The sequence below is a fragment of the Burkholderia sp. HI4860 genome (assembly GCF_002223045.2).
Classification (GTDB): domain Bacteria; phylum Pseudomonadota; class Gammaproteobacteria; order Burkholderiales; family Burkholderiaceae; genus Burkholderia.
Genome location: NZ_NKFO02000001.1, coordinates 1,660,160 through 2,574,053 on the forward strand (window position 1 = coordinate 1,660,160; position 913,894 = coordinate 2,574,053).

A 913,894-nucleotide genomic window follows, 5' to 3' on the forward strand; every position below is an offset into this window, starting at 1 on the left:
CCTGCTCGAAGCGATGGTGTTCGTGCTGATCGGGCTGTCGCTGCGCGGCGCGATCCATCGGCTCGGCGGTTTCGAGCAGGTGCTCGCCACGATGGTGCCGCCGATGCTCGCGGTGCTGGCGGCGGTGATCGTGTCGCGCTTCGTGTGGATCTATGCGGTCGAGGCGCTGAAGTGGCCGGTGCGCGGGATCGCGCGGCGCGGCGAAGCGCCCGACTGGAAGGCCGCGACGATCATGAGCTGGGCCGGGATGCGCGGTGTCGTCACGCTGGCGATCGCGCTGTCGCTGCCCGAGGCGATGCCCGGCCGCGACGTGATCCTGGTCGCGTCGTTCGCGGTGATCCTCGTCACCGTGCTGCTGCAGGGCACGACGATCGGGCCGCTGATCCGGCTGCTGCGCATGCCGCAGGGTGAAGAACGCGCGTCGCACCACCTGACCGAGCCGCAGACGTGGGCGTACGTCGAGGCGGCGCAGCTCGCGGCGATCCAGCCGCTCGTGCGCGACGAGAACGGGGTCGTGATCCATCCGCGCCTGCTCGAGCAGTACACGTATCGCGCGGAATTGACGGAAAGGGCGAAGAACGAGCCGACGTATCCGGCTGAAGTGCGTGCCGCGCACTACGACGTCGTGCTGGCCGCGATCCGGGCCGGGCGCGCGGAACTGTTGCGCCTGCACCGTTCGGGGCGCATCCACGACGAGATGCTGCACGCGCTCGAACGCGACCTCGACCTGCAGGAAGTCTCCGCGCAGCACGCGCGCGGGTAGGGCCGCCCACCTCCGTCACATCGCCATCGAGCGGCCGGCATCAGCCGGCCCGAAGCGCGCCCGGCCCGTTCGCTGCCCGGCGCGCTTTTTTTTCTTTCGCGCGCCCGCCAACGGGGCGGATATTCATCCGGCCCTCAAATGCGGCAGTAGCCAGCCTTGCAGCGCATGCAAGCCTTATCGCGCCGGTCTCGCAAACGTTATCGTGTTCCGAATCCGGAAATGATCCGATTTAACTGTTTCCGTCTCTTTCTGCATATTTGGCAAAACTAAACCGGATTGAGATAGATGCTGTGTTCTAATTTCATTTAGAATCAGCCGGTTATGTTTATTGAGAGAAAGGATGCGGAGGTAATACGGTCGCCAACGGGGAGAAATCGGCGTCCAAAACCCTGCAAGGCGGTGCCGACAGGCCAATTCGGCGGAATCAGGCGGGGTTTTCAACCGCTGAAATAAGATAGCGTCCAAGTCTGATAAACAACTCCTATGAAAGAATCGATTGGAGAATCGGCGTTTGAAACTGTATTTATGAAAGAATCGAGCGGTGATAATGCCTCGGATTGTCTTGAATCGGGGTTATCGGTCCTTCTCGTCGACGATCAACCGTTCGTCGGCGAGGTGATCCGCCGCGCGCTGCGCAGCGAACATGACATCGACCTGCATGTTTGCACCGACGCGCACCGGGCGATGGCGGTCGCGCGTGACGTGAAGCCGACGGTCATCCTGCAGGATCTCGTGATGCCGGAGATCGACGGCCTCGATCTGGTCCGCGCGTGGCGCGCGGACGCCGGCACCGCTCGCGTGCCGATCATCGTGCTGTCCGCGAAGGAGGAGCCGATCGTCAAGCGCGAGGCGTTCATCGCCGGCGCGAACGACTATCTGGTGAAGCTCCCCGACGCGATGGAGCTGGCTGCCCGCATCCGCTATCACTCGAATTCCTACCTGATGTCCCGGCAGCGCGACGAGGCGCTCGATTTCCTGTCGCACGACATGCGTTCGCCGCAGACGTCGATCCTCGCGCTGCTCGACGTCTACCGCGCCGAGCACGGCGAGATGCCGGCGATCATGGAGCGCATTGCCGGCCATGCGCGGCGCGCGCTCGCGCTGGCCGACGGCTTCATCCACCTGACCCGCGCGCAGTCCGAGCGCCGCGCGCACGAGGTCGTGAGTCTCAACGAGATCGTGCTCGACGCCGCCGACCAGCTGTGGGAGAAGGCGGCCGGGCTCGGCAGCCGGGTTGCCGCGCACGTGCCCGATACCGAATGCGTGACGATGGGCGACCGCATGATGCTGACGCGCGCGGTCGCGAACCTGATCGACAACGGGCTGAAGTACGGCCCGGCCGGCACGGACGTGTACTGCACGCTGGGCAGCGAGGACGGCGCCTGGTTGATCGGTGTCGAGGACACCGGCGCGGGAATCGCGCCGGAGCAGCGCACGGCCGCGACCGAGTCGTTCGTGCAGCTCGAATCCGCGCACGGCGCGGCGCGCGGCGGCTTCGGCCTCGGGCTCGCGTTCGTCCGCGCGACGGCGGCGCGGCATCGCGGCCAGATCCTGATGCGCAATACGGCGCGCGGCTTCATGGTCGCGCTTCGGCTGCCGGCGCAAGCGGAGCGGTGATTTCGCGGCGCGGCCTGCCGGCGCCGCGCTGCGCGCAGACCCTGATGTGCTCGTGGCGCGCCGTCCGGCGCGCAGGCGGGTGTGGTTTTTTTTAACGCTGATTTTATAAAGCCCATAACGAACATGGCCACCGTGACGCCCCGCGCGACCAATGAAAGCCTGCATCCGACGATCGGCGCTGCCCGGCTGACGCTCGGCAATCGCATCCTGCTCAGCTTCGGCGTGCTGTTCGTGCTGATGCTGGTGACAGCCGGCGTCTCCTACGAGCGACTGCGCGCGATCAACAGCGAAGCCGTCAGCATCGAGCGCGACTCGCTGCCCGGCGTCTACCTCGCGTCGTCGCTGCGCGCGGCGGTCAACGAAACGTTCGTCATGCTGCAGCAGGCGACGTTCGTCGAGACCGATCCCGATGCCGTGCAGCGCGATCTCGCGAAGATCTCGGATGCGACGAAGCAGGTCGAAGCGCTGTCGGTCGACTACCAGGCGTCGATCTTCCGCGACGACGACCGCGCGCGGTTTGCGACGTTTCGCGGCGCATACGATCGCTACCTGCCGCTGTTGACGGATGCGGTACAGAAGCACCGCGGCTCGCGCGACGAAGCGATCGCCGCCTACGCGAAGGTGTTGCCGGGGTGGGCCGAGGTCGTGCAGGACGCGAACATCATGGTCCAGGAGAATCGCAAGTTCGCGGACCAGTCCGCGAGGGTGATCCGCGAATCCGTGCAGGACACGGAAGTCGTGCTCGTCGGCGCGCTGACGATCATGCTGCTGTCCGCGCTCGGGCTCGGCTACCTGCTGTACCGCTCGGTCACCGTCCCGATGGCGCGGCTCGTCGAGGTGCATGACGTGATGCGCACCGGCAACCTGACGCGCCGCCTCGACCTGCGCCGCCGCGACGAATTCGGCACGCTCGAGACGGGCTTCAACCGGATGGCCGACGAGCTGACCGAGCTCGTCGCCCGCGCGCAGCAATCGTCGCTGCAGGTGACGACGTCGGTGGCCGAGATCGCGGCGACGTCGCGCGAGCAGCAGGCGACCGCGAACGAAACCGCGGCAACGACGACCGAGATCGGCGCGACCTCGCGCGAGATCTTCGCGACGTCGCGCGACCTGCTGCGCACGATGAACGAGGTGGCCGGCGTGGCCGAGCAGTCGGCGACGCTCGCGGGCGTGAGCCAGAGCGGGCTCACGCGGATGGGCGAGACGATGCGCAGCGTGATGGACGCGGCCGGTTCGGTGAACGCGAAGCTCGCGATCCTCAACGAGAAGGCGCTGAACATCAACCAGGTGGTCGCGACGATCACCAAGGTGGCCGACCAGACCAACCTGCTGTCGCTGAACGCGGCGATCGAGGCCGAGAAGGCCGGCGAATACGGCCGCGGCTTCGCGGTCGTCGCGACCGAGATCCGCCGCCTCGCCGACCAGACGGCGGTGGCGACCTACGACATCGAGCAGACGGTGAAGGAAATCCAGTCGGCGGTGTCGGCGGGCGTGATGGGGATGGACAAGTTCTCCGAGGAAGTGCGCCGCGGGATGCTCGACGTGCAGCAGGTCGGCGGGCAGCTGTCGCAGATCATCGCCGAGGTGCAGACGCTCGCGCCGCGCTTCCAGATGGTCAACGAAGGGATGCAGACGCAGGCGAACGGCGCCGAGCAGATCACGCAGGCGCTGTCGCAGCTGTCGGAGGCCGCGCAGCAGACGGCCGAGTCGCTGCGCCAGTCGTCGCAGGCGATCGACGACCTGACGCTCGTCGCGAACCAGTTGCGCACCAGCGTGTCGCGCTTCAAGGTCGACGCGTGACGCGCGCCGACCCGCAGAACGGCGCCCACGCGCTGTTCCTGATGTTCGAGCTCGATGGCGGGCGCTATGCGCTCGACGCAGCCGGCATCGACGAGGTGCTGCCGCTCGCGGTCACGAAGGCCGTGCCCGGCGCACCCGACTGGATCGCCGGGCTGCTGATGCGCGGCGGCCAGCCGGTGCCGGTGATCGACGTGCCGATGCTGGCGCTCGGGCGCCGCGCCCATGCGCTGCGCTCGACGCGGCTCGTGATGGTCCGCTACCGCGCGGACGAAGCGGGCGGCGAGCGCACGATCGGGCTGATCGTCGAGCGTGCGACGCAGACGATGCGGATCGACCGCGCGGCGTTCCGCTCGAGCGGCATCTCGACCGCACGCACGCGCTGGCTCGGGCCCGTCGCGAATACGCCCGATGGCGTCGTGCAGCAGGTATCGGTATCCGACCTGGTCGACGACGTCGCGCGCCTGTATCTGTTCGACGGCCAGCCGGGCCACGGGGGAGAGTCCGCATGAAAGAGTCCGAATCGCGATTTCGCGGCTGGCTGCTGCGCGAGACCGGCATCGACCCCGATTCGCTCGGCAACGATTTCCTGACCCGCGCGCTGACGGAACGCGTGCACGCGCTGCAGGCGGACGGCGAGCGCCTGCTGTCGGCGGCGCGGCCGCCCGTGACGCAGGACGCGCTCGACGCCTACTGGCAGCAGCTCAACGCGTCGGCCGACGAGCGGCGTGCGCTGATCGAGCTGTTCGTCGTGCCCGAGACCTGGTTCTTCCGCGACCGCGAGGCCTTCGCGACGCTCGCGCGGCTCGCGACGGAGCGGCTCGCCGCGCTGCCCGGCCGCGTGATCCGCGTGCTGAGCGCGCCGTGCTCGACGGGCGAGGAGCCGTATTCGGCGGCGATGGCGCTGCTCGACGCCGGGCTCGACCCGGCCAGCTTCACGATCGACGCGATCGACCTCAGCGCGCGCGCGATCGAGCAGGCGCGGCTCGGCTGCTACGGGCGCAATGCGTTCCGCGGCACCGCGACGGAGTTTCGCGCGCGGTACTTCACGCCGACCCGCGACGGCTGGCTGCTCGACGAGCGCGTGCGCGCATGCGTGCAGTTCAGTCAGGCGAACCTCGTGGAACCGGCCGTGGATACCGGCATTCGCTACGATTTCGTGTTCTGCCGCAACGTGCTGATCTATTTCGATCGCGACGCGCAGGATCGCGTGATCCGCTCGCTCGACGAGCGCCTGGCCGACGACGGCACGCTGTTCGTCGGGCCGGCCGAAACGGGCGTCGCGATGCGGCACGGGATGCGCTCGGCGCGCGTGCCGCTGGCGTTCGCGTTTCATCGCGAGGCCGCCGCCGCGCCCGACGTATTCGCGGCCCGGCAGGCGGCACCGCTGGCGGCGGCAGCGCCGTACCGGCGCGCGGAGCGTTTCACGGTTGCACCGCTCGCGGCGACGCGCTCGGTGCTGGCGGTCGCGCCGCCGGCCTGGCTCGACGACACACGCCAGCCGTTCACGGCGCCGCCGCCGGCCACGCACGCGGCCGCGCTCGACGCACGGGGCGACCTGCCGGTGACGGCGGCCGAATCGGCCGAAGCGGCCGGGTCGCTCGCACCGGTGGCGGAGCGACCCGCGCCGACGCTGGAAGAGGCACAGGCGCTGGCGAATGCCGGCGCGTTCGACGAGGCCGAGCGCGTGCTCGCGCAGTTCTCGGCGCGCGTCGGGCCGCATGCCGATGCGTTCTACCTGAACGGGCTGATCGCGGATGCGCGCGGCCGCGCCGCGGAAGCCGGCGACTTCTACCGGAAGGCGCTGTACCTGCGGCCCACGCACCACGAAGCGCTGACCCATCTCGCGACGCTGCTCGACGTCGGCGGCGATCGTGCGGGCGCGCAATGGCTGCTCGAGCGCGCACGGCGCTCGGCCGGCTGACAAGACCATGGGTTGGGGACCGACACCGTGATGACCAGAGGATTCCATGAACCGCGCCGCCGCTGCCTTTGACGAGACGACGATCGACGTCGACGATTGCTGGAACCGGATCGGCACGCGCGGCGACCGCACGTGCGAGCGGCTGAACGACTGCCTGCGCTGCCTGAACTGTTCGGTGTATGCATATCACGCGGCGAAGCTGCTCGAGCGTCCGCTCGACGGCGCCGAGATGGCCGACACCACGCGCCGGATGAGCGCGCCCGGCGCGCCGCACCTGCACGACGCCGACGCCGACGCGCACCATGCGGCGCTGGCGTTCCGTGTAGCCGACGAATGGCTCGCGCTGCCGATCGGCGTGCTGCGCGAGATCGCCGGCACGCGCCCGATCCATTCGCTGCCGCATCGGCGCAATTCAGCCGTGCGCGGCGTGGTCAACATCCGTGGCACGCTGCGCATCGCGATCTCGATCGGCGCGCTGCTCGGCCTCGATGCCGGCAAGGGCGGCAAGGGCCGCAATGACGGTGACGACGACCGCTTCACGCGGCTGCTGGTGGCGGCGCACCAGGGCGAGCCGGTCGTGTTTCCGGTCGACGAAGTCGAGGGCGTGCTGCGCTTCGGCGCCTCCGACTGGGTGCCCGTGCCGGCGACGGTCGGGCGCGCGAGCGCCGGCCTGTCGCGCGGCGTGCTGTCGTGGCGCGGCAAGTCGGTGGGCCTGCTCGACGACGACCGCCTGTTCGACGCAGTCACACGGAGCATGCGATGAGCGGCGATGACGACCTGAGCCACCTGTCGCTGCTCGAGCTGTATCGCGAGGAGACGCGCACGCAGACCCAGGCGCTGTCCGAGCGGCTGCTCGCGCTCGAATCGGGTGAACCCGATTCCGTCGCGCTCGAAGCGTGCATGCGCGCCGCGCACTCGCTGAAAGGCGCCGCGCGCATCGTCGGCGTGCCGCTCGGCGTCGACATCGCGGGGCGGATGGAAGAGTGCTTCGTCGCCGCGCAGGCCGGCACGATCGCGCTGACGGCCACGCACGTCGACGTGCTGCTGGCGGGCGTCGATCTGCTGGTGCGCGTCGGCGATCCGCAAGGGCAGCCCGTCACGCAGACGGAGATCGACGTGTTCGCGGCGGCGCTGACCGGCGCAGACGGCGCGCAGACGATGCAGGCGGCGGCCGCGGTCCCGCCGCCGGTGCCGCCGTCGATCGTCCCGTATCGGGAGCACGACGGCGCCGCGAACGAACCCGTCGGGGCGAGCGCCGCGGTGCCGCCGCTTGCGGTATCGGGCGGCGTGCCCGATCCTGCCCAGGCCGGCCGCGTGGCCGGCGCCGGCGCAATGCGCCGCGTGCGTGCGGACACGCTGAACCGGCTGCTGAGCCTGTCCGGCGAATCGCTGGTCGAATCGCGCTGGCTCAAGCCGTTCGCCGAATCGATGCTGCGCGTGAAGCGCGCCCAGCGCGACGCGGCCCGGTCGCTCGATTTGATGTACGAACAATTCGCCGACGATCTCGACGCGGGCATGCTCGCGTCGATGAACGAAGTGCGGCACATGCTCAACGACCTGCAGCGTTCGCTCGCCGAGCGCATGGACGAATTCGACCGCTTCGAGCGGCGCAGCACGCATATCGCCGAGCAGCTGTACGACGAAGCGCTGCAGTGCCGGATGCGGCCGTTCGGCGACGCGACACGCGCGTATCCGCGCATCGTCCGCGATCTCGCGCGCTCGCTCGGCAAGCAGGTGCGTTTCTCGATCGTCGGCGAGGGCACGCAGGTCGATCGCGACATCCTCGACCTGCTCGACGCGCCGCTCGGCCACCTGCTGCGCAACGCGATCGACCACGGCGTCGATTCGCCCGAGGCGCGGCGTGCGCGCGGCAAGCCGGCCGAGGCGAGCGTGACGCTGGAGGCGCGCCACAGCGCCGGCTCGCTGCTGGTCAGCGTGATCGACGACGGCCCGGGCGTCGACATGGACGCGCTGCGCGCGGCCGTCGTGCGCCAGCGCCTGACCGACGACGAGACGGCCGCGCGGCTGTCCGATCCGGAACTGCTCGAATTCCTGCTGCTGCCGGGCTTCTCGATGCGCGATGCGGTGACCGACGTGTCGGGCCGCGGCGTCGGCCTCGACGCGGTGCAGGAGATGGTGCGCGGCGTGCGCGGCGCGGTGCGGATCTTCAACGAACCGGGCGCGGGCATGCGCTTCGTGCTGCAGTTGCCGCTCACGCTGTCGGTGATCCGCAGCCTGCTCGTCGAAGTGGGCGGCGAGCCGTATGCGTTTCCGCTCGCACACGTGCGCCGCACGCTCGAACTCGCGCACGACGACATCGACGTGCTCGAAGGGCAGCCGCATTTTCCGTTCGACGGCCGGCGCGCGGGCCTCGTCGCCGCGCACCAGTTGCTGGACGCGGGCGAGCCCGACGTCGCGCGCACGAGCACGGCGGTCGTGGTCGTCGGCGGGGAGCCCGAGTTGTACGGCGTGGCGGTCGACCGCTTCCTCGGCGAGCGGATGCTCGTCGTCCAGCCGCTCGACAGCCGCCTGCACAAGATCCAGAACATCGCGGCCGGCGCGCTGCTCGAGAACGGCGACCCGGTGCTGATCGTCGACGTCGAGGACCTGATCCGCTCGGTCGACAAGCTCGTGCGCGGCGGCCAGCTCGCGCGGCTCACGCGTGATCCGCAACTCGCGCTCGCCGACCGGCGCCGCCGCGTGCTCGTCGTCGACGATTCGCTGACGGTGCGCGAGCTCGAACGCAAGCTGCTGGAAAAGCGCGGCTACGACGTGACGGTCGCGGTCGACGGGATGGAAGGCTGGAACGCCGTGCGCAGCGATGCGTTCGATCTCGTCGTCACGGACGTCGACATGCCGCGTATGGACGGCATCGAGCTCGTCACGCTGATCAAGGGCGATCCGATGCTCAAGCGCTTGCCGGTGATGATCGTGTCGTACAAGGATCGCGACGAGGATCGCCGTCGCGGGCTCGATGCGGGCGCCGACTACTACCTCGCGAAGAGCAGCTTCCACGACGAAGCGCTGCTCGATGCCGTGCACGACCTGATCGGAGATGCGCGGGGATGAACATCGGCATCGTCAACGACTTGCCGCTGGCCGTGGAGGCGCTGCGCCGCGTGATCGCGCTGCGCGCGGACCACCGCGTGCTGTGGGTCGCGACCGACGGCGACGAGGCGGTCGATTTCTGCGTTGCGCATCCGCCCGACGTGGTGCTGATGGATCTCGTGATGCCGAAGGTCGACGGCGTCGCCGCGACGCGCCGGATCATGGCGCGCGCGCCGTGCGCGATCCTGATCGTGACGGCGAGCGTCAGCGCGAACACGTCGTCGGTGTACGAGGCGATGGGCGCCGGCGCGCTCGACGCGGTCGATACGCCGACGCTCGCGCTCGGGCTGTCGACCGATGCGTCGCCGCAGGCGCTGCTCGCGAAGATCGACCAGATCGGCCGGCTGCTCGAAAGCCGCAGCGCGGCGCTCGTGCCGCCGGGGCCGACGCCCGAGCGCGGCCAGCCGACGCTCGTCGCGATCGGTGCGTCGGCGGGCGGGCCGACCGCGCTGACCGCGCTGCTGCGCGCGCTGCCGGGTGATTTTCCGGCGGCGATCGTGATCGTCCAGCACGTCGACCAGGCGTTCGCGCTCGGGATGGCCGAGTGGCTCGACGGCTATACGCGGCTGCCGGTGCGCGTCGCGCGGCAGGGCAGCATGCCGCAGGCCGGCGAGGTGCTGCTCGCGGCGACCAACGATCACCTGACCTTGTCGCCGCGCGGGGTGCTCGGCTATACGCGGCATCCGGTCGAGACGCCGTACCGGCCGTCGATCGACGTGTTCTTCAACAGCGTCGCCGACGGCTGGCAGGGCGAGGCGTTCGGCGTGCTGCTGACGGGCATGGGGCGCGACGGCGCGCTCGGCCTGAAGGCGATGCGCGCGAAAGGCTGCTACACGATCGCGCAGGACGAGGCGACCAGCGCCGTCTACGGGATGCCGAAGGCGGCCGCGGCGATCGGCGCGGCGTCGGCGATCCTGCCGCTCGAGCGGATCGCGCCCCAGTTGATCTCGCGCATCACGCGCCCGCTGCGCGACTGACGGCGCCCAGGGGCGTACGCGGCGCCGTGCCGTGGCCGCATTGCGGGCGGCGCGGGGCGTCGCGTACAATGGCGCCCAGCGGAGATGGCATGCCTCCCTGCGGTCGTATTCGGCGCGTTGTTGCGCACGGTGCGGCCCTCAACCGCCGGTTCGCCCGGCTGATGATGCCTGCGTGTTCCTGGGTCGTCAGGAGGTCGCAGGCCGTCCATGCGGGTTTCTGCCGCCCAGGTTTTGATGTTCCGTCGAATCTGGAAATCATGTTTTTCACGACTTCTGCCGATCTTCTCGCGACCGTGCGCTATGTATGCCGCTGGCTCGCGCTCTCGGCCCTGCTCGGCACGCTGGCCGGCACGGCTTCCGCCCTGTTCCTGATCGCGCTCGACTGGGCGACCGGCACGCGCGTCGCGCATCCGTGGCTGCTGTGGGGGCTGCCGGTCGCCGGTTTCGCGACCGGCTGGATCTACCATCGCTTCGGCCAGTCCGTCGCGCGCGGCAACAACCTGCTGATCGACGAGATTCACGATCCGAAAGCGCTGGTGCCGAAGCGGATGGCGCCGCTCGTGCTCGTCGCGACCGTCGTCACGCACCTGTTCGGCGGCTCGGCCGGCCGCGAGGGCACCGCCGTGCAGATGGGCGGCGCGCTCGCCGACCGCGTCACGCAGGTGTTCCGTCTCGATCGGGAGCATCGCCGCGTGCTGCTGATGGGCGGCATCGCGGCCGGTTTCGCATCGGTGTTCGGCACGCCGCTCGCGGGCGCCGTGTTCGGGCTCGAGGTGCTCGCGATCGGACGCGTGCGGTACGACGCGCTGCTGACCTGCGTGGCATCGGCGATCGTCGCGGACGTCGTCTGCCGCGCGTGGGGCGTGCATCACACGGCCTATGCGATTCCGTTCGTGCCGGCCGTGTCGGCGACCGGGCTGGCCGTGACGGTCGTCGCGGGCATCGCGTTCGGCGTGGTCGGGCGGCTGTTCGCGTTTGCGACGCATGCGCTGACCGCTTGGTTCAGGCGCGTGGTCCGCTATGCGCCGCTGCAGCCGGTGCTCGGCGGTCTGCTGGTGGCTGCGGCCGCCACCGCGCTGAACGTGCCGCAGTATCTCGGCCTCGGCATCCCGACGATCGAGGCCGCGTTCCACGGCCCGCTGCCGCTCTACGATTTCGCGGGCAAGTTCGCGTTCACCGTCGTCACGCTCGCGTCGGGGTTCAAGGGCGGCGAAGTGACGCCGCTGTTCTACATCGGCGCGACGCTCGGCAACGCGCTCGGCCAGGTGCTGGCGCTGCCGGTGCCCGTGCTCGCGGGGCTGGGCTTCGTCGCGGTGTTCGCCGGCGCGGCCAATACGCCGATCGCGTCGACGATCATGGCCATCGAACTGTTCGGCGCCGATATCGGCGTGTATGCGATCGTCGCGTGCGTCGTCGCTTATCTGTTTTCAGGGCACGCGGGGATTTACCGGTCGCAGCGTGTGGCGGTGGGGAAGGGGACGCAGGTCGAAGCGGAGTGACATCGGCGTGCGGGGCGGCCGGCCGGATCGTGCTGGCGGAAACCGCTACCCGGTGATCGCGCGGATCACCGGGAACGAGGCGAGCGTTACGCCTTCGGCAGCTTCGCGACGTTCCGCGCGAGCAGTTCCTCGATGTCGATGCCCTTCTCCGCGAGCAACGCGGTGACGACACCGTTCAGTTCGCCGAGCGTCTCCTTGACCGCTTCCCGGATCGTATCGACGACCACCTGCGTGCTGCGCTCGATCTCGATGTTGACCGTGTCGTTGACGCCCTTCGCATCGAAGGTCGTCGCGCGGCGCGTTTCGGGAATCAGCCAGACATCGAACCAGCCTTCGTCACGGTTGACGTCGGACACCGTCAGGCTGCAGCCGTTGATCGCGATATAGCCCTTCGCGAACACATATCGCTTGAACGCCTCCGGCACGCCGATGCGCACCATCCGGTTGTGTTCGGACATCGCGATGTGCCGGATGGTCCCGGTGAAATCCACGTGGCCGGACAGCGGATGCCCGCCGATCTCCGCGCCGTCCTTCGCGGCCCGCTCCACGTTGATGTGCGCGCCCGTCGTGAGATCGGCCAGCGTGGTGATCCGCAGGCTCGGCAGCATCACGTCGAAGTCGATCAGCTCCGGCGAATGGATGGTCGTCACCGTCAGGCAGACGCCGTCGACCGACACGCTGGCGCCGATCTCGATATCGTCGGTAAAGCGCTCCGGGAATTCGATGCTGAAGGTTCTCAGTTCCCCGTGATCGGCGATGCGCTTGATGGTGGCAACGCCCTGGACAATTCCTGTAAACATGGTCGATCCCTAGTCGCAAATTTCCTGGTCGACATGATACGGGATACCGAAAAAGGGCACTCCTCGGCGCGCGGCGCCGGGGCGGCAGGCCTGACGCGCGGACGTAAAAAAGCCGTGCACCTGGCACGGCCTCGATCCGGATCCGTTTATCGACGCGCGCCGGCGGCGATGACCGCACCGCCGGCGCGCGTTGACACGCTTGCATCAAGCCTCGGCCGGCTCGCCCAGCGGCCCGGCATCGTCGTCCGCCGTGCGCCGCGGCGAATCGGCGAGCCCCTTCGCCAGCTCCAGCGCCTGCCGCTCGAACAGCCGGCGATAGATGCCGCCTTCGATCCGGATCAGCGCGTCGTGGCTGCCTTCCTCGATCACCTTGCCGCGATCGAGCACCAGCAGCCGGTCGAGCGCGCGCACGGTCGACAGCCGGTGCGCGACCACGAGCGTCGTGCGCCCGACCATCAGCCGCTCCATCGCCTGCTGGATCAGCAGCTCGCTTTCGCTGTCGAGGCTCGACGTGGCTTCGTCGAGGATCAGGATCGGCGCATCGGCGAGGAATGCACGCGCGATCGCGACCCGCTGGCGCTCGCCGCCCGACAGCTTGATCCCGCGTTCGCCGACGAGCGTGTCATAGCCGTCCGGCAGCGTGGCGATGAAGTCGTGCGCGCTGGCGAGCCGCGCGGCGCGCTCGATGTCGGCCCGGCTTGCATCGGGGCGCGCATACGCGATGTTCTCGGCCAGCGTGCGGTGGAACAGCACGGGCTCCTGCTGGACGATCGCGATCTGGCTGCGCAGCGAATCCTGCCTGACCTGCGCGATGTCCTGGCCGTCGATCGTGATGCGGCCGCCCGACACGTCGTACAGGCGCTGGATCAGCTTGATGAACGTCGTCTTGCCCGATCCCGAGTGGCCGACGAGGCCCACGCGCTCGCCCGGCGCGATGCGCATCGAGAAGTCGTCGTACAGCGGCACCGGATGGTTGCCGTAGCGGAACGTCACGTGCTCGAAGCGGATCTCGCCTTGCCCGATCCGGATCGCCGGCGCGCCGGGACGATCGTCGATGCCGAGCGGCTGGCGTTCGAGCGCGACGAGTTCTTCCATGTCGTTCACCGAGCGCTGCAGGTTGCGGATGTGCATGCCGACGTCGCGCAGGTAGCCCTGCAGCATGAAGAACATCGTCAGCGCGAACGCGATGTCGCCGACGCTCGCTTCATCGTTCGCCCACAGCCGCAGCGCGACGCCGATCATCGCGGCCTGCATCGCGACGAGCATCGCGCCCTGCAACCCGCCGTTGAGCGTGCCGCGCACCCACGTGCGGCGCGTGCGTTGCCGCCACTTGCCGATCACGCGCGCGAGCCGCGCTTCCTCGCGGGTTTCCGCGCCGAACGCCTTCACGACCGCGTTGCAGCTCACGGCATCGGCGAGCGCGCCGCCCATGCGCGTGTCCCACAGGTTGCCGAGCCGCGCGGCCGGCGCGACGATGCCGAGCGATACCGCCACCGTCACCGTGATGTACAGCAGCGAACCCGCGCCGACGACGAGCCCCATCACGGGCCAGTGCGTGCCGAGCAGCACGGTGGCGCCGACCAGCATCGTGACCGACGGCAGCAGCGCGATCAGCACGGTGTCGTTCAGCAGGTCGAGCGCCCAGATGCCGCGCGTGATCTTGCGCACGGTCGAGCCCGCGAAGCTGTTCGCGTGCCAGTCGGTGGAGAAGCGCTGCACGCGATGGAACGACGCGGCCGCGATCTCGCTCATCATCTTCAACGTGAGCGTGATGATGTTCAGGTAGACGCCTTGCCGCAGCACCGTCGCGCCGAGCCCGAGCGCCGCGAGCGTGCCGAACGCGACGAGCGCGGCATGCCACGCGGCGGCGCGGTCGGTCAGGCCGGTCGACAGCGCGTCGACGAGGCGGCCGGCGAACAGCGGCGTGAGCACGTCGGCGAGCGCCGCGAGCAGCGCAAGGCTCGCGACCGTGGCGGTGCGCGCAGGCTGCTTGCGCCAGTAGCGGAAGGTAAAGCCGAAGACGGCCTGGAATGCCTGGCCGCCCAGATGGGAGGTTTTTCTGGTCATTTATCGTTGCCCGGCGCATCGCGCGACGGGACTTTCCGGTTCGGAGAACATCGAAAACGCAACAGCCGGGCCGCGCGAACATCGCGGGCGGAAAACGAAACGGGCTGTCGGGAAACGGCGCGGCTGACGGGTTAGCGGAAAACTCGGGAGCCGGCGCGGACGGCGGGCTGGATCAGCTGCGCCGTGGGACCACGTTCGGGAAGGTGGCTGGCATTCGGAACATCTGCACCTCCCCTGAAGTGAACGGTTGAAAGGACGCCGAAAAGACGTGAAAAGATTCTATCAGCAGTGAAGGGCGCGCCGCAACGTCTGACGAATGCGGCGTTGCAGCGTCGATACGTTAGTATTCAGGGTTTCGGCCCTTCTTTTGCGGCCTTTCTCCAGTGCGGCAGCGCAAGGGCCGGCACGCGCGTCGATTGCGCTTCGGCGTCTGCGGCGCATGTTGCCGCAGCCCGCGCAGATTCACCACGATACATTCCTGAGGAAACGATGAGCGACGTTCAGCAAGGCATCCTGACCCCGATCGATTCGGCGGCCCGATACCTCACTTTCACGATGTCGAATGACGGCAATGTGGCGGCGGCGCTGGCCGCGCTGCGCGAGATCGTCGACGGACGCGACACGGTGGTCGGGTTCGGGCATGCGCTGGCGGCGTACCTTGGGCGCCCGGTGCCGGGCCTGACCGAATTCCCGGCGTTCGCGGTGAAGGACCGCACGCTGCCGGCGACGCCGGCCGACGTGTGGGTCTGGCTGCGCGGCGACGATCGCGGCGAGATCGTGCTGCGCGCACGGGCGATCGAACGCGCGCTGGCGCCGGCGTTTGCGTTGCAGGACGCGGTCGACGGCTTCCGCTATTCGAACGATCGCGACCTGTCCGGCTACGAGGACGGCACGGAGAACCCGGAAGGCGACGAAGCGGTGGCCGCGGCGATCGTGACCGGGCAGGGCGCGGGGCTCGACGGGGCGAGCTTCGTCGCGGTCCAGCAATGGCTGCACGACTTCGACCAGATGGAGCGCATTCCGTCGGGCGACATGGACAACATCATCGGGCGCCGCCGCTCGGACAACGAAGAACTCGACGACGCACCCGAGTTCGCGCACGTGAAGCGCACCGCGCAGGAAAGCTTCGAGCCCGAGGCGTTCATGCTGCGCCGCTCGTCGCCGTGGTCGGACGCGCGTCGCGCGGGCCTCTACTTCGTCGCGTTCGGCTGCTCGTTCCGCGCGTTCGACGTGCAGATGCGCCGGATGAGCGGTGCGGATGACGGGATCGTCGACGGCCTGTTCCGCTTCACGCGGCCGCTGACGGGCGCGTATTTCTGGTGCCCGCCGCTGAAGGACGGCAAGCTCGACCTGTCCGCGCTCGGTCTGTAAGCGCCTGACGGGTTCGACGCAACGGGGGGCCGCGCATCGTGCGCAGCCCCCCGTTTCCTTTTGCGCGGCGATCGTGCGCCGTGTGCTTGCGTGCTTGGCGTGTCAGTTCAACGTCGTGTCGATCCGCGTGCCGCGCTTGATGAACTGCGTGACCGGCGTTTTCTCGCAGATTTCGGCGAGGCGCTGGCGTTGCGCTTCATCGAGCGGACCGTCGAGCGTCACGACGCGGCGCACATACTGCGTGCCGTCGCGATCGGCATGCAGCTCGGTGCGCACGTCGATGCGCGTGGCCGGCCACGTCTTGCGCTGCATGTACATGCGCAGCGTCGCGGCCGTGCATTGCGCGAGGCCGGCCAGCACGAACTCGTACGGCGCCGGCCCGCGATCCTGGCCGCCTTCGCGGGGTGCTTCGTCGCCGGTCAACGCGTGCGTGCCGGCCTGCAGCTGGACGACGTAGTCGGGCGCATCGGCGTCGAGGACGGCGGCGGCATGGATGAGCGACATGGCAAGTCTCCGGTCAGCGGAAAGAGGGAAAGGGAAGCGGGCGCCGCGTGGCGGCGCGCAGCCGCCAGCATACCGCCCCGATCGGGACGGCGTGCGCCGCGCGGCTACGCGTCGGTGACGCTGGCGCTGCTGCGCACGAGCGCGGCGATACGTTCGCGCACCCACTGGTGTGCGCGATCGGCGTCGCGCGATTCGTGCCAGTACGCAAGGAGCGGGAACGGCTTGAGCCGCAACGGCAGCGGCCGCACGACGATCGGCAGCAGCGCGGCCATCCGCAATGCATAAGTGTGCGGCAGCGTGACCAGCAGGTCGCCGGTCGCGGCGATCTGGCAGGCGGCGAAATAGTGCTGGCAGGTGAGCCGGATATCGCGGAAGCGGCCGTCGTTGCCGAGCAGCACGTCGAGCGATTGCGGCTTGCCGAGCGACGACACCGCGACATGCCGTGCCGCGAAATAGTCGCCGCGCCGCAGCGGCTCGTGCGCAAGCGGATGATCGCCGCGCAGCGCGACGACGAGCGAATCGTCGAGCAGGTGTTCGGTGGCGATGCGCGGGCCCGTCGGCACGCGACGATCGATGGCGAGATCGAGATTGCCCGATGCGAGTTCGCGCTCGATGTCGGCCACCGCGATGCGGCGGCTCACGAGCCGCAGGCCCGGCGCTTCGTCGGCGAACGCGGCGACGATCCGCGGCAGCGCGATCGATTCGAGCACGTCGCGAATGCCGACCGCGATGCTCAGGTCGAGCGTCGCGGGATCGAATGCCGACGGGGCGCGCGCGGTGCCTTGCAGGCCCTTCAGGTGCAACTGCACGTCCGCGATGATCGTGCGCGTGCGCTCGGTTGCGACGACGCGGTTGCCCTGCCGCACGAACAGCGGATCGTCGAAATGCGCGCGCAGCCGGTTGAGCGCGTGCGTGACGGCCGGCTGCGTGAGGTGCAGCGCGCGGGCGGCCGCGCCGATGCCGCCATGCACGTAGACGGCGTCGAGCACGCGAAACAGGTTCAGGTCGAGACGGTGATCGGCGGGCACGGGGCGCGGGGGGCGTGGTGAAGGGTGGACCGATTCTAAAGGATGCGCAGGCTACGGATACGGCGGGCTTTCCTGCGTGGCGATCGATGGCACGGGATACGAGTCGATATCGTTCGAGCCGATATTCGGTTGTGCATTTATCCGGATATCCGACGCAATAAGTCGCAATGAAATGCGCGGATTGCGCTGCATGCAATCGTAATAATGGGCGATATCGGCCGGGCAATTCCACAGAGGGCCGCCGGCAAACCGTGACAGCCTGTAGTAATCCGCCATCATGCTGTCCACGTCGGCCATTTCGCGCCAAAGGCGCGACCCGTTCGGCTAAGATGCCGTCGCTTCATATTTCGGGATAGCCGTCCTGTCGCACGCATTCAAACCAAATATAAGCCTGACAGTTCGACGGTATTAGAAGAAGTCGAACAAGTCGGGGGCTTGGCCAGTGAATGCAGCAGATCAGAGATGGGTCGTTATCTATTTGAGTACGGGATTTTCGTTGGCCCAGGCCGCGCGTCTTGGCGAGGCTTTCAACCTGGCGAATCGCCTGCACGCATACAGTGCTGACTACCAGTTGAAGTACGTATCCGAAAGCGGGGGGCTGGTGCAGTCGTCCTCCGGCGTGAGCATCGCGGCCGATCCGCTCGGTGACGAGCACGGCCGCCGCGCGCTCGCGTTCTTTCATCTTCACGGTGACCGCGCGGTCGTCAACTGGGACGACGCATTGCAGCGTCGCCTCGCCGACATTCGCCGTCATGCGCGCTGGATCGTCGACGGGATGGACCTGCCCACGCTCGCGGCCATGCAGCGTCCGTCGGCGGCGCTCGAAGGGCGGCCCGGCCGGAGCGGGCGACGGATCGCCGCGACGGTCGAGCTGCAGGCCGGCGAAACCGACGTGTTCGCCACCGTGCTCGACATGTTCCGCGTCGAACTCGGCGACATTGCCGCGCAGGAGATCGCCAGCAACCTGCTGCGGCCGGTCGAGCAGCGCTATGCGCAGTCGATGTGGGCCTTTCGCGAGCTGAGCGCGAGCCCGTCGATCCGGATGTCGGCGCAGCGGCTGCGCGCGCAGAGCGTGAACCGCATCTCGATCGCGAACGCGGCCCAGGCCGCCGCGATGAGCGAGCGCAACTTTCTGCGGCGCTTCAAGAAGGAAATCGGCGTGACGCCGACCGAATTCGTCCAGCACGTGCGGCTCGAGCGCGCGTGTCACATGCTGGTCCACACGACGCTGCCGGCCGACAAGGTCGCGCGCCGCACCGGGTTCGGCAGCGGCGAGCGGCTCGCGAAGCTGTTTCGCCAGCGCATGTTGATGTCGCCGACCGAATTTCGCATCGCCGAGCGCGAAAGGATCCTCACCCGTGGCGCGAGGCCGGCCGATACGGGCGAGGGGGCCGGCGACGGCACCGAGGGGCATCGCGCCGCGTGACAGGCCGCGCGGGAGAAAATCGGGCGGATACCCGTAGAATCGTCCTGTCCCGATCTCGAGCCCCGGTTTCCATGTCCTTCCTCCCCACCACCGCCACCGCCCCGTTCTGCCCGTCGGAAGTCAAGGGCAGCATCACGATCGATGCCGGCGCGCCGCGCTGGCAGAAGCTCAAGCGCTTCTTCGGCCCCGGCCTGCTGGTCGCGATCGGCTACATGGATCCCGGCAACTGGGCGACCGACATCCAGGCCGGCTCGCAGTTCGGCTATTCGCTGCTGTGGGTCGTCGCGTTCTCGAGCCTCGCGGCGATCTTCCTGCAGATGCTCGCGGCGCGGCTCGGCCTCGTCGCCGGCCGGGATCTCGCGCAGGCCAGCTACGACCGCTATGGCCGGTTCGGCCGCATCGTGCAGTGGGTGACCGCCGAAGTGTCGATCATCGCGTGCGACATCGCGGAAGTCCTCGGCTGCGCGCTCGCGTTCAAGCTGCTGCTCGGCGTACCGCTCGCGTGGGGGATCGTGCTGACCGCGCTCGACACGGTGATCGTGCTCGGCCTGCAGGGCAAGGGGTTCCGGCAGATCGAGGCGATCGTGCTCGCGCTGATCGCGACGATGGCGTTCTGCTTCGTCGCGCAGGTCGCGATCACGCCGCCCGACTGGCACGCGGTGGTCGGCGGGCTGGTGCCGGGCGATCCGGGCCACGACCGCAAGGACGCGATCGTGCTCGCGCTCGGCATCGTCGGCGCGACGATCATGCCGCACAACCTGTACCTGCATTCGTCGGTCGTGCAGACGCGGCACGTGGTCGGCGGCGCGCGCGGGATGGTCCGCGACACGCTCGCGCTGGTGCGCATCGATACCTGCGTGTCGCTGTTCGTCGCGATGCTCGTCAACGCGGCGATCCTGGTCGTCGCGGGCGCGGCCTTCCATGCGACGGGCCAGCACAACGTGACCGACATCGAGCAGGCCTACCACCTGATTACGCCGATCGCCGGCGGCGCGGCCGCACTGCTGTTCGGCGTCGCGCTGCTTGCGTCGGGGCAGAGCTCGACGCTGACCGGCACGATCGCCGGCCAGGTGATCATGGACGGCTTCCTGCATACGAAGATCCCGTGCTACCAGCGCCGGCTGATCACGCGCGGGCTCGCGCTCGTGCCGGCGCTGATCGGCGTGCTGTGGCTCGGCGACAGCTCGGTGGGGCAACTGCTGGTGTGGAGCCAGGTGCTGCTGAGCCTGCAGCTGCCGTTCGCGATGTGGCCGCTGATCCGCTCGGTCAGCGATCGCAACACGATGGGCGAGCACACGATCGGGCGCGGGATGCAGATCGCCGCGTGGGCGCTGTTCGTCGTCATCACCGGCACGAACCTGCTGCTGATTACCGGTGTCGCGGGCTGATACAGCCTGACACAGGCTGACACAGTCGCGCGGCGCGCATGCGGTAAACTGCGGCCTTTCGATCGTCGTCCGAAGTCCGTTATGTGGAGTGAAATCAGCAACATCGGCGATGCCGCGCTGACCTTGCCGATCGCGCTGACCTGCGCGGCGTGGTTCGCGCTGACCGACTGGCGCCTCGCCGTCCGCTGGGGCGTGCTGCTCGCCGCCGGCATGGGCCTCGTCGGCGCCACCAAGATCCTCTATGCCGGGTGCGGCATCGAGCTGCCGCAATTCGATTTCCGCGTGATCAGCGGCCATACGATGCTGTCGACGTCCGTGTGGACCGTCGCGCTGTCGATGCTGTGGCAGGCGTTCCGGCCGGGCAAGACGCCCGGCATCGCGGCCGGGCTGGCCGTCGGCGCGCTCACGGCCGTCGCGCGCGTATTCGATCATTCGCACACCGTGCCGGAGGTGATCGTCGGCTGGATGCTCGGCGCGCTGGTCGCGCTGGTGTTCCTGCGCGGCTACGACAGCGCGCGGCAGCGTGCCTTCTCGCCGCGCGTCGCGGCCGTCTGCCTGCTGCTCGTGTCGGGCATCGCGTACGGGCACCGTGCGCCGTTCCAGCAGATGATCGACACCCATTCGCCGCAACTCTGCGCGTTCGTGCGCGCGCCGTCGGGCGACGGATTCTGACGGTAGCCGTCGCGGCGCCCCGGTGCCGCTTTCTTGCCGCCGGCATTCGCCCGGCGGTTGCACGATTCCACCCCGTTCATCTTCCCGAGCGCTTTCGCGTCCGCGCGGAACGCCGTGCTTCGTCATTGCCTGAATCAACGACCCGGCCGGTCTGCATGATCCGCGGGGGCAGCCGGCCCGCGCCTGCGCGCCGACACGCTGAGGTCATGAACAGAGCCTATGACCGGGCATAACGATTATTCATTTCATCGATTGGCGGCATTCGCGTACGCTGGCTGTCGTTCAACCGGGGCAGGCTGCCCGGCACGTCCGGCACGCGTCAGGTTCATGTCGATATACTCGTGGAAACCGTGCGGCGCCTCGTGATGTCGAGGTACGGTCGACCGGCCCGCGTCGGCCGGAACAGGCACGGCCCACCCGTCGCGGCAGCGTTCCGCGACGACGATTCACGATAGGAGCAGGTCACATGACAGTCGTTTCTTCGCGCCTTGCCGGCAAGTGCGCATACATCACGGGCGCCGCGGGCGGCCTCGGCCGCGCGATCGCGCGCCGGATGGTCGAGCAGGGCGCGCGCGTGTTCGTGACCGACATCGCCGACGCGGCGGTGCTCGACGCGTTCGCGCAGGAGCTCAACGCGGGCCACGCGACGCCGGTCGCGTTCGCCGCGACGCAGGACGTGCGCGACGAAGCGCGCTGGCAGGCGCTGCTCGCGCAGGCGGTCGACGCGATGGGCGGGCTGTCGGTGCTCGTCAACAACGCGGGCGTCGGCTCGATCGGCTCGCCCGCGCAGATCGAGCTGGACGAATGGCGGCGCGTGATGGCGATCAACGTCGAGAGCATCGTGCTCGGCTGCAAGCATGCACTGTCGTATCTGGCCGAAAGCCATCCCGCATCGATCATCAACATCTCGTCGGTCGCCGCGTTCAAGGTCGAGCCGGATTTCACCGCGTACAACGCGTCGAAGGCGGCGGTCGCGTCGCTGACGAAGTCGGTCGCGATCGACTGCGCGCGCCGCGAGATCGACGTGCGCTGCAACTCGATTCACCCGGCGTTCATCCGCACGGGGATCGTCGAGCCGCTGTTCCAGTCGCTCGGCGAACGCGACGCGACGCGCAAGCTCGCGCGCGGCATTCCGCTGCGCCGGCTCGGCGAGCCGGACGACGTCGCGCACGCGGCCGTGTATCTCGCATCCGACGAGAGCCGCTTCGTGACGGCCGCCGAACTCGTGATCGACGGCGGCATGTGCGCGGTCTGACGCGCATCCCGAACTACTACGACCGGAGGAGAACATCGTGTCCACACCCGTGAACCGCCAACTGCTGCTGAAAACGCGCCCGGAAGGGCGGGTCGGCCGCGAACACTTTTCGCTCGTCGAGACGCCGGTGCCGGCGCTCGCCGACGGCGAGGTGCTCGTGCGCGTGCTGTATCTGTCGATGGACCCGACCAACCGCGTGTGGATGAGCGACGTGCCGCAGTACCTGCCGCCCGTCGCGATCGGCGAGGTGATGCGCGCGCTCGGCATCGGGCGCGTGGTGGCGTCGCGCAACGCGGGGTTCGCGGAAGGCGATCTCGTGCAGGGGCTCGTCGGCTGGCAGGATTACGCGGTCGTGCCTGCCGACCAGGCCGCGCAGCTCGTGAAGCTGCCCACGGCGTCGGGCCTGCCGCTGCCGACGCTGCTCGGCGCGTGCGGGATGAGCGGGTTGACCGCGTATTACGGGCTGACCGATATCGCGCCGGTGCAGCCGGGCGAGACGCTCGTGGTATCGGCGGCGGCCGGCTCGGTCGGCTCGATCGCCGGCCAGATCGGCAAGATCCACGGCGCACGCGTGGTCGGCATCGCGGGCGGCGCGGACAAGTGCCGCTACCTGACTGAGACGCTCGGTTTCGACGCGGCCGTCGACTACAAGGCCGACGATTTCCGCGAGCAACTGAAGGCGGCGACGCCGGACGGCGTGCACGTGAACTTCGAAAACGTCGGCGGCGAGGTGATGCGCGCGGTGCTGTCGCGGATGGTGATCGGCGGGCGCGTCGCGCTGTGCGGCGTGATCTCGAACTACAACAGCGGGCGCGCGGCGGACGACGTCGGCGTGCTGATCTCGAAGCGGCTGACGATGCGCGGCTTCCTCATCCTCGACTATCGCAAGAGCCGTGAAGCCGTGCAGACGCTCGCGGGCTGGCTGCGCGACGGCCGGCTCAAGGCAGAGGAAACTGTTGCGGACGGTCTCGAGAATGCACCTGACGTGCTGAATCGCCTGTTCGACGGCGACCATCGCGGCAAGCTCGTGCTGCGCGTCGATCCCGGCGCGTGACCGGCCCGACGCGCAGCGTGCAATGCCGTTCGTACGCTGCCGCGAGCGGATGCCGAACGCGGTGCGTTCGAACAACCGTGCATTAGTTTCGGACTAGTCCCATATATTGTCCGGACGTCTCTCCCTAAAGTGATTGCCAGCAGACAGGCGGCGTGACCGACGCGTCACGCCGCCTTTTTTTCTGGTCACACGGAAGAGGAGAGGGAACATGCGAAACGACGCGAAGCGGGCGGCATCGGTGGCGATACGCAATCGAACGGTGTGGTGCGCCGGTGCCGTGCGGCAGATCGTAATCGGGCTTGGCGCGGCGTTCGCGATGTCGAATGCGGTGGCGGCCGGGCATGCCGCGTCGGACGGCACCGTACGGTTCACGGGCGCGCTCGTCGATCTCTACGACGTGACGCTCGACGCGCGCTCGGGCGAGGTGGTCGAAGGACGAGAGATGGCGAACGGCGGGGCGGCGGCAACGCTGCGATTCGATGCCCATGGCCGGCGATTGCCGGGCGCCCAGGTGGCGCTGGTCGGGCCCGACGGTGCGCGGCTCTCGCCCGAAGTCGCTTCGCGTGTGCGGGCAACGTGGCGCGATGCGCACGACGATCGAAGCGTGCCGCTGGTATCGGGCCGCACGTATCGCGTGGGCCCGTATGGCGGCGTGATGACGCTGGCGGCGGATGAAGCAACGGGCGCCGAGGCGCCCGTCGTGATCCGCATTCGCCATCCGTGACGGCGCGTGCCGGCAGGTGCGTGGCACGCGGCCACGCGATGCGTCATTCGCCCTGTTCGGCGCGCGCGTAGATGTCCCAGCTCGCCATGAACAGCGCGGCGACGAGCGGCCCGATCACGAAGCCGTTGATGCCGAACAGCGCCATCCCGCCGAGCGTCGAGATCAGCACGACCCAGTCGGGCATCTTCGTGTCCTTGCCGACGAGGATCGGGCGCAGCAGGTTGTCGACGAGGCCGATCACGCCCACGCAGAACGCGACGAGGATCACGCACTTCCAGACCGCGCCGATCATCAGGAAGTAGAGCGCGGCCGGCACCCAGACGAGGCTCGCGCCGATCGCGGGCAGCAGCGACAGGAACGCCATCAGCGCGCCCCACAGCACCACGCCCTCGATCCCGAGGATCCAGAAGATCAGGCCGCCGAGCGCGCCCTGCACGAGCGCGACCGCGATGTTGCCCTTCACCGTTGCGCGCACGACGGTCGTGAACTTCGCAAGCAGCAGGTTCTTGTGCTCCTCGTCGAGCGGCAGCGCGCGGCGCACGCGGCGGCCGATCTCGCCGCCGTCGCGCAGCAGGAAGAACACCATGTACAGCATCACGCCGAAGCTCACGACGAACTGGAACGTGTTCTGGCCGATGCTGAGCGCCTGGGTGGCCGCGAACTGGCTGATTTGCGCGGCGCCGTCGGTCAGCTTCTTCTGGATGCCCGGGATGTTGGTCAGCCCGTATTTCTGCAGCAGGTTCTGGATCGACGTCGGCAGCGCATGAATGATGTCGTGGAAATACTGCGAATAGTTCGGCTGGGCGTCCTTGAGCTCCTGGTACACGTACGCGATTTCCTGCACGAGCGTCGCGGCGACGAACACGAGCGGCAGGATCACGATCAGGACGATCAGCGACAGCGTCACGAGCGCGGCCAGGTTGCGCCGCTTGCCGAAGCGCGCGGCGAGCCAGCGCTGCACGGGCTGGAACAGGATCGCGAGAATGGTGCCCCAGAACACGGCTCCGGAAAACGGCGCGAGGATCCAGCAGAGTCCGACGGTGACCGCGGCCAGCAGGAAATAGAAGAATTTTTGGTGGTCGTGTCCGCTTTCCATGGATGACGTTCGCGCAGATTGATGCGTGGTTTGATTGAATCTCGTTGCCCCGCGCGCGATCGGTTCCCGATCGTCACGGGTTCGCGGCGAAATGCGACGCAGGGCGGCCCGAAGCGGAGTATGCCCGCAAAGGCGCCGCCATCATAGCCGCTGCGCGCGGCCCATACGAAAACGCCGCGGCCGGGGCCGCGGCGCTGCCGGGAAGCAAACGCGGCGTGACGCCGCGTGCCGCATCGTCAGATATTGAGCTTCGTGACCTTGGTGCCGTTCACCGACAGGTCGCCCATCAGGCCCGCGTTGGTCAGGACCAGCACCTGGACCGGGGCGGTGGCGGTGTTGGAGTCGACCGCGCCGTTCGCGCCGACCTTCACGACCGCGACCGACGCGTCGGCGCCCGCGGCCCAGCCGTCGGACTTGCGGAACGAGTCGAGCGCATCCTGCGTCATGAACAGGAACACGATCGCCTTCGACTGCGCGCCGGCCTGCAGGCCGACCGACAGCGACGACGTGTTGTAGTAGCCGACCGTGCTGCCGCCGACGCGCAGCGCGCCGTTGCCGGACTGGCCGCCGACGATGAAGCCGGCCTGCAGCACGTTCGGGAACACGAGCACGCCGCGCGATTTCGCGACGAGTTCACGCGAACCCGGCACCGTCGAATAGAGGCGCGACAGCGTCGCGTTGACGCTGGCGTCGATCGACTGGCGCTTCGACGCGCTGGCCGCGGCGCCTTCCGGTTTGTCCGGGGTGGTCGTGCAACCGGCGAGCGCGAGGCTGCCGAGCAGGACGGCGGCGGCGGCTTTCATGGCAAAGGTCTTCTGCATGGCGTTTCTCCTTCGTTTGTCTGATTGAGGACGGACGGGGCGGGCGCGTGGCGGCCGGCTCCGCTCAACGGCGGGCAAGGAGCAGGCCCGCAACGAACGCGAGGCCGGCGACGACGCCGGCGGTTTGCCACGGGTTGTCTTGCACGACCTGCGACACGCGTTCGGCCGAATCGCGCAGCCGGGCGGCCGCGCTGCCCGACGCATGGTCGAGTGCGCCGCGCGCTTCATCCAGCTTGGATTGCACGCGCTTGCGCAGCGCGGCGATATCGCCGTCGCCGTCGTTTTTCAGCAGATCTTCCAGTTCGTCGACCAGCCCGCGCAGATCGTCGGTGACGTCGTCATGCAGGTCGCGGGCGGCCGAGCGCGTCGTGCGTCCCACGCGCCGGCCCGTGCGACGAATGTCGGAAAGGCCGCGGTCCAGCTTGTGTTCGATCGAGTCAGTGAGCGCCATGGTGTTTATCCTCCTTCGATTCAAGGCAAATTTGAAGATAAGACGAATCCCAGCAACCTGTGTGATTCACTTGGCCCGATTTTGTTTCGAGACAAATTTTCAATTTGTCGGCAGGATCGCCGCGAAGCCCCGCCGCACGGGGCTGCGCGGCGATTGAAAAAAATTCGCGTTCCGGGCGAAGCGGCGTATCGGGCTGCGATACGCAGTGAAAGCCCGGTAAATATCGCGTCACCCGGGCCACCAGGTAAATAGTGCCGTTGCAGGCCTTGTGCTGATGCAAATGCACTAATCGACCGTTGATCGAGAAGCATGGTTCGTGCCCGGGGCTGCCGGCGCGCCGCCATCGCCAAGCGCGACGTCGATCACGACGGGATCGTGATCCGACGACCGGTACGCGTCGGGTGCGTAATAAATCGACCGTTGCGCGGCCGTTTTGTAATCAGGCAACGGTTGCAGGGTGGCCGGCTCGTCGGCGTTGATGTGCCAGACGTGTACGGCCCTCACGCGCGCGGCGAGCGCCGGCGTGGCCAGCGCGTGGTCGAGGCTGCCCGCTGCGCCGCGAAATACGTAGCTGTACGCAGCATCGCCGACGAAGCGGGCCACCAGGTTCGCGTAGCCGCGCGATTCGAGCGCGCGCACCGGGTCTTCCTTCGCGTAGCTGTTCAGGTCGCCGATCAGCAGGACGCCATCGGCCGTGGCGCCGGTCGGCGACGTGGCGAGCCAGTCGGCGACGCGCACGGCGGCTCGCGTGCGCGCCGCATTCCAGCAGCCCTGGCCGTCCGCCTGGTCGCGATCGGCGCCGGTCGCGTTCGGGCAGTTCTTCGATTTCAGGTGATTGACCGCGACCGTGAAGGCGCGCGTGCCGCCGGTGCGCCGGAATGTCTGCGCGAGCGGCGGGCGGTGCCGGCCGCCGAGTGCGACGGTCGCGGCGCGCCCGGCCGGCTCGACCGTGCGGCTGTCGTACAGCAGCGCGACTGCGATCGCATCGCGGCCGAGGCGCGCGGTGCCGGGCTCGACCGCGCGCCAGCCGTCGCCGAGTTGCGCGGCGAGACGGCGTACGGCGCTTGTTTCACCGTGGCCGTTGTTCGCGATTTCCACCAGCCCGATCACGTCGGCACGCAGCGCGCGCAACGCCGCGACGATCTTCGCCTCCTGTCGCGCGAACGCGGCGGGCGTTTTCGCACCGCGGTTGGCCGGGGCATCGAAACCGCCGCCACGCCCGTCGCCGTTGAAATAGTTGAAAACGTTGAACGACACGATGCGCACGTCGGCGTCCGGGTGCCGGGCCGGCGCCTCGGTGCGCGGGTTCGCGGCGGCATCGAACACCGGCGCCGCGCCGGCGACCGGTTGCAGCCGCCACGCGCCGTAGCGCAGCTCGAGCACGCCTTCGATGCCGCGTACCGTGTAGCCCGCGCGCAGCGTGTTGGCAGCGCTTAGCGCGGGCGGCGGATAGCGCACGGTCGCGGGCTCGCGGCGGGCCGAGCCGTCGTCGAGCACGATGCGGTTGCGTGCGTTGGCGGTCGCGATCGCGGCGGCCTCGGCCGGCGGAGCGACGTGGGTCGGGATGCGTAGCCGGCCGTGGCTGAGGACGACGCTGCCGTAGCGGCCGAGTTCGTGGGTATCGCTGACCGTCAGCGTTTGCGGCAGGCGCACCCGCATGCCTTCGAGCGCGGCCAGCACCGCCGGGGTGGCGACGGGCAGCGTGAGCGTGGCAGGCGTGACCTGTTGCCCGCGCGCGCAGACGGTCACGCCGCCCGACAGCGTGAATTGCGTCCGGCCGTAACGCTCGTCGACGCGGCCCGTGAGATGCACGCGATCGCCGGCCTGCGCGCGCGCGCTCGGCGCGTACACGAACACGCCTTCAGGGACGCCCGGCCGGTGCCGTCGCTGCGCGTCGGCCTGCTGGACGAAGAAGCCGCCGAGTCCGTCGGCGCCGCCGAACGCCGCGGTGACGACCGCTTCGATCGAGGTCGTTTGCCCCGCCAGCGGCGACGGGCCGCCGGCGCCGCGAAGGTCGGCAACCGGCGTGGTCGCGCCGCCGCAGCGGGCGCTGACCGGCGGCGCGGCCGTGGCCGGCCGGGCAGGAAGGGCGGCGAGCGCGGCGACGGTGATGAACGGTGCAACGGCAAGCGGCACAAGCAGCTGTGACATGGGGCGGTCCACAGGAAGACAATCCGACGGTTCGGGAAGGCATCTTGACGGCAAAATGTCTGGAAGCGGCGGAAATGGCCGTCCGGCCAGTTGCCGATCGGCCGACGATGCAAGCGGCACTACGGCTGCTACGCTTTTGCATCGGCCGGCGCATCCCGATCGCGCAGCGAGCGCTGCCGCGCCCCGTTCCCACAGGAGTCATCCATGTCTTACATGCTGTTGATAGTCGAGCCGACCGAGCAGCGCGCCGAACGCACACTCGACGAAGGTCAGGCGCTGTACGCGCGGATGGTCGATTTCGCCGAGACGCTGAAGGCGCGCGGCGTGCTGCGCGGCGTCGAGTCGCTGGAGCGCGCCGAGCGCGGGACGCGCGTGCAGGTGCGCGACGGCGAGACGCGCCTGCTCGACGGCCCGTTCGCGGAAGCGAAGGAGATGGTCGGCGGCTTCTTCCTCGTCGACGTCGACACGCGCGAGGAAGCGATCGAAATCGCGCGCCAGTGCCCGGCCGCGCAGTGGTGCACGGTCGAGGTGCGGGCGGTCGGTCCGTGCTTCCTGTGATGGCCGAGACTCGGTATTTACCCTGATACGTCGCGGAGTATGTCGATCCGGCCGTCTGCCGGCCGTCGTCCGGATAAGGCGCCGATGAATCGGCGCTGCCTTCCACCGACGACAAGGAGTGAACGATGCGCTTCATGATCATGATCCGGGCGAACGCCGTCAGCGAATCCGACGCGTTGCCGGACAACCGGCTGGTCGAGGCCATGACTGTCTACCACGAGGAGCTGGCCAAGGCCGGCGTGCTGCTCGACGCGAACGGGCTGCGGCCGAGCGCGCGTGGCTGGCGCGTGCGCTACAAGGACGGCAAGGGCACCGTGGTCGACGGCCCGTTCGCCGAAACGAAGGAACTGATTGCCGGCTATACGCTGATCCAGGTGCGTTCGCGCGACGAAGCGCTCGAATGGACGCGCCGGTTCCCCGCGCCGTTCGGCGCCGAGATGGATTGCGAGATCGAGGTGCGGCCGCTGTTCGAGCTCGACGACCTCACGCCGAGCGATGCGGTCGAGCGGTTCCGCGAACTCCACGTGGGCCGTACCAGCGCCTGATTGATTGCCGACCTGAATCCACCTCACCGGGAGTACCCGACATGCACAAGATGGTCTTCATCAACCTGCCGGTGGCCGACCTGCCGCGCTCGAAGGCGTTCTACCAGGCGCTCGGCTACGAAGTCGTACCGGCCTATACCAACGACCAGGCCGCCTGCATCAAGATCAGCGACACGATCTTCGCGATGCTGCTCGTGCGGCCGTTCTTCCAGACGTTCACCGGCAAAACCATCATCGATCCGGCGACGCAGGTGCAGGTCCTGTCGTGCCTGTCGTGCGACAGCCGCGCCGAGGTCGACGCGATCGTCGCGAAGGCGCTGGCGGCCGGCGGGTCCGCGCCGCAGGCGCCGCGCGAGTACCCGAACATGTACGGCCACGGGTTCGACGACCCGGACGGTCATGCATGGGAGCTGATGGCCATGCCGCTGGACGCGTCCGCCAAGGGGCAGGCGTCGTGACGCGTGAGGCGACTCACCGTGCGATCGAAGCGGTCTGGCGGATCGAGGCGCCCAAGATCATCGCGCGCGCCGCGCGCGTGGTGCGCGACGTCGGCGTGGCCGAGGAGCTGGCGCAGGACACGCTCGTCGCGGCGCTCGAGCACTGGCCCGTCGACGGCGTGCCCGACAACCCGGCCGCATGGCTGATGACGGCCGTGAAGCGTCGCGCACTCGATCGTGTCCGGCAGGAGTCGCTCCACGCGGCGAAGCGCGACCAGCTCGGCCACGAGATGGACGCGCTCGAAGCGCATGTCGTCCCCGATATCGCCGAGGCGCTTGCCGACGCGAGCGACGACGACATCGGCGACGACCTCCTGCGGCTGATCTTCACGTCGTGCCATCCGGTGCTGTCGACCGATGCGCGCGTGGCACTCACGTTGCGGCTGCTCGGCGGGCTGACGACGGGAGAGATCGCGCGCGCGTTCCTGACGCCCGAGCCGACGATCGCGCAGCGGATCGTGCGCGCCAAGCGCACGCTTGCGGCGGCGCACGTGCCGTTCGAGGTGCCGGCGGCCGACGCGCGGCCCGCGCGGCTCGCGTCGGTGCTCGAAGTGATCTATCTCGTGTTCAACGAAGGTCATGCGGCGACCTCGGGCGACGACTGGACGCGCCCGGCGCTGTGCGACGAGGCGTTGCGGCTCGGCCGCGTCCTGGCCGGGCTGGCGCCGGACGAGAGCGAGGTGCTCGGGCTCGTCGCGCTGATGGAGCTGCAGGCGTCGCGCATGCATGCACGCACCGACGCGCAGGGCCGGCCCGTGCTGCTGCTCGACCAGGATCGCAGCCGCTGGGATCCGCTGCTGATCCGGCGCGGCCTCGCGGCGCTCGAACGGGCGACGAAGCTCGGCGGCGTGCGCGGGCCGTATGCGCTGCAGGCCGCGCTGGCAGCCTGCCATGCGCGTGCGCGGCACGCGTCGGATACGGACTGGGCGCAGATCGTCGCGCTGTATGACGCGCTCGCCGAAGTCGCGCCGTCGCCCGTCGTCGAGCTGAATCGCGCGGTGGCCGTCGGGATGGCGTTCGGGCCTGCCGCGGCGCTCGAACTCGTCGACGCGCTGCGCGACGATCCCGCACTCGCGCGCTATCACTGGCTGCCGAGCGTGCGCGGCGACCTGCTGGCGAAGCTGGGCCGCGCCGACGAGGCGAAGGCCGAATTCCGCCGCGCGGCGGAACTGACGCGCAACGAGCGCGAGCGCGAGTTGCTGCTCAGGCGTGCGACGGACGCGTGACGCACGCGGCACGCGCGAATGCCGAGCAACGAGCACCCGAACACCCGAACACCCGAACACCCGAACACCCGAACACCCGAACACCCGAACACCCGAACACCCGAGCACCCGAGCACCCGAGCACATCCCCCCGGCGCGCCGCCCCACCAAGCACTATCACCCGGATTGAAAAAGCCTATTGGGGGATGCGAACGCGAGCGCCTAGATTGAAGAGCACGATGCGTGCGCCCCCGGCAAGCGCATCGTTCCCCACATACCTGATCGACCCGGCTCCGCACGCGGCCGCGCCGACTCGAACGGAGGCGCAAATGGCTCAACTCAAGGGCAGCAAAACCGAAGAGAACCTGAAAGCCGCATTCGCGGGCGAATCGCAGGCGAACCGGCGTTATCTGTATTTCGCTTCGAAGGCTGACGTCGAAGGCCAGAACGACGTCGCCGCGCTGTTCCGCTCGACCGCCGAAGGCGAAACCGGCCATGCGCACGGCCATCTCGAATATCTGGAGGCTGTCGGCGATCCGGCAACGGGCTTGCCGTTCGGTTCGTCGCGGCAGAATCTCGAATCGGCGATCGCCGGCGAAACGCACGAATACACCGACATGTATCCGGGCATGGCGAAGACCGCGCGCGACGAAGGCTTCGACGAAATCGCGAACTGGTTCGAGACGCTCGCGAAGGCTGAACGCAGCCACGCGAACCGCTACACGAAGGCGCTGGACAGTCTCGTCGACTGACGGGCCGCCGCGGGCCGCACGGCAGGCCGTGCGACCGGCAAGCGGCCGGCTGTTCGTTCATCGCTGCCCGCATCGCGCGGGCGGCGCGGGCGCGCATGCGCGCCACGCTGGATGGAGCGCCCCATGCCCCACAAGGAAGGCAGTCTCGAAGCCCCGACCCGGCATCCGCTCGACTGGCAGTCCGATGCGTTCTACGACCAGGCCGCGATCGATGCGGAAATGACGCGCGTGTTCGACATCTGCGCCGGATGCCGGCGCTGCGTGTCGTTGTGCGGCGCGTTTCCGACGCTGTTCGATCTGGTCGACGACACGCCGATGGGCGACATCGAGGAGGTGCCGAAGGCCGCGTTCGGCAAGGTCGTCGACCAGTGCTACCTGTGCGACCTCTGTTACATGACGAAATGCCCGTACGTGCCGCCGCATGCATGGAACGTCGACTTTCCGCACCTGATGCTGCGCGGCAAGGCCGCGCGCTACCAGCGCGGCGAAGCGACGCTGCGCGACAAGGTGCTGTCGAATACCGACGCGCTGGGCCACTTCGCCGGCATTCCGATCGTCACGCAGGCGGTGAACGCGGTGAACCGCACGCAGCCCGCGCGCCATGCGCTCGAGGCGGCGCTCGGCGTCGATCGCCACGCGTGGCTGCCGGAATTCGCGCCGCGCAAGTTCCGGCGCACGGCGCGGCCGTCGGACGGCTTGCCGGTGCGCGACGGCGAACGCACGCCCGGCAAGGTGGCGATCTATGCAACCTGCTACGTGAATTTCAACGAGCCCGGCATCGGCCACGACCTGCTCGCGATCCTCGCGCACAACGACATCCCGTACGAACTCGTCACGCGCGAAGCCTGCTGCGGGATGCCGCTGCTCGAGCAGGGCAATCTCGCCGGCGTGGCCGCGAAGAAGGACGTGAACCTGCCCGTGCTCGAACGCTACGCGCGCGAAGGCTATGCGCTGATCGGCGCGATCCCGAGCTGCGTGCTGATGTACAAGAGCGAGCTGCCGCTGATGTTCCCCGGCGACGAAGCGGTGCGCGCGGTGGCCGACGCATTCTGGGATCCGTTCGAATACGTGATCGCGCGGCATCGCGACGGACTGCTGAAGACCGATTTCAAGACCGGCCTCGGCACCGTGTCGTACCACGTGCCGTGCCATGCGCGCGTGCAGAACATCGGCCGCAAGACGGCCGACGCGCTGTCGCTCGTGCCCGATACGCGCGTGAACGTCGTCGAGCGCTGCTCGGGCCATGCGGGCACGTTCGGCGTGAAGAAGGCATTTCACGCGGACGCGATGCGGATCGGCGGGCCCGTGTTCAAGGCGATGGCCGAGCCGCAGCCGGATGTCGTGTCGTCGGACTGCGCGCTGGCCGGTCATCACATCGTGCAGGGCATCGACGAGAAGGGGCTGCCGTCCGCGCCGCTCGCGCATCCGCTTACGCTGCTGCGCCGCGCGTACGGCATCTGAGCCGCCGCCGGCCGACCCACGAGGACCTCCCATGACGTTGACCCGCGACTCCCTGCTGACGCTCGAAGCGTACGCGAAGATCCGCAAGGCCGAACACGCGCGGCTCGTCGCGTACAAGCGCCGCCGCGCGGTGGCGCTCGGCAACCACCTGCGTTTCCTGTTCGAGGACGAGACGACGATCCGCTACCAGATCCAGGAGATGCTGCACATCGAGAAGATCTTTGACCAGGCCGGCATCGAAGGGGAGCTGGACGCGTATCTGCCACTCGTGCCCGACGGCACGAACCTGAAGGCGACGATGCAGATCGAGTACGAGCACGAGGCCGAACGGCGTGCGGCGCTCGCGCGGCTGATCGGTGTCGAGGATCGCGTGTACCTGCAGGTCGACGGGCACGCGCGCGTCTACGCGATCGCCGACGAGGATCTCGACCGCGACACCGCCGAGAAGACGTCGGCCGTGCACTTCGTGCGCTTCGAGCTCGACGCGCCGATGCGCGCGGCGCTCAGGGGCGGGGCGGCGCTCTCGATCGGGTGCGATCACCCGGCCTACACGATGCCGCCGCAGCGCGTGGAGGCGGACGTGACCGCGTCGCTGGCCGGCGATCTGCGCTGACGCGTCCGCTGCAACGTCCGGCATGTCCGGCATGTCCGGCACCGCCCACCCACCGGTTTCCCTTTTTCCGTTCCGACCCGAAACATAATTCCCGCCCCCGATGCGGCGCGGTCGCCCGCGCGTCGCCCCCGAAGTTGTAACAGACGTCACGAGTTTGCGCGCGGCGAAAAATGTGCGTCGCACGTCACCGTGCTTTCATCACTCGCAGAGAAACAATAAAAAGATTGTGCACGGAGATAATTAAAATCGGTCGAATTTGAATGATTTACCGATTCGTGAATATCTTGTTACGCTTTTTTCCCTGATTTACCGATATCCGGCAGCAATGCGCGGGATTGTTGCCGGCAGGGGCCGGAGCAGCCCGGAAATGCCCATGAAAAGGCATCCTTCATACGCCGTAGAGCCCCGCCAGACGGGCCTTTGCAGCCGGGGGCATAAAGATCCCGCAAAAAAATTCAAGCGTAAATACATTACTCATCCATGGCGGGTTGTTTCAGTGCGTAACATTAAGTCATTGTCATATTGAGATAAACCCTAGGGAAACGCTGATTTATTCGGCTCGGCGGTCATCGCAGACGTAGCCGAGGACGTTTAGAAGACAGCTCACGGAACGGACCCACGACGATGAAGAGGCAGATCGGCTTCGCGGAAGCGGAAATTGCAGGCAAGAAGCGAGTGACGAGGCGCCAACGCTTCCTGGAAGAGATGGAGAAGGTCGTTCCGTGGCAGCGCTTGCTGTCGGCCATCGAACCGCACTATCCGAAGGGCACGCGAGGTCGCCCGCCGATTGGCCTTGAGCGGATGCTGCGAATCTACTTCGTGCAACAGTGGTACGGACTGTCGGACGAAGGACTGGAAGACGCGCTGTATGACAGCATCACGCTGCGAGCCTTCGCCGGCATCGATCTGGCGATCGAGAACGTGCCTGATGCAACCACGCTGTTGAAGTTCCGGCGCCTGCTGATCGAACACGAACTGACACGGAAGTTGTTCGACGAGATTGGCATCTCGCTGTGCGAGCGTGGGCTGATGATGAAGGAAGGCACGCTGGTTGACGCGACGATCATTGAAGCGCCGCCGTCGACCAAGAATGCCGGGAAGAGCCGTGACCCGGAAATGCATCAAACGAAGAAGGGCAACGAATGGCACTTTGGCATGAAAGCCCACATTGGCGTCGACGCCGACTCGGGCCTGATTCACAGTGTGGTTGGCACGGCGGCCAACGTGTCGGATGTATCGCAAGCTCATGCCCTGCTGCACGGGCATGAAGAGCAGGTGTTCGCCGACGCGGGCTACATTGGCGTCGACAAGCGCGAGGAAATGGCGGGCAAGGCCGTGAAGTGGCACGTCGCTGCCAGGCGGGGAAAGATCAAGGCGATGCAAGAAGGAGCGCTGAAGGACCTGGTGATCGCGCTCGAGCGAACCAAGGCGCAGATCCGTTCGCGGGTTGAGCATCCGTTTCATATCGTCAAGAATCTGTTTCAGCATCGCAAGACCCGATACAAGGGCTTGGCCAAGAACACCGCGCAACTGTTCAGCCTGTTCGCTCTGGCGAATCTGGTGATTGCGCGAAATCTGTTGCGATCGGTCCATGGGAGCAGTCCGTCATGCGTATGAAAAATGCGAGCAGGGGAGGCTCGCTTACGCGCCAAATTCACTGAATTGAGCGCCGATTCGCTTCGTCATCCAGAAAATTTGAAGCCATCTCGCCTGCAACTTCGGAAGTTGGTCCATTGATCAGCGTTTCCCTAGGGATGGTATGCTTCGTGCACAAAAATTCCCACATTGGAGTGAGACCGTGATTTGTGCGTCATTGCCGGGAATCTCGGCACCGTGAAAGTGCGGTGCGGCGCCGGCATGCACAACTCCGGATAAACATAATGTGCAACCTGGCCGCCCCGCGACGCGATGTGTCGCGACGGCGCCGCCAATCGCAGCCCCGGCCTGGCTGCGTGGAGAGATCTACTATGTTCTTCGATGAGCTTACCGATGAAGAGTGGTTTCGTCTTTCAACGCTGATCGCCGATGAACCCATCCGGCTGAACCGCCGTGGGCGTCCACGAGCCGAACCACGCGTCGTTGCCAACGCGGTGCTCTGGATCCTGACGACCGGTGAAGCCTGGTCGAAGCTGCCCGGTCGTTATCCGTCCGGGCCGACGTGCCGTCGCCGCTACGAGGAGTGGCTCGCGTCCGGCACGCTGCTGCAGATGATCGACGTGCTGACCCAGTTCAGCGGGCGCACGTTCGCGTATATTCCGCCGCCGCCGGTGCCGGTCGCGCCCGCGCGCCGTGCCGAGCCCGTGCCCGACAACGATCGCTTGCGCGGCGTGTTCTGGCAGAACCCCGAGTCGTGGCAATTGCCGGTCGCTCACGCAAACGTTTGGGAGGGCGAGGGCGCGTCGATGAGCGCGCGGCCGGTCGACGAAGTCGTCGATCCGTCGGCCGGGTCGTTCGCGGTGCCCGGTGCGCCGTCGGCGGAGCTGCGCCATGCGCATGCGTCGTCGGCGAGCTTCGCCGCGGCCGAACCGCAAGTCGACACCTATCGCGGCTATACGATCTGCGGCATCGCGCAGCCGGTGCAGAACCTGATGTATCGCGCGTGGGCCGAGATTACGCAGGACGACCGGCGCGTCGAACGCTCGGGCCTGATCGGCCCGCGCTTCACCGATGCCGAGGAAGCCGAGCAGTTCGCGCTCGACTGGGCGCGCCAGTGGATCGATCGCCATGGCGCGAGCGACGAACCGGCGCGCGAGCCGCAAGGCGAGGTGCTGGCCGGCTTGTCCGCGCTCGCGCGTGCCGAGTCGGACATCCAGCGCTTCATCGCCGAGCGCCATGCGGGCGCGCTGTCGGAAAGCCGCAACGATCCGGTGCAGCCGGAGCGCCGCGAGTACGTGTACCGCGTCGGCTGATCGCCGACCTGTCGAAACGCGCGGGCCGTCGTGTGCCACGACACCTGCGCGGAAGTCCCGTCGTTCCATGCCTGTCTTGCCCGAGGCGCCGCTGTCGAAGCGGCGCCTCGCTATGCACGTGCGTTACTGCCGGCCGTAGGTATCGTCGAAGCGGACGATGTCGTCCTCGCCGAGATACGCGCCCGACTGCACTTCGATCAGCTCGAGCGGCATCTTGCCCGGGTTCTCCAGGCGGTGCGACACGCCGAGCGGGATGTACGTTGATTCGTTTTCGGACAGCAGGAACGTCTCGTCGCCGCGCGTGATGCGCGCGGTGCCGCAGACGACGATCCAGTGTTCGGCGCGGTGGTGGTGCATCTGCAGCGACAGTTGCGCGCCCGGCTTCACGACGATGCGTTTCACCTGGAAGCGCTCGCCCATGTCGACCGAGTCGTAGTGGCCCCACGGGCGATGCACCTTGCGGTGATCGGTCGCTTCCGCGCCGCGTTGCGCCTTGATGCGCCCGACGATTTTCTTCACGTCCTGCACGCGCGACTTGTCCGCGACGAGCACGGCGTCCGGCGTTTCGACGACGACGAGGTTCTGCGTACCGACGCAGGCGACGAGCCGGCTTTCCGAATGCGCGAACGTCGACTCCGCGCCTTCGAACAGCACGTGGCCGCGGCCGACGTTCTCGGCCTCGTCCTTCGGCGAGATCTGCCAGATCGCGTCCCACGAGCCGACGTCCGACCAGCCCGCGTCGAGCGGCACGACGACGCTCTCGCACAGTTGCGGCAGGCTCGCGAGCGGCTCCATCACCGCGTAGTCGATCGAATTCGACGGCGACGCGGCGAACGCTTCGCGATCGATGCGGAAGAAATCGCCATCGGCTTTGCCCTGGGCGACGGCCTGTTCGCAGGCCGCGTAGATGGCCGGTTCGAGCTGGCGGATCGCCTTCAGCCAGACCGACGCGCGAACGATGAAGATGCCGCTGTTCCACCAGTACTCGCCCGATGCGACGTACTGCCGAGCGAGTTCGAGGTGCGGTTTCTCGACGAAACGGTCGAGGCGGCGCACGTCGAGTGCGCCCGTGGCGGCGTCGCCGAGCGGCGCGCCGACGCGGATGTAGCCGTAGCCGGTTTCCGCGTGCGTCGGCACGATGCCCATCGTCGCGATCTTGCCTTGCATCGCGCAGTGCACGCCGGCCGCGACGGCCGCATGGAAGCGCGGCAGGTCGGCGACCGCATGGTCGGCCGGCATCACGGTCATCACCGCGTCGTTGCCGCCGGCGACCAGCCGAAACGCGGCGAGCGTCAGCGCGGGCGCGGTGTCGCGGCCGATCGGCTCGAGCATGATCGACGCGGATTTGCCGGTCAGGCGCAACTGTTCGGCGGTGGTGAAGCGGTGATCCTCGCCGCACACGATCAGCACGTCGTCGTTCAGCGGATGGTCGGCCGCCAGGCCGTCGAGGCGCAGCGCGGTCGACTGCAGCAGCGAATGTTCGCCGAGCAGGCCGATCAGCTGTTTCGGAAAACGTTCGCGCGACATCGGCCACAAGCGCGTGCCGGACCCGCCGGCGAGAATCACCGGCTGCACGGCGACGCGCGTGCCGGCGGCGGGTGCGGCGGAAGAAGAATGGCGCGTTTCGGCAGCCACGGCCGGAGCATTCATGAGGACACTCTCCACGGTTGAAGTCAGTGCCTGTCGTTGTAGCATGAAGTAAATCGACAATAAAACCGGATCCATTGCCGGATATTCGCCATGCATTCATCGGGAAGAATTTTCCGCGCCGGCATCCGATGCAAATAAAAAAATAAAAAATAAATCGGTGAATCGGCTGGTCTTGACCGCCCGCAAGGGGTGAGCGGAAATCGTAAAGCTTCTGAAAAATTCCCGATTCCTGGGAATTTCGGGAAAACGTGCCGAATTAATTCAAAAACATCGCGGCAAGAATTTCCGATTATTTTTCGAAATACTTGTACGCTTGAGGCGAAAATTTCTTACCGCTTCAATAGCGTCATGCAACGTTTGAATCGAATGTGCGGCACGGGTCGCACAAGGAGCTGTTCGGCAAACGCCTGTTCAAAGAGGAAGCAGACATGTTGAGCGTGCTGGCGAGAGTCATCGATATCGCGATGGTCGTGACGGGGGCGCTGATCGCCGCCGCGCTGCACGGTGGCAGCATCTGGCTCAACGACCTGCAGCGCACGATGATGCTGTTCGATTGCCTGCTCGTCGTCGTGTGCTTTCCCGCCTTCGGCATCTACCAGTCGTGGCGCGGCAAGCGTCTCGTCGGGCTGGTGGGGCGGGTCGCGTTCGCATGGCTGGTGGTCGAGCTCGCGGGCATCCTGTTGAGCTTCAGCTTTCACCAGTCGGGCGACCTGTCGCGGCTGTGGCTCGGGTACTGGGCGCTCGTGACGATGGCGCTGCTCGCCGGCTCGAAGGCCTGCGTGCACGTCGTGCTGCGGCAACTGCGCCGCGGCGGCTACAACCTGAAGGCGGTCGCGATCGTCGGCGGGACGCCGGCGGCGCGGCGGCTGATCGCCCAGATGCGGGCGCGGCCGGAAGCCGGTTTCAACCCGGTGTGCGTGTACGACGAGAGCGAAGCGCCTGGCGAAGTCGCGCTCGACGACGTGCGCATCGAGCGGCAGTTCGAATCGCTGGTGTGGCTGGTGCGCAGCCGCGCGATCAGCGAGCTGTGGCTCACGCTGCCGATCACGGAGGAGCGCCGGATTCACCAGATCGTGACGGTGTTCCGCCACGACTTCGTGAATATCCGCTTCATCCCGGACGTGCGCACGCTGTCGTTCTTCAACCAGGAAGTGGTCGAGGTGCTCGGCGTGCCGGCGATCAACCTCGCGGCGTCGCCGATCACCGACGTGCGGATCCTGCCGAAGTTCGTGTTCGACCGCGCGTTCGCGCTGGTGGCGCTCACGGGCCTCGCACCGGTGATGCTGGTGATCGCGTGCCTGATCAAGCTGACGTCGCGCGGGCCGGTGTTCTTTCGCCAGAAGCGCAAGGGCATCGACGGGCACGAGTTCGAGATCTACAAGTTCCGCTCGATGAAGGTGCACGAGGAAGTGGCGGGGCAGGTCACGCAGGCGAAGAAGAACGATTCGCGCGTGACGCCGGTCGGCCGGTTCCTGCGCCGCACGAGCCTCGACGAGCTGCCGCAGTTCATCAACGTGCTGAAGGGCGAGATGTCGGTCGTCGGCCCGCGCCCGCATGCGCTCGCGCACGACGACATCTACAAGGATCTGGTCAAGGGCTACATGTTCCGCTACCGGATCAAGCCGGGCATCACCGGGTGGGCGCAGATCAACGGCTTTCGCGGCGAGACCGACCAGATCGAGAAGATGATGGGACGCGTGAAGCTCGACCTGTACTACATGCAGAACTGGTCGTTCTGGCTCGACATCAAGATCGTCGTGCTGACGCTCTGGAAAGGCTTCACCGGCAGCAACGCGTACTGAGCACCGAGATCGCGCCGCGCAGGCATTCCGGTTTTACGAATTTCGAATCATTGGTCAAGAGGTCCGACACATCATGAATCTGACTATCATCGGCAGCGGTTACGTAGGGCTGGTCACCGGCGCATGTCTGGCCGACATCGGGCACGACGTGTTCTGTCTCGACGTCGACCAGGCAAAGATCGACGTCCTGAACAACGGCGGCGTGCCGATCCACGAGCCGGGCCTCAAGGAAGTGATCGCGCGCAACCGCTCGGCCGGCCGCCTGCGCTTTTCGACCGATATCGAGGCCGCGGTCGCGCATGGCGACGTGCAGTTCATCGCGGTCGGCACGCCGCCCGACGAAGACGGCTCGGCCGACCTGCAATACGTGCTCGCGGCCGCACGCAACATCGGCCGCTACATGACCGGCTTCAAGGTGATCGTCGACAAGTCGACGGTGCCGGTCGGCACGGCCGAGCGCGTGCGCGCGGCGGTGGCGGAAGAGCTCGCGAAGCGCGGCGGTGACCAGATGTTCTCGGTCGTGTCGAACCCGGAATTCCTGAAGGAAGGCGCGGCGGTGGACGATTTCACGCGGCCGGACCGCATCGTGATCGGCTGCGACGACGACGTGCCGGGCGAGCGCGCCCGCGAGCTGATGAAGAAGCTCTACGCGCCGTTCAACCGCAACCACGAACGCACGCTGTACATGGACGTGCGCTCGGCCGAGTTCACGAAATACGCGGCGAACGCGATGCTCGCGACCCGCATTTCGTTCATGAACGAGCTGGCGAACCTCGCCGACCGCTTCGGCGCGGACATCGAGGCCGTGCGCCGCGGGATCGGCTCCGATCCGCGCATCGGCTATCACTTCCTGTACGCCGGCTGCGGCTACGGCGGCTCGTGCTTCCCGAAGGACGTCGAGGCGCTGATCCGCACGGCCGACGAGCACGGGCAGGCACTGCAGATCCTGAAGGCGGTGTCGTCGGTCAACGCCACGCAAAAGCGCGTGCTCGCCGAGAAGATCGTCGCGCGCTTTGGTGAAGATTTGACCGGCCGCACGTTCGCCATCTGGGGCCTCGCGTTCAAGCCGAACACCGACGACATGCGCGAAGCGCCGAGCCGCGAGCTGATCGCCGAGCTGCTGTCGCGCGGGGCGCGCATCGCCGCGTACGACCCGGTCGCGCAGGAGGAAGCGCGCCGCGTGATCGCGCTCGATCTCGCCGCTCACCCGAGCTGGCTCGAGCGCCTCTCCTTCGTCGACGACGAGGCGCAGGCCGCGCGCGATGCAGACGCGCTCGTGATCGTCACCGAATGGAAGATCTTCAAGAGCCCCGACTTCGTCGCCCTCGGCCGCTTGTGGAAGACGCCGGTGATCTTCGACGGCCGCAACCTGTACGAGCCGGAGACGATGAGCGAGCAGGGCATCGAATACCACCCGATCGGCCGGCCGGGCTCGCGCCAGGCCGTCGCCGCCCGTGTGCCGGGCACCGCGCCCGCGAGCGCGTAACCCGTTTCCCGTCACTCGTTACGAGACGCCATGTTCCGGAACATCCTGATCGTCTGCCACGCGAACGTCTGCCGCAGCCCGGCAGCGGAACTGCTGTTCAAGTCGCACGCCGCGTCGCGCGGCGGCCCGCGCCCGACGTTCCACTCGGCGGGCGTGCATGCGAACGACGGCGACGGCATCGATCCGGTGATGCGTCAGCTGCTCGCCGAGCGGGGCGTCGATGCGACGACCCACCGCTCGCGGCGGCTGTCGCGCCGGATCGTGCGCGACGCCGACCTGATTCTCGTCAGCGAGCGCGGACAGATTGCGGCCGTCGAATCGGTCGATCCGTTCGCGCGCGGCAAGGTCCACCTGCTCGGCAAGTGGGAAGGGGCCGAGATTGCCGACCCGCACGGCGGCCCCGAGGCCGATTACCGCGAGAGCTACTCACTGATCGAACGTCTGGTTCAAGGATGGCTACAGAAACTATGCTGAAACGCCCGATGCGCCCGGTGGCGCTTGCCGTCGCGCTGACGACTTTCCTGTCAGCCTGTGCAACCGCGCCCGGCAACTACCTCGACTCGTCGAACCTGAAGGACGAAGGCCGGCAGCAAGCGGCCGAAACCTATCCGGTTCATTACATCGACGCCAAAGTGGTGATGGACCAGCTGCAGAAAGCGCAGGTCGATCATCCGCTGCCGCCCGGACGTTATACCGATCCGTCGGAGTACGTGTACCGCGTCGGGCCGCAGGACATCCTCGGCGTCACCGTGTGGGACCACCCCGAGCTGACGACGCCGCAGGGCCAGTCGTTCTCGAGCGGCGGCAACACGACGCAGTCGGTCGCGGGCGCGTTGCAGCAGCCGTATACCACCGCGCTGCCGGGCCAGGCCGATCCGTACGGCCAGACGGTGGCCTCGGACGGCACGATCTTCTTTCCGTTCGTCGGCCGCATCAAGGTGGCCGGCAAGACGGTCGCGCAGATCCGCGAGCAGATGGCCACCACGCTGTCGCGCTACGTGAAGAATCCGCAGCTCGACGTGCGCGTGCTGTCGTTCCGCAGCCAGAAGGTGCAGGTGACGGGCGAGGTGAAGCAGCCGGGCCCGCTCGCGGTGAGCGACGTGCCGCTGACGCTCGTCGACGCGATCTCGCGCTCCGGCGGCTCGACCAACGAGGCCGACCTGCAGCGCGTGCGCCTGACGCGCGACGGCAAGCTCTACACGCTCGACGCGAACGGCGTGCTCGATCGCGGCGAGGTGAAGCAGAACGTGATGCTGCAACCCGGCGACATCGTCAACGTGCCGGATCGCAGCGACAGCCGCGTGTTCATCATGGGCGAGGTCAAGACGCCGGTCACGGTGCCGATGCTCAAGGGCAAGTTGACCATCGCCGATGCGCTGACGGCAGGCGGCGGCATCCTCGACACCGACGCGAATCCGCGCAAGATCTACGTGATGCGCGGGATGCGCGACAACCCGACGAAGCCTGAAGTGTTCCGCCTCGACATGACGCAGCCGGATGCGCTGATGCTGTCGAGCCGCTTCCCGCTTCAACCGCTCGACGTCGTGTACGTCAGCACGGCCAGCTCGGTGCAGTTCAACCGTGTGCTGCAGCAGGTGCTGCCGACGATCCAGACGATCTTCTACATGCGGCAAATCACGCGCTGATAGCCCGCCGGGGCGGCGCCTCCGCCCCGGCACCACTCAAGCGGGAACGAATGGTGAACACGCAAGCGAAACACTCCTACGCGGATCTGTCCGCCAAAACCGAGGAAGAGGACGTCGTCCTCGGCCAGTTGCTCCAGGTGATCATGGACGACATCTGGCTGCTGCTCGGCATCGCGGTCACGGTCGTCGCGCTCGCCGGCCTCTACTGCTACATCGCGAAGCCGGTCTACCAGGCCGACGTGCACGTGCGGGTCGAGGGCAACGACAATACCTCGCAGGCGCTCACGCAGACGCAGACGGGCGCGATGATCAACAGCGGCCCGCAGCAGGCGCCGACCGACGCGGAAATCGAGATCATCAAGAGCCGCGGCGTGGTCGCGCCGGTGGTCGAGCAGTTCAAGCTGAACTTCTCGGTCGTGCCGAAGACGCTGCCGGTGATCGGCAGCCTCGCCGCGCGCATCGCGACGCCGGGCCAGCCGGCGAAGCCGTGGCTCGGCCTGAAGTCGTACGCATGGGGCGGTGAAGTGGCCGACGTCGATTCGATCAACGTCGTGCCCGCGCTCGAAGGCAAGAAGCTGACGCTGACGGCCGGCCCGAACGGCACCTATTCGATCGTCGACCCGAACGGCATGCGGCTGCTGTCGGGCCACGTCGGCGAATCGGCGCAGGGCGGCGGCGTGACGCTGCTCGTGTCGAAGCTCGTCGCGCGCCCCGGCACGCAGTTCACCGTGGTCCGCTACAACGATCTCGACGCGATCACCGGCTTCCAGACCGGCATCCAGGTGACCGAGCAGGGCAAGCAGACAGGCGTCGTGCAGATCTCGCTCGAAGGCAAGGACCCGGACCAGACCGCCGCGATCGCGAACGCGCTCGCGCAGTCGTACCTGAACCAGCACGTGGTCGCGAAGCAGGCCGAAGCGACCAAGATGCTCGACTTCCTCAAGGGCGAGGAGCCGCGCCTGAAGGCCGACCTCGAACGCGCGGAAGCCGCGCTGACGCAGTACCAGCGCACGTCGGGCTCGATCAACGCGAGCGACGAGGCGAAGGTCTACCTCGAGGGCAGCGTGCAGTACGAGCAGCAGATCGCCGCGCAGCGCCTGCAGCTCGCGTCGCTCGCGCAGCGCTTCACCGATTCGCACCCGATGGTGATCGCCGCGAAGCAGCAGCTCGCCGAGCTGCAGGGCGAGAAGGACAAGTTCAGCAACCGCTTCCGCAGCCTGCCGGCCACCGAAGTGAAGGCCGTCCAGCTGCAGCGTGACGCGAAAGTGGCCGAGGACATCTACGTACTGCTGCTGAACCGCGTGCAGGAGCTGTCGGTGCAGAAGGCCGGCACGGGCGGCAACATCCACCTGGTCGATTCGGCGCTGCGTCCGGGCGATCCGGTCAAGCCGAAGAAGGTGCTGATCCTGTCGGCCGCCGTGTTCCTCGGGCTGATCCTCGGCACCGGCGTCGTGTTCCTGCGCCGCAACATGTTCCAGGGCATCGAGGATCCCGACCGCATCGAGCGCGCGTTCAACCTGCCGCTGTACGGGCTGGTGCCGCAAAGCGCCGAGCAGGTGAAGCTCGACGCGCAGGCCGAGAAGAGCGGCAGCCGTACCCGGCCGATCCTCGCGAGCCTGCGTCCGAAGGATCTCAGCGTCGAGAGCCTGCGCAGCCTGCGCACCGCGATGCAGTTCGCGATGATGGATGCGAAGAACCGCGTGATCGTGCTGACGGGCCCGACGCCGGGCATCGGCAAGAGCTTTCTGACGGTCAACCTCGCGGTGCTGCTCGCGCATTCGGGCAAGCGCGTGCTGCTGATCGACGCCGACATGCGTCGCGGCCTGCTCGACCGCTACTTCGGCCTCACGTCGCAGCCGGGCCTGTCCGAGCTGCTGAGCGACCAGTCGGCGCTCGAGGACGCCGTACGCGAAACGCCGGTGCAGGGCCTGTCGTTCATCTCGGCCGGCACGCGCCCGCCGAACCCGTCGGAGCTGCTGATGTCGTCGCGCCTGCCGCAATACCTCGAAGGGCTCGGCAAGCGCTACGACGTCGTGCTGATCGACTCGCCGCCGGTGCTGGCAGTGACCGACGCGACCATCATCGGCCGCATGGCCGGCTCGACGTTCCTCGTGCTGCGCTCGGGCATGCATACCGAAGGCGAGATCGCCGACGCGATCAAGCGCCTGCGCACCGCGGGCGTCGACCTGGAAGGCGGGATCTTCAACGGCGTGCCGCCGAAGGCGCGCGGCTACGGCCGCGGCTATGCGGCCGTGCATGAATACCTGAGCGCCTGATCCGCATCGCACGTAACCGGGCGGGCAGCGCGTGTTGTCTGCTCGGCCGACAGGAGAATCAACGATGAAAATTTCCGTGCTCGTTCCGACCTATCGGCGTCCCGCCGACCTCGCGCGCTGCCTGCTGGCGCTGCAGCGGCAGCATCGGCTGCCCGACGAGGTGATCGTCGTCGCGCGCCCGGAGGATGACGCCACGCACGAACGGCTCGCCGATCCGGCGGTCGGCGGCGCGCTGCCGCTGCGCATCGTTCCGGTCGAGGTGCCGGGCCAGGTCGCCGCGCTGAACAAGGGGCTCGACTCGGCGAACGGCGACATCGTCGCGATCACCGACGACGACGCGGCGCCGCATCCCGACTGGCTCGCGCGCGTCGAGGCGGTGTTCGAGGCCGATCCGCGCGTGGGCGCGGTCGGCGGGCGCGACTGGGTGCACGAGAAGGGCCGCGTGCTCGACGAATCGCGCGAGCTCGTCGGCCAGCTCACGCTGTCCGGCAAGATCGTCGGCAACCATCATCTGGGCGTCGGCGGCCCGCGCGAAGTCGACATGCTGAAAGGCGCGAACATGAGTTACCGCCGCGCCGCGATCGAGCGGCTGCGCTTCGACACGCGGCTGCGCGGCGCCGGCGCGCAGGTGCACAACGACATGGGTTTCAGCATGCGCGTGCAGCGCGACGGCTGGAAGCTCGTCTACGACCCGGCGATCGCGGTCGATCATTTCCCGGCCGAGCGCTTCGACGACGACCGGCGCGATGCCGCGTCGCTGAATGCGATCAGCAACGGCGCATACAACATGCACCTGATCCTGCGCGAGCATCTGCCGCCGGTCCGGCGCGAGCTCGCGTGGTGGTGGTGGACGCTGGTCGGCACGCGCGTCTACCCGGGCCTCGCGCACGTGCTGCTGTCCCTGCATACGGCGCAGCGCGAGCGGATCCGCGAGCACTGGCGCGCGGTGCGCCGCGGCGCGCGCGACGCCCGCCGCGCGAACCTTGCCCCCCATCGTGCGGCAATGCCGCCGGTGACGTCTTGAACGGTCTGCGCGCGTCGCGCGCGACCCCCCACGGAGGGCTTGAATGACTACGGCAACCAAGGTCCACGTTCACCTGTTTTACGGCGCCGATCCGCGCACCTACCGGAAAGGCGAGAACATCGGCTGCCTGTACGGCTATCACCATGCCGAATCCGACGAATTCCGGCTGACCTATTCGCAGGACGGCGGCGAGAATCGCGTCGCCAGCCTCGCGCGCCGCGCGCTGAAGGCGGCGCTCGGCTTCGACGTCGTGCATGCATGGCGCAACCGCGCCGCGTTGCTGAACACCGACGTGATCTGGACGCACACGGAACAGGAGCACCTGGCCGCTGCGCTGATCCTGAAGCTCGCCGGCGCGCAGGGCAAGCGCCCGCTGCTGCTCGCGCAGAGCGTGTGGCTGTTCGACAAGTGGAACAGCTTCGGCGGCCCGCGCCGCTGGCTGTACCGCAAGCTGATCGCGCGCGCCGACGCGCTGACCACGCTGGCCCGCGACAACGCCGAGCTGTGCCGCCGCTATCTCGGCCGGGACGCCGAGTTCGTCTACTACGGGCTGAACACGCAGGATTTCCCGATCACCGAGCCGCGGCAATGGCAACCGAAACGGCCGCTGCGGATCGCGGCGATCGGCAACGATCGCGATCGCGACTGGCGCACGTTCCTCGCCGCGTTCGGCGGCGACGAGCGCTACGACGTGCGGCTCGCGACGCGCCGCCGCGTGCCGCGCGAGTGGCATGCGCCGAACGTGAAGATCGGCTCGGCGTCGGGGCTCGCGAAGCAGCACGAGCTGTACGCGTGGGCCGACGTGATCGTCGTGCCGCTGCGGCCGAACTTCCATGCGTCGGGCATCACGGTGATGCTCGAGGCCGCCGCCGTCGGCAAGCCGATGATCGTGTCGGATGTCGGCGGGCTCAGCGACTACTTCCCGCACGATACGGCCGCCTATGTGCCGGCGTTCGACGCGCAGGCGATGCGCCAGGCCGCCGATCGCTTCGTGGCCGATCCGGTCGCGGCGCTCGCCTGCGCGCGGGCCGCCGCCGCGTGCCTGCGCGACCGTGACCTGACCACGCAGGCGTTCGCCGAGCAGCACGTGCGGATCACGCGCGACATGCTGCGCCGGCGCCGCACGCCGGCTGCCGCGGGCCTCGCGATGCCGCTCGCGGATTCGCGCCCGTCGTCGCGCTGAGAGCGGATCGATGAGTACGATTGCCGCCGAACGCGCACCGTCGCGCAAACGCAACTGGCTTCCCGAGCCGAAGCACTGGGTCGGGCAGGCTGGGCTGTGGACGTTCACGGCCGCGCTGATCGCCATTCACCAAGGCAAGGTGCTGACGCTCGCGTTTCCGGTGCTGGCCATCGCGGTCGGCCTCTGGCTGTATTTCAAGAGTCCGGCGCGCTACGTCGGATTCATGTGGTGGGTGTGGTTCCTGAGCCCGGAAGTGCGGCGTCTCGCCGACTGGTCGAAAGGCGCGTTCACGCCGACGAGCCTGATCCAGGTCGCGCCGCTCGCGGTGACGATGATCGCCGGCCTCGGGCTGATCCGGCATTACCGCGTGCTCGCGCAGCGGCGCGGGATCCCGATCCTGCTGATGCTGTTCGGGCTCGCGTACGCGTACCTCGTCGGGATCGTGTCGAGCGGCGTGATGGCCGCGACCTACGACCTCGCGAACTGGGTGTACCCGGTGCTGATCGGCTTTCACATCATGGTCAACGCACGCGACTACCCCGAGTACCGCGACGTGCTGCTGTCCACGTTCATGTGGGGCATGCTCGTGATGGGCCTGTACGGCATTGTGCAGTACTTCGTGATGCCGCAGTGGGACGTGCTGTGGATGATCGGTTCCGACATGGGCTCGCAGGGCGAGCCGGTGCCGTATGGCGTGCGCGTGTTCAGCACGATGAACTCGTCGGGGCCGTTCGCGTTCGCGATGATGGGCGCGCTGGTGTTCGTGCTCGCGGCGCCGCAGAAGATCCGCTGGTTCGCCGGGGCGGCCGGCTTCGTGTCGTTCGCGCTGTGTCTCGTGCGTTCGACGTGGGGCGGCTGGGTGATCGCGCTCGCGATCCAGCTCGCGCAGTCGAACAACCGCGTACGGATGCGGATCCTGATCAGCGGCGTCGTGCTGGTCGGCCTGTGCGTGCCGCTGCTGACCGTCGGGCCGGTGGCCGACCGGCTCGGCGCGCGCCTGCAGTCGATCACGAACCTGAAGGACGACCGCAGCTACGACGACCGCAACAAGTTCTACGCCACCTTCGCGCAGACGGCGTTCACCGACGTCGCCGGCGAAGGGATGGGCGCCACGGGCGCATCCACGAAGCTGTCGAGCGACAGCGGCGAGCTCGGCAAGTACGGCAGCTTCGACAGCGGCGTGATGAACGTGCCGTTCGTGCTCGGCTGGCCCGGCACGCTGCTGTACCTCTCGGGCGTCGTGATGCTGTTCGGCCGCACGCTGCGCGCGGCGTTCAAGCTGCGCAAGGACAAGTTCGTCGGCGCATGCCTGAGCCTGTGCCTGTCGACCTTCGCGATGCTCGTGTTCACGAACTCGCTGATCGGCACGGGCGGCCTGCTGATGTTCACGGCCATTTTTTCGATTCTATCCGCGGCGCACTGGCAAAAGGCACAACGTCTGCTGGCCGCCGCGCGTTTACGGGGAGGCGACCATTGAGAATCGCGATCGTCACGCACGTCGTGCGACATAACGACGGGCAGGGCCGCGTCAATTACGAAATCGCGCGCGCGGCGCTGGCCGAAAACTACGAGGTCACGCTGGTCGCGTCGCATGTCGCGCCCGAGCTGCTGGCCGACCCGCGCGTGCGCTGGGTGCCCGTGAAGGTCGGCGGCTTCTGGCCGTCGAATCTCGTCAAGCAGCAGGTGTTCGCGCTGAAGAGCGCGGCGTGGCTGCGATCGCACCGCAGCGAGTACGACGTGCTGCACGTGAACGGCTTCATTTCGTGGATCAAGGCCGACGTGAATACCGCGCACTTCGTGCACGGCGGCTGGTTCAAGAGTCCGTACTATCCGTTCGGGCCGACGAAGGGGCTGTGGTCGGCCTACCAGTACGTCTATACGCGTGTGAACACCACGCTCGAGCGCTGGGCGTACCGCCGTTCGCGTGCGATCACGGCCGTGTCGCAGAAGGTCGCCGACGAGATCGCCGGGCTCGGCATCGACAGCCGCAAGATCAGCGTGATCTACAACGGTGTCGACGCCAGCGCGTTCGCGGGGGCGCAGGCCGACCGCGCGGCATTCAAGCTGCCGGACGATGCGTTCCTGCTGCTGTTCGTCGGCGACCTGCGCACGCCGCGCAAGAACCTCGGCACCGTGCTGAAGGCGCTGACGAAGCTGCCGGCGAACGTGCACCTGGCGGTGGCCGGCTACTTGCCCGGCAGCCCGTATCCGGAGGAGGCGCGCGCGCTCGGCATCGATTCGCGCGTGCATTTCCTCGGCCTGGTTAAAAACATGCCGACGCTGATGCGCTCGGTCGACGCGTATGTGTTCCCGTCGCGCTACGAAGCGATGAGCCTGTCGTTGCTCGAGGCGATGGCGGCCGGGCTGCCGGTCGTCACCGCGCGCACGGCGGGCGGCGCGGAAATCATCACGCGCGAATGCGGGATCGTGCTGGAGGACCCGGACGATCCGGCGGCGCTCGCGCAGGCAATCGGCTCGCTTGCAGCATCGCGCGACACCTGTCGCACGATGGGCGAAGCGGCCCGCGAACTGATGACCCGTTTCGGCTGGGCGCACATGGGCGCCCAGTATGTCGCGCTTTACCGGCGCATCGGCCAACCCACGCATCCGTCCGCTTTCGAGCGGACCGAGCATGCAGTCACGCAGGAGCAAACGTGATGTCCCACTCTTCCCGGCCGATCAAATCGTTGCAAATCGGCATGCACTGGTTCCCCGAACGCGCGGGCGGCCTCGACCGGATGTACTACTCGCTCGTCGGCGCGCTGCCGGGCGCGGGCGTCGAGGTGCGCGGGCTCGTCGCCGGCTCGCCGAAGGTCGCCGACGACACGGACGGCGCGATCCAGGGCTTCGGCCCCGCATCGGAGTCGCTTGCACGCCGGATGCTCGCCGCGCGGCGCGCGTTGCGCGAGGAGATCCGCAGCGAGCGGCCGGACGTGATCTCGTCGCACTTCGCGCTGTACACGTTCCCGGGCCTCGACGTCACGCGCGGGATTCCGCAGGTGTCGCATTTCCAGGGGCCGTGGGCCGACGAAAGCCAGGTCGAGGGCGCTGCGTCGCTCGGCCAGCGCGCGAAGCGCTATCTCGAACAGGCGGTCTATACGCGTTCGTCGCGGCTGATCGTGCTGTCGCAGGCGTTCGGCCAGATCCTGACGAACCGCTACGGGATCGATCCGTCGCGCGTGCGCGTGATTCCCGGCTGCGTCGATACCGCGCAGTTCGACACGCCGCTCACGCCGGCCGAGGCGCGGCACAAGCTGCAGTTGCCGCAGGACCGGCCGATCGTGCTGGCCGTGCGCCGGCTCGTGCGGCGCATGGGGCTGGAGGACCTGATCGACGCGATCGGTCTCCTCAAGCACCGTCACCCGGACGTGCTGCTGCTGATCGCCGGCAAGGGCAAGATCGGCGAGGAACTGCAGCAGCGCATCGATGCCGCCGGGCTGCAGGACAACGTGAAGCTGCTCGGCTTCGTGCCCGACCACCATCTCGCGGCGCTGTACCGCGCGGCGACGGTCAGCGTCGTGCCGACGGTCGCGCTCGAAGGCTTCGGGCTGATCACCGTCGAATCGCTCGCGTCCGGCACGCCGGTGCTGGTCACGCCGGTGGGCGGGCTGCCGGAGGCGGTGGCCGGGCTGTCCGACGATCTCGTGCTTCCGTCCACGGGCGCGGACGCGATCGCGGAAGGGCTTGGTGCCGCGTTGTCGGGTGCGATCACGCTGCCCGACGAAGCCGCGTGCAAGCGTTATGCACGTGACCATTTCGACAACGCGGTGATCGCGCGGCGCGTGGCCGGCGTGTACGAAGAGGCGATCCAGGCGGCAGGTTGAGCGCCCGCGGCGCGCGACCTGCGTGCCGAACCGAAAGCCGAACCGAAAGCCGAACCGAAAGCCGAACCGAAAGCCGAACCGAAAGCCGAACCGAAAGCCGAACCGAAAGCCGAACCGGCGCGCGTGCGCGCAGGGCCGGTTCGCGTGCCGGCCGCCCGTAGCGGGCGAGCCGGTCTTCTTTTCGCTCCGCTCCACGGCGCCGGCACGCGTCACGCGCGCCTGAGCGTGGCGGCCCACACGCCAAGCGCCGCCACGCTCACGGCCGCGCCGAGCACGCAGACGCCCATCCATCCGGCGCGCGCATACATCATCGTCGACGCAATCGCACCGAGCCCGCTGCCGGCCGAATAGAACAGCATGTAGCAGCCGACGAGGCGCGCATGCGCATCGGGCCGCGCGCCGAGAATCATGCTCTGGTTGACGACGTGGACGGCCTGCCCGCCGACGTCGAGCAGCACGATGCCGACGATCAGCCATGCGATCGACGTCGCGCCGAACGCGAGCGGCAGCCACGCGCACGCGAGCAGCGCGAGCGCGGCGCCGGTCGTCGTTTCGCCGCGCCCGCGATCCGCGAGCCGGCCCGCGCGGGCGGCCGCCGCCGCGCCCAGCGCGCCGACGAGGCCGAACGCGCCGATCTGCGTATGCGACATCGCGTGCGGCGGCGCGCTCAGCGGCAGCACCAGGGCGCTCCAGAAGATGCTGAAGGCCGCGAACATCAGCAGCGCGATCGCGCCACGCACGCGCAGCACGCGTTCATCGCGCAGCAGCGACACCATCGATCGCAGCAGCGCCGCGTAGCCAACGCGCTCGCGCGGGCCGTTCTCGTCCGGCAATAGCCGCGACAGCACGACGAGCATCGCGATCGCGAGCGCGCCCGACACCTGATAGACGGCCCGCCAGCCCGCGATGTCGGTGACGACGCCGGCCAGCGAGCGCGCGGCCAGCAACCCGACCACGACGCCGCCCTGCGCGGCGCCCACCACGCGCCCGCGTTCGCCGGCGCCTGCGAGCGCGGCCGAGCATGCGATCAGCCCTTGCGTCATCGCAGTGCCGAGCAGCCCGACCGCGACCATCCCGGCCAGCAGCGCGATGCGCGTCGACGAGGCGGCGACGCCGATGCAGGCCGCCGTCAGCAGCAGAAGCTGCACGGTGATCAGGCGCTTGCGGTTCAGCAGGTCGCCGAGCGGCACGACGAACAGCAGCGCGAGCGCACAGCCGAGCTGCGTCGCGGTGATGACACCGCCGACGGCCGCCTGCGATACGCCGAAATCCCGCGCGATCGAATCGAGCAGCGGCTGCGCGTAGTAGACGTTCGCGACACTGGCCGCGCAGCAGACGGCCAGCAACGCGACGCGCGGCGCGGACAGGCGGCCGCCGTCGGCCGGATGCGCGGCGTGTGCCGGCGCGTTCGATGTAACGGTGCCGGATTGACAGGAAGACGCCATGGGTTCCCTCGCGCAATGTAGTTGCAAATTGAAACTGGTGTGGAGTGTAGGAAAAGTAGTTTTAAAATGCAACCTGTTGTGCGGCGGGCGAGCGGTCCGCGCACGGATGGCCGGCGTTGCCGCGAAGGCGGCCGGCGAGATTGCGGAGAGGAACATGGCCAGGCAGAAAAGTCTTGCGGATTCGCCGTGCCCGGTGGCGCGGGCGACCGATATCGTCGGCGATCGCTGGGCGTTGCTGATCGTGCGCGATGCGTTCGACGGCGTGCGCCGGTTCGGCGATTTCCGCACGAGCCTCGGCGTCGCGAGCAACATCCTGTCCGACCGGCTGAAGATGCTGGTGGACGCCGGCGTGTTCGACGTCGTGCCGGCGTCCGACGGCACCGCGTATCAGGAGTACGTGCTGACCAAAAAGGGCGAAGGGCTGTTTCCGGTGATCGTGATGCTGAGGCAGTGGGGGGAGGCGAACCTGTTCGCGCGCGGCGAGCCGCATTCGGTGCTGGTCGACCGCGGCACGGGGCGCGCGGTCCGCAAGCTCGCACTGCGGCATGACGACGGCCGGCCTTTGAAGGCGGCCGAGACGGTCGTGAGGAAGGTCGGCGACGACGCCGGCAAGACGCGTCAGTGAGCGTCATGTGCGATGGCCGCACCGTCGGATAGACTGTCGCGATCGTCGTTGACCGGAGCCGCATTGCCATGTCCCACCCGCTGGATTCCGCCGGCTATCGGCGATTGCTCGACCTGCAGCGTCGCATCCACGACTACTGCGAGCGCGAGGGCGCCGAGGACGGGCGCGATCATTCCGATCCGGCCGAGCCGTTGTGGCCGACCGATTTCAACCACGTCACCGTCGCGCCGATGCGGGCCGGGCTGCATGTCCGGTACTTCGGCGGCGCGTGGGACGAACCGTTCGACTGGACGCTGCAATGCCTTGCAGAGCGGGACGTCGCGGATCTCGTCACCGACCTCGCGTTCAGCGGTCTGGACGAAGGCGCCAACGGCTCGCGCGAATGGGATTTCGGTCCGCTGCTCGATTCGGATGGGCGTTTCCCGATGCTGCGCTCGCTGTATGTGCGGCCGACCGAGCCGGCCGATCACAACCAGTCGATGATCGTGCGCCGAGGCCTGATCATGCAGGAGGGCGGCGAGATTGCCCGCTTTGCTGCGAAGGCGCCGTTTCTCACCGAGCTGACGGTGCCGAATGTGCCCGACGCGCATTTCTTCGACGTACCGCTTGCGCATCTCGAGCGGCTGCGCATCGGTGGCGGAGATGACACGCAGCAGTTCATCGAGCATCTGGCCGGCAGCGACAACCTGTCGTCGCTCGGCTGGCTCGATTTCTCGGAATCGACCGCGTTGCATTCGACGTGGAAGCGCGAGCGCGACGCCGGCAGCGTGACGTCGTTCGACGCCTACGAGCGCTTGCTGAGGAGCCCCGTTGGCCAGCGGCTCCACGCGCTGACACTGAGAAATACCTGTCTCGATCGAGAAGCGCTCGACGCGCTGCAGGCCCTGCATCCGCGCTTGTCGTTGATGGTGATCCAGGCCGGCACCGGTGGTTACGTGAGTCATTTCAAGGACAACGTGTTTCCGTGGCGTCACCTGATCCAGCGCGACCCCGGCGACGCATGACCGCATCTGTTCAATCGGCCGCCGTCACGACCTGACGCGCGGACGACGCGCCACGATGCGCATCGGGCCGCACCCGCGTCGCGAGCAATGCGGCGGTGACGAGCAGCGCGACCGACACGGCCGTTTCGATCCGCAATCCGCTCACGACCTGCGCCGCGCCGCCACCGCCGGCGAGCGCGCCGAACGCAGCCACGCCCATCGCGCCGCCGGCCTGCCGCGCGGTATTCAGCACGGCCGACGCGATGCCGGCCCGTTCGGGCGCGACCGACGCGAGCACGGCGGTCGTCATCGCCGGCACCGCGAAGCCCATGCCGGTCGGAATCAGCAGGAACGGCACGAGCAGGACGGCCAGCGGCGTCGACGCGTCGACGAAATGCAGCGACCCGTAGCCGAGCGCGGCGACGAGCGCACCCGCCAGCATCGGCGCACGCGGGCCGTGACGCGCCACGACGCGCCCGCTGGCGAGGTTCGACAGCAGGAAGCCGCCGGTCAGCGGCAGGAACGCAAGGCCCGCCTGCAGCGCCGATTCGCCGCGTGCGCGCTGCAGGTACAGCGCGAGCACGAACACGGTGCCGTAGTACGTGAGGTTCACGCAGATCCCGAACAGCACGGCCGCGCTGAAGGTGCGATGGCGGAACAGCGAGAGCGGCAGCATCGGCGTGGCCGTGCGCGCTTCCACGGCGACGAACGCGAGCGCGGCGAAGGCGGCCAGCGCGAAGCCGCCGGCGACGACCGGATGCGTGAAGCCGAGCGGCCGCCATTCGATCACGGCGCCGGTCAGCGCGGTCAGCATCGCGATCGCGATGAACTGGCCGCGCAGGTCGAGTGCGCGGATGGAACGGGACGCTGCGGCCGGCGCCGCCGTACCGCGCGCGGGGATCCATGCGAACGCCGCCGCCAGCCCGGCCGCACACAGCGGCAGGTTCACGAGGAAGATGCCGCGCCAGCCCCATGCCGCGATCAGCAGGCCGCCGACCACCGGGCCGGCGGCGATCGAAATCGAACCGGCCGCCGTCCACCCGCCCACGGCGCGCGCCCGCAGGTGCGGGTCGTGCCGGCACGCGTCGTTGAGCAGCGCGAGCGAATTGGGCAGCATCGCCGCGGCGCCGACGCCCTGCAGCGCGCGCGCCGCGATCAGCATCGCCGGCGCGCTCGCGGCGCCGCACGCGAGCGACGCCAGCGCGAACAGCACGAGGCCGGCGAGGTACAGGCGCCGCGCGCCGAAGCGGTCGCCGAGCGCGCCGCCCGACAGCATCAGTACCGCGAACGCGAGCGTGTATGCGTCGACGACCCACTGCAGGCCGGCGACCGGCAAGTGCAGGTCGCCGGCGAGATGCGCGAGTGCGATGTTGACGATCGTCACGTCGAGCTGCGTCACGACGAAACCGGTGCTGACGGTCGCGACGACGCGGGCGAGTGCGGGCGGAAAAGCGGGCGTGGGGGCGGTCGTATCCATGCGTCAATCGTAGGCGCGACGGACATGCAATGTTTCAGCGGAACGTGAAGCGTCGATACGTGCTCGTGCACGGCGATTAACATGGCACTGCGGCGGCTCATGCCTGCCACCGCACACATCGACTATCGACAGGCCCATCCGGATGACTTCCTCGAACCTGATGACGCGCGACGCGCAGATCGCCGATCACGCCGACATCGCAAGACTGATGCACCAGCTTGGCTACGATGCGACCCCCGCGATGATCCGCGACAAACTGGCAGCCCTGCTGCCGAGCGCGGTCGACCGCATCCTGGTCGCGACGGTCGCGGGCAGCGTGGTGGGCTGCATCAGCTTGCATGCGCTTGCGCTATTTCACGCGCACGGCAATCTCGGGCGTATCACCAGTCTGGTCGTCGACGAAGGCTGTCGCGGGCAGGGTGTCGGCGGCGCACTGATGGCGGCGGCGCACATCTGGTTCGAGTCGACGGGGTGCGTGAAACTGGAGGTGACGAGCGGCGACCTTCGGCTCGATGCGCACCGCTTTTACGCGCGGCACGGCTTCATGCGGGACGGACAACGGTTGTCGAAGCTCGTCCGGCCGTAATGCCGCCGCGCGAGCACGCGGCGTAGCCGCTGTCGCGGAAAACCGGCGACGTCTGGCCGCTCAATGCCGCTCGCCGCGCCAGCGTCCCGGCGCCACGCCGAAGCGTTTCGTGAACGCATGGGTGAACGTGCTTTGATCCGCGAAGCCGACCATCCCGGCGATATCGACGAGCGGATACCGGCCGTCCGCGAGCAGGATCACTGCGGCGTCGAGCCTGAGCCGCTGCAGGTAGCGATGCGGCGTTTCACCGAACGCGTCGACGAACAGTTGATGAAAGCGACGCATCCCGTAGCCGCAGTGCGCGGCGAGATCGGCGATGCGCAGCGGCTCGTCGAGCCGTGCGCGCAGCCAGCGGTCGATGCGCGCGAAATCGAGGCCCGAGGCAGGCGCGGCGATGGCGCGTTCGTCGAGCAGCGCGCCGCACAGCCGCGCGGCGGCCTGCCACTGGAAACGGTGCGCGGCCGCGTGCCGCGCGTCGTCGGCGGGGGCGTCGAGTTGCGCGGCGGCGGCCGCGATCTGCGCGACCAGCGACGTCAGTGCCGGATCGATCGCCACGGCGCGCGCGCTGTCGAACAGCCGCTGCGGCACCGCGAGCGACGCGAGGGGCAGATTGAGCACGAGCTGGCGGTTCTCGCCGAGGCCCGCGTAATCGTGGCGCGCGCCGGCCGGAACCAGCCACGCGCCGTGCCGGTCGAGCCGCTGGCTGACGCCGTCCACCGCCATCACCATCGCACCGTCGATGCCGAGCACGATCTGGTGAAAGTCGTGCACGTCCGACGCTTCGAGCGTGTCGTAGCGTTGCAGTGCGATGGTGGGGGACGAAAGGTGGGCCATGGGGCAGTGCGTCAGGCGGCGGCTCGCGTGCGGCGTCAGATGTCGAGCAGTTCGACTTCGAACACGAGCGTGGCGTTCGGCGGAATCACGCCGCCGGCGCCGCGCGGGCCGTAGCCGAGTTGCGGCGGGATCGTCAGGCGACGCACGCCGCCGACTTTCATGCCTTGCACGCCTTCGTCCCAGCCCTTGATGACCATGCCGCCGCCGAGCACGAACGCGAACGGGTCGTTGCGATCCTTGCTCGAATCGAATTTCTGACCGTCGGTCAGCCAGCCCGTGTAGTGGACGCTGACGGTCTGGCCGGCTTGCGCTACGTCGCCGGTGCCTTCGGTCAGGTCTTCGTATTTGAGGCCCGATTCGGTCGTGATGACAGACATGACTTCTCCTGAAAAAAGGATGGGTAAAACCGCTATTGTAGGCGAGCGCGCAATGGGCCGCCGCTGGTGGCTGTCGGCCGCTCGCATGTGTGTCGCGGGCGGCGGTGGGCCGCCGTGGCCGCGATCGTCCGAAACGCAAATGGAACGCGCGTTTGAATTTTGCGCGTGCCCAGCGACCGCGGTTGCACCGTGCGAGTGCGACGCGTGTATGAATCGGTGCTACCGGGGCGCGCCGCAGCGTACCGCGTGGCGTCGCCGATTTCCGTGAAACGCCCGCCGCACGAGGCTTTCAGGTCATCGACGTGACACGGCACGGCGCGGTGCGTAGCGCTGGCGAGCCACCGCGCGCGTTCGAATCCCGCCTCGTTCAGACGCTGTTCGAGCGCTGTTTTTTCCGCCTTTTCGACCGGGCCCTGTTTGGAAGCGCGCATCTACCGCGCAGCTTGCGTGCGCCGTCGCGGGTGGCCTATCTTTACAGCTGTCGATGTCAAGATTTTGGCGGTGCGCGACGCGCCGCCCGGGCCTGCGCCGGCTGCGTCCGACGACGCGCCGGGCCGCGCCGGAACCAGGAGAACGATGAACATGAAGTCAGCCGCTTCCGCCACTGCAGCCGGGATCATGCCGGTGCGCCGCGACCTGCGCTTCGACCTGCCGGTCGAACGCGCGAAGGACTGGCATGGCCTCGGGTCGCACGTGACCCATTTCTTCAACGCGCTGTCGCTGCTGTTTCCGGCCGGCGAGCGTTTCTTCATGGATTCGGTGCGCAACTACCGCGACCGGATCGACGATCCCGTGCTGAAGCAGCAGGTGCTCGGCTTCATCGGCCAGGAGGCGATGCACACGCGCGAGCACATCGAGTACAACGAACTGATGCAGGCGAACCGGCTGCCCGCGCGCAAGCTCGACAAGCGCGTGTGGACGGTGCTCGGCTACATGAAGCGCAAGCTGCCGCATTCGGTGCAGCTCGCGCATACGGTCGCGGCGGAGCACTACACGGCGATGCTCGCCGACTGGCTGCTGCGCGACCCGACGCGCCTCGATGGCTCGGTCGAGGGCTATCGCCAGATGTGGATCTGGCACGCGCTCGAGGAAACCGAGCACAAGGCCGTGTCGTTCGACGTATGGAACACCGCGATGGAACCGGGGCTGCGCCGTTACCTGATCCGCATCGGCGTGTATCTGCTGACGACGCTGACGTTCTGGCCGACCGTGTTCCTGATGCATGCGACGCTGCTGTGGCGCGATCGCGGCGCCGGCCATCACGTGCGCGGCATGCTGCGGATGATCGCGTTCCTGTACGGGCCGCGCCGGGGGCTGTTCCCGCGCATCGCCGGCGAATGGCTGAGCTTTTTCCGGCCGGGCTTCCATCCGTGGGATCACGACAATCACCACCATCTGGCGCGGGTCGATGCGCTCGCCGCCACCTACGGCGAACAGGGCGGCGCACCGGCCGGCCGTGGCCGCGCCAACGCGCCTGCGCCCCTCGCATCGGGCCGCTGAGACCGTCGCTGCGCCGGCATGCGCGGCATCGGGCCGCGCATGTTGCGTTCGTGCATCAGCCGGCTTCCTCTGACGATTGACCCAAATCAATTCGAACCGGCGGCGTGGGTGCCCTGCGGGCTCGTCGACCGGTTGTGCACGCATGCGCGGGTCAGCCGATCCGGTGTGCGCGGCATCGCCCGGGAACGCCATGCGCCAGCACCGGCGCGGCTTTGCGCGCCGCGCAGCCTCCCGTTCAGGGGTTCCGCCGCGCACGCCACCGGGATAACACCCATCTAGCCGCGCGCCGGCCGCATCGATATACCGTTCATGACAATGTCCACCTCACGCGCGATTCCTGCACGGGGGGATTTTATTCGGACGGAAATGCGGCCAATATGTCGGTTCGACCAAGGTCCGTCGCGTGCGACGGCGAGCCGGCGCGATACCAACGCGAAGCGGGGAACAACGATGGTTGCTAGGTCACCTGACGCAAACGGGCATGCGGTGCCCGAGATGTCGCATGTGTCCGTCACCGCGCCCGAGGATGGACGCAAGCTGTTCGTGATCATGCGTTCGCCCGACGAGCCGTTGCTTGCGCAACTGCGCGGGCTCGGCTGGGAAATCGCCGTCGCGAAGACGGCCGGTGCCGCGCAGAACATGACCTCCGGCGTGAGCGTCGCCGCTGGCCTGGTCGATTTCACCGGGTTCACGTCGCGCGACTATCCCGCGCTGAAGGCGTGCCTGAGCCAGCCGTCGATCGGCTGGATTTCCATCGCGCAGGCCGGCATCACGATCGGCCCCGCGGTGCGCGAACTGATCCGCAGCTATTGCTTCGATTACGTGACCCTCCCGTTGCCCTACGAATGGATTTCGCACGTGCTCGGCCATGCGCGCGGGATGGCCGCGCTCGATCGCGTCGATGGCGCGGCCTATGCGGCGTCGATCGGCGAACACGGGATGATCGGCAACTGCGAGGCGATGCAGCAGCTGTTCAGCACGATCCGCAAGGTCGCGAAGACCGACGCGAGCGTGTTCATCTCCGGCGAGTCGGGCACCGGCAAGGAGCTGACGGCGCTCGCGATTCACGAGCGTTCCGGCCGCGGCAAGGGGCCGTTCATCGCGATCAACTGCGGCGCGATTCCGCATCACCTGCTGCAGTCGGAACTGTTCGGCTACGAGCGCGGCGCGTTCACCGGCGCGAACCAGCGGCGCGCGGGCCGGATCGAATCGGCGAACGGCGGCACGCTGTTTCTCGACGAAATCGGCGACATGCCGGTCGAAAGCCAGGCGAGCCTGCTGCGTTTCCTGCAGGAAGGGAAGATCGAGCGGCTCGGCGGGCAGGAATCGATTCCGGTCGACGTGCGGATCATCTCGGCCACCCACGTCGATCTCGACGGCGCGGTCGAGGCCGGGCGCTTCCGCGCGGACCTTTATCACCGCCTGTGCGTGCTGCGCATCCACGAGCCGCCGCTGCGCGCGCGCGGCAAGGATATCGACATCCTCGCGCACTACGTGCTGCAGAAATTCAAGTCCGACAGCGGCCGCAAGATCAGCGGCTTCACGTCGGCCGCGCTCGATGCGATGCGCCGCTACGAATGGCCGGGCAACGTGCGCGAGCTGATCAACCGCGTGCGGCGCGCGATCGTGATGGCCGAGAGCCGGCTGCTGACGCCGCACGATCTCGGGCTCGAGACGCCGGGCGAAACCGAACCCGTGACGCTCGAACAGGCACGCGCGCTCGCCGAGCGCACCGCGATCGAGAATGCGCTGCTGCGCAATGATCACCGCATCAACAAGGCCGCGGCCGAACTCGGCATTTCACGCGTGACGCTCTACCGGATGATGATCGAGCACGGGCTGAACGATCACGACAACAACGGCGGCAACGGCGACAACGGCGGGCACGACGGCGCGCCGTCCGGCGACGCGGGGCATCAGCGGGTCGGCTGAGCGGCGCACGCGTGACGCGTGAACCGGTTCAGCGATAGGTCCAGAGCCGGGGCAGCACGAACGCGACCGGCGGCACGCACGGCACGACCGCGACGATGCTCCACGCGCGGGCGAGGCCGAGCGTCCCGGTGCCGTGCGCCAGCGGCATCGTCATGCCGAGGCCGGCCATCGCGGCGGCGAGAAAGCGCACGAAGTTGCCCCACGTCACCGGCGACGCAAAACTCCACAGCGTGTTGGCGAGATACGAGAACGCGGTCGAGCACGCGACCGCGTTCGCGTTCGCGCTCACCGGCGTCGCGTCGAACAACGCGAACATCGCGGCCGCGATCAGCGCATGCAGCGCGGTCGAACCGACGCCCGACACCCCGAAGCGAATCAGCCTGGCGCATTCGGCGGTATAGAGGGTGCGGATCATCGGGTGCGGTCGTTCGGACGATGGGGCGGCGTGTCGGGCGGTGTCGTGGGGGGCGCCACGCGCCGGCGAAGGGCGCCGGCGCAAACGTGACGCGCACCGGTTTCGCAGTATGGCGATGCCGCAGGCCGATGGATGCGCGGACAACCTGCGGCGCCCATGCCGCCCGCGCCATGTAAAGCGCATGAAACATTTTCGTCTCGGCTGCCACGCAAATTGCCGCGGCAAATCGGGTGAACGGCAGGCTACCCGTCGGTAAAAATGTCGCGCCGCATTGTTCAGCCTTATCCGGCAAGGCAGGGCCGCGACACCGCCGGCACAGGCCGCGCGCCGCGTGTTTCAGTTTCGTAACTTCCCGCCTTCCGCCCCCGTTCCGGCCACCACGCTGCCGGGTCGACGCCTTGTCCGGACGGGCTCGCGCGATGCTGGCCCGCTCCTTGCGACAGTGGGCGTGCGAAAGTCGACGATGCACGGTCCATCCGGTTCGGCAGCGAACCTGTCAGTACCGGCCTGGACACGGCCCGCGGGGATGCGGCGGCGGAGCGCGGCACGGCAGCTGCGTTCCGGCGAGCACGGCGTGTCGTCGCCTGATCGTCGGGGCACCGGTCTCGTCCGGTTGCCGGAACAACCATCAGATTGAAACGGGGAAGAAAAATGATCGATCGCCACACGCCGCGGCCGGCAGGCCGCGATCGCAGTGATTCGGAGCATCGCCGGTCGAACGCCGTTCTTGCAGCCGGCCGGCATGCATCGACAGGCCATCTCTCCGCGCCCGGTGCGAGGCGGATCCGGCTGATTGCCGGCCATCCGCGCCGGGTCGGTACTTTCCTGCACGCGAACCCGATTCGCAAGGGCATGTGCACACGGGCGCCGGTCCCTCGACGCCCGGTCTTCGCCTACTGACGGAAGCCGCACGATAGCCGTTCGCGCGAGGCATCGTCCCCGCGAACGATCGATCTGCAATCCGAATGAAATTCGCAGCGTCGTGCGATGTGTGCGAAGGATGAAGCATTCGATGCGACGGCACACGGCGTGATGCCGGTGCCGTCCGGTGGTGAGGGGAGGGGCGGTCGGACGCGCGCGACGGGAGTGGCACCCGTACGCGCGCGACGCCGTTTCAGCCGCCGTAGATGTCGAAGTCGAAGTACTTCGACGCGAGCCGCTTGTAGGTGCCGTCCTTGACCATGTCGAGGATGGCGCCGTCGATCTTCGTCTTCAGGTCGGTGTCCTCCTTGCGCAGCCCGATGCCGGCGCCGATACCGAGCACCTTCTCGTCGACGAGCTCGGGGCCGACGAACGTGTAGTTCGCGCCGCGCGGCGATTTCAGGAACCCGATGGCCGCCTGCACTTCATCCTGCAGTGCCGCGTCGAGGCGGCCCGAGGTCAGGTCCGCGTACACGCCGTCCTGGTTCTGGTACGACACGACGTTCGCGCCTTGCTTGCCCCAGTACGTCTTCGCATACGTTTCCTGCGTCGTGCCCTGTTCGACGCCGATCGATTTGCCCTTCAGCGATTCGGCCGTCGGCAGCAGCGGCGAGCCCTTCTTCACGACGAGCCGCGTCGGCTGGTTGTAGATCTTCGTCGTGAAGCCGATCTGCTGCGCACGTTGCGGCGTAATCGACATCGACGACAGCACCGCGTCGAACTTCTTCGCCTTCAGCGCCGGAATCATCCCGTCGAAATCGTTCTCGAGCCATACGCATTTCGCCTTCAGGCGCGCGCAGATCTCGTTGCCGAGGTCGATGTCGAAGCCGACGAGCTTGCCGTCGGGCGCCTTCGACTCGAACGGCGCGTAGCTGGCGTCGGTGCCGAAGCGGATCGTGGTCCAGTCCTTCGCGACGGCGGGGCCTGCGGATACCGCGAGCAGGGCGATCGAAACAGCGGCAATCAGTCTCTTCATGGTGCGTTCCTTGGCGGGTGCTTCCGGGTTCTGTGCGACACGGTTTCACGGATACGAACCGCGTCTGCGCGCGGTGTCCGCACGGCCATTAACGCAGAAAATAAAATAAGAGTCCAGAATGGACAAAAAATATCGTTTTGTCGGATGAGCGGATCGATCGGCGGTCTCGACCCTTGCAAAAATACGAAAATGGACTAATCTTGTTAGTAAATTCGTTTCGAGACTAACGATCATGTCACAGCCCGCCTATGAATCGCACTCCGCCCCGCCGCAGGCCTCGGTCGCGCAGATGTCGGCGGCCGGCCTGCGCGCGTTTTTCAACATCGCGCGCGACTGGGAACTGACGATCGACGAGCAGATCGTGCTGCTCGGGTCGCCCGGCCGTTCGACGTTCTTCAAGTGGAAGGCCACGCCGGAATCGGCGCGGCTGCCGCGCGATACGCTCGAACGGCTATCGCTGTTGCTCGGCATCTACAAGGCATTGCAGATCCTGCTGCCGCAGCCGGCCGCGGCCGATGCGTGGGTCAAGCGGCCGAACGACGCGGCGCCGTTCGGCGGCAAGCGCGCACTCGACCGGATGCTCGCCGGCAACGTCGGCGATCTGGTCGCCGTCCGGCAATATCTCGACGCGATGCGGGGTGGCTGGGCGTGACCATGCCGATCCAAGCACAACAATGGCCCACGACCACGGTCGACTGGACGCCAGCCTATCGCGTGATCCCCACCCGCTTCCCGGCGATCAACCTGTTCGACCGCGTGGCCTCGGCGGACGATTTCGACGCGCTTTATGCACTCGAATCGCTGACCAACGACCGCATCCGCAACGAAGTCGGCGCGCTCGACCTCGTGCCGCCCGCCGAGCGCCGCTACGGGCAGGGCTGGGGGCCGATCATGGCCGCGTTCACGCACCTGAATCCGCAAGGCAGCCGCTTTTCCGACGGCAGCTATGGCGTGTTCTACTGCGCGCGTTCGCGCGATACGGCGATCGCCGAAACGCGGTATCACAGCGCGTTGTTCCTGGAAGCGACGAAGGAGCCGCCGATGCGCCAGCAAATGCGGCTCTATACGGTGATCGCGCAGGGCGACGTGGCCGACATACGCGTGTGGCCGACACGCGATCCGGCGCTGCTGCATCCGCTCGATTACAGCGCCGGGCAGGCGCTCGGTCGAGCGGTGCGCAATGCGGGCGGCGCGGGGATCGTCTATCCGTCGGTGCGCGACCCGCGCGGCGAGTGCCTGGCGGCGTTCCGCACCACGCTGCTGCGCGACTGCCATCACGCGGCGTACCTCGAATACAACTGGAACGGCTCAGCCGTCGATGCGGTGTTCGAACTGAACCAGGTCGGCTAGGGCCCGCTCGCGGGCGTCAGCACCTATCTGCATCTATCAGCGCATATCAGCCGCCTCAGGGCAGCGGCCAGTCGCCCGCATGGCGTTCGCGTGCCTCGGCCTGCGTCATCGACCAGGTGCGCCCGGTGCGCGGCTCGGCGAGCGTGAGCCGTCCGGCCGGTGCGAATGCGCCCGTATCGATGAACCACTGCGCGCCGATCCGCTGCGGCGCGCGCACCGGCGTGTGCCCGGTGCAGGTCAGCGACAGCCCGGCCTGCCGCGCGGGATCGGCGAGCCCCTGGACGAGGTCGCGGCCCCAGATCAGCCGCTCGCGCACGTCGTGCGCATAGCTGCCCGTGTCGAGATCGGCGTCCGAGCCGAAGAATTCCGCATGCAGCACGTTGAAACGCCCGGGGCCGTCGCCGATCACGCGCACCAGCGGCAGCGCGTCGATGCGTGCCGCATGCGCGTGCAGCCGTTCCGGCGGCAGGTCGGCCCCCCAGTCGCCGCCGATCCCGCGCCACGCGTCGGGCGACAGCTTGCCGCGCGCCACGAGGCTCAGCACTTCCTCGTGATTGCCGCGCACGACGTGGCACCATGGGCGGTCGAGCAGGTCGAGCGTGGTTTCGGAGGCCGGGCCGCGATCGACGAGGTCGCCGACCGAGAACAGGCGGTCGCGGGCCGGGTCGAAGCGGATGTCGTGCAGCAGCGCGCGCAGCACATCCACGCAGCCGTGCAGGTCGCCGACGACGAAGTCGCGGCCGACCGTGTTCGCCGGATGGCGGCAGAGGGGGGCGGTGGCAGTCATCCCAATATCTTAGGCGCTCGCGCCCCCATCGCCACGTCACGATGGAATGGCGATAATCGGGACAATACCCGCCGGTGCGGCGCGGCGGGCCGTCCCGCGCGCCGGCCGAATCCTTTCCATTCGCTTTCGGAATCACATGATGACGATTTATCCGCAGGTATTACGCAACCGGCCGCGCATGGTCGCGGCGTTCGTCGCCGGCTTGCTGTGCGCGGTACTGCTGCCGTTTCCGCTGCGTCCGACCGTACGGGCGCTGATCGGCTGGGATTGCGCGGTCTGGCTGTATCTCGCGCTGATGTGGGTGCGCATGGTCACCGCGCATCATGACCAGGTGCGCGACATCGCGATTCGCGAGGACGAAAACGCGACGACCGTGCTGACCATCGTGTCCCTTGCGACCGTCGCGAGCGTGGCCGCGATCGCGATCGAGCTCGCGACCGTCAAAAGCGTCGGCTTTCGCGCGGGGCTCAGCCACTACGCGATCACCGGCGCGACACTGTTCGGCGCGTGGTTCATGATTCCGACGATTTTCACGCTGCACTATGCGCGCCTCTATTACGGCTCGCCCGGCAACGACCGCGCGCTTCGTTTCCCGGACCGGAGCCCGGAGCCCGATTACTGGGATTTCCTGTATTTCGCGTTCACGATCGCGGTCGCGTCGCAGACGGCCGACGTGTCGATGACGAACCGCTCCGCGCGGCGCTCGGTACTCGCGCAGTCGATCCTGTCGTTCTACTTCAACATGGCCGTGCTCGGGCTGTCGATCAACGTCGCGGCGGGCCTGCTGAGCTGATGCAGGCCAGGGCGATTCGCCGCGTTACTTGAGCAGGTCGTACGGGCCGCCGCGTTCGAGCGCCCGCTGGTACGCGGGCCGCGCGTGGATCGCATCGAGGAAACATGCGATCGCCGGATAGCGGCTGCCGCCCCCGCGTGCGGTCGCGGCTTCGAGCGGAAAGCTCATCTGGATGTCGGCTGCGCTGAAACCGTCGCCGACGAACCAGCCGGTGCGGCTCAACGTGTCGTTGACATAGCCGAGATGCAGCGCGATCTGCGGATCGACGAAGCTCGATTGCAGCGTGTCGGCGATCTTGCGTGCGATCGGCCGTGCGAAGAACGGCATCGGCGCGTGCGCGATCCGCAGCGCGACGAGCTTGAGCAGCAGCGGCGGCATCGCCGACCCTTCCGCGTAGTGCAGCCAGTACGTGAAGTCGTGCCGCTCGGGCGTGCCGGGCGGCGGCGCCAGGCGCCCGTTGCCGTAGCGTTCGATCAGGTATTCGATGATCGCGCCCGATTCGGCGTACGTGCGGCCTTCGTCGGTGATGACCGGCGACTTGCCGAGCGGATGGATCGCGCGCAATTCGGGCGGCGCGAGCATCGTCTTCGGGTCGCGCGCGTAGCGCACGATCTCGTACGGCACATCCAGTTCTTCGAGCAGCCAGAGCACGCGCTGCGAGCGCGAGTTGTTCAGGTGATGGACGGTGAGCATGTCGACGCTGGGAGTGGGGGCGGGAACGACATCATACCCAGCATGTAGGGCGCGTACGCGAAACGCGCTGCATGCCGTGACGAACGGCGCCTGGCCGGCCGCGTTTGGCCAGCCGCCCCGCTCCATCACGCGCGCCGCACCGCGATCCACGCCCCCCAGAACAGGCTCGCGAAAAAGCGCAGCGGCGTATCGAAGCCCGCGTCGCGCAGCAGGCCGAACACGGCTTCCTCGGACGCGGGCGGATCGGCGCCCTGCAGGATCTTCGCGAGTTGCGCGCGCACGGCGCCGGGCGTCGCACCTTTCATGCGCCAGCGCTGCTGCCACGCGTCGAGCAGGCGAGGGTGGTCCGCGTAGCGGCGATGGTTGCCGGCGAGCACGAGCGGCGCGCCGGGTTTCAGGCGCCGCGCGATCGCATGCAGCAGCGCCGCCTTCGCTTCGTCGCCGGGCACGTGGTGCAGGACGCCGACCAGCGTCGCGCCGTCGAACGCGGGCGTGTCGGGCAACGCGTCGACACCGTCGTCGACGAACGCCGTGCGGGCGCCGAACCCCGCGGCCTCGACGTTCGCGCGCGCGAGCGCGAGCATCGGCGCGGACGGGTCGACGGCCGTGAATTGCCAGCCCGGCTCGAGCGCGGCCGCCACGCAGATTTCCTGCCCGGTGCCGCCCGCGCCCGCGACGAGGATCCGCGCCTCGGGCACCGCGATCGCCGACGCGAGCATGCACGCAGTGAGTTCGTGGCAGGCATCGTAGCCGGCGAGCGCGATGCGGGATTGCTCGGCGTATTCGTGCGCGCGTGCCGGATCGAATTTGGCGGCGCTGGCGGGAAGCGACATGGCAGGTTCCTCGGGTCGGGCGCGGACGTCGTGTCCGCGAGCATGGCGCAGAGCGTAAGCGTGCGCGGCCGGTGCAACAAGGCGAGCAACCATTCCGGTATGACTGCTACCCGACTCGGCGGGACCGCCCGGATCGCGGGTTTTCCCGGGGTCGATTCGTATTTAAAAATGTCCGGGCGCGATGTATCGCGGTAGCGAATCCGGCGCATACTCGTTTCTCTCCCCCCGCCTGGCCGTCGCATGCCGGGCCCCGATGCGCCGCGCCCCGCGGGCGCGGCCATGCCGCTCGGCACGCACGAGGAGCGCATGATGTCCGATTGTCCGCACGATCCGTATGCGCAGCACTACATTCACTGCTTGCCGTTCGGCGCCCAGCCCTGTGGCGCGCTCGGTACGACGCCGCGCACGCATTTTCGCGTGTGGGCGCCGGGCAGCACGCAGGTCCAGCTCGAACTCGATACCGGCTTCGGCCCGTTGCTCGTCCCGATGACGGCGGCCGGCACGAACTGGTTCGAGGTCTTTGCCGATTGCGGTGCGGGTGCGCTTTATCGCTATCGCCTCGACGATGCGGTATCGATTCCCGATCCCGCGTCGCGCTCGCAACCTGAAGGGCTCAACGGCCCGAGCGAGGTCATCGATCCGCGCGCGTTCACGTGGCGCAATACGTTCTGGCATGGGCGCGCATGGGAAGACATCGCGCTCTATGCAATTCGCCCGCACGCGGTGGGCGGCTTCGACGGCGTGCGCCGGCGCCTGCCGCAACTCGCGCGGCTCGGCGTGACCGCGCTGGAGCTGCTCGCGTCGCCGCACGACAGCCTGCCGTTCGCGCCGCTCGCGGCAGAAGGCGGCCCCGACGCGCTGAAGGCGCTGATCGACGACGCGCACGGCTACGGTCTCGCGGTGCTGCTGGAACTCGACTACGCGCGCTTCGGCAGCGGCACCGAGGCACTGCGCCACTACGCGGCGCCGTTCTTCCATACGCGTGACGATCCGCTCCAGGCGCCGCCGCTCGCGCTCGATCATCCGGAAGTCTGCGATTTCTTCTGCGACAACGCGCTGTACTGGATCGACGAGTACCGTTGCGACGGGCTGCGCCTGCGCGAAGCCGATCGGATCGGCGTGTCGTGGCTGCGCGAGATCGCGGATCGCGTGCGCGCGGCCGTGCCGGCCGACCGGCTGATCCATCTCGTCCTCGGCAGCGAGCGGCATCCGGCGCATCTTGCCGATACCCATTTCGATGCGCAGTGGAACGGGTGCGGCGAACGCGCGCTGCACCGGCTGACGGGGCGCGATACGTCGGCCCACGAAGGCATTTCCACGCACCAGTCGATCCACACGCTCGCCCGCGCGCTGACCGCGGCCGGAGCCGCGTTCCAGCCGGCCGGGTCGGGGGAAGGCATGGCTGCCGACGGCGGGCTGTCGTTGACGTCGCTGGTGCTGTCCGATGGCGCGTGGCACGACAGCGGGCAGGGCGACCACGGGCAGGCGGCCGGTCTGGCCGCATTGGCGCTGTCGCTGCTCACGCCGCAGATCCCGTTGATCTTCGACGAAACCGCACGCGATGCCGATCGCGCGCATTTCGTGCAGTCGGCGCTCGCGGTGCGCGCGAAGCTGATCGCGCCGCGCTTGTCCGATTGCCGGCCGCAGGAGGCGCGTGCGCTGAAGTCGGACGGCGACGGCGATGCCGACGCGCTGCTCGCATCCTGGCGGCTCGCCGACGACGAGACGCTGACGATCGCGTTGAACCTGTCGCCCGACGCGGTGCCGTTCGATGCGCCGCGAGGGCGAGTCGTGTTCGAGACGCCGGCGCGTGCGCGCGACCGGGTCGATGAAGGGGTGTTGCCGCCGTATGCGCTCGTCGCGTGGCTGACGGGTGACGTCAACCGGTATGCGCTCACGCACGATGCGCGTCGCATCGATGGCGGCGCCTGGCGCGGCATGCGTCCGAACCTGAACGCATGACGACGTGAGCGGATGTGTGTTTGAGAGGCCGCGCGCATCTGCGCCCGGCTGCACCGCAGGGCAATCTCCGACCTACCAGAACCCGCGAATGCCTGCGATGCCGTAGGCGCCGTGGCGGCGCGCCTCGTCGAGGTGGGTGCGTGTCATGCCGCCGAGCGCGAAGACGGGCATGGCGGCCTCGGCGGCCAGCGCGCCCAACCGTGCCCAGCCGAGCGTCGGCGCACCGGGATGGCTGAGCGTCGGCAATACGGGCGACAGCGTGACGAAATCCGCGCCGGCGCGCGCGGCCAGCAGCAGGTCGTCGCGCGTGTGACAAGCGGCGGACACCCATCGTCCGGCCGGCAACGGCCGCTGCGTGGTAGCACGCAACGCGGTGCCGTCGAGATGCCAGCCGGCGCCGTCGAGCCGCGTCACGCCGGCCGCATCGATCGGCCCGTTCAGCATCAGGTGCGCGCCGGTCGCCTCGCAGCGCGCGAGCGCTTCGGCGGCGAGTCGCGCGAACGCGGCTGCATCGAGCGACTTCACGCGCAGTTGCACGAGCGTCTCGCCGCGCGCGAGCACGGCCGACAATCGATCGAGGAACGCCGCGTAATCGGCCGCCGACGCGGACGCCGGCTCCGGCGTGATCACGCAGCAGCGCGGCAGCGTGGCGTTCATCGCGTGCGGCGCAGCGCGGCCGTCATTCGTCGGCCTCTTTCGAGATCTTCGGGTAGACGCGCACGAGCACGATGCGCGGCCCGTTCATCTTCTTCACGACGACGTCGAAGCGGTCGAACGACACGCGCTGCCCTTCGGTCGGCAGGTCGCTGAGCGCCTGGATCACGAGGCCGCCGACCGATTCCGCACGGCCTTCGTCGATGTCGATGCCGAGCGCCTGTTCGAGCGACACGACGGGCAGGCTGCCCTTGCCCATCAGTGTGCCGTCGTCGAGGCGGGTCCAGTCGGCGTCGCCCTGGCGGAACTCGTCGTGGATCTGGCCGACCAGCGCGCCGAGCAGGTTGTCGAGCGTCAGGAAGCCGATCGGTTTCTCGCCCTTGTTGCCGACCAGCGCGAAGTGCGGTGCGCCCTTGCGGAAGCGGCGGAACAGGTCGAGCGCGGGCGTGTCGGGCCGCACGTACTGCACCGGGCGGACGTAGTCCGACAGGTCTTCCAGCGCCGCGCCCGCGTGACGCGCGAGCAGCAGGTCCTTCAGGTGGATCAGCCCGCTCACCTGTTCGCGCGACGCATCCTCGAACAGCGGATAGCGGCTGAAGCGGTGCCGCGCGACGATTTCCATGTTGTCGGGCAGCGGCAGGTCGCGGCGCAGGCCGATCATTTCATGGGCCGGGCGCATCAGGTCCGACACCGTCATCGACGAAAAGTCGAGCGAATGCGCGAGCGTGTTCCACTCGTCGTTGCTGTACGTGCCGCGCGCCGGCTGGGCCGGATTGCCGGCCGTGCTGCGGCGGCTGCGCAGGATCAGCTTCAGCTCGTCGGTCGAGTAGTGGGCGTCGCTGCCGTGGTCGGCGGACAGCCCCGCGAGCCGCAGCACCGCGTTGGCGCTGTTGTTGAGCACCCAGATCGCCGGATACATCGCCCAGTAGAACGCGTAGAGCGGCAGCGCGACCCACAGGCCGATCTTTTCCGGCTGGCGGATCGCCATCGATTTCGGCGCCAGCTCGCCGACGACGATGTGCAGGAACGAGATCAGCGAGAACGCGAACACCAGCGAGATCAGGTGCACGACGCGTTCGGATTCCACGCCGATCAGGTCGAGCAGCGGGCCGAGCAGTTGCGCGAAGGCCGGTTCGCCGACCCAGCCGAGGCCGAGCGACGCAAGCGTGATGCCGAGCTGGCACGCGGAAAGATACGCGTCGAGTCGGCCGTGCACGATGCCGAGGATGCGGCCGCGCAAGCCGTGCTTGCGGGCCAGGGTCTTGACGCGCGTGGCGCGCAGTTTGACGAGGCCGAATTCGGCCGCGACGAAGAACCCGTTCAGGGCCACCAGGAACAACGCGCCGATGAGCGCGAAGATCTGTAACAAAGAAACACTCCGGTTATGACAGGCCCATCAGTATAGAGCCAGAAAGGAATTTGTAATGTGTTGGGCGGCCGATTGCTTACACCGGCGCCTCACCGGGGACGGAGAGCGTGATGGTGGCCGTGGCGCCATCGGCGAACGCGTCGTGCGCGAACGTGCCGCCGTGTGCGAGCGCGACGCGCTGGCAAAGCGCGAGCGTCCAGGCGACGCGCTTGGCGTCGCGCTCGCGCAGCATCTCGCGTCGTGCGAACGATTCGAATGCATGCGGTTGCACGGGATCGGCGAGTGCGTCGGCGTTGACGGTACACGTCGCGCGCGCGGTGAACTGCAGGCCGTCGCGCGCGCACGCAAACGTCACGCGGCTGCCGGCGGCGCTGGCTTCAACCGCGGCGGTGAGCATCGTCCAGAGCGCCTGTGCGATGCGTTCGCGGTCGGCGGTCAGCGACAGGTCGCCGTCCGGCAGCGTCGCGTCGAGCGCGACCTGTCGTGCGTCGGCGAGCGCGAAACGGGCGAGCGCGATCGTGTCGTCGAGCAGCGCGCGCAGCGCGAACGGCTGCGGCTTGACGGCGAGCGTGCGCGTTTCGGCGCGCGGCGCGTCGAGCACGTCGTCGATCAGCGCGACCTGCTGGTCGATGCCCGTGCGGATGCCCGCGAGCGCGCGCTGCAGGTTCGGATCGGCGTTGGCGAGCTGGCGCTCGAGCACGTACGCCCAGCTATGCATCGCGTTCAGCGGGCTGCGCAGGTCGTGTGACGCGGTGGAGAGCGCCTGGTCGCGCAGGAACAGCGCCGCTTGGGTGGCGTAATGCGCTGCGCGTTCGCGCAGCAGGTCGGCGGCGGGATCGACGGTAGTGGACGTCACGGAGCTGGCCTGTCGGAAGCGGTTGGCGTGGAAGTCACGCGAACCGTCATTATAGGGACGGTGCGTGTCACGCCGGCAGCGCGTCTTCGTCCTTTTTCCGGGCGTCGCCGTTCGGCAGCAGCTGGCATGCGAGCAGGCCGGCCAGCATCAGCGCGCAGCCGACGAGCGCGCGTAGCGTCAGCGTTTCGCCGAGCGCGGCCCAGCCGGCGATCGCCGCGAACACGCCTTCCATGCTGAAGATCACGGCCGCGTGCGCGGGCGCCGCGTCGCGTTGCGCGACGACCTGCATCGTATAGCCGACCCCGACCGACAGCAGGCCGCCGTACAGCAGCGTCGGCAGCGCGTTGCGCAGCATCGTGCCGCTGACCGGCTCGATGACGAGGCCGACCGCGAGGCACGCCACGCCGCACACGACGAACTGCATGAACGCGAGCACGAGCGGATTGTGGCGCTTCGCGAAATGGCCGACGGCCATCACGTGCGCGGCGATGATCACGGCGCCGGCGAGCTGGAACCAGTCGCCGTACAGCACCGAGAATTGCTCGTTAATGCTGAGGAAATACAGGCCGATCGCCGCGAGCAGCGCGCCGAACCACGTGCCCGGGCCGATCCGGTGACGGGCGAACACACCCATCAGCGGCACGATCACGACGTACAGCGAGCTGATGAAGCCTGCGTTGGCGATGCGCGTGTACTGCAGGCCGATCTGCTGCAGCGAAATCGAGACCGCCAGCAGCCCGCCGAGCGCGAGGCCCGGCAGCAGCAGCGCCGGCTCGCGGCGGATCGCCGCGAGTTGCGTGCGCGACGCCGTATTCAGCATCAGCAGCGGTACCAGTACCAGCGCACCGAGCAGGAAACGGAGCCCCGTGAACAGGAACGGCCCGATCACGTCGAGGCTCAGTCGCTGGGCGACGAAAGCCGAACCCCAGATCGCGGCGGCGGCGAGCATCAGCAGGTTGGCTCGGAGGTGCTTGCGGGCGTCGGGCTTCATTGGAATTCTTCTGGAGATTGCGGGCGGCGAAACCGGTTAGTTTACGCCGAGATTGCAAGGCTGTCGGCAAACCTGCGCAACGCGGCGCCGGCACGGGCGTCGCGTACCCGCGAATACAGCACGACCTGCGACAGCGGCAGCGGCGGCAGCCCGAATTTCGCGCCGACGTCGACCAGCGTGCGCGGCGCGACCCGCCGCGCCAGCGGGCAGACGGCGAGCCCCGCGGCGGCGGCGGCCGTGACCGCCGCCACGCCGCCGCCCGTAAAGCGCTCGCGCCACGGCCGCCCCGCATGGTCGAGCGCGCGCAGCGCGGCGGCCCGCACGCCGCACGGGCCGGCCAGCACCGCCAGCGGCAGCGGCTCTCCCGCGCGCGGCACCCAGTCCGGCGCGGCGAGCCAGGCCAGCGGTTCGGAAAACAGCAGCGTGCCGTCTTCGCGCGGTGGGTCTTCACCCGGCTCGTGCCGCACGATCACCGCATCGAACCGGCGTTCGTCGTATTGCGCGAGCAGGTTCGTCGACGTGCCGAGATGCATTTCGAGCGACAACCCCGGATCCTGCCGATGCAGGCTCGTGAGCACGGCCGGCAGGTCGGGCACCGCGACGTGCTCGCTGACGCCGAGCGACAGCCGGTGCGTACCGGCCGAGATCGCGCCCAGCGCATGATCGTGCGCATCGAGCAGTGCGCGGGCGGCCGGCAGGAAATTCTCGCCGTCGGCGGCCAGCTTGACGATGCGCGGCGTGCGCGCGAGCAGCGGCTTGCCGAGGTGGGCCTCCAGCCGCTTCAGCTTCAGGCTGACGGCCGATTGGGTGGTGCCGAGCGCATCGGCGGCGCGCGTGAAGCTGGCGAGATCGGCGACCAGCACGAACGCGCGCACGGCATCGAGATCAAGGACTTTCATTTTCGATGTAAATGGATGAAATATTCATCGATGACTGTTCATTATAGCTCGGCGCGCCTAACCTGACGCTGTGTTTCCGTTCTTCAACGTCACCTTCACCGACAGGAGCAGGACCATGCCATTCACCCGTATCGCCGTGCGCGAAGGCAAGCCGGCCGCTTATCGTGCGGCGCTCGTCGACGGCGTGCATCGCGCGCTGATGCACACGTTCAACGTGCCCGAGGACGACATCTTCATGGTCGTCACCGAGCATGCGGCCGAGAATTTCGTGTTCGGTCGTCACTACCTCGATATCGAACGCAGCGACGATCTCGTGATGATCCAGATCACCGCGAACAACACGCGCACGCTCGAGCAAAAGCGGGCGCTGTACCGGGCGATCGCGGACAACCTCGCGCAGCAGCCGGGCGTGCGGCAGCAGGACGTATTCATCAGTCTTGTCGAGGTGCTGAAGGAGGACTGGTCGTTCGGCAACGGCCTCGCGCAATACGCCGTTTGACCTGTGACAGCCCGACAGGGCCAGATCGTCGCCGGCGAGTTTTGACGACGTGTACTATGGAAGGAGCTTCACGGTCGACGCCGGCGCGCACGATGCGCCGGCGCTTCTTCATGTGCAGGAGCCTCCATGTCGCGTGTGCTGGAAATCGTGTTGTCGCTGTCGCTGGAAGGGTGGCCGGTCAAGGCCGCGAGTCGCGCCCGGGGGGCGCAGCGTGATTTCGGCGCCGAACTCGTGCGGGCGTGGCGGATCTGCCCGCAGGTCCGGATGCGCCGCGGCCATGAGCGCGTGACGATCGAGCCATGCCAGATCGAGGAGGCCGAGTCGAGCCCCGGCGCAAGCTGGTGGACGTGGGTCGAGTCGAATGCGCACGGCAGGCGCGTGGTCGCGTCGCGCACGACGGTATTTGCGCCAGGCGTCACGGCGCGCGAACTGTTCGACGCGGAGCATGAGGGTATCGCCGTCGCGATGCCGCTGCCCGTGCCCGAGGCGGCCGCTGCGGCCGATGCCGATGCACCGGCAGACGAAGTGGATGGCGTCGCGCCGGACGCCGCAGTGCCCCCGGCCCCGAGCGTGCAGCCGGAGTCGTCGGCGCTGCGTGTCGTCAGCGAACGGCGGCGCGGGCGCTGGGCCGACGATTCCGGCGTCGTGGTCGAGATGACGCTCGACGACGTCACGCTGCATCGCGGCAGCGAGCCGCCGCGCCGCTTCGTCGAGCTGCGCCTTGCGGCGCCCGACTGGGAGACACTGCCCGCGCGCACTGCCGCGCTGCATGCGCTGTTTGCCGCGGCGCGCGAATTGAGCGGTGCGTGGCCCGCATTCGTGCAATTGACGAGCGTGATCGATCGCGCGTGCGCGGCCGAGCCGGCCGCCGACGGGCCCGTCAAGGCCAAGCCCGTCGACCTGACCGGCGTGCGCGCGCAGCGCACCGCACTGTTCGCGCTGGCCGGCGACATCACCGCGCAGTGGCTCGGCAACGAGGGTGGGGTGCTCGAGCACGACGATCCCGAATTCGTGCACCAGATGCGTGTCGCGTTGCGCCGCCTGCGTACGCTGATGCGCTTCTTTCCGCGCTTCACCGACCGCCAGTGGCGCGACACGCTCGGTGTCGACCTGCGCTGGCTTGCGTCGCTGCTCGGCACGGTGCGCGACTGGGACGTGTTCGCGACCGAAAGCCTGCCCGCGCTGATCGCGGCCGACGGCGGCGACGGCGAGTGGAACGGTACGCTCGACGCCGCGCGCGCGCAGTGCGCGGCCGCGCGCGCCGAGTTGCGCCAGGCGCTGCATTCGGCTCGTTATGCGCGGCTGACGCTCGGCTGGCTCGAGTGGCTGAGCTCGCTGGCGCTGCCGCCGGCCGAGGACGGCGACGCGCCTTCGCTGCGGCGCCACGCGACGAAGCGCGTGCGGCGGCTGTTCGGCCATCTGTACGCGTCACCGTCGCTGACGTCGCTCGACACGGCCGCGCGCCATCAGGTGCGGATCGATGCGAAGCGGCTGCGCTACGCGCTCGAATTCTTCGCGTCGCTGGCGTCGCGCCGCACGCGCACCGAGACGGTCAAGACCCTCGCGCGCGTGCAGAGCGTGCTCGGCGAAGCGAACGACACGATGGTCGCGCTGCAGCACCTCGAAAAATTGGCTGCGCCGCCGTACCAGCTCGGGTTCGTGCGGGGCTACGGCGCGGCGCTCGAGCAGCGCGCGGCGCGCGACGCCGAGACGCTGCTGGCCAGCCTGCGGCCGCCGAAGCTCGACGGCAAGCCGGGCTGACCAGCACGCGCTGACTATAATGGCCGCCCGATTTCTCTACGCATCCCGATGACCGACGCACCTAATGCTTTTTCGTCCGCCGAACCGCTAGAACTGGGCGGCGAGCTGTGGCTGCGCGCCGGCGAGCAGACGCTCGGCGGCGCCACGCGCATCGCGTTGCTCGCGGCGATCGGCGACACCGGTTCGATCACGCGCGCGGCGAAGGCCGTCGGCCTCAGCTACAAGGCCGCGTGGGATGCGGTCGACACGATGAACAATCTTGCCGGCGAACCGCTCGTCGCGCGTTCGACGGGCGGCAAGGGCGGCGGCGGTACGACGCTGACGCCGCGCGCGACGTCGCTGATCGCCGCGTTCCGCACGATCGAGCGCGAGCATCGCCGGTTCATCGAGGCCGCGAGCGCGGCCGTGGCCGGGTTCGACGTCGACTGGGCGCTGATCGGCCGGATCGGGATGAAGACCAGCGCACGCAACCAGTGGTTCGGCAAGGTCGCATCGATCGTGCGCGGCACCGTCAACGACGAGGTCACGCTCACGCTGCCCGGCGGACAGTCGATCGTTGCCGTGCTGACGCACGAGAGCGTCGATGCGCTCGGCCTGCAGGTCGGCGCGGATGCCTGCGCGCTGGTGAAGGCATCGTGGGTCGTGCTCGCGGTCGACCATGGCGAGCACGAGCTGAAGGTGTCCGCACGGAATCAACTGCGCGGCAGCGTGGAAACCGTCGCGGCGGGGGCGGTGAACAGCGAGGTGACGCTGGCGCTCGACGGCGGCGGGACGCTGACGGCCGTCGTGACCAACGACAGCGTCAACGCGTTGCAGCTCGACGCCGGCGAGCAGGCGATCGCGCTGTTCAAGGCGTCGAGCGTGATTCTTGCGGTGACGGGCTGACGAAGCAGGCCGGGCGGCGCGCATCGACGATCGTGTGACGGGCGGGGCGAAGCCGGCTTCGCACAGTGCCTGCACGGCACCGGCTTCGTTTCCGCTTTCAGCCTATGCCGCTACGCGCGGCTTCTCTCAGGCTCCAACCTGCCTGCCACGACCACGGCCTCGCGCGCTCAGGTGACGCGCGTCGGCCACTCGGCGTGCGGCGGAGCCGCCTGCACGCGTCCTTCGCTCAACTGCACGACCTGGTCGCCGAATGCGGCGACGTCGTCGGGGTCGTGCGAGATCAGCACCATCGGGATATCGAGCCGCGCCTGCAGCTCGGCGAGCTCGTGACGCATGCGCTGGCGCATGGCGCCGTCGAGCGCCGCGAACGGTTCGTCGAGCAGCAGGATCCGCGGTTGCGCGACCAGTGCGCGCGCCAGCGCGACGCGCTGTTTCTGCCCGCCCGACAATTGCGACGGATACTGCCCCGCGAGCGCTTCGAGATCGAACGCCTGCAGCCAGTACGCGACTTCCGGCGGCACCGTCTTCGCGCGCGGGTTGCGCAGCCCCGACGTGAGCCCGAATGCAATGTTCTGGCGCACGTTCAGATGCGGAAACAGCGCGTAATCCTGGAACAGGTACGCGACGCGCCGCTCGCGGGTCGGCACGTCGATGCGGCGCGCGGCGTCGAACAGCGGCTCGCCGTTCAGCGTGATCGTGCCTTCGTCGGGCGACAGCAGGCCGGCGATCGCCTGCAGCGTCATGCTCTTGCCCGCCCCGGACGGCCCGAACAGCACGACGCGCTGCGTCGTTGCCGTGAACGACATGTCGAGCGTGAAGCGGCGCTCGGCGTTTGCGTAGGTCTTGCGGATGTCGACGACGAGGCTCATGCATGCCTCCGTCGAAGCCGCCCGATAGCGAAAGACGATGAACGAGGCGAGCGCATCATGTCAGCTGGCCCCGTCGGGCACGCGACGGCACGAGCCAGCCGGTCGCGAGCAGTACGAGCACGCAGGTGATCGACGTCACCAGCACGAGGAAGTTGGCGGTGCTGTCGTCGCCGGCCTGGACGGCCGCGTAGATCGCGACCGACAGCGTCTGCGTGCGGCCGGGCAGGTTGCCCGCGATCATCAGCGTTGCGCCGAACTCGCCGAGCGCGCGGGCGAACGCGAGCAGCGCGCCCGCGAGAATGCCGCGCGTGGCGAGCGGCAGCGTCACGCGGAAAAACACCGCGACTTCGCCGAGCCCGAGCGTGCGCGCCGCGCGTTCGAGGTGCGGATCGACGCCTTCGAACGCCGCCCGTGCCGACTTCAGGATCAGCGGAAACGCGACGACCATCGATGCGATCACCGCGCCTTGCCACGTGAAGACGAGCTCGATGCCGAGCGTGTCGAGCCACGCGCCGAACACGCCGCGCCGGCCGAGCAGCACAAGCAGGTAATAGCCGAGTACCGTCGGCGGCAGCACGAGCGGCAGCGTCAGCACGGAATCGACGAGGTCGCGCAGCGGCGAGCGCCAGCGCGCGAGCATGAACGCGGCCGCGACGCCGAGCACGATGTCGAGCGCGGTTGCCCACCCGGCAACCTTCAACGACAGCAGCAGCGGTACCCAGGCGTCTTGCATCGCGCTACGCTCACTTGCCCGCGGGCTTGAAGCCGAACGTCGCCAGCACGGCCTGGCCCTGCGGCGACGCGACGAAGTCGATGAACGACTGCGCCTGCGCGGCGTGGCGGCTGTCCTTGACCACGGCGATCGGATAGGTGATGGCCGTCTTCGTCGGCACCGTCAGCGCGACTTTCACGCGGCCCGGCATGATCGCGGCGTCAGTGCCGAACACGAAGCCCGCCTCGACTTCGCCGCGCGCGACATAGTCGAGGCTCTGGCGCACGTTGGCGGCCAGCACGCCCTTCGCGCTGACGGCATCCCACACGCCGGCCGCGCGCAGCGCGCCTTCCGTGTAGCGGCCGACCGGCACGGATGCCGGGTCGCCATACGCGATGCGCTTCACGCCGGGCGCGGTCAGGTCGTTCAGCGACGTCGGCGCGGCAGCCTTGCTGTCCGCCGGCACGATCAGCACGAGCGAGTTCGCCGCGAAATCGCGACGCGTGCCGGGCACGATCACCTTCTCGTCCGCCGCGCGATCCATCGCCTTCTGGTCGGCCGATGCGAACACATCGGCCGGCGCGCCCTTGGCGATCTGCTGCATCAGCACGTCCGACGCGCCGAAGTTGAACAGCACCCTGGTCTCCGGATGCTGCTTCTCGTACGCGTCACCGACGGCCTTGAATGCGTTCGTCAGGCTGGCCGCGGCCGACACGACCAGTTCGTCGGCAGCCGAAGCGGGCGCGCTGAACGCGATACCGGCAGCGGCAAGCGTGGCGATCGGCAGCAGGCGAAGCAGGGTGCGGCGAAGCGGACGGACGGTTGAGCGCATGGTGGATTCGTTTTGAATGGGTGGAAACCGTAATCGTAATATAGGGCGGGTTATAACGCTCGACATACCGCTCATGCGATGGCGCGCATGTAATGGTCAGACGTGAAAAGTGGCGAACGCGACGGCCGGGTAGCCGGTCACGTACGGAGCGTATGCGGCGACGACTGGGTGCGCTGCAGCGACGACGGCTGCGAAGCAGGGCGGTAGTTCGGGTTGGCCTTCCAGCGCGCGCGGACGAACGGACGCTCGTGCCCCGACAGTTGCAGCGCCACCTTGGTGACCCAACGATGCGACGGCACCGTGATGCCGTGCAGCGCCACGGTGACGAGCGCGAGGCTTGCGACGACCGCGGGCACCGACCAGCGGTGCGGCACCGCGCGCCACGAACCGGCGATGAACGCGATCGCGGCGATCGCGCCGACGATGCAGCCGGTGATCGATTCGGACGGCGAATGGGCGTCGAGCGCGACGCGCGACACGCCGACCGCGACGCCGGCTGCGAGCCCGAGCGCGATGCCGGCGAGTCGCACCGGCGTGCGGGTGCGGATCAGTGCCAGGAAAATCGCGACCGGATAGACCGACGTCGACAGCATCGCATGGCCGCTGAACCCCGTGAAATCCCACTTGCGGATGCCGATCCCCCAGCCGAGGAACGCGATCTTCGTGAGCGCGACCACGCCGATCGCGGCCGCGAGCACGCCGAGCCACGCGGCTGCGCGCTGCCACGAGTAGCCGAGCGCGAGCCAGACGGCGATCGTGATCGCGAGCGGCAAGGTCAGGCCGGCGCCGCCGAACGCGGTGATCATGATCCACAGGTGAGACGACAGGTCGAACATCGGGAAGGGGACGAACGAAGGCGGGGAAGATGCTTAAATCAACGCGCGAGCCGGAAAGAACGACTACAACGGATACAAGCGGCGAAGCCCCAGTATAGCGCCGCGTGCGCATGAGCCCCGTTTTTTGCGCGGCCGGGAACGATCCGCGTGCAGGAAAAGTCCGAGAAACAATGTTATGGTGCATTGCACAAAGACGAACGATGCATCCGCTGTGGTGCCCCTATTTTTCCTGACTGCGAGCCCGATCGATGACCAAAAGTCTGACCAAGATGTGGCTGGGCGGCATGAAACGCATGCTGTCTCCGGCCGCCAAGCGCTCGGCGCGCGATGCACAGCGCATCACACGCGATGCACTCGAGGCCGCGGCCTCCGTATCCGATCTGTCCCCGCCGCGCGAATCGCGCGTGCGACCGCGCGCGGCCGCATGGGCGGCCGGCGAGTGGACGCGCGGCGAACATCCGATGGCCCCCGCGCTCGGGCGCCTCGTCCAGAATCTCGCGTACGGCCTTTATGTGCCGCCCGGCCGCCGGCGTGGCGCGATGCCGCTCGTGGTGATGCTGCACGGCTGCCAGCAGTCCGTCGACGAATTCGTGCAAGGCACGCGGATGAACCTGCTGGCTGACAAGCACGGCTTTGCGGTGCTGTATCCGGAGCAGTCGCTGCGCGCGCACGCGCACGGCTGCTGGCACTGGTATGAAGACACCGACCGCGCGGGCCGCGGCGAGGCGGACGCGGTGGCGTCGCTCGTCGACGCGCTCGTCGACGAACACGGTTTCGACGCGTCGCGTGTCTATGTCGCGGGGTTGTCGGCCGGCGCGGGTCTCGCGTCGCTTCTTGCGCTGCACCATCCGGACCGTTTCGCGGCGGTGGCGCTGCATTCGGGCCCGGCGCTCGGCGAGGCGACCTCGGGCATTACCGCGATGGACGTGATGCGGCGCGGCGTGCGCCAGAATCCGGCGGCGGCCGTCGACGCGCTGGTCGATGCCGCCGCGTATCCGGGCATGCCGGCGCTGATCGTCCAGGGCGACGGTGACCACGTGGTCGCGCCGAAAAATGCCGACCAGCTGACGGTGCAGTTCATGCGCCTGAACGGGCTGGCCGACAGCCGCGGCGCGTTGCGCGGCGGCGAGCGAGTGGAGACGCGCGACGCGGGCGCGCAGATCACCGATGTCTGCCGCGACGGCGAGCCGGTCGTCCGGCTCTGTCATGTGAAAGGGCTCGACCATGCGTGGGCCGGCGGCGACGAAGCCGTGCCGTTCCACGCGGCGGTCGGCCCCGATGCGAGCGCGATGATCTGGGCCTTTTTCGAGACCCAGCGCCGCACTGTGGCGACCGAACGACGCACCGTCTGATCGACGCTGGCCAAAGCCTAGGGTTTTCCCTATAATTCGGGAAAACCCTAGTCAAAGAACCTTTGGATTGCGAGATCAACCATGTACCTGCTGAGCCACCTCTTCCTGATGCTGACCAAGAACGCTGAAAAGGCCTCGAAAGAGCGCGCCGACGCGTACCTGGCCGAAGCCACCGACATCTATGATCTCGAATTCCGCATGCGCAAGATCGATCGCGAAGCGGCGATGAACCGCCCGTACACGTTCGGTTCGCGCTAAAGCGCGCAGGGCGGGCAGTCAGGTCCGCCGATCCGGCGAGTCACGCAGCAGAAAAGGGCGCGTGCGGCACCATGCCGCACGCGCCCTTTTTGCATTCCAGGCCTGGTGTCGCGTCAGACGACCGTCAGGCGCACGGGCACGTTGTTACGCGTCGCGTTCGAATACGGGCACACGTGGTGCGCCTTTTCGACCAGCGCTTGCGCGTCGGCCTTGTCGAACCCCGGCAGCGACACGCGCAGTTCGACGTCGAGCCCGAAGCCGCCTGCGTCGTTCGGGCCGATGCCCACTTCCGCCGTGACTTGCGTGTCGGCCGGCAGCGCTTTCTTGTCCTGGCCGGCGACGAATTTCATCGCGCTCAGGAAACAGGCCGAGTAACCTGCGGCAAACAGCTGCTCCGGATTCGTGCCTTCCGCGCCCGTGCCGCCCAGTTCGCGCGGCGCGGCCAGCTTCACTTCCAGCTTGTTGTCAGCGGATACCGCGCGGCCGTCGCGGCCACCCGTGCTCGTGGCGCTGGTCTTGTACAGAATGTTCATCGTGCAGCTCCTGTCTGGAAAAGGGGGAAAAGCGGCCCGGTCGAACGCGGTGTCGCAGGCCACGCACAAACAATAGAACACAAATGATTTGTGTGCAAATGAATTTTTGAAGAAAAAGGCCCGGTATCGTCGGGCCGGTTCATCGAGGCTCGGCTGTCAGCGTTCGTTGGCGGTCGAGAGCGCGTCGCGCAACTGCAGAAGATCGGCGCGCAGCCTGACCAGGAAGTCGGGGGATTGCTGCATCGCGCAGAAGAGATCGGCGGGCACCGAGCGCGCGCGCTCCTTCAACGCACGACCTTCCGGCGTCACCAGGACGTTCACGATGCGTTCGTCGGTCGCACTGCGCACGCGCTCGACGTAGCCGAGCGCCTCCAGCCGCTTCAGCAGCGGCGTGACCGTGGCCGGGTCGAGGTCGAGCCGCGCGGCGATGTCCTTCACGGCGATGTCGTCGCGTTCCCACAGCACGAGCATCGCGAGATATTGGGGATAGGTCAGCGACAGCTTGTCGAGCAGCGGCTTGTACGCCTTCGTCATCGCGTGCGAAGTCGAGTAGAGCGCGAAGCAGAGTTGCTCGTCGAGTGTCTGGGGCAGCGGAGGCAGGCGGTCCATGATTCGGGCGGCGCGGCGAACGCGCGAACAATTTGTACGCAAATTATTTTGCGCGCAAACGATCGGGATGAACAGGGGGGAGCGACGACGAGCGGCGGCTGAGGGAGGCCGGGAAAGGGCGGGGGCGCCGGGAGGCCGCCCGGTGCGGAGAACGGCGGGCCGGCGCCGCGCGCCGGCCGTGGGGGCTTCAGCGGCCCGACGTGGTGGTCGTCGCGCCCGGTTCCTGTACGCCGAAGCAGCCGCGATAGGTCGCGTAGAACGAGCAGTACAGCATCGTGACGATGATGATCGTCACCGGCATCATGATCGTCAGCGCATAGGCGCCGGCGCCGAGCGCCTGCAGCAGCAGCGACAGCGCGAGCGACGTGCCGAGCGCGACGGCGAACCACAGCACGCCGTACACGACGAACGCGCCGCGATTGCGCCAGCAGCTGACGACGCTGAAGAACAGCGCCTTGGCGGGCGGGACGTCATGCCACGCGACCAGCACCGGCGCGAACCAGAACAGCATCGCGACCGGCAGGTAGAGAAGCGTCGCGAAGAACAGCGCGCCGAGCGTGCCTTGCGCGGCGAGGGCTTCCGGCGTCGTGCTGGCTTCGTCGGCCGCGCCCATCATCACGTGGAACAGCGCGCCGCCGTCCACGAACGACGAAGCGGCGAACACGAGCACCATCGACGCGACGTAGATCACGCCGAGCACGAGCAGGCGCTGGGTCGCGACGGTGCCGTACGAGCGGAAGCCGTCGACGAGGATCGTCGGCATCACGGGCTTGCCGGCCACCGTGTCGCGGCACGCGGCCATGAAGCCGACCGCGACGCCGGGAATGAAGACCAGCGGCAGCGCGGAGCCGATCACGGGCACCATCGATATCAGCGTGATCGCCAGCAGGTACGTGAAGAACAGCGTGATGAACGCGAGCGGGTTCCGGCGGAACAGCCAGACGCCTTGACGGAACCAGACATAGCCCGTTTTGGCGGGCACTTCGATCAGTTGCATGCGGTGTGGATCTCGGGAAGCGCGGGCGTATGCGCGATACGCTCGCGCAGGATGCGTTCGAAATGGCCGGGGTCGTGCGGCTTGAGCATCTCGGCCGCGCGCGGCAGGTAGAAGTCGTACAGGCGCGACACCCAGAAGCGGTACGCGCCCGCGCGCAGCATGTCGCTCCAGTGGCGGCGCTCCTCGGCCGTGAACGGCCGGACCGTCTGGTACGCGCGCAGCAGCGCATCGGCGCGCGCGACGTCGAGCACGCCGGTCGCGAGGTCGACGCACCAGTCGTTGACCGTGACCGCGACGTCGAACAGCCACTTGTCGCAGCCCGCAAAATAGAAGTCGAAGAAGCCGCCGAGCCGCACGTCGTGGCCGGTGCCGGGCGCCGCGTGCGCGAACAGCACGTTGTCGCGGAACAGGTCGCAATGGCACGGCCCGGCCGGCAGCGCCGCGTAGTCGTCCGACGCGAAGAAGCTGGCCTGGTGCGCGAGTTCGCCTTCCAGTAGTGCGCGCTGCTCATCCGTGATGAACGGCACGATCGCCGGCACGTTCTCCTGCCACCACGGCAGGCTGCGCAGGTTCGGCTGGGTGCGCGGATAGTCGCGGCCGGCGAGGTGCAGGCGCGCGAGCATCTGCCCGACCTCGATGCAGTGTTCGACCCCCGGCGCCAGTTCGGCCGAGCCGTCGAGCTTCGTGACGATCGTGGCCGGCTTGCCGTGCAGCATGCCGAACAGCGCGCCGTCGTCGCGCGGGACCGGATCCGGCACCGGCACGCCATGGCCGGCCAGGTGGCGCATCAAGTCGAGGTAGAACGGCAGCTGTTCCGCCGTGAGCTTTTCGAAGATCGTGAGGACGTACTCGCCGCGCGTCGTCGTCAGGAAGAAGTTGCTGTTCTCGATACCGGACGGAATGCCGCGGAACGCAAGCACGTCGCCCAGTTCGTAGTGGCGCATCCATTGCGCGAGATCGGAGTCGGAAACAGCAGTGAAAACGGCCATGCGGGATGCGTCAGGTCAGGGTGTCGGCACGCGGGCGGCGTGCGTCGCGACATCAGGTGAAGGGAGGCGGCGCGCGGCGTTCGGTGCCGCGCGCCACGGAATCAGTAGCGCAGGTTCAGCGACGGCAGGCGCGTGATCGGGATGCCCGCGTCGTGCGGCTTCGGCGACGTGTCGGGCGTCGAGCTCATCTGGTAGCGCGTGCCGAAGTTCGACTTCACGTCGATCTCGACCGGCTTGCCGCGATCGCGGTACTCGGTGACTTCGGTGCCGTTCTTGCTCTTTTCGTGAAAGCTCGGCGTGCGGCGGATGTCGGCGAAGTCGACTTTCGACGTGACTTCGGCACCCGGCCGGTTGATCTTGCGGAGATCCGGCAGGCCGGCGGCCTCGTTGGCCTCGGCCCGAGCCTGCGCGTCGGCGTCAGGCGTGCCGCCGGCGGCGTAAGCGGCGCTGGCGGCGGCAAACGCGGCGGCAGCGACGACGAGAATGAGCGGCTTCATGATGAGTCTCCAGTGAACCCACCGATTTTAGCAAATACTGCGCCCCATCCGGCCCTCGCGTGCGTAGGGGCAGCCATAAGGGCGACCGGGTTCCGTGGTAATGTCGTCGGATCAGACGAGGTAATCAAAATGAAGAACGATTTGAGCCGCCGACACCGAGTGCTGACGCCCGAAAGCCCGTCGGTCGAGGCTTTCGACGATCCGATCGCCGCCGTCGCGCGGCTGTCCGCCATTTACGACACGAACACGGGCTTCCTGCGCGATGCGTTCGCCCGCTATCGCCGCCACGAATCGATTACCGAGCACGTGCGCGCGTGCTACCCGTTCGTGCGGATCCGCACCGACGTCAACACGCACGTCGATTCGCGCCGCTCGTACGGTTTCGTCGCGGGCCCCGGCGTATTCGAGACGACGGTCACGCGCCCCGATCTCTTCGCGAACTACTATCGCGAGCAACTGCGCCTGCTGGCGAAGAACCACCATGTGAAGATCGAGATCGGCGTGTCGTCCCAGCCGATTCCGATCCATTTCGCGTTTCCCGAAGGCATCCATCTCGAGGGCGAGCTCGATCGCGACCGCCTGCTCGCGATGCGCGACATCTTCGATACGCCCGACCTGTCGTATCTCGACGATCGCATCGTCAACGGCACGTTCGAGCCGGCGCCGGGCGAGCCGCATCCGCTCGCGCTGTTCACGGCCGCGCGCGTCGACTTCTCGCTGCACCGGCTGCGCCACTACACGGCGACGTCGCCCACGCATTTCCAGAATTACGTGTTGTACACGAACTACCAGTTCTACATCGACGAGTTCGTGAAGCTGGGCCGCACGGTGATGACGGAGAGCGACGATCCCGAGGTGCGTGCCTACCGGAGCCAGTACAGCGCGTTCGTCGAGCCGGGCGATGTCGTCACCTACAACGCGAACCTCGGCAGCGAGCCGGCCGAGGGCAACGCGCCGCCGCGCCTGCCGCAGATGCCCGCGTATCACCTGAAGCGCGCGGACGGCAGCGGGATCACGATGGTCAACATCGGCGTCGGCCCGTCGAACGCGAAAACGATCACCGATCACATCGCGGTGCTGCGTCCGCACGCATGGGTGATGCTCGGTCACTGCGCGGGGCTGCGCAACACGCAGCGTCTCGGCGATTACGTGCTCGCACACGGTTACGTGCGCGAGGATCACGTGCTCGATGACGACCTGCCGCTGTGGGTGCCGATTCCCGCGCTGGCCGAAGTGCAGCTCGCGCTCGAGCGCGGGGTGGCCGAGGTCACGCAGCTCGATGGCGTCGAACTGAAGCGCGTGATGCGCACGGGTACGGTCGCGAGCGTCGACAACCGCAACTGGGAGCTGCGCGATCATCGCGAACCCGTGCAGCGCCTGTCGCAGAGCCGCGCGATCGCGCTCGACATGGAAAGCGCGACGATCGCCGCGAACGGCTTCCGCTTCCGCGTGCCGTACGGCACGCTGCTGTGCGTGTCGGACAAGCCGCTGCACGGCGAGCTGAAACTGCCGGGCATGGCCGATACGTTCTATCGCGGGCAGGTCGACCAGCATCTGCAGATCGGCGTGAAGGCGATGGAGATCCTGCGCACGAACGGGCTCGACAAGCTGCATAGCCGGAAGCTGCGGAGCTTTGCGGAAGTGGCGTTCCAGTAACGCGCATGACTGGCATGGGGGCGAGGCGCTGCCGGGCTTCACGGCGGCAGGCGCGCGCCTGCGTCACCCATCCGGTCGCGTGGACACTCGTCGTGGCCGCAATGTGGCCTTCGTACTCGGACGCGACCGTGGTCTCCAATTTGGAAGTTGTCCTATGGTTTTGTCCTTGTCATCGAGAATATGCTCTTCTGCGTGGCGTTCTCCGACGCCCGCACGAAGGAACGGCGAACAGCCGATCCAATTGATTCCTATAATATTGAGAGCAGACAAATCCGATGAAAATCAAAATCCTGCTGGCTTCCCTGATGCTCACTGCTTCGCTGTCGGCCATGGCCCAAGCGGTGATCGGTCCATCCAAGCCGCAGCCGCCTTGCGAACGAGAAGCCGTGCTCGGCCCGTCCGATCCTTGCAAACCCGTCGCAGTGGTCGGCCCGAGCAAACCCATGCCGTGTTGGTGCTACATCGTTAAGTAAGCCGTGAAACAGGCGCGCCCATCCTTGGGTGCGCCTCGTTCGCCGGTTGAAGAGCGACAGAGAACGGAGCGCGTCGAGGGCGCGGCGGCGCGGCTTCGACTACGCCCCTTCGGCCCGGTCAGGGCGGCTCGATAGAAGAGCGCGCCTGCGTCGGCAGATCGCCGATTCGCGGTACAGGCGGCTCAACGCGGCAAGGCCGGGGGCTCAGCACTCACCCTTCTTCGCATGCCCAGGCGGGCAGTGATAGCCGCGATCGTCGTGGCCGCGATGACGCTGGTGATCTTCCCACTCGCGGCGTTCCCAGTAGCGGTGGCCGTCGTAGTAACGATCGCCGTGCCAGCCGACGATCACCGCGGGCGCCGGGGCGACCACGACGGGCGCCGGCGCGACGACGACCGGCGCGGGCGTGCCGATGTTGACGTCGACGTTGACGGCGTGGGCGAGGCCGGATAGCGAAAGGCCGAGGCCGGCGAAGGCAAGGGCGATCAGCGAGCGTTGCATGTTCTTTTCCGTGGTGTCGTTATAAAAGGCCGGCGCGACGCGATGGAAGCGAGGGGGGCGTTCCACCAGGGGGAACGCCGCGCCGACAACTGCAGTGTGCTGGCGCGCGACGGAAAACGCGAGGCGGGTTTGTTACGGCGGATTGGCGGCCGGCAGGCGAGGGGTGCGGGCGTCGGGGCGCGTCATTTGACAATGGCGGCCCGCGCGTGCGGATGATGTGGCGCGCGCCGCACGGCACCGGCCGCGCGTATTTGACATTCGGCGGCGCTCGGCACGCGAAGCGCGATTAATGGCGCGTTACAAAGTGACACGCGGCAGATGGCAGGATCGCCATGCCGCCGCGCGGGAAGCGGTACGCCGGCCGTCGGGCCGGCGGTCGTCATGGATGGATTACAGGTAGAACATCCGGTCTTCTTCGGGGCGCGGCGGATGGCCGTCATCGTCCGAACCTTCTTCCTCGCCGCTGTCCTCGTAGAACGCGAGCACCGCGTCGAGCACCTGGTCGGGATCGTCGATCACCTGCATCAGGTCCATGTCTTCCGGATTGATGAGGCCCATCGGAATCAGCTGGTCGCGGAACCACTGCAGCAGCCCCTTCCAGAACTCGCTGCCGACGAGGATGATCGGCACGAGGCGCGACTTCTTCGTCTGGATCAGCGTGAGCACTTCCGACAGCTCGTCGAGCGTGCCGAAGCCGCCCGGCATCACGATCACCGCATCCGAATTCTTCACGAACGTGACCTTGCGCGTGAAGAAGTGGCGGAAGCGCAGCGAGATGTCCTGGTAGTGGTTGCCGGCCTGCTCGTGCGGCAGCTCGATGTTGAGGCCGACCGACGGTGCTTTACCGGCGTGCGCGCCCTTGTTCGCCGCTTCCATGATGCCGGGGCCGCCGCCGGAGATCACGGCGAAGCCGGCGTCGGACAGCTTGCGCGCGATCTGCACGGCGAGCTTGTAGTGCGGCGTGTCGGGCTTGAGGCGGGCAGAACCGTAGATGCTGACAGCCGGGCGGATCTCCGACAGGTACTCGGTCGCCTCGATAAACTCTGCCATAATCGTGAACATCTGCCACGATGCGCGCGCCTTCTTGGCCGTCGCGCGTTCTTGATCTGCGAGCGAACGCAGACTCGGAATCACTTTTCTCTTGTTCATAATGCCTGAAGAACGAAATCTGGAAGGTAAGACCCTGCTATTGGTTGACGGTTCGAGCTATCTGTATCGGGCTTACCATGCGATGCCTGATTTGCGTGGCCCTGGCGGGGAGCCGACCGGAGCGCTCTACGGAATCATCAACATGCTGCGCCGTATGCGCAAGGAAGTCAGTGCAGAGTATAGCGCTTGCGTGTTCGATGCAAAGGGCAAGACGTTCCGTGACGACCTTTATGCCGACTATAAGGCAAACCGTCCGTCGATGCCGCCCGACCTCGCATTGCAGGTCGAACCGATCCACGGCGCCGTGCGTGCGCTCGGCTGGCCGCTGCTGATGGTCGAAGGCGTCGAGGCCGACGACGTGATCGGCACGCTCGCGCGCGAAGCCGAGCGGCACGGGATGAACGTGATCGTGTCGACCGGCGACAAGGATCTCGCGCAGCTCGTCACCGACCACGTCACGCTCGTCAACACGATGACCAACGAGACGCTCGACCGCGACGGCGTGATCGCGAAGTTCGGCGTGCCGCCGGAGCGCATCATCGACTACCTCGCATTGATCGGCGACACCGTCGACAACGTGCCGGGCGTCGAGAAGTGCGGGCCGAAGACGGCCGTGAAATGGCTGGCGCAGTACGACAGCCTCGACGGCGTGATCGAGCATGCGGGCGACATCAAGGGCGTGGTCGGCGACAACCTGCGCCGCGCGCTCGACTTCCTGCCGCTCGGCCGCAAGCTCGTGACCGTCGAGACGGCCTGCGATCTCGCGCCGCATCTCGAATCGATCGAAGCGTCGTTGAAGACCGACGGAGAAGCGCGCGACCTGCTGCGCGACATCTTCGCGCGCTACGGCTTCAAGACCTGGCTGCGCGAAGTCGACAGCGCGCCGGCGGAAGGCGGCGGCGCCGATGCGCCGGAAGGCGAGCCGGCGCCGGTGGTGGCGGCCGACATCGTGCGCGAATACGACACGATCCAGACCTGGGAGCAATTCGACGCGTGGTTCGCGAAGATCGACGCGGCCGAGCTCACCGCATTCGACACAGAGACGACCGCGCTCGACCCGATGCTCGCGCGGCTCGTGGGCCTGTCGTTCTCGGTCGAGCCGGGCAAGGCGGCGTACCTGCCGGTTGCGCATCGCGGCCCCGACATGCCCGAACAGCTTCCGCTCGACGAAGTGCTCGCGCGCCTGAAGCCGTGGCTCGAGTCGGCCGATCGCAAGAAGGTCGGCCAGCACCTGAAGTACGACGCACAGGTGCTCGCGAACTACGACATCGCGCTGAACGGCATCGAGCACGACACGCTGCTCGAATCGTACGTGGTCGAATCGCATCGCACGCACGACATGGACAGCCTCGCGCTGCGTCATCTCGGTGTCAAGACGATCAAGTACGAAGACGTGGCCGGCAAGGGTGCGAAGCAGATCGGCTTCGACGAAGTCGCGCTCACGCAGGCGGCCGAATACGCGGCCGAAGATGCGGACATCACACTGCAACTGCATCACGCGCTGTATCCGCAGGTTGCGCGCGAACCGGGCCTCTTGCGCGTGTACCGCGAGATCGAGATGCCCGTGTCGCTCGTGCTGCGCAAGATGGAGCGCACGGGTGTGCTGATCGACGATGCGCGCCTGCAGGCGCAGAGCACTGAAATCGCGACGCGCCTGATCGAGCTCGAAGCGCAGGCATACGAACTGGCGGGCGGCGAATTCAATCTCGGCTCGCCGAAGCAGATCGGGCAGATCTTCTTCGAAAAGCTGCAGTTGCCGGTCGTGAAAAAAACGCCGAGCGGCGCGCCGTCGACCGACGAAGAAGTGCTGCAGAAGCTGGCCGAAGACTATCCGCTGCCGAAGCTGCTGCTCGAGCATCGCGGGCTGTCGAAGCTGAAGTCGACCTATACCGACAAGCTGCCGCGCATGGTGAACCCGTCAACGGGCCGCGTGCACACGAACTACGCGCAGGCCGTCGCGGTCACGGGCCGCCTGGCATCGAACGATCCGAATCTTCAGAACATTCCGGTGCGCACGGCGGAAGGGCGGCGGATCCGCGAGGCGTTCATCGCGTCGCCGGGCCACCGGATCGTGTCGGCCGATTATTCGCAGATCGAACTGCGGATCATGGCGCACATTTCGGGCGACGCGTCGCTGCTGCGCGCGTTCTCGCAGGGTGAGGACATCCACCGCGCGACGGCTGCCGAGGTGTTCGGCGTGACGCCGCTGGAGGTCAATTCCGACCAGCGCCGGATTGCGAAGGTGATCAACTTCGGGCTCATCTACGGGATGAGCGCGTTCGGGCTCGCGTCGAACCTCGGCATTACGCGCGATGCGGCGAAGCTCTATATCGACCGCTATTTCGCCCGCTACCCGGGTGTCGCGCAGTACATGGAAGACACGCGCTCGGTTGCGAAGGAGAAGGGCTACGTCGAAACCGTTTTCGGCCGCCGCCTGTGGCTGCCCGAGATCAACGGCGGCAACGGCCCGCGCCGCCAGGCGGCGGAGCGCGCGGCAATCAATGCGCCGATGCAGGGCACGGCGGCCGACCTGATCAAGCTGTCGATGATCGCGGTGGACGACTGGCTCACGCGCGACAAGCTCGCGTCGCGGATGATCATGCAGGTGCACGACGAACTGGTGCTCGAGGTACCCGACGGCGAGCTGTCGCTGGTGCGCGAGAAACTGCCCGAAATGATGTGCGGCGTGGCGAAGCTGAAGGTGCCGCTGGTGGCCGAAGTAGGCGCCGGCGCGAACTGGGAAGAGGCACACTGACGCACCGTTGCGCGGTTCCCGATTCCTGCGGCATATTGTTGCAGGGATGCTGAATATCGAGATGGTTTGCTTGTGGTCAACGCGCAAGGTCCCGGACAATGCATGTCATTGACACGGGGGCAGCGCGCCCCGCGTTCCGGATTGGGCGCATCGAAGTGCTTCGAACTGCACATCGATGATGTCCGAACCGGTTAATCCACCGGGTCGCGCGAATGCATTGCGTTCGCATCGTCCGGCGGCAGCAGTTTCGAATCGCAAAGGGGGAACAGATGCATCGGATCATCATCGTAGGCGGCGGCGCGGGCGGCCTGGAACTGGCGACGCGGCTCGGCGACCGTTACGGCGCGCGCGGCAATCGTCCCGCGCGTGCGCTTGTCACGCTCGTCGACCGCAATCCGACCCACATCTGGAAACCGCTGCTGCACGAGGTTGCGGCCGGCAGCATGGATCCGTTCACGCAGGAGCTCGAATATGCGGCGCAGGCGCGCTGGCATGGCTTCGAGTTCCAGCAGGGCGGGTTGACCGGGCTCGACCGCGCGGCGAAGCGCATCACGCTGTCACCCATCAACGACAGCGACGGCGAGGAGTTGTTGCCGGCGCGCGAGCTGGAATATGACACGCTCGTGATTGCGATCGGCAGCACGACTCACTTCTTTGGCGTGCAGGGCGCAGCGGAAAACGCGATCGCGCTCGATACCGTTGGCGAGGCCGAGCGCTTCCGCAAGCGGCTGATCGCCGCGTGCATGCGCGCGGAGCATCAGGCGCCGGCGCCGACCGCGCCGGGTGAAGCGGCCGAGCCGCGCATCCAGGTCGCGATCGTCGGGGGCGGGGCGACCGGCGTCGAGCTGTCCGCCGAGCTGCGCAACACCGCGCAGGTGTTGTCGGCCTACGGGCTGCACAAGCTCGACCCGCGGCACGACGTCGGCATCGTGCTGATCGAATCGGGGCCGCGGATCCTCCCGGCTTTGCCGGAGCGCGTGTCGTCGGCGACTGCCGAACTGCTCGAAAAGATCGGCGTGCGGCTGATGCTCGCCGAGCGCGTGACCGAGGTGGCGCCCGGGGCCGTCCATACGGCGAGCGGCAAGACGGTGCGGGCCGACCTGACGGTCTGGGCCGCAGGCATCAAGGCCCCGGCCGTGCTTGCCAATCTCGATGGCCTCCAGGTCAACAAGCTCGGCCAGCTCGACGTGCGCCGCACGCTGCAGACCTTCACCGACGACAACGTGTTTGCGCTCGGCGATTGCGCGGCATGCGCATGGCCCGGCAACGAGCGCAACGTGCCGCCGCGCGCGCAGGCTGCGCACCAGCAGGCGAGCTTCCTGCTGAAGGCAATCGGCTGTCGACTCGACGGGCGCCCGCTGCCCGAATTCACCTATCGCGACCTCGGCTCGCTCGTGTCGCTTGGCCATTTCAGCGCGGTCGGCAACCTGATGGGCGGGCTGATCGGCGGCAACATGCTGATCGAGGGGCTGTTCGCGCGCTTCATGTACATGTCGTTGTACCGGATGCACATCGCCGCGCTGCACGGCTATCCGCGCATGATGCTCGACACGGTCGCGCACTGGCTGCGGCGTACGACGCTGCCGCGCGTCAAGCTGCACTGAGCGCGCGTTCGCGGGGGAAGCGGGCGGAGAGTGCGCATGTCGTGCGTGGTCTCCGCCCGTTGTTCCTTGCGAGTAGTTGGGCAGTCGGGCCCTCGTGCCGGCGTGTGACGGGCCAAATCGACCGCGTGTTTTTCGTTTCAATCGGCAAGCATCCGACCGCGCAACGGCGATCGGCATGCGGGCCGTTGCATCGCGATTCGACGGGTCGCCCGCGGTGCTTGGCGCGACGATCGACGGGCCGAATCAACCCGCCGTAATCGAGTCTTACATATCCGACAGTTGACGCGACAACGGATTATTGGGCATCTTGTCCGGGTTTCCGTTCGCGGCGGGGTGCCAACCGCCGCGACATCCGCGCCGCGCGCCGGCGCGATGCCCCGTCATGCCGAGTCCGAGATCGTGACGGCGGCCCCCAATCGAGGAGTGCATTCATGTTGAAACCCGAAGTCGACAGCCTGGTTCCCCACGTTCCGTTCTCGCGCCGCAAGTTCATGCAGGCCGCGCTGGGCGGTGCTTTCGCGGCGGCCGTGCTGCCTGTGTCGGCACAGACGGTCACGACCGACAGCGAAGGGCTGGACGTCGATACCGTCGAGATCCGCTCGGGCGACGCGAGCGTGCCCGCGTATCGCGCGCAGCCGAAGGACAAGACGAACCTGCCGGTCGTCATCGTGATCCACGAGATCTTCGGCGTGCACGCGCACATCGCCGATGTCTGCCGCCGCTTCGCGAAGCTCGGCTATCTCGCGATCGCGCCGGACCTGTTCGCGCGGCAGGGCAATGCGGAGAAGTATCCGACGATCAAGGATCTGGTCGAGCACATCGTCAGCAAGGTGCCGGACCGGCAGGTGACCGAGGATCTCGATGCGACCGTCGCGTGGGCCGGCAAGAACGGCGGCGACCTGTCGCGTCTCGGCGTGGTCGGGTTCTGTTGGGGCGGCCGCCAGAGCTGGTTGTATGCGGAGCACAACCCGCACGTGCGTGCGGCTGTTGCATGGTACGGGTTCGTCGAAGGCAAGACCGACGAGATGACGCCGTTCAACCCGGTCGATCATGCATCGTTGCTGAAGGTGCCCGTGCTCGGGCTGTATGGCGAGAAGGATGCGAACATCACGCAGGCGTCGCTCGCCGACATGCGCAAGGCAATCCAGACGAGCGATTCGAAGCTCGCACGCGAATCGGAGATCGTCGTGTACCCGGATGCCGGTCACGCGTTCTTTGCCGATTACCGGCCGAGCTATGTGAAGGCCGACGCGGAGGAGGGCTGGAAGCGCGCGATCGCGTGGCTCCGCAAGTACGGCGTGATGTAAACGGCAAGCGGCGGCATGGGCCGCCGCTTCGTTCCGACTGCGCCGTGCCGGCGCTTACGGCGTCGGGCCCGTTGCGATCGGCCGCGACGGATCGGCGCTCCATTCGCTCCACGAGCCCGGATACAGCGATGCGCCGTGCAGGCCTGCTACTTCCAGCGCCAGTGCGTTGTGGCATGCGGTCACACCGGAGCCGCATTGGAGGATCACGCGGTTCGGTTCGGTGCCCGCCAGCACGGCGGAAAACGCTTCGCGCAGTTCATGGCCGGTCTTGAAGCGGCCGTCGGCGGTCAGGTTGTCCTTGAAGAAGCGGTTGCGCGCGCCGGGGATGTGGCCGCCCACGCGATCGATCGTTTCGTTTTCGCCGCGGTAGCGATCGGGTGCGCGCGCATCGATCACGACACGCGTGGGTGCGTTCACGTTGGCGAGCACGGCTGCCGCGTCGACCGTCGATTCGAGCGGCGCGGCCGCACGAAAATCGCCGGCTGCCGGGTGCGGTACGTCGGCCGTCAGCGGCTGGCCGGCCGCTTCCCAGGCCTGCAGGCCGCCGTCGAGCACGGCAACCGAATCATGCCCAAGCCAGCGCAGCAGCCACCACAGGCGCGCCGCATAGGCGCCGCCTTGTGCGTCGTACGCGACGACCTGCTGGCCTTGCTTGAGGCCGCGGCTCGCGAGCAGCGTGGCGAGTGCGTCGCGGGTCGGCAGCGGATGGCGGCCGTTGGTGCCCGTCTTGCGGCCCGACAGGTCGCGGTCGAGGTGGAGGTATTGGGCGCCGGGGATGTGGCCTGCCGCATAGGCGGCCTCACCGGCGGCGGGATCGACGAGATCGAAGCGGCAGTCGAACAGCGCGACGCTGCCGGGCGCCGCCGCCAGGCGCTCGGCGAGATTGGCGGCGGAGATGAGCGTGGTGTAGTGAGTGTGTGGCATGACGGCTCCCTGGAGTGCGAATGGCCTGACATTCCAAGTCTAAACAAAAAAAGACGGGCCGAAGCCCGTCTTTTCGTCTGCCGGATGAGGTGCAGCGTCAAAGCGCCGCACCGGTAATCAAATGTCGCCGAGGTGGCGGCGCAGGAACTCGTGGAAGTGCTGCATGCCGTCTTCCATCGGGCTCTGGTACGGGCCGACCTGCGATTCGCCGCGTGCCATCAGCGCACGGCGGCCTGCGTCCATCCGCATCGCGATCTCGTCGTCCTCGACGGCCGTTTCCATATAGGCGGCGCGTTCGGCCTCGACGAATTCGCGTTCGAACAGCGCGATTTCCTCGGGGTAATAGAACTCGACGATGTTGGTCGTCTTTTGCGGGCCTCGCGGAATCAGCCACGACACGACGAGCACGTGCGGATACCACTCGATCATCAGGCCCGGGTAGTAGACCATCCAGATCGCGCCGAACTCCGGCGGCACGCCGTTGCGGAACTTCAGCACCTGCTCGTGCCATTTCTGGTAAGTCGCGCTGCCCGGTTTCGCGAGCGCGTTGTGCACGCCGACCGTCTGCACGCTGTACCAGTCGCCGAACTCCCACTTGAGGTCATCGCACGACACGAAGCTGCCGAGGCCCGGGTGGAACGGGACGACGTGGTAATCCTCGAGGTAGACCTCGATGAACGTCTTCCAGTTGTAATCGCACTCGTGCACTTCGACGTGATCGAAGAGGTACTCGGAGAAGTCGAAGTGATGCTTCGTGCCGAGGTGGGCGAGGTCGCGCGCGACATTCCGGCCCTCGGCCTCGAACAGCAGCCCCTGCCAGTTCTGCAGCGGGCTCTTGCCGAGGTTCAGGCACGGCTTGTCGGGGAAGTGCGGCGCGCCGAGCAACTCGCCTTCCAGATCGTACGTCCAGCGGTGCAGCGGGCACACGATGTTCTGCGTGTGGCCGCGCCCGTTGAGCATGATCGCCTGCCGGTGGCGGCAGACGTTCGACAGCAGTTCGATCTGGTTCGCCTGGTTGCGAACCAGCACGCGGCCTTCCTGCTCGGACGGCAACGCAAAATAATCCCCCGCCTCGGGCACCATCAACTCGTGCCCGACGTAACGAGGTCCTTTCTTGAATAGGGTTTCGATCTCGCGCTGGAGCAACGCCTCATCGAAATATGCAGTGACTGGAAGCTGGCTGTGAGCCGACTTCAACTGAAGCGCATCGCTCAGATTGGACATTCCCACTCCCGGTGTTAGCGTGAAAGCAGTGAACAACCCAACCATCGAAAAATCGATTTAGGGAAACGGGGAATTATACCCGGTTCGCCTCGCAAGGCTAGGATTAAGTGCCTGATTTGTGTCAATTTTTTGTCGGGCGACAATCGGCAGGCGCACAATGTGTGTCGAAGGTGGGGCCGGAATATGTACCCGGGCGCCACGACGGCAGGTCGGAAAATTCTCTTTTGCCGTAGAATGTCCGACTTGTTTTGAAATTTGACACCCTCGTCCATGGCGAAAACCGCATCCCCAGGCGCCACGCCGCCCGGCAATGGTACCGAACCGTTGCCGGACAATTACGAGACGGCGCTCGCGGAACTCGAGACGCTGGTTGCCCGGATGGAAGGCGGCGCGTTGAGCCTCGAGGATTCACTGACGGCGTATCGCCGCGGTGCGACCCTCGTTGCGTTTTGCCAACAGCAGCTCGAGAAAGTGGAGCAGCAGGTTCGCGTGCTCGACGGCGCGACGCTGAAGCCGCTTTCGTCCGGAACGGCCGCCACGGACGGCGAAGACGACGATCTATGACATTCGAACAATGGATGCGGTCCGTGCTTGACCGTGTCGAGGACGCACTCGGCCACTATTTGCCCGCTGAAACCGCGGTGCCGGAGAAACTCCACGAGGCGATGCGCTATGCGGTCCTCGGCGGCGGCAAACGCGTTCGCCCGCTGCTGTGCCATGCAGCAGGCGAACTGACCGGCGCGACCGAAGCGGCCCGCAATGCGGCGGCGGCGGCACTGGAGATGATCCACGTCTACTCGCTCGTGCACGACGACATGCCGTGCATGGACGACGACGCGCTGCGGCGCGGCAAGCCGACCGTGCACGTGCAGTACGACGAGCCGACGGCACTGCTCGTCGGTGATGCGCTGCAGTCGCAGGCGTTCATTGCGCTGACCGATGCGGCCGCGCTGTCGCCGGTGCAGCAGGCCGCGCTCGTGCGCGAGCTGGCGCTGGCAAGCGGCTCGATCGGCATGGCCGGCGGGCAGGCGATCGACCTAGCGAGCGTCGGCCTCAAGCTGACGCTCGAGCAGCTCGAGACGATGCACCGGAAGAAGACGGGCGCACTGCTGCGCGCGGCCGTGCGGATGGGCGCGCTGGCCGGCGAGACGCCGTCCGCGGAAACGATGGCGGCGCTCGATGTCTACGCGGGCGCCGTGGGTCTGGCCTTCCAGGTCGTCGACGACATTCTCGACGTCACGACCGATTCGGCGACGCTCGGCAAGACGGCCGGCAAGGATGCGGCGAACGACAAGCCGACCTATGTATCGATCCTCGGCCTCGACGCGTCGCGCGAGCTCGCAGCACAACTGCGCGCCGAAGCGCACGACGCGCTGAAACCGTTCGGCGCACGCGCACAGCGTCTGGCCGAACTTGCCGACCTGGTAGTGAACCGGGTCAGCTGACGCGAAAGCCCGCCGCCGCGCACCTGCTACGGTGCGTGCATCAGAATGCGGGCGCGTTTGATTTCCTACAATGGAACGACGATGTACGACTTGCTGAAAACCATCGACGACCCGGCGGATTTGCGCCGCCTCGATCGTCGCCAACTGCAACCGCTCGCGGATGAACTGCGCGCGTTCGTGCTCGACAGCGTGTCGAAGACGGGCGGCCATTTGTCGTCCAACCTCGGGACGGTCGAGCTGACGATCGCGTTGCACTACGTGTTCAACACGCCGAACGATCGGATCGTCTGGGACGTGGGCCACCAGACCTACCCGCACAAGATCCTGACGGGCCGCCGCGACCAGATGCATTCGCTGCGCCAGCAGGACGGCATCTCGGGCTTCCCGCGCCGCAGCGAATCCGAATACGACACGTTCGGCACCGCGCACTCGAGCACGTCGATCTCGGCCGCGCTCGGCATGGCGATCGGCAGTCAGTTGAACGGCGACGACCGCTTCTCGATCGCCGTGATCGGCGACGGCGCGATGACGGCCGGCATGGCGTTCGAGGCGATGAACAACGCGGGCGTGTCGGAAGACGCGAAAGTGCTCGTGATCCTGAACGACAACGACATGTCGATTTCGCCGCCGGTCGGCGCGCTGAATCGCCATCTCGCACGCCTGATGTCGGGCCGCTTCTATGCGGCTGCGCGCGCGGGCGTCGAGCGCGTGCTGAGCGTTGCGCCGCCGGTGCTCGAACTTGCACGCAAGCTCGAAGAGCACGCGAAGGGCATGGTCGTGCCGGCTACCCTGTTCGAAGAGTTCGGCTTCAACTACATCGGCCCGATCGACGGTCACGATCTCGATTCGCTGATCCCGACGCTGCAGAACATCCGCGAACTGCGCGGCCCGCAGTTCCTGCACGTGGTGACGAAGAAAGGCCAGGGCTACAAGCTCGCCGAAGCAGATCCCGTGCTCTACCACGGCCCCGGCAAGTTCAACCCGGCCGAAGGCATCAAGCCGTCGGCCACGCCCGCGAAGAAGACGTACACGCAGGTGTTCGGCGAATGGCTGTGCGACGAAGCCGAGCGCGATACGCGCGTCGTCGGCATCACGCCCGCGATGCGCGAAGGCTCGGGCATGGTCGAGTTCGAGAAGCGCTTCAAGGATCGCTACTACGACGTCGGCATCGCCGAGCAGCACGCGGTGACTTTCGCGGGCGGCATGGCAACCGAAGGCCTCAAGCCGGTTGTCGCGATCTACTCGACGTTCCTGCAGCGTGCCTACGACCAGCTGATCCACGACGTCGCGTTGCAGAACCTGCCGGTCGTGTTCGCGATCGACCGTGCCGGCCTCGTCGGCGCGGACGGCGCGACGCACGCGGGCGCGTACGATCTCGCGTTCATGCGCTGCATCCCGAACATGACGATCATGGCTGCGTCCGACGAGAACGAATGCCGCCAGATGCTGCACACGGCGCTGCAGCAGCCGAACCCGACCGCGGTGCGCTATCCGCGCGGCGCCGGCACGGGCGTGTCGACGGTGAAGGAATTCACCGAGATCCCGCTCGGCAAGGGTGAAGTGCGTCGCCAGACGTCGCAGCCGGAAGGCAAGCGCGTCGCAATCCTCGCGTTCGGCACGATGGTCGCGCCGTCGCTCGCCGCGGCCGAGGAGCTCGACGCAACCGTCGCGAACATGCGCTTCGTGAAGCCGATCGATGCGGCGCTCGTGCGCGAACTCGCCGAGACGCATGACTACGTCGTCACGGTCGAGGAAGGCTGCGTGATGGGTGGCGCGGGCTCGGCCTGCGTGGAAGCCCTGATGGAGAGTGGGGTTATCCGACCCGTACTACAATTGGGCCTCCCTGACCTGTTCATCGATCACGGCGACCCCGCGAAGCTGCTGTCGCAATGCGGCCTCGACGGCGCGGGTATCGCGAAATCGATTCGCGAACGCTTTCTGAATCCGGCGGCCGACGTCGCCGGTCAGGCGAAGCGCGTCGCATAAGCTGGCGCCGCCCGCGGGCGGTGTCGGTGCGACTGGCGCAACCGGTCTTCATTGATGCGGAAAACATGGGCCTGCGGGCCCATGTTGCTTTTCCGGCTGCCGCATGACGCGGCGTGCGCGTCGTCGAACGCGCGGCTTACAAGGATTGAACAAGATGAACCAGATGAATCCCGCCTTCGTGATGCCCGACGTGCAGAGCACGGTGGATACCCGCCAGATTCCGATTCAGCGTGTGGGCGTGAAGGCGGTCCGGCATCCGTTGACGGTGTGCACCGAAAGCGGCGACGTGCAGCCGACCGTCGGTGTCTGGAACCTCGATGTCCGCCTGCCGGCCGACCAGAAGGGCACGCACATGTCGCGCTTCGTCGCGCTGCTCGAAGAGAATCGCGCGCCGCTGACGGTCGAGCGTTTTCGCGCGATGCTCGCGTCGATGCTCGAGAAGCTGGAAGCCGAAGCCGGTCGCATCGAGGTCACGTTTCCGTACTTCGTGAACAAGACGGCGCCGGTGTCGGGCGTGCAGAGCCTGCTCGACTACGAAGTGACGCTCGCGGGCGAAAGCCGCAACGGGGATACGCGCCTGTTCCTGAAGGTGCTTGTGCCCGTGACGAGCCTGTGCCCGTGCTCGAAGAAGATCTCGCAGTACGGCGCGCACAACCAGCGCTCGCACGTGACGATCGACGCGGAGCTCGCAGCCGACCTGCCGGTCGAGGCGCTGATCCGCATCGCCGAGGAAGAGGCGTCGTGCGAGCTGTGGGGCCTGCTGAAGCGTCCGGACGAGAAGTTCGTTACCGAGCGCGCGTACGAGAACCCGAAGTTCGTCGAGGATCTCGTGCGTGACGTCGCGCAGCGTCTCGATGCGGACGAGCGTGTGGCGGCATACGTGCTCGAAGCCGAGAACTTCGAGTCGATCCACAATCACAGTGCGTATGCGCTGATCGAACGCGACAAGCGACAGGCTGCATAACGCCGCGGCGTTTTGTCGCGCCGATGAAGAAAGGCCGCTCATTTTTGAGCGGCCTTTCTGTTTGCCGGTGCGACGTTGCGTCGCGTGCGTGGCGCAGCTTAGCGCGCGAGCGACGCGAGATCCCAGCGCGGCTTCACCGTGAATGCGTAGTCGGCATTTGCCTGCTCGGGCCAGCGGGCGAGCCGCAACGCGCCTGCGAGCGCGATCATCGCGCCGTTGTCGGTGCAGAGCGCGAGATCGGGGTAATGCACATCGAAGCCGCGCTTGGCCGCGGCGGCCGACAGTGCCGCGCGTAGCTGGCGGTTCGCGCCGACCCCGCCCGCGACCACGAGCCGCTTGAGCTTTGTCTTCTTCAGTGCGGCGAGCGACTTGGCGACGAGCACGTCGACGGCCGCGTCGACGAAGCCGCGCGCAAGGTCGGCCTTCGCGCGTTCGAGTGCTTCACCTTCGAGCTTGGCCGCTTCGAACTTCTTCATCTGCGTGAGCACGGCGGTCTTCAGGCCGCTGAAGCTGAAGTCGAGGTCGCCCGAATGCAGCATCGGGCGCGGCAGCACGACCGCGCCCGGCGTGCCGGTCTCGGCGAGCTTCGACACTTCCGGGCCGCCCGGGTAGCCGAGGCCGATCAGCTTGGCCGTCTTGTCGAATGCTTCGCCGGCCGCGTCGTCGAGCGTTTCGCCGAGCGTCTCGTACACGCCGACGTCGGTCACGCGCATCAGTTGCGTGTGGCCGCCGGACACCAGCAGCGCGACGAACGGGAACGGCGGCGGCTGGTCGACGAGCAGCGGCGACAGCAAGTGGCCTTCGAGGTGATGGATGCCGACGGTCGGCTTGTTCCAGGCGAGCGCGAGCGCATTCGCGATGCTCGCGCCGACCAGCAGCGCGCCGGCGAGGCCGGGGCCCTGCGTGAACGCGATCGCGTCGATGTCGTCGCGGCGCGTGCCGCTTTGCGCCATCACTTCCTCGAGCAGCGGCAGCGCGCGGCGGATGTGGTCGCGCGATGCGAGCTCGGGCACGACGCCGCCGTATTCGCGGTGCATGGCGATCTGCGAGTGGAGCGCGTGCGCGAGCAGGCCGCGCTGCGTGTCGTAAAGCGCGAGGCCGGTTTCGTCGCAGGAGCTTTCGATGCCGAGAACGAGCATGGGTACGGGCAGGGCACGCCGTATCGGGCGCGCCGCGGGGAAGGTCGACGTAACCCAAAAGTATAGCAGGCGAGGGCCTGTCGCCGCTGGCAGCGGCCCGGGCCGGATGCCGGGCAGGTACAATCCGCGCCATGGAAACTTATGACATCGCCGTGATCGGCGCGGGCGCCGCCGGAATGATGAGCGCCGCGGTTGCCGGGCAACTCGGCCGCCGCGTCGTGCTGATCGATCACGCGCCGCGGCTCGCGGAGAAGATCCGCATCTCGGGTGGCGGCCGCTGCAACTTCACGAATCTGTACGCCGGCCCCGACAACTATCTGTCGTCGAATCCGCATTTCGCGCGCTCGGCGCTGGCGCGTTATACGCCGCGCGACTTCCTCGGGCTGCTCAAGCGCCATCACGTGACCTGGCACGAAAAGCACAAGGGCCAGCTCTTTTGCGACCACGGCAGCGACGCGATCATCGACGTGTTGAAGCACGAGTGCGACGCGGGCGGTATCGCGTGGCGCCGGCCCGTGGTCGTCGACGCGGTGCGCCACGCGCCGTCCGACGGCTTCACGCTCGACACGCAGCAGGCGGGGACGATCGGTGCGCGCGCACTGATCATCGCGACCGGCGGCCTGTCGATCCCGAAGATCGGCGCGACCGACTTCGGCTACCGGATCGCCAAGCAGTTCGGTCACAAGCTCATCGATACGCGGCCCGCGCTCGTGCCGTTGACGTTCGCGCAGCAGGACTGGGAGCCGTTCGCGGCGTTGTCCGGCGTATCGCTCGAGGTGCGCGTCTCGACCGGCGACAAGAAGCGCGGCGGCGAATTCGTCGAGGATCTGCTGCTGACTCATCGCGGCCTGTCCGGGCCCGGGATCCTGCAGATCTCGAGTTACTGGCAGCCTGGCGACCCGATTCGCGTCGATCTGTTGCCGCAGCGCGATACGGTGGCCGACCTGCTCGACGCGAAGCGCACGTCGAAACGCCAGATCGGTTCGCTGCTCGCGGACTGGGTGCCGTCGCGCCTCGCGCATGCGTGGCTCGACACGCATCGCGTCGCGGCCGACGCGCGGCTCGCGGACCTGCCCGACAAGACGCTGCGCCAGATCGGCGACGCGCTGTCCGGCTGGACGCTGACGCCGAACGGCACCGAGGGCTACAAGAAGGCCGAAGTGACGAAGGGTGGGGTCGATACGCGTGATCTATCGTCGGCGACGATGATGAGCGCGCGCGTACCGGGGCTGTTCTTCGTCGGCGAGGCGGTGGACGTGACGGGTTGGCTCGGCGGCTACAACTTTCAGTGGGCGTGGGCGTCGGGCACGGCGGCCGGACAGGCGGCGGCCGAGTATTCGCGCGGTGCCTGACGGCGCCGGGGCGACGCCATTTTGACGGAACCCGTCCCCGTGCCTTTAGGCAATCGCTCTGCTATACTCGGTAGTCTTTCCTTGCAAACCTTTATTCGTGTCGGATCATGACGATCATTCGCGTTAAAGAGAACGAGCCGTTCGAAGTTGCAATGCGTCGCTTCAAGCGCACGATCGAGAAGAACGGTCTGCTGACCGAGCTTCGGGCGCGCGAGTTTTACGAGAAGCCGACCGCGGAGCGCAAGCGCAAGAAGGCTGCTGCAGTGAAGCGTCATTACAAGCGCATCCGCAGCCAGACACTGCCGAAGAAGCTGTACTGAACGATTGGGCGCCGCGCGGTTCGCTGAGCGGCGCACCGGCGACTCCGTGCGATCAGGTGATCGCGAAAGATCGAGCATGATCGTGCGACCGATCAGGCGAGCCGCCGATGCCGGATTCGAGCAACCCGCTTGAGACATTGTCCCAAGCGGGTTTTTGTGTTGACGCCCTTGCCGGGCGTCGGATTCACGTTTCCTTCCCGGGTGAAAGATGAGTTTGAAAGAGCAGATCAGCGAAGACATGAAGGCCGCGATGCGCGCGAAGGAAAGCGAGCGTCTGGCAACGATTCGCCTGCTGATGGCCGCGATCAAGCAGCGCGAAGTCGACGATCAGATCACCCTCGACGATGCGGGCATCACGGCCGTGATCGACAAGATGATCAAGCAGCGCAAGGATTCGATCAGCCAGTTCCAGGCCGCCAGCCGTGATGATCTCGTCGCGAAGGAGCAGGCCGAACTGGTCGTGCTGAGCGGCTACATGCCCGAGCAGCTGTCGGAGGCCGAGGTGGCCGCCGAAGTCCAGGCAGCGGTCGCGCAGACGGGCGCCGCCGGCCCGCAGGACATGGGCAAGGTGATGGGCGTGCTGAAGGGCAAGCTCGCCGGCCGCGCCGACATGACGGCCATTTCCGCGCTGGTCAAGGCCGCGGTCACGAAGTAACACCGGTTTCCCCGGCGCGCGCGATGCGTGCGCCGGGGTGTCGTATTGTCTTTTTTTGCTCGATCCCACGGTGATTCCGCATTCGTTCCTGCAGGACTTGCTGAACCGCGTCGATATCGTCGACGTGGTGGGCAAGTACGTGCAGCTCAAGAAGGGCGGCGCCAATTTCATGGGGCTGTGCCCGTTCCATAACGAGAAGAGTCCGTCGTTTACCGTCAGCCCGACCAAGCAGTTCTATCACTGCTTCGGTTGCGGGGCTCACGGCACGGCGATCGGCTTCCTGATGGAACACGCGGGGCTCACATTCCCGGAGGCCGTGCAGGATCTCGCGCAGTCCGTCGGGCTGACCGTGCCGCACGAGCCGTCGATGCGTGGCGGCGGTGGGGGCGGCGGTGGCGGTGACTATCCGGCGCCCGTGTCGAAATCGGTCGCAACCGCGTTGTCCGATGCGATGACCGCTGCATGCGACTACTACCGCAAGCAGTTGCGCGGCGCGACTGTCGCGATCCAGTACCTGAAGAACCGGGGCCTGACCGGCGAGATTGCCGCGCGCTTCGGGCTCGGTTATGCGCCGGACGGCTGGCAGAACCTCGAGGCCGCGTTCCCTGATTATCGCGACGAGTCGCTCGTCGAGTCGGGGCTCGTGATCGTCAGCGAGAAGACCGATGCGCAGGGCGTCGCGCGCCGCTACGACCGGTTCCGCGAGCGGATCATGTTCCCGATCCGTAACGTGAAGGGCCAGGTGATCGGCTTCGGCGGGCGCGTGCTCGGCAGCGGCGAGCCGAAGTACCTGAATTCGCCTGAAACCCCGCTGTTCAACAAGGGCAGCGAGCTGTACGGCCTGTTCGAGGCGCGGCTCGCGATTCGCGAGCGCAAGTACGTGCTGGTCGTCGAAGGCTACATGGATGTCGTCGCGCTCGCCCAGCTCGGGTTCCCGAACGCGGTCGCGACGCTCGGCACCGCGTGCACGCCGATTCACGTGCAGAAGCTGCTGCGCCAGACCGATACGGTCATTTTCAGCTTCGACGGCGATTCGGCCGGGCGGCGCGCGGCCCGGCGCGCGCTCGAGGCCTGCCTGCCGCATGCGGGGGACAACCGCACGATCCGGTTCCTTTTTCTGCCGGCCGAGCACGATCCGGACAGCTATGTGCGCGAGTTCGGCGAGGCGGCGTTCTCCGAGCAGATCGAGCGCGCGATGCCGTTGTCGCAATTTTTGCTGAACGAAGCAATTGCCGGTAAGGCGCTCGATCAGCCGGAAGGGCGTGCGAAGGCGCTGTTCGATGCGAAGCCGTTGTTGCAGGCGCTGCCTGCGAACGCGTTGCGCGCGCAGATCATGCACATGTTCGCCGACCGCCTCGACATCCCGTTCGAAGAGGTCGCGGCGCTGTCCGACGTCGACACGCGGATCGCGGCACCGCCGCGCCAGGCGCCCCCGCGCAGCGAGCGGCGCCGCGTGACGGACAGTGAAAAGCGGGCATTGCGCACGCTGGTGATGCATCCGCGCATCGCGTCGCAGCTCGACGATGAGCAGTTGGCGACCCTGCGCGCATTGCCGCGCATCGGCGAGCTGTTCGCGGAAGTCGTCGATCATGCGCGCGCGCTGGGCGAAGGCGCGGAGTTCCGGCTGCTGTCGGATGTCCTGCGGACGTCCTCGAATGGAGCGACTTACGAGGAAATCTTCCGCGAAATTCTGGACTATGATGAAAACGTCCGTGACTTGCTGTTACAGAATCCGGAAGACGAGACGGTGCCCGAGCGGCAGCGTGAACAGGAACGGATCGCGGGGGAGGAACTGCAGGCAGCGGTGCTCAAGATGCGTTACGACGCCTGCTGCGACCGGCTTGACAGGCTGGCGCGGCAATCTGCCTTCACACCCGAGGAATTGGCCGAATTGACGGAATTGAACCAGCAGCGGACCGACATGAAGCGTCGGCTCGGGCTGTAGGCGGCTGGAGAGCTTAGAGAGGGCTCCCCAGCGTGCTATAATATAAGGTTTCCAGCGGTTTGTTTTCTAAGCAGAGGCGAGAATCGCGATGGCAAAGACGACAGGCGGAAAGAAAGCAACAGGCAAGGGCTCGACGGAGCCGACCAAAAAGGTCACAGCGGCCAAGTCTGCTTCTTCCACCAGGACAACGTCTTCAGCCACGTCAGCCCCGGCAGGAAAGAAAACCGCGGCCGGCACTGCTCAGGCTGCGCCGGCGCCGGCAGCCAGAACACGGGCTGCCGCCAGACCCGACTCCGGGCCGGCCAAGCCGGCGGCGAAGCGGGCAAGTGCGAAAAGCGCAAGGGACACGACTGCCGCCGCGGACGAAACGGCAGTACGTACTACTCATGCACCCACGGTTCAACCGGCTGTCGTCCAGCAGCCGCGAGTCGATATAGCCGGTACGGCGAACTCCATGACCAAAAAGCTGAACGAAGTATCCGTCGAAGACGACGCAAATCAGAGCGACGAGCAGCCCGCAGCAGCGGCGGCTGCACCGGGCAAATCCAAGGTGCGCGATCGTCGCGCCAAGGAAAAGGCGCTGCTGAAGGAAGCGTTCGCGACGAGCACGCCGGGTACGGCCGAGGAGCTCGAAGAGCGCCGCGTGAAACTGCGCGCGCTGATCAAGCTCGGCAAGGAGCGCGGCTTCCTGACGTACGCCGAAATCAACGACCACCTGCCGGACAACTTCACCGAGACCGAAGCCCTCGAGGGCATCATCGGCACGTTCAACGACATGGGCGTGGCGGTCTACGAGCAGGCGCCGGACGCGGAAACGCTGCTCCTGAACGACAACGCGCCTGCCGCGTCGTCGGACGATGAAGTCGAAGAGGAAGCGGAAGTCGCGCTGTCCACCGTCGATTCCGAATTCGGCCGCACGACCGATCCGGTCCGGATGTACATGCGTGAAATGGGCACGGTCGAGCTGCTCACGCGCGAAGGCGAAATCGAGATCGCGAAGCGGATCGAGGACGGCCTGCGTCACATGGTGATGGCCATCTCCGCGTGCCCGACGACGATCGCCGACATCCTCGCGATGGCCGAACGCGTTGCGAACGAAGAGATCCGCGTCGACGAGCTCGTCGACGGCCTGCTCGATCCGAATGCTTCGGACTCCGCCGATACCGACGGCTTCTCCGCGAAGGAAGCGGAAGCCATCGAGAACGAGGACGAGGAAGCCGAAGAGGAAGAGGAAGAAGAGGAAGAGGAGGAAGATGACGGTGCCGCGCAGGCATCGGCCAACGCCGCCCAGCTCGAAGCCCTCAAGCGTGCGTCGCTCGAGAAGTTCTCGCAGATCAGCGAGTGGTTCGACAAGATGCGCCGCGCGTTCGAAAAGGAAGGCTACAAGTCGAAGGCCTACCTGAAGGCGCAGGAAACGATCCAGAGCGAACTGATGACGATCCGCTTCACCGCGCGTACCGTCGAACGCCTGTGCGACACGCTGCGTGCGCAGGTGGACGAAGTGCGTCAGGTCGAACGCCAGATCCTGCACATCGTCGTCGACAAGTGCGGCATGCCGCGCTCGGAATTCATCGCGCGCTTCCCGGGCAGCGAGACCGATCTCGACTGGGCCGAGAAGATCATGGCCGAAGGCCATTCGTACAGCGCGGTGCTGTCGCGTAACATCCCGGCGATCCGCGAACAGCAGCAGCGCCTGCTCGACCTGCAGGCGCGCGTCGTGCTGCCGCTGAAGGACCTGAAGGAAACCAACCGCCAGATGGCGGCCGGCGAACTGAAGGCGCGCCAGGCGAAGCGCGAAATGACCGAGGCGAACCTGCGTCTCGTGATCTCGATCGCGAAGAAGTACACGAACCGCGGCCTGCAGTTCCTCGACCTGATCCAGGAAGGCAACATCGGCCTGATGAAGGCAGTGGACAAGTTCGAATACCGTCGTGGCTACAAGTTCTCGACCTATGCGACGTGGTGGATCCGTCAGGCCATCACGCGCTCGATCGCGGACCAGGCGCGCACGATCCGTATTCCGGTTCACATGATCGAGACGATCAACAAGATGAACCGCATCTCGCGGCAGATCCTGCAGGAAACCGGTCTCGAGCCGGATCCGGCAACGCTCGCCGAGAAGATGGAGATGCCGGAAGACAAGATCCGCAAGATCATGAAGATCGCGAAGGAGCCGATCTCGATGGAAACGCCGATCGGTGACGACGACGATTCCCATCTCGGCGACTTCATCGAGGACACCAACACGGTCGCGCCGGCGGATGCCGCGCTGCATGCGAGCATGCGCGACGTCGTGAAGGACGTGCTCGATTCGCTGACGCCGCGCGAGGCGAAGGTGCTGCGGATGCGCTTCGGTATCGAGATGAGCACCGATCACACGCTCGAGGAAGTCGGCAAGCAGTTCGACGTTACGCGTGAGCGGATCCGTCAGATCGAGGCCAAGGCGCTGCGCAAGCTGCGTCACCCGAGCCGTTCCGACAAGCTGAAGTCGTTCCTCGAAGGGAACTGATTTCCGCGTTTCTCCTGCGAACGCCGCCGGTATCCACGTGATGCCGGTGGCGTTTCTCCCCTTTGTTGTTACAATGCCGGCCCGGCTTCTTCGTCGGGGTAGCGTGTGACACGCTTTGCTTCTCATCAGGGCTTGTAGCTCAGCGGTTAGAGCAGTCGACTCATAATCGATTGGTCGCGGGTTCGAACCCCGCCGGGCCCACCAGATTTCATGTGCGCGTTCGCGCAGCATGCCGAAAACCCGCGATGGCTTCATGCGTCGCGGGTTTTTCTTTGTGCGGATGCGAGACGAGTGTCGTAATCAGGAAAGTACCGAGAGGGTGCCGCGTCGCCGTCAATCGAAGTATGCTGTAGCGCGGCCGTTTCACACGCGATACCGATTGCGGCCGAAGGCAAGCCAAACAGCCCCGCGATCCATCCGGCGGCAAGAACAAACAGACTTCGGCCGGGAGTGGGACGGCAATCATGACCATGCTGCGTTCGTGGGGTGCGCTTCTTTCGTTGCTGGCGCTCGTTGCATGCGCGAGCCTGCCCCCGCAGGCCGAACGCGTGCCGACGCACGCGTACACCGATACGGACGACACGCGGCTGGGCGTCGCGTTCCAGAAGCAGGCCAGTGCGCACCCCGGGCAGGACGCGTTTCATCTGCTGACCGATCCGGTCGACGCGCTGGATGCGCGCGTGTTGCTCGCCGATCGCGCGGACCGCTCGCTCGACCTTCAGTACTACATCTGGCATGACGACCTGACCGGGCACGAGCTGGCCGCCGCGATCATCCGCGCGGCCGATCGCGGCGTGCGCGTGCGTGTGCTGCTCGACGACCTCGGCACGAACGCGGACGACCGCAAGCTGCTCGAGATCAGTTCACATCCGAACATCGAGATCCGGCTCTTCAACCCGGTTGCCACGCGCCGGTTCAAGAAGATCGGCACCGTGTTCGAGTTCTCGCGCATCAACCGGCGCATGCACAACAAGGCGATGATCGCGGACAACCAGGCAGCGATCGTCGGTGGCCGCAATATCGGCGACGAGTATTTCGGCGCATCGTCGATGCTGGAGTTTGGCGATCTCGACGTCGTCGTTCGCGGCCCGGTCGTGAAGGACATCTCGACCGAATTCGATACGTTCTGGAATTCCCCGTATGCGTATCCGATCAGCGCGCTGGTCGGGCATGATGCGGCGCCTGGCGGGCTGGACCGCGAGCGCGAACGGTTGCGCGACTACCTGAGGGCCATGGAAGACAATCCGTACGTGCTCGAGGCCAGGCAGCGGCTCGACCAGATCGTTCATGGGCAGGGCACCGAACTGTCGTGGGGGCACGCGACGGTGCTGTACGACGATCCGTCGAAGATCGCACACGCGCCGAAGGACAGCGACGGGCACCTGATGCCGCAGTTGCGGGCGCTCGCGTTGCAGCCTGAACATGACCTGCTGATCGTGTCGCCGTATTTCGTGCCGGGCAAGGAGGTCGTCGAGCGGCTGCGCGCGCTCACGGCGCGCGGTGTGCGTGTGACGGTACTGACCAACTCGCTCGCGTCGACCGACGTGGCGGCCGTCCATGCGGGCTACCGGCACTACCGAAGCGATCTCGTGGCCGCCGGCGTGCGGCTTTACGAGCGGCGGCCATCGGGTGACAAGAGTATCTCGAAGCAGGTCATCATCGGGTCGTCGCGTGCGTCGTTGCATGCAAAGACCTACGTGTTCGATCACAAGAGCATTTTCATCGGGTCGATGAATCTCGATCCGCGTTCGCTGAATCTCAATACGGAAATCGGCGTTTACTGCGAGAGTCCGGCGATTGCGTCGCAGGTGGCCAACGATCTGGAGGCACGGCTCGATCGGATCGCGTGGCGGGTCGAGCTGAGGACCGATCCGGCGGGCAAAGGGCAGCTCAAGTGGATTCAGACCGATTCGGACGGGAAGGTCACCGAGCGCGATCACGAACCGGAAGTGTCCACCGCGCGGCGGATGGAAGTCTGGTTCCTCGGGCTGTTTCCGCTCGAGTCGCAACTGTGAGCAACGATGCCGCGCGCGACACTCAGCAACGCGTGCGGCCGTGCTGCTCGATGACGGCCGCGAGCTGCCTCGTCGCGGTCTCGATCGTCGTGTCGCTCAGCCCCGAGTATCCGAGCACGAAGCCGTTGTACGGCCGTCCGTCGCCGACCCGGTAGCTGCTCAGCGGCTGAAGCAGCAGGCCATGCGCGGCTGCGGCGCGGGCGACGTCGGTATCGTGCAGCGGCATCGCGAGATCGGCCGACAGATGCATGCCGCCCGGGCTTTCGCGAACGCTCAGCACGGCGCCGAGGTGACGGGCGAGTGCGGCTTCGAGGCTGCTCCGCCGCTCGGCGTACAGCGTCCTCATCCTGCGCAGGTGTCGTGCAAAAAGGCCGGTATCGATGAATTCGGCCATCGCCAGTTGATCGGCCGAGTGGCCGCGATGGACGAGTTCGCGCAGCGTGCGGGTGAAGCGGTCGACCAGCGTCGGTGGTACCACCATGAAGCCGAGCCGGAGGGCGGGAAACATCGTCTTGCTGAAGGTGCCGAGATAGCAGACCGGTGCGTCGGCATCGAGGCCCTGGATCGCGGGCAGCGGCTGGCCGCCGTGGCGGAACTCGCTGTCGTAATCGTCCTCGATGATCCACGCGCCGCACGCACGTGCGTGCTCGACGAGCGCCGCGCGACGACGGGGGCTCATCAGCGCGCCGAGCGGGTATTGGTGCGACGGTGTCGTATAGATCAGCCGGGGCGGGCGGGTGCGCCACTGTTCGTCGGTTGGTGCCATGCCTTCGTGGTCGACCTCGATCGGCACGAGCTCCAGGCCGGTCGACCGGAATGCGGTTCGGGCGCCGTTGTAGCAGGGGTTCTCGAGCCAGCCATATTCACCGGGATTCGCGAGCATGCGCGCGCACAGTTCGAGGCTGCTTTGCGTGCCGTCGGTGATGAATACCTGGCCTGTTTCGCAGCGCACGCCGCGCGAGACCCGGATGTAGGCGGCCACGGCACGCCGCAACTCGGGCAGCCCTTCGACCGGGCCGTAGGCGAGCTGCGCGGGCTTGATGACTTTCCACGCGCGCTCGATGCAACGGCGCCACTGGGTGACGGGGAATTCATCGAGCGAAGGGAGGCCGGGAACGAACGGCAGCATGCGTTCGGGTTCGGGATCGGCGTTCTCCAGCCCGTGCACGCGCTCGGCCAATCGAACCGGGGCCGGGCCGCGTTCGGGCCCTGCGCCAGGCCGGTAGCATCCGTCCCATAACGTGATCGTGCCGTTGCGCGTGGCCGCCACGAAGCCTTCCTCGGCAAGGCGCTCGTACGCATAGACCGCCGAGTTGCGCGCGATGCCCAGCTCGGCCGCGAGCACGCGCGTCGATACGAGTCGCGTGCCGGGCGGGATGTGCCCGTCCAGCAGCAGGTTGCGCAGGCTCCGGTACAGGGCTTCCTGCTGGCTGTGTCGTGTCGTGCCGTCCTGTCTGGAAAGCGATGAGACGAGCAGCGCGAGATCCATGGGCTGGTTCCAGAATTTTTTGGTGAGCTGGTTCTTTTGAAGATCCGATGCGCGTCGTATCGTTCACGTTCCCGTGGTGCCGGCCGGTGCGCGAGCATGTCCAGCGATCGTCACGGATAGGCGCGTGCGCGTATTCTGATCGATTTGGAAAGCGACTGTCGATGGGCCGATCGACCGGTCATTCGCGCGTACAAGCTGTAGCGTTCGATGCCATTAGCTTCGTAGTGCAAATATTATTTGGAGTGAATGCCTGCACGTTGCGGAAACGCGGGCCGCTCGATGCGCGCAAGGGCGTGCAAATAGGAAAGCGAAACATGAAAGACCAGACCGTCATCTCCCCCACATCCCGCACCACCATTCGCCGCCTGCCGGAGTTGGCAAGCCACGATCGCGAGATGCTTCATCGCATCGTGGACGAGGCCTACGTGTGCCACATCGCATTCGGTTCCGGCGAGGACACGCATTGCATCCCGACCGTGCACTGGAGACGGGGCGATCACCTCTATATTCACGGGTCGAACGGCAGCCGGATGATCAAGGCGTTGGCGGCGGGGGTACAGGCCTCCGTCGCGATGACGTTGCTGGACGGCCTCGTGCTGGCCAGGTCGGCCTTCAACCATTCGATGAATTACCGGTCCGCAGTGATCTACGGGCGGTTCGAGATGGTGGACGGTAGTGCGGACAAGCTGGCGGCGCTGGATGCATTGATGGACAAGATCGCGCCCGGTCGCAAGCATGACGCGCGGCCCGGCAACGACAAGGAACTCAATGCGACCAGCGTGCTGCGGATTGCGCTTGCGGAAGCAGCGGTAAAAGTGAGCGATTCACTGCCGTCCGACAAGGACGAAGATCTCGCGCTTGCTGTCTGGACGGGGATCCTGCCGCTGAAGATGACGCGCGGTGCGCCGGTCCATGCCGAGGGCAGCGTGCCGGTGCCGGATTATGTCCGGAACTGGGAGGAGTAAGTTGCACGGCACCGCCGTGTGGTTTCGCTGAAAACGGTGGCGCGCGGAATATTGTGCCGAGCGGGGTTCGCACGCCAACGACACGCGGTTTCGCGCGCCGGCAGTGCGAAACCCGCGCTGCCGGCTGGCGTGTATTTCACTCGGCGCGATGCTCATGCGTCTCGTGTGGCGGATGCGACGCCGCAGCGTGCGGATGCGGTGCGGGTGCGTGCTCGGGGGCCGGTTGCCGCGGCTGTGCTGCCGCGTGTTCCTGCAGTTGCGCTTCGTTGTGCGGCGGCGCCTCTTTGTGCACTTGCTGCTGAGTCTCGTTGCGTTGCTGCATGGCTTCGCGCTGCCGTTGCTGCTCCGCATTGTGTTGCTGCAACGCCTCGCGCTGCTGTTGCTCCGCTGCGTTGCGTTGCTGCATTTCCTCGCGTTGCTGCTGCTGCGCGGCGTTGTGCTGTTGCATCGCCTCGCGCTGCTGCTGAGCTTCGTTGCGCTGTTGCTGCTGCAATTGCTGCTGCTGGGCGGCCGCACGATTTTCCTGCGCAGCGTGCGCCTGCTGCATGGCCTGCTGCCGCTCCTCGCGCATCGCGCCGGGCGCATGTTGCGCGGGTGACTCGGCATGCGGTTCGTTCGCACGGTTCTGTGCGAACGCGCCAGGCGACGGTCGCGCGCCGGGGCGTGCATCGTTCGCGCCGAAGTGCGGCATCGTCATCGGCACGGCGCCCGGGCGTTGCTCCATGGCCTGCCCGCGCATGGGCTCCGCACCCGGCTGCATCGTGTTGCGTTCGATCGTCGTGTTCGTCGTATTGTTGGTGACGTTGCCGCCGTAGTTGTTCGTGATTCGCGTGTTGCGGATGTTGGTGATGTTGTTGATCACGGTGGTCGACTTCGACACGTACGTGGTGTGGTTGTACACCACGGCCGGGCGCTCCCAGCCGCCGTTCCAGCGGGGGCCTTCCGGACGCGGCGCGCCCCAGTTCATGCCCCATGCATGCCAGCCCCAGTCGTGGTGCCCGAAGATCGCGGCGCCGACGGCGATGCCGACGCCGAACGTGATCACGCCGGCGGTAACGACTTCCCCCGTGCTGTATGAAGGCGGCCGGTACACGTAGCCGGGGTAGGCCGAAACCGGCTCGCCGTAGACGACCGTCGGGTTGTACGACGGAACATAGACGACGTCGGGCTGTGCCGATTCGATCTCGATGGCCTGCGCGGGGGGCGGCACGATCGCCGGCCCGGCGTAGACCACGGGCGCATCGTTGGCCGGCGTATAGCCGGTCGGTGCGGCCTGCGCGACTTGCGTGACCCGCATCTGGCCGCCCGAGCGGAGATGGCCGGAGGTCTGCGCGCGCTGGCGCATCACCTGGATCGCGTTCATCACGTCGGTGGGGTCGTTGTAGTACGCCTGGCCGAGCGACGTGGTCCAGGCCGGGTTCGACGCCATCTGCGACAGCACCGCGGGGAACGCGGTCAATGCCTTGACGGACGGATCCCACGGCTGCGTATCGGCGGCGGTGGCGAGTGGCTGTCCCTTCAACGACGGGTTCTGCATGACCCAGTTATTGGCGGCCGTGACCTGATCCGGGTACGTTGCACCCGCCAGCACCAGCGCGACGAGCTTGTCGGGGAACAGTGCGATCGGCGCGACCATCTGGTAGAGCTGGTCGGCAGTCGGCGGCGTGTAGGCGACGGGCGTCGAAGCGGGCTGGGCTGCGGCGGCCGCGCTCGCGTCGCTGGCCGCAGCGGCGGCGCTGCTGTCGGCGTTCTTGTTGCAGGCCGAGAGGCCGAGCAGCGACACGATGAGGGACGACGCGAGCAGCGTTCTGACGGGGCGGTATGCACGTGTGTGGTTCATGTGGTTCGTTCGGTGTTGTGTCGGCGTTGGCAGGCACGCGGGCCACCCGATCGGTTTGAGCACGGTGCCGCGACAGTCAGCGCATGCCCGGGGGCATCGGCCGGGGTCGGCGGCAGGGTCGTGCTCGCAGCGTAGTCGTCCCGCGACGAATCGATATATTCAGTTAAACGCACGACACGCGCGGAAGTTGTCTGCGTGTTGTGTAACAGTGTGTACCTTGCAGTCCGTAAGCGGGCTGGTGCTGCCCGGGTAATGGACATGAAAGTTGCTTGCGCAACGATTGCAAGGTTGGTGAGCGCATCGTCGCGCCGGAGGCCGCGCCTCGAGAGTGCGCGGAATACAAAAAACCCGCAAAGGCCTTGCGGCCCTCACGGGTTGTTCAAGCGATCGCATCCGGTTCCATGCATGCGTTGCGGTGCGCACGCGGAACCGGGGCAGTCATCGATCCATCAGCGTGCGAAATCCGACGTGCTTTGGATGAACGTGTTCAGCTTCGAGATGTTCACGCTGCCGAAGCCCGTCGTTGCGTCCCAGCCGGCCTTTGCCTTGTAGCCGTAGGTGCCGCTGCCGTTGTTGCCGGACGTGACGTCGTGCAGCAGTGCCGCGTTGCTCGGGAAGTACTTGTAGAAGCTCGACGCGGGAAACCCGAGCGCATTGTTGTTGGCGGACTGCAAGCGCGCCCAGATGCCCGTGAAGATCGGCGCGGCGAGGCTCGTGCCGCCTTCGTTGTTGAGGTAGCCCGAGCCCCACAGCGTGTTGGACGTCTGGCCGTTGACGACGAGAATCGCGCCGGTGCGCAGGTCCGCGTCGAAGCCGACGTCAGGCAGTGCGCGCTTGGTCGATCCCGTGAGGCTCGACGATTGCCACGACGGCGCGGCTTCGTACTTGCTGTACCCGCCGCCCGTCGACCACACGGTGCCCGGCTGCCAGCTCGGATCGTTCCAGACGATCTCGCTGTTGTACGCGTTGGTCGACGTATTGGTGAACAGCGTCGTGCCGCCCACGGCGATCACGTACGGCGACGTTGCCGGCTCGCTGACCGTGTAGGTCGAGCGCGACGGCGTGCCGCTCGCACATTCGTACGCGCCATGATCGCCGGCGGATACCGAGAAGGTCTGCCCCTGCGCGACTGCCTGCTTGAAGATGGTGTCGTCGGTGGCCTGCGAGCCGGTGCTGTTCGCGGACGATTCGCACACGCCGAGCGATACGTTGATCACCTTTGCGACGTTGTCGGTCACGGCCTTGTTGTACGCGGCGGTGATCGCCGTGAGCGTCATCGACGGCGCGACGTAGAACACGACCTGCTTCACGCTGCCGCCGGCCGCGCCGACGATCGACTGGCTGTCGAGGTTCCATTCGACGGTGCCGTCGGTGTCGGTGTACGAACTGCCGGACGGGCCCGTCTTCACGATGCTGCTGCTGATCGTGCCGAGACTGTTGTTTGCGGCGAACGTATTGAGGTCGCTTACCGTCTGCGACAGGTCGCCTTCGGAGATGATGCCGACGGTGGTCTGCGAGGCGGTCGGCGTGCCGTCGCCGCCGTAGATCGACGAGAATTCGGTCGGGTTGTGCGGCACCGCCGATGCGCCGGCCGGAATCGTCAGATTGCTGGTGTTGCCTTGCGGCTGGCTGCCCGCGCCCGTATGCATCAGTTCGACGTTCTGCAGGCCCAGCACCGAACCCACGACGCCGCCGATCGCGTTCGGCACTTGCGCGGCGTCGGTATTCGCGTAGACGCTGCGGCCGTTGCGCGTGAAGCGCTTGAGCGTCGTGCGGAACGCGGACTTGATGGTGGCGGCGGTGCCGGACGCGGAGACCAGCAGGCGGTTCGGCGCGACCACGATGTTCACGAAGCCTGCCTTGCGCAGATGCGCGACGACGGAGGCGACCTGCTGGTCGGTCGGCGCATATTGCGACGCGAACTGCGCCGGCGTGAGGAATTGCCGGTAGTGCGGCGAACCAGGCGTATGCAGGTCGTGCAGATACTGGTCGAGTTGCGCCTCGTTGCGCAGGTTCAGGCCGAGCACGATGTCCACCGACTCGCCCGGCGCCATCTCGACGGCGGCTGCTGCAGCCGCCGCCGTGCTCGCGGCGGGCGCGCCGGCCGTACCGGCTTCGCTCTGCTGCACGAGCGGCAGGAAGCCCTTGGTGTGCGTTTCCGTCCAGCCGGCAGCAGGCGCGGCGTGGGCGGTCGCCATGCCGAACGATGCGGCTGCGGCGGCGAAGGCGAGTTTGACGAAGCGATTGTGCTTTTGATTCTTGTCTGCAACCTGATTCATTTGAATTACCCCTCCGGTTGAACATCGAACAGCACGAACAACAACGGTCGACAGCGGTGCGGGTCATGCACCGCCGATTTCTGTCGCACGCATGCGGATGGCACGGACGCGACAGGGCCTTCCGCCCGATCCGGAAAGGTGTCTTGTCTCCGGGGGCGAAATACGGAAAACGCGGTAACGGGAAGGCTGCGCCGCGATACGACGCAACTGCGCCGGACGGGGCGCGGGCGAGATTGCTAGAGCAACAGTTTCGTTGTCCTGCTCATTTGATTCGATCCTTCGGCCCGCTGCCGGATGGCAGTTGTCCAATGAGATGCATCGGGATGTTGCATGCGTCGGCGCGCGAACGACGCGGCCGGCGGCGAGCATTGCGGTGCGGCGGAAGCAAAAACGTAGAGCGGAAGCGATTGCGTAGTGAGCAATTCGTCAGATTGCTTGGATCGGACGGTATCAAGAACGAAAGCGAGGTGTCAAACTTTTTTTGATTATATGAAACTAAATTAAAGCGAATAGGTGCAATGTTTTTGAAAATATTGGCAGTGTTTTGTAATGTCCAGGGCCGCTAAAGAAAGTAATGCGGAATGCGATTTGCCGATCGTTTCCGGTTTGATGCGTAATGGGGCAATTGGCCGATCGTATTCGAGGCGGGACTCGAATCGCCGGACGCGGTGAAGCGAGGCGAGTCCGCGGGCATCAGGAAGCAGGGCATGAAGCTACTGCCTTGCACCCGCATGCCGCAGCGCGTCCACGGCTTCCGTGTTGTCGTGCGACCGCGCGAGCTGCAGCAGCGACTGACCGCGCCGATCGACATGATTCGGATTCGCGCCACGCGCGACGAGGAGCGGAATCAGGTCGAAGCGATTGAACAACGTGGCGAATCCCAGCGCGGTTTCCCCGGCGCCGTTCGTCTGGTCGATCGGGCATGGCGTGTCGATCAGGCGCCGTGCGATGTCGGGTTCGTTCTTGAAGAGGGCGCCCATCAGCGCCGTGTTGCCGTGACGGTCGCCGGCGCATGCATTCGCGCCGGCCGACAGCAGGTAGTCGAGCGCTGCCGGCTGGCCGTCGTAGGACGCGAGTATCACGGCCGTGAAGCCGCGGCTGTCGGTGGCGTCGACCGGATAGCCGGCGTCGTGCAACGCACGCAGGATGTCGACGCGTCCGACGCGGGCGGCGTCGAACCAGTCGCCGTCGTAGCGGCGCAGCGCGGCAGGGTCGGCCGGCGCATACGCCGGCTGCTCGGGAAGGTGCGCGCAACCGGCGAGCGCGGCCAGCGCCAGGACCGTTGCGGTGGCGCGGATCGCGCACGTCAGGCGTTCGGATTGCATGAGGATGTCCTGATGGGTGGGTAAGGTCGACGTGCGCGGCGCTACCCCGCACGTCGACGGCGACCGGAGTCGCGGGATCAGTTCTCGCTGAGCTTCGCGGCGAGCGCCTGCACTTGCCCGACGTCGGCATGCACGGCCTGCGCGAGACGCGTGCCGTAGTCGGCATCGGCCTTGTAGAAGTACGACAGCATCGCGTACTGGTTGTGCGCGTTCGTCACCTTGCCGAGATCGCCGGACAGCGCGGTAATCAGGTCGTCCCTGTCCTGCGGCGACAGGCCGCGGTAGTACTCGCCCGCCTGACGGAACCGCAGCTTCTTGTGGATCGCTTCCTGCTGCGTCGTGCCGTTGAGCGTCATGCGTACGGACTTGTACTGCGGATCCGGTGCGAGTTCATGCAGCGTCGACGGTTCGTAGTTCACCTCGCCCTTGCGGTCGCCGGCGTTCATCTTGCCGTCCTGGTTGTTGTTGACCACCGGCACGACGGGCCGGTTGATCGGCAGGTCCATGTAGTTCGCGCCGAGCCGGTACATCTGCGTGTCGGCGTACGCGAACAGCCGGTCCTGCAGCATCCGGTCTTCGGACGGCTCGATGCCGGGCACGAGTCGCGACGGCGCGAACGCCGATTCCTCGGTCGACTGGAAGTAGTTGTCGGGCACGCGGTTCAGCGTCATCGTGCCGATCTTTTGCTCGGGCACACCGGTCCACACCTTCGTGTCGTCCAGTGCATCGAAGTCGAAACGATTCAGGTCCTGCGGCGTGAGTACCTGCACGTACAGATCCCACTTCGGGAAGTCGCCTTGCTTCAGCGCGCCGTACAGGTCGTTCGTCATCATGTTCCAGTCGCGCCCGATCGATGCACCGATGTCTTGCGGGCGCAGGCCGTGCACGCCTTGCTGGCTTTTCCAGTGGAACTTCACGTAGTGCACGTCGCCGTGCGCATTGACGAACTTGAACGCGTGCACCGCGAAGCCGTCCATGTGACGATACGAATCGGGCATGCCCGCGTTCGTGTACAGCATCGTCAGCATGTTCGTCGCTTCGGGCGTGTGCGCGAAGAAGTCGAATGCGAGGTTCGGGTCCTGCACGCCGGTCACGGCGCTCGGCTTGTTCGCGTGAACGAAGTCGGGGAACTTGATGCCGTCGCGAATGAAGAACACAGGCCAGTTGATGCCGACCATGTCCCAGTTGCCCTGTTGCGTATAGAACTTCACCGCGAAACCGCGCGGATCGCGCGCCTGTTCAGGCGAGCCGCGATAGCCCATCACGGTGGAGAAGCGCACGAACACCGGCGTGCGGGTGCCGGGCATGAAGACCTTCGCTTTCGTCAGGTTCGAGATGTCGGCGGTCGGCACGAACTCGCCGAATGCGCCGGTTCCGCGTGCATGCACGACGCGTTCCGGGATGCGTTCGCGATCGAAGCGCTGCAGTTTCTCGATGAGTGCGGAGTCTTGCAGGAGCACGGGGCCGGCAGGGCCGGCCGTCTGCGAATTCTCGTTGTCGCCGACGGGGGCGCCCGTGTCTCGCGTCAGTTCGGCGGCATGGGGGGACGCGGAAAGTGCAACGCAGATCGCGGCGACTGCGTGTCTCAGCACGCGATGGGAGGATGGGGACATGACGATGGAACTCCTTGAATCCGATCGGTGGTGGGGAAGCCGACTGAATTAGAAGAGATCGTCAGACGATTGGCTAATTGATATTCGATATGTTTCCGATAGCGACGGCGTCGATGCGGCGTGGGTGCGGTTCTCATCGACGCAGGCGATGAATATTGTTGCGTACGCAATGAGTTGTTGCGTCGCGCGCCGCGAAGCGATCCGCAAGCGTCGAATGCGGGGCGCTTTGGACTTGCGATCCACATGTCGAGCATCGGCGCCGCAGTAGCCTCGACAAATCCTGCCGTGCAGCGCCGAACAACTCGGCATCACCCCGCGCCCGTCTGCCAACCGAGCCCGAGGTTTTTTTGCAGCGACACGTAGTCCTTGATCAGCTCGGCCTGCCCGGCGATCACGTTCTGCTGCGCGGCCAACGCTTCACGTTGCGTATCGAGCAGGTCGATCATCGATGCGACGCCCGCGCGATAGCGCTCGTCCATCAGCGTCCGGGAATGCACGGCCGACGTCTGCACCTTGGTGAGCGCAACGACGTGTTCGCGCTGATGCCCATAGCGCTGCAATGCCGTGTTGGCATCCTGCAGGGCGCCGAGCACCGCCTTCTGATAGTTCGCTTCCGCCTCGTCTCGCGATGCTTCGGCCGCGCGCACCGCACCGCGCGTGCGCCCGAAGTCGAGAATGTTCCATTGCAGATACGGCGCGCCGACCCAGGTGAAGTTCTGCTTGCGGAACAGGTGGCCCGGATCCGTCGCGCTGAAACCGAGATCGCCGAGCAGCGTCACCTTCGGGAAATAGTCGGCGACGTGCTCGCCGATCTGCGCATTGCTCGATGCGAGCCGGCGCTCGGCCGCGCGAATGTCGGGACGCTGTTTCAGCAGCGTGGCCGGATCGCCGATCGCGACGCTGCCGGGCAGCGTCGGCAGCGTCGCATCCGGTGTCGACAGTGCCGCGTCGAGCGCACCGGGTGCGCGGCCCGTCAGGATCGCGAGCCGGTCGAGCGATTCCGTCACCTGCGCGTCGAGCGGGATCAGCGATGCGCGCGTGTTTTCGACTTGCGTCGTCAGGCGTTCGATGTCGGCATCGGCCGCAACGCCACGCGTGCGCCGCTGCTGCGTGAGTTCGAGCATCTTCTGCTGCAGCTCGGCAGTGCGCCGCGACAGCGCAAGCCGCTGCTGTTGATCGCGCAGGTCGATGTACGCATTGGCGACTTCGGCCGTGATCGACACCTGCGTGTCGGCGAGATCGGCGTCGACCGCTTCCGCTTGCGCCGATGCCGCTTCGACCGCGCGGCGCGTGCCGCCGAACAGGTCGATTTCCCAGGTTGCGTCGAAGCCTGCCGAATAGAGCTGCAGCGGGCCCGAGCCACCCAGCGACGGCGAGGTGCCACTCGATTGGCTCGAACCGTTCGACGGCAGCAGCGAACCGAGCGCGCTGACGTCGGGCTCGCGCATGCGGATGGCGGCGGCGGTCGCCGACGATTTCGGCAACTGGGCCGCACGTTGTTGCGAGAGTTGCGCGCGCGATGCGCGCAAGCGGGCTTGTGCCGCATGCAGATCGGGGTTGTACGCGAGCGCGGCGGTGATCAGGTCGTCGAGCTGGCGATCGTTGAGCGCGTGCCACCATGCGCTCGGCGCGGGCGCAGCGGGGTCGACGCCGGAGGCCGGCGCGCGCACGAAGGTCGGCGCATCCGGCGCGGCGGGCGCGCCGCGATAGTCGGGGCCGACCGTGCAGCCGGCGAGCAGGCACGCGGCCGCGCACAGCGTGAGCGCAGGGCGGCGGGGCAGGGAGAAGGGTTTCATCGCGTAAGACGGTTCAGTGGCCGGACGACATCGGCTGCGGCCCGCGCGGCGTTCTCAGCAGCAGCGCGAGCGGCACGCAGGCAAGCAGCGCGATGCCCAGCAGATAGAAGGTTTCGGAATAGGTCATCACGACGGCCTGGATCTGGATCTGCTGCGCCAGCTGTCCGAGCGCGCGCATGTTCGAATACGCGAGGTCGCCGGTGTGCGAGAACCAGTTGGCCGCGTAGGCCGACAGCCGGTCCTGCCCGATCAGCGAGTTCGCCGTCACCGATTCGCGGAGCGCGGCCGTATGGAAGGTCGTGCGCCGGTCGATCACGGTGCCGATGATCGCGAGTCCGATCGAGCCGCCGAGATTGCGCGCCATGTTGTAGAGCCCGGCCGCATCGCCCGAGTCTTCGCGTGCGACGGCCGCCATCGAGGCCTGGTTCAGCGGCATCATCGCGAGCATCTGCGCGACGCCGCGGATCAGTTGCGACCAGACGAAGTCGTGGCCGACGCTTTGCGCGGTCAGGCTGATGTCGAGCATGCAGCTCAGGCAGAACAGCAGCAGCCCCGAGATCACGAGGATGCGGAAATCGACCTTGCCGAGCAGGCGCGGCAGGATCGGCATCACGAGGAAGGCGGGCAGCCCCGACAGCAGCATGATCGCGCCTGCCTGCTCCGCGTTGTAGCCGGCGACGATCGCAAGGAACTGCGGAAGCAGGTAGGACACGCCGTACAGCCCCGCACCGACTGCGGACACGATCACGATCACGCTCGCGTAGCGCGGGTTGCGCATCAGCGACAGCCGCATGATCGGCCGCTTCGCAAAGATCTGCGACAACGCGATCAGGATCATCCCGGCAAGCGACACGAGGCTCAGCGTGACGATCATCTGCGATTCGAACCAGCGTTCGCGCTGGCCTTCCTCGAGCACGACGGTGAGCGAGCTCAGGCCGATCGCGAGACCGAAGATCCCGAGCCAGTCCGCGTTCAGGAATGCATGCCATTGCGGGCGGTCCGACGGCAGCCCGAATATCAACAGCGCCATCAGCAACAGGCACACCGGCAGGTTCAGGAAAAAGCACCAGCTCCAGCTGACGTTCTCCGCGAGCCAGCCGCCGAGCACGGGGCCGAACAGCGGCCCGAGCAGCACGATCAGGCCGAACAGCGTCATGCCGACCGGCAACTGCGACAGCGGCAGCCGCGTGCGGATGATGGTTTGTGCAGTCGGGATCAGCGCACCGCCGGTGAAGCCCTGGCCGATCCGGCCGGCGATCATCATCGGCAGCGAATGCGACCAGCCGCACATCATCGAGAAGGCAATGAACAGCGCGGAGTTCGTCAGCAGGAAATTACGCAGCCCGAACACGCGCGTGAGCCACGCGGCGAGCGGGATCATCACGATCTCCGACATCAGGTAGCCGGTCGAGATCCACGTGCCCTCGGTGCCGGTCGCGCCGATTTCACCCTGGATCTGCGGCAGCGCGGAGTTCGTGATCGAGATGTCGAGGGTCGCCATCAGCGCGCCGAGCGCGCCGGCCGCGACCGCGATCCAGTCGGTCACGCTCGCGCGGCCCTCGTGCGGCGGCATCGGCATCGTGGCGGACGGTTCAGCCATGGTGCGTCTCGTCGCGGGCCGAGCGCGTATCGACGTCGACCGTCACCGACAGCCCCGGCAGCAGCATGCGCTGCGCGCGGGCGTTCGCGGCGAGACGGATGCGCACCGGCACGCGCTGGACGATCTTCGTGAAGTTGCCGGTCGCATTCTCGGGCGGCAGCAGCGCGAATTGCGCGCCCGTGCCGGGGGCGAAGCTGTCGACGACGCCGGACAGCGCGCTGTCCGGCAGCGCGTCGACGTGCAGTTCGACGGGCTGGCCGATGCGCATGTTGCCGATCTGCGTTTCCTTGAAGTTCGCGACGAGGTAGATCGAGTCGACGGGCACGACGGTCAGCAGGCGCGTGCCGGGCTGCACGTATTGACCGACGCGCACCGTGCGATCGCCGACGCGGCCGGCGAGGGTGCTGCGCACGATCGTGTTGTCGAGGTCGAGCTGCGCCTGTGCGGCACTGGCCTGCGCGGCTTCGAGCTGCGCGCGCGCCTGCTGGAGCTGCGCGGTGAACGACGCGATCTGCGTGCGGGCGGCCGCGATCGACGCATTGTTCGCGGCGAGCGTCGCGGCCGCCTGATCGCGCGTGCTCTTCAGGTCGGCCACGCGTTCGTGCGTTTCCGCGCCGGTCGCGGCGAGCGGTGCATAGCGCGTGTATTCGTCGCTGGCGTGCTGCGCATTGATGCGCGACACCTTCGCCTGTGCGTCGGCTTGTTCGAGATTCGCACGCTGCTGGCTGATGTCGGCCTCGGCGCGTGCGATGTCGGCACGGCGCGCGTCGACGGTCGCAAGCGACTGCGCGAGCGCGACCTGGTACTGGCGGACGTCGAGTCGCACGAGCGGATCTCCGGCCTTGACGGCCTGGTTGTCGCGCACGTACACGTCGGTCACGTAGCCGGCGACCTTCGGCGCGGCCGTCATGCTGTCCGCCTGCAGGTACGCGTCGTTGGTGCTTTCGATGAAGCGGCCGACCGTCCACCAGCGGCCGAGCCAGACGGCGCCGCCGATCGCCGCGAGCACGGCGACGACGAGCAGGATGCGCCGCTTCGATCCGTTGCCGTTGCGCGGGGTTGTTCCGTTTTCCTGACGATCTGCTTTCGGTGGCGGGTCTTGCGGAGTCGACATGCTGGCATCCAATTTATTCCACGTGGAAGAATTATTCCAGTTGATAAAATTGTGTCAAGTAGAATGTCGGTCGATCGAATGACGAGGAAGGCATGAACGAAGCGAAGAAGCTGCGCCGTACGTCGGCGGGCGGCTACGCCCGCGGCGACGAAACGCGCCAGCGGATCATCGAGGCGGCGATCGAACTGTTCGGCGAGCGCGGGTTCGCGGGGGCATCGACACGCGAGATCGCGGCGATGGCCGGCGTGAACGCGCCGGCGCTCCAGTATTACTTCGAGAACAAGGAAGGCGTGTACCGCGCGTGCGTGGAGACGATCGCGGAGCTCGGCCGGGAAGCGTTCGCGCCGGCGGTCGGCCATGCATGGGCGATGCTCGATGCGGACGCGGACGTCGACGTGCTGATCGATGCGTTCGTCGGGCTGCTGCGCGCGCTGGCGGACCGGATGTTCACGACGCCGAAGACGATGAACCAGCGGATGTTCTTTGCACGCGAGCAAGGCGGCCAGGAGCCGGCGAGCGCGAGCGAAATCCTGATGAAGCGCATGCGCAAGCCGCTGAACGACGTGAGCGCCGAGCTGATCGGCCGCATCTCGGGGCGGCCGGCCAACGATCCCGTCACGCGCTTGCGTGCACTGAGCCTGTTCGGGCAGATCACTGTGTTCCACATCGCGCAGCGTTCGGCGCTGCAGTTGCTCGAATGGGAGGCATTCGAAGGCGAGCGCGCGAAATTGCTGATCGACACCATTGCCGAGCAGACGCGGGTGCTGCTCCAGCAATGGCACGTGCAGCGCGACGCCCTGGCGGCCGATCCTGCAGCCGGCTCGAAGCGCGAGCCGGGCGCGACGGCGAAACGTACGGCGAAGGCGGGGGCGTCGACGCCCGCCGGGAAAGGCCTCCGGCGCGGGAGCAAGCCTGCCGCGCGTTGAACGCGGCGCGCGGTCGGCCCCGGCCGGTCAACCCGGCTTGCGCGCCGGTGCTTCCGGCGACGGCGGCCGGGCCGTCACGTCGGCAGCATGGCTGCTGTCGCCGTGGGTGCCGTTCTCGTCATCGCCCCCAGGCCGCGATCCGTCCGCGTACGCAACGACGCTGCGCTGCGGATTGGCGATCCGGATCCCGCGTTCGAGGAACGTCTCCGCGATCCGCCGGTTGAATTCACGCTGCACGCTCCAGCGCGTCGAGTCCGTGCATTGCATCTGTCCGGCCAGCGCGAGCGTCGCGCCGTCGACCTGGTCGATACCCCAGTAGCTGAAGTCCGACAGGATGCCGTCGCGGTATTTCGGATCGTCGCGCAATGCCGCACCGATCTCCTTCAGCGTCGCGATCGCGAGATCGATATCCTCGCCGTAGGCAATGCTGATCTTGACGGCCGCGTTGCCGAGCCCGCGATTCGTATTGTTGACGGTCGTCACCGAGCTGAACGGGATCGTGTACAACGACCCGTCGCCGGCGCGCAGCCGCACGGTGCGGATCGACAGGTATTCGACCGTGCCCGACACGCCGGCGAGCGTGACCCAGTCGCCCACCTGCATCGCGTTTTCCATCAGCAGGAAGATCCCGGTGATGAAATCCTGCACCAGCTTCTGCGAGCCGAAGCCGAGCGCGACACCGAAGATGCTGGCGCCGGCAAGGAGCGGGCCGACGTTCACGCCGAGCTGGCTGAGGCCCGTCAGCACGACGACGAGCGCGATCATCACGAACAGCAGCGTGCGCAGCATCGGCAGCAGCGTGCGCAGCCGCGCCGCGCGCATGAGATTGCCTTCGCGCGTCCAGCGCTGCAGGCGGCGCTCGATGGCGATGTTCGCGGCTTCCCACACGACGAGCGCGACGATGGCCGCGATGGCGATCGTCACCAGCGCCGACGCGAGCCGGTGGCCGATCGTGCCGGTCTCGAACGCGCGGAAGATCGGTACGCCCCAGATCTGCAGCAGCAGCACGATGGTCACGATGCCGATCGCGCCCGACACGAATTGACGCAGCAGCGGGTAGTAGCGGTATGCGTGCGCATGGACGAGCGTGCGATCTTCGTCGCGGCCCTGGAACAGCCGCGCGAGCGCGCCGAACACGACGATCGACACGATCCGCATGCCGATCATCACGGCGATCGAGCGGCCGCCGAGCGTGATCAGCACGCGGTAGCCGTTGTGGACGTCGAGCGCCCACACGAACCACAGCGCCATCACGATGAAGACCGATACGGGCGCCCACGCGTCCGCGAGCGCGTTGGCGATCATCGCGAAGGACGGGCGATCCTCTCCGGCCGCCCGGATCCGCGCGGCGACCGGCAGCCGGCACTGGAGGATCAGCGCCGAGACCATCAGGTGCCCGACGAGCGCGACGGCTTTCAGCAGCGCGACGTGACCGGCGTCGCTGAGGCCAAAGTTCGCGGCGATCTCGACCGCGGCCGTGCAGGCGCCGACCACGATCACGATGCGCGCGATCGAGCGTTGCGCGAAGTCGGCCCACGCGTCGCTGATGTGCAGCAACCGCAATTGCCGCGCATCGGGCTGGAAGAACAGCCGGCTGACGATCGTGACGAGCCGGCAGATCACGTAGATGTCGATCAGTGCTTCGAGCGCGGATTCGATCGGGGCGGCCGTATCGCCGATCACCGACATCGTCAGGCTCGCGACGCCGACGAACACGAGCAGCGGCACGGCACGCAACGCCAGGCTGACGAGTGCGCGCGGCATCCGGTGCAGCAGCGTGGTGTGGCGGCGCGCGTGACCGCGGCCTTGCGACGACACGGGCGCGGCGTCGGGGATGTTGGAAGCGTCAGGCGGGGCGGCTGCGCCCGGTGGTGCGTTGTCGTCGGCAAGCGTCGCGGAGTCGGGTGTAACGGACTCGGATTCGGACTCGGGCGCGGTGCGGCGCGACGTGTCGGCGCGCCGAGCGGCCACTGTGGCCAGCGCGCGTCGCAGCAGCCGCTTCGCGAACCATTCGACGACGAGCGCGGGCACGAGCACGGCGATGATGATCCAGAGTGCGTGTGCAAGATCCGCGCGCTCGTCGGCGCGCACGAGCTTGTCATGCCACCAGTTGCCGACCGAGCCGACATCGAGCAGCGAGTGCAGCGATTCCTTCAGCGCACCGCCGATTTCGATGGTCCAGCGCGATCCCTGCCGCACGAGCATCGATGCGAGCCCGTTCGACGTCAGCGCGGCCGGGGCCGCTGCGGCCGACGCGGCGCTGGCCGCGGCCGCATCGCTCGACGCGATCGCGGGTGCGCTCAACGCGCCGACGGCCGCGATCGCACGCAGCGTCGTTTCGACCTGCGCGCGATCGCGCGGATTTTCGAGCACATTGAGTGCCTGCTGCGCCTGTTGCGGCGTCAGCGCGGGCGCGGTGCCGGAAGCGGCCGACGCGGCGGCCGGGGCGGGAGCGGCCGCATGGGCGGCCGAAACGACGGCGGCCAGCAGCCAGCCGAGGAGGAAATGTCGCATGGAGTAGGCATGCGGGCGCGCATCGGCGCGCGGCCCGCCAGGCTGAACGATGGACGGAAGTTAACATGATCGCGATCGCAACCGAATAGTTCCGTCGACGATCATTCGAATCGGGCATGCCCGATGCGGCGCGGGCGTTTGCGGCGCATTTGCGCGGTCATGTGTCCGACGCGGACTGCAGGTCGTCGGATAGGTTGGGGTGTTTCAACGGTTAGTGCGTAAGATATTTGTAATGCCGGCTCGTCGACAACGATGAGCCACGCACGCGTCGGGTCGAATTAATCTGGAATCCTGCCGAATCACGCTGGCCCGTCGTGAAAAACCGGCAGAACGTGTTCCGCGATTTCCTCGATGACTTCGCGCACGGGCCGGTCCGAGCCCGGATTCAGCGTGACGTGGTGCGTGCCCGCCGCGTGCATGTCCCGCAGGATGTCGATCAATGCCCGGCGTCCGGTTGCATAGCCGAGCGGCAACGCGGTGGCCGACGCATCGGGATTCGCGGCGAGGTCGAGCCGCATCGATACGCCGAACGCGCGAAAGGCTGGCGTCGCGAGCCGGTCGACCGCCGCGCGCCACATCGAATAGCGTGCGCGCTGCGTGTCCGGATCGCGGTGGTACGTCATCCAGCCGAGCGAGTGCCGTGCGATCCAGTCGACGCTTTGTCCGCCCGAGCCGACCGCCAGCATCGGCACGGCGTCGGCGCCGCGCGGCAGCAGCGTGAATTCGGGTGCATCGGGCGGCGCTTCGTCGGGCAGCACGCGCGACGGCACGCCGAGCGCGGCCGCGACGACGTCCCAGTGGGCGCGGTAGCGGTCGCGCCGCGTCTGCGCATCGACACCGAACGCCGCATATTCGGGTGGCCGGTCGCCGGAGCCGAGCCCGAGGATGAAGCGGCCGCCCGACAGCGTCGCGACCGACAGCGCGCCTTTCGCGATATGCAGCGGATGACGCAGCGGCAGCACGATCGCACCGCTGGCGAGCGCGATCCGACGTGTGCGCGACGCCAGTGCGCCGAGCAGGACCCACGGGTCGAGGTGGCCGACCGGATCGGGATAGTCGGCGCTGTTCAGCGGCACGTCGCGAATCCACAGCGCACGAAAGCCGAGCGTGTCGGCCAGCGTCGCGAGTTCGAGCTGCTCGTCGAAGTCGGCGACGATATGGCCGGTGCGAAGCAGCGGAAGCGTGAGGCCGATCGACAACCGTCCGTCCGAAAAGACGCGATGCGCGACATCGGGGCGGGCAGAGGCGGGTGTGGTCATGTCGAGTCCTGGGAGGCAGCGCGAAGCCGACGCGCGACGTTGCGTGTTCGAATGCTAGCGTGTTTGCCCGACGGTTGTGCGGCACGGCATGCGCAGTGACCGGTTCACGTCGCTGCAACGCAGGTCATGCGGGCAGCGGGCCGGGCATAATCGGGGCCTTCCGTCATTGAAAACAACGCATCCGGATGAACATGCTTCAATACATGGCGATCGGTCTGGCGGCGAGCGCAATGCTTTGCGCGGTCGCGTCAGACGCGCTCGCGGACGATGCGCAGCGCGCCGCAATCTGCAAGACCGCCGAGGAAACGGGCTACACGGCCGACATCCGCAATTGCCTCCGGCTGAAATACGAAGCGGCCGACAAACGGCTGAATGCCGTCTACAAGATGAAGATGGCGAGTCTGGACGAGCAGGGGCAGGCAAGACTGCGCAACGACGAGCGCCGCTGGCTCAAGGCGCGGGACGCGAAGTGTGCCGAATCGCGGCAGCCCGATGCGGGCGGCACGCTCGGGCTCGTGGAGGTCGACAGTTGCTTCGTCGGCGAAACCGAGCGTCGCGTCAAGGTGATCGAGGCCTTTCGTTGAGGTGTCGCGCCGGCCCGGTGCTAGGCCACGCGCAGCGTCACGCCACGCAAGGTGAGACCGAGGCGCGACGCCACACTTCGTGACGCGCGGTTGTCGCTGTCGGTGCTGTAGAACAGCGTGCGCGTTTGAAGCGACGGCAGCCGCGACCACGCCGCGGTCACCGCCGCCGCGAGGCCGCGCCCGCGAAATGCAGGGGCCGTCGCGAGACCGAGTTCGGCACCGCCTTCGGACAGCCGCGCGGCAAACGCGACCGACGCGACTTCTCCATCGACGACGGCCGCGCACCACGGCGCCCACAGATCGGCGGCGCTTCGAAATCCCATCGAGTACAGGCCTTCGGGCATCCCGTGCGTGGACAGCGCATGCCGCAGATGCCGGCCCGCGTCGCTGTCGCCGTCGATCAGCGCGACGCGCGCGTCGGTGTCGAAACCGAGTGCGTGATGCAGCGGGTAGACGAGGCCGATATTCCAGTGCGGAACAGGGGCGAGCAGCGCGAGATAGCGATCGAGGTGCGCGGGCTGCATGCGGTTCGCCAACGGCGGTTCGCTGCTGGCCAGGCGCGCGAGTTCGTCTGCAACCGGAGTGGGCACGTCGGCGCGTATGCCTGCCAGGTTGCCGTCCGCGCTTCGGCCGAGCCAGAAGCGCGGCCCGGGCGAGCAGTCGGGATCGTTCTCGCGTTCGATCCGGCGATCCGGATGCAGGCGGAACAGCGTGCGGTAGTCGGTATCCAGCCAGTCGTGTGCGTCAGGCATGCGTCGGGTAGTGGGCTCCGGTCGGGTGGTGCGTGCCGCGCGAGGAAGGCCAGGACGGCGCCGCGCGCCGGTTCATGCGGCACTGTGGGGCGATTGTAAGCCGTTCGGCGATCGCGCGCCGATGCAACGTCGCGCTGCCCGCCTGGGCCGGGCGGGAGCGGCCTGACGGCTCGCGCGGCCGACGCCCGCCGATCCGGCACGCGTTTCAGTTTCGAAACGTTCGCGCGGCTTGCCGGTGCGCGATGCGCGTCGATGGCCCCGTTTTGACCCGCGCGGCCTTGCGGCGTGACGCATGGTGCGCTCCTTGCATGTCTGTGCAGGCCGTGAGCGCGGTCGCGGACGCAGTCGGTCCGGCGATCGCTTCAGTGGGTCGGACGCATCGGAGACGGGGACAAGAGAATGAAAACAGACCGAATCGCAACGTGTCGTGTTGCAAACATGAATCGCCGACCTGCCGGGCTATTCGCTTCGCCGTTTATCGAGGCGACGTGAGCGCGCGGCTTTCCGTTCCATCCGAGCAATCGGGTTTGTTCTGAACGACAACGTGCAGGCATGACGCACGAGGCCGACTGGTGCCGGTCGGCCGTCGGGGATGAACCGTGAATGCCTGCGGATGGCCCGGCCCGGATCCCGGATCGTCAATCTGCCGCGCGCAACGCAAGTCGTCGCGCGGCGTCGGCGTGTGCGTGCCGTGCATCGCGGCGGCGCGACGGGGCCGAACCGGAAAGCACCGGAAAGCACCGGAAAGCCGGCAGCGCATCGATGCATTCGGCATCGCGGAACACATGGAGTCCAGGGGAAGCGTTCACCCGCAGCAGCAGGGCGGACGCCGCGAAATTGTGCTGTCAGTTGATCCACTACCCCGATGGATCAATTGTTGAAGCGCCCATCGCCGAATGGCGGATGGGCGTCTTTTTTTGTGCACCGGTGTGCGACGCGCGCCATCGGCCCGAGCACGCGGCGTTCTGTATCATGTGCTGGCGTGCCTGGCCGCCCGTGCGGGCGCACGGTGCTTGCCGGCGCGCCCGATCACGCGTTGCCAACATGAACGACACAGCTCAGAACGATCCCTCAACCGCCGACGTCGACCCGGCCGCACTCGATGCGCTGCACACGTTCGTCGAGCGTCATCCGCGCCTGCTGGTGCTGACCGGCGCGGGCATCAGCACCGATTCCGGCATTCCCGGCTATCGCGACCGCAACGGCCAATGGATGCGCTCGCCGCCGATCCAGCTCCACGAATTCCTCGGCTCCGATGCCGCGCGGCGGCGCTATTGGGCGCGCAGCATGATCGGCTGGCCTGTCGTCGGTCGCGCGCAGCCGAACGGTTCGCACGTGGCACTGGCGCGACTCGGCAGCGCGGGACGGATCGAGCGTCTCGTCACGCAGAACGTCGACGGCCTGCACCAGCGCGCGGGCAGCGGCGACGTCATTGAACTGCACGGCGGAATCGACGGTGTCACGTGCCTCGGCTGCGGCGCGCATCATGCGCGCGCGACGATCCAGGTCATGCTCGAGGCCGACAATCCCGAACTGCTGGGCGCGCAGGCCGAGCCGGCCGCGGATGGCGACGCGCACCTCGAATGGGCCGCGCTCGACACGTTCCGCATTCCGGCATGCCCCGCGTGCGGCGGGCTGCTGAAGCCGGCGGTCGTGTTCTTCGGCGAAAACGTGCCGCGCGAGCGCGTGGCGCTTGCGTCGCAGGCGCTCGAGGCGGCCGATGCGCTGCTGGTCGTCGGCTCCTCGCTGATGGTGTATTCCGGCTACCGCTTCTGCGTATGGGCGCAGGCACAGAACAAGCCGGTCGCCGCGCTCAATCTCGGCCATACGCGCGCCGATCCGATGCTGACGCTGAAGGTCGAGGCGCGCTGCGCACCCGCGCTCGACGCGCTGACGGCGCGGCTGGGCGTCGCGAGCCACACACCGGAGCAGGCATCGTGACCGATCCGACCGCTTCTCCCGATCCGTCGGCGCGGCTGTCGGCGCCGGCGGCCGAACGCAATCGCGGGCCGATCCTCGACGTCTTGCGCCGGGTGCTGCCGGCGAGCGGCCGCGTGCTCGAAATCGCGAGCGGCACGGGGCAGCACGTGGTCCACTTCGCGCAGGCGCTGCCGGCCCTGCACTGGCAGCCGAGCGATCCCGATGCGCAGGCGCGGCGCTCGATCGCCGCGTGGGTTGCCCATGCGGGCCTCGCCAACGTTGCCGGGCCGCTCGCGTTCGACGTGCGCGATGCGTCCTGGCCGGTCGACGCGCTCGATGCCATCGTCTGCATCAACATGATCCACATCTCGCCGTGGGCCTGCACCGACGCGCTGTTCGCGGGTGCGTCGCGCCTGCTGCGGCCGGGCGGCGTGCTGTTCCTGTACGGGCCGTATCGCCGCGAGGGCCGGCATACGGCGCCGTCGAACGAAGCGTTCGACCTGCAGCTGCGCAGCCGCGACCCGTCGTGGGGTGTGCGTGATCTCGAGACCGTCGTCGCGCTCGGCCTCGATCGCGGGCTCGACTGCATCGAGGTGGTCGAGATGCCTGCGAACAACCTGAGCGTCGTGTTCCGGCGGCTGCCGCACGCGGAGCAATGACAGGCAAGCGCGCATCGCCGCCGGGTTTCCACTATCCTTTCGCCTGTGCGCGCGACCCGGCTCGGGTCGCGCCCCGTTTTTTCCGGAGAATTGACTAATGGGCAAACAAGCAATCGGTGTGATCGGGCTCGCGGTGATGGGCCGCAATCTCGCACTCAATATCGAGAGCCGCGGTTACGCGGTGTCGGTGTACAACCGCAGCCGCGAGAAAACCGACGAACTGATCGCCGAATTCCCCGGCCGCAATCTGGTGCCGACCTATACGCTCGAGGAATTCGTCGCGTCGCTCGAAACGCCGCGCCGGATCCTGATGATGGTGAAGGCCGGCGAGGCGACCGATGCGACGATCGCGTCGCTCAAGCCGCTGCTCGAGAAGGGCGACGTGCTGATCGACGGCGGCAATACGCACTTCACCGATACGATCCGCCGCAACCAGGAGCTCGCGCAATCGGGCCTGCATTTCATCGGCACCGGCGTGTCGGGCGGCGAAGAGGGCGCGCTGCGCGGCCCGTCGATCATGCCCGGCGGCCAGCGTGACGCATACGACCTCGTCGAGCCGATCCTGAAGCAGATCGCGGCCAAGGCGCCGTCGGACGGCGAGCCGTGCGTCGCGTACATGGGCCCGGACGGTGCAGGCCATTACGTGAAGATGGTCCACAACGGCATCGAATACGGCGACATGCAGCTGATCGCCGAAAGCTATGCGGTGCTGAAGGACGTCGCGGGCCTGACCAACGACGAACTCGGCGCGGTGTACACCGAGTGGAACCAGGGCGAGCTCGACAGCTACCTGATGGAGATCACGTCGAAGATCTTCGGCAAGAAGGACGAGGAAACCGGCAAGCACCTGGTCGACGTGATCCTCGATCGCGCCGCGCAGAAGGGCACCGGCAAGTGGACGAGCCAGAATGCGCTGGATCTCGGCGTGCCGCTGCCGCTGATCACCGAATCGGTGTTCGCACGCGTGCTGTCGTCGCTGAAGACCGAGCGCGTCGCAGCCAGCAAGGTCCTGTCGGGGCCGGCCGCCGCGCCGTTCGACGGCGATCGCGCCGCGTTCGTCGAAGCGGTGCGCCGCGCGCTGTACCTGAGCAAGGTGATCTCGTACGCCCAGGGCTTCGCGCAACTGCGCACGGCGTCCGAGGAATACGGCTGGAACCTCGATCTCGGGACGATCGCGAAGATCTTCCGCGCGGGCTGCATCATCCGCGCGCGCTTCCTGCAGAAGATCACGGACGCGTACGCGAAGGATTCGGCGCTCGCGAACCTGCTGCTCGACCCGTACTTCAAGGACATCGCCGCGAATTACCAGGCATCGCTGCGCGACGTCGTGGTCGCCGCGGTGAAGGCCGGCGTGCCGGTACCGGCGTTCGCGTCGGCGGTCGCGTACTTCGACAGCTACCGCTCCGAGCGGCTGCCCGCGAATCTCGTGCAGGCGCAGCGGGATTTCTTCGGCGCGCACACGTTCGAGCGTACCGACAAGCCGGGCAGCTTCCACGCGAACTGGTCGTAACCGGCCCGCGAGGGCGGCATTGTTGCGAAAATCTATTCTATCGATAGGGTTTTTCGATGCCGGATACCGGGATTGTTGGTTCCTGGGAAATAGTGTTTTCGTCGTTTCATGGTTTTCCCTAGGTGCTGCCGGGACTAAACTCTGTTCCATCGCTGCAGACATGGTGTGTGCGGCGGAGCAAAAAAATCCCGGAGGTAATCATGAAATCGCTGATCGCAACGTTCGCCGCAGCTGCCGTCCTCGCCGTTCCCGCCGTCTCGTTCGCCCAACAGAACGCGCCCGTCACCCGTGCACAAGTGAAGGCCGATCTGGTCGCCGTGCAACAGGCCGGCTACAAGCTGGGCAGCGACCGTACGAACTACCCGGAAGGCATCCAGGCTGCTGAAGCCCGCCTGAACCCGCAACAGAACGTCGCCGCTGCCGACACGACCGGCTACGGCGCGCAACCGGCTGCCGCGCAAGAATCCGGCTCGCCGGCCAAGGCCAAGACCGGCTGGCAAGTCAAGCGTATCGCCGACGACGCCCCGATCTACAAGGGTCGTTAATGGTGCGGCCGCATCGGCGGCCTGATCCGACCCTGGAAGCACAAACAGCCCGTCGTTCCGTCATGCGGAACGGCGGGCTGTTTTCATTGGCGGCGCACGTGTCGCGCCAGCCGTCGGTTCAGTTCAATTCAGTTCAGTGCAGCGCGTGCCGGCGGTGCCCGATACCCCGGCACAGCGCTTCGGTCGGTTCCAGCACCTGCAGCCACGTTTCGTCGTAGCCGCTCAACGTGTCGAGCGCGTCGCGCAGCCGCTCGATCGCGAGAATCGGCAGCTCGACGCTGTGGCGCGTGGCCCCGGTCATGTGCGCGACGCTCGCCAGCTGGACGAGCGCATCGGCCGCCTCGGCGACGTCGGTCGCGAACAGCAGGTGCCGGTTGAGCAATTCGACCAGGCCGCTGGAACCGGAGAAGTCGTCGGCGTTGAGCTGCACGGAAAGAAACGTCGCGTTGTTCATTGTCATGCTCCTCGTTGTCGTTGGATCGCGCAGTGCATCACCGAGTATAGGTGGCGATCGACGGGGAGAATGTGACGGGATCGATACCGGCCGCGACGGCGGCGCGGCGTGCGCAAGCGCCGCCCCAGCCCGCCCGACGGCCCGCGCGGCGCGGCTTGCAGGCCACCGGCACCCCGGTGCGACGCCGCAAGATTGTTGCCGGATCAGGCACCTGACGCGGCCTTGACCGCCACAAATGGTATCTTTGCCGGTCGGGACGACGCGAAAAAGGGGCCGGTGAGCCCATTCGCACCGACGTCCCGCTGTGGAAACTGACGGCCGCGAGCGCGGTCGGATACTGGTTGATCCGGCCGTTAGGCCGGACATCGTGCGCCGCACGCCGGGGGGCGGTGGGCGGCGCAACGACGCAAATCCGGGAGGACCCTTGAGAGAAACTATTCCCATCCACGATGCGCTGACGCGCTGGCTGCCGCAGGCGGCGCTCGTTGCCGCAGCCATCGCGCTGACGGGCTGCACGATGACGCCGTGGACCGACAGCTGGCAGCCGGCGCGTCAGCCGGCACCCACGTCGGCCGCGACGCCGGGCGTGATCGCCGGCTATTACCGCGTGAATCCGGGCGATACGCTCGCGGGCGTCGCGAACGCCTACGGGCAGCGCGTCCAGGACGTGGCCAGCTGGAACCACATGGCACCGACCGATGCCGTGTATCCCGGCCAGGTGCTGCGTGTCGCGCCGCCGCCTGCCGCGACGTCGCTCGGGCAGCCGCCCGCGGCGGCCGCACAGCCGGGCTCGCTCGCCTGGCCTGCCACCGGTGCCGTGGCGACGCCGTTTTCGGCCGGCAAGACGCGCGGCATCGTGATCGTCGCGTCCGGGCCCGACCATTCGGTGCGGGCCGCGGCGGCTGGGCGCGTGGTGTACGCCGGGTCCGGCGTCAAGGCTTACGGCCCGCTCGTGATCCTCAAACATGAGAACGGGCTCATCACGGCCTACGGACACAACGGCAAGCTGCTCGTCAACGAAGGCGACGCGGTACGCCAGGGCCAGCCGGTCGCCGAAATGGGCACGGACGCGAGCGGCCGCTCGACGTTCGAATTCGAAGTCCGCCAGAACGGCAAGGTCGTCGATCCGATGAACTTCCTGCCGCGCAACGGCGGCTGATCGTCCGCTTCACCCCGTGTGCGCCGGGCGGCGCACACGCTCCCGCCTTCATCCTTTCCTGAGCGTCACCGCGCCGAGTTGCCTCGCGTGATTGCCGAGCCAGCGTATACCCATTGCGAGAGCCACCGCGCCCAGCGCGATCAGCGAACACTGAATCGCGACCGGCAGGTAGCCGTGCGGCCGCGGATCGACGAACGGGTAGGGATACCAGTTCTCGAATGAGCCGCGCACGAGCGTATAGCTGAGATAGACGATCGGGAAGCCGAGCCATGCGAACGCGCTGCGCCGCGGGATCGGCAGGCGCGGCTCCACGTACAGCCAGTCGCACAGCACGACGAGCGGCACGATCCGGTGCAGCACCCAGTTGTTGAACGCCGGCGTGACGTGGTGCAGCGCATCGAGCCGCGCGAGCAGGAGTTCGTAGACGATTGCGGTGATCAATACATACAGCACCGCGGCGCCGCGCATCGATTCGTAGCGGGCCGAGCCGGGGCGCGCGATGCGCCAGAGCCCGACGGCGAGCATCGCGGCCGCGTAGAGGCTGCTCAGTTGCGTGAAGTAGCTGAGGTAGTTGCCGAGATGAAAGCCCGGCAAGTGCCAGTAGTCGGCGACGCTGTGCAGCGTGGTGGATACCGCAAGCAACGCGGCGGTCAGCCGATAGGCCGCAACGAAGAACGCCTTGCTCATGATGCCCGCGCGCCGTCGCACCAAAGCTTCATCGTGCCACAGCCGTCCGGGCGCGCGATGCGGACTTTCCATATGGTGCGCTGAGCGGCGCGCGTGGACGATTCGTCGGATATTTGCGCGCGTCGTGCAAAACCGGGTGCCCGTGCGGCTACAATCGGGGCAGTTTTGCCGGGCGCCGGCCGGTGGCTGCATGCGCCCATCCCCGCATACAACACGAGACGAAGCATGAGAAACATCCTCGCGAAACAGACGCGCTACAGCTCGCCCGCGATCTTCTTCCACTGGGCCGTCTTCCTGCTGGTGGCGCTGGCCTACCTGGCCATCGAGATCCGCGGGCCGAAAGGCAGCGACAGCCGGGTGTTCTGGATGAACGTGCATCTCACCGCGGGCACGCTCGTGCTCGTGCTGTCGGTGCTGCGCGTGCTGTGGCGAGCCGTCAGCCGGGTGCCGCAGGCCATTGCGCAAGCGGCGCTGCTGCGCTGGCTCTCGAAGCTCGCGCATCTCGCGCTCTACGTGTTCATCATTGCGCAGCCGCTGCTCGGCATCATGATGATCAACCTGGGCGGCAAGCCGGTGTCGCTCGACTGGCTCGGCATCTCATTCACGCTGTTCGGCCCCGACACGGCGCTGCGGCCGACGATCAAGGCAGCGCACGAGCTGATCGGCAACGCGTTCTACTTCGTGATCGGCCTGCACGCGCTGGCCGCGCTTTACCATCATTTCATCCGGCGCGACGACGTGCTGCGGCGCATGGTGCCCTGAGCGGCACGTTCCGCAAGCATGCAGCAGGCGGGGGCGCATGGTTGTGTTGACAACCATGCGCCCCCGGTTCGTTTACCGCCATCCGCGCTGGCCATCGCGTTGAACATTCTGTAACATCTCGGCTGTTTTTACATTCCGCTTACTCGTTGCCGAGCATGCTGCACCGACATCGTCACCTGACCGCCTGGCTTGGCGTGCTCGCGATCTGGTTCGCGATCGCGGCGCCGCTGGTGTCGCAGTGGCGCGTCGCGCAGGCGGCCACGCCCGACGCAATCGTCTGCAGTACGGAGCATGGTGCGCACCCGTCGCCCGATGCGGGCCGCATGCACGATCATGCGCTGCATCTCGATGCGTGCGGCTACTGCGGTTTCTTCGCGCACAGCCCCGCGATCGGCGGGCCGGCCGTCGCAGCACTCGCTGCGGTTTCCTTCGTTGCCGTTTCCGCCGTCGCGCCGCCTGCCGTCGCGGCGCACGCCGACCGCTATCCGCGCGCATACCCGCGCGCCCCGCCCGAGCGCGCCTGACGCGCTGTTTCCGTTCCATTCATCGCCGATATCCGTGCGGTCCGTCGAGGCCGCGTGGAGGGCGTCACTCGGGCTTTCGATCATGACCATTTTCCGGTTGCGTCCGCCGCGGGCGTCACGCAATGCCTGTGCGCGGCGCATGCCGCGCGTGCTGAAACTCACCGTTCCCGCGCTCGCTGTCGGCGCATTGGCCGCGAGCGCCGCGGCCGCCGAAACGGCGCGCGTATCCGGCGCGCCGACCGACGAGACGGCCGCGCCGCTGCCGGCCATCGAAGTCGTCGCATCGCCGCTGTCGACGCCGCTCGTCGTCGTCACGGATCCGAAGACCCCGCGCCAGCCGCTGCCCGCCAGCGACGGCGCGGATTACCTGAAGACGATCCCCGGTTTCACGTCGATCCGCAGCGGCGGCACCAACGGCGACCTCGTGCTGCGCGGGATGTTCGGCTCGCGGCTGAACATCCTGGCGAACGGGATGTCGACGCTCGGCGCATGTCCGGGCCGGATGGATGCGCCGACGTCGTATATCGCGCCGGAAAGCTATGACAAGGTCACCGTCGTGAAGGGGCCGCAGACGGTGCTGTACGGTCCCGGCGCGTCGGCCGGCACCGTGATGTTCGAGCGCGTGACGCCGCGCTTCGACAAGCCCGGCATGCGCTTCGACGGCAGCCTGGTCGGCGGGTCGTTCGGCCGCAACGACCAGAACATCGACGTGACGGCCGGCACGCCGGACGTCTATGGCCGCGTGACCGCGAACCACGCGCATTCGCAGGACTACAAGGACGGCAACGGCAACACCGTGCCGTCGCAGTGGGACAAGTGGAATGCCGATGCGGCGCTTGGCTGGACGCCGGACGACCACACGCGCGTCGAGCTGACCGCCGGCACCGGCGACGGCTATGCGCGCTACGCGGGGCGCGGGATGGATGGCGCGCATTTCCGCCGCGAGACGTTCGGCCTGTCATTCGACAAGCGGCATCTCGGCGACGTGCTCGACCGGATCGAGGCACGCGTGTACTACAACGAAGCCGATCACGTGATGGACAACTACACGTTGCGGCAACCGGACCCGACCAGCAGCATGCCGATGCGGATGGCGTCGGACGTGCGGCGTCGCACGTTCGGCGCGCGCGCGGCCGCGACGTTCCGTCTTGCCGACGACTTCAAGCTCGTGACGGGCGTCGATGCGCAATCGAACCGGCTCGACTCACGCTCGGCGATGGGGCGGCAGAACTACGGCGACCAGCCGTGGAATGCGCAGGCGACGATGTGGAACGCAGGCGTGTTCGGCGAGCTGACGTGGTACGCGAGCGACGTGTCGCGCGTGATCGGCGGTGCGCGCATCGACTATGCGAGCGCACGCGACAAACGCGCGACGACGAGCGGCACGATGAAGCGCATGCCGAACCCGACCTTCGACGACGATCGCACGCGCGTGCTGCCGAGCGGTTTCGTCCGCTACGAGCGCGATCTCGCGTCGCTGCCGGTCACGTGGTACGCGGGCGTCGGCCATACGGAGCGCTATCCCGACTACTGGGAGCTGTTTTCCGCGAAGCGCGGGCCCGCCGGTTCGGTCAACGCGTTTTCGGCGGTGCAGCCGGAGAAGACCACGCAGCTCGACATCGGTGCGCAATACAAGAGCGCCCGGCTCGATGCATGGGTGTCGGCGTATGCGGGTTATGTTCAGGACTTCATCCTGTTCAACTACGCGGCCGGCATGATGGGCCCGACCACGCAGGCAACCAACGTCAACGCGCAGATCATGGGGGGCGAAGCGGGCGTGTCGTGGAAACCGGTTTCGCCGCTGCGCGTCGAGACGTCGCTCGCGTATACATGGGGGCGCAACGTCGCAACCGGCGATCCGTTGCCGCAGATGCCGCCGCTCGAGGCACGCATCGGGCTCGAATACACGCGGGGTGCGTGGTCGGCAGGGGGGCTGTGGCGCATCGTTGCGCCGCAGCATCGCTATGCGCTGAACGAGGGCAACGTGGTCGGCAAGGACTTCGGCCCGAGCGCCGGATTCGGTGTGCTCTCGCTGCATACGCAATACAACGTCAGCAAGACCGTGCAGATCTCGGTCGGCGTCGACAACGTGCTGAACAAGGCCTACACCGAGCACCTGAACCTCGCCGGCAACGCGGGCTTCGGCTACCCGGCGAACGCGCCGGTGATGGAGCCGGGCCGGACCGCATGGGTGCGCGTGAGTGCGAAGTTGTAACGCAGCGCGCGTGTGCATTGCAGCATGCGCATGCATGAACGCGGCCCCGCCCGAACGGGCGGGGCGCGTCAACCGATTAGAGAACCGTGTCTAGTCAGGGCGCAAACGTTCGCGACTCGTGATTCACTCCCGCATTCGACGCACACCGTGGTCGCGATGCTGGCGACGCATAGTGCGTGTCGATTCGGCTTCATTCGCACCGGCAGCACAATAATCAGGAGAACATGCATGGCCAATACGATGCGTTCCAGGGTGGTGGCAGGGGCAGTGGCATGCGCGATGAGCATCGCGCCGTTCGCGGGGACGACTGCGGCAATGACGCTCGCGACGACGCACGCGGCGATGGCGGCGACCGCGCCCGCCGATGGCTACGCGGCGACGCGTTATCCGATCATCCTCGTGCATGGGCTCACAGGTACCGACAAGTACGCCGGCGTGCTCGAGTATTGGTACGGGATCCAGGAGGACCTGCAACAGAACGGTGCGACTGTCTACGTCGCGAACCTGTCGGGGTTCCAGAGCGACGACGGCCCGAACGGGCGCGGCGAACAGTTGCTCGCTTACGTGAAGACGGTGCTCGCGGCGACGGGGGCGACCAAGGTCAATCTCGTCGGCCACAGCCAGGGCGGGCTCACGTCGCGCTATGTCGCGGCCGTCGCGCCCGATCTCGTCGCGTCGGTGACGACGATCGGCACGCCGCATCGCGGCTCCGAATTCGCCGACTTCGTGCAGAACGTGCTTGCGTACGATCCGACCGGGCTTTCGTCCTCGGTGATCGCCGCGTTCGTGAATGTGTTCGGGATCCTGACGAGCAGCAGCCACAACACGAACCAGGACGCGCTCGCCGCGCTGCAGACGCTGACCACCGCACGGGCCGCCACGTACAACCAGAACTACCCGAGCGCGGGCCTGGGTGCGCCGGGCAGTTGCCAGACCGGTGCGCCGACCGAAACCGTCGGCGGCAACACGCATCTGCTGTACTCGTGGGCCGGCACGGCAATCCAGCCGACGCTCTCGCTGTTCGGCGTCACTGGGGCGACGGACACGAGCACCATTCCGGTCGTCGATCCGGCGAACGCACTCGATCTGTCGACGCTCGCGCTGCTCGGCACCGGCACGGTGATGATCAACCGCGGCTCCGGGCAGAACGACGGGCTCGTGTCGAAGTGCAGTGCGCTGTACGGCAAGGTGCTGAGCACGAGCTACAAGTGGAACCATCTCGACGAGGTCAACCAGCTGCTCGGCGTGCGCGGTGCGTATGCGGAAGATCCGGTCGCGGTGATCCGCACGCATGCGAACCGTCTGAAGCTGGCGGGCGTGTAATCGATGACGGCACGTGAAGGACGCGCGCCGCTGGCGCGGCGCGCCATGATTTATGGTGTCGTGGGGCTGGCGGCGATTGCCGGCGTGGCGATGTGGAGCGGTGCGGGCTGGCATCGCGGGACGGGCGTTGGCGGCGAAGCGCCGGATGTGCCGGCGGCAGGCGGATTGGCTGCCGCACCGCCGCAGGCCGCCGTGCCGGCAAGCGCGGGCCTGCCGCCGTCGCTGGCCGGCTCCAGCGCACCCCGGTTGCCGCTCGATGCCGGCGGCCACCTCGCGAAGTCGCACGCGGTGCGCGACTTCTTCGACTACTGCCTGACCGCGCAGAGCGACCTGAGTGCGCCCGCGCTCGATGCGTTCGTCGTGCGCGAGATTGCCGCACAACTCGACGGCACCGTGGCGCAGGTCGAGGCGCTCGACGTATGGCATCGCTATCGCGCGTATCTCGACGCACTCGCGAAACTGCGCGATGCCGGCGCGGTCGACAAGTCCGACCTCGGCGCACTGCAGCTCGCGCTCGATCAGCGCGCGTCGATTGCATATCGCACGCTCGGTGACTGGAGCCAGCCGTTTTTCGGTGCGGAGCAGTGGCGGCAGCGCTACGATCTCGCGCGGCTGAAGATCACGCAGGATCGGACGCTGACGGATGCGCAGAAGGCCGAGCGGCTCGCTGCGCTCGAACAGCAGATGCCGGCCGACGAACGCGCCGCGCAGCAGCGCATCGACAAGCAGCGCGCCGCGATCGACCAGATCGCGCAGTTGCAGAAGAGCGGGGCGACGCCCGATGCGATGCGCGCGCAACTGACGCAGACGCTCGGCCCCGAAGCCGCTGCACGCGTGGCGCAACTGCAGCAGGACGACGCGTCGTGGCAGAGCCGCTATGCGGACTATGCGGCGCAGCGTGCGCAGATCGAGTCGGCGGGCCTGACGCCGCAGGATCGCGACGCGCAGATCGCCGCGCTGCGGCAGCGCGTGTTCACGAAGCCCGGCGAAGCGGTGCGCGCGGCATCGCTCGATCGCGGGGCGGGCAGCGCGCGGTAAGGTGAGAAGCGCGGGCGGCGCGGCGCATGAGCGCCGCTATGCCGCGCGCGTGAGGTCCTGCGGCAGGTGTCGCTCGATGGTGTTCGCGAGCGTGTCGAACGCGGGGCCGATACCTTCGTGCGGGACGCACGCATAGCCGAGCAGCAGGCCGCGCCGCGCGGTGTCGAGGCTGCTGTAGTAGCTGGTGAGCGGGCGCACGATCACGCCCGCATCGAACGCGCTCTGCGTGACCGCGCGATCGTCGCAGGCGTCGGGCAGGCCGAGCACGAGATGCAGGCCTGCCTCGTCGCCCATCACGGGCAGCGCGTCGCCGAAGCGCGCGCGGATCGCGTCGATCATCAGTTGCCGGCGCTCGCCGTACAGCGTGCGCATTCGTCTGACGTGCGAAGTCAGGTGGCCGTCCATGATGAATTCGGCGAGCACGGCCTGCTGCATCAGCTGGCCCTCGCGGTACAACTCCGACAGCCCGGTGCGGAACGTGTCGACCAGATGCTCGGGCACGACCATGTAGCCCATCCGCAGCCCCGGGAACAGCATCTTGCCGAGGCTGCCGACGTAGATCACGCGGCCGCCGTCGTCGAGCCCCTGCAGCGACGCGAGCGGGCGGCTGCCGTAGCGGAACTCGCTGTCGTAGTCGTCCTCGATGATCCAGCAGCGGTGCTGGCGCGCGTATTCGAGCAGCATCCGGCGACGCGCGAGGCTCATCACCATCCCGAGCGGGTACTGGTGCGACGGCGTGACGAGCGCGAGCCGCGGCGGATGCTGCATGTCGCTGGCACGCGGGTCGAGCCCTTCCTGGTCGACCGGCACCGGCGTCAGCGTGAGGCCGGCCGCCTGCAATACGCTGCGTACGCCCCAGTAGCACGGCTCCTCGACCCATGCGCGATCGCCGATGTCGGACAGCAGCCGCACCGCGAGATCGATCGACTGGTGGATGCCCGTCGTGATGATCACCTGGTCCGGCGTGCATTTGACCGAGCGCGCGACGCGCAGGTAATCGGCAAGCGCCCGCCGCAACGGCCGGTAGCCGCCGCCCGGCGCATAGGTCAGCAGCTCGGGATTCGCTTCCTTCCACAGCCGCGCCTGCAGGCGGCTCCACGTCCGGCTCGGGAACTCCGACACGTCCGGCACGCCCGGCATGAACGCGCCCCACTGGCGCCGCGACACGCCCGCGTGCTCGATCAGTTGCCGCCCGCGCATCGACAGGCCGCCCTGCGCGTCCGGCAGCGGCGGTTCATCGGCGCTCGACGGCGGCGGCACGGCGCCCGGCACGTGGATCGCCGCGGCGTCCGGCCGCGTGTCGGCCACGTAGGTGCCGCTGCCGGTGGTCGTCAGCACGTAACCTTCGGCCGTCAGCTGGTCGTACACGTGCAGCACGGTATTGCGCGCGATCGACAGGTCGGCCGCGAGCGTGCGCGAACTCGGCAGCTTCGTTCCCGGCCCCAATTCCCCGGTCAGGATGGCCTGCTGCATCTGCTGCAGCAACTGCCGGTACATCGGCTCGGGCGAGCTGCGGTCGAGGCGGGCGGAGAGCCAGTCGGCGAGGATCACGGTATCCAAAGTGGTCCTACTAGTAATATTGAAATGGTTCCCTATTGTAGAACCGTGGGCGCCGTATAGTGGCTCGCATCTCAAAATCAATTGTCGCGAAGCAAGGGGACAGCCACGATGAAGTCCGATGATGTGATCGTCAGCTTTCGCGGCGTGCGGAAGACCTACGACGGCGAGACGCTGGTCGTCAAATCGCTCGACCTCGATATCCACCGCGGGGAATTCCTGACGCTGCTCGGGCCGTCCGGCTCGGGCAAGACCACCTGCCTGATGATGCTGGCCGGCTTCGAATTCCCGACCGGCGGCGAGATCCGCCTCGACGGTGAGTTGCTGAACAACGTGCCGCCGCACAAGCGCAACATCGGCATGGTGTTCCAGAACTACGCGCTGTTTCCGCACCTGACGGTCGAGCAGAACGTCGCGTATCCGCTGACCGTGCGCAAGCTGCCGGCGGCCGAGCGCGCGGAACGCGTCGCGCACGCGCTGAAGATGGTGCAGATGGAGCGCTTCGCGAAGCGCTACCCGGCGCAGCTGTCGGGCGGCCAGCAGCAGCGCATCGCGCTGGCGCGCGCGCTCGTGTTCGAGCCGAAGCTGGTGCTGATGGACGAGCCGCTCGGCGCGCTCGACAAGCAGTTGCGCGAACACATGCAGTACGAACTGAAGGCGCTGCACGAAAAACTCGGCGTGACCTTCGTGTACGTGACGCACGACCAGGGCGAGGCGCTGACGATGTCCGATCGCGTCGCCGTGTTCGACAAGGGCATCGTGCAGCAGCTCGACACCGTCGACCGCCTGTACGAATCGCCGTGCAACGAATTCGTCGCGAACTTCATCGGCGACAGCAACCGGCTGCGCGGCACCATCGCGCGCGTCGACGGCGAATTCTGCGAATTCAGGCTCGACGACGGCACCAGGCTCGTCGGCCGCCGCATCGGCGATGCGGCCGAGGGTGCCCCGGCCGTCGCGTGCATCCGCCCCGAACGCATGAGCCTCGCCGCGCACGGCGCGAACGGACACGCGAACGGCTCGGCTGCCAACCAGCTGAGCGGCGAGGCGCGCAGCCTCATCTATTTCGGCGACCACGTGCGCATGCGCTGCGCGCTGCCCGGCCAGGACGAATGCTTCGTGAAGGTGCCGCTCGGCACCGGCGCGCTCGATGCGTTCTCGCCCGGCGCACCGGTCGCGCTCGCGTTCTCGCCCGAACACCTGCGCGTGTTCGCTTGAGCAGGGTTTTCCCGATTTTCCGTAGCACGTCGTCAACAACAACTGCCCACTTCCACCACGAGAGGAGAGGAACCACCATGAACCGAGCACGCATTACCGCACGGCGCACCGCGCTGGCATTGGCGCTCGCCGTCGTCGGCGCATCGGCATCGGCTGCCGAACTCACGGTCGTCAACTTCGGCGGCGCGAACGGCGACGCACAGAAGGCCGCGTTCAACCAGCCGTTCGAGAAGGCGACCGGCAACAAGGTCACGGCCGTCGAATACAACGGCGAGCAGGCGAAAGTGAAGGCGATGGTCGAGGCGAAGCACGTCAACTGGGACGTGGTCGAAGTCGAATCGGGCGACCTGAACCGCGGCTGCGACGAAGGGCTGTACGAGAAGCTCGACTGGTCGAAGATCGCGAAGAAATCCGACCTGATTCCGGAATCGCCGCAGGTGTGCGGCGTCGGCTTCTTCGTGTGGTCGACGGCGCTGTCGTACAACGCGGACAAGCTGAAATCGGCGCCGACCGGCTGGGCCGATTTCTGGAACGTGAAGAAATTCCCCGGCAAGCGCGGCATGCGCAAGGGCGCGCGCTACAACCTCGAATTCGCGCTGATGGCCGACGGCGTTCCGACGAAGGACGTGTACAAGGTGCTCGGCACGAAGGCCGGCCAGGACCGCGCGTTCAAGAAGCTCGACGAGCTGAAGCCGTACATCCAGTGGTGGGAAGCGGGCGCGCAGCCGCCGCAGTTCCTCGTGGCCGGGGACGTCGTGATGTCGACCGCGTACAACGGCCGCATCGACGCCGCGCAGAAGGAAGGCAAGAACCTGAAGGTCGTGTGGAACGGCAGCATCTACGACCTCGACTATTGGGCGATTCCGAAGGGCTCGCCGAACAAGGCGCTGGCCGAGCAGTACATCGCGTACACGCTGACGCCGAAGCCGCAGCAGGGCTACGCGCAGCACATCGCGTACGGCCCGACCAACATCGCGGCGATCAAGTCGCTCGACGCGAAGACGCTGGCGAACCTGCCGAACTCGCCGGCCAACGGCAAGAACGCGGTGCTGGAAGATATCGGCTTCTGGACCGACCACAGCGACGAGCTCGAGCAGCGTTTCGCCGCATGGGCGACGAAGTAACCGTCGTTCAGGCATCCTGATGCAACCGGCCGCGCGACGCGTCGATCGTGTCGCGCGGCCTTCCGCCGGATCGTGCCCGGCCGGAGAGAACCGTTGAATACGATGACGATCGCGCCTTCCTCGCCGTCGAACGCCGCGCTCAAGCGCGAGCTGAAGGCCGCCGAGGCCCGCAAGCGCACGATGGCACTGCTGCTGGTCGCGCCGCTCGCGATTTTCCTGCTGCTGATTTTCGTCGTGCCGATCGGCGCGCTGCTCACGCGCGCCGTGCAGAACCCCGAGATCGCCGCAGCACTGCCGAACACGGTCAGGGCGCTGTCGAGCTGGGACCGCAAGGCGCCGCCGGCCGACGCCGCGTATGTCGCACTCGCGGCCGACATGACGAAGGTGGCCGACAGCGAGGCGATGGGTGCGCTCGCGCGGCGGCTGAACACCGAGATTCCCGGCTATCGCTCGCTCGTCGCGAAGACGGCGCGCGCGATGCCGCTGAAGGGCGAGGGTGGGGCTGGCGACGCGGCACTGACGCCCGCGCAGACGCGCGACAAGCTGGTCGAGCTCGATTCGCGCTGGGGCGACGCCGCCTACTGGCAGGCGATCGCGAAGAACGGCAGCGCGTATTCGCCGTTCTACCTGCTCGCCGCGCTCGACCACAAGCAGGACGGCTTCGGCCACATCGTGCAGGCCGACCCCGACCAGTCGATCTATCTCGCGATCTTCGGCCGCACGTTCGTGATCGGCGCCGCCGTCACGCTGTTCGCGCTGCTGCTCGGCTATCCGCTCGCGTACTGGATCTCGACGCTGTCGGAGCGGCGCGCGAACCTCGTGATGATCCTCGTGCTGATTCCGTTCTGGACATCGGTGCTCGTGCGCGTTGCCGCGTGGATCGTGCTGCTGCAGAGCGAAGGGCTCATCAATACGGCGCTGATCGGCAGCGGGCTGATCTCGCATCCGCTGACGCTGCTGTTCAACCGCGTCGGCGTGTACATCTCGATGACGCACATCCTGCTGCCATTCATGATCCTGCCGCTGTACAGCGTGATGAAGTCGATCCCGCCGACCTACCAGCGCGCGGCCGTGTCGCTCGGCAGCCATCCGTTCGCCGCGTTCTGGCGCGTGTACGTGCCGCAGACCTACCCGGGCGTCGGCGCCGGCGCATTGCTCGTGTTCATTCTCGCGATCGGCTACTACATCACGCCCGCGCTGCTCGGCGGGCCGAACGACCAGATGGTCAGCTACTACGTTGCGTACTTCACGAACGTGACGATCAACTGGGGCATGGCGTGCGCGCTCGGCGGGCTGCTGCTCGCGGCGACGCTCGTGCTGTACGCGGTGTACGGGCGCTTCACTCGCACCAACGTGAGCCTCGGCTGAGCGCCGCGTGCAACGAAACGGGAAGGGGATTCGAACCATGAAACTCGCCAGGCCGCTGTTCGCGCCGCACATGTCGTTCGTCGAGCGCGCGTGGTACGTCGCATTGCGCGTGCTCGTCGTGCTGACGCTGCTGTACCTGATCCTGCCGGTGCTCGCGATCGTGCCGCTGTCGTTCTCGTCGAGCACGTTCCTCGTCTATCCGATCCCGGGCTTCTCGATGCGCTGGTACGAGAACCTGATCGCATCGGACGAGTGGCGGATGGCCGCGAAGAACAGCTTCATCGTCGCGCCGTCGGCGACCGTCGTCGCGACCGTGCTCGGCACGCTCGCCGCGAACGGCCTCACGAAGGCCGACTTCCGCGGCAAGGGGCTGCTGATGGCCGTGCTGCTGTCGCCGATGATCGTGCCGGTCGTCGTGGTCGGTGTCGGCATGTACCTGTTCTTCGCGCCGCTCGGGCTCGCGAACACCTACACGGGGCTGATCGCGGCGCACGCGGCGCTCGGCGTGCCGTTCGTCGTGACGACGGTGGCGGCAACCCTGCAGGGCTTCAACCAGAACCTCGTGCGCGCGAGCCTGTCGCTCGGCGCGAATCCGGTGTCGACGTTCTTCCGCGTGACGCTGCCGGTGATCGCACCGGGCGTGATGTCCGGCGCGCTGTTCGCGTTCGCGACGTCGTTCGACGAAGTCGTCGTCACGCTGTTCCTCGCGGGCGCCGACCAGACGACGCTGCCGCGCCAGATGTTCACCGGCATCCGCGAGAACATCAGCCCGACGATCGCTGCGCTCGCAACGATCCTGATCATCTTCTCGACGAGCCTGCTGCTGGCGCTCGAATGGCTGCGCGGTCGCAATGCGCGGCGCGCGGTGAGCTGACGCGGCGAGCCTGCGTGGCCGTGCATCCTGCGCGGCCACGCATTTGCTTTCATTTCGCTGACTGACGAGGCGGCCGCCTGCACGTTCGATGCGGCTCTGCAACAATACGGGGCGCGGCGGCGCGCGTTCCGTGCGGTGCGTCCGGAACGCCGCCGCGATTCCAATCCGCGACGCGGCGCAACGCGTCGCTCGTCAGCCGAGCCTCATCTTGTCCGAATTCGCTTCCCCCGCCGGCGCGCATGAGCCGGCCGTCAACTGGCGCGCGATGTCCGCCGTGCTGCTGGCCGTCGCGCTCGCGACGCTCGACACCGCGATCGCGAACACCGCGCTGCCCGCGATTGCCGCCGACCTGCATGCGTCGCCGGCCGCGTCCGTCTGGATCATCAACGCGTACCAGCTCGCGATGGTCGCGACGCTGCTGCCGTTCGCGTCGCTCGGCGACATCGTCGGCCACAAGCGCGTGTATATCGCCGGGCTCGCGGTGTTCACGGTGGCGTCGCTCGGCTGCTCGCTCGCGTCGACGCTGCCGATGCTGACGGCCGCGCGGATCGTGCAGGGCTTCGGTGCGAGCGCGATCATGAGCGTGAACGTCGCGCTGATCCGCGGCCTGTTTCCCGCGCACCGGCTCGGGCGCGGCGTCGGCTTCAACGCGCTCGTGGTCGGCGTGTCGTTCGCGGTGGGGCCGACCATCGCTTCGCTGATCCTGTCGGTCGCCGCATGGCCGTGGCTGTTCGCGGTGAACGTGCCGCTCGGCGTGTTCGCGCTTGCCGTGGCGATTCCGTCGCTGCCGCAGACGGCGCGCGGCAAGCATGCGTTCGATCCGGTCGCGGCGCTGTTCAACGTGATCACGTTTGCATCGCTGATCTTCGCGCTCGGCGAGTTCGCGCAGCGCGGGCCGTTTTCCATCGTGTTCGCGGCGGCCGCGGTCGCGCTCACCTTCGGCTGGCTGCTGATTCGCCGTCAGGCCGGGCACCCGGCGCCGATGCTGCCGGTCGACCTGTTTCGGCGGCCGGTGTTCACGCTGTCCGCGCTGACCGCGGTGTGCGCGTTCGCTGCACAGGGGCTCGCGTTCGTGTCGCTGCCGTTCTATTTCGAAACCGTCCTGCATCGCAATGCGGTCGAGACGGGCTTCCTGATGACGCCGTGGTCGGCGATCGTCGCGCTCGCCGCGCCGATCGCGGGGCGCTTGTCGGATCGCTATCCGCCGGGCCTGCTCGGCGCGATCGGTCTGGCGTTGCTGAGCGCGGGCATGGTGTCGCTCGCCGCGTTGCCGGCGGCGCCCGGCGTCATCGACATCGGCTGGCGGATGATGCTGTGCGGCGCGGGCTTCGGTTTCTTCCAGTCGCCGAACCTGAAGGCGCTGATGTCGAGCGCACCGCCCGAGCGCAGCGGCGGCGCGAGCGGGATCATCGCGACCGCGCGGCTGATCGGGCAGGCGACGGGCGCGGCGCTCGTCGCGCTGTCGTTCGGGATCGCGGGGCGCCACGGGCCGACGCTCGCGCTGATGCTCGGCGCGGGCTTCGCCGGGGCCGCGAGTGTCGCGAGCGGATTGCGGCTTTTTGCGCCGTCGCATCGGGCCGGTGTGCCGGCCGCGTCGGAGCGTGTGGGCGAGCAGGCGACGGAGTAGGGCGGCGCGGTTGCGGCGCAAGCCGATGGCCGAACGACGATCGCGGGAACGTCTCGAGCCGGCGCGCGGCCGACCACCGCCACGCGCCGGCGTTCACGCTTCGCTTAGAACCCGCCCGACTTGATCAGCTGGTTGAGGTTCGCGATGTTCAGGCTGCCGAAGCCGGTCGTGTAATCCCAGCCGGTGCCTGCGTTGTAGCCATACCCCTGATAGCCGTTGTTTCCCGACACCACGTCGTAGCGCACGAGCGACGGGTTCGACGGAATGTCGGCGTAGAACTTGCCGGCCGGGAAGCCGAGGCCCGTGCCGTTCGCTGCGAGCAGGCGCGCCCAGAGGCCGGTGAAGATCGGCGCGGCGAGGCTCGTGCCGCCGATCTGCTGCAACTGGCCGTAGTTGTAGATGTACGCGCCGGTGCTTTGCGCGGCGTCGAACGCGACATCCGGCAACTGGCGGTTGCTGCCCGACTGCCACGACGGCGCGGGCAGGATCGTGCTGACGCCGCCGCCCGTCGCCCACAGCTTGCCGTTGCCGTCGAGCCCTTCGTTCCACACCGTCTCGCTGGAGAACGCGCCCGACGACGTCGTGTAGAGCGTCGTGCCGCCGATCGCGAGCACGTGCGGCGACGATGCCGGCCACGACACCGTGTAGTTCGAGCCGTCCGGATAGCCGCGGTTGTTGCACTCGTACACGCCTTCGTCACCCGACGAAACGGAGAACGTCTGGCCTTGCGCCGCGGCAGTCGTGAAGATCTGTTCCTCGGCGTCGAGCGTGCCGTCCGCGCTCGCGTCGGTCTCGCACCAGCCGAGCGATACGTTGATCACCTTCGCGGTGTTGTCCGACACCGCGCGGTTGAACGCCTGCGTGAGGCCCGTGTTGCCGCTCGCATTGAGATCGGCCATGTAGAACACGAGCTTGCCGACCTGGCCGCCGGCCGAGCCGACGATCGACTGGCTGTCGAGATCCCATTCGCCCTGACCTTCCTGGTCATCGGTGTAGCTGCCGCCGGTGCCGTTCGTCTTGATGGTCTGCGTCGACACCGCGCCGTAGCCGTTGCTCGACGTGAACTGCTTCAGGTCCTGCAGCGTCTGCGACACGCCGCCGATCGTGATGATGCCGACGGTGACGCCGGCTGCGGTCGGCACGCCGGTTGCGTTGTAGAGGCCCGGGAATTCCTTCGGATAGTGGCCGGTCGCCGTGCCGGCTGCCAGCGCCTGCGGCTTCGACACGTTGCCGATGCGCAGCAGCGGCCGCGCGTGTGCAACGTTCTGCAGCCCGAGCACCGAGCCGACGACGTCGCCGAGCGCGCGCGGTACCTGCGCAGTCGACGTGTTCGCGAAGCCCGAGTGACCCGCGTAGTCGAAGTGCACGAGCGACGTGTTGAATGCGGTCTTCACCGTGGCGGCCGTGCCGCTGGCGGAGACCAGCAGGCGGTTCGGCGCGACCTCGACGTTCACGAAGCCGCTCTTGTGCAGATAGTCGACGACCGACTTGACCTGCGCATCGGTCGGCGCGTAGTTGGCGAGGAACTGCTCGTGCGTGAGGTACTGGCGGTAATGCGCGCTGCCGGGCCGGTTCACGTCGCGCGCCAGTTGCTTGAGCTGCGCGGCGTTGCGCAGTTTCAGGCTGACGACGACGTTGGTCGTTTCACCGCCTGCCAGTTCGAGCGACGGCGCCGCGCTGCGCGCCATCAACTGCGGGCCGGTCAGAAAGGCCTTCGTATGCGTATCGACCCAATCCGTCGTCGCATGCGCCGCGGCGGCGGCGAACACGAACGGTGCCACGCACGCGAGGCGGCGGGGCGACGGAAGGGGAAGGGCAAACCAGGTGTTCCTTTTCATCGGGAGTCCTTTTTTAGGAGAGGCGACGTTACTGGAACCCCCGGCCCTTGTGGGGCCGCGAGCGGTGACGAGCGTAGGGCGTCGGTGCCGTTCGGGTAGCTGCCATTTTCCATAGCTGTCAGTTCTGACATCGGCGCGGGTGCACGCCGGTGCTGCGTCATGCGCGCATGGGAATTGCGGCAGCGGCGAGCGGAACCGGTTCGCGATACGGCGGCGCAGCGGCGCGCGACGCTCGCGCGCACGAGTCGCTCGCCACGACGCCGGAACGTGCGCGATCGCGGAGCGAATCACCGTGTGAACGCATCGCGCGCGACCGGTCGTTGTCGCATGCCGCGTCGCACTATGTGGTCAAACGCCGCGACACGACAGGAACGGATTCGCGCGTGCACAAAATTGGGGTCGCTCGAGCGCAAACGTTTCCCGAACTGTGGAACGGTGCTTCCGGCAGTCTTGCGGGTGTCTTTCGGATCGCATGCGGCAATTGCGGATTAGAGGAAAGATTCGAATTCGGTGGCGTGGACGCCCCGGCGCGGCGGATAGCGGGCACGCGCAAGATCGCGTGGCGTCGTTCGCGAGATTCCGCCTTGACGTGCGTCGATCAGCGGATATGCTTCAATCCATAACCATCGGGTTATGGATTTGGGCATGCAGAACGCACACGACATGCTTTTCAGGACACTGGCTGATCCCACGCGCCGCGCGCTCTTCGAGCGGCTGTGCGCGGACGGCGAGCTGACGGTTGCCGCGCTGACGGCCCATGCGGGCGTCTCGCAGCCGGCCGTCTCGAAGCATCTGGGCGTCCTGAAGCAGGCCGGGCTCGTGAGCGACCGTCACGAAGGCCGGCAGACGCACTACAGCGCGCAGCCTCAAGCGCTGGCCCCGTTGATCGACTGGACGAGCCAGATGGCCGGCTTCTGGCAGACCCGGTTCGATGCCCTCGAAGATCTTCTGAAAAGGATGGACCCGTAATGAACCAGGCCACCACCGAAACGCGCTCCGTCGTCGTCGACCGGGAGCTGCCTCATCCGCCGGAGAAGATCTGGCGCGCGCTCACGCAGCCGCACCTGATCGAGGCGTGGCTGATGAAGAGCGACTTCGAGCCCGTCGCGGGCCGCGCCTTCAGCTTCCGTGCGGACTGGGGCTCGGTCGACTGCACCGTGCTGGCGATCGAACCGCCGCGCACGCTGTCCTACACGTGGGCCGCGTACGGCCTCGAAAGCGTCGTCACGTGGACGCTCACGCCAACGCCGCGCGGCACGCACCTGCGGATGGAACAGGTCGGCTTCCGTCACGACCAGGAGCAGGCGTACCGCGGTGCGCAGCACGGCTGGGCGCGCTTCTTCGACTCGCTCGAACAGGTGCTGGCTGGCCCCGACGAACGCACGGAGGCTCGCGCATGAGCACAGCGGATCTCACGCCGTCGGAGCGTATCGACGCGCTGATCGCCGGCATCGCCGACTGGCGCGGCAAGACCTTCGCCGACCTGCGCCAGACGATCCTCGACGCGCAAGCGGGCATCGTCGAGGAATGGAAATGGATGGGCAGCCCCGTATGGTCGTGCGACGGGATGATTGCGGTGGCGAACGCGCACAAGGGCAAGGTGAAACTGACCTTCATGCACGGCGCGCAGTTGCCCGATCCCGACAAGCTCTTTAACGACGGCCTCGACGGCAATGCGCGGCGTGCGATCGATTTCTTCGAAGGCGACAAGCTCGACAAGCGGGCACTGAAGAATCTGGTGCGCGCGGCGATCGACTACAACCGCACGCATCTGAAGAAGAACACCCGGCGAGCGGGCGCAGGCACGAAGGCGCGGGCCGACAAGGCGGCGTGACGCGCCGCACGACCGGTCAGGCGGCGTAGCGCGCAGGCAAAAAAAGCCCGACACGAGGTCGGGCATCCAAATCGGCCGCAACCGCCCGCGAGGCGGCTGCGGCACCTGCAAGGTGCAGGGCGCTTACGCTGCGAGCAGCGAGCGCAGCACGAACGGCAGGATCCCGCCGTGCTTGTAGTAGTCGACTTCGATCGGCGTATCGATGCGCAGCAGCACCGGCACGCGCTGCGATTCGCCGTTCTTGCGGTGGATCACGAGCGTGACGTCCTGTTGCGGCTTGAAGTCGTCGCCGAGGCCTTCGATGTCGTACGTTTCTTCACCGGTGATGCCGAGCGACTGGACGCTATCCGCGCCCTTGAACTGCAGCGGCAGCACGCCCATGCCGACCAGGTTCGAGCGGTGGATGCGCTCGAAGCTGCGTGCGATCACGGCCTTCACGCCGAGCAGTTGCGTGCCCTTCGCGGCCCAGTCGCGCGACGAGCCGGTGCCGTACTCTTCGCCCGCGAACACGACGGTCGGCGTGCCGGCTGCGACGTACTGCATCGCCGCGTCGTAAATCGACTGCTGCTCGCCACTCGGCTGGTGGATCGTCAGGCCGCCTTCGACGCGCGTGCCGTCTGCCTTCGCCGGGATCATCAGGTTCTTGATCCGGACGTTCGCGAACGTGCCGCGCATCATCACGTCGTGGTTGCCGCGGCGCGAGCCGTAGCTGTTGAAGTCGGCCTTCTGCACGCCGTTTTCCTTCAGCCACTTGCCTGCCGGCGAGTCTTCCTTGATCGAGCCTGCCGGGCTGATGTGGTCGGTCGTGACCGAGTCACCGAAGATGCCCAGTGCGCGCGCGCCCTTGACCGTCGGGATCGAGGCAGCCGGTTCCATCGAGAAGTCGTCGCCGAAGAACGGCGGTTCGGCGATGTACGTCGATTTCGGCCAGTCGTAGACCTGGCCCGATTCGCCCTCGATCTTGCTCCAGAGGTCGCCCTTCTTGGTCAGCTTCGAGTAGTTGTCCTCGAACTTCTTCGGGTCAAGCGCGAACTTCAGCAGCGCGTGGATTTCCTCGCTCGTCGGCCAGATGTCGCCGAGGTAGATGTCGCGGCCGCCCTTGCCCTTGCCGACCGGCTCGGTCATCAGGTCGCGCGTGATGTTGCCGGCGATCGCGTAGGCGACGACCAGCGGCGGCGACGCGAGGAAGTTCGCGCGGATGTTCGGGTGGATACGCGCTTCGAAGTTACGGTTGCCCGACAGCACGGCTGCCGCGACGATGTCGTTCTTCGTGATCGCTTCGTTCAGCTCCGGCGTGAGGTCGCCCGCGTTGCCGATACAGGTCGTGCAGCCGTAGGCCGCGACTTCGAAGCCGAGCTTCGACAGGTAGGGCAGCAGGCCCGTCTTCGTCAGGTACTCGGTGACGATGCGCGATCCCGGCGCGAGCGAGGTCTTGATCTTCGGATCGACCGTGAGGCCGGCCTCGACCGCCTTCTTCGCGAGCAGGCCGGCGGCCAGCAGCACGCTCGGGTTCGACGTGTTGGTGCACGACGTGATCGCGGCGATCAGGATGTCGCCGTTCTTCACGTCGACGCCGTTGCTCGTCGTGTATTGCGCGGCCAGGTCTTCCGCCTTCTTCGCGAAGCCGTTTTCCGCGACCGGCTTCGAGAACAGGTCGGTGAACGTCGACTTGACGTGGCCGATCTCGATGCGGTCCTGCGGGCGCTTCGGGCCGGCCAGCGACGGCGCGACCGTCGTCAGATCCAGCGTGACGACCTTCGTGTAGTCGATGTCGCCGGCCTTCGGGATGCCGAACAGCTTCTGCGCCTTGAAGTAGTTTTCGAACGCGGCGATTTCGGCCTTCGTGCGGCCCGTGCCTTCGAAGTACTCGATCGTCTTTTCGTCGACCGGGAAGAAGCCCATCGTCGCGCCGTATTCCGGCGCCATGTTGCCGATCGTCGCGCGGTCCGGCAGCGACAGCGACTTCGTGCCTTCGCCGAAGAACTCGACGAACTTGCCGACGACCTTCTCCTTGCGCAGCATTTCGGTGATCGTCAGCACCAGGTCGGTGGCCGTCACGCCTTCGCGCAGCTTGCCCTTCAGCTCGACGCCGACGACGTCCGGCGTCAGGAAGTACACCGGCTGGCCGAGCATGCCGGCTTCAGCCTCGATGCCGCCCACGCCCCAGCCGACCACGCCGATGCCGTTGATCATCGTCGTGTGGCTGTCGGTGCCGACGAGGGTGTCCGGGTAGTACACGGTGTCGCCGCCGTCCGCCTTCTTGTGGACGCCGCGCGCGAGGTATTCCAGGTTCACCTGGTGGACGATGCCGACGCCCGGCGGCACGACCTTGAACGTGTCGAATGCCTGCATGCCCCACTTCATGAACTGGTAGCGCTCGTTGTTGCGCTGGAATTCCAGTTTCATGTTCAGGTCGAGCGCGTCCTTCTGGCGGAAGTAGTCGATCTGCACCGAGTGATCGACGACGAGATCGACCGGGACCAGCGGCTCGATCTTCTTCGGATTCTTGCCGGTACGCTCCGCGACGCCGCGCATGGCCGCGATGTCGGCGAGCAGCGGCACGCCCGTGAAATCCTGCAGCACGACGCGCGACACCACGAACGGAATCTCGTCGACGCGCTTGTCGTTCGGCTTCCAGTTCGCGAGCTGCTGGATGTGCTCTTCGGTGATCTTCTTGCCGTCGTAGTTGCGCAGCACGGACTCGAGCACGATACGGATCGACACCGGCAGGCGTTCGATCTTCGTCTTCAGTTCCTTGCCGAGCTGCGGCAGCGAGTAGAACTTGCCTTTGCCGGAACCGCTGTCGAATTCCTTGAGGGTCTTGTGGAGATTGTGGGCCATGGTGATTTTCCTGGGTTTAAGGCTAGGAAACTACGTGTCCTGTAAATGACGGCTATATCACGTACAGATCGACGTACTCATCGACCGGCATCGCTTCGAGCTTTGCCTGGTCCAGCGACACGTCGAGAATCGCTTGTTGCTGCTTGGCCGGGAAGCGGCGGGCAAGGTTGGTCCTGAACTTCTCGACCAGGAGCGGGATGCCTTCGGCCCGGCGCCGCCGGTGGCCGAGCGGATATTCGACCGCCACCTCGGCAAGCTTCGATCCGTCCTTGAACTCGATCGTCAGTGCATTCGCGATCGAGCGCTTGTCCGGGTCGTGGTAATCCTGCGTGAACTGCGGATCCTCGACGCACACGGTCTTCGCGCGCAGCGCGTCGATGCGGGGATCGGCGGCGGCCGAATCTTCGTAGTCGGCCGCGGTCAGCCGGCCGAACAGCAGCGGCACGGCGACCATGTACTGGATGCAGTGGTCGCGGTCGGCCGGATTGGCGAGCGGGCCCTGCTTGTCGATGATGCGGATCGCGGCCGCGTGCGTGCGGATCGTGATCCGGCTGATGTCGTCGGTCGTGCGGCCCGCGGCGGCGAGCTGCGCGTGCAGCTGCAGCGCGGCCTCGGCAGCCGTTTGCGCGTGGAATTCAGCGGGAAACGCGATCTTGAACAGCACGTTTTCCATCACGTACGTGCCGTACGGGCGCTGGAAGCGGAACGGCTTGCCGTCGAACAGCACGTCGTAGAAGCCCCAGGTCCTGGCGGTGAGCGCCGACGGGTAGCCCATTTCACCCGTTTTCGCGATCAGCGCGAGGCGCACCGCGCGGGAGGTTGCGTCGCCGGCCGCCCATGACTTGCGCGAACCCGTGTTCGGCGCATGGCGGTAGGTGCGCAGCGCGTGGCCGTCGACGAACGCGTTGGACACCGCGTTGATCAGCTCGTCGCGCGTGAGCCCGAGCAGCCGGCCGACGACGGCCGTCGATGCGACCTTCACGAGCAGCACGTGGTCGAGCCCGACTGCATTGAACGAATTCTCGAGCGCGAGGCAGCCCTGGATCTCGTGGGCCTGGATCATCGCGACCAGCACGTCGCGCATCGTGAGCGGCTTGCGGCCGGCCGCGCGGGCCGTGCGGGAAAGCCAGTCGGCCGTCGCCAGGATCCCGCCGAGATTGTCGGACGGATGACCCCATTCGGCGGCGAGCCAGGTGTCGTTGAAGTCCAGCCAGCGGATCATCGCGCCGATGCCGAAGGCGGCCTGGACGGGATCGAGCTGGAAGGACGTGCCGGGCACCTTCGCGCCGTTCGGTACGATCGTGCCGGGCACGACGGGGCCGAGCAGCTTGGTGCAGGCAGGGTAGGAGAGCGCCTCGAGTCCGCATCCGAGCGTGTCGATCAGGCAATGACGCGCCGTCTCCAGCGCGAGCGCGCTGTCGATGCCGGTATTCAGCACGTAGTCGACGATATCGACGAGTACCGTATCCGGAGCAGGGCGGACGTTGGAGACCGGGGCGGACATCGAGGGGCCGATGGGAACGCGCTTAGTTCGTTGCCGGCTTCAGCTCGTTCGACTGCGTCGGTGCCGGCGTGCCTTGCGCCATTTCCGGCGTCACGCATTCGTCCGCGAGGCGTTCGCCGCCGTTCGCGTCGGAGAACAGCATCGCCTTGGTCGGAATCACGACCAGCTTGAAGCCGGCGGCCGGATCGTAGAACGTGTCGGCGCCCGTCGTCGTGGCCTGACGCGGCAGCTTGTAGTTCTTCTTCGCCCAGTGAACCGTGACGACCTGGTCGCGCTTCATGTCACCGGCGAGGTCGAACGACAGACCTTCCTTGCAGGACCACTTGACTGCACCGTCCGGTACCGGATCGACCTTCGCTGCGGCACGTGCCTGTGCCTTCTTGCTGCGCGGGATGATGCGCTTGGCCGGCGCCGGGCGCTTGGCCGCTGCCTTCTTCGCGGTCGTCGTGGTCGTACCCTGGGCAAACGCGCTCGGAGCCGACACCAGCATCGTGGCGGACAAGGCGCCGATGGCGGTAGCGATCAGGAGTTTCTTCATGGAGTCAGAACCTTTCGATAATCAGTTGACAAGGGCCGGCAATCTGCGCCGCCGGCCGGTTTGAAACTGCACGCGCCCCGAAAGCGCGCAGCGGCCGCTATTTTCACCTATTTGGCCGCGTGTATATCAGGTTTTCGGGCTCCGTTACGTTTTTTGTCGTTTCGCAAACCTCTATCCGGTTCGCGCGTCGTCGAATGCATGAAACTCGTGTATCGGCGCGGGCAGTACGCGCTTACGGCGCGCCGCCCGCGGCGGCCGGGCCGAACAGCGGCGCGGCCTCGACCGGCACCGGCTGGCCGGTGGCCCGTGCGCGGCGCAGCACCGACCAGTAATAGCGGTAACTCGCGCGATCGTGCAGCGTATCACCGTGGCGCGTCGGGCCCCAGTCGGCGGCCTGCGCGGCCAGCAGGATCTCGGCGGCCAGCGCGACTTCGTCGGTGCGCGGCGCGAATGCGTCGACGATCGGGCGGATCTGCGCGGGATGAATGCTCCACATCCGCGTGAACGCGAATTCGTCGCGCGCGCGGCGTGCATCGGCGGCGACGACGCTCATGTCGCGCACCTCGGTCGTCACGTTGTGCGACGGCGTCTTGCCGTGCGCGTGGCAGGCCGCGGCGATTTCCAGCTTCGCGCGGCGCACGAGCGGGTGCTCGAACTGGCCGGGCGAGCGCATTGCGGAATCGGGAATCGCGCCGTGGTGCGCGGAGACGAAATCCATCAGCCCGAAGCTCAGCGTGCCGACCGTCGGCAGCGCGGCGAGGGCGGCCGCCTGCGCGAGCGCGCCGTGCGTCTCGACCAGCACGTCGACCGGAATCGGCTGTGCGATGCCGAGCTCGCGGCGCGTGCCTTCGATGAACGCGGTCATTTCGGCGGCATCGGCGGCGCTGGCGATCTTCGGGAGCGTGATGTAGGCGGGTGCACGCGATGCGCGCAGCACGATGCGGACGTCGTCGCGCCAGTGCGGGTGGGAAAAGTCGTGGATGCGGACGCCGACGCGGCCGAAGCGGTTCTCGTCGCTGCCGAGGATGTCGGTGACGAGTGCCGCGTGCGCGGCTTCCTGGCCGACGGCGGCGCCGTCTTCGCAGTCGAGCGTGATGTCGAACACGGGGCCCAGCTCGGCCTGCAGCGCGAGCGACTTGCGCATCAGCTTTTCGCTGCCCGCGTAGTGATCACAGCAGGGCAGGATCGCGGGCGGGGACGCCCCGTCGTACAGCACTTGTGCGGGAGTGAGCGCGGCCATCTCGTCTACGTCAGGGAAGCGGGTCAACGTGGAGAAAATCGGATTCGGACGCGTTCTGGGCGGGGGCGCGGCAAGCGCGGGGCGGCAAAACGTGCGCGGATCGGATCGGTCGGCCGGGCCGGCGGCTTGCCGGCCCGGGCCGAAACCGGGCTGCCCGAGGGCCGCCCGGCGAGGTGCTTGATGCTTAGTTCTTCAGCAGGTGGGCGACGCCATCGCGCTCTTCGAGCAGCTCGGCCAGCGTGCCGTCCATCTTCTCGCGCGAGAACGCGTCGATTTCCAGGCCTTCGACGCGCTTGTATTCGCCGTTTTCGCAGGTGACCGGCACGCCGTAGATGATGTCTTCGGGGATGCCGTACGAGCCGTCCGACGGGATGCCCATCGTGACCCACTTGCCGTTCGTGCCGAGGACCCAGTCACGCACGTGGTCGATCGCTGCGTTCGCTGCCGACGCTGCCGACGACAGGCCGCGCGCTTCGATGATCGCCGCGCCGCGCTTGCCGACGGTCGGGATGAACGTGTCGCGGTTCCACACGTCGTCGTTGATCAGCTTCAGCAGCGATTCGCCTTCGGCGGTCGCGAAGCGGAAGTCGGGGTACATCGTCGGCGAGTGGTTGCCCCACACGGCGAGCTTCTCGATCGATGCGACCGGCTTGCCCGACTTCGCTGCGAGCTGCGACAGCGCGCGGTTGTGGTCGAGGCGCAGCATCGCCGTGAAGTTCTTCTTCGGCAGATCCGGTGCCGACTTCATCGCGATGTAGGCGTTCGTGTTCGCCGGGTTGCCGACGACCAGCACCTTCACGTCGCGGCTCGCGACTTCGTTCAGCGCAGCACCCTGAACCGTGAAGATTTCGGCGTTTGCCGACAGCAGGTCCTTGCGCTCCATGCCCTTCGAGCGCGGACGTGCGCCGACCAGCAGTGCGACGTCGGCATCCTTGAATGCGACCTTCGGATCGTCGGTGATCACGACGCCCGCGAGCAGCGGGAACGCGCAATCGTCGAGTTCCATCACGACGCCCTTGACGGCGCCTTGGGCTTGCGGGAGGTCGAGCAGTTGCAGGATGACCGGCTGGTCCTTGCCGAGCAGGTCGCCGTTCGCGATGCGGAACAGCAGGGAGTAAGCGATTTGACCTGCGGCGCCGGTGACGGCAACACGCTTTGCGGGCTTAGCCATTGAAAATCTCCAGGACGGGTAAAGCGTTGGACACTCGCGAAAACGCCATTCTATGCGCGTTGTGCGGAGTGTTGCATTGAAGCAGGGCGGAGGACTCGCGATGGCAGACGCGGTGAACCTGGAGACGGCCGTGGCACGTAGCCGGGGACGCGCTTTTGCACCCGCGAACCCTTGCTCGACCCGGAGTGTAGGAGCCGTCCGGCTCAAAGTCAAACGGTATCATATGTCTTATATAAGACAGATGTTTTGCGGAAATTGAGTGGACTTAAAAGTGCGGTTTGTGATGAAATGCGCGCCATGACATCGAACCAGGCGAATACCGCGAATCAGACCGGCGCAGGCGGCCCAGGGCAGCCGGGCGCGAGCGATCCCGCACCTTCGCCTGCGGCGGCTCCGTCGCCGACGTTCAGCCCGTTATACCAGCAGATTAAGTCATTAATCACGCAAAGTCTCGAAACCGGCGAGTGGAAGCCCGGTGAGATCATCCCGAGCGAGGTGGAGCTGGCGGCCCGTTACAAGGTCAGCCAGGGCACCGTCCGCAAGGCGATCGACGAGTTGGCCGCCGAAAACCTCGTGGTCCGGCGGCAGGGCAAGGGCACTTTTGTTGCAACGCACAATGAAGATCGCGCGCAGTTCCGCTTCCTGCGGCTGCTGGCCGACGACGGTGCCGAGCATCCGCACGTGAGCCGCCTGCTCGAATGCCGTCGCCTGCGCGCGCCGGCCGAGATCGCGCGGCAGCTCGACCTGAAGCCGGCCGATCCGGTCGTGCAGGTGCGCCGCCTGCTGGAGTTCGAGAACGAAGTGACGGTGCTCGACGAGATCTGGCTGCCGGGCGCGATGTTCCGCGGGCTCACGTTCGAGCGGCTGAGCGAGTACAAGGGGCCGCTCTACGCGATGTTCGAGACGGAGTTCGGCACGCGGATGATCCGCGCGACGGAAAAGATCCGCGCGGTCGCGGCGGAGCCGGCGGTGGCCGACCTGCTGCACGTGCCGGCAGGTTTCCCTTTGCTGTCGGTCGAGCGCGTGTCCTATACATACGGAGACCGACCGGTGGAAGTGCGTCGCGGCTGGTATGTCACGACCGGGTACTACTATCAGAATGACTTGAGTTGACGGTGTATCGGCTCAAGCCGAGTGCGTTCGCGTTCCCCACGTTCGCGAAGCACGTTTCGGGCCGCCTTTGTTCTTGTTCGCGCAACTATCCAGAGCAGACTTTCGCTGCAGCGCGATATAAAAAGGCGCTAAAATCGCGGATTAGTGTGACAACATAGTAGGGGTCTAGCATGACTGATGCAGTAAGAAAGCCGAGGCCGGAATACCGGAACATCGGATTCGGCGATATCACGATGAAATATCGCATGCCGCTGGCAGCGATATTGTCGATTCTCCACCGAGTCAGCGGCGCGCTGCTGTTCTTGTTCCTGCCGTTCCTGCTGTTCCTCTTCGACCAGAGCCTCACGTCCGAGCTCAGCTTCGAAGTCTTCAAGGCTTTCCTCTCCAACATCATCGTCAAGCTGATCGTCCTCGCACTGTCGTGGGCCTTCTTCCACCATTTCTGCGCCGGCATTCGCCACCTGCTGATGGACGTCAACCACGACGCCGTCACGAAGGAAGGCGGCAAGCGGACGGCAGTCGTCGTCTTTGTCGTCTCGATCGCGCTGACGATCGCCATGGCACTCAAACTGTTCGGAGCATTCTAAGAAAATGGCAGCCAATAACCGAATCGGCTCGAAGCGCCTCGTCGTCGGCGCTCACTACGGCTTGCGTGACTGGCTCGCGCAGCGTATCACCGCCACGATCATGGCGGTCTACACGGTCATCCTGCTCGTCCTGTTCTTCGGCGCGCACGATTTCTCGTACGAAGGCTGGGCATCGATCTTCGCCGCGCAATGGATGAAGCTCGCGACCTTCGTGATGCTGCTTTCCCTCTTCTACCACGCATGGGTCGGCGTGCGCGACATCTGGATGGACTACGTGAAGCCCGTCGGTGTGCGCCTGCTGCTGCAATCGCTGACCATCGTCTGGCTGCTCGCATGTGCGGGCTACGCCGCGCAGATTCTCTGGAGAGTGTAAAGAATGGCTGCAATCAAAACTAATCTCCCGCGCCGCAAGTTCGATGTGGTGATCGTCGGCGCGGGCGGCTCCGGCTTGCGCGCAGCGCTGCAACTGTCGCGCGCGGGCCTGTCGGTCGGCGTGCTGTCGAAGGTGTTCCCGACCCGTTCGCACACGGTGGCCGCGCAGGGCGGTATCGGTGCGTCGCTCGGCAACATGAGCGAAGACAACTGGCACTTCCACTTCTACGACACGATCAAGGGCTCCGACTGGCTCGGCGACCAGGACGCGATCGAATTCATGTGCCGTGAAGCGCCGAACGTCGTGTACGAACTCGAACACTTCGGCATGCCGTTCGACCGTAACGCGGACGGCACGATCTACCAGCGCCCGTTCGGCGGCCACACCGCGAACTACGGCGAGAAGCCGGTCCAGCGCGCCTGCGCGGCCGCCGACCGTACCGGTCACGCGCTGCTGCACACGCTGTACCAGCAGAACGTCGAAGCGAAGACGCAGTTCTTCGTCGAATGGATGGCGCTCGACCTGATCCGCGACGCGGAAGGCGACGTGCTCGGCGTGACGGCCCTCGAGATGGAGACGGGTGACGTCTACATCATGGAAGGCAAGACGACGCTGTTCGCGACGGGCGGCGCAGGCCGGATCTTCGCGGCATCGACCAACGCGTTCATCAACACCGGCGACGGCCTCGGCATGGCTGCGCGTTCGGGCATCGCGCTGCAGGACATGGAGTTCTGGCAGTTCCACCCGACCGGCGTGGCCGGCGCGGGCGTGCTGATCACCGAAGGCGTGCGCGGCGAAGGCGGTATCCTGCGCAACGCGAACGGCGAGCGCTTCATGGAGCGCTATGCGCCGACGCTGAAGGATCTGGCGCCGCGTGACTTCGTGTCGCGTTCGATGGACCAGGAAATCAAGGAAGGCCGCGGCGTGGGTCCGAACAAGGATCACGTGCTGCTCGACCTGTCGCACATCGGCGCCGAGACGATCATGAAGCGTCTGCCGTCGATCCGCGAAATCGCGCTGAAGTTCGCGAACGTCGACGCGATCAAGGAACCGATCCCGGTCGTCCCGACGATCCACTACCAGATGGGCGGCATCCCGACCAACATCCACGGCCAGGTCGTCGGCACGTCGCGCGGTCACAAGGATCCGGTCAACGGTTTCTACGCAGTGGGCGAATGCTCGTGCGTGTCCGTGCACGGCGCGAACCGCCTCGGCACGAACTCGCTGCTGGACCTCGTGGTGTTCGGCCGTGCGGCCGGCAACCACATCGTCGAGCACGTGAAGAACCAGAAGGAACACAAGCCGCTGCCGGCCGATGCAGGCGAATTCTCGCTGGCGCGCCTGGCGAAGCTCGACAAGTCGAGCTCGGGTGAATACACGCAGGACGTCGCGAACGACATCCGCTCGACGATGCAGAAGCACGCAGGCGTGTTCCGCACGTCGGAACTGCTGAAGGAAGGCGTCGACCAGATGGCCGGCCTGAAGGCACGCGTGGAAAACATCCACCTGAAGGACAAGTCGAAGGTGTTCAACACCGCGCGCGTCGAAGCGCTCGAGCTGGAGAACCTGATCGAAGTTGCTCGCGCAACGATGGTGTCGGCGGAAGCACGCAAGGAAAGCCGTGGCGCACACGCGCACAGCGACTACGAACACCGCGACGACGAGAACTGGCTGCGCCACACGCTGTGGTACAGCGACGGCGATCGCCTCGACTACAAGCCGGTTCAAATGAAGCCGCTGACGGTCGAATCCGTGCCGCCGAAGCCGCGCACGTTCTAAGCCGAGTCAAAGGAATCCGAAATGGCAAAACGCATTTTTGAAGTCTACCGCTACGATCCGGACAAGGACGCAGCGCCGCGCATGCAGACGTACGAGCTGGAGCTCGAGCACGAGCGCATGCTGCTCGACGCACTGGTCAAGCTGAAGGCCGTGGACGAGACGCTGTCGTTCCGCCGTTCGTGCCGTGAAGGCGTGTGCGGTTCGGACGCGATGAACATCAACGGCAAGAACGGTCTCGCGTGCCTGACGAACCTGAACGACCTGCCGCAGAAGATCGTGCTGCGTCCGCTGCCGGGCCTGCCCGTCGTGCGTGACCTGATCGTCGACATGACGCACTTCTTCAACCAGTACCACTCGATCAAGCCGTACCTGATCAACGACGCGCCGCCGCCGGAGAAGGAACGCCTCCAGTCTCCGGAAGAGCGCGACGAGCTCGACGGCGTGTACGAGTGCATTCTGTGCGCGAGCTGCTCGACGTCGTGCCCGAGCTTCTGGTGGAACCCGGACAAGTTCGTCGGCCCGGCCGGCCTGCTGCAGGCTTACCGCTTCATCGCGGACAGCCGCGACACGGCCACCGGCGAGCGTCTCGACAACCTGGAAGACCCGTACCGTCTGTTCCGTTGCCACACGATCATGAACTGCGTCGACGTTTGCCCGAAGGGCCTGAACCCGACGAAGGCGATCGGCAAGATCAAGGAACTGATGGTTCGGCGCGCTGTTTAAGGTCGAGATGAGCGATTCGCATCAATCCGACCCGCACCGTCGCGCACGCCTTCGCTGGCGTGCGCGGCGGGGTCTGCTGGAGAACGACATCATTTTCGAGCGTTTCTTCAGCAGATACGAGCATGACCTCACCGATGCAGACGTAGGCGCGTTGTCGCGCCTGCTCGATCTGAGCGACAACGACCTGATGGACTTGCTCCTCGCGCGCAAGGAACCAGAAGGCGACCTAGACAGCCCGGATATTCACCGGCTGTTGGAGATGCTGCGCAACGTGTAACGCCCAGGTGTAACACGCTGTGCCCGTTATCGAATCCCGTTTCTTTATTTCGATTGAGGATGTGCCATGACTCCGTCTGATGTTAAAGCCACGCTATCGTTCAGCGACAACTCGCCGAGCGTCGAACTGCCGATCTACAAGGGCACGATGGGCCCGGACGTGATCGACATCCGCAAGCTGTACGGCCAGACCGGCAAGTTCACGTACGACCCGGGCTTCATGTCGACGGCAGCTTGTAATTCGGCGATCACGTACATCGACGGCGACAAGGGCGAGCTGCTGTACCGCGGCTACCCGATCGACAACCTCGCGCAAAACGCGGACTTCCTCGAAAGCTGCTACCTGCTGCTGAAGGGCGAACTGCCGAACGCAGCGCAAAAGAAGGAATTCGTCGACACCGTCACGAAGCACACGATGGTGCACGAGCAGATGCACTTCTTCTTCCGTGGCTTCCGTCGCGACGCGCACCCGATGGCGATCCTGGTCGCTGCAGTCGGCGCGCTGTCGGCGTTCTACCACGACTCGCTCGACATCAACGATCCGCGTCACCGTGAAGTGTCGGCGATCCGCATGATCGCGAAGCTGCCGACGCTCGTCGCGATGGCGTACAAGTACAGCATCGGCCAGCCGTTCGTGTATCCGAAGAACTCGCTGTCGTACAGCGCGAACTTCATGCACATGATGTTCTCGAACCCGTGCGAAGAGTACAAGGTCAACGACGTACTCGTCCGCGCACTCGACCGTATCCTGATCCTGCACGCCGACCACGAGCAGAACGCATCGACGTCGACCGTCCGCCTGGCCGGCTCGTCGGGCGCGAACCCGTTCGCGTGTATCGCTGCCGGTATCGCCTGTCTGTGGGGCCCGGCGCACGGTGGTGCGAACGAAGCCGCGCTGAACATGCTCGAGCAGATCGGTTCGCCGGACAACATCCCCGAATTCATCAAGCAGGTGAAGGACAAGAATTCGGGCGTGAAGCTGATGGGCTTCGGTCACCGCGTGTACAAGAACTACGACCCGCGTGCGAAGCTGATGCGCGAAACGTGCTACGAAGTGCTGAACGAACTGGGCCTGCACGACGACCCCCTGTTCAAGCTCGCGATGCAGCTCGAGAAGATCGCGCTGGAAGACGAATACTTCGTGTCGCGCAAGCTGTACCCGAACGTCGACTTCTACTCGGGCATCGTCCAGCGCGCGCTGGGCATCCCGACGTCGATGTTCACGTGTATCTTCGCGATGGCACGTACGGTCGGCTGGATCGCACAGTGGAACGAAATGATCGGCGATCCGGAACAGAAGATCGGCCGTCCGCGCCAGCTGTTCATCGGCGATACGCCGCGCGAAGCGAAGCCGCTCAACGCACGTTAAGTCGTGCGCGGCGCGAACGGCCGGCAGGCCGCTCGCGTCGGGCGATCGCAACGCCACGACACCCCGACGGGTCATCCCGTCGGGGTGTTTTCATTTGGGCGGCCGCGGTTCGCTCCGACCCGCGTGGCGTTCCAGCGACGGCGGCCGCGTGTCGAGTGCGGGCGCGTCGTGATCGGGCGCGTGGCCGTGCTGCACGAAGAACTGCCGGTATGCGCCCGGCGTCATCCCGCGTGCGGCGAGGAACTGGCGGTTGAAGTTCGCGGCATTCGGAATGCCGCAGCGCGCGGCCACGGTCGCGATCGGCCAGTCGGTGCCGACGAGATGACGGCACGCGTGCGCGAGCCGCAACCGCTGCACGTAGCGGCCGACGCTTTCGCCGAGATGCCGGACGAACAGGCGCTGCAACGTGCGTTCGGACATGTGCGCGGTGGCGGCGAGTGCGTCGATGCGTAACGGCTCGTGGAAGTGCCGGTCGATCGCGTCGAGCACGCGGTCGAGGCGTTCCGCTTCGGGGGCGGCTGCGTCGGTTTGGCGTGTCGTGCCGTCGGTGCGCTCGTACGCGTGCGCGGTGGCAAGCGGTTCGCCGCCGGCTTCCGCGAGATCGACGAGCGTGTCGAGCGCGGCGGCGAGCCGTGTGCGCGGCGACGGATCGAGCAACTGCGGCAGCCGTGCGCGCATCGCGCGGGCCGCGTCCGTGTCGAAGCGCAGGCCCGGTGCGGCACGCCGCAGCAGTGAGCGCAGCGGCGCGTATTCGGGGCAACAGTCGGCCAGACGCCGTGCCCAGTCGCCGTCGAACCAGATGACGAGCGCGACTTCAGGCGCATCGCGATCGATGCGTGCATTCGACGACCACGTATGCGGCAGGTTGGGCGGCACGAGCACCAGGTCGTCGTCCGCGTAGTGCGCGACGTGATCGCCGATGAAGCGCCGGCCGCGGCTGTTGAGCGTCAGCGTCAGTTCGTACTCGGGATGGCGATGCCATTCGAACGGGATGCGCGCGAGCTGGCGGTGATAGACGCGGATCGAACAGCCGGGGGCGAACGTAACGTGCTCGTACTGCGGTTTCATTGCGGCCTCCGGGGGAGCGCCGGCATCGCGCCGTGGCATGATCGTGAGCGATCGTCACGACGGAGCGATGCCATGTTTTCACATGTTTGCGTGGGGGTGGCCGACACCGCGCGCGCCTACGATTTCTACGCGCCGCTGTTCGCGGAACTCGGGCTGCGCCTGAAATTCCGCGAGCCGGACGGCTGGTCGGGCTGGATGCCGGCCGACACCGACCGGCCGCTGTTCTTCTTCGGCCACCCGCTCGACGGCCGCGCGCCCGAGCCGGGCAACGGCCACACGATCGCGTTCGTTGCGCCGACCCGCGCGCACGTCGATCGCTGCCACGCGCTCGCGCTACGCCACGGCGGCACTTGCGAAGGGCCGCCGGGCCTGCGGCCGGACTATCACCGCGACTACTACGGCGCCTATTTCCGCGATCCGGACGGCAACAAGCTGTGCGTGGTCTGTCATCGTCCGGCGTGACGCCCGGTTGTCAGGATTGTATCGATAGTTGGCCGGATAGTGGTAATCGCGACCGCGCGCCGGCCGTACGCTGACAGCACATCACCACACCTGTCAGCGAGGAGACCACGATGCAACTGACGATTGACGACCTGCCTGCCGCGATTCGCGACGCGAAAAGGGCGCTGCGCGCCGACCTGCCCGGTTATGCGGCCACGTTCCGCGAACTGGAGGGCGATATTGCGCGGCAGGTCGACGCGATTCGGCATGCGCATGCGCATGGCCATGACGTGATTCCGGTGGTGCCGTTTGCGGACATCGTGAGAGGGAGCGTCGATCCGCATGCGGTTGCCGCGATCCGCACGCATGGCGCGGTCGTGATCCGTGGCGTATTCGATGCGCAGCAGGCGCGCGACTGGAACGACGATATCGGTGCCTACCTGGACGCGAACCGCTTCACCGACCGGCTACACGCACGTGCCGAGGACCGCTATTTCGGCAATCTCGCGTCGGGCAAGCCGCAGATCTACGGCGTCTACTGGTCGAAGCCGCAGGTGGCTGCGCGCCAGTCGCCGGCCCTGACCCAGGCGCGCGTGTTCCTGAACCGGCTCTGGCGGCACGCGGACGGCGGCCGCACGCACTTCGATCCCGACCAGGTGCCGGCCTATGCGGACCGGATTCGTCGCCGCCCGCCCGGCTCGACGTCGCTCGGGCTGTCGCCGCATGTCGACGGCGGTTCCGTCGAACGCTGGCTCGGCGCGAATTTCCGCAAGGTCTACCGTCACGTGCTGGCCGGCCGCTGGCGCGATTACGACCCGTACGATGCGGCGTTCCGTCCCGACGTCGAGGAGATTCCGTCGCCGGCCGTGTGCTCGATGTTCCGCACGTTCCAGGGCTGGACCGCACTGACGCCGCAGGGGCCCGGCGACGGCACGCTGCAGTTGATCCCGGTGGCGAACGCGATGGCCTACGTCGTGCTGCGTGCGCTGCAGGACGACGTGGCCGACGACGACCTGTGCGGCGCGCGCCCGGGCCGCGCGCTGTCGATCCGGCCCGAATGGCACGCGCTGCTGCTCGACGCGCTGGTGCCGATCCCGCACATGGAGCCGGGCGATGCGGTGTTCTGGCACGGCGACGTCGTGCATGCGGTCGAGGATGCGCACCGCGGCAGCGGCGACAGCAACGTGATGTACATCGCGGCCGCGCCCGGTTGCGCGAAGAACGACGCGTACCTGCAGCGCCAGCACGCTGCGTTCCTGCGCGGCGAGAGCCCGCCCGATTTCCCGGCCGATCATTTCGAGGTCGAATTCGACGGACGGGGCGGGGAGGGCGATCTCACGGCGCTCGGCCGTTCGCAGATGGGGTTCGGGGCGGGCGTGTAGCAAGCATCCCGCATAAGAAGGCGGCGGCTCGCCGGGCGGCGCACGGCGGGCTGCCGAATCGGCTGCGCGCCGCGCGCAATTCGACGTAATCGGCTGCCGGCGCAGCCGAAATCGACGCGAATTGCGCAATTTGGCTTCCGATAATGGTCCGGACACAACGCAGCCGCCCCGTGTGAAGCACGGGTGCGGCGCTGACCATGGAGGAGTCGATGCAATTCACGCAAGCGATCGTTCGCCGCCCCGCACCGTCCTGTGGCGCGGGCCTGACCACCGCCGAGCTCGGCGCGCCCGATTACGACAAGACGCTCACCCAGTTCCACGCTTACTGCGAAGCACTGCGCACGCTCGGCGTCGCGCTGACCGAACTGCCGCCGCTGGAGGCATTCCCCGATTCGCACTTCGTCGAGGACACCGCGGTCGTGACGCCGGAATTCGCGGTGATCACGCGCCCCGGTGCGCCGGCGCGGCGGGGCGAGACGGTGCACATCGAAGCGGCGCTGGCCGCGCATCGCGACCTGCTGCCGATGCAGGACGGCCGGCTCGACGGCGGTGACGTGATGCAGGTCGGCAAGCGCTTCTACATCGGCCTGACGGGCCGCACCGACGCCGAAGGCATCGCCGCGTTCGAGTCGCTCGTGTCGCGCTACGGCTACTCGGTCGTCGCGGTGCCGGTGGGCGCCGGCCTGCATCTCAAGTCGGTCGTCAACGCGCTCGGCGACGACACGCTGCTCGTCACCGAATCGCTGGCCGCGCATCCGGCCTTCGCCGACTATCGCCGGATCGCGATCTCGGCCGCCGACGAATACGCGGGCAACACGCTGCGCGTGAACGGCACGCTGATCACCCCGGCCGGCTACCCGCGCGTGCACGACAAGATCGCGTCGCTCGGGCTGCCGCTGCACGTGATCGATACGAGCGAATTCCGCAAGATGGACGGCGGCCTGACCTGCCTGTCGCTGCGGTTCTAGCCGATTGGCGCGCGGCCGCTTCGGCCGGATAATGTGGCCCCCGCGCGGAACCGGAGACGTTCCGCGCACCAGCCACGACCCGACCGGAGCGAACGCGGATGACCGACAAGAAGATGCAGCTCGACAAGATCGATCTCCGGATCCTCGACATCCTGCGCACCGACGGGCGAATTTCCTACCGGAAGCTGTCCGAACTCGTGAACCTCACGCCGCGGCCGTGCCAGGCGCGCGTGGAGCGGCTCGAGGCGCTTGGGGTGATCGAAGGGTACCGCGCGGTGATCAAGGCGCCGCGCGCGACCAAGCCGATCGTCGTGATCGCGCAGATCACGCTGGCCGACCACGGGCGTTCGCAGGCGCCGTTCGAGGACGAAATGCGGGCGAATCCGGCCGTGCTCGATTGCTGGCTCGTCAGCGGCACGTTCGATTTTCTCGTGCGGCTCGCGTGCGAGGATCTCGACGAGTACCGGCGGATCGCGAACCTGTGGCTGGAAAGCTCGCGGTTCCGGATCGAGAAGATCGTGACGACGGCCGAACTGCAGGCGATCAAGCGCAGCGTCGTGTGATGCGGCCGGGAAGGACCGGCTTCGACGCGAATGACCCGGCCTGACGATTTGCATTCCGAATCAAATCGTCGGGCCTGAATCCTATCAGGGTGAACACTATGGATGCTTTGCAAGCGGCAGCGGAGACGGCCGCACCGTCCGGGACGACGCTGAAACGCCGTCTGCAGGGCCGCCACATCGCGATGATCGCGATCGGCGGCTCGATCGGCACGGGGCTGTTCGTCGCGTCGGGGGCGTCGGTCGCGCAAGCGGGGCCGGGCGGGGCGATCGCCGCGTATATCGCGATCGGGCTGATGGTGTACTTCGTCGTCACCGGCCTCGGCGAAATGGCCGCGCTGATGCCGGTATCGGGCTCGTTCGCGATCTACGGCGAGAAGTACGTCGACGAAGGCTTCGGCGTCGCGCTCGGCTGGACCTACTGGTACAGCTGGGCCGTGACGATCGCGATCGAGCTGGTCGCCGCGCAGATCGTGATGCGCTACTGGTTTCCAACCCTGCCCGGCATCTGGTGGGGCGCGGGTTTCCTCGTGCTGATCTTCCTGCTGAATACGCTGTCGGTGCGCGGTTTCGGCGAATCGGAATACTGGTTCTCGCTGATCAAGGTGGTCACCGTGGTCGCGTTCATCGCGGCCGGGCTGCTGATCGCCGCCGGCCTGATCGGGAACGGGCATCCGGTCGGCTTGCGCAACTTCACGACGGGCGATGCGCCGTTCGTCGGCGGCGTGCACGCGATGATGAGCGTCGCGCTGATCGCGGGCTTCTCGTTTCTCGGCACCGAGCTGGTCGGGATCACGGCCGGCGAATCGGAAAACCCGCGCAAGACGATCCCGCGTGCGGTGAAACAGATCTTCTGGCGGATCATGCTGTTCTACGTGTTCGCGATCTTCGTGATCGGGCTGCTGGTGCCGTACACGGATCCGAACCTGCTGAAGAGCGACGTCACCGACATCGGCGTGAGCCCGTTCACGCTGGTGTTCAGCCACGCGGGTTTCCGGCTCGCGGCCGGCGCGATGAATCTCGTGATCCTCACGGCCGTACTGTCGGCCGGTAATTCCGGGACTTACGCGGCCACGCGGATGCTGTACAACCTCGCGGCGGAAGGGCGCGCGCCGGCGATGTTCGCGACGCTGTCGCCGGGCGGTGTGCCGCGCAACGCGCTGTACGCGACGATGGCCGTCGGCGGGCTGTGCTTCCTCACGTCGCTGGCCAACAACCAGAGCATCTATCTGTGGCTGCTGAATACGGTCGGCATCACCGGTTTCATCGCGTGGCTCGGCATCGCGGTCTGCCATTACCGGTTCCGCAAGGGCTTCCTGAAGCAGGGCTACCGGCTCGATCAGTTGCCGTACCGCGCGAAATGGTTCCCGTTCGGGCCGCTGTTCGCGATCGCGATCTGCATCGTGATTTCGCTCGGGCAGGATTACCAGGCGTTCTTCGCGGCCCGCATCGACTGGATGGAAGTGCTGTCGATCTACGTGTGGATTCCGCTGTTCGTCGCGATCTGGTGGGCGTATCGCCGTGCGCGCAAGAGCCGGCTCGTGCGCTACGAGGAGATGGACATCGGGCCGTGGCTGACGCGTTCGGTCGAAGCCGTCGATGCCGCGGCCACGCAGCGCGGGCAGTCGCACTGACTGCCTGGTACGGAAAGCGCGAAACGGGAGCCGGCATGTTTTGTCCGGCCGGCTCCGATGCGTGCGGCTGGCGTGCGGCGTCATCTGCACGAGACGCCGGTCGCCGCGTGAGCAGGGCGCATCCGCTGCCCTGCATGAGGGAAGCGATGCGCATCCCGTGCCGGCGTTACTTGTCCAGTTCGGGATAGTGCCGGAAGATGCCCATGTCGTTGAACGGGATGCGGCGGTCCGACTCGAGATAGAACGCGACAGGCGGATGCAGTGCAACGCGGTCGTGCAGTGCAACCAGCGCCGCGATCTGCCGCTCCGCACGCTTCATCGCTTTCGGAAACGCGTAGCGCAGGCCCTCGATCAACTGGAACATCGACAGGTCCGCATAGCTGAGTGCGTTGCCGGCGAGGTAGCCGCTCTTGTGCGGATTCTGTTCGAGCACACGCTCGAAGTATCCGAGGAATTTCGGCAGCCGGTTTTCGAGGAAATCGGCGGCACGCTCGGCGGCTTCCGCCTGCTGATCCTCGTAGTAAAGGCCGCTTGCGATCGGATGGTGCGTGTCGTGGATCTCGGTGACGAAATCGGCGACGGTCAACTGAAGCTGGTGCACCCACAGCCGGCCGGCTTCGTCGTCGGGCGCGAGCCCCAGCCGCGCGCCGAGAAACAGCAGGATGTTCGCGGTCTGCCCGATGACGACGTCGCCGGCCTTCAGGAACGGCGGCGCGAACGGCACGCATTCCGCCTTCGAGCTGTCCATCATCCGCATCATGGCCGGCACGCCCATGCCGCGCCCCGATTCACGCGCGACGTCGACATAGTCGGCTTCGGCCGCTTCGAGCGCGAGCCGCACGTACTCGCCCCGGCCCTGGATCTCGGGCCAGTAATACAGTTCGTATCGCATGCTGTCTTCCCGTTCGTTGAACCGGCTGTTGCCGGCATCGTGACGACCGGGCGGCCACGCGTCGCGCGCCACCCGCTGCGAATAGACAGTCTAGGCGATCGCAGGAAAAGTGCCGCGTGCGTCGTACATGCGTTACGCGCCGCGCTCGCCGCCTTCGGGGCCGTAGAAGAACACCCACGTCGAGAAGTCGTCGGAGAAGCCGATGAAGCGGTGCTCGGCGTGTGCCGGGACGAACAGCACGTCGCCGGCCGCGATTTCGCATTCGCGTCCGTCGACGACGAAGCGCGACGTGCCCGTGGCGATCGCGTAGACCTCGTCGCGCGTATGCGGCTTCTGCTTGTCGTCGATGCGCGGCCGGTACAGCTCGACGTCCAGCGTGCCGTGGCGAAACAGCGTCGTGAACAGCGTGCCTTGTTCGTCGAGGTGGGCGAGCGATTCATTCAGGCCGAGCTTCATGGGGAGGGCTCCAGGTCTGGATCGTGGGAGCGTGCGCGTTGCGCCATCGTATCTCGAAATCAGGAGCGCGATGTGCAGCGCGCGACGAGGCAAGCGAATCACGTCGCTCGCCACCGATGAAACGGTGGCCGGACATGCTCGCCATGGATGAAACGCGTGCGTCCATCGATGAATCAGCGTGACGATCGTCCGCATTCGATCGACAGGTTCACCGCGATTTAATAAACGCCCACTACGATCTCGCATCGTCGATCGACCGATGCGCAGCGATTCGATTCGAGCGTCGCCCCTGCCATTCATCGCCCAACCGCGCGACGCATCAGGTTGTCATTCCCGTGAACCCGCGATTTGCAACGTCGTGATCGGCTGCCGGCGTTGCTCGCATCATTTCGTATTTCTCATGAATCGAACCCCGTCGGCTTCTTTACGCAGAAAATTCCTGGCTGCCGCCCCCGCGGTTGCCGTGGCGCCGTGGTTGAGCGCATGCGGCGGTGACGACGTCACGTCGGCACCCGTGACCGATGCGGCGCTGGCCGCGCAGATGTCCGCGAAGCTCAACGCGCAGCTCGGCGACGCGACGACGGTCAACGCGATCGTGCCTGCGCTGACCGATGTCGGCTTCACGTGGGACCTGCCGACGGTGCCGGCCGCGCAAATCGGCGCGATCGTCGCATACAGCTTCGGCAATCGCCCGAACGCGGCAAGCGGCAATACGTCGAGCACGGGCGGCAACCAGTCCGCGCTGCCCGATCCGGGGCCCGTCAACGAAGCGCTCGCGGACGCCGTCTACCGTATTCGGCAACTGAAACCGGTCAAGGTCTACGCGCAGTGGGAGATTGCGCGCTTTCTCGTGTCGAAATACGGGATGGGCGCCGACGTGCTGTCGTCGATCGAGCCCGTGATCGCGAGCGACGGCACGATCGTGTACCTGAGTACGGCGGGTGTGGCCGCCGAGGCCGTGTCGCGCGCGGGCGGCGCGGCCGCGATGGGCAGCGTCGCGGTGGTGGGTCATCGGGATCACGCGAAGCGCTGCATCCAGACCTCGCAACAGGCGGGCATGAAGGCGGCCGCGGTTGCCGAGGTGTCGTTGCCGACGCTTTACGACCCGCAGTCGGGCCAGCCGTGGACGCGTAACCGCAGCCTCTACCTCGTGCACGACATGTATGCGCAGATGCTCGGCCGTGCGATCGGCGCGACGATGCAGGCGTTCCCGAAGGGCTGACGCATTTTCTCTTTCCCGATTCCGATGACCATGCAGACCCGCCGCCATTTTCTCGCTTCCGTTTCCGCTTCCGCGCTGGCCGCGACCGGCGCCGCCAGTGCGCCGGCCTTCGCGAACGACGCGCCTGTTTCAGACGCCGAACTCCAACGCCAGATGCTCGGCAAGCTGACCAACGAACTGAACGACCGCGCAGCCGCCGCCGACGAGACTGGCTACCTGTTCGACCCGTTTTTCTCGTGGCTGCCGCCGACCGTCCCGAACACGGCCATCAACACGATTGCCGCCTTCAGCTTCGGCAGTCGCGCTGCGGCGGTGCCGGGCCCGGTGAACGAGGCGATTGCCGACGCCGTGTTCCTGCTGCACCAGAAGGTTGCCGTGCGGATCTTCGCGCAGCAGGAAGTCGCGAGCGTGCTCGCGTCGAAATACGGGCTGACGGCCGGCGTGACGACCATCGCGACCCCGACCCCGGCCGCCGGCAGCCCGATACCGACGCCCGACGGCGTCGTCGCCGCGATCGTCAAGCAGGTCGGCTCGGCTTCGGCACTCGGCAACGTCGGTGTCGTCACCCATGCGGATCAGGCGTCGCTTGTCGTGCGCATGTCGAATGCCGCGGGGATGCAGGCCGCGGTGCCGGCGGGCCTTACGCTGCCGTCGCTTTACGACGCGTCCGCGCAGATGCCGGCATTGCGGCGCCGCGATCTCTACCTGCTGAGCAACGTCGGCGTGCAACTGGGCATGCTGCGGCTCGACCTGATCAACCGCGAATACCCGAACGGCTGACGCTGCCGGACCTTCGCGGAACATCTCTCGTTCATCAATCTCTTCCATTCCGGGACCGTCATGTCCTTTCGCGTGTCGCCGTGACATGCGCAGCGCGGTGGCGGCCGGGGCCACCGCGCCGTGGTGTCCGCGTTGCCGGGTAATGCTTATCCGGGTATCGCGTGTACCACCCAACTCACTGTTTTTATTCACTTTTTTCGTTATCGTGGTACTCCATGGGCCGACTTTGCGTGGCATAATCGATCACATCCGCAAGGCTTGTAGTCACAACGACCCCGCATACCCATGGCACAGACTCTCTACGACAAACTGTGGAACACCCACGTGGTCCACACCGAGGAAGACGGCACGACCCTGCTCTACATCGACCGTCAGCTGCTGCATGAAGTCACGAGCCCGCAGGCGTTCGAAGGGCTGAAGATGGCGCAGCGTCCGGTGTGGCGCATCAGCGCGAACCTGGCCGTGTCGGACCACAACGTGCCGACCACCGATCGCAGCCACGGCATCGCCGATCCCGTCTCGAAGCTCCAGGTCGACACGCTCGACGCGAACTGCGATGCGTTCGGCATCACGCAGTTCAAGATGAACGACGTGCGCCAGGGCATCGTCCACATCATCGGGCCGGAACAGGGCGCGACGCTGCCGGGCATGACGATCGTGTGCGGCGATTCGCATACGTCGACGCACGGCGCATTCGGTGCGCTCGCGCACGGCATCGGCACGTCGGAAGTCGAGCACGTGCTCGCCACGCAAACCCTGCTGCAGAAGAAGAGCAAGAACATGCTCGTGAAGGTCGAGGGCACGCTGCCGCGCGGCTGTACCGCGAAGGACATCGTGCTCGCGATCATCGGCAAGATCGGCACGGCCGGCGGCACCGGCTACGCGATCGAATTCGGCGGCTCGACGATCCGCGCGCTGACGATGGAAGGCCGCATGACCGTCTGCAACATGGCGATCGAGGCTGGCGCGCGCGCCGGCATGGTGGCGGTGGACGACACGACGATCGACTACCTGAAGGGCCGCCCGTTCGTGCCGACCGGCGCGGAATGGGACCAGGCCGTCGAATACTGGCGCCAGTTCAAGTCGGACGACGGCGCGCAGTTCGATCGCGTGGTCGAGCTGAACGCAGCCGAGATCGTCCCGCAGGTCACGTGGGGCACGTCGCCGGAAATGGTCACGTCGATCGACGGCCGCGTGCCCGATCCCGAGCGCGAGAAGGATCCGGTCAAGCGCGATGCGATGGAGCGTGCGCTGGCGTACATGGCGCTCGAGCCGAACACGCCGATCGAATCGATCAAGGTCGACAAGATCTTCATCGGCTCGTGCACGAACGCGCGAATCGAGGACATCCGCGCAGCCGCGTATGTCGTGAAGAAGCTGAACCGTCGCGTCGCGTCGAACGTGCGGCTCGCGATGGTCGTGCCGGGCTCGGGCCTCGTGAAGGCGCAGGCCGAGCGCGAAGGGCTCGACAAGGTGTTCACGGACGCCGGCTTCGAATGGCGCGAGCCGGGCTGCTCGATGTGCCTCGCGATGAATGCCGACCGGCTCGAGCCGGGCGAGCGCTGCGCATCGACGTCGAACCGCAACTTCGAAGGCCGGCAGGGCGCGGGCGGTCGCACGCACCTCGTGAGCCCCGCGATGGCGGCAGCCGCGGCGATCGAAGGCCATTTCGTCGACATTCGCCAGCTGGGGTAACGCATGACGGCATCGAAGGTCATTGCGCGGCTGGTTGCCGCGCTGGCGCTGGCGGGGCTGGGTTTCGGCCTCGCGGGCTGCAATACCGTCCAGGGCTTCGGGCAGGACGTCAACGCTGCCGGCAGCGCGCTGAAGCGCGCCGCGGAGTGACGGCCCCCACCGAGAATTTGTCGATGTGCGCCGGCTGAACGCCGGCCCTTCAACCGGATAGACGGATCATGGAAAAATTCACAGTGCATACCGGCGTCGTGGCGCCGCTCGATCGCGAGAACGTCGACACCGACGCGATCATCCCGAAGCAGTTCCTGAAGTCGATCAAGCGCACCGGCTTCGGTCCGAACGCGTTCGACGAATGGCGTTATCTCGATCACGGCGAGCCGGGCCAGGACAACTCGAAGCGTCCGCTGAATCCCGACTTCGTGCTGAACCAGCCGCGCTACCAGGGCGCATCCGTGCTGCTCGCACGCAAGAACTTCGGCTGCGGCAGCTCGCGCGAGCACGCCCCGTGGGCGCTGCAGCAGTACGGCTTCCGCGCGATCATCGCGCCGAGCTTCGCCGATATTTTCTTCAACAACTGCTACAAGAACGGCCTGCTGCCGATCGTGCTGACCGAGCAGCAGGTCGATCACCTGTTCAACGAGACGGTCGCGTTCAACGGCTTCGAAGTCACGGTCGACCTCGACGCGCAGGTCGTGCGCACGGGTGACGGCCGCGAGTATCCGTTCGAGATCGCCGCGTTCCGCAAGTACTGCCTGCTGAACGGCTACGACGACATCGGCCTCACGCTGCGCCACGCGGACAAGATCCGCCAGTTCGAGGCCGAGCGCCTCGTGAAGCAGCCGTGGCTCAACACCAAGCTGGTCGGCTGAGATCGCCTTTCGGGCGGGCGCGCCGGCGGCGCGTTCGCCGGCCTGCCTCCATAAAAACCTACCCAGTCAGGAATTTCGCATGAAGATTGCAGTGCTGCCCGGCGACGGCATCGGTCCGGAAATCGTCAATGAAGCCGTGAAGGTGCTGAACGCACTCGACGAGAAGTTCGAACTCGAACAGGCGCCGGTCGGCGGCGCGGGCTACGAGGCGAGCGGCCATCCGCTGCCCGACGCGACGCTGACGCTCGCGAAGGAAGCCGACGCGATCCTGTTCGGCGCCGTGGGCGACTGGAAGTACGACTCGCTCGAACGCGCGCTGCGCCCCGAGCAGGCGATCCTCGGGCTGCGCAAGCACCTCGAGCTGTTCGCGAACTTCCGCCCGGCAATCTGCTATCCGCAGCTCGTCGATGCGTCGCCGCTGAAGCCCGAGCTGGTCGCGGGCCTCGACATCCTGATCGTGCGCGAACTGAACGGCGACATCTACTTCGGCCAGCCGCGCGGCGTGCGCGCTGCACCGGACGGCCTGTTCGCGGGCGAACGCGAAGGCTTCGACACGATGCGCTATTCGGAACCGGAAGTGCGCCGCATCGCGCACGTCGCGTTCCAGGCGGCCCGCAAGCGCGCGAAGAAGCTGCTGTCGGTCGACAAGGCGAACGTGCTCGAGACGTCGCAGTTCTGGCGCGACATCATGATCGACGTGTCGAAGGAATACGCGGACGTCGAGCTGTCGCACATGTACGTCGACAACGCGGCGATGCAGCTCGCGAAGGCGCCGAAGCAGTTCGACGTGATCGTCACGGGCAACATGTTCGGCGACATCCTGTCGGATGAAGCGTCGATGCTGACGGGCTCGATCGGCATGCTGCCGTCGGCGTCGCTCGACAAGAACAACAAGGGCCTGTACGAGCCGTCGCACGGTTCGGCGCCGGACATCGCGGGCAAGGGCATCGCGAACCCGCTCGCGACGATCCTGTCGGCCGCGATGATGCTGCGCTACTCGCTGAATCGCGCGGAGCAGGCCGATCGCATCGAGCGTGCGGTGAAAACGGTGCTCGAACAGGGCTACCGCACGGGCGATATCGCGACGCCGGGTTGCCAGCAGGTCGGCACGACGGCGATGGGCGACGCAGTGGTCGCGGCGCTGTAACGCGACCAAGTAGAAAGGGCGCGAACAGGCCGCGAAATCGGCCGGTTCGCATGCGGTTGGCCGTTGTGCGGGCCACCGGCTTTGTGTAGACTCGAACGATGGCGCATCTTTCCCTGATCTCCCCGGTCTTGAAACTCCACGGCAACACAGCCCGTGCGGGTGCGCGCGCCATCGTCATCACGAAAACCATTACCACGAAAACGATCATTAAACGCTGATCGTCCGTCGTGCCCGCCTATTTCCCCGCGCGGTCACACCGGGGACGGAATGGCGGGGAAGCTCCATCAAAGGGTTAGTCATGAACGTAGGTCTCGTAGGTTGGCGCGGCATGGTCGGCAGCGTCCTGATGCAGCGCATGCAGGAAGAGGGCGATTTCGACCTGATCGAACCGGTGTTTTTCAGCACCAGCAACACGGGCGGCAAAGCGCCGTCGTTCGCGAAAAACGAGACTACGCTCAAGGACGCGACCAACGTCGACGAGCTGAAGAAGTGCGACGTGATCATCACGTGCCAGGGCGGCGACTACACGAACGACGTGTTCCCGAAGCTGCGCGCGGCCGGCTGGAACGGCTACTGGATCGACGCGGCATCGTCGCTGCGGATGAAGGACGACGCGGTCATCATCCTCGATCCGGTCAACCTCGACGTGATCAAGGACGCGCTCGTCAAGGGCCAGAAGAACTTCATCGGCGGCAACTGCACGGTCAGCCTGATGCTGATGGCGCTCGGCGGCCTGTTCCGCGAGAACCTCGTCGACTGGATGACGGCGATGACCTACCAGGCCGCATCGGGCGCGGGCGCGCAGAACATGCGCGAACTGCTGGCGCAGATGGGCACGCTGAACGGCGCGGTTCAGGCGCAACTCGCCGATCCGGCTTCCGCGATCCTCGACATCGACCGCCGCGTGCTGGCCGCGATGAACAGCGACGCGATGCCGACGAGCAACTTCGGCGTGCCGCTCGCCGGTTCGCTGATTCCGTGGATCGACAAGGATCTCGGCAACGGGATGTCGAAGGAAGAGTGGAAGGGCGGCGCGGAAACCAACAAGATCCTCGGCAAGCCGGCGATGGGTGAACCGGGTTCGATCCCGGTCGACGGCCTGTGCGTGCGAATCGGCGCAATGCGCTGCCACTCGCAGGCGCTGACGATCAAGCTGAACAAGGACGTGCCGCTCGACGAGATCAACGGCATCCTCGCGTCGGCGAACGACTGGGTGAAGGTCGTGCCGAACGAGCGTGAAGCGTCGATGCGCGACCTGTCGCCGGCGAACGTCACGGGCACGCTGACGGTGCCGGTCGGCCGCCTGCGCAAGCTCGCGATGGGCGGTGAATACCTGTCGGCGTTCACGGTCGGCGACCAGCTGCTGTGGGGCGCGGCCGAGCCGCTGCGCCGCATGCTGCGCATCCTGCTCGACAAGTAAGTGGCGTGTCCGGCCCGCGATCCGCGGGCCGCGGTGCACGAGATTGCGCGCCGCGTCTGCCTTGACGATATCAAGGCGGGCGCGGCGCGTTTTTCATGTGCGGGTCAGCGCATGTTCAGGAGCGTCTGGTCGACGGCCTGCTGCGTCTTGATCGTCTGCGCATTCGCCTGGTAATCGCGCTGCGCCTTGATCAGGTTCACGAGCTCGGTCGTCAGGTTGACGTTCGAGTTTTCCAGCGCGCTTCCCTGCAGCGTGCCGTGGTTCGTGCTGCCCGGCGCGGAGATCTGCGGCACGCCCGACGCGGTGGTTTCCACATACTGGTTGCCGCCGATGTTCTCGAGCCCGTTCGGGTTGTTGAAGTTCGCGAGCGCGATCAGGCCGAGCACCGCGCTCTGGCCGTTCGAGTAATTGCCGGTGAGCTTGCCGTCGGTGCCGATCGAGAACGTCGTCAGCGTGCCGCTTGCGAAGCCATCTTGTGCGAGGTTGTTCACGCCGCTTTTCCCGCCGAACTGCGTCGTGCCGGTCAGGTCGAGCGTCAGGTTTTGCGGATTGGCGCCGCCCGACGCGTTGGGGATCGAGAACGCGAACTGGCCGAGGCTCGGCGTCGGCTGGCCGGTTGCGGCCGACGTCGTCGAGCTGATCCGGCCCGATGCGTCGAACGTGACGGTGCCGAGATTCGTCGGCGTCTGGCCCTGCACGCCCGCATAGGCCTGCCAGGTGCCGGCCGCGTTCTTCGTGAAATACATCGACACCTGTTGCGAGCCACCGAGCGTGTCGTACACCTGGATCGACGAATTGTAGTTGTACGTGGTGTTGTCGCCCGCGTTGAACGGTGTCTTGGCCGGCACCTTGTCCTGCGAGTTCAGGTTGAACTGGCCGGTGATCTTCGTCGTCGCCTGCGGTGCGATGTTGGTGGTCGGCGCTTGCAGCGGCACGGTCGCCGCGGTGTTGATCGCGCCGCCCGGCCCTGCCGCATAGCCCATCAGGTTGCGGTTCTGCGCGTCGACGATGGCGCCGCTCTTGTCGCGGTGGAATACGCCGTCACGCGAGTACGTCGTCACGCCGTTGTTCGACATCTGGAAGAAGCCGTTGCCATTGATCGCGATGTCGAGCGACGACTTCGTCGAGTTGATCGTCCCCTGGCCGAATTGTTGCTGCACCGACGTGAGCCGCGTGCCGATGCCGATCTGCGTGTTGGTCGACGTCGCGACCGAGTTCGCGTACATGTCGGCGAAGTTCGCGCGACCCTGCTTGTAGCCAACCGTGTTTGCGTTCGCGATGTTGTTGCCGATCACGTCGAGATGGTTCGCCGCGCCGGCCAACCCGCTCAAACCCTGCTGATAGCCCATGTTCGATCCCCGTAACGAGCTGGTGAGTAAATGCAGTCGTGCGACTGCGCGATGCCTCCCTGGCACCTCACGGCGTCAGTCAGGCCGACCGCGTTCCCGCTTTTGTCGCAGGTGCGAGCGCGATGGTCGAACTGCGCCGATTCTTGTTTGAAGACGATCCTAGCGACGGCAATTATTCGATCTGTGTAATTTTGTGTAATGAAATTGAATTAATGTCGAAATGATCTATTTCGTATGAGAAATGAAGCTGCGGCGAGGCTGGAAAGCCTTATGGGACGGGGGTTTGGTGGTGGGGGTGTTCAATTCGACGATCAGAGAGGGGAATTGGCCTCTTATCGATCAATTGAAATTCATTTGAATGGGGGGATGGCCGGCTGGATTTATTTTGATTGGTGCTGGTTAATCCATTAACGGCAAGTGGCGCGAATTATTGAGCAACCCGCCGTGATTCCCCGGTCGTGGTTCTGTGTGGGACCTCGGGTTGGACGAATCGCATCGTTGAGTGAGCAAAGGCATGTGGGGTGGGTTCGGCAGGCGACGCGGCCGGATCGTTTTGCATCCGAGAGAGGCACACTTCCGGTCGATCGCGGGCGCGGGTCGCAGCGTGCGCAGCCGGACACCCACGCGGCCCGATCGCCGGATGCCCCGACGCGCGCACGCAATCGGTTGCACCTGTCGGCGATGAATTCGGCCCGAACCTGATCACGTGAAGTAAACTACGCGGTTACGACGCACAGACCCGCCGAAAGCGTCGCGTTCCACGCGACGCTTTTGCATTTCTGCGGCAACTTTATTGACGCTTTCAACCGCGAATCCGAGCCGCGCCCACGCGCGGCGATAGAGCCAACGATGTCCCGAATTTCCTTGTTTCCGCGTCAGTCCCGTCTGTCGCGCGCCGTGCGTGGCGCGCTGGCGATCCTGGCGCTCGGCGCAACCGCATCGGCCTGGGCGGCCGGCACCGGCGAACTGCCCGCGTCCGCTGCCGACGGCGCAGTGCCGCTTACCGTGACGGTCCAGCCGGGCCAGTCGCTGAACGACATCGCGAAGGCGGCCACGCAGTCGCGCGATCCCGGCGTGCTCGCGCGCGCCGGCCGCGCGCTGTTCGACGCCAATCCGCAGGCGTTCATGAAGCGCGACGCGAGCCGCCTGAAAGTCGGCGCGACGCTGACCGTGCCGGCGCTCGATGCGACAGGCGCGGCAGTCGTGCCGGCTGCTGCATCTGCTGCATCCGCTGCGTCCGCTGCGTCCGGTACGACTGCCGCGTCCGCACCCGCCGCCGCATCGGGCGGCACGGCAGTCGCGCAGCATGGTGCGTCCGCACCGCATCCGGGGTCGACCGTGCAATCCGCGCCGGTGGCGCCGGCCGTGCATGCGGCGCCTGTCAGCGGTGCGAGCGTCGCGACGGCCGCCGGCGCGTCGGCATCGGTCGGTGCTTCGGCTGCTCACGGCGCATCGGCTGTGGAAAGCATGCAGCCGGCGGCACCCGTGGCCGGTGCAAGCGGTCCGCATGTGTGGAGCGGCACGATCCAGTCGGTGCCGTCGTCCGCGAGCGGTGCCGTGATCCCGCCGGCGTCGGGCAGCCAGGTTCCGGGTATGAACGAACCGGCTGGCGCGGCACCTGTCACGGGCGCGTCGCAGCCGCGGCCGTCGAGCCTGCAGCAACTGCTGGCGCTGAAGAACCGCGTGCTGATGGAATTGCAGAAGCACGGTATCGGCAAGCCGGCCACGACGAACGAGGTCAAGCCGGCGCCGGCACCTGTCGCGCCGCCTCCGGTCGCGAACGAGGCGGGCGCGTCCGCGGCTGCGGCCGCGTCGACGGCGGGCGAAGCGGCATCCGGCGTTGCTGCCAGCGCAGTGGAGCCGGCATCGGTATCGGCGCCCACGCAGCCGGTCGCGCCGGTGGTGACACCTGCGCGCAGTCACGAGCAGATGGACTGGCGTCCGGCCGCGGTGGCCGGTGCGGCCGTGATCGTCCTTGCCGCAGGTTTCGCGTGGCGCAAGCGCAGGAAGAGCCGCCGCACGGACGATGCGGGGACGGACACGGTGGCTGCCGCTACGGCAGCGGGCGGTGTCGCGGCTGCGGCTGCCACTGCGCAAGCCGAAGCCGCGCCGTCCGTCGAACCGGAACTGCCGATCCGGCCCGAGATGCCGGTCGCGCGTGATGCCGCTTCCGACTTGAACCTTGCCGCGGCGACTGCCGCAGCGGCGGAGCCGGTCGAGACACCGGATGCGGAGGTGTCGTCGTCGTCGGATGTGGCGAAGCCGCATGCCGAGCAGCCCGAGTTGCCGACCGCACACGCGGCAGTACCGCCCGCGAGCGAGACGGCTCCGGTTTCGCACGATGCCGAGCCGATCGAAACGTCGTCAGCGACGCCGATCGAGACGTCGGCGGAGCCACGGGTAGCGACGTCGGTGGAGACGCCGGCCGCACCCGCGGCCACGGAAGCGCAGCATGCGGCGCTGATGCAGAACGCGATCAGCGCGCTCAGCAGCCTCGACATGCCGCTGCCGCCGCGCACGCCGGACGAGCCGTCGCCGGCGGCGGATGAGCCGGCTGCGCAAGCAGGGCAGTCCGACACCGACGAAATCGCAACTAACGGTCAAGCCGCCCAGCGTCTCCCGATTGGTTCGATCGACCCGGCCCCGAAACATCCGGCCGACCAGGACGACGAGTTCGATTGGGATCCGGACGCAGCGACACCGCCAAGCCAGGCGGGCAGCCCGTTTGCGACGTCGTCACTGCCGCCGCTCGGCGGCGCGCAGTTCGGCGCGCTGAAGCTCGATTTCGATCTCGACCTGCCGTCCGCGCCGGGCGCCGTGTTGCCGGCGCTGACGCCGGACGAACTCGCCCGCATTGCGCGCAACAAGCTCGACCTCGCGTCCGAGTACGTCGAGCTGGGCGACCTGTCCGGCGCGCGGACACTGCTGCAGGAAGTGGTCGACGCGAACGACGCCGCGACGCGCGACGATGCGCGCGCGCTGCTCGCGAAACTGGCGGACGAGGCGTGATGCGGATCGCGCTCGGCATCCAGTACGACGGCGCGGCGTTCTGCGGCTGGCAGGCGCAGCCGCACGGCAAGACCGTGCAGGATCGGCTCGAGCACGCACTGGCGGAGTTCGCGCGCGTGCCGCTGCATACGACGGTGGCCGGGCGGACCGATACGGGCGTGCACGGGCTCGGGCAGGTCGTGCACTTCGATACCGACCTCGATCGGGAGGTTTTTTCGTGGGTGCGCGGCACCAACGCGTTCCTGCCGCCGACCGTGGCGGTGCAATGGGCGAAGCCGATGCCCGATACGTTCCACGCGCGTTTCTCGGCGTTCGAGCGCACCTATTACTACACGCTGTACGTGCATCCGGTGCGCTCGCCGATGCTGGCGGGGCGCGCGGGCTGGATCCATACGCCGCTCGACGACGACGCGATGCGCGCCGCTGCCGCGCACCTGATCGGCGAGCATGATTTCTCTTCGTTCCGGTCGTCGGAATGCCAGTCGAAGACGCCGGTCAAACACCTGTATCAGATCGACGTGCGGCGCGTGGGCGATTTCATCCATTTCCGGTTCCGCGCCAACGCGTTCCTGCACCACATGGTGCGCAACCTGATGGGCTGCCTCGTCGCGGTCGGTCGCGGCCGCTATCCGGCCGACTGGCTCGCCGACGTGCTGGCCGGGCGCGACCGCAAGCTTGCGGCGCCCACGTTCATGGCCGACGGGCTGTATCTTGCCCACGTCGGTTACCCGGCGGAATTCGCCGTCCCGCCCGCGCAGCTCGGCAGTGTGCCGTGGAGCAGCGTCTGGGCCGATCTGGACCCGCAATCATGACGGATCACGCCGTGTCTTCCTCGTCTCCTGCCGCGGCCGGCCTGCCGCCGCGCACGCGCATCAAGCTGTGCGGGCTGTCGAAGCCCGAGGACGTGCTGCATGCGGCCGCGCTCGGCGCCGATGCGATCGGCCTCGTGTTCTATCCGAAGAGCCCCCGCGCGGTGTCGATCGCGCAGGCGGCGGAGCTCGCGCGCCTCGCGCCGCCGTTCGTGTCGGTGGTCGGGTTGTTCGTGAACGCGACCGAGGCCGAGATCGAGGCCGTCGTGCGCGACGTGCCGCTCACGCTGCTGCAGTTCCATGGCGACGAGACGCCCGAGCAGTGCGACGCACTCGGCCGCGCGGCCCGCCTGCCGTGGCTGCGCGCCGTGCGCGTGGGCCCCTCGACGCAATCGGCCGATTTGGTAGAATCGGGGCTTCATTATTCGAAAGCGCGCGGCCTCCTGTTCGACACCCTGGTGCCGGATTACGGTGGTAGCGGCAAGGTCTTCGATTGGTCTCTTATTCCCGCAGAGCTCGCGCATCGGGCCGTTTTGAGTGGTGGCTTGAGCGCGCAAAACGTCGGTGATGCGATTCGCCAGTTGCGCCCGTTTGCTGTCGATGTCTCGAGTGGCATCGAAGTGGAGGGCGCGAAGGGCGTGAAGGATCACGCCCGGATGGCGGCGTTCGTACGCGCGGTGCGCGAAGCGGACGCCGGGTGATGCAAGCCGGTGCGGCCCGACAAGCGGGGCGCGCCGACCGATCGAGAGAGACACCATGTACAACCTTCCTGATGATCGCGGCCACTTCGGCCCGTATGGCGGCACGTTCGTCGCCGAGACGCTGATTCACGCGCTGGACGAACTGCGCGCGGCGTATGAAAAATTCCAGAACGATCCCGATTTCGTCGCCGAATTCGAGCGCGAGCTGAAGCATTTCGTCGGCCGCCCGTCGCCGATCTATCACGCGCAACGCTGGAGCGAGACGCTCGGCGGCGCGCAGATCTACCTGAAGCGCGAAGACCTGAACCACACCGGCGCGCACAAGATCAACAACGTGATCGGCCAGGCGCTGCTCGCGAAGCGCATGGGCAAGAAGCGCGTGATCGCCGAGACGGGCGCCGGCCAGCACGGCGTCGCGACCGCGACGATCTGCGCGCGCTTCGGGATGGAATGCGTCGTCTACATGGGTTCGGAAGACGTGCGCCGCCAGGCCGCGAACGTCTACCGGATGAAGCTGCTGGGAGCTACGGTCGTGCCGGTCGAATCGGGTTCGCGCACGCTGAAGGACGCGCTGAACGAAGCGATGCGCGACTGGGTCACGAACATCGAGAGCACGTTCTACATCATCGGCACGGTCGCGGGCCCGCACCCGTACCCGATGATGGTGCGCGACTTCCAGCGCGTGATCGGCGACGAGTGCAAGGTGCAGATGCCCGAGCTCGCCGGCCGGCAGCCTGACGCCGTGATCGCCTGCGTGGGCGGCGGTTCGAACGCGATGGGCATCTTCTATCCGTACATCGACGACACCTCGGTGCAGCTGATCGGCGTCGAAGCGGCCGGCGACGGCCTCGACACGGGTCATCACGCGGCGTCGCTGATCGCCGGCAGCCCGGGCGTGCTGCACGGCAACCGCACCTACCTGCTGCAGGACGACAACGGCCAGATCATCGAGACGCATTCGGTGTCGGCGGGCCTCGACTATCCGGGCGTCGGCCCCGAGCACGCGTGGCTGAAGGACAGCGGCCGTGCGCAGTACGTCGGCATCACCGACGAGGAAGCGCTGAAGGCGTTCCACGACTGCTGCCGGATCGAGGGGATCATTCCCGCGCTCGAGTCGAGCCACGCGATCGCGTATGGCGTGAAGCTCGCGCCGACGTTGCCGAAGGACAAGATCCTGCTCGTCAACCTGTCGGGCCGCGGTGACAAGGACATGCACACGGTCGCCGAGCGATCGGGCATCGAGCTCTGACCCCGACCGATGCGTGACCTGATCGAAGAACCGGGCGGCGGTGCCGCGAGCGAGGCGGGGGCGGTTCAGCCCGCCGCTGCCGTGCCGCGCGCGCTGCCGTCCGGGATCGAACTGCATAACCGCGATTTCCTGACCCATGCCGCGCACCTGCCGGACGCGTCGATCGACCTGATCGTCGCCGATCCGCCGTACGGGCTCGGCAAGGACTACGGCAACGACTCGGACAAGCGTTCGGGCGACGACTTTCTCGCGTGGACGCGCGAGTGGCTCGAGCTCGCGATTCCGAAGCTGAAGCCGAGCGGGTCGATGTACATCTTCTGCACGTGGCAGTACGCGCCGGAAATCTTCAGTTTCCTGAAGACGCAGCTCACGATGGTCAACGAGATCATCTGGGACCGGCGCGTGCCGAGCATGGGCGGCACGACGCGCCGTTTCACGTCGGTGCACGACAACATCGGCTTTTTCGCGGTTTCCAGGGCGTATTACTTCGATCTCGATCCGGTCCGCATCCCGTACGACGCCGACACGAAGAAGGCCCGCTCGCGCAAGCTGTTCGAAGGCAGCAAGTGGCTGGAGATGGGCTACAACCCGAAGGACGTCTGGTCGGTCTCGCGCCTGCATCGGCAGCACGCGGAGCGCGTCGATCATCCGACCCAGAAGCCGCTGGAAATCATCGAGCGGATGGTGCTCGCAAGCTGCCCGCCGGGCGGCCGCGTGCTCGATCCGTTCATGGGCAGCGGCACGACCGCGGTGGCCTGCGCACGGCAGGGGCGCGACTTCGTCGGCTACGAGATCAACGAAAGCTATTGTGCGATCGCGCACGAGCGCGTGAACGCGCTCGCCGCGCCGGCGTGCGCGTGAATCGCGCCGCCGCATCGCCGAACGCATTTAGGAAAATTGCCATGTCCCGTATTCAGCAGACCTTCGCCGCGCTCGCCGAACAAGGCCGTAAGGGCCTGATCCCGTTCATCACGGCCGGCGACCCGGATCCGGCCAAAACCGTCGAATTCATGCACGCGCTCGCCGAAGGCGGCGCGGACGTGATCGAACTCGGCGTGCCGTTCTCGGACCCGATGGCCGATGGCCCCGTGATCCAGCGTTCGTCGGAACGCGCGCTCGCGCGCGGCGTCACGCTCAAGAGCGTGCTCGCCGACGTGAAGCGCTTTCGCGAAACCGACCCCAAAACCCCCGTCGTGCTGATGGGCTATGCGAACCCGATCGAGCGGATGGGCGTCGACGCGTTCGCGGCCGAAGCACAGGCGGCCGGGGTCGACGGCGTGCTCGTCGTCGACTATCCGCCGGAAGAGGCGGGCGTGTTCGCCGAGAAAATGCGCGCCGCGCAGATCGATCCGATCTTCCTGCTCGCGCCCACGTCGACCGATGAACGCATCGCCGACGTCGGCAAGATCGCGAGCGGCTACGTGTATTACGTGTCGCTCAAGGGCGTGACCGGCGCAGGAAATCTGGATGTTTCGAGCATTGCGGGTAAAATCCCGGCCATCAAGTCGCGCGTGCCGGTTCCGGTCGGCGTCGGCTTCGGGATCCGCGACGCCGAAACGGCGCGCGCGGTGGCCGAAGTGTCGGACGCCGTCGTGATCGGCAGCCGCCTCGTGCAGCTGCTCGAAAGCGCTGCGCCGGAGGGTGCCGCCGCCGCGCTGAAGACGTTCATCGCCGAGCTGCGCGCCGCCCTGGACGGCGCGGGCAAGGCGGCGCGATAAACACAACACAGGAAGCGGGAACGGGCCGGTTGGCCCGCCCCGCCACGGAACAGGAAACCATACGATGAGCTGGCTCGACAAACTGTTGCCGCCGAAGATCAAGCAGACCGACCCGAAAAGCCGCAAGGGCATTCCGGAAGGCCTGTGGGTCAAATGCCCGTCCTGCGAGGCCGTGCTGTACCGCAACGACGTGGACGCGAACCTGCACGTGTGCCCGAAGTGCGATCACCACATGCGCATCGGTGCGCGTGAGCGTCTCGACGGACTGCTCGATCCGGAAGGCCGCTACGAGATCGGCCAGGAAATCGTGCCGGTCGACACGCTGAAGTTCAAGGACAGCCGCAAGTACCCCGATCGTCTGAAGGAAGCGATGGACGATACGGGCGAGACCGACGCGATGGTCGTGATGGGCGGTGCGATCCACACGCTGCCGGTGGTCGCGGCCTGCTTCGAATTCTCGTTCATGGGCGGCTCGATGGGCTCGGTGGTGGGCGAGCGCTTCGTCCGCGGCGCGCAGAACGCGCTGGAGCAGCAAGTGCCGTTCATCTGCTTCACCGCTTCGGGCGGCGCGCGGATGCAGGAAAGCCTGCTGTCGCTGATGCAGATGGCGAAGACCACCGCGATGCTGACCAAGCTGTCGGAGGCGAAGCTGCCGTTCATCTCGGTGCTGACCGATCCGACGATGGGCGGCGTGTCGGCGAGCTTTGCGTTCCTCGGCGACGTCGTGATCGCCGAACCGAAGGCGCTGATCGGCTTCGCCGGCCCGCGCGTGATCGAGCAGACGGTCCGCGAGAAGCTGCCGGAAGGTTTCCAGCGCGCCGAATTCCTGCTGAAGACGGGTGCGATCGACATGATCGTCGACCGTCGCAAGATGCGCGACGAGATCGCCCAGCTGCTCGCCCTGCTGCAGCGGCAACCGGCCGACGCGCTGGCCTGACCGGCGCGAGGTTGTGAACACTGCGCGTCGCCTGGCTTCAGTGTCAGGCGGCGCGCTTCGTTTTTTGGCGTAGTGGCGGCACCGATCCAGATTTGAACCGATGAGCACTTTTCCCACTCTCGACGCGTGGCTTTCGCATCTCGAACGCGCGCACCCGGTCGGCATCGACATGGGCCTGACCCGCATCGGGCAGGTCAAGGCGGCGCTGCAGCTCGAATTCGCTTGCCCCGTCATCACCGTCGGCGGCACGAACGGCAAGGGCTCGACCTGCGCGTTCCTCGAGACGATCCTCGTGCGCGCCGGCTACAAGGTCGGCTGCCACACGTCGCCGCACCTGCTCGAATTCAACGAGCGCGCGCGCGTGAACGGGCAGAACGTCACCGATGACGAACTGCTGCCGCATTTCGAGGCCGTCGAAGCCGCGCGCACGTCGCTCCCCGAGCCCGTCTCGCTCACGTACTTCGAATTCACGACGCTCGCGATCCTGCACCTGTTCGCGTCGCGCGGGCTCGACGCGGTGATCCTCGAAGTCGGCCTCGGCGGCCGGCTCGATGCGGTCAACATCATCGACACCGATTGCGCGATCGTCACGAGCATCGACATCGACCACACCGAATACCTCGGCGACACGCGCGAGAAGATCGCGTTCGAGAAGGCCGGGATCTTCCGCGCCGGCAAGCCGGCGATCTGCGGCGATCCGGCCGCGCCGCAAACGCTGATCGACCACGCCGAAGCGATCGGCGCCGATCTCTGGCTGGTCGGCCGCGATTTCCGCTACGAGGCGCAGGCAGGCGCGGAGCGCCAGCAGTGGAGCTACCTCGGCCGCGAGAAGCGCTATCCGGCGCTCGCGTACCCGGCGCTGCGCGGGGCGAATCAGCTGATCAATGCGTCGGCCGCGCTCGCCGCGCTCGAAGCGCTGCGTCCGGTGCTGCCGGTGTCCGCGCAGGACATCCGGCTCGGCCTCGCGAACGTCGAGCTGCCGGGGCGCTTCCAGGTGCTGCCCGGCAAGCCGGCGATCGTGCTCGACGTCGCGCACAACCCGCATGCGTCGGCCGTGCTCGAGCAGAACCTCGGCAACATGGGCTTCTTCCCGTACACGTACGCGGTGTTCGGCGCGATGCACGACAAGGACATCGACGGCGTGCTGCAGCACCTGAAGGGCGAGATCGACCACTGGTGCGTGACCGACCTGCCGCTGCCGCGCGCGGCCTCCGCGGAGCAGCTCGAAGCCGCGCTGCGCAAGGCCGGCGTGGAAGAGGGGCCCGATTCGAGCGTCACGCGTTACACGTCGCCTGCCGAAGCGTTTCGCGATGCACTAAAAAGAGCATCCGAGAATGATAGAATCGTGGTTTTCGGCAGTTTCCATACGGTTGCCGGCGTGCTGGCCTACCGTAAATCGCAGCAACACTGACTGACGGGCAGTTTCGGACTCAGCCATTCATGGGAATTTTCTCGTTCGGCAAGAAAGACGACGACGCGCCCCCGCGGCGCGGCGGTCGCACCGGGACCTCCCGGAACGTGCGCACGGAGCGCACCACTGAACGCGTCGAGCGACGCTCGCGCCGCACCGAGCGTCCGGAATCGGACGCACTGCTCCTCGATCCGACCCTTCCAGAAAAGCAACGCGCGCGCCGTCGCCTCGTCGGCGCGATCGCGCTCGTCGTCGCCGCCGTGATCGTGCTGCCGATGGTGCTCGACTCGCACCCGAAGCCGGTCACGGACGACATCGCCATCGATATTCCGAACCGGCCTGCGCACCAGGCCGTCGCACCGCGCGACGATGACGCCTCCGACGTACAGGCAGGCGTCGCGCACGACGAACCGCCGGCATCCGATGTAGCCGTGGCGGCTGCACCGGCGCCCGCGCCGAAGGATGCCGACAAGCCGGCCGCGAAACCCGAACCCGATACCACGACCACGGCGAGCGTGACGCCGCCGAAGCCCGCGCCGAAACCGGCCACCCCCGTGGCGAAGCCGGCCGCGCCGAAGCCTGCCCCCGCGCCCGCGGCCGTCGCGCGTACCGACGCCGCCAGCCCGGACAGCAGCGATGCTTCGTCGCCGTCGTCGCCGGCCGGTGCGCGTTTCGCGGTGCAGCTCGGTTCGTTCAAGGACGACGCGACGGCCCGTTCGTGGGCCACCAAATTGAAATCGGCGGGTGTGCCCGCATATGTCGAGCATCGCAAGCAGGCAGACGGCAGCACGGCTACACTGTTGCGGGCGGGCCCGTTCGCGGATCGTGCGGCGGCATCCGCCGCGATCGCGAAGGTGCGCGAAGCCGGTCTGACGCAGTAACGCACGATGCTGACCGCTTTCGACTACGCTGTATTGGCGGTGATCGCGTTGTCTGCGCTGCGTGGCGCGTGGCGCGGTTTCGTGTCCGAGATTTTCGGGCTGATCGGCTGGATCGCGGCGATCGTGATCGCGGGCCGCTACGTCGGACTGGTCGTGCCGTATATCCCGGCGAACTGGCCGGGCGGTGCGCTGACGCAGTGGGTGATCGCCTTCGCGTTGGTCGTGATCGGCGTGGTGCTGGTCGCCGGCGTGGCGAACGCGTTGCTGTCGCGGATCGCGCAGGCGAGCGGCCTGGGCGGCGTCGACCGCTCGCTGGGCATGATGTTCGGGCTCGTCCGCGGCTGCGTGCTGGTGGTGCTGCTGGTCGCGGCGGCCGGGCTGACCGAGCTGCCCAAACAGGAATTCTGGCGCAATGCGCTATTGCGTCCTTTCGCCGAACAGGGCGTGCACGAGCTGAAGCAGCTCCTGCCCGACGGCATGGCCCAGTACGTACGCGTGTGACGACGCGGCCGGGCAGGACGGAACCGATTTTGTCATTCTGAAGGACATGCCATGTGCGGCATCGTAGGCGTTATCTCCCAATCCCCGGTCAACCAGCTGATCTATGACAGCCTGCTGCTCCTGCAGCATCGCGGTCAGGACGCGGCGGGCATCGCGACGGCGGACGGCAGCAATTTCCACATGTACAAGGCGAACGGCATGGTGCGCGACGTGTTCCGCACGCGCAACATGCGCAGCCTGCCCGGCACCTACGGCATCGGCCAGGTGCGCTACCCGACCGCCGGCTCGGCGTCGAGCGAAGCCGAGGCGCAGCCGTTCTACGTGAACGCGCCGTTCGGGATCATCCTCGCGCACAACGGCAACCTGACGAACTGGCAGCAACTGAAGGACGAGATGTTCCGGATCGACCGCCGGCACATCAATACCAATTCCGACAGCGAAGTGCTGCTCAACGTGTTCGCGCACGAGCTGCAACTGTCGACCACGGGCCTCGAGCTCGATCCGGCCTCGGTGTTCAAGGCTGTGTCGGGCGTGCATCGCCGCCTGCAGGGCTCGTATGCGATCGTCTCGCTGATCGCCGGTTACGGCCTGCTCGCGTTCCGCGACCCGTTCGGCATCCGCCCGCTGTGCATCGGCAAGCTCGAGACCGAGCACGGCACCGAATGGATGGTCGCGTCGGAGTCGGTGGCCGTCGAAGGCATCGGTTTCGAATTCGTCCGCGACGTGCAGCCGGGCGAAGCGATCTTCATCGATCCGGCCGGCAACTTCCACAGCCAGCAGTGCGCGGAGCAGCCGACGCTGAATCCGTGCATGTTCGAATACGTGTACCTCGCGCGTCCGGATTCGTGCCTCGATGGCGTGCCGGTCTACAACGTGCGCCTGCGCATGGGCGACTATCTCGCCGAGAAGATCAAGCGCGAGCTGCCGAACGTGCCGATCGACGTCGTGATGCCGATTCCCGATTCGTCGCGCCCGGCTGCGATGCAGGTCGCCGCGAAGCTCGGCGTCGAGTACCGCGAAGGCTTCTTCAAGAACCGCTACGTCGGCCGTACCTTCATCATGCCGGGCCAGGCCGTGCGCAAGAAGTCGGTGCGCCAGAAGCTCAATGCGATGAGCATCGAGTTCAAGGACAAGAACGTGCTGATCGTCGACGATTCGATCGTGCGCGGCACGACCTCGCATGAAATCGTGCAGATGGCGCGCGATGCGGGCGCGAAGTCGGTGATCTTCGCGTCGGCCGCGCCGCCCGTGAAGTTCCCGAACGTGTACGGCATCGACATGCCGACGCGCGGCGAACTGGTCGCCCATGGCCGCACCGACGAAGAAGTCGCGAAGATCATCGGCGCCGACCACCTGATCTATCAGGACGTCGACGATCTGCGCCGCGCGGTGCGCGACATCAACCCGAAGCTCGAACGCTTCGAGGCGTCGTGCTTCGACGGCAACTACATCACCGGCGACGTGACGCCCGAGTATCTCGATGCGGTCGAGCGCGCGCGCCTCACGCCGGCATCGCAGGCCGATCGCGACACGGCGGGCGACACCGAACGCTCGCAGATGAACCTGCAGCTGTCGGTCGAGTGACACCGCCGCACGCTTTTGACGAAGCGTGATAGGATGTGGCCTTGCGTCGATTTGATATCAGCTTGCGGACGCGGGGCGACTTCCCAAAACAGCTAAAGCGAAGGCCGGTGGCAACCGGCCCGAGTCGATCGCTGTCGTACCGCACCGAAGCCCGCTGATGCCGACGCATAGCGGGCTTTTTGTTTTGGCCTGGTTTTGACTGGGTTCGCGCCACTCGCGCGACCCTCGAATACGGAAAACGGAACATGGACGACTCCCTCAACTTCGACACGCTTGCCGTGCGCGCGGGCACGCTGCGCAGCGACTTCAACGAGCACTCGGAAGCGCTGTTCCTCACGTCGAGCTTCTGCTTCCAGAGCGCGGCCGACGCGGCCGAGCGCTTCGCGAATTCGGAAGACTACTTCACCTATTCGCGCTTCACGAACCCGACCGTCACGATGTTCCAGGAGCGTCTCGCGGCGCTCGAGGGCGGCGAGGCCTGCATCGCGACGGCGTCGGGGATGGCCGCGATCATGTCGGTCGTGATGGCCGCGCTGCAGGCCGGCGACCACCTCGTCAGCTCGCGCAGCCTGTTCGGCTCGACGCTCGGGATGTTCTCGCAGATCTTCAGCAAGTTCGGGATCACGACGACCTTCGTCGACCCGACCGACCTGAACGCGTGGAAGGAAGCCGTGCTTCCGGAGACGAAGATGTTCTTCCTCGAGACGCCGTCGAACCCGCTGACCGAACTCGCGGACATCGACGCGATCGGCAAGATCGCGAAGGCATCGAATGCGCTGTTCGTCGTCGACAACTGTTTCTGCAGCCCGGTGCTGCAGCAGCCGCTGAAGCTCGGCGCGGACGTCGTGATGCACTCGGCGACGAAATTCCTCGACGGTCAGGGCCGCGTGCTCGGCGGCGCGCTGGTCGGCTCGAAGGAATTCATCATGGGCAAGGTGTTCCCGTTCGTGCGCAGCGCGGGCCCGACGCTGTCGGCGTTCAATGCGTGGGTGCTGCTGAAGGGGATGGAGACGCTGTCGCTGCGCGTCGAGAAGCAGTCGGCGAATGCACTGGAAATCGCACGCTGGCTCGATTCGCATCCGGCGGTTGCGCGCGTGTTTCACCCGGGCCTCGAATCGCACCCGCAGCACGAACTCGCGAAGCGTCAGCAGAAGGCGGGCGGGTCGATCCTGTCGTTCGAGCTGAAGGGCGACACGCCCGAGCAGCAGCGCGCGAATGCATGGCGCGTGATCGACAACACGAAGCTGATCTCGATCACCGGCAATCTCGGCGACACGCGCACGACGATCACCCATCCGGCGACGACCACGCACGGCCGCATCACGCCGGAAGCGCGTGCGGCGGCAGGGATCAGCGAAGGGCTGATCCGGTTGTCGGTCGGCCTCGAAGACGCGGGCGACCTGCGCAAGGATCTCGCGCGCGGGCTGGAAGGCTGAGCGAGCGGACAGGCGCCCTCATAGCGATGCGACGGAGCGCGCCGGCGAGGGCGCTCTGTCGCCATCGGCGACGTAGCTGCGGCGCACGCTTTCGCGCGTGCGGGTTCCGTTCAGCGGACGTGCCGGCACGTCGTCGCGTACCGCACTCACCATCCACTGCAGCGTTTCGTCGAGCGGCGTGACGGGCAGTTCACCCACCGCACGCCGCAGCTTGTCTCGCGACCCGCTCAGGCTCTTCACCTCGTTGTGCCGCACGAAGCGCGGATCGATGGTCACGTCGATCACGTAGCCGGCGATGCGGGACAGTATCGCCAGCACTTCTTTCAGCGAATACGCGCGCTCCGAGCAGACGTTGAGGATCTCGCCGGCCGGCGCGGTCTGGATCAGCTTCAAATAAGCGGCCGTTACGTCTCGCACGTCGGAGAAGTCGCGGCGCACGTCGAGATTGCCGAGCGATATCCGCGGTTCGTTGCGCGCATAGTGCGCGACGAGCTTCGGCAGCAGATAGGCATCGCTCTGGCCGACTCCCGTGTAGTTGAATGGCCGCGCGATCACGATCGGCAGCCGGTCGACCCACAGCTTCGCCGCATATTCCATCGCAAGCTTGCTGATCGCGTAGTCGTTCGCGGGATCGGGCGGGACGCTTTCGTCGAGCACGCCAGCCGTCGAATTGCCGTAGATGTTCGCGCTGCTCGCGAGCAGCACGGCCGACGGACGGCGGTCGAGACCCGCGAGCGCCGCGAGCAGGTGGCGCGTGCCGACGACGTTGACCGCGTAGGTCTGCGACGGGTCGTCTTGCGTGACATGCGCGCGCGCGGCGAGGTGCACGACCGCATCGGGGCGCGCGTCGGCTGCGGCCGCGCGCACTGCATCAGCGTCGAGCAGATCGACGGGCAGCAGCGTGCAGTTCGCGAATACCGGATCGTCGGACGGCGGCGAACCGGGCGCGACGGTGCCCCAGACTTCGTAGCCGGCCGCTTCGAGATGTTGCGCCATATAACGGCCGGTGAAACCCGTCAAGCCCGTAACGAATGCACGGCGCGGTGCGTGTTCGATATCAGAACGTGTCATGGTGCTGGTTCCTCGTGAGGTCCGCCTCGACCATCATCTGGCAAAGCTGTTCGAGCGTCGTTTCCGGCGCCCAGCCGAGCTTGCTTTTGGCCTTGTCCGCGCAGCCGATCAGCAGATCGACTTCCGCGGGACGATAGAACTTCGGATTCACTTCGACGAGCACATTGCCCGTTGCCACATCGAGGCCGCGCTCCTGCTCGCCCTTGCCGGTCCATTCGATCTGATAGCCGGCCGCCGCGAACGCCATCCGCACGAAGTCGCGCACGGTTTCGGTCCGGTTGGTTGCCAGGACATAGGTATCGGGCTCGTCGACCTGCAGCATTCGCCACATGCCTTCGACGTACTCGAGTGCAAAACCCCAGTCGCGTTTCGCGTCCAGGTTGCCGAGCTCGAGGCGCGTTGCCTTGCCGAGCCTGATTTTCGCGACGGTGTCGGTAATCTTGCGCGTGACGAATTCGCGGCCGCGCAGCGGCGATTCGTGGTTGAACAGGATCCCGCTGCAACCGAACAGGCCGTACGACTCGCGGTAGTTCACGGTCATCCAGTGCGCGAACAGCTTGGCGACGCCGTACGGGCTGCGCGGATAGAACGAGGTCGCTTCCGTCTGCGGAATCGACTGCACCTTGCCGAACATCTCGGACGTCGACGCCTGGTAGAAGCGCGTCCTCGGGCTCACGAGACGGATCGCCTCGAGCAGGTGCAGCGGGCCGAGGCCGGTGACGTCGGCGGTCGTGGACGGCTGCTCGAACGACACCCCGACGAAGCTTTGTGCAGCCAGGTTGTACAGTTCATCGGCCTGCGTGCGTTCCAGCAGGCGCATGCTCGAGCCGGCGTCCGTCAGGTCGTGCTCGACGAGCGTGAGGTTCGGGTGCGTGTTGACGCCGAGCTCGGCGATGCGCCAGAGATTGACGGAGCTGGTGCGCCGGTAGGTCCCCGTGACCTCGTAGCCCTTGTCGAGCAGCAGCTTGGTCAGGTAGGCGCCGTCCTGTCCCGTGATCCCCGTGATGATGGCCTTCTTGCGAGTTTGGGTCATGGTGTTGTCCTTGTCGAAATCGATGAATGGAAAGAATTCAGGCGGTCGTGCCGGCCGCAGCCGGCAGCGCGCGGCGTGCGGGGCCGCGCGTTAGGCGCCGTTCGAAGCTGTACCAGCTCAGGGTCGAGTACGCGAGCGTGATCGCGAGCGCCAGGACGGCAGTGACGAAGCGGTTCAGGTGCAGCGGCCACAGCGCGTACAGCACGCTGAGGTGGATCAGGTACACGGTGTAGCTGACGGTACCGACGTAGACGAGCATCGGGTTCGTCAGCACACGCTGCACGAGGCCGCGGCCGCGCAGCGCGATCACGACGATCGACGTGCACAGCAGCAGCGAGATGCTGTAGAGCGCGGCATTCGACAGCGGCGTGTTCGCGGCGCGGAAGCGCGGGAACGACAGGTGCAGCCAGCCGAGGATCGCGAGCGACACGAGCGCGCCGACGATCGCGAGCGGATAGAACGGCTCGAGCGCGCGCCGGTCGCGGCGCAGCACGATCGCGAGCAGCGCGCCCGCGGCGAGCAGGTCCATGCGGAACGGCGTCAGGTAGTAGATCGGCCAGAACGAGTCGAACCACGGCGTCGCGATCGCGCGCAGCACGGGGGCCGCGACGATCAGCGCGGCGGCGACCCACAGCAGCGCGCGCTCCGAGCACCACAGCACCACGAACGGCCAGAAGATATAGAACTGCTCCTCGACCGCGAGCGACCACAGCACGTTCAGGCTGTCATGGCCGATGCTGCCGAGCGACAGCCCGATGTTGGTCGAGAAGAACGCGAACCACGGCCAGTGCGGCAGCCAGCTCGCGCCGAACAGGATCGTCGACACCACCAGCAGCAGCACGTACGGCGGCAGGATGCGACGCACGCGGCGGGCGTAGAAGTGGCTGAAGTACGACTGCCCGCGCGCCTTGCGATCGAGCAGGATGCCGGTGATCAGCAGCCCGCTCAGCACGAAGAACAGGTCGACGCCCATCCAGAGCGGCGCCTTCAGCGCGTGCTGCAGGAACACGGCGCCGACCGCGATCGCGCGTAGCCCGTCGAGCTGCACGATGCGGCCGTGTTGCGGCGGGGTGAGATCCGCGGGTCGCGAGATGCCCGTCATCGCGCCGCTCCTTCGCGACGCGCGGCGTGGGCCGGGGCGTGTCGCGCATCCGATACGTAAACGTGAACGTAATGCATGCCATTAAATGAAATATCGAATCGAAATCGATTCTAGGGAAAAGAAATCGGCAAAAAAACGCGCGTCATTTATCTGACGGCAAATATTCAAATGCCGATTATTTCTGTCGCCGGGTGAAAGGTAGGCGCCCGGACGGCCCCGTCAGGCGGTGGAAGGCGGAATTTTCTACGGGACGGAAATCGAAAGGCGGTCGTTATTGCCGCTTTCGGGCGCCTTTTCGGCGCTGTTCCGGTTCGATATTTCACGCGGAAACATCCCCAAATATTTCCAAATTTCTTGTGATTATTTTTGCTTGTAACCTGCATCGCGACGTTTGAAACCCATTTAGCGACAGGGTGCGCCGGCGGCAGTCCTTGCGGCGGCCCGGTCGCTGTTGCATCAAGTCTGGAGAAGCGCATTGCGACGTCTGATTCTGGTAGGCATGACGGTGTGCGCGACGCTGCTGACGGGCGCCGCACCGGCCGAAACGGTGTTGCCCGCGACGACGTCGTGGATCGGCAATACGTTCGGCTATGGCGACGGCAGCTGGACGCAGATCGACATCCGCGCGATCGCGGTGACGCCTGAAGGCAAGGTGTATACGAATGCGCCGTGGGACGAGAGCGGGGCCGAGGCGAGCGTCTACCAGGACGGGAAGATGCTCGGCTTCGCCGGCGGCACGCACGGCTGGGGCAACCTCGGCGGCAGCGCCATCGCGGTGAACAGCAAGTACGCGTACGTCGCGATCGGTGTCGGCAACGAGCGCGGCCACCTGCAGTCGCCCGGTATCTGGCCGGACAAGGGCAAGCAGTGGTTCGGCATCTCGCGTCGCACGATCGGCGACCTGAAGCAGCCCGCGCCGTTCCGCGCGGCGCCGCAGGTCGCGCCGGGCGGCCGCGCGGACACCGGCCGCGCGCGGATGGCCGCGAGCTTCATGATGATGAACGAGGTGGCGGCGCCCGCGCGCTCGGAAGTGGGCGAGCAGAAGGCGGAAGTCGGCGGCCTCGCGGCCGACGACAAGACGCTGTTCGCGACGAATCCGTCGCGCGACGCGGTGGACGTGTACGACGCGGAGACGATGCAGCAGAAGGGCACGTGGAGCGCGCACGAGCCGGGCCGCCTCGCGCTCGCGGCCGACGGCACGCTGTGGCTGCTCACGGACACGATCAACGGGCCCGCGCACCTCGTGCACGTGCGCGCGGACGGCCGCAAGCTCGACGACGCGCCCGCGCTGCCGGAAGGCACCGACGCGGTGGACGTGGCCGTCGACGCGAAAGGGCGCGTGCTCGTCGCGGACAACGGGCCGCGCCAGCAGATCCTGATCTTCTCGAAAGGCGGCAAGGGCTATGCGCAGTCGGGCACGCTCGGCGAGCGCGGCGGCATCTTCGCGGGCCCGGTGCCGGGCCGGCCGGGGCCGCAGCGGTTCAACGGGCTGACGGGTGTCGGGGTCGACCGCACGGGCAACATCTACGTGTCGATGAACGGCATCGGGCCGCGCCACGACACGATCGGTGCAGGGCTCGGCGCGGTGCTCGAAAGCTACACGCCGGACGGCAAGCAGCGCTGGCAGGTGCAGGGGCTGCTGTTCGTCGACGGCGCGTGGCTCGACCCGGCGCGGCCGAACAGCGTGTACACGGGCAACAAGCGCTTCGAACTCGACCTGTCGAAGCCGCCGGGCCAGGACTGGAAATACGTCGGCTTCCTGTCGAACCGCTTCAAGTATCCGGACGATCCCGTGTTCCACACGGACCAGTATCCCGGCATGCCGTTCGCACGGCGCCTCGACGGCCGCACGTTCCTGTACCTGACCGACATGTACGCCGATCACCTGAAGATCTACCGCTTCGACGCGAAGCGCGACGGCGAGGTCGCGATTCCGTCGGGCCTGATCGCGGGGCGTGCGCGACCGGTCGACAAGGTGCCGAACAAGCCGCCGGGCGGCGACTGGCTGTGGCGCGATGCGAACGGCAACGGCCGGCTGGATGCCGACGAGTTCGAGATCAACACGACGGGCAAGGCGAAGGCGGGCGGCTGGGGCTGGTGGGTCGACACGAAGGGCGACATCTGGCGCACCAGCGACGTGCGCGGCATCCACCGCTTCCAGTACGGCGGCGTCGACAAGGCCGGCAACCCGGTCTACTCGTACGACAAGGTCACGACCTATCCGATGCCGCAGCCGTTCACGCAGTTGCGCCGCGCGATCTACGAGCCGCAGACCGACACGCTGTACGTGACTGGCTACACGGCCGACGCGCCGCCGCAGCCGGGCATCAACAAGGAAGTGGGGCGTGTGCTGATCCGCTTCGACAAGTGGTCGACGGGTTCGCCGGTCGTGCGCTACCAGGTCGCGCTGCCGTGGCAGCTCGACGCGAAGCCGATCTTCGACCTGATCGGGCTCACGGCCGAGGGCCGCTACCTGTTCGGGGTGGAGCCGGTCGGCAAGATCCACGTGTACGACAAGGAAACCGGCAAGGAAGTGGGCGTGATGAGCCCGGGCGCCGAGGTCGGCAAGGCCTCCGGCTGGGTCGACGTGCCGTTCGGCATCAGCGCGTTCCGGCGCGAGAACGGCGAGTACCTCGTGTTCGTCGAGGAAGACGCACGCGGCAAGGTGCTGATGTATCGCTGGAAACCGTGACGGGCGACGTCACACAAGGCAGAAGCATGGACAAAGGCATACTCAAGAACGTTTCGATCAACTTCATCGGGCTGATCCTGCCGACCTTCGTGTCGCTGGTGACGGTGCCCGCCTATATCCACGCGCTCGGCGTCGAACGCTACGGCGTCGTCAGCCTCGTGTGGACGCTGATCGGCTATTTCGGGATCCTCGATCTCGGGATGAGCATGGCCGCGCAGAACCACATCTCGAAGGCGCTCGCGAGCGGCAACGCCGACGAAAGCGCGCGCGTGTTCTGGAGCGCGTTCTGGCTGAACCTCGGCACCGGCATCGTCGGCGGGCTGCTGATCTATTTCGGCGCGTTTGTCTACACCGCGTACTTCACGAAGGTGTCGGCGGCGATGCAGCACGAGGTGTATCTCGCGCTGCCGTGGCTCGCGCTCGCGATTCCGCTGGCGAACGTGTCGTGGGTGTTCGCCGGCGCGATCAACGGCGCCGAACGCTTCGGCGTGTTCAACACGAACCAGACGATCGGCACGTTCCTGTTCCAGTTGCTGCCGCTCGGCGCCGCGTGGTGGATCGCGCCGAACCTGCAGACGGTGCTCGCCGCGGCGGTCGTCGCGCGGCTGATCGCCGCGGCGATGCTCGGCCAGGCCAGCATCAAGGTGCTCGGGATCCGGCGCATCGATCCGCCGCAGTGGGGCACCGCGAAAGGTCTGTTCAACTTCGGCGGCTGGATGCTGATCGCGAGCACGACGAGCATGATCGCCGACACGCTCGACCGCGTGATGCTCGGCGCCGGCATGGGCGCGAAGTTCGTCACGTACTACACGGTGCCGCAGAACCTCGTCACGCGCCTGAACATGCTGCCGAACGCGCTCGTGCGCACGCTGTTCCCGCGCCTGTCGGCGGTGGGCCGCGACCACGCGGACACGCTTGCGCGCCAGTCGCTCGAATTCCTGAACGGCGTGTTCACGCCGGTCGGCATCGTCGCGATCTTCGCGCTCGCGCCGTTCCTCACGCTGTGGGTAGGCGCGGATCTCGCCGCGCACTCGGCGCCGGTCGGCCGCGTGCTGGTGATCAGCGTGTGGCTCGTCGGCCAGGCGAGCGTCACGCGAATCCTGATCCAGTCGCAGGTCAACCCGGCTCGCGCGGCGTTCGCCGGGCTCGTCGAGATGCCGTTCTTCGTCGGCGGCCTGTGGTTCGGCATTCATCACTTCGGGCTGATCGGCGCGGCGGTGGTCGTCGCGGCGCGTGCGCTCGTCGACTACGGCGTGCTGCTTTACCTGTCGGCGATCCGGATGCGCGCGATCGTGCTCGACATGCTCGCGCACCTGGCGTTTCTGCTGGCGAGCCTGTTTCTGGCGCAGGCGTGGCCGGGGCTCGTCGAGTCGGTCGGTATCTGCGCGGTCGTGCTGCTGTTGAACGTCGCGTGGTCGCTCACGATGACACCGGGGTTGCGCGCACTCGTGCGCGACCTGTTTGTCCGTCTCAATGCGAGGAAAATGGTATGAATCGCGATCTGGCGGAACACGCCGTGTTGAATCTCGCCACCGCCGATGCGGCCGTGGCCGAAGCGGGCGATGCCGCCGCGCTGCGCCGGGCGCTGCCGGCCGAACGTGCCAGCGCACGCCATCCGACGCGCGCGCTGCGCGTGGCGATCGTCCACGACTGGCTCGTCACCTATGCCGGAGCCGAGCGCGTGCTCGAACAGATCGTCGCGTGCTTTCCCGACGCGGACCTGTTCAGCCTCGTCGACTTCCTCGACGATCGCGCGTTCGTACGCGGCAAGCCGGTGACGACGTCGTTCATCCAGAAGCTGCCGTTCGCGCGCACCAAGTACCGCAGCTACCTGCCGCTGATGCCGCTCGCGATCGAGCAGCTCGACGTGTCCGAGTACGACCTGGTGATCTCGAGCAGCCACGCGGTCGCGAAGGGCGTGCTGACGGGGCCGGACCAGGTGCACATCAGCTACGTGCATTCGCCGATCCGCTATGCGTGGGACCTGCAGCACCAGTATCTGGAACAGTCGAACCTCACGCACGGGCCGAAGTCGCTGCTCGCGCGGATGATCCTGCATTACATCCGCAACTGGGACACGCGCACCGCGAACGCGGTGGACGGTTTCGTCGCGAATTCCGCGTTCATCGCGCGGCGCATCAAGAAGGTCTACCACCGCGACGCGGCGGTGATCTTCCCGCCGGTCGACGTCGACGCGTTTTCGCTGAACGCGGAGAAGGAGGATTTCTACCTGACCGCGTCGCGGATGGTGCCGTACAAGAAGATCGACCTGATCGTCGAAGCCTTTTCGCGCACGCCCGAGCGCAAGCTCGTCGTGATCGGCGACGGCCCCGAGATGCAGAAGATCCGCGCGAAGGCCGGCCCGAACGTCGAGATCATGGGCTACCAGCCGTTCGCGGTGCTGCACGACCGGATGCGGCGTGCGAAGGCGTTCGTGTTCGCGGCCGAGGAGGATTTCGGGATCTCGGTGGTCGAGGCGCAGGCATGCGGCACGCCGGTGATCGCGTACGGCAAGGGCGGCGCGCTCGAAACCGTGCTCGACCCGCAATCGGACCTGAACCCGACCGGGCTCTTTTTCGACGAACAGACGCCGCTCGCGATCGTCGCGGCCGTCGACGATTTCGAGCGTGCGCCGCAGCGCTTCACGCCGACCGCCTGCCGCACGAACGCGGAGCGGTTTTCCGCCGATACGTTCCGGCGGCGCTTCCTCGACTACGTGGAGGCGGCGCTGCCCGGCTCGACCGCGCAGCGCGGCACGGCGATCGCGCCGATGCCGGCCGCGCGCGGCCCGGCGACGCTCGTGCTCGACCAGAGCGGCGTGCTCGGCGGCGCCGAGCTGTCGCTGCTCGAGATCATGAAGCACATGCGCGCGAACGCCGATGTGCTGCTGTTCGACGACGGCCCGTTCCGTGCGGCGCTCGACGAGATCGGCGCGCGCGTCGACGTGGTCGACCAGGGGGCGCTCGCGGGCGTGCGCAAGCAGGGCGGCGTGTCGCTCGGTGCGTTGAAGCAGCTCGTGCGGCTGGTGCGCGACGTCGCGCGCCGCGCACGCCGCGCCGAGGTGATCTACGCGAACACGCAGCGCGCGATGGTGGTCGCCGCGCTGGCCGGGCGGCTCGCGCGCAAGCCGGTGGTGTGGCACCTGCGCGACATCGTCAGCACCGACCATTTCGGCAGCAAGCAGTTGCTGGCGATCAAGTACTGCGCGCGGCTCGGCGTCACGCGCGTGATCGCGAATTCCGATGCGTCCGCGCAGGCGTTCCGGACGCTGACGGGCTTCACGCCGCAGCACGTCGACGTCGTGTTCAACGGCATTTCGGCCGAGCCGTTCGACGCGCTGGAAGGCGTCAGCCAGGCCGCGCTGCGCACGCGCCTCGGGTTGCCCGAAAACGCGTGGCTCGTCGGTTCGTTCAGCCGGCTCGCGCGCTGGAAGGGGCAGCACGTGCTGCTGGAAGCCGCCGCGCGGCATCCCGACATGCACGTGGTGCTGGTCGGCGCGCCGCTGTTCGGCGAGGACGAATACGCGGCGCAGTTGCACGAATACGTCGCGCGGCACGGGATGGACGAGCGCGTGCATTTCCTCGGGTTCCAGCGCGACGTGGCCGCCTGCATGACGGCGGTCGACGTCGTCGCGCACACGTCGATCACGCCCGAGCCGTTCGGGCGCGTGATCGTCGAGGGGATGCTCGCGCGCCGGCCGGTCGTCGCGGCCCGTGCGGGCGGCGTCGTCGAGATCATCGAGGACGGCGACAACGGGCTGCTCTGCGCGCCGGGCGACGCGGCCGCGCTGGCCGATGCGCTGGCTACGCTGAAGCGCGACGGCGCGCTGCGCGAGCGGCTCGTCGCGAGCGGGCGGGCGACGGCGGTGCGCCGGTTCGGCACCGAAACCTACGTGGAGCGGGTCGAGAAGATCCTCGCGGATACAGTGAAGGCGGCGAAGGCGAAGAAGCGCTAGCAGCCGTCGGCGCGAGCCGGTGGGAAACGGGCCCTCATGCGGCGGTGTGCTGCGTGGGGGCTTTGTTTTTCAGCGCCGGGGGCCTTTGTCGGGCGGGCGGTGGGCAGGTTGTTGTGCGTCGCGTGGGGCGCGCTTGGCCGATTGTTGAGTGGGAGGGCGCGGTTGGTGACGCGAGAAGGCGACGCCAATGGTGGCGTCAGAGGAAGACTTCAGAAGATGACGTCAGAAGGTGACGCCAGAAGGTGACGCCAGAAGGTGACGCCAGAAGGTGACGCCAGAAGGTGACGCCAGAAGGTGACGCCAGAAGACCGCGCCCAGGCAGTCCCGGTGGCGAAAGGCGGTCGAGGGCGGCTCCTGCGGGCCGTGGCGCGGCCCGACGCCCGAAGGCTACCCACCCCCCGCCAACCCGGCATGCCGGCGCGCTCAGGCCATGAAAAAGCCCCCGCGCGGCGCAGCGCCGCGCGAGGGCTCGGGAAAGCGTTCCGGCCGGATCAAACAGCCCGTTCAGGCGCCGGCGTAACGACCCGAGCGGGGCGAGCCGGCTTGAAGCTGGCCGACCACGTCATCGCGGGCCGTTCGAACATCCGGTAGAACACATACGCGACCGGGATCGCGGCGGCCATGAACGCGAACGACGGCCAGATCGACAGCTGCAGCTCGGAATGGAACAGCACCGAGCCGAGACAGACGAACAGCGGCAGGTGGATCAGGTACAGCGAGTAGCTGAAGTCGCCGAACCAGCTCAGCACGCGCAGCGGCGGCGTCGGGCGCGGCGGACGGGCGAGCGCGCGGTACAGGAAGCACGCGAAGCCGGCCGACCACAGCTGGAACGCGCCGTACTGGCCGAAATGGAACGCGCCGCAGCCGGCGGCCAGCAGCACGGCGGCCGCGCCGTACCACGCACGCGACGGCACGGCGGCCGCGCCGCGGGCCGGCTGCGCGCGCACGTCGGCGATCCACGCGCCGATCGTCCAGGACAGCCAGTACGACGTGAAGAACTGCAGGTCGTGCCGTTCGAGCAGCCACGCCGACGCGACGTTGACGAGCGCGACCGCGGCCACGACCGCCGGCATGCCGATGCGCCGGCGGATCGCGAACAGCAGCGGGTAGATCGCATAGAACTGCACTTCGAGCGACAGCGTCCACAGCGCGCCGTTCGACCCGTACGTGTAGCCGGCGACGCCCTGCAGCGAGAACAGGTTCACGAGGAACGCGACGAGGCCGACATCGCGGATCTTGTGGCTGACGGGCTCGATCTGCAGGCTGACCGAGTCGAGTGCGAACGTAAACAGCAGCGCGGCGAGCAGCACCGGGTAGATGCGCGCGAACCGGCGCACCCAGAAGTTCGGCGCGTCGAGCCGGTAGGCGGGATCGGCCGCGAGCTTGAGCGCCGCGTTGCGATGGATGCAGTAGCCGCTGATCACGAAGAAGATCGGCACGCCGGCGGAGCCCCACGCGAACGGGAAGGTCAGGTAGCCGGCGATCGCGCTCGGGGTGAGCGCATGGCCGTAAGCGTGATGGAAGCTTTGCATGCCGACCCAGACGACCTGGCGGCAGTGGAAATACGCGACGAGCAGCGCCGCGAAGCCGCGCATCGCGTCGATCACGTATTCCTTGTGATCGGCGACGGGCGGCGCGGCCAGAGACGATCCGCTGAAAGCTTGCATGCGATTCGATTCCTTGCGACGGATGGACGGGAAGTTTCATCCAATCGTAATGCGCAAGAATTCGATCAATGAATAAAAAAATCTCGCCGTGAAATATCGCAATTCCACATCATGGTTTTATCGCGTTCAGAAAGCGGCTCCGCGACGCGGGTCAATTATTTACCGATTTTTTTCTGATAGTTTGAAGCTCCAGTTGATTGATGCAAGGAGCGGCAAGATGGACATGCATTGGATCGCGAGCGCTGCAGTACTGCTGGTCATGGCCGTGCTGTCGGCGTACCGTGAGGCGCTGAAGAACGAACCGATTCGCCCGGGTCTCGAACGGGGCGGCGTGCCCTATATCGAGGAATTCGAATCGTAAGAATTTGTATCTGGAAAATCGGTAATTTGTTTCTGCCTCGGCACTCGGTTCGGCAATATCGACCGGGTTGAAAGGATTATATTTTTTCCGGAATCATTGGGCAATCAGTCCATATCGAAAATGAGCGGAGTCGAATTGGCCGTACCGTCGATTCTCGATATGCCGTTCGGAACACAATCGCGCCGGGTCGCGGGTCGACGCGGCGCAGTCAACGCAATCAGGATGCGAACATGTTGAAAGTCACCAAGGCCGTGTTCCCCGTCGCCGGTCTCGGCACGCGGTTCCTCCCGGCAACGAAGGCGAGCCCGAAGGAAATGTTGCCCGTCGTCGACAAGCCGCTGATCCAGTACGCGGTCGAGGAAGCGATCAACGCCGGTATCACCGAGATGATCTTCGTCACCGGGCGCAGCAAGCGCGCGATCGAGGATCACTTCGACAAGTCCTACGAGATCGAGGCCGAACTCGAGGCGCGCGGCAAGGAAAAGCTGCTTGAACTGGTGCGCGGCATCAAGCCGAGCCACGTGAACTGCTTCTACGTGCGCCAGCCGGAAGCGCTCGGCCTCGGCCACGCGGTGCTGTGCGCGGAGAAGCTGGTGCACGGCGAGCCGTTCGCGGTGATTCTCGCCGACGACCTGCTGCACGGCGAACAGCCGGTGCTCAAGCAGCTCGTCGACGTGTTCGACCACTATCACAGCTCGGTGATCGGGGTCGAGACGATCCCGCGCGAGGACAGCCGTTCGTACGGCGTCGTCGAAGGCCGCGAATGGGAAGAGGACATCATCAAGCTGTCGGGCATCATCGAGAAGCCGGCGCCGGAAGATGCGCCGTCGAACCTCGGCGTGGTCGGCCGCTACGTGTTCATGCCGACGATCTTCGATCACCTGCGCAAGCTCAAGCCGGGCGCCGGCGGCGAGCTGCAGCTGACCGATGCGGTCCAGTCGCTGCTCGCGAACGAGCAGGTGCTCGCGTATCGCTACTACGGCACCCGCTTCGACTGCGGCAGCAAGATCGGCTATCTCAAGGCCACCGTCGAGCTCGCGCTCCAGCATCCGGAAGTGAGCCGCGAATTCGAGGCCTACCTGCGTACCTGCTTGCCCGCGCTGGCTGCTGTCGCCTAAGCAGCCGCGCGCTCCGTTGTTTCAGGTGGTGGTTGTTCCGTTGGCCCCGGCCGCTCGCGCGCCGGGGCTTTTTTGCGTGTGCGGGTGCGTCAGTGCGCGATCGCCATGCGTGCCGCTGGGGTGCGTGTCGTGGCGGATCGGTTTCAGGATCGGGGTTGCGTGCGGAGTGGGGCGCGCCGACGAGCGCGGACGTCACGGCTGAAACCGGTGCCGCGACGGGCGCCTGGATCACAGGGTCGGCGGTTCGATTGCGCGATGCGTATCGACGTTCGCGACTGCATCGGTTTTGCCGGCACCGGTCGATGACGCGACGGCTGGAGTGTCGAGCGTCAGCGCCGGGGTGTGGTGTGAAGCACCGCTTCCTCGCTCGACCGTTGCCGTGTTCGTGCCGTATTCAACGCGCCGACGTGCTTGGCCGTGCGACGAAATACCGGGCCAGCATCGCGGCGACCGGCTTCTTGAAATCGAGCAGCCGCTTTTCGAGATAGCGCCAGGACAGGTGCGCGAGCAGCACGGCGAGCGCGAACTGCAGCAGTTCGGGTAGCGTGTCGCGGACGATTTCCGGGATGGTCACGTGCGCGACGTGCGCGGGCAGCACGCCGAAGCGCGCCGGAATGAGGTTGTGGAACAGGTAGAAGCCGTAGCTGATCGTGCCGAGATAGGCGAGCGGCGCCCAGTCGAGCAGCGCCACGACCGGATGCCCGGGTTCGCTGACGATCCACAGCAGCAGCGCGCCGAGCGACGCGGACAGGCCGAGATCCGCGAGCCCCGCGATCGCATCGGGCAGGGGCGTGCAGGCAGGCAGCACGAGGAAGAACACGACGCCGGCCGCGCCGAGCCACCCGGGCGGAATGCGGCGCACGGCGGCCGCACCGCGATCGGCGAGCGCCATCGCGCCGACGCCGCCGAGCGCGATCAGCGCGAAATTCCATGGCGAAAACGCGTAGATCAACACCGGCGACGCGTCGCACAGGTAGAGCGCGAGATGCGCGAGTGCGCACAGTACGATGGCCGCGATGCCGAGCGCGACGTGTCGCGCGGCGGGCACCGCGAGCAGCGCGAGCGGTGCGATCAGATAGAACTGCTGTTCAACCGCGAGGCTCCAGAAGTGCGACGTGGAGCCCGGCCAGCCGTCCTTGACGACGCCGATCCAGTAATTCGACAGGAACACCGCGTGCCACGCGAGCCCGAGATTGACGCCGCGCTGGTAGAACAGCGCGTGCGCGATCGCGAGCGCGGCGAGCAGCAGGTAATAGACGGGAAAGATTCGCAGCGCGCGTTTCGCGAGGAACAGCGCGAGCGCGTGGCGGCGCGTCATGGTGCCGCACTCGACCGCCTGGCGGTTGCGATGCAGCTCGCCGACGATCAGGAATCCGCTGATGAGGAAAAACGTCCACACGCCAAGCTTGCCGACGTCGACGGCAAGGACGTGGCCCTTGTGGGACAGGAAAACGAGGATGACGGCGAGGGCTCGCAGGCCGTCGAGTCCTTTGACGTATGTGGCTTCGCGCATGGAGGCATCCGGGCATTGAGCGAGCCCAGTATAGGTGCGCAAATATCGAACGTAATTCGCATTCGGGTGCCTACGTGAAGGCGTTTTTTGATGCTGGAGCGTCGATGAAATCGGTCGCATGCAAAAAAACCTGCGGGAAACCCCGCGAAAACGCATAAAAGTACTGCACGAAGCGTCAAGGCGCTTGTAGAATCCGGCGTTGAAGCGCGCGCGTTGCACGCTTCGTGTATCCAACGACCACACCTGGTAGGAGAAACATGGCGACTTCCGCAAAAAAGGTGGCCAAGAAGGCTGCCGCACCGGCCACCAAGAAAGTGGCTGCCAAAAAGGCTGCGCCCGCGAAGAAAGTAGTAGCCAAGAAGGTTGTCGCGAAGGCGGCACCGGCTGCTCCGACGCCGCTGAAGGACAAGTTCACGAAGGCATCGCTCGCAACGCACATCGCTGAGCGCGCAGCTGTCGAGGTGAAGGCTGTCAAGGCAGTGCTCGTCGCACTCGAGAACGTCGTGCTGGGCTCGGTTCACAAGAAGGGCGCGGGCGAGTTCACGCTGCCGGGTCTGCTGAAGATCACGGCGCAAGTCGTGCCGGCGAAGAAGAAGCGCTTCGGCAAGGATCCGTTCACGGGCGAAGAGCGTTGGTTCCCGGCGAAGCCGGCCAGCGTGCGCGTGAAGGCACGTGCGCTGAAGAAGCTGAAGGACGCAGCAGCGTAATGCTGCGCAGTGGCTGCCGAATGCATGTCGGCAGCCGCTGCGATGTCCGACGATCCCCGCACGCGAAAGCGTGCGGGGATTTTTATTGCGCTGCGCAAATCGCGCGGCAGCGAAGCGGCGAAATGGCGGGAGGTCCGGTTCGACGCGTGACGCACGACGGAAGACGCGCCGCGCACGCGCAATGACGAGCGGCAATCCTCTGCATGCTTGCAGCAGATCCGCCGCTGCCTGTCGCGCGCGCTGTGCCGGTTGCGTGCGCATCGCGAGGCACATGCATCGTGATTGAATGCATTCCGGACGAAATCGCAGCCCAGGTCACCGCCGCGTGCGACACGATCGAGCGGCATCTCGGCGCGACGCTCACGGCACTCCACCTGTTCCGATCGGCGCTCGAAGGCGGACTGAAGCCGCGCAGTGACGTCGACCTGCTGGTGACGGTCTCGGCGCGGCCGGACGAATCGACGCGGCACGCACTGATGCTCGACCTGCTGGCCGTGTCGGCGCCGCCTGGTCGCGCCGGCGGCATGCGCGCGCTGGAAGCGACCGTCGTCGCGCACGATGCGGTCGTGCCGTGGCGTCATCCGGCGCGTCGCGAACTGCAGTTCGGCGAGTGGCTGCGTCACGACCTCGAGGCCGGCATCGTCGAACCGGCGCGCGTCGATCACGATCTGGCGATCCTGTTGACGAAGGTGCGGCAGCACAGTGTCGCGCTGGTTGGCGCGCCGGCGGCGGCGCTTTTCGAGCCAGTGCCCGCACGGGATTTTGTCGCCGCTCTGCTCGCGACGGTTGCGCAGTGGAACACCGAACCGGACTGGCGCGGCGACGCGTGCAACGTGGTGCTCGCGCTCGCGCGCATCTGGTACAGCGCCGCGACCGGCAGGATCGCGCCGAAGGACGTCGCGGCGACATGGGTTCTGGAGCGCCTGCCGCAAGCCTGCCGGCCGGTTGTCGCGGCGGCGCGTGCCGCCTATCTCGGCGGCGAGGAGGACGCGGCGATCCTGTCGAGCGAACTCCTTGCCGCATTCATCGGCTACGCGCGGCGAACGGTCGAATCGATGCTGTCGACGTAGCGGCGGATGCCGCGCGCGTGCCCGGCTTGGGCGCGACGCCGATGAGGATCGTCGGCACTGGCGCGGCAGTCGCGCGTGCATGCGGTCGAGCCGGATGCCTGTCAGCGCCCCGGCGCGTCATCGCGCATGCGCCGTGCGACGTGCCTCGTCAGCCCGCCGTACCCGCGTAGGCGGCTTTCAGCGCGGCGTCGTCGAGCTTGATCATCTGCATCATCGCGGCGGCCACGCGCGTGGCCTTGACCGTGTCCCGGTCGGACACCATCGGGATCAGCGTTTCCGGAACGATCTGCCACGACACGCCATAGCGGTCTCTCAGCCAGCCGCAGGCGTCGGCCGTGCCGCCGTTGTCGAGCAGGGCATGCCAGTAGCGGTCGAGTTCCGCCTGGTCGGCGCAGCTGACCAGCAGCGAAATTGAATGGTTGAACGTATCGGTGCGCGGGTGGCTCATCGCGAAGAACGGTTGCCCGAACAGTTCGAACTCGACCATCCGCGTGCCGTCGGTGCCGGGCACCGTCGTGACGCGCACGATGCGCGAATCCGGAAAGATGCCCGCATAGAAGGCAGCGGCTTCTTCCGCTTCCGCCGCGTACCAGAGGAAAGGCGTGATCTTCTGAATCGTCATGGCGTATCTCCTGTGTGAATGGGGCGATGCGCGAACCGCGTGCCGCCATCGAGACGACGGATGACGATTGCCGAAATCGACACGCTTCGGCACATGGCGATCGCGGTGCCGGCAGTGCGGATGGTAGTCGCTCGGCGGACGGATGGCGACCGGTGCGGCGCTTCGCAAACGGTGTTCCCGGCGCTTGGCAGCCGCCAGGCGCCGCTGCTGGCCGGCGGGCGGTTCCCGGCCCGTGCGCGCGCCGCGGGCACGCGGGAGACGGACGAAAAAAAGCCAGTCGCGGCCGAAACCGGGACTGGCTTTCCAGGTCGGCGGCAAGGCGTCGGAGACGCCATGCACGCCGGAAACGTACTTCTTAGAACTTGTGACGCAGGCCGAGTGCGACGATTTCCTGCGAGCTCTTGCCGGCGATGCCGTACGAGCCGACCGACGCTTGCGCATCGCTGCCGTCGGCGTTCTTGCCGCTTGCGTGCTGATATGCGCCAACCAGATAGACGTCGGTACGCTTCGACAGCGAGTAGTCGGCGCCAAGCGAAACCTGATGGTACTTGGCGTCGGTCTGGCCGCTGCCCTTCGTGTAGATGTAGCCGAGGCCGAGCAGCAGCGGAGCCGATGCCTGGTACGTGACGAATGCGCGACCCGTGTTGTACTTCTGGTTCGTGCCGAACGCCGAATTCGCATCCGCCTTGTACTGCGCGTTGCTGTAGCCGAGGCCGAACGTCACCGGGCCGAATGCGTACTGGCCGGCCACTTGTGCGATACCGATCGACGACGACGACGTGTATGCGTTGTTGATGAACGCGCCCGAACCGTCGAAGATCGCGTCCGACGTGCCGGCCCAGCCGGTGCGCACGCCTGCAGCGCTCAGCGGAGCCGAGTTGTTGGCGTGGAAGTAACCGGCAGCCAGGCCGAGCGGGCCGTTGTTGTAGGCTGCAGCTGCGGCCCACGTCTGGCCCTTGCCCGTTGCGCCGGCGACACCGCCGAGTGCGTACATGCCTTCGAACTGGAGGCCGCCCCAGACCGGCGACGTGTACTTGATCGCGTTGCTGACGCGCAGGCTGTTGTCGTTGTTGTCGACGTCGCCCGGCGTGGCGAACACGCTGCCGAAGTAGTTGTCAGCCGTGACTGCCTGGACCAGGTCGACCAGCGGGTCGTACTGGCGGCCGAGCGTCAGCGTACCGTACTGGTCGCTTTGCAGGCCGACGAAAGCCTGGCGACCGAACATGCGGCCACCCTGGCCCAGTGCACCCGATGCCGAGTTGAAGCCATTTTCCAACTGGAAGATCGCCTTCAGGCCGCCACCGAGGTCTTCCGAACCCTTCAGGCCGAAGCGGCTGCCTTGCAGGTTGCCGCTACCCATCGACCACGAATTGTTACCTTGACCGTCGTTACCGTGAACATAGGTGATCGACGTATCGATCACGCCGTACAGCGTCACGCTCGATTGAGCATGAGCAGCGCCAGCGGCGCCCAGCAGGGCGAGCGAGAGGGTCGAGAGAGCAAGTTTCTTCATCGTTGAATATCTCCACGCAAGTGATTCATCGTTATTTGTTGCGGATTGGAGAATAGCTCAGTGCCATCGACGCAAGAAAGCTTAAAAAATAAAGTGTCTCGAAAAGGTAACAGCGAGAAAAAGTCCATATATATCAAGTACATCAACGACTGTTTCTGTTTTTGAAAAAGTTGACAGTTGCTGCGATGCGATTGTTTCGCTAGTTGATGCGCATCGCGGCAGGAAGCCTGTTTCTACCCGTTCACGCACGGAAACCGAAGCATGCAAACGTTTGCGATTGCGGCAACGAATGCGCGGGCATGCAAAGAACGTGTCAACGCCGCGCGGATGCGCGGCGGGCAGCGTGGTTGCAAAGCGGCGAACGGGTGTGCGGGGGCGTGCGGCGGCGTGGCGAAAGCGGTGGGTCAGTCGTCGCGCGTGCCGTCGGTGGGTCGATCGATGGGGCGATCGGCTTGAGCAGTAACGGCCGGTGTGGTGGTCGCGGCGGGTCGATGCGCGTTGCCGCGGGCGGCCGCGAATTCCGCGCCGAGCAGCAGCACGATCGCGGAGAAGTACAGCCACATCAACAGGACCGCGAACGATCCGGCTGCACCGAATGCACTTGCGGTGCCCGCGTGCGCGAGGTACAGCGCGAACAGCTTCTTGCCGCCGGAGAACAGGATCGCGGACACGATGCCGCCGATCGCGGCGTCGCGCCATGCGACGCGCGCATCGGGCAGGAACTTCATCAGCGCGGCGAACGCGCCCGCGAGCACGGCGATCCCGACGAAGAACTGCACGAGGTTCGTGACGATCACGTATGGCGAATTGCCCAGCAGCCAGGTGCCGACGAACGTGATCGCGGTGTCGAGCACGAGCGACACGATCAGCAGGAACGCGACGCCGAGCACGAGCCCGAACGAGATCAGCCGCACGCGCACGAGCCCGAGCATGCTCGACCAGCGGTTCTCGGTGGCGGGCCAGATCACGCTGAGCGCGGCGCTGAGCGACGCGAAGGTGGCCGACGCGCCGATCGCGAGCGCGGCGAACGAGATCAGGGTGGCCAGGCCGCCGCGCTCGCCCGCGCGGTGCGCGTTCTGCACGATCGTCTGGATGCTGGCCGCCGCGTCGTCGCCGATCAGCTGATGGGCCTGTTCGAACACCTGGCCGCGCGCGGCATCGTCGCCGTAGAACCAGCCGGCCACGGCAATCACCATCACGAGCATCGGCGCGAGCGAGAACGCGGAGAAAAAGGCGATGCCCGCGGCCATCGCGGAGCAGCGGTCGGACGAGAAGCGCTTGAACGCGGTGAGGGCCCAGTTGGCCTGTTCTTGCGCGAGACGGGTGGCTTCGGAGGTGATCTGTCGTTTCATGACGGTTCGGGTGCGCGCGGAACGCGGATCATCGTTGGTAATCAGACAATTCAGTATTGATCCGAAGATTCGAACATAGTTGCGCGAACTGTCTATAATTCCTTTCAGTTTCCTCACCCCCACAATAACGCCGAGACCAGCCATGCTACAAATGTCCCGGCGCCAGTTCCTGAAGGTGACGGCTACGTCGCTTGCCGGATCGAGTCTAGCCCTGATGGGCTTCTCTCCGTCCGAAGCGCTCGCCGAAGTCCGACAGTACAAGCTGGCGCGCACAGTCGAAACGCGCAACACCTGTCCCTACTGTTCAGTGGGTTGCGGCATCCTGATGTACAGCCTCGGGGACGGCGCGAAGAACGCCCAGCCGAGCATCATCCACATCGAAGGCGATCCCGACCATCCCGTCAATCGCGGCACGCTGTGCCCGAAGGGCGCGAGCCTGATCGACTTCATCCACAGCCCGAACCGCCTGACGCACCCCGAGTATCGTGCGCCCGGCTCGGACAAGTGGGAACCGATTTCGTGGAATGACGCGCTCGACCGCATCGCGAAGCTGATGAAGGCCGACCGCGACGCGAACTTCGTCGAGACGGCGGAAGACGGCTCCAAGGTCAACCGCTGGCTGACCACCGGCATGCTCGCCGCGTCGGCGGGCAGCAACGAAGTCGGCTACCTGACGCACAAGACCATCCGCAGTCTCGGGATGCTCGCATTCGACAATCAGGCGCGTGTCTGACATGGCCCGACGGTGGCAGGTCTTGCCCCGACGTTTGGCCGTGGAGCGATGACGAACCATTGGGTCGACATCAAGAACGCGGACGTGATTCTCGTGATGGGCGGCAATGCAGCCGAGGCCCATCCGTGCGGTTTCAAGTGGGTAACGGAGGCGAAGGCGCACCGCAAGGCGCGGCTGATCGTCGTCGACCCGCGCTTCACGCGTACGGCCTCGGTGGCCGACTACTACGCGCCGATCCGCACCGGCACCGACATCGTCTTCCTGGGCGGCGTCATCAACTATCTGCTGACGAACGACAAGATCCAGCATGAGTACGTGAAGAACTACACGGACTTCTCGTTCATCGTGCGCGAGGATTTCGCGTTCAACGACGGCATCTATTCCGGCTATGACGCCGAGAAGCACGCGTACCCGGACAAATCGAGCTGGGACTACGAGCGCGGCGACGACGGCTTCGTGAAGGTCGACCCGACGCTGCAGCATCCGCGCTGTGTTTACAACCTGCTGAAGCAGCACTACGCGCGCTATACGCCGGACATGGTCCAGCAGACGTGCGGCACGCCGAAGGAGAAATTCCTGAAGGTGTGCGAGATGCTCGCGACCACGGCCGTTCCCGGCCGCGCCGGCACGGTGCTGTACGCGCTCGGCTGGACGCACCACTCGATCGGCGCGCAGATCATCCGCACCGGTGCGATGGTGCAGTTGCTGCTCGGCAACATCGGCATCGCGGGCGGCGGGATGAACGCGCTGCGCGGCCACTCGAACATCCAGGGGTTGACCGACCTCGGGCTGATGTCGAACCTGCTGCCGGGCTACATGACGCTGCCGATGCAGGCCGAGCAGGATTTCGACGGCTACATCAAGAAGCGCGTGCAGCTGCCGCTGCGGCCGAACCAGTTGAGCTACTGGAAGAACTACAAGGCCTTCCACGTGAGCTTCATGAAGTCCTGGTGGGGCGATGCGGCGACCGCCGAGAACAACTGGGGCTACGACTACCTGCCGAAGCTGGACAAGCAGTACGACCTGCTGCAGGTGATCGAGCTGATGAATGCCGGCAAGATGAACGGCTACATCTGCCAGGGCTTCAACCCGCTTGCGGCGTCGCCGTCGAAGGTGAAGACGGCGGCCGGGCTCGCGAAGCTGAAGTGGCTCGTGATCATGGACCCGCTCGCCACCGAAACCTCCGAGTTCTGGAAGCATCACGGCGACTACAACGACGTCGATTCGTCGAAGATCCAGACCGAGGTGTTCCGTCTGCCGACCACCTGCTTCGCGGAGGAAAACGGTTCGCTCGTGAGTTCGAGCCGCGTGCTGCAATGGCACTGGAAGGGCGCGGAGCCGCCGGGCGAGGCGAAGAGCGACCTCGAGATCATGTCGGGGCTGTTCCTGCGCATGCGCAAGATGTACCAGACGGACGGCGGCAAGTATCCGGATCCGATCGTCAACCTGACCTGGCCGTACGCGAACCCGGAAAGCCCGACGCCCGAAGAGCTGGCAATGGAGTTCAACGGCAAGGCACTCGCCGACCTGCCCGATCCGAAGGATCCGACCAAGACGCTCGTGAAGAAGGGCGAGCAACTGGCCGCGTTCGCGCAGCTGAAGGACGACGGCACGACCGCGAGCGGCTGCTGGATCTTCTGCGGTGCCTGGACGCAGGCCGGCAACCAGATGGGGCGGCGCGACAACGCCGACCCGACCGGCATCGGCCAGACGTTGAACTGGGCGTGGGCGTGGCCGGCGAACCGGCGGATCCTGTACAACCGCGCGTCGTGCGACGTTGCCGGCAAGCCGTTCGACCCGACCCGCAAGCTGATCGGCTGGAACGGCAGCGCGTGGAAGGGGGCCGACATTCCCGACTTCAAGGCGGACGAAGCGCCCGAGAACGGGATGGGGCCGTTCATCATGAACCCGGAAGGTGTCGCACGCTTCTTCGCCCGGGCGGGGATGAACGAAGGTCCGTTCCCCGAGCACTACGAGCCGTTCGAGACGCCGCTCGACGCGAACCCGCTGCACCCGAACAACCCGCAGGCGCTGAACAACCCGGCTGCCCGCGTGTTCCCGGACGACCGCGCGTCGTTCGGCAAGGTGGCGGAGTTCCCGCACGTGGCGACGACGTATCGGCTCACCGAGCACTTCCACTACTGGACCAAGCATGCGCGGCTGAACTCGATCATCCAGCCCGAGCAATTCGTCGAGATCGGCGAAGACCTCGCGAAGGAAGTCGGCGTCGCGCATGGCGAGCGCGTGAAGGTGTCGTCCAAGCGCGGCTACATCATCGCGGTCGCCCTCGTCACGAAGCGGATCAAGCCGCTGACGGTCGACGGCAAGAAGGTCCAGACGGTCGGCGTCCCGTTGCACTGGGGCTTCAAGGGTCTGACGAAGCCCGGCTATCTCGCCAATACCCTGACTCCGTCCGTGGGTGACGGCAACTCCTATACACCGGAATTCAAGTCGTTCCTGGTGAAGGTCGAAAAGGCGTAAGGGGAAAGAGATGGCATTGCAATCGCTGGATATCAAGCGCGTCTCGGCCACCACGACGCCACCGCCCACGGTGCGCGAACCGGTGACCGGGAGTGTCGCCAAGCTGATCGACGTATCGAAGTGCATCGGCTGCAAGGCATGCCAGACGGCATGCATGGAGTGGAACGACCTGCGTGACGAGGTCGGCACCAACGTCGGCGTGTACGACAACCCGGCCGACCTGAGCGAGCATTCGTGGACGGTCATGCGGTTCTCCGAATACGAGAACCCGGCCGGCGACCTCGAGTGGCTGATCCGCAAGGACGGCTGCATGCACTGCGAGGATCCGGGCTGCCTGAAGGCGTGTCCGTCGCCGGGCGCGATCGTGCAGTACAACAACGGGATCGTCGATTTCCACGAGGAGAACTGCATCGGTTGCGGCTATTGCGTGACCGGCTGCCCGTTCAACGTTCCGCGGATCTCGAAGAAGGATCATCGCGCATACAAGTGCACGCTCTGTTCCGACCGCGTCGCGGTCGGCCAGGAACCGGCCTGCGTGAAGACCTGCCCGACGGGCGCGATCGTGTTCGGCACCAAGGAGGACATGAAGCAGCACGCGGCCGAGCGGATCGAGGACCTGAAGGAGCGCGGCTTCGAGCATGCGGGGCTGTACGACCCGCAGGGCGTCGGCGGCACGCACGTGATGTACGTGCTGCACCACGCGGACAAGCCGTCGCTGTACCACGGGCTGCCCGACAATCCGTCGATCAGCCCGATGGTGAAGCTGTGGAAGGGCATCGCGAAGCCGCTCGCGGTGGCGGGCCTCGCGCTGACCGCGCTTGCCGGGTTCTTCCACTACGTCCGGGTCGGTCCGAACGAGGTGAGCGACGACGAGGAACAGGCCGCGCGCGACGAGGCGCGACGCATCAAGGAGGACGCGAAATGAATCACGACGACCCCAACCTGATCGTCCGCTACTCGGCGAACGAGCGCACGAACCACTGGATCACCGCGATCACGTTCGTGCTGCTCGCGCTGTCCGGGCTCGCGCTGTTTCATCCGTCGATGTTCTGGCTGACCGCGCTGTTCGGCGGCGGCCAGTGGACGCGGATCCTGCATCCGTTCGTCGGCCTCGTGATGTTCGTGTCGTTTGCGATCCTGGTGGTGCGCTTCTGGCACCACAATGCGCTCGACGCGGACGATCGCCAGTGGCTCAAGCAGATCGGCGACGTGCTGACCAACCAGGAAGACAAGCTGCCGCCTGTCGGGCGCTATAACGCCGGGCAGAAGCTGCTATTCTTTACGTTGGTCGCGTGCCTGCTGCTGCTCCTGCTGTCGGGAGTCGTGATCTGGCGGCGCTACTTCTCGTTCTACTTCCCGATCGGGGTGATCCGCGCGGCCGCTGTCGTGCATGCCGTGGCGGCCTTCGTGCTGATCGCGAGCATCATCGTGCACATTTACGCGGCGTTGTGGGTGAAGGGCTCGATCGGCGCGATGGTGCGCGGCACCGTCACGCTGGGCTGGGCTCGCAAGCATCACCCGAAGTGGTTCCGTGAAAGCGTGAAATAACGCACCGGAGCGGGGCGGCTCGCCGATCGCGGCGGGCTGCTCCGCTCCATCGCCGGAACCGCCCGAAAGCGCCGATGCGTCGGCGCTTGTTTTTTTGGAAGATATTTTTGTGACACAACGCATCCTCGAACCGACCGAGATCTCGACCCTCGATCATTCGGCCATCCCGCGCTTTCGCCTGCCGGAGCGCGCCACCGCGTTCTCGGCGCGCGCCGCGCGGCTGCGCAAGCTGGCCGACCTGAACCCGATCAGCGGCTACCTGCGGCTGATGGCCACCGTCGCCGATGCGCAGCACGCGACGCTGCAAACGCTCGAACTGCCGCTGCCTTCGAAGGAAGCGATCGCGCGTGCGCAGGAGCATTCGATGCCGCTCGTGCCGGCGCTCGACGGCGAGCGCAATCCGCGCTGGCGGGCCGTGCTGTACGAACTGCTCGACCGCGTCGAAGGCGCCGGGCTCGTCAACCCGCAGCTCGCGAAGCTGCTCGACAGGCTTCGCCTGATGGCGCCCGCCGAACTCGACGCGCAAGCCGACGCGATTCTCGCGCTGCGTTTCGCCGAAGTCGACCCGGCTACCGCGCCGTTCCTGATGGCCGCGCTGCAGGTCGTCTGGACGGACCTCGCCAGCCGCATTCCGCCGGCCGACGTCCCGTATCTCGACCAGCCGGGGCTGTGCCCCGTGTGCGGCACGCATCCGGTCGCGAGCGTCGTGCGGGTCGGCGGCCAGTACCAGGGCTACCGTTTCCTGCAATGCGGGCTGTGCACGACCGAGTGGCACATGGTGCGCACGAAGTGCTCGCACTGCGATTCGACCAAAGGCATCGCGTATCACGGGATCGAGGGCGGCAGCGAAGCCGTCAAGGCCGAATCGTGCGACGAGTGCAAGACCTATCGCAAGATCGGCTATCAGGACAAGGACTACGAGTTCGAGCCGCTGGCGGACGATCTCGCGAGTCTCACGCTCGACCTGCTGATGAACGAAGCCGGCTACCAGCGCAGTTCACCGAACCCGCTGCTGTGGCCGGATGTCTCGCGGGACGCGAATTGACGGCACGGGCCGGCGGGACGGTGCGCGAGCACCGGCGCCGGCCCGCTGCGAAGCATGAGACTGGAGCCTCAACGACGTGACCGAACCGGGTGTGAATGAACTGAATGCGGTACTGGCGCGCGTGCCGTCCGTCGAACGCGTGCTGTCGTCGGCGCCGCTGCAACCGCTCATCGCGGAGTACGGCCGCACGCGCGTGCTGAACGCCGTGCGTGCCGAACTCGAACGCTGGCGTACCGCCGCGCAACACGATCCGGCGGCGGCCGAGCCGCTCGACGAGCCGCGCATCGCCGCGGCCGTCGCGCGCACGCTGGCCGCGCAGAGCGCGGGCGCGGTGCGCGCCGTGTTCAACCTGACCGGCACCGTGCTGCACACGAATCTCGGGCGCGCACTGTTGCCCGACGACGCGGTGCGCGCGGTGGTCGACGTGCTGACGCGGCCGGTCAACCTCGAATTCGATCTCGCCACGGGCCGCCGCGGCGATCGCGACGACCTGATCGACGATCTGCTGTGCGAACTGACGGGCGCGGAAGCCGCGACCGTCGTCAACAACAACGCGGCGGCCGTGCTGCTGGCGCTGTCGGCACTGGCGACGAAACGGGAAGTCGTGGTGTCGCGCGGCGAGCTGGTCGAGATCGGCGGCGCATTCCGCATTCCCGACATCATGAGCCGCGCGGGGGCCAAGCTGCGCGAGGTCGGCACCACCAACCGCACCCATCTGCGCGACTACGCGGAAGCCATCGGCCCGCGTACCGCGCTGCTGATGAAGGTGCATTGCAGCAACTACGCGATCAGCGGCTTCACGAAGGAGGCGACGCTCGCCGAACTCGCGCCGCTCGCGCGCGAGCACGGGCTGCCGGTGGCCGTCGATCTCGGCAGCGGCACGCTCGCCGACCTGTCGCAGTGGGGCTTGCCGCACGAGACGACCGTGCAGGAAACCGTCGCTGCCGGCGCAAACGTTGTCACGTTCAGCGGCGACAAGCTGCTCGGGGGGCCGCAGGCCGGCCTGATCGTCGGCGATCGCGCGCTGATCGCGAAGATCAAGAAACATCCGCTCAAGCGCGCGCTGCGCGTCGGCAAGCTGACGCTCGCGGCGCTCGAGCCGGTACTGCGCCTCTACCAGTCGCCCGAGTTCCTGCGTGGCCGGCTCACCACGCTGCGGCTGCTGACGCGCCCGCAGCGCGAGATCGCCGAGGCTGCCGAGCGCGTGCGTCCGGCGCTGCAGGCCACGCTCGGCAGCGGTTTCGACGTGACGGTCGAGCCGATGTTCAGCCAGATCGGCAGCGGCGCGCTGCCGGTCGACCAGTTGCCGAGCGCCGGGCTCGTCGTGCGCACGGCGGACGGCAAGCGCGGCGGCCGTGCACTGGCGCAGCTCGAGAAACGGCTGCGCGAATGGCCTCGCCCGGTGATCGGCCGCGTCGCCGACAATGCACTGCGGCTCGACCTGCGCTGCCTCGAAGCCGCCGACGAGGCGGTGTTCGTCGCGCAATGCGTGCCGCCCGCGGGGCCCGCTGCATGATCGTCGGTACCGCGGGACACATCGACCACGGCAAGACGACGCTGGTGCGCGCGCTGACGGGCGTCGACACCGATCGCCTGAAGGAAGAGAAGGCGCGCGGTATCTCGATCGAGCTCGGTTACGCGTATACGCCGCTCGACAACGGCGACGTGCTCGGCCTGATCGACGTGCCGGGCCACGAGAAGCTGATTCATACGATGGCGGCCGGCGCATGCGGGATCGACTTCGCGCTGCTCGTGATTGCCGCCGACGACGGCGTGATGCCGCAGACGCGCGAGCATCTCGCGATCCTGCAGCTGCTCGGCGTCACGCATGGCGCCGTCGCGCTGACGAAGTGCGATCGCGTCGACGCCGCGCGCGTGGCCGACGTGCGCGACGAGATCGCCACGTGGCTGAACGACTCGACGCTGGCCGGCGTGCCGATTTTCGAGACGCGTGCGACGGCTGCGGACGATCCCGGCGTCGCGGCGCTGAAGCGTTATCTGGCGGACGCGGCGATCGCGTGGCGTGCCCGCCGCGACGACGGGCTGTTCCGGCTCGCGGTCGATCGTGTGTTCACGCTCACTGGGCAGGGCACCGTCGTGACGGGCACCGCGTTCGCGGGCCGCGTCGCGACCGGCGACACGCTCGCGATCGTACGCACGGGCGGCGCGGCCCGCGTGCGCAGCATTCATGCGCAGAACCGGCCGGTCGAGGCCGGCCGCGCAGGCGAGCGTTGCGCGCTGAATCTGGCCGGAGTCGACAAGGCCGAGGTCGAGCGAGGCGACACCGTCGCCGATGCGCGGCTCGTCGCGACGTCGCCGCGTCTCGACGTCGAGCTGACGCTGCTCGCGGATACGGGGCTCACGCTGACGCACTGGGCGCCGCTGCACGTGCATCTCGGCACGCTGCATCGCGTCGCGCATGTCGCGCTGCTCGACGGCGATACGCTCGCGGCCGGCCAGCGGATGCGCGTGCAACTGGTATTCGACGAGCCGGTGTTTGCGCTGCCGGGCGACCGCTTCATCGTCCGCAATCCGCAGGCGACGCGCACGGTCGGCGGCGGCCGCGTGCTCGATCCGTTCGGGCCGGCGCGCAAGCGTCGTACGCCTGCGCGCCGCGCATGGCTCGACGCGCTGGCCGAATGGCTCGACGCAGGCCGCCTCGATGCGCTGCTCGCGCAGGCGCCGCTCGGCATCCCGCGCGCGATGCTCACGCATCTGACGGGTTTCGCGCCGAATGCGCTGGCGTTGCCGGAAGACGCGCTGGCGATCGGGCAGCGCGACGCCGCGTCGAACGACGGCGCGGTGATTGCCCAGGCGCACTGGCGCGCGTTGCAGACGCGCGCGATCGATACGCTGCGCGCGTATCACGAGCGCATGCCCGACGAGCAGGGGCTCGACGCCGCGCGGTTGCGGCGGATGGCCGCGCCCCTCGCCGGCGATACGCTGTGGCGCGCGCTCGTCGATGCGCTGGTGGCCGGCGGCGAAGTCGCGCGAAGCGGGCCGTGGCTGCACCTGCCGTCGCATGCGGTGAGCCTCGAGCCGCGCGAGGAGGCGCTGGCGCAGCAGCTGCTGCCGCTGATTCACGCGGGGCGCTTCGACCCGCCGTGGGTGCGCGACCTGGCCCGTGACACGGGCGCGGCTGAAGACGCGGTGCGCGCGTTGTTGCGCAAGCTCGCGCGGCGCGGCGACGTGCACCAGGTCGTGCGCGACCTGTTCTACCACGCGAGCGTGGTGCGCGAGCTGGCGGAACTGGTCGCGCATCTCGTGCCGTCGCGCGACGGCGGGCTCGATGCCGCGACGTTCCGCGATGCGACGGGGCTCGGCCGCAAGCGCGCGATCCAGATTCTCGAGTTCTTCGACCGGGTTGGGTATACTCGCTTCCACCGCGATCTTCACCTCCTGCGGCCTGACAGCGGTTGGGCGGGTATTCAGGCGTAGGCGCTCGTTGTTCTTTGGGTTCTTTTCCCCACGGAAGGCATTCGTATCCGGTGGTACGGCTGGACTTCAAATCCAGTTGGGGGTGTCAGACACTCCCGGGTAGGTTCGACTCCTGCTGCCTTCCGCCATTCGCCATTCCCGACGCGGAGTAAAATGGCGCGCATTGGTCGATTTTGGTGATTTCATGGATTCGTCCGTATCGCTTCTGCTGGAAGCCGTCGATGCCGACAAGGCAAAGCTGGACGCGGCGCGTCCACTTCCGCCGCACACGCTGGCGTCATTGCGCGAAAAGCTGATGCTGGAGTGGACTTACCATTCGAATGCGATCGAAGGCAACACGCTAACATTGCGGGAAACGAAGGTCGTACTCGAAGGCATTACCGTCGGCGGAAAGTCGCTGCGCGAGCATTTCGAGGCCACCAATCATCGCGACGCGATTCTCTATGTCGAAGAAATCGTCGGCAAGCAGGAGACGCTGTCGGAGTGGCAGATCCGGAATATTCATGCGCTGGTATTGAAGGGGATCGACGACGGCGAGGCTGGCAGGTATCGCCGGGAGAACGTCGTGATCGCAGGCGCAAGCACGACACCCCCGGATTTCCTGCATTTGCCGGCTGAAATGGCCGCGCTCATCGATTGGGACACGCAGGCGGGCGCGATGCATCCCGTGGCACGGGCTGCCGAATTGCATACGCGGTTCGTGAAGATCCATCCGTTCGTCGACGGCAATGGAAGAACGGGGCGGCTGCTCCTGAATTTCGAACTGATGAAGTCTGGCTATCCGCCGGCGGTCATTCGCAAGGAAGACCGGCTGGCTTACTACGATACGCTGGACGAGGCATGCACGACCGCCGACTACAGCGGCATCACGCGCCTGGTGGCCGAGTCAGTGCAGCGCTCGCTCGACGCCTACCTCGACGTGCTTGGGTTGCGCACGTAGCGGACCATTCCGAACGCCTGTCAGGCTGGCTCGATCGCTGAGGCGTCCTGTCTGGGCCGATCACTTCAACTCCGGTAAATGTGCCGTCTGCCGGGTGTTCTTCCTCGTAGGGAAGGCATGCGTATCCGGTGGTACGGCTGGACTTCAAATCCAGTTGGGGGTGTCAGACACTCCCGGGTAGGTTCGACTCCTGCTGCCTTCCGCCACCCCGTTTTCTTGTCGACTCGACGCGCTTCAATCAACGTGCAATTGCACGACAGCACCGGCGATTGCAATTGCCAAAACTTGATCGGGAAAAGCACTAAAAGTTTGCGATTTTTTTCCGGGCTATAGTCGAATCACTGAAGGTAGACGCGGCGTCCCTTGCCGATACCGTTCAGGTAATGACTGTAGACGGGTGCAGTATGAAAAATAAAATCGACAAGACCACCGGACCGATCTGGGGTGTGGCTGCAGGATTGCTTCTTGCTGTCGCAGGATTGAGTCTCGGCATTTTCCCGACGTCCCTGCAAAGCTCGGGAAGCGCGAACGACTTCATGGCGTCCGGTATTGCGATGCTCGGCATCTTCCTGGTCGTCTATGCGACACACGAGTTGCGAAGAAGGCGTCCGCATTGAGCGCATACGCGCTGCCGATCCACGCAGGACGATCCGGGCCGGTTTGCCGGCTCGCGAATATGCTCGCCCGTCGCGCTACGTCTTGCTGATTTCGTGTTGATAAACGAGTTCGACGATGCGCTTCGTCGGAATGCTGGCGCGCAACCCTTCGACGCCGTCGACCGGAAACCACTTGCATTTCTCGATCTCGTTGTTTGCTTGCGGCGTCTGGTCCGGGCCGACTTCCGCGAAGAACACGTGATGGATTTTGGCGAGGCCGGTGAACTGCATCGAGTAGACGAGCGGCTGGCCGGTCATGCCGGTTTCTTCGCATAACTCGCGATGTGCGGCATCGAGCGGCGTTTCCCCGCGCTTGATCGTGCCGCCGGGAAGGGCCCAGCGCGACGCCGCTCGGGCAACGAGCAAGACCTGTTCGCCGCGGTAGCAGACGATGGTCGCGCGTTCCTTGACCGGGACGGTGCTCGCTTCAGGGGCGGAATTGGGCGCTAGGGTTTGAGGCATGAAGCAATTCTAACCATCGCGGATCGATCGGCAAAGCGCGTCTGACGTGGTTTGACGATCGATCGTCACGGTTGCGTGTCCGGCCACGCCGCCGCTGCGTTTCGCAGGTTCGAATCCATGCCCGGCAGGCGCCCGGTCGTCCGCGCCCAGGGTCGAGCGTCGGCATGAAGTGCGCGATGGGTTCCGCCCTTCGCTTCGAATCGGGCGACGTTATCGCTCGATGCCTCGATGCCTCGATGCCTCGATGCGGGACATATCGTCCGCCATGAAAAAAGCCGCGCGCCCGATGCACCGGGAGCGCGGCTCGAGTGGGAGCCGGTCAGGCGTGCCGCCGTTACTTCTTTTCCGGCAGGAACCAGTTCATCACGAGCGCGCAGATGCCGCCCGTCGCCACGCCCGATTCCAGCACGTTCTTCAGCGCGTGCGGCAGGCTGTTGAGGATGTCCGGCACTTGCGACACGCCGAGGCCGAGCGCGAGCGACACCGCGATGATCAGCAGTGCGCGACGATCGAGATGGACGCCCGCGAGGATGTTGATGCCCGATGCGGCCACCGCGCCGAACATCACCATCGCCGCGCCGCCGAGCACGGGCTCCGGCACGGCCTGCAGCACGCCGGCGACGACCGGGAACAGGCCGAGCACCACGAGCATCCCCGCGATCCAGATGCCGACGTAGCGGCTGGCGACGCCGGTGATCTGGATCACGCCGTTGTTCTGCGCGAATACCGAGCTCGGGAACGTGTTGAACACGCCGGCCAGCAGCGAGTTCGCGCCGTTCACGAGCACGCCGCCCTTGATCCGCTGCATCCACACCGGGCCTTCGACCGGTTCGTTCGAGATCTTGCTGGTGGCCGTGACGTCGCCGATCGCCTCGAGCGACGTGACGAGGTAGATGATCAGCATCGGCACGAACAGCGCCCACGAGAAGCCGATGCCGAAGTGCAGCGGCGTCGGAACCTGGAACAGCGCGGCCTGGTGCATGCCGGTGAAATCGAGGCGGCCGAGGAACGCGGCCGCGAGATAGCCGATCACGAGCGCGATGACGAGCGCGGTGCTGCGCACCCACACGATCGGCACGCGGTTCAGCAGGATGATCGTGCCGAGCACGAGGCCGGACAGCGTCAGGTTCTCCGCGCTCGCGAAGGTGCCCTTGGCCATCGCGCCGAAGCCGCCGCCCATGCTGATCAGGCCGACCTTGATCAGCGTGAGGCCGATCAGCAGCACGACGATGCCGGTGACGAGCGGCGTGATCAGGCGCTTCACGAACGGCAGGATGCGCGATACGCCCATCTCGACGAACGACCCGGCAATCACGACGCCGAAGATCGCGGCCATCACGGTCTCGACCGGCGTGCCTTGCTTGACCATCAGGCTGCCGCCGGCGATCAGCGGGCCGACGAAGTTGAAGCTCGTGCCCTGGACGATCAGCAGGCCGGCGCCGAGCGGGCCGAAACGCTTGCACTGGACGAAGGTAGCGATGCCGGAAATCACCAGCGACATCGACACGATCAGGGTCGTATCGCGGCTGGACACGCCGAGCGCCTGGCAGATCAGCAGGCCGGGCGTGACGATCGGTACGATGATCGCCAGCAGGTGCTGCAGCGCGGCGACGAAGGCGACCATCGGCGCCGGCCGGTCGTTCGGGCCGTAGACGAGGTCGCGGGCCGAATCGGCGGCGTCGGCGCCGTGGGCGGCGGGTTGGGCGGGAGAGGCGGGTTGCATGGCGAGCGGGCCGGACAAGGTGGAAAGTGCGGCATTTTAGCCGAACGGCCCGCCGGCGCCGCTGCAATAGCGGGGATTCGGCGGATCGGGAAAACGGTGGCGGATCGACGCGCGGGCCGGCCGTGGCCGCGGCGAGCGCCGGTCAGCGGGCCTGCCGCGACGCGGGGGCGGTCGGGATGGCAGTCGAGGCAGTGGTCGCATGGAACCCGGGCAGCTCGGGAATCCGCTGCTCCATGAATTGCAGGAACGTGCGGGTCCGCAGCGGCAGATACCGGCGCGACGCATAGACGAGGTGCAGCGCATGCGGCGGCACCATGTCCCACTTCGGCAGCAACCGGACGAGCTGGCCGCTGTCGATCAGGTCCTGAACGAGCCACGCGGGCCCGCTGCCCACCGCGTTTCCGGCCAGGAAGCATTCCCGCAGCGCCATCGAGCTGTTCACGCGATACCGGCCGTGCACCGGAACGACGACCTGCTCGCCGCCGCGCGCGAAGGCCAGTTCGTTGCCGATGTCCGCGCGCGCGTAGCCGACATACGCGTGCTTCGCGAGGTCGTCCGGCCGGCGGAGCTTCGGCGCCCGCGCTACGTACGCGGGCGTGGCGACCAGCAGGCGCGGCGACGACGCGATGTGGCGCGCCACAGCATCCGGCGGCAGCAGCTGGCCGAGGCGAATGGCGACATCGACGCCTTCTTCGACGAGGTCGATCACGCGATCGGTCAATTGGAGTTCGACTTCGATTTCCGGCCACGCAGCGAGGAATTCGAGCACGAGCGCGTTCAGTCTCAGCTCACCCAGCCCCAGCGGCGCATTGACGACCAGCTTGCCGACCGGCCGCACCGTTTGCCCGCGCACCTCGGCCACCGCGCTCGCGTATTCGTCGATCACGCGCTTGCAGCGATCGTAGAACCGGCGGCCTTCGTCGGTGGGCGCGAGGCTCGTGGTCGAGCGTTCGAGCAGGCGAACGCCCAGTTCCTTCTCGAATGCGGCGACGATCTTGCTGATCGTCGGCTGGCCGGTGCCTTCCTCCCGCGCGACCGCCGAGAAATTGCCGAGTTCGATGGCGCGGACGAACACGCGCATGGATCGCAACGAATCCATCTTATTCCTTTCGGGCATGAACCTTATTCAAGTCTCCCACGTTCCTGCGCAATGGAGAATGACCTAACGTTCGCGAACCTTCAATCCCTGATGAGGAGTCGACATGAACGAGGCAACGCAATCTTCGGCACTGGACGGTGCGCACGTCGTGGTATTCGGCGGGAGTTCCGGCATCGGCCTCGAGGCCGCGGCCGCCGCGAAGGCGAAAGGCGCCAGCGTCACGCTGGTCGGCCGGACCCGCGCGACGCTCGAATCCGCTGCGCAGGCGATCGGCGGCGCGCGCGTCGCGGTGGCCGACATCGCGGACCGGCAGGCAGTGGAGGCCGTGTTTGGCACGATCACGCGCGTCGATCACCTGGTCGTCACGGCCGGGCGGTTCATTGCCGGCAAGCTGAACGAGACCGATCCCGATCACCTGCTCGCCGCGTGGCAGGAGCGTATCGCCGGGCCAGTCTACGCGATCCGCGCTGCGTTGCCGCTGATGCCCGCGACCGGCTCGATCGTGCTGACCGGCGGGCAACTGTCGGATCGTCCGGCTGCGCAGGGCGTTTCCGTCATTGCCGCCGCCGTGCGCGGGGTCGAGGCGCTGGCGCAATCGCTCGCGCTGGAGCTGAAGCCGATTCGCGTCAACGTGGTGGCACCCGGTTTCGTCGAGACGCCGCTTTACGACGCGTTTGGTGCGGAAGCGCGCGAGGCGATTCTCGCGGGCGCGGCGGCGACATTGCCCGGCGGCCGTGTCGGGCGCGCCGATGAAGTGGGGGAAGCGATCGCGTTCCTGCTGGGCAACGGCTTCATGAATGGCGAAATCCTGCACATCGACGGCGGCGGTCGGCTGGTCTGAGCCGCGCGTCAGCCTGCCGCGCGCGTGCCGGTGCGACGTGCCGGCGGGCGCGGCGCGCGACCCTCCGGATACGCGTGCTGGCAGACGGCGATGACCGCATCGCGCAGGCGGCGGTGCACGGGGTCGCCGTGCATGCGCGGATGCCACAGCGCGGACACGAGGATCTCGGGCAGGCGCACCGGGATCTCGAAACTGCGCAGTCCGAGCGCCTCCGTGAGCCCCGGCGAGAACGCGTTGCCGAGGCTCGAGCGCGGCACGAGCGCGATCAGGTCGGTGCTGGCCGCGACCCGCATCGCATTGGGGTAGCCCGGTACGACGACGTGCACGGAGTGGCTCGGGCCAGTCTTGTCGGTCGAGTCGTCAGCCGGACCGCCGAAATCGCCCAGCTGCGACGCGATCACGTGACGGCAGGCCGCATAGCGCGCGGGCGTGATCCTGCCCGATGCGAACAGCGGGTGCCCGGCGCGCGCCACGGCGACGTGCCAGTCGTGAAACAGCATGCGCGTGTGCAGTTCGGGGGCATCGTCGCCGCGCTTGCCGATTTCCAGGTCGACGGTGCCGTCGCGCAACGCTTGCGGATCGCGGTTGGGCTTCGGGACGAAGCGGACGCGCACCTGCGGCGCGATTTCGCCGAGTGCGGCGACCACCGGGCCGGACAGCATTTCCATGAACGAGGCGGCCGCGCGGATGGTGAACGTGGATGCGTGCGTCGCCATGTCCACGTCGGCCGTCGCCGGCCGCAGCACCGCGCGCGCATCGCTCGCGATCGCGTGCACGCGGTCGCGCAACGCGGCGGCGTGCGGTGTTGGCACGAGCCTGCGCCCGGCGCGCACGAGCAACGGGTCGCCGGTGGAGATCCGCAGCCGCGTGAGCGTGCGGCTCATGGCCGATGTGCTCAGGCCAAGCCGGCGCGCGGCGCCGGTCACGCTGCCTTCCGACAGCAGCACGTCGAGCGCGGTGACGAGATTCAGGTCGATGTCTTCCATGGCGACAGGATACGCCTTCGTGCGATCTCATATGGCGCTGGATGCAACTATAGGTTGAGTCCGGTGCGTCTGGCGCCTGTCGTAGTGCGCACCTATAGTGGCTGCATGACGAATCCCGGCAAAGGCGGAAACCATGCAACCAACAGTATCGAACGCGAATGTACCTACGATCCTGCTCGTCGCGGCCTCGCGCGGCCTCGGGCTCGCGATGGCGGAGACGTTCCTGGACAAAGGCTGGCGCGTAACGGGCACGGTGCGCGCAGGATCGGGGCGCACGAAGCTGCACGACCTCGCCGACCGGTTCGACGGCCGGCTCGACATCGAGACGCTCGACATCTGCGAACCGGTGCAACTGGCCGCGCTGCGCGAGCGGCTGTCGGGCCGGCGCTTCGACATGCTGTTCGTGAACGCGGGAACGACGAACGAGCCCACCGAAACGATCGGCGAAGTGACGACCGACGAATTCGTGCGCGTGATGGTGACGAATGCGCTGGCGCCGATGCGTGTGATTGAGACGCTGCAGGATCTCGTGACCGCGGACGGCCTGATCGGCGCGATGTCGTCGGGGCAGGGCAGCGTCGCGAACAACGTCAACGGGATGCGCGAGGTCTATCGCGGCAGCAAGGCCGCGCTGAACCAGTTCATGCGCAGCTTCGCGGCGCGCCAGGCCGATACGCGGCGCGCGATGGTGCTGATGGCGCCCGGTTGGGTCCGCACGGAACTCGGTGGGCCGGATGCGCGCCTGACGATCGAGGAAAGCGTGCCGAGCCTCGTCGACGTGCTGATCGCAAAGCGTGGGCGCCCGGGGCTCGAGTATCTCGACTATCTGGGGCGGACGGTGCCGTGGTAGTCGGCGTGTCGCGCGAGTAGCGGCCAATGGCGACCGGCGCTGTTTTTCGTGGCGCGGTGGCGGCACTGCGAAGGCCGCGCCGATTCAATACAATGCGACGACCCGCCAGTGACACGGCGTTGCGCCGTCGCGTTCGAATCCCTCCGGTTCGCCGCGCATGGCGTGCGTCCCCGTCGTGACGGCCGCCAGTCGAACCCGGAGCGCAACATGAACGAACCTTACCTGCAGGTCATCGCGCATTTCCACGCCAAGCCCGGCAACGGCGACCGCGTGGTCGAATTGCTCGCGGAGCTCGCGCCGCTGACGCGCGCCGAGCCGAAAAATCTCGACTACGCGTATTTCCGGTCGCCGGAGGATCCCGACCACGTCGTAATCCTCGAACGCTACAGCGACGCGGACGGTCTCGACGTGCATCGGGAAACGCCGCATTTCCAGCGGATCGGGTTCGGCGCGATCATTCCGTTGCTCGATCGCCGCGAAGTGTCCAGCTACATGGTGCAGCCCGGCACCGGCGCGGCGACGCCACCGGGAGGCACCCGATGAACCCGTTTCAATTCCGTACCGTTCCGACGCAGGTCGTCGAATTCGGCGCCGCGCGCCGGCTCGGTACATTGTTGCGCGAACGCTTTCCGGCGCTCGTGCGGCTCTGTGTCGTCACCGACGCGTTCCTGCATCGCAGCGGCGTGCTCGCGCCCGCGCTGGCGAGCCTCGCCGCGCACGGCTGGCAAGTCACCGTGATCGACGACGTGATCGCCGATCCGCCCGAGCACGTGGTGCTGGAAGCGACCGAGCGGGCCGTCGCGGCCGATGCCGAGATCGTGCTCGGCCTGGGCGGCGGATCGTCGATGGACGTCGCGAAGCTGATCGCGGTGCTCGCGCCGGGGGAGCAGGCGCTGGCCGACATGTACGGCGTCGACAAGGTCACGAGCGCGCGGCTGCCGCTCGTGCAGATGCCGACGACGGCCGGCACCGGTTCGGAAGTCACGGCCGTGTCGATCGTCACGGTCGGCGAGGCGCGCAAGATGGGCGTCGTGTCGCCGCACCTGTTCGCGGACGTCGCGATCCTCGATGCCGAACTGACGCTCGGCCTGCCGCGGGCGGCCACGGCCGCGACGGGCATCGACGCGATGGTGCATGCGATCGAGGCCTACACGTCCGCGCGCCTGAAGAACCCGGTATCCGACATGCTGGCCGTGCACGCGCTGACGCTGCTGTCGCGCAACCTGCTCGCGGCGTGCGACGACGGCCGGAACCGCCACGCGCGCGAGGCGATGCTGGTCGGCGCGATGTTCGCGGGGCAGGCGTTCGCGAATGCACCGGTCGCGGCCGTGCACGCGCTCGCCTATCCGGTTGGCGGGATCTTCCATGTGCCGCACGGGCTGTCGAATGCGCTCGTGCTGCCGCACGTGCTGCGGTTCAACGCGCCGGCCGCCGCGCCGCTGTATGCGGAACTCGCGTCGATCGTTGCACCGTCGGCGACGGGCAGCGATGAAGCGCGCACGCACGCGCTGATCGCCGAGATCGACCGGCTGATCGTCGCGACGGGCATTCCGCGCACGCTGCGCGAGGTCGGCATCGGGGAGGGCGACCTGCCGAGGATGGCATCGGATGCGATGCTGCAGACGCGCCTGCTCGTGAACAATCCGCGCGAGGTGACGGAGGCCGACGCGCTGGAGATCTACCGGCAGGCGTGGTGATGCGGCGGGCGGGTCGCGCCGCCCGTCATGTCCCGCGATGCGCGCAGGACCGCGAGCGGCGCGAGGCCAACCGCCAGGCCGCCCGCTAGGCCGCCGTTACGCGCTCGACGCGTCGGCGCCGGCCGCCACCACGTACGCCGACGCCTGCTTCGTACCGTCCGGCCGCGTGTGCAGATAGACGCCCTGGATTTCCGGCTCGAAACCCGGCAGCGCGTTGATCCCCGCTTCGAGCGCACGGAAGTAGTCGAGCGCCGGGCCGCCCCACCTTTCGCCGGGCACCACGCAGAAGATGCCGGGCGGATAGGGCAGCGCGCCTTCCGTCGCGATCCGGCCTTCGATGCGATCGAGCGTGACGAGCTCGACGTTGTTGCGGATCAGTTCGGCGTTCGCGGCTTGCGGCAGCATCGCCTGCTTCGGGAACTGCGCACGCCGGAACATCAGCTTCTGCAGGTGCTTCATGTCGTGGCTGCGGTAGAAGTCGTGCATCCGCTGGCACAGCTGCCGCAGGCGCATGTCGCCGTACAGCGCCGGATACGCTTCGCACAGCGAGGGAATCGCTTCGCGCAGCGGCGTGTCCTGGTCGAGATGGCGTTCGAACTGCGCGAGATGCGCGACCAGATGCTGCAGCTTGCCGAAGCTTTCGGAGGGCGTGAGCAGGAACAGGATCGTGTACAGGTCGGCCTTCTCGGGCACGACGCCGTGCTCGCGCAGGTAGCGCGCGAGGATCGGCGCCGGTGCGCCGAACGCCGCGTACGCGTGCGTGTCGCGATCGATGCCGGGCGTCGTCAGCAGCAGCTTGCACGGGTCGACGAAATACTGGTCGTCCGCATAACCCTCGAAGCCGTGCCACGTGTCGGCCGGATGAAAGCGGAAGAAGCGCAGGTCGTCGACGATCTGCTCGGTCGGGTAGTCGGCCCACGGGCGGCCGTCGATAGTCTGGGGAACGAACGGTCGGATCTGGCGGCAGGTCTTGAGCAGCAGCTTGCGCGCATCGACGCCATGCGCGACGCAGTCGCGCCACAGGCGCTTGCCGGCCGGGCCCGCGTGCATCTGCGCGTTGACGTCGAGCGCGGCGAACATCGGGTAGAACGGGCTCGTCGACGCATGGATCATATACGCGTTGTTGAAGCGTCGGTGATCGCAGAAGCGCTTCTGGCCTTCGATGTGGCTGTCCTTCTTGTGAATCTGCGACGTCTGCGAGAAACCGGCCTGCTGCTTGTGCACCGACTGCGTGACGAAGATGCCGGGATCGTCGGGGCCGAGCGTGAGCATCAGCGGCGAGCAGTCCTGCATCATCGGGATGAACTGCTCGTAGCCGACCCACGCCGAATCGAACAGGATGTAGTCGCACAGATGGCCGATCCGGTCGACGATCTCGCGCGCGTTGTAGATCGTGCCGTCGTAGGTGCCGAGCTGGATCACCGCGAGCCGGAACGGGCGCGGCAGGCCGGCGCGCTCCGGCGCGACGTCGCGGATCGCGTCGCGAATACGGGTTTCGTCGAGCGCCGCGCTGTCGACGCCGCCGATGAGGCCCCACGCGTTGCGGGCGGTCTCGAGGTAGACCGGCCGCGCGCCCGACAGCACGAGCGCGCCGAGGTGCACCGACTTGTGGTTGTTGCGGTCGAACAGCACGAGATCGTCGGGCGCGAGCAGCGCGCTGGTGACGACCTTGTTCGACGTCGACGTGCCGTTCAGCACGAAGTACGTCTTGTCCGCGTTGTAGATCCGCGCGGCATTGCGCTGCGCTTCCAGCGCGGGGCCTTCGTGGATCAGCAGGTCGCCGAGCCGGACATCGGCGTTGCAAAGGTCGGCGCGAAAGATCGTCTCGCCGAAGAAGTCGAAGAACATCCGGCCGAGCGGGTGGTTCGAGAAGAACTGGCCGCCCTGGTGGCCGGGGCAGTCGAATTCGACATAGCCGCGCTGCACGTATTCGCGCATCACCTTGAAGAACGGCGGCAGCAGGTTCTCGCTGTAGATGTCGGCGGCGGCGGAGATCTGCCGGCCGTAGTAGTGGCGTCCGCCATGGCGGAGCTGGATCACGCCGCTCGCGCTCGGCAGGATCGACGGCGGCACTTCCTGGTCCGGCTCGACCGCGACGAAAAACGGAATCGCGAATCCGGTTCTTTCGACGGTTTTAAGCACCTGTTGCGCTGAATCGATTCCGACGACGATTGCCGCGATATTCGTGAAATCGGTCTGGAATACGTCGACCTGTTCGTGCGTGGTGAGGAAGGCGCCAATCAGCGCCGGCTCGACTGCGATTTTCAACAGGCTCACGCGAACTCTCCCGTAAATGTGCGGAAAACGAGAGCCGCATTCGCACGGGCGCGCGATCCGCGTCATCCGACACGCGCTGCAGCCGATTGAAACGCTCCCGCGAATGCTGAATGCCGAATGGCGCGCCGCACGAAGGCGCCTTGCGCGGCGCGGCGCAGCCGCCGCCGGTCAAGGCACGGCGCAGCCGATCGTAGCAACAAAACCCGGCGAATTCAATCGACCGGAATCGGCAATCCGACTGCCGGATGAGATCGATCAAATAATCGGAAATCGGCGTGCTGCATTGCACATCAAAATGAACCGATCGTGAAACGCGATTTGAAAACGATCGATCGTTTCGCCGAATCGTCTGCTTTTCATCAAAAGACATCTATGGCATAGTCGGCTCCGAATTGGATGGCGAATCAAACCGGATTTGCGAGCGTCTCATGCCGCCGCCCGTGGCCTGCTGTCCGCGTGCTCGTGAGACGAATTAAACCCAACGAAGCATCGGAACAACGAGGGCAAAAACATGAATACGTCCGTCGGTGGCATTCGTCGTCTCGGCCTGCGCGCGTTATTGGTCGATGACGAGATCACGCAGGAAACCGCGACCGGGCGTGCGGTCCGCACGCTGAGCGCGGAGCTCGTGCAGCGCGACATCGACGTGCTCACGGCCACCTCGGCCGACGACGCGATCATGCTGATCCGTTCCGATCCTTCGATCCAGTGCGTGTTGCTCGACTGGGATCTCGGCGTGGACGGCCACGGGCCGTCCGAGGCCGTGGTCGACGCGATCCGGCATCGTAACGCCAACGTGCCGATCTTCCTGCTGGCCGACCGCAGCGTCGCATCGTCGGTGCCGTCCAGGGTGATGGGGCAGGTCGACGATTTCGTGTGGCTGCTCGAGGATACGGCCGACTTCATCGGCGGGCGCATCCACGCGGCGATCGAACGCTATCGCGCCACCGTGTTGCCGCCGATGTTCGGCGCGCTCGCGAAATTCTCGCGCGTCTACGAATACTCGTGGCATACGCCCGGCCACACGGGCGGCACGGGCTTCCTCAAATCGCCGGTTGGCCGCGCATTCTTCGAATACTTCGGCGAAGCGCTGTTCCGCTCCGACCTGTCGATCTCGGTCGGCGAGCTGGGCTCGCTGCTCGACCACTCGGGCCCGATCGGCGAAAGCGAGCGCTACGCGGCCCGCGTGTTCGGCGCGCATCGCACGTATCACGTGACGAACGGCTCGTCGACGTCGAACCGCATCATCCTGATGGCGAGCGTGAGCCGCGACCAGATCGCGCTGTGCGACCGCAACTGCCACAAGTCGGCCGAGCACGCGATGACGATGTCGGGCGCGATCCCGACCTACCTCGTGCCGACGCGCAACCGCTACGGGATCATCGGGCCGATCGCGTCGGAGCGCCTCACGCAGGCGGCGATCCGCGAGGCGATCACGTCGAACCCGCTCACGGCCGGGCTGGCCGATCGCCAGCCGAAGCACGCGATCGTCACCAACTCGACGTACGACGGCCTGTGCTACAACGTCGCGCGCGTCGAGGAGCTGCTCGGCGCGAGCGTCGACCGGCTGCATTTCGACGAAGCGTGGTACGGCTATGCGCGTTTCAACCCGATCTACCGTGATCGCCACGCGATGCACGGCGACCCGCGCGACCATCGTGCGGACCGCCCCACGGTGTTCGCGACGCAGTCGACGCACAAGCTGCTGACCGCGCTGTCGCAGGCGTCGTACATCCACGTGCGCGACGGCCGCAACCCGATTCCACATGGTCAGTTTAACGAAACGTTCATGATGCACGCGTCGACGTCGCCGAACTACGCGATCATCGCGTCGAACGACGTCGCGGCCGCGATGATGGACGGCCCCGGCGGCGCGGCGCTCACGCACGAGTCGATCGAGGAGGCCGTCGCGTTCCGGCAGATGATCACGCGGATGAACAGCGAGTTCGGCGCGAAGGGCGACTGGTTCTTCGAGTGCTGGCAGCCCGACACCGTGCTCGAGACGCGCACCGGCCGCACGCTGCCGTTCCACGATGCGCCGTCCGAGCTGCTCGCGAGCGACCCGTCGTGCTGGGTGCTGCGCCCCGGCGCGCAATGGCACGGCTTCGGCAATATCGAGGACGGCTACTGCATGCTCGATCCGATCAAGGTGTCGATCGTCACGCCGGGCGTCGCGCCGGCCGGCGGGCTGATGCCGGTCGGCATTCCGGCGAGCGTCGTGACCGCGTATCTCGATGCACGCGGGATCGTCGTCGAGAAGACCACAGACTTCACGATCCTGTTCCTGTTCTCGATCGGCATCACGAAGGGCAAGTGGGGCTCGCTCGTCAGCGCGCTGTGCGACTTCAAGCGCGACTACGACGCGAACCTGCCGCTCGACATGGCGATTCCGTCGCTCGCGAAGGCGCATGGCTCGCGCTATGCGGGCATGGGGCTGAAGGACCTGGCCGACACGATGTTCGCGGCGATGGAGCAGCTCGGCACGACGCGGTTGATGTCGGAAGCGTTCTCGATCCTGCCGAAGCCGGAGATGAGCCCGGTGCGCGCATACGAGCATCTGGTGCAGGGCCGCGTCGAGCAGGTCACGCTCGAGGAACTGGCCGGGCGCACGGTCGCCACCGGCGTCGTGCCGTATCCGCCGGGCATTCCGCTGCTGATGCCGGGCGAGAACGCGGGGCCGGCGGACGGCCCGGTGCTCGGTTACCTGAAGGCGCTCGAAGCGTACGACCGGCGCTTCCCGGGCTTCGCGCACGATACGCACGGCGTGGAAGTCGAGGACGGCACGTACCGCGTGTATTGCCTGACGGCCTGAACGCGCGACCGGCCGCGCGGCGGCCTCACATCGAGGGATCGACATCATGGAAAACACAGCGCGCATGTCCGGCGCGGCCACCGCGGCCGCGCCGAAGAACCGGATGAACGTCTGGCAATTGACCATCCTCACGGCGGTCAACATGATGGGCTCCGGCATCATCCTGCTGCCGTCGAAGCTCGCGCAGGTCGGCACGATCTCGCTGCTGTCGTGGTTCGTCACGGCCGGCGGCTCGCTCGCGCTGGCCTATGCGTTCGCACGCTGCGGGATGCTGAGCCGCAAGCCGGGCGGGATGGGCGGCTACGCGGAATACGCGTTCGGCAAGGCCGGCAACTACATGGCGAACTACACGTACGGGCTGTCGCTCGTGATCGCCAACGTCGCGATCGGCGTCACGGCGGTCGGCTACGGCACCGTGCTGTTCGACGCGACGCTGTCGCCGCTGCAGACCGGCCTGTGGACGATCTTCCTGCTCGTGCTGACGACGGTCGCGAACTTCGGCGGCTCGCGCATCACCGGCCGGATCGGCGCGGTGACGGTGTGGGGCGTGATCATTCCGGTCGTCGTCGTGTCGCTGATCGGCTGGTTCTGGTTCAGCGGCGCGACCTGGGGCGCCGCATGGAATCCTAACAACCTGCCGTTCGGGCCGGCCGTCGGCAGCTCGATCGCGGTGACGCTGTGGGCGTTCCTCGGGCTCGAATCGGCGTGTGCGAACTCGGACGCCGTCGAGAATCCGGAGCGCAACGTGCCGATCGCCGTGCTCGGCGGCACGATCGCGTCGGCGATTTTCTACATCGTGTCGACCAACGTGATCGCGGGGATCGTGCCCAACGCGATCCTCGCGAAGTCGAACGCACCGTTCGGCATCGCGTTCGCGACGATGTTCACGCCGACGGTCGGCACGATCGTCACCGCGCTGATGGTGATCGCGTGCATCGGCTCGCTGCTCGGCTGGCAGTTCACGGTCGCGCAGGTGTTCAAGAGCTCGGCGGACGTCGGCTACTTCCTGCCGGTGTTCGCGCGTGCGACGCGCACCGGCACGCCGATCGTCGGGATGGTGATCCTGCTGGTCGCGCAGGTCGCGCTGGCGCTGATGACGATCAGCCCGGAGCTGAGCAGCCAGTTCCAGAAGATCGTCGATCTCGCGGTCGTCACGAACCTCGTGCCTTACGTGATGTCGATGGCCGCGCTGATCACGATCCAGAAGGTCGCGAAGGTGCCGCCGGCGAAGGCGCTGCTGACCAACGTGATCGCGATGGTGGCGACCGCGTACAGCTTCTATGCGCTGTTCAGCTCGGGCGAGCAGGCGCTGATGCTCGGCGGCCTGTGCGTGTTCCTGGGCTGGACGCTGTTCGGTTTCGTCAGCGCGCGCTTCTACCAGATGGAAGTCGATGCCCACGTGAAGGAGCCGGGGAAGTCGCTGCAGGCGTGACGGGGGCGGCGCTCGCCGCCGTTATCGGGCAGGGCGGGCCAGCAGCGGCGGGAGGTCCTGCTTCAGCAGGTCGACGACGGCCCGCACCCGCGGCGGCAGCGGCCGCTGCGCATGCACGAGCACGTTGAGCGCGAAGTCGGGAATCACGTAGTGCGGCAGGAGCTCGACGAGCGTGCCGGACGCGAGCGCGTCGGCGCAGGCCGGCTGCTGGACCACGCCGATGCCGCCGCCGGCCACGATCGTGTCGAACATCGGGCGCCAGTGGCTCGTCGTCATGATCGTGCGGATGCGCGCATAGTCGAGCGCGTTGCCGTCGCGCCGCAGCGGCAGCCGTTCGCTCGTGAAGACGCCTTTCACGCGGACGAACGGATGGTTCGCCAGATCGGCCGCCGTGTCGATCGGACCGTGCCGCTCGAGATACGACGGCGCGGCAACGAGCCGGCGGCCGACCGCACCGACCGGATGCGCGACGAACCCGCCGTCGCCGAGCTGGCCGACGCGGATCGAGATGTCGACGCCTTCCGTGACCGGATCGACGATGTCGTCGTTCAGGACCAGGTCGATGTGCAGGTTCGGATACGCGCTGCGGACATGCATCAGCACACCCGGCAGCACGACCTCGCCGATGCACTGCGGCGCCGCGAGCCGGATCGTGCCGTCGAGGGCGTTCTCCGTCTTCGACACCGACGCGACCGCGTCGTCGGCCGCTTCGAGCAGTTCCTTGCTGCGTTCGTAGAAGATCCGGCCTTCTTCGGTGCACGTGAGGGTGCGGGCACTGCGCAACAGCAGCCGTGTGCCGAGATGCTTCTCGAGCCGCTCGATGCGCTCGCTGACGGCCGGCTGGCCCATATCGAGATCGCGCGCCGCGCCGGACATCGTGCCGCGCTCGACGACCCTCACGTAGATGCGCATCGTCGCCAGCAAATCCATGAAGTCGCGCCCCTTGTCCGGTTCCGGTTGATGCCGATCGACGGATGGTATCAAAGCAGCGCTGCCGAATGGTACGCGGCGAACCGATACTGACCATCGGTCGGCGAAGCCGCGTGTGTTCGCCGGTGCGATGGGGGACAATCGGCATCCGTGCGATCGACGGGAGACGACGACATGACGCAACAGGATGACGCGGTGCGCACGCGCTGCGTCGCATGGCAGATCGTGCAGACGTGGCAGGCAGCCGAATGGTGCCGGCTCGTCGAATCGCGAACGGGAGTCGATCTGTCGGGATCGGTGTCGGGTGCGATCGACGGCTCGCCGTTTCGCATCGATTACACGATCGCATGCGGCGCCGACTGGCTTACCCGTTCGGCGCGCGTGACGCGGTGGAACGGCACGGCGCCGCCACGGCAATGGGACATCGCGTGCGATGCAGGGCAGTGGACGATCGATGGCGTCGATGCGCCGGCGCTCGCGGGCGCGACCGATATCGATCTCGGCTTCAGTCCGTCGACCAATACGCTGCCGATCCGGCGGCTGGGGCTCGCCGTCGGCGAATCGGCCGAGATTCGCACGGCGTGGCTGCGCTTTCCGGATGTCGCGTTCGTGCGCGGCGAGCAGCGCTATACGCGTACGGCGGAGCGCGTGTACCGCTACGAAAGCGGCACGTATGCGGCCGATATCACGGTCGACGAAGCGGGCCTCGTCGCCGACTACGACGAATGGCGGCGCATCGGCGCGGCCGCCGCGCGCTGATTCGCGCGTACCGCGCCGAGCGTTAGCGGCACCGGCACCGGCGCGTCAGCGTGCGCTTGCGACCGACAGCTTGCCTGGAATCAGCTTCAGCGCGCTGAATGAGTCCGCGATGTTCTGCTGATACGCGAGCGTCGCGTCGGTGATCGGCTGCACGCCGTAGCCGGCGCGCTTGAGCGCGACTTCGAGCGTCGGTGCATCGAGGCCGACGAGCGGCGACAGTTGCGTGGCGACTTCGGGCACATGGTCGCGCGCCCAGCGGTCGACCGCGTCGACTTCGTCGAGCAGCGCGCGGATGACCTGCGGGTGGGCCGCCGCGTATTTGCGCGCGGCGAGGTAGTACTGCGTATTGCGCACGAGCCCTTCGCCGTTCGCGATCACGCGCGCGCCGATCTGCCGCTCGGCGGCGGCCAGGTACGGATCCCAGATCACCCATGCGTCGACGTTGCGCTGCACGAACGCGGCGCGGGCGTCGGCGGGCGTCAGGTAGATCGGCTGGATGTCGGCATACGTGAGCCCCGCATGTTCGAGCGCCTTCACGAGCAGGTAATGGACGTTCGAACCCTTGTTGAACGCGACCTTCTTGCCGCGCAATTGCGCGACGTTGCGGATCGGCGAATCGGGCAGCACGACGATCGCCTCGCCCTGCGGCGCGGGCGGCTCGTTGCCGATGTAGACGAAATCGACGCCGCCCGCCTGCGCGAAGATCGGCGGCGTCTCGCCGACCGTGCCGACGTCGATCGCGCCGGCGTTCAGGCCCTCGAGCAATTGCGGGCCGGCCGGAAATTCGAGCCACTGCACGGTGACGCCCTGGCTCGCGAGCCGTTTCTCCAGCGTGCCGCGCGCCTTGAGCACGACGAAGTTGCCGTATTTCTGGAAGCCGACGCGCAGCCGCGTGCCGCTGTCTTGCGCATGAGCCGGCAGGCCCGCGAGCGGGCCGAGCGCGAGCCCGGCCAGCCCGGCGGCCGCGCCTTGCAGCCACTGGCGGCGATGTGGGTTTGCGGGTGTCGGTTCAACGTCTGCGTGCGGTGTGTCGTTCATCGAAGCGTCCTGCGGGCGGGTTCACGGGCCGCGCGCGAGAGACGGCGCGGCCGGCGCAGGGCGCGGCCCGATGCGGACGATGCGCGCCACGGGCCGGCCCGCGCCGGATTCAGGACGATACGGCCGCTCAGGCCGGCGGCCAACCAACGAATCCGCATATGCAAATCAGCGGCGGGCTCGGTGGGCGGGTGCGGGCCGGTGATCGGCACGGGAACCCGTCGGCACGGCGCGCCGTGCCGACGAATGCGCCCACGCGCACGCGCGGCCGCCCGGCATCCGACGAACGGCTGTCACGACCCTCAATCGGAGCCGGCGGGGCTTTCCTCGATCGAATCGACGCGATCCGGATAGAACGCGAGGTGCCCGCGGATCGCGTCGACGGCCGGATAGGGCGCCTCGTAGGTCCAGACGGCATTCACGGCGCGCTCGCCGCCGACCGGAATCGAGTAGTACGCCGCGTCGCCCTTGTACGGACAGTACGTCGCGTGGTTGGTGCGTTGCAGCAGCGTCAGGTCGGCGTCCTCGCGCGGGATGTAGAACACCGCCGGGTAGGCGGCCTCGCGCAGCGCCAGCGCGCGGCGCGTATCCGCGACGACCCTGCCGGCCGCCTTGACCACGACGCGCCGCGGGTGCAGTTCGACCGTGATCGGGTGATCGGGGCCCGGCGTCTTCACCGGGCGAGCAGACGTTTCGGAGCTGACGGGCATCGTGTGTCCTCCTGGAATCGGCGGCGCGGCGCGCCCGGGCGAATCCCGGCGCGCCGGCGCCGGCGTTGGCCAGCCGATACGATGCGCCATTTCGGGCGAGTCTGCAGGGGGCCGGAAGACGGCGGCGCGAGACGGCCGCCCGACGTTCGCGTGGACGTTTTCATGCACGGGCAGCGGGATGCATCCACCACGATAAGCAACGCGAAATTAATTGGTAAGCGATCGGCGGGAGGCGCGCGAAGATCGGCCGTCTTCATTTGTATGACAGCGCTGTCCTGTCCCCGTCACCATGAAAAACGCTTTCGTTTCGTCAGCCGCGCGTCGTGTGCGTGGCGTCCCCCATGCCGCGATCGCCCTGCGCTGTCTCGCGGCGTCGCTGCTGCTCGCCGGCGCGGCCACGCACGCGCTTGCCGCGCCGTCCGGCAAGACGCTCGTGTATTGCACCGAAGGCAGCCCGGCCGGCTTCGATCCGGGCCAGCATACGACGAGCACCGATTTCGATGCGAGCACGTACCCGGTCTACAACGGGCTCGTGCAGTTCAAGCGCGGCACGCTCGATCTCGAGCCGGCGCTCGCAACGAGCTGGGACGTGTCGCCCGACCAGCGCACGATCACGTTCCACCTGCGGCGCGACGTGAAATTCCAGACCACCGCGTGGTTCAAGCCGACGCGGCCGTTCCAGGCCGACGACGTCGTGTTCACGTTCCACCGGATGCTCGATCCCGACGATCCGTTCCGCAAGGCCTATCCGGTCAGCTTCCCGTATTTCAGCGACCTCGGCTTCGACCGCAACATCGAGCGCATCGACAAGGTCGACGACTACACGGTGCGCTTCGTGCTGAAGACACCCGATGTCGTGTTCGTGCGCAATCTCGCGATGGCGTTCGCGTCGATCCTGTCGGCCGAGTATGCGTCGCAGCTCGCGGCGCGCCATCGCGAGGCCGACATCAACCAGTTCCCGGTGGGCACGGGGCCGTTCCTGCTGCGCACGTACCAGAAGGACGCGCTGATCCGCTACGACGCGAATCCCGACTACTGGAAGCCGGACGACGTGAAGCTCGCGCGCCTCGTGTTCGCGATCACGCCCGATCCGGCCGCGCGCCTGCAGAAGCTGGTGGCCGGCGAGTGCCAGGTATCGGCGTTCCCGCGGCCGGCCGATCTCGATACGGTGCGGCGCGACCCGAAGCTGACGTTGTTCTCGGGGGTGGGTTTCAACGTCGGCTTCGTCGCGTACAACACGCAGCATGCGCCGCTCGATCGCGTCGACGTGCGGCGCGCGCTGGACATCGCGATCGACAAGGCGGCGATCGTGAAGACCGTGTTCAACGGCGACGCGAAGATCGCGACGAACCCGATGCCGCCCGCGCAATGGTCGTACAACCCGCGCCTGAAGGATGCGCCGCGCGACCCGGCGGCCGCGAAGGCGCTGCTCGCGCAGGCCGGTTTCCCGAACGGCTTCGACCTGACGCTGTGGGCGATGCCCGTGCAGCGCCCGTACAACCCGAACGCGCAGTTGATGGCGCAACTGATCCAGCAGGACTGGGCGAAGATCGGCGTGCGCGCGAAGATCGTCAGCTACGAATGGGGCGAATACAATCGCCGCGCGAAGCACGACGGGCAGCACGACGCGATCCTGTACGGCTGGTCGGGCGACAACGGCGACCCCGACAACTGGCTCGGCACGCTGCTCGGCTGCGACGCGGTGCACGGCAGCAATCTCGCGAAGTGGTGCAACCAGGATTTCGAGAAGCTGGTGGACGCGGCGCGTTCCAATGGGGATGTCGCGAAGCGTACGGCGCTGTACGAGCAGGCGCAGGTCGTGTTCAAGGACCAGGTGCCGTTCACGCCGATCGCGACGTCGATCGTGTCGCTGCCGATCTCCAAGCGCGTGCACGGGCTGGCGTTCTCGCCGCTCGGCGGGCATCGCTTCGACGGGGTCTGGCTGGATTGACAGGCGGGCCGCGCGGACAAGTGTTTTCGTCCGCGCGGTGCGATGAAGGGAAAGGCCGGCGCGATACGGTGCGCGCCGGTTACCGGCAGAGCGGTTCGGTTCAGTTGAGCGCGACCGCCGCCGCGGCTTCGACCGGCGAGCCTTCGAGCGCGACCGACGGGCGGCCGTCGGGGCCGACCGGCACGTCGCCGATGAGCGTCGTGCGATACAGCTGGCGATCGAAGTCGAGATCGAAGATGTCGACGGGCGCGAGGTGGGCGGTCGCGCGGTTGTCCCAGAACGCGATGCTGCGCGGTTCCCACTTGAAGCGGATCGTGAATTCCGGCCGCGTCACGTGTTCCCACAGCAGTTCGAGCAATGCCTGGCTCTCGCGCGGCGTCAGCCCGACGATCGATTTCAGGAAGCTCGGGCTCACGTACAGCGCGCGTTCGCCGGTCTCCGGATGCACGCGCACGAGCGGGTGCTCGGTGACGAGCGGGCGGCGTTCGACCGCGTCGTCGAACGCGCCGGTGGCGCGCGCGCCGGCCGGCGGCGTGAAGCGGTGAATGCCGCGCAGGCCGTCGACGAAGCCGCGCAGCGGCGCGGACAGCGTTTCGTACGCCCGCACGAGGTTCGTCCAGTGCGTATCGCCGCCGTACGGCGGGATCGTCACGCCGCGCAGGATCGACGCCCACGGCGGGTTCACGGCGGCCGTCACGTCGGTGTGCCAGCCGGTCCATGGGCGGCGCACCGGTTCGCCTTCGAAGCGTGTCGCCTTGCGGTGCTTCGCGATCGAGTAGACGGCCGGATGCCCGTCGACGTGCCCGAACACCGGGTGGCCGACCGTCGGCTCGCCGAACTGCGCGGAGAACGCGACATGCTGCTCGTGCGTGAGGAACTGCTCGCGAAAGAAGATGACGCGCCATTTCAGCAGCGCGGCGCGGATCGCGGAGATCTGCGGCGTGGTCAACGGTTGCGTGAGATCGACGCCGCGGATTTCCGCGCCGATATGGGCGGACAGCGGAATCACGTCGACCGGCTGGGCGGCGGGTTCGAGTAGGGCGCTCATGTGACGCTCCTGGCGGAAGTGGAGGGGGCGGAGGGCCGACATCGTTGCGCGGGTGCGCGTCGGTCCGGCGGCGGGAAGGGCATGGTCGGTGTCCGGTAGCGAAAAGCGGGGGGGCAGGCGCGGCGGCGCGCACGGAGCGCCGCCGCCGCGCGACACGGGCATTACTGCAGCGTCGCGCCCGGCCCCTTCAGCACGACGCTCTGGCGGCCGTCGATGCCGACCGGCACGTCGCCGTGCACGGTGGCGCGGCGCACGACGCGGCGCGCATCGCCGTAGTCGTTGATCGCGTAGTGCTGCGTCGCGCGGTTGTCCCAGATCGCGACGTCGCCTTCCTGCCAGTTCCAGCGCACGGTGTTCTCGAGACGCGTCACGTGTTCATGGAACACCTGCAGCAGGTGCGCGGAATCCTGCGCCGACAGCCCCTTGAGCCGCTGCACGAAATGCCCGAGCACGAGCGTGCGTTCACCGGTTTCCGGGTGGACGCGCACGACCGGGTGCTCGGTTTCGTAGACGGTCGACGTGAACACTTCGCGGTAGCGCTTCAGTTGCGAGTCGTCGGCATGCACGTGCGTCGACGCGTAGTCGTACGCGTTGGTGTGCAGCGCCCACAGCGTGTCGGCGAGCGCGCGCAGCGGGTCGGGCAGGTTCGCGTACGCCGTGGCCGTGTTGGCCCACACGGTGTCGCCGCCGAACGGCGGAATCACGACGGCGCGCAGGATCGAGATCTTCGGGTACGCATCGACGAAGGTCACGTCGGTGTGCCACGAATTGGCGCGCGCGCCGTGCGCGGAATCGAGTTCGAGCAGATGCGCGCTGCCGTCGACGGACGGCACGGTCGGGTGCGCGACGGTCTTGCCGAAGCGGCGTGCGAACGCTTCCTGCGCGGTGTCGTCGAGATGCTGCTGGCCACGGAAGAACAGCACCTTGTGGCGCAGCAGCGCGGCCTGGATCGCGTCGAACGTCGCGTCGTCGAGCGTGCCCGACAGCCGCACGCCGGCGATCTCGGCGCCGATCCGGCCGGCGACCTGGCGAAGCTGGAGCGGCGTGGCGGCCGTGCGCGGCGCGGCGTGCGAAGCATGCGAAGACGGGTGAGCGGCGTGCTGGACTTCGGACATCGGGAGTCTCCTGGAGTCGGGTCGGGCGAGTCTCCATTCAAGCAGGGACCGCGCGCAATCGGAACCGATGAATCGTCACAACCTTAGCGTGTGCGCAGCGATGATCGATATGCATCGTCGTGCTGAGCAATGCGGTGCGGCATGCGCGCTACCACGCAAGCCGCCATTCGCCGATCCGGTGCGGGCGCGGCGTGTCGATGCGCTTACCGCCCGGGCGATCGTCGCCCGGCGGTTCGTGGTCGTCGAAATCGGCGAGCACGGTGTCGCGCAATCGCGCGAATTCCGGCGAATCGCGCCGGCGCGGGCGTGGCAACGCGACATCGACGATGCGTTCGATACGGCCCGGGCGTGGGGCCATCGTCACGACGCGGTCGCCGAGATACACGGCTTCGTCGACGTCGTGCGTGACGAGAATCATCGTGATGCGCTCCTGTTCCCAGATGCGCAGCAGTTCGTTCTGCATCCGTGCGCGTGTCTGCGCGTCGAGCGCGCCGAACGGTTCGTCGAGCAGCAGCACGCGCGGGCGGTTCACGAGGCCGCGCGCGATCGCGACGCGCTGCGCCATCCCGCCCGACAGCTGGTTCGGATACGCGTGCTCGAAGCCGTTCAGCCCGACGAGCGCGATGTGATCGGCCACCGCGCGCCGCTTCGCGGCCGCATCGAGCGGCGCGTTGCGCAGCGCGGCCTCGATGTTCTGCGCGACGGTCAGCCACGGGAACAGCCGGTGATCCTGGAACACGATCCCGCGCTGCAGCGACGTGTCGCGCACGCGTTCGGCGCCGGCCCGGATCTCGCCCGCGTAATCGGTATCGAGCCCGGCGATCAGCCGCAGCAGCGTCGACTTGCCGCAACCGCTCGAGCCGACGATCGTCACGAATTCGCCGGCGCGCACGTGCAGCGACACGTCGTCAAGTACGGCGAGCGCGGCGCCGCGTTGCGCATAATGCTTGCTCACGTGGAGGATGTCGAGCGAATCGGAGGCGAGGGTCGTCATGGCGGGGCGAGGAAGAGGGTGACGAGAAAGAAACGGGCGATCAGCGCGCCAGGTCGCCGCGCCGGGCCAGCACCTTGCGTTCGATCGCACGCGCGATCGCGTTCAGCGCCCAGCCGGTCACGCCGACGACGATGATCCCGAACAGCACGAGATCCATGCGGAACTGTTCGCTGCCGTCGATCAGCGTGTTGCCGATCCCGCTGCCGGCGACCAGCAGGTATTCGGCGCCGAGCGTCGCGAGCCACGAATAGATCAGGCCGAGATACAGCCCGGTGAAGATCGACGGCAGCGCGGCCGGCAGGATCACGTAGCGCACCAGCTGGAGCCGCGAGTAGCGCAGCGCGCGGGCGACGTCGACATACGCGCGCGGCACCGCATGAATGCCGTCGCAGGTGTGCGCGGCGACGGGCAGCAGCGCGGCGAGCGACAGGAACACGACCTTGGCGACGTCGCCGAGGCCGAACCACACGGAAATCAGCGGAATCCACGCGAACAGCGAGATCTGCTTGAACGTGTCGAAGCTCGGGCCGACCATGCGCGCGGCGACGCGCGACAGTCCGAGCGCGGCGCCGAGCAGCAGCCCGCCTGTCGCGCCGAGCACGAAGCCGCACGCTTCACGCGCGAGCGACGCGGACAGCGCGCGGCCGAGTGCGCCGCTCGTGGCTTGCACCCATGCGGTGCGCAGCACGTCGGCGGGGCCGACGAGCAGCCCGCTGGTCACCAGGTGCGCGGACGCGATCGCCCACCACAGCGCGAACGCGACGAGCGGCAGCACGAAGCCGCGCCAGTCGGGGGCGCGCAGGCGGCGGGCGGTCGCGGTGGCGGGCGGGGTGGCGTCAGGCGCGGCGGAGGGATACGTCAAGGGTAGGACTCCTTCGGTTGCGCGGGCGGGGGCAGCAGCAGTTCAACCGCGGAACGCGGACGGCACGCCGCGGCGCAAGCGCGCTTCGAGCGCATCGAGCAGCCGGTTGATCGCCAGGCCGACCGCGCCGACGACGATCACGGCCGCCATCACGAGATCGAGCTGGAACAGTTGCCGCCCGTACACGATCAGGTAGCCGAGCCCTTCGGACGATGCGACGAGCTCGACGACGACGAGCGCGAGCCACGACTTCGTGAATGCGAGCCGCACACCGGTCGCGAGCGTCGGGATCGCGGCGGGCAGCACGACGTGCACGATGCGTTGCCGGCGCGTGTAGCCGAATACGCTGGCGACTTCGTCGAGCGCGGGCGGCGTCTGGCGAAACCCTTGCAATGTGCTCAGCGTGACGGGGACGAGCGCCGCATGCGCGATCAGCAGGTATTTGAGCGGCTCGCCGACACCGACGAGCAGCAGCAGGAACGGCAGCCAGCCGAGCACCGGAATCTGCACGAGTGCGTTGAAACTCGGCAGCACGTAGGCTTCCAGCGTGCGCGACAGCCCGAGCGCGACGCCGGTCGCGAAGCCGAGCAGCGTGCCGGCGGCGAAGCCGACCAGCACGCGTTGCAGGCTGATCAGCGTGTGGCGCACGAGGTCGCCGCTCGTCGCGAGATCCTTGAGTGCGTCGAACACGCGCTCGGGCGGCGGCAGGATCTGCGGCGCGATCCAGCCGCGCGCGCTGCCGATGGTCCACAGCGCGAACAGCAGTGCGGGCAGCAGCCACGGCGCGAGCCGCCACGACCACCGCTTCACGGCCGCCGCACGGCGAGGCGGCGCGGCGAGCGCGTGGCGCCCGGAGGACGGAAGGGAAAACGCGGTGTCGCTCATCGTGGCGGGTCCGTGTCAGGAAAGCGGCTTGCCGGCTGCGTCGTAGCGTGGCCAGTAGCTTTCGAGCTTCAGCGTGCGCAGCGCATTGTCGAGATACTTCGGCTCGAACCAGCCGTCGACGTCGACCGGCTGACGGATCAGCTTCAGCGCCAGCGCATCCTGCGCGACGGACTTGTAGCGCGCGACGAAGAACGGATCGATCAGCGGCGACAGGCGGTCCTTCAGGCGCTGGTTCGCGTAGTCGGCCTGCCACGACGACACCGGCACGCCGCTTTTCGCCCACAGCTTGAACAGCGCGTCGCGGTTCGCCTCATCGGACGACCATTGCGCGCCCTTCACGACTGCGGTGACGACGCGCTGCACGATGTCCGGATGCGCGCGCTCGAACTCGTCGAGCACGAGCAGGTGAGTCTGGCGCGTGAGCTGCGGGCCGTCGTTCTGCGATTCGTAGATGATCTTCGCGAGCCCCGCGTCGCGCAGCTTGTACAACTGGTAGTCGCCCACCGACGCATCGATGCCCTTCGACGCGAGCGCGGCGAGCGAACTCGCGGCGTCGAGATTGATCACGCGCAGGTCGCGTTCGCCGAGGCCGTTTTTCGCCAGCGCGTTGTCGGCGACGAGCTGCAGGTTCGTGCCGCGGAAAATCGACACGCGGCGGTCCTTCAGGTCCTTGATCGAGCGGATCGGGGAGTCGGGCGGCACCGCGATCTTGACGCCCGAGCGCACGCTCGCGGCGAGCAGCAGGCGCGTCTTGATCCCGTTCGCCCGCGCGAGCACGGCGGGCAGGTCGCCCTGGTACGCGAAGTCGAGTGCCTTGTTGGCGATCGCCTCGTTGACGGCCGGCCCCGCGCCCTTGAAGAACAGCCACTCCACCTTGATGCCGTCGGCCGCGAACTCCTTTTCGACCAGCTGCTGCAACTGCGCGGTGGCCGCACTCGAGCCGCCGAACGTCGGCGGATCGCCGGCGCCTTGCTGGGCGACACCGATGCGGATGGTGGCGGGCTTGTCGGCGTGCGCGGCGGTGGCCGGCAACGCAATGAGGGACGCGATCAGCAGCGAGCGAAGCAGGCGCAGTGGAAGCATGAATCGATGGGTCCGGAACGTTGGGGAGCGAGGCTGTGCGACAGCCTGTCGAGTCATTCTCGATGACGTGTCGGGGCCGGACAAGAAACGATTTGAACTATGCTTATCGCGGGGCGGCCGATGACGATACCTGCCGCGCGAGCACTGAGCCCGTGCGGCTGCGCGCACAATGGACAGGCTATTTTGCGTCGCGACGGCGACCATGGAGGCGGGCATGCAAGTCCACGACCTGACGGGCGCGGCGCTCGACTACTGGGTGGCGATGGCGGAGGATCTCGACGCCCCGCGCGCCGACGCATCCGGATGTACCGCGATCCGCGAACCGGGGGGTGTACCGGCCCCATTCGCGCCGTCGTCGTCATGGGCCGACGGCGGCCCGATCGTCGAGCGCTTGCCGTTCGCCGGATTCGAGCGCGACGGCGGGCGCGGCGCGTGGCGGGCCGTGCTGCACCGGGCCGTGCCGGCCGCGGGCGAGCGCTGCACGTTCAACCAGTCCGGCCCGACGCTGCTGGTCGCCGCGATGCGCACGCTCGTCGCGTCGACGTTCGGCGACGACGTGCCGGATCTCGATATGGCGCGCCCGCGTTGAACGCGGCCACGCGCGGCAGCGTTCAGGCCGATACGTTGCGGATCGCGATCGACGCGACATCGACGCGCCGCGGCAGGATCGCGTCGGCCGCCGCGCGGTCGGCGACACGCTGTAGCACGTCGATGTCCGCGCTGCTGAGGCTGCGCTGCGCGAGCGCGGCCCGGCGCGCGATGTCGGTGGCCGCGTCGGGCGGCAGGCGCGTGAGCGACGCATAGACGCTCGCATAGTCGCCCGGATGCGCGAGCGCCCATTGGCCCGCGCGGGCGAGCCGCGCCAGCACGTCGGCGAGCGCCGCGCGCTTCGCGCGATCGTCGAGGGTGTCGACCGGCGACGTCAGGAACGCCAGCCCGGAATTGATACCGCTGCCGTCGCGGACGATGCGCGCGCCGCGCCGGACCGCATGCCCGTAGTACGGATCGAACGTCGCCCAGATGCCGATCCGCTTCGCCTCGAACGCGGCGAACGCATCGACGGGCAGCACGAAGCGCACGTCGACATCGCGCGGCGTGAGGCCGTGTTCGCGCAGCGCGCCATACAACTGGTACTGCGAGATGCTGCCGCGCGCGGACGACACGACGACGGTTTGCCCTTTCAGGTCGGCGACGGTGCGGACCGGCGAATCGGGCTGCACGACGATGCCGAGCGACGCCGGCGAGCCGACGCGCGTCGCGACGATCCGCAACGACGGGTCGCCGAGCGCGGCGGTCAGCACGGGCAGGTCGCCGGCCGGCGCGAGATCGATCGCGCCGGCGCGCTGCGCCTCGAACAGCGGCGCGGCCCCCTGGAAATTGGCCCAGCGGAACCGGTAAGGCGTGCCGTCGAGCACGTGCGCGGCTTCCGCAAGCGCGCGCAGGCCGCCGGCCTGGTCGCCGAGCACGAGCGTCACGCCCGACAGGTCGGCGCCGGCCGCCTGGGCGGGCCGTACGATGGCGCCCGCGAGCGGCGCGGCGGCGAGGGCGGCAAGACGCTGCAGCACTCGGCGGCGCGCCGGGGTGGCGGAGGGATTCATCGGCGGGGTGTCCTCGGTGATCCGCGCGCAGGCGGCGCGGCTGCCGGGCAGGTTACGGAATCGGTTTCCGGCCGACAAACATCGAATCGTGCAATGCATATTCGCGCGGCGACGGCCGGCATGGCTGCGCTCGCCGCATGCGGGCTTCAGGCGGCGCTTACGCGGCCGACGGAACCGTCCGCAGGAACGCGCGTACCGCCGGCGCCTTGTCGAAGCGCCGGTGCGCGAGCGCCAGTTCCGACGTGATCGGCTTGCCGGCGATCGGCCGGTACACGACGCCCGGCAGCGACACGCAGCCGGCGAGCGCATCGGGAATCACCGCGACCCAGCCATTCACGGACACGCACGCGAGCACCGCGAGCAGGCCGCCCGGGCGGGCGGCGATCAGCGGCGCGAAGCGGCCGCGGCGCGCGACGTCGAGCGTGCCGCGCTCCTGTTCGGGTACCGCGAAGCGCGCGTCGGCGAGGTCGGCCGCGCGAATGGACGACATCGACGCGTAGCGCGACCCGGCCGGCACGGCGGCGACGAACACGTCGCGCTGCAGCGTGACGACCCGCAGGCCGCCGGGCAGCGGCAGTGGCGGGCGCACGTATGCGAGGTCGAGCCGGCCCGTGTCGAGCTGGTTCGCGACGTCGTCCATCGGCACTTCGCGCAGGTTCAGCTCGATGCGCGGGTGTGCGTCACGAAACGCGCCGACGGTGCGCTGTAGCGTGCCCGAATAGACGGCGGACGACACGTAGCCGATCTCGATCCGGCCGAGTTCGCCGCGTTCGGCCAACGCAGCGAGTTCACGGCCGCGCTGCAGGTGCTCGACCGCGGCGCGTGCCTCGGCGAGATAGGCCTCGCCGGCCGCGCTCAGCGTGACCGCGCGGCGCGACCGGTGAAAGAGGCGCACGCCGAGCACGCGCTCGGCTTCCTGGATCTGCCGCGTGAGCGCGGGCGGCGCCATGTCGAGCGCTTCGGCCGCGCGGGCGAAGTGCAGGTGCTGCGCGACGCTCAGGAACGCGCGGACGTGACGGAATTCGAGCCGGTCCATGATTGCAATTTTCGTTAATAAAACAGCATCGGTGTGTCAATGACAGGCAATACGGGCCAAGCCTAGCATAAGGCTCGTCGATCCTGTTCCGGAGTAACCGATGTCCCAACCTTCCCCGGCGTCGCGCGCAGGCGCGGCTGTCGCCCCACGCACGGGCCCCCGCCTGGCCGCCGCCGCGACGCTCGCCGTCGCGTCCGCCACCTGCTCGCTGATCGTGCTCGACACGAACGTCGTCGCCGTGTCGCTGCCGAGCATCGCGCGCGGTTTCCATGCGAGCTTCGCCGATATCGAATGGGTCGTGAGCGCGTACATGACCGCGTTCGCCGCCTGCCTGCTGCCGGCCGGCGGGCTCGCCGACCGCTTCGGGCGCAAGCGGATGCTGTTCACGGGGCTCGCGCTGTTCTTTCTCGCGTCGCTCGGCTGCGGCGTCGCGTCGACGGCCGGCTGGCTGATCGCCGCCCGGGCGGTGAAGGGCGGCGGCGCCGCGCTGCTGCTGACGGCCGCGCTCGCCGTGATCGCGAACCGTTTTCCGGACGGGCGCGAACGGGCGCGCGCATGGGCGATCTGGGGCATGTGCATGGGGACCGCGACGGCCATCGCGCCGCTCGTCGGCGGCGCGATCACGCAATGGATCGGCTGGCGCTGGGTGTTCCTGCTGAACCTGCCCGTCTGCCTGTTGCTGGCGGCCGGTGCGCGTGTCGCGATCGACGAATCGCACGATCCGCACGCGAAACGCGTGGACGCGGCCGGCAGCCTGCTGTTCGGCGCGGCGCTCGCGTGCGCGATCGCGGCGCTGATCGGCGCGCCGTCGCACGGCTGGCTGTCGGCCGCGACGCTCGGCCGGCTCGCGCTGGCCGCCACGCTCGTCGCGGCGTTCATCGGCGCGGAGCGCTGGCAGGCGCGGCCGATGATCGATCTCGCGCTGTTCCGCCAGCCGCGCTTCGTCGGCGCCGTGCTCGCGATGTTCGGCTATGCGGCGTGCGCGCAGGTGATGATGACGTTCCTGCCGCTTTACCTGCAGAACGCGTTCGGGATGTCGGCGATCGACGCGGGGCTCGGGATGCTGCCGTTCGCGATCGCGATGATCGCCGGGCCGTCGCTCGGCGCGGCGCTCGCCGCGCGCGTGTCGTCCGGCGGCGTGCTGGCGGGCGGGCTCGCGCTGATCGGCGCGGGCAACCTCGCGACCGCGGCGCTGACGGCCAGCGGCGACTACCGGCTCGTCGCGCTCGGCATGTTCGTGACGGGCTGCGGCGCGGGCATCATGAACGGCGACACGCAGAAGGCGATCATGGTGTGCGTGCCGCCGAACCGCACCGGCATGGCATCGGGCATCAGCACGACGACGCGCTTCTCGGCGATCGTGACGGCCGTCGGCGTGCTCGGCGCGGTGCTGACGGCGAGCACGCAGGCGCGGCTCGATCGGTTGCTGTCCGCCGCGCCCGGCCTGCGTGCGTTCGCCGACGCGCCGTTCATGTCGAGCCTGCTGGCCGGCGACCTGGCGCGGGCGCTCGAGCGTGTGCCGCCGTCGGCCGCCGGTGCGCTCGCGCAGGCGGCGCCTGTCGCGTTCGCGAGCGGCTTCGCCAATGCGCTGACGGTGAGCGGCGGGCTCGCGCTCGCCACCGCCGTCGTGGCCTACAAGTTGCTTGCGCAACCGATGCGCGACGGCGCGTGACGCCCGGAGCAATCCGCGCCGCGCATTGGACGCGACCCGCCGGAACCATTAAGCTGGCGCGTTCCGGTTTCACGCAGCGTGTTCAAGATGTCATCGACGATCGAGATTCTGTTGCCCGTGTTCGGGCTGATCGCGGCAGGGTTCCTGTGCCGCCGGCGCGGGGTGCTGGGGCCGGCGGCGGCCTCGGAACTCAACCGCTTCGTCGTGTGGCTCGCGCTGCCCGCGTTGCTGTTCCAGATCATGGCGCACGCATCGTGGCACCAGTTGTATCAGCCGGCTTTCGTGGCCACGTTCGCGCTGACCTGCGCGCTCGTATTCGTCGGCGTGCTCGCGTGGCGCCTGTTCGCGGGGCGCGGGCTCGCCGATGCGAGCATCGACGCTATTGCCGCGTCGTACCCGAACACCGGCTATCTCGGCTTCCCGCTGTGCCTGCTCGCCTTCGGCACCGACAGCCTCACGCCGACCACGATTGCGACCATCCTGGTGGCGTGCGTGCTGTTCGCCGGCGCGATCGTGCTGATCGAGGTGGGGCTGCAGCGCGATCGCGCACCGCTGCGGCTGATGTGGAAAGTGGTCGGCGCGCTGCTGCGCAACCCGCTGATCGTCGCGCCGCTGGCCGGCGTTTGCGTGTCGGCCGCGCAGGTGCCGCTCGGTGCGCCGGTCGATACCTTCCTGAAGCTGCTCGGCGGGGCCGCGAGCCCGTGTGCGCTCGTCAGCCTCGGGCTGTTTCTCGCGGAGAAGCGGGAAGGGTCCGGCGCCGCACCGCGGGGCAGCATCGCGCTGACGGCGGTGAAGCTGTTCGTGCAGCCCGCACTCGCGTGGTGGCTTGGCGTGCGCGTGTTCGCGCTGCCGCCGGTGCTCGCGCAGATCGCGGTCGTGCTCGCCGCGTTGCCCACGGGTACCGGGCCGTACATGCTGGCCGAGTTCTACGGGCGCGAAGCGCAGGTGACGTCGCGCACGATCCTGTTGTCGACGCTCGGGTCGATCGGGTCGTTGTCGGTGCTGCTCGCGCTGGCGCGGCACGTCTGACGCGGCACATCGTGTCAGCGCATCACGTCAGCCCTTCAGCCCTTCAGCGCGTCGCGATCGATCTGCGCATCGTGCAGGTCGCGTGTTGCGTTGCGCAGCTTGATCTGCTTGTCGGCGAGCTTGCGCTGCGCCTTGTTCAGCTGCTTCGCATCGCCGAGCGCTTCGGCTTCATGGATGCGTGCCTGCGCTTTGTGCATCTCGTCCTGCGCGCGCTGCAGATCCCGCTGCTTGTCGGCGAGCTTGCGTTCGGCGCGCGCGAGCTGGCCGGCGTCCGTGCAATGGGCCTTGACCTGGTCGAGCGCGGCTTGCTGGCGCATCGCCTGAGGCGCGTTGCCGAACCGCTTCGCGTTGTCGATCTGTGTCTGCAACGCGCGGATGCGCGTCGCGCAGTCCTGCGTATCGGCGAATGCGCCGGTACTCGCGAGCAGCGCGACTGGAACGGCCAGCGCAACGAGTGTCTTCTTCATGCGGGTTTCCTCGATGGGGCGGCGGCGGGCATCCGTGATGCAGAGCGTCATCCGCCAGGGTTCGAGGCGTCATTCTGACGATTCGGTGCGGACCGGGTACATAGGACCGGTCTGACTTGCCGCGACTGCACGGATCGCTCCGGCGTGAGAATGACGACCGTCAATGCGACTTCGTCGCGAGGCGGTGGAGGCGTGCCGCTTGGGCGACACGCCGAGGATGCGGCACGTGGCAATGCGTGGCCCGCCTGCGGCGCGTGCGTCGTGCGGGTTCGGGGGGATCGGCCGCGACCGGCGTGCTATTCCGTGCGTCCGCGTCCACGTCCACGACTGCACCGGCGGCCACCGCCGCCACCGCCGGCTGCATCGCCTCGACATCGAGCCACGCACGCGTCGCTTCCGCGATCAGCCCACGCAGCCAGCGCACGCCTTCGGCGCATGCCCCCGCTTCGTTCCAGGTCATCCGGTACACGATGTCCGGCGGTTCGGCCGGCAGCGCGACGGCGGCGAGCGGCAGCAGCTTCGCATAGTGCCGCGCGAGCCGGTACGTGGTGGTCAGCAGCATGTCGGTGCGCACGAGCGCATGCGCGGCGAGTTCGAAGTGCGGCAGCGTGACGACGATCCGCCGCTGCAGGCCCACGCGTTCGAGTTGCCGGTCGATCGCGCCGGACGCCTCGAGCCACGACGGTGTCGGGCACAGCTGCGGCGCGTCGGCAAACTCGGCCGCCGTCATCGTGCCGCGCCGCGCGAGCGGATGCGTCGCGCGCATCAGGCAGACGACGCGATCGTCGAACAGGTCGTCCTGCCGGAACCGCGACGCGCGGGCCGGGCGATTGTCGATCACGATGTCGAGCTCGCCGTCGGCCAGTGCGCGCTCGTCGTCGAAGCCGTCGCCGAGCGGATGGAACACGAGTTGCGCGTCCGGCGCGCGTTCGCGGAACAGCGCGACGAGCTTCGGCACGAACAGCACGTTCAGGTAGTCGGGGCAGCCGATCCGGTAGGTCCGCACCGACGTGCGCGCATCGAACCTCGGCTGCTGGATGCGGATGAAGTCGATCACGCGCAGCGCGTTGCGCAGCGGTTCGATCAGCCGCGCGCCGAATTCGGTCGGCACCATCCCTTAGCGGCTGCGCACCAGCAGCGGATCGCCGAGCAGCGTGCGCAGGCGCTTGAGCGCGGCGCTGGTGGCCGGCTGCGACATGTTCAGGCGCACGGCCGCACGCGACACGGTGCGCTCGGTCAGCAGCACGAGCAGGATGCGCATCAGCCGTGCATCGAGCACGTCGAGCGCGCCCGCGGCGTCGGACGCGCCGCGGGGCAGGGTGTTCGGGTCTAGTGGGTCCCGCATGCCGATGTGCCTCCCGGCGCCCCGCTGCGCGAGTGCGACGCAGCAGCGGGCCGGCGCCGCGTCATTGTGCGAAGGTGCCCGGCCAGCCGACGATCCGCTTCGGGCGCGGCGGCGCGTACGTGCGGACTTTCGACGTCTTCAGCTTCAGGCGCACCAGCGACTCGGCGAGCGCCACCGCGGCCGAGACGCCGTCGACGACCGGCACGCCCGTGCATTCCTCGATCTGCCGGTCGAGGCCGGCCATCCCGCCGCAGCCGAGGCAGATCACTTCCGCGTGATCGTCCTTCACAGCGCGCTGCGCCTGGCCGACGATCGACTCGATCGCGCGGGCCGGGTTCTCCTCGAGCTCGAGCACCGCGAGGCCGCTTGCGCGCACCGACGCGCAGCGCGCGTCGAGCCCGGCGAGCTTCAGGCGATCCTCGATCAGCGGCACCGTGCGGTCGAGCGTCGTGACGACCGAGTAGCGATGGCCGAGCAGCATCGCCACGCTCGCGGCCGCTTCGGTGATGTCGACGACGGGTACCGTCAGCAGTTCCTGCAGGCCTTCGCGGCCGTGTTCGCCGTAGCCGGCCTGGATCACCGCGTCGTACGGCTCGTCGTAGTGCATCACGCGATCCATCACGGCGATCGCCGCGAGGTAGCTCTCGAAGTTGCCTTCGACCGACTCCGCGCCGAAGCGCGGCGTCAGCCCGACGATCTCCGTGCCCGGCGACGCGGCGGCCTGCGCTTGCGCGGCGATCGCGTCGGTGATCGACTCGGTCGTGTTGACGTTGACTACCAGGATCCTCATTGCGACTCCGTATGCAGGGGTGTCAGTGTTGGGCGCAGGCGACCGCGATGGATTCGCCCGAACGCGCCTCGTAGTGCCGGTTGCGATCGGCCAGCAGCCAGTACACGCTGCCCGCGATGGCCGCGCCGAGCAGCCACGAGAACGGCGTCATCGCGCTGAAGGCCGGCACGACGGCGAGCGTGATCGAGATCAGCGCGGACGGCACCAGCGCCGCGAGCGCCTTGCGGTTCACGCCGCGCGTGTAGAAGTAGGCGCCGGTCGGCGCTTCGGTATAGAGGTCGGGCACGTTCACGCGCTGCTTGCGCACGAGCCAGTAGTCGACCGTGATGATCCCGTACAGCGGGCCGAGCAGCGCGCCGAGGCCGGACAGGAAGTAGACGATCACGATCGGGCTGTTGTACAGGTTCCACGGCAGGATCAGCACGGCGATCGTCGCGCTGATCAGGCCCGCGCGGCGGAACGACAGGCGATGCGGCGCGAGGCTCGTCAGCACGAAGGCCGGCGCGACGAAGTTCGCCATGATGTTCACCGCGACCGTCACGATCAGGAACGCGAGGCAGCCGAGCACGAGGAACAGCTTGTTCGGCACCGTCGCGATGATCTCCGTCGGGCTGTGGATGATGTGGCCGTTCAGCTTGAACTGCGCGCCGGCGAGCACGAAGCTGATCGTCGCGAACACGAGGATGTTGACCGGCAGGCCCCAGAAGTTGCCCACGCGCACCGTCTTCGCGCTCGGCGACGAGCGCGCGAAATCGCAGAAGTTGAGCACCAGCGTGCCGTAGATCGCGAGCCACAGCGAGCCGCCCGCGAAGATCTCCGTCCACATCCTGAAGCCGGTCAGCGGCTTGCCGATCGACATCGCGAGATGGCCGCCGGTGCGGCTGAACATCCACGCGGCGAGCGACAGCGTCGTGACGAGGATCACCGGGCCGGCGAGCCCTTCGTACTTGCGGACCATTTCCATCCCGTACGTGAGGATGCCGATCTGCACGAGCCAGATCGCGACGAACGTGACCCAGCCGAGCGTCGACAGCCCGAAGATCGCGTTCTGGTCGAATGCGGCGAGGCCCGGCCAGATCGCGGTGAGCAGCACGCGCAGCACGACCGACGCGAGATAGGTCTGGATCCCGAACCATGCGATCGCGATCACCGCGCGGATCATCGCGGGCAGCAGCGCGCCGTAGATGCCGAAGCTCATCCGGCTGATCACCGGGAACGGCACGCCGGTCTTCTGGCCCATGTAGCCGGTGAGGTTCATGAAACAGTAGACGAGCACCGCGCCGATCGCGAGCGATGCGAGCATCTGCCAGCCCGACAGGCCGAGCGCGAACAGCCCGATCGCGAACGAGTAGTTCGCGATGTTGTGCACGTCGTTGGTCCACAGCGCGAAGATGCTGTAGCGGCCCCACGTCCGGCCCTCGGCCTGGGTCGGCGCGAGGTCGGCGTTGTGCAGCCGCGGGCTCAGCGCGGGGTCGCGCGCGGCCGAATCGGTTCGATGCGATGCGTCGTCCGCGCCGAGCACGATGCCCGGGCGGTGGGTGGCTTCCAGTTGCACGCCGTTGTCTCCTTCCATGTGCGGGGCGCGTGACCGGCAACGTGGGAGCGCTGCGCCGGCCCGGCCGCCGTGGACGTTATGTCTCGGATTTGTTCGCGAGTATGGAAGGCCGGCAAGGCGATGGGAAATTAAATATTCGGTTGGGCGTCATTTGAAAAATGAATGGTAGCGGGCGGCCGCGGCGGCGGGGGCCGGCACGCGAATTGCGCGCCTGCGGGCTCCATCCACATCGACATCAGCGGAGGTGTCATGCAGCGATATTCACTTCGACATGTATCGCGAGCCGTCTTCGCCGGCATCCTGATTGCGGGCCTGGCGGCAGGTGCGGGTTGCCAGAAGAAGAGCGACAACGGCGGCACAAGCTCGGACTCGAGCGCCACGAGCGGCATGTCGGCCGCACCGTCCACCGCGCCATCGGGTACGCCGAGCAGCGGGGCGGCCGGCAGCAGTGGCGACAGCGGCGCGAGCATGCCGGGCGCGGCTTCCGCGCCGGGCGGCGCGAGCGGCGGCTGACACGGCTGACACGGCTGACGCGTGGGACGGACGGTGCGCCGGCGGCGCGGCGGTTGTGCGCGGGTGCGCCGTCCGTATGAAGGGCCGTGCCGGCCTGGCACGTGCGCCCGGCGCGGTGCGTGTCGGGCCGCGCCCATGAAAGATTTGCAAGGACCGTTGTAGTGATTCCCGGACCGGCGGCGGCAGCCCTGATGCCGGCGCGCGCCGGCCGGACGAGGAGGTGCAATGCAGAACGCGGAATCGAACCCTACCCCTGAGCAGCAGCGGGAACAGATCGAGAAGAGCCCGGTGAAGACGCCGGCGGCCGGCGACATGCCCGACGCGGCAACCCAGGCGGCGCAGGTCGCGCAGCGTCCGCTGACGCCCGAGAGAATCGCCGGGAAAATGCCGACCGGCTTGCCGCCGATCGAGCGCGGCACGCAGGCGCCCGACAGCGGCGACCCCGTACGGCAAGCGGCCGCGCGGATCCCGACGCTCGACAACGCGAACATGGCGATGACCGACAACACGGTCGACGTCGACGGCAAGGGCATGGAAGCCGCCGCGGGCGCGTCGAAGTGGCACGACAACGTGATTTATTCGAATGCGTCGCTCGACGAAGCGGTCGAGACGCCCGACGAAGGGCTCGGCGGGATCGAGAGCCGCCCATCCGGCAACATGCCGCAGATTGCGACGCGGCCGGGCTGGCGCGTACGCCATGTCGGCGATGTCGACGTCGAGCACGGCGACGGCACGCGCGCCGAACATGTGATCGTCCTGGAGCGGAACAACTGACCGCGTGACGGGAAGAGGCGGCGGGCGGCACGATCGCGCCGCCCGCCGCCATCATGAGCGGTCCTTATTGCGGACCGAGTTCCTGCGCGGACGCATCGGCGTCGTTGCCCTGCGCAACCAGCACGTGGATATCGTTCGGCGTCACGTCTCCGACCCCGCCCGACGGGATCGTCAGCAGCAGCCAGTCGGCGTTGTTGTTGATGGTGACCGGCGCGGTCTTGAGGATCGGCGTCTTGCTGCCTGCCGTCGTGACGATCACCTGGTAGCTGCCGCCGTTCAGGTAGATCGAATCCTGCGTCGATGCCGGCACCGCGTTCTGGTAGGCCGCGCCCGCGAGCGTCGGGCTTTGCGTCGTGATGTCGGTGCCGGGCGGGACGACGTACACGTCGACGTTCTGTGCATTCGGCGACGCGTTGAAGCTGCGCACGCGCGCCTTGTCCGACAGCAGGCCCTTGGCGTACGGATCGTCGATCACGGAAATCAGCGACGTCGTGCTCGGCAGCGCGATCGTCGTGTAGTGATGGCCGTTTGCCGCACTGAACGATTGCGCGGCGATGGTCGTCGTCGTGCCGGAGACGTCGTAGCTCGCGTTCTGCGTGCCCGAGTCGACGTCGTGATAGCGCGTCACGCCCTTGTACGCGATATTGCCCTGGTCGAGCTTCGCGTTCAGGTAGTAGTCGAGGTTGGGCCCGGCCGGCACCGCGTTGATGAAGCGCGCCTGCGGCTTCGAGATGCCGAGTTCGGTGCCGGCGTCGTCGCCGCCGCCACACGCCGCGAGCACGGAAACGACCGAGCAAAGGGCGACCAGCGTTCGTATTGATTTCATGTTGTCCTCTCGTTCATGGAACCTGCTTGCGATGCGGGATCGCCGCGCGAAGGGTCGCGCGGTGCGCAGCGCCGGTTGAGGGAAAGATGCCGTCCGCCGGAGCGGCGGGCGCGTGCATGACGCAAGCGATGTGCCTGCGGGGCGGCAAGCGGGACGTCGGCGCCCCATTCGCCGGTCTGCAAATGGCCGGACTGGGCGCGAGGATCCCCGCGCGATGCGCCGGGAGCAGGCCGGGCGGCCGCCCTGGTGGGGCGACGTGGCGGCGCTGGAAGGATCCGGCAGGAAACCACGGGCTGATCGGCCGCGGCCGTCCGGCAGCGCGATGGGGCAGGCCGACCGGGCAAAAACTACCCGCCGGTCGTATCTGGCCCTGAAAGAGCGTGGAAATATTGCCCCATTTTCCTCATCGTTTAACCATTCGAAACAATGTGTTCACTGAAAGGGGCATGATCTCCGGCGATCGAGCAGGCATACTGTCGCCTATGTTGCTCAATGCGCGTCGAACGGCGCGCGCCTGCCCCCCATGTCCATTCCAGTTTCCTTTCGAACCTTGCGATGGTTGACCGTCGCGGCTGCTGCATGCTTGCTCGCCGCGTGTTCGACCGCTTCCGACGTGACCGCGACGTCGAACCCGAACGTCTATACCGTGACGACCCGCACGGTCGGCGTGTCGACGACGTGGGCCGACGCCCATACGAAGGCCGTCGACGAAGCCACCAACTACTGCACGCAGCGCGGCATGCGCGCGAGCATGAAGCAGGAATCGCTGACCAGCGGCAGCCGGGTCGGCGCGCGCTCCGAACTCGCGTTCGAGTGCCATCCGACCTTCGAGACGGCGTCGAACCCGCGCGGTTGAGCGACCGGCGGCGTTGACGCCGCGTCTGCGCCGCCCGTTTTCCTTCCCCCGCATGCAAAACGACCCGCGATGCCGTTCAGGCACATCGCGGGTCGACGCACGTCCGGGCGGGCGGCGGCAGTTACGCCGGCTGCGCCTCGTACAGCTTCACGCACGCGGAGAAGTCGAGCGTGCCGAGCCCTTGCTGGCTCATCGACTGATAGAGCTGCTGCGCGAGCGCGCCCATCCACACCGGCTGGTGGGCGCTGCGCGCCGCTTCGGTCGCGAGCCCGAGATCCTTCAGCATCAGGTTCGCCGCGAACCCGCCCGCGTAGCCGCGCGCGGCCGGCGCGGTGTCGCTCACGCCGGGATACGGGTTGTATGCGTCCGAGCTCCAGCAGCGGCCGGTCGACGTATTGATGATGCCGGCCAGCACGGCCGGATCGATCCCGAGCGCCGCGCCGAGCGCCATCGCTTCCGATACGCCCATCATCGAGATCCCGAGCAGCAGGTTGTTGCAGATCTTCGCGATCTGACCGGTGCCCGTGCCGCCGCACTGCACGACGTTCTTGCCCATGTCGAGCAGCACGGGGCGGATGCGCTCGAACAGCGCGGCGTCCGCGCCGACCATGAAGGTCAGCGTGCCGGCCTGCGCGCCGCCCGTGCCGCCCGACACGGGCGCGTCGGCGAGCGGGAAGCCGCGCTGCGCGGCGGCCTCGGCCACCGCGCGCACGGTGCCCGGATCGATCGTGCTGCAGTCGATCAGCGCAGCGCCGGCGCGTGCGCCGGCCAGCACGCCGTCATCGCCGAGGTAGACCGCGCGCACGTGCTGCGCGGCCGGCAGCATCGTGATCACGATCGCGCCGCGCGCGGCTGCTTCACGCGGCGAGCCGGCGGCCGTCGCGCCGGCGCGCACCGCGACGTCCACTGCGTGCGCGTCGAGGTCGAACACCGTCAGCGCGTGGCCGGCTTTCAGCAGGTTGGCGGCCATCGGGCCGCCCATGTTGCCGAGTCCGATGAATGCAATTTCCATTGACAGGCTCCCGGGTCAGCGCAGCGCGATCGTCGTGTTCACGCCGCCGGCCGTCGCGTCATCGTCGAACCAGCGCGCGGTGACCGTCTTCGTCTGCGTATAGAACTGCACGACCTGCTTGCCGTACGGGCCGAGATCGCCGAGCTTCGAGCCGCGCGAGCCGGTGAAGCTGAAGTAGGGCACCGGCACCGGGATCGGGATGTTGATGCCGACCTGGCCGATGTCGATCTCGCTCTGGAACTTGCGTGCAGCCGCGCCGCTCTGCGTGAACAGGCCCACGCCGTTGCCCATCGGGTTGCGGTTGACGAGCGCGATCGCTTCGTCGAGCGTGTCGGCTTCGAGCACGACCACCACCGGCCCGAAGATTTCCTCCGTGTAGATCGACATGTCGGTCGTCACGCCCGAGAAGATCGTCGGGCCGACGAAGTTGCCCTGCTCGTAGCCGGGCACCTTCACGTTGCGGCCGTCGAGTTCGAGCTTCGCGCCGGCCTTCACGCCTTCGTCGATCAGCGACAGGATGCGCTCCTTCGCGGCCTTCGACACGACCGGCCCGACGTCCGTGCCGGCTTCCGCGCCCGCATTGACCTTCAGCGCCTTCGCCTTTTCGACGAGCTCGGGCAGCCAGTCGCGCGCCTTGCCGACCAGCACGACGACCGACGTCGCCATGCAGCGCTGACCGGCCGCGCCGAAGCCCGCGCCGACGAGCGCGTTGATCGACTGTTCGCGGTGCGCGTCGGGCAGCACGACCGCGTGATTCTTCGCGCCCATCATCGACTGCACGCGCTTGCCGTGCTGGCTGCCGAGGTTGTACACGTGCGTGCCGACGCGCGTCGAGCCGACGAACGAGATCGCCTTGATGTCCGGGTGCGTGCAGAGACGGTCGACCACCGTCTTGCCGCCGTGCACGACGTTCAGCACGCCTTGCGGCACGCCGGCCTCGATCGCGAGCTCGACGAGCTGCATCGTCGACAGCGGATCCTGCTCCGATGGCTTCAGCACGAACGTGTTGCCGCACACGATCGCCATCGGGAACATCCACAGCGGGATCATGCCGGGGAAGTTGAACGGCGTGATGCCCGCGCACACGCCGATCGGCTGGCGCAGCGTGTAGGTATCGACGCCGCCCGCGACGTTCTCCGCGAATTCGCCCTGCTGCAGCGTGCCGATCGAGCACGCGTGCTCGACCACTTCGAGGCCGCGGAAGATGTCGCCCTGCGCGTCGGGCAGCGTCTTGCCTTGCTCGGCCGTCAGCGTGTGCGCGATCCGTTCGAGATTGCGGCGCACGAGATCCTGGAACTTCAGCATGATGCGCAGCCGCGCGCCGATCGGCGTCGTCTTCCAGGTCTGGAACGCGCGCTGCGCGGATGCGATCGCGGCATCGACCTCGTCGAGCGTCGCAAACGGCACGCGACCGATCACTTCCTGCGTCGCCGGGTTGACGATGTCGCCCCATTCGGCGCTTTGCGATTCGACGAACGCGCCGTCGATCAGCAGCTTGGCGGTGGGCAGGGCGAGGGTGGTCTGGGGAACTGCGGCGTTCATGGATGTCTCCGTAAAGCGGTGTGACGACGAAAAGGGTGTCTGCTTGCGCCGCGCGTGGACGCGCGGCGGGCGGCAGGCTGAACTGAAGTCGATCGAATGCGGGCCGGCGCGCTCACGCGCGTGCCGGTCGCATCAACGCGGTACACATGAGCGCGAACACGCCGAAGCCGACGAGGTACGCGATCACGTAGTGCGGCTGGCCGCCGCCGGCCTTGAGCAGTGACGTCGCGATCATCGGCGCGAAGCCGCCGCCGATCACGCCGGCGAGCTGCACCGACAGCGAGATGCCGCTGTAGCGGATTTCCGCGGGGAACTGCTGCGCGAACAGCAGCGATTCCGGCGCATAGAGGATCGGGAACACGACGCCGAGGCCGAGCACGATCGCCCACCACGCGTACGACGTCTGCTGCGTGCCGAGCATCATGAAGAACGGCGCGGCGAACGCGCACATCAGCACGAGGCCGATCGCGAACATCCGGCGCTGGCCGATGCGGTCGCTCAGGTGGCCGCACAGCGGCATCGTGACGAGCGACAGCGCCGCGCCGGCCGTGATCGCGTGCAGCATCTCGGCCTTCGGCAGATGCAACTGCTGCGTCGCATAGGCGAGCGCGAACGTGACGACCATGTAGAACCAGGTGTTCTCGGCGGCACGCGCGCCGACGATCGTCAGCACCTCGCGCGGATGGCGGCGCAGCGCGGCCGTCACCGGCGACTTCTCGGCCTTGCCCTGGCGCTGCATCTTCTCGAAGTCGGGCGATTCGGGCACCTTCGCGCGGATGAACCAGCCGAGGCCGACGAGCGCGATGCTCGCGAGGAACGGCACGCGCCAGCCCCACGACAGCATGTCGGCTTCCGGCAGCGCGGCCACCGCGGCCATCGCGACCGACGACAGGATCAGGCCGAGCCCGACGCCCGTCTGCGGCAGGCTGCCAAACAGCCCCTTGCGGCCCTTCGGCGCGTGCTCGACGGCCATCAGCACCGCGCCGCCCCATTCGCCGCCGACGGCCATCCCCTGCAGGAAGCGCATCGCGATCAGCAGCGCGGCGGCCCAGTAGCCGATGCGGTCGTACGACGGGATCAGCCCGATGATCATGCTCGGCACGCCCATCAGCAGCAGCGTGATCATCAGCATCGACTTGCGGCCGATGCGGTCGCCGAAGTGGCCGAACACGATGCCGCCCATCGGCCGGCCGATGAAGCCGACCGCGAACGTGCCGAACGCGGCGAGCGTGCCGACGACCGGGTCCAGCGACGGGAAGAAGATGCGGTTGAAGACGAGGGCGGCGGCGGTGCCGTAGAGGAAGAAGTCGTACCACTCGATCGTGGTGCCGGCCATGCTGGCCCAGCCGGCCAGCAGGTAGTGCTTCGCGGTGCGCTCGGGCGTCGGCGTCGCGATGGTCGCATGCTCATCGAGGGGGGATCGGGTCTGCATGGTGTCTCCGGTTTTATTGCCCGCGGCTCATGGTCCGCAGGTCACGGTCGAGTATAGTTATGCGCAGATTCATGATGTACCGATAAAGAAACCGGTTGGATGTGCATTTATGCATATCGACGGCCGGACCCGAGACATAGGGTCTGTTTGCATATGGAACGCCCATGCGAATGCCCGAAATCGCCCGTAGGGCAAGAAGTGAGGAGCGCCGTTTGGCCTTGCCAAACGCCCCGAAGGAAGTCCCCTTGGGGGACAAGCGACGAGCGACGCCGCCATACGGGCGATTTCGGGCATTCCCGTGACATGTTCTTTTTAGTTTGGTGTTGCCACGAGAACGGCCGCTCGCCGCGTTGCGCTCCTTGGCGATACGTCAGTATTCGCGGCGTCGCGCGCCTCGCGAGCGGCCGTTCTCGTGGCAACGCATGGGCGTTCCATATGCAAACAGACCCTTACCCCTTTTTCCCTCGCTAATGCGACACGCCACCGAGCCGGTTTCCGGCAACCTGAACTGGGACGACCTGCGCTTTTTCCTCGAAGTCGCGCGCACGCAGCGCGCGAGCGGCGCCGCGAAGCGGCTGGGGGTCGACTACACGACCGTCGCGCGGCGCATCCGCGCGCTCGAGGCCGCGATGGGCACGCTGCTGTTCGACAAGTCGCGCTCCGGCGGCTTCACGCTGACGGCCGAAGGGCAGCGGCTCGTCGCGTATGCGGACGCGATGGAGACGACCGTGCAATCCGCGTGCGACCAGGTCGCGAACACGGGCGAGGCGCTGTCGGGCCATGTGCGGATCGGGTCGACGGAAGGGTTCGGCTGCTTTTTCCTTGCGCCGCAGCTTGCGCAGTTTCGCGCCGAGCATCCGCACGTGACAGTCGACCTGCTGCCGGTGCCGCATTTCGTCAACCTGCCCAAGCGCGAGGCGGACCTCGCGATCACGCTCGAGCGGCCCGAGCGCGGGCCTTACGTGGTCACCAGGCTGTGCGACTACCAGTTGCGGCTCTATGCGACGCGCGACTATCTCGCGAACCATGATCCGATCACCTGCACCGACGATCTCGCGCGGCACGCGTTCATCAGCTACGTCGACGATCTCGCGTTCAGCAACGAGCTGCTGTACCTGGACCGCGCGGTGCCGGGCGCGACGGCCGGGCTGCGCACGACGAGCGTGATCGCGCAGTATTTCGCGGCGCTGCAGGGCGGCGGGCTCGCGATCCTGCCGTGTTTCATGGCGGCCGCGCAGCCGGCGCTGGTGCCGGTGCTGCCGGACGACGTGGTCGTCACGCGGTGCTTCTGGCTGACCTGCCGTGAGGATCTGCGCAAGCTGCGGCGCGTGACCGCGCTGTGGGATTACCTGCGCGCGGCGGCGGACGCGAATCGCGCGCTGCTGTCGGGGGAATCGGGGAGGCTGAGATTCGTCGGCCAGCCGGAATAGCGCGTGACGTGGCCGCGGCGAAGGCGGTTGTGCGATTCATTGCGTGAACACGACCCGGCGGCGAACCTGCCGGCAAGCGAAGCATTGAAGAATCGGGGAATCGGGGAACCGGGGGCAAGACAGATGGCATTGACGCATGCGGGCAAGGTCTTCGTGGTGTGTGTGGCGGTCTTTGCCGTGGCCGCGTACTGGCTCGCATCTCGCATGGTGCGCCGCCAGACCGGCGCCAGGCGCGGTGCGAAGGGGGCGCCGAATCGCGGCGCGGTCGTATTCTGGTGGCTCGTGTGCTTTTGTTTGGTGTCGCTGTTCTTCCCGTTCGCGTACTGGATCAGCGACGAACTCTACGTTCTGGCCGTCTCGCCGAAATACGAGGCGACTGTCGTGTCCTACACGTCCGAGTGGGATACCTGCGAGCGCCGCGACAGCGACGGGCGGACCGAACGGTATCAGTGCCTGAAATACACGTCGATACTGGAAGCGGCGCTGCCCGACGGCAAGCGCGTGGTGATGCCGGGCAACGTCCGTTCCGGCGGCGCGCCGGAAATCGGCGAGCGGATCGATGTCGTGTTGCCGCCCGGTGCGGATCAATGGCACGAACGCAGCGCGCGCAGTGTCGGCCTGCTGGCCGGCGGCGGGCTGATGGTCGCGATGATCGGGTACTTCCTCTACCTGATCGCGGCGTACGGCGCCGGCCGGAACCTCGACCGCGCGGCCCGCTTTGGCGTGGCGGTGGTGTTGAACGGGCTCGTGCCGCTCGGCGCGCTGCTGATGGAAATCGGGTTCCTGAGCGTGCCTTACCGCTACTGGGCGCGAGGGAATCCGGAAGATTGGCCGGTGTGGGTGCTGGCGCTCAGCCTGCTGTTCGCGCTCGCGCTGCTGCCGGTGCTGCTCATCTACGCGCGCACCGCGTGGCGGGCGGTCGTGAAGTAACGGAGGCGGCGGGGCGGTTGTGCCATGATGTCGGCACCGACAGCCGCCAGGAGACGGTCGTGGAAATTCATTCGCAGTGGACGTTCGATTGCCGGCCCGAGCATGTCTGGCCGCATTTCCTCCATGCCCGGATGGACGACACGCGGCCGTTGCTGTTCCGCCTCGGCGTGCCGAAGCCGGTCAGTTGCCGCGTGCTCGAAGGCGTGCCGGCCGTCGGCAACACGCGGCAGTGCACGACCGATCGCGGCACCATCGACCAGCGGATTCTCGTGCTCGACGAGCCTCGCCGGTTGCGTTACCGGATGGTGGCGTCGACGGTGTGGTGCCGCGACTGGGTCGGGCTGCTCGAGGACGAATTCACGCTGACGCCGATAGAAGGCGGCAGGACCCGCGTCGAGCGGCGCACCGTGTTCAGTGCGCGCGGCCTCTTCAAGCCGGTTCGGCAGATCGGGTTATGGCTCGCGTTGCAGCAGGCGCACCGGTATGCGGCGCGCAACTGGCGGCGCCTCGCAATGGCGGCGCAGGGGCGAGCGGTCGAGACGGCGTCGGCGCGCTAGGCTTTGGGAGCCGGCGCCCGACGAGCCGCCGGCCACCCCGCGGCCGCGCACCGGAACGCGGTTTTCAACGCGGGCATTCGAGCCGGTCCGCGAGCTCGTTCAGATCCCTGACGTCGAAGTCCCACGCATCGTCGGCTTTCAGGTCGGTCGTCTGGCCCGGGCCGTGTTCGGTCGGCCGCAGCACGAACGCGGTCGACAGCCCCTGCCGGCGCGCGGCCGCGAGGTCGCCGTTGTGCGCGGCGACCAGGCACAGCTCGGCCGGTTCGACGCCGAGAATCTCGACCGTATCGCTATACACCTGCGGCGACGGCTTGTACGCGCGGACCACCTCCGCACCGAGAATCGCATCCCACGGCAGCCCCGCGCGTTTCGCGACGTCGACCATCAGCCGGATGTTGCCGTTCGACAGCGGCGCGATGATGAAGCGACGCTTCAGCCGTTGCAGCGCCGCGACGGCGTCGGGCCACGGGTCGAGGGCGTGCCACGCGAGGTTGAGCGCGTCGATGTCGGCGTCGGGCACGTCGTCGATCCCGTAGCGGTCGAGCGTGCGCACCATGTTCTCGCGGTGCAGGACGTCGAGGCGCACGTAGCGGCGGCGGCCGCTGCGGATTTCTTCCATCGACGGCGAATATTCGGCCCGCCACGCATCGGCGAATTCGAACGGGTCGAGCGCGGGGGCATGGCGGTCGAGGAACGCGGCGGCGCCGCGTGCGACGCCGCTTCTCCAGTCGACGATCGTTCCGAAGACATCGAAAACGAGCGCCTTGATTTCGGCAGGGTTCGTCATGGTGATCCCGTGAGGGTCGATCGATGAGGTGGTGAATCGCCGTGCCGCCCGATTGCGCGGCGCCGGTTCGATCGTCATTGAATCACGGATACGGAAAGTGGGTTGGGACGATCGCCAGGTCGAACGGCCCGGCCGCGTCGCGCATGAACTGTCCCCTGGACGCCGGTGGCCCGCGAGATTCGCGGGTGACGCACCTGGCATCCTGCGCGCAACTCCCGTCTCGCTGCCTCGGCTCGGGTTACTCCCGACGCAATTTTCCGACAACCCGCAATAAGCAGATATCGCCGCATCGGACCGCTCTCTACCATTTGTCGAACGGCTGAGCGCCGCGCCGATGGCGGGCCTGCGGGCCCAACGACACGGCGCAGCGCGAGAGCCGATGAAACGGAGCGCCGCCATGGAGGAGAGGAATCCGCGACCGCGGCGTCGACTCGTCGCGTTGATCGCGACCGTGTCGGCGCTGGCGGTCGCCTACGGTGTGGCACGACATCTGTCGCACGCGTCGACACGCCCCCCGGATCAACAGGTTTTTTCCGTCGACGTCGATCGGGACAAGGCGCCGTGGGAGCGATCCGTGATCGCGATTCGCGAAGGCAGGCCGGCGCATATCCGCGTGCATTCGCGAGAGGCGGGCGTGCTGATGGCGCATGAAATCCCCGGTGCGCTCGCGGCCTGCACATCCGGAACCGATCAGTCGATGGACATTCTCCCGGTCGGGATCACCGGGCGCTTTTCGCTGCACTTTCACAGCCGGACCGGCGAGCAGGTCGAAGTGGCCGTCATCGAGATCTATCCGGATAACTAACGATAAAGACGGAACGGAACGAAATTCGAAACGAAGTTCGAAACAGGAGGAGGCAAAGATGCACGCACTGAATCGCCTGGCGATCACGCTATCGCTCGGCACACTCATGCTCGCCGGCTGCGGCGGAGACGACAACGTCACGACGAGCGCGACGCCCGCCGTATCGGTGGCCGACTATGTCGTGCCGCGCGTGCCGGGCTGTAGCCCCGGCGATACGCCCGAGACGGCGCTGCAAGGGCAGGTGCCCGCCGCGCTGCGCCAGTCCGGGTTCGGCGGCTTCAACTGCAACCTGAAGCGCGTCAGCCAGGTGCAGGGCGAAGGCGCGTCGTGGTCGGCCGCGACCTACACCGACCGGCAGGGCAAGACCTGCTTCTACCACGCGACGATGGGCGCCACGCCGGCATTCAACAACCCCGATGCGCCGCCGCGCGTGAACCCGGGCGTGCCGGTGATCGACATCACCGACCCGGCCAAGCCGGTGCGGGTGAGTTCGCTGACGTCCACGGCGATGATCGATCCGTGGGAATCGCTGCGCGTGAACGTCGCGCGCGGGATTCTCGCCGCCGATAACGGGCTCGGCGGCGGCGCCGGCCCCGAAGTCGACCTGTACGACGTGGCGACCGACTGCACGCACCCGCAACTGCTCGCGAGCGTACCCATTGGCACCGGCGCCGACGGCGGCATTCTTCCGAGTGCCAAGCCGATGGGCCATGAAGGCGGTTTTTCGCCGGACGGCTTCACGTATTACATCGGCGGTGCCTATTCGAAGTCCTACTACGCGGTCGACGTGACGATCCCGACGCGGCCGAAGCTGATCTCGGCGATCACGATGGCCGACCTGGGCTTCGGGGCGGTTCCGCACGGGCTGTCGGTGAGCCAGGACGGCAACCGCGCGTACTTCATCGGCCTCGGCAACACGGGCGCGGCGGCCGGCGCGGGCGCACCGCCGCTGGACAACGCGAACTCGAACGGCGACAACGGATTCTTCGTCATCGACACCAGCGAGGTGCAGAGCCGGCGCCCCAATGCGCAGATGCACCGGATCGCAACGGTGCCGGTGCGCGACGGCAGTGCGGGGCAGCACACGATTCCGTTCATGGTGGGCGGCAAGCCTTATCTGGTCGAAGTGGATGAAGGCGGCTCGGGCGGGATCCAGGATCCGGGCGCGGCGGGCGTGAAGGCCGCGTGCAACGCCGGGATGACGCCGTTCCCGCTGGGCCATATCTACGACATGTCGAACGAGGCGGCGCCCAAGCTCGTGTCCGAGCTGCGGCTCGAAACCCACGCCGTGCAGAACTGCAGCAAGGTGATGCCCGACATCCTCGGCCTTTCCACGTTCACGTACGGGTCGCACTACTGCAGCGTCGACAACCGGGAGAACGCCACCGCGCTCGCGTGCAGCTACTTCAACTCCGGCGTGCGCGTGTTCGACATTCGCGATCCGGCGAAGCCGAAGGAAATCGCGTACTACAACCCGCCTTCGGCAAAGTCGCCCGGCGCCGGTTCCGCGCACCTGATGTTCGGCCAGTACCGCCCGGGCGGCCCGGACTGGTGTGCGTCGCGCCTCGATTTCGACTTCGACCGCCATCTGCTGACCACGGCGTGCCAGGACAACGGCCTGCTGGTGCTGTCGTTCGAGAATGGGGCGTGGCCGTTCCCTGAAAGCACGAAAGCGACGGAGATCGGCAATTGATGCACAGCAGACAGGTTGCTCGCGGGTCGTCGCGTGAAGCGATCGCAACCGGCAGGGCAGGCGTGCGAGGCCGCGCCCGGAGAAATCCGGGCGTGGCCGGGCTGGCCCTGCTGGCGGCGCTCATGATGCCGCTGACGTGCTCGGGGTTCGAAGCGGACGTGCACTTCGGCCTCACGTTCTGGCTCGCGCGGCAGGCGGGATTCGCGCCCGGTGAAGCCGACGCGATTGCGCTCGCCGACCAGCGGCTGGATGCCGGCTCGATCGAATACATGACGTCGCCGCTGCAGTTCGCTTGCCTGTGGCGCTTCGCGCCCGATGCGCGGGACACCCAGGTGGCGCACTATCCGAGCGAGACGCGGGTGCCGGCCGCAGCGGCAGCCCGGGTCGTGGTGCCGGACGGCCCGGCGCCGCGGTCGTTGGTCGATGCCGCGCTGCGGCGCGCGGAGGGGCGCAACGCGGGATTCATGCTGGGCGAGTTCGGCCGGGCGCTGCATGCGCTGCAGGATGCGTGGGCGCACCAGGGTACGCCGTCCGTACCCGACTGGCGCCGCTATGGGATCGAATGCGACGCCGGTCTGGCGATGGCAGCGCCGGTCGAGCGCGGTGGTCCGGCCGGCCACGCTGCCGAGATGACCTGGCGTTGGCCCGTCGATACGGAGGCGATGGCGAAGTCGACGTATCTGCAGATGATTCGTTATCCGAAGATCAACGGTGCGTCGAGAAATGCGCTGCCGTGGGAGCAGGTCCGGCCGATGCTTGCCGGTTTCATCGACGCGCGAACCAAGCATGCGAAAGCGGGCTGGTTCGTTTCGAACGGCGTGAAGGACACATCGTTTCTCGACGGCACGAGCCTGCCGGATGGCCCCGCCTGGCAGGCGGTCCGCTGGCACGGCCGGCGCGACGTGCCGAAGCCGGCCTCGCCGGGCGCGCAACCCGGCGTCGACAAGGGGCTGGCCGATTTCTACGCGCGCTTCTTCAGCGACTGGGTCACGACGTCGCCGGTGGACAGGCGCTGGCTGCCCGCCCTGGCTGCCGGTCGCACCGGCAAGCCCGACGGCGCGCTGGTCGAGCAGTTGACCGGCTGGCGCTTGCGGGATCACGGTGCCTATCTCGCCATCGGAACCTCGTCGCAGCCGACGGCAAGCACGAGCGCGATCTTGCGCAATCGCGCGTCGTTCGCGGTCTTCAGATCGTTGAACGATGCCGTGCTGCCGCTCATCGTGGAGGGCGACAAGCCGTCGCCGATCCTGCCGTTCCTGGTGTTTCCGCTGCCCGATTCGGCGGACGGCAACAAGCGCGCCGTCGCGTTGATCAAGCTGCTCGATGCACCGTACGACACGATCGGCGTGGTGTCGGAGCAGGGAAGCGGGGCCGGCTGGAAGGTCACGGGACTGATTGCGTCATCCGATTACTGACATGCACGACGACTTCGAATCCGGTGCGACAAACCCGGCCAACCGCCACGTACCGCGCGGCAATGCGTGGCGCGCCCTAGGCTTTGTCGCGCTCCTCGCGTGCGCGCCGACCGGTGCCGATGCGCATGCGTGGAGTATTCCCTACTACCTGCCGGTGCCGTTGTGGCTCTATGCATACGCGGCGACCGGTACGCTCGTGGTGTCCTTCATGATCCTGGCGTTCGCATCGGGCTCGGGCGTGCATGTGCCGGTCACGCGCGCGCCGGCGATCCGCTGGCGGCGGGCATGGCGGATACCGGCCGTGGCGCTCGCTGCGGTGCAGGCCGTCAGCTTAAGCTTCGTCGTCCTGCTGATCGTGTCGGGCTTCTTCGGCACCCAGAACCCGTTCGTCAATCTCGGCATGTCGGGATTCTGGCTCTGGTTCTACCTGGGGTCGATCTATGTCAGTGCGGTACTCGGCGACCTCTATGCGTTCACGAATCCATTCGCATTGATGCTGCGGATCGCGGCGCGCTGCGTCCCGGCAATCGACCGGGGCCGGTATCGCTATCCGCGTGGCCTCGCATCGTATCCCGCGCTGTTCGTGTATGTCGCGCTGATCGCGCTGGAGTTGTTCGGCGCGGCCAGGCCGCGAGACGCCAGCCTGTTTCTTGCCGGCTATGCAATCTACGCACTGGGCGGTGCATTCTGCTTCGGCCGCGACGTATGGCTCAGGCATTGCGATGCGTTCGGCATCCTGTGCGGTTTGTGCGCGCGACTGTCGCCATTCGAATGGCGTCGCGGATCGGCGCGCGAAATCGGCATCAGGCTGAGGAATCCGGTCGCCGCGATGGCAGCAGAGCCGCCGTTCGACACCAGCGTCGTGATCTTCCTGTCGTTCATGCTGTCGTCGACGGCCTACGACGGCCTGCGCGATACGGCCGTGTGGAACACGTTCTTCTGGCGCGGCATCTATCCGCTGATCGTCGCGGTGTTTCCGGCGCTCAAGAACAACTACGCCATTGCCGGAGACCTCGTGCTCGCCGGGCAGTGGGCCACGTTTGCCGCGGTCGGGCTGGCCTACCATGGGCTGTTCCGGGGCTTCTGCGCGCTCGGCGCGGCGGGGTCGCGTTCGGGGCTGGATGGCAGCGCGTTTGCGCGGCAGTTCTGCCTGTTGCTGTTGCCGATCGCGCTGTTCTACAACGTGTGCCACTACTTCACGTTGTTCATCGACCAGGGGCGGCAGATCGTTTCACTGCTGTCCGATCCGCTCGGCATCGGCTGGAACCTGCTGTCGATCGAGCCGGCGCAGGTCGCGCCGACCGCGCAGTTGATCAACGTCGGCGCCATCTGGCATGCGCAGGTCCTGCTGATTCTCGCCGGCCACGTGCTGAGCGTGGTCGTCACGCACGCGATCGCCGTCCGTCACCGCGTGCTGGCCGGCACCGTGGTGCTTAACCAGTTGCCGCTGCTGGTGTTGACGATCGCGCTGACGATCAGCGGCCTGTGGATTCTGTCGCTGCCGCTCGCATGACGGTCGCCGCGCGCGGCTTGAGCCCGGACGGCGAGCATCCCCACCGTTTGCGGAACGTTGCGGAGAAGTGGCTCGTGGTCGAGAAGCCGCACGCGAGCGCGGCCTCGGTCACATCGCATCGTCCCCGTTCGATCAGGTCGCGGGCGGCCTGCAGCCGGGTTTCGACGATGTACTGATGCGGCGTCATCCCGTTGGCCTTCTTGAAGTTCCGGATGAACGAATACAGGTCGCCCGGGTAGTCGACCGCTTCGGCCAGCGTCACGAGCGTCAGCGGATCGCGGAAATTGTCGCGGATGTACTCGACGGCGCGTCGCATCCCCTGCGCATGCGTGTATTCGCGGGCCTTGCGCGTCGACTCGAGATACGACATGCGGCCGAGCGCGGCCGCGCCGAGGGTTTCGACGTAGGTCGGCCCCGACGGCATCCCCGCGACCGCATCTTCATGAATACTCCGGATGATCTGCACGAGCAGATCGTCGCTGACGTCGAAGCGCGGCACGGCCGGCACGGTCGGCGTGCTGGCCAGCAGGCCCGAGCGCGACAGCCAGGCCACGTCGAAGTGGACGGCGAGCCACTCGATGTCGTTCGACCACCGGCTGGAACACGCGAAGCCGGGCGGCACGTAGGTCAACGGCGTGCGCATCACGTGCGCGGCCCAGCCGTTGCCGTCGGTGCGCATCTCCAGTCCTGTCGGTGCACGCAAGTGCAGCGTGAAGACGGGCTCGGTCGTCTCGAGATCGATCACCTCCGACGCATTTGCGATGTAGTGATCGATCGCGACGACGCCGCGCGACGGCGTCGCAAGCTGCCGTTTCCAGCTCGCGGGCGGTTGCCAGTTCGACCGGCGTCCGTCGGGGTGTTTCGCACATACATAGTTCAACGCTGGCCGGTTCTGCATGCCGTTTCCCTTCATGTAGCCCGGACCCGGGCGACGCGCGCGCTCGCCGCGATGATCCGCCTTGGAGAATCAGCACACTGTAGGGCGTCATGCTTACTCGATGCTTACCTGTCCCGACCGATGACGAAAAGAGACGCCCCGCATGCGATCGCATGGCGCGACCGCACGGCAGGGGATCACGGGAGGCGGAATCATCCGACGATTGCCGGTTCGGGGAGGCAGGCGGCCGCGTTCAATGCCACTTGCGGATCTGCACCTGCACCTTGCCGTCGCGGATCGGCATGACGTCGGGACTGTCGTCGCCCACCTCGCTCGCGATCAGGTCGTTCAGGCGGCCGTTCATTGCGAGCAGCAGCTCGCCGTGCTTTTTCCGGTCCATCGCGAGATTGCGCATCTCGCCCGGATCGCTCGCGATATCGAACAGCTCGACGTCGTTGCGCGCGAACAGGGCCTCCATCGTCGTCGGACGGTTGAATTCGAGCGGCGAGAAATAGCGCGTGAACCGGTAGCGGCCGTCGAACACGCTGCGAATCGTGCCGCGCAACCGGAAATCGGGCTGCTGCGCGAGCGCGCGGCGCAGCAGCTCGTCCTCGGGCACGCCTTTCTGGCGCATCGTGCCCAGCTCCTTCAGCATCCATTCGCTGTCGTAGTAGAGCAGCATCGCGTAGTTGAACAGCGTGGCGTCACGCGCCGCGTGCCGCTTCGCGTCGGCCGGCTTCGCGAGCCAGCGCGTGAGGTCGTGCCCCTTCAGCGCGCTGCCGCGAATCGACGCGAGCCGCGCCTCGTCGAGACCGGTGAGACCGAGCAGCGTCGGCGCGATGTCGATGTGCGACGTCAGCGCATCGCACTGCATGCCGCCCGGATACGCGGGATGGCGGATCACGAGCGGCACGTGGTTCTGCGGCTGGTACGCGGTCGCGCCCTTGCCGACGAGCTGGTGCGCGCCGACGTGATCGCCGTGGTCGGCCGTCATCACGACGATCGTGCGTTCGTCGAGGCCGAGCGCCTGCAGCGATTGCAGCAGGCGCACGACATGCGTGTCGCAATCGCGTACGCAGTTGAAGTAGTTGTCCTGATAGATGCGCAAGCGTTCGTCGGTGAACGGATAGCGTCCGACCAGGTTCGCATGCGCGGCGTTGAACATCCCGTGCGCCGGCGGCCGCCCCGGCTCGTCGTACGGCTGCCGACGCGATGCCGCGAGCGGCACGTCGTGCCATGACGTGCGATACAGCGCGTCGTTCGGCGGCGGCGCGTTGCCGAGCATCGGGTGGTTCGCGTCCTGCACCGCCGAGCCGTTCGTGTCGGTGTTCACGAACATCGCGTCGTGCGGGTTCACCAGGTTCACCGCGAGGAACCACGGCTTGCCTTCCTTCGCGAGACGCGGCGCGTGGTTGCGCATCCAGCTCACCGCCGCCTCGGCCGTGATCCCGTCGTACTGGTAGCCGCCGCGCACCATCCCGATCAGGTCGCCCACCCCGAAATAGTCGTCGAAGCCGTACGACCGGATCGTGCGGTTGTAGTCGGCCACAGGGGCCGTGTACGGGCTCGCGGTTTCGTGCATCGACGCGCTCAGGTGCCACTTGCCGAGATACGCGGCGTAGTAGCCGGCGTCGCGCAGCATGTGGCCGACGGTGCGCACGTCCGGCGACATGTCCTTCTGCCAGGGCACGCCCGTGTTGTCGAGCACGCCGGTGTGCTGGATGTGCTGCCCGGTGTAGACCGTCGAGCGCGACGGCGAGCACACGCACGCGGCGATCTGGTGGTGCATGAACGTGATGCCGTCGCGGCGCAGCGCTTCGCGGCCCGGCACCGGGAACGGCCAGCGATCGAAGTGGCGCTCCTGGTCGGTCAGGATGAACAGGATGTTGTAGCCGGTGGGCGGCGCGGCGGGCGCGGTCGTCGCGCCGTGGAACGCGGGCGCGGGATCGATGCCCGCGCCCGCGGCGACCGGGGCGGCCGGCGGCGCGCTCGCAGCCCGCGCGTCGGCGCCGAAGCCGGCCGCCGCGACTGCCGCGCCGGCCAGCTTGAGGAACTGGCGCCGCGGGGTGGGTTCGGCGGCGGGGGTGTCCTGATCGTCTTTCACGTCGGCTGTCTCCTGGTCATGCCGGCTCGTGCCGGGGGTTTTCATGCGGACGACTATGCGGCAGGATCGTGTATCGATCGATGAAAGATCAGGGTCGATCGATAACCTGACGAATATGAATGACGGAGGCGACCGTGACCTACGACCCACGCGGCCCAAGTCGCCGGACGCGGCCGGCACCGCTCGCGCCGCCTGGCGCGCCGGCCCACGAGCAGCGCATCGTGCAGGCGCTGCGCCGGCTGCGCGTGCGCGACATGGAAACGCTCGACTCGCTCGGGCGCACGCGCAGCTTCGCGCGCACGGCCGAGGCCGCGTCGATCACGCAGCCCGCGCTGTCGAAATGGCTGCGCGAACTCGAGGACGCGCTCGGCCTGCCGCTGTTCGAACGCACGTCGCGGCGCGTCGCGCCGACCATCTATGGAGATGCGCTGCTCGAATGCATCGGCCGCGTGCTGACCGACATGCGCGGCGTCGCGCCCGCGTTCGATGCGTTGCGCACCGGCACCGGCCGCCCGGTGTCGATCGGCCTGCTGCCGAACATGGCGCCGCAACTGATTCCGGGCGCGCTGGCGTGGCTGCGGGAAGCCGGCCGCGCCGTGCAGCTCAACGTGCGCGAGGACACGCTCGACCGGATGCTTGCGCAGGCGCAGCGCCACGAGCTCGACCTGCTCGTGTGCCGGCTCGACGCATCGGCGCTGAGCGCGGGGCTCGACGTCGCGCCGCTGTACCGCGACGACATGATCGTCGTGTGCGGGCCGCGCCATCCGCTGCTCAGGCGCGCGCGGATCGGCTGGCGCGACGCGGCCGCGTTCCCGTGGATCGCGCCGCCGCTCGGCTCGCCCGCGCGCACGGCGCTGGACGCGGAGTTCGCGAATGCGGGCTTGCCGCCTCCGCCCGTGATGATGGAATCGGTGTCATGGCAGACCAACCGCGTGGTGGCCGAGCAGTCGCCTTGCCTGTTCGTGCAGTCGGCCCGCGCGTTCGAGCTGGCCGTGCGCGCAGGGGAGCGCGTCGGCCGGTTGCCGCTGAAGCTGTCGACGATGCCGGAAACGGTCGGCGCGCTGTATTCGGCGCCCGCGGGCGTGTCGGTCGCGGCCGCGATCGATGCATTGAAGGCCGTGACGCGCATGGAACCCGGCGCGGTGGCATGAACGCGAACGGAGCCGCGCGCCGCCACAATCTGACGAACGGTTTGCATGCCCGCCGCGCACCCCGCGCGGCCGTGCCCCGGGCCGTCGCGCCGCGTGCAAGTCTTTCGGCGAGCTGACTACCGGGTGCAACCGCCGTGCCGACCACGCGTAACCCCTGATGCACGTGGATGCGCCACTGGTCACGGATTGGTGTTAAATGTATTTCGGCGCGCGTTGGCACCGCGCGCAATACGGGGCGCACCGGGCATCGGCGTAAACCCGGAGCGAAATTCGGCACGAAGGATCGAAAACGAATCGGGCGCATCAGACCCGATCGGACAGACGGCAGGATTCATCTTGAATACCGAACCGCAAAGTTCTCGTTACAGTCCCGGGCTCGCGGCGGAAGTGCTCGCATCCGAGCAAAGCGTGCTGAGGCTGATCACGCGCAACACACCGCTGCCGGAACTGCTCGTCGAGGTCTGCCGGCGCGCCGAGGCGTTGCTCGGCGACGGCGCGTCATGCACGATCCTGCTGCTCGACACCGACGGCGTGCACGTGCACGTCGGTGCCGCGCCCTCGCTGCCGGTGCGGTACAGCACGGCGATCGAAGGCGCGTCGATCGGGCCGGCCGCCGGCTCGTGCGGCACGGCGATGTACCTGCGCCGGATGGTCGTCGTCGAAGACATCGAAACCGATCCCCTGTGGGCCGACTACCGGGCCGTCGCATTGCCGCTGGGCTTGCGCGCGTGCTGGTCGGTGCCGTTCCTCGACGACGCGGGCGTCGTGCTCGGCGCATTCGCCGTCTATTACCGCACACCGCGCCGGCCGGGCGACGAGGCAACGGAACTGTTGCGCGACATCGGCAACAGCGTCGGCCTCGCGGTGCACCAGGACCGGATCGCGCGACAGCTCGCGCGCAGCGAGGAACATCACCGGCTCGTGGTCAACAGCCTGAACGAAGGGATCGTCGTGGTGTCGCGCGACGGCGTCGTCGTCGCGAGCAACCCGAGTGCGAACCGGATGATGCGCGTGAAGGGCGACCTCGTCGGCCGGCGGCTGTCGACGGTGATCCTGCGCAAGCTGCACGAGGACGGCACGCCGATCGCGCCGGACGAGTGGCCGAGCCGGCGCGCGCTCGAGACGGCCACGCCGATGCTCGGCTACACGGTCGGCTTCGGGCTGGCGGACGGCGACATCATCTGGGTGCGCGGCAACGCGGTGCCGATCGTGAAGCCGGGCGAGCAGCAGGCCGATTCGGTGATCGTGTCGTTCAACGACATCGGCCCCGTGCGCGAAGCGCAGCAGCAATTGCGTTACCTCGCGACGCGCGATGCGCTGACGGGCCTCTACAACCGCCGCTGGCTGGGCGACCGCATGCGCGAGCTGTTCGGCGGACACGATGCGGCGGGCGGCCCCGCGCGCGTCGCGATCCTGTTCATCGATCTCGTCGGTTTCAAGAAGGTCAACGACACGGCCGGCCACGACGCGGGGGACGCGCTGCTGCGCAGCGTGGCCGCGCGGCTCGCGGCCTGCGGCGGCGGCCAGCACGCGCTGACGCGGGTCGGCGGCGACGAGTTCGTGATCCTCGTCGACGACTGCGACGATCCCGACCGGCTCGAGGTGCTCGCGCGCGAGGTGATCGACGCGATCGCGAAGCCGTTCGCGATCGCGAACAACGAATACTGGCTCGGCGTGTCGATCGGGATCAGCGTCGCGCCGCGCGACGGCGACGATGCCGTCACGCTGATGCGCAATGCCGATTCGGCGATGTACGACGCGAAGCAGCGCGGCCGCAACCACTTCACGTTCTTCACCGCGCAGCTCAACCTGCGGCTGCAGCGCCGCTTCGCGATCGAGCAGTCGCTGCGGCGCGCGCTGTCGTCGGACATGCTGCGGCTCGCGTATCAGCCCGTCGTCGACGCGCGCAGCGGCCGCACGGTCGGCGCCGAGGCGCTCTTGCGCTGGACGAGCCCCGAGCTCGGGCCGATGTCGCCGGCGGAGTTCATTCCGGTCGCGGAAGATACGGGGCTGATCGTCGCGATTGGCCAGTGGGTGCTCGAAACCGCGTGCCGGCAGGCGGCCGAATGGCGCCGCACGATCGCGCCCGACCTGATGCTGGCCGTCAACCTGTCGCCGCGGCAGTTCCACGAAGGGCTCGTCGAATCGGTCGGTCGCTGCCTCGCGCAGACGCGGCTCGATCCGTCCGCGCTCGAACTCGAGATTACCGAAGGACTGCTGATGAACGACACGGACACCGTGCTGCCGATGCTCGAGGCGCTCACGGACATGAACGTGCGGATCTCGGTCGACGATTTCGGCACCGGCTATTCATCGCTTGCGTACCTGAAGCGCTTTCCGCTGCACAACCTGAAGGTCGACCGCTCGTTCGTGTCGGGCGTGCCCGATCATCACGACTCGGTGGCGATCACGCAGGCCGTGGTCGCGATGGCGCATTCGCTCGGGATGAAGGTCACGGCCGAAGGGGTCGAGACGCAGGCGCAATCGTGGTTCCTGCAGCAGATCGGCTGCGACATGCAGCAGGGCTATCTGTTCAGCCGCCCGCTGGATCCGGGCGACTACGCGCGCCGGCTCGGCGCCGTGTGAGCGCGGCGCGCTTTCGGCGTTCGGCGCTCAGTCGACGCGCGGGCCGCCGAACCCGCCGGGGACCGGCGTCGTCGGCGTCGCATCGATCTCGACGCGGTTCTTGCCTTCGTGCTTCGCGCGATAGAGCGCACGGTCGGCGGCTTCGATCAGCAGCGTCGTCGGCAGGCCGGGCATCGGCACGATGGTCGCACCGCCGATGCTGATCGTCACGGTGTTGCCGGTCGACGAATGCGCGTGCCGCAGCCGCAGCGCCTCGACCGCGAGGCGGATCTTCTCGCCGAGCAGCCGCGCGGCGCCCGGCGACGTGGCCGGCATCACGACCGCGAATTCCTCGCCGCCGAAACGCGCGGCGAGATCGCCCGACTGGCCGAGGCAGCGCTCGATGGTCGACGCGATCTGCTTGAGCACGCTGTCGCCCGACACGTGGCCGTACGTGTCGTTGTACAGCTTGAAGTTGTCGACGTCGATCATCAGCAGCGACAGCTCGCTGCGCTCGCGCGTGCCGCGCCGCCATTCCGCGGCGAGGTATTCGTCGAGATAGCGCCGGTTCGACAGCCCGGTCAGGCCGTCGGAATGCGTGAGGCGCCGCAGCTCGAGATTGGCTTCGAGCAACTGCTGCTGCGATTGCCGCAGCGCGCGGTAGGCCTCGTCGCGTTGCAGCAGGTTCATGTACGAGCGCGAGTGGTAGCGCACGCGTGCGACGAGCTCGATGCGGTCGGGCAGCTTCACGAGGTAGTCGTTCGCGCCGGCCGCGAACGCGGCGCTCTTGATCACGGGCTCTTCCTGCGTCGACAGCACGATGATCGGCACGTCGCGCGTCGCCGGATTCTCGCGGTACGCCCTCACGAGGCTCAGCCCGTCGGTGCCGGGCATCACGAGGTCCTGCAGGATCACGGTCGGCCGTGTCTCGATCGCGGTGGCCATCGCGTCGTCCGAACGCGGGCAGTAGTGGAAATCGATGCCGTCCTCGTCGACGAGCGCGCGCCGCACGGCTTCCGCGACGATCGTCTGGTCATCCACCAGCAGCACCATCGCCGGCACGTCGACGGGCGGCGTGTAGGGGCCGCCTGGCGGGCGAGTCAGGTCAATGGTCATGGTCGATGCGGGTTGTTGCGGTTGTTGCAGGGGCAGACATGGGTGTTGCGCGTGTTCATCGTCGGGCTCAGATTCTCGCGAGCGCCGCCAGCTCGCCCGCGATGCGCCCGAGCGGCAGGATCGCGCGTGCCGCGCCGAGTGTCGCGGCCGCTTTCGGCATGCCGTACACGGCGCTCGTCGCCTCGTCCTGGGCGATCGTATGGTAGCCCTTCATCCGCAGCGCCTTCAGGCCGATCGCGCCGTCGCGGCCCATCCCGGTGAGCAGCACGCCGATCACGCGGCCGGGCCAGTGCTCGGTCAGGCTGTTGAAGAACACGTCGACCGACGGGCGATACGGGGTGGCGGCCGGTTCGCGCGTGTATTCGAGCGTGCCGGCGCGGGTGATGCGCAGATGGTCGTCGGTCGCGGCGAGCAGTGCGACGCCCGGCTGCGGACGGTCGCCTTCGCGCGCGACGCGCACGGCGAGCGGTGTCTGGCCGTCGAGCCATTGCGCCATGCCTTCGGCGAACGCGCGGTCGACGTGCTGGACGATCACGATCGGCGCGCTGAAATCGGCCGGCAGGCCGCCGAGGACGGACGCGAGCGCGCCGGGGCCGCCGGCCGAGGCGCCGATCGCGACCAGCGGGCCGCCGCCGGCGCGGGTGGCCGTGCCGGCGAGGCGCGTGCCGCCGGGCGCGTCGAGCAGGCGGCCGATCTGGTCGATCTTCGCGAGCAGCAGGCGGGTCGTGTCGCCGGCCGCGCCGTCGCCGAGCCTCGGCGTATCGACCGCGTCGAGCGCGCCGGCGCCCATCGCCTCGAACACGCGCCAGGCATTCGCGCCGATGCAGCTCGTCACGATCAGGATCGCGCACGGTCGTTCGGATCGCATGATCCGCCGCGTCGCTTCGATCCCGTCGAATTTCGGCATGATCAGGTCCATCAGCACGATATCGGGCGGCTGCGCGGCGCACAGCTCGACGGCTTGCGCGCCGTCGGTCGCGACCCACAGCACGCGGTGCTCGGGCCGGCGCGCGATCGCGCGGCGCATCGCCTCGACGGCAAGCGGGAGGTCGTTGACGATGCCGATGTTCACAAGCGGAATTCTCCGGTCGGTTCGTAGTGTTGGAGGTGGGCCGGGTTCATGGAAGGGGCTGCCTGTTCGGCGCCGCCGGACGGCATCGGCGGCCGGACGGCACGACATTCTTTTCGGTTGGCGACGCCCGCATGCTGTCATGCGGCGCGGGCGGCGGCAATCGAAAAATTCGCGCATGGTGCCGTTTCAGTGCGTTTCCTCTATGACGGTGCGTGCCGGAAGGCCCGTGAAAGCCGGTCGCCGCTGGCGGGCGGACGGTACGCCGTGCGATCATGACGCGCCCTCCGCGACACGGAATCCGCCGAACGACATGAGCCTGAAGCCCCGTTTTCGAATGACCGTGCGTGCCCTCGCCGTGTGGTTGTGCATCGGGCCGCCGATGACGTTTGCCGAAGCGGCCGAACCCATTGCGTGGCCGTCGGGCTGGGAAGTGTCGCCAGGTCCCGCACCGGCCACCCGCGCCGGCAAGACGCTGCCCGGTTCAAATGACGTCGCGGTGAAACGCAGCCCGTCGGGCACGGCCGAGGCGGTGATTTCGCTGATGCGGATCGTCCGGACGGATCACGGCGCGGCCCGTCTCGATCACGAGTTCGACACGATGCAGCACACGATCGTCGACGGTTACCGCCATCGCGGCTGGACCGCGCAGTGCACGTCACCCGGGCAGATGGCGCTGGGCGGCCGCGCGGGACTCGCGACGACTTGCGACATGCATCGCGCGGATGGAACGGCGATCCGGCAGACGCTCGTCGCGACGATGAGCGAGACGACCGTGTACGGGCTGTCCTATACGGCGCCTGTCGACCGGTTCGACGCGAGCAAGCCGGAATTCGATACGATGCGCGCGCATTTGACGGTGCAATAGCGCGCGATCCGTCCAGGCGCGACGAAGCACGCCGACGCGTTCATGACGGAACGCGACCGCGCCGGCAACCGGGCGGTCGCGAACCTGCCGAGGATCTGCACGCAGGCCGACTGCCGGCCACTGTGCGGGCCCGTGGTTCGGCATGGGCGCCGGGACACCGGCCGCGTAGCGCCCGCGCCCGCCCGTCATCCGCTTCGACGGGCGAGGGTGGAAACCGGTCGCGCACCCGATGTGCGGCCGCGCCGTCAATGGCTGCGCGCGTACCCCTGGATCAGCGCGCGCATCATCCCCTCGACCGTCGCGTCGAGCAGGTCGGCTTCCTGCTCGGACTCCTCGACGAGCGCGGCATACGCGGTCGCGAGCGTCACGCGATCGACCTCATGGCGTTGCTCCATCAGCGTCACCATCCCGTCCTTCGCCAGATGAGCGGAGAACGCGCGGCTGCCGATGGTCTGGAATACGTCAATCATGGCGGCTCTCCCGTCCGTTGCCGATGCTTTCCAGTGTAGTCGGCGCACCGGGGCTCCGCCACGCGCGGCGGGCCGCTGCACGCCGCCGGCCGGGGCGCCGACGCACGTGCCGCAACCGGTGCGTGCGCGCCGTCCGGCCATCCCCCGATTCCTCGGACGAAACCCCACCGACACATGGCCCGGGCACCGTGGTCGCACGCTTCAACGTTTACCCGAAGCAGTAAATTGTCGACTTTTTGTCGATAAAGTCTCGTGTTAGATTGCGCCGTCAGAGCCCGGTCCAAACCGGGCAGGCGGCGCAGGCCAAGGCGCCGCGCGTCCGATCCAAGGAGGAGCAATGCTGGTGCTGATTGGGGTGCCGATCGTCGTGATCGGTTTTGCGCTGCGCTTCAACGCGCTGCTGGTGGTCACGATCGCGGGGCTCGCGACGGGGCTGGCGGGCGGGCTGAATCTCGTCGACATCGTCAGCGCGTTCGGCAAGGCGTTCACCGAAAACCGCTACATGGGGCTCATCTGGCTGACGCTGCCGGTGATCGCGCTGCTCGAGCGCAACGGGCTCAAGGAGCAGGCGAAGCGGATGATCTCGCGCGTGCAGGCAGCCACCACGGGCCGCGTGCTGATGCTGTACTTCGTGCTGCGCCAGGCGACGGCCGCGCTCGGTCTCACGTCGCTCGGTGGCCATGCGCAGATGGTGCGGCCGCTGATCGCGCCGATGGCGGAGGCCGCCGCGGTCAACCGGCATGGCGAACTGCCCGAATCGGTGCGCCAGCAGATCCGCGCGCATGCATCGGGCGCCGACAACGTCGCCGTGTTCTTCGGCGAGGACATCTTCATCGCGATCCAGTCGATCCTGCTGATCAAGGGCTTTCTCGAACAGAACGGCATCTCGATCGAGCCGCTGCACCTGTCGGTGTGGGCGATCCCGACCGCGATCGCCGCACTCCTGATCCACTGCACGCGCCTCGCGTTGCTGGATCGCCGGCTCACGCGCGGCTTCGGCCTGGTGGGGCAGGAGGGCACGCGATGATCGGCCTCGAATCGCTGTACACGCTCGCGGGGCTGATGTTCGCCGCGTTCGCCTACTTCAACCTGACCGATCGCACGAACCCGCGCCGCGTCGTCAATTTCGCGTTCTGGGCGATCTACGCGGCCACGTTCCTGTTCGGCGCGCTGCTGCCGCATTTCGTGACGGGCTGCCTTGCGATCGCGCTCGCTGTGATCGCCGGTTCGGGCAAGCTCGGGCGCGGCAAGTCCGACGAAGCCGGGGAGGCCGCGGCCGTGCGGCGCGAGACGCTCGCGCAGCGTTTCGGCAACACGTTGTTCCTGCCCGCGCTGCTGATTCCGGTCGTCACGCTGATCGGCACGTTCGCGTTGAAGCTCGTGCCGTTCGTCGAGCAGAAGAGCGTGACGCTGATCTCGCTCGTGCTCGGCACGCTCGTCGCGTTCGCCGTCGCGCTCGCGATGCTGCGCGATTCGCCCGTGCATGCGGTGAAGGAGGCACGCCATACGATGGACGCGGTCGGCTGGGCCGCGATCCTGCCGCAGATGCTCGCGGCGCTCGGCGCGCTGTTCGCGGTCGCGGGTGTCGGCGGCGTGGTGTCGGGGCTCGTCAGGGAGTGGGTGCCGATCGATTCGCCGTTCGCGGTGGTCGCGGCCTACACGGTCGGCATGGCGCTGTTCACGATGATCATGGGCAACGGCTTCGCCGCGTTCCCCGTGATGACGGCCGGCATCGGCCTGCCGCTGATCGTCCACCAGTTCCACGGCAACCCGGCGATCGTCGGCGCGATCGGGATGCTGAGCGGCTTCTGCGGTACGCTGATGACGCCGATGGCCGCGAACTTCAACATCGTGCCGGCGGCGCTGCTCGAACTGAAGGACAAGAATGGCGTGATCAAGGTGCAGTGGCCGACGGCCTTGCTGCTGCTCGCCGTGAACACGCTGCTGATGTACGCGTTCGCATTCCGCTTCTGACGAGATCCCCATGACCGACCGACTGACCCCCGAACTCGCCTCGAAATTCGCGTCGCTCGCGCTCGCGCACCTGACCCGCGAATATCCGAACAAGCTCACGCATGCGCTCGAAGGTCCGCACGACGTGCAGGGGCCGCGCGCGTTGCACCCGATCTTCTACGGCAGCTACGACTGGCACTCGTGCGTGCACGGCTACTGGCTCGTGCTGCGCGTGCTCGAACGCTATCCGGCATTGCCGGAGGCCGAACGCATCGTCGCGATCGTCGACGCGCACTTCACCGATGCGAACGTCGCCGGCGAGGGCGCGTATCTCGCGCGGCCGCACAACGCCGGTTTCGAGCGGCCGTACGGCTGGGCATGGCTGCTCGCGCTGTCGGCGCAGCTGGAGCGGCTCGCGCTGAAGGGGGCGATGCCGCAGGCCGCGCGCTGGGCGAAGACGATGGCGCCGCTGACCGACCTGTTCGTGTCGCGCTTCGAGACCTTCCTGCCGAAAGCGACCTATCCGCTGCGCGTCGGCACGCACTTCAACACCGCGTTCGCGCTGGCGCTCACGCTCGACTTCGCGCGCGACACGCAGCGCGACGGGCTCGCGGCGCTGATCGTCGATACCGCGAAGCGCTGGCACCTGAACGATGTCGCATGCCAGGCGTGGGAACCGTCGGGCGACGAATTCCTGTCGCCCGCGCTGATGGAGGCGGAGCTGATGCGGCGCGTGCTGCCGGCTGCCGAATTCGACGGCTGGTTCGCGCGCTTCCTGCCCGATCTCGCGCGCGGCGAACCGGCGACGCTGTTCGAGCCGGCGACGGTCAGCGATCGCAGCGACGGGAAGATCGCGCACCTCGACGGGCTGAACCTGAGCCGCGCGTGGTGCCAGCGCGCGCTCGCCGGCGCGCTGCCGGAAGATGATGCGCGGCGCGCGAAGCTGCTCGACGCGGCCGACCGGCATCTTGCGAGCGCACTCGCGCACGTGGCCGGCGACTACATGGGCGAGCACTGGCTCGCGACGTTCGCGTTGCTCGCGCTGGAGGCGTAGCGCGCGAAACCCCGCCGGCGGCAAGGTCTTCGGCACGCGGCTATACTCGCCGCTCGGGCCGTATCGCGCAGCACGCGTTGCGCGATGCGGCCATCTGTTTCCCTGCCGCCTCGCCATGGACAAGCTCATTTCCTACGTCGCCGCGATTCACGGACTCCCGGGCCCGGTGTCGATCGTGTCGCACACGACGTCGCACGACCGCTGGACCGACGACGATGTCGAAGTCATGCGCGACGAAACCGAATACCGCTTCGACAACGGCGCGATCGTGCGCCGCTCGGTCGAGCAGGATCGCGCGCCGTCCGATCTGCTGTGCGCGGAATGCTGGATCGACTACGACGTGCTGCGCCATCCCGATGCGCAAGCGATCGGCCCGACACGGATCACGTTCGACAACGCGTGCCGCGAGACTTTCTGGCTGCGTTACCACCTCGCGTGAACGTTTCGACGCTTTGGTGCATCACGGCAATCAACCCGGCGGCGCGCCCTCGGCCGCATGCAGGAGCGGCGCGAGCCGCGTCGCCGCTTCCCGCATCTTCGGCACGTTCTCCAGCAGGTCGTTGAGCGTCGCGCGCGCGGTCGGCGCATGCACGGCGAGCGCCGCGAGCACGCGGCCGCTTGCTGCCTCCTTCACCGGCACTGCCACCGCGACCATCCCGCGCACGAATTCCTCGTTGTCGATCCCGACGCCGCGCGCGGCGAGCCGGTCGAGCTCGGCCGCGAGCAACTGCGCATCGGTCAGCGTGCGGTAGGTCATCTTCTTCAGCGTGAGCCGCGCGAGCATCGCGTTGCGCTCCAGCGCGTTCAGCTGCGACAGGAACAGCTTGCCGCTCGCCGTGCAATGCAGCGGCACGCGCATGCCGGGCCGCATCTCGAGCCGCAACGGCTCGGTCGTCTCGACGCGTTCGACGTACAGCACCGTGTCGCCGTCGAGCGCGGTGAGGTTGCAGGTCTCGCCGAGCACGTCGACGAGCGAGCGCAGCACCGAGCGGCAGCCGCGCGTGAACGTGTTGTTCGACAGCGCCGCGAGCGCGAACTGCGCGGCGCGCGGGCCGAGCGCGATGCCGCGATCGTGGCCGCGCGAGTCGGGCAGGTGGATCACGTAGCCGCGCGTTTCGAGCGATTCGATCAGGCGCAGCAGTGTCGCCTTTGGAATGTGCAGCCGCGCGGCGAGTTGCGACAGCGTGTAGGGCTGGCCGGCCGACGCGAGTGCTTCGAGCACCGCGAGCGCGCGCAGGACGCGCGCGTCGTCGGCGGGCGCGCCATCGGGCGGCGCGGGGGCGGTTTCGCGCATGTGTCTCCTCCGTCGGGATCGGCGTGCGTCCCGGGATGGTATGTGCGTTGGAAATGAAACGAATTGAACGGTTTTTGTACCACATTCGCGGCGTGGACAATAAATCGGCTTGTACGCGTTCCGTGGGCTCAATAAATTTGGACGAAACATACCGGATTTTTCCAATACCCCGGAACGGAGACACGAATGACACGCAGCTTCGACTATGTCGTGGTCGGCGCGGGATCGGCCGGTTGCGTCCTTGCCAACCGGCTGTCCGACGGCGGCCGCCATACGGTGTGCCTGCTGGAAGCGGGCCCCGCCGACCGCTACATGTGGATCCACGTGCCGATCGGGTACGGCAAGACGATGTTCCACCCCGTGTACAACTGGGGCTTCCACACCGATCCCGATCCGAACATGCACAACCGCCGCCTGTACTGGCCGCGCGGCCGCACGCTCGGCGGCTGCAGTTCGATCAACGGGCTGATCTACGTGCGCGGGCAGCAGCAGGACTACGACCACTGGGCCGCGCTCGGCAATCGCGGTTGGAGCTGGCGCGAGTGCCTGCCGTATTTCCGCAAGCTCGAACACAACACGCTCGGCGAAGGGCCGACGCGCGGCACCGGCGGCCCGCTGTGGGCGTCCGCGATCCGGCAGCGGCACGAACTCGTCGATGCGTTCGTGGCCGCGTCGAACCGGCTCGGCGTGCGCACGGTCGACGATTTCAACACGGGTGACCAGGAGGGCGTCGGCTATTACCAGCTCACCACGCGCAACGGGCTGCGCTGCTCGACGGCGGTGGCGTACCTGAAGCCCGCGCGCGGGCGGCCGAACCTGCACGTCGAAACCGATGCGCAGGCGCTGAAGGTGCTGTTCGACGGCGCGCAGGCGTCCGGCGTGCGGTACGTCCAGCATGGCAACGTGCACGAGGTGCGCGCGCTGCGCGAGGTGATTCTCGCGGCCGGCGCGCTGCAGTCGCCGCAACTGCTGCAGGTGTCGGGCGTCGGGCCGGCCGCGCTCTTGAACCGGCACGGGATTCCGGTCGTCGCCGATCGCGCGGGCGTCGGCGAGAACCTGCAGGATCATCTGCAGATTCGTCTGATCCACGAAGTGACGAAGCCGATCACGACCAACGACGAGCTGCATTCGTGGATCGGCCGCGCGAAGATGGGGCTGCAGTGGGCGCTGTTCCGCGGCGGCCCGCTCGCGATCGGCATCAACCAGGGCGGGATGTTCTGCCGTGCGCTGCCGGACGAATCGGCGACGCCGGACATCCAGTTCCATTTCTCGACGCTGTCGGCCGATTCGGCGGGCGGCAGCGTGCATCCGTTTCCCGGCTGCACGTATTCGATCTGCCAGCTGCGGCCCGAATCGCGCGGCACCGTGCGCATCCGCACCGACGATGCGCGCGACGCGCCGTCGATCCAGCCGAACTATCTCGACACCGAGCGCGACCGCCGCACGACGGTGGCCGGCGTGCGCTTCGCGCGACGCGTCGCGGCCACCGAGCCGATGGCGCCGCTGATGAAGCGCGAGGTGCGGCCGGGCGCGGACGCGCAGACCGACGACGAACTGCTCGAGTTCTGCCGGGAATACGGGCAGACGATCTTCCATCCGTCCGGCACCGCGAAAATGGGCGTCGCGAGCGATCCGCTCGCGGTCGTCGACGAGCGGCTGCGCGTGTACGGCACGCGCGGGCTGCGCGTGGTCGACTGCTCGATCATGCCGACCCTCGTATCGGGCAACACCAACGTGCCGATCGTGATGGTCGCCGAGAAGGCGTCCGACATGATCCTCGAGGACGCGCGCGAGGCCGATCGCGGCCGCAGCGTCGCGCCGGCCGCCGAGGCGCTCGCGTAGCGCGTCGCCACGCATCACCCCGCGTGGCCCGTGCGCCTGCGCCCGGACGGCCGCCGCGCGTTCATCGATGCCCCCGCCGGTACCGCGCCGGGGCAGGTTGCGGCGCATCCTTACCTGGAGAAGCTCGCATGGCAATCGATTCCCGGGTCGTCCGACGCGTGGCCGCGGCCAGCGTGATCGGCGCGACCGTCGAGTGGTACGACTTTTTCCTGTACGGCGTGGTCGCCGGCATCGTGTTCGACAAGCAGTACTTTCCGGCCGGCGACGCGTTCCTGCCGACCTACGCGCAGATCGGCATGTGGGCGCCGGTGCTGCTGCTGACGCTGCGCGTGCTGCAGGGCATCGGCCCGGGCGGCGAGTGGGGCGGCGCGGTGCTGATCTGAATGCGCGTTAAACCTCGTCCTTCAGGGCGGGGAACGATAGCGCGGCCGCCGTAGGGGTCCTTTCGGGCGGCGGGCGGGGCGTTTTCTGTTGGTCGATGTATTTGCGAACGATTTCGACATGCGCTTCGCCACAACTTCCGACGAAATATGACGGAGACCCCTGCGCGCCGCCCCACAACCTTTTACGAATGCTCGAGTAGCACTTGAAAGACGTAATAGCGACCACGTCGAATGGCTTGACTCGCTCTTGTGGGCCGGACATACAATCGTCCGATGCGACGACTCCAGGCCTTCAAGTTCGAACTGATGCCGAACGGCGAGCAGCAGCGCGATATGCGCCGCTTCGCCGGATCGTGCCGGTTCGTCTACAACAAGGCACTGGCGTTGCAGAAGGAGAACTACGAGGCGGGCGGCAAGTTCATTGGCTACGTAGCAATGGCCAAGCATCTGACGGAGTGGCGTAACGGAGGCGAAACGCCATGGCTCAAGGATGCCCCCGTTCACCCGTTGCAACACACCCTCAAGGACATGGAGCGGGCCTACAAGAACTTCTTCGCCAAGCGAGCGGCGTTTCCGAAGTTCAAGAAGCGCGGCCAGCGCGACAGTTTTCGCTACCCGGACCCGAAGCAATTCAAGCTCGACCAGCCCAATGGGCGCATTTTCCTGCCCAAGCTGGGCTGGATGCGGCTGAGGCTGTCGCGTCCCGTGCTGGGCGAACTGCGCAACGCAACGGTCAGCTTCAACTCGGGCAAGTGGTGTGTCTCGATTCAGACCGAGCGCGAGGTCGAGCAGCCGGTGCCCGATGCCACCAGCGTGATCGGCATCGATGTTGGCATTGCCCGCTTCGCCACGATGAGCGACGGCACGTTTCTCACACCGCTCAACAGTTTCAAGAAACATGAGGCTCGTCTGCGTCGATGCCAACGTGCGATGAGCCGCAAGGTCAAGTTCAGCAATAACTGGAAAAAAGCCAAGGCCAGAGTCCAGCGTATCCATACGCGCATCGGCAATGCTCGCCGCGACTACCTGCACAAGGCCACGACCACGATCAGCAAAAACCACGCGATGGTGTGTATCGAGGACTTGCAGGTTCGGAATATGTCCAGGTCGGCGGCGGGCAGCACCGATGCGCCTGGCAAGAACGTGCGGGCCAAGTCCGGTCTGAATAAGGCCATCCTCGACCAAGGGTGGTTCGAGTTCAGGCGGCAGTTGGAATACAAGCTGGCCTGGAATGGCGGCTGGCTGGTGGCGGTGCCGCCCGCGAATACAAGCCGGACGTGTCCGGCTTGTGGATACGTGAGTGCGGATAACCGGACCACGCAGGAAAAATTCGCCTGTGTCGAATGCAGTTACGAGGAGAACGCCGATGTCGTCGGCGCTCTGAACATTCTGGCGCGGGGACACCGCGTTGCAGCCTGTGGAGAGCCGGTGCAGTCGGGCCGCTCGATGAAGCAGGAACCCGCCGAGGCGATCTGAGATAAGCATTATCGTTTCAGACGCGGCAGGAATCCCCCGTCTTCAGGCGGGGGAGGATGTCAAGGCTACGAGTACGCTCCGCCGCACCGGCGCGGGCTGTATGCGAGCCTGCCGCAGATCGGGCTCGCGATCGGGCTGTGCCTCGCGGCCGGCGTGGTCGCGGCGCTGTCGCGTGCGCTGCCGGACGCCGCCTTTCTCGCGTGGGGCTGGCGCGTCGCGTTCGCGGCGTCGCTGCTGCTGGTCGCGGTCGGCTTCTACATCCGCACGCGCGTGGCCGATACGCCCGAGTTCGTCGCGCTCAAGCGTCAGCGGCGCGATACGAAGCTGCCGGTCGTCGAGCTGCTCGCCCACTATCGTCGGGCGATCCTGCTCGGGATGGGCGCGCGCTATATCGACGGCGTGTTCTTCAACGTGTTCGCGGTGTTCTCGATCGGCTACATGACGCGCAACCTGTCGATCTCGCGCGGCGACGCGCTGCTCGGCGTGATGAGCGCGGCGGTCGTGATGTGCGTGTTCATCCCGGTGTTCGGCGGGCTGTCGGACCGGCTCGGCCGTGCGCGTGTGTACCGGTGGGGCGCGACGCTGTGCGGGCTGTCGGTGCTGCCCGCGTTCTGGCTGTTGCAGACGCAGTCGACCCACCTGCTCGCCGTGTGGCTCGCGCTGGTGATCCCGTTCGGGATCTTCTACGCGATGGCGTACGGGCCGGAGGCCGCGCTGTTCGCGGAGCTGTTCGATGCGAACGTGCGTTACACGGGGATTTCGTTCGTCTACCAGGTGTCGGGTATCTTCGCGAGCGGCCTCACGCCGATCGTCGCGACCGCGCTGCTGCGCGTGAACGGCGGGGCGCCGTGGCTCGTCGGGGTTTACGTGATGTTGTCTGCACTCCTGTCGATCGTGTCCGCACGGGCGATTGAGAAGCGCGGCGGCGTGGACGGCGTTGCGGTGCGCGCGATGTGACGGCGGAAGGGGCGGATAGGGCAGGGCGCGGCGTGGGGGCGTATCGGCGGCCCGGTCTTCCGGCGGTGTCGTGCCTGCGCCGCTGACCGACGCTGTCCGCCGGTCGCCCGCTGCCGCCCGCCGTTCGGTGTCCCGGTCGTCCGGCCGCGTCGTGCTCATGCCGCCGCGCCTTGCCGAGCGACTCCGTCTGCCGTGTGCCCGAAGTGGCCCGCCGTTCAGCGTCCCGATCGCCCGGTGGCGTCGCGTCCACGCCGCCGATCCTTTTTGACCGACGCCGCGCACCTGTCGCCGGCTGTTACCAGCCGTTCGGCGCCCCCAAACGCTGGTCCAAGCGAATCCGGCCCACTGGCCCTACCTGCGACAAATCGGCCTGCCTACACTTTCCTCGACAGATCGCCGCATTGAAGCATCTGCACACGATCGACCCGAAGAGAACGATCAGGAGACAGGCATGACCAACAGGCAGTCGGCAGCATTCGCCCGTGCGGCGAGCGCGCGCCCCGCATCAGTCAGTCGAATCGCCTCGTGCGCCCGTTGCGGCGCGGCAGGCCAGCCCGTGTCGGAGGTCTGAGCATGTCGACCCCTTCCATCGAACGCACCGCGAGCGGCTTCGCCGGCGGCCGGCCGAACGATACGCGTTACGACCCGACCTACGATCCGCTCGTGTCGCCGGGGCCCGGATGCGGCAAGCAGTACGCGCCGACCTACTGGGTCGCAACCGCCGGCACCCCGCCGCCCGACGACGGCCCCGTGACGCGCGATCTCGACGTCGACGTCGCGATCATCGGCGCCGGCTACACGGGCCTCGCGACCGCGCTGTGCCTCGCGCGGGATCATGGCATCAAGGCCGTCGTGCTCGAAGCCAACCGCACGAGCTGGGGCTGCAGCAGCCGCAACGGCGGGCAGGGGCAGAACGCATCGGGCCGGCTGTCGCGCTCGCAGTGGATCGAGCGCTGGGGCAAGGATGTCGCGCTGAAGATGCACGACGAGATTCTCGAAGGCTTCGAGCACTTCAAGTCGCTCGTCGCGGAAATCGACTGCGACCCGCAACCGGGCGGGCATTTCCTGATCGCGCATCGCCCGCGCATCATGGCCAAGCTCGCGGCCGAGGCGAAGGTGTGGAAGGACGTGTTCGGCTATCCGTCCGAGCTGCTGAGCGCCGAAACCTTCCGTCGCGAATTCATCAACGACCACGAAGCGGCCGGCGCGTTGCACGAGCCGGAAGGCATCGGCATCCATGCGCTGAAGCTCGCGTTCGGCTACCTGCGTCTCGCGCGCGAAGCCGGTGCGAAGGTGCATACGAGCAGCCCGGTGCTCGGCTTCGAGACGATCGACGGCGTGCACCACCTGCGTACGCCCGGCGGCGTCGTGCGGGCCCGCGCGGTGGGCATCGCGACCGGCGCGTACACCGCACAGACGCTGCATCCGTCGCTGCGCAGCAAGGTGATGCCGATCCTGTCGAACTCGATGGTCACGCGCCCGCTCACCGACGCGGAGATCGACGCGTGCAATTTCCGCACGACACAGGTGCTGACCGATACGCGCACGCTGCGCTTCTACTATCGCTTCCTGCCGGATCGCCGCTTGCAGATCGGCAGCCGCAGCGCGATCACCGGTGACGATGCGCCGAACCCGCGTCACTTCGAATTGCTGAAGGAAGGGATGGCGCGCAAGTTTCCCGCGCTGCGCGGCGTGGAGATCGACTACTCGTGGTGGGGCTGGGTCGACGTGAGTCACGACATGATGCCGCGCGTGTGCCAGCCCGACCCGCGGCAGTCGGTGTACTACGCGCTCGGCTACGGCGGCAACGGCGTGTCGTACTCGCAGCAGGCCGGCCGCCGGCTGGCCGAGCAGATTGCGGGGAAGGGCGCCCGCCAGACGCTGCCGATCTTCACGTCGCCGCTGCCTGGCCACCCGTTCGCGCCGTTCCGGCGCCTCGGGCAACGGATGCTCTATCTGTCTTACTTCAGGAATGACGAAAAGCCCTGAACGCAGTGCCTATCGCCCGGCGTGACGTAACGCGTGCCGGGCGGTCGAACACAATAAAAGCAATAGAAATCCGTGCGGCCGGGGCGGCAGGCGCCCCTGCACGCGCCGTCGCCGGCGGCGCCCGCGCTCACCCCACGGTGGCGTGCGGGCGGCGTCCGGACAACTGGATATGGAGAAGACATGCAACCCTCGAATCAGAGTGACCTGAAGTGTGGACTCAAGCAGCGCCACATGACGATGATCGCGCTTGGCGGCGTGATCGGTGCCGGGCTGTTCGTCGGCAGCGGCGTGGTGATTCAGCAGACCGGGCCGGCCGCGATCCTGTCGTTCCTGATCACGGGCGGGCTCGTCGTGCTCGTGATGCGGATGCTCGGCGAGATGGCATGCGCGATGCCGGCCGTCGGTTCGTTCTACGAATACGCGCGGCTCGCGTTCGGCAACTGGCGCGGGCCCGGCAAGATGGCGGGCTTCCTGACCGGCTGGATGTACTGGTATTTCTGGGTGATCGTCGTCGCGCTCGAAGCGGTGGCCGGCGCGAAGCTGATCCAGTTCTGGCTGCCCGATACGCCCGCGTGGATCATCAGCCTCGCGCTGCTGGTCGTGCTGACGCTCACGAACCTGATCTCGGTCGGCAGCTACGGCGAGTTCGAGTTCTGGTTCTCGTCGATCAAGGTCGGCGCGATCATCGTGTTCCTGTTCCTCGGCGGCCTCTACGTGCTCGGCCTGTGGCCCGCGTCGATGCACACGACGTCCGTGCTGCCGACGCTGCTCGGCCACGGCGGCTTCATGCCGCTCGGCATCGGGCCGGTGATGAGCGGGGCGGTCGCGGCGACCGGCTTCTACTTCGGTGCCGAGATCGTCACGATCGCGGCGGCCGAGGCGAAGGAACCGGCGAAAGCGGTTGCGAAGGCCACCAATTCGGTGATCACGCGCGTGCTGGTGTTCTACGTCGGCTCGGTCGCGCTCGTCGTCGCACTGGTGCCGTGGAATTCGCATCAGATGGCCACGCCGTACGTGAGCGCGCTCGAAGTGATGGGCCTGCCGGCTGCCGCCAACGTGATGAACGCGATCGTGCTGACGGCCGTGCTGTCCGCGCTCAACTCGGGCCTCTATGCGGCGTCGCGGATGCTGTTCGCACTGACCCGCCACGGCGACGCGCCGGCCGCGCTCGCGAAGGTCAACAAGCGCGGCGTGCCGGTGCGCGCGATCCTGCTCGGCACGGTGTTCGGCTACGTGTCGGTCGTGATGTCGTACGTGTCGCCCGATACCGTGTTCGCGTTCCTCGTCAATTCGTACGGCACCGTCGCGCTGTTCGTGTACGTGCTGATCGCGTTCTCGCAACTGCGCCTGCGCAAGCGTCTCGACCCGGTGGCTGCCAGCAAGCTGCGCGTCAAGATGTGGGCATATCCGTACCTCACGTGGGTCGCGATCATCGGCATGGTCGGCATCCTCGTCGCGATGGCGTTCATCCCCGACCAGCGCAAGCCGCTGTGGCTCGGTGTCGCCAGCCTCGCCGTGCTGATCGTCGCGTACGGGCTCACGCGCCGCAGCCGCCGCGAGCCTCTCGACGACAGCGAACTGCTCGCCTATCCGCCGCGGTGATGCACGGTCATGCGCGGTAACGCCTGACCACGAAGGCCCGGCCCGCGTGCCGGGCCTTCGTGCATGCGGCTTACGGCCCGAGCCGATGGTTGGCCGGGGCAATTATCGGGGCAACTATCGGGCTGACCGATAGCACCGATCAGAGGATGCGACTTTATGTCGGCCGCGTGCCGGCATAGCATGGATGAACCGATTCACGGGTGCGCCCCGCCGGGCGCGCCCTCATCCGCGAATCCGCGAACGAGGACAGACGATGGAACATCGGGCACGCGAGCGGGACGAGCAGGCCGAGATCAAGACGACGACGTGCTACATGTGCGCGTGCCGCTGCGGCATCCGCGTGCACCTGCGCGACGGCGAGGTGCGCTATATCGACGGCAATCCCGCGCATCCGTTGAACCAGGGCGTCATCTGCGCGAAAGGCTCGTCCGGCATCATGAAGCAGTATTCGCCCGCGCGGCTCACCCAGCCGCTGATGCGCAAGCCGGGCGCCGAGCGCGGCGACGCGCAGTTCGAGCCGGTGTCGTGGGAGGTCGCGTTCGACGTGCTCGAAAAGCGTCTCGCGCACCTGCGCGCCACCGACCCGAAGCGCTTCGCGCTGTTCACCGGCCGCGACCAGATGCAGGCGCTTACCGGCCTGTTCGCGAAACAGTTCGGTACGCCGAACTATGCGGCGCATGGCGGGTTCTGCTCGGCGAACATGGCGGCCGGGATGATCTACACGATCGGCGGTTCGTTCTGGGAATTCGGCGGCCCCGATCTCGACAACGCGAAGCTGTTCTTCATGATCGGCACCGCGGAGGACCACCATTCGAATCCGCTGAAGATCGCCCTCGGCAAGTTCAAGCGCGCGGGCGGCCGCTTCATCGCGATCAATCCGGTGCGCACCGGCTATGCGGCAATCGCCGACGAATGGATTCCGATTCGCCCCGGCACCGACGGCGCGCTGTTCATGGCGCTGATGCACGAGCTGATCGCGCGCGACGCGTTCGACGTCGAATTCGTGTCGCGTTTCACGAACGCGGCGGAGCTGGTCGACCAGCGCGACGGCGCCGATACGTTCGGGCTGTTCGTGCGCGACGCCGGCGCGCCGGAGGTCAATGCGCTGTATCCGCAGAACCGGATGTGGTGGGACACGAAGACGAACCGCGCGGTGCTGCATCACACGGAAGGCGCGGCGCCCGCGCTCGACGGCCGCTATACGCTCGACGACGGCACGCCCGTCGCGCCGTCGTTCACGCTGCTGCGTGAGCAGGTGGCCGAATGCACGCCCGAATGGGCGGCCGACATCACCGGCATCGCGGCCGACACGATCCGCCGCCTGGCGCGCGAGATGGAGACGGTCGCGCGCGACCACGCGATCCAACTGCCGGTGCGCTGGACCGATTCGTGGGGCAAGGAACATGAATCGGTGAAGGGCGTGCCGATCGCGTTCCATGCGATGCGCGGGCTCGCCGCGCATTCGAACGGCTTCCAGACGATCCGCGCGCTGGCCGTGCTGATGTCGCTGCTCGGCACGATCGACCGGCCGGGCGGCTTCCGGCACAAGGCGCCGTATCCGCGCGCGGTGCCGCCGTCGGCGAAACCGCCGAACGACCCGGCGCAGATCAAGCCGAACACGCCACTTGCCACCGGCCCGCTCGGCTGGCCCGCCGGCCCCGAGGATCTGTTCGTCCATCCGGACGGCACGCCCGCGCGGCTCGACAAGGCGTTCTCGTGGGAATACCCGCTCGCGGTGCACGGGCTCATGCATTCGGTGATCACCAATGCGTGGCGCGGCGATCCCTATCCGATCGACACGCTGCTGATCTTCATGGCCAACATGGCGTGGAATTCGTCGATGAACACGACGGAAGTGCGCAAGATGCTGGTCGACAAGCGCGACGACGGCGAATACCGGATCCCGTTCCTCGTCGTGTGCGATGCGTTCGCGTCGGAGATGACGGCGTTCGCCGACCTGATCCTGCCCGACACGACCTACCTCGAACGGCACGACGTGATGTCGGTGCTCGACCGGCCAATCTCCGAATTCGACGGTCCGGTCGACTCGGTGCGCGTGCCGGTCGTGCCGCCGACCGGCGAATGCAAGTCGTTCCAGGAGGTGCTGATCGAACTCGCGAGCCGGCTGAAGTTTCCGGCCTTCACGACGGCGGACGGGCAGCGCAAGTATCGCGACTACCCGGATTTCGTCATCAACTTCCAGACCGCGCCCGATTCCGGCACCGGCTTCCTGATCGGCTGGCGCGGCAAGGACGGCGACAAGGCCGTCGTCGGCGAGCCGAATCCCGACCAGTGGAAGCGCTACGCGGAGAACAACTGCGTGTATCACCACCGGTTGCCGGAGCCGCTGCAGTACATGCGCAACTGCAACGGCCCGTACATGCAGTGGGCGGTCGACAACGGGATGCGCAAGTTCGGCGTGCCGATCGTGATCCAGCTCTACTCGGACGTGATGCAGAAATTCCGGCTCGCCGCGCAGGGCCGCACGTCGGGCCGCCAGCCGCCCGACCATCTGCGCGAGCGCATCGCGCGCTATTTCGATCCGCTGCCGTTCTGGCATCGCTCGCTCGAAAGCGGGCTGACCGATGCGGGCCGCTATCCGCTCGCGGCGATCACGCAGCGGCCGATGGCGATGTACCACTCGTGGGATTCGCAGAACGCATGGCTGCGCCAGATCCACGGCGAGAACCACCTGTTCGTGAACCCGGTCACGGCCGCCGCGCAGCAGATCGACGACGGCGCATGGATCTACGTCGAATCGCCGTGGGGCAAGGTGCGTTGCCGCGCGCGCTACAGCGAGGCGGTCGAGCCCGGCACCGTGTGGACGTGGAACGCGATCGGCAAGGCGGCCGGCGCGTGGAACCTCGGGCCGCAGGCGGGCGAATCGCAGCGCGGCTTCCTGTTGAACCACGTGATCACCGACGAGCTGCCGGATGCGGCGCGCGGCGGTGCGCGGATGTCGAATTCCGATCCGATCACGGGGCAGGCCGGCTGGTACGACGTGCAGGTGCGGATCTATCCGGCCGAAGCCGATGCGGCGACGACCTTGCCGCAGTTCGCGCCGATGCCGGCGCTGCCGGGCACGCCGCGCGTGCTGCAGCGCGTGCAGGCGTATTTCGCGGGTACCGGCGCATTCGCCGCGCGGCTGCGGCGCACGGCGTCCGCCGGCCCGAAGTCTGAAGATCGCTGATCGAAGGAGCACCCCCATGACCCAGATGGCCCTCGTCATCGACCTGAACGTGTGCGTCGGCTGCCATGCCTGCGTGACGAGCTGCAAGGAATGGAACACGTCGGGCGAAGCCGGCAGTCTCGCGGATATGCGCCCGTATGACGACGATCCGTCCGGCACGTTCTTCAACCGCGTGCAGACCTACGAAGCGGGCGTGTTCCCGATGACCGACACGATTCACTTCCCGAAGTCGTGCCTGCACTGCGAGGATCCGCCATGCGTGCCGGTATGCCCGACCGGCGCGAGCTACAAGCGCAAGTCGGACGGGATCGTGCTGGTCGACTACGACAAGTGCATCGGCTGCAAGTACTGCGCTTGGGCATGCCCGTACGGTGCGCGCGAACTCGACGAAGGCCGCAAGGAGATGACGAAGTGCACGCTGTGTGCGGATCGCATCGACAACCAGGCGTTGCCCGAGCGTGACCGCAAGCCGGCCTGCGTGCTCGCGTGCCCGACGTCGGCCCGGCTGTTCGGCGACGTGCACGATCCGGAGTCGGACGTGTCGCGCGCGATCCGCGAACGCGGCGGCTATCAGCTGATGCCCGAATGGGGCACGCGGCCGTCGAACCGCTACCTGCCGCGCGTGAAGACCGAAGCATCGTGCGGGTGCGGGAGTAGCGGCGGGTGCGGCAGTGCATCGAACGGCATCGGCGAAGACGATTCATTCGAGGCCCGCGCGGCACGCGGCGACATCGATCTCGTGTCGCTCGCGACGCAGCGCTGAACGCCAAGCCCTTCACTCATACGAAAAACCGGAGTCCCCATGCGCCCAGCCTTTTCGGTCGTTTTCCTCACCACCCTGTGCGGTGCGGCACAGGGCCTGCTGCTGACCCTCGTGATCGTCGAGGCACTGGCGCGCGCGGCAGGCGTCGATATTGCCGCGTCGTTCTACGTGACGGGCGCCGCGCTGTCGGTCGCGCTCGGCGCACTCGGCCTGCTGGCGTCGTTCTTTCATCTCGGCCACCCCGAGCGGGCCTGGCGCGCGATCGCGATGTGGCGCACGTCGTGGCTGTCGCGCGAATGCATCGCGCTGCCGGTGTTTCTCGCCTGCGCATTCGCGTATGGCGCGGCGCACCTGTTCGGCTGGCCCGGCACGTTGCTGATCGGCGCGGTGGGCGCGCTTGCAAGCGTCGCGCTGTTCGTGTGCACCGCGATGATCTACGCGTGCCTGCGCTTCCTGCAGGAATGGGCCAGCCCGCTGACGCTCGTGAACTTCGTGCTGCTCGGCTGCGCGTCGGGCTGTACGCTGGCGACGGCATGCGCCGCATGGCTCGCGCCGTCGCTGGTCGGCCGGCTCGCGGTGGCCGCCTGCGTGCTGACGCTCGCAGGTTGCGCGGCACGGATTGCGTCGCTTGCACGCAATGCGCGGCTGCGCCCGAAGTCGACCGTGCAGAGCGCGACCGGGATCCGCAGCGACAAGGTCGAGCAGAAATCGCGCGGTTTCACGGCCAGCGCGTTCAATACGCGGGAGTTCTTTCACGGGCAGGGCAACGGCACGCTGCGGGCAGTAAAGGCCGGCTTCCTGATCGGCGCATTCGCGGTGCCGTTCGTGCTGACCGGCGCGGGCGCGCTCGCGCCGACGTCGGTCGCGGCCGCTGTCGCGCTCGGCGCGGCGTTCGTGATCCAGTACGCGGGGCTGGTCGCGGAACGCTGGTTCTTCTTCGCGGATGCGCGCCATCCGCAGAACATCTACTACCAGCGCGCGTCATGACGTTGCGCGTGCGCCGCCACGCCGTGCGGAGACTAGAACGTTTCCGCGAGCGCGCGCGCTGCTTCCTGCAAACGCGGCACGTGGTCGAGCAGCTGCGACAGCGGTGCGCGCGACACGGGCGCATGCACGGCGACCGCGGCGATGCACGCGCCGTCGTCGCCGACGATCGGCGCCGCGATGCACACGATGCCCGCGACGAATTCCTCGTTGTCGATCGCGACGCCCTTGTGCGCGGTGCGGTCGAGTTCGGCTTCGAGCAGTTCGGGGTCGGAGATCGTGTTCGGCGTGTAGCGCGGCAGCGCCAGTGCGCGCACCAGCGCGGCGCGTTCGTCGCGCGGCAGCAGCGCGAGCAGCAGCTTGCCGCTGGCGCTGCAGTGCGCGGGCACGCGCGAGCCCGGTTTCAGGTCGAGCCGCAGCGGCCAGTCGGCTTCGACGCGGTCGAGATAGACGACTTCCGTGTCGTGCAGCGCGGTGAGGTTGCAGGTTTCGCCGAGATCGGCGACGAGCCGTTCGAGGATCGCGTGGCGCAGCCGGCGCGCGCCCGCATGCAGCATCACGCCGGTGCCGAGCCGCGCGAGGCGCGGGCCGATCGCATACGCGTTCTTGCGGCCCGGCTCGCGGATCACGAGGCCGCCGGCTTCGAGCGACGCGAGCATCCGGTGCAGCGACGCCTTCGGGAGATCGACTTCCCGCACGAGATCGGCGAGCGACACGGCATCGCCGGCCTGGACGAGATGTTCGAGCAGCGCGAAGGCGCGCAGCGTGGGCGTATCCGCGGGCAGCATGGCAGGCGTTCCGGAAACTGGATGGCGGCCATTGTACCGAACGGCCCGGCAGGCCGGCCGCGTGGGGTGGGGGGCGCGGCAACCCGGCACGCATTTTCAGCGATGGAACGAATCGTTCCATAAACGTGACCGGCGCGGGCGCGACGATCGATGCCCGCGCGGCCAGCAACGACAGCAACGACAGCAACGACAGCAACGACAGGAGCGCAACGCAATGGATGGGGTGGCGAACAAGCCGGACTGCATGGTGTCGGTCCGCGAACGGTTCGGGTTCGATTCGGACCTGATGGTGCCCGCGTTCAGCACGCGCGACGATCACGTGCCCGATATCGACGACGCCTACCGCTTCAACCCGGACGTCACGCTCGCGATCCTCGCGGGCTTCGCGCGCAACCGCCGCGTGCTCGTGCAGGGGATGCACGGCACCGGCAAGTCGACGCATATCGAGCAGGTCGCTGCACGGCTGAACTGGCCGTGCGTGCGCGTGAACCTCGACGGCCACATCAGCCGGCTCGATCTGGTGGGCAAGGATGCGATCGTCGTGCGCGACGACGTGCAGGTGACCGAATTCCAGGAAGGGATCGTGCCGTGGGCGCTGCAGCGGCCGGTCGCGCTGATCTTCGACGAATACGACGCGGGGCGGCCCGACGTGATGTTCGTGATCCAGCGGATACTGGAGCGCGACGGCAAGTTCACGCTGCTCGACCAGAACCGCGTGATTCATCCGCATCCGTCGTTCAGGCTGTTCGCGACCGCGAACACGGTCGGGCTCGGCAACCTGAACGGGCTCTACCACGGCACGCAGATGCTCAACCACGCGCAGATGGACCGCTGGAACGTGGTCGCGACGCTCGACTACCTGCCGCGCGACGAGGAGATCGGCATCGTGCGGGCGCGCGTGCCGGAACTCGCGGACGAAGCCGGCCGCCCGCTGCTCGAATCGATGGTGAGCCTCGCGGAGCTGACGCGCAACGGTTTCGCGACCGGCGACCTGTCGACGCTGATGTCGCCGCGCACGGTGATCAACTGGGCCGAGAACTGCCAGATCTTCCGCGATCCGGCGCTCGCGTTCCGGCTCACGTTCCTGAACAAGTGCGACGACGCCGAGCGGCCGGTCGTCGCCGAGTATTACCAGCGCTGTTTCGGCGAGGAGCTGGCGGTTGCGTCGCGTGTCGGCGGCGAGCCGGGGGCCGGGCGGTGAGCGCCGATCGCGATGCCGCGCGCCGCGCATCGGCGCGCGAAGCGCTGGGTGCGTCGACCGTACGTGCGCTGACGCGTGACGCGGCGCTGCATTACCGGGCGGGCCGCGTGTGCCGCGACCTGCGGCCGTTGCCGATCCATGCGCCGCACCTGCGCACGCAGGCCGCCGACGACGATCTCACGTCATGGCGCGGCGCGGCCGACGGCGTCGCGCTGCGCATCCTGCATTCGGATGCGGACCTGCATCGCGCGTTGTCCGGCGACGATCCGGTCGAACGCGTGCTGTTCGAGATGCTCGAGCAACTGCGCTGCGAATCGCTCGCGCCGCCCGCCATGCGCGGTGTCGTGCAGAACCTGCGTCATCGCTTCGAGACCTGGTCACGCGCGTTTCATCGATCGGGGCAGGCCGACACGCATGTCGGGATTCTCGTGTACACCGTCGCGCAGATCGCGTGGTCGCGGCTGACGGGCTGGCCCGTGCTCGAAGAGACGGAAGACCTGATCGAAGCGTCGCGCGCGGCGATCGTGCCCGAGATCGGCGTGCAGCTTGCCGGGCTCAAGCGCTGCCGGCACGATCAGCGCGCCTTCGCGGAACACGCGCTGACGCTCGCGAAATGCATCGCTGCGATGATCCGCGATGCGCGTGCAGCCGTCGTGGAAACGGAGACGGAAGACGCACGCGAGCAGGACGACGCGTTGACGAATTTCTCGCTGTGGGTCGATTTCGACGAAACGGGCATCGACCTGCCGGCACTCGTGGAGACGGGCGACAGCGTCGTGCTGCAGGGCGGCGCTGCCGTCTATCGTGCCTATACGACGCGCTACGACCGCGAGCTTCGACCGGCCGCGCAGATCCGCACGGCACTGCTGCGCGAGTATCGCGACCGGCTCGACGGCCAGGTCGCCGCGCAGCGGATCAACGTCACGCGGCTCGCCCGTGTGCTGCGCGCGGCGCTCGTCGTGCCGCAGGCCGACGGCTGGTCGTTCGGCGAAGAGCATGGCCGTCTCGACGGTCGCCGGCTCGCGCAACTGGTCAGCTCGCCGGCCGAACGGCGGCTGTTCCGGCTCGAACGTGTGCGGCCGCATGCCGACTGCGCGCTCGCATTCCTGATCGACTGCTCGGGGTCGATGAAAACGTGGATCGACGGCGTCGCATTGATGGTCGACACGCTGGCCCGCGCGGGCGATGCCGCCGGTCTGGCAACCGAAGTGCTGGGCTTCACGACGCTCGCCTGGAACGGCGGGCGCGCGCGGCAGGACTGGCTCGCGCGCGGCAAGCCGCGTCATCCGGGCCGGCTCAACGAAACCGGCCACCTGGTGTTCAAGGACGCGGATACCCGCTGGCGGCATGCGCGCACGGACATTGCTGCGCTGTTCAAGGCCGATCTGTTCCGCGAAGGGGTGGATGGCGAAGCGGTCGAATGGGCGTGCGCGCGGCTCGCGGCGCGGCCGGAGGCGCGCAAGATCCTCATCGTGATCTCGGACGGCAGCCCGATGGACGGCGCGACGGCGCTCGCGAACGATCCGTTCTACCTCGACAACCATCTGAAGCAGGTCGTTGCGCGCCAGGAGTCGGCGGGCCGCGTCGAAGTGCTCGGGTTGGGCGTCGGGCTCGATCTCGGCCCGTATTACCGGCACCGGCTCGCGATCGATCTTGCGTCGGCGCCCGATATGAAGCGGCTCGTCGAAATTGCCGGATGGATCGGCGCGCGGCGGTGACGCGGGCGACTGCATTCGACGCGGATGTGTCGAGTCCGAATCGATTGCCGGGACCAAGGCGGTTCGACGCGGCGCACGCTGCGCGACGTCAAGCGCGACGCAGCAACGGCGGCAACGACGTCGCGATCAGCCCGAGGCCGATCGCCATCAGCACGCCGAACGCAAGCCGGCGCAGCGCGACTGGCGACAGCGGCGGCGGGTACTGGCGGGCGGCCACCGTCGTCAGCATCACGACCGGCGTCGCGATCGCGGCCAGCAGCCAGATGTCGCGATCGAGCTGGCCTTCGCATGCGCTGTACAGCACGCGCGTGGCCGAAGTCGTCGTGAACAGCACGATCAGCGCGCAGCGGATCTGCACGAGCGTCAGCGGCTGCCGGTAGAACTGGAAGATCAGCGGCGGCCCCGACACGCCGAACATCCCGCTCAGCAAGCCACCGAACAGGCCGCTGACGAAGAAGCTGCGGTTGTCGGAGCGCTCGGTGAGCGGCGTGGGGCGCAGCGCCGCGCTCAGGCCGCCGTACAGCACGACCGCGCCGAGGATCAGTTGCAGCAGGTCGGCCGCCGAGCGGCTCAGGCATTCGAGCAGCAGCACGCCCGCGACGACGGACGGCAGGATGCCGAGCGTCGCCGCGCCGACCGCGCGCCAGTCGATGTGATGCAGCCGTCCGGGCAACGCGGTCGCGCCGTTCGCGAGGGACACGACGCTCATCAGCGTGGCGACGGTCGCAAGCGGCGCGAGCCCGAAGCCGCTCGTCGCGCCCATCACGATCATCCCGAGCCCGAAGCCGGTGACGGTCTGGAAATAGCTGCCGGCGCCGATCACCGCGATCAGGATCGCCAGTTTGTCGGCGGTCATGCGTGTGCGGCCTCGCCGGTTGCGGCGCGCTGCGCGGCCGCTTGCGCCTGCACGGTGGTTGCCGCGATCACGTGATACACGTCGTCGGCGCTGCAGCCGCGCGACAGGTCGTTCGCGGGCCGACGCAAGCCTTGCAGCAGCGGGCCGACGGCCTTCGCGCGGCCGATCCGCTCGGCGAGCTTGTAGCCGATGTTGCCGGCTTCGAGGCTCGGGAACACCAGCACGTTCGCGTGGCCGCCCACCTGCGAATGCGCGATCTTGCGCTCGGCGATTTCCGCGACGATCGCCGCGTCGAGCTGCACGTCGCCGTCGATCGCGAGGGTGGGGCGGAGTTCGCGCACGTGTGCGGTCGCGGCCGTCACCTTGTCGACCGCCGCGTGATGCGCGCTGCCGCTCGTCGAGAACGACAGCATCGCGACGCGCGGTTCCTCGCCGAGCAACGCGTGCGCGCTGTCGGCGGCGGCCATCGCGATCTCGGCGAGCTGATTGGCGTCCGGATCGACGACCAGCGCGCAGTCGGAGAAGATCAGCCCGCCCTTGATCGTGTGGAATGGTTCGCACAGCATCATCAGGAAGAAGCTCGACACGATCCGGAACGCCGGATCGACGCCGATCAGCTGGATTGCCGCGCGCACGACGTCGGCCGTCGCATGCACGGCGCCCGCGACCGAACCGTCCGCGTCGCCGAGCCGCACCATCAGGTTCGCGTGGCAGAGCGGGTCGAGCATCGCGTCGCGCGCGGCAGCGGCCGTCATGCCCTTGTTCTTGCGCAGCGCATGCAGCGTGTCGGCATAGGCATCGCGTTGCGTGGCGGTGGCCGGATCGACGAGCGTCATGCCGTCGAGATCGATCGCGTCGCGCGCGGCCGCCGCGTGGATCGCCGCACGGTTGCCGACAAGCACGATGCGGGCGATACCGTCGCGGGTCGCGCGCGCGGCGGCCTGCAGCACGCGCGGATCGTCGGCTTCGCACAGCACGATGCGCATCGGCTGGCGGCGCGCGGCGTCGAGAATGCGGTCGAGGGCTTTCATCGTTCGCTCGGGTAAGAAAAGAAAAAACGGCCGGGTGCGGCGGCCCGCACGGGGCACGGCGTCCGGCCGGAGGGCCGGCCGCGCGAGAGGGGCGCGCGGCCGGCAACGGGTTGCGTCGGCGACGCGGTGTTACACGTAGTCCTTGTACTTGTCGAGCATGCGAACCGGCTTCGACAGCGCGTCGCGACGGAACGGATCGCCGAGTTCGCGCGTGCACATGATCTCGATGATCGTGGTCTTGCCTTGGTTCATCTGCATGTCGATCGCGCGCTTGAGCGCCGGGCCGACATCCTCGAGGCGGTCGACGGTGATCCCTTCGGCGCCCATCGCCCGCGCGATCGCCGCGAAGCTCTGGTTGTCGAGTTCGCCCGCGACGAAGCGGCGGTTGTAGAAGTCGACCTGGTTCTTCTTTTCCGCACCCCATTGACGGTTGTGGAACACGACGGCCGTCACCGGGATGTTGTGACGCACGCAGGTCATCGTTTCCATCAGGCTCATGCCCCACGCGCCGTCACCCGCATATGACACGGCCGGACGGTGCGGCGCGGCGACCTTCGCGCCGATGATCGTCGGGAACGCATAGCCGCAGTTGCCCCAGCTCATCGCCGCGAAGAAGCTGCGCGGCTTGTTGAAGCGCAGGTAGCTGTTCGCGACCGAGTTGATGTTGCCGATGTCGGTCGACACCATCACGTCCTCGGGCATCGCTTTCTCGAGCTCGCGCAGCACCTGGCGCGGATGCAGGTACTGGCCGCCGCTGAACGGCTTCTCGTGCTTCTGTTCCTCGATCATGTCGAGGCTGTACGCGTCGCGCTCGTGCGTCCAGTCGTCGAGTTCCTTTTCCCACGCGGCCTTCTCGGTCGCGATCTGGTCGGCGCGCTCGCCGCGCGAGCCGTCGCACGCGAGCGTGCGGCCTTCGAGACGTTGCGTGAGTGCGATCGCCGCGGCCTTCGCGTCGCCGCAGATGCCGACCGAGATCTTCTTCACGAGGCCGAGCATCTTGTGATCGGCGTCGATCTGGATGATCTTCGCGTCCTTCGGCCAGTAGTCCATCCCGTGCTGCGGCAGCGTGCCGAACGGCCCGAGGCGCGAGCCGAGCGCGATCACGACGTCCGCGCGCGACAGCAGCTTCATCGCCGCCTTCGAGCCCTGGTAGCCGAGCGGGCCGCACCACAGCGGATGGTTCGCCGGGAACGAGTCGTTGTGCAGGTAGCTGTTGACGACCGGTGCGCCGAGCCGTTCGGCGAGCGCCTTGCATTCCTCGATCGCATCGGCCATCACGACGCCGCCGCCCGAGATGATCACCGGGAACTTTGCCTGCGCGATCAGCGCGGCCGCGTCGTCCAGGCTCTGTTCGCCGCCGGCGCCGCGATCGAGCCGGCGCGGTTGCGGAATCTCGACCTTGACCTTGCCGTAGAAGTAGTCGCGCGGGATGTTCAGCTGCGTCGGGCCCATCTCGGCCTGCGCGCGGTCGAAGCAGCGCGCGGTGAATTCGGCCATCCGCGCCGGGTGCGTGACGTGGCCCTGGTATTTCGTGAACTCCTGGAACATCGGCAACTGGTTCGCTTCCTGGAAACCGCCGAGGCCGATCCCCATCGTGCCGGCTTCCGGCGTGACGATCACGACCGGGCTGTGCGCCCAGTACGCGGCCGCGATCGCCGTCACGCAATTGCTGATGCCGGGGCCGTTCTGGCCGATCACGACGCCGTGGCGGCCCGATACGCGCGCATAGCCGTCGGCCATGTGGCCCGCGCCCTGTTCGTGCACGACCGGGATCAGGCGGATGCCGGCCGGCGCGAAAATGTCCATCGCATCCATGAACGCGGAGCCCATGATGCCGAACATGTCGGTCACGCCGTTGGCCGCGAGGGTCTCGACGAAGGCTTCGGACGGCGTCATGTCCTGCGGACCGTTCGCCGATGCACGCAGGGAAGTGGATTGTTCGCTCATGGGTTGTCTCCGATTGTTCAATTAACGGAACGTCTTGTTCCAGATGCTATTTGCTGGGGAAGGCCGGTCAAGTCATTCCGCCCGCTGCCGGGGAATGTGGAATGAAATGAATCGATTCGTTTCAAAATGCGCGTGGGACACGGTGGCCCGGCCGCTGCGCTCAGGCCGGCTGCTTCGGCCGTTCCTTGCGGAAGGCGCGCTTGACGGCGATCAGCCCGTCGCGGAATTCGAACAGGTCGCAGCCTTCGGCCTCGATGCGCCAGCCTTCGGCGTGCGTGCCCGTGAACACCCATTCCGAGACGCCGCGCTCGCCGGCGATGTAATGGCGGCCGTGACCCCAGTGCGCGTCGGGGAAGGTCTTGAACACGGCTTCGAAAGCGGCGCGTACCGCGTCACGGCCGACGAAGCGCGTGCCGTGGATGTCGGGGCCGCCGGCCGCGTCGAACACGCAGTCCTCGGTCATGAAGCCCATCAATGCATTGGCGTCGTGCCGGTTGAAGGCGTCGGAAAATGCCGCGAGCGTGGCGGCCGTGACGGGGGCGGTGAGCGTATCTGCCATAACGTGTCTCCTGTCGAATGGTGAGCGGTGCGCAAGGCGCTGGCGCGCATGCGGCACGCGGTATCGACACGTTAGTGAGCGCTCGTTGTTGGCGGTAGCGCCAGTGGGGGGGATTCGCTTGGGCCAGAGCCCAATGCTTATCTGCAGGGTGGCGGAGGATGGCCTGCTTCACATTTTTCTAATTGTTGGATCACAAGTGCAGCATGGTGTCTTGCCCCGTAGATCTTCCGGGTGTTTTTTGGGATGGATTTTGCGGATAGCATCTATCGAATCGCAGACGGCTGCATTGTCGGACGTCTTGCACGGAATCGGAGCGTGTGGACGATGCGCAAGGCACGAGCCTCGTACGTTCCAGTGGCTGCATTGCTTCGATCCGGATAGACCCATCAGCGCAAACTCACGGATCACTCGAGTGTGAAACGAATAGGAGTCCTGCGCTGAAAGAGACGAGGAAGTCATGTATTCACCCGCGCAGTCCCGTGTTGTGTCGATATCCGGCGTTGCGCTCCCCGAATTTGCCGGGCAGCCGATTCTTCTGCCGATCAAACTCCTTGGCGATGAAACACTTGGCAAGCTTTCCACGTTCACGCTCGAGCTCAGGACGTTGAGCGTGCCGGCGCTACCCGTCTACAAGGCGCGTGATCGTATCGAGCCCGACAAGCTGGTGGGTACCGAGCTGACCATTTCGATCGAGTTCGACGGCAAGGGGACGTTCGTTCCTGGCGTGGCCGGCGAAGCGGGGCAGGGCAATCTGGGCGCCGGCAAGCGCGAGGTGACGGGGCTGATCGCCGAACTGGTGTCGACCGGCGAGGATGATCGGTACGCCTATTACGAAATGAAGGTGCGGCCCTGGTTGTGGCTCGCGACGCTCAATCGCGAGAATCGCATCTTTCAGAACCAGAATGTCGTCCAGATCACGGAAGCCGTGCTGGATTCGAGCCTTTATCCATTCAAGTACGAATGGCGGCTCGGCGCCATCGGCTTGGGCGGCGGCTATCCGGCACGCGACTATGTGCGGCAGGTGTGGGAATCGGATTTCGACTTCCTGGCCCGGTTGTGGAGCGAATGGGGCATCTACTACTTCATGGATGGCTCGACGCTGGTGCTGTGCGACTCCCCGGGCGCTCATCACCCGCACGGGAACATGTACGACTCGATCTTCTATCGGGCACCTGCTGGCGCACGTATCGACGAAGAGCATATCCACGAATTGAAAGTCTCGCGGCTGCTGACACCGGGAGCAGCCAGCGTGGTCGATTACGATCCGACACAGTCTCGGGCAAAGCTGTCGAACTCGGTGAGCCGGTACAGCGAGATTGCGTTCGACAATGCCGAGCATTATGCGTGGGGCGACTATTCGCAGCCGCTGGCCGGCACGATGGGTTTGTCCGGAACGCCGAATGATACGGCTCGGGAAGCCCGGTACCTGGCCGGCGTCCGTGTCGATGCGGAGCGCTGCAAAGGCAGGCGCGCGAACGGGCGGGGCAATCTGCGCGGGCTGGCCGTGGGCCATACGTTTCGTGTCGAGGGGCATCCGCAGAAGGCGACCAACACTGAGTTTCTGGTGATTGCCGCGCGGGTCGAGATTCGCAACAACGATCAGGCGACGGGCGGCGAACCCTACCACTGCGTCACCGATTTCGTGGTCCAGCCGGCGAATGCCGTCTTCCGGAGTCCTCTGCAGAGAAAGCCGCCATGCGGGCCGGAAACCGCCGTGGTGGTCGGTCCGGAAAATCAGCCCATGTGGATCGACGGCTACGCGCGCGTGAAAATCCAGTTCGTCTGGGATCCGCTCGGCAACAAGACGGAATACGTCAACAACGCGCTCGGCCAGCCGGTGGAAATCGTCGATGCGAAGGGCGGAAAGAAGCAGCTTGCCTACAGCCCGACCGGCCAGTTGACGTCATATAGCGATTGCTCGGGCAAGACGAGCCGATGGCAGTACAACGGACGCGGGCAACTGGAGCGATTCACCGATGCAGCGGGGAGCGTGACGCAGTATCGCTATGCCGAAGGGCAACTGGCCGAAGTGGTTCGTCCCGATGGCGTCGTCGAGCAATTCGAGCGGGATGCGGAAGGGCGGCTGCTGGCTCACGTAGACGGGCTGCTGCGACGAACCGAATGGCGCTATACGCGCGCGGGCCTGATCGCCGCGCGCACGGGTGCCAATGGCGAGTCGCTGGGTTATCGATGGGACAAGCTGGGTCGCCTGGAAGCGTTGACGAACGAGAACGGTCGCGAGACGTCGTTTGCGTACGATCCGGTGGGCCGGTTGCTGGCCGAAACGGGTTTCGATGGCAAGACGACCCGCTACCGGTACGATCCGGCCTCGGGTGTGCTTCAAGACGTGCTGAGCGGGGAGAAGGGACATCGGGTCACGGTGGTTGGCTTCGATGCGGTTGGCCGGCTGACGTCGCGCCAGACAGGGCAATGGGACGCGGACGCCCGTCAGTGGAAATACGGCGAGCAAGAGCGATTCGCGTACAACGGCAACGGCCAGATGGTCCTTGCGGAGAATGACGCGAGCCGCCTGCAGTGGTTCCACGACGAAGCCGGCAATGTCACGCGTGAACACCAGCACTTCCGCTTTCTGAAGAAAGCGAGTGTCGCGGTGTGGCGCCACGAATACGACGTGCTGAACGAGCGCGTGGCGACGATCCGCCCAGACGGCCACCGGGTGGCGGTTCTGACCTACGGCAGCGGCCATGTGCACGGCGTGCTGCTCGATGACACGGAACTGGTGCAGATCGAACGGGACGCGTTGCATCGCGAGATCGAGCGGGTGCAGGGCAATGGCCTGACCCAGACGCAAGAATACGATGCGGCGGGAAGGCTTCTACGCCAGAAGCTGAAGGTGACCCGGAGCGAAACGCCGGGCGGAAAGCGGCTCATGCAGCGCAGCTACACCTACGACCGCGCGGGTCAGTTGGAACGGATCGAGGACACGCAGAACGGCATGCGGACCTATCGCTACGATCCGGTGGGTCGACTCGTGGCGGCCACCGGCATGCTGGGTGAGGAGACCTTCGCATTCGATCCGGCGAGCAACCTGCTGGACGACGCGCAGACGCGGCACTTCGAGGCTGATCCTGCACGCGGCATACCGGGGTATTCGAGTCGAATCCTGGGGCGCCCGGCGCTGCTGGACAACCTGCTACGCGAGTATGCGGGCACGCACTATAGGTGGGACGAATACGGCAACCTGATCGAACGTCGGAAAAATGGCGATCAGGCATGGTTCGAGTGGGACGGCTTCGATCGGCTCGTTCGGTTCGATACCGTCAAGGTGAGCGTGCGTTACTGGTACGACGCGCTAGGCCGGCGGATGGCGAAGGAATCGAATGCGCGGGTTCGGGTCAGTTCGCTCGACGGTAGCGACTACCATGCAATCGAGACGGCACGGCTCAATGCGGAGTACGGGTATGGTCTGACGCTATATGGATGGGACGGCGATACGCTGGCGTGGGAGAGCGGCAAGGGCGAGCATGGTGGCAATGGCCGCACGACGCACTATGTGTACGAGCCGAACAGCTTCGTGCCGATGGTGCAGGCGACGCATGCGGGATGGATTCCGCTGCACGAACGCCCGGACTATGATGAACATTACGACATCGACCGGGACCCGCTGTGGAGTCGCACGAACCGGCCGGTGCCGTTTGCGCGGATCGGTTACTACCAGTGTGACCAGATCGGCACGCCGCAGGAAGTGACGGACGAGCAGGGTGAGATCGCTTGGAGCGCGCGTTACCGAGCGTGGGGTGAAGCGAAGGAGGTGATCAGCGAGGCGGCGCGCAAGGCGGGTGTTCGGAACCCGATCCGCTTCCAGGGGCAGTACTTCGATCATGAGACGGGGCTGCATTACAACCGGTATCGGTACTACGATCCGAGTAGCGGACGGTTCATCAGCAAGGATCCGATCGGGTTGGCGGGCGGCATCAACGTCTATCAATACGTGCCGAGCCCCGTGCTGTGGATTGACCCGTTGGGACTGGTGGGCAAGATACTCTATCGTGGAATGACCGTTGATAGTGATGGTGGCCCGGTGGTTTATTCTGGACCGACAGAAAATGGCATGAACGCAGCAAATTCACTCGGTGTTCGACCAGGCGAAGCAGGAATGTCGACAGACTTAGTGCCCGAGAACATTCAGCCTCATCGTCGTCCCGCTGATTTTGGGGGAACCCAAAAGAATTCAGGAATGTACAGCATTGATAGTGACGATCTCGCACAACATGGATTGGTACATGATGAAGATGGGAAGGGTGTGAGTACTCATGCGAGTATAAAAACGGCGGAAGGTGTTTGTGCATGTGAGTTACCCACTCGTCTTGCGAAGACTAAGTCGCTTTGGAAAAGAGTTATTCGAAAATGAAGCCAGCAATCAAAGACAAAATTGAGGTGGCACTTTCTCAGTCTTCCCCAGAGGAGTCGCTAAGGCAGCTCGTGATTGATTTGAATGATGCTGGTGTTGGAAAATTGGACATATTGAAAGAATTTAATGAGGTCGATCAGATTCTAAGGAGTGTCGATCGAGATGAGGATGCCGACATTCTGGAGGATGTAATCGATATGATGACCGGCTATTACGTCGGAAAAAATTTAGATCTTAAGTGATTTGAAGAACGAAAAGCTGCTTGCGCGGACTTTCTTTCATACGGAGGTAATGGTCAACGGTCCGTGTTCGACGTTGACCATTACGCGCTGCCCTGCTTCGAATCCCGCGTGCTCGATCCATCGTCCTTGAAGCTTCATCCGTGGATACACGGACGGCCGGACTATGATGAACATTACGACATCGACCGGGACCCGCTGTGGAGTCGCACGAACCGGCCGGTGGCGTTTGGGCGGATCGGCTATTACCAGTGTGACCAGATCGGCACGCCGCAGGAGGTGACGGACGAGCAGGGTGAGATTGCGTGGAGCGCGCGTTATCGAGCGTGGGGTGAAGCGAAGGAGGTGATCAGCGAGGCGGCTCGCAAGGCGGGTGTTCGGAACCCGATCCGCTTCCAGGGGCAGTACTTCGATCATGAGACGGGTCTGCATTACAACCGGTATCGGTATTACGATCCGGGTAGCGGACGGTTCATATCAAAAGATCCGATCGGGCTGCAAGGTGGGCTGAACGCGTGGCAGTACGCGCCGAACCCAGTCCAGTGGATCGATCCATACGGTTTGGCGAAATATTATCGAGGAGCCAAGGCTGGGAGTAAGCCATCGTTTGAACCGAGGCCAGGAGAGTACAAGGTGCGAGATGGCAATGTCCAGCCTACCCATGGAGTATCTGTTTTCGATAACCCGGATAGTTGCTCCTGTCGAGGATTCGTACCTCATGAGGTTGACTCTGAATCTGTTTCGGAGGATTTGAAAATAATTCAGCGGGGTAAGGATCCCGCACACTTTGAAATAATGCCGGCAAATCCCATGGCAGAAGGTGACTACAAAAGTGCTCTGGGGAATATCAAGGTAAAGTGAGAGGTAAATAATGCGTAAAATGGAAATTAAGTACCCTGGTTGGTATGACGATCTTGCAGAATTTGAGCATGAAGAAAAAGGATTTTTGGAAGGTGTTCTCGTAACCTCTGAGGAGGGTGATGTCACGCTGAATTTTTACGATACAGCTAGATTCGCACAAGATGCAACTGATGGCGTTCGCGATAGCGGATTTTTTTATATGCATAACGTCGTGGTTGTTGAGAGCGTTTCCCGGAGGAATATTGAGGCGGCGGCACAAAGAATCGTTGATGGCGGACTAGCGGTATGAGTACGATCTGGTTCGACGTTTGCGCCTTACGACCTTGCGGTAATTCCTCAACGCCCTACCGCTGCAAGAGTGCCGCCGATCGGGACGTGTCGTGACGAGACTATGACGAGAGTTGCATTCCGTGCCACAGTCATCGTTCGTTGCGATTTGGGCGATGCGGGAGCGTGACGTATAGACGGGGCTGCACTATAACCGGCATCGGTATTACGATCCGGGGAGTGGGCGGTTCATATCAAAGGATCCGATCGGGCTACAAGGTGGGCCGAATGCGTGGCAGTACGCGCCGAAGCCGACAAGCTGGATCGATCCGCTTGGGCTGACTGGTAGCCTCTTCCTGGGGCCACGAAGGTCAATCGGATTGGGGGTAATTCGATTGATAACCTCCGCTTGAAAGAGCCGGAAAAGAAGCTCAATCCCCCTGGTATATCCGTCCTACATGGTTGTTGTCCCTGCGCTGCAGCTCAACAGATGAGGGATGCCTTTCCGAAGGCTACGGGTTTGCAGAAGGCAACAGAAACTGTTGCATCAGGTATGGCAGATGCCATCCGAGGAGTTGGGTTCGATGTTATTGAGGACCCGACTAATAAATTTCCAAATCATGCTCGAATCATTCATCCTGGCGGCGCAGACGGCTTCAGCGATGAGAACCTCAAGGGGTTGCCCGAAGCACTTGGGAAAACCACAGGGTGCCCACGATGATGAAGTTCTATTTGAACGATGGCAGTGGAGATTTTGCAGGAGAGGTCACAGTGACTTCTGCCGATGGGATAGTCATGCTCGGAAACTTTGCCCCTGATCCGCATTTCTGCTCGTATGAACAACTCTTCACGGAATTTGAGCAAGCCGCAAACAATCAACTCTTTGTAGAGATAGATCGGTTGGAGCGCGAAATCGCTGAACTTGGCTTTTATTTGGTTGGCCCACTTCCGCAAGAGAATCGGCTTGAAATTGACGATTTGCAAATTATGGGAAGCGATATGAGCTTACGAGTGAGGCGTTAAGCCCTGACCTGCCCTGGAATGATGAATGTGAATGGCGACCGGCAACCTTGGATGAGATCAAGGTGTCGAAGGTGGATAAGTATCTGATAGGGGTAAAGAAGGACATGAAGCTTCGTACGCCGATTGAGCCGCTATGAGTACGACTCAGAGCAGTTTTTGCTCCTTTCAACCCACAGCGGGCGCCGTCGCGCCTTGCCGCTAAAGGCGCGCCACGAACTACGCAGAGACGCGATGCGGTTACGATACTGTGCGCCGCGATTGTCATCCTTCGTGATATGGGATTCGGGTTCGTAGCATATAGACGGGGCTGCGCTACAAGCCGCATCGGTACTACGATCCGGGTAGTGGGCGGTTCGTTAGCAAGGATCCGATTGGTCTGCGAGGCGGTACCAACGCATATATATACGTGCCGGACCCAACGACCTGGATCGATCCGCTTGGTTTAATGGGCTACCGAGTCGCGACGCGAACTGCTGAGCGAGTCAAATTAGGGCGAGATCTTACCGACAAGCAAGCAATTTCTCGTGTGCGGAGAGGCGGAGACGTGTATGCAGACAATCGTGGTGAAGCTATAAGCCTGGGTAAGCGGTGTGCATGTGGCATATTGATGAAGCATGATGCTCACCCGGACAGGGCTACTGGCAGTACGGAAGGAAGATTGCCGCACGTTCATCCAAATAATCATGAAGGTGTGAGCGGGGATGCGCATATCTTCTATCCGAAAAAATAGGAATCGTGATGTCTTATTTTTTGGTTTATTTTGAAAAAAATAATTCAAATTCAACGGACTACAGCGGATTCTTATCCGTTGGGAAATTTTCCATTCCTTCGGAGATTTTTGGTGGGTGGGTAAATGTATTGTATGAGGGCAAGGAAAGGGTGGCGGCGCTCGTAACGGATTGGAGTCGTCAGACTGCAAATGATATGTTCAAAAGAGAGGGGGAGGGTGCTAGGCGTCAATTGATTGATTTTATAGGTGAAAGATTGAAAAACAAAAGCATAGTGGCGTGCTTGGCCGGCTATATTGAAAATAACTCAGATGACGTGGTGGCGATGGAGAAGGAGAGGCTATTGAGGGTTGGGCAGATTGAAGAGTTGCTTGCAAGGCGTGTCGACGTAGGGAGATGTATTGAGATAATTGATTAATTGGGATGAACAAGGAATTCGGTGGTCTGCTTTATGAAAAGGCTGGACGGTACTTCTCGACTATTCTGTTCCAATTCCTGGTAGAGCTGAACCTTCACCCCCTGCTTTGGCATTACTGCAAGTGCCGAAGGGGGCGACTATTGTAGGCAATTGTCGTACTCATGGAGATTATTCCGTGACGGGGTCTAACGGAGAAGTTGTTGGAATATCAAATCCAAGTGGGGATGACTTCAACGGCGATGGTTTATCAAGAAGAGGTAAAGAAGTCAGTGCTCTTACAACGCTCAAGAAGGAGTGCCGTCGTTCGTGCCTAGGTACGTCAAGTGGTAAGGTCAAGTTTTATACAGTCATGGGAGGCACTTGTGAGCTACAGCAAAGATGATGTTCTTGAATTGGCCGCTAGATATCCAAGCGATGTCTCTTGCAGTGGCGAATGTTTCGAAGTGTTTGGCTTGGCTTTGGCTGAATTCCGAAAGTTTTCAAAAGGTGAGTGGTCTCTAAAGAATTACAACGTCTCGATTGATTTTGGGAGGGACGAAAGATTGGTCGCAATTTCATTTATCCCTCGTCCGGCTTATGAGGTAAACGGAGTGCCGTTTGAGGTTGCGGACAAAGGGATGTATAAGAATGGACGTGGGGTGACATATATTTACACCGTTGATGGCGGGGAGCTTCTAAAGGCAGTCTACATGCGTTAGGGAAACGCTGATTTATTCGGCTCGGCGGTCATCGCAGACGTAGCCGAGGACGTTTAGAAGACAGCTCACGGAACGGACCCACGACGATGAAGAGGCAGATCGGCTTCGCGGAAGCGGAAATTGCAGGCAAGAAGCGAGTGACGAGGCGCCAACGCTTCCTGGAAGAGATGGAGAAGGTCGTTCCGTGGCAGCGCTTGCTGTCGGCCATCGAACCGCACTATCCGAAGGGCACGCGAGGTCGCCCGCCGATTGGCCTTGAGCGGATGCTGCGAATCTACTTCGTGCAACAGTGGTACGGACTGTCGGACGAAGGACTGGAAGACGCGCTGTATGACAGCATCACGCTGCGAGCCTTCGCCGGCATCGATCTGGCGATCGAGAACGTGCCTGATGCAACCACGCTGTTGAAGTTCCGGCGCCTGCTGATCGAACACGAACTGACACGGAAGTTGTTCGACGAGATTGGCATCTCGCTGTGCGAGCGTGGGCTGATGATGAAGGAAGGCACGCTGGTTGACGCGACGATCATTGAAGCGCCGCCGTCGACCAAGAATGCCGGGAAGAGCCGTGACCCGGAAATGCATCAAACGAAGAAGGGCAACGAATGGCACTTTGGCATGAAAGCCCACATTGGCGTCGACGCCGACTCGGGCCTGATTCACAGTGTGGTTGGCACGGCGGCCAACGTGTCGGATGTATCGCAAGCTCATGCCCTGCTGCACGGGCATGAAGAGCAGGTGTTCGCCGACGCGGGCTACATTGGCGTCGACAAGCGCGAGGAAATGGCGGGCAAGGCCGTGAAGTGGCACGTCGCTGCCAGGCGGGGAAAGATCAAGGCGATGCAAGAAGGAGCGCTGAAGGACCTGGTGATCGCGCTCGAGCGAACCAAGGCGCAGATCCGTTCGCGGGTTGAGCATCCGTTTCATATCGTCAAGAATCTGTTTCAGCATCGCAAGACCCGATACAAGGGCTTGGCCAAGAACACCGCGCAACTGTTCAGCCTGTTCGCTCTGGCGAATCTGGTGATTGCGCGAAATCTGTTGCGATCGGTCCATGGGAGCAGTCCGTCATGCGTATGAAAAATGCGAGCAGGGGAGGCTCGCTTACGCGCCAAATTCACTGAATTGAGCGCCGATTCGCTTCGTCATCCAGAAAATTTGAAGCCATCTCGCCTGCAACTTCGGAAGTTGGTCCATTGATCAGCGTTTCCTTAGTAGAAAGTGGTCGCGGCCTTTTATGCATTCGGCTGTGATGTTCAGTGGTTCCGGTTCAACCGGATGTCGCCCCATCAGCCGCCGCAGCGCACGCAGTTCGCAGATCGGATCGAGCGGCCAGACCACGTAGCCGAGCCACAGACCCGGCGCGAACGGCTTCGACAGGCTGCCGACGTAGATCACGCGGCTGCCTGTATCGAGGCTCTTCAGTGCCGAAGAAGGTGCAGTCGTCTCGGAGACCGCACGGCAGCAGCGCCGGCCGGCGAGGGGATACATCGGAAGGCCCGATGCATCCCCGACGGTCAGGCGGGCATCAGGAAGCCGCCATCCCGATCCCGAACACATGCATCTTGCCGGCGCTCACCTGCCGTGGCAGCACGATGCTCGTCACCACCTTGCCGGGCGGCACCGGAATCTTCTGCGCGAAGATATAGGTCTTGACGTTGTCCTGCTGGCCGCTGCCCGAATTGCGGTACGCCATCGTGACGGCGATCGCCGCGCTGGCGTGCGCGCTGCCGCCATTCAGCGTCCAGTCGTCGAAAGCCAGCGTAACGGCCTGACTCGATCCATCCGCAAAATTCAGCTGCGCCGTGCCGCTGCTCGGGCCATTGTTGGCCGAGCCGAGCACCACCACGCCAGTGCCGGCCGATCCCGGCGGCAGCATCACGGTCTGGCCGACGGTCACGGTGTTGTCGAGCGAGAGCGGCCCGCCCGCCACCGCCACGCTCGCGCCGGCCACCGCGAACGGCTTGCCGGGCTGCACGCCCGCCGCTGCCAGCGCATTCAGCGAGTAGCTGAACAGGCTGCCGTCGAAGTCCGCGCCCTGGCCGTCGGCATTGGTCGCGCCGTCCGCGCTGAAGCCGCGATTGTTGTAGCTGTCGACCGCGTTGACCGCCACCGGCACGCCGAACGACGGCGGCTGCTTCCGGCTGCCCCATTGCGACGGCGCGCTGCCCATCGCGAAGTGCAGCGTCGCGCCGTTCGCGATGTCGTCGTAGGCGACCCACGGCACATCGTGCGCGCGACCGTTGATCGACAGCGACTGCACATAGCTGGACGCGGGCGCGCCTTCGGCACGAATCCGCCACGTGCGGCCGTTGCCGAGTCGCACATCGATCTGCGGGAACTGCGGGCTGCCGATCGCCAGGCCCGCCACGCCGGGGATCTGCGGATACAGGCCCAGCGCACCCCACACATACCAGCCCGACACGGCGCCGAGGTCGTCGTTGCCCGGCAAGCCGTCGGGGCCGGTGCCGAACGCGCTCGCGAGGATCTGCTGCACCACGCGCTGCGTGCCCGACGGCTGCCCGGCCCAGTTGTAGAGCCAGGGCACCTCGAAGGTCGGCTCGTTGCCCATGTAGAAGTTGGGCAGGCTCAGGCCGGCATTGAGCACCGTGAAGAACTGGTCGAGCCGCGACGTCACCGCCGCATTGCCGCCCAGTTGCGCGAACAGGCCGGCACCGTTGTACGGCACCATCCACGTGTACTGCTCGGCATTGCCTTCCACGTAGTTGTCGCCGCTGCTCGGCGTCTCGGGAATCCACGCGCCGTTCGACTGGCGCGCCGCGATCAGCGGCGGCGTCAGCGCGGTATTGAGCAGGTTCTGCCAGTAAGCCGAGCGGCTCAGCAGCATGCGCTGCGTGGCGGTATCGCCGAGCGCGCCGGCGAAGCGCGAGATCGCGAAATCGCTGCTCGTGTATTCGAGCGTGGACGAAGCCTGTCCCCACTCGCCGTTGGTGATGTAGCCGGTCTGCAGGTAGCTCGCGCGACCGCCGTTGGTGGTCACGTTGTTGCAGGCCGTGCCGGGGATGTTCGCCATCTTCACCATGTGATGCAGCGCGGACCGCGTATCGAAGCGCCGCGCGCCGAACGCATACGCGTTCGAGACGATCAGCGAACCGGCGTCACCCGGCATCACGCCGTCCTCGACGTTGTCGTTGACCCAGTGCGGAATCGCGCCGCACTGGTCCGCGTCGTTGATCAGCGACTGGATCATGTCGCTGGTCTCGGACGGGTTGAGGATCGACTTCAGCTGGATCAGCGAGCGGTAGATGTCCCAGCCCGAGAACGACGAATACTGGGCCTGCTGGCCCCTGGCGACCTGGTGCACGGTGTTGTCGAAGCCGATGTACTGGCCGTTCACGTCACTGAAGATGCTCGGTGCCCACAGCGCGTGATAGAGCGCCGTGTAGAACTTCTTCTTCGCGTCGAGCGTGCCGCCCGCCACGCGGATGCTGTTGAGGCGGTCGTTCCAGATGCGGTCGGCCTGCGCACGGACACCCGCGAAGTCCCAGCCGCGATTTTCCGCGTCGAGGTTGGCTTTCGCGTTGGCGACGCTGACGTAGGAGAGTCCGATCTTCATCCTGACCGTCTGGCCCGAGCGGAAGCCCAGTTGAGCCACGCCGTGCGAAATCGACGCCGACGTGAAGGCCTGGTCGAAGGCGGCGTAGAAGTAGACGGGCACCGGCACCGAGTTGCCGCAGAAACCGCCGCCGATCGTGCTGCCGGAAATGGCGCTGTCGGAAACCTGCGTGATGGCGCCGGTGGTCGAGGTCTTGGTGTTGGTGCGGGTCGCATCGAGCACCAGCAGCGCGGGTTTGCCGGCCGGGTACGCGAATTGGCCGAAGCCGGTGCGCAGCGTAGCGGTCAGCTCCACCTTGATCTGCGAGTCGAGCAGCACGGAATAGTAGCCGGGCCTGGCCGTTTCATTCGCATGACTGAAGGTTGGCGCGAGCTGCGTCGGGTCGGTGGTCGGCATGACCGGAAATTCGCCGTTGTTGCCGCTGCAGCCGGCACCCGGCATGTGCGTCAGGCTGAAACCCTGGATCGAGTGGATGTCGTAGTAGTAGCCGGCGGGCGAGTTCGGCTCCTGGCTGTTGCTCGGCGCCGGCGTGGTGTTGGTGTCGGGCGCCCACTGCACCATGCCCGACGGCAGGCCGGCGGCCGGTTCGACGCTGCCGGCCTGTCCCGCCGGCACCGGGTTCGGCGAATTGCTCGCGAGCGTGCCGATCAGCGGATCGACATACTGCGTCAACGACAGGTTGCGGTTGTCATCGAGATTGGTCGTATCGGCCGCGGCATCCGACGGGCGTGCCGCCAATGCCGACGCCGCGGTTCCGTCGCTGCCGTCACCGCCTCCGCACCCGCTCAATGCGCACGCCGCGGCCAGGATTGCCGCGAGCGTCGTGAATCGAATCATGATCGCCCCTCCGGTTGTCCACGCACTTTTTTCTTTGGCAATCCAGTCGATCGAACCGTTGCTGCGTCGTCGCTTGTTGCCGTCTTTCAGCGTCGTAACACTAGGATTTGGACGAATCCGTTGTCAATCGGATTTGGAGAGTTGTAATGTTTTTATTGGATTTACTAAACGAATCGAAACGCAATGAATTCAGGCGACGTCGTGTTGAAGTCGCACTGTATCGGCGTGTGGGAGCGAGTGGCGTAGGCGGAGTTCGATGAGGCAGCGGAACATCACCTGCCGGTCGACGCGATGCGTCTTGTGTTCACGTCTGCGGTTCATCGATACCCGACGAGGCGGTCAGCACGCATGTGGCCGTGAGTCACGCTGCAGGATGACTCGCGGCCGATCGTTGAAACGGTTTTTCCAGCTGCAGCGCGCAAAACATGCGTGCTTCGAGGTGACTCCGCCGCACCGGCGCACGTCGCCTTTTCGCCGCCGGTCAGGCCCCCGGACTTTGCGAACGCACGCATTGCGCGAGCGCCCGCACGCCCGGTTCGATCCGCTCGAGCGGGATCGCGGAAAACCCCATCCGGAAGCAGCGCCGCGCGTCGCCTTCATCGTTCATGAAGAACACGCTGCCCGGCTCGATCAGGATGCGGGCTTCCTGTGCATCGGCGGCGAGGCGCGTCGCATCGAGCCACGGCGGCCCCTCGACCCAGCACGACGCGCCGCCCGTCACCGGCACGTAGCGCGCTTCCGGCAAGTGCGCATCGAGCGCGGCCATCAGCGCCTGCGAGCGCTCGCTGTACGCATGCGCGAGCCGGCGCAGCAGCGCGTCGTGATGGCCGAGCGCGAGAAAGGTCGCGAATGCGCGCTGGATATACGCAACCGGGTGGCGCACCATCAGCCGCCGCAGCGCGCGCAGTTCGCGGATCAGCTCGCGCGGCCCGACCACGTAGCCGAGCCGCAGCCCAGGCGCGAATGTCTTCGACAGGCTGCCGACGTAGATCACGCGGTCGGCCGTATCGAGGCTCTTCAGCGCCGGATGCGGCGTGCCGGAGAACGTGTTCTCGCTCTCGTAGTCGTCCTCGATGATCACGAAGTCATGCTGCTGCGCGCAATCGAGCAGTGCGCGGCGGCGTTCGACCGGCATCGTCGCGGTAGTCGGGCACTGGTGGCTCGGCGTCACGTACACGTAGTCGCAGCGCGAGAGCGTCGCGCCGAGCGCGTCGGGTGCGATCCCGTGGCCGTCGACGGGCAGCGGCAAGAGCCGTGCGTTGCGGTTCTCGAAAATGTTGCGCGCATCCGGATAGCCGGGGTTCTCGAAGCCGACGGTCGTGTGCTTGCCGCACAGCAGGTCCGCGATCAGGTACAGCGCCTGCTGGCAGCCGTTCGTGACGACGATCTCGTCCGGCATCGCGAACACGCCGCGCCGCGGCAGCACGCGCGTACGGATCTGCTGGATCAGCGATTCGTCGTCGCGTTCGATCAGGTCGGGCGCCCAGTTGCGGATCTCCATCACCGACAGCGCCTTCAGGCAGCATTCGCGCCAGTCGTTGGTCGGAAACAGCGACTGGTCGAATTGCCCGTAAATGAACGGATATTCGTAATGCTGCCAGTTCGCTGGCTTCACGATGTTGCGCTGCCTCGACGGCGGATGCGCGATGCGCTTGTCCCATGCGGGGCGGCCTGGTGTTTCTTCGCTGCCGCCCGGCTGCTCAGTGGGCTTTGCGGCCGAGAAGCCGGGCACGCCCTCGAGCATCTTCGGGTTCACGAAGTGCCCGCTGCGTTCGCGCGAGATCAGGTAGCCCTCTTCGACGAGCATCTGGTACGCGAGCACGACGGTGTTGCGCGCGACGCCGAGCTGGTCGGCGAGCTCGCGGCTCGACGGCAGCGCGGCATCGGGCGCGAGCTGGCCGTCGAGGATCGCGGCCACGAGCATCCGCCGGATCTGGTCCTGCAGGCTCGACGCCGACGACCGCCGGAACTGCTGGGCCCATAAGGCGGTCGGGGTACGACTCGGCATGCTTCCTCCTGTGATCGGTACGGGAAACGCGAGGCGGTGCGCGTGGCGTGCGTGCGGCCCGCGAGGGGCGCGATGTCGCGAGAATACGCGCGCCGCGCCGCGGATGTGGACTCAATGAAAGGTGCCGTCTGGCACTACTGCGCGCCGACGAGGCAAGACGATACTCAAACCGTCGCCGCTGGACGATCCGGATTAGTCCCCGGTTCGCGGGCGCAGGAAGGCGTGCGCGCATCGCGTTCGCCTGCAACGGGATGCCAGGGAGAGGCGCGCCATGCACGTCGTCGTGTTCAGGGATCGCTGCGAGCGCGTGATCCGCATCGTGTTCGACGATGCACGTGCGACGGCGATCGCGTATCGCGACGACGAGGCGATCGGCGAACTCGGTATCGACGACGACAGTGGCGGTGCCATGCGATCGCCGTCGCTCACGCGGCTGTACGTCGAACCCGCGTATCGGCGCAGCGGCATCGCGCACACGCTGCTGGCCTGCGCGTCGCGCGAATTCGGGCGGCCGATCCGCATCGATGCTCGCGCGCGTGAATGGCCCGATACGCCGGCCTGGGCGACGCTGTGCCGCTGCCTCGAATACGAAGGGCTGGTCGTGGTGCGCTAACCGAAAGCGTGACCACGATCACGCTGCATCAAGACGGAGACGACATGAGCACGGTCCTGAAGCCGATTCCCGCATCCGACGTGCGGAACGAAGCGCTGCGCATCGACGGGCAGCGCGTGTGGCGCGACGCGGTCATCGAAGTGCGCAACCCGTACGACGGCGCGCTGGTCGGCACCGTGCCGAAGGCGACGCTGGACGACGTGCGGCGTGCCTTCGCGGTTGCACGCGCTTATCGGCCGACGCTCACGCGCCACGATCGCGCGGCGATCCTGCGCCGTGCGGCCGACATCGTGCGTGCGCGCACCGCCGAGATTGCAGCGCTGATCACGGCCGAGTCTGGTCTGTGCATCAAGGATTCGACGTACGAAGCCGGCCGCGTGGCCGACGTGCTGACGTTCGGTGCCGGTGAAGTGCTGAAGGACGACGGGCAGATCTTCTCGTGCGACCTGACCCCGCACGGCAAGAAGCGCCGCGTGTACACGCAGCGCGATCCGCTGCTCGGCGTGATCTCGGCGATCACGCCGTTCAATCACCCGATGAACCAGGTCGCGCACAAGATCGTGCCATCGGTGGCCACCAACAACCGGATCGTCGTGAAGCCGTCGGAGAAGGTGCCACTGTCGTGCTACCTGTTCGCGGACATCCTGTACGAAGCCGGCCTGCCGCCGCAGATGCTGCAGGTCATCACCGGCGACCCGAAGGAGATTGCCGACGAGCTGATCACGAACCCGGCGATCGATCTCATCACGTTCACGGGCGGCGTATCGATCGGCAAGTCGATTGCGTCGCGCATGGGCTATCGCCGTGCGGTGCTCGAACTCGGCGGCAACGATCCGATCATCGTGATGGAAGACGCCGATCTCGACGAAGCGAGCACGCTCGCGGTGTCGGGTTCGTACAAGAACTCAGGGCAGCGCTGCACGGCAATCAAGCGGATGCTCGTGCATGAGGCGGTGGCCGATCGCTTTACGGAGCTGGTGGTCGAGAAAACGCGTGCGTGGTCGTACGGCAATCCGTCCGATCCATCGGTCGACATGGGCACGGTGATCGACGAGGCCGCCGCGAAATTCTGCGAGCAGCAGGTGAACGACGCGATCGCGCGCGGCGCGCGGCTGCTGGTCGGCAACGTCCGTAGCGGCGCGCTGTATTCGCCGACGGTGATCGATCGCGTGACGCCCGACATGCCGCTCGTGAAATACGAAACCTTCGGCCCCGTGTCGCCGATCATGCGCTTTCGCGACATCGACGAAGCGATCCGGATGTCGAACAGCACCGACTATGCGTTGTCGTCGTCGGTCTGCACGAACCGCTTCGATCACATCACGCGCTTCATCACCGAGCTGGAAGTCGGCAGCGTGAACGTGCGCGAGGTGCCGGGCTACCGGCTCGAACTGACGCCGTTCGGCGGCGTGAAGGATTCGGGGCTCGGTTACAAGGAAGGCGTGCAGGAAGCGATGAAGAGCTTCACGAACGTGAAGACATACTCGCTGCCGTGGTGAGCGCGGCGGGGAAGGGCGCATCGCGCCCGCCCGCCGCCAACCGCGTTACTGATAGAAGTTGAGCGTGACCATCGCCGAACGGCCAGGCGCCCACGTCGCGTAGATCGGATACGCGCTCGAGTAATACTTCTTGTCGAACAGGTTCTGCACGTTCAGCTGCACGTCCATCGTCTTGTTCACGCGCCACGTCGCGGCTGCGTCGAAGCGTGCGTAGCCGGGCGTCCATTTCTTCGTCGTCGCCGATACCGACGCATAGGTCTGGCTCATCACCGTCGCACCCGCGCCGAGCGTGAGCTTCGGCATCACGTCGTAGCTCGTCCACAGCGTGAAGTTGTGCTTCGGCACCATCACCATCGGCAGGCCCGATGCGCCCGGGCTGCCGGGGCCGGCGTCGGTCGTGATCGCGTTCAGGTACGAGTAGCCGCCGAACACGTGCCACTTCGGGCTCAGGTTGCCCGCGAAGCCGAATTCGACGCCGCGCACGCGCTGCTTGCCCGCGTTGACCGTGTGACCGAGGCCGTCGCTCACGCGTGCGTTGGTCTTCTCGGTCTGGAACAGCGCCGACGTCAGCGACAGCTGATCCTGCAGCACATCCCACTTCGCGCCGATCTCGATGTTGCGCGAGCGTTCCGGCGCGAGATCCTGGTTCGTCGCGGTGATCTGGTCGGTGCCGCCGCCGAGGCCGCCGTTCGAACCCGGCGGGTTCGACGACGTGCCGTACGACGCATACAGGCTCACGTTGCTCACCGGCTTGAACACGAGGCCGAACTGGTAGCTGAACAGGTTCGACGTGTTCGACAGGTCGGCCACGCCGGCCTGCTTGCCGGTCGTGTCATAGCGGTCGAAACGCAGCCCCGTGTTGAACTGCCAGCGCTCGGACAGCTTCACGGTATCGAAGAGGTACGCGGAAACCGTGTCGGTGCGCGTGTTCGTCGTCGCGCCGGGGAAGCCCTTGTCGCCATTCAGCACGATGTTGCCGGTCCACGGCATGTTCGGGTTCCAGCCGCCCGCGAGCGGCGTGCAGTTGCCGGCCACCGAGCACGGACCGCCCGAGCGGATGTTGTTGCCGGCCGAATCCGACACGAGGTAGCCCTCGTAGCGCGCCTGCTCATGGCTGAACTCGACGCCGGCCGTCATCGTGTGCTTCATGCCGAACAGGCTGGCGCTGCCGGTCACTTCGGTCTGGTTCGAGAAGCCGTTGAGCGCGTACTTGCCGCTCTTCGCCTGCAGGCTCAGCATGGCCGGGTTCGACGCGAGGATCTGCGGGTTCGTCGCGACGTAATCGAGCGTCGAGCGGCCGAACATCGTCGTGTTCTTCAGCTTCCAGTCGTCATTGAGCTTGTGCTCGACACGCACCTGGGCGGTGTCGGTCTGCCCGTAGCGGTAGTCGCGCGTGTTCAGCCCGAAGAACTGCCCGCGATCGGTCGGCACCGGCGTGCCGCCCGACGCACGGAACGGCACGCTGAAGTCCGGCATGTCGTACGAGTTCATGTGGTAGTAGCTGACCGTGACCGTGGTCGGCGTGTTCAGCCCGAACACGATCGACGGCGCGACGCCCCAGCGCTTGTTGTACACGTCGTTGCGACCGGCCTGGTTCGCGTCGTGACCCATCACGTTCAGGCGCACGGCCGTCGTGTCGTTGATCTTGTGGTTCGCGTCGACCGTCGCGCGCTTGTAGCCGTCGGTGCCGAAGCCGATGCTGCTGTTGATGAAGTTGTCGTTCTTCGGCGTCTTCGTGACGATGTCGATGCTGCCGCCCACCGAGCCGCGGCCCGCGTAGACCGAATCGGGGCCCTTGATCACGCTGATCTGCTCGACCGCGAACGTTTCGCGGTTCTGCAGCCCCGAGTCGCGCATCCCGTCGACGAAGATCGAGTTGCGCGATTCGAAGCCGCGGATCACCGGGCGATCGGCCGACGGGTTCGCGGCCGCATCGCCGCCGAGGAACGTGATGCCCGGCACCGTGCGCAGCGCGTCCGCGAACGACGTGACGTTCTTTTCCTTGATGAGTTGCTCCGGGATCACCGTGACCGAGCGCGGCGTGTCGAGCAGCGGCGCGGTGAACTTGTACGACGGCGAACGCTTCACCTGCATGTCCGACGGCGCGGTCGACTTGACGTTGATCGTCGGGAGCGTCGCCTGCACGTCGGCGGACGGGGCCGGCTGATCGGCGGCGGGGGCGGGTGCAGGGGCGGTTTCGGCGGAAGCGAGCAGCGGGGTCAGGAACACGGAGCAGGTCAGCGCCGACACGAGGGCGCGAGGCCTCGTCTTGAACTGGGCGGGCATATCGAGAGGCAGCAGAAAATTCGGTGAGCGGGCGCGTTTTCTCGATGTCGGGCGGCAGCACGGAATATCGGAAAACGTCAATGTAAATGCGTATGATTCGCGTTTGCGGTCGCAATTGTACGGATTGGTACTAATTCTGTAAACGATCGAATGGGTTTTGTACTAATTTGGTCAGGCTTTCGTGGGGGACGGATTGCCTTTGCGTGGCGTGCAACACCACTTTCCATCACCGGCCAATGCGCGGCGGCGGGGACTCGATACACTGCCGTACCGGTTGGACGGGCCCCGGCAAGCAGGCCCCGAGCATGGAGACAACACACGATGGACACCCAACGCGCAGCAGTCGTCACGTACCGAGGCGATGCGATCGAGAACACGCACGTCGCCCATGTGGCGGTGGTCGATGCACGCGGCAGGTTGCTGGCCCGGTTCGGCGATCCGTTCCGGATGACGCTCGCGCGCTCGGCGGCCAAGCCGGCGCAGGCGCTGTCGGTGATCGAGACGGGCGCGCCCGAGCGCTTCGGCTTCGACGATGCGGATATCGCGCTGATGTGCGCGTCGCACAGCAGCGAGGACCGGCACATCGAACGCACGCGCGCGATGCTCGCCAAGGTCGCCGCGCACGAATCGGACTTGCGGTGCGGCGGCCATCCGCCGTTGTCGGACGCGGTGTACCGCGCGTGGATCAAGCGCGACTACACGCCGACCGGCGTGTGCAGCAACTGTTCGGGCAAGCACGTCGGGATGCTGGCCGGCGCGCAGGCGATCGGCGCCGCGATCGCCGATTACCATCTGCCCGAGCATCCGATGCAGCTGCGCGTGAAGCACGTGGTGGCCGATGCGTGTGGGCTGCGCGACGACGAGGTCGAGTGGGGCATCGACGGATGCAACCTGCCGACGCCGGCGTTTTCGCTGGACCGGCTCGCGCGGCTTTACGCGTCGCTGGCCGACGGGGCGGACACGGTGGAAGCGGGCGGAGGCGACATCACCGGTCGCGTGCGCGCGCTGGCGCGCATTCATCATGCGATGACCGCGTATCCGGAGCTGGTTGCCGGCGAAGGGCGCTATTGCACGGTGCTGATGAACGCGTTCGACGGGCAGGTGGTCGGCAAGCTCGGCGCCGATGCGTGCTACGGGATCGGCGTGCGGGCGTCCGAGCGCACGCGGGCGCTGGGCGCCGACGGCGCGCTCGGCATCTCGGTGAAGATCGAGGACGGCAATCTCGACGTGCTCTACATGGTCGTCAGCGAGCTGCTCGAGCGGCTGCAGATCGGCACGGCCGAGCAGCGCGCGCCGCTGGCCGGCTTCCACCGGCCGCGGATGCTCAATACGCAGGGTGTCGAGATCGGGCACGTCACGTTCCCGTTCGAATTGCAGGCGGCCTGAACGGCGCGGATGCGCGGCCGCGCGGCTGCCGGTGGTCCGCGACGCGGGCCGTGCGCAGCGGCGCGAACCTGACCCAGGGCGCGTGCGCTACACGCTCGCGCCGCGAATCTTCGCCAGCTCCAGCGCCGACAGCTCGCCGATATGCGCGAGGTGTTCCGCGAGAAAGTCCTTCAGCACACGCAGCTTCGCCGAGCTGCGCCGGTTCGCCAGGTACGCGATGTAGATGTATTCGCCGGTCAACCGGTTCTGCAGCCGGTAGCGCGGCAGCACGGCTTCGAGCCGGCCGCTCGCGAGCAGGTCGCGCACCAGCCAGATCTCGAACTCCGCGATGCCGAGCCCCGCGCAGGTCGCTTCGAGCAGCAGCTCCGAATGGTCGGTGACGAGGTTGCCGGCCGGCAGCACGCTGTGATGCGCGTCGCCGCTCACGAGATCCCAGCGCGGATCGCCTTCCGGGTGCACGTAGCGCAGGCAGTTGTGTTGCTTGAGGTCGTCGGGCGTGGCCGGGCGCCCGCAGCGGTCGAGATAGCCGGGCGTCGCGCACAGGATGCTGTCGTTGCGTGACAGGCGGTGGACGACGAGATTGTCCAGGTAGTTCTCGCCTTCGTGAATGTCGAGATCGAAGCCGCCGGCCACGAGGTCGTTGTGGTTGTCGGTGAGCCGCACGTCGAGCTGGATCGTCGGGTAGCGCGCGAGGAACGGCGCGACCAGCGGCGCGAGATGGCGGCGGCCGAACGCCACCGGCGCGGTGAGCTTCAGCGGGCCGCTCGGCTGCGCATTCAGCTCGGCGACCACGCGCAAGGTGTCGTCGAGATCGGCGATCAGCGTGACCGCGCGTTCCAGGTAGATATGGCCGGCTTCCGTGAGCGTCACGCTGTGCGTGGAGCGGTGCAGCAGCGCGACGCCGAGCGCCTCCTCGATCGCCGTGACCTTGCGTGCGACGGTGGACGTCGACACGTGCATCTCCTTGGCGACCGCCGAAAAACTCCCCGTTTCGACCACCCTGACGAACGCGCGCATCGCGCCCATGTGATCGATGCCGGTTTCCCTTGCGCCTTTTTTCATTCGAGTCTCGTTGTTGCGTCCCACGCAAAACCGCTTTCGATAATACAGAAGTGAGGTTGTTTTTGCAAAGGCATAGAATGCGAACCCGTCGCATCGGGAAGCGACGCACGACGAGCGGCACGAGACACCCAGGAGGGCACGATGGCAGAAAACGGCTTCCGCGTCGAAGCGGATCTTTTAGGTAAGCGAAGCATTCCGAACGAGGCCTACTACGGCGTCCATACGCTGCGCGCGAAGGAGAATTTCGACATTTCGGGCCGCACGATCGCGTCGCTGCCGTACCTCGTGATGGCGCTCGCCGCGGTGAAGGAGGCCGCGGCCGACGCGAACTGCGAACTCGGGCTGCTGCCGCGGCCGCTGCGCGATGCGATCGCCGCCGCGTGCGTCGAGATCCGCGAAGGGCGCCTGCACGACCAGTTCGTCGTCGACATCATCCAGGGCGGGGCCGGCACGTCGACCAACATGAACGCGAACGAGGTGATCTGCAACCGCGCGCTCGAAATCATGGGGCACGCGCGCGGGCAGTACGAATACCTGCATCCGAACGAGCACGTGAACCTCGCGCAGAGCACCAACGACGTCTATCCGACCGCGATCCGCGTGGCGACCTGCTTCGCGGTCGAGCACCTGCTCGAAGCGATGGCGCGCCTGCGCGATGCGTTCGCGGAGCGCGCCGACGCGTTCGCCGGCTTGCTGAAGCTCGGCCGCACGCAGCTGCAGGACGCGGTGCCGATGACGCTCGGCCAGGAATTCTCGACCTACGCGGTGATGCTGACGGAAGACATCGCGCGCCTGCAGGAAGCCGGCTGGCTGATTCGCGAGATCAACCTCGGCGCGACCGCGATCGGCACGGGGATCACCGCGCATCCGCAGTACGCGGAGAAGGCGCTCGCGGCGCTGCGCCGCATTACCGGGCTCGACCTGAGCACCGCGCCGAACCTGATCGAAGCGACCCAGGATTGCGGCGCGTTCGTGCAGGTGTCGGGCGTGCTCAAGCGGATCGCCGTGAAGCTGTCGAAGATCTGCAACGACCTGCGGCTGCTGTCGAGCGGCCCGCGCGCGGGGTTCGGCGAGATCAACCTGCCGCCCGTGCAGGCCGGCTCGTCGATCATGCCGGGCAAGGTGAATCCGGTGATCCCGGAAGTCGTCAACCAGGTTGCCTTCGAGGTGTTCGGCAACGACCTGACCATCACCTTCGCGGCCGAGGCCGGGCAGCTTCAGTTGAACGCGTTCGAGCCGGTGATCGCCAGCGCGCTGTTCCGCAGCTTCAGCCACCTGACGGCTGCCTGCACGACGCTCGCGCAGCGTTGCGTGAGCGGGATCACCGCGAACCCCGAGCGGCTGCGCGAAACGATGGAGCGCTCGGTCGCGCTCGCGACCGCGCTGAACCCGTACATCGGCTACAAGCGCGCGACCGCCGTGGCGGCCGAAGCGCACGCGACCGGCAAGTCGATCCGCGAGGTCGTGCTGGAGCGCGAGTGGATGACCGCTGCGCAGGTCGAAGAAGCGCTGCAACCCGAAGCGCTGATCCGGCCGCGCGTGCTTTGACGCCGGCTGCGCGGGCCGCCGGGGCGTGACGCCGGCGGCTTGCGTGCGGCTGCATCCGACGCGCCCCCGCGCGGGGCGCGACACATCAAGAAACAACGGAGACACACGATGACCCACAGCAGCGAGCGCCCGGCCGATTCGGCCGGCGGCGCGGATTCCCGACATGCCGACCCCGATGCGATGTTCGCGTCGCACGAAGCCGGTTATGCGAAGCAGTTGAAGCCCCGGCACGTGCAGATGATCGCGATGGGCGGGGCGATCGGCACCGGCCTCTTTCTCGGTGCGGGCGGGCGCCTGCAGCACGCGGGGCCGGCGCTCGCGCTCGTGTACCTCGTCTGCGGCGTGTTCGCGTTCCTGATCATGCGCGCGCTCGGCGAGCTCGTGATGCACCGGCCGACCAGCGGCAGCTTCGTGTCGTATGCACGGGAGTTCATGGGCGAACGCGCCTCGTTCGTCGCGGGCTGGATGTACTACCTGAACTGGGCGACCACCGGCATCGTCGACATCACCGCGGTCGCGATCTACATGAAGTACTGGGCCGTGTTCACGGACGTGCCGCAATGGGTGTTCGCGCTCGGCGCGCTCGGGATCGTGTCGGTGATGAACATGATCGGCGTGAAGGTGTTCGGCGAGATGGAGTTCTGGTTCTCGCTCGTCAAGGTCGGCACGCTCGCGGTGTTCCTCGCGGTCGGCGCCGTGTTTCTCGCGAGCGGCCATCCGGTCGCCGGGCAGATGCCGGGGTTGCATCTCGTCGCGGATCACGGCGGGATTTTCCCGCACGGCATCCTGCCGGCCGTGCTGATCGTGCAGGGCGTCGTATTTGCGTACGCGAGCATCGAGCTCGTCGGCGTCGCGGCGGGCGAGACCGCCGATGCGCGCAAGGTCTTGCCGAAAGCCATCAACAGCGTGATGTGGCGCATCGCGCTGTTCTACGTCGGCTCGGTCGTGCTGTTGACGATGCTGCTGCCGTGGACGGCGTACAGCGCGCACGAAAGCCCGTTCGTGACGTTCTTCAGCAAGCTCGGCGTGCCGTACGTCGGCACCGTGATGAACGTCGTCGTGCTGACCGCCGCGCTGTCGAGCCTGAACTCCGGCCTCTATTCGACCGGGCGCGTGCTGCGCTCGCTCGCGATGGGCGGATCGGCGCCGCGCTTCGTGTCGCGGATGAACGCACGCGGCGTGCCGTACGGCGGGATCCTGATCACGGTCGCGATCAATGCGATCGGCGTGCCGCTGAACTACATCGTGCCGGCGCAGGCGTTCGAGATCGTGCTGAACATGGCGTCGCTCGGGATCATCACGACGTGGGGCTTCATCGTCATGTGCCAGATCCTGTTCCGTCGCGCGGTCGATCGCGGCGAGCTGAAGGCCGTGTCGTTCCGGATGCCCGGCGCGCCGTTCACGTCGTGGCTCACGCTGGCCTTCCTCGTCGGCGTGCTGGTGCTGATGGCATTCGACTATCCGGGCGGCACGTGGACCATCGCGACGATTCCGGTCGTCGTGCTCGCGCTGGTAGTCGGCTGGAAGCTGGCGAAGCGCGGTGCTGCGCGGGAGCAGGCGGCGGATGCGCTTGTGTCGGCGGCCACGCGCGCCGTTGCCGATCCGGCGCGGGGCACCTGAAGGCGGTATGCGCCGGGCGCGCCGGGTCGTTCGCGGCCGGCGCCCCGGCATGCCGCCAAGGTCAGTTCAAACCGGCTCGTTCGCCGACCCATCGGGCAAACGAGCCGGCCATCTCCGCGGTCAGCTCGTGGCCGGCCGCATACAGCCGCGTTTCGTGCGCGACGCCGAGCGTCGTGAGTTTCGCGTCGGCGGTGTCGGCCCACGCGACGGGGAGCTTGTCGTCGAAGCGGCCGTGCACGATCAGCGCATGGAGCGGGCGAAGGGCATCGCGCGGCGCGATCAGCGGATCGATTTCGGGCAGGATGCGCCCGCACAGCACTGCGAATGCGGTGACGTCCTGCGGCGACGTGAGGCCGACGCTCGCGCTCATGATGCCGCCCTGGCTGAAGCCGGCAATCACGGTCGGCAACGCGGCGCCTGCGTCATCGTTGCCACGGAAGCTGCGGAGCAGCGTGATCAGCTTGAGTCGGCTCGCGTCCGCGCGGGCCGCGTCGATTTCCGGGCCGTTCGGGCCGAAGCGCACCGGAAACCACGCGTGCTGGTCGGGCCCGAACGCGAGCGGCGCGCGCAGGAACGCGATCTCGATGCGCGGATCGATGACGTCGGCCAGGTTCAGCAAGTTGGTTTCGTTGCCGCCGACGCCATGCAGCAGCAACAGGCGGGCAGCGGGGCGGCCGGCGGCGGGGCGCAGCCGGTACTGGAGGCCCGACTCGGGATCGGTGGTCAGCGGCAGGACGTCGGTCATTGGGTGGGGTCCGGAAAGGGGAGCGATGCGACAGTCTAGGGCGTGCGGGCGGCGACGTGAATCGCCGGCGTGCGATTGATTGTTTCCTGTTGGGAATGAATCGGGCGTTCCGCGCCCCCCGTTGCTCGTTGTTCATATACCGATCGGGTGACTCGTCATCGGCGCACGGAATGGCTAAAATAGATACATTTCGTAGATACACGAGGGGCGAGGATGGATACTGCCAAGATTTTCAAGCATGGCGGATCGCAGGCTGTCCGTCTGCCGAAGGATTTCCGCTTCGACACGACCGAGGTCCGGATTCGTCGCCACGGTTCATCCGTGATTCTCGAGCCGGTGCCGCAAGACTGGGCCTGGCTCACGCCGCTGATCGGCCCGGTTGACGCCGATTTCGAAGCCGCCGCCACGACCGAGCCTGCCGCTCAGGAGCGACCGGATCTGGACGTCTTTGAATGAAATTTCTGCTGGATACCAACGCGGTAATCGCCATCCTGAAAGGCGAGCCGGCCATGCTGGCCCGGCTTCGCATGTATCAGCCAGCCGATTTCGGCATGCCGGCGATCGTCGCGCATGAACTCTATTACGGCGCCTACAAGAGCCAGAGAGCGGCTGCGAACGTGGCACGTGTCGAGGCGCTTCAGTTCGAGGGGGTGTCGTTCGATGTCGAAGATGCTCAGCACGCCGGCGAGATTCGTGCGCATCTGACCGCGGCGGGCACCCCGATCGGTCCGTACGATGCGTTGATCGCAGGGCAGGCACGCGCTCGGCGTCTGGTGCTCGTCACGCATAACGTGCGCGAGTTTGCGCGAGTCCCGGGGCTACAGGTCGAGGATTGGCTCGCCGACGCGCGTGAAAACTGATCGCGTCTAGTTCGCATCGATCGATGCGAGTGACTGTCCTTGCGCGGAAATGTCCGTTTATTGAGGACTATCGATAAATTGCGTCCTGACTAACCCGCATCGTTACGCTGAAACCGCATCGCCGTTGCAGCGCGCCCCGCACACGCATCCAGTGCCCCGCGTGCGGCAGCACCCCCTGCCGCTAGGGAAAACCATAGCGCGCACACGAAAGACCGAGTAAGCACGCAGTCAGCTTCGCTCTTCAGAATCGCCACACTCATTCAAAAAGCAAACCAGGAGACAGGCGATGCATGATGGGTTGGTGAAAAAGATCGAAGCGCATCCGAAGTATGCGCAGCTCAAGCGGCGGCGCAACACGCTCGGCATCTGCCTGACCGTGCTGATGCTGATCGTGTACTACGGCTACATCGCACTGATCGCATTCGACAAGTCGTTCCTCGCGAAGCCGGTGAGCACCGGCGTGACGAGCGTCGGCGTACCGGTCGGCATGGCGGTGATCGTGTTTACCGTCGTCATCACCGGCATCTACGTGCGCCGCGCGAACAACGAATACGATCAACTGACGCAGGACATCCTGCAGGACGTCGCCCAATGAAGAAGACACTTTCGATGACGCTGGTCGCGCTTCTGGCCGTGGGCGTGTGCGGCGCGGCCGTCGCGGGCGGCGGCGATGTCGGGCAGACCGCCAAGCAGGCCACCAACACCACGGCCATCGTCCTGTTCGCGCTGTTCGTGGCCGGCACGTTGTGGATCACCAAGTGGGCGGCGTCGCGCACGCGTTCCGCCGCGGATTTCTACACGGCCGGCGGCGGCATTACCGGATTCCAGAACGGCCTGGCGATCTCGGGCGACTACATGTCGGCCGCATCCTTCCTCGGCATTTCCGCGGCGGTGATGACGTCGGGCTACGACGGCCTGATCTACTCGATCGGCTTCCTGGTCGGCTGGCCGATCATCACGTTCCTGATGGCCGAGCGGCTGCGCAACCTCGGCAAGTTCACCTTCGCCGACGTCGCGGGCTATCGCTTCGAGCAGGGGCCGATCCGCAGCTTCGCCGCGATCGGCACGCTGGTGGTGGTGGCGTTCTACCTGATCGCGCAGATGGTGGGCGCGGGGCAGCTCATCAAGCTGCTGTTCGGTCTCGACTACTGGGTGGCGGTCGTGATCGTCGGCGCGCTGATGATGGTCTACGTGCTGTTCGGTGGCATGACGGCCACCACCTGGGTGCAGATCATCAAGGCGTGCATGTTGCTCGCTGGCGTGACGTTCATGGCGATCATGGTGCTCGCGCAGTACGGTTTCAGCCCGGAGGCGCTGTTCGCCCATGCGGTGGAAGTCAAGACCGCGATCGCCGCGAACGCCGGCAAGTCGCCGGACGACGCGACGCGGATCGGGCTGTCGGTGATGTCGCCGGGCGGGTTCATCAAGGATCCGATCTCGGCCATCTCGTTCGGCATGGCGCTGATGTTCGGCACCGCCGGCCTGCCGCACATCCTGATGCGCTTCTTCACGGTGCCGGATGCGAAGGAAGCGCGTAAATCCGTGTTCTGGGCCACCACGTGGATCGGCTACTTCTACGTGCTGATCTTCATCATCGGTTTCGGTGCGATCACGCTGGTGCTGACCAATCCGGAACTGGCCGACGTGGCCAAGGGCGTGATCAAGGGCGGCGCGGGCACGGCCAACATGGCCGCGGTGCTGGTGGCCAAGACGGTGGGCGGCGACGTGTTCTACGGCTTCATCTCGGCCGTGGCGTTCGCGACGATCCTGGCGGTGGTGGCCGGGCTCACGCTGTCGGGTGCATCCGCGGTGTCGCACGATCTCTACGCCACCGTTTTCAAGAACGGCAAGGCCAACAGTGCCGACGAGCTGAAGGTGTCGCGCATCACGACGCTGGTGCTCGGCGTGATCGCCGTGCTGCTGGGCATCGCGTTCGAGAAGCAGAACGTCGCGTTCATGGTGTCGCTGGCATTCGCCGTGGCGGCATCGGCCAATTTCCCGGTGCTGTTCCTGTCGATGATGTGGAAGGGCTGCACCACGCGCGGCGCGGTCATCGGCGGCTTCCTCGGGCTGGTCTCGTCGGTGGGGCTGACGATCGTGTCGCCGTCGGTGTGGGAGGCGACGCTCGGTTATCCGAAGGGTTCGGCGTGGTTCCCGTACACGTCGCCCGCGTTGTTCTCGATGACGATCGGCTTCGTCGGCGTGTGGCTGTTCTCGGTGCTCGACACGAGCCTGCGCGCGAAGGCGGAGAAGGGCGCGTTCGCCGCGCAGCAGGTGCGCTCGGAAACGGGGCTGGGGGCGACGCGCGCCAGCAGCCACTGACCGGTCGTGAGTCGCTCCCGCCCGCTCCGGGGCCCACGATGCAGTTCATCGCATCGCGGGCCCCGGAGCGGGCGGTATCGTTTTCATCGGTCCGTCGAATTGCGGCCCGACAATAAAAAATCGTGAATTCGCCTGAATTCGCCGATAATGCGCAAACGTTTTACGAAAGTCAGATTGCCGATAATCCGCGGATTAAATAAATAAAAATAAAATATCCGAAGCTGGAATGTCCAGGCCGCGCAGGATCGCCGATCGAAGCCTTGTGGCAGAAGGTTAACGGCAGATCCAGGCAAATCTTTAGGGTGTTTTCGTCGCAATTATTCATTTCGTTTTTATCAATGAATGATTGATTTCCGGTCATCGGAGCGTCATACACCATCCCCGATAATTCGGCGCTCACATTCTTTCAATAGACCAAACGGCGATCGAAGCCGGATCGCTGCGGGGAGCTGTACTCATGACCATCCGTCATCGCATTACGCTGCTAGTCGTCCTGACGTTCTTCGCGCTGTCCGCGATCGGCATCTATGCCGTGTACCAGACCCGCAAGAGCGCGTCCGAGGTACGCCAGGTCACCCAGGGAATCGTGCCGAGCGCGCTCGCGTCCGCGGATCTCGTCGCCGATGTGAAGAACATCCAGATCGCGACGATGACGCTCGTCTATGCGCCCGACGCGAACACCGCCGCGCAGGCGCGCGACGAGCTGAAGGCGAAGCAGGGCGCGCTGCGCGCCGCGCTCGACGTGCAGGCGAAGTCGGCGGTCGGCCAGGCGCAGGTCGGGCTCGTGTCGCAGGCGAAGGAGAGCGCGACGAACTACTTCGCGGCGATCGACGACACCGTGAAGATGAAGGCCGACGGCAAGCCCGAGATGGCGCAGGCGTACCTGTTCGCGAACGTCGCGCAGTATCGCGACGAACTCGAAAGCATCGTCGACACGCTGCGCGTCGAGAAGAACCGCCAGAAGGACGACGCGATCAGCGCGCTGAACGGGATGCTGTCGACCACGGCGACCGCGATCGCGGGTGTCGCCGGCACGGTGATCGTGCTGCTGACCGCACTCGGCCTGCTGCTGTATCGCCAGATCACGCGCCCGCTGATCGGGATGCAGACGGCGATGAGCGAGATCGCGACGAGCCAGGATTTCACGCGCCGCGTGCCGGTGGGCCGGATGGACGAAATCGGCCATTCGATCGTCGCGTTCAACGGGATGATCGAGAAGATCCAGGAGAACTCGGCGCAGCTCAAGCAGAAGACGGCCGACATCCAGGCGATGCTGCAGAACATGCAGCAGGGGATCCTGACCGTCGTCGAGGGCGGCGTCGTGCATGCGGAGTATTCGGCGTACCTCGAAACCATCTTCGAGACGAACGATATCGCCGGCCGCGACCTGATGGCGCTCGTGTTCGACGATTCGAACATCGGTTCCGACGCGCGCTCGCAGGTCGATGCGGCCGTGCACGCGTGCCTCGGCGAAGACAGCATGAACTTCGCGTTCAACGAGCACCTGCTCGTGAACGAAGTCGCGAAGCGGATGCCGGACGGCCGCGACAAGTGGCTCGACCTGAGCTGGTCGGCAATCACCGACGAGACCGACACGGTCGTGCGCCTGATGCTGTGCGTGCGCGACGTGACCGAGATTCGCGAGCTGACCGCGCAGGCCGGCGAGCAGCAGCGCCGCCTCGAGATGATCGGCGAGATTCTGTCGATCAGCCAGGACAAGTTCCACGACTTCGTGCACAGCGCGAAGGGCTTCCTCAGCGAGAACGAGCGGATGATCCGCCAGCACGAGCGCGCCGATCACTCGATCGTCGCGGCGCTGTTCCGCAACATGCACACGATCAAGGGCAATGCGCGCACGTACAGCCTCCAGCACCTGACCAACATCGTCCACGAAGCGGAGCAGGCGTACGACTCGTTGCGCCGCGCGGACGGCGGCCCGGAGTGGAACCGCGACGCGCTGATGGACGATCTGGCCCGCGTGCGCGACGCGGTCGAGCACTACGCGACGATCAACGCGGTCACGCTCGGCCGCAGCGGCGAGGCGGTGCAGGGCGCCGACTTCCTGATGGTCGAACGCGCGCACATCAGCGAGAGCCTGCGCGTGCTCGACGGCGCCGATCCGGCGAACGCGTCCGACTGGCACGCGGCGCGCGACGCCGTGCGCCGCATGCTGAGCCAGCTCGGCACGCAGGGCATCGGCGACGCGCTCGGCGGCGTGATCGAGTCGCTGCCGTCGCTCGCGGCCGAACTCGGCAAGCCTGCGCCGGTCGTGCATATCGACAGCCACGGCCACCGCGTGCGCAGCGAAATCGTCGCGACGCTGAAGAACGTGTTCATGCACCTGCTGCGCAATTCGATGGACCACGGGATCGAATCGTCCGACGAGCGGCGCGCGGCCGGCAAGGCGGCGTCAGGCACGATCGACATCGCGGTCGGCGTGGGCGGCGGCGAGCTGTGGTTCGTGCTGAGCGACGACGGCCGCGGCCTCGCGCTCGACCGGATTCGCAGCATCGCGCGCGAGCGCGGCTGGATCGATGCCGACCACGACGCGGCGCTGTCCGACGACGAGGTGGCCGAGCTGATCTTCCGGCCGGGTTTCTCGACCGCGAGCACGGTGACCGAAGTGTCGGGGCGCGGCGTCGGCATGGACGCGGTGCGCAACTTCCTGAAGCGCGACGGCGGCGATATCGCGCTGCGCTTCACCGACGATCGCGTCGGCGCGCCGTATCGCGCGTTCGAGACGATCGTGACGCTGCCGGCCCGCTTCGCGGCCGACGGCGCCGCCCAGGGCGTCGTGCACGAGCGTGCACGCAGCGCGGACATCGGCGCGGCGGAGTGACGACGTGATCGGGCAGGCGTGGATGATCCAGATGGCCGCTGCACTGGCGGGCGGTGTCGTCGTCGCCATCGTGGCGGCGGTCGTGTTACGCGTGACGCGCAAGCGGCTCGTCGCGGCGCACGAGCGCGAGACGGCGCAGTTGCGTGGCGCGCTCGACGCAGCCGATGCGCGCGCCGCCGATGCCGCGTCGGCGCATGCGGAGGCGGCCGACGCATGGGCGCAGCGCGAGGCGCAGCTCGAGGATGCGCTGGCGCGCGAGACGTCCGCCGCCGGCTCGCAGCGCGACGCCGTGCAGGCGCTGTCGGCCGATCGAGCGGCGCTCGCGCAGCACGCGATGAAGATCGCCGACGAAGCCGCGCGCCTGCGCGGGCTCGCCGGCACCTTCGAGCGCTGGCACGAGCAGATGATCTCGCTGACCACGCAGAACCAGGACATGCGCGCGAAGAACCTGGAGCTGTCGGCGATCGTCGCGCACGTGTCGATCGTGTCGCTGAACGCGTCGATCGAGGCCGCGCGCGCCGGCACGGCCGGGCGCGGCTTCTCGATCGTCGCGAGCGAGGTGCGCGGGCTGGCCGCGCGCTCGCAGGAACTGTCGAACAGCTATCGCGACAGCCTGAACCGCAACGATCTCGTGACGGCCGCGACGTTCCAGGACATCCAGGCCGGCGGCAAGATGATCACGGCCGCGCTCGCGACCGTCGAGACGCTGGCCGGGCAGTTGCACGCGCGGATCGAGGGAGAAGCCGCGTGATCAGTGCGCAGGCGAGGGCCGGGTTCGAACGGATCTTTTTCGATGCCGCGCGCACGCGGCTCGCGGCAGGCGGCGCGTGCGACATCCGGCCGCGAGTCGGGCACGAACACGACGCGCCGGATCGCGCGCACGCGAGGTCGCGATCGAAGCCGCAGGCGCCCGAACATGTGGTTGTGCTGACGATCTCCGCACTGCATTTCCGCCTGCTGCTCGCGCTGCGCTTCAGCGACGACGACGCGACGCGCCGCCATTTCGCCGGCGCGACAGCGGGCACGAACAGCCAGCGACCGTTGACCGACGCGTTCATGGAAGTCGCGAACCTGTGTTGCGGCGCGATCAACCAGGCGCTGACCGCGTCGTTTCCCGACCTCGGGATGTCGACGCCTTACCTGCTGAGCGGCGCGAGCATCGACTTCATGCACGCGCTCTCGCCCGATTACGTGGCCGCCTACGACCTGACGCTCGATGGCGACGTGCGGGTCGGCGCGACGTTGTGCGTGTGCGCGAACGCGCCGGTCGATTTCCATGTGCCGGAGACGGCCGTGATGGAAACCGGCGGCGAGCTCGAACTGTTCTGACCGACCCCGACCGACCAATAGGAAACCTTGAGATGACCCTGGACAAACCCGTCAGCAAGGTGCTCGTACTCGACGACAGTCGCGCGCACGCCGACGCGATCAAGCGTTTCTGCGACGAGCACAACCTGGTCGGCCTGACCGTGCGGCGCAGCCGGTTGCTGAAGGTGCTGCGCTCGAACATCGACCTGGGCGCGATCCTGCTGGCCGAGGATTACGGCGGTTCGGCGGCCGAGAGCGCGATCATCGCGACGCAGATCGATGCGCTGCGCCCCGAATTGCCGATCATCCTGCGCCGCGAATCGCTCGCGTCGCGCGACGGGCTGCCGGAGGCGCTCGCGCGCGTCGCGTGCGCGGCCTACGTCGCGGACGACATGACGCCGCTCAAGCGCGCGATCGACGAATACCTGTTCGGCCGCGACTACCCGAACGCGCTCGTGCGCGGCATCTCGGAGATCACCGAGGCGCGCATCGACAGCCTGTTCCCGGGCATGACGATCGAGCACGAAACGCCGTGCATCGTGCGCGACCAGATCATCTTCGGCGAAGTGTTCAGCCTGATCGCGCTCGAAAGCGCGTGGTGCCGCGGCTACATGCTGCTGCAGACGAGCGAGCAGCCGTTGCTCGACATGCTCGGCGGCACGCGCGAAGGCGGCCGCGCGCCGGATTTCCGCGACGTGAACAGCGTGCTCGGCGAGCTGACCAACCTCGTATGGGGCGCGTTCAAGAACCGCTATCTCGGCGACGCCGAGGCACTGGCGCGCCATCCGGTGCAGGTGCCGCTCGTCGTCAATCACAAGCAGAAGTTCATCTCGTTCGGCGGCGATTGCCCGCAGCTCTGCTTCAAGTACCGGATGACCGATCCGGCATCGGGGCGCTCCGTGTGCCTCGACCAGCGCTTCGTGTTCAGCCTGAGCTGGTCGCCGGAGGATTTTCGCGAATCGGTGCAGGACGTGGGGCCGATGGTCGAATCGGGTGAACTCGAACTGTTTTGAAGACTGAAGTCAGCAACAAGGAAAGGAAGGGGAAGACGACATGGCAAAGATTCTGGTGGTCGACGATTCGGGCACGGTGCGCGACGAGGTCGCGGGCTTCCTGCGCAATCACGGGCTCGACGTCGCGACGGCCGTCGACGGCAAGGACGGGCTCGCGAAGCTCAAGGCAACGCCCGGCGTGCGCCTCGTGATCAGCGACGTGAACATGCCGAACATGGACGGCCTGACGATGGTCGAGAAGATCCGCGGCGAACTGGCGAATTCGACGGTCAACGTCGTGATGCTGACGACCGAAAGCAGCCCGGCGATGAAGGAGCGCGGCAAGGCCGCCGGCGTGAAGGGCTGGATCGTGAAGCCGTTCAAGGGCGACGCGGTGCTCGACGCGCTGAAGAAGCTCGCGGGCTGACACCTATCGGGCTGCGGCGCACCCGCGCCCGCCCGCACATTCAGCGCGGCGGTTCGGGTTGCGCGGCTGCCGCGTCGCCGGTCGCGGCCGGTACGCGCGGCGCGGGCGTCTGCCATTGCACGACGATCATCCCCGCGAAGATCAGCGCGACCCCCGCGATGCGGCCGGGTGTCGCGAGCCGCTGCGCGAGCCCCATCAGCCCGTAGTGGTCGATCAGCAGCGACGCGAGCATCTGCCCGGCGACGACGCAGACGATGAAGGTCGTCGCGCCGAGCCGCGGCGTCAGGATCAGCGCGAGCGTGATGTAGATCACGCCTGCGAGGCCGCCGAGCCACGTCCACAGCGGGCGCTGCAGCGCGTCGCCGACGAGCGGCGCGTTCGCACGCGTCGCCAGCAGCACGGGCAGCACCGCGAGCAGGCTCACCGTCAGCGACGCGACGCTCGCCCACAGCGGGTGGCCGAGCGCGCGCCCGAGCGCGGCATTGCTGCCGCCTTGCAGCGGCACGAGCGCGCCGGCGACGAAAGCCGCGACGGCGAGCGGAAGGGTGGCGAAGGACAGGGAAGTCGTCATCTTGATGGGTCATGAAAGGATGCTGAAATGATTGTTGTCCATTAAGATCACGAATGGAAATTCGTTCTTCGGATGCTTCATATTCATCCCATGAATAATCTGGCCCGCATCGACCTGAACCTGCTCGTGACGCTGCACGCGCTGCTGAGCGAAAAACACATCTCGCGTGCCGCCGTCCGGCTGCACCGCAGCCAGCCGGCCGTGAGCCATGCGCTCGCGCGGCTGCGCGACATCTTCGGCGATCCATTGCTCGTGCGGCGCGCGGGCCGGCTCGAACTCACCGCGCGTGCGAACGAACTGGTCGAGCCGCTGAACGACGTCCTCGGCCGGCTCGGCGCGCTGATCGAGCCGCCGGCGTTCGATCCGTCCGCGGCCACGCGCGTGTTTCGCATCGCGATGTCCGACTACGGCGCGCGCATCGTGCTGCCGTCGCTCGTGAAGACACTGCGTGCCGACGCGCCGGGCATCGAGCTGATCGTGTCGCAAGCCACCCGCGAGGCGATGCGGATGCAGCTGATGGACGGCGAGGTCGATCTCGCGCTCGGCGTGTTGCCCGCGATGCAGCGCGACCTGCACGCGCAACCGTTGTTCGTCGAATCGTTCGCGTGCGTGGCCGATGCAAGCCGCCTGCCGCGCCGCGGCGAACTCGCGCTCGATGCGTGGCTCGCACGGCCGCATGCGCTCGTCGCGATGCGCGACGGGATGGACAACGAAGTCGATCGCGCGCTCGCGCGGCTACGGCGCGAGCGGCACATCGCGGTGATCCTGCCGTTCTGGGGTGTGGCGAACGACCTGATCGCCGGCACCGACCTCGTGCTGACCGTCGCGCGGCGCAACCTCGACCGCGTGCGAGACGATGCGCGGCTGCGCGTGTTCGAGCCGCCGTTCCCGATCGATTCGTTCGAGTTCGCGCAGCACTGGCACGCGCGCCGGCACGGCGACGCCGCGCACCTCTGGCTGCGGCAGACGATCGCGCGCGTCGCGAGCGGCGGGTAGCCGCGCGGCGTGGCCGGCCACGCCGCCTGCGCAATTTACAGCGCGCCGCGATCTCCGTATCCTGCCGGATGCCGAGGGCGGCGTGCCTGCGCGATCTGCGCAGCACGCCCGGCATCCACGACAATCAGGAACGGGGCATCTTTCCATGACAATCAGGATCGATCGGGCGGCGCGCGTGCGCGGCGCAGGCAACGGTTCGTATGAACGCGTGACTGACGAAACGTGGCGCGGCATGACGTGCCGCTGCAAGGCGCAGTCGACGATCGACGTGTCGTTCCATCAGTCGCATCCTTGAGGTGAACGCAATGGTGCCGGGATCCGGCCGCACCGACGCGCAGCAGATGGAAATGCTGATCGCGAAGGGCGTCGTCTTTACCATCGTCGGTACGTGCCTGCTGATCGGCGCTGCCCTGTACGCGCAGTCGACGCGCGAATTCCTGCGGACGTCGATCGTCGTGCCGGGGCGGGTCATCAGGCTGAACGCCGGCCCGCATCATCCGGAGATCGCGTTCACGACGCTCGCGGGCGAGCATGTCGAATATCCGCAGGGTGGCTCGGTCAGCGAGGAGGACGGTGCGACCGTCGAGGTGCGTTACGCACCGGACGCCCCCGCGATGAGCGCGCGGTTGAATACGTTCGGCGCGATCTGGGGGGACGTCCTGATGATAGGCGGGATGGGCGTTGTCTTTTTCGTGGGTGGCCTCGGTCAACTGCGCTCGGGCGTGCGCGCGTGGCGCAGCGGGCGCAAGCGGACGTGACCGTGTGAGCCTGCTGCACCACGACTGGACGTCGCACGGAATGTGGAGGAGCATTTCATCACCACGGTGCCGTGAACGTGCACGCATCATCGCCACGTATTCGCGCCGCATCGAATCCTGCCGAACCCCATCGAGCGGAACATGATGAAATCCGATCAAGACACGGCCGAGCCGATCCTGTTGCGCGACGCGCACGACGGTGTCGTCACGCTGCGGCTGAACCGTCCGCAGCAATTCAATGCACTGTCCGAGGCGATGCTCGCGAGCCTGCACGATGCGTTCGAGTCGCTGGCGGCCGATCCGCACGTGCGCTGCGTCGTGCTGGCCGCGCAAGGCAAGGCGTTCTGCGCGGGCCACGACTTGCGGCAGATGCGCAGCCAGCCCGAACTCGATTACTACCGCACGCTGTTCGCGCAGTGCAGCCGCGTGATGCTCGCGATGCGTGCGTTACCGGTGCCGGTGATCGCGCGCGTGCAGGGCATCGCGACGGCCGCCGGCTGCCAGCTCGTCGCCGCGTGCGACCTGGCGATCGCGGCCGATACCGCGCGCTTCGCGGTATCGGGCATCAACGTCGGGCTGTTCTGTTCGACGCCCGCCGTTGCATTGAGCCGCAACGTCACGGCGAAGCGTGCGTTCGACATGCTCGTGACCGGGCGCTTCGTCGACGCGGCAACGGCCGCCGCATGGGGCCTCGTCAACGAGGCCGTGCCCGAGGATGCGCTCGACGCGGCCGTCGCGCGCAAGGTCGCGGAGATCGTCGCGAAGAGCCCGGCGGCGGTGCGGTACGGCAAGCAGATGTTCTATCGCCAGCGTGAGTTGCCGCTCGACGAAGCCTATGCGTATGCGGGCGACGTGATGGCGCGCAACATGATGGAGGAGGATGCGGGCGAAGGGATCGACGCGTTCCTCGAGAAGCGCAAGCCGACGTGGCGTTCATAGTGCATTGAACGAAGCGGAAGGGCCGTCACCCACGCCTTGCGCTCGCACGGAAAAGCAAACGGGCCGCCCGAGGCGGCCCGCAACCGACACGCACGTCAGGCGACGCAACAGCGCGTGCGCCGCTGCATCGAAGCCGGTCAGCGCCCGTAGCTGCCGGTCCGCAGCGTCGGCTGTTCGCTCGACGCACCCGGCGGCACGATCACGACCGGCACGCGGCGCGCGAGTGCGCACATCAGCTCGTAGCCGATCGTGCCGCTGGCTTCCGCCACGTCATCCACCTTCACCTGGTCGCCCCACAGCTCGACACGCGACCCGATACCCGCGTTCGGGCACGGCGTCAGGTCGACGGTCAGCATGTCCATCGATACGCGGCCGACGACGCGCGTCATCACGCCGTCCACCGCGATCGGCGTGCCGGTCGGTGCGTGGCGCGGATAGCCGTCCGCATAGCCGCACGCGACGACGCCGATCCGCATCGGCCGGTCGGCCGTGAAGCGGCGGCCGTAGCCGACGGTCTCTTCCGGCGACAGCGTCTGCACACCGATGATCTTGCTCGTCAGCGTCATCGCGGGCATCAGCGGCGTGTCGGCGATACCCCGCGACGCACCCGTCGGCGACGCACCGTACAGGATCGTGCCCGGCCGCACCCAGTCGCGGTGCGCACGCGGATGCCACAGCACGGCGGCTGAATTCGACGTCGAGCGCTCGCCGGGTATCCCCGCCGTCGCCGCATCGAACTGGTCGAGCTGCCAGTCGACTTCGCCTTCGTCGGCGTTCGCGAAATGCATCATCAGCGTGATCTTGCCGATCGACGGCGCGCTCGCCGCGCGCTCCCACGCGGCGCGGAACACGGCGGGGCGGTAGCCGAGCCGGTTCATCCCGGAGTTCATCTTGAGCTGGATGTCGATCGGCTGCTGCGGCTTCGCCGCGATCAGCAGGTCGAGCTGCTCGTCGCAGTGCACGGCCACCGTCAGGCGGTGGCGATCGGCCAGCTCGACGTCGGCCGGCTCGAAGATCCCTTCGAGCAGCAGCACCGGCTTGTCCCAGCCGAGTTCGCGCACGCGCACGGCTTCGTCGAGATCGAGCAGCGCGATGCCGTCGGCGGCGGCGAGGCCCGGGTAGATCCGCTCGATGCCGTGACCGTACGCATTGGCCTTGATCACGGCCCACACGCGCGATTGCGCGGCGGTGCGGCGGATGAAGTCGAGGTTGTGGCGGACGGCGTCAGGGCGGATATGGGCGACGATGGGACGGGGCATGGCGATGTCTCGGATCGGATGTCGTTCGGCGCGCGCGGCGGCGCGGGTTCGGCGGCCTGGCGCGACAACGCGTCGGGCCAGTGTTGAGCGCTATCTTATTGGTGTTCGACCAGTTTTAATTAACGTTTTTGTCGATGATTTGGTGGAAATTTTGGTGTCGAACCACGCGCGTCGCGGCTGCTGGCGGGCCGTGCAGCCGAGTCTCCCGTCTAGAAAACCGGTGCGCGAACAGCACGACGCAATGCTAAGCTCTCGGCAATCTTGTCATTGATCAATGTAATCATAAAGGAGGAGACTTTTGATGACGACGTCCCAGCTGTGCCTGTTCATCGTGGCGCTGTTGCCGTTCTCGATGACGTTTCTCGCGAAGGCCCGCAAGGGCTACGACAACCGCACGCCGCGCGACTACCTGGCCAAACTCGAAGGCTGGCGCGCCCGCGCGCAGGCCGCGCACCAGAACGGGTGGGAGGCGCTTGCGCTGTTCACGGCCGCGCTGGTGGTGGCATGGCACAACGGCGCGAACGTGCATCGCGTCGACCAGCTGGCGATGGCGTTCGTCGCGATCCGCGTCGTCTACATGCTGATGTACCTGCTGAACTGGGCGTCGCTGCGTTCGCTCGTGTGGTTCGGCGGGATGGCGTGCGTGGTGGCGTTGTTCTTCGCTGCGCCGTAAGCGGCGCATGCGGGCGAGGCCGGCGCGTTACTTGCCGGTCGCGCCGCCCGTGCCGCGCACGCGACTGTCGTTGGATGCGGGCGCAACGATCGGGCCCGCGATCGGCGCGGCTGCCGCTTCCGCGTGGGCTTCCGCTTCGCGGCGCAGGAACGCGATCAATGGATCGAGCAGCCGGTGCCGTGTCGACGGGTTGCGGCGCAGCACGAAGCGCCACGACGCGGCGCGTTCGAGGCCCGGCCTCAGTGGCACGAGGCGCCCGCTGCGCAGCTCGGGCTCGATCAGCGGCGCGCGCCCGAGCGCGATGCCCGCGCCGCCGACCGCCGCGCCGATCACCTGGCTGAAACTGCTGTAGCGGACGATCTTCGTCTCGAAGTCGCCCGGCAGGCCGAACTCCGTGGACCAGTTGCGCCAGTCGATCTCGGGGCTGTGCTCGTGCATCTCCTGCAGCAGCCGGGAGCGGCACACGTTCACGGAGGCAAACGGATGCAGTTCGGGGCTGCATACCGGGAACACCGTTTCCTGCAGCAGGATGTCGTCGTCGGCCTGCAGCCGGTGCGCGGGCACGTGCACGATCGCCAGATCGACGCCGCTGCGCGCGAAATCCGGTTCGTCGTCGAGCACGACGGCATGCAGCGGCGTGTCGGGATGAAGCGACGAGAATTCCGCGAGGCGGCGGGCGAGCCACATCGCCGAAAACGGCGCGTTGGCGGATACGGTGAGCCGTTGCGCGGTGCCGCGAATCTCGGCACAGGCGTCGGTGAGCCGCGACAGCGCATCGCTGACAGCCGGCAGCAGGCGTGCGCCGGCAGGCGTGAGGCTGATGCCGCCGAGCCCGGTGCTGCGTTCGAGCAGCCGCGCGCCGAGCGATTCCTCGAGCGCGCGTATCTGGTGACTGACCGCACTCGTCGACACGTTCAGCTCCGCCGCCGCGCGCGCGAATCCGCCGAGGCGGACGGCCGCCTCGAAAGCTCGCAATGCGCTGAGGGGAGGGAGGTGCGACATGCGGGGTATTGTAGTTGACTCAACACCCGTTGAAAAATCATCTTTTGCCGCGCACGGGCCGCGCGGGTAGCCTCGATCCGGTCAAGAAAAATCATCATCGGACACCACCGGAGGGCTTCATGTATTTCGACCGACGACTATGGGCAATGATGGCGGGACTGCGCTGGCGGGTGGCCGCGGCCGTCGCGCTCGGCCTGCTCGCGATGGGTGTCGGGATCCTGCGTTTCGTCTTTCTCGGCCGCGTGCTGGCGCTGGTCTTTGCCGGTGCGCCGGCACGCAGCATCGGCGAAGCCGTCGTTGCAACGGCGGCCTGCGTGCTGCTGCGCGCGTGGCTCGACCATCGCCGCACGGTGCTTGCGCAGCACACGGCCGGGCGCGTGCAGGCCACGTTGCGCGCGCGGCTGTTCGACCGGATCGCCGCGCTCGGCCCCGCGTGGTTCAGCGGCGAACGCACGGGCGGCGTGATGCTGGCCGTCGTCGACGGCGTCGAGCAACTGCAGACCTTTTTCGGCACCTATTTGCCGCAGCTCGTGATCGCCGCGTGCGCACCGGTGATGATCTTCGCGGTGCTCGCGTGGTGGGACGTGCCGACGGCCGCGATCCTGCTGGTCGCGGCACTCGTCACGCTCGCGCTGCCGCAACTCGTGCATCGCGCCGACAAGCGTGCGGCGCTCGCGCGCTCGGCCGCCTTCAAGGCGTTCGGCGAGGAGTTCCTCGACGCGGTGCAAGGCCTGCCGACGCTGAAGGCGTTCGGGCAAAGCACGGCATTCGGCGCGAAGCTGGCCGCGAAGGCGCGCGCGCTGTCCGACAGCACGTTCTGGGTGCTCGCGCTCGGCCTGCTGACGCGGCTCTTCACCGATCTCGGCACGGGCCTCGGCGCGGCCGCCGCGATCGCCGTCGGCGCGTGGCGCGTGCGGCACGGCGACATGAGCCTCGAGGCGCTGCTGATCGTGCTGATGGCCGGCAGCGAGATCTTCCGGCCGCTGCGCGACCTGCGTTCCGTGCTGCACCAGGGGATGATCGGCCAGTCGGCGGCGAATGCGATTCATGCGCTGCTCGACGCGCAGCGTCATGCACCGGCCACCGACGCGCCGCGCGTCGCGGGCCTGCGGCCGGAGATCGCGTTCGACGCCGTCAGCTTCGCGTATCCGGGGCGCCGCGCGGACGCGCATGCGGCGCTGAGCTTCTCGGTGCGCGAAGGCGAGACGGTGGCGATCGTCGGGCCGAGCGGTGCGGGCAAGTCGACCATCGTGCGCCTGCTGCTGCGCCAGCACGATGCGCAGGGCGGCGCGATCCGCATCGGCGGCCACGACGTGCGCACGCTCGATGCCGGCCAGGTGCGCGAGATGATCGCGGTCGTCGCGCAGGATGCGACGCTGTTCGACGGCAGCGTGGCCGACAACCTGCGGCTCGGCCGCCCCGACGCGAGCGACGCGGACATGATCGCCGCCGCGCGCGCGGCCAATGCGCACGATTTCATCTCGGCGCTGCCCGACGGCTATGCGACGCGCATCGGTGAACGCGGGCTCATGTTGTCGGGCGGCCAGCGCCAGCGTCTAGCGATTGCCCGCGCGCTGCTGCGCGATGCGCCGATCCTGCTGCTCGACGAGGCGCTGTCGTCGGTCGATGCGGAGAACGAAGCGCTGATCCAGCAGGCGCTCGACCGGCTCACGCGCGGGCGGACCACGCTCGTGCTCGCGCACCGGCTGTCGAGCGTGATCGGCGCCGACCGCATCCTGGTGCTCGATCAGGGGCAGGTGGTCGACGAAGGGACGCACGCGGCGCTGATCGCGCGTGACGGCCCGTATCGCCGGCTGATGGGGCCGCAACTGGAAGCGGTCGCCGAATCGGTGGGCGTGGCGGCAACGGCCGGCGCGACCGCGCGCGCGTCGTCGGGCCCGCAGGTGCGGCCGTTGAACGACGATGCGGCCGAGATCGGCTGGCCGGAAACCCTGCGGACACTGCTGCGCTTCGTGCGCCCGTGGACGGGCAAGGTCGTGCTGACGGTGCTGTTCGGGATCGGCCGCGTGCTCGCCTTTATCGGCGTCGGCGTGATCGGCGCGCTGGTGGTCGGTGCGGTACCGAGTGGCCACGTGAGCCCGGCGCTCGTCACCGCGCTGCTCGTGATCGCGCCGGTGGCGGCCGTGCTGCACTGGCTCGAATCGTGGCTCGCGCACGACATGGCGTACCGGCTGCTCGCGGAAATGCGCATCGCGCTGTTCGCGACGCTCGAACGTCTCGCGCCGGCCGGGCTGCTGCGTCGCCGTTCGGGCGATCTCGTGTCGCTCGCGACGCAGGACGTCGAGACCGTCGAGTATTTCTATGCGCACACGCTGGCGCCCGCGTTCGTCGCGGTGCTCGTGCCGGCCGCCGTGCTGGTGCTGCTCGCGTCGGTCGCGTGGCCGCTCGCGCTCGTGCTGCTGCCGTTCCTGTTGTGGGCCGGGCTCGCGCCGGTGCTGGCGCGGCGCGACGTCGACCGGCTCGGCACCGGCGCGCGCGAAGCGCTCGGCCAGCTCGGCGCGCACCTGACCGAAACGATCCAGGGGCTCGCGGAACTGACCGCGTTCCAGGCCGTCGCGCGCCGGCGCGCGGCGTTCGTGGCCGAAGTCGATGCGTACCGCAAGCAACGCGCAAAGCTGCTCGACGATCTGTCGGCGCAAAGCGCCGCGCTGGAAATCGCGAGCGGGCTCGGCGGGCTGGTCGTCGCGGCGCTCGGCGCGCTGCTGTGCGCACGCGGCTGGTTTCCGCGCGAGTCGTTGCCGCTGCTGGTGCTGGTGGCCGTGGCCGCTTTCATGCCGGTGGCCGAAATCGGCCAGGTCGCGCGCCAGCTCGCCGATACGATCGCGTCGACGCGACGCTTGCGCGCGCTGGAGAAGGAGCCGGTGCCGGTGACGGACGGCACGCGTGCGATGCCTGCCGATCCGGCGGTACGCTTCGAGGCCGCGTCCTTCACGTACCCGGGCCGCAGCGTGCCCGCGATCGACCGCGTGAGCTTCGACGCTCCGCCCGGCAGCACGGTCGCGCTGGTCGGGGCGTCGGGCGCCGGCAAGTCGACGGTCGCGAGCCTGCTGCTGCGCTTCTGGGATCCGCAGCAGGGCCGCGTGACGCTCGGCGGCGTCGACCTGCGCGACTTGCGGCTCGACGACCTGCGGCAGCACATCGCGCTGGTTGCGCAGGATACCTACCTGTTCAACGACACGCTCGAAGCGAACATCCGGCTCGCCGCGAGCGATGCGTCCGACGCGGACGTGCAGCGCGCGATCGACCATGCGGCGCTCGGCGACTTCGTCGCGCGGCTGCCGGACGGGCTCGCGACGCGCGTCGGCGAGCGCGGCGTGCAGCTGTCGGGCGGCCAGCGCCAGCGTGTCGCGATTGCGCGTGCGTTCCTGAAGGATGCGCCGGTGCTGATCCTCGACGAAGCGACGTCCCATCTGGATACGATCAGCGAGCAGCAGATCCGCGCGGCGCTGGAAGACCTGATGACGCAGCGCACGTCGATCATCATCGCGCACCGGCTGTCGACCGTGCGCAACGCCGACCTGATCCTCGTGATGGAGCACGGCAGCGTGATCGAGGCCGGGCGGCATGCGGACCTGATGGCGCGGCAGGGCGCGTATGCGCGGCTCGTGTCGCATCAGGCGAGTGGGGTGGCGGCGTAGCGAAGTAACGCGTCGGCGATCGAGGCGGTCTCTCGTGTTGTCAGGGCCCCGCTATTGACAACATATGTTGTGTGATTGTCTAATTCTTCATCGCGTGTTGCGATCCCCTGGCAGTGGGTGCGCCGTCATCATTTGACGGGGCCCGCCAGCCGGGCGCACGGTCCACGCCACCGGGATTCGACCCTTTCACTCGACATGCCGCTTTCCCTTTCCCCCGTCATCGCCGGCGCACCGTTCGACATCGGCGTGCGCCTCGGCGAGCTTGCCCGCCCCGTATTCGATGAATACATGCAGCAGAGCAGCGCGTGGCAGGCCGTGCGCCGCTGGCGCGGCCATCCGTTCGTCGCCGCGCTGCGGCAGGCTGCGCTGGCCGCATATCCCGATCTCGTCGCGGAACTGGACGGGATCGCGGGGGGCGTCGGCTGGCCGGCCGAGGACATCTTCTTGTGGAACTGCCGCGGCGAGCTGATCCACAACGCGCCGGACGGCTGCACGACGCTTGCCGCGCGCGACGCGGCCGGCACGCGCTGGATCGCGCACAACGAGGACGGCGACCCGTACCTGCGCGAGCGCTGCCTGCTCGTCGACGTGCAGCCGGCGGGCAAGCCGGGCTTCATCAGCTTCTACTACCCCGGCTCGCTGCCGGGCCATACCTTTGCCGCGAACCGCGCGGGCATCGCGCAGGCGATCAACAACCTGCGGATCCGCATGCCGGCAGCGGGCGTGCCGCGCATGATCCTCGCGCGCGCCGTGCTCGATGCGACGTCGCTCGACGCGGCGGCCGACGTGCTGCGTGGCCATGCGCGTGCAAGCGGCTTTCATCACACGCTGGGCGCGACCGGCGATGGGCGGCTGCTGAGCATCGAGGCAAGCGTCGCGCGCTGTTCGGTGATCGACGTCACGCGGCTCGCGGGGCATGCGAACCATCTCGTGCATCCCGGCTGCGACGCGCAAGCGCAGATCGTCACGCAATCGTCGGCCGACCGCCAGCGCCGCGTCGACGCGCTGACGCCCGCCATCGACGCGATCGACGAAGCCGCGCTGCTGCGCGTGCTCGGCGATCGCGCACCGGAAGGGCTGCCGATCTACCGCGACGATCCGGCCGACCCCGACGACGAGAACACGCTGGCCACCGCCGTGTTCGCGATCGGCGCGGCGTCAATCGATTTCACTATTCACCAACACGGCACGCAGCGTTTCGCGACGCGCATCGTGCCGTCCGGGCGCGCGCACGACGCGTCCTGATCCATGAGGCAACGCATGACGACCGTTTTCCATCGCGCACCGCGCGCCACCTTGCCCGTTGCCGTTGCAGGCGATGGCATCGAGATCATCGATTCGACCGGCAAACGCTATATCGACGCATGCGGCGGCGCGGCCGTCTCGTGTCTCGGCCACAGCAACCCGCGCGTGATCGACGCGATCAAGCGGCAGGCGCAGCAACTGGCGTACGCGCATACGTCGTTCTTCACGACCGACGTGGCCGAAGAACTGGCCGACCGGCTCGTCGAAGCCGCGCCGGCCGGCCTCGAACACGTGTATTTCGTGTCGGGCGGTTCCGAGGCGGTCGAGGCCGCGCTGAAGCTCGCGCGCCAGTATTTCGTCGAGAAGGGCGAGCCGCAGCGCCGCCATTTCATCGCGCGGCGCCAGAGCTATCACGGCAACACGCTCGGCGCGCTCGCGATCGGCGGCAATGCGTGGCGGCGCGAGCCGTTCCTGCCGCTGCTGATCGAGGCCCACCACGTGAGCCCGTGCTATGCGTACCGCGACCAGCAGGCGGGCGAAACCGACGACGCGTATGCACAACGCCTCGCGGACGAACTCGAGCAGAAGATCGTCGAACTCGGCGCGGACAACGTCGCGGCGTTCGTCGCGGAGACGGTGGTGGGCGCAACGGCCGGCGCGGTGCCGCCGGTGCGCACGTATCTGAAGAAGATTCGCGCGGTGTGCGACAAGTACGGCGTGCTGCTGATCCTCGACGAGATCATGTCGGGGATGGGCCGCACGGGCTACCTGTACGCGTGCGATGAAGACGGCGTCGCGCCCGACCTGCTGACGATCGCGAAAGGGCTCGGCGCGGGCTACCAGCCGATCGGCGCGACGCTCGTCAGCGACCGCATCTACCGGACGATTGTCGACGGCTCGGGTTTCTTCCAGCATGGCCACACGTACCTCGGCCATGCGACCGCGTGCGCGGCCGCGCTCGAAGTGCAGCGCGTGATCGCCGAGGAGAAGCTGCTCGACAACGTGAAGGCGCGCGGCGAGCAACTGCGCGCGTCGTTGCGCGAGCATTACGGCGCGCATCCGCATGTCGGCGACGTGCGCGGCCGCGGGCTGTTCGTCGGCATCGAGCTCGTGCGCGATCGCGACAGCAAGGCGACGTTCGATCCGGCGCTGAAGCTGCATGCGGCGGTCAAGCGCGAAGCGATGCAGCGCGGCCTGATGGTGTATCCGATGGGCGGGACGATCGACGGCGTGCACGGCGATCACATCCTGGTCGCGCCGCCGTTCATTTGCACCGCGCAGCAGATCGATACGATCGTCGAGCGGCTGTCGGGCGCGATCGGCGCGGCGCTTGCGTCGGCCGGCGCGTGACCGCATTCATCGAACCTAGTCCGGACTTCGCCATGACCAACAGATTGCCTCCGTTCGATCCCGCCTCGGCCACCGATGAGCAGAAGGCCGTGCTGGCCGACATTCTCAGCGGCCCGCGCGGCAACCTGAACGGGCCGTTTCTCGGCTGGATCGCGAGCCCCGAGCTGGCGCAGCACGCGCAGAAGCTCGGCGCGTTCTGCCGCTATCGCACGGGCCTGCCGCTGCGCCTGTCGGAACTCGCGATTCTCGTGACGGCCGCGCGCTGGCGCTCGCAGGCCGAGTGGCACATCCACTATCCGATTGCACTCGACGCGGGCGTGCCGGCCGCGACGGCCGATGCGATCCGGCGCGGCGTCGCACCCGCATTCGAGTCGGACGACGATGCGCTGATCCATGCATTCGCGAGCGAACTCTACGACACGCGGCGCGTGAGCGACGCGACGTTCGCACGGGCGCAAGCGCGCTTCGGCCACGAAACCGTCGTCAATCTCGTTGCGTTGCTCGGCTACTACGCGCTCGTCGCGATGACGCTGAACACGTTCGGCATGCGCGCGCAAGGGCAGACCGAACTGCCGTTTCCGGAGTGATGCCCGCGCGTTGATCGTGCCGGAGCAGCGGAAGCGATACGTCTGACGAACGTGTTGCCGACCTGTTCCGGCACAATGCAACCAAATGTATTCGTGCGGGATCGACGGCCCATCGCCGCGTATGATGGCTTGTTCACGTCGATATGAGCGGTGAGCAAGCATGACGAGTACCCGCAAAACCTTGATGATCGCCGGTGGGCTCCTGGTAGCCGCCGCCGGCACTGCCTACGTGATGCTCCTGCGTGCGGATCACCGCGCGATCGAGGATGCCGGCATCGGCGATTCGGCCGCGCCCGTTGCCGCGGCGCCCGCGGGCAACGATCACGCGGTGCAGGGCACCATCGCGCCGCCGGCCCCGGCCGCCGCGATCGCGCCAAAACAGGCGGCTGTCGCGCCGCCGCCACCCGCACCGGCGCCTGCTCCGCCGGCCGAAACCGCGCGCGTCAGTGCAGCGCCGGCCGTGCCGGTCGTCAGCGATAAACCACAGCCGGTGACGAAGCCGAGCGCGCCGCCGCCGAAGGTCAACGTCGTGACCGTCGATGCGCAGGATTCGACCCCATCCGCACCGGCGCCAGCCGCCAAATCGGTACAGCAGGCCGCACCGGCTCCGGCGCCCGGGCAGGTCACGCAACGCGCGGCGCGCAAGCGCGACGGCCTCGAACGCCACGCCTCCGCCGCACCCTCCGCAACGAAATCCGAAACGCCGGAGACGGCCGCGCTCGTCAGGGAATCGGCGAAACTCGACCCGTCGTTGCCGCCGCCGTCGATGTCGTCGATGCCGGCGATGTCATCGGGCAGCGGTTCAACCCGGCAGGGCAGTTCGTCGTCGGGTGCGAATCCGGTTGCCGCCGCGATGACCGAGCAACTGGTCAGGCAGTCGAGCAGTTTCAAGTCGACGGCGCCTGCGCCCGCGGACGGCGGCCCGACCGCGACCAAGTAACCGCGAACGCCTTCGGCATAAAAAGGACCCCGCATGCCGACCAAAGCATGCGGGGCCAAGAGAGACAAACTGTTGTGCCGACGGGCTGACGCGCGTTACGCGGCGACGGCTTCCTCGGCCTGCGGCTGCGCGGCGGCAGCCGGCGCAACGTCCTGGCGGATCAGGTGGTCGAACGCGCCGAGCGATGCCTTCGCGCCTTCGCCCACGGCGATCACGATCTGCTTGAACGGCACCGTCGTCACGTCGCCGGCCGCGAACACGCCCGCTACCGACGTCGCGCCGCGCGCATCGACGACGATCTCGCCGTGCTTCGACAGTTCGACCGTGCCTTTCAGCCATTCGGTGTTCGGCACGAGGCCGATCTGCACGAACACGCCTTCCAGATCGATACGCTGCGTGTCGCCCGAGCGCAGATCCTTGTAGACGAGCCCGTTCAGCTTGCTGCCGTCGCCGGTCAGCTCGGTCGTTTGCGCCTGCGTGACGATCGTCACGTTCGGCAGGCTGCGCAGCTTGCGCTGCAGCACTTCGTCCGCGCGCAGTTGTGCGCCGTATTCGATCAGCGTGACTTCCTTCACGATGCCGGCGAGGTCGATCGCGGCCTCGACGCCCGAGTTGCCGCCGCCGACCACCGCGACGCGCTTGCCCTTGAACAGCGGGCCGTCGCAGTGCGGGCAGTACGCGACACCGCGGTTGCGGTATTCGCGCTCGCCCGGCACGTTGATTTCGCGCCAGCGCGCGCCGGTCGCGAGGACGATCGTCTTCGCCTTCAGCACCGCGCCGTTCGCGAGGCGGATCTGGTGCACGTCGCCCGGAATCAGCGCATCGGCGCGCTGCACGTCCATGATGTCGACGTCGTACTGCTTCACGTGCTGTTCGAGCGCGGTCGCGAACTTCGGCCCTTCGGTTTCCTGCACCGACACGAAATTCTCGATCGCCATCGTGTCGAGCACCTGGCCGCCGAAACGCTCGGCGACGACGCCCGTCGCAATGCCCTTGCGCGCCGAGTAGATCGCAGCCGCCGCGCCCGCCGGGCCGCCGCCGACGATCAGCGTATCGAACACCGGCTTGTTTTCGAGCGACTTCGCGGCACGTGCGCTGGCGCCCGTATCGAGTTTCGCGAGGATTTCCTTCACGCTGCTGCGGCCCTGGCCGAACGAGGCGCCGTTCAGAAACATCGTCGGCACGGCCATGATCTGGCGCGACTCGACTTCACCCTGGAACAGCGCGCCGTCGATCGCGACGTGACGGATGCGCGGGTTGATCAGCGACATCACGTTCAGCGCCTGCACGACTTCCGGGCAGTTCTGGCACGACAGCGAGAAATACGTCTCGAACGCGTAGTCGTCGTCGAGCGCGCGGATCTGTTCGATCACGTCGTCGTCGAGCTTGATCGGATGGCCGCCCGTCTGCAGCAGCGCGAGCACGAGCGACGTGAATTCATGGCCCATCGGGATGCCGGCGAAGCGGATGCCGGCCGGCTTGCCGGGCTCGCCGATCGAGAACGACGGCTTGCGCTCGGCGTCGTCGCGGCGTTCGGTCACGGTCACGCGATCCGTCAGCGACGCAATCTCGTTCAGCAGCGCCAGCAGTTCCTGCGATTTCGCGCTGTCGTCGAGCGAGGCGACGAGTTCGATCGGGCGCGTGATCTTTTCGAGGTACGCTTTGAGTTGATTCTTGAGATTGGCGTCGAGCATGGCGTTTCGGATTCCGTATTAATGATTCTGGTCGGGCACGTCGTGCCGGAGGAGGGCGCGGGCCGCATGCCGCGGCGGCCCGACATCGGGAGGCTCGCGCGCCTCGTGCGAGGCGCGCGGCGCGATCGTCAGATCTTGCCGATCAGGTCGAGCGACGGGGTCAGCGTTTCCGCACCCGGCGTCCACTTGGCCGGGCACACTTCACCCGGGTGCGCCGCGATGTATTGCGCCGCCTGCACCTTGCGCAGCAGTTCGCCTGCGTCACGGCCGATGCCGTTGTCGTGGATTTCGCACAGCTTGATCTCGCCTTCCGGGTTGATCACGAACGTGCCGCGCAGGGCCATCCCTTCTTCCTCGATCAGCACGTCGAAGTTGCGCGACAGCGTGAGCGTCGGGTCGCCGATCATCGGGTACTTGATCTTGCCGATCGTGTCCGACGTGTCGTGCCACGCCTTGTGCGTGAAGTGCGTGTCGGTCGACACGCCGTAGATTTCGACACCCAGCTTCTGGAATTCCGCGTAACGGTCGGCGAGGTCGCCCAGCTCGGTCGGGCAGACGAACGTGAAGTCGGCCGGGTAGAACACGACGACGGACCACTTGCCCTTGAAGTTCTCTTCCGAGACGGGCACGAATTCGCCGTTGTGGTAAGCGGTGGCCTTGAACGGCTTGATTTGGGTGTTGATGATCGGCATCTGGACAATTCCTTTTCGTCAGGGGTGAGTGGAGTGTTGCCAGTATCCGGGTTCACCCTGACCTTGTGAAATTGCTTGTTTCAATCCGGGGCATCAGGAATTTCTATCTGCTTCCGGCCCTTGATTGGCGGGGGGCGGGGCAGGTCATTGACGCGCGGGTGGGTGGACGAGCGGTAACCGGGCGGAGATGCGGCGAGCGGGAATGCGCAGAAAGTCAAAAGCCGCGGTGGGTCGGCTCCAGGCGGCACCGAAGGTCGTCAGGGGCGCGTTCACCACTCCGAGCGCAAGTCTTCCTGGGTGACGGCATTGCACCCCTTCCAGAGGCCGAACACATTGTCAGCAAGTGTCCGGTTCCGTAGCGCGATGTAGGCGTCGATCGCGTCCCGGACGACCTCGGCTGAGGATCTGTTCTGGTGCGTGGCGATGCGGGTCAACGCGGCATGCTGGTCATCCGATAGATCGACTGGAATCCTGTTCATTTCAACCTCCGTGACGGGACACGACCATCGTGGCGATCCGGTCGGCCAAGTGCAAGTGCGCGGCACGTCCGATGCGAATGCGGCTTCCCGATTCGGCCGGTTGCCGGAGCGGCGTCTTCGTGCTCCGCTCAAATCCCCGCCATCTTCCTCAGCCACGCCGCCAGCCGCCTGGCCCCGTCCGGCATGTCCGCGTCCTCGCGGGTGCACAGGTAGTAATCGCGCCCGTCGTCGAGCGCGTGATCGAACAGCTTCACGAGCTCGCCATTCGCCAGCTCGCGCTCGACCAGCGGCGCGCGCAGCAAGGCCGCGCCGAGATCCGCGCGCGCGGCGCTCAGCGTGAGCTGGCCGTCCTCGAACATCGGCCCCACCGCATGCGACACATGCTTGACGCCCGCGCCCTGCAGCCAGTTGACCCACGTGCTGCGATCCTCGTCGTGCACGAGCGGCGCGCGCGCGAGATCGGCCGGTGTGCGGAACGGCCCGTGGCGCTTCAGGAACGACGGGCTGCACATCGGCACCATCGCGCCCGGCAGCAGCCGTTCGCAGCGGTAGCCGGGCCAGTCGCCGGTGCCGAAGCGGATCGACAGGTCCGATGCGTCGCTGCGGTAGTTGCGGTGATGCGCGTACAGCACGGTCACGTCGACGTCCGTGTTGTCGGCCAGGAACGCGTGCAGCCGCGGAATGAACCAGCCGATGCCGAGCAGCGGAATCAGGCTGACGGTGATCTGCCGTAGCGACGAGCGGTCGCGCACGAAGCGCGTCGCGCTGCGCAGCACCGAGAACGCGGCGCTGATCGAGCGGTAGTAGTCGCGGCCTTCGTCCGTGAGCGCGAGCAGCCGGCCCTCGCGCACGGTCAGCGGCGTCTGGATGAACGCTTCGAGCAGTTGCAGCTGATGGCTGACCGCCGAAGGCGTGATGTCGAGTTCGCCCGCCGCCGCGGTGACCGACCCGAGACGCGCGAAAGCTTCGAACGCACGCACCGCGCGCAGCGGCGGATCGTGCGGCAATTGTTCGATATTTTTCATGTATCGAATTTTATCGAAAAGTCAGGGTAAGCGACAACACAAAAATATCCCGTGTTTACAGCGGGGTGCGTTAATGTGTCGGGAACGGCATAAGCATCCAACAATTGGATATTTGGGGTTTGGGTGCTGAATATTTAATATTTTTCATGTTTTGATTCGACTCATCGATCCCCCACACATGAAAATCGCCTTTCTCCCCGCCAGCCTCGCATTCTCGGCGGCCGCCCTGGTCGCCTCCGTTCCCGCGTTCGCGCAATCCGCGCCGCAGACCGTACTGATCGGTCTCGCTGCGCCGCTCACCGGCCCGTCCGCGCGGATCGGCAAGGATCTGCAGAACGGCGCGCAACTCGCGATCGACGACGCGAACGCGAAGCATCCGACCATCGGCGGCAAGCCGGTCGTCTACAAGCTCGTCGCGGCCGATGATCAATCCGATCCGCGCACGGCCGTCGCGGTTGCGCAGCAGCTCGTCGACCAGCACGTGATCGGCGTCGTCGGCCACTGGAACACGGGCTGCAGCGTGCCGGCGTCGCGGGTCTACCGCGATGCGGGCATCCCGGAGATCGCGCCGGCGTCCACCGGCCATCAATACACGCAGCAGGGCTACGCGACGGCCTTCCGCATCATGGGCCACGACGATGCGGGCGGCAATTTCACCGGCGCGTATGCGGTGAAGACGCTGAAGGCGAAGCGCATCGCGGTGATCGACGATCGCACGTCGTTCGGCTCGGGCCTGGCCGACCAGTTCATCAAGGGCGTGCAGGCGAACGGCGGAACGATTGTCGATCGCCAGTACGTGAACGACAAGACGACCGACTTCAGCGGCGTGCTGACCGCGATCAAGGGCAAGCGCGCGGATCTCGTGTTCTTCGGCGGCCTCGACGCGCAGGCCGCGCCGATCTCGCGCCGGATGCGTCAGCTCGGCGTGAACGCGCCGCTGCTCGGCGCGGGCGGCTTCGTGAGCCAGACCTTCCTGTCGCTGGCCGGCAAGGACGGCGAAGGCGTGACCGCGCTCGAACCGGGCCTGCCGCTCGACAGGATGCCGGGCGGCAAGGCGTTCGACACGCAATACCAGACGCGCTTCCGCGCGCCGATCGAACTGCATGCGCCGTTCGCGTACGACGCGGCCGCCACGCTGATCGCGGCCGCGCAGAAGGCCGGTACGACGCAGCCGGCGAAACTGGTCGCGGCGGTGCGTGCGATCGACCGGCCCGGCGTGACGGGGCGGATTGCGTTCGACAAGGAAGGCAACCTGAAGGACCCGGCTTTCACGATCTACCAGGTGCGCGGCGGCAAGTGGGCCGTCGTCGACGTGCTCGGCGGCTCGCGTACCGCGACCAAGTAAACGACCCGGCGCGACCCATCGCGACGCAGCACGACACAGCAATAAGACAACCAAGACGATCCCCATGACCGAAGCGACCCAGACATCCGCCGCCGCACCCGAGGACACGCGCCTCGGGATCCTCGCGCGGCGCCGCATCGAAGCGGAAATCATCAAGCCGATCTACGAGATCATGAAGCGCGAGTTCGGCGCCGAGCGCGCGCAGGCCGTGATCGCGGAAGCCGTGCGCGGCGCGGCAGTGGACGCCGGCCGCACGTTCGCCGCGCAGGAACCTGGCGGCACGAGCGTGAAGTCGTTCATCGCGCTGCAGGTGCTGTGGGAGAAGGACGATGCGCTCGACGTCGAGGTGCGCCGCGCGGACGACGCCCATTACGACTACGACGTGCATCGCTGCAGCTACGCGGAGATGTATCACGCGATGGGGCTCGGCGAGATCGGGCACCTGTTGAGCTGCGCGCGCGACAGCTATTTCATCCAGGGCTATGCGCCGGACATCGCGCTCACGCGGACGAGCACGATCATGCAGGGCGGCAAGCGCTGCGATTTCCGTTACGCGCTGCAGGCCGCGCCGGAGAACGGCGATGCGTGACGACACCACGATTGCCGAAAGCGTGAGCGCGCCGCGCGTCGACGGCGCCCGCCTGTGGGCGTCGCTCGACCGGATGGCGCAGATCGGCGCGACGCCGAAGGGCGGCGTCTGCCGCCTCGCGCTGACCGATCTCGATCGCGAGTCGCGCGACCTGTTCGTCCAATGGGCGCAAGACGCCGGCTGCACGGTGCGCGTGGACCGGATGGGCAACGTGTTCGCGCGCCGCGCGGGGCGCAACCCCGACGCCGCGCCGGTCATGACCGGCTCGCACGCCGATTCGCAGCCGACGGGCGGCCGCTACGACGGCATCTACGGCGTGCTCGGCGGGCTCGAGGTCGTGCGCGCGCTGAACGACGCGGGCATCGAGACCGAGCGCCCGATCGACGTCGTGATCTGGACCAACGAGGAAGGCTCGCGCTTCGCGCCGGCGATGGTGTCGGCCGGCGTGTTCTCGGGCGTCTATACGCTCGAATACGGGCTGTCGCGCACCGATGGCGCAGGCAGGACGATCGGCGAGGAACTGGCGCGGATCGGCTACGCGGGTGCCGAGCCCGTCGGCGGCTATCCGGTGCATGCGGCGTACGAGCTGCATATCGAACAGGGCGCGATTCTCGAACGGGCCGGCAAGACGATCGGCGTCGTGACGGCCGGGCAGGGGCAGCGCTGGTACGAGGTGACGCTCACCGGTGTCGACGCGCATGCGGGCACGACGCCGATGGAATTCCGCCGCGATGCGCTCGTTGGCGCCGCACGGATGATCTCGTTCGTCGAAGTGCTCGGCCGCCGTTACGCGCCGTACGCGCGGGCGACCGTCGGGATGATCGAGGCGCGGCCGAACTCGCGGAATACCGTGCCGGGCGGCTGCTTCTTCACGGTCGAATTCCGTCATCCCGATGACGCGGTGCTCGACGAGCTCGACGCGGCGCTGCGCGCGGAACTCGCACGGGTGGCCGACGAAACGGGCCTCGGTGCGCAGATCGAGCAGATCTTCACGTATGCGCCGATTCCGTTCGCACCGCGCTGCATCGACACGGTGCGTGAGGCGGCGCAGGCGCTCGGGCTGTCGCACATGGATATCGTGTCCGGCGCCGGTCATGACGCGTGCTATGTCGCGCGCGTCGCGCCGACGGGGATGATCTTCGTCCCGTGCGTCGACGGGCTGAGCCACAACGAAGCCGAAGCGATTACGCCCGAGTGGGCGGCGGCGGGCGCCGACGTGCTGTTGCGTGCGGTGCTGCGGAGCGCGCAGGAAAGCTGAACCGGAGTGTGACGGTAGTGGTCCGGCGGGAGCATCTGCGCCAGGCTACGCGGGTCAATGCCTGACGATGCGAACGCGCGGGTTGCGTCGTCAGGCGCCCGGCGAATGCCGATCGATGTATCGCCGCATCACATGGAACGCGAGATCGGTGCGCTCCGGAATCGTGATCGTTGCGTCATCGGCTGCGAAGCCGAGTTTTTCATAGAACCGGTACGCGGATTCGCGTGCCGTACACCACACGAGTGCGGCCCCGTGTGCTTCCGCGTGCCGTACGCAGACCTGCACCAGCACACGCCCGAAGCCCATGCCACGGACGGCAGGATGGACGGCCATCCCGCGAAGCCGCCACGCCGGTCGCGCGGGATCGTCTTCGCGCACCTCCTCGCAGATCGACGCAACGGCGACGATGCCCGACGAATCACGTACGCCGACGTGCAGCGTCGTCGGCGCATGGTCGCCGGCCAGGTCGCACGCGTTCAGATCGTCGTTCAGCAGGATCATTGCGCGGAGCGGGTGCGTCTGCGCGGCATCGATCGGTGCGATGGTGAACAGCGTGTCGCCTGACGTCATCAATCTTCCTCGAGTCATTCGATTCAGCCGGGCGTTACTGAGCGGCCTTGCGCCGCGCCATATAAGCGAGATACGCGACGATCTGGTCGAGCTCGCGGTCGCTCAGCTGGTCGGGCGGAAACGCCGGCATGCTGCGGCCCGGCCAGTCGCGCACCGACGCCGGGTTGCGGATATAGCGGCGCAGCGCGGCCGGCTGGAAGTAGTCGACCGGGTTCATCGGCGTGTTCAGGTCGGGGCCGGCATGGCTGCTGCCCGCGCCGTCGAGGCGGTGGCACGCGAGGCATTGCGTGACGAACAGGCGCTGGCCCGCGCGAGCCGGATCGTTCGCGGGCAGCGCGGCATCGACGGCGAGCGACGGCCAGCGCGCGAGCGGCGACGACTCGATCGTGATGCGCACGATCTGGTACGGCCACTGCTCGCCGCGCACCGACGACGCGTCCGGCCCGAGCCAGACCAGGTAGAACGGCCCGGCGCTGACCTGTTTGCCGGGCAGCTTCGGCCATGGATGCGCCGGATCCTCGATCGCGAGCCACGGGATGGCGCCGGCCTGCGGGCGGCGGCGCACGAGATCCAGCGGCAGTTGCGCGGCGAAGCCGTCGGCGGCACGGGTTTCGAGCACGCTGTCGGCCGGCAGCGTGTCGCCGAGCAGCGCGGCGAACGGCACCGCGCGGAACGTCATCGGCCGGCCGTACGCGATGTCGCGCGGCACGTGGATGTCGGCGGCATCGGGGCGCGCGAGCAGCGTCTGCCGGGTGAGGGCGCGGGCCGTGCCGTCGGTCTCGAGTTCGAGCGCGGACTGGGCCGACGCGCGTTGTCCGATCAGGCAAACCGTCAGCAGCAAAAGCGAAAACCACCGGCGCTTCAGCATTCGTTCTCCGGGAAAGGGCGTTCCGGCGGCGACCGGAGTGGCTGGCCGCGGCCGATGGAAGGAATCGGGCGACAGTCTATCCGGTACGCGCGGCGCTGGCGACTGCGGCGCGGGGATGGGGGCGGTGGTCATGATCAGGCCGTCCGGCGGCAGCGCGGTTGGCGGCCGGCCCGCGAGAGGGGGGCGGCACTGCGGGGCGGGGTTTGAGCACGAAGGAGCGGAAGAGGCGGAAGAGGCGGAAGAGGCGGAAGAGGCGGAAGAGGCGGAAGAGGCGGAAGAGGCGGAAGAGGCGGAAGAGGCGGAAGAGGCGGAAGAGGCGGGCAAGCCGGGGCGAGAGCATGCGGGCCCGCCGCACTCATTGCGAGCCGGCCCGTTACCCAGCCCGCCGTCAATGACTAGAACAAGGCACTTCGTTCTTCGGCAACGGCGTTTCGTGCGCCGGGTCGAAATCGGCTTCGCGCGTGCCCGACGGCGTCAGCGACACGAAATGCATCGCGGTGCCGCTTCCCGGGAAGCCGGCGATACCGGTCAACCCCCACGGAATCGGCGACCGCTGCACGCCGCTCACTGAAATGTTCGCCGGCCCGAGCGCCAGCGTCAGCAGCCGCCCGTCGCGGATCGGTACGTACGCATGCGAGCCGGACACCCCGATACCGGATTCGCGCACCGACGCCGGCAGGCAGTCGAGCGTCGCCGTGCGGCGACCATCCGGCGCGATCAACATCGCGACGCCGCGATCGTCCGCCGTCGTCGTGACGACGATGAAGCGGTCGATCTCCGGCACGTAAGCCGACGAATACACGTAGTACTGGATCGCGTCGTTCAGCGTCCCCAGCTTGTCCAGCTTCGCCGTGACCGGGTCGAACATCGCGTATTCGAGCGCGGCGTCCGTGCTGCCCTCGATGTATTTCTGCCAGACGAGCAGCGCGGTGTGCGGCGAGCCCGCGACGACGGGCCACCACTCGCGGCGGTGCGGCACGACCGCGACATGGTTCAGCACGCGCCCGGCGGCGTCATAGGTTTTCACGTACACGCCGTTGCCGGTGCCGAGGTTGTCGACGCCGCCGCCGTCGACCCAGTCCGCCGAATAGAACACGACGAAGCGGTCGGCCGCCGTGGCGACATGCCCCGAGTGGCCGCCCGATTCGACGTCGTTCGGGTAGGGCTTGATCGGCTTCAGGTCGCGGCGGTAGACGCCGTAGCGCTGGCTGACTTCCTGCGGCGCATTCCAGCCGTCCTCGAACGTGACGAAGATGTCGCCGCGCGCGTTCTGCGCGATCGACACGGGCTCCTGCGCCTCGGGGCGGCCGATGAACGTGCGGACGTGCAGCAGGTTCGGCTTGCCGGGCAGCCATTCGCCGACGTACACGTCATGCGGCCAGCTGCCGCCGCGCATCGCGCCGCGCGGCACGATTCCCGAGCTGCTGAAGAACACCCAGCGCTTGCCGTTGCCGGCGTCGGCCACGCCGATGCCGTGCATGAAGCTGCGCGGATCGACGGCCGGGCGAGATGAAGGCGCGCCCTGCACGGTGACCGTATGCACGGCCGGCGTGGCGGCGAAGGCGGGCGGCATCGCCGTGACGATGCCGCATGCGCCGCACAGCGCGGCCGCGACGCACTGCGCGACCGCCTGTGCCGGGCGCGTTCGTCCCTTCATTCGACGGTCACCGATTTCGCGAGGTTGCGCGGCTTGTCGACGTCGGCGCCGCGCGCGCAGCCGACGTGATAGGCAAGCAGCTGCAGCGGAATCACGTTGACGATCGGCGACAGCACGTCTCCCGATTCGCGCACGCGGATCAGGTGCGTGTCGCGGTCGGCGTCGATCCCGAGCTGGTCGCCGGCCAGCACGTAGAGCCGTCCGCCGCGCGCGCGTACCTCGGCCATGTTGGATTTCAGCTTATGGAACAGGCGGTCGTCCGGCGCGATCGTGACGACCGGCATCGCGCTCGTGACGAGCGCGAGCGGGCCGTGCTTCAGTTCGCCGGCCGCATAGCCTTCCGCGTGGATGTACGACACCTCCTTGAGCTTCAGCGCCCCTTCCATCGCGATCGGGAAATGAATGCCGCGCCCGAGGAACAGCGCGTTCTCGGTGCGCGCGAACTTCGTCGCCCAGCCCATGATCTGCGTTTCGAGCGCGAGTGCGTGGCCGATGCGCTCGGGCAGCGCATGCAGCTGCTTCAGGTGCAGCGCGACCTGCTTTGCGTCGAGCCGGCCGCGCAGCTGCGCGAGCGTCAGCGTCAGCACGAACAGCGCGACGAGCTGCGTGGTGAACGCCTTGGTCGACGCGACGCCGAGCTCGATGCCGGCCCGCGTCAGGAACCGCAGCGGCGCGTTGCGCGCGATCGTGCTGGTCGCCACGTTGCAGATCGCCATCGACAGTGCCTGGCCCATGTCGCGCGCCTGCTCGATCGCGCCGATCGTGTCGGCCGTCTCGCCCGATTGCGAAATGCCGACGACGAGCGTGCGCGGATCTGGCACCGTCTCGCGGTAGCGGAATTCGCTGGCGATCTCGACCTGGGCGGGCACGCCCGCGATGGCCTCCAGCCAGTACTTCGCGGTCAGCCCCGCGTAGTAGCTGGTGCCGCAGCCGAGCAGCAGCACGTTCCTCACTCGCGACAGCAGCGCGCGCGTGTCGTCGGTCGCGTCGAACAACGCCGGCGAAATCGTGTCGATGCCGTCGAGCGTGCTGGCGATCGCCTTCGGCTGCTCGAAGATCTCCTTCTGCATGAAATGCTGGTACGGGCCGAGCGCGGCGTCGCCTTCGCGCGCCTTCACCTGGCAGAGCGGGCGCTGGGCCTCGTGCCCGCCCGAGTCGACCACGGCGATCCGGTCCGGCGTGATCAGCGCGACGTCGCCGTCTTCCAGGTAGACGAAGCGGTCGGTCAGGTCGCCGAGCGCCGCGCAGTCCGACGCGAGGTAGTTCTGTTCGGCGCCGATGCCGATCACGAGCGGCGAGCCGGCGCGCGCGGCGACGAGGCGCTGCGGCTCCTTCGCGCTCAGCACCGCGATCGCGTACGCGCCGTGCAGCCGCTTGACGGCACGCACGACCGCGTCGAACAGGTCGTCGCGATAGAGGCTGTGGATCAGGTGCGCGATCACCTCGGTGTCGGTCTGGCCGCGAAACGTATAGCCGCGCTCCCGCAGCTCCACGCGCAGCGCGTCGTGGTTCTCGATGATGCCGTTGTGCACGACCGCGATCGTGTCGCCCGACATGATCGGATGCGCGTTCATTTCGGACGGTGCGCCGTGGGTCGCCCAGCGCGTGTGCGCGATGCAGGTTTGCGCTTCGAGGCCCAGCGTCAGCACGCGGGCCTGCAGGTCGGTCACGCGCCGCAACGTGCGTTCGCTGCGCAGGCGGCCGTCGTCCTGTACGGCAATGCCGCACGAATCGTAGCCGCGATATTCGAGCCTGCTCAGCGCATTGACCAGTTGCGGCACCTGATTGTTCAGGCCGCTTGCTCCGACGATTCCGCACATGATTCACCTCGTCCACAAAAGGTTGCCGGGCTGCCGGCAACGTGCGGCAGCACGGTATCTGGAGCGGCGCCGCGCCGCACGAATGACGTCCCGTGCGCAGCGGCGCGTCTCCGCTGACCTACTCGCGGGGCTGCGGCCCCGCATGGGCTACCCATTCGATGTCGGAAATCGAGCCGTTCGCGTCGTGCGACGCGACGAGAATGCGCGTCGTGCGTCGCGCGCCGCGCCGGCGGGCGCTTGCCAGCACGGTTGGCGGCACCGAGCGCACCTTCGCGCTGGCCGAGCGCCGCAGCATCTTCGACACGCGCAGCCGGTAGGCCAGCGGATGCACGACGCGTCCGGCGATCAGCCACATGACGATGGTGCCCGCGATGAGCGCGATGCTGGTCGCGTAGAACACCATCTGCTCGATCGGCATCTCGGCCGGATTGAACGGCAGCAGGTAGCGGTACGTGTAGATGCAGATCGAGGCCCACACGGCGCCCACCAGCGCCGGCCGCAGGAGCCGGAACCAGATGGTCAGCACGGACCCGACGACGCGGCCGCGCTCGGCGATCAGTTCGCGCGGTGCGCGCAGGGAAAGGTCAATAATCGGTGCGTTCTTCATGTTGAATGCCTCGGTCGGGGCTGACCCATACGGCCCGCTTGCCGCGGCCCCGCAGCACGATGGCCGGCAGGGCGACGACGGTGGTGATCATGCTGATCAGCCAGAAGGCGACGGGATACCAGATGGTGTCCAGGAAATACATCAGGAGTTTTTCGTCGTAACGACGATCGATCATGCTGCCGATGATCAGTTGCAGGATGCAGGTGGCGACCAGCAGCATGCCGTGCCAGTGCGGCACGACCGATACATGCCAGTCTTGCGGCAGCGGGTACACGACATTGATGAGCGCGAGCAGCAGGATGAACGTCATCGAGTACGCCCACGCGATGCCGATCAGGTACTCGGCGAACAGCGGCCACATCATCATCTGCGTCGGCCGCGCGAGCGTGCCCGCGTACTTCATCAGCACCTGGATGCCGCCCTTCGCCCAGCGTAGCCGCTGCCGGTACAGGCCCTTCACCGTCTCGGGCATCAGGATCCAGCTCAGCGCGTGCGGCTCGTACACGACGCGCCAGTCGCGGCACTGCAGCTTCCAGCTGATGTCGATGTCCTCGGTCAGCATGTCCGAGCTCCAGTAGCCGACGTCGGCGAGCGCGGTCTTGCGGAACATCGTGATCACGCCGGATACCGTGAAGATGCGGCCGTACACCTGCTGCGTGCGCTTGATCAGCCCGACGATCGACGAGAATTCGCCGACCTGCATGCGGCCGAGCAGCGACGTGCGCGTGCGGATGCGCGGGTTGCCGGTCACGGCGCCGACGCCCGGATCGGTCAGGAAATGCTCGAGCATCCAGCCGATCGCGTCGTGCGCGAGCAGCGCATCGCCGTCGATGCAGAGCAGGTATTCCGCGTTCGACACGGCCGCCGCGGTCGTGAGCCCGACCGCCTTGCCTTCGTTGCGCGCGTGATGGATCACGAGCAGCCGCGGGATCTCGACGGCCAGCTCGTTGAGGATCTCGCCGGTGCGATCCTGGCTGCCGTCGTTGACCGCGATGATGTCGTAGTTCGGATACTGCATCCGGTCCAGGTGGCTGATCACGCTGCGCGCGTTCGCGGCTTCGTTGAAGCAGGGCACGACGATCGAGATCTTCGGAATGCCGCTCGACGCGATCGTCCGCGTGGACAGCTCGCGGCCTTCCTCGAGCAGGAAGTAGTGCACGACGCCGCCGATCATCCACAGGTACGACATGAAGAACGGGTAGTAGAAGACGAAATCCTGCAGGCGCTGGATGATGCTGTGGGTGGTCATGGCGTCTTCGTCCCCTGCGTATGTTGTTGCATCAGCGCGTTGATCGAGGTCGGGTCGAGGCGCGACTTCAGCGACATCACGTCGCGCATCGCGTCGAGTTCCGGCTGCCCGTTCAGGAAGTTGTCCGGGTAGTAGCCGAAATTCACCGCGCCTTCGCTGCGCAGCCGCCGCATCTGCGCGAGCAGCGTGCTGGCCGGCACCGGCTTCTGGGCGTGCCAGTCGTACGACTGCAGTTCGAACACGGTGCGCTGCAGCCCGCGCTGCTTCGCGTGCACGGCTTTCACGAGCTGGTCCAGCCAGCCTTCGGGATCCTTCGCCTGCTCCATGTACGGCATCGCCATCAGTGCGACGTAGTCGTAGCTGGCGAGGAAATCGTCGTAGTTCTGCGCGTACCACGCTTCCGATTCGGGCTTGAGTACCGGCATCGCGAAGATGTTGCGCGCGGTCAGCACGTCGCCCACGTTCTGATGGGCCAGCACGATCTGCTCCAGCTGCCTGGTCAGGTCGATCAGGTAGCGCGACTTCTGCCGGGTCCAGCGCTTCAGCAGGTCGGGGTTCTCGCGGATCTTGCCGACATCGGCCGGCAGCCCCCACTGCGAATAGATGCGCAGCGCGTGCCGGCCCGCATCCTCGTAGTCGTCGAGCACCGCGTCGTCACTGAACAGGATGCCGCTGAAGGACGCGTGCTTGCTGAGATCCTCGTAGACCTGCTGGATCATCAGCCGCGCATCCGGGTCGAACGGGCTCAGCCGGAACGTGCGCGTGCCGTTCTCGCGGGCCGGCGCGCCGCCGTAGGCGCTCACGGCCTCGAGCCCGCGCAGCTTGTCGGCCGGCGGCCGGAACGCGAGCACCGGCATCCACGCGTACACCTGCACGTTGGCGCGCGTGTTGAGCTGCCACGCGGCACGCGAGAACAGGTCGGCGCGCATCGGCAGGTGCCGGTTCGGGAAATACACGGATTCGGCCACGCCCGTGCCTTTCGGGTCCGCATACGCCTGCAGGTACACCGATTTGGGCTGCATCCGGTAGATGCGTTCGATCAGCTTGCCGAGATTCGCTTCCTGCCGCGCGGGGTCCGGATCGTAGACCTGGTCGAGATCGACCTGCACGGTGCGCTCGGGCACGTCGACGTCGCCGCGGTTCGACGCCGGCTCGCGCATCGAGCGCTCGAACCCGCCGATGTCGACGTCGTACATCATCAGGATCCGCCGCAACCGGTCCAGTGGCACGTCCGGCGTATTCGGGCCGGCATCGAGACTGAACTGGATGTCCATCCCGAGCGACGTCGAGATCCGGCGTACCGGCTGGTTTTCCGCGCCGTATGGCCACACCATCGACCGTGCGACGATGCCGGTGCGTTCGCGGATCTGCCGCACGCAAGTCTGCAGGTCGTTGTGCACGCGCGCTTCGAATTCGGCGTCGGTTTCATAGCGCTTCTGGTCTTGCAGATAGAGATGCGACGTGGTCGCCGGCAATTCGTTGCCCTGCGGATTCGCGACCGCGCCGTGATGGAGGTTGTGGGTGTGGCAACCGAGCTCGACGAACTCCGACTGGCCGAGTTTCTTCACCTCGTCCCACGACAGGAAATAGTCGCGCGGCACCTGGACCTTGTCGCTGATGCGGATCGGCGTATCGGGCGGGGTGTCGATCCACGCGGTGACGAGGCCCATCACCGCCGGATACTTGAAGCGCTCGAGCAGCGGCAGCACTTTCGTGTAATGGCTGCGAAAGCCGTCGTCGAACGTGAGCAGCACCGAGCGCGGCGGCAGCGGCTTGCCGCCGTGCCGCGATTCCTCGATCTGCTTGACCGTGATGGTGTGGTAGTTGTTGGTCTGCAGCCACGAGAAGATGGCGGTCAGCGTGCCGGTATCGACCGCGAACGCGTCGACCATCGCCGTACCGGAGTTGAACGTCGCCATCAGGTTGTCGCGCACGTCATGCATGCAGATCACGCGAAACGTCTTGCCGTCGGCCGGATCGGACGGCGGAAGCAGGTCGATCATCCTGGCGCTGGTCACGCCCGGAAACAGCGAACAGGCGGCAAATGCGCCCATGCATCCGCACATGAAGGTCCGTCTGGATTGCAGCATGGCTCGATCTCCTTGCTAGAACGGCAGGTTGACCGACATGAAGCCGGTTTCGGAGCGTTCGCGCTGGCCGTCGTACGCGTGGCTGCTGACCTCCACGCCATAGCTCAGCGTGATGTCGTGCTTGAAGGTCCACGCGTGCTCGAGGCGCGCGCTCCACAGGGCGCTGGTGCCGAAGCCGCGCTCGTTGTACATGCCGCCGGACACCGAGACGCGCTGCTGCAGCCCCATGTCGCCCTTCTTCCACAGCGTCAGCTGGTGCATGACGGTGGCCGCGGCCGCGTAGTCGCGGCCCGGGCTGAAGTAGGGCGCGTTCGTGCGCGTGTTGCTGTCGGTGCCGAGATCCAGCGAGACGTTGACCTGCTGGGTGGCGGTCGTGTACACGCGCTGCGTGGCGGTCGCCGAGATCTCCTGGTGGAAGTTCGAATCGCTGTAGCGACTCACCCCGTAGCTCAGCTTGACCTCGCGACGGTCGTTCTGGCGATACACCACCGACACGTTCGCCGAGCGGCCCCAGATGTGCGCGGCGTACGCCTTCCACGGCAGCGAGTTGTCGTTGGAATCGAGTCCGCCGCTGACGGTCCAGTAGTCGTTCAGCGCATACGCGATCGATCCGCGGCCGCCCGTGCGTCCGTCCCCGCCGAGCGAGCGCGTGACTTCGCCCTGCACGGTGAGCGGCCCGTGCCGGTAGTCGCCGCCGATGCCCGTGCGCGTGCGGCTGACGCTGCCGCCGTCGGTTTGCGCATGGCCGTAGAACGTGTGCGCGAAGACCCGCCAGTTGTCGCCGAACGGTTGCGAATAGAGGTAGCTGTCCGACGTGAAGCTGTTGTCGGCCAGTGCGCTGTTGCCGTGCTCGAAGCTCAGGTCGGTGGTGAACACCGGGCTGCGGTACGCGTTGTAGTCGCGCTTGAAGCCCCGCACGGCGCCGCTGTCGGGGAACGTGTTGTCCAGCGTCTGGTCGACGTACTTCGCGGTCGCGTAGTCGTCGGCCGTGAGCGACGCGCGGCCGAGGCCCGCGAGCATCTCGACGCTGTCGGGGTGGTCGGTCAGCGACGCGCGATACATCGCGATCGCCTGGCGCGGATGCGCCTGGCCCGACACCGCGTCGGCGTGCGCGGCGCGAACCTCCGCGTTGAACGGCACCTCCTTCTCGAGTTCTTCGAGTGCGGCGATCCCTTCATCGGGGTGACCCGTGAAGACCAGGTATTGCGCACGCAGCCGGTAGTAGCGCAGATAGTCGCTTTCTCCCGGACCGACGTTGGTCACCTGCTTGGCCGGCGGCAGCGACGCGCCCATGTCGTCGAGCGCCTGCTTTGCGTCCGCCGCGCGTCCCTGGTCGACGTACGACCAGAACAGCCCTTCGCGCAGTTCGATCGGACGCGTGCGCTCGCCGTACTGGAAGCCGCGGGTCGCGCGATCCGTCGGCGACGCGGTGGCCTGCTTCAGCGCGCGCTGGTACACGGCATTGGCCTTGCCCGGTTCGCTCAGGTACAGGTAGGCGTCGCCCACGGCCGCCAGCGCGTCGATCGAGATTTCCGCGTTGGACGGAATCGTCTCGAACGTCGCGACGGCCTGCTTCATGTCGCCGCGTGCCGCAAGGGCGACCGTCCGGTCGCCCGCGAGCGCCGTCCTGACCGGCGTGTACTCGGGCGTGGTCGGCATCCGCTTGTCGAGGTCGTCTGCCGCGCGCAGCGCGTTGTCGATCCCGTCGAAGCGGTCGGCACTGGTCATCGAGCGCGACTTGTCGCGGCCGCCGCGCACCTGCTGGCGAATCGACAGTTCTTCCAGTTGCGCGATGTCGACGGCGGAGAACGCATCGGGGCGGGCCTTCGCTTCATCGAGCGCCTTGACCGCGCCGCCGCTCGCCGCGAGGCCGAACACGTCGTTGCGCACGGTCTCGACGTCGGCGGTACGCAGATTCGGCGCCTGGGCATTCGGCGTCTCGACGTCGGGCCCCTGCGATCGCTGGGTCGGCTCGCCGGGCAGCTGGGCGCCGGGCGTCTGCGCGTTCGGCGCCGGGGACGATGGCGGCGGCGCGCCAGGCATCTGGGGAACGGGCGCGGGCGAATTCGGCATCGGGGTGCCGGATACTTGCGCGGTTTGCATCGGCGCGAGCGGCGGCGTGGCGGGTGTGGCTTGTTCGCGCTTCGGCGGGGTGGCCGAAGGCGGCGCGAGCGGCGCCGGCGAAGGGGAGGCGGACGTGTCGGACATCGTCGAGGCGGCAGACGTCGTCGCTTCGGGCGGGCGGGCGTTCTCGGCCTGCGCAAGCAGTATCGGCGCTGTCGATGTGTGCGCGACCGGTGCCGGCGTATTCGCCGTATTCGCCGCATGCGCCGACTCCGTCGATCGCGCATCCGGTGCCGCGGCGCTCGATTGCGGCGCCTCCGGTTCCACTACGACCGTGGTCGGCAGGGTCGGCGGCTGCGGGTTCGACGCCTGCGCGATCTGCATCGACGCATCCGAAGCCTGCGCGATCGGCGTCGGCGCATGGGGGGGCGGCGGAACCTCGGCCTGGGCAATCTGGATCGACACGACCGTCGGCTGCGCACCGCGCGGCACCGCATCCGGGGCGCCGTGGGTCCCGGCGAATTCATTGACGCGGCCCGCTTCCGGATCGCCGTCGGCGGCGAAGCAGGGGCCGGACGCGACGAGCAGCAACACCAGCGGCGCATGCTGGAGGAGCCGTCGGCTGGACGGAGCGACGGTGGTGCATTGTTGTTTCCGATTGTTGTCCACGAGGTGTCCTCCTGTTGAAACGATCACGTCGGTGGCCCGCGTGACGACGCATGTCGTCGCACGTCGCGCGGCCGGGCTGCGAGCGCCCGGCGATGCGGACCCGACTTACAGCCGGTTGCGGATCGCCTGACCGAGCAACGCTCGCGATTCGCTGTTCCTGGGGTCGATCGCGAGCGCCCGGCTCGCGTTGTGTTCCACACAGTCCCATTCGTCGATCACCGCGCACGAGCGGGCCTTCGCCAGCGCACGCGCGCTTTCCAGCTCCGCATGCGTGATGCTGGCCGTCTGCATGCGCAGGGTGTCGGTGCCATACGGTCGGGGCTTGGGCGCGAAATCCATGCGCCTGCTCGTGCCGGCCAGCGCTTCGGCACGCTGCGCACGGTGCGCGGCCCCGTGCCGCGTGGCGGCGCGACCGTAGGCCGATGCCGCATGCGTACCGGCCGCGAGCGTCACGGGCGGCGCATGCGCCGACTGCCGCTGTTTCGCGACGGCGTGGGGGGCGGACTGTGGCGCGGTGTCCGGTTTGACCGCGAGGGTGACGGGCGGCACGGTGGAGACCTCGGGCGCACCCGAAGTCGACGCGATTTGCGGCAGCGGCGCGGGCGGTGAGGCCTGCGCGTGTGTCGGGGCTGGCCCGGGCTCGGCCGATGTGCCGGACGTACCGGTTGCGGTTGCCCTCGACGCAAGCGTCATGATCGCGTTGCGGGTCTTCCCGACGGCGGTGCCGATCGCGCCGGCAATGTCGTGCGTCACGCTCGCATGGCCAACCGTCGTGTCCCGTTCGGCGTACGCGAAGATGCCGAAGATCGCGGCGAATGCGGCGAAGCTGAGCGCCGCGTTCTTTCCGGGACCCCAGGAGGGTTTCGGCTGGTGGGCGGGCGAGCCGTCCTGTCGTTCTGCACGCGTCATTCATGTCTCCTCGGTTCGATACGGTGTGATGCAAGACGTGATGGGGTGCGCTCAGATGGCGCTCACCATTTCAACTGCGTGGTCAGCGCACCGGTTTCGACGATCGCGAACTGGGTCGCGCCCTGATAGGTGCCTTCGACCCGGTAGCTCGCATCGGGCACGCTGAACAGGCAACGCGACCCTGCGGCATTGAATTCGACGAGCACGCGGCCATGTCGCCGCAGGCGCACCTGGACGTTGGAGAGCGGCTGCCCCGTCTTGGCCGAAGCAAACGACACACCCAGGTTGTACGGCCGGCCGTCGGGCGGCAGCGGCGCGGTACCGTCGATCCGCGCATCGCCGCAGATATACGAAATGACGTAGCGATCCCCACCCGGGCCGGATGCAGGAGCGGGCGCGGATGCGGGTGGCTGGGACGCGAGCGTCTGGGCCATTGCATTCATGCAGAGCGTGCAGATGAAGACGCCCAGCAAAGGGCGAGCATGCTGTCGAAACGAGGAAGACATCGCAACCTCCCGTCCGGAATGAATGGCGAGCATTTATTCCGAGTCAGATTTGCCAACGTTCTTTTTGCGACACGCTATTGATACACGATGGCTTTTGAACCAACAACCGCGTGTGGCCTGAATGGGACGCCGTTAAATGATCCTATTTAAATAGGATAACGACGGATTTGTATGATTCTCTTAACTATGAAGAAAGTCGATATTGCCGAATATGAAAATTGCTATTCGGTAGCGATGATCCTGCACGCATTGAATCACGTCGGATGTATCGACATTCGTGCCGAAAAATAACGACTGATAAAAGGAATTTTTGCGACTGTGTCCTGGTGGAATTGATATAGATCCAGATACAGGTCGCGCAATATGAAACGCGGAAGAGGTGTTGTTGGTAGTTTAGATTGTTACAGGTAAATCGAAACTTTTAATTTGTTCTGTAACAGGTTATTTCTGTCCAGATAATCAGACGGAAAATGCCGGTGTGCGCTGTCGGATGTAAAAAGTTCATCTTTGGAATGCAAACGATTGCGATTCGTCTGATATCGATTACGCGTCCGGCACGGGCATTTTTCAGGCTAAAGCGGGATCGTCGCTTGCTACCGAAAAGCGGGTCGTGTGCGCCGGAAAGCGGCGCGGCGCGAATGGATGCGCACACCGGATTTCCGCCAACCGGACTGCGTTCGCGTCGTCCGCGGGTACGACGCGAACGCGACGATCAGCGGCTGCCGCCCGCGCTGCGCCGGGCGATGCGCATCGCCGGTGCGGCTGCGGGTTCGGCCGCGCCGGCGGCCCCGTCGACCGCCGTGCGCGGCCGGTTCATGATGTAGGTCCACAGTTGCTCGGCCGCGAGCCCGCGCTTGCGGGCCGACCGGTACAGGCGGATTTCGAGCTCGGTGATCCAGTCGCCGGAACCAGCGCACACGAGCGTGCCTTCCGCGAGTTCCTTCGCGACGCAGCTTTCCGGCAGCCAGCCGATCCCGTGCCCGGCCACGACCATGCCCTTCAACGCCTCGGACATGTGCGTCTCGAAGCAGCGGTGCAGCACGTACGGCTCGGTGGCATTCAGCAGCAGCATCTCGACGATGTTGCCGAGAAACGCGCCTGACGAATACGCGAGCAGCGGCAGCGGGGCATCGGGGGTGCCCGGCAGCTGGAACACGGGCTTGCCGCGCGCATCGGGTGTCGACACGGGCAGGATCCGTTCGACGCCGAGGCTGACGAACGGGAAGTGGTTCGGGTCGAGCACGATCGGCAGCTGCGGATGGTGATAGCCGAGCAGCAGGTCGCATTCGCCTTCGACGAGCTGCTGCACGCCCTCCGGCACGTTCACCGCGTTGACGCGCGCGGTGACGTGGCCGACCTCGCCGTTGAGCTGCTTGAGCCATTCGGGAAACAGCGTGAAGACGAGCGTATGGGCCACCGCGAAACGCACGACCTGGTCGCTGGCCGCGAACTGGTCGTAGCCGTTCACGAGATTGCGCGCCGCATACATGCTGCGCAGGATGTCGGCGGCGAGGCCGCGGAACATCTGGCCGGCTGGCGTGAGCGTGATCGGGTTGATGCTCCGGTCCACCAGCTTCGCGTCCATCCAGGTTTCGAGTGCCGCTATTCGTCTGCTGAATGCCGATTGCGTGAGGTGCCGGTTACGCGCGGCCCGGGAAAAGCTCTTGGTATCCGCCAGGCTCAGGAAATCTTCCAGCCACTTTGCTTCCATTTCGATCTTCGCTTTTTATAGTCGGGCGCTTGAAAGGCGGCGGCACCGTGTGCTGCACGAACGTTCTAGCGTACCGCGCCTCGCGCCGCTCGGCCCGATGTTTTTTTTCGATGGGTGTCAGTCGAAATATGCATGGGCGTTGTCGGCGGGATTACGGCTGCATAGCGTTGAGGTGCCGGACCCGGCTAACCGGACAGTTCATCGCGTCGAACTGCCGGTACGGCCGCAGACGGTACTTCCCCCAGGGCCGGTTGCGCCGTGCGCGTGCCGGCCCGCCTTCCCAGTCTTTCGTTCCGGTGGCCCGATGCCGGGGCGAGCCGCTTTTTGTGCAGTGCAGATTGCACATTCGTGACACGCGGGGGAACTATGTTCGACAGACGCGGCGTAGCATGAACCGTGCGCGCCGGCGACGCACCGTCGTCGCCCCTTGCGTCGGATGCTGCACCGTGATGGTGCGCAATGCCGCGCGGGCGTGCCCGGCGCGGCGCAAAAACGGGGGGATATCGAGGGGATCGCGCAAGGCACGTTCCTTGCAAAGCATTCATTACGCCGGTCCGGCATGCGCAATGCCGGGGAAAACGATCGATGGAGAAAAGATCGATGAAGCCATTCGATGAAATGCTGCAATCCGGCGACATGGTAAGGGCGCCCTACGCGCGCCTGAAGCAGTGGCTCGACACGCAGAATCCCGCGAGCCTCGCCCAGAAGGCCTACGACGCGGAAGGCGTGTTCCGCAAGACGGGCATCACGTTCGCCGTCTATGGCGACGCGGAGGCCGCCGAGCGGCTGATTCCGTTCGACATCGTCCCGCGCATCATCTCGGGCGCCGAATGGAGCCGGCTGTCGCTCGGCATCGAGCAGCGCGTGATGGCGCTCAACGCGTTCCTCGACGACATCTACCACCGCCAGGAAATCGTCCGCGCGGGCATCGTGCCGAAGCACCTGATCGCGCACAACGAAGCGTTCATCCCGGAGATGATCGATTTCCGGCCGCCCGGCAACGTTTACACGCACATCATCGGCGTGGACATCGTGCGCACCGGCGAGAACGAATTCTACGTGCTGGAAGACAACGCGCGCACGCCGTCCGGCGTGTCGTACATGCTGGAAAACCGCGAGACGATGATGCAGCTCTTCCCGGAGCTGTTCCAGCAGGTGAAGGTGCGCCCGGTCGAGACCTATCCGCAGATGCTGCGCCAGTCGCTCGCGGCCGTGTGCCCGCCGGGCGGCAATGCCGACAACCCGACCGTCGCCGTGCTCACGCCCGGCATCCACAATTCCGCGTACTACGAACATTCGTTCCTCGCCGACCAGATGGGCGTGCATCTCGTCGAGGGCAGCGACCTGCAGGTGATCGACGGCCGCGTCGCGATGCGCACGACCGAAGGCTTCCAGCCGATCGACGTGCTGTATCGCCGCGTCGACGACGCGTTCCTCGATCCGCTCACGTTCCGCCCCGATTCGGTGCTCGGCGTCGCGGGGATCATGGACGTGTACCGCGCGGGCAACATCACGATCGCGAACGCGCCCGGCACCGGCATCGCCGACGACAAGGCGATCTACTCGTACATGCCGGAGATCGTCGAGTTCTACACGGGCCGCAAGGCGCTGCTGGAGAACGTGCCGACCTGGCGCTGCGGCGAAGCCGACAGCCTGAAATACGTGCTCGACCATCTCGACGAACTGGTCGTGAAGGAAGTGCACGGCTCGGGCGGCTACGGGATGCTGGTCGGGCCGTGCGCATCGAAAGCCGAGCTCGAAGCCTTTGCCGCGAAGCTGCGCGCGCGCCCCGCGAACTACATCGCGCAGCCGACGCTCGCGCTGTCCACGACGCCGATCCTGACCGAAGCCGGCCTCGCGCCGCGCCACGTCGACCTGCGGCCGTTCGTGCTGGTGTCGGACCGGATCCGCATCACGCCGGGCGGACTGACGCGCGTCGCGCTGAAGGAGGGATCGCTCGTCGTCAACTCGAGCCAGGGCGGCGGCACCAAGGACACCTGGGTGCTGGCCGACTGAGCCGGACGCGACCGCGCGCCCCGCGACCGGGGCGCCAACCGAACGAAGACGGAGTGGACACGAGATGCTTCTGGGACGTACTGCAAGCGGTCTCTACTGGATGTACCGCTATATCGAGCGCGCGGAGAACATCGCGCGCATCGTCGATGCCGGGCTGCGGATGGCGCTCACGCGCACGTCCGACGCGCCGGCCGAATGGTCGTCGGTGCTCGTCAGCTCGGGCACGGACGACGGCTACCGGCAGAAATACGACGCGTATGCGGCCGATACCGTGACCGACTACCTGCTGCGCGACCGCGACAACCCGTCGAGCGTGCTGTCGTGCATCGACGCCGCGCGCTCGAACGCGCGGATGGTGCGCACGGCGCTCACCCGCGAGGCATGGGAGAGCGTGAACGGCGCGTGGCTCGCGCTGCGCCGCGCGCTCGCGCAGCCGGTGCCGGAGAGCGAACTGCCGGCCGTGCTCGACCAGGTGAAGCGCGAAACCGCGCTGATCCTCGGCAGCTTCTACAGCACGATGCTGCGCAACGAGATCTTCGATTTCGCGCAGATCGGCGCGTTCGTCGAGCGCGCCGACAACACCGCGCGGATCATCGACGTGAAATACCACCTGCTGCTGCCGTCGGTGTCGCACGTCGGCACGATCCTCGACAACTACCAGTGGGAGACGATCCTGCGCTGCGTCGCCGCGCACCGTTCGTACCGCTGGGTGTACGACGTGCAATACAAGCCGATGAACATCGCCGACTACCTGATCCTGAACGGCCGCATGCCGCGTTCGCTGCGTTATTGCTACGGGCGCGTCGTGTCGAGCCTGAACCTGCTCGCAAAGGATTACGGTGTGACACACCCGTGTCACGACACGGCCACGAAGATCCTGCAAATGCTGTCCGACACCTCGGTCGAGCGGATCTTCAAGAGCGGCCTGCACGAGTTCCTGACCGACTTCATCGGCCGCAACAACAGCCTCGGGCTCGAAATCGCCCAGGCTTACAACTTCGACTGAGACTTGCCATGCGACTCGCCATCCGACACATCTCGCGTTATCAGTTCGACGATCAAGCCACCCATGCGCTGCAACGGCTGCGGCTGCGCCCGCAGTCGGGCCCCGGGCAGACGGTGCGCGCGTGGCAGGTCACGATCGACGGCGTCGAGCCGTCGCTGTCCTATGCCGACGGGCTCGGCAACCGGATCGACCTCGTGCGGCACGACCGCGGCGCGAAGGCCGAGATCGTCGTCGTCGCGGCCGGCGTCGTCGAGACGCAGGACCGCGCGGGCATACTCGGCCATCCTGAAGGTTATGCACCGCCGTGGATCTTCGAACGCGAAACGGCGCTGACGAAGGCCGGCGACACCGTGCGCGCGCTGGCGCAAGCGCTGCCGATCGAGCCGCACAGCCTCGACGCGCTGCACTGGCTGATGACGGAAGTGCACGACCGCATCGCGTATGCGCCGAACCTGGCCGCCGACGCTCCGGTCGACGCGGAAACCGCATTGCAAAGCGGCGAGGGCACGAGCCGCGACCATGCGCATGCGTTCATCGCGGCCGCGCGCGTGCTGAAGATTCCCGCGCGCTACATTTCGGGTTACGTGCTGGCGGACAGCGCGATGCAGCGCATCGCCGACGCGAAGCAGAACGCGGGCGACGTCGAGGAGGAAGAAGCGCTCGCGCTGCAGAGCGGCGAGGGCATGCAGCAGGTGCTCGGTGCATCGCATGCCGCGCAGTCGCAGTCGCAGTCTCAGTCCCAGTCGCAATCGCAGGGGATGCCGCAGCCGGCGCACGGCGCGCAGTCGCAGGCGGCCGGGCTGACGCAGCAGCCCGCTGGCCATGCGTGGGCCGAGGCGTATGTGGAGGGGCTCGGCTGGGTCGGGTTCGATCCGTTCATGAATCGCTGCCCGGACGAGCGCTACGTGCGCATCGCGGTCGGCCTCGACTATCGCGACGCGCAGCCGGTGACGGGGCTCGGCGCGACGGCCGTCGGTGTCGAGATCAGCGTCGTGCAGACGCCCGAGCTCGTCTGACCTCGCGCACGTTTTCGCCGAATCCGCCAGGCCGGGGTGCCGCGTCGCATCGAGCGCGACGCGGCGCGCGGCCGGCCCAACCCGAACCGAGCTCCCATGTCCATCCACGTCGCGCTGCATCACACCACCCGCTATCGCTACGACCGGCTCGTCAATCTCGGCCCGCAGGTCGTGCGCCTGCGGCCCGCGCCGCACTGCCGGACGCCGATCCTCGCGTATTCGATGACGGTCGAGCCCGCGCAGCACTTCATCAACTGGCAGCAGGACCCGTTCTCGAACTATCTCGCGCGGCTCGTGTTTCCGGAGCGCACCGAGCACTTCGAGATCACGATCGATCTCGTCGCCGAGATGTCGGTGTACAACCCGTTCGACTTCTTCCTCGAAGCCAGCGCGGAGCAATACCCGTTCAGCTATGACGACGCGCTGAAGACCGAGCTCGCACCGTATCTCGTGTGCGATCCGCAGACGAGCGCGTCGCCGCTGTTCCGCGCGTATCTCGACGGCGTCGACCGCACGCCGGCCGGCACCGTGAACTTCCTTGTCGCGCTGAACCAGCAACTGCAGCGCGACATCGGCTATCTCGTGCGGATGGAGCCGGGCGTGCAGACGCCGGAGCAGACGCTCGAACTGGCCTCGGGCTCGTGCCGCGACAGCGCATGGCTGCTCGTGCAGCTGTGCCGTCATCTCGGCATCGCCGCGCGCTTCGTGTCGGGCTACCTGATCCAGCTCACGCCCGACGTGAAGTCGCTCGACGGCCCGAGCGGCACGTCGGTCGACTTCACCGACCTGCACGCATGGTGCGAGGTCTACCTGCCGGGCGCCGGCTGGATCGGCTTCGACCCGACCTCGGGCCTGCTCGCCGGCGAAGGCCACATTCCGCTGGCGTGCACGCCGCAGCCGACCAGCGCCGCGCCGGTCGAGGGGCTGATCGACGAGTGCGAGGTGTCGTTCGAGCACGAGATGACCGTGACGCGCGTGTACGAATCGCCGCGCGTGACGAAGCCGTACACGGAATCGCAATGGGATGGCGTGCTGGCGCTCGGCACGCAGGTCGACGGCGCGCTGGCGGCCGGCGACGTGCGGCTCACGCAGGGCGGCGAGCCGACCTTCGTGTCGATCGACGATCGCGACGGCGCCGAATGGAACACCGACGCGCTCGGCCCGACCAAGCGCGGCTATGCGACCGAACTCGTGCAGCGGCTGCGCGCCGAATATGGCGACGGCGGCTTCCTGCATTTCGGGCAGGGCAAGTGGTACCCGGGCGAGCAACTGCCGCGCTGGGCGCTGTCGATCTTCTGGCGTGCCGACGGCCAGCCCGTGTGGCACGATCCGTCGCTGTTCGCCGACGAGCGCGAGCCGTCCGCCTATACGACCGACGACGCGAAGCGCTTCATCGACGCGCTCGCCGCGCGGCTGAACCTGACCGGCGAATTCATCCGGCCCGGCTACGAGGACGTGTGGTACTACCTGTGGCGCGAGCGCCGGCTGCCGGTCAACGTCGACCCGTTCGACTCGCGTCTCGACGACGAGCTCGAACGCGCGCGGTTGCGCAAGGTCTTCGAGCAGCAACTCGACAGCGTGGTTGGCTACGTGCTGCCGGTCAAGCGTACGGAAGCCGCGCCCGGCCTCGACGGCCCGCGCTGGCAGACGGGCCCGTGGTTCTTCCGCGACGAGCGGATGTACCTCGTGCCCGGCGATTCTCCGATGGGCTATCGGCTGCCGCTCGATTCGCTGCCGTGGGCGAGCCGCGCCGACTATCCGTATCTCGTCGAGCGCGACCCGTTCGCGCCGCGTGACGCGCTGCCGGATGCCGCCGCGATCCGCGCGCGCTACGCGGGGCCGGCCGATGCGCCGCGCTACCTGTCCGGCGTGCATCGCGAGGCATCCGCGCAGACCGTGATGCAGTGGCGCGACGACGGCACGGCCGGCAACGGCCGGCCGGCCGCGCGCGACCCGGGTCGCCAGCCCGAGCGCTTCGAATCGGCTGCATGGATCACGCGCACCGCGCTGTGCGTCGAAGTGCGCAACGGCATCCTGTACCTGTTCATGCCGCCGCTTGCCGCGCTCGAGGATTATCTCGAGCTGCTCGGTGCGATCGAGCTGACCGCGCACGCGCTGGGCGTGAAGCTCGTGCTGGAAGGCTATCCGCCGCCGCGCGACGCGCGGCTGAAGCTGTTGCAGGTGACGCCCGATCCCGGCGTGATCGAGGTGAACATCCATCCGGCCGGCAACTTCGACGAGCTCGTCGATCACACCGAATTCCTATACGACGCCGCGTGGCAATCGCGGCTGTGCAGCGAGAAGTTCATGGTCGACGGCCGCCACGTCGGCACGGGCGGCGGCAACCACTTCGTGCTCGGCGGCGCGACGCCGGCCGACAGCCCGTTCCTGCGCCGCCCGGACCTGCTCGCGAGCCTGATCGCGTACTGGCACAACCATCCGTCGCTGTCGTACCTGTTCTCCGGGCTCTTCATCGGGCCGACGAGCCAGGCGCCGCGCGTCGACGAAGCGCGCAACGACCAGCTCTACGAACTCGACATCGCGTTCGCCGAGATCCAGCGCAACAAGCTGCTGTTCGGGCAGGACATGCCGCCGTGGCTCGTCGACCGTGTGCTGCGCAACCTGCTGATCGACGTGACCGGCAACACGCACCGCAGCGAGTTCTGCATCGACAAGCTGTATTCGCCGGATTCGTCGACCGGCCGGCTCGGCCTGCTCGAACTGCGCGCGTTCGAGATGCCGCCGCATGCGCGGATGAGCATCGTGCAGCAATTGCTGTTGCGCGCGCTGGTCGCGCGTTTCTGGGCCGCGCCGTACACGACGCCGCTCACGCGCTGGGGCACCGCGCTGCATGACCGCTTCATGCTGCCCGCGTTTCTGCAGATGGATTTCGACGACGTGCTGACCGAACTGCGCGACGCCGGTTTCGCGTTCGATCCGGCATGGTTCGCGCCGCACTTCGAATTCCGCTTCCCGCTGTTCGGCCAGATCGCGGTGAACGGGATGCAGCTGTCGCTGCGCGGCGCGCTGGAGCCGTGGCACGTGATGGGCGAGGAGGGCGCGCCCGGCGGCACGGTGCGCTACGTCGATTCGTCGGTCGAACGGCTCGAAGTGCGCGTGACGGGGCTGAACGACAACCGGCACGTCGTGACGGTCAACGGCCGCGCGCTGCCGCTGCAGCCGACCGGCACCGTCGGCGAATACGTCGCGGGCGTGCGCTACAAGGCGTGGTCGCCGCCGTCCGCGCTGCATCCGACCCTCGGCGTGCACGCGCCGCTCACGTTCGACATCGTCGATACGTGGCTGCAGCGCTCGCTCGGCGGTTGCCGCTACCACGTCGCGCATCCGGGCGGGCGCAACTACGCGACGTTCCCGGTCAATGCGTACGAGGCCGAGAGCCGCCGGCTCGCGCGCTTCGTCGAGATGGGGCATACGCCGGGGCGGATGGATGTCGCGGCTGCCGCGCCGAGCCGTGAATTCCCGTTCACGCTCGACCTGCGGCGGCCGTGACCGGACGATGACGACGCGGATGACGATGCGCGGTTCGCGATACCCGGCGGTTTCGGTCGCTGGCGGCCGTGCCGGAATGCTAGGATGCGGGCAGATTGCGGACGCGCGCCGCAGCCCGCTGCCCGGGTGGCGGCGCGCGTGCGCGGCCGCGCCCTGACGACGGAACGACATCGTGCCGCCCATTGACACCGATCATCTCGCCGCCCTCGACGCGATGCCCACGCTTTTCGATACCGGCGCGCAGCCGGATGCCGCCGAACTGGCCGCCGCGCTCGCGGCGCCGGCTGCTGCCGGCCGCTACGACGAACTGCGCGGCAGCGCGGCCGGCCTGAACGCGCCGGCGCTGGCGCCCGCGTGGCGCAGCTTCTTCACGTCGATCGGCAGCGACGGCGTGGCCGACCTCGATCGCCGCGCCGACGCGCTGCACCGGCGCATGCGCGAGAACGGCCTGTTCTATCAACTGCACGAGCAGCGCGCCGGCGACGGCGCGGCCGGCCCGTGGTCGCTCGACCTGCTGCCGATGATCGTCACGCCCGAGGACTGGGTCGCGATCGAGCGCGGCGTGCTGCAGCGCGTGCGGTTGCTCAACGCGACACTGGCCGACCTGTACGGGCCGCAGACGATCCTCGAGCGCGGGCTGCTGCCGCCCGCACTCGTCACCGGGCATCCCGGCTACCTGCGCGCGATGCGCGGTGCGCGCGTGCCGGGCGATACCTGGCTGCACGTCGTCGCGTTCGACCTCGCGCGCGGCCCGGACGGGCAATGGCGGATCGTCGCGCAGCACACGCAGGGCGCGGCCGGCCTCGGCTACCTCCTCGAAAACCGCCTGATCGTGTCGCGGCTCTTTCCGCGCGGGTTTCGCGGGCTGCGCGTGCAGCGGCTCGCGTCGGCATACCGCGCGTTGCTGCAGAGCATGCAGGCGCTCAGCCCGACCCGAAAGAATTCGCGGATCGTGCTGCTCACACCGGGCCCGCACAGCGCGACGTATTTCGAGCACGCGTATCTTGCGCGCTACCTCGGCCTCACGCTCGTCGAAGGCGGCGACCTGACCGCACGCGACAACCGCGTCTTCCTGAAGACGCTGGCCGGGCTCGAGCCGGTGCACGGCATCCTGCGGCGCGTCGACGACGCGTGGCTCGATCCGCTCGAACTGCGGCCCGATTCGATGCTCGGCGTGCCGGGGCTGCTGCAGGCGGTGCGCGCGGGCAACGTGCTGCTCGCGAACGCGCCGGGCTCGGGCTTCCTCGAATCGCCGGCGATGCTCGGCTTCATGCCGCGTCTCGCGGAAGCGCTGCTCGGCGAAACGCTGACGCTGCCGGCCGTGCATTCGTGGTGGTGCGGCGAGGCGGCCGCGTGCGACGACGCGCTGCCGCAGCTCGCGCGCGGCATCGTCAAGGCCTCCTATCCACCGGACGTGCAGGCCGGCGGTCCGTTCGAGCCGGTGATCGGCGCGCGGCTCACGCAGGCGCAGCTGGCCGAGTGGCGCGCGCGGATTCTCGCGCGACCCGAGCACTACACGGTGCAGGCCGACCTGCCGCTGTCGCAGGCGCCGACCTGGCCGGGCCACGACGCACCCGACAGCAACGGCGGTGCGCGTATCGTGCCGAAGCCGATGCTGCTGCGCGTGTTCGCGCTCGCCGACGGCGCGCAGCGCTGGCGGCTCCTGCCCGGCGGGCTGTCGCGGGTCGGCACGCGCGACACGCTGTTCAACGCGCCGATGCCGCGCGGCGGCAGTACCGTCGATACGTGGGTGATGACCGAAGGCATCGTCGATTCGACGACGCTGCTCCAGACGCACCTCGGCCCCGACGACCTCGTCGAGCGCCCGCGCGCGATCGCGAGCCGCGCGGCCGAGAACCTGTTCTGGCTCGGCCGCTATACCGAGCGCGCGACCAACCTGATGCGCCTCGCGCGCGCCGCGCTCGAACGGCTGCGCGGCGAGGACGACGTCGACAGCCCCGCACACCTGGAACTGCTCGACACGCTGTGCCGCGAGACGGGCCTGATCGCGGCCGACGCGCCGAACGCCGTCGATGCGCCGCGTGCGTTCCAGCACACGCTCGCGACGTCGCTGACGCGCGGCGCGGATCGCACGTCGGGCATTGCGTCGTGCCTGTTCGGGATGCGGGGCGCGGCCGCCGCGATCCGCGAGCGACTGTCGAGCGATCAGTGGCGGCTGATCGACGACGCGACCCAGCTGTTCGCCGACAGCGCGGGCCTGCCGGAAGCCGAGGAGCAGATCGGCAACGAGGCGCTGCAGTTGCTGGAGCGCCTCGGCCTGCTGCTCGGCGCGATCACGGGTGCGCAGACCGACAACATGACGCGCGACGACGGCTGGCGACTGCTGTCGATCGGTCGGCAGATCGACCGGCTGGACTTCCTGTGCAGCGTGCTGAAGGCGGCCTTCGACGAAGGCGCGGTGCACCGGCAGGACGGCTTCGAGCTCGTGCTGGAACTGTTCGACAGCACGATCACGTTCCGTTCGCGGTTCCAGCGCGGCTTCGACGTCGCGCCGCTGCTGTCGCTCGTCGTGCTCGATACCGACAATCCGCGCTCGCTCGGCTGGGTCGTGCAGGCGCTGCGCGGCCGGCTGACGAAGGTCGAGCGCAGCGAAGGCTATGCGTTGTCCGAGCTGGCCGAGACGATTCCCGACGTCCCCGCATGGTCGCTGCACGAGCTGTGCGAGACCGCCGACGGCGGCCGGCACGACAAGCTGCTCGAAGCGCTCGACACGACGGTGAAGGCGGTATGGGAATTGTCGAACCGGATCGGTGAGCGCTATTTCAGCCACGTGCGCGAGGCGGGCAGGACGTTATGGTGACGACGAAAAGCGCGGCGAAAGCGCCGCACGGTTCCGGCACGGCGCGGAACGCATCGGCACCGCCATCGGCGTCGGCCGCAAAGGCCGACGTTGCACCCGGCCGGTTGCTGCGCGTCACGCACGATACCGAATACCGTTACGCGGCGCGCGTCGAATCGGCGCAGCACCAGGCACGCCTGCAGCCGCTCGTCACGCCGCGCCAGCAGGTGCTGTCGTTCGCGCTCGACATCGACCCCGCGCCGGAATCGGTCGGAACCGAAATCGACGCATTCGGCAACGCGCGCGCGTCGTTTGCGTTGAACCAGCCGCACGATGCGCTGCTCGTGCGCAGCCGCAGCACGGTACGCGTGACGCCGCCGGTGTGGTCGCGCGGGGCGCGCGGCGAGCCGCCGCCCGCCATCGCGAAACCCGACGCGAAACAGGCGATGGCGTGGGAAGCGGTGCGCGACCGCTTGCGGTTCCGCGCGGGGCAGCCCTACGACGCGGCGAGCGAATTCGTGTTCACGTCGCCGCATGTCATGTGCGATCCCGAACTCGCCGCGTATGCGGCTGCGAGCTTCACGCCGCAACGGCCGCTCGTGCAGGCCGCGTGGGAGCTGATGCGGCGCGTGCATGCCGATTTTGCGTATACGCCGAACAGCACCGACATCACGACATCGGCGCTCGACGCGCTGCGCTTGCGCAAGGGCGTGTGCCAGGATTTCGCGCACGTGATGATCGGCGCGCTGCGCTCGCTCGGGCTGGCCGCGCGTTACGTAAGCGGCTACCTGCTCACGCAGCCGCCGCCCGGGCAGCCGAGGCTGATCGGCGCCGACGCGTCGCATGCATGGGTCGAGGTGTACGACCCGGCATGGCCCGAGGATAACGGCTGGCTGCAGCTCGACCCGACCAACGATCGCGCGCCGGGTGACGACTACGTGATGCTGTCGATCGGCCGCGACTATGCGGACGTGACGCCGCTGCGCGGCGTGATTCGCGGCGGTGGCGCGGATCAGGAGCTGAAGGTCGGTGTGACGGTGGAGCCGCTCGATGTCGTTTGACGCGGGTCCGCTGTGCGCGCCGGTCGCTTGTCGCCCGCTGCGGGCAGGAGCATACGGCCATGACGGTGGAACCGAACGGAAGAAGCACTGCGGTTCGGTAAAGGCTTCGTACGTGACCGTCAGACATGACCGGAAAGTTGCGCGTCATGCCGGTCAACTTAATCAGACGAGTTCAATTCTGTAGGAAAAGAGAAAACTGCACTTGTGCGCTGGTGCGCGGATTTCCGATGATCCGCATCTGCGTTCACGTCACGTCAGCTTGAATGACTGGCGGCGGAACGGCAGAACAACACCAAACCGCGCGCAGGAGCCAGGGTGACCCAGCTTTATCCCGAACATCGATCGGCGACGGACGAACCCGTCGCACGGTTGATCGATGCAGCCGAAGCGGACGGCACCGCAACGTCACGCAAGCCCCCCTCGATCGTCGTTGGCCGCAGCGACGGGGTCTCGATGTGGACGAAAGGCACCCGGCTGATCTGTATCAAGCAAATGCCGTTGCCCGGTATCGTCATCTTCGTGCATGGGGTGAACTCTGAAGGCGAATGGTTCGAGGCGGCGGAGCAAGGATTGTGCGACGGCCTGAATCGCCGGCTCGGGCGGCTGGACGATCAACTGAAGTATCGCGGCATCGATGCCGGGCAGTTGGTGCCGGCGAAGTACACGGAAAGCGTGACGCCGGACGGGTTTCTGAACCCGAAGCTGCTTGCCGATAACTACGTCAAGGCCGATCCGTCGTTTTCACCGGTCATTCATTTCCGATGGGGCTATCGGGCGACCGCCGCTGAGCTGAAAGAGTATGGCGACAAGATCTTTCTGAACGAGAAGGACTACTGGGGCGGCGGCCCGTTCACGAACGGTTGCGCGAGCCTGCCCGATCTCTGGCACGGCGGCCTCGACGACCGCGCGGCCGGGTGGTTGACCGTCCAGGGGATCAACCCGACCAATCGACCGCTGTATCGCGCGCCGCCCCGCGCATATGGCGTGCTCGCGGCGTTGCGCCTTGCGAGGCTGATCGAGTCGATTCGCCGCATGCAGGCCGACGTGCCGATCACCGTCGTGTGCCATAGCCAGGGCAACATCGTGGGCCTTACCGCGGCTTTCTTCGGCGATGCACTACCCGACGTCGAAGATCCGTGGGGACGTAGCGGGCATTGCGTGGCCGATGCCTACGTGCTGGCGAATGCACCGTACAGCCTTGCGCGCGCAGACGGCCCGAATCCATCCGATACGTTCATGGATACCTGGTCGCAACGCGCGACCAGGGACGGTGGCGGTCGTCGCGGACGGCAGACCTACACCGCTCGCACGAAAACGTTCGGCAAGTTTCTGTCGATCATCGGCACGCGGAAGGCCTATGAACTTCCCGCAGACAAGATCGATGAAGACATGGCGAACGAACGGGTATCGCCGACCAGCAAGAAGTCTTATGCAGCACAGGACGATCGGGTACGCCACGGCCTGAACGGATCGACGCATGGTCGCGTCACCGCGTATTGCTGTCCACACGACCAGGTGATTTCGGCCGTCACGGTTCAAGGCATCGGCTGGCGCGGCATCGACGAGAACGAGCTGAGCGATATCGGCGTCCCCGGCGTGCTGACGCAGCGCGTCTTTGCCTCCGGCTTCCACGTCGGCGTGCAGGAGAAATATCGGTATTGGGAAGATGACTGGCGGCACGTACAGAAGGGAAAGACGTCGGGCTTCTGGTATCCGCCTTCACCGCCTGCCAAATTCAACCTCATCGGTGCACTCAAGGGAAACGAGTCCGTGTTCGGGATAGCGGCCACGCTTGCATCCGCGCCGATCATGTTTTTCGTGACCCAGATCAGCTCGGCATTGAATATGTTCCGCGTGAACGCCATTCCGCCGAAGGGCTGGGCCGTGGTGGCGGACGCGCCGGCACTCGACGAACCGTTCCCGCCGAAGGCGTTTCGGTTCGGCAAGCCCATCGAAACGAAGGACGGCAATGCGACAAGCGACTTCAACGAAGGCAACGATCCGCCGGCCGCATGGCGCGACGCAAGCAAGAGCGAGGCAGACAAGCGCGCGGACGATCCTTACGATCAGTACACGGCGAAGAACAAGGACAGCGTCGCGCAAGGTACGGCGGAGAGCGAAGCCGGACAGCGTTACGAGGACCGCGCGTTGATGCGGATGGAGGCCCGGCGAACGCTGAATACGGAATGGCTCGATGGTGATGGCCACGTGATCGGTGAGGACGGCAAGAGCGAAATGCCGGACGGCTACAAGGAATGGCGCGATAAACAGATTGTCGATTGGCTCGATCGTGGTTCGACCAACAGCCCGACGAATCACTCCACGACGATGAGCAATCCGAAGCATGCCGAAAAGGCGCTTGCGTACGATGTGGCGATTGGGGTTTGCTATCTGACGCCCGAGCAAATGAAGGTGCTACGGCTTGAAGCCGATTGGCGGATGGGGGATGGCATCCCGAATGACAATCCGAACAAGAAGTACTGCGACTATTTTTCGTCAGGAAATTTCGATAGAACGCCCCTCCACGAATGGGTACATGCCGAGAAAAGCGAAGCCAATATTCCCGCCGCGATCGTTGACGAACGCGAAGGACAGATTTATCTGAAAGTTGGGGGTGCAATATGAAGACGCTGATCGCCACATGGCCGAGACGTGTTGCCGTTGCGGTCCTGGCGTGGATAATCGCCGCCCTGTTGCTGGCTTTGCTAATGACACACGTTGAACAACCAGACCGAACACAATTGGATATAGGAGACTGGATGAAACGATTTGTAGTCGTGCCCGGCCTGGTGGCACTCATGGTGTTTCTGTCTACCACGGCCATGACGCGTTCGGCGCATGCCGTGCCCGCTTCGGAGCCGGCAGCAAATGCAACCCCGGCCGCAGAAGAGTCAGTGAAGCCATTTGTGGCACAGGTTGTCGGCCTGATTTGGTTGAATCCTTTGCAGCGGATGGACTACCCGACCGAATGGCAATTGTTGTGGACGCAAGGGCTTGCTGCGCCGAACGGGAACGATGACATGGTGCGGACCGATCCGACATCCTTTACAACGCTTCGATCGATTGGCGCGCTGGTATATGGCAACGACGGGGTAGAAACATTCAAGGGCTTCTATGCCAAGTACATTGATAAATTCATCCTGCTCATACGCACCCGTTATATCAGCAACGCAAAATATTTCTACACGGTGAAGCCCGAGAAGCAAAACGATTGGCGCGAACTCGCGGGTATCCGGGTCGAAATTGCCACTCCACTTCGCCTCGACGCGGCCTATGCCCGATCGCGCATGATCGATCGGATGATGAACTTCTTCGAGATCGGCCCGCCGTCACCCAAGACTTTGTGGAGCCGCGACACGCCTCCCGATGTACAAATCACGCAGGGCGGCCCGAACGCCGGCTTCACATCGCTGAACAACGCATTGGACTACTTGCAGGCGAACCCCGACAAGAGCGTCTGGGTGATGAACTGGGATGCACCGAATTTCCCGCCCACGGATGCACAGATCAACGAGAATCTGGTCGCGCTGTTCCTCGCCGGCCCGACCTTCAACACCGAGCGTGAACCGCTCGCATGGATCGGCAAGGCCGCGACCGGTAACACGCATGATTTTCCGCAGAAGGTCGGTACGACCCGCGCCGTGCAGACGTGGAAGGCGACCATCGACCAAGCGGCACGCAACGCCGGCGTCGCAGTCCCGGATCTCCATTACATCGTTCACGACGCAGGTAAAGGCAGCGACGCATCGTCGGCCCGTCTTGCCGCGCTCGCGCAAACCTTGACCGAAACCCTGCCCGAATACGACCACCGCAAGCAGACGTTCAACACGGCCGCCGTACTCGGCGACATGGGAACAGGCAGCGCATTGACCGACGTCGCGCTCGCCATCGGCCGGATCAATCACTTTGGCGGCAACGCACTCGTCGCCGGCACGACCGATCCCGAGCATCCCGTCGCGGTCGTCGTCCGGCCACCATCGAAGCTCACGCCGATCGATCCCGACAAGGACTGGTTCCGCGCACGCGGCGGAAACAACGCCTACCTGCCGTGGTGGGGCCGCCGGCACGATACCGATTACGGCATGCAGGGCTATTCATGGTGAGGTATGTCAGTGCGATGGTCGGCGGGCTTGACGCCCATCAGGTTCATCGGCCGTTGCGGAGATCGCGTCGGCGCTTTAAGTCTTCGTTAATACTGCACGCCTAGGGAAACGCTGATCAATGGACCAACTTCCGAAGTTGCAGGCGAGATGGCTTCAAATTTTCTGGATGACGAAGCGAATCGGCGCTCAATTCAGTGAATTTGGCGCGTAAGCGAGCCTCCCCTGCTCGCATTTTTCATACGCATGACGGACTGCTCCCATGGACCGATCGCAACAGATTTCGCGCAATCACCAGATTCGCCAGAGCGAACAGGCTGAACAGTTGCGCGGTGTTCTTGGCCAAGCCCTTGTATCGGGTCTTGCGATGCTGAAACAGATTCTTGACGATATGAAACGGATGCTCAACCCGCGAACGGATCTGCGCCTTGGTTCGCTCGAGCGCGATCACCAGGTCCTTCAGCGCTCCTTCTTGCATCGCCTTGATCTTTCCCCGCCTGGCAGCGACGTGCCACTTCACGGCCTTGCCCGCCATTTCCTCGCGCTTGTCGACGCCAATGTAGCCCGCGTCGGCGAACACCTGCTCTTCATGCCCGTGCAGCAGGGCATGAGCTTGCGATACATCCGACACGTTGGCCGCCGTGCCAACCACACTGTGAATCAGGCCCGAGTCGGCGTCGACGCCAATGTGGGCTTTCATGCCAAAGTGCCATTCGTTGCCCTTCTTCGTTTGATGCATTTCCGGGTCACGGCTCTTCCCGGCATTCTTGGTCGACGGCGGCGCTTCAATGATCGTCGCGTCAACCAGCGTGCCTTCCTTCATCATCAGCCCACGCTCGCACAGCGAGATGCCAATCTCGTCGAACAACTTCCGTGTCAGTTCGTGTTCGATCAGCAGGCGCCGGAACTTCAACAGCGTGGTTGCATCAGGCACGTTCTCGATCGCCAGATCGATGCCGGCGAAGGCTCGCAGCGTGATGCTGTCATACAGCGCGTCTTCCAGTCCTTCGTCCGACAGTCCGTACCACTGTTGCACGAAGTAGATTCGCAGCATCCGCTCAAGGCCAATCGGCGGGCGACCTCGCGTGCCCTTCGGATAGTGCGGTTCGATGGCCGACAGCAAGCGCTGCCACGGAACGACCTTCTCCATCTCTTCCAGGAAGCGTTGGCGCCTCGTCACTCGCTTCTTGCCTGCAATTTCCGCTTCCGCGAAGCCGATCTGCCTCTTCATCGTCGTGGGTCCGTTCCGTGAGCTGTCTTCTAAACGTCCTCGGCTACGTCTGCGATGACCGCCGAGCCGAATAAATCAGCGTTTCCCTAGCATGATCATGCCGGCGAACGGATCGGACTCGATCCGGGGCACCGGCGGCACGCGCGGGTGCGTCGACGTCACGGCGCCGCACCGTCGCGCATCGCCATTCCCTTGCAACGGCGGCGCATCATGATCAAGAACTTCGACTACACGCTCGGCAGCGACACGATTGCGCTCTGCGCGAGCTTCGGCGCGGGGCCGGCGTGGCGCCGCGTGCTCGTGAGCCGTGCGGATTCGATGGAGACGCTGGTGGTGCTCGACGCGCGCGGGTTGTCGGGCTTGCTGAAGGTGGCGACCGAGGCGCCGGAAGGATTGCTCGACGACGCGATCCGCAAGGTCGGCGACGAGCAACTCGTCGAGCGGGCGATCAGCGGCAAGGCGATCGTCGAAGCGTCGCTTTGACAGGGCGGTGCGTGAGCGTGCCGACAGGCACGGCCGCACGCACCGCGTTGCATTGCGTTGACGACGCTTACGCGGCGAACCGGTCTGTCGCCGCGACCAGTGCTTCCAGAATCCCCGGCTCGTTGTACGCATGCCCCGCACCGGGCACGATCTCGAACGTCGCATCGGGCCACGCCTTCGACAACTCCCATGCGGTGCGCGCGGGTGTCGCGACGTCATAGCGACCCTGCACGATCACGCCCGGGATGCCGGCGAGGCGATGCGCGTCACGCAGCAACTGGCCTTCCTCGACGAAGCCCTTGTTCACGAAGTAGTGGTTCTCGATTCGCGCGAACGCGAGCGCGTAGTGACCGTCCGCGAAGTGCGCGGCGAGTTTGGGGTCGGGCAGCAGCGTGATCGTGCGGCCTTCCCAGATACTCCACGCACGTGCGGCTTCGAGCTTCACGGCTTCGTCGTTGCCGGTCAGCCGCCGATGGTAGGCGGTCATCAGGTCGCCGCGCTCGGCTTCCGGAATCGGCGCAACGAAGTTCTCCCATAGATCAGGGAACAGCCACGATGCGCCTTCCTGGTAGTACCACAGCAATTCCGCGCGACGCATCGTGAAGATGCCGCGCACGATCAGTGCGCTTACACGCTCCGGGTGCGTCTCTGCATAGGCGATCGACAACGCGCTGCCCCACGAGCCGCCGAACACGAGCCACTTTTCCGCGCCGACCATCTCGCGCAGGCGTTCGATATCGGCGACCAGATGCCACGTCGTGTTGTTCTCGAGGCTGGCGTGCGGCGTCGAGCGTCCGCAGCCGCGCTGGTCGAACAGCAGGATGTCGTAGCGCGCCGGATCGAACAGGCGGCGATGGTCGGCGCTGCAGCCGGCGCCGGGGCCGCCATGCAGGAACACCGCGGGCTTGCCGGCCGGGTTGCCGCACCGCTCCCAGTAGATGCGATGGCCGTCGCCGGTGTCGAGGTGGCCGTGGGCGTAGGGTTCGATCGGTGGGTACATGACGTTTCCTGATTGAAAGGTCGGTGGGGCGCAGGGCAGCCGGTGCCGAAGGCAGTACGCCATTATGCCCAACTCGTCGAAATGGCGCGTTCCGGTTCCCGCATGCGGGACGACTGCCGTGTGGTCGATCGGTAATGAAAAAATCCGTAAAAAAACGCATCGCATCGGTCACGCATTCCGATTCAATATGCCTGTGTATTTCATGTGCGTGCCACACGTGAAATGCACTCATGACGCTGGCCATGCGTCGCGGATCAATGAGAAATCAAAATAATTCCGGGGATTGTGAATGGATAGCGATTCTCTGACGAGGAAGGAGCGCGAGATCGTGTCGTTGATCGCACGGGGGATGCGCTGTACGGAGATTGCCGCGGCATTGGGAGCCGCACCGATGACGGTGCGCAAGCATCGCGCGAACATCGTGCGCAAGCTCGGCCTGACCGGCACCGCGCAACTCGTGGCCTACGCGGTCGAACACGCGCCGCCGCTCGCGGACGACGTCTCTCCTTGCGAAGATCGCCGCGCTCGGGCCGCGTGAGCGGGATGTGCTGCGCCTGATCGGCGCGGGTCTCGCGAGCAAGGAAATCGCAAGATTGCTCGATGTCAGCCCGCGCACGATCAGCAAGCATCGTGAAAACATCATGCGCAAGCTGTCCATTCACGAACTTGCCCGTCTGGTGAAAATCGGTCGCGAATTGTGATTCCGGTGATCCGTATTTTCGCTACGCAATCGGAGGTATTGAGGGGTATTCGCATTCGGCGCAATTTGAATGCCGGGCGGATATTGCATTGCATTCGCTCGCGGACGGGAGAATGCGCGATATTCCGAGGGCGAATTCACCCGATATTCATCATGAAAAGGAGTGAAAAATGGAAAGCGAAAAAGTGATTGTCTGGAAGGACGATCCGGCCACTCAGGTCGAGGTGGCGACATTCGTCAATCAATCCACTGCGGCGTTCGTGGTCGATGTCACCGAACCGCAGCAAGTCAAGGAGTGGACGAAGCTGCTCGAGTCGACGACTGCCGACGATCACGCGCAAGGCGATGCCGCGCCGCGTCCGCGGCCTCGTCGCGTGCCGAACGCCTCGATCTATCGCGGGGTGGTGGTCACGACGGTCAGCACGTTCGCGCTGCTGATCGGCTTCGCGATCTGGCGGCGCTACGAGGTGGATGCGGAACTGAGCCCGAGCCGCATCCTCTTTCGCCTGCGCCCGCCGCCGCAGCAAGCGTAACTGCCGGCCCGGCCGTCGCCCGATCGGGCGCGGCGGCCGCGTGACGCACCGCACGCGCCGGCGGGACAGCACGGCGGCGCGTGCGGAACCGGAATCACAGGAGATCAATCATGCCAGTTGACAATTCGGCGGCCGAGTCCGCCCGGAGTCTGTTGAACGGTATCGACTACAGCGCCCTGATCGGCGGCCCGTTGCAGGCCGCGATCACAGCGCAGGCGATGGCCGCGAAATCCACCTATGAGTTCATCGACAAGGTCGGCCTCACGACCGACAAGGACGGCGTGAAGCAGGCCGTCAACGTCACCTTCCTGTACCAGAAGGACGGGCAGATGGTGAAGCTGATCGTGCCGCTGCTGACGATCGTGCCGGTGCCGCTGATCCTGGTCGACGAAGTGACGATCCAGTTCAAGGCGAACATCAACGCGGCGGCGTCGTCGACGTCGGAAGAGTCGAAGTCGGAGGCGATCGCGGGTGAACTGTCGGCGCAGGGCAAGATCGGCTGGGGGCCGTTCAGCTTGTCGGCGCAGATGAAGGCAAGTTACTCGAGCAAGAAGGATTCGAAGGCGACGCAGGATTCGCGCTATTCGGTCGAGTACACGCAGGACGTGTTCGTGCATGCGTCGCAGGCCGGCGTGCCGGCCGGGCTCGCGACCGTGCTCAACATCCTGTCGAGCGCCGCGACCGGTGCGAGCCGCAACGGGGACATGCAGGTCAGCCCGGCGTTGTCGACCGTGATGTCCGGCGATCCGTCGCAGCAGCAGATGCTGCAGGTGCGCCTGCAGAATTCGAGCGGGCTGTTCGCCGGCGATACGCAAGTCGTGTTCCAGATCGATCCTGCGCTCGCCGACAAGTTCCGGATGAGTCGGGCGCCGTTCGGTTCGACCATCCCGTTCGATCAAACCGGCAAGATCGCGTCGTTCAAGACCGACGGCGACGGTTCGTTGTCCGTCCTGTTCTGGGCCGAAGGCGAGGTCGCCGCGCAGGCGATCGACCTGACGGTGTCCGCGTCGATCCCCGCACCGGACGGTGGCAACGCCGACGCAAAGACAGTCGTCGTGCCGGTGCGCGTGCTGCACCGGTTGCCGCCGCCGGCGGCGCCGTCGCTCAAGAGCGCGCAGGCGATGCTGTCGATCGCCAAGGGGGACACCGGCAAGGACGTCCTGACCGCGCTGAAGCCGGACGGCACACCGGCGGTGGACGTCGAGCTGAATTTCACGTTCGACACCGGCGGCACGGCGTTCGAGGTCGAGGCGAACGGCAAGAGCGTGGAGGGCAATTCGCCGAAGACGAATGCCAACGGCCAGGTCGAGATCGTCTGCAAGGCCCTTGACGACAGCAGCAAGTCGGTCATGACCGTCAACGCGACGATCGACGGCGCGACCGCGTCCACGAGCATCACGCTGCAGGCCAAGCCCTGATCCGCCCGATGTGACAACCCGCCCGCGCCGGCCTGCCGGCGCGGGTTAGAGGAGAACACCGATGACCAATCTGCGGGATATCGCCGCCGCGTTCCTCGACAGTCTCGCGGGCGCGCAGCACGAAGCGAACCTGTATTCGAAGCGCCTTGCGGTGCAGTATCGCGAGGATCCGTTGCTCAAGTATTTCCCGGTGCCGAACGGCCTGCTCGACGAAGCGAACGTGACGCTGCGCTTCGCGGTGCCGCCGGGCGCCGACGGCGACGAACGGGCTTCGCGGCTCGACGCGGATACGCCGGCGGCCGATGCGCTGCCGTCGCAGGTCGCCGTTGCCGATCTGGCGACGGAGGCCGGCGCGCTGCTGCTGCGGGATCTCGCCGACGCGCTCGGCTCCGTGCGCGGTGCGAGCGGGGCGGCCGGTGAGAGCACCGACCCGATCCGCGACCGGATCGACGCATTGCGTTCGTCCCGCGTCGCGCGCGAGCTGGGCAGCAACCTGCATGCGCTGCTCGGCGACATACTGACGCAGGCCATGCGCGGTACGGAGCCGTCGCTCGATGCGCTGCGTGCCCGACTGCTCGACGTGCTCCATGCGTCGCTGGACGGCAGCCTGGCGGACGTGTTCGACGCAGACGGTCGCACGGACGCGGGACGCGCGTCGTTCGCCGCGGTGGTCGATGCGAGCTGGGAGGCGCTGCGCGGCCTGGTCGACGCGGCCGCCGAGCGGCAGCGCCGGATCCAGGCGGAGACCGCGCGCGTGCCGTCGCTCGCGGTGACGCTGGACCCGGCCGCGCTGCAGGGCGTTCCGGCCGAATTCGTGCAGACCTTGACGCTGCGCGCGAAGCTGCGCAACTACAAGTGGGTGCTCGTCGGCGAAGGCGGCCGCGAGCGCGACGAACTGGTCGTCACGGAGTGATGCCATGACCGATTCCATCAGCCCCGTCGTCGATCTGCAGTACTTGTTCGCCGCGCCGATCGAGGCCGTGATCGAGGCCGACTTCATGGCGGCGCGCCAGTTCGTCCGGTACGTCCGCGAGTTTGGCTTCGTGCAGAACGCGTCCATTGTCTGCGAACCGGGCGACCCGAATGGCACCGACTTCGGCGAACTGAGGATGATCACGTTCTTCTACGAACAGGTGGTCGGCAAAGACAAGACCGAATGGCGCCGCGTGCAGGTTCCGGTGCTGTCGCTGATTCCGCTGCCGCTGCTCGGAGTGAAGACCGCGACGTTCGATTTCGGCGTGCGTCTGCTGCTCGCCGAGCGCGTGCAGGCGCCGTGCGCGATCCCGCTGCTGCCCGACGATGCGGACGACACTGCGCCGCGCCGGTATCGCTGGAGCGCAATGCTCGCGCGTGGCCGGCCCGAGGCCGGCAGCCACGCGCGTGAGGACGTGTCGCCGTTTCTCGAGGCGAACATCGGCGCCAAAGTCGAAGTCGGGCAGGCCGGCATTCCGGCCGGCATCGGCAACCTGCTGGCGCTGCTGGGCATGAATACCCAGATAAGCGGCGTCGGCACCCAGGCCACCGGCGACGGTGGCGACCACTCCAGGAGGGAGTCATGAAGACGAGCGAGAAGATGCTGAACGACGCGCCGGGTTTTGCGTGCCCGGTTTGCGCACGCGGGCGGGTGAAATTGTCGCTGGCGGATTTTCTCGGCAGCAGCGAGGTCCGCTGCCCGATGTGCGGCACGTCGTTCCAGATGGACAAGACGGGCTGCGAGGAACTGGTGGATCGGCTGCAGGATCTCCAGGTCGCGCAGCAGAACGTCCGGCTGCTGGAGAAGAAAGCCGACCGGTGAAAACGGCGCCGCGACTTAGCGGCGGCCTGCGGGTCGTTGCGCCGCAGCAGACGGCCAACCGATCGCCACCCGCCCCGGGCGTCCCGCCGGGGCGGCCTGCGAGCCGGAGTGGCATCGGGAATTTTGAAGCAATTTCATTCCGATATTTTTCATACAAAATCCCGGCGGCATATCGGCGGGCCGAAGCGGGGCGCCGGTGTGCTGCCCATCCACCGTGCCAACGGAAACCAGCCGATGAACCATCGCGTCACGCAGTTGACCGGGTTGCGCGCCGTCGCGGTCGCGATGGTGGTGGTCGGGCACGCCGAGCACGTGCTGCCCGGCGGCTACACGGGGTGGTACGCGCCGTTGCGACTGATCGCCGACGGCCGGCTCGGCGTGCTGATCTTCTTCGTCCTCAGCGGTTTCCTGATCACCAACGTGCTGCGTGCCGAGTTCGCGCGCACGGGCGGCATCGCGCTGACGTCGTTCTACGTGCGCCGCGCGCTGCGGATCTGGCCGGCCTGCTATGTCTATCTCGCGGCGGTGGCGATCGTGGCCTTCACCGGCTGGTTCGACGTCGACCGCAGGCAGTGGCTGTATGCGGCGCTGCACCTGTGGAATTACTCGGCGTGGTTCGGGCTGACCGGCGACAACGCACTGCATCCAGACGGCGCGTGGTATCTCGGCCATTTCTGGTCGCTCGCACTCGAGGAACAGTTCTACTGGTTCTGGCCGCTGCTGTTCGTGTATGGGATGCGGCGCGGCGGCACGCGCTGGCTGGCTGCGTTGATCATGGTCGTGCCGCTGGTGCGCGCCGTGACGTATTTCGTGGCGCCTGCGTTGCGCGGGCAACTCGGGATGATGCTGCATACGGGCGTCGATCCGATCCTGATCGGCTGTTATGTGTCGCTCAATCGTGAGCGGCTTGAAGCGTGGATTCGTACTTGGCGTGGCGAGACGCGCATCGTGACCGCGATCATCGTCATCGTGCTGATCGGCATGCCGTTCGCCGAACATCGGCTCGGCGGGTTCTGGAATGCGACCTATGGCGTGACGGTCGAAGCCGCGTTGATCGCAATCGTGATCGTCGTACTGAATTTCCGCAGCGAGTTCTGGTGTGCGCGGTGGTTGCGCGCGCAGCCGGTTGTGTTCGTCGGCACGATCTCGTTCAGTCTTTATCTGTGGCAGCAGCCGTTTGCGAATCCGGATCTGCGGGTTCCGCATGCGTTTCCGCTTGGGATCGTGTGGGCGTTGATAGCGGCGACGGCCAGCTACTTTCTCGTCGAGAAGCCGTTCCTGCGGTTGAAGGATCGTTATTCGGCGCGCGAGGCGCGGCGTGAGCGTGACGATGGGTTACGGATGCCGGCTTCGGGCGAGGCGATCGGAGCGAAGGTGGCGGAGTAGGCGGGTGGGGCGGTGCCCCGCCTGGGCGTTACTTGAAGCGCTTCATTGCGGCAGGCGAATACCAGAAGTTTCGGAACATATCGACTCCGTACGACTTGCCGTCGTAGTGGACGATCGTGCGTGCGGTGCGCTTGCCCGTCTCCGAATAATCACCGTCCTTGCGCTGCGTCTTCGTAATATGGGCGGTGATCGACAGATCAGCAAAGCCGTGGCTCGATGTTTTCTCCACGGCGATCGTCATGCTTGCCTCTTCGCTGCGCGCGTCGCCGACACCGGGGCCGCAGGCGTCGCCCTCGACGCTGACCCACCCGTACAGGTTGGTGCCGAACACCGGACGGATGCGGTTGCCGTCGCGCACCCAGAGCGTGAGTTCCTCGCTGGCGTTGGCGTCGGGGCAGCTTGCCCCGCGCGCGCTGCTCGTGAACACGACGCCGAACGCGCGCACATCGGGCGACAGCCGGTAAGGCGCTGTATCGATGCGATAGCTGCTCTCGCCGATTTCCGTCGCAGCATCCTCTTCGACGACCGACTTTTCGGCCGCCACGACCTTGCTGCCTTCCACGAGCGCGATGACCTGCAGCTTTTTGCTTTCGTCCGGGCTCTTGCTTTTGGGAAGCGAGTCGAACGCAACGGCCGCGATCGTCGTTTCGGGCGCATTTGGCATGACCTTGCAGGCCGACGCGACGACGAGCCGGTTCGTGTCGCGTGTGGCGATGCGTGCGCTTGCAATGCCGGCCCAGCGGGCGACGGCCATGACCGTATCGTCTCCGCAAGGCTGGCTGTCGGTGGCGTGAACAGCGGGTGCGGCGGCAATCGCCAGCACCGGAATGAAGTGAAGCGCTTTCATGGTCGGAGGAAACCGGGTTCGTCGATTGTGACGGCTGTCGCTCGTCGAATCGATGCAGTCGATAGACCGGCTATTGGTCAGGGGCGGTCGAGGCTTTGTCCTTGCTGGACGGCCATCTTTCTTTAGCCAGCTCCATTTCATTTTCCTTCATTCTTTCGAGGATTAGCTTGAGACTCTCCGGGTTTTTGACGAGTTTCTCGAGCGCTTCCAGCAGGTCGTAAAAACCGATCCAGTCTTGTCGGTTTGATACATATGCGTCGATCAACGATTCCTGTTTGGTCCGCTTCCTTCCCGGTTTCGAGCGAGTTTCATTACTTGCTATTTCCTCGGGTTCCGGATCGGGTTGCTTCCTGATTTCCTCAACCAACGCATACGTGGGCACGACGAGGAAGCGCCAGTTCGCATAATGGAGCGCGGATTCGATTCGATCGTAGGGTGCCTTGACGGTGAGCCTGCAGAACACATACAGATCGGCCCAGAGCCGTTTGAGCTTGACGATCGGGAATTCGGGGCTGTGACGATCCCATCCTTCATGTTCCTCGACCCCGTACTGCTCCTTCCCCTTTGCGACGACGTTACCCTCGCTGTCCATCCGCTGTACGGACGACTTGACCTCCAGCCAGAACGACCGTCGATCGCCGACGAGCTCGAAGTTTTCCTCGGAAGGAAACCATTCGAAATCGACATGATCCATCACCTTCCTGGTCGGATAGGCGTCCGGTTGAGTCCTGAACAGGGCGGTGCGCACCAGGAATTCGGCGAGGTCGCCGCGAAGCGTGCCACTGCCGATGTCGGAGTACGCCCATTGCCAAAAATCGCCCACTCCAACGCACGTTCCGGCGATTCTTTTCGATGGGTCAAGCGGATCGACGAAGTCGCCGCCGTGGGTTCCTTTCTTGCGCAGCTTTTTATCCTGGGCAGCGGGTTGGTTTGCGTCTGGAGAGGTCGTCATGAGTCTCGGCGGGAACAAAGAAGGATGCAAAAAAAGGCCCATAAGGGCCTTTCCGTTAACGGGCGGGAAACATGGCCACTTACCGCGTCAACGCCGTAAACCCTTCCAGCAACCGCTCAACATCAGCCGCCTGAATCGCGCCCATCGTCGAAATCCGGAACAGCTCCTTCGACAATCCACCTTGTCCCGCATAGATCACGAAGCCACGCGCTTTCAGCCCGTCATGCAGCGTCTCGTACGTCACCCCTTGCGGCAACCGATACGCACGCAGCACAACCGACGATTCACCTTCCGGCAGCACCAGCGGCATCCCGCGCGCCGCGAGCCCGGCTTGCGCCTGATCGGCGAGCGCCTTGTAATGCGCATGCCGCGCCCGCCAGCCGCCAGCCTCGTCAAACTCGCGCAGCGCCTCGACGAGCGCGTAATACGCATGCACGGAAGGCGTGAACGGCGTATTGCGCTGATCCTGCAGCTTCGCGAGACGACCGAGATCGAGGTAATAAGTGCGGCTTGCGGCCTTCGCGAGCGCACTACGACGCACGATCACGAACGCTGCGCCCGGCACACCATGCAGGCATTTGTTCGCGGTGGCAGCCACAGCATCGATATCGCCACCGGCAAAATCGATCGCTTCCGCGCCAAAGCTGCTGACGCCGTCGACGAGCATCTTCACGCCACGCGAACGGCAGACTTCCGCGATCGCGCCGAGATCGTTCAGGCGACCCGTCGTCGTTTCGTGATGGATCACGGCGACGTGCGAATACCCACCCGCGTCGAGCTTCGCACCAATCTGCGCAAGATCAGGCGCCTGCATCCACTCATGCTTGAGCACATCATGCGCGATCCCATACTGCGTCGCGATCTGCGTAATCCGCTCACCATACACACCGTTCTCGATCACGAGCAGCTTGCCGTCCTTCGGCACGAGCGCCGCGATCATGCTTTCAACGGCAGCCGTGCCCGACCCAGTCATCAGCACAGCCGTCCACTCAGCCGGATCAAGCTCATACGCAGCGACGAGACGCGCACGCGCCTCATCCTGCAGATCGAAGAATTCGCTTTCGCGATGGCACAGGTCGGGTTGCAGCAGGCTGCGGCGCACGCGTTCGGTGAGCGTGACCGGGCCGGGGTTCAGCAGCAGCATCAATGGGCTCCTTCAACGTGGGCTTCGGTCTGCGCGGCGCCGATGTGCCGCATCAGACGGGTCTTGACCTCGACCGGCGTGACGGTCGGGCGGGGCAGGCCGTCGGGCACGCCGGTGCGGATCGCCAGTCGCACGAACTGCGCACCGTCGGCCGACGAAGCAAGCGCCGTATCGAGCACGTCCAGCGTATCGCCCTCGACCGCCGATGCATACCCGCACGCGGCAGCCACACCCGCGAACGAAACATGTTGCGACACGGTGGCCTGGCCGCCCGTCGATTCGTGCGCGCCGTTGTCGAGCAGCACGTGCGTGAGGTTGGCCGGGCCGTAGGTGCCGAGCGTCGCGAACACGCCCATGCGCATCAGCGCGGCGCCGTCGCCGTCGACCGCGACGACGCGCAGGTCGGGGCGCGCGAGCGCGAGGCCGAGCGCGAGCGGCGTCACGCAACCCATCGAGCCGACCATGTACAGCTGGTTCGGACGATCGTCGATGGCGTAGAGTTCGCGGCCGCAGAAGCCGGTCGACGCGAGCACGACGGTCGAATCGACCGGCGTGTGCGCGATCACGCGCTGCAGCGCGTCCTGGCGGGTCGGCCAGGCTTCGGCCGACGCGGCGCGCGGCGACGACTGCGCGGCGACATGCGCACGCGGCTTCGCGGCCGGGTTCGATTTCAGTTCATACGGTGCGACGCTGCCTTTCTGCATCACGAGCGCGTACGGGCGGCCCGTCGCGTCCATGTGCGCGATCGCGCGGTCGAGTGCCGGGCCGACCTGTTCGGGGTCGGTCGGGAACGTCTCCCACGGGATCTCCATCGTGTCGAGCATCGCGGGCGTGATCGGGCCCATCAGCGCGTGCTGCGGCTCGTCGGCCACGCCCGGCTGGCCGCGCCACGTGACGATCAGCAGCTGCGGCAGCCGGAACGTCCACGTGAGCGACGTGAGCGGGCTCACCGCGTTGCCGAGCCCCGAGTTCTGCATCATCGCGATGCCGCGCTTGCCGCCGAGCGTCGCGCCCGCGATCAGCGCGACCGCGTCGCCTTCGTTCGCGGCCGACACGTAATTCAGCGTCGGGTCCTGCAGCACGTAATTGATGAACGGCGTCAGGTACGAGCAGGGCACGCCCGCGTACCAGTCGAAACCGCGCGCACGCGCGGCCTCGACGAACTGGGCCGCTTCGATCATTGCGCGCCCCCGTTGCCGGCACCCGGTTCGGACAGCGGCGTCTGGCCGTGCGCGAAGTCGCCCGCGCGGCGGAAGTCTTCGAGATCGTTGACGCCGCGCCAGTGGCCGTGCACGTACTGCACCTCGATCTTCTCGCCGGCGGCGATCAGTTCGTTGAGCAGCGACGGGATGTCGAGCGTGTCGAAATCAGGGCGCGCCTGCAGCGTCGCGAGCATCGCCTTCAGGCGATCGACACCGGCGCCGCGCACGTTCAGCAGGCCGATCCAGCGGCCGTGCGGCGTGCCTGCGGCGACGTCGCTCGATACGCGTTGCAGGTACGTCTTCTGGCCGAACAGGCCGCGATCGTCTGCTGCGGAGCAGAGTGCGAAATCGCGCACGCTCTGGTTGGTCTCGGTGAGCGAGGAATCGACCACCACGCTGAACTCGGCTTCGCTCTCCGCGAGGTCGCGCACGATGTAGCTGCGGAACAGCAGGTCGCCGTACGAGATCACGGTGTCGCCGGTCAGGCGGTCGGCCGCGCAGGCGAGCGATGCGAGTTCGCCCGTCTGTGCATGGCGTTCGTTGACGACGAGCTTGATGCCCGACGTGTCGATCGCGTCGGCGCGATAGCCGCCGACCACGGTGATGTCGTTCACGCCGTGCGTCTTGAAGCCGTCGACGAGCCAGCGCAGCAGCGGCTTGCCGGCGACCGGCAGCATGACCTTCGGCTTGTCTTCGGTCACGGCTTCGAGGCCCTTGCCGCGGCTCGCGGCGAGCACGATCGCCGCGTTCGACGCGCGCGACGACGACGACAGGTAGATACGCTCGGCCGCCGAGTATTCGTCGGCGTCCTGCAGGCGGAAGATCTCGTTGACCGAGGCAACGCGGTCTTCGACGTTGATCAGCGTTTCGCTCTCGTGGATTTCGCGTGCGGTCGCCTGCATCGCGGAGGCCGACGCGCGGATCAGGTGGTTCGCCCAGATCACGGTGCTGATGCCGGCCTGGCGGAACACGTCGGTCGGCGTGCTGTAGTACTTGGTCGGCACGATCACGAGCGGCGCCTTGCCGCTCCATTCGCGCGCGAACTGCAGGATCTCGTCCGGGCGCGACAGCTTGCTGTGGATCAGGATCGCGTCGGCGCCGGCTTCCGCATACGCGTTCGCGCGGCGCAGCGCCTCGTCCATCCCCCAGCCGGCGATCAGCGCTTCGACACGCGCGACGATCGAGAAGTCGGGATCGGTCTGCGAATCCTTGCCGGCCTTGATCTTGCCGCAGAACTCGTCGATTTCCGCGAGCGGTTGGCGCTCGCCGCCGATGAAGCTGTTGGTCTTCGGGAACTGCTTGTCCTCGATACAGACGCCAGCGATGCCGCGCTGCTCGAGCTTCTTCACGAGGCGGCGCACGTTGTTGAAGTTGCCGTAGCCGGTGTCGCCGTCGAGCAGGATCGGCAGGTCGCTCGCGTCGGCCATGAATTCGAGCACGTCGACGACCTGGGTCCAGCTCGCCTCGTTGTTGTCACGCACGCCGAACTGCGCGGAGATCGCGAGGCCCGATGCCCAGATGCCCTTGAAGCCGGCTTCGCGGACGATCCGCGCGGACAGGCCGTTGTGCGCTTCCATCAGGAATTCGAGGTCGCTGCTGACGAGCATGCGGCGCAGGCGTGCGCTGCGCGATTCGGTGAAATTGGGTTCGCGTGCGTTCATCGTGCGACTCCTGCGGTAGTGCGTTGAATCAGGGGGAGGATTTCCTGCGTGGCGCGAGCGACGTCGTTCGGGAAGTCGATCTCGATCCACGGCGAGCCGGTGACGTCGGCGACGTCGAACGAGTGACCGCCTTCGAGCAGCAGGTCGCGCACGGCTTCTTCGTGCGGCATGTTCGCGCGGCCGCTGTCGACGTAGCCCGCGACGATCGTCGCGAGGCGGCGCGCGGTGCCTTCGGTGAAGCGGAAGAAGCCGACCGATTCGCCGATCGTGTCGTAGTCGAGATCGACTGCAAGCTGCTTGCGCAGCTCGACCGGCACGCCGTCCTTCAGGCACAGCTTGACGGGCTCGTCGCCGGCTTCGAAGTCGCGATCGATCAGCAGGCGGTCGACCGCCTTGTCGGCATCGGCCACCAGCGCATGCAGGATGTTCTCGTCATACAGCACGTCGGCGTCCATCAGCAGCACGTCGCCGCCGCGCGTCATCGCATCGGCGACGGTATGCACGGTCAGCACGCTGCCGAGGTCGTAGCGGTCGTTGATCACGATCTCGGCCCGGCGGCCAAGGCGCTTCAATTCCTGCTCGACCTTCTCGTGCTGGAAGCCCAGCCCGAGCACGATCTCGTCGACGCCCGCGGCGTCGAGTACGCGCAGATGGCGCTCGAGCAGCGACACGTCGTCGAAGCGCAGCAGGCACTTCGGGAACTGCGCCTCGGGCGGTTGTTGCAGGCGCAAGCCGAGGCCTGCCGCAAGAATGATGGCTCGCATGGGTTCTCCAACCAAAAAGCCGGCGGATCTGAACGATCAGTCGGCGAGCGGCTGCGGCGCACGGCGCCGCTGCCAGTTTCTTTCACTGAAATGCAGATAGAGCAGGCCGGGCAGGCCGAGCGCGAGTTCGCGCGCGCGTTTCGCAAGCGACAGCGCGAGCGCCGCGTCGGGCGGCAGTCCGACCAGCGGCGCGAGCAGCAGGTAACCGCCTTCCTGCGCGCCGAGCGAGCCCGGGATCGCGAAGGCCGCGCCACGAATGGCCTGGCCGACACTCTCGAGCAGCAGCGCGTCGAGCCAGCTCACCGGATGCCCGAGGAAGTGCAGCGCGAGCCACACTTCCGCGGTGCCGACGATCCAGCCGACGAGACTCAATGCGAAGGTCTTCGCGACTTTCGCACGATCGCGGTACAGCGCGCCGACCGCATCGTCGATCGCATCGGCGCGAGTGGCCAGCGACGACCAGTCGCGCGGGCCGAGCAGCTTCGACGCGAGGCGCAGCCCGCGGCCGAACAGCCCGCGCCGCTGCGCCGCATAGAACGCGACGGCGAGGGCGCCGAGCACGCCGGTGGCGATCAGCGCGGGCGTGCGCAGGTGCGCGACCGATTCGTGCGTCGCATACAGGCTGAACGCGGCGATGCCGATCAGCGCGAACGCCATCTGCGAGAGCGCCTGCATCGTCGTGCTGACCGTGACGGCTGCCGCCGCGTCGGCCATTCGCGTGCCGCGCTGCGCGAGGTGGCGCACCATCAGCACCGGGCCGCCGATCTGCCCGGCGGGCAGCAGGCTGTTCACCGATTCGCCGACCCAGCGCGCGCGCAGCGCGTTGCCGAGCTCGGCGCCCGGCTGGCCGGGGCGGAACATCACGGAGATCGCGATCGCGTCGATCACGAGCGGCACGACGTGGAACGCCGCGACGAGCGCGAGCCCCCAGCCGGCCGCGAGGAACGTGGACGCGACCGCGCCGACGCCCTGCCAGGCAAGGAGTGCAACGAAGAGTGCGGTCCCGATGGACAGCAGGATCAGGCCGGCGCGTGTCATGACCCGGTCGTGCGTCGCGTCGCCAGTTGCTTGAACACCTGGCGGAAACCGAAATACGCGATCGCGTCCTTCATGTTCGAGATGAAGCGCTTCCACGGCCGCATGCCGGGGTTCGTCACGTATTCGAACGTGAGCGACACGCGCATCTCGTTCTGGCCGAGCGGCGTGATGCGGTGGCGCAGCTTGTCGCCGTCGAACAGCACGATGCCGCCATCGGCGATCTGTACGGAGCCCGGTTCGTCGGCGACGTCCGGATTGCGCGTGTGCAGCTCGTAGTCGAGCCGGCACGACGATTCGTCGATCACGCCGATCAGCAGCGTGTAGCGGCGGCCGTCGTAGTACGACGTGTCGTAGTGCCAGCCGATGTGGTCGCCGGGCTTCGTGTAGTAGTACAGCGCGTACGCGTGCGGATCGTCGTCCGGCGACAGCATCAGCTTGTCGCCGGTGACTTTCTCGAGGAACGAGATCAGCGCCTTCGAGCGATACAGTTCGGCGATGTACGGCGCCTGCTCGTCGATCGTATGACGGCTGACGCTGCCGCCCTGCTTGTGGCCGGGCAGGTAATTGCGGTTCAGGCCGGCCTGCATCGCGCGGGCGGCGTCGGCCAGCTTCGCGTGCGCGTCGGCCGGCAGGAAGGTGTCGAGATAAAGGAACGAGCCCTGGCGCGTGTAGTCGCCGCGCAGGCGGTCGAGGTCGAGCTGGCCGACGCGGTCGGCCACGGTGCGATCGGGGTCGGCTGCGGCCGCGCGTACGGGCGCGGGGCGTGCCGGGCTCAGCACGGAGTCGTCGCGCGTGCTAGGAGTCATTTGGAAGCCTGGATTTCGGTTGGGTTCTGCGCGGCGGCCGGGTTCTGCGGGAGGTTGCCGCGCCGCACGATGCGCCACCAGTCGAACACGACCCACGCGGCGAACAGCGGGGCGCCGATCGACGCCGCGAGCAGGAACGGCTCGACGCCGTCGAACAGCGTCACGAGCGGCAGCAGGTACAGCACGTCTTCGGTCTCGAAGCCGCCGGCGAATGCCTGCTTGGTGCCGGCCTTGCCGGCGAACGATTCGATCCGCATGCGCAGGAAGAAGATCAGCGCGACGGCGGCGCCGGCCACCGCGCCGAGCAGCACCGGCGACGCGGCCATCTGGCCGCCCTGGGCGACGATGCCGACGCCCATGCTGACGAACAGCGCGACCGTGACGAGCGCGTCTGCCGCGAGGTCGTAAAAATGACCGATCTTGCTGGATTTCCCGCTGATGCGCGCGAGCTCGCCATCGGTGTGGTCGACGAAGTTCGACAGCACGATCAGGAACGCGCCTGCATTGCTCCAGCCGAAGCCGCCGTGCGCGAGGCACCAGGCGCCGGCGAGGCCGATCAGCAGGCGAACGGTAGTGAGGTGATTCGGGGTGACGGGCGTGTCGACGAGCGGTCGGACAAGCGAGCGCGCCAGCCGCGCATCCCAGGTGCGCGGCAGGGGCGGTTCGGAGCGTGTGGCGGTTTTTCTTTGGTCCATCGGCGAAATATATACGGAATTGTAATTTGGTGCTTTTTATTCGATCAATGTCCTGACATGAAGGAGTGTTACCGCGTCTTGTCGCGACCGGCCGGCCGAAAAACGCGTGCGCGAAAGGGTGGCCAAACGGGGCGACGGCATCCGTATTCCAGTGTGGTTCGCGTCGCGCGACTGTCAAGGGCGGACGGGCCTCACACCTAAAACCTCACTCCAGTCAGGCTATTAATCACTCCACCGATGTACCAAAGAAAACCACCTGGTCCCCTGTAAAGTCCTGCTTTTGTGCCCCTCCTGGCACACCTTGGTCACGCGGATTTTGCGACCTTTGGTCACGCTGTGTCGAAGCCTCCAGAGCCCCCGCAAGGCCCCTGAGAGCCGTTGGAGACACGTGGACATACTTCTGGGTCGTCAGGATTGACTTGTGCCCCATGAACCGCTGGATGAGGAACGCATCGGCCCCAGAATCGGCCAGGCGGGACGCGGTAGTGTGCCGCAGGGTGTGGAGGACGAACTCCTTGTCATGATCCAGCCCCATCTTTGTTCTGACCCATGCCCACTCCCGGTCAGCCACGGACACATCGAGCATCCCGAACGGCATCCCGGAGCCAGCCCGCTTGGACAGGATGCGGTGGACTCGCTCCGTCATTGGGACCACCTTAGGATGGCTCGCCTTGTTCTCCCAGCAGGAAATGAAGCGGCCCTGAAGGTCATAGTCCCGGTCGCAGATGCGCAGCGCTTCAGACAGCCGCATGCCAGTGTCAGCCAGGACCGCCACGAGGTCAGCCATGTCCGGATGGATGGGACGGTGACCAGCCTGGAACAGTCTGATGGCCTCTGCTTCTTCCTCAGGGGAGATGCGCCGGGTTCGCCCCAGGTTCACCTTAGCGCGGACGAAGCGGGGCATCGCCAGGCCCTTGTAGTCCCACATGCAGATGGCCTGCTTGAACAGGACGGACAGGAAGGAGTTGCGCTGATTGATGGTGCTGCCTGACAGGCCCTGTTCCCGCATGGCTGCCGAGTATCGGGTGATGGCTGCCGTGTCGATGTCGGAGAGGCGGGTGTTCTCCCCGAAGTGCTCCGCTACAGCCTTCCAGACGCCCTCCAGAGTCCTGGGCGACTTCGCATCCCGCCACTTGGGATACTCCAGCAGGCAGCGCTTGTAGGCACCGCTCAGGGTTGGGCCATAACCAGATGCAAGGCCGCGTGACCCATCATCGAGCTCCCCAATGAGCAGCCTGGCGAGCCGCTTGCGGGCCTCCTTTTCATCCTCAGTGCGGAGGGACTTCCGGACGCGCTTCTTGGTGTCCTCGTCGTAGTAGTCCACCGTCCACACCTTCCCACGCTTCTTCAGCTCCATACGTTTCTCCTGGTGGGTAAACGAAATAGACCACCCGAAGGTGGTCCGCTTTGGCACTACTGGGCCTTACCTGGCCTGGTCCTCACGAACCTGCCGAGTTGCTCGTCAATCTCTCTCAGTAACGCCTCTCCCTCGGGCGTCAGGCTGACGATTTTTCGGCTGTAGTTCTTTGGGTCTTCCTCAGTGACGATCAAGCCCAGCCCATACACATCAGCAGCAGGCTTACCGCGCCCCAGCATGGCACACGAGCGGGACACCACAGCGACACCAAGGCCAGTGGCTGCCTGGATTTCCTTGAGGGACTGGCCAGGGTTTGCGGCGATAGCAGCGAACACGACTACTAAGTTGGGCGGAACGTCCTGTTTATCCAGCTTCTCACCTACGAGTCGGCGGAAGATTTGCAGGACTTCAGATGCAACGTGTAGCGCGGTGATGCTCATAAGTACCTCTTTGTTTTATTGAATGCTGCGGCTGGTAACAAGGAGCCAGCGACGCAGGATTAACAACTCAAACCCTCCCGCTTCCTCCCTCCTGAACTCCACCAGCGAGAGCTTACGCCCACCGCGCTCTATGTAATCGTGGCCGATATGGACGTCAAAACCTGCAAAAGACAGCAGCATACAACAGTTCCCCTTGTGGAAGGTATTGTTAGGAGGATCAAAGTCAGCAAACTGTTAAACTTTGTAACGGGAGGAAGGGCAACATTACTGGATGCATGCACAGTCTTTCAAATTGTTTAGTCCTATGATATTAAGCGCCTACATAGGATTGACAGCCTGAAGTGGTTGTGATTCTCAAGTGGATATGTCTGACGAATGATGCAAGTCAGCCACTCCTTATATGTTCCCGCTGATACTCCCCATTCCACCAGCTCGCTGGGCCATCCTTGGGCCTTCCCAAAGGTGACCTAGAGAGCGTCCTAGAGACCTCCCGAAAGAGACCCCTAGGACACCTGCTGCTTACTGCTGGGCTACTGGCGCTTTACCGTTACGCGGCCGGCTGTCGTCTTCACGGTCAGCTCTGGCATCTCTGGGCCTAAACGAGACTCCCTAAGGAGCTCCCGCTCGGGCTCGGGGAAGTGCAACAAGCAAGCGCACATCTGGGCTACTGCGAACGCGTCGCGCTTCACGCGGAAGGTCACGCGGCACACATAGCCTCGCGCGGCCTGGGCTTCGATTACGTAGGGCATACCAAACCCTCCTAGAACCGATTTAGAGGCCCGTAGCGCCGTTCAATCAGATTCCCTAGTGGATCACTACGGGTAAACTGAGAGAAGCCCGGGAGGGGCTTCTATATCGGTACTAGCGGCTTCGTGCGTTTCGTTATTCGATAGCCCTTACTCGTCATTGCCGTACTCCAGGAACAGACGGATGGAGTCAACGGCATAGCCAAGTAGGTACGCGATGCCCAGGCATGCGAAGACACACGCGAAGGTTTCCAGGAAGAAAAGCCCGGGGTTCATTGCTGGGCCTCCTAGCCGATGTAGTAAGCAAACCGGAGCTTTCCCGGCTCACGCGTCCAATCGCGTACTGTCATGGGCACTCGCGCCGCGCGCGCCTCAAGGACATCCGTGAACACCTCAGAGACAAACCGCATGGCCTCTGCTCGGCTTACACGGGCACTCGCGCCGCGCGCGCCTCAAGGACATCCGTGAACACCTCAGAGACAAACCGCATGGCCTCTGCTCGGCTTACACGGGCGCTGGCAGGAGTAGGGAACACGCGGCCGGGCTGACCTTCAATTGGGGCCTCCAGGCTCACTCGCACGTAGAACGATGAGCGAGCAGGGGCAGAGCGCAGCTCCTTCAACGCAGCGGCGCGTGTGACGATCAGCTCTTTGATGACGGTCATGGCTCAGACCTCCTTACGCCACAGGGCAGCGGACGCATCGCCGTCACCCGTGAGAAGCTGCAAAGACACGTAGTGCGTGCTCGATTGCCAGGACTGCCGTGGCACCTTGCGGGACACCAGGAAGTCAGATGTCTTGTCCGACTCATCGCGCCCGAACACCCAGGAAAGCTGCTTGGCGAGCTTCGCGGCTGCCTTGATGGGGAGCACGTGCTGGCCGCTGCAACGGTCTCCGCGTATGCCAAAGGTGACGACTGCCTTGTTGGTTGCCATGAGATGGTCTCCAGATGAAAAGTGAGTTCCTAGCGAACTGCGCTAGATGAATCAGCCGTGTCTACAGCCGGTGTATCTAGCGGCCTGGGTGCGATGTGCTCCAGGCGCGCATATGATGCTCTAGTGGATTGCTGCGGGCGAGCTTTAGGCCCCGTAGTCGTGACCGTACAGACTCCACATCGGCTTAGCGCTGACTCCGAAGGCGAACGCGAAGACATAGACGTTGCCGATGTAGCCACATGCCCAGGCACCCACATGGCCGTTCTGATGCTCCCCGGTCTTCGGGTTGGTTGGCACCCAGCCGAGCTCTCGAACGAGGGCCATCGCTGCCTCTGCATGGGCAGCCTCTACGCTGGGAGCGCCATGAGGGAAGCCGATGGTGATCGAACCGGCATCGCACGTTGCCTTGATGCGCGCGCCCTTGGTGTCCGTGGGGCTCAGGTATTTGGTGGTGATTGCTTGCATGGTGATTCCCCTTACGCCTTGTTGGTGATGTAGTGCAGTTCCGGCCGCTCCATCCGCTGGAGATGCGCCAGGGCTTCGCCCAGGTCGTCATAGAACCAGCAGGAGGCACCCGTAAGACGACTAACGATGGTGAACATGACTCAGCCTCCAATCTCGATTAGGTACAGCGGCCCGATGCCAGACAGGGAATCACGCTCCAGCGCCTCTACAGCCAATGCCCGGTACATCAGGCATTTCCAGGTGCTGAAGTCAGCCCGTATTATCCGATACTCACGCATATGTTTCTCCAGTGGATCACTACAGTTAAAGAAAGGGCAGCCATACAGGGCGGCTATTATTCTTCGAGTGTGCTTCCGGTGTGGTAGCGTCATCGCTTCTGTTGGTCAGTGCAGCTCAGTGCTGCGGTAAGAAGAACTTTATGCAATCCACTAGAGGATGTCAACACAAATCGAAAAGAAATTCTCAAGCGGAGTGAAAGGGGCGCTACAGGCGGTCGATGGGTGAGCCTATAGGGCAGCCAGGGCAGGGAAGTAGGAGAGCGGCTGGAGGCGAACTGAGGGCAGCTAGAGGTGTTCTAGAGGTGGACGGAAGGTGGACTGATGGGCGAAAAAAATAGGTGTGCTCACACGCATGCACAAACTGAATGAAACAGCAGCAATCATTCAGAAATGGAATAGAAGCAAAAAAATCCCCCAGAGCGTGAGCCCTGAGGGATGTCGTGTGGTGCTGCTGGGTGTGCCTGGAGAGGGCATACGGATATCTAATCCGCATAGCCCTCAATGGAATCAATCACTTAGCCGTGAGTGTGTCCAATGGTGTGCCCGGATGGTGACCATCTGCCTGGATTGGGCTGCACGTGTGGCGCGCATGAATCCCTGATGCGCGTCCTGAATGCGGGTGGGTGTGTGCCCGTGAATCGGGAGGGCCGCCGGGGGGAATTTCGCGGCGGGACTTTATCAGATACCCTCTGAGATTTTCCCGGCCAACATTTGAGACCCATGAGAGCCACTACAGCCACCCTCACGCTCGCCGCTACGATGGCCCTGAGCGGATGCTACACGTCCACCATAAAGACCGCTATAGAGCCTCTGAAGGGCCAACATGCGGATGTCTTGATCCAACGGTGGGGATACCCGGACCAGGACAAGACTGTAGCAGGCCATCACATCCTGGTGTGGGATGGTGCTGGGTGCCAGAGGTCCGCTGAGATTGATGATGCACGTGTGGTGCAGCATGTGAGTGTTCGGGGCGCTCCGGACTTCTGTGCGGAGGCGGTTCGATGACCGCGCTGGAGAATGCGGTGGCCAATGTCAGGAGCGACCAGCAGGAATCTCCCTCGTCAGCCGCTGTCATTCAGCAGATGCCATTCCCAGAGCCAATCTATGACAGAGTGGTGAGGGAACAGGCGTACAGGGTTCTGCACCCCAGCCTATGGGACAAAGTGCAGGGGTACATGCCCGTACTCGTTGGTATGGTAGTCCTGGTGGTAGTGGTGGTCAGAATCATGGTCAAGCTCACCACCAGGTCACCCAATAGGCAACCATAAGGGCATCATAAGATACCCTATAGTTAATCTCTAAGTTCTATCTCTATAGGGCTTCGCCCTGCCCATATAGGGCGAGAGTCGGGGTTTAGAGGCCTAAATCCCCGCTCTGCCAAGCCCTGCAAGGGATACAGCAGGATGACCGGCTATACCCACTCATCGCCCCAATTGTCGCTCACAGGGGCAGCCCCAAGGACATGCTCAGCGAACCTGGAGAGCTCCATCCGCAGCATCTCTTCGCGGTGGTCATCCAGGACCTTCTGGGTGTCCTTGTCCATCTGCTCCACCCAGTAGGCCACCGCCATCGCCAGAGCATCCAGGCGGTCATCCTTGCCCAGAGCTCCGCGCTCCTTCGTGATACGGGACATCTGATAGAAGAGCTGGTACTGGTGAGCCTTCTCGTGCGGGTACTCGTTGTAGTTCTCCATGTCCCGCTCGATGAGCGCTTCGTCAACCACAAGCCGATGCTGGTTCATCACCGGCTCCAGCGTGTCGATGATGCGCCGCTCCTTCTGCCCGTTGCTGCGTACCTCTTCGGTGGTGCATGGGTACGTTCGGGTGAGGAACGGTGTCAGGAGCTTGGTGAACATGCCGTCACCGAAGTTCGGCTCCACGGTGACATGCTTCACCTTGAACTTCTTGGCGACGTTAGCGAGCGCCTGGAGGGTATCGTCATCGTAGCCGCCCTTGAGACCCCCAGCAGCCAGCAGGTACAGGAAGCCATTCAGCATGGCCACCACCGCATAGCTGGTCTCATCCCCGCCACGCCCTGAGGGGTCGATGGACATCACGCACCCCTGGTAGTCCGCGAAGTCCTTGGAGACGAACAGCGGGCGATACCAGCGGTCACCCTGAAGACCAACCGATTGGAGGTCCTTCAGCATCTGGTCAGGTCCTGAGGCCCACGCCAGTTTGACCGGGGCGATGTCCAAGCTGAGGTTGAGAACCATCAGGTCAGACAGCTTCAGCGGGTACTTGTCCTGGTCGGAAAAGCTGGTGTCAAGCATGAACTGCATGGCGAAGCCAGTTCGTCCATACGATGCAGCTCGCTCAATCAGGTCAAGGTCGTGGAAGCGTGATGGCTCTACAGCAGCGCCACGGCCACCGCACTGGTCAGCCAGTGTCGGGTCAGCGTCCAGCTTGCGAGCAACGAACGGAGCCAGGCGGTCAGCATAGCGAGCTCGTAGGGCAGCGTTAGGGAATCGTGCAGGCCACACACGAACCACGTAGCCACGCTCAGGGAGCACGTTGTAGAGGCTCATCTCCGTCTGAGGGGTGCCCAGGTACGTGATGACTCCACCGGGAACCAGCACCGTGCGTATTCCGGCGAACGTGATCACGCATTTCGGCGGATCGTGATCATGGATTCCGAATGATCGTGATCACCCGTTTCGGTTGATCGTGATCGCTGATCACAGGTTTCCGAAACGCGTGATCACGATGCCGGAATGAGCGATCACGGGACCGAAACGGGTGATCACGTAACCGGAACGTAATCCGGGTTTGAGTCTGGCGGTGGCGTTGCGCATGTATTCACCGACGGCGTTAGCCTGCTCCCTTTTTTGCGGGAGAAGTGCCGATGCCGACACCTCGGATGAGCATGCGCAAATTGAAGGAAGTCCTGCGACTAAAGTGGGCGTGTGGCCTGACGCATCGGCAGATCAGCCGGGCTATCGGCATCAGCGTCGGTGCCGTCTCGAAGTTCGCGGCCCAAGCCAGCCAGGCGGGACTCGATTGGGCGGCAGCCGAAGCAATGTCCGACGACGAACTGGACGCGCGCCTGAGGCCTGCGGCAACCAATGCCGCGGCGACGACGACGCGACGCATCGAGCCCGACTACACGGCATTGCATCGCGAGCTGCGCCGCAAGGGCGTGACGCTGCAACTGCTGTGGGAAGAATACGCTGAAGCGAACCCCGGCCAGCGGACGTACCGCTACACGCAGTTCTGCCAGAAGTACAAGGACTGGGCGAAGTCGATCAAGCGCTCGATGCGTCAGCAGCACCGCGCCGGCGAGAAGCTGTTCGCGGACTTCGCGGGTCCCACCGTGCCGGTCCTGGCGAGCGATGGCGGCGTCGAGTTCGAGGCGCACGTGTTCGTTGCCGTGCTCGGCGCATCCAACTACACGTTCGCGTGCGCGACGCGCACCGAGACGATGGCGGACTGGATCGGCAGCCTGTGCGATGCGCTAGAGTTCATTGGCGGCGTGCCCGAGCTGCTCGTGCCCGACAACCCGAAGGCGCTGATCGCGCGACCCGACCGTTACGAACCCGGACTCGGCACGACCACGCAGGACTTCGTGAACCACTACGGCACCGCGATGCTGCCGGCGCGTCCGCGCAAACCGCAGGACAAGGCCAAGGTCGAAGTCGGCGTGCAGATCGTCGAGCGCTGGGTGCTGGCCCGACTGCGCCACTATCGCTTCTACAGTCTGGCTGAACTCAACAAGGCGATTGCAGAACTGATCGCCGACCTAAACCAGCGCCCGTTCAAGCGGCTCGAAGGCAACCGGCGTGAATGGTTCGAACGGCTGGACCAACCCGTCCTGCGCCCGTTGCCCGTGCGTCGCTACGAGATCGCCACCTTCCAGAAGTGCCGTGTGAACATCGATTACCACGTCGATGTCGGCGGCCACTATTACAGCGTCCCGCATAGCCTCGCACGGCAGGAGGTCTGGGCGCGTATCACACGCCACGGCGTAGAGATCCTGCATGGCGGCAAGCGTGTCGCTGCGCACGCTCGCTCGCGCCTCAAAGGCAAACACACGACCATCGCCGAACACATGCCGGCTGCGCATCGCGCGCACATGGAATGGACGCCTGGGCGCCTGCTCAACTGGGGCGCATCCGTCGGCCCCGGCGCCGAGGCTGTCGTGCGGCATCTGCTGACCAACAAACCTCACCCCGAGATGGGCTATCGCGCCTGTCTCGGTCTTCTCTCGCTCGCGCGCAAGTACGGCAAACACCGCCTCGAGGCCGCATGCCAGCGTGCATTGAAGATCGGCTCGCCCACGCGTCGCTCCGTGCTGTCAATCCTGGAAGCGGGACTTGACCTGCAGCCCTCGCTCCCGACCACGCCCGCCGAATGGCGCTCGCCCGAGCACGAGAACGTGCGCGGCCCCGACTACTACCACTGACCCGAAGGAGGTCACGATGTTGATGCAGCACACCCTTACCCAGCTAAAGGCGCTCAAACTGGACGGCATGGCTCGCGCGTTCGAGGAGCAGTCAACGCTCACGGCAAGCACCAGCCTGTCATTCGAGGAACGCGTGGGCATGCTCGTAGATCGCGAGCTGGCCTGGCGTGATACGCGACGACTCGAACGTTTGCTGCGCGCCGCGAAGCTCAAGAACCCACAGGCCTGCGTCGAAGACATTGAATACCGGCAAACCCGTGGGCTGGACCAGCGCATCGTCGCCACGCTCGCCGGCTGCGACTGGGTGCGCAATGCTCAGAACCTGATCCTGACCGGCCCCACCGGCGCGGGCAAGACGTGGCTCGCTTGCGCGTTCGGCCAGCAGGCGTGCCGGCAGGGCTTCTCCGTGTTCTATGTGCGCGTCGCGCGGCTGTTCGAAGAGCTGAAAATCGCGCACGGCGACGGCAGCTTCACACGTCGGCTTGCGCAACTCGCGAAGATTGATGTGCTGATCCTCGACGATTGGGGCTTGCAGGATCTCGACCAGGCGGCGCGCAATGATCTGCTTGAGGTACTTGATGATCGTGTCGGTACGCGCTCGACTGTGATCACCAGCCAGTTGCCGCTCGAACACTGGCACGCGTGGCTGCAGGACCCCACGCTCGCCGATGCGATTCTCGATCGGCTCGTGCATCAGGCCCACAAGCTTCCGGTCAAGGGCGATTCGATGAGAAAGAAAACGAAATCCGAGTCCGCTGACGCCTGATCGTGATCACCGTCGCTATAATCCATTGACCGCGCAACACCACCTTCCAGACTGATCACGTTCGCCGAAACGATTGATCACCATCGCCGAAATCCGCAAGCACCGCATCGAACTCCTTCACCGCCTCGGCCAGCTTGTCGCGCATGGTCTGGGTCAGTGCGTTGTTCGGAACCTCAACGTCATCCGCGATGATGTGCGTAGCGCGGCCACCAGTGAGCTGCCCAGTGATACCTACCGAGCGAACGGAAGGTGCCTGGTGGGCAGACGAGGGGCCAACGTCGAATGCCACGATGGAATCGCGCTGGCCCTCGCGAGGCTTCAGGTGTTGAAGTAGCGGCATCTCAGCGATGAGCCGCTTCACGAACACCGAGAACGCATCAGCGCGTCCCTTCGATGCGGACACCACCAGGATGCGTTCCTCCGGGTTGCAGTACAGCAGCCAAAGCACATAGGCGGCGGTGATCCAGCTCTTACCGATACCACGGAAGGCCTCAACGATGCGGCGCTTGGGGCCGTGCTGGAGGAACCTGGCGATGTCGTACTGGACTGGGGTGGGGGTTGGCAGGTTAAGGTGCTGCCACACCAGGTACAGGAAGTTTCTGAAGTCTTGCTTCAGGGGGTCTACAGCTTCTTCTGTCATTGACTCCAGGAAGCGTTAGGAGGCCGCACACGCCTCCGGTAGTGATGCCTTAGTGGATGCGTGTGGGTAAAAGGAGGGAGCCCCGCAGAGGGGCTATATTGCTGTCTAGTAGCGTCCAGGAATCTTTCGATCATCGATAGACAACAGGTCGATGATGAGACCGAGAATGCCAAGCACAATGATGACCAGCGCGCCTGTCATACAGCGGCCTGCTGGTACTCGTCATCCTCGCCCTCGCCACCCACGTTACCGGGGAAGGGGAGGACGGATGCGAGATTCTGGAGGGGCTTATTGGCGCTCGGGAGGGCTTCGATGCCGTTGTCCTTCAGGAAGCTCTTGGCCACGTTAGCGATGGCTGCAAGGCCCTTCAGGTCTTCCGGATCGGACTTCCCTTTGTATGCCTTGATGGCGTCCGTGAGGGCTGTAGCGATGAGCCCGTGGAGCTCGTTGAGTGCTTCTTTGGATGCCTGGGTCATTGCGCGCTGTCCCCTGTCATGCCGAGCTTCTTGCGCACCAGGTCTTCCAGGAAGTGCGTGCCGAAGATAGCGAAGGCTGCGGACACTCCGCACACTGCTTCGATGGGGAGGTTCGGGTAGACCGCCACTACTGCTGAGGCAGCCATGCTCAGGCCGGAACCGACGATGACACGGCCGGTTACCCGCTTGAGGTTCATGGGCTCGCCTTCGGACAGCAGCTTACCCAGCGTGATAGCTGCACCGATACCGGCCAGCGTGATGAGGGTCTTCGTGTGTTCTGCGAGTTGCATATGATTGAGGTAGGTGGTTAGCGGGGCAGTTAGCCCCGTGCTTTGAACCTGATGCCGCTGAGGCTCGTGAAGGTTGCGTTCGCGTATCCATCCTGCTGCTCGATATTCCCGTTTGTGTTAACTCGAAGTGAGCAACGTCCAGATGCTGTAGTGCACTCGAACATCTCGATTACATATGGCCACATCCCGGCTGGGAGCTGAGCGATGGAAGTGCCGGATGAAACGGTACCGCCAGTTACGAGGCCCCGGAGTGACACCCAGCCATCTCTCGACATGCTTGCGCCCGGACTAGCGAACCCGCCGCCGCCCACGTATGGAGACCAGCCATCCAGCATCGTCAGGGAACGCCACTCATCACTGACGTACGGGGTGATATCAGACTCGCCCATCATCGCGTCAATGAGGCCACCCCATACCTGGGTCTGCATGAGCTCAGTGGGGTGGACGCCCTGGCCGTTACCGAAGTCATCGGACATCATGTATCCGGCAGCCCACGAGATATCCCGCATGTATGCGTACGAGTCGAAGTAGGCACACTGGTAGTCGCGCGCTGCGGACAGATAGATGCCACGAAGGCGTTCGTACCAAGGGGACGCGCGCCCGTGCTGTGGATCGTAGGTAGCCGTAGGACCTACGAGCACAATCGAGAGATTCTGAACGGTGCCGTAAGGGTTAGAACGAATCTCAGCGAGCTTCGAGCGGAGGTTAGAGGCGAATCCAGAAATACCGTCCTGAGCATCGTTGATGCCGTACTTGATAAAGAAGATGTCAGTAGTCCCGCCAACCTGATCAATGTCAGGAATGGCGTTCATCTGGGCGACGCGGGTTCCGCCCACTCCACGGTTCGTGAAGGACATGTTGTTCCGGATACCCTTGGCGCGCACCAGGAATTCAGGGATCAGCACTTGAGGTTCGAAGTTCGGACCAGCGTATCCGCCTCCGTTAGCAGCAGTGGCTGCGGTAGAGTCGCCGTAGATGAACCCCTTGAGCATCCCGCCCTGCTTGATGCGCAGATAGAGTCGATAGAGGTATTCCTTTCCTACGAATACCTTCCCGTCGTCGCCGTAACTATTGATCTGGACCAGACCACCCTGGGAGGCTGGCTTTAGGATTGCGCCGCCGCCAACGAACTGGCTGCCAAGTGGGTTGCTGAGGGAGGTGACCACAACTGACGTGCCCGTGGGCAGTACAACCGGGGAACCGCCTGACGCATCAACCGCTTGCTGCGGAGCTGCGTAGTCCTTCACGCCAACTGAGTCGCGCTGCTTGTCTTGAAACGTTCGAACTACTGCACCAGCCCCTGAGGCGATGAAGGACCCATAGCCGCCCTCTACGCCAGCCAGAAGAGTCTCCGTGATTTGCTTCACGGAGCCGAGAGTTGCGGCATCCCCATCAGCCTGTGGATACGATACATCCGTGATGCGGAGCCCACCGGCGTCGTACACGCGACCAGGCCCACGCATCAGCGTCAATCCAGCCTCGTCTTGTCGCTCCTGCGCTAGGTACAGGAGCTGTGTCGATTCCAGGTTCAGGTCTGGAGCGGTGAGCGTGGAGGCGTCCTGGAACACCACCATGTGAGGGTCGCTGGGGGTGGTGCGGCGCACCTCAACATTGTCCAGTCCGGCTACCGGAGGTTCAGGAATCAGGACAGAGCTGCTGTTAATCCAGGTGAACAGCACTTCGATTTTGTTCACGCGAACAGTCACGTGAGACTTGTCGATGTATGGGAACGGGACAGCGAATACCTTAGTGGTACCGTCCCCGCTGTAGATGGCACGAGAGAGCATATTGAGCTGTGTGGGATAGGTGATTTAGCTGCGCGGCTTGACGAGCCACTTGGCGAATTGAGGGTTGTCCTGAAGGACACTGATGAGGCCGGAAGCGGTGGCGAGTACGAATTTCTCTTCGACCGCTTCGGAAAGCTGAACGCCCATCCCGTAGAGAATGGCGTGGAGGATTTCATGAAGAACCGTATCCACCTCTTCCCTTTCGGGGAGGCTTTCACGGATGTCAATGCGTTGCTCCCCGCGATGGCATAGGCCATACACATCGGGGAGCTGTTCCTCAGGGAGATACGTGATGTCGTATCGTTTCCCCAGCACGCGAACGCGCTGGGGTCTCACTGCTTTACTGCCCGCCATCTTTTAGTTCTGTACGCGGGGCTTGAACTTCGGGAAGTTGGAGCTAATCATGTCGTTCACGTTACGCATACCGAACAGGTTACCTCCGGGAATGGAGTACAGCGCATCCCGCATGTCCTTCTGCGTGACCACGTTGGTGCTGAATGGGTTCAGGTAGGTCCCCGCAACCTGACCAGCAGACATCATCCTCATGGCTTGCGTCATGGACGGAGTGATGAATAGGTTCCGGTTATCGGTGTTCGCGGTGCCGTTCGTGAACAGTGTCTGCCCACCGCTGATGGGGTTGTAGACGGTCTCCATCAGGTTTGGCATGAGGCCCAGCACTGGCATCCGGGGGATAGCGCCCCACGCGATGGCTGCGGGGGACAGCTTCTCCTTCAGCTTCTCGGGGTCGTGGGCGTAGTTGATGGAGTTCTGGAGGGAGTACTCCAGGGCCGCACCGATGAACGAATAGGCCCACTGAACGAACGTCGTGCGGTCCCTGTAGTAGAGACTCTTCAGGAACTGCTTGGCGTGGCCTGCAATCACGAACGTCTTGAGCTCGGTGAAGATTTTCCCCACCGTCGTGTGCATGAACGGGATGGACTCCCCGATGTCGTGATCCTGAATCGCATCACGCACTTCACGCGAGATGAGAAGCTGGAACTTGCTGTACGTCTCGGGACGCTCAGCAGCCCACCGCTCGTAATCGATAGCCAACGCAGCACCAGTCTTCGGGTCCTCAGTGGTGTACTTCTTGAGGGCCGCGTGGACATCCGGCTGGTCGTCGTGCGATACCCCGTTGTGGGTCATACGCTCACGCTGCTTGTCCGACATCTTGACCCGGCCGGTCGCGAAGTCCAGGTGCTTCTGGGTCATCATCCGCGCAGTCAGCAGGCGGGACGAAGAGGTGACTAGCGAGTTACCGGACATATGATCCACGGCATGGGAGAGCGTGTTGCTGGTGTTCTCGAAGCGCGTGAGGCCACGGTCATACGTGTAGTCCGTGATTTCATGCTGTCGGGCGTAGGAGGCCACATGCTCCCGGCCGAAGCCTGTGATCATCTCGATGTCCCTGGCTAGGCCTAGCGACGGCTGATGCCCAGACCTGAAGCTCCGGAGGATGCCCGTGAAGGTAGGCATGTGCAGTCGCATGGCTCGCATCGAAGACAGCGCGATGGCGTTCTTCATCTCCAGCGATGCCATCAGGCCTAGCTGGCCCAGCATCGTGGAACGCGTTACGGCGCGCATAGCGGTTAGGAAGCGGTCAGCGCGGTTGAAGCTCTGGGTCGACATCGGCCGGCCGGTAACGTGGTCGTAGAGGTCCTGAGCGAACTGCTTGTTGCGGTTGAACTTCTCCGCACTCTGCGTCATCGCAGCGTTCTCTTCGTGCCACTTCTCAGCCTCCCGCATGTACCGCATGAACTCAGCACGGGACCGGATGCCGACCTCCGCGAGTGCCAGGTGGCCACCCATCGAATTCAGGTAGCGGTCCACCAGAACGCGCGAATCGTTCTCGAACAGGTCCGACAGCTTGAACGTAGAGCCGTCCGGCATGCGCTCCATGTGATTCTCATCGAGAGCGAAGCGGTACTTCAGCGCTGGAGCTTGGCCAGCGTCACCGGCCTTACCCGCCTTGCGGTCAAACATCAGGTCCACTAAGGAGTTCACCTCGTGGTCCCCCAGTCCGGCCTTGCCGAGCTCATCACGCAACGTCACCAGGTCCTTGGAGTACAGATGGATGTCCTGCATTGCATGGCTGAACTCCAGCTTCATCACCGCATCCATGAAGCTCTTTGCCTTCGCGATATCGCCGGTTAGGCCGGGGACTTGGATTGCGTTCGCTACTGCCTGGTAGAGGTCATTTCCATACTTCGCGAACGCCTCACGGATGTTGTCCTGACGCCACTGGCGATTCACGTAGCGTGGATTGTCCGGGATGTTCTCCGCACCGGCCACGTTAGCCTTCTCCAGACGGGCGCGCATGTCCGCGTAGAAGTCCGTCATGGACTTGGCCGCGCGCTGGAGCTGCGGCGCGATGTCCTGGTTCGCATGGAGAACGTCGGTATCCCCGCGAGCTACACGAGCGACATCCTCATAGAACTGGCGGTGGAAGCCGATGGCCTTCGTGAGTGGCAGCTTACGAGCCTTGATGGCCTCGTCATACGCACCACGTGCTTCCATGTGGAATCGACCGCCGAGCTCGCGGCGGTACTGCGATTTCAGCTCCGAAGCAGACCAGCCCTGCGCTTCGTGTGGGTCGATGCCGATGGCGTCCTTGACCAGCTTGAAGCCCAGGAACTGAAGGTGGGGATTCTCGGACTGGTTGAGGTGGGTAAAGTAGTCCCAGCGGGTGGGAACCTTCTTCCACTTCGCCATCTGCGTGGACTGCTCCCAGAGGCCCTGAACCGGGGCAGCCTGAGCCGCGCCGATAGAGCCGCCCAGGAACCCCTCAGCGGGCTTCGCCGGGGCGTGCCCAGGGGAGAGGTCATGGAGGTCCGAGCGGTTCACTGAGGTGGTCGCTCCGGTTTCCGGATGCTCCACTGTCAGCTCACCAGTCTTCATATTCTCGTTGACCACACGTCCTTCGTTCATGCCCGTGCCGTCATCCCACCAGACCGTCTCATGATGCAGCGCGGGGAGGGCTTCATCATTAGCGCCGTCACGCGCCCACGGAGCGTCAAAGCCGCCTTGGCCATCAGCAGGGGCCTCCACAGGCTTCGCGGCGACCTCTTCAGGCTTCTTACCAAGCGCCTTAGCGAAGGCCTGCTGCATCGCTGTAGGGGCCTCGTCGGGGCCATTTACCCGCGCCAGTACGTCAGCAACGCGCTGGTCTTCAGATGCCTTGGCAATGTGGCTGTCTACTGCGAGGTCACGCGACTGCTGGTCCTTAAGCGCGGCCTGCTCAGCATCGTACTTCGCGAAGGCATCTTCGTATTGCTTGCGCTGGTCTGCGGTGAACTTCGGTCCTGTCGGCTCGGGTGCCTGTTCGGCAAGCCCAGCGTCAACCTTCGCGGCCTGCTGGAGGTTGTCCATGTATTGCTTGAGCTGCGCCGACTCTTCTGGCGTGAGCTCGTGGCCAGCCTGCTGCTTAGCGAGGGAATCGATGGCTGCATTCTCTTCGCCAGCCTTGCGCTGAAGCCGAAGCTGCTCACGCGCATGGAGCCCGACAAACGGCGCTGCGAACGCCATCGACATAACCCCAGCCTTCAAGACTCCAGCCGTGTCATCTTCGAAGTTGTACTGCTGGCGTAGCCTTTCAGCGGCCATGCCGAGGCCTCCAGCGGTCCCCAAGCCCGCTGCGATGGGACGCAGCCGGGATACCTCTTGAGCGGCCTGCACGCCTGCATTGATGCCCTGGGCGAGCTTCGCGCCACGGACCAGCAGCGAAGCGCCGCCAGAGACTCCCATCGCTGCCAGGTTGATGGGGTCGATGATGCCGAACGCGAGTCCAGCAGCGAAGCGGCCAGCGTTGCCAGCTCCGCTGAGGTCCCCGAGGTCCTGGAGGTCCTTCTGTTTGTCCAGGATGTTCTGTTTGATCCAGGCTGCCTGGCCAGCAGATGAGGCCTGAGCGAACTGCCCGTGGAACTCAGGCCACACACCTTCGGTGAGCTGCTGGTAGTTCTGATCATCGAACGGGTTGTACTTCTCATCGGGCTGAAGCTGATTCCCAGCCCAGTGGTCAATGGCCCCCGGAATCCAGGAGTCCTGTCTCCACATTGCCCCCAGGTAGTCCAGTCTGGACATCCCAGCAGAACGCGCCTGCTTGTCCTGAGTCTGGACGTACTGGCTGCCTGGGAATGCTGTCTGTTGGACTACCGGGGCCGTGCTGGGACTGGCCTGTTGGTCAGCCCGTACTGCTGCTACTGCGCTGTCGTAAGGAGTCAAGTCAGCCATGTGCGGATTTAGTTGGAAGTCCGCGCGGCCTCCTTGATGCCTTGGAGAAACGCGACAGGACCGTTGATCATGAGAGAACGGAGGTTGTTACGGCGAACGTCCTCCCTGCGGTTCCCATCCTTGTCCAGGTAGGTCACCTTCAGTGCATCGTTGAAGCCTGCGATGTCCTTCCTGGCGAGCGCGCCGATGGCCTTGTGGAACTGGCCAACGTCTCCGACCTGGTACGCCACGTCCGTGAGGGCAGCCTTCTGCGCCTGGCTGATCATCATCCAGAGCCCAGGATTGACAGCCTCTACGGCTTGCTTCGCGCGGTCGGTGTAGCGTGGAAGGGTGACCTCAAGGAGACGCGCGGCTTGCTCGGGGGTGATCTGAACGGAGCCGTTCTTGATTCCGTCGATGGACGTAGCGGGGATGCCAGCGCGGCGGAAGTCCTCAGCGATGGTCCCTGCATTGGCGTTCAGGTTGTAGCCGTAGCCGATGTTGTTCCCTGCCTTCGGGTTAGGGTCAGGGGTGGCCTTGAGCACCAGACCTTCGCCCATCGCAGTGAGCGCAGCGGAGAAGTTACCGCCGCCCAGGAAGGAGCCCGCCTGGTTCACCTGAAGCTTGGACCCCTGGCCCGTCAAGCGGGAACCAGAGAGGCCAGCAAAGGAGGTGGGCATGGTGGGGAAGTTGAAGACGTTGTTTAGCGCACCAGAGAAAGCATCACCACGTACCTTCTCAATCTGACCTTGCGTAACATCGCTGAGCTGCTTCAGGTTCGTGGCTTTTGCCAAGAGCTCGGCGTTATCGATGAGGTCCTGAGAAGTTGCCGTACCGTTGCCCAGCTTCTGCTTCAGGGTGGACATTGCGGCACGCTCATCAGTGGATAGGAGCTTTGTTGCTGCGGTCTCCTGCATGATCTGGCCAAACGTCACATCTGCGAGCTTGTGAACAGGAGCGCCGTTGATGAACGCGGCCAGCGTGTACTTCCCATCCTTGCCGTAGATGAGACCAGGGCTCACATCTTCACCATACTGACTGCGGGCCTTGTCCAGGTAGTTCTTGATGGCCTCTTGAGTCTGGTCGTTCGCCTGGTTAGGCGGAACCTGGAGGTCCACCTTATTGATTGGGTCGTAGACGAAGTTGGACTGCACTTGCTGTTGAATCCATGTCTTCGCTTGGTCGGAGCTCGCGGTGGGATTCCGCATGTAGTACTTCTCCAGCTCCAGTCGCGCCCACGCGCTGGTGGCCTCTTCGTTCTCCGGGGAACCGCCGAAGATACGGCCGATGACCGGGATGCGCTGATACCAGCTCGTGGTCAGCCCAGATACCTCCTTGGCCACCTTCGTCTTCCACTGCGGATCACTCGTGATTTCCTTCGCCATCTTCTGGGCTTCGGGAGAGACCGTCTGGTAGGAGCTGTGATAGGCCTGGCTGTCGTCTACGCCCGAAGAACGCTGCTGGACATACGAGCCGAAAACGTTGGACGCTTTCTCATCAAAGTACAGTGAGCGAATCTGGTCAGGCATTCCAGCATAAAGCGCCGCCGCCAGCTTAAACTGACTCGAAGGCGTTCCATCTTTCGGGGGTACTGCATTAACTGTTCCGTCGATGAGGGCCTTCAGTTTGCTGTTCGCAATGTCACTGCGCCCTGAGCGGCCCGTGATGTCCACGATGGACTTGATAGCCTGCTGCACCTGGGGAATCTGCGAGGGGTCCCCTCCGACCTTCCCAGAGGCAACCTGCATGAGAGTGTTCACGTCCGGCTGCTGGACTGTATCCAGAGCCGCCTGAGCGTCCTTCTTGTCGAGCGCCCAGGCTGTGCCGGAGCCTACCGACTGGACCGCCTGAACGTTCTGCTGGGCAGCGTCAGCCATCCCCTGGAGGCGTCGATACTCACCCAGCGCCGCGCTTGCGCTCTTGAACTGGTTCAGCGGCCCGATGCGGTTGACGAAGTCATTGATGTCAGGCTGCTTGCCCTGACTCGCCGCCTCTTCGTCCGCTACGGTCCTCTTGAAGAAGTCCGTTTGCTGCGCCTGCTCGATGCGCTGGTTCTGCTCTTCGAGAGCCCGATGCTGGAGGCGGGTGGCCTCAGATTGAATCTTCGGGTTCATCTGCTGGAGCGTCAGGCCCGTGTGCGGGTCCTTGAACTGCGTGAACAGGTCGAACAGTTCCGGCCGACCACCAGCTTGCGAGGATAGATTGTTGATCTTGTCCAGGAGCATGTCAGCCATCTCAGGGCGGGTCATCATGCCCATCTGACCACGCATCGGCTCCAGCGTCTGCTGAACCCCGTCCCACATCTGCTGGAGATTCTTGGTCGGGTCCAGGACACCATCAGCGACAGCGGAGAAGTTCCCCACGGCGGTCTCTTTCAGGCGCTGGAACTGGACCTGAGCGAAGTCCTTGCGGACACTATCGGCCGTCGTGGCGACGCTCTTGGAGACCTGATCGACAATCGCCGGGTCCGTGAGGCCAGCCGTGTGCTGCGCAACCTGCTCGTGGAGGAATTTCTCCGGGTCGAACCCGTCCTGGTTCTTGTGCTCCTGGTAGGCGCTCAGGATGTCCGTCTGAACCTGATTGCCAATCTTCAGGCCCACCGCGTTGCGATAGCCTTGAGAGAACGTATCGTTGAACGCGGGGTCCACGCGGGAGTCAGCGGACGGGGGCGGAACCTTGATACCTCCGGTTTGCGCGTCGATGAGCCCAGCGTCACTGAGCTGGCCCGCTGAGGTGCCCGCCTTAAAAGCCTGCGTGGCGTCCTTCTGGTTCTCCAGGTTGACGTAGTGATCAAGAGCCGGGTTGAAGCTCTTCAGGCCTTCCAGCAGGCCCGACAGTGTGGAATCCTGAGCGGGGGCCTGGTAGGTATCCACCGGCCGCTCTTGGGGCTGGAAAGAGACCTGGCGCTGGCCTGGGTCTCCCTGACCGCGCTGGATGATTTGCTGAGTGGTGTTCGGTGGCATACCTTTCGATGTGCTCGGTTAGGAGGTGTATGAGTAAGACGGTACGGAGCCCGAGGCCTGGTACTTAGTCTTCTGGAGGCTCGTGTACGAATTCAGCGCACCGCCAGCAATCTGGAGGCCAGTACCAATCAGGCTCGGCTGCTGCACGCTGGCCATGCGGGAGGCTGCTTGCGCATAGTCCCCACGGAGACCGGCGAGGGCCTGGCGCTGCTGCGAAGACGCATTGGCCTGCATAGCTGCAATGTCCTGCCCAGCGTTGAAGTTGGCTTCGTTCGTCACGCGGTCATTACTGCCCCCGCCGTTGGTCCCGGAGTCAGTCGCAAGGGCCTGGAGGTGTCCCGTTTCGATCATCGCTTGGCGAGCTCGCTCAGACATCTGCTCGGCTGCTGCTTGGCCCTGCTGGGTCATCTGGTTCTTCGTGTCGGTGACCTGAGCGTCATAGGCAGCTTGGGCTGCATCTGACTGCCTGCTTGCTGCCTGGCTCTGACCAACGTAGCCGACAACTGCACCGGCCGCACTGGCTGCCATGCTGGCCATCGTGAGGGTGGTCAGCGTTGAAATGGAAGCTGGTTCACACATTGCGTACTCTGTAGAAGTGGTAGAAGGGCGCGCGCGCCGCACCGTAGTCCGACACGAGCTCCCCGATGGTGAACCCCAGGGCGCGCAGCCAGGCAATCGAAGCGGTGTTCTCGGAGTGGACGAAGTTGAATAGAGCTGGGAAGCGCCCCTGAATCTGGACCTATCCGTCATTTTGTGGGCGGGGCATATCATGAGGTGTAAAAGCCATGGATATGCCGATGAAGAAGAAAAGACAAACCGTAGCGCGTCAGGCAGCGGCCCGCGGGCCGCTGCCTGAGTTGCCCAAGGAACTGCTGGACCAACTGGTCAAGGGGCCGATGACGCCGACCGAGGTCCAGGATCTGATGCTGGCGTTCAACAAAGCGATCATCGAACGCGCAATGGGCGCCGAGATGAATCTGCATTTGGGCTACCCGTCCGGCCAGTCCAAGCCTACCGGGCAAGCCAACGAGCGCAACGGCGCCAGCGGCAAGACGGTCATCACCGATCGTGGCCCGGTTCGGGTCGAAGTCCCCCGCGATCGCGACGGCAGCTTCGAGCCGATTCTGATTCCCAAGCACGAGCGCCGCTTCACCGGCTTCGACGAACGCATCATCGCGATGTACGCCCGCGGCATGAGTGTGCGCGAGATTCAAGGGTTTCTGGCCGAGCACTACGGCACCGAAGTGTCGCCCGACTTCATCAGCTCGGTCACCGACGAGGTGATGGCCGAGGCGCTGAGCTGGCAGAACCGCCCGCTCGAGCCAATGTACCCGGTGGTGTTCTTCGATGCGCTGCGGGTCAAGATCCGCGACGACGGCGTGGTCAGCAACAAGGCCGTCTATCTGGCCTTGGGCATCCAGGCCGACGGCCAGCGCGACGTGCTGGGCCTCTGGATCGAGCAGACCGAGGGCGCCAAGTTCTGGCTCAAGGTGTTCAACGAACTCAAGACGCGCGGCTGCCAGGACATCCTGATCGCCGTGGTCGATGGCCTGAAGGGGCTGACCGAGGCCATCAGTGCAGCCTATCCGCGGACAACCGTTCAGACCTGCATCGTGCATCTGATCCGCAACAGCCTCGAGTACGCCAGCTACAAGGACCGTAAGGCGCTCGCCACAGCCCTGCGCCCGATCTACGCAGCCGCTAGCGAAGAGGCGGCAAGGCAGGCGTTACAGGACTTCGCCGACGGCCCGTGGGGCGAGAAATATCCGACCATCGTGCAATCGTGGCAGCGCGCCTGGGAGCACGTCATACCGTTCTTCGTGTTTCCGCCGGAGATTCGACGGGTCGTGTACACAACGAATGCCATTGAAAGTCTGAACATGCAACTGCGCAAGATCATCAAGACCCGTGGTCACTTCCCCAATGACGAGGCGGCGATCAAGCTGCTCTGGCTGGCGCTGCGCAACGTGCTGGCCAAGACCGTGCGGGCCGCCTTCGACTGGAAATCAGCGATGAACCAGTTTGCTATCCTGTTCGGCGAGCGATTCACGCAGGCGCGTGGATAACCTGTTGTTCAACCGCCTCGCCCACAAAAATGCGGACAGGTTCCTGAATCTCAGCTATCCACTTCCGGCCATCCTTCACGAGCCGCTTGGAGAACCTGTAGACCTCCGGAGTGGCAACCATCCAGGGGCTGCCGAAGCCATCGACCTCAGCAACCCCGTAGATGCAGAACGGGATGTTGTTCTCATCAACCGCCACCCATGCCTCTTTGGATGCCTCCAGGGACCGCAGCAGTGGCCCCTCAGTGGCATCGCCGGAGGACAGCGCAATCTCCACTCGGTCCTGCTCGCGGAGTCTGGGGAAGAGGCTACGACAGTCCGCTGGTGTTGCTATGCGGATCATCACATGCGCCTCCCGAAGCTCACGAACTCAGCATCCCAGCCAGCGGATTGGAAGACGGATGGGAGGTAGGAGTCGTTGACGATTTCAATACGCACGCCCTCATTCGCGGTCATCACGGGGAACTTGAATGTCCCGGACTCGATGGACGGAACGCCGAGCGTTGCCGAGCTCGTGCCCAGCGTGTGGCCGCTGAAGACATACGTGTACGTGTCCCGAGCCTTCGGCTGAACCTCCACGCGGAAGTAGCCGCTGTTGGTGTAGTCCACGTAGAAGCGGCGAAGCTTGAGCTTGCCATTGGTCATAGCGACCTGGTTCTGGTCCTTCGCGTACTGCTCCGAGAACCGATATCGCTTCACGTAGTCCTGCCCGAAGAAGACTGGACCTGCTGTCCAGTTACCAGGAGCGGTGACCGTGTAGCCGCCGTTTGCGGTGAACGGAATCTTCTTCCCCACGAGACTTGTGAACGCCTCACCGGCGACCATCGTGTAGCCACTCGCGGGAACCGCGTAAGGGAGCGTGAAGGAGGTCACGCGGGTCACGGGGTCATACGTCCCGGACACGTACACGCGATGGTCCAGGTGGATGACGAAGCCCATTCCAGCGTCCGATAGGTCAGACTGGAGGTCCATCGTTTCGAGATACGTCCCATCGCTGCGGTTGAGGATGAAGTAGCAGCGGTTGTTGATGAACTCAGCTCCCAGGACCGACGTTCCAGCATCGAAGACGAACTTTAGCCACGCGCTCTGCTGCTTGGTGTTGCCCGACCAGAAGAACTTGTACACATACACCACGTTCGGCTCATCGCGGCAGAGCGCAAAGATGACATCCTCTGATGAGCTAGCAACCAGGCTGAAGAGATTAGCAGGGAGGTACGAGGGAACATGCGCGGTCACGTCTGCGGCATCGTTAGTCAACGTGGTGGAATCCACGTAGTACTCGCGAAGGCCCGTGTGCTGCCCAGCGGTGACGCCGAAGTACACCGCCTGCCCAACGCCTACCGGCCGTGCTGCGGTGCCACTATCGAACTCCGTAGCGACATCAGCGCGCACTGTCTTCGGGCTCATCAGCTCTTGCCCGCCAGTAAGCTGGAACTGGGTCTGGTCGGAGAACAAGAGAAGGGTCTTGTCGAACGGGACTGCGTACTTGAGGATGGAGACCTTCGTGGTTCCCACGTTGGTATCGATGGGGTCTGTGTCGATGACTGCGGTGGCCGTCTTGCCCCAGAAGTTGTAGTACTGCCCAGCTCGGGACATGCAGACGTTCTCATCCGATAGGAAACCGAGCCGTCCCCGGTAGTAGAAGATGTCAGCGATTGTCCGGCCCACGAACGAAGGCGCAGGGTTCGTCACGTCATCGCCCACCTTGCGAGACTCCCAGGTTACTGGAGAGAACGAAAAGGAGCCGTCAGCTTGCCTTACGAGCTTCCACGGCATCGTGTCGGAAACGATAGAGTTCGTCAGTCCTGGCTTCGTTGTTTCCTGCCAGGCCGTCCCGTTCCAGGTCACGTAGTACGCGCTCGTGCCTCCTTGAGGGTCACCGGAGATGGTCATGGTGTAACCAGTCTCGAATGTCGGAGGGAGCTTTCCAAATGTCGTCACTGCCTTGTTCATGTCCAGCAGCGCGGTATTGCCGTAGCCGTCTGCACATGAGGCCTGGGTGATGTTTCCGGAAGTCTTTGTGACCTTTACGATGGACGTGTTCGGCAGCACCCCGACCGAATAGCCAGCACCCAGAGCTGTGGACAGGTTCGCTGAGATTGAGCCAGCGATGGAGTGGGAGTCGTTCGCCACATCGCCAGTCCCGAACGATGCCGTGATACCGTCTACGGTTGCCCAGTAGGTCATCTGCGGCTGCGCCAGGGCAACGTAGAAGTACGCCACGTTCCCCGGATTGGACGCGCTGGGGCTTCCCTGAGCTACCCGCATTGAGCGGTTCAGAATGAACGTGTAGTCCGCCACCGTGACAAAGCCAAAGTCCTGTTGAGGATTCGCTGATGCGAGGTAAGCGGTGCCGCTGGGAAACGTCACTGTGCGTGGTGTTCCATCCAACAGGCTGTAGACCTGCAATGACCCATTCACCGCGAACACCACATAGCGCTCAGTAGTGGAGCGATTGATGATGTGTACTGCTGCGTTGGTGATGACCGAGCGGGTGAGTAGCGCAAGGAAGGAGAGCGGGGGGCGTTTCCGAAGACCGGTCGCGATGGTCGGGTAGGCGTTTTCGCTGAGTTCAGCCTGGGTGTCGTGTCGGAGCGTGGGAGGCTGCTGACTGACACCATTGAACAGGCTGGGGATGCTCTTATTGATGAGCGTCAAGCCGAGGACCCGTTATAGAGAATCGCGGTGTCCGGGCGCATCCACGCATCGGCCACGCTGTAGCTGTCGTAGAACATGTTGTAGTCCCCGTTATCACCCTCAGCATCCTTAAGGGCCACCAGTGCCTTCAGCTCGTCATTCTCAGTGAGCTTGTCGATGGTGTCAGACGTGAAGGAGGTGGCCTGGAATGAGCGAGCTGCGCAGATTGCGATGTACTGGCGAGCGGCTTGCGGGAGCTCATCCCAGTCCATGAAGAACACCAGGTCAGCCTTCAGGTCACGGTCCCAGATGTACGTGTGGTTCTTCTTGTCGTACATTCGCTGGCCACGCTGAGCTGCCTGAGCGTCGCTTGAACGTCGGTCGATGGATGCCTTCAGCGCATTCGCGGGGAGTGTGATGGTGCCGTCATCGCCGCGCTTGAGGGGGAACTGGTGTTCCGTGTTGAATGCCCAGCCAGTGGACTGAACGGTACGGCTGAATTCGAGAAGCTTGGCGCGCGCGGCTGCAACATCGGCCAGGCCTGAGTTGATGATGGTGTTGACCGGGGATTCGCCAATGGCCGCAAGGCACAAGTTGACTGCTTCCAGCTCGGTCATGAAGGCTGATGCCATTGGGGAAGCCCTGAAGAGTTAAACAAAAAAGGGGAGCCCTCCGGTTAAAGAGAACTCCCCTTGGGGTGCTGCTTGGGTATTACGTGGTCGTCACCAGCTCCACTGCGCATTCCGGACGGAGCGAGCCGTGGCCCACTGCGTACTTCGAAACGATGAGCGTGCCTTGGCGGCGGATGTCGTACTGCATCTCCTGAGCCAGGTCCAGGAGCTTAACCGTGCCCACCGATTCCTTCGTCGTGACCACTGCTGCGGTCTTCGAGAAGTCACCTTGGTAGGCAGCCGGACCCGTGGTGATGTTCGTGTTCGGGAGGTGGTTGGTCTTCTGGATGAAGGCCCCACCGATCTTCAGAATCGTCCCGTCCTTGTAGTCACCGTTGTTCACGGTCCAGTCACGGTTCAGGAGAGCCGTCGATTGCGCCAGGAGGTAGTACTGAGCCGGCCGGACGAACGCGTTCTTCTGCGACGTTTCCGGGATGTCCTTCTCATCGAACGTCTGGACGGCCGTGTAGATGCCCGCTGCGAGGTCCACGGCCGATGTCTTGTACAGCGTACCGGCCGAGGTGAGCTGCGTGCCGCCATATGCGCCCGTAACGGTTGCCGAGAGGCGAGCCGTGAGGCACATCACCTGGAGCACGTTCTTGTCCCAGTTCGCTGCCAGAGCGCGGCCCGTTTCGGCCGAGTAGATCGAACGGTAGTCGTAGTGGTTCTTCGCTTCGTCGATGTTCGCGATGAACGCATCGGCGATCAGAAGATCATCGATGGTGATGACGCGCTCATTCACGTTCGACGTTTGGCCCACGATTTCCGTGCCCGGAGTGTGGTAGCGAGCGTTCACGCGCCACGTTGCCGGGAACTGAGCCGACTTGCCCGAGCTGATCGTGCGGACCGTGTGGAACGGCATCACGATGTTGTTCTGCTCAAACGCGGTCAGAACTTCACCGCCGTAGACCTTCAGGAAAAGAGCATCGGTAGCGCCCGCGCCATTAACCTGGCCGGGGCGAATGACAACTGCATCTGCCATTGTGTAAATCCTTGGATGAGTGAAAAGCGGCCAGAGGGTGGCCTTGGAGGGTTCACTTCAGAGGACATGCAGACAGCGGACGTGTGCAAGGTTGTCTCCCCTCAGGGAGGCCAAGTGTTCCGTGTAGATGTACTTGAGGGATGGGTGATGCAATGACGTTTCTGATTCCAGCACGTCAGGAGCTGGTCAATTTAGGAGCATGCTTATCGACAGCAGCCAGCGCCTCATCGAGCTTGGCTTTGATCCCTGCGAGAGCTATGGAGATGTGGCTGGTCTTACGTGACTGAGACTCGATGAGCTCGTCAGTTTCAATCCAGGCCTCCAGCAATCGCAGCTTAATCACGGTCAGTTCGAAGTCAGTCATGATGACCTCCATCAAGGAGCCATCTGGACTATAGGCGCTGGCTGTTCGAATTCAAGCTATGCGTCAGTCCTGGTGACCGGCTGAGCGGGGTACAGCTCCACAAGGGTGTTCGTAGCGTCGCGCCACAAGATGCCCATGCGGATAGCTTCGTGAATCGGAATGAGCTCGTTACCGTACTTGATTACCGTCCCGTGATCCAGAGCCGGATTCGTGAGGTCCATCTTGTTGGTCCCGAGGGGACGAGCGGTGGCCAGCAGTGTCCCGCTGGTATTCACCGTGGCCCCCTTCATGTGAAGGAAGCCCATCGCTTAGAAGGCCGTGGTGGCCGCAAGCTTCGACTCGACCTTTGCCCGGAATGCCGGGTCCTTGGCGTAGCGCGGGTCCTTCATGTCAGCGGTCATCTCAGCTCGGGATGCGTAGCCCGGAGCACCAGCGTTGCCAGGCTTGCCACCCAGCAGGCCCGGTTCGCGGCCATTAGCGGCTTCGTAGCGAGCCCTCAGGCCAGCCACTGCAAGCTGCATCTGTTCCGCCGTTCCAGTCACTGCCGTGTTGAACGCTGCGATTTCGGCCGCGTTGAAGCCGGTCTTGGCCCACTCGGTCATCTTCGCGAACTCGTCCTTGCCACCGGCAATCTCGTAGCCCTGAGCGTTGCGCTGCTCGCCAAGTGCAACCTGGCCAGCGATGTACGCATCGACCATTGCCTTCGGAATGCCAGCGGTTTCGAGCTTCGAGTACGACTCTTCCGATAGACCGCCAGCGCTCTGGAATTCCTGGCTGAACGCGTTGATGTCCAGGCCCTTGCCTTCGAGAACCTTAGCGGCATCGTCAGCGCTTTCTACCGGCTTGCCATCAGCGCCCACTGCGGGCTTGGCTGCCGGGTCCTGGGCGGGAGCTTGAGACTGCTTCTGCTCCAGCTCCTTGTAGGACTGAGACCACGCGACCATATCAACCTGGCCAGTCTCTGCGTTCCAGAACTTCTCCGGCACGTGCTCGGGGCGCGTTGCCGGTTCCGGGGTGACAGCTTGCGGGTTCGCTGCGTCGTACTTTGCGACCATCGCAGCGTCGTATTCAGGCGTACCCGGCTGCGGAGTATTGACCGCGTTCGGGTCAGCCGATGCGTTGGTCTTGTCCGTCATCAAAAGTCCATCCGGTAGGCTTCGTGCGATTCGATCTGAACCGCACCTTCCGGAATCACGAAGCCATCCACGAGCGTCTTTGCCGGGGTCTTCGCGGGCTTTGCCTTCGATGCTTGCGCTGCTTCGGTCTGCACCGGTTCAGCCGATGCGATGGGGGTTGCGTCTGCCATTACTGTCCTTGTGTAGGTGCAGCGGCCTGCTGGCCCTGCATGTTCTGCTTCATGAGACCGCCAAGCTGATTGACAGCATTGGGGCCAAGCTGCTGGAGCATGTTTTGCATCTGAGCTTGCTGCTCTGCTGCTGCAATCTGCTCGTCCGTTTTGATGAGCCCGTTCATGTCGATGCCCAGCGAAGCGCCAGTGCGCTTGATGAGGTCACCCATGTTCACGTAAGTGGGGGCTACTTGAGGACCAAGCGATTCCAGCGAGGTCATGAACTGCTGGAGCTTCGTGAGGTCGTTACCGCGTCCGATGGCCTCGATGCCGGTCGTGATGGCTGGCTTCACGGTTCCCTGCGGGAGGGCCGGGAGTTTGCCTTGGCGTTCCATCTGGAACATCACGCGCTGGACTAGAGGGAGCTGGAACTCCTGACTGAGCGTCGAATAGACACCACCCAGAGAGCTCTCCAGCTCGTTCGCCATGTAGCGGATTTCCTCCGCAGTGACGCGCTCTCCAGCCCGCTGGATGGCGGTATTCAGGAGGAACGCAAACGAAAGCTCGCCAGTGATCGTGTCACACGTCTGCTTTGCCACTGCGAAGTCAGCCTGCTTCTGCATCTGGAGCACGGTCACGTCCTCGGCATTACCTTCCTTCACCGCTCCGGATTCGCTCTCAGTGAGTACACGGAGCTTCGTGGTGGAGTTCGGCTTGACCAGGAAGAGGACCTTAGCGGCAGCAGCGGAGCCCTGGACGATGGCCTTGCGGAGAGCGTTCAGTGACTGAAGGTCACCCAGATACTCTTCGACAAAACCACGTCCATAGTCTTCGCCGTCCACTGCAATGAACCGCAGAGGAATCCAGGGGGACTTACCGAGAGGGTACGAGCCGTGAGACTCAGGCAGGTCAATGCCATTCGCCTCTTGCCATACCTTCCAGTTCGTCTCCGTGCGCTTGATGCACGTGTAGACCTCGACGGTGTCGCAATTGTCATCGTTGCTCTTGTTCGCCATGACAGCAGCCCGAATGTTGTCCGGGAGCTCCATGGGCGACACGTTCTCCTTCGTGAGGATTTCCAGCACGTTCCCCATAGGGTCCCGTTTGACCACATAGCGATCAAGACGGAACACCTTCATGCCCCCTTCAGGAGCCAGGAAGAACAGCACGTTGCCAGTCACAAGGAGAAGCTTGAGGCCTTCGAACGCCGACGTGCGGAGTCCACTGGTCTCGATGTTGGTCATCACGGAGCGCTCCATGCTGCTCAGCGCGTTCTCCACCTGAGCTCGCATCCCTTCACGGCCAGTGAGCTTGACAAGCATCACATCGTCAATGACTAGGCGGAAGAAGGGGGAGTTCGGCGGAAGTAGTGCGAGAAGCAGCTTGGCTGCCAGATTGTTCACGCCACGCGCGCCAAGGGACTGGTACGGGGTGCGGAACCGGGTAGCGCTCGTGGCGCCTTCAGGAGGGAGTAGGGTGGGGATGGTCAGCTTAGCGCAGTCACGCCCGCGTTCAAGGTACGCGTAGCGGTCACCGCTCAGCTTCTCATACCTGCCCCGGAGACTGCTCTCAGCATCGCTCATCCTTGTGGGATGGTGAGCCCGTTGGCTGCGGTTGCTGCCGTGGTGGGAGTAGTCAGGTCGATGCGCAGCGCGTTACGCCCATTCGATGCGGCCCGCTGACCGCCTACCGTGTTTGCGTTAGGGGTGTTATCGGGGTTGGCCATCGGATTGGGCGTCTGCGGCGGCGCTACCGGTTGCTGCTTGGGAGCGTTCGGTGCGGACATGCACATAGGGAGGAACCTCAGGAGGGGTCATTAGCCTCTGCGAACTTCGCGTGCAGGACTTCGACTAAGCGGCGCTCTCCGACCTTGATCCAGAGTTCCTGAAGGGAATCTTTTGGGTCGGGGAGGCGTAGGGGATACAGCTCATCAAGGGCCTTGAGTAGGTCAGGGCTGATGAGGCTGCCAATGCGGGATGAGAGGGAATCAGACATACGCCCTATAAAGCATCAGTTAATCTGCAAAATTGGCGTAGAGCGAGAGTCGGGGTTTAGGATGACTAACCCGCTGAACCCCAGTGCTTTCGGGCCTCAGCGGGAACCGCTTAGTCTTCCAGCTTTCCGTCGATGATGAACTGCTTGTACATCTCCAGCGAATGGATGGCCTTGTCCAGGTCCTCCAGTCGCTTTACTCGGTCGCCCTTCTTACGGGTGATGTACTTGATGGCCGTGTGCTGACACGCGTTCAGTCCATTGGCCACCGAGTACTCCATCGGTTGAATCGCCAGGCCGGTGTAGTGCGAGCCGCCCACCTGCCGGGTGAGTGCTGTGACCTCATCGGTGATGACCACTTGCGGGCTCTCCCCGGAAAGCGAGTCGGTCTTGATGGGCTGCCACTTGGGAAGCTTCACTGCCTTGGGGTTGTCCCAGCACCATTCCAAGCAGCCTACGCAGTGCGGGGGGACTCGTCCTTGTACGTGGTGAGCACACGTGTTGCAGTCTCGTTCTTGGCTCAAGCTTGGTCCTTGTAATCGTTGCAGAGGGCTGGGGTGGTGAACCACTGGATCACTGCTCGTTCCTGGACTGCGCACTGGACCGCCCCATTGCTGAGGTCAATCTTCCCGTGCTTGCAGTCCAGGCAGGTCTTGCCGTTCTTTACTGCGGGTTCCAAAGAATCACTTCCTGTTTCTTGAAGTCGTAATCAGTAGCGCGGCAGATGCGCGCCACACGTGCCTGGAGAAGGGCGTCATCCACCTTCAGCCCCTTACGCTCATACGCAGCCACTACAGCCTCCCAGCCGCCTTCCTTGAGGATGGCCTCAGCCTTCACCGGGCCAATCCCAGGGCAACCCTTGTAGCCGTCCGTGGTGTCCCCGATGAGGGTCTGGTAGAGGTGGAAGTAGTCAGCCTGTTCCTCAGCAATGAGACGCGGCTTGGTGTCCTTAGCGGGGTTCCAGAGCCAGCCGGGGATGGTCTGGAGGTCCTTGTCTTCGGACACGATGATGCGTTTCCCAGGGACCAGCTTGGGATGCGTGGAGAGGATGCCCATGATGTCATCAGCCTCCATCGTGGGTTTCCGGTAGCTACGGTAGTGCTCCGCAAGGTAGTCCTTACAGGCACTGAGGTAGACCGGCCGCTTCGAGTAGTCGCGGTTCGCCTTGTATTCCGGGTAGATGCCGATACGCCAGCCTTCCTCGGTGGGGCACGAGAGGCAGATGATGAGGTCGTCTGCCTTCGTCTTCGTCAGGTACTCCTGCATCAGCTCATCGAGCCGTGGAGCTACCTCTTCCCATTCGTCTACCTGGAGGCATTCAGTTACCTCCCCGGTCTCGTCGTCTTCGAACTTGAAGGCGCGCTGAGCCGTGGAGGCAATCTTGAATGCAACGATGTCCGCGTCGATGAGAAGCGTGGTTGTCAACCTTCCACCGCTTCCCACTGGGTGACCATCACCTGTACCGGCTTCACCTCATTGGCTTCAGTGTCACCATACTCGTATTCGCTCCAGTAGCTGCCTGAGCGGTTCTGATGGATAGCGTAGAACTTGCCCGTATGGGTGTCCTTCACGATGTCCGTTCGGAGCTCGTACTTACCATCGGACTCCCACGCTCCGCGCTCAACTTCCTCCAGCCGTTCGTCCTCGTCATCGAAGAGCTGGATGACTTCAGGGATGCTCAGGGCGCTCATGCGAACACCTCCGTGTACTCCCGGAAACGGAAGGGCACGTACAGGCTGAACTCCGGAAAGCGCTCCTTGAAGCGTTCCCAGCGACGCATCGAGCGGTCGAACTGGTGTTGGTCTTCGCAGTGCGAGAGGGTGAATTGCTTGCTGGCAGCGTCATCGAAGAACGCGCCAGTGAAGCCATTCTTCCCTGCACCTTCGTACCAGCACTGGCAGATGCCGAAGTCGTGATGCTTCACGCGGTCCAGCGGGTCCATGCCAGGAGCCAGTACGATGACCTGAACCGGAACGCGATGGGTGTTCGCGGTGTCGAACGGGTCACTGGAGCTAGTCACCCCGTACACGTGAGAGACTTCACTCTGGCCAACCTCACCGATGTACTCAGCGGCCAGGCTGGGGTTCACGTGGAGGACGCCGAACGCGGCCTGGAGCTTGCTGACCACATCCGGATCATGGGCAACGAACACGTCGATGTCCTTCACCTGTTTGCCCAGGATGTGGTCACGTACTGCGCCGCCTGCGATGAGGCCCTTCACGCCTACTTCCTGGAGCTGCGCCAGGATGCTGTCAAATTGCTCGATGAGATTCATTGATGGCAGTCCTCCAGGCGTGCAACGAGGTCTTCCACGATGTTGCAGCCAACCGCGCCATCCATGAAATAGTCGTCAATGCCGATGCCCGCGTCGTCGCAGTGCTTCAGCGCTTCCTTGATTTCGGCAAGCGTGAGGCCGCCGTAGGTCTTCTCGTTCACTGTCGTGCTTTCCTCATGACTGATTGTGTGGTTCCCCATGCAGTCAGCGCAGTTCGCGCTAAGGCGCACCGTTGACTGATGGTCAGGGGTTGTCCGTTGAGTTCCGTAGCGATGCCCGCGATGGTGAGCTGGCGGTGCGCTTCCAGGAGTTCGGCCGTGTGGAAGGCCATGAGCTGACTCTGGGTCATGCTCACTTCGGGTCCTCCTGAAACTGCTCAATCCGCGCCTTGTCCGCGTTGCACGAATTGAGCTGGTTGTCATACGCCTTGATGCAGTCCGCCAGGTCCCCGTTAGTTCCCAACCGGCACACCGCTGGCTGCGTCCGTGTGGTGAGACTTTTCGGGATTGCTACCGTCTTGGTCTCGGTGACAATCGGAGCTGCTGACTGCGGTGCGTTCGCACAGGCTCCGAGCAACAGCAGTAGGAACGGGCTCAGCAATCCAGCGTTTCGCATCCACGTCTTGCCCGCTCGTCGCGGCCAGCTCACGATGAAACTGGGTGTTGTCTTCATGAATCGATTGCTCACTTCGAGCTTTCTCCTGGGTGATGGTGTCGAGCTGCTGTAGCTTCTTCACGGCCACTTCCGTGGCACTCGAAGCCTTCGCAGCGTCAGCCTTCAGGGCCACGTTGGTGTCCTTGAGCTGCGTCGTTTGGATGACGTTCTGGTTATGCTTGTGGACCGCGTAGGTTCCGATGCCCAGCAGAGCGAGGGCTAGCACGATGAGCCCAATGGTGCGGATGCAGAAGGACTGGAAGGGGATCACTGATAGACCTCCAGCCAGGCCTTACCCTTGCGGGTGGCGAACCATTTGCGGCCATACGTACCGCGCTCCTGCTCGGTCGTGATGAGGCCCATCGACGCGGCCATCGCTACGTATCCAGCGTTGATCCGAGCGAAGTCACACTGGAGGCTGAAGCCCCCGTGCTGCGCCACTGACAGGACTTCAATGAGTCTCTGCCCAGTTTCGGCCGATTCCGTACTCTCCATCGAGCGGGCACTTGAACTTGAAGTACTCGCCAGCTTTTTGAATTGCCCGGACAGCCAGCTTCCCAACTGTTTCACCATGTTCTTCGTCTACCTCGATTTGCCATTCGTCGTGGACATTCGCGACGAACTCGTAATGAACCCCCGGCACGAGACCCAACGCTTGGATGTCAGCGTCGAGAATGCACAGGGCCTTTTTCATCTGGATTGCGCCTGCGGATTGCAGGAGGGTGTTGAGCGCGGAGTGCTGCGAGCGGATGTGCAAGATGCAGCCATCGAGACCACGGAGGAACCCGCGTTTCTTGACAGCCTTCTTGACACGCTCCACCAGCTTCCCGAGGGCAGGGAGGTTGCGCATGAAGTCGGTGCGGGACTTCTTCCCACGGCTCCGTGCTTTCTGTCCCTTGACTCGCGTGAGGATGAAGCCAAGCTTCTCGTCACCGGCCCCGTAGATGAACGCGTAGAACCACGTCTTGGCGATGTCACGGCCACTCTCGCCATCGAAGTACTTGCCCTTCGGGTCCAGGCCGAGAGCCCGAGCGTTGACCGAGTGGATGTCAGTGCCCTGGCTCTTGTCGCCCTCCAGGACCACCTTCACGTACTCACCGCCGTCATACGCGGCCATGTAGCCAGCGAGGTCACGGAGCTCCAGCGCGGCAGCATCAGCACCAACCAGAACCTTTCCCTTAGGGACCACGAAGAGGGCACGGCACTCCTTCCCAAACGGGGAATAGCTGGCTGGCACTTGGCCCATATTCGGGCGGCTGTGGGTCATCCGCCGAGTCACTGCGCCGTTCGGATTTACCGAGCCGTGCATGCGCCCGTTCTTCTCGTTCTTCAGCCACGCTTCCTTACCTTCAGCGAGCTGCCCGAGGCGCTTGCACACCATCAGGTACTTCACGAGCGCCTTGGCTTCCGGGTACGGGAGCTGGCTCAGGATGGTTTCATCCACCGTGGGCTTGCCGTCCTTACCGAACTCGTCAGGTCTCCACCCGTACATCCTCCGGAACCACATGGCGATGTGGTCACGGCTGCCAGGGTTGAACTCGGTGAGCTTGATCTTCTGGAACGGAACGCCAGCCACATAGCCGCGCTTCTTGTCATCCCGCTTCGGAGTGAAGAGGGGACCATCACGCATCCACATGGGCTTGAAGACAGACGCAAGTTCCTCTTCGGTCTTCAGCTTCTCTTTGACCAGGAGGGCCAGCAGACGAGCTGCCGCTTCCTTGTCGAACATGAAGCCGTACCGCTCTTGACGGGAGAGAATCCAGGCCACGCCATGCTCAATCGCGATGGCTTCCCGCGAGTACTCCTTGCTCTCCAGCTTCAGGAACAGCTTCAGGGTCACTGCCGTGTCCTGAACGCAGTAGTCCTCCATCGCCTGGTTCCAGCGCTCCCACTTGCGCTTCTTGCGTTCGGCCTCGTCAGCGATGTTCGGGTCGCCTTGGTAGTCGCCCTTGTAGTCACCCAAGCGATAGCCCCAGGCCTCCAGCGATTGGCGCTTGCGGAGATTGCCAGGGAGCTTGCCTTTCTCGTACAGCTTGGTGTCGATGTCCCAGAGGTCCGGATAGACCAGACGCGCGTACACCAGCGTGTCAATGAAGCGGTCGGGAGAGGTCGGGAGGGAGAACCAGGGGTACAGCTTCTGGATGGCTGGGATGTCGTAACTGATCCCATTGTGCCAGGTCGTGAAGTCCGCAGCCATCGCCATCTGAAGGCCAGCTTCGATGGTCATGATGGGGGACTGCGAATTGAAGACGTGGACTTTGTTGGTGTCGATGTCTCTCAGGACGATGCAGTGAATCTGCGTGATTTCGTCAAGGAGGCCATCGGATTCGATGTCACCTACCAGACGCATCCATTACCACCCGTAGGATGAATCGGTGATGTACACCTGAGCGTTCGAGCGGAGCTCGTTCTGGACTGCGTGGCGGCTGTTCCGTGTGATACGGATGAACCAACGGAAGCCGCGCTGCTTGGCAGACTGTCCGCGATGCCACGAGTGAACGTCGAACTCAGCAATCTGGAATGACTTCACCGTGATGGCGGTCGGAGGTTTAGCGCGCGCCACCGTGTTGAACAGATGGTCCGCTGTCCGGTAGAAGTTCCGGCCGCGTTCCAGCTCTCGCTCAAAGTGCGGCTGATAGAGGCCAACGTCTCCAGTCAGAAACTCGGTCAGGCTCTCCGTGCCCACATCCACGATGCACAGCAGGTGCTCGGTCACGTACTCCGGATTGAAGATGTCCGGCTGGCCTCCCCAGCGGCTCTGATCGCGCGGAGCATCATCCGTATGCCAGCCAGGGATACACGGATACATTCCAGGCATCAGCATGTGATGTCGTGAGTCCACGATGCAGCCTTCGAGAGAGCCCCAGATGTCCCGCGCTGCTGCCAGGAAGTCCTGGGTAAGGAGGTCTCCGTGGCTCTCAGCGAACCCTGGGTCAGCCCGGAAGAACATCGGTTCCGCCTTGATGAGGTCAGTGCGGAACGACGCGGCCGTGTGGGTGAGGGGCATCAGCCCGTCATGCAGCTTCACGCCGCTGTAGTGAATCGACATTCGCTCTCTCCTTCGAGTAGCAATCCAAATGAAAAAGGGCCACCATCAGGTGACCCTTGTGCTGTCTTGTGTTGTTGGACAGCGGAAGCAGAAGGCGGCAGTGCGCGACCTCCTACCTCCACGGTAGGTGCTCTTACCGTTCACTCATGGTTGGCACTTCGGTTGACGGTTAGCTAGACCGTCTTGCTAGTCCTTCCATGACCTACTAGGCGCTACTCATGCGCGTTCTGTGTCGGCCTTGTCCCGTGCATCCTTCGCTCCTGAGCTACACCTTCCGCTTCCGCTGTCCTTTACTGCTTACTTCGGGTAGTGCGCTCCCAGCAGGAACAGCGCGCGCTCCGCATCACGCCTCTTCACGAGACCCGCGAGAACCTTACCGCCCGCATAGACCCACTTCGGGAACTCTGCGGCTGCACCTTCGATGTCTCCAGCGTTGAGCTTCTTGAGCAACGTGGAGTTCGCGAGCCGACCAGCGCCGAGGTTGAACGTGAAGTCCACCAGCGCATCGAACTCGTCCTGGGTGAGGTCGGGGAGACCGTCCGTATCGGCATCCCCAGCGCGGTCAAGAGTGACCAGGCGGTTGACTGCTGCCGCTGCCTTAGCGACATCCTGGAGAAGAAGCTGTTCAGCTCTCTCCTGGGTAATCGTCAGGCCCCTGTAGACATCAGGTCCGGTGTGGCCGTAGCCAATCGTCCAGACGCCAACAGAGTCCTGATAGGCGGTCAGCCTGCAACCTTCGAATTGCTCCGTGAGTTGCAGGCCGGTTTTGCTATAGGCGAACGTCACTGCTTACATTCGATGCGGACGTTGCCCACCAGAATGACCTTGCGGCCCTTGGTGTCGGTGAACTGGACCGTTGAGTTGGTCGAGTTGAAGTACGGCACTTCGTTGGCGTCGTACTGGGCAGGCTGGAAAGACCCGCGCGTTTGCTCGATGAAGCAGAGCGGCTGCGCCGGGTCACTACGTGCATCAGGAGAGCACGCAGCAGCCATGCCAGCAAGCGCCAGCAAGGCCACGAGCTTCAGCATGTGTACGTTCCTTCTAGAATGGGATGTCGTCTGAATCCCAGTTGGTGGTTGGTGCGCTGCTCGTCTCGTCATCGAACGGGTTCCCGTCCAGGACCTTCAGGAGCCCCGTCTTGGAGTCGTATGCGAGATAGATGACCTGGCCTACGGCCTGACCCGTGTAGCGGTCCTTGAGGACACGGAAGGTGGTAACGCCGCGCAGCTTCTCGTCGTCAGCCTGCTGGTCCCGTTCAAGGCCAAACATGTAGTACGACCAGAAGCCAATCGCGCGGGAGCCCTTGAAGTGGCGAATGGTTACCCGACCGCCTTCCTCGTGGCTCTTGCCTTTCTCCGGGGTGGTCAGATGGGACACGAAGGTGATGATGATGTCCAGCTCTTTCGCCAAGCCAGCCATCTCCTTCATGATCTGCTCCAGGCTTCCCTTCTCGTCCTCCGTGTCTGCCATCGCCGTGAGGTGGTCGATGTAGATCACGCGGATGCCTTCAGAGACCGCCATGAAGCGCACCTTCGCCTTCACTACGTCCCATTCGGTCTCACCGAACGAGTCGTACATGACCAGCGCATCGGCAGCTTCGAGCTCGTCTACCGCCTCATCGAGCTCTTCAGCAGTCCAGCCATCGTCGGGGACATGGAAGCGTTTCCCCTTGAGCTTCCCTGCGATGCGCTTAGCGGTCTCGGTGGGGGCTTGCTCCAGGAAGATGGTGCCCACCCTCAGCTTCAACACCGAGATGTCATAGGCAATCTGCTGGGTCAGGAGGTCAGTCTTGCCCACGCCAGTGCCCGCACCGACCCCATAGATTTCCCCGTAGCGACGCCCGTAGGTCAGGTCAGTGAGCTCCTGGAAGCACCACGCAAGGCCCACCTCAACGGGCTTGCGGAGCTGCTCCTTGATGTCCTTGATGCCCACCAGTCCATCCGGCCGGTAGCTCTTGGCCCCCCAGATGGCGTCGATGACCTCCGACCCCCGGCCCGCCAGCAACATCTCGTTCGGGTCCTTGAACCCGTTCGGGAGGCTGGCGAGCTTGCACTTACCGGGAGTGAAGAGGGGAGCGCACTCGGCCATCGCAGCGAGGCCAGGCTCGTCCATGTCGAACAGCAGCACGACTTCTTCGAACTGCTCCAGCCACTCCAGGTGTTTCTGGAGGGCCTTCTTAGCGCCCTGAGCGCCGTTCGGAACGGACACCACGGGCCACTTATTGCCCTGGAGCTGAGAGACCGTCATACAGTCAATCTCACCTTCCGTGACCACTACCTTCTTCCCGCCATCACGCCAGAGCTGCTGGCCAAAGAGGTCAGCGCTCTTGAAGTCCCCGAGCGTGACAAAGTTCTTGTCAGCGTCACGCATCTTCTGGGCCACGAGCTGGTTACCGCTGAAGTACGGAGCAAGCTGTACCGTGTTGCCACGGCTGCTGGTCCCTACCGTGTAGCCGAACTTGGCGCACGTGTCTTCGGTGATGCGCCGCTTGGGCAGGGCGCGAACCTCACCGTCCAAAATCAAATCCTTCGCCACCTTTCTCCCTGATGTGTTGCGGGGTGGAACCTCACCACCGTCAGTAGGTGGCTCCCAGTGGCCACAGCCTTGGGTGAAACAGAAGGCGTGCCCATCGGAGTAGCGCGCAAGGTTGTCCTTACTGCCACACTTAGGGCACGGCTCTTTCTGTAGGAACTCGCTGTCTTCAGCCATCAGCGGCTTAGTCGAGCACGCCCTGGTTCTTCAGGGAGTTGTACGTGCGGAAGCTGATCTTGGTCGACCAGCCGCGCTGTTGGTCACGCGAGAGTCGCGGCTTGAAGCGGTAGAACGCTGCACTGACTTTCGCTGCCAGGTCGAGATTCTTGCCGAGCCGAGCACGGCCGAATGCGTTGTGAATGGCGCTCATTTACAGCACCTCCAGCTCAGCGGCCCTGTAGATGCCGAGAGGACCACGGTCCTGCTTAACCTCAATCGGGTAGCCGGCGCATGGGTAATCTGTGCGAGTCACCGTCCCTTCCAGCCGTCCCTCCATCGGGTGCAATGAGCGAACCCGAGCGCCAACCTTCAGCTCCTTCACGGGCTCCACGAGGTCCAGCTCACTGGCCGTGAAGTAGTCATCTCCCATGCGTCCTTCGAACTTCGCAGCAATGGGCCAGGAAATGTGCGCTTTGCTGATGCGCGTGATGACGCCCTTGCGCCCCTTGAAAACCGCCGCGCCCGAGCTGCCGTACGTGTCGTTCACGACGACCTCATCTCCCGCCTTCAGCTCACGCTTCGGGGCCTCTTCAGCCTTCGCTTCCGGGGCGTCGTTGACCACCTTGACCAGCGTGTAGCGCGCGTAGGTCTTGCCGTTCGGGTCCTGCTTCGTGTCCGTCTCGATGTTCAGGCCGCGCTTGCGGAGAACGCCGATGGCCGATGCCAGGCGGAACAGGCCGAAGTTGCTCAGAGCCTCCAGCGCGGTGATGCTGCGGCCCGATTCCAGGTACTGCTGTACCTTCTCGACGCCGCTCTTTTTCTTAAAAGGCTTGCTCATGTGGATTCCTTTGGATGTGTGTATCCCGCCCACTGATGTGTGGGAACGGGACCGCCTAAACAGGACTTAGTTGATGGAGAGAACCAGCGGGGACTTGAAGAGGCTCTTCAGCCAGCCTTCAAGCCGCGCCATGAATCGGCTGCACATAGCCGGACTCCTTCAGGAACTGCTGGACATCGAAGTTGGGGCACTCAGTCTTCGCGTTCGGAAGGTCGCGGTGGCCCACAACGATGGCTTGGGGGAACTTCTGGTGCAGCATGGCGATGAGCTGGAGAAGGTTCTCGCGCTGGTCCTTCGTGAAGTTGTCAGCGCGGTTGCCTTCTTGATCCATCCCTCCCGCCATGCAGATGCCAATGGACTTCGTATCGAAGCCAGGTGCATGAGCTCCGACCTGATGCAGCTCACGGCCGGTCTCGATGTTGCCCTTGCGGTCGATGACGTAGTGATAGCCAATCCACAACCGGCCTTTCATCCGGTGGACTCGCTCCATGTACGCCTTATCGACCTTCTGGCGCGGCTTGGTGCTGGAACAGTGGACTACGATGTAGACCACCGATGCGGCGGTCAGGGCGGACATCAGCAGGCGCTATCCACGCCAGCTTCCTTGAAAGCTCGGAAGAGGTCCCAGGAGAAGTCTTCAACCTCCTGAGTGATGCTATCGCCGCCTTCTTGCAGACGGCTGCTGCGGTCGATGATTGCTTTCAGCTTCGTCGCCTGATCGCCCGACAGGACAATCTTCACGTTGCCATTCTGGGTGTGTTTGACTTTCATCAGGCCTCCATCAGAACCACGTGTAGACGCCGTGCAGGATGCCCAGCGGGGCAACCAGCAGACCCACGAAGGCCACCAGCGTTTCCAGCGTGATGCCTGCGGACATGTGCTTGAACGCCCAGATGACGTTCGTGACATAGCCCGAGATGCCCAGGATGGCCATCAGCAGGCCAATGAGGATGACGCTTGCTTCGAACTTGTGATTCTTCACTTCAGTTTCTCCTTGAGCCACGCATCAGGAACCCACTTGTCCGCGTACTGGAACCCGTTCTTGTCGCACCACATCGCATAGGTCGTCTTACTGGCCTTGCTGATGGTGGTCTTCGAGCGGGTGAATACGAATCGGATGTCGAGCTCCGGGTGCTGCTCTTTGATGAGTAGGTGTTTCTTCCGGTCTGCGGTTTCGAACCGCCCCTTGGTCTCGATGTAGATACCGTTGGGGAGCCGGAAGTCAGGGGTGTACTTGTGCGGGGTCGCTGGGGTCACGTAGGGAATCTTGTCTTCCTCATACGCGGCAACCACTCCAGCCTGGCGAAGCTGTTCAGCAATCGCTTCTTCCAGGCCAGAGCGATACGCGGCTTGAACGTGCCGCGCACCGTAACCAGCACGAGCCATCAGAACTCGTCAGGCTCGTCCGTGGTGCCCGTATCCGAGCCACCAGCGTCATCGTCCGTGCCGTCTTCCGGGAACTCGTTGGCTTCGTCGTAGCCTTCTTCCTGGCCGAAGCCAAAGCTGGATGCGGAACGCGAGCCCTCCGAGACCAGCTCCAGAATCTGGACAGCCTGGAGGCGCAGCGAGAGGCCGGCCGCGCCGGTTCCCGGGATGAAGTACGGGCTGGCTTCGAACGAGACCTTGCCCTCCGTGCCACCCCAGATGTTCGGCGGGTTCTTCAGGGCCACGCCCTTCGCGTTGAAGATGGCAGGCTTGCGGGTCCACGGCTTCTGGTCACGCTTGCTGACACCGGAGGCCTTCATCGAGAACTTGAAGATGAGGTTGCCGGTCGGCTCTTCGGTCTCCTGGTCATACTCGGTCGAGTACAGGTCGTTCCTCGTGACCTCCTTCAGCTTCTTGCGCTGTTCGACCTTGAGGCCCTTGAAGGCTTCTTCAGCGGCTTCGATGGCCTTGTCGTACTCGGCCTGGAGCTTGCTGATGAGCGGCTTGGCTTCCTCTTCGGTCAGCACGAGCTGCACCTTGTACTCGCCGTCCGGCTTCGGGAACTGGTCGTTGCCGTAGTCCGGCTTGGTCAGTGCGGGGTAGCGGAAGATGCCGCGCGGGGTGTTGCCCTTGAGCAATTTCGGTTTCTTGTCTGCCATGTGATTCTCTTGTGGATTGCTTAGCGCGAACCAAGCATCGTGAGGTGGTAAGTGCGTTCGGCCTGGTCGGTGTCGATGCCTTCAGCTTGCATCTTCATGAACAGGTCAACGGGGAGGGGATTGCCAGCTTCCCAGTGGGGTTCTGCCTGGGCGCAGAGGTGGTCGTAGAGGGTCACTGCGGCTCCTTCGTCCAGCCATCGCGGACAAGCCACATAGCCAGCTCAGCGGGTCCCGCGCGGTGGGGAATAATGTGGCCATAGGCTTCAGCGCCGAGCTTGAACTCGCTGCGGTCCACTCCCAGGAGCGAGAAGAGTCCGCTATCTCCGTACTGGATGACGGTCTTGACTGCGGTGAAGAGCTTCCGCTTCTGGTAGAACTTCGCGCCGGGAACGATGTCTTCGGGCTTGATGCTGTTCCGAGCCTTCTCCAGCTCATTTTTCAGCGCCTTGATGAGGGTTTCCTGGCCTTGGATTCGGTCATGCGCGATGCGAATCTCACGTTCGATGGTTTCAACACTTCGGCTCACTTCAGTTCACCTTTTACGTAATCCCGCAGAGCCTTCATCTCGCGGGTAAAGAATCCGTCAGCGTCTTTCGCAACACGCTGAGCCTTGTTGATGAGCTCGCTCGGGTCCAGCTTCAGTTCCTCGCAGAGGACCGAGAAGAGAACCGCAGCGCCCATCACCTGTTTCGCGGGGGCCATCGTCTGGACCGCAGAGACAGCCGAATAGGCAGCCTCTACGGCATGAAACGAGACCACCGAGTTGAGCTGGTCCCGGTTCAAGCGTCCACCAGATAGCCACGCATGCGGAGCTCGAAGTCAGCCTTCAGGGCTGCGAACGTGAGGAAGCCGTGGGAACGGGCGAAGCGGTTCAGCTTGCGGGTGCCTTTGCGGCCGGGACGGTTGCCGCCAACGGTCGTGAGAGTGCGGACGGTGATCATGGGGTGGTCCTATGTGGTCTGGAAATTTGTGAAGACGGTTTGGTAGAGCGAGAGTCGGGGTTTAGCCCTTGAAGTCCTCCAGGAGCTTTTCCATTAGGGCTGCGCCCATCTCTCGATGGATGAGCTGCTCGATGTACTCGCGGCATCCGCTGGGGTTGCTGTTGACGAGCTCAGCCAGGGCCATGTAGGTGGAGGTCAGTACACAGCCGGTCTTGATGGAGCCGACGAGAGCGCGGACCTCGTAAGAGATATGGCCGTTGACCTCCTGGCCCCATTCGGCTTTCAGAAGACGGACGTTCATTGACCTCCAGAAAGAGAAAAGCCCCCAGCGAATTGCTGAGGGCGGTTTGGTAGAGCGAGAGTCGGGGTTTAGTTTCTATCCAAAATGAATCACATCCTCAAGTGGATCGCATCAGGCGAAAAAATACTCGGAGTCCATGACACCCTCCAGGTCCAGGGAGCCACATGGAGGCAGCTCGGGCAGCTTAGCGGCCAGCTCCGGGGTCAACTGCTCAGCGAGCTGGTTGCGGAAGTCACCCAGAACGTCAGCCGTGTACTGGTCCACGAAGGCGCGCTTCAGGCAGAACCGAAGGGTCTCAGCGAGCCCTGCATGAGCACCGTATGAGTCGTGGATCATCGCGAAGCTGTTCACTCCGCGCTCCAGGCAGTAGACCACGGTACGCATCATGTGGGCCGCGTCCAGGGAGTGGATGAAGTTCGGGGAGATGCCCGCAGACTGCTTGCGGCCATCCAGCTTGTCGCCTTCGTCCTTCAGCATCATCCGCACGCGCTTCCCGGATACGTGAAAGTCCAGCTCCTTGCCGACCATCTGGCGGTAGTCCTGGAGAACCAGCAGGCCGCTCGGGGTTACCCAGCGAACCGGCAGGGAATCCGAAGCTGCCACCTTAGCGGCATCCCGGAGCCAGTCCATTGCGTGGTGAGCGGCCACCACCACCTTGCCGATGGCCTGGTAGTTAGTGTCGGCCAGGTACTGGCAGTCCTTCAGTTCAGCGGCCACGTCCTCACCCTCAGCGCGCATCTTCTGAAACACCGCTTCAATCTGCTGGCACATGCCACGCTTGGTAGCTCCGTAAGGGGTCGTCATGGTGTTCGGCTTGGACAGCTTACGGGACATCTTCCCGGCCCACTTCAGACCCATAGGCGAGCCCTCAGCGGCATCCTGAGCCATCAGCGCGTTGGCTGCCTTGGCGACCTCCGAATAGATGTCACTCGGCCGATCAGCAGGCAGAAGACCAACCGCAGCGCCGCCAACTTCATCGCGCAGCAGCGCGGAGAAGTTCTGGAGGCCATTGCAGGCTCCATCCCAGGAACACGGGAGGTGCGAGAGGAAGTCATCCTGAGCATGGCCCAGGTCCACGTGGTTCATCAGCGCCAGCCACTCGAAGCAGAACGCCAGGAACATGTAGGGGCTGTCCGCTTCGGCCCACCAGCGGGAACCATCGAGAGGATTCAGGGCAGCCTCGCGGATTTGCTCCTGGTGGTCTTCCACCCACTGGATGCGCTCATCGAAGGTCACCTTGTCGATGCCGAAGGTGTTGGCTCCGTGGATGGCCAGCCAGCGCGCGCCGTTCTCCCCAAGCGGGTAGCCATCGGAGAACTTCAGGAGCGCCTTGTCGGAGTCCGAGCCCTGCGGATTGAGGAACGTGGTCACCGGATAGGCACGGCCACGCCAGTCCAGGTTATGGACGAAGTAGAAGCGCTCGATGTGTTCGAACTTCTCAGCCATCCACAGCTTGGAGCTCATCCCAGCGCGCTTGGAGGCGTTACGGATGTTGTTTTCATAGACCACCGCAGCTTGCTTCTTCCAGGCCTTCAGCTCTTCCGGGTCCGGATTGTCCTGGTCGAAGGTCCGAGCGGGGAGCTCCTGGGGCTCACGTGCGGGAAGCTTGCCCATCCGTCCGCCACCATCCCAGACCTCACGCATGACATCGAAGACCTCCTTGTTGATTGCCCACGGGGTCTCCTGGAGCGCGTTGACGGTCTGGTAGACCATCGGCATCTCAACTTGCCTCAGGTCCTCCAGGTAGTTCCGGTTGGCCGTCTTGATGAGCGGGAAGCGCATCTGCTTGGTCAGGTAGCCACCACCGAACGGGCCCGTCCAGGGGAGCGGCTTGACCACCATCGGCATGGCCATCGGGCTCATCAGGGCACACCGAGCGTGGCCGTTAGCGAGCCACTTAGCGGTCTCTTCGGATGGCGTGACGATGAGCGGGGTGTCATTCGGGCCGCGCACGTACTCCTTGATTTCCACCAGGCCCGTGGCCTCAGCGAACAGGTAGATGAGAGTGGTTCCCAGGCGCATCTTTTCCGCCTTGCCCCACTTGATGGTGGCCACCTTGGCGAACTTCTGCTGGACCCTCAGGACGATGTGGCGGTGGCGCTCGTCACGGCTATGCTGAATCTTCTTCAGGAGCTGCTTGTAGAGTCCCGGCTCGGCCTCCTTGAGGGCATCGAAGTTCAGACAGTCCTCCAGTCGGTTGGCGATGTCCCCAGCCACCGCTCCAATCACGGACATCTTGCCCATGTGGTTGAACACCACCTTGGCGGTGATGTAGGCCACCAGCTTCCGGTCTTCGAACTGGTCCAGGTACTTGATGATGCCCACCGAGCGGGAAGCAGCACCAGCCAGCCCATCTTCAATGAACTTGTCCACGGCCACCGCAGTGGGCTCGATGGCTGCCTTCATGAGCTTCAGGCCTGGGGGCAGAGTGTCTTCTCCGTTCCCCATCTGTTCGTTGTAGCGCTTCACCCCAAGGCCAATGGCTTCCTCTTCCAGTTCGATTTGCAGGGCGTGGAGGTCGGTCGTGGTCATCATGATTGTGATCCTTTAGTGGAGCTCTATGGGCAAAGAAAATCCCCTCCACGTCGATGGCGTAGAGAGGACTGGAAGCGCGCCTTCAGTCAGGCAGCGCGGGAACCGCAACTATACCGTAAGACATCCCCTAGTGGATACCTTGCGGGTATCTTAAGGGTAATCCTTAGGGGAATCTTTAGAGATGTCGCTATCGCTCCCGCGAGAGTCGGGGTTTAGACGCAAAAAAGCCCCGCCGGTGTGACCAGACGGGGCTCTGAAGGGCACACTGTTGGCACAGTGTGACCAGTTAGGATGCTCCGGGGAGTGGCTGGACGGGCCTGAAGGCTTACCCAGCTTGGCTCCTGAGGATGAAACGGCCAGAGCTCATACGGAATTGTAATTTGGTGCTTTTTATTCGATCAATGTCCTGACATGAAGGAGTGTTACCGCGTCTTGTCGCGACCGGCCGGCCGAAAAACGCGTGCGCGAAAGGGTGGCCAAACGGGGCGACGGCATCCGTATTCCAGTGTGGTTCGCGTCGCGCGACTGTCAAGGGCGGACGGGCCTCACAGGCCGGTGCGGCGGTGCGTTTCGCGCTTGCTGATGCGCATCGCGCGGCGCGTGCGCGCTTGACGTGCGTCAGGTCGGGACAAGCCGCATCGGGTGACAATTGGCCGCGCCGGACGGGCGTCGGTCATTGCCGATCCGCAGGCGATAAAGCGCGGTGGAAATTCGTCGATTGATGCGCGTGAGTTGTCGATCGGTCACCGTCTTTCTATCCGATGCTTTCGTGTACCTTTCGTGGGCCTTCGATTTAAACGGCGCGCCTGTCACAGAACGGTCGTTCGATACCCGGCAAATCCGGCAAGGATCTTTTGCATTTAGCGGACATTTCGCGGCGATGGCCTCTGCGATACTCCGACCGTGCCTGTGGTGCCGGCCGCCCCTCGCGGCCCCAAGGGCTTCATGTCGCTCAGGAGACACCCCCCGCGACGTCAACGACAGACCCCACGCGTCAGAAACCAGCCATGTCTTCATCACGCATCCTCGCTCCCGCCCTGCGTTCGCTCGTCCGCACCGCCGACGAAGCCGCCGCGCTGATCCGTCCCGGCATGACCGTCGCCATGAGCGGCTTCACGGGCTCCGGTTATCCGAAGGCCGTCCCGGCCGCGCTTGCCGCCCACATCGACGCAGCACACACGCGCGGCGAGGACTTCCGGATCAACGTACTGACGGGCGCGTCGACCGCGCCGGAACTCGACGGCGCGCTCGCCCGCACCAACGGCATCTCGATGCGCCTGCCGTACCAGTCCGACCCGACGTTGCGCGACAAGATCAACGGCGGCGAAGTCGACTATCAGGACGTCCACCTGAGCCACGTCGCGCAGTACGCCTGGTTCGGGCTGTACGGCGATCTCGATGTCGCGATCGTCGAAGTCGCGGGCATCCGCGAGGACGGGCTGCTGATTCCGTCCGCGTCGATCGGCAACAACAAGACCTGGCTCGAACGCGCGAAGCACGTGATCCTCGAGGTCAACGCGCGCCAGCCGCTCGGTCTCGACGGGATGCACGACGTCTATTACGGCACCGCGCTGCCGCCGCACCGCAAGCCGATTCCGCTGACGAAGAGCGACGACCGGATCGGCGAGCCGTACCTGCGCTGCCCGGCCGACAAGATCGTCGCGATCGTCGAGACGGATGCGCCGGATCGCAGCAATGCGTTCTCCGCGCCGGACGCGACGTCGAAGCAGATCGCGCTGCAACTGATCGACTTCCTGCGCCATGAAGTGAAGCGCGGCCGCCTGCCGGAAAACCTGCTGCCGCTGCAGTCGGGCGTCGGCAACATTACGAACGCGGTGCTCGCGGAGCTCAGCTCGGCCGGCTTCTCGAACCTGACCGCGTACACCGAAGTGATCCAGGACGGCATGCTCGACCTGCTGCAGGACGGCACGCTGAGCTTCGCGTCGGCCACCGCGCTGTCGCTGAGCCCGGCCGCCGTGCAGCGCTTCGCCGACGAAATCGCGACGTTCCGCGAGAAGATCGTGCTGCGCCCGCAGGAGATCAGCAACCATCCGGAACTCGTGCGCCGGCTCGGCTGCATCGCGATGAACGGGATGATCGAGGCCGACATCTACGGCAACGTGAACTCGACGCACGTGATGGGCACGAAGATCCAGAACGGCATCGGCGGCTCGGGCGACTTCGCGCGCAACGGCTACCTGTCGTGCTTCATGTCGGCGAGCACCGCGAAGGGCGGTGCGATCTCGCGGATCGTGCCGATGGCGAGCCACGTCGACCACACCGAGCACGACGTCGCGGTGGTCGTCACCGAGCAGGGCCTCGCGGACTTGCGCGGCCTGTCGCCGAAGCAGCGCGCACGCAAGGTCATCGCGACCTGCGCGCATCCCGACTACCGGCCGATGCTCGAGGATTACTTCGAGCGCGCGTCGCGCGAAAGCTTCGGCAAGCACACGCCGCACCTGCTCGCCGAGGCGCTGTCGTGGCACGAGCGCTACGTGCGCACGGGCACGATGAAGGCCTGACGCGGAGTGAAACGGGCGTGCGCTTCGCGTGCGCCCGTCAATCCATCGCCGCGTGCGCGATCTCCACGCTCGCCGCTTTCTGCGGCGGGCGGATCAGCAGCAACAGCGGAATCATCAGCAGCGTCGCGACGAACATCAGCTTGAAGTCGTTCAGGTACGCGATCATCGACGCCTGCTGGTTGATCGTGCGGTCGAGCAGCGCCATGTCGAGGCGGCTGCCGGCGATCGCCTGCACGGCCGGGTTGAACGGCGTGATGTGGGTCGCGAGGTCGGCATGCGCGACCTGCGTGTTGCGCGTCATCAGCGTCTGCACGATCGAGATGCCGATACTGCTGCCGATGTTGCGCATCAGGCTGTAAGTGGCCGTGCCGTCGGCACGCAGCTCGGGCGGCAGCGTCGAGAACGACAGCGCGCTCAGCGGCACGAATACGAGCCCCAGCCCGAAGCCCTGCACCACGCCGGGCCATACGATGTCCGCTTCGGACAGCACGACCGTGTACTGCATCATCTGCCACAGCGCGAGCGCGGAAATCGACAGCCCCGCGAGCAGCAGCAACCGCGCATCCACGTATTTCAGCAGCCTGCCGACGAACAGCATCGCGATCATCGTGCCGGCGCCGCTCGGCGCGGTGACGAGGCCCGTGGTCGCGACCGGGTAGCCCATCAGGTTCTGCAGCATCGGCGGCAGCAGCGCGCGGGTCGCGTACAGCACCGCGCCGACCACGAAGATGAACAGCGTGCCCGTCGCGAAGTTGGGGTCGCGCAGCAGTTCCGACTTGAAGAACGACGCCTTGCCGACGGTCGCCGTATGCACGAGGAAGAACGCGAAGCTGAGCGCCGCGACGATCGCCTCGATGCGGATCTCGTACGAGCCGAACCAGTCGAGCTGTTCGCCGCGGTCGAGCATCGCCTGGAACGCGCCGATCGCGAGCGCCAGCGTCGCGAAGCCGAACGCGTCGAATTTCACGTGCGGGCGCGGCGCGCGTGCGGGCAGGAAGGTCATCACGCCGGCGAGCGCGAACGCGCCGATCGGCACGTTGATGAAGAACACCCAGCGCCAGTTGTAGCTGTCGGTGAGCCAGCCGCCGAGCGTCGGGCCGAGGATCGGGCCGACCATCACGCCCATCCCCCAGATCGCCATCGCCTGGCCTTGTTTCTCGCGCGGATTGATGTCGAGCAGGATCGACTGCGACAGCGGCACCAGCGCGGCGCCGAACACGCCCTGCAGCAGGCGCGCGCCGACGATCTGCACGAGCGTCTCGGACAGCCCGCACAGCGCCGACGCAACCGTGAAGCCCGCGATCGACACGATCAGCAGCCGTTTCACGCTGAGCCGGTCGGACAGCCAGCCGGTGAGCGGTGTCGCGATCGCCGCGGCGACGATATACGAGGTCAGCACCCACGTGATCTCGTCCTGCGACGCGGACAGCGTGCCCTGCATGTGCGGCAGCGCGACGTTCGCGATCGTGCTGTCGAGGGTCTGGATCAGCGTGGCGAGCATGATCGACAAGGTCAGCATCGGCCGGTTCAGGGCGGGCGAGGCGGGGGCGTCGGCGGCGGGGTTCAAGCGGGTGTCTCCGTGGGGCGGTCGCCGTGGGCGGCGATCCGGTATGGCGGGAATTATAAGCACGCTTATTATATATCCGCTTATCGCCGAGGCATGGCCGGCTTGACCCCTATAATCGCCGCATGGACAAGACTTACGAGAACCGGATCGGCTATCTGATCGCTGACGTCGCCCGCCTGAACGGACGCCTGTTCGACCGGCGCGCGAAGCGCATCGGGCTGACCCGGGCGCAAAGCCGCGTGCTCGCGTACCTGACGTGGAAGGGCGAGATGAATCAGGCGCGGCTCGCCGAATGGCTCGAGATCGCGCCGATCTCGCTCACGCGTTTGCTCGACCGGATGGAAAGCTATGGCTGGATCGAGCGCATCGCGAACGACGACGACCGCCGCGCATTCGTGATCCGTCTGACCGACAAGTCGCGCGAAATCTTTCCGCAGATGCTCGAAGTGGGTGACACCGTCGCCGACGACGGGCTGCGCGGCTTCACGCCCGACGAGCGCGACACGCTGGTGCGGCTGCTCGGGCGCGTGCGTCACAACCTGATCGACTGCGGCGGGGAGTGACGTGGCCCGCCATGCGGGCGGCCCGGATGGACGACTTGAAAACACCTGGTGGCAGCGCGCGAGCACGCCGCGTTGCGCCCATGCCGGCATGCGGCGTTGTCATCGCCGTTGCGCGGGCGCCGATGCGTGGCGTGGCCTTCGTCCGGCTGGCACGGGACGATGCGGCCGCCGTGCTCGACGAAGCGCTTGCGTGGGTCTCGATGTCGGCTCGGTTGAGCCGACGCTGGCTGTTACGGCCTTGGGGCGTCCATGTGCTCAACGGGCCAGCGCCGCGAGTATGAGCGCCGCCAGATAAAGCCCCGCCCCGTACGACAGATGCGTGATGAGACTGCGCCGCCGCGCGACGCCCGGGTTCGGCGTGCGCGACGCCGCGATGCCGAAGCCGAACGCCGGCTGCATCACGAAGAACGGGGCGACGACGCTGACGAGGCCGGCGACGAGTGCGGGCAGCGGCGTCGGCGCGTCGATCCACGCCGGGCCGGCGATCAGGAGAGGCAGTGCCGCGAATGCGATGCCGATCGCGTAATGCGCGAGCCAGCCGAGCGCGCGTTCGCCCGGCACGGGCGCTGCGGCACCGATCGACGCATGCCGGAACCGGCCGTGCATCATGTGACCGAGCCAGCGGCCGACCAGCGCATAGTCGAGCGACGGAATGCCGAATGCACGCCGCCGGAACAGTGTCCACAGATCCATCACGAGCGTGGCGCCCGTGCCGATCAGCAGCAGGTCGGGCAGGACGTCGGGCAGGCTCATCGCGTCCCTCCGCAGAGCAGGGAACAGGCTGCGCGGGGCAGCGGAATACGGCGTGGTTTCAACGGTTTCATCGCAGTCCGGGCTTGTCTTCATGGAGTCGAACGACTATCTTGCAACTTCAAGTTCACTTGAGGTCAAGCATGAGCCGGCTGGACATTGCAGAGGTGGCGCGACGCTCGGGATTGCCCGCGTCGACGCTGCGTTACTACGAGGAAAAGGGGCTGATCGTGCCGATCGGCCGCCACGGGCTGCGGCGGCAATACGACGAGTCGGTGCTGGAGCGCCTGGCGCTGATCGCACTGGGCCGCGAGGCCGGCTTTTCGCTCGACGACATCCTCGCGATGGTCGGCACGGACGGCCTGCCTGCGATCGATCGCGCGAAGCTCGACGGCAAGGCCGACGAACTCGACCGCACGATCCGCCGTCTCGGCGCCGTGCGCGATGCGTTGCGGCATGCGGCCGTGTGCCCGGCATCGAACCATCTCGAATGCCCGTCGTTCCAGAAGCTGCTGCGGATCGCCGCGCATCGTCATCCGGCGCGCCGTACGAAGACGGACGGCGCGTAGGCGGCGAGCGGGCTTCGGCGGGTTGGCGTGGCGGCCGATGTCAGGGTGATGCGCGGAGTCATGCGGTGCGAGACATCGCAAACAGGAACGACGGGGTTGCAGCGTGTGGATTTTGCTTGTGTTTCCTGCCGCGTATGCGGCATCGCGGGTCGCGCCGCATTACGGGGTGCTCGCGGGGCTTGCGACAGTGGCCGTCGTGATAGTGACGCCGCAAGTGCTGCTGGCGTTGGGAATCGACTGGGTGACACGGCGGCGCAGGGGCATTGAACCGCCTGTCATGACCGCTCCGCCTGTACACACAGATAGTCTGGAGGACGAACTGGCCGACGAGCCCGACGACGCACCCGATGTGCCGCTTCGATACGGCGAGCAGGCACGATTCAAACAACTGGTGCTGATTGTCGACGCCGCGCGGTCCGACGTCACGCGCAGTTTCTACGACAAGGCGAAGCGGACGGTCGAAGCCTATGTGGACGTCGAGACGGGGCTTGACGGTTCGGGGGCAGCGATGGTGTCGGCGGCCGAGCTGGCCCAGGAAGGCGCCCCGACCGTCGTGCTGCCGGACGAAATGCTGACCGTGTTCGTGTCTAACGACGGCGCGTGGTCGGGGTTCCGGGTCGGTGACGACACCATCCGGTTCCGCCATGGTGCAATCACGAGAATGCAGCTCACGCTGGTGATTCCGGTTCGCTGGAAGGGTGGCTACATGGTGAAGTTCTGGTTCGACGTACCAAAACGGAACAGTAAAGACGCTTGCGGGCCGCATTCGACCTGGTTCTATCTCGCGGCAGACTATTCCGGCCGCCGATCGCGTGCGCTCACCCGTGCATGTCGCCAGATCGCGTCGGCGCTCGACGTCCCGTTCGACGTCGACGAAACCGGCGACGACTGATTCATCCCGCGTAGTACACGCGGCATTCCTGCTCGCGCCCGCGCACCATGCGCTTGCCGACGAGCGAGCCGTACGTTTCGGTGAAGACGGTGCGCTGGTGTTCGCGCTGCAGGGCGTCGTAGAAGTAGAGCGACACCCAGTCCGTCGGGCGGGACGCCTCCGGCGTGCGCATCGCGGCATGCAGGCACAGCGCGGTGAAATGCCAGCCGCCCTTGGTCATGTGCATCACGGGCCGCGGCACGGCGTCGTCCGCATTCGGGCGCCGATGCGCGGAGACGCGTTGCCCGAAGCCAGGCGTCGGCAACACGCCGGCGGCGGCCTTGTTGCGGTACAGGCGGTCGATGTAGAGCAGCAGTTCGACGGGCGGCTCGGTGCCGGGGCCGGCGTCCTGCACGTGGCCCTGCCAGCGCCGGCGGCGGCTCAGCACGTCGTCGAGCGCGGCGCGGATGCCGGCCGCGCGCCGCGGGCCGACGCCCGAGATCGTTTCGAGCTGGCCGTTGCGGGCCGCGCGTTCGAGTTCCTCGAGCGTATCGATGTGCAGCAGGTCGTGAATGCGCAGCGCGAGCGCGTGGCCGATGCCCGGCACCGCTTCGAACGCGGAGGTGCGCTCGGCGTCGCCGCACAGCCGGTCGAGCAGGCGCCAGCGCCCCGTCACCAGCAGCTCGGCAATCGCCTGGGCGACGCCCGTGCCGACCTCGGGCAGCATCCCGAGCGCGTCGACGCCACCGGATTCGAACAGGGTGCGGATGTCGAGGTCGAGCGCGTCGACCGTCTCGGCCGACGCGCGGTACGCGGCGACCCGGTACGGATTCGCGCCCTGGTCAGCCAGCCGCTGCGCCGCCTCGCGCAGGCAGGCCGCGATATGGCGGTTTTCCTCAAACGTTTGGCTGACGGTCGTCTGCATGGCGAGGGACCTGGGGAAGCACAAACGGAATCGACACGGCGAACGATGCGCCGGTCAGCTTTTCATCATTGTCGCGACACGCGATGAAGAAAACTTGACGTATGTCAATGGCAAACGTAGCACAGGTTCGATGCGCACGGTCGTGCCGGAAAGCGGCACGACCGTGCGTCGCGTGATGCCGTCACGCGTCGAGGAACGACTGCGCGTTCTCGGCCTCGGCGGCCGTGCGCAACGCGGCGAGCGCCCGCTTCTCGATCTGCCGCACGCGTTCGCGCGACATGCCGGCGTCCTGCGCGATCGCGTCGTAGGTGTCCGGCTCGGCGCCGCCGAGCCCGAACCGCCGGCGCAGCACGTCGGCCTCGGCCGGCGTGACCGACCGGAGCAGCGACCTCACGCATTCGCGCATCCACGTGTCCGCCAGTTGCTCGAACGGGCTGGCCGATGCCTGGTCCTCGATCAGCTCGACGAGGCCGGTGTCCGCGTCGGGCAGCGGCGCGTCGAGCGACACGGGCTCGGCAGGCAGCGCGAGCACCGCGCGCAGCTTGTCCTCGTCGAGGCCGGTTTCGGCCGCGAGGTCGGCCGGCGTCGCCCGGCGGCCCGTGCGCTGCCGAAAACGCAGCGCATGCCGCCGCACCCGCTGGTACTGGTCGCCGACGTGCACGGGCACGCGGATCGTGCGGGCGCGATCCGCGACCGCGCGCGCGATCGCCTGGCGGATCCACCAGGTCGCATAGGTCGAGAACTTGAACCCGCGCCGGTATTCGAATTTCTCGATCGCGCGCATCAGGCCGAGACTGCCGTCCTGCACGAGATCGGGCAGGTCGACGCCGCGGTTCATGTACTTGCGCGCGATCGACAGCACGAGCCGCAGGTTCGCCTCGAGCATCGCGCGCGTGGCGTCGCGCACTTTCTGCTGGCCGTCTGCCAGCGCGGCGGCGAGTGCCCGCCGTGCGACCGTGTCGAAGCAGGCGGCTTCGCCCGCGGCGGCGTGTTGCGGCGCGGATGCGAGCGTGCGCACGACGCCGCTCGCGTCGTCGACGGCCGGTGCGACCCACGCGATCGAGCCGAGCAGGGCGGCGACGTGGTTGCGGGCGTCACGGTATTCGTCCGAGCGGTAGCCGTGCGCGTGCAACGCGCCGCGCAAGGCCGTGACGGCCGCCTGCAGCGCGTCGTAGCTGGCCGGCGCAGGCGTGTCGCCGGCGTCGTCGTCGGACGACCCGGCTGCGCCGGTCGAAGCCGTTGCGCGATGACGCGCGAGCAGCGCGTCCACCGCCGCCGGATAGCCGGCGAGCGCGTGCAGGATCTGGTGGCGGCCCGTCTCGATCTCGCGCGCCAGCACGATTTCGCCTTCGCGCGTGAGCAGCGGCACTGCCTGCATGCGGCGCATGTAGAGGGCAAGCGGATCGGTGGACGCGCTCGTGCCGCGTGCGAGGTCACCGAGCATCGCGCGGCCTTCGTCGAGCGCATCGCGATCGACGTCGACAGGCGCCGAGCCGGCGAACGGCGCAGGCGCGGCCGGCTCGTCGAGCACGGCGATGCCGATGTCGGCGAGCGCGGCGCGCACGACGTCGAGCGCGTCGGGGCTGTCGCTTTCGGGCGGCAGCGCGTCGACGAGGTCGGCGTGGGTCAGATAACCCTGTTCGCCGGCGAGCGCCAGCAACTGGATGATCGGATCGAGCGGCGTGTCCGCCCGGGGAGTGGGGCGTGGCGTAGTCATGTCGATGGCGGCGTGAGCCGCGTTCCTGTCTGGGCGGGCCGAAGTCCGCTGGTTTCGGGCTGCCGGTTGCTCGCGAACCCCGTCCGCGCCGGCCAGCCTGACATCGTTCAAGTTGAGGGCATTTGCGCGAACTTCAACGCAAGCGTGGCAGACGGGCCAGCACGAGGCATGCCCGCGCCCTGTCCAGTGCAGGAAACAAAAAGTAACCGATCATACCGAGCGGAAATCTGCAGGGGACGTAAGCTAGAGTCAGGCGCGCGCCTGGCGGCGACGCGCGGATTCTGCCGGAGTGACCGATGACCCCGATTCCTGCCGCGAGGTATGCGGTATTCGCATTGACGACGCTGACCCTCGGCGGCTGTTATTACACGAGTCCGTATGGCTATGCGCCGTACTACACGCCGGCGCCGGCCACGCTGACGCAGCGCGAGATCCCCGTCACGCCGGCTGCACCGGCCGCCACTGCGCCAGCCACCGCTGCACCGGCCACCACTTCGCCGGGCCCGGCAGCGGCGGTGGTCGATCCGGCTCCCGTCTACGTCGCGCCGGCCTATCCGCCGCCGTATCCCTATCCGTATCCGTACTATGCCCCCGCGTATTACCCGGGCTGGTACGGCTGGGGCGCGCCGGCGATCTCGGTCGGTTTCTGGGGCGGATGGGGCGGCGGCTGGCGTGGACGCGGCGGGTACTGGCATCGTCCGTGGGGCGGCGGCCACTGGGGTGGCGGCTGGGGCGGGCATCGGCATTGACCGGCGCGCGGCGGCACCGCGCGGGAGAGCATCATGAGGAACACGATTGTCCGAAGTCTGTGCGTCGTCCTGCTCGGCCTCGCGGCCGTGCCGGGTATGACACAGGCACAGAGCACCGGCTACACGAATGCGCCGGCCGAACTGTTCGCCGGGCCCGCGCCCGACTATCCGGTCGTCGCGCAGATCCCGCCGGGTACCGCGCTGGACGTGTTCGGCTGCCTGAGCGACTACACGTGGTGCGACGTCGCGCTGCCGGGCGCGCGCGGTTGGATCGACGCGCAACTGATCGACTATCCGTACCAGGGCGGTTACGCGCCGCTGGTCGAATACGGCGCGATCATCGGCGTGCCGATCACGGGGTTCGCGATCGGTGCGTACTGGGATCGCTACTACCGTCACCGGCCGTGGTTCCATGACCGCGATCGGTGGGAACACCGCGCGGAACCGCGGCTCGGCCCGGGCGGCGTGCCGCCGGGACAGGGGCACCCGCAACCAGGCGGGCCGCCGCAGGCCGCACCGGGCGGCCCGCCGGCCGTGCATGACGCGCGGCCGTCCGCTGCACGCGGCGGCTGGAACGGCGCGATTCGCACGCCGTCGCAGCCGGCTGCGCCCGCGCCTGCGCCGATGCCGGGTGCAGCCGGCAATCCGCGTCCGGCAGCGCCGCCACCGGCTGCCGTCATGCGTCCGCCGCCCGCGCCGGGCGGTGAGGGCCGCTCGATGCCGGTACCGGTGCATCCGGGCGGTGGTGGGGGTGGTGGCGGTGGATACGGTGGCGCGCGACCGCAAGGCGGCGGGAACGGCGGCGGAAGCCACGGCGGCGGTGGTGGCGGAGGTGGCGGCGGCGGTCCGGAAGAATTCCGTCACTGACGAGGCCGGCGCTTTCTACCGGCGCCGGACGAAAAAAAGCCGCTCCGGAGAGCGGCTTCTGGATCGGGCGAGCGGGCGGTCGTATAGCCCGCAGTCCGACCGGCTAGGTATTACAAGCAGCCGGCCTTGCGGGTTGTTACCCCGATCAGTCGTCGAGCAGCGACAGGTCGCGCACCGCACCCTTGTCGGCGGACATGACCAGCTTCGCGTAGGCCTTCAGCGCAGCGGACACCTTGCGCGGGCGCGGCTGCGCCGGCTTCCAGCCCTTGGCGTTCTGCTCTTCGCGGCGGCGCGCCAGTTCCTCGTCCGACACCAGCACGTTGATCGTGCGGTTCGGGATGTCGATGCGGATCTTGTCGCCGTCGCGCACGAGGCCGATCGCGCCGCCCGCTGCCGCTTCCGGCGAGCAATGGCCGATCGACAGGCCCGACGTGCCGCCCGAGAAGCGGCCGTCCGTCAGCAGCGCGCATGCCTTGCCGAGGCCCTTCGACTTGATGTAGCTGGTCGGGTAGAGCATTTCCTGCATGCCGGGGCCGCCCTTCGGGCCTTCGTAGCGCACGATCACCACGTCGCCGGCCTTGACCTTGTCGTTCAGGATGTTGTCGACGGCTTCATCCTGCGATTCGGTCACATGTGCCGTGCCTTCGAACACGAGGATGCTTTCGTCGACGCCGGCCGTCTTCACCACGCAGCCGTCGAGCGCGATGTTGCCCGTCAGCACGGCGAGGCCGCCTTCCTTCGAGAACGCATGCTCGTACGAGCGGATGCAGCCTTCGGCGCGATCGAGGTCGAGGCTCGGCCAGCGCGTGTTCTGGCTGAACGCGACCTGCGTCGGGATGCCGGCCGGGCCGGCCTGGTAGAACGTGCGGACCGCGTCGTCCTGCGTGCGGACGATGTCCCACTGGTCGAGCGCGTCCTTCAGCGTCGGCGTGTGCACGGTCGGCACGTCGGTGTGCAGCTTGCCGGCGCGGTCGAGCTCGCCGAGGATCGCCATGATGCCGCCTGCGCGGTGCACGTCCTCGATGTGGTACTTGTTCGTGTTCGGCGCGACCTTGCACAGCTGCGGCACGACGCGCGACAGGCGGTCGATGTCCTTCATCGTGAAGTCGATGCCGGCTTCCTGCGCGATCGCCAGCAGGTGCAGGATCGTGTTGGTCGAACCGCCCATCGCGATGTCGAGCGTCATCGCGTTCTCGAACGCCTTGAAGCCCACCGAGCGCGGCAGCACGCGTTCGTCGTCCTGCTCGTAGTGCTGGCGGGTGAGTTCGACGATGCGACGGCCGGCGCGCTTGAACAGTTGCTCGCGGTCGGCGTGGGTGGCCACCACCGTGCCGTTGCCGGGCAGCGACAGGCCGAGCGCTTCGGTCAGGCAGTTCATCGAGTTCGCGGTGAACATGCCCGAGCACGAGCCGCAGGTCGGGCAGGCCGAGCGTTCGACTTCGGCGACTTCGGCGTCGGAATACGACGGGTCGACCGCGATCACCATCGCGTCGACGAGGTCGAGCTTCTTCACCTCGATGGCCTTGGTGACCGGGTTCGCGAGGCGCGTCTTGCCCGCTTCCATCGGGCCGCCCGACACGAAGATCACCGGGATGTTGAGGCGCATCGCGGCCATCAGCATCCCCGGCGTGATCTTGTCGCAGTTCGAGATGCAGACCATCGCGTCCGCGCAGTGCGCGTTCACCATGTATTCGACCGAGTCGGCGATGATGTCGCGGCTCGGCAGCGAATACAGCATGCCGTCGTGGCCCATCGCGATGCCGTCGTCGACCGCGATCGTGTTGAATTCCTTCGCGACGCCGCCGGCAGCCTCGATCTCGCGCGCGACCAGTTGGCCGAGATCCTTCAGGTGCACGTGCCCCGGCACGAACTGCGTGAACGAGTTGACGACCGCGATGATCGGCTTCGAGAAATCGTCGTCTTTCATGCCGGTGGCGCGCCAGAGCGAGCGCGCCCCTGCCATGTTGCGGCCAGCGGTGGAGGTTTTGGAACGGTAAGTGGGCATGGTCGTTGCTGAAGAAATATCGCGGGAAAAGGGTGGAGGCACGGGAATAAAGGCCTCTCTCGCGCCCGTGCGAACAACCTCTTGAGCTGCGCCCTGGGCAAACCTCGTGATTATCCCACAGCCGCCGGGCGGGCGGCGCCGGCGGGTAAGGCCGACCGGTGCGGGTGGGGCGCGGCGGGCAGCGCGTGGGCGCACAGGCCAAAAGAACCGAACAAAGCGAACAAAGCGAACAAAGCGCGACGCGAAGACGGAATGGCGGGAACACGCGAAGCCGGAAGCCGGCCATCGGCAGCGGAGCCCGGCAGCGGCTTCATCGCCCGTCTTGCCGACGACGAAGCCGCGCCGCTCGATCGCGCGTCAGTCGAGCAGCGTCAGGATCTCGTCGTACAGCGCCTTCGGAATCCGCACGCCGTTCGCGAGGCTGCGCGCGCGGGCGTCGAAGCGGCGTTGCGACGGCAGCCGCGCACCCTGCGCGACGATCGATTCGAACATCCGTTCGCCGCGCGCGAGCCCCGTGTCGAGATCGTCGCCGAGGAACACCTTCGGGTCGAACGCGATCACGAGCTCGCCATGGCACGGCGTCGCGCCGACGCCTTCGTCGAAATCCATCGATTCCCGGCTCGTCATGTCGCCGATCAGCGCGCCGCCGAGCAGTTCGACCATCGCCGCGAGCGCCGAACCCTTGTGGCCGCCGAACGTGCGCATCGCACCCTGCAGCGCGGCTTTCGGATCGGTGGTCGGCCGGCCGTCGGCGTCGATCGCCCATTCCGGCGGGATCGCCTTGCCTTGCTTCGCATGCAGCTCGATGTCGCCGCGCGCGATCGCGCTCGTCGCGAAATCGAACACGAACGGCACGCCGCCCGGGCGCGGCCATGCGAACGCGATCGGGTTCGTGCCGAACACCGGCTCCTTGCCGCCTTCCGGTGCAACCCAGCTATGGCTCGGGTTCATCGCGATGCCGACCAGCCCCTCGGCCGCGATGGCCTCGACCTCGGGCCACAGCGCGGAGAAGTGGTAGCAGTGGTTGATCGTCATCGCCGCGATGCCGTGCTGCTTCGCCATCTCGACGAGCACCGGCAGACCGGTCTCGAAGCTCAGCAGCGAGAAGCCGCGATGGGCGTCGACCGAGACGATCGACGACGACAGCCGGCGCAGCGTCGGCACGGCTTGCGGATCGACCTTGCCCTTCTTCAGCGAGCGCACGCAGACGAGCAGCCGGTACACGCCATGCGAATGGCATTCGTCGCGCTGGCCTTGCGTGATCACGTTGGCGATGGCACGCGCATGCGCGTCGGACATCCCGTGGTGCGTCAGCACGCGCAGCGCGAGCGCGTGGACTTCATCGAGCGACAGGACGATTTCGTCGGTGGATGCGGTCATCTCACGCCTCCCGCGGCGCGGGCACGCCGTCGATGCGTTGCGGCACGTTCAGCGGATTGCCGTTGCGGATCGCGTCCGGCAGCAGCGCGTCCGGCAGGTCCTGATACGACACGGGGCGCAGGAAGCGCTCGATCGCGCGCGCGCCGACGGACGTCGTCCGCGTATCGGACGTGGCCGGGAACGGGCCGCCGTGCACCATCGCATGGCCGACCTCGACACCCGTGCCGAAGCCGTTGACGAGAATGCGGCCGGCCTTGCGCTCGAGCAGCGGGCGCAGCGCGGCGAACAGCGGCGCGTCGCCATCGGCGAGGTGGGCCGCGATCGTCAGCTGGCCTTCGAGCGACTTCAGCACGCGATGCAGCGTGTCGGCGTCCGGGCAACGCACGATCAGCGAAGCGGGGCCGAACACCTCGTCGCGCAATTCGGGATGCGCGACGAACGCGTCGGCCGAGGTCGCGAGCAGCGCCGCGCGGGCCTGCAGGCGGTTGCCTTCGGCGCCTTGTGCGAGCAGCTCGACAGCCGCGTGATCGCGCAGCGCCGCGACACCCTGTTCGTAGCTGGCGTGGATGGGCGGCGTCAGCATCGTCTGAGCGGGCGCGGCACGCACCGCGGCGGCGGCCGATTCCTCGAATGCGCGCAGCGCGGGCCCGTCGACGGCGAGCACGAGGCCCGGGTTCGTGCAGAACTGTCCGGCGCCGAGCGTGAGCGACGCGACGAACTGCGGCGCGATCGCATCGTGGCGCGCGTCGAGCGCGGCGGGAAACAGCAGCACGGGATTGATCGAGCTCATTTCCGCATAGACGGGAATCGGCTCGGGGCGCGCGGCCGCGATGTGCATCAGCGCGACGCCGCCGCGGCGCGAGCCGGTGAAGCCAACGGCCTTGATGCGCGGATCGGCGACGAGCGCCTGACCGATCTCGCGCGACGCGTCGAACAGCAGCGAGAATACGCCGGCCGGCATCCCGCATTCACGCGCGGCTTGCTGGATTGCGCGGCCGACGAGTTCCGAGGTACCCGGATGCGCCGAATGCGCCTTGACGATCACCGGGCAGCCGGCCGCGAGCGCCGAGGCGGTATCGCCGCCGGCGACCGAGAACGCGAGCGGGAAGTTCGACGCACCGAACACGGCCACGGGCCCGACCGCGACGTTGCGCAGGCGCAGGTCGACGCGCGGCAGCGGCTTGCGCTCGGGGCGCGCCGGATCGATCCGCGCGTCGAGAAAGCCGCCGTCGCGCACGAGCGACGCGAACAGCGCGAGCTGGCCGACCGTGCGGCCGCGCTCGCCTTCGATGCGCGCGCGCGGCAGGCCCGTTTCGATGACGCAGCGCTCGATCAGGTCGTCGCCGAGCGCCATGATGTGGCGGCCGATCGCGTCGAGAAACGCGGCGCGGGCGTCGAGCGACGTTTCGCGATAGGTGTCGAAGGCGTCGTCGGCGAGCGCGCAGGCCGCCTCCAGGTCGTGCAGGCTCGCACCGCCGAAGGCGGGGTCGAGCCGTTCGCCGGTGGCGGCGGCGATCGCGTGGAGGGTGCCGTTCTGTCCGGCGACGGCGGACGGGCCGATCAGGAGCTGACCTGTGAGTTGCATGGTTTTCCTCGGAAAAAACAGGAGCCGGGCGTGGAGCGCCCGGCCGAAGGGATCATGGGAAAGGGCGCGGATGCGTCAGTCCTCGTCGTCGTCGAGTTGCAGCTTCTCCGAGCGCACGCCGGTATTCGCACCCCAGTAGTAGATGACGAGCGCGACGGCCGCGACGACGACCGTGTCGTACGGGTGCGCAAGCTGGCCCGTGCCGCCGAAGCCGCCGAGATACGACAGCACGATCATCGCGGCATAGAACGCGATCAGCCACGCGGACGAGCGCACCTGCTCGGCGAGGCTCAGGTGCGCGGTCGGCACCCAGCGGCGGCACGCGAGATAGATCACGAACATCACGATCTGCAGGCCGAGCAGCCAGGACACCGTGCTCCAGCCCGACCAGTAGACGATCAGCGCGGCGATCACGAACGACGCGGGGCCGGTGATGCCGAACGCGCTGGCGCGGAACGGCCGGGGCAGGTCGGGTGCGGTGCGGCGCAGCGCGGCGACCGACACCGGTGCGACCGCATAGCTCAGCACCAGCGCGGCCGACACGATGTTGATCAGCGCTTCCCACGACGGGAACGGCAGCGTCCAGAAGATCGCGAGGCCGAACGTGAGCCACAGGCCCGCGCGCGGAATGCCCGACGCCTCGTCGACGCGCGTGAACACCTTGAAGAACGTGCCCGTCTTCGCCCAGCCGTAGACCACGCGCGGCGTCGCGTTCATGTAGATGTTGCCGCAGCCGCTCGGCGAGATCATCGCGTCGGCGACGACCATCACCGCGAGCCAGCCGACGCCGAGCGCCAGCGCGATGTCGCGGTACGGCAGCGAGAACGCCTTGCTCACGTCGTGCCAGCCGGCGGCGAGCATCTGCGTAGGGATGCTGCCGATGAACGCGAGCTGCAGCAGCACGTAGATCAGCGTGGACAGCAGGATCGACAGGATCAGCGCGATCGGGATCGTGCGCTGCGGATTGCGCACCTCGCTCGCGACCGACACGATCGGCGTGAGCCCGAGGTACGCGAAGATGATGCCGCCCGCGGACACGGCCATCTCGATGCCCGGCATGCCGAACGGCGCGAAGCCCTGGATCGTCAGGTTCGCGGGCTTGAAGAACGTGAACAGCACCGCGATCACGGCCAGCGGCACGATGAACTTGAAGATGCTGATGATGTTGTTCGCCTTCGCGAACGTCTTCACGCTCGAATAGTTCAGGTAAAAGAAGAAGCCCAGCAGCGCGGCCTGCACGAGCCAGCCGAGGGTGGTCGGGTCGCTCGATCCTGCGGCGGTCAGGCCCGGAAACCACGCGGCCGCATACTGGCGCGCGGCGACGACTTCGATCGCGATCAGGCTCGAAAAGGCGATCAGCGTGATGAAGCCCATCAGGTAGCCGAGCAGCGGGCCGTGCGAGAACACCGGGTAGCGCACGACGCCGCCCGCGCGCGGCAGCGCGGCGCCGAGTTCGCAGTAGACGATGCCGAGCAGCAGCACCGCGAAGCCGCCGAGCAGCCACGAGAAGATGCCGGCCGGGCCGGCGATCGTCGACACGTGACTCGCGGCGAACAGCCACCCCGAACCGAAAATGGCGCCGAGACCGATGAACGTGAGATCGGTCAGCGACAGCTGTTTCTTGAACTTGCCGTGACCCGCGTCGGGGTGCGCGGAACGGGAAAGCGGGACAGACGGGTGAGCGTTGCCTTGGCCTGGCATGGGCGTGTCTCCTGGAGGAATATCGGCACAGGCTCGAGGTGCGCCGCGCTCCGACGGAGCAGCGGCGCGAGCCTGCCGGCCGGCGTCGCCCGGTTCGAACGACCGGGGCGGGCTGCGGGGCGCTCACGCGCGGCGCGCTCGGGCGCCGGTATGAACGGGCCCGCAGGCCATGCCGGACCGGAGACGGCGGCGTGCAGGGGGGAAAGCCCGCGCGCCGCCGCAGGGGGAGTCGATCAGAGACCGACGTCGGGCAGCGCCGGGCGCGTTTCGAGCGCCTTCGCGACGATGGCCTTCACTTCCGCGAGCGTGTCGCCCTGCAGCGCGAGGCGCGGCGGCCGCGTGATCGCGCTGCCGCGGCCGACCAGCTCTTCGCACAGCTTGATGCACTGCACGAGGTCGGGGCGAGCGTCGAGGTGCAGCAGCGGCATGAACCAGCGATACAGCGCGAGCGCTTCATCGAAACGCTTCTGCTTCGCGAGGCGGAACAGCGTCTCGCCTTCCTTCGGGAACGCGTTCGACATGCCCGACACCCAGCCTTCGGCGCCGACGGCAATGCTCTCGACCACGACGTCGTCGAGGCCCGCGAACAGCACGAAGCGATCGCCGACGGCGTTGCGCAGGTCGATGAAGCGGCGCGTATCGCCCGACGAATCCTTGAAGCAGACGATGTTCTCGCAATCCTGCAGCGCGATCAGCACGTCGGGCGTCACGTCGTTCTTGTAGATCGGCGGGTTGTTGTAGACCATCACCGGCAGGTCGGTGCTGGTTGCGACCGCGCGGAAGTGCGCGGCGGTTTCGTGCGGCTTCGCCGAGTAGACCAGCGCGGGCATCACCATCACGCCGTCGACCCCGACGCGCTGGGCTTCACGCACCGTGTTGCGCGCGAATTCGGTCGTGAATTCGGCGATGCCGGCGATCACCGGAATCTTGCCGCCGGCCGCGTCGCGCGCGGCTTCGATCACCTGGAGCTTCTCGCTCGTCGACAGCGACGTGTTCTCGCCGACCGTGCCGCAGACCACGAGGCCCGATACGCCGTCGTTCACCAGGTTCTTCACCACGCGGTGCGTGGCGTCGATGTCGAGGGAAAAGTCCGGCTTGAACTGCGTGCTGACGGCCGGGAAAACCCCGGTCCACTGAATGGCGTTTCGGCTCACTTCAATCTCCTACGTGTTTGTATCGGTCGGCCGACAGGTGTCGGTGTGGCAACCAGTATCGCCGCGCAAATGCCCATCACGCTTGAGTCGTATCGCGGAGCAAAATGACGAAATCGGCACAGCGGCCGGGCGGCGCGGGAAGGGCGCTTCGCACTATGCCGATTTCGTCGTCGTCCTCATCGAAAAGCCACAAGCGGGCGGACGCGCGACGGAGGAAGCTGTGCTCCTTTCCCCACTTCGGACGGCTCATGATGAAGCGTATCCAGATCATCGATTCGCACACAGGCGGCGAACCCACTCGGCTCGTCGTGTCCGGTTTCCCCGCGCTCGGCAGCGGCACCATGGCCGAGCGCCGCGACGTGCTCGCGCGCGAACACGACCGTTACCGCACCGCCTGCATTCTCGAACCGCGCGGCAGCGACGTGCTGGTCGGCGCGCTGCTGTGCGAACCCGTGTCGCCCGAGGCGGCGGCCGGCGTGATCTTCTTCAACAATAGCGGCTATCTCGGGATGTGCGGGCACGGCACGATCGGCGTCGTGCGCACGCTGCACCATATGGGGCGCATCGCGCCCGGCGTGCACCGGATCGAAACGCCCGTCGGCACCGTCGAGGCGACGCTGCACGACGACCTGTCGGTCAGTGTGCGCAACGTGCCCGCGTATCGCCACGCGAAGGGCGTCGCGCTCGTCGTGCCGGGTTACGGCCCCGTGAAGGGCGACATCGCGTGGGGCGGCAACTGGTTCTTCCTGATCAGCGACCATGGGCAGCACGTCGCCGGCGACAACGTCGCGGCGCTCACCGCGTATGCGTCGGCCGTGCGCGAAGGGCTCGAACGCGCGGGCATCAGCGGCGCGAACGGCGGCGAGATCGACCATATCGAGCTGTTCGCCGACGATCCCGAACACGACAGCCGCAGCTTCGTGCTGTGCCCGGGCCTCGCGTACGACCGCTCACCGTGCGGCACCGGCACGAGCGCGAAGCTCGCGTGCCTCGCGGCCGACGGCAAGCTCGCGCCGGGCGCCGTATGGCGGCAGGCGAGCGTGATCGGCAGCGTGTTCCAGGCGAGCTACGAGCAGGCCGACGGCGGCATCGTGCCGACGATTCGCGGCAGCGCGCACCTGAGCGCCGAAGCGACGCTGCTGATCGAGGAAGACGATCCATTTGGCTGGGGTATTGCGCCGTGAGCGACACGAAGACGGATGTCGTCGTGATCGGCGCCGGCATCGTCGGCGCGGCGTGTGCGCACGAACTCGCGCAGCGCGGGCTGCGCGTGCTCGTCGTCGACGACGCGAGCGGCGGGGCAACCGGCGCGGGCATGGGGCACCTCGTCGCGATGGACGACAACGCGGCCGAACTGGCGCTCAGCCATTACTCGATCGAACTGTGGCGCGCGCTGAGCGGCGAGATGCCCGAAGGGTGCGCGTACCGCAACTGCGGCACGTTGTGGCTCGCCGCCGATGCGCACGAAATGGATCTGGCGCGCGTGAAGCAGGCGACGCTGGCCGCGCACGGCGTGGCGGGCGAACTGATCGACGCGGCGACGCTCGCGCGACTGGAGCCGATGCTGCGCACGGGCCTCGGCGGTGCGCTGAAGATTCCCGGCGACGCGATCCTCTATGCGCCCGTCACCGCGAACTGGCTGCTGCAGCGCGCGCCGCGCATCACGCTCCGGCGCGACCGGGCCGTGGCGGTCGACGGCCCGAGCGTGACGCTCGCGAGCGGCGGCACGCTGCGCGCGGAGCGGGTGGTGGTCGCGAACGGCGTTGCCGCTCGCACGCTGCTGCCCGAGCTGCCGCTGCGCCCGAAAAAGGGCCATCTGCTGATTACCGACCGCTATCCGGGCCAGGTGTCGCACCAGCTCGTCGAGCTGGGCTACGCGGCGAGCGCGCATGCGAGCGATGGCACGTCGGTTGCGTTCAACGTGCAGCCGCGGCCGACCGGCCAGTTGCTGATCGGTTCGTCGCGCCAGTTCGACACCGAGGACGCGCAAGTCGACCCACCCGTGCTCGCGCGCATGCTGCGCCGCGCGGTGGGTTACCTGCCGGACCTCGCCGACCTGAACGGGATCCGCGCATGGACGGGGTTCCGTTCCGCGAGCCCCGACGGGCTGCCGCTGCTCGGCGAGCATCCGGCGCGGCCGGGCGTGTGGCTCGCGGTCGGGCACGAAGGGCTCGGCGTGACGACCGCACCGGGCAGCGCGCGGCTCGTCGCTGCGCTGATGGCCGGCGAACGGCCGCCCATCGATATCGAACCGTATTTGCCGGGACGCTTCCTGAGCGCGTCCCTCGTCGCCGGAGCGCTGACATGAAACGACCCTCACGCTCACTTTGCTCGCCTTCGACCGGCGCTGGCGCTTCAGCGCTTGCGCCAGTCCCATGCGCGACGCTTCCCGCGGGGGCGGTTAACCCCGTTCGGGCGGCTCGACGGAGGCTGAGATGAAACGACCCTCACGCTCTCTTCGTTCGCTGTCGACCGGTGTTGGCGCTTCAGCGCTGACTCCGGTCCCATGCACGGCGCCCCCCGTGGGGGCGGTCAGACTCCTTGGGGCGGCCCGTCGGAGGCTGACATGATCATTCATCTGGACGGCCGCGCGCTGACGGTGGCCGACGGCGCGACCGTCGCGGCCGCCGTCGCGGCGAGCGGCGACGACACGACGCGCGTGTCGTGCACGGGTGCGGCGCGTGCGCCGTTTTGCGGGATGGGCATCTGCCAGGAGTGCAGGATGACGATCGATGGCCGTCGCCGGCTGGCTTGCCAGACACTGTGCCGCGACGGGATGCAGGTGGAGCGCACGCGATGAAACAGGAACGACTGAGCGTCGACGTCGCGATCGTCGGCGCGGGGCCGGCCGGGCTGTCGGCCGCGCGGGCCGCCGCGCGCAGCGGGGCGACGGTTGCGATCGTCGACGACAATCCGCGCGCGGGCGGGCAGATCTGGCGGCAAGCCGCGGCGACTACGCCGACGCCGGCCGCCGCCGAGCGGCTCGCCGTGTTGCGGCAGCCGAACGTCACGCATCTCGCGGCGACGCGCATCGTCGCCGAAACGCAGCCGGGCACGCTGCTGCTCGAAGACGACGAGCGCGCGCTGTTGCTCGACTTCCGCACGCTGATTCTGTGTTGCGGCGCACGCGAGTTGCTGTTGCCGTTTCCGGGCTGGACGCTGCCGGGCGTCACCGGTGCGGGCGGCTTGCAGGCGCTGATCAAGTACGGCCTCGACGTGCGCGGGCAGCGCACGGTGATCGCGGGCAGCGGGCCGCTGCTGCTGGCGAGCGCGGCGACGGCCCGTCAAGCCGGCGCACGCGTGTCGCACGTGTTCGAACAGGCAACGTGGGGCGACGTGGCCGGTTTTGGGGCGGGGCTGTGGCGCTGGCCGTCGAAGCTCGCGCAGGCCGCGAAGCTCGTCACCGGCGCCTATCGACCCGATGCGCATGTCGTCGAGGCGTTCGGCGCCAAGCGGCTCGAACGCGTGCGGATTCGTCAGGGCGATCGCGAGTTCGACGTCGACTGCGACCGGCTCGCGTGCGGCTTCGGGCTTGTGCCGAATACCGTGCTGCCGAGTCATCTCGGCTGCCGGATCGATAACGGCGCGGTGGCGGTCGATGTGCACCAGCGCACGAGCCGCGATGGGGTTTTTGCGGCGGGCGAGTGCACGGGCGTCGGCGGCAGCGAACTGGCGATGGTCGAAGGCGAAATCGCCGGTTTGGCGGCGACCGGGCAGACGGCGCAGTTGGCTGCGCTGGTCACGCAGCGGGCGCACTGGCAGGCGTTTGCCGATGCCGTACGCGAGCGCTTCGCAATCCGCGAGCCGATCCGCCGGCTCGCGCGGGCCGACACGTTGCTGTGCCGTTGCGAGGACGTGCGTTTCGATGCCGTCGCGCAAGCGCCGGGCTGGACGGCGGCGAAACTGCAATCCCGTTGCGGGATGGGCGCGTGTCAGGGGCGTGTGTGCGGCGCTGCCGCGCAGGCGCTGTTCGGCTGGACGCCGCCGGTGCCGCGCACGCCGCTCGTGCCCGCGCGGGTCGGCACGCTGATGCTGGACGGTACGGCGTCCTGCGACGGCGCGTGACGCGTCGCGGCACCACGGCCCGGTTGACACCGGGCCGTGCCATTCATTCCACCTTCACTTTCTCCCATCCGCCGACCTGCGGTGCCGCACAGGCGCGCAGGCACTCGATCGTCGCGGCCACGGCCGCGCGGTTCGCGCTGTCGGGGTGCCAGTACATCGACACCGCGCCCTGGCCCTCGAGCTGCATCGGCAGGATCCGGATCGCGTTCAATTGCGCGAAGCGCTGCGCAGCGCGATGCGACGCCACGCCGAGCAGGTCGGTGTTGTTCAGCAGCGTGAGGTTGAGGATCGACGAATTCGATTCGACACAGTGTGGCGGCCGTACGCGGCCGGCGGCCGACAGCGCGGCCTCCAGCGCGTTGTGCACGGGCGTGCCCGACGGCCACACGATCCACGAATAGGCGAGCACGTCGTCCCAGCCGACCGACGTTGCACCGGCGAGCGCGTGGCCGGGCCGGGCGACGAACACGACCGGATCGACATACAGCGCTTCGGCATGCAGCAGCGGATCGACGGAGGTCGACCCCGAGCGGCCCACGACGATATCCAGTTCGCTGCGTGCGAGCTGCGGCATCAGCTGGTTCATCGTGCTTTCGGTCATCCGCACCTGCGCGCGCGGCATCCGTTTCAGCAACTGCGACACCGCGAGCGGCACGGTATCGGCCGCCGCCACGCCGGACGTGCCGATCGTCACGAGGCCGCTGCCGCCTTCCCGTAGCGCGGCCATGTCGTCGCGCGCGATGTCGAGCTGCGCTTCGACCCGGCGCGCATGCTCGATCAGCGCTTCGCCGTACGGCGTCGGCCGCAGGCCGCGCGCATGCCGCTCGAATAGCGGCAGCCCGACGTCTTCTTCCAGTTCCTTCAGCCATTTCGACAGCGCGGGCTGCGTGGTGGCGAGCGCGACCGCCGACTGGCTCAGATTGCCGGTGCCGGCAAGGCTCAGCAGTACCTGCAGATGCCGCAGTCGCAGCCGGTGGGTCCAGTCCATCGCATGCCTCGTCGCGAGTAGGTATATCCAGAAATATATGGATCAGATGATTTGACCATTTTACCGGGTATGTCTGGGTCGAATATAAATCAGCTAACGGACTGCTTCATGGTCCTCGCCCCGACATAGCGCCGACGCCGATCGGCCGACTCCAAGGAGACATCATGACGACCCACCCGGACGCGTCGCGCGCCGCCTACTACGCACGGATCGCCGAGCAACGCCTGGCGCCGCTGTGGGAATCGCTGCACAACCTCGTGCCGAAAACCCCGCAGCCGGCCGCGCAGGCCGCGATCTGGAAGTACGCGCAGGTGCGCGACCTCGTGATGCAGGCCGGCAGCGTGATCAGCGCGGAAGAAGCCGTGCGCCGGGTGCTGGTGCTGGAGAACCCGGGGCTGCCCGGCAAGTCGAGCATGACGCCGACCCTGTACGCGGGCCTGCAACTGATCCTGCCGGGCGAGATCGCGCCGAGCCACCGGCATACGCAGTCTGCGCTGCGCTTCATCGTCGAAGGGCGCGGCGCGTGGACGGCCGTGAACGGCGAGCGCACGACGATGCATCCGGGCGACTTCATCATCACGCCGTCGTGGGCATGGCACGACCATGGCAACCCGGCGGAGGAGGCGGGCGGCGAGCCGGTCGTATGGCTCGACGGGCTCGACATCCCGCTGCTCGCGAACCTCGACGCAGGCTTCGCGGAGAACTACCCGGAAGCCGTGCAGCCGGTGAATCGCCCGGAAGGCGACAGCTTCGCGCGCTTCGGTCACAACATGGTGCCGGTGCGGCATCGCGCGAGCGATCCGACGTCGCCTGTATTCAGCTACCCGTATGCCCGCACCCGCGAGGCGCTCGACGCGCTGCACCGGAACGGCGAGCTCGATGCGTGGGACGGCGTGAAGCTGCGCTACGTCAACCCGGCGACGGGCGGCTGGCCGATGCCGACGATCGCCACCTTCATGCAGTTCCTGCCGGCCGGTTTCGACGGCCGCACGTACCGCAGCACCGACGCGACGATCTACTGCGTCGTCGAAGGCCGCGGCACCGCGCATATCGGCGGCCATGCATTCGAATTCGAGCCGCACGACATCTTCGTCGCGCCGTCGTGGACGCCGGTGCGGCTGTCGGCGTCGTCCGACAGCGTGCTGTTCAGCTATTCCGACCGGCCCGTGCTGTCCGCGCTGAACCTGCTGCGCGAAGCGCGCGACTGACGCCGGCCGGTTTCGACGATTCGTTTCCCGTTTCTCGTTTTCCGCGCGTCGCTGCGGCGGCGCGCCCCCTTCATTCGTATTGACGCTGGAGCCATTCATGACTTTCGTTTTCCCGCCCGAAGCGCCCGTGGCGCTCCCCGTCGCCGGCAGCGACGCACAGTTCGCGGTGCGCCGTGTGTATTGCGTCGGTCGCAACTACGCGGCCCATGCACGTGAAATGGGCTTCGATCCCGATCGCGAGCCGCCGTTCTTCTTCTGCAAGCCGGCCGATTCGATCGTGCCGGTCGCGTATGGCGAAACGCTCGATCTCGCGTATCCGTCGCAGACGCAGAACTATCACTACGAAGCCGAACTCGTCGCGGTGATCGGCAAGGGCGGCTCGGACATCCCGCTCGAGCGCGCGCTCGAACACGTGTGGGGCTACGCGGTCGGCCTCGACATGACGCGCCGCGACCTGCAGATGAAGATGCGCGAGATGGGCCGGCCGTGGGAAATCGGCAAGGCCTTCGACCGCTCGGCGCCGATCGGGCCCGTGCATCCGGCGAGGGACGTCGGGCACTTCGAACAGGGCGGCCTGTGGCTGACCGTCAACGACGCGACGAAGCAGAAGAGCGACGTGTCGCACCTGATCTGGTCGGTCGCGGAAACGGTGGCCGACCTGTCGAAGTTCTTCCGCCTCGAACCGGGCGACGTGATCTTCACGGGCACGCCCGAAGGCGTCGGCGCGGTGGTCGCGGGCGACGTGATGAAGGTCGGCGTCGAACGGCTCGGTGAACTGACCGTGCGCGTGGTCTGACGCATCTTCCTCGAAAGGCGACATCGTGCAACTGCATAGCTTCTTCAACAGTTCGACGTCCTACCGGGTGCGCCTCGCGCTCGCGCTGAAAGGGCTGCCGTACGACACGCTGCCGGTGAACATCCGCACCGGCGAGCATCTCGAGGCGGCGTACGTCGCGAACGTGAACCCGTCGGCCGCGGTGCCGGCGCTGGTCGACGGGGATTTTCGTCTCGGGCAGTCGCTCGCGATCCTCGACTACCTCGACCAGATCCAGCCGACGCCTCGACTGATTCCGCTCGAACTGCACCATCGTGCGCGCGTGCTGGAACTCGCGACGCTGATCGCATGCGACATCCATCCGGTCAACAACCTGCGCGTGCTGCGCTATCTCGACACCGAGTTGAAGGTCTCGCCGCAGCAGAAGACCGCGTGGTACCGGCACTGGATCGCGGAAGGGATGGCCGGCGTCGAGCGGCTGCTCGCGCGCGCGGACGCGGGCCCGTGGTGCTTCGGCGACACGCCGACGCTCGCCGACGTGTGCCTCGTGCCGCAGGTCGCGAACGCGTTGCGGATGGATTGCGACCTGAGCGCGTATCCGCGCAGCCTCGCGGTTTATGAACACGCGCGGCACGAGCCGGCGTTCGACGCGGCACAGCCGCAGCGGCAACCGGATTACGTCGCGTAACACGAAGCAGGAGACAGACATGGGCGAGACACAACACAACGGCCGGCGCGTGCTGGTGATCGGCGGCGGCATCGGCGGGCTCGCGACGGCGCTCGCGCTCGCGCGCCAGGGCACCCGCGTGAAGCTGCTCGAACAGGCCGATCAGATCGGCGAGATCGGCGCGGGGATCCAGCTCGCGGCGAACGCATTCAACGCGCTCGACGCGCTGGGTGTCGGCGAGGCCGCGCGCGGCCGGGCGGTGTTCACCGACTGGCTGCAACTGATGGATGCGGTCGATGCGCGCGAGGTGGCGCGCATCGATACGGGCGCCGCGTACCGCGAGCGCTTCGGCAACCCGTATGCAGTGATTCATCGCGCGGACATTCACCTGTCGATCTACGAGGCGGTCAAGGATCATCCGCTGATCGAATTCCGGACGAGCACACAGGTGTGCGGCTTCGAGCAGGACGGCAACGGCGTGACCGTGACCGACCAGCACGGCGAGCGTTATCGCGCGAATGCGGTGATCGGCTGCGACGGCGTGAAATCCGCGATCCGTCAAGCGCTGATCGGCGACGCGCATCGCGTGACGGGCCACGTCGTGTATCGCGCGGTGGTCGACGTCGACAACATGCCGCAGGACCTGCAGATCAATGCGCCGGTGGTATGGGCCGGCCCGCATTGCCATCTCGTCCACTACCCGCTGCGCGGTGGACGGCAGTACAACCTCGTCGTCACGTTCCACAGTCGCGAGCGGGAAACCTGGGGCGTGCGCGAGGGCAGCAAGGAAGAAGTGCTGTCGTACTTCGACGGCGTCCATCCGCTGCCGAAGCAGATGCTCGACCGGCCGACGTCGTGGAAGCGCTGGGCGACCGCCGATCGCGATCCGGTCGAACGCTGGAGCGAGGGCCGCGCGACGGTGCTCGGCGACGCCGCGCATCCGATGACGCAATACATCGCGCAGGGCGCGTGCCAGGCGCTCGAGGACGCGGTGACGCTCGGCGCGGCCGTGGCCCGCACCGATGGCGACTTCGAGGCCGCGTTCGCGCTGTACGAACGGGTGCGGATTCCGCGCACCGCGCGCGTGCTGTATTCGGCGCGCGAGATGGGGCGGATCTACCACGCGAAGGGCGTCGAGCGGCAGGTGCGCAACGGGCTCTGGATCGGCCGCACGCAGGCGCAGTTCTACGACGCGCTCGACTGGCTGCACGGCTGGCGCGCGGAGAATTGCCTGAAGTCCGTCGCGTAACGCGGCGCGGTCAGCCCGATTCCGGCGGCGCATATTCGACGACACGACGCGCGGCCGCCTTCCTGGAGGAGACACCATCATGACCGATACGCTGTCCATCGACGTCAGCGAATGGATCGACCGGCATCGCGTGGCGCCGTTTCAGGCCGCGATCGTCGTCCTGTGCTTTCTGATCGTCGCGATCGACGGTTTCGATACCGCATCGATCGGGTTCATCGCCCCCGTCATCCGTGCGGAATGGGGCCTGTCGCCCGCGCAGCTCGCACCGGTGTTCGGCGCGGGGCTTGCCGGGCTGATGGCCGGCGCGCTCGTGTTTGGGCCGTTCGGCGACCGGTTCGGCCGCAAACGCCTGCTGCTCGCGTGCGTGGCGTGCTTCGGCATCGCGAGCGCCGCGTCGGCGAGCGCCGGCGGCCTGACCGAGTTGATCGCGTGGCGCTTCGTGACCGGGCTCGGGCTCGGCGGCGCGATGCCCAACGCGATCACGCTGACGTCCGAATACTGCCCGGCGCGGCGCCGTTCGCTGCTGGTGACGACCATGTTCTGCGGCTTCACGATCGGCTCCGCGCTCGGCGGGCTCGCGGCTGCGTCGTTGATCGAACATCACGGCTGGCGTTCGGTGCTCGTCGTCGGCGGCGCCGCGCCGTTGTTGCTGCTGCCGGTGCTCGCGTGGCGGCTGCCGGAATCGGTGCGCTATCTCGTCAATACAGGCGCGGCGCGCGAACGGATCGCGGCGATGCTCGTTCGTATCGCGCCGGATCCGCATCTTGCGAACGCGTCGTTCATCGCGCCCGCCGGCAAGCCGGCCGGGTCGCCGCTCGGCCGCCTGTTCGGCGCCGACCTGCTGCGCGGCACGCTGCTGCTGTGGCTCACGTTCTTCATGAGCCTGCTCGTGATCTACCTGCTGTCGAGCTGGCTGCCGACGCTGCTGCGCACGACTGGCGCGACGCTGCAGACGGCCGCGCGCGTGACCGCGATGTTCCAGATCGGCGGCACGCTCGGCGCGATCGTCCTCGGCGGGCTGATGGACCGCTTCGATCCGCATCGCGTACTGGCCTGCAGTTATGCGGCGGCCGGCGTATTCGTCGCCGCGATCGGCGTGTTTGCCGAATCGCCGTGGGGTGCCGCGCTCGCCGTGTTCGCGGCCGGCTTCTGCGTGTCGGGTTCTCAGGTCGGTGCGAACGCGCTGTCGGCTGCGTTCTATCCGACCGAGTGCCGCACCACCGGCGTGAGCTGGGCGAACGGGATCGGCCGGGGCGGCTCAGTCGTCGGATCGATGGCGGGTGGCGCGATGCTGGCGATGGGCGTGCCGTTGTCGACTGCGTTTGCCGTCGTCGCGGCGCCGTGCTTGATCGCGGGGATGGCCGTGCTGGCGCTCGGTGTGGTGCGTGCCGATTCGACGCGCGTGACTGCCGCGAAGGCGATGGCGGGCGAGCAGGCCACTTGAGCGAAGGAGGCGGTGTAAGGCCGTCTGCCGGCAAACGGCGAGGAGCATCATTATATAAATCAATATAATATTGATGCTTTAATTGTTCCTCTGCGCCGATGAACGACGATCTTTCCACCGGGTTGCCGGAACCCGACCCGATGCGCGCGGCCGCCGAATCGGCCTGCGCGCTGCTCAAGGTGCTGTCGAATCCCGACCGGCTGCTGCTGCTCTGCGAACTGTCGCAAGGCGAGCGCTGCGTCAGCGATCTCGAGACGGCGCTGGATATCCGCCAGCCGACCCTGTCGCAGCAGCTCGGCGTGTTGCGTGACAACGCGCTGGTTCGCACACGCCGCGAGGGCAAGAACATCCATTATTCGCTCGACAGTCCGGCCGCGATCGCGGTGATGGGCGTGTTGTACGAACAGTTCTGCGGCCCGACCGCGAAGGGGCGGCGCGATGCAGCTTGATGTGCTTCATTTCACGCCGTGGCTGTCGCTGGCCGGTGGCGTGCTGATCGGGCTCGCCGCTGCTTGGCTCGTTGCGTTCAACGGCCGGATTGCCGGCATCAGCGGCATCGTCGGCGGTCTGCTCACGGCACGCGCGGGCGAGCGCGATTGGCGCGCCGCGTTCGTCGCCGGGTTGATCGCCGCACCGCTTGCGATGTACGTCGCAGGGAATCGTATGACGCCGCAGGTCGATGCAGGCTGGGTCGACCTGGTGGCGGCCGGGCTGCTGGTCGGCCTCGGCACGCGCTATGCGGGCGGTTGCACGAGCGGCCACGGCGTGTGCGGGATGTCGCGCGGTGCGCTGCGCTCGGTGGTCGCGACGGTGGTCTTCATGGTAGCGGGCTTCGTGACCGTCTTCGTGCGACGGCACGTGCTGGGAGGCTGACATGCAGGCAGGATTCGCGTTTCTGGCGGGGCTGCTGTTCGGCGTCGGTCTCATCGTGTCGGGCATGGCCAATCCGCAGAAGGTGCTCGGTTTTCTCGACCTTGCGGGCCGCTGGGATCCGTCGCTCGCGTTCGTGATGGCCGGCGCGATAGGCGTGGCCGTGTTCGCGTTCGCGTGGGCGAAGCGCCGGACGCGGACGTGGCTCGGCTTGCCGATGCAGTTGCCTGCCGCGCGTGCGATCACCGTGCGGCTGGTTGCCGGAAGTGCGGTGTTCGGCATCGGCTGGGGGATCGCCGGGTTCTGCCCGGGGCCCGCGATCGTGTCGATCGGCTTCGGGTCGGCGAAGGGGATCGTGTTCGTCGTCGCGATGCTGGCCGGGATGGCGGTATTCGAATGGGTCGAGCGGCGCAGCAGCGTGCGGTGATGTCGGGGCTGCCGCGTGCCAGGCAGGGTGCGGCGGTTGCGCGTGCAGCGCGACGCGACGATCGATGCGATTGCGCGGCATTTCCCGGCCGGAACGCGGATGAACCAGCCGCCGGGCGGGATGCTGCTGTGGATCGCGCTGCCGGACGGCGTGCGCCCGGAGCCGCTGTTCGACGCCGCGCTCGCGCACGGAGTCAGGATCGCGCCCGGTTCGATCTTCTCGAATTGCGACCGCTTCGACGGCTATATCCGGCTCGCTTGCACGCGCGTGTTCGATGCGGCGCACGAAGCGGCATTTGAAACGCTCGGCCGCCTCGTACGGGAAGCCACCGCGGCCACGTAAGCACGGTGTCGGCCGGCCGGGCTAGCGAATGCGCAGGCCCACCGGCTTTCCGGGCCACCGACGCGGCGAGCCGCCGCCATTTCATCGGCTGGCCGAGTGCGTGGCGAGGTGCTGGCGGATCAACGACAGGTAACGATCGCCGACCGAGAAATCGCGCGCAGCGCGCGGCCGTTCGGCCTGGCGCAGCGTGGCCGGTGCGCTCATGCCCAGATACCGGCATACGGCGGACGGGAAGGGCTTGCGCGTATGCCCGAGCTGGCGAGCCGCGCGCTCGACGCGGGCATCACCGACCTGAGCGCGGAGCCACGCCAGCACTTGGCGATCGGCTTCGTTGACGATACGGACCAGATGTTCCATCGCGCACCTCACTGTTCATAAATACAGTACTGTAAATATAACCAGTGTTTGCGGCGACCGCAAGCGAGTCCGTCCAGGCTGGCCGTTCGGCCAGGTCAGCGACCCGGTACGGCGGTTCGCGTGATCCGGCCAGCAGGGGCCGGGGGCGCCACAGGAGCAGCAATCTTCGTATAGCGCGCGTCAGTCAGCGTGCCGAGGAACGCGACGATGTCGTCGATTTCCGCGTCGCTCAACGCGGGCGGCGTGCCGGGCCGGCGGTTCATCGGCGTCGAGTTGACGTTGATGTTGCCGCGGTAGGCGGCCGGCACGTCGTCGAACGTTCTGGCCCCGTGATACCAGAAGCCCGGGTCGGTCGAGCGCGTGTTGTAGAACGCGACCGCGTCGCGCAGCGTCGTGAACACCCCGTTGTGCATGAACGTCTGCTTGACCGCGACGTTGCGCAGCCCCGGCGTGCGCAGGTAGCCGCACCATTGCGTCGGCTCGGGCCAGCGCAGCCGCCTTGCGGTGTCGCACAGCCCGTTGTCGAAATGGCGCGGATCGCGGTTCGCCGGCAGCGCGCGGTTACGTGGCACCGCGATCGCGTCGTAGCCAAAATCGGTGAAGAGCGAACGCTCCGGGCGGCTCGATGTTTCCGACAGCGTATGGCAGCTCATGCAGTTGCCCTTGTCGGGATTCCGGAACAGCGCGAGGCCGCGCATTTCGGCCGGCGCGAGCGGCTTGCGCGTGCGCAGGAACGCATCGAAGCGCGACGTGAACGGCGCCATCTCGTCGCTCTGCAGATAGGCCTCGACGGCCAGGCCCAGCGCACGCATCAGTTGCTCGGGATCGCGCCGCACCGGCGCGCCGAAGCGCGCGGCGAGCTCGGGCGCGAGTTCGGTCGCGTCGACCTTGCGCAGCAGCGCGGCCGGCGACGGGTTGTTCATCTCGTTCGGATCGAACAGCGGCCCGCGGATCTGCTCGGCGAGCGTATCCGCGCGGCCATCGCTGAACAGGCCGCCGAACGGCGACGGCGCGGGCGCGTCGTCATCCTGATAAAAGTGGCGGCGCGGCACGTAACGCACATAGAGCAGCGACGGCGCGTTGCGCTGGCTGAAACGCCCGGGCCGGCTGCCCTCCGGCACGCCGGGCCCCGCGAGCGAGGCGGCCGACAGCGTCGGCGCGAACGCGCGGCCCGGATCGTGGCAGCCTGCACACGACATGCCGCGCGGCTCGGACAGCCGCGGATCGAAGAAGATCCGGCGGCCGAGTGCGACGAGCGTCGGGTCGGGCGCGAAGCGCGCGGTCGCCGCATCGATCTTGCCTGTCACCTGCGGCGTGCCGTTGCCGATCGTATCGACGACCCGTGACGGCGGCGCACCGGGAAGCAGGACCGTTTCGGCCGGCGCGGCGTGAGCTGCGAGCGCCAGGCCGGAGAATACGGCCGCCGCGGCCAGCGTGCGCAGCGTTTGCAGGCCGCCCGCATGGCGGCCGTCACATCGAACCCCTTCACTCACGGCGCAATGAACCCCGTCTTGTCGCAGGCGAGCGTCGTGCCCGACTGGTTGCACGACACGAGCAGCTTGCCGGCCGCCGAATACGCGTGGAACACCCAGCCGGTCGCCGGGGCGGCGCGGCGTTCCATGATCAGGAAGCCGAAGCTGTTGTTGTGCGACAGCCGCTCGATCACGGCGCCCGGTGCGGGCGTCAGGCCGGCCGGGAACGGGTCGGGCAGCGCGACGTCGAGATTGTCGCCGCCGTTGCCGGACACGATCGTCGCCGGATGCCCGGACGAGAAGTTGATCGCCTGGAAGTCGTGCACGTGCCCGTGCAGCGCGACGTGCACGCCGGGCGGGTAGTACGCCTGCGCGTTGAGGCTCGACATCACCGACTGCAGCGCGAGGTTGCCCGGCGCGGGCGTGCTGCCGGCGATCGGCGCGAACGCGAGGATCGGATGATGGTTCGTGAAGATCGTCGTGGTCATGCCGGCCTTCGACGCGAGTGCGGCGACCGTTTGGAACTGCTTCTGGTAGATGCCGAATTGCGCGTCGGTCGTCTTGAGCGGCGTGCGGCCGACCTTCGCGGTGTCGAACACGATCACCTGCGAGCCGCCGCCGAGCGACACCGCATAGGGTTCCGAATAGTTCGCGTTGTTGTCGTTGGCCGGATCGTCGCACGAGCGCGCGGCCGAATACGGGCGCGGATCGAGGAAGCGGAACCAGCCTTGGCCCGCCCGCGCGCATTCCTCATGGTTGCCGCGCACGACGACCCACGGCGCCTTCGCGAACAGCGGCGCGGCCGGGCGGAACAGGTCGGCCTGCCACGTATCCCAGCCATAGCCCCACGGGCTGTCCTTGCAGCCGGCGATGTCCGGCGGGCACGCGTTCTCGCGATAGTGATAGTCGCCGATGTGCATCACGAGATCGGGCGACAGCTTCGCGACGCTGGCCGCGATCGTGTCGAGCGGCCATGCCGATGCGTCGTTGCACGCCTGCCACGCGTTGTCCGCCTTCTTCATGCGGCAGCCGGTGTCGGCGATGATCGCGATGCGTTGCGGCTGCGCCTTCGGCAGCGGCAGCGTGCGGCCCGCGACGCTTGCTGACTGCGCGCCGGCCGGCAGCGTCATCTCGCAGACGGACACCGGGAAGCTCGACGGCTTCGAATCGGCCGGATCGCTGGCGGTCGGCCGCTGGGCGAGGGTCGCGGCGCCTGCGCGCACGGACATGCGCGACAGCTTGCCGTCGACCGTCAATTGCGGGCACAGCGGATCGCCGGCCGACGCGGGCGTGTAGTTCGTGATGACGCGCGCGATCGCCTGGTTCGACTCGCCGATCTCGACCCATGCGGCCTGGACGTTGACCGACGCACTCGCCGGATCGTCCGGCGAATCGATGTGGTTCGAGCACGCGAACAGCACGGCGAGGGCAGCAAGGGGAGCGCAGCGCACGAGCAGCGCGCGCGTGAGGAGTCGTCGCATGGGAGGCACCGTAGGAAAGTCGTCAACGATACGCAGCGCGAATGTAAGAAATGTGAAAAGACGGGGCGCTTGCATACGGGCCGGGCATCGACATCGCGATGGGGCAGGTCGCGGCCGGAGGCCTTGACTTCAAGCCGGCTTGAAGCAGCAAAGTGCAATGCACGATCAACGAACCAGAAGGGGAAGCGACGATGGAAACCAGCCGGCCCAATGACGAACAATCCGCGCTGTGGAACGGCCCGTCGGGGCGTGCGTGGGTCGACACGCAGGCGCCGATCGACCGGATGTTCGAACCGCTGGCGCAGTTGCTTGTGGATGCGGCGGCTACGTCGTCCGCGCGCCGCGTGCTCGACGTCGGCTGCGGCACGGGCGCGGTGACGCTCGCGATCGCGCGGCGGCTCGGCGCGGACGCGCAATGCACGGGCATCGATATCTCGGCCCGGATGATCGACGCCGCGCAGGCGCGCGCCGAACGCAGCGGCGTTCACGCCCGTTTCGTGCGTGCGGATGTGCAGACTCACGCGTTCGAGCCCGCGAGCGTCGACCTGATCGTGTCGCGCCTCGGTGTGATGTTCTTCGACGATCCGGTGCGGGCCTTCGCGAATCTGCGGCAAGCGGCGCGGCCGAATGCGCAGATGCGGTTCGTCGCATGGCGCAGCGCGGCCGACAATCCGTTCATGACGGTCGCCGAGCGGGCCGCCGCGCCGTTGCTGCCGAACCTGCCCGCCCGGCGGCCCGGCGCGCCGGGGCAATTCGCGTTCGGCGACCGGCAGCGCGTTGCGTCGGTGCTGTCGGACAGCGGCTGGGCGGACATCGCGATCGAGCCGGTCGATCTGGCGTGCGCGCTGCCTGCTTCCGCGCTGGACGATTACATCTCGCGGCTGGGCCCGGTCGGGCTGGCATTGCTGGAGGTGGACGAGGCGACCCGGCGGCGCGTGGTCGACACGATGCGTGCCGCGTTCGCGCGTTACGTGGAGGGTGCCGATGTGCGCTTCGACGCGGCATGCTGGCTCGTGACGGCGCGGGCACCGTCCGCGTAACGCGTTGCGATAAAGAGGCAGGTCAAGGAAGGGGCGGCCGGCTCGCCCCGCGCGTGGCCGTTCGCGCGGGACGAAGCCGGGCCGCGTGACGTACGCGCGTCAGTGTCGCCGCGCGCGCAACATCAACCACGCGCATCCGCCGGCGACCAGGGCGAGACCGAGCAGCACGGCTTCGACGCCGAGCGCAAACCCGGGCGGCATGTTCCCGGTATCCGGCATCGGCGACAGGTTGATGCCCATCGCGATGACGCCGCCGGCGAGCAGCGCCGCGCAGACGATCCAGTAGACCTTGCCGCGGGGTGCCGCGGCCCGGATTCGCCACAGCGCGATGCCGGCGCCGCCGAGGTAGAGCACGGCGAGCGTGCCGAGCGCGATGACGTCGGAGGCGCGGCTTTGCAGGAGTCCGGTCATCGTGCCGCTCCGTCGTGGATGGCGAACCGCCACGGCGTGGCAAGGGCGGCGTTCATTCGGCCTCCGTCGCATGCCCCGGCGCGCGGCTCAGCAGATGCGTGCGCTTGTCGGCCGCGAGCGACACGTAGCGTTCGTACTGGCGCAGCACATCGGCAATCACTTCGTCGCCGCGCAGGTATTCGACGTCGTAGCCGAGCCGCCCGTCCTCGAAGAACGTGACGATCCCGTACACGTGGGCCCGTTCCGCTTCCGGCTCGGCCGCCTCGCGCACCAGGAACGCGGCCGCGGATTTCACCGTCACGCGCACGCCGTATACGAAATCGCGGTGGTCGGCGGTCGGCACGGTGAGCCGCACGGCGTCGTCGCTGTCGCGCTGCACGTTCGCATCGACACCGCTCGCGCGCAGCTCGTCGGCGACCTTGCGCAACGCGGGCTCGACCGTCTCGGCGACGAACTGGCGCGCTTCGGCTTCGGTCGTCTGCCGCAGGATGTGCGTGAGGCGATGGCGCCAGTGCTGGCCGGTCCAGAAGCTCGTCGCGGGCGCGACGTCCTGCGAATAGTGCACGCGGTCGGCCGCGAGGCCGCGCCACAGCCCGTAGCAGAGCGCGATCATGATGATCGCCACCGGCAGCGCGGCGATCAGCGTCATCGCCTGCAATGCGCCGAGGCCGCCAGCGACGAGCAGCACCCCGGCCGTCACGCCGAGCAGCGCGGCCCAGAACAGCCGTTGCCACACGGGCGACTGCGCATTGCCGCGCGTCGCGATCTGGTCGATCACGAACGCGCCCGAATCGGCGGACGTGACGAAGAACACCGCGATCAGCACGATCGCGACGATCGACAGCCCTTGCGACAGCGGCAGGAAGTCGAAGAAGCGGAACAGCAGCGCGTCGACATTGGTGGCCGTCTGCGCGAGCGCGCCGGCCGCGCCGTGCGTATCGAGCCAGATCGCGCTGTTGCCGAACACCGTCATCCAAACGAGGTTGAACGCGGTCGGCACGAGCAGCACGCCGATCACGAACTGGCGGATCGTGCGGCCGCGCGAGATGCGCGCGATGAACATGCCGACGAACGGCGACCACGACACCCACCACGCCCAGTAGAGGATCGTCCAGCCGCCGAACCAGCCTTCCTCGCGCGGCGACGCGTACGCATAGGTGCGGAACGACAGGTCGACGAGATGCGACAGGTACTGGCCGATGTTGTCGCCGAGCGCGCGCAGCAGGAACGACGTCGGGCCCGCGACGACCACGAATGCGAGCAGCAGGAACGCGAGCAGCAGGTTCAGCTCGGACAGCCGCCGCACGCCCTTGTCGAGGCCACTCGCGGCGGAAGCACCCGCGAGCAGCACGACCAGCACGACGAGCCCGATGCGGAACGCGTTGCCGCTGGTGTCCCAGCCCACGACCGTGTGCAGGCCGGCGCTGATCTGCATCACGCCGTAGCCGAGCGTCGTCGCGATGCCGGCGACCGTGCCGACCAGCGCGAACGCGTCGACCGTGTGGCCGATCCAGCCGTTGATGCGTTCGCGCAGCACCGGATACAACCCCGAGCGCAGCGTCAGCGGCAGGTTGTAGCGGAAGCCGAAATACGCGAGCACGAGCCCCATCAGCCCGTAGATCGCCCACGCATGGAAGCCCCAGTGGAAGAAGGTCATCAGCATCGCCTCGCGCGCGGCGGCGGGCGTGCCCGGGTCGACGGTCGGCGGCTTCAGGAAGTGCTGCATCGGCTCGCCGACGCCGAAATACATGAGGCCGATGCCCATGCCGGCCGCGAACAGCATCGCTGTCCATGACACGAAGCTGAATTCGGGTTCGGCGTCGTCGGGGCCGAGCCGGATGTTGCCGAAGTCGCTGGCGGCGATCAGCACGAGAAACACGAGGAAGCCGGTCACGGCGAGCACGTAGAACCAGTCGAAGCGTGCGATGACCCATTGCTGGCCGGCGGAGAACAGCGCGCCGGCTTCGCTCGGGCGCAGCGCGCAGACGACGAGCAACGCGCCGATGACCGCGAGCGCGGGCAGGACGACCTGCGGCTTGAATGTCGTGCGGGGCGAGGGACGGGAATCTGGCATGGCTGGCATCCAGTTGTGGGCGCAACGAGGCGCGACGCCGCCCGACGCGCGTGTCGCGCGTCGGACCCTGATACGGCGTGCGTCGAGTGTAGCGCGGTGTCAGGACTGCAAGAAGGGGCATGCAGAAGGGAAAACCTGACGAATTGTAAGGTATTGGCGAGGTCGAGAAAACCCGCGCGGTTCGCGCGGCGCGCGCACGGGCCGCCGAAAACGCTTCGTGGGCCGTGTGCGAGGTGCCCGGACGGCACGCATGGAATGCGCGAAATGCGTGTCGCCCGGGGCAGGGGCAGCGCGCCGAAGGCGCTGCCGCGAGGGTTCAGAACGTGACGGCGATCCCGACCATCCCGACGAACTGGCCATGCGTGGTCGATGGCGTGAGCTGCTGCGAATCGCCGACGATCGGCGCCGCATCGATCACGTGGCCGGCGCCTTGCGCACCGAGCGTTTGCCCGCTCGAATGCGTGTACGCCTGCAGCGCATAGAGCGTCGTGCGCTTCGACAGGCTGTACGACTCCTTCAGCGAAACCTGCTGGTAGCGGGCCGCACTGTTGATGCCGTTCGCCTTCGACGCGAGCGTGTACGCGAACGCGCCGGCCACCGAGAATGTCGGCGTGAAACGGTACGCGGCGAGCGCGCCGTAGGTGTTGAACACGGCCGTGTCCGTGAACGCCGAGCCGTTGCCGGGCAGGTACTTCACGTTCGAGTAGTTGAGCCCCATCGTCAGGTCGCCGAGCGTGTAGTTGCCGGCCGCCGCGACCTGCTCGACGGCCTTCGCGGTCAGGTAGCCCTGGTTCAGCACGGATACCGCGAAGCTGCCCGACGCGGCGGTTGCCGGATTCAGGAAGCCCGCCGACGAGCCCGAGCTGTTGATGCGCAGGTAGCCGGCCGCGACGCCGATCGGCCCGTTCGCATATCGCAGTGCGGCGCTGAACGTGTTGCCCTTGCCGGTCGCGCCGGCAATGCCGCCGAACGCGTACATCGCGCTGGCGGTCAGCCCGGCGAAGGTCGGTGACGTATAAGTGACCGAGTTGTTCACGCGGATCGTCGTGTCGAGGCCGTCGATGTCGCCCGGATGCGCGCCCGTCGCGCCGGTCAGCCAACTGCTCGACGCGTACGGGCCGACGAACAGGAAGTAGGGCGTGTACTGGCGGCCCGCCGTCATCGTGCCGTAGTGATCGTTGCGCAGGCCGACGAACGCCTGGCGATTGAAGATCAGGCCGGCGGCGGATTGCGCGCCGTTGTTGAGGTTGAAGCCGGACTGCAGGTCGAAGATCGCATGCGTGCCGCCGCCGAGATCCTCGTCGCCGCGCAGCCCGAACTTCGACGCATACAGGTTGCCGTCGCGCATGTAGACGTTCGAGTGGCCCTGCTGGTTGTTCACGTACGCGAGCGAATCGTCGACGACACCGTACAGCGTCACGCTGCTCTGCGCGTGGGCGGCGATCGTGCCGAGCGAGGCGGCCGATAAAATCAGGATTGCATAGCGGTTGACGGGTGCTTTCATTGACGATCTCCAGATCTCTTCATCTTCTCAAGGTGGGCGGGAGGCTCGGTCCCCTCCTCTGTGGCGGGCGACGGGCCGCGCGAACGGCCCGTCTGGCGCGGGTGACGCGGTTCAGCTGTCGAATGCGACGACGAGGCGGCGCCATGCGCCGTCCCGCGCATCCTGCTCGATGCGCGCGCCGCGCACGTTGACCGGGCCTTGCAGCGATGCGGGCAACAGGATTTCGACGCGGTCGGCCGGGCGTGCCGGGCGGCCGTCCCAGCGCACCGATACGCCGAGCGCGCCCGACGCTTCGCGGCCGGTCTCGATGCGCCACAGCCCGTATTCGCCGTCGCGCCATGCTTCCGTCTCGCCATCGTCCTCGACGCATTCGCCGTACGCGACGCCGTCCTCGATGCGCGGCGCAACGAGGAAGCCGCGCGTGTCGGCGCGCGCGCCGAAATGCTGTTCCGCGACGTTCAGCGGCAGCACGCGGCCCTCGCGCAGCAGCATGACCGGCGAGTCGAGCGGCGCGGGCAGCGTCACGCTCGCGCCGCCGTCGAACGCTTGCGCGCTCGCGCAGCACATCCAGCGCGCGCCCGACGGCAGGTAGACGGTGCGCGCCGTCAGGCCGGGATCGACGACCGGCGCGACGAGCAGCGCGTCGCCGAGCATCATGTCGTCACATGCGTCGTAGCAGCGCGCATCGCCAGGGAAGTCGGCGAAGGTCGGCCGCAGCACGGGCTCGTAGCGCGTCGTCGACAGCCACAGCAGGTGATAGAGGTAGGGCAGCAGCCGGTAGCGCTGCTTGATCAGCGACGCGATCCGCGCGGTGATCTCCGGGTACATCCACGGTTCGTTGACGGTGCCGTCGTCGTTCCACGAGTGGATGCTGAAGCGCGGCATGAAGATGCCGAACTGCACCCACCGCAGCAGCAGCTCCGGCGACGGCGCGGGCCCGGAGAAGCCGCCGATGTCGTGACCGATGTTCGACACGCCCGACAGCGCGAGCCCGAGGCCCATCTTCAGGTTGTAGCGCAGGGTTTCCCACGACGTATAGTTGTCGCCGGACCAGGTCTGCACGTAACGCTGCATGCCGGCGCCGCCGGAGCGCGACACGAGGAACGGCCGCCGCGCCGGCGCATGCGCGCGCTGCGCGTCGCGCGACGCGCGCATCATCAGCATCGTCTGCAGCACCTTCGCTTCGCGCGCGGGATACGGCTGGCCGAAGCCGTGCGCGATCGCGTCGGGCGACCAGATCTCGTACTCGTTGTTGTCGTTCCAGGTCGACTCGATCCCGTATTCGAGCAGCGCCGACGTGACCTGCTCGCGCCACCAGCGGTACGCATCGGGCTGCGTGAAGTCGAGATACGCGCCGACCTCGTCCCAGAACTGCACCCATGCGGGCTCGCCGGACGCCGAGCGGATCAGCAGCCCGCGCCTGGCCGCCTCTTCGAATGCGGGGTGGTCGCGCAGCAGGCACGGCTTGATGTTCGCGCACAGGCGGATGCCGTGATCGCGGTAATGCTTCACGAAGCCCTTCGCGTCCGGAAACTTGTCGCGGTTCCAGTTGAACACGTAGCGCTTCGCGCCGATCGACGTATAGCCCGACGACAGGTGGAACGAATCGCACAGGATGTCGTGCGTGTCGCACTGTTCGACGAACTGGTTCATCTGCTGCTGCCCGTCCGGCGCATCGGTATAGCTCATCGTCGAGCCCGAATAGCCGAGCCCCCATTTCGGCGTGCGCGCAGGGCGCCCGGTGAGCCACGTGAAGCGCCGCGCGGCCGCGAGCGGCGTGTCGGGCGACGCGATGAAGTAGTAGTCGAGATCGCCGTGCTCGGCGACGAAATAGCGGTACGGGCCGTGATAGTTGTCGAGCTCGCGGCCCATGTCGAACGCGCAGTCCGACAGCGTGTCGTAGAACAGCCCGAATCCCTGGCACGCAGCGGGCGACCACGTGATGTAGAACGGGATGTGCTTGTACAGCGGGTCGGTGTGCTTCGCGCTGTAGCCCATCGCGTCGATGTTGCGCATCTCGAAGCGCGCGCCGGTGCGGTCGAGGTCGCCTGCGCGTTCGCCGAGGCCGAACACCTTGTCGCCGCGCTCGCGGGCGACGTAGTGATACGCACGATCGTCCCACCAGCCGAAGTTGTACGCCTGCGTCGCGCGGTCGGCGAGTGCGATGCGCCACGTACCGTCCGCGCCGCGCATTGACCACGTGCAGTGGCCGCCTTGCCGGCGCACCACGACGCGGATCTGCGCGGTTTCGATGCACACGGCATCGTCGTCTTCGACGAGCGTATAGGCGGGCAGCGCGAAGCCGTCGAGATCGAGGCGGTCGCGACCGTCGAGCGGCACGTCGTCGAGGCCCGGCGCGATCGACCACGTGCGCGGGTTGCGCGCCGTCGCGTCGGGCAGCACGCGCACCCGCACGATGTCGTCCTCGAGCACGAAGATTTCAACGGTCGCGCCTGCGTCGGACGCGAGCAGCACACGGTTCGCGTGCTGGCCGGCGACGCGGAACACGGGCGGATGAAGAAGCGAAGTCATGAATGCGATTCCTGGTAAAGGCGAAGGTCAGGCATGCTGGGCGAGCAGGCGTTCCTGCTTCGACTGCCCGCGGATCAGCACCGCGAGCAGCGTGACGCCGATGATGTCGAACAGGCCGAGGCACGCGAACAGCGGCGCGTAGCCGATCTTGTCGGCGAGCGCGCCGACCAGCAGCGAGAAACCGAGCCCGCCGATCCACGCGGCCATCCCGGCGAAGCCGCTCGCGGTGCCGACTTCCTCGGGATCGAACACGTCGGCCGACAGCGTGTTGACGAGTGCGGAGATCATCTGGTGCGCGAAGCCGCCGACGCAGAACAGCGCGATGGCCATGTACGGCGACGCGACGAGCCCGATCATCGCGGGACCGAGCATCAGCACCGCGCCGAGCGCAACGCCGGCAACGCGCGACCACACGAGCGGCAGCTTGAACCGTTTCGCGAGATACGGCGACAGGTAGCCGCCCGCGATGCCGCCGAGGTCGGCCGCGAGAAACGGCATCCACGCGAAGATCGCGATCTGCTTGAGCTCCATGTGGCGCTCGGTCGCGAGATACAGCGGAATCCAGAAGCTGAAGGTCTGCCACGCGGGCTCGGCGAAGAAGCGCGGCAGCGCGATGGCCCAGAAGCGCCGCGCGGTGACGACGTCGCGAATGCGGCGCTTTGACACGGGCGGCATCGTCGCCTGGCCGTCGCGAATCAACGCGCGCTCCTGCGGCGTGATGCGCGGATGGTCGGCCGGCGACCGGTACTGCGCGTACCAGAGCGCGGCCCACACGAAGCCGAGCGCGCCGGTGGCCATGAACGCGGCCTGCCAGCCGAACCGCATCGACAGGAACACGACGAGCGGCGGCGCGATCGCGGCGCCGAGCGACGTGCCCGCGTTGAAATAGCCGACCGCGACGGATTTCTCGCGATCGGGAAACCATTCGGCGACCGCCTTCATCCCGGACGGAATCGCGGCGGCTTCGAACAGCCCGAGAAAGCCGCGCAGGATGCCGAGCGACAGCCAGCCCGACGCGAAGCCGTGCGCGACGCCGACGATCGACCACAGCATCGCGAACAGCGCGAATCCGAGCCGCAGCCCGATCAGGTCGACGACGAAGCCGCACACGGGCTGCATGATCGTGTAACCGATCTGGAACGCGCCGACGATGTACGAATACTGCTGCGTCGAGATCGAAAAGACCTGCTTCAGCTCGGGGGCGAGCACCGCGAGGGAGTTTCGTGCGAGGTAGTTGAGGATCGTGCCGAGACATACGAGCACGATGATCCACCAGCGCAACGCCTTGACTGTCTTCACTGCTGTCTCCTGTCAGAGGGGTGGGCGCACAGCGCCCGCCGATCCGTAAGGGCCATCCGCCCGGGATGGCTTATTCGTTTTATTCGTACGATGTCCGATCTTGATGGGGGCGGATTACCCCCGCTTATATCGAAAATACGGTATTCGAACGAACATTTTGTCGTCATCGAGCTGCGATGTTATCTGACGACTGATCATTTTCGAGCATCCTATGTTCGAATTCGAATCCGGTCAACGTGAAAATGCATTCGAACGAACTTGCTCGGGGTTTTCCCGAGGAGCGCGGCCACGCGGCGGAGTGGGCAACGCACGGTCATCACGCGCCAAGGGCCGAGCGGCGGGGCTGTACGAGCGTCGGGTGAGCGAAAGGCGCGGGACCGGGCGTGACAAACCCTGATGAAAATTTATTTCTTTTCGAGACGGGAGTTGTGTAAATTCATTTTCATCATCCTTGCAACAACCCTGCGCATGACGCCTCTCATTCCGCCCGACGCCAGTCCCGACGAACCCGCGATCGCCGAGCGGATCGCGTCGGCGATGCCGTTGATGACGCCGATCCACCGCCGCATGGGCGAGTTCGTGCTCGCGAATCCGTTCCGCGCGGCGACGATGCGCATCGACGAACTCGCGCAAGCCGTGAACGCGTCGATCGCGACCGCGAACCGCTTCGCGAAGGCGCTCGGGTTCGATGGCTATCCGGCGATGCGCGCGGCGCTCGTGCGTGGCTTCGAGGCGACGCTCGGGCCGGTCGAGCGGCTGCGTTCCGCGCAGGAGCAGGAGTCGGGCGTGCGCGGCGCCGCGTGGATCGACGCGGTATTCGACCAGGCCGTCGCGAACATCGAGAACACGCGTGCGCAACTGGACGCAGCCGATGTCGAGGCCGCGGTCGAGGCGATCGTCGGCGCGCGGCGCGTGCTGATCCTCGGCGCGGGGTCGAGCGCGTTTCTGACCGGGCTGATGGAACACGGGCTGTCCGTCTGCCATGACAACGTGCAGTCGCTCGCGTTGCTCGGCGGCCCGTCGCACGCGGCGCGGCGGCTGTATACGGCCGACTCGCGCGATCTCGTGATCGCGCTCGCGTTTCCGCGCTACGTGAAGGACACGATCGAACTCGCCCGCCGCGCGGCGGCGCGCGGTGCCCGCGTGCTGGGCATCTCCGACGGCCCGCAATCGCCGCTTGCGCCGGTCGCGTCGCTGAACCTGTACGTCAAGGCCGAACGGCGTTTCGCGGCCACGTCGGAAGCCGCCGTGCTCGCGATGATCGAGGCGCTGATCGATGCGGTCGCGCTGCGCACGCACCGGTCCGCTAAATCCGCCGCCGAGATGACCGAATTCCTGCTGCCGTGGCTCATGCAGCCGCAAGCGACGCCACCGGCCGCCAACCCTTCTACTCACCGTCCGAAAAAAACATGACTTCACCCGCGATCGTGGCGATTCACGGCGGCGCAGGCACGATCCTGCGCGAGGCGATGGATTCCGACACCGAACGTCAGTACCGTGCCGAACTGACCGCCATCCTGACGGCCGCGCAGCAGGTGCTGGCCGATGGCGGCAGCGCGCTCGACGCCGTCACCGTCGCGGTGCGGATGCTCGAGGATTGCCCGCTGTTCAACGCCGGGCGCGGCGCCGTCTATACGGCGGAAGGCAAGCACGAACTCGACGCGGCGGTGATGGATGGCGCGACGCTCGGCGCCGGCGCGATCTGCTGCGCGACGCGTGTGCGCAATCCGGTGCTGGCCGCGCGGCGCGTGATGGAAGTCAGCGAGCACGTGCTGTTCGCCGGTGAGGGCGCCGATGCGTTCGCAGCCGCTCAGGGGCTCGAACTCGCGGAACCGGGTTACTTCCACACCGAGGCGCGTCACGCGCAGTGGGTCAAGGCGCGCGCAGCGGCGGGCGCCATGCTCGACCACGACGCGGCGACGTTCACGTTCGGCGCTTCGCAAGCGCAGCCGCAACCGGCCGAACCGCTCGACCCGGATCGCAAGCACGGCACGGTCGGCGCGGTCGCGTGCGACCAGCATGGCCACATTGCAGCGGCGACGTCGACGGGCGGCATCACGAACAAGCAGCCGGGGCGTGTCGGCGATTCGCCGATCATCGGCGCGGGCTGCTATGCGGACGACGCGACCTGCGCCGTATCCGCGACGGGCACCGGCGAGATGTTCATCCGGCTCGCGACCGCGCATGACGTGGCCGCGCAGATCGCGTATCGCGGCGCGTCGCTCGCCGATGCCGCGCACGACGTCGTGATGAACAAGCTGCCGCGCCTCGCGGGTCGCGGCGGGATCATCGCGGTCGATGCGCACGGCAACGTCGCGATGCCGTTCAACACCGAAGGGATGTACCGCGGCTATGCGCGCGTCGGTGAAGCACCGGTGGTCGGCATCTATCGCGACGACGACACGGCCTGATTCCCGACCGCACGAGAAGGAGACCCACGATGACTTCGAGCCGTAACCCGTCCGGCCTGGTGCTGCCCGAGCAGCGCGTGGTGGCCGTCGACGACCTGTCGGTCACGTTCCGCCGCGAAGGCGCGACGTTCGACGCGGTACGCAACGTGTCGTTTCACGTCGATCGCGGCGAGACGCTCGCGATCGTTGGCGAATCGGGCTCGGGCAAGTCGGTCACGTCGCTCGCGCTGATGCGGCTCGTCGAGCACGGCGGCGGCGCGATCACGAACGGCCGGATCGCGTTCCGTCGGCGTGGCGGTGCGATCGTCGATCTCGCGCAGGCCAGCGGCGCGACGATGCGCGGCATTCGCGGCGCGGATATCGCAATGATTTTCCAGGAGCCGATGACGTCGCTGAACCCGGTGTTCACGGTCGGCGACCAGATCAGCGAGGCGATCGCGCTGCACCAGTCGAAAAGCCTGTCGGAAGCGCGCGCGGAAACGCTGCGGCTGCTCGAGCTCGTGCGCATCCCCGAGGCGCGCCGCGTGTTCGCGCGCTATCCGCACCAGTTGTCGGGCGGGATGCGGCAGCGGGTGATGATCGCGATGGCGCTGTCGTGCCGGCCGTCGCTGCTGATCGCCGACGAGCCGACCACCGCGCTCGACGTGACGATCCAGGCGCAGATCCTGCAACTGGTGCGCGGGCTGCAGGACGAAATGAACATGGGCGTGATCTTCATCACGCACGACATGGGCGTGGTGGCCGAAGTGGCCGACCGCGTGCTCGTGATGTATCGCGGCGAGAAGGTCGAGGAGGGCGAGTCGGATCGCATCTTCGCGGCGCCTGAGCATCGCTACACGCGCGCGCTGCTCGCGGCCGTGCCGAAACTCGGCTCGATGCAGGGCACCGATGCACCCGAGAAATTCCCGCTGCTGAAGGTTGACGGCGCAAACGCGGCAACCCCGGCGGCGTCGCCCGCACCCGCGGCGAACGACGCTGCGCAGCCGCCCGTCGACCCGTCCGCGTCGCCGATCCTGCGCGTGCGCGATCTCGTGACGCGCTTCCCGGTGAAGAGCGGCGTGTTCGGCCGTGTGTCGCAATACGTGCATGCGGTGGAACGCGTGAGTTTCGAGCTGCGCGCGGGCGAGACGCTGGCGCTGGTCGGCGAATCGGGCTGCGGCAAGTCGACCACCGGCCGCTCGCTGCTGCGCCTCGTCGAATCGCAGAGCGGCTCGATCGAATTCGACGGCCGCGACATCAGCGCGATGAAGGGCGCGGACCTGCAGGCGCTGCGCCGGAACATCCAGTTCATCTTCCAGGATCCGTTCGCGTCGCTGAACCCGCGCCTGACCGTCGGCTTCTCGATCATGGAGCCGCTGCTCGTGCACGGCGTCGCGAGCGGCCGCGAAGCGCAGGCGCGCGTCGACTGGCTGCTCGACAAGGTCGGCCTGCCGCCCGAGGCCGCGCGCCGCTATCCGCACGAATTCTCGGGCGGCCAGCGCCAGCGGATCGCGATCGCGCGCGCGCTCGCGCTGAACCCGAAGGTCGTGATCGCCGACGAATCGGTGTCGGCGCTCGACGTGTCGGTGCAGGCGCAGATCGTCAACCTGATGCTCGACCTGCAGCGCGAGCTCGGCGTCGCGTACCTGTTCATCTCGCACGACATGGCGGTGGTCGAGCGCATCAGCCATCGCGTCGCCGTGATGTATCTCGGCCAGATCGTCGAGATCGGCCCGCGCCGCGCGGTGTTCGAGGCGCCGCAGCACCCGTACACGAAGAAGCTGATGAGCGCGGTGCCGGTGGCCGATCCGGCACGCCGGCACGCGCCGCGCCAGCTGGCGGCGGACGAAATCCCGAGTCCGATCCGTGCCGTCGGCGACGACCCGGTCGTCGCGCCGCTCGTCGCGGTCGGCCCCGATCATTACGTCGCGACGCATCGCGTCGGCGGCGCGTACTGAAGCAATGCGTCGCCACGGCGATGCACGAGCGTGCAGGAAGTCGAAACCGAAACGCCCGTGAGGCGTCACCGATTCACCGATAGGAGCCCAGCAACATGACCAAGCAGCATCCGTTCCCGATGTTTCGTCCGCGCGCGTGTTTCGTCGCGCTTGCCGGCGCGTTCGCGCTGTCGGCCGCGGTGCCCGCGTTCGCGCAGCAGACCGCGGTGATGGCGGTGGATTCGACGTTCACGACGATGGACCCGTACGACGCGAACGACACGGTATCGCAGGCCGTCGTCAAGTCGTTCTACCAGGGGCTGTTCGGCTTCGACAAGGACATGAAGCTCGTCAACGTGCTGGCGACGAGCTACGACGCGAGCCCCGATGCAAAGGTCTACACGATCAAGCTGCGCCAGGGCGTGAAGTTCCACGACGGCACCGATTTCAACGCGGCGGCCGTGAAGGCGAACTTCGACCGCGTGACCGATCCGGCGAACCACCTGAAGCGCTACAACATGTTCCGCGTGATCGAGAAGACCGAAGTGGTCGATCCGTACACGGTGAAGATCACGCTGCGCGAGCCGTTCTCGGCGCTGATCAACACGCTCGCGCACCCGTCGGCCGTGATGATCTCGCCGGCCGCGCTGAAGAAGTGGGGCCGCGACATCGCGCTGCATCCGGTCGGCACCGGCCCGTTCGAGTTCGTCGAATGGAAGCAGACCGACGACCTGAAGGTGAAGAAGTTCGCCGGCTACTGGAAGAAGGGCTACCCGAAGATCGACGCGATCGACTGGAAGCCGGTGGTCGACAACAACACGCGTGCCGCGCTGATCAAGACGGGCGAAGCCGATTTCGCGTTCCGCATTCCGTTCGAGCAGGCGGCCGACCTGAAGGGCAACCCGAAGGTCGACATCGTGGAGCGGCCGTCGATCGTGCAGCGCTACGTGTCGCTGAACATGCTGCAGAAGCCGTTCGACAACCCGAAGGTGCGCCAGGCGCTGAACTATGCGGTGAACAAGGAAGCGCTCGCGAAGGTCGCGTTCTCCGGCTTCGCGACGCCGTCCACCGGCGTGGTGCCGCAGGGTGTCGACTATGCGACGAAGCTGGGCCCGTGGCCGTACGACCCGGCGAAGGCGCGCGCGCTGCTGAAGGAGGCCGGCTATCCGAACGCCTTCGAGACGACGCTGTGGTCCGCGTATAACAACTCGACGTCGCAGAAGGCGATCCAGTTCGTGCAGCAGCAGCTCGCGCAGGTCGGCGTGAAGGTGCAAGTGCAGGCGCTGGAGGCCGGCGAGCGCGTCGCGAAGGTCGAGAGCGCGCCGGATCCGGCGAAGGCGCCGGTGCGGATGTACTACATCGGCTGGTCGTCGTCGACGGGTGAAGCGAACTGGGCGATCACGCCGCTGCTCGCCGGCGCGTCGGCGCCGCCGAAGCTCGTCAACACCGCGTACTACAAGAACGACACGGTCGACGGCGATCTGACGAAGGCGCTCGAGACGGTCGATCGCGCGAAGAAGACCGACCTCTACGCCGATGCACAGAAGCAGATCTGGACCGATGCCCCGTGGATCTTCCTCGTGCAGGAGAAGATCGTCTATGCGCGCAGCAAGCGGCTGCAGGGCGCGTACGTGATGCCGGACGGCTCGTTCAACTTCGACGAAATCTCGCTGAAATGACAGTGGTGATGACGGCGGTTCGTCCGCCACGCGGTGCCGGCGGCGCGAGCCGCCGGCACGCTGAATCGATCGGTGCCCCATGCTGAATTTTCTCGTCAAACGCCTGTTCGGCCTGCTGCCCACGCTCGCGATCGTCGCGGTGCTGGTGTTCCTGTTCGTCCACCTGCTGCCGGGCGACCCGGCGCGGCTCGCGGCCGGCCCCGAAGCCGACGACGCGACGGTCGCGCTCGTGCGTGCCGATCTCGGGCTCGACCGGCCGCTGCCCGCGCAGTTCGTGAACTTCTTCACGAAGATCGCGCACGGCGACTTCGGCATGTCGACGCGCAGCAAGCGGCCGGTCTCGACCGAGATCGGCGAGCGCTTCATGCCGACGCTGATGCTGACGCTTGTCAGCATGGTGTGGGCGACGGCGTTCGGGATGGCGATCGGCATCGCGTCGGCGGTGTGGCGCAACCGCTGGCCCGACCGCCTCGGCATGACGCTCGCGGTGTCGGGCATTTCGTTTCCCGCGTTCGCGCTCGGGATGCTGCTGATGGAAGTCTTCTCGGTGAAGCTTGGCTGGCTGCCGGTCGTGCCGGACGGCTCGTGGAAGAGCTACGTGCTGCCGTCGCTGACGCTCGGCGCCGCGGTCGCGGCGGTGATGGCGCGCTTCACGCGCGCGTCGTTCGTCGAAGTGCTGAACGAGGATTTCGTGCGCACCGCGCGTGCGAAAGGCGTGCACGAGCCGATGGTGGTGCTCAAGCACTGCCTGCGCAACGCGATGATTCCGGTCGTCACGATGATGGGGCTGCAGTTCGGCTTCCTGCTCGGCGGCTCGATCGTCGTCGAGGTCGTGTTCAACTGGCCGGGGCTCGGCCGCCTGCTCGTCGACGCGGTGACGATGCGCGACTACCCGGTGATCCAGGCGATCGTGTTGCTGTTTTCGCTCGAGTTCATCCTGATCAACCTGACCGTCGACGTGCTGTACGCGGTCATCAACCCGACCATCCGGTTCAAGTGAGGCGCGCATGAACGCGACAGTCCAGACCGCGGCGCCGGCCGCACCCGCCGCGATCCGCACGCCGTGGCGCGAATTCTGGCGCAAGTTCCGCAAGCAGACCGTCGCGCTCGTCGCGGGCGGCTTCGTGCTGGCGCTCGTCGTGCTGGCGTTCGTCGGCCCGCACATCGTGCCGTTCGATCCGGAGAACTATTTCGACTACGACGCGCTGAACGCGGGGCCGTCGGTCGTGCACTGGTTCGGCGTCGATTCACTCGGCCGCGACATCTTCAGCCGGATCGTCGCGGGCACGCGCATCTCGCTCGCGGCCGGCTTCTTCTCGGTTGCGCTCGGCGCGGTGATCGGCACGTTCTTCGGGCTGCTCGCCGGCTACTACGAAGGCTGGTGGGATCGCATCACGATGCGCGTGGCCGACGTGCTGTTCGCGTTCCCGGGCATCCTGCTCGCGATCGGCGTGGTGGCGATCCTCGGCAACGGGATGGTCAACGTGATCTGCGCGGTCGCGATCTTCAGCATCCCGGCGTTCGCGCGGCTCGTGCGCGGCAACACGCTGATGCTCAAGCACATGACCTATGTCGAGGCCGCGCGCAGCATCGGCGCGTCGGACTGGACGATCATCATGCGGCACATCCTGCCGGGCACCGTGTCGTCGGTCGTCGTCTACTTCACGATGCGGATCGGCACGTCGATCATCACGGCCGCGAGCCTGTCGTTCCTCGGGCTCGGCGCGCAACCGCCGACGCCGGAGTGGGGGGCGATGCTCAACGAGGCGCGCGCGGACATGGTGACGGCGCCGCACATCGCGATCTTCCCGAGCCTGGCGATCTTCCTGACCGTGCTCGCGTTCAACCTGCTCGGCGACGGGCTGCGCGACGCGCTCGATCCGAAACTGGAGCGCCGCTGATGCGCCACTCTCCGATGTGGACGGCGACGCTGCCGGCCGGGCCGCGCGGCACGATCACCGACGTGCCGGGCGTGACGGTCGGCCATTGCACGCTCGATGCGGGCAACGTGCAGACGGGCGTGACCGTCGTGAAGCCGCATCCGGGCGACGTGTACCGCAGCAAGGTGCCGGCGGGGGCGGCGGTGATCAACGGCTTCGGCAAGAGTGTCGGGCTCGTGCAGGTCGACGAGCTCGGCACGCTCGAGACGCCGATCGCGCTGACCAATACGTTCGGCGTCGGCGCGCTCGCGCAGGCGCAGATCCGCGCGGCGATCGCGGCGAATCCGCAGATCGGCCGCGACTGGTCGACCGTCAACCCGCTCGTGTTCGAGTGCAACGACGGCTATCTGAACGATATCCAGGCGTTCGCGGTCACGCCCGAGCATTACGACGACGCGTGCCGCGCGGCATCGCGTGACGTCGCACGCGGCGCGGTGGGCGCGGGGCGCGGGATGTCGAGCTTCGACCTGAAGGGCGGGATCGGTTCGGCATCGCGCGTCGCCATTGCGGCCGGGCGGCCCTATACGGTCGGCGCGCTCGTGCTCGCGAATTTCGGCCGGCTGCCGATGCTGACGCTCGGCGGCGTGCCGCTCGGGCGCATCGTCGCGCAACGGCGTGCGGCCGAGGCCGCGCATGCGGCGGCGCCGGAGCAGGGCTCGATCATCCTGCTGCTGGCGACCGATACGCCGCTCGATGCGCGGCAACTGTCGCGGCTCGCGCGCCGCGCCGGTGCGGGGCTGGCCCGCACGGGCTCGGTCTACGGGCACGGCAGCGGCGACATCGCGCTCGCCTTCTCCACCGCCTACACGGTCGCGCACGACGCATCGACGCTCGCGCTGCCGGCCCTCGTCGCCGATGCGGCGCTCGATCCGCTGTTCATGGCCGCGGCCGAAAGCGTCGAGCATGCGATCGCCGACGCGCTGCTGCAGGCCGTGACGGTGGCCGGGCGCGACGGCCACGTGCGGCAATCGCTGCGCGATACGGTGCCCGATCTCGATCGCCTGTTCAACGAAGGCCACGAAGGACGTCTTACCCTGTCATGAAAATCCTGATTTCGACCGACATCGAAGGCGTCGCCGGCGTATTCGCCATCGAGCAGACGCGCGCCGGTAATCCGGAATATGAGCGCGCGCGCCGCTGGATGACCGCCGAGGCGAACGCGGCGATCGAAGGCGCGTTCATGGGCGGCGCGCAGGCGGTGTGGGTCAACGATTCGCACGGCGGTTTTCGCAACCTGCTGCCCGACGGGCTCGATGCGCGTGCGCGTGTCGTGCTCGGCAAGCCGCGCATGCTCGGGATGATGACGGGCCTCGAACAGCAGCCCGATCTCGTGTTCATGATCGGTTATCACGCGAAATCGCAGACGCGCGGCGTGCTCGCGCACACGATCAACAGCTTTGCGTTCACGCAGGTCTGGCTGAACGGCGTCGAACTCGGTGAAGCCGGGCTGTACGGTGCGCTGGCGCGCGAATACGGCGCGCACGTCGCGCTGGCCACGGGCGACGACGTGTTCGCAGCGGAAACGCGGCCGCTGTTTCCGGATGCGCATTTCGAGACGGTCAAGACGGCCGGCGGCGCGTCGAGCGGCGATACGCTCACGCCCGCCGCGTCATGTGCGCGGATCGCCACGGCTGCGCGCGAAGCGGTTGCGCGCGCATTGTCGGCAGGCGTGCGCGCCGGCGCCCATCGGCCCGCGCCGGCCGCGTGCACGCTACGCGTGCAGACGGCGGCGCTGGCCGACCTGTTCTGCGTGCTGCCGTCGCTGGAGCGCGTCGATGCGGTGACGCTGCGCTTCGACGGGCCTTCGGTCGAGCATGTGGTGCGCACGCTGAACAGCTTGTCGGCGATGTCGTTCATGCTGCGGTGATGCGCATGACCGCCATGCTCGTTGCGCGCCGCGCGTCGTCAGGGGTTGCCGACGGGGTTCGTCGTCACGGCGAGCAGGAACGCTTCCATCGCGGCGACCAGCGCGAGCGGCGTCTCGTTCATCGGGTAGTGGCCCGCGTTGCGCAGCACGTCGACGGTGGCGAGCGGATAACGCCGCAGGTAGGTGCGGGCCATCAGTGCCGCGTCGAACGCCGGATCGTGCTCGCCGATCAGCACTTTCACCGGATGGAGGCCGACGATCTCGTCGCCGAAATCCGTATCGGCCCACGCGCGGAAGTACGCGCCGAACGCCGGCGACGACGAACGGGCTGCCGAATACGCCGCTTTCCACTCGACCCAGGCGGCGGGCAGGCGGCCGCCGGTGCTGCGATCGATGATGGTCCGGCGATCGGCGACGTGGTCGGCGGCACGTTCGAATAGCGCACGTTTTTCGGCATCGAACGGCAGGCCGCCGCACGGCACGGGCGTGACCGGCACCAGCGCGCGCACGCGTTCGGGCGCGATGACGGCGATTTTCTCGGCCGCCATCGCGCCCATTGAATGGCCGACGATGCTGAAGGTCGCGAAATCGAGCGTGTCGGCCAGCGCGAGCGCGTCGGCGGCGATCTCGTCGATCGTGTAGTGGCCCGCTGCGTCGCGCATCCGGCCGTAACCTCGGTAGTCCATGAATACATAGCTGAAGTGCTGGCGCGACAGCCACGCTTCGACGGGTTCGAACGCGTGGGCGTCGCCGAACCAGCCGGGCAGTACAAGAACAGGGTGGGGGCCGTCCCCCACGCGATGAAACGTATTCGGCATGTCCGCTCCGATGCAGTGGTAATCCGGCCGATCAGGCCGACGGGTCTTGCGGCCGCGAGGTCGCGCAAGGGTGGAGCGGATCGTAGATCGCGCGAAGGAGACCCGCCTTCGATATCGGGTCATTGATGATGGAATTCGGGCCGTGAGAAATACGCTGCTAGATCCCTACGAAAACATTCCGCGAAGCGTGGTCGTGACCGCGAACGACTACGCGGCGGGCACGACGTTTCCGGAACACGCGCACGGGCGCGGGCAATTCGCGTTCGCGTCGCGCGGCACGATCAGCGTGTCGACGCCACACGGGCGCTGGCTGGTGCCGCCGCAGCGCGCGTGCTGGGTGCCGGCCGGTGTGCGGCACGAAATGACGATGACCGGGCCGGTCACGATGCTCAACACGTTCGTGTCCGGCGACGCCGCGCTTGAGGCGGGCCTGCCCGACCAGTGCGGTGTGTATGGCGTATCGGCGCTGCTGCGGCAACTGATCGACGATGCGATCGACTTGCCGGCCCTGTACGACGTCGACGGGCGCGCGGGCAAACTGATGGCGCTGCTGGTCGCGGAAATCGCGACGATGCCGCGCCTGTCGCTGCATGCGCCGCTGCCGGCCGACGCACGGCTGGCGAAGGTGTGCCGGCACCTGCTTGCCTCGCCGTCGATCGCGGCCGATCTCGACCAGGTCGCCGCGGACGCGGGCTTGAGCCGCCGCACGTTCACGCGGCAATTCCGTGCGCAGACGGGCGTGAGTTTTGCCGTATGGCGCCAGCAGGTGTGCATGCTCGCGGCGATCGCGCGCCTGAGCGACGGGCAGCCGGTCACGCGGGTCGCGCTCGATCTCGGGTATGCGAGCGCCAGCGCGTTCACGTCGGCGTTTCGCCGCATTCTGGGCGATACGCCGAGCCGCTATCTGGAGATTCGGCGTTGACCGGAACGAAGTGACACACGCCACGCCGGTGTGCCGCTCGCCGCAAAAAAATACGCGCCTGCCAATTTCGGTCAGACGCGTTTCAAGGCACCCGGTCAGAAAAAATGCGCGCACGGCCTGTCGGGCGGTGTCGCGCATGACATGTGTAATTGTTTCTTGTTCCGATTCAATCTCGTTGAAGCGTGCGGATAGTGAAGAATACGCCGCGTAACGCGCAAACGATATCGTGTCGGACGAACGACTTGTGTGCTGTCGCAGCATGCGTTTCAACCGTGCGTTCGATGCGGGGGCGGAAGGCCCGTGGCAAGGCCGTCCGCACCCGTGAAGGGGCTGGATGCACTGCAGCATCGAATGATGGCGACGGACCATGAAAAATGCCGTGTGGCGCGATGCCTGTCGGTATCGCGCCACGCGGCGGTGCGGTACTGGGCGAAGCCGGCGTGCGCCGGCCCGCGCGTCACACGTCGAAGAACACGGTTTCGTCCGGCCCCTGCATGCGGATGTCGAAGCGGTAGACCACCGGGCGGCCCGGCTGCGCGTCGCGTTTCGCGACGAGCGTCGCGCGGCGTTCGGCCGGCACGGCGTTCAGCACGGGGTCGGCTGCGTTCGCGGCGGCTTCGTCGTCGAAGTACACGCGCGTGAACGCGTGGGTGAGGATCCCGCGCATCATCACGGTCACGTTGATGTGCGGCGCTTCGCCGGCGGCGACGCGGCCCGGCTTCACCGTCTCGACGACGAAGCGCTGCTGCGCATCGGTGCCGGTGCCGACCCGCGCGAAGCCCGTGAAGCCGGATTTCGCGATGTCGTCGCGCGACGCCGGGTAGCGGCCCGCGCTGTCCACCTGCGTGAATTCGAGCACCGCGTCGCCGACGACGTTGCCGTCACCGTCGAACACCTGGCCGACCAGCAGCACGTGTTCGCCTTCGGCGTGTGCCGCGGCGATCGTCGGCGTAAACAGGCTCTTCAGGTCGTAGTCGTATTGCTGCGGGCACAGGCCGTACGCGAAGTACGGGCCGACCGTCTGCGAAGGGGTTTGCTTCAGCGTCGTCATGGTTCAGCGCTCCATCGGGGTAGCGTCGCGGCCGCGCAGCACGATGTCGAATTCGTAGCCGAGCGCATAGCCTTCTTCGGTGATGTCCATCGAGAAGCGCGAGATCAGGCGATCGCGCGCGGCCTCGGGCGTGCCCTGGAAGATCGGGTCGTACGCGAGCAGCGGGTCGCCGGGGAAGTACATCTGCGTGACGAGACGCGAGCCGAAGTAATCGCCGAACAGCGAGAAGTGGATGTGATTCGGGCGCCACGCGTTCGGATGGTTGCCCCACGGGTATGCGCCGGGCTTGATCGTCAGGAAGCGGTAGCGGCCTTCGTCGTCCGTCAGGCAACGGCCTGCGCCGAGGAAGTTCGGGTCGAGCGGCGCGTCGTGCTGGTCGACCTTGTGCACGTAGCGGCCGGCTGCGTTCGCCTGCCACACCTCGACGAGCGTGTTGCGCACGGGCTTGCCGCCTTCGTCGAGCACGCGGCCCGTGACGACCATGCGCTCGCCGAGCGGCTCGCCGTTCTTCACGGCGTTCTTCGTCAGGTCATGGTCGAGCGCGCCGAGATCTTCGGCGCCGTAGACGGGCGCGTACTGGTCGCGGAGCTTCTCCTTCAGCGGGATCAGCGGGCGCGTCGGGCCGCGCTTCACCGACGAACGGTACTCGGGGTGGATATAGGCCGGATGCGACGGCCAGTCGCGCGGCGTGAGGATCGTGGGGGAATCCATCGGGCGTCTCCTGATAGGTCTTTCGCGAAGTGGATGGCACGACTTTAGCCAATCCGGAAAGTTATGCAAAATGACCTTTTTTAGCGAATCGCATAACCGTTCGTTATGTGTGATGCGCCAATGAAAATTCCGCCGGACAGGATGCCTGTCCGGCGGAAAAAGCGATCGGGCTTCGCGTCGTCGGTGACGACCCCGTGCACGGCCCTCCAGCCAGCCCGTCGCTGCTTTTTTATGGTGTCGTTCTTGTTGTTATCCGGTCTCCCTGAGCGCCTGTCATGACGGGCGGCCGGGATCGAACACGATTCCGTCGAATTCGAGTGACAGCGTGCCGCTGCGCAGCAGCACGGCCGGCGTCGCATCCCGGTCGGCACCGAGCACGTCGCTCACGTAGCGCGCGCAGAACCCGCGCCGCGTCCGCAGGTTGAAGCGGTTGCCGAGCAGGGCGTCGATCCGTTGTTCGGCGATTGCATGCACCTGGCGCTGCGCATCGGCGCTCGGCGCCGCGACGCGCCGGGCCAGCGCGATGCGTCCGCCGTCGGTCCGGGCGACGAAGCGCGACAGCGGCGTGAGCTTCGTCCACGCCAACGCCGATTCGGCGATCACGGGCTCGTCGCCCGACGTGTCGACGACGATGCCGAAGCGATTGGCCCACGCACCCGTCGCGCCTGCCGCGTCGCGCGGCGCATTCGCCGGCACGCGGATGAACACGAGATCCCCGACGTGCGCGCTGGCGGCCAGCGTGCGGACCGTGGCGAGCGGCATCGAGCGATCGGTGTCGCGGGCATCGCGCGGGGCGGGGTGATGCGATTCGTAGGCAGCGGTGTCGGTTCGGGTGGTCATGTCGGCTCCGTCGTTCGGTGACAGCGTGGAGCGGATTATGCAGACAAGTATCCGAATGTGTTCATCGGCGCGCGCAGGTAGCCTAATATCTGACCTTGAGCATCACTTTTCGATACCAAAATGACCGAAACCGCCCAACTCATCGACATGCTGAAGCGCCAGCTGAAGGCGCAGGGCATGACCTACCGCGACGTCGCACGTGCGCTCGACGTTTCCGAGACCAGCGTGAAGCGGCTGTTCGCCAGCGGCCGCTTCACGCTGGAGCGCGTCGTGGAGATCTCCCAGCTGCTCGGCTATACGCTGGCCGAGCTCGTGCAGGAGGCGTCCGCGTCGGCGCCGAGGCTGCACGTGCTGACCGAGCAGCAGGAGGCGCTGCTCGTGTCCGACGACAAGCTGCTGCTCGTGGCCGTCTGCGCGATCAACTACTGGACGGTGCAGGACATCGTGTCGGCCTATCAGGTGACGAAGGCCGAGTGCGTGAAATACCTGTTGATGCTCGACCGGATGAACGTCATCGCGCTGTTGCCGGGCGACCGGATTCGCGTGCGCGTCGCGCGCGATTTCGACTGGCTGCCGGGCGGGCCGATCCGCCGTTACTTCCATGCGCACGCGCTCGGCGATTTCCTCGACAGCCGCTTCGACGGCGAAGGCGAGACGATGACGTTCTCGCAGGGGATGCTGACGGAGGCTGCTTCCGCCGAGCTCGAACTGGAGTTGCGCCGGCTGCGCAGCAAGGCGGCCGCGCTGCATGCGGAATCGTCCTCGGCGCCACTCGCGCAGAAGCGCGGCACCAGCTTGCTGATCGCGAAGCGGATGTGGGAGCCGGCCGGTTTCCAGGCACTGCGGCGCAACGCGTGACGCGTGACGTATCGTCGAGCGCTTGGGACTATCCGGAAAGTTATGCAAAATGGCATTTCATCGTCAATCGTATAACCACCCGTTATGAATAACCGTATCGCCGACGGCCGCGTCAAGTTTCGGCACCTGCAGTGCTTTCTCGCGGTCGCCCAGTTGGGCGGCGTGCAGAAGGCAGCCGAAAGCCTGTCGATCACGCAGCCGGCCGTGTCGAAGACGATCGCCGAGCTGGAGGCGATCCTCGGCGTGAAGCTGTTCGAGCGCGGCCGGCAGGGCGCGCAGCCGACCCGCGAGGCGCAACTGTTCATGCCGCATGCGAACGCGTGCGTGCTGGCGCTGCGGCAAGGTGTCGGGCTGCTCGCGCGCGAAGGCGGGGCCGCCGCGGCGACGCTGGAAATCGGCATGCTGCCGACCGTCGCGGCATCGCTCGCGCCCGCGTTGATGAAGGCGCTCGCGGCGCGTTGGCCGCGCGTCGTCGTGCGGATCGCGACGGCCGCGAACGCCGATCTGCTCGAGCGCCTGAAGTCCGGCGCGATCGAGTGCGCGATCGGGCGGCTGTCGGAGCCGGAGCGGATGATCGGGCTCGCGTTCGAGCAGTTGTACAACGAGCCGCTCGTCGCTGTCGTGCGCGCCGGGCATCCGCTGCTCTCGCATGCGGCGCCGGCGGCCGAGCTTGCGCGCTATCCCGTCGTGCTGCCGCCGTTCGGCACGCTGATCCGCCAGTCGGCCGAGCAGCTGCTTGGCGCGTGCGGCGTGCCGCCGCTGGACGCGTTCATCGAGGTGTTGTCGGTATCGGTCGCGCGTGCGCTCGCGCTCGAAAACGACGCGGTCTGGTTCGTGCCGCTCTATGCGGCCGAATACGACCTGTCGGCCGGGGCGCTGGCACGCTTGCCGCTGCCTTCGGCAGGCACCGACGAGCCGGTCGGGCTGGTGCTGCGCACCGATGCGCAGCCGTCGCCGGTCGCGCGGACGCTGATCGATGCCGTGCGCGACATCGCGCGGTCGCGGTTCGGCGAGACGCGTGAACGCGGGACGTCACGCGCGGCGCGCAAGCCGGCTCGTCGCGACGATTGAGCCGGCGGGCCGCCTCCCGTTCCCGGCTGCCGGATTGGCCATCCGGTCAGTAGCCGACCTCATGGTGCTTGGCATATCGTACCGATTTTGGTACGATTGGTGTCAGGACGATGACGAGAGAGCAGATCCAGGTCACGCTCGGCGTGCGGTTCTTCCAGACGGCTCGTGGCAACGAGCCGGTGCGCGAATGGCTGAAGGCGCTCGGGCAAGCGGAGCGAAGGGCGATCGGCGAAGAGATCAAGACCGTTCAACTCGGCTGGCCGCTCGGCATGCCGCTGGTCCGGAAGATGGCGCAGGATCTGTGGGAGATCCGCGTGATGTTGCCGGGGCGGAGCGCCCGCGTGCTGTTTACGGTCGTCGGCGACACGATGGTGCTGCTGCACGGCTTCTTCAAGCAGTCGCGGGCCACGCCGTCGGACGATCTCGATGTCACCGTCGCGCGCCTGAAAGCGCTGATGCGCGCCATCTGAATTCCCCGGTTGCGCCGGAGCGCACCGTCTTCGACGGTCAGGCCGCCGGCAACGCCATGCACTGGAGTACCCATGACGACCACGAACAATCCGCATATCGGCAGCGATTTCGATACCTTCCTCGAGGAGGACGGCAATCTCGAAGCGGCCACCGCCACCGCGATCAAGCGCGTGATCGCCTGGCAGATCGGGCAGGAAATGAAGGCGCAGCACATCACGAAAACCGCGATGGCCGCGCGGATGAAAACCAGCCGCGCCGCGCTCAACCGTCTGCTCGACGAAACCGACACGAGCCTCACGCTGGCGACGCTCGCGAGCGCGGCCACCGCGCTCGGCAAACGGCTCAGCTTCGAGCTGGTGCCCGCCTGACGGGCGCGAAGCATCGGCGGACGGCCGAGGCAGCGCCCCCGCGCATGATGCACGCGGCGGCGTGGCCGGCGATCCGGCCGGCGGTTCGGGGATGATCAGCCCGCGCGTCGCCGCCAGCAGGCGCGTGTCGGCCCGCGCGCAGCTGCCGGGTCACTCGCGCGGCCCGGCCACCTGCAGATAGAGCAGCGCCCCGCCCGCGAGCAGCAGCGGGCACAGGATGTACCAGCCGGTCGTCAGGAACAGCGCGGCCACCGCGACCAGCGAAATCCATGCACAACGGTGCGCGATGCCGCCGCGCGGCAACAGTTTCAGCGCGGCGGCCGCGCCGAGCCCGTACACCATCACGAAGCACCCGGAGGTGACGAGCACGAGCGGCTTCGGCCCGACGTCCGACAGCGTCGTCGCAGCGAGTGCGACCACGGCGAGCAGGGCGATCACACCGAGGCTGCGGCGCGGGACGCCGCCGACCTGGCTGCCTTGCGCGAGCCACGCGGGCAATGCACCGTCGCGCCCGAGCGCCGCGCCGAGCTTGGCCGCGCCCGCGAAGTACGCGTTCATCGTACCGAGCGTGAGCAACAGTGCGGCTGCGGCGGCCAACACCTGCGCATGGCCGCCGATGCCGCCCGCGATCAGTTCGGCGAGCGGCGCACCCGATCCGCCCGCGGACGGCCCGAGCACCGTCACGCTCGCGGCAGCAACCGACAGATAAAGAAACCCGACCACCACGACCGCGATTCCCGCCGAGCGCGGCATGTCGTGCGCGGGCCGGCGGAATTCGGCCGCGAGATGCGTGATCGCTTCCCAGCCGGCGAAACTCCATACGAGCAGCGCGGCGGCCTGGCCGACCGCGAGCCAGCCGTGCGGCGCGAACGGATGCAGGTTCGCGGTGCGCGCGTGCGGCGCGGAGGCGAGCACCGCGGCGAGCAGCAGCGTGACGAGCAGTGCCGACAGCACGAGCTGCATGCGGCCCGAAACCGTGACGCCGAATGCATTCGCGGCCGACACGGTCGCGATCAGCGCGGCAGCGGTGACGATGACCGTGGTGTGCCCGCCGCCCGTGACGGCTGCGACGTAGGCGCCGCCGAACATGGCGGCGGCCGGTGCGCCGGCCGGTACCGCGAAGTAGAAGCACCATCCGACGATCGCCGCGGCTTTCGGCCCGAATGCGCGCCGCGCATAGGTCGATACGCCGCCTGCGTCGGGATAGCGCGCGCCGAGTGCGGCGAAGGTGGCCGCGAGCGGCCCGGACAGTACGACCAACGCCGCCCACGCGAGTAGCGAGGCGGGCCCAGCCACCTCGGCGGCCAGTGCGGGCAACGCGATCACGCCGGTGCCGAGCACCGCGCCGATATAGAGCGCGGCGCCCTGGAAAATCGTCAGCGAGCCCGCGTGATGAGCGGCGGGCGATTCGACATGCGAGGGCATGGACAGCAGTCTCCGGAAGTCTTGTTGTGTTCGAGCGCGGGCGCTCGTGCGGAAAGTCGTTCGATGCTACCCGAACGACGGCGGCCGCGCGGCCCGGCGATCAGTAGTCCGTGCGGTGTCGCGTGTCAGCCGATGTCAGCAGTGGCGTGCGAGCCGCAGGCGGGCATCCTCGCGCGCGGCGGGTGACAGTTCGGGGGCGTAGTGGAACGCGCCCGAAACCAGCGACGCGACGGGCACGCCGTCGCGGAACAGCACGCGATTGCCGGCCAGCGCCGGCACCTTGTCGCCGGGCAGCAGCGTGCCGGCGAGATTCAGCGGATCGGCGCCCGTCACGCATACGTACTGTCCGTCGCCGGGTTGCCGCCGCAGTTCGCGCAGGATCGGAATCGCTTCGGGCAGCGCGAACTGTTCGCCCGCGAGCCCGGCGACGAAGCGTCCGCCGCGAATCTCGCCGCGCGCTTCGAGGCGCTGCAGCACGCGCACGAGTTCGCGCCAGCTCGGCAGCCAGTCGGCTTCGCGTTCGAGCAGCCGCCAGAACACGACGCCGTAGCGGCGCAGCAGCGTCCACGCGATGTGTTCGAGCGCGTCGGGGTCGGTCGCGGCCTGGCCGCGTTTCGGCACGGGCGCATCGTCCGGCGGCGCGTGACGTTGCACGAGTGCCCAGCGGCCGGCGTCGTCCATCCCGCCGATCAGCGCGCCGCCGCGCCGGGTGCGTGGCGCATAGGTTGCGCTGCGCTTGACGGCGGGCTTCAACAGCGCACGCAGGCCCGCGTAGCTGTCCGCATTCACGAGGCCGGCCGACACGAGCTCGCCGAGCGCCTGTTCGAGTTCGACGGGCAGCATGTGCAGGTCGTCGAGCAGCGCATCGAAGAACATCGCGCCATGCGCGGCGAGGGCGTCGCGTACCTGCGTGGCGCGCGCGGACAGCGCCGGTTGCGCGTCGGGATCGCGCAGCGCCTGCCATGCCGAGAGGTGGCGGCGCGGCAGCAGCACGATCGGCGTCGTCTTCACGGGTGTGCCGGCCGCGCGCGCCGGGGCGCCGATGCGTGTCCACACGAGCTTGCCCGAGCGGCACAGCTCGTCGAGGCCGCCCGCCATGTAGTCGGTGAGCCGCGCGGGCAGCAGCGCGTCTTCCCAGGCGCTCGCCGCGGCCTCGTAGCCCTCGAGCTGTTCGACCACGGCCGCGAGTGCGTCGCGGCCCGTGCCGCGCGTGTCCGGCGTCAGGTGTTGCCAGTGGAACAGGAAGCGCATGAAGTCGGCGCGCTCGACCGGCTCGATCTCGCGGCGCAGCCGCTTCACCGTATAGCGATGAATGCGTGCAAGCAGATGGCGTTCGCACCATTCGTCCGTCGTCGTGCCCGGCGTGAACCGGCCGCGCATCACATAACCTTCGCGTTCCAGCGCCGCGAGTGCCGTCGCGACCGACGCGGGCGGCAGCCCGAGCGGTGCCGCGATCGCGTCGAGCGCAAGCGGCCCGAAGCCGGTGAGCCGCGCGCGGATCACGTCGACGAGTGCGGCATCGGCTTCCCACGGCTGCGCGCAGGCGGCCGGCACCTTGAGCGCCGGCGCGATGCGTGCGTCGGGATGCAGCGCACGCATACAGACGAGTCGTTCGACCGGTACCCATAGCGCGGCGTCGCCGGGTGTCACGAGTTTCGTCGCACGGCGGCGTTCGGCGAGTTCCGCGAGCCGGTCGAGCCAGCCATCGCGTTGGCGTGCTTCGCTGTCGGCGATGCACGCGAGCGTGAGCAGCGCGTCGTGCATTTCGTCGGCGTCGCGCGCGAGCGGCCAGGCTTCGTCGCGCACGGCATCGATCGCGTCGGCGTCGAGCGCGCCGAGATCGTCGGCCGATTCGGGATCGCTCCAGCGGCGCGACTGCACGGCCTGCGTGCGGCGTTCCTCGAGCGGTGCATCGTCGAGGAACGCGTAGGGTTTCGCGTTCAGGATCTCGGCCGCGAGCGGCGACGGCGCGGGCAGGTCGCGCGCGACGAGTTCGATCGCGCCGCTCTCGATCCGGCGCAGCAGCGCAAGCCAGCCCTCGGTGTCCATCGCGTCGTGCAGGCAGTCGTCGAGCGTCTGGTCGACGAGCGGGTGATGCGGGATCTCGCGCTCGCCGACGATGTTCTCGAGGCACGCGACCTGATCCGGGAACACGGTCGCGAGCAGGTCGTCGCTCTTCATCCGCTGCAGTTGCGGCGCGGTGCGCTTGCCGCCGGTGAAGCGCGGCAAGGCAAGCGCGGTCGTCGCGTTCCAGCGCCAGCGCACGCCGAACATCGGCGCGTCGAGCAGGGCCTGGATCAGCACGTGCTCGGCGCTCGCCGAGCGCAGGTAGCGCCACACTTCGTCGAGCGCGAAGCTGTGCGCGAGCGACAGCGACAGGATAATCGCGTCGTCGGTCGCGGCCGCTTGCAGCTCGAAGTTGAAATTGCGGCAGAAGCGCTTGCGCAGCGCGAGCCCCCAAGCGCGGTTGATGCGGCTGCCGAACGGCGAATGGATCACGAGTTGCGTGCCGCCCGATTCGTCGAAGAAGCGCTCCATCACGAGCGTGTCCTGCGTCGGCAACGCGCCGAGCGCGGCGCGCGTGCGCGCGAGATAGTCGGCGATCTGATGCGCGGCGTCGGGCGACAGGTGCAGATCGTCGACGAGCCAGCGCAACGCCGGCGCGAGACGGCTGTCGGCCGGACCGGCAGGGGCGGCACGTGCGACGTCGTTTCGTACGCTGATCGCGGCTTCGGCTTCGGCTTCGGCTTCGGCTTCAACACGTCGCGTCGATTTTGCGCCGCCTTTGGTCTTGGCTTTGGTCGTCGCCTTTGTTTCAGCCTTCGTCTTCCCGCGGATCTCGTCGTCAGTGCGTTCGCCGCCTCGGGCATGGCCTTGCCGGTCGCCATCGGCGAACAGCCCGTCGAGCCGCGCGCGCAGCCGGCCGACCGCCGCGGACAGCTCGTCGCTGCGCCCCGGCGCCTCGCCGAGCCAGAACGGAATGCTCGGCGACTGGCCTTGAGCGTCCTCGACACGCACGCGGCCCGTTTCCACACGAATGATCCGGTACGACTGGTTGCCCAGCTGGAACACGTCGCCGGCCAGGCTCTCGATCGCGAAATCCTCGTTGACCGTGCCGACCTGGATGCCCTGCGGTTCGAGGAGCACCGCGTAGTCGGCCATGTCGGGGATCGTGCCGCCCGACGTGGTGGCGGTCATCATCGCGTTGCGGCGCCCGCGCACGGTGCCGCCGACCACGTCGCGATGCAGGTACGCGCCGCGCACGCCGCGCCGGCTCGTGAAGCCTTCGGCGAGCATCTTCATCACTTCGTCGAAGCGCTCGCGCGTCAACCGCGCATACGGCGCCGCGCGCGTGAAACTCGCATACAGCGCGTCTTCCTGCCATTCCGTGCACGCCACTTCGGCGACGATCTGCTGCGCGAGCACGTCGAGCGGCGCTTCGGGAATGCGCAGCGTGTCGAGCTCGCCGCGCTGCACGCAATCGAGCAGCGCCGCGCACTCGACGAGCTCGTCGCGCGACAGCGGGAACAACCGGCCCTTCGGCACGCCGCCGACATGGTGCCCGGAGCGGCCGACGCGCTGCAGGAACGGTGCGATCCCGCGCGGCGAACCGACCTGGCAGACGAGGTCGACGTCACCGATATCGATGCCGAGTTCAAGTGATGCGGTGGCGACGAGCAGTTTCAGTTCGCCGCGCTTCAGGCGCTGCTCGGCGTCGAAGCGATGCTCCTTCGCGAGACTGCCGTGATGCGCGGCGATCGCCTCCTTGCCGAGCCGATCGGCGAGATGGCGCGCCATGCGCTCGGCGGTGCGTCGCGTGTTGACGAACACGAGCGTCGTGCGATGCGCGGCCGCCAGCCCGGCGATGCGGTCGTATACCTGTTCCCAGACGTCGGTTGCCATCACGGGTTCGAGCGGCACGTTCGGCAGTTCGAGCGCGAGGTCGCGCTCACGCGTGTGGCCCGTGTCGACGATCGTGCAGTCGCGCGGCGCGTCGGCCGGGCCGCCAACCAGGAAGCGTGCGACCGCATCGATCGGTTTTTGCGTGGCCGACAGCCCGATGCGCGGCAGCGCGCGGCCGGCCAGCGCGTCGAGACGTTCGAGCGACAACGCGAGATGGCTGCCGCGCTTCGATGACGCGAGCGCATGGATTTCGTCGACGATGACCGAGCGCACGTTCGACAGCATCTGCCGCCCCGACGTGGACGACAACAGCACGTACAACGACTCGGGCGTCGTGACGAGAATGTGCGGCGCGCGCTTGCGCAATGCGGCGCGCTCGGCCTGCGTCGTGTCGCCGGTGCGCACGGCGGTGCGGATCCCCGGCACCGGCAGGCCGAGTTGCGCGAGCGATTCGGCGATGCCGGCCAGCGGCGCATCGAGGTTCACGTGGATGTCGTTCGACAGCGCCTTCAGCGGCGACACATACACGACGAGCGTCGCATCGGGCAGCGTGCCGTCGTGCGCCAGCGCATCGCGCACCAGATCGTCGAGCGCGCACAGGAACGCGGTGAGCGTCTTGCCGGAGCCGGTCGGTGCGGCCACGAGCGTCGAGCGGCCGGCCTTGATGTGCGGCCACGCGAGCGCCTGCGCGCCGGTCGGTGCGGCGAACGTGCGCCGGAACCACGCGGCGACGGCCGGGTGGAACACGTCGAGCGCACTGACAGCAGGGCGGGTCGTGGTGACGTCCATCGGAGCGTTGAAATGGGGTGCAAGCGCGCGGTGGGCGCGAGTGCGAATCGAATCGTCAGTGTGCCAGACGTCGCGTATGCGCGCGCGGCACGTGTGTCGGCGATTCCGCTTCAGATGGGGGCCGTCACCGCACTTTCAATGAACGGAAAGTTGCATGCACGTCGGCACGCGGATCGCGTGCCGAATTGCGCCCAATTGCAACTAAACGCGATGCAGCCAGCCGATCCAGTGTTCGAGCAGCGGCGCACGCGAGCACAGCGACTGCGCGAGCCACAGCGTGCCGCCCCATGCGGCGGCCACGACGATCAGGTCGCAACGCCCGCTCTTCCACAGGTTGAGCGAATGACGCCGCCAGATCCACGGCACGCCGAGCGGGTTCGGCCAGTCGGCGAGCAGGTGCATCAAGCCGCCGCATGCGAAGCCGAACAGCGGCGCGGCCCACAGCGGATGCGGATCATGGATGAGCCCGTGCCACCCGAGCGCCAGCAGCGCGATCCAGCCGATGCCCCAGTGCGTGACGGTGCGATGCGTGATCCACAAACGGCGCTTGCGGCTCCACCATGCGACTTCGAGCCAGTCGGGCGCGGTGCCGCCCGCGACGCCGGCCGCGAACGCGGCGAACAGGCCCGAATGCCACGGGCCGGTTGCGCCGGTTTGTGCGACGAGGACGGCGGCGGCGACACCGGCCGCGAAGCCGGACGCATGATGCGCATTGTGTGATGCCATAGGAAGCGAGACGAAGAAACGTGAAGCGACGCGGGCACGAAAAATGATGCACCGCGAAAGCGGGGCGCTATCTTCGCAGATCGGCCCACGCAGTGGGAGGGGCCGTTTGCAGATTTTTTTGCACGGGTCGCGTAGCCTTCCGCGCAGTTCGCAACTTTCGGTTTTTTGTGCATTGCGTGATGACGTGTCCCGCGTGCCATTCGACCGCTCCGCATCGCTGTGCGGACGCCTCGACATGATCTCGCGCACATGACGGATACGCTTTCGTTGCACGCCCCGTGTTCGACCCTTTTTGTCCCCCTATACTACGAGACCGGATGTGGCCGTCGGCGCGCCAGCGGCCATGAGCGGAACAGGTGCTTTTCCTGCCTGAAGGAGATCCACATGGGGGACATGCAATGACTACGCTGAATCGCTTCAAATCATCCGCTGTCGTGCTCGCGACGGTGGCCGGCATCGGCTTCCTGCCGAACGCGCCCGTCTATGCGAAAGGGCCGCAGCCGGCCATCCTGACGAGCTCGGCGGTCGCGGTGGCCGACAAGTACAGCGCGGATGCCGCGGAGCGAATCTTCAAGGAAGGCGGCAACGCGATCGACGCGGCCGTCGCGATCGCATTCACGCTGGCCGTCACGTATCCGGAAGCCGGCAACATCGGCGGTGGCGGCTTCATGACGATCTACAAGGACGGCAAGCCGTACTTCATCGACTATCGCGAGCGCGCGCCGCTCGCCGCGACGAAGGACATGTATCTCGACAAGGACGGCAACGTCGTCAAGGGCATGAGCCTGTACGGCCCGCGCGCGGTCGGCGTGCCGGGCACGGTCGCGGGCATGTGGGAAGCGCAGAAGCGCTTCGGCAAGCTGAAGTGGAAGCAGGTGCTCGCGCCGGCGATCCACTATGCACGCGACGGCTTCGTCGTCGACGAGCAGCTCGCGCAGCGCGGCGTCGACGCCTCGAAGGAGTTCGGCGGCAAGACCAACTTCGACAAATATTTCTCCGGGCTGAAGGCCGGTGTGAACTTCAAGCAGCCCGATCTCGCCGACGTGTTGACGCGCATCGCGGACGGCGGCGCGGAGGGCTTCTACAAGGGCAAGACGGCCGAGTTGATCGCCGCGTCGATGAAGACCGGCGACGGCAACGGGCTGATCACCACCGAGGATCTCGCGCAGTACCGTGCGGTATGGCGCCAGCCGGTGCAGGCGAAGTGGAACGGTTATGACGTGATCACCGCGCCGCCTCCGAGCTCGGGCGGCATCGGCCTCGTGCAGCTGCTGAAGATGAAGGCCGACCTCAAGCAGGACTTCGAGGGCGTGAAGCTCAACTCGCCGCAGTACATCCACCTCGTCGCGGAAATCGAGAAGCGCGTGTTCGCCGATCGTGCGCAGTATCTCGGCGATCCGGATTTCTACAAGGTGCCGATCGCGCAGCTGACCGACGACGCCTACATCGCGAAGCGGGCGGGCGAAGTCAACCCGAAGGAGCCGTCGGACACGAAGAGCGTGCAGCCGGGCCTCGGCACGACGATGCCGGAGAAGGCTGAAACGACGCACTTCTCGGTGGTCGACAAGTGGGGCAATGCAGTGTCGAACACGTACACGATCAACGGCTATTTCGGCTCGGGCGTGATCGCCGACGGCACCGGCATCGTGCTGAACGACGAGATGGACGACTTCTCCGCGAAGCCGGGCGTCGCGAACATGTTCGGCGTGGTCGGCAGCGACGCGAACGCGATCGAACCGAAGAAGCGCCCGCTGTCGTCGATGTCGCCGACGATCATGACCAAGGACGGCAAGGTGTCGCTCGTGATCGGCACGCCGGGCGGCTCGCGCATCTTCACGTCGATCTTCCAGGTGATCAACAACATCTACGACTTCAAGATGCCGTTGAAGGAGGCCGTCGGCGCGATGCGTTTCCATCACCAGCTGCTGCCGCCGAACACGATCTTCTGGGAGCCGTACCACCCGATCGAAGGCGAACTCGCGAAGCAGATCGAGGCGCGCGGCTATACGCTGAAGGGGCAGGATTTCAGCGGCGACATCCAGGTGATCAAGATCGACGGCAAGACGCCGGAAGCGATGGCCGATCCGCGCGGGCGTGGCGTGACGCGGATCATCCGGTGACGTGAAGCGGGGTGTGCGCGGTGGCGAAGGCGGCCGCGCACGCAGTGTTCCGCAGCGGGGCATCGTGCCGCCGGCTGCGGAATACCCTCAGCCGGTGGCCCGGACGAATTCGGCGATGCGTGACGCGATGACGTCGGGCGCATCCTCGAAGCAGTAGTGCCCGACGCCCGCCAGCCGTTCGACGGGCGCGGACGGAAACAGTGCCGTGAAGAGCGGCAGGAAGTGTTCGGCGCCGAGCGTTCGATCGGCGTCTCCCCAGATCGCGAGCGCGGGCTTGTCGCGTATCGCGCGCAGCGCCGCCGCATCGGGCACCTCGAACCGATGCGCGCCAGCGGCAAACCCGCGGGCCCATCCGATCGCGCCGGCGCAGTCCGCCGGTTGCGCGAATGGCGCACCGTATGCGGCAATCCACGTGTCGTTGATCACCGCGTGATTTTCAAACCCGTTCAGCTTCAGCGTGCTCAGGATATTGAAGCCGAGCTGACCGAGCACCGTCTCGAGCGTATCGTCCGACGCCGCGCGCGCGATCCACTGGAACCACGGTGCGGCGCGACCGTTCGCGTTCAGCCGCTCGACCAGATCGGGCTGGCCGAATGGCGTCGGCCCGTTCGCGGACACGATCCGCCGGATGCGATCCGGATGCCGCGCGGCCAGCCCCATGCCGACCGGGCCGCCGAAGTCGTGCATCACGAGCGTGATGCGATCGAGGCCGCGCGCTAGCACGAAGCGCTCCAGGTTGTCGATATGGTCCTGCAGCCAGTAGCTGCGGTCCTGCGGCGTCGCGCTTTTGCCGAAGCCCATGTGATCGGGGACGACGACGCGGTGCGTCGGACTCAGCGCGGCAATCAGATGGCGGAACAGATAACCCCACGTGGGTTCGCCATGCAGGCACAGGAGGGTTTCGCCGTCGTGCGGACCTTCGTCCACGTAGTGCATCCGGAAGCCGGATGCGTCGTCGAAATGCGGGGCGAATGGAAAGGTGCCGTCGAACGTGGCATCGGACCGGATCATCGAATGCTCCTTCGGATAGTCGGATAGTTTGGTTTCAAGTTGAAACCGAATCGAAGCGTAGGATATTCAGTTTCATGTTGCAACCGAAAAGATCGACGCGCTGGCCGCCGAATGACCGAGCCGTGGGCGCGTGATGACGCATCGGAAGGGAGCTTTGCCGGAATTTACCGGCCTGAAAGAGGAGGTGGAGTGCTAATCTGGCTCGAATCGTCCGTTCCATTCGGCGATCGCGAACAGTCGGGCCCCGGGAGATTGATCTTTCGTGTGGTGAGTTTTATATTGCAACCATTCATTTCACCGGAAACGACCGCCGTTCCGCCCGCATACCGGGAACGGCATCGCCCCATGCATCGATGAACAGACGAACCACGCACGAGGATTCCCCTTGCGGGGTTGCCCGCCCGCTGGACGCGATCGGCGACTGGTGGTCGCTGCTGATCGTCCGCGACGCGTTCGACGGGCTGCGCCGCTTCGGCGAATTCCAGAAGAACCTCGGGCTGGCCAAGAACATCCTGGCCGCGCGCCTGCGCAACCTGGTCGCGCACGGGATCATGGACATCGTGCCGGCCGCGGACGGCGGCGCGCATCACGAATACGTGCTGACCGAGAAAGGGCGTGGCCTGTTTCCGTTGCTCGTCGCGCTGCGGCAGTGGGGCGAGGATTTCTTCTTCGAACCGGACGAGGCACACGTGCTGCTCGTCGACCGGAAGAGCGGGCTGCCGGTCAGGAAGCTCGAACTACGCTCGCGGGACGGGCGCGTGCTCGGGCCGGAGGACACGGTCGTGTTGCCGCCGCCGGACTGACGAGCGGCGACCGGGCTCGTGCCGCGTTCAACTCCGGTCGCTCGCCGCGTTGCTTTCGAGGAAGCGGGTGACCTATATCCCGTTACGGACGAAGATTACGCTGGACATCGAGCAGCCGAATCGGCAACTCGCATCGAACCCGTTCGATATTTCCGCGAACCCCGTGCTGGCCAGCGTGCTGCTCGCGTTCCGCTTCTGACCGGCGCGCCGGCCCCATTTTTCATGAATTTGACGCGCGACACTGGGATAATGTCAGCGTTTGGCTGCGTCAATGATGGAAGGAGGCCCCATGGGCGACAACGATACCCGTACCGAGACCGACGACCGCACCGATATGGAGTCGATGGAGGCGCGCCAGCGCCGCTTCGAGGAAGATCTGGTCGACGCCTACGACGAAGAGCTCGAGATGGAGCTCGACGATCGCCGCTTCGACGACAGCGACGACCTGCTGTTTTCGCAGGAGCGCCGCGAGGCGCGCAAGCAATATTTCCGCGAACTGTTCCGCCTGCAGGGCGAACTCGTGAAGCTGCAGGACTGGGTCGTGAGCACGGGGCACCGGCTCGTCGTCATTTTCGAGGGGCGCGACGCGGCCGGCAAGGGCGGGGCGATCAAGCGCATCACGCAGCGGCTGAACCCGCGCGTCTGCCGCGTGGCGGCGCTGCCGGCGCCGAACAACCGCGAACGCACGCAATGGTATTTCCAGCGCTATGTCGCGCATCTGCCGGCCGGCGGCGAGATCGTGCTGTTCGACCGCAGCTGGTACAACCGCGCGGGCGTCGAGCGCGTGATGAACTTCTGTACCGACGAGGAATACGAGGAGTTTTTCCGTTCGGTGCCCGAATTCGAGAAGATGCTCGTGCGTAGCGGGATCCAGATCGTCAAGTACTGGTTCTCGATCACCGATCACGAGCAGGAGGTGCGTTTCCAGAGCCGGATCGAGGATCCGCTCAAGCAGTGGAAGCTGAGCCCGATGGATCTCGAGAGCCGCCGCCGCTGGGAAGCCTATACGGCCGCGAAGGAAGAGATGCTGCTGCGTACGCACATTCCGGAGGCGCCGTGGTGGGTCGTGCAGGCCGTCGACAAGAAGCGCGCGCGGCTGAACTGCATTCACCACCTGCTGCAGCAGGTGCCGTATCACGAGGTGCCGCACGCGCCGATCGACCTGCCGCCGCGCGAGCATCACGAGGATTACATCCGTCGACCGGTGCCGGACAACATGATCGTGCCGGACACTTACTGAGCGGCCGGCGCGGATTCGATGCGACGAAGGGACGCGCCGCGCCACGCGGCGCGCATTACTCCCGGATCAGAAACGCGGTGCGGTCGCGCCCGACGATCCATGTGGGCGCACGGCCGCGGCCGCTCCATGTCGCGCCGGTTGCCGGGTCGCGATACTTCGCGCCGACGGTGAACAGCTTCGCCCGATCGCTGTAACCCTGCCCGAAGATTTCCCGCGCGGTCAGCGCGTAGCTCGTGACGAGTTCGCGTACCTGCGCCAGCACCTCATTGCGTTCGCGGCTCCGCGCCGCCTTGATGCGCCGATCGAGTTCCGCAAGCTGGGCTTGCAGTGTCTGCACTTGATGCATGCGTCCGTTATCCCGTAGCTGAATTTTGATTATTGGCGACGCGTGACGAACCGCACGTCGGCACACCCGGCCCTGGCGTGCCGACTCGGCCGGTGGCGGTTGCGTGCTGCCTGTGCCGGCCTGCGGATAAAACGTATGCGGCGCGAGTCGCCGGGAACCCGGTGAGATTAAGTGGCGGCGTGCGGTTTTTCTATCGGACGTATCTGATTTTTCGGCGGAATTTTCAGGCGGCGGGGTGACGGGGCGGGGACGATAGCGGCCGCTCGTTACAGATCGGGAAAGCCCGATCGCCCTTGCGTCAGGTCGAACAACTCGGTCCGCGCGTGCGCGTCGGCGGTTTCGGGCAGCTTGATCACGAGCTTGACCGTCATCCCGTACGCGCTGTCCACCAGTTCATAACCCGCCTGTTCGATCCAGCGGCGCACGCGCGCCTCCTCGGGATAACCGATCTCGATGGCGAGCCGCGTGTAGCGGATGCGCTCGACGCGCTCGGCATCGAGCAGCGCCGACGCGATTGCATCGGTGTACGCGCGCACCAGCCCGCCCGCGCCGAGCTTCACGCCGCCGTAGTAACGCACGACCGCACCGAGCACACCGTCGAGATCGTGATGGCGCAGCACTTCCAGGATCGGCCGGCCCGCCGTGCCGGACGGCTCGCCGTCGTCCGACATCCCCGATTGGCCGCCCGCCAGCAATGCCCAGCACACGTGCGTGGCGGCTGGATGCTCGTCGCGCAGGCGTTGCAGCGCCTGCATTGCCGCGTCGCGGTCGTCGACGGGAATCGCGTACGCGATGAAGCGGCTCTTGCGGATCTCGAGTTCGCGGATGTAGGTGGTGGCGAGCGAGTACATCATGCGTCGCGACGGGGAAAGGGTAGGGAAATCAAGGTGATGATGGCGTGTCGGTTCTTTGGGAGGGCGGCCCGCGCAGGCAGGGGGCCCCTGCATGGGCGCGATGAAGACGGAATTTTACCGTGGCGCGCGTCGAAGCCTTTCGATGCCGTCACGGCCTGATCCGGGTGAGGTGCCGGATACCGAATGGAAAAGTGCCACTGTGCATGGTGCGGCAGCGGCCGTTCCGATTTTTTCTCCGATGGTTCAAGCACGCCATCACCGCGCGCCGACCGACGACCGCAGCGCCGCGCCCAGCGTGCGCAGCGCCTGCCGGGCTCGCGCATCGGTCAGGTTCGAGTAGAGCACCACGTCGCGCGCCGGCAACGGCGGCAGCCCGTATCGCGCGCCCACGTCGACCGTCCCGACGGGCGCCACGCGATGCCCGAGCGCGGCGACGGCCAGCCCCGCGGACACTGCCGCGCCGATCGTCGCCACGCCGCCGCCGACGAACACTTCAGTCCACGCGACACCGGCTTCGTCCAGCGCGCCGATCGCCATCTGGCGCACGCTGCACGGCTCGGCCTGCGTCGCAAGCCGCAGCGGTTGCGGCGGATGGTAGTCGAAATCGGTCGCGGCCATCCAGCCGAACGATTCCGACAGCAGGGTTTCCCCGTCGAGCCGCCGGCTGTCGTGCTGGAGCGCGACGGCGGCATCGAGCTGGCCGCGATCGAACGCATCGAGCACGTCGCGCGACGCGGCGACCCGGATCTCCAGCACGAGCCCCGGTTCCGCTTCGCTCATGCGCCGCAGCAGCATCGGCAGATCGGCGCCGACGACATGATGGCTCACGCCGATCACCAGCCGCCGCTGGCCGGCGCCGAACGCGCCGACCGCACCCTGGTGAGCCGCTACGAGCTCGCGCGCGGGTTCCAGGAACGCGGTGCCGTCGGCCGACAGGCGAACCTGCCGCGGCGTGCGTTCCAGCAAACGGCGGCCGAGGCCGTCTTCAAGTCGCTTGATCTTCAGGCTCACCGCGGACTGCGTCGTGTCCATCGCGTCGGCGGCCCGCGTGAAGCTCTTGAGGTCGGCGGTCAGCACGAACGCCTGCACGGCTTCGATGTCGAGCGTTTTCATCACGCATTCATCCATTAAGAAAATGAATCATTGAAATATTCTGCCATCGTCTTTTCAAATGATTCAAGGTCTTCTACGCTGTTCTCGAGCCGTCCGGAATCTCCCTTGTCAATCCCAGGAGTCGATCATGCTGACCGCGTACTACGTGCACCGCCTGCCGGCGGACTACGACCTCGACATCATCCGTAACCGCGTGCGCGAGCGCGGCCGGCTCTGGGACGACACGCCGGATCTCGTGTTCAAGGCGTTTCTGCTGCGCGAGGCAGGCCGCCACGGTGCGACGGAAAACAGCTATGCATCGCTTTATCTGTGGCGCAATGAACAGGCGTTCGCCGGGTTCGTTACGGATGGCCGCTACCGGGTCGTGACGGACAGTTTCGGACGCGCGCCGATCGACGTGCAGGTCGCGCTCGATGCGCGCAAGGGCAGCGCGTCGACGGGGCGCTTCGTGCGGCTGGAAGCCATCGATATTCCGGCGGACGCCGACCTCGATGCGACACTGGCACAGGAGGTCGAGCGCAATCGCGACGTGGCGGCGCGGCAGGGTACGGTTGCGGCCGCCGTCAGCCTCGATCCGTTGCGCTGGCGGCTGACGCGCGTGCTCGTATCGGAGCAGGCGCCGGACGACGGCGGCGCGGGCACGGTGTATCAGGTTTTGCATCTGGCCCGGCCGTTGCTCGATACGCTCGAAGGGAGTGGGGTGTGATGGCCGGCGCTGCGTTCCGATCGCGGGCCGGGCCTGCGGGTGAGGACTGCGGCCCGGCATCCGCGCGATTGCCTGCCGGCCTGGTGGTCGTCGCGCATCTCGCCGGGTTGGCGGTGGGGATCGCCGCGATTGCCGCGCTCGCGACGGTGCTGGCGCTGTTGTTCCGGTAAGGTGCGCGTTTGCGGATGAGTGAATACGGAAGCGCCGCGCACGACGCACGCGGCGCTTCCGTCGGGTGATGACCGCTCAGTGCCCCTGCAACCGGATATCCCGCGACGATGCACCGACGTACACCGTCCCGCCCGGCACCACGCGCCAGCCGTTACGCGACGTATCCCACACGCTCTGCATCCGCGGCGACACGGTCACGCGCACACGCCGCGCCTCGCCCGGATTCAGCCGGATCTTCTCCCAGCCGACCAGCCGCTTCGGCGGTTCGTCCTTGTACGGCACGCCGAGATAGACCTGCGGCGTTTCCGCGCCGGCGACGCGCCCGTCGTTACGCACCGTGAACGCGACGCTCAGCGACCCGTCCCATTGCTTCGACACCGACAGCCCCGAATACGCGAAGTGCGTGTACGACAGCCCGTAGCCGAACTCGAACATCGGCTTGATGTTGTGCGCGTCATACCAGCGATAGCCCATGTTCAGCTTTTCCGCATAGACGGGATCGTTGTCGAATGCACCGTTTTGCCCCCAGGTCGGCGAATCCTGGTCGCGTGCGGGGAACGTGACAGGCAGCTTGCCGGACGGATTGACCGCACCGAACAGCACGTTCGCGATCGCCTTGCCGCCGGCTTCGCCCGGATACCACGCCTCGACGATCGCGGAGACCTGGTCCTTCCACGGCATCAGCACCGGGTTGCCGCTCTGGACCACGACGATCGTGTGCGGATTGGCGCGGGCGACGGCTTCGACGAGCGCATCCTGGTTCGACGGGTTTGCGAGGCTCAGGCTCTGGAGATCACCGAAATCCTCGCCGGCCGGCTGCGCGACCACGACGATCGCGACGTCCGAGCGGCCCGCGAGCGCGGCGGCCTGGTCGATCTCCTGCTGCGTGTACGCGCGGAACGGCGACTGCTGGTCGCTGTTGCCGGCATACGTGACCTGCGCGGCCGGTGCGAGCGCGCGGATCGCCGCGACGATCGGCACGTCGACCTTTAGCCACGGATTGCGCCACCAGCTGCATCCCGTCGATGACCCGAACGTCAGGCCGCCGCACCCCGCGAACGATCCCGATACGGGGTCGCGCGTGTTGCCCGAGCCGCCGCCCGACAGCACGGCCGCATCGGCATGGCCGCCGATCACGGCGATACGCGACAGTGCCGACGCGGCGAGCGGCAACTGGTTGCCGTCGTTCTTCAGCAGAACGATCGACTGCTCGGAAGCGGATTGCGCGAACCGGTTGCCGGCCGCGAAATCGATCGTGCCGCCGCCTTTGGCCGGATCGTCCATCACGCCGACGCGGATCATCACGGCGAGCTTGCGGCGCACCATGTCGTCGAGGCGCGCGGTCGACACCGAGCCGTTCGCGATCGCCTGCTTGACCGCCGCCGGCGTCAGGTACACGCTCGGCCCGACGTCTTCTTCCTCGTCGAGCCCCGCGTTGATCGCGGCGGCGGTGCTGTGCGTCGCGCCCCAGTCGGACTGCACCTGGCCCTGGAAGCCCCATTCGTTCTTCAGCACGTCGTTCAGCAGATGGGGGTTCTCGCACGCATAGGTGCCGTTCAGGCGGTTGTAGCTGCACATCACGCTGCCGGGCCGCCCGCGCTTCGCGGCGATCTCGAACGGCAGCAGGTAAAGCTCGCGCAGCGTGCGTTCGTCGATCTGCGTGTTGCCGCCCATCCGGCCGTGCTCCTGCTCGTTGCCCGCGTAGTGCTTGATGGTCGCGATGACTTTCTGCCGCTGCGTGGCGAGCGTACGTTCGGCGAGCAGGTCGCCGGCCAGCAGCGGATCCTCGCCGAGGTATTCGAACAGACGGCCGCCGCGCGGTTCGCGCGCGAGGTTGGTGCCGCCGCCGAGGCCCATGCCGAATCCTTGCGCGCGCAACTGGATCGCGACCTGCTTGCCGAAGTCGTACGACAGGCGGCGATCCCAGCTCGCGGCGACGGCGATCGTCGCGGGGAACGTCGTGCTGGCCTGCGACGTGCTGCCGGAACCCGTCGCCGAATCGACCATGTTCAGGTCGGGAATGCCGAGGCGCGGCACCCCCTGGATGTAGCCGGCGCCGCCACCCGGCACCTTTGACATTTCGTATTGGGAATGAATGAATTGAAGTTTTTCGTCGAGCGTCATCTTGCGCACGAGCAGGTCAGCGCGCCGAGCCGCCGCGGCCGACGCGAATGCATCGGTCGCGTCGGCCTGCGCGTTGAAATCGGCGTCGCCCGCGTAGGCGGTGGTGCAGAGGGTCGCTGCCAGCACGACGGCCGGCCAGAGTGTGTCCCGCATGTTGCTCTCCATGATCGTATTGCCGGTTGTTCGGATGATGTCTGGAGCTGCGCACGTCCGGTGGATTCGCACCGGACGCAATTGGCCGGCAATGCGGGGTGGTTGCGCGTCGGCATGCCGGGCCAGGCGGGGAATCGTTACGGCCGGTTGGGCCCGATCGAACATCGAGGACGGCGACGCGGACCGCCCGCCGCCGCCGAATCGGATGTAGCGATTCTCTGCAGCGACCAATCGTACAAATGTAGTTTGACTACAGCATCGGTGTTTCTACCGATACGTGTGATCTTTATTTCGTAGGGGCGCGCAGCGGGGCGGAAAGACGGTCATCGTTCCCGATCGAGCGTGCGCGGAGGAGTAAGAAGTACCCGTGTGCGAGCGTGCGGAGGCGGCGGGCAATCAGGAAGCGTGTGGTCGCACGGTATGGTTCGTTGCGCGTGCATCGAACGGAACACCGTCCGATGCCGGCCACCTCGCGCTAGCCGCGTCGCGCGACCGGACTGCCGGGAAGCGGAATCCCGGCGCGATAGACGACGGTGGCGAGTGCCGCGGCGACCGCCGCCTCGGCCGTCAGCACGGCGGCGGCTGCGCCCAGCTCGGCGAAGTACTTGGCGAGCACGGGTACCAGCACGATGTTCAGAACGCCCGATGACATCAGGATGCGCGTGAATGCGGACTTCATCCCGAGCGGCAGCATCGTCTGCACACCGAACAGGTCGGTCATGCCGGCCATGAACGGAATGAAGGCCATCCAGCGCAGCACCTGGACCGTCGGTTCGTACGAAGGGCCATACAGGATGCGCACGGCGAGCGGCGCGCCGAAGAAGATCACGAGCGAGATGCCGAGCACCATCGCAACCTGCACGACGAACAGCTTGCGCAGGAACGAGAACGCATCGTTGCGCGCGTGCCGCATCAGGTAGTTGATGCGCGGATAGGTGGCGGCCTTCAGCGGTTGCAGCATGCTGAGCGCCGCGCGGATCAGCTTGTCGCCGGCGGCGAAGTAGCCTGCCGCGACGTTGCCCGATACGAAGCCGAGCAGTACGGTGTTGGTCGACGCATAGAACGCGATGGACGTCGACGCGAGGAACACCTGCCAGCCGCCTTTCAGCGATTCCGCGATGTCGGAGAACTCCACACGAATGAAGTCGATTTCACGCTGCGCATAAAGGTAGACGGCCAGCACGATCGCGGACAGCGTCGGGACGGCTGCGTTGACGATCATTGCGCGGTCGATGTCCGCCGGGCTGTGCACGAGCGCGAACATCGCGGGCAGGCTCAGGATGCGGCCGATGAACAGGATCACGCTCAGCGCGCGCAGTTTCTCCATGCCCTGAAAATACCAGCCCGGCGTAAACGCCACGCCGGCCACCATGCCGAAACCGATCAGCAGCAGATCGCGGTCCTCGCCGAAGCGCTTGAACAGGAAAGTCAGCGCGACCAGCACGATGAAGCAGATGATGGCGATGCCGATCTGGGCGTACAACGTCGCCCAGAAGATACGGGAGCGCTCGGCGCGGTCGTCGCGGGCGAGCGCGATGCGCGGCGTGGCGGTCAGGTCGAAGCTGTAGCTCGTGCAGTTGGTCAGGTAGGCGATGACCGCGAGCGAGAACGCGAGTTGGCCGTAGCCTTCAGGCCCCAGTGCGTGCGTCAGCAGCGGTGCGATCATCAGCGGCACCGCGTACATCGAAATCTGCAACGTCAGCAGCAGCAGGAAGTTCTTCTTGAGGTTAGACATTCGCTCGGTCGGCGCCGTGGGTGTCGCGGTGCGGCGGCATGGGGCCGCGATGCGTGTGTGCATCCGGTCGGCGCTGACCCGGGTGCATGGGTGGGTGGCGCGTCCGGCGTCGCCGGGCACGGCCACATCATCGTATGGCGGCCATGATACCGGCGGCACGCGACGACTGTGTTCGCGAGCCTACCGTTCGCGGATGCCGTGCGCACGGCATGCGTGGATCCCGACACCGCGCACGCCGTCGCGCGTCGTCTCGTCGTATCGCGACAGTGATGAATCCATTTGTAAGCTGGCGCACCGAAGGACGCTCGAACCGGGTGCTTTAATCGAGCGCACAGTTTTGGCTCACGCCGCACGGGTTCTCGGCGCAAACCGTGACGGCGTGCCGGGCACGCAACATCACCTCCCGCGGGCATGCGGGCGGGGTAACGAACGAAACAGGGCGGGCCGCGCAGGGGCGCGGCTGGGGGCGCCGCCGTGTGTTCGTCGAGCAGTCGCACGATCGTGGAATCGCTCATTTCGGTGGAGCCGCCGGAACACGCGTCCGCGTCCGATAAAAATACCGATCCGAGGAGTACCGATTGAAGCCGATTACGTTCGGCAGCTGCGTGGGGTGGCTGCACGAGGGACAGACGACACAAGGGGTGGTCCTGTGCGAAGCATTGGGCCACGAGGCATCGTGGACACACAAGCTCATGCGGGCGATCGCCGAACGCCTTGCCAGCGACGGCGTCACGGTGCTGCGGTTCAACTATCCGTGCAGTGGTGACTCCGCGGGCGACGATCTCGATGCCGGTCGCTATGCCGCGTGCATCGACAGCATTCACGATGCGATCGACATGCTGCGCGACCAGGTCGGTGTCGCGTCGCTGACGCTCGTCGGAATCCGTGCGGGCGCGCTGTTCGCGATGCTGGCCGCCGCGGGCAACGGCCAGCGTCCGTTGCCGCGCGTCGACGCATTGGCGGCGCTCGCGCCCGTCGTGCGTGGGCGCGCGTATCTCCGCGAGATGTCGTTCGTGCATCGCCAGTGGCTCGACATCACGTCGCCGGCCATTCGTGCCGCACATCGCGACGAACCGTGCATGAACGTTCTCGGGCACCGCTTTCCCGACGATTTCGTCGATGCGCTGAAGGCGGTCGATCTGTGCGACGTCGTGCGCGATGCAGCGGCGTTGCCCGGTGCGGTGCTGCTGATCGATCCCGATCAGGGGGACGGCCCTGCGTTGCGCGATGCACTGCTCGCGCGCGGCGTCGATGTGGCCGCCGATTCGTTCCGCGAATGGTCGACGACGATGCTGGACGGTACGCGCTCGCGCCTGCCGCTCGACGCGATCGACACGCTCGCGAACTGGATCGCCGAACGGGCGCCGCGCGCGGCGACAGGCATCGACCCCGCGCGGTCGCTGGATCCGGCATGGAACGGCGAGTCGGCTGTCGCGCTCGACATGACGGACATGACCGAGCAGGTCGTCGCGGTAGGGCCGGACCGGGTGGTCGGCGTGCTGTGCCGTCCCGCGGATACGGGGCCGGCAAATCCCGTCGCTCCGGCACTCGTGATCGCGAACACGTCGACGAATCCGCGCAGCGGAGAAGGGCGCTTCAGCGTGCGCCTCGCGCGCACGCTCGCACGCGCCGGCGTGACGACGCTGAGGATCGACGTGCATGGCGTGGGCGACAGCGGGGCTGCCGCGCCCGACGACCAGGCGCCGGTCGTGTATGCACCGCAGTCGAGCGACGACGTGGCGGCCGCCGCGGACTGGCTGCGTGCACTCGGCTACCCGGAGGTGATCGCAACCGGCATCTGTTCGGGCGCCTATGCAGCATTGCATGCGGCCGTGAAGACGCCGTCGCTCGGCGGCGTGATCGCGATCAACCTGGCGCGTTTCGTGTGGCCGGCCGGGCTCTCGCTGGAGGCGGTGCAGAAGCAGCGGAACAATTCGGTGCGCGGCTACTGGCTATCGGTGCGCGACTGGAAAAAGTGGAAGGGCCTCGTGCGCGAACGGCGCGATTTGCGGCCGATCGTGGGGGCCGTCGCCGCCAATGCGATCGCGCGGATCAGCGTGCCGATGAAAGAGGCCGCCGCACGCTTCGGCTGGAAGCCGCGCGCCGGCACGCCACGCGGCGTGATGCACGTGCTGGCGCAACGCAATGTCCGGACGACGCTGGTGTACGGCGCGCTCGATCCCGGCATCGACGACGTGCGGCGCCACTTCGGGGCGATCGAGCGCGCGTTCAGGCACTCGCGTCACGTGCAACTGCATCTCGAGCCGCAGGTCGATCACGCGGTGTACGGCGCGGTCGGCACGGACATCGTGATCGGGCTTTGCATGCAGGCACTCGGCCGTGATTCGGCGAGGCCGGTCGTGCGCGTCTCCGATCCTGCCACGCTCGAAGCGGCCGCAGGATCGTACGGGAGCGTGTCGGTCGGCAGGCCGTGACGTGCGCTGTGCCGCATGCGTCGCATGCAGTGGCGCATCGGGGTGCGATCGCGCTCGCGTATGAAGATGGGCGTTCGGTGGGGTTGCTCACAGACGCGCCGTTTGCCGTGGTGTCCAATCCCTTATCGCTGCATGCGCGGTCATGCCGAGGCATGACCGGCCGGGTGCTTCAGTCCGGATCGGCTGGCGCGTCAAAGGGTGATTTCGCGTAGGGCGATGCGTACAACGTGCCACTGCCCCATACGTCGTCGGCCGGTGTACTGGCCACCTGCGCGCGATGCGGGCGCGCCGGGACGAGCGGCCGGCGCAACGTGCTGTGGGCGCGCGGGTCGGGCTGAACGGCGGCGCTCGCGGCGGGACGCGTGAGCGCGGGCGCGGCAGTCGCGGACGCGGGCGTGGCAGGTTCGGCGGCCGCGCGTGCGACCGCCGCTTGCGCCGAACGTTGTGGCGGCACCAGGCCCGGTAGCGTCGACGACGCAAAGGACGGGGTGTCGGCGGGGCTGCTGGACAGCGTCTGCGCACCGGCGGCACAGACGAAGCCGGCCGACACGATGCAGACGAACGACGAAAGCGATGAAGAGAAGTTCATGACGAATCGTATGGAGTGACGTGCGGTGAAGAGGGCGGTGCGGCGATGCAATGCGAGCCGCGCTGGGCAAGCGTAATGCCGGAATTCGCCGCGTTCGGCGGGTTACCGCACAGTTTTGGAAGGACATCATGTCAATCACCACGCAACCGGAATCGACGCTCGGCACGCCTGGGTCAAGCCGGGCCGTCGCCCGTCGCGCATCGTGGCAGTCGCGCCTGGCGATCGCGGCCGCCGCGTGCGCACTGAGCGCATGTGCGCTGTCGCCCGGCATGACTTATCACCCGCCGGCCGAGCGCGACGCGAATGCGCGCGTGAGCGCCGACGCATCGGGATCGGGCGGCCTCGACGGCGTGCAGAACGTGTCGAGCGAGGATCTGATCGAGATCACGCCGGCCTTCGTCGCGCAGCACCATGCGGGGCGGCCGGCCAACGTCGATGCGGAAATCCGCCAGCTGTTCGGCAAGCCGGTGCCATACACGATCGGCCCTGGCGATGTGCTGGGCATCGTCGTCTGGGACCACCCCGAGTTGAACCTGCCGACGACGCAGACGGTCGGTGGCGGCGACGGGGTCGGCGCCAGCTCGGTCGCGACGGGCTACACGGTCGATGCGAACGGCAACGTGCAGTTCGCTTACGCGGGCCTGGTTCACGTGGCCGGGTTGACCGAGGCACAGGCAGGCGCGCTGCTGATGAAGCGGCTCGGCGAATACGTGCGCAAGCCGCAGCTCTCGCTGCGCGTGCAGAGCTACCGCAGCAAGCGCGTCTATCTCGACGGCGAGGTGCGCACGCCGGGTCTGCAGATCGTCAACGACATGCCGATGACGCTGCCCGAGGCGATCGACCGTGCGGGCGGTTTCACCCCGACGGCAGACCGCTCGCAGGTTTCGGTGACGCGCGGCGACAAGACCGTGAACGTGAGCCTGCCCGCATTGATCTCGGCGGGGGTGAATCCGTCGAACATCCTGTTGCGCGACGGCGATCTCGTGCGCGTGCGCGCGGCGAGCGACGCGAAGGTGTTCGTGCTCGGCGAGGTGTCGCGACCCGCGACGCTGACATTGACCGACGGCCGGATGAGCCTCGGCGAGGCGCTCGGTGATACGGGCGGCGTGAGTCAGTACACGTCCGACGCGCGCCAGGTGTTCGTCGTGCGCCGTGGCCCGGACAACCGTCCGCGGGTGTACCACCTCGACGGCAGCTCGCCGGCGTCGTTCGCGCTTGCCGACCAGTTTCCGCTCGAGCGGCGCGACGTCGTGTTCGTCGATGCGTCGTCGCTCGTGCGCTGGAGCCGCGTCGTGAACCTGCTGATTCCATCGTCCGCGCAAGGTGCGCTGACGGCGAAAGCCATTTCGCCGTGATATTCGCGGCGGATTTTGTGACCGCGACGGTGCGTCGCGCCATACGGGACTGAGGCTGTATGAATACTTCGACCCTGCCTGACTCGCACAGCGGGCGCATTCCGCGGCCGTCCCATTCGGTACGCCGCTACTGGGGCGTGCTGTATGGCGGCCGGCGCCTGATCCTTTGCACGGCGCTTGCGGGCGCGATTGCCGGAGGCCTGTATGCGCTGTGCGCGGCCCCGGTCTACCGCTCCGACATCCTGTTCCAGGTCGAGCAAAGCCAGACCGACTCGAAGCAGACGTCGCCGCCTGGCGATCCATCGTCGGTGTTCGATCTGAAGACGGATGCATCGACGGAGATCGAGGTGCTGAAATCCCGCGCGGTGCTCGATCGTGCGATCGACAGCACCAACCTCGCGCTCGACGCCCGACCGCATTACCTGCCGCTGATCGGCTGGCGATTCGTGAATGCCGCCGACGGGTTGTCGTCGCCGTTGCCGGGCGGATACGTGTACGGCACCGAGCGCATCGACGTGCCGACCTTTGACGTGCCGAAACGACTGCTTGGCAAGCGCTTCGCGTTGACCGTCGGCGATGACGGCGCCTATACGCTGCAGCGCACCGGCCTCTTCGGCCGGAAAGGGCCGATGTGGCAGGGCCGTATCGGCCAGCCGTTGCACGTCGAGACGCCGGAGGGCGCGATCGACGTGTTCGTGCGCGGCGTGGCCGGCAAGCCCGGTGCACGCTTCGACCTGACGCGTTATAGCGACGAGGAGGCATCCACGTGGCTGCAGAAGAACGCGCTGATCTCGGAGCGCGGCAAGCAGTCGAACATGGTTGGCGTGACGCTCGACGGCACCGATCCCGTGCAGGACAGCCGCGTGCTGAACGCGATCGGCGACGCGTATCTGGCGCAGAACACGCAACGCAAGTCCGAGGCGGCCGACAAGCTGATCCGCTATATGGACGGCCAGTTGCCGCAGTTGAAGGCCCAACTGGAGGCGGCGGAAAACCGCTTCAATGCATTCCGTGCATCGCACGGGACGGTCAATACGAGCGACGAAGCGCTGGCATTGCGGCAACAGGCGGTCGACATCGAGACGCGTGTACAGACGCTGCAGCAGCGGCGTGAGGAACTGATGACGCGCTTCATGCCGAAGCATCCGGCGGTTGCGGCCGTCGATGCGCAGCTCGCCGATGCGCAGCGTTCGCTCGACACGACGCGCAAGCAGATCCAGCAACTGCCGACCGTGGAGCAGGGCGTGCTGCAGCTGCAGCGCGACGTGGCCGTGGATACCGCGCTGTACACGAACCTGCTCAATACGCGCCAGCAGATGGTGCTCGCGCGTGCCAGCAAGACCGGCACCGTGCGGATCGTCGATACGGCGAAGATCGCCGAGCAGCCGATCGGTCCGCATCGCGGGGTTGCGGTGGTCGGTCTCCTGATGGTGGGCCTGCTGGCTGGCGCGGCGATCGTGATCGCCCGGCAGCGTGTCGTCGGCACGATCGGCGACGCGGAAGAAATCGAATGGGCGACGGGGCTGCCGGTGTTCGCGACCGTCCCGCACAGCGCGATCGCGGCGGCAGCGGAACTGCGGTCCAAGGCCGGCCGGCCCGGTCCGCGCACATCGATTGCGCCGGTCGGCGCGCAGGACGCCGCGCTCGAAAGCCTGCGCGGTCTGCGCGCGTCGCTGCAATTGGCGATGCCGGCCGCGTCGAATCCGGTCGTGCTGATCTCCGGGCCGACGACGGGCGTCGGCAAGTCGTTCGTCGCTGCGAATATCGCGTCGCTCGCCGGTGCCGCGAAACGGCGGGTCCTGCTGATCGACGCCGATCTGCGCAAGGGTTCGCTGCACGACCGGTTCCGCTATAGCCGCGCGCCGGGTCTGTCGGACGTGGTGGCGGGCACCCATGCGCTCGACGAGGCAATCAAGCGCGGCGTCACACCGGGCCTCGATTTCATCGCGATGGGCAGCGTCGTTCCCGATCCGGGCGAACTGCTGCTGCAGCCCGCGTTCGCCGAATTGATCGGGCAGCTCGCGTCGCGCTACGACATGGTGGTGCTCGACGGCCCGCCGCTGCTGCCGGTCGCCGATGCGCTGGTGCTGGGGCGTCTGGCGGGCACGGTGTTCCTCGTCGCGCGTAGCGGCGTGACGACGCTGACGGAGCTCGACGAAAGCGCGCGACGGCTCGAGCACGCGCATATCGATGTGCGCGGCGTGATCCTGAACGATTACCAGGGCGCGCCGGGTCGGTACGACTACGGCTATACGGATACGAATACGCATCAGGCCGCGTCCGGATACGCCGGAGCGATGGCGCAGCGGCAAAGCGTGGAGCGCGCGTCGTGAGCGGGCGAGCGGGCAACACGGGGGGCGGGCTGCGGGAGCGGCCGGTAACACGGCGCAGAGCGGCAAGCAGGAGCGATCACGCCGGCGGTTATACGGGCTATTGGTGGGAAGATCCGGCGCGGCTCGTGCTGATGTTCATCCTGCCGCTGTATGGCCTGCTTTCGCTGAGCCTGCTCGGTGACCAGAAATCGATTGCACGGATCTATTTCGACGGCTACTACGCGTTTGTCGGCGCGTTGTTCCTGATCGCGCTGACCGCGGCGGCGTGGCTCGCGACGACCGAGGTTCGGACGCGGCGCGGGCCGCCTCCCGCCGCAGTGGCGTTGTCTCCCCGCGTGCTCGATTTCGTCTTCGCGCTCGCGCTGTTCGGTTATGCGCTGTTGCTGAGCGGCATCCTGTTGCATCCGGCGCTGCTGATCGCGTTCGTGCGAGGCGAAGCGAATGCATATGACATGCTTGAACTGAAAGGGCGCATCACGGGCCTCAGCACGTTCACGCAGGCCACGGCACCGTTTGTCGTGCTGTATTTCTATGTGTTCAGGACACCGGTAAAGGGCCTGAATCGCTACAAGATCTATTTCGCCGTGCTCGCGGTGCTGACGCTGCTGCGCAGCTTCATCTTCGCGGAACGGCTTGCACTGATCGAGATGGTGATGCCGCTTGCGCTCATGGTCGTGCGGTTCCGGCTCGGCGGACGGTATGCTCGTCTGCTGACGCTCGGTCCTTATGCGGCGATTCCGTTGCTGTTCGGCCTGTTCATCGCGAACGAGTACAACCGGTCGTGGGAAGCCTATTACGTCAACATCTACGACAACCTGTTCGATTTTGCCCTCGAGCGTCTGGGCCTGTATTACTCGACTGCATTGAACAACGGCGCAGGAATCGTGAGTGTGCTGGGCTGGAACCAGGGCCACCCGATGTTCACGTTCGACTGGCTGCTGCGCTTCCCCGTCATCGGCGCAACGTTGCAGCCGTGGCTCGACTCGAGCGACAGCATCAACCTGTTCCTGAACAGCTACGCCGACCCCGAGTTCAACAATCCGTCAGGAATTTTCGTCCACTTCTACGAGTGGGGATGGTTCGGTTTGCTCGATGCGATCGTGCTCGGCTGGGCGGTTGGCCGAAGCTATGCGGGCTGGCGGACCGGAAACGGGTTCTGGTGCTGCATCCACGCGGTGCTGTTCGTCTCGGTCATGGAAATCATGCGAACGCCGAACTTGTTCAGCGGGCGGAATTTCGTGCCGGTCGTCCTGTTGATCGTCGTATTCCGCTGGTTTGCCAGGGCACCGGCACGTGTCGCGTCCGAAACTCGCGCCACACGCATCGAACCCCTGTTGTCGCGATAGAAGCGATGGTCGCGCGCGACGGGGCATGCCGCGCCGATTCGACATCATCGAGTCGCTTGATCATTTTTCGGTTGCCGCTACCGTCCATGGCTACACATAAACAGAAATTCGAAACGCTGGACGGATTGCGCGGCATCGCGGCCATCAGCGTGATGTTCATGCATTTCCTCGAGGATCTGCCGATTCCGATACTGCAGAGCGCCTATCTTTCGGTAGACGTATTTTTCATGCTGAGCGGATTCATCCTCACGTACTCTTACGGCGAACGACTGCTTCAGGGAGCGTGGCAAGGCGCGTATCTGAAGCGACGCGTGATTCGTCTGTATCCGATGATAGGCATCGGGATGACGATAGGGCTGGTGAGTCTCGTCGTCATGCGAATTCAATCGTCGGCGGCGTTTTCGTTGGGCAACCTGGCGGCAGCCGCCGGGCAGAATTATTTTTTCGTTCCGTATTTCGGCCGTTTCCTGGTATCCGGATTTGCCGGCGCCGCGGGTCACGGCTTGCCGGCGGTAGACGATCCCGGCGCGTTTCCGCTGAATCCTCCGGCGTGGTCACTGTTCTTCGAGCTGGTGGCGAGCGTCGCGCTGATCGCCGCAATCAGGATGAGCGAGCGGCGCCTGCTGAGGCTGGCATACGCGTGCTTCGGTGCTTTCGTCGTGTACGGCGTGCTCGTGGGCCTCGACAACGGCAAGGTCTCGATCATCCTCAATCAGGGTTGGTCGGCCGACAATTTCATGGGCGGATTCTTCCGGGTCGGCTACGGGTTCCTCCTGGGCGTGGCAATCGGAAAGATGTACGAGGCGAATCTCCCGGCGAAGCCGCATTGGTTCATCGCCAGGCTCGTCAAGAACGACTACATGCTGTTTGTCGCCTTCGCGCTGGTCATTGCGTTTCCGACGTCGATCAAGGGAACGTATTCGGCGGCGATCCTGCTGTTCGTCGCCCCCGCGTTGGTCTATCGCGGTGCGACGCTCGCGCCGAGCGGCAAGACGATTGCACGGATCAGCGCGTTCCTCGGCTGGATCTCGTATCCGCTTTACTGTGTGCACTATCCGGTCGGCAGGCTGGTGTTCGCGTATGCGCCGCAGGCCGAGAGCCACATTGTCAGAACGGCGATGCTTGCCGCGTTGCTGTCGATGGCGGCCGCCGCTGTCCTCGCGAAATTCGTCGAGGAACCGATCCGGTCGTATCTGGGCACGCGCTTGTTTGCCAATGGTCGGATCGCGAACGGCAGCGCGATCAGCGCAGGATAAGCAGTACGGCCGGCCGGGCACGCCGGCGTCCGTTGCAGCGCCGGCGTGCGATGAAACGCTACAGCCCCTCGAAGATCTCCGTCATCATCTCGGCGCTTCGGCGCCAGCGATATTTCTCCGCGTGCAGGCTTCCCTTGCGTTTGAGCTCGGCCCTGAGCTCGGCCGAATCGAGCAGGGTCCGCAATTGCCGTGCGATGTCGTCCTGGGAATACGGATCGCAGTACAGGGCCGCATCGGCACAGACTTCCGGCAGCGCGGCCGATTTGCCGACGACCGCCGGACAGCCGCAGCGCATCGCCTCGAGAGGCGGTATGCCGAAGCCTTCGTAGATCGACGGATAAAGGAAGCATGCCGCGTTCTGATACAGCGCCTTCAATTGCTCGTCGCTGATGTAGCCGACGTACTTGATGTTCGGTTCGGCGGCCGACAGTGGATCCTGCTTGCCGAATACGGTGGTGTTCTGCATGCCGACGATGACGAGATCGACCGACGGATCGTCGATCTGCCGGAAAGCCGCGATCAGCCGCGCGAAGTTCTTGGTCGGATTCATGCTGCTGACCGCGAGCACGAAGCGGCCGGGCGTCAGCGCATGCTTGTCGAGCACGCTCGTGTCCGCTTCCAGCGCATCGAGGTGATCCGCACCGAGCGGCACGACGCTGATCTTCTCCGCGGGCACGCCGCAGTGATGCGCGAGGCGATCCCGTGAGAAATAGGAGTTGGTCAGCACGCAGACGGAGGTGCGCGCGAGGATCCAGAACATGATCCGGTACCACACGCGAAACGGGCGTGAGAAATGTGCGGGCGTGTCGAACACCGCCGCATCGTGCATGTAGATGATCTGGTTGCCGATGAAAACGGATGCCGAATTGCTGAGATTGACGATGCGGCCTCGGCGAGCGAACAACGGGAGCACCAACTGCTCCCAGACCACGCCCTTGTAAAAGCCGACCTTGACCGTCCTGGCGCCGCTGACTTCGACGCCGGGCTGCGGAGGCACCAGCACGGTCACCGGATCCTGCGGTTGAAACTTGATCAATGCGGCGATCAGCTCGCGCGCGACACGCTGCACCCCGGTCGTCTTCTGCGTGGTGAAACGGCCGTTATAGACGAGTTGCTTCGGTTTATTGAAAGTGATCATGTCAACAAGAAGATATCGAAATCGGAATCAGGCTTTGACGTGATCCGGTGCGACCGGCTTGAAGTCGCGCGTGTCGACACGCGGCTCCTCGGTATCCAGTCCGTAAAGCGCATTCCACTGCCGGAAAATCGCGTTCATCGAAAACCGCTGAATCGCCCGTTTTCGCGCTGCCGCGCCCATTTGCTCGCGAAGCTGCCGGTCGTCGCGCAGCGTCGTCAGATACGCGGCCATCTCGGCGGCGTTCGACGCGACGTAGCCGGTCACGCCGTGAATCACCACGTCGCGATTGCCCACGACGTCCGTCACCACGGCGGGTATGCCGGCGACCTGCGCTTCGATCAGCGCGACCGGCATGCCTTCCCAGCGGGAAGTCTGGACGTAGATGTCCAGTTCCGAGGTCAGCGCGAGCGCACGTGCGCGGGGTATCCAGCCGCTGCAGACGACGGCTCCGCGCTGGCCGGGATCCGGAATCTCGGCCGCGTTGCCGCCGATCCAGAGAAACTCGACGTCCGTGTCGTGCAGCATGTCGGCGAGTCGCACGAATGCGTGATGATTCTTCTGGTACGACGCCCGACCGCTCATCCCGATGACGACTTTGCGGTCGTCGCGCATTCGACGCGGCGGGATCTCCGCCACATCGACACCGTTTTCCACCAGGACCGTCGATTTTGCCCGGACCTTTCCCCTGATCTCGGCGAGCTCGCTGCCCGAGCACGCGACGATGGTGCCGCCGATGTGCGCCGCGATGCGTTCGAAGCTCAGATAGGCGTACTGCTTCATGCGCGACACGTCGCGACGCAGGAACGAGAGTCCGTGCGGCGAGTAGAGCACCTTCGCGTTCGGAGTGGCGATCCGGGCGGCGATTCGCCCCAGCACGCCGGCCTTCGACGAGTGCAGGTGAATCGCGGTCGGCTTGCAGTCGCGCAGGTGCCGGACCAGCGCACGCACGCTGCGTAGATCCTGTTTGACGCTCACCTCGCGCGCCATGTCGACGTACACGAGCTTCACGCCGGGCAGGAACAGCGTCGAAAAATCGGTCGGGGTTTCCGATCGGATCGAGTGCAGAACCGTCACGTCGACGCCGGTCGCTGCGGCATGGTTGGCGAGATGGGTCAGCATCGAAAGCACGCCGCCACCGAATGCTTCGGCGATATGAACGATCTTTTGTTGGGTCATCTGTGGGTCCAGCGATTCGCTCGCAGATTCATCGCACGTCGTGACGATGAGTCGCCTGCGAATCTTGCGGTCTCGATATCCGGTTCGTGAAGCTATGCATTCCTGATTGATAAATGCATCGCAGTCGCGGCCATTGGATCCTGCTGTCACAGTCACGGGTTGGCGCCGACGAGGCAGCGTGATGGTTTCCGCCGCTGGAAGGTCGAGTCGACGTTGCCGCAGGAGCGCCGGACACGATGAAGCGCGAGGAATCCATGCCGCGTCATACGTGCGGGCGCGACGCCTCCGAACATCGAAACCGGCGTTCGACTACGACGGCTGGAGCCGGGACAACGACGAAGTCCGGTCAGTGCGCGTGAATCCACTGGTCCGAATCATTGTGCAGCGCATGCGCGACCCACTGGGTGCGATGGCTTACCGAATGCGCGATTCGGCGACGCTATCGCGCGTCGGCGTGACGGCCGGATGACTTGCGCACGCGTGCGAGCGGATTGGAGATATAGCGAATCGCGCGGTTGCTGAGCGTTGCCGACGGCAGCAAGCATGCGAGCGACAGCCCGGCTACGGCCGCTTTCTTGGCAACGCCCCAGAACGGGTTGCGCAGCACGGTTTGCCAGTAGCGTCCGGATTCGCACAGGAACCAGCGCCAGCGCCGCACGAGCGGGGCGTGATAGAGCGTGCTGGCGAAGCGGGCCTTCTCGATCGCGAAGTCGAGCGGCGCGATCGGCAATGCTTCGTGCAGCCGCGTGGCGGCGAGCATGCGCAGCGTCGCCCACCGGCGTTCGGCTTTCAGCGCGCCCGTCGCGGCGTCTTCCGAATTGGTGAGCGCAAGCGCCGGCGTGTCGGCGGACGGGCGCGTCCCCGGCTGCTGGTGGACGCGATAGCCGCCGAGCGTTGCATCGATCATGTGCACGGCGCCGAGCAACGCGATACCGTAGATCGCGTAGAAATCCGCACCATGAAGATTGTCCGGGGTGACCGGCACCGGAAAGATGCGCTTGAGCGCATCGACCCGATACGCGTTGCCCGAGGCGGGCGGCGACGGGTACAGCCAGCCTGCGCGCAACAGGCGACCGCAATCGGTGTCGACGGCCGACTGCGGTACGCTGGCCCCGGTCACCGCACCGTCCCGCGCGATCACGTCGAGCCGGAAATGCACCTTCACGAAGTCGCCGGATGCGAACGCGGCCAGCACGCGGGCCGCCGCGTCGGCATAGAGCAGGTCGTCGGCGTCGAGCAGGATCACGTAACGCGTCGTGAGATGCTCGATCGCGCGGTTGTATGCGGCGACCTGACCGCGATTCTCCTGGAACACCGCCGTCACGCGCTCGCCGTACGAGCGAATGATGTCGCGCGAATCGTCGGTGGAACCGTCGTCGACGACCAGCACGCGGATGCCGGGCGCGCTTTGTGCGAGCGCCGAATCGATCGCTTCGCGCAGGTACGCGCCGTGGTTGTAGTTGCAGATTGCGATGGTCAGGGTGGTCATGAACGGATTCTGGACGAGCGACGTGCGGACGATCCGGGTGCCCGGCGCGCAGGGTGCGGTGCCCCGGAGCACGGTTGCGTCGCATGGCGGCCATGATACGCATCGTCGATCGGCATTCGGTTCGCGAGCCTACCGTTCCGCGATCCGCTTCAGCGAAAGCGCGATGAAGCGTCAACGGCAAGCCGGATACCCGATACGCCGCGCAGGCAGGATGTATTGGTCTGTTGACGCACTGAAGCGCGGCGGGTTCGAATGGTCCAATCGATGGTATCGTCGGAGGACAACTCGGTCGGCATGCAGCGATTCGGATGCGCGGGCCGGCACGTTCGAAGTCATTCCAGGGAGTCGACTCGATATGCGTAGATCACGTGGCACGTTTCTCGCGCGCGCAGCGCTCGCCGCCATGTGCGCGGCAGGCGGGCTGGCGTGGCCGGGCGGTGCCGCGGCGGCATCCGGCACGTCCGCGCCCGGTGCGCCTCATGCGACTGTACCGGATGCGGTCGTTCGTCCCGCTGCGGACGCGGCCGATCAGGCCGACATGCTGCAACGTGCGCTGGACGCGTTGCAGCCGGGCCAGCGACTGGTGTTCGCGCCGGGCCGGTATGTGGTCGGCCGGTCGCTGGTCGTGCGGCAGCGGCATGTGGTGTTGTCGGGCTACGGCGCGACGCTGATCGCGACCACCCCCGGCGACCAGACGATCGAGATGAGCGGGGACGGTACGACGCTCGTCGGCTTCCGGCTCACCGGAACCGGAACGACCCGCCTCACGACGCCGGAGTCGTCGAAGGTCGAGGTGACGGGGCGCGGTGTGCAGGTGCTCGACAACGTCATCGACGGCGGCGCGGGAGGCGGGATCTTCGTGTTCGGCGGCGCGGACGTCGCGATCGTCGGCAACGAGGTGCTGTCGACGCTGGCGGACGGTATCCATATGACGCACGGCTCGCGCAACGTGCTGGTGCAGGGCAACGTCGTGCGCGGCACCGGCGACGACATGATCGCCGTGGTGAGTTATCAGGCGGAAGGCGTGCTGACGCGCAACGTGCTGATTACCGGCAACTCGCTGGAGGGCAATCCGTGGGGGCGCGGCATCACGGTGGTCGGCGGTGCGGAGGTCACGATCTCGAACAACGTCGTGCGCAACGTACAGGTGAGCTCCGGCATTCTGGTCGCCCAGGAAGACAGCAATCGCACCGCCGGCTCGTCCGACGTCCGCATCGAGGGTAATTCGATCGCGGATATCCAGACGGCGACGGATCGGGCCGATGCTCGCCCGGTCACGCAGCAGGCGGCGATCGAGGTCAGCACGTGGTCGGGTTCGGTGTCGCGCGTGACCGTGATCGGCAATCGCGTGTCGCATGCGCGATTCGACGGCATTCGCCTGTGGGGAAACGTGTCGGGCGTGCGGCTCGCGGACAATCAACTGTCGGGGATCGGCGGAATGCCGGTCCGGATCGACCCTGCGCACGATTGCGCGGCCGGCCGGCAGGTGGGGGCATCGGGACAGCAGGCGAAGGGCACGCCATGTGCGGGCGCCGCGCTTCAGCCGCTGTCGGCGGCAGGCGACGCGATCGGCGCGGATACGTCGGTGTTGCCGCGCGTGCGCGAGTCCCTCAGGCGGCCGCGCTGGCCGCAAGGCGGCCTCCACTGATCATGCGTTGCGTGGGCCGCCGGCCGGCGGCGCCAGGCGACGAACAGGCGGCCGCCCGTTGTTCGCGCGGCGGCGGGTGTTGGCTTCACACATGCCGTCGCGAACCGCACGCACTTACCGGATGACGTCGCGTTCCGCGGCTTCCTCGTCCGGTTCGCGCGAGGGGAGCGACGGGTGCGGCTGCGCGGTCCCGACGACCGCCCGCCCGTACTGATCCTCGAACCGCACGATGTCGTCCTCGCCGAGATAGTTGCCCGATTGAACCTCGATGATTTCGAGCGGAATCCGGCCGGGATTCTCGAGCCGATGCACTTCGCCGACGGCGATGTAGGTCGATTCGTTCTCGCACAGCAGGAACGTCTCGGTGCCGCGCGTCACCTTCGCGGTGCCGCGCACGACGATCCAGTGCTCGGCGCGGTGATAGTGCATCTGCAGCGACAGCTGCTTGCCGGGTTCGACCACAATCCGCTTCACCTGGAAGCGCTCGCCGAGATCGATCGAATCGTAATGGCCCCACGGCCGCTGCACCTTGCGGTGCTCGCTCGCCTGCGGGCGCCGGTCGCTCTTCAGGCGCGCGACGATATTCTTCACGCGCTGCACGTCGTGCTTGTTCGCGACCAGCACCGCATCGGCCGTCTCGATCACGACGACGTCCTTCATCCCGACGCACGCGACGAGGCGGCCTTCCGAACGCACGAGGCTGTCCTGCGTGTCCTCGAAGACGATCGAGCCGCGCGCGACGTTGCCGTGATCGTCCTTCGGCATGATTTCCCAGATCGCGTCCCACGTGCCGACGTCCGACCAGCCGGCCGCGAGCGGCACCACAATGCCTTCGATGCCGAGTTCGGTGTGTTCCGCGAGGCGCTCCATCACCGCATAGTCGATCGAATCCGATGGGCACGCATCGAAGGCGGCCGCATCGATCCGGAAGAACGGATCGTCGGCGACGCCCGCGCGCCACGCGCTGTCGCAGGCGGCATGGATGTCCGGCGCGAGTGCGCCGATCGCTTTCAGCCAGACCGATGCGCGCGTGACGAAGATTCCGCTGTTCCACCAGTAATCGCCCGATTGCAGGTAGCGCTCGGCGAGTGTCGCATCGGGTTTTTCGACGAAGCGTCCGATCGCGTAGCCGCCGTGGCTGCCGTGGCGGCCCGAGCGTGGCTCGCCGACCTGGATGTAGCCGTAGCCCGTCTCCGCGCGACGCGGCAGCACGCCAAGCGTGACGATCGCGCCTTCCTGCGCATAACGCGCCGCGCGTGCGACCGCGTCCTGGAACGCGGCGACATCCGCGATCACGTGATCGGCCGGCATCACGGCGAGGACAGGATCGTTCGCGAGCGCGTTCGCATCGAGCGCGGCCAGCGTCAGCGCGGGCGCCGTGTTGCGCGCCGTGGGCTCCAGCAGGATGCGGGCGGGCGCCGAGCGGCCGTGTACCTGCTCGGCGCTCATGAAGCGATGTTGTTCGCCGCATACGAGTAGCAGCGTGTCGCCGAGCGACGCGTTCGCGATGCCGTTCAGGCGGCGCGCCGTCGCCGACAGCGGCGACTCGTTCGAGACCAGCTCGATCAGCTGCTTCGGATACTGCTCGCGCGACAGCGGCCACAGCCGCGTGCCGGAACCGCCGGCGAGAATCACCGGCAGGATATTCGGCAGATCGGGTTCGGGAACCGGGTGAAGGGCGCGGGTCATCGGTTCGCTCCGGTATCGGCGGGCAGCCGGGTGTGAGGGCGGCCGTCGGCGCGCGCATCGTCGTCGCGCGAGAACGAAACGGCGCGCGACAACAGGTGACGCAGCGCACCGGCCGTACGGTCGGCCGGCCGGATCAGGCCGACGAACGGCGCCCCTTGTTCGAGATACGGACCGTAAGCCTTGCGGAATCCGAACCGTTTGTAGAACGCCTGACGCGGCGCGGGGACGTGCATGCGCACCGCGGTGTCCGGCCATGCGGCCTGCGCGGCGGTGAGTGCGCGCCCGATCAAACGCTCGAGCGTCTCGTCATCGCGGCAGCTTTCGCTCGTCAGCACCTTGTCGATCATGATGTCCGGATCGATGTCGTCGCCGGGCAGGATGCGCGCGTAGGCCGCGACTTCCGTCGTGTCGCCGTCGCTCGCGCTCGCATAGACGTGCAGCGCGCCCGCGTCCTTGCCGTCGATGTCGAGATGCGTGTGGGCGTCTTCGACCACCAGCACGGCGTTGCGCGCGCGCAGGATTGCATAGAGATCGACGGCGCTCAGATGTTCGAATTCACAACAATGCCATTCCATGATGCTGTCCTCGCGTGATGCCTTCGGCATGCCGCGCTGCACGGACGCGATCGTTCCGTACGGCGTGGCGATCTTCATCATCCGGATGTGCGCTGCGGCGGTCTGTTCGAAAGCGTACTCACGCTCCGGATTCGCAAGTCCGGCGCGCGCGATGGAGCGGTGTGCGCGACAGGCGAGCGTCGCAATGTGCGACAGCACACATCGTCGGGGCCGCTGCCTTTTCATAATTGATTCATCGTGGCGGGCTGCAATGAAGCGCGACTGGCCAGCATCGCACGCGAACGAGCCAGCGGGGCGCGGGACCGAGGCTTGCGCTTGCCGACGACGGGCCGCTCGCGTACCGCATCGTCGGCACGCTGCCGACCGCATGCACGGCCGACGCGACCTGCCGTTGGGCCTGCATCCGGTCGAGCCGCGGGGGGCCGGTCGCGTGGGAATGGCCATCATGCTGCGCCGCGAGACGCGCGTGCCGGCCCCGCGAATTTCAAATTCGTCGACGGCGATTCGCGAAAAGCGCCGGCGTGGCGCGATGCCGTTGACTACGGCGTGATTACGACGTGTAACGGCGGGACGGCCTTCGCGCCGGCGCAATGGGATGGGGTTATCCGGGGGCGCGCGCGATTATGTGGTGAGAGGGAAACGGTGCCGCCGCTTTGACGAGATTTCGACGGAAATTGCGGGTAATCGACGGTATCAATCTTGCGGAAAAGTAGTATTTGCCACTGATTGACGGGAAAGGTCATAGATAATCAAATCTCAGTGTTCAAAAAGGGGGCGGTGCGGAACGGCCTGCGCCGTAACGGCTTGATTCAGGTTTATCTTTTGCTAAGGAAACGCTGATTTATTCGGCTCGGCGGTCATCGCAGACGTAGCCGAGGACGTTTAGAAGACAGCTCACGGAACGGACCCACGACGATGAAGAGGCAGATCGGCTTCGCGGAAGCGGAAATTGCAGGCAAGAAGCGAGTGACGAGGCGCCAACGCTTCCTGGAAGAGATGGAGAAGGTCGTTCCGTGGCAGCGCTTGCTGTCGGCCATCGAACCGCACTATCCGAAGGGCACGCGAGGTCGCCCGCCGATTGGCCTTGAGCGGATGCTGCGAATCTACTTCGTGCAACAGTGGTACGGACTGTCGGACGAAGGACTGGAAGACGCGCTGTATGACAGCATCACGCTGCGAGCCTTCGCCGGCATCGATCTGGCGATCGAGAACGTGCCTGATGCAACCACGCTGTTGAAGTTCCGGCGCCTGCTGATCGAACACGAACTGACACGGAAGTTGTTCGACGAGATTGGCATCTCGCTGTGCGAGCGTGGGCTGATGATGAAGGAAGGCACGCTGGTTGACGCGACGATCATTGAAGCGCCGCCGTCGACCAAGAATGCCGGGAAGAGCCGTGACCCGGAAATGCATCAAACGAAGAAGGGCAACGAATGGCACTTTGGCATGAAAGCCCACATTGGCGTCGACGCCGACTCGGGCCTGATTCACAGTGTGGTTGGCACGGCGGCCAACGTGTCGGATGTATCGCAAGCTCATGCCCTGCTGCACGGGCATGAAGAGCAGGTGTTCGCCGACGCGGGCTACATTGGCGTCGACAAGCGCGAGGAAATGGCGGGCAAGGCCGTGAAGTGGCACGTCGCTGCCAGGCGGGGAAAGATCAAGGCGATGCAAGAAGGAGCGCTGAAGGACCTGGTGATCGCGCTCGAGCGAACCAAGGCGCAGATCCGTTCGCGGGTTGAGCATCCGTTTCATATCGTCAAGAATCTGTTTCAGCATCGCAAGACCCGATACAAGGGCTTGGCCAAGAACACCGCGCAACTGTTCAGCCTGTTCGCTCTGGCGAATCTGGTGATTGCGCGAAATCTGTTGCGATCGGTCCATGGGAGCAGTCCGTCATGCGTATGAAAAATGCGAGCAGGGGAGGCTCGCTTACGCGCCAAATTCACTGAATTGAGCGCCGATTCGCTTCGTCATCCAGAAAATTTGAAGCCATCTCGCCTGCAACTTCGGAAGTTGGTCCATTGATCAGCGTTTCCCTAACAAAACCGGCCCGAAACGGGGTGTAAATTCAGGTGCGAATGAAATGGGGTAGTCAATCCGGGCGCGGTTTGGCGGCCCTCCGGCTCAGCATCGGCGCGATTGTCGTGTACGACGCGATGCCCATGCGGACGGTTTTTTGTTTGCCGACGTGCCCCGCCTGGCGGCGGGTTGCTTCAAAGCCGGAATGTCGTGGCTCCCGTAGCCGCGTGTTCCGTTCGAGTTCGATGACAACGAGACGGGATGATATCCGGCTCGATCTCCGGGGGTTCTCGCCGTGTGCAGTTTCGATCTTCGCCAAGGCTGCGGAAACGCAGCGCGGAAAGGCGGCCATGCGCCGCCTGCCGCCGCGCACGCGAACGGTTCGCGGAGTGCAGAAAATGATGGTTTGTTATGAATATGCCAATAACGCGCGATAAGAGCGCCGGCGTGGGGAGCAGTAACGGGCAGCGTCCGCTGATTTACTGGACGCAATCGCCGTCCGTGATGCTGCGAAAGGAATTGTCGCGCCGCGACTGGAAGGTGTCGGTCGTCGCGCATGCGAGCGAGCTGCGCGACACGTCCGGCGAAATTACCTGCGGCATTCTCGACCTGAGCGGCGGCCATGCCGATGCGATCGGCAGCATCGCGTCGACCTGCGCGTCGATGCGCGATGTCGTCTGGGTGGCGCTGGTGGATGTCGGTCAGACCACCTCGCCGAACGTGCGCGCGCTGTTGCGCGACTACTGCTTCGACTACGTGACGTTGCCGGCGTCGCATCAGCGGATCGCCGATACGGTCGGCCATGCCTACGGCATGGAATGCCTGTTCGCGCGCGATCGCGAACAGCTCGAATCGGAGGAAAAGGGCATCGTCGGCACCTGCAGCGCGATGCTGCGGCTGTTCGATACGGTGCGCCGTTTCGCCCGCACCGACGCACCGGTGTTCGTGTTCGGCGAAACGGGAACCGGCAAGGAACTCACGGCCGTCGCGATCCATCGTCATTCGGCGCGGCGCAACGGCCCGTTCGTCGCGGTCAACTGCGGCGCGATCCCGCCGCATCTGCTGCAATCGGAACTGTTCGGCTATGAGCGCGGCGCGTTTACCGGCGCGAACGCGCGCAAGATCGGCTACGTCGAAGCCGCGAACGGCGGCACGCTGCTGCTCGACGAGATCGGCGACCTGCCGCACGAGAGCCAGGCGAGCCTGCTGCGGTTTCTGCAGGAACGCTCGATCCACCGTCTTGGCGGCAGCGAACCGGTGCCGGTCGATGTCCGGATCGTGTCGGCGACGCACGTCGACCTGCGCGATGCGATGGAAGAAGGACGCTTTCGCGCCGACCTGTTCCACCGTCTCTGCGTGATGCGCATCGACCAGCCGCCGCTGCGCGCGCGCGGCAAGGACATCGAACTGCTCGCGCACCACATGCTCGAACGCTTCCGCGGCGATGCGCGCCATCGCGTGCGCGGGTTCTCGACGGATGCGATTACCGCGCTCTACAAGCACGACTGGCCGGGCAATGTCCGCGAACTGATCAACCGCGTGCGCCGTGCGGTCGTGATGACGGAGGGGCGCCTGATCACAGCGCGCGACCTCGAGCTCGAATACTGTCTCGATGCGGCGTCGCCCTCGGTGGCCGACATCCGCAAGTCGATCGAGCGCGAGGCGATCGAAACCGCGTTGCTGCGAACGCGCGGGCGCGTTGCCGCTTCGGCGCGCGAACTCGGCGTGTCGCGCGCGACGCTGTACCGCTGGATGGAGGCGTACGGTATCGAGCGGCCGCGCGGCACGGGCTCGTCCGATTGATCCAGCGCGGCACGACGCTCGCGGCGGCCGCGAGCGTCGTGTCAGCCGGCCTGCGTGGCTCGCACCGCGCGCGCGGCGTTCACGGCGCGGATTTCCACCGCGGGCGGGACATTGTCGCCGGCCGCCACAGGCTTCCCGTCGATGCGCAATGGAACGAGCGCGATGCGCGCCGGCGTGCCGGGCGCGAGATGGAACCAGTCGTCGCCTGGCATGAAACCCGGCGCGTCGATCTGTACATGGCGCGCGACGTGTCGCGTGTCGACGTCGACGTGCCAGGTCTCGCCGGTGCGCGACACGCATGCCTCGATCCCGAGTTCGCGACGCGCCAGCACGGCCGGATGCGTGCGCGACACAAAATGGAACGCCTGCGACAGCAGCGTGCCGTCGTCGGCACGCAGGGTCGCGACGACCGTATCGTGTTCGCACGGGCCAAAACGGTATGCATAGGTCCAGTCGAAGAAGCGGCCGAGCAACTCGGCCGAGCCGAGCCGCACCGTGTCGTGCGCGGCGATCCGCACCGGGCAGCCGGCCCGCGCGACCGGCGTACGGCCGTCGCGCAGCGCGACCAGCTCGATTGACGCCGATAGCGGCGCCGGGCGCTCGTTGACGACGTGCACGTCGAGCCCGTTCAGCCCCTCATCGACGAGGAGCACCTGGATCGGCTGCAGCACCTGGCGCAGCGCATACCATGCCGATTTCGGCCGGTGGGCGGCGTCGATCACGCCCCATCCGGCGCCCGGCATCACGTCCTGGAACTGCCACACGAGTGCGCCGGCGCAACGCGAGCCGGTGCGGCGCCATTCGGAAAACGTCTCGCGCATCACGTCCGCGACCACCGCACGCGACAGCTCGACATAGCGCGACGGATCCTCGCGTCGCAGCCGGTCCGGCACAACGTCGTACAGCGTCTGCAAATAGTGGTCGCGGATATCGTCGAAATCCCACGACGTGCCGGGGTCGCGCGGCACGGCCGCTTTCCAGCGCGGCTCGTGCATGCCGGGCCAGCCGAGTCCGGCGAGTGTCGCATCGCACGGCACGTTCGCGAACGCGAGGCATTCGCTCGCAAAGCGCACGTCCGCGCGGCGCGCGTCGTCGAGCGGACGCAAGTACGCACCGACGCCGTAGTAGTGCGACACGCGCTCGCGCGGCGTGAACGGCAGTACGCCGCCGTCGGGCGAATCGGGCACGTACGGGACATCGGGACGAAGCGCGGCCGCGTGGCCGGCCAGCCGGTCGGCCGTCAGTTCGAGGAAGCGCTGCTTCGGCCCGAGCCCCGACATCGCGGCCTGTTGCGCGATCTCGCTGCCGCCGCACAGCACCGCCAGCGACGGCGAAGCGCCGTGACGCGACAGGAACTGGGTCGCTTCGCGATCGACGTTGGCCGCGAACGCGGGATCGTCGAGCGCGTAATCGAAGTTCGCGAAACCGAAGTCCTGCCAGACCAGCAGCCCGAGCCGGTCGCACGCCGCGTGGAACGCGTCGGCCTCGTAGGCCATCGTGCCGCCGACGCGGATCATGTTGAAGCCGGCGTCGCGTGCGAGCCCGAGCAGGCGGCCGTAGGTGGCGTCGTCCGTGTGTAGCGCGAGCGGCGCGGCGCTGCTCCAGCATGCGCCGCGCGCGAACACGGGCACGCCGTTGATGCGCAGTCCGAAACCCTTGCCGTCGGCGCCGGAATCGATCTCGATCGTGCGGAAACCGGTCGAGCCGAGCGGCCGGCGCGTATCGCCGATATGCAGCACAACGTCGTAGAGCGCCGGTTCGCCGTGCGTATGCGGCCACCAGCGACGAACGTTCGGTATCGCGACGTGCGTACGCAGCCGGTCGGCGCCGTCACGTTCGAGCGTCGCATGATGTTCGCCGCACGACAGCCGCGCTGCGAACGTATCGGGCAGCGGCGCGGCGAACGTCAGTTCCGCATCGAGCCAGCCCGTGTCGCCTTCGACGCGCGCCTGCAGTTTGCAGTCGGCCAGAACCGGCCCGTCGGCCGGATCGAGCACGTCGACGGGCCGCCACGGGCCGGTGGGCACATACGGCGGAAACCAGCCCGGCATGTGCCCGAACAGCGACGTGCGGATCGTGCGCAGCCCGGCCGGCTCGGCGAGCCGCGTGCGCCAGCGCGCACGGCGCGGTGCGCGTGCGTCGCGCAGGTGCGGCGCGAGTGCGCGGAAACAGAGGGTCAGCCGGTGGGTGCCGTCGAGCGATACCGGCACGTCGTGCGCGACGAACATGCTGTCGGAGCGGAGGATCGGCGTGTCGTCGAGCCACGCTTGCGCGAGCGTCGCGAGGCCGTGAAAGCGCAGGATGCGCGGCCCGCGCCCGCGCAGTTCGATCCGGTACCAGTGGTCGCGCTCGTCGAGCGATGCAGCTTCGTCGAGCCGGCCGGCCACCGCGAGCGCCTGCGCGACCGTGCCGGGCACCGGCGCTGTGATCCAGTCGCCGCCGTCGACCGGGAGGTCGCGCGGTTCCCGCACGGCGCCTGCGGCCGTCGCCAGCATCGACCACGCGGGCAGGGCGCGCGCGCGCGTCACCGCATGGCCGGCACGGGTGCCGCGAAGTCGCTGGACTCGCTGCGCACGGGCTTCACGTGCCGCAACGGCGCGCAGATCTGCCGCGCGCACGCGACGACGTCCGCATAGGCGGCCTCGATCGCCTCGAGCGTCGAGTCGCCGCGCTCCTCCTTGCCGCGCGCGCACGCGCGTGCGAGCCGGAATTCGAGCACCATCGCTTCGGACGCGATGCGCTCGCACGCGGCGCGGATCTCGGCGAACGGCCCGACGCAACCGCTGGCCTGCAGCCAGCGCGCGTAATGGCCGAACAGCTCGAAATTCGCGCCGAGCTGCCGCACCGAGTTGAACGAGTACGCGTGGAAATGCTCGAGCGGCGAATCGGCGAGCGTTCGCGCATCGGTCTGCAACTGCCGCCGGAACGCGGCGATCGGGTTGACGACCGGCAGGCGCCGCAGATGGCGCTGCAGCGCGGCGAGCGACGTTTCGCACAGCTCGCGTTCGTCGAGCGGCGCAAACCGCCGCTTCGCGCATTCCACGTAAGGCGGCAGCGTCATCGGCGAGTTGCCGCCGACGAGCCCGTTGTAGTCGAAATCCTCGGCCACGTAATAGCCGCTGTTGTGGAAGTAGCCGATCTGGCGCTTCGCGCGGTCGATCGCATCGATGCCGATCGTCGTCTTCGTATGCTGCGTGCGGTAGCTGCTGCCGCGCGTATCGGGCAGGAACCATGCGTCGACCTCGACGATCATCAGATGGCCGCGCGCAACCTGTGTCTCGATGTGCTGGTCGAGCGGTTCGTAGATCGAGTGCTCCTGCACGACGATGCCGTACAGCCGCTCCAGTTCGTCGTGCGGAAACTTGAAGAACGTGAACTGGTCGCCCTCGAAATCGAGCGCGATCGTAAACGGCAGCGCCGCGTATGGATTGAAGCCCCACCACCGGAGCACCTCGAGCCACATGTCGACGTAGCAGTTGGTCTGCTTCCAGACCATCTCCTGGCTATGCAGCGGATGCGGCCGGTAGTGGCGCGCACGGTGGCGCACATCCTCGAACGAGGCGTGTTCGCCGTCGCGGGACACGAATCTCATGGCGTGCCCCACAGCACGTCGCGGACTTCGCGCGGCCAGCCCTCGATGTCGAAGCCGTGATGGCGGAACAGCGCGAGCGTGAGCCGTTCGAGGCCGAAGCCGACGCAGCCCGTATGCGCGACGTCGCCCGTCGCGGTGCGGATATCCCACAGCAGCCCGAAATGATCCATGTGGTAGTTGAAGCTCAGGCACGCGGTCTGGCGATCGTCGTGCTCGATCGGAATCAGCAGCTCGAACTTCAGGTTCTGCTCGCGCTGGCTGTTGGCGACGATCTTGCCGCCGCGCCCGAAGAACGGATCGTTCGCGAGGTCGATCGCGTTGGGCAGGTGCAGCGCGTCGATCATCCGCGTGCCGCGTTCGATCCAGGTCTCGCGGAACGACACGATCTGCTCGGGCGTGCCGATCCGCACGTACTCGCGCATCCGGAACAACTGCATGCGGGTCGGGTCGAGCGACGGCTCGTGACGGAAGCAGTACGAGAAAACGTCGACGATCCGGCCGTCCGCCGGCAACGCACCCGCGCGGGCGACGACGGGGTAGACCGGGTAGCACGCGGCAGGCGTCATCACGACGTAGGTCGGCTTCTGGCTTTCCGTCCAGTCGTCGCCGCGATCGAGGCACTGCAGTACGCGCTGGTGCTGGTGTTCGTCGCCGCAGAACGCATGCACGCTGCCCGCGAGTTGCGGAAAGCTCTTCATATATTCGCTGCGCTCGAACTCGGTGCGGCTCATCGCCGGCGGGAAGCGCAGCACTTCGGCCTGCTGGTCGGCGCCGAGGCGCGTGACGAACGCGTCGAGCGCTTCGACGACGCGCTCGAACCGTTCGCTGCGGCCGAACAGGCCCTGGATGCCGGTCGAGACCAGCAGGCCCGCGTCGATCAGTGCGTCGCGCAGCGGGTTGACGCCCGCGCGATCGATCGGTGCATCGGCGGGAGCGGAGGCGGCGGAGGGCACGGCAAGGCGATCGTTCACGTATGTTTCTCCAGCGTCGCAGGACGCAGCGCGAGCAGCAGGTTCGAGGTGTTGACGGCAATGCGGTCGTTGCTGATCATCAGCGGCGCCGCATGCAGGTCGCGAATGTGGCGGCCGATGCTGAACGGCGTGCCCTGCTTGTAGCCGGCCATCCCGCAGATCATCATGGCCTGGTGCGCGACTTCCAGCGCGGTCGTCGACACGTAGGTCTTCAGCGTGTTGATTTCGGCGGCCCGGGCCATGCCGGCTGACCACGAGCGCGACGCCGGGTTCGCATGAAGGCGCAGTACGTTGTCGACGCGGGCCTGCATCGCCTGCATCAGCGCGAGCGATTCGGCGATGCGTCGCGACGCGGGCGATGGCGCGCCGTCGGTCTGGCGTGCCTGCGCGCGGAAGAACTGGTGCGCGCGATGGAACGCATCGCCGGCCACGCCGATCCATACCGCGGCCCACAGGATGTGGGACACCGGCACCATCGTCTCCTCGGCGATCGTTGCGAACGGCACCGGCAGGCACTGGACGGCGGCGCCTTGCGCATCGAGCTCGAAGCCGTTGCTGCAGGTGCCGCGCATCCCGAGCGTGTCCCATTCGCCGCGGCGCGTGAGCGTGTAGCCGTCCCGCAGCAGCGTAACGAGCACCTGCTCGGAAGCCGGCGCGTCCGCATCGCGTCGTGCGGTTGCGAGGATGCCGTCCGCGTAGTCGCCATACGAGATCGTCGGCGCCGATTTGCGCAGCCGGAACTCGCCGCCGCTGGCTTCGAGCGCGCATTGGCTCGCGCGCAGGTTGCCGCCGACACCGTCTTCCGACGTGGCCGATGCGAGCAGCCACTGGTGGCGCACGAGCTGCTGCAGGAACAGCTTGTGCCAGCCCTGGTCGGCGGCATGATTGACGATGCAGGCGACCTGGATCTGGTGCATCGCGAATACCATCGCCGATGAGGCACAGGCCTGGCCGAGAATCGAGCAGGCCGACGCGATGTCTTCCAGCGACGCGCCCGCGCCGCCGAGATGCGTCGGCACCATCGCGCCGAGCAGGCGGCGCGCGCGCATCGCCTCGATCGCCTCGACGGGACAGCGCGCGTCGCGGTCGACCGCATCCGCGTGCTGCGCGGCGATCTGCGCGACGGCATGCGCGGCCTCGTCGAGCCGACGCGTATCGCTGTCGCTCGCGAGTTCGGGAAGCAGCGCGCTCATGCCGAATGCTCGGTGCGTTGCAGCGTGGCGATCGTGTCCGCGAGCGCGTCGATGCTGCGGAACAGGTTGCGGTTCAGCATCTCGTCGGGAATCTCGATGTTGAATTGCTTCTCGATCGCGAGCATCAGCTGGATCGTGTCGAGTGACGAAAGGCCCGCTTCGTAGAGGTCGTCCCCGTCGCCGATCGAATCGATCGCGGCTTCGAGATGGGCGACGTGTTTCAGGATGGTTCTGATTTCTTTTTTCACGTGCTGCTCCGGCGTGCGTGGTGTCGTCCGCTCGGGCAGACGCGCGACACGCGCTGACGTCCCCCCGGCAGTCCGGCATCAGTAGACCATTGGCAGACACGGCGTTCTGTTCGCCACCCTACAAACGGCTGACCCGGCACGCAGGCGGCGCGACGGCGACGCCCGATGCGGCATGCCGATCAGGCGCGCGACGCGGCCGGCACGCCCGAATCGGCCGACAGGATGCGCTTCATCTCGTCGCGCACGATCGCGCGGCAGCCGCACGACATTTTTTCGAGGCCGGCGAGGTCGGCGAGCTCGATCGAGCTCCGGTACTGCCGGATCAGGCCCAGCTTCTGGATTTCGCCGGCGGCATCGGTGACCGTTTCGCGCCGCACGCCGAGCATCTGCGCGAGCATGCTGTGCGTCACCTGGATCTCGATGCTGCGGGTCCGGTCGTACGCGAGCAGGAACCATCTGCATAACTGATGTTTCAGCACGTGATGACGGCTGCAGAACGTGATCTGCGAGACCTGCGCCATCAGCAGCCGCACGCAGATGAACACGAGATGACGGATCACCGGCGAGGCGTCGAACGCCGCGGCGAACATGCGCCGGTCGAGGCGGTAGACGAAACCGTCGCGGCAGGCCACGGCGCGACAGGGCATCCGGCCGCTGCCGCCGATCACGTCGTCGCACACCACGCTCTCGCTGCCGATCTCCGCGACTTCCAGCGTCATGCCGCCGGACGACACGTACTGCAGCGAAATCGCGGTCGTGACGGGCAGGTAGACCGCGGTGAGCATTTCGCCGGGCTCGCAGAGCACTTGCCCCGATTTCAGGTGGACGAGTTGAAGGTGGGGGGCCAGCGTCGCGAGTTCGTCGCGGTCGATGGCCGCGAGAAACCGGTTCGCGTCGAAGCTGTGGGAAAGCTCGATCATGCCGTTCGCGTGTGCGACGGCGTCAGGGGCCTGGTGAGTCACGGCGCATCCTCGTAGGGTGGCGGTCACGCGTCGTCGCGGCGATATCCCGGCAATTGGGAATTCGCACGATCGTGCGGACTTGTGTTCGTCAAAAATGGAGTGACGATACTGGCGAAAAGGCTAGCACGCCATTGAAATCGATCAATTGCATATTACGTCATTTCACAAAGTTTGACGATTTAGACCGGCTGCAGACGTTATCCGGATTTAGTGATTCATTGCGGTGGAATTAATCATCCGGAAATGGAATGGGGCGCCTGTCATTCATTCGATGTCAACCGGGAATCAATTCTTCGGCGATGTGCGTCGTGTAACGAAACTGGTTGCCGGGCATTGAACACTCTTTGACAAATTAATGGTTCCAGCAATATTGCTCATGAAAATCAATGGGTTGTTGACGGAATGTGCGGTGGCGTACAAAGCGGAAAATTAGTGTGTCGATTCAGATTTGAGACAGTTTCAAACGATCGTGTGACGCGTGGTGCCGCAGCGGAACGGTGTCCGGTACATCACGGAAACAATTGAAAATCGACTGTAAGTATATGAGCGACAAGCCACGTAGCCCGGTCGCACCGGCCTCGGGTCGATGCGGGGGAATTGATCAGTCAAATGGCGCGCAGTGTCCGCCACCGGGAAGAGTGTCCGGAAATGAGACGCTTTTTATGTCTTCTTTCCGCTAATTCGGTCGATCTAAATCCGGCGTGATTCATATATTAAGGACGGGCATGGTTTGGCACGTAAATCGCTTATTCGGGCTGGCGCGTTGAAACGGGACGGTCGACTCGATCCGGCGGCGAGAAGCCGATGGTCGGTCGGAATCAGGGTTGTGGCCGCAACTCCAGTCAACGTCCGGGCGCGCATCGCGATAACGAATTCCGTGCACGCGGCTGCAGGCGGTGCGGACGATAAAAGGGATACAGACATGCTTCATCTTCACTCGAGCTACTCGGCGAATGCCATCCTCGATGCCCTCCCCGAGGACAGCATCCGCACCATCGCACCGCATCTCGAACTGGTCAGGATCAAGGCCGGGATGCTCGACCGGGTCGGCGAGCCGATGCGCCACGTGCATTTCCCGACGACGTCGATGATGTCGGTGCAGCATTTGATGGAGGACGGTGCGATGGTAGAGGTCGCGCAGGTCGGCCGCGAAGGCGTGGTCGGGCTGGCGACGATGGTCGGTGGTGCCGCGGCGTCGCACCGGGTCGAGGTCCGCATCGGCGGGATGGCCTATCGCGTGCCGAGCTGCGTGGTGCGTGCCGAATTCGAGCGCTCGCCGGAAACCTACCGGCTGCTGCTCAACTACTGCCAGGCGGCGATGGCGCAGATCTCGCGCAGCGCGCTGTGCAACCGGCATCATTCGGTCAGCGAGCAACTCAGCCGCTGGCTGCTGCTTGCGCATGACCGCATCGACGGCGACGAACTGGCCGTCACGCAGCAGACGATCGCGAACATGCTCGGCGTGCGGCGCGAAGGCGTGACGGAAGCGGCAGGCAACCTGCAGGAAGCCGGGCTGATCCGGCAGCGCCGCGGCCGCATCACGGTGCTCGACCGCGACGGCCTCGAACATCACGCGTGCGAATGCTACAACCTGATTCGCGCGGACTATCGCAGGCTGCTCGGCACGCGCGGGACGGCGAGGCCGACACCGACACCGGTTCGGCCCCGCATGCCGGACGCGCTTCGCGGGTTCCCGGCACATGGTGCGTGACGATGCTATCGAAGTCCGGTGGGACGAATTCGATGCGGCGTTCTGTGATCGCAGTTACCGACGCCGTGCTCGTGCTGACAGGCGCGCTTGCCGCGCAGGCGGCATCGGGCCTTGCGTGGCGCGAGCTGTCCGACGCGCAGCGCGGCGCGATCGCGCTGCTGTGCGTGCTGACCGTGGCCTTGCTGCCGCGCTACCTGCGCACCGTGCGTGGCGGCATGGCGCCGCAAGGCGGCACGCATGCACTGACGCAGACGATGGTGGCGCTCGTCTGCGCGAGCGTGCTGACGGTGACCGCCGCGATGTGGATCATGAATCGCGGCGGCACGATCACGACACACTGGATCGTGCGCACGGTGCTGGCCGGCGACGCTGCGTTGCTGCTCGGCCGCGCCGCGCTGCTGGCGCTCGCGCTGACGCGTGACGACCCGCGCACGCGGCAGCGCCGCGTCGCGGTGGTCGGGGCGACGGCGTACGGGCGTGTCGCGGTCGAGCGGATGCAGCTGGCGCCGCAGGGGCCTTTCGTGGCGGCGTGCGTATTCGATGACGACGCCCAGGCTGCCTCCGGCGGCATCGGCGGCGTGCCGGTGATCGACGACTGGAACGCGCTGCGCGACCTCATTCGCGGCGGCGACATCGACGAGGTCTGGCTCACGCTGCCGATGTCGCACGAGTGGCGGATCCAGCGCATCGTCCGCGAGTTGCGCGACGAGTTCGTGGAATTGCGGCTGTTGCCCGACGTGCGGCAGATGGCGGTGGTCGATCGCTCGGCGACCGACGTGCTCGGCATGCCGGCCATCAACCTCGCGACCACGCCGCGTTCGGCGCCGGAGCTGTGGGCGAAGTTCGCGTTCGACCGGCTGTTCGCATTCGGCGTGCTGATTCCGTTGCTGCCGCTGCTGTCGATGCTGGCGATCGCGGTCAAGCTGTCGTCGCCGGGGCCCGTGTTGTTCAGGCAGCGCCGCAAGGGCGTCGACGGCCGGGAGTTCGACATTCTCAAGTTCCGGACGATGCGCGTGCATCGCGCCCAGCCGGGCGTGCTGAAGCAGGCGTCGCGCAACGATTCGCGCATCACGCGCGTCGGCGCGTTCCTGCGGCGTACGTCGCTCGATGAACTGCCGCAGTTCTTCAACGTGCTGTTCGGGCAGATGTCGGTGGTCGGCCCGCGCCCGCACGCGATCGAACACGACGATTTATACCGGCAATTGATCGACTGCTACATGTACCGCTACCGCGTGCGGCCCGGCATCACCGGATGGGCCCAGGTGAACGGCTATCGCGGTGAAACGCGCAAGGTCGAGGCGATGGAGGCACGTGTGAAGTTCGACCTGTTCTACATGCAGAACTGGAGCTTCTGGTTCGACATGAAGATCATCCTGTTGACGGTCGTGCGCGGCTTCATCGGACGCAATGCATTCTGAGGATTACGAATGATCGAGGAGCCGCCGCGCGAGCGATCGTCCCGACAGAGCAATGCCGGTTCGTGCGCGCGGACGAAGTGTGGTGGTCGTGCCGGAAATTGCTGCGCTGCAGTCGTGCCGGCGAGCGTCCGAGCGCGCACCGCAGGCCCGGATTATGCGTCCGGCCCCAGTTTCCGCACGGCTGCCGCTGCCAGAACGGCACGCTGATTCCGGTCAACACACGCGTGTTCAATGGGTTTATCCTGCGTCGAATGCGTCCGGCGCTTCGTGTCGTCGGGTGCACATCCGGGCTCGGTGGCAGGCGGTGACGCCGGCCCGCCGCGCACCGGTGCGACACCGCGCGCCGCAATGCGCCGCGCGGAACCCGGAACAGGAGAGACGGCCATGGCGCTCGACCCACAACAACGGCAGACGCTGAAACAGCGGCTGAGCGAGAGCGAGCAGACGTTGCGTGCGGAGATCCGCGCGAGCGAAGACCAGCGTGCGTCGGAATCCTACGCAGACCTCGCCGGCGCGGCGCCGGACGAGGGTGACGAGGCCAATGCGGACCTGTTCGTCGACGTCGACCATGCGTTGATCGGCATGAAACTGACCGAGCTGCGCGCGATCGGCCGCGCCCAGCAGCGGATGCGCGACGGCAGCTACGGCGAGTGCATCGACTGCGACGGCTCGGTCGGCTACGAGCGCCTGCTGGCGCGCCCGGCCGCCGAACGCTGCACGCATTGCCAGTCGATCTACGAGCGGCACTACGCCACGACGCCGCGCGCCTCCCTCTGACGCCCACATCGTCGCCATCACGGCGCTGCACGCGCGGCGCGGCCGGCGTACGATGATGAACGGGCGCCCGGCGGCGTCAGCATGCGGCGCCGGGCGGGCAGACGCCGTCGCGCACGCGTGCGGCGCCATCCACGTGGAAGGGAGCCACGCCGATCATGCCGATCCACAATGCCGGGTGTGCGGCCGTGTTCGCCGAGATCGCCGACATGCTCGAGATCCAGGGCGCCAATCCGTTCCGGGTGCGTGCCTATCGCAACGCAGCACGGACGATTGCCGACTACGGGCGCGATATCCCGACGATGATCGCGAACGGCGACGATCTCGGAAAGATTCCGTCGATCGGGCCCGATCTCGCGTCGAAGCTGCGCGAGATCGCCGCGACCGGCACCTGCGAACTTCAGCAGACGCTGCGCCACGCGCTGCCGGGTGCGATCGTCGAACTGCTCGACGTGCCGGGGCTCGGCGCGAAGCGCGTGAAGGCGCTCCATGACGCACTGCATGTCGATTCGCTCGAGCAGCTTCGCGCGGAAGCGAAGAGCGGGCACGTGCGCGAGTTGCCGGGCTTCGGCGCGAAAACCGAAGCGCATCTGCTCGAAGCGATCGACGACCGGCTGAAGCGCGAACCCCAACGTTTCCTGCTGCCGGATGCGGCGCACTCGCTGCAGCCGCTGCTCGAACGCCTGCGTGCGATCGCGGGCGTCGGCAAGGCCGTGCCGGCCGGCAGTTTCCGCCGCCGCCGCGAGACGGTCGGCGATCTCGACATCCTCGTCACCGCACGTGATCCGGTGGCCGTCGCCGACGCGTTCGTCGGCTATGGCGAGGTCGCGCGCGTGCTCGCGCACGGCAAGACGAAGTCGAGTGTCGTGCTCGCCAGCGGATTGCAGGTCGACCTGCGCGTCGTCGATGCCGATGCGTTCGGCGCGGCGCTCGTCTATTTCACCGGATCGAAGGCGCACAACATCGCGTTGCGCAGGATCGCGCAGGCCGGCGGGCTGAAGATCAACGAATACGGCGTGTTTCGCGGCGACGAACGGATTGCCGGCGCGACCGAGGCGTCGGTCTACGCGGCGATCGGGTTGCACGACGTGCCGCCCGAGTTGCGCGAGGATCGCGGCGAGATCGACGCCGCGCGTGCGGGCACGCTGCCCGCACTGGTCGAGCGCAAGCACGTGCGCGGCGACCTGCATGCGCATACCGATGCGTCAGCCGGCCGCGACAGCCTGCGTGCGATGGCCGATGCGGCACGCGCACGCGGGTTCGCGTACCTGGCCATCACCGACCGGGCGCCGCATGCCGGCGGCAGCCGCAGCGACTTCGACTGGCTTGCCCGGCAGCTGGACGAGATCGATCGTCTCAACGCGTCGTTCGACGATTTGGTGCTGCTCAAGGGCGTGGAGGCCGGCATTCGGGAGGACGGCAGCCTCGACGTGCCCGACGCGATGCTCGGCCGGCTCGATCTCGTGGTCGGCGCGGTACGCGACGGCTTCGACCTGTCGCGCGATGCACAGACCGCGCGCATGCTGCGTGCGATGGACCATCCGCATTTCACGATTCTCGCGCACCCGACGGGCCGCGTGCTCGGCGAGCACGATGCTTGCGAACTCGACGTGCCGCGCGTGATCGCGCACGCCGCGGCGCGCGGTTGCTTCGTCGAACTCGATGCGCAGCCGCGGCGGCTCGACCTGCCGGACGTCTGGTGCCGCGAAGCCGCGAAGGCCGGCGTGCTGGTGGCAATCGGCTCGGATGCGTGCAGTGCGGACGAACTCGACAATCTGGCGTACGGCGTCGATCAGGCGCGACGCGGCTGGCTTGCGCGGCCCGACGTGCTGAACACGCGCACGCTCGCGCAATTGAGGCCGCTGCTGGCACGCACGATGGGAGCGGGCGGCGCGTCGAAGCGCAGCGGCGGCGCGAAGGGCGCGTGAACGCAGCCGCTGGCGCGTGCCGTCAGCGGCCGGCTGGTCATGATTGCGGTCACGTCATGCCAGTACGCCGGCCGCCGGCACATAGGGCAGGCCGAGCGCCAGCGCGACGGCTTCGTACGTGATGTGTCCGTCGCATACGTTCAGGCCTGCGCGCAGATGCGGATCGTCGATCATCGCCTGCTTCCAGCCCTTGTCGGCGAGCGCGAGCGCATGGGTGAGCGTCGCGTTGTTCAGCGCGAAGGTCGACGTGCGCGCGACCGCGCCGGGCATGTTCGCGACGCAGTAGTGCACGACGCCGTCGACGACGAAGGTCGGGGCCGCGTGCGTCGTCGCATGCGAGGTCTCGAAGCATCCACCCTGGTCGATCGCGACGTCGACGACGACCGCTCCCGTGCGCATCGTCGCGATCATGTCGCGCGTGACGAGCCGCGGCGCCGATGCGCCCGGCACGAGCACGGCGCCGATCACGACGTCGGCATCGCGCACGGCTTCGTCGATCGTGTGTGCATTCGAGCAGACGGTCGCGATCCGGTTGGCGAAGACGAGGTCGAGCTGGCGCAGCCGGTTCACGTTGGTATCGAGCACGGTGACGCGTGCGCCGAGGCCGACCGCCATCTGCAGTGCGCCGGTGCCCACCACGCCCGCGCCGAGCACGACGACATGCGCGGCCGGCACGCCGGGCACCCCGGCCATCAGCAGGCCACGCCCGCCGCGCGGGCTTTCGAGATGGGTCGCCGCGACCTGGATCGACATGCGCCCGGCCACCTCGCTCATCGGTGCGAGCAGCGGCAGGCCACCACCGGGGCCCGTCACGGTTTCGTACGCGATGCAGACGGCGCCGGACTTCACGAGCGCGGCCGCCTGGTCGGGATCGGGCGCGAGATGCAGGTACGTGTAGAGGATCTGGCCGCGTCGCAGCATCGCGCATTCCGCCGGCTGCGGCTCCTTGACCTTGATGATCATGTCGGCGCGCGCGAAGACTTCGTCGGCGCCGTCGCAGAGCGATGCGCCCGCGGCCGTGTAGTCGTTGTCGAGCAGGCCGATCGCCGTGCCCGCGCCGCGCTGCACCAACACGCGATGGCCGTGCCGCGTCAGTTCGCGCGCGCCGGCCGGCGTGAGGCCCACGCGATATTCGTGGTTCTTGATCTCTTTCGGCACACCGATCAGCATGAGTCGCCTCCATGGCCTTCGTTATTGTTGTCGTGCAGGTGCGCCACGCGGCGAACGGTGCACGTGCGGCCGATCGCGCAGGGGCGTATCGGCGCAGGACTGGAATATCAGGGTAGTAGTGCGCGGAGGGAAGTCAAGCGGCCGTGCCGCGCGTACCGGCGCGCGCACTGCATCGCAACATGCGCGGTTCTGGGTGGCGGGTGGCAGGTTGCGACCGGAGGTCGCAATGCACGTGTTGCGGGGTTTCGGTATCGTCACACGTGTCGCGGACCGGGGCCGCGTGCCGAAACCTTGCCGGCGACACATCGAGATAACGAGACAACGACACGAGGACATCGACTGACATGACCGGAGCGTATTTCAGCGTGCCGACGCTTTGCGCAATCGCGCTCGTTCACGTCTACTGGGCGTTGGGCGGGCGGCGCGGCAAGGGGGCGGCCATTCCGGAGCAGGACGGCGAGCCGCTATTGCGGCCGACCGCCATCGGCACGCTCGCGGTCGCGGTGGCGTTACTGGGCGGCGCGTGCGTGGTTGCCGCGCGTGCCGGCTGGCTGGGGCCGAACGCGTATCCCGGTACGATCTCGTTCGCGGTCGTTGCGTTCGCACTGATCTTCGCGGTGCGGGCCGTCGGCGATTTCCGTTACGTCGGCTTCTTCAAGCGGATTCGCGGGTCGCGTTTCGCACGCATGGACACGCTGTATTACTCGCCGCTTTGCGCGGCGCTGGCGCTGTCCATCGCGTCGATGTTCTGGCCGTGGTGAGCGCGCGTCTCAGCGCGCGGGCCCGTCGATCTCTTTAAGGCATTCCGCCGGCACGGTGTCGGTCAGCCATACGCCGTTTTCCGCGACGAAGAACGTGTGGCCTTGCCGATGCATGCGCAGCGCATCGACTTCGAGTACCGCAGGCACGCCGTAGCGCGTGCCGACGGCCAGCGCCGTCCGGATATCCGGCGACAGATGCACGTGATGACGGGCGCCGGGTTTCAGCCCTTGGACCCGAATCGAATCCAGGAAGCGCGTCGCCGTGCCGTGATACAGGCGCTCGGGCGGCTGCGCGGTGGGATAGCGGCGCTGCACGACGGGCGTCGAATGGCCTTGGACCGCACGGATGCGACGGCCGTCGTCGGAAAGGGCGAAGCGCTGCTTGTCGTTGGTCGCGCAGACGGTTTCGAGCGTCGCACGATCGAGGTGGAGCCCATGGCGGGCAACGCCGGTAAGCAGTGCGTCGATATCGGCCCAGCCTTCCGGGTCGAGTTGCAGCCCGATCGACTGCGGTGCGTGGCGCAGCAGGTAGCTGAGATATCGGCTGATGCCGGTCGCGTCGGTCGCCGGCAGTTCATTCTTCTGGTGTGGTTTCATCAGACGCGGAGGCTACCAGAGCACCACGCAAAAGGGCACGCCCCGGTACCCCGCGTGGCTGGAAAGAGACAACCTTTGGCGCCGCTCGCCACACGACAATCGTCGACCTGACGCCCCTCATCAGTCGGCGTTCACGCGATCCTTGCCGATTCCGACTCCCGGATTTTTCAATTGTTGCGATTTTCGATGCATTGAATTGCACTGATACGACACTCATTGGAACCGGTTCCATCTATAATTCGCGGCACTTGTCGCCGGACCCGCAAGAGGGTCGTGCACGTCGCGCTTGCTGTCGGCAAATGCGGCGTCTAAGTTGAATGAGGGTCGTGAGCGATGAGGGGCAGATGCGGGTAGATGCCTGCATTTGTCAGACGATAAGGCTCGCGAAGAAGCCGATCCGTGCAGCGCAACCTGAATTGGCGCGATGCGCGGCTGCATGAAGGCACTGCCGTGCATGGCACGGGCGGCGCCTGCAGCGAGGTTGTTCGCAACAGATGAAAGAACAGGACGGCCAGCCGCATGCGGCATGGCTGCCATGCCGGGCATGTCGCATGCGGAGTGCGCGCGTCCGGGCCCCGATCCCCAACGATCAACATCCGACCATGTCCACGCCACCTGACAAACCCAACTCGCGCCGCCGTTTCCTGCGCACGTCGGTCGCGCTCGTGCCGATCGCGTCGGTCGCCGGCTGCGACCTGCGTTCGTCGTCGCCTTCCGCGACGACCGGCAACGCGCCCGGTGCATCGGCCAACGCCGAACGCGCGCCGTACAAGCCGACCTTCTTCGATGCGAAGGAATGGGCGTTCGTCCAGGCCGCCGTCGACCGGCTGATTCCGGCCGACGCCGAAGGCCCCGGCGCGCTCGAATCGGGCGTGCCCGAATTCATCGACCGCCAGATGGAGACGCCGTATGCGCACGGCGCGACCTGGTACATGCAGGGGCCGTTCCAGCAAGGCGTGCCCGAGCTCGGCTACCAGCTGAAGCTGGTGCCGCGCGACATCTACCGGCTCGGTATCGCGGCGGTCAACCGTTATTGCGAGAAGACCCACGGCAAGGCGTTCGCGGATCTCGACGCGTCGACGCGCGATACCGTGCTCGGCGCGCTGGAGAAGGGCGGCGCGCAGATCGACGACGTGCCGCCCGGCGTGTTCTTCGGTCAGTTGCTGCAGAACACGCGCGAAGGCTACTTCTGCGATCCGGTGCATGGCGGCAATCACGACATGGCCGCGTGGAAGATGATCGGCTTTCCGGGCGCGCGCGCGGACTTCATGGATTTCGTCAACCAGAACGGCAAGTCGTATCCGTACGGCCCCGTCTCGATCAACGGGGAGCGCAGCTGATGGCCGCAGAGAAAAAACCGCATGTCGATGCGGTGATCGTCGGCTTCGGCTGGACCGGCGCGATTCTCGCGAAGGAACTGACCGAAGCGGGCCTGAACGTGGTCGCGCTCGAGCGCGGCGAGTATCGCGACACCTATCCGGACGGCGCGTATCCGAACACGATCGACGAGCTGACCTACAACATCCGCAAGAAGCTGTTCCTCGACCTGTCGAAGACGACCGTGTCGATCCGCCACGGCCTGCAGGACACCGCGCTGCCGTACCGGCAACTCGCCGCGTTCCTGCCGGGCGAAGGCGTGGGCGGCGCGGGGCTGCACTGGTCGGGCGTGCATTTCCGGATCACGCCGGAAGAGCTGCGCCTGCGCAGCCACTATGAAGAGCGCTACGGCAAGAAGTTCATCCCCGAAGGGATGACGATCCAGGACACGGGCGTGACCTACGAGGAACTCGAGCCGCATTTCGACTTCGCCGAGAAGGTGTTCGGCACGTCGGGGCAGGCGTACAAGGTCGGCGGCAAGGTGGTCGGCGACGGCAACGTGTTCGAAGCGAACCGCAGCGACAACTTCCCGCTGCCCGCGCAGCTCAACACGTATTCGGCGCAGCGCTTCTCCGATGCCGCCAAGTCGCTCGGCCTGCATCCGTACCGGCTGCCGTCGGCGAACACGTCCGGGCCGTACACGAACCCGTACGGCGTGCAGATGGGCCCGTGCAACTTCTGCGGCTACTGCAGCGGCTACGCGTGCTACATGTACTCGAAGGCGTCGCCGAACCTGAACATCCTGCCCGCGCTGAAGCAGGCGCCGAACTTCGAGCTGCGCTCGAAGTGCCACGTGCTGCGCGTCGACCTCGACGATACGAAGAAACGCGCGACGGGCGTGACCTACGTCGACCCGGCCGGGCGCGAAGTGCACCAGCCGGCCGATCTCGTGATCGTGGCCGCGTTCCAGTACCACAACGTGCACCTGCTGCTGCTGTCGGGCATCGGCAAGCCGTACGACCCGATCTCGGGCGAAGGCGTCGTGGGCCGCAATTTCGCGTACCAGAACCTGTCGACGATCAAGGCGTTCTTCGACAAGGACACCTACACGAATCCGTTCATCGGCGCGGGCGGCAACGGCGTCGCGGTGGACGATTTCAACGCGGACAACTTCGACCACGGCCCGCTCGGCTTCGTCGGCGGCTCGCCGCTGTGGGTGAACCAGGCGGGCGTGAAGCCGATCAGCGGCATCGCGACGCCGCCCGGTACGCCGCAGTGGGGCTCGGCGTGGAAGAAGGCGGTCAAGGACAACTACGCGCATACGATCTCGATGGACGCGCACGGCACCAACATGTCGTACCGCGACGTCTACCTCGACCTCGATCCGACCTATCGCGATTCGTACGGCCAGCCGTTGCTGCGGATGACGTTCGACTGGAAGGACAACGACATCAAGATGGCGCAGTACGTGACCGGGCAGATGAAGAAGATCGCGGAGGCGATGGGGCCGAAGGCGATCAGCGTGTCGACGCGCGAGTTCGGCAAGCACTTCGATTCGCGCGCGTACCAGACGACTCACCTCGTCGGCGGCGCGATCATGGGCACCGACCCGAAGACGAGCGTGCTGAACCGCTACCTGCAGTGCTGGGACGTGCACAACGTGTTCGTGATGGGCGCATCGGCGCTGCCGCAGGGCATCGGCTACAACCCGACCGGGATCATCGCGGCGCTGGCCTACTGGTCGGCACGTGCGATCCGCGAGCAATACCTGAAAAATCCCGCCCCGCTGGTGACCGCATGAAGAGGACGATGAACCACAACGTCGCGCGCCGGATGTCGCGCGCGCTGGCGGCCGTTGCGGCCTGGGCCGCGTTCGGCTTGGCGGGCACGGCGGCGTTCGCGCAGCCCGCCACTCCCGCGGCGGCTTCCGGCCCGGCGGCTGCACCCGCGGCCCAATCCGCCGACGCGGCCCTGATCAAGCGCGGCGAATATCTCGCGCGGGCAGGCGACTGCATCGCGTGCCACACCGCGAGCGGCGGCAAGCCGTTCGCGGGCGGGCTGAAATTCGACACGCCGATCGGCGGGATCTACTCGACGAACATCACGCCGGACCCGAAAACGGGCCTGGGCGGCTGGACCGTCGAGGACTTCACGCGTGCGGTGCGCGAAGGCGTGCGCAAGAACGGCGACACGATGTATCCGGCCATGCCGTTCCCGTCCTACGCGCGCCTGACCGACGACGACATGAAGGCGCTGTACGCGTACTTCATGCACGGCGTCGCGCCCGTCGAGCACGAGAACCGCGCGGTCGACATCGTGTGGCCGCTGTCGATGCGCTGGCCGCTCGGGATCTGGCGCAAGATGTTCGCGCCGACGCCGAAGCCGTTCGACGCCGCGCCGTACACCGATCCGGTGGTCGCGCGCGGGGCGTATCTCGTGCAGGGTCTCGGTCACTGCGGCGCATGCCATACGCCGCGCGCGCCGACGATGCAGGAGCGCGGGCTGACCGACGCGGATGGCCCGGACTTCCTGGCCGGCGGCGCGGCGATCGACGGCTGGGTGCCGACGAGCCTGCGCGGCGAGCCGCGCACGGGCCTCGGCACGTGGACGGAAACCGAGATCGTGCAGTTCCTGAAGACGGGCCGCACGCTGCGCACGGCCGCGTTCGGCGGGATGACGGACGTGGTCGGCCACAGCATGCAGCACATGACCGACGACGACCTGAACGCGATCGCGCGCTACCTGAAGACGCTGCCGCCGCGCGTGCAGGGCGAGCAGCCGCACGTGTACGACGCGGCGGCCGCGAAGGCGCTGCAGACCGGTGACGCGAGCAAGCCGGGCGCGGCCGTCTATCGCGACAACTGCATGGCCTGCCACCGCAGCGACGGCCACGGCTACACGCGCGTGTTCCCGGCGCTGGCTGGCAACCCGGTCGTGCAGGGCGACGATCCGACCTCGCTGATCCACGTCGTGCTGGAGGGCAGCGCGCTGCAGGGTACGCGCACCGCGCCGTCGACGTTCACGATGCCGCCGTTCGGCTGGCGCCTGTCGGACCAGGAAGTCGCGGACGTGTCCAACTTCGTGCGCACGAGCTGGGGCAACACGGGTGCTGCCGTGACGGCCGCGCAGGTCGCGAAGGTGCGCAAGAGCGTGCCTTCGACCCGGCCCGAACCGCCGCCGGGCGCGCGGTTTCCGCAAGCGTCGCGCTGACGGGGCGGCGGGGCGCCGGCCCCGCCTGTCCGATGTGCATCAAGGCGCCGCCGGTTCCGCGCGGCGCCTTTTGTTTCGCCGGGGGTTGCACCCCGCAAAGGCGCGCCAATACGTGAAATTTTCGCGGCGGCGCGCCATTTTTCCGCCTCATCCCTTATCCTTTCGTTCTTGAACCTTACTAAATAGTTACAAGAACTTCGGGAGGGGGGATGCCTCATGACGTCAGCCTGATTGCGTTGCTCGCGGCCGGTTTCGGTCTCGCGATGGTCTTCGGTTATTTCGCGTCGCTGTTGAAAATGCCGCCGCTCGTCGGCTATTTGCTTGCCGGGATCGTGATCGGCCCCGGCACGCCCGGCTTCGTCGGCGACCTGTCGCTCGCGCAGCAGCTCGCCGAAGTCGGCGTGATGCTGCTGATGTTCGGCGTCGGCCTGCATTTCTCGCTCGGCGATCTGCTCGCGGTGCGCAAGATCGCGCTGCCGGGCGCGATCGTCCAGATTACGGTGGCCACGCTGCTCGGCGGCGGGCTCGCGCTCACGTGGGGCTGGAGCGTCGGCGCGGCGCTCGTGTTCGGGCTCGCGCTGTCGGTCGCGAGCACGGTGGTGCTGCTGCGTGCGCTCGAAGGGCGCGGGCTGGTCGAGACGGTCAACGGGCGCATCGCGGTCGGCTGGCTCGTCGTCGAGGATCTCGTGATGGTGCTCGTGCTGGTGCTGCTGCCGCCCGTCGCGGGGCTGCTCGGCGGCACGCCGCCCGGCGACGCGCAGGCGGCCGGCGGCAGCGTGTGGGGCACGCTCGGCGTCACAATGCTGAAGGTCGCGGCGTTCATCGCATTGATGCTGGTGGTCGGCAAGCGCGTGTTTCCGCGCATTCTGTGGCTCGTCGCGCGCACCGGCTCGCGCGAGCTGTTCACGCTGTGCATGATCGCGGCCGCGGTCGGCATCGCGTTCGGCGCGGCGAAGCTGTTCGACGTGTCGTTCGCGCTCGGCGCGTTCTTCGCCGGGATGATGATGCGCGAGTCGGAATTCAGCCGGCGCGCGGCCGACGAGACGCTGCCGCTGCGCGATGCGTTCTCGGTGCTGTTCTTCATCTCGGTCGGGATGCTGTTCGACCCGAAGATCCTGCTCGCGGAGCCGCTGCACGTGATCGAGGTCGCGGCGATCGTGGTGATCGGCAAGACGCTCGCGGCGGTCGCGCTCGTGATCGCGTTCCGCTATCCGCTGAATACCGCGCTGACGGTCGGCGCGGGTCTCGCGCAGATCGGCGAGTTCTCGTTCATCCTCGCCGGGCTCGGCCGTGCGCTGGGACTGCTGTCGGCCGAAGGGCAGAGCCTGATTCTGGCCGTCGCGCTGATCTCGATCGCGATGAACACGCTGCTGTTCGCGATGATCGATCCGGCGCTCGCGTGGATCCGCAAGCATTCGGCGTTCGCGCGCAAGCTCGAGGCACGCGACGATCCGCTCGCCGCGCTGCCGATGTCGACGCCGCAGACGCACCTGACCGGGCAGGTCGTGATCGTCGGCTACGGCAAGGTCGGTACGCGAATCGCGCACGCGCTGGACGAGCGCGGCATCGCGTATGTCGTCGTCGAGCAGAATCGCGAGCTCGTCGAGAAACTGCGTGCGGAAGGTGTCGCGGCCGTGTCGGGCGACGCGATCGAGCCGATCGTGCTCGTGCAGGCGCATATCGCACGCGCCGGGATGCTGGTCGTCACGCTGCCCGACGTGTTCGACGTGCGGCAGATCGTCGAGATCTCGCGCACCTTGAATCCGGCGCTCGAGGTCGTGCTGTGCACGAACAGCGGTGACGAGGCCGCACTGTTGTCGAGCGAGGGGATCGGCACCGTGTTCATGGGCGAGTCCGAACTCGCGCGCGGGATGACCGAGCACGTGCTCGGCAGGATGACGAAGCCGGCCGTCGCAGCGTCGCATTGACGGCGCGCGGCATCGCGCCGCGTACCGGGCAGGGCGCGGCGGCCCGGGCGGGCCGAGGCGCGTAAAAATGGCTGGAGGCGACGGCGGGAACGCTCAAATGATGCGCTGCGTTCCTGGATCGAATGACGGTGCCCGATGACCGGGAAGTCCGAGGCCGTGACGAGGCCGTCGGAGCGTGACGCGCGCGCCGGGACGGCGGCGCGTCGCGCGGGCTGCGCCGATCAACCCGCCGCGGTATTTGCCTGCGCCGGCGCTTTCGATGGCGAGGCAGTCTTCAGTGATGCGGGGGCGTTCGGCGCAGCGGCTGTCTTGGCCTGCATCGCCGCCGCTTTCGGTGCAGCCACCGTCTTTTGCGGCGCAACGGCCTTCGCCGGCGGCGTCTTCTCGGGCTCGACCGGCGCGTCGGGCGGCACGCCGAGCAACTGCAGCGAGCCGCTCGTGACCGACGCGAACACCGGGCCGGCCACCGTGCCGCCGTAATAGCCCTTGCCGCGCGGCTCGTCGATCATCACCGCGACGATCAGGCGCGGGTTGCTCATCGGCGCCATCCCGGCGAACAGCGCGCGGTACTTGCCCTTCGCATAGGTCGCGCCGACCTGCTTGCGCGCGGTACCCGTCTTGCCGCCGATCCGGTAGCCGTCGACGCGCGCGCGGCGCCCCGTGCCGCCTTCGCCAACTGCCATCTCGAGCATCGAGCGGATCGCCGCGGCCGTTTGCGGCGACGTCACGCGGTGGCCGCGATGCGCGTCGATCGTCTGCTGGTCGGTGCCGTTCTTCAGCAGCGACACCGGGTGCAGCGTGCCGTCGCCGGCATAGGCCGTGTAGGTTTGCGCGATCTGCAGCAGCGACATCGACAGGCCGTAGCCGTACGCCATCGTCGCCTGCTCGATCGGCCGCCAGCGCTTGTAGCCGCGCAGCCGGCCCGACGCGACGCCCGGGAACGTGAGTTCCGGTGCGCGGCCGATGCCGTATTCCTGGTATTTGTTCCAGATCGTTTCGGCAGGCAGGTTCAGCGCGAGCTTCGCGAGCGCGACGTTGCTCGACTTCTGCAGCGCCTGCGACACCGTCAGCGACCCGTGATTCGACGTGTCGTGGATCACGGCCGGGCCGATCTTGTAGGTGCCCGGCGACGTGTTGATGATCGTGTTCGGCGTGACCTTGCGCTCGTCGATCGACAGCGCGACGACGAGCGGCTTGATCGTCGAGCCCGGCTCGAACGTGTCGATCACCGCGCGATTGCGCAACTGCTGGCCGGTGAGGCGCGCGCGGTCGTTCGGGTCGAAGGTCGGATAGTTCGCGAGCGCGAGGATTTCGCCGTTCTGCGCGTCGAGCACCACGACGCTGCCGGCCACCGCGTTGTTCTCGAGCACGGCCGACTTGAGCTGGCTGAACGCGAGCTGCTGGATGCGGCGGTCGATCGTCAGTTCGATCGTCGCGCCATGCTGCGCCGGGACGAGCGGACGCGTGTCCGACACGATGCGGCCGAGCCGGTCGCGGATCACCTCGCGCTGCCCGGACGTGCCCACCAGGCGTGCATTCGCGGCGAGTTCGACGCCTTCCTGCCCCTTGTCCTCGACGTTCGTGAAGCCGACCACGTGCGCGGCCGATTCGCCTTCCGGGTAGAAGCGCTTCGAATCGGCGATCTGCGTGATGCCGTCGATCGCGAGCTTGTCGAGCTTGCCCGCGGTGTCCGCGTCGACCTGCCGCTTGAGCAGCACGAACGTCTTGTCGTTGCCGAGGCGCCGCTTGACCTCGACGAGCGGCATGTCGAGCAGCTTCGAGATCTGCGGGTAATCGGTGTCGGCGACCTGCTTCGGATTCGCCCAGATTTCATAGGTCGACAGGCTGACGGCAAGCATCGCACCGTTGCGGTCGACGATGCGCCCGCGCGTCGCGTCGAGCTCGATCGTGCGCTGGTAGCGTTTCTGACCCTGGCCGACGTAGAACTCCTTGTTCGCGACCTGCACCCAGAAGGCGCGGCCGATCAGCGCGGCGAACGCGAGGAACACGATGATCACGATCAGCTTCGAGCGCCACATCGGCAGGCGCGACGCGAGCATCGGATTTTTGGTCGCGGCCGCGTACGGATCGGCGGGGTGGGTCTTCTTTTTCACGCTCATGCAATGGCCGGGTCGGGCCGCCCCTAGGGCGGCGAGTCAGTCTGAATAATGCGATTGTAATAAAGGAGTAAACGCCGTGTGGGGAAAGTATGTTCCGGCCCCGAGAAAATACCGGTATCGGCGCGCTCGCACACCGGGTGAAAAAAGGGGGGAAACGGCGCGGCGGGAGCGGCATCTTCCCGGAGCCGCTGACGATGAAACTCCGGGTGACTCGCGACGTGCAGAACGGAGCAGGGATTTCAGGTATGGATCGAGGCCGATCCTCCGGTGTGCGATCAATTGATCGGCGCGCGGTTATTTCTTTAAACCGTGAAATGAAAAACGCCCCGGAATGGGGCGCCGTTAATGCTGAATATCGAAATGAATATCGCTGAAACCGGAATAAACCCGAAAACCGCAGACGAATTACATCGATAGTTTCTATCGGGCGACGGAAATGAATTCCTGGTATTCCGGTTCGCTCGTGCAACGATCGACAGCCTGCAGTCGCCACGCGCCGGGGTGATTGCCGGCGAGCACCGCGGGGCCCTGTTCGCGCTGCATCGCATCGAACGACAGTCCCTTCAACTGGCACACGGCATTCCCGCCGTCGGCCGCGCAGAGCGCCATGGCGCCCTCGACGTCGCGGACCTTGCCCCAGGTCGGAAGATCCATGCCTTGATGTGCCTCGCGCGACCACAGGCCCTCGTCGGTATCGACCCACAGTACCGCGAACGCGTGCCGGGTTGCCGATTCGCTGCCATTAATCCGAATGGTGAGGCGCATTGTGATCGTCTCCTAAAAAAATGACACATTCGACCGTTTTGACTTGATCAGTCTAGATAGACTGGTGTGAAACGCAAGTGATAATCCGCAATAAATTCATATTGAGTCCATTGCGATTTCAGATGGAACGACGTCTGACGATTCATGGTTATTCCGACCGGGCACCCGCCAACACGCGCGTACCGGCGATCGCCGTGCCGATGGAGGAGGGTCGATCCTCGAGACATGGGATGACATGCGCGCGAGGCGCGTCGATCTGTCGCGCATGACCGGGTCGACCTGGGCGGCACCGCACCGTCGGAGCGCGGGCCGAGCGGATGTTGCGGGATGTTGACGGCGCGCCCGGTACGACACACTCCGACAATCCCATACAAATCGGCACACTTTCACGAAACTTTCGGGACAGACTTGCCTGCGGTCGGGCCCCACACTGGAATCTTCCCGATCCAGTGCCGCGGACGCCCGTCCTCGGCGGCTGCCGCCGCCTCGTGCCAGAGACGCGATCGACGCGATCGCGGGCCGCACGCCCGATCGGGACTGCCGGGGCGCGCGTCAGGCCCCGGCCCGGCCGGTGAGCCGTGCGCAGCCCGCAACCGCGGGCGTCGCGCCGCCCGGCCGACTCTTCGAAGGAGACTATCGTGCTGATCTGGAAAACCGCGTTGTCGCTCAACTGGCGGACGAGCCTCGTGTCGCCGGCCAGCGCACCGGTCGCGGCGGCGAACGTCGGGCGGCTGGTGCTGACCGGCGCAACCGGCTTCATCGGCAGTACCGTGCTGACGGCGCTCGTCAATGCGGGGCTGCTCGAGCGCATCGTCTGCGTCGTGCGGGCGCAGGATCGTGGCCACGCCGTCGCGCGGCTGCGCGAAGCGGCGCTGCGCGCGGGGCTGGCGCCGTACTGGGCGTCGCGCCTGACCGACGCGAACGTGATCGTCGGTGCGCTCGGCGACGTGTGGCAGGGCGCCGACGCGCCGCGCCTCGCCGCCGCGACGCACGTGATTCATTGCGCGGGCCATGCGTCGCCGGCCGACGGCGCGCACCTGCGGGCCGACATCGCCGATGCGGTGCGCTTCGCCGAACGCTTCGCCCGGGCGCCGCGCCTGCAGCGCTTCGTGTACGTCGGCACGGCCTATGCGCATGCGGGCCGCGGCGGGATCGTGCAGGAAGAAGCAGCGGCCGCTGCGGCGAACGACGGCGCGCGCGACGCGGAAGGCCTGCCGGGTGCGGTGCTCGCGGCGGACTACCTGCATGCGAAGGCCGAGACCGAGCAGCGGCTGCGGGCGCTCGGGCTGCCGCTCGTCGTGGTGCGGCCGTCGCATGTGGTCGGCCACACGGTGCTCGGTACACGGCCCGCGCCGAATTCGTTCTGGATGTTCCGGCTCGCGCACGCCGCGCGCCGCTTCACCGCGCGGCCGATGACGCGCATCGACATCGTGTCGGTGGACGACGTGGCGCGTGCGACGATGCTGCTGGCCGTCAAGCCGACGCTCGCGCACGACCTGTATCACGTGTCGGCCGGCGACGAGGCGCCGCAGGTCGCGCAGATCGTGCGCGCGATGGACGAGGCCGCGGGGATGACGGGCGCGCCGCGCTACGCGGCATGTGCGCCGGCCGAGTTGCCGCTCGTGGTGCGCGATGTGCTGGGGCGGACCGATCCGGCACTCGAACGCGTGATCGGCCGGGCACTGCAGCGCTGCGGGGAATTCGCGACGGTCGATCGCGTGTTCGACAATCGCCGCGTGCGCGACGAAATCGATTTCGAACCGTTGCCGTTCCTCGATTACGTCGAGGAATGCATGCGCACGTCGCGCGGCGTGGCCGTGACCGAACTGATGCGCGGCACGGTGCACTGAACGCCCGCGCCGCAGTGGCGCCCGTTTCCGCGGCTGGCGGGAGCGGGCGCCGTTTTCATGTGTTGCCGCCGAGCTCGATGAGCCGGTCGAGCGCGCGATAGATGTCTTCGAGGCCGTCCTGGCCGAACCGCGATTCGAGCTGCCGGTACTGCTCGTCGATTCGCGGACCGATTTCCGTGACCAGTTTCCTGCTTTGCGGTGTCAGGCTGACCAGCAGCCGGCGCTGATCTTCCTGCGCGCGCGTCCGCGTGATCAGGCCGTCGCGCTCCATCCGTTCCAGCACGCCCGTCAGGCTCGGGCTCAGGATGCAGCAGCGCCGCGCGATCTGTCCCGCTTCGAGCGCCTGAGCCGGTTCGCCGTCGAGCACGCGGATGATGCGCCATTGCTGTTCGGTCAGCGCGAATTCCTTGAGAATGGGCCGAAACAGACCCATCAGCGTTTCGCGGGCCTCGAGCAGCAGCATGGCCAGGTTGCGGTGGTCGAGCGTACGGTTCATCGGGGAGAGCAGAGGACGGGGACGCATCAATCTTAACAGCCGCGGGTAGTGAATTTCGCCTATCAGGGTAATCGAGGTTGCCAGCGTTCGATTGTTTACTTAAGATATTAACTATTGACGATGCGCCGCGACGCGCGGCAGGGGAATGACGCATGGAGCTGTCTTGCACGACCGCCGCGGCGCCGCCGTTGCCGGTCGCCATCGGTACCGTCTACGGTGCGCTGCTCAACGAGCGCGCGGCGCTCGACGCGCTCGGCGATGCCGTGAACGCACCGCCTTACGGCCGCCCGCCACAGGCGCCGATCCTGTACATCAAGCCCGCCAACACGCATGCGAGCGACGGCGCGGCCGTCGTCGTGCCGGCCGGCGTCGACGCGCTGGAGATCGGCGCGTCGGTGGCCGTCGTGTTCTCCCGGCGCGCGACGCGCGTGCCGGCCGAACGGGCGCTCGACTACGTGCACGGCTTCACGCTCGCAAGCGACGTGTCGGTGCCGCATCCCGATTACTACCGTCCGGCCGTGCGCTTCAAGTGCCGCGACGGCTTCTGCCCGCTGGGCCCGGCCATCGTGCCGGCCTCTGCGCTGGGCGATGTCGACGCGATCGGCCTGACCGTGCGGATCGATGGCGACGTAGCCGTGTCTGCCTCGACGGCCACGCTGATTCGGCCTGTGCGCGCGCTGATCGCCGACGTGACGGCCTTCATGTCGTTCGACGCGGGCGACGTGCTGTTGCTCGGCGTCGCGGGCGGCGCACCGCGCGCCCGCGCGGGCAGCACGATCGAGATTGCCGCCGCCGGCCTCGGCACGTTGCGGCACACGCTGATCGCGGAGGAAGCACGATGAGGGCGGCGCGCGTGATCTACAACGGCGCACTGCATGCGGCCGAACCGGCCGGCGACGGTGCGATCCGCCTCGATACGGGGTGCGTCGTCGCGGAAGAGCGGGTCGAATGGCTGCCGCCCGTCGCGCCGCGCACGACGTTCGCGCTCGGCCTCAACTACGCCGACCACGCGAAGGAGCTCGCGTTCAAGGCGCCGAGCGAGCCGCTGATCTTCCTGAAGGGGCCGAACACGTTCATCGGTCACCGGTCGCGCACCGTGCGCCCGGCGGATGCCACCCACATGCATTACGAGTGCGAGCTGGCCGTCGTGATCGGCCGGCCCGCGCGCAACGTGAGCCGCGCGCACGCGCTCGACTACGTGGCCGGCTATACGGTCGCGAACGACTACGCGATCCGCGACTATCTCGAGAACTACTACCGTCCGAACCTGCGCGTGAAGAACCGCGACACCTGCACGCCGCTCGGGCCGTGGTTCGTCAGCCGCGACGAGATCGGCGATGCCGGCGACCTGACGCTGCGCACGACGGTGAACGGCCAGGAGACGCAGCGCGGCAGCACGCGCGACATGATCTTCGACGTGCCTGCGCTGATCGAGCACATCAGCGGCTTCATGACGCTCTCGCCGGGCGACCTGATCCTGACCGGCACGCCCGAGGGGCTGGCGGACACGAAGCCGGGCGACGAGGTCGTGACCGAGATCGAAGGGATTGGCCGGCTCGTGAACACGATCGTCGGCGAAGCAGACTACTATCGCGCCGGCTGAGCCGGTCGCCCAAGGAGAGAGCATGACCATCAAGCACTGGATCGACGGCCGTGAAGTCGAGAGCCGCGAGACGTTCACGACGCTGAATCCCGCGACGGGCGAGGTCATCACCGACGTCGCATCGGGCGGCGAGGCCGAAGTCGACGCGGCCGTGCGCGCCGCGAAGGCAGCGTTCCCGAAATGGGCGAACACGCCGGCGAAGGAGCGCGCGAAGCTGATGCTCAAGCTCGGCGAGCTGATCGAGAAGAACGTGCCGATGCTCGCGGCGCTGGAGACGCAGGACACCGGGCTGCCGATCGCTCAGACGAGTAAGCAGCTGATTCCGCGCGCGTCCGAGAACTTCAACTTCTTCGCGGAAGTGTGCGTGCAGATGAACGGCCGCACCTATCCGGTCGACGACCAGATGCTGAACTACACGCTGTACCAGCCGGTCGGCGTGTGTGCGCTGGTGTCGCCGTGGAACGTGCCGTTCATGACCGCGACGTGGAAGACGGCGCCGTGTCTCGCGCTCGGCAACACGGCCGTGCTGAAGATGTCGGAACTGTCGCCGCTGACGGCCGACCAGCTCGGCCGCCTCGCGCTCGAAGCCGGCATTCCGCCCGGCGTGCTCAATGTCGTGCAGGGCTATGGCGCGACGGCCGGCGATGCACTCGTACGCCATCCGGACGTGCGTGCGGTGTCGTTCACCGGCGGCACGGTGACCGGCAAGCGGATCATGGAGCGTGCCGGTCTCAAGAAGTATTCGATGGAACTCGGCGGCAAGTCGCCGGTGCTGATCTTCGACGATGCCGATTTCGACCGCGCGCTCGATGCGTCGCTTTTCACGATCTTCTCGATCAACGGCGAACGCTGCACGGCCGGCTCGCGGATCTTCGTGCAGCGCACGATCTACGACCGCTTCGTGCAGGAATTCGCGCGCCGCGCGAACAACCTGGTGGTCGGCGATCCGTCCGATCCGGCTACGAACCTCGGCGCGATGATCACGCGCCAGCACTGGGAGAAGGTGACGGGCTACATCCGCATCGGCGAGCAGGAAGGCGCGCGCGTGGTCGCGGGCGGCGCGGACAAGCCGGCGGGCATGCCCGACCATCTGCGCAACGGCAACTTCGTGCGGCCGACCGTGCTGGCCGACGTCGACAACCGGATGCGCGTCGCGCAGGAAGAGATCTTCGGGCCGGTCGCGTGCCTGATCCCGTTCGAGGACGAGGAAGAAGGGCTGCGGCTCGCGAACGACACGTCGTACGGGCTTGCCTCGTACATCTGGACGCAGGATGTCGGCAAGGTGCATCGCCTCGCACGCGGCATTGAGGCCGGGATGGTGTTCGTGAACAGCCAGAACGTGCGCGACCTGCGTCAGCCGTTCGGTGGCGTGAAGGAATCGGGCACCGGGCGCGAGGGCGGCGAATACAGTTTCGAGGTGTTCGCGGAGATCAAGAACGTCTGCATTTCGATGGGTTCGCATCATATTCCGCGCTGGGGCGTGTGACGGGCGCGGGACGTCTGGCAGCACCAATGATTTCTTGGCCGGCACGCCGGCCGGGCATGGGACCGGAGTAAGCGCTAAAGCGCTAACTCCGGCCGACCGCGAAGCATGGGACCGGAGTAAGCGCTAAAGCGCTAACTCCGGCCGACAGGAGACTTGAACGATGGGCAAACTGTCCCTCGCCGCAAAGATCACGCATGTGCCGTCGATGTACCTGTCGGAAATGCCCGGCAGGCATCACGGCTGCCGCGAAGCGGCGATCCGCGGCCATCAACTGATCGGCGAGCGTTGCCGCGCGCTCGGTGTCGACACGATCGTCGTGTCGGACGTGCACTGGCTCGTCAACGCCGGCTATCACGTGAACTGCAATGCGCAGTTCTCGGGCACGTACACGAGCAACGAGCTGCCGCATTTCATCCGCGACATGCAGTACGCGTATCCGGGCAACCCGGCGCTCGGCCGGCTCATCGCCGAGACAGCCAGCGAGCGCGGGATCGCGACCCGCGCGCACGAGATCGACAGCCTCGAACTCGAATACGGCACGCTGGTGCCGATGCGCTACATGAACGCCGACCAGCACTTCAAGGTCGTGTCGATCGCCGGCTGGTGCATGTGGCATCAGCTCGACGAAAGCCGCCGCTTCGGCGAGGCGCTGCTCGAAGCGATCGAGAAGAGCGATTCGAACGTCGCGTTCCTCGCGAGCGGTTCGTTGTCACATCGTTTCAACGACAACGGCAGCCCCGAGGAATCGATTCACGAGATCAGCCGCGAATTCTTCCGGCAGGTCGACCTGCGCGTGGTCGAGCTGTGGAAGCAAGGCGATTTCAAGACCTTCTGCGCGATGCTGCCCGAGTACAACACGCATTGCCACGGCGAAGGCGGGATGCACGACACCGCGATGCTGCTCGGCTTGCTCGGCTGGGATCGCTACGACAAGCCTGTCGAGATCGTCACCGACTACTTTGCAAGTTCGGGAACCGGGCAGATCAACGCGATCTTTCCGTTATCCTGAACGCTTCGCCACGCATTCGACAGGAGACCAGCCATGCCCCATATCGTCGTCGAATACACCGCGAACATCCGCGACGACGCACGTATTCCCGTGCTGCTGCGCACGATCAACGCTACGTTGATCGCGCAGGGCGGCGTGTTCCCGACGGGCGGCATCCGCTCGCGCGCGATCGAGCTGCAGGACTATTGCGTGGCCGACGGCACGGAGGACGACGCATTCGTCCACGTGACGCTCAAGATCGGCTCGGGCCGTACCGACGAGCAGAAAAAAGCCGCGTGCGACGCCCTGTTCGACGCGATCAAGGCGCATTTCGCGGAGGCGTACGCGAAACGCTACCTGGCGCTGTCGATGGAACTGACCGAGTTCAGCGAAAGCGGCTCGTACAAGCACAACAACATCCATGCCCGCTACAAGCGGGCCGGCTGAACCCCATTCCCGATCCGACCATGCTCGAACCCGCCATCATCGACCAGCTCGCGCAGCGTCTGCACGACGCCGAGCGCGAGCGCAAGCAGATCCGCCAGATCTCGCTCGACCATCCCGACATCACGATCGACGACGCGTACGCGATCCAGCGCACGTGGGTCGCCCTCAAGCTCGCGGAAGGCCGCGCGCTGAAGGGCCACAAGATCGGCCTGACGTCGAAGGCGATGCAGAACACGTCGCAGATCGACGAGCCCGACTACGGCGCGTTGCTCGACGACATGTTCTTCGCCGACGGCGGCACGATTCCCACCGGCCGCTTCATCGTGCCGCGCGTCGAGGTCGAGCTCGCGTTCGTGCTCGGCAAACGGCTCACCGGCCCGGACTGCACGATCTTCGACGTGTACGACGCGGTCGACTACGTGGTGCCGGCGCTCGAGATCATCGACGCGCGCAGCCAGTCGATCGACCCCGATACGAAGCGGCCACGCAAGGTGTTCGACACGATCGCCGACAACGCGGCGAACGCGGGCGTCGTGATCGGCGGGCGGCCGGTGAAACCGCAGGACGTCGACCTGCGCTGGGTCGCGGCGATCATGTCGCGCAACGGCGTGGTCGAGGAAACGGGCGTCGCGGCTGGCGTGCTGAACCATCCGGCGAATGGGGTTGCGTGGCTCGCGAACCGGCTGGCTCGCTTCGACGTCGCGCTGGAGCCGGGGCAGATCGTGCTCGGCGGTTCGTTCACGCGGCCGTGCGCGGCGCGGCCGGGCGACACGTTTAGCGTCGACTACGGTCCGCTCGGGACGATCCAGTGCTACTTCGAGTGAGGTGAACGAGCGATGCAGATTCCTTCGAATGTCTTCAAGGCGGCGCTCGCGCGTGGCGACGCGCAGATCGGGCTGTGGCTCGGACTCGCGAATCCGTACAGCGCCGAAGTGGTTGCGGGCGCCGGTTTCGACTGGCTGCTGATCGACGGCGAGCATGCGCCGAACACGGTGCCGACGATCCTCGCGCAACTGCAGGCGATCGCGCCGTATCCGTCGCAGCCGGTCGTGCGCGTGCCGTGGAACGATCCGGTGATCGTCAAGCAGGTGCTCGACCTCGGGGCGCAGACGTTGCTCGTGCCGATGGTGCAGAGTGCCGACGAGGCGCGCGCGGCGGTGGCGGCGACGCGTTATCCGCCGCATGGCATTCGTGGTGTCGGCAGTGCGCTGGCGCGTGCGTCGCGGTGGAATCGCGTCGGTGACTACCTGCATCGCGCGAACGACGAGATGGCCGTGCTCGTGCAGGTCGAGACGCGGGCGGGGCTCGACGCGATCGATGCGATTGCGCCGGTCGAAGGTGTGGACGGCGTGTTCATCGGACCGGCGGATCTGGCGGCCGATCTCGGGCATCTCGGCAATCCGGGGCATCCGGACGTGCGGGCGGCGATCGATGGTGCGATCCGGACAATCAAGGCGGCCGGCAAGGCGCCGGGGATTTTGAGCGCCGATGAGGCGGCCGCGCGGCGCTATCTGGAGGCGGGGGCGTTGTTTGTTGCGGTCGGGGTGGATACGACGCTGCTGGCGAGGGGCGCGGAGCGGTTGGCTGCGTTGTTCAAGGGGAAGGGGGAAGAGGCCGTGAAGAAGGGGGATGGGACGTATTGAGTCAAGCGGGATCTTGCCCGTCGAGCGCGGGATGCAGTCGACTGACGAAAGGCCGCGCATGCCGGCGGCTTATCTCGCAACGCGAACCGATTTTCAGGCCATTCAGATCTTCGATGACGGAATCGCGCGCATCCGGTTGAGCTTCCGACGCCTGCTTTGGGTCTTATGGTGAACATCGTCGCGGAGTTGGCCGACCGCAACGCGGTCAAGGTGTACCCATTCATGCGGAATTGACGATTCAGGAAGCGGCAAAATTTCTCAATCCGTCTCGTCCCCACCTGGTCACGCCGCTTGAACCGGATGCGTTGCCATAGTCAAACATCGGCGCATACGCTATTCCGATTTGATGCATCACAAGGCAGAGCGCGGTCAGGCGAGTGCCGACGCACGGGGGGCTCAGGCGTTGCGGATGGTCTACGAATGAAAAGTTCGCCGTTTGCAGTTGTCTACAATGGTCGGGAAGGATTTCGTTCGACTATCGGGTCCGGCATGGGCACGCGCGACAAGTGCTTCTACAAGTTTGTTGTGACTTGCTCAATCGGGCACTGTTGATGCGTGGCGGTGCGCGGCATTGTTGGGTTTCGTGCGGCATTGTAAGGTCGACGACTCTACAATCCGAGTGAAAGCATGACGCGCTATAACAACAGGATTCCATACTTCAAGATCAACAAGCTAGTTTGGACTTGGAAGCTATGTGAGGGGGACGATGCAGGCATCCCGGTGTGCGATGTCGGTTTATCAATGGCAATGGCTCCCCCAGTGACGGCGTCAACAGTAAAGCCATCTACGCCCATCGCGCGGGCTGACAAGCGGGACTCGCTCGATAAGATGGTGGACGACATCGAAAGAATTGCGGGTGCATTTTCACGCTTCAAGAAATGGTTGGACGCGCCTGCTCCGCCCAAGCGACCGAAACCGGTGGAGAAGGAACGGGAAGTTCCGCCTTTCGATATTCAGCAAATCCCAGACGCCATGCGCAAGGAGCATATGCCGGTTTCTGCGAAGCTGATGGAGCGATGGTTTTCTGGAGAGCTTAACTATTCGATCACACCAAAGGATCAGCAGAACGAGATCAACCAGAATGGCGAGCTCTACCCTGAGTCGATGGTCGATCGAACCACCATCAAACTAGATTGGGTTCTTAGGCATGCGCGTGCAAAAAAGCAATATGATTATCTTATAAATGTCGCCATATATAGTCCGCGTGCATACGAAATACTTAAGGATATTCTTGGGCGCTATAGTAGTCGCGGGAGCGTATCATCCTGGGAAATAAGTGGAACCGATATCCGAAAACTACACAAGCAATTCCAGTTCCAGCGAGCGGCGGTAGAGAGTTCATTTGAACAGAAGGCATTGCAGGCTGTTCGGCGGTTTCCGGAGGGTGGCGTTCCCGACGATCTTACTGGTGCGTTGGGGGCATTCAATTTTTATGCGGCAGTGGCTCGCGCTACTTTCGATGCTGAAAATAAGAGTGCAACGGTTACGCATATTGTTGTATACGTGAGAGACGGTTATTCCTTTGAGGGGCCTGATGATTCGCGGTCACAGTATCTAGGCCATTGGGGAAAAGGCGGTGTGATAATCGTTCCGATTTACGCGGCGGCGAATCTTGCGGATCAGCCTTGGTTTGATTTTCCCATAGTGGCAGGCGGCACAGCCGCAAACCTCTATGAACCGGGAAAAACATACTATCCGGTTCGAAATCGCTCGTTCCGAGAGTGGCAAGCTAAGTACCACCGAGGGGGAGATTTCATAATTTTTTCCGACTATAAGCCAATCATGCTGGCTAAACCGATAACGGTGTATTTTGAATGAACGGCTTGGCGACTGCTATGCAAGCAGCGGGAATTCTTGTGCTCGCGGAAATTGCGGTGTTTGTGGTAATTGCATGTATTCTGACGATTGTTCTGTCTGGGATGTTGCATAAAGAGGGGCGTTTCACGCGAATGAAAGCGCGAATGAAGACGCTAGGTTTTGCTCTGACATTTGTCATTTTTCTGTGCTGGGCCAGCTCTTACTATCAGGATGCGCGCATACGTGCCCATGCAACACAGTTTGATACCGAGCGATCGAGGAACGATGGGGGCCGTTATACGGCGCAATACGCGTACCTGGGAAGAGATCGGATCCTTTTGCGACTCTATCGGACATCCGACATGCGACTGCTTGCCGAGCGGACTTACGAGTATTCGGATGCCGTCCGCCTGGTGTGGACCAAGGAATCCTTGATATTCGATACTGCTGTCGATAGTGGTGGGGAGATTAAACTTCCACCTACACATTTCGATCGATTCACGGCGATGTTGCCTTAGCTGTCGGTAATCTGGCAAAGAAGCGGTCCCGGGACTGTGAAAGCGCTTCGTGATTCTCGTGTGTGATTAGACGCTAAAGCGTACACGTTCTCGACGAGTGTGTTTGCTGCGCAATCGTTCCGATTTGCTCGCGGGGCAGCTCGAGCGGACATCATGTCTGATGGATCGGGGGATTCCCAATGCAATTATCTCGATAATCTGCAACACCAGAGCATGGTTCAGACTTGCAAGGTGCTCAAAGCCTATCGGGAAGTCCAGTGGACTGCTGTTGTGCGATGAGTTGGTTCGATGCGATACGCGAATTACTCGCTATGCAGCACTTGGAGTCGGCGGCCCATCCGCCATATACCTCCCCGGCGTCGTCCCCAACGCGCGCCGGAACATGTCGATGAACGCGCTGACGTTGTCGTACCCGAGATCGAGCGCGATCGTCGTCACCGGCACGCCGTCGGCAATGCGCTCAAGCGCCCGCAGCAGCCTGGCCTGCTGACGCCACTGCGCGAACGTTAGCCCCGTTTCCGCGACGAAGCGGCGGCTCATCGTCCTCGCGCTGATGCCGGCCCATTCGGCCCATTCCTCCAGCCGCCGGTTGTCCGCTAGATCGGCGGCAAGCGCATCGGTGATCTTCATCAGCCGCGGATCTTGCGGCCGCACCAGTCCCAGCGCCTCGACTTCCGACGACGCAATTTCGTCGAGGATCACGTCGGCGATCCGCGTTTGAGCGGCATCCAGCGCCGCCCCCTCCCAACTCGCCGCGCGCTGCACGGCTTCGCGCAGCAGCGGCGTCGTGCGGATCGCGCGCGGCGTATTCGGCAGCGCCGCACAGCGTGCTTCGGCAACGAACGCCGACCAGCCGGAAATCGGCCCGAACGAGCGCAGCGAATGCCGGCAATGCGGCGGAATCCAGATTGCATGGATCGCCGGCACGACCCAGTCCTGATCGTCGAGACCGATCGTCAGCAGCCCGCTCAGCGCGCCGACGAGCTGGCCGCGCGCATGCGAGTGGGGCGGCGTCACGCGCGGGTCGCGTTGCGACAGGACGGCCGCGACGACAAACGGGCCGTCGTCGGACGTGACGAATCGGGCAGGCAGGAGTGGGTCGGACATGGCCGGATATCGGTATCGAATGGCTGTTATACCGGAGATCGGCCGGATTCGCACGCCTACACTGCGTCCATCGATGACAACCGGAGTACGACACGATGCGAGCCGAACAGCTGCTTCCCGACCATGCCGACCGGATCGAAGCCGACGGAACGACGATCCGCAAGGGTACCGTCGGCGCGTTCCTGGTCAACGCGCAAGTGCTGACCGATCCGAACGCCGCGCCCGCCGACCGGGCGCGCGCGGAAGCCGACACGATCGACGCATTGCCCGCGTTGCGCGCACTTGGCCTGTTCGACGTGCTGGACGTACGCGACCCCGCGCTGCGCGCGTGGCTCGATGCGCAATGACACGCGCCGCAATCGTCGATCGGGATCCCTGATTCAAGGAGCAACCATGAAAGCAGCAGTCGTGACGGGCGCCGGCGAGCGTCCCGTCCATATGGAATTCGACGCGCCGCGTGCGATGCCGGGCCATCGCCTGATCGACGTGAGGGCGTCCGCACTGAGCCGGATCGCGCAGGGGCGGGCGTCCGGCACGCATTACTCGTCGGACGGGCGCTATCCGTTCGTCGTCGGTGTCGACGGCGTGGGACGTCTCGACGACGGGCAACGCGTCTACTTCTTCGGCGCGCCCGCACCGTTCGGCGCGATGGCCGAGCGCACGATCGTGCCCGATACGCGGTGCGTGCCGTTGCCCAACGCGCTCGACGACATCACGGCCGCGGCGATCGCGATTCCCGGGATGTCGTCGTGGGCCGCGCTGACCGAGCGCGCCCGGCTCGTCGCGGGCGAGACGGTGCTCGTCAACGGCGCGACGGGTACGTCGGGGCGGCTGGCGGTGCGGATCGCGAAGCATCTCGGCGCCGCGAAGGTGATCGCGACCGGCCGCAACGCGGCTGCGCTGCAGGCATTGCTGAACGCGGGCGCGGATGCCGTCGTGTCGCTGCAGCAGGACGACGCGCATCTGGCGCGTGCGCTCGAGCCGCATTTCCGTGCCGGCGTGGACGTCGTGCTCGACTATTTGTGGGGGAGCAGCGCGCAGACGCTACTGGTTGCCGCCGCGAAGGCGACCCCCGATGGCCGGCGGCTGCGTTTCGTGCAGATCGGCTCGATCGGCGGCGCGGATGTGCTGTTGCCGGGCGCGGTGCTGCGGGCGACGGCCATCGAGCTGATGGGCAGCGGCCTCGGCAGTGTGTCGCTGCCGCGCCTGCTGGCCTCGGTGCGCGGCGTATTCGACGCGGCCAGGCCGGCGGGGCTGGCAATCGACACGCGCACGGTGCCGCTGTCGGCTGTCGGCGAACACTGGGGCGATGTGAACAGTCTCGTGCGCCCGGTGTTCACGATGCGCGAAGGCGGATGACGAAGAGGCGGCGCACCGCCTGTCCGCACGCACGGCTGGGGCCGTTTCGCACGCGATCTCGTCAGGATACCGACGGGTCCTGCGAATCGGTTCGTGCAACGACCAACGGTAGGGGGGCCCGTCGCGAACGGGCGAACGGGCGGGTGGCGGCGCGCAACACACGCGCCGCCACCCGCCGTCAACCTCAGAACCGCTGCTGAATCCCCGCCGTCACCCCGACCTGCGTGGTGCCGTACCCGTTGACATCGCGCGATACACCGACCTTCTGCCCATGCTTCCCGATCGCGAACGCGCCGGCCGCGTACAGCACCGTGCGCTTCGACAGCGCGTAATTCGCACGCATCGACACGAGCGTCGGATCGGCATCCGTGCCGCCCTTGATGTTCTGGTGATACACGGCGCCGATCAACGAGAACGTCGGCGTGAACTGGTACGACCCGCCGACCCAGTACATGTCGCTCAACTGGTTCGCGGCGCTCGTGCGATACGTGCGCTTGTAGTTGCGGTAGCCGGCCATCGTCTTCAGGTTGCCGAAGTCGTAGCTCAGGCCCGCATGAATCCCCTGGACGTAGTTGACCGTATCGGCCGGCGTCACGCTGTCGGCCGCGCCGTTCTGCCGGTCGAACGCGACCACCGCGCCGAACGGGCCTTGTTCGTAGCCGACCGCGAAGTCGTATTTCGAGCTGGTCTTCATGCTGCCCGGCACGTTGCCGAAGCCGTACAACGCGCCGAACTTGAAGCCGCTGAATTCACCGTCGTAGCGCACCGCATTCGACGAGCGCGTGAACATGCCGTCCTTGCGGCCGCCGGTCGCCATCGACGACGAGGCCCACGAGTAGTTCTGTGCGTAACCCATCGGGTCGAACGGCAGCATGTAGTCGTAGGTGACGGTGTAGTTGCGGCCGAGCGTCAGTTCGCCCCATTTGCCCTTCAGGCCGACCGTCGCGCGGCGCGCGAAGATCGAGTCGGGGCCGTCGTCGAGCGCGCCGTTCGCGAGGTCGATCCCGCTTTCCAGCCGGAACACGGCCTTCAGCCCGCCGCCCAGATCCTCGACGCCGCGCAGGCCCCAGCGCGACGTGTTCTTGTTGCCGGACTTGAGCTTGACGGAATTGCCGCCTTCCGGCGCCGCGTGGTTCGTGAATTCGACGCCGGCGTCCATGATCCCGTAGATCGTGACCGACGACTGCGCGTGCGCGGCCGGCACGGCGAGACAGGCGGCCGCGGCCGAACCGGTGAGGACTACTGTTCGAATGGAACGTTCTGCGCGTGACTTCATTTTGACGATGTCTCCTTGATTTTTTGTGGGTGGTTGAAACAGAAAACGGGTACTCGTCGCGCCGATGCGCGTCTCGAAGGGAGGTGCGCGCGACTGCATGCGCGGCGGCGCGCGGGCCGCCGCGACGGGGTCAGCCCGCCTTCGCGAACGCCCAGCAGTCGTTGGCCGGGAATTCGATCCAGTGCTTGCCCGCTGCACGCGGCACGTGACCGAATGCGCGCAGGCGCATCTCGCCGCAATGGAACAGGTATTCCCAGCGGTCGCCGAGATACATCGACGTGACGAGGTCGGCCTGCAGCCGGTTCGCGCCCGGGCCGTCGGCGACCTGCACGCGTTCGAGGCGGATCACGGCCTGCGCGTCCTGGCCCGGCGCGAAGGTGTCGCGGGCGAGCGCCTGCAGTTCCCAGCCGTCGCCGGCGAGCGTCACGCGTTCGCCGTCAATGGCCGCGACGCGCGCATCGATCCGGTTGTTGCTGCCCATGAACTCGGCCGTGTACAGCGAGCGCGGCGCGCCGTACAGCTCGGCCGGCGTGCCTTCCTGCTCGATGCGGCCGTTGCGCAGCAGCAGGATGCGGTCGGACATCGCCATCGCTTCGGTCTGGTCGTGCGTGACGCACAGGGCCGACAGCCCGAGCGACACGATCAGTTCGCGCAGCCAGGCGCGCGCTTCCTCGCGCAGCTTCGCGTCGAGGTTCGACAGCGGTTCGTCGAGCAGGATCACCGGCGGGTTGTAGACGAGCGCGCGCGCAATCGCGACGCGCTGTTGCTGGCCACCCGACAGCTGATGCGGAAAGCGTTCCGCGAGATGGCCGAGGCCGAGCTGGTCGAGCGCGGACTGCACGCGGCGCTTCTGTTCGGCCGGTGCGACGCGGCGCAGCTTCAGCCCGTAGCCGACGTTGTCGGCGACGGTACGGTGCGGCCACAGCGCGTACGACTGGAACACGAGGCCGAGCGAGCGTTGCTCGACGGGCAGATCGACGCGCTGCGCGCCGTCGAAGAACACGCGATCGTCGAGCTGGATGCGGCCGTCGGACGGCTGTTCAAGGCCGGCCACCGCGCGCAGCAGCGTGGTCTTGCCGCTGCCCGACGCGCCGAGCAGGCACACGACTTCGCCGGCCTTCAGTTCGAACGACACGCCCTTGAGGATCGGATTGGCGCCATAGCTGAGGTGCAGGTCGTCGACGATGAGCTTATCCATGAAGTTTCACTCCGAAACGCAGGGCCACGCCGAGACCGGCGCCGACCATCGCGATGTTGATGACAGAAAGCGCGGCGACCTGGTCGACGGCGCCGGTCGCCCACAGCGACACGAGCAGCGCGCCGATCACTTCGGTGCCGGGCGACAGCAGGTAGACGGCCGTTGAGTATTCGCGCTCGAAGATCATGAAGATCAGGAGCCACGCGGCGAGCAGGCCGAAGCGCACGAGCGGCAGCGTCACGTCGAGCGACACGCGGCTGCGCGTCGCGCCGACGCTGCGGCCGGCTTCCTCGAGCTCGGGGCCGACCTGCAGCAGCGCGCTCTGGATGAGCCGCATCCCGTACGCGAGCCACACGACCGTGTACGCGATCCAGATGCTCCACATCGAGTTCTTCAGCTCGCGCAGGCCCGGGACGAACAGGAAGATCCACAGGAACGCAAGACCGGCGAGCAGGCCGGGCACCGCGCGCGGCAGCAGCACCAGGTAGTCGAGCAGCTTGGTGGCCCAGTCGGGGCGGCGGTGGCCGGCGAACGCGACGAGCGAGTAGAAGCCGATCGCGAGCGCGCCGCCGATCACGCCGATGCCGAGCGTATTGATGATCGCGCGCACCAGGTTGTCCTGCTCGAACAGTTCGATGAAGTTCGACAGCGTCAGCACTTCGGCGAGCGCGACGCCTTCGCCCCAGTTGGTCACGAACGCGCGCAGCACGATGCCCGAGATCGGCACGATCACGGTCAGCATCAGCCACAGCGCGACGATCGCGAGCGCAACCCAGCGCCAGACGCCGAGCGGCAGCACCGTCGCGCGGCCGGCCTTGCCCTTCACGGTGACGAAGCGGTTCGCGGTCTTCAGCAGGCGGCGCTGCAGCAGCACGAGCGGGAACGTGATCGCGACGATGCACACCGCGACCGCGGCCATCAGGTGATACGACGGCACGCCGAGCTTGTTGGTCAGCTTGTACAGGTAGGTCGCGAGCACGAGGTGGCCTTCCGGGTCGCCGAGCACGAGCGGCAGCCCGAACACCTCGAAGCCGAGGAAGAACACCAGCACGCCGGCGAACAGCAGCGCGGGCATCGTCATCGGCAGGCTCACGTCGAGCGCGACGCGGAACGGGCGGGCACCCGTCACGCGCGCGGCTTCCTCGACGTCCGAGCCGAGGTTGCGCAGCGCGGCCGACGAGTACAGGTACACGTGCGGCACGTGCGTGAGGCCGACGATTACCGTGATCGCGAAGACGGAGTACACGTTCCAGGGCACGCTTTGCACCCCGAACATTTCCTTGAACCACACCGAGTAGAAGCCGACCGGGCCGGCGGCGACCACGTAGCCGAACGCGAGCACCATCGGCGAAACGAACACCGGCGTGAGCAGCAGCGGTTCGAGCCAGCGGCGGCCGGGCAGGTCGGTGCGCACCATCAGGAACGCGAGGATGCCGCCGAGCGGGATCGAGATGAACAGCATCCCGCCGGCGATGATGAACGAGTTCTTCACGGCCGACCAGAAATCGGGATCGCTGAAGACGAAACGGAAGCCCTCGATGCCGAGCGTCCTGTTCGCATCGAAGAACGGCGCGGACAGCAGGCTCTGGAACAGGATGAAGCCGAGCGGCAGCGCGACCGCGATGGTCAGTACCGCGACGACGATCCAGCGCAGCATGCCGGCGAGCGGCTGAAGGCTGCTGACCGGTAGCGCGGGGATCGCATCGCGCGGGCCGGCGGCGGGCGGAACGGCAGGCACCGATCCGCGTGTGCTGGTTGAAAGCATGAGTTCGCCCCTGCGGCCATCCGGATGGCCGCCTCTAGGAAGTCGGTATGGGGAAGGGGCCGCCCGCGCGACGTGGCGGGCGGCCATTGGCGGGCCGAAGCCGGTCAGTGGATCAGTGGATCAACCCTTGATCGCCTGCTGCCATTGCCTCAGGAACGCGAGCCGCTTCGACTGGTCCAGATAGACGAGCAGGCCGGTGCCGATCTGGATCGGCTTCAGCGAATCGCCGAGTTCCTTCGTGAGGCCCGCGGCCGACGTTTCGCCGGTCACGTCCGTGCGGATCGCGTACAGGTTGGCCTGGTTCGCGATCAGCGTCTGGCCGCGTTTCGACAGCAGGTAGTCGACCCACAGCTTCGCGGCGTTCGGATTCTTCGCCTTCTTCGAGATGGTGGCGAGGCGGCTCACGACCTGCGTGTAGTCCTTCGGAAACACGTAGCCGATCGACTTGTCCTTCTTTGCCTTCGCGTACGCATACGATCCGAAGATGTTGTAGCCGATCAGGTTCTCGCCCGACGAGATGCGCTCCATCATCGCGCCCGTGCTCGACTGCAGCTTCGGGCCGGTCGCGCCGATCGCCTTCACGAGTTCCCACGTGACCTTCTCGTTCAGGTGCGCGTCCTGCGTCAGCGCATTGAAGCCGACGCCGGATTTCTCGACGTCGTACGTCGTGAGCTTGCCCTTGAACTTGTCCGGTTGCGACGCGAGCAGCTTGATCAGCTCGGCGCGCGTCTTCGGCACTTCGTTCTCGGGGATCAGGCGCTTGTTGTAGACGATCGCGAGCGGCTCGAACGTCGTGCCGTACGCCTGCTTCTGGTACTGCGCCCATTGCGGCAGGTTCGCGCTTTCGGGCGAATCGTAGGACGCCATCAGGCCGTCGTTGACGAGCTTGACCTGCAGGTCCATCGCCGAGCTCCACAGCACGTCGGCGCTGGTGCTGCTCGCCGCGTTCTCGCTGATGTAGCGGTTGTACAGCTCGGTGCTGTTCATGTCGTTGTACTCGACCTTCACGCCGTACAGGCTTTCGAAGTCCTTGATCAGCGGGCGCACGAGGCCCGTGTCGGTCGTCGAGTAGACGATCAGCTTGCCTTCCTTCTTCGCGGCGTCGATGACGCCCTGGTAGCTCCCCGGATACCCGGCCGGAACCTGCGCGGCGGCGTTGCCGGCGGCAGTGCCCAGAACGACCGCCAGCGCGGCGGCGAGGTGCTTCGGTGCAAACGGCATGTCTTCCTCCAGTTACGTCCAGGTGTTGTTCGAGTGGAGCGGATGTTAATTGCGACGCACTTTCAGCCTGCTTTCATTTTGATAAGCAATCGTGTCCATCGTGTCATGGATTTCCCGAGGTCGAAGCGGCGGCGGCCGCGCGTCTGGCAGCGCGCGGCACGGTCGGGCGAGGGGGAGCGGCGGGTTGCAGCGGGGCGCGGCAACGATGACAGGCGCGGCTAGGCCGGTTGCGCGAGCAGCTTGCCGAGCAGCCGGCCGCCATGCCGCGCGTGCGCGGCCGTCAGCGCGGAATACCCGACGACGACGCCCGCTTCGCACCGGGCGCTTCGACAGAATCCGCGGATCGGCTGCAATTCGATGCCGACCGCCTGGGCTTGCGCGACATACGTCGCGTCGTCCATCCCGGGCGGCAGCCACAGTACGAAATGAAAGCCCGCGTGCTCGCCGGACACCGTGTAACGTCCGCCCGCGTGTTTCGCCAGCTGGTCGAGCACGAGGTCGCGCCGCTGGCGGTATGCGTGACGCGCGGCGCGCAGGTGCTTCGCAAAATCGCCGTGCGCGATGAAGCGGGCCAGCGCCAGCTGCGGCGCCACGCCGACCGAGCGCGCGGTCGCATGCCACACGGCCGACAGCGCCGGCCGCAGTTCCGCGGGCACCACCTTGAAGCCGATCCGCAACCCCGAGAACAGCGTCTTGTTGAACGAGCCGCAGTAGATCACGCGATCGCACGCGTCGAGCGATTTCAGCGCGGGCAGTGGGGCGGTCTGGTAGCTGAATTCGCCGTCGTAGTCGTCCTCGATGATCCACGCGCGGGTGCGCTGCGCCCAGTCGAGCAGTTCGAGCCGGCGCGACACCGACATCGTGACGCCGAGCGGCGCCTGATGGGCAGGCGTCACGTAGGCCGCGCGCGCATCGGGATGCCGCTCGAGTGACGCCGTGTCGATGCCTTCGCGATCGACCGGCACGTCGATCACGGTCGCGCCTGCGATCGTGAAGATCTGCCATGCCGACGCATAGCCGGGATCTTCCATCAGCACCGTCGAGCCGGGCGCGAGCAGCGTGCGCGCGACGAGATCGATCGAATGGCGGATGCCGGTCGTGATGAAGATGTCGCCAGCGTCGCACGGGATGCCGCGGTATTCCCGCAGGTACGCGGCGATTTCGTCGCGCAGGCTCTCGACGCCTTGCGCCGGCGTGGCTCCGAGGTCGTGCGCGGTCGCGGCAAGCAGGCTGGCCCCAAGCGCCTTCTTCCATTGCTGCATCGGCAGCAGGCCGGGATCGGCAAGCCGCGCGACGAACGGCACGCCCGGGCGCACGCCTTGTTCCGGCACGGCGGCGTCGGTCATGGGTGCCGGCGCGGCGTGTGCGCCGGCTGGGGGAAGGTGGGTGTCGCGCGATTGCGCGGCCGCGCGCAGATAGCTGTCCGGCACCACCGCGCATACCCGCGACCCCGACCCTTGCGTGCGGGCGATGTAGCCCTCGGAGCACAGCCGGTCGTACGCCGCTTCGACGGTTCCCCGGGCGACGCCCCAGCGCGCGGCGAGCGTACGGCTGGACGGCAGCGGGCTGTCGCCGGGCAGCAGGCGCTTCAGGATCGCGTCGCGCAGCGCGTCGGCGATGCACTCTTGCTTCGACTGCGGACTGCCCGCGGACAGCCCGGCCGGGCAAGGCAGATCAAGCGGAATCGCGGCTTTGCCTCGCGGCATAGTGGTCTATTCAGTTACGGATTTAATGGTCCTTCAGCTTATATCACTTTGACCTTAGATTGCTGTCGACCCCATCAATCCAACCGGAGACGAACTCACCGCATGAAAACGCGTTCATTACCCCAGTGGGGGTGGCTGTTCCTGTTGATGCTCGTCGTGTGCCTGCCGCGGGTCACGATTGATGCGTACCTGCCGTCGCTGCCGGCGATGGCGGACGCGCTGCACGGCACCGACGCCCAGTTGCAGCTCACGCTGACCCTGTACATGGTCGGCTACGCGCTGTCGATGCTGGTGTCGGGGCCGTTGTCCGACCGTTATGGCCGCCGTCCTGTCCTGCTCGGCGGCTTGTGCCTCTATGTGGTCGCAAGCGTCGCCTGCGCGTGGTCGGCCAGCGTCACGGCCATCGTCGCCGCCCGCATCTTTCAGGCGTTGGGCGGCTGCAGCGGAACGGTGATCGGTCGGGTGATCGTGCGCGAACGCTTCCCGACCGCGATGCAGGCCACGATGCTGGGCCGCATCTCGGCGGGCATGGCGCTGTCGCCGGTGATTGCGCCGCTGGCCGGCAGTGCGCTGGCCGAATGGCTCGGCTGGCGCGGCGTGTTCGGTTTGCTGGCGGTGGGCGGGCTGGTCGCAACGGCGATGGTGCTGCGCTACCTGCCCGAGACTCGCGAACGCAACGCGCGGCCGGCGCCGAGCGCGGGGCTTCTGCGGACGTACGCGGGCCTGCTGCGCGAGCGCAGTTTCCTGCGCTATTCGCTCGCCATCAGTTTCGCGTACTGCACGTACTACCCGTTCATCGCGGAATCGTCGACGCTGTTCCAGCGGCAGCGCGGCGTAACGGGCCCGGTGTATGCGGCGATCTTCGGCCTGACCGTGCTCGGCTACCTGATCGGTTCGAACCTGTTCGCGCGGACCGGCACGCGCTGGAAGGCCGATTCGGTCATTGCGGCAGCAGCGGGCGTCAATCTGGCCAGCGCCGCCGTGTTGTGGATCGGCGGTGCGATCGCGCCGACGGCGGTCGCGGCGCTGGTCGTCCCGATGTTCTTCGTGATGATCGCCGTCGGGATCGCGATTCCGGCCTGCCAGTTCGCGGTGATGCAGCCGTATACGACGATCGCCGGGACGGCGTCCGGGCTGTTCTTCTTTATCCAGATGGCGATCACGGCCGCGTGCGGCGGCGTGCTGGCATGGCTGTCGGACGGCACCGCGCGCCCGATGATCGTCGTCACGGCCGGCGCGAGCGCCGCATTCCTGACGGTGGCGGTCGGCCTGCGCGAGCGGCGCCGGGCAGACGACGGTTCGCGCTTCGCGACGCGGAGCCGGCCCGCCGCCGAGCGCTGAGCGACGGACGGCGCGCCGGCCGACGTGCGCCTGCGCGGGCGGCGCAACCCGTGTTTCCGCGAGGCGTCGCGATGGAAAGGATCATGTAATGTAGCGGCCTGTCGCTGACCTTACGGAATCCCCCATGCGTGTGCTGCTCGTCGAAGACAATCCGAACCTCGCCCAGTCGTTGAACGACGCGCTGAGCGCGGCGCGCTTCGCGGTCGATCACATGACGGACGGCGAGGCGGCCGACCACGTGCTGCGCACGCAGGACTACGCGCTGGTGATTCTCGACCTCGGGCTGCCGAAGCTCGACGGGCTGGAAGTGCTGCGGCGGCTGCGCGCGCGCCGCAATCCGGTGCCGGTGCTGATCCTGACCGCGCACGGCTCGGTCGAGGATCGCGTGAAGGGGCTCGATCTCGGCGCCGACGACTATCTCGCGAAGCCGTTCGAACTGACCGAACTGGAGGCACGCGCCCGCGCGCTGATCCGCCGCAGCCTCGGCCACGAGCATTCGCGGGTCGAATGCGGGCCGCTTTCGTACGACAGTATCGATCGCAGCTTCCAGCTTGCGGGCGAGCCGCTGTCGCTCACGCCGCGCGAGCGCTCGGTGCTCGAGGTGCTGATCCTGCGCAACGGCCGCGCGATCAACAAGGAAACGCTGTCGGAGAAGATCTTCGGGCTCGACGAATCGGTGAACGCCGATGCGATCGAGATCTACGTGTACCGGCTGCGCAAGAAGCTCGAGAACACGGGCATCGCGATCGTCACGCTGCGCGGGCTCGGTTACCTGCTGGAAGCGAAGGCGGAGACGGCTGAATGAGCCGCCGCGGCGCTCACGATCTTTGCGCGGAACGGATGGGCACGTTGACGCGCAACGCCGGATCGACACGTTCACGGCCCGCCAACGACACGCACGCCATTCACGGCAGACCGAGCGGGCGCGGAGCGGTGCGGGGTGCTTGCTCCGCCATGCCCTACGGGCCTGCCTGGCAGGGGGCCGCGTGACCCGCACGAACCTGCGCACCCAGGTTGCGCTGTGGCTGCTGCTGCCGCTGCTCGGGCTGCTCGCGCTCGACTCGTGGCTCACGTACCAGCGCGCGATGAGCGCCGCGCACGTCGCGTTCGACCGCACGCTGTCGTCGTCGCTGAAGTCGATCCGCGAAGGCGTGCGGCTCAACGACGGCGAGATCGAGGTCGACCTGCCGTATCTCGCGCTCGAAATGCTCGAGTCGAGCGACGGCGGCAAGGTCTACTACCTGATCCGCGAGGACAACGGCCACACGATCACCGGCTACCCGGACCTGCCGCTGCCGCACGGGCGCGACGCAGGCGACGGCGCGCTGTTCGTCACGCGTTACTACGACGTCGTCTATCGCGGCGAGCAGTTGCGAATGGCCGCGCTGCGCATCCCGGTGCACGACGTGCCGACCGCACAGTCGCGCATCGTGTGGGTGATGGTCGGCGAGACGATCGAGGCGCGCCAGGCGCTCGCGCGCGAGATCCTGGTGGGCTCGCTGCTGCAGGAAGGGTTGCTCGTCGTGCTGGCGCTCGGCATCGTGTGGCTCGGCGTCGGGCGCGGGCTGCGGCCGCTTAACCGGCTGTCGGCCACCGTCGCCGCGCGCAGTGAGGACGATACGACGCCGCTCGATACCGGCGCGGTGCCGAGCGAACTCGCGCCGCTCGTCGAGTCGATCAACCAGTACATCGGCCGCACGCAACGGATGCAGGTCGCGCGGCGCCGTTTCTTTGCCGATGCGGCCCATCAACTGAAGACGCCGCTCGCGGCCGTGCAGGCCGGGGTCGAGCTCGCGTTGCGGCCCGACGAGCAGCCGCGCGCGAACGGGCACCTGCGGCGTGCGAACGGCGCGGTGCGGCAGGCCGCGAAGATCGTGCAGCAACTGCTGTCGCTGTCGCGGCTCGATTCGGACAGCGGCCATGCGGTCGCGCACAAGCCGGTCGCGCTGCACCGGCTCGCGCGCAGCGTAACGCTCGACTGGTCGCCGGTCGCCCGCGCGCGCGACATCGATCTCGGCTTCGAGCACGAGGCCGATCTCGACGTGCACGGGCAGTCCGACCTGCTTGGCGAAATGATCGGCAACCTGATCGACAACGCGATCCGTTATGCGGGCGATCGCGCAGTGATCACGGTGCGCGTGTCGCGCGACGGCGAGCACGCGCGACTCGACGTCATCGACAACGGGCCGGGCATTCCCGCGGACGAGCGCGACGCGGTGTTCGAGCGCTTCCATCGCGGCAGCAAGACGCAGACGGTCGAAGGGACGGGGCTCGGGCTGTCGATCGTGCGCGAGATCGCGCGCGTGCATCAGGGTAGCGTGACGCTGGCGGATGCGGCTGGGGGCGGGCTGGTCGTGACGATCTGGTTGCCGGCGGCGAACGACGCCGCGCCGCGCGCTGCGTGATGGCGAGCAGGGAGGCGGGAAGCGGTGGCTGTGAGCCGCGGCTTCCCGGCAGTGAAAGGGGGCGAGCGGCTCCGCGCGCCCGGCTCAATCGCCGAACCCGATCTCCGCTTCCAGCGACTGGCCGATTTCGAGCCACGCGCCCGCGCCCTCGACGACGATCGCATTGATGCCGAACGTCAGCTCGCCGTTGAAGTTCGGATTCGCGCGATAGGTCTGCATCGTGTCGGTCGGCTCGTGCGGCCACGCCGGATCGGGCGCGCCGGTGGCCTGGTCGATCGTCGGCATCGGGCAGCGCGTGCACGGCTTCACGAGGCGCAGCCGCACGGGTGTCGTGCCTTCCGTGTCGAGGTGTTCGACGAAATCCTCTTCGAACGCGTCGAGATCCGACACGACGATATTCGGGCGGAAGCGGTTCATCGGGATCGCCGGTGCGCCCTTCGCGGCGAGCCGCGCGTTCAGATCGTCGAGCGACGACTGGCCGATCACGAGCAGCGGATAACCGTCCGCGAACTGCGTGTGCGTATCGATCTCGCCGGTCCATTTGCGGTTGCAGCCGCGGCGCGCGTCGGGCGCGAAGCGCACGAGCTTCGTGGGCGTGCCGAGGAATTCGGTGAGCCAGGCGGCCGTTTCGGGACCCGTGTCGATCGCGTCGACGGTGTCGCGCCACACGGTCGCGGCCATTTTCGGCGTGGCGGGCGATACGTCGCCGTCGAGCGGCGTGCGGATCTCGCGCATGCCCGGCGCGTTCAGCACGAGCGCATCGCTGTCGAGCGCCGTGCGGATCAGCGCGAGGCGCGGGTGCGTGCGCTGCGTGATCATCTGCCCGGCCGGGTCGGTGATCAGCCAGTGGCGGTCGTACGCGAGGCCCGTTTCGAGCAGTTGCGCGCGCGACAACGCGATGCCGGCACAGGATTTGATCGGGTAGACGAAGAGTTCGGCGATGGCTGGCATGACGCTGGCTGGAGGCGAATGGCGAGACTGCGATTGTGCCAGATCATGCCGAAGCCGTTTGGACGGCTGCGCGCCGTCGCGTAGCCAGTCACGCGAGCGGGAAGCCGGAGTCGAACGTCGTGCGCACATCGAGCGGCTGGCGCAGCAGTCCCGCTTTCAGATAGAAGTCGGCCGTGCGTTGTTGCTCCGCGATGACCGTCGCGTCGATCGGCAGCCAGCGCGTGTTGCGGCGCTCGAACTGCAGCTTCGCGGCCGCCGGCGGAATGCCGATGATGCGCGCGAGTGCGGCGGAATACGCATCGACGTGGCGGTACGACCAGGTCTGCGCGCGGACGACGCGCCGCAGGAAATCGTGCAGCACGTCGCGCTTCGACGCGATCGCCGCGTCGGTCGCCGCGAGGTAGCTGAGGCCCGACCACAGACCGCGGCCATTGACGAGCACGCGCGCGCGGCCGCTCGTTTCGGCGAGCGCGGTATAGGGCTCCCAGGTCGCCCACGCGTCGATCGAACCGGTTGCGAGCGCAAGCATCGTGTCGGCCGGCGGCAGGAAGCGGAACGACACGGCGTCGGGCGGCAGGCCCGCTGCATCGAGCGCCTTCAGCGTGACGAAATGGCCGATCGAGCCGCGCGTGGTGCCGATGCGCTTGCCTTTCAGGTCGGCCGCGCCTTTCAGCGCCGCGGCGGGCTGCACAAGCACCGCCGTGCCGTACGGGTCGGAACGGTTCGCGCCGATCACCTTGATGCGTGCGCCCGATGCGAGCGCAAAGATCACCGGCGCATCGCCGATCGGGCCGCAGTCGACGGCGGCCGCGTTCAGCGCTTCGGCGAGCGGCGCGGCGGCCGGGAACTCGGTCCACGCGATGTCGTACGCCAGGCCGTTCAGCTCACCGGCCGCTTCGAGCAGCGCGCGCAGCCCGCCTTTCTGGTCGCCGGCGCGCAGCAGCGGCCGCGAGCCCGATTGCGCGTGCAGGGCAGCCGGGGCCGCGGCGATCGTGGCGAGGGCGCTCGCCTGTGCGAGGAAATGGCGTCGGGTCGGATTCATCGTGAAGCTCGGTCGGAAGAGAAGTTCAGGGATTCAATCAATGCGGAAGCCCGGCCTGCACATCGCGTACGAGTTCGGTGTCGACGCGCAGCAGCAGCGCGGTCAGCGGATCGCCGGTCGGTGTCGGTCCGGCCGGTCGTGCGGTGGCGTCCGAACGGCACAGCAGGTCGGCATCCGACCAGCCGGCGCTGCCCGGCAACGCGCGTGCCCGCAGCCAGCCGCGCCGATCGGCGAGGAGCTGCGTACCGCCGAGCGCGTCGGGTGCCACGCCGGCAATCGTCGCGAATGCGCGCCACGCATCGGGCGTGGAGGCGACGCAATCGGCTCGCGCGGCGCCGGTCGCCTGCGCCACGGGCGCGCCGCGTGCCGTGACGAGCAAGGTTTGCCAACGCGCGTCTTCCGGCGGCGGTGTCGCGCCCGACGCGAGCGCGACGACGCGCACACGCTGGCCGTCGCGCCAGCGCTCGAGCGGCTGGGGCGCGGCGGCGCCGCAGCGCACGTCGAGCGCCGGCAGCGGGACCGGCACGGGCCACGCGCCTTCCGCCTGCGCGCCGCTGCCCGCGGCGAGCGCTTTCAGGTAGTCGAGCACGGCCCAGGTGTCCTGGGGGCCGAGCGTCGCGGCGAAGCCGGGCATCGTCGACGCGCCGTGCTCGTCGCGCGTGCCGTGGCGCACGCGCCAGAACAGCTCGCCGTCGAGACGTCGGGCGAGCAGCGTGCCGGCGAAGGTCGGCGGCCAGTGCGGGAGCGTGGCCGCGAGCGGCCCTTCGCCGCGTCCGTCCGTGCCGTGGCATGCCGCGCAGTGTTGTGCATACAGGTGCGCGCCGCGCATCACGTTCGATACCGAAAACGGCACGGGATCGCGCTGGAAACTCGTCGGCACGGCGGGCGAGAGCCACAGCGAAGACGGCGGGCACGGCGCGAACCACGCAACCGCCAGCGCGGCGAGCGCGGACGCGACACGCCATTTGCGCGACACAAGTGCGATGCCCGCGAGCACGACGGCCAGCGCCGTCGCCGCCATGGCGAATGCGAGTTGCCGCGTGAGTCCCGCGTCGATGCGCAGCGTTTCGAGCGCGATGCGATGGGCCCACGGCCACGCGGCTTGACCGTCGGCGTCGCCCGTCAGCCCGATCGCATGCAGCACGCGCGCCAGCGCGATTTGCGCGCGATACAGCCCTTGCAGAAACAGGAGCGCCCAGTCGGCGAACGTCGGCGCGTTCATCGGCTACGGCCGCGCCGCGCGGCAACCCTTCGTCGAACGGCGCCGTGCATCTACCAGCTCGCATCGAGCCCGAGGTGCCGCAGCGCGTCGTGGCGCAATTCGGCGAGGCGCGGGTCGCCGCGATGGCGCGGGTAGGGCAGGTCGACGTGCAACTCGGCGACGATCCGTGCGGGGCGCGGCCCGAACACGATCACGCGCTGCGCGAGGAACAGCGCTTCCTCGACATCGTGCGTGACGAGCATCGCGGAGAAGCCGTCGCGTTGCCACAGAGCGGTGAGCTCGGCCTGCATCGTGAGCCGCGTGAGCGAATCGAGCTTGCCGAGCGGCTCATCGAGAATCAGCAGGCGCGGATCGTTGACGAGCGCGCGTGCCAGCGCGACCCGCTGCGCCATCCCGCCGGACAACTGATGCGGAAACACGTTCGAGAATTCCTGCAGCCCGACGCGCGCGAGCGCATCGTCGACACGATGCTGCGACGCACGCGCCACGCCGCGCGCCTCGAGGCCGAGTGCGACGTTCGCGCGCACACGCCGCCACGGGTACAGCGTCGGGTCCTGGAACACGACGATGCGCGACGGATCGGGGCGTTCGATCGGCACGCCGTCCTGTGCGATCGTGCCTTGCCGCGCGGTGTCGAGACCCGCGACGAGGCGCAGCAGCGTCGATTTTCCGCAGCCGCTCGGGCCGAGCAGCGCGACGAATTCGCCGGCCGCGACCGACAGCGTGACGTCGTCGAGCACCGGCAGCGCGCCGCCGGGGCCGTCGAATGCATGGCTCACCCGGCGGATGTCGATGCGCGCGCCGCGCGGCGCGGTGACGGCGGGCGCAGCGGCAACGGACGATGCAACGGACGATTCGAGTACGGCGGCGCTCACCATTTGACGGTTCCTTTCTGCCAGGCGAGCACGCGGTCGCGCACCGCGAACAGCAGCGCGATCAGCCCGGAAAACAGCAGCGCCATCACGATCAGCGCCGCATACATGTTCACGTACGATGCCCAGCCCTGCGCCCAGCTCAGGTACCAGCCGAGCCCCGACTTGACGCCCATCATCTCGGCGACGACCAGCACCGTGAACGATGCGCTCAGCCCCATGAAGATGCCGACGAACACGTGCGGCAGCGCGGCCGGAATCGCGACGCGCAGCACGAGGAAGCGCGCGTTCGCGCCGAGCGTGCGCGCGACGTCGTAATACTGCTTGTTGACGCTCGCGACGCCCGACCACGTGAGCACCGCGACCGGGAAGCCGGTTGCGAGCGCGATCAGGAACGCGGCCGCCGAATAGCTCGACGGGAAGAAGTAGAACGTGAGCGGTAGCAGCGCGGTGGCCGGCACGGGGCCGAGCACGCGCAGCACCGGATGCACCCAGTAGCCGATCCGGCGCGACCAGCCGATCGACACGCCGACCGCGAAACCGACCGCGACGCCGTACGCAAAGCCGAGCGCGAGCAGCTTCAGCGTGTTGCCGGCGCTGCCCAGCAGGCGCGGCCAGTCGTCGACGTAGACCTCGATCAGCGCCTGCGGCGGCGCGAAGAACGGCGTGGGCAGCCAGCCGGTTTTCGCGGTGACGATTTCCCACACGGCGAGCACGAGCGGCAGCGCGACGAGCCACGGGCCGGCCGGGCGCACGCGCGCGAGCCGCGTGCGCGACGCGGGAACGAGATGGCCGAGCGTTGCGGCGACGAGCAACAACGCGGCGATCGTCCACGCGCCGACGGCGAATTCGCCGGTGTACGCCCAGTCACTGAAACCGACGACGCGGTTCGGCCACAGTTGCGTGAGGGCACCGAGCACGCCCCATGCGAGCGCGGCGGCGATGCCGGTGGGCCAGGTGCGCGCGCGGCGGGCTTCGGCGGCTAACGTCGCTTCGCAGGCGATGCACGCGACGCCGGACGCGGGTGCGGGCACGGATGCGGCGACACTGCCGCCGGAAGCGGCGGACGCGGTGCGTGCGGCGGGCGCGTGTTCGATCGTCGACATCGCTTCACCCCAGCACGTTCGCATAGACCTGCTGCGCGAAGCGCTGCGGGTCGGTGCTCTTCTTCAGCACGCTGATGCGGCGGAAGTCGTCCGCGTAGAACGCGATTTCCTGCTGCAGGTCGACGTTGGTCGGGTGGTGATTGTAGGTGAGCGTCGCGTAGAGCTTGCGCAGGTCATCGGGGTTGATCTTCGGCGAATACTTCGCGAACACCTTCGCGGCTTCGTTCGGGTTGTCGTGCGTGAACTCGGTGGCCTGCACGATCGAGCGCGCAAGCGCGGCGGCCGACGGCCGGTCGTTGCGCACGAGGTCGCCGCGCGCGCCGATCACGCAGCACACCTTGCGCGCGTATTCGCCGGACAGGTTCGTCGCCAGTTCGGTGTACGCACCGTTGCTGCGCTTTTCGAGCAGATAGAGGTTCGGGTCGCCGTCGGCGATCGCGTGGATCTCGCCCTTGTCGACCGCCACGCCGAGCAGGTCGGCCGGATACTGCCGCCACGTGATGTCGCGCTCGGGATCGATGCCGTTCTTCGCGAGCAGGATCGAGAAGAAATGCTTGCCGGGCGCGGCCAGATCGCTGACGCCGACCGTCTTGCCCTTCAGCGCCTGCAGCGTCGTCACGCCGGCCGCCTTCGCGCCGACGAGCCGCACGCAGCCGCCGTGCGAGCTGCCGATGATCTTCACGTCGAAGCCGGCTTCGAGCGGCTTCAGCCAGCGGTGGATCATCCCGACCGCCGCATCGGCCTTGCCGGTCGCGATCGATTCGAGCAACTGGTCGGTCGAGCCGCTGTAGTTGATCAGATCGACCTTCAGGCCGTTCTTCTCGAAGAAGCCGCGCTCCTGCGCGACGACGATCGGCGTCAGGCAGAACGCGTTCTGGTTCCACGCGAACGTGAGCTTCTTCAGCGGCGGCGCGGACCAGGCCTTGCGGCCCAGCGTGATCGCGGGCGCGGCGAGCGCGACGGCGCCGGCGGCACGCAGCAGCTTGCGGCGCTTGTCGTCGTGCGCGTCGGCGGGCACGGGTGCGGGTGCGGTGGTTCGGGTCATGTGGTCTGGTCTCCGGTCGTGCGGAAAGGCGCTCAGTCGAGCAGGTCGGGTTCGTCGGCGACGACGCGCGCGAACAGGCTGTCGAAGGCGTGCAGCGCGCCGTCGGGGCCGCCGATCTGGCCGTGCGTGTGGCGCGCGGTCGCGTGATCGATCGGTTGCGGCGTGCCGGCCGCCTCGGCCAGCAACTGCGTGTGCGCGGCGTTGTCGAGCGCGATGTACCACCACGCCGCAGCCTCGACCGTCGGGCCGGCGCTCAGGATCCCGTGGTTCTTCAGGATCGCGCCCTTGTGCGTGGTGCCGTCCGGCTTCGCGAGCGCCGCCGCGATCCGTGCGCCTTCGCTCGTGTCGACGACCATCCCCGTGAAGTCGTCGAACAGCGCGTGGTCTTCGTAGAACACGCAGGCATCCTGCGTGAGCGGATCGAGCAGGCGGCCGAGCGTCGACCACGCCTTGCCGTACGTCGAGTGCGTATGCGCGGCGGCGACGATGTGCGGATGCGCTTCGTGGATCGCCGCATGGATCGCGAACGCGGCCTTGTTCAGTGGCCGCGTGCCGATCGCGGTTTCACCGCGTGCGTTGACGAGCAGCAGGTCGGACACCTTGATCTGCGAGAAATGCACGCCGAGCGGATTCACCCAGAAGTGGTCGGGCAGCTCGGGGTCGCGTGCGGTGATGTGGCCGGCGAGCCCCTGTGAGAAGCCGAAGCGGGCGAACAGGCGGAATGCGCCCGCGAGCCGTTCCTGACGGTGACGGCGCTCGGCGGCGACGTCGATGCGCGGTGCCGGCGGATCGAACCAGAAATGCTGGCGTGGCGCTTCGGCGAGTTCGAGACCCGATGTCGTACGGATAGGCGAGGCAAGGACGGCGGACATGATGGCGGATGGCTCCAGTAGGCTCCGTTGGGCTCAGGCCGCGCGGCGTGCCGCGTCGCGGGCGGCGACGGCGCTGCGCACGCGCGGAATCAGTTCGCGGCCGTAGTCGATCGCGTCTTCCAGCGGATCGAAGCCGCGGATCAGGAACGTCGTGACGCCGAGGTCGTAGTAGTCGAGCAGCGCGTCGGCGACCTGTTCGGGCGTGCCGACGAGCGCCGTCGAATTCGAGCGTGCGCCGGTGAGCTTCGCGATCTCGGTCCACAGCCGCTTGTCGACGCGTGAGCCGCGTTCGGCCGCGGCGAGCAGGCGGCGCGCGCCTTCGCTCTGCTGCGGGCCGCCTGCGCCGAGGCCGGCCGCTTCGCGCAGCCGGCGCGTTTCGTCGAGGATGCGATGCGCGCGCGCCCAGGCTTCGTCCTCGGTCGCGGCGAGGATCGGGCGGAACGACACGGAGAAGCGCACCTGGCGGCCATGCTTCGCGGCTTCGGCGCGCACGCGCGTCGTCAGGTCGCGCACCTGGTCGAGCGATTCGCCCCACAGCGCGTAGACGTCCGCGTGCTTGCCGGCCACTTCGAGCGCCGCTTCCGATGCGCCGCCGAAATAGATCGGCACATGCGGCTGCTGGAACGGTTTCACTTCCGAAAAGCCCTGTTTGAACCGGTAGTGCGCACCGTCGTGATCGAACGGCTGCGCTTCGGTCCAGATTCGTCGGAGGATGCCGAGGTATTCGTCGGTGCGCGCATAGCGCGCGTCGTGGTCGAGGAAGTCGCCGTCGCGCTGCTGTTCGCTGTCCGAGCCGCCGGAGATGAAGTGCACGGCGAGCCGGCCGCGGCTGAACTGGTCGAGCGTCGCGATCTGCCGCGCGGCGAGCGTCGGCGCGGTGAAACCCGGGCGATGCGCGAGCATGAAGTGAATGCGCTCGGTCGCGGCCGCGGCGAACGCGATCGTCAGCGTCGCCGACGGGCCGGTCGAGTGGTGCGGCACGAGGATCCGGTCGAAGCCGGCCGTCTCGTGGGCGCGTGCAAAGTCGCGCACGTAATCGGGATCGACGACGGGGCCGGACGCCGGATGGATTTCCGACTGCTTCTGGCTCTGGATCATGCCGATGAATTCGACGCTCATCTGGGTCTCCGGTGCAGGGACGTCCCGGCGCACGGCCGGGCAGGAATGGAGCGCAGGTTAACGCCGGGATCATGCGAAACGGAAATAATCAATCCCGAATTGAATATCAGATTTGCATGGTTTGGGCGAAGGTGCGCTGCGCATACGCTGTGGGCTCACGAAAGATCGGGCGCGCGGGCGCCAGCGAATCCGGCGCCGCGCGTGACGGATCGCCGACTTCATGAGAAACCGCGCCGCGTGGCGATCGATTGCCGCGATTGCCGCCTGTCCGTATTACTTTGCGTATTGCCCAGGGAATCCGTCTCGATGTCCGCCAGCCTTGCCGCTTCCTCGCCAGCGCCGCAGCCGCGTTCGCTGCGCCTCCTGTCCACCGACGATGCCGACGCCGACGACGCTCGCGTCGCCGCGCTGCTCGACCGCCTCGCGCCGGAGCTGGCCGCCGACGCGGCCCGCAACGACGCTGACGGCCGCTTTCCGCACGAGAACTTCGCGCGGCTGCATCGCGCGGGGCTGATCGCCCAGGTCGTGCCGCGCGAGCATGGCGGCGCCGGTGCGACGCTCGCGCAGGCGAGCCGGATCGTGGCCGCCGTCGCGAGCGCCGACCCGGCGACCGCGCTGGTGCTGACGATGACGTACCTGCAGCATCGCGCGCTCGGCCGCGCCGACAACCGCTGGCCGGCGCAGGTTCGGCGGGCGGTATTCGACAGCGCGGTCACCGAAGGAGCGCTGATCAACGCGCTGCGCGTCGAGCCCGCGCTCGGTTCGCCGTCGCGCGGCGGCCTGCCGGAAACCATTGCACGGCGCGACGGCGACGGCTGGCGGTTGTCCGGCCACAAGCTGTACAGCACCGGGATTCCGGCGCTGCGCTGGCTGGCCGTGTGGGCGCGCACCGACGAGCCGGTGCCGCGAGTCGGCGTGTTTCTCGTGCCGCGCGACCGCGACGCGGACGGCGATCGCATCCGCGTGATCGAAAGCTGGAATCACCTCGGCCTGCGTGCGTCAGGCAGCCATGAAGTCGTGTTCGACGACGTGCGGCTGCCGGCCGATCACGCGGTCGACGTACGCGCACCGGACGCATGGGCCGTGTCGGCGACGACCCATGCGGATGCCGACGCGCAGGCCGACCAGCAGGCATGGATGGTCGCGCTGCTCGGCAGCCTGTACGACGCGGTGGCGCGTGCGTCGCGCGACTGGCTGGTCGGCTTCGCGACGACGCGTGCGCCGAGCGGGCTGGGCGCGCCGCTGGCGACGCTGCCGCGCGTGCAGGAAGCGGTCGGCGAAATCGAGGGCTGGCTGCATGCGAACCGTGTGCTGCTCGACGATCACGTCGCGCGCACCGACGCGGGCCACGCACCGGCGGTCACGACGAGCGGCCTCGTCAAGCGGACCGTGACCGAGCATGCGATCCGCGTGGTCGAGCAGGCGTTGAAGCTGTCGGGCAATCACGGGCTGAGCCGCGCCAATCCGCTCGAACGCCACTATCGCGACGTGCTGTGCAGCCGCGTGCATACGCCGCAGGACGATGCGATCGCGGTGGCGGCGGGGCGCGCGGCGCTCGACGCGGCGAGCCGCAGCGAGACGAAGCGCGCAGCGAACGGCGAGACGGAGACGCGCGGGGCGTCGGTCAACGAGACCGAACGCGGCCGCAACGATGCGTGACGGGAGCCGGGCGGGCGCGGTCGCCAATCGGGCGGCGCGTTTCCGACGATTGCGACGATTGCGACGATTCCGACGCCGCCCGGTGGTCCGGTCAGGCCGCCTTGCCGTGCGCCTGCTCCGGCAACGCGAACGCGGTGCACGCATGCGCGGCAACGGCGGCGAGCGGCGCGTCGAAGCGTGCCGCATCGTGCCGGCGCAGCAGCCACAGATCGATCTGCGGCTTGAAATCGGCGAGCGGCACGATGTCGAGCGCATCGCGCAGCGGGCTGCCTTCGACGAGCGGCAGCGGCATCAGCCCGATGCCGAAGCCGTTTGCGACGCTCTGCAGCTGCAGGTCGCGGCCGTAGGTATCGAGCGTGACCGGCATCGGCAGGCGCTGCGCGTCGAGCGCGCGCCGCAAGCCCGCACGAAAACCGCAGCCGTCCGGGTTGAGCACCCAGCCACGCGCGTGGCAATCGGCGAGCCGGTAGCTGCGGCGCGGCCAGTCACCCTTGCGGCCGACCGCGACGAGCCGCGTAGCCAGCAGCCGTTCGCCTTCGACCTGCGCCGGCAGCACCATTTCGCGTGCGAGGAACACGAGCGCCGCATCGAGTTCGCGCCGGGCGACGCGCTCGACGAGCATGCCGCCCCAGGCGGTCGTGACCTGCGTCGCGAGCGCGGGCCATTGCGCGGCGAGTTCGGCGATCAGCGCGGGCAGCATCAGCTCGCCGAGGCCCTGCGTGAGGCCGATCCGGAATTCGCCGGCAGGCGGCTGCTCGCCGGCCGTCAGCTCGCGCAGCGCATCGACTTCGCGCAGGATCGCGCGACACTGCTCGAACACCCGCCGGCCGATGTCGGTCGGACGCGGCGGCTTGGTGTTGCGATCGAGCAGGGTCACGCCGAGCGCTTCCTCGAGATTCTGGACGCGCCGCGTGATCGCGGGCTGCGTCATCCCGAGCTCGGCCGCGGCCTGGCTCAGGGTCTGGCAGCGGACGACCGCTGCAAAAGCGTCGATATCGCTAATTTTCATGTTTGTTCTGCATGGTCTTTCAGGTGCATCATGACGATCCATCATATTCGGCATCATATTCGAGGAGTCAGCCGATGAGTACGCTTTCGTTGCATGAGACGCCGCTGCGGCCGTTCGTCGACGGTCTGGGCGCACTGCTCGCGTCCGGCGCGAACGAGGCGCGCATCCTCGACGAGGGCGGTGCGCTGCTCGCCGCGCTCGTCGAACACGACGACTGGTTGCCCGACGCATTCGCGCAGCCCGACCCGGTGCGCTATCGGCAGTACTTGCTGCATCTCGACCCGGACGAGCGGTTCTCGGTCGTCAGCTTCGTGTGGGGGCCCGGCCAGACGACGCCGATCCACAACCACACGGTGTGGGGGCTGATCGGGATGCTGCGCGGCGGCGAGTTCTCGCAGCCGTACCGGTTCGACGCGGCGGGCACGCCGGTGCCGGCCGGCGACGCCGTACGGCTGCAGCCGGGCGAAATCGAGGCCGTGTCGCCGCGCATCGGCGACGTCCATCGCGTGACCAACGCGTTCGACGATCAGGTATCGATCAGCATCCACGTGTACGGCGCGAACATCGGCAAGGTCGAGCGCGCGGTGTTCCTGGACGACGGTACCGTGAAGCCGTTCGTGTCGGGTTATTCGAATGCCTGATGCCTGATGCAACGCCCGCACGCGCGGCCGGTTGCCGGCACGCGCCGGCCGGCCCGAGATTCAACCGTTCCGCTTTCTTCCCCGACTTCAACGCATTCAATCAACACAGAGACACCGTGACGCAATCCGCCGACTCCACCTCCCGCTTTCCCGTCGCGTCGTACCAGGACGTGCGCGCCCGCCTGCTGGCCCGCGACGAGATCGCGCTGATCGACGTACGCGAGGAAGATCCGTACGCGCAGGGCCACCCGCTGTGGGCCGCCAACTTTCCGCTGTCGAAACTCGAACTCGATGCGTGGACGCGGATTCCGCGCCGCGATACGCCGATCGTCGTGTTCGGCGAAGCGGGCGGCGAGGATCTCGCGCCGCGCGCGGCCGCCACGCTCGCGCAACTCGGCTACACCGATGTGCGGTTGCTCGACGGCGGCCTCGCGGGCTGGCTCGCCGCGGGCGGCGAACTGTTCATCGACGTGAACGTGCCGAGCAAGTCGTTCGGCGAATGGGTCGAGGCCGAGCGGCATACGCCGTCGCTGTCCGCGCAGGAGGTGCAGGCGCTGATCGATGCGAAAGCCGATGTCGTGATCGTCGACGCGCGCCGTTTCGACGAATACCAGACGATGAACATCCCGACGTCGACGAGCGTGCCGGGCGCGGAACTCGTGCTGCGCGTGCGCGCGCTCGCGCCGAACCCGGCGACGCAGGTGATCGTCAACTGCGCGGGCCGCACGCGCAGCATCATCGGCACGCAGTCGCTCGTCAACGCGGGGCTGCCGAATCCGGTCGCCGCGCTGCGCAACGGCACGATCGGCTGGACGCTCGCGGGCCAGACGCTCGAACGCGGCGCCGCGCGACGCTTTCCGGACGACATGGACGCGACGCAGCGCGCCGACGCACGCCGGGCGGCGCGCGCGGTGGCCGAACGCGCGGGCGTGCCGCGTATCGCGCTCGCGGACGTCGCCGCGCTCGACGTGCCGGGCCGCACGCTGTACCGCTTCGACGTGCGCACGCCGGAGGAATACGAAGCCGGCCATCTGCCGGGCTTCCTGAGCACGCCGGGCGGCCAGCTCGTGCAGGAGACCGACCATCACGCGGCCGTGCGCGGCGCGCGGATCGTGCTCGCCGACGACGACGGCGTGCGCGCCGACATGACCGCGTCGTGGCTTGCACAGATGGGCTGGGACGTGCGGGTGGTCGAACCGGAGGACGGTACGGCGAAGTTCGACGAGCGCGGCCAGCCGCCGCGCGACGTGCCGGCGACCCCGAGCGTGACGGACATCTCGGCCGCGACGCTCGCAGGCTGGCTGAAGGAGGCCGCGCCCGGCGAACTGGCGATCGTCGACGTGACGGCCAGCGCGAACTACGTGAAGCGGCATATCCCGGGTGCGTGGTTCGCCGTGCGTGCACAGCTGCGCGACGCGCTCGCGGCGATTCCGCCCGCGAAGCGCTACGTGTTCACGTGCGGGTCGAGCCTGCTGGCGCGGTTCGCGGCGGACGACGCCCGCGCGCTGCTGCCAGCTTCGGCCGACATCTCGGTGCTCACCGGCGGCACGGCCGCATGGATCGACGCCGGGCTGCCGCTCGAAAGCGGCGAGACGCATCTGGCCTCACCGCGCGTCGACCGCTACCGCCGCCCGTACGAAGGCACCGACAACGCGGCGGCCGCGATGCAGGCGTATCTCGACTGGGAGTACGGACTGGTCGATCAATTGAAGCGGGACGGCACGCACCACTTCAACGTGATCTGACCGATACGGTGCAACCGGGCGCGTCGCGACGTGCGTCGCGCCCGGTCAGCGCGCCTGTCAGCGCTTGAACGTATCGACCGCCGTGCGGCCGACGGCCGGATCGTCGGTGAAGAAGCCGTCGATGCCCGCGCGCAGGTACGCCTGGATCTCGCGCACCGAGCCGGCCGTGTTGCGCGTGGCCGGCGTGCCGTCATCCTTCAGCGATGCGGGCAGGAAGTTGTTCTCCGGGCGGAACGTGTACGGATGCACGACGAGGCCGGCCTCGTGCGCGTAGCGCACGTACGGCGTCGGCTGCTGCAGCGTGCCGTCCGCGGCGACCGCGATGATCGACGTCTTGTACGGGCCGACGCCGTTCGCGTAGGTCGCGATCTCGCGCATGCCGTCGCGCGTCGACAGGTCGCCGTAGGTGCGCTTGTCGTTCGCCTTCACGAAGTCGTACGGGCGCTGGCCGGCTTCGTCCATCAGCTGCACGAGCTTCCAGTTCGGCTGGCTCGACTTGATCCGGTTGCGGATCGTCTTCAGGTTCGCGACTTCGAACGACTGGATGTAGACGGTCGCCGTGCGCGCCGTGTACGTGTCCTTCAGCAGCGCATCGACGAGACGGTCCTCGAGCGGCAGGCCGATCGACTGGAAGTAGGTCGGATGCTTGGTTTCCGGATACAGGTGGATCGTGCGGCCGGTTTGCGCGGACAGCTGCTTCGCGAGCGCGACGATCTCGTCGAAGGTCGGGATCTCGAACTGGTCGTTGTACGCGGTATTCGCGGGGCGCACTTGCGGAATGCGCTCGCGGGCGCGCAGCGTCTTCAGCTCGGCGAGCGTGAAATCCTCGGTGAACCAGCCCGTCAGCTCCGCGCCGTCGATCGTCTTGGTCGCCTTGCGGCTCGCGAACTGCGGCAGCGTCGACACGTTCGTCGTGCCGGAGATCTCGTTCTCGTGGCGTGCGACGAGCACGCCGTCGCGGGTCGACACGAGATCGGGCTCGATCACGTCCGCGCCGTCCTCAACCGCCTTGCGGTACGACGCGAGCGTATGTTCGGGGCGCAGCGCGCTCGCACCGCGATGGCCGACCACCTGGACCTTCGCGGAAATCGGCTGGGTGGGATCGGACGCGACGTCGTCGCCGCCGCACGCGGCGAGCAGGAACGCGGCGGCACAGGCGAACGGGACGTAGCGCAGGGAGGTCGGGCGCTTGAAGAGCATGGCGATGAACCTTCGAAACGAGAGTCGGAAAGGGGCGATCGATCCGGCGCTGCGGCTGTCGTGGCGTGTCGCACGGAGTCGAATGGGACGCGATCGTCGCACCGAATAATTACATATGTATTACTTGTTCCTTTCCGTTCTCTATTTTCAGGGTGCGATGCCTGCGGCGGGGCGACGGATTGCAGTCGGGTGTGTGGCGCATTCCGGCCGTCTCGGGCAGGCCGGCCGCCGGATGCACTAAACTTGCGGGAATTTTGCATCGCCGCGCCGGGGCCGACGCCCGCCTGACGCGACGATGCGGCGACTCGCGGGCCGGCGCGGGCGCCCGGCGCCCGTGTGCGTCCGGGGCCCGCGCCGGCCGATTTTTCCCGACCCATGACCACTCGAACCGATTCCGCTTTCCTGCTCGGCGACCTGCTGAAGAACGTTTCCCGCTCCTTCTACCTGACGCTGCGCGTGCTGCCCGACGGCATGCGCGACCCGGTCGGCCTCGCGTACCTGCTCGCGCGCGCGGCCGACACGATTGCCGACACGGCGCTCGTCGCACCGCATCGCCGGGCCGCGTTGCTGACCGACCTGCGCGACGAGGTCGAGCGGCTCGGCGATGGCGTCTCGCTGTCGCGCGCGCTCGAGGACGTGACGCGGATGCAGACCGATTCGCACGAGCACGTGCTGCTCGGCTCGATCGAGCCGATGCTCGCGCTGCTGCGCACGCAGCCGGACGCCGACCGCGCGTCGATCCGCAAGGTCGTCGCGACGCTGACGGCGGGGATGGTATTCGACCTGCGCACGTTCCCGGACGAGCAGTCGGGGCGCGTCGTATCGCTGCCGACGCGCGGCGAACTCGACCGCTACACGTATCTCGTGGCCGGCTGCGTGGGCGAGTTCTGGACCGACATGACGGGCATGCACACGCGGGCCGCGCGCGGCTGGAACCTGCCGGACATGTGCGAGAAGGGCATCCGTTTCGGCAAGGCGCTGCAGATGACCAACATCCTGCGCGACTGCGGGAAGGACCTGCGCATCGGCCGGTGTTACTTGCCGGACGACGTGCTGGGTGCGCATGGGCTCGGCGTCGTCGACCTGATGGCGCCCGACGCGTCGGCGCGCGCGCGCGGCGTGCTCGTCGACCTGCTGCGCGTGACGCTCGACCAGTATCGCGACGCGTGCCTGTATACGCTCGCGATCCCGCGCCGCTTCGTGCGGCTGCGGCTCGCGTGCCTGTGGCCGATCATGATCGGCCTCGAAACACTCGAGTTGCTGGCCGGCAACGATGCGTGGCTCGATCCGGCGAAGCCGGCCAAGGTGCCGAGAAAGCGCGTCTACCGGATCATGGCGTCGTCGCTCGCGCTGGTCGGCTCGAACGCCGCGATTCGCGCGCGCCTGACCGCGCTCGCCGATGCCGTGAGCGCGCATCTCGCGCAACCGGCCGCGCGCTGATTCGCACTGAACGATGCCGGCGCGACAGATGCCGGCATCGCCCCTCGGCCCGCGTTCGCCGGGCCATCACCGTCCGTCTCTTCGCGCCTCGACTAAAAACGTTTTCATTATTTCGTGTCGCGAAACGTGGGTGTCATGAACGTCAGCGATCCTTCGCGGCGGCGTGAATCGTGATGTCAGTCACGGTCGCGCTTTTGTAAGACGTATTTTGCCGAAGGCATCTGACGACATCCGACGGTCGCGTTGCACCCGTAAAAATGTAAAGCTAGGGTTTTCACCGGGAAATGCCGGGAAGGCCCGCCGCGTAAGCGTTTTCAGGTGTTATGTAACCGCTTGGTGAACCCGTGCGTTGCGTCGATCATACGATGACCGACTGCGCGTGTTGGGAAATAATCGGTAATCCGTCAGAATCCCGTCGGCATGTACTCGCACATGTGTCAGTCATAAAACCACACCAGAAAAGAAATCATTCTTTGAGGACGGAGAATCAATGAAAAAGCGCGTCGCTTTCGCCATGACGGCAGTGGGCCTTGCAGCCGCTACCGCCGCCCACGCCCAGAGCAGCGTGACCCTGTACGGTATCGTCGACAACGGTCTGGCTTGGCAGAACAACTCGTCGGCCGTCGGTGCGACCACGGGTGGTCACTCGAAGGTGCAAATGTCCACCGGCGTGTGGGCAGGCAGCCGCTTCGGCCTGAAGGGCAGCGAAGATCTCGGCGGCGGCACGAAGGCGATTTTCCAGTTGGAAGCCGGCGTCAACACGGCTAACGGCTCGTCGCAGTGGACCAACGGCATCTTCACGCGTCAGGCGTGGGTTGGCCTGACCAACAGCACGTACGGTACGCTGACGGCCGGCCGCCAGTACACCGCGTACTACACGCTGCTGTCGCCGTACAGCCCGACGACCTGGCTGACCGGCTACTACGGCGCACACCCGGGCGATATCGACTCGCTGGATACGAGCTACCGTGCGAACAACTCGCTCGTCTACATGTCGCCGAAGTTCTACGGCTTCACGGTCGGCGGTTCGTACTCGTTCGGCGGCGTCGCAGGCGCGACGAACCGCGGCTCGACGTGGAGCGCGGCGATCCAGTACCTGAACGGCCCGGCAGGCATCGCGGTCGGCTACCAGAAGGTCAACAACGCGACGCTCGGCGGCGGCGTGTGGGGCGCGAACTCGACGGTCCAGAACGGCCTGACGGCATCGGGCGACGGCAACCAGCCGGCAGTTTCGTCGATCAACAACGGCTATGCCACGGCGCAATCGCAACAGCGTATCGCCGTGACGGCGGGCTACCAGTTCACGCCGGCATGGGACATCTCGGCATCGTACTCGAACGTCCAGTACACGCCGGGCACGGGTTCGGCGTTCCGCAACACGGCCATCTTCAACACGGCAGGCGCCGTGCTGCACTGGAAGGCAGCCGCTCAGTGGGACTTCGCAGCGGGCTATTCGTACACGGCGGCAACGCAGTCGAACGGCATCACCAGCTCGGCCAAGTACCACCAGGTCACGCTGTCGCAGTACTACAGCCTGTCGAAGCGCACGGGCCTGTACGCAGTTGAGGCTTACCAGCATTCGAGCGGCAACACGCTGAACGGCGGCAAGATCATCGCTGCAACGACGTCCATCGGCGACGGCGTGGGCGCAGGTTCGAAGCAGAACCAGATCGGCGTCGGCGTCGGCCTGATCCACCGCTTCTAAATGTCGCGCGGCGCGCGAGCGCCGCTCACGACATGCGGTTGAAGAACCGGCCTTCGGGCCGGTTTTTTGTTTGTGGTACGTATTGTGCGTATTCCGGTGCCGTCGCCGGCCGGCATCGACCGGATGCGAACGGCGACGAAAGCCGCGCCTGACAAGCGCACCGCTCATGCGGTGCCCGGCGTGCAGACGGCAGGATCCGGCCCGTGCCAATGTCGTCCAGCCGATCACTCCGCCGTGTCTTCCGTCCAGCTTCCCGCCAGTGCCAGAAACAACGCCGCCGTATCGGCGAGCCGGTCGGCTTGCGCGCGGGTACGATCGAGCGCCGTCTGCAGTGTCTGCCGCTGCGCGTCGAGCAGGTCGAACGTGCTGATTCCGCCCGCCGCGTAACGGTCGCCGGCAATCCGGTTGCCGGCCGCCGCTTCCTGCGCGGCGGTGTCTCTCGCCTGCAATGTCGCCGCGTCGTGCTCGACCGCGCGCATGGCGTCGGCTACCTGCTGGAGCGCCTCGAGCACGGTTTCGCGGTAGCTCGCGAACGCCGCTTCGTACGCCGCTTCGGCCGCACGTTTCTTCGCGCGCAGTTCGCCGCCGTGAAAGAGCGGTTGCGTCAGCCCGAGGCCGACATTCCACACATTGAGCCCGCTCACGAGATCCGCGATGCGCGTGCGCTCCGAGCCGATTCCCGCCGAAATCGACAAGCGCGGATACAGGTTCGCGGTGGCCACGCCGACGTTCGCGCTCGCCTGGTGCAGCATGGCTTCGGCCGCGCGGATGTCGGGGCGTTCGCGTGCGAGCGTCGACGGCAGCGCGATGGGCAGCGTGCGCGGTAGCGCGAGCGCATCGAGGGTGAGGTCGGGCAGCACGGCATCGGACGGCGCCACGCCGAGCAGGATCGCGAGCCGGTGGCCGGCCTGCGCGAGGCGGGCCTCGAGCGCTGGCAGCGACGCCTGCGTCTGTGCGAGCAGTGCGCGCTGCGCGTGCACGTCGGCCTGCGAAACGCCGCCTGCCGCAAAACGCGCTTCGACGATGCGCAACTGCCGCGTTTGCGCATCGATCAGTTGCCGCGTGAGCGCAACCTGCTGCGCGAGCGACGCGCGCAGGATCGCGGTCGCGACGACGTTGCCCGCGAGCGTCAGGCGTGCCGCGTCGAGCGTGTACGACTGGTAGTCGACTTGCGCGCGCAGCGCTTCGAGCGTACGCCGGTTGCCGCCGAACACATCGAGTACGTACGACACGCTGACCGACGCGTCATACAGCGTGAACGGCCCCGGGCTCGGCACGTTGGCGGGCAGGCCGAACGCGGTCGTATCGACTTGCTCGCGCGTGGCCGACAGGCTCGCATCGACTTTCGGCAGCATCGTTGCGCCGGCTTCGGCCGCATGGTTCTGCCGCGCTTCGTCGAGTCGCGCACGGGCCTCGGCAAGCGTCGGGCTGTTGTGCCACGCGGTATCGACGAGCCGGTTCAGCGGTTCGGAGCCGAACTGCGTCCACCAGTGCCGCGGCGTATGCGTGGCCGGTGCGAATGTCTGCGCGTCGCCGTTCGGGCCGGCGGTGAAGGCCGTCGTCGCGGGCGGCTCGCCGCGCGTGTAGTGCTGCGTGGCGGGCGCATCCGGCGCGTGGAAATCCGGCCCGACAGCGCATCCCGCGACGAGCAGCGCGGCAGCCAGCGCACAGCTGCGAGCAGCAGGTTCAACGTGGAAGGGGCGACACGAAGCCGGTTTCATCGTGCGGCACCTAGTCGAGCGTACGTCGGTAGAAGCGCAGCGCGACGCCCATCACGACGACGGTGAACAGCGCGACCGGCCACACCGACGGCCACAGGTCGCTCCAGCCGTTGCCTTTCAGCAGGATGCCGCGCACGAGGCGGTTGAAGTAGGTGAGCGGCAGCAGGTTGCCGACGAACTGCGCCCACTTCGGCATCCCGGCGAACGGGAACATGAAGCCCGACAGCAGGATGTTCGGCAGGAAGTAGAACACCGCGAGCTGCATCGCCTGCAACTGGTTCTGCGCGAGCGACGACAGCGTGATGCCGACCGTCAGGTTCGCGGCGATGAACAGCAGCGCGGACAGGTAGATCGCGAACACGCCGCCGACGAACGGCACGTCGAACACGAAGCGCGCGGCGGCGACGATGATCGACACCTGGATCAGCCCGATCAGCACGTACGGGACGATCTTGCCCGTCATCACCTCGAGCGGCCGCACCGGTGTGGCGAGCAGGTTCTCCATCGTGCCGCGCTCGCGTTCGCGCGTGATCGCGAGGCCCGTCATCATCACCATCGTCATCGTCAGGATCACGCCCATCAGGCCCGGCACGACGTTGTACTGCGTGATGCCCTCGGGGTTGTACAGCCGGTGCAGCACGATGTCGAACGCGGCCGGGTGGCCGTTCAGGTAGGCGAGCGGGCCCGTCAGGTCCTTGTCGGCGACGGGCTGCACGAGGCCCGGCAGCGCACCGATCGCCGACGCGGTCGCGACGGGATCGGTCGCATCCGCCTCGACGAGCAGCGACGGACGCTCGCCGCGCAGCAGCCGCCGCGAGAAATCGGCCGGCACGCTCAGCACGAACTGCACGTCGCCGCGGGCGAGCGCATGCCGGCCGGCCGCCTCGTCGGGCAGCGTCGCGACGATGTCGAAGTACGCGGAATTGCGCATCGCGGCGACGAAGCTGCGCGCGAACGGGCTCGCATCGGCGACGATCACCGCCGTGGGCAGGTGTTTCGGATCGGTGTTGATCGCGAAGCCGAACAGCGTGAGCTGGATGATCGGCACGCCGACGATCATCGCGAACGTCACGCGGTCGCGCCGCAGCTGCAGGAATTCCTTCAGCACGATGCTCCACCAGCGGGCGACCGAAAACGTATCGCGCAAGCGAGCCCACGCGTTCATGACGACGCTCCGCCGGGCCGCCCGGATGCGCGGCCCATCATGTAGATGAAGACGTCCTCGAGCCCGGTGTCGATCGGCGCGACCTGCAGCGCGGCAGGCCCGCCGCCTTGCGCCGCGACCTGCGCGAGCGTCGCGTCGAGCCGCGCCTGATCGCGGCCGCTCACGTGCAGCGCCGAGCCGAACACGACCGTCTGCTCGACGCCCGGCAACGTGCGCAGCCGCGCGGACAGTTCGCTCAGATGCGCGCCGGTGATCGCGCGGGTCACGAGCCCCTGCGACGCGACGATCTCCGCCGACGTGCCCTGCGCGAGCAGCTCGCCGTACGCGATGTATGCGAGCTTGTGGCAGCGCTCGGCCTCGTCCATGTAGTGCGTGCTGACGAGCACCGAGATCCCTTGCGCGGCCAGCCGGTGCAGTTCTTCCCAGAAGTCGCGGCGTGCGGCCGGATCGACGCCGGCCGTCGGTTCGTCGAGCAGCAGCAGCGCCGGCTCGTGCAGCATGCAGGCGGCCAGCGCGAGGCGCTGCTTCCAGCCGCCCGACAGCGCGCCCGTGAGCTGGTCCGCGCGGCTCGTCAGGCCGAGCCCGTCGAGTGCGCGCGCGACGGCCGCCTTGCGGTCGGGCATCCCGTACACGCGGGCGACGAAGTCGAGGTTCTCGCGGATCGACAGGTCTTCCCAGTACGAGAAGCGCTGCGTCATGTAGCCGACGCGCCGCTTGATCTGCGCGCTGTCGCGCACGATGTCGTAGCCGAGGCAGGTGCCGCTGCCCGAGTCGGGCGTGAGCAGCCCGCACATCATCCGGATCGACGTGGTCTTGCCGCTGCCGTTCGGCCCGAGAAAGCCGAAGATCTCGCCGCGCGCGACGCGCAGCGACACGTCCTTCACGACGTGCTTGTCGCCGAAATGCTTGTTCAGGCGATCGACGTCGATCGCGTACGGTGCGGGCGGCGCGCTCATGGCACCCTCACGGCGACGGGCTGGCCCGGATGCAGCTTCGGCGCGTCGATGGCGGCCGGGCGAGCCTCGATCATGAACACGAGCTTGGTCCGGCTTTCGTTGCTGTAGATCACGGGCGGCGTGTATTCGGCTTCGCTCGACACGTAGGTGATGCGCGCGGGCACGTCGGCCGCACAGCCGTCGCAGTGGATCGCGACCGTGCGCCCGGGCGTGAGCGAGGCGATCGCGGCCTCCGGCACGAAGAAGCGCACCTTCAGGTTTTGCGGCGGCAGCATCTGCACGACCGGATTGCCGGCCTGTACCCATTCGCCGACGCGGTACAGCGTGTCGTACACGCGCCCGGCGGCGGGCGCGGCGACGCGCTTCTGGTCGAGCTTCCATTGCGCCTCGGCGACCGCCGCCCGTGCGGCATCGACCTGCGCGGCCTGTGCGGCGACCTGCTGCGCGCGGCCCGGCAGGCGCGCGACGTCGACCTGCTTCTGCAGTTCGCGCATCTGCGCGGCGGTCGTTTGCGCGGACGTGCGCGAATCGTCGAGCTGCTGTTTCGACAGGCCGCCAGCGGCGTACTGGCTTTCATCGCGCGCGAGTTGCGCGGCGGCTCGCGCGGCCTGCGCGGTGGACTGGGCGAGCTGCGCCTGCGTGACCGCGATTTCCGGCGGGCGCTTGCCCGTTTGCAGGTCGGCAAGCTGCGCGCGGGCGGCTGCAAGCTGGTGCTGCGCCTGCAGCAGCGCGGCCGTCTCGCTGACGGCTTCGAGCGAGAAGGCCGGCGCGCCGGCGGCGAGGGTCTGGCCGCGCGCGACCGACAACTGCGTCAGCGTGCCCGACTGCGACGACGACAGGTACACGAATTCGCCTTCGACGTAGCCCTGGTAGGTCGTGCCGTGGCTCGCTGGCCGTCCGCAACCGGCGAGCAGTGCGAGGGCGGCGACGGCGGCGGCCAGCGCGGGCTGCCGCGCGCGGGGCGCGTTCATGACGGCCTCCGTGGCGAGGGCGAGCGGGCCCGTGCGTGCGGCGCGGCGGCCGGCGGCTGCATGCCCGAACCGAGCAGCGCGCGGACGTGGCGGTGCAGCACGTCGCGCTCGATCGGCGGCAGGCCGCCGCGCGCGCTTTGCCACAGTTTCGCGGTCGCGAGCGGCAGCATCACCAGCGCGATGATCGAATGGAACAGGAACGCCGGTTCGAGCGCGGGATTCAGCGTGCCGGCCTGCTGCGCGCCGCGGATGCGTTCGGCGAAGCGCCCGACATGTTCGAGCGGAATGCGGCGGACCATCCGCTCGCGCAGCAATCCGCCCTCATGGATGATCTCGCGCAGCCAGATCGACGGCAGCCATGGCATGCGGTGCGTGACGTCGAAGAAGCGGTCGACGAGTTCGGCGACGAGCGCGAACGGATCGTTTTCGATCTGCGGCTCGGTCGGCCGCCACACGAACGCGATGGCCTGCGCGAGCCGTTCCTCGACGATCGCGTCGAGCAGCTGCTCGCGATTCGTGAAGTAGTAGTGGACCATCGCCGACGTGACACCGGTGGCGGCGGCGATCTGCGCGACGGTCGTCGCGGCGATGCCGCGCTCGGCGAACAACTGCATCGCGACGTCGAGCATGTGGTCGCGCAGGTCGAAATCGTCGACCGACGGGCGGCGCCCGCGCGGCCTGGCGACGGTGGATTTCGCGTTCATGAAATCGACGCTAATTGATGCGTTAGTTAATTTCAAGGAAGGGTTTCCGTCCGGGTTGATCGCGATCAGGCGAGCGTCGAAAGGGGACGCGGGCGGGCGAGGAGGGGACGGATGCGGCGCGGAACGGCAAGCCGGTGGCGGAGTGTAGGGAGCAGCTAATGGAGAAACGGGAGGCGTGGCTGACCCACGGTATGGAAAACCGGTCGCGAAGCGCGAGCGCGTGCCTGGACGATCGCACGCCCCCCGGAAAGCGGTTACTGATCGATCGGCGATGTCAGTGGCACGTGTTCGCCGGTCAACCCGAATACGACGAGCTGAGCCGGCTCGGTCGCGCTCGCGTTGCGCGACACCGTGTGGCGCGAGCCGGGCGCCTCGTACCAGCCTTCGCCGGCGCGGTAGCGGTGCAGCGGGCCGCCGTTCACCTGCGACAGCACCGCACCTTTCGACACGACCGCGAACACCGAGCCGAGATGCCGATGGGCTTCGGATGCCTGGCCGGGCGCATAGTCGACGGTCGCGACGACCGCGAGCTTGCCGGGCGCTTCGGGCACGGCCTGCTGCAGGATCGTGTGCACGTTGTCGCCGGTGTCGTGCGCCCGGGCAGCGGCCGGCAGCAGCGCTGCGCCGGCCGCGAGCGATACGCACAGGGCGGCGCGACGGAGCGTGGCGTCCATCATCGTCGTCTCCTTACTCGGGCATCTTGCGGAACGCGATCGCGAAGCGGTTCCACGAATTGATCGTCGCGATCAGCATCGACAGGTCGAACAGCTCCTCATCGGTGAAATGCGGCTTCACGGCTTCCCAGACGGCGTCGGGCACGTGGTTGCTGGCGACCAGCGTCAGCGCCTCGGTCCATTCCAGCGCTGCGCGTTCGCGCTCGGTGAAGAACGGCGTCTCGCGCCACGAGACGACGGTGGCCAGGCGGCGATCGGTTTCGCCGCCCTTGCGCGCGTCGGTCGTGTGCATGTCGACGCAGAACGCGCAGCCGTTGATCTGCGACGCGCGCAGCCGGACGAGTTCGGCGAGCGGCTTCTCGATCGAGCTTTTCGCGAGGAATTCCTCGGCGTTGCGCATCACCTTGATCGCATTCGGGCTGGCGGCGTAGAAGTTCAGGCGAGGTTGCATGGCAGGTCCTTTTTCGGTTGGAGCGCGCGGTGGCGCGACAGGACCCACTTTAAGACCCATGCTGGCCTGCTTGAATGGCCAATTTCCGGAAAATTCAGGTAACCAGTGCCGAGCCGCCGACACCATCCGAACCCAGCAGGCCGGCCAGCGTCGCGAGCGCCGTGTCGATGCGCAGCGTGTCGATCCCGCCATAGCCGAACAGCAGCCCCGCACGCACCGGCACGCCGACGTGGAACGACGAGATGCCGTACAGGCCGATGTCCTGCTCGCGGGCCGCGCGGACCAGCGCCGCTTCGTCGAGCCCCTGCCCCTGCTTCAAGTAGGCCGCGAGGTGGATGCCGGCGGTCGGCACGATCGCGTCGAACCACGGCGAGAGTGCGCCGCGCAGATGCGCGATCAGCAGCTTGCGGCGCGCATCGTAGTGCTTCTGCACGCGCTTCAGGTGGCGCGCGAAATCGCCTTCGAGGATGAAGCGCGCAAGCGCGGCTTGCGTCAGCGTGCAGGTGTGCCAGTCGACGATCTGCTTCGCCTTGGTCAGCGCGCCGCGCAGCGCGCGCGGCGGAATCGCGTAGCCGATCCGCAGCTCAGGAAAGATCGTCTTCGAGAACGTGCCGACATACGCGACGAGGCCCGTGCGGTCGAGGCTCTTCAGCGATTCCACCGGCCGGCCCTCGAAGCGGAACTCGCCGTCGTAGTCGTCTTCGATGATCACCGCGCGGCGGCGCTGCGCCCATTCGAGCAGCGCGACGCGCCGGTCGAGCGTCATCGGCATCCCGAGCGGGAACTGATGCGACGGCGTGACGTAGACGAGGCGCGCGTCGTCGGGCAGCCGTTCCGTTACCAGCCCGTGCGCGTCGACCGGCACGCCGATCACCGTCGCGCCGAGCGACGCGAACGCGGCGCGGGCGGGCGGATAGCCGGGATCCTCGACCGCCACCACGTCGCCCGGTCGCACGACGACGCGGGCGATCAGGTCGAGTGCTTGCTGCGCGCCTTGCGTGACGAGCACGTCGTCCCAGCCGCACGCGACCGCGCGGCTGAACGCGACGTAGCGCGCGATCGCGCCGCGCAATTGCGGATCGCCGGCTGGGTCATGGTACTGGGCGGGGCCGCGCATCTGCTGGCGCAGCGCGTGATGCAGGCAGCGCCGCCACGCGTCGAACGGGAACAGCGCCTTGTCGGTCACGCCGCCGCGAAAGTCGAAGCCCGGCGTATCCTGCGGCGCGGGCATCGCGAGCGCGTCGGGCAGGTCGTCCCACAGTGCACGCGCGTCGACCGCGTCGATGCGCGGCGTGTATTCGACGAGGGAGGGCGCCGACATGGCCGTGGCGTGCGGCACGCGCGCGAGGCCGTCGGCGACGAACGTGCCGTCGCCCGCGCGCGTGGTCAGGTAACCCTCGGCGACGAGACGCTCGAACGCGTCGAGCGTCGTCTTGCGCGATACGCCGAGCTGTTTCGCGAGGTCGCGCGTCGACGGCAGCCGCGCGCCGCCGGCGAGCCGCCCGTCGACGATCGCGGTGCGCAGTTGCCGGAAGATCTGCCCCGTCAGGTCGTGACGGCCTTCGATGCGGATCGCGATGTCCATCGCAGTGGTTACCTCGATTGCTGAAATTTCGTGCCGATCAGCATACCGAAGGCGACGAAAGAATGGGTGGTTCCGCGCGGCGTGACGGCTCGCGGGTTGCGCTCGATGCACGAACCGGCCGCACGGTGCACGGCATCCCGGCAGGGCGACGCGGGCGGCCGGCGAAACGGGGCATCATGCAACGCTGGCCCGGGGGCATCCGTCAGGAGTGACGGGCATTCTCAGACGACGCGGCCCCGTCGCGCGATTGGACCTCGGCCCGCCGCTGCCTTACGATCCACGACAGATCCACGACAACCCCACACCGGAGCGTGCCCATGCTGTCCGAAGACGAACTTGCGCTGCTCGACGCGATCCGCGCCACCGGCAGCCTGTCGCGCGCGGCCGCGCGGCTCGGCAAGGCGCCGTCGACGGTGTCGCACGCGGCGCGGCAGCTCGAAACGCGCTTCGACGCACTGCTGTTCGACCGCCGCGGCTACCGGCTGCAGCTCACGCCGGCCGGCCAGTTGCTGACCGACGAAGCGGCGCGGCTGGCGCTGGACGTCGCGCGGCTGACGCAGCGCGTGCGGCAGGTCGCGAGCGGCTGGGAAGACCGGCTGTGGATCGTCAGCGACGAGGTGCTGGAGTTCGACACGCTGTTGCCGGTCGTGCGCGCATTCGATGCGCTCGACTCGGGCGTGTCACTGCGTTTCACGCACGAAGTGCTCGGCGGGACCTGGGAAGCGCTGCGCGACGGGCGCGCGGACCTGGTGATCGGCGCGACCAACGAGCCGCCGGCGATTCCCGGTTTCAAGTGGTTCGAGCTGGGTGCGATGGAGTGGGTGTTCGCGGTGTCGCCGCGCCATCCGCTGGCCGCCGTGAGCGGCGCGCTGACGCGGGACGCGATCGGCGCGCACCGGGCCGTCGTCGTCGCCGATTCGTCGCGGCGCGCGGCCGGCCGCGCGTATGGCCTGCTCGGCGGGCAGGCCGTGCTGGCGGTGCCGTCGATGCGCGCGAAGATCCTCGCGCAGCGCGACGGACTTGGCGTCGGCTGGGTGCCGCGCCGGCGCGTGGCGTCGCTGCTCGCCCGCGGCGAACTCGTGGAAAAACAGACGGCCGATCCGCGCGAGCCGAACCTGCTGTATGTCGCGTGGCACGGCGACCGGGACGGCCGCGCGCTGCAATGGTGGCTCGAGCAATTGCGCGAACCGCGGCTCGCGCAGCGCCTGCTCGACGGCATCGACGTGGCCGGCTGACGCGGCGCGGAACAGCACGGAACAGGACGCGACAGGGCGTCCGAATCCCTCCGCCCAAACACGTTCGACGATTTCGAACATGTTCGTCACGCCCGTCGTACGGCATGACCGGGCGCGGCGCGCATCCTGTGTTCACGGTCAACTCACCGGTTCACAGGAGAACATCATGCAACGCTTCGAAGGAAAGACGGTCCTCGTCACGGGTGGCAACAGCGGTATCGGCCTGGCGGCCGCCAAGGCATTCGCGGCAGAAGGTGCGCGCGTCATCATCACCGGGCGCGATGCGCAGACGCTCGAGGCCGCGCGGCAAACGCTCGGCGCGGACGCGCTGGCGATCCGCAACGAGGCCGGCAGCGTCGCGTCGGCCCGCGCGCTGGCCGATGCGATCGCATCGGCGGGGGCGCGGCTCGATGCCGTGTTCATCAATGCGGGCGTCGCGAAGCTCGCGCCGTTCGCCGACAGCGACGAGGCCATGTGGGATCTCGTGTTCAACACCAACGTGAAGGGCGCGTATTTCCAGATCCAGTCGCTGGTGCCGCTGCTGAACCGCGGCGCGTCGATCGTGATCAACGGCTCGATCAACGCGCACATCGGGATGCCCGGCTCGTCGGTGTATGCGGCGAGCAAGGCGGCCGTCAATTCGTTCGCGAAGACGCTGTCGACGGAGTTGCTGCCGCACGGCGTGCGCGTGAACGTCGTGAGCCCCGGGCCCGTGCAGACACCGCTCTACGGCAAGCTCGGGCTCGACGCGGCCACGCTCGACGAAACGGCAGAGAAGATCAAGGGCCTCGTGCCGGTCGGCCGGTTCGGTACGCCGGACGAGATCGCGTCGACGGTGCTGCACCTCAGCGCGCCGGAATCCGCGTTCATCGTCGGCGCGGAGATCATCGCGTCGGGCGGGATGGGCTTGCTCTGATCGGTGCGGCTCCGGCGGGGCTGCAACCGGCCGGCGAGATGCCGGGCGGGCAGCCCCGTCACATGCAGGACCGATGGCCGTCCGCCCATCGCATCTATCGCGCCGCACAGGCGTTATGCCCATCACCACCGGCATCGAGTTGCGTCACCGTGAGCCCGGAGAACGTCGCGCGGCCGTGTTCGGCGAACACGGCAACGCGGTCCGCGTCGAGCGGCGGGAAGATCAGGTCGGTGAGCGCGACCCGGCCGCCGTTCGCGAACACTTCCACCGAACCGCGATCGACGACGATCTCGAGCCGCAACTGCCCATGCTCGAGCGGCAGGTCCACGATGTGCTCTTTGCTGAACGTGTCGGCGAAATGGGTTTCGCCGGACTGCGAGCGGTCGAGCGTCAGCGTCCGCTTTGCCGTGTCGTACACGATCCGGGTGCCGACCGCGCCATCCGCCGAGCGCCGGACGATCAGGCCGGCACGCGCCGCGTGCTGCGGCGCGAGCGTGACCGTGATGCGCTGGACGACGCCGCGCGTCGCGGCCGACAGCGCACGTATCGTGGAATCGACCGCGAGGTCGCCTTCATGCACGGCGGGCCTGCCGTCCGCCCACGCGTCGAACGCGGCGGCCGGCGCGGCGACGAGCGTCGGTTCGCCGTCGATCGTTTTCAGCGACAGTTCGCGCGGCAGGGTCATCGCGCCGCGCCACGGCGTGGTCGGCACTTTCGCCGCGTAATCCCAGTTGCTCATCCACGCGATCGCGACCGGCCGTGAGCCGGGCGCGCCCGAAAACGTGCCGGCTGCGTAGAAGTCCGCGCCATGGTCGACCCAGCGGAATTGCGCGGGATCGGAGCCGGCGGGCGCAATGCGGTCCGGCACAAACGTGCGGCCGTCGAAGTCGCCGACGAAGTACATCGCGCCGGAGCCGCCGGCGATCGACCACGGATTGACATTGACGATCATGACCCAGCGGATGCGCGCGGGGTCGCCGTCGAGCGGCAGCGGCACGAGGTCGGGCATTTCCCACAGCGCGCCGTCGTGCGGCACGCCCGGCCGTGTGAAGTCGCTCAGGAAATTCCAGTGAATCAGGTCGTCCGAGCGATAGAGCTTCACGACCTGCGCGTCGGCGACGACCGTCGTCATCAGCCAGTAGCCGCCCGGCGCGTACCACGACACTTTCGGATCGCGAAATTGCTTCGATTCCGGATCGAGCGTCAGCACCGGATTGTGTGCGTACGGCTGCCAGGTTTCGCCTCGATCGAGGCTGTACGCCAGCGACTGCGCCTGGACGCCCGGCGCGTGACTGGAACCCGCCTTGTACACGCTCGTATAAAGCGCCACGAGCGGCGTGTGGCCCGGCTTGCCGAGGCCGGACGTGTTGAGCGTGTCGGCGACGATCGAGCCGGAGAAGATTTCCTCCGTCGCGTTCGCGCGCATCGCGACCGGCTGCTCGCGCCAGTGGACGAGGTCGGTGCTCGTCGCGTGGCCCCACGACATGTTGCCCCAGTCGCGGCCGAGCGGATTGTATTGATAGAACAGGTGATAGCGGCCGTTGTCGTAGACGAGCCCGTTCGGGTCGTTCATCCAGTTGCGCTGCGGCGTGTAGTGGAGCGCGGGCCGCCATTGCGGCGTGTCGTTGTCGGCCGGCGCGTGGCAAGGCGCGGCGATGACCTGGGTGCAGGCCACGCAGGCGAGCAGCCACCGGGCGATGCGGACGGAAAAGCGGAAAGACGTCGATATCATGCGGGGTTTCGTGCTTCGTCGTGCAAAGCGGGAAAGGAGGGCGCATGCCGCTTTCAGCGGCGATGTGCGCGATGGATGGAAGAAAAAAAGAGGCGCGCACGCGACACGCGCGATACGCGCCTCCTTAACCCCGTGCCTTTACCAGCGTTCGTTATTGTTTGTTATCCTGATTGCTCTGGCTGTTGCCGCCGTTGTGGCCGGCGCCGGTCGCGGGCAGGTTCGCCGGAATATCGCCGTAGCCGCCGAGCCCGCCGCGTCCATAGGCGCGATCGACCGCCGTCGACGTTCCGTTGATGTTGACCTTCACCGTCGGCGCGAGCGTGCCGCCGCGGCGCGCGCCGATCGCATCGATGAACGATTCGACGAGCCCGCCGGGCATCACGTAGTGCGAATACGACTGGAATTCGCGCGGATTCTGGTTCGGATCCTGCGAATACGGCGCGCCGGCCGGCGCGGAGAAATCCGTCGGGTTGCCGAGCACGAGGCCGCTGCCGCCGTTCAGCGGCAGGAAGTCGCTGCGGATGCCGTTGCCGACGAAGCCGTACACGCCGTCCGGCCCGTCGACGCCGGCCGCCATCGTCGTGCGGTGGCTGATCGTGAACAGGTAGTACTTGCCGTCCTTCAGGTAGATCTGCGGGCGCTCGGTCTGGTCGTCGACGCAGTTCGCCGACAGGATCGGCGGCAGGAACTTCCACTCGGTCAATTGCGGGTTCGTCGCGACCGCCAGGCCGACATTGGCCTTTTGATACACTGCGCCCGAATTCATCACCGCGTTGAGATCTTCCTTGTACGGATCGTTCGGCGCGTAGCCGAGATCCGCGTTGGTGCAGGTGCGTGCGCCGCGCGGGCCGCCCGTGTTGCCCTCGAAGACCATGTAGGTCTTGCCCGGGTGCGCGGGGTCGGTGAACACGAACGGGTCACGGAACGAGAAGTAAGTGTTCTGCTGGCCGGACTGGTAGTAGTTGCCGTCCGGTTGCAGCAGCGCCTTGTGGTCGTCGAAGCCGGAGAACCAGACGTGCGTGGCGTCGGCGTGGATATGGCCGTCGGCGCGCGTGATGATCGCCTGCGGCGGCGTGATGTCGGCGCCGCCGGGCGCCGAGCGGTTGAACGACGTCGCAGTGTAGTAGATGCTGACGTTGTCGCCGTGCGTGAGCCGCGCGGAGCCCGACCATTCGGCGTTGTTGGTCATCGGCGCGGTGCCGAACACCTTGGCGCTGGCGCCGTCGGGGAACAGGTGGCCGCCCCAGGTCCAGCCGCCGTTCGCGGGGCGCTGCGACGCGGGGATGCCGGCGCGACGGTAGAAGAAGCCGATGCGCGCATGGACGTGACGGTCGTCGAACGTGTAGCCCGCATGCGGATCGGCGGTGAGTGAGAAGATCACCTCCCAGCCCTTGTAGCTGAGCTGGTTCGCGCGCAGGTCGGCCAGCGCCCACGTGTCCCACACCCACACGTTCGAGTTGATCAGCGGGAAATCCTGCGGGATGTCCGGCATCGTCAGCGCTTGCGGCAGCGAGTTCTTGTCGGCGCCGGCGGTATGCGACTGCGCGACGATCTGGCGGATGTCCGCCCGCGTCCAGCGCATCGTGAAGTTGCCCTCGGGATCGTAGGCCTGCTGCGTATGGGGCGTGGGCAGGGGCGCGCCCGTGCCGCCGGACTGCGCATGCGCGACGGACGCGAAGGCGGCGAGTGCGCCGCCAGCGAGGAACAGACGTTTGGCCGTGATCGGGTGGAAAAGGGGAAAGTATGTCATCTCGTCGTCGTTTCCTGGGAAAGTGAAAGTGAACGGCTGAGTGGGCATCGATGTCCAAACCGGTTTGGATGCTATTTCAAACCGGTTTGGACGTCAAAAGATAATTATTTGACGGTAATCGCTACCGAGCGGAAACAATTGCCGCTCGCTGGCATGCCGTGCGGCACATGGAATGCGAGGAACGACGGTGAAGGTGAATCTGAAGGCGCTCTCGGACGCGCTCGGGCTGTCGCGGACGACGGTCAGCCGTGCGCTGAATGGTTACGACGACGTCAGCGAGGCGACGCGCGAGCGCGTGGCGCGAGCTGCCCGGGAAATGGGCTATGTGGCGGATCCGACCGCGCGCCGGCTTGCGACCGGGCGGGCGGACGTGATCGGGATCGTCTATCCGTTCGGCGCCGGCGATCTCGGCGATCCGCGTTTCGGCGAGGTCGTCGCGGGCATCACCGAGCGGCTCGCGGAACGCAATCTCGATTTCATCATCGCGTCGGCGCGGCCGAATGCGGAACTGGACACCTATCGGCGCATCGTCGACGGCAAGCTCGTCGACGGGCTGATCGTCGCGCGCACCCTGGTCGACGATCCGCGTATCGCGTACCTGCAGGCGAGCGCGTTTCCGTACGTGGCCTACGGCCGGACGCAGGTGGCCGAGCCGTATGCGTGGTTCGATTTCGACAACGAGGCCGGCGCGCGGGACGCGGTGCGTCGGCTGACGGCGTTCGGGCACCGGCGCATCGCGATGATCAGCGCGCCGCTGGCGCTGAATTTCGCCGCGCAGCGCCGCGCAGGCTATCTGTCGGCCCTGCGCGAAGCCGGTATCGAGCCGGATCCGGCGCTGGTGGTCGAGTGTCCGTTTACGCACGACGGCGGATGGCAGGCGGCGCGGGCGCTGCTCGCGCGCACCGAGCGGCCGACGGCGCTGCTGGTCGACAACAACATCGCGGGCGGCGGCGCGTTTCGGGCGCTCGTGGACAGCGGGCTGCGCCTGGGCGAGGACATGTCGCTGATCGTCTACGACGGCGTGCCGCCGAACCTCGCGCATCCGTATCGCGTGACGGCGGTCGTGCAGCCGACCGGCCACGCGTCGGGGCGCGCACTGGCGGAACTGATGCTGCGGCTGCTCGGCGACGGGGTTCGCGAGCAGCGGCTCGAAGCACCGGCGATCGAGGCGGGTGACACGGACGGGCCGTTGCGCGGCTAGCCGCGGCGGCGCAAGTGAAGGGCGCGAGCCACGGCAGACGCCGGCGGATCGCGCGCCGCCGAAAAGGCCATGACGAAGGCAGGGGTTACTAGACGACCGGTCTAATCAGGGGCTATCATCCGTTCCCATGAATGCGACGACGTCCGCGGCGCAGGCAACGACGACGCGAAATGCCATCTGAATGCCATTTCGCGCTGCGATGCTGGTGGTGCAGCGAGACGCCGTCGTTTTATTTCGAATAATCCTAGACGACTGGTCTAATAGACGCATGTCGCATTCGGATACACGGGTCGCACGTTGACGCGTCACAGCTGACTAACCCACAGGCGTGCCGCGTCCACCAGCCGGAGTTACCGGTCGAGCGGCCCCGTTCCCGTCATCCATTTTCGAAGGAGTGTCCGATCATGAAGATTCTGGTTGTCCTGACCTCGCACGACACGCTCGGCGACACCGGCAAGAAGACCGGCTTCTGGCTCGAGGAACTGGCCGCGCCGTACTACAGGTTCAAGGATGCCGGCGTCGAGCTGACGCTTGCGTCGCCGAAGGGCGGCCAGCCGCCGCTCGATCCGAAAAGCAGTGACCCGACGGCCCAGACCGACGCGACGCGCCGCTTCGACGCCGATGCGGCGGCCAAGGCCGAACTCGCGTCGACGCGCAAGCTGGCCGACGTGTCCGTGGACGACTACGACGCCGTGTTCTATCCCGGCGGCCACGGCCCGCTGTGGGATCTCGCCGAGGATCTGCATTCGATCGGCCTGATCGAGCGCGCGCTGGCGGCCGGCAAGCCGGTCGCGGCCGTGTGCCACGCGCCGGGCGTGCTGCGTCACGTGAAGAACCCGCAGACCGGCGAATCGGTCGTGCGCGGCAAGCGTGTGACGGGCTTCACCAACAGCGAGGAAGCGGCCGTCGAACTGACGGAAGTCGTGCCGTTCCTCGTCGAGGACATGCTGAAGACCAACGGCGCGGCGTTCGAGCGCAGCGCCGACTGGGCGCCGCATGTCGTCACCGACGGGCTGCTGATCACGGGGCAGAACCCCGCGTCGTCGGAGCCTGCCGCCGAGGCGCTGCTCGCGCAGCTCGGCCGCCGCTGAGCCCAGGGCGCCGGCCGGGCCGGCGCCATCCCGTATCCGTCGCCGGGCGCAGGCCGGCCCGTCGACGGCCCGAATCGTTCCGTCGCGCATGTTGCGCGACGCGTTTCCAGTCGTTTTGCAGAACCAAGCAAAGGAGCCGTGGATGTCTGCCCTGTTCGAACCGTTCAAACTCAAGGATGTCACGCTGCGCAACCGCATCGCGGTGCCGCCGATGTGCCAGTACGTCGCGGAAGAGGGCGTCGTCAACGACTGGCATCACGTGCATCTGGCCGGCATCGCGCGTGGCGGTGCGGGCCTCGTGATCGCCGAGGCGACGGCCGTGTCGCCGGAAGGGCGCATCACGCCGGGTTGCGCGGGGCTGTGGAACGATGCGCAGGCCGAAGCGTTCGCGCCGTCGGTCGCGGCGATCAAGGCGGCCGGCGCGGTGCCCGGCATCCAGATCGCGCACGCGGGCCGCAAGGCGAGCGCGAACCGTCCGTGGGAAGGCGACGACCATATCGCCGACGGCGATCCGCGCGGCTGGCAAACCATCGCGCCGTCGGCCGTGCCGTTCGGCGCGCACCTGCCGAAGACGCCGCGCGCGATGACGCGCGACGACATCGCACGCGTGCAGGCCGACTTCGTTGCGTCGGCGAAGCGCGCGCGCGACCTGGGCTTCGAGTGGCTCGAGCTGCACTTCGCGCACGGCTATCTCGGCCAGAGCTTCTTCTCGGTGCATGCGAACCAGCGTGACGACGAATACGGCGGCTCGGCCGAGAACCGCGGCCGCTTCCTCGTCGAGACGCTGGCGGCCGTGCGCAAGGTGTGGCCGGAGCATCTGCCGCTGACCGCGCGCTTCGGCGTGATCGAGTACGACGGCCGCGACGAGGAGACGCTCGCCGAGTCGATCGCGCTCACGCAGCGGCTGAAACGGGAAGGGCTCGACATGCTGAGCGTGTCGGTCGGTTTCTCGACGCCCGACGCGCAGATCCCGTGGGGCCCGGCGTTCCTCGCGCCGATCGCCGAGCGCGTGCGCCGCGAGGCCGGGCTGCCGGTGTCGTCCGCGTGGGGGATCGACACGCCGCAACTGGCGAACCGCGTGGTGGCGGAGGAACAGCTCGATCTCGTGATGGTCGGCCGCGCGCATCTGGCCGACCCGCACTGGCCGTACTACGCGGCCAAGCAACTTGGCGTGGAGCGTCCGTCGTGGACGCTGCCCGCGCCGTACGCACACTGGCTCGAGCGTTACCGGAGCGCCGACAAGGTGGCCTGAGCGGGCGGGGCGCCGGGGCAGCGCGCGCATTACATGCGCCGCCGATCCGGCGCCGATGGATAGAATGGCGGTTCGCGCAGGCCGGTTGCCTGCGCGAACCGCCATTTTTTCTTTTCGACAGAGGTGCCATGGCCGCACATGTCCCGTCGTCTCCCGAGCCCGCCGCACGGCCGCGCACGCAGCAGATCTCCCGCGCCGTGCTGGTGGCGGCGCTGCTGGTCATCGCGCTGTGGGTGATCCGCGATTTCATTCCCGCCATCGCATGGGCCTGCGTGATCGCCATCGCGATGTGGCCGATGCTGAAGCGCTTCGAATCGCACCGGCTGTTCCGCAACCGCCCGACGCTCACCGCGGTCGTCATCACGGCGGCGATCTCGTTGCTGGTCGTGCTGCCGGTGGCCGTCGCGGCGACCCAGGCGATCGGCCAGGTGCATGACCTGCGCGAGTGGCTGCGCACGATCCAGGAAAACGGCATCCCGGTGCCGGACGTGGTCGCGAGGCTGCCTTACGGCGCGGCGCAGATCACCGAATGGTGGCAGGCCAACCTCGCCCATCCGCTGCATGCGGCCACCGCGATGCACGGCGTCAACAGCGAGAAATTCCTCGCGTTCGGGCGGCAGTTCGGCACCAAGCTCGCGCACGCGCTGCTCGAATTCGGCTTCATGCTCGTCACGCTGTTCGTGATCCTGCGCGCCGGCCACAAGCTGTCGGGGGCATTGCTGCAGGGCGCACGGCGCGCGTTCGGGCGCAGCGGCGCGGAGCTGATCGAGCGGATGGTCGCGGCCGTGTTCGGCACGGTGACGGGGCTCGTCGTCGTCGGGCTCGGCGAGGGCGCGCTGCTCGGTATCGCGTATGCGCTCGCCGGCGTCCCGCATGCGGCGCTGCTCGGCCTCGTCACGGCCATCGCCGCGATGCTGCCGTTCTGCGCGCCTGTCGTGTTCTGCGGCGCGGCGCTCTGGCTGTTCGTGCAGGGCGCGACCATGTGGGCGATCGTGGTGGCCGTGCTCGGGTTCGTCGTCGTGTTCGTCGCCGAGCACTTCGTGCGGCCGGTGCTGATCGGCAGTTCCGCGCGGCTGCCGTTCCTGCTGGTGCTGTTCGGCATCCTCGGCGGTGCCGAGACGTTCGGGCTGATCGGGCTGTTCGTCGGCCCCGCGCTGATGACGGTGCTGACGATGCTGTGGGCCGAATGGATTGCATGACGATGCGTGCCGAGGCGGCGGCATGAAGCGACGGTACGGATGCGCGTTCAGGCGCGCATCGGCCGCCGCGACGGGTGCCGATCACGCGTGTGCCGGAGCATGCAACGCAAGGATTCGGATAAAGATCTCTACATTTCTTTTCGATCCGGACCCAAAGGTCGAGTAGCATGGGGCTTTCGATTACGCCGGCATGGCGCGGCCGATTTTCCCAAGCATGCGATTGATTACGATGTCCCGTCCCGCAGCGACGCTGTCCCTGGCCGCCAGCTGCCTGATGTTGCACGGTTGCGCGTGGTTCGACTCGTGGCTGCCGTTCTCGTATTCGCGCACGCCGCTCGCGAGGGCCGCGTCGCGGCACGGCGCGACGCGCGCCGATGTCGTCCGGGCCGCCGGCAATCCGCGCAGCGTGTGGATGGTCCGCAACGGCAACGGCGTCTGCTACAACTACTTCATCGAGCACGGCAACGATCACCGCGAGTATTTCGTCGTGTTCGACAGGGCCGGCGTCGTCACGCAATACGGCTTCGATTCCTGCATGAACGCCGACCGCAAGGGCACGCTCCAGCCGGGCAAGGCCGCGTCGCGCTAGCGCGGCGGCGGCCTTGCCCGTTCGCCGTTACGCGATCGTGTCGACCACGCCGCCGTCCACCCGCAACGCGGCGCCCGTCGTTGCCGACGCGAGCGGCGAGCACACGTAGACCACCAGGTTCGCGACTTCCTCCGGCGTCGCCGGCCGCTGGATGATCGAGCTCGAGCGCTGGCTGCGCACGAAATCCACGGCCACGTCCTCGACGCTGCGGCCGGTTTCGTCGGCCGTTTCCTTCAGCAGCGCCCGCACGCCGTCCGACATCGTCGGCCCCGGCAGCACCGAGTTGACCGTCACGTTCGTGCCGGCCGCGAGCTTCGCGAGGCCGCGTGCGATCGACAGCTGCGCGGTTTTCGTGAAACCGTAATGAATCATGTCGACCGGGATGTTCAGGCCGGATTCCGACGAAATGAACACGACGCGCCCGGCGTTGCGTTCGATCATCCCCTTCAGGTAATGCCGCGCGAGGCGCACGCCGGACATCACGTTCATCTGGAAGTAATGTTCCCACTCGGCGTCGTCGATGTCGAAGAACGCCTTCAGGCCGTAGATGCCCGCATTGTTGACGAGGATGTCGGCCGCGCTCGTGTGCTGCGTGACGCGCGCAACGCCGGCGGCATCGGACAGGTCGGCCGCGACGCCGTCGAAGTCCGCATCGGGGACGGCGGCGCGCAGATGCGCGAGCGCGGACTGCACCGACGCATCGCTGCGGCCGTTGACGACGACGCGCGCACCGGCGCGCGCGAGCCCTTCGGCGATCGCGAGCCCGATGCCGGCGGTGGAGGCGGTGACGACCGCGGTCTTGCCTTTCAGATCGATATGCATGTGCGTGACGGGAGAGGGGTGAACGGGATCCGCCGCGGGTGCTGCAGCGGGCGGAATTCAAAGCTTAGGCGAAACGGCGCGATCCGGTATGGAAGCTGCGATCCGCCGATCCGGTTGCGCGGCGCCGCACAGTCTTGTACGGTGAGCGTTCGCCGTCCGAACCGGGAGCCCGCCGCGTGAGCCGTACCGCCAACCGATCCGTCGTCCCGTCGCCGTTCTGGCGGGATGCCGCGCTGCCGTTCATCGAGGCGCGCACCGTCGACGACGGCCGCGCGATCTGTTACGCGAAGCACACGCACGACACGTTTTCGGTGGGCGCGATCGTCGGCGGCACGAGTACCTACGTGAACGGCGCGACGAACGCGCACGTCGGGCGCGGCGTGCTCGTGATCATCGATCCGGAACAGGTGCATGCGTGCAATCCGTATGGCTCCGACGCATGGGCGTACCGGATGGTCTATGTCGACGTGCCGTGGCTCGCGCGGCTTCAGCATTCGCTGGGCCGCGATCCGAACAGCGATTTTCACGGTTTTTCGCAGAAGTTAACGGAGCGGCACGACCTGTTCGCGCAATTTGGCGGCTTCTACCGCACCCTCGTCGCGCCCGGCGTCGATCCGCTCGGCAAGGAGAGCGCGGCGGTCGAGTTCTTCACGGCGTTGCACGGCGCGCTCGATCGCGACCTGCCCGGCCCGCGCGTCGGCGACGACAATGCCCGGCTCGCGCGCGCGGCCGACTACATCGCCGCGCATTGCCGCGAGGGCGTCACGCTCGATGCGATCTGCGCGGCGGCCGATCTGTCGCCGTCGTACCTGATCCGCGCGTTCAACGCCCGCTACGGGATGACGCCGCATGCGTTCCTGATCGATCGCCGCGTGCAGTACGGTCGCACGGAGCTGCGCCGCGGCCGGCCGATCGCCGACGTCGCGCTGGACGCGGGCTTCGCCGACCAGGCCCATTTCCAGCGCGCGTTCCGGCGGATTGCAGCCGCGACGCCCGGGCAATACCGCAGCGCGACGAGCTGAACGTCACGCGCTACACGTCGAGCAGGAACAGGGCGCTGCCCGCGAGCAGCAGCGCCATCAGCCGGTTGAACACGCGCATGTGCCGCGCGTTCGCCAGCCGGTGCCGCAGCGACGCGCCCGCATACGACCAGCACGCGATCGACGCGAAACAGATCACCAGGTACAGCGCGGCGAACTGCCAGACCTGCGTGCGGTCGCCATCGGCCGCATATGCGCCCATCGCGGCCACGCACGCGAGCCACGCCTTCGGATTCAGCCACTGCATTGCCGCGCCGGCCGCCGCCGACGGGCCGGCCACGTCCGGGTCGGCCGACAGCCGGCCGTCATCGAGCGCGAGCCGCAGCGCCATATACAGCAGGAACGCGATCCCCGACCACTGCGTGGCCGTCGTCAGCACCGGCCAGCGCGCGAGCGCCGCGTGCAGCCCGAGGCCGATCAGCAGGAACAGCGCGACGAAGCCGAGCGTCGCGCCGGCCGCGTAGCGCAGGCTCGCGCCGAGGCCGTGGCGTGCGCCGGCACTGAGCGCGACGATGTTGACGGGACCGGGGGTGATCGACGAGGCGAGCGCGAACGCGGCCATCGAAACCAGCATGCTCATTGGGTGTCTCCATGCGAAAGGTCGAAAGTCGCATCGAGACTACGGGCGCCGCGCGGGCCCGTATTGAAGAAAACTGCCCTCGTTGGACGGTCGCGCGGCCGCCGTCAGTGCAGCGCGCTCGGCGCGTGCGCCGGCCGGGTCTCGTGCCGGTCGGCCGGAGGCAGCGGGCCGCCGGCGCAGGGTTTCGTCGATACCGAGAAGCCGAACGTGTTGATGCCGCCCGAACACGCGACGAATACGCTGCCGCCGTGCATCTCGGCCACGGCCTTGACGATCGACAGCCCCAGCCCGTGGTTCTCCTTGCTGTTCGCGCGCGCTTCCTCGAGCCGGTAGAAGCGCTCGAACACGTGCGAGCGCCGGGCGGGATCGATCGGCTCGCCGGGATTCGCGACGGACACTTCGACCAGCGTGTCGCGACGCACGATCGTCACGCCGACCGTCGCGCCGGGCGCCGAGTGCTGGATCGCGTTGATCAGCAGGTTCGTCATCGCGCGGCGGAACAGCGACGGATCGACGGCCGCGCGCGCGTCGCCGTGCAGCTCGGCGCGCAACTGCGCTTCGTCGAGCGGGATTTCGAGGAAGTCGAGCATGCGCCGCACTTCGTCGGCGAGCGACACGTCCTTCAGGTCGGTCGCGCGTTCGCCGCGGTCGCTGCGCGACAGGAACAGCATGTCGTTGATGATCACGCGCAGCCGCTCGAATTCCTCGAGGTTCGACTGCAGCGTCCGCTCCATCCGCTCGACCGTGCGGTCGCGGCTCGTCAGCGCGACCTGGGTCTGGCCGATCAGGATGCTGATCGGCGTGCGCAGCTCGTGCGCGACGTCGGCGTTGAACGCCTCGAGCCGCGCGTAGGTTTGCTGGATGCGGTCGAGCGCACCGTTGAACGACGTGGCGAGGTCGCGCAGCTCGGGCGGCAGCGCGTCGGTCTGCAGCCGCTGGCGGCGATTCGCGAGGCTGATCGCGGAGGCGTCCTGCGACAGCCGGTCGAGCGGCGCGAGCCCGAAGCGGGCCACCGCGCGGCTCAGCAGCAGCGTGATGATCGTCGCGATCGTGATCAGCCCGGCGAGGGTCCAGCCGAAGCGGCGCAGCATCCGCTGCGTGCGCTCGCACGAGCTGGCGACGATCAGCTTCAGCGGCGGCCGCTCGCCGTTACCGGCCACCGTGACGGTCTTCGTCATCACGTCGTAGGTGCTGTGGTTCAGCGCATAGCGCTGGAACGCGCCGGACGGTGCGCCGACGGGCACGCCGTCGACGGGCGTGCCGAAGCGGAAATCCGGGTTCGGACTGTCGACCTGGTAGTGCGTCGAGCCGTCGGGCGGTTCGAGGTCGGCGAGCTTTTCCTGCATGAGACGCCCGCGCATGGCCGTGGTCGCATGCGACACGATCATCTCGGCCACCTTGGTGCGCGTGTCGAGCGTCGCGCGCAGCTCGGCGAACAGCTGGCGCTCCATGATCACGAACAGCCCGCAGCCCACCAGCGTGAACACGAGCAGCGACACGATGCCGAACATCGCCGACAGCCGCAGGACGATCGAGCGTTTCATGCGGGCCTCTCGGTGTCGCCGTCCTCGCGCGCCTCGAGCACGTAGCCCATGCCGCGGATCGTGTGCAGCAGCTTGTCGGTGAACGGGCCGTCGAGTTTCGCGCGCAGACGCTTGATCGCCGTTTCGACGACGTTCGCGTTGCTGTCGAAGTTCACGTCCCACACCAGTTCGGCGATGGTCGTCTTCGACAGCACCTCGCCGCTGCGGCGGGCGAGCACGCCGAGCAGCTGGAATTCCTGCGCGGTCAGGTCGAGCCGCGTGCCGTCGCGCGTGGCGCGGCGGCCGATCAGGTCGACGCGCAGGTCGCCGATCGAGATCAGCGTCGATTCCTGCACGCGGGCGCGGCGCGTCAGCGCGCGCAGCCGCTCGATCAGCTCGAGGAACGAGAACGGCTTGGTCAGGTAGTCGTCGGCGCCGCCGCGCAAGCCCCGCACGCGGTCGTCGACGCGGTCGCGCGCGGTCAGCATGATGACGGGCGTCTGCTTCTGCGCGCGCAGGGCCCGCAGCACGCCGAAGCCGTCCAGCTTCGGCAGCATCACGTCGAGCACGACCACGTCGTAGTCGAATTCGACGGCTTTCCACGCGCCGTCCTCGCCGTCGAGCGCGGTGTCGACGACCCAGCCTTCCTCGGTCAGGCCGCTCTTCAGGTATTCAACGACTTTCGGTTCGTCTTCGACGATCAGGACTTTCATGTGCGAATCCGTTGTCCGGGTAATCCGGTTAAGGGCGCGGGGGCGCCGCGGCCTGGGCCGCCGCCGGCGCTGCCGTGGCGACTTCGGCCGATGCGGGGCTGCCCGCGGCATGGCCATCCCAGCCGCCGCCCAGCGCCTTCGCGAGAAACACGACGAGCGCCGCGCGCTGGCCCTGGATCTGCACGGCCTGCCGCTCGCTCGTCAGCAACTGCTGCTGGGCCGTCAGCACGTCGATGAACGGCGTCAGGCCGCCCGCGTAGCGATCCTGCGCGAGCGACACGAGCTTGCGCGCATCGCCGACGGCGGCGGACGCCTGCTGCGCCGCCTCCGCGAGCACCGACAGGCCCGTGACCGCATTCTGCACCTCCTGGAACGCGGTGAGCACGGTCTGCCGGTAGCTGGCCTGCGCGGCGACGTAGCCGGCCTGCGCGAAATCGACGCCGGCTTTCAGCTTGCCGCCTTCGAACAGCGGCTGGCTGAGCGACCCGCCGACCGACCACAGCAACGCCGGCACGGTGAACAGGCCGGCGAAGCGCGTCGCGTCCCAGCCGATATCGGGCGACAGCGTGATACGCGGGAAATAGGCGGCGCGCGCGACACCGATCTGCGCATTCGCGGCGGCCATCGCGCGCTCGGCCGACGCGACGTCGGGCCGCCGCTGCAGCACGTCGCTCGGCAGGCCGGTCGGCAGCGCCGGCGCGTTGATGGGCACGACGCGCGGTGCGATCGAGAAGGCGGGGGCCGGTGTGCCGACCAGCGTCGCGATCGCGGTTTCGACCTGCACGCGCTGCTGGAGCAGCAACTGCGCCTGCGTGCGCGTCGCGTCGAGCTGCGCGCGCTGCTGCAGCAGGTCGAGGCCCGACACCGCGCCGAGATCGTGGCGCGCGCTCACGTAGTCGAGCGCCTTCTGCTGCAGGTCGATCGAGCGCTTGACGACATCGATCTCGGTATCGAATTCGCGGAGCGCGAAATAGCTCGACGCGAGATTGGCGGTCAGCACCAGGCGCGCGTTCGCGAAATCGTCGCCGGCCTGCTCGGTGCTCGCCTGCGCCGATTCGACGCTGCGCCGCACGCGGCCGAACAGGTCGAGTTCGTAGCTGACGGCCGCGCCGACCTGGATGTCGTTCTGCACGGTCGATGCGCTTTTCGTCGCGTAGTTGGTTTGCGGCCGGTCGGCGGAGATCTTGAAGCGCTGGCCGCTCGCATTCAGGCCGACGGCCGGATACTGCGCCGAGGCGACCGACGCGAGCGACGCCTGCGCCTGGTCGTAGCGCGCGGCGACGGCTTTCAGGGTCTGGTTGTTGCGCAGCGCGTCGGCTTCCAGCGCATCGAGCTGCGGATCGCCGAACGCGGTCCACCATGCCGGGTCGAGCGGCGCGCGGGCCGGCGCGGCCGGGTGCCAGTACGCATCCGCCGGGTCGAGCCGCCACGCGGCCGGCGTGTCGACGTCGGGCCGCGTGTAATCGGGGCCGACCGTGCAGCCGGCGAGCGCGACGGCGAGCGCAATCGACGTGATGGAGACGGCGGCAGGCCGCCGGCGCAGGCGCGTCGCGATCACGACTTCGCCTCCGCGGCGCCGGAGGCGGGCTTCGCGGCCGGCGCCGTGACGATCACCGGGTCGCCGTTCGCGAGCGCGTCGCTCGGGTTCGTGACCAGGCGGTCGTTCGGCGTGAGCGGGCCGTCGACTTCGAGCGTCTGCCCGATCGTGCGCACGACCGTCACCTGCTTCAGGCGTACCTGGCCGTTCGCGTCGACGGTGGCGACCGTCGGGCCTTCGGCGCGGAACAGCAACGTATTGGCCGGCACCTGCAGGCGGCCGACCGGCGTCATCGGCAACGTCGCCTGCACGTACGCGCCGGGCAGCAGCCGGCCGTCCGGGTTCGGCAGCGTGATCTCGATCTGCAGCGAGCGCGTCGCGACGTCGATCGCCTCCGACGTGCGCGTGACCGTCCCGTCGAAGGTCCGGCCCGGCAGCTCGGCCTGCGCGACGCTCACGTGCTGGCCGACCTTCACCTGCTGCGCATACGCCTGCGGCACCTGCACGTAGAGGCGCAGCCGGTCGGCCTGCACGACCGTGAACAGCGAGCGGCCCGCGTTGCCGGAACTGACGAGATCGCCCACGTCGACGTTGCGCTGCGTGACGATCCCGTCGATCGGCGCGGCGATCCGCTGGAAGCCTTTCAGCTCGGTGAGGCGGCGCATGTTCGCATCGGCCGCGGCGAGGTTCGCGGTGCCCTGGTTGAACGCGCCTTGCCGGTCGTCGAGTTCCTGCTGCGAGACGGCATCGCGCTGGCGCAACTGCTGCGCGCGGTCGAACGACGTCTTCGCGAGCGCGAGCGCGGCTTGTGCCTGCTGGCGCTGCGCGGTGGCCTGCGCGAGTTCCTGGTTCAGCTCGGGCGTGTCGAGTTCGGCAAGCGTCTGGCCCTGCTTCACGTGCGCGCCGATGTCGGCCTGCCAGCGCAGCACGTAGCCGCTCGCGCGGGCATAGATCGGCGCCTCGACGAAGCCGCGCAGCGTGCCGGGCAGCGTCAGCTTGCCGCCGGTGGCCGCATCGACCGGATGCGCGATGGTCACGTACTGGCGCGTGTTCTGCTCGGCGACCGCGTCGAGCCGGCTGTGGTTCAGCACGTTGACGACGATCGTGCGCGCCGCGCCGGCGGCCAGCAGCACGCCGATCACGACCAGGACGATTTTCCCGCGTCGCGACACCGACGACCGTGTCGGCAGGTGCATGCCGTGTTCGTCCACCTGGATGCCGACGGCGCTGTGATGTTTCTCTTCCATGAATTCAACCAAATCAACCGGGTAGTGGGACGAAAGTCAGTGGCCGGCCTGGCGTGCACGCCGGCGGGCCAGCCGCGCATGCACGCCGCCGAACACCAGCGGCACGAACAGCAGGGTCGACACGGTCGCGAACAGCAGCCCGCCGATCACCGCGCGGCCGAGCGGCGCATTCTGCTCGGCGCCTTCGCCGAGACCGAGCGCCATCGGCACCATCCCGATGATCATCGCGAGCGCCGTCATCAGCACCGGCCGGATCCGCGTCGCGCCGGCTTCCAGCGCGGCGGTGAGCGGCGGCGCGCCGTCCGCGAGGCGCTGGCGCGCGAACGACACGACCAGGATGCTGTTCGCGGTCGCGACGCCCACCGTCATGATCGCGCCCGTCAGCGCGGGCACGCTCAGGTGCGTGCCGGTGATGAACAGCATCCAGACGATGCCGGCGAGCGCGGCCGGCATCGCGCTGATGATGATCAGCGGGTCGAGCCACGACTGGAAATTGACGACGATCAGCAGGTAGACCAGCACGATCGCCATCGCGACGCCCGCGCCGAGGCCGATATACGACGTGCGCATCGTCTCGATCTGGCCGCGCATCGTCAGCTCGGTGCCGCGCGGCAGCGTCGCGTGCGCATCCGACACGATGCGGTCGATCTCGCCGGCCACCGCGCCGAGGTCGCGGCCTTCGACGCTCACGTACACGTCGATCGCCGGGCGGATGTTGTAGTGCGTGATCACGGCCGGGTTCGCGGTGCTGCGTACCTGCACGAGGTTGCCGAGCAGTTGCAGCGGCATGCCCGTGCGGCCGCTCGCCGAGATCGGCGTGCCGAGCAGGTCGTCGACCGACGCGAGGTTGTATTGCGGGGTCTGGATCTGCAGCGGGTACTGGACCCCGGAGCGCGGGTTGATCCAGAACGACGGCGTGGTCTGGGAACTGCCGGACAGCGAGATCAGCATGTTCTGCGCGACGTTCTGCGCGGAGAGATTGAGCTGCTGCATGCGCGTACGGTCCATGTCGGCCAGCAGGGTCGGTTCGTCGTTACGTTGCAGCACGTGCACGTCGACGGCGCCGGGGATTTGCCTGATCTTTTTCATCAGGCGGCTCGCGATAGTCATGTTACTCGCGAGATCGTTGCCGAGCACCTGCAGGTCGATTGCGGCCGGTTGGCCGAAGTTGAGGATCTGCGTGATGATGTCCGACGGCTGGAAGAAGAACTCGACGCCCGGGAAGCGCTCGGGCAGCACTTTGCGCAGCGCCTGCACGTAGTGCTGCGTCGCGCGGTGGCCGGGCTTCAGCGCGATCAGCAGCTCGCCGTCGAGCGTGCCGATCGTGCCCGCGTTGCTGTACGACAGGTTGATGCCGCTCACCGGCAGGCCGAGGTTGTCGACGAGCGCGCCGAGCTCGTCGGGCGGCACGGTCTCGCGGATCACGCGTTCGACCTGGTCGGCGAGGCGCGCGGTTTCCTCGATCCGGTAGCCGGTCGGCGCGCGCATGTGCAGCCGGATGTTGCCGGAATCCGCATTCGGGAAGAAGTCGCGGCCGAGCACGAACACGAGGCCCGTCGACAGCACGCAGAAGCCGAGGAAGCACATCGCGTAGAAGCGGCGGCGCACCAGCAGGATGCTGAGCAGCACGATGTACCACGCCCGCAGCCGCTCGAATGCCGCGTTGAACGCGTGATGGATGCGCGCGAAGCGCGACGTCGCATGGCCGGAGCCGGTGCTGGCCTGCTGCGGGCGGAACAGCAGCATCGCGAGCGTCGGCACCAGCGTGCGCGACAGCACGTACGACGCGAGCATCGCGAACACGACCGCTTCCGCGAGCGGCACGAACAGGAAGCGCGCGACGCCCGTCAGGAAGAACATCGGCACGAACACGATGCAGATGCACAGCGTCGACACGAACGCGGGCACCGCGATCTCGCCGGCGCCTTCGAGGATCGCGTCGTGCAGGTTGGTGCCGAGATGCAGGTGCCGCTCGATGTTCTCGATCGTCACGGTCGCATCGTCCACCAGGATCCCGACCGCGAGCGCGAGCCCGCCGAGCGTCATGATGTTGATGGTCTCGCCGAGCGCGGACAGCGCGATCAGCGACGTGAAGATCGACAGCGGGATCGAGATCGCGATGATCAGCGTGCTGCGCCAGTTGCCGAGGAACAGCAGGATCATCATCGCGGTCAGCACGGCGGCGATCAGCGCCTCGTGGATCACGCCCTGGACGGCCGCGTTGACGAATACCGACTGGTCGAACAGCGGCGTGATCGTGAGCCCTTCGGGCAGCGTCGGGATCACCTTCGGCAGCAGCGCCTTCAGGTCCGACACGACCTTGAGCGTCGACGCATCGCCGCTCTTCAGGATCGAGATGAGCACGCCGCGCTGGCCGTTCTGGCGCACGACGTTGGTCTGCGGCGCGAAGCCGTCGCGCACCGACGCCACCTCGCGCAGGTAGGTCGTCGCGCCGTTGATGGTCTGGACCGGCAGGCTGCTGATGTCGGCGATGGTGTCGGCCGACGCGTTCGTGTCGATCCGGTATTCGGTCTGGCCCATCTTCGCGGTGCCGGTCGGCAGCACGAGGTTCTGCGCGTTGACCGCGTTGACGATGTCGGCGGGCGTGAGCCCCTTCGACTGCAGCGCCTGCGGATCGAGGTCGATCGCGACCACGCGCGTGCGGCCGCCGTACGGGAACGGGATCTGCACGCCCGGCACCGTGATCAGTTGCGGGCGCAGGAAGTTGAGCGCGATGTCGGCGAGCGACTGTTCGCTGAGCGTCTTGCTCGACAGCCCGAGCTGGATCACCGGGATGCTCGACGCCGAATAGGTGATCACGAGCGGCGGCGTCGCGCCCTGCGGCATCTGCCGCACGATCGCCTGCGCGGACGAGACCGTCTGCGCGATCGCCGTCTGCACGTTCGCGCCCGGCTGCAGGAACACCTTCACGACGGCGATGCCGGGCAGCGACGTCGATTCGACGTGCTGGATGTTGTTGACGGTCGTCGTCAGGATCCGCTCATGCACGGACGTGATGCGGTTCGTCATCTCGGTCGCGGAGAAGCCGCTGTAATTCCAGATGACGCTGATCACGGGAATGTTGATCGCGGGCAGCACGTCGACCGGCGTGCGCATCAGCGCAAGCGGGGTGGCCAGCACGATCATGATGGCCATCACGATGAACGTGTAGGGGCGCTTGAGCGCGAGATTGACGATCCACATGGAGGCAGCGGGACGGGCGGTGATCAGGCGTGGATAAAGGGAACCCGAATGATAGGCGTCGGCGTGGAACGGGTTACTGTCGCGAAACTGGCGGAATTGTCAGGTTGACGCATCGCGCGCGATGGCCGATTCAGCAGAGGAAACGCGGTGCGGCGTGACGACCGGAAAACGGCCGTGATACCGGATGGAAATGCTGCGTCGATGGCGATTCCGTTCATCGGCGCGCGCTCAGATCTGCTCCATCCCGACGCGCGCGAGCGCACCGAGATCGACGACGTCGATCTGGTTGTACGCGAGCCGCAGCGCGCCGAGCTTCTCGAGCTGCTGCAGCGCCTGGTTGATGCGCTGTCGCGATACGCCGACGAGCATCCCCAGTTCTTCCTGCGAGATCGACAGCGACGGGCCGGTGTCCGGGTACAGGGCGGGGTTGAAGAGCTGCGCGAGCGCCTGCGCGACGCGTGCGTCGACGTCCAGCAGCCGGCTGTTCTGGATCGACGCGATGAACTCGCCCATCCGGTTATTCAGCTGGTGGATCACGAAGCGCGTGAACGGCAAGCTCGTGTCGAGCAACGCGTGGAACGTGTCGACCGGCACGAACAGCACGGTCGAGCGCTGGATCGCGACGACCTCGTACTTGCGCAGCTCGCGCTTGATCACGCTGCCTTCGCCGAACCAGCCGCCCGACGGCACGCCGGAGAACGTGCAGCCGCGCCCCGACGCATTGAAGATCGCGAGCTTCAGCAGCCCGCGGTGCACGCCGATCCAGTATTCGGAGGGCGCGAGCCGATGCGCGATCACGTCGCCGGCCTCGCACTGCTCGACGCGCGACTGCGCGAGCACGAGCGCCTGGTGCTCGGGCGCGAGCGTGCGGAACCACGCGCACTGGCCGAACAGCGTGGCCAGCGCCGGCAGCGGGCCCGGTTCGGGCAGCGCGTCGGCCGGGTGGGCGGGCGCGTCGGGCGATGCGGCGAGAGGGTCGTGCATGGGTGCGGGTTTGCGAGGATAGGGATAACGCGCAGCGCGTGAAAGGCACTCTGTCGTTTCGATGACAGACGGCTCACAATAGCGCCCGTTAGGCTGTCGGCAATTGAACCACATCAAAACGATCCGGGGTGGCTGCGCCCCGGTCGACAGGACACGGGAGACAGGATCATGACGCAGATGTTCGAGGCCGGACTCGGCCGCCGCGACGCGAATTACGTGCCGCTCACCCCGATCGACTTCCTGGTCAGGACGGCCGAAGTCTACGGCGAGCGCCTCGCGATCGTGCACGGCGACGTGCGCCGCACCTGGGGCGAGACCTACACGCGCGCGAAGCAACTGGCGAGCGCGCTCGCGCGGCTCGGCGTCGAGCGCGGCGACACGGTCGCGGCGATGCTGCCGAACATTCCGGCGATGGTCGAGGCGCACTTCGGCGTGCCGATGGCCGGCGCGGTGCTGAACACGATCAACACGCGGCTCGACGTGTCGTCGGTGCTGTTCATGCTGCGCCATGGCGAGGCGAAGGTGCTGATCGTCGACACCGAGTATGCGGAGTTCGCGCATCGCGCGGCGCTCGAGGTGCCGGGCCTGAAGATCGTCAGCGTGGCCGATGCGATGCCGGCCGATCCCGCCCGTTTCGCGGGCGCGACCGACTACGAGGCGCTCGTCGCGAGCGGCGACGCCGACTACGCATGGACCCCGCCTGCCGACGAATGGGAGGCGATCGCGCTGAACTACACGTCCGGCACGACCGGCGACCCGAAGGGCGTCGTCTACCACCATCGCGGCGCATATCTCGCGGCCGTCAGCAACCTCCTCGAATGGGACATGCCGAAGCACGCCGTCTACCTGTGGACGCTGCCGATGTTCCACTGCAACGGCTGGTGCTTCCCGTGGGCCGTCGCGGCGCGCGCGGGCGTGAACGTCTGCCTGCGCAAGTTCGATGCGAAGACGGTGTTCGACCTGATCCGCCGCGAACGCATCACGCATTACTGCGGCGCGCCGATCGTGCAGAGCGCGATCGCGAATGCGCCGGCCGAATTCCGCGAAGGCATCGATCACACGGTGCACGCGATGGTCGCGGGCGCGGCGCCCGCGCCGGCCGTGATCGCGAAGATGAAGGAGATCGGCTTCGACCTGCTGCACGTGTACGGGCTGACCGAGGTCTACGGCCCGGCGACCGTGTGCGCGAAACAGTCGCACTGGGAGACACTGAGCGACGACGAGCGCGCGCGGCTCAACGCGCGCCAGGGCGTGCGCTATCACCTGGAGGCGGGCGCGACGGTGCTCGACCCCGACACGATGGCGCCGGTGCCGGCCGACGGCGAGACGCTCGGCGAGATCATGTTCCGCGGCAACATCTGCATGAAGGGCTACCTGAAGAACCCGAAGGCGACCGACGACGCGTTCCACGGCGGCTGGTTCCATACCGGCGATCTCGCGGTGCTGATGCCGGACGGCTATATCCGGATCAAGGATCGCAAGAAGGACATCATCATCTCGGGCGGCGAGAACATCTCGAGCATCGAGGTCGAGGATGCGCTGTACCGGCACCCCGCGGTGGCGGTGGCGGCCGTCGTCGCGATGCCCGACCCGAAGTGGGGCGAGGTGCCGTGCGCGTTCGTCGAGCTGCGTGAAGGCGCGAGCGTGACCGAGGCGGAGATCGTCGCGCATTGCAAGGCGCTGCTCGCGGGCTTCAAGGTGCCGAAGGCCGTGCGGTTCGGCGAATTGCCGAAGACGTCGACCGGCAAGATCCAGAAGTTCCAGCTGCGCAATGCGGTGGGATCGGACAAGGCGATCGATCTGGCGGGCGACGACAAGAAGTAGGCGATGGGCCGGCCTTGGCCGGCCATCCGTGCTTCGTCACGCACTCCGCTCGAGCCGGAACACGCTGACCGCGTCCGACAGGTGCGCGGCCTGGTCGCGCAGCGCGACGGCCGCGCGTTCGGCATCCGAGATCAGCATCGCGTTCTGCTGCGTCGCGTCGCCGATCTGCGTGACGGCCAGGTTCACCTGCTCGATACCGGTCGACTGTTCGCGCGACGCGGCGCTGATTTCGCCGATCAGCGTGCTGACCTGGTCGACGCGCGCGACGATGTCGCGCATCGTGCCGCGTGCGGCCTCCGCGATCCGGTAGCCCTGTTCGACGGTCGTCGACGACTCGGCGCTCAGCGCGTCGATCTCCTTGACCGCCGCCGCACTGCGCTGTGCAAGTGCGCGCACTTCGGCCGCGACCACCGCGAAGCCCTTGCCGTGTTCGCCCGCGCGCGCCGCCTCGACGGCCGCGTTCAGCGCCAGGATGTTGGTCTGGAACGCGATGCCTTCGATCGTGCCCGTGATCTCGGCGATCCGGCGCGTCGCGCGGCCGATGTCGTCCATCGTCGCGACCACGCGCTGCACCGCGGCGTCGCCGTTCGTCGCGGCGGCCGACGCATCCGCGACCAGCGCATTGGCTTGCGCCGCATGCTCGGCACTCTGCTGCACGGCGGCGGTGATCTGTTCCATGCTGGCGGCCGTCTGTTCGACGCTGCTTGCCTGCGTCGCGATCCGCGCGGCGATGTCGCTACTGCCGGCGGCGATGTCGACCGTGCCGCGCGCGATGTCGGCGGAGCTGTTGCGCACCTGCGCGACGATCCGCGCGAGGCCGTCGCCGATCCCGTCGACCGCCTGCACGAGCCGGCCGATCTCGTCGTCGCCCGCCTGGCCGCGCGTGGCCGCGCCATCCCGGATGCGCACGCTGAGATCGCCCGCCGCATAGCGCTCGGAGGCCCGTGCCGCCGCATCGAGCGGCCGGCTCACGACGCGGCGTACCACGATGACGAACAGCGTCGCGAACGCGGCGACGAGCACGGCGCCGATCATCAGGAAGCGGTTGCGGGTGGCGCGCATGGTGGCGAGCAGTTCGTCGTCGAGCGCGATGCCGCCGACGAGCCACTGCCATTGCGGAATCGTCGTGAACGACACGAATTTCGCGGTCGGGCCGCCATCGTGCGCGGCCGGGTCGGTCGACGTGTATGCGAGCCGCCCCTGGCCGGCCGCGAGCATCTGCGCGTACGGCGCGCGGGTGTCGTCGGCACGCTGGCCGTCGGCATCCGGATGTACGACGAAGGTGCCGCGCGACGGGCCCTGCGACGCATCGAGCACGAAGTAGTAGCCGTTGTCGCCGATCTTCAGCGCGCGGATGCCGTCCTCGACGAGCTTGAGTTCGGCGCCGATCTCGAGGCCGACGAACAGCGCGCCGATCACGCGGCCGGTCGCATCGGTCACCGGCTTGTACTGCGTGATGTACGACCGGCCGAACAGCTTCGCGAGGCCCGTGTAGCTGCGTCCGGCGACGAGCGGTGCGTACGCGGGGCCGGCCCGGTCGAGTTTCGTGCCGACGGCACGCGCGCCGTCCTGCTTCTTCAGCGACGTCGTGATGCGCACGAAATCGTCGCCGTCGCGCGCGAAGATCGTCGCGATCGCGCCGCTTTTCTTCAGGAACTGGTCGGGAATCGAGTAGTCGAGGTCGAGCGGCTGGCCGCCCGCGAGCAGGGTCGGCGCGGCGACGCCGCCGATATCGACGGTGCGCGCCGGGTCGAGCGTGAAATCGGGCGGCAGGAAGCTCGCGAACAGCGACATCGAGCGGTTCGCTTCGGCGGTCAGCGCCTTGTCGAACAGGTCGACCATCGCGCGGATCGACTGTTCCTTGTCGACGATCCGCATGTGGGCTTCTTCAGCCAGTTGCTGGCCGGCGAAATGGGCGAGCGTCCACGCGAACACGGTAAACAGCACGGCGACGAGTGCGCACGCCAGCGCCGCGAGACGCGCGCCGACGCTCACCCGGCCCAATTGAGTCAATCTCATGGAACATCCTGAGTGGGGAGGGAGAGGGGGCGGAACGCACGCGTCACCGCTAGTCGTCCGGTTAATACGGCAACTTCGGCGAAATCTTTAGCGGCGCGTCGTCGATGGCAACGTTAGCCGGTGCGGCTGCCGCGGGGGCGGGCGACGGGAAGCGGGTGTCAGTGCGTCACGAGCCACGCGATCGCGAGATACCGCGCGACCTTCGCGACGGTGACGATCGCGAGGAACGACGGCAGCGGCTCGCGCAGCACGCCGGCGATCATCGTCAGCGGATCGCCGATCACGGGCGCCCAGCTCAGCAGCAGCGACCAGCGGCCGTAGCGCGCATACCAGCGCTCGGCGCGCGCAAGTGCGGCGGGCTTGACGGGAAACCAGCGGCGCTCGCGGAAGTGCTCGATGCCGCGCCCGAGCGCCCAGTTGATCACCGAGCCGGCAACGTTGCCGATGCTCGCGACGAGCACCAGCGCCCACACGGGTTCGCGTCCGGCGAGCAGCAGGCCGGCAAGCACGGCCTCGGACTGGAGCGGGAGCAGGGTCGCGGCGACCATCGACACGGCGAACAGGCCGCCGTAAGTGAGCAATTCGGACATCGCGCGATTGTACCGGGCACGCACCGGCCAATCCGGGGCTCAGGGTCGTGCGGTCACACGGTCATGCGGCGTCGGCCGTGCCGAACAGCAGGTGCGAGATCAGCGACTTGTCGACGGGTTCGTCGTTGAGCGTGCTGGCCAGGAGTTCGCCCGCGAGTTGCTGCGGCGAGAACACCATGTCGGGCTTCAAGAGGCGCAGCCGCTCGAGGTTGCGCTGCTGGTTCACGAGCGCGACCGTGCGCACCGACGGGGCGATCTCGCGGATCGCGAGGATGATGAAGGCGTTCTCGGCATCGTCGGAACGCAGCGCGAGCACCGCCCGCGCGGTCGCCGTGCCGGCGCGTTCCAGCACCGCGTGGTCGGTCGCATCGCCGACGATCAGGTCGGTCGCGGCCGGATAGTTGTGCTCGACGCCGGCCGGCACGACGACGGTCACCGCGTAGCCGCGCTTGCGCAGCCCGTCGTGCACCGCATGCGCGACGGGTGTCGCGCCGACGATCAGGTAGTGATGCTTGCGGATCACGTTCGAAATGCCTCCCTTGACGATCCGTTTCAGATTGCCGCCGATCACGGGGCCGACGACCGCGCTGATCGACGTCGCGAACACCGTGATGCCGAGCACGATCACCGACGCGGTGAACAGGCGGGCGGTCGGCGCGTGCGGAACGATGTCGCCGTAGCCCACCGTCGACATCGACACGATCGAGAAATAGACGGCCGTGGCGAGATCGTGGACGGGCGGCGTGAATTCGTCGCCGAGATACAGCACGCCGAAGGTCGCGTAGATCAGCAGCGACACGATGCTCAGCAACGCGAACAGGCTGCTTGCGGCGACGCTCGCGCGGTCGAAGTGCCGCCAGTAATACAGCAGCGCGACGACCAGCACGGCCGTATAGACGAACACCGCGTGGCTGCGATAGCCGCCGAGCACGCTGATCGCGGCGGCCGCGACCAGCAGCAGGATCGACAGCACCCACGCGACGCGGGCGCGCAGCACGATGCCGATGGCCATCGTCGCGAGGCCGGCCGCGACGACCACTTGCGGCAACACGACGAGCCCGGCGTTGTCGACGAGGTTCAGCGCATCGGCGAGCCACGCGTGATGCACGCCGAGCCTGGCATGCTCGATGACGGGGCGCAGCACCATGAGCGCGTCGAGCGCGAGGAGGAGAGCGAGATACCAGTGCAGGCCGATCGGCGCGAACAGGCGCCGCAGGCGGGAAGTGAGGAGCTTCATCCAGTCGCCCGGCTGGCCGGGCATGTCCAACGAAACAGCCGCTACCCTAAAGCATTCGGCAATCGGCTGCTTTTTCGAGGGGCGTGGCGGCGGCCGCGATGAAGCCGGCCGCCCGGCCGCTTTCAGTTCCAGCCGACCATGATCGCGCCCATTCCGACGAGCAGCCCGCCCGTCACGCGGTTCATCGCGCGCATCCTTGCGGGCCGCTGCAGCGCGCGGCTCAGCCGGTGCGAGAACAGCGCCATCGACGCGACGCCGCCCGCGAACAGCACCGCGAACGTCGCCGCGAGCAGCAGGAACTGCTGGTTCAGGCTCCAGTCGGCGCCGGGGCTGATGAACTGCGGAAAGAACGACGGGAAGAACAGCAGCGTCTTCGGATTCAGGCCCGAGGTCGCCACGCCGCGCCAGAACAGCGCGCGGTGCGAGTCGGTGTCGGGCGGGGCCATTCCGGCCGGCCCGGCCGAGGCGGCGGGTGCGCCGGCCGGCGTACGGCTGAGCCATTGCTTGCAGCCGAGCCACACGAGGTAGGCCGCGCCGGCCCAGCGCAGTACGGTCAGCGCGCGCTCGTCGAGATGCACGAGCGAATTCAGGCACAGCGCGGTCAGCCCGAGTTGCAGCAGCACGGCGAGCGTGCCGCCCCAGACGCACGGCAGCGCGCGGCGCCAGCCGGCGCGTAGCGCCTGGTTCATGGTGAGGAGGTTGACGGGGCCGGGGGCGTAGACGAGAACGGCGGAAGCCGCGAGAAACGAGAGGTAAAGCCTGAACGACATGACGGGTAGGGCAGGAACAGGAACACGGGCGCCGAAGCCGCGCGGCCGGATAGGCGCGCGGGCGGCGGGGAATCGCATGCCTGCCGGCCGGCACCGCAACTCGTGATTGCGGCCGTGCGTCCCGGTGCGAAGGGTTGTCGCGGGAACGTGCCGGACAGCAGGCATGGGTAAAAATATATCAAGGGGCCGGATTAAAAGGCTTCCGCTTTTCCACACAAACCGACACAAATCCGGAATGTCGTTCAGATAGAATCCCAGTTTCCAGTAGATGATTCTTTTTGCCATGGCCACACGTGAACGCTCGCCGAAAACGCTCGATAGCCAGGACCGCAAGATCCTCGGCGCCCTGCAGAAAAATGCGCGTCTGTCGAACGCCGAACTGGCCGAACAGATCGGCATGTCGACCACCGCGTGCTGGAACCGCACGCGGCAACTGGAGGTGGACGGCTACATCGACGGTTACGTCGCGCTCGTCAATCAGCGCAAGCTGGGCTATGCGGACATCGTGATTCTCGAAGTCACGCTCGATCGCCACGAGGACGACGCGCTCGCGCGCTTCGGCGAGGAACTCGCGGCGCTGCCCGAGGTGCTCGAGGCCTATCTCGTGTCGGGCGAGTACGACTACTGGATCAAGGTCGCGGTGGACGGCACGGCCGGCTACGAGCGGTTCCTGCGCGAAAAGCTGTACAAGATTTCGAGCATCCGTCACAGCCGCTCGATGTTCGCGCTGCGCTGCATGAAGGACGTCCCGTCGATTCAGGTCTGATGGGGGGCGGGGAAGCGTGTGCGACCGTCGTTGAAACGACGGCGCATGGGGCTGCGACTTTGCGCGGAGCAAGCCGGCAATCGGGAGAGGGGCCACGCAGAGGCGCGGTTCGGCGCCTGGGCCTGCCACGCGGATGAATCTTCCGTCCGCGGTGCTCCGGCGGATCTACGCGCTGGCGAGATAACAGTTGCCTGCCCGGGCAACCGGCAGACAAAACCGCGCCGAGGTTGATCGGCGCGGCATCGGCTTTAAAGCAACTTCAGAGCAACTTCAACGCGTGCCTGAAACGGGGGCGCGCATTCAACGGGACTACCCGGCCTGTTTCCGACGACTCGCCTTGCAACCCGTTGCCCGCCGCGGCAGCCTCATGGCGCGCGTCCGGGCAAGCGGATCGGGTGGGCATCGTGCGGCCAGCGCGGCTGGCGGCCGCGCCATTGCGCGTTCAGCGCGGCAGGCGTGCGTGTGCTTCAGCGATGACTTCGCAGTTCTCGAGGTGGAGTGCCCAAGCTTCTGCAATCAGCTCGCCCATACGTGCGAGCCAGCCAGCGGATTCGGTGGAACGGTCGGAGGTGTTAGACGTTTGCATGTCGAAGCCCCATATAGGTGGCGAGTTAGGGATAACCCTAATCATAGCGAAACACCTCCGCTCTGTGAAATGCGATTTCGTTATATGAGAATTCCTGACAGTTTATGTTGCCTCGATGCAACATGAATCGCGGTCGCGCGGGGCTTCATATCGATGTCACTTGATACGGCCATCCCGCCCCGGAAAGGCCCGGCGCGCACGCGTGACGAGGCTGCGCCTCGCGGCGCGGTCTGGCAGAGCGAAGAAAAGGAAAAAGGGGACGGCTATCCACCGATCCACCCGAACCGCCACGACAGCCGCCGCGTCGCGGCGAGCAACGCCTGCGCGAGCTCGCTGTCCGGCCCGCGCGGGAAGCCGCGCGACGAGCCGATGATCGCGATCACGAGCCGGATGCTGCCGGTGTGATCGAACACGGGCGCGGCGACCGTCCCGATGCCCGGCACCGGCGCATCGAACGCGAAATCGAGTTCGTCCGCGCGGATCGTCGCGAGCCGCGCGCGGAAGGCCGCGTCGGCCGGCGCGGCGGCGCGGCCCGCGAGGCGCACGGGCTCGTTGGCCAGCAGGTCGGCCAGTACGTCGTCGGACATGCCGGCCGCGAAGATCCGTCCGATCGCCGTATTGACGAGCGACATCACCGTGCCGACCTGCAGGCTCACGTGCTGCGGCCGCGCCGATTCCTCGAGGCGGATCACGGTCGGGCCGAGCGGCCCGAGCGTCGCGGCCGCCACGCTCATGTCGGTCGCGCCGGCCAGCGCGACGATCTCGGCTTCCGCGTCGCGCGTCGGCGACACGCGCTGCATCGCGATCAGGCCGAGCGCCTGCCCGAGCGGGCCGCCGCCGAAGCAGCCGGCGTCGTCGCGGCTCAGCAGGCCGATCTTCTGCAGGCTGACGAGATGCGGAAAGGCCTTCGCGGCCGGCATGCCGGCGGCCGCCGCGAGATCGCGCAGCGGTAGCGCGCGGCCCGCCGACACCAGCGCGAGCAGCAGTTCGCCGGTGCTGTCGAGCGCATTGATCCCGCGCTGCGCCTTCGCATCGTCGGCCAGTGCGGGCGGCACACGCGGGGTGGCCGGGGCCGGGCCGGACGCCGGCGGAGGCGCATCGTGCGCCGCGCCAAGCGACGCGGTGGCCAGCCGTGCGGCGTCGCGCAATGCCGTCGCGATCGGGCCGTCCCAGTCGACGTCGATCGAGCCCGTCGAACCGATCACCGTCAACGCGAGTTGCAGCGTGCCGTGCGCGTCGAACACCGGCACGCACATCGCGCTGACGCCGGGGCTTGGCAGGTCGACGCCGCGCTCGATACCGCGTGCGCGGATCGCGTCGAGTTCCGCCCGCGGCACGCCGGCGTCCGGCGCGGGCTGCTCGGCGCCCGCGAGCGTGGCGCCCGCGCCGGCCTGGCTGGCCGCCATCGCATCGAGTTGCGCGGGATCGCCGAACGCGCGGAACACGCGGCCGGTGGCCGTCGTGTCGAGCGACATCACCGAGCCCACATGCAGGTTCACGTGCAGCGGATAGCCGCCGTGCTCGATGCGCACGATCGTCGGCCCGAGCACGCCCGGCACCGACACCGCGACGCTCAGGCCGACCGCTTCCGCGAGCCGCGCCGCGTGCGGCAGCGCCGCGCGATAGGCCGGCTGGCGCTCGATCGACATCAGCCCGAGCCGCAGCGACAACGGGCCCGGCTCGTAGTTGCCGGTGATCGCATCACGCTTCACGAGCGCGAGCCGCGTCAGGCTGACGAGATAGGTGTGCGCCTGCGCGGTCGACAGGTCGGCCGCCGCGGCCAGCTCGGACAGGCCGAGCGGCTTGCGCCGGCGCGCGAGCGCGTCGAGCAGCCGGCCGCCGACCTCGACACTCTGGATCCCGCGCTGCGCCTTGGGCGGCGCGTCGTCTGCGCTGACTTCGTGGTTCTGCACGCGATGATTCTTCCGTTGACGAAACCCCGCATGGTATCCGACGCCATTTATCGCGCCAGCCCGCAGGTTTACCCTTATTAGACAATAGCAAGCGACTTTGTCATTGACAAATATTCGGCGCGGGAAGATGATCCGCTCACTCCCCTCAACACATGGCTCGCAGCCACGGAACGCAACATGGCCAAAGCATTCGCCTCCCAAGCCGATCTGGAAGAGAAGAAAGTCACCTGGACGAAGCTGTCCGAGAACGCCTACGCGTACACCGCCGAAGGCGACCCAAACTCGGGCGTGATCATCGGCGACGACAGCGTGCTGATCGTCGACACGACCGCGACGCCCGCGATGGCGCAGGACCTGATCGCGAAGATCCGCAGCGTGACCGACAAGCCGATCAAGCACGTGGTGCTGTCGCATTACCACGCAGTGCGCGTGCTCGGCGCGTCCGCGTATTTCGACGAAGGCGCGCAGCACGTGATCGCGAGCCGCGGCACGTACGAGATGATCGTCGAGCGCGGCGAGGCCGACATGAAGTCGGAGATCGAGCGCTTCCCGCGCCTGTTCGCGGGTGTCGAGACGGTGCCGGGCCTGACCTGGCCGACGCTCGTGTTCGAGCGCGAGATCACGCTGTTCCTCGGCAAGCTCGAAGTGAAGATCATGCACGTCGGCTCGGGCCACACGAAGGGCGACACGATCGTCTGGATTCCGTCGCAGAAGGTGCTGTTCTCGGGCGACCTCGTCGAATACGACGCCGCGTGCTACTGCGGCGACGCGCAGCTCGAACAATGGCCGGCCACGCTCGAGGCGCTGCGCGCACTCGGCGCCGAGAAGCTCGTGCCGGGCCGCGGCCCGGCGCTGCTGAACCCGGCCGACGTGAACAAGGGCCTCGACTACACGAAGGATTTCGTCACGACGCTGCTCGCGCAGGGCCGCAAGGCCGTCGAGCAGAAGCTCGACCTGAAGGCGTCGATGGCGCTCACGCGCGAAGCGATGGATCCGAAGTTCGGCCACGTGTTCATCTACGAGCACTGCTTGCCGTTCGACGTGTCGCGAGCCTTCGACGAAGCGAGCGGCATCACGCATCCGCGCATCTGGACCGCACAGCGCGACAAGGAAATGTGGGCCGCGCTGCAGGACTGAGCGGCTTGCACAGGCGGGGTGTCCGGCAGGGCGCTCCGCCTTTTTTCTGAAGCGGCGACGGGCCACGGCTTCCTGCCGGCTTTCCGTCCGCCGTATCCGATCTCACAAGAAAGCAGGGCGCACGTACGCCCTGGGAGACGGCTGCGCGCGCGAATCGCGCAGCCTGTTTGGAGAGAGACATGCCCCAATCGCTTCCCGCCGAAGCGACGCTCGCGCACGCGGGCGCTTCGGTTTCCGCTGCCGCCGCCACGGACGATGCGCTGCTGTTCCGCAAGATCGCGTGGCGAATCGTGCCGTTCCTGTTCCTCTGCTACGTCATCTCGTTCCTCGACCGGATCAACATCGGCTTCGCGCAGTTGCAGATGAAGCACGATCTCGGCTTCAGCGACGCGATGTACGGCCTCGGCGCCGCGGTGTTCTACGTCGGCTACGTGTTCTGCGAAGTGCCGAGCAACCTGCTGCTCGCGCGTTTCGGCGCGCGCCGCACCTTCACGCGGATCATGCTGCTGTGGGGCATCGCGTCGACCGGGATGATGTTCGTGTCGCAGCCGTCGCATTTCTACGTGCTGCGCTTCCTGCTCGGCGTGTTCGAAGCGGGCTTCTTTCCCGGCATCGTGCTGTACCTGACCTACTGGTTCCCCGCGAACCGGCGCGCGGCCGCGATCTCGGTGTTCTTCGCGGGCGTCGCGGTGGCCGGCGTGCTCGGCGGCCTGATGTCGGGCTGGATCATGCGCGACATGAGCGGCGTGCTCGGGCTGCACGGCTGGCAGTGGATGTTCGCGATCGAAGGCGCGCCGGCGATCCTGCTCGCGTTCGCCGCGTTCACGTTGCTGGTCGACCGGCCGCAGGACGCCACGTGGCTCACGCCGGATGAAAAAGCGCAGGTCGCCGCGCTGTGCGCCGACGGTGGCGGCCACGGCCACGCGCACGACGGGCGCAGCCTCGTGGCCGCGCTTGCGAACCCGCGCGTGTACCTGTTCGCGTTCATCTATTTCTCGCTGACCTGCGCGTCGCTGACGCTCAACTTCTGGATGCCGCTGATGATCCGCGACTTCGGCGTGACCGACGTCGTGGCCGTGAGCCTGTACACGGTGGTGCCGAACGCGGTCGGCGCGGTGGGGCTGATCCTGATCGCGCGCCGTTCGGACCGCACCGGCGAGCGCCGCAAGCACTTCGCGTGCTGCACGATCGGCGGCGGGCTCGCGCTCGCGGCGCTGACGCTGCACCTGCACAGCTTCGCGGCGATGCTCGCGTGCCTGTCGGTCGCGGCGACGCTGATCTTCGCCGCACTGCCGATCTTCTGGGCGGTGCCGACCCGCTACCTGCCGGGCAACGCGGCCGCGGCCGGGATCGCGCTGATCAGCAGCATCGGGATCACGAGCGGGATCGTCAGCCCGTGGGTGATCGGGATGATCCGCACGCGCACCGGCAGCATGGATCTCGCCGTGTATCTGCTGGCCGTGCTGCTGGTGGCGAGCGGCGTCGCGCTGATGCTCGGCGTGAAAGGCGAAGCCGCGCCGCGCGACTGAGCGAGCCACGGCCGGTCGCTGCTCGCGGGCGGCGGCGACCGGCACGCCGTGTGAGCCCCGTACCCGAATCCAGCGAGGAGACGATCGATGTCAGCCCCTCTTCAAGCGGACGCCGCGCGTGCCGTCGCGTCCGGTATCGCTTCAACGGACGACGCACTTTACCGCCGCATCGGCGCGCGGATCGTGCCGTTCCTGTTCATTTGCTACATCGTGTCGATCCTCGATCGCAGCAACATCGGCTTCGCGCAGTTGCAGATGCGGCAGGATCTCGGCCTGACCGATGCGATGTACAGCCTCGGCGCGGTGCTGTTCTTCGTCGGCTATGTCTTGTTCGAGGTGCCGAGCAACGCGCTGCTGCGCCGCTTCGGCGCGCGCCGCACGTTCGCGCGGATCATGTTCCTGTGGGGCGCGGTGTCGGTCGCGATGATCACCGTCGACAGCGCGAAGCATTTCTACGTGCTGCGCTTCCTGCTCGGGCTGTTCGAGGCCGGGTTCTTTCCGGGCGTGGTGTTCTACCTGACGTACTGGTATCCGGCACGCCGGCGCGCGTCGGTGCTGTCGATCTTCTATGCGGGCGTCGCGGTGGCGGGGATGGTCGGCGGGCTGCTGTCAGGCTGGCTGATGCGCGGGATGTCGGGCGTGCTCGGGCTGCACGGCTGGCAGTGGATGTTCGCGATCGAAGGCGCGCCCGCGATCCTGCTCGGCGTGATCGCGTGGTTCTGGCTGTGCGATCGTCCCGAGCACGCAAAGTGGCTGTCCGACGCCGACCGCCAGCGGCTCGCGGCCGACCTGGCCGCCGACCGCGCCGGTGTCGAGACACCGGCGCCGCATTCGCTGCGGCAGGTGCTGGCCGAACCGCGCACGTACCTGTTCGCGTTCATCTATTTCTCGCTGACCACCGCGCTCCTGATGCTGCTGTTCTGGATGCCGCTGATGATCCGCGAATTCGGCATTCACGACGTCGTGCAGATCAGCCTGTTGTCGGTCGTGCCGAACGCGATCGGCGCGGCCGGCCTGATCGCGATCGCGCGGCGCTCCGACCGCAAGCGCGAACGGCGCCGGCACTTCGCCGCATGCGCGTTCGGCGGCGCGGTGGCGCTCGCGCTGCTGACGCTGCATCTGTCGAGCATCGTCGCGATGATGGCGCTGCTGTCGGTCGCGGCGATGCTGATCTTCGCCGCGCATCCGGTGTTCTGGGCCGTGCCGTCCGCGTATTTCTCCGGCGCGGGCGCGGCCGGCGGGATCGCGCTGATCAGCAGCATCGGCGTGTCGAGCGGCATGATCACGCCGTGGCTCGTCGGGTTGATCCGCACGAGAACCGGCAGCATGGACCCGGCGATGCTGATGATCGCGGCGCTGCTGGCCGCGTGCGCGGTCGCGATGCTGCTGGGTGTGCGGGCGGCGCCGCGTGCGGAATCGGCGTGACGCGGGCGGTGGCGGTGCGGCTCGGCGGTGCGGTTCAGTGGAAGGACATGAACAGCCCGGGCAGGACGATCAGGCCGTGCAGCGCCAGCGCCCAGTTGATCGTGCCGCCGCGCGCCTGCTGGTCGATCGACAGGCACGCGATTGCCGCGATGACCCCGATGGCCGACAGGCCGGCCGCCCAGAAGAGCGCGGTGATGAACACGCGAAGGCCCATGTACGGATCGTCCATCGAACTGGCGAACCCATAGCCGAACAGCAGCGCCAGCAGCTCGATGAGCGCGACGGCGAGAAGACCTGACGCGAGACGCGCGGTCAGTTTGGAATTGTCCATGGCAAATCGTGGTGAGGTGGGCCCGGAGCGCTAGCCTACACGATCGGTCCCGAATATGTCGCTCAATGGACGCGGCGGGACGCCAGGCGGGGAGCGGGCGTCGCGCGCCCGAACGCTACGCCCGATACACCTCGATCCGGTTGCGGCCGCGCTCCTTCGCGAGATAGAGCGCCTTGTCGGCGCGCGACAGCGGCTGGTAGGCGCCGAAGTCCGACGCCCGCATCGCGTCGATGCCGATGCTGACGGTCAGCGTGACCTGCTGGTCCTCGTGCATGAGCCGTGCCTGCATCGCGCGTTGCTGCACGCGCTGCGCGAAGGCCAGCGCACGGTCGAGATCCGCGCCCGGCAGCACGATCGCGAATTCCTCGCCGCCGACGCGTCCGACGATGCCGTCCGGCCCGGTTTCCGCGAGCAGCAGCCGCGCGAAATGCCGGAGCGCGCGGTCGCCGACCGGGTGCCCCCAGCGGTCGTTCAGCGCCTTGAAGTGATCGAGATCGAGCATCAGCACCGCGGCGGCGTGGCCGGTCGTGCGCACCGCGCGCAGCGCGGCTTCGCTTTGCCGCATGAACGCATGGCGGTTCGACAGTTGCGTCAGGTGGTCGGTCGTGGCCATCCGGTGCAGTTCGGCCTCGATGTGCTTGCGGTCGGTCGCGTCGGTGATGAAGCCGTGCCACACGGTGCCGCCGTCGGCCGTGCGCTGCGGCCGCGCATCGCCTTCGCGCCAGCGCAGGCCCTGGCCGGGCAGCAGCACGCGATATTCGAGGCGCCACGGCGTCAGTCGTACCGCCGAGTCGTGCAGCGACAGCCGGTAGGCGACCAGGTCGGCCGGATGGATGCGCGTCTCGACTACCTCCGCGCTGCCGGCGAGCTGTTCGGGCGTCAGTTCGTAGATGTCGGCGACACCCGCGCTCGCGTAGGAAAAGAAGCGGCGCCCGTCGGGCGCCTGGCGCAGCTGGAACACGAGCCCGGGAACCTGGTCGGTGAGGTCCGTGACGAGCGCGGCCGAGTCGCGCAACCGCGCGGCGAGCTCGCGCAGCGCGGTGATGTCCGTGGTCGTCCCGACCATCCGGAGCGCGCGGCCGCGGCTGTCGCGGTCGATCACCTTGCCGCGGCTGCAGATCCATTTGTACGAGCCGTCCTTGCAGCGGATGCGGTGCTCGACCGCGTAATGGTCGGTGCGCTGCTCGAAGTGCGCGAGCATCGCGGCCTTCACGTCGGCGACGTCGTCCGGATGCAGCCGTTCGTATGCATCCTCGATCCGCGTGCTGAGCTCGTGCGGCGCGTAGCCGAGCAGCGCCTTCCAGGCCGGCGAGTAATGGATCTCGCCGGTTTCCACGTTGCGGTCCCACACGCCGGTGCCGCTCTCGGTGAGCGCCTGCGTGGTCAACGTGGTGTGTTCCTCGACGGTGCCGAGGCGCTCGCGCAACGTCACGGTTTCGATCGCGCGGGCAAGCGTGCTTGCAGCCAGTGTGGCGAGGTCGTGCAGCGTTGTGCGTTGCGTCGCGTCGAGCACCGGGGTCTTGTCGTCCACGACGCACAGCGTGCCGAATGTCGCGCCCTCGGGCGTGGTGAGTTCGCAGGCCGCGACGATCCGCAGTGCGTGACGCGGGCCGTCGTTGCGTTGCCCGTCGGCGTGCGTGCTCCACGGGGCGAACCGCGAACCGGCGGCCGGCGTCGGCTCGGCTTCGGGCACCAACGCATCGGCGGGCAGCGGGTCGGGAAGCCGATCGGGCAATGCGCCGTCGGCGGCCAGCACGCGTGGCGCATCGGCGTCGGCGCGCGCGATGAATGCGCCGGCGGCGCCGGCATGCGCTCGCGCGACACGGCAGAGGGTGTCCAGTTCAGGCAGCGGTGGGAGCGCGGGCAGACGGACGGCCGACCTGCGTGCGGAGGCCGGCGCGTCGCCGGTCTCGGTGATGAACATACGGGCCTGCATGGTCGAATTCCGCAACGGACGATTGCCCTCGTGATCGGACGAATGCCGGTCGAACGAGGTCGCTTGGGGACTGCAATCGCAGAGCTTACTGTTGCGCGGAATGCGTGGCAAGCCAACCGGAATCGTCGGTCGGCGCGCGACATTTATGCCAACCGGGAAATAATCCGGCGCGGGTTTCCGCAGACGAATTCATCGATCCGCATCGGCCCGGAAACGTGCCGCGGAACCGCGGATGATGACGGGCGATTCGCCATGTATCACCGTGTTGCGCGGCACCTCCGGGTTCGACGTGCCTGTTGCTTTCGACCTGCGGGATGCCGCGTGCTCAGCCTGCCGTCGAATAGCGCGGCGCGGGCGTGTCGGCCGACAGGTGCGGCGCCATCGTGCGGCGCGCGGCCTCGTACGCGGCCCATTCGTCACCCGCGTGCAGCGACGGGATCGTCACGCGTTCGCCGCGATCGAAGCCGACCAGCGCCGCGTCGACCATGTCGGTTGCCGACATCACGATTTCCTTCGGCAGGTGCTCGAGTGGCAGGCCGCCCGTTTGCCAGAAATCGGTGGCGGTCGCGCCGGGCAGCACGGCCTGCACCTGCACGCCCTTGTCGGCGAGTTCGTGATGCAGCGACTGGCTGAACGCGAGCACGAACGCCTTGCTGCCGCCGTACACGCCGTTCAGCGTTTCCGGCGAGATCGCGACGATCGACGAAATGTTGATCACCGCGCCGTTGCCGCGGGCGACGAAGCCGGGCACCGCCGCATAGGTGAGGCGCGTGAGCGCGGTCACGTTGAGGTCGATCATCCGCGTCATCGCATCGACGTCGCTGTCGAGCAGCGGCGTGTGCGTGCCGATGCCCGCGTTGTTCACGAGCAGCGTGATGCTCGCATCCTGCTTCAGCTTTGCCTCGACGGCGGCGAGTGCGGCGCGGTCGTTGAGATCCGCATCGATGATCTCGACGCTGCGCTGCGTGTCGTTCGTGATGCGGTCGGCGAGGGCAGCGAGGCGGTCGCGGTTGCGCGCGACCAGGATCAGGTCGTAGCCGCGGCGCGCGAGGCGGTCCGCGTAGACGGCGCCGATGCCCGACGAGGCGCCGGTAATGAGGGCGGTACCGCGATGTGCTTGCGTCATGATGTGCTCCGTTTCGAGGGAAATGGCCGGATGGCGTGAAGCCATTCTGGTCCCGAATCGTTGCGACACAAATGACGTAGATGGGTATGATTCAGGACATCGGGCCGATCCATTCGCCCGGGACGGGAGAACTCACATGCACCGCATCGGCTTTCTGATCAGCGACGGCTTCCAGATCATGGCGCTCGCCGCGCAATCGGTGTTCGAGTACGCGAACATGGGCATGAGCGAGCCGTTCTACGGGATGGCCAACTATTCGGTCGACGGCGGCGACGTGCGCTCGTCACTCGGGCTGCCGGTCGCCACGCACGCGCTGCGTGGGCGGATCGCCGTCGATACGTGGATCGTCGCGGGCGTCAACGATCCGCTCGCTTCGCCGGCGCCGGCCGGCGTCGTCGCGTTCCTGCGCCGCACCCAGGCACGCGCGCGGCGGATCGCCGGCATCTGCACGGGCGCGTTCGTGCTGGCCGAAGCCGGGTTGCTGGCACAGCGCCGCGCGACGACGCACTGGGCGTTCGGCCGCGACATGCAGCGGTGCTATCCGGAGATCCGCGTCGAGGACGACCGGATCTACATCGTCGACGGCCCGATCTGGACGTCGGCCGGGATGACGGCCGGCCTCGACCTCGCACTCGCGATGGTGGAAAAGGATCTCGGCGCCGATACGGCCCGCTCGGTCGCGCACAAGCTCGTGATGCACCAGCGGCGCGCCGGCGGCCAGTCGCAGCATTCCGAAATGCTGGAACTCGCACCGAAATCCGACCGGATCCAGAACGCGCTGAACTATGCGCGGCAAAATCTCGGCCGCGCGCTGACGGTCGAGGATCTCGCCGAAGCCGTCCACCTGAGCCCGCGCCAGTTCAGCCGCGTGTTCACGCTCGAAACGGGGCAGTCGCCGGCGAAGGCGATCGAGCGGCTGCGGCTGGAGGCGGCGCGATTGATGATCGAGCAGAGCCGCCATTCGCTCGACGTGATCGCGAAGGAAAACGGCTTTCGCGACCGCCGGCACATGCGCGAGGCGTTCGTGCGCGGGTTCGGCGTCCCGCCGCAGGCGATGCGGCGCGATGCGCGGACGGACGAGCGGGAAGCGGGCTGATGCCGGCGGGGCGACACGCCAGCGCGAGTCGGAAAAATCGCGCAGAATCTCCGGCACGCTTCGTGAGGAGACACCATGCACGCCGAGCCGTTCGAGATTGCGATACCCGATCACGCGCTGGAGGACCTGCGTCTGCGTCTGCGCCTGCGCGCCCGCCGCCCGCCGTTGCTCACGCCCGCCGAGCCGTGGCAGCAGGGGGTGGACGGCGCGTGGCTGAGTGAGCTGACCGACTACTGGGCCGAGCGCTTCGACTGGCGCTCGGTGGAGCGTGCGTTGAACCGGTTGCCGCAGTTCGTCGCGGACGCAGGCGGGCAGCGCGTGCACTTCATCCATCGGCGTGGGGCGGGACCGAAACCTTATCCGCTCGTCATCACGCACGGCTGGCCGGGCTCCGTGTTCGAATTCGCCGCACTGATCGAGCGCCTGTGCGATCCGGCGGCATTCGGCGGCGATCCTGACGACGCGTTCGATGTCGTCGTACCGTCGCTGCCCGGCTTCCTGTTCTCGCCCGCGCCAACGGCACCCGGCATGTCGGCATGGCAGGTCGCCGACTGCTGGGCGGCGTTGATGTCCGGCCTCGGCTATCGACGCTTCGGCGCGCAAGGCGGCGATCTCGGCGCAGGCGTGTCGATCGCGCTCGGCGCGCGGCATGCCGACCGGGTGGACGGCATCCATCTGAACTACCTGCCCGGCAGCTACGAACCGCCGGCCGACGCGGCCGTGCCGCTGACCGACGACGAACGGGCCTTCGTGACGCAGCGCGGCGAGTGGGCCGCGCTGGAAGGCGGATACGCGCATGTGCACATGACGAAGCCGCAGACGCTGGCCGTCGCGCTCAACGATTCGCCGGCCGGGCTGGCCGCCTGGATCGCCGAGAAATTCCGCGCGTGGAGCGATTGCGACGGCGACGTCGCACGGCGGTTTTCGCACGACGCGCTGCTGACCGGCATCTCGCTCTACTGGTTCACCGGCTGCATCGGCTCATCCATGCAGACGTATTGGGAAAACCGGCTGCAGCCCATGCGCTTCGCGGCCGGGCAACGCGTGGCGGTGCCCGTCGCGTTCGCGCGCTTTCCGAAGGAAATCAGCCGTCCGCCGCGCAGCTGGCTCGAACGTGTGTTCGACGTCGTGCAATGGACCGACATGCCGAGCGGCGGCCATTTCGCGGCGATGGAAGAGCCGGATCGGCTGGCCGACGATATGCGGACGTTTTTCCGGCGCTTTCGGTGACGATCGAGGCGGCCCGGCGACGCGCACCGGCGGTCATCCGGTCTACAGGGCGCGCGAACGCCACGCGGGCTGTGACGCGACCGTAGCGCCTGCGTTACCGCGTGACGAACGGCGCGGCGTCTTCCGGCGCGGTACGCGCATGCTTGCGCTGGCGCAGCAGCGCGACGCGGCAGTTCTCGCGCGCGGTTTCGCGGCCGTCGTCGTCGAGCAGCACGAGATCGCCGCGCATCACGTTGAGCGTGATCACGTCCTCACCCGGCGCACCGAGCGTTTCCGGCGTATGCACCGAGCCGGCCGGTTCGAGCACCGTCGAGCCGGCGTGCGCCACCCAGGCGTATTCGCGATAGCGCCACGCCCCCTGCAACGTATGGACGAACACCTCGCCTTCGTGACGGTGGCGCGGCAGCGTGCCGCCGGCCGGCATCTTCAGCAGCGCGGTGAGCGTGTCTTCGGCCGCATTGATGTGCAGGTACTTGATCGCCAGCCCCGGCAGGTCGGCGCTCATCGGCAGCCACGGCAGCGCGTCGCCGGGCAGGCACGAGATCGGCGGCAGGTCGGTGGAGAGCGGGGCGGACGGCTGCGTCATGGCGGGCGGCGGAGCGGAAATGGGGAGCCCGCATTATCGCAGAGCCGGCTCGCGCAGCCGAACGGGACATGTCGCATCGGCTCGAGCGCAGGCGACGACGTGTTCCTTACAACTTGAAATATGCAGCTAAACTGTACAGTTTGACTGTATATCTGCTATCTTGAATTCATGAACACGCCATTGCCTCCCTCCGAAGCGCTCCCACTGGCCGGTCTCGCCGGCGAACTTCGCATCTCGGTCGGCAAGCTGATGCGGCGGATGCGGGAGCAGGTCCACCCGAACGACCTCACGTCATCGCAGAAGTCGGTGCTGTTGCGGCTCGACCGCGACGGCCCCGCGACCGTGTCGGCGCTCGCGCGCGCCGAAAGCGTGCGGCCGCAGTCGATGCGCGTGACGGTCGCGACGCTCGAGACGCTCGGCGCCGTCAGCGGCGAGCCCGATCCCACCGACGGCCGGCAGACGCTGATCGCGCTCACGCCCGCTTTCCGCCAGGCGCTGCAGGCCAACCGCGCGGTCAAGGACGACTGGCTGTTCCGCGCGCTGCATGCGCAGCTGTCGGAGGCGGAGCAGGCCGAGCTCGCGTCGGCCGTGAAACTGCTGCAGCGGCTCGCCGAATTCCAGGAACCGCCGCGTTCGTAACCCCTGTCGACCCGCATCGACCCGTTAGTCGAAAGGACAATCCGCATGAACTTCCCGCATCTCGTGTCGTATTTCTTCGGCGGCGCGTTTCTCGCAAACGTCGTGCCGCATCTCGTCAGCGGGTTGCGCGGCGAGCCGTTCCAGACCCCGTTCGCGAATCCGCCCGGGCGTGGGTTGTCGTCGTCCACGGTGAATGTGTTGTGGGGCGTCGCGAACCTCGCGATTGCCTACGTGCTGGTGTGCAGGGTCGGCGACTTCGATCTCCGCGTCACGGCCGACGCGGCGGCGTTCGGCCTCGGCATCCTCGCGCTCGGCCTGTTCGTCGCGCGGCATTTCGGCGAACTGCACGGCGGCAACGAGCCCGACCGGGAGCGGCCATGAGCGTGCCGGCGGCGGGCGTCTTCCGCTCGCTGCGCAGCTTCAACTATCGCGTGTGGGCGATCGGCTCGCTGGTGTCGAACATCGGCACGTGGATCCAGCGCACCGCGCAGGACTGGCTCGTCCTCACGCAGCTCACGCATCACGACGCGTCGGCCGTCGGGATCGTGATGTCGCTGCAGTTCGGCCCGCAGCTTCTGCTGCTGCCGTGGACAGGTTATGCGGCCGACCGTTTCGACCAGCGCAAGCTGCTGATGGCGACCCAGGCGCTGATGGGCGGGCTCGCGCTCCTGCTGGGGCTGCTGACGGTGACCGGCGTCGCGCAGCTGTGGCACGTGTATCTGTTCGCGTTCCTGTTCGGCTGTGCGTCGGCGTTCGATGCGCCGGTGCGGCAGACGTTCGTTGCCGAGCTGGTCGCCGATCGGGAGCTGGCGAACGCCGTCGCGCTCAACTCGACGTCGTTCAACGCGGCGCGGATGATCGGGCCGGCGGCGGCCGGCTTCATCATCGCGTCGGTCGGCACCGGCTGGGCGTTCCTGCTCAACGGGCTCAGCTTCGTCGCGGTGCTGGCGTCGCTGTCGATGCTGCGGGCCGACGAACTGCGTGCGCATGCGCGGGCCGACCGCGCGCGCGGGAGCCTGCTCGACGGGTTCCGTTACGTGTGGCAGCGCCCGGACCTGAAGGCGATCCTCGTGATGCTGTTCCTGATCGGCACGTTCGGGCTCAATTTCCAGCTGTTCATCTCGACGATGGCGGCCAGCGTGTTTCATGTCGACGCGCGTGGCTTCGGCGTGCTGTCGTCGATGATGGCCGTCGGCACGATCACCGGTGCGCTGCTCGCGGCGCGCCGCGACCGGCCGCGTTTCCGGCATCTGTGGATCGGCGCGGCGCTGTTCGGGCTCGGCTGCACGCTGGCCGCGCTGGCGCCGGGATATTGGCTGTTCGCCGCCGCGCTCGTGCTGACCGGGATCGCGGCGATCACCTTCATGAACTCGACCAACAGCCTCGTGCAGCTGTCGACCGAGCCGGCGATGCGTGGGCGTGTGATGGCGCTGCGTCTCGCGGTGGCGCTCGGCGGCACGCCGATCGGCGCGCCGGTGGCCGGCTGGGTCGCGAATCATCTTGGCCCGCGCTGGGCGCTCGGTGTCGGCGCGCTGTCAGGTTTTGCCGCGGCGCTCGTCGCGACGCATTTCATGAAGCGGATGCGCGCGCCGGCGGGCACGGGCGACGGGGCTTGACCGGCAGTAAAGCCGATGTAGGCTACCCGACCGTTCAGCCGTTCAGCCGTTCAGCCGTTCAGCCGTTCAGCCACTCAGCCACGACGGCCGTTAAGCGACCGGCCGCGCCGCAGCATGCGCGGCCTCCAGGCACGACTGAAACAGCAACGCCGCCCGCGACGGCCGCGGCGAGCGCCGCAGCAGGCTCACGAACCGGCACCGGTAATTGAATCGATGCGGCGCGATCGGCTGCATCAGCCGCTTGTTTTCGAAGCTTTCCGCGTAATGGTCGGGGAGGAAGCCGAGATAGCGGCCGGACAGGATCAGCGTCGCGATCGACTCCTGGTCCGACGCAGTCGCGCTGCGCGTGAGCTTCGCGCGGTGGCTCAGCTCCATGTTCGGCGAATGGAAGCCGAGGCCCGCGAACGCATGGTTGCGAATCGTCGTCCACGTGAGCTTGCCGTGCGGCGCATCGTAGAGCGGATGCTGGCGGCCGCAGTAGAGCAGCATCCGTTCGTCGAACAGCTCCGAATACACGAGGCTGCCCGAATTGCGGTGCGCGGGAATGATCCCGACCTGATAGCTGCCGTCGATGATCCCGCGCTCGACCTCGTTGATCGATGCGACATGCAGGTTCAGCGCGACGTCGGGCGCTTCGTCGGCGAACTGGCGGATCGCGTCGCCGAGCCGTGCGTTCGCGTTGGTGGCCGTCTTGTCGAACACCGCGACGTGCAGTTCGCCGCCCATCCGGTCGTGAATGCCGTCGATCCTGCTGCGAAATGCTTCCATCGACGCGAGCAGCCGCAATGTCTCCTCGTACACCGTCTGGCCCTCGGGCGTCAGCGTGAAGCCCGCGCGGCCGCGCCGGCACAGCACGAGACCGAGGCGCGTTTCCAGATCCTTCACGTGCCGGCTGATGGTCGAGATGCCGATATTCAGTTCCAGTTCGGCCGCCGCCATCCCGCCGCACTGCACGACGCCCTTGAAGACCCGCAGCAGGCGGAGATCCATGTCGCTGAGCTGCCCGAGCAGCGCGCGACTCTTCGGTTTCTTTGCTTGCATAAATGTGCAAGTGAACATTGATATTGCGATATTCAAAAGACTAATTGGCCTCCCGACAATGCGCAATATCAACATAAGGAGGAGGGGCGCCCCGCGCCGACCGACATGACCGACATCACCACCGCCCAGCACGACGAAACCACCCTCCGCACCGACGCCGCGTGGCTCGACGCGCACTGGATGCCGTTCACCGCCAACCGCCAGTTCAAGGCCGATCCGCGCATGATCGTGTCGGGCAAGGGCGCGTATTACACGGACGCCGAAGGCCGCAAGATCTTCGACGGCCTGTCGGGTCTCTGGTGCACGGGCCTCGGTCACGGCCGCACGGAAATCGTCGAAGCCGTGAGCCGCCAGATCGCGCAGCTCGACTACGCGCCGGCATTCCAGTTCGGCCATCCGAAATCGTTCGAGCTCGCGAACAAGATCAAGGACCTGACGCCGGCCGGCCTCGACTACGTGTTCTTCACGGGTTCGGGTTCGGAAGCGGCCGATACGTCGCTGAAGCTGGCCCGCGCTTACTGGCGCGCGAAGGGCAAGGGCACGAAGACGCGCCTGATCGGCCGCGAGAAGGGCTATCACGGCGTGAACTTCGGCGGCATCTCGGTCGGCGGGATCGGGCCGAACCGCAAGCTGTTCGGCCAGGGCATCGATGCCGACTTCCTGCCGCACACGCAACTGGCTGAAAACAAGTTCTCGCGCGGGATGCCCGAGCACGGTGCCGAGCTGGCCGATCGCCTGCTCGAGCTGATCGCGCTGCACGACGCATCGAACATCGCGGCCGTGATCGTCGAGCCGTTCTCCGGGTCGGCGGGCGTGGTCGTGCCGCCGAAGGGTTACCTGAAGCGCCTGCGCGACATCTGTACCGCGCACGACATCCTGCTGATTTTCGACGAAGTCATCACGGGCTTCGGCCGGGCCGGCGCGATGACGGGCGCCGATGCGTTCGGCGTGGTGCCGGACATCATGAACTTCGCGAAGCAGGTCACGAATGGCACGCAGCCGCTCGGCGGCGTGATCGCGACGAAGGAAATCTACGACACGTTCATGGCCGCGGGCGGCCCCGAGTACATGCTCGAGTTCCCGCACGGCTATACGTATTCGGCGCACCCGGTGGCCTGCGCGGCCGGCGTCGCGGCGCTCGACCTGCTGGTGAAGGAAGACGCGGTGGCCCGCGTGCGCGATCTCGCGCCGCATTTCGAGGCCGCGGTGCACGGGCTGAAGGGCCAGCGCCACATCACCGACATCCGCAACTACGGGCTGGCTGCCGGGCTGACGATCGCGGCGCTGCCGGGCGAGCCGGCACGGCGCCCGTACGAGATCGCGATGCGCTGCTGGGCGAAGGGTTTCTACGTGCGCTACGGCGGCGACACGATCCAGCTGGCGCCCCCGTTCATCTCGGAGAAGCGCGAGATCGACAACCTGGTCAACGCGCTGTCCGACGCGCTGAACGAAGTGGACTGAGCCGCGGCCTGCCCCGAGCGATAACCGAATTCACGAAAGAGTCAGATACATGAAACACGACAGCAACGTAACCTCCACCGTCGGCCACCTGATCGACGGCAAGCGCGTCGACGGCGGCAGCCGCGTCCAGCCGGTGTTCGACCCGGCCACCGGCGAATCGCACAAGAGCGTCGCGCTCGCCGACAAGCTGACCGTCGAAGCCGCGATCGCGTCCGCGCAGGCTGCGTTCCCGGCCTGGCGCAATACGCCGCCGCTGAAGCGCGCCCGCGTGATGAGCCGCTTCAAGACGCTGCTCGAGGAGCACGCCGACGAGCTGTGCGCGCTGATCACCGCCGAGCACGGCAAGGTGCTCGCCGATGCGATGGGCGAACTGCAGCGCGGGATCGAGAACGTCGAATATGCGACCTATGTGCCCGAACTGCTGAAAGGCGAGCACAGCAAGAACGTCGGCCCCGCGATCGATTCGTGGAGCGAGTTCCAGGCGCTCGGCGTCGCGGCCGGCATCACGCCGTTCAACTTCCCGGTGATGGTGCCGTTGTGGATGTGGCCGATGGCCGTCGCGTGCGGCAACACGTTCGTGCTGAAGCCGTCGGAGCGTACGCCGTCGTCGACGTTGCGCATGGCCGAGCTCGCGCTCGAAGCGGGCCTGCCGCCGGGCGTGCTGAACGTCGTGAACGGCGACAAGGAAGCGGTCGACACGCTGCTGACCGACCCGCGCGTGAAGGCCGTGAGCTTCGTCGGCTCGACGCCGATCGCCGAATACATCTACTCGACCGGCTGCGCGCACGGCAAGCGCGTGCAGGCGCTCGGCGGCGCGAAGAACTTCGCGGTCGTGATGCCGGATGCGGACATCGGCAACGCGGTGAACGCACTGATGGGCGCCGCGTACGGTTCGTGCGGCGAGCGCTGCATGGCGATTCCGCTGGTCGTCGCGATCGGCGACGAGACGGGCGACCAGGTCGTCGCGGGCCTGAAGGCCGAGATCGAGAAGATGCAGGTCGGCCCGGGCAACGGCGCGGGCGTGGACATGGGCCCGCTCGTCACGCAGCAGCATTTCGAGAAGGTGACGGGTTTTGTCGAAGCCGGTGTGGCAGCGGGCGCGACGCTCGTCGTCGACGGCCGCGGCGTGAAGGTCGACGGCCACGACGGCGGTTATTACCTCGGCCCGTGCCTGTTCGACAACGTGAAGCCCGGCATGCCGATCTACCAGCACGAGATCTTCGGGCCGGTGCTCGGCGTGATCCGCCTGAAGTCGCTCGACGAGGCGATGGCGCTGATCGACGCGCACGAGTACGGCAACGGCACCTGCCTGTTCACGCGCGACGGCGAGGCCGCGCGCTACTTCAGCGACAACATCCAGATCGGCATGGTCGGCATCAACGTGCCGCTGCCGGTACCGGTTGCGTACCACTCGTTCGGCGGCTGGAAGCGTTCGCTGTTCGGCGACCTGCACGCGTACGGCCCGGACGCCGTGCGCTTCTACACGAAGCGCAAGACGATCACGCAGCGCTGGCCGTCGGCCGGCGTGCGCGAAGGCACCGTGTTCAGCTTCCCGTCGAACCGCTGACGCGCCATCCGGCTGCATGCATCGCCCGCCTGTCTGACGGCGCGCGGCGCAACGCAAGGCGGCCAGTGTGACCGCGACAAGGCCCGCCCGGATCGATGATCCGCGCGGGCTTTTTTACGTCCGCGCGGCGTGCGCGGAAGACGGCGGAAGCGCGCTTACGGCGCGACCACGTGCCACATGTCCTTGAAGTTGTCGCCGTTGCGGTCGCCCTGTTTCATGTCCTTCGAGAAGAAGTACAGCGGCTTGCCCTTGTACGCCCATTGCGGGCTGCCGTCGTCGCGCTTGACGATCGTGTAGGGCCCGACCGGAACGTCGGTCGCGCTGGCCTTGTACGGTGGCCAGAAGGATTCGCACTGGCCGGTGCACGCGCTGGTGCCGGCGTTGGCCTTGTCCTTGTCGAACGTGTAGACGGTCATCCCGTTTGCGGCGACGAGCGCGCCGTTTTCGACTTTCGTGATCGAGCCCTGGGCCGACGCCGAAGCGGATGCAATGGCGAGCAGGGCGGAACTGACGAGCAGCGCGGCTTTCATGAGGGCCTCCTGTAATCCGGTGGGCGGCCGCGATCGCGCACGGGCGAGCGTGCGCCGGGATCGCGATGAATGGTGCCGGAACGCGGTGCCGTTACCGCCGGTGCGAGCGACGCGGGGTCGAATGGCGGCGAACGGGGCGCTCCATTCACGATAGGCGGTTTTTGGCGGGGCTGCGAGGAGATCGGGGGGCGTATCGGGCCGCGCGTGGGCGTCACGCAACGGCATCGCGATCGCCGCCGAGCTCCGCTCCGGTATTTACCATCCGGCCCCGAAGCGCGCATTCCGGGGCATCAGCGCTTTGCCCGATTAGTGAGCGCGACGCCGGCGATCACGAGCGCACCGCCGGCCAGCATCGACGGCGACAACGGCTCGCCGAGCAGCGCAACCGACAGCAGCACGCCGAACACCGAACACGGGCACGAGGTTGGTGAACACGGCCGCGCGGGCCGGCCCGAGTTCGCGATCGACGGCGCGTGGCGGTGAGTGGTTCGCAGGGCCGCCGCCAGGGTTCGCGACATCATGCCCGCGTGTCTCGAATCGGGCAACCGGACTGCATCGCGCGCGCCGCGTCTCGCCGATGCGTCGCGACGGTTCGCGCATTCGTCAAAATGATATAGTTCTATTGTTAGAATGTTTTAACCGGGCAAGCGTGCTGCCTGAAGCGCAGTGACGCGCGTTCCGGCGTGTCGAGACCGAAGTGGAAACAGGAGCAGGGGCATGACCAAGGTGGCACATCCGGGTTTGTCGTCGCAGCGGCTGAAAGCGCTCGACACGCAGCTGAACGAACGCTACGTGGTGTCCGGGCGCTTGCCGGGGGCGGTGACGATGATTCATCGCCGTGGCGAGCTGGCGCACGTGAACGTCGTCGGATCGATGGATCTCGAGCGGGCGAAGCCGATGCGCGAGGATGCGATTTTCCGCATCTACTCGATGACCAAGCCGATCACGAGCGTCGCGTTCATGACGCTGGTCGAGCAGGGGCTGGTGGCGCTCGACGATCCCGTGTCGAGCGTGATTCCCGCATGGAAGGATCTGGGCGTTGCGGTGGCCGGCGCACGGAGCCTCGGCGGATTCCAGACCCGGCCCGTCGCGCGCGAGATGCTGATGGTGGATCTGCTGCGCCATACGGCCGGGTTGTCGTATTTCTTCCAGGCCCGCACGAACGTCGATGCCGCGTACCGCGAACTCGCGATCGGCGAACCGGGCAATCCGGGCGGCCTCGACGGCATGATCGCGGATCTGGCGCGGCTGCCGCTCGACTACTCGCCGGGCGAAGAATGGAATTATTCGGTCGCGACGCACGTGCTCGGCTATCTCGTCGAGAAGATCTCCGGGCAGCCGTTCGCCGACTACCTGAAGCAGGTGCTGTTCGATCCGATCGGCATGCCCGACACGGGTTTCTTCGTGCCGGACGAGCAGGCCGAACGCCTGTGCGCGTGCTATCGCCCCGGCGCCGATGGCGGCCTCGTGCTGCAGGACGATCCGGCGGCGAGCGCGTTTCGCCGGCCGCCGGCGCTGGCATCGGGCGGCAGCGGGCTCGTGTCGACGGCCGGCGACTACCTGCGCTTCTGCCGGATGCTGCTGAACCGCGGGTCGATCGACGGGCACCGGATCCTGAGCCCGAAAACCGTCGAGCTGATGACGATCAACCATCTGCCGGGCGGCCAGACGCTCGACCGGATGTCACGCTCCAGTTTCAGCGAGGCCGTGTATCCGGGGCTCGGTTTCGGGCTCGGCTTCGCGGTGACGCAGGATCTTGCCGCGACGATGCAGCCGGGCAGCGTCGGCGATTACTTCTGGGGCGGCGGGGCCAGCACGGCCTTCTGGATCGACCCGGCCGAGGACCTGATCGTCGTGTTCATGACGCAACTGCTGCCGTCGACGACGTACCGGATTCGTCGCGACCTGCGGCATTGGGTCTACGGTGCGATGTGCGACGACGAAGGCGGCGCGCCGGCGTGACGACGCGGTGCGCGGGTCAGGCCGCCGGCTTGCGCGCGCTTTTCCGGACGCCCGTGCGCGGCGACGGGATCAGGTCGGCACTGCGGTCGTCGCCGTCGAGATCGTGCGTGATGTCGAGCACGAAACGGTCAGCGCGATACAGATAGAGCCCGGCGTGGACGATGCAGCCGTCGCCGTCGGTCCACCAGCGGCGCATGCGAATCAGCATGTCGGCCATGCTGCAGTCGGCGCCGTCCGACGCGAGCAGGTCGGCGGTTTCCTGGTCTGCGTAGGCGGCCGTGATTTCCTGGCGGGCCTTCGCGAGCGGCAGACGGTTGTATTGACGAACGAGATAGCCGACCTTGTGCCGCGCGTCGCTGCCTTTCGGAAAGCGGTCGTAGGTTTCGCGTGCGACATAGCTGTCCATCACACCGTAAGGCGTGCCGTCGTGCAGATGAAGCGTGCGGATCCGCATGTAGGCGGCGCGCATCGGCTTGCCCGTCTGCAATGCAACCGGCAATTCGGTCACGGCTTCGCGCAGCAGCACGCGCAGGGTCTGGCCGGGCGCGAGCTGCAGCGGATCGTTGATCGCGGCACGCAGCGCCGGGTTATCCGCCGGCGAGACGACCTCGGCCGTGACGAATGTGCCGCGGCCGCGCGCGCTGCTCACGAGCCCTTCGGCGCTCAGTTCGGCCAGCGCCTGACGCACCGTGATCGTGCCCGCCTGATAGAACGCGCACAGCTCGGGAATCGGCGGCAACTGGTCGCCGCGCTTCCATTCGCCCTGGTGGATTCGTCCACGCAGCAGGCTGGCAATCCGCGCATAAAGGGCGACCCCTTTGCGTTCTGGGGGCGACGACGGGTTCAATGACGGACTCCTCGAGTGATGCGGGTGGGGGTGGGGTTCGGGTCAATGCCTAACATTCTACTATTGGCATGTATGCGCGCTCGCGCATCAGGTAGAGCCGGCAAGCGGCGCTGCACGCCGGCACAATGCGCCGTACGCGCCGCGTCACACCCACAGCCGGTACATCCAGAACGATTCGTCGTCGATGAAGCGTTGCGTGAATTCGCTCGGCGAGAACCCCGTGATGCGCTTGACCTCGCGGCTCAGGTGCGCCTGGTCGGCGAACCCCTCGTCCAGCGCCAGCGTGGCCCAGTTGAACGCGGCGCCCGCTTCGTACCGGTCGCGCGCCGCGAAGAACGCGCTTTCCGTCCTGACGAGTGTTTGCCATTCGCGCAGCGAACGGCCGCTGTAGGTCTTGATTCGCCGTTCGACCTGCCGCGGGCTGTGGGTGTGCCGCCATTCCCGCGCTTGCAGCGCGAGGCGTTCGACCCAACTGCGTCCCGCATTACGTAGCGACGACAGCGGCGTCGCGGGCCGTAACGCCTGCCAGCGAGGTGCAAGATGACGTTCGATCGCCGCCAGCGCATCGGCATCGCGGTCCGCGCCGACCAGTGCATCAAGCAGCGGGCGCCAGTCGTCGCCGAGGCACGCATGGGCGTCGAGCACGCGATCGTGGATGTCCGCCAGCGCGATGCCGAACAGCGCCCGCGCCGCATCGGCGGTGAAGCAGATCATGCCGATTCGTCCGCCCGTCGGCGCCCAGGCCACGGTAGGGGCCGAGTGGCTGCCCGACAGCGTCACGGCGGCACCGAAGGGGCGCCACCGGGGCCCGTCGGCCGTGGGTTCGACGAAGCCCACGTCGAGATCCCGATACCACGACACGCACACGAGCGGCGTGGCCGGAAAATGCGAGAGCCGCTGCGCGTCGCTCAAGGCGACCCCGCGCGTGTCGTGCAACACGATCGCGACCACCGCGCCCTGCAGCGCCGCTGGCGCGGGGTACAGCCGTCCACGCGGCGCCCGCCCGTCGCTCGGCGCGCGAGGGGCGCGTGCCAGCGGATCGGGGCACGACAGCGGGATCGATGACGGGGCGGAGCACATGACGCTGGAGTATAGGGAGCGGCCCGACGCGTGTCGATGTCGTTTGCGTTCAAGACCGCCGGCACGCCGGTGCGGACAATCCGTCCCATGAACACGCGATCCACATCCTCATGTCCATTCCATACGGGCGCTGCCGCGGCGGCGCCCGTGCTTCACCCGCCCGGCGTATGGCCGCCGGGGCCGCCTGCCGGCCTGACGGGTTGGGGGCTGCTGCGCGCGATGTCGCGCGACCTGCTCGGCACGCTGGCCGGCTGGCAGCGCGCATACGGTGACGTCGTGCACGTGCGCGTGTGGCCCGAGCATGCGGTGGTCGTGACCGATCCCGCGCTCGTGCGCGAACTCCTGGTCACGCATCACGACGCGCTCGGGCGCTGGGAGCGTGCCGTCCGCGTGTTTGCGCAGGTCCACGGCCATAGCGTGCTGATCGCCGAAGGCGGCGCGTGGCGCGACAAGCGGCAGGCGTTGCAGCCGAATTTCATGCCGAAGGCGGTACAGACGTTCGTGCCGTCGATCGCGGCGACGGCCGGACATGCGCTCGCGCAGTGGCCCGCGCGCGATCCGGACTGGCCGATCGAAAGTGCGCTGACGTCGCTGGCGATGGACGTAATCATGCGCACGATGTTCTCCGACGCGATCGGCGACGACGCACGGGCGGCCGAGGAAGCCGTACGCGCGGTGAGCGCGGCGGCCAACGCCGATTTTTACTGGCCTGCGAGCACGCCGGACTGGGTGCCATGGAAGCGCGGCAAGGCCCGGGCGATGGCCGTGCTGAACGGCCTGATCGACCGGCAACTGCATGCGCGTCTCGACCTGCCCGCGCGTGCGTGGCCCGACGATCTGCTGTCGCGTTTGTTGCGGCTGCATCGGGACGACGCGCGGCGATGGCCGTTGCAGGCCGTGCACGACGAATGCATGACCGCGTTCCTCGCGGGCCACGAGACGACGGCTGGCGCACTGACCTGGTGGGCGTGGTGCATGGCGACGAATCCGGCGGCGCAGGCCGCCGCGCGCGATGAAGTGTCGCGCGTGCTCGGCGGTTGCGCGCCGTCCGCCGAGACGCGCACGTCGTTACGCTACCTGACGCACACGCTCGAGGAAACGCTGCGCCTGTATCCGTCGGCGCCGATCCTGATCAGCCGTCGCGCGTCGCGGCCGATCGTGCTGGGGCCGTGGCAGTTTCCCGCGCGGACGCTGTTCATGCTGCCGCTGCAACTCATGCAGCGCGATGCGCGATGGTTCGACGCGCCCGACGTGTTTCGCCCCGAGCGTTTTGCCGACGACGCGCCGGCCGCACCCCGCGGGACCTACATGCCGTTCGGCACGGGCCCGCGCGTGTGTCTCGGCCAGCATCTGGCGATGACGGAAATGACGGTCGTCGCGGCGATGATCCTGCAGCGCTACGCGTTGTCGGCGCCGCCCGGCAGGGTGCCGCCGCGGCCGGTGCTGAACGTGACGCTGCGGCCGGACCGGCCGCTGCATCTCGCGATCGCGCCGGCGGCGGAGGGGCGTTCCATGTGATGCGGCCGGCGCGGCCGGGCGAGCGGGCCGCTGAGTCGACGACCGATATCGAGCGCGACGGCACGCTCGACTGATTCGCGTGTCGCGCACGCTTGCCGTTCGCGACACGCAACGCAATCGAATCGTCGGAATTTGAATGCATGCCGGCCGCTGCATTCCGCGCCACTGGCGCGGCATCGCGCAGCACCTATGCTTGAAGGGCCCAGGTCGGGCTCAGCTCAAGGAGGCGGGTCATGCGCATGCTTCTCAACATACGAATCCCTCACGAGCCGTTCAACACGCTGGTGCGCGACGGCAGCGTCGGCGACGTGATCGGGCGAATACTGGAAGCGGTCAAGCCCGAGGCCGTGTATTTCACGGAGCAGAACGGCGGGCGCGGGGCGGTCGTGATCGTCGACCTGAATGATCCGTCGCAGATCCCGGCGCTCGCGGAGCCGTGGTTCCTGATGCTGAATGCGGACTGCGAGTTCCGCGTGGTGATGTTGCCGGACGATCTCAAGAACGCCGGGCTCGCGCAGATCGGCGCGACGTGGAAGTCGACACAGACGTAGCGGGAATCGGCGCATGACGATCCCCCTGCTCGAAACCCGGGCAGGCGGCTTGGCGCGCCGTCGTTCGCGTGCCGGCTATCGCGCAGGCTGCGACGGTTCGGCGTTCGCTGTTTGCCCGTCTTTCGGCCGCACCAGCAACAGCAGGCCGCTCAGTGCCGCGGCAGCGACGAACACGAAAAAGCACTGTTCGTTCCATCGGCGCAGGCTGTCGGAGGCCACGCCGCCGTGACTCCCGGCCGAGGCGCCGGCTTCCAGCAGGAACGTGAAGACGGCCGGCACCGGCGCTGAACCGAGGTAGGCGAGGAACGCGAACTGCAGCCGGCCGCGGGTCAGGATCGACCAAACGTGCTGGCCCCTCAGACAAGCGACCAGTACCACCGGCGGGATGAGCACGATCGATGCGGCACTGATCGCGCACAGCAGCAGCCAGCCAAGTCCGATGATCGGAATGAGCGACATGAAGCGGGTTTCCTGTTGTCGGGCAATCGTGTTGTCGAAGGCATCCGCATCAGCGTTACCGGATGACCCCGGCAAGCGGCGCTTCACGGAGTGTGCCCGATTCCCTGCCGGTTGCCATCCACCGAGATCGATTCAGTCATCCGGCCGCATCTTCCCCCAGCGCCTGGATGAAGCGCGAAAACAGCTCGGGCTGCGACGCAATCCCGAGCTTCGCGTACAAATGCCGCCGGTGCACCTTCACCGTTTCGGGGGAGATCGCGAGCCGCTCGGCAATCGCCTTCGACGAATTGCCGCGCAGCACCATTCGCGCGATCGACATCTCCCGATCGGTCAGCACGCCCGCGCCGAAGCGGGCGAGCGCCTGCTCGACCCGCGCGCCGAGATCGGCATCGGGCGTCGCGCGCGCCGCGTCGCCCACCAGCCGCCAGTGCTGCCGGATCGCCGCGAGCACCCACGGCATCGCGGCCGTCAGCTTGCCGAGCGGCTCGACGTCGAACCGCATGCCCGCCCCAAGCGACAGCGACAGCAGGGTGTCGGCGTTCGGCCGCACGAGAATCTGGATCTCGTCCTCGCCGACCGCGTCGCGGAAGTAGCTCAGGAAATATTCGCTCTGTCGGAACAGGTCGGGCGCGACTTCCTCGAGCCGGTAGCAGCCGTCGGCGAGCCCGTCGTGCGCGGCCTGCAGGAACGGGTCGAGCAGATACAAGCCGTTCAGGTAGAGCGGCACGGGCGACGCGGCGTCGGTGCCGCCCGTGTCGTATTCGTCGAGCACGAGCGGCACGCCGTCGCGGCCGATCGCGGTCGCGAGCGCGTTGTCGAACGGCGCCATTTCATTGAGCAGCAGCACCAGGAACCGCCAGAAGCGCGGCTGGCCGAGATGATCGATTGCGCGGCCGAGCGCCTGGTGCATCGCGATTTCGGAAAAGAGACGATCCATACCACCACCGGAAGGGCGTAACACGAAGGGGGAATAGCGGTCCTGAAATTGGCTTCCTAGACTGCCACGCAATCAATCGGGCCCGAGTATGGGCGTTCAAAAAAAAGTGGCAAAGGATCGACCCAAGCACAGGAGAACGAAATGGCGATGATGTCGGAATCGACGGGCACGCTGCAAGCGGCGCCTGCAACGGAAGACGCGCCGCGCGCGCTGTCGCAGACGCTCAGCGTGCGCGATGCGGTGATGATTACCGTGTCGGGCGTGACGCCCGCGAGCTCGATCTTCGTGATCGCGCCGTTCGCGATCCAGCAGGCCGGCAGCGGCGCCGTGCTGTCGTTCCTGCTCGGCGGCGTGCTCGCGCTGGCGTTCGCGCTCTGCTATGCGGAGCTCAGCGCCGCGCACCGCAGCGCGGGCGGCGAGTACGTGATGGCCAAGCGCGTGTTCGGCACGCTGCCCGGCTACCTGACCTTCATCACGGTGCTGTCCGTCAGCGTGTTCATCCCGGCCGTGCTCGCGAGCGGCGCCGCGCCTTACCTGAACAACGCGCTCGGCACGCATTTCAGCAACCAGTCGGTCGCGCTGACGATCGTGCTGCTCAGCTACCTGCTCGGCATGCTGAACATCAAGACGAACGCGTGGATCACGGGCGCGTTTCTCGTCGTCGAGATCGGCGTGCTGATGCTGATCGCGGGCCTCGGCTTCGGGTCGCCGCATCGCGGCGCCGACGCGCTGATCGCGCCGGTCGTCGCGAGCGGCAACGCGCTCGTGCCGGCAACGCTGGCCGCGATCGTCCCGGCGATCGGCACCGCGATCTTCTGCTACAACGGCTTCGGCTCGGCCGCCTATCTCGCGGAAGACCTGCGCGGCGGCAACCGCAATGTCGCGAAGGCGGTGATCTACTCGCTGCTCGTGATCCTCGTCGTCGAACTGATTCCGCTCACCGCGATCGTGCTCGGCGCACCGTCGCTGACCGAGCTGACGAAGAGCGCCGATCCGATCGGCTACGTCGTGCGTTCGCTGAGCAACCCGGCCGTGTCGCGCGTGGTCAGCGGCGGGATCTTCCTGTCGGTGTTCAACGCGATCATCTCGATCGTGATCACGATGGGCCGGCTGCTGTACAGCAGCGGCCGGCACGCGCTCTGGTCGCGCACCTGCAACCGCGCCTTCTCGACGATCCATCCGCGCTTCGAATCGCCGTGGCTCGCCACGATCGCGCTCGCGGTGCCGTCGGCCGGGCTCGTGTTCGTGTCGAGCCTCGACGAACTGACCGCGTTCACGGTCGACCTGCTGCTGCTGATCTATCTGGTCGTCGGGCTGGCCGCGCTCGCGAGCCGCTTCGTGCGTCGTGACGTCGAGCATCATTACCGGATGCCGTTGTGGCCCGTGACGCCGCTTGTCGCGGTAATCGGCGCGGCCTACACGCTCTACACGACGCTGGCGACTGCCACGAAGCCGACCGACCTGATCATCATTGCCGGGCTGCTGGTCGCCGCGCTCGTGATGTATGCGGTCTGGGCACGCCACAGCGAAGCCTTCCGCACGCTCTGAGCGCGGGATCGAACGCTTGCCGTACCGAAACATCGAAACACTGAATCATTGAACTACTGAAAGACTGGAGGAACTGCATCATGCGCACGAGGGATCTCGGCATCCGCATCGGGCTCGGCACACCCGGCCGCTTCAACGCGATCACGGACGTTCCGGGCGTGCGGGTCGGACATTGCACGCTGAACGTCGAGAACGGCGACGCGTCGATCCGCACCGGCGTCACCGTCATCGAGCCGCGCGCGGGCGCCGCGCACGATTCGCCGTGCTTCGCGGGCGTGCACGTGCTGAACGGCAACGGCGACGCGACGGGGCTCGAATGGATCCGCGAGGCCGGCCTGCTGACCACGCCGATCGCCTATACGAACACGCACAGCGTCGGCGCGGTGCGCGATGCGCTCGTCGCGAACGAGCGCGAAGCGGCGGCCGGCCGCGTGTACTGGTGCATGCCGGTCGTGATGGAAACCTACGACGGGCTGCTGAACGACATCTGGGGCCAGCACGTGAGCGCCGCGCATGTGCAGCGCGCGCTGGCCGCCGCGCAGTCGGGGCCGGTTGCCGAAGGCGGCGTGGGCGGCGGCACGGGGATGATCTGCCACGAGTTCAAGGGCGGCATCGGCACCGCGTCGCGCGTGCTCGCGGCCGACGCGGGCGGCTGGACCGTCGGCGCGCTCGTGCAGGCGAACTACGGCGTGCGCGAGATGCTGCGCGTGGCCGGCTACCCGGTCGGCGAAGTGCTGCGGCACGTGCCTTCGCCGTTCCGCGCGCCGGACGCGCAAGGGGAGGCCGGAATGGGCTCGATCGTCGTGACGATCGCGACCGACGCGCCGCTGCTGCCGCACCAGAGCACGCGTCTCGCCCAGCGCGCGAGCGTCGGGCTGGCGCGCGTCGGCGGCGGCACGGAGGATTCGAGCGGCGACATCTTCCTGGCGTTTGCAACAGGCAACGACGGCCTGCCCGCGGCGAACTACGGCAGCAAGGGCGCGCCGACCACCGGCGTGAAGATGGTCAACAACGACCATATTTCCGCGCTGTTCGTCGCGGCGGCGGAAGCGGTGGAGGAAGCGATCGTGAATGCGCTCGTCGCGGGCGGCGACGTCGAGTCGCGCGGGGCGCGGGTCGAAGGGCTGGGGCAGGCGCGCTTGCTGGATGCGTTGCGCGAGGTGGGCTGGCGGCCGGGGCGCGGCGCCTGAAACGGCATGCGCCGCTTCAATCGAAGCGGCGCGAAGGGGAGCGGCGATGCGGCGATCGGCCGGGCCGCGATCGGCCGGGCCGCCGCTCGCCCGCGCAAGCGATGCTGCGGGCCGTGCGGGCCTGGCCGTGACGACGCGGCGTCATGCTCAGCTGCCGAAGTAGATGTTGCAGAAGCTGACGGGGCCGACACACGCGTTCGGGTCTTCCTGCTTCGATTGCGAACGATCGACCCGGCCTGCGGTCGCGACGGCTTCAGCGCGGTTCGCCGGTTGCTTTGCGGCGTCTGCCGGTGCCGGCTGTGCGTGAGCAACAGCAGCGGTGAGCGACAGGGCAACGAGGGCGAGGTGCAGCGGCTTCATTTGGGTTTCTCCTGGGTGGGTGCCAGTCTCGCTGGCAGTGAGGAAACTATAGGCTCGCACTGCTTAAAGATTAATCACCGCGGCTGTAGAGCTTATTTCCATCCGGAACAAGGATCCCGTTGCGCGCGCACTGATCGTCAATGGCGGTGCCGGTTGAACGGCGCATCCTTGTCGAGCAGCGCGCTGCGCATGAAGTGCAGGCAGCCGACGATGCGCTGCATCCGGTGCCGCTCGTCGGGCACCGCATACCACGCCTGCAGCGTGTGCTGCGCCGCGCGGGTCGCCAGGTTCACCGATTTCAGCGTGCGCGCGTGGTGGCCGGGCGTCGGGTCGTCGAAGAAGCGCGGCAACTCGTGCAGCACCGCGTCGATCGAACCGGTCCAGCGCAGTGTTTGCGGCGGTTTCGATGCGCAGAACGCGTTCAGTTCGTCGCGCAGGTCGATCACAGCGTGGCCGACCTCGAGCGTCGACAGCATCCAGCGCAGCGCGTCGCGATGCTGTCGCGTGCGCCGCACGAGCAGCGTGCGCAGTTGCGCCATCAGGTCGTGCGTGCTCGACTGGAAGCGCTGCGCGAGGCGCTCCGTCGGCCCTTCGCACGCCAGCGTGACCTGGCGGCGCAGGTCGTGCGCGATGCGGCCCGTGAGCCACGGCATGTGGGTGGGAAAGACGACCGCGAACACGAGCGAGCACGCGAGCATCGCGACGACGATCGCCAGCCCGTTGTTGATCAGCACCTCGGGCGTATAGGCGATCACGTTGTCGGGCCCCGCGAGCAGGCAGAAGAACACCGCGAAGCCGATCCCGTAGCCGGACAAGCCTGGCCGCATCGCGAGAAACGCGCCGAGGCCGAGCACCGGCGCGAGCGCGGCGCACAGCAGCGGGAAGCCCTCGATGTTCGGATAGACGTAGCAAAGGAACACGTAACCGACGGCGGTCGCGAACGCTGCACCGACGCTCATCTGCGCGACGAACTTCGGCGCGCGCGGCGACGTCGAGCTGAGCGCGCACGCGATCGCGGTGGCGATCACGGCGAGCGGGCCGCTCGGCCATTCGGACGCGAGCCAGAACGCGCTCATCGCGCCGACGGCGACGATCGTGCGCAGGAACGCGAACCCGACGAAGAACGAATTGGTCTTCACCGCGTAGTGCGTGACCGAGCGCTCGAACGCGTGATCGTCCTGGTCGAGCGACGCATAGGTGTCGGCGTAGCCGAGATATTCGCCGATGAAGCGGTACAGCAGCTCGATCGCGGTATCGAAGTCGAGCAGGCCGCCGGCAGCGTGCGCCTCGATGGTTCGCCGCGATGCCCGCGCGGCTTTCGGCAACGCGCTGTGAAAGCGTCGCAGTTCGAGCAGTGCGCCGGTGGCCGGCGCGATGCCGCGCTGCCGCTCGTCGCGCAGTGCGGCGAAGCGCTGCGCGAGCGCGTCGACGTGCGGCGCCAGCGCATCGAGCACCGCGTCCGAACCATTGGCGCGCAGCCGCTTGACGAGCTGGTGCAGCGCATGCAGCCGCGTGCACGCGTTCATGAACTCGCTGTTCAGCCGCGCGAGGCGGCGGCTGCGTGCACGAATGTGCGGATCCTCGAACGACGCGAACGCACGGTTGGCCTCGAAGCCGACGATGTCGTCGACGAAATCGGCGAAGCGCCGCTCGAAATCGCCGCGGGCGACGTCGCCCGCGAGCGCGCCGGCCGTGAACGCCGCGAACGTCGCGTGGCGGGTGCCCAGCGAGCGCATCAGCGCCTTCGCGGAACTGAGCGGCAGGATCAGCGCGCTGACCGCACCCGAGCACGCGATGCCGAGCGCGACTTCCGCGGCGCGCGTGAGCGCGGACTGGAACAGCGCCTGCGGGGTCATCACGGACGGCAGGCCGATCAGCGCGGCCGTATAGCCGGCCAGCACGAAGCCGTACCAGCGGAAGTGGCGGTTGCGCACCGCGAGCGCGATACAGGTACCGATCCACAGCGTGATGCCGGCCATGTACAGCTCGGGCTGCTGCGCGAACAGCCCGCCGAGCGCGAGCGCGGCGACGAGGCCGGCCGCCGTGCCGAGCACGCGGTAGAAGCTCTTCGCGAACACCATCCCCGACAGCGGCTGCATCAGCACGAACACGGTCGTCATCGCCGTGCGCGGCTGCGACATCTCCAGGCGCATCGCGATGCCCATCGCGAGGAGCGCCGCGAACACGGTTTTCGCGAGGTGCAGCCAGATCAGCCCGTCGCTCGCGGCCCAGTCGCGCGCCGCGTCGCCGAGTGGATCGAGCCAGGTTCTCCATCGTGCAGGTTCGATGGAAGGGCGCTCGATCGCAGGTGGTGGCTTCATGAAAAGAGGGGGCCGGTACGGGGCCGAGCGAGGTGCCTGGCGCGTCCGAACGGTCCGTTCGACTGTTGAGGCGCCGATTGTAGGAGTGCGGCGCCCCCGCATTAACGCAGCTATGGGGAAACGATAGTTGCAGCCGGAGTAACAATCTGTCGCATCCCGTGGAGGAAAATAGCGGCTCCGCTACAGGTTGCTCACAGGAATGGATACCCTACAAAACATGCGGGTGTTTTCGCGCGTCGTCGAGACGGGCAGTTTCACCGCCGCCGCGCAATCGCTGAATTCGACGACGGGCGCGATGTCGCGCGCGGTGTCGGAACTCGAGGCGCGCCTGCGCACCCGTCTGATGAATCGTTCGACGCGCCGCCTCGCGCTCACGTCGGCCGGCGAAAGCTATCTGCGGCGCTGCCGCCAGATCCTCGCCGACGTCGACCGCGCGGAAGAAGAGGCGAGCTGCGCGCACGAACGGCCGGCCGGCGTACTGCGCATGCACAGTTTCGCGAGCGTCGGCCATCACTATGTGTTGCCCGCGCTCACGCGCTATCACGCGCAGTTCCCGGACGTGTCGATCGAACTGTCGCTGTCGCAGCGCATGCCCGACCTGTTCGACGGCACGAGCGACATGGCCGTCGTGACCGCGTCGTCGCTGCCCGATTCGGAACTCGTGTCGCACCTGCTCGGCTCGACCTTCAGCATCCTGTGCGCGTCGCCCGATTACGTGAAACGCCACGGCGCGCCGGCCCGTCCGCAGGATCTCGCGGCGCATGCGTGCCTGACGTTGTGCACGCCAGCGTTCCCCACGCACGAATGGGTGCTCGAAGGGCCGGAAGGCGTCGAGCAGATCCACGTCGCGGGGCCGGTGCAGACCAATACGGCCGAATCGCTCGCGCTTGCCATCCGCGACGGCATCGGGATCGGCATGCTGCCGCTTTACTCGGCGATCGACGCGCTGCGCGACGGCACGCTCGTCCGCGTGTTGCCCGCGCATATCCTGCAGAAGATGAACGTGTACGCGCTGTATCCGTCGCGCCGCTTCGTCGATGCGAAGGTGCGGACCTGGGTCGAGATGCTGCGGGCCCAGGTGCCGGGGATGATCGCGCGCGACGTCGAGATGCTGAACGCGATCGATCGCGAACCGCAGGCCGCCTGAGCGGCAGGCGCGCACCGGCGCATTGCCAAGCTGCCGGCGTCCTCTCTTCAAGCCAATCAAGCGAACGCAACCGCGCCGCGCCTGCATGACATCGTTCACGCGGGCGCGGCGCTTCGTCATGCCGTTACCGCGCGGGCTTGGCAGCCGTGCCCGATTCCGTCGTCGGTTCGCCGGCGCGGCCGTAGGCGGCCTGCGCGGCCTTCTGTTCCGCGAGACGCTTTTCGTGAAGTCGTTCCTGCGCCGCCATGATGTCGTCCGGATAGTTGTTGACTTCGCCGCGCGCCGGGTTGTAGCCGACCGACTCGAGATCGATCAGCTCCTGCAGCACTTGCGCGCGCGTGACGGGCGACTGGGCCGACTGGGCGAAAGACAGGGCCGGTGCAGCGAGCAGGACGGCAGCGGCGGCGGTAACGACGAGCGATTTCACGAGGTTCTCCTGGGGACGGGGTGGGCGGCCGGTTCGACGCGCGATGCGTGACCCCGACCTTTGCTGGCAGTCTACGCAGCGCCCGCGCGCGTAAAAACCCAGATTCCAGGCAGGCTGCCTTCCAGATGGCACAACATTGATGGAGGCCGCCCGCGGCCGGCGAACCCGCGTGCGAACGCAGATTCGTGACCATCGGGCGGCGACGCATCGCGCCGGTCAGAAGCGCGTGCGCATGCCGATCGTGCCGACGATCTGGTTCGCCGTGCTCGATGCGCCGCCCGAGCCGTTGATGAACGCCTGGTAGCCGCGGCCCGCTGCGTGCTGATACATCGCTTCCGCGTAGACGTCCGTGCGGCGCGACAGCTTGTAGACGGCCTGCAGGTCGACCTGGTGCCACTTCGGATCGGTGCCGTGCTTGCTGTCGGGGTTCGACACACTGGCGTCCGTGTACACGTAGGCCGCGCCGAGGCTGACGGCCGGCGTCACCGCATAGCGCACGTTCACGTCGTAGTTGTTGAACGCGACCTGGCCGGTCGAGCCGAACGAGCCCGTGTTGTCGTATTGCGAACGCGTATAGACGAAGCCGACGGTGGCCGGGCCGAACCCGTAGCTGATGCCGCCGCCGTACGAACGCATGCGGTCCGAGCCGATCGACCAGCCGCCCTGGTTCAGGCTCTTCGCTTCGGCCGCATCGGTCGCGCCGGGGCTCGCGCTCGTCGAGCCCTTCGTGCCGTTCATCTGCAGATACGCGCCGGCCAGTTTCAGCGGGCCGTTCGTGTAGCTCGCCGCGACGCTGTACGCGCGGTTCGCGCCGAAGTTCGTCGCGTTCGAGAACGCATACATTGCGCCGACCTTGAAGCCCGCATAGGTTTCGCTCGTGTACTTGACCGCGTTGTTGATGCGCAGCGAGTGGTTCAGGTTGTCGTTGTCGAACGGGTGCGCGAAGCTCGCGTCGCCGAAATCGCCGGCCGTGGCCGACAGCGGCGCGACGAAGTCGACCATCGTGTCGTACTGGCGGCCGAGCGTCAGCGTGCCGTAGCCGTTCTGGCTCAGGCCGACGTACGCGTGGCGGCCGAACAGCTTGCCGTCCTGCCCGAGCCCGCCGTTGTTCACGTTGAAGCCGTTCTCGAGCACGAACAGCGCCTTCAGGCCGCCGCCGAGATCCTCGGTGCCGCGAAACCCGACGCGGCTGCCGTTGACGGTGCCGCTGTTCAGGCGCCACAGCGATGCACCGTTGGCGTTGTTGGTGTAGACGATGCCGGCGTCGATCAGGCCGTACAGCGTGACCGAACTCTGTGCGTGAGCGAGCGGGGCGGACAGGGCGGCGACGCATGCGCCGGCGATGAGGGTTTTTTTCAAGTCAGGGCTCCTGCGTGTGGGACTGGGAACGAAAGTTCGGCGCAAGTGTAGGGGCGCATCGCGCGCGCAAGGCCGCCGGGGCGGCGAGCGGACCTTTCCGGATCTCGCAAGAGTCCTTCACAAAACTGACACGATGTGCCGCGCGCACCGGACGCTGGCGGTTTTTGCGCGATCGCGCGCGGGTGGCATTCGCGCCTTCGTGACCGGCTGTCGTGTCGTTGCAACATGCGCGGGGCGCAGCACGGCGGTTGACCGGCGCGACCGCTGCGCGGCGAATCGGGCGTTCACGCCGACGACGGGCGTCACACGCGTATCCGCGACTGACGCGGACTTTGTCGCAGGCGGTGGGTGATTCCGGCCCCGACCATTGCTATGTATTCATGAAATGCATCAGTCGATTCGAAAAATACGTTTGTCTCATGATTGGCGCCGGCCTACGATGCGGTCCTGACGGCGGCGTGCGTGTTGCGCGCCGTCTTTTCGATTCCATTCGCCGACACCATGCGCCCCGATCTCTCGTCCGCCCCTGCATCCTCCTCGCCGGCCGCCAGCCCGTTCGCGCGCGTGGCCGTCGTCACGATCCTGACCGGCGTCGGCGCGGGCCTCGGCGGCATGCTGCTCGCACTGCTGCTGCATGCGATCCAGCACGTCGCGTACGGCTACAGCGTCGCGCACGTGATCGGCACCGAGAGCTTCCTCACCGGCGTGACCGGCGCCGATCCGCTGCGCCGCCTCGCGGTGCTGGTCGTCTGCGGGATCGTTGCCGGCGGCGGCTGGTGGGCGTTGTACCGGTATGGCCGGCCGCTCGTCAGCATTCGCCGCGCAGTGCGTGCAGCCGATCCGCGGATGCCGGTCGTCAGCACGACGGTTCACGCGCTGCTGCAGATCGTCACCGTCGCGCTCGGCTCGCCGCTCGGCCGCGAAGTCGCGCCGCGCGAGATCGGTTCGCTGCTTGCCGGGCGGCTTGCGCATGCCGCAGGGCTCACGCCCGACGACTGCCGGCTGATGGTCGCGTGCGGTGCCGGTGCGGGGCTCGCTGCCGTCTATAACGTGCCGCTCGGCGGCGCGATCTTCGTGCTCGAAGTGCTGCTCGGCACGTTCGAACTGCGTGCGCTGGTCGTGGCGGTCGCGACGTCGGCGATCGCCGCGGCCGTTGCGTGGATCGGCCTCGGCAACGAACACCAGTACACGGTGCCGCCGTTCGTGCTGAGCACGCCGCTGGTGGCGTGGTCGATCGTCTGCGGTCCGCTGTTCGGCTTCGCCGCGTACGGCTTCGTGCGGCTCACCACACGTGCCCGGGCGAACGCGCCGAAAGACGGGCGGTTGCCCGTGCTCGCGCTGATCAACTTCGCGATGATCGGCGTGCTCGCGATGGGGTTTCCGTCATTGCTCGGCAACGGCAAGGGCCCGGCGTCGCTGGGCTTCGACGGCACGTTGACGATCGGTCTCGCCGCTGTGCTGCTCGTGCTGAAGGTGCTGATCGAGGCCGGCAGCCTGCGGGCGGGTGCGGAAGGCGGCCTGCTGACACCGGGCCTCGCGAACGGTGCGCTGCTCGGCGTCGTGCTCGGCGGGTTGTGGAGCCTCGTATGGCCGGGCGCGTCGATCGGCGGCTGCGCACTGATCGGCGCGACCGCGTTTCTCGCCGCGTCGATGCAGATGCCGATCACGGCGGTCGTGCTGCTGCTCGAATTCACGCGCGCGGACCACGACAGCCTCGTGCCGATGCTGCTTGCGGTGGCCGGCTCGCTCGTTGCGTACCGGTTCGCGCAGCGGCTGGTCGAGCGGCGGGCGAATCCGGTTGCAACCATGAGCACACCTGCGACCGCCGTGCGCTGACGCACACGCTTCCGTCCTTTTTAACGGCGGTGCCGATCGCACCGCCGGTCGCCGTTTTCCTCTCCCGTTTCCCCATCCGCGCCAGCACGCGATCGTAGCCGCGTGCTCCAAAGCGCGTCCGCCGGTTCTGTGCAAGAATCCGCGCGTTTCCGCGCCTCAACCAACAACGACACGCGCGGACGTCCCTATCAGGAAACGAGGAGCTCAAGTTGATTCAGCGCATTTCCCAATTCTTCACGCAGGTGGTCCACCGCGTGTTGCCCGACCCGTTGATTTTCGCGATCCTGCTGACGATCGTCACGTTCGCGCTCGCGTTCGGCCTCACACCGAACACGCCCGTTCAGCTCACGACGATGTGGGGTTCGGGTTTCTGGAACCTGCTCGCGTTCTCGATGCAGATGGTCATGATCCTCGTCACCGGTCACGCACTCGCGAGTTCGCCGCCCGTGAAGCGCATGCTCGTGGCGCTTGCGAGCACCGCGCGCACGCCGGGGCAGGGCGTGATGCTCGTCGCGTTCGTGGGCGCGCTCGCGTGCGCGATCAACTGGGGCTTCGGCCTCGTGCTCGGCGCGATGCTCGCGCGCGAAGTGGCGCGCCGTGTCGCCGGCAGCGATTACCGGCTGCTCGTTGCGTCCGCCTACATGGGCTTCCTGAGCTGGCACGGCGGCTTGTCGGGCTCGGTCCCGCTCGTCGCGGCCACGAAGGGCAATCCGATGGAGAAAACGATCGGGCTGATTCCCGTGTCGGAGACGATCTTCACCGGCTACAACGCGTTCATCACGATCGGCCTGATCGTGATGCTGCCGTTCCTCGCGCGCATGATGATGCCGAAGCCGGGCGACGTCGTCAGCGTCGATCCGGCGCTGCTGGCCGAGCCGCCAAGCGTCGAGCGCCAACTCGGGCCCGACGCGACGTTTGCGGAACGGCTGGAGGAAAGCCGCCTGCTGTCGGTTTTCGTCGCAGCGCTGTGCGGGGCGTTCCTCGTGCTGAAGTTCGTGCAGAAGGGCTTCGCGCTCGACATCGACACCGTGAACCTCGCGTTCCTCGCAGCCGGCATCCTGCTGCACCGTACGCCGATGGCCTATGCGCGCGCGGTGGCCGGCGCGGCGCGCGGCGCATCGGGGATCATGATTCAGTTTCCGTTTTATGCGGGCATCCAGGCGCTGATGGATCACTCGGGGCTCGCGGGCGTGATCACGAAGTGGTTCGTCGATATCGCGAACGTGCACACGTTCCCGTTGCTCGCGTTCCTGAGCTCGGCCGTGATCAATTTCGCGGTGCCGTCCGGCGGCGGCCACTGGGTCGTGCAGGGTCCGTTCGTGATGCCGGCGGCCCAGGCGCTCGGCGCGGATCTCGGCAAGGCCGCGATGGCGATTGCGTACGGCGAGGCCTGGACCAACATGGCGCAGCCGTTCTGGGCGCTGCCCGCGCTGGCGATCGCCGGGCTCGGCGTGCGCGACATCATGGGGTATTGCGTGACGACGCTGCTGTTCTCGGGCGTCGTGTTCGTCGCGGGGATGTATCTGTTCTGACGGGGCGACGCGAGAGACGGGCGGCGTACACGTCCGCCTCTCGCGATCCCGAATCCGGCCTGCCGTCAGCCGTGCGACCGCGCGTCCGGCCGCTCATGCCCGTGCCGCAACGCGAGGCTGGCGAACGCCGCGATGACGAGCGCGGCCGCCAGCAGCGTCAACCCGTTCTTCGCGTTGCCGGTGGCCTGTTCGATCGCACCGACGACGGTCGGTCCGACGAAACCGCCGAGCAACCCGCACGTATTCACTAGTCCGAGTCCGCCGGCCAGAGCGTTACCGGCGAGCCGCGACGCGGGAAACGTGAAGACGATCGACTGAACGACGAAGAACATGAATGCGGCCACGCACACGCACAGGAGCCCCGCGGCAGGCGACGCATGCGCGGCGCCGACCATCCCGGCCGCCATCACGACCAGCCCCGCACACAGCATCCGGCGCGAATGCCGCGACTCGCGCGCAAAGCGCGGCAGCGTGGCGGCGCCGCAGGCGGCGGCGAGCCAGGGCAGCGCGGTCAACATCCCGACCGCGAACGGCGAGAAGCGTCCCGATGCGCCGATGATGCCCGGCAGGAAGAAAATCACCGTGTAGATGGTCAACTGGTGGCAGAAGTACACGAAGATCGCGAGCCAGATCTGCGGATCGCGCAGCGCGGCGCCGAACGCATGGCCGCCGTGCGCACCGGCGCCGGCATCCTGCTCGGCGGCCAGCGTGCGTTCGAGTGCGCGCCCGGTTTCCGGGGAGAGCCACGGCGCGGTGCTCGGACGATCCGGCAGCCGTGTCCACACGACGAATGCGAGCAGGATCGCCGGAATGCCTTCGACGACGAACAGCCATTGCCAGCCGTGGAAGCCGAGCGTGCCGTCGAGCTCGATCAGCGCGCCGGCCAGCGGCCCGCCGACGATGTTTGCGATGCACACGCCCAGCAGGAAATAGCCGGTTGCGCGCGCACGCTCCTCGCGGCCGAACCAGTACGTCAGGTACAGCATCACGCCGGGAAACAGGCCGGCTTCGGCGGCCCCGAGCAGCAGGCGCATCACGTAGAACGACGTCTCGCCGCTGACGAACGCCATCGCGACCGACAGTGCCCCCCACGTGATCATGATCCGCGTGATCCAGAAGCGCGCGCCGACGCGGTGCATGATCAGGTTGCTCGGAATTTCGAAGAGCGCATAGGTCAGGAAGAACAGCCCCGCGCCAAGTCCGTACGCGGCCGATGAAATGCCGAGATCGACCCCCATCGAATGTTTGGCGAACGCGATGTTGGTGCGGTCGAGGAAGCTGATCACATACGCGGCGATCAGCAGCGGCAGGAGTTTGCGGAACAGCAGCCGGTTCAGCGACGCGCTCGCGTCGCCGGCGGCGGAAGGCAGGGCCTGGGCGTGATGAGTGGACATGCGGACGACTCCGGTAAGGGCGAACCGGCGCGCACGGCAAGCACGGTGCGCCGCGTTCGGCAGATGCCGCTGCGATGCATGCAGCGGATGGGCAGACGACGGAGCCGCGCCGGCAGCGCTCGAACGGAGCGGGGCGATGATGGGCGTCCTGGCGCCGGCCGGCTCGGGCCGGCGCCTTGTCACTGCGCTTGCGGATTCTGGTGTTGGGGCGCTACCCGGCGATCAGAAATTCACCGCGTCGCCGCCCTTGAGTGCGAGCATCGTGCGCGCCTCGGCCGGTGTCGCGATCTCGAGCGACAGGCCCTCGAGCACATGCCGCATTTTCAGGACCTGCGCGGCGCTCGATTCCGCGAGCGTGCCCGGCGCGATCCACAGCGAATCCTCGAGCCCGACGCGCACGTTCGCGCCCTGGGCCGCGCCGATCGTCGCGAGCGGAATCTGGTTGCGGCCGGCGCCGAGGATCGACCACACGTAATCGCGGCCGAACAGGCGGTCGGCCGTGCGGCGCATGTGCATCAGGTCTTCCGGGTGTGCGCCGATCCCGCCGAGCAGGCCGAACACGCTTTGCACGAAGAATGGCGGCTTCGCGAGCCCGCGGTCGACAAAATGCGCGAGGTTGTACAGGTGCGAGATGTCGTAGCACTCGAATTCGAAGCGCGTGCCGTTCGCCCCACAGCGCGTGAGGATCGTTTCGATGTCGGCGAACGTGTTCTTGAACACGAGGTCGCGGCTCTTCTCGAGATGTTCGCGTTCCCACGGATGCCTCAGCTCGCGAAAGCGCTCGAGCATCGGGTACAGCCCGAAGTTCATCGAGCCCATGTTCAGCGATGCGACTTCGGGCTGGAAATGCAGGGCGGGCTGGAGGCGTTCGTCGACCGTCATGTGCGGGCTGCCGCCCGACGTGAGGTTGATCACCGCGTCGGTTTGCGCCTTGATGCGCGGCAGGAATTCGGCGAACACGGCCGGATCCTGGGTCGGCTTGCCGTCGGACGGATTGCGTGCGTGGAGATGCAGGATCGCTGCGCCGGCCTCGGCGGCCGCGACGGCGGCGGTTTCGATCTCGTGCGGCGTGACAGGCAGGTACGGCGACATCGACGGCGTATGGATCGCGCCGGTCGGCGCACAGGTGATGATGACTTTGCGAGCGTTGGCCACGGGTGGATTCCTTTCGGTGAACGATGCAGGGTGCGTCAGAGCACTTCGACGTTGCCGCAGACGGAGATCGCTTGGCCCGTGATGCCGTGCCCGCCCGGCGAGCACAGGAACAGCGCGGTCGCGGCGATCTCGGCCGGATCGGTCATGCGCCGCAGCGAGATCTTCTCGAGATAGCGCGTCTCCATTTCGTCGTAACCGATGCCGAGCTGCTGCGCACGTGCCTGGATCACGCGGCGCATCCGCGGGCCGCGCACGATGCCGGGTTGAATGGCGTTCACGCGAATGCCGAGCGGGCCGAGTTCGATCGCGAGGCTCTTCACGAGGCCGACCACGGCCCATTTGGTTGCCGCATACGGCGTGCGGAACGCGTAACCGAGCCGGCCTGCGACCGACGACAGCGCGATGATCGCGCCGCCGTGTTTCGCGTCGCGCAGCAACGGCACCGCGTGGCGCGCGAACTGGAATTGCGCGGTCAGGTTGATCGCGACGGTTTGTTCCCACTGCACCGGGTCGATTTCGTCGATGCCGCCGGTCGGACCGGCGATGCCGGCATTGTTGACGAGCACGTCGAGGCCGCCGAGCGTGGCCGATACGTCGGCGAACACGCGTTCGACGGCGGCCGGATCGGAGACGTCGGCCAGCGTCGCACCGATCGCGCCGGCTCCGGCGCGCGACGGCCGGTCGGCGAGCGCTGCAATTGCGGCTTGCGACGCGTCGCATACATGCACGTGTGCGCCGCATTCGGCGAATGCGTCCGCGATTTCAAGACCGATGCCCGATGCGCCGCCCGTCACGAGGACGCGCAGGCCGTCATAGGGTTTCAGCAGGTCGGAAGCTGTCATGCCGGGTTGTCTCCATCGTTGATGTAGTCGGATCGCGGACGCTCGCGACCGGGCGCCCGCGGCAGGCGGCCGCTACGGCTTCGCGTTCACGGTTCGCGGGGTCTGTTCCGCCCGCAGCGTCTCGGCGAGATCGTGTGCCGCGCCGCCGATGTCGAGCGCGATGCCTGCGCGCACGCCTGCGCCGTCGCGCCGTTCGAGCGCATCGACGATGGCGCGGTGCGCGTCCATCGAGCGCCGCATGTGCGGGATGTCGAGCGCGACCATGTTGAGGAAGGGGCCGACGCGCATCCACAGGTTCTCGACGATTGCGAGCGTGCTGTCGCTTGCACCGTGCGCATAGATCGCGCTGTGGAACGCGAAATTGCTTTGCAGGTAAACGCGCGAGCGGCCTGCCTCGACGTGCGCCTGCATCGTCTCGCAGGTCTTGCGCACGGCCGCGATCTGCGCGTCGCTCATGCGTGCGCAGGCGCGTTCGGCGATGCAGCCTTCCAGTGCGATACGCACGTCGCGCAACTCGTCGAGCATGTCGAGCGTCATCGGCGGTATGACGAGCGCGCGATTCGGGCCGTCGACCAGCGCGCGCTCGGCGTGCAGCCGGGTGAGTGCGGCGCGCACGGGCATCGTCGACGAGCCGACCGCCTCGGCGACGCTGCGCAGGCTCAAAGCCTGGCCGGGCGCGAAACGGCCGCTCATCAGCGCTTCGCGCAGTTGCTGGTAGACCTTGTCGGCCATCGTTTCCTGTTCAACGGCTTTCAGTGCGGGCGTGACGATACGAGGCGCCAAGAAAAGTTCTCCGAGGTTTGATCTGTGATGTGTGATCACACTTGCAATGTGCGAAGTGTTGACGATCGAAGGCATCGAGTCAAGTCGAACGGGATCGGGGAAAACGCGGAGGAGGAGGTGTGAAGCGGCTGTCAGGCCGGTGGCAGGACGCGTCCATCCTTACAAATTGCCTTCGTCTCATGCATGATGACGTGCTGGTTCGAGGGGCTCGCGGGAATTCGGGAATGTTGGTCAGTTGCGATTTTCCGATGCGCCCTCCAGCTGAATCCATTTCAACGACAAGGGGCTAAAGTGAACCGACCGTCATTTGCCGTCGCATGGGCGGCATCTCAGCGAATTTTCGATCCGGCGAACACCGGTGCGCGCGTTGCGAAAGTCATTGGCGGATATGTCGAGAAGAACGTCAACAATCCAAGTCCGACAGAGCGATGGAGCAATACGTGCGCGGTCAGGATGAGTTATATCCTCGGCGAAGCCGGTATGGTGATGCCGCGGATCCCCGGGCAAACGGTATCGGGAGGAGACAATCGGCAATACTTCTTTCGTGTCCGGGATTTGATTCGCTTTCTCGAGCAACGGTGGGGGAAGGCAGACGGTGTCAAGTATCCGCCGTCAAACGGCGGGCCACTGGCGGGGCGACAAGGTGTCATCCTCTTCGAGGTGTCGGGATGGAGTGACGCGCAGGGCCACGCCACGCTGTTCAATGGACGGACGTGTTACGACCATTGCTATTTCAACGAGCCGGGCGCGCAGTATCGTACCGATCGCGCAAATTTCTGGAGTCTGTCATGAGGAGAGCCTGGATCGCCGCCGTGTTGACGTGCATCGCACTTCAACCCGCGATGGTGTCGGCGAACGATGCAGCGCAAGCATCGCCCGAAGCAGGCTCACGGACCAACCTCCAGAACTTCAAGGACATGGTGCTCGCGGAGTGCCTGGCTACCGCGTACAAGCAGGAGCCAGGCGTGGGCAAGGATATCGGCAGCAGCACCAGCGCGTTGCGCGACTGGACCTACTACGACATGGAGCGTGCACCGGATGCCATTCACGCGCTGGTGGCGAAGTATCTTGGTCGCGACTACCGGAATCCGGTTGTCGAACCGGAAGTCCGGGACGTGAAATTCGACTTCCTGAAGTGCGTCGACCTGTACCACGGCAAGGAACTGGATATCGCCGCGAAGCAGCTCGTGTTCCGCCCCAACCGGACTTATCGGAGCGAGACTTCGCGGAAGTTGCGGTAGCAATCAGATGCCGTCGCGCAATGCAATGGTGCACCGTCTGCCATTCCACGCGTACTACTCGAGCGTCCGGATCGAATTGCTGATGCCGCGCGCGCAGTCGATCACGGCCGGCGCGAGCTTGCGGCGCGCGTCGTCGAACGTCCAGCGGCTCGTCGGCGCCACCACGTGCACGGCCGCCACCGGCTGTCCCTGGCTGCCGAGCACGGGCGCGGCAATCGACATGTCGCCGATGAACAATTCCTCCTGGTTGGTGGCATAGCCTTCGAGCCGCGCGCTGTCGAGCAGTGCGACGAGTTCGTCGAGCGCCGTGATCGTGCGCGGCGTGTGCAGCGGACGCGCCATGCCGTCGAGACGCGCGCGCGCGTCGCCGGGCGGCAGCGCGCTCAGGAATGCACGGCCGGAACCGGTGCAATACATCGGGATGCGGCTGCCGATCGGCATGTGGATCGGCACGAACTTCGTCGACACGAAACGCGCGACGTACACCATTTCGTCCTGGTCCGGCTCGGTGAGGTTGGTGGTTTCGCCGGTCAGGTTCGTGAGTTCGGACAGGAACGGATTGGCCACGTCGATCAGCGTATCGGCCGCGAGATAGTTGAAGCCGATCCGCATCACGTGCGGCGTGAGCTGATAGCGCCGCGTAACCGGATGCTTGCGGATGTAACCGAGCTTCTCGAGCGTATAGACCATCCGCTGCGCCGAGCTTTTCGTCATGCCGGCCGCGTCGGCCACTTCCGCCAGCGTCATCGTGCGCCGCTTCGCGCTGAACGCGCGCAACACGTTCAGCCCTTTCTCCAGCGACTGGTTGAACAGCAGGTCGATTGACTGATCGGGCGACGTTTCCATGGGCAAGGGGCCGAATCGATTCGATATCGCATCTTAGTGTATCGCATATCGATACACAAAAATCTTTTCGCGATATTTTTGATTCGTTTTAAGATCGGGTCATCGTCGCAGTGTCGATCCGCGACCGGCCGGCGCACCGAAGTATCTGAGAAGGAGACACCATGGTTTCGTTCATCAAGCGGTTCGGCGCACTGGCCGCCGGTTTCGCCACCTGCATCGCGCTCTCCACGGCATCGGCCGGCGCCAGCGCGGCCGAGCCCACGCTGAGGGTCGGCGCGACGGCCACCGGCGTGCCGTTCACGTTTCTCGACGTCAAGAGCAATTCGATCCAGGGGATGATGGTCGATGCGATCACCGCGGCCGGGAAGTCGGCCGGGTTTCGCGTCGACGTGCAGCAGACCGTGTTCTCGGCGCTGATCCCGTCGCTCACCACGCAGAAGATCGACATCATCTCGGCCGCGATGCTGAAAACGCCGGCGCGCCAGCAGGTCGTCGACTTCTCGGACACGGTCTATACGTTCGGCGAAGGCCTGATCGTGAAGGCGGACGACCCGGGCCGCTACACGTCGATGGACGACTTCAAGGGGCAGGTGGTCGGCGCGCAGGTCGGTACGGCGTTCGTCGACGCACTCAACAAGAAGGGCATCTTCAAGGAAGTCCGCACCTACGATTCGATCGCCGACATCATGCGCGACGTCGCGCTCGGCCGCATCAAGGCCGGCTTCGCCGACCAGCCGATCGTCGCGTATCAGATCGAACACGGCGTCAATCGCCAGGTCCGGCTCGTGCCCGAATACCAGAGCGTCGTAAAGGGGCAAGTCTGCTTCATCGTGCGCAAGGGCGACACGGCGACGCTCGAGCAGCTCAACGGCGCGATCCGGAAAATGAAGGGCGACGGCACGCTGCAGCAGATCCTGCAGAAGTGGCACATGAGCTGAGCGCGCGCCCGGGATTCCCGAGCGGTATCGCCCGCGCATCGCGGGCATCCACCGCGACGTGCCGCCGGGCCGTCGCATAGGAGACCTCATGTTTTTTCAGAACGCGATCGATTTCCTGCCGATCCTGCTGAAGGGGGCGGTGGTCACGATCGAGATCACGGCATGCGCGTTCGTGCTCAGCTCGGTGCTCGGGCTGATCCTCGCATTGCTGAAGGTGTCGCCCAACCGTGCCGTGTCGACGGCGGGGAGCACGGTCGTCAACGTGATTCGCGGCCTGCCGATCATCGTGCAGCTGTTCTACATGTACTTCGTGTTGCCCGATCTCGGCATCCAGCTGTCGGCATTCCAGGCCGGGGTGCTCGGTCTCGGCATCGCGTATTCGGCCTACCAGGCGGAAAACTTCCGCGCGGGCATCGAGGCGATCGACCGTGGCCAGATCGAAGCCGCGCACGCGATCGGCATGCGCGGGCCGATGATCATGCGGCGCGTGGTGCTGCCGCAGGCGTTCCGCATCGCGCTGCCGCCTTACGGCAACACGCTGGTGATGCTGCTGAAGGATTCATCGGTCGCGTCGACGATCACGGTCGCGGAGATCACGCGCGCCGGCCAGCTGATCGCGTCGTCGACGTTCCAGAACATGAGCGTCTATACGCTCGTCGCGTTGCTGTATCTCGCGCTCGGCCTGCCGCTGATGTTCGGCGTGAACCGGCTCGGCAAGCGACTCTCGCTGAGGAGAAGCGCATGATCCGGATCGATGCGATACACAAGCGCTTTCAGCAACACGCCGTGCTGAAGGGCGTCAGCCTCGACGTGCAGCAAGGTGAGGTCGTGTGCCTGATCGGGCCGTCCGGCTCGGGAAAATCGACCGTGCTGCGCTGTATCAACGGCTTCGAGACTTACGACGAAGGATCGATCACGATCGACGGCGTGAAGGTCGACGCACACTCGAAACGGATCCACGAGTTGCGGATGCGGGTCGGCATGGTGTTCCAGCGCTTCAACCTGTTCTCGCATCGCACGGCGCTCGAGAACGTGATGGAAGGGCCAGTCCACGTGCGGCGCACGCCGGCCGCGCAAGCGCGCGAGCAGGCCCGCGCGCTGCTCGACAAGGTCGGGCTCGCGCACCGGATGAATGCGTACCCGTCCGAGCTGTCGGGCGGCCAGCAGCAGCGCGTCGCGATCGCACGCGCGCTCGCGATGGAGCCGCAGGCGATCCTGTTCGACGAACCGACGTCGGCGCTCGACCCAGAACTCGTCGGCGAAGTGCTCGGCGTGATGCGCGGACTCGCGCGCGACGGCATGACCATGGTGGTCGTCACGCACGAAATGGCATTCGCGCGCGAGGTGGCCGATCGCGTGTGTTTCCTGCACGACGGCACCATCTGCGAAAGCGGATCCGCGCGCGACGTGCTCACGCAGCCGAAGCATCCCCGCACGCAGGAATTCCTGCGTCGACTGCTGGCGTCGGACGACGCCGCCAACCCGGATCGAACATGAGTGCAAGGAACGCTGCACCCGGATGGCCCGACGCCCAGTGGCCGGATTCGCTGTGGGCGGCGACCGCCGCGCCGGCGCCCGAAACACCCGCGCTCGACGCTTCCGCGTCGTGCGACGTGGCGATCGTCGGCGCCGGCTTTACGGGCCTGTCGACCGCGCTTCACCTGGCCGAACGCGGCGTGAACGTGCGCGTGATCGACGGCGCGCAGCCGGGCTGGGGCGCGTCCGGCCGTAACGGCGGGCAAGTGATCCCCGGCCTGAAATACGACCCCGACGAATTGATCCGCCGGTTCGGCGACGAAGCCGGCGAGCAGCTTGCCGCCGTGGTCGGCGGTGCGGCCGACACGGTATTCGACCTGATCGCGCGGCACGCGATCGACTGCGATGCGCGACGCCACGGCTGGATCCAGCCGGCGCCGACTGCCGCGATGCTCGACACGGTCGCCCGGCGTGCGCAGCAATGGGCTGCGCGCGGCGCACCGGTCGAACTGCTCGGTCGCGACGAGGTCGCGCGCCGGCTCGGCACGCATGCGTACGCGGGCGGCTGGATCGATCGCCGCGCGGGCAGCGTACAGCCGCTCAGCTATACGCGCGGCCTCGTGCGCGCCGCGCAGGCGAGCGGGGCGGTCGTGCACGGGCTGACGCGCGCCGTCGGGCTGACGCGTGCCGACGGCCGCTGGCAGGTCGCGACGGCCGGCGGCGCGACGGTATCGGCGGACCGCGTCGTGATCGCGACCAACGGGTACACGGACGGGCTGTGGCCGGGCTTGCGCCAGTCGGTGATCGCCGCGAACAGCTTTATCGTCGCGACGCAACCGCTCGCGCCGGAACTCGGTCGCGATATCCTCGCCGGCGGCGAGGTCGCATCGGATGCACGGCGCCTGCTGCTGTACTTCCGGCGCGATGCTGCGGGACGCCTGCTGATGGGCGGCCGCGGCCCGTTCGCGGAACCGCGTGCGACGAGCGACTGGCGACATCTCGAGCGTGCGACGACGCTGCTGTATCCGCAACTGAAGGGTGTCCGGTTCGAGTACCGCTGGGCCGGGCGCGTCGCGATCACCGCGGATTTCATGCCGCACGTGCACGAGCCCGTGCCGGGCGTGACGATCGCGCTCGGCTACAATGGGCGCGGCATCGCGATGGCGACGACGCTCGGCAAGCATCTGGCCGCGCACCTGTCGGGCGATGCGCAACTGCCGCTGCCGTTCCGGCGCACGCCGATCCGGCCCATTCCGTTTCACGGGCTGCAGCGCTTCTACATCGCGGCCGGCGTGGCCTGGTATCGGCTGCTCGACGGCCTGTCGTGATGCAGGCGAGACGTCGAGTCGCCACCCGTCGGCGGATCAGGCAGAATCGGCTCCCCCCGTTTCTATCGAAGGAGTCCGCATGACCGATCCGAACGAACCACCCGGCCGCCGGGCTTACGCGAGCTTCGCGCAACGCTACGCCGACATCGCGCCGACGAAGGCGCACAACGCGCTCTACGAACGTCCGGCGACGATGGCGCTGCTCGGCGACGTCGACGGCCTGACGGTGCTCGACGCCGGCTGCGGGCCGGGCATCTGCAGCGAACACCTCGCACGCCAGGGCGCGACGGTGCATGCGTTCGACGTCACGCCGGAGATGGTCGCGCTGGCGAGAACGCGCTGCGAGGGCCTCGCGGTCGACATCGTGGAGGGCGATCTGGAGGGACCGCTCACGTGGTTGCCCGACGAAGCGTTCGACAAGATCGTCTGTTCGCTCGCATTCGACTACGTGCGCGACCTTGCGTCGACGCTGCGTGAATTCCGGCGTGTCGCACGGCCGGGCGCCACGCTCGTGTTTTCGATGGCCCATCCGATGCGCGACTGGATGGACGAACGCACGCGCGGCGAGGGCACCTATTTCGATACGTCCCGCTTCGGCTGTCACTGGTCGGGTTTCGGCGAACCGAAACCCTATGTCGAAGCGTGGCGGCGGCCGCTTGCCGACATCCTGAACGCCGTGGCCGACGGCGGCTGGCGGCTCGACCGGTTCGTCGAGCCGAAGCCGCTGCCGGAGATGAAGGCCGCATCGGAGCGGCTTCATGCGGAGCTGTCGCTGGCCCCGGCGTTCCTCTGCATCCGCGCGCGCCGCTGATACGACACGACGCGGCGCGGGGGTCGTCCCGCACTCAATGCCGCACCGGCTCGTCGTTCAGCGTACCCAGGAATGCTTCGATATCCTTGATGTCCTGCGCCGTCATCGCGGGCGGGTCGCCCGGCTTGCGATCGAACGGCGCATCGGTCACGTCGACGTTCGCGCGATACTTCGGCGGGATGTCGTCGTACTCGTCGACCTTGCCGTCCGCGCCGCGCGAATAGAACTTCTGCGGCGAGATGCTGCGTTCGTTGTAGAACGCCATCACCTGGTCGAGCGTGTGGAATACGCCGTTGTGGAAGAACACGTGGCGCGTCGCCGAATTGCGCAGCGTCGGCGTCAGGAACATCCCGCAATACTGCGTCTGGTCCTTCAGGTCGTCGCGGAACGGCCCGCACACGCCGAGATCGTAGAACGCCGGGTTGCGGTTCTGCGCCAGCTCCTTGTTGCGCGGCGCGCCGAGCGCCTCGTACTGGTAGTCGGTCAACATCGGCGGCAGCCCGTCCTTGCCGGGTTTCGACAGATGGCAGCCCGCGCAATTCGCCTTGTCCGGATCGTTGAACAGGCGCAGCCCGCGCAGTTCGGCCTGCGTGAAGCGCGCACGGCCTTCGAGCCAGCGGTCGTACTTGCTGTTGTACGGATGGAACGACGGATCTTCCACCTGGTAGCGCGCGATCGCGAACATCGCCTCCGACACCGCGAGCTGCGGGCTGTCGAACACGCGCGGGCCGAACAGTTGCTCGAGCTGCGCGCGGTGCGACGACTGCTTGAGCTTGCGCGCGACGTCGTCGACGCTCGCGTTCGCCATCTCGACCGGATTCAGCAGCGGGCCGAACGCCTGTTGCTGAAGCGTATCGGCGCGGCCATCCCAGAACAACCCGCCCTGCGGCACGAGTTGCGGCGCGGCCGACGTGCCGGCCACCTTCTGCGCCTTGACGACGCCGGCCGCGGATGCAGCCTGCTGCGCGACGCTCGGCGCGGCGTCGTTTTCACCGGCATCGGGGCCGATGCTGAAGTTCGGCTGACGGTACAGGTACATCAGCGACGGCGGCGGGCGATAGCCCTGCTGCGTCATCGCGAGGCCGCCCGGCTGCACGTCGAGCGCATTCGGCGGGCCATACGCATGATCCGGGCTGTGGCACGACGCGCACGACTGCTTGCCCGACGCGGACAGCGACGGATCGGCGAACAACGCGCGGCCGAGCTGCGCGACCGCCGACAGCGGTTGCGCCACGGGTCGCTGCAGCACGACCGGATGCGGGTTCGCGCCCGTCCAGTCGGCGACGACGGTGCCGATCGCCGCGGGCACCTGCGCGGGAAACGCGATCGCGAACGCGCCGTAGCCGAGCACGGCGGCGCCGATCACGAACGCCGCGCGGCGCAGCAGGCGGGAAGGGGCACGCGGCGCGGGTGTGCCGGCGGCATCGGGAGACGGAAACGCGGGGCGAGCTGTCATGCTGTCGGTCGAAAAACGGGCGTCGCACGAAGCGACGCGTTGAAATGGAAACGGCCGGCGCGTGCTGCGCCGGCCATGCGGTCACGACGTCCCGGTCAGATCGCCGGCGCCGAGCTCAATACGGTGCCGAGCGTCGGGTCGAGGTACAGCGGCGCCGTGTTCGGCTTCGACGTGAAGTCGAACAACGCGCGCAGGTCGCCCGCCGTCGCATCGAACGAGCCGCCGCCGATGCGCTGGCCGCCGAGCCAGTTGTCCTCGATGAAGCGCACGACGGACGCCTGGTCGAGCATCGTGTGGTCGACGTAGTTCTGCTTCGCGTACGGCGAGATCACGACGAGCGGAATGCGCACGCCCGGGCCGCAGCGGCCGTTCACGGTCGCGCCGTTCACGCCGGTGGTGCCGCCGGTGCCGCACTTGCCGCTGCCGTTGACCTGGTCGACCGGGTCCGACGATGCGTGCGTCGGCGCCGTGTACACGTGGTCGTACCAGCCGTCCGAGTCGTCATACGTGACGATCACGGCCGTGTTCTGCCAGTCCGGCTGCTGCTGCAGGAAGTTGACGACCTTCGTCACGAACGCCTGCTCGTCGAGCGGATCCGAATAGCCCGCATGCCCGTCCTGCGCCGCCGGCGCCTTCAGGTAGCTGACCGACGGGAAGTTGCCGGCCTTGACGGCGGCGAAGAAGTCGTCCGTGTCGTACTGGTGGTTCGCCGGTTCGGCGGTCTTGCCGTCGGTCTGGAAGCTCGAACCGATCGCGGCGACCGAGCTCGGGCGCGTGTGCTGCGGGTTCGCGGTCGACGCGTAGTACTGGAACCAGTTGTGGTGCGGGATGTAGTCGGCCGTCGCGGCGTTCACGGCGGTGGCGACCGTGCTGCGCGCGCAGCCCGTGGTGCCGTTGCCGTTCGTCGTCGACAGGTTGAAGCCGCCCATGAAGCCGCCCCACGTGATCTTCGCGCTGTTCAGCAGGTCGCCGATGTTCTTGCCGGTCATCATCGCCTGGTCGGTCGTGCTCGAGCACACGTCGAAGCCCGGGTCGACGTCGTTGATCATCGTGAAGCCGCCCTGGCCGTCGTTGATGTAGTACGAGGTCGCGGCGAGCGTCGACGGCTGCTTCGACGTCTTGACGATCTGCATCCCGTTGGTCTGGCCCGACACGACGTTCAGCGCGCCCGGCGTCGACGGGCCGTAGACCGTCGTGAACGTGTTGTCGCTCATCGCGAAGCGCTGCGCATAGTTCCACAGGGCCGTCACGGTATTGCCGTCGAAGTAGCCCATCACCTGGCCCTTCGTGCCGAACGCGCCGGCGCCGCCGGACGAGCCCTTGCCGGTGTATTTCGGGAACAGGTCGGCGAGGCCGTTGTCCTCGGCCTGCTGCTCGGCCGTGTACGCGTGGTTCTGGTCGGCGGTCGCGGCCTGCGTGCGGTCGAGGCGGAACGGGTTCGCCGCGTCGGTGCCGTTGGCCGTGTTCGTGAAGTTCGGGTTCGCGGTGAGCAGCGTGCCCGTCAGCCCGTTGATCGTCGGCGTGCCGGACTTGGCGGTGAACGCCGGTTCGCCCGACGGGTTCGTCGCGTTCGGGTACGTGCCGAAGTAGTGGTCGAACGAGATGTTTTCGCCGTAGATCACGACGACGTGCTTGATCGGCGTGGCGGTCTGCAGCGCATCCTGCGACGACACGGCAGGCGTCGACGTGGGATCGTCGCTGCCGCCGCAGGCGAACAACGCCAGCGCCGCGGCTGCGCAGGCGGTGACGAGCAAGGCTTGACGGAACATCGGGAAACTCCAGGTAAGGTCTTCGATGGTGGAGAGCGGCCCCGTCGCCGTGTCGGTTCGGCGCGGAGCTCTTGAGCGAGCACGCGCATTGGAACAGTCCCGTATGAAGATATGGGGACGGAGTGGTTTCGTCGCGATTGCGCTGCGGTATCGATTTCATTACGGCGGAATGCGATGCGAAAGTGAACGGAAAGGGGCAGACCGCATGCCACCTTCGCGTCACATCCCGCGGCGCGTGGGCCGCTTGCCGCGGATGCCGCGCGGGGCGGGCGAAAGGGCGTCATCGACGGCTCGGCGCACGGTGCGGTGCAGCGCCCGTTTTTTGACAATCGGATGACGTATTCCTACGATGAACGCCCTGCGGCGACGATTTCGCGTGGCCGACCGTCAGCGAGTATTCAGCGTGCCGATTCCCGTTCTGTTTGCCGTCCTGTGTGCGGCGTTCCTGCACGCGTCGTGGAATGCGCTCGTCCGCAGCAGCGGCGACCGGCTGCGGTCGGCCACGGTGCTGCAGATCGCGATCGGGCTGTTCGCGCTGCTGTTCCTGCCGGCCGCGGCGCCGATCACGCCCGCGAGCTGGGCGTGCGTCGTCGCGTCGGCCGTGCTGCACGTCGTCTATACGCTGCTGCTGGTGCGCGCATACGAGCACGGCGACCTCACTGTCGCGTATCCGGTCGCACGCGGCACCGCGCCGCTGCTCGTCACGCTCGGTGCGGCGGCGTTCGCGGGCGAGCGGCTGAACCTGGGCGCGCAGGCGGGGCTCGTGCTGATCTGCGCGGGCATCCTGGCGATCGGCCTGGAGCGCGGGCGCGGCGCGAAGCACCGGATGATGCAGGTGCTGCCGACCGCGTTCGCGACCGGCGTGTCGATCGCGGCCTACAGCGTGGTCGACGGGATCGGCGTGCGGGAAAGCGGCAACACGGTCGGCTATACCGCGTGGATGTTCGTGCTGACGGGCGCGATGATGGCCGCGTACTACCGGCTGCGGGCGGGGCCGCTGCGGCTGACGCAGGAGGCCGGGGAAACGGCGAAGGCCGCGTGCGGCGGCGTGTTCGCGGCGCTCGCATACGGCATCGTGATCTGGGCGATGGATCGCGCGCCGATGGGGCCGGTGTCGGCGTTGCGCGAAACGAGCGTGGTGTTCGCGGCGCTGATCGCGCGCGTGTATCTCGGCGAGCGGCTGACGCCGCGCCGGGCGGCCGGTTGCGCGGTGATCGCGGCGGGGGCGTTGCTGATCAGTGCGTTCGAAGCGGTGCGGTGACGGGGCCGCCCTGGCGCGCGGCCCGCCGAATCAGGCCTCGACCGGCATCGCACTCGTGCACTTGATCTCGTCGAGGCACACGCTCGAATGCACGCCGCTCACGCCGGGAATGCGCATCAGCGTCTCGAGCAGGAATCGCGACAAGCCCTTCAGATCGTGCGCGACGACCTTCAACACGTAGTCGATGTCGCCCGTCACCGAGAAGCACTCCTGGATCTGCGCGAGATCGGACACCAGTTTCTGGAACTTCGACAGGTCGCGGATATGCCCGCGCTCCATCGTCACGTGCACGAAAGCGGTCACGCCGAAACCGAGCGTGTCGGGGCACAGCCGGGTTTCATAGCGACGGATCGCACCGATTTCCTCCAGCCGCCGGTGGCGGCGCAGCGTCTGCGCGGGTGACAGGCCGACGGCCTTCGCCAGGTCGAGGTTCGACGCGCGGCCGTTCTCCTGCAGGATCGCGAGCAAGTGGCGATCGAGGCGATCCAGAACCGGTTCATGCATTTTTGTTTCCTCATCTGTCTCCCGGATGCAATCTTATCTCATAATGTAGGGTTTGCATGAACGGGTTACGAAACCCGATTTCGCCGTCGCGACGCTAAACTGACGCCGGATTTTCGTGTGCGAACGCAGCAAGGCGGGCGCGGCGACGGTCGGCGGCCGGTCTGGCGGGCACGCCGACGCGAATCGGGCGCCGCCACGCGAAGATTGCAGTCCCCAACCCGGCGGCTCCACGAACGGCCCCGGCACACCAAAACAGCGCCCGGCACACCGAGGCGCGCCGCACCCCGCTGCAGGCGGGCGCGGACAGAGTGGAGAAGACATGGTTTCTGGAAACGAGAGCGACGGCCTGAAGCGCGGGCTGAAGAACCGGCACATCCAGCTGATTGCGCTCGGCGGCGCGCTCGGCACGGGGCTGTTCCTCGGCATCGCGCAGACGATCAAGATGGCGGGCCCGTCCGTGCTGCTCGGCTACGCGGTGGCCGGCATCGTCGCGTTCTTCATCATGCGCCAGCTCGGCGAGATGGTCGTCGACGAGCCCGTCGCCGGCTCGTTCAGCTACTTCGCCAACAAGTACGTCGGCCACTTCACCGGCTTCCTGTCGGGCTGGAACTACTGGGTGCTGTACATCCTCGTCAGCATGGCCGAGCTGTCGGCCGTCGGGATCTACGTGCAGTACTGGTGGCCGGGCGTGCCGACCTGGGTGTCGGCGCTGGTCTTCTTCGTCGCGATCAACCTGCTCAACCTGGCCAGCGTGAAGTCGTACGGCGAGACGGAATTCTGGTTCTCGATCATCAAGGTCGCCGCGATCGTCGGGATGATCGGCTTCGGCGGCTGGCTGCTCGCGAGCGGCCATGCAGGGCCGGAGGCGAGTGTCCGGAACCTGTGGCAACACGGCGGCTTCTTCCCGAACGGCGTGTCGGGGCTCGTGATGTCGATGGCCGCGATCATGTTCTCGTTCGGCGGGCTGGAGCTGATCGGCATCACCGCGGCCGAGGCCGACGATCCGAAGCGCAGCATTCCGCGCGCGACCAACCAGGTGATCTACCGCATCCTGATTTTCTACATCGGCGCGCTCGCGGTGCTGCTGTCGCTGTATCCGTGGGAAAAGGTCGTCACCGGCGGCAGCCCGTTCGTGCTGATCTTCCACGCGCTGAGCAGCAACCTGGTGGCCAACGTGCTGAACGTGGTCGTGCTGACGGCCGCGCTGTCGGTCTACAACAGCGGCGTGTACAGCAACAGCCGGATGCTGTTCGGCCTCGCGCAGCAGGGCAACGCGCCGAAGGTGCTGTGCTCGGTGAACAAGCGCGGCATTCCGCTCGCCGCGCTCGGCGCGTCGGCGCTCGCGACCGGCGTGTGCGTGCTGGTCAACTACTTCATGCCGGGCAAGGCGTTCGAGGTGCTGATGGGCCTCGTCGTGTCGGCGCTGATCATCAACTGGGCGATGATCACGCTGATCCACCTGAAGTTCCGTCAGGCCAAGCGCGCAGCCGGGGAGGAGACTTCCTTCCGCAGTCTGGGCTATCCTTTCACGAATTACCTGTGCCTGGCTTTCATGGCCGGCATTCTCGTCGTGATGTACCTGACGCCGGATCTCCGCCTGTCGGTGTACCTGATCCCGGTATGGCTCGCGGTGCTCGCGGTCGGGTATCGCTTCCGTCAGAAGAATGCAGGCTATGCGGTGCACGACGGCGCATCCGCACGCTGACGCAGGCCACGACCGACCATTCTTCCAAACGAGACCGATTCAAGCCATGTTCGAACACATCGACGCGTACCCGGGCGACCCGATCCTGACGCTCAACGAGAACTTCCAGAAAGATCCGCGCGACCAGAAGGTCAACCTGAGCATCGGCATCTACTTCGACGCCGAAGGCCGGATTCCGGTGATGGGCGCCGTGCGCGAAGCCGAAACCGCGCTGCAGCGCGACAGCGGCGCGAAGCCGTACCTGCCGATGGTCGGCCTGGCCGCGTATCGCGACGCCGTGCAGGCGCTCGTGTTCGGCGCCGATCACCCGGCCCGCGCGGCCGGCCGTATCGCGACGCTGCAGACGCTCGGCGGCTCTGGCGCATTGAAGGTCGGCGCCGATTTCCTGAAGCGCTACTTCCCGGATTCGCAGGTGTGGCTCAGCGATCCGAGCTGGGAAAACCATCGCTTCATCTTCGAGCGCGCCGGCTTCACGGTGAACACGTATCCGTACTACGACGAGGCGACGGGCGGCCTGAAGTTCGACGCGATGCTCGCGGCGATCGACGCGCTGCCGGCGCGCAGCATCGTGCTGCTGCATGCGTGCTGCCACAACCCGACCGGTGTCGATCTCGACGAAGGCCAGTGGGAGAAGCTGATCGACGTGATCGAGGCGCGCGGGCTGCTGCCGTTCGTCGACATGGCGTACCAGGGCTTCGGCGCGGGCCTCGACGCGGACGCGTTCGCGGTGCGCGAACTGGCCCGCCGTGGCGTGCCGGCGCTGGTCGCGAACTCGTTCTCGAAGAACTTCTCGCTGTACGGCGAGCGCGTGGGCGGCCTGAGCGTCGTCTGCGAGGATGCCGCTGCGGCCGAGCGCGTGCTCGGCCAGCTGGCCGGCGCGGTGCGCTCGAACTACAGCAACCCGCAAACCTACGGCGCGAAGGTCGTGGCAACCGTGCTCGGCACGCCCGCGCTGCGCAAGCAGTGGGAAGAGGAACTGGCGGCGATGTGCCGCCGCATCGCGCGGATGCGGCAGTCGATTCATGACGGCCTGCGCGACCACGTCAGCGGCGAGGCATTGACGCGCTACGTGAAGCAGCGCGGGATGTTCACGTACACGGGCCTGACCGAATCGCAGGTCGACGCGCTGCGCGAAGTGCACGGCGTGTACATCCTGCGTTCGGGCCGGATGTGCGTCGCGGGCCTGAACGACTCGAACGTCGCCATCGTCGCGGATGCCATCGGCAAGGTGCTGAAGAGCGGCGTCTGAGCGCGGCGCGCCCCGGCGCGCAACTCGGCTGGCCGAACCGGCTGTCTCCGCAAGGGGGCAGCCGGTTTTTTCGTTGTGCGGCCGCAAGGTGCGCCACCCGGCTGACGCGGGGCCACGCACGGCGGTACGATCACGGCATCCCACGCAACTCGGAAGGAAGCACATGGGCATCCGGATCATCCAGCTCGGCACGCCGCGCGCGCCCGGCGAGGGCCTGCGGATCGGCACGGTGCGGCGGCCGCCGCGCGGTGTGCCGAAGGCGGAATTCGCGTCGCGCAACTACTATGATGTATGGCTGCCGACACTGTCGCCGAGCGCCGAACTCGTCGCGCAGGCGCAGGCCGCCGCAACCGATGCCGAATGGAACGCGTTCCGGCGTCACTTCCGTGCGGAGATGGCGCACGGCGACGCGCCGAAGGTGCTCGACCTGCTGGCGGCGCTATCGGCGACCACCGCGTTTTCGATCGGCTGCTATTGCGACGACGAGCGCCGTTGCCACCGCAGCGTGCTGCGCGAACTGCTCGCGGAGCGCGGCGCGACGATCGAGCCCGACGCAGGCTGAAAGCCGTTTGTAGCGGCATCGCGCAGCCGCGCCGGCACGCTGCCGCGCCGTTATCGTGCGGTGCAGCGAACCGGTTGACGTGGGTCAAGCGTGCGGGCGCGCGCGCCACTATGCTCTTGTCATGGAGCCATCACGACGATGACAGGCCGACAGATGCAGATTGTTTTCCCGCCGGAGCCCCCCGAATATTGCGCACGCGACCTGGTCGTGGCGTTTTCGGCACTGGTCGACGGACGGTGCGTGCAGTGCGCGGTCACGGCCGAGGCGCTGGAGGATCATTTCGGCGCGCCGTCGCTGCTCGAACGCGACCTGCTGGCCGCATTCGACGCGCACCGGTCGGCGATCGAGGCGATGGCACGACGCATGCTCGAGGAAATCGGCGGCCGGCCGGTGCTGCTGCACAGCGGCCACTTCCGGCTCGGAGACTGATATCGCAGGAGGGCGCATGACACTGCAGGGCAACATTCACGAACGCGACTGGTCCGTCGAAGTCGAGACGCGCCCGTGCGAATCGGGCGAATTCCGCTGCCGCGTGTCGGTCGAGCACGGCACCGGCGCCGCGCGTTTTCATCATACGTTCGAGCACAGCCATGCGTATCAGACCGAACGCGAGGCGATGATCGAAGGGCTGCGGGCCGGAATGACGTGGATCGAGATGAAGACGTCGCAGACCTTCAACGTATGAACGGACCCGCGCCGGCGACGGCACGGGCAGACTATCGGCCGGGCCGCGATCGCAGAAGTCGCGCCGTGCCACGGGCAACAGGTGCCGCCGCCTTTCGGTGCGGGCGGCACATGCAAGGCGGTCGACGAGCGGGCGGCCCCGTCAGGGAGACACGACATGGGCGTGGGCATGCAGATCGCCTGCCTGGGATTCGCGGCGACCGCCGCGGTCGAAGCCGAAGCCGGCGCGCAGCTGGTGCGGCTCGAACGGTTTCGCGCGCTGATCGACGGCTGTTACCTCGCCATTGAAGCGAGTGCCGACGCCGGCGGCGTTCGCGTGTACGACGTGCGACTCGACCTCGTGACGCACGACACGGCGCGCTGGCCGCTGCCGCCGTGCGTCGGCGGCAACCTGGACGACGCGCTGCGCCGCGCGTTCATGCAGGCCGAACAGGCGCTGCTCGCGTGCCAGGCGGCCGGTGCAAGGGTGGGGCTGCGCAACGCGGCGGCCGATGGCGCGGTGCGCTGATGCATCGCGCGCGGCGCCGTCAGGCGCAGCCCGGGTTCCGGCTCGTCAGACCCGGGCGAGCGCTTGCGAATCGATGATGCGCACGCGCTTGCCGCGCGTTTCGACCAGCGCTTCGCGATGGAACCGCGAGAACATCCGGCTCACGGTTTCGAGCTTCATCCCGAGATAGCAGCCGATTTCCTCGCGCGTCATCCGCAGGTTGAATTCCGTCGCCGAATAGCCGCGCGCCTCGAAGCGCGACGACAGGTTCAGCAGGAAATGCGCGACGCGCTGCTCGGCCGACATCGTGCCGAGCAGCAGCATCTGGCTCGATTCGCGGACGATCTCGCTGCTCAGCATCTGGTAGAGGAAGTGCTGCATCGGCTTGATCTCGCGGCACGCCGCTTCGAGCGCACCGAACGGGATGATGCACACGACGCTGTCCTCGAGCGCGATCGCGTCGCAGCAATGCTGGCCGCTGCCGATGCCGTCCATCCCGAGCGTTTCACCGGCAATCTGGAAGCCCGTCACATGCTCGCGGCCGTCGCGATGCATCATCACCGTCTTGAACGAACCCGCGCGCACCGCATAGATGCTCTGGAACGGATCGTCGGTGCGGAACAGCGCGTCGCCCTGGCGCACCTGCCGGGTGGTGCAGATGATCGAGTCGAGGCGGCCGTATTCGGCCGCGGTCAGGTGCGGCGGCAGGCACATCGAGCGCATCGCGCACACCGAGCAGCGCGCGGCGGGATGCTTGGCGGCGTCGGCGCGCGTGACCGCGCGTAGCGGAATCGTCGGCCGGGGCGTGAGGGATACGTCGGCGGCGCAGGGGGTGGCTGTGGACATGAGTCACTCCGGCTCGTCAGGGGTGGTGCACGCGAGCGTGCACCAGGGATTCGATGACCTGGCATGCGGCGTCGAATTCGACGGTCTTGTCGAAGAAGTAGTCGGCTCCGGCCAACGCGCATGCCTCTCTGAATGCCGGCGCCGAGTGATTCGTCAGCACGATCGTGACGATGCGCGGCGCGGCCTTCGACAGCGTCCCGATCAGCTCGAGGCCGCTGCCGTCCGCCAGCCGCAGGTCGACGATCACCACGTCCGCCTGGCTGCTGCGGATATGGGCCCACGCGTCCTGGCCGTCTTCCGCTTCGCCGACGACGGCGACACCGCGGATCGCGCCGACGAGCAGCGCGATCCGCTGCCGGACGGCGGCGGCATGATCGACGAGAAACACCCGGAGCGCGGCGGGTAACTGGCTGGCATTCATGCCGGCAGTATCGTGTTGCGCCGCCGAAATTGAAATCGGCCGAATTGGAAGTTGATGTAGGCCGCTGCGACGCGTTGTAGGGCGATTCCTACAACGCGTACGGAATATCGCCGGAACGGCCCCGAGGTGGCGATGCCGCGAGCGCGGCTGAAGGGGGAGGTTGGCGGGTCAGCCGGCCTGGCGCGCGGCCAGCGCATCGCGCGCCGTGCGGCACGCGGCTAGATCCCACGCCGCACAGCCGACGCTCTTGAACAGCAGCGGCCCGGTGCGGTCGAATGCGCCGGCCAGCACGTCGGCGAGCGACGCGACGTGCTGCCAGTCGACCTGCGCGACGATCAGGTCGCCGGCCTCGTGGCGCGCGCCGGCCGGATCGTCGACGACCAGCCGGCTCGCGCGCACCGTGTTCGCGTCGATCTCGGCCGCGTCCGCGGTAAACGCGCCGACGCCGACCACGAGCCGGCCTTCGCGCGCGGCCTCGCGATAGACGGGCGTGCGGCTCGTCGTCAGCGTAACGACCACGTCGATCGCATCGGGAATCGCGTCGCCGTCGAGCGGCACGAGATGCGGCGCCTGTGCGCGATGCGCGGCACAGAATGTCGCTGCGCTGTCGGCGCGCGCGCCGCGCACGTGGAGGCGCGCTTCGGGAAAGATCGCGGCGAGCGCTTCCGCGTGATTGGCCGCCTGTTTCCCGGTGCCGATCAGCAGGATGTCGCGCGGCGCGACGCCATGCAGCGCCTGGATGCCGAGCGCGGTGATGGCCGCCGTGCGGCGCCCGGTGACCGTCGGGCCGTCGAGCGCGAAGCGCATCTCGCCGGTGGTCGCGTCGTAGGCGGTGACCTGGCCGAGGATGGTCGGCAGCCCGCGCGCGCCGTTGCCGGGGCACACGTTCACGAGCTTGTGGGTTGCGAGGTCGCGCGCGCTCGACGGCATCGACAGCATCACGCCGCCCGCCTGCAGCGGCACGACCAGGCGTTCGGGGCTGACGATTTCGCCCGCCGCATAGTCGGCGACGGCTTGCCTGAGCGTGGCGAGCAGCGCCGGGTAGTCGAGCAGCGCGGCCGTGTCGGCCGCATCTAAAACGGGAATCGGGGAAAGAGCGGTCATCGTGTACGTCGTGCGTCGGTGAGCGTGGACGACGGGCGCATGCCGCGCCCGCCAAGAGCTGCCGGATACCGTGACACAGGGCAGTGTGGATCGAATCTATACCACTTGCTGGCCCAACCGCAACCCAGAAAATAAAGCGCCTCGCCGGTTTTGGTTCTAATATCTGTCCAGAAGGGCCGCCATGGCCTCGATGCCGGCGCGCTCCGGTATAGTGCGAACCCATTCCAGATTCACGCCCGCGACCGGGCAGGAGCCATACGATGATGTCCGCGCGTCCCGACACACTCGAAGGCGGTTTCAGGCCGCTGCAGATCTACGAGCAGGTGGCCGAGAAGATCCGCGACGAAATTCGCGCGGGGCGCTATGCCGCCGAGTCGCGGCTGCCGTCCGAGCGCGAGCTCGCGGGGCTGTTCCAGGTCGGCCGGCCGGCCGTGCGCGAGGCGCTCGGCGCACTGCAGAACGAAGGGCTCGTGTTCACGAAGCGCAATTCGGGCACCTACGTCGTCGCGTCGCCGCTCGACGTGCTCGCGGCGCGCGGCGACACGCACCGGGCGTCCGAGCCCGATTTCAGCCCGACCTCGACGCTCGACGTGCGGCTGATCCTGGAGCCGGCGATCGCGCGCCTCGCGGCTGCGCACGGCCGCGCCGACCCCGGCGCCGAACGCTATCTGGCCCAGATGGAAACCATTACCGACGTCGACGATCCGCATCAGCGCGCGCTGTGGAACGAGAGCGACCGGCTGTTCCACCGGCAACTCGCGCTGATGACCGGCGACGCGCTGATCGTGAAGATCGCGGACGAAGTCGCGAAGACGATGGACCAGCCGCTGTGGAAGCGGCTGAAGGACGACGGCATCTACGATGCGGGCCGGATCCGGCTCTACGTGTCCGAACACCGGCTGATCTACGAGGCGATCGTGTCCGGCGATGCCGACGCGGCGGCGTTCTATGTCGAGCAGCACATCCGCCGCGTGCGGCGCGACATCACGCCGAAGTGACCGTGCCGGGCTCGTTCTGGTCTGAAAAATGACCAAAATCGACATTTTTATTTTGAAATTGCTTGCACGGTGACCACACGTATCCTACATTGGTTTCACACAAAACCAATCAGGAGACATCATGCGACACCTCGTTACCGCGCTCTCGGTGGCCCTCGCCGCCGGCGCGCTGACTTCCGCGCACGCGCAGGAAGTCGTCATGATCGGCCATTCGGCGCCGCTGACCGGCCCGCAGGCCGCGAACGGCAAGGACAATGAAAACGGCGCGCGCCTGGCCGTCGACGAACTCAACAAGGCCGGCATCAAGGTCGCCGGCAAGAACGTCACCTTCAAACTGGTCTCCGACGACGACCAGGCCGACCCGAAGGCCGGCGTGCAGGTTGCGCAGAACCTCGTCGACAAGGGCGTCGTCGCGGTGCTCGGGCCGTACAACTCGGGCGTCGCGATTCCCGCCTCGCGCGTGTACTCGACTGCCGGCGTGCCGATGCTGCCGGTGGCGTCGAACCCGGCACTGACGAAGCAGGGCTTCAAGAACATCTTCCGGATCGGCGCGAGCGACGAGCAGCTCGGCGGCACGATGGCGACCTTCGCCGCGAAGACGCTGAACGCGAAGACCGCCGCCGTGATCGACGATCGCACCGCGTACGGGCAGGGCGTGGCCGAGCAGTTCATGAACGTCGCGAAGGCGAACGGGATCAAGATCGTCGACCAGGAATTCACGAGTTCGTCGGCCACCGATTTCCTCGGCATTCTCACCAAGATCAAGGCCAGCAACCCCGACGTGATCTTCCTCGGCGGCTATGCGGCACAGGGCGCGCCGATGGCCAAGCAGATGAAGCAGCGCGGCCTGCGCGCGAAGCTGCTCGGCGGCGACGGCATCTGCTCGGCCGACATGGGCAAGGTCGCGGGCGAGGCGGCGTCGATCGTCTACTGCGCGCAGGGCGGCGTCGCGCTCGAGAAGACGGCGGCCGGGCGCGAATTCCTGAAGAAGTACCACGACACGTATCACACCGATACGCAGGTCTATGGCGTGAACTACTACGACGGGATGAAGCTGCTCGCCGACGCGATGGTCAAGGCCGGCACGACCACCGACAAGGCGAAGCTGATCGCGCAGCTCGCGAAGTCGGACTACAAGGGCGTCGCGGGCACCTATTCGTTCGACGCGAACGGCGACCTGAAGGGCGCACCGACCACCGTCTACGTGATCCGCAACGGCCTGCCGGAACCGTACGCGAAGTAACGGCCAGCCTGCCATCGGACGGCGGCGCGGCCGCCGTTCTTCGTTTCAACGCTTTCGAACACTCATGAAAATTTCCCGATCCCTTTCCACCGTCGAAGTCCATACCGGCGGCGAAGCGTTCCGCATTGTCACGAGCGGGCTGCCGCGCGCGCCCGGCGACACGATCGTCCAGCGCCGCGCATGGCTGAAGGAGAACGCCGACGAGATCCGCCGCGCACTGATGTTCGAACCGCGCGGCCATGCCGACATGTACGGCGGCTACCTGACCGAGCCCGTGTCGCCGAACGCGGATTTCGGCGTGATCTTCGTGCACAACGAGGGCTACAGCGACCATTGCGGGCACGGCGTGATCGCGCTGTCGACCGCGGCGGTCGAGCTCGGCTGGGTGCAGCGCACGGTGCCGGAAACGCGGGTCGGCATCGACGCGCCGTGCGGCTTCATCGAGGCGTTCGTCAAATGGGACGGCGAGCACGCGGGGCCGGTGCGCTTCGTCAACGTGCCGTCGTTCATCTGGCAGCGCGACGTGTCGGTCGAGACGCCGTCGTTCGGCACCGTGACCGGCGACATCGCATACGGCGGCGCGTTCTACTTCTACGTCGACGGTGCGCCGTTCGACCTGCCGGTGCGCGAAGCGGCGGTGGAACGGCTGATCCGCTTCGGCGCGGAAGTGAAGGCCGCCGCGAACGCGAAGTACCCGGTCGTGCATCCGGAGATCCCGGAAATCAATCACATCTACGGCACGATCATCGCGAATGCGCCGCGCCACCCGGGCTCGACGCAGGCGAACTGCTGCGTGTTCGCGGATCGCGAGGTCGACCGTTCGCCGACGGGCTCCGGCACCGGCGGCCGGGTCGCGCAGCTCTACCAGCGCGGGCTGCTCGCGGCCGGCGACACGCTCGTCAACGAATCGATCGTCGGCACGGTCTTCAAGGGACGCGTGCTGCGCGAAACGACGGTCGGCGACATCCCGGCCGTGATTCCGGAAGTGGAAGGCAGCGCGCATATCTGCGGATTCGCGAACTGGATCGTCGACGAGCGCGATCCGCTGACCTACGGTTTTCTCGTGCGCTGAGTCGCCGCGCCGATCGGCCGCGCCCGGCGCGGCCGCCCGTTTGTCGTACCAGGCTTGGCGCGTCGTTCCCGTTGCGGGGCGCGCGCCTTTTTTGCGTGGGGACCGCCCGCGCAGCCGCCACGGGTAGGTCGCCGCCAGGCCATCGCCGTCCGGCGGCCCGCGCGAGTTTGGTACGATGCACCCTTTTCAGCCGAGCTCCACCCGAGTGAATCGCCGAAACGTGTCGTCAGTGCGTGCCTTCTGTGCCAGATGGGTCGCGCGCGCCCAACCCGTCGCGGCTGCCGCCGTCGCGCGGGTCAAGCCTCTCGCCGCCACCGCGTGGCACCATGTCCGTCACCCGACGCGCCGCGGCGTGCTGCTCGCTGGCGCCGCCGTGCCGGCGCTGTTCGTGGTGTACGTGGTCGTGCTCATTCCGTTCACGCCGGGCATCGGCGACATCCGCAAGGCGCGCGTCGACCAGCCCGCCCAAGTGCTGTCCGCCGACGGCAAGCTGCTGGCCGAATTCAAGCCGTCCAACCGCGAGTGGGTGCCGCTCAAGCAGATCTCGCCGCACATGGTCGACGCGTTGATCGCGACCGAGGATCACCGTTTCTACGAGCATCACGGCCTCGACTGGAAGCGTACGGCGTCGGCCGCGCTCCACACGTTCTCGGGCAGCCGCCAGGGCGGCTCGACGATTACGCAGCAGCTCGCGCGCAACCTTTACCCGGACGAGATCGGCCGTGCGCCGACGCTCACGCGCAAGGTGAAGGAGGCGATCACCGCGCTGAAGATCGAGGCGGTCTACAGCAAGGACCAGATTCTCGAGACCTACCTGAACACGGTGCCGTTCCTGTACAACGCGTACGGCGTCGAGATGGCCGCGCGCACCTATTTCGACAAGTCGGCCGACGAGCTCGACGTGCTCGACAGCGCGACGCTGGTCGGGATGCTGAAGGGCAACAGCTACTACAACCCGGTGCTGAACCCCGAGCGCGCGCTGCAGCGCCGCAACACGGTGCTCGGCCAGATGGTGAAGTACGGCAAGCTGTCGCCCGCGCAGTTCGCGCAGTTGCAGCGTCGGCCGCTGCGGATCGACTTCGAGCGCCAGAAGGAGCCGCCGGGGCCGGCGCCGCACTTCGCGCAGCAGCTGCGCAAATGGCTGATCGCGTGGGCCGACCGCAACGACTACAACATCTACTCGGACGGGCTGATCGTGCGCACGACGATCGACGCGCGGCTGCAGCAGATGGCGACGCAGGCGCTCACGCTGCAGGGCAACCAGTTGCAGGGCATCGCGAACAGCGCGTGGAGCGGCCGCGACGGCTGCGGCACCGACAACGAGGTGTTCCGCACCTTCATGCGCGAGTCGCCCGAGTACAAGGCCGCGCAGGACGCCGGCAAGAACGACGCGGCCGCGATGAAGCTGCTCGCGGCCGACCGGGGTTTCATGCGCGCGCTGTGCAAGACGAAGACCGACGTGCAGGCCGGCTTCCTCGCGATCGATCCGCGCGACGGGCAGATCCGCGCGTGGGTCGGCAGCCGCGACTTCACCAACGAACCGTTCGACCACGTCGCGCAGGCGCGGCGCCAGCCGGGCTCGACGTTCAAGCCGTTCGTCTATGGCGCCGCGTTCGCGAACGGGATGAAGCCGGACGATACCTTGATCGACCAGCCGGTCGAGATCCCGTTGAAAGGCGGCGAGATCTGGCGGCCGAACGACGACGTGCCGCCGACCGGCAAACCGATGACGCTGCGCGACGCGGTCGCGCTGTCGCGCAACCGGATCACCGCGCAGGTGATGGAGAAGGTCGGCCCGGCTGCCGTGGCCCGACTCGCACGCGACATGGGCGTGCGCGAAAGCCCGCTCGAACGCGTGCCGTCGCTGGCGCTCGGCACGAGCCCGGTCACGCTGAAGGAGATGGTCGCGTCGTACGCGACGATCGCGAATGGCGGGCTGTATGTCGAGCCGCAGATGGTGACGCGCATCGAGAACCGTCAGGGCGACGTGCTCGCCGAATACGCGCCGGCGCCGCCCGAGCGCGCGCTCGACGCCGAAACCGACAAGACGCTGCTCAGCGTGATGCGCGACGTCGTGACGCGCGGCACGGGCGGCAGCATCCGCACGCGCTTCGGGATCCGCGGTGACGTGGCCGGCAAGACGGGCACGACGCAGGACAACGCGGACGGCTGGTTCATCCTGATGCAGCCCGGTCTCGTCGCCGGCGCGTGGGTCGGTTTCGACGACGGCCGCGTGACGCTGCGCAGCGACTACTGGGGGCAGGGCGCGCACAGTGCGCTGCCGATCGTCGGCGATTTCTTCCAGCGTGCGCAGCGCGCCCGGATCATCGATACGAAGGCGAAATTCGATACCGAGCCGTCGCCGGGCTGGTTCGCGTCGCTGCGCGAACGCGCGACGGACCTGTTCGATACGTGGTTCCCGCCCGACACGAAGAAGGCGCCTGCACCGGTCAGGACGCAGCGGGTGGAGCGGGCGCCCGAGGCGGATACCGGCGAGGCATCGGCCGCATCGGCTGCCTCGGCGCCCGAAGCGGCATCCGGGGGCATCGTCGAGGAATGGGTGCCGGCGTCCGAAGTGGCCGCGTCGGCCGCCGCGCTGTCGGCGGGGGCGTCGCAGCCGCAGTGGCAACCCGCGCAGCCGCCCGCGGGGGCGAGCGCGGCGGGCGGAAGCAGCGCGGGCCTCGGCGCCGCACCGGCGGCCGCCCCTTCGACCGCACCGTCCCAGGCGCCGGTACCGGCCGCGCCCGACGCGAGCGGCGCATCGCAGTAACGGAGCCGTTCAGAATGCGCGCGATGCTGCCGTAATCAAGTTGTCATGACAGCACGCGCGGTCGCTCCGCGCCTCCCCGATGAGGCTATCTCCCGACTACGTCACGCTCGCGCGTGACGATCTCGCCGCCGGCGTCCCGCTCGGCTTCGATCTCTACGATGCCGACGGCGCCGCGCTGCTGCCGGCCGGCACGACGCTGCGCGATGCCGCGCAGCATGCCTTCCTGTTCGACCATTTCCGGCCGGTCCGGCGGCGCGATGCCGCCGAGGCCACCGAGGTCGCGGCCGAGCCGCGCGTGCCCGACGGGGTGCCGCACGCCACGCGGATGGGGTTGTCGGCGGGCACGTCGATCGGCATCCGCCGCCGGGTCGGCACGACGCGCGCGCTGCAGCGTTGCCGGCTGATCGGCATCGCCGCGTCGGGCGCGCTGTTCGTCGAGCCGCAGCCGTCGGTTGCGCTCGACTTCGCGCGTGGCGACGATATCGAGGCCGTGGCGATCGGCCGGGCCGCAGTGTCGCGTTTCGGCGCGACGGTCGAGTCGATGCAGACGTCGGGCGGCGCGCAGTTCCTGGTGCTGTCGCCGCCCGGCTTCGTCGACCGGCTGCGCACGCGCGCGGAGCCGCGCGTGCCGGTGCGGATCGCCGCCTGTTGCGCGGGCGGGTCGGAGGGGGCGGAAGGCATCGGGATGGTGCACGACATCAGCTTGAGCGGCCTGTCGATTGCCGTCGACCGGCCGATCGCCGCAATCGGCGAACCCTTGCGCGTGCAGCTTCCATACGCGGCGGGCGACTGGGTCGAGCTGCTGGCGCTCGACGGCACGGTGCGGGCCGTCCATGCCGACCCGGCCGCGCCCGCGCTGACGCTGCATCACGCGGCGTTCGGCGCGACCGGCGCCGACGACCTGATCCGCCTCAAGGCGCTGCTGTTCGACCGGATGATGGCGTCGTCGGATACCGACCGGCGGCGCTGACGCAGGGCTGGACGCACGGTGCGCCGTGCCACGGTATTCAGTACGTGAATGCCGATAATCATCTGATGATTCGGTGTATTCCGTCGCGATTGTATGGTTTCCGTCAACAGTGAATTCGCGATTTAAGTATTTACCCTGATAGCGTCGACTCCTAGACTTCTACTCATGCGCAACGACCCCGAGTCCGAAGCGCCTGACAAAACAATTCTGGAGGTAACGCATCATGAAATCGCTGATCAAGGCAGTTGCACTGGCCGCCCTGGTGGCCGCACCGGTCGTCTCGTTCGCCCAATCGAACCAGCAACCGCTGACGCGCGCGCAAGTGCGCGCCGAGCTGGTCCAGCTCGAAAAGGCCGGCTACAACCCGAACGACTGGATGAACTACCCGGAAAACATCCAGGCCGCACAGGCAAAGATCGCCGCCGCGCAGAACACCGGCGCGCAAGCGGATGCAACGGGCTACGGTTCGAACCCGGCTGCGGCGTCGCAATCGGGCCAGCGCGTGGTCGTGCCGGCCGCCACCGACCGTTCGTCGGTGTTCTTCGGCCACTAAGCCGGGCCGCGCCAGCAAGGGCGCCCGGTTTGCCGTTTCATCCGAAACCCGTGCACGGTATCCGTGTACGGGTTTTGTATTTGGGCCGCTGGAATGGGCGGGGCTGCGTGAGCGAGCGTGCCGCGCCTGACGGTCATCACCGCGTGCTGCCCGCCCGCCGGGCCCGCGCCGCGAGTACGGCCGCGACGCCGCCGAGGATCGCGGCCGATGCGAGCGCGAGCCGCCAGGTCGGCTGTTCGGACAGGAGCAGCACGGCGCCGCACGCGGCGATGGGCGGCACGGACAACTGAACCGCCGCGGCGCGCATCGCGGTGAGGTGCCGTAGTGCGGCATACCAGATCACGTAGCCGAGGCCAGACGTCAGCGCACCGGAAAGCGCGGCGAGCGCGATGCCGGCCGGCGTGACGTGCACGCGGGCGGCGAGTGCGACGCTCAGCGCGAGTGCCAGCGGCGCCGCGTGCAGGAAGTTGCCGGCGGTGGCTGCGACCGGATCGACGGGCCGACGGCCACGGATCGAATAGATCCCCCATGCGATGCCGGCTGCCGTCATCAGCGCGGCGCCGCGCGGCGTCGGCGCGGCGAGCCCGGGCGACACGAGATAGACCAGCCCGCCGAGCGCCGCGCCGAACCCGGCCCAGCCGGTCGCGGCAAACCGCTCGCCGGCATGCCATCCCGCCGCGAACATCGTCAGTTGCACCGCGCCGAACAGGATCAGCGCGCCGGTGGCCGCGCTGACGGTCAGATACGCGAACGAGAAGCACGTGACGTACACGAACAGCATCGCCGCAGCCGGCCAGTCGGCGGGCGGGGCGGGTCGTCGTGCGCCCGCACGCGCGACGATCGCGAGCATCAGCGCGCCCGATACGAGGCGCAGGCTGCCGAAGCTGGCCGCGTCGATCCGTCCGGCCTGCAGCGCGAGCCGGCACAGCAGTGAATTCGATGCGAACGCGAGCATCGCGATCGACGTCAGCGCAACGGCGCGCATGCCCGGCCGGACATGCAGCACGAGGGCGGGCGCGGGCGGTCGCATCGCGGGCCTCACGCGTGACTGGCGACGATCAGCACGGCCGCGCCGAACAACGCGGCGCCGAGCGGCGCCGTGAGCGCCTGCCCCCACGACGCGTTCTTCTCGAGGGCCATCAACGCGGCGAGCGCCAGCATCCAGCCGAGACTGCCGGCGCCGACGACGAACATCAGCAGCATCAGCGCCCAGCAGCAGCCGACGCAGAAGAGCCCATGGCTGACGCCCAATGCAAACGCATGACGCATCGGCGTGCGGCCGCGCCAGCGGCTGATCACGAAACTGAAGGGGGTGCGGCACCGGTCGAGGCAGTGCGTCTTCAGTCCGCTGAACTGGAACGCGCCGGCGAGCGCGAAGACGGCCGCACCGATCAGCCAGCCGCGCCACGCCAGCGCGGGCACCCGTGCGAGCCCCGTCAGCAGCAGCCCGTGCAGCCCATGCGCGACGAGACCGAAGGCGCTCCACGTGGCGACGTAGCCGAGGCCGACGAGCGTGAGCAGGCGCGTCTGGTCGGGGCGGCTCGCGACGACGCGGGCGAACGCGTCGAACAGCGACAGCGTCGTCGGCAGCATCATCGCGAGGATCATCAGCGTCCAGCCGGCCGCGGTGAACATGGCCGGCAGCCACAGCGCGCCACCGGGCAGCGCGCGGCAAAGCGCGCTGAACGGTTCGACCGACGCGCCGTCGCCGTGGTCGAGGTAGCGCCCGTAAGGACTGCGCGTCCACGCCCACAGGGTGAGCCAGGCGAACGCGACGAGACTCGCGAGCACGAGCGGAAACAGGCGCCGGTGCAGCGACGCAGCCATGATCGTCGGCGTGCGATCGCGCGTCACGCGTCGAACCGGAACGTGCTCTGCAGCGCGTTGTGATTCTTCAGGTCGACGTCGATGCCGATCGCCGCATTCTTCGACCGGTAGATGGGCGCCTTGCCGACGAACACCGGCGCGCCGGGCACCGTCGAGAACACGGTGTCGGTCAGCGTCGTCTGCGCGCCGCTCGGGCCGAGGTACGGCTCGAGTTCCGCGTGGTAGTCGGTGCCGATCGACAGCGTGCCGCGAGCCCCTTCGACATTGAACGTGATCGGCGCGCGTTCGATCGACACGACCGTGCCGATCAGTTTCGCGAGTTCGGCGATCGGGCCGCCGGCCTGGCCCGTGTAGACCCTGAGGAGCGCCTGCTCCTGCGCTTCGGACGCCGTGTCGCTGACGTAGATCGCAGCCGTCCAGTTGCCTTCGAGGATGTTGCCGGGCACCCGGCACACGGCGGCGATCGTGTTGCCGCCCACGTCGACGCCGTCGACGGTGCCCTTGTCGACATGCCACGCGACGATCGTGTCGCAGACGCCGAAATCGGGATCCTCGCCGATCCAGCACGGGCAGAGTACGCGACAGTTGCAGACCTCGAGCAGACGGCCTTCAAGGTGATAACTCATGATTCCCTCCAGGGGGCGACGGCGCAGGCACGTTGGGCTGGGGGGAGGAGGCTGGCAGACGAATCGTCACCCCGCTCGGCGATGCGAACGCGAAATGCGCTGAGGAATGCGCGGAAGCGGAGACGGGATGGATGCGATAGCGCGGGCCTGAAGCGGCGTATCGATTTTCAAGTGTAGGTGCGAAGGGGCGATATGCAAGCCGTCGCAGGCTGCGACACCGGCTGACAAGCCGGCGCGCGTGCGCTAGCATCGCGATCGGTGTCGCCACGAGAGACGGCGGCCGATGCGCGACCGCGCGGCAAGCCCGGCACCGGGTTCCACGACTTCAACGAACAACAAGGAGCATCCATGCGTGTCATGACCGGTCTGCTGTGCTCGCTCGCCCTGGCGGCGAACCTCGCCCACGCGCAGGCGAATTGTGCCGACGCGACGGATCAGGCGGCGATGACGGCGTGCGCCGATCGCGCGTACAAGAAAACCGACGGGGAACTGAACCGGACGTACCAGGCCGTCACCGCGCGCCTGCGCGACGCGCGGCCGCTTGCCGACAAACTCGTGAACGCGCAGCGTGCGTGGATCGCGTACCGCGACGCCGAATGCAGCTTCTCCAGCGCGAACGCCGAGGGCGGCAGCGTGTATCCGATGGTCGTGTCGACCTGCCTCGACGATCTGACGAAAGCCCGTACCGAAACGCTGAAGGGCTATCTGTCCTGCGAGGAAGGCGATCTCGCGTGCCCCGTGCCGGCCAAGTAAGCGGGTAAGCGGGGGGCGCCGCCCGGCCGGCGCATGTGGTGCGGCCGGCGGCACCTGCCATCCAGCCGCGGCCGGGCGTCGTCCGCTACACGTTGTCCGTTACACGTCGTCCGTTTCGTCGAGCAGCTTGTGCCGCATCGCGTACCGCACCAGCGCCGCTTCGTGCGGCATCTGCATCTTTTCCAGGATCCGCGTCTTGTAGGTGCTGACCGTCTTCGCGCTCACGCACAGCGCGTTGGCGATCTCGGTCAGCGTCTGGCCGGCGGCGATCCGCCGGAACACGTCGAATTCGCGGTCGGACAGCCGCTGGTGCGGCAGCGTCTCGGCCGGCTCGTTCAGGCTCTGCGCGAACTGTTCGGCCATCGCGAGGCTCACGTAGACGCCGCCTGACGCCACCTTCGTGACCGCGCCGACCAGCTCGGCGCTCGCGCTTTCCTTCGTCAGATACCCGGATGCACCGGCGCGAAACGCGCGCACCGCGTATTGCTGCTCCGCGTGCATGGTCAGCACGAGGACGCGCAGCGCGGGCTTCTCGTCCTTGATCTGCTTGATCAGTTCGACGCCGTTGCGGCCCGGCATCGACAGGTCGAGCACGAGCACCTGCGCGGGCGTGGCGCGTATGAGCGCGATCGTCGACGGGCCGTCGCAGGCTTCGCCGGCCACCTCGAATCCGGTGGCGTTCTGGAGGATGTGCCGCAGACCGTCGCGTACGAGCGTATGGTCGTCGGCGATGAGTACCTTGATCATGTAGTGGGCGTTTCCTGTTGGACGGTACTGAGCGGGAACGCGACGGTGATCGAGAAACCGCGCGCGAGCGCGGTGTCGATCGTCACGGTGCCGCCCAGCATGTGGGCGCGTTCGCGAATGCCGATCAGGCCGAACGATTTGTCTTCATGGGCCGGGCCGCCGGGGGCCGAGCCGCGGCCGTTGTCCGCGACACGCAACACGCAGAAGCCGTCCTCGACGTCGAGCCGCAGCGCGACGCGCGTCGCATCCGCGTGGCGCGCGACGTTCGTCAACGCTTCCTGGACGATCCGGAACAACGTGGTCGCGCCCGCGCTGGTGAACGTGAGCCCGCCGGTTTCGACGTGCCGCTCGACATCGATTCCGTAGCGGTTCGTGAAATCGTTCGCGAGCCATTCGATCGCGGGAACGAGGCCGAGATCGTCGAGCATCACGGGCCGCAGGTCGGCCGCGATGCGCCGCACCGACGCGACCGTCGCGTCGATCAGCCGTCGCATGCCCTGCAGGTGCGTCTGCACGTCTTCGTCGGGTTGTGTGCGACCCGGCACGCGCAACTGCTGTTCGACCACCGACAGATCCATCTTCAGCGCGGTGAGCTGCTGGCCGAGGTCGTCGTGCAGTTCGCGCGCGATGCGGGTCTTTTCCTCTTCGCGCACGTTCTGCAGGTTCGCCGACAGTTCGCGCAATTCCTCACGCGACTGCTTCAGCGCGTTATCGGCACGCTGCCGCTCGGTGATGTCGCGCAGCATCACCGTATAGAGCTTGCCCGACGCGTCGCGGATCTGCGAGATCGACGCCTCGATCGGGAATTCCTCGCCGTTGGCGCGCAGCCCGAACAGCACCCGCTGGCGGCCCATTTGCCGCTCGGACACGCCCGTCACGCCGAACTGGTCGACGTGCTTGGCGTGCGCGGCGCGGAACCGCTCGGGGATGAAGCGCGACAGCGGCGCACCGATCGCCTCCATCGCGGACACGCCGAACACCTGCTCGGCCATCGGATTGAAGATCACGACCGTCTGTTTTTCGTCGATCGTGATGATCGCTTCCATCGACGAACGGATGATGCCCATCATCCGCGCCTCGTTGAGAATGCCGCGGCTGCTCGCGCCCGGATCGGCGGCGGAGCGGCCGCGCAGCAGCGCATGGATCAGCACCGCGAACGCGATCGACGCGATCAGGCCCGCGGCGAGCACGGTGCCGGCCGCGCGCTGCGCGCCGGTGGCGCTCGGGCGGCCGTCCGCGGAATACGCGAGCGTCAGCACGGTGCCGCCGAAATTCAGTTCGTCGGTGCGCCGCATCAGGTCGGGCGATGCCGACGCCTCGTCGGTCGTCGTTTCGACGCTGACGATCGCGCGCCGGTCGCCGCCGGCGGTGATCCACACGTCGATCCCGCGTTCCGCGTCGAGCGCACGCTCGACCAGGCGGCGCGGGCTCAGTGCCGCGAACAGCACGCCGTCGCCGTCGGTTTCGCGCGGGCCGGGCGGTGCGGCGGCCGCACGCGGCGCCGCGGCAACCGGCAGGAACAGCGTGAAGGTGCGGGCGTCGCGGGACGTGTCGTCGTCGGCCGGGTGGACGCCGAGCGCGACGTCACCGGTCTGCAGCGCGCGCGCGAGCGGCGCCGCATCGGACGCGCCGAAGCGCACGACCGGTGAATTCGACGCCGGTGCGCTGAGCGCGGCGGTCGCGAGCGTGCCGGCCGGCATCGGCTTCGCGCCGGCGAGGGCGGTGCGCGTCGCGGGCGGCAGCGGGGCATAGCCGATCTGGCGGACCGGCGAGCGCCCGCTGTCGAGGTCGAGCATCTCCGCATACCGGCGCCATTGTTCGGGCGTCATGCCCGGGACGAGGTTGAACGCGCCGCGCGCGCCTTCGAGCACGGCCGCGCTGGATTGCAGCTCATGGCGGAGCATCGCCGTCACATGCGTCGTGCGGCGTTCGAAACGCGTATGGACGGCGCCTTGCCACTGCTCGCGCACGAGCAGCGCGACGCCGAGCGACAGCACGGCGCCGGCGCACAGGGCAACGACGCTGGCCGCGAGCGGCTGGCGTAACATGGTCGGGAGGCGCGTGGGCCCTCGGGTGTCACGCGTCGGGGTTCCACTTGCGGTCATTCGATTGGCATTCTGTTGTCAGGGGCCGCGCCCTGGCACCGGGAGCGGCACAGCAAAACCGGGCGAAACTCGCACCGGCTGCGCGCAACGTCTAATTTCAAGATGAAATTGTGCGCGATTTACATGTTTTTTGTAATGGGGTCACTGGAAATTGCGGCAACCGGCGTGAAGCAGCGGGCGCGCCGGCCGCGCTTGACGCGCATCAACGGGCGCGTCGGCACGTGGGGCAGACTGTTCGGCAGGCCATCCGGCATCGGGCCGGTGGCGATGACGGGCCGCCGTCGCGCGACGCGCGATGCGTGCCCGGTCGGAGGGACGGACCATGTACAAGCGGATTTTCGTCGGGCTCGACGGTAGCCCGAGCGCGCGTCTCGCGCTGAACGAGGCGATCCGGATCGCGGCGGCGTCCGGCGGCGACGTGACCTGCGCGTATGTCGTCGAGCACCGGCCGCAGCTCGTCGACGTCGATGCGGGCTTCGCGGCCGCGCGCGAGGGCGATGCGGCCGCGACCGATGCCGTGACGCCGGCGCTCGACGAGGCGAAGGCCGTGCTCGCGCAGGCGCACGTGTCGGGCACCGTGCGCGCGCTCGACGCGTACGGCGAGGATGTCGCCACCGTGCTGATGCGCACGGCGGCCGAAGCCGATGCCGACCTGATCGTGATGGGCACGAGCGGGCGGCATGGCCTGCGCCGGCTGCTGCTCGGCAGCGTCGCCGAATCGCTGCTGCGCGCGGCCGACCGGCCCGTGCTGCTGGTGCGGCACAGCGAACCCGGCACGCCGGCGGCTGCGTGACGCACGCGGCAACGCGCCGACGGTGACGCACGGGCGCTGCGGGCGGCGGCCGTCTCGCGTATTCGTCGGACGACGGCGTGATGAGACGGACGCGCCCGCCGCAGGGCGGGTGAGCGCGACTGCCGCTGCCGACATATCGACCGCGCGAGGGCGGCACGCCCGGTGTACGCCACGCGCGCAATCGCGCGCCGGCGGTTGCATCCCGACATGCAGTTCTGGCAGCATCGACCGGTGTCCGCTTGTTCGCCGTGCGCATGGCCGCGGCGATCGACGCAGCCGCATCCGGCGCTATGCGACCGCGTTCGCGATGAGCGAAGCGACGCCGTCCGCCGGGTGCCCGGTTCATTACCTTACCGACGTCATCCGCCATGCCGATCTCCGCTCCCGACCTGATTCGCCAGTTCGACCTGCAGCCGCATCCCGAAGGCGGCTATTTCCGCGAAACCTACCGTGCGCCCGATTCGGTCGTGCGTCCGGCCGACGGCGCGTCACGCGCCGCGTCGACCGCGATCTATTACCTGTTGTGCGACGGCGCGTATTCGTCGTGGCACCGGATCCGTTCCGACGAAGTCTGGCATTTCTACGCGGGCGACCCGATCGAGGTGTGGGTGCTCGACGAGCGCGACGGGCTGACGATCCACCGGCTCGGCAACCCGCTCACGCACCCGGGCACCGTGTTCCAGGCGGTCGTGCGGGCCGGGAGCTGGTTCGGCGCGCGCTGCGCGCTGCCGGAGCATGTCGCGCTCGTCGGCTGCACGGTGGCACCGGGCTTCGAGTTCGCGGAATTCGAGCTGGCCGACGCGGCCGCGCTGGCCGCCGCGTTTCCCGATTACGCGGAACACGTCGGGCAGCTTGCCCAGCGCACCGACATGTGACTGTCACGGTGGTGCCACCCAGCGCGCGAAGCCCGCGCCGATGGCGTGTGTTCCGCGCGGTCGCGGCCAAACCCGTTTAGAATGCCGTGGTGCATCGGGTCGGCCGCGGGCGTGCCGCGGCGGCCGTTGCCCCAGCCGTGCCGACGGCCCTCGTCGCACGGCTGCACGCCTTCCAGGAGCGCCGCCGTGTGGCACTTTCCCATTGCTATTCCATCGTCGCTCGGCCCCTGGGCAGTGTTCGCGAGCGTGTTGATCACGCAGCTCGGCGTGCCGGTGCCGGCCGTGCCGATGCTGATTCTCGGCGGCACGATGGCGGCAATGGGGCAGGCGTCCTGGGTCAGCATGTTCGCGGCGGCGATCGGCGCGACGATGCTGGCCGATTCGCTGTGGTTCTTCATGGGCCGCACGCGCGGCCGGCGCCTGCTGAACGGCCTCGTGCGCTTCTCGCTGTCGCTCGACACGACGCTGCGTTTCGCACGTAACGTCTTCGAAAGATACGGCGCACCGCTGCTGGTGCTGTCCAAATTCCTGCCGGGCCTCGGCCTCGTGTCGGCGCCGCTGCTCGGCACGACCGCGATCGGCGTCGGCGTGTTCCTGTTCTGGGACCTGGCCGGCGCATCGCTGTGGGCCGCGTTCTGGCTGGTCGGCGGCGCGGCCATTCATGACCAGATCGTCCAGTTCGTGCTGTGGGTGCGCGCGAGCGGCGGCACGATCCTCGATGCATTCCTCGCGATCTTCATCACGTTCCTGCTGTACCGCTGGGTGCGTCGCGTGCAGTTCCGCCGCTATCTCGCGCAGGTGCGCATCTCGCCGCCGCAGCTCGTCGAAATGATGACGTCGGACGAGCCGCCGCTGATCTTCGACGCGCGGCCGAAAGCGATCCGCGAGCGCGAACCGTACCGGATCGCCGGCGCGGTGCCGGTCGATCTCGATTCGCCGGACCTGCTCGATCCGGAGATGCTGAAGCGGCCGATCGTCGTGTATTGCGTCTGCCCGAACGAAGCGACCGCGAAGCGCCTGATCGCGAAGATGCAGCGCAAGAAGATGATCCACAACATCCGCGCGCTGAAGGGCGGCCTCGATGCGTGGGAGAAGCACGGCTATCCGGTCGAGCCGATGCCGGCCGATCTCGATGCATCGCGTTATTTCGTGCGTCCGGATCACGGGGCGATCGAAGGCGAATATACGGTGCGCGCGACATTGTCGAAATAAATCCGTGCGCGGGCGTCGCGCGCATTCGTATTCCACTACCGGTTTCACGCTCCGCGATTTTTACGAAAATCGGCTGGCGTGAAACGGCTTATCCTCCCTATAATCCCGCCTGCATATTGCGTGCGCCTGATCGCGCACCTTCGAAGCGTGTTCGTTCGCGCCGAAAGCGATTGATCCCGTCGCCGTCCGTTACGCGCACAGCCGCGTCACACGGGCCGCGCGGGCGTATTCCGTGAAAGGCCCGATCCGTTTTCCGGATTGTTTCGGAACATACGGATAATCGGCGGAGATTCCCATCGGATTGACGCAATATCCGTGTCGTTTCTAATTCAGAAAACGACAGCGGAGATTATTTCGTTTTCGGCATGCCGGGATCGGCATGAACGGTCGCGCATTGATATCGACAATGACGGCGGCCCATTCGCGGCTGCCAGGAGACGGACTTGAAACAACCAGAAGACCAGTTGCATCGAGGGCTGGAAGAGCGGCACATCAACCTGATGGCGCTCGGCGCGACGATCGGCGTCGGCCTGTTCCTTGGCTCGGCCAGCGCGATCCGCGTCGCCGGCCCGGCCATCCTGCTGACCTACCTGCTGGGCGGCATCGCGATTTTCCTGATCATGCGCGCGCTCGGCGAGATGGCGATCGCCAATCCCGTCGCCGGCGCGTTCAGCCGCTACGCACGCGACTACCTCGGGCCGCTCGCCGGCTACCTGACCGGCTGGACCTACTGGTTCGTGTGGATCGTCACCTGCATGGCGGAAATCACGGCGGTCGGCGTCTACATGCACATGTGGTTCCCCGGCGTGCCGAACTGGATCTGGGCGCTCGCGGCGCTCATGGCGATGGGCTCGGTGAACTTCATCGCGGTCAAGCTGTACGGGGAATTCGAGTTCTGGTTCGCGCTGATCAAGATCGTCACGATCGTGCTGATGATCATCGGCGGCGGGTTGATGATCGCGTTCGGCATCGGCAACGGCGGTGTCGCGATCGGCCTGTCGAACCTGTGGGCGCACGGCGGGTTCATGCCGAACGGCATCAACGGCGTGGTCGCCGCGTTGCCGATCGTGATGTTCGCGTATCTCGGCGTCGAGATGCTCGGCCTCACCGCCGGCGAGGCGCGCAACCCGGAGAAGTCGCTGACGAAGGCCGTGAACTCGGTGTTCTGGCGCGTGCTGATTTTCTACATCGGTGCGCTGTTCGTGATCATGTCGCTGTATCCGTGGGACCAGATCGGCACCCAGGGCAGCCCGTTCGTGATGACGTTCTCGCGGCTCGGCATCCCGGCGGCGGCCGGCATCATCAATTTCGTCGTGCTGACCGCGGCGCTGTCGTCGTGCAACAGCGGCCTGTTCAGCACCGCGCGGATGCTCTACAACCTCGCGCATCAGGGCCAGGCGCCGAGCAAGCTCGGCCAGGTCAATCGCAACGGCGTGCCGGTGTACGGCGTGATCGTGTCGGTCGCGCTGCTGCTGATCGGCGTGCTGCTCAACTATCTCGCGCCGCAACACGTGTTCACGTGGCTCACGTCGGTGTCGACGTTCGGCGCGATCTGGACCTGGTGCGTGATCCTGATCGCGCAGATGCGCTTTCGCCGCACGCTGTCGGCCGACAAGATCGCGCGCCTGCCGATCCGCGTGCCGTTCTATCCGCTCGGTTCGTTCGTCGCGCTCGGCTTTCTCCTGCTGGTCGTCGTGCTGATGGCGTTCACGCCCGACACGCGCGTCGCGCTCGTGATCGGGCCGGTGTGGATCGTGCTGCTCGGCATCACGTATGCGCTGTTCTACGCGAACCGGCCGGCGGCATCGGTGCCGACGAAGTCGTAAGCAGCACGGGCAGGGGGCCGCGTGACCTTGATCACGATCATGCACGCGCGGGCCGGACGACCTATGCTGGACGAATCGATTGTCCGCGCTTCGCGTGGCAACCCGCCGATCCCCGTGACCGCCGCGACCGCGGCGGTGGTCCGGCCGCCGTGCGCCGCTTCCGCGCGAAGCTCCCGTCGTCGTTCCGCGGCGACGCGCACGCACGGAGGCCTTCGCCATGCAGCCTGCCCAGCCCATCCCGACGCTTGCGCGGATCGCGCTGGCCGTCGATCCGACGCCCGAATCGCTGTCCGCCGCGCGCTATGCGCGCACGCTGCTGCGTCCCGGCATGCGATTGCGCATCGTCTGCGCCATCGACAACCCGCGCCTCGTATTGCCCGACATCCCGCGCATCGACGCACTGCTGACGTCCGCGCGCGAGGACCTGATGCGCGACGCGCAAGCCATCAACGAACGGATCGCGGCGATGTTCGCCGGCAGCGGTGTCGAGGTCGAGCAGGCGGTCATCGATACGTCGGTGACGGGCGGCTCGGTGGCCGATGCCCTGGTGAGCGATACGTCGGCATGGAACGCGGACGTGCTGGTGGTCGGCGCGAATCCGCATCACGGGCTGCTACGGCTCGTCGAAGGCGCGATGTCGGACACGTTGACGACACGCGTGCGCTGCGCGCTGCTGATCGTGCCGGCCGCCTACGTCCGGCCGTCGGACGGCGGCCTGCAGCGGCTGATGTTCGCGGTCGACGGCAGCGAGCCGTCGCTGCACGCGGTGCGCGTCGGGCTCGGCTTCGCGACGCCGACGACGTTGCTGTACGCGGCCTACGTGATCGATCGCGCGGTTCGTCTGACGGATATCGTGCCGGTGCGCGCGCTCGAGGATGCGTATCGCGCGGAGGGCGAGGATGCGCTCGCGAAGGTCGGTCCGCTGTTCCATGCAACCGGGAACCCGAGCAAGCGCGGCGTCGTCGAAACCCGCCCGACCAGCGACGACGTGGCCCATGCGCTGATGCGCGACGCCGTGCACTGGCGCGCCGAACTACTGGTGGTCGGCACGCATGGCAGGCGCGGCATCGCCGCCTGGCTGATCGGCAGCGTGGCGCGCCGCATTGCGCATCTCGCACAGGTGCCGGTGCTGCTCGTGCGCGATACCGAATAATTCGCACGGTGTCGCGATCGAAGCACGCTTGACTTGACCTGCATCAGAAATCGCGCGCTTCGCGCGTGAGACATTGACGGAACATCCGGCAACCCAGCCGGTCTGTCGTGCATGTACCGCACGGCCACGCCGCAACACGCACGCGTGTTGATGGCCGTGATCGACGGTGCATGCACAGCGGTGACATCTATTTCCGGAGCCGCAACGTGCGATGCACGGTGCGTCATCCGACCGGGAACTCTCTGGCACGAGGGTAGGCAACCACGGTTGCCTTGGAGGACGGGCGGGGTGCAAGTCACCCCGTCCGCTTTCCGCGTTCGTGTTGTAGTTGGCCCCGTCTGATTTGCCTTCCCCGCAGGTATCGTCGTCATGGCGGCCGTGTCGAACGGCGCGTCATGACGCGCGATGGCGCGCGGTGGCGCCGATGCGGATCGGTAACGCTCGCGGCAGGCGCGCCGCTCGCTGTGGTACAGGCGCGGCGTGCGGCACGCGTTGCCGGCGTCGTGAGATGCTCAGCGCGTTGCGCGCACGGCGTGCCGCACAACGGCTGCCTGCATGCTCAGGTGAAGCGAAGCACCGACCGCAGGTCGTGCCGCCGGCCGGGCGCACGGCGCACCCGCTGACGCTGACGCCCGACATGCAGTGGCGCGCACGCGCCGCACGTGCGGTTGCGCAGGCGGTTCGCGTGCGGCCAGCCGGGGCGCGCCTTGCGACGTGGCTCGGCATCGGCCGGCGCGGCGGGTGCGGCCCGCGCGCAGAGTGCCGCGGCGAACCGTTGCAACGCGAGCACCGAGCCCGCGACGCTCTGGTACTTTTCGCGGCCGATCTGTCCGTCGAGCGTCACGAGCAATCCGGCTTCGCGTGCAAGCGCGAGCAAGGTGTCGATATTGTCGGCCGGCCGATTGCCCGCCGATACGGCCTGGGCGGGCAGGGCGCGCGCTTTGCCCGACGCGCGCCGCTGGCCGTCCCGGCCCGGTAAGTTGCGATGTGCCATGGTTGGTCTCCTGCGCCAGGCCCCGCATGCCGGCTCGACGGCCGGCTGAGCGATGACCCGTATGAACGTTTCGTCCATGTCACCAGTATCGTGTCGCGCCCGTGCGCTGCCAAGCAGCGCGCGCTGAAGTCGCTGTCAGGTATTGCGCGGCGCCTATCGGAATCCGCTGACACGCCGATCGGCAGATCGGCCGTTCCGGCGACGCGCCGGCCCGTTCGTTCGGACGAATGGGAGCGCGTGGAGGAGATCGCTTGACGCATGATTTCGGCCGGTCTAACTTCGGCAGTGCATCGGCGTCGGGCGGCGTTCCATCGTCAGCCTGTGTCAGCCGGTGCCGCGCCCCGGGGTGGCGTGGCAGGGCTTTCAGTCTCGTTCGCGGGCAGTTTGCGCCGCGAACCTTGCGCGGCCGGTTCGGGGACGGATCGGCATGGCGGCATGCAACGTGCCGTTGATCGCGCACAAACATGCGCCGGCGCATCGCACGCCGTGCCGCCGTTCAGCCTTTAAGCTTCCGGTACCTTCTTCTTTTCGTTCCTCGCCGTCAGGAGTCCGTCGATGTCCAAGGACAGTTTGCTCGATTCACTCAAGGAAGCCGCCAAACAGCGCGCGATCGGTTCGGATCAGTTGCGCGCGATGCTCGAGGACGAAGTCCGCGTGCTGTCGTCCGACGCGCGGGTGCACGATTACATCCACGTATTCGCGATCCGGCACCTGCGCGAACGGATGCGCCGGCAGGACGATCTCCACGACGACACGCGTGCCGATGCGCCATCCGCGGACGCCGATCCGCGTCCGAGCCATCGCCTGTGACGGGCGAGCGCCGCGGCGGATGCCGCGGACGTGACACGATCCGTCGCCGGGCCAGGGCCGGATCCTGATCGACATTCATGCTTGGGTCGACAGCGAACCGGCCCGTTTCAGCGCTTCTTGATCGCCGTGCCTGGGGCCGACGGTGCCGTCGTCGCGTCCGGGCGCGGTGTGCGCACGGCGTCGGTGCAACTCGGTCATCCTGACGAGCGGCCGACAACCGGCGTTGCGTTTCGTCATACTTTCACTGAATTGTCACAGCGGCCTCAAGTAAGCGGCGCGATTGCCGTTTACCCGGTGAATTCGTCCACCGGGCGTTCGCGCTCCCTTACCGAGTCGTTGCCATGTTCTCGTCCATCCGCGCCCGCATCCTTGCCGCGTGCGTCGCCATTGTCGTATTCGCGCTGGTCGCCACCACGCTCATCAACTATTTCATCGCGCGCTCGTACAACAACGATGCGATCGACCGCAACCTGACCTCCGTCGCCAGCGGCCACGTGGTCGGGATCGCCGACTGGGTCGCCACCCGGAGCCGGATGATCGCGTCGCTCCAGGATGCCGCACTGACGCCCGATCCGCTGCCGGTGTTCAAGCAGATGGCCACGGCCGGCGGTTTCACGAACGTCTACGCGGGCTACGCCGACAAGACGTTCCACTTCTCCGACCCGACCGGCATTCCGCCCGACTACGATCCGACCGGCCGCCCGTGGTACAAGCAGGCCGCGCAGGCCGGCAAGCCGGTCGTCACGCCGCCGTACGTCGACGCCGGCACGGGCAACCTCGTCGTCACGTTCGCGGTACCGATCCTGCGTGACGGCGCGGTGAAGGGCGTCGTCGCAGCGGACGTCGCGATGGACACCGTGATCGCGAACGTGAAGTCGATCCGTCCGACGCCGGCGAGCTTCGGGATGTTGATCGACAGCACCGGCCACGTGGTTGCCCACCCGGACCCGAAGCTCACGCTGAAGCCGGTCGGCGACGTGTCGCCCGAACTCGGCGCGACGAACGGCGCGACGATCGCGGCCGCGGCCGCGCCCGTCGAGGTGACGGTCGGCGGCGACGCGAAGCTGGTGCGCGCGCGCCCCGTGCCGGGCACGGACTGGTACGCGCTGGTGCTGCTCGACAAGAACGAGGCGACGGCCGGGATGCGCTCGCTGCTGACCGCGTCGCTGATCACGCTGCTCGTGATCGTCGGCGTGGCGTCGCTGATCATCGGCGCGATCACCGCGACCGCGTTCCGCCGCCTGTCGCAAGTGCGCCAGGCCATGGCCGCGATCGGCTCGGGCGCCGGCGACCTGACGCAGCGCCTGCCGGCCGACGGACGTGACGAAGTGGCCGACATCGCCCGCTCGTTCAACAGCTTCGTCGACAAGCTGAACGACGTGATGCGACAGATTCGCGATGCGAGCGAATCGGTGCGCACGGCCGCGAACGAGATCGCGGCGGGCAACCAGGACCTGTCGTCGCGCACCGAATCGGCGGCGGCGAGCCTCGAGGAAACGGCCGCGTCGATGGAAGAGATCACCGCGACGGTGGGTCAATCGGCCGCCGCCGCCGGCCAGGCCGACGAACGCGCGGCGGCCGCGTCCCGGATCGCGTCGCACGGCGGCGTGGTCGTGTCGGACGTCGTCGCGACGATGGAGAAGATCGAGGAAGCCTCGGGCCGCATCGGCGACATCATCGGCGTGATCGACGGGATCGCGTTCCAAACCAACATCCTCGCATTGAACGCGGCCGTCGAAGCGGCGCGCGCGGGCGAGCAGGGCCGCGGCTTCGCGGTCGTCGCGCAGGAAGTGCGCAGCCTCGCGCAACGCAGCGCGCAGGCCGCACGCGAAGTGAAGGTGCTGGTCGAATCGACGGTCGCGAGCGTGTCGGCCGGCTCCGGGCAGGTGCGTCAGGCGGGCGACACGATGCGCGAGATCGTGTCCAACGTGGCGAACGTGACGACGATCATCTCCGAGATCACGCACGCGGCGAACGAGCAGACGCGCGGCATCCAGGAAGTGAATCGCGCGGTCACGCAGCTCGACGAAATGGTGCAGCAGAACGCGGCGCTCGTCGAACAGTCGACCGCCGCCGCGACGGCCTTGCAGTCGCAGGCGAACGCGCTGGCGACCACCGTCGGGCGGTTCAAGGTCGCTTGACGCGGTGCGTGGGAAAGACGGCCGCGCCGCTCAGGAGTGGCCGTTGTCGCGCATCAGCGCGAGCCGGTTGTAGAGCGTTTTCAGGCTGATCCCGAGCGCTTTCGCGGCGCGCGGCTTGTTGCCGTCGAAGTGGCGCAGCGTGGCCGCGATGAAGCGCTGCTGCGCATGGTGCAAGGTCGCGCCGAGCGGCAGCGCCATCGTGTTCTCCGACAGGCGCTCGGGCGGCATCGCCGGCTTCGGCAGCGTGACGTCGATGCCTTCATCCGCCAGGATGTACGCGCGCTCGATCGTGTTGTGCAGCTCGCGGACATTGCCGGGCCACGAATACGCGCGCAGCGCGGCGATCGCCGCGTCGGTCAGCCGCTTGTGCGCGTGGTGCCGCGCGTTGAGCGCGTCGACGAATTCCAGTGCGATCGTCTCGATGTCGCTGTCGCGCTGGCGCAGCGGCGGCACGTACAGCGCAAACGCGGCGAGACGATAGAACAGGTCCTCGCGCAGCCGGCCGTCGCGCACGGCTTCGGCCGGGTTGTGGCGCGTGGCCGACACGATGCGCACGTCGAGCGCAATCGGCTCGGTGCCGCCCACCCGGACGATCACGTTCGATTCGATCGCCCGCAGCAACTTCACCTGCAATGACGCGGGCATTTCCGCGATCTCGTCGAGCAGCAGCGTGCCGCCGCGCGCGGCTTCGAAGAACCCTTCGCGCTGCGCAATGGCACCCGTGAAGCTGCCTTTCTCGTGCCCGAACAATTGCGATTCCGCGATATCGGGTGGAATCGCGCCGCAGTTCACGGGGACGAACGGGCCGTCGCGCCGGGCACTGAGATCGTGCAGCCGGCGTGCGACGATATCCTTGCCGACCCCGCTTTCGCCGGCAATCATCACGCTGGCGCGGGTCGGGGCGATCTTCTCGATGCGGCCGAGCAACGTGCGCATCGCGGCGGACCGGCCGGACAACTGGCGGCCGTCTGCACGTTGCTTCGACCGGTTGGCGGTTTCTCCCATTGGCATGGATCGGTATTGGCGGTGCCGTTTTGAAAATCGGCACCACGCACTCCGTTGATTGCAATATTTTCATCGACAGCAAAACGACCACGAAGGTGCCGCGAAATAGAAATTTCCAATGCGCGCGGCGGGGACAGAAGAGACAGACCATCGACTCCTGACGCGCATCGCGGCCTCTCCGTGTCATCCAGGGTCGTATCGGTGCTTTTTTACAGAATTCCGATGAAAAATCCGGTCGTGACTATTTTGCGTTGATGCGGCGCGCGACACCGGCCGGTGCTCAGCCTGTTACGGCGCACCCGACAGCCCGGGAGTCAGCCTGGCGGCCAACCATGGCCCGCGCTGGGCATGCCGCTTGCGGATGCCGCCAGGCTCGCCCGGCACGCTCGACGGCAGGCCGGATGCTCGACTTGCGGCATGACGCCGTGCGACCGGAGCCGGCGCGAGGCAAGGATGCAATGAGGACCCTGACCCGTGAGCTGTTACGGCAGGGTGCATGGATCGTGCTGGCCGTCGGGCTGGCGTCCGCGCTGCAGGCGTGGGCGGTTCGCGTCGTCGGCGAGCACGCGCCATTTGCGCCGCTGCCCTTTTATGCAGGCGTTGCGGCTGTCGCCTGGCTGACATCGTTCGGCGGTGGGCTGGCCGCGGCCGCGTTGAGCGTGGCCGTGATCGGCACGCTGTGGTGGCGTGATGCGCCGCTGGCCGCGTTGCTCGTGCAGGCCGGCGCATTCGTCGCGATCAGCTTCGTCGAGTGCGTGCTCGTGACGGCCGTGAAGCCGCTGCTCGCGAACGATCGTCTGCGCGAACCCGATGACGACGCTGCTGCCCGCGAGCCGCATCGCGAGCCGGCGCCGGCCGCACGCGTGCCGGTACCCGACGAGCGCCTGCTGCGCCGTGTGGTCGACGCTTCGCCCGATGCGATCGTCGGGGTCGATGTCGCACGCCGGATCACGAGCTGGAATCCGGCCGCGCGGCGGATCTTCGGCATCGACGCAACGCAGGCCGCCGGGCGCGACGTCGCCGCGATGATCGCGCCACGCTGGTTGCGGCGCCATCCGTTGCCCACGTCGTTCGCGAACCTGCACGCGCCGGTCGGTCCGCTCGACGTGCTCTGCGTGCGACGCGACGGGAGCCGTTTTCGGGCGACCTTCGCCGCTTCGCCGATGGTCGATGCGCAGGGCAACTGCACGGGCCTGTCGATGACGCTGCGCGACGCGCACGAACGACGCCGCGGCGAGCGGCGCAACCTGCGCTCGCTGCGCGGCGCGCGCGACGCACGCGCCCAGGCGGACACGTCGAACCGGCTGAAGGACGAACTGCTGGCCACGGTGTCGCACGAGCTGCGCACGCCGCTGAACGTGATCTACGGCTGGGTCGAGGTGCTGCGCAACGTCGACGGCCAGGGGCTCGCGCAACAGGCCGTCGACGCGATCGACCGCAGCGCGCGGTCGCTGTCGCACATGGTGGCCGACCTGCTCGATGCGTCGTCGCTCGCGACCGGCCGGTTGCGCCTCGAGCGCGTGCCGGTCGATCTCGTGCGGGTCGTGCGCGATGCCACGCGTGAGCTCGACGCGACGGCACGGGCGAGCGGGCTCGAGCTGTCGACCGAATGCGCGATGCCGGCCTGCGTGATTCCGGCGGACCGCGAGCGCGTGCGCCAGCTCCTGTCGAACCTGTTGTCGAACGCGATCAAGTTCACGCCGCCGGGCGGGCGCATCGTCGTGTCGCTGGCCCGGGCCGGCGAGCGCGTGCGGCTGTCGGTCGCCGATACGGGGCAGGGCATTGCGCCGGAATACCAGCCGCACCTGTTCGAGACGTTCAGCCGGCCCGAACGCGCATTCGCGTCGCCGGAGCGCGGCCTCGGGCTCGGCCTGTCGATCGTGCGCAACATCGCGCAACTGCACGGTGGCGTTGTCGTGGCGACGAGCGCGGGTACCGGGCGCGGGACGACCGTCACGGTCACGCTGCCGGCTGGCTGGGACGTTGACGATCCGGCCGACAACCTGCTGCAGGCAGCGGGCACGCCGGACCCGGTGACGCTCGACGGCCAGCGCGTGCTGGTCGTCGACGACGACGCGACATCGCGCGCGAGCCTCGCCGCGGCCCTCGAGACGATGGGCGCGCAGGTATCGACCGCGCAGTCGGGGCACGACGCGCTCGACGCGGTGGAACGGCAGGCGCCGAACGTCGTGCTGTCGGATCTCGCGATGCCGGACGGTGACGGCTTCTGGCTGCTCGACCGCATCCGTCATTTGCCGGGCAGCAGCGGGCATCTGCCCGTCGTCGCGGTCACGGCCCACGCCGGCAACGCCGACCGGCACCGCGTGATGGCGGCCGGGTTCGACGCGTACCTGCGCAAGCCGGTGGACATGCCGACGCTGGCGAGCGTGATCGCGGACGTCGCGCCGGACGCCGCGCCCGATCGGAAAGGGCGTGGCCGATAGCGGCCGGCGTGGCGGCTCGCCGGGTCATGACGAAGGGAAGCGGCGCGATCGACGCAACGGCGCCCGCGCGGTCGGCTCGCTCCGTCGCGACACACGGAGGTTCGGATGAAAACGAATCGGATTCATCGGCCGGCGGCGATCGCGCTGGCCGCGAGCGTCGGCGCATCAATCACCATACTCGCGCATGCGCAGGCGTTACCGGCTTCGTCGGCCCAGGTCGTGCCGGGCGTCATCCGCCCCGGCACGACGCCCGACGAGGCCGGCATGACCCAGCGGCCGACCGGTGTCGATGCGGAATTCGTCGACAAGGCCGGCATGATCGGCAAGGTGGCGCGGCAGGCCAGCCAGCTCGCGCTCGACCGCTCGTCGAACCCCAACGTGAAGGCGTTCGCGCGCCGGCTGGTCGACGATCACGGGCGGCTCGCCGACGAATTGCGGCAGCTTGGCGCGACCAAGGGCGTACCGGTTCAGTCGCGGATGCTCGTCGATCCGGCCGTGACCGCGTTGCGAACCAAGGAAGGGCATGCGTTCGACACGGCCTATGTCGCGGTGGCAGGCCCGCGCGCGCATGAAGATGCGATTCGGCTGTACGAAACGGAAGCGCGCGACGGCCGCGATCCGCAGCTTCGCGCGTTCGCGGCCCGCGCGTTGCCGACGCTGAAGGCGCACCTGGCCGCCGCCCGCCAACTCTCGCAGACGGTGGCGGCCGCACACTGAGCGCCGATCCGCGCTACCGCTTGCCCCCGTCGGGGCTTTCAGGCGCTTCGGGGCCGCCCGGCGACGCCTCGTAAGGCGGGGAGTCGAGCGCCGTTTCTCCTTCCTCGATCAACCAGTACGGCGAACTGCCGTAGTACGCATGCAGCGCCTCGGCCCACGCCGGATCGGCCATGGCGGGCCAGCGGTTCCTGTCGAAGCCGGGGGCTTCGCGCACGCGTTCGGTGGGGACAGGCAGCACGAAGCATTGGCGCTCGACGTCGAGTACCAGCACGTTCCACGGCACCGCGAGCAGCTTGTCGCCGCCCCCCGGCGCGCTGCCAGACGACACGACCGCATACGCGATCCGGCCGGCGCGCACGTCGAGCATGATGTCGGCGACCTGGCCGATGTCGTCGCCATCCATCGTCAGCACGCGATCGCCTTCGAGCGTGCGGGCGGCCATCACGTCGGGCCCTGGCCCGCCGCCGGCCGCGCGGCGGTTGCTGCCGACGATGCGCGTGTCGTTACGCGACGGTCTGTCCGTTGTCATCGAACACCTCCTGGTCGAAGCGGCACCCGGGCGGGCCACGTGGTATCAACGGGCGCCGGTCAGCGCCGGCGCGGCAGCGACACGTCCTCGAGCGTATTGGCCAGTTCGTCGCGCTCGGGGCCGCCCGCGCGCGTCGCGATGTCGCCGAGCGACACGATGCCGACCAGCCGCCGGTTGCGGTCGAGCACCGGCATCCGATGCAACTGCACGTCGGCCATCCGCTGCTGGACGTCGCCGACACCGTCGTCCTCGACGCACCACTGCACGGGTTGGGACGCGACCGCCTGCACGGGCGTATCGGACGAATGGCCGTGTGATAGTCCGCGCACCGCGAGGTCGCGGTCGGTCACGATCGCGACGAGTTCGGCGCCGTCGCAAACGGGCAGCACGCCGATATCGAAGCGCCGCATCAGTTCGGCCGCGTGGCGAATCGTGTCGGTCGGCGCGACGCACACCACGTCGCGCGACATGATCTCGGTGACGCGATACATGAAGGTCTCCTTCGTGAGCCAGACTATCGGGGAGCAGATGGCGTGCCGCGCGCGAGCCGCACACGCCGAGCCTCGGCAAATGCAGGCCGCTATCAGCGTGAACGGGCCTCGCCGGCCAGGCGACGGAGAAATTTGCCAGCCCGCTTGTACATCTTCCACGGCCGCCGCCGCGAAGGGGCGGGGCACGACGTCAGTGGCCGATGCCCGTCATCGCGACGATCGCGAGCACCACCGCGCTTTCGATCGCTGCCAGCGCGGCGACGCCGGCGGCGCCGCTGACTTCATGCCATCTGCGTTCAAGGCGTTTCATCAGATCAACTCCGGATTGCTCCGGCACGCCGCTGCGCCGCTGCGCAGCGCGGGCCGGGTGCCGCCGTCAGCCGTGATCGCGGGGCGGTGAAGGGACGTGCGGCGAGCGGCGTTCGTGCTCGCCGGACGGCTTGGCAGGATCGATACGGGTCGCGCCGCCCACGGCGGGCGGGTCGCTGGCCGGGAACGTCTCCTCGAGGCCCTCGTCGATGCGCTCCTCCGTCTTGTCTTTGGACGGCGGGCGCGACGTGGCGAGCCAGAGCAGTCCGGCAGCCGGTGACACGGCGTCGTGGCGGCCGGGGGCGTGAACGGTCATGGTCGAACCTCCTTGGTCATGGATACACGCGCAAGCGCCATGCCCGCGCGGGCCGACGGCACGACGCTTGCGCGTGGGCGACACCGCACGGGGCGCGGCGCAACCACGCTGCGCCGTCGGCGTGGACAAGAGGACATCGTGATGAATGCAGCCAGGGAAAGGATACGTTACGACGCGAACGTATGCGGCGGCGATTTCGCCCACGTGCGCGAGCGTTTCGACACGTGGAAGCGCGAGTCGCTGGTCTATCGGCCCGAGCGGCGGATGTTCGACGGCAAGGACGAGGTACGCGAACTGAACGACACCGTCTACGACGGCCCCGAGCGCGCGCAGCGGGCGCTCGTCGCCGAATGCAGGCCGTCCGACCGGTTCGCGCTCGCGGCACGGCTGACCGCGGAAGGCCGCACGATGTGGCTGGTGATGGCGGCCTACGACGACTGAGCGCACGACGGCGTCCGGCCGGAATGGGCAATCGGGCGCGCAGGAGCGGGCACGCCGCTTGCGCGCGGTGCCGGCGCCATCGAGATGCGCGCGCCGTCGCGCAGGAGAGACATGAACACGCCATCCAAGCTGCATCGCCCCGAGCCGACGACGCCCGATGTCGACCCGGATCCGCCGCCGCCCGGGCACGACGATCCCGTCGATCCGCCCGTGCCGGATGGGCTGCCGCAAGGCGACCCGCCGTCGCAGCCGCCACCGATGCGGATGCCGGGAGGCGGTGCATCACAACCGTCCGCGCGAACACTGAAAAAAGGAGGACCCTCATGGACATTCACGTGCAATCGCCAGACAAGCGCGCGATCGCTCAGGTGCTGGGCCGCTATTTCGAATCGCGCTCGCTGCACTATCACATCGAGGAATTGCCGGGCGGCGTGCTGCAGATCGGCTTTCGCGCCAGCGGCCGCCCGGCCGCCGTCACCGTGTCGTTCGACGATGCCGCGTACGACACCTATACGCACTGGGATGCAAGCCAGAAACAGCTCGCGCTCGGTCGGCTCGCCGACGGTTTCTCGCGGATGATGTCGACGCGCAGTCCGGCCGCACTGGCCGGCGACTATCACGTCGAGCGATTCTGATTCCATCCCGCTTCACCGGACTGTCCCGCGTACGGCAAAGTGCCCGCACGCAGCGGGCGCTTTGCGTCCGTGCGTGTGTCGCGTAGGATGTCCGTTAATTCAGCGCACGCTACGTTCGCGCCGCAGGCTGCCAGCCGCTGCAGCCGAAGAGGCGCAATGCGCTCCTTTACTTCGGGTTCGTTTCGCGCAACCGACGGGGACCTTGATGACTGTTGCTCGCTCTTTGCTGTCACCCGGCGCACGCCGGTTCGTTTCCGCGGTGTCGGCCAGCGCGGCGCTTGCCGCTGTTGGCGCCCGCGACGCGTCGGCCCAGACGCCTTCACCGCTCGGCGAGTGGCAATACTCGGCGGGCGTGCCGCTCCAAAAACTGTTCGAGCCGAACGTCTCCACCTGGGATATCAGCATGGGCGCCGCGATGACGCTGCAGCCACGCTATGCGGGCTCCGATCGCTATCGCGTGATGGGCGGCCCGACGGTCGATATCCGCTATCGCGACCTGTTCTTCCTGTCGACCGGCGAAGGGCTCGGCGCGAACGTGCTGCGCGGGCCGAACTGGCGCGTGAGCCTGTCCGTCGGTTACGACCTCGGACGCCGCTCGGCCGACGACATCCAGCACCTGAACGGCCTCGACAACATCAACGCGGCGCCGGTGATGAAACTCGCGGCCGATTACGTGATCTCGAAGGAATTTCCGCTCGTGCTGCGCGCGGATGTCCGGCGCAGCATCGGCGGCTCGAATGGCTGGGTCGGCGATTTTTCCGCATACATGCCGCTGCCGGGCAGCAACGAGCATTTCTTCTGGTTCGCGGGGCCGACCGTGTCGTTCGCCGATTCGCGCTACATGAACAGCTGGTTCGGCGTGAGCCCGGGCGCTGCCGCGCGTTCCGGGTTGCCGGCCTATTCGTCGGGGGCCGGGCTCAAGTCGGTCGGCGCGGGCGTGACGATGGCCTGGTTCGTGAACAAGCACTGGTTCGTGACGATCGACGGCGCGCTCGAGCAACTCGTCGGCCGCGCCGCGCACAGCCCGATCACGCAGCAGAGGACCAACGGCGTGTTCGACATGTCGGTGAATTACCAGTTCTGAGCGGGGGGCCGGGGAGCCAATCGCCGACGGGGCGTGCGGCAGTTGCCGTCACATTTGATATGATTCCGACCTGTACAAATGTACAGTGATCAATCCCCGTGACACCTGCATCGCCGACGCCCCCGGCGTTTTACTACCTGACCAATTTCGAACGCGCGCTCGCCTGGCTCGGCGCGCGTTACGGCGACCTGTTCGACGAACACGAGCACGCGTTCGTCCGCCAGTTCGCGACGCTGCCGCAGGCGTCGCGCGCGCTGCTCGTGCGGATGCTGATGCGCAACGGGTCCGACTTCCGCGCCAGCAAGCTCGTCTACGACGAAATCGGCTGCGCGCTTGACGCGGTCGCGCCGCTCGTCGCACTCGGCTGGGTCGATCCGGCGCCTGCGCTGACGCTCGACGAACTGTTCGCGCTGTCGACCAAGGCCGATCTGCTGCGCATCTTCCCGGCACTCGCCGCGCATGCGGGCGAGCGCAAGCCCGAATGGCTCGAGCGGCTGCGGCCCGCGCACGACGTCGCGCAACCGCTCGACGCGTGGTGCGCGCAGGCCGGCGACCGCGTGTTGCGCGTGACGGTCGGCGCGCTGTGCGACCGGTTGCGCCTGATGTTCTTCGGCAATCTCCATCAGGACTGGAGCGAGTTCGTGCTCGCCGATCTCGGCGTGTTCCAGTACGAAAGCGTGCCGATCGCGCCGTCGTCGCGCGCGTTCCAGCAGCGCGGCGACGTCGATGCGTATCTCGCGCTGCAGACCTGCCGCGACGCGCTCGGCGCGTGGCCCGACGATCTGCCGTTCGACGACCTGGTGCGCGCGATCGACGCGGTTGGCTGCACCCAGCCGTGGCTTGCGACGCGTCGTGCGAAGCTGCTGTTCGCGCTCGGGCAGACGTGTGAGCGCCGGGCCGACTGGGACGGCGCGCTCGACGCGTATGCGCGCAGTGCATGGCCCGGCAGCCGCCATCGGCGCATCCGTGTGCTCGAACGCTGCGGGCGTGACGACGAGGCGCTCGCGCTGGCGCTCGCCGCGCGCGGCGGCTTCGAGAGCGACGAGGAGCGCCAGCGTGTCGAGCGGATGCTGCCGCGCCTGCAGCGCCGGCTCGGCCAGCGCGTCGAACGCGCTGCCGCGGCGGCCGACGTGCCGCGAGAGACGCTCGTGATCACGCGCCCCGATGCGTTCGTCAGTGTCGAATTCGCGGTGCGCGACCATCTTGCGCAACCGGCTTCGCCGGTCCACTACGTCGAAAACACGCTGATCAATTCGCTGTTCGGGCTGCTGTGCTGGGAGCCCGTGTTCGCCGCGGTGCCCGGTGCGTTCTTCCACCCGTTCCAGCGCGGCCCCGCCGATCTGCACGCACCCGATTTCGTCGCGCGTCGTGCGGAAGCGTTCGCCGCGTGCTTTGCGCAGCTCGATTCGGGCGCCTATCGCGACACGATCCGCCGGCATTTCGCGACGAAGGCCGGACTGCAATCGCCGTTCGTGTTCTGGGGCGTGCTGACGGACGCGTTGCTCGACGAGGCGCTCGCGTGCCTGCCGCCCAAGCACCTGCGGCTGTGGTTCACGCGCCTGCTCGCGGATATCCGCAGCAACCGCTCGGGGTTGCCCGATCTCGTCCGTTTCTGGCCCGGCGAGCGCCGCTACGAACTCATCGAGGTGAAAGGCCCCGGCGACCGCCTGCAGGACAACCAGACGCGCTGGCTCGCGTACTGCATCGCGCACGGCATGCCGGTGCGCGTGATCGATGTCGAGTGGGCCGGCGAGGGCGTCGCGCACGCCGAAGCGGCGGGGCTGTCCGCATGAGCTATGTCGTCGCGGTGCGGGCGATGTGCGAGTTCACCGCGCGACGCGGCGACCTCGACCTGCGCTTCACACCTGCGCCGACCGCGCTCGAAGGCATCGCCGGCCACGGTGCGGTCACGTCGAATCGCGGCGCCCGCTACGAAACCGAGATCGCGCTGACGGGCACCTGGGGCACGCTCACCGTGCGCGGCCGCGCGGACGGCTACGACCCGGTGGCAAACCGTCTCGAGGAAATCAAGACCTATCGCGGCAGCCTCGATGCGATGCCCGACAACCACCGCGCGCTGCACTGGGCGCAGGCAAAGGTCTACGCACACCTGATGTGCGACGCGCGCAGCCTCCCGGAAATCGACGTCGCGCTCGTCTATTTCGACATCGTGTCCGAGCGCGAGACGGTGCTGACGCAAACGCTGGGCGCGGCCGAGCTTGCGATGTTCTTTGCCGAGCAGTGCGCGTGCTTCGTCGGCTGGGCCGAGCGCGAGACGGCCCATCGCGCGGCGCGCGATGCGGCGCTGCGCGCGCTGGCGTTTCCGCACGGTCAGTTCCGCAGTGGCCAGCGCGAGCTGGCGGTGGCCGTCTATCGCGCGGCACGCGACGAGCGGTGCCTGATGGCGCAGGCGCCGACCGGCATCGGCAAGACGCTCGGCACCGTGTTTCCGCTGCTGAAGGCCTGCGGCGAGGGCGAGCTCGATCACGTGTACTTCCTGACCGCGAAGACACCCGGCCGCGCGCTCGCGCTCGAAGCGGCGACGACGCTCGGCGCCGGCACGCCGGCGCTGCCGCTGCGCGTGCTGGAACTCGTCGCGCGCGACAAGGCGTGCGAGCATCCGGACAGCGCATGCCACGGCGAATCGTGTCCGCTCGCGAAAGGCTTCTACGACCGTCTGCCGGCCGCGCGCGATGCGGCCATCGAGGCCGGGCTGCTCGACCGCGAGACCGTGCGCGCAGCGGCGCTCGCGCACGACGTCTGCCCGTACTACCTGTCGCAGGAGCTCGCGCGCTGGTCCGACATGGTGATCGGCGACTACAACTACTACTACGACGGCAGCGCGATGCTGCACACGCTTGCGCAGCAGAACCAGTGGCGTGTCGGCGTGCTCGTCGACGAAGCGCACAACCTGCTCGATCGCGCGAGGAAGATGTACAGCGCATCGCTCGATCCGTTCGCGTTCGCGGCGGCCCGCGAGATTGCGCCTGCGGCGCTGCGCAAGGCGTTCGACCGGCTCGCCCGCGCCTGGGGCTCGGTCAGCCGCGCGCAAGCCGAGCGCTATGCCGCGTATCCGGAGATCCCGGGCCCGATCGTGTCGGCCGTGCAGAACCTCGTCGCGGCAATCGGCGAACACCTGGCCGACGCGCCGCGCGCGAACGGCGATGCGCTGCTGCGGTTTCATTTCGAGGCGATCCAGTTCGGCGTGCTGGCCGAGGCGTTCGACAGCGCGTCGATCTTCGACGCGACGCTGCACGGCGAACCGATGCCGCGCCAGCCGGCGCTGGACGGCGTGGCGTCGGCCGGCCGCCGGCGCCGCGTCCAGTCGACGCTGTGCGTGCGCAACGTGATTCCGGCCGGCTTTCTCGCGCCGCGCTACGAGGCCGCGTGCGCGACCGTGCTGTTCTCGGGCACGCTGAGCCCGTTTCATTTCTATCGCGACACGCTCGGGTTGCCCGGCGACACGGGCTGGCTCGACGTCGACGGGCCGTTCCGCGCCGAGCAACTCACGGTGCGCGTCGCAAGCCACGTGTCGACGCGCTGGCGCGACCGCGACCGTTCGCTCGAACCGATCGCCGACCTGATCGCCGCGCAATACGCGACGCGGCCCGGCAACTACCTCGGCTTCCTGAGCAGCTTCGACTACCTGGGGCGCGTGGTCGCGCTGATGCAGACGCGGCATCCGGACGTGCCCGTCTGGGCACAGGCGCCCGGCATGGCGGAAAGCGAGCGCGACGCCTTTCTCGCCCGCTTCGACGCAGGCGGGCGCGGCGTCGGCTTCGCGGTGCTGGGCGGGGCATTCTCGGAAGGCGTGGACCTGGTCGGCGAGCGCCTGATCGGCGCGTTCATCGCGACACTGGGGTTGCCGCAGGTCAACGACGTCAACGAGCAGATGCGGCGCGCGATGGACGCGCGCTTCGGCAACGGCTACGACTACATGTACCTGTACCCGGGCTTGCAGAAGGTCGTGCAGGCGGCCGGGCGCGTGATCCGCACCGAGTACGACGAAGGTGTCGTGCACCTGATCGACGACCGTTACCGGCGGCGCGAAGTACGCGACCTGCTGCCGCGGTGGTGGCGGATCGGGTGAGACGGACGAGGCGCTGCCGGCAGACTGCCGATTCCGGCAGGTGAGCACCATCCGTCGCGTAGCGAGATCGGGCGGCCGCGGACGCGGCCTGGGTGAGTGCTGCCGCTACAGCACATTCAGCATCGCGAGCGCGGCTTCCTGCAGATGCGGCAGGACGCGCCGCACGGCCGCGTCGGTCGTCTCCGCGCCGATCGGCATGTTGGTGCTCAGCGCGGCGACCACTTCACCGTGACGGTTCTTCAGCGGCACCGCGATCCCGCGCACGCCGACCTGCAATTGCTGTTCGATCGCCGCGAAACCGGCGTCGCGTGCCTGGTCGACCTGTTCGAGCAGGCGCGCCTTGTTGGTGATCGTGTGCGGCGTGAACGGCGGCAGTTCGGTGTCGTCGAGCCACGCGCGCACGGCTTCGCGATCCGGATGATGGGCGAGCAGCACGACGCCGGGCGACGTCAGCGGCGCCGGCACGCGCGCGCCGAGCACGAAGCCGGTCGTCATCACGCGCGACACGCCGTTGCGCGCGATGAACACGAGTTCCCAGTCGTCGAGCACGCTCACGTACGCGGACTCGTTCAGCGATGCGCTCAATTGCTGCAGATAGGGCTGGACCGTGCGCGGCAGGCGGGCCGAATCGAAGTACGACCAGCCGACTCGCAGCACGCGCGGCGTGAGACCGTACAGCTTGCCGTCGGTGTACACGTAGCCGAGTGATTCGAGCGTCAGCAGGTAGCGCCGCGCGGCCGTGCGTGTGAGGCCGGTGCGCGCGGCGGCCTGGGTGGGCGTCATGCGCGCATGCTGGCTGTCGAACGCCTCGAGGATCGCCAGGCCTTTTTCGAGGCCGGCAATCCAGTCGCGTCGGTCGAGTTCGGGCTTTTTCATCGTGGTGAGCAGGCGTCGGAATGCGCGGTAATCGCGCGTGAATGGGCGATTATCGCGCACTTTAAGCGGACTTACGCAAGGCATTCGGGCTGCCGCGCGCGGACGGAAGCAAGCTGACCGAAGCGGAGTTGCGCTCGGAGCCGGGCAACCTGATGGACACGAGTGTCCAGTATCCGTCGTCTCCGCTCGACGAAAGCCTGGCGAAACGCCCAAGCAATCCCGCGCGCGGCGCGACGGCCGTGATGCTCTACGGGTTCGACCACATGGGCGGCGGCGATGTCGATTGCGGGGGAGGCGAGTAAAGCAGGAGGGAGCGGCCGGCGCAGGCGCCGACCGGGTGTGGCGGGTGGTACGGCCGCTCGCAGCGCGTGCGCCGTACCGTCAGGGCTTTATTCGCTGCTCGTCCACTCGACGTTCGCGCCCACCGAGCGCAGGTTCTCGACGAAGTGCGGGTGCGCGCGGCGGATCGGCAGCGCGTTCATGATTTCCGAGCGGCCTTCGATACTCGCGGCCACCATCAGCAGCGCGATCGCGACGCGGATGATGTACGGGCTCTCGACACGCGCCGGCGTCAGTTGCAGCCCGCCGAACGTGATCAGCCGGTGCGGATCGGACAGCAGCACGTGTGCGCCGAACTTCGACAGTTCGCCGGACCAGCCGAGCGCGCCGTCGTACACCTTGTTCCAGAACATCGCGCTGCCTTCCGCACGCACGCCGAGTGCGATGAAGATCGGCAGCAAGTCGACCGGTAGGTACGGCCACGGCGCGGCTTCGACCTTGGTGAGGATGTTCTGCGTGAACGGCCGGCGCACGCGCAGCGGGCCGTCGCGTTCCGCGCGCGACCAGCCGTCGCGGTGCGTGACGGTCACGCCGAACTTCGCGAACGTGCGGTCGATCAACGGGAAATGTTCGGGCGACGAGTTGCGCACCGTGATGTCGCCGCCGGTGATCGCGCCGAGCGCGAGGAACGTCGCGATCTCGTGGAAATCCTCGGCGAAGCGGAACTCGCCGCCGCCGAGCTTGCCGCCGCCCGTCACGCACAGCCGCGACGTGCCGATGCCTTCGATCGCGACGCCGATCATCGCGAGGAACTGGCTGAACTCCTGCACGTGCGGCTCCGACGCGGCGTTCATCAACGTCGACGTGCCGTTGGCGGCCGTCGCGCACAGCGCGAAGTTCTCGGTGGTCGTCACCGACGCGTAGTCGAGCCAGTGGTCGTTGGCCGTCAGCGGGCCGTCGGTGCGGACGATCAGCGAATCGGGCGTGCGTTCGATATGCGCGCCGAAGCGCTCGAACACCTCGACGTGCGGATCGATCTCGCGCACGCCGAGCGTGCAGCCCTTCACGTCGTTCTCGAGGCGCGCGACGCCGAAGCGCGCGAGCAGCGGCGGGATCAGCATGATCGACGAGCGCATCGCTTCCGGCAGCCGGTGTACGGCCGGATCGAATTTCGTGTTGCGATGGTGGAGTTCGAGCAGGCCCGTCGTGAAGTCGACCGACACGTCGCTGCCGAGCGTGCGGAAGATGTCGAGGATCTTGCGCACGTCGGTGATGTCCGGCACGCCGACAAGGCGCAGCGGCTGATCGGTCAACAGGGTGGCGCACAGAATCGGCAGGACGGCGTTCTTGTTCGCGGACGGCTTGATGTCCCCGCGCAGCGGAGTGCCGCCGTGGACGATGAGATTCGACATGATATGGGGGCGTATCGGTGACTGACGTAGGCCCATATGATGCCATTGGTCGGCGGGCGGCGTGGAATGTTCAGAGGGGAAAAGGGGGAATCGACGCGCGTAACTGACAGTGTTTGACGTCGTGCGCTCGAACCCGACGCAGCGGCGCCGTTGCAGGTCATCGTCGAGCCACGCGGGATGGCCGGCCGCGCATCGGGCCGGCCATCCGGTCAGGGTGTTACTGCGCCGCCCGCATCCGCGCGGCGACCACCAGCGAGATCAGGCAGCCGACCGCGAGATAACCGGCGACGAGGTGCCACGAGCCGCCGGCGACGCTGACGAGGCCGACCGCGATGAACGGCGTGAACCCGCCGCCGACCACGCTCGCGAACTGGTAGCCGACGCCCGCGCCGCTGTAGCGGTACTCGGCGCCGAACAACTCGGTAAACAGCGGTTGCTGGACGCTCACGACCATGTCGTGCGCGGCGTTCGCGAGCAGGATCGAGAAGATCACGATCCACGCGACCGACCGCGCTTCCAGCGCGACGAAGAATGGCACCGCGGACGCCAGGCCGATCAGCGCGCCGATCAGGTAGATGCGGCGCAGGCCGTAGCGGTCGGCCAGCCACGCGAAACACGGGATCGTCACGCAGCTCACCGCGCCCACCAGCAGGCCGATGTTCAGGAACAGGTCGCGCGACATGCCGAGGTTCGTCGTCGAATAGCTGAGCGCGAACGCGGTGACGATATACATCGTGAACAGTTCGGCCAGGCGCAGCGCGATGATCAGCAGGAATGCCTTCGGATGGCGCGTGAGCGCTTCCAGCACCGGCAGGCGCAGCTTGCGGTTGCCGTGTTCGACTTTCTCGACGAACTCCTGCGATTCGTCCATGTTCTTGCGCACCCACAGCCCGATCAGCACGAGCACGATGCTGAACACGAACGGCAGGCGCCAGCCCCACGACTTGAATGCGGCCTCGCCGAGCGTGTGGCTCAGGATCGACACGATGCCCGTGGCCAGCACGAGGCCGACGCCGTAGCCGACCTGCACGCCGCTGCTGTAGAACGCCTTCTTCTGCTTCGGCGCGCTTTCGACGGCCATCAGCGCCGCGCCGCCCCATTCGCCGCCGACCGCGAAACCCTGGATCGCGCGCATCAGCACCAGCAGCACGGGCGCCCACCAGCCGATCGTCGAGAACGCCGGCAGCAGGCCGATCGCGACCGTCGACAGCCCCATCAGCATCACGGTCAGCACCAGCATCCGCTTGCGGCCGAGCCGGTCGCCGTAGTGGCCGAACACGACGCCGCCGAGCGGCCGGAACAGGAAGCCGACGCCGAAGGTCGCGAACGCCGCGAGCGTGCCCATCGTCGGGCTGACTTTCGGGAAGAACTCGGAATTGAATACCAGCGCGGCGACGATCCCGTACAGCAGGAAGTCGTACCAGTCGACGACGGCGCCGACGAAGCTGCCGATCGCGGCCTTGCGGGCCTGGCTGCGCGCGCGGGCGCCGGCTGCGGCGTCGAGGGTGTCGAAGGTTGGGGTCATGGCGATGTCTCCTGGCACGGCGCATCGTGGAATCGTGGCGGCGCCGCGTCCGATGCTGCATTGAAGTCGATGAGTGAACGGAGAATAGGGCGCGCGCCGCACGGCGGCAATTGGCCAATCGGACAGAGTGCGCGATTATCGTTCAAGTCCGTGCGATTATCGAACGCTTTTCGGGTTTGCACTAGGCGGCGTGACGATATCCCGTTTGGCCAGGGTGTGCCGCCGTGAACGAACTGGTTAAAATTGGCGGCATTGAAAACTCGCCCGTTCGGGGCGGGATGCGCGGTCGCCACGCTGGCCGCGCCTTCCGCACGCAACGGGCGCCATCCCCATCGACCGCATGCCCCCGGAGACTGGAATGCCCGGCAATTCCCACCCGCTGTCCAGCGATACGCCGCCCGTTGCCGATCCGGCTGCCAATCCGCTCGGGATGGCCGGCCTCGAGTTCGTCGAATTCGCGGCGCCCGTGCCGGAGGCGCTCGCGCAGCGCTTCGAGCAGTTCGGCTTCAAGGCGATCGCACGGCACGTCAGCAAGAACGTCACGCTGTACCGGCAAGGGCAGATGCACTTCCTGATCAACGCCGAGCCCGATTCGTTCGCCGCGCGCTACGCGGAGGAGTATGGAATGGGTGTCTGCGCGATCGGGCTGCGCGTGGCCAGCGCCCGGCGCGCGTTCGAGCGGGCGATCGAGCTCGGCGCGTGGGCGTTCGAGGGCGAGAAGGTCGGCGTCGGCGAGCTGAAGATTCCGGCGATCCAGGGCATCGGCGATTCGCACCTCTATTTCGTCGACCGCTGGCGCGGGCGCGACGGCCAGCGCGGCGGCGTTGGCGATATTTCGATCTTCGACATCGATTTCCGGCCGATCGACATCGCAACCGCGCATACCGACCTCGACTGCGTGGGTGTCGGGCTGCAGCAGGTCGATCATTTCACGCAGACCGTCGGCGCGGGGCGCATGCAGGAGTGGCTGGATTTCTACCACGACCTGCTGCATTTTCGCGAGATCCACGAAATCGACGCGCACTGGCACGTGTCGGAGGAATCGCGCGTGATGGTGTCGCCGTGCGGCGCGGTGCGGATTCCGGTCTATGAGGAAGGCACGCGGCGCACCCAACTGATGCATGCGTACCTGCCCGACCACCCCGGCGAGGGCGTGCAGCACGTCGCGCTGGCCACCGACGACATCCTGTCCTGCGTCGATGCGCTGCGAGCGAACGGCGTCGAATTCGTCGAGCCGCCGGCCCGCTATTACGACGACGTCGACGCACGGCTGCCGGGGCACGGCGTCGACCTCGACGCGCTGCGCCGTCGCGCGGTGCTGGTCGACGGCGAGATCGGCAGTGACGGCGTGCCGCGCCTGTTCTTCCAGACCTTCGTCAAGCGCCGGCCCGGCGAGATCTTCTTCGAAATCGTGCAGCGCAAGGGGCACCACGGGTTCGGGGAAGGGAATCTCGCGGCACTCGCCCGCGCACGCGACGCCGGCTGAGCGGCCGCGGCGCCCGCATCAGGCATCGGGCGTCCTGCGTCGGGCATCACGCGTTACACGTCAAGCCTCACGCGCCAGCGCCCGGCACGCGGTTCGGCGCGGGGTCATTCGGTTCGCGCAGCACGCACGCGGTGCCGCCCGGCGTGTACATCGACACGACACAGCGGTTGCACGACGTGCAGCCCGACTGCGCGAGCCGGCCGTCGCGCAGCCCGTTGACGAAATCCGGCTCGAACACGAGCGCGCGTGCGAGCGCCACCGCGTCGAACCCTTCGCGCATCGCCCGCTCGACGTTCGCGCGTGAACGCACGCCGCCGAGGTAAGCGAGCGGCATCCTGACGGCCGCGCGCACCTTCCTCGAGTGCTCGAGGAAATACATCTCCCGAAACGCGCCCATCTTCGGCTCGGTGAGCTTCTGCAGCGCCATTGCCGCGCGCACGATCGCGTTGTCGGCATTCGCGCGCGCATCGCCGGGCAACGGGCTGCCGAACAACTGCCACACCGATTCGACGTTCATCCCGCCACTGAGCACGAGCAGGTGCGCGCCTTCGGCTTCGAGCCGCCGCGCGACTTCGCAAGCGTCGTCGGCCGTACCGCCGCCGCGCACGCCTTCGGTCACGCCGAGCTTGCAGACGACGGCGAGGTCGCGGCCCACCGCATCGAGCACGCGGCGCAGCACCTCGACCGGGAACGCGGCACGCCGCGCCGCGTCGCCGCCATATGCATCGCGGCGGCGGTTGTACAGCGGCGACAGGAACTGGCTGAGCAGATAGCCGTGCCCCATGTGGATCTCGACTGCATCGAAGCCGGCGTCGCGCGCATGGCGTGCGGCCTGCGCGAATTCATCGGCGATGAGCGACATCTGGTCGTGCGTCATCGCCTGCTTCAGGAAGCGGCCGCTCATCACGCCGACCTTGTTGAAGCCGCCCGACGCGCTCAATGGCCGTTTGGTCGACAACGACGGCAGGAACGTGAAGCATCCGCCGTGCGTGATCTGTGCGGATGCGGCGGCGCCATGGCGATGGACGGCGTCGGTCAGCGCGCGGAACTGGCGGACCGTCGGCGCGTCGAGCCGCGCCTGGTCGACGAACGTGCGGCCGTCGTCGCTGATCGCGCAGTATGCGACGGTCGTCAGCGCGGCGCCCCCTTCGGCGATGCGTTCGTGAAACCGGACGAGCGCGCGCGACGGCACACCGTTCGGCGTCATGCCCTCGTTGGTGGCGGACTTGATCAGGCGGTTGCGCAGCGTCAGCGGGCCGATCTGCAGCGGGCTGAACGCGGGGGACGGTTCGGTGGGTTCCATGTCGGGGAGACGTCGGGAATGGGTTCGACGGTCATTGTGCGCAACCCGCACCGGCGCGCATCGTCCAGGTGGATGGCCCCGATCGGGCCGAATGAAGCATGAGACGGCAAGCCGGGGGTTCGGGCATCGGCGACGCTGCCGGTTTGCAGAAAGGCATCGATCGATGGCATCGTGACGGAGCGGCATGCCGCACACGACAGGAACATCCGGAGAACCGCATGAGCAGCCAGTCACAACCGAAGCGGAAACAAAAGCAGAAGCGCATGCCGAAACCCGCCGGGCGCCAGGCTATCCTGACCGAACAGCGCCGCCGGAAGATGGCGCGTTCACCCCACGCGTACGTGCGCGGCAATACGGCGCGCTTCTACGAATGGCTCGTCGAAACCAACGGCAGCGCACTGCCGCACGGGCCGTCGATCTGGATCTGCGGCGACTGCCATACCGGCAATCTCGGCCCGGTCGCGAACAGCGAAGGGAAGGTCGACGTGCAGATCCGGGATCTCGACCAGACGGTCATCGGCAATCCCGTTCACGACCTGATCCGCCTCGGGCTTTCGCTGGCGACGGCCGCGCGCGGGTCCGCACTGGCGGGCCTGACGATCGTGCACATGATGGAGGCGATGACGGCGGGTTATGCGTCGGCATTCGGCAGCCGCAACGCGAAGCTGCCCGAACGGCCCGAGCCCGTGCACCTCGTGATGAAGCAGGCCATGCGCCGCTCGTGGCGGCAACTCGCGGTCGAACGGATCGAAGGGCTCGCGCCGACGATTCCGCTTGGCCGTCGCTTCTGGCCGCTGAGTGCGAAGGAATCGCGTGCGATCGGCCAGCTGTTCGGCGACGAGGCGATCGCGACACTCGCGACGAGCCTCAAGGGCCGCAAGGACGGGGGCAAGGTCGACGTGCTCGACGCGGCGTACTGGGTGAAGGGCTGCAGTTCGCTGGGACGGCTGCGCTACGCGGTGCTGCTCGACATCGACGGCGACGTGAGCGACGGCGACGATTTGTGTCTGATGGACATCAAGGAGGGCGTGACGGCCGCTGCACCGCGCGACGAAACGGCCACGATGCCGCGCGACAACGCCGAGCGCGTCGTGGAAGGCGCACGGCATCTGTCACCGGCCCTCGGCGAGCGGATGCGGGCCGCGCGCCTGCTCGACCGCGCGGTCGTGATCCGCGAACTGCTGCCGCAGGACCTGAAGCTCGACATCGATCTGCTCGCCGAGGACGATGCGCGTGACGTCGCGCGCTATCTCGGTGCGGTGGTCGGCGCGGCCCACGCGCGCCAGATGGACAAGCCGACACGCATGGCGTGGCGCACCGAACTCGGCCGCAATCGTGCGAAGACGATCGATGCGCCGATGTGGCTGTGGAACAGCATCGTCCAGCTCGTGAGCAGCCATGAGGCGGGGTATCTGGAGCATTGCCGGCGCTTCGCCGCCGGCGCGTAGCGTATCGCCGCGGGCGACGGCCGAGGCTACCGGCCGCGCCCACCTTGCGGACCTGCCGTCGCATGCCATCGAAGATCGCATCCGCCACGTCCGCCGGAAACTCCGCCGGGATCTGCGCGGCAGCCTCGGCGATCGCGGGTTCCGTGCGTGCGACGACGGCTGCCATCGCGGCGTGCATGTCGTCTTCGGTCACGCCGACACGCCGGCCCTGCGCGATCCAGTGGCACGGCTCGATCTCGTCGCCCTATGCACGCCGAGCCGTGCTCAGCACCTTGAAGCGCCGCTCGATGCGGGCTCCGACGGGAGAGCAGGATTACTGCGGGACGCCGGACGGGCGGCAGGCGTTGTCAAAATACAAACCAAAGACTGTATCCGCCAAAAACAGGCGATAGCCTGTCAGGCGTAAAGCCGCCCCCATCCCGCGTCAACACCTCACGCCGCCCGCAGCGGATTCGCCTGCACGCTCCGTGCGCTTTCCGGATCGTCGTCGCCGAGCGGAATGAACGCCATGATTTCCAGGTCGTGCCCCGACAGCGCCGGCAGCCGGAACGGGCTCGACAGCACGTTCAGCCGCCGCACGCCGAGCTCGCGCAGGATCTGCGAGCCGATCCCCGTCACGCGTCCGTCGCGACGCGCATGGCCGGTCGGCACCCGCGTCGCGTCACCACGCATGTCGCAGTCGAGCAGCACCGCCACCCCGCAGCCGGTCGCGTCGATCCGTTGCAGCGCGGCGTGCAGCGGCCACGAGTGCGCGGACGGCTCCGCATCGAGCAGGTCGAGCAGCGAATGGCATTCGTGCACGCGCGTCAGCACCGGCGTCGACGGATCGGGCTCGCCGCGCACGAGCGCGAGATGCGGCGCGCCGTGCACGGTGTCGCGATACTCGATCGCGCGGAATCGGCCCCAGGGCGTATGCAACCGCCGCTCGCCGACGCGTTCGACGAGCGATTCGTGCTCGCGCCGGTAATGGATCAGGTCGGCGATCGTGCCGATCTTCAGCCCGTGATGCGCGGCGAACGCCTTCAGCTCGGGCAGCCGCGCCATCGTGCCGTCGTCGTTCATCACCTCGCAGATCACCGACGCGGGCGTGAGCCCCGCAAGCGCGGCGAGATCGCAGCCGGCCTCGGTGTGCCCCGCACGCACGAGCACGCCGCCGGGGCGCGCGGCGATCGGGAACACGTGGCCGGGCTGCACGAGGTCGTCCGGGCGGGCGCCGGCCCGCACCGCCGCACGGATCGTGTGGGCGCGATCGGCCGCCGAAATGCCGGTCGTCACGCCTTCGGCCGCCTCGATGCTGACGGTGAACGCGGTGCCGAACGGCGTGCCGTTGCGATCGGCCATCGGCGGCAGCTTCAACTGCTCGCAGCGCTCGGCGGTCAGCGTGAGGCAGATCAGCCCGCGCCCGAAGCGCGCCATGAAATTGATCGCGTCCGGCGTGACGTGATCGGCCGCGATCACGAGATCGCCTTCGTTCTCGCGATCCTCTTCGTCGACGAGCAGGACCATCCGGCCCGCCCGCAGTTCGTCGACGATCTCCAGCGTGCCGGCGAGCGTCATCGTGCCTCCGTCACATCGAACGCGCGGCGCAGCGCGTCGGCGCCGAAGGTCAGCACGCGGTCTGCGGCATCGATCGCGCCGAGCATGCTCGCGAAACCGTGAAGCTGGCCCGGCCAGCGCACGAGCGTCACCGGGGTGCCGGCCTGCGCGAGACGCAGCGCATAGGCTTCTGCCTCGTCCCGCAGCGGATCGAATTCGGCGCTGATGATCGTCGCCGGCGCCACGCCGGCGACGTCCGGCGCGGCGAGCGGGCTCGCGAGCGGCGACGCGCGATCGGCGCCGTCGTCGAAATAGTGGTGCTTGAACCAGCGCATCGCGTCCGCCGTCAGGAAATAGCCGTTGCCGAGCGTTTCGTACGACGGATGCTCGGTCGCGCAATCGACGACCGGATACAGCAGCAACTGGTGCGCGATCGCGATGCCCGAGCCGCACAACTGCAGCGCGGCAACGGCCGCCAGATTGCCGCCGGCGCTGTCGCCGGCCACGGCGATCGCCCCGGCGCGCGCGCCGAGATCGCGCGCACTGGCGGCGGCCCAGCGCACCGCGTCGCATGCGTCGTGCGCGGCCGCCGGGAAGCGCGCCTCGGGCGCAAGCCGGTAGTCGACCGACAGCACGAGCGTGCGCGCCCGGATTGCAAGGCTGCGGCACAGGTTCGCATGCGTATCGATTCCGCACGACACGAAGCCGCCGCCGTGGAAGAACACGGTCAGCGGCAACGGCCCATCGGCGGCGGGCCGATACAGCCGTGCGGACAACTGACGGCCCGACAGCGGAATCCGCCAGTCCTCTTCGGCGGCGACGGCATCGCCCGGGGCAAACGCGCCGCTGGCGGCAAGGCTCGCGCGATATGCGGGAACGGTCAGCTGCGCGAAATCGATCGCGGGTGCCTGGGCAAACGCGGCGAGCAGCGCCTGCGCCTGTGGGTCGAGCGGCATGGGGACTCCTGTCTGAATCGGATGCGTTTTGAATCAGGTAAACCCGTGTCGCGGTTTTCCCTGAGTCCGCGCCGGACGCTTGCCGGCACGGCCTGACGGGCATTCCAGCGCAGCGGGCAGGGCGCCACATCATCCGATCGGACGATGGTTCGTTCGCACGGGTAGCCAATTCTCACCATTCAGTGAATCTCCCGATGACGCCGGAATTTAGACGCGTCTTAATCATGGCGGCGCGGTTGGGTCGCGCCTGAAACATGTCGTATGGAGGATGGAGCGTGCTGATGGAGACGAGATGGGCTCCGCAAGAGAGCCAGGCAACCAGTGACGAGGCCGACATCGGCGTCGCGGATTTCAGCGAACTGATGGCGCGCATCTACCAGGGGCCGCTGGAGACGCCGCCGTGGGCCGGCGCGCTCGAACTGGTCCGCCGCTGGCTGCAGGCGAACTACGTGACGCTGATCCTGCGCGCGGCCGCGAGCGACCGCCGCGCGCCGCTGTCCGTGCACGCGTCGGAATTCGGCCCGGTGGTGCCGGGCGACGGCGAGGCGTCGTACAACAACTACTACTATTCGCTCGACCCGTTCGTGGGCCTGCCGGCCGACCGCGTGGTCACGGTCGACGACGTGTTCGGCGACACCGGCTGGCTGTCGAGCGAGCTGTACAAGCAGTTCCTGAAGCCGCAGGACGTGCGCTATATCCTCGGCGCCGACCTGCGCACGGCGTCGGGCGTCGAGTGCCGCTTCCGCGTGTGCCGCAACCATGCGTCGAAGCAGTTTTCCGCGCGCGACAAGGCGATCTGCGCGCTGCTGCTGCCGCACCTGAAACGCGCGGTGGAATTGCATTCGCGGCTCGACACGGCCGAGGTCGAACGCTCGATCTATGCGAATGCGATCAACCGGATGCAGATCGGCACGATCACGCTCGACGAGAACGGCACGATCATCGACCTGAACAGCGTGGCCGACGAGATCCTCAAGCAGAACAACGGTCTGACGATTGCGCGCGGCACGATCGAGGCGACCGATGCGCAGGAGAACCGCACGCTGAAACGGCTGATCCGCCATGCGGTGATGGGGCACCACGGCACGGCCGCGGCAACCGTCGAGGCGATGCCGATCACGCGCAGCTTCGACAAGCCGCGCCTCGGGCTGCTGGTGCGCACGGTGCTGCTGTCCGACTGGTCGGAGGACAACAAGCGGCGGCCTGCCGTCACGCTGTTCCTGCGCGACCCCGACCGCAAGCCGCAGGGCGCGCAGGAAATCATCCGCAAGCTGTTCGACCTGACGCCCGCCGAGACGTCGCTCGCGCTGCTGCTGACGAACGGGCTGACGCTCGAGGAAGCCGCGGAGGAATCGGGGATCAGCAAGAACACGGCGCGCACCCATCTGCGCGCGATCTTCTCGAAGACGGGTGTCACGCGCCAGGCGACGCTCGTGCGGATTCTGCTTGGAAGTGTCGTGCCGCTCGGGTAAGCGGCAGGCTGGGCCGATCCATCGGAACCGGCCGCATTCGTCTGGCGATACATCGACATCGGTCAACGCGTCGCGTATAGCACGATGAGGGCGGCGACCTCATGCAAAAGAGGCTCGCACCGCGCGAGCCTCTTCTTCATTCATCGCCGCAGATAGCGGCTACTGCGCCGCCCGCGATGCGGGGCGATGCGCGCTGCGTTCACGAGCCGCGCGTCGACCGATCCGCCCATGCCGACAGCGCCGGCCACTGCGTACAGCCGCGCCGGATGAAACCCACACCCGTACGGATCACGAGTGCGCCGATCGCCAGCGCGGCCAGATCGTCGAGACGACCGAAGCCGACCCATGCCGCGCTCATCGCGAGCGCCGCCAGCAACGACGACAGCGCATCGGTCCGCACATGCCAGCCGCTCGCCTCGAGCAGCGCGGAGCCGGTCTCGCGCGCCTTGCGCAGCATCCAGTGCGACAGCCCGGCCTTGCCGGCGAGCGTGAGCGCGACGAGTGCGAGCGTCGCCGCGCCCGGCTGCACGACGGGCGGCAGCGCGAACCGGTTCGTCGAATGCCAGATCATCTGCGCGCCGGTTACCACGAGCAACGCACCGAGGCCCGCGAGCGCGAGCGGTTCGTACGTCGGGCGCCGCGCCGGCGGCAGGCGTGCGTCGAGCCGGCACGCGACGAGAATCAGCGCATCGGCGGCGAGATCGATCGCCGCGTGGGCGACGTCCGCGAGCAGCCCCGACGAATGCGCGGACCACGCCGCGGCCGTCTCGACGGCGAGCAGCAGCAGGTTGATCGCGAGGCTGACGGCGAGGGCGCGGGACGTGGCCGCATAGACGTGGGGCGTGGCGCGCGACGTGCGCTGCATGGCGAATTCGTCTGTCGATAGCGTAGATCAGAGACCCGAACGCTACCGATCGACGGTGGCAGATCCGTGACACGGGGCAATCGCCGAAACCGTGCGCGATGCGTACGGAAGCGCCCGGGCCGCCCGCGCCAACACGGCGAGGCGCCGCCGCGAAGGTGGCCGGCTGGATCGTGTCTCGGGAACACTGCGCCGCGGACCTCGTCGCCCGCGGCCTTTCCCTTTCATCCGAATCGTCGATGCGTCCGCTTCGACTCAAAGCGCCTCGATCGCCAGCGCGATGCCCTGGCCGCCGCCTATGCACAGCGTGACGACGCCGCGCCTGATGCCGTCGCGCCGCATCGAATGGATCAGGCGGGTCGTCAGCACCGCACCCGTCGCCCCGATCGCATGGCCGTGCGCAATCGCGCCGCCTTCCACGTTGACGATCTCCTCGGCGATGCCGAGCTGGGCCGCCACCGCGATCGGCACGACTGCGAACGCTTCGTTGATCTCGAAGCGCTCGACGTCGGCCAGCGTCCAGCCCGCCCGCTCCAGCGCGATCCTGACGGCCGGCACGGGGCCGAGCCCGAACATGCCGGGTTCGACGGCGGCGACGCCGAATGCAACCAGCCGCGCGCTCGGCGCGATCCCGTGCGCGTCGGCGAATGCGCGATCCGCAACCAGCATCGCCGCCGCGCCGCTGTTCAGGCCCGGTGCATTGCCCGCGGTAATCGTGCCATCCGGGCGGAACGCGGGTTTCAGCTTCGCGAGCGCTTCGAGCGTCGTGTCGGGGCGCGGCGTCTCGTCGCGCGCAAACGCGACGCGCGTCTTGCGCAGCAGGACGTCGACCGGCACGAGTTCGGCGTCGAACTTGCCGTCCGCCAGCGCGGTGGAAAAGCGCTGCTGCGAGCGGAGCGCCCAGCGATCCTGGCGATCGCGCGAGATGTCGAGCTGGCTCGCGAGATCCTCGGTATGCCAACCCGAATGCTGGTCGGAAAACGCATCGACGAGGCCGTCGCGCAGCATGCTGTCGCGGATCGGCGCGTCGCCCATCCGGTAACCCGAGCGTGCGCCGTCGAGCAGGTACGGCGCACGCTCCATGCTTTCCATGCCGCCGGCAACCGCCGCATTCGCGTAGCCCAGCAGGATCTCCTGCGCGGCGTTGACGACCGCCTGCGCGCCGGAGCCGCAGACGCGGTTGACCGTGAGCGCCGGCACCTTGACCGGCAGGCCCGCGCCGATGGCGGCCTGCCTGGCCGGATTCATCTTGTTGCCGGCCTGGATCACGTTGCCCAGCACGACCGTGTCGATCGCCGCGCCGTCGAGGCCGCTGCGCCGCAAGGTTTCGCGGATGGCGATCGCCCCGAGCTCGGTGGCCGGGGTGTCCTTCAGGGATCCGTTGAACGTACCGATCGGTGTCCGGACGGGGTGGCAAATGACGACTTCGCGTGTACTCATGTTGCGTTCCTGGATCGCGTTGCAAGCTGCGCGGACGAGTCGATTGCGAACGGGAACACGCCGCGCCATTCGCGTCGCCGGTTCGATTGCGCCGTGACGCCGGCAGGACCGCCGGCGCGGTGCAATGCGGCTGCCTCCTGTGACGGAATTACGCGCCGCACTGTTAGCGAACGGTATCTATGCATATGCATACTGTCAACGGGGGCTTTGCGGAAGAGATTAAGGGGCAGGGCACGTGATCGGGGCGGGGTGGGGCTCGCATGACGACGCGCACGTCGCGGCCGGCGGTGGGCTTTCTGACGGTTTTTTGCGCCGATGGCGGAGGCGTTTTGGTGTTCGGGCGGGTGGAGCGACGTGTCGTGCTCGGCGATTTCCTACGCAAGTGCCGACTTCGACCATCTCGACATTATAGAAATAATGTCAAATTACAAGGCGTGATGAATTGGAAATTTAACGGTTTACGTTATATTATTTACGAAATCACCAGCCCACCCCACCATGTCCGATCTCGCTGCCGACGAATCCCGCCTGACCGCCGAAATCGAGCGTCTCAAGGCCGACTTCCCGAAAACCCGCGAGCTGTATCGCGAAGCCTGCGCGCTGCTGTTCTTCCGCTTCGGCATCACGCCGACCGCGAACCGCCTGTACCAGCTCGTCCGCAAGGGCAGCATGAGCACGCCGACGGCCGTCCTCGGCGAGTTCTGGGCCGAGCTGCGGGAAAAGAGTCGCGTGCGCATCGACCATCCCGATCTGCCGGCCGATCTGCAGGCAGCCGCCGGTGAACTGGTGGCGGCGCTATGGAACCGGTCGAGCGCCGACGCGGCCGGCGCGCTCGACGCATTGCGCGCGGAGGTCGAGGCCGAGCGGGTGGCAGCGAAGGAGGAAGTCGCGGCATTGCAGGCCGAACTGGCCCGCACCGAAACCGCGCTGGAGCAACGCACGGCCGCGCTGCTGGCCGCGCAGGTGCGCATTCAGGAACTGGAACAGGCGAGGGCGGCGGACGACGCGTTGCGGCAAGCGTTGCAAGCGGACATCGAACGCCTCACGACCGATAACGCGGAAGGCGACCGCGCACTTGCGCAGGCACGCGCGGATTTCACCACCCAGCTCGACCGGCTGCGCGACGATGCCGGCCGGGCCGAGGAGCGCTTGCGCGCGTCGGAGAAGCGGGCGCTTCAGGAGATCGATCGTGAGCGGCTCGCAGCCGCGCGGCTGCAGAAGGAACTCGAGGCAGCGGCATTGCGGATGGAGCAGCGCGATGCGCAGCAGCGCAAGGAGGTGGCCGCGCTGCAGGCGCAACTCGGCGACGCACTGCATCGATGCGGCGTGCTTCAAGGGCAGCTCGACGGTGCGCAGGCGACCGAGGCCGCACGGGTCAAGGAACTCGATGCGCTGCGGCGCGAAATGACGGCGCTCTCGCGCCGGTCGGCCTTGCGTGGCGCCAAGGCAGCGCCAGCCGCACAACGGGACGAGCGGCGGGCACGCACGCGAAAGCGCGCGGACGAAGCGCCGCCTCGTTGAAGCAGAAACCGCAAGCGTGCGTCGGCCGACGGCGACGCACGCCTGAAGCCTGAAGCCCGAATCCTGAAACCCGAAGCCAGCAGGCCAGCGACCGAGCCCCTCACACCCCCGATCGCCCACCCATCCGCCGATACCGATCAACTCGACACATACCGCGACGGCAACGCCGGCGCATCCGCCGGAATCGTGACGAGCGACGTGTTGAGCCAGCCCTGCGGCGACCCATTCGACTGCGCATAGGCGCCGACGTACGGCATCATCCGCGTCGTCTGATAGACCTGCGGCGCCCACCCGGCCGGTGCGAGGAAGATCGACGTCGCGCGCTTCTCGCTATACGCGGACGCCCCATACGTCGAGATGTTCCACAGCGTCTGCTGATACGTCGCATAGTCCGCGTTGTGTCGCGAACCACCGGCCTGCCAGCCTTCGAGCTGGATGAACGTGTTGTACGCGCCGGCGCCCGCGAGCAGGTTGTTCACCGTGCGCCCGTACAGGAACGACAGGATCAGCCCGCAGTTGGCCGGCGCGAAATCGCTGCCGACGCTCAGGTAATAGCGGCCCGTCGTGTTCAACACCGACGCGTAGTGCGAGTTGCCGATATCCGTCGACGTCGTCAGCCCGCTCGCCCCCATGAAGCTGTCGAACGCCTGCATCGTGACGCCCGCCGGCAGATCGCTCGTCGCGCTGATCGCGACGATATGCGAGCCGGCCGCCAGCAGCGTCAGGAACGCGGACAGCGTGCTCGCGTTCCAGTTGCCCTGCGCATCGACGAACGGAAACGCGCGATAACCCGTCAGCGCGAACACGGCCGGATCGGAACCGGCCTGCCACGCGATCTGCGGCACCCACATCGTCAGCGGGCCGGCGTTCGACGCACTGGATACGTACTGCTTCAGCGCGTCGACGAGTTGCGCATCGGCAGCGGGCAGCACGCCATAGGCCGCGCCGCTCTGCCAGCGCTGCACCCATTGCGCGACGAAACCCGCCAGCTGGCCGCCGGTGAAGTCGGCGGGCGGCACGTAGCCGAGCGGGCCGGTGCTTTGGTACGCGGACTGGATGGCCGCGGCCGTGCGCACGTTGCTGCCGAACATGCTGTTCGCGAAATCCTGGCAGTTGTTGGCCGGCGGCGTCGCGAGTTGCGCGAGCGGGACGACCCACGCGCCGTTCGCGGTCGCGACGCCGCGATACAGCGTGAGATTCGCGACCGAGTCGTGACCGGGAAACGTCGCCGCGTCGGCGCCCGACACGTAGCCGGCCGACGGCGTGACGCTGACGGTGGTCGGTTGCGACCCGAACGGATGCGTGTACGAAATGGCAAACGAGGCGTCGCCGCCGGCAAGGCTGAACGATCCCGTGCAGTCGCCCCAGCTGTTCGACGCGCTGACGGCGGTCGATTGCCCGCTCGCAACCTGCGTTTGCGACGCCTGCGGCACCGAGCCGCTCTGGCTCGCCGCGTTGCCGTACGCGAGCGTCGTCGACGGGATCGCATTGACGACGTTGATCGTGATCGAGCGGTCGGCGATGCCGTAGCTGCGCGCGGAGGCATCGGCGGCGAACGACGACGCGGACGTCGGGCTGCCGTCGCCGCCGCAGGCAGCCAGCGAGCCGACGAGCGGCGACAGAGTCAGCGCGGCGCCGCGCTGGATAAAGCGCCGGCGGTTCGGCGCGGACGGGCGTTCGGGTTTCGAAGCGGTCATGGGCGTTCCTGGTCACGGTTTCGGGTGGCGACAACGACGATCCGGCGCATTGCACACGTGTGCAATGCCGGTCGAAATGATGCGATCGCCGGCACATGCGCCGCGCGTATTTATGCGGGAGATCGATGAAACGCCTGCGACGAAACCGAGTCGTGCGTGTGACGCCGCGCGCTCGCCGGAGCCGGAAGGAGGGGGGCATGCCGGCACGACGTTTGGGCGCCGGGCGGGGATCGGGTAAAGTGCCGCTCAACATGCCGGCTCGACGTTACTAGACGACCGGTCTAATCGTTGCTAACATACGCCATCATGAATGCATCTTCGGGCGCGGAAGTCCGCCAGCACATCCTGAATATCGCCAAGCCGATCATGCTCCACAAGGGGTTTTCGGCGGTCGGCCTGAACGAGATTCTCGCTGCGGCGGGCATCCCGAAGGGCTCGTTCTACCATTACTTCGGCTCGAAAGAGGCATTCGGCGAAGCGCTGCTCGAATCGTATTTCGACGGCTATCTCGCGCACCTCGACAACCTGTTCAAGCATCAGGCCGGCACGGGCGCCGAGCGCCTGATGACGTACTGGCGCAACTGGCTGCACACGCAGTGCGCGGACGATCCGGAAGGCAAGTGCCTCGCGGTGAAGCTCGGCGCGGAAGTGTCGGACCTGTCGGAAGCGATGCGCGCGGTGCTGCGGCAGGGCACGAGCCAGATCATCGAGCGGCTCGCGGGCGGCATCGAGGCCGGGCTGGCCGACGGTTCGCGGAGCGGGGTCGCCGATCCGTCGCATACGGCCGCGATCCTGTACGAGCTGTGGCTGGGCGCGACGCTGCTGGAAAAGATTCACCGCAATCGCCAGCCGCTCGAAAGGGCGATGGTCGAAACGCGGCGCATGCTGAACCTGCCGCCGCTCGAGCCGGGCGGCGCGCAGTCGTAACGCGGGCGCGCATCGGCGCGCCTTGTTTTTACCCTGATTCTAGACGACTGGTCTACTCAACTTCGCATGACGAACGTGCCACGCCGCATTACGCTGTTCCGATTGATTCAACTGCATGCACGCGGCCGCGACGGCCTGAGCGCCGCCGCCGCCGCCCGCATGCCTCTCCCGCTGGTCCATCCCTGATCCGATCGTGCCCACGAAGCACGTCCATTCCTGTTGACGGAGACTCACATGCCGCAAAGCAAGACCGCTAATCGCCAGATCATCCTGAATTCGCGCCCGGTCGGCGCGCCGACGCCGGACAACTTCCGCGCCGAATCCGTTGACGTGCCGACGCCCGGCGCCGGCCAGGTGCTGCTGCGCACGGTCTGGTTGTCACTCGACCCGTACATGCGCGGCCGGATGAGCGACGCACCGTCCTATGCGCCGCCGGCCGAACTCGGGCAGCCGATGGTCGGCGGCACGGTCAGCCAGGTCGTCTCGTCGAACCTGCCCGCGTTCCGCGAAGGCGACCTGGTGGTCGCAGGCGCCGGCTGGCAGGACTATGCGTTGTCCGACGGCCGAGGTCTCATTCCGCTCGGCCGCGACTTCGCCCATCCGTCGTACGCGCTCGGCGTGCTCGGCATGCCGGGCTTCACCGCCTACACCGGCCTGCTGACGATCGGCGAGCCGAAGGCCGGTGAAACCGTGGTCGTTGCGGCGGCGAGCGGTGCGGTCGGCGCGGTGGTCGGCCAGATCGCCAAGCTGAAGGGCTGCCGCGTGGTCGGCGTCGCGGGCGGCGCCGACAAGTGCGCGTACGTGACCGATACGCTCGGCTTCGACGTGTGCGTCGACCACCGCGATCCGGCATTTGCCGCGAAGCTGAAGGAAGCGTGCCCGAACGGCATCGACATCTATTTCGAGAACGTCGGCGGGGCCGTGTTCGACGCGGTGTGGCCGCTGCTCAACGACCATGCGCGCGTGCCGGTGTGCGGGATCATCGCGCACTACAACGACGCGGCCTACGACGACAAGGCCGTGTCGACCGGCCGCGACCGCGTGCCGGCACTGATGGGCACGATCCTGCGCAAGCGCATCCGGATGCAGGGTTTCATCATCATGGATCACTATGCAACCGGCTATGCGACGTTCATGAAGGACATGAGCGAATGGGTCGCGCAGGGCAAGGTGAAGACGCGCGAGGACGTCGTCCCCGATCTCGCCGATGCGCCGGAAGCGCTGATCGGCCTGCTGGCCGGCAAGAACTTCGGCAAGGTCGTCGTGCGCGTGGGCCCGGACGAACTGGCCTGACGCGTCCGCACGACGACACACGACGATTGCACGCCGGCGTCATGCGACGCCGGCTTGTGGCATGCTCGACCCCACCATCGACGACAAGGAGAGTGACAAGATGGCGCTGCACGTAATTGCTTCCCTGTTCCTGAAGCCCGAACACGCGGCGGCCGCCGAGGCCGAACTGCGCAGCATGGTCGCGAAGACGCGCACCGAGCCGGGCAACCGGCGCTACGACCTGTTCCGTGAGCAGGACGGCTCGCCGAACCTCCACCTGTACGAGATCTACGACGACCAGGCTGCGTTCGACGCGCATCTGGCGAGCCCGTATTTCGGCGAATTCCGCGCGAAGTCGGCCGACTGGTTCACCGCGCCGCCGGTCATCAAGGTGCTGTCGGGCATCGACGTCGCCGAGTAACCCCGCCGTACGCCCGTCGCGGCGCGCTCCCACCCGGGCCGCACGGCACCCGCCGCACCGCATGCGGCGGCGATGACAACACCACGCGGCGCATCGTTGGCGCCGCTTCCCCCATACACCGGCCCCGGAGGCTGAATGATCACCCTCAACATCAACGGCGAAACCCGCTCGGTCGACGCCCCCGACGACATGCCCTTGCTCTGGGTGCTGCGCGACGTCGTCGGTCTCACCGGCACGAAGTTCGGCTGCGGGATCGCGCAGTGCGGCGCGTGCACGGTGCATCTCGACGGCGTTGCCGCGCGCTCGTGCGTGCTGCCGGTCGCGGCCGTCGCGGGCCGCAAGATCACGACGATCGAAGCCGTCGGCGCGACGCCGGCCGGCCACAAGGTCCAGCAGGCGTGGCGCGAGCTCGACGTCGTCCAGTGCGGTTACTGCCAGTCGGGGCAGGTGATGGCCGCCACCGCGCTGATCGCGTCGAACCCGAACCCGAGCGACGCCGACATCGACGCGGCGATGGCCGGCAACATCTGCCGCTGCGGCACGTACAACCGGATTCGCGCGGCCGTGAAGCAAGCCGCGAAGGAGGCCTGAAATGAAACAGCCCCCACGTTCACTTCGTTCTCTGCCCCCCAAGGGGGCGGTCAGCCTCCTTGAGGCGGCTCTGCGGAGGCTGACATGTCACGAGGACTGATCGAAGCCGGTCGGGCCGGCGCGGGCGTGTCGCGCCGTTCGTTCCTCAAGCTCGGCATGTCGCTGGGCGCGGCGGCCGGCGGCGGGTTGCTGCTCGGCTTCAGCATGCCGGCCGCGGGTGACGATGCGCGTCGTTCGGTGATCGGCGGCGACGCTACTGAGCCGGCTCAACCGGGCGTGTTCGCACCGAACGCATTCGTGCAGATCGACCGCGCCGGCAAGGTCACGCTGGTGATGCCGAAGGTCGAGATGGGGCAAGGCGTCTATACGGCGCTGCCGATGCTGATCGCGGAAGAACTCGAAGTGCCGCTGTCGAGCGTGACGCTCGACCATGCGCCGCCGAACGAGAAGCTGTTCCTCGATCCGCTGCTCGGCGGCCAGCTCACCGGCGGCTCGACGTCGGTGCGCTACGCGTGGGAGCCGCTGCGCCGCGCCGGCGCGACCGCGCGCACGCTGCTGGTCGCGGCGGCCGCGAAGCAATGGAACGTCGATCCGGCAGCCTGCCGCGCCGCGAACGGCGAAGTGCAGCATCCGCCGAGCGGCCGGCGCGCATCGTACGGCCAGCTCGCCGACGCGGCGGCGAAGCTGCCGGTGCCGAAGGACGTCGCGCTGAAGCAGCCGGCGGATTTCAAGCTGATCGGCACGCCCGCGAAGCGGCTCGATTCGCCGGAGAAGGTCGACGGCACCGCGCAGTTCGGGCTCGACGTGCGCTTGCCCGGCATGCTTTACGCGGTGATCGTGAACAGCCCGGTGTTCGGCGGCACGGTCGCGAGCGTCGACGACACGGCCGCGAAGAAGATCCCCGGCGTGCGCCAGGTCGTGCGCGTCGACAACGCGGTGGCGGTGGTCGGCGATCACACGTGGGCCGCGAAGCGCGGCGCGTCGGCGCTGGTCGTGAAGTGGAACGAGGGCGCGGGCGCGAAGGTCTCGACGAAGGATCTGTTCGCGGATCTCGCGCAGGCGGCGGCGAACGGCAAGGGCGCGGTCGCACGCAAGGACGGCGACGTCGACAAGGCGTTCGCGAATGCGAAGACGCGCGTCGACGCCGTCTACGAACAGCCGTTGCTTGCCCACGCGACGATGGAACCGGTGAACTGCACGGTGCACGTGCGCGGCGACGGGTGCGAGATCTGGGTCGGCACGCAGGTGCCGACGCGGGCGCGCGATACCGTGCAGCAGCTCACGGGCCTCGCGCCCGACCGGATCGTCGTGCACAACCATCTGCTCGGCGGCGGCTTCGGCCGGCGGCTCGAGACGGACATGATCGGCCAGGCCGTGAAGGTCGGCAAACAGGTCAACGCGCCGGTGAAGGTGATCTGGACGCGCGAGGAAGACGTGCAGCACGACATGTACCGGCCGTGCTACCACGACAGGATCTCGGCCGGGCTCGACGCGAACGGCAAGCCGGTCGCGTGGCAGCACCGGATCGTCGGCTCGTCGATCATGGCGCGCTTCGCGCCGCCGGCGTTCCAGCACGGCGTCGATCCCGATGCGGTCGAAGTCGCGGCCGAGCTGCCGTACGACCTGCCGAACCAGCTGGTCGACTACGTGCGCCAGGAGCCGCGCCACGTGCCGACCGCGTTCTGGCGCGGCGTCGGCCCGACGCGCGGCACGTTCGTGGTCGAGAGCTTCATCGACGAACTGGCCGCGCAGACCAAGACCGACCCGGTGCAATACCGCCGCGCGCTGCTCGGCAAGACGCCGCGCGCGCTCAACGTGCTCGACGTCGCGACGAAGGCGGCCGGCTGGGGCGGCCCGGCGCTGCCGACGGGGCAAGGGCGCGGCGTCTCGGTGATGCACGCGTTCGGCAGCTTCTTCTCGATCGTCGTCGATGTCGCGGTGGATAACGGCGAAGTGCTGGTGAAGCGTGTCGTGTGCGCGGTCGATTGCGGGATGGTCGTCAACCCGAACACGATCGAGGCGCAGGTGCAGGGCGGCATCATCTTCGGGATTACCGGCGCGCTGTACGGCGAGATCACGATCGAGGAGGGCCGCGTCGTGCAGAGCAACTTCACCGACTACCGGATGCTGCGGATCAACGAGACGCCGCCGATCGAGGTCCATCTGGTGAAGAGCGGCGAGGCGCCGGGCGGGATCGGCGAGCCGGGGACGGCCGCAACCGCCGCGGCGGTTGCGAACGCGATCTTCGCGGCAACCGGCAAGCGGCTGCGCAAGCTGCCGGTCGGCGACCAACTGAAGACGGCTTGAGGGGAGGAGACGACCATGCAAAACCTCACCTTGAAGACGCTCGGCACGTCGTTGCTCGCCGTGTCCGCACTGCTGGCCGGCACGGCCGCGCACGCCGCGCAAGCGGCGCCGGCCGACAGCGCGCTCGTCGCGCGCGGCGCGTATCTCGCGAAAGCGGGCGACTGCGTCGCGTGCCACACCGCACCGCGCGGCACGCCGTTCGCCGGCGGCCTGAAGATGGTCACGCCGATGGGCGCGATCTACACGACCAACATCACGCCCGATCCGGAAACGGGCATCGGCGGCTATACCGAAGCCGACTTCGAAAGCGCGTTGCGCAAGGGGGTCGCGAAGGACGGTCACAACCTGTATCCGGCGATGCCGTACCCGTCGTACGCGAAGCTGAAGGACGACGACGTGAAGGCGCTGTACGCGTATTTCATGCACGGCGTCGAGCCGGTGAAGCAGGCGAACCGGCCGTCGGACATCCCGTGGCCGCTCAACATGCGCTGGCCGCTCGCGTTGTGGAACAAGGTGTTCCTCGACACGACGCCTTATGCCGACAAGCCGTCCAAGGATGCGATGTGGAACCGCGGCGCGTATCTCGTGCAGGGGCTCGGGCACTGCGGGTCGTGCCACACGCCGCGCGGTGTCGGCTTCCAGGAGAAGGCGCTCGACGAAGGCGGCGCGGCGTTCCTGTCGGGCGCGCCGATCGACAACTGGTTCGCGTCGAACCTGACCGGCGAGCCCAACACGGGGCTCGGCCGCTGGAACGAGGCCGAAGTCGCGCAGTTCCTGAAGACCGGCGCGAACCGCCATGCGACCGCGTTCGGCTCGATGGTCAGCGTGATCAACCACAGCACGCAGGCGCTCACCGACGACGATCTGACGGCGATTTCGCGTTACCTGAAATCGCTGCCGGCGGCGGGCGGCACGGGCGCGCCGCCGTACAGCTACGATCCGAAGGCGACGCAGGCCGCGCTGGGCAGGCCGGCGGCCGATCCGGGCGCGAAGGTGTATAACGCTTACTGCCTGCATTGCCACGGCGCGGACGGGCGCGGTTACGCGCCGCTGCTCGCGCCGCTCGCCGGCAATCCGAACGTGCTCGAAGCCGATGCATCGTCGCTGATCAACGTGACGTTGAACGGCAGCGACACGCTCGTGATCGATGGCGTGCCGTCCGCGTATCCGATGCCGGCGTTCTCGAACCAGTTGAACGACCGGCAGATCGCCGACGTGCTGACGTTCATGCGCGCCGGCTGGGACAACGGCGCGCCGGCCGTGCAGGCGGCGGACGTCGCGAAACTCCGCAAGGCGACGGCGGCCGCGCGCTGAGCGCGGCCCCATGCGGAACGAGGGCGGGCCGGCGTGCCCGCCGTCACTGCCGCCGGGTGCGTGCCTGCCCCGGCGGCGTGGCTTTTTCTGTCAACCGGCGCGCGGCCGTTCGCGGCAGCGCGCGTTTATCGACGCAATGTAGGGGTGTCTGGATGGCTAACGTGACTTATACGGATACGCAACTGCTGATCGACGGCGAGTGGGTCGACGCCGCGAGCGGCAAGACGATCGACGTCGTGAACCCGGCGACCGGCAAGCCGATCGGCAAGGTGGCCCACGCGGGCATCGCCGATCTCGACCGCGCACTCGTCGCCGCGCAACGCGGCTTCGAAGCGTGGCGCAAGGTACCCGCGCACGAGCGCGCGACGACGATGCGCAAGGCGGCCGCGCTGGTGCGCGAACGCGCCGACGCGATCGCGCAGCTGATGACGCAGGAGCAGGGCAAGCCGCTCACCGAAGCACGCGTCGAAGTGCTGTCGGCGGCGGACATCATCGAATGGTTCGCGGACGAAGGCCGCCGCGTGTACGGCCGGATCGTGCCGCCGCGCAACCTCGGCGCACAGCAGACGGTCGTGAAGGAGCCGGTCGGCCCGGTCGCGGCCTTCACGCCGTGGAATTTCCCGGTCAACCAGGTCGTGCGCAAGCTGAGCGCCGCACTGGCCACCGGCTGCTCGTTCCTCGTGAAAGCGCCGGAAGAAACCCCGGCCTCGCCGGCCGCGCTGCTGCGCGCGTTCGTCGACGCAGGCGTGCCGGCCGGCGTGATCGGCCTCGTGTACGGCGATCCGGCTGAAATCTCGTCGTACCTGATCCCGCACCCGGTGATCCGCAAGGTCACGTTCACGGGTTCGACGCCGGTCGGCAAGCAGCTCGCCGCGATGGCCGGTCTGCACATGAAGCGCGCGACGATGGAACTGGGCGGCCATGCACCGGTGATCGTGGCCGAAGATGCCGACGTCGCGCTCGCGGTGAAGGCGGCCGGCGGCGCAAAGTTCCGCAACGCGGGGCAGGTCTGCATCTCGCCGACGCGCTTCCTCGTGCACAACAGCATCCGCGACGAATTCACGCGCGCGCTGGTCAAGCATGCGGAAGGGCTGAAGGTCGGCAACGGCCTCGAGGAAGGCACGACGCTCGGCGCGCTCGCGAACCCGCGCCGGCTGACCGCGATGGCGTCGGTCATCGACAACGCGCGCAAGGTCGGCGCGAGCATCGAAACCGGCGGCGAGCGGATCGGCTCGGAAGGCAACTTCTTCGCGCCGACCGTGATCGCGAACGTGCCGCTCGAAGCGGACGTGTTCAACAACGAGCCGTTCGGCCCGGTCGCGGCGATTCGCGGTTTCGACAAGCTCGAAGAGGCGATCGCGGAAGCGAACCGTTTGCCGTTCGGTCTCGCCGGCTACGCGTTCACGCGTTCGTTCGCGAACGTGCACCTGCTCACGCAGCGCCTCGAAGTCGGGATGCTGTGGATCAACCAGCCGGCGACGCCGTGGCCGGAAATGCCGTTCGGCGGCGTGAAGGACTCGGGCTACGGGTCGGAAGGCGGGCCGGAAGCGCTCGAGCCGTACCTCGTCACGAAGTCGGTGACGGTGATGGCCGTCTGACGGTCGTCGATATCGATCGCATGCGCGGCGCTTGCTGGCGTCGCGCACGCGATCGGCGTGGGCCGGGCGGGGTGCCCGGTCTATTGCCAGCGTCTCACTCCCGCCGTTCATTCGAACGGCACCCCCCTCGGCATTTCAATATACGCGTCACCGCAGGTGGATTGTTTCAATTCCATCACCGGCAACGACGCGTGCCGCATCCGTCGGTGAATTGACGTCGGCGCCTTCCGCCCGATACCGTTCGGCTCACGTGACCCGCAACCTGGCAAGTACGGACTGCCCCTCGTACCCGGACGTCACACTTTTTGGTATAGCTTATCCAGAAGAAACCAGAACAACCGGTGCGTCAGCGTCGGCCCAACCTGAGAGGACACGGATGCATCCGCGGTCGGCAGCGCCGTATTACGTTGTGCTGGCAGGGACCTTGATAGCGTGCGCGCTGATGGGCCTCTGCGTGTTGCAGTTGTTCCAGAGCCGTCACGACGCGCTCGACCGCGCACGCGAGACGTCGCGAAACCTGGCGCTCGTCGCCGAGCGCGATATCGAGCGCAATATCGAGTTGTACGGCCTGTCACTGGAGGCGGTGATCCAGGGCCTTCGGCGGCCGGACGTCATGGCGGCCACGCCGGCCCTGCGGCGCGGCGTCCTGTTCGATCATGCGATGACCGCGCAATTTCTCGGCTCGATGCTCGTGCTGGATGCGGCCGGCAACATCATCCTCGATTCGGCGAACGACGTGCCGCGCCAGGGCAATTTCGGCGACCGCAAGTACTTTACGGTTCACCGGGACAATCCGAACGCCGGGCTGTACATCAGCGACCCGTATGCGTCCCGCCTGCGGGGCGGCTCGCTCAGCGTGGCGCTGACGCGCCGCGTGTCGAATCCGGACGGCTCGTTCGGCGGCATCGTGATGATCGCGGTCAATCTCGAGTATTTCCACACGCTGTTCGCCGGCCTCGCGCTCGGCTCTCACGGCGCGATCTCGCTGGTCGGCCGGGACGGCATCATGGTCATGCGCCAGCCGTACGACGAACACACCATCGGCCGCGACATCAGCCAGGCGGCGACGTTTCGCCACTTCATGACGGCGCCGGAAGGCGCGTTCATCGAGACCTCGACGATCGACAACGTGCGCCGCCTGTACTACTTCAAGACGCTGCCGCACCTGCCGCTGATCATCATGGTCGCCGAGGCGGAGCAGGACATCTACGCGGCGTGGCGGCGGCGCGCGATCATGATCGGCGCGCTGGTGGCGACCTTCGGCGCGGCGTTCATCGTGCTGTCCTTTTTGCTGGGCACCCAGCTGCGGCGCAGGATGCGGGCCGAATCGGAGCTGGTGATGCTCGCGCGCACCGACGGCCTCACCGGGCTCAACAATCGCCGCTCGTTCGGGGAAGTGCTGGACCTCGAATGGCGCCGCGCCCGCCGTGCCCGTTCGGTGTTTTCGCTGCTGTTCGTCGACGTCGACCGCTTCAAGGCCTTCAATGACACATATGGTCACCAGGCCGGCGACGACGCGCTGGCGGCGGTTGCGCGATGCATCGGCGAGAACATCCGGCGTCCCGCGGACACCGCCGCCCGCTATGGCGGCGAGGAATTCGTCGTGATCCTGCCCGATACGCCGGCCACGGGCGCGACCGAGATCGCCGAACGGATTCGCGCGGCCATCGACGGGCTCGCGATCGAACATGCGGAAAGCGAATTCGGGCGCGTCACCGCGAGCATCGGCGTGGCAAGCTGGGATCCCGGGCAGGAGGGGGAGGTCGAGTCGGTGATCAAGGCGGCCGACCAGGCGCTGTACCACGCGAAGGAAACGGGGCGAAACAAGGTGGCCTCGCATGAAACGGGCACCTGACGCTACCGCCGGCACGCGCCGCCCGCCACCGGCGGCGGGCGTGCCGTTCGGCGCTCAATGCCGGCCGCTGCCGCGGTAGCTTTCCACTTCCGCGTCGTACGCGGCCAGAAACGCCTTGCCGAACACCGACGCGAAATCGTCCTCGATCGCGAACACCGTGTCGCGATGGGTCGCCGCGTAGCGATCCCACATCCTCGCCTTGTACAGCACGGGCACGCGCTTCTCGTACCAGCGCATCGCGTCGTCGCGCTCGCGCAGCCGTTGCGGCGAAAAGCGCGTCAGCAGGTCCATCAACGCGGCGCGCATACCGGCGACCATGCCGATCTGGTGCGCATGCAGATCCTGGAACGCGTCGCTCACCGCGCTCTGCGGCGACATGAAGCCCGGCAGCGGCAGCCCGAACATCTGCCGCAGCACGGCACCGCCGTCCGGCAGCAGCTTCAGCGGGTTGTTCTCGCGATCGAGCAGCATCGTCATGTGCGCCTTCACCTCGCGCTTCAGGATGCTGCGCGACGACAGCAGCTCGACCGTGCCGTTCGCGAACAGCGCCAGCAACTGGCCCGCGATGTACAGCTGCTCGGCCGACCACTGATGCGACTCGGCCGCCGTATCGAGCCCCGCGCCTTCGAAGAACGCGCTCAGCAGTTCATCGGGCGTCGGCGGGCGCGCGGCAGGCGGCGCCGGTTCGTCGGCCGGCTGCGCGTGCGTATCGGCCGCGCGCGCGGCGGCGGGCTGCACCCGCACGTGTTGGGTCCACTCGGGCGCGTGGTCGGCCTGGGTCGCGGACGACGCTTCGCGTGCCGTGTTGCCGCGCTCGGCATGCGATGCCGTGCCCGATGCGCCCGATGTGCCGATATCGCCCGACGGCTGCGCGAACAGGTCGAGCGGATCGGTCGACAGCTGGTGCAGGTCGCGCTGTGAAGGGGCGGGCGGGACGGTTTGCGCCGCGCGGTTCGCCGGCTGCGCAGCATCCGTTCGTGCAGGGCCGCCGGGTCGCGTACCGGTGTCCGCGGCCTTGCCGCGCGGCGCGAGACGATCCTGGAGCAGCCCCCACAGCCGGATGCCGGCGCCTTTCGTATCGATCCGCGAAGACGATGCGGGCGAGGGTGCGGCCGACGTTCGCGCCTGCGGCGGCGGATCGACGTGCACGCCGGTCTCGGTCGCCATGTCGATGACCGGCGCATCGTCGCCAGAGCCGCCGTCGTCACGTTCGGCGCGCAGCACGTACGGCCCGATGCGGATGATGTCGCCGGTATTGAGCGGGCGCTCCTGCGCATAGCCGACCGGCTCGCGGTTCACCTCGATCGTCGAGACGCTGCTCAGGTTCTTCAGCAGGCACGCGTCGTCGCCGACCTGCAGCAGCGCCTGCAGCCGCGAGATCTGCCGGGTGTCGTCGCGCAACACGAGATGGTTGTCGCTGGCCCGGCCGATGGTGCCGCCGGGCGGATGAAACACGACGGCGTCGTAGGAGTCGTTTTCGACCGGCTCGCCGGCATGTTCGATCACGATCAGTTGCATGTCATACGTCGCTCGGTGAAGCGCTCGCGTGGACGCCGGTTCGTTCAGGATGACGACGCATGCCTGCGGCGCGCGAATTCGAACGCGGGCCCCCAGATCGGATGCCCCTTCTCGGCAGGGGACAAGTCGAAGCGCGGGTTGAGGTCGAGAATTTTCGAGAACTCGGCGCGGCACGGCGTGATGCGGTTCGTCACGCAATAGCTGAACGCGAGAAGCTTGTGCGCGGCCACCTGCGTGTCGGGGTCGGCGCCGTCGATCTCCTTCGCATGGCTCAGCAGTGCGATCGTGCGCCCGTAGTCGCCGCTGTCGTACGCGGCGCGCGCGCTGTCGAGCGTCGCGCGTGCAGCCGACTGTGTCGGGGACGTACTGCACCCGCCGGCCCCCAGCAACAGTGCGCCGAGAAAAAGAACGAGCGATGAACGACCTTTCATTATTGAAATTAAAAATGGGCGCAATTGGAAGGTGGCACACAAGCGCTGTTGGATTCTAGTGCCAATCATCGGCACCCAACCGGCTGTTACGTTTTGTTTCATTTCGGCAATCCGTTTCCACCTGAATGCAGAATCGACTACGAATCTCCGTGCTTGTGAAACCGGAAAAACGGCCTATAGTTCGCTGTGTTTTTCGGATTCATCAGTTGTTTGGTCAGCGCACGTCAATGCACGAAAAACGGTGCCGTCCGTTCGTGCGAAACGAATAGCCTGCCACACTACCTCCGTCGCGAGCGTCCCTTGCCCGGCGGGTGGCTGGCTTGCGCCCTGCGTCCATCCGACAGGTGTCCACGCCATGGAACCGGGCCGCCCGCGTGCACCGGCCGGATTAACTTTTGCCATTAATTTACCAATCCCGATTCAATTACCCATCATCTCGCCAAAGCGACTTTCAAAAATCATTAATGATATGACCCGGCTTTTTACAAGAATAATTTGCCGACACGAATTGCAATGGATGGATATGCCGGTTACACAATTACCGATCAATTAATTGTCCCTTTTTCAATCAGGTCATCCGGTTTCGAAGTCGAAAACCGGCGCACGGCTATTGGGTGGCGAGGGTGGAATATGCAATGGCGGTCGAGCAGTTTCATCGTATGGGGATGCGTGATGCTGTTGCCGGGGTGCGGTGCGACGGAGCATGCCGCGGCGGTACCGTATGCGATCACCGTCGACGTTGCGCCGGACGTCAACCCTGACCTGAACCGCAAGCCTTCGCCGATCGTGCTGAAGGTGTTCCAGCTTCGCGCGGCGTCGTCGTTCGACCGCGCGGATTTCTTCTCGCTGCAGGACAAGCCGGAAAACGTGCTCGGCGCGGACCTGCTCGGCACCGACCGCGTGATCCTGCGGCCGGGCGAATCGCGCACGCTGCACTATCGCGGCAACGTCGAGGCCGGCGCGATCGGCGTGGTCGCCGAATACCGGATGCTCGACAAGAACCGCTGGCGGCTGACGGTGCCGCTGCCGCGCGCGAAGCAGCTCAATCTCTACAAGTTCTGGCAGACGTCGCCGGGCGAGCTGAAGCTGTCGATCGCCGTCCGCAATGGCGGCGTCGCGCTGAACGATGCGAAGGGGCGCCCATGACCGAACCGACGATGTCCGCGACGCCGGTCGCGGCGCTCCGCCAGCGGGTGGTGTGGACCGAGGGGATGTTCCTGCGGCCGCAGCATTTCCAGCAGCTCGAACGGCATTGGGAACGCTACGTCGCGCTGCGCTGCCTGCCGCTGCAAGGCTTCTACTGGGGCTTCGACACGCTGGAACTCGATCGCGAGCAACTGGCGCTCGGCAAGGTCGCGCTGCGCACCGCATCGGGCGTGATGCGCGACGGCACGCCGTTCGACCTGTCCCATCCGGACGATCTCCCCGAGCCGCTCGACGTGCCGGCCAATGCGAAGGACCAGCTCGTCGTGCTCGCGCTGCCGCTGTGGCGCGGCGGCGGCGAGGAGGTGTCGTTCGGTGCGGGTGCACGTGCAAGCGGCGCCAATGCCGCGAGCGGCGCAAGCGGTGCAAATGGCAGCGCCGACGTCGCGCGCTACGTCGTCCGCGAATACGAAGTGGCCGACGCGAACGCGGTCGCGCTCGGCCCCGCGCTGCTGCAGACGGGCCGCCTGAACGTGCGGCTGATGCTCGAAGCCGAGCTGACCGGCGACTGGCACGCGCTTGGCGTCGCACGGATCGTCGAGCGACGCACCGACGCGCGGCTGCTCGTCGACGACGGCTACATTCCGCCGCGCCTCGTCGCACAGCACGACGCCGTGCTGCTGGCCTATGCGCGCGAGCTGCACGGGCTGCTCACGCAACGCAGCGAAGCGCTCGCGGCACGGCTGTCGGAGCCCGGGCGCGGCGGCGTGTCGGAAGTCGCGGATTTCCTGCTGCTGCAGCTGGTGAACCGCTATCTCGCGCTGACCTGGCACGCGCAGCAGCACGTGTCCACGCACCCGGAGGCGCTGTTCTGCGACTGGCTGAAGCTCGCCTGCGACCTGAGCACGTTCACGGCGGCCGGCCGGCGCCCGCAGTCGCTTGCGGTCTACGTGCACGACGACCTGCGCACAAGCTTCGCGGAGCTGATGACCGAGCTGCGCCGGTCGCTGTCGACGGTGCTCGAGCAGAACGCGATCCAGATCGAGCTGCGCGATGCGGGCAACGGCATTCGCGTCGCGACGCTGGCCGACCCGGCGCTGCGCGACACGGCCGGCTTCGTGCTCGCGGTGCGCGCGGACGTACCGGCCGACAGCCTGCGCGCCCGGTTTCCCGCGCAGGCGAAGCTCGGGCCGGTCGAGCGGATCCGCGATCTCGTGCAACTGCAGTTGCCGGGCATCACGATGCGCCAGTTGCCGGTCGCGCCGCGGCAGATCCCGTATCACGCGGGCCATACGTACTTCGAGATCGACAAGGGCAGCGACCTGTGGAAGCAGCTGGCGCGCTCCGGCGGTCTCGCTTTCCATTTCGCCGGCGAATTCCCTGGGCTCTCGATGGAATTCTGGGCGATACGCGGGTAAGGGCGGGGCGACGCGATGAATTCCTCCTCCGATTCGATCTCCCCCGGCGCCGGCGGATTCGTACCGCCGAATCCGGGCGGCATGCATCCGGCCACGGCGGGCGCGGCCGGCCCGACCGCGACGCAGCCGCGCCCCGGGCGCTGGGCCGCGAGCGGCACGAACCCGCTCGTCGCGGCGGCGAATCCGTTGCTCAACCTGGTGCCGCAGATCCGCTCGACCGTCCATCACCCGAACCCCGCGTGGCTGCGCGAGCACCTGGTGGTCGAGATCCGGCAGTTCGAGGCGCGGGCGCAGGAGGCCGGCGTGCCGTCGGAAGCGATCATCGGCGCGCGCTACTGTCTGTGCACGGCGCTCGACGAGGCGGCCGCGCTGACACCGTGGGGCGGCAGCGTGTGGTCGTCGCACAGCCTGCTCGTGTCGTTCCACAACGAGACGTGGGGCGGCGAGAAATTCTTCCACCTGCTCGAACGCCTGTCGCAACAGCCGCGCCAGCATCTCGACCTGCTCGAGCTGCTGTATTTCTGTCTCGCGCTCGGCTTCGAGGGCCGCTATCGCGTGCTCGACAACGGCCATGCGCAGCTCGACGCGCTGCGCCACCAGCTCGCGCTGACGATCCGCGCGGTGCGCGGCGAATTCGAACCGGCACTGTCGCCGCACTGGCGCGACGTCGTCACGCGCGATGTCGCGCGCCGCTTCGGCGTGCCGCTGTGGGTGTGCGTGGCGCTCGCGCTGCTGATCGGCTTCGGCGTGTTCGTCGGGCTGCGGATCGCGCTTGCCGGGCATTCGGACCGGCTGTTCGCGTCGATCGACGCGCTGCACGTGCCGAAACTGCAGCCCGCGCAGGCGCCGCCGCGCCCGGCCCAGGCGCCGCGCATCGCGAAGTTCCTGGAACCGGAGATCGCGGCCGGCCTCGTGGCGGTGCGCGACCAGGCCGACCGCAGCGTGATCGTGCTGCGCGGCGACGGGGTGTTCAAGTCCGGCTCGACGTCGGTGATCGACCGCTACGTGCCGGTGCTCGCGCGCGTGGCCGATGCGTTGAACAAGGTGCCCGGCAACGTCCGCGTGACCGGCTATACCGACGACACGCCCGTGCATACGGCCCGCTTCGCATCGAACTGGGACCTGTCGCGCGAACGCGCGGAAGCCGTGCGCGGGATGATCGCCGCGCGGCTCGACCATCCGGAACGGCTCGCGGCGGAAGGGCGCGGCACGCTCGATCCGGTCGCGCCGAACGATTCGCCGGCGAACCGCGCGCTGAACCGGCGCGTCGAGATTACGCTGCTGCCGGCGCCCGGCAGTGCCGCCGTCGGCGCGAGCGCCTCGCAGGGAGCCAACTGACATGAACCAGGCTGTCGCGCGTTTCGTCCGGCCGTTGCCGTCGCGGGAGATCTGGACCTTCGCCGGTCTCGTCGTGCTCGCGTGCTTCGTGTGGCTCGCGGGGCCGCTGTTCGCGTTCGCCGAGGTCCGGCCGCTCGAAAGCGGCTGGGCGCGCGGGCTGACGATCGCGGTGCTGTTCATCGCGTGGGGCGCACGCGTTGCGTGGCGCAGCTGGCGCGCCGGCCGGCTCAACGCGCAGTTGCTGAACCAGCTGCGCGAGGCCGCGCCCGGGCCGGCCGTCGCCGACGATCCGGCGAAAGCGCAGCTCGACGAGTTGCGCAGCCGCTTCGACGAAGCCGCTTCGCTGCTGAAGAAGGTGCGCTTCGGGCAGGCCGACACCGTGCGCAAGGGCTTGCCGCGCTGGTTCGACCGGATGTCGCGCCAGTATCTGTATCAGCTGCCGTGGTACGTGTTCATCGGCGCGCCGGGCTCGGGCAAGACCACCGCGCTCGTGAATTCCGGGCTGAGTTTTCCGCTGGCCGAGCAGTTCGGCCGCGCGGCGATCCGCGGCGTGGGCGGCACGCGGCATTGCGACTGGTGGTTCACGAACGACGCGGTGCTGATCGATACGGCCGGCCGCTATACGACGCACGAGGGCAACCGCGCGCTCGACGAGGCCGAATGGAAAGGCTTCGTCGACCTGCTGAAGAAGTACCGCACACGCCAGCCGCTGAACGGCGCGATGCTGACGATCAGCGTGGCCGACCTGCTCGGCGCGTCGGAAGCCGAACGCACGCAGCACGCGATGGTGCTGCGCAAGCGGCTGCTCGAGTTGCGCGCACAACTCGGCATCCGCTTTCCCGTGTACCTGCTCGTGACGAAGGCCGACCTGCTCGCGGGCTTCGCCGAGTATTTCAGCCACTACGGCCGCTCGGAATGCGCGCAGGTGTGGGGTTTCACGTTCCCGCTCGCGCAGAGCGAGGCGCCGGGCTTCGACCTGCGGGCGGCATTCGACCGCGAATACCGGCTGCTGCACCAGCGGTTGAACGACGGGCTGCCCGAACTGCTCGCCGCGCAGACCGACGCGCGCCAGCGCGAGATGACGTACCTGCTGCCGCAGCAGATCGCCGACCTGCAGGACATGCTCGGCCAGTTCGTCGCCGAGGTGTTTTCCGTGTCGAGCTACGAGCCGATGCCGATGCTGCGCGGCGTCTACCTGACGAGCGGCACGCAGGAGGGCACCGCGTTCGATCGCGTGATGAGCGGCATCAAGCGCTTCCTGAAGATCGAGGGTGTGCCGCCGGTCGCGCAGGTCGGCTCGACCGGGCGCAGCTTCTTCCTGAAGTCGTTGCTGCAGGAACACATCTTCCGCGAGGCCGCGCTCGCCGGCAGCGACCTGCGCTGGCACCAGAAGCGGCGCGTGCTGCAGATCGCCGGCTACGTACTGCTCGCGCTGGCGTGCGTGGCCGTGCTGTTTGCGTGGCTGCGCAGCTATTCGAACAACCGCGCGTATCTCGACCAGATCGGCGCGCGCGTGCCGGCCGTCGATGCGCAGATCGCCGGCGCGAAATTCTCCGATGCGGCCGACGTCGCCCGTCTGCTGCCCGTGCTCGACGCGCTCGGCAACCTCGCGAATGCGGGCGGCATCGACCTGCAGCATCCTCCGCTCGCGTACCGGTGGGGGTTGTTCCAGGGCGAAAAGATCGACGAAGCCGTCGACGCCGTGTACCGGCGCGCGCTCGAAGACGTGCTGCTGCCGATCGCCGCGAGCCGGATGGAGGCGGCGCTGCGCGACGCACGCCCCGACGAGACCGAATATGCGTATGCCGCGCTGAAGGCGTACCTGATGCTGTACGACAGCGCGCACTACGATCCCGCGTTCGTGCAGGCCGTCGTCGACCTCGAGATGGAACGCGCGCTGCCGCCCGATTTCTCGCCGGCCGAACGCGCCGCGCTGCGTGCGCATCTTGCCGCGCTGTTCGGCAACCGGGTCGCGGTGTCGCCGTTTCCGATGAACGAGCGCCTCGTAGCCGACGTGCGCGACCGGCTGCGCCAGGTGCCGTTCTCGCAGCGGCTGTACCGGCAGATGACGATGACGCTTCGACCGGCCACGGCCGCGTTCGACTTCAGCGTGGCGCGGGCGGTCGGCCCCGACGCATCGCTGGTGTTCCGCCGGCAGAGCGGCAAGCCGCTGTCGGAAGGCGTGCCGGGACTCTATACGCGCAACGGCTATCGCAACGTGTTCGCGCCGCGCCTGGCCGGCGAGGTCGACGCGTACGGGCGCGAGGAAGTGTGGGTGCTGAACCTCGGGCTGTCCGAGATTCCCGGCCCGAACGACGCGGCCGCGTGGGCGCGCGATATCCGCCAGCTCTACCTGAACGACTACCTGAAGATCTGGGACGACTATCTCGCCGACATCAAGCTGCAGCGCACCGCGACGCTCGCACAGAGCATCCAGGTGGCGCGCGCGTTGTCGTCCGCCGATTCGCCGCTCACGCGGCTGATGGTGGCGCTCGCACGCGACACCGCGCTCGGCGATGCACCGGGCGGGGCGCGCAATCTCGCGGCGCAAGCGCAGGACAAGGTCGACGAGGCGCGCAGCTCGCTGTCGCAGATCTTCGCGGGCCAGGGCGGCAATGCGAGCGCGTCCGCGGCGGCGCCCGCGAGCGCCGAGCAGATCGTCGACAGCCACTTCGCCGGGCTGCGTGCGTTCGCGCCGGGCAGCGGCGACCAGGCGGCGGCATTCAACGACGTGCTGAAGTCGATCGACGCGCTGTACACGTACCTGACGGCCACCGACGACGCACTGAGGAGCGGCGCGCAACCGCCGCCGTCCGATGCGCCCGCGAAACTCCGTGCGCAGGCCGGCCGCCTGCCGACACCGTTCCGCGAAGTGCTCGACGACCTGTCGAACGTCGCGAACGGCAGCGTGGCGACCGTCGAGCAGCGCAGCGTCGCGACCCGGGCCGGTGCGAACGTCGGCGACTTCTGCCGGCAGGCGATCGCGGGCCGTTATCCGTTCGCGCGCGGCGCGTCGCGCGACGTCGCGCCGGCGGATTTCGCGCAGATGTTCGCGCCCGGCGGCCTGATGGACGACTTCTTCCAGAAGAACCTGCAGTCGATCGTCGATACGACGTCGCACCCGTGGCGCTTCGCGAACCGCAATGCGGACGCCGATCCGTCGGCCGCCGCGATGCTGGCGTCGTTCGAGAAGGCGGCGGTGATCCGCGACGTCTATTTCGGCGGCGGCGCGCGCACCGCCCAGCTGAAGGTACAGATCCAGCCGCTCGAAATGGACCCGTCGATCACGGAGATGGTGCTCGACGTCGACGGGCAGATCGTCCGCTACGCGCACGGCCCGCTCGTGCAGAGCGCGGTGAACTGGCCAGGCCCGCGCGGCAGCAACCAGGTGCGGCTGCAGGTGTCCGGGCAGGCGGGCGCGACCGACGGCTTCTCGACCGACGGGCCGTGGGCGCTGCACCGGCTGTTCGACCGCGCGGGGGTGTCGGCCGGACGCGGCTCGGACCAGATGATTGCGCGCTTCACGGTCGACGGCAAACCGATCGTGCTGCAAGTGAATGCGGGCAGTGTCCGCAACCCGTTCAGGCTGCCCCAGATGGAGTCCTTTACATGCCCGCCGAAGCCATGAGCCCGACACCGCCGTTCACGCGTACCGACGGCGATGCGCCGGCCTGGTACGGGAAGATTCCCGGCGCCGGCGACTTCGTCAACAGCCGGCTGCCGCATGCGCTCGCGCTGTGGTGGGAGCGCTGGCTCCAGCAGGGCATGGCCGCGATGCGCCAGCGCGGCGCGGACGAGATCGAGCGCCACTACACGGTCGCGCCGGTCTGGAATTTCCTGATTCCGGCGGGCGCGGGGGCGTCGTGCATTCAGCCGGGCTGCCTCGCGCCGAGCTGCGACCGCGTGGGGCGCTACTACCCGGTGATCGCCACGCTGCCGATGCGCGCCGCCGATTACTGGAACGGGCTGCCGGATGCCGCCGACACGTTCTACTGGCAGGTCGGCCAGGCGCTGCTCGACACGATCCGCCATGCCCGCGCGCCCGGCGATCTCGAGCAGATGCTGGCGCGCGTGCGGCTCACGCCGGTCGACGACACCTACGCCGACATCGTCGACGGCATGCCGGCGCCGCCGCCGGAACGGCCGGCCCCGGCCGCGTGGCCGGGACTGTCCGGCTATTTCGATCCGCACGGCGGCACCAGTTTCTGGTGGACCAACCGCGCGGACGGATCGCCGCTGCGCACGCACGCGCATACGGGCACGCCCGACAACGCGCTGTTCCTGACGCTGTTCGGCGGCAGCTAGCGAGCCGGCTGACGGACGGCGGGCCGCCGGGCGCGGCGGGTGCGGCGGGTGCGGCGGGTGGAATGGACGCGGTTTCGAGAGGTGGTGGAGATGAAGGACGCTGGATCGAGAGACAACGAGCACGACACGGCGACACGCGGCGACGCATCCGAATTCACGGTGCGGCCGCTGCCGCTCGGCCATCGCCTGGGCGAACTGCAGCTCGACGAGGTGCTGGGCATCGGCGGCTTCGGGATCGTCTATCGCGCATTCGACCGCACGTTGCGGCGCGCCGTCGCGATCAAGGAATACATGCCGTCGATGCTGGCCACGCGCGGCGGCGACTACACGGTGTCGCTGCGCTCCGAGCGGTTCGCGCAGGCCTTCGACGCCGGTCGCGGCGCGTTCCTCAACGAAGCGCGCCTGCTCGCGCAATTCGATCATCCGGGGCTCGTCAAGGTCCTGCATTTCTGGGAAAGCCACGGCACCGCGTACATGGTGATGCCGTTCTACGAAGGGCGCACGCTCAAGCAGCTGCTCGACGGCGGGATGCGGATCAGCGAGACGCAGTTGCGCAGTATCGTCGGCGCGCTGCTCGGTGCGCTCGACACGCTGCATCGCGCGCAGTGCTTCCATCGCGACGTCGCGCTCGACAACGTGCTGATCCGCCCGAACGGCAGCGCGATCCTGCTCGACTTCGGCGCGGCGCGCAAACGGATCGGCGACCTGGTCGACGACGGCGCGATGATGATCAAGCCCGGTTACGCGCCGATCGAGCAGTACACCGACGATCCCGCGTTCAGCCAGGGGCCGTGGACCGACCTCTATGCGCTCGGCGCGGTGATGCATGCGATGATCACCGGCGAATTGCCGCCCGCGGCCGTCGTGCGCAGCATCAAGGACACGTACCGGCCGCTCGCGACGCGCGAACTGCCGGCCGGCGAGGTGTACAGCCCGGCGTTTCTCGCGGCGGTCGATCATGCGCTGCAGTTGCGGATTCCGGATCGGCCGGAATCGGTCGCGGCGTTCGCGGCGGAGCTCGGGTTGCGGGATGTCGGCACGGGGGGCGGGTATGGTGCGGCGGTCGTGCCGCCGGTGGGTGATGCGGGCAGGAGCGGGGACGGGAAGGGTGGGGCGTCTGCTGCGTCCGGCGTGGCGTCGGCTGCCGCGGCGGCGTCGATCGGCGCGGGCGGGACCGCTTCGGGCAACGCTGCGCCGGATGGGCGGGCGTCGACAGCCGGTGGTGCGGATCATGTGTCTACGCCCACGGATACGGCATCCGCATCGTCTGGTGTGTCCGGCACCAAGCCGGAGGCCGATACGCGTTCGACGTCCAGAACCGTCGCGCAAGGCGCCGCCGTTGCGGCTGTGGGCTCGCTCGCAGCGTCTGCTGCATCGCATACGTCTCAATCGTCTGCGAAACCGGTTGAAAAACCGGTCGAATCCGAAACGCCGACCGGAAACGTCGAACGCGCGAAAGAAGCGCCCGCTGCACGAACCGACACACACGACGCAGCCGGTACGCGATCAGCGAATACGGCCTCGGACATCGGCGCGCAAGGTGCAGCCGGTTCCGGCAACGCGAACGCATCCGCGGCTGCCGGCGCCGCCGCTTCGACCGCACCGCATCCCGCCGCATCGGCGTCGTCATCCGGCGGCGCATCCGGGCCGACCGGCGCCCAACGCGGCCACGCTCCGCCTGGATCGCGCAATCGCCGCCTGCCTGTCTACGTCGGTAGCGCGCTCGTTGCGTTGATCGCCGTCGGCCTCGCGGCGACTTATCTGTCGCGTCCCGCCCGCGTCGCCGACGAAGCCGCACCGGTCGCGAGCCAGCCGCAGGCCGGCACGTCCCCGCCCGCGAGCACGCCGGGCGCCACGCTGGCCCAGCAAGGGCCGACACCGACCGTCGTGCCGCCGTCCAGCCTGCCGGCCGGATCGTCCGCGCAGGTTCCGCCGCCCGCCGTCGCCGCAGCGCCGGCCAGCGCGCCTGCCGTCGAGGCCGCCACGCCCGCGCCGCAGGTTGCGACCACCGTAACGAACCCGGCTCCGTCGCCGTCGGGCTCCAGCTCGGGCATCGCCCCCGCCGGCAGCCTCGATTCGTCGGAACGCGTCGTCAACGTACCGCCGTCGGAAGCGGCAGCCACACCGGCGACTGCGCCCACACCAGCACCAAAGGCACCGTCGGAGGCCGCGACTGCCGTCGCCACCGTCAACGCGCCAACGGCCGAGTCGCAGCCGCGTCCGTCGAAGGCCCAGGAAACCGTGCAGGTGCGTTTCAACGTGCGGCCATGGGGCGACGTCTACGTGAACGGCGCGCGGCGCGGCGCAAGCCCGCCGCTGCGTTCGGTATCGCTGACGCCGGGCGTCTACGTGATCGAGATCCGCAACGGCACGCTGCCGCCGTTGCACCGCACCGTGGCGATCGACTTCGGCAGCAAACCGGTCAATATCGACTATGCATTCGAATGACGTCAGCCAGGCGGCGCTGGCCGCCGCCGCATATGCCACGGTGCCGCCCGGCCTGCCGGCGACGCCGCGCGCCGACCTGATCGGCCGACTGCTCGCGGATGTCGCGCCGGACGCGCCGTGCGGCGCGAACCTCGAATACGACGCCGAGTTCCTGCAACTGCAGGAGCGCGCGACGCCGCGTGCCGAGCAGCAATACGGCGACACCGTGATCCCGGCCGAAGCGCCCGACTGGCGCGCGGTCGAGCGGCTCGCGCTGGCGCTGTCGGCGCGCACGAAGGATCTGCGCGTCATCGCCTGTCTCGCACGCAGCTGGATCGAGCAACACGGTATTCCGGGCTACGCGGACGCGCTCGCGCTCGTCGCAAACCTGCTCGAACGCCGCTGGGACGACCTGCATCCGCGGCTCGACGCGGACGGCGAACCGGACCCGACATTGCGGATGAACGCGCTCGCCGAGATAGCCGGCGCGCACGACTGCGCGCGCGCGGCGCGCCGCCAGCCGCTGTTCGACGGCGGCCCGAGCGTGCGCGACGCGGAACGGCTGCTCGACGGCCGCGACGACACCGGCAGCCCCGTGGCGGGCAGCCGCGACAGCCTGCTGGCTGCGCTATCGGCCGCGCACAGCGACGGCACGACGCCGCTCGACGCGGCGCGCGCGGCACTGCGCTCGCTGGAGGCGATCCGCGTGGGCGTGACGGACAAGCTGGGCCGCGAATGGGCGCCGGACGAAGGCGATGCGGAGAAAGCGCTGCAACGGATCGTGCGCGAAGTGCCGCGGCCCGAGCCGCAACCGGTGTCGCCCGACATGCAGCAGGCCGCGCCCGGCGACACGTCGCAGCCCGGCACGGCCGCAACCGCGCCGGCGGCCATACCGAACGCGCACGCGTGGCGCGATGCCGAGGTCACGAGCCGCGACGACGTGCGCATCGGCCTCGACAAGATGTGCCGCTATTTCGAGCAACACGAGCCGAGCCATCCGGCGCCGCTGCTGCTGCGGCGCGCGCAGCGGCTGCTCGCGCTCGACTTCTACGAAATCATCCGCGATCTCGCGCCGGAGAGCCTGCCGAAGCTGGATCTGCTGAGCGGCGAGCGGAGCGAATGAAACGAGCGAGCGCCGCCGCGACGCGGGCGGTGACGACGAACTGCGCAACCTGATCGATGTGAAGGAGTGGACGATGACGGACAGAACCAAGGCGGCAGGCAGCGGACAGAAGTTCATCGCGCGCAATCGGGCGCCGCGCGTGCAGATCGAGTACGACGTCGAGACCTACGGCGCGGAACGCAAGGTGCAGTTGCCGTTCGTGATGGGCGTGATTTCCGACCTGGCGGGCAAGCGTGCCGAGCCGTTGCCGGACTTACCGGAGCGCAAGTTCCTCGAGATCGATGTCGACAACTTCGACGAGCGGATGAAATCGGTCGCGCCGCGCGTCGCGTTCCAGGTGCCCAACACGCTGACCGGCGAAGGGATGCTCAACGTCGACATGACGTTCGAGCAGATCGACGATTTCTCGCCGGCCGCGATCGCGCGCAACGTCGACGCGCTGCGCCGGCTGCTGGAGGCGCGCACCGAGCTGTCGAACCTGCTGTCGTACATGGACGGCAAGCACGGCGCCGAGCAGCTGATCGAGCGCGCGATCAACGATCCCGACCTGCTGAAGACGCTCGTGCGCAACCCGCACGAGCCCGCGCAGGGCGGCGACGCGACCCAACCGGAGGCCCGCGATGAATGATCCCGTCCAATCCCGTGCGGACACGCGCGACGCCGCGCAACCGGCCGTCGCGCACGACGAATTCGCCGCGCTGCTGCAAAAGGAATTCAAGCCGAAGACGGCCGAGGCGCGCGAGTCGGTCGAGCGCGCGGTGCGCACGCTCGCGCAGCAGGCGCTCGAACACACGGTCGGCATGACAACCGATGCATACGGCAGCGTGAAGCAGATCATCGCTGAGATCGACCGCAAGCTGTCCGAGCAGATCAACCAGATCCTGCATCACAACGAGTTCCAGACGCTCGAAGGCGCGTGGCGTGGGCTGCATTACCTCGTCACGCACACCGAGACCGACGAGCTGCTGAAGATCAAGGCGCTGCCGGCGTCGCGCAACGAGGTCGCGCGGGTGCTGAAGCGCTACAAGGGCGTCGCGTGGGACCAGAGCCCGCTGTTCCGCAAGATCTACGAGGAGGAATACGGGCAATTCGGCGGCGAGCCGTTCGGCTGCCTGGTCGGCGATTTCCATTTCAACCACAGCCCGCCGGACGTCGAGATGCTCGGCGAGCTGTCGAAGATCGCGGCGGCCGCGCACGCGCCGTTCATCGCCGGTGCGTCGCCGGAGCTGATGCAGATGGATTCGTGGCAGGAGCTGTCGAACCCGCGCGACCTGACGAAGATCTTCCAGAACACCGAATACGCGGCGTGGCGCAGCCTGCGGCAGTCGGAGGATTCGCGCTACATCGGCCTCGCGATGCCGCGCTTTCTCGCGCGGCTGCCGTACGGCGCGCGCACCAACCCCGTCGACGAATTCGACTTCGAGGAAGACACCGACGCCGCGAACCACGACCGCTACACGTGGGCGAATTCGGCGTATGCGATGGCCGCGAACATCAACCGCTCGTTCAAGCAGTTCGGCTGGTGTTCGTCGATCCGCGGCGTCGAATCGGGCGGGGCGGTCGAAGGGCTGCCAAGCCACACGTTCCCGACCGACGACGGCGGCGTCGACCAGAAATGCCCGACCGAGATCGCGATCAGCGACCGCCGCGAGGCCGAGCTCGCGAAGAACGGCTTCATGCCGTTCGTACACCGGAAGAACTCGGATTTCGCGGCGTTCATCGGCGCGCAGTCGCTGTACCAGCCGGCCGAGTACCACGATCCCGACGCGACCGCGAACGCGCGGCTGTCCGGCCGCCTGCCGTACCTGTTCGCGTGCTGCCGCTTCGCGCATTACCTGAAGTGCATCGTGCGCGACAAGATCGGCTCGTTCCGCGAACGCGACGACATGGAGCGCTGGCTGAACGACTGGATCATGAACTACGTCGACGGCGACCCCATCAACTCGTCGCAGGAAACCAAGGCGCGCAAGCCGCTCGCGGCCGCGCAGGTGGTGGTCGAGGAGGTCGAGGACAACCCCGGCTACTACACGTCGAAATTCTTCCTGCGGCCGCACTACCAGCTCGAAGGGCTCACCGTGTCGCTGCGGCTCATCTCGCGGCTGCCGACCGCGAAGGCGGCCAACGAGTGAGGGCAGCGCAAGCAACGATCGGCATTCAACGCGGCATTCATCCTGACATCGCACTGAAACGGAGACGGCAATGGGCGTGGCAATGTTTATGAAGGTGGACGGCGTGACCGGCGAATCGGCGGACGCGCAGCACAAAGGCTGGACCGACATCCAGTCGTTCACGTGGGGCGCGAGCCAGCCGGGCGCGATGGCGAGCGGCAGCGGCGGCAACGCGGGCAAGGCGAGCTTCAACGATCTCGTCGTCGCCGCGTACATGGACAAGGGCGCGCCCGCGATCATCAAGAACTGCGCGAACGGCAAGCATCTGTCGTCGGTCGAGATCTCCGCGTGCAAGACGGGCGGCACGCAGGTCGAGTTCATGCGCGTGACGCTGCAGGAGGTGCTCGTCACGTCCGCGCAGGTCGCGGGCATCGATCCGGGCGACGTCGCCGACCGGCTGATGATGCATTACGGCTTCCAGGCCGCGAAGGTGAAGAAGCAGTACTGGCAGCAGAACGACAACGGCGGCAAGGGCGCGGAGGTGACCGTCGGCTGGAACATCAAGGAAAACACCGAGATGTGACGGCGCGGAGATGACGATGGACGACCCGCGAACCCGCGATGGCCGCGACGGCCGGGAAGGCAGCCTGCGCGACCGGCTCCAGCCCGCGCTGCTCGACCGGCTCACCGACGACACGCCGCAGCGCGCCGCCGAAGCGCCCGGCGCGCAGTGGATCGGCACCGAACGCCTGCGTGCGGCCGTGCTGCGCGATCTCGCGTGGCTGCTCAACACGCGCAACGCCGAGGACGGCTTCGTCGACTGGTCGGCGTTCGCGCACGCGCAGGCGTCGGTGCTCAACTACGGGATGCGGCCGCTCGTGGGCAAGCCGATGTCGGGCGTCGAGCGGATGTCGGTCGAGGCGTCGATCCGCGACGCGATCCTCCGCTTCGAGCCGCGCATCGCGCCCGACAGCGTCGACGTGCGCAGCGTGATCGACGCGGCCGGCGGCCGGGCCGGCGAACGGCGCCACAACGTGCTGCTGTTCGAGATTCGCGGCACGCTGTGGTCGATCCCGCATCCGCTCGAATTCGTGCTGCGCTCCGACCTCGATCTCGAGACGGGCGCGATGTCGCTGCAATCGTTGGCGGGGGCCTGACGCGATGGATACGCGCCTGCTCGACTACTACAACCGCGAACTCGCGTACCTGCGCGAGCTCGGCGGCGAATTCGCGCAGCAGTTCCCGAAAGTGGCCGCGCGGCTGCGGCTCAACGAATCGGGGCCGCCCGACCCGTACGTCGAACGGCTGCTCGAAGGCTTCAGCTTCCTCACCGCGCGCGTGCAGCTCAAGATGGACGCCGAGTTTCCGCGTTTCACGCAGGCGCTGCTCGATGCCGTGTATCCCGGCTATATCGCGCCGCTGCCGTCGATGGCGATCGTACGGTTCGCGCCGCTGCTGAACGAAGGCAGCCTGGCGCAAGGCTGGCGGCTGCCGGCCGGCACCGCGCTGCGCGCACGTCCGGCCGCGTCCGAGCAGACCGCGTGCGAATTCCGCACCGCGCACGACCTGACGCTGTGGCCGCTCGAACTGACCGATGCGACCGTCACCGGCGCGCCGTCGTGGCTGCCGCGCGGCGCGTTCGCCGCGCGGCAGGACGTGCGCGGCGCGCTGCGCATCCGGTTGGAGGCGCGCGGCGGCGCCAAACTTTCCCAGTTGCCGCTCGACCGGCTGACGTTTCATCTCGCCGGCCCCGAACGCGACGCGCTGCACCTGCTCGAACTGATCGCCGCGCATGCGCTCGGCGTCGTGTGCCACGATCCGGCGCAGCCGCCGCGCTGGCTGCATACGCTCGAAGCCGACGCGATCGTCCATGAAGGCTTCGATCCCGCACAGGCGATCCTGCCCGACGACGGCCGCAGCTTCCACGGCTACCGGCTGCTGCGCGAGTATTTCGCGTTTCCGGCGCGTTTCCTGTTTTTCAGCATCAGCGGGCTGCGCGCCGCGCTCGCGCGCGCGACCGGCGACGCGTTCGAACTGACCGTGCTGTTCGATCGCCACGATGCGGCGCTCGAGGCGGCCGTCAGCGCGAAACACCTCGCGCTGAACTGCACGCCGGCCGTGAACCTGTTCGCGCGCCGCGCCGACCGCATTCCGCTGCAGCCGGGCGCGCGCGAGCACCATGTCGTCGTCGATCGCAGCCGGCCGCTCGACTATGAGGTCTATGCGGTGCAGCGGCTCGCGAGCGAGCAGCGTGACGACGGCCAGTCACGCGAATTCCGGCCGTTTCACGCGTCGTTCGCGAGCGACGACGGCAACCATGGCGCGTACTACACGGTGCGGCGCGAACCGCGGCTGGTGTCCTCTCAGGCACGCGCGAACGGCACGCGCACCGGCTACGTCGGCAGCGAGACCTACGTGTCGCTCGTCGACAGCCAGTGCGCGCCGTACGACGAAACGATGCGCTACCTGGCGGCCGACACGCTGTGCACGAACCGCGATCTCGTGCTGCTGCAGCCACCGGGCGACGCGAACACGTTCACGCTGCGCGTGTCGGCTCCGGTCGAAAGCATCGTCGCGATCCGCGGCCCGTCGCGGCCTCGGCCGCCGATCGCCGATGCGCAAACCGCGTGGCGGCTGATCCGCCATCTCGGGCTCGCCCGGCACACGCTGACCGATCTCGACGACGACGAGGGCGCGCATGCGCTGCGCGAACTGCTCGGCCTGCATGCCGACCCGGCCGATGCCGCGATGCGCCGGCAGATCGACGGCGTGCTGCGCGTGGCGTTCTCGCCGGTGTTCCGCCGGCTGCCGGCGTCCGGCCCGCTGATGTTCGGGCGCGGCGTGCAGGTCGACGTGACCGTCGACGATCATGCGTTCTCCGGTGACAGCCCATTCCTGCTCGGCGCGGTGCTCGAACAGTTCTTCGCGCGCCACGTGTCGATCAACGCGTTTGCCGAATGCGTGCTGACCAGTGCGCAGCGCGGCACGCTCGCGCACTGGCCGGCGCGCATCGGCAGGCGGCCCGCGATATGAAGCGCGATATGTCTCCGGCCGCCGAAGCCGCACGCCGCGATGCGTGGTGGGCACGCCTGCGCGCCGCGCCGCACGGCTACGACCTGTTCCAGGCGCTGCGCTGGCTCGATGCGCTGTCGCCCGGCCGCGCGCCGCTCGGCCATGCGACGCGGCCGCGTGACGAGCCGGTGCGGCTCGGGCAGCAGCCGTCGCTCGCGTTTGCGGCGTCGATGCTGGCCGGCGTGAGCGACGAGGGCAGCGGCATGCCGCCGCGCATCGCGATCCACGGGTTCGGGCTGTTCGGCCCGAACGGGCCGCTGCCGACGCACCTGACCGAATACGCGCACGAACGCGCGGCGCAGCACGACGACCCGACGTTCGCCGCGTTCGCCGACCTGTTCCATCACCGTCTGATCCTGCTGTTCTACCGCGCCTGGGCCGATGCGCAGCCGACGGTGAGCCTCGATCGCCCGGAACGTGCACGGTTCGACGGTTATGTCGCGAGCCTGATCGGGCGGGCGGCACACGGCGACAAGCCCGTCACGAAAGCCGCCACTCACGCCGACGCCGACACGCTCGCGCCGCACGCGCGCTATTTCCACGCGGGCCATCTCGTGCGGCACACACGCAACCCGGAAGGGCTCGTGCAGATCCTGCGCCGGCATTTCGGTGTCGAGGCGCGCATCGTCGAGCACGTGCCGCAGTGGGTCGCGATAGAACGTTCGCAGCGCTGCACGATCCGCGCGACGCGGCCGACGTTGCGGGTCGGCGCCGTCGCGCTCGGCGTCGCGGTGCGCGATGCGCAGTCGCGCTTCCGGATCGTGCTCGGCCCGCTGTCGCTCGACGCGTACCGCCGTTTCCTGCCGGGCGGCCCGCATGCGCGGCAGCTCGCGCAATGGGTGCGCGAATACGTCGGCATCGAGTTCGACTGGGACGTGCAGCTCGAACTGGCGGCCGACGCGGTGCCGGCGATCGCGCTCGGCGCGCCGCAGGGCATCGGCCGCACTGCGTGGCTCGGGCAACGGCTCGACCCCGGCCCCGCGCGCGACCTCGTCGTCCGCTACGACGTGCGGCGCGGCGGCGCCCCCCTTCATCGCGAAACCGCCTAAACGGGAACCGTCATGTCCGATATCGGCCGCGCCAACCTGTTCGGAAAGCTGAATCCGTTCCTCTACGAGACGCTCGAGCAGGCGACCGGCTTCTGCCGGCTGCGCGGCAATCCGTACGTCGAGCTCGCACACTGGTTCAAGCAGATGCTGCAACGGCCCGACGGCGACCTGCAGCGCGTGCTGCGCCACTTCGGCGTGGACGACGCCGCGCTCGACCGCGGGCTCGTTACCGCGCTCGACAAGTTGCCGCGCGGCGCGGGCTCGGTGTCGGATCTGTCCGTGCACATCGACGACGCGGTCGAACGCGCGTGGGTCTACGCGACGCTGAAGTACGACGCGACGCGCATTCGCGGCGCGGTGCTGCTGCTCGCGATCCTGAAGACACCGCAGTTGCGCAACGTGCTGCTGGCGATCGCGCGCGAATTCGAGCGCATCGTGCCGGACGTGCTCGCCGACGAACTCGCGTCGATCGTCGAAGGCTCGCCGGAGGCGCCACCAGCCGGGCAGGCGGCGCCGGGCGGCGACATGACGATGCGCGGCGCGACCGCCGCCTCCGACGGCTCGGCGCTCGCGCGTTTCGCTGTCGACCTGACCGCCCACGCACGGGCCGGCGAGATCGATCCGGTGATCGGGCGCGATCCGGAGATCCGCCAGATCGTCGATATCCTGCTGCGACGCCGGCAGAACAACCCGCTGCTGGTCGGCGAGGCCGGCGTCGGCAAGACGGCGGTCGCGGAAGGCTTCGCGCTGCGGATTGCCGCCGGCGACGTGCCGCCGTCGCTGCAGGACGTCGCGCTGTACCTGCTCGACATCGGGCTGCTGCAGGCCGGCGCGAGCGTGAAGGGTGAATTCGAGAGCCGGCTGCGCGGCGTGATCGACGAAGCGATGTCGTCCGAGCGGCCGGCGATCCTGTTCATCGACGAAGTCCACACGCTCGTCGGCGCGGGCGGGGCCGCCGGCACCGGCGACGCCGCGAACCTGCTGAAGCCCGCGCTCGCCCGCGGCCTGCTGCGCACGATCGGCGCGACCACGTGGTCCGAGTACAAGCAGTACATCGAGAAGGACCCGGCGCTGACGCGACGCTTCCAGCTCGTGCACGTCCACGAACCGGAGGAAGCGGCCGCGCTGACGATGCTGCGCGGCCTCGCCGGGAAGCTCGAGAGCCACCACCGCGTGCTCGTGCTCGACGATGCGCTGGAGGCCGCCGTCACGCTGTCGCACCGCTACATTCCCGCCCGCCAGTTGCCGGACAAGGCGATCAGCCTGCTCGATACGGCCTGTGCGCGCGTCGCCGTCAGCCAGCACGCGGTGCCCGCGCCGATCGAAGACGCGCGCCGCCGAATCGACAGCCTGCGCGTCGAACAGGAGCGGATCGGACGCGAATGCGCGCTCGGCACCGGTGATACCGCGCGGCGCGATGCGATCGAGCACGACATTGCCGTCGCCCGGACCGAACTCGACCGGCTCGACACCCGCTGGCAAACCGAACGCGACGCCTTGACCGCGATCGTCGATGCCCGTGCGCTGCTGCTCGACGACGATCCGTCCCACGCACTCGATGCGGATGCACGGGCTGCGGCGCAAGCGCGTCTCTCGGTTGCCCAGCAAGCGCTGGCCGACCTGCAGGGCGATGCGCCGCTCGTGCTGCCCGCCGTCGACCCGCACGCGGTCGCCGCCGTCGTGGCCGACTGGACCGGCATTCCGCTCGGCCGCATGGTGCGCGACGAAACGCAGGCCGTGCTGAAGCTCGCCGATACGCTCGGCGAGCGCGTCGTCGGCCAGCAGCACGCGGTCGAGCTGATTGCCGAGCGCATCCAGACCGCGCGCGCCAAGCTCGACGATCCGAAGAAACCGCATGGCGTGTTCCTGCTGTGCGGCCCATCCGGCGTCGGCAAGACCGAGACCGCGCTCGCGCTCGCCGACACACTGTACGGCGGCGAACACAACGCGATCACGATCAACATGAGCGAATTCCAGGAGGCGCATACGGTGTCGACACTGAAGGGCGCGCCGCCCGGCTACGTCGGCTACGGGCAGGGCGGGGTGCTCACCGAAGCCGTACGCCGCCGCCCGTACAGCGTCGTGCTGCTCGACGAGATCGAGAAGGCGCACCGCGACGTGCACGAGATTTTCTTCCAGGTATTCGACAAGGGCTGGATGGAAGACGGCGAGGGGCGCGACATCGATTTCCGCCACACCGTGATCCTGCTGACGTCGAACGTCGGCGCCGATCGCGTAATGCAGCTGTGCCGCGATCCGGAGCGCCTGCCCGACGTGCAGACGCTCGCCGATGCGCTGCGCGCGCCGCTGCTCGACGTGTTTCCCGCCGCGCTGCTCGGCCGGTTGACCGTCGTGCCGTACTACCCGCTCACCGACGCGACGCTCGCGCGAATCGTCGCCTTGCAATTGCGGCGGATCGCGCAGCGGATCGACGCGCACCACGGCATCCGGCTGCGCTGCACCGATGCGGCGAACGCGCTGGTCGTCGAGCGTTGCCGGACGATCGAATCCGGCGGCCGGATGGTCGACGCGATCCTCACGCACACCGTGATGCCGCGCATCGGCCGCGCGATCCTGCAGGCCACGCTCGAGGGCCGCACGCTGTCGTCGATCGAGCTGAGCGCCGCCGACGGCGAATTCACGTACCGGTTCGACGAGGAGGAAACGACTTGAATCGCGTATTCACACTCGACAGCCCGCACGGCGACGGCCTCAAGTTCCATACGCTCGACGGCAGCGATGAACTCGGCCGCCTGTTCGAATACCGGATCGAGGCGCTCGCCGACAGTCACAGCCTGTCGCTGAAGGACCTGCTCGGCAAGCCCGTGACGGTGCGGATCGAACAGCAGGACCTGTCGACCCGCTACCTGAACGGGATCGTTGCGCGCGCATCGCTGTCCGGCCGGCGCGCCGAGCGCTACTACGGCTACGAACTGATCGTGCGCCCGTGGCTGTGGCTCGCGACGCGCCGCTCCGATTGCCGGATCTTCCAGAACAAGACCGTGCCCGAGATCGTGCAGGAGGTGCTGTCGACGTACGGTTTTCCGATCGAGAACCACCTCGCCGAATCGTATGTGCCGCGCGACTATTGCGTGCAGTACAACGAGACCGATGCCGCGTTCGTGTCGCGGCTGATGGAGTTCGAGGGGATCTACTTCTGGTTCCGGCATGCGGAGGACACGCATACGCTGATGCTCGGCGACGCGATGTCGTCGCATACCGTGCTGCCCGGCTACGAGACGATTCCGTACATCGCGCGCGACCGCACCGCGATCGCCGACGAGGAGCACATCGACGGCTGGCTGCCCGCGCAGGCGGTGAGCGTCGGCCGGCACCAGACCACCGACTACGACTATACGAAGCCGCGGGCCGATCTTTCGTCGCAGAAAGTCGATCCGCGTGGGCACGATCACGACGGTTTTGCTTCGTTCGAGTGGCCGGGGGGTTATCGCGACGATGCACCCGGTGCGCATTACAGCCGCGTGCGGCTCGAGGAACAGCAGGCGGAACATGAGCGGGCGAACGCCGATACCGACGTGCGGGGTGTCGCGCCCGGTTATCTGTTCACGCTCGAACATTGCCCGCGTGCGGACCAGAACCGCGAGTACCTGATCGTGCGGTGCCAGTACCGGTTTCAGGAGAACGCGTATGCGAGCGACCAGGGTGCGGAGGCTGTCGTCCATCAGACGATGATGCTCGTGCAGCCGACGAGCCTGCCTTACCGGTCGCCGCGCGAGACGCCGCGGCCGCGCACCAACGGGCCGCAGACGGCCACCGTCGTCGGGCCGCCGGGAGAGGAAATCTGGACCGACCAGTATGGGCGCGTGAAGCTGCAGTTCCGCTGGGATCGGTACGGGCAAAGCAACCAGGATTCGTCGTGCTGGGTGCGGGTGTCGAGTCCGTGGGCCGGGGGCGGGTTCGGGGGCGTGCAGATTCCGCGGGTGGGCGATGAGGTGGTGGTCGATTTTCTCAATGGCGATCCCGATGAGCCGATCGTCACCGGGCGGGTTTTCAACGGGGAGAAGATGCCGCCGTGGGGGTTGCCCGGAAGTGCGACGCAGAGCGGGCTGTTGTCGCGGTCGTCGCCGGGTGGAACGACCGACCACGCCAATGCATTCCGGTTCGAGGACAAGAAGGGCGCCGAGCAACTGTGGATGCATGCCGAGCGGAATTTCGATGCGGAGACGGAGCTCGATCATTCGCTTTCCGTCGGGAACAACCATACGCATACGGTCGGGAACGACGAAACGATGCAGGTGAAGAACAACCGGCAGAGGAGTGTGGGGCAGAACGAAACGGTGAATATCGGGCAGAACCGGGTCGCGCAGATTGGGGCGAATGAGACGCATGGCGTTGTCGGCAACCGGACGCGGACGGTCGGGCAGAACGAAACGGTGACGATCGCCGCGAATCGCGACGCGACCATCGGTGGCGTGCATACCGAGACGGTCGCCAAAGCCAAGACCGAAACGATCGGCGAGGGCAAGACGTTGAGCGTCGCGCAGCTTTATCACACGACGTCTCAGGACATGAAGACGCAGGTCGCGTCCACGCATACCGAGGAAATCGGCACGCGAACGTCGACGATCGCGAACGCCCATACGCACACGGTCGGCGGCGAACACACCGTCAACGTCGGTGCGAGCCATACGACGAACGTGCAGCATCAGGTGACCGTCAACGCCGGCGACCAGCTTTCGCTCGTCTGCGGGATGTCCAGCATCGTGATGAAGCGCGACGGCACGATCACGATCCAGGGCGTCAACGTCGCATCGACCGGCTCCGAAAGCCACAGCGTGCGCGGAACGACGGTGACGTCGTCGGCCACGGGCGAGCACACGGTCGAAGGCACCGTCCTGAAACTGAACCCGTGACGGAGGTCCACACGAATGCAGCAGAACTGGCAGCCGACCAATCCGGTAGAGCGCAGGTTCATGGATGCGCATACGGACTGGATGCGTTTCGCGAAAGACAAAGCCGCGCGGTTGATGGTGTGGCACACGAACGAAACGGATTCACCGCTTGTGCGGTTGTATTTTCAGGCGCAGGAAGACACGTCGTGTGCGGTTCGAACCATGCGCACGGCGTTCGTGGCCGAAGCGCAGTATGCACAGGCGCTGGCCGACGAGCTGATCGCCTTCTACGATAGCCGCCGGGATGCTTCCGACGCAGCGGGGATCCGGGCCGACTGGCAGCCGCCGTTTTTCGACGGTGCCGATCCGGTGCATTACCTGCTTACCGTGGCCGCCAGCCTGATCGAACATCATCCGGAGGTGTTTCCTGCGCTGGTATTCGTGCTTGCGCCGTCCCGGACGGATGACGAACCCGCATGGATGCGGTGGATGGATGGCCTGCTGTCGACCCTCGCTGCGACCCCGCGGCTCGGTGAACGCGTGCGCTTCGTCGTGCCGCGCACGGATATTGGACAGGTCGCACCACTGGTTCAGCGTCACCCGAAGCTCGTCAGCATCGTCCATGGCCGGTATTCGATGGCGAGCGTGCCGCGCGAACTGCTCGCGGAATCGGGCGAACGCGGATCGAGCGGCGAATTCCGGCGACTGTTCATCACGATGAGCGAGACGGTCAAAGACGGCAATCCCACCCGCCTGGAAGAACTCCGCGCGGCGGCGCTGAAGGTGGCCGAGCGTGAGAAGTGGTTCGACCAGTGCGTCGTCGTGCATCTGATTGCCGGTGCCGCGTATCTGAAATGGTGCGATCGCGAGCGTGCCGTCGATGCGTATCGGCAAGCAGCAGAAAGCGGCACGCATGCGGTGAACGCCGGACATCCGGCCGGCTGGAAGCTCGTCGCCAACGGATTGTTCGGCGAGGCGAGCGTGCATCTGATGGTGAAGGATCATGCGCGCGCCGCTTACTGCTACGAGCGGGCGGCCGCGTCGACGGCCGCCGCGCAGGATGCGTTGATGACCGTCGAAGCGTGGCGCATGAGCGCCGTATGCTGGGAGCGGGCAGGGGAGCGCGAGCACGCGCTGGAAGCCGGCTTCAATGCACTTGATGCGGGCTTGACGCTGGACGACGCGACACGCCTGAACAGCAACCTGCAGCTCGTCGTCGAGTGGATGGTGTCGCAGGTCGGGGCGTTCGACCGGCGTCGCGCCGAACTCCGCGAGAAAGTCGCCGCCTTGCGCGGCGGCCGCTGAACGGAGACGCCCATGGGATTGCCCGCGGTCAAACATCTCGATCCGGTCGTCGGTGTCGACCTGCATTCGGTATTGGTGGCGCCGAGTCCGACACCGGTATTCCTGCCGCATCCCCATGTCGGGTTCATGCTTGACCTGCGCGAATATGTGAACGCTGCATTGGGCGTCATTGGTGCGATCGCCTTCACGATCATCGAGGAAAAGGCGGTTGAATATCTTGAAGACCATCCGGACGACGCGAAGAAGCTCGAGGACACAGCCCATGCCGTTTCCGGCGAGCTTCAGAAACTGGCGAAGGATCCCACTGTTGCCCAAGCGTTGAAGGGGGCAAAGACTGCGGGCGATATCGCAAACGCGGTGGGGGCGGGCGTCGGGATGGGCAGCATCGCGGGTCGGCCGATCTTCGTGAACGGGATGCTGCGGGCGACCGCGGGTACGCATGCATTCCATGCGCCAGCGCTGCATTTTCCGCTCGGCGAATCGTTCGCGCCACCCGATCCGGACCCGTCGAACGACGCGGAAGCTTACATGGGCAGCAAGACCGTGCTCGCGAACAACGACCCGCTGGCGTTCCTGGCGCTGCCGGCGATGAGTTGCTGGGCGGTCGGGCTGGAGCCGCCGACGCACAACGGCGCGCATACGAAGCGCGAGCATCTGTCTCTGCCGACGTCGTTCATGCTGCCGATTCCGACCGGACGCCCCGTGCTGGTGGGCGGGCCGCCCATCGTCAACATGGTGGCGCTGGCGAAGGGATTGTTCAAGGCGTTTCGCGGATCGGAATGGGCGAGGGCGCTGGCGGACAAGCTGCATTTGAAGCCGGGGTTCTTGCGATGCAAGGTGCTGGGCGCCGATCCGGTGGACCTGACCACTGGAGAGGTCGTCATGCAGCAGCTCGATTTCACTATCGCGGGACGCCTGCCGCTCGTCTGGGACCGCCATTACTCCAGTCACGATAGGGGGTGCGGTACGGTGGGCTGGGGCTGGCAAACCCCTGCCGATATCCGGGTCGAGTTGATGCAGCACGCCGGCACGGTGGGGGTAGCGGCCTATTTCCCCGATCAAGCGACGGCCTTTGAGGTCGTGCCCGCTGATGCAGGCTGGCCCGCTCGGGTGTACGACGGGCGAAATGGTCATGTGCTCTATCGCAGAAGCCGCCTGCTGGTACTTCGCACGCGCATTGGCGTCGAGTATGAATTCACGTTGCCGGCACACTGGCAACATGGAATGGCGACACTCGCGGAAGGTGCTTCGTTCGCGCTGCCGGTCGACCGGATGACGGATCTCAACGGCAATGCATGGGTATTCGAGCGCAGATCGGACGGCACCCTGGCGCGGCTGACCGAGTGGAAGGGCGAAGAAGCAAGCGGGCGCGTGATCGAGTGTGAGGCCGAGGCGGGCGGCCAGGTCCGCGGTCCGGACCTGCTTGCCGCGCTGACGCTGGTCGATGCCGACGGCCACGTTCATCGGCTCGTCAGCTATGAGCACGACGACGACGGGAACCTGACAGCCGCGATCGATGCCATGAACCAGCCGCATCGATTCGCCTATGCCGACGGGCATCGGATGATACGGCACACGAACGCCAGTGGGATGTCCTTTCACTATAGCCATCGATGGCATGACGATGAGTCATGGCGAGTCGAGCATGCATGGGGAGACGAGGGCCTCTTCGATTACCACTTCGTCTACGATCTCGTGCATCGCGAAACCCGGATGACCAATTCTCTGGGACACACGACGATCCTGCAGACGAACGAACGCCGCATGCCGGTCTCTCGAGTCGATCCCCTTGGCCGTGTGTCGAGCTACCAATACGACGTGCATGGACGCACCAGCTCGGAAACCAACCCCGCCGGGGGCCGTACTGTCTGGGAGTACGACGCGCGCGGCAATCTGCTTGCCAAGACGTTGCCGGACAAGAGCGTCGTGCGTGTCGAGTACGACTCCGACTGTCAGCCGCTGTGCGTGACGGCGTCCGGCGGGCGAACATGGCGCTACGCGTGGGATGAACGCGGCAACCTGCGGCGGCAAACGACGCCTTCTCAAGCCAGCATGCATTACGAGTACGATCAGCATGGTCAGCTCGTGGCGCGTACGGCATCCGACGGCGCGGTGACGCGCTTCAGCTACGACCGCGACGGCAATACTGAAACCGTAACCGATGCGCTTGGTCACCAGACCCTGTACACGCACGATGCACGATCCAATGTCATGCAGATCATCAGTGCATTGGGCGATCGGAGTCGCTACGAATACGATCGAAACGGCAACCTGACTCGAGTGATCGAGCCGACCGGGCGGGAGATCTTTTGCACCTACGATGCCAATGGCAATTTGACACGCTGCCTCGACGCGAACAGCTTCGTCACACGACTTGAATATTCGGCGCTGGGGCGAATCAGCAAACGGCTGACACCGGACGGAGCCGTGGTTGAATATCGCTACGACACCGAAGGGCAACTCGTTGGTGTGCTCGACGAGTGCGGCAAACTGTATCGACTCGTGCGTGATGCGCTGGGGAGAATTATCGAGGAAATCGATTACTGGGGACAATCGCACCGCTACGAATACGGAGTGATCGATGAGTTACGACACAGCACCGATCCGCTGGGACAGACCATCGATTACGAAACGGACGCGCTTGGTCGCATCTTGAAGAAGCACGTGCTGGATCCAAGGCGCCCCGATGGAATCCATACCGAGAAATATTCGTATGATGATGCCGGTAACCTGATCGTCGCGGAAAATCCGGATATGCGGATCGAGTTTCGATACGACGCCGTGGGCCGTATCGTCGAGGAAAAGCAGGGCGACTGCTTCGTGATTGCGAATACCTATGACGGGGTAGGCAATCGTATCGAACGTCGAAGCCGTTTCCAGGGGGATGCAGCAACGATCGCGCATACCGTCCGCTTTGCCTATGACGCTCTTGGCGCAGTCAGTGCGATCCAGATTGACGACGCCGCGCCGATGACGCTCACACGTGACGCACATGGGCGGATTCAGGTCGAACATCTTGACGCCGAGTTGCGACACGAGTTGTCGTATACGTCGGACGGGCGGCTCGCCAAACAAAAACTGCTGAACGACACGGGTGCGTTGTTCGCGAGTGAATATCTTTATGACGCCAATGGCCAACTGATCGAGAAGCGTGACTCGCGACTTGGCGTTGAGCGCTATCAATACGATCCGGTGGGCAGGTTGACCGGACATCTCGATCCAACCGGCAAGTTGCATCGATTCCTGTCCGATCCGACCGGCGACCGATTGAAAACGCGCATCCTCAAGGAAAAACGGATCGATGTGTTCGACCACGAATCACCGGACGACACATGGATTCGGGAAGGCAGACTCGACGACTGTTACTACGCATTCGACATGGCCGGGCGTCTATTGCTGAGACGGGATCCGCAACAGGATCTAAGGCTACGGTGGAGCAACGACGGACTGTTGATCGAGACGTTAGTGGCGAACTCGGTCAATGGCACGTCGAGCATTCGCACATGCTACGTATATGACGCGTTTCATCGTCGCGTGAAGAAGGACACCTGGGTACAGCACGTACCTGGCGCACACCTAGGCTCCACCTCTCCTTGCTCGACGTTGTCACGTACCAGTTATTTCTTCTGGGAGGGCGACGTGCTCGTAGCCGAGGTCTCGACAAGCGTTCAGGAAACCAACGAATCCGTGTCACAGATCATGTCGGTTCCGCACCCATGCGAAGCAAAGGAGTGGATCTACTATCCAGGAACGGCTCAGCCGCTGGCGGGAATTCGTCTCGGCATTGCCGCGACGACGAAACACCTACCGCTCGATCCAGTGCCCGTCGCCGAGCAGACTCCCGCTGAATTGCATTTCTTTTCGACCGATCCCAATGGAGCACCAACAAGAGTCGTCAATAATGTCGGACAGGTCGTCTGGGAAATGAGCCATCTTTCGGTAGAGGAGAGCACCGGCAACGGAATTCCAGTCGGGTTCGATCAGCCACTTCGTTTCCAGGGACAGTATCGCGATACGGAAACGGGGCTTCACTACAACAGGTTCCGCTATTTTGATCCCGCGATGGGCTGCTTCATCACACCGGATCCAATCGGGCTTGCCGGAGGGATCAATGTGTTTGCGTATGCACCTAACCCTCTAAACTGGGCGGACCCGCTGGGACTGACTCCGCATGTGCTGCAGGCGTGGATCGAACGTGGTGACAGGGTGCTTACTTCGCATATGTGGCAAGTCCAGAGCGGTGGGCTTACCCGGGAACAAGCCGGCCCGTGGGGGCTACGCTCACACACGGAGCCGGGCTACCTGGAACTGCACGACATCAGAATGGCGGTGCAGGAAGGAGACACCATCAGAATGGTAGGCACACTCGACCCATGCGAGCCTGGTTGTCGTCCCTATCTACGAGATATCGTATTCCGGGATCAAGTGACCGTCATCTATGACGCGACGGATACCAATTTGCGATGGACTTTCCGGCCAGCGCGCTTTGGCGAATTCGGCAGACGTCGCGCTGATGTTGTCGTAGAGGTGGAAAACCTGATCACCCACGAAACGACAACGCGGCGCCACTGGCTAAGTAACGCACTTAAATGGACGAGTGCGGGTTGCTGATGACGGGACTCAGTCAGCGCTTTGGAAAAGACCGTCGTTTGCCGTCCGCTCGGTGCGGTTCATATTTTACATAACGTGAATTATCGTCGGATTTGGTTGTAGCAGCCATATCCTAATGTCGTGTTCTGGCTATTTACAGATGTCGTGTTTTTGACTGCTGGCATGCTGGACGGCTCGTTGAGCGAGCGCGGAGCCGACCATGCAGCCAGCCGGATTGGTGACACTGACGATGCGAGAGCTTGATCGACTCAAGGTAATCCAGGCCGTGGTGGACACGGGCCTGAAGCCCGGACGTGCGGCCGAACGGCTGGGACTGAGCGTGCGACAGGTGGAAAGGCTGGTCATCCGATATCGAGAGCATGGACCTAGCGGCGTCGCTTCGGGCCGTCGTGGCCGGCCAGGCAACCGCAAGCTCGACGAAGGACTAGCGTTACGCGCCTTGACCACTATTCGAGAGCGTTACGCCGATTTCGGGCCGACGTTGGCCTGCGAGAAGCTGTGGGAATGCCATGGCATTCGGCTGGCCAAGGAGACGGTCAGGAAGCTGATGACGGACGCTGGCTTGTGGATTCCACGTCGGCAGCGTCCGCCGAAGGTTTATCAGCCGCGAGCGCGCCGGGCGTGTCTGGGTGAACTGATCCAGATCGATGGTTGCGATCATCGGTGGTTCGAGGAACGGGCGCCGGCCTGCACGCTGCTGGTGTACGTGGACGACGCGACGAGCCGGCTGATGATGCTGCACTTCACGCAGACCGAGTCGACGTTCAGCTACTTCGAGGCCACGCGAGCGTATCTGGAGCGCCATGGCAAGCCGGTGGCGTTTTACAGCGACAAGTACAGCGTGTTCCGCAATACGAGCGCCAGCAAGACAGGCCAAAGCGTGACGCACTTCGGTCGGGCGATGTACGAGCTGAACATTGACACGTTCTGCGCGAACAGCAGCTCGGCCAAGGGACGTGTCGAGCGAGCGCACTTGACGCTGCAGGATCGGCTCGTCAAGGAGTTGAGACTGCGCGGCATCAGCACGGTCGCCGACGCGAACGCTTACGCGCCCTCCTTCATGGCCATGTATAACGAGCGCTTCGCGAAGCCACCGAAGAGCGGCTTTGATGCGCATCGACCGCTGCGGTCCGACGAGGATCTGGATCTGCTGCTGACCTGGCGCGAGACACGCCGGGTCACGAAGGCGCTGACGGTGCAGTACGACCGGGTGCTCTATCTGCTGGACGATACGCCGGGGAATCGGGCGTGGATACATCGTGACATCGAGGTGTGGGAGTACCCGGACGGACGCATCGAGCTTCGGGCGGCTGGCCAGCTACTGTCGGCACAATCCTACGATCGGCTGGCCGAGGTGGATCAAGGCGCGATCGTGGATCACAAGCGCCTGAGCCATGCGTTGCAGGTGGCACAAGCGTTTCAGGCGCAGCGCGACAGCCGGCGGATCGGCACTGCGCCGTCGCGAACGCATCGGGGGCTGCCGGTGCGGGCAAATGAAGCGCAACCCGGCACGAAGAAACCTCGCCGGTTCACGGTGACTGACATGGAAGCCGCGATTCTGGAAGTTGCGTCAAAAGCAGAAACTGAGCGGCGGTCTGCCAAGGCCCGCGGGTGAGCGTCAGCGCCCTGCCGCCTCAGGCTCGGCACTTCAACACTGAAGGATGGAAAGCCGATGAAACATGCGACATCTGTATTTAGCTGGCGCTACGACATCTGAATCCGGGTATGACATTGGTTGTAAGAGCAAAGTTGTAATGTCGCATCTGGGCAAAGTTGAAATGTCGTAGCTCGAGGGTTTCGGCGCATGCTGGCGGCGGTTCGAACTGCCGGAGCGCATCGTGGGCCAACCTGGACTGATCACCATGAGCATGCGGGAGCTGGACAGGTTCAAGGTCATTCAGGACGTGGCGGACGGCAAGCTCAAGCCATGGCGTGCTGCAGAACGGCTGGAGCTGACGACCCGGCAGGTTCGCCGGCTGGTCGCCAGGCTGCGGGAACACGGGCCTCAACGTCTCGTGTCGGGACGGTATGCGAAGCCAAGCAACAACCGGCTGGACGCGGTAATTGTGGACCGGGCGCTGTCGATCATCCGCGATCGCTACGCCGATTTCAGGCCGACGTTGGCCTGCGAGAAGCCCTGGGACTGCCACGACAAACCTGGTGGCGCTCTACAGCGCCAAGTACAGCGTGTTCCGCAATAAAACGCCGGGCAAGATTGCCCCTAACCACAATCACAGCGGCCCCGGTCGGCTAAAATCCCCGCGCTTGCCAGGCGCAGGCGAATCCGGGGCCGATGACGGCGGCATCGCGCTACCCAGCGCGGCATTGCCGCCGATCTCGGCGGAAACAAAAGGCAGACCCCGCAACCACACAACGCGGATTCAAGGTAGCAGTATGGCCAAAGTGCTGTTGCTCGACGATGAGGTCGAGTTGCGCGAGGAAATCGCCGCGTTTCTGGAAAAACGCGGCTGGACGGTCGATCAGGCCGGCACGATCGCGGAGTTCCAGGAGCGGGCGTCGGATCTCGCATTTGCGATCATCGACGTGATGCTGCCCGACGGGAGCGGTTTCGACGCGGCCGTGTGGCTCAGAGCCCGGCATCGCGAGTGCGGCATCGTCATGCTGACCGCACGCGGAGACACGCAGGACAAGATCGACGGCCTGATCGGCGGCGCCGATCACTATCTGGTCAAACCGGTGAAACTGCTCGAACTCGACGCCATTCTCCAGGCACTCGGCCGCCGGGTGGCGAACGACTGGCGGCTCGACTGCCAGGCCCGCGCACTGTCTGCGCCGGGCGGCGGCCGACTCGATCTGTCGGCGAGCGAGATCGCCCTGCTCGCGCTGCTGGCGCGGCATCCGTCCAAGGCCGTCAGCCGGCGACAGATCGCGGAGGATTTCGGTTTCGACTGGGTCGACTACGACGAGCGCAGGCTGGAAACGATGGTCAGCCGCCTGCGGCAGCGCTGGCGAAGCGAGACGGGCTCCGAACTCCCGCTGAAGACCGTCCATCGCACCGGCTACACGTTCGCCGCGCCACTGATGCTCGCCTGAGCGGCTACGGCCGCCCTGTCCGCGTTCGTGGGCAAAAAGACCGTCGCCCGGCACCCGTACCCCGCCTCGCTGACCAGATTCAACGTACCGCCCTGCATCTCGACCATGCGGCGCGCCAGCGGGAGACCGAGGCCGGTACCCGGCTTGCGGCCCACGTTGCGGCCGCGATAGAACCGCTCGAATACATACGGCAGATCCGCCGGCGCAATGCCAGGGCCGTCGTCCTCGACTTCCAGCTCCACACCGCCCGGCACACGCCGCCCGCGCAACATGATCCGGGTGCCGCCAGGTGTGTATTTGACGGCATTGTCGGCGAGCGTGCGCAGCACGAGACGCGTGAGGCTGCCGTCGCACACGAAGATGTCCGGCAGGTGTTTCGCGTCGATTTCGAGGCGGTGGCCGTCGGACAGCGCGCCGGCCGCCGTGGCCGCATCGTCGAGCAGCGCCGCCAGCCGGGTGTCGCCGATGCGGGTTCCGCGTCGCAGCAGCTCGAACCCGTCCTCGTGCAGCGAGTCATTGATCAGCACCGTCAAACGCTGCGTCGCGCGCAGGATCTTCTGGTAGCGCGACGACGTCAACGGATCGGCGCGGGAGTCGTCGAGGTCGAGATTCTGGGCAGTGGCGTCGATGACGGCCAGCGGCGTCCGCAGCTCATGCGACACGGTTGCCAGAAGCTGGCGCTGCTCGTCTTGCGCACGCTTTTCCAGCGCGAGCGACGCTTCCACCTGCTCCATTGCCTCCCGCAGCGCCTGGGTGCGCAGCGCGACCTTGGCTTCGAGATCGCGCTCGGCCTGGCGCGCGACACGCAATGCATCGGCCTGCGCCGCTTCCATCGCATTGCGCATCGCGTTGTAGCGCGAGCTGATCGCCGAATTCATGACGAGCATGAACGCGAGCATCCCCAGGTATCCGGCGTTGTCGGCGAGCAGCCCCGGCGGGATCCAGCCGACGTTGCGCGCAACACGCAATGCGCTGCCGGCGAGCAACAGCAACAGCACGAGCACGACGATGCGTGCGTGCCGGTATCCTCGGGCGGTGAGCCAGAGCGCAACGCCCATCGTGACGAGAATGACCGCCATCTGCCAGAACAGGTAGAGCGGTCGCACCCACCAGACATTGACGATCAGCATCAGCGGCGCGACAGCCAGCGCCACGACGATCGTCAGTGCGGCAAAAGCGATCGTCGGGCGCCGCCAGCGCCCGTTGAACAGGCCGAGGTAGTGCATCGTGAACAGCGTGCCGACGGGCGTGCCGAGCAGCCAGCTGATCAGGTAGACCGCATTGCTCGCGGCCGGAAAGCCCGGCAGCAGGTACTGATAGATGTAGCCTTCGGCGCCGAGCGCGGTGAGCAGGTTCACGACGACGCTCAGCGCGTAGAGTCCAAACGACACATCGCGCGTCACCCGGAACAGCCACAGGCTCGAGACGAGCAGCACGAGATGCGCGGCGTCCAGCAGCCCGAACAGCAACGATTCCTTGCTCGTCGCGGAGATGAACGCGTCTGGCGACCACAGCGCCATCGAGAAACTCATGGTGCTGGTGCTGCGGATTCGGAGATAGAGCGTGACCGGCTGGTCCGCCGGAAGGTCGAGGCGAAATACGGGGTTGCGGTACGCGATGTCGCGTTGTTCCACCGGCTTGCGATCGCCTGCGACGTGGCGCTGGTATCCGCCGCCCGGCTTGGGCACGTACAGCGTGACGTCGTTCAGCAGCGACGACCGCAATTCCAGCAGCCACATCGGCGGTGCGCTCGCCGGGCGCATCACGATCACGCGCAGCCACACCGCGCCGTTGACATAGCCGAGCGCGGGCTCCGACGTCTGGCCGACGAATGCGCGCGCGATCTCGGGCTGGGACATGCGCTCGACCGTGAGCGTGTTAGCCGGATCGCGCAACAGATCCCAGCCGTTCCGGATGCCGACCTGCCCTCCGTCCGGCAACGTAATCGGCGTTGCCGCGAAGGCCCCGGAGGCCCAGGTAATCAGGATGAGGAAGATGAGCCGGAGCATCGCGCGATTCGTACTGGTGTCTGCAATCGGGCGACACTATAACCGAACGCGCGAGGCCCGCCGGCACGCCGTTGACGTCCGCGCTCCGGATGTCAGAACTTGTCAGTTTTCGCTGCGCACGCTCATTTAAGATGCACGCCAATCAATGAGGCCGGGCGCGGTTCGCAGACAGTGAGTGCCCCGACACCCTTGACCAGCAACGCTACCCTTGCCTACGCCCCGCACGACGACGGCGCACCGACGCCGACAACAACGATATGGCCGGGCTGGCGGCGGCATTCCGACGAGCATGGACAACAAATCAGGCACGAGGCGCTCGTTGGACGGCATGCCGTCGCCGTCGACCGACTGTCGGCAGGATTTGGCGGGCTTTCGTGGTGTTGCGCGCGACGATGGCGGGCAGTGGTCCGCCCTTCTGCAGTCTCGCCTGGCCCAATGGGGCCGGGCGAGGCCGGAAGCGCCTTGCCGTTCTTCAGCACCAACCCGCACCAGGCGCGCGGCTCCCGGAATTCGGGCAGCTTGCAGCTCAAACAGCAATACGTGCCAGCCGACCACGGATGATCTCCTTCGCCTCGCTCACGATGCGATCGGCGAGTTCCTTCACGGTCGGGATATCGCGGATCAAGCCGACGACCCGGCCGCACGACCATGCGCCCGCGTCGAGCGCGCCCTCCTTCATGATGCGCGGATACACGCCGGCGCCCTCTTCGTCGCTATCGTCGAACCGGATATCGGTACCGAGCCTGCTTTCCTTTTCGAGGATGCGATCGACGGCGGTATTGCGCAGCACGCGCTCGGTATTGCGCAACGGGCGCATGACCAGGCGCGCGTCCATTTCGATCGCCGCGACCAGTGTCTGCTTCACGTTCCCGTGCACCGGCGCCTCGCGGGTGGCGATGCAACGCATCCCCATGTTGATGCCGGCCGCGCCAAGCGAAAGTGCCGCCACCAGCGATCGCCCATCAGCCATGCCGCCGGCGGCCACGAACGGAATCTTGAGATCGTCGGCGGCGCGCGGCAGCGGGATGACGCTCGAAATGTCGTCCTCGCCCGGATGGCCGCTGCATTCGTCCGGCGCCCGCCGCCGCATCGCCGCCCCTCCCCCATTCACACGATTCGTTTGTAGAATCAGCGTGTTAGCCGTTCACGACACGGCAAAATCCTCGGCCACCGCCCCAGCGAAGTCACGACGCGCCCCGCGAGGCCCGACAGGCTCGAGCGACACCCACACCCCCAAACCGGAGGGCACCATGGCGATTCACGAAGTCTTTCCCTATTTGCGCGCCAGGCATGCGGACGACGCCATCGCGTTCTATGCGAAGGCGTTCGGCGCGCAGGAGAAATTCCGTCTCGTCGAGCCGTCGGGACGCATCGGCCACGCGGAATTGCAGCTCGGGCCGTGCACGCTGATGATCTCGGACGAGTTCCCCGAATACGATATCTTCGCGATCGACCCGGATGGCAAGGCGCCGATGTCGCTTCACCTGCACGTCGACGACGCCGACGCGACGATCGCCGCCGCGATCGCGGCCGGCGCGCAGCTGACACGCGCGATCCAGGACCAGTTCTACGGCGAGCGTTCCGGCAAGATTCGCGACCCGTTCGGCTACGATTGGCTGATCGGGCATACGATCGAAGCGGTCGAACCCGATGAAATGCAGCGGCGTTACACCGCGCTGCTGTCCGGCGACCCGACGAAAACCTGAACGGCGCACCGCGCGCGCCGGTCGACCACCCCGACATTCGCGATGCACTATCACCCCGACGACATCCACCGGCTCTACCGAAGCGTGCCGACGCTGCTGCTGAACCGTCCTGCGCCGGCCGAACGGTTTTCGCTGCTGCCGGCTGATCGTCGACCTGCGGACTCAGCTCGCATCGCTACCACGCGTCGCCGTGCGTCTGCGAAAGTCACCGCCGTCGGAAGTCATCGCGGCCACGACGGCAGCCGTTCGGGCCGCGTATCGCCGCGGCGATGTCGCGACGGCGCTGGGGCTCGCCCGCGCCTGGACTTAGCGACCGTCCGCCTGTTTTCATCACGGCTTACTCGACGTTGTCCGACACATCCGTCATGCGGATCATGTGCGGCCGCACGCCGTCGTCGATGGCCACCACCTCCTTCGGATGGATCAGCGCCTCGAGTCGCGCCTTCGTCGCGATGAACTCCGGCGTATTGACCTGCGCATAGTCGCGCGGCCGTGGCACGGGCACCTCGATCAGTTCCTGCACCGCCCCCGGGTTCGCCTTCAGCACGAGAATCCGGTCCGCCAGAAAGATCGCCTCGTCGAGATCGTGCGTGATGAACAGGATCGTCACGTCGATGTTGCGCCAGATGTCGAGCAGGTGCGTCTGCATCCGCGCCCGCGTCTGCGCGTCGAGCGCGCCGAACGGCTCGTCCATCAGCAGGATGCGCGGCCGGTTCGCGAGCGCGCGGGCAATCGCCACGCGCTGCTTCATCCCGCCCGACAACTGGTGCGGATAGACATCCGCGAAACGCGTCAGCCCGACCAGATCGAGCCACTGCAGCGCTTCGCGCTCGGCCTGGCCGTTGCTGCTGCCGTTCATCCGGAGTCCGAACATCACGTTCTTCTTCACGGTGAGCCACGGAAACAGCGTATAGCCCTGGAACACCATCCCGCGATCGGCGCCCGGCCCCTGCACGGGCTTGCCGTCGAGCAGCACCTCGCCGCTCGTCTGTGCGTCGAGCCCGGCCAGGATGCGGATCAGCGTCGACTTGCCGCAGCCGGACGGGCCGATCACGCACACGAATTCGCGCCGGTAGGTACGGAAACTGACGTCGTCGAGTGCGGTGCACTCGCCCTGCGGTGTCGCGAAACGCTTGCCGACATGACGCACGTCGAGTATCACGTCGCGGGTTTTCAGGCGCGCGAAGCGCTCGCGCACCGCGTCGGACTGCATCAGGTAATCGGGAACGGCTTGCGGGTTCTGCATGATGGTCTCCGCGGAATTCGGTCGATGGATGGGCGTCAACGGGCGTCACGCGTTCAGCGTGCGATCCCACGGAAACAGCCGGCGGCCGAGCAGCCCGAGCACGATGTCGGTGCCTAGGCCGATGATCCCGATCATCAGGATCGCCGCATACACGTTGTCGAAATGCTGGTAGCGCGCCTGCTGGCTGATGTACCAGGTGATGCCCGAGCTCGTGCCGACGAGTTCGGCAACGATCAGGTAAGTCCAGGCCCAGCCGAGCAGGATGCGCTGGTCGCGATACAGGTCCGGCAGCACGCCGGGGATCACGACGTGCGTGAGCAGCTTCAGCTTCTTCGTGCCGAGTGTCATCGCGGCCTCGAACAGCCCGTATTCGAGCTTGCGCGTCGTGTTCGCGATGATCAGCACCTGCTGGAACAGCGTCCCGATCACGATGATCGCAACCTTCGGCGCATCGTAGATGCCGAGGATCGCGACCATCAGCGCGCCGAACGCGGGTGCCGGCAAATAGCGGAAGAACTCCAGGAACGGCTCCTGCAGCCGCGCGAGCACGCTGAAGGTGCCGCAGACGATGCCGAGCGGCACGCCGATCGCGGACGAGATCACGAAGCCCCAGAAGATGATCCGGATGCTGTGCCACAGGCTCTCGTGCAGCCAGACGCCGTCGCGGGATGCCGGCGGGGTCGTGAACGCCGTGTAGAACGCGCGCAGCACCTGGTGCGGCGCGGGCAGGTACACCGGGTTCGCACGCACGCCTTCGGGCACGGCCGCGTGGGTCGCTCGCGCATGGGCGAGCTCGTCGTCGAACACGTCGCGATCGATCTGCATGCCGGCCTGGAAATAGTCGACGCTGCCCGGATTCGTGACGCGCATTTGCGGATGCCAGATGAACGGCACATAGCTGATCAGGCACCAGACGGCGAACGGCAGCAGGAAGGACGCCACGCCGAGCGTCCATTTTCCGCGGGTCGTCAGCTCGCGTCGCACGGCGAGCCATCCGGTCGTGTTGCGGGTCGTTGGCATGTCAATCTCCGTATCGTTTCAGGTACCGGTCGCGCGCATGCCGGAGCGCCGCGCGACCGGACGTTCATTGCAATGCGCCTGCGTTGGTCGCGCCGCTCGCGGCGCTCGCACGGTAGGCACGCCAGCCGCCGAAGTGCGTGATGTCGTGCGCGCCGTCGAGTGCCGCGCTCTCGCACAGGAAGCCCTGCACCCGAGCACCGTCCGCGAGCGTCAGCGTGCCGATGCCGAGCGGGCCGGCAATGCCGGCGACGAAGCTGCCGTAAGCGTCGACCGGCATCTCCCAGAGCTCGACCGCGATCGACGCGCCGCCGTCCGGCACACGCACGAGGCCCGGCTTGGCGACGCCGCCGGATGCCGCCTCCGACAGCGCGTAGAGACGATAGGCGGGCGCTGTCGTCGTCGCGGTGACGAAACGTCCGGCTCGCTGGGTGAGCTGCCAGTTCAGCGGCTCACCGCTCAGATGCGCGCCGACGACCGCCACGCGCACGACGCCGGATGACGCGCCGGGCACCGGTGCCGGCGTTGCGAACGCGTCGTCTGCGACGTTCGTCTGCAGGCCGCCGCCCTCGTCGCGACCGCGTTCCTCCGCGTCACACCACGCCTGCGCAAGATCGAGCAGCCGCGCGTCGTCGTGCGCGCGCCCGACGAACGTGATGCCGAACGGCAGCCCGGCATGCCGCCCGGTTTCGCAGCGACCGGCGGGCACCGCGATCGCCGACAGGTCGAGCAGGTTGACGAAGTTCGTGTAGTAACCAAAACGCGAATTGACGCCAATCGGGTCGGCTTCGAGTTCGCTGACGGTCGCGGTTGTCGCCGAAGTCGGCATGACGATCGCGTCCAGTCCGTCCCACGCGCGGCCGGCCTCGACGCGCAATGTCGCGAGCGTGTCGAACGCGGTGAACGCGTCGGCCGCGCTGAAGCGCGCCGCGCCGCCGACGATTTCGCGGATCACCGGATGCAGCGCCTCGGGCTCCCGCGCGGCGAACGCGCCGATCGCAGCGAGCCGTTCGGCCACCCACGGGCCTTCGTAAAGCAGCCGCGCGGCAGCCAGGAACCCACTGAAATCGATCTCGACGATCTGCGCCCCGGTCGCGCGCAGGCGATCGAGCGCGGCTCGCCACGCCGCGCCATACGATTCGTCGCCGAAGAATTGCAGCTGGTCGGCACGCGGCGTGCCGAAGCGCAACTGCCCGAACGGGCGCGCCGGTTGCGCGCGAAGCCCGTCCGCGCCCCGCAGCGGCTGCCAGGCGCGTCCGTACGGATCGCCATCGGTCACGCCGTGCGCGGCGGCGAACACCGTTCGCGCGTCGGCCGCCGAGTGCGCGAACACCGACACGCAATCGAGCGACCGGCAGGCCGGCACGACGCCGAGCGTGCTCAACACGCCCTTGGTCGGCTTGAGCCCGACGAGCCCGTGGAATGCGGCTGGCACGCGCCCGGAGCCCGCCGTGTCGGTACCCAGCGAGAACGACGCGACGCCGAGCGCGACGGCCACCGCCGACCCGGAGCTCGAGCCGCCCGATGCATAGCGCGGATCGAGCGCATTGCGGCACGCGCCATGAGGCGAGCGCTGGCCCGACAACCCGGTCGCGAACTGGTCCAGGTTGGTCTTGCCGATCGGGATCGCGCCCGCCGCGATCAGTCGCTCGACGACGGGCGCGCTGCGCGCCGGCGTGTACGCGTACGCCGGGCAGGCTGCCGTGGTCGGGATGCCGGCGAGGTCGATGTTGTCCTTGATCGCGAACGGCACGCCGTACAGCGGCAATGAAGCGAGGTCACGCCCGGCCAGCGCGTCGGCGTAAGCCGTCATCTCGCCATGCGTCAGCGGCCGGATCCACGCATGATGCGGATCGCCCGCGGCGAAATGCGCGGCGATCGCGTCGACGAGCGCGTGTGGCGTCAGGTCGCCTTTCGCATAGCGCGCGTGCAGCGCGGCGATCGAACAGACGCCGGGCAGGATCGAACGTTCCGTCGTGCTCATGCAACCTCCTCGGCGGCGCCCGCCTTCATCACCATCAGCCGCTGGCCGGCCACCACCGCCGCGCCCGGTGCGCAATCGATCGTCTCGATCGTGCCGTCTTCCGTCGCGGTCACCGCAACCTCCATCTTCATCGACTCGACGATCGCGACGACCTGCCCTTCGGTCACGCGCTCACCGGCTTCGACCAGCACCTTCCACACGCTGCCCGATACGTCCGCGGCAATCGCGCGCTGCGTGTCGGCGAGCGCGCCGGCTTCCCGCGCGGCATCCGCGTCGCCCTGCGCCGCGTCGCCGACGTATTCGGCATGCCCGGCCACCCGCCACCGTTCGCGCTCCGCTTCGAACGCCGTTTGCTGCGATGCCTTGAACGCGGCGATCGAATCGGCCTCGTCGCGCAGGAAACGGTTGTATGCGCCGAGATCGAACACCGATTCCTCGATCTTCAGCCCGGCGCGCCCCGCGACGAAATCCGCGCGCAGTTCCGCTAGCTCCGCCTCGCTGACTTCGTAGAAGCGAATCTCGTCGAAGAAGCGCAGCAGCCACGGCTTGCCGGCTTCGAACTCACGGGTGGTGCGGTGGCGATTCCACATCTGGACGGTGCGGCCGACGAACTGGTACCCGCCCGGCCCCTCCATCCCGTACACGCACAGATACGCGCCGCCGATGCCGACCGCGTTCTCCGGCGTCCAGGTGCGCGCGGGGTTGTACTTCGTGGTGACGAGCCGGTGGCGCGGATCGAGCGGCGTCGCGACCGGCGCACCGAGGTACACGTCGCCGAGCCCCATCACCAGATAACGCGCGTCGAACACAATGCGCTTCACGTCGTCGATGCGGGCCAGGCCGTTGATCCGCCGGATGAACTCGATATTGCTCGGGCACCATGGCGCATCGGGCCGTACCGACTGCATGTAGCGCTCGATCGCGACCCGCGTCGACGGGTCGTCCCACGACAGCGGCAGATGCACGATGCGGTTCGGCACGCGCATGTCGGCGACTTCCGGCAGTTCGCGCTCGGCCGTCTGCAGATGCGCAAGCAGCGTGTCGAGCGGCAAGGTCCGCGCGTCGAACTGCACCTGCAGCGAACGGATGCCCGGCGTGAGGTCGAGCATGCCGGGCAGACGATGCGCGTCGAGCCAGCACATCAGCGCATGCACGCGAAAACGCAGGTTCAGGTCGAGCACGAGCGGCCCGTATTCCACCAGCACGTTGCGGTCGCCCGAGCGCCGGTAGACGACACCGATGCCGCCGCCGGCCGACGGGTCGCGATGCAGCACGCAGTCGTCCGGCGCGCTGGTGGGTGCCGGACGCGCAGCCACCGTGTCGGCGGAGCGCGTGGTCGACACACGGGCGCGCACGAACTGCACGGTATCGCCCGGCCGCAGTTGCCCGAGCTTCCACAATTCGTCATGCACGACCGTCACCGGACACACGAAGCCGCCGAGGCTCGGGCCGTCCGGGCCCAGGATCACCGGCATGTCGCCGGTGAAATCGACCGCACCGATCGCGTACGCGTTGTCGTGGATGTTCGACGGATGCAGGCCGGCCTCGCCGCCGTCCGCGCGTGCCCACTGCGGCTTCGGGCCGATCAGCCGGATGCCGGTGCGGCTCGAGTTGTAATGGACCGTCCACTGCGTGCCGTACAGCATCGCGATGTCGTCCGGCGTGAAGAAATCCGGCGCACCGTGCGGGCCGTCGAGCACGCCGAGCGTCCACGCGTGCGTCAGCGCGGGGATCTCCGCCGCGGCCAGCGTGGCGCCCGCTTCGCCGCGCCCGGCTGTCGCGTCCAGATGCAGCACGTCGCCCTTGCGCAGCGCACGCCCCGCATGGCCGCCGAACTGGCCGAGCGTGAAGGTCGCCTTGCTGCCGAGATAGTCGGGCACCTGCAGCCCGCCCTTCACGGCCAGGCACGCGCGCACGCCGGCGCCCGTCACGCCGCCCAGCTTCAGCACCGCGCCTGGCCGCGCACGCAGCACCTGCCAGAACGGTGCGGGCTCGCCATCGAGCGATGCCGCGAGCGGCGCACCGCCGAGCACGAAAAGCGTCTCGGCGTTGAAGCGCAGCGTCGCGCCGACCATCGTGAACTCCAGCCCGGCCGCGTCGCGCGCGTTGCCGAGCAGCGCGTTGGCGAGCGCGAACGCGCGATCGTCCATCGGACCGGACGGCGGCACGCCGACGTTCCAGTAGCCGACGCGCCCGGGCGCCTGCTGCACGGTGGTCTGCACGCCGCCGTCGAGCACGTCGATCGTGTGCGGCGCGAACGCGAAGCGCGACAGGAAGGCGGTCGTCGATGCGCCGCGCGCGAAGGTATCCGAACCGGCAATCGCGCGCAGATAGTCGAGGTTGGTTTCGATGCCGTACAGTTCCGTGCGCGCCAGTGCGCGCTGCAGCGCGGCCAGCGCGTCGCGGCGCGTCTCGCCGTGCACGATCAGCTTCGCGAGCAGCGGATCGTAATACGCGCTGATCTCGGTGCCCGCCTCGATCCAGCCGTCGACGCGCACGTCGTCCGGAAACGCGACGTGCGTCAGCAGCCCCGCGCTCGGCAGGAACTGCTTGTGCGGATCCTCCGCATAGAGCCGCACCTGGATGCTCGCGCCGCGCGGTGCAACGGCAAGCGTGTCGAGCGGCGGGAGGTCACCCTCCGCCTGCAGGATCATCCATTCCACGAGATCGATGCCCGTCACGGCCTCGGTCACGCAATGCTCGACCTGCAGCCGCGTGTTCACCTCGAGGAAATAGAACTGGCGCGTCGTCGCGTCGAACACGAATTCGACCGTGCCGGCCGACGCATAGCCGACCGCGCGGGCCAGCCGCACCGCACTCGCGTGCAACGCGGCGCGTTCTTCATCGGTCAGGCCCGGTGCAGGCGTTTCCTCGATCACTTTCTGGTTGCGGCGCTGCACCGAGCAATCGCGTTCGCCGAGCGCGATCGCATCGCCGTGGCCGTCGCCGAAGATCTGCACTTCGATGTGCCGCGCGTGCTCGACGAATTTCTCGAGATACACGCCCGTATGCGCGAAGTTCGCGGCGCCGAGCCGCACGACGGAATCGAATGCCGCTTCGAGCTGTGCGGCATCGCGGCACAGGGACATGCCAATCCCGCCGCCGCCCGCGGTGCTTTTCAGCATCACCGGATAGCCGATCGCGTCGGCTTGCGCGAGCGCCGTCCGTGCATCGTCGAGCAGGCCCGTGCCCGGCAGCAGCGCGACGCCCTGTGCGGCGGCGAGTTCGCGCGCGGTGTGCTTGAGCCCGAACGCGCGCATCTGGTCGCCGCGCGGCCCGATGAAGCGCAGGCCCGCGGCTTCGCACGCGTCGGCGAAACCGGCGTGCTCGGACAGGAAGCCGTAGCCCGGATGCACGGCTTGCGCGCCCGTCTCGCGTGCGGCGGCGAGAATCGCCGCGACGTTCAGGTAGCTGTCCGCCGCCGGCGCGGGGCCGACCCGCACGGCTTCGTCGGCGAGCGCCACATGGCGCGCATCGCGATCGGCGTCGGAGTAGATCGCGACCGACGCGATTCCCAGCCGCTTCAGCGTGCGGATCACGCGGCACGCGATTTCGCCGCGGTTCGCGACGAGGATTTTCTTGAATCTCATTCCGCCTCCCAGATCGTGAGGCGCACCGGCGTCGGGTTGTACCCGTTGCACGGGTTGTTGAGCTGCGGGCAGTTCGAGATCAGCACCGTGACGTCCATCTCCGCGCGCATCTCCACATACTTGCCCGGTGCGGAAATGCCGTCCTCGAAGGTCAGTCCGCCGAGCGGCGTGACGGGCACGTTCATGAAGAAGTTGACGTTGCCGACCAGGTCGCGCTTGGTGAGCCGCGCGCCCGCGCCGCACGTGCAGTGCGTGATCGCGTTGAGAAAGCTGTCGCGGCAGTTGTGCATGTGCCGCTTGTCGAGCGCATAGCGCACGGTGTTGCTCTCGGCCGCGCACGCGCCGCCGAGCGTGTCGTGACGGCCGCAGGTATCGGCGACGATCGTCACCATCGGGTTGCCCCGGCTCGACAGCAGCACGCTGCCCGCGCTCAGGTACAGGTTGCGCTGCGCGCGGATCGTGTCCTGCGCGCTATAGCGCTCCTCGGGGTCGTCGGACCGGTAGAACAGCGTGTCGACGGCCTGGTTGCCTTCGAGGTCGAGGATGCGGAAGACCTGCCCGCGCTTCAGGTCGCGCAGCCACGGTTCGCCCGCGTTCAACGTGGTGTCGTGAATGGCATCGCGTGGGTCGAGACGGCTTTCGATGATCGGCATGGCTCGGCTCTCCTTACGCAAACAGGCGATCGGTGTTGGCGAAGCCGCGCACGTTCTCGGCGCACGCGCGGCGGCACGGATCATCTTCCGGCGCGGCCCCGTCCACCGGATACGCGCGGTACGCGATCAGCTTCACGGCCTTCGGCGCGTAGTCGGGGTGCGGATCGAGCGGATGCGGCGCGGTCGAGAACGCCGCCAGCGTGTTCATCTCGAAGCGCAGGTCCAGCATGCTGCCGGCCGGCGAATGTCCGGCAACGAAATCGAGCGCGCCGTCGTCGCGCGTGTCGAGCTTGCTGAAGAAATTGACGTTCGCGACGAGGTCGCGCGCCGACAGCCCGTATTTCGCGAGTTCGAGCACGAGGCTGTCCCGGCCGTTGCGGATCATCGCGTTGCGATCGGCCTGGTACGAGGTCGTGCCGTACTTGTGCGCGAACAGCCGCGCATCGCCGACGCCGCCGAGCGGGTCGTGCCAGCCGAGCGTGTCGGCCGTGATCGACGCGATCACGCGCCCCATGTCGGTGTACAGCGCATGGCCGCGCGTGAGATGCGCAGTGTGCTGCGCCTTCAGCGTGTCGGCCATGTTGTAGCGTTCGAGCGGGTCTTCCTGGCGATGAAACACCGCGGACAGATTCGCGCCGCCGTCGACGTCGACGACACGCAGCGCGAGACCGCGGCGCAGGATGCCGGACCAGTGGGTTCCGGCGGGAATGAGCGTTTCCCACACGACGTGTGGCGGCGGGGCAAGGACGGCTTGGGGGCGCGGCGACATGGCGGCTCCGTGGTCGGTTGGACAAAAGGCGTGAGAGGGCGACCGAACGACATCGCGACCTCCCGGGCTTTTATCCCTCCGTGGAGCCTCGCCGTTTCCTCGAAGAGAGGAGAAGACAAGACCGGATTGCTCTCGGACCAGCCATCGCGCGGCGCGAACGCCGCACGACCGGAACCCTAGCGATCCTGAAGATGATGCAAATTGCTTCGCACCTCTCGGGCACTGACTAAGCGAGTTGCGTGCCAGCGTGTGAGGAATCGCGGTGCCACGCGGCTTTCCGGCATGCGCGCGCAGACGGACACCGCACCGGATGCGGATGGCCGCCCTCGCGGCGGGCGTGCCGCGCACCATGCGAACGCGCGCCCGCACCGGCGCAGTGCGCGCCGCGCCCGCCTACACGACACGATCGGCAATGGCATGGGCATTGCTGGATGCATGCACCTTCACTCGATACGCGACACCTCATGAACAAGCTCGACCTGCTCCGGCGCGCGCTGAGCGCGCTCTTCTCCGCCCGCTTCATCGAGCTGCAGCGCAGGTCGCGCCGCCCCTGAGCCGCCCCGCCGCGTGCCGTTGGCACGCTTCTCGCTCGGCATGACGCCGAGAGGTGCGGCGGCGTCGCATCTTAGGGGTGCTAGGGTTCCGGTTCATCGAACGTCTGGTCCGAGAGCAGCCCGGCGCGGGTGCGTCCGATCGCGAGACCGGACGCGCACGCGCTACACGGCGGGACAAAAGCCCGGGAGATTGGCGATGGCAACGGCCGTCGCGCCTCTCCGTGGCCGCTTCATTCGTTCCGCATCCGCAGGAACCGGCCACGCGGCCGGACCGCGCACGAGCACGCGCACGGTCCGTATCGACGATCCCGATCCCGGTCTCCTGGAGAAAACGATGACCCGTCCCGCCCTGGCGCTCCGCCGCCTGCTGTCCCGCCGTTCTGTCCGTCACGCCTTGGGGGCCGCCGCCGCGGCCGCCACGCTGCTCGTGACGCCCGCCGCGCACGCGGCAGCGCCGCTCAAGATCGGCTACAGCGACTGGCCCGGCTGGGTCGCGTTCCAGGTCGCACTCGACAAGGGGTGGTTCAAGGAAGCCGGCGTCGACGTCGATTTCGAATGGTTCGATTACTCGGCATCGCTCGACGCGTTTTCGGCAGGCAAGCTCGACGCGGTCGCGGCGACGAACGGCGACGCGCTCGTCACGGGCTCGGCCGGCGCGAAGAACGTGATGATCCTGCTCACCGACTATTCCGCCGGCAACGACATGATCGTCGCCAAGCCGCCGCTGCGCAGCGTCGAGGCGCTGAAGGGCAAGAAGGTCGGCGTCGAACTCGGCCTCGTCGATCACCTGCTGCTCGAAACCGCGCTGCAGAAGCACGGGCTGAAGGACGGCGACGTGACGCTCGTGAACGCGAAAACCAACGAACTGCCGCAGGTGCTCGGCTCGTCGACGGACATCGCCGCGGTGGCCGCCTGGCAGCCGAACGCGGGCGAGGCGTTGAAGCGCGCACCGGGCGCCCGTGCGATCTTCACGTCGGCGGATGCGCCGGGGCTGATCTACGACGCCATTACCGTCGCGCCGGCCAGCCTCGCCGCGCGCCGCGCCGACTGGGCCAAGGTGATCAAGGTCTGGTACCGCTGCGTCGCCTACATCAACGATCCGAAGACGCAAGCCGACGCGGTCCGGATCATGTCCGCGCGCGTCGGCCTCGCGCCGGAGCAATACCTCCCGCTGCTGAAGGGGACGCACCTGCTCGACGAAGCCGCCGCGAAGCGCGCGTTCCGCAAGGGCGACGGGCTCGATTCGATCTACGGCTCGACGCGCAACGCGAATGCGTTCAACGTGCGCAACGGCGTATACAAGCAGTCGCAGGACATCGACGCGTATATCGATCCGCGCCTCGTGATGCCGCGTTGACGGGCGCAGGACCGGGCTTCGGGCACCGGCCCCTCGCGCTCGCTTCCCCCCAAACCCGGCCGCGTCGATGCGCGGCCGCGGCCGACCCTCTCCCCGCCCCCACCTCGCCGCGATTCCACGCGATTTTGCAGAGGACCTTTCCTGTGCAACGCCTTAATCGAGCGCCGCACGATCTCCAATAATGGCCGCTCGATCCGCCGGCCACCGGGCCGGAAAAACGATAAAAACTCCTATGCATTCCTACAAGATGAACCAGCACGCCAGCACTCGACTCGCGGGGACCGCCATTGCCGCCTGCCTGACCGCTCTCGCCTCGGGCGAGGTACACGCACAGAGCAGCGTGACGCTGTACGGCCTGATCGACACGTCGATCACCTACGCGACCAACCAGCGCACGCACGGCGCCGGCTCGCCGGGCAGCGGCGCCGTCGCGATGACGAGCGGCGCACTGAACGCGTCGCGCTGGGGGCTGCGCGGCCGCGAGGATCTGGGCGGCGGGACGGCCGCGGTCTTCACGCTCGAGAACGGCTTCTCGGGCACCACCGGCGCGCTGTCGCAGAAAGGCGTCGACCTGTTCGGCCGCCAGGCATGGATCGGCCTGAGCTCGAAGACGGCCGGCACGCTCACGTTCGGCCGCCAGTACGACCTGATCCTCGATTTCGTGACGCCGCTCGGCGCGTCCGGCCCCGGCTGGGGCGGCAACCTCGCGGTGCATCCGTACGACAACGACGATTCGAACCGCAACCTCCGCATCAACCACGCGGTGAAGTACACGAGCCCGACGTACCGCGGGCTGACGTTCGGCGCGATGTTCGGGTTCTCGAACGCGGCCGGCCAGTTCTCCAACAACGCGGTGTGGAGCACGGGGGTGTCGTATGCGAACGGACCGCTGAAGCTCGGCGCCGGCTACCTGAAGATCAGCCGCGACCGCAATGCGCCGAACCCGAACGGCGCGCTCAGCACGGTCGACGGCTCGGCGACGATCACCGGCGGCAACCAGCAGATCTGGGCCGCAGCCGGCCGCTATGCATTCGGGCCGCATTCGGTCGGCGCCGCATGGTCGCACTCGACCACCGACGGCGTGACCGGCGTGCTCCAGGGCGGCGGCATCGCGCCGCTGAAGGGTGAATCGCTGGTGTTCGACAACTTCTCGATCGACGGGCGCTACGTCGTCACGCGGGCGTTGAGCCTCGCGGCCGCCTACACGTACACGATGGGCCGCTTCGACACGCGCACCGGCCAGACCCGCCCGAAATGGAATCAGGTCGTGGCGCAAGCCGACTATGCGCTGTCGAAGCGCACCGATGCGTATCTCGAAGGCGTCTACCAGAGCGTGAGCGGCGGCAACGGCAATCCCGCGTTCAACGCGACCGTCTGGACGCTGACGCCATCGGCGAACAGCAACCAGGTCGTCGTCGCACTGGGGCTGCGGCACAAGTTCTGACGACGCAAGACGGCGCGGCGCGACGCGGCTGCGCCCGCCGTGTCGGGCATGCGTTTCCAGCTCCGCCCGATCGTCATGTCCCGAACCGGAATGGCCGCGCCCGTGCGCGGCCTTTTCGCTGTGGCTTCACCCGGTGCAACGGCAAAAATGCGGCCCGGACTGTCGCATCGGCGCAAAAAAATGCGGAGAAACTGGTCACGCTGTGACATTTTTCCTAATCTGTTTGCAGCGACGCCGAGATTTGGCGTTCCGGTCGCGACACTCTTTCATATGGCGCACCACCGGCTTACGAACGTGCTTCACGTCGTGCGTGCCGGACCTTTCGCGCCATGCCGGCCGGATACGGGCGTGCCGGTCGCACGCCCCACGCGTTCAACGCAGTCAACCGCTGGAGACAAACGATGAGCAAAACGAATCGATTTGCAGTCCTGGCAACCTTCGTGCTGCTGGCCGGTTGCCACAATGCGGCGAAGACGCCCGAGAATGCCGGCACGGAGCCAACACCGTCGAGCGAAGCCGTCGCAACGGTGACGGCCGACGATCTCGACAATCCGAACAGCCCGCTCGCGAAGCGCAGCATCTACTTCGATTTCGATCAGTACTCCGTCAAGCCCGAATACCAGTCGCTGCTGCAGGCGCATGCCGACTACCTGCGCAGCCATCCGGCGCGGCGCGTGCTGATCCAGGGCAACACCGACGAACGCGGCACGTCCGAATACAACCTCGCGCTCGGCCAACGCCGTTCGCAGGCCGTGATGAGCGGGCTCGAAACGCTCGGTGTGCCGGCCACGCAACTCGAGGCGGTCAGCCTCGGCAAGGAAAAGCCGGTCGCGCTCGGCCACGACGAGGATGCGTGGGCGCAGAACCGCCGTGCCGATCTCGTCTATCGTTGATCACAGGCCGCCGCGCCGGCGGCATCCGCTTCAGGAGCAGCATCCCGGCCCACGGGCCGCAGAAGCGGCCGCGCGGTGCCGCCCGCTGCATGCTCGCGAGCAACGACACAGCGCCGGATGACGCACCGCGTCTCGTTCAACGCCGGCGTGCGAGCCGCCGATGCAGCCAGTACGACAGCACGGCCGACGTCACGATCGCATCGAGCGTGGCGATCGCGTCGATGTCGCCGACCTTGTCGGATTTCAGCAGGTAGGCCACGAGTTCGACGAAGCCGATCATCGCGCCTGCCCCGACGATCATCCCCAGCAGCACGAACCAGCGCCGCCGGATTCGCGTGCCGATTGCACCCATGATGCCGCCCGCCACGGCCGCCGGCACGAAATAGCCGAACAGGAACGATGCGAAGAAGATCAGCGGCACCATGCCGGCGCTGACTTTCAGACCCTCCCACGACGGACCGTCGATCAACGACCACGCGATCAGCATCACGGCCGGCCAGACGAGCGATGCGACCAGCGGGCCGCCGACGGCAAACGACATGCAGCCGAACACGACGGGATGGGACGGACGCGACGGCGGACGTTCTGCGGTAGCACTCATGTTTTTGTAGTCGGAACCGGAATGGCGGCTGCCGGAGTGTACCAAGGCGGCAAGATGCATCCGGTCCGCCCCTTCGCGTGCAGCGATCCACAAAATGCATGGAATAACCCGCCCGCCCGAAACGTTTCATGTTCCGTCAGCACGCAGACGCGCGGTTCACGCGAACCGGCCTTTCCAGCGTCCCGCGCGCGGCAAGGAGGCGGACATGAAATCGGCAAGGTGGGCCGCGGCGCTGATCGCCGCGCTGGTGCTCGTGCTGTCGGCGGGCTGTATGTCGTCGGGTAGCGGCCCTGCGCAGGGACCGGGCATGAGCCGGTATGGCGGTGGCGGCTCGGGAGGCAGCGGAGGCGGAGGCGGAGGTGGTAGCGGCTACTGAAGCGCCGCCGAAAAAATCGGACGACGCGTCGCCCACGAGCACCGGAAACCGGCTGACTCGCGCGCGACGCGCCGCCCTGCGGCACGACTTAACGCATGGCCTTCACGTCGGCCGGCGTGACGCTCGCGGGCTGGCCGCCCCACGTCGCACGCAGGTAGTTCGCGAGCTGCGCGAGTTCGTCGTCGCTCAGCGTGTGCGCGAAACCGGGCATCGGCTGCAGGTTCTCGAACCCGGCAAACTTCTGCTCGCCGATGCCGTCGAGCATCGCGACCAGCAGGTTGCGCGGGTCGCCCTGGCGCACCGTCGAATTGCCGTTCATCGGCACCGCCACGTGCGGCTTGCCTTCACCGTTGAAGCCGTGACAGCCCGCGCAGACCGCGAGATACACCGAGCGGCCGGCCGCAAGCTGCGCGGCGTCGGCCGCAACCGGCTTCACCGGTTGCGGCGCGGGCGGCGTATCGCCCAGCAGGTACACGGACAGCGCGCGCAGGTCGTCCTTCGTCATGGTCTGCGTGCTCAGGTGCACGACCGGGTACATTTCGCCGAACGCCGAGCCTTGCGGCGCGATGCCGACGCCGAAGAACGTCTGCAGGTCGGCGCCCGTCCAGCCGCGCGCGGCGAGGCCGGCCGGCGTGATGTCGGGCGCGGCCACGCGGCCGAGCGCGGCGCCGGCGAACGGCTTCGCGCTGTCGAGCTGGCCCGTGAACGCGCGCGGCGTATGGCATTCCGCGCAATGGCCGAGCGCACCCGCCAGATAGCGGCCGCGCTGCCAGTCGGCGGACTGGCCGATCGACGCATCGGGCAGGCTGTCCTTCAGGAACACCATGTCCCAGAAGACCATCCCGAAACGCAGGTTGTACGGGAACTTCAGCGCGTGCTCGCGGTTTTCCTGCGCGACCGGCTTGACGGTCTTCAGGTACGCGTACATCGCGTCGGAATCGGCGCGCGTGAGCTGACGGTACGACGTGTACGGCATCGACGGATACAGGCGCTTGCCCGGCGCCTTGCCGTCATGCAGCGCGGCGTAGAAATCGTCCGCGCTCCAGTTGCCGATCCCGTGATCCTTGTCGGGCGTGATATTCGAACCGTAGAACGTGCCGAACGGCGATTCGAGCGGCGCGCCGCCGGCGAACGGTGCGCCGTCCTTCGCGGTGTGGCACGCCGCGCAGTCGGCGGCCTTGACGAGGTAGCGGCCGCGCGCGATCGGGTCGGCACCCGGCGCGCCGGAAGCCGCGTTCGAGGCCGGCGCGTCATGGCCGCCGCACGCGGCGAGCAGCAGCGCGCAGGCGGCCGCGAGCGCGGGCAAGCCCGCAGCCCGCGCGACACGATGAGCGAATGTGCGTTTCATGCGGCGTCCTTCACGAGTCCCGGCGTCGTCAGCACCACGTCCTTGACGGCTTCGTAGTAGCGGACATAGCCCGTGCAGCGGCAGAGGTGCGCATCTAGCGCCTCGGTGATCGTGCGCTCGACGTCGGCCTTCGCGACCGGCTCGCGCTTCAGGCGTTCGATCAGCACGGTCGCCGCGTTGACGAAGCCCGGCGTGCAGTAGCCGCACTGGAAGCTGAAATGCTCGAGGAACTTCTGCTGGATCGGCGACAGCTCGACCACTTCGCCCGCTTCGTTGCGCTTCGCGTGGCCTTCGATCGTGCGGATCGAGCGACCGTGGAAGAAGTGCGCGCCAGTGATGCAGGTGCGCATTTCCTCGCTCGTGCCGTCCGGCTTGTCGACGATCACGACGCACGCGTGGCAGATGCCCTGCCCGCAGCCGAGCCGCGAACCGGTAAGGCCCGCGTATTCGTGCAGGAACTCGATCATCATCAGCCCTTCCGGCACCTGCATCGGGCCGACGGACTTGCCGTTGATATTGATCGACAGCGGCTTCGACTGGAACCGGACGAGCGGACGCTCGACGGCGGCCGGGGCCGAAGCCGGCACGGCCGGAGCCGGAGCCGGTGCCGATGCTGGTGCGGCCGAAGCCGCGCTCGGCGCGGAAGCGCCGGTCGCAGCGGCGCTGGCGCTCGCGGCCGAAGCCGCGGTTTGGGCGGTCGTCATGCGAGCACCTCCTGAATCTTTTGCGGGGTCACCGGCAGGTCGGTGAAACGATGGCCGATCGCGTGCGCGATGCCGTTCACGATCGCGCCGACGACGGGAATCATCACCACTTCGGCGACGCCCTTCGGCGGATCGGTCTCGGACAGCGGCGGCAGCACGTCGCCCGTCTGGGTCCAGACGGCAACGTCGGACGCGCGCGGCAGCTGGTAACGGTTGAAGTTCCACGTGCCGTTGCCGGGGCCGTCTTCGTACAGCGGCAGGTACTCGTGCAACGCGTGGCCGATGCCCATCGCGAGACCGCCCTGCAACTGGCCCGACACGAGCTGCGGCGAAATCTGGTTGCCGCATTCCATGATCGAGTGATGCGTGAGCAGCTCGACCTTGCCGGTCGCTTCGTGCACGGCCAGCTCGACCAGCGTGCCGACTGCCGTGTAGTACGTGACGGCCGCGTTGTTGCGGCTCGTCGGCGGGATGAACACGCGCTTGCGGTCCAGCACGCGGTAGCCGTTCGCGGTCGGCGCCAGCGTGCCGCGCATCGTGGTCGCGCCGGCCGGTGCGGCAGTGCCGGGCACCGGGCCGTTGTCGCCCGTCTTCGGCGCACCGACGCGCAGCGACAGCCCGTCGATCGGCAGGCGCTCGACCGTGCCGCCCACTTCGAACTCGGCGTCGGTCCACTGCCAGCGGTTGAACACGTGCACGACGGCGCCGGTCGGCAGGCCGAGCGCATGGGCCTGCTTCGCGAGCTGCTCGAACGACAGCGGCTCGAGCCCGTCGGCGGTCAGCTTGCCGTCGACCCAGCGCGCGTCCTCGATGCGGATCGTGTACGGCGCGGCCTGGCCGCCGCCGAGGCCGCGCGTCCAGATCGACATCGCGGCCGGCCACAGGCCGTAGCGGAACACCGCGCGCGCGGCTTCGCGCGTGCTGTGCGTGAAGTAGTACGCGGAGTTCGTCGCGCTCGACGGCGACGCATAGCTCGGCGACCAGCGCGGGTTCGCACTCAGGCGATCCTGGTCGGCCTGCGACATGAGGTACGGATCGCCGCTGGTCTCGACCGGCAGGTCCGGCCATTCGGTCACGGCCACGCGCACGTCCGTGGCCGGACGGCCCAGCCATTTCGCGACCGCGACGGCCTGCGACGTCGACATCCCGGTGCCGATCTCGGCCGCCGTATGCTGCAGCGACACCTTGCCGTTCTCGTCGAATTCGACCTTCGCGAACGACGCTTCCGCGCCCGTGCCGAAATCCTTCTGCACGCATGCGAAGCCGACACCGTAGCGCTTGCCCGGGTTCGCAGCCTCGTATTCGGCCTTGCGCGCGGCGCGGCGCGTCCACAGCGGATGCTGCCTCGAGCGCTCGAGCACTTCGTCCACGCGCAGCGCGCCGGCGGGAATCGCCCCCTGCGTGTTCTTCATCCCCGAACGCAGCGCGTTGCGCAGGCGGAACTCGATCGGGTCGATGTTCAGCTGCGCGGCGATTTCGTCGACCGCCATCTCGGTCGCCGCCATGCTCTGCAGCGTGCCGTAGCCACGCGCGGAACCGGCATCGATCGCGCGCGACGCGATCGCGACCGCGGCCAGGTCGCTCTTCGGGAAGTAATAGATCGATTGGGCAGCCGTCGCCCCCACCATCGCCACCGACGGCGAGAAGTTCGAGCGCCCGCCGCCGTTCGCCTCGAAGTCGCCCTTGAACGACTGCAGCAGGCCCGTGTTGCGGTCCACCGCGATCCGGTAATGCATCTTGAACGCGTGACGCTTCAGCGACGTCTGGAACTGCTCGTAGCGGTCGTTCGCGAAACGCACCGGGCGGCCGTCCGCGTACAGCGCGCAGACGAGGCCGTAGAACGGCACGTTGAAGTGATCCTTGGAGCCATAGCCGACCGTGTAGCACGGATGCACGAACAGCTTCTTCACCGGGAAGCGGCACTTCGCGACCATCGCGGCCGCGTTCTCCGCCACTTCGAGCGGCGACTGGGTCGGCACGACGAGGTGCAGCGACTGCGTCGCGGTGTCGTACCAGCAGTTCGCGTTGTCCGGTTCGAGCGCGGACGTGTCGACCGACTGCGTGTTGTACTCGCGGTCGAACACGAGCCAGTCGGCCGACGGATGGTCGAGCTCGCTGGCGATCTGCCCGGCGAGGAACATGCCCTGCTCGTCGAGCTTGCCGTGCTCCTTGCCGTCCGGCCACACCGGCAGGTGCTTGCGCATCATGCTCGGGAAGATCGGCGCGTCCTTCAGGCTCGAATAGACGTCGTCGTCATAGGCCGTCTTGCCGCCCACGCGCACGTAGCGGAAGGTGCCCCACGGATCGCGCTCGAGCGGGCCCGTGACCGCGCCGTAGCGGATCACGTCGTCGCGGAACTTGAGCGCATTCTTCGCGAAGCGGAAGCGCGCGAAGTCGTGATAGATGAGGATCGCGACCGCATGGCCGAGATACGCGGGCGTCTTGCCGGCCGGCAGCAGCATGTCGTCGCCGTAGAACGTCGGGAACGCGACGCCGTCGCGCACGAGATCGTCGGCCGTGACCACGCGGTCCGGCTTCAGGTCGTCGCCGAGCAGCGACAGGTCGAAGCCTTCGTAGATCCGGTCGGCCTGCGTGACGCGCAGGATCAGCGCATGCGACTGCTGCTGCGGCCAGTGCGGCATGTCGGCGGCGCGCACGTCACGGGCGAACACTTTCGAGCCGGTGACCTTCGCGATGCCGTCGATGCGGAATTGGGGGATGCCGGTGACGCTATCCCATTTGACGGGGGTGAGGAGTTTTTCTTCGAAGAGCGCCGCGAATGCGCGGCTGCCCAGGGGCGCGACATACACCGCGACACCCGCCAGCACGCTGGCTTTCAGAAAACCCCGCCGTGACAGGCCGTGGTTTTTCATTGGGGGGGAACCTCCTGATGCGGCTCGGACGGCGATCGGGTGTCGCGACGTTCGGAGCGGCGCGCATTCTGGCATTGTTTTAGATATATCGCCTATAGTATTTCTCGCATGAAATACTTATTGAATTTCTTATAACGGTATTCAGCCGGGCTGCGGCAGCCGGTCGCGGGGGGTGATCCGACCGCGTCGCGTGCCCGGCTACGGCGGTTTCGATCGTGTCGACCGAGCCCGGCAGGTGCGCGCGCTGTGTACGGTGACCTGTCTCCTGCCGGTCACCGGGCCGCGTTTCGTTCGCCACGATGCTGCCCCGGCGCCCACGAATGCGCAAGCCATTCGCGGGCGGGGTTAACGACTAATGGCCTGCGCAGCTAGCGGTGCCGCCCGTGTTTCATGGTAATGTCGTGCGCATCCGGCCTGGCCGGGCGTCCGCCATGTGCCGTGCGGGCGCCGCCAGCCATCGCGACATCACGCGACATCGTGTCGAGGTTAAAAACCATGGCAGTCAGGGCATCTCTCCTGCACTCCGTTCTCGCCACTCCCCCCTCCGGCAACCACCGTGTGACGGCCGCGCTGCGCCCGTCGATGCTCGTTACGCTGTTCGAAGACGTCCGACCGATGGCGCTCTCCGGGCTCGCGAGCGGCTTCGTCGCGGCCGTCGCGCTGATCCGGCTGCAGCAGCTGTGGTGCCTCGCGTGGCTGATCGCCGACGTCGGCCTCCTCATCGCGCGGCTCTCGATCGCGCGCGCGTACACCGTTCAACGCAACGCCGGCGCCGACCGCGCCGAATACTGGGCGTTGCGCTATGCACCCGTGTCGCTCATCGCGTGCTTCGTGCTCGGCCTCGGCGTGATGGGCTGCGTGCAGGCCGTCGACGTCGAGCTCGGCACGCTGTCGGTGATGGTCGCGGGCGGCGTGTTCGGCGGAATCGCGTCGCGCAATTCGGCGCTGCCGCGGCTCGCGATGATGCAGGTCACGCTCGGCGTGCTGCCGATCGGCGTCGGTGCGCTGCTGGCCCACCGGTCGGGCGCGTGGCTGCTGCTGCCGCCGCTCGCGATCTATCTCGCCGCGATGCGCACGGTCGTCCAGCGTCACTATCGCGTGCTCGTCGCGCTGATCGCCGCGCGCCAGCGCAACGCCGAACTCGTCGCGCGCTTCGACGCCGCGCTCACCTACATGCCGCACGGCCTGTGCATGATCGACGGCGAGCGCCGCGTGATCGTCGCGAACCGGCGCACCGCGCAACTGTTCGGCTCGCCGCGCGAGATCATGCTCGATACGCCGTTGCCCGCCGTCGTCGCGGCGCTCGGCGCGAACGACGCGACCGATCCCGGCGGCGCCGGTCTCGCCGCGCAGTGCGAACTCTGGCTGGGCTGCGACGAACCCGCGCCGCTCGACGTCGTGCTCGCCGACGGCCGCCAGCTCGAACTGACGCGCCACCGCGTGCCCGACGGCAACGCGGTGATCATCGTCGAGGATGTGACCGCGCGGCGCCGGACCGAGCAGCACATCCGGCATCTCGCGCGGCACGATGCGCTGACGGGCTTGCCGAACCGTCATGAACTGCATGCCGAGCTCAAGCGCATGCTCGCGCGCCGGCCGCGCGCGCCGGGCCCCGCGCTCGCCGTCATGTATCTCGACCTCGACGGCTTCAAGGCGATCAACGACCGGTTCGGCCACCAGGCCGGCGACGACGTGCTCACGCAGGTCGCCGTGCGGCTCGGCAAGACGCTGTCGTCCGGCGAGCTGGCGGCCCGCATCGGCGGCGACGAGTTCGTCGTCGCGATCGACGACACGACGATGCACACGTGCTCGCTCCTCGCCGCGCGCATCATCCGGCAGATCTCGGCGCCGTACACGCTGTCGATCGGCGAGACGGTGAGCCTCGGGATCAGCATCGGCATCGCGCTCGACGACGGGCACGGCTCGCCCGACGAACTGATCCGGCAGGCCGACAGCGCGCTGTACGAAGCGAAGTCCGCCGGCAAGGGCATCTACCGCTTCTATTCGAGCGGCAGCAGCCGGGTCACGCCGGTGACCGCGAGTTGACCCGGCGGCACACACCCGCGTTCCCCCGCCTCCGTCTCCTTCCGACGATTCAATTCCGAAACGCTTTGCGCGGCCGCACGTGACGTCGCGTGTTCGCGTGTCACGTGACGTGTTCCGTAACATCGCCGGCCGCCACCCGTCACGTTGGCTGCAGAAGCCGGCACGATCGAGGCAAAGCCAGGCTTTTCGAACCTGGCACTCTTATTGCTCCCTGTCAGGGGAAACAGGTTGTCAGGGAGACCCAACATGAATACCGTCGAAGTCCTCAGCCGCAGCGAAGCGATCGACGCACTGGACGTGATCGATGGCGAATCGCTGATCCGCCGGCTCGTGTCCGAACGCCGCATGCCGGCCGCACGCGAGGCCCGATGCGTCGACAATCCGCCGCTGACGCTGTACGGCGCATTTCGCCAGGGCATCGCCGATCACGGCGCACGCCGCGGGAATCCGTATCGCGCCGGCAGCCGTTTCTGGGCGCTGTGGGAAGAAGGACGTCTCGAAGCTGAAACATCGGGCCGGTAAGCCGGCTGCGCGCGCCGGCCCTGCCGCGGCAAGGGGCGGCGCGAAACATCCCGCCGAATGCAGCCGGCCGACCGACCGGCATGCGTTCATCGCTGCAACATCGCACGGGGGTCTCGCGTATCGGCTGCCGTGCAACTGGCCGTACCCAAGATCCATGCGTGTGCCGATTGATGGCGTTCGGCGTTGCGCGCATCGGGCACGGCGCGCGGCAGTCGTTTCCCGATAAGATGGCGAATTCCGTTCATCGAACGATGCCGCCATGACCGCCTCTTCTTCCTCGCACCGCAATCCTATCCACTGCGAAATCGATCTCGACGCACCCGGCAAGCATGCGGGCTACCTGCGGCTGCCGCATTCCGTCCACCGCTCGGCGTACGGCTGGCTGCCGATCCCGATCGTGTCGATCCGCAACGGCGACGGCCCGGTCGCGCTCGTGATGGCCGGCAATCACGGCGACGAGTACGAAGGCCAGATCATCGTGTCGCAACTGATGCGCGAGATCGAGCCCGAGATGGTCAGCGGGCAGTTGATCCTGCTGCCGATGGCGAATTTCCCGGCGGCGGATGCCGGCCTGCGCGTGTCGCCGCTCGACGCAGGCAACCTGAACCGCAGCTTTCCCGGCGATCCGACCGGCACGCCGACGCAGATGATCGCCCACTACATCGAGCACGCGCTGCTGTCGCGCGCGCAGTATCTGGTCGACCTGCACTCGGGCGGCAGCTCGCTGCTGTACCAGGGCGGCAACATGCTCGCGATCGATCCGCTCGACGCCGACGAAGCCGCGAAGCTCAACGGGCTGCTGGTCGCGTTCGGGCTGCACAATGCGTTGCTGCACGCGCCGAATCCCGTGCATTCGGCGTCGGCCGCGCGCCGCCAGGGCGCGATCTCGATCGTGACCGAACTGGGTGGCGCGGGCATGGCCGATCCGTCGCTGATCCGCATGGGCCGCCACGGGCTGCTGCACTACCTCGGCCATATCGGGCTGCTGCACGGCGCGCTCGTGCCCGATGCGCCGCCCACCGTCACGCGCTTCATGCGGGTCGACGGCGAGCGCCACTTCGTCTACGCATACGAGCGCGGGCTGTACGAGCCGCTCGTCGAACTCGGCGACCAGGTGAAGGCCGGGCAGCCGGCCGCGTGGGTGCATTTCCCCGATACGCCGCTGCGCGAGCCGGTGCTGCACCGTTTCAAAGGTGACGGCGAAGTGGTGTGCAAGCGCGTGCCCGCGCAGGTGCAGCGCGGCGATTGCCTGTTCCAGCTGGCGGAGTTGTCGGCGCCGCCGAGCATCGGCCAGACGGCCTAAATCCGGACCTCTCTCCTTTCCTTGCTGTCTGCCAGTCATGGCGGACGGCATGCGTTCGTCATTAACCAACTTGACAAATTAACTTACTTGGTTATGATCACCGATGGAAAAGAGAACGCCTCATTGCAAGCTGCTGCGCGTGAAAGCGCTCGTCGAAACCGGCCAGGTCCGGCTAACGGCGAGCGCGGTACTCGGCGCCCGGCTATTGGGTTTCACGGAACGGGAGGCGCTCGGTGTCGTGCTGTCGCTGACCGATCTCGACTTCCACAAGAGTATGACGACGTACGCCGACCACACGATCTGGCAGGACGTCTACCGACCTTTCACGGTGCGCGGCGACGTGTACCTGAAGCTGACGGTGATCGACGATGTGCTGATCGTGTCTTTCAAGGAGCGTTGAACATGAAGTGCCCTGCCTGCGGTGCCGCCAAGCTGGTCCGCGACACGCGAGACATCCCCTATACCTACAAGGGCCGGTCGACTGTCGTTCGCGATATCACCGGCGATTTCTGCCCGGCCTGCGGAGAATCGGTGCTGGATCTCGACGAGGCCACCCGTCTCGGCGAAGCGATCACCGAATTCAACAAGCAGGTGAACGCCACCCTCGTCGACCCGAAGTACATCGCGAAGGTGCGCAAGAAGCTGAAGCTGGATCAGCGCGAGGCGGCCGAGCTCTTCGGCGGCGGCGTGAACGCGTTCTCTCGTTACGAAACGGGCAAGACGAATCCGCCGCTTGCCCTCGTGAAATTGCTGAAGCTGCTGGATCGTCACCCCGATCTGCTCGCCGAAGTGCGAGCGGCCTAGGTGCTCGCCTGTCGGCACCGCGCATGCGTCAAGCACCGGCTTCGACGCATGCGCACTCCCCCCGCCACACCCACCCCATTCCCGCTGCAAGCCTTCTGACGTCCGTCGCGAAATCCTTATCGAAATTGCTTCGTTCGCCTTTGCCGGCCGCGCCGCTAACGTGTTCAAAACGGCGGCGGCCCGCCATCCGCATCCCGGCAGGATACGCACCGGCCGCCGCCATCACGACAACCGCGCCGCGATAACGGAACAGACCGGACGGGCCGCGTGCCCGCACCCCGCCAGGAACGTCCGCATCGCGCGCCCTTCGCGATGCCCATGGCCACAACCGACCGCATCATCGACACGACGCCGCTCGACGTCCGCGCGCAACCGCTGATCGACGCGTTGATCGACGAGTATTCGACCCGTTACCACGCGTATCGGCCCGACAGCCAAGCGTCCGCCCGCGAAGAACTCGCACGCTACCCGGCCGAAGTGTTCGCGCCGCCCGAAGGCGCGTTCGTGCTGCTGCTGCGCGACGGCGAAACGATCGGCGGCGGCGCGTTCAAGCGCTACGACGCGCAGACCGCCGAGCTCAAACGGATCTGGACCCGCTCGGACCTGCGCCGCCAGGGCCTCGCCCGCGTCATCGTCGAGGCGCTCGAACTGCGTGCCGCGCAGCAAGGCTATCGCCGCATCTACCTGACCACCGGTTTCCGCCAGCCCGAAGCATGGGCGCTGTACGACCGCACCGGCTATACGCGACTGTTCGATTCGTCGATCGACCCCGAAGCGTATTTCCACCTGCGGTTCGGCAAGGATCTCGCCGATCCGTCGCGCACGTCGACGCTGGCCGACCTGTGGGCGCCCGTGCCCGAACCGGTGCTGTCGCGCTGATCGCGACGGCCCCCGCTTCCCTCCGATTTCCGCTTGCCACTTCAGGACGCTTTCATGCAACGAGCCGTACCGCTTTCCTCCCGTGCCGCGCGCACGCTGGCCGCCGCGCTGATCGGCCTGACCGCATTCGCCGCAGCCGCGGCCGCCGCCACGTTCGACCTGAGCCCCGAGCAGCGCGGCCGCCCGCGCGGCGTGGCCGATGCAGCCGTCGAGCGCGCGGTGCCCGCGTCGTTCAAGTTCGCCGAACCCGGCACGCTGACGATCGGCGTTGCGCCGAGCCTGCCGCCGATCAGCTCGTATGCGACCGACGCGCGCACGGTGATCGGCTTCGACGCCGACGTCGGCCAGCTCGTGTCCGACAGCCTCGGCCGCAAGCTGAAGATCGTCGCGCTCGCATGGGCCGACTGGCCGCTCGCGCTCGAATCCGGGAAAGTCGACGCGGTGATCTCGAACGTCACCGTCACAGAGGAGCGCAAGCAGAAGTTCGATTTCTCGACCTATCGCAAGGACCAGGTCGGCTTCTACGTGCGCAACGACAGCAAGATCCAGGCGATCCGCGAGCCGAAGGACGTCGCCGGGCTGCGCATCGTGACCGACGCCGGCACCAACCAGGAAAAGATCCTGCTCGCGTGGGATCGCGAGAACGTCGCGCACGGGCTGAAACCCGTGCAGATCCAGTACTACGACGACCAGGCGATGCGCATCGTCGCCGTGCAGTCGGGCCGCGCCGACGCGGTGTTCAGCGTGAACTCGGTGCTCGCGTACCAGAGCGCGCAGCAAGGCAAGACGCGGCTCGTCGGCGCGATCAGCGGTGGCTGGCCGCGCACCGCCGACATCGCGATCGCGACGCGTCGCGGCAGCGGGCTCGCCGATCCGCTCACCGTCGCGCTGAACGGGCTGATCAAGAACGGCCGCTACCAGCAGGTGCTCGACCGCTGGAACCTCGCATCGGAAGCGATCGACCAGTCGCGCACGAATCCGCCGGGGCTGCCGAAGAGCTGAACGCCGCGCACGCTCGCCGCCCCTTCACGCCCACGCCACGCTCACGCAGGAACGCCGCTCACCATGTCTTATTCGCTTTCGTTGCTGGACAAGAGTCCGATCGCCGACGGCGCGAACGCCGCCGACGCGCTGCGCTTCACCACGACGCTCGCGCAGCGCGCCGAACAGCTCGGCTACGAACGCTTCTGGGTCGCCGAACATCACGGCACGCCGGCCTTTGCAAGCTCCGCGCCGGAGGTCGTCGTCGCGCACCTGCTCGCGCACACGTCGCGCATTCGCGTCGGCTCGGGCGGCGTGATGCTGCAGCACTACAGCCCGTTCAAGGTCGCCGAAACCTTCAAGGTGCTGGCCGCGCTCGCGCCGGGCCGCGTCGATCTCGGCATCGGCAAGGCGCCCGGCGGGCTGCCGCTGACCACGCGCGCGCTGCAGTGGTTCCACGACAAGGCGCGCAAGCCGGACTTCGCGGGCCAGCTCGCGGCGCTCGACGCGTTTCTCGGCTGGGGCGTCGCCGAGGATCATGCGCTCGCCGGCGCCGTCGCGCTGCCCGTGCCGCCGCAGGCACCCGAACGCATCCTGCTCGGCGGCTCGCCGGACAGCGGCGCGCTCGCCGCGCGCAACGGCTGGCGCTTCTGCTACGCGGGGCATTTCAACGGCGACGACGCGAACCTCGAACGCTCGCTGGACGCGTACCGCAGCGCGGGCGGCACCCGGCCGCTGGTCGCGCTATACGCGGTGGCCGCGCCGACGCGCGACGCGGCCGAGCAACTGATCGGGCCGCTGAAGATCTTCAAGCTGCAGTTCGCGGGCGGCCAGAGCTTCAATCTCGCCAGCGCGCAGGCGGCGGCCGAATTCGCGCGGCAGAGCGGCGCGTCCGACTACCGGATCGACGAGCTGCGCCCGACGGTGCTGGCCGATACGCCCGAGCGCATCCACCGCGCGCTCGATGCACTAAGCCGGCGGCTCGACGTCGATGCGTTCGTGATCGATTCGCCGGTGACCGACTACGCGGCGCGGCTCGCATCGGTCGAATGGCTCGGCGGCGCGCTGTCGGCCACGCCGGTGCAGACGGCCCTCGCGGCCGACCGCCCCCTCTCCCCTGACCAGAACATGTGACGCTCCCATGACGACCCGACGATCGATTCCCTTCGGCCTGATGCTGCAAGGCGCAGGCAGCCACATGAATGCATGGCGGCACCCGAGCAATCCGCCGGACGCGAGCATCAACCTCGAATTCGCGATCGGCATCGCGCGCAAGGCGGAAGCTGCCGGCATCGCGTTCGCGTTCGTCGCGGACGGCCTCTACATCAACGAGAAGTCGATCCCGCACTTCCTGAACCGCTTCGAACCACTGACCGTGCTGTCGGCGCTCGCGGTCGCGACGAAGAAGATCGGGCTCGCGGGCACGATCTCGACGTCGTACAGCGAGCCGTTCACGGTCGCGCGCCAGCTCGCGTCGCTCGATGCGATCAGCGGCGGCCGCGCGGGCTGGAACGTCGTGACGACGCCGCTCGAAGGCACCGCGAAGAATTTCGGCAAGGCGCATCCCGATCACGAACTGCGCTACGAGATCGCCGACGAATACCTCGACGTCGTGCAGGGCCTGTGGGACAGCTGGGACGACGACGCCTTCGTGCGCGACCGCGCGACCGGCCGCTTCTTCGACCGCGACAAGCTCCACACGCTCGACCACCACGGCCGCTTCTTCCAGGTCGCAGGCCCGCTCAACATCCAGCGCTCGCCGCAGGGGCAGCCGGTGATCTTCCAGGCCGGTTCGTCGGACACCGGCATCGCGCTCGCGGGCAAGTATGCGGATGCGGTGTTCACGCATTCGCCGTCGCTCGACGAAACGGCCGCGTTCACGCGGCGCGTGAAGCAGAGCGCGATCGAGCACGGCCGGCAAGGCAGCGACGTGAAGATCTTCCCCGGCATCGGGCCGATCGTCGGCCGCACGGCGGCCGAGGCCGAGGACAAATACCAGGCGATCCGCAACCTGCTGACGATCGACGAGGCCCTCGCGTATCTCGGCCGCTATTTCGATCACCACGATTTCACGCAGTACGCGCTCGATGCGCCGTTCCCGGAACTCGGCGAACTGGGCCGCAACAGCTTCCGCTCGACCACCGACCGGATCAAGGCCGACGCGAAACAGAAAGGCCTGTCGCTGCGCGAAACGGCGCTCGCGGTCGCCACGCCGCGCCCGAACTTCATCGGCACGGCCGAGCATGTCGCAGACGAGCTGATCCGCTGGCACGACGCCGGTGCCGGCGACGGCTTCATCCTCGGCTTTGCGGTGCAGGCGCAGGGCGTCGAGGATTTCGTCGAACTCGTGATTCCGGAGCTCGAGGCACGCGGGCGCTACAGCCGCGACCTGCCCGGTGCGACGCTGCGCGACCACCTCGGGCTGCCGCGCAAGGCCAGCCGCCACGCGGCGCCTGGCGCGTCGCACGAAACGGCGGCCGAAGCGCACGCCTGACACCCGCCGCCGCGCCGCCCGTGCGCGGCGCGCCCGCCCGACCGATTCGAGGATTTCCACCGACATGAGCGACACCACCCACCTCGGCGGCGCGCTGCCGCCGCTCTCTCCCCCCGGCGCACGCGACGCCGGCACGCGTTTCAGGATCGTGCCCGCGCGCCACCGGTCGCGCACGGCCGGCACCGTGCTCGCCGTCGCGCTGATCGCGATCGTCCTGCATTCGATTCTCGGCAACCCGCAATGGGGCTGGCCGGTGTTCGCCGAATGGTTCCTGTCGCCGCCGGTGCTGTCGGGGCTCGCGCGCACGCTGGTGCTGACGCTGCTCGGCGCGGTGTTCGGCTTCGTGCTCGGCGCGTTCGTCGCGCTGGCCCGGCTGTCGCGCTCGCGGCTGCTGTCGGCGAGCGCGTGGACATTCGTGTGGCTGTTCCGCTCGATTCCGCTGATCGTGCTGCTGCTGATCCTGAACAATCTCGGCTACCTGTACGAGCACGTGCGGCTCGGCGTGCCGTTCACCGACATCATCTGGTTCGATACGCCGACCACCGATCTCATCAGCCCGTTCCTCGCGGCCGTGCTCGGCCTCACGCTGAATCACGCGGCGTTTTCCGCGGAGGTGATTCGCGGCGGCATTCTCGCGGTCGACCAGGGCCAGCTCGAGGCGGCCGCCGCACTCGGGCTGCCGCGCGGCCGCCAGACCACGCGAATCGTGCTGCCGCAGGCGATGCGCGCGATCCTGCCGACCGCGTTCAACGACCTGATCTCGCTCGCGAAAGGCACGTCGATGGTGTACGTGCTCGCGATGCCCGAGCTGTTCTATACGGTGCAGGTGATCTATCGCCGCAATCTCGAAGTGATTCCGCTGCTGATGGTCGCCACCGTCTGGTACCTGATCATCCTGACCGTGCTGTCGGCCATCCAGGTGCAGGTCGAGCGGCACTATGCGCGCGGCGCGCTGCGCAATCCGCCGCCGTCCGTCATCACGTTCGCGCTTGCGCGTATCGGCGGGCTGTGGCGGCGTGTCACGTCCCGTCGCGCGGCATCGGTCGCGCAGGCTCACGGCGATGGCGACGCGGCGACCGCCGTCGCACCGCGCGCCGGCGGCGAAGTGGCCGTGCATGGCGTGTCGAAGCAGTTCGGCATGCAGCGCGTGCTCGACAACGTGTCGTTCGTCGCGCCGCGCGGCAGCGTGACCGCGATCGTCGGGCCGTCGGGCTCGGGCAAGTCGACGCTGCTGCGCACGATCAACCATCTCGAACGCGTCGACGACGGCTACATCGACATCGACGGCGAACTGATCGGCTATCGCCGCGACGGCGACGTGCTCTACGAGCTGAAGGAGCGCGACGTGCTGACGCGGCGCACGGCCGTCGGGATGGTGTTCCAGAACTTCAACCTGTTCCCGCACCTGACCGTGCTCGAGAACCTCGTCGAAGCGCCGATCGTCGTCGGCGGCATCACGCGCGACGCCGCCGAACGCATCGCCCGCACGCTGCTCGCTCGCGTCGGCCTCGCGGACAAGGCCGATGCGTATCCGCGCCAGTTGTCCGGCGGCCAGCAGCAGCGCGTCGCGATCGCGCGGGCGCTCGCGCTGCGCCCGAAGGTGCTGCTGTTCGACGAACCCACTTCGGCGCTCGATCCCGAGCTCGTCAACGAGGTGCTCGACGTGATCAAGGAACTCGCGCGCTCGGGCACGACGCTCGTGATCGTCACGCACGAGATCGGCTTCGCGCGCGAAGTCGCGGACAACGTGCTGTTCATGGAGCGCGGGCGCATCGTCGAAGCCGGGCCGCCGGCCGTCGTGCTCGACGCGCCGTCGCATCCGCGCACGCGTGCGTTCCTGTCGCGGGTGCTGTGATGCGCGCCGCTGCCTACCTGCGAGGTGCCGCACGATGACCGACCGGCGCCAGTTCATGACCGCCGCGCTGATCGCGGCAGCGGGCAGCCTTCCATGGCATGCGGTGCACGCGGCCGCCGCGACGGCCGACCTCGATCCGCGCCAGGCCGGCCGGCCGCGCGCGCAACCCGACGACGCGGCGATCCGTGCGGCAGCCGGCTACCGCTGGGTACGCGACGGCGCGTTCACGGTCGCGATTTCACCGCATGCGCCGCCCGTGTCGACCTACGCGACCGACGCGCGCACCGTGGTCGGCGCCGATCCCGACTATGCGCAGCTCGTCGCCGACGCGCTCGGCCGCACGCTCGTGCTGCTGCCGATCGCGTGGGCCGACTGGCCGCTCGGGTTGACGTCCGGCAAGTACGACGCGGTGATCTCGAACGTCGGCGTGACCGAGAAGCGCAAGGAGAAATACGATTTCACGACCTACCGGCTCGGGCTGCACGGCTTCTACGTGCGCACCGGCAGCCCGATCGCGAAGCTCGCCGAGCCGAAGGACATCGCCGGCCTGCGCATCATCACCGGCGCGGGGACGAGCCAGGAGCGCATCCTGCTCGAGTGGAACAAGCGCAACGTGGCGCAGGGGCTGAAGCCGGCCGAGCTGCTCTATTTCGACGACGATGCGGCAGCGCGCGTCGCGCTGCTGTCGGGTCGCGCCGATGCGGAGCTGAACCCGAACGCGTCGCTCGCGTACGAGGCCGCGCGCACGGGCAAGATCCGCCGCGTCGGCGTCGTCAATGCGGGCTGGCCGGCCAACGCCGACGTGGCGATCGCGACGCGACGCGGCAGCGGGCTCGCGCCCGCGCTGACGCTCGCGACGAACGCGCTGATCGGCAACGGCCGTTACGGGCAGGCGCTCGCGCGCTGGGGTTTGCAGAGTGAAGCGATCGCGCGTGCGGAGACCAATCCGCCGGGGTTGCCGTCGTTTTGACAACGTCGATCGGGCGATGCCCGACGTGACATCGCCCCGGCATTGCACGATGGCGATGCCGGGGCGCGTCGAAGCAACATCGTGGGCTGCAGGAGCCTACGCCGTCACCGCCGCGTGATGCCGGTCGAGTTCCGCGACGTGCGCATGAATCGCCGGAATCAGCTCGCGCCCGTAATCGAGCGCATCGTCCAGCGGATCGAACCCGCGAATCAGGAACGTCGACACGCCCAGCCGGTAATACGCACCGAGCGCCCGCGCGACCTGTTCCGGCGTGCCGACCAGCGCGGTCGAATTCCAGCGCGCGCCGGTCAGGTTCGCGACACCCATCCACAGCCGCTCGTCGAGCACGTCACCCTGCGCGGCCGCCGCCATCAGCCGTTGCGAACCCGCATTCTGCGGCGCATGGCCGGCGATCGGCTGGCCGTTCGCGAGCCGCGCCGCGCGCACGCGCTCGCGGATCGCCTCGGCCTTTTCCCACGCCGCCGCCTCGGTATCGGCGACGATCGGCCGGAACGACACGCTGATGCGCGGCGCCCGCCCGAACGGCGCGGCGGCTTCACGCACGCGCGCGATCTGCTCGCGCACCGATGCGAGCGGCTCACCCCACGTCATGTAGACGTCGGCATGCTCGCCCGCGACCGCCAGCGCGGCCGGCGACGAGCCGCCGAAATAGATCGGCACGTGCGGCCGCTGGGCGCTCTTGACGACCGGCGACGCGCCGCGCAGCCGATAGAACGCACCGTCATGGTCGACCGGCGCGTCGGCCTGCCAGATCCGTTTCAGCACGTCGAGATATTCGCCGGTACGGCGGTAGCGCGCATCGTGCGGCACGAAATCGCCGTCGCGCTGCAGGTCGGCATCGTCGCCGCCCGACACGACGTTCAGCGCCAGCCGGCCGCCGCTGAATACGTCGAGCGTCGCGATCTGCCGCGCGGCGGCCGACGGCACGATCACGCCCGGCCGGTGCGCGAGCAGGATGCGGAGGCGCTCGGTCGCGGCGGCCGCGAACGACGCGACGATGAAACCGTCCGCCGCGTTGCTGAAATGGCCGACCAGGATCTGGTCGAAGCCGGCCGCCTCGTGCGCCTGCGCGAAGCGGCGCACGTAGTCGGGCTGGACGGCCGCGCCGCCCGGTACGTCGACCTCCGCGCCGGGTGTCGCGGTGATCATGCCGATGATGTCGACTGGCATGTCGGAATGTCCTTGGGGTACTTGATCGAAAATCGCGGCGGAGGCAGCGCGCTTACTGCGCGGCGGCCGTCTTCTGCGCGGGCGCCGCGAACGCGCCCGCATACGAGCGGTCGAGCAGCTTCGACGTGTCGTACGCGACCGGAATCACGCCGGCCTTGTGCAGGAAGTCGGCCGTGTTCTGCGCGTCCTTCGCGGCCGTCTCGTCGACCGGGCCGACGCGCTGCTTCGCGTTGTTGAGCCAGCGGTACGCGACGTCGGGTTCGAGCTTCGCGCGCTTCGCCCACAGGTCCGCGTACTCGCGCGGGTGGTTGTCGACCCACTGGCGCGCGGCGACCACGCGCCGCAGGAAATCGGTGATCTCGGCGCGCTTGCCGGAGACGGCCTGCTCGTTCGCGGCGACGAAGCTCAGCGCCGGCATCAGCCCCTGCGCGGTCGTCACGGGCCGCGCGCCCTGCCGCAACGCGAGCGTGCTGACGAACGGCTCCCACAGCGACACGGCGTCGACCGAGCCGTTCGCGAGCGCGTTGGTCGCATCGATCGGCATCAGGTACGCGTACTTGACCGAATCCGCGCGCAAGCCCGCGTGTTCGAGCGCGCGCAGCACGAGCTGCTGGCTCCACGCGCCGCGCCAGACGGCGATGGTCTTGCCCTGCAGGTCGGCCACGGTGCGCACCGGCGAATCCTTCGGCACGAGGATCGCGACGCCGTCGAGGCTCTGCCGCGACACCGCGACGACCTTCACCGGCGCGCCGCGCGCGGCCAGCGTGAGCAGCGCGGAATCGCCGAGAAAGCCGACGTCGATCGCATTGCCGTTCAGCGATTCGGCGACGGGCGCAGCCGCCTGGAAATGCTTCCACTCGATCGTGTAAGGCAGGTCCTTCAGCACGCCGGACGCCTCCATCGACGCCTGGATGTTGAAGTAGTTCTGTTCACCGACGCGCAGCGTGACGGTGTCCTTGGCCATGCCGGGCTGCGCGGCAAGCGCCAGCAAGAGTGCCGTGACGATTCGACTCAACAACGTGATCTCCCGGAGGGTTGGCGGGCGGCCGCGCGCGGGCGGCGCCCGGTGGTCCGCCGTGCACGGTGGCCGGCGGAACGGATGGAACCGCTGAAGATACGTCGATCTTCATCATGAAACAAACGCAATATTCTTCTATGGAAAGATGCAAATGTCTTATGACATGACAGACGTCGCCGGATGCCGCCGGCCGCGCACGCGGGAACCCGGTTCGAGTGAATCCTCGACAGATATTTCGTGCGCGAAATAAATCACGGACTATATTTCGCATACGAAATAACTACCCGTCACGAGGACAGCCATGACCTCCGAGCCCATCGAGTTTTCCGCCGCCGACGCCTACGCGCTGCACGGCACGCTGTGGTCGCCGGACGCGCCGCCGCGCGCGCTGGTGCTGATCCATCCGGCAACGGCCGTGCCGGAGCGGCTGTATGCCGGCTTCGCGCGCTTCCTGACCGAACGCGGCTTTGCGGCGCTCACCTACAACTATCGCGGCATCGGCGCGTCTCGCCCCGCGCGCCTGGGTGCGTTGAAGGCCCGCATGCGCGACTGGATGGAACTCGACGTGGGCGCCGCGACCGCGTGGGCGCGGCAGGCGTACGAAGGCTTGCCGCTGCTGGCGGTCGGCCATAGCGTCGGCGGGCACGCGATCGGGCTGTCCGCCGCGACGCCGCACCTGCGCGCGGCCGTGCTGGTCGCCGCGCACGCGGGCAGCACGCGGCTGATCACGCAGGCGGCCGAACGCCTGAAGGTGCGGCTGATCCTGCGCGTGCTCGGCCCGCTGATGTCGGCACTGCTCGGCTACGTGCCCGGCAAGCGGCTCGGGCTCGGCGAGGACATGCCGGCCGGCGTGTTCCGCGAATGGAGCCGCTGGACCACGCTGCCGCACTATTTCTTCGACGATCCGACGCTCGGCGCGGCCGAGCGTTACGCGAAACAGCAGTTGCCGATCCTCGCGCTCGGCTTCGACGACGACCCGTGGGCGAACCCGCCTGCGATCGGGCTGCTGGTAAGCTATCTGACCCGCGCGACGGTCGAACGCCGCCAGATCGATCCGCACGCGGCGGGCAGCGGCCCGGTCGGGCATATGGGCTTCTTCCGCAGCCGCCCCGGCACCGTGCTGTGGCCCGACGTGGCCGACTGGCTCGCGCAGGCGCTCGACACGACGCGAACCGCGGGCCGCCCCTCCCTTTCCATTGCAGCCGGGAACCCAGCTTGAGCGAAGACCGACGACTGTTTTTCATGTTGAACATCGGCCAGCGGCGCGTGCAGCGCTGGATCGACCGCAAGGCGGAGACCGAGACGCGTGCGAGCGCCGCGCAGGCCGGCGCATTGTTCTGTCTCGCGAAACAGGATGGCGCGCTGATCGGTGAAGTCGGCGCCGCGCTGCAGCTTGCGCCGTCCGCGATGACGGGGCTCGCCGACCGGATGGCGAAAGCCGGCCTCATTACGCGTCACGCCGATTCGGACGACGGCCGCGCGACGCGCCTGTACCTCACCGATGAAGGCCACGCCGCGCTCAAGCGTGCGCGCGTGCTGCTGCGCGAACTCAACGGCAAGCTGTGCGACGGGTTTTCCGACGACGAACTCGATGTCGTCGCGCGCTGGCTGCATGCATTGCAGGAGCGGTTTCCGGCAGAGCGTTGAGCAGCGTGGTGCCGTCGCTCCATTGACGGCACGTGCGCGGCGCGCATCACGTCAATGCATGTCCGTCAGCACGATGCGCCCGTCGACCTTGCCTTCGCGCAGCTTTGCGAACACGTCGTTGATGTTGCCGAGCCGGTCGCGATGGATATGCGCGCGCACCAGGCCGTCGGCCGCGAAGTCGAGCGATTCCTGCAGGTCGCGCCGCGTACCGACGATCGACCCGCGCACGGTGATGCCGTTCAGCACCGTGGAGAAGATCGGCAACGGGAAATCGCCGGGCGGCAAGCCGTTGAGTGCCACCGTGCCGCCGCGCCGCACCATCCCGAGCGCCTGCGCGAATGCACTGCGCGACACGGCCGTGACGAGCACGCCATGCGCACCGCCGATCTCCTTCTGGATCACCTTGGCCGGATCGTCGGTCGACGCGTCGATCGTCAGTTCCGCGCCGAGCTGCCGCGCCAGCGCGAGCTTGTCGGGTGAAATGTCGATGGCCGCGACGTGCAGGCCCATCGCACGCGCATACTGCACGGCCACATGGCCGAGGCCGCCGATGCCGGAGATCGCGAGCCACTGGCCAGGGCGCGTATCGGTGACGCGAATGCCCTTGTAGACGGTGACACCCGCGCACAGGATCGGCGCGATCTCGTCGAACGCAACCTGCGCGGGCAAATGGCCGACGTAGTCGGGATCGGCCAGCACGTATTCCGCGTAGCTGCCGTTCACCGAATAACCGGTGTTCTGCTGGCCGTGGCACAGCGTTTCCCAGCCCGTGTGGCAGTACTCGCAATGGCCGCAGGCCGTGTAGAGCCATGGCACGCCCACGCGATCCCCCTCGCGCACGTGCGTGACGCCCGCACCGACCGCCGCGACGATGCCCACGCCTTCATGCCCCGGAATGAACGGCAACGTCGGCTTGACCGGCCAGTCGCCATCGGCCGCGTGCAGGTCGGTATGGCACACACCCGATGCCTTGATGTTGACGAGGATCTGGCCGGGCCCCGGCGTCGGCACGGGCACTTCCTCGATGCGCAGCGGTTCGCCGAATGCGTGCACGACGGCCGCTTTCATGGTTTGGGTCATGGGTCGCTCCTGCCTGGTCAATGAGCGATCCAGTATCCGGTTTCGGAATCGAACGGCATTGATACGCGTCAACACGCCGGCAATGCACGGCGATCGCCACCGCTACAAGACGTCGCACCGTTGCGCCACGCAGCATCGCACTGGCTCCCGACCCAGGAGCGGAGGGCCGCGCCCGCTGCATCGATCAGCGCAGGGCTGCTTCCGGCGGGCCGCTTCGACGGACACCAAACGCAGGCAACACGCACCTGGCCGGCATATCGGCAATGTGTCGGCGTGCGCATCGCATCACCCGGTTCAGGCGGGCGTTCCGAACACCGCCCAGACGATTTCCACTCCCGCCGCCATTTCACCCATCCGACAGAAACCCGACAGGATCCCGCCATCCGGCTTGGATTTTGAAATGATATAACATATCATTTCGCGTGCTCGTCCGCCTGCCGCCGTTCCACTGTGGGTGGCCGAGCCTCGCCGAGCGATGTTCCAACGGGTCACTGCGCGCCATTGACGCAACAATATATCGTATCCAGCCGTGGCCCGCATCGCTCGTTATCCGATCCGATTCCAACCGATTCACCGACCATGCGCGACCTCCCTCGTCTACCGCTTCGCCCGCTCTCGCCCCTTTCGCTGATGCTGTTCGCCGCCGTCGCGCACGCGCAGACCGAACCGCCCGCCGTGTCCGGCACGCCGCCGACCACCACGCTCGCCCCGATCTTCGTGACCGCGAACCCGCTCGGCGACAACGAACTGATCGCGCCGACCGCCCAGCTTTCCGGCGATGCGCTGACGCGCCGACAGGCCGATTCGCTCGGCGAAACGCTGAACGGGCTGCCCGGCGTGTCGACCACCACCTACGGGCCGATGGTCGGCCGCCCGATCATCCGCGGGATGGACGGCGACCGGATCCGGCTGCTGCAGAACGGCGTCGCGGCATACGACGCATCGTCGCTGTCGTACGACCATGCGGTGCCGCAGGACCCGCTGTCGATCGAACGCGTCGAGATCGTGCGCGGCCCAGCCGCGCTGCTGTACGGCGGCAATGCGGTGGGCGGCGTCGTCAACACGATCGACAACCGGATTCCGCGCGAAGCGATCGAGGGCGTGACGGGCGCGCTCGATGCGCGCTACGGCGGCGCGAACTCGGTGCGCGCGGGCGCCGCGCAGGTCGAAGGCGGCAACGGCCGCTTCGCGTTCCACGTCGATGCGTTCGACCGCGAGACGAGCAAGCTGCGGATTCCCGGCTACGCGCGCAGCAGCGCGCAACGCGCGATCGACGGCCCCGATGCGCCGCAGCCGTACGGCAACGTGCCGAACAGCGACGGCCGCGTGCACGGCGGCGCGGTGGGCGCGTCGTACACGTGGGCGGACGGTTTCGCGGGCCTGTCCTACAGCGGCTACGAATCGAACTACGGCTCCGTTGCGGAAAGCGACGTGCGGCTGCGGATGCGCCAGGAGCGCCTCGCGCTCGCGTCCGAGGTGCGCAACCTGAGCGGGCCGTTCACGAAGCTGAAATTCGATTTCGCCTACACCGACTACCGTCACAAGGAAGTCAACAACGGCGAAACCGCGACCACCTTCCGCAATCGCGGCTACGAGGCCCGCATCGAGGCAACGCATCGCAAGATCGGCCCGTTCGAAGGCGCGATCGGCGTGCAGTTCGGCCAGAACACGTTCTCCGCGCTCGGCGACGAATTGCTCGTGCCGTCCACGCGCACCAACAGCGTCGCGCTGTTCGGCCTCGAGGAATGGCAGGTCGTCCCGGCGCTGAAGCTGAGCCTCGGCGGCCGCTTCGAACACGTGAAGGTCGATCCCGATCCGGCCGGCGTCGAGAAATTCGCCGGGGCGCAGCCGCGCGAATTCAACGCGGGCAGCCTGTCGGCCGGCGCACTGTTCTCGCTGACGCCCGTCTGGTCGGTGGCGGCCAACGTCGCGTACACCGAACGCGCGCCGACCTTCTACGAGCTGTATTCGAACGGCCCGCACGATGCGACCGGCCAGTTCCTGATCGGCAACCCGAACGCGTCGAAGGAAAAGGCGGTGTCGACCGACCTGTCGCTGCGCTACGCGAGCGGCCCGAACCGCGGCAGCGTCGGCGTGTTCTACAACCGCTTCTCGAACTACCTGACCGAGTACAACACCGGCCGCGTCGTGGACGGCGACGACGAGCCCGTCGCGCCCGGCACCGACGGCGCGCTGAACGAAGCGATCTATCGCGGCGTGCGCGCCGAGTTCTACGGCATCGAGCTGGACGGCAAGTGGCGTGCGTTCGCGCGGCGCGGCCATACGGTCGATCTGGAACTGACGGCCGACTACACGCATGCGCGCAACGTCGACACGGGCCAGCCGCTGCCGCGCATCGCGCCGCTGCGCGCGACGCTCGCGGCCGACTACGGTTACGGCCCGTTCGGTGCGCGTGCGCAGGTCACGCACGCGTGGTCGCAGCATCGCGTGCCCGACAACGATTTCTCGACGGACGGCTACACGTCGCTCGGCGTGATGCTGACGTACAAGTTCCGCGTCGGCCCGACGCACTGGCTCGCGTACCTGCGCGGCGACAACCTGACGAACCAGGAAATCCGCTATTCGACCTCGGTCGTGCGCGGCTTCGCGCCGCAAGGCGGCCGCAGCGTGATGGCCGGGTTGCGCACCACGTTCTGACCGTCTCATGGTCCGCGGCGCCCGCCGCGGGCCTCGCTCCGGCGCCCCCTCTGCGCCGCGAGTTTCCGTTGATCCGCCATGACCGCCCGTCGCGCAACATTCACCGGCGACGCACACCGGTTCCCTCCCCAATTAAATCCAAACCGAATCCCGGTATTCATCCATAAATCGAAACCGATTCATCAGACAATTATTAGCAAAACGAGCGCTTTTGTTTCACCTACGAAAACCGGTTTCAAATTCCACGTATAAACCTTTTAATCACGGGCACTCCGCCGATTTTTGATCAAAATCATGAGAGCCCTACTGGCAACGATTCCAGCGCGAAAAAAACTAATATCAGGGTTTTCGAAGGGTAAAGAATCATCCCGGATACCCGTTAATTCCGGCACGAGCCCGTATCTGGTCGAACAATAAATCCAATTCGTCAACCACACGCACAGAGGCACACTGTGAAAATCGCCAGAATGAGCATCAAAACAAAACTCCTTGGCGGCTTCGGCCTGCTCGCCGCGGTCGTCGTGATCGTGTCGGGCATGGCACTCAAGGCGCTATCCGATACGAACGCCGAATTTTCCCGCTACATGAGCGGCATCAATGCACGAGCGACCGTTTCCGCGCAAATCCGCACCGCGGTCGACCGGCGCGCGATCGCCGCGCGCAACCTCGTGCTCACGACCAAACCGTCCGACCTCGAGCTTGAACTGGCCGAGGTGAACCAGGCGCACAAGGACGTGCAGGATCGCCTCGCGAAGCTCAAGGACCTGATGGCGAACGCCACGGACACCTCCGATCGCGCGCGCGAACTGGTCGCCGACATCGTGCGCATCGAAGCCAGCTACGGGCCCGTCGCCCTGCGCATCGTCGGGCTCGCGCAGGCCGGCAAGAAGGACGAGGCGATCGCCGACATCGACGACAACTGCCGGCCGTTGCTCGCGCAACTGGTGCGCGCAACCGATGCATACGCAACCTATACGCATGAACGCGAGCTCGCGATCGCACAGCAGTTCGCGGATCGCTATGCGATGGAACGCAACCTGCTGGCCGGCATCTGCCTGATCGCAGTCGTGGTCGCGGCATCCGGCGGCCTGTGGCTGACGCGCAAGATCACGGTGCCGATCGGCTCGGCCGTGGACGTCGCGCGCACGGTCGCGAACGGCGACCTCGGCAGCCGCATCGACGTGAGCGGCAACGACGAGACGCGCGATCTGCTCGACGCGCTGCGAACGATGAACGAGCGGCTGATCGGCATCGTCGGCCGCGTGCGCGATTCGTCGAACAGCATCGCGCATGCGGTCAGCGAGATCGCATCGGGCAACCTCGACCTGAGCCAGCGCACCGAGGAACAGGCCGCGTCGCTGCAGGAAACCGCCGCGACGATGGAGGAATTCACGTCGACGGTGCGCCTGAACGCGGAGAACGCGCAACAGGCCAGTTCGCTCGCCGCGAACGCATCGGACGTCGCGCAGCGCGGCAGCGCGGTGGTCGGCCGCGTGGTCGACACGATGACGGAGATCGGCCACAGCTCGTCGAAGATCGCGGACATCACGGGCATCATCGAAGGCATCGCGTTCCAGACCAACATCCTGGCGCTGAACGCGGCCGTCGAAGCCGCGCGTGCGGGCGAACAGGGTCGCGGCTTCGCGGTGGTCGCGAGCGAAGTGCGCAGCCTCGCGCAACGTTCGTCGACGGCGGCGAAGGAGATCAAGGAACTGATCTCCGCGTCGGTGCAGACGATCCGCGACGGTTCCGAACTCGCGGGCGAAGCCGGCAAGACGATGTCGGACGTCACGCAGGCCGTCGCGCGCGTGACGGACATCATGGGCGAGATCGCGGCCGCGTCGGCCGAGCAGAGCCGCGGCATCGACCAGGTGAACCTGACGATCACGCAGATGGACGAGACGACCCAGCAGAACGCGGCGCTCGTCGAGCAGGCCGCGGCCGCATCGAAGTCGCTCGAGGCGCAAGGCCGCGAGCTGTCCGAAACGGTGGCCGCGTTCCGGATGCCGTCCGGCACGCACGGGGCGTCGCCGGGCGCGTACGCGCAAGCGCCCGCCGCGCATCACTGGCAACCGGCCACGGCGTAACCGCGTAGCCGCGGAACTGCGGAACTGCGGAACTGCGGAACTGCGGAACTGCGGAACTGCATAATCGATACCGCACCGGGACGACGATGCGTCCGCTGTTCAGCCGATCCGCCTGCGTCACGCTTGCGCACACCGCGCGATGCGCGGCACGCAGTGCAGCTGCGTATCGTCACCGTCCGACGCGGCCGGCTCTCATGCGCGACGTCGCGCTGCGCCGATTCGCATCACGCGTGCGCAGCACGCATACGCGTCGCTCGGTGCCGCTCGCACGTCGGCACCGCCACGGCATCGCCGGTCGCTTCCACTGACCGGCGCGGGCCGCGTGCGAACGTCATGAAACGCACGTCGTCACGCTCGATTGCGCGTGACGTGCCCGCCTCCTCATCACACGATGCACGCTGAATGGGCAGCGCTGCGCAAGATTCGGTCCCGCCCATGTTTCTCACGTTGCCACACCGGCGTCATGGAGATCGCGCTGGATTCGCACGCGCGTCGCGCGCCGATGCAGACTTTTAAAACAGCCGAATGACGAGTATGCTTAAAAAAGCACTCCGCAATCGGACGGCGAGTCGCGTGCCCTGACTCCCGTCCGATCGCATTGCGGCCCTGTCGCTGCGCGCACCGCGCATCGATGGCGGCGTCTGCTTCTCGCGCCACGGCCGCACGAACCTTTCCCTCAACAATCGTCAGGAGAGCTGGTGAGCCGACTCGTCGTCGTATCCAATCGCATTGCAGATCCCCGTAAAGCCGCGGCCGGCGGGCTCGCCGTCGCCGTGAAGGACAGCCTGCAGGAATCCGGCGGCGTCTGGTTCGGCTGGAGCGGGAGGTTACGCGGCGGCGACGACCAGCCTGCGCACGGCGACGAGGTGCAGATCCAGAACGTCGGCGGCATCCAGCTCGCGACGATCGATCTCGATCCGCAGGATTACGACGCGTACTACCTCGGTTATTCGAACAACGTGCTGTGGCCGGTGTTTCACTACCGCCTCGATCTCGCGCAGTTCGACCGCCGCTTCGCCGACGGCTACCGGCGCGTGAACCAGCTGTTCGCGCGCAAGCTGCGCACGCTGCTGCGCCCCGACGACACCATCTGGGTTCACGACTACCAGCTGATTCCGCTCGCCGCCGAGTTGCGCGCGATGGGCTGCACGAACCCGATCGGCTTCTTCCTGCACATTCCGATGCCGCCGCCGCCGATCATGGCCGCGATCCCGGAGCACGAATGGCTGATGCGGTCGCTGTTCGCCTACGATCTCGTCGGCTTCCAGACCGAGTCGGACCTGCTTCACTTCGAGCATTACGTCGAAGCGGAAGCCGGCGCCGCGCGGCTGCCCGACGGCCGCCTGCGCGCGTTCGGCCGCACGCTGTCGGCCGGCGCATTCCCGATCGGCATCAACGTCGACGAGTTCGAATCGCTCGCGCGCGATCGCGACGGCCTCGACATGTTCGAGCGCATGCGCGATGAATACTCGCGCCGCCAGTTGCTGGTCGGCGTCGACCGCCTCGACTACACGAAGGGGCTGCCGCAGCGCGTGAATGCATTCCGCCAATTGCTCGAGCAATATCCGGAGAACCGCAACCGCGCGACACTGATCCAGATCGCCGCGCCGAGCCGCGAGGATCTCGGCGCGTACGACGACCTGCGGCGCGAGATGGACAGCCTCTGCGGCGCGATCAACGGCGACTACGGCGAACTCGAATGGATGCCGATGCGCTACATTCACCGCACCGTCGCGCGCAAGCGCTTGCCGGGCCTGTACCGCGCGAGCCGCGTCGCGCTCGTCACGCCGCTGCGCGACGGGATGAACCTCGTCGCGAAGGAATTTCTCGCGGCGCAGGATGCCGCCGACCCGGGCGTGCTCGTGCTGTCGCGTTTCGCCGGCGCGGCCGAGCAGTTGAAGTCGGCGCTGCTCGTCAATCCGTACGACACGCAAGGCACCGCGCAGGCGATCCAGCGCGCGCTCACGATGCCGCTCGAAGAACGCCGCCAGCGTCACGCGGCGCTGATGGCGATCGTGCGCAAGACCGACGTGCACTGGTGGCGCACGCGTTTTCTCAACGCGCTCGCCGAGGCAGCCGAAGTCGCGGCCGCGGCTGAATCCTGACCCGCCCGACGCGCGCTCACCCCTGCGTCGCCGCGTGTTCGAGCGCCGCGCCGTTCACGTCGCACAGGTCGACCGACACCGGAATGCCTTCGCGCAGGCTCTCCGTCAGTACGCAGTACGCATCGAACTGATCGAGCACGCGCTGCGCGGCTGCGAGATCGGCCCACGTCTTGCCGATCGACAGCCGTACCGACATCGCGCCCACGCGCACCCTGCCCGCATCGTTCTGCACCATGTCGACGTCGATATGCGCGGCAATCGGCTGCGGATCGACCTGCTGCTTTTCCAGCGCGAACTGCAAGCTCGCCGCGAGACAGGTCGCGACGGCCGCCGCCAATAACCGGATCGGGTTCGGCCCGCGTCCGTCGCCGTGCGGCGGCGGTTCGTCGGTGAGCACCGGCGCCAGCGTCGTGCCGGCGAATACCACTTCGAAACAGAAACGCGCCTGCTGCGCGACATCGACCGATACGTGCGCCTCGCTCATGGCGACTCCGTGGAGATCAACGGGGAAAGGAATGACGGCACGCAATCGCTTCGACGCGCGCCGCTCGCAGGTTCATGGGATCTTCAGCGCTCGGGTTCGCGTGGCGGCCCGTACGCGACGAAATCGCGCTCGACCGCGGACGCGTGCTCCGTGTCGACTGCGTCGTCCGGCGCCGGCGTCGTGGCGGACGACGGTTCCGCGCGCCCGTCGATCAGCGCCTGCAGCGCGTCGCGTTCGAGCACCTCGCATTGCAGCAGCCGGCGCGCGATGCGTTCGAGCGCATCGCGGCGTTCGCCGAGCGTCGTCGCGACGCGCGCGTGCGCGTCGGCCAGCAGCGTGCGCACCTCGTCGTCGATCATCCGTGCGGTGTGCTCGCTGCAGCGCCCGTCGCCCGCATGCCACGCGCCCGGTATGCCCTGGCGCGCATCGCCGTCGTCGAACGTCGCGAGCCCGATCTTCTCGCTCATCCCGTACTGCATGACCATGTGGCGCGCCATCGCGGTCGCGCGCTCGAGATCGTTCTGCGCGCCCGTCGACACGTCGCCGAACACGAGCTCTTCGGCCACGCGGCCGCCGAGCAGCGCATCGATCCGGTCGAGCAGCTCGCTTCGGCGCAACACGTAGCGATCCTCGGTCGGTACCTGCTGCGTATAGCCGAGCGCCGCGACACCGCGCGGAATGATCGACACCTTCTTCACCGGATCGCAATGCGCGCGGCTTTCCGCGACGAGCGCGTGGCCGGCCTCGTGATACGCGATGGTCAGCTTCTCCTGCGCGTTCATCACGCGGCTCTTGCGCTCGAGGCCCGTCAACGCGCGGTCGATCGCCTCGTCGAAATCGGCCATGCCGATCGCCGGCTTGCCGAGTTCGGCCGCATGCAGCGCCGCCTCGTTGACGACGTTCGCGAGATCCGCGCCGACGAAGCCCGGCGTGCGCGACGCGAGTTCGCCGAGATCGACGTCGGCCGCGAGCTTCACGCGCTTCACGTGCACGCCGAGGATCTGCCTTCGGCCATTCACGTCGGGCCGGTCGATCGCGATGTGGCGATCGAAGCGGCCCGGCCGCAGCAGCGCGGGATCGAGGATCTCCGGCCGGTTCGTCGCGGCCATGATGATCACGCCGGAGCCGGCCTGGAAGCCGTCCATCTCGACGAGCAACTGATTGAGCGTCTGCTCGCGTTCGTCGTTGCCCGACATCGGGCCGACGCCGCGCACCTTGCCGAGCGCATCGAGCTCGTCGACGAACACGATGCACGGCGCCTTCTGCTGCGCCTGCTCGAACAGGTCGCGCACGCGCGCCGCGCCCACGCCGACGAACATCTCGACGAACGCCGAGCCGCTGATCGAGAAGAACGGCACGGCCGCCTCGCCGGCCACCGCGCGCGCGAGCAGCGTCTTGCCGGTACCCGGCGCGCCGACCACGAGCACGCCCTTCGGAATCTTGCCGCCGAGCCGCTGGTAACGGTCGGGGTTGCGCAGGAACGCGACGAGCTGCTGCAGCTCGGCCTTCGCTTCGTCGATGCCCGCGATATCGTCGAACGTGATGCCGGTTTCCTGCTGCACGTACACCCGCGCCCGGCTCTTGCCCATCCCGGTGAAATCCTGCAGCCCGCCGCGCCGGCGCACCATCATGTTCCAGATGAACACGAACAGCACGAGCGGCAGCAGCCACGACGCCAGCGATGCGATCCAGCTCGTGTCGGACGCACCGTGATAGCGGATGCCGGCGGCGGTCAGCGTGTCGGTCAGGTGCTCGTCGGTCACGCGGTTGGTCGTGAAGCGCCACGGCGCGCCGGCCTGCCGCACGGCCGCCGCTTCGGACGCCGGCAGCAGCGTGCCGGCCTGCGGCATCTTCAGCGTGCCCGAGATCGAGACGGGGCCGACTTCGAGATCGTCGACGAGCCGGGCAGCGACGAGCTGGTGGAAATCGCTGTACGCGATCGGCGCCGACGTCGGGCGCAGCATCAGCAACTGCGCGGCGAACAGCACGAAGAAGCCCGCCGCGATCAGCAATCCCGGGTAGTCGAATTTCCTGTCCATGGCAGCGGGCCGGACGTGCGCGCTACGCGTGCGTTGCGCAGCACGGCGGACGGGTGCGGGCACGCGCGCAGCCGGCGTGCGCCATCGGCGGCCATGCGGAAGCGGCATTCATGCGCGCCATCGTCGCCTCGCTTCATCGCCTCGTTCGTCGCATCAATGGCTCCGCGGCGACGCCGTGAGCCGGCGCCGCCGGGCAACCCTCGCCCGGGCGGCACGCTGCGACGCGCCGCCCCTGATTCCAGTCTAGTTCTCGCGCGGGCGTCGCGCATGACGCGAGGCGCACGTCGAATCGTCCGACAAACACCTTTCACCCGCCCCGTTGCCGCGTTATAGTCGCGTTCGTGACATTTTTGTGACAGATGGATCGCGCCGGTCCAGCCGTAACAGGGGCCGTTGCTTTCCATCCCGCCGCGCGGCAGCCTGTGCGACGCCGCCGCGCATCACGCCCCCGTCCACCCGCCCATTCGAGGAACCCACGACGTGAACGACACCCCCGATCGCCCCGACGCCCTTCCCGCCGATCCCGACCGCCGCCGCGTGCTCGGCGGCCTCGCCGCGCTCGGTGCGGGTGTCGCGCTCAGCGGCTGTGAAACCACGGCGGGCAGCGCGCCGCGTTCGGCCGCCGACCTGCGCATCGACGAAGCGTTGCGCCAGCGCGTGCGGCACATCGTCGTGATCTATGCGGAAAACCGCAGCTTCGCGAATCTGTACGGCGATTTCCCGGGCGTGCGCCATCCGCTGAGCGAGGTGCGCGCCGAACACGCGCAGCAGCTCGATCGCGACGGCAAGACGCCGCTGCCCGTGCTGCCGAAGATCTGGGGCGGGCTCGTGCCGCAGGCACAGGAAGTGGACGGCAAGCGCTACGCGATCGCCGAGCGCGACATCGACAAGCTGCCGAACGCGCCGTTCCTGATCAAGGACGCACAGGGCAACGCGCTACCGAACGGCGTGATCACGCGCGACCTGTGGCACCGCTTCTACCAGAACCAGATGCAGATCGCGGGTGGCCGCAACAACCAGTTCGCCGCGTGGGCCGATTCGGGCGGCCTCGTGATGGGCCACTACCGCAATTCGGCCGACACGCTGCGGCTGTGGAATCTCGCGCGCCAATACACGCTGTGCGACAACTTCTTCATGGCGGCCTTCGGCGGGTCGTGGATGAACCACATGTTCCTGATCTCCGCGCAGCCGCCGCTGTATCCGGACGCGCACAAGCATCCGCATGCGGCGAAACTGCTGTCGAAGGTCGAAGGCGACGATCCAACCGGTACGCGCCTGAAGCTCGCCGATAATTCGCCCGCGTCCGCGCTCGACGGCCCGCCGAAGTTCGTGGCCGACGGCCCGCTGACGCCGGACGGCTACGGCGTGAACACGATGGCGCCGCCGTACCAGCCGAGCTACGTGCCGCCGCCCGATCCGGGCAACGCCGCGTATGCGGATCCCGCCGACCATCGCGTGATGCCGCCGCAGGGCTATGCGACGATCGGCGATCGCCTGTCGGAAAAGAACATCGACTGGGCGTGGTACAGCGGCGCCTGGCAGTACGCGCTCGAGCATCGCGACACGGGCACCGTGCCCGATTTCCAGTACCACCACCAGCCGTTCAACTATTTCGCGAACTACGCACCGGGCACCGACGCGCGCCGCAAGCACCTGCGCGACGCGGGACTCGGCGACGAGCCGTCGACCAACCACTTCATCGCCGACATCGACGCGGGCCGCCTGCCGGCCGTCACGTTCTACAAGCCGCAGGGCAACCTGAACATGCATGCAGGCTACGCGGACATCGAATCGGGCGACCGTCACATCGCGACCGTGATCGACCATATCCGGCGCGGGCCGCAATGGGACCACACCGTGATCGTGATGACGCACGACGAGAACGGCGGCTGGTGGGATCACGTCGCGCCGCCGGAAGGCGATCGCTGGGGGCCGGGTTCGCGGATTCCGGCGCTCGTGATCTCGCCGTTCGCGAAGAAAGGCTTCGTCGATCACACGCTGTACGACACGAATTCGATCCTGCGCTTCATCAGCCGCGTGCACGGGCTCGCGCCGCTCGACGGCGTGGTCGCGCGCAACAAGGCGTTCGCCGCGCGCGGCGCGACGCCGCCGGGCGATCTGACGAATGCGCTCGATCTCGGCTAAGGGTCGCCCAATCTGAGTGGTTGGCTGCTTGGCCGCCTGGCTGCTTGAAACGACGACGCCCCGGGCGATGCGATTGCCCGGGGCGTCGTTCATTTCGCGCGTGAAAACGCTAAGCGGCGCGGCGCACTGCGTCGCACTCCACCTGCGCGGCGTGGCGCCCGGCCTGCCGCCCGAAGAACGTCGCGTCGGCCAGCGACAGCCCCGAGCTGTACCCGGCGCCCCAGCGCGGCAGTCCGCAAGTCGTGCGGCCCGCCGCATAGAGCCCCGGCACCGGCGCGCGTGTTGCATCGACCACCTGTCCGGTCGGCAGCGTATCGAGCCCGCCGAGCGTGAAGTGCGGATAGAACGCATAGTCGATCCGGCAATCGAGCGCGACGAACGGCGGCTCGATCAACGGCTGCAGCCACTTCTTCGCCTTGTGGAACAGCGGATCGGTGCCGTCGGCCGCATGGCGGTTGTAGACGTCGATGGTCGCCGTCAGCGTGCCGGCCGGCATCTGCAGGTCGCGTTCGACTTCCTCCCACGTGTCGCCGGCCGCCGCGATGCCGATTCGCGCGATCGCGGGCGGCTCCTGGTAGGTGGCCTGGTCGACGAGCAGGTAGATGCGATCGTCGGCCTGATGGAACGCGTGATGGCCCGTGCGACCGTGATAGCCGTCCTCGTTGATGAAACGCTGGCCGCGCGCGTTCACGAAGATCCCCTTGATGAGCGATTCGGGTGCGTAGAACGGCAGGCTGACGAAGCCTTGATCCATGTGAATCGCCGCGCCGCCCGCGCTCTGGCCGAGCAGGATGCCCGAGCCGTCGTCGCCGGGGCTGCCGATCGGTTCGTCCGAGCGCAGGAACTGCGGCGCATGCCGGCGCACCATGTCGCGGTTCATCGCGAAGCCGCCCGCGCACAGGATCACCGCGCGACGCGCCCGTACGAATGCCGTCTCGCCATAGGCGCGCAGCACGACGCCGCGCACCGCGCCGCCGTCGTCGACGATCAACGCGAGCGCACGCGTGTCGTAGCGCGTCGCGACGCCGAGCGCCGCCACACGTTCGGCCAGCACGCGCATCAGCATCTGTCCGCCGCCCCAGCCCGGCCATTGCGGCGTGTGCCCGCGCGGGCACGGCTTCGCGGCCTCGCTGAACGGCCAGGCTTCCTCGCTGCCCGACCAGATCAGGCAATCGTCGGTTTCCGGTTCGACGATCCGCTCGGCGATGAACGTGTTCTTGTAGGTCAGGCCCTGCGCGACGAGCCAGTCGTGGTGCGCCAGGCTGTCGTTCGCGTAGAGGCGCGCCTTCGCCTCGTCGGCGTCGCGGCCGCCGGCCAGCATCAGGTAGCGGTACAGATCCTCGGTGTCGTCGGTAAAGCCGGCCTGCCGCTGCGCGAGCGTGCCGCCGCTGCCGCCGAGGTAGATCTCGCCGCCCGACAGCGCGCTCGTGCCGCCGTAGCTCGACGCGCGTTCGACGATCAGCGTGTCGGCGCCGGCGCTCGCGGCTTCGATCGCCGCGCAGGCGCCGGCCGCGCCGAAGCCGACGATCACGACATCGTGTTCGGCATCCCAGCGAGGCACGTCGCGGATATTCAGGGGGTGAGTCAGGGAATAGTCGGATGACATGAGGAATGGGTCAGCGTTGGGGAAATCTGCGCAAAGCGGCGGATGTGGCGAGGGACTGACGCGGACGTTGCCGCAAGCCCCCGTTGCCGAGGCGGACGTACGACGGGTGCGCGTGCAACGCGCACGTCCGTCTGTCGTCCGGTTGAAGTCGAACCGCGTGAAGCGGGATCGGCGCGCGATGATTCCACCGTGGCCGTAGCGAACCGCCTCCAGCCGCGATCGCACCGCCACGGCTTGCGCGCTGCGCAACGCGCGGCCGCGCCGGTGTCACATGCCGCGCATCGCGGCGAAACCGAAGTGCGACGGATCGATCGGCACGCAACCGGCCGGCAGGCCGTTCACGTCGACCGAACGGCATTGCAGGATGCCGGCCGCATACGGCGGCGACGGAACCTGATCGGCGCCGTATCGCGCCATCGCCATGGCAGCGAACGTGCCCATCGCCAATACGCACAGCTTGCGAGTCGTCAGTCTCATGATCGTCGTCCCCTCCGGTTGTCCGCTGGTGCGGTTCGCGTCCGGCGTGCATCACATGCGGCACCGGATGACTGCACGGTAGCCAGCACCCGGCCGCCGGCCATCGTCCATTTCGACTAGGGGCAAACGCTGAGCGGACGATGCGCGGCCTGACGCATCGCAACATCACGCGCCACGGCTTCGCCCACGCGGAGCAAACGCGGCACGTCGCGCGCCTGCCGCGGCCGGCCGCACGAATCGTCAGACGCATCTCGCGCATGGGTCGCTGCGCCGCACCATCCCTGCGCCCTCACGTGATGCGTAGCGGCCTGCCCCGGTGTTTTCCCCGACCCGCGCCCTGCTCCGTATGGACGATGAATCCCGGCCTGCGCGATGCGAACCTGCGCGTCGACGTTGCAATGCCGTCGCGTCGGCCCGCCTTGCGCGGCCCACGCGTTCCGTTCTTCCACGGGAGCCTACGCATGACCGATTCCAATCCCCGCCACGCGCTGTACGAACTGGCGTGCCGCTACGCGCAAGCCGTCGACCGGCGCGACTGGCCACGCCTCACCACGCTCTTCACCCCCGATGCCACGCTGGCCGGCCCCGGCTTCCGCTTCGACGACCGCGACGCGATCGTCGCCGGCATGCGCGTGATCGAGCGCTACGAAGCAACCCAGCATCACGTGCACAACCAGCTCGTCACGCTCGACGGCGGCGAGGCCGATGTCGAAACCTACGGCGTCGCCTGCCACGTCTACGTGCGCGACGGCGTGAAGCGCAAGCTCGACTGGGGGCTGCGCTATCGCGACCGCTGTGTGCTCGACGGCGGCACGTGGCGCTTCGCCGCGCGCACGCTGCACGTCGACTGGGCGCAAGACCTGCCGCTGGAGGGCTGAACGATGCGCACCTCCGCTCCCCTCAACGGCCGCACCGCGCTCGTGACGGGCGGCGCCGGCGGCATCGGCGCGGCCTGCGCGCACGCGCTCGTCGCCGACGGCGCAGCCGTCGTGCTGATGGGCCGCCGCCACGACGCGCTCGAACGCACGCAGCGGCACCTGACCGACGCCGTGCCCGGCAGCCGCGTCGCGATCCATGCGGGCGACGCCTGCGACGAAGGCGACCTGCAGGCCGCCCTCGACTGCGCGTGGGCGCTCGACCAGCGCCTCGACATCGTCGTGCCGACGGTCGGCGGCGCGGGCTTCCGGCCGCTGCTGCTGCACGACGCCGACACCTTCCGCGCCGAAATCGACCTGAACCTGCACAGCGCGTTCGCCGCGATCCGTCATGCCGCGCCGCGGCTCGCTGAAAGCGGCGGCGGCGCGATCGTCTGCATTTCGTCGACGGCCGCGCGGATCAATTTCCGCTGGCTGTCCGCGTACTGCACCGCGAAGGCCGCGCTCGAAGCGCTCGTGCGCGGCGCGGCCGAGGAACTGGCCGGCGCGAAGATCCGCGTGAACGCGGTGCGCCCCGGTCTCACGCGCTCGGAAGCCACCGCGCCGATGTTCGACAACCGCGCGCTCGTCGACAGTTTTCTCGAACAGATCCCGCTCGGCACGCTCGGCGAACCCGAAGCGATCGCGCACGCGGTGCGCTATCTCGCCGGCCCCGAGTCGGGCTGGGTGACCGGCCAGAGCTTCGCGGTCGACGGCGGCCACGAGCTGCGCACCAACCCGCGTGTGGACGACACGATCGCGCAGATCTACGGCACGGCCGCGCTCGACGCGATCAAGGCCGGTCGCGTACCGGGCGCCGCATGAGCGCGCCTTCTTTCAACATCAAGGGAATCCGACCGACCATGAATCGAGTCGCAAACAAGATCGCGCTGATCACCGGCGCGGCAAGCGGCGTCGGCCGCGCGGATGCGCTGCTGCTCGCCGCCGAAGGTGCGCGTGTCGTGCTGACCGACATCGACGAGGACGCGGGCCGTGCGCTCGCCCGCGAGATCGGTGACGCGGCACTGTTCGTCCGCCACGACATCGCCGACGAAGCCGGTTGGCAGCATGCGATCGCATCGACGCTCGAGCGCTTCGGCCGCCTCGACGTGCTCGTCAACAACGCGGCGATCTGCCCGGTCGGTTCGATCGAGGACACGAGCCTCGACACCTGGCGGCGCGTGATGCGGACCAATGCCGACGGCTATTTCCTCGGCTGCAAGTACGCGATCGGCGCGATGAAGGGCAACGACACGCCGGGCTCGATCGTGATGATGTCGTCGGTCGCCGCGCTCGGCGGGTTGCCGATGATGTGCGCGTACACCGGGTCGAAAGGCGCGGTGACGGCGCTCGCGCGCAGCGTCGCCGTGCACTGCAAGCGCAGCGGCTACCGGATCCGCTGCAACTCGATCCATCCGGACGGCATCTGGACGCCGATGACGCAGGCGCTGATGCCCGATCTCGACCCCGCCGCGCTCGGCATCGGCAGCGATCCGATGGCGCGCATGTGCGACCCGCAGGACGTCGCGAATCTCGTGCTGTTCCTCGCGTCCGACGAATCGCGTTTCGTGAACGGTGCGGAGCTGCGGATCGACAACGCGCAACTGGTGTCGTCGCTGTGACGCCGCCCACTGCCTTCCCGTTCAAAGGAGCCCATCGATGATTTCATTCACCGGCAAGACCGTGCTGGTCACCGGCGGCGGCGCGGGCATCGGCCGCGCATGCGCGGAAGCGTTCGGCGCGGCCGGTGCGCGCGTCGCGGTAGCCGAGATCGACCCGGCCCGCGCGCAGGACGTGCGTCACGCACTCGAAGCGGCAGGCGTCGACGCGCTCGTCGGCACCGTGGACGTCACGCGCCGCGACGAGGTCGAAGCATTCGCGCGAAGCGTCGACGCACGCTTCGGCGGCCTCGACGTGCTCGTCAACAACGTGGGCGATTTCCTGCAGATCGCGAAACCGTTCGACGACTGCACCGACGACGACATCGCACGGCTGTTCGACGTGAACCTGCGCCAGGTCTTCCTCGTCACGCGCGCGATGCTGCCGTTGCTGCGCAAGCGCGGCGCGGGCAGCAGCATCGTCGGCGTGTCGTCGATCGAAGGCTTTCGCGCGATTCCGAACTGCACCGTGTACGCGTCGTTCAAGGCCGCGCTGACCGGCTTCACGAAGAGCCTTGCGCTCGAACTCGGGCCGGCCGGTATTCGCGTGAACCAGATCGCCCCCGAAACCACCGAGACGCCGCAGGTACCTGTCAGTGCGATGGTCGCGGCCGAGCATCACGGGCACATTCCGCGCTGGATCCCGCTCGGGCGCTTCGGCGCGGCCAACGATATCGCGGGCACCGCGCTGTTCCTCGCGAGCCCGCTCGCCGCGTGGGTCACCGGCACGACGCTGCACGTCGACGGCGGCGCGCTCGCGGCGGCCGGCTGGTATCGCGACCCGAACGGCTTTTGGACCAACCTGCCCGTCGTCACGGGCAACGGCTTCAATTTCTGAGCGGCACCGCTCGCCTGTTCATTTCACGCGGCGACATTGCGCCGCTTTCGGAGACATCATGAAGATCCTGATCGTCGGCGGCACCGGCCTCATCGGCGGCCATGCCGCGCTGCACCTGCATGCGCAGGGCAACCTCGTCACGCTCGCCGCGCGCAAGCCGCCCGCACCCGGCAGCGCGCTCGCGCAGTTCGACGTGCTGCTGCGCGATTACGTGGCCGGCAACTTCACACGCGACGACCTCGCACCGTTCGACGCCGTGGTGTTCGCGGCCGGCAACGACATCCGCCACCTGCCGCCCGGCACCGACGAAGCCGCGCACTGGGAACGCGCGAACGTCGACGCGGTGCCGCGCTTCTTCGCGCTGGCGCGCGAGGCAGGCGTGAAGCGTGCGGTGCTGGTCGGCAGCTTCTATCCGCAGGTCGCGCCGGCGCTCGTCGACACGGTGCCGTACGTACGCTCGCGCCATCTCGCCGACGAACGCGTACGCGCGCTCGCGACGCCGTCGTTCGCCGTATGCAGCGTCAACGCGCCGTTCGTCGTCGGGTCGGTGCCGGGGCTGCGCAACGAGATGTTCGCGGCGTACACGGGCTATGCGCAGGGCCAGTTCGCGGGGCTGCCCGTGTTCGGGCCGGCCGGCGGCAGCAACTTCATCTCGACGCAATCGCTGTCGGAAGCGATCTGGGGCGCGCTGCAGCGCGGCGAAACGGGCAAGGCCTATCTCGTCGGCGACGAGAATCTCAGCTTCGCCGATTACTTCGCGGCGTTCTTCCGCGCGGCCGGCAATCCGCAGGACGTGCCGTCGCTCGACCAGGAGCATCCGCTGTTGCCCGACATCGCGATCTACACGGGGCGCGGCAACGTCGTGTCGTACGAGCCCGATCCGGCCGACAGCGCGCTGCTGCGCTACCGGCGCGGCGACGTGCAACGCGCGGTGGACGAAGTCGTCGCGCATTGCCGCGCGCAGTAGGCGAACGCCGCGTGTGGAGCGCCGATGCAAAACGTCCCGCCGCCGGCGATGGATGCCGGCGGCGGGACGTCAGGATGACTACGCGAATGCGAACCGTCAGGCGCCGATGCGCTGCTCGATCTTCTTCATCGTGTCGGTCATTTCGGCCGGCAGGCGCAGCTTCAGCATATCGAACAGCGCCGCATGAAGCTTCAGCTCCTCGCGCCATTCATCGGCGTTCATCGACGTCACCGCATCGAACTGATCGCGCGTGAAATCGAGGCCGTCCCAGTGCAGGTCCTCATACGCGGGCGACACACCGAACGCATGCTCGCCGCCACCACCCGTGCCTTCGAGACGATCGAGCATCCACTTCAGCACGCGCATGTTCTCGCCGAAGCCCGGCCACACGAACTTGCCGTTCGCATCCTTGCGGAACCAGTTCACGCAGTAGATTTTCGGCAGCTTCGCGCCCGCGCCTTCGAGCTGCTTGCCGAGCTTGAGCCAATGCGCGAAATAATCGCTGACGTTGTAGCCGCAGAACGGCAGCATCGCGAACGGATCGCGGCGCACGATGCCTTGCTGGCCGACCGCGGCGGCAGTCGTCTCCGAGCCCATCGTCGCGGCCATGTACACGCCCTCGACCCAGTCGCGCGCCTCGGTCACGAGCGGCACGGTCGTCGAACGGCGGCCGCCGAAGATGAACGCATCGATCGGCACGCCGGCCGGATTCTCCCAGTCGTCGTCGATCGAAGGACACTGCGCGGCCGGCGCCGTGAAGCGCGAATTCGGATGCGCGGCCTTGCGGCCCGTTTCCTTGGCCGTTTCAGGCGTCCACGGGTTGCCCTGCCAATCCGTCAGCTTCGCGGGCGGCGTGTCGGTCAGCCCTTCCCACCACACGTCGCCGTCTTCCGTCAGCGCGACGTTCGTGAAGATCACGTTCTCGGTGAGCGTCGAAATCGCGTTCGGGTTGGTCTTCACGCCGGTGCCCGGCGCGACGCCGAAGAAGCCCGCTTCCGGGTTGATCGCATACAACCGGCCGTCGCGGCCCGGCTTCAGCCACGCGATGTCGTCGCCGATCGTCGTGACCTTCCAGCCTTTGAAGCCCTGCGGCGGAATCAGCATCGCGAAGTTGGTCTTGCCGCACGCGGACGGGAATGCCGCCGCGACGTGATACTTCTTGCCGGCCGGCGACGTCACGCCGAGGATCAGCATGTGTTCGGCGAGCCAGCCCTGGTCGCGGCCCATCGTCGACGCGATACGCAGCGCGAAACACTTCTTGCCGAGCAGCGCGTTGCCGCCGTAGCCCGAACCGAAGCTCCAGATCTCGCGCGTTTCGGGGAAATGCACGATGTACTTGACCGGGTTGCACGGCCACGGCACATCCTGCTGGCCGGCTTCGAGCGGATGGCCGACGCTGTGCACGCACGGCACGAACTCGCCGTCCTCGCCCAGTACGTCGTACACCTCACGACCCATGCGCGTCATGATCCGCATGTTCACGACGACATACGGGCTGTCGGACAGTTCGACGCCGACGTGCGCGATCGGCGAGCCGAGCGGGCCCATCGAAAACGGCACGACGTACAGCGTGCGGCCGCGCATCGAGCCGCGGAACAGGCCGTTGAGCGTCTCGCGCATTTCGGCGGGTTCGATCCAGTGGTTGGTCGGGCCGACGTCGTCGCGCGAGGCCGCGCAGATGAACGTGCGATCCTCGACGCGCGCGACGTCGGACGGATCGGATTGCGCGAGATACGAGTTCGGGCGCTTCGCCGGGTTCAGGCGCGTGAGCGTGCCCTGGTCGACCATCGCCTGGCACAGCGCGTCGTTTTCTTCCTGCGAACCGTCACACCACACGACGCGCTCGGGCTCCGTCAGCGCCGCGATGCGCGACACCCAGTCGATCAGCTTGCGATGTTTGACGAAAGCCGGCGGAGCGATCAGCGGGCCGTGTGTTGCTTCGGCCAGATTGTTGTGCGACATGAAGTGTCTCCAGATTATTGGGCGAGGATGGGGGTTGCGGGGCGAGCCCGCGAGATGGGGGATGCGATTGGAGCGCAGGGTGCGGCGGCGCGCAGGACGGGACGCGCGAGCGGAGCGCGCGTCGATGCCGCGATGCGTGCGAGAGAAGGTGATGTCTCTTTAGAAATTGCGAACGCGAGTTTCGCCATACAAGCAACCTGCCGTACAACTCCATGACGGCCAGCATACCATCGCCGTTATTCGGCAAACGTTGCGTTGCAACAAGAAACAACTATGTCGGCGCGCCGGCACGCCGGTTGCATGTGCGTGCTTTTTACAGCGTCATGACGCGCGCTTTGGGGACGAAACGGCCAGGACAGCCGTCCGGCAAGGGTTTCGCGGAAGCGGCAAATTTGGCGCGCCGCGCCCGCGTGAGGCCCACGCGAGCGCGGGCCGGGCGAATTCAGGTTTTCGCTACTCAGGCAAACCCTGAATTAGGTTGCGTACACAAACATCTGATGTGAGCGTGCCGCAGGCGCCCCTGCTCAAAACGGCGCGCCGGGCAATCCGGGGTAATACGCGCCTGCGGCCATCCCGCCGTCGACGGCCAGTTCGGCGCCGTTGCAGTACGACGCTTCGTCGCTCGCGAGGAACAGCGTCGCGCGCGCGATTTCGTCGGGCAGGCCGACGCGTTGCAGCGGCACGTTCGCATAGTGCTGGTTGATTTCCTCGAGCGGCGCGCCGGTCGGGTTCGACATCGCGGTGTTCACGCCGCCCGGATGAATCGAATTCACGCGCACGCCCTGATGGCCGAGTTCGAGCGCCGCGACCTTCGTCAGCCCGCGCACGCCCCACTTGCTCGACACGTACGCGGCCAGCGCGTTCACGCCGCGCAGCCCGTCCACCGACGAGATGTTGACGATCGACCCGCTCTTCTGCGCGATCATGCGCGGCGCGATGGTCCGGATGCCGACGAACGTCCCGACGAGGTTGATCGACACCGCACGCTCGAAATCGCGTTTCGACAACTCGGTGATGCCGCCGAACGTCAGCACCGCTGCATTGTTGACCAGTACGTCGATCCGGCCGAACTGCGCCATCGTCGCTTCGGTCACGCCCTCCCAGCTCGCTTCGTCGGCGACGTCGAGCCGCATGAAGCGCGCCGCGTCGCCGAGCGCGCGCGCGAGCGCTTCGCCCTCCGCCTCGAGCACGTCGCCGATCACGACGCGCGCGCCTTCCTCGACGAACAGCCTGCACGTTGCCGCGCCCATGCCACGCGCACCGCCCGTGACGATCGCTACCTTTCCTTCCAGTCGACCCATGTCGTCCTCGCTTCGATTCCGGTTTGCCGGCGGCCGCGCTACGCCCATGCGCGGGTTTGCCGTCCCATGTTTCGCGCGCGGCTCCCGTGCCGCGCACCTTCGATTCCCGCCTTCAACCCCAGTAAGCCTGGCCGCCGTCGAGCGGCAGCGTCGCGCCCGTCAGGTATGCCGCATCGCGGCTCGCCAGAAACACGATCGCGCGCCCGATGTCCTGCTCGCAGTCGCCGACGCGGCCGAGTGGAATCGTGCGGAAAAACGCCGCGGCTTCCTGCGGATTCGCGTCGACCCAGCCTTTCAGGCCCGGCGACAACGCGTGCGGCGCGACCGCGTTCACGCGGATGCCGTCCACGCCCCATTCGCAGGCCGCCGCGCGCGTCAGCGCACGAATCGCCTCTTTGGTCGCCGCATACGCGCCGTAGCCGGACGCATCCCAGCGCACCGCGGCCGACGACGCGAAATTGACGATCACGCCGTCACCCTTCAGATGCGGATGGCACGCGCGCATCATCCGCAGCGTCGCGATCGGGCCCGATTCGAGCCCCGCCAGGAAGCTCGCGTCGGTCACGTCGAGCAGGCGGCCGAGCGGCACGACCTGCGCGTTGTTGATCAGGATCTGCACGCCACCGAACCGCGCGACGACGTTGTCGACGCATTGCGCGATCTGCTCCGCGTCCATCACGTCGCACACGAACGGCTCGGCCACGCCACCGCGCGCGCGGATCGTCTCGCAGGTCGCGAGCAGTTTGTCGAGGGTGCGGCCGACCACCGCGACGTGCGCCCCTTCCGCCGCGAGCGCCTGCGCGACGCCCTGGCCGACGCCCTGCCCCGCGCCCGTCACGAGCGCGACCTTGCCTGTCAGGATGCCCATGCGTGCTCCTCAGGCGACGATCGCCGGATGCGCCTGCACGGGGCCGCCGAGCAGTTCGCGGTAGGAAGGCGGCTGCTTGCCGTCGAGATCGGCGATGCCGTAGCGCAGCGCGGCTTCCGCGCCGACGAGCACCTGCCCCGACAACGCCATGCGCTGCGGATCGCCGTGGATCGCGTGAATCACGCGGCCCGTGAATTCGGGGCTTTCCGCGACGAGCGAGAATTCCTTGTAGAGATCCGGGTGTTCCTCCCACACGCGCGTCGTGCGCTCCGTGCGCAGCGGCCCCATCCAGATCGACACGGCCGCGACGTCGAACGGCTTCAGGTCGACGGCCATGTCCTTCGCGAACTTGTCGACGCCGGACTTCTGCGCGCCGTACGCCGCGCCGTGCATGTAGCAGCTCGCGCCGAACGACGACGTGAACGCGATCAGCCCGGTGCGACGCCGAGCCATCAGCCGCGCCGCGTGCCAGCTCGCGACATAGGCCGAGCGCAGCCCGACGTCGAGGATGTTGACGAGATCGAGCGACTTCTCCCAGAACGGGCCCGGCAGGATCAGCTGATCGTGCAGGTAGGTCGCGTTGTTGACGAGGATGTCGAGCCGTCCGCTTTCGCGTTCGACACGCTCGAACAGCGCCTGCACCTGTGCGTCGTCCGCGTGATCGCAGGCCACCGCGATCCCGCGCCCGCCGAGCGCATCGATCTCGCGTGCGGTCTCGTGGATCGTGCCGGGCAGCGGCGCATCGCCTTCGTTCTGCGAGCGGCCCGTCACATACACGGTCATGCCGGCCGCGCCGAGCGCGCGCGCGATGCCCTTGCCCGCGCCGCGCGAGGCGCCCGTCACGACGGCGACCGGCGCCTCGTGGTTCTGTGTCATGTTCGATGTCTCCTGTGGAATGGGCTGAGCGCCACGGGGATGGCGTTCGCGTGCGTCACGCGGCCGGCGGCTGCGTGCCGGCGAACAGCACGCCCGGCGCATCGCCTTCGTAGCGGGCCGACAGCGTCGACGTGACGACGCAGCGCGTGCCCACGATCTTCCATTCGCCGTCGACCTTCCGGTATGCGTCGTCGTAGTATGCGCCGAGCTGCGTGAGCGTGCGCGCATTCGTGTCGATCATCTGGTAGTGCAGGCCCCACGTGCCGCGTGCATGCGTCGCGTCGAGCACGTCGATCTCGGGATTCACGCCGTGGTGCATCTCGACGATGTGCGGATGGCAGCCGAGTTGCGCGAAGACGTCGACGAGCGCGTCGCGTGTATCGAACGTGCCGATCCGGCCGTAGTCGATCTGCACGGGGCCGGGCGCGAAGCAATCGCGCATCCCTTCCGGATCCTTGCGGTCGCAGCAGGTGAAGTAGCGCGCCTTCAGCCGGCGGATCGCGTCGGCGTCCTCGAGCCGGCGCACGCGCGCTTCCAGCGATTCGATGAGGGTCATCCTGTCTCCTTGTTCGGTGCCGACGCGGTTCGAACGCCGCGTCGATGCCACGTTACCGCCGCGCGATGCGTCGGCCATCACCCGTTCGGATGAAATCCGCGATTCGTTTCGGCAGCGCTGTTGGCGAGTGTCTGCGGCGTTCGTCCGAACAGACGATGTGATGCAGGCGGCTTCGTTCCTACCATCGAACGACACCACCACGAGACCCGGCGATGGACGACACGACCCGCACGCTCCACGAGTACGAGCAGATCCGACAGCTGAAGTACCGGTATTTCCGCGCGGTCGACACGCACGACTGGGCGCTGCTCGCCGAGTGCCTGACGGAAGACTGCGAAGCGCGGCTGTATGGCGGCCGCTATGCGTACGACGGCCGCGACGCATTCGTGTCGAGCCTGCGCGCGCTGATCGGCAAGCCGACCTTCCTGACGATGCATCACGGCCATCACCCGGAGCTCACGCTGGTCTCGGCCGATCACGCATGCGGCGTGTGGTTTCTCGAGGATCACGCGATCAATCTTGAGGACAGCTACCTGCTGCACGGCACCGCGTTCTACGACGACCAGTACGTGAAACGCGATGGCGTGTGGCGCATTCACGCGACGCGCCACGAGCGGCTGTTCGAAACCGTCACGTCGCCGATTCCGCCGTCGTTCACGCTGACCGCGAACCGGTTCGCGCCGGATGCGCATCAGACGGCCGGATCGACTGAAGCTGCTTCCTGAATCCCGGCGGCAATGCCGCCGATCCTGTCATTCCCCTCTGGAGCCGGAGCAATGGAGAAAGTCATTTATGTGTTGTGGCGCGATACGCAGGCCGCGCCCGATCAGTGGAGCCGCACGGTGCGCGCGCAGCTCGCCGACAAGCTGCTGTCGCTCGGTGCGCACGGCGTGCAGGTGAACGTCGCCGATGCGGATGTCGCGCCGGCCGCCGGCCTGAAGCAGACCAACACGCATCCTGGCATCGACGGGATCGTCTCGGTGTGGGTCGATAGCGCGAATGCGATGTTCCGTCAGCCGTTCGACGACGCGGTGCGCGCCGTGGTCCCGCACATGGCGGCGTATCTCGTCACCGAGTCGCAGCCGATTCCGAATACGCGCTTCCCGGCGCGGCCGGGTGAGCGGACGACGGGGTTTTCGCAGCTCGCATTTTTGAAGCGGCCGCCGCGGCTGACGCATGAAGCGTGGCTCGACGTGTGGCACGGGCATCACACGCGCGTCGCGATCGATACGCAGGACAACTTCCTGTATGTGCAGAACGTCGTCGTGCGCGCGCTCACGCATGCGGCGCCGGGGTACGATGCGATCGTCGAGGAATGCTTCCCCGCTGCCGCGATGACCGATCCGCATGCGTTCTTCGATGCGGTCGGCGATGACGAGAAGTTTCAGCGGAACGTGGCGGAGATGATGGACAGCTGCGGGCGCTTCATCGATTTCGACAAGATCGATGTGGTGCCGACGAGTCAGTATGTGGTGAGGGCGGTGCGGGGGTAAGGTCGGGCGATCGCTTTGTGCGGTCGCCTACGTCTGGATTGATTGCGGTTTTACGTTGCGGGCCGGTGGAGCGCTTGTGCGCATCGCCGGCTTGATTTTTGCTGCTTTGCGAATTTCCGCGGTTGGCGTTGATCGAACTGGAACGGTCCCTGCTGGCCACGGGGAGCCGCCGTTCGTCGTGGTTACACGAGCTTTCCCGGCCCTCTTCAACTCACTCGAACCTGCTGAAATCCACATCTTCCTTGACGAACTTTCGCGTCGACAGGAGTGCGCTTTCGACGTCCGCGACGACGCGCGCGTTGTCGAACGTCGCCGTGACGAACAATCCCCAGATATCGTCGTCTATTTCGTAGTGGCCGCGGGAATACGCCCAGTAGCTGAAGTAACGGTCCTGAGACAAGGCGACCGCGGGTTCATCAAGGCCATCCGGATGCGGAACCTGGACCGAATGCAGCGCGTCTTGCAGGATCGCCGCGACGTCGGGAAAATCCGCCGTGCGATGGTCGTCGAGTACCTCGACCAGAAGATCGCTGCCGTGAAATACCGGTCGAACGCGGAATCGAATCAGGTTTGTCATGGTTCATTTTTCCGTTGCCGTCCACCGATCGACACCCATTGGCCGCTTTTTATAGAAAGAGTCTTCATAACAGGCGGATTCATCGCTGGATGGTTTCAAGCTGACGAGCGGTAGCAGCCGTAGTGCGCTCTGTCATCGTTGTCGTACCAGACGGATGCTTATATTAAATCGAGCGAACGCGTGGATGCCGAGAATCTACAATGACAACACCGCTTCCACGATATGGATCATGCATGGAATCGCTCGCCCCCTTCAGTGGTTCGAAAATCGCACTCTTCAAGGACCGGGAAATCCTCGTCTATCGACGCGACGACAAACCCGACATACCGTTTCCCGGTTTGTGGGACCTGCCGGGCGGAGGCCGGGAAGGGAACGAGACACCCGAAGCTTGCGTGCTGCGTGAACTCCATGAGGAATTCGGCGTGACGATACCGGGCAGCCGGATCAGTTGGTCGCGGGTCTATCCGTCGAGTCGACCGGATCGCCTGCCACACTGGTTCTTCGCCAGTTGGTTGAGCGGAGCGGAAATCGCCGCGATCCGTTTCGGCAACGAAGGCCAGGAATGGACACTGATGGATGTCGATGCGTATCTGCGGCTCACCGACGCAATCCCGCACCTGCAGGCGCGCGTAACAGATTATCTGAGTCGCTGACGCGGCACGATTTCCGGCGATTTCGTTTGCCCGTCGAATCTCCCCTGCCGCCGACTCCCGCTCAATGCGTTCGGCCCGGGCCGGTTGATGCGGTCCCGCCCGCTTGCGGACGGCCGACGCTCGACGTCATCCAGCGCTTACTCGCCGTGGCACGAGCCGCCACGAAAGACGAACCGGATTCGGCCGAGACTAGGCCCGATTCAATGTCGATGCGTGCACGAACGCTGAAATAGCCTCCACGACACCGTCCGCCAGTGGCAGATCCGGGTTCGAATAAGCAGCGAGGTTTTCTTGCAGATCCGCCGTGCGGACCGTCTTGAGAACGTGATTCGCGTCGGCGATCAGCGCCATTTCGGCCTGCGGATTTGCTCGCTGTAACAGTTCCGCGTCCTGCACGGCAACCTGGATATCCCGCGCGCCCTGCACGATGAGCACGGGCTTCATGTAATCGGCCAGCAGTGCTGCGGGGTCGATGGTCAATTCGCTCATCAGGAAGCGCTGGACTTGCGGCCTGAACACCGGCATGAGCGCCGGATCGACGCCGGTCGCGTCTACCCCATTTCCCGCTTCCAGGAAATCGAGGATCCGCATTGCATTTTCCAGGATCGGCGCATTTGCAGGGTTCGATTTCAGTTGCTGCCGCAATACGGGCCCGAGCGGACGCCCCGCCGCGGCAACCAGGATCAGGCCGGCAATGTCGGTCGATTGCCGCGCCGCCAGCAACGCCACCAAACCGCCCTCGCTGTGCCCCAACACCCATACGCCGGAAGCACCTGTCTGCGCGCGGATGGCGGCTACCCACGAATGGACGTCCGCCGCGTAGTCGTCGATCACGACATCATTGGCATCCGGTATCGCCGACGCGCTGCCATACATGCCGCGCTTGTCGATTCGAACCGACGCGATGCCTTCTTCGCACAATCCTTCCGCGAGCAACCGGTACGTCGACGCCTGAAGCCAGCTCGGCGCGTTGCCATTTCTGTCGGTCGCGCCCGAGCCCGGCACGATCAGCACCACCGGCATGTCGCTGGTGTCCGGGGACAAGAGCGTGCCCTTCAACGGGCCAGATGGGCCCGGCGCTTCGATTTCCGTCTGCGTGGTGTGCAAAGGCCCCCCCTGGTAATGAGCTACCGACAATCGCTCCAACCCTGCGGCTCACGGCGCCTTGGCCAACGCCAGAATAGCCGTCACCGCATCGTCCTCGATTCCCTTGATATCCGACGGGAACCGATTCCTTTGCGGTATCAGCACGATGAGCCCCTCGATCTGCGCCGTAACAAGCGCCGCGCGCCGGATGCGTACCGCTTGTGGCAGCGCCGGGTTCACGGCTTCGATGAGGCCGGCGATCACGCCGCGTTGAAATTCATACCCCTCTTCAAGCATCTTCCGCGCGAACTCTTGCGTTTGGGCCAGTGCCCAGAAGTTCACGAACAGGCTTTGGGTCCTGGGCTGCTTGCTGTCTTCGAGCAACAGCCGGACCACTTTCTCCAGCCGGCCCTCGGGTGTCAGCGACGTGTCCGCGTGCACGCCGTCGTACGTATTGGCGTATGCCTCCCGCGTCACGGTAAGGATGGCCGCGAAGATGTCTTCGCGCGTGGGAAAGTAGTGCTGCAGGTTCGACAGCGCCAATCCGGCCTTGGCCGCGACCTTTCGCATGGTCAGCCCGCCGTAGCCTTCGTCCACGAAGATCTCGATCGCACTGGCCATAATCTTGTTCACAGCGTTCTTGCCGCGTTCGGTCAAGACGCGTCCGTTATCGAGAGCCGCCCTCTTCAAGAATTCCTCCTGCTGCCCCGTGAGCGCATGCCCGGGGCGATGATGCCGATAGCGCGCCAGCGCCGCCGATGCCCGGTCGCAGACCACACGCACCGTATCTGCTTGATGCACAGGAGTGGCGATATAGGTTGGTCGACCGGATTTTGAAAAACTTCGATGCCTGACGCAGGGTCGTGTCGGTTCCACTGCAGAGACCGAAAGGCCGAACCCGACGGCGACATTCTACGCAGGATTGGAAATCCGGGGAGAGGCACCGATGTCGATTGACGAGCATACGCATGACTTGTTCGATACCGTCACCAAATGGGTCGAGCGACACATTCTCGTCGATACGCCAGAACGCCCTTGACTCCTCGCTCGCCCGTCCCTTTGCCACGCCCATGACAAAACGTCTATACTTGGACAATCCATCGACCGGCACGCCGAAGCATGCGAACCCGAGCGCGCCCCCGATTCCCCGGCCCAATTTGCCCGGAGCGACATGAGCGACTACCCCGTTTTCGACACGCTTTGCGATCTGCTGAACACGTCCGGCGCGCGGTTCCGTGTGCTGGAGCATCCGGCCGAAGGGAAATCCGACGCCATCGCCGCGCTGCGCGGCACGCGCCCCGAACAGGGCGCGAAGGCGATGCTCTGCACGTTCAAGGATGGCGGCGACACCACCGCGCTCGCGGTGATTCCCGGCCACCTGAAGATCGATTTCCGCAAGGTCGCCGATGCGCTCGGCCGCCGCAAGGCCACCCTTGCGTCGCCCGACCTCGCGGCCACCGTCACGCGCTGCGTGATGGGCGCCGTGCCGCCGTTCGTGTTCGACGCCAGCGTGACGCTCGTCGTCGATCCCGCCCTGGTCGAACGCAACACCGAGATCGCTTTCAACGCGGGCCGCCTCGACCGCTCCGTCGTGCTCGACGCGGCCGACTACGTGCGGATCGCGCAGCCGCTGCTCGCCGACATCACGCGGCCGGAAGCCGCGGACGGCGAGTAATACGCCGGTTGCCCCCTTCCCCGCAGCCGTCGCATCGATCCGAAACCTGACCGCGAAACCATCATGCCCCCCACCCGGAAACCCGTGCTGTCCGAACAGGCGTCGCTGATCGAACAGGCGCAGCGCATCGCCGAAGGGCTCGGCGCGATGTTCGCGCCGTTCACCGAGGTCGTGGTTCACGACCTGCGCACGCCGAAGCACGCGATCCTCGCGATCCACAACAACCTGTCGGGGCGCGCAGTCGGCGATCCCGCGACCGAGCTCGGCCTCGCCCGCATCGCGGACGACGATTTCCCGCCCGTGCTCGCGAACTACCCGAACCGTTTCGCCGACGGCCGCACCGCGAAAAGTACGTCGATCGGCATCAAGGATTCGACCGGCCGCTATGTGGCCGCGCTCTGCCTGAATGCCGACGTCACGCTGTTCCGCGGCTTCCAGGGCATGCTGAACCAGTTCTGCAGCACGGACGGCGACGCTGTCGCGGAAACGCTCGATCCGGCCGGCGCGGACGCGATCCGCCAGCGCATCGACGCATTCGCGATGCGCCTCGCGACGACGCCGCGCGAGCTGAAGACTGATCAGCGCCGCGAGCTGATGCAGCAGCTGAAGGCCGACGGGTTCCTCGAAGTGCGCCGCGCGATGGAGATCGTGTCGCAACATCTCGGCGTCTCGCGTGCGACCGTCTACAACGATGCGAAATGACGCAGGCGCGCTACCCGCGCCGCTTTCCCGCTGACCGATTCCTACGACCACCGGATAACCCATGAACGCTCCGACTCTCCCCACCTACGACGACGTGGCCGCCGCCGCGGCCCGGCTCGAAGGCCATGCGCACCGCACACCGGTGATGACCTCGCGGACGATCGACGAAGCGCTCGGCGCGCACGTGTTCTTCAAGTGCGAGAACCTGCAGCGCATGGGCGCATTCAAGTTCCGCGGCGCGTTCAACGCGCTGTCGCGCTTCGACGCGGCGCAGCGCCGCAACGGCGTCGTCGCGTTCTCGTCCGGCAATCATGCGCAAGCGATCGCGCTGTCGGCGCGCATGCTCGGCATTCCCGCGACGATCGTGATGCCGCAGGACGCGCCGGCCGCGAAGATGGCCGCGACCCGCGGCTACGGCGGCAAGGTCGTGACCTATGACCGCTACACCGAGGATCGCGAGCAGATCGGGCGCGATCTCGCCGCGCAGCACGGCCTCACGCTGATCCCGCCCTACGACCACCCGGACGTGATCGCCGGCCAGGGCACGGCGGCCAAGGAACTGTTCGACGAAGTCGGCCCGCTCGATGCGGTATTCACGCCGCTCGGCGGCGGCGGGCTGCTGTCGGGCACCGCGCTCGCCACGCGCGCGCTGTCGCCGCACGCGACGCTGTACGGCGTCGAGCCGGAAGCCGGCAACGACGGCCAGCAATCGTTCCGCTCCGGCGCGATCGTGCATATCGACACGCCGCGCACGATCGCCGACGGTGCGCAGACGCAGCACCTCGGCAACCTGACGTTCCCGATCATCCGCCGCGACGTCGACGACATCCTGACCGCGACGGACGCGGAACTGATCGACTGCATGCGCTTCTTCGCCACGCGTATGAAGATGGTGGTCGAGCCGACCGGCTGCCTGTCGTTCGCCGCGGTGCGACGGATGAAGGACGCGCTGCAGGGCAAGCGCGTGGGGGTGGTGATCAGCGGCGGCAACGTCGATCTCGAGAACTTCTGCGCGCTGGTGTCGACGCCGGCATGAACGTCGCGGCGCGCATGAACATTCCGTCATACGCGCCGCATCGCTCCTTCACGTCGCGTTAAGTTTCGCGCCCTAGACTGATGACGTTGTCCCGCAGTCAGTCGCGCAGTCAGTCGTGAAGGAGCCACCATGAAATCGCACGCGATCGTCGCCGCCGCCCTGGCGGCCGCTTCCCTTTCGGCGTTCGCTCAACCGGGCGTGACGTCATCCGGTTTTCCCGCCGCGTCGCCGCACGACGCCGTCGCGCAAGCGACGCACCGCTCGCCCGGCGGGTTGCCGCACGCCGGCTTCGTGCTCGCGAAGATCGATCAGAACAATACGCCGCCCGATCGCGGCGGCGACCCGAGCGGCCGTTCGCACTCCGGCATGCGCATGTGACGGCGCGCGCAGGGCGTGGCAGCCGCGCCCGGCCGTCAGAACGCAGGCAGCGACGGATCGCGTGAAGCGAGGATGTCGTCGGTGCGCCGCTGCAGCGCGCCGTCGATCGTCTCCGGTTGCGGAATCAGCCAGTAGCGCCCCGCCCGAATGCCGTCGAACACCCGCGCGGCGAACGCGTCGGGCGTGAGCCCATGCGCGTTCAGCATCGCGCGCATCGTGTCGACGAAGCCGCGCACCTCGGGCCGGTCGTGCACCGCGCCGAACGGGTCGTTGAAGATGCCCGACTGCACGGGGCCCGGCGCAAGCAACGACACGCCGACCGGTGCGCCCAACATCTTCAGTTCTCCATACAGCGATTCCGTCAGCGCGACCACCGCGAATTTGGTTGCCGAGTAAGGCGACATCAGCGGGCTCGGCAAGAACCCGCCGACCGACGCGGTATTCACGACGCGCGCCGGCACGTTGCGCTCGAGCATCCGCGGCACGAAGCTGCGGATGCCGTTCAGCACGCCGTGCACGTTGATCGCGAAGCTGCGCTCGAAGCGTTCCGGCGTGATTTCCCAGCTGAAGCCGGTCGCCATCACGCCCGCGTTGTTGAACAGCAGGTCGACGCCGCCGAAGCGCTGCCACGCGGCTTCCGCCAGCGCGTCGACGGCTTCCGGCCGGCTGACGTCGGTCGGCACGCACAGGACGTCGGTGTCGAGCGTCGCGGCGAATGCGTCGAGCTTCGCCGGGTCGAGATCGGCCAGCACGACGCGCATGCCGAGCCCGGCGGCGTGGCGTGCGAGCCCGCTGCCGATGCCGCTGGCCGCGCCGGTGATCACGGCGGTGCCGCCGTCGAAGCGAATCGAGTTCGTCATGTCAATCAAAGTCCTGTCGGGTCGATGTGGGGATGCGCATACGCGGGAATCACCGGCGGCGGCAGCACCGTGCGGCCGTCGAGCGAGCGCACCGCGAGTTGCTGCGCGAGCGGAAAATGCAGGCTGTGCGTGACGAGGCCCGTGCGTTCGCGCGCCGGCAGGCGGCACAGCGCGAGCGCGGTCTCGGCGAGATACGCGACGTCCTCGGTCGGATAGCCTTCGGGGATGTAGCGCGCGGCGCCCGGCGTGCGGATCGCCGTGCTCGGCGCGACGAGATTCACCGCGATGCCGGCGGCTTCGAGTTCGGCCGCGAGCCCCTGCGTGAAGCGCGACAGCGCTGCCTTCGCCGCCGCATAGACGGTCGCGCCGCCCGCACGCGAGAAATCGTCGAACGGCCGCAGCGGCGGCAGCGCCGTCACCGAGCCGACGTTGACGATCCAGCCGGCGCCACGGGCGCGCATCAGCGGGATCGCGGCCTGCGCCAGCGCGAACGGAATCCGCAGATAGTGTTCGATCGTCGTGTCGAACATCGTCATCGGCATCGCGTCGACGCACGCGTAGTCGGCCACGCCCGCGTTGTTGACGAGGATGTCGAGGCCGCCGGCGGCTTGCGCCGCGCGCCCGACGAGCGCATCGCGCTCGGCAGCGTTCGACAGGTCGGCCGCGAGCGCAATGGCGCGGCCGCCGGCCTGCTCGATCAGCGCAACCGTTTCGGCGAGCGTGCCGGCGGTCGTCGCCGATGGCGTGAGGCTGCGCGCCGTCACGACGACGGTCGCGCCTTCGGATGCGAGGCGCTGCGCGATCGCACGGCCAATGCCGCGGCTGGCGCCCGTCACGAGCGCGCACTTGCCGGCCAGTACGCCGGTTCGGGTATCGGTCATCGTTGTCTCCTGTGTTGTGCGTGCGGGCCGCTCAGCGGGCGATATCCGCAACATGAAGCACCAGCTTCGTTTTCGCCTCGCCCGTTTGAACGAGATCGAGCGCGCGGGCCGCCTGTTCGAGCGGGAAACGGTCGAAACGCGGCACGCGCAGCGCGCGCGTGTCCAGTTGCGCGGCGATCCGGCCGAGCGTGCCGCCGCTCGGCATCCGGCTGTAGGTCATCGCGGTGCGCAGGCCGCGTCGTGCGGCAACGGCCGCCGTCGCGGCGAGCCGCTCCGCATCGCCGGCCGCGAGCGTCATGATGTTCACCAGCGTGCCGCCCGGCGCCAGCAGGTCGAGCGCATTGGGCAGCGTGTCGCCGCCGACCGTGTCGAGCACGAGGTCGACGCCGCCTGGCGCCCAGGCGCGCAGAGCAGCGGCGATGTCCTGCGCGCGATAGTCGATGCTCGCCGCCGCGCCCAGCGATTCGACCGTCTCGCGGTTGCGCGCCGAACACGTCGCCGCGACGCGCGCGCCGGCCTGCACGGCAAGCTGGATCGCGAACGTGCCGACCGCGCCCGCGCCGCCGTGCACCAGCGCGGACTGGCCCGCCTTCAGCCCGCCGTCGTCGAATAGGCCGGCCCATGCCGCGAGCGCGGGCGTCGGCACCGTGGCGGCTTCCGCCAGGCTCACCGCGTCGGGCACGCGCACGACCGAGTCGTGACGCACCGCGACGTATTCCGCAAACGCACCCCAGCGCCCCGCGCCGACGTCGGTCTGCGCGAACACGCGCATGCCGGGCGCGAACCCGTCGACGCCGTCGCCGACCGCCTCCACCACGCCCGCCGCGTCGAAACCGATCACGAACGGAAACGTGTATTGCATGAAGGCGCCGAGGTAGCCTTCGCGGCATTTCCAGTCGGCGGGATTGATGCCCGCGTAGGCCACGCGGATCAGCACGTCGCCGGGGCCCGGCGTCGGGGCCGGCACGTCGGCCATGCGCAAGGTGTCGGAATGACCGACGCGGTCGATCAACAGGGCTCGCATCTTCGTGTCTCCAGGGTTGGTTTGATGTCGGCTCGATGCGGGCGGCGCGTTACGCCGCCGTGTCGGCCAGCAGGCTCCACGCGAGTGGACAGAACGCATGCGAGATCGCATCGACCGTCCAGTCGGGGCTTTCGGCGTCGAACCGGCGGTCGACCCAGCCCCAGTGATAGGGATGCATCAGGTATTCGCCGACGAGATCGCCGACGTGCGCGAATTCCTGCTGCCACACGTGCGTCCATGCACCGGGCGTCTCGATCCGGCTCAAGCGCCAGTTGCGGATCGCGGGCATGAACGCGGGCATCCGCAGCAGTTCGCGTTCGAGCGCGGCGATCTGCGCTGCGCTGGCCTGCTGCCGCACGCGCAACATCAGCGTGCGCCACACGCCGTCGCGCAGCGCCGGTTCGCGCAGTCCGCCGCCGATCGCGTGGCACGCTGCGCCGTCGATGCGCGCGATACCCGGCAGTTGCGCCAGCGCAGCGAGATCTGCCGCCGTGCCGTCGGCCATCGACTCGTCGCGCAGCACGTCGAGCGTGTAATCGCCCGCGCCCCAGCTGCCGTCCAGATTGCGTGCCACTGCCACGCGTGTCGTGCCGGCCAGCGCGTGCGCAGCTTCGTGCAATGCAGGCTCGATCGCACCCGCATCGCAATCCGCGGACACGAATACCTGCGCCGTGTCATGCCGCATGATCGACCTCCGTCAGCGCGGGCAGCGGCGCATCGGCGTCCGTCATCACATGGCGGCGGCGCATGTCGCTCAGCGCGTCGACCGCCATCCAGAATCCGACCACGTCGGCATCCGTCAGCGCACGCATCCGGTAATAGGCCGGCGCGTCGGCCACCTGCCAGGTCAGCCACAGCGTGCTCGGCTGCCCCGGCACCGCGACGGGCGGCGATACCCGGCGGCCGGCCGCCGTCAGCCCGCGCGCCGCGTGGCCCGGCAGGTAACGGTCGCGCAGCAGTGCAAGCACGTCGGGAATGCGCTCGGGCGCGAGCGTGATTTCGTCTACGATCTGGATCATTCGCGTGTCGTCCGGGGTCGTTCGTGGTCGTTCGTGTCGGGGATGCGCAGCCGGCCTACGCCGTTCCGGCGAGGCCGAAGGCGGTCGGCGTGGATAGCATTCTTGCGTGGAGACGATTCGCAGACCCCTACCGGCCCGCTCACCGCCCCCTGTCGCAACGATCAGATCGGGAAACTCATGAAACAGCACGCCATCCCGGCCCGCGGCCGCGTCCTGCCGGGCCTCGACGCGCGCCTGCTGAGCGAACTCACGCGCAGCGGCGCGCCGCCGGCCGACCGCGATGCGCAGCCGCCGCCACCGGCAGCGACGCCGGGCGATTTCGTCGCGCTGTACCGCGACGCGATCGAGCGCCTCGAGGCGCAGGTCGCGCGCGGCGACGGCCACCCGCCGATGCGCAAGCGCGAAGTCGACCTGATGTGCCGCTGCCTGCTGAGCTGCGCGACGCTGGCCGACGCGATCCGCTGTGCGCGCGAATTCGGCGAGATGCTGACGCCGCGCGCCGGCGCGCTGTCGCTCACCGTGCGCGACGGGCGCGCGACGTTCCGGATGGATTCGCTGCGCCGCACCCGCAGCCCGGCCGCGTGCCTCGTCGACCTGACGGGCTTGTTCTGCTATCTGCAACTGTTCGGCTGGCTGATCGGGCTGCCGCTGCGGCCGACCGACGTGTGGCTCGGCCATCCGCGCCGCGACGACGCGATGCCGTTGCTCGGCTTGTTCAATGCGCCGGTCGAAGTGGGCCGCAAGACCTACGGCTTCGCATTCGATGCGGCGCGGCTCGCGTGCCGCGTGGTGCGGCAGCCGGCCGAGCTCGACGCGTTTCTCGTCGATTTTCCGTTTCGCCTGATCGATGCGGCGCCGGCTGTCGTGTCGTGGGCGCAGCAGGTGCGCGGTTTTCTCGACGCGGCGCTTGCGCACGAGCAGGCGTTGCCGGCACTCGCCGAGCTGGCCGCGTGGCTCGGCGTCAGCGAGGCGACGTTGCGGCGGCGGCTGGTGGCCGAAGGCAGCGGTTATCACGTGCTGCGGGAGCAGTGTCTCGCCGAGGCCGCGCAACGCTGCCTGCGCGAGTCGGACTGGCCGGTCGCGCGGATCGCCGCGCATCTCGGGTTCGGCGGCGAGGAAGCCTTCCGCCGCGCGTTCGTCAGGTGGACGGGCGTCGCCCCGAGCCGGTTTCGGCGCGATTGCATGGCAGCACACCACGCCATTTCGTCAGACATGAAACGCGCCGTCGACGCATGAAAGACAGGATTTCGAAAGTTTTGGCACGTCGATGACGTTTTTTCGCATCCGGGCGCTACCCGGCAATTGACGCGCCGGCGCGCACGCCATTACCCTTGCGCGCTGATGGTTCCCGGAGACGGGATCAAAAGGGAACGCAGGCGAGGCAGTGCCTCGAATCTGCGGCTGCCCCCGCAACTGTGAGCGGCGAATCCGTGCCACTGCATGCCACTGGGAAACCGGGAAGGCCGGCACGAATCAGGACCCGCGAGCCAGGAGACCTGCCATCGACCCGAGGTCCAAGCAGCCGCACCGGGCGGGGTGTCCCGATGCGCCAGCACCGCCTTTGGCGGTGCCCGTTGCATGGACGGCCCGACCTCAGGATCCGCCCGATGTCCACTGTTACCGCACCCGCTTCCTCACCGGAAGCGTCGCGCCGGCACACCGCCGGCATGCACGGCCCGCCTGCTCGCGCGCGCCGTTCCCTGTCGATCGCGTCCGCCGGCATGTGCCGCGCCGATGCCCGCGACCGCCGCCCGCTCGGCCCGGTCGCGCGATAACCCGATCACCGATAACAAAACCGGCGCTGCCCGCCGCGCTCGCCGATCGACGCATGCGCAGCCCGACCACAACGACAGCCTCATGAAGATTCGACACCTCCTTGCCACGTCCGCCGCGACTGCGCTCCTCTCGCCGCTCGCCCACGCAGCCGGCGACCCCGCGGTGGCGCAACCGGCCCCGGCCGCCGAAAACGCCGACCTGCCGACGATCAACGTGACCGACACACGCCGGCTGCCCGAGTCGTTCGACCAGCGTTATGCAACGACCCAGGTGCTCACGCGCAGCGATCTCGACCGGCTGTCGCCGAGCGACCCGAGCATCACGCAGGCGCTCGCGACGCTGCCCGGCGTGACCGTCTCGCAGAACGGCGGGCCGGGATCGTCCGCGTCGGTCAGCATCCGCGGCTCGTCGGCCAGCCAGGTCGCCGTGTTCATCGACGGCATCCGGATCGGCTCGCCGACCACCGGCATCGCGCCGTGGGCGGACCTGCCGACCGAATCGTTCGAACGGGTCGAAGTGATCTCGGGGCCGGCCGCCGCGTCGTTCGGCGCCAATGCGATGGGCGGCGTCGTGCAGCTCTTCACGCGCCGCGCGGCCAACCAGCCGAACCAGACCACCGTGTCGTTCGGCGGCGGCTCGAACAAGACGTTCGACACGCAGTTGCGCACGTCGGGCACGGTGCCGTCGACCGGGCCGCTCGCCGCGCTCGGCGGGCTCACCTACTCGCTCGGCCTGCATTCGTACAATACGGCCGGCATCGACGCGACGCGGCCCTTCGCGTACGGGCACGAGGCGGGCCGCAACCCGTACCACGCGCAGGATCTCGATGCGCGCCTCGGCTACGCGCGCGACAACTGGTCGATCTCGACGTTCGCGCTGTATCACCGGTCCGATCTGTCCTACGACAACCGCGGCTATGCGAATCGCCAGCTCGATCATCAGCTGACGACCGGTATCGCGTTCCACCTCGACATCACGCCGGACACGCAGTTCGACCAGTCGTTCGGTTATGCGAACGATCGCGGGTTCATCTACGCGAGCGATCCGACCATCCCGACCGACCAGATCAATTCGCAGCGCATCAGCACGTCGACGTCGTTGACGCACCAGGCGCGCGGATTCCATCTGTTCGGGCTGCCGCTGTCGGGCGAAACCAAGCTCGCCTACGACTTCACGCGCGAGCAGGCATTCCTGCCGGTCGACATTCCGAACGGTGTGCCGACGCGCAACGATTCCGCGTTCTCGCTGCATCAATCGGCGACGCTCGGCAGCGTGACGATGTTCCTCGCGGGGCGTCATGAAATCATCGCCGGGCAGTCGGTGAATACGGGTAACGCGGCGCTGTCGTGGGCGATCACGCCGGTGTACACGGCGCGCGTGTCGTACGGCAATGCGTTCAAGCTGCCGTCGTTCAACGACCTGTACTACCCCGGCTACGGCAATCCGAGCCTCAGCCCGGAACGCAACACGTCGGTCGAGGCCGCGGTCGATGCGAACACGTCGTACGGTACGTTCACGGCTGCGATCTACGATACGCGCGTCAGCAACCTGATCGCGTACAACCCGGCGACGTTCTCGCCGATGAACATCGGCCGCGCGCATATTCGCGGCATCGATCTGTCGTACAAGGGGACGATCGGCCGCTCGACGCCGGTGAGCGTCGCGGTCGGGCTCCTGAATCCGCAGGACGAGACCAACGACTCGTGGCTCAACCGCCGGCCGCGCCAGACGGTCAGCCTCAACATCGATCACACGTGGGATGAACTGCACCTGCATGCGTTGAGCACGGGGGCGTCGCTGCTTTACGGCGGCACGACGTTCGACGATCCGGCGAATTCGACCTATCTGCCTTCGTATCTGACGGTGGGCTTGCGTGCGTCGTACCGGATCAATTCGCACCTGACCGTGTCGGCGACGGTGTCGAACCTGTTCGACCGGCAGTACATGACCGCGTACGGGTACAACACGCTCGGGCGGACGGCGTTCGGGAAGGTCAGCTACACGTTCTGACCGGGTGGGGAGGCTTCGGCCGGATCGCTGGCGAAGCCTCCCCTTTGAAATCGTGCGTCCGATGCCTGCGCCACCGGCTGCCTGAAACGGGTGATGCCGCCCCCAAACCAAGCGACAGACTGACGGCTGACGAGCCGCCGGCCTTTCGTCGCACTGCGCACGTTGCTGTCCGTATCAACACTGTTAGACTGCGGACACCTTCCCCGCCCATGTACTCCACCATTCAGGACAGCGACATGACCGAATGCGCCCTGACATTCACCAGTCAGATCGAATGGGAAAACTGGTTAGGACAGAACGGCACTACTTAGACCGGAGCATGGCTGCGCCTGGCGAAAAAAGGCACCGGCCCGCGCACCGTCACCTACGAACAGGCGCTGGAAAGCGCCCTCTGCCATGGCTGGATCGATGGTCAAAAGCGGGCCGAGAGCGAGCAATACTGGTTGCAACGCTTCACCCCGCGCTCCGCAAAAAGCATTTGGTCCAAACTCAACACGGATCGGGCTGAAGCGCTGATCGCCGCAGGCAGAATGCGCCCGCCCGGCTTGTGCGAAATCGAGAAAGCAAGAAAGGACGGCCGCTGGCAGGCTGCCTATACGTCGGCAAGCAATTCGACCGTGCCGGACGACCTGCAGGCGGCTTTGGACGCCAATCCGGAAGCCCGCGCGTTTTTCGCGACACTGAACAGCCGTAACCGCTATGCCATCCTGTATCGGATACAGCATGCCAAGAAGCCGGAAACCCGGGCGCGCAAAATCGGGGAATTCATCGACATGCTGAATCGCGGCGAAACCATCCATCCATAGATTGTTCGCTGACGGGAATGGCGCGAAACGGGGCAACTCGCCCTTCACTGCGGCTTCGGCTCGGCAGCCGGTAACGCAACGCGCAATCGTGAACGCGGCGACTGGGGGTGAACCATGGACCAAGGCGGAGACTTCATCGTGCGCACCATGTCGGCCGACGAGGTCGCCATGGCGGTCGAATGGGCGGCGGCAGAAGGCTGGAACCCCGGCCTGCACGATCCTTCCTGTTTCAGGGCGGCGGACCCGGCCGGGTTCTTCGTCGGCATCTGGCGCGGCGAGCCGGTCGCGTGCATTTCTGCTGTCGCCTATGACGAACGCTTCGGCTTCATCGGCCTCTACATCGTGAAACCCGGGTTTCGCGGCCAAGGCTTCGGCATCCGAACCTGGCAGCACGGCATGCGTTACCTCGGAGACCGCAACATCGGGCTCGATGGTGTCGTGGCCCAGCAGGCGAACTACACGAAGTCCGGATTCGAGCTTGCTTACCGCAATATCCGCTATGAGGGGCGCGTGGACGGCATCGGGTGCGCGCACGTGGTGGCAGCGGCCGACGTGCCCTTCGAGCAGTTGCTTGCCTACGACCGCGCGTGCTTTCCGTCGGCGCGCGAGCGTTTCGTCTCCACCTGGATCGCGCAGCCGGATGCCGTTGCGCTCGCGACGATCGACGCCGGCCGTGTCGCCGGCTACGGTGTCGTGCGCCGTTGCAGGACGGGCTGCAAGATCGGCCCGCTTTTCGCCGACGACACGGGCGTCGCCACCGGACTGTTTCGCGCGCTGGCGGCGCGCATGCCTGGCGAGGTCATCGTGCTCGACGTGCCGGAAACGAACCCGGCAGCCGTCGCGCTGGCCGAGCGGCACGGCATGACGAGCGTGTTCGAAACCGCACGGATGTACACGAAAGAAACACCGGCGATTGCGATCGATCGCGTGTTCGGGGTGACGTCGTTCGAGCTGGGGTGATCGTCACGCACATGACGGTGGGCAAATTCGGGAAATTGACATCGCCATCAAAACTAATAGAATTAGGTTTTTGACTAATTCGAGTAGCATCCGCCATGGCACGCGCCGGCATCACCCTGGACAAACTCGTCGAAGCCGGCGCGCAACTCGCCGATGAAACCGGCTTCGAGCACCTGACCGGCGCGGCGCTCGCGCGTCACTTCGACGTCAAACTGGCCAGCCTGTACTCCCACATCCCGAGCTTCGACGACCTCAAGAGCCGCATCGCACTCTTCGCGCTGAAGGAGCTCGCCGATCGTGCGACCGACGCCTTGGCCGGCCGCACCGCCAAGGACGCGCTCACCGCGCTCGCCAACGTCTATCGCGACTACGCCCGCGAGCACCCCGGTCGCTTCGCGGCAGCACGCCACCCGGTCAGCGCCGAACGCGCCGCCGAAAGCGCGGGTGGCCAGCTCGTCAGGATGACCTCGGCCGTGCTGCGCAGCTATGCCATTCCGGAAGCCGAGCAGGCGCATGCGATCCGTCTGCTCGGCGGCTTTTTCATGGGCTATGTCACGCTCGAAAGCGCGGGCGGTTTCGCGCACAGCGCACCGGCTTCCGACGTGTCGTGGTCGCGCAGTCTCGATGCGCTGGACGTGATGCTGCGCCACTGGCCTGCTGCCGCATGACGCGCCCAACGTCCAACGGAACGGAACCGAATCGATGAAAGACCACCCCGACGGCGTCGCCCTGCCGAGCCGCGTCGTCCCCTTCCCGACGTCGATCAGCGACGAAGCGCGAACCGCGTTGGAACGACTGGTCGGCAGCGACGGCGTGCCGCTGAACGCGCTGCACGTGATGCCGCCGCCGGACGATTTCGATGCATGGATGCGCGTAAAGGCAGCCGCCGACGCGCACTACGCGGCGGCCATCGAGCAGCTCGGCGGCTATCTGCGTTCGAGCGTGGAGACGATCCGGGCCGGCGCGGCGGACGTGCATGTCGCCACGCCCGAAGCTGCGGCGTCCGGCGAATGCGCGTACATCGAACTGCACGGCGGCGCGCTGGTGCTCGGTGGCGGCGCCGCGTGCCACGCCGGCGCGCGGATGCAGGCCGACCGGCTCGGCATTCGGTGCTACGGCGTCGACTATCGCCTGCCGCCCGAGCATCCGTATCCGGCCGCGCTCGACGATTGCATCGCGACCTATGCGTACGTGCTGGAGCGCTACGCGCCGGAAAACATCGTCATCGGCGGACGCTCGGCGGGCGGCAACCTCGCCGCGGCGATGGTGCTGCGCGCCCGCGACGAAGGCTTGCCGCTGCCGGCCGCGCTGGTGCTGCTGTCGCCGGAAGTCGACCTGACCGAATCCGGCGACAGCTTCGAAACCAATCGCCTCGTCGATGTCGTGCTGCCGGCGTCGCTGATGCCGAACAACCTGCTCTACGCGAACGGCGCGGATCTCGCGCATCCGTATCTGTCGCCGCTGTTCGGCGATTTCTCCGCCGGTTTCCCGTCGACCTTCATCCAGAGCGGCACGCGCGACCTGTTCCTGTCGAACGCGGTGCGCCTGCATCGCGCGTTGCGCCACGCGCAGGTGCCGACCGAGCTTCACGTATTCGAAGGGATGCCGCATGGCGGGTTCATGGGCGCGCCCGAAGACAGGGAGCTGAGCGAGGAGATCGCGCGTTTCGTGCATGCGCATTTGCCGGCATCGGACGTCGAATTGAATCCGTCGAGCGTCGACCGATGAACGGGCAACGCGATCCGCACGACGCATCGGCCTAGATGACCCCGCGCACGCCCGCGACCACCTGAATCACGCCGAATACCGCGATCACCGCGGCCGACACGCGCGACAGCCCGTGCATGAACGCGAACGACATCTTCGTGCGCAGCGCGGCGGTCGTGCCGCTCAGGCATAGCCACCACGTCGCGGAACCGACGAACACACCGGCGACCATCAGCGCCACGGCCGGCCACACCGCCCCTTCCCGCGCCCCCGACAGCGGGCCGAGCGCCGCGAAAATCCCGACGAACGACAGGATCGTCATCGGGTTCGACAGCGTCAGGCCGAACGTCGTCACGAAATCGCGCAGGACGGTCGTGCGCGGCAGGTCGCGCTGCGCCGTCGACGCGGCCGGCGCCTGGCGCGCGATGGTCCACGCCAGCCACACGAGAAACGCGCCGCCGCCGATTTTCAGGCCGACGGTCAGCATCGGGAACGCCGTGACGATACCGGCGATGCCGAGCGCGCCGAGCAGGCCGTAGATCGCATCGGCGCACGCGGCGCCGATGCCCGTCGCGAATCCCGCCTGAAAACCGCGGCTCAGGCTGCGCTGGATGCACAGCATGCCGATCGGCCCGACCGGCACCGCGATCGATAGCCCCATCACGACGGACTTGATGAACAGCATCGCCTGCTCCTTGCGACATGTAACGTGTTGAACAGGCATCGTAGGGAAAGTCCCGTCATTGCTGAATGCGGTTTTTAAGGAAAAATGGCCGCCCCGCCTTAAAAAATCTCGCCGCAATGGACGATCTGGACTGGAAGGTAGTGACGCTGCTGCAGGCCAACGGCCGCATCAGCTACACGGAGCTGGCGCGCCAGGTGCACCTGTCGGTGCCGGCGGTAACGGAGCGTGTGAAGCGCCTTGAAGCGGCCGGCGTCGTCGAGGGCTACACGGCCCGGATCAATCCTGCCGCGGCCGGCTATCCGGTCAGCGCACTGATCGGCATCACGGTGCCGCAACCGGCAAAAGCAAAATTCCTCCGGTTGCTGGAAACCATTCCCGAAGTCGTCGAATGCCATCACGTGACGGGCGCGGACTCGTACATGATGCGGCTCGCCGCGATCAGCATGACCCATCTCGAACAACTGATCGAACGCATCAACCTGTACGGCGAGACCCGCACGTCGATCGTGATGTCGACGCCGCTGCCCGCACGCGGGCTGGCGCGGCCGCCGTCGCAGCGCGACG

Annotated in this window: 794 protein-coding genes, 3 tRNA genes, 14 pseudogenes and 4 riboswitches (2 of these 815 cut by a window edge); of the genes and pseudogenes, 449 read left to right on the forward strand and 362 right to left on the reverse strand. The window is 67.0% G+C overall.

The annotated features are described in order from the left end of the window. The 9 genes from CFB34_RS07410 to CFB34_RS07450 form a co-directional block, all read left to right on the forward strand. Positions 1 to 763 carry the 3' portion of a Na+/H+ antiporter gene (locus CFB34_RS07410; protein ID WP_089443054.1) on the forward strand. Its footprint begins 821 nt before the window's first position, so only the last 763 of its 1,584 coding nucleotides appear in the window; its start codon lies off the left edge, out of view; it ends in the stop codon at positions 761 to 763. Positions 764 to 1,246: 483 nt separating this feature from the next. Further along, entirely contained in the window at positions 1,247 to 2,380 is a 1,134-nt protein-coding gene (locus tag CFB34_RS07415; protein WP_089443053.1) for a hybrid sensor histidine kinase/response regulator, read from the forward strand. 123 nt (positions 2,381 to 2,503) lie between these two features. After that, on the forward strand, positions 2,504 to 4,180 hold the full coding sequence (locus CFB34_RS07420; RefSeq protein ID WP_039344740.1) for a methyl-accepting chemotaxis protein: 1,677 nt from the start codon (positions 2,504 to 2,506) through the stop codon (positions 4,178 to 4,180). Continuing rightward, entirely contained in the window at positions 4,177 to 4,689 is a 513-nt protein-coding gene (locus CFB34_RS07425; protein WP_089443052.1) for a chemotaxis protein CheW, read from the forward strand. Before CFB34_RS07420 ends, CFB34_RS07425 begins: the two co-directional genes overlap by 4 nt. Next, positions 4,686 to 6,101, forward strand: a complete 1,416-nt coding sequence (locus CFB34_RS07430) for a CheR family methyltransferase (protein ID WP_089443051.1) — start codon at positions 4,686 to 4,688, stop codon at positions 6,099 to 6,101. Before CFB34_RS07425 ends, CFB34_RS07430 begins: the two co-directional genes overlap by 4 nt. Positions 6,102 to 6,147: 46 nt before the next feature. Beyond that, positions 6,148 to 6,864, forward strand: a complete 717-nt coding sequence (locus CFB34_RS07435) for a chemotaxis protein CheW (protein ID WP_071332975.1) — start codon at positions 6,148 to 6,150, stop codon at positions 6,862 to 6,864. After that, entirely contained in the window at positions 6,861 to 9,170 is a 2,310-nt protein-coding gene (locus CFB34_RS07440; protein ID WP_089443050.1) for a hybrid sensor histidine kinase/response regulator, read from the forward strand. Before CFB34_RS07435 ends, CFB34_RS07440 begins: the two co-directional genes overlap by 4 nt. Further along, a complete protein-coding gene (locus CFB34_RS07445) occupies positions 9,167 to 10,186 on the forward strand; it encodes a chemotaxis response regulator protein-glutamate methylesterase (protein WP_089443049.1) in 1,020 nt (339 codons plus the stop codon). The genes CFB34_RS07440 and CFB34_RS07445 overlap by 4 nt, the downstream gene beginning before the upstream one ends. 71 nt (positions 10,187 to 10,257) lie before the next feature. Next, a riboswitch (Fluoride riboswitch) is annotated at positions 10,258 to 10,364 on the forward strand. 79 nt (positions 10,365 to 10,443) lie between these two features. After that, complete coding sequence (locus CFB34_RS07450) at positions 10,444 to 11,685, forward strand: voltage-gated chloride channel family protein (RefSeq protein ID WP_089443048.1); 1,242 nt, start codon at positions 10,444 to 10,446, stop codon at positions 11,683 to 11,685. Positions 11,686 to 11,771: 86 nt separating this feature from the next. Here the strand turns inward: CFB34_RS07450 and CFB34_RS07455 are convergent, their stop codons facing one another. Both CFB34_RS07455 and CFB34_RS07460 read right to left on the reverse strand, forming a co-directional pair. After that, the gene (locus CFB34_RS07455) at positions 11,772 to 12,485 is read right to left on the reverse strand and encodes a riboflavin synthase subunit alpha (protein WP_089443047.1); all 714 of its coding nucleotides are present in this window, start codon (positions 12,483 to 12,485) and stop codon (positions 11,772 to 11,774) included. A 204-nt stretch (positions 12,486 to 12,689) separates the two neighbouring features. Further along, a complete protein-coding gene (locus CFB34_RS07460) occupies positions 12,690 to 14,552 on the reverse strand; it encodes an ABC transporter ATP-binding protein (RefSeq protein WP_089443046.1) in 1,863 nt (620 codons plus the stop codon). Between the two features lie 489 nt (positions 14,553 to 15,041). Between CFB34_RS07460 and CFB34_RS07465 the strand changes: the two genes are divergently transcribed. Beyond that, positions 15,042 to 15,923, forward strand: coding sequence for a Dyp-type peroxidase (locus CFB34_RS07465; protein WP_089443045.1), 882 nt, complete (start codon positions 15,042 to 15,044; stop codon positions 15,921 to 15,923). Positions 15,924 to 16,025: 102 nt separating this feature from the next. On the opposite strand, the gene CFB34_RS07470 is transcribed toward CFB34_RS07465, so the two are convergent. The 3 genes from CFB34_RS07470 to CFB34_RS07480 form a co-directional block, all read right to left on the reverse strand. Continuing rightward, positions 16,026 to 16,427: an OsmC family protein gene (locus CFB34_RS07470; protein ID WP_011355890.1), complete on the reverse strand. Its 402-nt coding sequence runs from the start codon at positions 16,425 to 16,427 to the stop codon at positions 16,026 to 16,028. A gap of 104 nt (positions 16,428 to 16,531) precedes the next feature. Beyond that, positions 16,532 to 17,455, reverse strand: coding sequence for a LysR family transcriptional regulator (locus CFB34_RS07475; protein ID WP_089443044.1), 924 nt, complete (start codon positions 17,453 to 17,455; stop codon positions 16,532 to 16,534). Positions 17,456 to 17,506: 51 nt separating this feature from the next. Beyond that, complete coding sequence (locus CFB34_RS07480; RefSeq protein ID WP_089443043.1) at positions 17,507 to 17,752, reverse strand: hypothetical protein; 246 nt, start codon at positions 17,750 to 17,752, stop codon at positions 17,507 to 17,509. A gap of 199 nt (positions 17,753 to 17,951) precedes the next feature. On the opposite strand from CFB34_RS07480, the pseudogene CFB34_RS07485 reads away from it, so the two are divergent. From CFB34_RS07485 to CFB34_RS07510, 6 genes and pseudogenes are all read left to right on the forward strand, one after another. Beyond that, positions 17,952 to 19,001: pseudogene (locus tag CFB34_RS07485) on the forward strand (helix-turn-helix domain-containing protein); the annotation flags it as partial. Next, positions 18,953 to 20,269: an Nramp family divalent metal transporter gene (locus CFB34_RS07490; RefSeq protein WP_089443041.1), complete on the forward strand. Its 1,317-nt coding sequence runs from the start codon at positions 18,953 to 18,955 to the stop codon at positions 20,267 to 20,269. The pseudogene CFB34_RS07485 and the gene CFB34_RS07490, both read left to right, overlap by 49 nt. An 81-nt stretch (positions 20,270 to 20,350) precedes the next feature. Beyond that, positions 20,351 to 20,941, forward strand: coding sequence for a phosphatase PAP2 family protein (locus CFB34_RS07495; protein WP_089443040.1), 591 nt, complete (start codon positions 20,351 to 20,353; stop codon positions 20,939 to 20,941). Positions 20,942 to 21,407: 466 nt separating this feature from the next. Beyond that, complete coding sequence (locus tag CFB34_RS07500; protein WP_059521513.1) at positions 21,408 to 22,196, forward strand: SDR family oxidoreductase; 789 nt, start codon at positions 21,408 to 21,410, stop codon at positions 22,194 to 22,196. 37 nt (positions 22,197 to 22,233) lie between these two features. Beyond that, a complete protein-coding gene (locus CFB34_RS07505; RefSeq protein ID WP_089443039.1) occupies positions 22,234 to 23,250 on the forward strand; it encodes an NADP-dependent oxidoreductase in 1,017 nt (338 codons plus the stop codon). 208 nt (positions 23,251 to 23,458) lie between these two features. After that, positions 23,459 to 23,974, forward strand: coding sequence for a thioesterase (locus tag CFB34_RS07510; protein ID WP_089443038.1), 516 nt, complete (start codon positions 23,459 to 23,461; stop codon positions 23,972 to 23,974). A 43-nt stretch (positions 23,975 to 24,017) separates the two neighbouring features. On the opposite strand, the gene CFB34_RS07515 is transcribed toward CFB34_RS07510, so the two are convergent. From CFB34_RS07515 to CFB34_RS07535, 5 genes are all read right to left on the reverse strand, one after another. Further along, the gene (locus CFB34_RS07515) at positions 24,018 to 25,070 is read right to left on the reverse strand and encodes an AI-2E family transporter (RefSeq protein ID WP_039345329.1); all 1,053 of its coding nucleotides are present in this window, start codon (positions 25,068 to 25,070) and stop codon (positions 24,018 to 24,020) included. A 236-nt stretch (positions 25,071 to 25,306) separates the two neighbouring features. Continuing rightward, a complete protein-coding gene (locus tag CFB34_RS07520) occupies positions 25,307 to 25,891 on the reverse strand; it encodes a YSC84-related protein (protein ID WP_089443037.1) in 585 nt (194 codons plus the stop codon). Between the two features lie 64 nt (positions 25,892 to 25,955). Beyond that, entirely contained in the window at positions 25,956 to 26,342 is a 387-nt protein-coding gene (locus CFB34_RS07525; protein WP_089428053.1) for a DUF883 family protein, read from the reverse strand. Continuing rightward, on the reverse strand, positions 26,329 to 26,622 hold the full coding sequence (locus tag CFB34_RS07530; RefSeq protein ID WP_143329526.1) for a hypothetical protein: 294 nt from the start codon (positions 26,620 to 26,622) through the stop codon (positions 26,329 to 26,331). The genes CFB34_RS07525 and CFB34_RS07530 overlap by 14 nt, the downstream gene beginning before the upstream one ends. 5 nt (positions 26,623 to 26,627) lie before the next feature. Then, positions 26,628 to 28,493, reverse strand: a complete 1,866-nt coding sequence (locus tag CFB34_RS07535) for an ExeM/NucH family extracellular endonuclease (protein WP_089443036.1) — start codon at positions 28,491 to 28,493, stop codon at positions 26,628 to 26,630. 204 nt (positions 28,494 to 28,697) lie between these two features. Here CFB34_RS07535 and CFB34_RS07540 point away from each other — a divergent pair, with 204 nt between their 5' ends. The 9 genes from CFB34_RS07540 to CFB34_RS07580 all read left to right on the forward strand — a co-directional run bounded on the left by CFB34_RS07540 (position 28,698) and on the right by CFB34_RS07580 (position 37,033). Beyond that, positions 28,698 to 29,051, forward strand: a complete 354-nt coding sequence (locus tag CFB34_RS07540; RefSeq protein ID WP_089443035.1) for a YciI family protein — start codon at positions 28,698 to 28,700, stop codon at positions 29,049 to 29,051. A gap of 125 nt (positions 29,052 to 29,176) precedes the next feature. Beyond that, positions 29,177 to 29,596, forward strand: coding sequence for a YciI family protein (locus tag CFB34_RS07545; RefSeq protein ID WP_089443034.1), 420 nt, complete (start codon positions 29,177 to 29,179; stop codon positions 29,594 to 29,596). A 41-nt stretch (positions 29,597 to 29,637) separates the two neighbouring features. After that, positions 29,638 to 30,054, forward strand: a complete 417-nt coding sequence (locus CFB34_RS07550; protein WP_089443033.1) for a glyoxalase/bleomycin resistance/extradiol dioxygenase family protein — start codon at positions 29,638 to 29,640, stop codon at positions 30,052 to 30,054. Beyond that, entirely contained in the window at positions 30,051 to 31,319 is a 1,269-nt protein-coding gene (locus CFB34_RS07555) for a DUF6596 domain-containing protein (RefSeq protein ID WP_089443032.1), read from the forward strand. Before CFB34_RS07550 ends, CFB34_RS07555 begins: the two co-directional genes overlap by 4 nt. Before the next feature lie 308 nt (positions 31,320 to 31,627). Next, entirely contained in the window at positions 31,628 to 32,050 is a 423-nt protein-coding gene (locus tag CFB34_RS07560) for a rubrerythrin family protein (protein ID WP_027791020.1), read from the forward strand. 123 nt (positions 32,051 to 32,173) lie between these two features. Then, positions 32,174 to 33,511: a heterodisulfide reductase-related iron-sulfur binding cluster gene (locus CFB34_RS07565; RefSeq protein ID WP_089443031.1), complete on the forward strand. Its 1,338-nt coding sequence runs from the start codon at positions 32,174 to 32,176 to the stop codon at positions 33,509 to 33,511. A gap of 31 nt (positions 33,512 to 33,542) precedes the next feature. Further along, positions 33,543 to 34,124 (forward strand): DUF3501 family protein, encoded by a 582-nt coding sequence (locus CFB34_RS07570; RefSeq protein WP_089443030.1) that lies wholly within the window; start codon positions 33,543 to 33,545, stop codon positions 34,122 to 34,124. A 624-nt stretch (positions 34,125 to 34,748) separates the two neighbouring features. After that, positions 34,749 to 35,741 carry an IS5-like element ISBmu2 family transposase gene (locus CFB34_RS07575; RefSeq protein WP_006412423.1) on the forward strand — a complete coding sequence of 331 codons (993 nt, stop codon included), beginning with the start codon at positions 34,749 to 34,751 and terminating at the stop codon, positions 35,739 to 35,741. Positions 35,742 to 36,091: 350 nt separating this feature from the next. After that, positions 36,092 to 37,033, forward strand: a complete 942-nt coding sequence (locus CFB34_RS07580; protein ID WP_089443029.1) for a transposase — start codon at positions 36,092 to 36,094, stop codon at positions 37,031 to 37,033. 123 nt (positions 37,034 to 37,156) lie between these two features. Here CFB34_RS07580 and CFB34_RS07585 read toward each other — a convergent pair whose 3' ends face one another. Further along, entirely contained in the window at positions 37,157 to 38,683 is a 1,527-nt protein-coding gene (locus CFB34_RS07585; RefSeq protein WP_089443028.1) for a mannose-1-phosphate guanylyltransferase/mannose-6-phosphate isomerase, read from the reverse strand. A 428-nt stretch (positions 38,684 to 39,111) separates the two neighbouring features. Between CFB34_RS07585 and CFB34_RS07590 the strand changes: the two genes are divergently transcribed. From CFB34_RS07590 to CFB34_RS07635, 10 genes are all read left to right on the forward strand, one after another. Then, positions 39,112 to 40,485 carry an undecaprenyl-phosphate glucose phosphotransferase gene (locus CFB34_RS07590; protein WP_069252876.1) on the forward strand — a complete coding sequence of 458 codons (1,374 nt, stop codon included), beginning with the start codon at positions 39,112 to 39,114 and terminating at the stop codon, positions 40,483 to 40,485. A gap of 73 nt (positions 40,486 to 40,558) precedes the next feature. Beyond that, entirely contained in the window at positions 40,559 to 41,971 is a 1,413-nt protein-coding gene (locus CFB34_RS07595; RefSeq protein ID WP_089443027.1) for a UDP-glucose/GDP-mannose dehydrogenase family protein, read from the forward strand. Positions 41,972 to 42,001: 30 nt separating this feature from the next. Then, positions 42,002 to 42,445 carry a low molecular weight protein-tyrosine-phosphatase gene (locus CFB34_RS07600; RefSeq protein ID WP_039345287.1) on the forward strand — a complete coding sequence of 148 codons (444 nt, stop codon included), beginning with the start codon at positions 42,002 to 42,004 and terminating at the stop codon, positions 42,443 to 42,445. Further along, positions 42,439 to 43,617 (forward strand): polysaccharide biosynthesis/export family protein, encoded by a 1,179-nt coding sequence (locus CFB34_RS07605; RefSeq protein ID WP_069251045.1) that lies wholly within the window; start codon positions 42,439 to 42,441, stop codon positions 43,615 to 43,617. The genes CFB34_RS07600 and CFB34_RS07605 overlap by 7 nt, the downstream gene beginning before the upstream one ends. Positions 43,618 to 43,667: 50 nt before the next feature. Continuing rightward, positions 43,668 to 45,893, forward strand: coding sequence for a polysaccharide biosynthesis tyrosine autokinase (locus tag CFB34_RS07610; protein ID WP_089443026.1), 2,226 nt, complete (start codon positions 43,668 to 43,670; stop codon positions 45,891 to 45,893). Positions 45,894 to 45,957: 64 nt separating this feature from the next. Next, positions 45,958 to 46,917 carry a glycosyltransferase family 2 protein gene (locus CFB34_RS07615; RefSeq protein ID WP_089443025.1) on the forward strand — a complete coding sequence of 320 codons (960 nt, stop codon included), beginning with the start codon at positions 45,958 to 45,960 and terminating at the stop codon, positions 46,915 to 46,917. Between the two features lie 43 nt (positions 46,918 to 46,960). Further along, a complete protein-coding gene (locus tag CFB34_RS07620; RefSeq protein WP_089443024.1) occupies positions 46,961 to 48,100 on the forward strand; it encodes a glycosyltransferase family 4 protein in 1,140 nt (379 codons plus the stop codon). A gap of 10 nt (positions 48,101 to 48,110) precedes the next feature. After that, entirely contained in the window at positions 48,111 to 49,577 is a 1,467-nt protein-coding gene (locus tag CFB34_RS07625) for a glucose-6-phosphate isomerase (protein ID WP_089443023.1), read from the forward strand. Next, positions 49,574 to 50,758 (forward strand): glycosyltransferase family 4 protein, encoded by a 1,185-nt coding sequence (locus CFB34_RS07630; protein ID WP_089443022.1) that lies wholly within the window; start codon positions 49,574 to 49,576, stop codon positions 50,756 to 50,758. Before CFB34_RS07625 ends, CFB34_RS07630 begins: the two co-directional genes overlap by 4 nt. Then, complete coding sequence (locus CFB34_RS07635; RefSeq protein ID WP_089443021.1) at positions 50,758 to 51,924, forward strand: glycosyltransferase family 4 protein; 1,167 nt, start codon at positions 50,758 to 50,760, stop codon at positions 51,922 to 51,924. Before CFB34_RS07630 ends, CFB34_RS07635 begins: the two co-directional genes overlap by 1 nt. Positions 51,925 to 52,133: 209 nt before the next feature. Here CFB34_RS07635 and CFB34_RS07640 read toward each other — a convergent pair whose 3' ends face one another. Then, positions 52,134 to 53,369: an MFS transporter gene (locus CFB34_RS07640; RefSeq protein ID WP_089443020.1), complete on the reverse strand. Its 1,236-nt coding sequence runs from the start codon at positions 53,367 to 53,369 to the stop codon at positions 52,134 to 52,136. Positions 53,370 to 53,523: 154 nt separating this feature from the next. Between CFB34_RS07640 and CFB34_RS07645 the strand changes: the two genes are divergently transcribed. Together CFB34_RS07645 and CFB34_RS07650 are read left to right on the forward strand one after the other, a co-directional pair. Beyond that, a complete protein-coding gene (locus CFB34_RS07645) occupies positions 53,524 to 53,994 on the forward strand; it encodes a helix-turn-helix domain-containing protein (RefSeq protein ID WP_179243708.1) in 471 nt (156 codons plus the stop codon). A 68-nt stretch (positions 53,995 to 54,062) separates the two neighbouring features. Continuing rightward, a complete protein-coding gene (locus CFB34_RS07650; RefSeq protein WP_089443018.1) occupies positions 54,063 to 54,998 on the forward strand; it encodes a hypothetical protein in 936 nt (311 codons plus the stop codon). Positions 54,999 to 55,008: 10 nt separating this feature from the next. Here the strand turns inward: CFB34_RS07650 and CFB34_RS07655 are convergent, their stop codons facing one another. Further along, positions 55,009 to 56,454, reverse strand: a complete 1,446-nt coding sequence (locus CFB34_RS07655) for an MFS transporter (protein ID WP_089443017.1) — start codon at positions 56,452 to 56,454, stop codon at positions 55,009 to 55,011. Between the two features lie 142 nt (positions 56,455 to 56,596). Between CFB34_RS07655 and CFB34_RS07660 the strand changes: the two genes are divergently transcribed. Then, complete coding sequence (locus CFB34_RS07660; RefSeq protein ID WP_089443016.1) at positions 56,597 to 57,040, forward strand: GNAT family N-acetyltransferase; 444 nt, start codon at positions 56,597 to 56,599, stop codon at positions 57,038 to 57,040. A gap of 60 nt (positions 57,041 to 57,100) precedes the next feature. Here the strand turns inward: CFB34_RS07660 and CFB34_RS07665 are convergent, their stop codons facing one another. Then, positions 57,101 to 57,874 carry an AraC family transcriptional regulator gene (locus CFB34_RS07665; protein ID WP_089443015.1) on the reverse strand — a complete coding sequence of 258 codons (774 nt, stop codon included), beginning with the start codon at positions 57,872 to 57,874 and terminating at the stop codon, positions 57,101 to 57,103. Positions 57,875 to 57,909: 35 nt separating this feature from the next. Beyond that, a complete protein-coding gene (locus tag CFB34_RS07670) occupies positions 57,910 to 58,251 on the reverse strand; it encodes an FKBP-type peptidyl-prolyl cis-trans isomerase (protein WP_011355854.1) in 342 nt (113 codons plus the stop codon). Between the two features lie 582 nt (positions 58,252 to 58,833). Between CFB34_RS07670 and CFB34_RS07675 the strand changes: the two genes are divergently transcribed. After that, the gene (locus CFB34_RS07675; protein WP_089443375.1) at positions 58,834 to 59,751 is read left to right on the forward strand and encodes a metal-dependent hydrolase; all 918 of its coding nucleotides are present in this window, start codon (positions 58,834 to 58,836) and stop codon (positions 59,749 to 59,751) included. A 450-nt stretch (positions 59,752 to 60,201) separates the two neighbouring features. Beyond that, positions 60,202 to 61,683 carry a sigma-54 dependent transcriptional regulator gene (locus CFB34_RS07680; RefSeq protein WP_089443014.1) on the forward strand — a complete coding sequence of 494 codons (1,482 nt, stop codon included), beginning with the start codon at positions 60,202 to 60,204 and terminating at the stop codon, positions 61,681 to 61,683. Positions 61,684 to 61,711: 28 nt separating this feature from the next. On the opposite strand, the gene CFB34_RS07685 is transcribed toward CFB34_RS07680, so the two are convergent. Both CFB34_RS07685 and CFB34_RS07690 read right to left on the reverse strand, forming a co-directional pair. Continuing rightward, the gene (locus tag CFB34_RS07685) at positions 61,712 to 62,098 is read right to left on the reverse strand and encodes a GtrA family protein (protein ID WP_089443013.1); all 387 of its coding nucleotides are present in this window, start codon (positions 62,096 to 62,098) and stop codon (positions 61,712 to 61,714) included. Positions 62,099 to 63,212: 1,114 nt separating this feature from the next. Beyond that, complete coding sequence (locus CFB34_RS07690) at positions 63,213 to 63,995, reverse strand: ABC transporter substrate-binding protein (protein ID WP_089443011.1); 783 nt, start codon at positions 63,993 to 63,995, stop codon at positions 63,213 to 63,215. A 232-nt stretch (positions 63,996 to 64,227) separates the two neighbouring features. Here CFB34_RS07690 and CFB34_RS07695 point away from each other — a divergent pair, with 232 nt between their 5' ends. Together CFB34_RS07695 and CFB34_RS07700 are read left to right on the forward strand one after the other, a co-directional pair. Further along, the gene (locus CFB34_RS07695) at positions 64,228 to 64,647 is read left to right on the forward strand and encodes an MbcA/ParS/Xre antitoxin family protein (RefSeq protein ID WP_011355846.1); all 420 of its coding nucleotides are present in this window, start codon (positions 64,228 to 64,230) and stop codon (positions 64,645 to 64,647) included. A 2-nt stretch (positions 64,648 to 64,649) separates the two neighbouring features. Beyond that, the gene (locus CFB34_RS07700) at positions 64,650 to 65,345 is read left to right on the forward strand and encodes an RES family NAD+ phosphorylase (protein WP_089443010.1); all 696 of its coding nucleotides are present in this window, start codon (positions 64,650 to 64,652) and stop codon (positions 65,343 to 65,345) included. A gap of 55 nt (positions 65,346 to 65,400) precedes the next feature. Here CFB34_RS07700 and CFB34_RS07705 read toward each other — a convergent pair whose 3' ends face one another. Continuing rightward, entirely contained in the window at positions 65,401 to 66,132 is a 732-nt protein-coding gene (locus CFB34_RS07705; RefSeq protein WP_089443009.1) for a metallophosphoesterase, read from the reverse strand. Between the two features lie 139 nt (positions 66,133 to 66,271). Between CFB34_RS07705 and CFB34_RS07710 the strand changes: the two genes are divergently transcribed. Then, positions 66,272 to 66,925, forward strand: a complete 654-nt coding sequence (locus CFB34_RS07710; protein ID WP_039360521.1) for a DUF1345 domain-containing protein — start codon at positions 66,272 to 66,274, stop codon at positions 66,923 to 66,925. 24 nt (positions 66,926 to 66,949) lie between these two features. Here the strand turns inward: CFB34_RS07710 and CFB34_RS07715 are convergent, their stop codons facing one another. Then, entirely contained in the window at positions 66,950 to 67,618 is a 669-nt protein-coding gene (locus tag CFB34_RS07715) for a glutathione S-transferase (protein ID WP_089443008.1), read from the reverse strand. A 125-nt stretch (positions 67,619 to 67,743) separates the two neighbouring features. Next, positions 67,744 to 68,451, reverse strand: coding sequence for a class I SAM-dependent methyltransferase (locus CFB34_RS07720; RefSeq protein WP_089443007.1), 708 nt, complete (start codon positions 68,449 to 68,451; stop codon positions 67,744 to 67,746). Between the two features lie 309 nt (positions 68,452 to 68,760). Between CFB34_RS07720 and CFB34_RS07725 the strand changes: the two genes are divergently transcribed. Continuing rightward, a complete protein-coding gene (locus CFB34_RS07725; RefSeq protein ID WP_089443374.1) occupies positions 68,761 to 70,413 on the forward strand; it encodes a DUF3459 domain-containing protein in 1,653 nt (550 codons plus the stop codon). A 72-nt stretch (positions 70,414 to 70,485) separates the two neighbouring features. On the opposite strand, the gene CFB34_RS07730 is transcribed toward CFB34_RS07725, so the two are convergent. The 5 genes from CFB34_RS07730 to CFB34_RS07750 form a co-directional block, all read right to left on the reverse strand. Next, positions 70,486 to 71,070: a thiamine phosphate synthase gene (locus tag CFB34_RS07730; protein ID WP_089443006.1), complete on the reverse strand. Its 585-nt coding sequence runs from the start codon at positions 71,068 to 71,070 to the stop codon at positions 70,486 to 70,488. Positions 71,071 to 71,092: 22 nt separating this feature from the next. Then, a complete protein-coding gene (locus tag CFB34_RS07735) occupies positions 71,093 to 72,436 on the reverse strand; it encodes a hemolysin family protein (RefSeq protein ID WP_089443005.1) in 1,344 nt (447 codons plus the stop codon). 76 nt (positions 72,437 to 72,512) lie between these two features. After that, entirely contained in the window at positions 72,513 to 73,292 is a 780-nt protein-coding gene (locus CFB34_RS07740; RefSeq protein WP_089443004.1) for a HAMP domain-containing sensor histidine kinase, read from the reverse strand. A gap of 67 nt (positions 73,293 to 73,359) precedes the next feature. After that, positions 73,360 to 74,283: a DMT family transporter gene (locus CFB34_RS07745; protein ID WP_089443003.1), complete on the reverse strand. Its 924-nt coding sequence runs from the start codon at positions 74,281 to 74,283 to the stop codon at positions 73,360 to 73,362. Positions 74,284 to 74,324: 41 nt separating this feature from the next. Further along, positions 74,325 to 75,182 carry a LysR substrate-binding domain-containing protein gene (locus CFB34_RS07750; RefSeq protein WP_089443002.1) on the reverse strand — a complete coding sequence of 286 codons (858 nt, stop codon included), beginning with the start codon at positions 75,180 to 75,182 and terminating at the stop codon, positions 74,325 to 74,327. Positions 75,183 to 75,297: 115 nt separating this feature from the next. Here CFB34_RS07750 and CFB34_RS07755 point away from each other — a divergent pair, with 115 nt between their 5' ends. The 3 genes from CFB34_RS07755 to CFB34_RS07765 all read left to right on the forward strand — a co-directional run bounded on the left by CFB34_RS07755 (position 75,298) and on the right by CFB34_RS07765 (position 78,327). Next, positions 75,298 to 75,681 carry a tautomerase family protein gene (locus tag CFB34_RS07755; protein ID WP_011355834.1) on the forward strand — a complete coding sequence of 128 codons (384 nt, stop codon included), beginning with the start codon at positions 75,298 to 75,300 and terminating at the stop codon, positions 75,679 to 75,681. 126 nt (positions 75,682 to 75,807) lie between these two features. After that, positions 75,808 to 77,442, forward strand: a complete 1,635-nt coding sequence (locus CFB34_RS07760; RefSeq protein ID WP_089443001.1) for a CHAD domain-containing protein — start codon at positions 75,808 to 75,810, stop codon at positions 77,440 to 77,442. Positions 77,443 to 77,490: 48 nt separating this feature from the next. Next, a complete protein-coding gene (locus CFB34_RS07765) occupies positions 77,491 to 78,327 on the forward strand; it encodes a TOBE domain-containing protein (RefSeq protein WP_089443000.1) in 837 nt (278 codons plus the stop codon). 167 nt (positions 78,328 to 78,494) lie between these two features. Here the strand turns inward: CFB34_RS07765 and CFB34_RS07770 are convergent, their stop codons facing one another. The 4 genes from CFB34_RS07770 to CFB34_RS07785 all read right to left on the reverse strand — a co-directional run bounded on the left by CFB34_RS07770 (position 78,495) and on the right by CFB34_RS07785 (position 81,576). Next, positions 78,495 to 79,196 (reverse strand): ATP-binding cassette domain-containing protein, encoded by a 702-nt coding sequence (locus CFB34_RS07770; protein ID WP_089428017.1) that lies wholly within the window; start codon positions 79,194 to 79,196, stop codon positions 78,495 to 78,497. Between the two features lie 55 nt (positions 79,197 to 79,251). Next, positions 79,252 to 79,929: a molybdate ABC transporter permease subunit gene (gene modB / locus CFB34_RS07775; RefSeq protein ID WP_089442999.1), complete on the reverse strand. Its 678-nt coding sequence runs from the start codon at positions 79,927 to 79,929 to the stop codon at positions 79,252 to 79,254. A gap of 10 nt (positions 79,930 to 79,939) precedes the next feature. Further along, positions 79,940 to 80,740 carry a molybdate ABC transporter substrate-binding protein gene (gene modA / locus CFB34_RS07780; protein WP_089442998.1) on the reverse strand — a complete coding sequence of 267 codons (801 nt, stop codon included), beginning with the start codon at positions 80,738 to 80,740 and terminating at the stop codon, positions 79,940 to 79,942. 137 nt (positions 80,741 to 80,877) lie between these two features. Next, a complete protein-coding gene (locus tag CFB34_RS07785) occupies positions 80,878 to 81,576 on the reverse strand; it encodes a phosphatase PAP2 family protein (RefSeq protein WP_089428015.1) in 699 nt (232 codons plus the stop codon). A 248-nt stretch (positions 81,577 to 81,824) separates the two neighbouring features. Here CFB34_RS07785 and CFB34_RS07790 point away from each other — a divergent pair, with 248 nt between their 5' ends. Together CFB34_RS07790 and CFB34_RS07795 are read left to right on the forward strand one after the other, a co-directional pair. Continuing rightward, on the forward strand, positions 81,825 to 82,928 hold the full coding sequence (locus tag CFB34_RS07790; protein WP_089442997.1) for a PHB depolymerase family esterase: 1,104 nt from the start codon (positions 81,825 to 81,827) through the stop codon (positions 82,926 to 82,928). Positions 82,929 to 83,009: 81 nt separating this feature from the next. Next, on the forward strand, positions 83,010 to 83,186 hold the full coding sequence (locus tag CFB34_RS07795; protein ID WP_069251078.1) for a DUF3563 family protein: 177 nt from the start codon (positions 83,010 to 83,012) through the stop codon (positions 83,184 to 83,186). Positions 83,187 to 83,299: 113 nt separating this feature from the next. On the opposite strand, the gene CFB34_RS07800 is transcribed toward CFB34_RS07795, so the two are convergent. The 5 genes from CFB34_RS07800 to CFB34_RS07820 all read right to left on the reverse strand — a co-directional run bounded on the left by CFB34_RS07800 (position 83,300) and on the right by CFB34_RS07820 (position 86,811). After that, on the reverse strand, positions 83,300 to 83,719 hold the full coding sequence (locus CFB34_RS07800) for an organic hydroperoxide resistance protein (protein WP_011355825.1): 420 nt from the start codon (positions 83,717 to 83,719) through the stop codon (positions 83,300 to 83,302). 156 nt (positions 83,720 to 83,875) lie between these two features. After that, positions 83,876 to 84,328 (reverse strand): MarR family transcriptional regulator, encoded by a 453-nt coding sequence (locus CFB34_RS07805; RefSeq protein ID WP_089442996.1) that lies wholly within the window; start codon positions 84,326 to 84,328, stop codon positions 83,876 to 83,878. A 187-nt stretch (positions 84,329 to 84,515) separates the two neighbouring features. Further along, positions 84,516 to 85,325, reverse strand: a complete 810-nt coding sequence (locus CFB34_RS07810; RefSeq protein ID WP_089442995.1) for a BPSS1780 family membrane protein — start codon at positions 85,323 to 85,325, stop codon at positions 84,516 to 84,518. Continuing rightward, positions 85,316 to 86,314: a homoserine kinase gene (locus CFB34_RS07815; protein WP_089442994.1), complete on the reverse strand. Its 999-nt coding sequence runs from the start codon at positions 86,312 to 86,314 to the stop codon at positions 85,316 to 85,318. The genes CFB34_RS07810 and CFB34_RS07815 overlap by 10 nt, the downstream gene beginning before the upstream one ends. A gap of 101 nt (positions 86,315 to 86,415) precedes the next feature. Continuing rightward, on the reverse strand, positions 86,416 to 86,811 hold the full coding sequence (locus tag CFB34_RS07820) for a hypothetical protein (RefSeq protein WP_021160838.1): 396 nt from the start codon (positions 86,809 to 86,811) through the stop codon (positions 86,416 to 86,418). 129 nt (positions 86,812 to 86,940) lie between these two features. Here CFB34_RS07820 and CFB34_RS07825 point away from each other — a divergent pair, with 129 nt between their 5' ends. Both CFB34_RS07825 and CFB34_RS07830 read left to right on the forward strand, forming a co-directional pair. Beyond that, complete coding sequence (locus tag CFB34_RS07825) at positions 86,941 to 88,467, forward strand: AMP nucleosidase (RefSeq protein ID WP_089442993.1); 1,527 nt, start codon at positions 86,941 to 86,943, stop codon at positions 88,465 to 88,467. Between the two features lie 275 nt (positions 88,468 to 88,742). Then, positions 88,743 to 88,940, forward strand: a complete 198-nt coding sequence (locus CFB34_RS07830) for a hypothetical protein (protein ID WP_105749919.1) — start codon at positions 88,743 to 88,745, stop codon at positions 88,938 to 88,940. Between the two features lie 204 nt (positions 88,941 to 89,144). On the opposite strand, the gene CFB34_RS07835 is transcribed toward CFB34_RS07830, so the two are convergent. Both CFB34_RS07835 and CFB34_RS07840 read right to left on the reverse strand, forming a co-directional pair. Further along, complete coding sequence (locus CFB34_RS07835; RefSeq protein WP_089442992.1) at positions 89,145 to 89,441, reverse strand: hypothetical protein; 297 nt, start codon at positions 89,439 to 89,441, stop codon at positions 89,145 to 89,147. 390 nt (positions 89,442 to 89,831) lie between these two features. After that, the gene (locus CFB34_RS07840; RefSeq protein ID WP_069259466.1) at positions 89,832 to 90,590 is read right to left on the reverse strand and encodes a TIGR00730 family Rossman fold protein; all 759 of its coding nucleotides are present in this window, start codon (positions 90,588 to 90,590) and stop codon (positions 89,832 to 89,834) included. Between the two features lies 1 nt (position 90,591). On the opposite strand from CFB34_RS07840, the gene polA reads away from it, so the two are divergent. The 3 genes from polA to CFB34_RS07855 all read left to right on the forward strand — a co-directional run bounded on the left by polA (position 90,592) and on the right by CFB34_RS07855 (position 96,256). Next, complete coding sequence (gene polA, locus CFB34_RS07845) at positions 90,592 to 93,345, forward strand: DNA polymerase I (RefSeq protein WP_089442991.1); 2,754 nt, start codon at positions 90,592 to 90,594, stop codon at positions 93,343 to 93,345. A 269-nt stretch (positions 93,346 to 93,614) separates the two neighbouring features. Next, positions 93,615 to 94,949 carry an NAD(P)/FAD-dependent oxidoreductase gene (locus tag CFB34_RS07850; RefSeq protein WP_089442990.1) on the forward strand — a complete coding sequence of 445 codons (1,335 nt, stop codon included), beginning with the start codon at positions 93,615 to 93,617 and terminating at the stop codon, positions 94,947 to 94,949. 431 nt (positions 94,950 to 95,380) lie between these two features. Further along, positions 95,381 to 96,256 (forward strand): dienelactone hydrolase family protein, encoded by an 876-nt coding sequence (locus tag CFB34_RS07855; RefSeq protein WP_089442989.1) that lies wholly within the window; start codon positions 95,381 to 95,383, stop codon positions 96,254 to 96,256. Positions 96,257 to 96,310: 54 nt separating this feature from the next. Here the strand turns inward: CFB34_RS07855 and CFB34_RS07860 are convergent, their stop codons facing one another. Both CFB34_RS07860 and CFB34_RS07865 read right to left on the reverse strand, forming a co-directional pair. After that, entirely contained in the window at positions 96,311 to 97,180 is an 870-nt protein-coding gene (locus tag CFB34_RS07860) for a sulfurtransferase (protein ID WP_069251090.1), read from the reverse strand. 117 nt (positions 97,181 to 97,297) lie between these two features. Then, a complete protein-coding gene (locus CFB34_RS07865; protein WP_089442988.1) occupies positions 97,298 to 98,404 on the reverse strand; it encodes an aromatic ring-hydroxylating dioxygenase subunit alpha in 1,107 nt (368 codons plus the stop codon). Positions 98,405 to 98,674: 270 nt separating this feature from the next. On the opposite strand from CFB34_RS07865, the gene CFB34_RS07870 reads away from it, so the two are divergent. The 4 genes from CFB34_RS07870 to folE2 all read left to right on the forward strand — a co-directional run bounded on the left by CFB34_RS07870 (position 98,675) and on the right by folE2 (position 102,799). Next, the gene (locus tag CFB34_RS07870) at positions 98,675 to 98,968 is read left to right on the forward strand and encodes an exodeoxyribonuclease VII small subunit (RefSeq protein ID WP_027791079.1); all 294 of its coding nucleotides are present in this window, start codon (positions 98,675 to 98,677) and stop codon (positions 98,966 to 98,968) included. Beyond that, positions 98,965 to 99,849 (forward strand): polyprenyl synthetase family protein, encoded by an 885-nt coding sequence (locus CFB34_RS07875; RefSeq protein WP_089442987.1) that lies wholly within the window; start codon positions 98,965 to 98,967, stop codon positions 99,847 to 99,849. The genes CFB34_RS07870 and CFB34_RS07875 overlap by 4 nt, the downstream gene beginning before the upstream one ends. 81 nt (positions 99,850 to 99,930) lie before the next feature. Then, the gene (gene dxs / locus CFB34_RS07880; protein ID WP_089442986.1) at positions 99,931 to 101,835 is read left to right on the forward strand and encodes a 1-deoxy-D-xylulose-5-phosphate synthase; all 1,905 of its coding nucleotides are present in this window, start codon (positions 99,931 to 99,933) and stop codon (positions 101,833 to 101,835) included. 154 nt (positions 101,836 to 101,989) lie between these two features. Then, complete coding sequence (folE2, locus tag CFB34_RS07885; protein ID WP_011355803.1) at positions 101,990 to 102,799, forward strand: GTP cyclohydrolase FolE2; 810 nt, start codon at positions 101,990 to 101,992, stop codon at positions 102,797 to 102,799. A gap of 98 nt (positions 102,800 to 102,897) precedes the next feature. Here the strand turns inward: folE2 and tsaD are convergent, their stop codons facing one another. Further along, positions 102,898 to 103,938, reverse strand: coding sequence for a tRNA (adenosine(37)-N6)-threonylcarbamoyltransferase complex transferase subunit TsaD (tsaD, locus tag CFB34_RS07890; protein WP_089442985.1), 1,041 nt, complete (start codon positions 103,936 to 103,938; stop codon positions 102,898 to 102,900). Between the two features lie 131 nt (positions 103,939 to 104,069). Here tsaD and CFB34_RS07895 point away from each other — a divergent pair, with 131 nt between their 5' ends. The 7 genes from CFB34_RS07895 (at position 104,070) to CFB34_RS07925 (ending at position 112,734) form a co-directional block, all read left to right on the forward strand. Beyond that, the gene (locus CFB34_RS07895) at positions 104,070 to 105,290 is read left to right on the forward strand and encodes an NAD(P)/FAD-dependent oxidoreductase (RefSeq protein WP_089442984.1); all 1,221 of its coding nucleotides are present in this window, start codon (positions 104,070 to 104,072) and stop codon (positions 105,288 to 105,290) included. 107 nt (positions 105,291 to 105,397) lie between these two features. Further along, positions 105,398 to 105,610, forward strand: a complete 213-nt coding sequence (gene rpsU, locus CFB34_RS07900) for a 30S ribosomal protein S21 (protein WP_006479415.1) — start codon at positions 105,398 to 105,400, stop codon at positions 105,608 to 105,610. Between the two features lie 208 nt (positions 105,611 to 105,818). Then, positions 105,819 to 106,265 carry a GatB/YqeY domain-containing protein gene (locus tag CFB34_RS07905; RefSeq protein ID WP_089442983.1) on the forward strand — a complete coding sequence of 149 codons (447 nt, stop codon included), beginning with the start codon at positions 105,819 to 105,821 and terminating at the stop codon, positions 106,263 to 106,265. 70 nt (positions 106,266 to 106,335) lie between these two features. Continuing rightward, complete coding sequence (gene dnaG, locus CFB34_RS07910) at positions 106,336 to 108,210, forward strand: DNA primase (RefSeq protein WP_089442982.1); 1,875 nt, start codon at positions 106,336 to 106,338, stop codon at positions 108,208 to 108,210. A gap of 88 nt (positions 108,211 to 108,298) precedes the next feature. After that, the gene (rpoD, locus tag CFB34_RS07915; protein ID WP_089442981.1) at positions 108,299 to 110,719 is read left to right on the forward strand and encodes an RNA polymerase sigma factor RpoD; all 2,421 of its coding nucleotides are present in this window, start codon (positions 108,299 to 108,301) and stop codon (positions 110,717 to 110,719) included. 128 nt (positions 110,720 to 110,847) lie between these two features. Then, positions 110,848 to 110,923 (forward strand) — tRNA-Ile (locus CFB34_RS07920). Between the two features lie 260 nt (positions 110,924 to 111,183). Beyond that, positions 111,184 to 112,734, forward strand: a complete 1,551-nt coding sequence (locus tag CFB34_RS07925) for a phospholipase D family protein (protein WP_089442980.1) — start codon at positions 111,184 to 111,186, stop codon at positions 112,732 to 112,734. A gap of 22 nt (positions 112,735 to 112,756) precedes the next feature. Here the strand turns inward: CFB34_RS07925 and CFB34_RS07930 are convergent, their stop codons facing one another. Next, a complete protein-coding gene (locus CFB34_RS07930) occupies positions 112,757 to 114,223 on the reverse strand; it encodes a PLP-dependent aminotransferase family protein (protein WP_089442979.1) in 1,467 nt (488 codons plus the stop codon). Positions 114,224 to 114,537: 314 nt separating this feature from the next. Between CFB34_RS07930 and CFB34_RS07935 the strand changes: the two genes are divergently transcribed. After that, a complete protein-coding gene (locus tag CFB34_RS07935; RefSeq protein ID WP_089442978.1) occupies positions 114,538 to 115,188 on the forward strand; it encodes a pyridoxamine 5'-phosphate oxidase family protein in 651 nt (216 codons plus the stop codon). A gap of 136 nt (positions 115,189 to 115,324) precedes the next feature. Here the strand turns inward: CFB34_RS07935 and CFB34_RS07940 are convergent, their stop codons facing one another. From CFB34_RS07940 to CFB34_RS07970, 7 genes are all read right to left on the reverse strand, one after another. After that, positions 115,325 to 117,028 carry a DUF3300 domain-containing protein gene (locus tag CFB34_RS07940; RefSeq protein ID WP_089442977.1) on the reverse strand — a complete coding sequence of 568 codons (1,704 nt, stop codon included), beginning with the start codon at positions 117,026 to 117,028 and terminating at the stop codon, positions 115,325 to 115,327. 449 nt (positions 117,029 to 117,477) lie between these two features. Continuing rightward, on the reverse strand, positions 117,478 to 119,307 hold the full coding sequence (locus CFB34_RS07945) for a S53 family peptidase (RefSeq protein ID WP_089442976.1): 1,830 nt from the start codon (positions 119,305 to 119,307) through the stop codon (positions 117,478 to 117,480). 713 nt (positions 119,308 to 120,020) lie between these two features. Further along, positions 120,021 to 120,632, reverse strand: coding sequence for an ankyrin repeat domain-containing protein (locus tag CFB34_RS07950; protein WP_089442975.1), 612 nt, complete (start codon positions 120,630 to 120,632; stop codon positions 120,021 to 120,023). A gap of 77 nt (positions 120,633 to 120,709) precedes the next feature. Beyond that, positions 120,710 to 122,245 (reverse strand): catalase, encoded by a 1,536-nt coding sequence (locus tag CFB34_RS07955; protein WP_089442974.1) that lies wholly within the window; start codon positions 122,243 to 122,245, stop codon positions 120,710 to 120,712. A gap of 308 nt (positions 122,246 to 122,553) precedes the next feature. Beyond that, positions 122,554 to 124,041 carry an efflux transporter outer membrane subunit gene (locus tag CFB34_RS07960; protein WP_089442973.1) on the reverse strand — a complete coding sequence of 496 codons (1,488 nt, stop codon included), beginning with the start codon at positions 124,039 to 124,041 and terminating at the stop codon, positions 122,554 to 122,556. Positions 124,042 to 124,054: 13 nt separating this feature from the next. After that, on the reverse strand, positions 124,055 to 125,641 hold the full coding sequence (locus CFB34_RS07965; protein ID WP_089442972.1) for an MDR family MFS transporter: 1,587 nt from the start codon (positions 125,639 to 125,641) through the stop codon (positions 124,055 to 124,057). Further along, on the reverse strand, positions 125,634 to 126,755 hold the full coding sequence (locus CFB34_RS07970) for an HlyD family secretion protein (RefSeq protein WP_089442971.1): 1,122 nt from the start codon (positions 126,753 to 126,755) through the stop codon (positions 125,634 to 125,636). The genes CFB34_RS07965 and CFB34_RS07970 overlap by 8 nt, the downstream gene beginning before the upstream one ends. 92 nt (positions 126,756 to 126,847) lie before the next feature. Here CFB34_RS07970 and CFB34_RS07975 point away from each other — a divergent pair, with 92 nt between their 5' ends. After that, positions 126,848 to 127,681 (forward strand): CerR family C-terminal domain-containing protein, encoded by an 834-nt coding sequence (locus CFB34_RS07975; RefSeq protein WP_089442970.1) that lies wholly within the window; start codon positions 126,848 to 126,850, stop codon positions 127,679 to 127,681. 27 nt (positions 127,682 to 127,708) lie between these two features. Here the strand turns inward: CFB34_RS07975 and CFB34_RS07980 are convergent, their stop codons facing one another. After that, a complete protein-coding gene (locus CFB34_RS07980; protein WP_089442969.1) occupies positions 127,709 to 130,195 on the reverse strand; it encodes a mechanosensitive ion channel domain-containing protein in 2,487 nt (828 codons plus the stop codon). Between the two features lie 299 nt (positions 130,196 to 130,494). Continuing rightward, positions 130,495 to 131,454: an LLM class oxidoreductase gene (locus tag CFB34_RS07985; RefSeq protein WP_089442968.1), complete on the reverse strand. Its 960-nt coding sequence runs from the start codon at positions 131,452 to 131,454 to the stop codon at positions 130,495 to 130,497. 185 nt (positions 131,455 to 131,639) lie between these two features. Here CFB34_RS07985 and CFB34_RS07990 point away from each other — a divergent pair, with 185 nt between their 5' ends. Next, complete coding sequence (locus tag CFB34_RS07990; RefSeq protein ID WP_089442967.1) at positions 131,640 to 132,038, forward strand: lysozyme inhibitor LprI family protein; 399 nt, start codon at positions 131,640 to 131,642, stop codon at positions 132,036 to 132,038. 20 nt (positions 132,039 to 132,058) lie between these two features. Here CFB34_RS07990 and CFB34_RS07995 read toward each other — a convergent pair whose 3' ends face one another. After that, positions 132,059 to 132,790: a GNAT family N-acetyltransferase gene (locus tag CFB34_RS07995; RefSeq protein ID WP_089442966.1), complete on the reverse strand. Its 732-nt coding sequence runs from the start codon at positions 132,788 to 132,790 to the stop codon at positions 132,059 to 132,061. A gap of 1,044 nt (positions 132,791 to 133,834) precedes the next feature. On the opposite strand from CFB34_RS07995, the gene CFB34_RS08000 reads away from it, so the two are divergent. From CFB34_RS08000 to CFB34_RS08015, 4 genes are all read left to right on the forward strand, one after another. Continuing rightward, entirely contained in the window at positions 133,835 to 134,731 is an 897-nt protein-coding gene (locus tag CFB34_RS08000) for an NAD-dependent protein deacetylase (protein ID WP_089442965.1), read from the forward strand. After that, a complete protein-coding gene (locus tag CFB34_RS08005; RefSeq protein WP_089442964.1) occupies positions 134,728 to 135,369 on the forward strand; it encodes a DUF938 domain-containing protein in 642 nt (213 codons plus the stop codon). The genes CFB34_RS08000 and CFB34_RS08005 overlap by 4 nt, the downstream gene beginning before the upstream one ends. Before the next feature lie 97 nt (positions 135,370 to 135,466). Continuing rightward, complete coding sequence (gene gndA / locus CFB34_RS08010) at positions 135,467 to 136,879, forward strand: NADP-dependent phosphogluconate dehydrogenase (protein ID WP_043177729.1); 1,413 nt, start codon at positions 135,467 to 135,469, stop codon at positions 136,877 to 136,879. A 200-nt stretch (positions 136,880 to 137,079) separates the two neighbouring features. After that, a complete protein-coding gene (locus CFB34_RS08015) occupies positions 137,080 to 137,424 on the forward strand; it encodes a DUF4148 domain-containing protein (RefSeq protein WP_089442963.1) in 345 nt (114 codons plus the stop codon). Between the two features lie 133 nt (positions 137,425 to 137,557). Here the strand turns inward: CFB34_RS08015 and CFB34_RS08020 are convergent, their stop codons facing one another. After that, complete coding sequence (locus tag CFB34_RS08020; protein WP_089442962.1) at positions 137,558 to 137,878, reverse strand: hypothetical protein; 321 nt, start codon at positions 137,876 to 137,878, stop codon at positions 137,558 to 137,560. A gap of 424 nt (positions 137,879 to 138,302) precedes the next feature. Here CFB34_RS08020 and CFB34_RS08025 point away from each other — a divergent pair, with 424 nt between their 5' ends. Further along, positions 138,303 to 139,037, forward strand: a complete 735-nt coding sequence (locus CFB34_RS08025; protein WP_089442961.1) for a peptidoglycan DD-metalloendopeptidase family protein — start codon at positions 138,303 to 138,305, stop codon at positions 139,035 to 139,037. A gap of 48 nt (positions 139,038 to 139,085) precedes the next feature. Here the strand turns inward: CFB34_RS08025 and CFB34_RS08030 are convergent, their stop codons facing one another. Next, a complete protein-coding gene (locus CFB34_RS08030) occupies positions 139,086 to 139,724 on the reverse strand; it encodes a Pr6Pr family membrane protein (RefSeq protein WP_089443373.1) in 639 nt (212 codons plus the stop codon). Positions 139,725 to 139,949: 225 nt separating this feature from the next. On the opposite strand from CFB34_RS08030, the gene CFB34_RS08035 reads away from it, so the two are divergent. The 5 genes from CFB34_RS08035 (at position 139,950) to CFB34_RS08055 (ending at position 145,586) form a co-directional block, all read left to right on the forward strand. Continuing rightward, positions 139,950 to 140,486 (forward strand): cytochrome b, encoded by a 537-nt coding sequence (locus tag CFB34_RS08035; protein ID WP_089442960.1) that lies wholly within the window; start codon positions 139,950 to 139,952, stop codon positions 140,484 to 140,486. A gap of 155 nt (positions 140,487 to 140,641) precedes the next feature. Continuing rightward, positions 140,642 to 141,010 (forward strand): DUF2946 domain-containing protein, encoded by a 369-nt coding sequence (locus CFB34_RS08040; RefSeq protein WP_089442959.1) that lies wholly within the window; start codon positions 140,642 to 140,644, stop codon positions 141,008 to 141,010. Between the two features lie 82 nt (positions 141,011 to 141,092). Further along, positions 141,093 to 143,225: a TonB-dependent copper receptor gene (locus CFB34_RS08045; protein WP_089442958.1), complete on the forward strand. Its 2,133-nt coding sequence runs from the start codon at positions 141,093 to 141,095 to the stop codon at positions 143,223 to 143,225. A 228-nt stretch (positions 143,226 to 143,453) separates the two neighbouring features. Next, the gene (locus CFB34_RS08050; RefSeq protein ID WP_089442957.1) at positions 143,454 to 144,548 is read left to right on the forward strand and encodes a triacylglycerol lipase; all 1,095 of its coding nucleotides are present in this window, start codon (positions 143,454 to 143,456) and stop codon (positions 144,546 to 144,548) included. A gap of 3 nt (positions 144,549 to 144,551) precedes the next feature. Continuing rightward, on the forward strand, positions 144,552 to 145,586 hold the full coding sequence (locus tag CFB34_RS08055) for a lipase secretion chaperone (RefSeq protein WP_089442956.1): 1,035 nt from the start codon (positions 144,552 to 144,554) through the stop codon (positions 145,584 to 145,586). A gap of 36 nt (positions 145,587 to 145,622) precedes the next feature. Here the strand turns inward: CFB34_RS08055 and CFB34_RS08060 are convergent, their stop codons facing one another. Next, a complete protein-coding gene (locus CFB34_RS08060; RefSeq protein WP_089442955.1) occupies positions 145,623 to 147,146 on the reverse strand; it encodes a PLP-dependent aminotransferase family protein in 1,524 nt (507 codons plus the stop codon). Positions 147,147 to 147,254: 108 nt separating this feature from the next. Between CFB34_RS08060 and CFB34_RS08065 the strand changes: the two genes are divergently transcribed. The 5 genes from CFB34_RS08065 (at position 147,255) to CFB34_RS08085 (ending at position 153,354) form a co-directional block, all read left to right on the forward strand. Continuing rightward, a complete protein-coding gene (locus CFB34_RS08065) occupies positions 147,255 to 148,361 on the forward strand; it encodes an ABC transporter ATP-binding protein (protein WP_089442954.1) in 1,107 nt (368 codons plus the stop codon). 77 nt (positions 148,362 to 148,438) lie between these two features. Further along, entirely contained in the window at positions 148,439 to 149,485 is a 1,047-nt protein-coding gene (locus tag CFB34_RS08070) for an ABC transporter substrate-binding protein (protein WP_039358217.1), read from the forward strand. 102 nt (positions 149,486 to 149,587) lie between these two features. Continuing rightward, entirely contained in the window at positions 149,588 to 150,853 is a 1,266-nt protein-coding gene (locus CFB34_RS08075) for an ABC transporter permease (RefSeq protein WP_179243765.1), read from the forward strand. A gap of 37 nt (positions 150,854 to 150,890) precedes the next feature. Next, entirely contained in the window at positions 150,891 to 151,727 is an 837-nt protein-coding gene (locus CFB34_RS08080) for an ABC transporter permease (RefSeq protein ID WP_089442952.1), read from the forward strand. Between the two features lie 208 nt (positions 151,728 to 151,935). After that, positions 151,936 to 153,354, forward strand: a complete 1,419-nt coding sequence (locus CFB34_RS08085; protein ID WP_089443372.1) for an MFS transporter — start codon at positions 151,936 to 151,938, stop codon at positions 153,352 to 153,354. Positions 153,355 to 153,458: 104 nt separating this feature from the next. Here the strand turns inward: CFB34_RS08085 and CFB34_RS08090 are convergent, their stop codons facing one another. Next, positions 153,459 to 155,192, reverse strand: a complete 1,734-nt coding sequence (locus CFB34_RS08090) for a S53 family peptidase (protein ID WP_089442951.1) — start codon at positions 155,190 to 155,192, stop codon at positions 153,459 to 153,461. A 645-nt stretch (positions 155,193 to 155,837) separates the two neighbouring features. Here CFB34_RS08090 and CFB34_RS08095 point away from each other — a divergent pair. From CFB34_RS08095 to CFB34_RS08105, 3 genes are read left to right on the forward strand one after another with little or no spacing between them, the layout of a single operon-like run. Continuing rightward, on the forward strand, positions 155,838 to 156,161 hold the full coding sequence (locus CFB34_RS08095) for a metalloregulator ArsR/SmtB family transcription factor (RefSeq protein ID WP_089442950.1): 324 nt from the start codon (positions 155,838 to 155,840) through the stop codon (positions 156,159 to 156,161). Continuing rightward, a complete protein-coding gene (locus tag CFB34_RS08100; RefSeq protein ID WP_089442949.1) occupies positions 156,161 to 156,592 on the forward strand; it encodes an SRPBCC domain-containing protein in 432 nt (143 codons plus the stop codon). The genes CFB34_RS08095 and CFB34_RS08100 overlap by 1 nt, the downstream gene beginning before the upstream one ends. Beyond that, positions 156,589 to 157,026, forward strand: a complete 438-nt coding sequence (locus CFB34_RS08105; RefSeq protein ID WP_089442948.1) for a DUF1801 domain-containing protein — start codon at positions 156,589 to 156,591, stop codon at positions 157,024 to 157,026. The genes CFB34_RS08100 and CFB34_RS08105 overlap by 4 nt, the downstream gene beginning before the upstream one ends. Positions 157,027 to 157,149: 123 nt before the next feature. On the opposite strand, the gene acnA is transcribed toward CFB34_RS08105, so the two are convergent. From acnA to CFB34_RS08130, 5 genes are all read right to left on the reverse strand, one after another. After that, positions 157,150 to 159,867, reverse strand: a complete 2,718-nt coding sequence (gene acnA / locus CFB34_RS08110) for an aconitate hydratase AcnA (protein WP_089442947.1) — start codon at positions 159,865 to 159,867, stop codon at positions 157,150 to 157,152. Positions 159,868 to 159,919: 52 nt separating this feature from the next. Next, positions 159,920 to 161,371 (reverse strand): bifunctional 2-methylcitrate dehydratase/aconitate hydratase, encoded by a 1,452-nt coding sequence (locus CFB34_RS08115; RefSeq protein ID WP_089442946.1) that lies wholly within the window; start codon positions 161,369 to 161,371, stop codon positions 159,920 to 159,922. A gap of 22 nt (positions 161,372 to 161,393) precedes the next feature. After that, positions 161,394 to 161,909 carry a hypothetical protein gene (locus CFB34_RS08120; RefSeq protein WP_089442945.1) on the reverse strand — a complete coding sequence of 172 codons (516 nt, stop codon included), beginning with the start codon at positions 161,907 to 161,909 and terminating at the stop codon, positions 161,394 to 161,396. A 232-nt stretch (positions 161,910 to 162,141) separates the two neighbouring features. Further along, positions 162,142 to 163,149, reverse strand: coding sequence for an aldolase/citrate lyase family protein (locus CFB34_RS08125; protein ID WP_089442944.1), 1,008 nt, complete (start codon positions 163,147 to 163,149; stop codon positions 162,142 to 162,144). 184 nt (positions 163,150 to 163,333) lie between these two features. Continuing rightward, positions 163,334 to 164,320, reverse strand: a complete 987-nt coding sequence (locus CFB34_RS08130) for a malate dehydrogenase (RefSeq protein WP_006479357.1) — start codon at positions 164,318 to 164,320, stop codon at positions 163,334 to 163,336. Positions 164,321 to 164,608: 288 nt separating this feature from the next. On the opposite strand from CFB34_RS08130, the gene CFB34_RS08135 reads away from it, so the two are divergent. The 7 genes from CFB34_RS08135 (at position 164,609) to gltA (ending at position 170,540) form a co-directional block, all read left to right on the forward strand. Further along, complete coding sequence (locus CFB34_RS08135) at positions 164,609 to 165,433, forward strand: GntR family transcriptional regulator (RefSeq protein ID WP_039358249.1); 825 nt, start codon at positions 164,609 to 164,611, stop codon at positions 165,431 to 165,433. A gap of 170 nt (positions 165,434 to 165,603) precedes the next feature. Next, positions 165,604 to 166,020, forward strand: a complete 417-nt coding sequence (sdhC, locus tag CFB34_RS08140) for a succinate dehydrogenase, cytochrome b556 subunit (RefSeq protein WP_034185792.1) — start codon at positions 165,604 to 165,606, stop codon at positions 166,018 to 166,020. A gap of 4 nt (positions 166,021 to 166,024) precedes the next feature. Beyond that, the gene (sdhD, locus tag CFB34_RS08145; RefSeq protein WP_011355745.1) at positions 166,025 to 166,393 is read left to right on the forward strand and encodes a succinate dehydrogenase, hydrophobic membrane anchor protein; all 369 of its coding nucleotides are present in this window, start codon (positions 166,025 to 166,027) and stop codon (positions 166,391 to 166,393) included. Between the two features lie 3 nt (positions 166,394 to 166,396). Next, positions 166,397 to 168,172, forward strand: coding sequence for a succinate dehydrogenase flavoprotein subunit (gene sdhA, locus CFB34_RS08150; protein ID WP_089442943.1), 1,776 nt, complete (start codon positions 166,397 to 166,399; stop codon positions 168,170 to 168,172). Between the two features lie 21 nt (positions 168,173 to 168,193). Continuing rightward, positions 168,194 to 168,895, forward strand: coding sequence for a succinate dehydrogenase iron-sulfur subunit (locus tag CFB34_RS08155; protein WP_011355743.1), 702 nt, complete (start codon positions 168,194 to 168,196; stop codon positions 168,893 to 168,895). Positions 168,896 to 168,902: 7 nt separating this feature from the next. Continuing rightward, positions 168,903 to 169,172 carry a succinate dehydrogenase assembly factor 2 gene (locus CFB34_RS08160; protein WP_039358259.1) on the forward strand — a complete coding sequence of 90 codons (270 nt, stop codon included), beginning with the start codon at positions 168,903 to 168,905 and terminating at the stop codon, positions 169,170 to 169,172. Positions 169,173 to 169,238: 66 nt separating this feature from the next. After that, positions 169,239 to 170,540, forward strand: a complete 1,302-nt coding sequence (gene gltA / locus CFB34_RS08165; RefSeq protein ID WP_011355741.1) for a citrate synthase — start codon at positions 169,239 to 169,241, stop codon at positions 170,538 to 170,540. 90 nt (positions 170,541 to 170,630) lie between these two features. Here the strand turns inward: gltA and CFB34_RS08170 are convergent, their stop codons facing one another. Beyond that, a complete protein-coding gene (locus CFB34_RS08170; RefSeq protein ID WP_089442942.1) occupies positions 170,631 to 171,608 on the reverse strand; it encodes an AraC family transcriptional regulator in 978 nt (325 codons plus the stop codon). A gap of 72 nt (positions 171,609 to 171,680) precedes the next feature. On the opposite strand from CFB34_RS08170, the gene CFB34_RS08175 reads away from it, so the two are divergent. The 5 genes from CFB34_RS08175 to CFB34_RS08195 all read left to right on the forward strand — a co-directional run bounded on the left by CFB34_RS08175 (position 171,681) and on the right by CFB34_RS08195 (position 176,593). Continuing rightward, positions 171,681 to 172,070 carry a VOC family protein gene (locus tag CFB34_RS08175; RefSeq protein ID WP_089442941.1) on the forward strand — a complete coding sequence of 130 codons (390 nt, stop codon included), beginning with the start codon at positions 171,681 to 171,683 and terminating at the stop codon, positions 172,068 to 172,070. A gap of 110 nt (positions 172,071 to 172,180) precedes the next feature. Then, a complete protein-coding gene (locus CFB34_RS08180) occupies positions 172,181 to 173,431 on the forward strand; it encodes a DUF1479 domain-containing protein (protein WP_089442940.1) in 1,251 nt (416 codons plus the stop codon). Between the two features lie 209 nt (positions 173,432 to 173,640). Continuing rightward, positions 173,641 to 174,399: an arginine deiminase family protein gene (locus tag CFB34_RS08185; protein WP_089442939.1), complete on the forward strand. Its 759-nt coding sequence runs from the start codon at positions 173,641 to 173,643 to the stop codon at positions 174,397 to 174,399. Between the two features lie 98 nt (positions 174,400 to 174,497). After that, on the forward strand, positions 174,498 to 174,962 hold the full coding sequence (locus CFB34_RS08190) for an Lrp/AsnC family transcriptional regulator (RefSeq protein WP_089442938.1): 465 nt from the start codon (positions 174,498 to 174,500) through the stop codon (positions 174,960 to 174,962). Positions 174,963 to 175,060: 98 nt separating this feature from the next. After that, a complete protein-coding gene (locus CFB34_RS08195) occupies positions 175,061 to 176,593 on the forward strand; it encodes an amino acid permease (RefSeq protein WP_089442937.1) in 1,533 nt (510 codons plus the stop codon). Between the two features lie 166 nt (positions 176,594 to 176,759). Here the strand turns inward: CFB34_RS08195 and CFB34_RS08200 are convergent, their stop codons facing one another. Both CFB34_RS08200 and CFB34_RS08205 read right to left on the reverse strand, forming a co-directional pair. After that, on the reverse strand, positions 176,760 to 177,485 hold the full coding sequence (locus CFB34_RS08200; RefSeq protein ID WP_089443371.1) for a glutathione S-transferase: 726 nt from the start codon (positions 177,483 to 177,485) through the stop codon (positions 176,760 to 176,762). Positions 177,486 to 177,617: 132 nt separating this feature from the next. Beyond that, entirely contained in the window at positions 177,618 to 177,941 is a 324-nt protein-coding gene (locus CFB34_RS08205; RefSeq protein WP_089442936.1) for a cupin domain-containing protein, read from the reverse strand. A gap of 400 nt (positions 177,942 to 178,341) precedes the next feature. On the opposite strand from CFB34_RS08205, the gene CFB34_RS08210 reads away from it, so the two are divergent. From CFB34_RS08210 to asd, 8 genes are all read left to right on the forward strand, one after another. Continuing rightward, positions 178,342 to 179,163: a hypothetical protein gene (locus CFB34_RS08210; RefSeq protein WP_089442935.1), complete on the forward strand. Its 822-nt coding sequence runs from the start codon at positions 178,342 to 178,344 to the stop codon at positions 179,161 to 179,163. A 30-nt stretch (positions 179,164 to 179,193) separates the two neighbouring features. Next, complete coding sequence (locus CFB34_RS08215) at positions 179,194 to 179,943, forward strand: Tat pathway signal protein (RefSeq protein ID WP_089443370.1); 750 nt, start codon at positions 179,194 to 179,196, stop codon at positions 179,941 to 179,943. 285 nt (positions 179,944 to 180,228) lie between these two features. Beyond that, positions 180,229 to 181,638, forward strand: coding sequence for a 3-isopropylmalate dehydratase large subunit (gene leuC, locus CFB34_RS08220; protein ID WP_039358286.1), 1,410 nt, complete (start codon positions 180,229 to 180,231; stop codon positions 181,636 to 181,638). A 3-nt stretch (positions 181,639 to 181,641) separates the two neighbouring features. After that, entirely contained in the window at positions 181,642 to 181,788 is a 147-nt protein-coding gene (locus CFB34_RS08225; RefSeq protein ID WP_089442934.1) for an entericidin A/B family lipoprotein, read from the forward strand. Between the two features lie 68 nt (positions 181,789 to 181,856). Then, positions 181,857 to 182,507: a 3-isopropylmalate dehydratase small subunit gene (gene leuD / locus CFB34_RS08230; protein WP_089442933.1), complete on the forward strand. Its 651-nt coding sequence runs from the start codon at positions 181,857 to 181,859 to the stop codon at positions 182,505 to 182,507. 79 nt (positions 182,508 to 182,586) lie between these two features. Then, positions 182,587 to 183,654, forward strand: a complete 1,068-nt coding sequence (gene leuB / locus CFB34_RS08235; RefSeq protein ID WP_089432401.1) for a 3-isopropylmalate dehydrogenase — start codon at positions 182,587 to 182,589, stop codon at positions 183,652 to 183,654. 98 nt (positions 183,655 to 183,752) lie between these two features. Continuing rightward, positions 183,753 to 183,872: a hypothetical protein gene (locus tag CFB34_RS39180; protein ID WP_047850271.1), complete on the forward strand. Its 120-nt coding sequence runs from the start codon at positions 183,753 to 183,755 to the stop codon at positions 183,870 to 183,872. Between the two features lie 80 nt (positions 183,873 to 183,952). Next, positions 183,953 to 185,074, forward strand: coding sequence for an aspartate-semialdehyde dehydrogenase (asd, locus tag CFB34_RS08240; protein ID WP_069251145.1), 1,122 nt, complete (start codon positions 183,953 to 183,955; stop codon positions 185,072 to 185,074). A 104-nt stretch (positions 185,075 to 185,178) separates the two neighbouring features. On the opposite strand, the gene flgE is transcribed toward asd, so the two are convergent. Next, positions 185,179 to 186,423, reverse strand: a complete 1,245-nt coding sequence (gene flgE, locus CFB34_RS08245; protein ID WP_089442932.1) for a flagellar hook protein FlgE — start codon at positions 186,421 to 186,423, stop codon at positions 185,179 to 185,181. 38 nt (positions 186,424 to 186,461) lie between these two features. Here flgE and CFB34_RS08250 point away from each other — a divergent pair, with 38 nt between their 5' ends. From CFB34_RS08250 to CFB34_RS08310, 13 genes are all read left to right on the forward strand, one after another. Next, a complete protein-coding gene (locus CFB34_RS08250) occupies positions 186,462 to 186,647 on the forward strand; it encodes a hypothetical protein (protein ID WP_143329524.1) in 186 nt (61 codons plus the stop codon). A 625-nt stretch (positions 186,648 to 187,272) separates the two neighbouring features. Further along, positions 187,273 to 189,432 (forward strand): FimV/HubP family polar landmark protein, encoded by a 2,160-nt coding sequence (locus CFB34_RS08255; protein ID WP_089442931.1) that lies wholly within the window; start codon positions 187,273 to 187,275, stop codon positions 189,430 to 189,432. Further along, complete coding sequence (gene truA / locus CFB34_RS08260) at positions 189,432 to 190,244, forward strand: tRNA pseudouridine(38-40) synthase TruA (protein WP_179243709.1); 813 nt, start codon at positions 189,432 to 189,434, stop codon at positions 190,242 to 190,244. Before CFB34_RS08255 ends, truA begins: the two co-directional genes overlap by 1 nt. Beyond that, positions 190,241 to 190,942 carry a phosphoribosylanthranilate isomerase gene (locus tag CFB34_RS08265; protein ID WP_089442929.1) on the forward strand — a complete coding sequence of 234 codons (702 nt, stop codon included), beginning with the start codon at positions 190,241 to 190,243 and terminating at the stop codon, positions 190,940 to 190,942. Before truA ends, CFB34_RS08265 begins: the two co-directional genes overlap by 4 nt. Positions 190,943 to 190,997: 55 nt before the next feature. Then, on the forward strand, positions 190,998 to 192,191 hold the full coding sequence (gene trpB, locus CFB34_RS08270) for a tryptophan synthase subunit beta (protein WP_089442928.1): 1,194 nt from the start codon (positions 190,998 to 191,000) through the stop codon (positions 192,189 to 192,191). Positions 192,192 to 192,200: 9 nt separating this feature from the next. Beyond that, positions 192,201 to 193,052 (forward strand): site-specific DNA-methyltransferase, encoded by an 852-nt coding sequence (locus CFB34_RS08275; protein ID WP_089442927.1) that lies wholly within the window; start codon positions 192,201 to 192,203, stop codon positions 193,050 to 193,052. A gap of 41 nt (positions 193,053 to 193,093) precedes the next feature. Beyond that, the gene (trpA, locus tag CFB34_RS08280) at positions 193,094 to 193,909 is read left to right on the forward strand and encodes a tryptophan synthase subunit alpha (protein ID WP_089442926.1); all 816 of its coding nucleotides are present in this window, start codon (positions 193,094 to 193,096) and stop codon (positions 193,907 to 193,909) included. A 64-nt stretch (positions 193,910 to 193,973) separates the two neighbouring features. Further along, entirely contained in the window at positions 193,974 to 194,846 is an 873-nt protein-coding gene (accD, locus tag CFB34_RS08285; protein WP_089427938.1) for an acetyl-CoA carboxylase, carboxyltransferase subunit beta, read from the forward strand. A 100-nt stretch (positions 194,847 to 194,946) separates the two neighbouring features. Then, positions 194,947 to 196,257 (forward strand): bifunctional tetrahydrofolate synthase/dihydrofolate synthase, encoded by a 1,311-nt coding sequence (gene folC, locus CFB34_RS08290; protein WP_089427937.1) that lies wholly within the window; start codon positions 194,947 to 194,949, stop codon positions 196,255 to 196,257. Between the two features lie 29 nt (positions 196,258 to 196,286). After that, positions 196,287 to 197,138, forward strand: coding sequence for an SPOR domain-containing protein (locus CFB34_RS08295; RefSeq protein WP_089442925.1), 852 nt, complete (start codon positions 196,287 to 196,289; stop codon positions 197,136 to 197,138). A gap of 6 nt (positions 197,139 to 197,144) precedes the next feature. After that, positions 197,145 to 197,639, forward strand: a complete 495-nt coding sequence (locus CFB34_RS08300; RefSeq protein ID WP_069251156.1) for a CvpA family protein — start codon at positions 197,145 to 197,147, stop codon at positions 197,637 to 197,639. A gap of 51 nt (positions 197,640 to 197,690) precedes the next feature. Continuing rightward, complete coding sequence (gene purF, locus CFB34_RS08305) at positions 197,691 to 199,223, forward strand: amidophosphoribosyltransferase (protein WP_089442924.1); 1,533 nt, start codon at positions 197,691 to 197,693, stop codon at positions 199,221 to 199,223. Between the two features lie 245 nt (positions 199,224 to 199,468). Continuing rightward, positions 199,469 to 200,659: an O-succinylhomoserine sulfhydrylase gene (locus CFB34_RS08310; protein ID WP_089442923.1), complete on the forward strand. Its 1,191-nt coding sequence runs from the start codon at positions 199,469 to 199,471 to the stop codon at positions 200,657 to 200,659. Between the two features lie 132 nt (positions 200,660 to 200,791). Here the strand turns inward: CFB34_RS08310 and CFB34_RS08315 are convergent. The 3 genes and pseudogenes from CFB34_RS08315 to CFB34_RS08325 all read right to left on the reverse strand — a co-directional run. After that, positions 200,792 to 201,730 (reverse strand): annotated as a pseudogene (locus tag CFB34_RS08315) (NAD-dependent epimerase/dehydratase family protein); the annotation flags it as partial. Further along, on the reverse strand, positions 201,717 to 202,763 hold the full coding sequence (gene gmd / locus CFB34_RS08320) for a GDP-mannose 4,6-dehydratase (protein ID WP_089442921.1): 1,047 nt from the start codon (positions 202,761 to 202,763) through the stop codon (positions 201,717 to 201,719). The pseudogene CFB34_RS08315 and the gene gmd, both read right to left, overlap by 14 nt. Positions 202,764 to 202,800: 37 nt before the next feature. Then, entirely contained in the window at positions 202,801 to 203,865 is a 1,065-nt protein-coding gene (locus tag CFB34_RS08325) for an acyltransferase (protein WP_089442920.1), read from the reverse strand. A gap of 499 nt (positions 203,866 to 204,364) precedes the next feature. On the opposite strand from CFB34_RS08325, the gene CFB34_RS08330 reads away from it, so the two are divergent. From CFB34_RS08330 to CFB34_RS08340, 3 genes are read left to right on the forward strand one after another with little or no spacing between them, the layout of a single operon-like run. Further along, the gene (locus CFB34_RS08330) at positions 204,365 to 206,557 is read left to right on the forward strand and encodes a hypothetical protein (RefSeq protein WP_179243766.1); all 2,193 of its coding nucleotides are present in this window, start codon (positions 204,365 to 204,367) and stop codon (positions 206,555 to 206,557) included. 26 nt (positions 206,558 to 206,583) lie between these two features. Continuing rightward, a complete protein-coding gene (locus CFB34_RS08335; RefSeq protein WP_089442918.1) occupies positions 206,584 to 208,050 on the forward strand; it encodes a flippase in 1,467 nt (488 codons plus the stop codon). Next, positions 208,047 to 210,512, forward strand: coding sequence for a glycosyltransferase family 4 protein (locus CFB34_RS08340; protein ID WP_179243710.1), 2,466 nt, complete (start codon positions 208,047 to 208,049; stop codon positions 210,510 to 210,512). Before CFB34_RS08335 ends, CFB34_RS08340 begins: the two co-directional genes overlap by 4 nt. A 491-nt stretch (positions 210,513 to 211,003) precedes the next feature. Here the strand turns inward: CFB34_RS08340 and CFB34_RS08345 are convergent, their stop codons facing one another. Beyond that, complete coding sequence (locus tag CFB34_RS08345) at positions 211,004 to 212,179, reverse strand: acyltransferase (protein WP_089442917.1); 1,176 nt, start codon at positions 212,177 to 212,179, stop codon at positions 211,004 to 211,006. A gap of 217 nt (positions 212,180 to 212,396) precedes the next feature. Between CFB34_RS08345 and CFB34_RS08350 the strand changes: the two genes are divergently transcribed. Further along, a complete protein-coding gene (locus CFB34_RS08350) occupies positions 212,397 to 212,540 on the forward strand; it encodes a hypothetical protein (RefSeq protein ID WP_006479318.1) in 144 nt (47 codons plus the stop codon). Between the two features lie 230 nt (positions 212,541 to 212,770). Next, complete coding sequence (gene galU, locus CFB34_RS08355) at positions 212,771 to 213,658, forward strand: UTP--glucose-1-phosphate uridylyltransferase GalU (protein WP_011548079.1); 888 nt, start codon at positions 212,771 to 212,773, stop codon at positions 213,656 to 213,658. Positions 213,659 to 214,052: 394 nt separating this feature from the next. Here galU and CFB34_RS08360 read toward each other — a convergent pair whose 3' ends face one another. Further along, on the reverse strand, positions 214,053 to 215,171 hold the full coding sequence (locus tag CFB34_RS08360) for an acyltransferase (RefSeq protein WP_089442916.1): 1,119 nt from the start codon (positions 215,169 to 215,171) through the stop codon (positions 214,053 to 214,055). Between the two features lie 257 nt (positions 215,172 to 215,428). On the opposite strand from CFB34_RS08360, the gene CFB34_RS08365 reads away from it, so the two are divergent. Both CFB34_RS08365 and CFB34_RS08370 read left to right on the forward strand, forming a co-directional pair. Next, positions 215,429 to 215,878: an HU family DNA-binding protein gene (locus CFB34_RS08365; protein WP_011355701.1), complete on the forward strand. Its 450-nt coding sequence runs from the start codon at positions 215,429 to 215,431 to the stop codon at positions 215,876 to 215,878. Between the two features lie 278 nt (positions 215,879 to 216,156). Further along, the gene (locus CFB34_RS08370) at positions 216,157 to 216,948 is read left to right on the forward strand and encodes an AadA family aminoglycoside 3''-O-nucleotidyltransferase (RefSeq protein ID WP_089443368.1); all 792 of its coding nucleotides are present in this window, start codon (positions 216,157 to 216,159) and stop codon (positions 216,946 to 216,948) included. Positions 216,949 to 217,096: 148 nt separating this feature from the next. On the opposite strand, the gene CFB34_RS08375 is transcribed toward CFB34_RS08370, so the two are convergent. The 3 genes from CFB34_RS08375 to CFB34_RS08385 form a co-directional block, all read right to left on the reverse strand. Next, positions 217,097 to 217,570: a VOC family protein gene (locus CFB34_RS08375; protein ID WP_089442915.1), complete on the reverse strand. Its 474-nt coding sequence runs from the start codon at positions 217,568 to 217,570 to the stop codon at positions 217,097 to 217,099. 355 nt (positions 217,571 to 217,925) lie between these two features. Continuing rightward, on the reverse strand, positions 217,926 to 219,083 hold the full coding sequence (locus CFB34_RS08380; RefSeq protein ID WP_089442914.1) for a porin: 1,158 nt from the start codon (positions 219,081 to 219,083) through the stop codon (positions 217,926 to 217,928). Positions 219,084 to 219,487: 404 nt separating this feature from the next. Next, positions 219,488 to 220,435, reverse strand: a complete 948-nt coding sequence (locus tag CFB34_RS08385) for a YihY/virulence factor BrkB family protein (protein WP_089442913.1) — start codon at positions 220,433 to 220,435, stop codon at positions 219,488 to 219,490. A 142-nt stretch (positions 220,436 to 220,577) separates the two neighbouring features. Between CFB34_RS08385 and fdnG the strand changes: the two genes are divergently transcribed. The 10 genes from fdnG (at position 220,578) to CFB34_RS08435 (ending at position 231,237) form a co-directional block, all read left to right on the forward strand. Next, a complete protein-coding gene (gene fdnG / locus CFB34_RS08390; protein ID WP_089442912.1) occupies positions 220,578 to 223,649 on the forward strand; it encodes a formate dehydrogenase-N subunit alpha in 3,072 nt (1,023 codons plus the stop codon). 10 nt (positions 223,650 to 223,659) lie between these two features. Beyond that, complete coding sequence (gene fdxH, locus CFB34_RS08395) at positions 223,660 to 224,574, forward strand: formate dehydrogenase subunit beta (protein ID WP_089442911.1); 915 nt, start codon at positions 223,660 to 223,662, stop codon at positions 224,572 to 224,574. Continuing rightward, positions 224,571 to 225,197 (forward strand): formate dehydrogenase subunit gamma, encoded by a 627-nt coding sequence (locus tag CFB34_RS08400; RefSeq protein WP_011355693.1) that lies wholly within the window; start codon positions 224,571 to 224,573, stop codon positions 225,195 to 225,197. The genes fdxH and CFB34_RS08400 overlap by 4 nt, the downstream gene beginning before the upstream one ends. A 109-nt stretch (positions 225,198 to 225,306) precedes the next feature. Then, positions 225,307 to 226,242: a formate dehydrogenase accessory protein FdhE gene (gene fdhE, locus CFB34_RS08405; protein ID WP_179243711.1), complete on the forward strand. Its 936-nt coding sequence runs from the start codon at positions 225,307 to 225,309 to the stop codon at positions 226,240 to 226,242. 76 nt (positions 226,243 to 226,318) lie between these two features. Further along, entirely contained in the window at positions 226,319 to 227,758 is a 1,440-nt protein-coding gene (gene selA / locus CFB34_RS08410; RefSeq protein ID WP_089442909.1) for an L-seryl-tRNA(Sec) selenium transferase, read from the forward strand. Continuing rightward, positions 227,755 to 229,680 carry a selenocysteine-specific translation elongation factor gene (gene selB / locus CFB34_RS08415; RefSeq protein ID WP_089443367.1) on the forward strand — a complete coding sequence of 642 codons (1,926 nt, stop codon included), beginning with the start codon at positions 227,755 to 227,757 and terminating at the stop codon, positions 229,678 to 229,680. Before selA ends, selB begins: the two co-directional genes overlap by 4 nt. Positions 229,681 to 229,712: 32 nt before the next feature. Next, a tRNA-Sec gene (locus CFB34_RS08420) sits at positions 229,713 to 229,808 on the forward strand. Positions 229,809 to 229,864: 56 nt separating this feature from the next. Further along, positions 229,865 to 230,620, forward strand: a complete 756-nt coding sequence (locus CFB34_RS08425) for a Fic family protein (protein WP_089442908.1) — start codon at positions 229,865 to 229,867, stop codon at positions 230,618 to 230,620. 110 nt (positions 230,621 to 230,730) lie between these two features. Next, positions 230,731 to 230,826 (forward strand) — tRNA-Sec (locus CFB34_RS08430). A gap of 198 nt (positions 230,827 to 231,024) precedes the next feature. Beyond that, positions 231,025 to 231,237 carry a hypothetical protein gene (locus CFB34_RS08435; RefSeq protein WP_089442907.1) on the forward strand — a complete coding sequence of 71 codons (213 nt, stop codon included), beginning with the start codon at positions 231,025 to 231,027 and terminating at the stop codon, positions 231,235 to 231,237. Positions 231,238 to 231,312: 75 nt separating this feature from the next. Here the strand turns inward: CFB34_RS08435 and CFB34_RS08440 are convergent, their stop codons facing one another. From CFB34_RS08440 to CFB34_RS08450, 3 genes are all read right to left on the reverse strand, one after another. Further along, complete coding sequence (locus CFB34_RS08440) at positions 231,313 to 231,738, reverse strand: NUDIX hydrolase (RefSeq protein ID WP_089442906.1); 426 nt, start codon at positions 231,736 to 231,738, stop codon at positions 231,313 to 231,315. Between the two features lie 334 nt (positions 231,739 to 232,072). Then, positions 232,073 to 233,461 (reverse strand): nucleobase:cation symporter-2 family protein, encoded by a 1,389-nt coding sequence (locus CFB34_RS08445; protein WP_089442905.1) that lies wholly within the window; start codon positions 233,459 to 233,461, stop codon positions 232,073 to 232,075. 142 nt (positions 233,462 to 233,603) lie between these two features. After that, complete coding sequence (locus tag CFB34_RS08450; RefSeq protein WP_089442904.1) at positions 233,604 to 234,560, reverse strand: LysR family transcriptional regulator; 957 nt, start codon at positions 234,558 to 234,560, stop codon at positions 233,604 to 233,606. 103 nt (positions 234,561 to 234,663) lie between these two features. On the opposite strand from CFB34_RS08450, the gene CFB34_RS08455 reads away from it, so the two are divergent. Continuing rightward, positions 234,664 to 235,401, forward strand: a complete 738-nt coding sequence (locus tag CFB34_RS08455; protein ID WP_089442903.1) for an SDR family oxidoreductase — start codon at positions 234,664 to 234,666, stop codon at positions 235,399 to 235,401. Between the two features lie 8 nt (positions 235,402 to 235,409). Here the strand turns inward: CFB34_RS08455 and CFB34_RS08460 are convergent, their stop codons facing one another. Further along, a complete protein-coding gene (locus CFB34_RS08460) occupies positions 235,410 to 236,387 on the reverse strand; it encodes a LysR family transcriptional regulator (RefSeq protein WP_089442902.1) in 978 nt (325 codons plus the stop codon). A gap of 133 nt (positions 236,388 to 236,520) precedes the next feature. Here CFB34_RS08460 and CFB34_RS08465 point away from each other — a divergent pair, with 133 nt between their 5' ends. From CFB34_RS08465 to CFB34_RS08475, 3 genes are all read left to right on the forward strand, one after another. Continuing rightward, a complete protein-coding gene (locus CFB34_RS08465; protein WP_089442901.1) occupies positions 236,521 to 237,237 on the forward strand; it encodes an SDR family oxidoreductase in 717 nt (238 codons plus the stop codon). A 207-nt stretch (positions 237,238 to 237,444) separates the two neighbouring features. Further along, complete coding sequence (locus CFB34_RS08470) at positions 237,445 to 237,780, forward strand: putative quinol monooxygenase (RefSeq protein WP_089442900.1); 336 nt, start codon at positions 237,445 to 237,447, stop codon at positions 237,778 to 237,780. Continuing rightward, complete coding sequence (locus tag CFB34_RS08475) at positions 237,777 to 238,934, forward strand: iron-containing alcohol dehydrogenase (protein WP_089442899.1); 1,158 nt, start codon at positions 237,777 to 237,779, stop codon at positions 238,932 to 238,934. The genes CFB34_RS08470 and CFB34_RS08475 overlap by 4 nt, the downstream gene beginning before the upstream one ends. Before the next feature lie 96 nt (positions 238,935 to 239,030). Here CFB34_RS08475 and CFB34_RS08480 read toward each other — a convergent pair whose 3' ends face one another. After that, positions 239,031 to 241,211, reverse strand: coding sequence for an ornithine decarboxylase (locus CFB34_RS08480; protein ID WP_089442898.1), 2,181 nt, complete (start codon positions 241,209 to 241,211; stop codon positions 239,031 to 239,033). 103 nt (positions 241,212 to 241,314) lie between these two features. Here CFB34_RS08480 and CFB34_RS08485 point away from each other — a divergent pair, with 103 nt between their 5' ends. The 3 genes from CFB34_RS08485 to potE all read left to right on the forward strand — a co-directional run bounded on the left by CFB34_RS08485 (position 241,315) and on the right by potE (position 245,455). Next, positions 241,315 to 241,521, forward strand: coding sequence for a hypothetical protein (locus CFB34_RS08485; RefSeq protein ID WP_143329522.1), 207 nt, complete (start codon positions 241,315 to 241,317; stop codon positions 241,519 to 241,521). Between the two features lie 201 nt (positions 241,522 to 241,722). After that, the gene (locus CFB34_RS08490) at positions 241,723 to 244,023 is read left to right on the forward strand and encodes an Orn/Lys/Arg decarboxylase N-terminal domain-containing protein (protein WP_089442897.1); all 2,301 of its coding nucleotides are present in this window, start codon (positions 241,723 to 241,725) and stop codon (positions 244,021 to 244,023) included. A 46-nt stretch (positions 244,024 to 244,069) separates the two neighbouring features. Further along, complete coding sequence (gene potE, locus CFB34_RS08495; RefSeq protein WP_089442896.1) at positions 244,070 to 245,455, forward strand: putrescine-ornithine antiporter; 1,386 nt, start codon at positions 244,070 to 244,072, stop codon at positions 245,453 to 245,455. Between the two features lie 21 nt (positions 245,456 to 245,476). On the opposite strand, the gene CFB34_RS08500 is transcribed toward potE, so the two are convergent. Beyond that, positions 245,477 to 246,385, reverse strand: a complete 909-nt coding sequence (locus tag CFB34_RS08500; protein ID WP_089442895.1) for a LysR family transcriptional regulator — start codon at positions 246,383 to 246,385, stop codon at positions 245,477 to 245,479. A 174-nt stretch (positions 246,386 to 246,559) separates the two neighbouring features. Here CFB34_RS08500 and CFB34_RS08505 point away from each other — a divergent pair, with 174 nt between their 5' ends. Continuing rightward, positions 246,560 to 247,144, forward strand: coding sequence for a putative glycolipid-binding domain-containing protein (locus CFB34_RS08505; protein WP_089442894.1), 585 nt, complete (start codon positions 246,560 to 246,562; stop codon positions 247,142 to 247,144). Positions 247,145 to 247,189: 45 nt separating this feature from the next. Here the strand turns inward: CFB34_RS08505 and CFB34_RS08510 are convergent, their stop codons facing one another. Both CFB34_RS08510 and CFB34_RS08515 read right to left on the reverse strand, forming a co-directional pair. Next, the gene (locus CFB34_RS08510) at positions 247,190 to 248,182 is read right to left on the reverse strand and encodes a sulfonate ABC transporter substrate-binding protein (protein ID WP_089442893.1); all 993 of its coding nucleotides are present in this window, start codon (positions 248,180 to 248,182) and stop codon (positions 247,190 to 247,192) included. A 299-nt stretch (positions 248,183 to 248,481) separates the two neighbouring features. Beyond that, positions 248,482 to 248,889, reverse strand: coding sequence for a DUF427 domain-containing protein (locus CFB34_RS08515; RefSeq protein ID WP_089442892.1), 408 nt, complete (start codon positions 248,887 to 248,889; stop codon positions 248,482 to 248,484). Positions 248,890 to 249,178: 289 nt separating this feature from the next. Between CFB34_RS08515 and CFB34_RS08520 the strand changes: the two genes are divergently transcribed. Beyond that, a complete protein-coding gene (locus CFB34_RS08520; protein ID WP_089442891.1) occupies positions 249,179 to 250,840 on the forward strand; it encodes an ABC transporter substrate-binding protein in 1,662 nt (553 codons plus the stop codon). A gap of 100 nt (positions 250,841 to 250,940) precedes the next feature. Here CFB34_RS08520 and CFB34_RS08525 read toward each other — a convergent pair whose 3' ends face one another. The 6 genes from CFB34_RS08525 to CFB34_RS08550 form a co-directional block, all read right to left on the reverse strand. After that, complete coding sequence (locus CFB34_RS08525) at positions 250,941 to 251,888, reverse strand: TauD/TfdA family dioxygenase (protein WP_089442890.1); 948 nt, start codon at positions 251,886 to 251,888, stop codon at positions 250,941 to 250,943. Between the two features lie 161 nt (positions 251,889 to 252,049). Next, positions 252,050 to 253,003 carry a TauD/TfdA family dioxygenase gene (locus tag CFB34_RS08530; RefSeq protein WP_089442889.1) on the reverse strand — a complete coding sequence of 318 codons (954 nt, stop codon included), beginning with the start codon at positions 253,001 to 253,003 and terminating at the stop codon, positions 252,050 to 252,052. A 148-nt stretch (positions 253,004 to 253,151) separates the two neighbouring features. After that, positions 253,152 to 253,997, reverse strand: coding sequence for an ABC transporter ATP-binding protein (locus CFB34_RS08535; RefSeq protein ID WP_089442888.1), 846 nt, complete (start codon positions 253,995 to 253,997; stop codon positions 253,152 to 253,154). Between the two features lie 40 nt (positions 253,998 to 254,037). Beyond that, positions 254,038 to 254,859 (reverse strand): ABC transporter permease, encoded by an 822-nt coding sequence (locus tag CFB34_RS08540; RefSeq protein ID WP_089442887.1) that lies wholly within the window; start codon positions 254,857 to 254,859, stop codon positions 254,038 to 254,040. Between the two features lie 42 nt (positions 254,860 to 254,901). Next, the gene (locus tag CFB34_RS08545; protein WP_089442886.1) at positions 254,902 to 255,744 is read right to left on the reverse strand and encodes an ABC transporter permease; all 843 of its coding nucleotides are present in this window, start codon (positions 255,742 to 255,744) and stop codon (positions 254,902 to 254,904) included. Positions 255,745 to 255,759: 15 nt separating this feature from the next. After that, on the reverse strand, positions 255,760 to 256,827 hold the full coding sequence (locus tag CFB34_RS08550) for an ABC transporter substrate-binding protein (protein WP_089442885.1): 1,068 nt from the start codon (positions 256,825 to 256,827) through the stop codon (positions 255,760 to 255,762). Between the two features lie 214 nt (positions 256,828 to 257,041). Between CFB34_RS08550 and CFB34_RS08555 the strand changes: the two genes are divergently transcribed. Then, positions 257,042 to 257,416, forward strand: a complete 375-nt coding sequence (locus CFB34_RS08555) for a phage protein NinX family protein (RefSeq protein WP_089442884.1) — start codon at positions 257,042 to 257,044, stop codon at positions 257,414 to 257,416. A 22-nt stretch (positions 257,417 to 257,438) separates the two neighbouring features. On the opposite strand, the gene CFB34_RS08560 is transcribed toward CFB34_RS08555, so the two are convergent. Both CFB34_RS08560 and CFB34_RS08565 read right to left on the reverse strand, forming a co-directional pair. Beyond that, a complete protein-coding gene (locus CFB34_RS08560; protein ID WP_089442883.1) occupies positions 257,439 to 258,425 on the reverse strand; it encodes an ABC transporter substrate-binding protein in 987 nt (328 codons plus the stop codon). 157 nt (positions 258,426 to 258,582) lie between these two features. Then, positions 258,583 to 259,461 (reverse strand): LysR family transcriptional regulator, encoded by an 879-nt coding sequence (locus CFB34_RS08565; RefSeq protein ID WP_089442882.1) that lies wholly within the window; start codon positions 259,459 to 259,461, stop codon positions 258,583 to 258,585. 100 nt (positions 259,462 to 259,561) lie between these two features. On the opposite strand from CFB34_RS08565, the gene CFB34_RS08570 reads away from it, so the two are divergent. Next, a complete protein-coding gene (locus CFB34_RS08570) occupies positions 259,562 to 261,133 on the forward strand; it encodes an MFS transporter (protein ID WP_089442881.1) in 1,572 nt (523 codons plus the stop codon). 87 nt (positions 261,134 to 261,220) lie between these two features. Continuing rightward, positions 261,221 to 262,162 carry an AEC family transporter gene (locus tag CFB34_RS08575; protein ID WP_089443366.1) on the forward strand — a complete coding sequence of 314 codons (942 nt, stop codon included), beginning with the start codon at positions 261,221 to 261,223 and terminating at the stop codon, positions 262,160 to 262,162. 35 nt (positions 262,163 to 262,197) lie between these two features. Here CFB34_RS08575 and CFB34_RS08580 read toward each other — a convergent pair whose 3' ends face one another. The 4 genes and pseudogenes from CFB34_RS08580 to CFB34_RS08595 form a co-directional block, all read right to left on the reverse strand. Next, positions 262,198 to 262,629, reverse strand: a complete 432-nt coding sequence (locus CFB34_RS08580) for a DUF1090 family protein (protein ID WP_089443365.1) — start codon at positions 262,627 to 262,629, stop codon at positions 262,198 to 262,200. Between the two features lie 160 nt (positions 262,630 to 262,789). Then, positions 262,790 to 263,974: pseudogene (locus CFB34_RS08585) on the reverse strand (LysR family transcriptional regulator). 61 nt (positions 263,975 to 264,035) lie between these two features. Beyond that, positions 264,036 to 264,764 (reverse strand): aspartate/glutamate racemase family protein, encoded by a 729-nt coding sequence (locus tag CFB34_RS08590; protein WP_089442880.1) that lies wholly within the window; start codon positions 264,762 to 264,764, stop codon positions 264,036 to 264,038. 22 nt (positions 264,765 to 264,786) lie between these two features. Next, on the reverse strand, positions 264,787 to 266,337 hold the full coding sequence (locus tag CFB34_RS08595; protein WP_089442879.1) for an NCS1 family nucleobase:cation symporter-1: 1,551 nt from the start codon (positions 266,335 to 266,337) through the stop codon (positions 264,787 to 264,789). A gap of 231 nt (positions 266,338 to 266,568) precedes the next feature. Here CFB34_RS08595 and CFB34_RS08600 point away from each other — a divergent pair, with 231 nt between their 5' ends. Then, complete coding sequence (locus CFB34_RS08600) at positions 266,569 to 266,832, forward strand: hypothetical protein (RefSeq protein ID WP_242808580.1); 264 nt, start codon at positions 266,569 to 266,571, stop codon at positions 266,830 to 266,832. A 225-nt stretch (positions 266,833 to 267,057) separates the two neighbouring features. Further along, positions 267,058 to 267,606 (forward strand): DUF3005 domain-containing protein, encoded by a 549-nt coding sequence (locus CFB34_RS08605; RefSeq protein WP_089442878.1) that lies wholly within the window; start codon positions 267,058 to 267,060, stop codon positions 267,604 to 267,606. Positions 267,607 to 267,670: 64 nt separating this feature from the next. Here CFB34_RS08605 and CFB34_RS08610 read toward each other — a convergent pair whose 3' ends face one another. After that, on the reverse strand, positions 267,671 to 268,432 hold the full coding sequence (locus CFB34_RS08610; RefSeq protein WP_089442877.1) for a DUF4397 domain-containing protein: 762 nt from the start codon (positions 268,430 to 268,432) through the stop codon (positions 267,671 to 267,673). 523 nt (positions 268,433 to 268,955) lie between these two features. Between CFB34_RS08610 and CFB34_RS08615 the strand changes: the two genes are divergently transcribed. Then, positions 268,956 to 269,288, forward strand: a complete 333-nt coding sequence (locus CFB34_RS08615) for a hypothetical protein (protein WP_089442876.1) — start codon at positions 268,956 to 268,958, stop codon at positions 269,286 to 269,288. A gap of 121 nt (positions 269,289 to 269,409) precedes the next feature. Here the strand turns inward: CFB34_RS08615 and mmsB are convergent, their stop codons facing one another. The 3 genes from mmsB to CFB34_RS08630 form a co-directional block, all read right to left on the reverse strand. Further along, positions 269,410 to 270,300, reverse strand: a complete 891-nt coding sequence (gene mmsB, locus CFB34_RS08620; protein ID WP_089442875.1) for a 3-hydroxyisobutyrate dehydrogenase — start codon at positions 270,298 to 270,300, stop codon at positions 269,410 to 269,412. Positions 270,301 to 270,315: 15 nt separating this feature from the next. Beyond that, on the reverse strand, positions 270,316 to 271,842 hold the full coding sequence (locus CFB34_RS08625) for a CoA-acylating methylmalonate-semialdehyde dehydrogenase (RefSeq protein WP_089442874.1): 1,527 nt from the start codon (positions 271,840 to 271,842) through the stop codon (positions 270,316 to 270,318). Positions 271,843 to 271,954: 112 nt separating this feature from the next. Next, a complete protein-coding gene (locus CFB34_RS08630; protein ID WP_089442873.1) occupies positions 271,955 to 273,274 on the reverse strand; it encodes an MFS transporter in 1,320 nt (439 codons plus the stop codon). 470 nt (positions 273,275 to 273,744) lie between these two features. On the opposite strand from CFB34_RS08630, the gene CFB34_RS08635 reads away from it, so the two are divergent. The 3 genes from CFB34_RS08635 to CFB34_RS08645 all read left to right on the forward strand — a co-directional run bounded on the left by CFB34_RS08635 (position 273,745) and on the right by CFB34_RS08645 (position 276,191). Beyond that, positions 273,745 to 274,704, forward strand: a complete 960-nt coding sequence (locus CFB34_RS08635; protein ID WP_089442872.1) for a LysR family transcriptional regulator — start codon at positions 273,745 to 273,747, stop codon at positions 274,702 to 274,704. A 123-nt stretch (positions 274,705 to 274,827) separates the two neighbouring features. Continuing rightward, positions 274,828 to 275,634, forward strand: a complete 807-nt coding sequence (locus CFB34_RS08640; protein ID WP_089442871.1) for a uracil permease — start codon at positions 274,828 to 274,830, stop codon at positions 275,632 to 275,634. Positions 275,635 to 275,693: 59 nt separating this feature from the next. After that, entirely contained in the window at positions 275,694 to 276,191 is a 498-nt protein-coding gene (locus CFB34_RS08645) for an SRPBCC family protein (protein WP_089443364.1), read from the forward strand. A 64-nt stretch (positions 276,192 to 276,255) separates the two neighbouring features. Here CFB34_RS08645 and CFB34_RS08650 read toward each other — a convergent pair whose 3' ends face one another. Next, entirely contained in the window at positions 276,256 to 276,978 is a 723-nt protein-coding gene (locus tag CFB34_RS08650) for a haloacid dehalogenase type II (protein WP_089442870.1), read from the reverse strand. A gap of 379 nt (positions 276,979 to 277,357) precedes the next feature. On the opposite strand from CFB34_RS08650, the gene CFB34_RS08655 reads away from it, so the two are divergent. The 4 genes from CFB34_RS08655 to CFB34_RS08670 all read left to right on the forward strand — a co-directional run bounded on the left by CFB34_RS08655 (position 277,358) and on the right by CFB34_RS08670 (position 282,404). Further along, positions 277,358 to 277,783, forward strand: coding sequence for a hypothetical protein (locus CFB34_RS08655; protein WP_089442869.1), 426 nt, complete (start codon positions 277,358 to 277,360; stop codon positions 277,781 to 277,783). Between the two features lie 58 nt (positions 277,784 to 277,841). Beyond that, a complete protein-coding gene (locus tag CFB34_RS08660) occupies positions 277,842 to 279,476 on the forward strand; it encodes a hypothetical protein (protein WP_089442868.1) in 1,635 nt (544 codons plus the stop codon). A 92-nt stretch (positions 279,477 to 279,568) separates the two neighbouring features. After that, the gene (locus CFB34_RS08665; protein ID WP_242808581.1) at positions 279,569 to 280,891 is read left to right on the forward strand and encodes a DUF6765 family protein; all 1,323 of its coding nucleotides are present in this window, start codon (positions 279,569 to 279,571) and stop codon (positions 280,889 to 280,891) included. 1 nt (position 280,892) lies between these two features. Further along, positions 280,893 to 282,404, forward strand: coding sequence for a hypothetical protein (locus CFB34_RS08670; RefSeq protein WP_242808582.1), 1,512 nt, complete (start codon positions 280,893 to 280,895; stop codon positions 282,402 to 282,404). Here the strand turns inward: CFB34_RS08670 and CFB34_RS08675 are convergent. Both CFB34_RS08675 and CFB34_RS08680 read right to left on the reverse strand, forming a co-directional pair. Then, positions 282,367 to 283,302, reverse strand: a complete 936-nt coding sequence (locus CFB34_RS08675) for an AraC family transcriptional regulator (RefSeq protein ID WP_089442867.1) — start codon at positions 283,300 to 283,302, stop codon at positions 282,367 to 282,369. The genes CFB34_RS08670 and CFB34_RS08675 overlap by 38 nt on opposite strands. 232 nt (positions 283,303 to 283,534) lie before the next feature. Then, positions 283,535 to 285,385 (reverse strand): sulfatase-like hydrolase/transferase, encoded by a 1,851-nt coding sequence (locus tag CFB34_RS08680; protein WP_089443361.1) that lies wholly within the window; start codon positions 285,383 to 285,385, stop codon positions 283,535 to 283,537. Between the two features lie 119 nt (positions 285,386 to 285,504). On the opposite strand from CFB34_RS08680, the gene CFB34_RS08685 reads away from it, so the two are divergent. Next, positions 285,505 to 286,536 carry a LysR substrate-binding domain-containing protein gene (locus CFB34_RS08685; RefSeq protein ID WP_242808583.1) on the forward strand — a complete coding sequence of 344 codons (1,032 nt, stop codon included), beginning with the start codon at positions 285,505 to 285,507 and terminating at the stop codon, positions 286,534 to 286,536. Positions 286,537 to 286,872: 336 nt separating this feature from the next. Further along, the gene (locus CFB34_RS08690; protein ID WP_089442866.1) at positions 286,873 to 289,122 is read left to right on the forward strand and encodes an EAL domain-containing protein; all 2,250 of its coding nucleotides are present in this window, start codon (positions 286,873 to 286,875) and stop codon (positions 289,120 to 289,122) included. A gap of 27 nt (positions 289,123 to 289,149) precedes the next feature. Here the strand turns inward: CFB34_RS08690 and CFB34_RS08695 are convergent, their stop codons facing one another. Then, entirely contained in the window at positions 289,150 to 290,217 is a 1,068-nt protein-coding gene (locus CFB34_RS08695) for a diguanylate cyclase (protein WP_089442865.1), read from the reverse strand. A 67-nt stretch (positions 290,218 to 290,284) separates the two neighbouring features. Beyond that, positions 290,285 to 291,289 carry a chemotaxis response regulator protein-glutamate methylesterase gene (locus CFB34_RS08700; RefSeq protein ID WP_089442864.1) on the reverse strand — a complete coding sequence of 335 codons (1,005 nt, stop codon included), beginning with the start codon at positions 291,287 to 291,289 and terminating at the stop codon, positions 290,285 to 290,287. A gap of 334 nt (positions 291,290 to 291,623) precedes the next feature. On the opposite strand from CFB34_RS08700, the gene CFB34_RS08705 reads away from it, so the two are divergent. Further along, complete coding sequence (locus tag CFB34_RS08705; protein WP_089442863.1) at positions 291,624 to 292,154, forward strand: DUF4946 domain-containing protein; 531 nt, start codon at positions 291,624 to 291,626, stop codon at positions 292,152 to 292,154. A 245-nt stretch (positions 292,155 to 292,399) separates the two neighbouring features. Here CFB34_RS08705 and CFB34_RS08710 read toward each other — a convergent pair whose 3' ends face one another. After that, a complete protein-coding gene (locus CFB34_RS08710; RefSeq protein ID WP_039357299.1) occupies positions 292,400 to 292,624 on the reverse strand; it encodes a hypothetical protein in 225 nt (74 codons plus the stop codon). A gap of 337 nt (positions 292,625 to 292,961) precedes the next feature. On the opposite strand from CFB34_RS08710, the gene CFB34_RS08715 reads away from it, so the two are divergent. The 4 genes from CFB34_RS08715 (at position 292,962) to CFB34_RS08730 (ending at position 296,070) form a co-directional block, all read left to right on the forward strand. Beyond that, positions 292,962 to 293,651, forward strand: a complete 690-nt coding sequence (locus CFB34_RS08715) for a DUF969 domain-containing protein (RefSeq protein ID WP_089442862.1) — start codon at positions 292,962 to 292,964, stop codon at positions 293,649 to 293,651. Next, entirely contained in the window at positions 293,648 to 294,598 is a 951-nt protein-coding gene (locus CFB34_RS08720) for a DUF979 domain-containing protein (protein ID WP_089442861.1), read from the forward strand. The genes CFB34_RS08715 and CFB34_RS08720 overlap by 4 nt, the downstream gene beginning before the upstream one ends. 10 nt (positions 294,599 to 294,608) lie before the next feature. Beyond that, positions 294,609 to 295,631, forward strand: a complete 1,023-nt coding sequence (locus tag CFB34_RS08725) for a DUF2891 domain-containing protein (RefSeq protein ID WP_089442860.1) — start codon at positions 294,609 to 294,611, stop codon at positions 295,629 to 295,631. A 115-nt stretch (positions 295,632 to 295,746) separates the two neighbouring features. Then, a complete protein-coding gene (locus CFB34_RS08730) occupies positions 295,747 to 296,070 on the forward strand; it encodes a hypothetical protein (protein ID WP_089442859.1) in 324 nt (107 codons plus the stop codon). Positions 296,071 to 296,100: 30 nt separating this feature from the next. Here the strand turns inward: CFB34_RS08730 and CFB34_RS08735 are convergent, their stop codons facing one another. Next, positions 296,101 to 296,925: an IclR family transcriptional regulator gene (locus CFB34_RS08735; RefSeq protein WP_089442858.1), complete on the reverse strand. Its 825-nt coding sequence runs from the start codon at positions 296,923 to 296,925 to the stop codon at positions 296,101 to 296,103. A 186-nt stretch (positions 296,926 to 297,111) separates the two neighbouring features. Here CFB34_RS08735 and CFB34_RS08740 point away from each other — a divergent pair, with 186 nt between their 5' ends. Together CFB34_RS08740 and CFB34_RS08745 are read left to right on the forward strand one after the other, a co-directional pair. After that, positions 297,112 to 298,767, forward strand: a complete 1,656-nt coding sequence (locus CFB34_RS08740; protein ID WP_089442857.1) for a choline dehydrogenase — start codon at positions 297,112 to 297,114, stop codon at positions 298,765 to 298,767. A 128-nt stretch (positions 298,768 to 298,895) separates the two neighbouring features. Next, positions 298,896 to 299,147: pseudogene (locus tag CFB34_RS08745) on the forward strand (MFS transporter); the annotation flags it as partial. Positions 299,148 to 299,226: 79 nt separating this feature from the next. Here the strand turns inward: CFB34_RS08745 and CFB34_RS08750 are convergent. Beyond that, a pseudogene (locus CFB34_RS08750) lies at positions 299,227 to 299,355 on the reverse strand (transposase); the annotation flags it as partial. Positions 299,356 to 299,423: 68 nt separating this feature from the next. Here CFB34_RS08750 and CFB34_RS08755 point away from each other — a divergent pair. The 7 genes and pseudogenes from CFB34_RS08755 (at position 299,424) to CFB34_RS08785 (ending at position 310,114) form a co-directional block, all read left to right on the forward strand. Beyond that, positions 299,424 to 300,626, forward strand: a complete 1,203-nt coding sequence (locus CFB34_RS08755; protein ID WP_089442856.1) for an RNA-guided endonuclease TnpB family protein — start codon at positions 299,424 to 299,426, stop codon at positions 300,624 to 300,626. 66 nt (positions 300,627 to 300,692) lie between these two features. Continuing rightward, a pseudogene (locus tag CFB34_RS08760) lies at positions 300,693 to 301,583 on the forward strand (MFS transporter); the annotation flags it as partial. Between the two features lie 573 nt (positions 301,584 to 302,156). Next, positions 302,157 to 303,572, forward strand: a complete 1,416-nt coding sequence (locus CFB34_RS08765; RefSeq protein ID WP_089442854.1) for an FAD-binding oxidoreductase — start codon at positions 302,157 to 302,159, stop codon at positions 303,570 to 303,572. Between the two features lie 180 nt (positions 303,573 to 303,752). Beyond that, positions 303,753 to 305,174, forward strand: coding sequence for an amino acid permease (locus CFB34_RS08770; RefSeq protein ID WP_089442853.1), 1,422 nt, complete (start codon positions 303,753 to 303,755; stop codon positions 305,172 to 305,174). A 253-nt stretch (positions 305,175 to 305,427) separates the two neighbouring features. Then, positions 305,428 to 308,364: a molybdopterin oxidoreductase family protein gene (locus tag CFB34_RS08775; protein ID WP_089442852.1), complete on the forward strand. Its 2,937-nt coding sequence runs from the start codon at positions 305,428 to 305,430 to the stop codon at positions 308,362 to 308,364. Between the two features lie 16 nt (positions 308,365 to 308,380). Continuing rightward, on the forward strand, positions 308,381 to 309,127 hold the full coding sequence (locus tag CFB34_RS08780; RefSeq protein ID WP_089442851.1) for a 4Fe-4S dicluster domain-containing protein: 747 nt from the start codon (positions 308,381 to 308,383) through the stop codon (positions 309,125 to 309,127). A 39-nt stretch (positions 309,128 to 309,166) separates the two neighbouring features. Continuing rightward, positions 309,167 to 310,114: a DmsC/YnfH family molybdoenzyme membrane anchor subunit gene (locus tag CFB34_RS08785; RefSeq protein WP_089442850.1), complete on the forward strand. Its 948-nt coding sequence runs from the start codon at positions 309,167 to 309,169 to the stop codon at positions 310,112 to 310,114. Positions 310,115 to 310,146: 32 nt separating this feature from the next. Here the strand turns inward: CFB34_RS08785 and CFB34_RS08790 are convergent, their stop codons facing one another. Further along, positions 310,147 to 310,899 (reverse strand): IclR family transcriptional regulator, encoded by a 753-nt coding sequence (locus CFB34_RS08790; RefSeq protein WP_089442849.1) that lies wholly within the window; start codon positions 310,897 to 310,899, stop codon positions 310,147 to 310,149. A gap of 214 nt (positions 310,900 to 311,113) precedes the next feature. Here CFB34_RS08790 and CFB34_RS08795 point away from each other — a divergent pair, with 214 nt between their 5' ends. Together CFB34_RS08795 and CFB34_RS08800 are read left to right on the forward strand one after the other, a co-directional pair. Next, positions 311,114 to 312,100: an AAA family ATPase gene (locus CFB34_RS08795; protein WP_089442848.1), complete on the forward strand. Its 987-nt coding sequence runs from the start codon at positions 311,114 to 311,116 to the stop codon at positions 312,098 to 312,100. Further along, the gene (locus CFB34_RS08800) at positions 312,097 to 313,818 is read left to right on the forward strand and encodes a cobalt chelatase (protein WP_089442847.1); all 1,722 of its coding nucleotides are present in this window, start codon (positions 312,097 to 312,099) and stop codon (positions 313,816 to 313,818) included. Before CFB34_RS08795 ends, CFB34_RS08800 begins: the two co-directional genes overlap by 4 nt. 88 nt (positions 313,819 to 313,906) lie before the next feature. Here the strand turns inward: CFB34_RS08800 and CFB34_RS08805 are convergent, their stop codons facing one another. The 4 genes from CFB34_RS08805 to CFB34_RS08820 all read right to left on the reverse strand — a co-directional run bounded on the left by CFB34_RS08805 (position 313,907) and on the right by CFB34_RS08820 (position 318,211). Next, on the reverse strand, positions 313,907 to 314,674 hold the full coding sequence (locus tag CFB34_RS08805) for a sulfite exporter TauE/SafE family protein (RefSeq protein WP_089442846.1): 768 nt from the start codon (positions 314,672 to 314,674) through the stop codon (positions 313,907 to 313,909). Continuing rightward, positions 314,671 to 315,705: a phosphate acetyltransferase gene (gene pta / locus CFB34_RS08810; protein WP_089442845.1), complete on the reverse strand. Its 1,035-nt coding sequence runs from the start codon at positions 315,703 to 315,705 to the stop codon at positions 314,671 to 314,673. Before pta ends, CFB34_RS08805 begins: the two co-directional genes overlap by 4 nt. A 129-nt stretch (positions 315,706 to 315,834) precedes the next feature. Further along, positions 315,835 to 317,652 carry a sulfoacetaldehyde acetyltransferase gene (gene xsc, locus CFB34_RS08815; RefSeq protein ID WP_089442844.1) on the reverse strand — a complete coding sequence of 606 codons (1,818 nt, stop codon included), beginning with the start codon at positions 317,650 to 317,652 and terminating at the stop codon, positions 315,835 to 315,837. A gap of 160 nt (positions 317,653 to 317,812) precedes the next feature. Then, a complete protein-coding gene (locus CFB34_RS08820; RefSeq protein WP_069251257.1) occupies positions 317,813 to 318,211 on the reverse strand; it encodes a nuclear transport factor 2 family protein in 399 nt (132 codons plus the stop codon). A 457-nt stretch (positions 318,212 to 318,668) separates the two neighbouring features. Here CFB34_RS08820 and tssI (CFB34_RS08825) point away from each other — a divergent pair, with 457 nt between their 5' ends. From tssI (CFB34_RS08825) to CFB34_RS08875, 10 genes and pseudogenes are all read left to right on the forward strand, one after another. Continuing rightward, positions 318,669 to 322,583: a type VI secretion system tip protein TssI/VgrG gene (gene tssI, locus CFB34_RS08825; protein ID WP_089442843.1), complete on the forward strand. Its 3,915-nt coding sequence runs from the start codon at positions 318,669 to 318,671 to the stop codon at positions 322,581 to 322,583. Beyond that, positions 322,580 to 322,825: a hypothetical protein gene (locus CFB34_RS08830; protein ID WP_089442842.1), complete on the forward strand. Its 246-nt coding sequence runs from the start codon at positions 322,580 to 322,582 to the stop codon at positions 322,823 to 322,825. The genes tssI (CFB34_RS08825) and CFB34_RS08830 overlap by 4 nt, the downstream gene beginning before the upstream one ends. A 234-nt stretch (positions 322,826 to 323,059) precedes the next feature. Beyond that, a pseudogene (locus CFB34_RS08840) lies at positions 323,060 to 323,389 on the forward strand (RHS repeat-associated core domain-containing protein); the annotation flags it as partial. A 304-nt stretch (positions 323,390 to 323,693) separates the two neighbouring features. After that, positions 323,694 to 323,972 carry a hypothetical protein gene (locus tag CFB34_RS08845; protein WP_143329516.1) on the forward strand — a complete coding sequence of 93 codons (279 nt, stop codon included), beginning with the start codon at positions 323,694 to 323,696 and terminating at the stop codon, positions 323,970 to 323,972. A gap of 181 nt (positions 323,973 to 324,153) precedes the next feature. Beyond that, positions 324,154 to 324,363, forward strand: coding sequence for an RHS repeat-associated core domain-containing protein (locus CFB34_RS08850; protein WP_089443359.1), 210 nt, complete (start codon positions 324,154 to 324,156; stop codon positions 324,361 to 324,363). Positions 324,364 to 324,667: 304 nt separating this feature from the next. Continuing rightward, positions 324,668 to 324,973, forward strand: a complete 306-nt coding sequence (locus CFB34_RS08855) for a hypothetical protein (protein WP_143329515.1) — start codon at positions 324,668 to 324,670, stop codon at positions 324,971 to 324,973. Between the two features lie 307 nt (positions 324,974 to 325,280). Then, positions 325,281 to 325,703 carry an RHS repeat-associated core domain-containing protein gene (locus CFB34_RS08860; RefSeq protein WP_089442840.1) on the forward strand — a complete coding sequence of 141 codons (423 nt, stop codon included), beginning with the start codon at positions 325,281 to 325,283 and terminating at the stop codon, positions 325,701 to 325,703. Between the two features lie 8 nt (positions 325,704 to 325,711). Further along, positions 325,712 to 326,119 carry a hypothetical protein gene (locus CFB34_RS08865; protein WP_143329514.1) on the forward strand — a complete coding sequence of 136 codons (408 nt, stop codon included), beginning with the start codon at positions 325,712 to 325,714 and terminating at the stop codon, positions 326,117 to 326,119. Between the two features lie 362 nt (positions 326,120 to 326,481). Next, positions 326,482 to 326,817: a hypothetical protein gene (locus CFB34_RS08870; protein ID WP_143329513.1), complete on the forward strand. Its 336-nt coding sequence runs from the start codon at positions 326,482 to 326,484 to the stop codon at positions 326,815 to 326,817. A gap of 86 nt (positions 326,818 to 326,903) precedes the next feature. After that, on the forward strand, positions 326,904 to 327,896 hold the full coding sequence (locus CFB34_RS08875; protein WP_006412423.1) for an IS5-like element ISBmu2 family transposase: 993 nt from the start codon (positions 326,904 to 326,906) through the stop codon (positions 327,894 to 327,896). Between the two features lie 192 nt (positions 327,897 to 328,088). Here CFB34_RS08875 and CFB34_RS08880 read toward each other — a convergent pair. From CFB34_RS08880 to CFB34_RS08890, 3 genes and pseudogenes are all read right to left on the reverse strand, one after another. Further along, a pseudogene (locus CFB34_RS08880) lies at positions 328,089 to 328,244 on the reverse strand (PLP-dependent aminotransferase family protein); the annotation flags it as partial. 100 nt (positions 328,245 to 328,344) lie between these two features. Continuing rightward, positions 328,345 to 331,230: a GH92 family glycosyl hydrolase gene (locus tag CFB34_RS08885; RefSeq protein WP_089442837.1), complete on the reverse strand. Its 2,886-nt coding sequence runs from the start codon at positions 331,228 to 331,230 to the stop codon at positions 328,345 to 328,347. Positions 331,231 to 331,711: 481 nt separating this feature from the next. After that, positions 331,712 to 333,238 (reverse strand): PLP-dependent aminotransferase family protein, encoded by a 1,527-nt coding sequence (locus tag CFB34_RS08890; protein ID WP_089442836.1) that lies wholly within the window; start codon positions 333,236 to 333,238, stop codon positions 331,712 to 331,714. Positions 333,239 to 333,509: 271 nt separating this feature from the next. On the opposite strand from CFB34_RS08890, the gene CFB34_RS08895 reads away from it, so the two are divergent. Then, entirely contained in the window at positions 333,510 to 333,851 is a 342-nt protein-coding gene (locus CFB34_RS08895; protein ID WP_089442835.1) for a GNAT family N-acetyltransferase, read from the forward strand. Positions 333,852 to 333,895: 44 nt separating this feature from the next. Continuing rightward, on the forward strand, positions 333,896 to 335,350 hold the full coding sequence (gene phnY / locus CFB34_RS08900) for a phosphonoacetaldehyde dehydrogenase (RefSeq protein WP_089443358.1): 1,455 nt from the start codon (positions 333,896 to 333,898) through the stop codon (positions 335,348 to 335,350). A 45-nt stretch (positions 335,351 to 335,395) separates the two neighbouring features. On the opposite strand, the gene CFB34_RS08905 is transcribed toward phnY, so the two are convergent. Beyond that, positions 335,396 to 337,636 (reverse strand): TonB-dependent receptor, encoded by a 2,241-nt coding sequence (locus tag CFB34_RS08905; RefSeq protein WP_089442834.1) that lies wholly within the window; start codon positions 337,634 to 337,636, stop codon positions 335,396 to 335,398. Between the two features lie 321 nt (positions 337,637 to 337,957). Here CFB34_RS08905 and CFB34_RS08910 point away from each other — a divergent pair, with 321 nt between their 5' ends. Next, positions 337,958 to 339,022: an asparaginase gene (locus CFB34_RS08910; RefSeq protein WP_089442833.1), complete on the forward strand. Its 1,065-nt coding sequence runs from the start codon at positions 337,958 to 337,960 to the stop codon at positions 339,020 to 339,022. A gap of 87 nt (positions 339,023 to 339,109) precedes the next feature. Here CFB34_RS08910 and CFB34_RS08915 read toward each other — a convergent pair whose 3' ends face one another. After that, positions 339,110 to 340,084, reverse strand: coding sequence for a LysR family transcriptional regulator (locus CFB34_RS08915; RefSeq protein WP_089442832.1), 975 nt, complete (start codon positions 340,082 to 340,084; stop codon positions 339,110 to 339,112). 141 nt (positions 340,085 to 340,225) lie between these two features. Here CFB34_RS08915 and CFB34_RS08920 point away from each other — a divergent pair, with 141 nt between their 5' ends. Together CFB34_RS08920 and CFB34_RS08925 are read left to right on the forward strand one after the other, a co-directional pair. After that, a complete protein-coding gene (locus CFB34_RS08920) occupies positions 340,226 to 341,632 on the forward strand; it encodes an aspartate ammonia-lyase (protein ID WP_089442831.1) in 1,407 nt (468 codons plus the stop codon). A 108-nt stretch (positions 341,633 to 341,740) separates the two neighbouring features. After that, positions 341,741 to 343,252: an amino acid permease gene (locus tag CFB34_RS08925; protein WP_089442830.1), complete on the forward strand. Its 1,512-nt coding sequence runs from the start codon at positions 341,741 to 341,743 to the stop codon at positions 343,250 to 343,252. Between the two features lie 61 nt (positions 343,253 to 343,313). Here the strand turns inward: CFB34_RS08925 and CFB34_RS08930 are convergent, their stop codons facing one another. Then, the gene (locus CFB34_RS08930) at positions 343,314 to 343,997 is read right to left on the reverse strand and encodes a phospholipase (RefSeq protein ID WP_089442829.1); all 684 of its coding nucleotides are present in this window, start codon (positions 343,995 to 343,997) and stop codon (positions 343,314 to 343,316) included. A 213-nt stretch (positions 343,998 to 344,210) separates the two neighbouring features. On the opposite strand from CFB34_RS08930, the gene vapB reads away from it, so the two are divergent. The 4 genes from vapB to CFB34_RS08950 all read left to right on the forward strand — a co-directional run bounded on the left by vapB (position 344,211) and on the right by CFB34_RS08950 (position 347,179). Then, entirely contained in the window at positions 344,211 to 344,453 is a 243-nt protein-coding gene (gene vapB / locus CFB34_RS08935; RefSeq protein WP_089442828.1) for a type II toxin-antitoxin system VapB family antitoxin, read from the forward strand. Beyond that, entirely contained in the window at positions 344,450 to 344,857 is a 408-nt protein-coding gene (locus CFB34_RS08940; RefSeq protein WP_089442827.1) for a type II toxin-antitoxin system VapC family toxin, read from the forward strand. Before vapB ends, CFB34_RS08940 begins: the two co-directional genes overlap by 4 nt. Positions 344,858 to 345,143: 286 nt before the next feature. Beyond that, the gene (locus CFB34_RS08945; RefSeq protein ID WP_043179330.1) at positions 345,144 to 345,452 is read left to right on the forward strand and encodes a DUF485 domain-containing protein; all 309 of its coding nucleotides are present in this window, start codon (positions 345,144 to 345,146) and stop codon (positions 345,450 to 345,452) included. Then, positions 345,449 to 347,179 (forward strand): cation acetate symporter, encoded by a 1,731-nt coding sequence (locus CFB34_RS08950; RefSeq protein WP_089442826.1) that lies wholly within the window; start codon positions 345,449 to 345,451, stop codon positions 347,177 to 347,179. The genes CFB34_RS08945 and CFB34_RS08950 overlap by 4 nt, the downstream gene beginning before the upstream one ends. Before the next feature lie 169 nt (positions 347,180 to 347,348). On the opposite strand, the gene CFB34_RS08955 is transcribed toward CFB34_RS08950, so the two are convergent. Beyond that, complete coding sequence (locus tag CFB34_RS08955) at positions 347,349 to 347,579, reverse strand: hypothetical protein (RefSeq protein WP_089442825.1); 231 nt, start codon at positions 347,577 to 347,579, stop codon at positions 347,349 to 347,351. 57 nt (positions 347,580 to 347,636) lie between these two features. Between CFB34_RS08955 and CFB34_RS08960 the strand changes: the two genes are divergently transcribed. Genes CFB34_RS08960 through CFB34_RS08980 form a run of 5 tightly spaced genes read left to right on the forward strand, consistent with a single transcriptional unit; the run spans position 347,637 to position 352,745 of the window. Then, positions 347,637 to 350,018: an MCP four helix bundle domain-containing protein gene (locus CFB34_RS08960; protein WP_089442824.1), complete on the forward strand. Its 2,382-nt coding sequence runs from the start codon at positions 347,637 to 347,639 to the stop codon at positions 350,016 to 350,018. Positions 350,019 to 350,040: 22 nt separating this feature from the next. Next, complete coding sequence (locus tag CFB34_RS08965; RefSeq protein ID WP_089443357.1) at positions 350,041 to 350,769, forward strand: methyl-accepting chemotaxis protein; 729 nt, start codon at positions 350,041 to 350,043, stop codon at positions 350,767 to 350,769. Next, positions 350,766 to 351,347, forward strand: a complete 582-nt coding sequence (locus tag CFB34_RS08970) for a hypothetical protein (RefSeq protein WP_089442823.1) — start codon at positions 350,766 to 350,768, stop codon at positions 351,345 to 351,347. Before CFB34_RS08965 ends, CFB34_RS08970 begins: the two co-directional genes overlap by 4 nt. A gap of 32 nt (positions 351,348 to 351,379) precedes the next feature. Continuing rightward, a complete protein-coding gene (locus CFB34_RS08975; protein ID WP_089442822.1) occupies positions 351,380 to 352,339 on the forward strand; it encodes a chemotaxis protein CheX in 960 nt (319 codons plus the stop codon). A gap of 40 nt (positions 352,340 to 352,379) precedes the next feature. Continuing rightward, positions 352,380 to 352,745 carry a response regulator gene (locus tag CFB34_RS08980; RefSeq protein WP_011355572.1) on the forward strand — a complete coding sequence of 122 codons (366 nt, stop codon included), beginning with the start codon at positions 352,380 to 352,382 and terminating at the stop codon, positions 352,743 to 352,745. Between the two features lie 40 nt (positions 352,746 to 352,785). Here CFB34_RS08980 and CFB34_RS08985 read toward each other — a convergent pair whose 3' ends face one another. After that, positions 352,786 to 353,316 (reverse strand): DMT family transporter, encoded by a 531-nt coding sequence (locus tag CFB34_RS08985; RefSeq protein WP_089442821.1) that lies wholly within the window; start codon positions 353,314 to 353,316, stop codon positions 352,786 to 352,788. A 90-nt stretch (positions 353,317 to 353,406) separates the two neighbouring features. Here CFB34_RS08985 and CFB34_RS08990 point away from each other — a divergent pair, with 90 nt between their 5' ends. The 4 genes from CFB34_RS08990 to CFB34_RS09005 all read left to right on the forward strand — a co-directional run bounded on the left by CFB34_RS08990 (position 353,407) and on the right by CFB34_RS09005 (position 356,009). Continuing rightward, a complete protein-coding gene (locus tag CFB34_RS08990; RefSeq protein WP_089442820.1) occupies positions 353,407 to 354,312 on the forward strand; it encodes a LysR family transcriptional regulator in 906 nt (301 codons plus the stop codon). Between the two features lie 145 nt (positions 354,313 to 354,457). Further along, a complete protein-coding gene (locus tag CFB34_RS08995; RefSeq protein WP_179243713.1) occupies positions 354,458 to 354,607 on the forward strand; it encodes a hypothetical protein in 150 nt (49 codons plus the stop codon). Positions 354,608 to 354,617: 10 nt separating this feature from the next. Further along, a complete protein-coding gene (locus tag CFB34_RS09000; protein WP_089442819.1) occupies positions 354,618 to 355,070 on the forward strand; it encodes a DUF3592 domain-containing protein in 453 nt (150 codons plus the stop codon). A 144-nt stretch (positions 355,071 to 355,214) separates the two neighbouring features. Continuing rightward, positions 355,215 to 356,009, forward strand: coding sequence for an enoyl-CoA hydratase (locus tag CFB34_RS09005; protein WP_089443356.1), 795 nt, complete (start codon positions 355,215 to 355,217; stop codon positions 356,007 to 356,009). A gap of 137 nt (positions 356,010 to 356,146) precedes the next feature. Here CFB34_RS09005 and alr read toward each other — a convergent pair whose 3' ends face one another. Continuing rightward, the gene (gene alr, locus CFB34_RS09010; protein WP_089442818.1) at positions 356,147 to 357,268 is read right to left on the reverse strand and encodes an alanine racemase; all 1,122 of its coding nucleotides are present in this window, start codon (positions 357,266 to 357,268) and stop codon (positions 356,147 to 356,149) included. Between the two features lie 301 nt (positions 357,269 to 357,569). Between alr and CFB34_RS09015 the strand changes: the two genes are divergently transcribed. Continuing rightward, a complete protein-coding gene (locus tag CFB34_RS09015; protein WP_089442817.1) occupies positions 357,570 to 357,941 on the forward strand; it encodes an MAPEG family protein in 372 nt (123 codons plus the stop codon). A 27-nt stretch (positions 357,942 to 357,968) separates the two neighbouring features. On the opposite strand, the gene CFB34_RS09020 is transcribed toward CFB34_RS09015, so the two are convergent. After that, positions 357,969 to 358,943: a LysR family transcriptional regulator gene (locus tag CFB34_RS09020; RefSeq protein WP_089442816.1), complete on the reverse strand. Its 975-nt coding sequence runs from the start codon at positions 358,941 to 358,943 to the stop codon at positions 357,969 to 357,971. Between the two features lie 119 nt (positions 358,944 to 359,062). Here CFB34_RS09020 and CFB34_RS09025 point away from each other — a divergent pair, with 119 nt between their 5' ends. From CFB34_RS09025 to CFB34_RS09045, 5 genes are all read left to right on the forward strand, one after another. Further along, complete coding sequence (locus CFB34_RS09025; protein WP_089442815.1) at positions 359,063 to 362,602, forward strand: ABC transporter ATP-binding protein; 3,540 nt, start codon at positions 359,063 to 359,065, stop codon at positions 362,600 to 362,602. Positions 362,603 to 362,797: 195 nt separating this feature from the next. Next, a complete protein-coding gene (locus CFB34_RS09030; RefSeq protein WP_089442814.1) occupies positions 362,798 to 363,847 on the forward strand; it encodes a C45 family peptidase in 1,050 nt (349 codons plus the stop codon). Between the two features lie 15 nt (positions 363,848 to 363,862). Continuing rightward, entirely contained in the window at positions 363,863 to 365,197 is a 1,335-nt protein-coding gene (locus CFB34_RS09035; RefSeq protein WP_089442813.1) for an aspartate aminotransferase family protein, read from the forward strand. A 32-nt stretch (positions 365,198 to 365,229) separates the two neighbouring features. Further along, entirely contained in the window at positions 365,230 to 365,784 is a 555-nt protein-coding gene (locus CFB34_RS09040) for a carboxymuconolactone decarboxylase family protein (RefSeq protein ID WP_089442812.1), read from the forward strand. Positions 365,785 to 365,944: 160 nt separating this feature from the next. Beyond that, on the forward strand, positions 365,945 to 366,724 hold the full coding sequence (locus CFB34_RS09045; protein ID WP_089442811.1) for an extensin: 780 nt from the start codon (positions 365,945 to 365,947) through the stop codon (positions 366,722 to 366,724). A gap of 95 nt (positions 366,725 to 366,819) precedes the next feature. On the opposite strand, the gene ahpF is transcribed toward CFB34_RS09045, so the two are convergent. From ahpF to CFB34_RS09065, 4 genes are all read right to left on the reverse strand, one after another. Continuing rightward, positions 366,820 to 368,418, reverse strand: a complete 1,599-nt coding sequence (gene ahpF / locus CFB34_RS09050; RefSeq protein WP_089442810.1) for an alkyl hydroperoxide reductase subunit F — start codon at positions 368,416 to 368,418, stop codon at positions 366,820 to 366,822. 128 nt (positions 368,419 to 368,546) lie between these two features. Beyond that, positions 368,547 to 369,110, reverse strand: coding sequence for an alkyl hydroperoxide reductase subunit C (gene ahpC / locus CFB34_RS09055; RefSeq protein WP_034179823.1), 564 nt, complete (start codon positions 369,108 to 369,110; stop codon positions 368,547 to 368,549). 269 nt (positions 369,111 to 369,379) lie between these two features. Beyond that, positions 369,380 to 369,589, reverse strand: a complete 210-nt coding sequence (locus CFB34_RS09060) for a ribbon-helix-helix protein, CopG family (RefSeq protein ID WP_089442809.1) — start codon at positions 369,587 to 369,589, stop codon at positions 369,380 to 369,382. 128 nt (positions 369,590 to 369,717) lie between these two features. Then, positions 369,718 to 370,614 carry a LysR substrate-binding domain-containing protein gene (locus CFB34_RS09065; protein WP_089442808.1) on the reverse strand — a complete coding sequence of 299 codons (897 nt, stop codon included), beginning with the start codon at positions 370,612 to 370,614 and terminating at the stop codon, positions 369,718 to 369,720. Between the two features lie 178 nt (positions 370,615 to 370,792). Between CFB34_RS09065 and CFB34_RS09070 the strand changes: the two genes are divergently transcribed. The 3 genes from CFB34_RS09070 (at position 370,793) to CFB34_RS09080 (ending at position 373,806) form a co-directional block, all read left to right on the forward strand. Beyond that, on the forward strand, positions 370,793 to 371,959 hold the full coding sequence (locus CFB34_RS09070) for a branched-chain amino acid ABC transporter substrate-binding protein (protein ID WP_089442807.1): 1,167 nt from the start codon (positions 370,793 to 370,795) through the stop codon (positions 371,957 to 371,959). A 64-nt stretch (positions 371,960 to 372,023) separates the two neighbouring features. After that, entirely contained in the window at positions 372,024 to 372,548 is a 525-nt protein-coding gene (locus tag CFB34_RS09075; RefSeq protein WP_089442806.1) for an L-2-amino-thiazoline-4-carboxylic acid hydrolase, read from the forward strand. Next, the gene (locus CFB34_RS09080; RefSeq protein ID WP_089442805.1) at positions 372,541 to 373,806 is read left to right on the forward strand and encodes a Zn-dependent hydrolase; all 1,266 of its coding nucleotides are present in this window, start codon (positions 372,541 to 372,543) and stop codon (positions 373,804 to 373,806) included. Before CFB34_RS09075 ends, CFB34_RS09080 begins: the two co-directional genes overlap by 8 nt. Positions 373,807 to 373,896: 90 nt before the next feature. Here CFB34_RS09080 and CFB34_RS09085 read toward each other — a convergent pair whose 3' ends face one another. From CFB34_RS09085 to pgaA, 8 genes are all read right to left on the reverse strand, one after another. Further along, positions 373,897 to 374,376, reverse strand: a complete 480-nt coding sequence (locus tag CFB34_RS09085; RefSeq protein ID WP_089442804.1) for a GNAT family N-acetyltransferase — start codon at positions 374,374 to 374,376, stop codon at positions 373,897 to 373,899. Between the two features lie 34 nt (positions 374,377 to 374,410). After that, entirely contained in the window at positions 374,411 to 375,244 is an 834-nt protein-coding gene (locus CFB34_RS09090) for a cytochrome c (RefSeq protein WP_089442803.1), read from the reverse strand. A gap of 388 nt (positions 375,245 to 375,632) precedes the next feature. Then, entirely contained in the window at positions 375,633 to 376,901 is a 1,269-nt protein-coding gene (locus CFB34_RS09095; RefSeq protein WP_089442802.1) for a hypothetical protein, read from the reverse strand. Continuing rightward, entirely contained in the window at positions 376,898 to 378,721 is a 1,824-nt protein-coding gene (glmS, locus tag CFB34_RS09100; RefSeq protein ID WP_089442801.1) for a glutamine--fructose-6-phosphate transaminase (isomerizing), read from the reverse strand. The genes CFB34_RS09095 and glmS overlap by 4 nt, the downstream gene beginning before the upstream one ends. Positions 378,722 to 378,839: 118 nt before the next feature. After that, positions 378,840 to 379,328, reverse strand: a complete 489-nt coding sequence (locus CFB34_RS09105) for a Biofilm PGA synthesis auxiliary protein PgaD (RefSeq protein WP_089442800.1) — start codon at positions 379,326 to 379,328, stop codon at positions 378,840 to 378,842. Beyond that, positions 379,306 to 380,577 (reverse strand): poly-beta-1,6-N-acetyl-D-glucosamine synthase, encoded by a 1,272-nt coding sequence (pgaC, locus tag CFB34_RS09110; RefSeq protein WP_089442799.1) that lies wholly within the window; start codon positions 380,575 to 380,577, stop codon positions 379,306 to 379,308. The genes CFB34_RS09105 and pgaC overlap by 23 nt, the downstream gene beginning before the upstream one ends. Further along, positions 380,574 to 382,664 carry a poly-beta-1,6-N-acetyl-D-glucosamine N-deacetylase PgaB gene (gene pgaB / locus CFB34_RS09115; RefSeq protein ID WP_089443355.1) on the reverse strand — a complete coding sequence of 697 codons (2,091 nt, stop codon included), beginning with the start codon at positions 382,662 to 382,664 and terminating at the stop codon, positions 380,574 to 380,576. The genes pgaC and pgaB overlap by 4 nt, the downstream gene beginning before the upstream one ends. Before the next feature lie 18 nt (positions 382,665 to 382,682). Next, positions 382,683 to 384,557: a poly-beta-1,6 N-acetyl-D-glucosamine export porin PgaA gene (gene pgaA / locus CFB34_RS09120; RefSeq protein WP_242808585.1), complete on the reverse strand. Its 1,875-nt coding sequence runs from the start codon at positions 384,555 to 384,557 to the stop codon at positions 382,683 to 382,685. Between pgaA and CFB34_RS09125 the strand changes: the two genes are divergently transcribed. After that, positions 384,550 to 385,530 carry a hypothetical protein gene (locus tag CFB34_RS09125; RefSeq protein ID WP_242808586.1) on the forward strand — a complete coding sequence of 327 codons (981 nt, stop codon included), beginning with the start codon at positions 384,550 to 384,552 and terminating at the stop codon, positions 385,528 to 385,530. The genes pgaA and CFB34_RS09125 overlap by 8 nt on opposite strands. On the opposite strand, the gene CFB34_RS09130 is transcribed toward CFB34_RS09125, so the two are convergent. The 3 genes from CFB34_RS09130 to CFB34_RS09140 all read right to left on the reverse strand — a co-directional run bounded on the left by CFB34_RS09130 (position 385,506) and on the right by CFB34_RS09140 (position 388,526). Further along, entirely contained in the window at positions 385,506 to 386,309 is an 804-nt protein-coding gene (locus tag CFB34_RS09130) for a hypothetical protein (protein ID WP_089442797.1), read from the reverse strand. The genes CFB34_RS09125 and CFB34_RS09130 overlap by 25 nt on opposite strands. 62 nt (positions 386,310 to 386,371) lie before the next feature. Continuing rightward, a complete protein-coding gene (locus CFB34_RS09135) occupies positions 386,372 to 386,815 on the reverse strand; it encodes a hypothetical protein (RefSeq protein ID WP_089442796.1) in 444 nt (147 codons plus the stop codon). 712 nt (positions 386,816 to 387,527) lie between these two features. After that, on the reverse strand, positions 387,528 to 388,526 hold the full coding sequence (locus CFB34_RS09140; RefSeq protein WP_089432519.1) for a LysR substrate-binding domain-containing protein: 999 nt from the start codon (positions 388,524 to 388,526) through the stop codon (positions 387,528 to 387,530). Positions 388,527 to 389,126: 600 nt separating this feature from the next. Here CFB34_RS09140 and CFB34_RS09145 point away from each other — a divergent pair. The 8 genes from CFB34_RS09145 to CFB34_RS09180 all read left to right on the forward strand — a co-directional run bounded on the left by CFB34_RS09145 (position 389,127) and on the right by CFB34_RS09180 (position 404,038). Then, positions 389,127 to 390,542 carry a circularly permuted type 2 ATP-grasp protein gene (locus tag CFB34_RS09145; protein ID WP_046547558.1) on the forward strand — a complete coding sequence of 472 codons (1,416 nt, stop codon included), beginning with the start codon at positions 389,127 to 389,129 and terminating at the stop codon, positions 390,540 to 390,542. A 64-nt stretch (positions 390,543 to 390,606) separates the two neighbouring features. Then, positions 390,607 to 391,548, forward strand: coding sequence for an alpha-E domain-containing protein (locus CFB34_RS09150; RefSeq protein WP_089427755.1), 942 nt, complete (start codon positions 390,607 to 390,609; stop codon positions 391,546 to 391,548). Between the two features lie 8 nt (positions 391,549 to 391,556). After that, positions 391,557 to 392,564, forward strand: a complete 1,008-nt coding sequence (locus tag CFB34_RS09155; protein WP_089442794.1) for a transglutaminase family protein — start codon at positions 391,557 to 391,559, stop codon at positions 392,562 to 392,564. Positions 392,565 to 392,660: 96 nt separating this feature from the next. Next, positions 392,661 to 396,074, forward strand: coding sequence for a transglutaminase family protein (locus tag CFB34_RS09160; RefSeq protein ID WP_089442793.1), 3,414 nt, complete (start codon positions 392,661 to 392,663; stop codon positions 396,072 to 396,074). A 214-nt stretch (positions 396,075 to 396,288) separates the two neighbouring features. Continuing rightward, on the forward strand, positions 396,289 to 398,895 hold the full coding sequence (locus tag CFB34_RS09165; protein ID WP_242808639.1) for a circularly permuted type 2 ATP-grasp protein: 2,607 nt from the start codon (positions 396,289 to 396,291) through the stop codon (positions 398,893 to 398,895). After that, on the forward strand, positions 398,889 to 399,935 hold the full coding sequence (locus CFB34_RS09170; protein ID WP_089442791.1) for a transglutaminase family protein: 1,047 nt from the start codon (positions 398,889 to 398,891) through the stop codon (positions 399,933 to 399,935). The genes CFB34_RS09165 and CFB34_RS09170 overlap by 7 nt, the downstream gene beginning before the upstream one ends. Positions 399,936 to 400,388: 453 nt before the next feature. Further along, positions 400,389 to 402,560, forward strand: a complete 2,172-nt coding sequence (locus CFB34_RS09175) for a hypothetical protein (RefSeq protein ID WP_089443353.1) — start codon at positions 400,389 to 400,391, stop codon at positions 402,558 to 402,560. Next, positions 402,557 to 404,038 carry a virulence factor gene (locus CFB34_RS09180; protein WP_242808587.1) on the forward strand — a complete coding sequence of 494 codons (1,482 nt, stop codon included), beginning with the start codon at positions 402,557 to 402,559 and terminating at the stop codon, positions 404,036 to 404,038. The genes CFB34_RS09175 and CFB34_RS09180 overlap by 4 nt, the downstream gene beginning before the upstream one ends. A 235-nt stretch (positions 404,039 to 404,273) precedes the next feature. Here the strand turns inward: CFB34_RS09180 and CFB34_RS09185 are convergent, their stop codons facing one another. After that, the gene (locus CFB34_RS09185) at positions 404,274 to 405,266 is read right to left on the reverse strand and encodes an IS5-like element ISBmu2 family transposase (protein ID WP_006412423.1); all 993 of its coding nucleotides are present in this window, start codon (positions 405,264 to 405,266) and stop codon (positions 404,274 to 404,276) included. Positions 405,267 to 405,476: 210 nt separating this feature from the next. On the opposite strand from CFB34_RS09185, the gene CFB34_RS09190 reads away from it, so the two are divergent. Next, a complete protein-coding gene (locus CFB34_RS09190) occupies positions 405,477 to 405,749 on the forward strand; it encodes a hypothetical protein (RefSeq protein WP_089442789.1) in 273 nt (90 codons plus the stop codon). Positions 405,750 to 405,816: 67 nt separating this feature from the next. Here CFB34_RS09190 and pip read toward each other — a convergent pair whose 3' ends face one another. Further along, positions 405,817 to 406,749, reverse strand: coding sequence for a prolyl aminopeptidase (gene pip, locus CFB34_RS09195; protein ID WP_089442788.1), 933 nt, complete (start codon positions 406,747 to 406,749; stop codon positions 405,817 to 405,819). Positions 406,750 to 407,038: 289 nt separating this feature from the next. Between pip and CFB34_RS09200 the strand changes: the two genes are divergently transcribed. The 8 genes from CFB34_RS09200 (at position 407,039) to CFB34_RS09235 (ending at position 412,581) form a co-directional block, all read left to right on the forward strand. After that, a complete protein-coding gene (locus CFB34_RS09200; RefSeq protein ID WP_089442787.1) occupies positions 407,039 to 407,287 on the forward strand; it encodes a helix-turn-helix transcriptional regulator in 249 nt (82 codons plus the stop codon). Between the two features lie 7 nt (positions 407,288 to 407,294). Beyond that, positions 407,295 to 407,450: a LuxR C-terminal-related transcriptional regulator gene (locus CFB34_RS09205; RefSeq protein ID WP_236862379.1), complete on the forward strand. Its 156-nt coding sequence runs from the start codon at positions 407,295 to 407,297 to the stop codon at positions 407,448 to 407,450. A gap of 169 nt (positions 407,451 to 407,619) precedes the next feature. Next, the gene (locus tag CFB34_RS09210; protein WP_089442785.1) at positions 407,620 to 407,982 is read left to right on the forward strand and encodes a hypothetical protein; all 363 of its coding nucleotides are present in this window, start codon (positions 407,620 to 407,622) and stop codon (positions 407,980 to 407,982) included. Positions 407,983 to 408,092: 110 nt separating this feature from the next. Continuing rightward, a complete protein-coding gene (locus CFB34_RS09215) occupies positions 408,093 to 409,400 on the forward strand; it encodes a DUF2589 domain-containing protein (protein ID WP_089442784.1) in 1,308 nt (435 codons plus the stop codon). 61 nt (positions 409,401 to 409,461) lie between these two features. Next, the gene (locus tag CFB34_RS09220; protein ID WP_089442783.1) at positions 409,462 to 410,313 is read left to right on the forward strand and encodes a hypothetical protein; all 852 of its coding nucleotides are present in this window, start codon (positions 409,462 to 409,464) and stop codon (positions 410,311 to 410,313) included. A 4-nt stretch (positions 410,314 to 410,317) separates the two neighbouring features. After that, on the forward strand, positions 410,318 to 410,959 hold the full coding sequence (locus CFB34_RS09225; protein ID WP_089442782.1) for a DUF2589 domain-containing protein: 642 nt from the start codon (positions 410,318 to 410,320) through the stop codon (positions 410,957 to 410,959). Next, the gene (locus CFB34_RS09230) at positions 410,956 to 411,195 is read left to right on the forward strand and encodes a hypothetical protein (RefSeq protein WP_089442781.1); all 240 of its coding nucleotides are present in this window, start codon (positions 410,956 to 410,958) and stop codon (positions 411,193 to 411,195) included. Before CFB34_RS09225 ends, CFB34_RS09230 begins: the two co-directional genes overlap by 4 nt. A gap of 234 nt (positions 411,196 to 411,429) precedes the next feature. Beyond that, positions 411,430 to 412,581 carry an acyltransferase gene (locus CFB34_RS09235; protein WP_089442780.1) on the forward strand — a complete coding sequence of 384 codons (1,152 nt, stop codon included), beginning with the start codon at positions 411,430 to 411,432 and terminating at the stop codon, positions 412,579 to 412,581. 28 nt (positions 412,582 to 412,609) lie between these two features. On the opposite strand, the gene CFB34_RS09240 is transcribed toward CFB34_RS09235, so the two are convergent. The 18 genes from CFB34_RS09240 to terL (CFB34_RS09315) form a co-directional block, all read right to left on the reverse strand. Further along, a complete protein-coding gene (locus CFB34_RS09240; RefSeq protein ID WP_089442779.1) occupies positions 412,610 to 413,428 on the reverse strand; it encodes a multidrug ABC transporter ATPase in 819 nt (272 codons plus the stop codon). A gap of 70 nt (positions 413,429 to 413,498) precedes the next feature. After that, the gene (locus CFB34_RS09245) at positions 413,499 to 414,380 is read right to left on the reverse strand and encodes a hypothetical protein (RefSeq protein WP_143329512.1); all 882 of its coding nucleotides are present in this window, start codon (positions 414,378 to 414,380) and stop codon (positions 413,499 to 413,501) included. A 79-nt stretch (positions 414,381 to 414,459) separates the two neighbouring features. Further along, entirely contained in the window at positions 414,460 to 415,524 is a 1,065-nt protein-coding gene (locus CFB34_RS09250; protein ID WP_089442777.1) for a 2-aminoethylphosphonate aminotransferase, read from the reverse strand. Beyond that, a complete protein-coding gene (gene aepY / locus CFB34_RS09255) occupies positions 415,524 to 416,705 on the reverse strand; it encodes a phosphonopyruvate decarboxylase (RefSeq protein WP_089442776.1) in 1,182 nt (393 codons plus the stop codon). Before aepY ends, CFB34_RS09250 begins: the two co-directional genes overlap by 1 nt. Continuing rightward, a complete protein-coding gene (aepX, locus tag CFB34_RS09260) occupies positions 416,702 to 418,387 on the reverse strand; it encodes a phosphoenolpyruvate mutase (RefSeq protein ID WP_039357130.1) in 1,686 nt (561 codons plus the stop codon). The genes aepY and aepX overlap by 4 nt, the downstream gene beginning before the upstream one ends. Beyond that, on the reverse strand, positions 418,384 to 419,151 hold the full coding sequence (locus CFB34_RS09265) for a phosphocholine cytidylyltransferase family protein (RefSeq protein ID WP_089442775.1): 768 nt from the start codon (positions 419,149 to 419,151) through the stop codon (positions 418,384 to 418,386). Before CFB34_RS09265 ends, aepX begins: the two co-directional genes overlap by 4 nt. A 36-nt stretch (positions 419,152 to 419,187) precedes the next feature. Continuing rightward, positions 419,188 to 420,189 (reverse strand): HpnL family protein, encoded by a 1,002-nt coding sequence (locus tag CFB34_RS09270; protein WP_089442774.1) that lies wholly within the window; start codon positions 420,187 to 420,189, stop codon positions 419,188 to 419,190. Beyond that, the gene (locus CFB34_RS09275) at positions 420,186 to 420,995 is read right to left on the reverse strand and encodes a 2OG-Fe(II) oxygenase (RefSeq protein ID WP_089442773.1); all 810 of its coding nucleotides are present in this window, start codon (positions 420,993 to 420,995) and stop codon (positions 420,186 to 420,188) included. The genes CFB34_RS09270 and CFB34_RS09275 overlap by 4 nt, the downstream gene beginning before the upstream one ends. Then, positions 420,992 to 421,690 carry a CDP-alcohol phosphatidyltransferase family protein gene (locus CFB34_RS09280; RefSeq protein WP_089442772.1) on the reverse strand — a complete coding sequence of 233 codons (699 nt, stop codon included), beginning with the start codon at positions 421,688 to 421,690 and terminating at the stop codon, positions 420,992 to 420,994. Before CFB34_RS09280 ends, CFB34_RS09275 begins: the two co-directional genes overlap by 4 nt. Before the next feature lie 226 nt (positions 421,691 to 421,916). Further along, the gene (locus CFB34_RS09285) at positions 421,917 to 423,047 is read right to left on the reverse strand and encodes a site-specific integrase (RefSeq protein ID WP_089442770.1); all 1,131 of its coding nucleotides are present in this window, start codon (positions 423,045 to 423,047) and stop codon (positions 421,917 to 421,919) included. Between the two features lie 56 nt (positions 423,048 to 423,103). Continuing rightward, positions 423,104 to 423,487, reverse strand: a complete 384-nt coding sequence (locus CFB34_RS09290; RefSeq protein WP_089442769.1) for a MarR family winged helix-turn-helix transcriptional regulator — start codon at positions 423,485 to 423,487, stop codon at positions 423,104 to 423,106. A 15-nt stretch (positions 423,488 to 423,502) separates the two neighbouring features. Beyond that, complete coding sequence (locus tag CFB34_RS09295) at positions 423,503 to 423,667, reverse strand: hypothetical protein (RefSeq protein ID WP_179243715.1); 165 nt, start codon at positions 423,665 to 423,667, stop codon at positions 423,503 to 423,505. Positions 423,668 to 424,383: 716 nt separating this feature from the next. After that, on the reverse strand, positions 424,384 to 424,509 hold the full coding sequence (locus tag CFB34_RS39015; RefSeq protein ID WP_256979871.1) for a hypothetical protein: 126 nt from the start codon (positions 424,507 to 424,509) through the stop codon (positions 424,384 to 424,386). Positions 424,510 to 424,657: 148 nt separating this feature from the next. After that, the gene (locus tag CFB34_RS09300) at positions 424,658 to 424,897 is read right to left on the reverse strand and encodes a hypothetical protein (RefSeq protein WP_089442767.1); all 240 of its coding nucleotides are present in this window, start codon (positions 424,895 to 424,897) and stop codon (positions 424,658 to 424,660) included. Between the two features lie 3 nt (positions 424,898 to 424,900). Next, the gene (locus tag CFB34_RS09305; RefSeq protein WP_089442766.1) at positions 424,901 to 425,167 is read right to left on the reverse strand and encodes a hypothetical protein; all 267 of its coding nucleotides are present in this window, start codon (positions 425,165 to 425,167) and stop codon (positions 424,901 to 424,903) included. A gap of 144 nt (positions 425,168 to 425,311) precedes the next feature. Next, entirely contained in the window at positions 425,312 to 425,632 is a 321-nt protein-coding gene (locus CFB34_RS09310; protein ID WP_089442765.1) for a hypothetical protein, read from the reverse strand. A gap of 11 nt (positions 425,633 to 425,643) precedes the next feature. Continuing rightward, positions 425,644 to 425,769, reverse strand: coding sequence for a hypothetical protein (locus tag CFB34_RS39020; protein ID WP_256979872.1), 126 nt, complete (start codon positions 425,767 to 425,769; stop codon positions 425,644 to 425,646). Between the two features lie 1,552 nt (positions 425,770 to 427,321). Then, entirely contained in the window at positions 427,322 to 428,515 is a 1,194-nt protein-coding gene (terL, locus tag CFB34_RS09315) for a phage terminase large subunit (protein WP_143329511.1), read from the reverse strand. A gap of 239 nt (positions 428,516 to 428,754) precedes the next feature. On the opposite strand from terL (CFB34_RS09315), the gene istA reads away from it, so the two are divergent. Beyond that, a complete protein-coding gene (istA, locus tag CFB34_RS09320; protein ID WP_011875599.1) occupies positions 428,755 to 430,311 on the forward strand; it encodes an IS21-like element IS408 family transposase in 1,557 nt (518 codons plus the stop codon). A 16-nt stretch (positions 430,312 to 430,327) separates the two neighbouring features. Beyond that, positions 430,328 to 431,077 carry an IS21-like element IS408 family helper ATPase IstB gene (gene istB / locus CFB34_RS09325; RefSeq protein WP_006397350.1) on the forward strand — a complete coding sequence of 250 codons (750 nt, stop codon included), beginning with the start codon at positions 430,328 to 430,330 and terminating at the stop codon, positions 431,075 to 431,077. A gap of 55 nt (positions 431,078 to 431,132) precedes the next feature. On the opposite strand, the gene terL (CFB34_RS09330) is transcribed toward istB, so the two are convergent. The 8 genes from terL (CFB34_RS09330) to CFB34_RS09365 all read right to left on the reverse strand — a co-directional run bounded on the left by terL (CFB34_RS09330) (position 431,133) and on the right by CFB34_RS09365 (position 441,970). Further along, positions 431,133 to 431,717, reverse strand: coding sequence for a phage terminase large subunit (terL, locus tag CFB34_RS09330; RefSeq protein ID WP_179243716.1), 585 nt, complete (start codon positions 431,715 to 431,717; stop codon positions 431,133 to 431,135). A gap of 197 nt (positions 431,718 to 431,914) precedes the next feature. Beyond that, positions 431,915 to 432,193 (reverse strand): hypothetical protein, encoded by a 279-nt coding sequence (locus CFB34_RS09335; RefSeq protein ID WP_089444654.1) that lies wholly within the window; start codon positions 432,191 to 432,193, stop codon positions 431,915 to 431,917. Then, a complete protein-coding gene (locus tag CFB34_RS09340; protein ID WP_089444655.1) occupies positions 432,190 to 432,483 on the reverse strand; it encodes a hypothetical protein in 294 nt (97 codons plus the stop codon). Before CFB34_RS09340 ends, CFB34_RS09335 begins: the two co-directional genes overlap by 4 nt. 29 nt (positions 432,484 to 432,512) lie before the next feature. Next, the gene (locus CFB34_RS09345) at positions 432,513 to 434,270 is read right to left on the reverse strand and encodes a phage tail fiber protein (RefSeq protein WP_089444656.1); all 1,758 of its coding nucleotides are present in this window, start codon (positions 434,268 to 434,270) and stop codon (positions 432,513 to 432,515) included. A 24-nt stretch (positions 434,271 to 434,294) separates the two neighbouring features. Beyond that, positions 434,295 to 434,624, reverse strand: coding sequence for a hypothetical protein (locus tag CFB34_RS09350; RefSeq protein ID WP_089444657.1), 330 nt, complete (start codon positions 434,622 to 434,624; stop codon positions 434,295 to 434,297). Positions 434,625 to 434,627: 3 nt separating this feature from the next. Next, the gene (locus CFB34_RS09355; RefSeq protein ID WP_143329573.1) at positions 434,628 to 438,350 is read right to left on the reverse strand and encodes a hypothetical protein; all 3,723 of its coding nucleotides are present in this window, start codon (positions 438,348 to 438,350) and stop codon (positions 434,628 to 434,630) included. Positions 438,351 to 438,508: 158 nt separating this feature from the next. Next, complete coding sequence (locus tag CFB34_RS09360) at positions 438,509 to 441,352, reverse strand: lysozyme (RefSeq protein WP_143329574.1); 2,844 nt, start codon at positions 441,350 to 441,352, stop codon at positions 438,509 to 438,511. Between the two features lie 108 nt (positions 441,353 to 441,460). After that, positions 441,461 to 441,970 (reverse strand): hypothetical protein, encoded by a 510-nt coding sequence (locus tag CFB34_RS09365; protein ID WP_089444660.1) that lies wholly within the window; start codon positions 441,968 to 441,970, stop codon positions 441,461 to 441,463. Positions 441,971 to 442,239: 269 nt separating this feature from the next. On the opposite strand from CFB34_RS09365, the gene CFB34_RS09370 reads away from it, so the two are divergent. Further along, positions 442,240 to 443,508: an IS256 family transposase gene (locus CFB34_RS09370; RefSeq protein ID WP_080001177.1), complete on the forward strand. Its 1,269-nt coding sequence runs from the start codon at positions 442,240 to 442,242 to the stop codon at positions 443,506 to 443,508. Here the strand turns inward: CFB34_RS09370 and CFB34_RS09375 are convergent. The 32 genes from CFB34_RS09375 to CFB34_RS09530 form a co-directional block, all read right to left on the reverse strand. Then, entirely contained in the window at positions 443,489 to 443,782 is a 294-nt protein-coding gene (locus tag CFB34_RS09375; protein WP_143329510.1) for a hypothetical protein, read from the reverse strand. The two genes, CFB34_RS09370 and CFB34_RS09375, sit on opposite strands and share 20 nt — an antisense overlap. Before the next feature lie 65 nt (positions 443,783 to 443,847). Continuing rightward, positions 443,848 to 446,163 carry a hypothetical protein gene (locus tag CFB34_RS09380; protein WP_089442740.1) on the reverse strand — a complete coding sequence of 772 codons (2,316 nt, stop codon included), beginning with the start codon at positions 446,161 to 446,163 and terminating at the stop codon, positions 443,848 to 443,850. Beyond that, positions 446,160 to 446,759 (reverse strand): hypothetical protein, encoded by a 600-nt coding sequence (locus CFB34_RS09385; protein ID WP_179243717.1) that lies wholly within the window; start codon positions 446,757 to 446,759, stop codon positions 446,160 to 446,162. The genes CFB34_RS09380 and CFB34_RS09385 overlap by 4 nt, the downstream gene beginning before the upstream one ends. A 94-nt stretch (positions 446,760 to 446,853) precedes the next feature. Further along, the gene (locus CFB34_RS09390) at positions 446,854 to 447,795 is read right to left on the reverse strand and encodes a capsid protein (protein ID WP_089442738.1); all 942 of its coding nucleotides are present in this window, start codon (positions 447,793 to 447,795) and stop codon (positions 446,854 to 446,856) included. A 175-nt stretch (positions 447,796 to 447,970) separates the two neighbouring features. Further along, positions 447,971 to 448,159 carry a hypothetical protein gene (locus CFB34_RS09395; RefSeq protein WP_143329509.1) on the reverse strand — a complete coding sequence of 63 codons (189 nt, stop codon included), beginning with the start codon at positions 448,157 to 448,159 and terminating at the stop codon, positions 447,971 to 447,973. 308 nt (positions 448,160 to 448,467) lie between these two features. After that, positions 448,468 to 449,295 carry a hypothetical protein gene (locus tag CFB34_RS09400; protein ID WP_089442735.1) on the reverse strand — a complete coding sequence of 276 codons (828 nt, stop codon included), beginning with the start codon at positions 449,293 to 449,295 and terminating at the stop codon, positions 448,468 to 448,470. Next, positions 449,295 to 449,465: a hypothetical protein gene (locus CFB34_RS09405; RefSeq protein ID WP_179243718.1), complete on the reverse strand. Its 171-nt coding sequence runs from the start codon at positions 449,463 to 449,465 to the stop codon at positions 449,295 to 449,297. Before CFB34_RS09405 ends, CFB34_RS09400 begins: the two co-directional genes overlap by 1 nt. Further along, positions 449,465 to 451,030: a portal protein gene (locus tag CFB34_RS09410; RefSeq protein WP_089442734.1), complete on the reverse strand. Its 1,566-nt coding sequence runs from the start codon at positions 451,028 to 451,030 to the stop codon at positions 449,465 to 449,467. Before CFB34_RS09410 ends, CFB34_RS09405 begins: the two co-directional genes overlap by 1 nt. Before the next feature lie 522 nt (positions 451,031 to 451,552). After that, positions 451,553 to 451,858, reverse strand: a complete 306-nt coding sequence (locus tag CFB34_RS09415) for a hypothetical protein (protein WP_089442732.1) — start codon at positions 451,856 to 451,858, stop codon at positions 451,553 to 451,555. Positions 451,859 to 452,102: 244 nt separating this feature from the next. Beyond that, positions 452,103 to 452,864, reverse strand: coding sequence for a hypothetical protein (locus CFB34_RS09420; protein ID WP_089442731.1), 762 nt, complete (start codon positions 452,862 to 452,864; stop codon positions 452,103 to 452,105). Continuing rightward, entirely contained in the window at positions 452,861 to 453,130 is a 270-nt protein-coding gene (locus tag CFB34_RS09425) for a hypothetical protein (RefSeq protein ID WP_089442730.1), read from the reverse strand. Before CFB34_RS09425 ends, CFB34_RS09420 begins: the two co-directional genes overlap by 4 nt. Continuing rightward, positions 453,127 to 453,714 (reverse strand): hypothetical protein, encoded by a 588-nt coding sequence (locus tag CFB34_RS09430; protein WP_089442729.1) that lies wholly within the window; start codon positions 453,712 to 453,714, stop codon positions 453,127 to 453,129. The genes CFB34_RS09425 and CFB34_RS09430 overlap by 4 nt, the downstream gene beginning before the upstream one ends. Then, the gene (locus tag CFB34_RS09435; protein ID WP_179243719.1) at positions 453,711 to 453,875 is read right to left on the reverse strand and encodes a hypothetical protein; all 165 of its coding nucleotides are present in this window, start codon (positions 453,873 to 453,875) and stop codon (positions 453,711 to 453,713) included. The genes CFB34_RS09430 and CFB34_RS09435 overlap by 4 nt, the downstream gene beginning before the upstream one ends. A 290-nt stretch (positions 453,876 to 454,165) precedes the next feature. Then, positions 454,166 to 454,639, reverse strand: a complete 474-nt coding sequence (locus CFB34_RS09440; protein WP_089442727.1) for a hypothetical protein — start codon at positions 454,637 to 454,639, stop codon at positions 454,166 to 454,168. Between the two features lie 180 nt (positions 454,640 to 454,819). Further along, positions 454,820 to 456,718, reverse strand: coding sequence for a DNA polymerase (locus CFB34_RS09445; protein WP_089442725.1), 1,899 nt, complete (start codon positions 456,716 to 456,718; stop codon positions 454,820 to 454,822). 3 nt (positions 456,719 to 456,721) lie between these two features. Beyond that, positions 456,722 to 457,417, reverse strand: coding sequence for a hypothetical protein (locus CFB34_RS09450; protein ID WP_089442724.1), 696 nt, complete (start codon positions 457,415 to 457,417; stop codon positions 456,722 to 456,724). A 297-nt stretch (positions 457,418 to 457,714) separates the two neighbouring features. After that, entirely contained in the window at positions 457,715 to 458,203 is a 489-nt protein-coding gene (locus CFB34_RS09455) for a lysozyme (RefSeq protein ID WP_089442723.1), read from the reverse strand. Further along, positions 458,200 to 458,445: a hypothetical protein gene (locus CFB34_RS09460; protein ID WP_089442722.1), complete on the reverse strand. Its 246-nt coding sequence runs from the start codon at positions 458,443 to 458,445 to the stop codon at positions 458,200 to 458,202. The genes CFB34_RS09455 and CFB34_RS09460 overlap by 4 nt, the downstream gene beginning before the upstream one ends. A gap of 13 nt (positions 458,446 to 458,458) precedes the next feature. Next, the gene (locus tag CFB34_RS09465; protein ID WP_089442721.1) at positions 458,459 to 460,126 is read right to left on the reverse strand and encodes a DnaB-like helicase C-terminal domain-containing protein; all 1,668 of its coding nucleotides are present in this window, start codon (positions 460,124 to 460,126) and stop codon (positions 458,459 to 458,461) included. Positions 460,127 to 460,133: 7 nt separating this feature from the next. Further along, a complete protein-coding gene (locus CFB34_RS09470; RefSeq protein WP_089442720.1) occupies positions 460,134 to 460,319 on the reverse strand; it encodes a hypothetical protein in 186 nt (61 codons plus the stop codon). Beyond that, the gene (locus tag CFB34_RS09475; protein ID WP_089442719.1) at positions 460,320 to 460,946 is read right to left on the reverse strand and encodes a helix-turn-helix domain-containing protein; all 627 of its coding nucleotides are present in this window, start codon (positions 460,944 to 460,946) and stop codon (positions 460,320 to 460,322) included. Positions 460,947 to 461,064: 118 nt separating this feature from the next. Further along, positions 461,065 to 461,523, reverse strand: coding sequence for an N-acetylmuramoyl-L-alanine amidase (locus CFB34_RS09480; protein WP_089442718.1), 459 nt, complete (start codon positions 461,521 to 461,523; stop codon positions 461,065 to 461,067). After that, positions 461,523 to 461,717 (reverse strand): hypothetical protein, encoded by a 195-nt coding sequence (locus CFB34_RS09485; protein WP_089442717.1) that lies wholly within the window; start codon positions 461,715 to 461,717, stop codon positions 461,523 to 461,525. Before CFB34_RS09485 ends, CFB34_RS09480 begins: the two co-directional genes overlap by 1 nt. A gap of 10 nt (positions 461,718 to 461,727) precedes the next feature. Beyond that, complete coding sequence (locus CFB34_RS09490) at positions 461,728 to 461,928, reverse strand: hypothetical protein (RefSeq protein ID WP_089442716.1); 201 nt, start codon at positions 461,926 to 461,928, stop codon at positions 461,728 to 461,730. Then, the gene (locus CFB34_RS09495) at positions 461,925 to 462,332 is read right to left on the reverse strand and encodes an endodeoxyribonuclease (protein WP_089442715.1); all 408 of its coding nucleotides are present in this window, start codon (positions 462,330 to 462,332) and stop codon (positions 461,925 to 461,927) included. Before CFB34_RS09495 ends, CFB34_RS09490 begins: the two co-directional genes overlap by 4 nt. Then, complete coding sequence (locus tag CFB34_RS09500) at positions 462,332 to 463,030, reverse strand: DUF2815 domain-containing protein (protein ID WP_089442714.1); 699 nt, start codon at positions 463,028 to 463,030, stop codon at positions 462,332 to 462,334. The genes CFB34_RS09495 and CFB34_RS09500 overlap by 1 nt, the downstream gene beginning before the upstream one ends. Positions 463,031 to 463,050: 20 nt before the next feature. Further along, positions 463,051 to 463,206, reverse strand: a complete 156-nt coding sequence (locus CFB34_RS09505) for a hypothetical protein (protein WP_179243720.1) — start codon at positions 463,204 to 463,206, stop codon at positions 463,051 to 463,053. After that, positions 463,203 to 463,556, reverse strand: a complete 354-nt coding sequence (locus tag CFB34_RS09510) for a hypothetical protein (protein WP_089442713.1) — start codon at positions 463,554 to 463,556, stop codon at positions 463,203 to 463,205. The genes CFB34_RS09505 and CFB34_RS09510 overlap by 4 nt, the downstream gene beginning before the upstream one ends. Continuing rightward, entirely contained in the window at positions 463,553 to 463,813 is a 261-nt protein-coding gene (locus CFB34_RS09515; protein ID WP_089442712.1) for a hypothetical protein, read from the reverse strand. The genes CFB34_RS09510 and CFB34_RS09515 overlap by 4 nt, the downstream gene beginning before the upstream one ends. Then, positions 463,810 to 463,971 carry a hypothetical protein gene (locus CFB34_RS09520; RefSeq protein ID WP_179243721.1) on the reverse strand — a complete coding sequence of 54 codons (162 nt, stop codon included), beginning with the start codon at positions 463,969 to 463,971 and terminating at the stop codon, positions 463,810 to 463,812. The genes CFB34_RS09515 and CFB34_RS09520 overlap by 4 nt, the downstream gene beginning before the upstream one ends. A gap of 61 nt (positions 463,972 to 464,032) precedes the next feature. Next, positions 464,033 to 464,272: a hypothetical protein gene (locus tag CFB34_RS09525; protein WP_089442711.1), complete on the reverse strand. Its 240-nt coding sequence runs from the start codon at positions 464,270 to 464,272 to the stop codon at positions 464,033 to 464,035. A gap of 111 nt (positions 464,273 to 464,383) precedes the next feature. Next, positions 464,384 to 466,807, reverse strand: a complete 2,424-nt coding sequence (locus CFB34_RS09530) for a DNA-directed RNA polymerase (RefSeq protein WP_089442710.1) — start codon at positions 466,805 to 466,807, stop codon at positions 464,384 to 464,386. A 1,007-nt stretch (positions 466,808 to 467,814) separates the two neighbouring features. On the opposite strand from CFB34_RS09530, the gene CFB34_RS09535 reads away from it, so the two are divergent. Continuing rightward, positions 467,815 to 469,329, forward strand: a complete 1,515-nt coding sequence (locus tag CFB34_RS09535; protein WP_089442709.1) for an acetyl-CoA hydrolase/transferase family protein — start codon at positions 467,815 to 467,817, stop codon at positions 469,327 to 469,329. Between the two features lie 37 nt (positions 469,330 to 469,366). Here the strand turns inward: CFB34_RS09535 and CFB34_RS09540 are convergent, their stop codons facing one another. Further along, positions 469,367 to 470,896, reverse strand: a complete 1,530-nt coding sequence (locus tag CFB34_RS09540) for a DHA2 family efflux MFS transporter permease subunit (RefSeq protein WP_089442708.1) — start codon at positions 470,894 to 470,896, stop codon at positions 469,367 to 469,369. 122 nt (positions 470,897 to 471,018) lie between these two features. On the opposite strand from CFB34_RS09540, the gene CFB34_RS09545 reads away from it, so the two are divergent. Further along, a complete protein-coding gene (locus CFB34_RS09545; RefSeq protein ID WP_047850156.1) occupies positions 471,019 to 471,459 on the forward strand; it encodes a MarR family transcriptional regulator in 441 nt (146 codons plus the stop codon). A gap of 255 nt (positions 471,460 to 471,714) precedes the next feature. Here the strand turns inward: CFB34_RS09545 and CFB34_RS09550 are convergent, their stop codons facing one another. Continuing rightward, complete coding sequence (locus CFB34_RS09550; RefSeq protein WP_089442707.1) at positions 471,715 to 472,212, reverse strand: DUF2938 domain-containing protein; 498 nt, start codon at positions 472,210 to 472,212, stop codon at positions 471,715 to 471,717. Between the two features lie 140 nt (positions 472,213 to 472,352). Here CFB34_RS09550 and CFB34_RS09555 point away from each other — a divergent pair, with 140 nt between their 5' ends. After that, positions 472,353 to 472,778, forward strand: coding sequence for a helix-turn-helix domain-containing protein (locus tag CFB34_RS09555; protein WP_089442706.1), 426 nt, complete (start codon positions 472,353 to 472,355; stop codon positions 472,776 to 472,778). 103 nt (positions 472,779 to 472,881) lie between these two features. Continuing rightward, a complete protein-coding gene (locus CFB34_RS09560) occupies positions 472,882 to 473,670 on the forward strand; it encodes a hypothetical protein (protein WP_143329508.1) in 789 nt (262 codons plus the stop codon). Position 473,671: 1 nt separating this feature from the next. Here CFB34_RS09560 and CFB34_RS09565 read toward each other — a convergent pair whose 3' ends face one another. Both CFB34_RS09565 and CFB34_RS09570 read right to left on the reverse strand, forming a co-directional pair. Next, positions 473,672 to 474,574: a helix-hairpin-helix domain-containing protein gene (locus CFB34_RS09565; RefSeq protein WP_089442704.1), complete on the reverse strand. Its 903-nt coding sequence runs from the start codon at positions 474,572 to 474,574 to the stop codon at positions 473,672 to 473,674. A gap of 181 nt (positions 474,575 to 474,755) precedes the next feature. Continuing rightward, a complete protein-coding gene (locus tag CFB34_RS09570; RefSeq protein ID WP_089442703.1) occupies positions 474,756 to 476,291 on the reverse strand; it encodes a sigma-70 family RNA polymerase sigma factor in 1,536 nt (511 codons plus the stop codon). A gap of 296 nt (positions 476,292 to 476,587) precedes the next feature. Here CFB34_RS09570 and CFB34_RS09575 point away from each other — a divergent pair, with 296 nt between their 5' ends. Next, the gene (locus CFB34_RS09575) at positions 476,588 to 477,040 is read left to right on the forward strand and encodes a hypothetical protein (protein WP_089442702.1); all 453 of its coding nucleotides are present in this window, start codon (positions 476,588 to 476,590) and stop codon (positions 477,038 to 477,040) included. Positions 477,041 to 477,073: 33 nt separating this feature from the next. After that, complete coding sequence (locus CFB34_RS09580; RefSeq protein WP_089442701.1) at positions 477,074 to 477,907, forward strand: SH3 domain-containing protein; 834 nt, start codon at positions 477,074 to 477,076, stop codon at positions 477,905 to 477,907. Between the two features lie 145 nt (positions 477,908 to 478,052). Here CFB34_RS09580 and ilvD read toward each other — a convergent pair whose 3' ends face one another. The 6 genes from ilvD to CFB34_RS09610 form a co-directional block, all read right to left on the reverse strand. Then, a complete protein-coding gene (ilvD, locus tag CFB34_RS09585; RefSeq protein ID WP_089442700.1) occupies positions 478,053 to 479,912 on the reverse strand; it encodes a dihydroxy-acid dehydratase in 1,860 nt (619 codons plus the stop codon). A 357-nt stretch (positions 479,913 to 480,269) separates the two neighbouring features. Continuing rightward, positions 480,270 to 481,292 (reverse strand): Ldh family oxidoreductase, encoded by a 1,023-nt coding sequence (locus CFB34_RS09590; RefSeq protein WP_089442699.1) that lies wholly within the window; start codon positions 481,290 to 481,292, stop codon positions 480,270 to 480,272. Position 481,293: 1 nt separating this feature from the next. Next, positions 481,294 to 482,877, reverse strand: a complete 1,584-nt coding sequence (locus CFB34_RS09595; protein WP_089442698.1) for an aldehyde dehydrogenase (NADP(+)) — start codon at positions 482,875 to 482,877, stop codon at positions 481,294 to 481,296. A 75-nt stretch (positions 482,878 to 482,952) separates the two neighbouring features. Further along, complete coding sequence (locus tag CFB34_RS09600; protein WP_089442697.1) at positions 482,953 to 484,578, reverse strand: APC family permease; 1,626 nt, start codon at positions 484,576 to 484,578, stop codon at positions 482,953 to 482,955. Positions 484,579 to 484,811: 233 nt separating this feature from the next. Next, positions 484,812 to 485,732, reverse strand: coding sequence for a dihydrodipicolinate synthase family protein (locus tag CFB34_RS09605; protein ID WP_006484863.1), 921 nt, complete (start codon positions 485,730 to 485,732; stop codon positions 484,812 to 484,814). A 76-nt stretch (positions 485,733 to 485,808) separates the two neighbouring features. Continuing rightward, entirely contained in the window at positions 485,809 to 485,982 is a 174-nt protein-coding gene (locus CFB34_RS09610) for a hypothetical protein (RefSeq protein WP_179243722.1), read from the reverse strand. Position 485,983: 1 nt separating this feature from the next. Between CFB34_RS09610 and CFB34_RS09615 the strand changes: the two genes are divergently transcribed. The 4 genes from CFB34_RS09615 (at position 485,984) to CFB34_RS09630 (ending at position 489,797) form a co-directional block, all read left to right on the forward strand. Further along, entirely contained in the window at positions 485,984 to 486,916 is a 933-nt protein-coding gene (locus tag CFB34_RS09615; RefSeq protein ID WP_089442762.1) for a 4-hydroxyproline epimerase, read from the forward strand. Continuing rightward, positions 486,913 to 488,040, forward strand: a complete 1,128-nt coding sequence (locus tag CFB34_RS09620; RefSeq protein WP_089442696.1) for an FAD-binding oxidoreductase — start codon at positions 486,913 to 486,915, stop codon at positions 488,038 to 488,040. Before CFB34_RS09615 ends, CFB34_RS09620 begins: the two co-directional genes overlap by 4 nt. Positions 488,041 to 488,298: 258 nt before the next feature. Then, positions 488,299 to 488,532 carry a 2Fe-2S iron-sulfur cluster-binding protein gene (locus tag CFB34_RS09625; RefSeq protein ID WP_012338331.1) on the forward strand — a complete coding sequence of 78 codons (234 nt, stop codon included), beginning with the start codon at positions 488,299 to 488,301 and terminating at the stop codon, positions 488,530 to 488,532. Further along, on the forward strand, positions 488,529 to 489,797 hold the full coding sequence (locus tag CFB34_RS09630) for an FAD/NAD(P)-binding oxidoreductase (protein ID WP_089442695.1): 1,269 nt from the start codon (positions 488,529 to 488,531) through the stop codon (positions 489,795 to 489,797). The genes CFB34_RS09625 and CFB34_RS09630 overlap by 4 nt, the downstream gene beginning before the upstream one ends. A 43-nt stretch (positions 489,798 to 489,840) precedes the next feature. Here the strand turns inward: CFB34_RS09630 and CFB34_RS09635 are convergent, their stop codons facing one another. Beyond that, positions 489,841 to 490,785 carry a LysR substrate-binding domain-containing protein gene (locus CFB34_RS09635; RefSeq protein ID WP_089442694.1) on the reverse strand — a complete coding sequence of 315 codons (945 nt, stop codon included), beginning with the start codon at positions 490,783 to 490,785 and terminating at the stop codon, positions 489,841 to 489,843. 164 nt (positions 490,786 to 490,949) lie between these two features. On the opposite strand from CFB34_RS09635, the gene gtdA reads away from it, so the two are divergent. From gtdA to CFB34_RS09680, 9 genes and pseudogenes are all read left to right on the forward strand, one after another. Then, positions 490,950 to 491,993 (forward strand): gentisate 1,2-dioxygenase, encoded by a 1,044-nt coding sequence (gene gtdA, locus CFB34_RS09640; protein WP_089442693.1) that lies wholly within the window; start codon positions 490,950 to 490,952, stop codon positions 491,991 to 491,993. Between the two features lie 97 nt (positions 491,994 to 492,090). Beyond that, positions 492,091 to 492,789, forward strand: a complete 699-nt coding sequence (locus tag CFB34_RS09645) for a fumarylacetoacetate hydrolase family protein (protein ID WP_089442692.1) — start codon at positions 492,091 to 492,093, stop codon at positions 492,787 to 492,789. A 25-nt stretch (positions 492,790 to 492,814) separates the two neighbouring features. After that, a complete protein-coding gene (gene maiA / locus CFB34_RS09650; RefSeq protein WP_089442691.1) occupies positions 492,815 to 493,456 on the forward strand; it encodes a maleylacetoacetate isomerase in 642 nt (213 codons plus the stop codon). Positions 493,457 to 493,475: 19 nt separating this feature from the next. Continuing rightward, positions 493,476 to 494,684, forward strand: coding sequence for a 3-hydroxybenzoate 6-monooxygenase (locus CFB34_RS09655; protein WP_089442690.1), 1,209 nt, complete (start codon positions 493,476 to 493,478; stop codon positions 494,682 to 494,684). Between the two features lie 79 nt (positions 494,685 to 494,763). Continuing rightward, positions 494,764 to 496,128 (forward strand): aromatic acid/H+ symport family MFS transporter, encoded by a 1,365-nt coding sequence (locus tag CFB34_RS09660; RefSeq protein ID WP_089442689.1) that lies wholly within the window; start codon positions 494,764 to 494,766, stop codon positions 496,126 to 496,128. Positions 496,129 to 496,226: 98 nt separating this feature from the next. Next, complete coding sequence (locus tag CFB34_RS09665; RefSeq protein ID WP_089442688.1) at positions 496,227 to 496,577, forward strand: metalloregulator ArsR/SmtB family transcription factor; 351 nt, start codon at positions 496,227 to 496,229, stop codon at positions 496,575 to 496,577. Then, positions 496,567 to 497,001, forward strand: a complete 435-nt coding sequence (locus CFB34_RS09670; RefSeq protein WP_089442687.1) for a YeeE/YedE family protein — start codon at positions 496,567 to 496,569, stop codon at positions 496,999 to 497,001. The genes CFB34_RS09665 and CFB34_RS09670 overlap by 11 nt, the downstream gene beginning before the upstream one ends. A gap of 1 nt (position 497,002) precedes the next feature. Beyond that, positions 497,003 to 497,425 carry a DUF6691 family protein gene (locus CFB34_RS09675; protein WP_089442686.1) on the forward strand — a complete coding sequence of 141 codons (423 nt, stop codon included), beginning with the start codon at positions 497,003 to 497,005 and terminating at the stop codon, positions 497,423 to 497,425. A gap of 33 nt (positions 497,426 to 497,458) precedes the next feature. Continuing rightward, a pseudogene (locus CFB34_RS09680) lies at positions 497,459 to 497,767 on the forward strand (PLP-dependent aminotransferase family protein); the annotation flags it as partial. A gap of 81 nt (positions 497,768 to 497,848) precedes the next feature. Here the strand turns inward: CFB34_RS09680 and CFB34_RS09685 are convergent. The 3 genes from CFB34_RS09685 to CFB34_RS09695 all read right to left on the reverse strand — a co-directional run bounded on the left by CFB34_RS09685 (position 497,849) and on the right by CFB34_RS09695 (position 501,077). After that, complete coding sequence (locus CFB34_RS09685; protein WP_011355479.1) at positions 497,849 to 498,124, reverse strand: hypothetical protein; 276 nt, start codon at positions 498,122 to 498,124, stop codon at positions 497,849 to 497,851. Between the two features lie 95 nt (positions 498,125 to 498,219). Further along, positions 498,220 to 499,557, reverse strand: a complete 1,338-nt coding sequence (locus tag CFB34_RS09690) for a cytochrome c peroxidase (RefSeq protein WP_242808640.1) — start codon at positions 499,555 to 499,557, stop codon at positions 498,220 to 498,222. A gap of 56 nt (positions 499,558 to 499,613) precedes the next feature. Further along, positions 499,614 to 501,077 carry a metallophosphoesterase gene (locus CFB34_RS09695; RefSeq protein WP_089442685.1) on the reverse strand — a complete coding sequence of 488 codons (1,464 nt, stop codon included), beginning with the start codon at positions 501,075 to 501,077 and terminating at the stop codon, positions 499,614 to 499,616. Between the two features lie 191 nt (positions 501,078 to 501,268). Between CFB34_RS09695 and CFB34_RS09700 the strand changes: the two genes are divergently transcribed. Continuing rightward, positions 501,269 to 502,117: a class I SAM-dependent methyltransferase gene (locus tag CFB34_RS09700; protein WP_089442684.1), complete on the forward strand. Its 849-nt coding sequence runs from the start codon at positions 501,269 to 501,271 to the stop codon at positions 502,115 to 502,117. Between the two features lie 99 nt (positions 502,118 to 502,216). Here CFB34_RS09700 and CFB34_RS09705 read toward each other — a convergent pair whose 3' ends face one another. The 5 genes from CFB34_RS09705 to CFB34_RS09725 form a co-directional block, all read right to left on the reverse strand. Continuing rightward, positions 502,217 to 502,528, reverse strand: coding sequence for a hypothetical protein (locus CFB34_RS09705; protein WP_089442683.1), 312 nt, complete (start codon positions 502,526 to 502,528; stop codon positions 502,217 to 502,219). 52 nt (positions 502,529 to 502,580) lie between these two features. After that, entirely contained in the window at positions 502,581 to 504,602 is a 2,022-nt protein-coding gene (locus tag CFB34_RS09710) for a BCCT family transporter (RefSeq protein ID WP_089442682.1), read from the reverse strand. Positions 504,603 to 504,918: 316 nt separating this feature from the next. Beyond that, positions 504,919 to 506,106, reverse strand: coding sequence for a porin (locus tag CFB34_RS09715; RefSeq protein WP_089442681.1), 1,188 nt, complete (start codon positions 506,104 to 506,106; stop codon positions 504,919 to 504,921). 111 nt (positions 506,107 to 506,217) lie between these two features. Then, positions 506,218 to 508,638 carry a glycoside hydrolase family 31 protein gene (locus CFB34_RS09720; RefSeq protein ID WP_089442680.1) on the reverse strand — a complete coding sequence of 807 codons (2,421 nt, stop codon included), beginning with the start codon at positions 508,636 to 508,638 and terminating at the stop codon, positions 506,218 to 506,220. Between the two features lie 27 nt (positions 508,639 to 508,665). Further along, complete coding sequence (locus tag CFB34_RS09725) at positions 508,666 to 509,937, reverse strand: MFS transporter (protein WP_089442679.1); 1,272 nt, start codon at positions 509,935 to 509,937, stop codon at positions 508,666 to 508,668. 468 nt (positions 509,938 to 510,405) lie between these two features. Between CFB34_RS09725 and CFB34_RS09730 the strand changes: the two genes are divergently transcribed. The 8 genes from CFB34_RS09730 (at position 510,406) to CFB34_RS09765 (ending at position 519,750) form a co-directional block, all read left to right on the forward strand. Further along, a complete protein-coding gene (locus CFB34_RS09730; protein WP_089442678.1) occupies positions 510,406 to 511,350 on the forward strand; it encodes a MurR/RpiR family transcriptional regulator in 945 nt (314 codons plus the stop codon). Further along, positions 511,347 to 512,348 (forward strand): isoaspartyl peptidase/L-asparaginase, encoded by a 1,002-nt coding sequence (locus CFB34_RS09735; protein WP_089442677.1) that lies wholly within the window; start codon positions 511,347 to 511,349, stop codon positions 512,346 to 512,348. The genes CFB34_RS09730 and CFB34_RS09735 overlap by 4 nt, the downstream gene beginning before the upstream one ends. A 29-nt stretch (positions 512,349 to 512,377) precedes the next feature. Continuing rightward, positions 512,378 to 514,285: a dipeptide ABC transporter ATP-binding protein gene (locus CFB34_RS09740; RefSeq protein WP_089442676.1), complete on the forward strand. Its 1,908-nt coding sequence runs from the start codon at positions 512,378 to 512,380 to the stop codon at positions 514,283 to 514,285. A gap of 95 nt (positions 514,286 to 514,380) precedes the next feature. Continuing rightward, positions 514,381 to 515,943 carry a glutathione ABC transporter substrate-binding protein GsiB gene (gene gsiB / locus CFB34_RS09745; RefSeq protein WP_089442675.1) on the forward strand — a complete coding sequence of 521 codons (1,563 nt, stop codon included), beginning with the start codon at positions 514,381 to 514,383 and terminating at the stop codon, positions 515,941 to 515,943. Between the two features lie 79 nt (positions 515,944 to 516,022). Continuing rightward, positions 516,023 to 516,943 (forward strand): glutathione ABC transporter permease GsiC, encoded by a 921-nt coding sequence (gene gsiC / locus CFB34_RS09750; RefSeq protein ID WP_085037810.1) that lies wholly within the window; start codon positions 516,023 to 516,025, stop codon positions 516,941 to 516,943. A gap of 7 nt (positions 516,944 to 516,950) precedes the next feature. After that, entirely contained in the window at positions 516,951 to 517,844 is an 894-nt protein-coding gene (gene gsiD / locus CFB34_RS09755) for a glutathione ABC transporter permease GsiD (protein ID WP_046547604.1), read from the forward strand. After that, entirely contained in the window at positions 517,844 to 518,926 is a 1,083-nt protein-coding gene (locus CFB34_RS09760; protein ID WP_089442674.1) for a P1 family peptidase, read from the forward strand. The genes gsiD and CFB34_RS09760 overlap by 1 nt, the downstream gene beginning before the upstream one ends. Next, entirely contained in the window at positions 518,923 to 519,750 is an 828-nt protein-coding gene (locus tag CFB34_RS09765) for a M55 family metallopeptidase (RefSeq protein WP_089442673.1), read from the forward strand. Before CFB34_RS09760 ends, CFB34_RS09765 begins: the two co-directional genes overlap by 4 nt. Positions 519,751 to 519,788: 38 nt before the next feature. On the opposite strand, the gene CFB34_RS09770 is transcribed toward CFB34_RS09765, so the two are convergent. After that, the gene (locus CFB34_RS09770) at positions 519,789 to 520,568 is read right to left on the reverse strand and encodes an alpha/beta hydrolase (RefSeq protein ID WP_089442672.1); all 780 of its coding nucleotides are present in this window, start codon (positions 520,566 to 520,568) and stop codon (positions 519,789 to 519,791) included. Positions 520,569 to 520,710: 142 nt separating this feature from the next. Between CFB34_RS09770 and CFB34_RS09775 the strand changes: the two genes are divergently transcribed. After that, positions 520,711 to 521,490 (forward strand): helix-turn-helix transcriptional regulator, encoded by a 780-nt coding sequence (locus CFB34_RS09775; RefSeq protein ID WP_089442671.1) that lies wholly within the window; start codon positions 520,711 to 520,713, stop codon positions 521,488 to 521,490. Between the two features lie 457 nt (positions 521,491 to 521,947). On the opposite strand, the gene pcaG is transcribed toward CFB34_RS09775, so the two are convergent. The 3 genes from pcaG to CFB34_RS09790 all read right to left on the reverse strand — a co-directional run bounded on the left by pcaG (position 521,948) and on the right by CFB34_RS09790 (position 524,092). Beyond that, positions 521,948 to 522,541 (reverse strand): protocatechuate 3,4-dioxygenase subunit alpha, encoded by a 594-nt coding sequence (pcaG, locus tag CFB34_RS09780; protein ID WP_089442670.1) that lies wholly within the window; start codon positions 522,539 to 522,541, stop codon positions 521,948 to 521,950. Positions 522,542 to 522,544: 3 nt separating this feature from the next. Continuing rightward, positions 522,545 to 523,252, reverse strand: a complete 708-nt coding sequence (pcaH, locus tag CFB34_RS09785; RefSeq protein WP_059683235.1) for a protocatechuate 3,4-dioxygenase subunit beta — start codon at positions 523,250 to 523,252, stop codon at positions 522,545 to 522,547. Between the two features lie 273 nt (positions 523,253 to 523,525). Continuing rightward, positions 523,526 to 524,092: a YiiX/YebB-like N1pC/P60 family cysteine hydrolase gene (locus CFB34_RS09790; protein WP_089442669.1), complete on the reverse strand. Its 567-nt coding sequence runs from the start codon at positions 524,090 to 524,092 to the stop codon at positions 523,526 to 523,528. 120 nt (positions 524,093 to 524,212) lie between these two features. Here CFB34_RS09790 and CFB34_RS09795 point away from each other — a divergent pair, with 120 nt between their 5' ends. The 4 genes from CFB34_RS09795 to CFB34_RS09810 all read left to right on the forward strand — a co-directional run bounded on the left by CFB34_RS09795 (position 524,213) and on the right by CFB34_RS09810 (position 526,860). Further along, positions 524,213 to 524,950: a helix-turn-helix transcriptional regulator gene (locus CFB34_RS09795; protein WP_089442668.1), complete on the forward strand. Its 738-nt coding sequence runs from the start codon at positions 524,213 to 524,215 to the stop codon at positions 524,948 to 524,950. Positions 524,951 to 525,034: 84 nt separating this feature from the next. Next, complete coding sequence (gene pcaQ, locus CFB34_RS09800; protein ID WP_089442667.1) at positions 525,035 to 526,021, forward strand: pca operon transcription factor PcaQ; 987 nt, start codon at positions 525,035 to 525,037, stop codon at positions 526,019 to 526,021. Positions 526,022 to 526,131: 110 nt separating this feature from the next. After that, positions 526,132 to 526,491, forward strand: a complete 360-nt coding sequence (locus CFB34_RS09805) for a type II toxin-antitoxin system RelE/ParE family toxin (RefSeq protein ID WP_089442666.1) — start codon at positions 526,132 to 526,134, stop codon at positions 526,489 to 526,491. Between the two features lie 72 nt (positions 526,492 to 526,563). Further along, the gene (locus CFB34_RS09810) at positions 526,564 to 526,860 is read left to right on the forward strand and encodes an XRE family transcriptional regulator (RefSeq protein ID WP_011658604.1); all 297 of its coding nucleotides are present in this window, start codon (positions 526,564 to 526,566) and stop codon (positions 526,858 to 526,860) included. A gap of 150 nt (positions 526,861 to 527,010) precedes the next feature. On the opposite strand, the gene CFB34_RS09815 is transcribed toward CFB34_RS09810, so the two are convergent. The 3 genes from CFB34_RS09815 to CFB34_RS09825 all read right to left on the reverse strand — a co-directional run bounded on the left by CFB34_RS09815 (position 527,011) and on the right by CFB34_RS09825 (position 533,703). Further along, positions 527,011 to 528,285, reverse strand: a complete 1,275-nt coding sequence (locus CFB34_RS09815; RefSeq protein WP_089442665.1) for an amino acid permease — start codon at positions 528,283 to 528,285, stop codon at positions 527,011 to 527,013. Between the two features lie 135 nt (positions 528,286 to 528,420). Next, the gene (locus tag CFB34_RS09820) at positions 528,421 to 532,977 is read right to left on the reverse strand and encodes a DEAD/DEAH box helicase (RefSeq protein ID WP_089442664.1); all 4,557 of its coding nucleotides are present in this window, start codon (positions 532,975 to 532,977) and stop codon (positions 528,421 to 528,423) included. Positions 532,978 to 533,178: 201 nt separating this feature from the next. Further along, positions 533,179 to 533,703: a metal-dependent hydrolase gene (locus CFB34_RS09825; protein ID WP_089442663.1), complete on the reverse strand. Its 525-nt coding sequence runs from the start codon at positions 533,701 to 533,703 to the stop codon at positions 533,179 to 533,181. 398 nt (positions 533,704 to 534,101) lie between these two features. Here CFB34_RS09825 and ggt point away from each other — a divergent pair, with 398 nt between their 5' ends. Further along, the gene (gene ggt, locus CFB34_RS09830; protein ID WP_089442662.1) at positions 534,102 to 535,823 is read left to right on the forward strand and encodes a gamma-glutamyltransferase; all 1,722 of its coding nucleotides are present in this window, start codon (positions 534,102 to 534,104) and stop codon (positions 535,821 to 535,823) included. 87 nt (positions 535,824 to 535,910) lie between these two features. Here the strand turns inward: ggt and CFB34_RS09835 are convergent, their stop codons facing one another. Continuing rightward, the gene (locus tag CFB34_RS09835; RefSeq protein WP_089442661.1) at positions 535,911 to 536,834 is read right to left on the reverse strand and encodes an alpha/beta fold hydrolase; all 924 of its coding nucleotides are present in this window, start codon (positions 536,832 to 536,834) and stop codon (positions 535,911 to 535,913) included. 353 nt (positions 536,835 to 537,187) lie between these two features. On the opposite strand from CFB34_RS09835, the gene CFB34_RS09840 reads away from it, so the two are divergent. From CFB34_RS09840 to ppk2, 3 genes are all read left to right on the forward strand, one after another. Continuing rightward, positions 537,188 to 537,637 (forward strand): helix-turn-helix domain-containing protein, encoded by a 450-nt coding sequence (locus tag CFB34_RS09840; protein WP_089442660.1) that lies wholly within the window; start codon positions 537,188 to 537,190, stop codon positions 537,635 to 537,637. 67 nt (positions 537,638 to 537,704) lie between these two features. Further along, positions 537,705 to 537,836, forward strand: coding sequence for a hypothetical protein (locus CFB34_RS39025; RefSeq protein WP_256979873.1), 132 nt, complete (start codon positions 537,705 to 537,707; stop codon positions 537,834 to 537,836). 90 nt (positions 537,837 to 537,926) lie between these two features. Next, positions 537,927 to 538,877 (forward strand): polyphosphate kinase 2, encoded by a 951-nt coding sequence (ppk2, locus tag CFB34_RS09845; protein WP_089442659.1) that lies wholly within the window; start codon positions 537,927 to 537,929, stop codon positions 538,875 to 538,877. A gap of 55 nt (positions 538,878 to 538,932) precedes the next feature. Here the strand turns inward: ppk2 and CFB34_RS09850 are convergent, their stop codons facing one another. The 3 genes from CFB34_RS09850 to CFB34_RS09860 all read right to left on the reverse strand — a co-directional run bounded on the left by CFB34_RS09850 (position 538,933) and on the right by CFB34_RS09860 (position 541,190). After that, positions 538,933 to 539,223: an H-NS histone family protein gene (locus CFB34_RS09850; RefSeq protein WP_089442658.1), complete on the reverse strand. Its 291-nt coding sequence runs from the start codon at positions 539,221 to 539,223 to the stop codon at positions 538,933 to 538,935. A gap of 266 nt (positions 539,224 to 539,489) precedes the next feature. Beyond that, on the reverse strand, positions 539,490 to 540,077 hold the full coding sequence (locus tag CFB34_RS09855; protein WP_089442657.1) for a YigZ family protein: 588 nt from the start codon (positions 540,075 to 540,077) through the stop codon (positions 539,490 to 539,492). Between the two features lie 255 nt (positions 540,078 to 540,332). Continuing rightward, positions 540,333 to 541,190, reverse strand: a complete 858-nt coding sequence (locus CFB34_RS09860) for a LysR family transcriptional regulator (RefSeq protein WP_089442760.1) — start codon at positions 541,188 to 541,190, stop codon at positions 540,333 to 540,335. Between the two features lie 127 nt (positions 541,191 to 541,317). Between CFB34_RS09860 and CFB34_RS09865 the strand changes: the two genes are divergently transcribed. After that, complete coding sequence (locus tag CFB34_RS09865) at positions 541,318 to 541,896, forward strand: DUF4865 family protein (RefSeq protein ID WP_179243724.1); 579 nt, start codon at positions 541,318 to 541,320, stop codon at positions 541,894 to 541,896. Beyond that, positions 541,896 to 542,066: a hypothetical protein gene (locus tag CFB34_RS09870; RefSeq protein WP_179243725.1), complete on the forward strand. Its 171-nt coding sequence runs from the start codon at positions 541,896 to 541,898 to the stop codon at positions 542,064 to 542,066. Before CFB34_RS09865 ends, CFB34_RS09870 begins: the two co-directional genes overlap by 1 nt. A gap of 76 nt (positions 542,067 to 542,142) precedes the next feature. On the opposite strand, the gene CFB34_RS09875 is transcribed toward CFB34_RS09870, so the two are convergent. Together CFB34_RS09875 and CFB34_RS09880 are read right to left on the reverse strand one after the other, a co-directional pair. Then, a complete protein-coding gene (locus CFB34_RS09875; protein ID WP_089442655.1) occupies positions 542,143 to 544,344 on the reverse strand; it encodes a glycoside hydrolase family 3 C-terminal domain-containing protein in 2,202 nt (733 codons plus the stop codon). 475 nt (positions 544,345 to 544,819) lie between these two features. After that, positions 544,820 to 546,079, reverse strand: coding sequence for an oligosaccharide flippase family protein (locus CFB34_RS09880; protein ID WP_089442654.1), 1,260 nt, complete (start codon positions 546,077 to 546,079; stop codon positions 544,820 to 544,822). 578 nt (positions 546,080 to 546,657) lie between these two features. Between CFB34_RS09880 and CFB34_RS09885 the strand changes: the two genes are divergently transcribed. Beyond that, on the forward strand, positions 546,658 to 548,514 hold the full coding sequence (locus CFB34_RS09885) for an alpha/beta hydrolase (RefSeq protein WP_089442653.1): 1,857 nt from the start codon (positions 546,658 to 546,660) through the stop codon (positions 548,512 to 548,514). Between the two features lie 169 nt (positions 548,515 to 548,683). On the opposite strand, the gene CFB34_RS09890 is transcribed toward CFB34_RS09885, so the two are convergent. Then, positions 548,684 to 549,103, reverse strand: coding sequence for a hypothetical protein (locus tag CFB34_RS09890; RefSeq protein WP_089442652.1), 420 nt, complete (start codon positions 549,101 to 549,103; stop codon positions 548,684 to 548,686). A 128-nt stretch (positions 549,104 to 549,231) separates the two neighbouring features. Between CFB34_RS09890 and CFB34_RS09895 the strand changes: the two genes are divergently transcribed. The 4 genes from CFB34_RS09895 (at position 549,232) to CFB34_RS09910 (ending at position 555,393) form a co-directional block, all read left to right on the forward strand. Next, positions 549,232 to 550,458: a polysaccharide biosynthesis/export family protein gene (locus CFB34_RS09895; protein WP_089442651.1), complete on the forward strand. Its 1,227-nt coding sequence runs from the start codon at positions 549,232 to 549,234 to the stop codon at positions 550,456 to 550,458. A gap of 59 nt (positions 550,459 to 550,517) precedes the next feature. Next, entirely contained in the window at positions 550,518 to 552,791 is a 2,274-nt protein-coding gene (locus CFB34_RS09900; protein ID WP_089442650.1) for a polysaccharide biosynthesis tyrosine autokinase, read from the forward strand. Between the two features lie 29 nt (positions 552,792 to 552,820). Next, positions 552,821 to 554,137 (forward strand): oligosaccharide repeat unit polymerase, encoded by a 1,317-nt coding sequence (locus CFB34_RS09905; protein WP_242808641.1) that lies wholly within the window; start codon positions 552,821 to 552,823, stop codon positions 554,135 to 554,137. Between the two features lie 86 nt (positions 554,138 to 554,223). Next, on the forward strand, positions 554,224 to 555,393 hold the full coding sequence (locus tag CFB34_RS09910) for an acyltransferase (protein WP_089442648.1): 1,170 nt from the start codon (positions 554,224 to 554,226) through the stop codon (positions 555,391 to 555,393). Between the two features lie 58 nt (positions 555,394 to 555,451). On the opposite strand, the gene CFB34_RS09915 is transcribed toward CFB34_RS09910, so the two are convergent. The 3 genes from CFB34_RS09915 to CFB34_RS09925 all read right to left on the reverse strand — a co-directional run bounded on the left by CFB34_RS09915 (position 555,452) and on the right by CFB34_RS09925 (position 559,196). Then, positions 555,452 to 556,531: a glycosyltransferase family 1 protein gene (locus tag CFB34_RS09915; RefSeq protein ID WP_089442647.1), complete on the reverse strand. Its 1,080-nt coding sequence runs from the start codon at positions 556,529 to 556,531 to the stop codon at positions 555,452 to 555,454. Positions 556,532 to 556,558: 27 nt separating this feature from the next. Then, positions 556,559 to 557,707, reverse strand: a complete 1,149-nt coding sequence (locus tag CFB34_RS09920; protein ID WP_089442646.1) for a glycosyltransferase — start codon at positions 557,705 to 557,707, stop codon at positions 556,559 to 556,561. Between the two features lie 439 nt (positions 557,708 to 558,146). Continuing rightward, a complete protein-coding gene (locus tag CFB34_RS09925; RefSeq protein WP_089442759.1) occupies positions 558,147 to 559,196 on the reverse strand; it encodes a glycosyltransferase family A protein in 1,050 nt (349 codons plus the stop codon). Positions 559,197 to 559,551: 355 nt separating this feature from the next. Here CFB34_RS09925 and CFB34_RS09930 point away from each other — a divergent pair, with 355 nt between their 5' ends. After that, positions 559,552 to 560,844, forward strand: a complete 1,293-nt coding sequence (locus tag CFB34_RS09930) for a right-handed parallel beta-helix repeat-containing protein (RefSeq protein ID WP_089442645.1) — start codon at positions 559,552 to 559,554, stop codon at positions 560,842 to 560,844. A 114-nt stretch (positions 560,845 to 560,958) separates the two neighbouring features. Here the strand turns inward: CFB34_RS09930 and CFB34_RS09935 are convergent, their stop codons facing one another. Both CFB34_RS09935 and CFB34_RS09940 read right to left on the reverse strand, forming a co-directional pair. Continuing rightward, positions 560,959 to 562,533: a mannose-1-phosphate guanylyltransferase/mannose-6-phosphate isomerase gene (locus CFB34_RS09935; RefSeq protein ID WP_089442644.1), complete on the reverse strand. Its 1,575-nt coding sequence runs from the start codon at positions 562,531 to 562,533 to the stop codon at positions 560,959 to 560,961. Beyond that, positions 562,530 to 563,108 (reverse strand): drug:proton antiporter, encoded by a 579-nt coding sequence (locus tag CFB34_RS09940; protein WP_089442758.1) that lies wholly within the window; start codon positions 563,106 to 563,108, stop codon positions 562,530 to 562,532. Before CFB34_RS09940 ends, CFB34_RS09935 begins: the two co-directional genes overlap by 4 nt. 915 nt (positions 563,109 to 564,023) lie before the next feature. On the opposite strand from CFB34_RS09940, the gene CFB34_RS09945 reads away from it, so the two are divergent. Both CFB34_RS09945 and CFB34_RS09950 read left to right on the forward strand, forming a co-directional pair. Next, entirely contained in the window at positions 564,024 to 565,016 is a 993-nt protein-coding gene (locus CFB34_RS09945) for an IS5-like element ISBmu2 family transposase (protein ID WP_006412423.1), read from the forward strand. Positions 565,017 to 565,541: 525 nt separating this feature from the next. Beyond that, the gene (locus CFB34_RS09950) at positions 565,542 to 566,933 is read left to right on the forward strand and encodes a sigma-54 dependent transcriptional regulator (RefSeq protein WP_179243726.1); all 1,392 of its coding nucleotides are present in this window, start codon (positions 565,542 to 565,544) and stop codon (positions 566,931 to 566,933) included. Positions 566,934 to 566,974: 41 nt separating this feature from the next. Here the strand turns inward: CFB34_RS09950 and CFB34_RS09955 are convergent, their stop codons facing one another. From CFB34_RS09955 to CFB34_RS09980, 6 genes are all read right to left on the reverse strand, one after another. Then, positions 566,975 to 569,461, reverse strand: coding sequence for a beta-mannosidase (locus CFB34_RS09955; RefSeq protein ID WP_089442643.1), 2,487 nt, complete (start codon positions 569,459 to 569,461; stop codon positions 566,975 to 566,977). Continuing rightward, on the reverse strand, positions 569,458 to 570,525 hold the full coding sequence (locus CFB34_RS09960; RefSeq protein ID WP_089442756.1) for a DUF1839 family protein: 1,068 nt from the start codon (positions 570,523 to 570,525) through the stop codon (positions 569,458 to 569,460). The genes CFB34_RS09955 and CFB34_RS09960 overlap by 4 nt, the downstream gene beginning before the upstream one ends. Continuing rightward, positions 570,522 to 571,496 (reverse strand): amino acid--[acyl-carrier-protein] ligase, encoded by a 975-nt coding sequence (locus CFB34_RS09965; protein ID WP_089442642.1) that lies wholly within the window; start codon positions 571,494 to 571,496, stop codon positions 570,522 to 570,524. The genes CFB34_RS09960 and CFB34_RS09965 overlap by 4 nt, the downstream gene beginning before the upstream one ends. Then, positions 571,493 to 572,689: an acyl-CoA dehydrogenase family protein gene (locus CFB34_RS09970; RefSeq protein WP_089442641.1), complete on the reverse strand. Its 1,197-nt coding sequence runs from the start codon at positions 572,687 to 572,689 to the stop codon at positions 571,493 to 571,495. The genes CFB34_RS09965 and CFB34_RS09970 overlap by 4 nt, the downstream gene beginning before the upstream one ends. Then, on the reverse strand, positions 572,686 to 572,937 hold the full coding sequence (locus tag CFB34_RS09975; RefSeq protein ID WP_089442640.1) for an acyl carrier protein: 252 nt from the start codon (positions 572,935 to 572,937) through the stop codon (positions 572,686 to 572,688). The genes CFB34_RS09970 and CFB34_RS09975 overlap by 4 nt, the downstream gene beginning before the upstream one ends. 179 nt (positions 572,938 to 573,116) lie before the next feature. Beyond that, complete coding sequence (locus CFB34_RS09980; RefSeq protein ID WP_179243727.1) at positions 573,117 to 573,899, reverse strand: Crp/Fnr family transcriptional regulator; 783 nt, start codon at positions 573,897 to 573,899, stop codon at positions 573,117 to 573,119. Between the two features lie 922 nt (positions 573,900 to 574,821). On the opposite strand from CFB34_RS09980, the gene CFB34_RS09985 reads away from it, so the two are divergent. The 4 genes from CFB34_RS09985 to polX all read left to right on the forward strand — a co-directional run bounded on the left by CFB34_RS09985 (position 574,822) and on the right by polX (position 579,730). Continuing rightward, positions 574,822 to 575,610 carry a Crp/Fnr family transcriptional regulator gene (locus CFB34_RS09985; protein WP_089442638.1) on the forward strand — a complete coding sequence of 263 codons (789 nt, stop codon included), beginning with the start codon at positions 574,822 to 574,824 and terminating at the stop codon, positions 575,608 to 575,610. 32 nt (positions 575,611 to 575,642) lie between these two features. After that, positions 575,643 to 577,028: an undecaprenyl-phosphate glucose phosphotransferase gene (locus tag CFB34_RS09990; protein WP_089442637.1), complete on the forward strand. Its 1,386-nt coding sequence runs from the start codon at positions 575,643 to 575,645 to the stop codon at positions 577,026 to 577,028. 384 nt (positions 577,029 to 577,412) lie between these two features. Then, the gene (locus tag CFB34_RS09995) at positions 577,413 to 577,805 is read left to right on the forward strand and encodes a TraR/DksA family transcriptional regulator (protein ID WP_089442636.1); all 393 of its coding nucleotides are present in this window, start codon (positions 577,413 to 577,415) and stop codon (positions 577,803 to 577,805) included. A gap of 155 nt (positions 577,806 to 577,960) precedes the next feature. Next, positions 577,961 to 579,730: a DNA polymerase/3'-5' exonuclease PolX gene (gene polX / locus CFB34_RS10000; RefSeq protein WP_089442635.1), complete on the forward strand. Its 1,770-nt coding sequence runs from the start codon at positions 577,961 to 577,963 to the stop codon at positions 579,728 to 579,730. A 54-nt stretch (positions 579,731 to 579,784) separates the two neighbouring features. Here the strand turns inward: polX and ald are convergent, their stop codons facing one another. After that, positions 579,785 to 580,900 carry an alanine dehydrogenase gene (ald, locus tag CFB34_RS10005; protein ID WP_069251413.1) on the reverse strand — a complete coding sequence of 372 codons (1,116 nt, stop codon included), beginning with the start codon at positions 580,898 to 580,900 and terminating at the stop codon, positions 579,785 to 579,787. A gap of 344 nt (positions 580,901 to 581,244) precedes the next feature. Between ald and CFB34_RS10010 the strand changes: the two genes are divergently transcribed. Continuing rightward, on the forward strand, positions 581,245 to 581,661 hold the full coding sequence (locus tag CFB34_RS10010) for a DUF3995 domain-containing protein (RefSeq protein WP_089432585.1): 417 nt from the start codon (positions 581,245 to 581,247) through the stop codon (positions 581,659 to 581,661). Positions 581,662 to 581,670: 9 nt separating this feature from the next. Here the strand turns inward: CFB34_RS10010 and CFB34_RS10015 are convergent, their stop codons facing one another. Then, positions 581,671 to 582,258, reverse strand: coding sequence for an RNA 2'-phosphotransferase (locus CFB34_RS10015; RefSeq protein WP_089442634.1), 588 nt, complete (start codon positions 582,256 to 582,258; stop codon positions 581,671 to 581,673). Between the two features lie 602 nt (positions 582,259 to 582,860). Between CFB34_RS10015 and CFB34_RS10020 the strand changes: the two genes are divergently transcribed. The 4 genes from CFB34_RS10020 (at position 582,861) to CFB34_RS10035 (ending at position 588,713) form a co-directional block, all read left to right on the forward strand. Further along, positions 582,861 to 583,598 carry a gluconate 2-dehydrogenase subunit 3 family protein gene (locus tag CFB34_RS10020; RefSeq protein ID WP_089442633.1) on the forward strand — a complete coding sequence of 246 codons (738 nt, stop codon included), beginning with the start codon at positions 582,861 to 582,863 and terminating at the stop codon, positions 583,596 to 583,598. After that, positions 583,598 to 585,376, forward strand: a complete 1,779-nt coding sequence (locus CFB34_RS10025) for a GMC family oxidoreductase (RefSeq protein WP_089427650.1) — start codon at positions 583,598 to 583,600, stop codon at positions 585,374 to 585,376. Before CFB34_RS10020 ends, CFB34_RS10025 begins: the two co-directional genes overlap by 1 nt. After that, positions 585,373 to 586,785 carry a cytochrome c gene (locus CFB34_RS10030; protein WP_089442632.1) on the forward strand — a complete coding sequence of 471 codons (1,413 nt, stop codon included), beginning with the start codon at positions 585,373 to 585,375 and terminating at the stop codon, positions 586,783 to 586,785. Before CFB34_RS10025 ends, CFB34_RS10030 begins: the two co-directional genes overlap by 4 nt. Before the next feature lie 209 nt (positions 586,786 to 586,994). After that, on the forward strand, positions 586,995 to 588,713 hold the full coding sequence (locus CFB34_RS10035; RefSeq protein ID WP_089442631.1) for a cation:proton antiporter: 1,719 nt from the start codon (positions 586,995 to 586,997) through the stop codon (positions 588,711 to 588,713). A 221-nt stretch (positions 588,714 to 588,934) separates the two neighbouring features. On the opposite strand, the gene CFB34_RS10040 is transcribed toward CFB34_RS10035, so the two are convergent. Then, positions 588,935 to 590,833 (reverse strand): penicillin-binding protein 2, encoded by a 1,899-nt coding sequence (locus tag CFB34_RS10040; protein ID WP_089442630.1) that lies wholly within the window; start codon positions 590,831 to 590,833, stop codon positions 588,935 to 588,937. Between the two features lie 89 nt (positions 590,834 to 590,922). On the opposite strand from CFB34_RS10040, the gene CFB34_RS10045 reads away from it, so the two are divergent. Then, positions 590,923 to 591,207, forward strand: a complete 285-nt coding sequence (locus CFB34_RS10045) for a hypothetical protein (RefSeq protein WP_143329507.1) — start codon at positions 590,923 to 590,925, stop codon at positions 591,205 to 591,207. A gap of 46 nt (positions 591,208 to 591,253) precedes the next feature. On the opposite strand, the gene CFB34_RS10050 is transcribed toward CFB34_RS10045, so the two are convergent. Further along, a complete protein-coding gene (locus CFB34_RS10050) occupies positions 591,254 to 591,598 on the reverse strand; it encodes a DUF3564 family protein (RefSeq protein ID WP_089442629.1) in 345 nt (114 codons plus the stop codon). Between the two features lie 638 nt (positions 591,599 to 592,236). On the opposite strand from CFB34_RS10050, the gene CFB34_RS10055 reads away from it, so the two are divergent. Further along, positions 592,237 to 593,448: an SDR family oxidoreductase gene (locus tag CFB34_RS10055; RefSeq protein WP_089442628.1), complete on the forward strand. Its 1,212-nt coding sequence runs from the start codon at positions 592,237 to 592,239 to the stop codon at positions 593,446 to 593,448. A gap of 55 nt (positions 593,449 to 593,503) precedes the next feature. Here CFB34_RS10055 and hpaR read toward each other — a convergent pair whose 3' ends face one another. Beyond that, on the reverse strand, positions 593,504 to 593,944 hold the full coding sequence (gene hpaR / locus CFB34_RS10060; RefSeq protein WP_039356885.1) for a homoprotocatechuate degradation operon regulator HpaR: 441 nt from the start codon (positions 593,942 to 593,944) through the stop codon (positions 593,504 to 593,506). Positions 593,945 to 594,096: 152 nt separating this feature from the next. On the opposite strand from hpaR, the gene CFB34_RS10065 reads away from it, so the two are divergent. The 10 genes and pseudogenes from CFB34_RS10065 to CFB34_RS10110 all read left to right on the forward strand — a co-directional run bounded on the left by CFB34_RS10065 (position 594,097) and on the right by CFB34_RS10110 (position 602,426). Then, positions 594,097 to 594,786: a fumarylacetoacetate hydrolase family protein gene (locus tag CFB34_RS10065; protein ID WP_089442627.1), complete on the forward strand. Its 690-nt coding sequence runs from the start codon at positions 594,097 to 594,099 to the stop codon at positions 594,784 to 594,786. Further along, positions 594,783 to 595,547, forward strand: coding sequence for a fumarylacetoacetate hydrolase family protein (locus CFB34_RS10070; RefSeq protein ID WP_089442626.1), 765 nt, complete (start codon positions 594,783 to 594,785; stop codon positions 595,545 to 595,547). The genes CFB34_RS10065 and CFB34_RS10070 overlap by 4 nt, the downstream gene beginning before the upstream one ends. A 22-nt stretch (positions 595,548 to 595,569) precedes the next feature. Continuing rightward, positions 595,570 to 597,033, forward strand: a complete 1,464-nt coding sequence (gene hpaE / locus CFB34_RS10075; protein ID WP_089442625.1) for a 5-carboxymethyl-2-hydroxymuconate semialdehyde dehydrogenase — start codon at positions 595,570 to 595,572, stop codon at positions 597,031 to 597,033. A 160-nt stretch (positions 597,034 to 597,193) separates the two neighbouring features. Next, on the forward strand, positions 597,194 to 598,042 hold the full coding sequence (gene hpaD / locus CFB34_RS10080; protein WP_089442624.1) for a 3,4-dihydroxyphenylacetate 2,3-dioxygenase: 849 nt from the start codon (positions 597,194 to 597,196) through the stop codon (positions 598,040 to 598,042). A 33-nt stretch (positions 598,043 to 598,075) separates the two neighbouring features. Next, positions 598,076 to 598,468 carry a 5-carboxymethyl-2-hydroxymuconate Delta-isomerase gene (locus tag CFB34_RS10085; RefSeq protein ID WP_089442623.1) on the forward strand — a complete coding sequence of 131 codons (393 nt, stop codon included), beginning with the start codon at positions 598,076 to 598,078 and terminating at the stop codon, positions 598,466 to 598,468. Between the two features lie 20 nt (positions 598,469 to 598,488). After that, the gene (gene hpaH / locus CFB34_RS10090; RefSeq protein WP_089442622.1) at positions 598,489 to 599,292 is read left to right on the forward strand and encodes a 2-oxo-hept-4-ene-1,7-dioate hydratase; all 804 of its coding nucleotides are present in this window, start codon (positions 598,489 to 598,491) and stop codon (positions 599,290 to 599,292) included. Between the two features lie 12 nt (positions 599,293 to 599,304). Next, positions 599,305 to 600,111 carry a 4-hydroxy-2-oxoheptanedioate aldolase gene (gene hpaI, locus CFB34_RS10095; RefSeq protein ID WP_089442621.1) on the forward strand — a complete coding sequence of 269 codons (807 nt, stop codon included), beginning with the start codon at positions 599,305 to 599,307 and terminating at the stop codon, positions 600,109 to 600,111. 31 nt (positions 600,112 to 600,142) lie between these two features. Continuing rightward, positions 600,143 to 600,535, forward strand: a pseudogene (locus CFB34_RS10100) (DNA-binding protein). A gap of 203 nt (positions 600,536 to 600,738) precedes the next feature. Then, positions 600,739 to 601,929, forward strand: a complete 1,191-nt coding sequence (locus CFB34_RS10105; protein ID WP_179243728.1) for a DUF6402 family protein — start codon at positions 600,739 to 600,741, stop codon at positions 601,927 to 601,929. Further along, a complete protein-coding gene (locus CFB34_RS10110; RefSeq protein WP_242808588.1) occupies positions 601,926 to 602,426 on the forward strand; it encodes a hypothetical protein in 501 nt (166 codons plus the stop codon). Before CFB34_RS10105 ends, CFB34_RS10110 begins: the two co-directional genes overlap by 4 nt. A 309-nt stretch (positions 602,427 to 602,735) precedes the next feature. Here CFB34_RS10110 and CFB34_RS10115 read toward each other — a convergent pair whose 3' ends face one another. Further along, complete coding sequence (locus tag CFB34_RS10115) at positions 602,736 to 603,533, reverse strand: helix-turn-helix transcriptional regulator (RefSeq protein WP_089442619.1); 798 nt, start codon at positions 603,531 to 603,533, stop codon at positions 602,736 to 602,738. Positions 603,534 to 603,628: 95 nt separating this feature from the next. On the opposite strand from CFB34_RS10115, the gene CFB34_RS10120 reads away from it, so the two are divergent. Then, entirely contained in the window at positions 603,629 to 603,880 is a 252-nt protein-coding gene (locus tag CFB34_RS10120) for a hypothetical protein (protein WP_089442618.1), read from the forward strand. Between the two features lie 46 nt (positions 603,881 to 603,926). Next, entirely contained in the window at positions 603,927 to 604,892 is a 966-nt protein-coding gene (locus CFB34_RS10125; protein ID WP_089442617.1) for a zinc-binding alcohol dehydrogenase family protein, read from the forward strand. A 184-nt stretch (positions 604,893 to 605,076) separates the two neighbouring features. Here the strand turns inward: CFB34_RS10125 and CFB34_RS10130 are convergent, their stop codons facing one another. The 5 genes from CFB34_RS10130 to CFB34_RS10150 form a co-directional block, all read right to left on the reverse strand. After that, the gene (locus CFB34_RS10130) at positions 605,077 to 606,168 is read right to left on the reverse strand and encodes a porin (RefSeq protein ID WP_089442616.1); all 1,092 of its coding nucleotides are present in this window, start codon (positions 606,166 to 606,168) and stop codon (positions 605,077 to 605,079) included. A gap of 130 nt (positions 606,169 to 606,298) precedes the next feature. Further along, positions 606,299 to 607,366 (reverse strand): ABC transporter ATP-binding protein, encoded by a 1,068-nt coding sequence (locus CFB34_RS10135; protein WP_089442615.1) that lies wholly within the window; start codon positions 607,364 to 607,366, stop codon positions 606,299 to 606,301. Further along, positions 607,359 to 609,131: an iron ABC transporter permease gene (locus CFB34_RS10140; RefSeq protein ID WP_089442614.1), complete on the reverse strand. Its 1,773-nt coding sequence runs from the start codon at positions 609,129 to 609,131 to the stop codon at positions 607,359 to 607,361. The genes CFB34_RS10135 and CFB34_RS10140 overlap by 8 nt, the downstream gene beginning before the upstream one ends. 120 nt (positions 609,132 to 609,251) lie before the next feature. Next, positions 609,252 to 610,352: an ABC transporter substrate-binding protein gene (locus tag CFB34_RS10145; protein ID WP_089442613.1), complete on the reverse strand. Its 1,101-nt coding sequence runs from the start codon at positions 610,350 to 610,352 to the stop codon at positions 609,252 to 609,254. A gap of 218 nt (positions 610,353 to 610,570) precedes the next feature. Then, a complete protein-coding gene (locus CFB34_RS10150; RefSeq protein WP_089442612.1) occupies positions 610,571 to 612,058 on the reverse strand; it encodes a PLP-dependent aminotransferase family protein in 1,488 nt (495 codons plus the stop codon). A 102-nt stretch (positions 612,059 to 612,160) separates the two neighbouring features. On the opposite strand from CFB34_RS10150, the gene CFB34_RS10155 reads away from it, so the two are divergent. The 3 genes from CFB34_RS10155 (at position 612,161) to CFB34_RS10165 (ending at position 615,804) form a co-directional block, all read left to right on the forward strand. Beyond that, entirely contained in the window at positions 612,161 to 613,399 is a 1,239-nt protein-coding gene (locus CFB34_RS10155) for a multidrug effflux MFS transporter (RefSeq protein ID WP_089442611.1), read from the forward strand. A 124-nt stretch (positions 613,400 to 613,523) separates the two neighbouring features. After that, entirely contained in the window at positions 613,524 to 614,204 is a 681-nt protein-coding gene (locus tag CFB34_RS10160) for a response regulator (RefSeq protein ID WP_089442610.1), read from the forward strand. Between the two features lie 181 nt (positions 614,205 to 614,385). Beyond that, positions 614,386 to 615,804, forward strand: a complete 1,419-nt coding sequence (locus CFB34_RS10165; RefSeq protein WP_089442609.1) for a sensor histidine kinase — start codon at positions 614,386 to 614,388, stop codon at positions 615,802 to 615,804. A gap of 84 nt (positions 615,805 to 615,888) precedes the next feature. Here CFB34_RS10165 and CFB34_RS10170 read toward each other — a convergent pair whose 3' ends face one another. From CFB34_RS10170 to CFB34_RS10205, 8 genes are all read right to left on the reverse strand, one after another. Beyond that, entirely contained in the window at positions 615,889 to 616,755 is an 867-nt protein-coding gene (locus CFB34_RS10170) for an MOSC N-terminal beta barrel domain-containing protein (RefSeq protein WP_089442608.1), read from the reverse strand. Positions 616,756 to 616,843: 88 nt separating this feature from the next. Beyond that, positions 616,844 to 617,797 (reverse strand): ABC transporter substrate-binding protein, encoded by a 954-nt coding sequence (locus tag CFB34_RS10175; protein WP_089442607.1) that lies wholly within the window; start codon positions 617,795 to 617,797, stop codon positions 616,844 to 616,846. Positions 617,798 to 617,834: 37 nt separating this feature from the next. Further along, positions 617,835 to 619,019 (reverse strand): cytochrome c, encoded by a 1,185-nt coding sequence (locus CFB34_RS10180; protein ID WP_089442606.1) that lies wholly within the window; start codon positions 619,017 to 619,019, stop codon positions 617,835 to 617,837. Positions 619,020 to 619,069: 50 nt separating this feature from the next. Further along, positions 619,070 to 619,897 (reverse strand): ABC transporter ATP-binding protein, encoded by an 828-nt coding sequence (locus CFB34_RS10185; RefSeq protein WP_089442605.1) that lies wholly within the window; start codon positions 619,895 to 619,897, stop codon positions 619,070 to 619,072. Beyond that, positions 619,891 to 620,997, reverse strand: a complete 1,107-nt coding sequence (locus CFB34_RS10190) for an ABC transporter permease subunit (protein WP_089442754.1) — start codon at positions 620,995 to 620,997, stop codon at positions 619,891 to 619,893. The genes CFB34_RS10185 and CFB34_RS10190 overlap by 7 nt, the downstream gene beginning before the upstream one ends. A 4-nt stretch (positions 620,998 to 621,001) precedes the next feature. Continuing rightward, entirely contained in the window at positions 621,002 to 622,042 is a 1,041-nt protein-coding gene (locus CFB34_RS10195) for an ABC transporter substrate-binding protein (protein WP_089442604.1), read from the reverse strand. 32 nt (positions 622,043 to 622,074) lie between these two features. Next, positions 622,075 to 622,914, reverse strand: coding sequence for a class II aldolase/adducin family protein (locus tag CFB34_RS10200; protein WP_089442603.1), 840 nt, complete (start codon positions 622,912 to 622,914; stop codon positions 622,075 to 622,077). Positions 622,915 to 622,947: 33 nt separating this feature from the next. Continuing rightward, positions 622,948 to 624,033, reverse strand: coding sequence for an LLM class flavin-dependent oxidoreductase (locus tag CFB34_RS10205; RefSeq protein ID WP_089442602.1), 1,086 nt, complete (start codon positions 624,031 to 624,033; stop codon positions 622,948 to 622,950). Between the two features lie 306 nt (positions 624,034 to 624,339). Here CFB34_RS10205 and CFB34_RS10210 point away from each other — a divergent pair, with 306 nt between their 5' ends. Beyond that, positions 624,340 to 625,692: an acyl-CoA dehydrogenase family protein gene (locus CFB34_RS10210; RefSeq protein WP_089442601.1), complete on the forward strand. Its 1,353-nt coding sequence runs from the start codon at positions 624,340 to 624,342 to the stop codon at positions 625,690 to 625,692. A gap of 91 nt (positions 625,693 to 625,783) precedes the next feature. On the opposite strand, the gene CFB34_RS10215 is transcribed toward CFB34_RS10210, so the two are convergent. Then, positions 625,784 to 626,758, reverse strand: a complete 975-nt coding sequence (locus CFB34_RS10215; protein WP_179243729.1) for a LysR family transcriptional regulator — start codon at positions 626,756 to 626,758, stop codon at positions 625,784 to 625,786. Positions 626,759 to 626,775: 17 nt separating this feature from the next. Between CFB34_RS10215 and CFB34_RS10220 the strand changes: the two genes are divergently transcribed. Then, complete coding sequence (locus tag CFB34_RS10220; RefSeq protein ID WP_089442600.1) at positions 626,776 to 627,342, forward strand: cysteine dioxygenase; 567 nt, start codon at positions 626,776 to 626,778, stop codon at positions 627,340 to 627,342. A gap of 116 nt (positions 627,343 to 627,458) precedes the next feature. Then, entirely contained in the window at positions 627,459 to 629,087 is a 1,629-nt protein-coding gene (locus tag CFB34_RS10225) for a rhodanese-related sulfurtransferase (RefSeq protein WP_089442752.1), read from the forward strand. Between the two features lie 57 nt (positions 629,088 to 629,144). Here the strand turns inward: CFB34_RS10225 and CFB34_RS10230 are convergent, their stop codons facing one another. Continuing rightward, complete coding sequence (locus CFB34_RS10230) at positions 629,145 to 630,287, reverse strand: glycerophosphodiester phosphodiesterase (RefSeq protein ID WP_089442599.1); 1,143 nt, start codon at positions 630,285 to 630,287, stop codon at positions 629,145 to 629,147. 375 nt (positions 630,288 to 630,662) lie between these two features. Between CFB34_RS10230 and CFB34_RS10235 the strand changes: the two genes are divergently transcribed. Continuing rightward, the gene (locus CFB34_RS10235; protein WP_089442598.1) at positions 630,663 to 631,727 is read left to right on the forward strand and encodes a phytoene/squalene synthase family protein; all 1,065 of its coding nucleotides are present in this window, start codon (positions 630,663 to 630,665) and stop codon (positions 631,725 to 631,727) included. Positions 631,728 to 632,217: 490 nt separating this feature from the next. Further along, entirely contained in the window at positions 632,218 to 633,432 is a 1,215-nt protein-coding gene (locus CFB34_RS10240; protein ID WP_089442597.1) for a porin, read from the forward strand. Positions 633,433 to 633,656: 224 nt separating this feature from the next. Here CFB34_RS10240 and CFB34_RS10245 read toward each other — a convergent pair whose 3' ends face one another. The 8 genes from CFB34_RS10245 to CFB34_RS10280 all read right to left on the reverse strand — a co-directional run bounded on the left by CFB34_RS10245 (position 633,657) and on the right by CFB34_RS10280 (position 641,659). After that, positions 633,657 to 635,153, reverse strand: coding sequence for an efflux transporter outer membrane subunit (locus tag CFB34_RS10245; protein WP_089442596.1), 1,497 nt, complete (start codon positions 635,151 to 635,153; stop codon positions 633,657 to 633,659). Positions 635,154 to 635,163: 10 nt separating this feature from the next. Next, a complete protein-coding gene (locus CFB34_RS10250) occupies positions 635,164 to 636,318 on the reverse strand; it encodes an ABC transporter permease (RefSeq protein ID WP_089442595.1) in 1,155 nt (384 codons plus the stop codon). Further along, on the reverse strand, positions 636,315 to 637,274 hold the full coding sequence (locus CFB34_RS10255; protein ID WP_089442594.1) for an ABC transporter ATP-binding protein: 960 nt from the start codon (positions 637,272 to 637,274) through the stop codon (positions 636,315 to 636,317). Before CFB34_RS10255 ends, CFB34_RS10250 begins: the two co-directional genes overlap by 4 nt. Beyond that, positions 637,271 to 638,245 (reverse strand): HlyD family efflux transporter periplasmic adaptor subunit, encoded by a 975-nt coding sequence (locus CFB34_RS10260; RefSeq protein WP_089442593.1) that lies wholly within the window; start codon positions 638,243 to 638,245, stop codon positions 637,271 to 637,273. Before CFB34_RS10260 ends, CFB34_RS10255 begins: the two co-directional genes overlap by 4 nt. Further along, the gene (locus tag CFB34_RS10265; protein ID WP_089442592.1) at positions 638,242 to 638,949 is read right to left on the reverse strand and encodes a TetR/AcrR family transcriptional regulator; all 708 of its coding nucleotides are present in this window, start codon (positions 638,947 to 638,949) and stop codon (positions 638,242 to 638,244) included. Before CFB34_RS10265 ends, CFB34_RS10260 begins: the two co-directional genes overlap by 4 nt. A gap of 254 nt (positions 638,950 to 639,203) precedes the next feature. After that, complete coding sequence (locus CFB34_RS10270) at positions 639,204 to 639,626, reverse strand: cupin domain-containing protein (protein WP_089442591.1); 423 nt, start codon at positions 639,624 to 639,626, stop codon at positions 639,204 to 639,206. Between the two features lie 10 nt (positions 639,627 to 639,636). Further along, positions 639,637 to 640,074: a carboxymuconolactone decarboxylase family protein gene (locus CFB34_RS10275; RefSeq protein ID WP_089442590.1), complete on the reverse strand. Its 438-nt coding sequence runs from the start codon at positions 640,072 to 640,074 to the stop codon at positions 639,637 to 639,639. Between the two features lie 94 nt (positions 640,075 to 640,168). Beyond that, positions 640,169 to 641,659 (reverse strand): PLP-dependent aminotransferase family protein, encoded by a 1,491-nt coding sequence (locus CFB34_RS10280; protein ID WP_089442589.1) that lies wholly within the window; start codon positions 641,657 to 641,659, stop codon positions 640,169 to 640,171. A 317-nt stretch (positions 641,660 to 641,976) separates the two neighbouring features. Between CFB34_RS10280 and CFB34_RS10285 the strand changes: the two genes are divergently transcribed. Further along, positions 641,977 to 642,894 (forward strand): LysR family transcriptional regulator, encoded by a 918-nt coding sequence (locus tag CFB34_RS10285; RefSeq protein ID WP_089442588.1) that lies wholly within the window; start codon positions 641,977 to 641,979, stop codon positions 642,892 to 642,894. A gap of 166 nt (positions 642,895 to 643,060) precedes the next feature. After that, the gene (locus CFB34_RS10290; RefSeq protein WP_089442587.1) at positions 643,061 to 643,810 is read left to right on the forward strand and encodes an SDR family oxidoreductase; all 750 of its coding nucleotides are present in this window, start codon (positions 643,061 to 643,063) and stop codon (positions 643,808 to 643,810) included. Positions 643,811 to 643,904: 94 nt separating this feature from the next. Here the strand turns inward: CFB34_RS10290 and CFB34_RS10295 are convergent, their stop codons facing one another. Both CFB34_RS10295 and CFB34_RS10300 read right to left on the reverse strand, forming a co-directional pair. Further along, positions 643,905 to 645,542, reverse strand: a complete 1,638-nt coding sequence (locus tag CFB34_RS10295) for a glycoside hydrolase family 32 protein (RefSeq protein ID WP_089442586.1) — start codon at positions 645,540 to 645,542, stop codon at positions 643,905 to 643,907. Positions 645,543 to 645,693: 151 nt separating this feature from the next. Next, positions 645,694 to 647,292: a glycoside hydrolase family 68 protein gene (locus CFB34_RS10300; RefSeq protein WP_089442585.1), complete on the reverse strand. Its 1,599-nt coding sequence runs from the start codon at positions 647,290 to 647,292 to the stop codon at positions 645,694 to 645,696. A 172-nt stretch (positions 647,293 to 647,464) separates the two neighbouring features. Between CFB34_RS10300 and CFB34_RS10305 the strand changes: the two genes are divergently transcribed. The 5 genes from CFB34_RS10305 to CFB34_RS10325 all read left to right on the forward strand — a co-directional run bounded on the left by CFB34_RS10305 (position 647,465) and on the right by CFB34_RS10325 (position 652,624). Continuing rightward, entirely contained in the window at positions 647,465 to 648,493 is a 1,029-nt protein-coding gene (locus CFB34_RS10305) for a substrate-binding domain-containing protein (RefSeq protein ID WP_089442584.1), read from the forward strand. Positions 648,494 to 648,897: 404 nt separating this feature from the next. Next, a complete protein-coding gene (locus CFB34_RS10310; protein WP_089442583.1) occupies positions 648,898 to 649,584 on the forward strand; it encodes a type 1 glutamine amidotransferase domain-containing protein in 687 nt (228 codons plus the stop codon). A gap of 142 nt (positions 649,585 to 649,726) precedes the next feature. Then, on the forward strand, positions 649,727 to 650,836 hold the full coding sequence (locus CFB34_RS10315) for an NADH:flavin oxidoreductase/NADH oxidase (RefSeq protein WP_089442582.1): 1,110 nt from the start codon (positions 649,727 to 649,729) through the stop codon (positions 650,834 to 650,836). Positions 650,837 to 650,964: 128 nt separating this feature from the next. Next, positions 650,965 to 652,035 (forward strand): AI-2E family transporter, encoded by a 1,071-nt coding sequence (locus CFB34_RS10320; RefSeq protein ID WP_089442581.1) that lies wholly within the window; start codon positions 650,965 to 650,967, stop codon positions 652,033 to 652,035. Positions 652,036 to 652,249: 214 nt separating this feature from the next. Further along, positions 652,250 to 652,624, forward strand: coding sequence for a hypothetical protein (locus tag CFB34_RS10325; protein WP_089442751.1), 375 nt, complete (start codon positions 652,250 to 652,252; stop codon positions 652,622 to 652,624). Positions 652,625 to 652,651: 27 nt separating this feature from the next. Here CFB34_RS10325 and CFB34_RS10330 read toward each other — a convergent pair whose 3' ends face one another. After that, the gene (locus CFB34_RS10330; protein ID WP_089442580.1) at positions 652,652 to 653,446 is read right to left on the reverse strand and encodes an SDR family NAD(P)-dependent oxidoreductase; all 795 of its coding nucleotides are present in this window, start codon (positions 653,444 to 653,446) and stop codon (positions 652,652 to 652,654) included. Between the two features lie 176 nt (positions 653,447 to 653,622). Here CFB34_RS10330 and CFB34_RS10335 point away from each other — a divergent pair, with 176 nt between their 5' ends. Beyond that, positions 653,623 to 654,468: an AraC family transcriptional regulator gene (locus CFB34_RS10335; protein ID WP_089442579.1), complete on the forward strand. Its 846-nt coding sequence runs from the start codon at positions 653,623 to 653,625 to the stop codon at positions 654,466 to 654,468. 10 nt (positions 654,469 to 654,478) lie between these two features. Here the strand turns inward: CFB34_RS10335 and CFB34_RS10340 are convergent, their stop codons facing one another. The 7 genes from CFB34_RS10340 to CFB34_RS10370 all read right to left on the reverse strand — a co-directional run bounded on the left by CFB34_RS10340 (position 654,479) and on the right by CFB34_RS10370 (position 664,274). Beyond that, positions 654,479 to 655,066 (reverse strand): LysE family translocator, encoded by a 588-nt coding sequence (locus tag CFB34_RS10340; protein ID WP_089442578.1) that lies wholly within the window; start codon positions 655,064 to 655,066, stop codon positions 654,479 to 654,481. Positions 655,067 to 655,170: 104 nt separating this feature from the next. Further along, positions 655,171 to 656,610 (reverse strand): heavy metal sensor histidine kinase, encoded by a 1,440-nt coding sequence (locus CFB34_RS10345; RefSeq protein WP_089442577.1) that lies wholly within the window; start codon positions 656,608 to 656,610, stop codon positions 655,171 to 655,173. Then, the gene (locus CFB34_RS10350; protein WP_011355331.1) at positions 656,607 to 657,302 is read right to left on the reverse strand and encodes a heavy metal response regulator transcription factor; all 696 of its coding nucleotides are present in this window, start codon (positions 657,300 to 657,302) and stop codon (positions 656,607 to 656,609) included. The genes CFB34_RS10345 and CFB34_RS10350 overlap by 4 nt, the downstream gene beginning before the upstream one ends. A gap of 28 nt (positions 657,303 to 657,330) precedes the next feature. Beyond that, a complete protein-coding gene (locus CFB34_RS10355) occupies positions 657,331 to 658,860 on the reverse strand; it encodes an efflux transporter outer membrane subunit (RefSeq protein WP_089442576.1) in 1,530 nt (509 codons plus the stop codon). Next, positions 658,857 to 660,086 carry an efflux RND transporter periplasmic adaptor subunit gene (locus CFB34_RS10360; protein WP_089442575.1) on the reverse strand — a complete coding sequence of 410 codons (1,230 nt, stop codon included), beginning with the start codon at positions 660,084 to 660,086 and terminating at the stop codon, positions 658,857 to 658,859. The genes CFB34_RS10355 and CFB34_RS10360 overlap by 4 nt, the downstream gene beginning before the upstream one ends. 36 nt (positions 660,087 to 660,122) lie before the next feature. After that, on the reverse strand, positions 660,123 to 663,290 hold the full coding sequence (locus tag CFB34_RS10365; protein ID WP_089442574.1) for an efflux RND transporter permease subunit: 3,168 nt from the start codon (positions 663,288 to 663,290) through the stop codon (positions 660,123 to 660,125). A 228-nt stretch (positions 663,291 to 663,518) separates the two neighbouring features. Continuing rightward, entirely contained in the window at positions 663,519 to 664,274 is a 756-nt protein-coding gene (locus CFB34_RS10370) for a Crp/Fnr family transcriptional regulator (protein WP_179243730.1), read from the reverse strand. A gap of 168 nt (positions 664,275 to 664,442) precedes the next feature. Between CFB34_RS10370 and CFB34_RS10375 the strand changes: the two genes are divergently transcribed. Continuing rightward, positions 664,443 to 666,098, forward strand: coding sequence for an acyl-CoA synthetase (locus tag CFB34_RS10375; protein ID WP_089442573.1), 1,656 nt, complete (start codon positions 664,443 to 664,445; stop codon positions 666,096 to 666,098). A gap of 36 nt (positions 666,099 to 666,134) precedes the next feature. On the opposite strand, the gene CFB34_RS10380 is transcribed toward CFB34_RS10375, so the two are convergent. The 4 genes from CFB34_RS10380 to CFB34_RS10395 all read right to left on the reverse strand — a co-directional run bounded on the left by CFB34_RS10380 (position 666,135) and on the right by CFB34_RS10395 (position 670,714). Then, positions 666,135 to 668,117, reverse strand: a complete 1,983-nt coding sequence (locus tag CFB34_RS10380) for a methyl-accepting chemotaxis protein (RefSeq protein ID WP_089442572.1) — start codon at positions 668,115 to 668,117, stop codon at positions 666,135 to 666,137. Positions 668,118 to 668,275: 158 nt separating this feature from the next. After that, positions 668,276 to 668,707, reverse strand: a complete 432-nt coding sequence (locus CFB34_RS10385) for a YqaA family protein (RefSeq protein WP_089442571.1) — start codon at positions 668,705 to 668,707, stop codon at positions 668,276 to 668,278. 61 nt (positions 668,708 to 668,768) lie between these two features. After that, positions 668,769 to 669,944, reverse strand: a complete 1,176-nt coding sequence (gene kch / locus CFB34_RS10390; RefSeq protein ID WP_089442749.1) for a voltage-gated potassium channel protein — start codon at positions 669,942 to 669,944, stop codon at positions 668,769 to 668,771. 122 nt (positions 669,945 to 670,066) lie between these two features. Beyond that, positions 670,067 to 670,714 carry a LysE family translocator gene (locus tag CFB34_RS10395; RefSeq protein WP_089442570.1) on the reverse strand — a complete coding sequence of 216 codons (648 nt, stop codon included), beginning with the start codon at positions 670,712 to 670,714 and terminating at the stop codon, positions 670,067 to 670,069. Between the two features lie 283 nt (positions 670,715 to 670,997). Between CFB34_RS10395 and CFB34_RS10400 the strand changes: the two genes are divergently transcribed. After that, complete coding sequence (locus CFB34_RS10400) at positions 670,998 to 671,480, forward strand: Lrp/AsnC family transcriptional regulator (protein ID WP_021159229.1); 483 nt, start codon at positions 670,998 to 671,000, stop codon at positions 671,478 to 671,480. 849 nt (positions 671,481 to 672,329) lie between these two features. Here CFB34_RS10400 and CFB34_RS10405 read toward each other — a convergent pair. After that, positions 672,330 to 673,979: an IclR family transcriptional regulator C-terminal domain-containing protein gene (locus CFB34_RS10405; protein ID WP_089442568.1), complete on the reverse strand. Its 1,650-nt coding sequence runs from the start codon at positions 673,977 to 673,979 to the stop codon at positions 672,330 to 672,332. Positions 673,980 to 674,156: 177 nt separating this feature from the next. Here CFB34_RS10405 and CFB34_RS10410 point away from each other — a divergent pair, with 177 nt between their 5' ends. From CFB34_RS10410 to CFB34_RS10420, 3 genes are all read left to right on the forward strand, one after another. Next, positions 674,157 to 675,116, forward strand: coding sequence for an MBL fold metallo-hydrolase (locus tag CFB34_RS10410; protein ID WP_089427583.1), 960 nt, complete (start codon positions 674,157 to 674,159; stop codon positions 675,114 to 675,116). Between the two features lie 179 nt (positions 675,117 to 675,295). Then, entirely contained in the window at positions 675,296 to 676,645 is a 1,350-nt protein-coding gene (locus tag CFB34_RS10415; protein WP_089442567.1) for an MFS transporter, read from the forward strand. Between the two features lie 87 nt (positions 676,646 to 676,732). After that, a complete protein-coding gene (locus CFB34_RS10420) occupies positions 676,733 to 678,070 on the forward strand; it encodes an MFS transporter (protein WP_089442566.1) in 1,338 nt (445 codons plus the stop codon). 34 nt (positions 678,071 to 678,104) lie between these two features. On the opposite strand, the gene CFB34_RS10425 is transcribed toward CFB34_RS10420, so the two are convergent. The 3 genes from CFB34_RS10425 to CFB34_RS10435 form a co-directional block, all read right to left on the reverse strand. After that, on the reverse strand, positions 678,105 to 678,401 hold the full coding sequence (locus CFB34_RS10425; RefSeq protein WP_089442565.1) for a hypothetical protein: 297 nt from the start codon (positions 678,399 to 678,401) through the stop codon (positions 678,105 to 678,107). Positions 678,402 to 678,516: 115 nt separating this feature from the next. After that, positions 678,517 to 680,337 carry a sensor domain-containing diguanylate cyclase gene (locus CFB34_RS10430; protein ID WP_242808589.1) on the reverse strand — a complete coding sequence of 607 codons (1,821 nt, stop codon included), beginning with the start codon at positions 680,335 to 680,337 and terminating at the stop codon, positions 678,517 to 678,519. A 325-nt stretch (positions 680,338 to 680,662) separates the two neighbouring features. Further along, the gene (locus tag CFB34_RS10435; protein ID WP_089442563.1) at positions 680,663 to 681,463 is read right to left on the reverse strand and encodes an SDR family oxidoreductase; all 801 of its coding nucleotides are present in this window, start codon (positions 681,461 to 681,463) and stop codon (positions 680,663 to 680,665) included. Positions 681,464 to 681,599: 136 nt separating this feature from the next. Between CFB34_RS10435 and CFB34_RS10440 the strand changes: the two genes are divergently transcribed. Both CFB34_RS10440 and CFB34_RS10445 read left to right on the forward strand, forming a co-directional pair. Further along, a complete protein-coding gene (locus CFB34_RS10440; protein WP_089442562.1) occupies positions 681,600 to 682,559 on the forward strand; it encodes a GlxA family transcriptional regulator in 960 nt (319 codons plus the stop codon). 75 nt (positions 682,560 to 682,634) lie between these two features. Further along, positions 682,635 to 683,789 carry an epoxide hydrolase family protein gene (locus CFB34_RS10445; RefSeq protein ID WP_089442561.1) on the forward strand — a complete coding sequence of 385 codons (1,155 nt, stop codon included), beginning with the start codon at positions 682,635 to 682,637 and terminating at the stop codon, positions 683,787 to 683,789. Positions 683,790 to 683,883: 94 nt separating this feature from the next. On the opposite strand, the gene CFB34_RS10450 is transcribed toward CFB34_RS10445, so the two are convergent. Next, entirely contained in the window at positions 683,884 to 684,375 is a 492-nt protein-coding gene (locus tag CFB34_RS10450; protein WP_089442560.1) for a 2,4'-dihydroxyacetophenone dioxygenase family protein, read from the reverse strand. Between the two features lie 168 nt (positions 684,376 to 684,543). Here CFB34_RS10450 and CFB34_RS10455 point away from each other — a divergent pair, with 168 nt between their 5' ends. From CFB34_RS10455 to CFB34_RS10465, 3 genes are read left to right on the forward strand one after another with little or no spacing between them, the layout of a single operon-like run. Continuing rightward, positions 684,544 to 685,014, forward strand: coding sequence for a MarR family transcriptional regulator (locus CFB34_RS10455; protein WP_089442559.1), 471 nt, complete (start codon positions 684,544 to 684,546; stop codon positions 685,012 to 685,014). 45 nt (positions 685,015 to 685,059) lie between these two features. Next, positions 685,060 to 685,395: a hypothetical protein gene (locus tag CFB34_RS10460; protein ID WP_089442558.1), complete on the forward strand. Its 336-nt coding sequence runs from the start codon at positions 685,060 to 685,062 to the stop codon at positions 685,393 to 685,395. Beyond that, complete coding sequence (locus tag CFB34_RS10465; protein WP_089442557.1) at positions 685,392 to 686,630, forward strand: MFS transporter; 1,239 nt, start codon at positions 685,392 to 685,394, stop codon at positions 686,628 to 686,630. Before CFB34_RS10460 ends, CFB34_RS10465 begins: the two co-directional genes overlap by 4 nt. A gap of 90 nt (positions 686,631 to 686,720) precedes the next feature. On the opposite strand, the gene CFB34_RS10470 is transcribed toward CFB34_RS10465, so the two are convergent. After that, on the reverse strand, positions 686,721 to 687,671 hold the full coding sequence (locus tag CFB34_RS10470; RefSeq protein WP_089442556.1) for a LysR family transcriptional regulator: 951 nt from the start codon (positions 687,669 to 687,671) through the stop codon (positions 686,721 to 686,723). Positions 687,672 to 687,776: 105 nt separating this feature from the next. Between CFB34_RS10470 and CFB34_RS10475 the strand changes: the two genes are divergently transcribed. Beyond that, positions 687,777 to 689,132 (forward strand): aspartate aminotransferase family protein, encoded by a 1,356-nt coding sequence (locus CFB34_RS10475; RefSeq protein ID WP_089442555.1) that lies wholly within the window; start codon positions 687,777 to 687,779, stop codon positions 689,130 to 689,132. A gap of 49 nt (positions 689,133 to 689,181) precedes the next feature. Beyond that, positions 689,182 to 690,699, forward strand: a complete 1,518-nt coding sequence (locus CFB34_RS10480; protein ID WP_089442554.1) for a CoA-acylating methylmalonate-semialdehyde dehydrogenase — start codon at positions 689,182 to 689,184, stop codon at positions 690,697 to 690,699. 155 nt (positions 690,700 to 690,854) lie between these two features. Here the strand turns inward: CFB34_RS10480 and CFB34_RS10485 are convergent, their stop codons facing one another. Then, positions 690,855 to 691,229: a hypothetical protein gene (locus CFB34_RS10485; protein WP_089442553.1), complete on the reverse strand. Its 375-nt coding sequence runs from the start codon at positions 691,227 to 691,229 to the stop codon at positions 690,855 to 690,857. Positions 691,230 to 691,519: 290 nt separating this feature from the next. Continuing rightward, complete coding sequence (locus CFB34_RS10490) at positions 691,520 to 691,750, reverse strand: hypothetical protein (RefSeq protein WP_306427080.1); 231 nt, start codon at positions 691,748 to 691,750, stop codon at positions 691,520 to 691,522. A gap of 196 nt (positions 691,751 to 691,946) precedes the next feature. Here CFB34_RS10490 and CFB34_RS10495 point away from each other — a divergent pair, with 196 nt between their 5' ends. Beyond that, complete coding sequence (locus CFB34_RS10495) at positions 691,947 to 693,191, forward strand: serine hydrolase domain-containing protein (protein ID WP_089442552.1); 1,245 nt, start codon at positions 691,947 to 691,949, stop codon at positions 693,189 to 693,191. Between the two features lie 16 nt (positions 693,192 to 693,207). Here the strand turns inward: CFB34_RS10495 and CFB34_RS10500 are convergent, their stop codons facing one another. Together CFB34_RS10500 and CFB34_RS10505 are read right to left on the reverse strand one after the other, a co-directional pair. After that, a complete protein-coding gene (locus CFB34_RS10500) occupies positions 693,208 to 694,038 on the reverse strand; it encodes a GntR family transcriptional regulator (protein ID WP_089442551.1) in 831 nt (276 codons plus the stop codon). 144 nt (positions 694,039 to 694,182) lie between these two features. Beyond that, positions 694,183 to 695,118, reverse strand: a complete 936-nt coding sequence (locus CFB34_RS10505) for a helix-turn-helix domain-containing protein (protein WP_089442550.1) — start codon at positions 695,116 to 695,118, stop codon at positions 694,183 to 694,185. 87 nt (positions 695,119 to 695,205) lie between these two features. Between CFB34_RS10505 and CFB34_RS10510 the strand changes: the two genes are divergently transcribed. After that, positions 695,206 to 696,636: a cytochrome P450 gene (locus CFB34_RS10510; RefSeq protein ID WP_089442748.1), complete on the forward strand. Its 1,431-nt coding sequence runs from the start codon at positions 695,206 to 695,208 to the stop codon at positions 696,634 to 696,636. A 233-nt stretch (positions 696,637 to 696,869) separates the two neighbouring features. Continuing rightward, positions 696,870 to 697,187: a panthothenate synthetase gene (locus tag CFB34_RS10515; protein ID WP_089442549.1), complete on the forward strand. Its 318-nt coding sequence runs from the start codon at positions 696,870 to 696,872 to the stop codon at positions 697,185 to 697,187. A 75-nt stretch (positions 697,188 to 697,262) separates the two neighbouring features. Here the strand turns inward: CFB34_RS10515 and CFB34_RS10520 are convergent, their stop codons facing one another. Together CFB34_RS10520 and CFB34_RS10525 are read right to left on the reverse strand one after the other, a co-directional pair. Beyond that, the gene (locus CFB34_RS10520) at positions 697,263 to 697,733 is read right to left on the reverse strand and encodes a hypothetical protein (RefSeq protein ID WP_242808590.1); all 471 of its coding nucleotides are present in this window, start codon (positions 697,731 to 697,733) and stop codon (positions 697,263 to 697,265) included. A 49-nt stretch (positions 697,734 to 697,782) separates the two neighbouring features. Continuing rightward, the gene (locus CFB34_RS10525) at positions 697,783 to 698,583 is read right to left on the reverse strand and encodes a LuxR C-terminal-related transcriptional regulator (RefSeq protein WP_089442547.1); all 801 of its coding nucleotides are present in this window, start codon (positions 698,581 to 698,583) and stop codon (positions 697,783 to 697,785) included. Between the two features lie 141 nt (positions 698,584 to 698,724). On the opposite strand from CFB34_RS10525, the gene CFB34_RS10530 reads away from it, so the two are divergent. Both CFB34_RS10530 and CFB34_RS10535 read left to right on the forward strand, forming a co-directional pair. After that, positions 698,725 to 700,131 (forward strand): APC family permease, encoded by a 1,407-nt coding sequence (locus CFB34_RS10530; protein WP_089442546.1) that lies wholly within the window; start codon positions 698,725 to 698,727, stop codon positions 700,129 to 700,131. Between the two features lie 80 nt (positions 700,132 to 700,211). Further along, positions 700,212 to 701,321, forward strand: a complete 1,110-nt coding sequence (locus tag CFB34_RS10535) for a P1 family peptidase (protein ID WP_089442545.1) — start codon at positions 700,212 to 700,214, stop codon at positions 701,319 to 701,321. Between the two features lie 147 nt (positions 701,322 to 701,468). Here CFB34_RS10535 and CFB34_RS10540 read toward each other — a convergent pair whose 3' ends face one another. Both CFB34_RS10540 and CFB34_RS10545 read right to left on the reverse strand, forming a co-directional pair. Beyond that, positions 701,469 to 701,681, reverse strand: a complete 213-nt coding sequence (locus CFB34_RS10540) for a hypothetical protein (protein ID WP_089442544.1) — start codon at positions 701,679 to 701,681, stop codon at positions 701,469 to 701,471. 137 nt (positions 701,682 to 701,818) lie between these two features. Beyond that, positions 701,819 to 704,002 (reverse strand): FUSC family protein, encoded by a 2,184-nt coding sequence (locus tag CFB34_RS10545; RefSeq protein WP_089442543.1) that lies wholly within the window; start codon positions 704,000 to 704,002, stop codon positions 701,819 to 701,821. Between the two features lie 199 nt (positions 704,003 to 704,201). Between CFB34_RS10545 and CFB34_RS10550 the strand changes: the two genes are divergently transcribed. After that, on the forward strand, positions 704,202 to 705,149 hold the full coding sequence (locus CFB34_RS10550) for a LysR family transcriptional regulator (protein ID WP_027791525.1): 948 nt from the start codon (positions 704,202 to 704,204) through the stop codon (positions 705,147 to 705,149). A gap of 124 nt (positions 705,150 to 705,273) precedes the next feature. Here CFB34_RS10550 and CFB34_RS10555 read toward each other — a convergent pair whose 3' ends face one another. Continuing rightward, positions 705,274 to 705,576, reverse strand: coding sequence for a DUF4148 domain-containing protein (locus tag CFB34_RS10555; protein ID WP_089442542.1), 303 nt, complete (start codon positions 705,574 to 705,576; stop codon positions 705,274 to 705,276). A 216-nt stretch (positions 705,577 to 705,792) separates the two neighbouring features. Beyond that, complete coding sequence (locus CFB34_RS10560) at positions 705,793 to 706,935, reverse strand: porin (RefSeq protein ID WP_089442541.1); 1,143 nt, start codon at positions 706,933 to 706,935, stop codon at positions 705,793 to 705,795. Between the two features lie 501 nt (positions 706,936 to 707,436). Here CFB34_RS10560 and CFB34_RS10565 point away from each other — a divergent pair. Beyond that, positions 707,437 to 708,771, forward strand: coding sequence for a chloride channel protein (locus CFB34_RS10565; protein ID WP_089442747.1), 1,335 nt, complete (start codon positions 707,437 to 707,439; stop codon positions 708,769 to 708,771). Positions 708,772 to 708,980: 209 nt separating this feature from the next. After that, positions 708,981 to 710,303, forward strand: coding sequence for a TIGR00366 family protein (locus tag CFB34_RS10570; protein ID WP_089442540.1), 1,323 nt, complete (start codon positions 708,981 to 708,983; stop codon positions 710,301 to 710,303). Between the two features lie 65 nt (positions 710,304 to 710,368). Here CFB34_RS10570 and CFB34_RS10575 read toward each other — a convergent pair whose 3' ends face one another. From CFB34_RS10575 to CFB34_RS10590, 4 genes are all read right to left on the reverse strand, one after another. Continuing rightward, positions 710,369 to 711,697 carry an MFS transporter gene (locus CFB34_RS10575; RefSeq protein ID WP_089442539.1) on the reverse strand — a complete coding sequence of 443 codons (1,329 nt, stop codon included), beginning with the start codon at positions 711,695 to 711,697 and terminating at the stop codon, positions 710,369 to 710,371. A 222-nt stretch (positions 711,698 to 711,919) separates the two neighbouring features. Further along, positions 711,920 to 712,852, reverse strand: coding sequence for a 3-keto-5-aminohexanoate cleavage protein (locus CFB34_RS10580; RefSeq protein WP_089442538.1), 933 nt, complete (start codon positions 712,850 to 712,852; stop codon positions 711,920 to 711,922). A 35-nt stretch (positions 712,853 to 712,887) separates the two neighbouring features. Continuing rightward, positions 712,888 to 713,694, reverse strand: coding sequence for an SDR family oxidoreductase (locus CFB34_RS10585; RefSeq protein ID WP_089442537.1), 807 nt, complete (start codon positions 713,692 to 713,694; stop codon positions 712,888 to 712,890). Positions 713,695 to 713,766: 72 nt separating this feature from the next. Next, complete coding sequence (locus CFB34_RS10590) at positions 713,767 to 714,477, reverse strand: GntR family transcriptional regulator (RefSeq protein ID WP_089442536.1); 711 nt, start codon at positions 714,475 to 714,477, stop codon at positions 713,767 to 713,769. Between the two features lie 291 nt (positions 714,478 to 714,768). On the opposite strand from CFB34_RS10590, the gene CFB34_RS10595 reads away from it, so the two are divergent. Next, entirely contained in the window at positions 714,769 to 715,269 is a 501-nt protein-coding gene (locus tag CFB34_RS10595) for a type VI secretion system amidase effector protein Tae4 (protein ID WP_089442535.1), read from the forward strand. Beyond that, the gene (locus tag CFB34_RS10600) at positions 715,266 to 715,718 is read left to right on the forward strand and encodes a type VI secretion system amidase immunity protein Tai4 (protein ID WP_089442534.1); all 453 of its coding nucleotides are present in this window, start codon (positions 715,266 to 715,268) and stop codon (positions 715,716 to 715,718) included. The genes CFB34_RS10595 and CFB34_RS10600 overlap by 4 nt, the downstream gene beginning before the upstream one ends. 54 nt (positions 715,719 to 715,772) lie before the next feature. Here the strand turns inward: CFB34_RS10600 and CFB34_RS10605 are convergent, their stop codons facing one another. Continuing rightward, entirely contained in the window at positions 715,773 to 716,564 is a 792-nt protein-coding gene (locus tag CFB34_RS10605; protein ID WP_089442533.1) for an IclR family transcriptional regulator, read from the reverse strand. A 161-nt stretch (positions 716,565 to 716,725) separates the two neighbouring features. Between CFB34_RS10605 and CFB34_RS10610 the strand changes: the two genes are divergently transcribed. The 5 genes from CFB34_RS10610 to CFB34_RS10630 all read left to right on the forward strand — a co-directional run bounded on the left by CFB34_RS10610 (position 716,726) and on the right by CFB34_RS10630 (position 721,117). Further along, positions 716,726 to 717,502 carry an ABC transporter substrate-binding protein gene (locus tag CFB34_RS10610; RefSeq protein ID WP_089442532.1) on the forward strand — a complete coding sequence of 259 codons (777 nt, stop codon included), beginning with the start codon at positions 716,726 to 716,728 and terminating at the stop codon, positions 717,500 to 717,502. 88 nt (positions 717,503 to 717,590) lie between these two features. Beyond that, positions 717,591 to 718,247: an amino acid ABC transporter permease gene (locus tag CFB34_RS10615; RefSeq protein WP_089442531.1), complete on the forward strand. Its 657-nt coding sequence runs from the start codon at positions 717,591 to 717,593 to the stop codon at positions 718,245 to 718,247. Further along, positions 718,244 to 718,999, forward strand: coding sequence for an amino acid ABC transporter ATP-binding protein (locus CFB34_RS10620; RefSeq protein ID WP_089442530.1), 756 nt, complete (start codon positions 718,244 to 718,246; stop codon positions 718,997 to 718,999). Before CFB34_RS10615 ends, CFB34_RS10620 begins: the two co-directional genes overlap by 4 nt. Further along, on the forward strand, positions 718,996 to 720,306 hold the full coding sequence (locus CFB34_RS10625) for an FAD-binding oxidoreductase (protein ID WP_089442529.1): 1,311 nt from the start codon (positions 718,996 to 718,998) through the stop codon (positions 720,304 to 720,306). Before CFB34_RS10620 ends, CFB34_RS10625 begins: the two co-directional genes overlap by 4 nt. A 79-nt stretch (positions 720,307 to 720,385) precedes the next feature. Further along, positions 720,386 to 721,117, forward strand: coding sequence for a class I SAM-dependent methyltransferase (locus CFB34_RS10630; RefSeq protein ID WP_089442528.1), 732 nt, complete (start codon positions 720,386 to 720,388; stop codon positions 721,115 to 721,117). A gap of 34 nt (positions 721,118 to 721,151) precedes the next feature. Here CFB34_RS10630 and CFB34_RS10635 read toward each other — a convergent pair whose 3' ends face one another. Both CFB34_RS10635 and CFB34_RS10640 read right to left on the reverse strand, forming a co-directional pair. Next, on the reverse strand, positions 721,152 to 722,573 hold the full coding sequence (locus CFB34_RS10635; RefSeq protein WP_089442527.1) for a cytochrome c peroxidase: 1,422 nt from the start codon (positions 722,571 to 722,573) through the stop codon (positions 721,152 to 721,154). A 95-nt stretch (positions 722,574 to 722,668) separates the two neighbouring features. Next, entirely contained in the window at positions 722,669 to 724,342 is a 1,674-nt protein-coding gene (locus tag CFB34_RS10640) for an alkaline phosphatase family protein (protein ID WP_089442526.1), read from the reverse strand. Positions 724,343 to 724,691: 349 nt separating this feature from the next. Between CFB34_RS10640 and CFB34_RS10645 the strand changes: the two genes are divergently transcribed. Next, positions 724,692 to 725,603 carry an EamA family transporter gene (locus tag CFB34_RS10645; protein ID WP_089442525.1) on the forward strand — a complete coding sequence of 304 codons (912 nt, stop codon included), beginning with the start codon at positions 724,692 to 724,694 and terminating at the stop codon, positions 725,601 to 725,603. Between the two features lie 30 nt (positions 725,604 to 725,633). Here CFB34_RS10645 and CFB34_RS10650 read toward each other — a convergent pair whose 3' ends face one another. Next, positions 725,634 to 726,107, reverse strand: coding sequence for an Lrp/AsnC family transcriptional regulator (locus CFB34_RS10650; protein ID WP_039367332.1), 474 nt, complete (start codon positions 726,105 to 726,107; stop codon positions 725,634 to 725,636). Between the two features lie 319 nt (positions 726,108 to 726,426). Here CFB34_RS10650 and CFB34_RS10655 point away from each other — a divergent pair, with 319 nt between their 5' ends. From CFB34_RS10655 to CFB34_RS10680, 6 genes are all read left to right on the forward strand, one after another. Beyond that, on the forward strand, positions 726,427 to 727,812 hold the full coding sequence (locus CFB34_RS10655) for an amino acid permease (protein ID WP_089442524.1): 1,386 nt from the start codon (positions 726,427 to 726,429) through the stop codon (positions 727,810 to 727,812). A gap of 46 nt (positions 727,813 to 727,858) precedes the next feature. Beyond that, the gene (locus tag CFB34_RS10660) at positions 727,859 to 729,061 is read left to right on the forward strand and encodes an amino acid aminotransferase (RefSeq protein WP_089442523.1); all 1,203 of its coding nucleotides are present in this window, start codon (positions 727,859 to 727,861) and stop codon (positions 729,059 to 729,061) included. 163 nt (positions 729,062 to 729,224) lie between these two features. Further along, positions 729,225 to 729,623: a DUF488 family protein gene (locus tag CFB34_RS10665; RefSeq protein ID WP_089442522.1), complete on the forward strand. Its 399-nt coding sequence runs from the start codon at positions 729,225 to 729,227 to the stop codon at positions 729,621 to 729,623. A 138-nt stretch (positions 729,624 to 729,761) separates the two neighbouring features. Beyond that, a complete protein-coding gene (locus CFB34_RS10670) occupies positions 729,762 to 730,052 on the forward strand; it encodes a DUF1488 domain-containing protein (protein ID WP_089427535.1) in 291 nt (96 codons plus the stop codon). A 16-nt stretch (positions 730,053 to 730,068) separates the two neighbouring features. Further along, complete coding sequence (locus CFB34_RS10675; RefSeq protein ID WP_089442521.1) at positions 730,069 to 730,308, forward strand: UDP-glucose 4-epimerase; 240 nt, start codon at positions 730,069 to 730,071, stop codon at positions 730,306 to 730,308. Between the two features lie 156 nt (positions 730,309 to 730,464). Continuing rightward, positions 730,465 to 730,815 carry a metal ABC transporter ATPase gene (locus tag CFB34_RS10680; protein ID WP_089442520.1) on the forward strand — a complete coding sequence of 117 codons (351 nt, stop codon included), beginning with the start codon at positions 730,465 to 730,467 and terminating at the stop codon, positions 730,813 to 730,815. A 45-nt stretch (positions 730,816 to 730,860) separates the two neighbouring features. Here the strand turns inward: CFB34_RS10680 and CFB34_RS10685 are convergent, their stop codons facing one another. The 3 genes from CFB34_RS10685 to lhpI all read right to left on the reverse strand — a co-directional run bounded on the left by CFB34_RS10685 (position 730,861) and on the right by lhpI (position 733,165). Next, positions 730,861 to 731,640 carry a helix-turn-helix domain-containing protein gene (locus CFB34_RS10685; RefSeq protein WP_089442519.1) on the reverse strand — a complete coding sequence of 260 codons (780 nt, stop codon included), beginning with the start codon at positions 731,638 to 731,640 and terminating at the stop codon, positions 730,861 to 730,863. A 16-nt stretch (positions 731,641 to 731,656) separates the two neighbouring features. Beyond that, on the reverse strand, positions 731,657 to 732,061 hold the full coding sequence (locus CFB34_RS10690) for a response regulator transcription factor (RefSeq protein WP_089442518.1): 405 nt from the start codon (positions 732,059 to 732,061) through the stop codon (positions 731,657 to 731,659). A gap of 168 nt (positions 732,062 to 732,229) precedes the next feature. After that, complete coding sequence (gene lhpI / locus CFB34_RS10695) at positions 732,230 to 733,165, reverse strand: bifunctional Delta(1)-pyrroline-2-carboxylate/Delta(1)-piperideine-2-carboxylate reductase (RefSeq protein WP_089442517.1); 936 nt, start codon at positions 733,163 to 733,165, stop codon at positions 732,230 to 732,232. 260 nt (positions 733,166 to 733,425) lie between these two features. Here lhpI and CFB34_RS10700 point away from each other — a divergent pair, with 260 nt between their 5' ends. The 6 genes from CFB34_RS10700 to CFB34_RS10725 all read left to right on the forward strand — a co-directional run bounded on the left by CFB34_RS10700 (position 733,426) and on the right by CFB34_RS10725 (position 740,771). Next, complete coding sequence (locus CFB34_RS10700; RefSeq protein WP_089442516.1) at positions 733,426 to 734,163, forward strand: GntR family transcriptional regulator; 738 nt, start codon at positions 733,426 to 733,428, stop codon at positions 734,161 to 734,163. A gap of 121 nt (positions 734,164 to 734,284) precedes the next feature. After that, on the forward strand, positions 734,285 to 735,406 hold the full coding sequence (locus tag CFB34_RS10705; RefSeq protein ID WP_089442515.1) for a branched-chain amino acid ABC transporter substrate-binding protein: 1,122 nt from the start codon (positions 734,285 to 734,287) through the stop codon (positions 735,404 to 735,406). A 64-nt stretch (positions 735,407 to 735,470) separates the two neighbouring features. After that, positions 735,471 to 736,478 (forward strand): trans-3-hydroxy-L-proline dehydratase, encoded by a 1,008-nt coding sequence (gene lhpH / locus CFB34_RS10710; RefSeq protein ID WP_089427528.1) that lies wholly within the window; start codon positions 735,471 to 735,473, stop codon positions 736,476 to 736,478. Between the two features lie 175 nt (positions 736,479 to 736,653). Continuing rightward, a complete protein-coding gene (locus CFB34_RS10715; protein WP_089442514.1) occupies positions 736,654 to 739,248 on the forward strand; it encodes a transglycosylase domain-containing protein in 2,595 nt (864 codons plus the stop codon). A 79-nt stretch (positions 739,249 to 739,327) separates the two neighbouring features. Further along, complete coding sequence (locus CFB34_RS10720) at positions 739,328 to 740,218, forward strand: PilZ domain-containing protein (protein ID WP_089442513.1); 891 nt, start codon at positions 739,328 to 739,330, stop codon at positions 740,216 to 740,218. A 223-nt stretch (positions 740,219 to 740,441) separates the two neighbouring features. Continuing rightward, positions 740,442 to 740,771 carry a DUF4148 domain-containing protein gene (locus CFB34_RS10725; protein ID WP_069251539.1) on the forward strand — a complete coding sequence of 110 codons (330 nt, stop codon included), beginning with the start codon at positions 740,442 to 740,444 and terminating at the stop codon, positions 740,769 to 740,771. 136 nt (positions 740,772 to 740,907) lie between these two features. Here the strand turns inward: CFB34_RS10725 and CFB34_RS10730 are convergent, their stop codons facing one another. The 3 genes from CFB34_RS10730 to CFB34_RS10740 are packed head-to-tail and all read right to left on the reverse strand — an operon-like array spanning position 740,908 to position 743,224. Then, a complete protein-coding gene (locus CFB34_RS10730; protein ID WP_089442512.1) occupies positions 740,908 to 741,801 on the reverse strand; it encodes a DMT family transporter in 894 nt (297 codons plus the stop codon). A gap of 8 nt (positions 741,802 to 741,809) precedes the next feature. Continuing rightward, positions 741,810 to 742,598, reverse strand: a complete 789-nt coding sequence (locus tag CFB34_RS10735; RefSeq protein ID WP_089442746.1) for a DUF2182 domain-containing protein — start codon at positions 742,596 to 742,598, stop codon at positions 741,810 to 741,812. 23 nt (positions 742,599 to 742,621) lie between these two features. Beyond that, a complete protein-coding gene (locus CFB34_RS10740) occupies positions 742,622 to 743,224 on the reverse strand; it encodes a DUF1326 domain-containing protein (protein ID WP_089442511.1) in 603 nt (200 codons plus the stop codon). Positions 743,225 to 743,572: 348 nt separating this feature from the next. Here CFB34_RS10740 and CFB34_RS10745 point away from each other — a divergent pair, with 348 nt between their 5' ends. Further along, complete coding sequence (locus CFB34_RS10745; protein ID WP_089442510.1) at positions 743,573 to 743,977, forward strand: lysozyme inhibitor LprI family protein; 405 nt, start codon at positions 743,573 to 743,575, stop codon at positions 743,975 to 743,977. Between the two features lie 99 nt (positions 743,978 to 744,076). Here the strand turns inward: CFB34_RS10745 and CFB34_RS10750 are convergent, their stop codons facing one another. Beyond that, on the reverse strand, positions 744,077 to 744,724 hold the full coding sequence (locus CFB34_RS10750; protein ID WP_039367385.1) for a response regulator transcription factor: 648 nt from the start codon (positions 744,722 to 744,724) through the stop codon (positions 744,077 to 744,079). Next, complete coding sequence (locus CFB34_RS10755; protein WP_089442509.1) at positions 744,721 to 746,829, reverse strand: PAS domain-containing sensor histidine kinase; 2,109 nt, start codon at positions 746,827 to 746,829, stop codon at positions 744,721 to 744,723. The genes CFB34_RS10750 and CFB34_RS10755 overlap by 4 nt, the downstream gene beginning before the upstream one ends. Before the next feature lie 322 nt (positions 746,830 to 747,151). Between CFB34_RS10755 and CFB34_RS10760 the strand changes: the two genes are divergently transcribed. From CFB34_RS10760 to CFB34_RS10780, 5 genes are all read left to right on the forward strand, one after another. Then, a complete protein-coding gene (locus CFB34_RS10760; protein ID WP_089442508.1) occupies positions 747,152 to 747,622 on the forward strand; it encodes a universal stress protein in 471 nt (156 codons plus the stop codon). Between the two features lie 368 nt (positions 747,623 to 747,990). Beyond that, entirely contained in the window at positions 747,991 to 748,497 is a 507-nt protein-coding gene (locus CFB34_RS10765) for a cupin domain-containing protein (protein ID WP_089442507.1), read from the forward strand. 186 nt (positions 748,498 to 748,683) lie between these two features. Then, positions 748,684 to 749,709: a DedA family protein/thiosulfate sulfurtransferase GlpE gene (locus tag CFB34_RS10770; protein WP_041493311.1), complete on the forward strand. Its 1,026-nt coding sequence runs from the start codon at positions 748,684 to 748,686 to the stop codon at positions 749,707 to 749,709. A 443-nt stretch (positions 749,710 to 750,152) separates the two neighbouring features. Then, positions 750,153 to 751,535 carry an amino acid permease gene (locus CFB34_RS10775; protein WP_089442506.1) on the forward strand — a complete coding sequence of 461 codons (1,383 nt, stop codon included), beginning with the start codon at positions 750,153 to 750,155 and terminating at the stop codon, positions 751,533 to 751,535. Between the two features lie 217 nt (positions 751,536 to 751,752). Beyond that, complete coding sequence (locus tag CFB34_RS10780; protein ID WP_089442505.1) at positions 751,753 to 752,688, forward strand: universal stress protein; 936 nt, start codon at positions 751,753 to 751,755, stop codon at positions 752,686 to 752,688. Between the two features lie 559 nt (positions 752,689 to 753,247). Here CFB34_RS10780 and CFB34_RS10785 read toward each other — a convergent pair. Then, complete coding sequence (locus CFB34_RS10785) at positions 753,248 to 753,682, reverse strand: hypothetical protein (protein ID WP_089442504.1); 435 nt, start codon at positions 753,680 to 753,682, stop codon at positions 753,248 to 753,250. 555 nt (positions 753,683 to 754,237) lie between these two features. On the opposite strand from CFB34_RS10785, the gene CFB34_RS10790 reads away from it, so the two are divergent. Both CFB34_RS10790 and CFB34_RS10795 read left to right on the forward strand, forming a co-directional pair. After that, positions 754,238 to 754,492 (forward strand): DUF3562 domain-containing protein, encoded by a 255-nt coding sequence (locus CFB34_RS10790; RefSeq protein WP_089442503.1) that lies wholly within the window; start codon positions 754,238 to 754,240, stop codon positions 754,490 to 754,492. Between the two features lie 341 nt (positions 754,493 to 754,833). Continuing rightward, positions 754,834 to 756,633 (forward strand): methyl-accepting chemotaxis protein, encoded by a 1,800-nt coding sequence (locus tag CFB34_RS10795; protein ID WP_089442502.1) that lies wholly within the window; start codon positions 754,834 to 754,836, stop codon positions 756,631 to 756,633. 30 nt (positions 756,634 to 756,663) lie between these two features. Here the strand turns inward: CFB34_RS10795 and CFB34_RS10800 are convergent. Further along, positions 756,664 to 757,711, reverse strand: a pseudogene (locus tag CFB34_RS10800) (sigma-54 dependent transcriptional regulator). A gap of 385 nt (positions 757,712 to 758,096) precedes the next feature. On the opposite strand from CFB34_RS10800, the gene CFB34_RS10805 reads away from it, so the two are divergent. Both CFB34_RS10805 and CFB34_RS10810 read left to right on the forward strand, forming a co-directional pair. Then, positions 758,097 to 760,082 carry an ATP-binding protein gene (locus tag CFB34_RS10805; protein WP_089442500.1) on the forward strand — a complete coding sequence of 662 codons (1,986 nt, stop codon included), beginning with the start codon at positions 758,097 to 758,099 and terminating at the stop codon, positions 760,080 to 760,082. Positions 760,083 to 760,187: 105 nt separating this feature from the next. Further along, a complete protein-coding gene (locus tag CFB34_RS10810; protein WP_089442499.1) occupies positions 760,188 to 760,799 on the forward strand; it encodes a DUF4142 domain-containing protein in 612 nt (203 codons plus the stop codon). A 13-nt stretch (positions 760,800 to 760,812) separates the two neighbouring features. On the opposite strand, the gene CFB34_RS10815 is transcribed toward CFB34_RS10810, so the two are convergent. The 3 genes from CFB34_RS10815 to CFB34_RS10825 all read right to left on the reverse strand — a co-directional run bounded on the left by CFB34_RS10815 (position 760,813) and on the right by CFB34_RS10825 (position 762,444). After that, complete coding sequence (locus CFB34_RS10815; protein WP_089442498.1) at positions 760,813 to 761,328, reverse strand: PRC-barrel domain-containing protein; 516 nt, start codon at positions 761,326 to 761,328, stop codon at positions 760,813 to 760,815. Positions 761,329 to 761,387: 59 nt separating this feature from the next. Beyond that, positions 761,388 to 761,819 carry a CBS domain-containing protein gene (locus CFB34_RS10820; protein ID WP_089442497.1) on the reverse strand — a complete coding sequence of 144 codons (432 nt, stop codon included), beginning with the start codon at positions 761,817 to 761,819 and terminating at the stop codon, positions 761,388 to 761,390. A gap of 376 nt (positions 761,820 to 762,195) precedes the next feature. Then, entirely contained in the window at positions 762,196 to 762,444 is a 249-nt protein-coding gene (locus tag CFB34_RS10825; RefSeq protein WP_069251558.1) for a hypothetical protein, read from the reverse strand. A gap of 141 nt (positions 762,445 to 762,585) precedes the next feature. Between CFB34_RS10825 and CFB34_RS10830 the strand changes: the two genes are divergently transcribed. From CFB34_RS10830 to CFB34_RS10850, 5 genes are all read left to right on the forward strand, one after another. Then, the gene (locus tag CFB34_RS10830) at positions 762,586 to 762,885 is read left to right on the forward strand and encodes a hypothetical protein (protein ID WP_089442745.1); all 300 of its coding nucleotides are present in this window, start codon (positions 762,586 to 762,588) and stop codon (positions 762,883 to 762,885) included. 323 nt (positions 762,886 to 763,208) lie between these two features. After that, a complete protein-coding gene (locus CFB34_RS10835) occupies positions 763,209 to 763,520 on the forward strand; it encodes a hypothetical protein (RefSeq protein ID WP_089442496.1) in 312 nt (103 codons plus the stop codon). Positions 763,521 to 763,725: 205 nt separating this feature from the next. After that, positions 763,726 to 764,604, forward strand: a complete 879-nt coding sequence (locus tag CFB34_RS10840; protein WP_089442495.1) for a MipA/OmpV family protein — start codon at positions 763,726 to 763,728, stop codon at positions 764,602 to 764,604. A 98-nt stretch (positions 764,605 to 764,702) separates the two neighbouring features. Then, positions 764,703 to 766,397, forward strand: a complete 1,695-nt coding sequence (locus CFB34_RS10845; RefSeq protein WP_089442494.1) for a VRR-NUC domain-containing protein — start codon at positions 764,703 to 764,705, stop codon at positions 766,395 to 766,397. Continuing rightward, complete coding sequence (locus CFB34_RS10850) at positions 766,394 to 768,694, forward strand: ATP-dependent DNA helicase (protein WP_089442493.1); 2,301 nt, start codon at positions 766,394 to 766,396, stop codon at positions 768,692 to 768,694. Before CFB34_RS10845 ends, CFB34_RS10850 begins: the two co-directional genes overlap by 4 nt. Before the next feature lie 105 nt (positions 768,695 to 768,799). Here the strand turns inward: CFB34_RS10850 and CFB34_RS10855 are convergent, their stop codons facing one another. Next, complete coding sequence (locus tag CFB34_RS10855) at positions 768,800 to 769,570, reverse strand: IclR family transcriptional regulator C-terminal domain-containing protein (protein WP_089427504.1); 771 nt, start codon at positions 769,568 to 769,570, stop codon at positions 768,800 to 768,802. 152 nt (positions 769,571 to 769,722) lie between these two features. On the opposite strand from CFB34_RS10855, the gene CFB34_RS10860 reads away from it, so the two are divergent. Next, a complete protein-coding gene (locus tag CFB34_RS10860; RefSeq protein ID WP_242808591.1) occupies positions 769,723 to 769,872 on the forward strand; it encodes a hypothetical protein in 150 nt (49 codons plus the stop codon). A gap of 87 nt (positions 769,873 to 769,959) precedes the next feature. Here CFB34_RS10860 and CFB34_RS10865 read toward each other — a convergent pair whose 3' ends face one another. Both CFB34_RS10865 and shiA read right to left on the reverse strand, forming a co-directional pair. Then, positions 769,960 to 771,261, reverse strand: coding sequence for a UDP-N-acetylglucosamine 1-carboxyvinyltransferase (locus CFB34_RS10865; RefSeq protein ID WP_023477875.1), 1,302 nt, complete (start codon positions 771,259 to 771,261; stop codon positions 769,960 to 769,962). Between the two features lie 217 nt (positions 771,262 to 771,478). Further along, complete coding sequence (gene shiA, locus CFB34_RS10870; RefSeq protein ID WP_089442492.1) at positions 771,479 to 772,786, reverse strand: shikimate transporter; 1,308 nt, start codon at positions 772,784 to 772,786, stop codon at positions 771,479 to 771,481. Between the two features lie 358 nt (positions 772,787 to 773,144). On the opposite strand from shiA, the gene CFB34_RS10875 reads away from it, so the two are divergent. Continuing rightward, entirely contained in the window at positions 773,145 to 774,272 is a 1,128-nt protein-coding gene (locus CFB34_RS10875; protein WP_089442490.1) for a VOC family protein, read from the forward strand. Between the two features lie 67 nt (positions 774,273 to 774,339). On the opposite strand, the gene CFB34_RS10880 is transcribed toward CFB34_RS10875, so the two are convergent. Beyond that, complete coding sequence (locus tag CFB34_RS10880; RefSeq protein ID WP_089442489.1) at positions 774,340 to 775,575, reverse strand: NADH:flavin oxidoreductase; 1,236 nt, start codon at positions 775,573 to 775,575, stop codon at positions 774,340 to 774,342. Between the two features lie 263 nt (positions 775,576 to 775,838). On the opposite strand from CFB34_RS10880, the gene CFB34_RS10885 reads away from it, so the two are divergent. Next, complete coding sequence (locus tag CFB34_RS10885) at positions 775,839 to 777,023, forward strand: DUF2252 family protein (RefSeq protein WP_242808592.1); 1,185 nt, start codon at positions 775,839 to 775,841, stop codon at positions 777,021 to 777,023. 31 nt (positions 777,024 to 777,054) lie between these two features. Here CFB34_RS10885 and CFB34_RS10890 read toward each other — a convergent pair. The 3 genes and pseudogenes from CFB34_RS10890 to CFB34_RS10900 all read right to left on the reverse strand — a co-directional run. Beyond that, positions 777,055 to 777,261, reverse strand: a pseudogene (locus tag CFB34_RS10890) (type II toxin-antitoxin system HipA family toxin); the annotation flags it as partial. Between the two features lie 194 nt (positions 777,262 to 777,455). Further along, the gene (ribBA, locus tag CFB34_RS10895; protein WP_089442487.1) at positions 777,456 to 778,580 is read right to left on the reverse strand and encodes a bifunctional 3,4-dihydroxy-2-butanone-4-phosphate synthase/GTP cyclohydrolase II; all 1,125 of its coding nucleotides are present in this window, start codon (positions 778,578 to 778,580) and stop codon (positions 777,456 to 777,458) included. Then, positions 778,577 to 779,515, reverse strand: a complete 939-nt coding sequence (locus tag CFB34_RS10900) for an alpha/beta hydrolase (RefSeq protein ID WP_089442486.1) — start codon at positions 779,513 to 779,515, stop codon at positions 778,577 to 778,579. The genes ribBA and CFB34_RS10900 overlap by 4 nt, the downstream gene beginning before the upstream one ends. Positions 779,516 to 779,796: 281 nt before the next feature. Between CFB34_RS10900 and CFB34_RS10905 the strand changes: the two genes are divergently transcribed. After that, the gene (locus CFB34_RS10905; RefSeq protein ID WP_069251570.1) at positions 779,797 to 780,987 is read left to right on the forward strand and encodes a LuxR family transcriptional regulator; all 1,191 of its coding nucleotides are present in this window, start codon (positions 779,797 to 779,799) and stop codon (positions 780,985 to 780,987) included. Positions 780,988 to 781,186: 199 nt separating this feature from the next. Here the strand turns inward: CFB34_RS10905 and CFB34_RS10910 are convergent, their stop codons facing one another. Continuing rightward, positions 781,187 to 781,852, reverse strand: a complete 666-nt coding sequence (locus CFB34_RS10910; protein WP_089442485.1) for a cation diffusion facilitator family transporter — start codon at positions 781,850 to 781,852, stop codon at positions 781,187 to 781,189. Positions 781,853 to 782,104: 252 nt separating this feature from the next. After that, positions 782,105 to 783,289: a thiolase family protein gene (locus tag CFB34_RS10915; protein ID WP_089442484.1), complete on the reverse strand. Its 1,185-nt coding sequence runs from the start codon at positions 783,287 to 783,289 to the stop codon at positions 782,105 to 782,107. A gap of 498 nt (positions 783,290 to 783,787) precedes the next feature. Here CFB34_RS10915 and CFB34_RS10920 point away from each other — a divergent pair, with 498 nt between their 5' ends. Continuing rightward, on the forward strand, positions 783,788 to 784,810 hold the full coding sequence (locus CFB34_RS10920; RefSeq protein WP_089442483.1) for a DNA-binding protein: 1,023 nt from the start codon (positions 783,788 to 783,790) through the stop codon (positions 784,808 to 784,810). A gap of 137 nt (positions 784,811 to 784,947) precedes the next feature. On the opposite strand, the gene CFB34_RS10925 is transcribed toward CFB34_RS10920, so the two are convergent. Continuing rightward, entirely contained in the window at positions 784,948 to 786,507 is a 1,560-nt protein-coding gene (locus CFB34_RS10925; protein ID WP_089442482.1) for a hypothetical protein, read from the reverse strand. Between the two features lie 306 nt (positions 786,508 to 786,813). Between CFB34_RS10925 and CFB34_RS10930 the strand changes: the two genes are divergently transcribed. The 8 genes from CFB34_RS10930 (at position 786,814) to CFB34_RS10965 (ending at position 796,792) form a co-directional block, all read left to right on the forward strand. Beyond that, on the forward strand, positions 786,814 to 787,434 hold the full coding sequence (locus tag CFB34_RS10930; RefSeq protein WP_089442481.1) for a TetR/AcrR family transcriptional regulator: 621 nt from the start codon (positions 786,814 to 786,816) through the stop codon (positions 787,432 to 787,434). Between the two features lie 234 nt (positions 787,435 to 787,668). Beyond that, positions 787,669 to 788,727, forward strand: a complete 1,059-nt coding sequence (locus CFB34_RS10935; protein ID WP_089442480.1) for an NADP-dependent oxidoreductase — start codon at positions 787,669 to 787,671, stop codon at positions 788,725 to 788,727. Between the two features lie 100 nt (positions 788,728 to 788,827). Beyond that, complete coding sequence (locus tag CFB34_RS10940; protein ID WP_089442744.1) at positions 788,828 to 789,127, forward strand: putative quinol monooxygenase; 300 nt, start codon at positions 788,828 to 788,830, stop codon at positions 789,125 to 789,127. A 135-nt stretch (positions 789,128 to 789,262) separates the two neighbouring features. Beyond that, a complete protein-coding gene (locus tag CFB34_RS10945; RefSeq protein ID WP_043183740.1) occupies positions 789,263 to 789,718 on the forward strand; it encodes a (2Fe-2S)-binding protein in 456 nt (151 codons plus the stop codon). Positions 789,719 to 789,802: 84 nt separating this feature from the next. Next, entirely contained in the window at positions 789,803 to 792,025 is a 2,223-nt protein-coding gene (locus CFB34_RS10950; protein WP_089442479.1) for a xanthine dehydrogenase family protein molybdopterin-binding subunit, read from the forward strand. Between the two features lie 15 nt (positions 792,026 to 792,040). Continuing rightward, positions 792,041 to 793,339: a cytochrome c gene (locus CFB34_RS10955; protein ID WP_089442478.1), complete on the forward strand. Its 1,299-nt coding sequence runs from the start codon at positions 792,041 to 792,043 to the stop codon at positions 793,337 to 793,339. Positions 793,340 to 793,491: 152 nt separating this feature from the next. Then, positions 793,492 to 794,937, forward strand: a complete 1,446-nt coding sequence (locus CFB34_RS10960; RefSeq protein ID WP_089442477.1) for an NAD-dependent succinate-semialdehyde dehydrogenase — start codon at positions 793,492 to 793,494, stop codon at positions 794,935 to 794,937. 376 nt (positions 794,938 to 795,313) lie between these two features. Further along, positions 795,314 to 796,792 (forward strand): diguanylate cyclase, encoded by a 1,479-nt coding sequence (locus tag CFB34_RS10965; RefSeq protein ID WP_089442476.1) that lies wholly within the window; start codon positions 795,314 to 795,316, stop codon positions 796,790 to 796,792. A gap of 54 nt (positions 796,793 to 796,846) precedes the next feature. Here CFB34_RS10965 and tagH read toward each other — a convergent pair whose 3' ends face one another. Both tagH and CFB34_RS10975 read right to left on the reverse strand, forming a co-directional pair. Beyond that, positions 796,847 to 798,310 (reverse strand): type VI secretion system-associated FHA domain protein TagH, encoded by a 1,464-nt coding sequence (tagH, locus tag CFB34_RS10970; protein ID WP_089442475.1) that lies wholly within the window; start codon positions 798,308 to 798,310, stop codon positions 796,847 to 796,849. 44 nt (positions 798,311 to 798,354) lie between these two features. After that, positions 798,355 to 798,741, reverse strand: a complete 387-nt coding sequence (locus CFB34_RS10975) for a TssQ family T6SS-associated lipoprotein (protein WP_089442474.1) — start codon at positions 798,739 to 798,741, stop codon at positions 798,355 to 798,357. Between the two features lie 630 nt (positions 798,742 to 799,371). On the opposite strand from CFB34_RS10975, the gene tssJ reads away from it, so the two are divergent. From tssJ to CFB34_RS11075, 20 genes and pseudogenes are all read left to right on the forward strand, one after another. Next, a complete protein-coding gene (tssJ, locus tag CFB34_RS10980) occupies positions 799,372 to 799,887 on the forward strand; it encodes a type VI secretion system lipoprotein TssJ (protein ID WP_089442473.1) in 516 nt (171 codons plus the stop codon). After that, a complete protein-coding gene (tssK, locus tag CFB34_RS10985) occupies positions 799,884 to 801,302 on the forward strand; it encodes a type VI secretion system baseplate subunit TssK (RefSeq protein ID WP_089442472.1) in 1,419 nt (472 codons plus the stop codon). Before tssJ ends, tssK begins: the two co-directional genes overlap by 4 nt. Positions 801,303 to 801,317: 15 nt before the next feature. Beyond that, the gene (locus tag CFB34_RS10990) at positions 801,318 to 802,640 is read left to right on the forward strand and encodes a DotU family type VI secretion system protein (RefSeq protein ID WP_089442471.1); all 1,323 of its coding nucleotides are present in this window, start codon (positions 801,318 to 801,320) and stop codon (positions 802,638 to 802,640) included. Position 802,641: 1 nt separating this feature from the next. Further along, positions 802,642 to 806,268 (forward strand): type VI secretion system membrane subunit TssM, encoded by a 3,627-nt coding sequence (tssM, locus tag CFB34_RS10995; RefSeq protein ID WP_089442470.1) that lies wholly within the window; start codon positions 802,642 to 802,644, stop codon positions 806,266 to 806,268. Next, entirely contained in the window at positions 806,250 to 806,945 is a 696-nt protein-coding gene (gene tagF, locus CFB34_RS11000) for a type VI secretion system-associated protein TagF (RefSeq protein ID WP_089442469.1), read from the forward strand. The genes tssM and tagF overlap by 19 nt, the downstream gene beginning before the upstream one ends. A gap of 90 nt (positions 806,946 to 807,035) precedes the next feature. Beyond that, positions 807,036 to 809,393, forward strand: a complete 2,358-nt coding sequence (locus tag CFB34_RS11005; protein WP_089442468.1) for a serine/threonine-protein kinase — start codon at positions 807,036 to 807,038, stop codon at positions 809,391 to 809,393. After that, a complete protein-coding gene (tssA, locus tag CFB34_RS11010) occupies positions 809,380 to 810,495 on the forward strand; it encodes a type VI secretion system protein TssA (RefSeq protein WP_089442467.1) in 1,116 nt (371 codons plus the stop codon). The genes CFB34_RS11005 and tssA overlap by 14 nt, the downstream gene beginning before the upstream one ends. 73 nt (positions 810,496 to 810,568) lie before the next feature. After that, positions 810,569 to 811,123 (forward strand): type VI secretion system contractile sheath small subunit, encoded by a 555-nt coding sequence (gene tssB / locus CFB34_RS11015; protein WP_011355191.1) that lies wholly within the window; start codon positions 810,569 to 810,571, stop codon positions 811,121 to 811,123. Next, the gene (tssC, locus tag CFB34_RS11020) at positions 811,116 to 812,624 is read left to right on the forward strand and encodes a type VI secretion system contractile sheath large subunit (RefSeq protein WP_089442466.1); all 1,509 of its coding nucleotides are present in this window, start codon (positions 811,116 to 811,118) and stop codon (positions 812,622 to 812,624) included. The genes tssB and tssC overlap by 8 nt, the downstream gene beginning before the upstream one ends. Before the next feature lie 70 nt (positions 812,625 to 812,694). Continuing rightward, positions 812,695 to 813,186: a type VI secretion system tube protein Hcp gene (locus CFB34_RS11025; protein ID WP_027791618.1), complete on the forward strand. Its 492-nt coding sequence runs from the start codon at positions 812,695 to 812,697 to the stop codon at positions 813,184 to 813,186. Between the two features lie 16 nt (positions 813,187 to 813,202). Then, complete coding sequence (tssE, locus tag CFB34_RS11030; protein ID WP_089442743.1) at positions 813,203 to 813,760, forward strand: type VI secretion system baseplate subunit TssE; 558 nt, start codon at positions 813,203 to 813,205, stop codon at positions 813,758 to 813,760. 4 nt (positions 813,761 to 813,764) lie between these two features. Next, a complete protein-coding gene (gene tssF, locus CFB34_RS11035) occupies positions 813,765 to 815,636 on the forward strand; it encodes a type VI secretion system baseplate subunit TssF (RefSeq protein ID WP_089442465.1) in 1,872 nt (623 codons plus the stop codon). Continuing rightward, a complete protein-coding gene (gene tssG / locus CFB34_RS11040) occupies positions 815,633 to 816,724 on the forward strand; it encodes a type VI secretion system baseplate subunit TssG (RefSeq protein ID WP_089442742.1) in 1,092 nt (363 codons plus the stop codon). Before tssF ends, tssG begins: the two co-directional genes overlap by 4 nt. A 12-nt stretch (positions 816,725 to 816,736) precedes the next feature. After that, the gene (gene tssH, locus CFB34_RS11045) at positions 816,737 to 819,397 is read left to right on the forward strand and encodes a type VI secretion system ATPase TssH (protein WP_089442464.1); all 2,661 of its coding nucleotides are present in this window, start codon (positions 816,737 to 816,739) and stop codon (positions 819,395 to 819,397) included. Next, positions 819,394 to 821,598 carry a type VI secretion system tip protein VgrG gene (gene tssI, locus CFB34_RS11050; protein WP_089442463.1) on the forward strand — a complete coding sequence of 735 codons (2,205 nt, stop codon included), beginning with the start codon at positions 819,394 to 819,396 and terminating at the stop codon, positions 821,596 to 821,598. Before tssH ends, tssI (CFB34_RS11050) begins: the two co-directional genes overlap by 4 nt. A gap of 15 nt (positions 821,599 to 821,613) precedes the next feature. Then, the gene (locus CFB34_RS11055; protein WP_089442462.1) at positions 821,614 to 822,882 is read left to right on the forward strand and encodes a hypothetical protein; all 1,269 of its coding nucleotides are present in this window, start codon (positions 821,614 to 821,616) and stop codon (positions 822,880 to 822,882) included. A gap of 12 nt (positions 822,883 to 822,894) precedes the next feature. After that, positions 822,895 to 827,493 carry an RHS repeat-associated core domain-containing protein gene (locus CFB34_RS11060; protein ID WP_089442461.1) on the forward strand — a complete coding sequence of 1,533 codons (4,599 nt, stop codon included), beginning with the start codon at positions 822,895 to 822,897 and terminating at the stop codon, positions 827,491 to 827,493. A gap of 199 nt (positions 827,494 to 827,692) precedes the next feature. Then, positions 827,693 to 829,108, forward strand: a complete 1,416-nt coding sequence (locus tag CFB34_RS11065; protein WP_143329446.1) for an ISNCY family transposase — start codon at positions 827,693 to 827,695, stop codon at positions 829,106 to 829,108. Positions 829,109 to 829,355: 247 nt separating this feature from the next. After that, positions 829,356 to 829,643 (forward strand): annotated as a pseudogene (locus tag CFB34_RS11070) (helix-turn-helix domain-containing protein); the annotation flags it as partial. Between the two features lie 10 nt (positions 829,644 to 829,653). Further along, positions 829,654 to 830,547, forward strand: a complete 894-nt coding sequence (locus tag CFB34_RS11075; protein ID WP_242808594.1) for a response regulator transcription factor — start codon at positions 829,654 to 829,656, stop codon at positions 830,545 to 830,547. On the opposite strand, the gene CFB34_RS11080 is transcribed toward CFB34_RS11075, so the two are convergent. Together CFB34_RS11080 and CFB34_RS11085 are read right to left on the reverse strand one after the other, a co-directional pair. Next, complete coding sequence (locus tag CFB34_RS11080; protein WP_089442449.1) at positions 830,514 to 832,556, reverse strand: sensor histidine kinase; 2,043 nt, start codon at positions 832,554 to 832,556, stop codon at positions 830,514 to 830,516. The two genes, CFB34_RS11075 and CFB34_RS11080, sit on opposite strands and share 34 nt — an antisense overlap. 526 nt (positions 832,557 to 833,082) lie before the next feature. Further along, positions 833,083 to 833,625: pseudogene (locus tag CFB34_RS11085) on the reverse strand (nitronate monooxygenase); the annotation flags it as partial. A gap of 181 nt (positions 833,626 to 833,806) precedes the next feature. Between CFB34_RS11085 and CFB34_RS11090 the strand changes: the two are divergent. After that, a complete protein-coding gene (locus CFB34_RS11090; RefSeq protein WP_089442448.1) occupies positions 833,807 to 834,262 on the forward strand; it encodes a VOC family protein in 456 nt (151 codons plus the stop codon). Positions 834,263 to 834,599: 337 nt separating this feature from the next. Here CFB34_RS11090 and CFB34_RS11095 read toward each other — a convergent pair whose 3' ends face one another. The 6 genes from CFB34_RS11095 to CFB34_RS11120 all read right to left on the reverse strand — a co-directional run bounded on the left by CFB34_RS11095 (position 834,600) and on the right by CFB34_RS11120 (position 843,521). After that, complete coding sequence (locus CFB34_RS11095; protein ID WP_089442447.1) at positions 834,600 to 835,508, reverse strand: ABC transporter ATP-binding protein; 909 nt, start codon at positions 835,506 to 835,508, stop codon at positions 834,600 to 834,602. A 45-nt stretch (positions 835,509 to 835,553) separates the two neighbouring features. Next, positions 835,554 to 836,528: an ABC transporter permease gene (locus CFB34_RS11100; RefSeq protein WP_089442446.1), complete on the reverse strand. Its 975-nt coding sequence runs from the start codon at positions 836,526 to 836,528 to the stop codon at positions 835,554 to 835,556. A 64-nt stretch (positions 836,529 to 836,592) separates the two neighbouring features. Then, positions 836,593 to 838,509 (reverse strand): allophanate hydrolase, encoded by a 1,917-nt coding sequence (atzF, locus tag CFB34_RS11105; RefSeq protein WP_089442445.1) that lies wholly within the window; start codon positions 838,507 to 838,509, stop codon positions 836,593 to 836,595. After that, positions 838,506 to 842,099 carry an urea carboxylase gene (uca, locus tag CFB34_RS11110; protein WP_089442444.1) on the reverse strand — a complete coding sequence of 1,198 codons (3,594 nt, stop codon included), beginning with the start codon at positions 842,097 to 842,099 and terminating at the stop codon, positions 838,506 to 838,508. Before uca ends, atzF begins: the two co-directional genes overlap by 4 nt. Next, positions 842,096 to 842,752 carry an urea amidolyase associated protein UAAP2 gene (locus CFB34_RS11115; RefSeq protein WP_089442443.1) on the reverse strand — a complete coding sequence of 219 codons (657 nt, stop codon included), beginning with the start codon at positions 842,750 to 842,752 and terminating at the stop codon, positions 842,096 to 842,098. The genes uca and CFB34_RS11115 overlap by 4 nt, the downstream gene beginning before the upstream one ends. 13 nt (positions 842,753 to 842,765) lie before the next feature. Further along, complete coding sequence (locus CFB34_RS11120) at positions 842,766 to 843,521, reverse strand: urea amidolyase associated protein UAAP1 (RefSeq protein WP_089442442.1); 756 nt, start codon at positions 843,519 to 843,521, stop codon at positions 842,766 to 842,768. 57 nt (positions 843,522 to 843,578) lie between these two features. After that, positions 843,579 to 843,712: riboswitch (guanidine-I (ykkC/yxkD leader) on the reverse strand. Positions 843,713 to 844,144: 432 nt separating this feature from the next. Then, a riboswitch (guanidine-I (ykkC/yxkD leader) is annotated at positions 844,145 to 844,266 on the forward strand. Positions 844,267 to 844,409: 143 nt separating this feature from the next. Here CFB34_RS11120 and CFB34_RS11125 point away from each other — a divergent pair. From CFB34_RS11125 to pal, 3 genes are all read left to right on the forward strand, one after another. After that, a complete protein-coding gene (locus CFB34_RS11125) occupies positions 844,410 to 845,432 on the forward strand; it encodes an ABC transporter substrate-binding protein (protein ID WP_089442460.1) in 1,023 nt (340 codons plus the stop codon). Between the two features lie 232 nt (positions 845,433 to 845,664). Beyond that, a complete protein-coding gene (locus CFB34_RS11130) occupies positions 845,665 to 846,876 on the forward strand; it encodes a porin (protein WP_089442440.1) in 1,212 nt (403 codons plus the stop codon). A 401-nt stretch (positions 846,877 to 847,277) separates the two neighbouring features. After that, positions 847,278 to 847,769 carry a peptidoglycan-associated lipoprotein Pal gene (gene pal, locus CFB34_RS11135; protein ID WP_089442439.1) on the forward strand — a complete coding sequence of 164 codons (492 nt, stop codon included), beginning with the start codon at positions 847,278 to 847,280 and terminating at the stop codon, positions 847,767 to 847,769. 136 nt (positions 847,770 to 847,905) lie between these two features. On the opposite strand, the gene CFB34_RS11140 is transcribed toward pal, so the two are convergent. Then, positions 847,906 to 848,370: a hypothetical protein gene (locus CFB34_RS11140; RefSeq protein WP_089442459.1), complete on the reverse strand. Its 465-nt coding sequence runs from the start codon at positions 848,368 to 848,370 to the stop codon at positions 847,906 to 847,908. 205 nt (positions 848,371 to 848,575) lie between these two features. Here CFB34_RS11140 and CFB34_RS11145 point away from each other — a divergent pair, with 205 nt between their 5' ends. Further along, on the forward strand, positions 848,576 to 848,746 hold the full coding sequence (locus CFB34_RS11145; protein WP_179243732.1) for a hypothetical protein: 171 nt from the start codon (positions 848,576 to 848,578) through the stop codon (positions 848,744 to 848,746). Between the two features lie 88 nt (positions 848,747 to 848,834). Here CFB34_RS11145 and CFB34_RS11150 read toward each other — a convergent pair whose 3' ends face one another. Genes CFB34_RS11150 through CFB34_RS11160 form a run of 3 tightly spaced genes read right to left on the reverse strand, consistent with a single transcriptional unit; the run spans position 848,835 to position 853,671 of the window. Next, the gene (locus CFB34_RS11150) at positions 848,835 to 850,094 is read right to left on the reverse strand and encodes a cytochrome c (RefSeq protein ID WP_089442438.1); all 1,260 of its coding nucleotides are present in this window, start codon (positions 850,092 to 850,094) and stop codon (positions 848,835 to 848,837) included. Then, a complete protein-coding gene (locus tag CFB34_RS11155) occupies positions 850,091 to 850,798 on the reverse strand; it encodes a (2Fe-2S)-binding protein (RefSeq protein WP_089442437.1) in 708 nt (235 codons plus the stop codon). Before CFB34_RS11155 ends, CFB34_RS11150 begins: the two co-directional genes overlap by 4 nt. After that, positions 850,795 to 853,671 (reverse strand): molybdopterin cofactor-binding domain-containing protein, encoded by a 2,877-nt coding sequence (locus CFB34_RS11160; protein WP_089442436.1) that lies wholly within the window; start codon positions 853,669 to 853,671, stop codon positions 850,795 to 850,797. Before CFB34_RS11160 ends, CFB34_RS11155 begins: the two co-directional genes overlap by 4 nt. A gap of 495 nt (positions 853,672 to 854,166) precedes the next feature. On the opposite strand from CFB34_RS11160, the gene CFB34_RS11165 reads away from it, so the two are divergent. From CFB34_RS11165 to CFB34_RS11220, 11 genes are all read left to right on the forward strand, one after another. After that, the gene (locus CFB34_RS11165) at positions 854,167 to 855,717 is read left to right on the forward strand and encodes a sensor domain-containing diguanylate cyclase (protein WP_089442435.1); all 1,551 of its coding nucleotides are present in this window, start codon (positions 854,167 to 854,169) and stop codon (positions 855,715 to 855,717) included. Positions 855,718 to 855,963: 246 nt separating this feature from the next. After that, positions 855,964 to 856,239, forward strand: coding sequence for a hypothetical protein (locus CFB34_RS11170; protein WP_089442434.1), 276 nt, complete (start codon positions 855,964 to 855,966; stop codon positions 856,237 to 856,239). A gap of 259 nt (positions 856,240 to 856,498) precedes the next feature. Beyond that, positions 856,499 to 857,542: a succinylglutamate desuccinylase/aspartoacylase family protein gene (locus CFB34_RS11175; protein WP_089442433.1), complete on the forward strand. Its 1,044-nt coding sequence runs from the start codon at positions 856,499 to 856,501 to the stop codon at positions 857,540 to 857,542. Positions 857,543 to 857,645: 103 nt separating this feature from the next. Beyond that, on the forward strand, positions 857,646 to 857,942 hold the full coding sequence (locus tag CFB34_RS11180; protein ID WP_089442432.1) for a type II toxin-antitoxin system MqsR family toxin: 297 nt from the start codon (positions 857,646 to 857,648) through the stop codon (positions 857,940 to 857,942). Positions 857,943 to 857,944: 2 nt separating this feature from the next. Further along, positions 857,945 to 858,346 carry a type II TA system antitoxin MqsA family protein gene (locus tag CFB34_RS11185; protein WP_089442431.1) on the forward strand — a complete coding sequence of 134 codons (402 nt, stop codon included), beginning with the start codon at positions 857,945 to 857,947 and terminating at the stop codon, positions 858,344 to 858,346. A 318-nt stretch (positions 858,347 to 858,664) separates the two neighbouring features. Further along, positions 858,665 to 859,225: a GNAT family N-acetyltransferase gene (locus CFB34_RS11190; RefSeq protein WP_089442430.1), complete on the forward strand. Its 561-nt coding sequence runs from the start codon at positions 858,665 to 858,667 to the stop codon at positions 859,223 to 859,225. 54 nt (positions 859,226 to 859,279) lie between these two features. Further along, positions 859,280 to 860,227, forward strand: a complete 948-nt coding sequence (locus CFB34_RS11195) for an ABC transporter substrate-binding protein (protein WP_071332567.1) — start codon at positions 859,280 to 859,282, stop codon at positions 860,225 to 860,227. Positions 860,228 to 860,290: 63 nt separating this feature from the next. After that, positions 860,291 to 861,340: an LLM class flavin-dependent oxidoreductase gene (locus tag CFB34_RS11200; RefSeq protein WP_089442429.1), complete on the forward strand. Its 1,050-nt coding sequence runs from the start codon at positions 860,291 to 860,293 to the stop codon at positions 861,338 to 861,340. 7 nt (positions 861,341 to 861,347) lie between these two features. After that, positions 861,348 to 862,700, forward strand: coding sequence for an LLM class flavin-dependent oxidoreductase (locus tag CFB34_RS11205; RefSeq protein WP_089442428.1), 1,353 nt, complete (start codon positions 861,348 to 861,350; stop codon positions 862,698 to 862,700). Positions 862,701 to 862,764: 64 nt separating this feature from the next. Then, the gene (locus CFB34_RS39030; RefSeq protein ID WP_089442427.1) at positions 862,765 to 864,555 is read left to right on the forward strand and encodes an amino acid ABC transporter permease/ATP-binding protein; all 1,791 of its coding nucleotides are present in this window, start codon (positions 862,765 to 862,767) and stop codon (positions 864,553 to 864,555) included. 34 nt (positions 864,556 to 864,589) lie between these two features. Then, positions 864,590 to 865,525 (forward strand): ABC transporter substrate-binding protein, encoded by a 936-nt coding sequence (locus CFB34_RS11220; protein WP_089442426.1) that lies wholly within the window; start codon positions 864,590 to 864,592, stop codon positions 865,523 to 865,525. Between the two features lie 96 nt (positions 865,526 to 865,621). On the opposite strand, the gene CFB34_RS11225 is transcribed toward CFB34_RS11220, so the two are convergent. Further along, entirely contained in the window at positions 865,622 to 866,716 is a 1,095-nt protein-coding gene (locus CFB34_RS11225; RefSeq protein ID WP_089442425.1) for an LLM class flavin-dependent oxidoreductase, read from the reverse strand. 52 nt (positions 866,717 to 866,768) lie between these two features. Next, positions 866,769 to 867,734, reverse strand: a complete 966-nt coding sequence (locus CFB34_RS11230) for an ABC transporter substrate-binding protein (RefSeq protein WP_179243733.1) — start codon at positions 867,732 to 867,734, stop codon at positions 866,769 to 866,771. Positions 867,735 to 868,035: 301 nt separating this feature from the next. Here CFB34_RS11230 and CFB34_RS11235 point away from each other — a divergent pair, with 301 nt between their 5' ends. After that, the gene (locus CFB34_RS11235; RefSeq protein WP_089442424.1) at positions 868,036 to 868,953 is read left to right on the forward strand and encodes an alpha/beta hydrolase; all 918 of its coding nucleotides are present in this window, start codon (positions 868,036 to 868,038) and stop codon (positions 868,951 to 868,953) included. After that, positions 868,950 to 869,381, forward strand: coding sequence for a MarR family transcriptional regulator (locus CFB34_RS11240; protein WP_059240503.1), 432 nt, complete (start codon positions 868,950 to 868,952; stop codon positions 869,379 to 869,381). The genes CFB34_RS11235 and CFB34_RS11240 overlap by 4 nt, the downstream gene beginning before the upstream one ends. 51 nt (positions 869,382 to 869,432) lie before the next feature. On the opposite strand, the gene adhP is transcribed toward CFB34_RS11240, so the two are convergent. Beyond that, positions 869,433 to 870,461 carry an alcohol dehydrogenase AdhP gene (gene adhP / locus CFB34_RS11245; RefSeq protein ID WP_039367642.1) on the reverse strand — a complete coding sequence of 343 codons (1,029 nt, stop codon included), beginning with the start codon at positions 870,459 to 870,461 and terminating at the stop codon, positions 869,433 to 869,435. Between the two features lie 579 nt (positions 870,462 to 871,040). Between adhP and CFB34_RS11250 the strand changes: the two genes are divergently transcribed. The 3 genes from CFB34_RS11250 (at position 871,041) to otsA (ending at position 877,311) form a co-directional block, all read left to right on the forward strand. Beyond that, on the forward strand, positions 871,041 to 873,119 hold the full coding sequence (locus CFB34_RS11250; protein WP_242808595.1) for a TonB-dependent receptor: 2,079 nt from the start codon (positions 871,041 to 871,043) through the stop codon (positions 873,117 to 873,119). Between the two features lie 467 nt (positions 873,120 to 873,586). After that, complete coding sequence (locus CFB34_RS11255; protein ID WP_089442422.1) at positions 873,587 to 875,206, forward strand: methyl-accepting chemotaxis protein; 1,620 nt, start codon at positions 873,587 to 873,589, stop codon at positions 875,204 to 875,206. 698 nt (positions 875,207 to 875,904) lie between these two features. Then, on the forward strand, positions 875,905 to 877,311 hold the full coding sequence (gene otsA, locus CFB34_RS11260; RefSeq protein ID WP_089442420.1) for an alpha,alpha-trehalose-phosphate synthase (UDP-forming): 1,407 nt from the start codon (positions 875,905 to 875,907) through the stop codon (positions 877,309 to 877,311). Between the two features lie 16 nt (positions 877,312 to 877,327). Here otsA and CFB34_RS11265 read toward each other — a convergent pair whose 3' ends face one another. After that, on the reverse strand, positions 877,328 to 877,795 hold the full coding sequence (locus CFB34_RS11265) for an OsmC family protein (protein WP_089442419.1): 468 nt from the start codon (positions 877,793 to 877,795) through the stop codon (positions 877,328 to 877,330). 83 nt (positions 877,796 to 877,878) lie between these two features. Next, positions 877,879 to 879,834, reverse strand: coding sequence for an ATP-dependent zinc metalloprotease FtsH (gene ftsH / locus CFB34_RS11270; RefSeq protein ID WP_089442418.1), 1,956 nt, complete (start codon positions 879,832 to 879,834; stop codon positions 877,879 to 877,881). Between the two features lie 480 nt (positions 879,835 to 880,314). Here ftsH and CFB34_RS11275 point away from each other — a divergent pair, with 480 nt between their 5' ends. Next, positions 880,315 to 881,979 carry an acid phosphatase gene (locus tag CFB34_RS11275; RefSeq protein WP_089442417.1) on the forward strand — a complete coding sequence of 555 codons (1,665 nt, stop codon included), beginning with the start codon at positions 880,315 to 880,317 and terminating at the stop codon, positions 881,977 to 881,979. 109 nt (positions 881,980 to 882,088) lie between these two features. Here CFB34_RS11275 and CFB34_RS11280 read toward each other — a convergent pair whose 3' ends face one another. Then, a complete protein-coding gene (locus CFB34_RS11280) occupies positions 882,089 to 883,585 on the reverse strand; it encodes an FAD-dependent oxidoreductase (protein WP_089442416.1) in 1,497 nt (498 codons plus the stop codon). A 267-nt stretch (positions 883,586 to 883,852) separates the two neighbouring features. Further along, complete coding sequence (locus CFB34_RS11285; protein ID WP_089442415.1) at positions 883,853 to 884,062, reverse strand: hypothetical protein; 210 nt, start codon at positions 884,060 to 884,062, stop codon at positions 883,853 to 883,855. Positions 884,063 to 884,523: 461 nt separating this feature from the next. Between CFB34_RS11285 and CFB34_RS11290 the strand changes: the two genes are divergently transcribed. From CFB34_RS11290 to CFB34_RS11310, 5 genes are read left to right on the forward strand one after another with little or no spacing between them, the layout of a single operon-like run. Further along, a complete protein-coding gene (locus CFB34_RS11290; protein ID WP_089442457.1) occupies positions 884,524 to 884,940 on the forward strand; it encodes a nuclear transport factor 2 family protein in 417 nt (138 codons plus the stop codon). A 3-nt stretch (positions 884,941 to 884,943) separates the two neighbouring features. Beyond that, on the forward strand, positions 884,944 to 885,801 hold the full coding sequence (locus CFB34_RS11295) for an SDR family oxidoreductase (protein ID WP_089442414.1): 858 nt from the start codon (positions 884,944 to 884,946) through the stop codon (positions 885,799 to 885,801). A 38-nt stretch (positions 885,802 to 885,839) separates the two neighbouring features. Next, on the forward strand, positions 885,840 to 886,598 hold the full coding sequence (locus CFB34_RS11300; protein WP_089442413.1) for an SDR family oxidoreductase: 759 nt from the start codon (positions 885,840 to 885,842) through the stop codon (positions 886,596 to 886,598). A 40-nt stretch (positions 886,599 to 886,638) separates the two neighbouring features. Continuing rightward, positions 886,639 to 887,472: an SDR family NAD(P)-dependent oxidoreductase gene (locus CFB34_RS11305; RefSeq protein WP_218828644.1), complete on the forward strand. Its 834-nt coding sequence runs from the start codon at positions 886,639 to 886,641 to the stop codon at positions 887,470 to 887,472. A gap of 58 nt (positions 887,473 to 887,530) precedes the next feature. Beyond that, positions 887,531 to 888,439 carry an NAD-dependent epimerase/dehydratase family protein gene (locus tag CFB34_RS11310; protein ID WP_089442411.1) on the forward strand — a complete coding sequence of 303 codons (909 nt, stop codon included), beginning with the start codon at positions 887,531 to 887,533 and terminating at the stop codon, positions 888,437 to 888,439. 96 nt (positions 888,440 to 888,535) lie between these two features. Here CFB34_RS11310 and CFB34_RS11315 read toward each other — a convergent pair whose 3' ends face one another. From CFB34_RS11315 to CFB34_RS11335, 5 genes are all read right to left on the reverse strand, one after another. After that, complete coding sequence (locus CFB34_RS11315) at positions 888,536 to 890,401, reverse strand: phosphoenolpyruvate carboxykinase (GTP) (protein WP_089442410.1); 1,866 nt, start codon at positions 890,399 to 890,401, stop codon at positions 888,536 to 888,538. A gap of 524 nt (positions 890,402 to 890,925) precedes the next feature. Further along, positions 890,926 to 891,702: a glucose 1-dehydrogenase gene (locus tag CFB34_RS11320; protein WP_089442409.1), complete on the reverse strand. Its 777-nt coding sequence runs from the start codon at positions 891,700 to 891,702 to the stop codon at positions 890,926 to 890,928. A gap of 112 nt (positions 891,703 to 891,814) precedes the next feature. Continuing rightward, a complete protein-coding gene (locus CFB34_RS11325; protein WP_089442408.1) occupies positions 891,815 to 892,570 on the reverse strand; it encodes an SDR family oxidoreductase in 756 nt (251 codons plus the stop codon). 9 nt (positions 892,571 to 892,579) lie between these two features. Continuing rightward, positions 892,580 to 893,446 (reverse strand): SDR family NAD(P)-dependent oxidoreductase, encoded by an 867-nt coding sequence (locus tag CFB34_RS11330; RefSeq protein ID WP_089442407.1) that lies wholly within the window; start codon positions 893,444 to 893,446, stop codon positions 892,580 to 892,582. Positions 893,447 to 893,501: 55 nt separating this feature from the next. Then, positions 893,502 to 894,002, reverse strand: coding sequence for a nuclear transport factor 2 family protein (locus CFB34_RS11335; RefSeq protein ID WP_089442406.1), 501 nt, complete (start codon positions 894,000 to 894,002; stop codon positions 893,502 to 893,504). Between the two features lie 212 nt (positions 894,003 to 894,214). Between CFB34_RS11335 and CFB34_RS11340 the strand changes: the two genes are divergently transcribed. Next, entirely contained in the window at positions 894,215 to 894,727 is a 513-nt protein-coding gene (locus CFB34_RS11340) for a nuclear transport factor 2 family protein (protein ID WP_089442405.1), read from the forward strand. Positions 894,728 to 894,778: 51 nt separating this feature from the next. Beyond that, on the forward strand, positions 894,779 to 895,495 hold the full coding sequence (locus CFB34_RS11345) for an EthD domain-containing protein (protein WP_089442404.1): 717 nt from the start codon (positions 894,779 to 894,781) through the stop codon (positions 895,493 to 895,495). 211 nt (positions 895,496 to 895,706) lie between these two features. On the opposite strand, the gene CFB34_RS11350 is transcribed toward CFB34_RS11345, so the two are convergent. Beyond that, complete coding sequence (locus CFB34_RS11350) at positions 895,707 to 896,072, reverse strand: hypothetical protein (RefSeq protein ID WP_089442403.1); 366 nt, start codon at positions 896,070 to 896,072, stop codon at positions 895,707 to 895,709. 233 nt (positions 896,073 to 896,305) lie between these two features. On the opposite strand from CFB34_RS11350, the gene CFB34_RS11355 reads away from it, so the two are divergent. Beyond that, entirely contained in the window at positions 896,306 to 896,725 is a 420-nt protein-coding gene (locus CFB34_RS11355; protein ID WP_047849922.1) for an NUDIX hydrolase, read from the forward strand. Positions 896,726 to 896,914: 189 nt separating this feature from the next. Here the strand turns inward: CFB34_RS11355 and CFB34_RS11360 are convergent, their stop codons facing one another. Together CFB34_RS11360 and CFB34_RS11365 are read right to left on the reverse strand one after the other, a co-directional pair. After that, positions 896,915 to 897,832, reverse strand: a complete 918-nt coding sequence (locus tag CFB34_RS11360; RefSeq protein WP_089442402.1) for an alpha/beta fold hydrolase — start codon at positions 897,830 to 897,832, stop codon at positions 896,915 to 896,917. A 48-nt stretch (positions 897,833 to 897,880) separates the two neighbouring features. Continuing rightward, positions 897,881 to 898,612, reverse strand: coding sequence for a TetR/AcrR family transcriptional regulator (locus tag CFB34_RS11365; RefSeq protein ID WP_143329504.1), 732 nt, complete (start codon positions 898,610 to 898,612; stop codon positions 897,881 to 897,883). 370 nt (positions 898,613 to 898,982) lie between these two features. On the opposite strand from CFB34_RS11365, the gene CFB34_RS11370 reads away from it, so the two are divergent. The 4 genes from CFB34_RS11370 to CFB34_RS11385 all read left to right on the forward strand — a co-directional run bounded on the left by CFB34_RS11370 (position 898,983) and on the right by CFB34_RS11385 (position 901,602). Further along, positions 898,983 to 899,486: a YbaK/prolyl-tRNA synthetase associated domain-containing protein gene (locus CFB34_RS11370; protein ID WP_089442400.1), complete on the forward strand. Its 504-nt coding sequence runs from the start codon at positions 898,983 to 898,985 to the stop codon at positions 899,484 to 899,486. 63 nt (positions 899,487 to 899,549) lie between these two features. Next, positions 899,550 to 900,188 (forward strand): helix-turn-helix transcriptional regulator, encoded by a 639-nt coding sequence (locus CFB34_RS11375; RefSeq protein WP_089442399.1) that lies wholly within the window; start codon positions 899,550 to 899,552, stop codon positions 900,186 to 900,188. Positions 900,189 to 900,249: 61 nt separating this feature from the next. Continuing rightward, positions 900,250 to 901,224, forward strand: coding sequence for a threo-3-hydroxy-L-aspartate ammonia-lyase (locus CFB34_RS11380; protein ID WP_089442398.1), 975 nt, complete (start codon positions 900,250 to 900,252; stop codon positions 901,222 to 901,224). Positions 901,225 to 901,353: 129 nt separating this feature from the next. Then, positions 901,354 to 901,602, forward strand: a complete 249-nt coding sequence (locus tag CFB34_RS11385) for a hypothetical protein (RefSeq protein WP_089442397.1) — start codon at positions 901,354 to 901,356, stop codon at positions 901,600 to 901,602. Positions 901,603 to 901,637: 35 nt separating this feature from the next. Here CFB34_RS11385 and CFB34_RS11390 read toward each other — a convergent pair whose 3' ends face one another. The 5 genes from CFB34_RS11390 to CFB34_RS11410 are packed head-to-tail and all read right to left on the reverse strand — an operon-like array spanning position 901,638 to position 905,386. Further along, positions 901,638 to 902,462 carry an SDR family NAD(P)-dependent oxidoreductase gene (locus CFB34_RS11390; RefSeq protein WP_089442396.1) on the reverse strand — a complete coding sequence of 275 codons (825 nt, stop codon included), beginning with the start codon at positions 902,460 to 902,462 and terminating at the stop codon, positions 901,638 to 901,640. 5 nt (positions 902,463 to 902,467) lie between these two features. Then, entirely contained in the window at positions 902,468 to 903,343 is an 876-nt protein-coding gene (locus tag CFB34_RS11395; RefSeq protein ID WP_089442395.1) for an SDR family NAD(P)-dependent oxidoreductase, read from the reverse strand. Between the two features lie 31 nt (positions 903,344 to 903,374). Further along, positions 903,375 to 904,367, reverse strand: coding sequence for an NADP-dependent oxidoreductase (locus CFB34_RS11400; RefSeq protein WP_089442394.1), 993 nt, complete (start codon positions 904,365 to 904,367; stop codon positions 903,375 to 903,377). 49 nt (positions 904,368 to 904,416) lie between these two features. Continuing rightward, positions 904,417 to 905,052, reverse strand: coding sequence for a Dabb family protein (locus CFB34_RS11405; protein WP_089442393.1), 636 nt, complete (start codon positions 905,050 to 905,052; stop codon positions 904,417 to 904,419). Further along, entirely contained in the window at positions 905,042 to 905,386 is a 345-nt protein-coding gene (locus CFB34_RS11410) for a hypothetical protein (protein ID WP_089442392.1), read from the reverse strand. Before CFB34_RS11410 ends, CFB34_RS11405 begins: the two co-directional genes overlap by 11 nt. A 177-nt stretch (positions 905,387 to 905,563) precedes the next feature. Here CFB34_RS11410 and CFB34_RS11415 point away from each other — a divergent pair, with 177 nt between their 5' ends. The 6 genes from CFB34_RS11415 (at position 905,564) to CFB34_RS11440 (ending at position 912,666) form a co-directional block, all read left to right on the forward strand. Beyond that, on the forward strand, positions 905,564 to 906,622 hold the full coding sequence (locus CFB34_RS11415; protein ID WP_089442391.1) for an AraC family transcriptional regulator: 1,059 nt from the start codon (positions 905,564 to 905,566) through the stop codon (positions 906,620 to 906,622). 89 nt (positions 906,623 to 906,711) lie between these two features. Further along, a riboswitch (cobalamin riboswitch) is annotated at positions 906,712 to 906,905 on the forward strand. 338 nt (positions 906,906 to 907,243) lie between these two features. Beyond that, positions 907,244 to 909,172: a TonB-dependent receptor gene (locus CFB34_RS11420; RefSeq protein WP_089442456.1), complete on the forward strand. Its 1,929-nt coding sequence runs from the start codon at positions 907,244 to 907,246 to the stop codon at positions 909,170 to 909,172. A 323-nt stretch (positions 909,173 to 909,495) separates the two neighbouring features. Next, on the forward strand, positions 909,496 to 909,978 hold the full coding sequence (locus CFB34_RS11425) for a YdeI/OmpD-associated family protein (protein WP_242808644.1): 483 nt from the start codon (positions 909,496 to 909,498) through the stop codon (positions 909,976 to 909,978). Positions 909,979 to 910,092: 114 nt separating this feature from the next. Beyond that, positions 910,093 to 910,938, forward strand: coding sequence for a GNAT family N-acetyltransferase (locus tag CFB34_RS11430; protein ID WP_089442390.1), 846 nt, complete (start codon positions 910,093 to 910,095; stop codon positions 910,936 to 910,938). 95 nt (positions 910,939 to 911,033) lie between these two features. After that, the gene (locus CFB34_RS11435) at positions 911,034 to 911,606 is read left to right on the forward strand and encodes a TetR-like C-terminal domain-containing protein (RefSeq protein WP_089442389.1); all 573 of its coding nucleotides are present in this window, start codon (positions 911,034 to 911,036) and stop codon (positions 911,604 to 911,606) included. Between the two features lie 34 nt (positions 911,607 to 911,640). Beyond that, positions 911,641 to 912,666, forward strand: a complete 1,026-nt coding sequence (locus tag CFB34_RS11440) for an alpha/beta hydrolase (protein WP_089442388.1) — start codon at positions 911,641 to 911,643, stop codon at positions 912,664 to 912,666. Between the two features lie 31 nt (positions 912,667 to 912,697). Here CFB34_RS11440 and CFB34_RS11445 read toward each other — a convergent pair whose 3' ends face one another. Next, complete coding sequence (locus tag CFB34_RS11445) at positions 912,698 to 913,330, reverse strand: LysE family transporter (RefSeq protein ID WP_089442387.1); 633 nt, start codon at positions 913,328 to 913,330, stop codon at positions 912,698 to 912,700. A gap of 116 nt (positions 913,331 to 913,446) precedes the next feature. On the opposite strand from CFB34_RS11445, the gene CFB34_RS11450 reads away from it, so the two are divergent. Then, on the forward strand, positions 913,447 to 913,894 hold the 5' portion of the coding sequence (locus CFB34_RS11450; RefSeq protein ID WP_089442386.1) for an Lrp/AsnC family transcriptional regulator. It continues 14 nt past the right edge of the window; 448 of the gene's 462 nt are visible here — the first part of the coding sequence; it begins with the start codon at positions 913,447 to 913,449; the stop codon falls past the right edge of the window.

What these genes read in the sequence shown, in the direction of transcription:
- CFB34_RS07415 (WP_089443053.1), top strand. Translation starts at nt 1,247, where the DNA reads ATGAAAGAATCGATTGGAGAATCGGCGTTTGAAACTGTATTTATGAAA.
- CFB34_RS07420 (WP_039344740.1), top strand. Translation starts at nt 2,504, where the DNA reads ATGGCCACCGTGACGCCCCGCGCGACCAATGAAAGCCTGCATCCGACG.
- CFB34_RS07430 (WP_089443051.1), top strand. Translation starts at nt 4,686, where the DNA reads ATGAAAGAGTCCGAATCGCGATTTCGCGGCTGGCTGCTGCGCGAGACC.
- CFB34_RS07435 (WP_071332975.1), top strand. Translation starts at nt 6,148, where the DNA reads ATGAACCGCGCCGCCGCTGCCTTTGACGAGACGACGATCGACGTCGAC.
- CFB34_RS07440 (WP_089443050.1), top strand. Translation starts at nt 6,861, where the DNA reads ATGAGCGGCGATGACGACCTGAGCCACCTGTCGCTGCTCGAGCTGTAT.
- CFB34_RS07445 (WP_089443049.1), top strand. Translation starts at nt 9,167, where the DNA reads ATGAACATCGGCATCGTCAACGACTTGCCGCTGGCCGTGGAGGCGCTG.
- CFB34_RS07450 (WP_089443048.1), top strand. Translation starts at nt 10,444, where the DNA reads ATGTTTTTCACGACTTCTGCCGATCTTCTCGCGACCGTGCGCTATGTA.
- CFB34_RS07455 (WP_089443047.1), bottom strand. Translation starts at nt 12,485, where the DNA reads ATGTTTACAGGAATTGTCCAGGGCGTTGCCACCATCAAGCGCATCGCC.
- CFB34_RS07460 (WP_089443046.1), bottom strand. Translation starts at nt 14,552, where the DNA reads ATGACCAGAAAAACCTCCCATCTGGGCGGCCAGGCATTCCAGGCCGTC.
- CFB34_RS07465 (WP_089443045.1), top strand. Translation starts at nt 15,042, where the DNA reads ATGAGCGACGTTCAGCAAGGCATCCTGACCCCGATCGATTCGGCGGCC.
- CFB34_RS07470 (WP_011355890.1), bottom strand. Translation starts at nt 16,427, where the DNA reads ATGTCGCTCATCCATGCCGCCGCCGTCCTCGACGCCGATGCGCCCGAC.
- CFB34_RS07480 (WP_089443043.1), bottom strand. Translation starts at nt 17,752, where the DNA reads ATGGCCGACGTGGACAGCATGATGGCGGATTACTACAGGCTGTCACGG.
- CFB34_RS07490 (WP_089443041.1), top strand. Translation starts at nt 18,953, where the DNA reads ATGTCCTTCCTCCCCACCACCGCCACCGCCCCGTTCTGCCCGTCGGAA.
- CFB34_RS07495 (WP_089443040.1), top strand. Translation starts at nt 20,351, where the DNA reads ATGTGGAGTGAAATCAGCAACATCGGCGATGCCGCGCTGACCTTGCCG.
- CFB34_RS07500 (WP_059521513.1), top strand. Translation starts at nt 21,408, where the DNA reads ATGACAGTCGTTTCTTCGCGCCTTGCCGGCAAGTGCGCATACATCACG.
- CFB34_RS07510 (WP_089443038.1), top strand. Translation starts at nt 23,459, where the DNA reads ATGCGAAACGACGCGAAGCGGGCGGCATCGGTGGCGATACGCAATCGA.
- CFB34_RS07515 (WP_039345329.1), bottom strand. Translation starts at nt 25,070, where the DNA reads ATGGAAAGCGGACACGACCACCAAAAATTCTTCTATTTCCTGCTGGCC.
- CFB34_RS07520 (WP_089443037.1), bottom strand. Translation starts at nt 25,891, where the DNA reads ATGCAGAAGACCTTTGCCATGAAAGCCGCCGCCGCCGTCCTGCTCGGC.
- CFB34_RS07525 (WP_089428053.1), bottom strand. Translation starts at nt 26,342, where the DNA reads ATGGCGCTCACTGACTCGATCGAACACAAGCTGGACCGCGGCCTTTCC.
- CFB34_RS07535 (WP_089443036.1), bottom strand. Translation starts at nt 28,493, where the DNA reads ATGTCACAGCTGCTTGTGCCGCTTGCCGTTGCACCGTTCATCACCGTC.
- CFB34_RS07540 (WP_089443035.1), top strand. Translation starts at nt 28,698, where the DNA reads ATGTCTTACATGCTGTTGATAGTCGAGCCGACCGAGCAGCGCGCCGAA.
- CFB34_RS07545 (WP_089443034.1), top strand. Translation starts at nt 29,177, where the DNA reads ATGCGCTTCATGATCATGATCCGGGCGAACGCCGTCAGCGAATCCGAC.
- CFB34_RS07550 (WP_089443033.1), top strand. Translation starts at nt 29,638, where the DNA reads ATGCACAAGATGGTCTTCATCAACCTGCCGGTGGCCGACCTGCCGCGC.
- CFB34_RS07560 (WP_027791020.1), top strand. Translation starts at nt 31,628, where the DNA reads ATGGCTCAACTCAAGGGCAGCAAAACCGAAGAGAACCTGAAAGCCGCA.
- CFB34_RS07565 (WP_089443031.1), top strand. Translation starts at nt 32,174, where the DNA reads ATGCCCCACAAGGAAGGCAGTCTCGAAGCCCCGACCCGGCATCCGCTC.
- CFB34_RS07570 (WP_089443030.1), top strand. Translation starts at nt 33,543, where the DNA reads ATGACGTTGACCCGCGACTCCCTGCTGACGCTCGAAGCGTACGCGAAG.
- CFB34_RS07575 (WP_006412423.1), top strand. Translation starts at nt 34,749, where the DNA reads ATGAAGAGGCAGATCGGCTTCGCGGAAGCGGAAATTGCAGGCAAGAAG.
- CFB34_RS07580 (WP_089443029.1), top strand. Translation starts at nt 36,092, where the DNA reads ATGTTCTTCGATGAGCTTACCGATGAAGAGTGGTTTCGTCTTTCAACG.
- CFB34_RS07585 (WP_089443028.1), bottom strand. Translation starts at nt 38,683, where the DNA reads ATGAATGCTCCGGCCGTGGCTGCCGAAACGCGCCATTCTTCTTCCGCC.
- CFB34_RS07590 (WP_069252876.1), top strand. Translation starts at nt 39,112, where the DNA reads ATGTTGAGCGTGCTGGCGAGAGTCATCGATATCGCGATGGTCGTGACG.
- CFB34_RS07595 (WP_089443027.1), top strand. Translation starts at nt 40,559, where the DNA reads ATGAATCTGACTATCATCGGCAGCGGTTACGTAGGGCTGGTCACCGGC.
- CFB34_RS07600 (WP_039345287.1), top strand. Translation starts at nt 42,002, where the DNA reads ATGTTCCGGAACATCCTGATCGTCTGCCACGCGAACGTCTGCCGCAGC.
- CFB34_RS07605 (WP_069251045.1), top strand. Translation starts at nt 42,439, where the DNA reads ATGCTGAAACGCCCGATGCGCCCGGTGGCGCTTGCCGTCGCGCTGACG.
- CFB34_RS07610 (WP_089443026.1), top strand. Translation starts at nt 43,668, where the DNA reads ATGGTGAACACGCAAGCGAAACACTCCTACGCGGATCTGTCCGCCAAA.
- CFB34_RS07615 (WP_089443025.1), top strand. Translation starts at nt 45,958, where the DNA reads ATGAAAATTTCCGTGCTCGTTCCGACCTATCGGCGTCCCGCCGACCTC.
- CFB34_RS07620 (WP_089443024.1), top strand. Translation starts at nt 46,961, where the DNA reads ATGACTACGGCAACCAAGGTCCACGTTCACCTGTTTTACGGCGCCGAT.
- CFB34_RS07625 (WP_089443023.1), top strand. Translation starts at nt 48,111, where the DNA reads ATGAGTACGATTGCCGCCGAACGCGCACCGTCGCGCAAACGCAACTGG.
- CFB34_RS07635 (WP_089443021.1), top strand. Translation starts at nt 50,758, where the DNA reads ATGTCCCACTCTTCCCGGCCGATCAAATCGTTGCAAATCGGCATGCAC.
- CFB34_RS07640 (WP_089443020.1), bottom strand. Translation starts at nt 53,369, where the DNA reads ATGGCGTCTTCCTGTCAATCCGGCACCGTTACATCGAACGCGCCGGCA.
- CFB34_RS07645 (WP_179243708.1), top strand. Translation starts at nt 53,524, where the DNA reads ATGGCCAGGCAGAAAAGTCTTGCGGATTCGCCGTGCCCGGTGGCGCGG.
- CFB34_RS07650 (WP_089443018.1), top strand. Translation starts at nt 54,063, where the DNA reads ATGTCCCACCCGCTGGATTCCGCCGGCTATCGGCGATTGCTCGACCTG.
- CFB34_RS07655 (WP_089443017.1), bottom strand. Translation starts at nt 56,454, where the DNA reads ATGGATACGACCGCCCCCACGCCCGCTTTTCCGCCCGCACTCGCCCGC.
- CFB34_RS07660 (WP_089443016.1), top strand. Translation starts at nt 56,597, where the DNA reads ATGACTTCCTCGAACCTGATGACGCGCGACGCGCAGATCGCCGATCAC.
- CFB34_RS07665 (WP_089443015.1), bottom strand. Translation starts at nt 57,874, where the DNA reads ATGGCCCACCTTTCGTCCCCCACCATCGCACTGCAACGCTACGACACG.
- CFB34_RS07670 (WP_011355854.1), bottom strand. Translation starts at nt 58,251, where the DNA reads ATGTCTGTCATCACGACCGAATCGGGCCTCAAATACGAAGACCTGACC.
- CFB34_RS07675 (WP_089443375.1), top strand. Translation starts at nt 58,834, where the DNA reads ATGAAGTCAGCCGCTTCCGCCACTGCAGCCGGGATCATGCCGGTGCGC.
- CFB34_RS07680 (WP_089443014.1), top strand. Translation starts at nt 60,202, where the DNA reads ATGGTTGCTAGGTCACCTGACGCAAACGGGCATGCGGTGCCCGAGATG.
- CFB34_RS07685 (WP_089443013.1), bottom strand. Translation starts at nt 62,098, where the DNA reads ATGATCCGCACCCTCTATACCGCCGAATGCGCCAGGCTGATTCGCTTC.
- CFB34_RS07690 (WP_089443011.1), bottom strand. Translation starts at nt 63,995, where the DNA reads ATGAAGAGACTGATTGCCGCTGTTTCGATCGCCCTGCTCGCGGTATCC.
- CFB34_RS07695 (WP_011355846.1), top strand. Translation starts at nt 64,228, where the DNA reads ATGTCACAGCCCGCCTATGAATCGCACTCCGCCCCGCCGCAGGCCTCG.
- CFB34_RS07700 (WP_089443010.1), top strand. Translation starts at nt 64,650, where the DNA reads ATGCCGATCCAAGCACAACAATGGCCCACGACCACGGTCGACTGGACG.
- CFB34_RS07705 (WP_089443009.1), bottom strand. Translation starts at nt 66,132, where the DNA reads ATGACTGCCACCGCCCCCCTCTGCCGCCATCCGGCGAACACGGTCGGC.
- CFB34_RS07710 (WP_039360521.1), top strand. Translation starts at nt 66,272, where the DNA reads ATGACGATTTATCCGCAGGTATTACGCAACCGGCCGCGCATGGTCGCG.
- CFB34_RS07715 (WP_089443008.1), bottom strand. Translation starts at nt 67,618, where the DNA reads ATGCTCACCGTCCATCACCTGAACAACTCGCGCTCGCAGCGCGTGCTC.
- CFB34_RS07720 (WP_089443007.1), bottom strand. Translation starts at nt 68,451, where the DNA reads ATGTCGCTTCCCGCCAGCGCCGCCAAATTCGATCCGGCACGCGCGCAC.
- CFB34_RS07725 (WP_089443374.1), top strand. Translation starts at nt 68,761, where the DNA reads ATGTCCGATTGTCCGCACGATCCGTATGCGCAGCACTACATTCACTGC.
- CFB34_RS07730 (WP_089443006.1), bottom strand. Translation starts at nt 71,070, where the DNA reads ATGAACGCCACGCTGCCGCGCTGCTGCGTGATCACGCCGGAGCCGGCG.
- CFB34_RS07745 (WP_089443003.1), bottom strand. Translation starts at nt 74,283, where the DNA reads ATGAAGCCCGACGCCCGCAAGCACCTCCGAGCCAACCTGCTGATGCTC.
- CFB34_RS07750 (WP_089443002.1), bottom strand. Translation starts at nt 75,182, where the DNA reads ATGAAAGTCCTTGATCTCGATGCCGTGCGCGCGTTCGTGCTGGTCGCC.
- CFB34_RS07755 (WP_011355834.1), top strand. Translation starts at nt 75,298, where the DNA reads ATGCCATTCACCCGTATCGCCGTGCGCGAAGGCAAGCCGGCCGCTTAT.
- CFB34_RS07760 (WP_089443001.1), top strand. Translation starts at nt 75,808, where the DNA reads ATGTCGCGTGTGCTGGAAATCGTGTTGTCGCTGTCGCTGGAAGGGTGG.
- CFB34_RS07765 (WP_089443000.1), top strand. Translation starts at nt 77,491, where the DNA reads ATGACCGACGCACCTAATGCTTTTTCGTCCGCCGAACCGCTAGAACTG.
- CFB34_RS07770 (WP_089428017.1), bottom strand. Translation starts at nt 79,196, where the DNA reads ATGAGCCTCGTCGTCGACATCCGCAAGACCTACGCAAACGCCGAGCGC.
- modB (WP_089442999.1), bottom strand. Translation starts at nt 79,929, where the DNA reads ATGCAAGACGCCTGGGTACCGCTGCTGCTGTCGTTGAAGGTTGCCGGG.
- modA (WP_089442998.1), bottom strand. Translation starts at nt 80,740, where the DNA reads ATGCGCTCAACCGTCCGTCCGCTTCGCCGCACCCTGCTTCGCCTGCTG.
- CFB34_RS07785 (WP_089428015.1), bottom strand. Translation starts at nt 81,576, where the DNA reads ATGTTCGACCTGTCGTCTCACCTGTGGATCATGATCACCGCGTTCGGC.
- CFB34_RS07790 (WP_089442997.1), top strand. Translation starts at nt 81,825, where the DNA reads ATGACCAAAAGTCTGACCAAGATGTGGCTGGGCGGCATGAAACGCATG.
- CFB34_RS07795 (WP_069251078.1), top strand. Translation starts at nt 83,010, where the DNA reads ATGTACCTGCTGAGCCACCTCTTCCTGATGCTGACCAAGAACGCTGAA.
- CFB34_RS07800 (WP_011355825.1), bottom strand. Translation starts at nt 83,719, where the DNA reads ATGAACATTCTGTACAAGACCAGCGCCACGAGCACGGGTGGCCGCGAC.
- CFB34_RS07805 (WP_089442996.1), bottom strand. Translation starts at nt 84,328, where the DNA reads ATGGACCGCCTGCCTCCGCTGCCCCAGACACTCGACGAGCAACTCTGC.
- CFB34_RS07810 (WP_089442995.1), bottom strand. Translation starts at nt 85,325, where the DNA reads ATGCAACTGATCGAAGTGCCCGCCAAAACGGGCTATGTCTGGTTCCGT.
- CFB34_RS07815 (WP_089442994.1), bottom strand. Translation starts at nt 86,314, where the DNA reads ATGGCCGTTTTCACTGCTGTTTCCGACTCCGATCTCGCGCAATGGATG.
- CFB34_RS07820 (WP_021160838.1), bottom strand. Translation starts at nt 86,811, where the DNA reads ATGAAGCCGCTCATTCTCGTCGTCGCTGCCGCCGCGTTTGCCGCCGCC.
- CFB34_RS07825 (WP_089442993.1), top strand. Translation starts at nt 86,941, where the DNA reads ATGAAGAACGATTTGAGCCGCCGACACCGAGTGCTGACGCCCGAAAGC.
- CFB34_RS07830 (WP_105749919.1), top strand. Translation starts at nt 88,743, where the DNA reads ATGAAAATCAAAATCCTGCTGGCTTCCCTGATGCTCACTGCTTCGCTG.
- CFB34_RS07835 (WP_089442992.1), bottom strand. Translation starts at nt 89,441, where the DNA reads ATGCAACGCTCGCTGATCGCCCTTGCCTTCGCCGGCCTCGGCCTTTCG.
- CFB34_RS07840 (WP_069259466.1), bottom strand. Translation starts at nt 90,590, where the DNA reads ATGAACAAGAGAAAAGTGATTCCGAGTCTGCGTTCGCTCGCAGATCAA.
- polA (WP_089442991.1), top strand. Translation starts at nt 90,592, where the DNA reads ATGCCTGAAGAACGAAATCTGGAAGGTAAGACCCTGCTATTGGTTGAC.
- CFB34_RS07850 (WP_089442990.1), top strand. Translation starts at nt 93,615, where the DNA reads ATGCATCGGATCATCATCGTAGGCGGCGGCGCGGGCGGCCTGGAACTG.
- CFB34_RS07855 (WP_089442989.1), top strand. Translation starts at nt 95,381, where the DNA reads ATGTTGAAACCCGAAGTCGACAGCCTGGTTCCCCACGTTCCGTTCTCG.
- CFB34_RS07860 (WP_069251090.1), bottom strand. Translation starts at nt 97,180, where the DNA reads ATGCCACACACTCACTACACCACGCTCATCTCCGCCGCCAATCTCGCC.
- CFB34_RS07865 (WP_089442988.1), bottom strand. Translation starts at nt 98,404, where the DNA reads ATGTCCAATCTGAGCGATGCGCTTCAGTTGAAGTCGGCTCACAGCCAG.
- CFB34_RS07870 (WP_027791079.1), top strand. Translation starts at nt 98,675, where the DNA reads ATGGCGAAAACCGCATCCCCAGGCGCCACGCCGCCCGGCAATGGTACC.
- CFB34_RS07875 (WP_089442987.1), top strand. Translation starts at nt 98,965, where the DNA reads ATGACATTCGAACAATGGATGCGGTCCGTGCTTGACCGTGTCGAGGAC.
- dxs (WP_089442986.1), top strand. Translation starts at nt 99,931, where the DNA reads ATGTACGACTTGCTGAAAACCATCGACGACCCGGCGGATTTGCGCCGC.
- folE2 (WP_011355803.1), top strand. Translation starts at nt 101,990, where the DNA reads ATGAACCAGATGAATCCCGCCTTCGTGATGCCCGACGTGCAGAGCACG.
- tsaD (WP_089442985.1), bottom strand. Translation starts at nt 103,938, where the DNA reads ATGCTCGTTCTCGGCATCGAAAGCTCCTGCGACGAAACCGGCCTCGCG.
- CFB34_RS07895 (WP_089442984.1), top strand. Translation starts at nt 104,070, where the DNA reads ATGGAAACTTATGACATCGCCGTGATCGGCGCGGGCGCCGCCGGAATG.
- rpsU (WP_006479415.1), top strand. Translation starts at nt 105,398, where the DNA reads ATGACGATCATTCGCGTTAAAGAGAACGAGCCGTTCGAAGTTGCAATG.
- CFB34_RS07905 (WP_089442983.1), top strand. Translation starts at nt 105,819, where the DNA reads ATGAGTTTGAAAGAGCAGATCAGCGAAGACATGAAGGCCGCGATGCGC.
- rpoD (WP_089442981.1), top strand. Translation starts at nt 108,299, where the DNA reads ATGGCAAAGACGACAGGCGGAAAGAAAGCAACAGGCAAGGGCTCGACG.
- CFB34_RS07925 (WP_089442980.1), top strand. Translation starts at nt 111,184, where the DNA reads ATGACCATGCTGCGTTCGTGGGGTGCGCTTCTTTCGTTGCTGGCGCTC.
- CFB34_RS07930 (WP_089442979.1), bottom strand. Translation starts at nt 114,223, where the DNA reads ATGGATCTCGCGCTGCTCGTCTCATCGCTTTCCAGACAGGACGGCACG.
- CFB34_RS07935 (WP_089442978.1), top strand. Translation starts at nt 114,538, where the DNA reads ATGAAAGACCAGACCGTCATCTCCCCCACATCCCGCACCACCATTCGC.
- CFB34_RS07940 (WP_089442977.1), bottom strand. Translation starts at nt 117,028, where the DNA reads ATGAACCACACACGTGCATACCGCCCCGTCAGAACGCTGCTCGCGTCG.
- CFB34_RS07945 (WP_089442976.1), bottom strand. Translation starts at nt 119,307, where the DNA reads ATGAATCAGGTTGCAGACAAGAATCAAAAGCACAATCGCTTCGTCAAA.
- CFB34_RS07950 (WP_089442975.1), bottom strand. Translation starts at nt 120,632, where the DNA reads ATGCAATCCGAACGCCTGACGTGCGCGATCCGCGCCACCGCAACGGTC.
- CFB34_RS07955 (WP_089442974.1), bottom strand. Translation starts at nt 122,245, where the DNA reads ATGTCCCCATCCTCCCATCGCGTGCTGAGACACGCAGTCGCCGCGATC.
- CFB34_RS07960 (WP_089442973.1), bottom strand. Translation starts at nt 124,041, where the DNA reads ATGAAACCCTTCTCCCTGCCCCGCCGCCCTGCGCTCACGCTGTGCGCG.
- CFB34_RS07965 (WP_089442972.1), bottom strand. Translation starts at nt 125,641, where the DNA reads ATGGCTGAACCGTCCGCCACGATGCCGATGCCGCCGCACGAGGGCCGC.
- CFB34_RS07970 (WP_089442971.1), bottom strand. Translation starts at nt 126,755, where the DNA reads ATGTCGACTCCGCAAGACCCGCCACCGAAAGCAGATCGTCAGGAAAAC.
- CFB34_RS07975 (WP_089442970.1), top strand. Translation starts at nt 126,848, where the DNA reads ATGAACGAAGCGAAGAAGCTGCGCCGTACGTCGGCGGGCGGCTACGCC.
- CFB34_RS07980 (WP_089442969.1), bottom strand. Translation starts at nt 130,195, where the DNA reads ATGCGACATTTCCTCCTCGGCTGGCTGCTGGCCGCCGTCGTTTCGGCC.
- CFB34_RS07985 (WP_089442968.1), bottom strand. Translation starts at nt 131,454, where the DNA reads ATGACCACACCCGCCTCTGCCCGCCCCGATGTCGCGCATCGCGTCTTT.
- CFB34_RS07990 (WP_089442967.1), top strand. Translation starts at nt 131,640, where the DNA reads ATGAACATGCTTCAATACATGGCGATCGGTCTGGCGGCGAGCGCAATG.
- CFB34_RS07995 (WP_089442966.1), bottom strand. Translation starts at nt 132,790, where the DNA reads ATGCCTGACGCACACGACTGGCTGGATACCGACTACCGCACGCTGTTC.
- CFB34_RS08000 (WP_089442965.1), top strand. Translation starts at nt 133,835, where the DNA reads ATGAACGACACAGCTCAGAACGATCCCTCAACCGCCGACGTCGACCCG.
- gndA (WP_043177729.1), top strand. Translation starts at nt 135,467, where the DNA reads ATGGGCAAACAAGCAATCGGTGTGATCGGGCTCGCGGTGATGGGCCGC.
- CFB34_RS08015 (WP_089442963.1), top strand. Translation starts at nt 137,080, where the DNA reads ATGAAATCGCTGATCGCAACGTTCGCCGCAGCTGCCGTCCTCGCCGTT.
- CFB34_RS08020 (WP_089442962.1), bottom strand. Translation starts at nt 137,878, where the DNA reads ATGAACAACGCGACGTTTCTTTCCGTGCAGCTCAACGCCGACGACTTC.
- CFB34_RS08030 (WP_089443373.1), bottom strand. Translation starts at nt 139,724, where the DNA reads ATGAGCAAGGCGTTCTTCGTTGCGGCCTATCGGCTGACCGCCGCGTTG.
- CFB34_RS08035 (WP_089442960.1), top strand. Translation starts at nt 139,950, where the DNA reads ATGAGAAACATCCTCGCGAAACAGACGCGCTACAGCTCGCCCGCGATC.
- CFB34_RS08040 (WP_089442959.1), top strand. Translation starts at nt 140,642, where the DNA reads ATGCTGCACCGACATCGTCACCTGACCGCCTGGCTTGGCGTGCTCGCG.
- CFB34_RS08045 (WP_089442958.1), top strand. Translation starts at nt 141,093, where the DNA reads ATGACCATTTTCCGGTTGCGTCCGCCGCGGGCGTCACGCAATGCCTGT.
- CFB34_RS08050 (WP_089442957.1), top strand. Translation starts at nt 143,454, where the DNA reads ATGGCCAATACGATGCGTTCCAGGGTGGTGGCAGGGGCAGTGGCATGC.
- CFB34_RS08055 (WP_089442956.1), top strand. Translation starts at nt 144,552, where the DNA reads ATGACGGCACGTGAAGGACGCGCGCCGCTGGCGCGGCGCGCCATGATT.
- CFB34_RS08065 (WP_089442954.1), top strand. Translation starts at nt 147,255, where the DNA reads ATGAAGTCCGATGATGTGATCGTCAGCTTTCGCGGCGTGCGGAAGACC.
- CFB34_RS08070 (WP_039358217.1), top strand. Translation starts at nt 148,439, where the DNA reads ATGAACCGAGCACGCATTACCGCACGGCGCACCGCGCTGGCATTGGCG.
- CFB34_RS08075 (WP_179243765.1), top strand. Translation starts at nt 149,588, where the DNA reads ATGACGATCGCGCCTTCCTCGCCGTCGAACGCCGCGCTCAAGCGCGAG.
- CFB34_RS08080 (WP_089442952.1), top strand. Translation starts at nt 150,891, where the DNA reads ATGAAACTCGCCAGGCCGCTGTTCGCGCCGCACATGTCGTTCGTCGAG.
- CFB34_RS08090 (WP_089442951.1), bottom strand. Translation starts at nt 155,192, where the DNA reads ATGAAAAGGAACACCTGGTTTGCCCTTCCCCTTCCGTCGCCCCGCCGC.
- CFB34_RS08095 (WP_089442950.1), top strand. Translation starts at nt 155,838, where the DNA reads ATGCAGAACGCACACGACATGCTTTTCAGGACACTGGCTGATCCCACG.
- CFB34_RS08100 (WP_089442949.1), top strand. Translation starts at nt 156,161, where the DNA reads ATGAACCAGGCCACCACCGAAACGCGCTCCGTCGTCGTCGACCGGGAG.
- CFB34_RS08105 (WP_089442948.1), top strand. Translation starts at nt 156,589, where the DNA reads ATGAGCACAGCGGATCTCACGCCGTCGGAGCGTATCGACGCGCTGATC.
- acnA (WP_089442947.1), bottom strand. Translation starts at nt 159,867, where the DNA reads ATGGCCCACAATCTCCACAAGACCCTCAAGGAATTCGACAGCGGTTCC.
- CFB34_RS08115 (WP_089442946.1), bottom strand. Translation starts at nt 161,371, where the DNA reads ATGTCCGCCCCGGTCTCCAACGTCCGCCCTGCTCCGGATACGGTACTC.
- CFB34_RS08120 (WP_089442945.1), bottom strand. Translation starts at nt 161,909, where the DNA reads ATGAAGAAACTCCTGATCGCTACCGCCATCGGCGCCTTGTCCGCCACG.
- CFB34_RS08125 (WP_089442944.1), bottom strand. Translation starts at nt 163,149, where the DNA reads ATGGCCGCGCTCACTCCCGCACAAGTGCTGTACGACGGGGCGTCCCCG.
- CFB34_RS08130 (WP_006479357.1), bottom strand. Translation starts at nt 164,320, where the DNA reads ATGGCTAAGCCCGCAAAGCGTGTTGCCGTCACCGGCGCCGCAGGTCAA.
- CFB34_RS08135 (WP_039358249.1), top strand. Translation starts at nt 164,609, where the DNA reads ATGCGCGCCATGACATCGAACCAGGCGAATACCGCGAATCAGACCGGC.
- sdhC (WP_034185792.1), top strand. Translation starts at nt 165,604, where the DNA reads ATGACTGATGCAGTAAGAAAGCCGAGGCCGGAATACCGGAACATCGGA.
- sdhD (WP_011355745.1), top strand. Translation starts at nt 166,025, where the DNA reads ATGGCAGCCAATAACCGAATCGGCTCGAAGCGCCTCGTCGTCGGCGCT.
- sdhA (WP_089442943.1), top strand. Translation starts at nt 166,397, where the DNA reads ATGGCTGCAATCAAAACTAATCTCCCGCGCCGCAAGTTCGATGTGGTG.
- CFB34_RS08155 (WP_011355743.1), top strand. Translation starts at nt 168,194, where the DNA reads ATGGCAAAACGCATTTTTGAAGTCTACCGCTACGATCCGGACAAGGAC.
- CFB34_RS08160 (WP_039358259.1), top strand. Translation starts at nt 168,903, where the DNA reads ATGAGCGATTCGCATCAATCCGACCCGCACCGTCGCGCACGCCTTCGC.
- gltA (WP_011355741.1), top strand. Translation starts at nt 169,239, where the DNA reads ATGACTCCGTCTGATGTTAAAGCCACGCTATCGTTCAGCGACAACTCG.
- CFB34_RS08170 (WP_089442942.1), bottom strand. Translation starts at nt 171,608, where the DNA reads ATGAAACCGCAGTACGAGCACGTTACGTTCGCCCCCGGCTGTTCGATC.
- CFB34_RS08175 (WP_089442941.1), top strand. Translation starts at nt 171,681, where the DNA reads ATGTTTTCACATGTTTGCGTGGGGGTGGCCGACACCGCGCGCGCCTAC.
- CFB34_RS08180 (WP_089442940.1), top strand. Translation starts at nt 172,181, where the DNA reads ATGCAACTGACGATTGACGACCTGCCTGCCGCGATTCGCGACGCGAAA.
- CFB34_RS08185 (WP_089442939.1), top strand. Translation starts at nt 173,641, where the DNA reads ATGCAATTCACGCAAGCGATCGTTCGCCGCCCCGCACCGTCCTGTGGC.
- CFB34_RS08190 (WP_089442938.1), top strand. Translation starts at nt 174,498, where the DNA reads ATGACCGACAAGAAGATGCAGCTCGACAAGATCGATCTCCGGATCCTC.
- CFB34_RS08195 (WP_089442937.1), top strand. Translation starts at nt 175,061, where the DNA reads ATGGATGCTTTGCAAGCGGCAGCGGAGACGGCCGCACCGTCCGGGACG.
- CFB34_RS08200 (WP_089443371.1), bottom strand. Translation starts at nt 177,485, where the DNA reads ATGCGATACGAACTGTATTACTGGCCCGAGATCCAGGGCCGGGGCGAG.
- CFB34_RS08205 (WP_089442936.1), bottom strand. Translation starts at nt 177,941, where the DNA reads ATGAAGCTCGGCCTGAATGAATCGCTCGCCCACCTCGACGAACAAGGC.
- CFB34_RS08210 (WP_089442935.1), top strand. Translation starts at nt 178,342, where the DNA reads ATGAATCGAACCCCGTCGGCTTCTTTACGCAGAAAATTCCTGGCTGCC.
- CFB34_RS08215 (WP_089443370.1), top strand. Translation starts at nt 179,194, where the DNA reads ATGCAGACCCGCCGCCATTTTCTCGCTTCCGTTTCCGCTTCCGCGCTG.
- leuC (WP_039358286.1), top strand. Translation starts at nt 180,229, where the DNA reads ATGGCACAGACTCTCTACGACAAACTGTGGAACACCCACGTGGTCCAC.
- CFB34_RS08225 (WP_089442934.1), top strand. Translation starts at nt 181,642, where the DNA reads ATGACGGCATCGAAGGTCATTGCGCGGCTGGTTGCCGCGCTGGCGCTG.
- leuD (WP_089442933.1), top strand. Translation starts at nt 181,857, where the DNA reads ATGGAAAAATTCACAGTGCATACCGGCGTCGTGGCGCCGCTCGATCGC.
- leuB (WP_089432401.1), top strand. Translation starts at nt 182,587, where the DNA reads ATGAAGATTGCAGTGCTGCCCGGCGACGGCATCGGTCCGGAAATCGTC.
- CFB34_RS39180 (WP_047850271.1), top strand. Translation starts at nt 183,753, where the DNA reads ATGGCGCATCTTTCCCTGATCTCCCCGGTCTTGAAACTCCACGGCAAC.
- asd (WP_069251145.1), top strand. Translation starts at nt 183,953, where the DNA reads ATGAACGTAGGTCTCGTAGGTTGGCGCGGCATGGTCGGCAGCGTCCTG.
- flgE (WP_089442932.1), bottom strand. Translation starts at nt 186,423, where the DNA reads ATGGGCTATCAGCAGGGTTTGAGCGGGTTGGCCGGCGCGGCGAACCAT.
- CFB34_RS08255 (WP_089442931.1), top strand. Translation starts at nt 187,273, where the DNA reads ATGTCCCGAATTTCCTTGTTTCCGCGTCAGTCCCGTCTGTCGCGCGCC.
- truA (WP_179243709.1), top strand. Translation starts at nt 189,432, where the DNA reads ATGCGGATCGCGCTCGGCATCCAGTACGACGGCGCGGCGTTCTGCGGC.
- CFB34_RS08265 (WP_089442929.1), top strand. Translation starts at nt 190,241, where the DNA reads ATGACGGATCACGCCGTGTCTTCCTCGTCTCCTGCCGCGGCCGGCCTG.
- trpB (WP_089442928.1), top strand. Translation starts at nt 190,998, where the DNA reads ATGTACAACCTTCCTGATGATCGCGGCCACTTCGGCCCGTATGGCGGC.
- CFB34_RS08275 (WP_089442927.1), top strand. Translation starts at nt 192,201, where the DNA reads ATGCGTGACCTGATCGAAGAACCGGGCGGCGGTGCCGCGAGCGAGGCG.
- trpA (WP_089442926.1), top strand. Translation starts at nt 193,094, where the DNA reads ATGTCCCGTATTCAGCAGACCTTCGCCGCGCTCGCCGAACAAGGCCGT.
- accD (WP_089427938.1), top strand. Translation starts at nt 193,974, where the DNA reads ATGAGCTGGCTCGACAAACTGTTGCCGCCGAAGATCAAGCAGACCGAC.
- folC (WP_089427937.1), top strand. Translation starts at nt 194,947, where the DNA reads ATGAGCACTTTTCCCACTCTCGACGCGTGGCTTTCGCATCTCGAACGC.
- CFB34_RS08295 (WP_089442925.1), top strand. Translation starts at nt 196,287, where the DNA reads ATGGGAATTTTCTCGTTCGGCAAGAAAGACGACGACGCGCCCCCGCGG.
- CFB34_RS08300 (WP_069251156.1), top strand. Translation starts at nt 197,145, where the DNA reads ATGCTGACCGCTTTCGACTACGCTGTATTGGCGGTGATCGCGTTGTCT.
- purF (WP_089442924.1), top strand. Translation starts at nt 197,691, where the DNA reads ATGTGCGGCATCGTAGGCGTTATCTCCCAATCCCCGGTCAACCAGCTG.
- CFB34_RS08310 (WP_089442923.1), top strand. Translation starts at nt 199,469, where the DNA reads ATGGACGACTCCCTCAACTTCGACACGCTTGCCGTGCGCGCGGGCACG.
- gmd (WP_089442921.1), bottom strand. Translation starts at nt 202,763, where the DNA reads ATGACCCAAACTCGCAAGAAGGCCATCATCACGGGGATCACGGGACAG.
- CFB34_RS08325 (WP_089442920.1), bottom strand. Translation starts at nt 203,865, where the DNA reads ATGACGGGCATCTCGCGACCCGCGGATCTCACCCCGCCGCAACACGGC.
- CFB34_RS08330 (WP_179243766.1), top strand. Translation starts at nt 204,365, where the DNA reads ATGACGGTGTGCGCGACGCTGCTGACGGGCGCCGCACCGGCCGAAACG.
- CFB34_RS08335 (WP_089442918.1), top strand. Translation starts at nt 206,584, where the DNA reads ATGGACAAAGGCATACTCAAGAACGTTTCGATCAACTTCATCGGGCTG.
- CFB34_RS08340 (WP_179243710.1), top strand. Translation starts at nt 208,047, where the DNA reads ATGAATCGCGATCTGGCGGAACACGCCGTGTTGAATCTCGCCACCGCC.
- CFB34_RS08345 (WP_089442917.1), bottom strand. Translation starts at nt 212,179, where the DNA reads ATGCAAGCTTTCAGCGGATCGTCTCTGGCCGCGCCGCCCGTCGCCGAT.
- CFB34_RS08350 (WP_006479318.1), top strand. Translation starts at nt 212,397, where the DNA reads ATGGACATGCATTGGATCGCGAGCGCTGCAGTACTGCTGGTCATGGCC.
- galU (WP_011548079.1), top strand. Translation starts at nt 212,771, where the DNA reads ATGTTGAAAGTCACCAAGGCCGTGTTCCCCGTCGCCGGTCTCGGCACG.
- CFB34_RS08360 (WP_089442916.1), bottom strand. Translation starts at nt 215,171, where the DNA reads ATGCGCGAAGCCACATACGTCAAAGGACTCGACGGCCTGCGAGCCCTC.
- CFB34_RS08365 (WP_011355701.1), top strand. Translation starts at nt 215,429, where the DNA reads ATGGCGACTTCCGCAAAAAAGGTGGCCAAGAAGGCTGCCGCACCGGCC.
- CFB34_RS08375 (WP_089442915.1), bottom strand. Translation starts at nt 217,570, where the DNA reads ATGACGATTCAGAAGATCACGCCTTTCCTCTGGTACGCGGCGGAAGCG.
- CFB34_RS08380 (WP_089442914.1), bottom strand. Translation starts at nt 219,083, where the DNA reads ATGAAGAAACTTGCTCTCTCGACCCTCTCGCTCGCCCTGCTGGGCGCC.
- CFB34_RS08385 (WP_089442913.1), bottom strand. Translation starts at nt 220,435, where the DNA reads ATGAAACGACAGATCACCTCCGAAGCCACCCGTCTCGCGCAAGAACAG.
- fdxH (WP_089442911.1), top strand. Translation starts at nt 223,660, where the DNA reads ATGGCATTGCAATCGCTGGATATCAAGCGCGTCTCGGCCACCACGACG.
- CFB34_RS08400 (WP_011355693.1), top strand. Translation starts at nt 224,571, where the DNA reads ATGAATCACGACGACCCCAACCTGATCGTCCGCTACTCGGCGAACGAG.
- selB (WP_089443367.1), top strand. Translation starts at nt 227,755, where the DNA reads ATGATCGTCGGTACCGCGGGACACATCGACCACGGCAAGACGACGCTG.
- CFB34_RS08425 (WP_089442908.1), top strand. Translation starts at nt 229,865, where the DNA reads ATGGATTCGTCCGTATCGCTTCTGCTGGAAGCCGTCGATGCCGACAAG.
- CFB34_RS08435 (WP_089442907.1), top strand. Translation starts at nt 231,025, where the DNA reads ATGAAAAATAAAATCGACAAGACCACCGGACCGATCTGGGGTGTGGCT.
- CFB34_RS08440 (WP_089442906.1), bottom strand. Translation starts at nt 231,738, where the DNA reads ATGCCTCAAACCCTAGCGCCCAATTCCGCCCCTGAAGCGAGCACCGTC.
- CFB34_RS08445 (WP_089442905.1), bottom strand. Translation starts at nt 233,461, where the DNA reads ATGCAACCCGCCTCTCCCGCCCAACCCGCCGCCCACGGCGCCGACGCC.
- CFB34_RS08450 (WP_089442904.1), bottom strand. Translation starts at nt 234,560, where the DNA reads ATGGATTCGTTGCGATCCATGCGCGTGTTCGTCCGCGCCATCGAACTC.
- CFB34_RS08455 (WP_089442903.1), top strand. Translation starts at nt 234,664, where the DNA reads ATGAACGAGGCAACGCAATCTTCGGCACTGGACGGTGCGCACGTCGTG.
- CFB34_RS08460 (WP_089442902.1), bottom strand. Translation starts at nt 236,387, where the DNA reads ATGGAAGACATCGACCTGAATCTCGTCACCGCGCTCGACGTGCTGCTG.
- CFB34_RS08465 (WP_089442901.1), top strand. Translation starts at nt 236,521, where the DNA reads ATGCAACCAACAGTATCGAACGCGAATGTACCTACGATCCTGCTCGTC.
- CFB34_RS08470 (WP_089442900.1), top strand. Translation starts at nt 237,445, where the DNA reads ATGAACGAACCTTACCTGCAGGTCATCGCGCATTTCCACGCCAAGCCC.
- CFB34_RS08475 (WP_089442899.1), top strand. Translation starts at nt 237,777, where the DNA reads ATGAACCCGTTTCAATTCCGTACCGTTCCGACGCAGGTCGTCGAATTC.
- CFB34_RS08485 (WP_143329522.1), top strand. Translation starts at nt 241,315, where the DNA reads ATGCTGAATGCCGAATGGCGCGCCGCACGAAGGCGCCTTGCGCGGCGC.
- CFB34_RS08490 (WP_089442897.1), top strand. Translation starts at nt 241,723, where the DNA reads ATGAATACGTCCGTCGGTGGCATTCGTCGTCTCGGCCTGCGCGCGTTA.
- potE (WP_089442896.1), top strand. Translation starts at nt 244,070, where the DNA reads ATGGAAAACACAGCGCGCATGTCCGGCGCGGCCACCGCGGCCGCGCCG.
- CFB34_RS08500 (WP_089442895.1), bottom strand. Translation starts at nt 246,385, where the DNA reads ATGGATTTGCTGGCGACGATGCGCATCTACGTGAGGGTCGTCGAGCGC.
- CFB34_RS08505 (WP_089442894.1), top strand. Translation starts at nt 246,560, where the DNA reads ATGACGCAACAGGATGACGCGGTGCGCACGCGCTGCGTCGCATGGCAG.
- CFB34_RS08510 (WP_089442893.1), bottom strand. Translation starts at nt 248,182, where the DNA reads ATGAACGACACACCGCACGCAGACGTTGAACCGACACCCGCAAACCCA.
- CFB34_RS08515 (WP_089442892.1), bottom strand. Translation starts at nt 248,889, where the DNA reads ATGCCCGTCAGCTCCGAAACGTCTGCTCGCCCGGTGAAGACGCCGGGC.
- CFB34_RS08520 (WP_089442891.1), top strand. Translation starts at nt 249,179, where the DNA reads ATGAAAAACGCTTTCGTTTCGTCAGCCGCGCGTCGTGTGCGTGGCGTC.
- CFB34_RS08525 (WP_089442890.1), bottom strand. Translation starts at nt 251,888, where the DNA reads ATGAGCGCCCTACTCGAACCCGCCGCCCAGCCGGTCGACGTGATTCCG.
- CFB34_RS08530 (WP_089442889.1), bottom strand. Translation starts at nt 253,003, where the DNA reads ATGTCCGAAGTCCAGCACGCCGCTCACCCGTCTTCGCATGCTTCGCAC.
- CFB34_RS08535 (WP_089442888.1), bottom strand. Translation starts at nt 253,997, where the DNA reads ATGACGACCCTCGCCTCCGATTCGCTCGACATCCTCCACGTGAGCAAG.
- CFB34_RS08545 (WP_089442886.1), bottom strand. Translation starts at nt 255,744, where the DNA reads ATGAGCGACACCGCGTTTTCCCTTCCGTCCTCCGGGCGCCACGCGCTC.
- CFB34_RS08550 (WP_089442885.1), bottom strand. Translation starts at nt 256,827, where the DNA reads ATGCTTCCACTGCGCCTGCTTCGCTCGCTGCTGATCGCGTCCCTCATT.
- CFB34_RS08555 (WP_089442884.1), top strand. Translation starts at nt 257,042, where the DNA reads ATGCAAGTCCACGACCTGACGGGCGCGGCGCTCGACTACTGGGTGGCG.
- CFB34_RS08560 (WP_089442883.1), bottom strand. Translation starts at nt 258,425, where the DNA reads ATGAATCCCTCCGCCACCCCGGCGCGCCGCCGAGTGCTGCAGCGTCTT.
- CFB34_RS08565 (WP_089442882.1), bottom strand. Translation starts at nt 259,461, where the DNA reads ATGGACCGGCTCGAATTCCGTCACGTCCGCGCGTTCCTGAGCGTCGCG.
- CFB34_RS08570 (WP_089442881.1), top strand. Translation starts at nt 259,562, where the DNA reads ATGTCCCAACCTTCCCCGGCGTCGCGCGCAGGCGCGGCTGTCGCCCCA.
- CFB34_RS08575 (WP_089443366.1), top strand. Translation starts at nt 261,221, where the DNA reads ATGTCATCGACGATCGAGATTCTGTTGCCCGTGTTCGGGCTGATCGCG.
- CFB34_RS08580 (WP_089443365.1), bottom strand. Translation starts at nt 262,629, where the DNA reads ATGAAGAAGACACTCGTTGCGCTGGCCGTTCCAGTCGCGCTGCTCGCG.
- CFB34_RS08590 (WP_089442880.1), bottom strand. Translation starts at nt 264,764, where the DNA reads ATGAGGATCCTGGTAGTCAACGTCAACACGACCGAGTCGATCACCGAC.
- CFB34_RS08595 (WP_089442879.1), bottom strand. Translation starts at nt 266,337, where the DNA reads ATGGAAGGAGACAACGGCGTGCAACTGGAAGCCACCCACCGCCCGGGC.
- CFB34_RS08600 (WP_242808580.1), top strand. Translation starts at nt 266,569, where the DNA reads ATGCAGCGATATTCACTTCGACATGTATCGCGAGCCGTCTTCGCCGGC.
- CFB34_RS08605 (WP_089442878.1), top strand. Translation starts at nt 267,058, where the DNA reads ATGCAGAACGCGGAATCGAACCCTACCCCTGAGCAGCAGCGGGAACAG.
- CFB34_RS08610 (WP_089442877.1), bottom strand. Translation starts at nt 268,432, where the DNA reads ATGAAATCAATACGAACGCTGGTCGCCCTTTGCTCGGTCGTTTCCGTG.
- CFB34_RS08615 (WP_089442876.1), top strand. Translation starts at nt 268,956, where the DNA reads ATGTCCATTCCAGTTTCCTTTCGAACCTTGCGATGGTTGACCGTCGCG.
- mmsB (WP_089442875.1), bottom strand. Translation starts at nt 270,300, where the DNA reads ATGGAAATTGCATTCATCGGACTCGGCAACATGGGCGGCCCGATGGCC.
- CFB34_RS08625 (WP_089442874.1), bottom strand. Translation starts at nt 271,842, where the DNA reads ATGAACGCCGCAGTTCCCCAGACCACCCTCGCCCTGCCCACCGCCAAG.
- CFB34_RS08630 (WP_089442873.1), bottom strand. Translation starts at nt 273,274, where the DNA reads ATGCAGACCCGATCCCCCCTCGATGAGCATGCGACCATCGCGACGCCG.
- CFB34_RS08635 (WP_089442872.1), top strand. Translation starts at nt 273,745, where the DNA reads ATGCGACACGCCACCGAGCCGGTTTCCGGCAACCTGAACTGGGACGAC.
- CFB34_RS08640 (WP_089442871.1), top strand. Translation starts at nt 274,828, where the DNA reads ATGGCATTGACGCATGCGGGCAAGGTCTTCGTGGTGTGTGTGGCGGTC.
- CFB34_RS08650 (WP_089442870.1), bottom strand. Translation starts at nt 276,978, where the DNA reads ATGACGAACCCTGCCGAAATCAAGGCGCTCGTTTTCGATGTCTTCGGA.
- CFB34_RS08655 (WP_089442869.1), top strand. Translation starts at nt 277,358, where the DNA reads ATGAAACGGAGCGCCGCCATGGAGGAGAGGAATCCGCGACCGCGGCGT.
- CFB34_RS08660 (WP_089442868.1), top strand. Translation starts at nt 277,842, where the DNA reads ATGCACGCACTGAATCGCCTGGCGATCACGCTATCGCTCGGCACACTC.
- CFB34_RS08670 (WP_242808582.1), top strand. Translation starts at nt 280,893, where the DNA reads ATGCACGACGACTTCGAATCCGGTGCGACAAACCCGGCCAACCGCCAC.
- CFB34_RS08675 (WP_089442867.1), bottom strand. Translation starts at nt 283,302, where the DNA reads ATGCAGAACCGGCCAGCGTTGAACTATGTATGTGCGAAACACCCCGAC.
- CFB34_RS08685 (WP_242808583.1), top strand. Translation starts at nt 285,505, where the DNA reads ATGACGGAGGCGACCGTGACCTACGACCCACGCGGCCCAAGTCGCCGG.
- CFB34_RS08695 (WP_089442865.1), bottom strand. Translation starts at nt 290,217, where the DNA reads ATGACCATTGACCTGACTCGCCCGCCAGGCGGCCCCTACACGCCGCCC.
- CFB34_RS08705 (WP_089442863.1), top strand. Translation starts at nt 291,624, where the DNA reads ATGACCGTGCGTGCCCTCGCCGTGTGGTTGTGCATCGGGCCGCCGATG.
- CFB34_RS08710 (WP_039357299.1), bottom strand. Translation starts at nt 292,624, where the DNA reads ATGATTGACGTATTCCAGACCATCGGCAGCCGCGCGTTCTCCGCTCAT.
- CFB34_RS08715 (WP_089442862.1), top strand. Translation starts at nt 292,962, where the DNA reads ATGCTGGTGCTGATTGGGGTGCCGATCGTCGTGATCGGTTTTGCGCTG.
- CFB34_RS08720 (WP_089442861.1), top strand. Translation starts at nt 293,648, where the DNA reads ATGATCGGCCTCGAATCGCTGTACACGCTCGCGGGGCTGATGTTCGCC.
- CFB34_RS08725 (WP_089442860.1), top strand. Translation starts at nt 294,609, where the DNA reads ATGACCGACCGACTGACCCCCGAACTCGCCTCGAAATTCGCGTCGCTC.
- CFB34_RS08730 (WP_089442859.1), top strand. Translation starts at nt 295,747, where the DNA reads ATGGACAAGCTCATTTCCTACGTCGCCGCGATTCACGGACTCCCGGGC.
- CFB34_RS08735 (WP_089442858.1), bottom strand. Translation starts at nt 296,925, where the DNA reads ATGCGCGAAACCGCCCCCGCGCCGCCCGATGGCGCGCCCGCCGACGAC.
- CFB34_RS08740 (WP_089442857.1), top strand. Translation starts at nt 297,112, where the DNA reads ATGACACGCAGCTTCGACTATGTCGTGGTCGGCGCGGGATCGGCCGGT.
- CFB34_RS08755 (WP_089442856.1), top strand. Translation starts at nt 299,424, where the DNA reads ATGCGACGACTCCAGGCCTTCAAGTTCGAACTGATGCCGAACGGCGAG.
- CFB34_RS08765 (WP_089442854.1), top strand. Translation starts at nt 302,157, where the DNA reads ATGTCGACCCCTTCCATCGAACGCACCGCGAGCGGCTTCGCCGGCGGC.
- CFB34_RS08770 (WP_089442853.1), top strand. Translation starts at nt 303,753, where the DNA reads ATGCAACCCTCGAATCAGAGTGACCTGAAGTGTGGACTCAAGCAGCGC.
- CFB34_RS08775 (WP_089442852.1), top strand. Translation starts at nt 305,428, where the DNA reads ATGGAACATCGGGCACGCGAGCGGGACGAGCAGGCCGAGATCAAGACG.
- CFB34_RS08780 (WP_089442851.1), top strand. Translation starts at nt 308,381, where the DNA reads ATGACCCAGATGGCCCTCGTCATCGACCTGAACGTGTGCGTCGGCTGC.
- CFB34_RS08785 (WP_089442850.1), top strand. Translation starts at nt 309,167, where the DNA reads ATGCGCCCAGCCTTTTCGGTCGTTTTCCTCACCACCCTGTGCGGTGCG.
- CFB34_RS08790 (WP_089442849.1), bottom strand. Translation starts at nt 310,899, where the DNA reads ATGCTGCCCGCGGATACGCCCACGCTGCGCGCCTTCGCGCTGCTCGAA.
- CFB34_RS08795 (WP_089442848.1), top strand. Translation starts at nt 311,114, where the DNA reads ATGGATGGGGTGGCGAACAAGCCGGACTGCATGGTGTCGGTCCGCGAA.
- CFB34_RS08805 (WP_089442846.1), bottom strand. Translation starts at nt 314,674, where the DNA reads ATGACCGCCGACAAACTGGCGATCCTGATCGCGGTGATCGGCGCCGGC.
- pta (WP_089442845.1), bottom strand. Translation starts at nt 315,705, where the DNA reads ATGAAAGCCCTCGACCGCATTCTCGACGCCGCGCGCCGCCAGCCGATG.
- xsc (WP_089442844.1), bottom strand. Translation starts at nt 317,652, where the DNA reads ATGAGCGAACAATCCACTTCCCTGCGTGCATCGGCGAACGGTCCGCAG.
- CFB34_RS08820 (WP_069251257.1), bottom strand. Translation starts at nt 318,211, where the DNA reads ATGGCAGATACGCTCACCGCCCCCGTCACGGCCGCCACGCTCGCGGCA.
- tssI (WP_089442843.1), top strand. Translation starts at nt 318,669, where the DNA reads ATGTATTCACCCGCGCAGTCCCGTGTTGTGTCGATATCCGGCGTTGCG.
- CFB34_RS08830 (WP_089442842.1), top strand. Translation starts at nt 322,580, where the DNA reads ATGAAGCCAGCAATCAAAGACAAAATTGAGGTGGCACTTTCTCAGTCT.
- CFB34_RS08845 (WP_143329516.1), top strand. Translation starts at nt 323,694, where the DNA reads ATGCGTAAAATGGAAATTAAGTACCCTGGTTGGTATGACGATCTTGCA.
- CFB34_RS08855 (WP_143329515.1), top strand. Translation starts at nt 324,668, where the DNA reads ATGATGAAGTTCTATTTGAACGATGGCAGTGGAGATTTTGCAGGAGAG.
- CFB34_RS08865 (WP_143329514.1), top strand. Translation starts at nt 325,712, where the DNA reads ATGTCTTATTTTTTGGTTTATTTTGAAAAAAATAATTCAAATTCAACG.
- CFB34_RS08875 (WP_006412423.1), top strand. Translation starts at nt 326,904, where the DNA reads ATGAAGAGGCAGATCGGCTTCGCGGAAGCGGAAATTGCAGGCAAGAAG.
- CFB34_RS08885 (WP_089442837.1), bottom strand. Translation starts at nt 331,230, where the DNA reads ATGATTCGATTCACGACGCTCGCGGCAATCCTGGCCGCGGCGTGCGCA.
- CFB34_RS08890 (WP_089442836.1), bottom strand. Translation starts at nt 333,238, where the DNA reads ATGCCGAGTCGTACCCCGACCGCCTTATGGGCCCAGCAGTTCCGGCGG.
- CFB34_RS08895 (WP_089442835.1), top strand. Translation starts at nt 333,510, where the DNA reads ATGCACGTCGTCGTGTTCAGGGATCGCTGCGAGCGCGTGATCCGCATC.
- phnY (WP_089443358.1), top strand. Translation starts at nt 333,896, where the DNA reads ATGAGCACGGTCCTGAAGCCGATTCCCGCATCCGACGTGCGGAACGAA.
- CFB34_RS08905 (WP_089442834.1), bottom strand. Translation starts at nt 337,636, where the DNA reads ATGCCCGCCCAGTTCAAGACGAGGCCTCGCGCCCTCGTGTCGGCGCTG.
- CFB34_RS08910 (WP_089442833.1), top strand. Translation starts at nt 337,958, where the DNA reads ATGGACACCCAACGCGCAGCAGTCGTCACGTACCGAGGCGATGCGATC.
- CFB34_RS08915 (WP_089442832.1), bottom strand. Translation starts at nt 340,084, where the DNA reads ATGAAAAAAGGCGCAAGGGAAACCGGCATCGATCACATGGGCGCGATG.
- CFB34_RS08920 (WP_089442831.1), top strand. Translation starts at nt 340,226, where the DNA reads ATGGCAGAAAACGGCTTCCGCGTCGAAGCGGATCTTTTAGGTAAGCGA.
- CFB34_RS08925 (WP_089442830.1), top strand. Translation starts at nt 341,741, where the DNA reads ATGACCCACAGCAGCGAGCGCCCGGCCGATTCGGCCGGCGGCGCGGAT.
- CFB34_RS08930 (WP_089442829.1), bottom strand. Translation starts at nt 343,997, where the DNA reads ATGACCGACGTCCTGCCGCTGACCACCGATCCCGAGTCGGGCCTCCAG.
- vapB (WP_089442828.1), top strand. Translation starts at nt 344,211, where the DNA reads ATGGATACTGCCAAGATTTTCAAGCATGGCGGATCGCAGGCTGTCCGT.
- CFB34_RS08940 (WP_089442827.1), top strand. Translation starts at nt 344,450, where the DNA reads ATGAAATTTCTGCTGGATACCAACGCGGTAATCGCCATCCTGAAAGGC.
- CFB34_RS08945 (WP_043179330.1), top strand. Translation starts at nt 345,144, where the DNA reads ATGCATGATGGGTTGGTGAAAAAGATCGAAGCGCATCCGAAGTATGCG.
- CFB34_RS08950 (WP_089442826.1), top strand. Translation starts at nt 345,449, where the DNA reads ATGAAGAAGACACTTTCGATGACGCTGGTCGCGCTTCTGGCCGTGGGC.
- CFB34_RS08960 (WP_089442824.1), top strand. Translation starts at nt 347,637, where the DNA reads ATGACCATCCGTCATCGCATTACGCTGCTAGTCGTCCTGACGTTCTTC.
- CFB34_RS08965 (WP_089443357.1), top strand. Translation starts at nt 350,041, where the DNA reads ATGATCCAGATGGCCGCTGCACTGGCGGGCGGTGTCGTCGTCGCCATC.
- CFB34_RS08975 (WP_089442822.1), top strand. Translation starts at nt 351,380, where the DNA reads ATGACCCTGGACAAACCCGTCAGCAAGGTGCTCGTACTCGACGACAGT.
- CFB34_RS08980 (WP_011355572.1), top strand. Translation starts at nt 352,380, where the DNA reads ATGGCAAAGATTCTGGTGGTCGACGATTCGGGCACGGTGCGCGACGAG.
- CFB34_RS08985 (WP_089442821.1), bottom strand. Translation starts at nt 353,316, where the DNA reads ATGACGACTTCCCTGTCCTTCGCCACCCTTCCGCTCGCCGTCGCGGCT.
- CFB34_RS08990 (WP_089442820.1), top strand. Translation starts at nt 353,407, where the DNA reads ATGAATAATCTGGCCCGCATCGACCTGAACCTGCTCGTGACGCTGCAC.
- CFB34_RS08995 (WP_179243713.1), top strand. Translation starts at nt 354,458, where the DNA reads ATGACAATCAGGATCGATCGGGCGGCGCGCGTGCGCGGCGCAGGCAAC.
- CFB34_RS09000 (WP_089442819.1), top strand. Translation starts at nt 354,618, where the DNA reads ATGGTGCCGGGATCCGGCCGCACCGACGCGCAGCAGATGGAAATGCTG.
- CFB34_RS09005 (WP_089443356.1), top strand. Translation starts at nt 355,215, where the DNA reads ATGAAATCCGATCAAGACACGGCCGAGCCGATCCTGTTGCGCGACGCG.
- alr (WP_089442818.1), bottom strand. Translation starts at nt 357,268, where the DNA reads ATGCCCCGTCCCATCGTCGCCCATATCCGCCCTGACGCCGTCCGCCAC.
- CFB34_RS09015 (WP_089442817.1), top strand. Translation starts at nt 357,570, where the DNA reads ATGACGACGTCCCAGCTGTGCCTGTTCATCGTGGCGCTGTTGCCGTTC.
- CFB34_RS09020 (WP_089442816.1), bottom strand. Translation starts at nt 358,943, where the DNA reads ATGTCGCACCTCCCTCCCCTCAGCGCATTGCGAGCTTTCGAGGCGGCC.
- CFB34_RS09025 (WP_089442815.1), top strand. Translation starts at nt 359,063, where the DNA reads ATGTATTTCGACCGACGACTATGGGCAATGATGGCGGGACTGCGCTGG.
- CFB34_RS09030 (WP_089442814.1), top strand. Translation starts at nt 362,798, where the DNA reads ATGCCGCTTTCCCTTTCCCCCGTCATCGCCGGCGCACCGTTCGACATC.
- CFB34_RS09035 (WP_089442813.1), top strand. Translation starts at nt 363,863, where the DNA reads ATGACGACCGTTTTCCATCGCGCACCGCGCGCCACCTTGCCCGTTGCC.
- CFB34_RS09040 (WP_089442812.1), top strand. Translation starts at nt 365,230, where the DNA reads ATGACCAACAGATTGCCTCCGTTCGATCCCGCCTCGGCCACCGATGAG.
- CFB34_RS09045 (WP_089442811.1), top strand. Translation starts at nt 365,945, where the DNA reads ATGACGAGTACCCGCAAAACCTTGATGATCGCCGGTGGGCTCCTGGTA.
- ahpF (WP_089442810.1), bottom strand. Translation starts at nt 368,418, where the DNA reads ATGCTCGACGCCAATCTCAAGAATCAACTCAAAGCGTACCTCGAAAAG.
- ahpC (WP_034179823.1), bottom strand. Translation starts at nt 369,110, where the DNA reads ATGCCGATCATCAACACCCAAATCAAGCCGTTCAAGGCCACCGCTTAC.
- CFB34_RS09060 (WP_089442809.1), bottom strand. Translation starts at nt 369,589, where the DNA reads ATGAACAGGATTCCAGTCGATCTATCGGATGACCAGCATGCCGCGTTG.
- CFB34_RS09065 (WP_089442808.1), bottom strand. Translation starts at nt 370,614, where the DNA reads ATGAAAAATATCGAACAATTGCCGCACGATCCGCCGCTGCGCGCGGTG.
- CFB34_RS09070 (WP_089442807.1), top strand. Translation starts at nt 370,793, where the DNA reads ATGAAAATCGCCTTTCTCCCCGCCAGCCTCGCATTCTCGGCGGCCGCC.
- CFB34_RS09075 (WP_089442806.1), top strand. Translation starts at nt 372,024, where the DNA reads ATGACCGAAGCGACCCAGACATCCGCCGCCGCACCCGAGGACACGCGC.
- CFB34_RS09080 (WP_089442805.1), top strand. Translation starts at nt 372,541, where the DNA reads ATGCGTGACGACACCACGATTGCCGAAAGCGTGAGCGCGCCGCGCGTC.
- CFB34_RS09085 (WP_089442804.1), bottom strand. Translation starts at nt 374,376, where the DNA reads ATGACGTCAGGCGACACGCTGTTCACCATCGCACCGATCGATGCCGCG.
- CFB34_RS09090 (WP_089442803.1), bottom strand. Translation starts at nt 375,244, where the DNA reads ATGCTGAAGCGCCGGTGGTTTTCGCTTTTGCTGCTGACGGTTTGCCTG.
- CFB34_RS09095 (WP_089442802.1), bottom strand. Translation starts at nt 376,901, where the DNA reads ATGAAGGGACGAACGCGCCCGGCACAGGCGGTCGCGCAGTGCGTCGCG.
- glmS (WP_089442801.1), bottom strand. Translation starts at nt 378,721, where the DNA reads ATGTGCGGAATCGTCGGAGCAAGCGGCCTGAACAATCAGGTGCCGCAA.
- CFB34_RS09105 (WP_089442800.1), bottom strand. Translation starts at nt 379,328, where the DNA reads ATGAAGAACGCACCGATTATTGACCTTTCCCTGCGCGCACCGCGCGAA.
- pgaC (WP_089442799.1), bottom strand. Translation starts at nt 380,577, where the DNA reads ATGACCACCCACAGCATCATCCAGCGCCTGCAGGATTTCGTCTTCTAC.
- CFB34_RS09130 (WP_089442797.1), bottom strand. Translation starts at nt 386,309, where the DNA reads ATGACGCGTGCAGAACGACAGGACGGCTCGCCCGCCCACCAGCCGAAA.
- CFB34_RS09135 (WP_089442796.1), bottom strand. Translation starts at nt 386,815, where the DNA reads ATGTCTTCCTCGTTTCGACAGCATGCTCGCCCTTTGCTGGGCGTCTTC.
- CFB34_RS09140 (WP_089432519.1), bottom strand. Translation starts at nt 388,526, where the DNA reads ATGGAAGCAAAGTGGCTGGAAGATTTCCTGAGCCTGGCGGATACCAAG.
- CFB34_RS09145 (WP_046547558.1), top strand. Translation starts at nt 389,127, where the DNA reads ATGAAGCCATTCGATGAAATGCTGCAATCCGGCGACATGGTAAGGGCG.
- CFB34_RS09150 (WP_089427755.1), top strand. Translation starts at nt 390,607, where the DNA reads ATGCTTCTGGGACGTACTGCAAGCGGTCTCTACTGGATGTACCGCTAT.
- CFB34_RS09155 (WP_089442794.1), top strand. Translation starts at nt 391,557, where the DNA reads ATGCGACTCGCCATCCGACACATCTCGCGTTATCAGTTCGACGATCAA.
- CFB34_RS09160 (WP_089442793.1), top strand. Translation starts at nt 392,661, where the DNA reads ATGTCCATCCACGTCGCGCTGCATCACACCACCCGCTATCGCTACGAC.
- CFB34_RS09165 (WP_242808639.1), top strand. Translation starts at nt 396,289, where the DNA reads ATGCCCACGCTTTTCGATACCGGCGCGCAGCCGGATGCCGCCGAACTG.
- CFB34_RS09170 (WP_089442791.1), top strand. Translation starts at nt 398,889, where the DNA reads ATGGTGACGACGAAAAGCGCGGCGAAAGCGCCGCACGGTTCCGGCACG.
- CFB34_RS09175 (WP_089443353.1), top strand. Translation starts at nt 400,389, where the DNA reads ATGTGGACGAAAGGCACCCGGCTGATCTGTATCAAGCAAATGCCGTTG.
- CFB34_RS09180 (WP_242808587.1), top strand. Translation starts at nt 402,557, where the DNA reads ATGAAGACGCTGATCGCCACATGGCCGAGACGTGTTGCCGTTGCGGTC.
- CFB34_RS09185 (WP_006412423.1), bottom strand. Translation starts at nt 405,266, where the DNA reads ATGAAGAGGCAGATCGGCTTCGCGGAAGCGGAAATTGCAGGCAAGAAG.
- CFB34_RS09190 (WP_089442789.1), top strand. Translation starts at nt 405,477, where the DNA reads ATGATCAAGAACTTCGACTACACGCTCGGCAGCGACACGATTGCGCTC.
- pip (WP_089442788.1), bottom strand. Translation starts at nt 406,749, where the DNA reads ATGTACCCACCGATCGAACCCTACGCCCACGGCCACCTCGACACCGGC.
- CFB34_RS09200 (WP_089442787.1), top strand. Translation starts at nt 407,039, where the DNA reads ATGGATAGCGATTCTCTGACGAGGAAGGAGCGCGAGATCGTGTCGTTG.
- CFB34_RS09210 (WP_089442785.1), top strand. Translation starts at nt 407,620, where the DNA reads ATGGAAAGCGAAAAAGTGATTGTCTGGAAGGACGATCCGGCCACTCAG.
- CFB34_RS09215 (WP_089442784.1), top strand. Translation starts at nt 408,093, where the DNA reads ATGCCAGTTGACAATTCGGCGGCCGAGTCCGCCCGGAGTCTGTTGAAC.
- CFB34_RS09220 (WP_089442783.1), top strand. Translation starts at nt 409,462, where the DNA reads ATGACCAATCTGCGGGATATCGCCGCCGCGTTCCTCGACAGTCTCGCG.
- CFB34_RS09225 (WP_089442782.1), top strand. Translation starts at nt 410,318, where the DNA reads ATGACCGATTCCATCAGCCCCGTCGTCGATCTGCAGTACTTGTTCGCC.
- CFB34_RS09230 (WP_089442781.1), top strand. Translation starts at nt 410,956, where the DNA reads ATGAAGACGAGCGAGAAGATGCTGAACGACGCGCCGGGTTTTGCGTGC.
- CFB34_RS09235 (WP_089442780.1), top strand. Translation starts at nt 411,430, where the DNA reads ATGAACCATCGCGTCACGCAGTTGACCGGGTTGCGCGCCGTCGCGGTC.
- CFB34_RS09240 (WP_089442779.1), bottom strand. Translation starts at nt 413,428, where the DNA reads ATGAAAGCGCTTCACTTCATTCCGGTGCTGGCGATTGCCGCCGCACCC.
- CFB34_RS09245 (WP_143329512.1), bottom strand. Translation starts at nt 414,380, where the DNA reads ATGACGACCTCTCCAGACGCAAACCAACCCGCTGCCCAGGATAAAAAG.
- CFB34_RS09250 (WP_089442777.1), bottom strand. Translation starts at nt 415,524, where the DNA reads ATGCTGCTGCTGAACCCCGGCCCGGTCACGCTCACCGAACGCGTGCGC.
- aepY (WP_089442776.1), bottom strand. Translation starts at nt 416,705, where the DNA reads ATGATCGAAGCGGCCCAGTTCGTCGAGGCCGCGCGTGCGCGCGGTTTC.
- aepX (WP_039357130.1), bottom strand. Translation starts at nt 418,387, where the DNA reads ATGAACGCACGCGAACCCAATTTCACCGAATCGCGCAGCGCACGCCTG.
- CFB34_RS09265 (WP_089442775.1), bottom strand. Translation starts at nt 419,151, where the DNA reads ATGCGAGCCATCATTCTTGCGGCAGGCCTCGGCTTGCGCCTGCAACAA.
- CFB34_RS09270 (WP_089442774.1), bottom strand. Translation starts at nt 420,189, where the DNA reads ATGACACGCGCCGGCCTGATCCTGCTGTCCATCGGGACCGCACTCTTC.
- CFB34_RS09275 (WP_089442773.1), bottom strand. Translation starts at nt 420,995, where the DNA reads ATGACTCCTAGCACGCGCGACGACTCCGTGCTGAGCCCGGCACGCCCC.
- CFB34_RS09280 (WP_089442772.1), bottom strand. Translation starts at nt 421,690, where the DNA reads ATGGACCAAAGAAAAACCGCCACACGCTCCGAACCGCCCCTGCCGCGC.
- CFB34_RS09285 (WP_089442770.1), bottom strand. Translation starts at nt 423,047, where the DNA reads ATGGAGCTGAAGAAGCGTGGGAAGGTGTGGACGGTGGACTACTACGAC.
- CFB34_RS09290 (WP_089442769.1), bottom strand. Translation starts at nt 423,487, where the DNA reads ATGAGCATCACCGCGCTACACGTTGCATCTGAAGTCCTGCAAATCTTC.
- CFB34_RS09295 (WP_179243715.1), bottom strand. Translation starts at nt 423,667, where the DNA reads ATGCTGCTGTCTTTTGCAGGTTTTGACGTCCATATCGGCCACGATTAC.
- CFB34_RS39015 (WP_256979871.1), bottom strand. Translation starts at nt 424,509, where the DNA reads ATGAACCCCGGGCTTTTCTTCCTGGAAACCTTCGCGTGTGTCTTCGCA.
- CFB34_RS09300 (WP_089442767.1), bottom strand. Translation starts at nt 424,897, where the DNA reads ATGACCGTCATCAAAGAGCTGATCGTCACACGCGCCGCTGCGTTGAAG.
- CFB34_RS09305 (WP_089442766.1), bottom strand. Translation starts at nt 425,167, where the DNA reads ATGGCAACCAACAAGGCAGTCGTCACCTTTGGCATACGCGGAGACCGT.
- CFB34_RS09310 (WP_089442765.1), bottom strand. Translation starts at nt 425,632, where the DNA reads ATGCAAGCAATCACCACCAAATACCTGAGCCCCACGGACACCAAGGGC.
- CFB34_RS39020 (WP_256979872.1), bottom strand. Translation starts at nt 425,769, where the DNA reads ATGTTCACCATCGTTAGTCGTCTTACGGGTGCCTCCTGCTGGTTCTAT.
- istA (WP_011875599.1), top strand. Translation starts at nt 428,755, where the DNA reads ATGCCGACACCTCGGATGAGCATGCGCAAATTGAAGGAAGTCCTGCGA.
- istB (WP_006397350.1), top strand. Translation starts at nt 430,328, where the DNA reads ATGTTGATGCAGCACACCCTTACCCAGCTAAAGGCGCTCAAACTGGAC.
- terL (WP_179243716.1), bottom strand. Translation starts at nt 431,717, where the DNA reads ATGACAGAAGAAGCTGTAGACCCCCTGAAGCAAGACTTCAGAAACTTC.
- CFB34_RS09335 (WP_089444654.1), bottom strand. Translation starts at nt 432,193, where the DNA reads ATGACCCAGGCATCCAAAGAAGCACTCAACGAGCTCCACGGGCTCATC.
- CFB34_RS09340 (WP_089444655.1), bottom strand. Translation starts at nt 432,483, where the DNA reads ATGCAACTCGCAGAACACACGAAGACCCTCATCACGCTGGCCGGTATC.
- CFB34_RS09345 (WP_089444656.1), bottom strand. Translation starts at nt 434,270, where the DNA reads ATGCTCTCTCGTGCCATCTACAGCGGGGACGGTACCACTAAGGTATTC.
- CFB34_RS09350 (WP_089444657.1), bottom strand. Translation starts at nt 434,624, where the DNA reads ATGGCGGGCAGTAAAGCAGTGAGACCCCAGCGCGTTCGCGTGCTGGGG.
- CFB34_RS09355 (WP_143329573.1), bottom strand. Translation starts at nt 438,350, where the DNA reads ATGTCCAGACTGGACTACCTGGGGGCAATGTGGAGACAGGACTCCTGG.
- CFB34_RS09365 (WP_089444660.1), bottom strand. Translation starts at nt 441,970, where the DNA reads ATGGCAGCCAGTGCGGCCGGTGCAGTTGTCGGCTACGTTGGTCAGAGC.
- CFB34_RS09370 (WP_080001177.1), top strand. Translation starts at nt 442,240, where the DNA reads ATGAAGAAGAAAAGACAAACCGTAGCGCGTCAGGCAGCGGCCCGCGGG.
- CFB34_RS09385 (WP_179243717.1), bottom strand. Translation starts at nt 446,759, where the DNA reads ATGACCGAGCTGGAAGCAGTCAACTTGTGCCTTGCGGCCATTGGCGAA.
- CFB34_RS09390 (WP_089442738.1), bottom strand. Translation starts at nt 447,795, where the DNA reads ATGGCAGATGCAGTTGTCATTCGCCCCGGCCAGGTTAATGGCGCGGGC.
- CFB34_RS09395 (WP_143329509.1), bottom strand. Translation starts at nt 448,159, where the DNA reads ATGACTGACTTCGAACTGACCGTGATTAAGCTGCGATTGCTGGAGGCC.
- CFB34_RS09400 (WP_089442735.1), bottom strand. Translation starts at nt 449,295, where the DNA reads ATGACGGACAAGACCAACGCATCGGCTGACCCGAACGCGGTCAATACT.
- CFB34_RS09405 (WP_179243718.1), bottom strand. Translation starts at nt 449,465, where the DNA reads ATGGCAGACGCAACCCCCATCGCATCGGCTGAACCGGTGCAGACCGAA.
- CFB34_RS09410 (WP_089442734.1), bottom strand. Translation starts at nt 451,030, where the DNA reads ATGAGCGATGCTGAGAGCAGTCTCCGGGGCAGGTATGAGAAGCTGAGC.
- CFB34_RS09425 (WP_089442730.1), bottom strand. Translation starts at nt 453,130, where the DNA reads ATGAGCGCCCTGAGCATCCCTGAAGTCATCCAGCTCTTCGATGACGAG.
- CFB34_RS09430 (WP_089442729.1), bottom strand. Translation starts at nt 453,714, where the DNA reads ATGAATCTCATCGAGCAATTTGACAGCATCCTGGCGCAGCTCCAGGAA.
- CFB34_RS09445 (WP_089442725.1), bottom strand. Translation starts at nt 456,718, where the DNA reads ATGCGTCTGGTAGGTGACATCGAATCCGATGGCCTCCTTGACGAAATC.
- CFB34_RS09450 (WP_089442724.1), bottom strand. Translation starts at nt 457,417, where the DNA reads ATGTCGATTCACTACAGCGGCGTGAAGCTGCATGACGGGCTGATGCCC.
- CFB34_RS09460 (WP_089442722.1), bottom strand. Translation starts at nt 458,445, where the DNA reads ATGCTGAAGCTCGTGGCCTTGCTGGCGCTTGCTGGCATGGCTGCTGCG.
- CFB34_RS09465 (WP_089442721.1), bottom strand. Translation starts at nt 460,126, where the DNA reads ATGGCTGAAGACAGCGAGTTCCTACAGAAAGAGCCGTGCCCTAAGTGT.
- CFB34_RS09470 (WP_089442720.1), bottom strand. Translation starts at nt 460,319, where the DNA reads ATGAGCGCCATTCACAACGCATTCGGCCGTGCTCGGCTCGGCAAGAAT.
- CFB34_RS09475 (WP_089442719.1), bottom strand. Translation starts at nt 460,946, where the DNA reads ATGAGCAAGCCTTTTAAGAAAAAGAGCGGCGTCGAGAAGGTACAGCAG.
- CFB34_RS09480 (WP_089442718.1), bottom strand. Translation starts at nt 461,523, where the DNA reads ATGTCCGCCCTGACCGCCGCATCGGTGGTCTACATCGTAGTCCACTGT.
- CFB34_RS09485 (WP_089442717.1), bottom strand. Translation starts at nt 461,717, where the DNA reads ATGAAAGTCAAACACACCCAGAATGGCAACGTGAAGATTGTCCTGTCG.
- CFB34_RS09495 (WP_089442715.1), bottom strand. Translation starts at nt 462,332, where the DNA reads ATGGCTCGTGCTGGTTACGGTGCGCGGCACGTTCAAGCCGCGTATCGC.
- CFB34_RS09500 (WP_089442714.1), bottom strand. Translation starts at nt 463,030, where the DNA reads ATGGCAGACAAGAAACCGAAATTGCTCAAGGGCAACACCCCGCGCGGC.
- CFB34_RS09520 (WP_179243721.1), bottom strand. Translation starts at nt 463,971, where the DNA reads ATGATCACCGTCCGCACTCTCACGACCGTTGGCGGCAACCGTCCCGGC.
- CFB34_RS09525 (WP_089442711.1), bottom strand. Translation starts at nt 464,272, where the DNA reads ATGAACGTCCGTCTTCTGAAAGCCGAATGGGGCCAGGAGGTCAACGGC.
- CFB34_RS09530 (WP_089442710.1), bottom strand. Translation starts at nt 466,807, where the DNA reads ATGATGACCACGACCGACCTCCACGCCCTGCAAATCGAACTGGAAGAG.
- CFB34_RS09535 (WP_089442709.1), top strand. Translation starts at nt 467,815, where the DNA reads ATGTCTTCATCACGCATCCTCGCTCCCGCCCTGCGTTCGCTCGTCCGC.
- CFB34_RS09545 (WP_047850156.1), top strand. Translation starts at nt 471,019, where the DNA reads ATGGACAAGACTTACGAGAACCGGATCGGCTATCTGATCGCTGACGTC.
- CFB34_RS09550 (WP_089442707.1), bottom strand. Translation starts at nt 472,212, where the DNA reads ATGAGCCTGCCCGACGTCCTGCCCGACCTGCTGCTGATCGGCACGGGC.
- CFB34_RS09555 (WP_089442706.1), top strand. Translation starts at nt 472,353, where the DNA reads ATGAGCCGGCTGGACATTGCAGAGGTGGCGCGACGCTCGGGATTGCCC.
- CFB34_RS09565 (WP_089442704.1), bottom strand. Translation starts at nt 474,574, where the DNA reads ATGCAGACGACCGTCAGCCAAACGTTTGAGGAAAACCGCCATATCGCG.
- CFB34_RS09570 (WP_089442703.1), bottom strand. Translation starts at nt 476,291, where the DNA reads ATGACTACGCCACGCCCCACTCCCCGGGCGGACACGCCGCTCGATCCG.
- CFB34_RS09575 (WP_089442702.1), top strand. Translation starts at nt 476,588, where the DNA reads ATGACCCCGATTCCTGCCGCGAGGTATGCGGTATTCGCATTGACGACG.
- CFB34_RS09580 (WP_089442701.1), top strand. Translation starts at nt 477,074, where the DNA reads ATGAGGAACACGATTGTCCGAAGTCTGTGCGTCGTCCTGCTCGGCCTC.
- ilvD (WP_089442700.1), bottom strand. Translation starts at nt 479,912, where the DNA reads ATGCCCACTTACCGTTCCAAAACCTCCACCGCTGGCCGCAACATGGCA.
- CFB34_RS09590 (WP_089442699.1), bottom strand. Translation starts at nt 481,292, where the DNA reads ATGACCGCATCCACCGACGAAATCGTCCTGTCGCTCGATGAAGTCCAC.
- CFB34_RS09595 (WP_089442698.1), bottom strand. Translation starts at nt 482,877, where the DNA reads ATGCAACTCACAGGTCAGCTCCTGATCGGCCCGTCCGCCGTCGCCGGA.
- CFB34_RS09600 (WP_089442697.1), bottom strand. Translation starts at nt 484,578, where the DNA reads ATGCCAGGCCAAGGCAACGCTCACCCGTCTGTCCCGCTTTCCCGTTCC.
- CFB34_RS09610 (WP_179243722.1), bottom strand. Translation starts at nt 485,982, where the DNA reads ATGAGCCGTCCGAAGTGGGGAAAGGAGCACAGCTTCCTCCGTCGCGCG.
- CFB34_RS09615 (WP_089442762.1), top strand. Translation starts at nt 485,984, where the DNA reads ATGAAGCGTATCCAGATCATCGATTCGCACACAGGCGGCGAACCCACT.
- CFB34_RS09625 (WP_012338331.1), top strand. Translation starts at nt 488,299, where the DNA reads ATGATCATTCATCTGGACGGCCGCGCGCTGACGGTGGCCGACGGCGCG.
- CFB34_RS09630 (WP_089442695.1), top strand. Translation starts at nt 488,529, where the DNA reads ATGAAACAGGAACGACTGAGCGTCGACGTCGCGATCGTCGGCGCGGGG.
- CFB34_RS09635 (WP_089442694.1), bottom strand. Translation starts at nt 490,785, where the DNA reads ATGGACTGGACCCACCGGCTGCGACTGCGGCATCTGCAGGTACTGCTG.
- gtdA (WP_089442693.1), top strand. Translation starts at nt 490,950, where the DNA reads ATGACGACCCACCCGGACGCGTCGCGCGCCGCCTACTACGCACGGATC.
- CFB34_RS09645 (WP_089442692.1), top strand. Translation starts at nt 492,091, where the DNA reads ATGACTTTCGTTTTCCCGCCCGAAGCGCCCGTGGCGCTCCCCGTCGCC.
- CFB34_RS09655 (WP_089442690.1), top strand. Translation starts at nt 493,476, where the DNA reads ATGGGCGAGACACAACACAACGGCCGGCGCGTGCTGGTGATCGGCGGC.
- CFB34_RS09660 (WP_089442689.1), top strand. Translation starts at nt 494,764, where the DNA reads ATGACCGATACGCTGTCCATCGACGTCAGCGAATGGATCGACCGGCAT.
- CFB34_RS09665 (WP_089442688.1), top strand. Translation starts at nt 496,227, where the DNA reads ATGAACGACGATCTTTCCACCGGGTTGCCGGAACCCGACCCGATGCGC.
- CFB34_RS09670 (WP_089442687.1), top strand. Translation starts at nt 496,567, where the DNA reads ATGCAGCTTGATGTGCTTCATTTCACGCCGTGGCTGTCGCTGGCCGGT.
- CFB34_RS09675 (WP_089442686.1), top strand. Translation starts at nt 497,003, where the DNA reads ATGCAGGCAGGATTCGCGTTTCTGGCGGGGCTGCTGTTCGGCGTCGGT.
- CFB34_RS09685 (WP_011355479.1), bottom strand. Translation starts at nt 498,124, where the DNA reads ATGGAACATCTGGTCCGTATCGTCAACGAAGCCGATCGCCAAGTGCTG.
- CFB34_RS09695 (WP_089442685.1), bottom strand. Translation starts at nt 501,077, where the DNA reads ATGCGACGACTCCTCACGCGCGCGCTGCTCGTGCGCTGCGCTCCCCTT.
- CFB34_RS09700 (WP_089442684.1), top strand. Translation starts at nt 501,269, where the DNA reads ATGGAAACCAGCCGGCCCAATGACGAACAATCCGCGCTGTGGAACGGC.
- CFB34_RS09705 (WP_089442683.1), bottom strand. Translation starts at nt 502,528, where the DNA reads ATGACCGGACTCCTGCAAAGCCGCGCCTCCGACGTCATCGCGCTCGGC.
- CFB34_RS09710 (WP_089442682.1), bottom strand. Translation starts at nt 504,602, where the DNA reads ATGCCAGATTCCCGTCCCTCGCCCCGCACGACATTCAAGCCGCAGGTC.
- CFB34_RS09715 (WP_089442681.1), bottom strand. Translation starts at nt 506,106, where the DNA reads ATGAAAGCACCCGTCAACCGCTATGCAATCCTGATTTTATCGGCCGCC.
- CFB34_RS09720 (WP_089442680.1), bottom strand. Translation starts at nt 508,638, where the DNA reads ATGACTTCGCTTCTTCATCCGCCCGTGTTCCGCGTCGCCGGCCAGCAC.
- CFB34_RS09730 (WP_089442678.1), top strand. Translation starts at nt 510,406, where the DNA reads ATGACGCCTCTCATTCCGCCCGACGCCAGTCCCGACGAACCCGCGATC.
- CFB34_RS09735 (WP_089442677.1), top strand. Translation starts at nt 511,347, where the DNA reads ATGACTTCACCCGCGATCGTGGCGATTCACGGCGGCGCAGGCACGATC.
- CFB34_RS09740 (WP_089442676.1), top strand. Translation starts at nt 512,378, where the DNA reads ATGACTTCGAGCCGTAACCCGTCCGGCCTGGTGCTGCCCGAGCAGCGC.
- gsiB (WP_089442675.1), top strand. Translation starts at nt 514,381, where the DNA reads ATGACCAAGCAGCATCCGTTCCCGATGTTTCGTCCGCGCGCGTGTTTC.
- gsiC (WP_085037810.1), top strand. Translation starts at nt 516,023, where the DNA reads ATGCTGAATTTTCTCGTCAAACGCCTGTTCGGCCTGCTGCCCACGCTC.
- gsiD (WP_046547604.1), top strand. Translation starts at nt 516,951, where the DNA reads ATGAACGCGACAGTCCAGACCGCGGCGCCGGCCGCACCCGCCGCGATC.
- CFB34_RS09760 (WP_089442674.1), top strand. Translation starts at nt 517,844, where the DNA reads ATGCGCCACTCTCCGATGTGGACGGCGACGCTGCCGGCCGGGCCGCGC.
- CFB34_RS09765 (WP_089442673.1), top strand. Translation starts at nt 518,923, where the DNA reads ATGAAAATCCTGATTTCGACCGACATCGAAGGCGTCGCCGGCGTATTC.
- CFB34_RS09770 (WP_089442672.1), bottom strand. Translation starts at nt 520,568, where the DNA reads ATGCCGAATACGTTTCATCGCGTGGGGGACGGCCCCCACCCTGTTCTT.
- pcaG (WP_089442670.1), bottom strand. Translation starts at nt 522,541, where the DNA reads ATGACGACGCTGAAGCAAACCCCTTCGCAGACGGTCGGCCCGTACTTC.
- pcaH (WP_059683235.1), bottom strand. Translation starts at nt 523,252, where the DNA reads ATGGATTCCCCCACGATCCTCACGCCGCGCGACTGGCCGTCGCATCCG.
- CFB34_RS09790 (WP_089442669.1), bottom strand. Translation starts at nt 524,092, where the DNA reads ATGACCACCCGAACCGACACCGCTGCCTACGAATCGCATCACCCCGCC.
- CFB34_RS09795 (WP_089442668.1), top strand. Translation starts at nt 524,213, where the DNA reads ATGACCGAAACCGCCCAACTCATCGACATGCTGAAGCGCCAGCTGAAG.
- pcaQ (WP_089442667.1), top strand. Translation starts at nt 525,035, where the DNA reads ATGAATAACCGTATCGCCGACGGCCGCGTCAAGTTTCGGCACCTGCAG.
- CFB34_RS09805 (WP_089442666.1), top strand. Translation starts at nt 526,132, where the DNA reads ATGACGAGAGAGCAGATCCAGGTCACGCTCGGCGTGCGGTTCTTCCAG.
- CFB34_RS09810 (WP_011658604.1), top strand. Translation starts at nt 526,564, where the DNA reads ATGACGACCACGAACAATCCGCATATCGGCAGCGATTTCGATACCTTC.
- CFB34_RS09815 (WP_089442665.1), bottom strand. Translation starts at nt 528,285, where the DNA reads ATGCCCTCGCATGTCGAATCGCCCGCCGCTCATCACGCGGGCTCGCTG.
- CFB34_RS09820 (WP_089442664.1), bottom strand. Translation starts at nt 532,977, where the DNA reads ATGGACGTCACCACGACCCGCCCTGCTGTCAGTGCGCTCGACGTGTTC.
- CFB34_RS09825 (WP_089442663.1), bottom strand. Translation starts at nt 533,703, where the DNA reads ATGGCATCACACAATGCGCATCATGCGTCCGGCTTCGCGGCCGGTGTC.
- ggt (WP_089442662.1), top strand. Translation starts at nt 534,102, where the DNA reads ATGACTACGCTGAATCGCTTCAAATCATCCGCTGTCGTGCTCGCGACG.
- CFB34_RS09835 (WP_089442661.1), bottom strand. Translation starts at nt 536,834, where the DNA reads ATGATCCGGTCCGATGCCACGTTCGACGGCACCTTTCCATTCGCCCCG.
- CFB34_RS09840 (WP_089442660.1), top strand. Translation starts at nt 537,188, where the DNA reads ATGAACAGACGAACCACGCACGAGGATTCCCCTTGCGGGGTTGCCCGC.
- ppk2 (WP_089442659.1), top strand. Translation starts at nt 537,927, where the DNA reads ATGGGCGACAACGATACCCGTACCGAGACCGACGACCGCACCGATATG.
- CFB34_RS09850 (WP_089442658.1), bottom strand. Translation starts at nt 539,223, where the DNA reads ATGCATCAAGTGCAGACACTGCAAGCCCAGCTTGCGGAACTCGATCGG.
- CFB34_RS09855 (WP_089442657.1), bottom strand. Translation starts at nt 540,077, where the DNA reads ATGATGTACTCGCTCGCCACCACCTACATCCGCGAACTCGAGATCCGC.
- CFB34_RS09860 (WP_089442760.1), bottom strand. Translation starts at nt 541,190, where the DNA reads ATGAAAACGCTCGACATCGAAGCCGTGCAGGCGTTCGTGCTGACCGCC.
- CFB34_RS09865 (WP_179243724.1), top strand. Translation starts at nt 541,318, where the DNA reads ATGCTGACCGCGTACTACGTGCACCGCCTGCCGGCGGACTACGACCTC.
- CFB34_RS09870 (WP_179243725.1), top strand. Translation starts at nt 541,896, where the DNA reads ATGGCCGGCGCTGCGTTCCGATCGCGGGCCGGGCCTGCGGGTGAGGAC.
- CFB34_RS09875 (WP_089442655.1), bottom strand. Translation starts at nt 544,344, where the DNA reads ATGCGGGACACACTCTGGCCGGCCGTCGTGCTGGCAGCGACCCTCTGC.
- CFB34_RS09880 (WP_089442654.1), bottom strand. Translation starts at nt 546,079, where the DNA reads ATGTCTAACCTCAAGAAGAACTTCCTGCTGCTGCTGACGTTGCAGATT.
- CFB34_RS09890 (WP_089442652.1), bottom strand. Translation starts at nt 549,103, where the DNA reads ATGAACTTCTCTTCATCGCTTTCGTCGTTCGTCTGCATCGTGTCGGCC.
- CFB34_RS09895 (WP_089442651.1), top strand. Translation starts at nt 549,232, where the DNA reads ATGTCAATCACCACGCAACCGGAATCGACGCTCGGCACGCCTGGGTCA.
- CFB34_RS09900 (WP_089442650.1), top strand. Translation starts at nt 550,518, where the DNA reads ATGAATACTTCGACCCTGCCTGACTCGCACAGCGGGCGCATTCCGCGG.
- CFB34_RS09910 (WP_089442648.1), top strand. Translation starts at nt 554,224, where the DNA reads ATGGCTACACATAAACAGAAATTCGAAACGCTGGACGGATTGCGCGGC.
- CFB34_RS09915 (WP_089442647.1), bottom strand. Translation starts at nt 556,531, where the DNA reads ATGATCACTTTCAATAAACCGAAGCAACTCGTCTATAACGGCCGTTTC.
- CFB34_RS09920 (WP_089442646.1), bottom strand. Translation starts at nt 557,707, where the DNA reads ATGACCCAACAAAAGATCGTTCATATCGCCGAAGCATTCGGTGGCGGC.
- CFB34_RS09925 (WP_089442759.1), bottom strand. Translation starts at nt 559,196, where the DNA reads ATGACCACCCTGACCATCGCAATCTGCAACTACAACCACGGCGCGTAC.
- CFB34_RS09930 (WP_089442645.1), top strand. Translation starts at nt 559,552, where the DNA reads ATGCGTAGATCACGTGGCACGTTTCTCGCGCGCGCAGCGCTCGCCGCC.
- CFB34_RS09935 (WP_089442644.1), bottom strand. Translation starts at nt 562,533, where the DNA reads ATGACCCGCGCCCTTCACCCGGTTCCCGAACCCGATCTGCCGAATATC.
- CFB34_RS09940 (WP_089442758.1), bottom strand. Translation starts at nt 563,108, where the DNA reads ATGGAATGGCATTGTTGTGAATTCGAACATCTGAGCGCCGTCGATCTC.
- CFB34_RS09945 (WP_006412423.1), top strand. Translation starts at nt 564,024, where the DNA reads ATGAAGAGGCAGATCGGCTTCGCGGAAGCGGAAATTGCAGGCAAGAAG.
- CFB34_RS09950 (WP_179243726.1), top strand. Translation starts at nt 565,542, where the DNA reads ATGAATATGCCAATAACGCGCGATAAGAGCGCCGGCGTGGGGAGCAGT.
- CFB34_RS09960 (WP_089442756.1), bottom strand. Translation starts at nt 570,525, where the DNA reads ATGAGATTCGTGTCCCGCGACGGCGAACACGCCTCGTTCGAGGATGTG.
- CFB34_RS09970 (WP_089442641.1), bottom strand. Translation starts at nt 572,689, where the DNA reads ATGAGCGCGCTGCTTCCCGAACTCGCGAGCGACAGCGATACGCGTCGG.
- CFB34_RS09985 (WP_089442638.1), top strand. Translation starts at nt 574,822, where the DNA reads ATGCTTCATCTTCACTCGAGCTACTCGGCGAATGCCATCCTCGATGCC.
- CFB34_RS09990 (WP_089442637.1), top strand. Translation starts at nt 575,643, where the DNA reads ATGCGGCGTTCTGTGATCGCAGTTACCGACGCCGTGCTCGTGCTGACA.
- CFB34_RS09995 (WP_089442636.1), top strand. Translation starts at nt 577,413, where the DNA reads ATGGCGCTCGACCCACAACAACGGCAGACGCTGAAACAGCGGCTGAGC.
- polX (WP_089442635.1), top strand. Translation starts at nt 577,961, where the DNA reads ATGCCGATCCACAATGCCGGGTGTGCGGCCGTGTTCGCCGAGATCGCC.
- ald (WP_069251413.1), bottom strand. Translation starts at nt 580,900, where the DNA reads ATGCTGATCGGTGTGCCGAAAGAGATCAAGAACCACGAATATCGCGTG.
- CFB34_RS10010 (WP_089432585.1), top strand. Translation starts at nt 581,245, where the DNA reads ATGACCGGAGCGTATTTCAGCGTGCCGACGCTTTGCGCAATCGCGCTC.
- CFB34_RS10015 (WP_089442634.1), bottom strand. Translation starts at nt 582,258, where the DNA reads ATGAAACCACACCAGAAGAATGAACTGCCGGCGACCGACGCGACCGGC.
- CFB34_RS10020 (WP_089442633.1), top strand. Translation starts at nt 582,861, where the DNA reads ATGTCCACGCCACCTGACAAACCCAACTCGCGCCGCCGTTTCCTGCGC.
- CFB34_RS10025 (WP_089427650.1), top strand. Translation starts at nt 583,598, where the DNA reads ATGGCCGCAGAGAAAAAACCGCATGTCGATGCGGTGATCGTCGGCTTC.
- CFB34_RS10030 (WP_089442632.1), top strand. Translation starts at nt 585,373, where the DNA reads ATGAAGAGGACGATGAACCACAACGTCGCGCGCCGGATGTCGCGCGCG.
- CFB34_RS10035 (WP_089442631.1), top strand. Translation starts at nt 586,995, where the DNA reads ATGCCTCATGACGTCAGCCTGATTGCGTTGCTCGCGGCCGGTTTCGGT.
- CFB34_RS10040 (WP_089442630.1), bottom strand. Translation starts at nt 590,833, where the DNA reads ATGAGCGTGAAAAAGAAGACCCACCCCGCCGATCCGTACGCGGCCGCG.
- CFB34_RS10045 (WP_143329507.1), top strand. Translation starts at nt 590,923, where the DNA reads ATGTTCCGGCCCCGAGAAAATACCGGTATCGGCGCGCTCGCACACCGG.
- CFB34_RS10050 (WP_089442629.1), bottom strand. Translation starts at nt 591,598, where the DNA reads ATGCGCCTCACCATTCGGATTAATGGCAGCGAATCGGCAACCCGGCAC.
- hpaR (WP_039356885.1), bottom strand. Translation starts at nt 593,944, where the DNA reads ATGAACCGTACGCTCGACCACCGCAACCTGGCCATGCTGCTGCTCGAG.
- CFB34_RS10065 (WP_089442627.1), top strand. Translation starts at nt 594,097, where the DNA reads ATGGAGCTGTCTTGCACGACCGCCGCGGCGCCGCCGTTGCCGGTCGCC.
- CFB34_RS10070 (WP_089442626.1), top strand. Translation starts at nt 594,783, where the DNA reads ATGAGGGCGGCGCGCGTGATCTACAACGGCGCACTGCATGCGGCCGAA.
- hpaE (WP_089442625.1), top strand. Translation starts at nt 595,570, where the DNA reads ATGACCATCAAGCACTGGATCGACGGCCGTGAAGTCGAGAGCCGCGAG.
- hpaD (WP_089442624.1), top strand. Translation starts at nt 597,194, where the DNA reads ATGGGCAAACTGTCCCTCGCCGCAAAGATCACGCATGTGCCGTCGATG.
- CFB34_RS10085 (WP_089442623.1), top strand. Translation starts at nt 598,076, where the DNA reads ATGCCCCATATCGTCGTCGAATACACCGCGAACATCCGCGACGACGCA.
- hpaH (WP_089442622.1), top strand. Translation starts at nt 598,489, where the DNA reads ATGCTCGAACCCGCCATCATCGACCAGCTCGCGCAGCGTCTGCACGAC.
- hpaI (WP_089442621.1), top strand. Translation starts at nt 599,305, where the DNA reads ATGCAGATTCCTTCGAATGTCTTCAAGGCGGCGCTCGCGCGTGGCGAC.
- CFB34_RS10105 (WP_179243728.1), top strand. Translation starts at nt 600,739, where the DNA reads ATGACGCGCTATAACAACAGGATTCCATACTTCAAGATCAACAAGCTA.
- CFB34_RS10110 (WP_242808588.1), top strand. Translation starts at nt 601,926, where the DNA reads ATGAACGGCTTGGCGACTGCTATGCAAGCAGCGGGAATTCTTGTGCTC.
- CFB34_RS10115 (WP_089442619.1), bottom strand. Translation starts at nt 603,533, where the DNA reads ATGTCCGACCCACTCCTGCCTGCCCGATTCGTCACGTCCGACGACGGC.
- CFB34_RS10120 (WP_089442618.1), top strand. Translation starts at nt 603,629, where the DNA reads ATGCGAGCCGAACAGCTGCTTCCCGACCATGCCGACCGGATCGAAGCC.
- CFB34_RS10125 (WP_089442617.1), top strand. Translation starts at nt 603,927, where the DNA reads ATGAAAGCAGCAGTCGTGACGGGCGCCGGCGAGCGTCCCGTCCATATG.
- CFB34_RS10130 (WP_089442616.1), bottom strand. Translation starts at nt 606,168, where the DNA reads ATGAAGTCACGCGCAGAACGTTCCATTCGAACAGTAGTCCTCACCGGT.
- CFB34_RS10135 (WP_089442615.1), bottom strand. Translation starts at nt 607,366, where the DNA reads ATGGATAAGCTCATCGTCGACGACCTGCACCTCAGCTATGGCGCCAAT.
- CFB34_RS10140 (WP_089442614.1), bottom strand. Translation starts at nt 609,131, where the DNA reads ATGCTTTCAACCAGCACACGCGGATCGGTGCCTGCCGTTCCGCCCGCC.
- CFB34_RS10145 (WP_089442613.1), bottom strand. Translation starts at nt 610,352, where the DNA reads ATGCCGTTTGCACCGAAGCACCTCGCCGCCGCGCTGGCGGTCGTTCTG.
- CFB34_RS10150 (WP_089442612.1), bottom strand. Translation starts at nt 612,058, where the DNA reads ATGCCGCGAGGCAAAGCCGCGATTCCGCTTGATCTGCCTTGCCCGGCC.
- CFB34_RS10155 (WP_089442611.1), top strand. Translation starts at nt 612,161, where the DNA reads ATGAAAACGCGTTCATTACCCCAGTGGGGGTGGCTGTTCCTGTTGATG.
- CFB34_RS10160 (WP_089442610.1), top strand. Translation starts at nt 613,524, where the DNA reads ATGCGTGTGCTGCTCGTCGAAGACAATCCGAACCTCGCCCAGTCGTTG.
- CFB34_RS10170 (WP_089442608.1), bottom strand. Translation starts at nt 616,755, where the DNA reads ATGCCAGCCATCGCCGAACTCTTCGTCTACCCGATCAAATCCTGTGCC.
- CFB34_RS10175 (WP_089442607.1), bottom strand. Translation starts at nt 617,797, where the DNA reads ATGAATCCGACCCGACGCCATTTCCTCGCACAGGCGAGCGCCCTCGCC.
- CFB34_RS10180 (WP_089442606.1), bottom strand. Translation starts at nt 619,019, where the DNA reads ATGAACGCGCCGACGTTCGCCGACTGGGCGCTCCTGTTTCTGCAAGGG.
- CFB34_RS10185 (WP_089442605.1), bottom strand. Translation starts at nt 619,897, where the DNA reads ATGGTGAGCGCCGCCGTACTCGAATCGTCCGTTGCATCGTCCGTTGCC.
- CFB34_RS10190 (WP_089442754.1), bottom strand. Translation starts at nt 620,997, where the DNA reads ATGTCGACGATCGAACACGCGCCCGCCGCACGCACCGCGTCCGCCGCT.
- CFB34_RS10195 (WP_089442604.1), bottom strand. Translation starts at nt 622,042, where the DNA reads ATGACCCGAACCACCGCACCCGCACCCGTGCCCGCCGACGCGCACGAC.
- CFB34_RS10200 (WP_089442603.1), bottom strand. Translation starts at nt 622,914, where the DNA reads ATGTCCGCCGTCCTTGCCTCGCCTATCCGTACGACATCGGGTCTCGAA.
- CFB34_RS10205 (WP_089442602.1), bottom strand. Translation starts at nt 624,033, where the DNA reads ATGAGCGTCGAATTCATCGGCATGATCCAGAGCCAGAAGCAGTCGGAA.
- CFB34_RS10210 (WP_089442601.1), top strand. Translation starts at nt 624,340, where the DNA reads ATGTCCGCCAGCCTTGCCGCTTCCTCGCCAGCGCCGCAGCCGCGTTCG.
- CFB34_RS10215 (WP_179243729.1), bottom strand. Translation starts at nt 626,758, where the DNA reads ATGATGCCGAATATGATGGATCGTCATGATGCACCTGAAAGACCATGC.
- CFB34_RS10220 (WP_089442600.1), top strand. Translation starts at nt 626,776, where the DNA reads ATGAGTACGCTTTCGTTGCATGAGACGCCGCTGCGGCCGTTCGTCGAC.
- CFB34_RS10230 (WP_089442599.1), bottom strand. Translation starts at nt 630,287, where the DNA reads ATGCTCTTCAAGCGCCCGACCTCCCTGCGCTACGTCCCGTTCGCCTGT.
- CFB34_RS10235 (WP_089442598.1), top strand. Translation starts at nt 630,663, where the DNA reads ATGACCACTCGAACCGATTCCGCTTTCCTGCTCGGCGACCTGCTGAAG.
- CFB34_RS10240 (WP_089442597.1), top strand. Translation starts at nt 632,218, where the DNA reads ATGAAAAAGCGCGTCGCTTTCGCCATGACGGCAGTGGGCCTTGCAGCC.
- CFB34_RS10245 (WP_089442596.1), bottom strand. Translation starts at nt 635,153, where the DNA reads ATGAAACCGGCTTCGTGTCGCCCCTTCCACGTTGAACCTGCTGCTCGC.
- CFB34_RS10250 (WP_089442595.1), bottom strand. Translation starts at nt 636,318, where the DNA reads ATGAACGCGTGGGCTCGCTTGCGCGATACGTTTTCGGTCGCCCGCTGG.
- CFB34_RS10255 (WP_089442594.1), bottom strand. Translation starts at nt 637,274, where the DNA reads ATGAGCGCGCCGCCCGCACCGTACGCGATCGACGTCGATCGCCTGAAC.
- CFB34_RS10260 (WP_089442593.1), bottom strand. Translation starts at nt 638,245, where the DNA reads ATGAACGCGCCCCGCGCGCGGCAGCCCGCGCTGGCCGCCGCCGTCGCC.
- CFB34_RS10265 (WP_089442592.1), bottom strand. Translation starts at nt 638,949, where the DNA reads ATGAACGCGAAATCCACCGTCGCCAGGCCGCGCGGGCGCCGCCCGTCG.
- CFB34_RS10270 (WP_089442591.1), bottom strand. Translation starts at nt 639,626, where the DNA reads ATGATGGACGCCACGCTCCGTCGCGCCGCCCTGTGCGTATCGCTCGCG.
- CFB34_RS10275 (WP_089442590.1), bottom strand. Translation starts at nt 640,074, where the DNA reads ATGCAACCTCGCCTGAACTTCTACGCCGCCAGCCCGAATGCGATCAAG.
- CFB34_RS10280 (WP_089442589.1), bottom strand. Translation starts at nt 641,659, where the DNA reads ATGGACATCGCGATCCGCATCGAAGGCCGTCACGACCTGACGGGGCAG.
- CFB34_RS10285 (WP_089442588.1), top strand. Translation starts at nt 641,977, where the DNA reads ATGCTGTCCGAAGACGAACTTGCGCTGCTCGACGCGATCCGCGCCACC.
- CFB34_RS10290 (WP_089442587.1), top strand. Translation starts at nt 643,061, where the DNA reads ATGCAACGCTTCGAAGGAAAGACGGTCCTCGTCACGGGTGGCAACAGC.
- CFB34_RS10295 (WP_089442586.1), bottom strand. Translation starts at nt 645,542, where the DNA reads ATGATATCGACGTCTTTCCGCTTTTCCGTCCGCATCGCCCGGTGGCTG.
- CFB34_RS10300 (WP_089442585.1), bottom strand. Translation starts at nt 647,292, where the DNA reads ATGACATACTTTCCCCTTTTCCACCCGATCACGGCCAAACGTCTGTTC.
- CFB34_RS10305 (WP_089442584.1), top strand. Translation starts at nt 647,465, where the DNA reads ATGCGAGGAACGACGGTGAAGGTGAATCTGAAGGCGCTCTCGGACGCG.
- CFB34_RS10310 (WP_089442583.1), top strand. Translation starts at nt 648,898, where the DNA reads ATGAAGATTCTGGTTGTCCTGACCTCGCACGACACGCTCGGCGACACC.
- CFB34_RS10315 (WP_089442582.1), top strand. Translation starts at nt 649,727, where the DNA reads ATGTCTGCCCTGTTCGAACCGTTCAAACTCAAGGATGTCACGCTGCGC.
- CFB34_RS10320 (WP_089442581.1), top strand. Translation starts at nt 650,965, where the DNA reads ATGGCCGCACATGTCCCGTCGTCTCCCGAGCCCGCCGCACGGCCGCGC.
- CFB34_RS10325 (WP_089442751.1), top strand. Translation starts at nt 652,250, where the DNA reads ATGCGATTGATTACGATGTCCCGTCCCGCAGCGACGCTGTCCCTGGCC.
- CFB34_RS10330 (WP_089442580.1), bottom strand. Translation starts at nt 653,446, where the DNA reads ATGCATATCGATCTGAAAGGCAAGACCGCGGTCGTCACCGCCTCCACC.
- CFB34_RS10340 (WP_089442578.1), bottom strand. Translation starts at nt 655,066, where the DNA reads ATGAGCATGCTGGTTTCGATGGCCGCGTTCGCGCTCGCCTCGTCGATC.
- CFB34_RS10345 (WP_089442577.1), bottom strand. Translation starts at nt 656,610, where the DNA reads ATGAAACGCTCGATCGTCCTGCGGCTGTCGGCGATGTTCGGCATCGTG.
- CFB34_RS10350 (WP_011355331.1), bottom strand. Translation starts at nt 657,302, where the DNA reads ATGAAAGTCCTGATCGTCGAAGACGAACCGAAAGTCGTTGAATACCTG.
- CFB34_RS10360 (WP_089442575.1), bottom strand. Translation starts at nt 660,086, where the DNA reads ATGGAAGAGAAACATCACAGCGCCGTCGGCATCCAGGTGGACGAACAC.
- CFB34_RS10365 (WP_089442574.1), bottom strand. Translation starts at nt 663,290, where the DNA reads ATGTGGATCGTCAATCTCGCGCTCAAGCGCCCCTACACGTTCATCGTG.
- CFB34_RS10370 (WP_179243730.1), bottom strand. Translation starts at nt 664,274, where the DNA reads ATGCACGACCCTCTCGCCGCATCGCCCGACGCGCCCGCCCACCCGGCC.
- CFB34_RS10375 (WP_089442573.1), top strand. Translation starts at nt 664,443, where the DNA reads ATGACGCAGATGTTCGAGGCCGGACTCGGCCGCCGCGACGCGAATTAC.
- CFB34_RS10380 (WP_089442572.1), bottom strand. Translation starts at nt 668,117, where the DNA reads ATGAGATTGACTCAATTGGGCCGGGTGAGCGTCGGCGCGCGTCTCGCG.
- CFB34_RS10385 (WP_089442571.1), bottom strand. Translation starts at nt 668,707, where the DNA reads ATGTCCGAATTGCTCACTTACGGCGGCCTGTTCGCCGTGTCGATGGTC.
- kch (WP_089442749.1), bottom strand. Translation starts at nt 669,944, where the DNA reads ATGAAGCTCCTCACTTCCCGCCTGCGGCGCCTGTTCGCGCCGATCGGC.
- CFB34_RS10395 (WP_089442570.1), bottom strand. Translation starts at nt 670,714, where the DNA reads ATGTCGTTCAGGCTTTACCTCTCGTTTCTCGCGGCTTCCGCCGTTCTC.
- CFB34_RS10400 (WP_021159229.1), top strand. Translation starts at nt 670,998, where the DNA reads ATGGCCACACGTGAACGCTCGCCGAAAACGCTCGATAGCCAGGACCGC.
- CFB34_RS10410 (WP_089427583.1), top strand. Translation starts at nt 674,157, where the DNA reads ATGGCCAAAGCATTCGCCTCCCAAGCCGATCTGGAAGAGAAGAAAGTC.
- CFB34_RS10415 (WP_089442567.1), top strand. Translation starts at nt 675,296, where the DNA reads ATGCCCCAATCGCTTCCCGCCGAAGCGACGCTCGCGCACGCGGGCGCT.
- CFB34_RS10420 (WP_089442566.1), top strand. Translation starts at nt 676,733, where the DNA reads ATGTCAGCCCCTCTTCAAGCGGACGCCGCGCGTGCCGTCGCGTCCGGT.
- CFB34_RS10425 (WP_089442565.1), bottom strand. Translation starts at nt 678,401, where the DNA reads ATGGACAATTCCAAACTGACCGCGCGTCTCGCGTCAGGTCTTCTCGCC.
- CFB34_RS10430 (WP_242808589.1), bottom strand. Translation starts at nt 680,337, where the DNA reads ATGCAGGCCCGTATGTTCATCACCGAGACCGGCGACGCGCCGGCCTCC.
- CFB34_RS10435 (WP_089442563.1), bottom strand. Translation starts at nt 681,463, where the DNA reads ATGACGCAAGCACATCGCGGTACCGCCCTCATTACCGGCGCCTCGTCG.
- CFB34_RS10440 (WP_089442562.1), top strand. Translation starts at nt 681,600, where the DNA reads ATGCACCGCATCGGCTTTCTGATCAGCGACGGCTTCCAGATCATGGCG.
- CFB34_RS10445 (WP_089442561.1), top strand. Translation starts at nt 682,635, where the DNA reads ATGCACGCCGAGCCGTTCGAGATTGCGATACCCGATCACGCGCTGGAG.
- CFB34_RS10450 (WP_089442560.1), bottom strand. Translation starts at nt 684,375, where the DNA reads ATGACGCAGCCGTCCGCCCCGCTCTCCACCGACCTGCCGCCGATCTCG.
- CFB34_RS10455 (WP_089442559.1), top strand. Translation starts at nt 684,544, where the DNA reads ATGAACACGCCATTGCCTCCCTCCGAAGCGCTCCCACTGGCCGGTCTC.
- CFB34_RS10460 (WP_089442558.1), top strand. Translation starts at nt 685,060, where the DNA reads ATGAACTTCCCGCATCTCGTGTCGTATTTCTTCGGCGGCGCGTTTCTC.
- CFB34_RS10465 (WP_089442557.1), top strand. Translation starts at nt 685,392, where the DNA reads ATGAGCGTGCCGGCGGCGGGCGTCTTCCGCTCGCTGCGCAGCTTCAAC.
- CFB34_RS10470 (WP_089442556.1), bottom strand. Translation starts at nt 687,671, where the DNA reads ATGCAAGCAAAGAAACCGAAGAGTCGCGCGCTGCTCGGGCAGCTCAGC.
- CFB34_RS10475 (WP_089442555.1), top strand. Translation starts at nt 687,777, where the DNA reads ATGACCGACATCACCACCGCCCAGCACGACGAAACCACCCTCCGCACC.
- CFB34_RS10480 (WP_089442554.1), top strand. Translation starts at nt 689,182, where the DNA reads ATGAAACACGACAGCAACGTAACCTCCACCGTCGGCCACCTGATCGAC.
- CFB34_RS10485 (WP_089442553.1), bottom strand. Translation starts at nt 691,229, where the DNA reads ATGAAAGCCGCGCTGCTCGTCAGTTCCGCCCTGCTCGCCATTGCATCC.
- CFB34_RS10490 (WP_306427080.1), bottom strand. Translation starts at nt 691,750, where the DNA reads ATGATGTCGCGAACCCTGGCGGCGGCCCTGCGAACCACTCACCGCCAC.
- CFB34_RS10495 (WP_089442552.1), top strand. Translation starts at nt 691,947, where the DNA reads ATGACCAAGGTGGCACATCCGGGTTTGTCGTCGCAGCGGCTGAAAGCG.
- CFB34_RS10505 (WP_089442550.1), bottom strand. Translation starts at nt 695,118, where the DNA reads ATGTGCTCCGCCCCGTCATCGATCCCGCTGTCGTGCCCCGATCCGCTG.
- CFB34_RS10510 (WP_089442748.1), top strand. Translation starts at nt 695,206, where the DNA reads ATGAACACGCGATCCACATCCTCATGTCCATTCCATACGGGCGCTGCC.
- CFB34_RS10515 (WP_089442549.1), top strand. Translation starts at nt 696,870, where the DNA reads ATGCGCATGCTTCTCAACATACGAATCCCTCACGAGCCGTTCAACACG.
- CFB34_RS10525 (WP_089442547.1), bottom strand. Translation starts at nt 698,583, where the DNA reads ATGGATCGTCTCTTTTCCGAAATCGCGATGCACCAGGCGCTCGGCCGC.
- CFB34_RS10530 (WP_089442546.1), top strand. Translation starts at nt 698,725, where the DNA reads ATGGCGATGATGTCGGAATCGACGGGCACGCTGCAAGCGGCGCCTGCA.
- CFB34_RS10535 (WP_089442545.1), top strand. Translation starts at nt 700,212, where the DNA reads ATGCGCACGAGGGATCTCGGCATCCGCATCGGGCTCGGCACACCCGGC.
- CFB34_RS10540 (WP_089442544.1), bottom strand. Translation starts at nt 701,681, where the DNA reads ATGAAGCCGCTGCACCTCGCCCTCGTTGCCCTGTCGCTCACCGCTGCT.
- CFB34_RS10545 (WP_089442543.1), bottom strand. Translation starts at nt 704,002, where the DNA reads ATGAAGCCACCACCTGCGATCGAGCGCCCTTCCATCGAACCTGCACGA.
- CFB34_RS10550 (WP_027791525.1), top strand. Translation starts at nt 704,202, where the DNA reads ATGGATACCCTACAAAACATGCGGGTGTTTTCGCGCGTCGTCGAGACG.
- CFB34_RS10565 (WP_089442747.1), top strand. Translation starts at nt 707,437, where the DNA reads ATGCGCCCCGATCTCTCGTCCGCCCCTGCATCCTCCTCGCCGGCCGCC.
- CFB34_RS10575 (WP_089442539.1), bottom strand. Translation starts at nt 711,697, where the DNA reads ATGTCCACTCATCACGCCCAGGCCCTGCCTTCCGCCGCCGGCGACGCG.
- CFB34_RS10585 (WP_089442537.1), bottom strand. Translation starts at nt 713,694, where the DNA reads ATGACAGCTTCCGACCTGCTGAAACCCTATGACGGCCTGCGCGTCCTC.
- CFB34_RS10600 (WP_089442534.1), top strand. Translation starts at nt 715,266, where the DNA reads ATGAGGAGAGCCTGGATCGCCGCCGTGTTGACGTGCATCGCACTTCAA.
- CFB34_RS10605 (WP_089442533.1), bottom strand. Translation starts at nt 716,564, where the DNA reads ATGGAAACGTCGCCCGATCAGTCAATCGACCTGCTGTTCAACCAGTCG.
- CFB34_RS10610 (WP_089442532.1), top strand. Translation starts at nt 716,726, where the DNA reads ATGGTTTCGTTCATCAAGCGGTTCGGCGCACTGGCCGCCGGTTTCGCC.
- CFB34_RS10615 (WP_089442531.1), top strand. Translation starts at nt 717,591, where the DNA reads ATGTTTTTTCAGAACGCGATCGATTTCCTGCCGATCCTGCTGAAGGGG.
- CFB34_RS10620 (WP_089442530.1), top strand. Translation starts at nt 718,244, where the DNA reads ATGATCCGGATCGATGCGATACACAAGCGCTTTCAGCAACACGCCGTG.
- CFB34_RS10625 (WP_089442529.1), top strand. Translation starts at nt 718,996, where the DNA reads ATGAGTGCAAGGAACGCTGCACCCGGATGGCCCGACGCCCAGTGGCCG.
- CFB34_RS10630 (WP_089442528.1), top strand. Translation starts at nt 720,386, where the DNA reads ATGACCGATCCGAACGAACCACCCGGCCGCCGGGCTTACGCGAGCTTC.
- CFB34_RS10635 (WP_089442527.1), bottom strand. Translation starts at nt 722,573, where the DNA reads ATGACAGCTCGCCCCGCGTTTCCGTCTCCCGATGCCGCCGGCACACCC.
- CFB34_RS10640 (WP_089442526.1), bottom strand. Translation starts at nt 724,342, where the DNA reads ATGTTCCGTCAAGCCTTGCTCGTCACCGCCTGCGCAGCCGCGGCGCTG.
- CFB34_RS10645 (WP_089442525.1), top strand. Translation starts at nt 724,692, where the DNA reads ATGAACGCCCTGCGGCGACGATTTCGCGTGGCCGACCGTCAGCGAGTA.
- CFB34_RS10650 (WP_039367332.1), bottom strand. Translation starts at nt 726,107, where the DNA reads ATGCATGAACCGGTTCTGGATCGCCTCGATCGCCACTTGCTCGCGATC.
- CFB34_RS10655 (WP_089442524.1), top strand. Translation starts at nt 726,427, where the DNA reads ATGGTTTCTGGAAACGAGAGCGACGGCCTGAAGCGCGGGCTGAAGAAC.
- CFB34_RS10660 (WP_089442523.1), top strand. Translation starts at nt 727,859, where the DNA reads ATGTTCGAACACATCGACGCGTACCCGGGCGACCCGATCCTGACGCTC.
- CFB34_RS10665 (WP_089442522.1), top strand. Translation starts at nt 729,225, where the DNA reads ATGGGCATCCGGATCATCCAGCTCGGCACGCCGCGCGCGCCCGGCGAG.
- CFB34_RS10670 (WP_089427535.1), top strand. Translation starts at nt 729,762, where the DNA reads ATGACAGGCCGACAGATGCAGATTGTTTTCCCGCCGGAGCCCCCCGAA.
- CFB34_RS10675 (WP_089442521.1), top strand. Translation starts at nt 730,069, where the DNA reads ATGACACTGCAGGGCAACATTCACGAACGCGACTGGTCCGTCGAAGTC.
- CFB34_RS10680 (WP_089442520.1), top strand. Translation starts at nt 730,465, where the DNA reads ATGGGCGTGGGCATGCAGATCGCCTGCCTGGGATTCGCGGCGACCGCC.
- CFB34_RS10685 (WP_089442519.1), bottom strand. Translation starts at nt 731,640, where the DNA reads ATGTCCACAGCCACCCCCTGCGCCGCCGACGTATCCCTCACGCCCCGG.
- CFB34_RS10690 (WP_089442518.1), bottom strand. Translation starts at nt 732,061, where the DNA reads ATGAATGCCAGCCAGTTACCCGCCGCGCTCCGGGTGTTTCTCGTCGAT.
- lhpI (WP_089442517.1), bottom strand. Translation starts at nt 733,165, where the DNA reads ATGACCGCTCTTTCCCCGATTCCCGTTTTAGATGCGGCCGACACGGCC.
- CFB34_RS10700 (WP_089442516.1), top strand. Translation starts at nt 733,426, where the DNA reads ATGATGTCCGCGCGTCCCGACACACTCGAAGGCGGTTTCAGGCCGCTG.
- CFB34_RS10705 (WP_089442515.1), top strand. Translation starts at nt 734,285, where the DNA reads ATGCGACACCTCGTTACCGCGCTCTCGGTGGCCCTCGCCGCCGGCGCG.
- lhpH (WP_089427528.1), top strand. Translation starts at nt 735,471, where the DNA reads ATGAAAATTTCCCGATCCCTTTCCACCGTCGAAGTCCATACCGGCGGC.
- CFB34_RS10715 (WP_089442514.1), top strand. Translation starts at nt 736,654, where the DNA reads ATGCACCCTTTTCAGCCGAGCTCCACCCGAGTGAATCGCCGAAACGTG.
- CFB34_RS10720 (WP_089442513.1), top strand. Translation starts at nt 739,328, where the DNA reads ATGAGGCTATCTCCCGACTACGTCACGCTCGCGCGTGACGATCTCGCC.
- CFB34_RS10725 (WP_069251539.1), top strand. Translation starts at nt 740,442, where the DNA reads ATGAAATCGCTGATCAAGGCAGTTGCACTGGCCGCCCTGGTGGCCGCA.
- CFB34_RS10730 (WP_089442512.1), bottom strand. Translation starts at nt 741,801, where the DNA reads ATGCGACCGCCCGCGCCCGCCCTCGTGCTGCATGTCCGGCCGGGCATG.
- CFB34_RS10735 (WP_089442746.1), bottom strand. Translation starts at nt 742,598, where the DNA reads ATGGCTGCGTCGCTGCACCGGCGCCTGTTTCCGCTCGTGCTCGCGAGT.
- CFB34_RS10740 (WP_089442511.1), bottom strand. Translation starts at nt 743,224, where the DNA reads ATGAGTTATCACCTTGAAGGCCGTCTGCTCGAGGTCTGCAACTGTCGC.
- CFB34_RS10745 (WP_089442510.1), top strand. Translation starts at nt 743,573, where the DNA reads ATGCGTGTCATGACCGGTCTGCTGTGCTCGCTCGCCCTGGCGGCGAAC.
- CFB34_RS10750 (WP_039367385.1), bottom strand. Translation starts at nt 744,724, where the DNA reads ATGATCAAGGTACTCATCGCCGACGACCATACGCTCGTACGCGACGGT.
- CFB34_RS10755 (WP_089442509.1), bottom strand. Translation starts at nt 746,829, where the DNA reads ATGACCGCAAGTGGAACCCCGACGCGTGACACCCGAGGGCCCACGCGC.
- CFB34_RS10760 (WP_089442508.1), top strand. Translation starts at nt 747,152, where the DNA reads ATGTACAAGCGGATTTTCGTCGGGCTCGACGGTAGCCCGAGCGCGCGT.
- CFB34_RS10765 (WP_089442507.1), top strand. Translation starts at nt 747,991, where the DNA reads ATGCCGATCTCCGCTCCCGACCTGATTCGCCAGTTCGACCTGCAGCCG.
- CFB34_RS10780 (WP_089442505.1), top strand. Translation starts at nt 751,753, where the DNA reads ATGCAGCCTGCCCAGCCCATCCCGACGCTTGCGCGGATCGCGCTGGCC.
- CFB34_RS10785 (WP_089442504.1), bottom strand. Translation starts at nt 753,682, where the DNA reads ATGGCACATCGCAACTTACCGGGCCGGGACGGCCAGCGGCGCGCGTCG.
- CFB34_RS10790 (WP_089442503.1), top strand. Translation starts at nt 754,238, where the DNA reads ATGTCCAAGGACAGTTTGCTCGATTCACTCAAGGAAGCCGCCAAACAG.
- CFB34_RS10795 (WP_089442502.1), top strand. Translation starts at nt 754,834, where the DNA reads ATGTTCTCGTCCATCCGCGCCCGCATCCTTGCCGCGTGCGTCGCCATT.
- CFB34_RS10805 (WP_089442500.1), top strand. Translation starts at nt 758,097, where the DNA reads ATGAGGACCCTGACCCGTGAGCTGTTACGGCAGGGTGCATGGATCGTG.
- CFB34_RS10810 (WP_089442499.1), top strand. Translation starts at nt 760,188, where the DNA reads ATGAAAACGAATCGGATTCATCGGCCGGCGGCGATCGCGCTGGCCGCG.
- CFB34_RS10815 (WP_089442498.1), bottom strand. Translation starts at nt 761,328, where the DNA reads ATGACAACGGACAGACCGTCGCGTAACGACACGCGCATCGTCGGCAGC.
- CFB34_RS10820 (WP_089442497.1), bottom strand. Translation starts at nt 761,819, where the DNA reads ATGTATCGCGTCACCGAGATCATGTCGCGCGACGTGGTGTGCGTCGCG.
- CFB34_RS10825 (WP_069251558.1), bottom strand. Translation starts at nt 762,444, where the DNA reads ATGACCGTTCACGCCCCCGGCCGCCACGACGCCGTGTCACCGGCTGCC.
- CFB34_RS10830 (WP_089442745.1), top strand. Translation starts at nt 762,586, where the DNA reads ATGAATGCAGCCAGGGAAAGGATACGTTACGACGCGAACGTATGCGGC.
- CFB34_RS10835 (WP_089442496.1), top strand. Translation starts at nt 763,209, where the DNA reads ATGGACATTCACGTGCAATCGCCAGACAAGCGCGCGATCGCTCAGGTG.
- CFB34_RS10840 (WP_089442495.1), top strand. Translation starts at nt 763,726, where the DNA reads ATGACTGTTGCTCGCTCTTTGCTGTCACCCGGCGCACGCCGGTTCGTT.
- CFB34_RS10850 (WP_089442493.1), top strand. Translation starts at nt 766,394, where the DNA reads ATGAGCTATGTCGTCGCGGTGCGGGCGATGTGCGAGTTCACCGCGCGA.
- CFB34_RS10855 (WP_089427504.1), bottom strand. Translation starts at nt 769,570, where the DNA reads ATGAAAAAGCCCGAACTCGACCGACGCGACTGGATTGCCGGCCTCGAA.
- CFB34_RS10860 (WP_242808591.1), top strand. Translation starts at nt 769,723, where the DNA reads ATGGACACGAGTGTCCAGTATCCGTCGTCTCCGCTCGACGAAAGCCTG.
- CFB34_RS10865 (WP_023477875.1), bottom strand. Translation starts at nt 771,261, where the DNA reads ATGTCGAATCTCATCGTCCACGGCGGCACTCCGCTGCGCGGGGACATC.
- shiA (WP_089442492.1), bottom strand. Translation starts at nt 772,786, where the DNA reads ATGACCCCAACCTTCGACACCCTCGACGCCGCAGCCGGCGCCCGCGCG.
- CFB34_RS10875 (WP_089442490.1), top strand. Translation starts at nt 773,145, where the DNA reads ATGCCCGGCAATTCCCACCCGCTGTCCAGCGATACGCCGCCCGTTGCC.
- CFB34_RS10880 (WP_089442489.1), bottom strand. Translation starts at nt 775,575, where the DNA reads ATGGAACCCACCGAACCGTCCCCCGCGTTCAGCCCGCTGCAGATCGGC.
- CFB34_RS10885 (WP_242808592.1), top strand. Translation starts at nt 775,839, where the DNA reads ATGCCGAAACCCGCCGGGCGCCAGGCTATCCTGACCGAACAGCGCCGC.
- ribBA (WP_089442487.1), bottom strand. Translation starts at nt 778,580, where the DNA reads ATGACGCTCGCCGGCACGCTGGAGATCGTCGACGAACTGCGGGCGGGC.
- CFB34_RS10900 (WP_089442486.1), bottom strand. Translation starts at nt 779,515, where the DNA reads ATGCCGCTCGACCCACAGGCGCAGGCGCTGCTCGCCGCGTTTGCCCAG.
- CFB34_RS10905 (WP_069251570.1), top strand. Translation starts at nt 779,797, where the DNA reads ATGGAGACGAGATGGGCTCCGCAAGAGAGCCAGGCAACCAGTGACGAG.
- CFB34_RS10910 (WP_089442485.1), bottom strand. Translation starts at nt 781,852, where the DNA reads ATGCAGCGCACGTCGCGCGCCACGCCCCACGTCTATGCGGCCACGTCC.
- CFB34_RS10915 (WP_089442484.1), bottom strand. Translation starts at nt 783,289, where the DNA reads ATGAGTACACGCGAAGTCGTCATTTGCCACCCCGTCCGGACACCGATC.
- CFB34_RS10920 (WP_089442483.1), top strand. Translation starts at nt 783,788, where the DNA reads ATGTCCGATCTCGCTGCCGACGAATCCCGCCTGACCGCCGAAATCGAG.
- CFB34_RS10925 (WP_089442482.1), bottom strand. Translation starts at nt 786,507, where the DNA reads ATGACCGCTTCGAAACCCGAACGCCCGTCCGCGCCGAACCGCCGGCGC.
- CFB34_RS10930 (WP_089442481.1), top strand. Translation starts at nt 786,814, where the DNA reads ATGAATGCATCTTCGGGCGCGGAAGTCCGCCAGCACATCCTGAATATC.
- CFB34_RS10935 (WP_089442480.1), top strand. Translation starts at nt 787,669, where the DNA reads ATGCCGCAAAGCAAGACCGCTAATCGCCAGATCATCCTGAATTCGCGC.
- CFB34_RS10940 (WP_089442744.1), top strand. Translation starts at nt 788,828, where the DNA reads ATGGCGCTGCACGTAATTGCTTCCCTGTTCCTGAAGCCCGAACACGCG.
- CFB34_RS10945 (WP_043183740.1), top strand. Translation starts at nt 789,263, where the DNA reads ATGATCACCCTCAACATCAACGGCGAAACCCGCTCGGTCGACGCCCCC.
- CFB34_RS10950 (WP_089442479.1), top strand. Translation starts at nt 789,803, where the DNA reads ATGTCACGAGGACTGATCGAAGCCGGTCGGGCCGGCGCGGGCGTGTCG.
- CFB34_RS10955 (WP_089442478.1), top strand. Translation starts at nt 792,041, where the DNA reads ATGCAAAACCTCACCTTGAAGACGCTCGGCACGTCGTTGCTCGCCGTG.
- CFB34_RS10960 (WP_089442477.1), top strand. Translation starts at nt 793,492, where the DNA reads ATGGCTAACGTGACTTATACGGATACGCAACTGCTGATCGACGGCGAG.
- CFB34_RS10965 (WP_089442476.1), top strand. Translation starts at nt 795,314, where the DNA reads ATGCATCCGCGGTCGGCAGCGCCGTATTACGTTGTGCTGGCAGGGACC.
- tagH (WP_089442475.1), bottom strand. Translation starts at nt 798,310, where the DNA reads ATGCAACTGATCGTGATCGAACATGCCGGCGAGCCGGTCGAAAACGAC.
- CFB34_RS10975 (WP_089442474.1), bottom strand. Translation starts at nt 798,741, where the DNA reads ATGAAAGGTCGTTCATCGCTCGTTCTTTTTCTCGGCGCACTGTTGCTG.
- tssJ (WP_089442473.1), top strand. Translation starts at nt 799,372, where the DNA reads ATGCAATGGCGGTCGAGCAGTTTCATCGTATGGGGATGCGTGATGCTG.
- tssK (WP_089442472.1), top strand. Translation starts at nt 799,884, where the DNA reads ATGACCGAACCGACGATGTCCGCGACGCCGGTCGCGGCGCTCCGCCAG.
- CFB34_RS10990 (WP_089442471.1), top strand. Translation starts at nt 801,318, where the DNA reads ATGAATTCCTCCTCCGATTCGATCTCCCCCGGCGCCGGCGGATTCGTA.
- tssM (WP_089442470.1), top strand. Translation starts at nt 802,642, where the DNA reads ATGAACCAGGCTGTCGCGCGTTTCGTCCGGCCGTTGCCGTCGCGGGAG.
- tagF (WP_089442469.1), top strand. Translation starts at nt 806,250, where the DNA reads ATGCCCGCCGAAGCCATGAGCCCGACACCGCCGTTCACGCGTACCGAC.
- CFB34_RS11005 (WP_089442468.1), top strand. Translation starts at nt 807,036, where the DNA reads ATGAAGGACGCTGGATCGAGAGACAACGAGCACGACACGGCGACACGC.
- tssA (WP_089442467.1), top strand. Translation starts at nt 809,380, where the DNA reads ATGCATTCGAATGACGTCAGCCAGGCGGCGCTGGCCGCCGCCGCATAT.
- tssB (WP_011355191.1), top strand. Translation starts at nt 810,569, where the DNA reads ATGACGGACAGAACCAAGGCGGCAGGCAGCGGACAGAAGTTCATCGCG.
- tssC (WP_089442466.1), top strand. Translation starts at nt 811,116, where the DNA reads ATGAATGATCCCGTCCAATCCCGTGCGGACACGCGCGACGCCGCGCAA.
- CFB34_RS11025 (WP_027791618.1), top strand. Translation starts at nt 812,695, where the DNA reads ATGGGCGTGGCAATGTTTATGAAGGTGGACGGCGTGACCGGCGAATCG.
- tssE (WP_089442743.1), top strand. Translation starts at nt 813,203, where the DNA reads ATGGACGACCCGCGAACCCGCGATGGCCGCGACGGCCGGGAAGGCAGC.
- tssF (WP_089442465.1), top strand. Translation starts at nt 813,765, where the DNA reads ATGGATACGCGCCTGCTCGACTACTACAACCGCGAACTCGCGTACCTG.
- tssG (WP_089442742.1), top strand. Translation starts at nt 815,633, where the DNA reads ATGAAGCGCGATATGTCTCCGGCCGCCGAAGCCGCACGCCGCGATGCG.
- tssH (WP_089442464.1), top strand. Translation starts at nt 816,737, where the DNA reads ATGTCCGATATCGGCCGCGCCAACCTGTTCGGAAAGCTGAATCCGTTC.
- CFB34_RS11055 (WP_089442462.1), top strand. Translation starts at nt 821,614, where the DNA reads ATGCAGCAGAACTGGCAGCCGACCAATCCGGTAGAGCGCAGGTTCATG.
- CFB34_RS11060 (WP_089442461.1), top strand. Translation starts at nt 822,895, where the DNA reads ATGGGATTGCCCGCGGTCAAACATCTCGATCCGGTCGTCGGTGTCGAC.
- CFB34_RS11065 (WP_143329446.1), top strand. Translation starts at nt 827,693, where the DNA reads ATGCAGCCAGCCGGATTGGTGACACTGACGATGCGAGAGCTTGATCGA.
- CFB34_RS11080 (WP_089442449.1), bottom strand. Translation starts at nt 832,556, where the DNA reads ATGCTCCGGCTCATCTTCCTCATCCTGATTACCTGGGCCTCCGGGGCC.
- CFB34_RS11090 (WP_089442448.1), top strand. Translation starts at nt 833,807, where the DNA reads ATGGCGATTCACGAAGTCTTTCCCTATTTGCGCGCCAGGCATGCGGAC.
- CFB34_RS11095 (WP_089442447.1), bottom strand. Translation starts at nt 835,508, where the DNA reads ATGCAGAACCCGCAAGCCGTTCCCGATTACCTGATGCAGTCCGACGCG.
- CFB34_RS11100 (WP_089442446.1), bottom strand. Translation starts at nt 836,528, where the DNA reads ATGCCAACGACCCGCAACACGACCGGATGGCTCGCCGTGCGACGCGAG.
- atzF (WP_089442445.1), bottom strand. Translation starts at nt 838,509, where the DNA reads ATGAGCACGACGGAACGTTCGATCCTGCCCGGCGTCTGTTCGATCGCC.
- uca (WP_089442444.1), bottom strand. Translation starts at nt 842,099, where the DNA reads ATGAGATTCAAGAAAATCCTCGTCGCGAACCGCGGCGAAATCGCGTGC.
- CFB34_RS11115 (WP_089442443.1), bottom strand. Translation starts at nt 842,752, where the DNA reads ATGCCGATCATCGAAAGCCGTCTCGACCCACGCGATGCCATTCACGAC.
- CFB34_RS11120 (WP_089442442.1), bottom strand. Translation starts at nt 843,521, where the DNA reads ATGTCGCCGCGCCCCCAAGCCGTCCTTGCCCCGCCGCCACACGTCGTG.
- CFB34_RS11125 (WP_089442460.1), top strand. Translation starts at nt 844,410, where the DNA reads ATGACCCGTCCCGCCCTGGCGCTCCGCCGCCTGCTGTCCCGCCGTTCT.
- CFB34_RS11130 (WP_089442440.1), top strand. Translation starts at nt 845,665, where the DNA reads ATGCATTCCTACAAGATGAACCAGCACGCCAGCACTCGACTCGCGGGG.
- pal (WP_089442439.1), top strand. Translation starts at nt 847,278, where the DNA reads ATGAGCAAAACGAATCGATTTGCAGTCCTGGCAACCTTCGTGCTGCTG.
- CFB34_RS11140 (WP_089442459.1), bottom strand. Translation starts at nt 848,370, where the DNA reads ATGAGTGCTACCGCAGAACGTCCGCCGTCGCGTCCGTCCCATCCCGTC.
- CFB34_RS11145 (WP_179243732.1), top strand. Translation starts at nt 848,576, where the DNA reads ATGAAATCGGCAAGGTGGGCCGCGGCGCTGATCGCCGCGCTGGTGCTC.
- CFB34_RS11150 (WP_089442438.1), bottom strand. Translation starts at nt 850,094, where the DNA reads ATGAAACGCACATTCGCTCATCGTGTCGCGCGGGCTGCGGGCTTGCCC.
- CFB34_RS11155 (WP_089442437.1), bottom strand. Translation starts at nt 850,798, where the DNA reads ATGACGACCGCCCAAACCGCGGCTTCGGCCGCGAGCGCCAGCGCCGCT.
- CFB34_RS11160 (WP_089442436.1), bottom strand. Translation starts at nt 853,671, where the DNA reads ATGAAAAACCACGGCCTGTCACGGCGGGGTTTTCTGAAAGCCAGCGTG.
- CFB34_RS11165 (WP_089442435.1), top strand. Translation starts at nt 854,167, where the DNA reads ATGGCAGTCAGGGCATCTCTCCTGCACTCCGTTCTCGCCACTCCCCCC.
- CFB34_RS11170 (WP_089442434.1), top strand. Translation starts at nt 855,964, where the DNA reads ATGAATACCGTCGAAGTCCTCAGCCGCAGCGAAGCGATCGACGCACTG.
- CFB34_RS11175 (WP_089442433.1), top strand. Translation starts at nt 856,499, where the DNA reads ATGACCGCCTCTTCTTCCTCGCACCGCAATCCTATCCACTGCGAAATC.
- CFB34_RS11180 (WP_089442432.1), top strand. Translation starts at nt 857,646, where the DNA reads ATGGAAAAGAGAACGCCTCATTGCAAGCTGCTGCGCGTGAAAGCGCTC.
- CFB34_RS11185 (WP_089442431.1), top strand. Translation starts at nt 857,945, where the DNA reads ATGAAGTGCCCTGCCTGCGGTGCCGCCAAGCTGGTCCGCGACACGCGA.
- CFB34_RS11190 (WP_089442430.1), top strand. Translation starts at nt 858,665, where the DNA reads ATGGCCACAACCGACCGCATCATCGACACGACGCCGCTCGACGTCCGC.
- CFB34_RS11195 (WP_071332567.1), top strand. Translation starts at nt 859,280, where the DNA reads ATGCAACGAGCCGTACCGCTTTCCTCCCGTGCCGCGCGCACGCTGGCC.
- CFB34_RS11200 (WP_089442429.1), top strand. Translation starts at nt 860,291, where the DNA reads ATGTCTTATTCGCTTTCGTTGCTGGACAAGAGTCCGATCGCCGACGGC.
- CFB34_RS11205 (WP_089442428.1), top strand. Translation starts at nt 861,348, where the DNA reads ATGACGACCCGACGATCGATTCCCTTCGGCCTGATGCTGCAAGGCGCA.
- CFB34_RS39030 (WP_089442427.1), top strand. Translation starts at nt 862,765, where the DNA reads ATGAGCGACACCACCCACCTCGGCGGCGCGCTGCCGCCGCTCTCTCCC.
- CFB34_RS11220 (WP_089442426.1), top strand. Translation starts at nt 864,590, where the DNA reads ATGACCGACCGGCGCCAGTTCATGACCGCCGCGCTGATCGCGGCAGCG.
- CFB34_RS11225 (WP_089442425.1), bottom strand. Translation starts at nt 866,716, where the DNA reads ATGCCAGTCGACATCATCGGCATGATCACCGCGACACCCGGCGCGGAG.
- CFB34_RS11235 (WP_089442424.1), top strand. Translation starts at nt 868,036, where the DNA reads ATGACCTCCGAGCCCATCGAGTTTTCCGCCGCCGACGCCTACGCGCTG.
- adhP (WP_039367642.1), bottom strand. Translation starts at nt 870,461, where the DNA reads ATGACCCAAACCATGAAAGCGGCCGTCGTGCACGCATTCGGCGAACCG.
- CFB34_RS11250 (WP_242808595.1), top strand. Translation starts at nt 871,041, where the DNA reads ATGCGCGACCTCCCTCGTCTACCGCTTCGCCCGCTCTCGCCCCTTTCG.
- CFB34_RS11255 (WP_089442422.1), top strand. Translation starts at nt 873,587, where the DNA reads ATGAGCATCAAAACAAAACTCCTTGGCGGCTTCGGCCTGCTCGCCGCG.
- CFB34_RS11265 (WP_089442419.1), bottom strand. Translation starts at nt 877,795, where the DNA reads ATGAGCGAGGCGCACGTATCGGTCGATGTCGCGCAGCAGGCGCGTTTC.
- ftsH (WP_089442418.1), bottom strand. Translation starts at nt 879,834, where the DNA reads ATGGACAGGAAATTCGACTACCCGGGATTGCTGATCGCGGCGGGCTTC.
- CFB34_RS11280 (WP_089442416.1), bottom strand. Translation starts at nt 883,585, where the DNA reads ATGTCATCCGACTATTCCCTGACTCACCCCCTGAATATCCGCGACGTG.
- CFB34_RS11285 (WP_089442415.1), bottom strand. Translation starts at nt 884,062, where the DNA reads ATGAGACTGACGACTCGCAAGCTGTGCGTATTGGCGATGGGCACGTTC.
- CFB34_RS11290 (WP_089442457.1), top strand. Translation starts at nt 884,524, where the DNA reads ATGACCGATTCCAATCCCCGCCACGCGCTGTACGAACTGGCGTGCCGC.
- CFB34_RS11295 (WP_089442414.1), top strand. Translation starts at nt 884,944, where the DNA reads ATGCGCACCTCCGCTCCCCTCAACGGCCGCACCGCGCTCGTGACGGGC.
- CFB34_RS11300 (WP_089442413.1), top strand. Translation starts at nt 885,840, where the DNA reads ATGAATCGAGTCGCAAACAAGATCGCGCTGATCACCGGCGCGGCAAGC.
- CFB34_RS11310 (WP_089442411.1), top strand. Translation starts at nt 887,531, where the DNA reads ATGAAGATCCTGATCGTCGGCGGCACCGGCCTCATCGGCGGCCATGCC.
- CFB34_RS11315 (WP_089442410.1), bottom strand. Translation starts at nt 890,401, where the DNA reads ATGTCGCACAACAATCTGGCCGAAGCAACACACGGCCCGCTGATCGCT.
- CFB34_RS11320 (WP_089442409.1), bottom strand. Translation starts at nt 891,702, where the DNA reads ATGGGTCGACTGGAAGGAAAGGTAGCGATCGTCACGGGCGGTGCGCGT.
- CFB34_RS11325 (WP_089442408.1), bottom strand. Translation starts at nt 892,570, where the DNA reads ATGGGCATCCTGACAGGCAAGGTCGCGCTCGTGACGGGCGCGGGGCAG.
- CFB34_RS11330 (WP_089442407.1), bottom strand. Translation starts at nt 893,446, where the DNA reads ATGACACAGAACCACGAGGCGCCGGTCGCCGTCGTGACGGGCGCCTCG.
- CFB34_RS11335 (WP_089442406.1), bottom strand. Translation starts at nt 894,002, where the DNA reads ATGACCCTCATCGAATCGCTGGAAGCGCGCGTGCGCCGGCTCGAGGAC.
- CFB34_RS11340 (WP_089442405.1), top strand. Translation starts at nt 894,215, where the DNA reads ATGGACGACACGACCCGCACGCTCCACGAGTACGAGCAGATCCGACAG.
- CFB34_RS11345 (WP_089442404.1), top strand. Translation starts at nt 894,779, where the DNA reads ATGGAGAAAGTCATTTATGTGTTGTGGCGCGATACGCAGGCCGCGCCC.
- CFB34_RS11350 (WP_089442403.1), bottom strand. Translation starts at nt 896,072, where the DNA reads ATGACAAACCTGATTCGATTCCGCGTTCGACCGGTATTTCACGGCAGC.
- CFB34_RS11355 (WP_047849922.1), top strand. Translation starts at nt 896,306, where the DNA reads ATGGAATCGCTCGCCCCCTTCAGTGGTTCGAAAATCGCACTCTTCAAG.
- CFB34_RS11370 (WP_089442400.1), top strand. Translation starts at nt 898,983, where the DNA reads ATGAGCGACTACCCCGTTTTCGACACGCTTTGCGATCTGCTGAACACG.
- CFB34_RS11375 (WP_089442399.1), top strand. Translation starts at nt 899,550, where the DNA reads ATGCCCCCCACCCGGAAACCCGTGCTGTCCGAACAGGCGTCGCTGATC.
- CFB34_RS11380 (WP_089442398.1), top strand. Translation starts at nt 900,250, where the DNA reads ATGAACGCTCCGACTCTCCCCACCTACGACGACGTGGCCGCCGCCGCG.
- CFB34_RS11385 (WP_089442397.1), top strand. Translation starts at nt 901,354, where the DNA reads ATGAAATCGCACGCGATCGTCGCCGCCGCCCTGGCGGCCGCTTCCCTT.
- CFB34_RS11390 (WP_089442396.1), bottom strand. Translation starts at nt 902,462, where the DNA reads ATGACGAACTCGATTCGCTTCGACGGCGGCACCGCCGTGATCACCGGC.
- CFB34_RS11395 (WP_089442395.1), bottom strand. Translation starts at nt 903,343, where the DNA reads ATGACCGATACCCGAACCGGCGTACTGGCCGGCAAGTGCGCGCTCGTG.
- CFB34_RS11400 (WP_089442394.1), bottom strand. Translation starts at nt 904,367, where the DNA reads ATGCGAGCCCTGTTGATCGACCGCGTCGGTCATTCCGACACCTTGCGC.
- CFB34_RS11405 (WP_089442393.1), bottom strand. Translation starts at nt 905,052, where the DNA reads ATGCGGCATGACACGGCGCAGGTATTCGTGTCCGCGGATTGCGATGCG.
- CFB34_RS11410 (WP_089442392.1), bottom strand. Translation starts at nt 905,386, where the DNA reads ATGATCCAGATCGTAGACGAAATCACGCTCGCGCCCGAGCGCATTCCC.
- CFB34_RS11415 (WP_089442391.1), top strand. Translation starts at nt 905,564, where the DNA reads ATGAAACAGCACGCCATCCCGGCCCGCGGCCGCGTCCTGCCGGGCCTC.
- CFB34_RS11420 (WP_089442456.1), top strand. Translation starts at nt 907,244, where the DNA reads ATGAAGATTCGACACCTCCTTGCCACGTCCGCCGCGACTGCGCTCCTC.
- CFB34_RS11430 (WP_089442390.1), top strand. Translation starts at nt 910,093, where the DNA reads ATGGACCAAGGCGGAGACTTCATCGTGCGCACCATGTCGGCCGACGAG.
- CFB34_RS11435 (WP_089442389.1), top strand. Translation starts at nt 911,034, where the DNA reads ATGGCACGCGCCGGCATCACCCTGGACAAACTCGTCGAAGCCGGCGCG.
- CFB34_RS11440 (WP_089442388.1), top strand. Translation starts at nt 911,641, where the DNA reads ATGAAAGACCACCCCGACGGCGTCGCCCTGCCGAGCCGCGTCGTCCCC.
- CFB34_RS11445 (WP_089442387.1), bottom strand. Translation starts at nt 913,330, where the DNA reads ATGCTGTTCATCAAGTCCGTCGTGATGGGGCTATCGATCGCGGTGCCG.